Consider the following 889410-nt stretch of genomic DNA (forward strand, 5'->3'; position numbering starts at 1 on the left):
CGCGGCGGCCAGTGGCTCGCGGCGAGCCCGCACCGCTAGCCGCTCGTCTATCGGCTCGACGCGGGTCGCGAACCGACCGGCCGCGACGAGGAGCGCGGCCGAGTCGTCGAGATACGCCCGTTCCACGCCGTCGCTGGTCGTGACGACGGCGTCCACGTCAGCGTCGCCGAGCGCCGCGATTACTGTCTCTCGACAGGCCGGTGATTCGCCGAGATGCCCGCTCTCCGGGCAGTCGTCGGCCGAGACGACGAGTCGGTCCCCTTCGAAGGACGCCGAGCAGCGACAGTCGACCTCGTCGTCGCTACTGTCGGCCGTGAACCAGCTACGCATCGGCGCGCCCTCCCGCACTGCTCTCGGTGTCGCTCATCCGGCGGACTGTCACGACGGTCCGCCCGTCCTGTCGTTCCAGCGCGAACGAGAGTCGATGCGGCCCCGGTTCCCGAAGCGTGAGGCTGCCGCCGACCGGCCGAATCGGGACGCTGACGAGGCGTTTCGTATGCATCGCGTCGCGCACTCGCCAACTGGCGACGCCGACGCCCTGTCGAGTGTGAAAGCGAAGTTCGGTGACGCCGGCGCTCGTCAGACTCCGTTCGGGGAGGCGAACGGTTACGATGCGGCGCGCATCGGACTCCCGCGTCGGGGAGTCGGTGGCGACCATCGTTCGGAGCCGTTCTGCGAGTGCCGACAGTTGTCGCTCGGCGGTGGCGTCGGCTGCGTCGGCCTGTGCCGTCGAGAGAGCTGGTGCGCTGATCGACAGCAACGCCGCGGTGAGTGCGACGCCGACGAAGAGACGGACTATCACAGTACCGACCGAATCCGTTCGATGACGCCGGGGTCCTCCCGGGAGTCGGCGTGGTTGTCGTCGGCACGAGTCGAGTCGGCAAGGTCGGCAGCGTCGGTGCTGGGCGAGCGACGCCGCGTCGCGTCGGTCGCAGTTGCCGAAGCGTCACGCGTGTTGTGAGCGTCCCGTGTAGCTGTCTCGGCCGGCGCAGTCGCGTCAGTTGGTGCAGTCGTGTCGGCCAACCCCGCTGTCTCGGTGCGGGCGGGCGTCTCAGCAGACGCCGCGGCCGGGCTCCGGTCCGGGATTGCGGTCCCGCTGGCGGACGGCTGTCGGCCCTCGAACCGCTGTTCCAGCCCTTCGACCGCAGAGAGGGCGGCGTCGGCGCGTCGCTCGACGTCCTGATTGACAGAGCGGACGTTTCCGACGTATCCGCGTAGGGCCTGCGTCGCTGCTTCGAGTTCGCTCGTTCGGTCGTCCAGTTCCGTGAGCCGCTCTTCGACGCGTTCGATGCGTGCGTGTAGGTCGGCGAGATTGGTCGCTTCGGGGAACTCGTGGTCGCCGTCGGTGACGGCGCGTTCGACGGTTCGAACGCGCTCTTCGAGGGTCTCTACGTCGGTCATAGCCGTGCGTGGTCTCACTCTGGTATTTGAACCCTCGCCTCGGGCCGCGGTGTGAACCTTCTTACCTGATGGCGGACCCAGACGGCCCGTGACCGATGACGAACAGGTGAAGGCGGCGCTCTCTGCACTCGCCGACGGCGAGAGTGCGACGGCGCCCGAGTCGAGCGTCGGAGACCGGTGCTCGTTTGGTCGGGCGACCTCCGAGCGAGAGGCGAGTGCGGCTAGCGGGTCCGAAGATTATCACGCGGTCGTCGAGCGAGCGGCAACGGCGACGACGGACGTCGAGGCGGCGGCGCAGTTCGTCGAGGACGTCGGCCTCGACGCGCTCGAATCGGCCGTGGAACAGGCCGAACGCGAGGTGAGTGAACTGGCGACTGAGGGCCGCGCGGCGTTGACGGCGTTCGAGCGGTTCCAGTCGGTTGCCGACAGTGCCGCGGAGGGCTGAGAGACCGACGGAACCGACGTCTCGGCCTACGTTCGGATGGTATTGCTCTCGATGTCGCGGGGGAAGAACGTCAGCCACTCGACACCGTCCTCGGTGATAGCGATGGTATCCGAGTGGCGGTAGCCAGCGTCCTCGGTATAGACGCCCGGTTCGATGGTGTAGACCTGCCCCGGTTGCATCTCGGCGTCCTCGTCGGCGACGTGGTCGGCGTCGGTCCAGCCGCGGTCGATGTACGGCGGTTCGTGCGCGCCGAGTCCGATGTTGTGCCCGACGTGATGGCGCGCGAGGTCGGCGATTCCCTGTTCGCGGAAGAACTCTTGGACCTGTTCGTCCACGTAGGCGATCTCGACGCCGGGGCCGAGCGCGTCGATGGCGATGTCCTGAGCTTCCTTCATCAACTCGAAGTAGTGTCGCTGCTCGTCGCTGGGTTCGCCGACGAACATCGTCCGCTCCAGTTCGGAGTGATAGCCGTCGACGTTGGCCGACGCGCCGGTTACGAGTACGTCGCCCTCTGTGAGCCGTTCGTTAGGCGTATGGCCGTGTGGGAGCGCCGTCTCCTCGCCGGAGATGTAGCCCGCGTGGACCGGACCGTTCCCGCGAACCCGCTCGGCGTAGTTCTCGCCGAGCGTGTCTAGCATTGCTCGCGAGGCGTCCGTCGAGGCCCGCTGAGAGACCGTCGCCGGATGCGCGCCGACCTCGGTGTAGTCCGCGAGGTAGCGGTGGCCGAGGTTGGCCCAGCGAGCGGACTCGCGGATGCAGTCTATCTCCGCGTCGGTCTTCTCCCAGCGCATCCGGTCGACCCACGATTGGCTCTCGACGTCGACGAACGTCGAGAGCGCAGGGCCGTCGTAGCCCATCACGCCCGGCGCGCCGTCCGCATCGGCGACGACGCGTTCGACGCCGAGCGTATCGAGCATCTCGGCAGCCGTCTCGACGGGCCGACCCTGCGGGTAGTCGAAGTAGTGATGGACGGCGTCGATGCGCTCGTTGGGTTCGACGCGTTCGACCTCCAGTCGCGGCACCGTAATCTCGATGCGGTCCTGTGTGAGTGCGAGCACGACGGGCCGTTCGGTCTCGATGTGGGCGAACCCGGTGACGTACTCGATGGCCGTCGCGTCGAACCAGACGGCGGCGTCGGCGACCGTCTCGGCCAGATACTGGCGAAGAATCTCGATGCGGCCGCGATACTCGGACGCCGGGAGCTGTGTCGCCATGCCCTCGCTTTCGGTATAGGGCATTATAGGCGCGGTGGCGGCCTTGCCGCCGCGCAGTCGCCGAACTACTTTCACCGCGGTCACGACACCTCTTTAGGAGCCGCTGGCATACGACCTGACAGATGACACGGGTGATACACACCGGCGACACGCACATCGGGTACCAGCAGTACCACGTACCCGAGCGCCGGCAGGACTTCCTCGACGCCTTCCGTCGGGTCGTCCGTGACGCGATCGAGGACGATGTCGCCGCCGTCGTCCACGCGGGGGACCTCTTTCACGACCGACGACCGACGCTCTCCGATATCATGGGGACGCTCTCCGTGCTGGAGGAACTGGCCGACGCCGACGTTCCGTTTCTAGCTGTCGTGGGAAATCACGAGGCGAAGCGCGACGCGCAGTGGCTCGACCTCTACGAGTCGCTTGGGCTAGCGACGCGCCTCGACGCAGAACCGACCGTCGTAGGCGATACAGCATTCTACGGACTCGATTTCGTCCCGCGCTCCCAGCGAGAGGACTTAGCGTACGACTTCGCTGCCCACGACGCCGACCACGCCGCGCTGGTCACGCACGGCCTCTTTCAGCCGTTCGACTACGGCGACTGGGACGCCGAGGATATTCTCGACCAGTCGCCCGTCGCCTTCGACGCCATGCTGCTGGGCGACAACCACGACCCCGGAAAGCAACAACTCGACGAGACGTGGGTCACCTACTGCGGGTCGACCGAACGCGCGAGCGCCAGCGAACGCGAGGACCGCGGCTACAACATCGTCACGTTCGACGGCGAGACGCGCATCACCCGCCGCGGCATCGACACCCGCGAGTTCGTCTTCGTCGACGTGGAACTCGGTCCCGAGGAGGGAGTCGAGCGGGTCCGGCGTCGCGTCGGTGAGCACGACGTCGAAGACGCCGTCGTCATCGTCGGCATCGACGGCGACGGCGACCCGATTGCTCCCGCGAGCGTCGAGGAGTACGCGCTCGACGCCGGCGCACTCGTCGCCCGTGTCACCGACCACCGCAAACTCGCCACCGACGAGCGAGAGACGAGCGTCAGCTTCGCCGACCCGGACGACGCCGTCGCCGAACGCGTCCGCGAACTCGGTCTCAGTGGGGCCGCACAGGACATCGACGAGACGGTCCGGGCCTCGAAAGTCGCGGATGCCAACGTCGCGGATACGGTCCAAAATCGCGTGCAGGAACTCGTCGCCGAGGACCCCGACGCGCTGACCGCCGTCGGGCCAGTGGACGAATCGGCGGGAGACGAAGTGACGAACGACGAACCGACGAAGCCAGGAGGGACGACGGCGGAGGCCGACGGCGGACAGACGACGGCCGACGATGCGGCCGAGAGCGGGGAGACGATCGACGACGCCGAGGACCAATCCAGCATGGGGGAGTTCCTGTGAGGGGGGCGTACTGATGCGGTTCCAACGCGTCGCCCTGGAGAACTTCAAGTGCTACGACGACGCCGACCTCACGCTCTCGCCCGGCGTTACGGTCATCCACGGGCTGAACGGGAGCGGCAAATCCTCGCTGCTCGAAGCCTGTTTCTTCGCTCTCTACGGGTCGAAGGCCATCGACGAAAACTTAGACGAGGTTGTCACCATCGGGGCCGACGACTGCACCGTCGACCTGTGGTTCGCCCACGCCGGCGGCGACTACCACCTCACGCGCCGCGTCCGCAACACCGGCGAGCGAGCGACGACCGCCAAATGCGTCCTCGAAACGCCCGAGGAGACGTTCGAGGGCGCACGCGCTGTCCGTCGACGAGTCACCGAACTCCTGCGGATGGACAGCGAGGCGTTCGTCAACTGCGCGTACGTCCGGCAGGGCGAGGTCAACAAACTCATCAACGCCTCGCCGGGCGAGCGACAGGACATGCTCGACGACCTCCTGCAACTGGGAAAACTGGAGACCTACCGAGAGCGAGCGAGTGACGCCCGCGTCGGCGTCAAGCGCGTCCGCGAGGACAAACAGAGCCGTCTCTCGCAACTGGACGAGCAGATTCAGGCCAAAGAGGATCGCGATCTCCACGAGCGCCTGAACGGACTGGAAAGCGAACTGAACGACATGCAGGGGGAAATCGAACGCATCGAGGGGCAGCGAGAATCGGCGACAGAGACGCTGGAGCAAGCGAATGCCGTTCTAGAGGAGTACGAGGAGCGACGGACCGAACTGGACGAATTGAGCGAGGAGATAACGGAACTGGAGACCGAGATCACCGAGACGGAGAGCGAGCGGAACGACCTCGAAACCCGAATCTCGGAGTTGAAAGACCGCCGCGAATCGCTCTCGGACGAGCTGAGCGAGACGGTCGCAGATAGCGAACTGGACGAGGCCGACCCTGTGGCTGTCGATGCCCGTCTGGACGACTTACAGGACCGCGACGAGGCGATTCAAGCGCGCATCACCGAACAGAGCGTCGAGGCCAAGGAGCACAACAGCACCGCCGACTCGCTGGAAGAACAGGCCGAGGACCTCGAATCGCGTGCCGAGCAGAAGCGCGAGGAGGCCACAGAGGTCGCGTCGAGCCTCGAAGACGCCCGTGAGACCATCGCTGACCGCCGAGAGCGACTCGACGACATCGACGACGACATCGAGACACTCGAAGCCCGATTCGCGGACGCAGACGTGAGCCGCGAATCCGCCGAGGCTCACCACGACGAAGTATCTGCAGAACTCGACGAGGCTCGACAGCGAGTGACCGAGTTGGAGACGAAACTACAGAGCGAGCGCGAGTCGCTCCGCGAGGCCGAGGAGTTGCTCGACGCCGGGAAGTGCCCCGAGTGCGGACAGGACGTCGAGGAGTCGCCCCACGTCGAGTCCATCGAAGACGACAGAGCGCGAGTCGCTGACCTGGAATCGACCCTCGAAGATGCCCGCGAGAGAGTCGAGACGCTCGAAACGAGACTCGAACGCGCGGAGTCGCTCACCGACGCCGCCGACCAACTGGCGACGCTCGAAGACAACCGCTCGAACGTCGTGCAATTGGTCGAGGAGAAAGAATCCGGATTGGAAGCCGACGAGGAACGGGTCGAGCAACTGCGCGAGGACGCCGCCGATCTCGACTCGCAGGCCGAGGCGAAGCGCGAGAAGGCCGAGGCGAAGCGCGAGGAGGCCGACGACTGCCGGTCGGTCATCGCCGAGTGCAACCAAGAACGCCAACAGGTCAAGACGGCCATCCAGCGACTGGAGCGCGTCGAGACGCTGCTTTCCGACGTCGAGGAGTGCGAGCGTGAGATCGACCAGCGCCGCGAGACGCGCACGCGACTGGCCGAGACGAACGACCAGCGCCGGGAGCGCCTCGCCGAGAAGCGCGAGCGCAAGCAGGAACTGGACGAACAGGTCGACGAGTCTCGCATCGAGGAAGCACGCTCGGAGACACAACGCGCCGAAAACTACATCGAGAAGGCCGACGCGAAACTCGACGAGCTACGCGAGGAGCGCGACGATCTCCAGAGCGCCATCGGTGCCGTCGAGAACGAACTCGACGAACTCGAATCGCTCAGAGAACGGCGCGAGGAACTGGCAGACAAAGTCGAGAAACTCCAGTCGCTGTACGACGAAGCCGAACAGCTACAGGAGATGTACGGCACGCTCCGAGCGGAACTGCGCCAGCGAAACGTCGAGACGCTCGAACGAATGCTGAACGAGACATTCTCGCTGGTGTACCAGAACGATTCGTACGCCCGCATCGAACTCGACGGGGAGTATCAGTTGACGGTGTTCCAGAAGGACGGCGAACCGCTGGAACCCGAACAGTTGTCAGGTGGCGAGCGCGCACTGTTCAACCTCAGCCTGCGCTGTGCCATCTACCGACTGCTCGCGGAGGGTATCGAGGGGTCGGCCCCGATGCCGCCGCTCATCCTCGACGAACCGACGGTGTTCCTCGACTCGGGCCACGTCACGCAGCTACTCGATCTGGTCGAGTACATGCGTGACGAGGTCGGCGTCGAGCAGATTCTGGTCGTCAGCCACGACGAGGAACTCGTCGGCGCGGCCGACGACCTCGTCCGCGTCGAGAAGAACGCCACCTCGAACCGCTCGCGGGTCGACCGCGTCGAGCGTATCGAGGAGACGGTCGCGGAACTGGCCTGAGGCGGCCCGAATCGGCCTGATTCACTCGCGTCCCGTGAGAAACGCGACGGCCTCGCTCGCCGTTTCGGTCACGTCGTAGCCTCGTTGGCCGGCCGCGGTCGCTTCTTCCAGCAGTCCTGCCGCGCGGTACTCACCGAGTAATCCGTGCAAATCGCTCTCACAGAGGTCGTAGCTGTCCAGTAGTTGCTGGACGGAGAGTGGGCCGCGCGCGTCGAGTTCCACGAGGAGGCCGAGCGTCCGGTCGTCGTGGGCGGCGGTGACGACGGTTTGGACGGCGTCGGGAACCGCGCTCGCGGCCGTCGCGAGCGGCGATTCGCCTTCGACGGGTTCGAGGTCGTCGTTTGGGAGGTGGCGTTCCGCGCCGGTCTCGGGGTCGCGGACGAGACTTGCGTCGCTGGACTCCTTCAGCAGAAGATAGCGGGTGCCGGACTCGTCGCGGACGGTACGCATACCGGCGGTAGCCGACTCGCGCGGTTAGCCGTTGTGGTCGGTGGATGGGTCGTCAGTGGCGTCGGCGACGGTAGCGTCACCGTCTCCGTCGTCTTCGTCACTCCCCTCGCGGCTCCGACGAAACCTCACGTAGCGGAAGGTCCCGTAGGCGAAGGCGATGACGCCGACGAGGAAGATGCGGAGGCCGAGGTCGGTGTTCCCCTCGAAGTAGATGAACATCGGGCCCACCGAGAGCGCGAGCAACGCGACGTTGAACACGATGACGAGTTTCCAGAACAGCGCGGCCGTGTCGCTGGCGGCGCTGCCGTCCGGGGCACTGGGCGCTTCCGGAATCTCCGGCCCGAGGCTGTCCGGGTCGAACTCGTCGGGTTCGTGCGGACTCTTCTCGGAGAAGACGCTCTCCGGGGCATCCGGGTCATCCTCGTCGGGACCGTCTAACACGGTACTGAGTCGAACCGCGACCGATAAAAGGACTTCTAGGCAACCTCGCTCAGCGACACGGCGGTGTCCGTCTGGACCCACGCGAGCGGGTTCTGCGCGTCGTAGAATACTGTCCCCTCTTCGGTCTCGTAGGTTTCGGTGGTCTGGACTGCGTCCGGGAGCGCAGGCTCTGACCGCAGGTCGTCCGCCCGATCCGACTGGCCGTCGGGAGATGCGTGGTGCGACATAGGGGCGTCAGCAGGTCGTATGTCATTGTATGGCATATACTTTCTGCCTGCGTCAAACACGGCCGACCGCCGACGTTTTTATGGGGGGTCTCGAAAGGTGGGCAAGCATGAGTAACGAGGGTCAGCGAGCGCTGGGGGACTTCGCTCCGAGCGATGGCGACGGCGATGGGAAGCGGCCGGTCGCCGACGAAGCGGCGGCCGTTGCCGGCAACGGGGGGTCCGGGGCGAGCGTCGTCGACGTGGACGAACAGCAGTTCCCGCCGGTCGAGGAGACAGTGGCGTTCGTGGTGACGCAGGTCGACTACACAGTCGAGAGCAATGGCGACGGCGAGTTTCCCGTTGTCCACGTGTTCGGCCGAACCGACGACGACGAGGCGGTTCACGCACGCGTCTACGAGTTCAAGCCGTACTTCTACGCGCCGGTGGCGAGCGCGACCGAAGACCGGCTTCGGCAGTACGACAGCATCACTGGCTGGGAGGACGTCGACGAGAACGGCGACCCCTACGAGTCGATCCGCGGCGAGCGACTCCGCAAAATCTTCGGACAGACCCCCCGCGACGTGGGTCAGATGCGGGACGACTTCGACCACTACGAGGCGGACATCCTCTTTCCCAACCGCTTGCTCATCGACAAGGACATCACGAGTGGCGTTCAGGTTCCGGCCCGCGAACTCGACGACGGGAGCTATCAGGTCCACCACGAGGAAGTGACACCGGTCGAGGCCAGCGCCGAACCGCGGGTGAACACCTTCGACATCGAGGTCGACGACCGCCACGGGTTCCCCGAGGACGGCGAGGAGACCATCGTCTGTCTCACCTCTCACGATTCATACGACGACCAGTATATCGTCTGGCTGTACGAGTCCCCCGATGGCGTCGAGGGGCCGGCGGCGCTCACCGAGTACGACCCCATCCGCGAGGACGTCGACTTCGAGGCCGACGTGCGCGTCTTCGAGGAGGAGGAAGCGATGCTCGACGCGTTCATCGAGTACATCGAGACGACTGACCCTGACGTGCTGACGGGGTGGAACTTCGACGATTTCGACGCCCCCTATCTCTTAGACCGCATCGAGGAACTCCAGGGCTACGACCACGACTACGACCTCGACATCGACCGCCTCTCCCGAGTTGACGAGGTGTGGCGGAGCGACTGGAACGGCCCTGACATCAAGGGCCGGGTCGTCTTCGACCTCCTCTATGCCTACAAGCGCACGCAGTTCACCGAACTGGAGTCCTACCGCCTAGACGCCGTCGGCGAACAGGAACTCGGCGTCGGCAAGGAACGGTACACCGGCGACATCGGCGACCTCTGGGAGGACGACCCCGAGCGACTGCTGGAGTACAACCTTCGGGACGTGGAACTCTGTGTGGAGTTGGACCGCGAACAGGACATTATCGACTTCTGGGACGAGGTTCGCACGTTCGTCGGCTGTAAGCTCGAAGACGCGACGACGCCCGGCGACGCCGTCGACATGTACGTCCTCCACAAACTCTACGGCGAGTACGCCCTGCCCTCGAAGGGCCAGCAGGCGAGCGAGGACTACGAGGGCGGTGCCGTCTTCGACCCTATCACGGGCGTTCGCGAGAACGTTACGGTACTGGACCTGAAGTCACTCTATCCGATGTGCATGGTGACGACGAACGCGAGTCCGGAGACGAAAGTCGACCCCGAGACCTACGACGGTGACACCTACCGTGCGCCCAACGGCACCCACTTCCGGCAGGAACCGGACGGCGTCATCCGGGAGATGGTCGACGAACTCCTGACAGAACGCGAAGAGAAGAAAGAGCGACGGAACAGCCACAGCCCCGCAGACCCGGAGTACGAGCGCTACGACCGGCAGCAAGCAGCTGTCAAGGTAATTATGAATTCTTTATATGGGGTCCTGGGCTGGGACCGCTTCCGCCTCTACGACAAGGAGATGGGCGCGGCCGTCACCGCTACCGGTCGGGAGGTCATCGACTACACCGATGAAGTCGTCGAAAACGAAGGGTACGAGGTCGCATACGGGGACACTGACTCCGTTATGCTCCAACTCGGCGAGCTCGGTCCAGAGGACGTCGAGAGCGACGTGACCGTCTCTGACGAGATGCGCGAGAAGCATCCCGAGATGGCCGACGACGAACTGGAGACCATCGCGGCGACCATCCAGAAGGGGTTCGAAGTCGAGGAGACGATAAACGCCTCCTACGACGACTTCGCAAGCGACCGCCTCAACGCCGAGGACCACCGCTTCCAGATCGAGTTCGAGAAGCTCTACCGGCGGTTCTTCCAGGCGGGCAAGAAGAAGCGCTACGCTGGCCACATCGTCTGGAAGGAGGGCAAGCACGTCGACGACATCGACATCACGGGCTTCGAGTACCAGCGCTCCGACATCGCGCCCATCACCAAGCGCGTCCAGAAGGACGTCATCGACCGCATCGTCCACGGGGAGGACACAGAGAATCTCAAGACCTACGTCGGCGACGTCATCGAGGACTATCAGGCCGGCAACGTCGACTACGACGACGTGGGCATCCCCGGCGGCATCGGGAAGAAACTGGACAACTACGACACCGACACCGCACAAGTTCGGGGAGCGAAGTACGCGAACCTTCTGTTGGGGACGAACTTCCAGAGCGGGTCGAAACCGAAGCGACTCTATCTCGACCGAGTCCACGCCGACTTCTTCACGCGAATCGAGGACGAACTGGGTCTCGACCCGGCACAGGACCCGCTGTACGGCGAGTTCCGTCGGAATCCGGACGTCATCTGCTTCGAGTACGCGGACCAGATTCCCGAGGAGTTCGAGGTCGACTGGGACAAGATGCTCGATAAAACGCTGAAGGGGCCGATCGCCCGCATTCTGGAGGCGCTCGACATCTCGTGGGACGAGGTCAAATCCGGGCAAGAACAGACTGGACTTGGCCAGTACATGTAGCGTCGCAGCCGGACGGTTTTCTCGGCGGAGAAATATTGTTTCTATATACCGAACTCGATTTCGCCGCAATGCGAAAGCTTGATGGGTCAAACAGACCTTCTTTCGGTTGACCTAACAGACACTATGGCAGTACTCGAAATCAACAATCTCCACGCAGAAGTCGCAGAAGAGGACGGTGAGACCATCCTTCGCGGTGTCAATCTCGAAGTCGAGTCCGGCGAGATCCACGCGCTGATGGGACCGAACGGCTCCGGGAAATCGACGACAGCGAAGATCATCGCCGGCCACCCGGCCTACGAAGTCACCGACGGCGAGGTCCTCATCCACCTCGAAGCAGACGAGTTCGGTGCGGACTTCGAGATTCCCGACGATCTCCGGACGTGGGATCTCCTCGACCTCGAACCGAACGAGCGCGCGGCGCTCGGCATCTTCCTCGGCTTCCAGTATCCCGCCGAGATCGAGGGCGTCACGATGGTGAACTTCCTCCGCACGGCGCTCAACGCCAAACTCGAAGAGCGCGAGGAACTGTTCGAGGACGACGAGGCCGACGAGGAGGAAGAAGAGGAGGCCGGCTACGACACTTCCCCGATGGAGGGCAACGTCGAAGAGGGCGAAGTCGGCGTCGCCGAGTTCCAGGAGATCCTCCAGGAGAAGATGGAGCAACTCGACATGGACGAGAAGTTCGCCTCCCGCTATCTGAACGCCGGCTTCTCCGGCGGGGAGAAGAAGCAGAACGAAGTCCTTCAAGCGGCCATCCTCGAACCTTCGATCGCCGTCCTCGACGAGATCGACTCCGGGCTCGACATCGACCGCCTGCAGGACGTCTCCAACGGTATCAACGCGCTGCGCGACGAGCAGGGCACCGGCATCCTCCAGATTACCCACTACCAGCGCATCCTCGACTACGTCGAACCCGACCACGTTCACGTCATGCTCGACGGCGAGATCGCCAAGTCCGGCGGCGCTGAACTGGCCGAGCAACTCGAAGACGAAGGGTACGACTGGGTCCGCGAGGAAGTTTACGAGGCCGCGTAACACCCTTCCGTCCACGACACCAACACCAATACACCAATGAGTTCAGATCAAGACCATCTCAAAGAGACCGACACCGAGGCTCGTTTCGAGTTCAAGAAGGAGGAGAACGCCGCCTTCGAGACCGAGAAGGGCCTCACCGAGGAGACCGTCCGGGTCATCTCGGAAGACAAAGACGAACCCGAGTGGATGCTCCAGCGCCGCCTGCGCGCGCTAGAGCAGTTCCAGGAAATGCCCATGCCGGAAGGCTGGCCGGGCGCGCCCGACCTCTCGGAGGTAGACATCGAGGACATTGTCCCGTACATCCGCCCGGACATCGAGACACGCGGCGGGGCCGACTCCTGGGAGGACCTCCCGGAGGAGATTCAGGACACCTTCGACAAACTGGGCATCCCGGAAGCCGAGAAAAACGCCCTCTCGGGCGTCGGCGCGCAGTACGAGTCCGAAATCGTCTACCAGAACATGCAGGAGCGCTGGGAGGAGAAAGGCGTCATCTTCTGTGACATGGACAAGGCCGTCCAAGAGCACGAAGAAATCGTCAAAGACCACTTCATGACGAAGTGTGTCCCGCCGAGCGACAACAAGTTCGCCGCGCTCCACGGCGCGGTGTGGTCCGGCGGGTCGTTCGTCTACATCCCGGAGGACACCACCGTCGAGATGCCCGTGCAGGCGTACTTCCGGATGAACTCCGAGGGGATGGGGCAGTTCGAGCACACGCTCATCATCGCCGAGGAGAACTCCGAAGTCCACTACATCGAAGGCTGTTCCGCCCCGAAGTACTCCGCGTTCAACCTCCACTCCGGCGGCGTCGAAGTGTTCGTCGGCGAGAACGCCCACGTCCAGTACTCAACTGTGCAGAACTGGTCGAAGAACACGTACAACCTCAACACCAAGCGCGCCATCTGCGAGGCCGACGGCACGATGGAGTGGGTTTCGGGCAGCATGGGCTCGAAAGCCACGATGCTGTACCCCTCCACCGTTCTCAAGGGTCCCGGCGCGACGGACAACCACATCACCATCGCCATGGCTGGCGAGGGACAGGACATCGACACCGGCGCGAAGGTCTACCACAACGCGCCCGAGACGAAGTCCACCATCGAGTCCAAGTCCATCGCGAAGGACGGCGGCCGCACGAACTACCGCGGCCTCGTCCACATCGCCGACGGCGCGGAGGACTCCTCTACGTCCGTCGAGTGTGACGCGCTGATGTTCGACAACGACTCCACCTCCGACACGATGCCGTACATGGAGATTCAGGAGTCGAAAGTCGACGTCGCCCACGAGGCGACTGTCGGCAAGATCGGCGACGAGGACGTCTTCTACCTCCAGTCGCGTGGACTGGACGACGACGACGCAAAGCAGATGATCGTCGCCGGGTTCATCGAACCCATCACGGAGGAACTGCCTATCGAGTACGCGGTCGAACTCAACCGCCTCATCGAACTGGAGATGGAGGGCTCGCTCGGATAACCATGAGCACGCAGGTACACGCAGATCTCACAGAGAGCCAGGTCGAACAGATATCGTCGGACCTAGACGAGCCAGAGTGGCTCCTGGAGACGCGAAAAGCGGCGCTCGCGGCGCTCGACGACCTCGAGATGCCCGACGTCATCCAGACGCCCGGCCGCAAGTGGACGAACCTCGACGCGCTGGATTACGAGTCGCTCGTCGACCCGTTGGACTACGCACAGGACAAGGACCGCATCGACGCCGAGGGCGTCGACGTCCTCTCTTGGTCCGAAGCGCTCGACCAGCACGGCGACCTGATCGAGGATCACTTCGGCTCGGTCGTCGACCCCCAGCGAGACTACCTCACGGCGCTGTCGACGGCGCTGTTCTCGGCCGGGACCGTCGTCTACGTCCCCGAGGGCGTCGACGCCGAGGACGTGAAGATTCGGACGACGATGAACAGCCAGTCGCTGTTCAACTACACACTCGTCGTCGCCGAGGAGTCGGCCTCGGTCACGATTCTCGAACGACAGGAGAACGGCGATGCCGTCGAGGGCAATCAGTACTACTCCGGTGTCGTCGAGGCGTCGGTCGGCGAGAACGCCTACGTCCAGTACGGCACGCTCCAGAACCTCTCGGAGGAGACCTACAACTATCAGGTCAAGCGCGGCCACGCCGACACCTACGGCACGCTCGACTGGATCGACGGCAACATCGGTTCCCGACTGACGAAGAGCAACGTCGAGACGCGCCTGCTCGGTGACTCCTCGGAGTCCCAGATCGTCGGCGCGTTCTTCGGACACGACGACCAGCACTTCGACATTGCCAGCCGCGTCTGGCACGAGGCCGAGCACACGGTCGCGGACCTCGTCACGCGCGGTGTGCTGGACGACAAAGCGCGCTCGGTCTACGAGGGCGTCCAGGACGTCGGCCGCGAGGCGTGGGACACCTCCTCGTACCAGCGCGAGAACACGCTGATGCTCTCGGACGAATCGGAGGCCGACGCCTCGCCGAAGCTCATCATCAACAACCACGACACCGAGGCCTCTCACTCCGCAACGGTGGGACAGGTCGACGAAGAGGACATGTTCTACATGACCTCCCGCGGTGTCAACCCCGACGCGGCGAAGAACATGCTCGTCGAGGGCTTCTTCGTCCCCGTCCTCGATGAAGTCGAAGTCGACGAACTCCGCGAGGACTTAGACCAGCTCATTTACGAGCGTCTGCGGAATTGAAACGACCGCAGGCTCGAAAGAACTCGTTCTTTCGGCGTCTGCGGGAGTAAACCGACGGCTTACTTTCTGCGGTTCGTCGTCTTCTGCGCTTCTTTCGCTTTTGAACGCCGCCAGGCGTGACTACGCCGACCGTGTCCGGGGGCGGCCGAGGCGGAGCCAGCAGTACTCGTAGCTGTCGAGTTCGATGCTCACTGTATCGCTATCGAGGGAGTACTCCCCGGGTCCGAGCAGATGGGTCACCACGTCGTCGGGGGCGTCGAGGCTGACGGTCGTCGAGTCGGCGCTCACGTTGTGGGCGGTCAGCAGCGTCGTCTCGCCCCAATCGCTCCGGTGAAGGAAGACAGTCTGATCGCCCGTCTCGACGATGGACTGTTCACCTCGAGAAAGTTCCGGACAGGCCTTTCGAGTGGCGACAATCTCGCGAACGTGGGCCAACAGCGAGTCGGGCTCGCCGCTCTGGGCGGCGACGTTGATCGCGTCGGGGCCGTACTCCCCCTCGACGACCGGTCTGAGAAACGTCTCGGCGTCGCCCGTCGAGAACCCGCCCGTGGCGTCGTCGGTCCACTGGATGGGCGTCCGGACGGCATCACGACCCGGCAGGGACAGGTCGTCGCCCATCCCGATTTCGTCGCCGGCGACGATGATTGGCGTCCCTGGGAGCGCGAAACAGAGGCTGGTCGCACAGGCGATGCGGTCCGGGTCGCCGTCCAAGAGCGGGGCCAGTCGGCGACGGACGCCGCGACCGTAGATGCGCGTGTCGGGGTCGGCAGCGATACGCTCGAACGCCCGGTCGAACTCCTCACGGGGGAGCGGCCCGAGGTTCAACTCGTCGAAGTTCCGGAGGAAGTTCGCCCACTGGCCGTGTTCCACTATCTCCTCGTAGTCGGGCAGCCGGTCGAACGCTTCGGCGAGATGGTCGGCGTTCTCGTCGACGAGCGCCCAAACGAGGTGGGCGTTCGAGACGAAACTCAAGAGGAGGTCGAACTCGTTTCCGGTCCCGAAGTAGCGTTTCAGTTCGGCGGGTTCGTCGTCGGCTTCGGCCAGCAGAACCGTCTCTTCGTCGACGTTACTGACGGTCGTCTTCATCCGCCTGAACAGCGAGTGCGGGTCGTCGATGGAGACCGGCTCGGCTCCCTTCGGTCCGATCATCGGCGTCGCGGCGTCCACGCGGAACCCGTCGAGACCCTGTTCGGTCCAGAATTCGAGGACGCGCTCGATCTCGTCTTGCACCGCGGGGTTCGAGACGTTCAGGTCGGGCTGGAAGTGATAGAACTGGTGGTAGTAGTGTGCGTCGGCGGCCTCGTCGTAGGTCCAGACATCGTCTTCCTCGCCGGGGAAGATGTTCTGTACGTCAGGCGCGCTATCGGGGTCGTCCGTCCAGAGGTAGTAGTCCTGATACGCTTCGTCGCCGTTGCGAGCGCGCTGAAACCACGGATGTTCCGTCGAGGTGTGGTTGAACACCATGTCGGCGAGGACGCGCATCCCCCGGTCGTGGGCCTCATCGAGGAATCGCCGGAAGTCCCCCATCGTCCCGAGCCGCTCGTCGATGCCATAGTAGTCGGCAACGTCGTAGCCGTTGTCACGCCACGGACTTGGGTAAAAGGGTAACAACCACAGACAGGTCACGCCGAGGTCGTCGAGGTAGTCGAGTCGGTCACGGAGGCCGACGAAGTCGCCGATACCGTCCCCGTTCCCGTCGGCGAACGTCTTCACGTCGAGCGAGTAGATGACCGCGTCGCGGTACCACTGGGGATGGTCAGTCATTGCTGGTCACTTCCCACGTGTTCTCCCGTGCGGCTAAAAGTACCGGCGCGCCGAACCCGACAGGGAACGGCTTAAGTTTCACCCTCTCCGACGTGTCCACATGACTGCATCGCCACGTCCGGGGGTGACGCCGTGAGTCTGACCCAACCGGTCGCATCGGACCACCAACTCGCGCGGCTGCTCCAGATCGGCATCGTCCTCGAAGAGGTCGTCGAGGCCCGTGCCTCGAAACACGCCGAGGAGTCCGGCGAGACGCTCGACCCAGCGGTCGGCGAGCTACTCGACCACGCCGCCGCGGAGTCGGCTGACCACCGCCGCCGCCTCGAAGCGCTCGTCGACGACCTCGAAGCCGAGACCGTCGCCTTCGAAGAGATCCAGACGCTCGTCGAGGCCCAGTACGAGACCGACGAGGACTTCGACGGGATTCTCTACGATCAGCTCTGTAACGAGGAGACCGCCTACAAGTTCTACGACGACCTCATCGAGGCGATCGAGGTCTCGGAGGCGTCGTTTACCGTCGACCGCGACCGTCTGCTGGAGGTACTGCGAACCATCCGCGAGGAGGAGGCCGAGGGGGCCGAGGAAGTGACCAAACTCATGGAGGAACGACAATGAACACACAGGCGCAGTATCTGAAAGCTATCTACCTCACCCAACAGCAAGAGGACGGTCCTGCCTCCACCGGCGCGATCGCGGACCTACTAGACGTGAGCCCGGCAAGCGCCAACGAGATGATCGGCAAACTCGAAGAACGCGGCCTCTTAGAACACGAGAAGTACAAAGGGGTCGACCTGACCGACGAGGGGATCCAGCAAGCCCGCGATGCGCTCCAGAACTACTGTATTATCGAGCGGTTCCTCGTCGAAGTGCTGGAAGTCGAGGAGTTTCGAACCGAGGCCAAGCAGCTAGAGGGCGTCATCGACGAGACGGTTGCCGAACGCCTCGACACGATCATCGACCGGGAACCGCAGTGTCCTGACTGTTTCAACGCCGAAGACGACGTCTGCGAACTGCTCGAAACCGAGGTCGAAGCCGTCAGCGACTGAGTCTCGAAGCGTTCAAGTATCCTCCGTCGATTGGTCTATCTGAAGTCCCGTGGCGGTGAGCGGTCTCACAGAGATTGCGAGTCTCACGGGAGAACGAAGTGAGAAGTCCCGTGGTGTAGCGGCCAATCATAAGGGCCTTTGGAGCCCTTGACGGCGGTTCGAATCCGCCCGGGACTACTAACTCTGTGGCGAACCGAATGGTGAGCCACGAATTCGCGACTCGCGGGCAATTCGAACCCTGAAAGACGGGTGAATACGAGTCTTTCATCGGTTCGAATCCGTTTTGGGGACCCTTACCGTTCTCAAAGGTACGCAGCGTCCCAGCGGAGGGGTTTCCGGACGTTTCCGCAGTTGTCACACTCGATACGGCCCATAGAGTCCATAGCGTTGGCGAGGGTGTTGCAGTTACTACAGAAGTAGCCGTACTGGTCCTCGGCGTTCTCGTCGGTGTAGACGATGTGGAACGGTGCAATCGAGCCTCGCTCGTGGTTGTCGTGGTCGACGTAGACGGTTCGACCCTCGTCGGTTTCCGTGGGCTCACGGCCCCACTGTTCGCTCTCCGTATAGAGGTTCTCGACGTAGGTGTGGCCGGCGATGTTGAGTTCCTCCGAGCCGGCTCGTTCGAAGCCCTGCTCCTCGTAGAACGTGTTGCCGTCGACGTTGTCGTCTAGGACACGTCCCTGGAGATGCGTCGCACCGAGTTCGTGGAGCCGCTCGCGGGTCTGCTCGAACAGCGATGTCGCGTTCCCCACGCCACGATGGGCCGGGTCGACGTGCAGCCACAGGAGCGTCCCGGTGTTGTCGGCTGCGAGGACGCTCTCGGAGAAGCCCACGACTTGGCCGTCGTCGTCGGCGACGAGGAGGAGCCGGTCCTCGTCGGCGAGCGTCGCTTCGAGTTGGTTCTCGTCGTACCACTCTTCGATAGCGCCGGTGATCGCTTGCGGTCCCAGTGAGTACGACGCTTGCAGCGACCGTCGAGCGACGTCCCTGATTGCCGGTCCATCGGCTGGCGTAGCCGGTCGAACGTTCATACACCAACAATCATCGTGAATCGGTATAAACGTACAGTGCGTTGTGGGGCGCGTACCCTGGGAAAGGCGTCGGCCACAATGGCATTATGAATATAAGGTATCTTCACGAAGCGCCTAAGAAATATAGAGTATGAATCAGGAATGGCTATGGAAGTAACTGAATAAGACCATATTTTAGAGATAGTGTCCGAACACAGTAATCTTCGTCGGCCGGACGCCAGTACCGGCTGCCTGCCGAGACTGTCTGTAAGCGTAACCGCGGGTCGCTCGACCGCCGCCGGTCGGCATCTCCGCCCATCGCTCGCTCAACCATGGAGATCCGTCTCGGCAGTTTTCGACCTGTTCTCGGTGATTTCACGGCCGCCAGTCACGCGAACGTCGGTATTTGTCTTGTCGTAACGCTAAAGAGTCGAACGCACCTTCTTATCTGTAAGATGAATATCGGAACCTATCGCCGGAGGTGGTGGTGTGGGCGTCGAGATTAAGGAGTCACCTGTCTCAGATGCGGAATTCGACGCGATGCAAGCGTTCGTTCACGACTACCTTGCCGCCAGTGTCGAGAACGAAGAGGAAGGTGGCCGGATGCGCTGGTACCCGTGGCACTCCGCGGAGTACCGGTTCAACCACATCCTCAACGTGGTCGACATCTCGACCGACATCGCCCGGAAGGAAGGTGCGAACGTAGACGTAACCCGCGTCGCGGCTCTCTTTCACGACATCGCAAAGCTGGAGGTCGAACAGGACGTCCACGCTGAGGCCGGTGCCCGCATCGCACGAGAGTATCTCGCCACACACGGTGACTACCCCGAGTCGTTCGTCGATCAGGTCTGCCGCGCCATCGAAGACCACTCCTATCAGGGGGACCTCTCGAATCTCCCGCTGGAGACGCAGTGTCTCATCGAGGCGGACATTCTCGATAAAGTCGGTGCCAATGGCGCTGCGCTCATGCTCCTCCGGATGGGCTACGAGTCGAGAACACACATGGACGCCGCCGAGATGGTCGACCGCGTTATCGAACGTGGCGTAGACGCCGAAGAGCGCGTCCAGAGCGACACTGCCGAGTCCATCGTCCACCAGCGGCTCAAGCGCGCGCGCTGGTTCCAGGAGTGGCTCGAAGCCGAAGTCGCCGAGATGGACGCCGACGACAGTTTAGACGACGTGGCAACAGGTATGGGTGACTCCTGAACCAGGCGAGCAATCCCAGTCAGGGCAACAGTGTCGAGCCGGCCCACTCGACCGCCGGGCCGAGCGCCTGTGCGAGAAAGAGCACGCCGGAGACGGCGAGCACCGCCGCACTCGCCCACGCGATCACCGGCGCGAGCCGTTCGACTCGTTCGCGCGCGGCGACGATCGCCGCCGGAAACCCCGTAATCCAGAGGACGATTCCGCCGAACAGTCCCGCGAGCAACACGGGATGACCGGTTTGGACGACGAGTAGCCCGGATACCTCGCTGCCGACGACCGGGAGGGACGACAGCACGTCAAGCGTCCCGGGTCGTAAGAGTCCGACGCCGACAGTGAGCCAGAATACGACTTGGTACGGGTTCGTGAGCGCGAGCACCAGCGCCTTCCGGAACCCGCGACTCGCGTCGTCGTCGCTCTCCGCGTCGACCGACGAGAGGGCGTTCGCGTCCTGTATCGCGCCGTAGGCGAACCACAGCATCAGCATGCCGCCCGCGGCGACCATAACTTGTCGCAGACCGGGTGTCTCCGTGACGACGGTGGCGACGCCGACCAGCGAGAGGACGAAAAAGCACGCATCGGCGGTCATCGCCCCGAGACCGGCGAACAATCCCGCGCGCCATCCTCGCAAGGCGCTCTCTTCGGCGATGACGGCGTTCATCGGGCCGGGCGGGGCCGCGAGTGCGAGGCCGAAAATGACGCCGCCGAGAGCCGTCGAGAGCAACGTTCCGAGGGAGAGCGTCGGCTGTGTCGAGAGGAGCCAGTGATGCATCTATAGGACGTGAAAACAGAGAGAAAATTGCGTAGAGCTTACAGCTTGCCAGCCTTCTGCAGCTTCATCAGGTCCTCGGTGTCGAGCGTCTCGCCTTCCTTGAACTTCTGGTAGATCTCCTCGGCTTCCTCGCGCGCGGCTTCCTGCTTCTCCTCGCGCTGGGACCGCTCTTCCTGCTCTTCTTTCTTGTCGAGTTCGCGCAGGCGCTTCTGGACGCGGACGAAGTCCTCGTGGTGCTGGTCGGCCGCTTCCTGGGCCTCGACGAACTCCTCGTGTTTCTCGTCGGCCTCGTCACGGATTTCGTCGGCCTCGCGGTAGGCCTCGATCATCTTGTTGTGATGTTTCTGGGCCTCGTCTGCGAGTTCCGTGACCTTCTGGTGGTGTTTCGAGGCTTCCGAGCGGACCTCTTCGGCCTCTTCCTTGAGCCCTTCGAGGTCACCGCTCTCGTCGAGTTTCTCCTGCTTGGTCTGGAGTTTCTCGCGCTTGGTCTCGATCTTCTCGATGAGCTCTTTCTCGTCTTCCGAGGAGAGGACTTCCGTCTGCTGTTTGAACTCGAGGTCTTCGATTTCGTCCTTGAGTTCGTCGACGGACTTGCCCTCGTCGAGTTCGAGGTCGTTCTTGACGTTGTCGACCTTGTCGAACAGCTCGTTGGCCTCGGCGTTGAGCTCGTTGCGCTTGTCCTTGTGCTCTTGGACCTGCTCGTTGAGCTCGTCGCGCTTCTCGCGGTGTTCCTGGGCCTCGTCGACCTTCTCGCGCGTCTTCGCGTTCAGGTCGTCGCGGCTGGAGGCCCGCTCGGAGGCCATCTGGTTCAGCTCGTTGCGTCGGTCGCGGAGCTGGCCGGCGAGTTTGATGAGCTCGCCTTTGGATTTGTTTTCGAGATCCTCTTCGGTTACTGTGACGTTCTTTGATTCGTCTATCGAGTCTGCCATTGTTGAAACCTCTATGCCATCACCGCTCTCGCACAGACAGGCCCGTCGCTGTTGAGGGGCTGGCACCAATAACAAGGGTTCCCTCTCATGTTGGGCGCGACGCGATACTGCCTGAACGCGTGAGCGTTCTGGTACCCGCTAGTACCGGGGGATATTGTTTAAATATTCCGGTGCACCGAATACCGTGGCTACCCCTCACACGCTCGTCTGTGGGCGAGTGAAGGATTAACACGCTTTCGAGATAGGTTAAATATTGTGGCCGATGGCGTACTCGTTTTTCACCATGTCCTCACCGACGGCGACGGCCAGTGTGAGTTCGTCCCCCTCGGCGAGCGTCAGCGACCCGACAGTGACGCGGCCGAACGCTTCGATGTCCTGTTCTACCTGTGTCCGCTCGCCGTTGTGGTCCCACTCGACTGTCAGCGTCGCTTCCGTCGGTCGGTCGTGAACCACGCAAACGTCGCTCTTGCCCGGCGTCGGATCGGTGAGGACGGCCTGTGTCGGCTGGTAGCTGTCGGTCAGCGTCCCGTAGGCGGGCTTTTCGGTCCCGTTCGACCGGAGGATGCCAGTTCCGGCGCCGGTGACGTCTCTGAGACTATCCAGAATCGCCACGTCGCTCCCGCGTCGGCGGAACTGCTCGGCGACCGCCTGCACGACGCGGGCCTGTGTCGCCTGAGATGTCGCCACGTCGCCGCCGAGGTGGGCGTCGTCGTGGACGGTGTGGTCGAACGCCGCGGGGACGGCGTCTCTGTCCTCGGCGCTGGCGTCGCTTCCCAGCGAGCCCGCCCCAAATCCGGCGACGACGCTCCCGACGCCGTAGTGATCACAGAGCCACGCGCAGTCGGCGGCCGCGCCGTACTGCCAGCCGGGGTACAGCGTGACCGCGTCCGGGTCGATACCGGGCGGCCCCATCACGGGGAACGTCGGCACGCCATCGACGGCGTCGGCGACAGTCCGGGCGGCCGCGTCGTCGTAGCTCGCCCGCCACGCTCGAAAACGGAACCGCAGACGGTCCAGCAAACCCGAACCGAGACCGTTGGCGTACGGTTCGACCGGTTCGTCGTGGACGCCGACGGCGGCGAGACTCGGGTGATGGCCCGTGCTCCGGAGGAGGTGGTCCGCCAGTTCTCGCCCGCGGTCGGCGTCGAACTCGCCGGGACCGGAGAGTGGCAGGTCGGCCCAAAGGAGGACGCCGTGTTCGTCACAGGCGTCAGCGACCGCCGGGGGCACGCCCTGCGCGCGAACACGAACGAGATTCGCGTTGGCCGCTGCCGCCCGTCTGACGTCTTCGGGTGTCGGGTCTAGCAGCGTCACGCCTCTGGCCGGAAGGTACTCGCCGTTGACGCGGAGTTCGTCGTCGTACCTGACCGAACGGAGACCGGTCGTCACGCTCGCGGTCGCGCCGTCGAGTTTCGCCCGAACAGTGTACCGCGGCTGTGCGCCCCGGTCGTGGGGCCACCACAGGGCCGGGTCGCGCACGTCGATGGTGTACTGGACCGTCGCCTGTCCCGACCCGGTGGCGACGCGCGTCCGGTCCATCGCTCCACCGCCGCCGACGTTTCCCTCGGGGCGAAACGAGAACGTGAGCCGGTCGTCGATGGCCTCGCTCGTGACGACGTCGGCGGTGACGTCGACGGCGGCGCTGCCGACGCTGCCATCCTCGATGGTGACTCGCGGTCGCGCCCGCACCGCGCTCACGTATGGGTCGGGGTACGTATGGACATCGGCCGCCCACCAGATGCCCGGGACGCACCGCTCGTCAGGGAGCATCGCTGTCTCGTGGAGGCCGCCGAAGCGATCCTCGGGGGCACGACACTCGACGACGATTCGGTACTCCTCGGCGTCGGGCAACCGGACACGAAGCGGTGCGACGTAGGCGTCGTGGTCGGCCACTCGCTCGCCGTTACACCAGACGCGGGTGTGAGCGTACGCGCCGTGCAGACGCAAGACTGCGTGGGAGTCGTCGCCCTCGCGCGGGTCCGCGAAGGCGGTCTCGTAGGCCACGGCGTCGGCCCCAGCGAACTGTGACGGTCGGCCCGGGACCGTCACTGCTTCCCACTCGTCCGGTTCCGGCATCCCGTCGGTCGGCGCTACCGCCGCGCCGCGCCACTCCAGCGACATACCGAATCGCCCGTCCCCCGGAGGGATATCCTTTTCTCCGTCCGTCGGTCCTGACGGTAAAACGACAGCGTCCGAGGACACTGGTTCGAAATCGTCGATTCCTCGTACTCACCACGCTTCCGTCTATTACTTTCACTTTCACTCCGGGGACGGATCAGGTTAAGGTGGCTTCGGTTCCTTTTATCTATCATGTTCAGCGAACTGGACGAGGCGACCACGCCGACTTGTGACGCCACGGACTGTGATCGACTGCTCGGTGACCCAGCGCTCGTCTTCGAGACGCCCGCGGGCCGGCGCGAGGCCCACGAGTGCGCGTGCGGTGCGGTGACAGTCACCGTCGCCCGCCCCGAGTCGTCTCACTGAAGTACGGCGGCGGGCTACGGAGGCGCATGTCTCACGAAGTCGTCGTCCGCGCGCAGGGTCACGAACACGTCTCCGCCGAGCACGCGAGCACGCTCGAAGTGACCAGCGACGACTTCCTCACGCCCGCCGGCGACTGCATCCTCGGCATCGAGGCCGACACTGTCCCCGCCGAATTCGACGCGGCGTTCGTCACGGCCTGTCAGGACGAGGAAGCGACCGTCACGGCCACCCTCGAAGCGGACGGCCACGACGTCACCATTACCGGGTCGGGCCACCCCGAGATGACCTTCGAGAACGAGCGAAGCCACGTCTTGCGGACGAGCGACTACGTCGACGACCGGACGGTGATGGTCAACGCGGACGCGGCGGCCGGTGACGTGGACCGCAACCTCGTCGCGGCGCTGGCCGACGGCGCGAACTTAACGCTAACACTCGCCGTCGACCCCGCCTGAACTGCTCCCGACTCAGCGCATTTCTCCGCGAAACTCTGGTGCGTAGTCCTCGAAGAACGTCCGGACACTCCGCGGCTCTCGTCCGAGAACTCGCGCGACGTCGTCCGTCACTCGACCGGCGAGACCGAGGCGTGCCGTGGTATAGATTCCCGACATGACGAGCGCGAACGCGGGCGGTCGGTCGCGTCGCACCTGCCCGACGACGAATCTCGGCAGCGACGGACGCGTGTACTCGATAGAGCGACCCAGCACCTCGCTGGCGATCGCGGCGACCTCGTCGTAGGTGAGCGCTTCCGGCCCGGTTAGGTCGTAGGCGGTGTCTTCGTGACCCGGTTCGGTGAGTACGGTGGCGGCGACGGCTCCCACGTCGCGGGCGTCGACGAAACTCGTCTCGCCGTCGCCAGCCGGCACCGCGATTTCCCCGCGTGTGAGCGCGTCGCCGTGGACTTCCAGGAGGTTCTGCGTGAAGAACGAGGGTCGGAGATGCGTGTACGAGAGTCCCGACGACTCGATGTGCCGCTCGATACGCCGGTGTGGCAACAGCGGGTTCCGCTCGGCCCCGAGTACCGAGAGGACGGCGCAGTGTTCGACGCCAACGCGGGTCGCCGCGTCGACGAACTCGCGGACCTGACGGACTCGTGAGAGATCCGGCGGCCGAAGCAAAAACAACGCGTCGGCTCCCTCCAGCGCGGCTCCCCACGTCTCAGGTTTCGCGAAGTCGAAGGCGACCCACTCGTCGGCCGGGCCGTCACCGGGCGGCGTTCGCGTCGCTGCGCGGACGACAGCGTCTCGGTCAGCCAGTTCGTCGCGGAGCGCCGATCCGACGGTGCCGGTCGCCCCGGTCACGAGAACCGTTCGTGTCATACACCGTCGTTACGTGCCCCGAGTGAAGGGGTTTTGCCGCTTGCGCTCTTCATCACGGTCATGACCGACCCCGAACCGGAAGAGAACATCAGCGGGGGTGCGGCGGGCGGCGGCCGCGAAGCGGCGTTCGACCCGGAGACCGCTGGCACGCGGGCCGAAGCCGTCGTCGACCGCCTCGGCGAGCTGTACTGGCAGAAGACCTACGGCGGTCGCGACGCCTTCGAGTGTCTGGTCCGAACGATCCTCAGTCAGAACACCTCGGACGTGGCGAGCCAACCCGCTCACGATGCGCTGATGGAGCGATACGGAGAGAGCGAGGCGCGAAGCGCCTTGGGTAATTCGAGCGGGGAGGACGACGACCCGCGAGAGAGCGATGCAGAGAGCGCGAACGACCTCGCCGATTCGCTCGCCGAGGCCGACCAGCAGGAACTCGCCGAGACCATCTCCTCGGCCGGGCTCTACAACCAGAAATCCGAGCGCATGATCGCCCTGGCCGGCGAGATTCGAGGCGAGTTCGGCAGTGCGGCGGGGTTCGACGAGTTCGTCAGAGACAGCGACCCGAGCGAAGTCCGCGACCGACTGCTGGAGATGAACGGCGTCGGGCCGAAGACCGCCGACTGCGTCCTCCTCTTCGCTGGCGGGCGCGGCGGTGTCTTCCCGGTGGATACCCACGTCCACCGCATCGCCCGGCGGATGGGTCTCGCGCCCGCCGACGCGGACCACGAGGACGTTCGCGCGGCGCTCGAAGAAGCGGTACCGGCAGAGAAGTGCGGTTTCGGCCATACGGCGATGATACAGTTCGGTCGGGAGTACTGCACGGCGCGCAAGCCGGCGTGTTTAGACGACCCCGACGCCTGCCCGCTGGCGGACGTCTGCGATCAAGTCGGCGTCTATCCGGATACGGGCGAGGTCGTGGACCCGGCCGAGGCCGGGGAGTGAGTCCGCGAGCGGGAGCGTGGACGAGGCCCCGAACTTAGCGGCGGTGGCCCCAGCGTTCGCCGCCCTCGTCGTAGCGGGCCGAGACGATGCGGTTGAACTGGTCGTCCGACAGCGAGATATCCGTCGCGCCGACGTTCTCGTCTAACTGGTCGACGGTGCGCGCGCCGACGATGGGGACGCAGGTGAAGTCGGGTTGCTCGATGAGCCAGCGGAGCGCGACCTGTGCGGGCGTCGCGTCCAACTCGTCGGCGACGCCGCGAATCTCGTCTAAGACGTGCCAGCCTCGCTCTGAGAGGTAGTAGTCGTCGAAGCGGTCGTCCAGCGACCCGCGCGAGCCTTCCGGGCCCTCGAAGGCCGTCGGGTCGTCGTCGTCAGTTCGTTCGTACTTCCCGGTGAGGAAGCCGCCTGCGAGCGGCGAGTACGGACAGACGGCCATCTCCTGGTCGGCACAGACGTCGAGATAGTCTTTCACGTCGTCGCGGTAGCCTGCGTGGAACAGCGGTTGGGTCACCTCGAAACGTTCGAGGTCCTCCACGTCGGACTTCCAGAGTGCCTTCGTCAGCTGCCAGGCGGCCATCGTCGACGCGCCGAGGTAGTTGACCTTCCCCTCGTGAACGAGGTCGTCGAGCGTCGAGAGCGTCTCCTCGATGTCGCTCTCCTCGTCCCAGCGGTGGATGTAGTAGAGGTCGAGGTAATCCGTGCCGAGGCGATCCAGCGTCCCCTCGATCTGGCTGCGGATGTGCTTACGGCCGAGTCCCGAGTCGTTTGGGCCGGGTTCGCCCCACCCGTCGAAGGGAAAGTACACCTTCGAGGCGAGGACGAAGTCCGAGCGGTCGTGGTCTTCCAGCCACTCGCCGATGAACTTCTCGCTCGTCCCGTGGGGCGACCCGTAGACGTTCGCGGTATCGATGAAGTTGATGCCGCGTTCCCACGCCGCGTCGAGTAGTTCGTGGGCCTCCTCTCGCTCCGTCTCGACGACGCCGCCGGTCTCCCGACCGAAGCGCCACGTTCCGAAACATAGTTCTGAGACTTTCGTCCCGGTCGAGCCGAGTCGTGTGTACTCCATGCACGGGGCAACGTGGCGGACGGCTAAAACGCTAATGCGCCCGGCAAGCGACGGGGTTCAGGCTTGTCGCCACACGATGCCGACGATCACGATAACGAGCGCGAAAGCCATCAGCGCGAGGTTCGGTATCGAGAAGCCGACGACGCGGTACACCACTGCCGAACAACTCACTGCGCCCAGCCCGCAGGACGACTGGCTCACCTGCAACCACGAGTGATAGGCAGCGATGCTCCCCCCGAGGACCGCGAGCGGCAACACCGTCCGCGCGACGGCGGCCCGTCGCTCGATGGCGGCCACGCCCAGCACTACCACCAGCGGGTACATCAGGATTCGCTGATACCAACAGAGCCGACACGGCGTCAGCCCCACGCCCAGCGAGAAGTAGAGGCTCCCGGCAGTGGCGACGCCAGCGACGAGCGTCGCGAAGCCGAGTAACTGTCGCGTGCTGAGCGGGACCGCACTGGAGGACTGACTCACAGGCTCTCTACCGCACCGCTTTGGAAAAAGCGTTGCGAGCGATGTGTGTTCGCACACCTCATGGGGCGGTGCTGTCGGCCTCGCCAGCGGTTTCATCGCTGGCGAGAGGCGACCAGCGGGAGCGTCTCGGGAAAAGCGAACGGCAGCGCCGTGAGCATGGCGAAGGGGGAAGGGCAGACCTACCTGAGAGCATCCGGCGGCGAAGCCACCGGTTCACCGGAAGCGCGCCGCAGGCGCGACTTCCGGCCTTTTTAGCGTAGATTTTTGCACGGGGGTTGAGGGCGCGAAGCGCCCGAACCCCCCATGTAAAACGGTACTATTTGAACCGGAACGTCTCTAGGTTCTCCGGCGCGAACGTCCGCAGGTTGTAGTCGTGATACAGCGACGAGGAGAGGTCCTGTGTGGCGGACTCGTCGCCGTGGACACAGAGGACCTTCTCGGGACGGGGATGCATCGTCTTCACGAAGTTCTCCAGTCCCTGCCGGTCGGCGTGGCCGGAGAAGCCGTCGATGGTCTCGACGTTCATCTCCAGCGAGACAGTGTCGCCGCCGCCGACGGGGATCGTCCGCTGGCCGTTCTGGATGTGCTTGCCGAGCGTGTTCTTCGCCTGATAGTCGACGAGGGTGAGCGTCGAGTCGGCGTCGTCGGCGAGGTGTTCGAGCCACGACCGACTCGGGCCGGGCGTGAGCATCCCCGGCGCGACGAGGACGACGCTCGCTTCGTCGCGGTTGGCAATCTCCTCTCGGTCCTCGCCGTCGATGGGAGTGAACTGGTCGGCGAGGAACGGGTTCCGGTCGGCGTCGTGGATACGCTCCTGGATGTCGTCGCGGAGGTACTCGGGGTAGGTCGTGTGGACCGCCGTGGACTCCCAGATCATGCCATCGAGATACACCGGCATCTCTGGCACCTCGTCGCGGCGCATCGCCTCTTCGAGGACGACCATGAGTTCCTGTGCGCGGCCGACGGCGGGGGTCGGGACGAGGACGGTCCCCTCGCGGTCGGCGGCGTTCTGGACGACCTGCTTGAGCTTTCGCTCGGAGTCGTCCTGGTCGGTCTGGTAGTCGTTTCGGCCGCCGTAGGTCGATTCGAGGACGAGCGTCTCCACGCGGGGGAACTCGTTGACTGCGCCGTCGAACAGGCGGGTGCTGTCGTAGTGGATGTCGCCCGAAAAGGCGACGTTGTAGAGGCCGTCGCCGATGTGGAAGTGAACGACCGAAGAGCCGAGGACGTGACCGGCGCTGTGGAGCGTGAGTTTCACGTCCGGCGCGATGTCGGTCACGTCGCCGTATTCGAGCGTGATGCAGTGCTTGACCGCTTCGCGGACCATGTCCGTGCCGTACGGTCGCTTGCCGCCGTTCTCGTCGGCCCGACCAATGTAATCCAGCGTCAGCAGGCCGAGTAAGTCCCGCGTCGGTTCGGTGCAGTAGACCGGGCCGTCGTAGCCGTGATCGAACAGCAGCGGAACCAGCGCCGAGTGGTCAAGGTGGGCGTGCGTGAGGACGACGGCGTCGAGCGAGGAGGCCCCGGAGCCGATGGCCTCGGGCACGTCGAGATACGGTCGCTCGGTTCGCTCGCCGGGTTTGTCGCCGCAGTCGACGAGGATGCGCGTGTCGGCCGTCGAGATTATGTAGGCGGCGCGGCCGACCTCGCGGCAGCCGCCGAGCGTGGTGATGCGGACCCACTCGTCGCTGGACATCGGTTCGCGGTGAATCTGCCGGCCGACCCGTTCTAAGATATCTCGCCGGTCGTCCCGTTCCTGCGTGAGGAAGTTGCGGACGTTCGCCACCGTCGGTGACTCGATGGGCGGCGTGCGGACCACGTCGGGCGTCCAGCCGACGGCCTTGGTGATCTCTCGGAGCGTTTCGCCGCCGCGACCGATGACGCGCCCCGGCTTCTCGGCTTTGATGACGACCTCGCCGGTGTCGGCCAGAAACTGGATGTCGGTAACCCCGGCTTCGTCGGGGACGATGTCCCGAATCTTTCCCTCGGCGGTATCGGGTGCCGTGAGAACGTCCGGGTCGGGCCGGACGGTGATGCGCTTCCGGAGCTTCGACGCCAGTCGGCGGACGAGGTCGCCGTCCGAGGCGAACTCCTTGGGGTCGCGCGTGTAGATGACCAACTCCGGCCCCTCGTAGGTGACCTCGGAGATGGAGATGTAGTTCGGGACCTCTTCGTCGATCGTTGCTCGTACGTCTTCGAGTTGCTTGTCTACCGTGCTCATAGTGTAGAACGAGTGGGCGGCCTGCTAGCGGTGTCGTCACCGTCGGCAAATACGGACCGAGCGTGTGATACGGTCATACAGTTATCCCTGATTCGGCGAGTGACCTCCGGACGGAAACTGCCCGGAAAACCGATTGTACCCGACTGTAGCCCGCTCGAAATATTAAAGACTTCGCACTCCGCCCTACTGGTCGACGACGTTGCCGGTTCGTTCAGGCCGACGTGAGCGCGTCGGCGGCCCGCTCGCTGGCTTTCGGCGCGGCCCGTGCCAGTGCCGTTGCGACGACGTAGGACGAGACTGGGTCGGTCAGTCGCGCGGGGCTGACAGAACCACTGAGGCGGCTGAGTTCCCAGTCCGCACTCCAGAGCCGGTCGGCGGCGTCGGTGAGGATGGTTCGAGTCAGCCCCGGCTCGGAGCTATCGGCCAGCGCCGAAGTCATCGCGTCGACGGCCGTTTGCCGGTATTGGCGGACGGCGGCCCCGCTCTCGATGGCGAACTGCTCGCCCGACTCGATGCGCTCCAGTACGCTGTCCAGTGCGCGGAACGTGGCGAGTTGTCCCGTCGCGTCGAGAACGGCATCGGCCGGTCCAGCAGCGTCGGCGACGCGCTTCGCTCCGTAGTCGGCGTCGCTCCGGAGTTCGTGGACGGTTCGCTCTCGAACGCTCCAGTCGTCAGCGGTCGGTTCCGGCGGGAGATTCCCGTGGCGTGACCGGCCCTCGGCGAGCAGCGTCTCCGCTGCGCGGCGCAGTCGCCCCCCGACGGTCCCGGCGTCCGCCGAGATCGAGGCCTCGAACTGTGAATCGAGGTGGCGAGCGTCGGCGAGCAGCGCCTGTGTCGTCTCGACTTCCTCGGCCCACTCGGCGACAGTCAGGAGCCCGCCGCCGTCGGCTTCGGTGTGGGGCGGGTCGTCGTCGGCCGCCCGCCGCAGCAACTGCTCGATGCGAGCGTGCACCAGCGCCGCTCTGACGGGGTCGCTCCCCAAGTATTCCCGAGCCGACTCGAACGACCGCGCCTCGGCGATGGCGTCTTGCCGGGCCGTTTGGAGTTCGTCGAGCGATTGCGTTCCGGCTGCGAACCGCCAGCCGCCGGCGGCGTAGCGGGCGCGCTCTCGGGCCCGACGGAGTTCGGTCAGTGCCACGAGGTCGGTCTTCGCTCGCCGAGCCTCGTCGAGCGAGTCGGTCGCGTCGTCGGCTGCACCGAGTAACCGCCCGCGGACGTGCCCGTTCGGAATCTCATCCGGGCCGAGCGGCGTCGGCAGTTCCGCCAGCAGCGAGTTGGTGCGGTCGCGGGCGGCCGCGAGGTGGTCGCTGTCGATGGCGACGGGCACGGCGGGCGCTATCAGTTGCCGGTCGTCGTCTGGGTCGACCTCCGGTAGCTCGTGGCTCCGTATTTCGGTCTCATCGGTCCCGGTAAGGTCGCCGATACCGCTACAGCCGGCGATCGCGCTCGCGCCGACCGCAGCGAGCATTCCGCGACGGGTCAGTCGGTCTTCGGCGGGCATTACTGCGCACCTCCCGTCGGCGTCGCGGGCGGCTGGGCCGGTGTCTCACTGTCGCCGTCTGCCGTGGTCTTGCCGTCGCCGTCGTTCGCGGACGAGTCGAACTCGGCTCGCGCCCGTCGGTTCCCACAGCTCCCGGCTCCGACCGAAGACCCGTAGCCGGTCACCTCGTCCGCGTCGATAGCCGCCGGAATCCGGATGAGGCGCACTGCGAAGACTTTCTTGTTGTTCTCACAGCGCACGTCGTAGGGGCGGCTGACCCGCCCGTAGTCGGTCCGAACTTCGTCCGAACTCCACGAGACGCTACAGAGTTGGAGGCGGAAACACTCCTCGACCCGCTGGGTCTCGACGTAGACCGTCTCGCTGTCGAAGTCTGTCGCTTCGAAGAACGTCGAGATGCGGTCCGGATTCGGCACATCGGCGACCGAGACGCGGTCGGCGCGGGCGGCGGAGTCGACCAGTTCGTTCGTGCGGAGAGAGCCGAACTCGGACTGCGTCGGCCGTCCCCGGTCCTCTCGGTCGGGGTCCTCGAACCAGACCGGCGGTCGGTCGGTGTCGACCCGCAGCGCGAGGACCTCGGGGTTCGATTCGCTGCCAGCGAAGTTTCCGCGGCTCGATTCGCCGTTTTCGCCACCGGTCGGGGTCGGTTGCTGCCGCGTCGAGCTATCGCTACCACTGAGCAGTTCACCGCAGCCGGACAGCGCGGCAGCGATGCCCGCGGCTCCGTGGAGGACGCGTCGGCGTGTTGGAGGGACCATCGTCGCTGTAGCGTCGCTCGGCCAACGGAATAAGTCTCCTGTTCGCTAAGACCGCGGTCGACCTATCGAACTCCCAGTCGGAGCGCCGCGCCGAATCGCCGCCACATCGAAGGCCGCGGCGCGCGAGGATGGCCCATGCACGTTACACCTTCGGTCGTCGCTGAGGAGTACGAGTGGGTCCGCGAGCGGCATGACGTGGTGGTTCCGCTGGTCAACGAGACGCGCGACCATCTCGGGGAACTGTTCGGCGTCGACGTCGCAGCCATCGACGAGGAAGCGTACCTCGATACCGTCGATGTCGTGTTCGCAGACGGCGACGTGGCTGTCAACGTCGCGGCGCTGGTCCGCCTGCTCCGGACGCTCGACGTCGAGGGCGATTACCCTGGCTTCGTCGTCGACGAACTGCTCGGGCGCGAACTCGCGGGGATGGTAGCCGGGAACCAACCGCTTCGGCTGCTCGCGGAGGCGACCTTCCACGTCGCCGACGTACGGACCCACGGCGACGAGGAGGACGCCGCGGGCGCAGACGACCTCGACGCGGCACTGGCGGCGGGCGTCCAGACGCGCCTGCCGGGATGGCCGTGGCAGGACGGAGAGAACCCGTTCGAGTTCGACCTAGAAGGAGAGTGACGGCGTCGAGAGGAACGCCGTCTCGTAACCCTCGTGGCGCGACACCTGCGGCGGTGCAATGACGTCGACGGTGACCGAGGAGGCGTCGCCGGTCGTGGGGACGACCGCACCGTAGTGATAGCCGATGTCGGGGTGGACCGCCGCGGTCAGGGCGTCGTCGAATGCCGTCTCGTCGCCGGCCTGGACAGTCGCGTCCAGCGACATCATCGGGAGCGGCACTCGGTTGTACGGCGTGCGCGGCGAGACAGCGAGATACGACTCGCCGTCGTCGAGGAAGTCGGCCTCGGCGAGCCACGTCGCGGCGTACACGCCGTCGCTGCCCTTCTTCGTTCCCAGTACCGACCCGGGCGACTGCCCGGCGGGGGGAACCTGCGACGTCGGTATCATCTCCATCGCCATGAGGTCGACCGCGTTCCGTTCGCCCTGCTTGTCGGGGAACTCCTCGAACGAGAGTTCCTGCAGCGCCGACTGCGAGAAGTCGAACTCGACGGAGGCCTCGCCGGCCTCGCCGAACCGACCGGAGAACGCGCCGAGGCGGCGCTCGGTCATCCCGTTGACGCGGACCCGAACCGTGTAGAGTCCGTCGCCGGAGAGCGCGTAGTTGTCGCCGTAGTGAAATCCCATGTTCTGTGAGATCATCGGCCACGGCGATTTGTCGGCGACCGTCTCGCCGTCCTTCTCGATGGTGATAGAGACGCCGGCTTTCACCGGCAGGACCATCTCCGTTTCGGGGTCCCAGACGGTCGCCATCAGGTGGATGCTGTCGTCGCTTTGAATCTCGACTTTCTCTGCATCTGTCCCAGTCACTGTCCAGAACCGGTGGGGAAACGAGTATGACAGGCCGACCATGTAGTCGCCCGCCTGCGCCATCCCAGCCATCCCCATCCCCTCGGCGTGGGTGGGCCAGTAGGTCGCGTCGGGGCGGTTCTCCACGAGCGGGGGCGCACGCGTCGACTGACTCTGCAGTGACCCACACCCCGAAAGCAGCGAGGCTCCGGCGAGGCCGGTCCCGGCGAGGAAACGACGGCGGTTCATGCCGCTGACTATCGGGTTTCTCCCAAAGACGGTTCTGGTACGGGCGGCGAAATCAGGCGCTCGGATCGGCTGGCGGGAGCGCGCGCAGGGACCGCGGTGGCAGGAGGTAGTTCCCGCGACGCTCGACGGTCATGTACTGGAGGATGCCGTTGTTGACCCGCTGGCCGACCGCCGAGTTCTCGGCGACGTCGGTGCCGTTCATCGACTCTCGGGTGTTCACGAAGTCGGCGATAGACTGCTGGAGCGAGAGGAAGTGAAGCCCCGCCTCGCCGCCGTCCGTCGAGTCGAAGTCCCGGCGGAGTATCACGGGGCTATCGTCCTCGCGCACTCGGGTCATCTTCTGGGAGTGGCCCGCGACCCCTTCCCGGCGGCTACTCTCGACGACGTCCTCCGGGCACTCATCCATGCCGCTGTCGGTGCCGAGATTCTCGCCGACGCCCTCGACGCGACCCTCGTCGGCGTGGGCCGGGCAGAACATCTTCGAGACGCGCTGGTCTCGGGAGTCCTGTTCGTACCACTGCTGGAGGTGCAGGCGGATGAACGAGAGGTGCTGGGTCGCGCCGTCGGCGAACGGCCCCGACGCGACGCTCACCCGGTTCTCGCTGGCCTGGTTTTTCTTGAATCCGGACTTGAACCCCATGAACAGCGGTGACTCCTCGGGGACCGGTTCGGAGTCCGGAATCCCCTCGATGTCCTGGTTGTCCGCCGGCAGGCCGGAACCGACGAATCCGGTCCGGCGGTCGGACTCGGTGAAGACGCCCGAGAACGTCGCCGTCACCTCGCGGTCGTTGACCGTCTCTCGATTTCCTTTCAGCGCCTCTTCGGCGGCCAGAGCGACGCTCTCGTGGTCGCTGGCGAGGTGCAACAGCGCGTCGGGCGTGTCGAGTGCGGGGTCCTCGAAGGGGGCGAGCGTTTTCGGGGCCGGTAGGTCCACGCCCGCGGGGCCCGACTCGAACCGTTCGAAGTACGTCGGGCCGTAGCCGAGCGTGAACAGCAACCCGTCGTTGCTCCACTCGTAGGCGCGTTCGAGCGTCGTCAGCGCGTCCTCGACCTGCTGTCGGTCACCGTCGGTCGGCGCGCCGTCGCCCTCGTAGTCGAGCAAGAGAAGGACGTGGTGATACGGCATCCGTGGATTGCCGGCGTCGTCGGTGGCGAGCGCGGCGTTCCACGCGTGCTGACGGGCCGGTAACCCACCGGGGTGGTCGGTCCCCTCGGGCACGTCGGGTGCACCACGGTCGAGACAGGCGGCGAGCGCGGCCGTCCCACCGATGGCGACGGCGCTCTTGGCGAACTCGCGTCGGGAGATGCCGCGGTCAGTCATCGAGACTCGCTAGGGACTGCACCCCTTATTGGGTTCTGGTACGAGCGTCGAACGCGGGGAGAGCGGCGACGCCGCCTACGGCTCTTCCAGCAGTCCGTCCACCAACCGCTCGAAGCGGTCGGTCAGGCGTTCGGACAGCGTCGGCTCGGCGGTTCGGAGGAGTCGGGTGGTTTCCACTGGTCGACAGAGTGAGAGGGTCACCCGGCCGGCGTCGCGGCGCTTCTCGACGACACCACACTCAACGAGGCCGTCGAGGTGGTGTTCGAGCGTGCTCCGGGCGATTCCGAGGTGATCGGCGACGGTGCCGGGTCGAGCGGTCTCTCGTTCGAGTAGCGTCACGATCACGTCGCGGGCCGTCTCGCGCCGGAGGAGCGCCAGCGTGCGCCGTTCCCACGGGTCGTAGCCCGGTGGATAGTAGTGCTTTCGACCGCTGACCGACTCGGCGGTGAGGTCGTCGAGTCGCCGGAGGTGGTACTGCACCTGTCCCGTCCCGAGGTCCAGCGCCCGAGTCAACTCCCGGAAGTGGACGCCCGGGTCGCGCTCGATGTGGTCGCGGATGCGCTGTCTCGTCTCACTCATCCGCATTCGCCCCCTTCGGTCCCGTACTCGGCCGGTTCTGTCATGTGTCCTCCTCGCTGTCCAGTCGCTTCTCGATGCTACGGGCGTAGTAGACCGCGCCGAATACCAGCGCCACGACGACGGCGTCGGCTCCGTGTTCCAGCGTGTGGTGGGTCGCGGGACTGATGGTCCCCAGCATCGCCAGTCCGGCCGCGAGCGGCCGGGCAACAAGCGCGACGAGCGCCAGCGCGAGCAACAGATAGGCCCGCGACCCACGCCGCCGATATGCTGCGAGGCCGAGGACACAGAGTGCCACCGTCGCGACGGCCGACACCGCGAGCACGACGGCGAAGTCGGCGTGGAAGTCCCCCCAGTGGACACCGATGTGACCCGGCCGATTCATGATCGGGCTTGGGGTCGGAGCCACCTGAGTCGCTCGGTCTGCCGGAGTTTTTTACGCCCACCGTTCGACCCGCCGCTATGGACACCATCGGGCTCGTCTGCGAACCGGACCACGCGGTCTTCGGTCCGGTCGCGGAACGCCTGGCAGCGCGGGGATTCGCCGTCGAGTTCCTCCGGCCTGCCGACCCGATCTCTCCCGGGGAGATAGCGGGCCTCTCGGCGCTCGTCAACGGCGTGCTCCACCCCGAGGCGTTCGCGGCGCTTCGCTTCGCCGACCGGGTGGGCGTCCCGACGTGGAACGGGTTCGTAGCGACGACGGCGCTGTCCGCTCGGCTGATATCGCTCGACGCGCTGTCGGCGGTCGGCTGTCGCGTCCCCGAAGTGCGGTTCGATGGCCCGACCGAGGGCTACGTCGCCGGTCGCCGATACGCGTGGACCGGCCGCTCCTCGCTCGGCGAGGCCGACTTCTACGTCGAAGATGTCAGGGACGGCCCGGTTGACCACCGCTACTACGCCGTCGACGACGGCCGCGAGACGCACATGCGTGCCCTGAAGGTCCGAACGTCGCTCTCGGGGACGGACTCGCTGGTCACGTCGACGGAGGTCGACATCATGCTGGCCGCGCGCGTCCGAGAGCTACAGGAACGGTTCGGCGCGCGCGCGCTCGCCGTCGATTTCACCCGCGGCGAGGACGGCGAATTCTACGCGCTCGGGGCGACACCGGTGCCGAGTTTCGCCGGCGCGGAGATGGAACGGCGCATCGCCGACTCCGTGGCGTCGCTGACGACGCTCGGTGCGTAGTGACACACCGTCCCGACCCTTCGGGGAGTTTATTAGCCGCGTCGGTCACGATTTCGGTAATGAGCGGCGAGCAGGAACTCGGCATCACGGAGAGCAAGGAACATTCCCCCGGCGAGTGGTACGCCGAGGTCGTCCAGAAGGCCGGCCTCGCGGACTACGCCCCCATGGGCGGGTTCATCGTCACGCGACCGCGCGGCTACGCCGTCTGGGAGCGCATTCAGGACCACCTCGACGGCTGGTTCAAGGACACCGGCGTCACGAACGCCTACTTCCCGATGTTCATCCCCGAGTCGTACTTAGAACGGGAGAAAGACATTGTCGAAGGGTTCGACCCCGAGGTAGCGTGGGTCACCCACGGCGGCCACGAGGAACTCGAAGAGCGACTGGCGGTCCGACCCACCAGCGAGTCCATCATCGCGCCGTTCATGGCCGACTGGACCCGTTCGCACCGGGACCTCCCGATGCGACTGAACCAGTGGTGTTCGGTCGTCCGGTGGGAGGCTACCGAGACCAAACCATTCTTCCGCACCAAGGAGTTCCTCTGGCAGGAAGGTCACACCGCCCACACCGACGAGGAGGGCGCGTGGGACGAGACGATGACCCGACTGGAGCAGTACGCCCGTCTCTACGAGGACGTGATGGCACTGCCGCCGCTAAAGGGGCGCAAGCCCGAACACGACAAGTTCCCCGGCGCGCACACGACCACCTCCATCGAGGCGCTAATGCCCGACGGGAAGTCGGTGCAGGCCGCGACCTCCCACTATCTCGGGACTTCGTTCGCGGAGGCGTTCGACATCACCTACGCCGACGCCGACGAGGACGAGAAGACGGCTCACACGACCTCGTGGGGGCTCTCGTGGCGCGCGATGGGCGCGCTCATCATGACCCACTCCGACGACCAGGGTCTCGTCCTTCCGCCCGCGCTGGCTCCCGACCAGGTCGTCGTCGTCCCCATCTGGCAGGAAGAGAACAAGGACGACGTCATCGAGTACGCCGCCGACCTCGCCGCGGAACTGGAGGAGGCGGGCGTCCGCGTCGAACTCGACGACCGCGAACACCGCAATCCCGGCTTCAAGTTCAACGAGCACGAACTTAACGGCGTCCCGCTCCGGGTCGAAATCGGCCCGCACGAGGTCGAAGACGAAGAGGCGACGCTGGCCCACCGCCCCGACGGCGAACAGGAGACCGTCGACCGCGAGGGCATCGGCGAGACGGTCCAAGCGCACCTCGATACCGTTCACGGGAAACTGTACGCCAGCGCCGAGGAGACCCTAGAGGGAGAGATTCGAGAGGCAGACTCCCGCGAGGAGATTCTCGGCACCATCGGCCAGCACGGCGGCTACGTCAAATGTGGCTGGTGTGGCGACGAGGACTGCGAAGATCCGATCAAGGACGCCATTGCCGCCGAGATCGTGATGGTCCCCCTCGACCGTGACGAGGAGCCAATTCACGACGAGTGTGCTATCTGCGGCGAGGACGCAAAAGAGACGGCGTACTTCGCGAAGAGCTACTAGGCAATCTACTGGCCCGAGCGACCGAGGGCCAGCGTTTTCATCGACGGTATACGGCGAGTGGCCTGGTCAGTCGTCTGCCGACGCGCTCGGACGGGCGCTACATGCGGCGCGCATCGGCGGCGTCGGCGTTCCGTGGTCGGCGTTCTCGCTGCCGCTCAGAAGCGTTCTATACAGCTTCGCGTGATCGGCGGCGACGTTGTCGAAACTATTGCGCTGCTTGTAGCGACGGACGTTCCGGCGGAGGGTCGCCAATCGGTCCTCGTCGGACAGTAGTCGCTCGATGCGCTCGGCGACCGCTTCCGGGTCGTCGACGGCGACGGTTTCGAGCGCACCCCACTCGCATTCGATGTGCCGGAAGTACGGCACGTCGCTCGCCAGTACCGGCCGCTCTTGGGCCGCACACCAGTTGAACGTCCCGCTCTGGGTGACGACGCGGTAGGGGAGTACCATGAGGTCGGGCGCGGCCAGTGCGACGGGAAACTCTTCGTCGTCTAAGACGCCGGTGACGGTGACGTTCTCGGGCGCTCGCTCCGCGATTCGTTCGGCGAACTCGAAGTCCTCGCCCTTCGGTCGGGCACCGCCGGCGACGAGAAACTCGATGTCAGGTAACAGTTCGGCGACCTGAACGAAGACGTCGTGGCCCTTTGGCGGCCGAATGAATCCCGGGATCGCGACGACCGGGGTGTCCGGGTCGTAGCCGAACCGTCGCTTGGCCGCTGCCTGCGTCACGTCTGCGGTCTTAGCCGTGTTGACGCCGTGGGAGAAGACGCTGCCGTCGTCGGCGTCGAGTTTCACGTCGCGTTCGAAGCGCTCCGCGCACTCCTCGGAGAGGAAGACTAGGTGGTCGCTGACGGCCGCGAGAAGGTAGTGCATGCACTGTAGGTAGAGGCGGACGCCGAACCGAGCCTCCTCGGGGGTAGGCTTGAGCACAGAGTGGAAGGTAACGACGACGCGCTTTCGCCGAAGGAGGTTCAACACGCCCAGAATACCGAAGAAGACGAGGCCGAAGACGCCCGGATAGTCGCTACCGTCCCGGCGGAAGAGGCCGTACTCGTGTTGGACGTGGACGACGTCGGCACTGTCAGCCATTGCCCGGAGTGCGAGCGCCGCGAAGTGGGCGGCGGTTCGTTCCTCCTGGGCGATGGGGAGCGTCTCCGTCTCGACGCCATCGAAGGCGTCACAGACGTCTCGTGTGTACGTTCCGATGCCACAGGACCCGTCTCCCGGCGTCGAGACCATCAATACCCGTGTCGGACCGCCGCTCGGTAACATGCTGGTGGTTGTCGCTACATCGGTTCGGTCGTCGGAAGAAGACGATACGTCGTCGGTGTCGGTCGGTCGAGTCCTGTTCATAGTTGATTCGTCACGATAGCTGCGCGCCTTGCACGTCTCGTCAGCTACCGCGGACTGGGCGAGGCTATTTCTGCACGACGCGAATTGTAATAGCCAGCTTTCATTTCCGTCACCCGACCATACCGATAACGCCGCCGCGGTGACGAGCGGACGGTGAGCGCTGGTTTGGCTTACCCTGCCGCCGTCTACCAGTAAGCCAACGTTATCGACCTGTGACGACTGTTTCTGTCGATTGTGAAACAGTTGCTGCCGGAAATGATGTCTACGTTACTGGTTTCGGCTGACTGTCAAGTCGAACGTAATTGGCTGGTTCCTGTGTGCGACCGACTGTGTATTGGTACGAAACCTTATTTGTAAAATTCCGCTACCGTGGATATGGATGACCGGACCAGTAACACGGAGCGGAACAGTCAGTATCTGTCGGACGGTTTCGGCGGCCGAGGGGGCAGATGAGCGACGTTAGTGTCGCGTTCGTCGGCACCGGAGCGGACCCGGAGACTCCTTCCGTCGACGGGTTTGCCATGGCATACCAACACGCTGACGCGTACGAACGCCTCGACGACTGTCGGCTAACCGGCTGTGCCGATATCGTTCGGGAGAACGCGGAGGCGTTCGCAGAGACGTACGACATCCCCGATGGAGGGGTCTTCGAGGATTACGAGCAGATGCTGGCGGCCGTCGAACCGGATATCGTCAGCGTCTGTACGCCGCCGTCGACCCACGCCGAACTCGTCGTCGGCTGTGCGAAAAGCGGTGTGGTCGACGCTATCCACTGCGAGAAACCGATGGCGCTGACGTGGGGCGGTGCGCGCCGGATGGCACAGGAGTGTGAGCGCCGCGGCGTCCAGTTGACGTTCAATCACATGCGACGGTTCGGGCAGCCGTTCCGCGAGGCGAAGGAACTGCTGGATGACGGGGTCATCGGGACGCTTCAGCGCGTGGAATACAGCTGGGGGAACTTCTACGACAACGGGACCCACGCCGTGGACATGTGTAACTACTTCAACGACGAGCGCCCGGCCGCGTGGGTCATCGGCCAACTCGACTACCACGAGGAGGACGTCCGCTTCGGCACTCACAACGAGAATCAGGTGTTCGCCTGCTGGGAGTACGACAACGGCGTCCACGGCATCGCCGCGACGGGCCCGGCCGAGACGATGAACGAGAGCGACTGGCGGCTCGTCGGCTCCGAGGGGTTCATCGACGTCCACCTCACCGACGAACTTGCCGTCCGCGTTCGCAGCCTCGACCCCGACGCCTGCGAGGACCGGACCTACGAGTCGCTCACGACCGGCGGGTCTGCCATCGACCACGCCATCGCGGACGTGGTCGACGCGCTGAAGTCGGGCCGAACGTCCGAACTGTGCGCCGCGAACGCGCTCAACGCGACGGAGATAATCTTCGGCGGCTACGAGTCGGTCCGCCGTCGCGGCCGCGTCGACCTGCCGCTCACCATCGACGACAACCCGCTCGAAGCCATGGTCGACGACGGGACCCTCTCGCCCGCGCCGAGCGACGACTGAGAGTCCCCCTCGCGCTCGGTGGCGTCAGTCCGAGCGGTCCACCTCGGCTTGACGAATCTCCTCGACGGCCTCGACGACGGCCGGGGTCGGATTCTCCGGGTCTGCTTCGTACTCGACGACGAGCGGCTGGGCCAGTTCGGTGTGGTCGGTCAGTAACGTCAGGAGTTCCCCCACGTCGAGTTGGCCCTGTCCGGGTACCGCCTCGGTATCTTCGTCGAGAAAGTCCTTGAGGTGGAGCGCGCGCACCCGGTCGCCCAGCGCGGGAATCACCTCGTCGGGCGACTCTCCCAACCGGAGGTAGTGGCCTGTGTCGACGCAGGCTCCCAGCCGTTCATGTGAGTGGGCGTCGAGGACGGCCGTTACGTCCTCGACCGTCGCGTACGTCGCGTCGGGCCCGTGATTGTGTATTGCCAGGTCGAGGTCGTAGTCGTCCGCCGCCGCACAGAGCGTCTCTATCGTCTCGTCGTCGTCCGGCGAGAACTCGACCGAGAGATAGTTCGCCCCGAGTCTCGAGGCGAACGAGAGCAACTCGTCGACGCCATCGGGGCTGTCGACCGTCACGACGCCGTAGCCACAGACGTCGAGGTCGGTCTCGGCGAGTCGGTCCAGCGTCGCCTCGACGTCTCGTTCGTCGCTCTCGGGCGTGACGTGGACGTCACACAGTTCGACGGCGGTAATCGGCGTCTCCGAGAGTTGCTCGCAGAACCCGTCGACGTCGAACGCGCGGTAAGTGAAACTCTGGACGCCGACCTCGCGGGATGGCGACCCGTCCGGAGAAGGTGTGCTCATCGCCGGTCGCTTTGTCGACCGGTGGCTTTGTTACCGGGGGCTTGCCCGAGTAGTTCCACCGTACACGCCTGCTACGGCTGTGGATCGTGGACTTACTCCCCCGTGTCGTCGAAGGACTCGTTCGAGAGGCCGACGGTGTACTCGCCGTCGTCGTGGTCGGCGATTCGCTCGACGTTCTCGCCGACGAACGCCGCGTCGATGCGCGTCTGGACCGGCGCTTCGTGCCGCCAGAGGGTCCCGCCGACGTTCGCCCCGTACAGCATTCCGAAGCGGTTGATGTCGCAGTTCTCGCCGACGATTCGAATGCCGTCGTCGCAGGCTTCGACGTTCAGCCACTCCACGACGTTGGCGAACGTGTAGCCGCTCAGTTCCAGCGAGACGCCGTCTCGACTGCTGACCGACCCCGTGAGGCCACCGAACTGGAACTCTCGCAACTCCAGTGCCGTCCCGCCCTCGCAGTTGTGGACGCCGAAGTGGCGCGTGTTCAGCACGGCGTTCAGCCGACAGGCGGCGGTGGCGTCGGGGTGGCCGTTACAGGTGGCGAACTCGAAGGAGCAGCTGTTGTACGCGTCAGTTCGCTCGTCGCTGCCGATACGGACGAGGACGCCGTCGCGAGCTCCCTCGAATAGCATGCCGGTCAACTGGAGGTAGAAAACGTCTCCCTCGTCGCTGTGGACGAGCGAGAACCCGTCGCCGTTCCCTTCACCCAGGTCAACCGTACTCGTCCCGATGCCAGCACCCCGTATCGAGACGTTGTTCCGGAGGTTCGGATACTTCGCGAGGTCGATGGTCACGGGGTCGCTCTCGACGCGTCCCGCCGGGACAGTGACGACGCCGCCCCCGCGTTCGTCGAGTCGTTCGAAGGCCTCTCGCCAGTCGCCGTCGCGGAGTCGCACGCCGTCGCTCGCGTCGTCCATACCGGCTGGGGACCGGTCGCGCGCAAGAGTATAGGGGCGCTATCGGCGTTCTACCGGAGTAAGCCAGCCGTATCGGCCGATACCGCTCTCGTAACAAACTGTTGGCCCGCCGTCGCATCGACCCATGACCGTCGCGATTACCGGAGCGGCCGGGGCAGTCGGCAGCGTCGTCAGGGACGTCTTCGACGAGGGGGAGCAGGAACTGTTCACGCACAGAGTGCATCCGGACCTCGACAGCACTGTCCTCGATGTAACCGACGAGTCGGCGTTCGTGGCGGCGCTTTCGGGCGCGGACGCTCTCCTCCATCTGGCGTGGGAGCCGGCGAGCGAGGGCGGTTGGACGACGGGCCACGGGCGGAACGTTCGGGGGACGTACAACGCCTTCGAGGCGGCGCGGCGAAACGGACTCGACAGGCTCGTGTTCGCCAGCACGAGCCACGTCGTCGGGATGTACAACCGCGACGACCCCGAAGAGATGGAGTCGCTCAGCGAAGAACTCTCCGCGGTGGTCGGTCCCGATGACCGGCTCCGACCCGACTCGTACTACGGCGTCGCCAAGGTGACCTGCGAAGCGATGGGGTCGTTCTACGCCGACCGATACGGTATCGACGTCGTCTCGCTCCGTATCGGGTGGCTCATGACCGAGGCGGAACTCCGCGAGACGCGGTCCGGGCCCGAGGCTCGCCATCGGTTCGCCCGCGCCATGTGGTTGAGTCCGCGCGACTGCCGCGCCGTCGTCGAAGCGGCCGTCCGTCATCCGATTTCGACGTCGCCGCTCATCGTCAACGCTATCTCACGGAACGGCGACCGGTACCTGACGCTCGCGGATACCATCGTTTCGCTCGACTATCGACCGCGCGACGACGCGGTCGAGGTGCTCACCGAGATATGAACTGAGAATCACGAAAGGTGGGGCCGAGGGAGCGTGTGACTTTCTCCGTGCCCCCAGTGTCGAGTGACACACGGACCTATATAAATCACCGTCAGACTGGGGTCATACGAACGACAGACGGCGATGGCCTCTGACCCGAACGGACTCCCGAGACGAGCGTTCGAGCAGTACCATTCTAGGTGTACGGTTGACCTTATATTGTCCACCCTAGTTTTAACCATAATATGACATTTCTTGCCCGAACTTTCTGAGAGATGATGTTACTTCGAATTCTTTTTAAGAACCCCTGTGCGTTCGTTCATATATGGGAGATTCGGTCAACCCGTTCGAAAGCTTTCAGGAACAGGTAGACGAGGCTGCCGAGTACATCGATATCGACGAGGGAATGCTCGACAGGCTCAAGAACCCGGAGCGAATTCTCGAGACGAACCTCTCAGTCGAGATGGACGACGGGTCTATCGAGGTGTTCCGCGCGTACCGATCACAGTTCAACGGCGACCGCGGCCCCTACAAGGGTGGCATTCGCTACCACCCGAACGTTTCCCGAGACGAGGTCAAGGCGCTGTCCGGGTGGATGGCGTACAAGACCGCGACGGCCGGCATCCCTCTTGGCGGGGGGAAAGGCGGCATCGTCATCGACCCCTCGGAGTACTCGGAGTCCGAACTCGAGCGCATTACTCGCGCCTTCGCCACGGAACTGACGCCCCTCATCGGCGAGGATAGCGACATCCCCGCGCCGGACGTCAACACCGGCCAGCGCGAGATGAACTGGATCAAGGACACCTACGAGACCCTAGAGAACACGACCGAACCCGGCGTCATCACGGGGAAGGACATCTCCAGTGGCGGGAGCGAGGGTCGCGTCGAGGCGACCGGTCGTTCGACGGTCATCGCCGCGCGTGAAGCGTTCGACTATCTCGATAAAGATATCCACCGCGCGACCGTCGCCGTACAGGGCTACGGGAATGCCGGCTGGATATCCGCGAAACTCGTCGAAGAGATGGGTGCGACGGTCGTCGCCGTCTCCGACTCCAGCGGCGGCATCTACAACGAGGACGGCTTCGACGCCGTCGATGCGAAAATCCACAAACGCGAAACCGGAAGCGTCACCGGATTCGCCGGTGCAGACGAGGAGATAACCAACGAGGAACTCCTCCAACTCGACGTCGACCTCCTCATCCCGGCAGCCCTCGAAAACGCCATCACCGAGGAGGTCGCCCAGGGCGTGCAGGCAGACGTTATCTCCGAGGCGGCCAACGGCCCCATCACCCCCAAGGGCGACGACGTACTCGCCGAGAAAGACGTCCTCATCGTCCCCGACATCCTCGCCAACGCCGGCGGTGTCACCGTCTCGTACTTCGAGTGGGTCCAGAACCGCCAGCGCTTCTACTGGGACGAAGAGCGCGTCAACAACGAACTTGAAGATATCATCGTCAACCAGTTCGACACGCTCGTCGACGCCTACGAGGAACACGGCTTGCCGAGTATGCGTGTCGCCGCCTACGTCGTCGCAATCCAGCGCGTCGTCGACGCAGCCGAACAGGCCGACGTCTGGCCATAGCTCGCTCGAATAGGCGAAGACGCCCACCTCGCGACCCGTCTCTCGATTCTTTCGTCCGGTAGCTATAATCTGTACAGTTCTCGTCGCGAATCGCTGGATACGACAAACTTATCCCGAGAGAAATGATACCGACACCCATGGATGACATTTTTGTCGGTCGGTTGATGTCGTCGCCCGTACAGACGATATCGGCGGACGCGTCGGCAGAGTCTGTCGCCGAGAAGATGCTCGCGGAGAACATCAGTTCGGTCGTCGTCGTCGACGAAGCGGGCCAGCTCGAAGGGATCGTCACGTCGACCGATTTCGTCCGCATCGCCGCGCAGGGCGGACAGACGAGTTCGATACCCGTCGCCGAGTACATGAGCACCGATGTCGTGACGACGACGGCCAACGATTCGATCGAGTCCGTCGCCGACACCTTGATCAAGAACGGTATTCACCACGTCCCGGTCACCGACGAGACGGAGGGCGTCGTCGGGATGCTGACGACGACCGACCTCACCGCCTACATCTCCGGTATCGAAGAACCGTCGCCGGCACGCGCCCAGAACTAACGTAGACGCCGACGTTCGGCCCCGTTTTTTCACCTCTCGTCCGAGCGACGGCGCTGTCGTTACCGTGTCCGTCATGTCGAACTGAATAGACTGTTATCTATCGTTATGAATATATATGTCCTAATATGTGGTCTAACAACACTAATACCTTCAGGATTATCCTTTTATGGAGTGTTCAGCTAGTAGCGCGCATACATGGTTGAGCGACACGACAGCGATGAGTCTGTGAGCGAGGCCGGACTCGCAGACCCGACGGACGCCCGGTCGAACTGCGGCGTCGGGGTCGTGATGGACCTCGATGGCGGCAGCGACCACGAGACAGTACAGGACGGTCTGCAACTCCTCGAAAACCTCGAACACCGAGGGACCACGGGGGCCGAACAGAACACCGGCGACGGCGCGGGCATCATGCTGCAACTGCCCCACGAGTTTTTCGCGGACGAGATGGACGCCGACCTCCCGGACCCCGGCGAGTACGCCATCGGGACGCTCTTTCTGCCACAGGACGAGGACGACGCCGCCGACCTGAAAGATCTCGTTGAGACGGAACTCGCCGGTGAAGGACTTGCCGTCCTCGACTGGCGCGACGTTCCGACGAACAACGCAGACATCGGACAGACCGCACGCGATGCCGAGCCCGCCGTCGCCCAGTTCGCGGTCACATCTGAGGACGGGAAGACGGGCCAGGAACTCGATAACCAGCTCTACGTCGGCCGTCGAGTGGTCGAAAACACCGTCGGTGAGGAGCGACCGGCCGGACACGAGCGTTTCTACGTCGTCTCGCTGGCGACGGATGTCATCGTCTACAAGGGCCTGCTAAAGGCCGAGCAACTCCCCGAATACTACCCTGACCTCGCCGATGACCGTCTGACTTCTACCTTCGCGATGGTCCACGCCCGCTTCTCGACGAACACGCTGGGCGCGTGGCACCTCGCACACCCCTACCGCCGCATCATCCACAACGGCGAGTTCAACACCATTCAGGGCAACATCAACTGGATGCGGGCCCGCGAGACGGACATCGAGAGCGAGCGGTTCAGCGACGATAGCGAGGAGCGAAGCTCCTCGGACATCGAGAAGATAAAGCCCATCATCGACGACCCGGACCAGTCCGACACCGCCAGCGTCGACAACGCGCTCGAACTCTTACTGCAGGGTGGCCGTGACCTCCCGCACGCACTCCGGATGCTCATCCCCGAGGCGTGGCGCGGCGAGATGAACGACGTGGCCGGCGACCGACGCGATTTCTACGACTACCACGCCTCACTGGTCGAACCGTGGGACGGTCCCGCGCTGGTCGCGGCGACGGACGGCGAACGTATCGGTGCCGTCCTCGACCGGAACGGACTGCGCCCCTGTCGCTACGACATCTTAGAGAACAACACGCTCGTGATGTCCTCGGAGGCCGGCGCGCTCGACCACGACGCCAGCGAAATCGCGGAGCGGGGGCGTCTCCAACCCGGCCAGTGTTTCCTCGCCGACCCCGAGGAAGGACGGGTCATCCCCGACGCGGAAGTGTTCGAGGACATCGGCGACGAGAAGTACGGCGAGTGGGTCGCCGAAGAGCAGGTCGACATCGACGATGTCGCCGCCCGCGAAGACAACACACCCCAGACCGAGGCCACCGGCCTGCGGAGCCAGCAGGCGATGTACGGCTACACGTACGACGAGGTGGACCACCTCATCGAACCGATGGCCGAGAAGGGGAAGGACCCGGTCGGGTCGATGGGCGACGACACGCCGCTGTCGGTGCTCTCGCAGTTCAACCGTCCCCTGTTCACCTACTTCAAGCAACTGTTCGCGCAGGTCACTAACCCGCCGCTGGACTACATCCGCGAGGAACTGGTCACCTCGCTGGAATCCCGATTGGGCTACCAGCGCAACTTACTCGACGAATCACAGGCACACGCCCGCCAACTCGTCCTCGACTCGCCAATCCTCACCGACGAGGAGACGGCGGCCATCAAAGAGCTAGACGAGAACGGCATGTCGACGGCGGTCGTCGACATCACCTACGAGCGCGGCACCGACCTCCGCGAGGCCGTCGAAGACGTGCGGAGCGAGGCCGACGCCGCCGCCGAGGACCACGACATTATCGTCCTCTCGGACCGAGACGCCGGGCCGGACCGCGTCCCCATCCCGTCGCTGCTCGCCGTCGGTGGCGTCCACCACCACCTCGTCCGCAACGGCCTGCGCAACCACGTCGGTCTCGTCCTCGAATCCGGCGACCCGCGTGCTGTCCATCACTTCGCGACGCTCATCGGCTATGGCGCGGGCGCGGTCAACCCCTACCTCTCCTATCAGACCATCGACGACCTCGTTGCCGGTCCCGACGGCGCAGACCTCTCGGCGGCCATCGACGCCTACATCACCGCCGTCGAGGACGGCCTGCTGAAGACGATGGCGAAGATGGGCATCTCCACCGTCGAGAGCTATCAGGGAGCCCAGATCTTCGAGGCCGTCGGTCTCTCCTCGGATTTCATCGCCGAGTACTTCGAGGGAACGACCTGTCGCACCGAGGGAATCGACATCGACGACATCGAGGAGGACCTCCTCCAGCGACACGACGTCGCCTGGAGCGAGGAGGAGCCCGACATGCCCCGACAGGGCGAGTACGAGTTCCGCTCGAACGGCATCCACCACCAGTGGAACCCCAACACGGTCGGCAAGATTCAACAGGCCGTCCGGATGGGCGACTACGAACTCTATCAGGAGTTCGCCGAACTCATCAACGACCAGAACGAGCAACTCCAGACGCTCCGCGGGCTGCTCGAACTGGACTCGGACCGTGACTCCGTCCCTATCGAGGACGTCGAGCCGGTCGACGACATCGTGAAACGATTCGAGACGGCGGCGATGTCGCTGGGGTCGCTCTCGCCGGAGATGCACGAGAACAACGCCATCGCCATGAACCGGATGGGTGCCAACGCCAACACCGGCGAAGGCGGCGAACCACCCGAGCGGTTCGACACCGAGAAGGAGTGTACGACCAAGCAGGTCGCCTCGGGTCGCTTCGGCGTCACCGCTCACTACCTCGAATCGGCCGACGAGCTCCAGATCAAGATGGCTCAGGGGTCGAAACCCGGCGAAGGCGGCCACCTGCCCGGGAAGAAGGTCAACGAGATGATCGCCCACGTCCGCTACGCGACGCCGGGCGTCGGTCTCATCTCGCCGCCGCCGCTGCACGACATCTACTCCATCGAGGACCTCAAACAGCTCATCCACGACCTGAAGGCGTCGAACCCCGAGGCCGACATCAACGTCAAACTGGTCGCCGAGGACGGCATCGGCACCATCGCGGCCGGCGTCGCCAAGGCCAACGCCGACGTGGTCCATATCTCGGGCCACGACGGCGGGACCGGTGCGTCGCCGAAGACCTCCATCAAGAACGCCGGCCTCCCGTGGGAACTCGGCGTCGCGGAGGCCAACCAGATGCTCCGCGCGACGGGGCTCCGCTCGCGCATCAAGGTCACTGCCGACGGCGGGATGAAGACCGGCCGTGACGTGGCCGTCGCCGCGCTCCTGGGTGCCGAAGGGTACACGTTCGGGACCGCCTCGCTGGTCACGTCGGGCTGTGTGATGGCCCGGCAGTGCCACGAGAACACCTGCCCGGTCGGCATCGCCACGCAGAACGAGAACCTGCGGAGTCGGTTCCCCGGCGAACCGCAACACGTCATCAACTACATGACGTTCGTCGCACAGGAACTCCGCGAGATAATGGCCGAACTCGGCTTCGAATCGGTTGAGGAGATGATCGGGCGGGTCAACGTCCTCGAACAGCGAGACGACGTGACCCAGCCGAAGGCCAAGAAGATCGACCTCTCGTCGGTCATCGCGGAACCTGTCGACAACGACGGCCGCTACAAACAGCGCGAACAGAACCACGAGGTCGACGAACAGCTCGACTGGGAGATTCTCGACGCGGCCGAACCCGCTCTCGAAAGCGGCGAACCGGTCGCCGTCGATACTGATGTGAACAACGTCGACCGGGCCGTCGGTGCGACGCTGTCGAACCGCATCTGTCGGACGTACGGCGGCGACGGCTTGCCCGACGACACCGTCCGGGTCGACCTGAACGGCACGGCCGGGCAGTCCTTCGGCGCGTTCCTCGCACAGGGCGTGACGATGGACCTCACCGGGACGGCCAACGACTACGTCGGCAAGGGACTCTCCGGCGGCAAACTCGTCGTCAACACGCCCGCCGAAGCGTCCTACGAGGCCAGCGAGAACATCGTTATCGGCAACGTCGCGCTGTATGGCGCGACCCAGGGCGAGGCCTACATCAACGGGCAGGCCGGCGAGCGATTCGCGGTGCGCAACTCCGGCGTCAAGGGCGTCGTCGAGGGCGTCGGCGACCACGGCTGTGAGTACATGACCGGTGGCGCGATCGTCGTCCTCGGCGAGACCGGCAAGAACTTCGCGGCCGGGATGTCCGGCGGCGTCGCCTACGTCTACGACCCAGCGGACAACCTCGCCGAACAGGCCAACACCGGCATGGTCTCCATCGAGAACAGTTTGGAAGGCAAAGACCGCGGGATGATAACTCGCCTCGTGGAGAACCACGCGGCCTACACGGGCTCCGAGAAGGCGGCCGAACTGCTCGAAGACTGGGACGCCGAAGTCCAGAACTTCACGAAGGTGATGCCCGACGCCTACGCGGAGGTCATCTCCGACCGGGAACGCGACGACGTGCGCAACGAACCGCCGGCCGCGGCGTCAGCCCCGGCCGACGCGGCAGACGAGATGGACTTCGCGGCCTCCTCCGACGACTGACGGGAACGGATACGCTGCCCGTCGTTCGTTCGCTGGACGATTGCGTCGCGACGACCTCTCGACTATTGTAACATATCCACCAAAATACCTTTTCGCCGTCCGTGAGTGTGCCACGGTATGGCACCCGCCGAACCGGAGCGCGTCGCGTCGTACCTCGAGAGCGAGGTCGGTGACGAACTGCGTAGCGTCATCTACTACGCCGAGGACACCTTCGAAGTCGTCTACGCGAGAGAGGACGTTCGCTCGCAGTACACCGACCGAGACCTGGAGAAGGTTCGGCAGGAACTGGGCATCACATCCTTTGGAAAGCCGGCGATGGAGGACCTCTACGTCCACGGCGATCTGAAGTGTACCGTCCACTGCTTCGAGGAGGCCATCGAGCTGCAGTTCGTCGCCAGCGACACAGAGGGGGTCGCCGTCGCGCTCGACCCGGCGGCGTTCGTCGCCCAGCGCGCGTTCATCGTCCGATGCATGGAGGAGGCCGGCTTCGGGTACGACTGAGGCCGGCTTCGGGTACGACTGAGGCCGGTCGTCGCGCTCGATTGGCCGCCACCCCACTCGTTTTGACACCGCCGACCGTTACGGCAGATATGGACCAGGTTCTCATTATCGGTGGCACGCGGTTCATCGGCCGCTACACCGTCTCTGAATTCCTCGACGCCGACTACGACGTGACGATATTCAACCGAGGGAACCACGATAACCCGTTCGCAGACGACGAGGACGTGACCCACGTCCCGGGGAATCGCCGCGACCGCGAGGACCTCGTGGCCGCCCGCGACGAGTGTGACCCCGACGTGGTCGTCGATTGCGTGGCCTACTTCCCCGAGGACGTTCGGGTTGCCACCGACGTGTTCGCTGACGTCGACGCCTACGTCTACGTCTCCAGCGGCGCGGCCTACGGCGAAGAGCGGGTGCCGAAACGTGAAGACGACACGGCGCTCGCCTCGTGTAACGAGGACGAGGCGACGACCGACAGCAGCGCGACGTACGGTCCCCGCAAAGCCGAGGGTGACCGTGAGGTTTTCGCGGCCGCCGAGGGCGGCGTGCGAGCGATGAGCGTCCGGCCCACCGTCGTTTACGGCCCGCACGACTACACCGACCGCTTTGCCTACTGGGTCGACCGGGTGGCCGTCCAAGACCGCATTGTCGTCCCAAGCGACGGGATGAGCCTTTGGCAGATGGCATACGTCGAGGACGTGGCGAGTGCGCTTCGGATCGTCGCCGAGGAGGGCACAGCGGGTGAGGCCTACAACGTCGGCGACGAACACGCACCGATGCTGAGCCAGTGGATAGATCTGCTGGCTGAGACGCTGCAGACGGGCGTCGAGACGGTCGGCGCGACAGAGCGCGACCTTGCGCGACACGGCCTGACGCCGCAAGATTTCCCGATTCACCGGGCGTCACCCCATCTGCTGGAGACGGCGAAACTCCGATCCCTGGGGTGGTCCTCGACGCCGCACCGGGTGGCACTCCAGCGGACGGTCGAGGAACACCAGGAGAACGACCGGACCGGGCGGCAGTTCGGGCCGGACCGCGACGTCGAGGAGGAACTGCTCGACGACCTGACGGAGTGACGAACGAGAAGTGTGGGAAGTTAGAGGCCGAGTGCCGGCACCCATGCCGACCCGGGGAAGACACCGAGGATGTATAGTATCGCGATAGTGAACGTCGCCAGCGTGATGGCCGCTGCTGGCGGGTCCCAGTGGGTATCGGCGTGGGCGTAGAAGATCCGCTGCCACACCTCGCCGAGTAACGCGCCGTAGATACCGAAGATGGCTGCGACGATAACGACAAGCAGGGCGCTTCCACCGGGGTCACTGGCGACGACGGCAGCCCCGGCAGTCGAAGCGGGCAGCGTCATGTGGTGTGTCACCGGAATCTTCTCGACGCCGAGGTTGAGGAAGGTGAGCGACGCCGCCGAGATGCCGAAGCCGAGGAAGTAACTCCCCGTTTCGAGCCAGATGTACCCCCCGAGAACGCCGGTTACGAAGCCGATGAAGGCAACGCCCGGCCACTTGTACTGATGGGGAAGCCACGGTTCGACGGCGAAGCGTTCCTCGCCCGCCTTGTCGGCGTCACCCGACACTTCGTCCTCGGCTCGCTTCTCGCCGCGCGCGAACGGCGTCATGTCGAGGATGCCGTCACCGGCGACGACGCCGATGATGGAGTACCCGAAGACGAGTCGGTGGAGCAACGCGCTGAGCGTGACGCCCATCGCGATGGGGTCCCACGGGAGCATCAGTCCAGCGGACAGTTGTCTGATGAGCATTCCGACGATGCCGAACGCACCGCCGACGGCGAGGTGACTTGGTTTGGTGCCGAGCGCAAAGGTGATGGCCTTCGCGTTGTGGTAATCGAAGGCCGCACCCATCTCGTTCTGCCTGGCGGCGTAGGCGGCGGCGGCCGCGCCCCCGGCGAAGGAAACGTGGGGGCCGAACACCGGACCGAAGGCGACTGCGCCGGTGATACTACCCGCCAGTTCGGCTCCGGCGTAGGCCGCGGCCTCGCCGATGGCGACGAGGAAGCCGGTGAAACAGAACGCCGGGAGCGCGCCGAGCGCGGCTCCGAACGCGCCCCCTGCGAAGGCGGCGATGATGAGGACGACGAACGTCGAGAGTTCGAGGCCGATAATCGGCAACTGTAACGCTGTGATTACCATTTGTAACTCCGTCCGTATTCGACCGGGGACGGCCCCGCCGTCGCACGACTGACCGAGCCTCCTGTCCCCTGTTTCCGTGCCTGACCGCTCAATCCGGCGTGTGTCGCGTCCATATGATGAATCCTCCGTGTCGGCGGTGCTGGCTACCCAGCTTCCGCCTCGACACGAAAGATAACTCTATCTGACATATAGTTTCGACCCCATTACCGGCCGAACAGCGGCCGTCGTTCGTCTGACCGACGCGAACGGGACCGTTGCGGGGTTGTGGGGTAATCGGTGGCTACGCCGGCCGGACAGTCGCCTGTTTGCATTCGTAGTCTTCGAGGAACGCGCCGTAGCCGCCGACGCTGATACGTTCGGTCCCGGTATCGACTATTAGCGAGTTTTCGAAGCCGAAGTCGCTGTTCGCGGGTTCGACGAGGTTCTGTCGGGCGTCGACGACGGTCCCGGTGACGGTTTCGAAGGGGTCGTCGGTTCCGACCCGCCGGGCGTAGAGGTCGACGCTGACGTCGGTCCCGGTCCGCATCTGGAGTTCCGCCGCGAAGACAGTGTGGCGGAACATCTCGTAGGTCACCGGCAACGAGGACGGGCGGGTGACGAGCAGTTCCTCGCCTATAGGCCAGTAGTTTCCCAGATACGACCCGACCAGCACCGCGGCGACGGCGTCCTGTCTGAATGTGATGGCGCGGGTCTGGTCGTGGTCCCAACTCAGCATGGTCGCTGGCGAGACGAATCCTCGTTCTTGGTCGGTCGCCAACAGTGACGGTGCGCCGGCCAGTCCGGACCTGACGACGTTCGCGAGTCCGTCGAGACGGCCGCCCGTCTCCGAGATCGATTCGAGGTCCGATTTCGACTCGTCGCCCTCGTGGGCACCGAGCGTTAGCAATACGAGGACGCCACGTTCGCGGGCCCGCCTGAGCGCATCGGCGACGACGGGTAACCGACGGGCCGGCAGTTGCAGTATCACCTCGGATTCGGCGGCGTCGATGTGGCTCACCAACCGTTTGCCGATGGTCGCCCGGGATTTGACGACTTCGAACGTCTCGTCGTCGTCCGTCGGTCGCTCGTACCGAGCGGTGACGGCCGACTCCAATGTGTCGAGGTCGGTCCGGAGCGCCCCGAACGCTTCGGCGGGCGGCACCGCTCGAATCTCGGTGGGAGTTCGGTGATCGTCGACGGCGACGAAGCCGTCGGCCGCGAGGTCGTCACAGATGTCGTAGACGTAACTGGTCGAGACGCCGGCGGCCTCCGCGACGGTACTCGCTGTCGCCGACCCGCGCTCGACGACGGCGAGGTACGTCTCGGCCGCGGTCTCGGAGAAGCCGTACTGTTGGAGTTTCGCTCGTATCGTTTCCGTTTCTGATGGCGGTTGGTCCGACATGGTTTGAGAGGCCGCCGTGCGCTTCGGCGGCTGAGTCTGGTCGATGGACCCGTACTCGCTACGGTGGTATAGTCCTTCGTTAGAACAGGGTGCGGTGGTGTCACCGACTGCTGTGGGGAGACGACCCCGATGGTCACGCCGTCCCCATCGACGATGGCGGCTCGGTTCCACGCCAAGCCGATGACGCCGTTAGCGCCCCGATACGGCGGACGTACCGGCAACTCGCTACAACAACCGCTCTCAGTCGTCGTAGCTGCGGATGCCCTGCATCAGGGCTTTGACGTCGTCCATTCCTCGCTCGCCGTCGTTGTTGATGTCGTAGCGACCGGGGACGGGGTCGTCGTCGGTGATGCTTCGGGTGTTCTTGACCGTGAGCGTCGCCGTCGGGCCGTCCTGCCCGACCGTGAGCTCGTAGTCGCCGGCCTCGACGACTTTCGGTTGGACGCCGAGGATGTCGCCGGGGACGACTTCCAGCGCAGTGAGGTCCGCGGTCACCTCGACTGTCTTCGTCTCGCCGGCGGCGAGCGAAACCCGTTCGTAGCCGAGCAGTCGGCGGAGCGGCTGGAGGACCGACCCGTAGGACTGGGTGTTGAACACCTCGACGATGTGGTCGCCGGCCATTCCGCCGGTGTTGGTCACTTCGACGCTGACGGAGACCTCCGACTGGTTGGCCGGGTTGCCGACGGTACTGCGCGACAGCGAGACGTTGCCGTACTCGAAGGAACTGTAGCTCAGCCCGTGACCGAACTCGTACAGCGGGGTGTTGTCCGTCGCGCCGGTCGATGTCGGCGGGTAGCGGTTGTACTGCACCGGCGTCGTCCCGACGGGCGTTCCCTCGTTGGTGGGCCAACTAAAGGCGAGTTTGCCCGACGGATTGTAGTTGCCCACGAGGGTGTCGCTGATGGCCGCGCCGCCGTCGCTTCCGGGTTCGCCGGCGAACAGCAAGGCGTCGAGTTTCTCGAACGTCTCGGGCGACCCGCGCGGACTGCCGGCAAGCATGACGCCGACGACGGGCGTCGAGTCGCTCGTCTCGTCGTTGACCACGTCGATGAGTCGCTGCTGGGACTCGTCCAAGACGAGTTCGTCGCGGTCACCGAACCCTTCGTTGTGACAGCCCTCGCCGATGACGACGACGACGGCGTCGGCGTCCGGGGCGGCCGACCGGACCTGACTCTCCTGCTCGTCAGTGAAGTCGAACTCCCCGTTCTCGTCGCTTTGCTGGTTCTCTGCGTCGCCCTGCCCGGCCCACCACGTCGTGTTCTCGTAGGACGTGGGGACGTGGGTCAGGCTCCCGACGCAATCTTCGAGTTCGTCCACCAGCAGGCGCTGGCGCGGGAACGGACCGCTCCCGCTCGGCCCCTGCCAGCCGAGCGTCCAGCCACCGTGTTGCATCAGCGCGCGGGTGTTGTTGCCCTCGCTGTCGACGCCCGGCCCGGTCAGCAGGACGTTCTCGTCGCCCGAGAGCGGGAGGGTATCGTCGGCGTTCTTCAAGAGTACCATCGACTCTTTAGCCATCTGCTCGGAGGTTTCCTTCGCACCGCCGAGGACGCCGTCGATACGGGACTCGTCGACGGTCGGTTCCTCGAACAGGCCGAGGTCGGCCTTGAGTTCGAGGATGTTTCGCACCGCTTCGTCGATGCGGTCTGCGGTGATTTCGCCGTCCCTGACGAGGCTGACGACAGTGTCGATAAACTGGACCGGACCGGGGGCGCTCCCGCCGTTGCCGATCATGTACATGTCGATACCGGCGTTGATGGCTTCCTTCGTCGCCGTCCGGAAGTCCGGGGCGTAGTCGTGGTTCGTGATCATCCGGTTGAGGTCGTCCCAGTCGGAGACGATCATCCCCTCGAAGCCGTAGTTCTCTCGGAGCATCCGCGTCAGGAGCCAGTGAGAGGCGTGTGCGGGGACGCCGTTGACCGCGCCGCTGTTGACCATAACGGTACCGGGTTCCGCCTGCAGGGCCTCGCGGTACGGCGGGAAGATGTTCGTCCGGAGGTCACGCAGTGACGTCGAAGCCGGCGCGCGGTCGTTGCCGTTGTTCGGGATGGAGTACGCGCCGAAGTGCTTGACACAGGAGGTGAGGCGGTCGTCGTTCTCCAGCCCTCGCGCTCGTGCTCGCGAGACGTCGCCTTCCAGTTTCGGGTCCTCGCTGATACCCTCGAAGAAGCGACCCCAGCGGGGGTCACGCTGGAGGTCCGTCGTCGGCGCGAACGTCCAGTGTGCTCCCATCGAGACGGTCGAGTCACTGGTGTGTTCCTCGGCCTTCTCGACGAGGTCCGGGTTCCGCGTCGACCCCATGTTGAGTCGCTGCGGGAAGACGGTCGCGCCTTCGAGCAGGCCGTTCCCGTGAGTCGCGTCGACGCCGTAGAGGAACGGGATGTCGTGGTCGGCGTTCTGCAGGTTGTACTCCTGCAGGTCGTTGATGCCCGAGACCACTTCGTTGCCGTCAAAGCTCGGCGGTGCGGCCCCTCCTGAGAGAATCGACCCGACGCCGAGTTCGCTGAAGTACTCGCCGACGGTGTCGACGCCGAAACTGTCGGGGACGTTCGAGCCCTCGGGTTCGGGTTCGAACGAACTGATGGCGACCTGAGTCATCTGTGCCGCCTTCTGTTCGAGACTCAGGGTCGAGATGATGGTCTCGATGTCCTCGTCGGTCTGTGCCGCCGCCGCGCCGGTACCAGCCCCCACCGCAGCCGTCGCCGTTGCCGCGCCAGTAGCTTTCATGAACGTTCGCCGGGACGTCTCCGCTACGCCGTCGTCAGTCGTGTCGGGATTATCTGCCATCGCGTCTGTACCCAAACGATGATGTACATAATTGTTTCTGGTAAACAATGGTGAGACGACTGTCAAAGCTTTTCAATACATATATTTATGATAGAAAAGAACCACGCTCCCACCCGTCGAGAACAAACCATTTTCTCACCGCGGGGACGACAGGAGGTATGTTCGATAAATCGACGTGGATTCGCTTACCGCGAAACGTCGTGGTGGGTCACGGGGTACTCGACCAGACGCTCGACGCGGTGGACGAACTCCATCTGGCTGGGCGGCCGCTGGTCGTCTCCAGTCCGACACCGCACGCCGTCGCCGGCGAGCGCGTCGTCGACCAGTTCGAGGACGCGGGCTACGACCCGGCCGAAGTCGTCATCGACGAGGCCAGTTTCGACGCCGTCCAACAGGTCATCGCCCACGCCGAAGACGTGGACGCGGGGTTCATGCTCGGTGTCGGCGGCGGGAAGGCCATCGACATCACGAAGATGGCGGCCGACGACCTGGGACTCGGCTTCGTCTCCGTCCCGACGGCGGCCAGCCACGACGGCATCGTCTCGGGGCGGGGATCCGTGCCGGAGGGCGATACGCGCCACAGCGTCGCCGCCGAACCGCCGCTGGCCGTCGTCGCCGACACGGAAGTCTTAGCGGAAGCGCCGTGGCGATTGACGACGGCCGGGTGTGCCGACATCATCTCGAACTACACGGCGGTTCGGGACTGGGAACTCGCTCACCGCCTGAAGAACGTCCCCTACTCCGAGTACGCCGGCGCGCTCTCGCAGATGACCGCCGAGATGCTCGTCGACAGCGCGAGTTCTATCAAGAAGGGGTTAGAGGAGTCATCGTGGATCGTCGTGAAGGCGCTGGTCTCTTCTGGCGTCGCCATGTCCATCGCGGACTCCTCGCGGCCGGCCAGCGGTGCGGAACACCTCTTCTCTCACCAGCTGGACCGCATCGCGCCCGACCCGGCGCTACACGGCCATCAGGTCGGCGTCGGTGCCATCATGACGGAGTACCTCCACAGCGGACCGAAGGGGCGCTGGCGCGACGTTCGGGACGCGCTGGCGGCCATCGGCGCGCCGACGACGGCAGACGAGTTGGGTATCGACGACGAGACTATCGTCGAGGCGCTGACGACGGCTCACGAGATACGTGACCGCTATACAGTTCTGGGCGACGGAATGAGCGAGGAAGCGGCCATCGAAGCGGCGACGGTCACCGGCGTCGTCTAGACGAGCTCGGCGACCGGGTCCGGGTCGGTGTCCCACCGCACCGCCTCGTCGGTAGCCGCTTCGGCCTCGGCGAGTTCCGCGGTGAAGACGACGCCGAGCCGGTACACCGCCGGTGCCGTCTCGTCGTCGGCGTTGCGGATGCCCGAGATGGTCGCGCTCGTCGCGTCCGTCACCACGCAGTCGACGCCGGTAGCGTCACGGACGATTCGCTCTGTGGCCTCGGTCAGTTGCTCGTCGGCGTGTGGTTGCCCCCGCGGCACGCCCCAGCCGCTGTCCCCCTCGTTGAGCAACACCGCGCCAGAGCCGTCCCGAACCACCACCTGAACGTCGATATGCCCCTCCTCGGCCTGGTCGAGCGCACGTCGATAGCTGTCCTCGGCCACTTCGAACGTCGTCTGTGTGACCGTCGGCGACCCGACTTCGGACTCGATGCGCTCCAACCACTCCTTGATCCGCGTCCGCGAGCGGTCGGATACGTTCATATTCCGAGGGAGACGAGCCAATCGTATAAACCCGGCTAACTGTTCTCACCGGCTGAAACGACACGACAGCCGCCCGAATCCGAGCGTTCGACCGCCGCTCAGACGTGGTCGTCCAGAAAGTCCACGACGCGCGTGTACGCCTCGATGCGGTTCTCGCGCTTGCTGATGCCGTGGCCCTCGTCGTCGAATATCAGCTTCTCGACGGGGACGCCGTGGGCTGCGACCTCCTCAGCGATCTGCTCGGCCTCACCGACGGGGACCCGCGGGTCGTTCGCACCGTGGAGGACGAACAGCGGCGCGGCGATGCGGGAGACGTTGTTGATCGGGGAGACCGATTCGAGAAAGTCGCGGTCCTCGGCGAGCGACCCGTACTCCGCTTCGCGCAACTCGCGTCGCCATTCGCCCGTGTTTTCGAGGAAGGTGACGAAGTTGGCGATCCCGACGATATCGACGCCCGCCGCCCACAGGTCGGGGTACTCGGTGAGCGAGGAGAGTACCATGAACCCGCCGTAGGAACCGCCCATGGCGACGATTCGGTCGGGGTCGACCGCCGGCTGGCCGTGCAGCCACTCGACGCCCGCTCTGATGTCCTTCACCGAGTCCAGTCGCTTCTCCACGTCGTCGAGATGGGTGTAAGCCTTCCCGTAGCCGGTCGAGCCGCGGACGTTCGGTTCGAGGACGGCGTAACCCCGCGAGAGGAAATACTGCGTGAGACCGGCGAAGGAGGGACGGCGCTGGCTCTCGGGACCGCCGTGGATGTCCACGATGACGGGAGCCGTGCCGTCCTCGTCGGCTTCCGGCGGTAGGGAGAGCAGCGCCGGAATCTCGCGGCCGTCGAAGCTCTCGAAGCGGACGACCTCCGGTTCGACGAACGTCTCCTGCGGGATGCCGGCCGTCGAGGCGTGGGTCCAGCGCTCGCTCTCGCCGGTCGCCGTCTCGATGACGAAGACGTTCGTGTTGACGGTGCGTCCCGTGACGGAGACGGCGAAGCGCTCGGCGTCGGGACTCCACGCCACGCCGCCGGCCAACCCACCGGGGAGGTCCGGCGTCGAGAACTCCGCGATGGTCGTCGTGTCTTCGAACTCGCCGACGGTGAGTTCGTTGTACCCTTCGACGTTCTTCGAGTAGGCCACGCGACCGCTCGCCTGGTCGATGGCGACGCCGTCGATGTTCCACTGCTCGTCCGCTCGGACGATTTCGAGGTCGCCAGATAGCGAGAGACGGGCCAGCGAGAGCGTGTCGCTTCGCTCGTCGGTGACCAGATACAGCGCGTCGCCATCCGGACCCCACGAGACGCTGGTGTAGCGGACGCTGCCCTCGTGGGGCGTCAGATGCGTCAGGTCGCCCGAGTCGACGTTCAAGACGTAGACGTCCTGGTCGAAATTGGAGTGGGCCTCGCTCAAAATCAACTGCTCGCCGTCGGGCGACCACCCGCCGACAGTGAACCAGCCGTCGCCCTCGTAGACCAACTCGGCGTCCTCGCCCGCCTCCTCGCGGCCCTGCACGTACACGTCGAAGACCGATTCGTCGCGGCGGTTCGAGGCGAAGGCGAAGGCCTCGCCGTCGGGTCGCCACCCGCCCCAGCGGTGCTTGGCGTCTGGCATCCCCGTGAGGTTCGTGATTCGCCCCTTAGCGTCCAGCAGAAATAGCTGCGTGCGCTCGTTGCCGCCCTCGTCCATCCCGAAGACGAGTTCCGAGCGTTCGGGGGAGTACTCGACGAAGCTCACCGGTTCGTCGTAGAAGGTGCGCTGTTCGGGCCAGCGACCGGCGGCATCGAGCGTCCAGACCTGTGAGACGCCCGTCGCGTCGTGGAGGAACGAGAGCGTCCCGTCGGGCGCGAACGAAGCGCCGTAGGCGCTCCGGACGTTGAGATAGCGTTCGAGGTCGTAGTCGTACACGCCCGTTGGGAGGGACGAGCGGGCAAAATCAGTTGCGGCGAACGGGTGGATTTTTGACACCCCCCGTCGACGAATTCGGTATGCGTGTCGCGGTCGTCGCCATGGAGACGAGTCACTACCGGGACACCGACGGCCGACGGCGCATCGAACGGGTCGCACGCGAACTCGCCGACGCCGGGCACGAGGTGTCGGTGTTCTGCTCGCAGTGGTGGGACGGATTCGACAAGCGGTTCACTCCCGAGGAAGTCACCTATCGGGCAGTCACCGTCTCGCCGACCGAGCCCTCCTTCTGTACGCGACTGCCCGCGTTGCTGGCGAAGTTCCGCCCGGACGTCGTCCACGCGATTCCGTCCCCGCCGTCGGTCGTCCTCGCGGCCAACCTCGGTGCATCGCTCGCTCGCTCGCCGCTGGTCGTCGAGTGGTACGGCGACGATAGCCTGCCCGACGCTCACCGGACAGACTGGTCCGTCCGCGTGCCCGACCAGTTCGTCACGCCCTCCGAACTCGTCCAGACGCGTCTCTGGGAAGCCGGCGCGTCGGCCGACCAGACGACGGTCCTCCCCGAGAGCATCGACATGGACCTCGTCCGGGGAGCCGACCCCGCCGATGAGGTAGACGTCGTCTACGCCCACCCGTTAGACGAGAGCGCCAACGTCGAGTCGCTGTTTCTCGGACTGGCGGAACTCCGCCGGAAGGACTGGTCGGCCACGATTATCGGCGACGGCCCCGAACGCGCTTCCTACGAACGCGAGGCCGCCGACCTCCGCATCGACGACCGCGTGGCGTTCGTCGGGGCCTGTGACCGCGAACGACGCGTCTCCATCTACAAGGGCGCGCACGTCTTCGTCCAGACGGCCTTCCGGGAGTGTTTCGCTACGGACCTACTGTGGGCGCTCGCCTGTGGCTGTATCGGCATCGTCGAGTACCAGGCCGAATCCAGCGGCCACGAACTCGTCGAACATCGCGACCGGGCCTTCCGCGTCACCACGCCACAGGAGATCGCCGATAGGATCGTCGAATCGGCCGACATGGAACACCGAACCGTCGACGAGTCGCTGGCCGAGTTCGACCACGAGACCGTCCGAGGCGAGTACGAGACTCTCTACGAGCGACTGGTCGACGAACACGGACTGTTCTGAGTCGGGTGGCGCAACGTCACCCGGTGCGGTGAAATCGGTGACGAGGAAATCGACGGAGCCGAAACCGTAGACGAACGATCAGTACGGAATGAGGCGGAACCCCTCGGGGACGAGGAGTCCGAACACGAGGAACAGCGCGGCGGCGACGCCCGCCGCGATGAGGGCGTACGGGGCTTGACTCCTGACGTGGACCATGTGGTCACTCCCGCTCGTCGACGACGCCAGGACGGTCGTGTCGCTGATGGGCGAGGTGTGGTCGCCGAAGATGCCGCCGCTGAACACTGCGCCGAGAACGAGCGGGAGGTTCGCCCCGGTCGAGAACGCCAGCGGGATGGCGATGGGGAACATGATGCCGTAGGTCGACCACGAGGAGCCGTCGGAGAAGCTGACCGCCGACGTGACGAGGAAGACGCCGACCGGGACGACGAACGCGGGCACGCCGCCGAAGACGTTCGTCACGAACGAGGAGATGCCAAGAAGCGACACCGCGTTCTGGATGGAACTGGCGAACATGAGGATGACGGCAGCCAGCAGGATACCTTTGAAGCCGACCATCATCGCGTCGGTGGCGTCGTCGTTCGACGGGATATCGCCCTTCCAGCGGTACAGCAGGAAGGCGACGATCAGGGCAGCGAAGGACGCGATCCCGAGTTGGACGCCGCCGATGTTGAACGCCCACGGGCCGCTCGGCGGCGTGACGAGTTGCCAGCCACCGAGTTGGACCAGCGTCGTTCCCATCCCCTGCTTGCCCTCGACGTAGATGACCGGGCTGGCCCGCCAGAACATCGCGCTCAGCCCGACGACGACCATCGTCAGAATCGGCCAGGCGAAGTTCCGCCAGTCCGGGGTGGCGGTCTCGGCGACTTCGTACTCGTCCATCTCCTCGGATATCATCGGGTCGGCGTCGTCGCCGACGACTGCACCGGTTTCGCGTGCCCGCGACTCTTCGACACCCATCTCGTAGATGTTGGGGACGACCTGCCACGCGACGAGCGCCGCGAGCGCGAGCGCAATCCAGGAGTAAAAGCCCGTGAACAGCGTGTTGAAGAACAGCGGCCAGACGGCTCCCGTCGCCGCGGTCACCTGGTCGCCGCCGCTGTTGACGAAGTTGGACATGCTCGACGGGAGCGACCCCTGCTTCTGGGCCTCGACGAGGCCGCCGCCGATGAAGCCGACCATCGCCGCCCCCCACGTCGAGTAGAAAGCGAGGCGGGCCGCCGGTGACCCAGCCGAATCGACGTAGTAGGCGAGCTTGGCCCGCGAGACGTCGAATCGGTCGGTCAGCGGGCGCATCATCGAGCCGACCACGAGGCAGTTGAAGTAGTCGTCGATGTGGACGGCGATACCGGCTAAGAAGGCCGCCTTCTCGGCGTCGTCGGCCGAGTCGACACGCGCTGCGAGCGCTTCGAGGACGCCCTGTATGGCCCCCGCTCGAATCATCAGGCCGATCATGCCACCGATAGCAAAGATAGCGAGCAGGACGTTCTTGACGTACCACTCGCCGAACAGGGGTGCCGTGGCGATTATCTCGGGGACGAGCTTGAGTCCGAAGAGCGCGCCCAGTCCGATACCACCGACGCCGGTCGTCCACGAAGTCGCGTTCTCGGCCTGTGGCTGAACCGTCGCCACCTCGCCACCGGCGGTGATAAGGTCCGACGGAACCCCGACGGCCTGGGGATGCAACGCACCGATGAGGACGCTCGTGACGACGATTCCGACGAACAGCCCGATGAGGGCGTCTCGCGTGTACCAGGCGAGGCCGATGGCCACGAGCGCCGGGACGACCGACCAGGGGCCGGCCACGATTCCTTCGACCATATCTGGCCGTCCGGGTGACGACACATTAACGTACGTGTTCGCCCGCGTCGCCGCCCGACCCGCGCGAGTCACTGACTCGCGCCGACGGCCGACCGCGGCCGGCCAGACGAAACCCGTTTTGCCGTCGGTCACCTCCGGTCGGTAGTGACAGACGAGGAGCCAGCCGACTCGGAGCCTGACCGCGACGACGGCACCGACCCGGCCGTCGAACTCGACGCCGTCTACGACGCCATCGACGCCGTCGGCCGCCCACACCTGACGGCGACCGAGCTATCCAAAAAGACGGATCTGACGCCCGACGCGGCCCGCGAGGCGCTCGAAGCGCTCGCACGCGACGGTGAGATAGCGCGCCAGGACGTGAGCGAGGTCGAGTCGGTCTGGTATCCCGCCGATATCGCGGAACTGACTGACCGCGAGCGCGTCGTTCTCTTTCCGGACCGCCGGGAGGTGGTGGTCGAACACCCCGACCAGTTCACGCGGGCGCAGCTCTCGCAGTTCGCTCGCTTACAGGACTCCAATCGGTCGGGCGGCTACGTCTACGAGATGCGCGAGGCCGACATCTGGGCAGCCCCGCACGAGTCGTTAGACGACCTGCTTGCGACGATGCGCGACGTACTGGGCGAGCGCTCGCCGCACCTCGAAGAGTGGGTGACGAGCCAGTGGGAGCGCGCTCGGAAGTTCCGCCTCTACACCCACGAGGAGGGGTACGTCGTCCTCGAAGCCGAGAGCGACGACCTGATGGGCAACGTCGCCCGGCAGAAACTCGACGAGGAGTATCTTCGCGCGCCCATCTCGGACTCCGAAGCGTGGGTCAACCGGGACGCCACCGCCGAGATCAAGCGCACGTTGTACGAGGCGGGCTATCCGGTGCGGGACGACCGTGAACTGGACGAGGGCGACGCCCTGGAGATGGACCTACTGCTCCGCCTGCGGGACTACCAGGCCGACTGGGTCGAGCGATTCACCGAACAGGGTTCGGGCGTCTTCGTCGGGCCGCCGGGGTCGGGAAAGACCGTCGCGGCGATGGGGACGATGGCCGCCATCGGCGGCGAGACGCTAATTTTGGTCCCCTCGCGGGAACTGGCTACCCAGTGGCACGACGAACTGGTCCGACACACCTCGCTGACCGATGCCGATATCGGCGAGTACCACGGCGGCACCAAGGAGATTCGGCCGGTCACCATCGCCACCTACCGCACCGCCGGGATGGACCGCCACCGGAAGTTGTTCGACCAGCGTAAGTGGGGCCTCATCGTCTACGACGAAGTCCACCACGTTCCCAGCCCCATCCACCGCCGGAGCGCGGATTTACAGACCAAACACCGACTCGGCCTCACCGCGACGCCGACCCGCGAGAGCGACGACGAAGAGGAGATCTTCACGCTCGTCGGCCCGCCCATCGGCACGGACTGGGGGAAGCTGTTCGACGAGGGGTACGTCGCCGAACCCGAAGTCGAGATTCGCTTGGTGCCGTGGGGTGAGGACGACGAGCGGACGGAGTACGCCTCCACGTCGGGCCACGACCGGCGGCAGGCGGCGGCGAACAACACCGGCAAGATCGAGGAGATTCGTTACACGCTCGCCGAACACCCCGCGGCGAAGGCGCTCGTCTTCGTGGAGTATCTCGACCAGGGCGACGCCATCAGCGAAGCTATCGACGCGCCCTTCATCAGCGGCGAGACGCCTCACGCCCGCCGGGAGAAGCTGTTCGACGAGTTCCGCCGGAGCGAGCGAGACACGCTCGTCGTCTCCCGCGTCGGCGACGAGGGCATCGACTTACCCGACGCTGAACTCGCCGTCGTCGCCTCTGGTCTCGGTGGGTCGCGGCGGCAGGGCGCACAGCGCGCCGGACGGACGATGCGCCCCGCTGGCGACGCCCGCATGGTCATCCTCGCTACGCGGGGTACGACCGAGGAAGACTTCGTCCGCCGGCAGATGCGCCATCTCGCCTCGAAGGGGATTCGCGTCACCGAGACGGAAGCCGAGGCGATCGAAGCGCCCGCGACCGAGGACTGAGTTCGCGCTTCGACGATAATCGAATCGCTCGGCGAGTTTACCCGTCGCCGAATCGCTCGGGGTCGCGGGCGGCCTCGGCGACGTTCACCGCGGCGACGTTCTCGGCCACGTCGTGAACGCGGATTATATCCGCGCCGCGTTCCACCGCGAGCGTCGTCCCCGCGACGGTCGCCTCCAGACAGTCGCCCGGCTCTTCGCCGACGAGGCCGAACAGCGACTTGTGAGAGTGACCGAACAGAATCGGACAGCCCAGCGCCCGGAACTCCGAGAGACGATCAAGCAGTTCGAAGTCCTCGACTCGGGACTTCCCGAAGCCGATGCCGGGGTCGACCAGAATCTGCTCGCGGTCGAGTCCGGCCTTCTCCGCCAGTAGCACGCGCTCGGTCAACTGGTCGATGCAGTCCGTGACCACGTCGTCGTACTGGACATCACTGTCGGGGTCGACGGGCGTCTCGATGGAGTGCATCACCACCACCGGCACGTCGTACTCAGCGGCGACGAGTCGCATCTCGGGGTCCTCGAGCCCGGAGACATCGTTGAGGATGTCCGCACCGGCGTCGAGCGCGGCGCGTGCGACGCTCGCCTTCCGCGTGTCGATGGAGAGCAGCACGTCCCGGTCGGCCAGTTCCTCGACGACCGGAACGACTCGGGCGATTTCCTCGTCGGCGGGGACCGGGTCGGCACCCGGGCGAGTGGATTCGCCACCGACGTCGAGGATGTCCGCGCCGTCCGCTATCATCTGCTCGGCGCGGGCGATAGCGTCTTCCACGGCATTGTATTCGCCGCCGTCGTGGAACGAGTCGGGGGTGATGTTGAGGATACCCATGACCGAGGGACTGTCCTCCCACGGGTAGCCGTGACCGCGGTCGGGCTGTCGGATGTCGAGCGCTTCGCGGAGTTCGTCGGCGAACGGCGAGAGGCCGTAGGGCTGGCCGGCGAGTTTCTCCGTCAGGCGCTTGTATTGGGCCATCGTCGCCATCGTGACCACGTCGAGGCGCTCCTCGTCCTGGTCGTTCAGGCCGGAGATGGCACACTCCCCGCCGAGCGACAGCAGCTCCTCTTTCAAATACTGGGCCTGTCTCGGCTGGACCCGCGTGCGGAGGACGCGGTGGACGGCTTTCCCGCGCATCCGCCACGCGCCGGCCTCGGTGACGTGCGCGTCGTCGATGGTCTCGCGGGCCTCGTCGAGCGAGTCGACGCGCTTGGGAACGATGGCGCGCGACCACCGGTTTCGGGCCTCCCTGACGGCGTACAGCGACCCGGTCACTAACACGGCGTCGCCGTCGTCGGCCGCGTCGAGGGCCATATCCAGCGCACCGGCCACGTCGCTACGCGTCTCCACCGTCGCGGCTGTCGTCTCGCGCATCGCCTCAGCCACGACGGTCGGCGACTCCGCTCGATCGACGTTCGGCCGGCAGGCGATAGCGTGGTCGGCGTCCGAAAGCGCCGCCGCCATGCCGGTGTGGTCCTTGTCGACCATCGCGCCGACCACGAGGTGGAGGTCGTCGTAGTCGAACGAATCGAGCGTCTCCATCGTCCGGTTGAGGCCGCCGGGGTTGTGTGCCCCATCGAGGACCACGAGCGGGTCCTCGCCCATCACTTCGAAGCGACCCGGCCAGTGGGCGTTTCGCAACCCACGTTCCAACTCCTCCCGGGACACGTCGGCAACCTGCCGGACCAGCGCCGCCGCGATGCCGGCGTTCTGCGCTTGATGCTCACCCAGGAGCGGGAGGGATGTCTCGACGCTCCAGTCGGGGCCCTCGATAGTAACTGCACCCTCAAGGCCGTCGCGGCCGCGATAGCTGACCCGCACGTCCGCCGGACCGTCCGTCCCGTCGCCGACGGTCACCACGTCTCCGGCAACCTCCCGAACGGCGTCGAGGGCGTCGCCGGTCGTCCCGGTCACCAGCGGCGCGTCGTCGGACGCGACGTGGGCCTTGTCGTGGGCAATCTCCGCAACGGTGTCGCCGAGGATGTGGGTGTGTTCGAGCGTTACGGAGGTCACGGCGCTGGCCACCGGGTCGACGACGCTCGTGGCGTCGTACTTCCCGCCGATGCCGACTTCGAGGACGGCCACGTCTACGTCCTGCCGGTCGAACTCCCAGAAGGCCAGCGCGGTCAGCGTCTCGAAGAAGGTGGGCGACTCCCCCTCGGCTCCCGAGGTAGTGATGTACGGGTCCACCGTCTCGACGAATTCGACGAGGGCGGCCTCCGGAACTTTGCGACCGTTGACCCGGATGCGTTCGCGCACGTCGTCCAGGTGCGGCGAGGTGTAGAGGCCGACGTCGAGTCCTGCCTCTCGCAGGGTACGCTCGACCATCCGCGCGGTCGAGCCCTTCCCGTTAGAACCGGCAATCTGGATACAGCGGAGGCTCTCGTGTGGGTCGTCGAGCGTCGAGAGCAACTCCTGTGTGGCGTCGGTGCCGGCCCGCGACGCGAACCGGCGCAACTCGAAGAGGAAGTTCGCGGCCTCGTGGAACTCCATGTCCCGAGTATTCAGAGCCGCGCGCTTTAGCCTGTCGGACCTACCGCTCGTCGGCGTTCCCGCTTCGCATCCAGCGGACGACGGCCCCACTCACCGCGAGGAAGGCCACGCCGAGCAGCGGCGCGACGTTGATACTGCCGGGCGTCCGGACAGCCGTCTCCTCGTCGGGTATCTCGGATTTGCTCGTCGTCTCTGTATCGCCCGCGTCCTCGCCGAGACCCTTCGTCGGGCCGACGTAGGACTGGCTGTGGGCCTGTTCGCCGGTCTCGTCGGCCTCGTCGCCGAGGACGGTGGATGCGGAGGTCTCGTCGGTCGACGACGTATCCGTCCCCGCATCCGTCTTCGTGTCCGTGTCTGTGTCGCTCATACCGTCGTCGTCGGCACCGACGCTCTTGCCTTTGCTGGTCGCGTCACGACGACTGCCGGTCCGCTCGGTCGAAGCGACACTGGTGTCGGCCGCCGGCGGCGGCGTCTCGGCGATGGGCTCCCCGCCGCCACCGTCGTCGGATTTGCGTCGTTTCAGGAACCAGAGTCCGACAGTCCCCAACCCGACCACGACGAAAGTCACGCCCGCGCCAAGTAGCCCCCACTTCTTCACCGCAGACGTGGATTCCTCGTCGTCTTCGGCAGGCGCGACCGCTTCCTCCGACGCGAAGGATTCGCTCGTCGTCGTCTCGACTGACCGCGACGCCGCCGGCGTCTCCGAGACGGTCCCGGCGTCGGTTGCGTCCGCGCGGTTTTCGAGAGCCGCGTCGAGGTCGTCGACGACGCTGATGCCCGGAATCGCGCCGAGCACCCGCGCCGCGACGCCGGCACCGACCCGTATTCGAAGCACGGTGTATTCGCTCATGGCTGAACTGACGCGCGGAAGCGGTTTAAATCCGTGTGGCAGCAGTCACAGAAACGTGGGCGCTAGCCGTCAGGTCTCTCGCTCGACTTCGCGGGTCTCGTGGGCCTCGTGAGTTTCGTGGGCGTCGGCGGCTTCGACCGCGGTCTCGCGGCTCACGTCAGGGATGGTCTCGTCGTGCTCGGCGAGCAGCGACTGCACCTCGGCTTCGTACTCGGCTTCCGAGAGGTCGCCCTCGACGTAGCGCTCGTCGAGGTCCGACTTTCGCTCGTCGAGGGACGGTTCGAACCGGTCGCCCAACCCGAGCGAGCGAAGCGGCGGGACGTATCGCTCGGTGCGGTGGAAGGCGTCGGCGGCTCCCTGATTGGTCGGGAACGAGGCGCGACTGGCTAGCTCGGAAGCGAGGGCGGCGACGAAGACGATGTCGAGGCCGGCCAGCAGGAGCGTCCCGAGGACGGTGACGGCCACGACCCCGAGCAGCGGCCCACCGGCTACGAGCGTCGACACCGTGGCGACGAGTCCGACGATGGCGACGCCTGCCGCTCCGAGCGTCGTCAACACGACGCCGGCGAACAAGAGCCAGTGGCGGTTGTCGGAGACCCAACTCACACCTCTCCTAGTCGCAGGCGAGTGAAATGCGTTGTCGTCGTCGACGGACAGCCATTACCCCACCGCGGCCGCCGGCGGGGCATTAGTGGTCGTGGTTGGCCGGTACGTACGAGCGACCGGACTCGGAGAAGCGACCGAGCACCCACTCTCGGATGGTGAGCTGTCGCTTCTTGCCGCCCTCGCGCGCCGTCTCCAGTCGACGCTCGGTCGTCTGGAAGTAGTTGACGACGGTGACCAGGACGACGCCACCGATGGAGTTCCCGAGTAACACTGGGAGGACGAACTGCGTGGTTCCGACCATCAGGCCGAGTTCGCCATTGTAGACGAGAAAGAGCATCTCGGTCGCCGAGACGACGACGTGATAGAGGTTGCCGAACGGGATGGCGAGGAAGGAGAGGTAGACGAGCAGCAGCCGCGAGACGCTGTCCCGAAGCGAGAAGTCGACCCAGACGACGCCGGCGACGATGAGGCCAGCGAACACCGCCTTGGCGAACAACGTCCACCACGGCGTCTCGATGGCCTTCTCGGCGAAGCCCGCGGCCGCCGCCGCGGCGTCGGGTGAGAGCACACCGGTCGAGGCGAGCGCGAGCGCGCCGAGCGCGCCGCCGACGAGGTTCCCGAAGAGGACGAGCCCCCAGATTCGGAACAACACGGGGAGGGAGGATATCCGTTCGAGCGTGAGCGCGACCGGCGGGAGCGTGTTCTCGGTGTAGAGCTGGTAGTCCCCGAGGATGATGAAGACGAACCCCAGCGGGTACAACAGCGCGCTCAACACCGGGTCGCCGTCGGTCGAGGCGTACAGCGAGGCGTACAGCAGGAACGTGATGGTGATGGCGAACCCGGCCGCGAGGGCGCTCGCGAGCAGTTCGCGCTTGCTCGACGTTATCTCGTGGTCCGCGGCGACGATGATGCGCTGGAATATCTCGTCGGCGGAGAACCGGTCCCGGATTGTTCGGCCCCCAGCCGGCGCCCCGCTCTGCGCACGGTCGACCGCGTCGCGGACGGCGCGCTCTCGGTCGGTGTCCTTAGCCATGCCCGCCGGTTCGAAAGCCCGTTTGAAGCGTCTTTCGAGACGGGAAACGGATGCCGTGGAGCAATACAGAGTGCCGCGCTTCCGCTCAGTCGTGTCGGAAACTGCGCTGGCCGGTCATGACCATCGCCATGCCGTGCTCGTTCGCGGCCTCGACGACGCTCTCGTCGTTCTTCGACCCACCGGGCTGGATGACCGCTTCGATGCCGGCCTCGGCGGCGTGTTCGATGCCGTCGGGGAACGGGAAGAAGGCGTCAGAGGCCATCACCGCGCCGTCGGCGTCCTTGCCCTCGGCGTGTTCCTCGGCTTTCATCGCGGCCAGTCGGACGGCGTCGACACGAGAGACCTGTCCCATGCCGATGCCCACCGTCTCCGTCCCTTTGGCGAAGAGGATGCCGTTGGACTTGACGTGTTTGAGCGTGTGCCACGCGAACAGCATCGACTCGATCTGCTCGTCGGTGGGTTCGCGGTCGGTGACGACCTCCAAATCGTCGGCGGTGAGGTGCTGAGTGTCGCGTTCCTGGACGAGGCGGCCGCCGACGAGTGGCTTCTCGGTCAGGGTGTCCGTGACCTCGAAGTCCCCGTCGACGTCCAGCACGCGGAGGTTCTCCTTCTCGAAGAGGACGTCCAGCGCCGCGTCGGTGTAACCCGGCGCGACGACGACCTCCTTGAACGAGTCGATAATCTGCTCGGCGGTGGCAGCGTCACACTCCCGGTTGAGGGCGACGATGCCGCCGAACGCGCTCATCGGGTCCGTCGAGAGCGCGTCGGCATACGCGTCCGAGAGCGAGTCGGCAGTCGCACAGCCTGCGGGGTTCGTATGCTTGATGACTGCTGCGGCGGGTTCCTCGAACTCCTTGATGAGGTTCAACGCCCCGTCGGCGTCGTTGTAGTTGTTGTAACTGAGTGCTTTCGCGCCCTCGTTCAACTGGTCGGCGTGGACGACGCTGGCCTCCGAGACAGTGGTATCCGCGTACAGTGCAGCGTCCTGATGCGGGTTCTCCCCGTAGCGCAGGTCGGCCGCTCGGTCGTCGGAGACGAGGCGTCGGGCGGGGAAGTCGCCGCCCTCGTCGCCCTCGATATCGACGGTCCCATCGTCGGCGACGGTGACGCGGTCTTCGGCGAACCACTGGACGACGCGGGGATACGCCGTGAACTCGCCCTCGTAGAGGACGCGCTCTTTCAGGTCGTCTTCGTCGTCCCCCTCGAAGACGGGGATGGGTTCCTGCGTGACGATTGGGCCGCCGTCGACCGTCTCGTCGACGACGTGGACGGTACAGCCGGTGACCTTCACACCCGCGTCGAGAACTTGTTCGTGGGCGTCCATCCCGGCGAAGTTCGGCAGCAGCGACGGGTGGACGTTCAGCGTCGTCGGCGTCCCCTCGATGAACGTCTCGCTCAGGACACGCATGTAGCCGTCGAGCGTCACTAAGTCGAAGTCGTACTCCGAGAGGGCGTCTAGCACTCGCGCTTCGTGGTCTTCGCGGCCCTCGTCCTCGTCGCGTTCGACGACTTCCGTCGGGATGCCGCGCTCGGCCGCCGCCTCCAGCACGGGCGCGTCGGCGTCGTTGGTCAGCACGACCGCAAACTCCGCCCCACCTGGAGCGCGGTCGGCGATGTTCATCAGGTTTCGGCCGCGATTGCTGGCCATGCCGGCGAGTTTCATATCTGGGTGGGGGCGCGGGGCGCGCAAAGTAGTTGCGAAACGAACGTCGGGGCGTCTCGATACGCGCGACACAATCGCCCCGCTGGAGTGCCGTCGCGGGCATTCACGTGTCGGTGTTCCTTTGTAGTCCCCCCGTCCAGTCGTCATCATGTCGAAGCTACGGTGTCAGCGCGCCGGGGCCGTCGCCGCCGTCGGTGGAGTCGTCTGGGTCGGCTGGGCCGTGGCGCTCGGACTCGCCGGGAGCGAGAGCGACCCGATACTACTCGCTGTCGTTTGCTCGACGCTCGGCGTCGTCGGCGGCCACTACGCCGTCGAGAGCTTCTACGGCGAGCGACTGAAGCGGCCGGGGACCGGCGGCGCGTGGCTCGGTGTCCTCGGCGGCGTCGTCTTCGCCGTCGGCCAGTCGCTTCGGATTCTCACCGACGGCGACCCACAGTGGGTCGTCGGCCTCGGCGTCCTCGCGCTCGTCAGTGGCTCTATCCTCGTCAGCGTCGGCCTCGTTCGGACCCGTATCCAGCCGCCGTGGCTCGGCGTCCTGCTGGCCGCCGGAACCGTCGCTTTCCTCGGGTTCGACCTCTCGCCGTGGGCTGCCCTACCGTACGGACTGGCGTGGGTCGCGCTGGGACAGGACCTCTACCGCTACGATCCGCCGGACGGCCGATTCGGTGATCTGGAGGACGATTACGGGTGGATCTAGGGAGAGCTTGAGTCTCGCGAGGGCTCTCGGACAGCGAGCGGCGTAGCCGCGAGCAGTAGCGAGGACCGCGACTGGATGAGCACGGTCCTCGATAGCGAATGAGGGGACAAGCGACTCGTGAGCAGTAGCGAGGAACCGAACGACGTGAGCGCGGCCCTCGAAAGCAAGCGGCGGCTGAGTGTCGGAAAAGACGAGACTCGGGTGTCCACTAGCCGTGTAGCGTGGGAAATTCCAGCGAAACTATGAGGTACCTGCCGCGAGACGCTGCTGGCGTGTCAGACGACGAGACCGATCCAGTCGCTGCAGCACTGTCCGGTTCGACAGACCTCTACGACATCGCCGACTGGGAGCCGCGGTCGACACTCGATGGGGTGTCGGTAAGCCTCTACGGGCTGTTACACGCCTCGCGGCGGTGGCTCCTCGTCGCACTCGCTGTATTGTTGTTCGTCGCGCAACTGGCGGCGACGATTTTGCTGGCGATTCGTCAGCCGGAACTGGGGGTTCTGGCGGCGCTGTCGGCGGTGCCGGCGCTGGCTATCGTCGGCTACCTCTGGTACGGCGACCCGACGAACAGGGAACCGCTCGAACCGCTCGCCATCACGTTCGTCCTCTCGATTCTCTTTGCCAGCATCGCCGCGCTGGTGAACACGCTGCTCAACCCGCTATTTAGCTTCGTCCCTGTCGTCGGGATGGTGCTCTATTTCTTCCTCGTCGTCGGGCCCATCGAGGAGACGGTGAAGTGGCTCGCGGTGCGGGTCGGTGCGTTCGGTTCGATCAACGCTGTCGTCGACGGTGTCGTCTATGGGGCCGTCGCCGGGCTCGGGTTCGCCAGCATCGAGAACGCACTGTACATCTCGCAGGGGTACACGCAAGCGCTCTCCGCGGAGAGTGGAGAACCCATCGTCGCCGCGCTCCAGACGGCGACGAGTCGCGCGTTCGTCGGCCCCGGCCACGTGCTCTACTCCTCGTTCGCGGGCTACTACCTCGGACTGGCGAAGTTCAACAGCGATAACGCCGGTCCCATCGTCGTGAAGGGAATCCTCGTCGCCGCGCTCATCCACGCCACCTACAACACGGCAGTGACGTATCTGCCGGACCTGATTCCGGGCTGGAACCTCGTCGTCTTCGTCGGCTTCGTCATCACTTTCGACGCGGTCGTCGGCTACCTGCTGTATCGGAAACTCAAGCGCTATCAGTCTCACTACCACCGGGCGACGAACAGCTAACTCAGTTCACGCCGGTGAACTCGAATCGCGCGCCACCCGACTCGCTCTCCGTCACCGTGCAGTCCCAACCGTACACTCGGGTCAACTCTTGGACGAACGCCAGACCGAGACCGGTACCGCCCCGTCCCGCGGCTGTCGTGTATCCGGGTTCGAAGACGCTGCCGATTTCGTCGTCGGGAATCCCGCTGCCGTCGTCTTCGACGTAGAAGCCGGTCGGCAACTCGCCAACGGTCACCGTGACATCGTCGCCACCGTGTTCGACCGCGTTTTCGAAGAGATTTCGAAACAGGTGCTGGAGGTAACGGGGGTCGGCCTGCAGTCGTTTGTCTGTCGAGAGCCGTAACTCGGCGGCGGTGGCATCGACTTGCTCCCACGCCACTTCGACGGCGTCGTCGACGGCGACGGGTTCCGGTTTCCCGACCGCGGCGTTGCCGCGTGCGAGGACGAGCATCACGTCTATCATATCCTCGATGCGGTCGAGCGCTTCAGCCACGTAGGACGCCGCGTCCGACTCGTCATCCTCGGTGAGTTGCTTGCTGTATATCTGTCCGATGGTGACGGGGTTGCGAATCTCGTGAGCGAGCATGCTGGCGAAACTCTCCAGGCGCTCGTTGGACGCTTCGAGTTTCTCGACGGTCTCCTCTAAGCAGGCCTCGCGTTCGACCTGTTCGGTGATGTCCTGTGCGAAACTCAGGCCGGCGAAGATGTCACCGCTCGCGTCGCGTAGCGGGGCCGCCCACACGCGCCACGTCCGACCGCCGAACTCGGCCGTCGTACTGTCCGTCTCCCCCCGTTCGATGGCTCCCCTGAACAGGGGTTCGAGGTTCTCAGCCGAGTCCTCGGGGAACACGTCCGGCATCCGTCTCCCCTCGAGTTCGGCTCGACTGGGCAGTCGCTCCCCGATTGCGCTCCCCTGTGCCACCGTATACCGGAGGTCGCGGTCGAAGACGCCGACCGCGCCGTTCGGGAAGTGTTCGGCGAGGGTGCGGTAGCGGCGTTCGCTCTCTTCGAGTTGGCGCTGGTACTTTCGGCGTGCGGTGATGTCGGTCAGCGTGATGACGCCGTGTGTCACCTCGGCGTTCGCGCCGCGAATCGGCATCCCGTGGACCATCACGATTTTCTTCTCCCCCTCGGCCGGCTCTATTTCGTAGACGTCGGGTTGGGTCACTTTCTCGCCGCGGAGGACGCGGTTCAACGCCCACTCCTGTGGCGCGACTGGCGCGCCGGTGTCGGCCCAGCGGCCGCGGTACTGGCCGTAGTCCGAGATGGTCTCGACGGCCTGCGAGTCGATGCTGAGCAGTTCAGTCGCCGCGTCGTTGACTTCGGCGAAGTGGCCGTCGCCGTCGGTGACGACGACGCCGACTGGGAGCACGTCGAAGAGCGTCTGGAGTTTCTTGCGGTGCTCGTCCAATTTCTGTTCGGCGCGCTTTCGTTCGGTGATGTCGGTGAGCGCACCGGGGAACCGAACGGCGTTGCCGTCGGCGTCACATTCGACGTGCCCACGAGCCACGACCCAGCGCAGGTCACCGTCGGCGTCCCAGACGCGATACTCCGCCTCGTACTCGCCGCCGGACTCGACGGCGGCCGCAATTTCCGCTTCGACCCGTTCGCGGTCGGCTTCGTGGATGGACTCGATGAACCAGTCGAGTGGCACCCCCTCGCGGGCCGCGTCCGGTTCGAGGCCGAACTTCTCGGCGAACGTGGCGTCCGTGACAACCTCGTCGTCTTGGACGTACCACTCCCACGTTCCAACTGCTCCGGCCGCCGTCGCGGCCTCGAACTGGGACTTCGCGTCGCGCAAGTGGCGTTCCCGTTCTTTCTGTTCGGTGATGTCCTGGGACATCCCCAGGGCTGCGGAGACGTCGCCAGCTTCGTCTCTCACCGGGACCGTCCGAATTCGAAAGACGCTCTCGTCGAATTCGAACTCGAACGTGCTCGCGTCGCCGTCGAGCGCGGCCTCGTACCGGGGCGCGAGTTCGTCGGCGAGCGGTGCGGGGAGCGCGTCCCTGACGTGCTGGCTCTCTAACTCCGTCGCCGTCGCGTCGGCGATGTCGAGCGGCTTCCCGCCGATCGTCTGGTAGCGAAGGGAATCGTCGACGAGCGCGACGGCACCGTTCGGGAAGTGCTCGACGAGCGTCCGGTAACGACGCTCGCTCCGTTCGAGTCGGCGCTGGCGCTCCTTGCGGTCGGTGATGTCCTGAAAGTACACTGAGAGACCGCTCTCGGATGGGTACGCGTATACTCGATACCACGTCGAGAGCGGCTCTGGATAGTAGTGCTCGAAGGCGGTCGGTTCCTGTGTCTCCATCGCGGTTCGATACTCCTCGCCGAGTTTCGCGTCCGCTGCCCACTCGAAGACCTCCCAGATGTTTCGGCCGATCAACCCCTCGTCTCGATAGTCGATCAACTCGACGGCTCGCTCGTTGACGTGCGTGAACCGCCACTCGTCGTCGAGTGCGTAGAAGCCGTCGGAGATGCGTCTGAAAATCTCTTCCGGGTCCGCTTCGGGGCAGTTCGCTTCGTCGCTTTCCGAATGCGCCGTCTCCCGTCCTCCGTCTTCTCGGGGCGTCTCAGCCGGCACACTCGTCGCCTCGGACCCACCGGACAGCCACCAGACTCGCTGGTCGCCGATCACTTTACTCGCCACCCGTCCCTGCTCGACCAAGTCGGCGAGTTTGTCGGCGACTGCTCGACTCTCACACCCGAGTTCGTCTGCGACCTCGCTTGCCGTGACCGGTTCGTGGGCGCGTCCCACCCGGTCACAGGCAGCGAGTACGGCCTCGGATGCGACGCGGCCGGAACTCATTGGCACGTATTTCCGACAGGGAGGGTCAAAAGTATTTATACGCCCAGGCCGGCGTCCGGAAACTTGCGTCATCCCGGACTAGTGGTAGTGCCCTGGCGGCCGAGTCGTCACGCTTTTTCCGGCCTCCCGCGGAGAGTTTCATATGACCGAAAGAGGGGCGCTCGCCGCCGTCTCGCCGCTGGACGGCCGATACGCCCGCTACACCGAACCGCTCGTCCCGTACGCAAGCGAGCGGGCGCTCATGCGCGCCCGCGTCGAAGTCGAAGTCGAGTATCTGCTGGCACTCGCTGACCTGGCGGCGACGCCACTCTCCATCGACGCCGACCAGCGAGCCACGCTGCGGGCGCTCTACGAGGAGTTCGACGACGAAGATGCGAGCGTCGTCAAGCAGTTAGAGACGGAAGGGTACGGCGAGTATGCGGCGACCAACCACGACGTGAAGGCCATCGAGTACTTCGTCCGGCTGGGGATGCCCGACGGACTGGACGCCGACCACTGGATTCATTTCGGCCTGACCAGCGAGGACGTGAACAACCTCGCCCATCGTCTGTTGGTGAAACCCGCGACCGAAGACGTGCTCGTCCCGGAACTGCGCGAGATTCGGGACACGCTGGTCGGGATGGCTCACGAGTACGGCGACGTGCCGATGCTCGCCCGTACCCACGGCCAACCGGCGACGCCGACGACGTTCGGCAAGGAGATGGCCGTCTACGCCTCTCGACTCGGCCGGGCCGTCGCGCGAATTGACCGCGCCGCCGCGGCCCTCTCGGGGAAACTCGCGGGGGCGTCTGGCACCTACGCCGCCCACCACGCCGCTTACCCCGACGTGGACTGGCCGGCGTTCGCCCGTGAGTTCGTCGGGTCGCTGGGACTGGACCACGAACCGCTGACGACGCAGGTCAACCCCTGTGACGACCTCGAAGTCCTCTTCGACGCCCTGCGCGGCGCGAACAACGTCTTACTCGACATGGACCTGGACATGTGGTTGTACGTCTCGGACCGCTACCTCGGTCAGGAGACTGTCGAGGGTGAGACCGGGTCGTCGACGATGCCTCACAAGGTCAACCCCATCGACTTCGAGAACAGCGAGGGCAACCTCTCGAAGGCCAACTCCGATCTGGTCTTCCTCGGGGACTACATTACGACCTCCCGTCTCCAGCGCGATCTCTCGGACTCGACGGTCAAGCGCAACATCGGTGCGGCGTTCGCTCACTGTCTAGTCGGCTACGGCAAGTGCCAGAACGGACTGGCGAAGGTCGTCCCGAACGAGCAGGTGATGCGCGAGGAACTGGACTCGACGCCCGAGATCATCGGCGAGGCGGTCCAGACTATTCTCCGCCGCGAGGGGTACGAGGACGCCTACGAACAGGTCAAGAAGGCCACTCGCGGCCGCGAGGTCGCCATCGAGGACTTCCGCGAGATGTTCGCGGACCTCGACGTGAGCGAAGACGTGCGGGCCGAACTCGACGCACTCACCCCGGCGGGCTACACCGGAATCGCCGCGGAGCTGGCCGATAGCGTCGACGGCGAACGCGACTAGACCGTCAGCTGCCGTCGAGTGCGTCGACCGAGATGTCGCCGCTACTCTCGACGGTCACCTCGTAATCGAGATATTCGAACGCCACCCGTCCGGTTCCACGTCTGAACAGACTGTCGAGCGCGTCGGGGTCTATCAGCGGAAACATCGGTTCCGGCAGTTCGGTCGGGTCGATACCCTCCCGAGCGGCGACGGCTTCGAAGACAGCATCGCTCAGTCGTTCGTGTGCGGACACGTTTTGACGGGGCGACTACCGGTATGAATCTCTTGTGGCCCGCGGCCTCCGCGAGCGGAACTCTCAGGTGGCCAGCGACCGACCGTCTCCGTAGATGGTTCTCGGCACCGACAGTCGCGTCCTGACGCTGGCGTTCGCTCGGATGGCAGACGCGCTGGGCAACTCCTTTCTCATCATCGTCCTGCCGTTGTATATCGCCAGCGGGCAGGTGACGCTCACCGGTATCGCCGGGACCGAACTGTTCGGCTTCGTCCTCCGCGAAGAGACGCTCATCGGCCTCGTCCTCTCGTTGTTCGGTCTCTTGAACTCTTTCGGCCAACCGCTGACGGGCCGCCTCTCCGACCGAACGGGCCGTCGTCGGTCGTTCGTCCTCGTCGGTCTCCTCATCTTCGCCGTCGGGAGCGCTTCGTATCCGTTCCTCTCTTCGTACTGGGCGGTGCTCGTTGCGCGAGCCCTACAAGGGGTTGGCGCAGCCTTCACCATCCCCGCGACCATCGCGCTGGTCAACGACTACGCCGAGAGCGACAGCGAGCGGGGCGGGAACTTCGGCGTGTTCAACACCTTCAGACTCATCGGGTTCGGATTCGGCCCCATCATCGCAGGTGTGGTCGTCACCGGCGGGTTCGGTGCCGAGGGCGTCGTCTCCTACGCGCTCGGCGGCCGCTCCTTCTCGGGCTTCACCGCCGCCTTCGCCGTCGCCGTCCTCGGGGCAATCGTCAGTTTCGTGCTGGTCGCCATCCTCATCGAGGACCCACCCGTCGCCGCCGATGCCGCGAGTAAAAACCTCTCTATCGCCGTCTTCGATCCCGACGGGGACGGACTGGACTCGGTGTTCGTCCTCGGCATCGGCACGTTCATGATGGCGACGACCATCGCGCTGTTCGCCACGCTCGAAGGCCCGATTCGGATGCGGCTGAACGAGTCGACGTTCATGTTCAGCGTCCAGTTCGCCGCCGTCGTCATCGCCAACGTCCTCCTGCAGGTTCCCGTCGGTCGGGCTAGCGACCGCATCGGGCGACGGCCGTTCGTCGTCGCCGGGTTCGTCGTCCTCGTCCCGTCGGTGTACGCACAAGGCGTCTTCACGGACCCGTGGCTCATGCTCGCCGCGCGGTTCGTCCAGGGCATCGCCGTCGCCCTCGTGTTCGCGCCGTCGCTGGCGCTGGCTGGCGACCTCGCCGGAAAGCGCGGGTCCGGGACGACGCTGTCGGTGCTGACGATGGCGTTCGGTCTCGGCGTCGCCGCGGGACCGCTCGCGTCGGGCTTGCTCTACAACCTCGGCAGTTTCAGCACGCCGTTCACCGTCGGCGCGGTGCTGGCACTGATCGCGCTCGTCCTCACCTACTGGCAAGTAGAGGAGACGCTCTCGGTCGGAGACGACTCGGCGGCGGCCGCCCCGCAGGACTGACCGCGAGCGTTATCACGGCGTCGTTCGTAGTCAGTTACATGTTCGCAAACCGCACGGAAGCCGGGGAGCGACTCGCCGCCGCGATAGCGCAGGCGAACGTCGACGCGGACGTCGTGCTGGCGATCCCACGGGGCGGCCTGCCAGTCGGGCGGGCCGTCGCCGACGCACTCAGCGTGCCGCTTGACGTCGTCGTCGCTCGGAAAGTCGGCGCGCCGGGCAACCCCGAACTCGCTGTCGCCGCCGTCGCCGACGACGGGACGACGTGGCGCAACGAGTCTCTCATTGGTTCGTTCGACCTCTCGACGGAGTACATGGACGAGGAGACCGAACACGAACAGCGGGCGGCAAAGGAGAAGTTCGACCGTTACCGCGGCGACAGACCGCCGCTCGAACTCACGGGCAAACGCGTCCTCGTCGTCGACGACGGACTGGCGACGGGCGCGACGATGCAGGCGTGTGTCCAGCGCGTGTGGGACGCGGGCGCGGCAAGCGTCGTCGTCGCCGTCCCCGTGGCGTCGCCCGAGACCGCCACCGAACTCGAACGCGCTGCCGACCGAGTCGTCGCCGTCGAGACGCCCTCGAACTTCGCCGCCGTGGGGCAGTTCTACCGGGACTTCTCGCAGGTCAGCGACGACGAGGCGATGGCACTGCTCGACCGAGCGGAGCGTTCGAACTAGACGAGGCGTTCGAGCGTCTCACGGACTGCGCGCGCGGCCGTTCGCACCTCCGAGAGACGAACGTACTCGCGCTTGGAATGTGCGATAGGGCCTACGTCGTCGGCCAGTTCGCCCGGCCCGAACACCACCGTCGGCCCGCGCTCGGCGAAGTACGACGCCTCCGTCGCCGCGCCGAACGGCCGAACCGCGCCGCCGCTCGCGTCCTGTAGCGTCCGCACGAGTTCCGCGTCGGCGTCGGTGGCGAACGCCTCCGGGAACGGCGTGTCGGGGCGGATGAGCGCTACGTCGAGACCCATTCCTGTCGGGAGCCACTGCGAGAGGTGTTCTTCCAGTTCGGTACAGAACGTCGCACTGGTCTCCGGCGGGACGCTCCGCCGGTCGAAAGTGATGACACACTCGGCGGGAACCTGGTTGGTCGCCTCGCCGCCGTCGATCATCGACGCCGTCAGCAGCGGTCGGCCGAGCGAGTCGTGTTCTTCTGGTCCCCGGTCTCGCGGTTCCTCGTCGTCACCGCTCGACTGTTCCGAGGCGCGGTGCGCCTCACTCTCCTCGTCGTAGGTCTCCATCGCTTGTAGAATCGGTGCGGCCGCCCGAATCGCGTTCTGTCCGCTCCCCGGGTCAGCGGCGTGGGCGCTCTCACCGTGGATGGTCACCGTGCCCTCGAACTGCCCCTTCGCGGCGGTGCAGACGTCCAGTCCGGTCGGTTCGCCGACGACGTAGCCGTCGGCGGCGATGGTCTCCGCGAGGTGTGCGCCGCCGGTCTGTGTCGTCTCCTCGTCGATGGAGACTGCCAGCGTCACCGCACCGTCGTTGGGTTCGACAGTGAGAAAGGCGTCCAACAGCGCGGCCAGCGGTCCCTTCGCGTCGCAGGCACCGCGACCGCAGACGATATCGCCCTCACCTTCGGCGCCGCTCTGTGCCTCGCTTCCGTCGATTCGCTCGTCGCCCGGCGGGTCGGTCCGGCGCTCGTAGGGGAGATGGGGCGGGACGGTGTCGATGTGCGTGTTGAGGACAATGTGAGTGTCCGTGTCGGCTGCGTCGTCGGGGCTGGCCGTACCAACTGTTGCGAGGACGTTCCCCAACTCGTCAACCGTCGGGTCGGTGCCGGCGTCGTCGAGCGTCTCGACGAGCGACTCACGCATCGCCTCGACGGATTCGGTCGAGTCGATCTCGATGGCCTGTCGGTGGAACTCTGCGAGGTCGAACTCGCTCATCGTTCGAGGCGGGTGACGTCTTCGAGCGTCTCGCGTTCGCGGACGACGCGTGTCTCGCCGCCCTCGATAGCGACTTCAGCGGGGCGGGGTTGGGAGTGGAACTGGTTGGCGAGTTCGTAGCCGTACGCGCCGGCGTTGCCGATGGCGAGCAGGTCCTCTCGCTCCGGGCGAGCGATGGGGCGGTCGGTACAGAACACGTCGGCGCTCGTACAGCAGGGACCACCCACCGAGACCGGTTCGGCCTCGCGCTCCGGCGCGGTGAGGTTCCGAATGGGGTGATAGGAGTCGAACATCGCCGGGCGGATGAGCGTCGCCAGCGAGGCGTCCACGCCGACGACGGTGGCCGCTGGCGTCTCCTTGACGGTGTTGACCTCGGTGAGAATCAGTTCGGAATCGGCGACGACGTAGCGACCCGGTTCTAGCTTGATCTGGGCCTCCAACTCGCCGACCGCGTCGCGGACCTTCTCCCCCACTATCTGCATGTCGAGCGGGTCCTCGTCCTCGCGGTACGGGACGCCGAAGCCGCCGCCGAAGTCGACGAACTCCAGTCCCCCGACGCGGGCCTCGACAGTGCGGCCCATGTCTGCGACCTTGCCGATAGCGCGGCAGTGGTCGTCCAGGTCGTCGTGGAGGACGCCGCTGCCGGCGTGGGCGTGGATGCCGACGAGGTCGAATCGCTCGGCCAGTTCTTCGGCGAGTTCGGGAACCTCGTCGTAGGGGATGCCGAACTTCGCGTCTTTGCCCGTCGCCACCTTCTCGTGGTGGCCGGTGCCGATGCCGGGGTTGATGCGGATGGCGACGCGACCATCGTAGCCGCGCGCTTCGAGGCGGTCGAAGGTGTCCCGCGCGCCGCCAGTGACGGTCAGACCGGGGTGCTCAGCCGCGAGGTCGGCGGCGTAGTCGAGGTCCCGGTCCGGCGGGTTGACCGCGGTGTACTGGAGCGTGTTCGGGTCCGCGCCCGCGTCGATAGCGCGCTGGAGTTCGCCCCACGCGGCGCACTCGATATCTGCGCCCGTTTCGAGCAGTTTCGAGAGTACCGCGCGGCCGGTGTGGGCCTTCGCGGCGTACATCACGTGGGCGTCGGGAAAGGCCGACGCGAACCGCTCGTAGTTCGCGGCGACGCGGTCGAGGTCGACGACGTACAGCGGCGTGGCGTGTTCGGCCGCCAGCCGACCGAGTCGGTCGTGGTCCCAGTCCGCGAGGCGGCGGACCGGCGGCGAATCGTGACTCATTGCCCGAGTAAGGGCGACGGCGGCTAACAAGGGTTCCGTTTCGACGAACTCCCGACGACGAACGAGGCGCTATCGACGGACTCGAAACCTCGGGCAAGCCGGACTTCGCTCGCCTTACCGAGCCGCGTGCCGGCTCGTGTCAGTCTATACTTATTGCATTTCCGAGAGTATTCTCCGGTATGACCTTCGTTTCATCCGCGGTCGGCCGACGAGTCGTCGCACTCGCGCTCGCAGCGATGCTGTTCCTGTCGGTCGGAACCGGTGTCGCCGCCGCGCAGTCCTTCGAAGGGGCCGCAGGCTCGATTGTCGTCGGTCCCGACGAGACCTACGACAGTATTCAGGGATTCGCCGGGTCGGTCGTCGTTCGGGGGACCGTCACCGGGGACGTCTCGACCGTCTCCGGAAGCGTTCACGTCACCGAGTCCGGTGAGGTCGGCGGCGACGTCTCCGCGGCCGCCGGGACCGTCCGAATCGACGGCACCGTCGGGGGCGACATCAGTGCCGCCGCAGGCACCGTCGAGATCGGCGAGACGGCCCGGATCGGCGGGAACCTCGAATCCGGTGCCAGCTACATCTCGGTCGACGGCACCGTCGAAGGCGACGTGACCGCCGGGGCCGAGACCATCGTCCTCGGGCCGAACGCCGTCGTCGGCGGCGAGTTCCGCTACGACGCTGAGACGTTCACGCAGGACCCCGCGGCGAGCGTCGCCGGCGGCGTCGTCCGCGACGACGGCATCGGAAGCGACGCCGGCCCGGACTTCGCCGAGTTCACCGTTCCGGCGTGGCTCGGCGCTCTCTACGGCCTGTTCGTCAACCTCCTGCTCGGCGTCGTCCTGTTGGCCGTATTCCCGGCGTTCTCGACCCGCGTCGCCGACCGTGTCGCGGGGAGTCCCGTCAAATCCGGCGGCGTCGGACTGCTCACGCTGATAGCCGTTCCGTTAGTGCTCGCAATCCTCGTCGTCACCATCGTCGGCATCCCGCTCTCGCTCGTGGGCGCGTTCGTCTTCGGTGTCACGGCGTGGGTCGCGCTGGTCTACGGGCAGTACGCCATCGGCGCGTGGGCGCTCTCGCTCGCCAACGAGGACAACCGCTGGCTCGCGCTCGTCGTCGGTGTCGTCGGGTTCGCCGTCCTCGGTGCCATCCCCATCTTCGGCGGCCTGTTCCAACTCGCAGCCTTCCTGCTGGGCCTCGGTGCGCTCGCGCTCACCTTGCGAGAAACCTACGGAGGTCGCGGGGAGGAAGACACCTCTGGTGGCCGACAGACGACGCTCGACGAATCTTCGGGCGACGCTCGGGTGGCCTGACTCTCTTTATCGCTTATCTCGTCGATTCGGATTCGACGTTCGTCCACGGGTGCTCGTGGATCACTGCGTAGGTCGCCCCGAGCAGGACGCCGTAGACGACGTGAGCGACACCCACGGAGAGAATCACGAGGAAACTGCCGAGAAAGCCTGGGAGCGACACCAGCGGTTCCGGAAACGACGCGACGCCGAGCGCAGACATCGAGATGGGTAGGAGCAGGCCCGTGGAGACGAGACCGATGGCCGCCGCGTAGACGACCCCCGCTGCGACGCTCTCGGCCACCGTCGTCGCCTGCTGACGAAAGAGTGGTCGCGAGAGGACGAAGGTGAATACCATTCCCGCGAGGACGCTGTTGAACAGGTGGACCGCCCATCCGCCGAGGACCGTCGGCCACCCGTACAGTGCCCCGACGAACGGCATGAGGTTCGCCCCGAGGTGGAAGACGACTCCCATCCCGACGCCGCCGACCAGTCCGCCCGCGGCCCCCGCACCCCACGTGTACCTGAGCGAGTCCGCGAACCGTTGCGTGGCGAGTCGTTGGCTCATACCGTCCGCTATGTGTATTGGTGACAAATATACAACCGATTGTATCGCGTCAACGCTCGACGTAGCGCGTGCTTACGCCGAAACGAAGGCGCAGGCGGGTGCGAGTTGCGAACCGCGGCCGGAGTAAGGCGTCGTTGTTCGTGCCCTCGCTAGTCTCTCAGCGCGTCCTCTCGCTCTGTCGCCTCCAGCGTTTCCTCTTCGACGTCCGTGGCGACCACGGCGGGCTTGTACGCGCCGCCGGGGATGAGGTCGTGTTCGCCGACGGAGGAGTCCACGAACCGCTGGAAGGCGCGTCGTTCGGGTGGGAGTTCGCCGTAGAGGACTTCCTCGTCGACGAGGTCGTAGACGGGGATACGCGGCGTCAGGAGCGTATTCTCGCCGACGACACTGCCCTCGCCGACGATGAACCCACTGGTGACTCGACAGCCAGCGCCGAGCGACACGTCGTCCTCGACGATGACGGGGTTGCTCTCGACCGGTTCGAGGACGCCGCCGATGAGCGTGTTCGCGCCGAGTTTGACGTTCTCGCCGATTTGCGCACAGGAGCCGACGGTGTCACAGGAGTCGATGAGCGTCCCGTCGCCGACGTGGGCTCCGATGTTGACGAAGGACGGCGACATCATGATGCAGTCAGCGCCTAAGTACGCCCCGCGGCGGATGGCCGTGCCGTCGGGCGTGTTCCTGGTGCCGCGCTCGCCAAGGTCTTCGGTGTCGCGCAGAGGCAGTACGTCGTGATACTGTACGCCGCCGTACTCGCGGCTGTAGGTCTCTCGGAACGCGAAGTTCAGCAGGATGCCGCGCTTGACCCACTCGTTGACCTGCCACTCGCCGTCGACCTTCTCTGCGGCGCGGATTTCGCCGTCTTCGAGTGCGGTGAGGAAGCTATCGAGCGTGTCCAGTTGCGGCGGCTCGATATCTTCGACAGTCGCGCCCTGTTCGTACGCCGTCCAGAGGTCCCCGATATTCCGTTCGAGGTCTTGTCCGAGCATGCTTAGGCGTCGATAACTTCCCCGAACGTATAGCGACCGGGGGTTCGGTCCGAGAGCCACACTGCCGCGTCGAGCGCTCCGGCGGCGAAGACCGCGCGGTCCTCCGCGCGGTGGGACAACGACAGTACCTCGTCGTTGCCCGCGAGGATGAGTTCGTGTTCGCCGCGGATGTCGCCCGCCCGGCGTGCGAAGACGCCGATTTCGTCCTCATCGCGCGGCGCGTGGCCTTCGCGGCCGTAGACCGGCTCTACGTCGCGTTCCTCTCGAACGGTTTCGAGAATGCTGTTGGCGGTTCCCGAGGGCGCGTCGACCTTCCCGTTGTGGTGGCTCTCCATCAGTTCGAGGTCGTAGCTATCCAGTGCGCGGACGGCCTCTCGAACCGTGCGCTGGAGGACCTGGATTCCCCGCGAGAAGTTCGTCGCCTTCAACAGCGGCACCGCCTCGCTGACGGCGTCGAGTCGGGCCATCTCGTCCTCGTCGAAGCCGGTGCTACCGACGACGATGGGGACGCCCGCCTCGGCACAGGCTTCGGCGACGACGAGCGCTCCCTCGGGGACGGCGAAGTCCACGACGACGTCGACATCGTACTCGGTGAGTGCATCGGCTGCGTCTTCGGGGCGGACGACCGGAACGCCCTCGACCGACTCCACGTCGCTCGTCGCGAAGCCGACGACGACCTCTGTATCGCGGTCGGCGGCCGTTTCGAGAACTGTCTCACCCATCCGCCCGGTGATACCGACGAGGGCGACCCGCGTCATCGCTCTCGCTCCGCGTACTCGTCCTCTAAGTCCTCGGTTGCGAGGACGTCGAGGACGTTACGGAGGTGCTCGGTGTGCTCCTCCGAGAGGCGCGTCAGCGGCGAGCGGACGTAGCCGGAACTGTACCCGCGGATACGCATGGCCTCCTTGACTGGGATGGGGTTGGTCTCGACGAACAGCGCGCGGAACAGCGGCCCGAGTTCGTGATGCAAGGCGCGAGCGCGCTCGAAGTCCTCGGAGAGGGCTGCCCCGACCATCGCGCAGGTCCGCTCGGGTTCGACGTTCGCGGCCACGGAGATACAGCCGGTCGCCCCCATCGAGAGCATCGGCAGGGTCATCCCGTCGTCGCCCGAGAGCACGGCGAACTCCTCGTCGCGCGTGCGTTCAATGATCTCGGATATCTGACCCATATCGCCGCTGGCTGCCTTGTATGCCGCAATATTTTCGTGGCCGGCCAGTTCGACGGCGGTGTCGGGTTCGATGTTCCGTCCCGTCCGCGAGGGGACGTTGTAGACGATCTGCGGGCAGTCCACCTCGTCGGCGATGGCCGTGAAGTGATCCACGAGGCCCTGCTGTTCGGGCTTGTTGTAGTACGGCGAGATGAGCAAGAGTGCGTCCGCGCCGGCGTCTGCGGCCCGCTGGGAGAGCGAGAGCGCCTCGCGGGTGTTGTTCGACCCGGTCCCGGCGACGACCGGCACGTCGTCGACGGCGTCGATAACCGCCTCGACGGCCTCGATGTGTTCGTCGTGGGTGAGCGTCGCCGACTCGCCGGTCGAACCGACTGGCACGAGGCCATCGACGCCGGCCTCCTCCAGTCGCTGGGCGTCACGTCGGAGCGTTTCGAAGTCGATACTGCGTTCGTCGTCGTCCTCGAACGGCGTACACATCGCGGGGTAGACGCCGTGGAAATCGATTGCTGTCATTGCTGAGGTGTGTGGTGTCGCTGTGGGATAGGTGGTGCGGTTGGAGGCGATGCGAGAGAAAGCGACCCGGGACGGGGATGCCACGCCCGCCGCGAGCCATCGCTACCGCTTCCGTTTCGGTTTCGGGACGACGCAGACGCTACCGACCGGCGAGCGGCCCGGGGGGTCGTGGCGTCGTCGCATATTCGTGTGAAAATCCGTGAGGGACTTAGCTGTTGTGTTCGCTCGGCGTTCCTCTCGCTAGCACGCAGAGTTACACCGCATCGTTTCGAGGGCCGTGCTCCTTACGGTCGCGCGCCCCTCGCTACTCCACGGCTCACTCCGTTCGCCGTTCCGTCGAGACGCTTCGTTTCACTCAGCGTCTCGCTAACCCCGAAAGCCTATCCCGGAGGGAATTCGAAATCCGATATGACCGTTTCCCATCCGGGTCAGCGTGTGGCCGTCTTGGCCGACGCGCAGAACCTCTATCATACTGCCCGGAGCCTCTACTCGCGCAACATCGACTACTCCGCGCTGCTCGAAGACGCCGTCGACGGCCGTGAACTCTCTCGTGCGATCGCGTACGTTATCCGCGCGGACTCGCCCGAAGAAGAGACGTTCTTCGAGGCGCTGGTCGACATCGGCTTCGAGACGCGAATCAAGGACATCAAGACGTTCCAGGACGGGTCGAAGAAGGCCGACTGGGACGTCGGCATGAGCTTAGACGCCGTCACGCTGGCGAAGCACAACGACGCTGTCGTCCTCTGTACGGGCGACGGGGACTTCGCTCGGCTCTGTCACTACCTCCGTCACGAGGGCTGTCGCGTCGAGGCGATGGGCTTCGAGGAGTCCTCCTCAGAGGACCTCAAGGAGGCCGTCGACGGCTTCGTCGACATGAGTGCGGACCCCGACCGATTCCTGCTGTAGCCGTCGCTACTCGCTCGCTTCTCGAAAAACGGCGGAGCGTGTTCAGACCGGGCGACCGTCTTCGGAGGTACCGACCAGCAACGAACCAGCGGCCATTCCGAGCGCCGCGAGGCCGCCGGCTATCGACGGGATTCCGAGGTTTATCGGTCCTGCGGTGAGGATGAGCACCGTGCTGACGAACAGGAGGACGCCGCCCAGCAGCATCTTTCGCTTGTCTGTAGCCATCGTACCTGTCGGTAGTCGCTCATCCGGTATAAATTTCCCCAAAATCACCCGACGAAAGTACGGTATGTGGTCACAAAGACCGCCCTATTATTCCCGATTTATAATTTAGTTATCACGACGAGTCCAGCTCAGACGGGCAGCAGAGCCATCGTCGAACGAGCGGCGACCGAAAGCGAGTTGCCGACCGAACGACGAACACCGACAATGACCGACACCGACGTTCGGAGTCTCCGCCGGGCCGCCGACTACCAGTTCGGCGGCGGCGCAGGCGCGACGCTTTTTCCTGCCCTCGACGGAATCGAGATAACGCACACCAGTTCCGGCCGACCACGGCAGGTCCACGCCGACGACGGCCGCCTCGTCACCTACGGTACTGACGGGCGCTACCGACTCGGACTCGCGGGCGGCCGCCGTTTGCAGGAGTCCTTCGACGCGCCGCGACACCGCGTCGTCGTCGGTGACGAGAGCGAACCGTTCGTCCGCGAGGGCCGCAACGCCTTCGCTAAGTTCGTGAAACGAGCGGACCCCGGCCTTCGTCCCGGTGACGAGGCCCTCGTCGTTCACGAGGACGGCGACTTACTCGCTGTCGGTCGCGCCGAACTCCCCGGCGAAGGCATGGCCGACTTCGAGACGGGGATGGCCGTGAAGGTGCGCGACGGGGCCGAGGACTGACAGAAAACATTTACTACGCACTTTTGAACGGTCGTTATGCGCCGCCGACAGGTCCTCTCGGCCGTCGCGCTCTCCGCCGCATCGCTCGCCGGATGCAATAGTCTCGGGACGCCCGAACAGACGCCGGCAGACGTGACGCCCGCCGACGTGCCGAGCGCTACGGAATCGCCCACAGAGACGGCTACGCCACCGGTGACGCCGGACCCCGGCGATCCGATTCTGGTCGTCGTCCGCAACCGAAGTGACGAGTCCAGACGCGTCTCGCTCACGCTCTCCCATGGCGACGGGTCGACCCTACTGAATGAGGCCGTCACACTCGATGCGGGCGCGAGGACGGAGTTCGAGACGGGTATCGAAACGCAGGGACAGTACGACCTCGCCGTCACTATCGACGGAACAGAGCGGAAGTTCGATGTTCTCATCGAGACGTACGATGTCCGGATGGGATCGAATCAGGAGATCGAAATAACGACCGACGAGATTCGATTCTTTGTCGAAGAGTAACCTATCGATAGGCGTCCACGAACACCTGTTCGCGGCGCATCAGTTCCTCGACGCCGTGGTTGAGAATGCCATCGCCGAGTGCTGTCGCCTGCGGTGCGGTAATTCGTACTGTACCGAACTCGCGGCCTTGCCGCGAGTTCGGCCTTTTTGGTCCAGATTTTTGGCCCGGGGTTGAGCGCTCGCCAGCGGCGAGCGCGAACCCCCGGGTGAAAAAGGTGGGTCGCTAAATATTTCCGGCCGGAACGCAGACTCACGGGTATGTTCGGCGGAGGCGGCGGGGGCATGAACCCTCGCAAGATGCAGCAGATGATGGAACAGATGGGCATCAGCATGGACGACATCGATGCCGAAGAGGTAATCATCCGGACGGCCGACGAGGAACTCGTCTTCAGCGACGCCGAGGTCCAACTCATGGAGGCCCAGGGCCAGAAGACCTACCAGGTCGTCGGCGACCCGGAATCACGCGAACTCGGTTCGGGCGAGAGCGCTGAGAGCGCCGAACTCGAAAGTGGCGCGGCCGAGAGTGACGCGGCCGAGAGCGACGATAACGACGACGGGAACGTCGTCGACGCGGACGACGTCGAACTCGTCGCGATGCGGACCGGCGTCGACGAGGAGACGGCGCGAGAGGCGCTCGAAGACAACGACGGCGACCTCGCGGACGCCGTCGACCAACTCGAATAGCGTGTCCTATCTCTTCGTCCACGAGGACCGCGAGTACCTGCTGGACCCCGGTGAACGATTCGAGTCCGACCTCGGGATTTTAGAGGTTCCAACGGACGTCGAACCGGGCGATGTCGTCGAGACGCATCTCGGAACCGCGTTCACGACGCGGCGGCTCCGCGGGCCGGACCTGTTCAACCACCTCGAACGCACTGGCGCGCCGATGATGCCCCGCGACGTGGGTCTCGTCGTCGGCAAGACGGGCGTCGCCGCGGGCGACCGTGTCCTCGACGCCGGGACCGGAACCGGCATCCTCAGCGCCTATATGGGCCGACTCGGAGCTGACGTGGTGACCTACGAGGTCGACCCGGAGTTCGCCGACGTCGCCCGCGAGAACATGGCGCTCGCCGGTGTCGAGGAGAGTGTCGAGGTCCGAACCGGCGACGTGACCGACGACCTCGACACCCTCTCGGGGTTCGACGTGGTCACGCTCGACACCGAAGACGCCCCGACGGTCGTCGAACGAGCACCGACGTTGCTCCATCGTGGGGGGTCACTGGCCGTGTACTCGCCGTTCGTCGAGAACACGCGCGAGGCCGTCGCGGCGGCGAAAGAGGTCGGGTTAGCGAACGTCGAGACGCTCGACACCATCCAGCGCGAAATGGACTTCGACGACCGGGGGTCCCGGCCGTCTACGGGCGGCGTCGGCCACACCGGCTACCTCACGTTCGCGCGCCGGCCCTGAATTTTCAGGCCGCCTCCGTCGCGGTCGAGCGCGATAGGGAGTGGTTTCAAGCCCCAGTGACGTGTATCACCGCTCGCATGAGCGACGCAGAGGCTCCCGACGAGACGACGACCTGGCCCGAACTCGCCATTGGCCTGTACGACCGCCTCACTGGCCGGAACGCCGAAATCACGTACGAGTTCGAGGAGATGGAAGTCGACGTGCCGAGCAAGACGGGTGAGGACCCCGAGTACGCCCACTGGCGTATCGACGGCACGCTCACCGTCACGACACGCGAGAACGAGTGACCACCGACACCGAGCGAGCGCACCAAGAGCCGGTAGAAACGGTTGCGGAACTACTGGACGCGCTCGAAGATCGGCCGTCGCTGGCTGTCGAGGCGGACCTCGCCGTCGAGATAGACGGACACGGCGCGACCGTCGTCGGCTACGATGAGGTCGTCACAGTCGACGTTCCCTCGCTCCCGGCTGCGCTCTCGCTGTGGCGGGGGTTGCCAGTCGATTTGATGGACCTCGCGGCGGTGCTGGCGTCGGTCGGCCTGACCGCCGAGTTACAGGTCCGCGGCGTCCCCGTGGCGCGCGTCGGCGAGGACGCCACGCCGAGCACCGCGGCTCGGCGGCTCGGACTCGGGTCGGTCGAACTCGTCCCCGACGGTGTCCCGCTAGCCGCGGTCACTCGACGGCGCGGATGAGGTCGAGCAGTTCGTCCTGGTAGTCCTGTGGGGTGCGTTCGAGTTCTGTGGGCGCGTCCGCCAGCCCGAGAATCTCGGCGACCGGGCGGTCCGGGTACGCACCTGCAGCGATGCGGAAGCCGTCGCCGTGCCAGACGCCGACCCAGCCGGTTATCGACAGCGTCGCACTGATTTCGTCGAGCGACAGCGACGCGGTGTACGTCCGCAGTCGAACGCGGTCACCGCTGTCGGTGCGGACCCGCTCTCGTCGGCCGCGTTCGACATCCACGAATCCCCGGTTTCGCAGTTGATCAGCGAAGGAGGAGTTAGCCTCGGAGCGGACTGTCGGAAGTATCATCGCCGGGCCGATGCCGGGAGCCAGCGGCGGGCGAAAAGTCAGTGCGGTCGCGAAGAAGAAGCGCCACTGCTGGTCGACGCCCGCCGATTCTCGGGCGGCCTCGCGGGTTCGACTGTCCCCGTAGAGGCGGGTTGCACCGACAACCTTTGCTGTTGGCAGCTCGAACACCGTTTCCACGTTCTCGTCGGTCACCTCCCAGCCGCCATCTCGAAGGCGGGTTTCCGGAACGGCCGGAAACGAGGCGTCGTCGGACACGCTATCGGCTCAGTGGTCGTCCTCGCGCCACTTGTGTTCACACTCGGTACAGGTGAAGAACCGGGTCTCTGACTCGTCGGCGGCGCGGATCTGCTTCATCTCGTAGAAGGCGCGGTCGTTCCCACACTCGGGACAGCGCTCGCTGGTCGTCGGTCCCATGTCCGTGGCGTCGACCTCGGAGGTGTCGACGATCTCGGACTCCTCTTGGCCCTGCGTGGTGACGGCCATCTCCTGTTCGGCCTCGTCGTCGCGCAGCTCCTCGTAGCCACAGCTTCCACAGACCCAGCGGTTGCCCTCCGTCTTCATCATCGAGCCGCATTCGTCGCAAAATTGCATCGTTGCCCCCACTAGCCGGCCGTCCGTGTTAAACGTCCGGGTTCAGTCGTTGTTGAGCCACGACGAACACGCTTCCATGTCGTCTAACTGCTTGCCGTGATGAGTACAGTACGGTTCGACGTCGCCGTCGTCCATCACGTACTGGAAGTGCCGGCAGTTCCCGCAGTACTTGTCGGGTTCGCCGCGATGGACGGCCGTGTCGGTGATGGGATCGTGGCCCGTCGACGAAGACGTCCCACCGTCGGTCGACGGCGAGGCCTCCGGACCGGCGTTGGCGACGGTCGGATCGAGGTCCCGTTCGGAGAAGGTCGGTCGGTCGTCTGCTGTCGAACCGTTTTGAGTCGACTTCGAGGACTGGTCGGCGGCCGTCGTCTTCCGTCGGGGGGCGTCGGTGGACTGAGTTCGCTCACTGGGGGTCGTCGGTTGCTGACCGAGCACTTCGGTGTCACCGCCGTCGCTGACGGTGTTGCGGCCATCGTCGGGACGGTTCGTCTGCGTCTCGACGCTGCCGTCGGGGTCGTTACCGAAGAAGCCGATACCGCCCAACCCCGGAATCGCGCGGCCTTCTTCGACGAGTTTGATGGTTCCCTCTTCGGTGACTTCCATCCGCGCGGTGCCGCCGGGAGCCTTCCGGGTCTTGAACGTCGCTAGCGCGACGAAGAGACACCAGAACGTCGTCAGGATTCCGGCGAAGTAGACGACGCTGGTCCCCAACGCGAGCGTCGGCGCGCTCGTCATCCAGTTGTATGGGTAGATGTGCTGGAAGGCAACGACGCCGAGCAGCGAGACGCCGGTCCCGAGCACCGCGAGCGCACGGGTTCGGACGCTGGCTGGCAACACGGCGAAGATACCGAGGACGACGGTCGGCAGGCCGACTCCGGCGACGATGCCGCCGACTTCCCGGGCGGCGTAATCTCCCAGCCCGACCCGCGTCCCCACGTCCGTCGTCGCGAGGGCGATAGCGGCGACGAGTGCCGCGGTTCCGACGAGAAACAGCGCCGTCCCGACGACCTGCTGGCGGCGAGACGCGACGCGACCGACCTCCCCCTCGTACACGTCCGTCAAACTGGTCATAAACGTGTCTAGAACTCGGCTCCTCAAAACTCCACGTCAGACGCGCGTCTGACGCAATCGTGCAAACCAATCGCGCCGGTGAGTGGACGATAGCGAGGCTGAACCGGGAGATGTCGATTTATGCTGTCAGAAGCGCTGACTGCAGAGTGACGGAGTTTCTCTGCGGGGTACCGGTTCTCGACGCTACCAAAAAGAGGAAAGAGCGCGGGACGATACTACGAGAGGTCGCGCTCTCGCACACCGTCGCGGATGTTCGCCGCACGCTTTCGTACGCGGGAGACGTAGCGGTGCACTTTCTCGGGTTTCTCGCCGTAGAACGACGCGGCCCAGTGGACGTCGATGCCGGGCTGGGTGAGGAAGTACGCAACGAGGGTGTCACGCCCGGCCTGAATTATCGCCGGCGGGACGCCGCGGTCGCCGGTACCGGCCTCCTCGAAGCCATTGACGTCGAAGTAGACATCGGCGTACAACGTCGCGTCCTCGGTGTCGTCGAACTCGATACCGCAGTGGTCCGGTGCCTCGAATCGGTAGCGTGCGTCGCCGTCGACGCTACTGTCTTCGAGGATGCGGACGCCGAGGACGTACTCGCGGTACGTCGAGTCCGTCTCGGCCGTCGTCGGGTGGTCTGTTTGTGACATAGAGCGTGTGGGGGATAGGTCAGCGTGTCAGTGGGGACCGAACGCAGGGGGCGTTATTCGTCGCTGTCGTTGTCGTTCTCGTCGTCTTCCGTCTGGCACTGCGGTCCGCGGCCGGGGTTGTCGCCGGAGTTGCCGGGACTGTCGCCAGAGTTACCAGGATTGTCTCCGGAGTTGCCGGGACGCTCGTCGAGATAGTCCGGCTCGTAGACGTAGAGGCAGTCGTTAGGGTAGGATCGGGCGGGACCGCCGAAGCCGTCCTCACAGCAGAGGACGCGGCCGTCACGCATCGCGTAGACGTTGTCGATGTTCCGGAGCGCGTCGTTGGCGTCCTCGGGCGAATCCGTGAAGTCCGGGCCGGTGATGACGGGTTCGAGCGTCGAGACGTTGTAGTCCGGTTCGAGTTCGGCGCGGTAGACGACGCCGCCGTCGACGCGGTCCATCTGGATGTCGCCGGTCGCGTTCGCCAGGTCGTCGTTGAACTCCGAGATGCCGAAGTAGACGAAGTCGCCGGGGCCAGCGTCGTCGGCGCTGTCGACGCCCTCTGCCTTATTGAACTCGATGGACGCGCCGATTTCCTTCGCGGCCGCGCGGGTTTCGAGGAAGGGCACCTTTCGGAGGTCCTCGTCGACGCCGTCGGGACCGTTCTGTTCGTACTGCTCGGCCCAGTCGACGATTTCCTCGTTGCTGATGTAGTTCTGGTTGCCGTTTTCGATGACTTCGAGGTCCGCCTCCCGAACTGCGGCGTCTAAGTCCTCGCTCCAGTCGGTGTCGGCGTGCGTTTCGAGGTAGTCGGTCTGGGTCACGTCGTCGTACTCGGCGACCCACGACTCGACCTCGCCGTTGGTCGCGTGGCCGAGTTCGATCCACTCCACGTCGAGGGGTGTATCGGCCGGGGAGTTGCGCGTGCCAGCCTCTTCGGCGTTCGCGGCGTCGTTGGTGATCTTCGGCGCGTAGAGCGTGCCCGCGATGTCGTCGGTGTCGTCGTAGCTGGGAATCGCCCGGTCGGCGACGAACTTGTAGATGCCCTTGCTGTCGCCGTCCGAACAGCCGTAGACGGTCCGCTGGTCCTTCTGGATGTTGGGGGCTTCCCACGCCGCGCGGCCCATGACCCAGTATTTGATCGGCTCGGGCGTCTCCGCTGCGGGCTCTCGGACGTCCACGAAGTAGCCGTAGCGGTACGGATTCGGGTAGGTGTCACAGATTGGCTGTGTGACGTTCTCGGTGTTGTCCTCGTTCTGGTCTCGCGTCTCCGCGCCGAGGTGGTACGCGAGGAACTCGACGCCGGTAAGCGCCCAGAACCCCTGCGGGCTGAACGACGATTCGAGGTCGCCGTTCTCGGCGTACGTGCCGATAGCGTCCGCGATTTCCGACGGATTCGGCCGATTCCAAAACTGACAGCCGCCCACGAGTCCGGCACCCGAGTCCGCTTCCACGATGTCGCTGACGGTATTGGTCAGGTTGACGCGGGTGTGTGCGTAGTTCTCCTCGGCGGAGATCATCGTCTCCCACGGGCTGAGGTCGCCGTAGCAGTTGATCCGCGTCCCGCCGATGTCGCGGAACGCCTCCGTGTTGGTGACGTTCATCGCCTCGCTCAGGTCGGCGCTCCACTCGCCGTCGTCGTCCTGATTGAGCGGAACGCGCGAGATGCAGCCCGGGCTGTTCTCCCAGTTGGTGAACAGGTAACCCTCCGTCCCCTCGTCGTTTGTCGGGACGAACTGGTTGCAGTCGGGGTTGCTCCCGGAGAGGCCGTACTGCGAGCCCGCGAAGTACGGACGCTCTCCGCGTTCGGATTCGGGGAGACTTCCCTGCTGGACGATGTTGCGTCCGTCGGGCGTCTGCGTGACGCCGAGCAGAGAGGAGCCGTCGCCGATTGGCTCACGACCATAGAAGAGAATCTCGTAGTCGCCGGAATCGGAGCGGACGTCGCCCTGCTCCGCTCGCGTCTCGGGGAACGCGACCTCGTCGAAGTCATCGTTGCTTCCGTCGAACTCGAACTGGAACCCGCTGAAGTAGCCGACCGCCGCCCGGTTGAACGGTTCGCCGTTCTCTGCCGAGGGGTGCTGGAGGCTGTAGAGCAGGGACCCGTCCTCGAAGACGAACGGTCCCGTGACCTCCGCACCGAACGCCGTCGTCGAGAAGCGCTTGAGCGACCCCTTCACGCTCGGCGCGCCGGGCGTATCGGACTCCGGAACCTCTTCACCACTTGCTGTCCCCACGACACTCGCCCCCAGTGCAGCCGCGACTGAACTGGAAATCAGCTTCCGTCGAGTTAAATCGACCATGCGGGTGGAGGGTCGGAGGATGCGTAAAAACCGCTTTATATGAGGCCACTACACCCATATTTTTGATACATATCACTTGGTATCGTTACGGACGGTAGCGGAGCCGACAAACCATCTACGTCTACGGGTTCCGTACACTTTCGGAGAGGGGCCGCATCGACGCTACCGAAGAACTATCAGAATATGATAAATGTCTTTCCGATCTACAATGGACGGTCTATGAACACGTATCGACCGTCCTACATCCCCATGTCGGCGGCCGCCTCGGGTACCGGAAGCGCGCTCGGCGTCGTCCCAAGCAACTCGGCGGCGTGGTCCAGCGCCATGTCGAAGCCGTAGTACCGTTCCAGTTCGTCGCCGTCGGCGGTCGGTCGCACTTTCAGCATCGCGTAGCCCTCGATGTTCTGGGCGATTGCCGCCGTCCCCCCGGCGCTCTCGAACGTGAGCACTCGCTCTGATTCCGTCTCTCGGTAGTGTGCGGTGATGCCGTCGGCCGTCGACTCGGTCGCTCGCTCGGTGTCCGTCATTGGTGTTTCTAGACAGCAAGGGTATGCTAACCTGACGGTCCACTGCGCCGAACCGCAACCCCGAAGCGACTCGGCACGCACGCTCTGACATGGCGAAGTGGTTTCAGAGCGGGCGGCGGCGCGATATCTGCGTCTTGCTGGCCGGGGCAGACGAGGGCGAACTGACGGGACAGCGACTCAAGACCCGACTCGAACGGCGCTACGACACCCGCATCGACCCCAAGAGCTTCTACGGGGCGCTGTCGGCGATGGAAGATGCGGGCTTTCTCGAACACCGTACCGAGGGCATCGCGGATAAGTACTCCCTGACCGACGGCGGCGAGCGACGCCTGCGCGAGCAGTTCGAGTGGATGGCGGAAAACCTGGGAGAGTAGCGACCCGTCGGAGTCTGTCTCAGGCCCCCGGGACGCCGACGGCCTCGAAGGCACCGATCCCGACCAGCGCCAGCAGATAGAGGACGACGAGCGAGGCGATCCACGCTATCAAGGCGATGAGGATCGCGTTCCCCCACCCGCCGGGGTACCGGGCGTTGATGACCGCTACGTACGCGATGAGGACGAGCAGCGGCCCCAGAAGTGGTATCCAACCGAACAGGAATCCGACGACGCCCCAGATTATCGCCCCCAATAGCGCCGTCACGATGGCGTAGGTGTAATCGTCGTAACCCGCGACGACGCGTGCGCCGACGTAGATTCCCAGTGCGCCGACGAGTAGACTGACGACGAAGACGACGACGGAGTCGATGAGCGCCATACGGGGGGCTCCGAAGACGGAAACGTAGTTATTGCCCGCTTACGACGGGAACCCTGGACTACCGGTGATTCACCGAGCAGTCTCCACAGGCGTTCAGTCCAGCAGTTGGTCGGCGATGGTGTTGCGAAGCACCTCGCTGGTCCCCTCGTAAATCTCGTTGAGTTTGGCGTCGCGGTAGAACCGTTCGACGGGGAAGTCCTTGGTGTAGCCGTAGCCGCCGTGAATCTGGATCCCCTCGTTGGCCACCTCCCGTGAGACTTCGCTGGCGTAAAGCTTGGCCTGGGCGGCCTCCTTGATGAACGGTTCGCCGCGCTCTTTCAGGTCGGCGGCCTTGTGCATCAGCAGCCGAGCGGCCGACGTCTTGGTGTCCATGTCGGCGATTTTGTGCTGGATGGCCTGGAACTCACTGATAGGCTGGTCGAACTGCTCACGGTCCTGTGCGTACCGAAGTGATTCGTCGAGGGCGGCCTGTGCGATGCCGACGCCGCGGGCGGCGATGGTGATACGCCCGCCGTTGAGCGTCTTCAGCGCGTGGACGAACCCACGGCCCTCCTCACCGAGGCGGCGCTCTTCGGGGAGATACATGTCGTCGAATCGCAACTCGGCGGTCGGACACCCCTTGTCGCCGAGTTTGTGTTCGGTTCCCTCGACGACGAACCCGTCGTCTTCCTCCGGACGGACGATAAAGGAGGAGATGCCCTTGCTGTCCGCGTCGGGGTCCGTCTTGGCGAAGAGGACGACCGTATCGGCGACCGACCCGTTCGATATCCAGAGCTTGCCGCCGTTTACCACGTAGCCGTCGCCGTCTTTCTCCGCGGTGGTCTCCATCGCCGGCACGTCGCTTCCCGCCCCTGGTTCCGAGAGGGCGAACGCCCCGATGTCCTCGCCCGCCGCCATCGGCGCGAGATACGTCTCCTTCTGGGCGTCGTCGCCGAACTCGTAGACCATGTTGCAGGCGAGCGAGATGTGGGCGGCGACGATGGTGCCGAGGCCCCCGCTCCCCCGTGAAATCTCTTCGAGCGCCATTGCGTAACTGTGATAGTCCAGTCCTGCACCGTCGTACGCCTCGGGAATCGGCATCCCCATCAGCCCCAGGTCCGCCATCTGTTCGACGAGGCCCCACGGGAACTCGTCGTTCGCGTCGATGTCGGCCGCCCGCGGGACGACCTCCTCGTCGACGAATTCCGTGACCATCTCCTGTATCTGGCGCTGCTCTGCAGATGGACTGAAGTCCATGCCAGTAGGTATCGAGGCACAGTCCTTTACTGTTCGGCAACGGGCGACCCGTTGTCGGCAGTCGTATTCTCGCTTCCGCTCCGTGCCCGGTCAGTCGTACTTGTAGAAGCCAGCGCCGGTCTTCTTCCCGAGGTCGCCGGCGGCGACTTTACGTTTCAGGAGGTACGCCGGCTGATAGCGGTCGCCCAGCTCCTCGTGGAGCGTCTCGGAGGCGTCCAACACCACGTCCAGCCCGATGTGGTCGGCCAGCTCCAGCGGTCCCATCGGGACGTTCGTACCGAGCGTCATTCCGCGGTCGATATCCGCCTCCTCGGCGACGCCCTCGTCGTAGGCGCGGATTCCCTCGTTTATCCATGGCATCAGGATGCGGTTGACGACGAAGCCGGGTTTGTCGTCGGCCTCCCACGTCTCCTTGCCGAGGTCCTCGGCGAAGGCGTGGCCGAGCGCGAGCGTCTTCTCGTCCGTCTTCTCGCCGACGACGACTTCGACGCCTTTCATCACCGGCACAGGATTCATGAAATGCAGACCGAGGACGCGCTCCGGGCGGTCGACGACGCTGGCGATGGTGGTAATCGAGAGCGTGCTGGTGTTCGTGGCGAGAATCGTCTCCGGGCCGCACGTCTCCGCGAGGTCGGTGAAGACGGACTGTTTGACGCCCATCTCCTCGGTGACGGCTTCCACGACGAGGTCACAGTCCGCGAGGTCATCGAGGTCGGTGGTCCCGTCGATGCGGTCGCGCGCGCTGTCGGCCTCCCGGCGAGTGAGTTCGTCGCGGGCGACCAGTCGGTCGAGGCTGTCGTCGATGGAGTCGAACCCCGCCGAGACGAAGCGCTGTTCGACGTCGCGCATCACCACGTCGTACCCGGCGCTCGCGGCGACCTGTGCGATGCCGTTTCCCATCGTTCCCGCGCCGACGACGCCCACGGTGTCTATTTCGTCGAGTTCCATAGTCGGGGGTTCGACCCGATTTCGTGTAAGTCTGCCGACGGTAGTAGAACAGTAAATTTGCTTACCATCACCGAAAGGTGTTACTTACTACCACGCTAAAACCCACGGACGGCGGACAACTCCAATTATTCACTCGCTCCGTAGTAAATGTCAGGAACAAGATACTTATGGGGTGCGCTGGAATAAGGAAGTGACGTGACAGCGCTCACACCCGGACGGCCGGCCCAGCTATCGACTAATCAGTGTGACGTCCGGGAACCGACGCCCAGCATCTCCGAGAATGAGTAAATCATCCGACGCCTCGGCCGCGCAGGCCGACCAAACGGTCGCACAGGTCATCGACACCATCGCGGACACTGCAGCAGACGTACGGACGGCAATCGCCACAGAGCGCGAACATAGCGGGACGGTCAACCCCAGCGGCGACGAGCAACTGGCCGCCGACGTTCGCGCGGACGAACTGTTCGAACAGCGCATGCTCTCCATCGACGGCGTGGCCTCCTACGCCAGCGAGGAACGAGAAGACGTGACGACGACCGACGGGCACGTCCACATGGCAATGGACCCGCTCGACGGCTCCTCAAATCTCGAACCCAACAGCGGGATGGGGACCATCTTCGGCGTCTACAGCGAACAACCCCCCACCCACGGTCGCAACCTGCTAGCAGCCGGATTCGTCATCTACGGCCCCGTCACCTCGATGGTTGTCGCCCGTGACGGCACGGTCAAGGAGTACATCCTCGACAGCGAGGAGAAACGCCTCGTCGACGACGACGTGACCGTCCCCGAGGATCCGACCGTGTTCGGGTTCGGCGGCGGCGTCGACTCCTGGACCGACAACTTCGGCACCTTCGCCGAAGAGGTCCGCCACGAGCTCAAGCTGCGCTACGGCGGCGCGATGATAGCCGACATCAATCAGGTGCTCTCCTACGGCGGCGTCTTCGCCTACCCCGCCCTGGAGTCCAGTCCCGACGGGAAACTCCGGCTCCAGTTCGAGGGGCAACCGATGGCCTACATCGTCGAGACGGCTGGCGGACGCTCCTCCGACGGTTCTCGGTCTCTTCTCGATAGGAATCCGGACGAACTCCACGAGCGCACGCCGCTCCACCTGGGCAACGCCGACCTCATCGACCGTCTCGAATCATCGGTCGAGCAGTACCAGCGGTAGAGCACCGATTTCACAGCCGCAGACACCGCCCGGACCAGTTCTCCGTCTGCAGCGAGTCCGTTCCGACGAATTCCCGAGCGGCGCGACTCGTCGGGGTAACTACTGTGACCCCGGGGGCCGTGTGGGGTGGTATGAAGGTACGTATCGCGGCGGGCGCGAGCCGTGAGGAAGCGTCCGCTATCGCCGCCGCCGTCGCCGAACACGTCGGCGAGAGCGTCGAGGTGTTCGTCGGCGACAGCGACGAACCGACGCTCGTCCGGGAAGTCAGCGAAATGGACGACGACGGAACCGACAGCCCTCCCGAGACGGACGAGGACCTCGGCCCGACCGACCGCGAGAAGCGACTGCGCGAGGAGATCGCCGACATCGAACGCGGCGGGCCGGAGAAGTACCGCGAACGACTGGCCGAGCAGGGGAAACTGTTCGTCCGCGACCGCCTCGAACTCTGGTTCGGCGACGAGGGATTGGACTTCGAGGACGGCCGGTTCGCTAACTTCGACGGGTGGCGTAGCGAGGCGCGAAGCGCCTCGGACAGTCGAGCGAACGAAGGCCGCGAGACCGCGGACAGCCCGGACGGCGAGGCGAGCGACAACGACGACCGGCTCCCCGCCGACGGCCTCGTCACCGGCGCGGGGACCGTAGACGGCCGGAAGGCCCACGTCGCCGCGAACGACTTCACCGTCAAGGCCGGCTCTGTCGCCAAGCACGGCGTCGAGAAGTTCCTGCGCCTCCAGCAACGCGCGCTGAAGACTGGCCGACCGGCGCTGTACCTCGTCGACTCCTCGGGCGGCCGAATCGACCAGCAGCGGGGCTTCTTCGCCAACCGCGAGGGAATCGGGAAATTCTACTACAACCACTCGATTCTTTCCGGAGCCGTCCCGCAGATATGCGTCCTCTACGGCCCCTGCATCGCCGGCGCGGCCTACACGCCCGTCTTCTCGGATTTCACGGTGATGGTCCGCGGGATGAGCGCGCTGGCCATCGCCTCGCCGCGGATGGTCGAGATGGTCACCGGCGAAGATATCGACTTAGAGACGCTCGGCGGACCGGACGTCCACGCCCGCCACTCGGGGAGCGCCGACCTCGTGGCCGACGACGAGGAACACGCCCGCGACCTCGTCGCCGACCTGATCACGTATCTGCCGGACAACTGCGAAGAGAAGCCGCCCAGTCGGGACCCCGTCGCCCCGTCGAAGTCCCCCGAGGGGCTCGACAGCGTCGTCCCGCAGGAACCGAACAAGGGCTACGACATGCATCGGGTCATCGACCGCGTGGTGGACGGCGACTCCTTCTTCGAACTCCAACCGGAGTACGGCAAGGAGATTCTCACCGGGTTCGCGCGCATCGACGGCCGCACCGTCGGCGTAGTCGCCAACCAGCCGAGCCACCGCGCCGGCGCTATCTTCCCCGACTCGGCCCGCAAAGCGGCGGAGTTCGTCTGGAAGTGCGACGCGTTCAACGTCCCGCTGCTGTACCTCTGTGACACGCCGGGGTTCATGGCGGGGTCCGGCGTCGAGAAGGAGGGCATTCTGGAGGCGGGCAAGAAGATGATCTACGCCACCTCCTCGGCCACCGTCCCGAAGCAGTGCGTCGTCGTCCGGAAGGCCTACGGTGCGGGCATCTACGCGATGTCCGGCCCGGCCTACGACCCCGAGGCGACGCTCGCGCTCCCCAGCGGGGAAATCGCCATCATGGGACCAGAGGCCGCCATCAACGCCGTCTACGCCAACAAACTCGACGCCATCGACGACCCCGACGAGCGGGCCGAACGCGAGGCGGAACTGCGCGAGGAGTACCGCCGCGACATCGACGCCCACCGGATGGCCAGCGAGGTGGTCATCGACGAGATCGTCCCACCGAGCGACCTGCGTGCGGAACTGGCCGCCCGCTTCGAGATGTACGAGACCGTCGAGAAAGAGCGCCCCCAGAAGAAACACGGCGCGATTCTATAACGGCGGTCAGTCGGCCGTCGAGTCGGCGAGGGTTCCGCCGAGTCGCTGGCGGGTGAGTTTCGGCGTCTCGCGAGCCACCAATAGCGCCGTCACGATACCGAACGCCGCGACGCCCGCCAGACCTACTGGACTGGCGACCAGTTGCGCGAGCGCTTCGCTGTCGGCACGGGCGTACACGACGACGAACCCGGCAGAGCCGTTGAAGACGCCGTGTACCAGCGCCGCCGCGAAGACGGACTCGGCGCGCAGGACGAGATAGGTGTACAGCGGCGAGAACGCGACGCAGGCGAGCACCATCATCCCGACGCCGACCGCCGGGAACGACGGGAAGTTGTAGCCGTCGAAGATGACGGGCGCATGCCATATTCCCCACAGCGAGCCGATGGAAAGCGACGCCTTCCAGAACCCCAGCGGTGCAAGTTCCCACAGCAGATAGCCGCGCCAGCCGAACTCCTCGCCGAACGCGAAGACGGCGTTGATAGTGACACCGGCGACCAGGACGATGCCGAAGACGACGAGTAGCCCGACGACACCGCCGGGAAGCGGGACGCCCGGCAACGGATTCGCCGTCGGGTCGAAGGACACGCCGGGGACGAGCAGCGAGATGAGGAGCGTCAGACCGACGAGGGGGAGCGCGACCAGCGCTGCGGCGGCCAGCCATCGCGGTCGCCCGAGACGCAGTCCGACCGTCGAGAGCGAGACGTCACTGGTGAGCACAGCGACGAGACCCGCGACCATCGGCGTGAACATGTAGATAGGGGCCAGTGCGACCATGCGAATCCCTGTCGCCAGCGAGACAGCGACGAGGAGCGCCGCGAGGCCGACGAGCGTGACGCCGAAGCGGGCGAGGCGATTCGTATTCGGCCGAGTCACGTCCGGTTGAGTTCCACCTGCTCCCGCCACGGTCACTCCGGTTTCAGTTCGACCAGCGCAGTTCGCTCGAACGTACAGACGAGCGTGTCGTCCTGCTTGTAGACGTCTACCTGCATCGTGACGACGCCGCGGTCCCCGTCGCTCGTGAGGCGCTTTTCGGTCACCGTCGTCTCGGCGCGAATCGTATCGCCGTGGAACACCGGCGCGGGATGTTCTACGCCGTCGTAGGAGAGGTTGGCGACGATGGTGCCGTCAGTCGTGTCCGGAATCGTCAGGCCCACCGCAAGCGACATCGTGTAGAGTCCGTTGACCAGTCGCTCGCCGAACTGCGTCTCACTGGCGAACTCGGCGTCCAAGTGGAGCGGCTGCTGGTTCATCGTCAGGTCACAGAACCGCTGGTTGTCGCTCTCGCTCACTGTCCGCCGTTTCCCGTGACGAATCGTCTCGCCTTCCTCGAACTCCTCGTAGTACAGGCCGGTCATACCGACGGGAACACGCGCCGGGCCCTTAAGTGGCCCCGAGTGATGCCGTTCGGTATCCCCCCCTCAGCCTCGTCAGCGGTCTCTACGTCGTCGCCGCGAGCGCCGCCGGAACCGTCGCCAGTCCCAGCGAGACGCCGATAACGTGGGGTTGTCGGCTGGACTGGCCTGTAGCGTCTGGCTGGTCGGCGGCGTCAGCGCCCTCGTTACGACGGGATGAATGCAGCCCAGGATGTAGAAACATTCAATACGAATAAAATGTAAATTAGGGGATATGGGTATAGCCACGATGGTATCAGACTGGCTCCCCGACAGCCCGCCGACGTGGGACGACGTTATCGTGACTGTCCTCGCCGTGGTGTGGCTATCTCTCACGTTCTCCGGACTCGATACGATCTCGTGGACAGCACTCGCGGCCGGTATTGGAATCGTCGTGGTCGTAGCGGGACCTGTCGCTCATTCGACGCTCAGCGAGCGCATCAGTGCTCGGGTACCAGCACTCGGACCGGCCGGCCGTGCTGTCGGTATCGTCCTCTTCGCGGTCGCTGTCTGGTTCGTCGCACCGATGGTCGACGTCCCGGCCCACCTCGTCACGAGCTTTTGCGGCGGTGGGATGCTCGCCCTCGCGGTGCTGGTGGCGCTCCAAGCCGTCTACGCCGGTGAGGTATCTGGATGGCGAATCGGGCAGCGAGACGATTGAAGTGAGATTGCAAGCGCCGATACTTAGGGACCGGGACCGCCTACGAGAGACCATGCCCCGTCGAAGTATCCTCTTTTCGCCCGGCGACGACGCCGGGAAACTCCGAAAGGCCCCGGAGACGGACGCCGACGTAGTGGTTTTCGACCTCGAAGACGCCGTGGTCCCCGACCAGAAAGCTGCGGCCCGCGAAATCGTCCGCGACGCACTCTCGGACGTGTTCCCGGCCGACTGCGAGGTCTGCGTCCGCGTCAACCCGGTCGGTGCGGGCGCGGCCGAGGACCTCGCCGTCATCCTCGACGGCCCGACCCCGGACAGCGTGATGCTCCCGAAGACCCGAGACGCCGACGACGTGCGACAGCTCGCGGAGCTGTTAGCTGACGCGGGCGTCGCGTGTCCGATACTCGCCCTCGTCGAGTCGGCGGCGGGCATCCTCCACGCGGAGGGCATCGCCGCCGCCGAGGGCGTCGAAGCGCTGGTGTTCGGAGCCGAGGACCTCGCCGGCGACATCGGCGCGACGCGAACCGAAGCGAGCAGTGAAGTCGAACACGCGCGCCAGCACGTCGTCCTCGCAGCGCGGGCCGCGAACGTGACGCCCATCGACACACATTTTCCCTCCTACACCGACGACGAGGGACTCCAACGGGAAGCGAAACGCGCGCTTCAGTTGGGGTACGACGGGAAACTCGCCATCCATCCCGCGCAAGCGACCATCATCAACGAGGTGTTCACCCCGACGCCCGCGCGGGTGGAGTGGGCCGAACGCATCCTCTCGGCGCGCGACGAGTCGAGCGGTGGCGTCTTCGTCGTCGACGGCGAGATGATCGACGCCCCGCAGATTCGACAGGCTGAACGGGTCCTAGAGCGGGCGAACGCCGGCAGCGAGTGAGCGCCAGAGGAGCTAAACCCACGCGGGCCGACATATGTCGTGTGCCATCGATACCTGAGAAATATCACGACTTGTTCGAGAAGTCGACGTTCGCCCACGTCGTGACCATGCTGCCCGACGGTCGGCCGCACTCGATGCCGGTCTGGGTCGACTACGATGCCGAGGACGACCGACTGTTGGTGAACACTGAGCGCCACCGACGCAAGGCGAAGAACGTCGAGACGGACCCGACCGTCGCGGCGAGCATGACCGACCCCGAGAACCCGTATCGGTTCCTCTCGATAACGGGAGAAGTCGACGAAGTAACGACGGAAGGCGCACGCGAGCACATCGACGAACTGGCGAAGCGATACATGGGCGAAGACGAGTATCCCCAACCCATCGAGAGCGAGCGAATCATCCTTCGTATCCGCGCCGACGAGGTGTTTACCGGCGGGTAGACGCACCCTGCCTGCCACCGACGGCGGTATCCTTTTCCTGCCCGTCCGCCACTGCTAGACCATGTCGGACGAGGTAAATCCCTTCGAGAGTTTGCAGGAGCAAATCGACGACGCCGCCGCCTATCTCGAGTACTCGCCGGACGTGCTCGACCGATTGAAACACCCCGAGCGCGTCTTGGAGACGAACCTCTCTATCGAGATGGACGATGGCTCTATCGAGGTGGTCAAGGCGTTCCGGTCACAGTTCAACGGCGACCGCGGCCCCTACAAGGGCGGTGTTCGCTACCATCCGCAGGTCTCCCGCGACGAAGTGAAAGCCCTCTCCGGATGGATGGTCTACAAGTGCGCCGCCGTCGGCATCCCCTACGGCGGCGGTAAGGGCGGTATCAGGCTCGACCCAGGCGAGTACTCCGCCGACGAGATGGAGCGTATTACCCGGTCGTTTGCCAAGGAACTCCGCCCGCTTATCGGCGAAGACCGTGACATCCCCGCGCCGGATGTCAACACCGGCCAGCGCGAGATGAACTGGATCAAGGACACCTACGAGACCCTAGAGAACACGACCGAACCCGGCGTCGTCACGGGGAAGGCGAAAGATTCCGGCGGGAGCCTCGGTCGGGTGGAGGCCACCGGGCGCTCGGTGATGCTCACGACCCGCGAGGCGTTCGACTATCTCGGGAAGGACATCGAGGGCGCGACCGTCGCCGTACAGGGCTACGGGAATGCCGGCTCAGTCGCAGCGAAACTCGTCGAGGACCTCGGCGCGAACGTCGTCGCCGTCTCGGATTCCTCGGGCGCGGTGTACGACGCCGACGGCCTCGACACCAGCGCGGCGAAAGACCACAAGATAGAGACCGGCTCGCTCTCGGGGTACGAAGGCGCGAGCGAGGAACTCTCTAACGAGGAACTGCTGACGATGGACGTCGACCTGCTGATTCCGGCGGCGCTCGAAAACGCCATCGACGGTGACCTCGCGGAGGAAGTACAAGCGGACGTCGTCGTGGAGGCCGCCAACGGCCCGCTGACGCCGGAGGCCGACGACGTGATGACAGAGCGGGAGGTCTCCGTCTTCCCCGACATCCTCGCCAACGCCGGCGGCGTCACCGTCTCGTACTTCGAGTGGGTCCAGAATCGTCAGCGCTTCTACTGGAACGAACAGCGCGTCAACGACGAACTCGAACGGATAATCACGGACGCGTTCGATGAACTCGTCTCCACCTACGAGAACACCGACGCGCCGAGTTTCCGCACCGCGATGTACGTCGTCGCCATCGAGCGAGTCGCCACCGCCGCCGAACAAAGTGGCATCTGGCCCTGAAATCGGGCGCAATCGCCGCCTCGTCTCGAACGATGGCGGCCACGGGTATTTTGCCTTCGTCGTCCGAAAGGGTAGATATGGTCGTCTTCGAGCGAGAGGTCCGCGTGTCTGCGCCGCTCTCCGAGGTCTGGGCGTTTCATTCCACGAGCGACGGCCTCGTGGCTCTCACCCCCGATTGGATGCACCTCCGCGTCGAGGAGACGCGTGGGCCCGACGACGACCCGAACCCCGAAGTGCTCGAAACCGGGTCGATAATCATTTCCACGGCCCGCCCATTCGGTGTCGGTCCGCGCCAGCGGTGGGTCTCGGAGATCGTCGAGCGTCAGTTCGACGAAGACGAGGGCAACGCCGTGTTCCGCGACGTGATGCGAGACGGGCCGTTCCCGAAGTGGGAGCACACCCATCGGTTCCGGGCTGACGGCGACGACGCGACCATCGTTCACGACCGCGTCGAGTACGAGCTTCCGGGCGGTCCCTTCGGCCGCGCGGTGGGGCCGGTCGGTTTCCTCGGGATGGAGCCGGTGTTTCGGTACCGTCACCAGCGGACCAAAGCGCTACTGGAAGGCTGAGCGGCGGCGTTCGCACCGCCGAATCGGTCGTGTAAAAAGCCGACACAGCCGTGGCTTTATCCGACAGTGGGACCCAGTAGCGCCCATGACGGACGTACTCGTCGTCGGTGGTGGTCCCGCCGGTCTGAGCGCTGCACTGTTCACCGCAAAGAACGGGCTGGACACCGTCGTCTATGACACCGACGAGACGTGGATGCACAAGGCCCACCTGTTCAACTACCTCGGCATCGACTCGATGGACGGCTCCGAGTTCATGGAAGACGCCCGCGATCAGGTCGAGGAATTCGGCGTCGACCTCCGCGATGGTGAAGTGACTGGGGTCGAAGAAGACGGCGATAGCTTCGTCGCCACCGTCGACGGCGAGGACGTCGAAGCGCCGTATCTGGTGTTGGCGACCGGCGCGGACCGCGGACTCGCCGAGGAACTGGGTTGTGAGTTCGACGGTGACGTGGTCGACGTGAACGTCTCGATGGAGACTAGCGTCGAGGACGCCTACGCCACCGGCGCGATGTGCCGCGACCAGGAGTGGCAGGCCATCATCTCCGCCGGCGATGGCGGCGCGGCCGCCCTCGACATCCTCTCGAAGGAGGAGGGCGAGCACTTCCACGACTTCGACGTTCCGGACGACGCGTAGTGACCGACACCGGCTTCGCGGACTTCGACCCGTGGGTCGGCCTCGTCGTCGCGGTTCTCGCGGTCAGTACGAGCGCCATCCTCGTCCGGGCGAGCAACGCGCCGGCCAGCGTCGCGGCCTTCTACCGCGTGGCGATGACGACGCTCTTGGTAGTCCCGCTCGCTCTCTGGCGCGATCCCGACGCGTTTTCGAAACTCGCGCACCGGGACCTGCTGGCGGCCGCGGCGACCGGCGTTGCCCTCGCAGTCCACTTCGCCGCGTGGTTCGAGAGCCTCGCGTGGACCAGCGTCGCCGCCTCGGTGACGCTCGTGCAGTCCCAACCCCTATTCGTCGCCGTCGGCGCGTGGGCGTTGCTCGACGAGCGAATCACCCGCGGGACGACGGTCGGCATCCTACTGGCCGTTGGCGGCATCGTCGTGATGTCACTCAGCGAGCTGCTGGGCGGCGGCGTCGGCCCGCGACCGCTGTACGGCAACGCGCTGGCGCTCCTCGGGGGTGTGATGGCCGCCGCCTACGTGGTCGCCGGGCGGTCGCTCCGCCAGCGGTTCCCGCTGTTTCCGTACGTCACCGTCGTCTACGCTGTCGCCGCGGTCTGCCTGTTTGCGTTCGTCTTCGCCGGCGGCCACCCCCTCGTCGACTACCAGCCCCGCGAGTGGGTCCTGTTCTTCCTGATGGCCGTCGGCCCGGGCGTGTTCGGTCACACGGTCCTCAACTGGGCACTCGGCCACCTCGAATCCAGTCTCGTGAGCGTCTCGCTGCTCGGCGAACCCGTCGGGAGCGCGCTGCTGGCCTTTCTCTTGCTATCTGAAGTTCCGGGGACGTGGACGCTCGCCGGCGGCGTCGTGGTCCTCACGGGGATCGGCGTCACCGCGCGTTCCCGGGCCAGGGTCAGTAGCAGCACGTAGAAGGTGTCTACAACTTCTCAGATAGGGTGATATTTTCAGCCAAAAAGATGGAACCAGCTGTTCAGTAAATATGCTAACTTAATACCAAGCTACTACGCGATCGGGGCCCCGTGCTCGGCATGCCGGGAACTGAAATCTACGGTGTTCAGTTCATCCCATCCGGCGAGAGTGGCTTGTTCGTCCTCGTATACGTCAATGATATGTAGACCCGGATGGTCGAAAACAATTTCCGCGCGATCACCGAACTGCACACGGTTGAATTCCTCGCGTGTCGCCGTTGGATTGCGACACTCTCCATTCGCCCAGCAGAAACCGATGACGTATCGTACGTCGTCGAACGTCGATTCAAGACGGTCAATTAGTTCATCCGTGATTTGTACGTCAGCGACCGAAGCCGCGATGGTTTGGTACTCTTCAGCGACGCGACAATCTGGCTTGGTCTCGCCATCATATCCAGCGTAAAAGATGTTGTCACGGTAGCGCTCACCATCGTGACGCCACTCGACTTCGACGATTTTGAACTGCAAGTACCCAGTTTTCGCAATTTCTAGGTTCGTGAGGCAACCGCTAAGGGAGGAACAGAGTCCGACTCCGGAGGCCAGAACCGCTCGTCGGGAAATCATATTCTACGGTTACTATACCACTCAAATAAATGCTTCCACGCTTGTAGTTCTGGAAACCCAGATACTGGAGAATTCACTCGGGCTATGGTGAATACCAGACTATACTGAGCAAACAAGGTTTCGACAGGCTCATTTCGTTCATCTATCGGTGCCGTAACTGGCCGGGGCTTTCTGGCTGGTTGTGCCGTAGTCAAAACCGCTTGTCCGCTAACTCACTCAGCTAGCGTACTGTTCGATAGCGCCTCGGATGGCCCCCGCGTCGAAGTCATGGTCCGGGCGGATGTTGACGAAGTCTAAGAACTCGTCGGCGTCGAGCAGTTCCTCGGCGGTGTACTGCCGGGCCGCCGCGTCGACTGCCGTGTGCGCGCCGACGAGCGGTTCCAGCGCGCCCAGTGCACAAGCGATGTCGTAGGCCCGTGCGTCGGCGATGGCCTCCTCGCGGACGCTGGTCGCGTCGATGAAGTACAGTTCGTCGTCGGCGACGAGGACGTTCTCAGAGCGAAAGTCGCCGTGGGCGAGGCCGTCCTCGTGCATCCGGTGGAGGTAGTCGAACACCGTCGGCGCGTGGCGTTCGACGGCCTCGGGCGGCAGGTCGTCGAGCGTGGCGAAATCCTGCAGGTACTCGAAGACGAGCACGCCCATCCCGTTGTGCTCGAACGCTTCGATGGGTTCGGGCGCGTTCACGCCTAACTCCCGCATCCGCTCGGTCGCTTCGAGTTCGTGCTGGGCCATCTGGGCGGGGGTCCCGAAGTGCTCGAAAAAGCCCTCGGTGCCCGAAGAGAACGCGCCGATGTTCCGTCCGGTGGTCAACAGCGCGTGGACCAGCGAGTTCTGTTGGGTGATGAGTTTGACGAACCAGCGGTCCTCGACGACGAACGGCGTCGAGAGCCAGTTGTCCGCCTCCAGAAAGACGATGCGGCCAGACGACTCGCCGTAGCGGTTGAGCACCGCGCGAGCGACACCTTCCAGTTGCTCCCACGGGACTGTCCCGCGGAGGAACCGACGAAACGCCATTGGATAGGACGAGGGGAGGGCGGCGGATAGCGCTTGTGTCCGGTACCATCGTCTCCGAGACGCGGGATGGGGCCGCGACGGAGAAACTGCTACGTTCGTAGCCGTCCAAGTGAGAGCATGAGCGTCATCCTCGAGTTCTCGATTCCCGCCGCGGAATTCCAACTTGGCGAAGTTCTGTCGGGTTCGCCGGATATGCACCTCGAACTCGAACGAATCGTTCCGACCGGGGACATGGTCATGCCTTTCATCTGGGCGACCGGCGACGACCACGACACATTCGCGAAGATGGTGCGCTCTCACGTCAGAGTTCGCGAGTTCGTCGAACTAGATTCCCTCGACGAGAGCAAACTGTACCGAATCGTATGGACGGAATTTCCGACGGACCTGATCGAGGGAATCTCTAAGGCGGACGCAGTAATTCTCGAAGCCCACGGCGACGGAGAGTGGGTGTTCCGGTTACGATTTCCTGACCACGAGCGGCTCACGGTGTTTCACAACTACGTCATCAAGCACGACATTCCGATTACCGTCGAACGAACGTACACGCTGACCGAGACGACCGAGCGCGGCCATCGGTTCGACCTCTCGCAAGAACAGCGCGAGGCGCTCGTTCTCGCGCTTGACCGAGGCTACTTCGAGACACCCAGCGAAACGAGCCTCGGCGAGTTAGCCGAGGAACTGGGTATTAGTCGCCAAGCAGTTTCGACTCGAATCCGGCACGGCAACGAGAAGATACTTCGAGGAGTGCTGCTCTCGTCGGACGAGATGTACGAATGACAAAAAGGGGTTGATTGGTCAACGATAGCGCCCAACAATCGGTGACTGGTAGCCCCTACTATGGATAGTCGGCCACCCGATAGCCGTGTGTTCGAGGCCTTCGCAAACCGGTATCGCCGCCAGCTATTGCTCGCCTTGTTCACTGCCAACCCACAGAACGACGACGATATCGACCCACTCAACCTCCTGCGAGAGAGCGAGACGGAAGACGATCCCGAAGTTACGCGTGTCACTCTGCGCCATGTCCATCTCCCGAAGCTCGCCGACTCGGGATTTATCGAGTGGGACCGAGAGTCGGGCGAAATCTCGAAAGGCCCCGACTGGGAGCAAATCGCTCCGATTCTCCGATTGTTACACGAGCATCGGGACGAACTACCCGACGAGTGGCTGTTGAAGCCGCTTACGGACGAGTGAGTCCCACATGGTATTTGATGGCAGAGCGCGTAGACGACGCTATGGAGTTCGACCTCCCGGACGAGCACCGACTGATGCGCGACTCGGTGCGGGACTTCTGCGAGAACGAAATCGCCCCGATTGCACAGGACATCGAGGACGAACACCGGTTCCCCGCCGAGGTGTTCGACGAACTCGGGCAACTGGACGTGATGGGCGTCCCCATCGACGAAGAGTGGAGCGGACTGGGCGGCGACCAGTTGATGTATGCGCTGGTCTGTGAGGAACTGGGCCGCGTCTCGGGTTCGATTGGTCTCTCGTACGCGGCGCACGTCTCGCTCGGTTCGAAACCGATCGAGTCGTTCGGCACCGACGCCCAGCGAGAGCGATGGCTCGAACCGCTCGCGCGGGGCGACCATCTCGGGTCGTGGGCGCTGACCGAACCCGGGAGCGGCAGCGATGCCAGCGACATGGACACCACGGCAGTGCGAGACGGTGGTGAATACGTCTTGAACGGCACTAAGCAGTTCATCACGAACGCGAACGTCGCCGGTTCTATCCTCGTCAAGGCCGTCACGAACCCTGGCGCGGGCTATGACGGCATCTCTACCTTTATCGTCTCGCCCGAGGACGACGGCTGGGAGGTGACGACGGTGTGGGAGAAGATGGGGCTGAATGCCTCGCCGACCTGCGAACTCCAGTTCGACGACTGCCGGATTCCCGAAGACCGCTTGCTCGGCGAGGAGGGCGACGGCTGGGACCAGACCAAGCGGACGCTGAACGGCGGGCGCATCTCCATCGCCGCGCTCTCGGTCGGGTTGGCACAGGGCGCATACGAAGCCGCCAAATCCTACGCCACCGAACGCGAGCAGTTCGATCAACCCATCTCGAAGTTCGACGCGGTGCGGGACAAGATCGTCGAGATGGACCGCAAGATAGAGCGCGCTCGGCTGCTCACCCACAAGGCTGCGGCGGCCTACGACGCGGGTGACACCGACGACCTCACCCGCCTCGCCGCGCTGGCGAAACTCGACGCCAGCGAAATCTGCCGCGAGGTCGCCGAAGACGCCGTGCAGGTGCTGGGTGGCTACGGTTACACCACCGACTTCGCGCCCCAGCGGTTCTATCGCGACGCGAAACTGATGGAGATCGGCGAGGGGACCAGCGAGATTCAGCGGTTGGTCCTCGGCCGCGAACTCGGTCTCTGAGTACGGATAGTCACCGGATACGTCCCACGTTCGTCCGTTCACTACTCACCGAACGCTCCGACCAGAAAGCCTATGCGTCGAGGCACGGCCTGACAGCGCATGGGTCTGGACGTGCTGCCGCTACCGGACGAAGACACCCTCGACCAACTCGCCGGATTCACGGGCGTGGGCTGGACCACCTCTCTCTTCGGGTTTCTCACATCAGCTATCGGGTACGGCAACAGCGTCGTCACCCGGGTCGCGGCCGACCCGGTGTCGCTGCTGTACGTCGGCGTGGTGTTCTTCCTCGCGACGCTCGGGTTGGACCGCCTCGCCGGCGTCGTCGCCGAGGACTGACGCGGCGTCACGGCCGCTCACGCTCCACTCTGTCTCTCACTCCCCGTTGTTCGGAACGATAGTGACCGGCACGTTTGCCGCGTCCACGACGGCGAAGGCGGCGTTCCCCGATGCCAATCGGCCGGCGAGCCCCTTTGACTCGTGGCCCATGACGATGTGGGTGATATCGACGTCGGCGGCCACCTCCAGTAGCTCGTGGCCGACGCGGGTCCCCGGGCGCGGTCCCGACCGACCGACGTGTTCGAGCGAGACGGTCCCGACCACGGCCTCGTCGACGAGGCGCTCTCGGATCTCGTCTCGCACCTGTTTGGCGTCCGCGTCCGCGAACTCCTCGCTCACCAAGTGGACGATGTACAGTTCTTCGTCCAGTCCGCGACCGAGTCTGATGGCGGTGTCGAGAACCCCCTCGGACGTGTGGTCGTCGTCGATGGCCACGAGGATGGTCATACACGGTCCAACGGTTCCCGCCGATATAGCGATTTCCGCCCGAAGAATTTCGGCCTCGAACGGTTACGACGTGGCCTTCAGGTTGTGGACGGCGTCGAGCCAATCGACTATCTCGGCGGTGGGTTCCAGCGCCGCGACGATCTTCTCGGCGTCCTTGTACGCCATCGGCGCTTCGTCGCGGACGCTCTCGACGACGGACTCGGAGTAGACGTCGGCCATCGCGTCGGCGAACTCGTCCATGGCGACCACGTCGTGAGCCTTCCCGCGACTCATCACTCTCCCCGCGCCGTGCGGGGCGGTCCGGTGGAACTCCTCGTTGCCTTTCCCGCGGGCGAGAACCGACCCCTCGGCCATGTTGAACGGGACGACGAGCCGCTGGCCCTCGCGGGCGGGCGTCGCTCCCTTGCGGATGGTCAGGTCTCTGAAATCGATGTAGTTGTGGATCGACTGAAATCGCTCGACGGGGTCGATACCCAGCGCCGCACAGATAGCGTCGCTCATCAGCTCGCGGTTCCAGCGGGCGTACTGCTGGGCGAACAACATGTCGACGTAGTAGCCGTGGGCCTCTCGCCCTTCGAGCCAGTCGAGGTCGCTGTCTCGCTCGGTGTCGTCGCCGACGTGCGGGCCGAGCGACCCGAGCGCGTCGAAGGCGTCCTCGATGTCCTTTCCATCGAGTTCCCGGCGCAGACGGTCCTTCTCGACGTGCGACTCGCCCTTGCCGCCGGTGACCCACTCGTAGAGGTCGCTATCGCTGACCGTCTCGGGGTCGAACTTCAGGTAGTCGGCGTACTCCTCGGGAACCTCCTCGCGAATGGAGCCGATAGCCCGCCGGTCGGTGGCCTTCGACTGCCAGAACTCGGCGACGGATTTTCCTAAATACCGGGAGCCGCTGTGGATGACGAGCCAGTAGTCGCCGCTCTCGCGTGCGCAGGCGAACTCCACGAAGTGGTTGCCGCCGCCGAGCGTCCCGGCGCTCTGGATGACGTGGCCCATCCCCTGTCGCTGATCGGCCAGCACTCGCTCACACAGCGATTCGAAATACTCGCCGTCGTAGCCCCCGAAGTCGAACTCGATCGGGTCGACGCGCTCGCCGAACCGCGCTTCGAAGGCGTCGTCGAACCCCTCGAACACCTCGTTGGCTCGGTCGAACGGGAACTCGGAGACGAGGTGGGGGGCGTCGTCGTAGTCGTGGACCGACCGCCCCATCGGAACCGCCTCGCGGACGCGGCGCTCTCGCTCTCCGTCTTCGAGGGGCAGCGAGCCGCCGAGGTTCGTCGCCGCCATCCCGCAGCCGACGTCGACGCCGACGATGTTGGGGACGATCCGGTCGCCGAGCGGCATCGTGAAGCCGATTGGCGCGCCCGCACCCCAGTGCGTGTCGGGCATCACTCGGACGGGTTCGGTGAAGGCCGGGTGGTCGACGAGCGACTGTATCTGGTCGAGACAACCCGCCTCGACCAGTGATTCGTCTTCGACCATCACGCGCGCCGTCGTGTACTCGCCGGGCAGTTCCAGTGCCATTCTGTCGTGGGTACTCGGGAGCGAGGTTTGAAGCTCACGGTGGGGCGTCGCGCCGTCGCACACACCCCCACGGATATAAGTCCGGAGCCGAACACACCTATCCGAATAATTGCCTATAATTGCCCTCTCTCCCCTCGTAGGGCCATTTTCAGTTCGTGGGAACGCACTCCTGTTTATATGCACGTCTCGGTCGGAGATACACATGTGAGGTAACGATGTCCTATCAAGCAACCAACCCCCTGGCCGACGAGTTCGAACTCGGGCTGGACGGACCGCTGACGGCGTACTGGCTGGCGTTCCTGCGAGTGGTCACCGGATGGTGGTTCTTCCACGCCGGCGTGACCAAGCTCATCGAGGACGGGCTGGCCTTCACCTACGGACCGGCCTACATGCAGCAGATGACTGGCACCGCGCTGGGCCCCATCCCGGTCTGGATGGGGAACAACCTCGCGTGGCTCATCGCGCCGGGCGTCCCGCTGTTCGAGACGCTCATCGGACTGGCGCTCATGGTGGGCGCGTTCACCCGACTGGCAGCCTTCGGCGGGGTCATCTTCATGACCCTATTCTGGGTCGGCAACGCGGGGTTCGGGCACGGCCTGGTCAACAGCGACCTGATGGGCCTGCTCCTGTTCGTGACGGTGATGGTCGTCGGTGCCGGCCGGTACTACGGCCTCGACGCGATCATCGAGAAGCTGGCGTTGGTGGAGCGCCATCCCAAACTCCGCTACATACTCGGCTGACGAGGTGACAAAACATGACTACCATCATCGACAAGGCGGCCATGGCATTGAGCGGCGGACTGATGCTGCTGGGCATCGTTGGACTCGGAATCGTGGAGATGCTGGCCGGCGCGCCCTTCGGGGCAGCCCCGGTGACGAACGAGGCCGGCGAGATCGTGGCGACGCCGATGGTCGACCCGACCATCCGGACCGGTCTCGTCATCGCCGGGCTGGTCGTCCTGGGGCTGTACGCGGCCTACCGGATAGCGACCCCGGCAGACGAGACTGACGTGGCGAACCGCCACGAGACGATGGCCGACTGAGACGACGCCACGCCCCCGACACTTTTCTCGTCGCCGCGTCTCTCGTCGGATATGCTCGATGCAGGCGACCCGGCACCGGATTTCGACTTAAATGGCACCGCAGGCGAGGAGAGCGGCGCCTACCGCCTCTCCGCGGCAGCGGGTCGAGCACCCGTGCTGGTCGCGTTCTACACCGAGGATTTCTCGCCGGCCTGTACGGCCTACCTCGAAGCGCTGCGGGACACCGACTGGGGGACGCTGACCGACGCTATCGCCGTCTTCGGCGTCGCACCCGGTAATCTGGACGACCATCGGGCGTTCGCTACGGAACTCGGCCTTCCGTTTCCGCTGTTGGTCGACCACCACGGTATCGACGCGCAGTTCGGCGTCCAGCGCCCCGACGGAACCACCCGCCGGTCGGCGTTTCTCGTCGACGGGCGGTGCCGGGTGCGGTTCGCGTGGGCCGACGACCGAGACGCACCGGACGGCGACCCACCGGACCTCTCTCCGGTGCTGGACGCTGTCGAATCGCTCTAACCTCGCCACTCGTCGGCGAGCAGTCCGTAGACGTGGACGTCCTGGTAGTCCCCGTCGCGATACCAGTGCTCGCGCATGACGCCTTCACGTTCGAAGCCGACTTTCTCCAACACTCGCTTCGAGCCCTCGTTGTCGGTGACGGCCCGCGCATGGACCCTGTGGAGGCGGAGCTGCTCGAACGCGTGGTCGAGGAGCGCCTGCACCGCGTCGGTGGCGTGCCCCTTCCCCCACGCGTCGGGAGTGAGATAGCAGCCGATTTCGGCGTTGCCGGTACGCGTATCGAGGTTCCGCAAGCCGACCGTCCCAATCGAGTCGCCGTCGTCGCAGATCAAGAAGTGGACGTCGTCGGCGTCGGGGTCGGTGACCGACTCGACCCACTCGCGCTCCGCCCGCTCGGTCTTCGGGCGGGCGAACGAGAGTCCGGCGCGGACCTCGGGGTCGTTGATCGTCTCGTAGAGGAACGGCACGTCGTCGTCGCCGATGACGTTGAGCGTCACTCGCTCGCCGCGGAGGAAGATCGGACCGGGCATACGCCGATACATTCAACCGACTGACAATAGCGTTTCGACGGGGTGGTACACATTCTCATCCAGGTCGTCGGGAACGATAGGCCAAAGGCGGTCCCACTCCGCCGTCGTGGCATGGGAACGATGTTGGAGAGCCGCGAAGAACAGGCCGAGGAAGTCGTCGACCGACTCCACGAGGAGTACCCCGATTCGACCATATCCTTGAACTACTCGAACCGATTGGAGCTATTGGTCGCTGTCGTCCTCTCGGCACAGTGTACCGACGAGCGCGTCAACGAAGTGACCGCCGAGTTGTTCGAGAAGTACCAGACGCCCGAGGACTACGCTGAGGCTAGCGAAGAGCAACTGGCCGAGGACATCTACGGCATCACCTTCCACAATAACAAGGGCGGCTATCTCAAGGGTATCGGCGAGAAGATCGTCGGCGAACACGACGGCGAGGTCCCCGATACGATGGCGGAACTGACCGAGTGTCCCGGTGTCGGCCGCAAGACGGCCAACGTCGTCCTCCAGCACGGCCACGACGTCGTCGAGGGTATCGTCGTCGACACCCACGTCCAGCGCCTCTCGCGGCGTCTCGGGCTGACCGAGGAGGAGCGTCCCGAGGCCATCGAACAGGACCTCGTAGATGTCGTCCCCGAGACGGAGTGGCAGCAGTTCACGCACCTGCTCATCGACCACGGTCGCGCAGTGTGTGGCGCGCGCACGGCCGAGTGCGGCGAGTGCGTGCTGGCCGATATCTGTCCGTCCGAAAAGGGAGACAGCGAAATAGACCTCGCTAGCGGCGACCCGTGGTGATTAGCCCGGGAAGGTGACGAGACGGCCCGTGGCGTAGCCGAGGGACAGAACGAGCATGGTCCCGCCCTCGCGTCGGCCTATAGCGGCCGTAGCCGACGAACGACACATCCCTCAGGAAGACCGGTGGGCCGTCGATGCGCCCATATTCGAGCCGAGGACCGTTCCCGAGGCGACGGCGTACTCCAACCGCCGAGGACACCGAACGACGCAACGAGGTGCGTGCCGATTTCGGTGAGGTTCGTGCCGGCCGAGAGGACAAACATCTTGACGAGGTTCTCGGAGATGTCGAAATGTCGTGCCAACGCGAGAGAGGGGGTAACGGCCACGCCAGTCCCCTTCACGAGCGCGACTGTCCCGACACCGAGCGCCAACATCGTGGTCGTATCGCTACCATTCCCATGTACTCTCTCCTACTGCTCGGAACGCGACTCACCCCCCGAGATTTTGGTGAGGCCGTCACAGCACGTACCGAAGGACGAACCGAGCCACGCCGACGAGGTAGGCCAGTATCCAGAAGATGACGTAGCCGAAGACGCCGATACGCAGGCGCGAGCGCCAGTGGCTCATCCGCTCGCCGCCGATCTCGTCCATCAGCAGGTCCTCGTCGTAGTCGTTGTAGAGGTCGTGTTCGCGCTTCGCCCTGAAGATCCGGACGATGCCGGTGCCGCCGAAGAGAAGGAGTGCGTACGCCTGTAAGCCGAGGTAGGCGTGGACCGCCGAGAGGCCGCCCAGCTGGTCGACGAGGCGCGGAGCCATCCAGAACAGCATCGGGATCGTCGTCAGGACCAGTCCCGTGACGACGAACTTCAGGTGGTGCATCAGGACGCCCCAGGTGACCGGCTCGGTCTCGATTATGTAGTACGCGCCGTAGAGAAAGCAGGGCAGACTCAGCGTTACCGACACGAGCGCGACTGTGGCGACCAACCCATCCGACACCATAGCCGCTCGTTAGGACACGACGCGCTAAAACGTGCCGGATGCGGTCGGTCAGAAGGTGTAAGGCCGAGGAAATCCAAGTAGGCACGATGGCAGATACCGACTCGACGTCATCCGCGGCGGACGCCGACGAGGACCCCGGCCGAGAGTCGGCCGCCGCCTCGGCGACGGAGGACGGGCTCGGTGAGAGTCTCGACACCGAGGCACTCCGAAAGCAAGTCGAGGAGAAGTACGACTTCGACGACTTCGGCCCGGCCGATATGGCGGAGATGACCGCCGAGGAGTGGGACGTCGCCTTCGACGACGAGTCCTGGATCACCGGCGAGGAACTGCTCGACCGCGTCGCGCGCGACCTGCGCAACCGCGTGGCGAACCGGGACGTCTTCGCCCGCGTCGAGCGCCACCGCGAACCGCCGCGAGTGTTGGCGTACTCCGACGAGGGGTACGCCATCGTCTATCCCGACGGCAGCGTCGAGGGAGAAGGGACGGTGCTGCGAGACGTGAAACCGACCATCGCGCTCGCGTCGATGGACTCCTACGAGGTGCCCGAGGCGGTGCCCGACAACCCGCTTCCCGATCCCGAGGCAGTTGCGGAGGGCGGTGGCGAGCTGGGCAACTGGATGTTGCAGGTCATCGCCGGCGCGCAGTTGCTCGCTGGCATCGTCCTGCTGATCGGCGGGATGCTCGCCGTCGCAGGTGTCCTCGGCGGGCCAGGAACGAACATCGTCGCGCTGTTCGTCGCCGGTATCGCGTTCATCGGCATCGCGCTCATCCTCTTTTTCACCGTCGCCAACGCACGTCTCTCCGATAAGTTCCGCGCCGAGGAGTATCGCGACCGGCTCAGAGCGGTCGGTCTCGAAGACGGCGAGCGACCCGACTTCGTTCCCGAACTCGACACCCAGAACGGACGGGACCACACGGAGAGCGACGAGACCGACGAAGTCGGTGTATGACGGTGCCTGCAGGCGGTATCCGGTGGGTTTATACAAACACAGTTCTGAGTCTCGGACGTACATGAACAGGCGGGAGTTCGTCCGGACTGCAGGGGGTGCCGCAGGCGCTGCGGCGACCCTGGGGACCGCCGGCACGGCCGCTGCCCAAGAAGAGGGTGGCGGTGGCGGCGGCAACGGTTCGAGCGGTGGCGGCGGCAACACAGCTCCGGATTACGGCAACTGGTTCAGTAACGTCGGTAACTACTCCGGCCCCGGGAGTACGGTCGATCAGACCGGCAACAGCGAGGTCACCGTAGAGGTCGGGACCCAAGCCAACGGCGGTGCCTTCGGGTTCGGCCCGCCCGCAGTCCACGTCGACAACGGCGCGAAAGTTCTTTGGGAATGGACCGGGGAAGGCGGCGGCCACAACGTCGTCTCCCAGGGCGATGGCCCGCTGGATTCGGGGAGTGCAACGTCCAGTTCCGGGGTCAACTACGAGTACACCTTCGAGGAAGACGGTATCTACAAATACTACTGTAGCCCCCACCAGGGCAACGGGATGAAAGGTGCCATCGTCGTCGGGTCGGATTACCCCACGACGACCGTCGGCGGCGGAGTTCAGGAGGTTAACCCCCACGAGGCCGGTGTGCCGATCCAGCCCCACTTCGTCGGCTTCGGCGCGGGGCTAGCGGTCATCATCCCCCTCATCTTCACGTTCTTCCAGCTGAAATACGGTGAATCCCCGCACACCAGCGGAGGGAACAACTGATGGCCTCGGAAGGATCCACGTACGGTGATATCCACCGCTACGAACCGCCACGCGAGAGCACTGCCGCGGCAGTGGGAATCGTCCTGTTGACCCTCATCCAGATCGTCCTCGTCGGATTGTTCACCTACGGGATGCTCACCGGATGGGCGTCCGGAATCGGGACGACCCTGACGGTGCGTCTCATCGAGGCCAACATGTTCCTCGGCGGCGTCTTGACCGTCATCTTCCTCGACCTGGCGTTCGTCATGCTCCTGTATCGCAAGGAGTTCCTCCCCGACGTGATGATCGTCAAAAAGCGCCGCCGCAAGTGGGAGGACCTCTACGTCCGCCAGGACGAAGTCGACGGTACGACGATGGGCGGCGACAGCGGCGAACTCGTTGAGTCGATCAAACGCGCAGTCTACCCCTACTACTACAAAAAATAATGCCACTAGACGAAGACAAGTATCCAGCCGAAACCGGCCGCCGACGCTTCGTAAAGGGTGTCGTCGGAAGCGCCGCGCTCTCCAGCGTCGGCGTCGGTGGTGCCGCAGCCGTCAGCGCCACCACGGACGCCGCTGGGGAAGGTGGCGGGACGACCAACTTCGTTGCCGTCGAGAACGTCGATGGCCCCGCACCGCGCGGGATGCCCATCATCCCCATCACCATCGAAGGGGGCGAACTAACGGGTGTCTGGCCCGAATTCAGCGAAGAAGAGGGCGTCGCTATCGCGCAGGACTTTGGCGGGAGTGGCATCGACTACTCCTCGGCCTGGTTCCAGTACTGCGGCATCCAGAGTTCGCCGGGTATCTACCCGCAGGCAGAGCGAACCAACACCTTCCTCAACAGTCCGGGAAGTTTCGAGTGGCAGAGCGAGATCAGTGCAGGCGAACCCCTCACCGTCGATATGTTCGACGACTACAAAGAGTGGGGCAACGGCATCGGGAACGCCGGTGTCGGGAAGCCGGCTGGCGCGACGTGGCGTTCCGACGGCGGAGAGGAAGGCGTCCCAATTCAGATCATCCGCTCGGTCGAAGTCGAGAAAATGGCTAACGGTGAAGGGAAGTACAGCGAGCTTTCGGGCGACATTCAGAGCTTCATCTCTGAAGCCACCCAGAACGGGTTCATCGCCTGGCTGAACAAGTGTACGCACTTCTGTTGTGTCCCCGGGTTCAAGACGCAGGCCGGAAGCGCAAACTTCGGTGCCGCGAACATGATCTACTGTCAGTGCCACCAATCGGTGTACGACCCGTTCAGCCCGGTCAGAAAGCAGTTCGTCGCGCTCCCGCGACCCCCACAGGAAGAGTAGACAATGAGTCTCGAACGCAAAGACGAACACGACCACAACGGCTGGATGGAATCGCGCGAGCTGTCGCCGCTCGAATCCATCTACCTGACCACGCTCATCTGGCTCGACAAACGGCTCCGGGTCGTCGACTACCTGGAACTGCTAGAGGACCTCTATTACAAGGTCAACATGCAGATGCCGAAGAGCCACACCGAGCAGTACAACCTCGACAACAAGTTCTGGTACTGGTACCCGCTGTACGCGCTGGGGTCCTTTTCGACCATCGCGTACATCGTCGCCGCCATCTCCGGCGCGTTGCTCGGCTTTTACTACGCCCCAGCCGCCGCGGCCGCCGACGGGACGCCGACCATAGCGTACGACTCGGTGATGATAATCATGGGCCAGCTTAACCTCGGCTACTTCCTGCGTTCGGTCCACCGCTGGGCCGCGCAGGTGATGGTCGCCGCGGTGTTCCTGCACATGCTCCGTGTCTACTTCACAGGCGCGTACAAGGAACCCCGCGAACTCAACTGGCTCATCGGCATCATCCTCATCTCACTGACACTCGTGTTCGGGTACACGGGCTACCTGCTTCCGTGGAGTCAGCTGTCGTTCTGGGCCGGCCAGATCGGCGTCGAGATGTCGCTGTCCATCCCGCTCATCGGCGAGTGGGTCGCACAGCTACTGTTCGGCGGCTTCACCCTCTCACAGTCCACGCTACAACGGATGTACATCCTGCACGTGTTCTTCCTGCCGTTCATCACGACGGCACTCGTCGCCGTCCACATCGGCATCGTCTGGATGCAGGGCATCGCGGAACCACACTGATACCATGAGCGAAAACGACACCGACGACGACGTTCGCACAGACGGCTCGGGCGGCGGGATCGTCGCACCTGACGACGAGACGCCGACGTGGTCCGAGCGCAAGCAACGCAAACAGGGCCTCTCACGGCTCACCTACGAGTACTTCGAGCGAGCGCGACGCGAGGACCAAGACCTGCGCCAGCAATCCGATTACGTCGAACGCGACGTGCTCGGGTTCCCGGCTTGGCCCCACGAGATGATACGGAACCTCGCGCTGACGAGCTTCTTCGTCGGCATGATCCTGTTCCTCTCGGCGGCGCTCCCACCGGAGATGCCGAACCCGGCGAACTCGGGCGTGACGCCCGCCATTATCCTGCCGGACTGGTACCTCTACTGGTCGTTCGGCCTGCTAAAACTCGGCCCGCTCAATCCCGACTTGAGCATTCTGGGCGGGCAGAAGTTGATGGCCGACCGGACCTACGGTGTGTTGGCGAACGTGGTCGTCGTCGGCTTCGTCGCTATCGTTCCCTTCCTCAACAAGGGCTCTGCACGCCGTCCGGTCGAACAGCCGTTCTGGGCGGCCGTCGGGATGTCCGGCGTCATCTTCAGCTTCACTATCGCAGCGCTGTCCATCAAGAACCTCGTTCCGATGGACTCGAACCTGCTGTTCGATCTGACGTTCCTCGTCCCCATCGTCTCCGCGACCATCACCTACGCGGTGTTGAAGACGATGCGCGAGGGATACATGTTCGACCTTAATCGCCGATACTACCGGCTCAGGCCGCCGAAGTAACGGTATTCGATTTTTCGCCGCGATTCGTTGCGAGTCCGCAGGCCAACAGTATTGTAGCCTCAGCGTCACTTCTCTTATATGACTGATGTGGTCGTGGTAGACGGCGCTCGCACTGCACACGGTGCCCTGCTCGGGAAACTCTCGGAGCGTTCGACGACGGCGCTCGGGCGGGCCGCCGTCGAAGGGCTACTGGACCGTACCGGCGTCGACCACGCTGTCCCCGACTGGGTCTGTCTCGGCAACGCCGTCCAAGCGGGCGTCGGACAGGTGCCCGCGCGACAGGTCGTCGTCGACTCACCGTTGCCCGACGACTGCCCGGCGACGACGACCAACGAGGCGTCCGGGTCCGGCCTCCGGGCCATCGTGAACGCCGTCGACCGCATCGATGCGGGACGGGCCTCGGTGTGTCTCGCTGGCGGGATGGAGTCGATGTCGAACGCGCCGTACCTCGTCCGCGAGATGCGCGGCGGCCGCCGTCACGGGGACACGACGCTCGTGGACGCGATGATACACGACTCGCTGTGGGACAAGAACTACGACGCCCATATGGGAACGCTCACGGACCGTATCGCTGAGCGCTTCGACATCTCCAGAGAGGCGCAGGACGAGTACGCCCGGCGGAGCAACCACCGCGCCGCCGACGCCGTCGAGGAGGGCGTTTTCGAGCGGGAGATAGTGCCCGTCGACGTGGGCGATCATCTCGTCACCGAAGACGAGGGGCCACGCCCCGAGACGACCGTCGAGCAGTTGGCGAAACTCCCGCCGGCGTTCGGCGATGACGGGACGATAACGGCGGGCAACGCCTCGAAACTCGCCGACGGCGCGGGGGCGGTGTTGCTCGCCGACGCGGAGGCGGCCGACGCCGCGGGGATGGGACCGATGGCACACGTCGAGGACTACGCCGTCGCCTACCGCGACCCCGCGGAGTTCTCGCTGGCCGTCTGTGACGCCGTCTCGAAACTGCTCGACGAGAACGACCTTGCGGTCGCAGACGTGGATCACTTCGAACTCAACGAGGCCTTCGCCGCCCAGATGGTGTACGTCGCCGACGAACTCGACATCCCGCCGGAGAAACACAACCCGCTGGGCGGCGCGGTGGCGCTCGGCCACCCCATCGGCGCGAGCGGTGGCATCCTCGCGACGACGCTCGTCTACGCGATGGAGCGCGAGGATTTGGACAGGGGTGTAGTGGGGATGAGCGTCGGCGGCGGGGGCGCAATAGCGATGTCGTTGGTCCGGTAGTCTCGCCTGGCGGCGACGGGAGTGAGCGTCGGCGGTGGGGGCGCAATAGCGATGTCACTAATTCGGTAGTCTCGCCCGGCGGCGACTGCTCGCCGAACGCAGAAATCGGGAGCATTATCGGGACGGCACGCGCCTGCGAAGGTATGCCAGCATTCTCCACACGCGTCGAACAGGTGTCGATTTCGGGCATCCGCGAGGTGTTCGAGGCCGCCGGCGAGGACGCCATCAACCTCGGACTGGGCCAACCGGACTTTCCGACACCGGACCACGCCCGCGAGGCCGCCGTCACGGCCATCCGCGCCGGCGACGCCGACGCCTACACGTCGAATACGGGAACCGAGTCGCTGCGCGAGGCCATCGCCGAGAAGCACGCCCGAGACAACGACTTCGACGTCGACCCGAACGACGTCATCGCCACCTCCGGCGGAAGCGAGGCGCTGCACATCGCGCTAGAGGCCCACGTGAACGAAGGTGAGGAAGTACTCTTCCCAGACCCTGGCTTCGTCTCCTACGAGGCGCTGACCCACCTCGCCGGTGGGACGCCGAAACCGGTCGGGTTGCGAGATGACCTGACGATGGATCCGGGAGCCGTCGAGGACGCCATCACCGACGACACCGCAGCGTTCGTCGTCAACTCGCCGGCCAACCCTACCGGCGCGGTGCAGTCGCCCTCGGACATGCGTGAGTTCGCGCGCATCGCCGCTGAACACGACGTGCTCTGCATCTCTGACGAGGTGTACGAGAAGCAGGTGTTCGAGGGAGAGCACCGCTCGCCGGCGGCGTTCGACGAGACGGGCAGCGTCGTCGTCGTCAACGCCTGCTCGAAGGCCTATTCGATGACTGGGTGGCGACTCGGTTGGGTCACCGGGTCGAACGAGCGAATCGAGCGAATGTTGCGCGTCCACCAGTACGCACAGGCCTGTGCCTCCGCGCCCGCCCAGTACGCTGCCGAAGCCGCACTCACCGGGCCGCAGGAACAGGTCGCCGAGATGCGCGAGGCCTTCCAGCAGCGCCGCGACGTCCTCCTCGACGGCTTCGAGGAGATGGGACTGGCGTGTCCGACACCGAAGGGCGCGTTCTACGCGATGCCGAAGGTGCCCGATGGTTGGGTCGAGGAAGTCATCGACCGTGGCGTCATCGTCGTTCCAGGTGACGCCTTCGGCGAGAACGGCGACGGCTACGCCCGCATCTCCTACGCGACGGACATGGAGACGTTGAAAGAGGCCATCGACATCATGGCCGAAGCGACGGCCGCCGTGAAGTCGTAATCCGAACCGAGGCGCGGCGAAGCGTCATGTTCGTCGGGTCCGTAGTCGCACGTGATGAAACACCTCGCGCCGTCGAACGTCCCGGTCTACGAGACAGCCGACGAGCAACGGGCCATCTGGCACCGGTGTGCCGAACGCGGGCAACCCGTCATTGCCGTCCGGGACGCGACCCGCGGCCACATCGTCAAGTACGACCTCCAGCATCTCGACCGACAGCTCTCACCGTCAACCGTCCAGCAGTTACGCGACCGGGTTCGCTCGCGGCGGCCCTATCCGACCGGTACCGACCCGATCTCCGAGACCGAAGGCGTCGGCGGCGAGGCCGGTCCGGTGTCGGGGGAACTCCACGCGCCGACGGAAGCGGCCGCCCGCGAACTCGCCTCCCACATCTCGCAGTTCGTCTTAGACAGGGACAACTGGCAGTAGTTCGCTCCTAGCGAGGGGTATCCTGCGAGAGTTTTTCAGTCGTGCGACCCACGATACCGTATGGCAGTTGCCCGGCACGAATCGGGACCGCTCGCCGCGGGGCGGGCACTGGTCTCGCAGGTCCATCCGGTGTTCATGCTCCCACCGCTGGCCACGTCGCTATTCGGGGCGCTTCTCGCTGGCGAGGTCTCACTTTCCGTCGCGGCATTCCACGTCACCGCGATGTTTTTCGCCGTCTACACCGCTCACGTCAAGGACGGCTACGTAGACTTCCACGTCCGCGGCGAGGACGACGACCACCCGCTGACCGTCGGTGGCTGTCGGGCCGCCCTCGTCACCGCTGGTATCGGGTTCGCGTGCTGTACAGTGGGATTGTGGCTCCTCGCCGGACTCGGCGCGGCTCTGTTGACGCTACCGACGTGGGTCATCGGCTACGCGCACGCCCCCCAACTGGACCTCAACCCCGTCGGGGCGACGATGGGCTACCCCGCCGGTATCGCCCTCGCACTCCTCGGCGGCTACTACGCACAGGCGACAGCGCTCAGTCCCCGCGTCGTAGGGCTGGCCGTCGTCTTCCTCTGCCTGCTCACAGGTATCAAGGTAATCGACGACGAGAAGGACTACGACTACGACCGCTCCATCCAGAAACGCACCGTCGCCGTCGTACTGGGACCGGCGCGGGCCAGGCGATTCGCCCTCGCCCTATTGGTGGCGGCGATGGTCGGCGTCGTCGGCCTCGCGGTCGTACTTCCCGGAATCCCGCCGAGCGCCGCCGGTGCGGCCCTTGTCTTCGGCGTCGTCGCCGCCATCGCCCAACGCGCCGAGTCGGAACTGGCGACGATGCTGTTGATTCGAGGCTCGTACCTCTTTTTGGCCGTACTGGTCGCGGCGGTGTGGTTCCGACCGCTGGCGTGAACGGCGAGTGACCGCGACCCTGTCGCGCTCAGTTGTCGCTGACTATCTTGATAACTGACCCTTCTTCGAGTTCCTCCTCGTCACTGATTCGCATCCCCTTGCGGGCGTCGACGGCGTGGATGTAGCCGTCGCCGATGTCCGAGTGGACGGCGTAGGCGAGGTCTTTCGGCGTCGAGCTGCGCGGCAGGAGGAACGCGTCGGGGAGGACGTTCCCCTGGCCGTCAGTCCACTTTGTGTCGTTCTGGACCGGGTACGCCGTGATATGGTCCAGCAGATCGTAGACGGCGGTGTCCATCGACTGCTGGACGCCGGTGCCGCCGTACTCGGCCATCACCTCGCGGATGCGTTCTAGACCCTCGCGTTGCTGGTCGCTCAGGTCCCCGACGATTTCGAAATCCGGGTCACCGGGGTCGTAGCCGACCACGCCCGCCTCCGCGGCCTTCCGTAGCGCCAACTCGCCGTCGGCGGTGGCGGGGACTACTCTCTCGGCGGCCTCGCGGAGTCGTTCGACGTTGCCCTCGGGCGCGATATCGGCCTTGTTGGCGACGACGACGATGGGTTTCGTTCGGCGGCGAATCTCGCGGGCCAGCGCCTCGCGGTGGTCGTCGGTCCACGCGATGGGGTCATCGGGGTAGTCGAGGTCGCGCAGCGTGCGAGCAACGTCAAGTTCTGTCGCGCCGACGCCGGTCAGCATATCCACGAGCGCCTCGTCTAAGTCGAAATCGGGCGAGCGAGACTGTCGCTCGACGGACTCCCAGTTGCGGGAGACGATGCTCGCGAGCCAGAGGTCCATCTCCTCCTCGACGAAGTGCACGTCCTCGACCGGGTCGTGTTCGCCGACTTCGACCGGTTCGCCCTCCTCGTCGGTCCCGCCCGAGGCGTCGACGACGTTCAAGATGACGTCAGCGTTAGTGAGTTCGTCCAAGAACTGGTTGCCCAGCCCCCGCCCCTCGTGGGCACCCGGGACGAGACCAGCCACGTCGATGAGCTCGACGGGGACGTAGCGCTTGCCGTCGTGACAGTTGTCGTCGCCGCAGCGCTCCTCGCGGTCGAGACAGGGACAGTCAGTGCGGACGTGACTGACACCGCGGTTGGCGTCGATGGTCGTAAATGGGTAGTTGCCCACGTCCACGTCGGCCATCGTCGCCGCCTTGTAGAAGGTAGACTTCCCGGCGTTTGGCTTGCCGGCGAGTGCGATAGAGAGCATGCCACCGGCTACCGCACTCGTCGGGAAGGGGATTTCGGTCTACTCCGCTTGCGCGGTCTCTTCGGTGTCGTCCCCGTCCGAATCGTCATCGGCCGCAGTTCCCGCTGTTGCCTCCTCGTCGTTTGCCGTCTGTGTCTCCGTCGCGTCGGGCGTGTCGGTCGCGGTCGTCTCCTCGTCGGACGACTCCTCCGGCGCGGTCGAGGTGGTCTCCTCTGAGTCGTCTGTGGCCGAAGCGTCCGCGCTTTCTTCGTCGGTCACCGTCTCGCTTTCGTCCGTCGCGGCATCGTCGTCTCCCTCGCTGTCGTCTGCCGCCCCCTTGTCGGCCGCTTCGAGTTCCTCGGCCATCTCGGCCATCGCGGCGGCGGACTCGTCCGGCCGGGAGAGCACCTCGTTGGTGTGCATCCGCATCCCGTCGCGGGCGCGAATCTTCCCGTCGACGGTGGCGTTCTCGTGGAGCTCGACCGTCGACGCGGAGATGTCGCCCCAGATCTTCGCCCCGGGACCGACGCGGACGTCGCCGTTGCGGGTCGTCACGTCGCCTTTGATCTCGGTCCCCTTGCCGACGATTACGTCTTCGCGGCCGCGCAAACTGCCGAAGATCACGTTGTCACGGCCGACTTCCAGCGACTCGGCACGGATGTTGCCGTGGAGGCGGCAGTCGTCGCCGATGGTCGCGGGCGTCGAGACACGCCACGCGTCGTCGGAGACGCTGGCTCCCCGCGGGACGAGTATCGGCTTCTGGTCGTCGTCTTCGCCGAGCATCTCGTTTACGAGGTCCGCCGCCGCGTCGTCCTCGCCGATGCGGAGCAGCTGCGAGAGGTAGACGAACAGGAAGACGATGGTCGGCATCGGGTTGCGGATGACGATCCAGCCGTTGGCCTCGAAGCCGTTCTCGATGTCGACGTCGTCGCCGATATCGAGGTCGCCGGCGACGCGCAACTCCCCGCCGATGTGGACGCGTTCACCGATGTAGGCGTCCTCACCGACGAGGACGTTGTCCTCGACGTCACACCACATGTCGAGGCGGCAGTCGCCCTCGGCCTCGATATGACCGCCGAAGCGCACGCGTTCGTCGGCGATGACCGAGCGGCCGCGAACGCCGAATTCGATTGTGCTCTGCCCGCCGATGATGACGTCGCCGTCCGTGACGAGGTCGTGTTCCTCGACGGTGGTGCCGTCGGGGATGGCGAGTTCCGAGAGCGGGTCAGAGCCGAGTGGCACAGGCCATATAGTGGTACCGACGCTCTTAAACCCTGAGGCAGCGCACGACGTGCGTCTGCCGCACGTCTGACGCAGGATGCTGAGAGACTACACTTTTATTCGTCTCCCCCCTACGTCAGATATGACTGTTCTCTCGTTCGACGAGCAGGGTGTCGACGTCGTCTACGACGGAACCGAGTTCCGACTGGAGAAAGAACTCATCGAGGACGCGACACAGAAGTCCTACCCCGATGTGACCGACCACGAAGTCCTTCAGATTGTCGAACCCGACCCGGCGCTCTCCGGAGAGCCACAGCGCATCGCCGAGATCGTCGAGTGACTACCGCGTCCTCGGTCGGTTCTCACGAAGGAATAATATTCTCTCGAAGGAAAAGTAACGAAGATAGACAAAACCGCCGCCGTCTTGCGGTCCTCAGCCCGAAAAATCGTGGCAAAAACTCACACTGCCGGTAGGCATTTAAGTACCCAGAGCCTCACTGTGAGGTAATGTCAGACCCACGTGTCGCAGGGGCCGGTGTCACCTCCTTCGGGAAGCACCCCGAGCGGACCGGTCGTGATCTCTTCGCGGAGGCAGGGTTGGAGGCGCTGGACGCGTCGGGCGTCGATCCCGACGACGTCGATGCACTCTACTACGGGAACTTCATGGGCGAACTTGCCGAGCATCAGGGCCATCAGGGACCGCTGATGGCCGAGGCCATCGGACTGGACGTTCCGGCGACCCGTCTGGAGGCCGCCTGTGCTTCCGCTGGGGCCGCGATACGGGAGGCCGTCAAGAACCTCCGCAACGGTGAGCAAGACGTCGCCGTCGTCGGCGGGGCCGAACGGATGACCAACATCGGCACCGCCGCGGCGACGGACGCGCTGGCCATCGCCGCTGACGACCTCTACGAGATCCGCGCCGGGATGACGTTCCCCGGTGCGTACGCACTCATGGCGCGGTCGTACTTCGAACAGTACGGCGGCGAACACGAGGACCTCGCCCACATCGCGGTGAAGAACCACGAGCACGCGCTGGTCAACGAACACGCCCAGATTCAAAAGGAGATCACCGTCGAGGAGGCCGTCGACGCGCCGACGATCGCTAGCCCGCTCGGGCTGTACGACTCCTGTCCCATCACGGACGGCGCGGCCGCAGCAGTATTGACGACGGCCGAGTACGCCGAGGAGCACGGCCTGGACGCTCCGGTCGCGGTCACGGGGACCGGACAGGGCGGAGACAACCTTGCACTGCAGGACCGCCCGCATCTCGCACAGACCCCCGCCGCGGATAAGGCCGCAGACGAGGCTTACAGCGACGCGGGCATCGGTCCCGACGACGTGGACTTCGCGGAGGTCCACGATTGCTTCACCATCGCCGAGGTACTGGCTATCGAGTCGCTCGGCTTCTACGACCGCGGCGAAGGCATCCACGCCGCGACGAACGGGGAGACGGACCGCCACGGAGAGTTGCCAATCAACCTCTCGGGTGGCCTGAAGGCGAAGGGCCACCCCGTCGGCGCGACCGGTGTCGCGCAGCTGGCGACCATCGCGTGGGTCTTAGACGGCTCGCATCCCCGCGCCGACGCCGTCCCCGACGGCACCGTCGGCGTCGCCCACAACGCCGGCGGCACCGTCGCATCTACGACTGTTCACGTCTTGGAGGTGCGAGAATGACGGAAAAAGCTCCCGACGGCGCGTACGACGCATGGCTGAATGCCATCGAAAACGGCGAGGGTCATTACCTCGAATGCGAGAACGGTCACGGGTGGCTGCCGCCGAGGCGAGTCTGTCCCGTGTGTAGCTCCCGCGACTTGAGTGAGAAATCGCTCCCCGACAGCGGCGAGATTGCCTCGCATACGACTATTACCGTGCCAACGCCACAGTTCGAGGACGACGCGCCCTACGTGACCGCCATCGCGGACTTCGGGCCGGTCTCGGTGACGGGGCTCGTCCGTGGCGTGGACCCCGAGGAAGTGGCTATCGGCGACGTGGTCGGCGTCGAAGTCGGCGAGCGCGAGACAACCGGGGACCGGGCCGTCGTGTTCCGACCGCGATAATCGCGGTACCGGCGCTTTCGCTACTCCTCTATTTCGGCCGCTGCCGTCTCACCCCGGACGACGTCGACGAACTCGTCGGGGTGTTCGACGTGGGGCAGGAGTTGGGAATCGCTGAAGACGACGAGCGTCGCGTCCGCTCGGTCGGCGAGTTCCCGGCCCGCTGAGAGCGGCGAGATGTCGGCATCCTCGCCCCAGACCATCGTGATCGGTACGTCGAGGTCGGCGAGCACCTCGCCGAGGTCCTCCTGTGGATCGAGAAAGCCGGAGACGAAGGAGGCGGGCGCAAAGCGAGCGCCCTGCTGGTGGCCGGTCTGCCACTCGTAGTCGAGAATTTTGTCGGTGAGGTTGTCCATGTCGTAGTAGCCGTGGTCCGTGTGGAAGTGCCGCATGGACGGCTTCGAGACGATCAGGTTGAAGATGGTCTGTCCGACGAAGGGCGCGCGGAGCAGCGAGCGGAGCCAGACGTTCTGATCGCCCATCGAGGAGTCAGTCGGACAGACGAGAACGAGTTCGGCCACCTCGACTTCGCTGGCGGCGATCGCGGCGTACGAGGCGGTCAGCGACGAGGCGACAACCGTCGCGTCCTCGCTCTCGTCGGCGAGAAAATCGCGAACGAACGTGGTCAACAGCGACGCCGAGTACAGCAGCGGCGGCCGGTCGGAATGACCAAACCCGGGTAGATCCGGTGCGAGGACGTGGTAGTCCTCGGCCAACTGCTCGAAGATCTCGTCGAACTCGTGGCTGGAGGCAGCGGCGTTGATACCGTGGAGGAGGACGAGGTCCGGGTTCTCGGGGTCGCCCGCTTCCGTGTAGGCGATGTCGAACCCGCGCCAGCGGTACGTCCGCTGGTCACCAGACAGTAGCGGTTCGAACTCGTCGGCACGCGACTTGAGTACGCGATTGACGACTGCCGTCGTCCCGACCGCGCCGACGGCGACTCCGAGTGCCTTTCGAAGCTTCATGCATGGGTGTACGGGCCGACCCCTGTTTATACGTACGGGAGAGAACGTCCAGAAACGTTCGTCTCAAACGATGCGAAGCCCTTACAAGAACGAACAGTCGACTGTTGGGTGCCGCGCGTGGCGCTTCGCGTCATCTGCGTGGTTTCCCAAGCCCCTCACGGGGTTTTCTCAGTATCGTCCAGATACGCTCGAAGCGGTTCGAGTACCTCGTCGACGACCGTATAGGGGTCGGTTTCGCGGGCCACGACCGAATCGACGTACCCATCGATGCCCCCGTGGCGGTCGAGTTCGTCCGCTATCATCCCGTTGACATCCTCTCTGAGTAGTGTCTGAATCTCCGCAGCGACCCGCTGTCGGGTCTGCCGTTCGCGTTTACCCGTCCGGTCGAGGAAGTCGCCGTGGTCCGACAGCACTTCGATGAACGATTCGACGCCCTCGCCGCGGTTCGCTACCGTCTCTACGATGGGGGGCGACCACCTCTCGCGCTCGTCGCTCGCGTCGGCACCCAGGTCGTCGCTCTGCTGGCTATCCTGCGGCCCGTGGTGGCCTGCCCCTCTCCGTCTCCCGCTGTTCTGGAGCATCTCGCGCAACTGCTGGACGGTGCGGTCAGCCCCGTCTAAGTCGGCCTTGTTGACGACGAAGATATCGCCGATCTCCAAGATGCCTGCTTTCAGCATCTGCACGTCGTCGCCGCTGCCGGGCGGGACGAGGACGGCGACAGTATCGGCGGTGCGGACGATGTCCACTTCGTTCTGTCCCGCGCCGACGGTTTCGACGATTACCACGTCCTTGCCGAACGCGTCCAGTGCGGTGACGGCGTCCGTCGTCGCCGTCGAGAGGCCGCCCAGCGACCCGCGGGCGGACATCGATCGGAAGAAGACGTCCATGTCGCCGGCGTTCGATGCCATGCGGATGCGGTCGCCGAGCACCGCCCCGCCGGAGAAAGGCGAGGACGGATCGATGGCGATGACGCCGACGGTCAGCCCTCGGTCGCGGTACGCCGCGGCCACCTTGTCCACGAGCGTGGACTTCCCGGCCCCGGGACTACCAGTGACGCCGATTACGTCGGCGTGGCCGGTGTGTCGATAGAGGTCTGAGACGATTTCGCGGTAGCCCGGCGAGCGGTTCTCTATCTTCGTGATGACGCGGGCCAGCGCGCTGTGCTTGCCCGCGAGCAACGCCTCGACGAGGTCCGTCATCGTTCGGGAGCGTGTTCGCGGATGTACGCTATCATCTCGTCCATCGATGCACCGGGGCCGAAGATCTCGTCGACGCCCTGTTCGCGGAGCTCGTCTTTGTCATCGTCGGGGACGATGCCGCCGACGAGGACGAGTCGGTCGTCGAAGGCGTCGTACTCGCGCAGGCCGTCGAGAATTTTCGGGACCAGCGTGTTGTGCGCGCCCGAGAGGATGGAGATGCCGACGACGTCGACGTCCTCCTGGACGGCGGCCTGCACGACTTCTTCCGGGGCGCGGTGCAGGCCCGAGTAGATGACTTCGAATCCGGCGTCACGGAGCGCACGGGCGATGACGTGCGCTCCGCGGTCGTGGCCGTCGAGTCCGACCTTAGCGACCAGACATCTGATGGTCCGCTCGGCCTGCTCCTGCTCGACACTCATGCCAAGAGTTACCACCGCATGCGGTTTGACTCTTGCCCCGCCTCAGATTGTGAACAGCAGAAACGGGATGACGAACAACAAGAGGAACAGAAACCCGATGACGAGTCCGTACCCGGCGAGCGTTCCGGCGGCAGTCATCCATGCCGGATGGTCGAACCGGTCGAGCGTGCGCGGCATACGTGGTCCTCGTTCGCGTGGCCCATAGTGGTTCGGTATCGGGAGTGGATTCGGTGCGCTGGACAGCAAGTAGCGACCGCTCGCATTCCGAAAGCACTAATCGGGCAGGTGCGGACAGTTCCGATATGAGCGACGACGAGAGCGAAGAAGAGGATGCACCAGCCGTCGAACTCGGCGAGGGACCGGATGTCGAGGGAGCACCGCTGTCCCGCATCACGGCGCGACTCACCTGGGGCATCGAACACAGCACGATCGTCGAACGGGAGGGCGACTCCGTCGTCCGAACGCCCGACGGCCCGCAGCAACTCTCCGAAATCATGGTCGACATCAATGAGACGTACTTCTCGGACCGACACGAGTTCACCGAGGCAGTGCGGGGCGTCATCAGTGAGGGACCCGTTCCGACCGAAAGCTAAGGCGTCTCGTTCGCGGATTCCGGCTCTTCTACCGCCGTCTCTGTGTCGTCTCTTGACTCGTCGGTGTCGAACCCATCGAAATCCTTGCGGTCGCCCCACTCATCGCGGGTCAGCCACAGGGCGACACCGAGCGCGATGAGAACGGGAATCACCATCGCCACGAGGAGGAGGGCGACGACGACGAGTCCACCGGCACCGATGGACTGTAAGAGTGGATACATGGAACGGGATTAGACGGGAACGCTCAAACCGTTTTTGCGACTATCGCATCGCTTCCAGCGAACGGACAGTATCGGAGATGAGCCACGCCCCCTCTCGTTCGGCGGACTCGATGCTCAGTGCGTCGAAGGAATCGCGGCCCTCATCGACGGTGATGCGGTACGCGCGACTCGTCAACTCCTCTGCCCGGGCCGTATCTGCTGGCGTGGGGGACACACTAGACACACACGGACTCCGACGGTTAAACCAGTCGATTCGGACCCCACAGGGCGTGAGACACCGTTTCTCTGTCTCTTATTCGACACGCTTCGTCCCGTCGCCGTCCGTCGTCTCGGCCCGACCGCGTCGCTTTCCAAACAGGTACGCGGCGGTGATGAGTACGAGCGGAACCACTCCGAACATCGCCATCATGATGAGTATGACTAGCAGTTCCACGCCGCCCGGAATGCCGGGAAACAGGAGGAGGGGGACCATACGGCAGGGTAGCGGGGATGGCAGCTTAACAGTTTCCCGCCGAACAATTCAGAAATCGGAGAGCTGGGACTGGAGTCCCGCGACGAGTTCCGACTTGCGGCGGAGCGCGCCGACGCTCACCGGCAGCTGGTCGGAGACGGCCGAGAGCGTCTCGCGGAACGTCTGGCCGACGCCCGGTTCGCCGTCGAAGGCGTTTCGCACGCCCTCGCGGACCTGCCAGACGCCGACGGGGGCCCAGTACTCGTCGGTTATCTCCCGGAGGACCAGACACTTCGCCTGTCGGCCCCGTTCTGCGAGGTGTTCGAGGACGCCGAGTCGCGCAGCGTAGTATGCGCCCGCAGTCTCCTCGACGTACTGCGTGCGGCCCTCGTATCCCTCGTGGGCGCTGGCGAGATAGTAGCCCGTCTCGGGACGCGGGTTCCAGACGCTCTGAGGGGCTTTCATCTCGACGAGTTCGAACTCCCAGCGGCCGGGCGCGAGCAGGACCCAGTAGCGGTTGCCCATGTACTCGTTGTACCAGAGTTCAGGCTTGTCGATGGTGTCGCTGTTTCGTAGCGTCCCGCGAACGTACTGGCCGACGGTGTCGTCGACGGCGGTGATAGACCAGCGAGTCGGCACGAGCGACCGCTCGTTGGCCTGTCCGAGCGCGCCGGCCGAGAGGATTGTGTTGATGTCGTAGACGTCGAAGCCGCGGCGATAGAGGTACGTCATCGCGCCCTCGGCGCGCCAGTCGTCGTCCGAGAGCGTCTTCTCGACGGGCTTTGGAACGTGGGGGTTCTCCGCGAGATCGGCCCCGGTGGCGTGCGCTCTCGGCCCGGTGGGTGTTCCCACGTCGTCGAATTCGAGGTCGAGTTCCGGTTTGCCGTCCAGACCGACCTCGACGTCGACAGGGTGGTCGGCGATGGCGACCTCCCGCTGGACGCCGACGAACCCGTTCCAGACGTCGTACGCACCGCCGGTGTCGCTCCCTCGGGTTCGCCCGGTACTCACCGCGTCGACGGAGGTCGGGCGGGTGGAGTTGAGCATCCCTGTCCGTCGCTGAAGCACGTCTTCGATGCCGAGTCCAGCATCATACCAGTCGCTGCTCGTGGCGAACGTCTCGGCCGTCGCGTCCCGGTCCACCGGCGAGAGGAGTCCGGTCGAGACGTTCGGATACCCCGACCGGCCGACGAAGATCTCGGGCGACGTAGAGCCGAAGAGCGCGTCGCCCTGCATCGCCTGCTCGAACTGCCGCTCGACGTCCTCCAGATGGTCGGTGATGGCGTAGGACTTCTCCGCGGCGAGGCGGCGTTTCTCGGCGGCCTCGTCGCGTTCGAACCCCTCGATGAACTCGTCGAGGTGCATCTATCCGTCGTTGGGTCCTGCCGAGTATGAACCTGTCCCCGGCCGGTGCACATGAATAACTATTACGTACTTGGGCTGAGTAACAACAGGTGATATAAATCATGGTCGATACCACGAAGTGGACGGGACTCGGAGCCACCATCGCGGGAATCGTCATCATCTTCCTCCCAGCGGTGTTCTCGGTGCCGTACGTACAGTCGCTCACGAGCCTCATCTTGGGCCAGCTAGGTGCTATCGCTGCCGCACACACCGCCTATCGGTCGGCCTCGGGCAAGCAGGCGAGTCCGCTCGGGGCGGTCACGGTCCTCGTTTGCGGGCTCCTGCTAGCTGCCTCACCCCTACTGCTCGCTCCCTTCGACCCGTTCCTCACGATCATGCTTGTCCTCGGCGTGGTCATGGTCGTCGGCGGTGTAGCCGCTATCCTCGAACGAGTCATCGGCGGCGAGGAAGGACGGCAGACCGGCGCACAGCGGATCTCCAACCGCGCGAGCGAGAACTGAAGTCCCGTCGCTCGTCGTTTCTCGGGTGGACCACAACGGTTTTGCCGACAGGCATGGCTTCCTCGGATAATGCCGGTCATCGAGTGCGACGAGAGCGCCGCCCGCGACAGACTCAGCGACGCGGGTATCAGCGTCGAGGAGGGAAATACCGACCACGAGCGCTGGCGCGCGGAGTACGAGGGAGCGACCGCCGTCGCCTACGACGGGAAAGTCGTCGTACAGGGTGAGAACACTGCGCGACTGGAAGCCCTCTTGCGCGAGGAGAGCGGCGGGCGCGTCCACGCCTACTTCGATGGCGCATCTCGGGGCAATCCTGGCCCCGCGGCCGTCGGCTACGTTCTCGTCGACGACAGTGGAATCGTCGCCGAAGGCGGCGAGACCATCGGCCGGGCGACGAACAACCAAGCGGAGTACGCCGCCCTCGTCAAGGTGCTAGAAGTAGCCACCGACTACGACTTCGACGAGATTCACGTCCGCGGTGACTCGGAACTCATCGTCAAGCAGGTCCGCGGCGAGTGGAACACCAATGACCCCGACCTGCGTGAACAGCGGGTCCGGGTTCGGGAACTGCTCATGGGCTTCGACGACTGGCAGATAGAACACGTTCCGCGGGAGATAAACGGCCGCGCCGACGACCTGGCAAACGACGCACTCGATGACTGACCTGCCAGACGACACCACCGACGAGGTCGAACGACTGACGAAACTGGCCCGCGAGGCGGTCGACGAGAAGGCCGCCGCCGCGTACCGCGAGGACCGCGACGCACTGCTGGACGAACACGACTACACCGCTCGCATCCGCGAGGAAGACACCGGCGAGGTGCTGGTCTGTCACCCCGCTGAGTGGGTCGACGACGGCGTCATCCGCCCGGAACGAGTCGAGGACACCGACCGCGGCGTCGAGATTCGACTCTCCGGACCGGAAGACCCCGACGAGTGGGACGAGGTGGAGACGGCAAATCGAACAGTCGTCGAGGAAGTCCAGGACGAGCACGGCGACGTTCACGGCGCGACAGCCGATGCGCTCGCGGACTTCATGGGCAACCACTACAGCAAAGCCATCGCGGACGCGACGCCAGAAGAACTCGCGGAGTTCCGTGAGGAGTACTTCCCGCGGAACGCCTGGCCGACCGACGAACAGCAGTCGCTGCTCGACGAGTCGGTTCGGCTCACCGTCGAAAAAGCGGGTGGTCGGATTCCGGAGCGCTGACCCGTCGAACGCCGGGTCGTCTTACTCTTGGTCGTCGACGAGGTCGTGGAGTTCGTTGGCGCGGTCGCCGCCGGTGACGAACTTCGAGAACTCCCAGCCGAGTTGGTCGAGGACCGCCTCTTTGCCGCTGTCGGTCAGCGAATACTGGTTCGTTCGCTTGTCGAGTTCGCTCTTCTCGACCAGTCCCATCTCGACCAGATCGTCCAGGTTCGGGTAGAGTCGGCCGTGGTTGACCTCGTCACTGTAGTATGCTTCGAGTTCTCGCTTAATAGCGAGACCGTACCGCGGCTCCTCTGCGAGGATGACGAGGATGTTCTGTTGGAACGCCGTGAGATCCTTTGCGATACCTGGGCTGCCCGTAACGGATTGTGCCTCTGACATAGTGGAAGAAATGTCACCGAGCTATTTAATACTTGTTAACCACGACGCGGACAGTCGCTATCTCGGGAAACGCCAAGAATACATATGATACTAGACACTGTCTCTCCGTCGGCTACTTCTCGAAAGTACCAACGCATCGGGGACGCCGCATGATGCCTCGGTAGCGACCAACTACTGACAGCGGTTACCGTCGTCATTGCTCGGGTACCGTCGGACAAATACTTTTTGACCTATCCCGGCGCGAGACATTACGAAAACCATTTTTGATGCGGCGTCACAGTCGCTGACGATGACGAATCTCTGGGAAGACTTAGAGACCGGACCGAATCCGCCCGAAGAGATCTACGCCGTCGTCGAGTGTCTCAAAGGCGAGCGCAACAAGTACGAGTACGACAAGGACATCCCCGGCGTCATGCTGGACCGCGTGCTCCACTCGAACGTCCATTACCCCTCGGACTACGGGTTCATCCCCCAGTCGTACTACGACGACGGGGACCCCTTCGACGTCCTCGTTCTCCTCGAGGACCAGACGTTCCCCGGCTGTGTCATCGAGGCCCGTCCCGTCGCCATGATGAAGATGGACGACGACGGTGAACAGGACGATAAGGTCATCGCCGTCCCCATCGAGGACCCCCGCTACGACCACATCGAGGACCTGGCGGACATCCCGCAGCAGACGCTCGACGAGATAGACGAGTTCTTCACGTCGTATAAGAACCTGGAGGAAGGCAAGGAAGTCGAGACGCAGGGCTGGGAGGACAAACAGGCCGCGATGGACGCCATCGAACACGCACAGGAACTCTACGACGAGAACTTCTGAGCGATACGCCGTCTCGTTCGGTCGCCGACGAACGGAATGCCGTTTTCAGCGTTCGTCTCACCACCAGTGTCGTCCGTGGACACCGCTCGACGGGTGCGTATGTTCACAAATAATAACGGCAGTCGTTGCCGATTATGTATGAGCATGGGTAATCTTTTCCCCGTCGCGCCCCTTCTCTCCACACACGATGGCAACTGACCAATCCGACGGCGCGCTGGACGGACCGACGGCCGAACCGGAGCGAGAGGCACCGAGCCCGCCGGGAATCGCGCACTTGACTGTCATCCCCGAGAACGCCGACCGTTCCCCGTAGCGACGCCACAGTCGCATGCTTTGCCGCTTTCCCTGACGGTCCCACGAAAAGAAGCTTCTTGTTCCTGACCGGCCTACCGAACCCCATGGGATTATTCGACCGTCTGAAAGGCGACGACGCGCCGCGCGTCGCCTTCTTCGGCATCGACGGTGTGCCGTACAGCCTCATCGACGAGCATCCGGACGTCTTCCCGAACCTCACGGACCTCAAGAAGGAGGGGAGCGCCGGCCCCATCGACAGCATCGTCCCGCCGGAGTCGAGCGCGTGTTGGCCTTCCTTGACGACCGGCGTCAATCCCGGACAGACCGGCGTCTACGGCTTTCAGGACCGCGAGATCGGCTCCTACGACACGTACGTCCCGATGGGCCGGGACGTACAGGCCACCCGTCTCTGGGACCGAGTTACCGACGAGGGCCGCGACGCGACGGTGCTCAACGTCCCCGTCACGTTCCCGCCCCAGCGCAACGTCCAGCGGATGGTTTCGGGTTTTCTCTCGCCCGGCGTCGACAAGGCGGCCTACCCCGACGAACTGCGTGACCGCCTCGAAGAGAGCGACTACCGCATCGACGTCAACGCCAAGCTCGGCCACGACGAGGACAAGACCGAGTTCGTCGAGGACGCCCACGAGACGCTCGAACGCCGCTACGAGACGTTCTCCCACTACGTTCAGCAGGACGACTGGGACCTCTTTTTCGGCGTCTTCATGACCACCGATCGGGTCAACCACTTCCTGTTCAAACACTACGAACAGGACGGCGAGTACAAACAGGAGTTCTTCGACTTCTACAAGAAGGTCGACGAGTACCTCGGCAAGCTCCGCGATCAGCTCGGCGACGACGTGACGATGGTCGTCGCTTCGGACCACGGGTTCACCTCGCTGGAGCACGAGGTCCACTTCAACGAGTGGCTCGAACAGGAGGGCTGGCTCGAATACGAGGACGACGACCACTCCGAACTGGGCGACATCGGCGAGGACACGAAGGCGTACTCGCTCATCCCCGGCCGCTTCTACATCAACTTAGAGGGTCGCGAACCGAACGGCGGCGTCCCTGAAGACGAGTACGAGTCGGTGCGCGCCGACCTCAAGGAGAAACTCGAATCGTTGGAAGGCCCGAACGGCGGGAAAGTCGCCGACCGCGTCGTCACCCGCGAGGACGCATTCCGCGGCGACCACGACGACATTGCACCGGACCTCGTCGTCGTTCCGAACCACGGCTTCGACCTCAAGGCCGGCTTCAAGGGTAGTGACGACGTCTTCGGCATCGGCCCGCGCAACGGGATGCACTCCTTCGACAACGCGACCCTGCTCATCGACGACGCCGACGCCCGCATCGAGGACGCCGACCTCTACGACATCGCGCCGACCATCCTCGACCTGCTCGACCACGACTACGAGCGCACCGATTTCGACGGCGCGAGCTTACTCTGACCACGCCGTCACTGGCCGGGAGTGGCCGCCGTGCCACGACCCGGGGAAGGGCAGGCTGACGAGAGGAGCATACCGCGCCGGAGGCGCGGTTTCGCCGAACGCGAGTGCAACGAGCATTCGGAAGTTTTTCCCCAAGTTTTTGCAAACGGGGTTCCCACAGGTCGCCACAGGCGACCGAGGAAACCCCGTGCAGTAAAAAGTGGGATTACAGCAAGCTGTCCAGGTCGTCGTTGGCGAACTCGTCGGGGTCGACGGAGTTGCCCTGTGACTTCGCGGCCTCGTTGGCTCGTGCCATGAACTGGTCGACGCGCTCGGAGCGCTCGACGCCCGAGAGGACGACCAACGCGGCGAGTTTATCGGAGCCGAGCGGGAAGTCGCCGCCGCGGACCTCCATGCTGCCGGTCTGGTCTTCGACCCAGCGGCGGGCGCGCTCGACGCCTTTTCGGGAGATGCGTTCGGGGTCACCGGCGATAACGAGGAGCGCGGATTCGGCTTCGACGGCGTTGGGGAGGCTCATGCTGGTCAGGAGGGCCTTTCGTGTGACGCTCGTGATGGTGTTGACGTTCTCGCTGGCGTCCTCGCTGGCCTCGGCGCTGGCGTAGCCGATGGAGGAGATGCCGCCGCCGCGGAGGGTGTTGATGATCTCCGAGGAGTCGACGACGCTCTCGCCGACGCCCTCGACGGCTTCACCGGAGGCGAGCAGCAGGCCAACGCGTTGAGAGATGGCGTCGTTGACGCGCTTGTAGCCGTCGGCGACGCTATCGCCGGTGCCGCGCCACGCGTCGTTATCGACGAGGAGGAGTGAGTCGGCTTCGCGGGCGGCGGTCTTGAGCGAGCGGCCGGCGTTGGCCTGATAGAGACCGCCCTCGTCCTTGCCGGGGAGGATGCCGAGGACGTAGACGGGCATCTCGTAGATGCGGTTGAGTTCACGGGCGAGCATCGGCGCGCCGCCGGAGCCGGTGCCGCCGCCGAGACCCGCCACGACGACGACGGCCTCGGCCTCGGTAGTGATGCGGCCGTCGAGGCTGTCGAGAACCTCGACGGCGTTCTCCTGCATGATCTGTGCGCCGAGTTCGTTGTCACCACCGACGCCGTGGCCTTTCACCCGGTCTTGACCGATGAGCGTGGTGTCGATGCCGAGGTTCTGGAGGTCCGCTTCGGCGCTGTTGACTGCCAGCGCGCCGCGTACGGCATTGAACCCCATGTCGTAGTCGAATTCGGCGAGGGACTCTGTGACCTTTCCCCCGGCTTGGCCGACGCCAATCAGGACGACTTTCATATGCATCGAGTTTGTCGGGGAACTAATCAACGTTGCCCTGATACGCACGTACTGAGTACGTGGGATGTAGTATCGGACTTCAGCGACCGCTTACTCGATACGGAGCGTGTAGATGCGCTTGCGGGCGTCGGCAAACGAGAAGCGCGAGGCGACGACACCGGCTTCTTCGAGGCGATTCAGCGCGTACCGAACGGTGCGCGGCGGCAACAGCGTCTCCTCGGCGAGTTGGCTCTGGGTCAGCGTCTCGTTGTACTCTAAGACCTTCGCGACGAGTTTGGCGCTCGGTGGGAGATCGCGAACGGCTTCCCAGCCGGGCGCCTCCTCGTCCGCTTCGACCTGTTGAACGTCGGATGTACTCATCTACTCCTGCCTATCAGATACAGCGTAATAATATTTCCCGTTCTATTTCATGCGTAGCGAGAATCTTCCGGCAACCTTCGCAGTCGTGCGGCGAGTGCCGCCCGAAAGTTTACGTCGGAAACCCGCGGCCTAGGGGACGTGGACGAAGTGGAGGTCAGTACGATCGTCTACGCGCCCCCCGAGGAGATGTACGAGTTCCTCCTTGATTTCCCGGGATACGCGCGCTATTCGGAGTACATCGAACGGGTGACACAGGCCGGCGACGGCACATCCGGGACCAGATACGACCTCGTGTTCTCGTGGTGGAAGCTCACCTACACCGCGCGTTCGGAAGTGACCGATATCGAGCGACCCAGACGAATCGACTGGCGCATCGTCAAGGACATCGAGGCCGACGGCTACTGGCAGGTCGAATCGGTGCCCGAGAAAGCGCCCGACGGCGTCGAGTCGGCGTCGCGAGTCGTCCTCCGCATCGAGTTCGACCCTGATTCGGTCTCGGAGAGCGCCGTAGACCTGCCCAGATTCGTCTCTCTGAGCTGGGTCATCGAGAAGGTCAAACCGCTGGTTCGCAAGGAAGCGACTCGTATCGTCGAACGAGTCGTCGCCGATATCGAGGGACAGCGCCGCGACGTCGACTTGAACATCCGTACCGGCCCAGACTCCCTCTGAGTGGGCGTCTGCGGAGTCGCGCCGATTACTCGCCGTCCGGTGCTTCGTAGTCGCCGCCGTACCGGACGAAGAAGTACGCCAGTCCGAGCGTCGCGACCATCACGAACGAGGTAGCGACGCCGAGGGTCTTCGCGCTGCTCGGTACCTGCGGGGAGCTCTCGCTGCCGCCCTCGCCACCGGTGCTAGCGGTCGGATAGTCGGAACCGACGACGATAGCGCCCTTCATGCCCTGTCCCTGGTGGGGGCTACAATAGTACTTGTAGATGCCGTCTTCTTTGAAGGTGTACTCGTAGTTGACCCCGGCGCTGGACGTCGCGCTACCCGAGTCGAGTGGCCCCTCTCCTTGTGAGACAACGTTGTGGCCGCCGCCTTTCCCGGTCCATTCGAACTTCACGGTCGCGCCGTTGTCGACGTGTATGGCGGGCGGGCCGAAGGCGAGGTTCCCGCCATTGCCTTCAGCACCGACCGAGACCGTCGCCGAACTCTTGCCCGTCGCGTCGGTCGTGCTGTCGCTGAAGTTATCGACGTTGCTGAACCAGTTGCCGTAGTCCGGTGGTCCGCCGCCGCCACCGCCACCACCGCTGGTGCCGTTGCCGCTGCCACCGCTCGTCTCGTTACCACTGCCGCCGCTGGTACCGTTGCCGCCGCTCCCGGTACCGGTCTCGGTTCCAGAGGGGGTTCCGGTCCCGGTCGGCGTCCCCGTGCTGGTACCCGTTGCGGTTCCGGTCGCGGTCCCTGTGCTGGTGCCGTTCTCCTGTGCGGCCGCGGCCCCGGTCGCAGCCGAGACAGCAGTCGCTCCCGCGGCGGTGCGCAAGAAGGTCCGGCGAGACACGTCCGCACTACCGTCTGTCATACTCGGCCCTTGGTGACTCCCCGTCCTGAATATGTCGGTTTCGAGTCGGGGGTTCCCGCTTTCCTAACCCATATCCGAGTCAACCCCCTTCGCCCTATGTGACCCAACTGGACTCCACTCCCGATCGCGTCCCGCGCAGCAACGGGATGCCGATGCTCGGACTCGGAACGTGGCAAAACGACGACCACGACGAATGTGCCGAGAGCATCGAGACGGCCCTGGAGATGGGGTATCGCCACGTCGACACCGCACAGGCGTACGGCAACGAGGCCGCCGTCGGCGACGGACTCGCCGCGGCCGACGTGGACCGTGACGACCTCTTCGTCGCGACGAAGGTTCGGAACTCGAACCTCGCCCACGACGACGTCCTCGACAGCGCCGAGGAGAGCCTCGACGACCTCGGTCTCGACAGGGTCGACCTGTTGTACGTCCACTGGCCGGCTGGCGAATACGACGCCGAGGAGACGCTCTCGGCGTTCGACGAACTCCACGCCCGCGGGAAGATAGATCACGTCGGACTCTCTAACTTCCCGCCAGAACGAGTCGAGGAGGCCACGGATATCCTCGACGCGCCCGTGTACGCTAACCAAGTCGAGATGCATCCGTACCTCCAGCAGGAGGAACTGCGCGCACACGCAGACGAACACGACTACGAACTCGTCGCGTACTCGCCGCTCGCCCGCGGCGAGGTGTTCGAGAACGACGTACTCGCGGACATCGCCGACGACCACGACGCCAGCGCGGCACAGGTCAGTCTGGCCTGGCTCCGCGAGAAGGGCGTCACGGCCATCCCGAAGGCGACCGGCCGCGACCATATCGAGGACAACTTCGCGAGCGTCGAGTTCGACCTCTCCGAGGACGACGTCGCTCGCATCGACGACATCGAACAGACGACTCGCCTCGTCGACCCGGACTGGGCCCCTGACGCCTGGAACTAACGACGAGAATCGACTGACTCTCAGTCGGGACGACCGCCGATTCGAGCGACGGAACCGCCGAGCAGACTCACGGTAATATTTCTATCAGAAACGAGAACCGGGTCGAAGCTTTAACCCCCGGCAAGGGAAACTGCCGGGTATGTCTACCGGGACCAATGGGGTCGTCAGGGGTATCCAGATCGACCTCAGGCGGTTACACGAGACGTGGATGGAGATTGCCTACCCGCGCCAGCGGGACGCGAGCGACACTGTATTGGGAACCTGGCAACCAGATTCTCAGTCCGGTATGGCGCTGTACCGACTGTGGTCCGCGCTGGGAGTCCCGATAATCGCGTTCGTCTACCCGCTGGTGTTACTGGGCGCGTTCGTTCGCTTCCAGACGCGACGCATCAGCGGCACGGCCGCGCGGTTGGGCCTTCTCGGCGTCGTCGTCCTCTCTCTGATCGTCTGGGGCGGACTTGCCGCAGTAGCGCGGTTTCAACTCGACTTACTGGCTGGCGGCTTCCTCGCTATCGTCATCGCCGGCGGCGTCGCGACGGTGTCGGCCGCACTGGCGGTCGGTGCTCGTCGCGTCGGCGGCCGCGGGACGACGATCCTCTTTGCCTACCCGTTCGCGATGACCGCGCTCTTCTTGCCCCCGGTCGTCGCGGCGCTGTTCTCGAAGACGCTCGCGGCGATCGTCCTCCCCAACAGCACCGCCCTCGCGCAATGGCTCCTCGATAACGCGCTCGCCCCGCTCGGTCTCGCCGAACTGTTCTCCGAGACGTTCGATCTGGAGGGGGCTGCCTACGTCGTGATGTGGCTCGCCATCTCGGTCCCGCTTGGCTGGGTTCTCGGAACGCTGGTCACGCTCGCCGACCTCGTTCGCCCGACGGAGTGACCGCGAAGCGAACGTTTAGGCCCGTCGGCTCCTAACTCGAGGCTGTATGGAATTTGACGCGACAAAGACGGCCGCGGCGTTCGTCGTACTGTTCGGCGCGCTCGCCGTCGGGACGTTCATGAGTCCGATGACGACGAGTACGGTGATGATGGTACTCGGTGGACTGCTCGTGTTCGGCGTCGTGACGCTCTTACTCGGCGTCAAACACGGTGAGTACCGCGCTTCACACTGAGACGTCGCTCGCTCGAATCACGCGCTTTTCCGGAACCGCTCTCCCCTCGCCAGCGACCGCCACGTCGCCCGGCTCGTCGTCGTCACCGCCGAACAACACCGTCGCACCGACGCGCATCGGCGCGAGCAGACCCGCGACGAGCGCACCGGCCGTCGTGACTGGCGCACGCAACGCCACCGTCGTCGTCTCGTCGATGTCGTCGTCGGCGGCCACGCGCTCGCTCGCGGCCAGTAGCTCGCCGTGTGTGTACGTCCGTTCGGCGGCGAGTGCGTCGTCTTCGGGACCGACGTCAGCCGGCGGGGCGAGTGGATTCTCGCTCCACAGTTCGCGCTCGAACTGCGCGACGGTCGGGTCGTCTATCGGCCCGCCGTAGGACAGCGCCTTCGTCCCCGGCGCGAGTTCGTAGCACTCCAGCCACGTGGCCGGCGCGACCAGCGCCGTCGCGTCTACCGCATCCGGGGGGTCCATATCGACGACTGCGCCGTCGAGCGTGGCGGCGAGAAACGCGAGTAGGGCATCCGGCGCATCCCGAAGATACCCCGGTTCGTCCGCGTCCGTAGGGTTCTTCGGGCCGACGACGACGGCGACGCGGGTGCCCTCGCGGACACCGTAGTGGCGCATGAGGTTGCCGCCCTTCCAGACGTTCGTACAGAAGTCACCGTAGCTGTACGGTGCGGTGCGTTCGGGTGCGCTGAAGAGGACGCCGTCGCGACCGCGAGCGTCCGCGACGAGATCGGCGAGTGTCTGCATACGCGGCGGTTGGGAACGGCCCGATAAAAGCGAGACGGAAACGAGGGGACGGATTTACAGCGAGTTCTTCAGTTTCTTGAAGAAGCCCTCTTCGACATCGACTTCCTCGCCGCCGGCCTCGGCGAAGGCTTCGAGCGCCTCTCGCTGTTCGCTGTTGAGGCTGTCGGGCGTGACGACCTGCACTTGCACGTAGAGGTCGCCGTTGCCGCGGCGGCGCAGGCGAGGCATCCCCTTGTCCTCTAACCTGAACACTTCGCCGCTCTGGGTCCCCGAGTCGATGTCCATCTCCACCTCGCCGTCGAGCGTTGGGACGGTGATGGTGTCGCCGAAGACGGCCTGCGGGAACGAGATAGCGTGCTGGTGTGAGAGGTCGTCGCCGTCGCGTTCGAAGTCGGGGTGGCTTCGCACCGAGACCTGAATGAGTAAGTCGCCGTTGGGACCGCCGCGCTCGCCCGGCGCTCCCTCACGTTCCATCCGGAGGGTCTGTCCGTCGGCGATGCCGGCCGGGACGTCCACTTCTAGCGTCGCCTCGTTCTGGACGGTGCCGTTGCCGCCGCAGGTCGAACAGGTCTCGTCGTACAGCGTGCCGTCGCCCTCACAACGCCGACAGGTTGCGGTCTGCTGGACTCGACCCATCGGTGTCTGTTGGACACGGGTCGTCTGGCCCTGCCCGTTACACTCCGGACAGGTCTGGGAGTCGGCCTCCGGCGGGTGGCCTTTCCCGTCGCAGTCTTCACACGTCTCGGGCCGCGTGACGGTCAGCTGCTTCGTCGCGCCGTTGTACGCCTCTTCGAGGTCGATTTCCAGTCGCGTCTGGAGGTCCTGGCCCTGTCGCGGGCGGTTGCCGCCACCGCCGCGTCCGCCGCCGCCGAAGAACTGGTCGAAGATGTCCTGCATGTCGAAGCCGCCGCCTCCGCCGAAGGGGTCGCCGCCCATGCCGCCGCGACCGCCAGCGCCGCCGCCCGCTCCACCGCGCTTCTCGGCTTGCTCGAAGCGGTCGTGGCCCATCTGGTCGTACATCTGCCGTTTCTCGTCGTCGGTCAGGACTTCTTTGGCCTTCTTCGCCTTTTTGAACTTCTCCTCGGCGTTCGGGTCGTCGCTCACGTCGGGATGATACTCCCGGGCCTTCTCGCGGTACGCCTGCTGAATCTCGTCTTCGGAGGCGTCCCGCGAGACGCCCAGTACCTCGTAGAAATCCTGGCTCATTCGTTGTGCGTACGATACTCGATTGAGACACTTCAAAAGAACGGGTCTAGCACAAGGGGCGTCGAGTCGAGCGACAACTTCTGTTCGGTAGCTGAACAGACAGAACGTATCGCCTGCCAGGACAGATGGTGAGTGAGAATGAAAGGGGCCAACCGTTCGACGAGCGAGACCAACTAAGCACTGGACTAAGAGGGGGTATCAGAGCGACCCATAGTTTTTCGCGGATCATGTCTAGTAGTTGTTAGACCTGCGTGCTCTCGGAACCAAGTTTATTCAAGAGGCTTGCAGGCTCAGGCCGGAATAATATGGAGGACAACCGTGTTTCTCTTCGTGTGAGTAACGACAGTGAGAACCCTCGAATACAGGATATCAATCTGCGTCTCCAGAAGCTGGGACAGTTCTCTCGATTCTCCCAGGCTGGACTCGGCGTAATCGTTTTGGCCTTTCTCATCGCCGTAATTGGACGGTTGCCCCAGAATCTCGAATCGGTGGGCAGTGCAATCGATGCCATCCTTCTTCCCCTGATTTTTGTTGGGATGGGGCTGTTGCTGTACGCTATCGGAATGCATCTCCACCTGATGCATCTCAACCTCGTGAAGCAAATCCGCAAAAGCGAGGTCGAAGATGCGGACGTACCCAACGAGTGATACTCAAGCGAACCCCTGCCCTGCTGAATCTATCCTGTAAGTCAATCACGGCGATTTCAACTAGTGAGAAATCTGTAACGTTGGAACGTATGGAGACCTGTGCTACTCCTTATGAGTGACTGAAAGGAACGAAGGAAGCACGCAGCGAGTCACAGCTGTCGAACAGTCGGGGCTTTCTGGCCGTCGAATGCCGATTCTCTGTCGGTCCCGCGAGTGATCCCCACTGCTAGCGCGTGACCGGGGCGCTTATTTCCGTCCCGCTGGACGAACCAATCGATGAGTACCGACAGGCCATCGAGGGCCCGCGGTGTCGTGACCGTCGAGCGCATCGCAGTCTGGGGGCTAGCGCTGTTGGCCGTCGCTGGCATCGTCGCCGTCATCGCCGGTCCCGGTGCGGACCTGCGGACCGCGGCCCCGGACGTTACCGTCGACGGGAGCTACGACGCCGACGCGGGCGCGGTCACGGTCACGCTCGGGGGCGACGAGCAGTTAACCTCGACCAGCACGAACGAACTGGCCGTCGTCGTCACCGATGTGAGTCGAAACGAGACGACGAGACTCGTCTGGGCCGACGACGGGAACCTCCCGGTCGGCGCGGGCGACTCCTTCACCGTGGACGACCCCCGTGTCGACAGCGACGGGAACGGGAACTACCTCGACGGCGATGGCTCCGTCGGCTTCTACCTCGAACCGGGTGATACCGTCGATATCGTCTGGACCGGCCGTCTCATCGGCGCACCCGACGAGCGCACCGACACGCTTGGAACGGTGACTGTCAGCGACGGAACGGCCTGATTGTCGAACCGCCAACACGATTTTGTTTCAGCGAAGGTTTACCCCCTTCTGTGACGATTGTTCACGCATGGCTACAGAGGACGCGTACCAGGAGCTGTTTCCACTGGATCGGCTCGCATCGGACTCGCCGGAACTCGTACAGGTCGGCGGGCGTTCCATCGCGCTGTTTCATCACGAGGGAACCGTCTACGCCGTCGACAACCGGTGTCCGCACATGGGGTTCCCGCTTTCGAAGGGAACCGTCGACGATGGCCTGCTGACCTGTCACTGGCACCACGCGCGCTTCGAGCTGGCGTGTGGTGACACGCTCGATCCGTGGGCCGACGACGTACAGACGTTCCCCGTCGAGGTGCGAGACGGAACCATCTATCTCGATCCCGATCCGGAACCCGACGTGCCGCCGGTGACCCACTGGCGCAACCGCCTCGCAGACTCGATGCAGGAGAACATCGACCTCGTCGCGGCGAAGGCCGTCATCAACGTAGACGACCTCGGCGAGGGCTTCTCGACGCCGCTCGAAACCGCCGTCGATTTCGGCATCACCTATCGAGCGATGGGATGGGGCCGTGGCCTGACGACGCTGGGCGCGATGGCGAACCTCTATGACGACGTAGCGCACGCCGAGAAGTTGCGAGCGATGTACGTTGGCGTCACCGAGGTGGCGGACGACTCGGCCGGCGAGCCGCCGCGTTTCGACCAGTACGAACTCCGCAACGGCGACCTCTCGAAGGCCCGTCTGAAGTCGTGGTTCCGCGACACCTGCGAGGTCCGTGACAGTGACGGGGCCGAGCGGTGTCTGCGAACCGCCGCCGCCCACCTCCCGCCCGAGGACGTCGTCGAGATCCTGCTGGCCGCGGCGACAGACCACCTCTACATGAACGCCAGCCATACCCTCGACTTCGTCAACAAGGCCGTCGATACCCTCAACCACGTTGGCTGGGCGAAGGCCGAAGACGTCCTCGCTGCCACCGTCGAGCAGTTCACCGATGCCAGTCGAAGTGAGGAACGGTCCCAGTGGCGACAGCCCATCGACGTGGCGGAACTGTGTTTCGACGCGTACGAGGCGCTGCCGGACCTCGTCGCCGCTGGCGAGGATCGCGAGTGGGAACGCCCCGATGACTTCGTCGAGACGCTGCTTGCCGACGACCCGCACGTCGTGGTCGAGGCACTCGAAGACGCTATCCGGCAGGGCGCGACGGCCGAACAACTCGCGCGCGCCGTCGCGCTGGCTGCGACTCGCCGCGTCGCTCACTTCGCCACGAGCAACGAGTTCAGCGACTGGAATACGGTACATCACACGTTCAGCTACGCCAACGCCGCCCACGCACTCGCGGCCCGGACCGACGCCATCGAAGCCTACAAACCCTGCTTCGACGGCGCGATGTCGGTCTACCTCGACCGCTTCCTCAATACACCGGCCGCGCCGCTCCCCGAGCCCGGTGAGTCGGCACGCGACCCCGAGACCATCCGCGAGGACCTGCTGGCGACGTTCGACGAACAGGGTCGCGTGAACGAGGCCGGACAGTTGGTCAGCGAGCACTTCGACGCGGGTGGCGACGCATCCGTGCTAAAGCGCACACTCGCCGAGGGACTGCTCCGCGAAGACGCCGGCTTCCACGAACTCCAGAACGTCGAAGCGGCGTTCCGGCAGGCCGAGTTCGCCGAGGACGACGCCGGGCGGCGACTGCCGCTGGTCGCGACCGCTCGCTATCTCGGAGCGCACTTTCCCACCCGCCGCGAGCGCGAACAGACCTTCACTATCGCCCATCGCTTGTTTCGCGGCGAGGCGATTCACGGCGAGGACGTCTGACCTATTCGACTGTCGTTCCCCGAGTCTGGAGGGCGAGCAGCAACGACCCCGCTCGTCCGAACGAACGGTCGTCTTGCAGTTGCAAGTCTGACAGATAACTCCATCGGGCAAGACACGTCAGCCGTGGCACTCACCAGCTCTGTCCTCGGATTCGTGCTGAGCTTCGCTGTCGTCACTATCGCGACGTACATCAGCACGAGCGTGCTCACGAGTGACTCCAGTATCGGCTACTCAGCGTTCGCGGCGGGACTGACCTCCTTGGTCTGGTTCGGCGTGACCTACCTCGTCTCCGGTACTATCGGCGTCAACGGCTACTGGGTCGCGTTGGGGCCGCTCCTGGCTGTCATCGCGTACTTCCTCACCGTTGACCTCCTCTATGAGGGGTCTATCGTCCGCGCCGTCGGTATCTCCCTCGGTACGTGGAGCGTCACGTTCGCGATCCTCTTCGCCGCCGCCTCTCTTGGGTACAGCTCGTTCCAGGCACTGGGCGTTCCACCAGCTATTCTGGCCGGGTAAGGGGCCCGAACCACGCGCAGCGTTGAACTGAGGCGTTCGTCTCGCAGTCCGACGAACTGCGGTGGCGATTTCTCCTCGTCCACTCGAAAAATTGGCTTTATTGAAACTCTCAGTAGATAACATACTCTGACTCGGTTCGGTCAGTACAGGAGATAGACAGAACACTCGGTACAGCGGAATGATGTCCTCGTGGGTGACCGCTGTGGCGACGGCCTTCGGCCCAACAGCAATAGATTTAAGATCAAATGTATTTGTTTATTAACATATGGTGGATGAATCTACCACTCGGAGGGACTTTCTGAAATTTCTCGGCGGTGGTGGTACACTCGGAGTTGGATTTCTGTATTTCAGTACAAGGCCGAAAGTTGTTGAGCAAACAGCCGATGGCCGACTGTCCGGGGAAACAGAAATCCTCGTGAGAGTCGCTAATGAGGGGGCAAAAGGGGGTGTGCGTGTTTCAGTTAACATCGTAGATTCAAATTCCCAAGTCATCAAAAAGTCGAATAAAGAAGTAACCATGGACAGAAATCAAACGGTGCAAGTAGCCCTCTCCATAACAGTCCCGAACAACGCCGACGCGTTTAACGTCTCGGCGACAGCTACGAACTTCCCGGGGAACATCCTCTTTTAACACGTAGTCTGAACACCATATAATCTTCACAAGGAGTTATTTCTACATCAAGTTGGCATGAACTGAACGTTCAGCTCGCACACCTAACCAACAGTTTTCTCACGCTGGTGGTACGTGAATAATAATGTTTCAACAGAGCCAAAAAACCTCGCTCCGCTCGGTTTTTTAGACGCTGTCGGACCGCTTCGCGGCCGACGAGTCCAAGCGGAAGACGACGACTTATTCGTCGTCGTCTTGAACGTCTTCGAAGTCGGCGTCGACGTACTCCTCGCCCTGTCCGGACGCGCCGCCAGCGCCGCCGGGGCCGCCTGCGCCTGCCCCACCGGGACCGGCACCGCCCATGCCGCCAGCGCCGCCTGCGGCCTGCTGTTGGGCCTGTCCGTCGTACATCTGCTTGCCGATCTCCTGCAGTTCCTCGGAGAGTTCCTCGGTGACCTGCTCGTAGTCCTCGGTCGTGGCGTCCTCGTCTTCGAGGGTCTCTTCGACGTCCTCGATCTTCGCCTCGATATCGGACTTGATGTCGTCGTCTAGCTCCTCTTCGTTCTCCTCCATGAGCGTCTCGGCGCGGCGCACCGCGGCCTCGGCTTCGTTACGGGCCTCGATCTCCTTGCGCCGTTCCTCGTCCTCTTCTGCGTGCTGTTCGGCCTCGTTTTGCATCTCCTCGATCTGCTCGTCGGAGAGGCCGGCACCGCCCTCGATGGTGATGTCCTCCTTGTTACCCGAGCCCTTGTCCTCGGCTTCGACGTTGACGATGCCGTTCTCGTCGATGTTGAACGAGACTTCGATCTGAGGCGTGCCGGCGGGGGCCGGCGGGATGCCCGAGAGCGCGAACGCGCCCAGCAGTTCGTTCTCCTCGGCGATTTCACGCTCGCCCTGGAAGACGCGGATCTGGACTTGCGTCTGGCTGTCCTGGGCGGTCGTGAAGATCTTCGATTCCTCCGTGGGAATCGTCGTGTTCTTCTCGATGAGGCGCTCGAAGAGGCCACCCTTGACCTCGACACCCAGCGAGAGCGGCGTCACGTCGAGCAGAACGATGTCGTCGACGTCGCCCGAGAGGACGCCACCTTGGATGGCCGCGCCCAGCGCGACGGCCTCGTCGGGGTTGACGTTCTTTTTGGGTTCCTGTCCGGTCATCTCCTCGACCTGCGCTTGGACCTGCGGCATTCGGGTCGACCCGCCGACGAGGATGACCTCGTCGATGTCGCTCTGACTGTAGCCGGCGTCAGAAAGCGCCTGCTCCGTCGGCCCGACGGTGCGCTCGATGAGGTCCTCGGTCAGGGACTCGAACTTCGCGCGCGTGAGTTTCTGTTCGAGGTCGAGGGGGCCGTCGTCGGTCGTGGCGATGAACGGGAGATTGATGCGGGTCTCCTTGCGCGAGGAAAGTTCGACCTTGGCTTCCTCGGCGGCCTCTGTCAGCCGCTGGAGAGCTTGTCGGTCGTCGCGCAGGTCGATGCCGTGCTCGGACTCGAACTCGTCGGCCAGATAGTCGATGATGGCCTCGTCCCAGTCGTCGCCGCCGAGGTCGTTGTCCCCGTTCGTGGCGACGACTTCGTAGACGCCGCCGCCGAGATCGAGGATAGAGACGTCGAAGGTCCCCCCGCCGAGGTCGTAGACCAGTACCGTCTGGTCGGACTCGTCGTCGAGCCCGTAGGCCATCGCCGCGGCCGTCGGCTCGTTGACGATGCGTTCGACCTCGAAGCCAGCGATTTCGCCGGCGTCCTTGGTCGCCTGCCGCTGACGGTCGTTGAAGTATGCGGGGACCGTGATGACGGCCTTCTCGATCTCGTCGCCGAGGTACTCCTCGGCGTCGCGCTTGATCTTCTGGAGGATCATCGCCGAGACCTGCTCTGGCGTGTACTCCTCACCGTCCAGTTCCACGGAGTAGTTCTCCTCGCCCATGTGGCGTTTGATGGACTGGATAGTCTGTGCGGGGTTCTTTACGGCCTGATTCTTCGCTGGCTTGCCGACGAGGCGCTCCCCGTCGTCGAACGCGACGACGGAGGGTGTCGTCCGCTCGCCTTCCGCGTTGACGATGATTTCGGGGTCGCCACCTTCCATGACCGCGAACGCGCTGTTCGTGGTCCCGAGGTCGATACCCAGAATTTTGTTGCTCGCCATCTTACCCGGTTATACCTCTCTGCGCCGGTTAAAAGTTGCTAGATGTACCGACGACAGTTGCGTCCGAACCGCTCGCTGCCGGTGGTTTCGTCCATCTCGGCCCCCAGTGACCGAATATTATAAGTTGACCGCAAAGTCACCGCTCAGCGGTCGATAACTATCCGGACGCTCTCGCTCGGCAGTGATATCCTGTGAACCGCGCGTTTTCCGTACTCGTAGACATAACATATATTTAAATCGTAAAATATACTCATAATTTCTGAGGGGGACGTATACCTCTTCTAGGCTATTTTCGTGTGATTATATAGTTGGTAATAAGATGGGTCGTCTGTAAAAGCCAACGTGTTACCTTCCCCAGACCTGCGCCGTGCTGGACGTGATCCTCGTCTGAACCGATGGTCCCTGTTTGGTTGTGAAGGTAGCACTGACCCAAAAATGAGACAGACGAACACTGCACGTATCGGACTAGTCGCGCTCCTCGTCCTCTCCGCAGTCGTCATCGGCGGCATCTTTGCCCCGGGCGCACTCGCCCGAGACGCCGGCACTGACACGACGAGCGAGGGTGAGACGACCGCGACGCCGATACACGATGGCGAAACCGTTTCGATGACGACGACTACCGCACAGAACTTCACGTTCGACGTGACACGCGGCGAGGCGTTCACCCTGACTGCCACTCTCGACGCGAGCACGTCGTCGTTCGACGACATCACCATCAGCGTGTACGACGGGAATGGAACCGAAGTCGGTGCGCTCTCGGGTGGCGACAACCCCGCGAGTACCAACATCCTGATGGAGGACTTCGACGCGAAAGCGGGTGACGTTGCCGAAGCCAACCAGACGTATACGGTCCGCGTCACCGAGGAAGGCGAAAAAGAGAAACAGTACGACCTGACCCTCGAAACACACCGACTGGACCAGTACGATCCCGACGAGTCGCCCGAGTCGGCGACGGTAGTCGATAGCAACGCCACGATCGACGCCGCTGCCGCCAACTACGACGACGACCACTACGCGGTGAATCTCACCGCGGGCGACGAGCTGGAAATCGATGTCGTCTCAGATGTGCACGACCGCGAGTGGTACGAGCAGGTGTCCGTCACCGCTCCGAACGGCGAGGATGTCGCACTCGACGACTACAACGAGTCGTTCGTGGCCGAGCAAAACGGCACGTACATCGTCGAGGTCGGGTTCGAACCCGCCGCGACGATGGACCCATCGCTCGACTCGGCAGCGTACACGCTCGAACTCGACCACTCGCCCGTCAAAAAGAGTGAGGACCCCCCGGTAGCGGACCCAGAACCCCCGGAGGACGGAACCGAGAACGATAGCTGTCCGTAACCACGGGCTGACACTCCTCCGGTGAAGTACCCTCCTCATTTTTCGGTGAACGAGAGAAATATCGCTGATAGCGGGTTCGCTCGTCGTCCCCTGTGCTGTCCTACCCGCGACATTCTGTCAACTATATGCCTGGAACGTCCGGAACTGACGCTGGCCCGATAGGCGACCGCCTCGGCCGAACTTAGCGCGCCTCCAGATAGACGGAACAGCCGTCTCACGCCGTCAATGTGGCATTTAGCACACGAATAACGCTATCTGTGGGGGGTTGAATGTTTAGATAAACCGTTTACAACCGATTACCGCACCGGTAATAAGGTATCTACCGTGAGCACTTCTCTCTGTCGCCTTCCTGCCGGACGAAGCCACTCTCCGTGGTCCCCGATCGGTTTCGGAGGTGACACAGTGCAAGCTATGTCATACGGAAACCTGACACGTATCGGTCTGGTCGCACTGATGGTTCTGTCCGTCGTCGGCGGTGGCGTCTTCGCCACCGCGGCTGTCGCCCAAGACAGTCAACCGACGGCAGACGAGGACAGCGGCGCGACCCCGATCCACGACGGCGAAACGCTTTCGGTAACGACGAACAGCACGCAGACGTTCACGTTCAACGCGACGCGCGGCGAGGCGTTCGCGTTGACTGCAACTCTCGAAGATGACGCTCCCGCGTACAACGAAATCGCGATAAACGTCTACGACGAGAACGGCACTGAAGTCGGCAAGCTGGACCGTGACGAAATGCGGACGGGCGAAGACAGCACCGCCGAGGCTGCCGATGTCGCCTCGACCGACGGGACGTATACCGTCAAGGTCGTCAAGGGCGGTGACAAGACGGTCAACTACACGCTCGCACTGGAGCAGAAACGCTTCGACGAGTACGATCCGAACGAGTCACCCGAGACGGCCACCGAAGTGGACGCGAACGCGACCATCGAGGCCGCGTCCGCCGCGTACGACGAGGACAACTACGCCGTGAACCTCACGCGCGGCGACGAGATGGCTATCAACGTCACCTCCGACGGCTGGGAGCGGTTCTGGTACGACCAGGGCTACGTCATCACGCCCAGCGGCGAGAAGATCGGCATCACCCCGACTGACGCGGAGAGCCCGGACCACCACTCGACGCTCCGATTCGAGGCGAACGAAACTGGGACCTACGTCGTCCACTGGGAGTACAGCAACGAGAACGGCTCGGACAGATTCACGCCTGAACCATACTCGCTGGACCTCCAGCACACCCCTGACGACGAAGTCACCAACCCCTTCGAGGACCCAGAGGAGTCTCCCTCGAACCCTGACGATGGAGGAGACACCGGACCCGAGAAGAACCTGCCCGACGAGGAAGTCACGACGTACTCGGTAACGACCAACGCCACTGAGACGTTCACGTTCAACGCGACGAGCGGCGAGGCGTTCGCCGTCGTCGCCACGCTGGACGAGAACACCTCTGACTATCAGGACGTCGCTGTCACCGTCACGGACGAGAACGGCAACGAAACGGAGAACGTCCCCGGCGGACAGCCCAACGACGTGACGGAGACAGTCACCGCTGACTTCACGGCGAAGGCCGCAGACGTCGCCGAAGCTAACCACACCTACACCGTCGAAGTGCAGGCTATCGGCGACGAACAGCGTCAGTACAACCTGACCATCGCGAAAGAACAGCCCGACCAGGACGACCCCAACGAGAACGTGGCCGACGCGACCAGCGTCGATGCGAACGCGACCGTCGACGCCGTCGCTGCCAGCTACGACGACGACAACTACGCCGTGAACCTCACCGCGGGCGACGAGATGGAACTAGACGTCATCTCGAACGCCTCCGACCACGAGTGGTACGAGCGCGTGACTGTCACCGCGCCTGACGGCGAGAGCGTCTACGTGGACGACTACAAACCGTCCTTCGAGGCCAAGCAGAACGGTACCTACGTCGTCTCGGTGACGTTCGGTCCGCGCGCGGCCGAAGACGCAGACCTCTCTTTAGAGGCGTACACGCTCGAACTGGACCACATGCCGGACGATACTATCGACAACCCAGAAGACGATGGCCCCGACCCGGTCCCACCGGAGAACGGAACCGACGACGGCAGCGACGGTGACGGAGACGACAGCGACGACCCGACCTGTCCAGTGTAGAACTCTCGCACAGACACCGGTTCCATACCGGGACTGGCCTGTACGTTCCCTCCATTTTTGACGCGCCGAAAGAACTCACTCCGCCAGCCGCGCTACTCTTCGTCGCTGACGGTGACCTGCGCCTCGCGGAGCACCTTCTCGGCCATCTCGTAGCCGGGGCGATGCACGTCCGCGATTGCGCCGGAGTCCTCGTCACTCTCGACCCGCGCGAGGACCTGATGTTGGGTCGGGTCGACGTCCTCACCGGGTTGTGGGTCGATGACCTCGACGTTCTCGGCGGCCAGCACGTCGTCGAGTTGACGAAGCGTCGATTCGACGCCGGCGCGAATCTCGGCGTCCTCGTCCTGTTCGAGCGCCCGTTCGAGGTTGTCGCGCACGTCGAGGATGCGGGTCACGAGGTCCTCGGTGGCGCGCTGTTTCTCCTCCTCGCGGCGCTTTTTCATCCGCTTCTTGTAGTTCTGGAACTCCGCCTGTTTGCGCTTGAGCTTCTCTTCTAACTCCGCCGCCTCCTCGTCGAGGCTTTCGACCTGTGATTCCAGGCTGTCGGCACGGTTCCGTAGCGCAGTCAGTTCTTGTGCGATCGCTTCGGGGTCCGAGTCAGCGACCCGTTCGACGAGTTCCTGGTCGGCCGTCTCACCGTCGGTGACGTCGTCGAGATCGATGTCGGCCGCATCGACGTCGTCGGGCGCGCTCTCGACGTCCTCCGCATCGACCGCCGCGTCGGTCGATTGCTCCTCGGCCGCGTCCTGGTCAGTCATACTCGAAGCGTACCGTCACACGAATAAAAGGATTCAGAAACGTCGCTGCTCGCCTGGGTCTGTCGGCTGCCGATTCCCTACAACAGGAGGCTGACGACCATGAGTACGAGGAAGACGAGTACCAGTATCTTCGCGATTCTCATGCTGAGACCGGCGATTCCTCGGAACCCGGCCACGCCAGCGACGATGGCCAAGACCAGAAAGAGGAGTGCGAACTCGAGGAACCCGCCGGACTGCAGCGGTGTCATGATGCCGTTCTGTAGCATACGCTCGAAAGTCGTCCCCCGGATGCATTATTACGGACGACATAATATACGCATATCCGGACATTCAGCCGGTATATCGTCTGTCTTCTTCGATACAGGTTGCGGCGTCGCTCGACGGTCCGCACGGCAGTACTCGGGGAGAAGCGTCGGTCAGTCGCTGGCTCCGACCCGTGAGAACCGACACTGGGTCGGGCTGTCGACGGTGACGGCGTATCCGCAGTACTCGAACGTGAGCACGCAGGACGAACAGGTGTTCTCGTCTGCGAACAGGGTATCGAGCGCCGTCGGGTCGAGGATATTGCTCAGCGGCGGGAGTTCAGCACACGAAAAGCCGTGGAGATGGGCGACACAGAGCGTGACGACGTCGCTCATTGCCCCCGGGCGATCGACCGTCGCGTAGTGACAGTCGGCGGTCGGGACGTACATGAGCGAGATCGCCGCCGATTCGGACGCTCGGCCGGTCATCGTTCGATAGCCGATCGGCTCGGCGACGGCTGCTGTGGTTGCTCACGCCACCACGGCGAACCAACGGCAGTTCGGAACGGGATAGTCGGCAACTGTCTCGGCTGCTCCAACGAGGCGCTACTGCTCATCTGTGCCGACCGACGCAATACACAAAAAAATCCGTTCTGACGGACCGGTCGAACTATCAGTCATCGTCGGTGGTTGGGACGAACGCCCCGCTAATCCCGTCCGCGAGTGCGTTGATAGTCGAACGACCATCACGCTGCCGGTCGATCAGTCCGTCTTCCTGGAGTCGCTGCAGATGGTAAGAGACGGTACTCTTCGTGAGGCTCACCTGTTCGGCGAGTTCGCCTCCCGTCGCGGACCCGTGTCGGTCCAGCGCGCTGAGGAGGGCACGCCGCGTCCCATCCTCGACCGTCGCTGGCGAGACGCTGTTCTCGGCGTGTGCCGGGAACAGATAGCTCCGCCCGTTCTCGTTCGTCCGTTGTATCAGCCCCTCGTCGACGAGGACGCGGACGTGATAGCGGGTCGTCGAGACGTGGGTATCCGTCTCACGAGCGAGTTCGGTGACGTAGACGCCGGGGTCGGTACTGACGGCGTCGAAGAGTCGCTGGCGCGTCTCGTGTTCCAGCGGGTCGCTGTCACCGAATCTGGTGTAGCCAGCGACGGCCGGAACTACTGGAACGATGTCCGTGACGGGGAGACTCACGCTGAACAGCCCATCCTGGAGTTGTAGCAGAGTGGATGCCTCCAGGCGGTCGTCTCCCGTTCCGAGGCCGGGCATCCCGCCGGTACTGACTGCTTGATGCAACGCAGCATCGTCGGGTGACCTGACCGCCGGTCCTGCCGCTACCGCTGGCGACACCGTTGCCGCCAAGACGAGGATGGCGACGAGACCGACGGACGCTCGGAGTGTAAATGTCATGGATTTGTCATCCACGCGGGTTACGGGCGAGTCTGCAGGCCACTGCCCGAACCCATCGGGGGGTTACCCTCCATCCACTATAAGATGGGCGGATAAACCGACCGTCTTAGAACAGTTATCGACCGCTCAGTCGAAGCAACTCTGCTCCGGTATTCGACGGCGGGAAAGCGTTATCAGCGACTGCGGCCAACCGCAGAGCGTGCTGGAGTTGACGTTCGAAGACGGGACGATCCGCGTCGCGGGAGACCCGAAGGTGGACCTCCCCGGCGTCGATCGGGACGCTCGGTCGGAGAGCGGCCGAGCACCCGCCCACAGATACGCTGCGCTGCTCGATGCCCTCGACGGACGCGGAGTCGAGTACACGGACCGGGTTCTCGACGCCTCCTCGCTCGACCTCTCGACGACGTACGACCTTCGTGGGTACCAACAGACAGCGCTGGCGGCGTGGCGCGACGCCGGCGACCGCGGCTGTCTGGAACTGCCGACCGGGAGCGGCAAGACGGTCATCGGCATCGCCGCGATGGTCGCGCTTGGAACGCCCGCGCTCGTCGTCGTGCCGACCATCGACCTCGTAGAGCAGTGGCAGCGCGAACTCGAACGGGAGTTCGACCGCCCGATCGGCCGACTCGGCGGCGGCGAGCAGCGAGTCGAAGCCGTCACCGTTGCTACGTACGACTCGGCATATCTCCGGGCGGACGAACTGGGCGACCAGTTCGGACTGGTCGTCTTCGACGAGGTTCACCATCTCGGCGGAGAGGGCTACCGCGACATCGCTCGCTTGCTCGCCGCGCCCGCCCGTCTGGGCCTGACGGCGACCTTCGAGCGCCCCGACGGTGCTCACGAAGTCGTCGAAGAACTCGTCGGGCCGCTCGTCCACCGCGTGGAAATCGACGACCTCGCTGGTGACCACCTCGCCGACTACGACATCAAGCGCATCGAAGTCGCGCTGACGCCCGAGGAACGCGAGCGCTACGAGGACCAGCAAGGAACGTTCACCGACTATCTCGCCCGGTCGGGAATCGAACTGCGTTCCGGAAGCGACTATCAGGAACTCGTCAAGCGCTCGGGGACTGACCCCGCGGCCCGCGAGGCGTTGCTCGCAAAGCAACGCGCCCGAGAGGTGATGATGAACGCCCGGCGGAAGGTCGAGCGACTCGCGGAGCTCCTCGACCGCCACCGGGACGACCGCATCATCGTCTTCACCGCCTACACCGACCTCGTCTATCGCCTCTCCGAGCGGTTCCTGCTTCCGGCAATCACCCACGAGACGGGTGCTGGCGAGCGCCGGGAAATCTTGGAGCGGTTCCGCGATGGCACGTACTCCCGGGTCGTGACGGCGAACGTCTTAGACGAAGGTGTTGACGTGCCCGACGCCAACGTCGCCGTCGTCCTCTCTGGCAGCGGGTCCGAACGGGAGTTCACGCAGCGTCTCGGCCGGATACTCCGTCCGAAGGCGGACGACTCGCGTGCGTTGCTGTACGAACTCGTCACCGAGGAGACGGCCGAGGAGCGCGTGTCCCGTCGGCGGCGATAGGGGGTTTCGCGCTCTAGCCGGGACGTGTACTCGTCGTTCGGCCCGAATACATAACAGGCGCCGGGCAGTGAGTTCGTGTAGATGCAGTCGTTGTTCTCTCTCAACTCGATAGCGGCGCGGAGGCGCGAGCAGTGCGTCTGATACAGATACGAGTCGTCGACGACCATCTTGAGGCGGTTCAGACAGTCCTCGACGACCGTGAGATCGACTACGTGGAGACCGAGGAGAAGAGCAACGACGAGGAGGCGTCGCTCTTTCAGTTCCCGCTCCCGCCGGAGGCTGTCGACGAGGTGTTCGCGGAACTCGAAGCGGCGGGGATGGACCCCGACCGGTACGCCGTCATCGGGTCGGTGGAGACGTCCCGTTCGAACCAGACCGCCACTACGGAACGTCACGACGACCGGATCTCCCACGACGAACTCCGTGGGCGGGCTATCGGAATGAATCCCGGTTCCATCACGTACTACGGGATGACTATCCTGAGCGCGGTGGTGGCGACGGCGGGCCTCTTATTGGACTCGCCGGCCGTCGTCGTCGGGTCGATGGTCATCGCGCCGCAGGTCGGGTCGGCGCTGACGGCTTCCGTCGGGACCGCACTCGACGACCGTGCGCTGGTCAAGGAAGGGTTCCGCGACCAGATACTCGGGCTGTCACTCGCCGTCGTCAGTGCGGCAGCGTTCGGGATGGTCCTGCGCTACGGCGGATTCGTTCCCAGCCAGTTACGCGTGGGGACGGTCCAGCAGATATCCCAGCGCATCTCGCCGGGGTTCCTCTCGATGGCCGTCGGCATCTGCGCGGGGGCCGCCGGCGCGTTCGGCCTCGCGACGGCGCTGCCCGTCTCGCTCGTCGGCGTGATGATCGCGGCCGCGCTCATCCCGGCCGCCGCCGCCGTCGGAATCGGCCTCGCGTGGGGCCTTCCGCCTGTCGCACTCGGCGCGGGTATCCTCCTCGTGGTGAACGCGGCCTCCGTCAACCTGGCCGGCTTCTCGGTCCTCTGGGGCCTCGGGTTCCGGCCCTGGGACTGGCCCGACGGGGAGCCGACGCTCGGGACCGCTCGCAAGTACGTCCCGACTGTGCTGGCGCTCGCGGTGTTGCTGGCGACGTTCGCCGGTGCGAGCACGGTGACCGCCCGCCAGATGCAAGTCGAGACGTCGGTCAATGACGCCGTCGAGGAGGTACTGAACGAGGCGGCTTACGAACGACTCCGACTGCTGTCGGTGCGAACCCAGTTCGGGGGCGTCTCCATCTATCAGTTGGACCGAGAGGTCACCGTGGAGGTGAGCCGCCCCGACGGCGAGGTGTACCCGGCGTTGGCCGGGCGACTGGACGCCGCCATCACCCCGGCTATCGGGCAGGAGACGAGCGTCGAAGTGACCTTCGTGAACCGGCAGACGGAGGGTGCCTGAGACGAGCGACGACCGGTCGCCCCGCTGCTGGGCCGCTTTCTCGTGGCCCGACCCGTGTGACACGAGGCGTTTTTGCCAGTCGCCGTCGGAGAGACAGTCGTGCTGACGAAGGACTTGCTCCGCGTCTCCCGGGCCGGCGGCGGCTACCACCCGCAGTTCGCCGACGAGGGAGACGAGCGCCTCGCCGCCCGCGTCCTCGGCGTGTATCAGGGCCACGTCGGCGAGACACGTGCGGCACTGCAGGCCGCCCTGACCGACCTCGAAGGGGAGGCCGCCGACTTCAAACTCGTCCGCGGGTTCGCCAAGCTCGTCGAGCGCGAGGCGACCTTCGAGACGCGGGCCGACGTACCACCCGAACGCGCCCGAAAGCGGGTGTTCGAGGCGGCCGAAGCCGTCGGCGTCGTCACCGAGAGCGAGCGAGCGGCGGCCCTCGACCGGGCGGCCGACCGGCTCGGCGTGGACGCGGCGGCGGTCGAGTCGTCGCTGTACGCCGATTTAGACGATCGGCAGGTGCTCGCGGCCGTCGACTCGCGGTGGTCGCCTGCCGAACTCCGCATCCAGTACAACCTCTCGCTCGCGCAGACGGCGCTGTTCGACGCCATCGAGGTCAGGGTCCGCTCGTCGGACCCGACGACGCTCGTCTCAGCGGTCAAGCGCCTCCGGCTGATGTACGAGATTCGAACGACGCCGGCGGGCCGGGAGGTCGTCGTCACCGGCCCTGACGCGCTGTTCTCGAACACGCGGCGCTACGGGACGCGATTCGCTCGCCTGCTCCGAACGGTCGCCGGGGCGTCCGAGTGGGAGCTGACGGCGACAATCGACGACCGCGGGACCGAGCGCGAGCTTCGCCTCTCGCAGGACGACGTGTCGGTTCCCGGCGTCGAACCCGTGGCCGAGGTGACCTACGACAGCGGCGTCGAAGCCGACTTCGCCGCTCGCTTCTCCGCGCTGGACCTCGACTGGGGACTCGTCCGCGAGCCCGAGCCCCTCGCCGCCGGCGAACACGTCGTCGTCCCCGACTTTGCTTTCGAGTGGCGACCCGGCGGGACGAGCGAGGTCCGAGACACGGGCGACAGCGACGCACAATTTCGCGTCTTCTTCGAGGTGATGGGCTTCTGGACGCCGGAGTACGTCGAGAAGAAACTCGATAGGCTCGCCGACCTCGAAACCGTGGAGATGGTCGTCGCCGTCGACGAGTCGCTCGGCGTCGGTGAGACGCTGGAAGCACAGGACCACCGCGTCGTCCCGTACTCGGGGAGAGTCAGCGTCAAGGGCGTGCGCGACGCGCTCCGCCCCTACGAAACCGAACTGGTCGCCGAGAGCGCCGCCGACATCCCCGCGGAACTGCGACCCGACGCCGACGTAATCGCGCTCTCTGACCTCGCGGCCGACCACGGCGTCAGCGAGGACGCTCTCGCCGAGAAATCGTTTCCCGACCACGAACTCGTCGGTCGCACGCTCGTCCGTCCGTCAGTACTGGATGCCGTCGCCGCCGACATCGAGGCTGGCATCTCGCTGTCCGATGTCGAAGCCACGCTGGACGAGTACGGCATCGACGACGCTAGTGCGGTGCTTTCCCGACTGGGTTACCGAGTCGAGTGGGAGGGGCTGAGCGGCGGGACGGTGCGAGAGCACGAGTAAGGCGGCCGACCGATTTCTCGCGGGTGTCGTATTCGCGTCTTACTCTCAGACGCCGCCGATAGCCGACGCATAGTTATCGCCCCTCCCCGCGGTAGCCGAACCGCTATGACGGCAATCAAGATAGTCAAGGTACTGGGAACATCCGAGGAGTCGTGGGAAGACGCGGCTCACGAGGCGGTTTCACAGGCCAGCGAGACCATCGAGGACATTCACGGAATCGAGGTCGAAGACTGGACGGCCAACGTCGAAGACGGACAGATAACTGAGTACAAGACCACGGTCGAGGTGGCGTTCCCAGTCCACAAACAGCAATAGCGACGAAAACTCTCAGGTATCGAGATCGCGGCGACGCCCCTTCGGCACCTGCGAGCGCAACTCCCCGTAGACGAACAGGCCGACGCCGACTGGTTCCGGCTCCCCGGCGAGGTCGTGAGTGACGACCAGATACCCCCAGTCGCCCTCCCAGCCGAGTTCCTGGTCGTCACCGGCGACGAACCGTCTGGCTTGCTCGTCGGTGAGGTGGACGACGTTCTTCGTCGCGTGGTGGCCGAAGCGCTGGACCGCCTCCAGCGTCGGCTTCCAGTGTTCCTGTCGCGTCCGGAGGAACGTCATCCCCAGCCCCTCGATTTCCACCGGCGAAGGCGGGTCGCCGCGGTATATCCAAATCTTGCCAGCGCCCAGTTCCCAGAACGTGTGGTCGGCGAACGTCTCGGGGTCGACGCCGAACCGCTCGTCCCAGAAGTCGAGCACTTCTTCGCGTGTCGCGCGACCCTCGTCCTCTCGTTCGTCGGCGGTTTCAGGGAGGCGCGTGAACTGCGTGCTGTCGTTGCTCATCCCGTCACCGCCAGTTTCGCACAGAAGAAGCCGCCCGTGTCGTTGTGGTGTGGGTAGATGCGTTTCGCCTTCGTCACGCTCGGATCGAAGGAGTCGCCATCCCACTCGGTGACGCCCTCGCGGTGGGCGAGCGGCAGGTCGTACTCGACGAGTTCGCAGTCCTCCTCGCCCAGAACGTGGTCGAGGACGGCCTCGTTCTCCTCGGGAGCGAACGTACACGTCGAGTAGACGACCGTCCCGCCGGGGTCAGTCACCTGCACCGCGCGGGTAAGAATACCCTTCTGGACGCCCGCGATGCCCTCGACGTGCGAGAGCGACCAGTCGTCGAAGGCGTCGGGGTTCTTCCGGATGGTCCCCTCACAGGAACAGGGGACGTCCACCAGCGCGCGGTCGTAGCTCTCGCCGCCAAAGGGTTTCAGCGAGTGGTTGCGGCCGTCCTCGTGCGTAACCGCGACGCTGGTCGCGCCCAGTCGCTCGGCGTTGCTCCGCAGCGCCGAGATGCGCCCGAGGTTGTTGTCGGTCGCGATCACTTCTCCGTCGTCGTCCATCTGTGCGGCCAGTTGCGTCGTCTTCGTGCCCGGCGCGGCGCAGGCGTCCCACACTCGCTCGCCGGGCTCGGGGTCAAGGACGGTGGCTGGCACCGCCGACACTTCCTCCTGTCCGTGTGTCCACCCGTGGAAGTACGGCCAGTTGTTCCCCGGCGAGTCCTCGGGGAGGACGAACAGCAGGTCGTGCCAGCCGACGGGTTCGTAGGCGACCCCTGCCTCCTCCAGGGCCGCCCGAACCTGCTCGACGGTGGCCTTGACGGTGTTGACCCGAACCGCCGACGGGAGCGGCCGCTCGCAGGCCGCCCGGAACGCCTCGAAGTCGTCGACGATGGGCCGATACCGCTCGATTGGTTCCATTGGCCCCGGATTCGACGGGGGCGCGTTTGTGGGTTTCGAACGACCTTTTTCCCGCTCGGGTGGCCTGCGGCCACCACTCGCGGCAAAAACGTCGATGAAAAAGGCCGAACGCTCGTTGCACTCGCGTTCGGTGAAACCGCGCCTGCGGCGCGGTATGCTCAGCGCCTTCCGACCCACGTCGGGTCGCCGTAGGCGACCATTCTCTACTCACGGGCGCTGCGAGACGGTTCCACCGCCTCGATTGCGCGGCGCTACGCGCCGCGCAACGCTCGTTCACAGGTTAGCGAGGAAGCGAAGCTCTCTCGGCGATGAAAAAGGCCGACGACTCGGCGATGCCTCGCCGTCGGTGAACCAATTACTTCACTTCGTTGTGCATCTCGTCGATCATCTCGTCCAGGTCGGGTTTGCCGCCGCCGGGCTGGCGAGGCGTGTAGCTGAACTCGCCGTTCCCGTCGGGCGCTTCGCCCTGCGTCCACGGCTGTTGTGGGTCCTCGCGTTCCTCGCGAGCAGTCGACATGAACGTGTAGTTGTACTCCTGGTTCTCCTTCGACTGGTCGAAGCTGTTCGGGACCGGACGGTGCTCACCGAGCGCTTCGAGGGCGGCGTGCCACTGGTTCTGGTGCATCGTGTCCCGGGCGATGAGGTATTCGAGCATGTCCTTCATGCCGGGGTCGTCGGTGAACTCGTAGAGCCGAGTGGCGAGGAGTCGCCCCGTGGATTCGGCCATCACGTTGGCGTACAGGTCGGCGGCGAGGTTGCCAGAGGCGACCACGTAGTTGCCGGTGAACGGCGCGCCGTTGCTGTCGACGGGCATCGCGTGGAGTCCCGCCGAGAGGGCCTGTCGGGGCTGTCCCGAGCGCATCATCTCGTCGATGACGGCGTCCTCGCGGGCCGTCTCGCGGGCCTCGTCGGACGCCCCTTCGAGATTCTTCGAGACGGCGGTCGCCAGCATCTCGATGTGGCCAAGTTCCTCGGTGGCGGTCTCCATCAGGAACTGCCGGATCTCCTGTTTCTCGGCGGGAACCGCGAACGCCTGAAACATGTACTGGAGCGCGACGCGCATCTCGCCTTCGGCCCCGCCGATGGCCTGCTGGAGCATCTTCGCGAACTGGGGATTGGGCTCTTCGACTTCGACCTCGAACTGGAGTTCGTCGTCGTGGTAGAACACGGCATCGGCGGTAGGGCGAGAATGAGAAAGAACCGATTGCCTGCAAGTGCTTGATAAATTGTCGCACAGCCAAGGGCCGACTTACATATTCGGAACCGTCCCCCGTCGAAGGGGTACTCCGTGGCCCTGCCTTTCAAGCCGTCTGCGACCCTCTGTCGAGACATGGCACAGGTACAGGTCCACCGAGACGATATCGAATTCGAGGAACCCACGCTCGTCGAGGGGTTGCCCGGCGTCGGCCTCGTCGGGAAGATCGCCGCCGACCACCTCGTCGAAAGTTACGACATGGAGCACTACGCCAGCGTGCTCTGCAAGGGACTGCCGGAAATCGCAGTGTACACAGAGGGAGATCCGACGGTTCGAGCGCCGGTCCGGCTCTACGCCGACGCCGAGCGGGACTTGCTCGTCTTACAGAGTGACGCGCCAGTCTCGCCGGCGGCCGCCGACGAGTTCGCCAGTTGCCTCGTCGGGTGGTTCGAGAGCCACGACGTCGCACCGATATTCCTGAGCGGGATGCCCGCCGAGAAAGACGGTGTCCCGAAAGTGTACGGCATCGCAACCGGCGACGGGGCGTCGCTGCTCGACGAAGCCGACATCGGCACGCCCACCGAATCGGGCGCGGTGACCGGGCCGACGGGTGCGCTCGTCCACGAGGCCCAGCGAATCGGAATGACAGGCGTCGGCCTCGTCGTCGAGGCAGACCCGCAGTTCCCCGACCCCGAAGCCGCGAGAGCGCTCTTGAATACCGGTATCGGCCCGCTCGGTGAGTTCGAGGTCGACACCGATGCGCTGGTCGAACAGGCCGAGGAGATCGGCGAGGCCAAGGAGCGCCTGGCGAAGCAGATGCAAAACGCCGAAGAAGAGGAGAGCACCAGCGCTCGACCGCTGGGGATGTATCAGTAATGGTCGACGCAGAGTCAGTCGCGCGGTTGGCGATACTCCTCGTCGCCGCAGTGGTAGCCCTGCTGGTCGGCTGGTTCCTCTTCGTGACGGTTCCCGGCGACCTCGCCCAACTGCTTGGGGTCGTCCTGGTCCTCGTCACCGTCTTCTTCGCGGTGCGTATCGCAGGCAACCTCGCCGGGTCGCTGATTCCGTCCCACAACGTCGCCGAAGTCGCCGTCGAGGGGCCGATAACCCGCGACGGCGGCGGTGGGGCCATCAGTTCGCCGAGGGGGACTAGCGCCGACGACGTGGTCGAACAGATCGAGCAAGCCGACGACGACCGCGGCGCGGAGGCGCTCCTCGTGAAACTCAACACGCCCGGTGGCGAAATCGTCCCGAGCGAGGACATCCGACTGGCTGCTGAACGCTTCGACGGTCCGACGATAGCCTACGCCACGGACGTCTGTGCCAGCGGCGGCTACGACATCGCTGCCGGTTGCGACGAACTCTGGGCGCGTGAGGGTTCCATCGTCGGCTCCATTGGCGTCATCGGGTCGCGGGTCAACGCCAAGGACCTCGGTGACCGACTCGGCCTCGACTACGAGCAGTTCACCGCCGGGAAGTACAAGGACGCCGGAACACCGCTGAAAGAGCTGACCGAGGACGAACGGGCGTACTTGCAGGGGCTCATCGACGACTACTACGACCAGTTCGTCGAGACGGTCGCCGAGGGCCGGGATATCGACGACGACCTGATCAGGGAGACCGAGGCCCGAGTCTACCTCGGAACCGACGCCCACGAACTGGGACTCGTCGACGACATCGGGACCCGCAAAGCAGTCGAGGACCGCCTCGAACACCTCATCGGGGAGCCGGTCACGGTCGCCGAGTTCGAACCTGAACGCGGCGTCATGGCCAGGTTCCGCGGCGGTGCACAGCAGGTCGCCTTCGCGCTCGGTGCCGGCATCACCGACACGATCGAGGGCGATGTCGACGGCCTGTCCTTCCGGAAGTAGCCGACGCCGGCGCGAGGGTTTTTATCTCGGGGCGTACTCAGGCTCAGTGTGACCACGTTGGTGGTGTGTATCGACCGGAACAGCCCGGTCGCGGACGAGTACCCGGTCGTCGGGCGGCACGCCGTCGAGTCGATGATAACGGAGACGGGCGTCGAAGATCCCGAAGACAGCCGCGTCAACTGTCTGCTGGAGGGGATTCGTGTGGCAGCGGACCTCGAAGCGAGCGGTGACGACCCGGTCGTGGCCGTCGTCGGCGGCGGGAGCGACGCCGTCGGTTCCGACAGGAAGATAGCCACCCAGACGGAGTCGCTCGTCGCCGAGTACGACCCCGACTCCGCCGTCGTCGTCGTCGACAGCGCCGAGGACGAGCGGCTAGTCCCCATCATCGAGAGTCGGGTCCGCGTCGACGCCGTCGACCGTGTCGTCGTCCGGCAGGCCCGCGACATCGAGTCGACGTACTACCTGCTCAAGCAGTTTCTCGCCGACGAGGAACTGCGAAAGACGGTCCTCGTCCCCATCGGCCTCGCCATGCTCGCGTTCCCGCTGTTGCTCATCGTCTTAGACAGTACCATCGCCGTCGGGACCATCGCCGCCGCTTTCGGCGTCTTCCTTATCTACAAGGGGCTCGGAATCGACACCTATCTCTCGCGGCTGCCGTCCCAGACCCGCGAGGCGCTCTACTCCGGTCAGGTGTCGCTGGTGACCTACGTCGTCGCCGCCGGCCTCTCCGTCGTCGGCATGTTCGCCGGCGCACTGGAAATCTCGCCCATCGACTCGACCAGCCCGTTTCTCCTCGCCAACCGCTTCCTCTTCGAGAGCGTCCCGTGGCTCACCGCGGCGGCGCTCGCAGCCTCGCTTGGCCGGTTGCTCGACGAACTCCTCGAACGCGAAGGGGTACGGAGCGCTTACGTCAACCTCCCCTTTGGCGCGGTGGCGGTCGGGCTCGTCGTCCGCGGTTTCTCGGCGTACTTCCTCGAACGCGCGAGCGTGTTTGGCCCGTTCCGCGTCCCGCCGATGGACTTCGGCGTCGTCGAGATCAACGGCTTCGCCATGGAAGCAGGCACCCGCCTCGCGCTGTTCATCCTTGCGGGCATCCTCATCAGCCTCGTCGGCGTTCGGGTCGCCGCCTACGTCAGTAAGACCGACATCGAACAGGAATTGGCCGAATAGACAGCGATTTACGCCCGGCCGGGCAACCCCCGGACATGACAGACGGCGCGTGGGTGTCGCTGTTCTCCGGCGGCAAGGACTCTTCGTGGGCGCTCTACCGCGCGCTCGAACGCGGGTACGCCGTCGAGCGACTGGTGACGGTCCACCCGGAGGGCGATTCGTACATGTATCACGTCCCGGCCACCCGGCTGGCATCGCTGGCCGCCGAGAGCATCGGCATCCCGCTGCTCGAAGTCGAACCCGACGACTTCGAAGCGGCGGACGCCATCGACTCCGGACGGCAGGGCGACGAGGAACTCGAACCACTGGAGGCCGCCCTGCGCGAACTCGACGCGGAACTACCCGACGGCGTCGGCGGCGTCACCGCCGGAGCCGTCGAGAGCGAGTACCAGACTACGCGCATCGAGGCGATGGCCGAACGCCTCGAAGCGAACGTGTTCGCCCCGCTCTGGCAGGAGAACCCCCGTGACCTCGCCGACGCGATGCTCGACGCTGGCTTCGAGATTCGTATCATCCGCGTCGCCGCCTACGGGCTCGACGAGTCGTGGCTGGGCCGCCGCCTCGACGCCGACGCGCTCGACGAACTCGAAGCCCTCCACGAGGAGTACGGCGTCCACATCCTCGGCGAAGGCGGGGAGTTCGAGACGCTGGTGACCGACGGCCCGCACATGGACCAGCGAATCGAGCTGGAGTACGAGACGGAATGGGACGGCTCTCGCGGGACGCTTCAGGTTACGGACGCGTGGCTGGCTGAGTAACGAGTTACGTCGGCACTGTGTCGCGGTTCTGCGCCCACTCCAAGACGGGTTCCAGCCGTTCTGCCAGCTCTTCTCCGTCGTCGGTCAGTTCGTACTCGACGCGGGGTGGAATCTCGTCGTACTGCTCGCGCGTGAGAAGGCCGGCGGCTTCGAGGTCGTCGAGTCGCGTGGAGAGCGTAGACGTACTCGCGTCGGGGAGGTGGTCTTCCACCGTCCCGAAGCGGACCGTCCCGTGGACGGCCACGATACAGACGATGTCCATCACGTACTTGCGACCGAGCAGGTCCAGCACGTCCGAGAGCAGGCAGTAACACCGGGGGTCATCGGCCGAACAGTCGAATCCTTCCATAGCTTCGTCTCCGTGGACTTACTCCGATACTTCGGACTTGACAGTATAATAACTTCGGATAGCAAAGTACAGTCGGAATGGCAGACGATACCATCGATTGGAACGGACTCGGACCGGAGCTAGACCTCGAAACGTTCGACCTGCCGCCGGACGTCGCGGCGGGACTCGGACGGCTCTACGGGACGGACCCGCCGCGGACGGGCGAAGAATGGGTCAGACAGATGCGAGCCGCACGGCGAGAGACCGTGGGCCGCGAACCGACCGTCGAGGACCTCTGTACGACTGAGGACGGTCTGCACGCATTCGTCGGGCGGGAACACAGGCAAGAGTACGTCTGCGTACTGGACCCGCTGATGGTTCCGTTTCTCACTGGGGACGCAGGGACCGTTCGGTCGAGGACGCCAGAGCGGGACGCGATAGTCGAGATACGGATCGACGAGGCAGGAATCGACTGCTCGCATCCCGATGCCGTCGTCTCGCTCGGTGTCTCCGAACACCTCGACGGCGACGGCGACCCGACGCTCGAACGCATCTATCGGCAGGTGTGTGGCTACGTCCACGTCTTCGAAGACGAAGCCGAATACGAAACGTGGGCCACCGAAATCGACGCGGCGACGACGAGCGTCCCGGCCGCAACGGGCATCGCTATCGGGCGTGAACTCGCGGCGACGCTGTTCGAGTCAGCGGAGTGAGAAATCGTCGAGTCGGCGGTGCAGTCGCCGCTTTCAGTTACCGTTGGTCAACTGCGTGTGCGCACCGATGAGCGCGCCGGCGAGGTCCAGACTCTCGATATGGGTGTCCTTATCGATAATAGAGTTGCGGATGTCGGCGTCGATGATGGTCGCGTTGGGGAAGACGACGGTGTTGTCGAGGCTGGAGTTGACGACTTCTGCGCCCGAGAGGATGTGGACGTTCTCGCCGAGCGTCGTGTTCTCGACATCTGCGTCCTCGGCGACGAGGGTCTCGCCTTCGAGTTCCCAGGCGACGGCTTCGAGGTAGCTCTCGGGGGTGCCGATGTCGTACCACGCCTCGTCGAAGGTAAAGGAGCGGACCGGCCCGTTCTCGACCAGCCACTGGATGAACCAGCCCGGCTCGTCGGGGTTGTTGCCGCCCGAGAGGTACTCGTCGAACCGGATAGATTCGGCCGGGAACGCGTAGCAGGCGATGGAGACGAGCGTACTCTTGGGGTTGGCGGGTTTTTCCTGAAAGTCGACGACCTCGTCGCCGTCGGTCTCGATGAGGCCGTAGGACTTCGCCTTCTCCAGCGAGCCGACGTCGTAGGCCGCGAGCGTCGGGTCGTCGTGGGACTCGAACTGATCGAGGAAGTCGGCGATGTCGAAACTGATGAGGTTGTCACCGGCGACGACCAGCAGGTCCTCGTCGCCGAGTCCCTCGCGGTCGACCAGTTGGGCGAGCGCACCGACGACGCCGAACTTCTCGTCCTCTTCGGTCGTCTCCTCGATGGTCAGGTCGACCTTGTCGTAGGAACTCGCCGAGAGGTGGTCGCGGAAGTCCTCGGCGAACCGCTCGTTCGTACTGACGAAGATATCGGTGATGCGGTCGTCGGTCTCCAGATCTTGGAGGATACGGTCGATGACCGTCGAATCGCCGATGGGGAGGAGCATCTTGGGCCGCTGTTTCGTCACGGGCCAAAGTCGAGTTGCGTACCCGCCTGCGAGGACGATCGCTTTCATACCGGCACCGACTCCTCGGACAGTCAAGTTCCTTTTCATCTCTCGGCATCGCGTCATTTATCGGTGTCCGCGGGAACCACTCTCGTATGACTGGGGATGACAGTGCGAACGACGAGGGTGGCGACGAATCGGCAGACGCGACAGGGGACGAGCTTGAAGTAGACGCGGTCGACGAGGAGGAAATTGAAGCCCCCGACGCAGCCGACTCGACCGCGGAGGCCGAGGAGAACGTCCTCGATAAGATGAACGAGATCAACGTCGAGCGGAAGCTCGGCGACCTCCGCGCGATGTACGGCGAGTTGCCGGTGACCGAGGAGACGTTCGAACTGTCGCCGGCCGACTACACCGAGGTGTTCACCGCGACGAACAACACCGGCTACGACGGCAACAGTGTCGTTTTCATCGTCCGCGACGGCGAGGACCTGCCCGAGTTGAGCGAGAACATCCCGGCACACGCCGGCGGCGACACGCGAGACCGCGTGCTGATGGTCCTGGGTCGCGGGGCCGACGTGTGGGCGCTGCCCGGCGGCGGCGAGAAGGTGCAGTACGAGTCGATGCAGGGAACCACGCTCCGACGTGCGAACGAACAGACGAACATCCGCTGTACCATCGACAGCGTCGAAGAGGTGTTCCACCGCAAGTACTACCCCGAGACGGACGCACAGGGGTCGGTCCACACACTCGACGTCTACTTCCGAGCGACGTACGCGAGCGGCGCTATCGAGGTCGACGAGTCGGAGCTGATCGGCGCGGCGTGGTTCGCCGAACCGCCCGAGCGGATGACCGAGGGGGCGAGACAGCTCTGGGAACGCTTCTTGGACGAGCGCGACCGCTCCGAGGAGCTACCCGACGAGGCCGAACGGACCGACGAGGAAACAGCCTGACGTCGCTGGCTCGCAGATTCGTTTCTCTCGACTCATCCGAGCATCGCGAGAGGAGTCGCTAGCCGAATAATTATCTGCCGGCCATGCTAACTGATAGCTATGGCCACAGAGAACCCGCGAGCGAGTCGGCACGAGGAGATCACAGCGATTCTGGACGCGAAGGGCGACGGCGTGAGAGAGACGCGTGACGACGCCGATAAGTACACCGTCGTCGGTGCGGCCAGTCGGGAGACGTTCGCGAACTGGCTAACGCCGATCGAGGAACATTTCGTCTGCCACCGGAACGACATTCCCGGTGCCGACGAAGACACGTGGACCGTCTCGTTGGCTGGCGACGCCGAGGGAACGCTCTCGATAGGGACAATCAGAGACGAGTTCCCGACGGTAGCGGTCGCACACACGATGGAGTGTGCCGGCAACGGTCGGGGACAACATCGTCCCGAGACGGGGAGCGTCCAGTGGGGTTTCGAGGCCGCGGCTACCGCGTTCTGGACGGGGACGCCAGTCAGCTCGGTGCTCCGCGAACACGGAATCTCGTCGGCTGACGACAAATGGCTCACCGCCATCGGCGGCGACCCCTCCGACGACGAGGACGTCTTCGCGCGCTCGATTCCGCTCTCGAAGGCCCTCGACGACTGTATCCTCGCCTACCAGATGAACGGCCAGCCGCTCCCGCGAGAACACGGCTTCCCGGTGCGTCTCATCGTTCCCGGGTGGTACGGCGTCAACAACGTCAAATGGGTCGAGGAGTTGCGCGTCATGGACTCGATGGTGACCGAGGGGTCGCTCGACCGGCCGGGCGAGCACTCGTTCTGGCAACAGGGGGCGTACCGCATCCATCCAGAGGGCGTCGAACCCGACGTGAACGAGACGGTCGAGACAGTCGATACGTGGGCGCAACTCGAAGGCGACGTCAACCATCCCTACACGTTCGATACGACCGTGATGTCGGTCATCGGAACGCCCGACGGTGAGTCGACGGTCACGCCGCGGTCAGACGGAACCGTCGAAGTGCGCGGCGTCGCGTGGGCAGGCGACGATTCGGTCGAGGGCGTCGAGGTATCCACCGACGGCGGCGAAAGCTGGCACGACGCGGAACTGTTCGGGCCCGACTACGCCGGCGCGTGGCGACTGTTCCGCTACGAGTGGGCGGCCGAGCCGGGAACCCACGAACTGCTCTCGCGCGCGAGTGACGACCGGGGCCGCCGCCAGCCGGCCACCATCTCCGGTCCGGAATCGTGGCCCGACGCGCTCGACCACGACGAGTTCCCGTGGAACGAGGGCGGCTACGCCGCGAACGCCTACCGACCGAACGGCGTGGCGGTGACCGTCACCGACTCGGAGGAACCGGTAATCGAGTGAGCGCAGACGAGGCGCACGAAGCGATTCAGTGCTCGACGAACTCCAGTAACACGCCGCCAGTGGATTTGGGATGACAGAACGCGACCTCGTGGCCCCACGCGCCGGCGCGGGGCGTCTCGTCTATCAGTTCGACGCCCGCGTCTCGGGCGGCAGCGAGCGCCGCTTCGATGTCGTCGGTTTCGAGGGCGACGTGGTGGAGGCCCGCCCCCTCGTTTTCGAGATAGCGCGGAATCGCCCCCTCGGCGTCGGGGAGCGGTTCCAGCAACTCGAAGTAGCCGTTGCCGAGATCGAGAAACGTCACGCGGAGCCCGTCGAACGTCTCCTCGTGAGCGATCGGTGCGTCGAAGGCGGTTTCGTAGAGCGCCGCGAGCGCGTCGGCGTCGTCGGTGGCGACGCCGGCGTGGTCGAACTGCATGAGCGGCGGTTCGACGGCGACCTACTTAGCTTTCAGAGCAGGTGAGCTGCGAAGGCGACTCAGTCCGCGGGCTGTGGCGACTCCTGCTCGGTCCCGAACAGCTTCTCGTCCAGCAACTCGGCGATTCGCTCGTTCGTCTCGGGGCTGTAGTGGCCACCCTCGCCGCGCTGGACGTACAGCGACTCGGTGTCGTCCGTGCTGAGGTGTTGTGCCACGTCGATGGTCTGGAGCGCGTCGAACTCCTCGTCGAGTCGGTCAAGCAAGTCTCCGTAGACCGCGCCGTGTTCCTGTTCGTACTGCGTGTATCGGTGCTGCTGGACCATCGCGAACACGGGCGTGAACTCCTTCTCCTCGGCGAAGGAAACGAACTCGCCGACGAGCGCCCGGAAGAGTTCGTCGTGCTCGTCGAACAGGCGGTCGTGGTACGCCGCTCGCGGCTGTTCCATTCGGACCTCGGTATCTCGGAGCCGTTCCGCAGTATCGACGCCGGGAATCGACCGTTCGTACCGGCGTTCGAGTTGCTGCAGCGTCGCGTAGATGGCGTACCGCACGTTCTCCGGTTCGCCGAGGAAGTCCTCCGAGTAAGGGAACGACGGGGTGTGCGGCTTGAACCAGTGTTCGTAGTGGTAGTCGTGTTCGCGGAGGAACGACGCGTGAGACTCGATGTCGAGTAAGTCTTCTTTCTCGTCGATGGGGCTCTCGACGAGTTCGAGTTCGCCGTCGTCGTCGAGTTCGTAGCGCGGTTTCACCGCGAGGACGTTGCCGAACTCCTGATAGTGCTTCCAGACGCTCAGGATGCGCCCGATGGAGGAGGCCGTGACCGTCATCACCACATAGTCGGTCGGGTCCTCGTCGTACTGGCGCTTCAGACGGAGCAGCGCCTGGTCGAGGCCGTAGTTACCAGCCCCGTAGTTGGCGACGTGAGTATCGAGGCGGCGAGCGAGGTAGTTCTGGAACGTCTCGTCGTCGTCCACCTCCCGACAGAAGCAATAGGAGTCGCCGTACGTCGAGATGGTGGGGTCGTTGTCGGGGTCGCGGTCGTTGACACAGGTGCGACTGCCGTACTCGTCCATCGAGTACGTGACGACGTGTTCGACTTCCTCGCCAGGGAGGTGGTCGCCGGTGTCCTTCTGTTTCTGGACGCCGGCTTGTGGGCACCAGCCCAACTCGGAGTCGAAGCTACTGAACTTCCCGAGCAGTTCGCGGTCTATCTCCGGGAACTCCTCCCACGCGACCGTCGGCATCCCGTCGATCCCTTCGCCGTAGCGTTTCAGCGAGAGATATGAGACGACTTCGACGACGACCGCTATGAGAGCGAGCAGCGGAAGTAACAGTGCGAGCGCAGCGATTCGTGAACGCCGTGCCATCGTGATATACGTGCTAGCCGAGCGTGCGGAAAAGGGTTGTTCCCTTCAAATGCCACAGCCGGTTCGACTTGCAAGCTACAAAGTTACCCTGCTGTGCCATATCGTATCACATATGGCCGACCGTATCCTCGTTCCCTTCGACGGATCGACTTGCGCGAACCGGGGCGTCGAGCGTGCGCTAGAACTGTATCCCGAGGCGACGGTGACGCTACTCAGAGTGGTCGAACCGGTCTCTGCGGAGGGGATCGCTCGTTCGGACGCCCCGCTCGATACGGACGTCGGCAAGACGGACACTTCGTCAGCCAAACCGGATGCGAGCGTGACGTCAGAGCGTGTCGAGTCCGTCGTCGAACCCGGCGTTCCGGCCTCGCGAATCGTCGAGTACGCTGACGAGCACGATGTCGACGCAATCGTGGTCGGAACGGACGACCGCTCGACCTTCTCACGACTGCTGTTCGGCAGCGTCTCCGAGGCAGTGGCGGCGAACGCGGAAGTACCCGTTCGCGTCGTCTCGTAGCCTGCGTAGAGAGTCATACTGCTGACATCGCGTTCTTCGAGAGCGGATGCAACAGAGACTAGATTGACGCGCTCTCTGACAATGCAAGCAGACTCCCCTTCCGCATACATCACCAATAGTGAAGATAGCGTTAGATGATCCAGGAGACCCTACGCGAACGGAGGTTGAATAGATGAGTTCACAGTACGAAGTGAGTTCGTGGCTCCCGCTGGAGGGGCCACGAGAATTTATCCAGGCGTACGGGCTCGGACTACTGTTTTCAGCGAACGTCTTCGGTGCGGGGTCGGTGTACATCCTTTCGAACACGGGCGCGCAGTTCGGTTTCACGCTCCTGTGGACGATGCCGCTGGCGCTCTTGGTCGACCTCGGCATGCGAGAGATGTCGGGGCGACTTGCCACGATAGACGAACCCCTGATGGAGTATATCAGCGATACGATCGGGACGGCCGGCGGGAAGGTACTGTCGGTCGGTATCGCGTTCATAATGCACTTTTGGGCTATTTCGAACTTCGCCGTCGGTGGTGCAGCCCTCGCGTGGTTGACGCCGCTCGACAACGTCTATCTCGGCATCATCCTGACTGCGGGGGTCGGCATCACACTCGTGGAGATGCGTCTCTACGAACGCGTCGAAGCGGCTATCGCCGTCCTCATCCTGACGGTGTTCACCATCTATATTGTCCTGATGCTGGGACTCGACCTCCCTATCGGCGAGGTCACTTCCGGGTTCATTCCCATGCTCACGACCGACCTCGGCTATCTGGCGACGGTCGTGGGGCTGTTCGGGACGACGGTGTACTACCCGAACTTCTTCATCCAGTCTTCGATGGGGCCCGAGAAAGGCTGGACGGATATGTCCTACTACCGACGCGACAACTTCGTCGGCGTCGCGTTCGTCGTCCTGCTAAGCATGTCTGTTATTGCCGTCTCCGCGATGACGCTCGACCCTCACACGCCGACGCTCATCAGTCCCGCAAAGCCGCTAACCTCAGCCATCGGCTCGTGGACGCTACCGGTGTTCGTTACCGCAGTGTTCCTCGCGTCGTTCTCTTCGGCGACGGGAACGCTGTTCGGTTCCGGATTCATGGTTCCGCAGGCGTGGGGCGAAGACACTGAGTTCGGTGACAAGTGGTTCCGACGAACCGTCGAGGGGCTGGTCGTGATATCCGTCGCCTTCGCCATCCTCCTGCTCGAATACACCGCGATTACGCCGGTGGAGCTGGGGATTACGATGCCCGCGGTCAACGGACTCATCGGTCTCCCCATCACGGCGCTCGCGCTCTACATGGCCAACCGGAAGTTCTTCGACCATCCGCTGTGGATGCGCGTCGGGTTCGCTGTCATCGTCGGCCTGATGTTCATCCTCGCGGCGATGACGGCGGAGGGCCTCTACAACCAGATCGTCGGCTGGCTCTGAGGTCGAAGTCGCGGTTCGGCCGCTTTCGCTTCGTTTTCGGTGACGAGTTCCAGTTCACAGCGCTGATTTTTCGTCCCGTGGTTTTATGTAGAGAAGTGTCCGAATTCCGCCGTGCTTGATTTCGCCCTGCCCGTCGGGCCGGCGGTCGCCGTACTTCTAGTCGGTATTGCCTTCTTCGCCGGTGTCGGCATCACTACCATCGGTCCCGGCGGTATCTTTCTGACCATCGCGCTGTACGCGCTCACGCCGCTGTCGCCGGGTACCATCGCGGGCACCGCGCAGGCGACGTTCGTGGCGACGGGGCTGGTCGCCACCGCCGCGTACGTGCGCTCGGGCGAGCTCACGACCGGCGAGACGCGGACGTTGACCATCGTCTTAAGCGTCAGCAGCGTCGCTGGCGCGCTCGCGGGGGCCGGGCTGAACGCGTTCGTCTCCCGAGGGATGTTTGGACTGCTGCTGGGCGGGCTGGCGAGTAGCGTCGGCGGTATCATCCTCTACCGCGAGCGGCGCGGCTTCATGCCGCTGGCGACGTTCGACCAGACGACCACGTCGGGCAAACTCTCACTCGGCGCGCTGGGATTCGTCCTCGGCGGGTTCAGCGGCCTGCTCGGCGTCGGCGGCCCGGTTCTGGCCGTCCCCGCGCTCGTCCTCGTCGGCGTGCCGATGCTGTACGCCATCGCCGTCGCGCAGGTCCAGTCGATCTTCATCGCGGCGTTCGCCTCGCTGGGCTACCTCGCGCAGGGGACCGTCTCGCTCGCGCTGGCGGGCGTCGTCGGTCTCCCCCTGGTGGCCGGCGTCCTCGTCGGCTGGCGAGTCGCCCACCTCGTCGACCCGAACCGCCTGAAGGTCGCACTCGGTGGTGTGTTGTTGCTCGTCGGTCCGTATCTCGCGCTGTGACTACTCCTCCTCGCGCAACCGCTCACGTCGCCGCTCGTACTCCTCGTCGCTGAGGTCGCCGCGGGCGTACGCCTGCCGGAGTTCGGAGAGCGCCGGGTCGCGCTCTTCCCCGCCGACGAGCGCGCGGTAGAGGAGATAGCCAGCACCGACGATCGCCGCGAGAAACAGCAGTTGTGCGAGGAGGCCGACGAGCCATATCCAGCCGGGCGCGGTTCCGCTACCGCCCCACATTCCGCCGCCCCACATGCCGCTACCGCCGCCCATCCCGCTCCCCCACATCATGCCGCCGCCGAGCATTCCGAATCCCATCAAGAGCGCCGGGAGGACGACGAGCACGCCGAGGGCGAGGAGAACCAATGCGACGAGTCGGCTGTCGCGTTGCGTTGCGGTCACGGTCGGTCACCGCTGGTGTGGCAGTTCCGTGGCATACGTGAACGTACGCGCTCCTCGTTCAATGCCGTTCCTGTTGGAAAGCCGAAGACACTGGCCGAGTAAATTTCAGATTCGAAAGCCTAGAGCGACGACCCGGGCTGATACTCCCCGAACACGTCCCGGAGCACGTCACAGATTTCGCCGGTCGTCGCGTAGGTCTTCACCGCGTCGATGATGTAGGGCATCAGGTTCTCCTCGCTCTCGGCGGCCGTCCGAAGCGTGTCGAGTGCATCTTCGACGGCTTCCTCGTCCCGGTCGTCACGGACGGCGGCGACGTTGTCCTGTTGCGTCGCTTCGAGGGCCTCGTCCACCTCTTCGATGTCCTGTTCGCCCTCCTCCTCGACCTCGAACTCGTTGACGCCGACGATGATTCGCTCACCGGCTTCCTGTTCTTGCTGACGTTCGAAGGCCACGTCCTGAATCTGGCGTTGGACCCACTGGTTCTCGATGGCCTGTCGCATCCCGCCGCGCTCGTCCACCTCTTCAATGAGTTCGCGGGCGTCCGCTTCGAGTTCGTCTGTCAGCGACTCGACGTAGTAACTCCCGGCCAGCGGGTCGATGGTGTCGGCCGCGCCCGACTCGTGGGCCAGAATCTGCTGGGTCCGTAGCGCCGTCCGAACGGACTCCTCCGTCGGTAGGCCGATGGCCTCGTCTTTCCCGTTGGTGTGGAGACTCTGCGTGCCGCCCAGCACTGCCGCGAGCGCCTGATAGGCGACGCGGACGACGTTGTTCTCTATCTGCTGGGCGGTCAGCGTCGACCCGGCCGTCTGGGTGTGGAACTTCAGTTGCTTGGATTTGGGGTTCTCGGCGTCGAAGCGCTCCTCCATGATCTTCGCCCAGAGGCGGCGGGCGGCGCGGAACTTCGCCACCTCTTCTAGGATGTTGTTGTACGAGGCGAAGAAGAACGATAGCTGTGGGGCGAACTCGTCTACGTCCAGCCCCGCATCGATGGCCGCCTCGACGTACTCGATACCGTCGCCGAGCGTGAAGGCAATCTCCTGTGCGGCGGTCGAGCCGGCTTCCCGGATGTGATAGCCCGAGATGGAGATGGTGTTGAAGTTCGGCACCTCCGCCGCACAAAACTCGAAGATGTCGGTGATGAGCCGCATCGACGGCTCCGGTGGGTAGATGAACGTGTTGCGAGCGATGTACTCCTTGAGCACGTCGTTCTGGATGGTCCCGCGCAGTTCCTCGCGGTCGACGCCCTGCCGGTCGCCGACGGCGATGTACATCGCCAGCAGGACGCTCGCGGGCGCGTTGATGGTCATCGAGGTCGAGACTTCGTCCAGGGGAATCCCTTCGAAGACCGTCTCCATGTCGTCGAGCGAGTCGATGGCGACGCCGGTCTTGCCGACCTCGCCCGCGGCCATCGCCGCGTCGGAGTCGTAGCCCATCTGCGTCGGCAGGTCGAACGCCATCGAGAGCCCGGTCTGGCCCTGGTCCAGCAGGTAGTGATAGCGCTCGTTGGTCTCGGCGGCGGTGCCCATCCCGGCGTACTGACGCATCGTCCACAGGCGGCCCCGATACCCGGTCGGATAGACACCGCGGGTGTAGGGGTCCTCTCCCGGAAAGCCCAGGTCCGCCTCGTAGTCGAGATCGGCCACGTCGGCGGGCGTGTACAGCCGGTCTACCTCGTGCCCCGCTGTGTCCGTCGTGAACGTCTCTTTGCGTTCGCCGAATCGGTCGACGGTCGGCTGGACCGCTTCGTCTTCCCACTCGGCTTTCGCCTCGCGGATCTCGGCCAGCTCGTCGGGGTCGAACATGCACGAGACGTGGACCGGCGACGGCTTAAGCGTTCTCGAATCCTTCCTGATTGTTCATGGTTTGGTGGATTCGGCCGAGGGTTCATGCCGCCGCAATTCGTGTTACCAAACATCATGACAACCGACCCAGCGGATTCGGTGCCGATTACGGTCGTCAGCGGGCCGCTCGGAGCCGGTAAGACGACGCTCGTCAACCGACTCCTCTCGAACCCCGGTGACAGGCGCATCGCCGTCGTCGTCAATGACATGGGCGAGGTCAACGTGGACGCGGAACTGCTGGCCGAGGAGACCGAAGAGGGCATCGTCGACCTCTCGAACGGCTGTATCTGCTGTCGCTTACAGGACGACCTCGTGACCGAGGTCACGCGACTGGCCGAGGAACGCTCGTTCGACTACCTCGTCGTCGAAGCCTCCGGCATCAGCGAACCGCTCCCCATCGCGCGGACGTTGAGCGTCGGGACGGACGACGCGAGCCTCCCCGAGACGTTCCGCCTCGATACGACCGTCTCGGTTGTCGACGCCTACGGGTTCTGGAAGGCGTTCGACGCCGAGGAGTCGTTGCCCGACGCCGCGCCGGACCCCGAGCGACCCCTGACCGAGGTGCTGGTCGACCAGATCGAGTTCTGTGACGTTCTCCTGTTGAACAAGTGCGATATGGTGCCCGACGACGACCTCGACGCGGTCGAGGCGGCGATACGCGAACTCCAGCCGCGAGCGACGCTGTATCGGACGACCTACAGCGAGGTCGACCCGAGCGCGGTGCTGGGAACCGGCCTGTTCGACTTCGAGGCCGCGCGACGCGAACAGGGTTGGAAGCGGGCGCTCACCGAGGACGGACACGCGGCGGACCGCGACGGGCAGGGGGAGGAGAGCCACGGCCACGGTCACGACCACGGCGACCGGTCGGCCGCGGCGGCCCACGGCGTCGAGTCGTTCGTCTACCGCCGTGAGCGACCGTTTCACTCCGAGCGGTTCGACGCGTGGCTGGACGACTGGGACGGCTCCGTCGTCCGGGCGAAGGGGTTCGCGTGGGTGGCGAGCAGACCGGAGACGGTGCTGGGCGTGAGTCAGGCGGGGCCGTCAGTGCAGGCGGGCCCTATCGGCGAGTGGGGCGAGGACGACCCAGCGACTCGACTCGTCTTCATCGGCCGCGAGATGGACGAAGACGCGATCGTCTCGGGACTCGACGAGTGTCTGGCGAGTGATGCGGAGCGGGCGGCGGGGACGGAGGGAGGAGGGGCGGCAGCGGACGACCCGTTCCCACGCGAGGGTTGACTCAGACTCCGTAGCCGACGTCCTCGCGGAGTTCGTCCCACGACTCGTGAAAACCGTACGTCGAGTCGGACCCGTCGCCGCCGACGGCGGTCTGATAGACGTCGTCGTACGCCAGCAACTGGGTCCAGCCGTCGTGGAACTGGTAACTGCAGTACTGACACATACCGCTGCATTGTCGCTCGTCGGTCGTATAGCTACCGGCAAAAATGAGTTCGGTGGTCGATTAGGGCTCCAGCAGGACTTTCGTCACGCCCTCTTCGCGGTCGTCGAACGCCTCGTACATCTCCGGAGCCTCTTCGAGGCCGACGCGGTGCGAGACGACCCAACTGGGGTCCGCGCGGCCCTCGATGATGAGGTCCCGAAGTTCACGGTTGTAGGACTTGACGTTACACTGGCCGGTGCCGAGCTTCTGACCCTTCTCGAAGAGCAGGCCGAAGTCGATGCCGAGGCGGCCCTGCGCGGCCATCTCGTCGGGCGCACCGGGGTCTTCGGGGACGTACAGGCCGGGGATGCCTAGTTCGCCCGTCGGCTTCACCGTTCTGATGAGGTTATTGAGGACGACGGCCGGGTTCTCGCGGGCCGGGTCGTAGGCGTCGTCGGCCTCCTTCTCGGGGTCGATGGCCTGATAGCCGACGGCGTCGACGCCCTTGTCGACCTCGCCCCCGTGTTCGTCCATGATCTGCTCGACCGGGTCTCCCTCTTCGAAGTTGATGGTCGTCGCGTCGCAGTGTTCCTCCGCGAGTTCGAGACGACTGGGTACGCGGTCGACCGAGTAGATCTCGGCCGCGCCCTTTACCTTGGCGCTGTAGGCCGCCATCAGCCCGACCGGCCCGGCCCCGTAGATAGCGACCGAGTCGCCCGGTTCGAGGTTGGCGAGTTCGGTGCCGTGCCAGCCCGTCGGGAAGATGTCCGCGAGCAGGGCGAAGGAATCCTCGTGTTCGTCGCCCTCGGGCAGTTTCAGCGCGTTGAAGTCGGCGTAGGGAATGCGGAGTTGCTCCGCCTGTCCGCCTTTATAGGGCCCCATCGCGACGTAGCCGTACGCACCGCCGGCAAAGCCCGGATTGACGTTCGTACAGAACCCGGTGTAGCCGTCCTCGCAGTTCTCGCAGAACCCGCAGGCGACGTTGAACGGCGCGACGACGCGGTCGCCTTCCTCCAGGTCCGAGACGGCGTCCCCGACTTCCGTGACGATTCCCATGTTCTCGTGCCCGAAGACGATGCCCGGCTCCGCGGCCGTCCGTCCCTCGTACATGTGGAGGTCCGACCCACAGATACATGTCGTCGTAATGTCGATGATGACATCGTTCGGGTGCTCGATCTCTGGTTCGTCTACTTCTTCGACAGCCACTTCGTGTTCGCCTTTATACACTACTGCATCCATTGACATTTGTTAGCACTCCCGTCCTGTCAATTGGACGGACGGTATATATAATCATTGTAAGTTATAATATGGCACGTAGTTCGCAGGCGGTGCGGTCGAAGCGGCGAGGGTAGCACGTCCGACGGGAGACGGCCGACAGTATCGGCGCACTCGGAGGCTGAGGTTTATTCCCCTGCTGGCACCATCTTCCGCTATGGCAATCGAAACCGGTGATGGGGTTTCCATCGAGTACGTCGGTCGGTTCGAAGACGGGGCCGTCTTCGATACGTCACGTGCAGACGTGGCCCGCGACGAGGGACTGTTAGCGGCACAGGGAACCGACCCCGACGACTACGCGCCGCTCGCGTTCACCGTCGGTGCGGGCGACATCATCGAAGGGCTGGACGAGGCGCTCGTCGGGATGGAAGCAGGCGAGGAAGCGACCGTCACGGTCCCCCCGGAGAAGGCCTACGGCGAGACCAACGAGACGAAAGTTCGGGAGTACGATCCCGAGACGTTCGAGGCGATGGTCGGGAAATCTCCCGAGGTCGGCATCCACGTCGAGGCTGAAAACGGGCTTCACGGCGACGTGACCGCGGTACGAGACGACGCCGTGGAGGTGGACTTCAACCACGAACTCGCCGGTCGGACTCTGGTCTTCGACGTCGAGGTCCTCGAAGTCAGAGACGATTAGCTGCCGGTATCGTACTTGTAGGTCGCCTCGTCGGGGTCGATACCGAAGTCCTCCGGCGAGTCCTCGGGTTCGCTGGTGTCCGCTTCGTGGACCGAGGCGTTCTTGAATCGTTCGCGGAAGCGGTCGGGCATCCGGAACCGGTCGCGCTGGAGGCGAAGCGGCACGGCGTCAGGTTGGACGTTCTCCCGCTTCGTTTCGAGGCGCTCCTGTAAGCGCTCGGGCAACTGCTCGGATTCGATGCGCTCGAAACCGAACTGCGCGAGATAGTCGTCGGCACTAGTCAGGGAGTACACCACGTCGAAGCCTTCGTCGGCGGCGTACTCGACCAGCCGCTCGATGACGTGGGCACCGACGCCCTGGTCGCGCCACTCCGGGAGAACGCCGATACTCGTCAGCTCACAGATGGGGTCGGCGTCGTCGGGTTTGTGGATGCGGATGCGGCCGAACCCGGCCTTCTCGTGGGTGTGCTCGTCGATAGCGAGCACGTAATCACGGGAGCGGAAGGCTGTGTCGTCCAGCCCCATCTCTTCGATGTGGTCCAGTAGCCAGACCTCCTCGCGGTTTTTCGCGTCCCGCACGTACATACCTATCCGTTGGCCGTCCCCGGTCAAAAGGGTTTGCGCACTCGGAATCTACCCTCGAACGAACCCGGTTTCCCCGAGGTAACTGCGCGGCTTATCAGACTGGCAACCGAAGCGGCGAACGATTCATGCGCGACGGAGAAACCGGTCGGCGGGCGTTTCTGGGCGGGACAGTCGCGGTCCTCGGCGCTATCGGGCTCGCAGGGTGTCTGGGCGACGAAACGAGCGAGAGCGACGGGACGGCTATCGGAACCGAGACCGCGGCGGACACGTCGACAGCGGAGCCGACGCAAACTCCGGCGGAGACGGCCGAATCGACTCCGACGGAGCCACGAGACGTCTTGTTCGAGGCCCCGCACGGCGCGACAGTCGAGGCGACGGCCTACGGGAGCGGCGACTGCGGCGTCGCGTTGGTCCCGCAGATAAACTTGGACCGCGAGAGCTGGCGCCCCCTGGCGGAGCGCATCGCCGAGAGGGGACGGCTAGCGCTCGCCGTCGACGAGGACCCGGAGAACCGAGCGGCGTCGGTTCGCGGTGCGGTTCGCTACCTCCGCGAGCAGGCGGGCGTCTCGACGCTCGTCCTCGTCGGCGCGAGTTCCGGCGGCGAGGCCGTCCTCAGGGCGAACGCGACGACGGAGTTCGCCGTCGATGGCACGGTAACGCTCTCCGCGGCCGGCGGGACCGACCGCGCCGCGGACCTGCAGGGCCGGACGCTATTCGTCGTGAGCACGGGTGACGACGACCGGTTCGTTCGCACCGCGAGACGACTGCACGAGGAGGCCCCGGACCCCGCGGAACTGGTCGAGTACGACGGCTCCGCCCACGGGCAGGCAATCCTCGACTCGGCACACGGCGACGACCTCCGACGTCGGATGCGACGGTTCATCGCCGACGCCTGCGGGGAGTGAAGGGGTGCGAAACCGCGCAACTACTTAGTGGACTGTCATCGAACCACACGTCATGGCCCCGGAATCACTCGAAGAGTTGGATCAGGTCGTCCACGAACCGTCACGGGAGTTCGTGGAATCGACCAACGTCTGGCAGTTCATGCAGACCTACGACATCGACGACTACGAGGAACTCATCCAGCGAACGACGACCGAATTGCCAGACGAACCGGACTCCGGCGTCGACTGGTTCTGGGACGAACTCGTCGACTATCTCGGCATCGAGTTCTTCGAGGAGTACGACGACGTACGGGACAGCGAGACACGCAGCGTCTCGGTCGGGAACGGTGAAACCGAGACTTACGACGGACCACAGTTCACCGATTGGTATCCCGGCGGCGAACTCAACGCGGCGCACAACGCTGTCGACCGCCACGCCGCCCGCGACAACGGCGCTCGCAACCACCTCGCGCTCATCTGGGAGGGCGAACCCGGCGACGTGCGGCAACTCACCTTCTACGACCTCCACCAGCAGAGCAACCGGGTCGCCAACTATCTCGAATCGGTCGGCGTTGAGACGGGCGACACCGTCGGGCTCTACATGCCGATGGTCCCCGAGGTGGCGAGCATCCTCTATGGCTGCCTGAAGGTCGGTGCCGTCGCGGTGCCCATCTTCTCCGGGTTCGGCGTCGACGCGACGGCGACACGCCTCGCGGACGCCGAGTGCTCGGTGCTGTTCACCGCCGACGGCTTCTACCGACGCGGGTCGAAGGTCCACCTCAAGGATAGCGCCGACGACGCCATCGAGGCGGCGGAAGACCTGACCGAGAGCGGCGATTCCCCCGTCGAACACACCGTGGTCTACGACCGCATCGGCACCGCCGAGGACCCTATCGAGAAACTGACGTGGACGCGCCGCGACGACTGGTGGACTGAGGCCATCGAGGAGCAGTCCGACAGCTACGACACCAAATCGCTCCCCAGCGACCAAGAGTCGATGCTGCTGTACTCCTCGGGGACCACCGGCGAACCGAAGGGGATCGTCTCCACGCACGCCGGCGCGCTGATTCAGGCCGCCAAGGAAGTCTACTTCGGCTTCGACCACAAGCCCGGCGACCGATTCTTCTGGGTCAGCGACATCGGGTGGATGATGGGGCCGTGGACGCTGCTGGGCAACCACACCTTCGGCGGAACCGTCTTCATGTACGAGGGCGCGCCGGACCACCCCGAGCCCGACCGCTTCTGGGAGATGATAGACCGCCACGACCTGAGCGTCTTCGGCGTCTCACCGACGGCTATCCGCGCGCTCCGAAAGAAGGGCGAGCAGTGGCTGGAGGGACACGACCTCTCCTCGCTTCGCCTGCTCGGGTCGACGGGCGAACCGTGGGACCCCGAAAGCTGGCAGTGGTTCTACGAGAACGTGGGCAACGGTGAGTGCCCCATCATCAACATCTCCGGCGGCACCGAGATAATGGGCTGCTTTCTCATGCCGATGCCCATCCAGTCGCTGAAGCCCTGCACGCTCGGCGGACCGGGTTTAGGGATGGATATCGACATCGTGGACGAAAACGGCGAGTCCATCGTCGACACGCACGAACGCGGCTTCCTCGTCGCGCGGGACTCCTGTCCGTCGATGACGAAGTCGCTGTGGAGCGGCGACGAGCGCTACCTCGAAGAGTACTGGTCGACCTGGCCCGACCTCTGGGACCACGGCGATTGGGCACAGAAAGACGAGGACGGCCTCTGGTTCCTCCACGGCCGGGCCGACGACGCGCTCAACGTCGCGGGGCGAAAGGTCGGCCCGGCAGAAGTCGAGGGCGCGGCGATGGACCACCCCGCGGTCAATCAGGCCGCTGCCGTCGGCGTCCCCGACGAGACCACGGGAACAGCCGTCGTCCTGTACGCCGTCCTCGAACCCGGCCACGAACCGACCGACTCGCTCCGCGAGGCAATCGGAGCGACGGTCGGTGAGGAACTCGGCAAGCCGTTCCGCCCCCGCGAGGTGCTGTTCGTCGACGCCTTCCCGAAGACCCAGAGCGGGAAGATTCTCCGCAGAGCCATCGGCTCGGTCTACCGTGGCGAGGACCTGGGAGACATGTCCAGCATCGAGAACCCCGAGGCGCTCGACGCCATCGGCGACCCGAGGTAATCTGTCTCAGTCCGTCGGTTGCTCCTCTACGGGCAGGTCCAGTTCGAGCAGTCGCGGGAGCGTCACTAGGGCGAGCGCCAGTTCCGCGCCGCCGGCGACGACGAACGCCGCGAAGTAGCCGACTTCGCTGGCGACCGTTCCGCCGACGAGGATGCCCGCGAGAAAGCCCACGCTGCCGAAGGCGTTGAACCCGGCCATCGCCGTCCCGCGCCCGCTCTCGCCCGCGAGGTCGGTGACGAGCGCCATCGTCGCCGGCGACATCAGCGCACCGATGACGCCGACCAGCACCATGCCCAGCCCCGCGAGGACGACTGTCGGGGCGAGGCCGACGCCGATGACCGCAAGGCCGTACAGCAATGACCCGGCGACGATGGGGATGGTTCGACCGACGCTATCGGAGAGGACGCCGAAGGGGTACTGGAGCAGGGCGAACGGCGCGAAAAAAAGCGCGAGCATGATGCCCGTCTCGCCGGGGGTCAACTCGAACGCTTCAGGAAGTACAACGTGCCGACGAGCGCGAAGAAGCCGGCGGTCAGGCGGTCGATGAAGCCGAAGGCGTACGGAATCCCCAGCGCGGGCGTCTCGCGGAGTTTCGTTACCGCGGCGCTCAGTCGCCCCTCGTCGTCGGTCGGAGCGCGGTCGGTCACCAGCACGGCCAGCACCGCCACCGCGAGCAAGACGCCGCTGGCGAGATATAGCGGGAGCGTCGGCGAGACGCCGTACAGCTGTCCACCGAGCGGCGCGCCGGTCGCCGTCCCCAGCCCGATGGCGATGCCCGCCGCGCCCATGTTCTTCCCGTGGCCGCCCGCTAAGTCCATCAGCATCGTCATCGACAGCGAGAATGCTGCGATGGTCGCGCCGCCCTGCAACGCTCTGAGGACGAGGATTTCCTCGAAGGAAATTTTCGTGACCGTCGGGAGCCACGCCAACGCGGCGTAGAACACCGCGCCGACGACTGCCCCGCCGACGATGAACGGAACCCGGCGTCCGACCGCGTCGCTCACCGCGCCCCAGATGCCGGCGAAGACGACGAACGCAGCGAACTCCGCGGCGAGGAACCACATGCTCGCGTCGAGTTCGGTCTCTGCGCCCAGCGCCCGAACGAGCGTATCGACGCCCGGATAGAGGAGCACCTGTGCCAACAGCACGGCGAAGACGACGGCTGCGAGGATAGCTCGTTCTCTCCGGACACTCACGTTCGAACGTTCGGCCAGCGAGCGAAAATACGTGTCGGACTGTGGTTGTACTCACTTGCCGGTCGGGACTGACACTGACCGCAGCGTGGACTGGTGACTACTCCCGAGCGAGTGCGGCCCGAACACCACGAACCTCAGAGAGGACGGCCCGCCACTGCTCGATGGATCCCGGCACGTCCGCGGCGTCGGCGTCGTCGCCGCGGACCCGTTTCGCTCGCTCGGCGATACGTTGCTGGACCGTAGCCGGGTCGTCCATCGCCACCAATTTGAGCTCGGCCCCTTCGCTGCCGGCGGTATCGACGGTGACCGTGCCGTGACCGAATAGTTTCCCGAGGACGCCCTGTGCGTACGAGGTGTTCTGGACCTTCCGGAGCGATAGCTCTGTCACCGTTACCGACAGCACGCCGGTCCGGTGGTACAGCGCCGTCTCGGTGAGAACGTAGTGGGTCGTCCGTCGCCAGAGCCACATCGCCGCCGTCGGGACGGCGAACGCCACGAGCGCGATCGGGGTGACGACGGCGAGTGAGAACGCGGTCGACAGCGCCGCGGCCGCGACTACCAGCCAGCCCAGCGCACTGACGACGAGCGCCGCGATCAGCCCCAGCGCGACGCCCTGTAGGACGACTCGCTGGCGCGGTTGGCCCTGCCAGCGGATTTCCTCGTCGCTGTCCAGCGAGAGCCAGTCGGTTCTGCTCATCTGTCGCGGTCGGGGTGAGGGTTACTGTCTCTGGGCCGGTTCCCCGCGTCGAGCGACTGCCGTATCGCCTGTAGTTCGGTCAGGATCTCGTCGAGCACGTCGGCCTTCGACTCGTCGTCGGCGTCTTCCGCCGACTCGCTCTGTGCACGCTTGACACCGCGTGAAAGTTGCTTCTGAACGGTTTGTGGGTCTGCGACGCCACGAAGCGTCATCTCGACACCGGAGCCGCCGGCAGTGCTGATCATCACGTTCCCGTAGCCGAAGTACCGGCCGACCGCGCCGACCGAGAACGAGGTGTTCTGGACCTTGTCGAGGTCGATCTCCGTGACGGCGCGACTGAAGATTCCCGTCTTCTTGTAGACGCCCTTGTTCGTGATGACGTAGTCGGTGTTCTGCTGACGGAGATGTGCCGAGGCGATGACGACAAGGCCGAGTCCCAACAGGAGTATCATCGGGACGCCGACCAGATACGTTCCGTAGAGCGATTCGGTGGAGGGCTGGCCCTGCCAGACGATCTCCTCGTCGTCGTCCAGTGTGAGCCAATCGTGTTCGGAAGGCATGCTATCGGGAACTCACGGCGGAACAACAAAAGCGTGCTCGACAACGGACAAAGACATGCCCGCGGCTCGCGAGCGGTCGACCTCTCACTCCGCGCTGTGTGGCGGGACGAATCCGCAGTTGGTACAACCGGTGTGTTTCGTCGTGTGATAGCTCATCGTCTCGCTGCAGTTGGGGCACTTGTACTGGCTCTCGCTCATCGAGTAGACCAAGGGTTCGACAACATCTAAATCTTTATACGACAGATGTCGTATTGCTGCGGTGTGGAGACGGCCTCGTGATCCTTGTCACAGTGTCTCTCTCGCGGACAAGGAGACCGGCCGCTGGGCGACGTGGCGGGCAGCTATCACTATCGACGGAAGATCTGTTCTACGACGAACCGCATCGACGACAGTCGATAGGCGGTTTCCGTGCTTGGCCGTCGCGCGAACGCGGTCGCTAAGTGGAGAGACGTGTGACAGTGTCGCTCGCGCACGAAAAAATATAGAAACGACGACGAAGTGGCGCGTTCGTGCGGCCTGCTTACATGTAGCCGAGGTCGCGCAGACGCTCCATCAGGTCCTCTTTGTCCTGGGCGCGGCCGGCGCGCTCGGTCGTGTTCTCCATGTCCTGGAGCCACGCGGGTTCCTCGGCGGATTTGTCCGTACTGACCTCGCTACCGAGCGAGCGGAAGCCGGCGAAGTATTTCGGCGAGACGGGGACATCTTCCTTCTCGATGCCTTCCGGGAGGTCGTCCTGTCCCTGTGGGACGTAGCCCTCGTCGGGGTAGTCCTCGACCGTGTCCGGCACGACGAAGTTCCAGAAGGCCTCCCAAACGTCGGCCTCGGCGAACTGGAGAATCGTCTGAATGCGGTCGTGTGGCGGGTAGATGTCGGGGTCGTGACGCGGCGAGAAGAACGTCTCGTCCGCGCGGGACTCCTGTTCGTCCCACCGGATACCGGAGATGATACCGTCGACGTCGTGCTCCTCGATGGCGTCGTTGAGCGCCACCGTCTTCAGGAGGTGGTTGCCCACGTAGGTGTCGAGCAGGAACGGGAACGTGTCCTCCTCGTATTCGAGGATGTTGCGGACGTGGTGCTGGTTGTGTTCCGAGAGATCATCGATGGCGATGTCGTCGCCGGGTTCGAGATCCTGCTCCTCGACGACGTCGCCGACGTCCTCGTTGCGCGCCCAGATGACGTCTAAGTCCCACTCGTCGGCCCAGTGCTCGACGAAGTCGATGAGTTCGTCGAAATGCTGGTAGTGGTCGATGAAGACGACCGGCGGGACTTCGAGGTCGAATCGGTCGGCCACCTCCTTGACGAAGTACAGCGTCAGCGTCGAGTCTTTCCCGCCGGTCCACATCACGACGGGGTTCTCGTACTGTTCGAGGCCGGTCTTCGTGACCTCGATGGCTTTCTCTATCTTGTGGTTGACCGTCGGGTACTCCTCGGGTTCCTCGCCTTCGCCGTCGGAGTAGTCGACGTCGAGGTACTCGGGGAAGTCTTCATTGGACATCGTGTAATGAGATATAATTAGTGGCTGTAAGTATTTTTTGGCAAACCGACAGATATGCTACCGACTGCCACGGGACGTGTGCCGCAACCGGCTGCGTCGGCATCTTTTTTCACGCTTACGTGCGTGGACTCGGACGAGATGCCCTCCCGATTCGCCGCCGCTCGTACCGTCTGCCGCCGTTGGCTCGCCCTCTACGTCCCGGTCGCCGCGTTGCTCCTCGGCGTGAGCACGCTCGCCGGATACCTGCTGGGAAGCGCTGTACCTCTCGAATCACTGCCGACCGCTGAACAGGCGGGATCGAATCCGTTTATGCCGGCCGAACTGACCACCGTCACCATCGCCGTCAACAATCTCGTGGCCATGTTCGTGATGTTGCTCGGGGCCGTCTCGCTCGGCATCGTCACCGTCTTGTCCCTCGTTCTGAACGGCCTTCTCATCGGTGCCGTCGTCGGCCTCGCGGTCCAGCAAGTAGAGCCAATCGTCGTCGCCGCGCTCATCGTTCCACACGGCATCATCGAGATCCCGGCGCTGCTCATCGTCGCCGCCGTGGGGCTCCGGTTCGCTCGACTGACGGTGCGCTACCTCCGCGGACTCGAAGCCCAACTCGTCACCGAACGGGACTTCCGCGAGGCGGGCTGGCTGGTCGCTGTCGCCGCCGTGATGATTCTCGTCGCGGCCTACGTCGAAGCGACGATGACGCTGGAAATCGCCGAGCGAGTGGCTGGTCGGGAACTAGCGAACCTTTGAAACGCGGCCGCAGAATTAGCTGATGAACTCGTTGTCCCGCCAGTTGATGCCGTCGGCTTCCTCGTCCTCGGCGGGGTCTTCGACGACGTTGATGGAGGCCGGCCGCTCCTCACCGTCGACGATTCGGATGGCTTCGAGTTCCTCGTCGACGGAAGCGATGGCGGTTAAGGTCCCCTTCTCGGCGACCTTCGCGACCTCACAGAGGACCTCGAACATGGCGTACTGAAGCGCCGTGTTCTGGAGGACCGTCTCGCGGTCGCCCTTGAAGCAGGCGTACTCGACGAGCTCTGATTCGATCTCCTCTTCTTCCTCTTCGAGTGCACCCCACTGCGGGCCGCCGCCCGTCGAGCCCGTACTGGCGGCACCGGGCGGCCCCATCTCGTCGGGGTCCTCCTCGTACACCCGATTCTCGGTGACGCTGGCCTTGAGTTGGGCTGTCGGGGTGTACTTACTCATGCTCTCGTCGGTGGCGACGGCGCTGACGATGAGCGTGTTGTTTCGGCGGGTGATGTCGATACTCTCGATTTCTTCGGGTAGGTCGGGATCCTCGAAAAAGTCGTATGTGTCTTCCAGTGGCAGTTCTAGCGTCGAGTGGAGTCTGTATACGCGGCTGGTCATGGTTGGGAGCGTGTGTCAATCGTCGACGGCCGTCCGCTGACGCTGCTGTCATCCTACTATAGGAACCACGAGCATATATGGTCTGTCCTTCCTGTTAGCCATCTAAACTGAGGGCTAAGACGGGACAAAATCGTCTAAAGTCTTCTCTAACTGAAAATTACGCGGCTGATTACTCGTATGTGAGTTTCAGTCGTCGGCCGCGGCCGCATCGTCTCCGACCGCGGCGTCCGCCTCGATACTGGGTGGGTACTTCCCCCGGTCGAGTCGGAGGTCTGAAGCAGGCCGGGCCATACAGGTCAGTGCGAAGTTCTCCCGCTCTCGCTCGGTGAGACCACGCGCCGCCGGCTGGGTCACCTCGCCGTCGACGATCTCGGCCGAACAGGCGAGACACATCCCCACGCGACAGGAGTACTCCTGTGCGATACCCTCCTCGATACAACGCGAGAGGATGGTCTCCTTCTCGGAGACGGTGATCTCCTCGCCCGTCCCCACGAACTCGACGGTGTAGTCGGTCATACAGCGGCGTTCGGCACCCCCCGGCAAAACTCTTTATTCCCGCCATGACCCCTCGACTCCGACCGGTTCCGCCAGTCGGAACGATTTTCTCTCTCGGGTGAAGACGAGGGTACATGACCACACACCAGTACGACGTGACCGTCGTCGGGGCGGGAACGTCGGGGTGTTACGCGGCCGCGACGGTAGCCGAGGCCGGCTACGACGTCGTCGTCGTGGAACGCAAGGACGCCGAGGAAGCGGGCCACATCGCCTGTGGGGACGCGCTGAAGGGAGCCAGTGACTTTCCGGAGGCCATTCCGAAATCCCGACTCGAACCCGCCTTCACGAACACGGACGTAGACCACGGGCGCTTCGAGATTCCACAGGAAGACACCGTTCTGGAGATTCCGGTGCCCGGCGAACTCGCGGTCATCGACCGTTGGGAGTACGGTCGGTGTCTCATCGCGGGCGCGAAGGACGCCGGCGCGGAGTTTCACTACGACACCGTCGTTCAGGACGTAATCCAGTCGGACGACGGCGAAGTGACCGGCGTGAAAGCCGTCCGGAAAGGTGACCCTACCACCTACGAGGCCGACATCGTCGTCGACGCGGCCGGCGCGCTCTCGCTGTTGCAGGATAAGACGGAGCTAGAGGACGCCACGTTCGATACGAACGTCCGGTACTCGCAGTTCTGCTCGGCTTACCGGGAGATAATCGAAGTAGACGAGCCGGTCGAGTGGAACGACGCGCTGGTGTTCAAGCCCACTGACCGATCGGCTGGCTATCTCTGGTACTTCCCCCGCACCGAGACCGAAATCAACGCCGGGCTGGGCTTCCAGATGAACGAGGAGCCGATGGAACTGGTCGACGACCTGAAAGCGGACCTCCAGAACCGCTCGGAGTTCCAGGGTGCGGAAGTGCAGGACAAACTCGGCGCGGCGCTCCCGACCCGGCGGCCCTACGACTCGGCTGTCGCACCCGGCTTCATGGCCGTCGGTGACGCCGCGGGCCACGTCAACCCGACCACCGGCGGGGGTATCGCGGGCGCGGCCTACGCCGGGAAGTACGCCGCAGAACAAGCCATCGGAGCCATCGAGGACGGCCGCACCGGCGACGAAAGTGCGCTCTGGGAATACAACGTCAACGTGATGGACCACTTCGGCGCGCGCTACGCCGCGCTCGACGTCTACAACATCTTCACGACGGCCTACGACGTGGACGACTTGATGGGCCTACTGGCGGCGCTCCCGGGCGAGAAACTCGCCGAGGCGCTGTACGGTGGCTCGACGAGCGTCAGTTTCGGGCTGAAGGTCAAGATGGCGATGAAGAGCTTCGGCCACTGGGGGACTATCTACGACCTCTACCAGACGAAGACCCTCGCCGACCGACTGCTCGACCACTACGAGCGCTACCCGAGCGACCCCGGCGGCTTCGCGGCGTGGCAACGCGAACGCGACGACATTATGGACGACATCTACGAAGTGACCGGCGCAGAAGCGAAGTACTGAGTCGGCTGCCCCGTCGAAAAACGGCCGCCGATCGTGCCTACATGTTTATTTTGGCTCTGTTGAAACCCTCGGAAGTTGATGCAAACGGCTTGCTGAATATAGAGACTGAGGGCACCGTAAGAAGGGGATAATGTGGAAATTTACCCCCTAATATTCGGCGGTAGAGCGCTTGATTCTCATATTTCAAACCGAACGGAGATTTTTACTGCGCCCTCAGATGCTCTATCCAGCACGAATATCGTGTTCGTTTCAGAATATTTGCGCTGGGTCAGCTGCTCAGCAGGTCTTCACATCTGATAGCCGCCGGAAATGAATGAAGATCGGTTGTGGCTCCGTTAGTTCGATTCACGGACGAATGTGAGTACCTCGTCGACGAAGCGGTCCGGCGCGGTGTTCATCGGCTCGTGGGCGTGCCCGTCGAAGGTAACAAGTCGGCTGTTTGGAAGCGCGTCGGTGATCGCTTCCGTTGCATCTTTGTAGAATGGGGAGCTCTCACCGCCGGACAACACTAAGGTCGGTGTACTCATTTCTACAAACCGGGCAGCATCAAATTCGTACTCAGCGATCGCTTGCAACTCGCGGGGCAGTGTATTGGCAGCGTCCACCATATCCTTCCAGATCGGTGCCGAGCGAGCCGCATCGAGTTCCTCCGGCGTGAGCTGAGCGACTTTTTGCAGGAACAGAACGAGCGCCTGCTCGTGTTCACCGTCTTCCAGCAGTCCTATCATTTCAGTGATAGCCTCTTCAACGTCGAGTTCGTGGTCACTGACCGCAATGGGGGGTTCGTTCAGGATGAGTTTGCGCAGATTGTCGGTGCGCAGGGCCGCCTCCAGTGAGTAGAGAGCTCCACTGGAATGACCAAGTAGCGTTACTGGATCGTCAATCGCATTGACGACGGCTGCCACGTCCTCGGCCTCTCGTTCTAGTTTGTACTTGGCAACGTCGCCGCTCTCGCCACGTCCACGCCGGTCAATCGCAGAAACCGTGCAGTGTTCTGCGAAGGCAGAACGCGTCCCAGTCAAATCCCAGAACGTGTGGAGGTCGGCGCTCCCGTGCACAAGGACGAGCGGTGGCCCGCTCCCGGTTCGTTCGTATGCAATAGGCGTGCCATCTGCTGAAATGACGGTTTCCATGATACCTCAACTATACCTATACGCTGTCTGATGCCCTTACTCTTCCGCACAGTAGCCTTGGCGACGGGCTTTCCGCAACGAACGGCTGCGAGATATGACTGCGGGAGACGTTTCGCTCGTCGTCAGCGGCGCGTCGGCATCGAGCGACCCGAGTGGGGCGTATGGGTTCGCCACGTTCCCGGCATTCGGTTCCGGGTCGTCCGTCAGCGCCGGACAGCAGGTCACGCTCGACGGGACGACCGTCCTGAGCGTCTCGAATCTTGACCTCTCGGCAGCGACGATTACGGTCCGGTGGGCGTCGCCGACGAACGGACAGACCGTCCAGCTGGCCCGCTGGACCGGACCACAGGCCTGAAGCCCGCGCTCGGATGAGTCAGCCGAGGCGTGAAACTGCACCGACAAGCGTCTCGATACCGATGGCCAGCGAGCGCTCGTCCACGTCGAAGGTGGGCGTGTGGTGGCCGCCGGGGTGGTCGGTGCCGACGCCGACGAAGGTTGCGAGGCCGCCGTGGCGCTGGACGCGATCCATCAGGTAGGTTGCATCCTCGCTGCCGCCGAGTTCGGCACTGTGGAGGCGCGAATCGACGCCGGTGGTCTCGCCCGCGGCGGCGTAGACCACGTCGGCCAGTTCCGCGTCGCTCTCGGCGCTGGGTGCTTCGGCCGTCGTCTCGATACTCGATTCGCAGTCGTGCATCTTCGCGGCGTGTTCGACGACCGTGTCGGCGCGCTCGCTCATGTACTCCTTCAGGTGGGTGGTCTCGCCGCGCACCTCACCCTCGATGCGGGCCGACTCGGGGACGATGTTCGTCGCGGTGCCGCCCTCGACGACACCGGTGTTGATGCGAGTGTCGCCCTCGCCGTGCCGCCGGATGGCGTGGAGGTTCTGGACGGCCGTCGCCAACGCCTGTACCGCGTCTCGACCCTGTGCGGGATGCCCGCCGGCGTGGGCCGATTCCCCGGTAAAGGTCGCCTCGAACTGCCGTACCGCGAGGAATCCACCGACACCTGCGACGATCTCGCCGGTCGGGTGGTCCAGCCCGATGTGGACGGCGAAGAAGCGGTCAACATCGTCTAAGACGCCGCTCTCGGCGACGGCCTTCCCGCCGCCGATGACCTCCTCGGCCGGTTGGAAGAGGACGTGGAAGGTCCCCGAGAAGTCGCTCTCGGCAACCGCTTCGAGGACGCCGATGCCGATGGTCGCGTGGGCGTCGTGGCCGCAGGCGTGCATGTACCCCCCGTTGGCCGAGCGGAATCCGGCATCCGCGGGTGCGTGAGTAATCTCCTCGGATTCGGTGATGGGCAGTGCGTCGATATCGACCCGGAGCGCGACGGTCGGCCCGTCGCCGCGTTCCAGCGTCGCCAGCGCGCCCGTGTAGCCGCCGGCACAGGCGTCGAGAACGTCCTCCCGTGCCCCCGCCTCACGCGCTCGTTCGTGCCACTCAGTCAGCACTTCTTCGTCAGGAACAGCCATCCGGGCGTCCCCATCCAGTATCTCCGGGCCGACGCGTAACTCGTCGACGCCGATTCGCTCGACTTCCTCGACGATGCGACTCGTCGTGTAGAACTCACACCACGCGGGTTCGGGATATCGGTGGAGGTCCCGTCGAAAGCCGACGAGACGCTCGTGTCGGTCCTGATCCATACGGGCGAAAGGTCCCCCGAGAACTTATGACCCGCTACCGAGCTGCGTCCGCTGTTCGATACCGGCCTCGACGTGGACGCCCGGGGGGAACGCCTCCTCGGTCACGTCGCGGGCGAAGTCCTCGTACCCGATTATCTCCATGGTCCGCGTGTAGACGGTGTAGTTCCACGACTCGAAGCGGTCGCCGTCCGGACCGAGCGTCTTCGACTGTGGAACGCGCAGCTCCGTCGGCTGCTTCGGGTGCGGTCCCTTCAGTTCGACGCCTTTCCGCTCGGCGCGGTCTTTGATGTCCGCCACGACGTCGTCGAGGCGGTGGCGGTCCCCACTCGTGAGTGTCAGGGTCGTGACGAACGGCATCTCTGCAGTGTCTCACTGGCGAGTGCTAAAAGGCTCTCCGTTTCGCATTCGGCTCGATGGACAGTGTACTATCATGTACAACTATCGCTTCAGTGAAACGGTCCCCTACCGTGGTCTCCGGGTTCACAGCCTGACTTCGGCGACGAGAGCCGCCGTCGCGCAGTCTCCGATATTCTCTTAAGTACCCATGCAGTAACCTCTCGTAATGATAGAGGCCACGAGCGCGGGAGCCATCCTCTTTCGCGATACGCGTGGCCGGCGGGAGTACCTCCTGCTCAAGAGCCGACCCGGTGATTGGGAATTCCCCAAGGGCGGCGTCGAGGGCGACGAGGAACTCCAGCAGACCGCCATACGCGAAGTGAAAGAGGAGGCCGGAATCGGTGATTTCCGGCTCTTAGACGGTTTCCGCAAAGACTACGACTACGTGTTCGAAGCGAACGGCAACACCATCCATAAGACGGTCCACCTGTTCGTCGCCAAATCCTTCGAAGCGTCCGCAGAGCTATCGACGGAACACCGCGACCTGCAGTGGCGCGACTACGAGCAGGCAGTAAACACCGTCACACAGGACGGCCCCCGCGAAATACTGGAAGACGCTCACGAGTTCCTCGACGAGCGACAGGAGAACGAAGCGGAGTAGGCGAACGCCGAAACGACAGGCTGAGTGCCTGAGGGTGCTTTCACTCCCACCTGGCTCGCGTCGATTCGATAGCTTCGCTCTTCGCTATCCGGTCACTCGCTGGGCTGTCGGGACGGTCGTTCGATGGTAGGTTTCGAGGACCAGTCCTCCTCGCAGATATTTCTCTCCGATTTAACCGGAAGTTTAATAATAAAATGTGCCAGTGGTGTAGTAGTATGTCAGCAGAAGATGGCGAAAAGAGTCTCGCACTGGCGTTGATTCTGTCGTTTTTCATCGCGGGTGTTGGACAGATGTATCAGGGTCGGACCAAAGAAGGGGCGGTCATACTCGTCGGCGCACTCGTTTACGGCGGGGTCGCGTTTGCTATCACGCTGGTGACTGCCGGTATCGCTGGCCTGGTTCTTGGCCCGCTCGGTATCGTGTACTGGCTGTTCAACCTCTACGACGTGTACGCGCAGTTCCTCGACCTCTGAGCCGGGGCGGCCCGATTTTCGTATCGATTCTTCCGTCGTTGCTAGCGGGCTTACTCGAAGTGTCTCTGTACTCGAACATCCCATTGTCCAGCTATAAAAGTATAAATAGGAAAACAATAAGGATATACTTGAATGATAAGCGATGCGATAACCTATCCAATAGAAGGAGAACAAACCGCTGAGATACTCGTTATCGGGGGCGTTTTGAGCCTCGTTTCGGGGCTACTAGCCGCCGCCATCACGTTTATCGGGGCCCTCACACTCGGGCTCGGATTCATCTTGTTACCGCTCGCGTTCGTCCCTCTACTGGGTATTCTAGGGTACTACGTTCGAATCCTCGAATCGACTGTCAGTGGCCGGCCCGAACCGCCGGCGTTCGACGACATCGGCGGCGCGTTCAAAGACGGGTTGTTCGCCGCGGCTATCGGCGTCGTCTACTACCTGATTCCCGGGGTGCTATTCGTCGTCGTCGCGCTGTTCGGCGGCCTCCTCGGCGGCGCTCTCGGAAACGAGGGCGGTGCCATCGGCGGCGTCCTCGTCTTCCTCGGAGGGGGGATCGCGATACTGTTGACTATCGCATTGACGTACGTCTACCCCGCTGCACTCACCCGCTACGGCGTGACGGACAACGTCGGTGCGGCCTTCTCGTTCAGTGACCTAGCCGAGACGATTCTGAGCGTGGACTACCTCGTGGCGTGGCTGTTCGGGTTCGTAATTCTCGCCGTGGGTGGAGCTATCTCCGGTGCGATCAGTCTCATCCCGCTCCTCGGGTGGATCGTCGCCCCCGTCGTCCAGTTCCTCTTCGCCATGATGGCCTACCGTGCCTTCGGACTGGCGTACAATGCCGGGAACAGTGGCATATCGGCCGGCCCCGAGACCACTGCGGCCTGAGACGGATTTATTATCACGAGGTTCGATGCTGTCGTAGTGACCTCCGAGTTCGCCTTCGAACTGTGCGTCTGCCAGTGGGCCGAACGGGAGTGGTCGCCCGACCGAACCGACTCCGCGGTCCTCGTCGCCCGGCAACTCGGGACGAAGTACCGCCGCTGGGACACCGTCGTCCTCGAATGCGACCCCGATAGCCTGCGCCAGCGTGCGCAGTTCGGCGCGCAGGCGTTCGATTCGGACCTGTTACACGTCCTCAGAAACGCGCCCACGGATTGGGAGTTCTACCGCGATGCGCTCCCCGACCCCGGCTATCCGTGGCGGTACGTCCGCGAGTCGATTCACGAGGCCGCCGACCGGGACGCCCTAGAGACGCGCAAGCGGGGCAACCGCATCGAGATTCGCAGCCGTCGCGAGTATCCCAACTGGCTGCGGCGCGTGGTCGCTATCGAGAACAAGCCCGACCTCTCGGCGAGCGCCGCCCGCGACCTCGCGGACCAACTCGAACGCGACGTGGCGCTTGGTCTCGCAGACGAGGTGTGGGTGGCGACGGCGGCCACGGACGAACACGTCGAACCGATACTGCTCTCGGACTTTCCCGCTGCGGCTGGCGTCCTGACCGTCGACGCCGAGAGCGGCACCGCCGACCAGGTCTGGCAGCCGCGGACGCTCGTGGTTTCGGACCCGGGAACTCGCATCCTCGAACGGCCGACCGACGATGCCAGCGCCGCCCGTTTCGAGTACGCAGACCCCGACTGGAAGGCCGAGAAGCGACTTGCGATCGCCGAGCGGGCGTACGAGCGCGGGTGGCGCGCCTACGCAGAGACGATGCGTCCGGACTGCCGGCATTTCCAGCTACGGGCCGACGAGACGGGCGTCTATCCCCATTGCGCGGCCAAAGAGCAATTGCCCACACAGAAAGAGTGCCGCGGGTCCTGCCCCGAATACGAACCAGAACCGCCGGTGTGGCGCACGCGCGAGTGGCCCATCGAGGGCGGTCCCGGCGCGGCCATCAAGCGACTGCTCGACCGGCGTCGCCGTCGGTCACGGCCGGGCCTCGCGGAGAAGTGACTACGAGTCCAGCACGTCGACGTCGACGTCCTCACGTTCGACGGCCAGTCGGAACGTCGGCACCGTCTTCTGGACCGTCTCGACGATGCCCTTATCCGCGAGACTCCGCAGCGCCGAGCGGACCTCGTCGACATCCGACTCCTCGCCGGCGTCGCGCAGGGCGTGTAACACGGAGACGACGCTCTGACTCTCCTCGTCGGGACCGGCGATGACGTCGACGATAGCGGCCTGTAACGGCGTGACCGTGATGGTCTGGATGCGGTCGGAGTCTTCGCCGTCTATCAGCGCCGTCGCCTCGGGCGTCGCACAGATGAGGCTGTCCTCGTTTCGGTAGTAGTACTCCTTCAGTTCGGATTCGAGGTACTGGTGGACCTCGCTGCCGTTGTCCATGTCCCACAGTTCCTGCAACTCGCCGTTCTTCGTCGGCTGGCGCTCGACGATGTCTGCGAGTCGCTCGCGGGCCTCCTCCGAAAGGGTCATTATCCGCACATAGCGCCAGTGGTGTTACAAGCGTTCTGGAGTCGGCCGATTTCGGTCGGCGAACGATATTTGACCGCTCGAACCCGTAGCTCTACAGATAGTGATTTCGCGTTCTCGCCTCACGGCCGCAGTCGCCCTCTTCCTCGTCGGGGCGCTCGCCGTCGTCGCTGTCGGTCCGGCCGCTGCGGCCGACGCTCGCCTCACGCTGACTGACGCCACCGTCACGCCCGCGACGCCTGCCGCCGGCGCGCCGATAACTGCCGAGACGACGATTCGCCTCTCGGCAGGGAGCGACACCCCGCTGACCGTCGGGGAAGTGACCGTCCGTGACGAGGAGACGGACGAAGTCATCGGAACGGCGACCGACCTCGGTCGCCTCTCGCCCGGCGAGACGCTGACGGTTCCGGTCACGTTCACCGTCGCGGAGCCTCGGTCGTACGACCTCAGAATCGTCGCCGTCGGGACCGATAGCGACGGCGAACGAGCGCGAGCGACCCGACCGCTCTCGGTCGGAGTCGAGCGCGGCCAGCCACAGGTCGAACTCCAGACAATGGGTCTCGTTTCCGGCGCGGACACGCCGATTCAAGCCGTCGTCTCGAACCCGACGACAGCACCGCTCAGGGGTATCGAACTGCAGGTGACGAACCCCGAGACCGGTGAGCGCACGCGACGCACCGTCCCGACGCTGGCCGCCGGCGGGTCCGCGACGCGGAACTTCTCCGTTCGGGCTGATTCGCCCGGCGAGACGCCGCTCGAACTGTCGACGACGTACACGACGGCAGCGGGGGTCGAACGGACGGCGACGGCGACGCGGACGGTCCCGGTCGCGCCGCTCTCGACCGACGTGGGCGTCCGCGTCCAGCAAGCGCAGACCGACGACGCCGCGCAGGTGACGGGCGGACTGTCGGGGCTGTTAGGCGGCAGCAATGGCGGCGCGCTCCGACCCCAGTCGGGTGAGGGCGACGAGGAGAGCGAGTCGCTGGTCGACGTGACTGTGACGAACTTCGGCAACACGCCGGTCGAGCGGGTCGTTCTCGCCGGTGAGACGATAGCGGGAGAGACGCTGGAATCAGTCGGGCGAATCGCCGCCGCCGCCGAGCTCGCGCCGGGCGAATCGGCGACGGTTACCGTCGACCTCTCGTCAGTCCCCGCCGCAGACGGCGTTCGGTTCGTCGCCCGATACGATGCGCCAGATCAGCGAGGCGAGAGCCGGGCCGTCTACGGCTACAGCGTCGCCCGCGGCGACGCCACCGTCACCGGGCTCGACGTCTCGGTCTCTGAGGACGGGCAAGTGACCGTCGACGGCAACCTCGCCAACACCGGCGACGGCGAGGTGACGAGCGCCATCGTCGCCGTTTCGCCGACCGAGTACGTCCGGCCGGCGTACCCCCAGCGCGACTACTTCGTCGGGACCGTCGCCGGCAGCGAGTTCGCGCCGTTCGAACTGACAGCACAGGCCGATACGGCCAACGCGACGGCGGTCACTGTCCATCTAGACTACGCCGTCGGTGGGGAGCGCGTCACCGATACCGTACAGGTTCCGCTGCCGCCCGAAAACCAGAGTGGCAGCCGGGACTGGCGGGCGCTCGGCGTCGTCCTCGCAGTAGTTGTCGCGCTGGTGTTCACCGTCGCTCTCGCGCTGTTCATCCGCCGCTCGCGGGGCCAATGAGGCCCAAAAACGGGGCCGAGCCGGTTCCGCCGCTTCGCCTCGTCGACGTGAGCAAGCGATACGACAGCGGCGGCGGTGGCGTGGTGGTCGCGCTCTCGCACGTCGACTTCGCCGTCGCGCGCGGGGAAGTCGTCGCCGTCGTGGGGCCGAGCGGGAGCGGGAAGAGTACGATGCTCAACATCCTTGGCCTGCTAGACGAGCCCACGAGCGGGCGGGTCGAACTCAACGGGAAGCCGACAACGGGACTGACGGAGACTCAGCGTACCGACGCCCGCCGGGAGTCGCTGGGGTTCGTCTTCCAGGAGTTCCATCTCCTGCCGACACTAACCGCACTAGAGAACGTCAGGTTGCCGACCGCCTTTCTCCCCGGCGACGCCACCGACCGGGCGCGCGACCTCCTGGAGCGAATGGGCTTGGGCGACCGGTTGGACCACACGCCCGACGAGCTATCCGGCGGGCAGAAACAGCGCGTCGCCATCGCCCGCGCGCTGATAAACGAACCGTCGGTCCTGCTGGCCGACGAACCGACGGGCAACTTAGACCGCGAGACGGGCAAGAACATCCTCGAAGAGTTTCGGCGCATCACCGACGAGGACGACGTCGGTGTCGTCGCCGTCACGCACGACGACCTCGTCACGGAGTACGCCGACCGCACCGTCGAACTCGTCGACGGAGTGATTCGCCGTGGGTAGGAACGGCCGGCGGTTCCCGGCGCTGTCGCTGGCGACGCGGAACCTCTCGCGCCAGCGCCTGCGGGCGGCGCTTGCGGCGCTGGGTATCGTCATCGGCGTCTTCGCCGTCGTCACGCTCGGACTGCTCGGGAACGCACTGAGCGCCGCCGCGACGGAGGAACTCGGTGGCCTGGGCGACCAGGTCATCGTCAGTCCCTCCTCGGAGAGCGACCGGGAGTCGCTGGACGCCCGCGACCTCGCGGCGATTCGGCGGGCCGCTGACGGGCGCGGAACGGTCGTGCCGCTGAAGGCCACCGGCGGGTCGGTGCGCGCTAACGGCGCACAGACCGTCGCGCAGGTGTACGGTACCGATAGCCCGCGAGCGCTGTTCGGTAACGGGAACAGTGCCAACGAGAGTAGTGCCATCCCGGCGTCCCATCGGCAGGGAGCCATCGTCGGTGCTGACCTCGCCACCGACCTCTCGCTTCGGGTGGGCAGCACAATAACCGTCGAGGAAAACGAGTACCGCGTCATCAGTGTCCTCCCCGAAGTCCAGAGCATCTCACCGTTGCAGCCGGATTCGGCGGTGATTCTCCCACCCAGCGAGCTCGTCACGCCGGGTTTCTCGCAGGTGGTCGTCCGGGCGGACTCGGCTGTCGACGCGCGAGCGGTCGCCGACGGGGTCGAACGGCGGCTGAACGCCCGGCAGGAGCGGGTCAGCGTCTTCTCGCTGACGAGCGTCCTCGACCAGATTACGGAGTTCTTCGACCTGCTGAACGGTTTCCTGCTCGCCGTGGCTGGCGTCTCCCTCGTCGTCGCTGGTGTTAGCATCTTCAACGTGATGTTGATGTCCGTCTCCGAGCGGCGGGGCGAAATCGGCGTCCTCCGTGCGGTCGGCGTCCATCGACGACAGGTCCTCCGGACCCTACTCGTCGAGGCGACGCTGCTGGGCGTCGTCGGCGGCGCGATCGGGGCGGTTCTGGGCACCGCCGCCGTCGTCGTCACGGCCACGCAAACCGAACTGCCGCTGTGGGCGGTGTTGCTGCCCGAAAACGCCGTCGTCCCGCTCGGCGCGTTCGCCTTCGGCGTCTTCGTGGCGCTGGTCGGCGGGCTCTACCCCGCCTACCGGGCGGCGTGGGAACCGCCGGTCGAGGCGCTCCGGGGCTGACCGGCGCGCTTTTCTCGATTCGACGTGCAGTCTGAACCCGTGCAGCCGCCCGAGAGCAGTTATCGCACGACCTCCCACCGACTGGTGACGAATCGCGACGCCGCCCCGCCAGACGCGTGGGTCCGCGCCGAGAACGCCGTTCTCGGGGCCTGCCTCGACGCCGAAATGACAATCGAACTCGCGGTATATCCGCGCTTGCTGAAGCAGGGTGCGCCGTCCGTCGCGGCCGTCTTTGGTCAGTTAGACCGCGTCGAGGGGCGCGCGCTTCGAGGCGACCCGCCGGTCGTTCACGCGAGGCCGACCGACCGCAAACGGTTGCTTGGTGCGCTTTCGGTTTCTGCGACCGACGAGGTCCCACTCTGGCGCTCACAGGGCATCTACCGAATCGCGGTCGTCGACGGTGACGAGTGGCGCTACTACTCCGTTCCGCGGAAGGCGGCGATACGGGCCGTCGACGGTCCCGGCGACGACCTGAAGGCGGCGATTCGAGCGGTGATCGCCGAGATTCCCTGCACCGCGCTCTTTCCTCACGGCGCGCTCGCGTCGTGGACCGTCAACGACGTCGGCATCGAGATCACGACCGAGGGGCTGTGGCTCGGTCGCTCCGGTGGCGAGAGCCGCTGGTATCCCCACGAGAAGCTAGAGGGTGTCGTCGCCGACGAAGCCGCCTGCGAACTGCTGCTCTCGTGGCCGACCCGCCGTGACGACGCGGCGTCGTCGCTCGGCCGCCTCGTCTCGGGACTACTCGACCGGCGCAGAGAGTCGCCGCCGCGTCTTCTCCACCCGCCGGACGCTTCGACGCTGGAGACAGCGATAACCGCCTACGAGCTCGTCGCCGACCGCCTCTGCTACGACTTCGAGGCGCGCCGGCAGTCGAACGTGGCCAACGGACTTTCGGGACTGCGGCGGTGACGGCTGGCGACGTCGAGTGCCGCCGACTACAGCTCGGCGACGGTGTCGGCCACGTCGTCCCAGTGGCTGCCGCGCCAGAAGTGCTGGCCGCAGTTCCGACACCGCCAGACGGACTCCTCGGCGGGGTCGGGCGCGTAGTCGGGCGTCGGCTCCGTTCGGTCGACGCGTTCGACGGGTGCGTTGCAGGTGCCACAGCGAACCGGTTCGTCGGTCAGTTCGAGGTCGAATCCGGCCGCGACTAGTTCGCGGAGTTGCGCCTCGATGTCACGTTCGGTGAGCAAGACGGCGTCCGGAGCCTGCCTCGCCAGCCCCTCGTCGCGGGTCACGAGGCGGCGGCCCTCAGTGTGGGCGAGCGCGAGCATCGCGTCGTCGTCCTCCGCGTCGCGGTCCAGCGCGTAGGCCGCGTCGTAACCGCACATCCGAAGGTGCGTCGCCAGTTTCCCCAGCATCGCATCGAGCAAGAGCGGGTCCCGCTCGTACGTTTCACGCATCGAGGAACTCCCGGACGCCGTCGGCGTCCCGCGTGTTGAGCACGTCGGCGGCCTCGGCCCACCCGCGACGGGCCGTGTGGACGCCGTAGCGGACCTGCTCGAAGTTGCCGGGACTGTGGGCGTCCGTATCGATGACGATAGTCGCCCCGGCCTCGATGGCCTGCTTGACCGCCGCTCCGGAGAGGTCCAGGCGGGCGGGACTGGCGTTGACCTCCAGTGCAGTCCCGTTCTCGGCGGCTACCGTAGCGAGGCGCTCGACATCGAGGTCCAGCCCTGGGCGGCGATTCAGAAACCGCCCCGTCGGGTGGCCGATGACGTTCACATTCGGGTGCTCGGCGGCCGCGATAAGCCGGTCGGTCCCATCGCCGTCGAGGGCGGCGTGGGGCGAAGCAACCACGCAGTCGAGTTCGGCCAACAGGTCGTCGGCCACAGAGATGCTCCCGTCCTCGGCGATGTTGGCCTCGACGCCGCTGAACACGTCGATGTCGGCCTCGCTGGCGACGGCCTCGACTTCTTTCAGTTGCTCGCGCAACTCCTCGTCGGGGACGCCGACGCCGCCGACCATTCCCGGCCCCGTGGCGTGGTCCGAGATGGCGATATAGTCGTGACCGAACGCCGCGGCCCCCTCGACCATCTCCTCGACAGTGTAACCGCCGTCGGACCACTCCGTGTGGGTGTGTAAATCGCCGCGAACGTCGCCCTCTTCGAGGAGGTCCGGGAGGGCGTCGTTCGCCGCGGCCTCGACTTCGCCGCGGTTCTCCCGTAGGTCGGGAGCCATCCAGGACATACCTAACGCTTCGTAGACTCCTTCCTCGGTCTCGCCGGCGATTCGCTCGCCCGCTCGCTGATTGTCGTCCTCGACGCCTTCCACGTCAAAAACCCCGTACTCGTTGACCTTCAGGTTCCGTTCGATGGCGCGGTTGCGGACGGCGACGTTGTGGTCCTTGCTCCCGGTGAAGTACTGCAGGGCCGCGCCGAACTCTTCGGGGACGACCACGCGTAGGTCCACGCGGACATCGTCGCCCGCGTAGACGCTCGCTTTCGTCTCGCCCGACTCGATGACCCGGTCGACCTCCGGCCAATCGGTGAAGGCCTCGACGATCTCCGCGTCGTCGTGGCTGCCGACGAGGACGTCCACGTCGCCGATGGTCGGCTTCCAGCGGCGAATCGAGCCGCCGAGCGCGCACTTCTCGACGCCCTCGACGTCGCTCATGTAGGCCTCGACGCGCTCGCCGTAGGGCCGGGCCTCGCCGAGCAGCGCCCGTTCGTGGGCTTCGCGCGCGAAGTCGATGTTGTCGAGGATGTTCTGCTCGGTCTTCGCGCCGAACCCCTCGACCGCCTGTATCTCGCCCGCTTCGGCAGCGGCCTCCAGTTCGTCGAGCGTCGTGATGCCGAGCGCCTCGTACAGCGACCCCACTGTTTTCGGGCCGACACCCTCGACGGCGGTCAGGGCTGCCATCTCGACGGGGAGCTCCGCGCGGAGTTCGACCAGTTCCTCGATTTCGCCCGTCTCGAAGTACTCGACAACCTTCGCGGCGATGGCGTCACCGACGCCATCTATCTCGTCGAGAGCGTCTTCGCCTTCCGCCGCCAGTCCCTCGACTGCGGCGGGGTGGTCGCGGATATTCTCGGCCGCGCGACGATAGGCACGCGGTTTGTACTCGACCCCCTGTGCCTCTAGCAGGTCGGCGAACTCCTCCAGTCGGCTGGCGATTTCGTCGTTCCGGCTCATGTTATCTCCCTCGTCCGGCACGACCCGTGCCGGAATCGGCGTCCTCGTGGCCAAGCGCCTTCCGCAGGAACTTCATCCAACGCTTCTGGTCGGCGGTCTCCTGTGTCTTCGCTTCCTTTTCGAGGTTCGCGGGACCGAGCTGTTCGAGCGCGTTCAGCGCCCGGTCGATGCCGATGACGGCCTCGGCCAGGTCCTCGCCGCGCTCGTAGCTCACTTCGCCGTCCTCGATTCGCTCCTTGCGCTCGATGCGCTCGCGCCGCAGATTCCGCTTCGCCTGCTCGACGCGCTCTCGTTCGCCAGCCGGGACGGTGTCCCGGCGCTTTATCTCGAAGACGAACGACCGCAGGTCGATGTCCTCTCCCTGGACGGTAATCTCGTCGGGGATCTCGGCACCGACGGTCGCACCCTCCCGTTCGATGCGCTCTAGGAGCTGTTTGCGCTCGAACTCTTGCACTACGAGCGTCTTCGACCCACGGGGTCTTACCCGCTTCGCTCAACCGACATAACCGCCGGTATCTTTTTCGTCTTCTCGAATAGTAGTTTGGTACGTACCAACTACTGGAGTACAGTAGCCGAGATATCATGACGCTGACGTTCACGACGCTCGACGACAGGCCCGGGGTCGAGATTATCGACCAAATCGAGCGCCAGCGCTACCGGCTCTATACCGATTCTCCCATCTCGCCGACGCCGGTCGACGCCGACACTTTCCACTTCCCGGTCGGGTCGGCCATCGCTATTCGGACGAGCGAGATCGTCCTCCCGACTGTCGTCCCGGTCTACGTCCGCGACGCCGAAGGCGACATGATCGCGGAGGTCAAGCAGTTCGAATCCGAAGCGGTTCCCGAGGGCTCCTACAGCATCGACCTCTGTACCCGCATCAAGACGTACCTCCGCGCCGATGCCGGGTTCGAGGTCAGCGTCGACATGGAGCAGACTCGCATCGACTTCGACGCACCGACCGAGGTGCACGTCGGTGCGCGCTCGCGTCACGAACGCCCCGCCGCAACGGTAACGACCACCGAGGACCCGCTCGACATGATGGCCGCCGTCGAGACGTTCGGCTCCGCGTTGAAGACGACCGACCCCGAGCGCTCCTATCCGACGCTCCGCGGTCACCCACCGGCGCTGCAACTGGGCGACAGCCTCGACATCCCGTCGGGTGTCGAATGCCCAGACACCGGTGTTCACCTCGAACTTCCGCCGGACCTCCCCTCGATATTCGTCGCCGCGCCGCTGGCGTACTACCTCGGAGCCTCGGTTCGGCCCGGACCGTCCCCGCGGTTGACGACGGACGACGGCTTCGAGTACGCACTGACCGGACCCGAGGGCTACGAGCGCGAAGTCGAGCGAGTGCTCAAGCAACTGTTCTTCCTCGACTGTCTCACCCGGACGGAGGGCTACTACGAGATCGACCTCCACGAACGCCGCGCGGTCGAACCGTACGTCGACCTCGACTTCGAGACGCTGTATCACCGGCCGCTGGCCGAACAGGTCGCGGAATATCTGACCGTGCCCTACGACGTCGTCGAGGAACACATCCCGGAGTGGCGCTTGACCGCCCACGTCGACCCGGTGGCTCGCAACGCCGAGCAGCTGCCGTTCGTCGTCGACGACCTCGCTATCGTCCGCACACACCAGCCCCACCAGAAGACGCAGACGAGCGTGACCGCGAGCGTCGAACAGGAGTTTACTCGCTCGTCGGACTTCACGCGGGCCGCGAGCGCCGAACCAAGCACCGTCCAGACCGACTACGTCGAACCGCAGTCCGAGTCCACCCTCGAACAGGCGTGGATCGGCGACGGTGTCCCCATCGGCGCGAGCAAACTCACTCCCGAGGCGTTCCAGAACCGACTGGACCGGGAGGCTGCCGACGGCGACATCTCCATCACCGTCGTCCAGAACGACGCCAGGATGGCCGCGGAGCGCCAAATAGCCGACGAGGTGTACGGCAACCGCGATGACCTCCCCTTCGACATCACCGTCCGCGAGAACCTGACGACGGACGAACTGGCCGACACGCTCACCGAACAGAACGATTTCTTCCACTACATCGGTCACATCGACGCCGACGGCTTCACCTGCGAGGACGGCGCGCTCGACGTGCGAACCCTCGATAGCGTCGGCGTCGACACCTTCCTCCTGAACGCCTGTAACTCCTATCAGCAGGGACTGGGCCTCATCGAAGGCGGCGCTATCGGCGGGATCGTCACTCTCAACGAGGTGCTCAACGACGGCGCGGTCAAAATCGGCGAGACCGTCGCCCGCCTGCTCAACTGCGGGTTCCCGCTCCGCGCGGCGCTCACCATCGCTCGCGACGAGAGCATCCTCGGCGGGCAGTACATCGTCGTCGGTGACGGCGGGATTACGGTGACGCAACCCGGGAGTGGGACTCCTGACCTCTTAGAAATTGAGAAAATGAGTGACCATTTTGATGTCGAAATGACTGCTTACGCCACCGACGAAAGAGGGCTTGGAAGCATCTTGACTCCCTTCCTAAAAGAACACAATTCATATTATTTGAGCTCAGGACATATCGACACTTTCTCTCTTTCTAAAGAAGAACTCGGAAAGTTCCTGCAACTCGAAGAAGGACCTGTAAGAATCTCTGGAGATGTTTACTGGAGTAGCACATTAGATCTTGACAGCGTATTCTAGAAGGTATTGTCGATCTAATCGAACTCTCAATATGAAACCGTCGCTTCGACGACTCTACCGGTGATTATTCGGCAAACTACGGACCACTAATTACAGCATTTCTCCCTGCCGCATTCCCAGCCTGCGTGAGCAGGAGGAGGATCGTAAACAGTGCACCAGCCATGCGTGGGTGTTCCGAGAGGAACTCCCGCATCGAGGTATCCGTCATGATACACTTGTATTATCAGAGGATTGGATATTAAAGATATTTGAAGTGTTCTTACATATATGAAGATAGATTAACCAAAAATAATTACACGTTTTGCGGGTTGGTTCTGCATAACCGGCTCGGTAGGCAAGTCTGGTCGATGCGAACGATGCCGTTCCCTCACGATATCGTCCCCACCGCAGTCTCTGCTAGCGATATTCCGTTTGTCCCCCACCTTTGTATTCGTTAGTTGGTGACTACCGACACTATCAGTATCGTTTTGTGGCACGCCATCGTATAGACGTGCAGAGTTCAGTACAGATGGCCAGCTACGAACACACGAAGCGACCCTCCCTGCGGTCGGCGAGTTGGACCCCGCGAGGGAGCGGGTCAAATCGCCATCGTGAAATATTTCGGTCACGTTTGGACAGTAACGATGCCGCCCTGATTTCGGCAACAGGTGGGGAGAAATGACGACGGACGGTAGTGCTGCGTTTCCGACAGAAACCGTCGAACTGTCGCGGAGTTCGATTCGGGGAAGCCCGCGTGCGTCGAACCGGAACGTCCCACTTCTCCGCACGCAGTCGTCCGGGTCGACGGAGGATGCCTACACCGAGGTGCCGGTTCCGCTGGCGAAGATGCAGGACACGCAGGGGATTCGCGTCCTCCACGTCGACGACGACCCACAGATCGGCGAGTTGCTCCAGACGTTCCTCGAACGCATCAACGACGACTTCACCGTCGTCACCGAGACGAGCGCGGTCGCGGCGATGGACCACCTACGCGAGAGCCGCATCGACTGCATCGTCAGCGACTACCAGATGCCCAACATGGACGGGCTGGAGTTCCTCGAAATCGTCCGCGAGCAATACACCGACGTGCCGTTTATCCTCTTTACCGGGCAGGGTAGCGAGGAAATCGCCAGCGACGCCATCGCTGCCGGCGTCACCGACTACATGCAAAAGGAGACCGGCACCGACCAGTACGAGGTACTGGCGAACCGCGTCGAGAACGCCGTTTCCCAGTCCCGAACTGAAGAGCAGTTCTGGAATGCCCTGTCGTGGTACCAGCGCTTAGTCGAACAGGAGATCGCTGGCGTCTGTATCGTCCAGGACCGCGAGTTCGCCTACGTGAACCAGAAGCTCGCGGAGATGTTCGGCTACACGCAGTGCGAACTCATGGGTGAGTCCCCGGCACGTATCACCGCAACGGACGACCAGAACTGGTTCTTCGGACAGCTCGAATCCGGCGGCGAGGGCGACCTAGAGTCGTTCGATTCGACGTTCACCGGCGTCCGCGCCGACGGCGAGCGTCTCACCGTCGAAGTATCGGGCGGCGACATCGAGTACGACGGTGCGCCAGCGTGGATCGGCGTCCTCCGCGCGGTCGATGGCTGTCCTGCTGTCGACGAGTAGCCGTCGCGCGACGATCGTTTTTCCGCTCGCGGGGTCGCGTAAACACAATCCATTTGCACGACCCTCTCTAAGTGAAGGCAATGTCGGAGTGCGACGCCTGTGGCAAGGAAGAGAACATGCCCTACCAGTGTGGGCACTGCGGCGGTACCTACTGTGGCGAGCATCGCTTACCGGAGGCCCACGACTGTCCCGGGTTGAACAACTGGAACGACCCGAGCGGCGTGTTCGATAGCGGGTTCGACGACAGCGTGACGAGCAGTAGCGGGAACCAGAGCGGCGGGGTGGCCAGCCGCGTCGGCCTGAATACGGGTCCCGGCGGCGTGCTCGGCTATTTCCGCGGGAACGTCACCTATCTGTTCCTAGCTGTCATGGCCATCGTCTTCGCGCTCGAACACGTCGTCCTCCTCGGGACGGGAAGCCGGCAGCTGTTCCAGACGCTGTTCGTTCTCAGTCCCGACCACCCGGAGTACGTCTGGACGTGGGTGACCTCTGTCTTCTCTCACCAGCCCTTTTCGTTCTATCACATCCTCGGCAACGGCATCATCATCTACTTCTTCGGCCGCCTCGTCGAGCAACAGCTCGGCTCGAAGAAGTACGCGATCTTCTTCCTCGCCTCGGGGATGCTCGCCGGGCTCGGCCAGATCGGCCTCCAGATGGTCCAGAGTGGGGGCGGCTACGGCGTCCTCGGAGCCAGCGGAGCTGCACTCGCCATCCTCGGTTTCCTGACGGTGCTGAAGCCCGACCTGCGCGTGTACCTCTACTTCCTGATTCCGGTTCCCATCTGGGCGATCACCGGTTTCTACCTCCTGCTTAGCGTCCTCGGGACGCTCTCGCCCGGCGCGGCGGGGCTACTCGGCGGGAACATCGCCCACACCGCTCACCTCATCGGTCTCGGCATCGGCCTGTGGTACGGGAAGAAGGTCAAGGACCGCGCGCGGATACCCGGGCAACTCCAGTTCGGCCGTGGCGGTGGCGGCGGTCCGGGCGGACCAGGTGGCCCCGGCGGCCGCGGTCCCTTCTGACATGGAGGTGGTCAACCCGGCGTTCGTCCCGGACCCGTCGCTCTCGACCGCGGAGATGGAAGACCTCCAGCGCGAGATTGCGGCGACGGCGGTGTTCGAGGACGACCACGATTTCGACCCGGACGCCGTCGCCCTCGACGGCCCAGCAGAGCAGACGACGCTCGGCGAACTCGGTGCAGAGGGCGGCGGAGCAGCGGATTCAGCAGACCGACCGCTCGTCGCGGGCGTCGATCAGGCGTTCGTCGGCGACCGGGCCATCTCGGCTATCGTCGTCCTGCGGGGCCGCGAGGTGGTCGAACGGGTCTATGCCGTCGAACCCGCCGAGATTCCGTACGTGCCGGGGCTGCTCTCGTTCCGCGAAGGCGGAGCCATCCTCTCGGCATTCGGGAAACTGGACAGCGATCCGGACGTGGTCTTCGTCGACGGGAGCGGGCGCATCCACTATCGGGAGGCCGGACTGGCGACGCACATCGGCGTGACGTTGGACGTGCCCACCGTCGGCGTCGCCAAGAACTTGCTCTGTGGGTCCCCGAGAGAGTCCGTAGACCGCAAACTGCCGACCGGCACGCGCGTTCCTATCGAGGCCGACGAGGAGGTCGAAACCGCCGCGGCGGGTACCCTCATCGGTTACGCCGTCCAGACACGGCAGTACGAGTCCTCGAAGCAGCATATCAACCCCCTCATCGTCAGTCCCGGCCACCGCGTGAGCGCGGAGACGGCCGCGGACCTCGTGTTGGCGACCGCCGGCGGCTACAAACTCCCGGAACCGACGCGGCTGGCCGACAAATACGCCGACGACGTGAAAGCAGAGGTGTAGGTTCGCGGCGAGTCGCGACCGGGTGGGCTTAATTGTCCGGCGCGTGTCCGACCGTTCATGGGCAAGACGGTGCTGATCACTGGCGCGGCCTCGGGTATCGGTCGAGCGGCCGCCGAGGCCTTTCTGGACGACGACTGGACCGTGTGGGCCACCGCGCGCGAGGAAGCGGACGTGGCGGCCCTCGCAGACGACGGCTGTGAGACGGCCGAACTCGACGTGACGAACGCCCGTGAGTGTACACGGGTCGTCGAGGATGTAGTCGCCGATGCGGGGCGGATCGACTGTCTGGTCAACGCCGCGAGGTCGGCCCACTTCGGTGCCGTCGAGGACGTCTCGACGGCCGACTTCGAGAAAGGACTGGACGTGAACCTGTTAGGACCCCATCGAATGGTCCGCGCGGTCCTCCCACACATGCGCGCTCGGGAGAACGGGACCATCGTCAACGTCTCCAGCGTCGCCGGCCGACTCGCTATGCCGGGCCAGGGCGGATTCGCCGCCTCGAAGTTCGGACTCGAAGGGCTGAGCGACGCGCTCCGTGTCGAAGCGGCCGAGTTCGACGTGGACGTAGTGCTGGTCGAACCCGGTCCCGTTCGGCGAAGGACCAACTCGGCGGTTGGAGACAAGGAGACCGAGCGAGACGACGACCCGGAGCACACCGGCGCGTACGACTGGCTCTATCGAGCACAGGAGGACTCCCGACTGGCCGGCGTACAGGACGCTCTCTCTGTCACTCCGGGGGCCGTCGCGCTCACGATTCGGGACGCGGCAAACGCGAGCGACCCCGAGCCGCGCTATCCGGTCGGCGAGAGCGCGAAGTACCTCCTGCTGGCTCGCCACCTCCCGACTCGGCTTCGCGACGCGGGCCTCTCGTTGGTGCGGCGGCTGATCGAGTAACTCATACGGATTGCTGTAGTCCCTTACCGGTATCGTCGGCCCCGGTGTGACGATTACCGGTAAACAGCTACAACAATCCGTATCAGTCCAGACAGGCGGCGACGACGGCTAACAGTCGCTCACCGTGGACCTCCTCCGCGAACAGCGGGACGCGGCGAACCTCGTGCCCGCGGAACAGGTCCTGTGACCGGGCCAGCGCGTCCTGCTGGACCTGCCAGCGACGGGCGCAGAACTCGCAGTCGTCGTGGTTCGGCCCGGCGATCCCCACGTCGCGGCCGAGCACCTCGCTCGGGTCCTGCATCACGCGATTGACGACGACGGTGCCGACCGGGATTCCGAACTCGTTTAGCTGTCCGAGCAGGCGCTCGGACTCGACCACGGAGAGCTCCTCTGGGATCATCACGATTCGGAAGTCGGTCTTCGTCGGGTCGCGTAAGATGCCGCGCAGGTGCTCGATACGGTCGCTCAGTTCCCGCAGGTCCTCGATTCCCTCCTCCGGATCGACCTCGTCGTCGTTCCCGCCGAACATCCCGGTGAGGTTCCCCATCATCCCCGAGAAGCGCTCGCGGAGCTGGAGAATCTTCCCGACCATCGAGTCCATCGTCTCGGGGAGTTCCAGCAGGCGGAGCGTGTGGCCGGTCGGCGCGGTGTCGATGACGACGCGGTCGAATCGAGGGTCGTCGACGTAATCCAGGAGGAGCCGCATCGCCGCGGCCTCGTCTGCCCCGGGCATCGACCCGCCGAGTAACCCATCGTCGCCGCCGATAGGGTCGTCGCCCGCGCTGTTCGGGCCAGGGCCACCGCTGCCGCCGCCGAGTGGGCTGTTCTCACCACCGAGCATCCCACCGAGACCACCGAGTGCGTCTTCTTCCATCCCGAGGGGGCCCTCGCCCATCGCGGCTTCGGGGTCGATCTCGGCGGCGTACAGCGGGATATCGTCACGGATGCGCGTCGGTTCGGCCGGAATCTCCGTCTCCAGCGTGTCCGACAGCGAGTGGGCCGGGTCCGTCGAGACGACGAGCGTCGCCGTCCCGTCGCGCGCGGAGGCGAGCGCTGTCGCCGCGGCACACGTCGTCTTGCCGACGCCGCCTTTCCCGCCGTAGAGGACGTAGTCGGGCGCATCTACACCTGTCGGTGCGTCTATCTCCTCGACCGGCTCGACGTCGATGTCGTTCATATCCGAGGCTACGCCTCTGGCCTTGAGTACTTCCCGAAAACGGCGACGGGGACTGTCGGCTGAACCGCGTCAGCGACAGCGTTACTGCCGAGAGGAACGCGCTTCGCGCACGTCGGCTCCGTCACGTAACTTATCCTCGCAGTTCGGGCAAACCCGAGGCCCGGCTGCCTCGTAAGATTCCGGTGTAAAGACCCGCACGTACTGCTCAGTTACGAACTCACCGCAGTTCTGACACTCGGGCATCTCATGAATTTCTCTGACGATACTGTATAGGCTTTTTGTTACCGACTAAACCTTCCGGTTAATAACTCGTCTCAAGCGAACTATTTGCCGTCAGTCGCGTTTTCCCCAAAATGCGTCCAGTTGTCCGGCGAGGAAATCGGGGGTCATCCGGGTGAACTCTTCGCGTTCCCCAACCGGGAGGAACGGATAGACGGAGTGGCGCGCGTCGGGCGCGTACCGTCGGCCAACGAATGCGCGAACGCCAACTTCCTCGCTCCCGCGGATGACACGACCGATGGCCTGTCGGGCGCGCCGAACCGCGGGCACCGTCAGCGCGTACTCGAAGGCGTTCTCCTCGCCGAAGGCGTCGCCGTAAGCCCGCTGTACCGCGCGGATTCGCGGCGATCCGATGTTGACGAGCGGGACGCCGACGACGGCACAGGTCGAGAGTTTCTCGCCGTCGTAGTCGACGCCCTCGGTGAGCGTTCCTCGCGTCGAGGTGACGAGGACTTTGCCCCCGCCGCGGAAGAACGACTGCTTGCGTCGCTCGGTCGCCTCGTTGCTGGAGGCCTCGTCGACGACGACGGGTTTCTCGACGGCTTCTTCGAGGTAGGCCCCGGCCCAGCGCGCCTCCCGATAGTTCGGCATCGCTATCATGACGTTCCCTGGAGAGCGGGCGAGCGCCCGCAGCGCCTGCGCGTACTCGTCGCGCGTGGGGTTCCAGTTCTCGCCGAGGGGCTTCATGTCCTCGGGGTCGCCGCGGTTGCGAGCCGTGAAGGGGCGACAGTCCACGAGATACGACGCCCGGTTTGCCGGTGGGAACGGCAGGTCGTAGGTCGCGGAGCGAACCGAGCGAGTCAGGTCGTCTCCGTCGTCGCCGTCGTCGGTTTCGGCGAGCGCGTCGAGGCCCGAGACGCGCGTGAACACGTCGAGCGGTTCGAGCGTCGCGCTCATCAGCACGCCGCCGCCCAGCTCGTCGAAGACGTCCCGCAGTGCCGTCGCGGGCATACAGTTGTAACAGAGCAGTCCCGGCGTGTAGACGGACTCGTAGTCGGCGTCCGCACTCCGATTTTCGGCGGGCGAGTGTTCGAGTTCTATCTCACGTAGGAACGTCGAGTGGTCGCGCTCCCACCACTGGCCCGCGATGACGCCAACGGCGGCACAGACCGGTTGTCGGGTCAGGCCCAGCTGGTCGATGGCGTCCTCGACGGCCGCGCCGACCTTTGCCAGCGAGCGCCACAGTTGGCCGTCGTATCCCTTCTCTTCGGCCCACTTCGTCAGTTCGTCCTGTTCGACTGTGTCGGGGTCTCGAAGCGGAATCTCGCAGTCGCGTTCGGGGAGGATAGCGGGGTTCGCGCGCCAGCCTTCGTGTTCGGCGTCGAGATGGGTCTCCACGCAGTCGTCCAGCCAGCGCGTCAGATCGTCGTAGAACTTCCGCGCGTGGTCGACCGCTTCGAGTGGGACTTCGCGGGCCGACAGCACCTCACGGACCTGCTTCTTGTGGTCGACGCTCTGTTGTGCACGCTGGACCAGCAGGTTGCAGTCGTTGCGCGCCTGCACGATGGTCTGCTTACCGAGTCTGTCAGAGAGAAGGTCTCGGACGCGTTCTTCGAGGCGGTGGGCCTCGTCCACGACGACGAACGTCCCCTCGTCGAGAATCGAGGACAGCAGGGGTCGAGAGCCGGGATCGAACAGGTGGTTGTAGTTCCCGACGACTACGTCAGCACGCTCTAACATGACGCTCATCACCCGGTGCGGGCAAGTTCCCCGCTCGACGGCCGCCGGGAGGTAGTTCTCCAGCGTCACGACGTTGTTCGGTCCCGCCGAGAAATCCACCGGCGACCCCTTGTTCCGGGCGTACCAGTCGGCCTCGAACGGACAGTACAGCGGCGGGTCGTCGCTCTCGCTCATCGACTCCGGCGCGGTCGGTTGCTCGGGCCGGTACGGCGACGCCGCGCCCGCCGTGTGCAGCGTCTCTTCGCCGATGGTGGTCTGAGCCGTGGCGTCGGGACGCGCGGCGGCCGCGAGGTCCTGGCCTTTCCGCGGGTCCCACCACTGGTCCTCGTCGTCGACCTCGTTTTGGATGACGGTGTCGGCGACCGCACCGCCGCTCGACCGGCCGTCGTCCTCGACCAGCCGCGCCGTCGATTCCCGCAAGTCCTCACAGCGGTCGTGAGTGCCCACGTCGTTGGGGAACTTCCCTTCCCGACCGTACGGACAGAGGTCTCGCTTGCCGACGAGTGAGATGCCGTCGAGCGGGTCGTCCATCCCCGCGTTGAGCGTCCGCAGGTCGTCGACGAACTGCTGCAGTTGCTGTTTGACCGGCGTGACGACGACCATCCGCTCGTAGAGGTCGGTGTCCCGAACGAGGTGGGTCCCGGCGGTCAACGCCGCCATCGTCTTCCCGGTCCCGCAGGGCCCTTCCATCGCCAGAAAGCCGCGTGACTTCCCGGCCTCGACGGCGCGCTCGATGGCGTCGGCCTGGTTCGCGTACGGCTCGTCGAAGCCGAAGTACTCCCGCCAGACTTCCTCACGAGTCGAGGCCGTATCCCGCATCGAACCGAGGTTGGGCGTCCCCGTATTTGAACCGCCGGGTTCTAGCAACAGCATCGGGTGATAGTTTAGTGGTCAGTTCGAGCGTTCCGTGGAAAGTTCGCCCTGTGTAGCACAAGAAATCACCTTTCATTCCCGGAAGACGCGGCGCGTCTTCCGACCGTCGCGGAATCTCCGATTCCGCTCAGCTCTCCCCGGTCGGTCGTTTCACTCGCCGAAGCGGGTGGGTGGTTATAAAGCTCGACCCACGTCTGTCATCAGAAATAGCGTCCAGCCGTCTTTCGATTAGTCGTCGCTTTCGGCGGCTTGTCGGTCGCTCGCGGCCTCCGTCTCGTCAAGCAGTTCCTCGCGGTGTTCGTCCAACAGCGGCGCGCGGCCGCGGGGTCGCGGCATCGTCTCGGTCATCTTGATGGGGCTCCCGGCTACGGTCATCTCATCATCGGCACCGGGTTGGGAGACGTCGGCGAGCATCTCGCGGGCGTGGACGTGCGGGTCTTCGAACACCTCGCTGGCGTCCTGCACGGGCGCGGCCGGGACGCGGCCGTCGAGCAGTTCGAGAATAGCGTCAGTCTCCTGCGTTCGGGTCCAGTCGGCGATTTCCTCGCGCAGTCGCTCGCGGTCGGCCCGGCGCGCGTCGGCGTCGGCGTAGTCGGCCGCGAGGTCAGGGCGGTCCATCGCGTCACAGAGCGCGCGCCAGTGGCGGTCGTTGAACGCCGCGACGACGACGTGGCCGTCGGCGGCACGGAACGCGTCGTAGGGGAACAGCGTCGGGTGGGAGTTGCCCTGTCTGGTCGGCGGGTCGCCGTCGCAGGAGTGTTGATAGACTGTGCGCTCACACAGCGAGACCATCGCATCGTACATCGCGGTATCGACGTACTGGCCCTCGCCGGTGCGTTCGCGGTGGTGGACCGCGGCGAGGATACCGACGGCGTTGAGCGCGGCGGTGAAGATGTCGCCGACGCCGGGGCCGACCTTCGTCGGCGGGCCGTCTTCCTGTCCGGTTATCTCCATCACGCCGCCGAGCGCCTGCGCGATGAGGTCGAAAGAAGGCTGGCCCTGTCGGTGGGTCTCGCCCGTGCGCGGGTCGCCGAAGCCGCGGATAGAGGAGTAGATTAGCTGCGGGTTGCGCTCCCGAAGCGTCTCGTAGCCGCAGTCGAACTTCTCCATCGTCCCGGCTTTGAAGTTCTCGACGACCACGTCGGCCCGCTCCACCAGCGAGAGGAACGCCTCGCGGTCCTCGTCGGTCCGTAGGTCCAGTTCGAGGGAGCGCTTGCCGCGGTTGACGCTCTGGAAGTAGCCGCCGTAGGCTTCCTCGTCGGCGTCCGCCACGAACGGCGGGTTCGACCGGATCATGTCGCCGCCCGGCCGCTCGATCTTTACCACGTCCGCGCCCATGTCCGCGAGCAGCATCGTACAGTACGGTCCGGACAGGACCTGTGTGAGGTCTAACACTCGCAGGTCGGCAAGCGCACCCATGCGAGAAGGGATGTGAGGCGCAGTGATAAATCATGGTGATAAATCATTATAAATTGTATAAGGGCATATTATCATGAAAGACCATTAACTTTATACACATCCCACGAGTCGTCACTGGTACATGCCCCGGACCGTCATCCTCGGCGTGATTGGCTCCGACGCACACGTCGTCGGTATCACAATCCTCGAGCAGGCGCTCTCGGCCGCTGGCTTCGAGGTCGAAAACCTCGGCGTCCAGACCTCACAGGCCGAGTTCGTCGAAAGCGCGAAAGCTCACGACGCCGAGGCTGTACTTGTCTCGTCGCTGTACGGGCACGCCCGGCAGGACTGTGAGGGGTTCCACGAACGGCTCGAAGCGGCCGGTCTCGACGTGTGGACCTACGTCGGCGGGAACCTCGCCGTCGGACAGGACGACTTCGAGACCACGCGCGAGACCTTCCGCGAGATGGGTTTCGACCGGGTCTTCGACGCCGAAACGGACCCGGAGGAGGCCATCGCGGCGCTCCGACAGGACCTCCAGCTCACGACGACGGAGGCCGAACGGGTCAGAGTCGACGGGTAATCCATGCCGACAGACAGCAAGCTCTCCACCGACCAGCTACAGCGTATCGCAAACGACCTCCGCGACGAGTGGCCCACGGGCCGAGAAGTCGACTTCGAGGAAGCGGTCAGCTTCCACGAGTCCTTGCCGGCTACCAAGCAGTTCGCCCCGGTCCTCGAATCTGCCGACCGGCCGCTGCTCCAGCCACGTGCTGGCGTCCCCTGTCTGGAGGACCAGATTTCGCTCCTCCGCTACTTACAGGACGAAGGGGCCGCGGATCTCCTCCCGACGACCATCGACTCGTATACGCGGGACAACGAATACGAGAAAGCCGAGGAGGGACTGGCGGCCTCCCGGAACAGCGAGGCCGACGAACTCAACGGCTTTCCCGCGGTCAACCACGGCGTCGAGGACTGTCGCCGACTCGTTCGCGCACTCGACGCACCCATCGAAGTCCGCCACGGCACGCCCGACGCGCGCCTGCTGGCGATGGTCACCCTCGCCGGCGGCTTCCAGTCCTTCGAGGGCGGCCCCATCTCGTATAACATCCCCTACACGAAACGCCACGACCTCGCGACGACCATCGAACACTGGCAGTTCGTGGACCGGCTCTGTGGCGCGTACACGGAGCGTGGCGTCACGATAAATCGAGAACCGTTCGGTCCGCTGACCGGAACGCTCGTTCCGCCATGTATCGCCATCGCGGTGATGCTCGTCGAGGGGCAACTCGCCGCGACGCAGGGCGTGCGCTCGGTGACGCTCGGTTACGGACAGGTCGGCAATCTGGTGCAGGACGTGGCGGCCCTGCGCGCGCTGCGGAAACTCGGCGAGGAGTACCTCCCCGACGCCGTTACCGTCACCACCGTTTTCCACGAGTGGATGGGCGGGTTCCCACCCGACGAGGCTCGCGCCAACGGCGTCATCAGCCTCGGCGGCGCGACGGCGGCCGTCGCCAAGCCCGACAAGGTCATCACGAAGTCCCCACAGGAGTTCCAGGGAGTCCCGACGAAGGAGGCCAACGCCGCCGGCCTCCGCACGACGAGACAGCTCATCGATATGATGATAGAGCAAGACATCGACCTCGGTGGTATCGACGACGAACAGCGGCTCATCGAACGCGCCACTCGCGCGCTGATGGACGCCATCTTCGAGGCCGGCGACGGCGACGTGGCACAGGGCGTCATCGATGCCTTCGACACTGGCGCGCTGGACGTGCCGTTCGCACCGAGCGACGCCGCCGCCGGGGCGGTCCTGCCCGCCCGCGACGACGATGGCCGGGTCCGCATCTTCGAGTTCGCCGACCTCGCCCTGCCCGACGACATCAAGGAGATTCACGCCGCGCGACTGGGCGAACGCGCCCGTACGGAGGGCCGCGACCAGTCGTTCCGCATGGTCGCCGACGACGTGGACGCCATCAGCGACGGGAAACTCATCGGTCGGCCGACCGGGAAGCAAGGAGGTGCCAGCGATGCGGATTGACGCGATACGGGCTGTTCCGGGCGTCTCTGGCTTCTTCTTCGACGATCAGCGCGCCATCAAGGACGGCGCGACCCAGCGCGGGTTCGACTACGATGGCCCGCCGGTGACGGAGGGGTTCGACCGAGTCCGCGAGGCCGGCGAGTCGCTCATCGTCGAAATCGAACTCGCCGACGGCACCGTCGTCACCGGCGACTGCGCGGCGGTGCAGTACTCCGGCGCTGGCGGCCGAGACCCGCTGTTTCGAGCCGAGGCGTACCGTCCGGTCGTCGAAGGCGTCGTCGCCGACGCGCTTCGGGGCCGAGATGCCACGCTGTTCCGCGAGAACGCGGAGACGCTGGAAACCCTCGACCCCGAACGCTCCGGCGGTGACCGCCTCCACACGGCGGTTCGCTACGGCGTCTCCCAGGCCCTGCTGAACGCCGCCGCCCGCGACCGCGGACAGACGCCGACTGACGTTCTTTCGGCGGCCTACGACACAGACCCGGCGACCTCGCCTGTCCCGGTGTTCGGCCAGTCGGGCGACGAGCGCCGGACCAACGCCGAGAAGATGCTCATCAAGGGTGTCCCCGTCCTCCCCCACGGCCTGTTCAACAGTATCGAGAAAGTGGGCGAGGACGGCGAGGGACTGCGCGAGTACCTCGCGTGGCTCGCCGACCGCGCCGACGAACTCGGCCCCGAGAACTACTCCCCGCGTTTTCACGTCGACGTCTACGGCATCCTCGGCGAGGTGTTCGGCCCGCCGTACGACCGGCCGGAGGTCACGGACTACTTCGAGACGCTACGGGAGGCCGCCGCGCCGTACCCGCTCCAGGTCGAGGGGCCGATGGACGCCGGCGGTCGCGCGGCCCAAATCGAGCAGATGGCCGACCTGCGCGACGGCCTCCGAGACGCTGACGTCGCGGTCGACATCGTCGCCGACGAGTGGTGCAACACCTTCGAGGACGTGCGAGCGTTCGTGGACGCGGGCGCGGCCGACGTGGTGCAGGTGAAGACGCCGGACCTCGGCGGTATCCAGCGGTCGGCGGAGGCGGTGCTGTACTGCGACGGCACGGACACCCGCGCGTATCTCGGCGGCACCTGCAACGAGACGGTCACGTCGGCGCGGGCCTGCGCTCACGTCGCCCTCGCAACCGACGCCGCACAAGTCCTCGCAAAGCCCGGCATGGGCTTCGACGAGGGATTCATGGTCGTCACCAACGAGATGCGCCGCGCCCTCAGCCGTCAGCAAGGCGGCCGGCAGGAGGTGCGCGCCGATGACTGACTGGAACGACCCCGGAGCGCTCAACTGCTCGGACGAGGATACCTTCGACGCGCTCCTCGACCGCGCGACGACCCGCGAGAAGGGGAATTACTTCGAGTTCTTCGCGGAGGGCGACGAACTCAGCCACGACCCCGGCCTGCGCCTCTCACAGCACGGCAGCGAGCAGTGGATGGGTCAGACGCTGAACCACGACCCGGCGTACTGGCGGGCCGACACCGCCCGCGACCGGGACTTCGACGGCGTGCCGGTCCACCCTGATTACCTGCTCGCCTGCGTGATGGGGATCTCGGTCGAGGACCTCTCGGAGAAGGGTGGCTACTTCCTCGGGCGGACCGATGTCGAATTTCACCGCTCGGCGTATCCCGGTACCGAACTGGCTGTCACCTCTCGCGTGGTCGACACCCGTACCTCGTCGTCGCGGCCCGCCTACGGCATCGTGACCTGGGAGACGGAGGGTCGGGACCGCGAGACGGACGAGCGCCTCGTCTCCTACGAGCGGACGAACATGATCCCGCGGCGCGAACCCGCTGCGACGGACGGAAGCGGGTCGATGGCCGACGGCGACGGGGCCGACCCCGCGACGCCCGACCTCCCCGAGACGCTCCTCGCGCCAGACGGTATGCACTTCGAGGACTTCCGTGATGCACTCGAACAGGCCAGCGAGGCGGACGCGGCCGTCGCCTATCGCCACGAACGCGGGCGGACGATGGACGACCAACTCGTCGCAGGTTTGCCGCTCGCGACGCTCAACACCGCCCGCCAGCACCACAACCGCGACGAGATGGCCGACTCGCCGTCGGGCGACATCGTCGCCTACGGTGACGTGACACGCTCCATCGCGCTGGCACACGCCCGCTCGGACGAGGCAACCTACCGCGAGCGCCGCTTCGAAGACGAGCGGTTCCACACCTTCGTCACGATTGGCGACACCGTCTACGGGTTCACTCGCGTCCTCGACTGCGACTCGGACGCGGGTCCCGACCGCACGGGCGCGGTGACATTCGAGCACGTCGCGTTCAACCAGGACAGCACCCCGGTCTACTCGGGCCGGCGAACCGCCCTCATCCAGCGACAGCAATGACCGACACACGACTCTGCCGCACGTTCCAGACCGCACCGGCCGCCGTTCCGCGAGACAACAGCGCGAAGTTCCTCGACTCGGGCCTGACGAGCGAGGGGTTCCAGACCCCCGATTGGCTGGTGCCCGACATCGAGGACGGCACCGCGCCGTCGATGAAAGACGAGGCCGTCGAGAACATCGCCGACCGGCTGCCCGACCACGCGCCCGACTTCGCCGGGGAGATTCTCCCGCGCGTCGAGTGGGCATACGACGGCGAGCAGTTCCGCGAACGCGGGACTGAACAGGTCCGCCGCCTCGCCGACGACGTTGGCGAGCACCTCGACGGATTCGTCTTCCCGAAGGTCGGCCGCCTCGACGACGTGCGCGATGCCGCCGGCGTGCTGGCCGACGCCGAGCGCGAGGCGGGCCTCGCCGACGGGACGCTGGAGATGGCGATAATTCTGGAGACCGCTGCTGCTCGCTCGGACCTGCGCGAAATCTGCCAGTTCGCCGCCGACTCCCGGCTGTCTGGCATCGTCTTCGGCCCGGTCGACTATACGGCGGAACTGGGCGGTCGTGCGCTCCACGGCGAGCGCCCGCGCTGGGACAGCCTGCTCGAAGCGCTCTCGAACGAGACGAGCGCCGCCGACATCGTCGCCATCGGCGGCCCGTTCGACCAACTGTTCCACGAACGGGCCGGTGTCACCTACTACAACGCCGAGGGGTACGCCGACCAGGTCGAACACGAGGCGACCATCGGAATCGACGGCTCGTGGTCGCTCCACCCTAAACAGACCGCACAGGCCAATCGCGTCCACATGCCGAGCGGCGAGGAACTGGACCGCGACCTCACCAAAATCGAGGCGTTCAACGACGCCAAGCGCGAGGGCACGGGAGCCGTCGTCGTCGACGGCCAGATGGTCGACGAAGCGACCTACAAGAACTTCGCCAACACCGTCCAGAAAGTGCGCGCCATCGACGAGGCCCATCCCCAGCAGACCGGGAAGCACTACGACGACGCGCTGTTGTCGCGGGCGCTCGACGTGGACCTCATCTTCAACTGAGTTCGCGTCACCGCGCTCGTCGGGACTAACCTCAAGCCCGTCCGGTCCCTTCGTCCAGTGATGAACGCCATCGAGGTAGATGGACTGACGCGGCGGTACGGTGATCTCGTGGCCGTCGACGACGTGTCCTTCGCCGTCGCGGAGGGGGAGATTCTCGGCTTGTTGGGACCGAACGGCGCGGGCAAGTCCACGCTGGTCAACACGCTCTGTACGCTCTTACGTCCGAGCTCGGGAACGGCGCGGGTCGCCGGCCACGACGTTGCGGCCGACCCCGGCGGCGTCCGGGCGAGCATCGGTGTCGTCTTTCAGGAGCCGGCGCTGGACGAGGAACTGACCGGCGCTGAGAACCTGCGGTTTCACGCACGACTGTACGGCATCCGCAAAGCGCGTCAGCAGGAGCGGGCGAGAACTGTTCTCGAACTCGTGGACCTCGCCGACGACGCGGACAAACCAGTCGGCGAGTACTCCGGCGGGATGGCCCGACGGCTGGAACTCGCTCGCGGCCTGCTTCACGAACCCGACGTGCTCTTTCTCGACGAACCGACCGTCGGTCTCGACGCGGGGACGCGAAAGACCGTGCGGGAGTACATCGCCCGTCTCAACCGAGAGGCCGGCGTCACTGTGGTCCTGACGACCCACTACATGGAGGAGGCCGACGCGCTCTGTGACCGGGTCGCCATCGTCGACGACGGGAACGTGGTCGCCCTTGACGCGCCCGACGCGCTGAAAGACTCGCTCGGCGGCGACGTGGTTCGTATCGGCACCGACGACCCGGCGGCCGTCAAGCGGGCGGTCCCGAACGAACCGTGGGTCCGCTCGGTGACAGTGACCGATGGGAGCGTGGAGGTCGGCGTCGACGACGGCGAGCGCCGGGTCGCGACGCTCGTCACCGCCGCCAGCGACGCGGCCGGCGTCGAAACCGTCTCTGTAGACCGGCCGACCTTGGAACGGGTGTTCCTCTCGCTGACCGGCCGTACCGTCGCGGAGGCCGCCGAATCGACCGGGGAGCCGCCCGCGACCGCCGTGAGCGCTGAGACGGGCGGTGACGACGATGACTGAGGACGGTGGCCGACTCCGGCGGGACGCCGTCGCCGTCTACGGCCTCTGGAAGCGCGACATCGTGCGCTTCTGGCGGGCCAAGAGCCGCGTCGTCGGCCTCTTGCTTGGACCCTTCTTCATCCTCGTCTTCTTCGGCTTCGGGTTCAGCGACGCCCGGTTCGGGTCCGTCCCGTCGTCGCTCTCGTACCTCGAATATCTCGTGCCCGGCATCCTCGGCTTTACGATGCTGTTCTCCGCCTCCTTTACGGGATTGGCGGTGCTGTCGGACCGCGAGGTCGGCTTTCTGAAGGAGATTCTGGTCGCCCCGGTGAGCCGTACCGCCATCGTCGTCGGCCGCATCGCTGGCGGCGCGACGACGACGATGCTGCAGGCGTTGCTCATCCTCGTGCTGGCGATCCCGCTCGGTTTTCGTCCGGCGTCGCTCTCGGGGGTACTCGTCGCCGTCGTCTTCCTCGTCCTCGTCGCCGCGACGTTCATCGGCCTCGGCCTCGCCATCGCGTCGCAGTTCAAAGACACGCAGGGGTACAACCTCATCGTCAACTTCGCGCTCTTTCCGCTGGCGTTCCTCTCGGGCGCGTTCTACCCACTTTCGAACCTCCCGCTGCCGCTCAGACTCGTGGGCTATCTCAACCCCCTGACCTACGGCGTCGACGGGCTACGGGGTGCGCTCGTCGGCTACTCCGAGCGAGCGCTGGTCGTGGACTTCGCTGCGATGGTCGTCGCCGCCGCCGTCACCGTCGCCCTCGGCGCGGCGCTGTTCCGCCGCGTCGAGGCGGTGTAGTCACCCGAAGAACTCCGCCAGTCGCTCGGCCGCTTCGTCCACACGCGGAGTTACCAGCGCGAAGCGAATCCAGTCGGCCCGAGAGTCGCCGAACACCTCGCCGGGCATCCCGCCGACGCCCGCCTCGTCGATGAGTTCGTAGACGTTCTCGAAGCTCCCCGGAAAGTCGGGGAAGCGCGCCATCACGTAGAACCCGCCGTCGGGGCGGTTGAACTCCGCGCCCGCCTCGTCGAGGGCCTCACAGAAGCGGTCGATTCGCGCTTCGAGCCGACGGCGGCACTCCGCGTAGTAGTCAGGCGAAGTCGTCTTCAACGCCTGCAAAACGGCGTACTGGGCGGGCCGACTCCCGGCGACGTTCGTCAGCATGTGCCGGGTGCGAGCGCGTTCTACCAGGTCACCGTTCGGGCCGTCTTCCGGCGGGAAAATCGCGTAGCCGACGCGGAAGCCGGTGATGGCGAGCGATTTCGAAAAGGAGTTCGTGGCGACGACGTTCGGCGAGTCCGCGTCGATCGCGGACCCGAACCGCCCGGAGTAATCGAAGTGGTCGTACACTTCGTCGCTCACGAGCAGGGCGTCGTTCGCCTCGGCGACGGCAGCGAACTCGGCCATCGCGTCGGCGTCGTATACCGCGCCAGTCGGGTTGTTCGGCGAGTTGACGACGACGACGCTCGTCTCGTCGCTCGCGGCCGCCCGCACGTCCGCCGGGTCGAGACGGTTGTCGTCGTCGACGGAGACGAACCGCGTCTCCGCGCCGAGGAAGTTCGCTCGTCCGGCGTAGTAGGGGTAGACGGGGTCGGCCAGCAGGACCTCCTCGCCGTCGAAGTGGTCGAGGCCGCCGGTCATGGCGAGGTGGTTGGCCTCGCCCGCGCCGTTCGTGACGGTTACGCGCTCTACGGCCACGTCGCGGCGGGCCGCTATCTCCTCGCGGAGTTCCCGCAGGCCGACGCTAGGGGGGTACTGAAACTCGCTCGGGTCGGCCTCGGCGTAGTCCCGGAGACCGTCACGGAGCCCCTCTGGCGGGTCCCAGTCGGGATTGCCCGAGACCATGTCGACCACGTCCCGGTCGGCCCGGGCGGCGTACTGCATTACCCGAAAAAACTGCGGCGTCTCGTAGTCCATACCGACGTTAGGAACGCCGAGACCGTTTGTCTTTCCGTTAGCGGGCTGCTTCGGTCGCGGCTACCGGCCGGTCACTGCCGGATATAGAGCGTTATCGCGCCAATCACCAGGAGAGCGATTCCCCACGTGAGGTCCGACCCCGGCAAGTAGCCGAGAATGAGCGTGACGATACCTGAGGTGACGAGTGACCAGCCGATTGTCGTCTGGTAAGCCATACAATCGATTGGGCGGCCACACTGATACGTCCGGGGCCGGCAACTGAACCCTTATCCCGATTTATCGCCAACGCCGAGGTATGACCGACGACAGGGAGAGTCAGGTCGAGGCGCGCGTCGGCGAGGCGCTCCGCGAACGAGACGAGACTGTTGCCGTCGCCGAGTCCTGTACCGGCGGTCTCGTCGGGTCGCTGCTGACCGACGTGCCGGGGTCCAGCGACTACTTCGATCGCTCGATAGTGTCGTACTCCTACGACGCCAAGCAGGAACTGCTAGCGGTCTCCCGTGAAGCGCTGGACGCTCACGGAGCCGTCTCCGAACCGGTCGCCGACGAGATGGCCCGCGCAGTCAGGGATACCGCCGGGACCGACTGGGGCGTCGCCACGACGGGCGTCGCCGGGCCGACCGGCGGTTCGCCCGAGACGCCGGTCGGAACTGTGTACATCGCGGTCGCGCACGCGGCCCCGTGGGAATCCGGCGACTCCGACTGTGTGGTGTCTCACTACGTCTTCGATGGCGACCGGACCGAGGTGAAAGAGCGCATCGCCAGACAGGCGCTCACGGACCTGTTGTCGGCCGTACTGGAGAAGTAGCAAAGCCTTTCATAAGGGCTATTGTCGTTCATTTCCGTATCTTGTCGCCAGTAGATCGGCGAATACCGGCAAACAGCGACAACAGTCCTTATCAGGGGCCACAGCGTCCGCCCGTGTAGATGAACAAACGCGGTCACGTCCTGAACGCCATCCTCCTGAGCATCGGACTGGGGTACGTCCTCGACCCGTCCGGCGATGTCTCGACGTTTGCGACCATCGCCGAGGTATCTCTCCCGGTCGTGCTCGGCGCGCTGTTTCCCGACGTCGATACGGCCTTCGGCAAACACCGGAAGACGCTCCACAACCTCCCGGTCCTCCTCGTCTTTATCGCCCATCCGATCTATCACGGCGGCAACCTTCAGTGGGTGTGGCTCGGCGTGTTGACTCACTACGTCCTCGACGCCTTCGGCTCTCGGCGCGGTATCGCGCTGTTTTATCCGTTCTGGGACGAGGAGTTCGGCTTTCCGTCGGGAGTCACCACCTCCAGTACGTACGCCGAAGTCGTCACCGTCGTCATCACCGCTCTCGAACTCGCAGCCATCGCTGTTCTCGTCTACGTCCTCCCGCAGTATCTTCCGCCGGGGATCACGCAACTGCTCGCCGAGAACACGGCGCTAATCGCCTAATACACCTTCACGTCGTCGAACTGCCCGCCGTAGGCGACGTGGTCGGGGTGGGTTGGCGCGGTCCCCTGTAACATCACCCGGTCGAACTTCTCCCAACTGTTCTCGTACCCCAGATGCGCGAACTCCAGCATCCGACGGCCGGTGTGGACCACGCCGTCGCGGTGGACGATACGACGCGGTTCGTCGTCCCGAAGCGCCGCCGCGAACGCCTCGGCGTCATCGAACGACCGGTCGAACGACACGTGGACTTCGCCGATGCTGCCGGTGCGGTGCGCGTACGACGAGGCGAACGTCGGCAGGTCCGTCTCGCGGGCGAACCGCCGTGCCCGCCGTGTGTGATGAGGTAAGAACTTCGTGTTGTACGTCTCTACCGCGTCGATGGTGTTTCTGTAGGTCTCTAGCTCACTGAGACCGAGGCTCACGCTCAGAAATCCGGGGTGGGGGACCAGCACGGCGGCCTCTTGCCGTCGCAGTTCCGCCATCGTCCCGTCGAGGGTGAGAAAGTCCGGGACCTGTTCGTCGAGTCCCACCGCGAGAAGGTGACGGCGGCGCTGCCACGTCCCAGTAAACAGCTCTCGGGCCGGATAGACCTGCAGGTCTGCATCGGAGAATCGCTCGGCCCGGGCGCGGATGTCCGACAGTCGCGTGAAGTGGGGGGCATACACGAGGGCGTCGAGCCCCCGCTCTTTCGCCCGCTGGACGACCGACTCGTCCAGCACCTTGACGTGTAAATCGACGTGGAACCCCTCACTCGTCACGGCTTTCGTTATCCCGGTGGCACCATTAGAGGTTTCTATTCGGAATCCCCTCGCCAGTGGCGAACGCTTTTGTTCGAGGGCCGCCTGCCACTCTGCAATGTCACGCTGGGAGTGCGCTATCGCGGGCGACGACAGCCAGTTCGACCGCGTCGAAGACCTCATCGTCCACCAGTCGACCGACCACGACCGCATCTCCTGTAAGGTGTGTGGGACCGTCGTCCCTGACGGCTACTTCGCTATCAAACACGCGTTCGACGAACACTCGCGCGCCGAGTACGTCCGTGCCTACGACGCCTCCGCTGCCGAAGTCCGCCGCCGCGAGAACATCAAGGAGTCCGTCGAGTCGGCCGCGGACATGAACGAGGTCATCGAGCGACTGGAAAGTTAAGCCGAAATCCTGCGGTCTACCGCGCGCTGCTACTGGTGTCCGAACACCCGTCAGTGGCCGGTCAGGGCGACGACCGGAGGTATCCGCCCGTTCCGATAGCGAGGATACCGAGCAGCGCCGGCACTATTCGGAGGAGCTGTGGCGTCGCCGTCAGCGGCGGCTTGTCGGTCCGCGTCGTCACGAGGTCGTAGCGAGCGATGGCTCGTTGCCGTTCTTCGACGGCGGCCTCGCTGGGTGTCGCTACCGGCTGCCTCTCTTGGTTCTCCTCGTTTCGCTCCTGGCGAAGCGAGTGCTCCGCCGCGCGGAGCGGTTCGTCGGCCGGCGGGAGATCCGACTCCGGCGGCCGCTCTATCACGACCGTCGTCAGCCGACGGCGCTCGGTGTAGTCCTCCGTCTCGCCGAGCCGTTCCGAGTCGGGATAGGAGAACGCGGGCGCACCCTCGCCGACCGGGACCGTGTGTTCACCGCCAGCTCGTAGCGTCTCGACGTACAGCTGCTGTCCCCGCTCGGAAAGCTTCTCGTAGGCGACGATGCGATACCCCTGCTCGCGGAGCTGTGATTCGTTCTCCGGGCTGCCGTAGCCGGTATCGTGGTACAAGACGGGCTGGACGGGGAACAGCGCCGGGCCGATCAGGGCGACGACACCCAGTGCGAGGAGCGCGCTCCCGAGCGTATTGCGTCGGCTCATTCCAGATCAGCCCCCTCGAACCGCAGGTAGCCAATCGCCAGCGGAACGACGATCCAGACCGCAAACACCAGCAGCGACACCTCGTCGCCGAGGTACGCCGGCAGTTCGCTGTTCTCGCCGGTTCGCTGGAGGACTCGCTGTTCCATCCCCGCTGGCATCACGAGATTTATCGCCTTCCGGTAGGCGATAAAAGGGCTCGTGTACGTCACCGCGTTGTAGAGGTCGAGGTTCGGCTCGGCCCCGAATATCGTGGTGTGGACCCACTGTGCGACGGTCGAGACGCCAATGCCCGGGACCACGTAGAGGACGACTAGCAGGAAGTAGGACCCGACCGCGGCGGCGATGGCGCGGCTTCGCTCGGCGAGCGCCGAGGAGAGCGCGACGGCGATGGCGACGAACACGGCGGCGTAGACCAGCGAGATAGCGAGCATCCCGACGGCGACGCCGGCCGGGAGCACGCCGTGGCGGGCGACGGCGACTGCGGTGGCCGTCACGAACATGAACGTCACGCCCGCGGCGGCGACCGCGAGCCTGCTGAGGAGTTTCCCGAGAAACACGTCACGGCGCGTGTTCGGCAGGCCGAGCAGGAACTTCACGCCGCCGCTCTCTCGCTCGCCGGCGATCGCCATGTAACTGGCGACGAGCGCGACGATGGGAAGCAACATCGCGAGCAACAGCCCTATCGTCGAAAACAGCTGCACGACGGTCTCCGTCGGCGAGAGCTGATACCCCTGTGACCCGAAGGCTATCAGCGCCGTGAGCAACCCCAGCAGGGTTGCGACGGCCCACAGCGCCCGCGAGCGACGAGCCCCCTTGAAATCCTTTCGAGCGACATCGAAGGCGCTCACTGGAGCGCCTCCACCGGGTCGTCCGCCGTCGCCGCTTTGCCGCCGTCGCGGCCGCCGCCGGTCAGCTCGTTGAACAGCGTTTCGAGGGGGACGGTCTCGGAGAGGATGTCCTCGACGGTGGCGCGTTCGGCGACGTGCGTGACCACGTCCACCTTCGCGCTCGGGTCCGAACACTGGACGACGAGCGTCCGGTCCTCGACCGTCGCGCGTTCGACGCCGGAGAGCGACTCGACGCCGAGGCCCGCAGGCGGCGTCGCACATTCGAGTTCGACGGTCGCGTGACCGCCAGCGCTGTCGCGGAGGCCGTCGATGGTGTCGACGGCGACGAGTTCGCCCTGGTTCATCACGCCGACGCGGTCACAGACCGCCTCGACCTCCGAGAGGATGTGACTGGAGAAGAAGACGGTCGTCCCGTCGGCCGCCCGGTCGCGGACGACCTCGCGCATCTGCTGGATGCCGTTGGGGTCGAGGCCGGTCGACGGCTCGTCCAGAATCAGCAGGTCGGGGTCGTCGGCCAGCGCGATAGCGAAGGCCAGGCGCTGTTGCATCCCCTTCGAGTAGTCTCCCGCGAGCCGGTCAGCGTCGTCTTCGAGTCCCACGAGCGAGAGGAGTTCGTCGGGGTCGTCGTCGGCTCCCTTCGTCTCGATGGCCCATTCGAGGTACTCCCGACCCAGCAAGGGATCGTCGAAACCGTACCCTTCCGGGAGAACGCCGACCCGTCGCCGAATCGCTTCGGGATCGGCCTGTGCGTCGGTCCCGAGCACTTCGACGCTCCCCTCGGTGGGGCGGATGAAGTCCAGCAGGAGGTTGATCGTCGTCGACTTTCCGGCCCCGTTCGGGCCGAGAAAGCCGAACACCTCGCCCGACTCGACGGTGAGGTCGAGGTCGTCGACGGCGACGACGTCGCCGAATCGTTTCGTCAGTCCATTCGTCTGGAGGGCAGGCATCGTCTGGTCCCACCGTCGGACGGTTTCCGCTTAAATGCTCAGGACAGTTCGATTGCAGTTTGAGCCTTCCGCTGGCTGTGACCCTTCCGAGAACGGCGGTTCAACAATAACGAGAACGCGCTAGCGTTCTTCGGAGTCCATTCGCGGCTCCGCCGCTCATGGGTCCGAGGAGCGCTTTCAGCGCTCCTCGCTATCCAGCACCCGAATCTGGTCACCGCGCACGGTAACCGGAATTGGAACCGTCGCTTCGTACAGTTCGACGGTTACCTGGTCTTTGCCTTCGTCGATGCGCTGGACTTGCGCTTTCTCGCCTTTGAACGGGCCGGCGATGAGTTCGACGATGTCCCCTTCGGCGATTCCCTCGACGTCGGGTTTCGGCGAGAGGAAGTGCTCGACTTCCGCGATGGAGGACTCGCCTTGCACGATCCCGTTAGCGTGTGGAATCTCGTCGAGGATGCGGTCGAAGACGGCGGCATCGTCGGCCTCGACCATCACGTAACTGGTCAGCGAATCCGGGGCCAGCGCCGCGTGGATGTCCGGTTCTTCGCGGTTGATGATCATCTCCGCGACGGTGCGTTCCTGACTCGCCGTGGTTTTGACAGCGTAGATACCCATCTGTTTATACCGGCTTGCTTCCGGGGACGAACGTCATCACCGCGAAGATGATGAATCCGAGCAGTCCGACCAGCACGATACCGGCACCGGCGATCTTTGCGATTTGCGAGAATTCCTCCCAAGAGGGCGTACTCGCCAGTTTGAGTACGCGAACGTAGGAGGTGAGGTCGTACGGAACGTCCATAGCGGGTGGTATCCCCCGCTGGCTTTTCTATATTGTGGTCGCCGGTCGACGGAGAGCGGCCCGAGGATGGGTCTCTGGTGGGTGGCTACCGGAGAAAGACGAACGGGCCGGTTGCTTACTCGACGAAGTCGATATCTTCGCCCATCTGTTTTGCGGCTCGTTCCTGCTCGGCCTCGCTCTGGCCGTATATCTGGGGGCTTTCGACGCCGGTGACGACGATCATCGTCTCCATCTTCCCCTGGAAGTCGTTGTTGATGGAGGCCCCCCAGATGATGCGGGCGTCGGGATCGATGCGGTCGTAGATCTCTTCGACGACGCCCTCGGCTTCCTCGATGCTCATGTCGGGACCGCCAACGACGTTGACCAGTGCGGAGTTCGCGCCGTCGAACTCCACGTCCAACAGCGGCGAGCGAAGCGCCGAGCGGATGGAGTCCTGTGCCTTGTTCTCGCTGTCGGACTCGCCCAGCCCGATCATGGCGACGCCGCCGTTCTCCATGATGGTGCGAACGTCGGCGAAGTCCACGTTGACGAGGCCGGGTTTGGTGATGAGTTCGGTCATGCCCTTGACCGACCGCATCAACACGCGGTCGCAGATCTTGAACGCGTCCTGCAGCGGCATCGACGGCGCGTAGTCGAGCAGTCGGTCGTTCGGCACGACGATGACGGTGTCGGAGACGGCCCGTAGGCGTTCGAGGCCGGCGTCGGCGTTCGCGCGGCGGCGTTCGCCCTCCGCCGTAAACGGGATCGTGACGATAGAGATAGTGAGCGCGCCGGCGTCCTGTGCGGCCTGAGCGACGACAGGAGCAGACCCAGTACCGGTCCCGCCGCCGAGACCCGCAGTGACGAACACCATATCGGAGCCGTCGATAGACTGCTGGATGTCCTCGATGTCTTCCTGAGCGGCCTCTTCGCCGATCTTCGGGACCGAGCCCGCACCGCGGCCGCCAGTGCGCTTTCGGCCGATAAGAATCTTCGTGTCAGCTTGTACCTCGTCGGCTAAGTGCTGGGCGTCCGTGTTTGCGGCGACGAGCTTTGCGCCGTGGATGCCTTCTTCCATCATGCGGGTGACGGTGTTTCCACCGGCACCGCCACAGCCGACGACGGTAATCTTCGTCTCTAGGTCCTTGACGACGCTCGCTAGTTCGTCGTCGGTCATCGTCCCGGACGTCGACATGTCCTCTCGTCCGGGGGTCGTCTCCGTCTCGGCTGCTGGCTCCGAGGAGCCGTCCCGTTCGCCTTCGGCCTCCTCGATAGCGTCGTCGATAATCGAGTCCATATTTAAATCCCCGTTGCAGACGGACGTTCATTAGTTTTCCCCCTCCGTCTGACGCTTGTCTGACGATTTCCACCCCGATTTCGGGCCGGATTTTGGCCGCTTCCTACAACGTAAATCGACGTATACGTTCGCGCTGGACACGATCCGGCTCGATTTTGTCGCCATCGACCTCGACCGGGTGGCCCGCGGAGAGCTTCCCGAACTTCGGCCCTTCGGGAACGCCGGTGGTGCGCGCGAGGTCGGGGTCGAACGTCTCTTCGCGAGCGACGAGTTCGCCACCCTCCCGTTCGACGCTGTCGTAGCGGCGGCGGAGAATCTCGGCCAGCGCCGACACGAGCGAATCGAACGTCGCGTCGGCGGGCAACGCGAACGGCCCGGTGACGACGGTGCCGCTCTGTTCGGTCCCGAACGCGAGCGCGTTGGAGTCGACCCACTCTCGAAGCGCCTCGGCGTCGATGCCGGCAGCCTCGGAGAGGAGGTCAGCGGGCGGTTCGACGAGCGTCCAGTCGGTTCGGCGCTCGGCCGCTGTAGCTGGGTCACCGAATCGAAGACCGTCTCCGACCTGTGTGACCGCCGCCTCTAACGCTTCGACCAGTTCGAGAGGAACGCCCGTGGTCTCCCGGACGAACGTCTCCTCGACGACGCGGTAGCCGAGCCGCTCCAGCGTGGCCGCGAGGTCCGGCCGATCGTCTTCCAGCAGGGCGTAGTCGGCCGCGCTGGCGTCGAAGGCCCCGTCAAGGACCGCCTCGCGTTCGGCGTCGTCATCGGCCCATTCGTCGAGCGCGTCGAGCGACCAGTCGGCCCCGATATGGCCGACGGCCCAGTCGGTCTCTCGAATCACGCGCTCGAACCGCGGAGCGTAGTGGCCGCCGCCGAAGCCGACGAGATGGCGACGACTGCCGTTCTCACGGGGCGCATCCGCCGCGGCGGTACGGAGTGAGAGGATCGCACGAGCGACGGCGCGGGCCGCGTCAGGGTCGCGCCACTGTGCTTCGGCACTCCCGACCTCCACGAACATCGAAGGGACACCGACGCTCGTCGGTCCGTGGTGGGTACACTCGACGCCGACCTCGTAACCGTCAGGTGCGTACTCGGTGAGTGCGCTCACGACTTCGCGCTGGGCGTTCGGGCACGCACGGGCGAACTGTCCTGCGTCGCCGCCGAATTCTGCTTCGCCGAAGTTGCCGGTGTGGTGAGCGGTCAGGAGTTCGTCGGTCTCGCCGGCGTGCCGGGAGGCAAAGACGAGCAGGTCGGGGTCGTCGAACGCGCCAGCGACGCCGTCCAGTTCGAGGTGCCAGTCGTCGAACTCGCGCAGTTCCACCTCGTCGGTGCGATAGACGGTGCCGCCGCCGTCGGCGTCGGGGCGGCTGTCGTCGGTCGTCTCCGTCCAGTCGGCGAGTTCTCGGAGCTGTTCGCCGACGTGGACGGACGCTTCGTCGGCCCGGGAGACGACGACAGCGAGCATTAGTCCGCCTGGTCCATGTGGACCGGCTCTCGCCCCATCGCGGTCCGGAACGCGTCGGTCGCCAGCCCGAACAGCTCTTTCAGCGACTCGCGCCGGAGGAAGAATAGCCCCAAACCGGCGGCGACGTACAGTATCGTGTAGCCGATGAGCAGGTCGTGGCTCGTGATCGGAAGCACCAGCAGGTCCTGAATGAGCGCGAACTCTATCAGTACCTGCGTGATGAACAAGACGAACAGGACGACCGCCTCTCGAATTGATATCTCGAAGTTACAGAGGAGCGCGAGCGCGAAGAACGACTGGGCAGCCGTGATCCAAATCTCGGCGGACTGACGCGAATCGAACGGGAGGACGCCGTAGCCGCCGAACGCGATGGAGTAGACGACGGCGATGGTCCCGATGAGGAGCGTCCACTGGTTGAGCTTCGAGGAGATGAGCGCGTTGAACCCGGCGGTCGACCGGGCTTTGTTGACCAACACGGCGACGACGATGAGCTCCGGTGACTCGCTGGCCAGCGGCGCGACCCACTGAATCATGAAGAACGAGGGGATGCCGTTGGCCAACCCGATCTCCTCTAGTCCGTGGGCGAACGGTTCGACGGCGGTGAATATCATCAACCCGGAGTAGCCAAAGAGCACGAGAACCGACAGAGGCCGCCACGGAATCGACCACGATTGGAGGTACTCGGGGACGCCGACGGTGTGGTCGTGTGCTTCGATATCGGACTTGAGGACGAGACCGATGTACAGCACGTAGAGGCCGACCAGGAACAGCGTATCGAGTGCGCCGATGCCGCCGCCGAGGGGGACGAGAAAGGCCCACCCGGTCGCCACGAAGAGGAAGGCGATCTCCGTGGCGATGTCGCGGTCCAACTGGACGGCGCTTTTGAGGAATCCGTCTCGACTCACGACGGCGGGGTCCGCGGTCGAACTCGCCCGCATGATGGTGAAGACGGCGATACCGGCCCAGCCGAGGCCGATGAGGATGCGGTTCGCGCCGGTCATGTTCGCCACGGCGAGGTTGGCGTCGTGACAGGCCCGCGCGAGTTCGGTCTCGCCGGCGTCGATGGCGGCCGGTGAGAGCTGCGAACAGGCTTCGATGGTCGCACCGCCGGCCCCGGCGTTCCACGCGTAGAGCGCGTCGACGGCGTATTCTGGAGCGACGGCGAGCACCGCGAGCACGGCAATCGCGAACGCGCGCGGCACGTCTTTCTCGGCCGTCTCGGCTCCCCACGCGAGGAGGAACGACGCGCCGAGGACCGCCAATCCGCTCACCGCGACAGTCGTAACTCGGCCCATCCCGTAGCCGAGAAGGCTCGCACCGACCCAAGCGGCGGTCAACAGGACCGCGCCCGAGATTTGCACCAGCGGATGACGTAGACGACTCACTACCTGAGCACAGCACAGGTCGGCGTGAAAAACTTGCGAAAGCCGGCCCGGGGGTCTGGCAGAGGGCGGCCGTGACCCCCAGTGTTCGACGCTCGGCGGCCCAGAGCGTGGCGTTCATGTGTGCTGCGTGTGCTGGCAGGCGTATGGACGTCTACGGTCTCATCGGGAATCCGGTCGGGCACTCGCTGTCGCCGCCGATGCACGAGGCGGGCTACGAGGCACTCGGTATCGACGCGAAGTACGTCACGTTCGAACCCGCCGCCGACGAGGGAGCGGTGGCCGTCGAGGCGGCCGACCGGCTCGGCGTCGCGGGGCTAAATGTCACCATCCCGTTCAAACAGGACGTGCTCGATGCCGTCTCTCTGGATCCGCTCGCCGAACGTATCGGCGCGGTCAACACAATCGACTTCGACGGCGGGACGCCGACGGGGTACAATACGGACGCCGTCGGGGCCGTTCGCGCGCTCGAACATCACGGGATCGAACTCTCCGGAACGGCCGTCGTCGTCGGTGCCGGGGGCGCTGGGCGGGCCGTCGCGTTCGGTCTCGCCGACGAGGGCATGACGGTTCGTATCGCCAATCGAACAGAGTGGAAAGCCCGGGACCTCGCCGCGGAAGTGCCCGACGCCAGCGGGCACGGACTCGACGGACTGGACGAGTTGCTCGCCGACGCCGACGTCCTCGTCAACTGCACGAGCGTCGGGATGGACGAAGACGAGACGCCGGTGCCAGCCGGTGGACTGCACGGCGGGCTCGCGGTTCTGGACGCCGTGTATTCGCCGCTAGAGACGCGGTTGTTGCGGGACGCCGCTGCGGTCGGGGCGACGACTGTCGACGGCGCGTGGATGCTCCTGTATCAAGGTGTCGAGGCGTTCGAGCGGTGGACCGGCGAAAACGCGCCCATAGACCCGATGAACGATGCACTTCGAGCGGGTCTGTGACGGAAGCGTACCAGCAAGAGATTAGTGTCGGGGGAAAGAAGTCCCGTGTATGGGTCTGCTTCAGAAACTGAAATCTGCCCTCGGGCTCGACGGGGCGGAGTCCGCGTCTGGGGAGGGGTCCGGGTCACCCGGCGACGTGGACGTGACCGTCGAGCGCGAACCATCTACTGAGGACGAGGACGCGGTCAAAGGGACCGAGACCGCGGTGACGGACGGCAGCGAGACCGAGACCGCCAGCACCGGCGCAGGTGCCATAACGGACGAGGAGACGGCCGCTGCCGCCGATGCGACCGTGCCGGACGAGAGCGGGTCGATAGACGCCACGGTCCCCGAGGCTGAACCCGACATTGGGGAGGGGAGCGACGACCCGGTCACCGAGATAAAGGGTATCGGCCCGGCCTACGCGAAGCGGCTCTCCGGACTCGGCATCGAGACGGTCGGCGACCTCACTATGGCCGACGCCGCGGACATCGCAGCGGAAACAGACCTCTCCGAGAGCCGTGTCGCCGGGTGGATAGAGCGCGCCGAAGAGTACTAGCTCGCAGAACCGCAAACGAATTAGCCACCCGTCTGCTTCTCACCGGTAATGCCAACGGTCGAGACGGACCGCGACACCTTCGAGCGACTCGCGTCGAGTGCGCCAGCGGCGGCGCGAGTTCCCGTCGCGGTCCGCGTCACCGTCGAGGACCCGTTTATTGCCTACCGGCGGGCGCGCGACCCCGTCAGCGGCATCTATCTGGCGACGACGGGTGGCCAGTCGGGATGGGGGTACTTCGGGACGACGCCCGCGGACTTTCTGGAGGTGAACACCGACGACGGCGAGACGCTCGCGGCACTTGGCGACCTACTCGACGGCGAGACACTCGTCCGCGGCGAGTGTGCGGTCCCATACCCCTGCGGTGCCGTCGGCTGGCTCTCCTACGACGTGGCCCGTGAACTGGAGACGCTGCCCGAGAGCGCGGTCGCGGACCGGGCGCTACCGCAGCTGCAGGTCGCCACCTACGACCGCCTCGCGGCGTGGGAAGAACCACGCGGCGATGGCCCGGTGACGCTCACCGTGACTGCGTGCCCGCGGCTCGACGAGTACGACTCGGCAGAGCGGGCCTACGAGTTCGGCAAGCAACACGCGCTGGCACTCGCCCGCGAGGCCACCGAGGGCGACCCGAGCGTGGCGAACCCGCCGGTCGAGACGGACGCCGCCGAGTTCGAGAGCGATTGCACCCGGGAGTCGTTCGCGGAGCGCGTTCGCACAGTCAAGCAGTACATTCGCGACGGTGACACCTTCCAGGCGAACGTCTCCCAGCGACTCAGCGCGCCCGCGGCCGTCCATCCCGTCGAGGCGTTCGACGCGCTTCGGGCGGTGAATCCGGCCCCCTACTCGGCGCTCGTGGAGTTCCCCGGCGTCGACCTCGTCAGCGCGAGTCCGGAACTGCTGTTACAGCGCGACGGCGACCGACTGGTCACCGAACCCATCGCCGGGACTCGTCCCCGCGGGGAGACGCCCGAGGCCGACGACCGACTGGAGGCCGACCTGCTAGCCGACGAGAAAGAGCGGGCCGAACACGCGATGCTCGTGGACTTAGAGCGCAACGATCTCGGGAAGGTGAGTCGCTTCGGCAGCGTCGAAGTGACGGATTACCGCCGCGTCGACCGCTACTCCGAGGTGATGCACCTCGTCTCCGAAGTCGAGGGCAGACTGCGCGACCGAGCGACACTCGACGATGCCGTCGCGGCGGTGTTCCCCGGCGGCACCATCACTGGCGCACCGAAACCCCGGACGATGGAGATAATCGACGAGGTGGAGGAGACGCGTCGTGGCCCCTACACGGGCTCTATCGGTATCTTCGGCTTCGACGGACGGGCGACGCTGAACATCGTCATCCGCACGCTGGTCCGGTACGCCGAGGCGTACCACCTCCGGGTCGGCGCGGGTATCGTCCACGATTCGGACCCCGACAGCGAGTACGACGAGACGCTCGATAAGGGGCGGGCGCTGATCACCGCCGTCGACGAGGCGCTCGGCCGGCGAGCGGACCTCTCGGTGGAGGGAACGCAGTGAGCGACGCCCTCGCGCCGACCGTCCTCGTCGTCGACAACTACGATTCGTTCGCATACAACCTCGTCCAGTACGTCGGCGAGGTCGTCTGTCGACTCGGCGGCGACGAGGACGACGTGCTCGTCCGGCGCAACGACGCTATCACGGTCGAGGAGATACGTGACCTCGACCCCGACGGTATCGTCGTCTCGCCGGGACCGGGAACGCCCGAGGACGCGGGCATCTCGATGCCCATCTTCGCCGACCTGCGCTACCCGACGCTTGGTGTCTGTCTGGGCCATCAGGCGCTCTGTGCGGCCAACGGAGCTTCGGTCGGCCACGCCGAGGCCGTCGTCCACGGCAAAGCGTCGCAGGTGACCCACGACGGCACCGGCGTCTTCGCGGACGTTCCCGACCCGGTCGAGGTGGGCCGGTACCACTCGCTGGCCGTCGACCGCGACGGCCTGCCCAACGTCCTCGAAGAGACCGCTCACACCGCCGACGATGCGGAAGAAGACGTCGTGATGGCGGTCCGTCACCGCGACGCACCTCACGTCGGCGTCCAGTTCCACCCGGAAAGCATCCTGACCGACCACGGGAAGACAATGGTCGAGAACTTCTGTCTCTCATGCAATACCACGTAGACGGCGAACTCGTCCCCGACGACGAGGCGACGGTGTCGGTGCTGGACCGCGGATTCATGTACGGCGACGCGGGCTTCGAGACGCTCCGAGTCTACGGCGGCGACCCCTTCGAGTGGGAGGCCCACCGAAAACGCCTCCAGCACACCGCAGAGACGCTTGGCTTCGCCGACGCCGTCCCCGACGACCTGCGAGCGCGAGTCGACGAGACGCTCGCCGCCAACGACCTCTCGGAGGCGTACATCAAGGTCTCGGTTACGCGCGGCGTCCAGCCCGGGAAACTCACGCCCCACCCCGAGGTAGACCCGACGGTCGTAGTTATCTGCAAGGAACTGCCCCGCGGCGGGCGCGATGGCCAGCGAGTCTGGGGCGACCCGGCGGCCGTTCAGACGGTGCGGACCCGGCGGATTCCCGGCGAAGCGGTACCGGCCGACGTGAAGACGCACAACTATCTCAACGGCATCCTCGGAAAACTCGAACTCCGCCGGGCGGCCGCCGGCGGCGACCCCGCCGACGAGTGCCTAATGCGGGACGTGGACGGCAATATCGCCGAGGGCGCGACGAGCAACGTCTTCTTCGTCGCCGAAAACGCGCTGCGGACGCCGAGTGCGGACCTCGACCTCTTGCCGGGCGTGACCCGCGATGTAGTGCTGGAGTTGGCTCGCGAGGAGGAGTTCCCAGTCGAGACGGGCCGTTACTCGCTCGATGACCTGCGAAATGCGGACGAAGCGTTTCTCACTAACTCGACGTGGGAGATTCGACCGATGGCGACCGTCGACGGCATCGAGGTCGGTGCCGGGCCGATGACGAAACTACTCCAGCGGCTGTTCGACGAACGTATCGAGGCCGAGCACTACTAAAAACGGGGACCACGGGCGGCGGAACAGCGCCGCCAGCGAGAACGCGATGGCGAGGATCGAGTGAGCGGGTTGGCTACGGCGCGTAGCAGACCCACCCTTGTGGCGGAATCGAGATCTGGACCCAGCCGTCACTGTTGGTGGTGACGTCACCGGAGTTGCCGCTGTAGTCGTTCAGCGCCTGGTTCGTCCAGGTAGTGTAGACCCACTTGCTCTGCCACGATCCCGAGCGGTTGAGGCCGACGAGCAGGTTGTTCTGTCGCTCGAAGATGTAGAGGTTCTGGTCAGCGTGGCGCTGGTAGGCGGTGCCGCCAGCGAGATTGTTCTTGATCCACAGCAGGTTCTGGATGTCGCCATCGTCGACGGCGATGTGGTTGCTGTAGACGCGCGGGTACCCCTCGTAGGTGAGGATGTACGCGTAGGCGAGTTTCTCGTACTGGGGCGGCCCGCTGTCGTGATTGGAGACGAACGTAAGCGACTGGTATGGCGACTGGTTGACCAGTCCGGCCCCGTCGAGTGCGGTCATGTCCCCATCCTGATGGAACACGTCCTCTTTCATCGTGTAGTACAGCGGGTAGTCCGTGACCGACATCCCGGTGTCAGCGTAGCCTTGACAGTAGTCTACGCCGCCCTGCAAGACTTCCCCGACCGTGTAGAGGCCGAGATTGTCGGCCCACTGGTTGGCGTAGTCGCTGAAGAACCACTCGGGGACGTGTTTTGCAGCGTCCCATCGGATGCCGTCGACGCCGAGATTTGCGTACTTCTGGACGTAGTCCTGTATCTGCCCGCGGACGTACGACGATTCCTGCTTCAGGTCTTTCAGCCCGACGAGCCAGCCGTTCTCGACGGATTCGGGGTCGGAATAGTCGATCTCTGACTCGGGGTGGAAGTCCTGCTCGCTGAAGTATGGCAGGTCGTCGAACGTGATGCCGGGAGCGCCGCGGAAGTCGTCGTCTGCGGCCATGTGGTTGATGACCGCGTCGGCGATGACGTCCAGCCCCTGATTGTGGGCCTCGTCGACCATCGCTTGATACTCCGATTCGGTCCCGAACACGCTGTCGAAGTTCTTGAAGTCCACCGGTTGATAACCGAGCGGCGGGTCGGTGACTCCCTGCTGGTGGCTTCTGTCCAGTCGGCTGTACTGCGCCGGTGGTACCTGAATGGCGTCGTAGCCCTGTGCCGCGACGGTCGAGAGGTTGCTCCGGACCTGATTCCAGTCGGTGTGGTAGTACTGATAGACCGCGCTGGAACCGACCGCCTGCGCGCTGCCTGTTGTCAGTGAAGCACCCGTCGCCGCTGCGCCGAGTGCACCCATGCCTTTGAGTACGTCACGTCGGGAGAAGTCCTCGCTTCCCCCTGCGAAATGTCGTGTCATCTGCGTGGTTTCCCTTGGTCGTCAGCTGCGGTTCGTGTGGGTCCTACTGGCATCCCACAACGTATGATGAACTACTACATAACATTAAAGATAAGGATGTTACTGAGTATTAATATATACGACTACGAAGTTGTTCAAATACCGGAACGTATCTAGAAAATACCGAGTAGAACGACTGAGATGGGGTCGAAATATGATATTCTGATACCACGTCCGTCGATTGTTCCGTTGCCAATCAAAAAATCGGGCAGGTTAGCTCGACTTCGCGCTGCGACCGCGGTGCGTTCAGATGACGTCCTCACGTTCGACGCCGTCGACTTCCAGCACGAGGTCCGGACCGTACGCGCCCGCGGGCGTCTGGAAGCCAGTCGGTGCCTCCCCGTCGAGGACGTGACGGGCGACGGCGAGCGCCGTCTCGACGGTCAGCGAGTAGGTGTGCGGGCCGCGTAGCCGGCTGACGACGCGGTCACCGTCGGCAGCTCGGGCTTCTCCCCAGACGTAGCTCTGCTCGGTGGCGCGTTCCTCGGCGTCGGGGCCATCCGTCGTCTGCTCGATGACCCACTTCAGTCCGGCTTTCACCGGCGGGAGGCCGAGGACGGGTGAGAGCATCCCGGCGATGCGCTGCTGGCGAGCGGCACTCTCGGGCATCGACATGTAGACGGTGACGTTCGGGATGCCGGTCGTGTAGTAGGCCGTCGAGACGTCGCCCCACGGGATGGCGGCGGCGTGTCGCCCGTCGTGGCCCCAGCCGAAGTCGACGGTCCGGGACTCGTGGGCCTGTCCGACGCGTTCGATACGGCCGTTCCGACGGACCGCTCCGCCCTCGTCGATGTGTTCGACCATCGTCTTCGCCGTGCCCCGAGAGACGCCCATCTCGGCGTGGAAGGCGAGTTCGAGCGTGTCGGCGTCGGGCAGCCGCTCGGCGAGGTGGGCGGCCAGACAGTCCGTCGGCACCACGTCGAAGCCAACGCCCGGTAGGAGCATCACGTCGGCCGCCTCAGCTTCCTTGTCCCAGCCGTGGATTGCTTCGAACACGCCGAGTTCGCCGGTGATATCGAGATAGTGTGTTCCCGTTCGGACGCAGGCGTCGACCATGGGCTCCCACGTCTGCGAGAACGGGCCAGCGCAGTGGATGACGGCGGTGGCATCCGCTAACAGCAGTTCGAGCACTTTCGGTTCGTCCAGTCCGACGACTTCGAACTCACAGCCGAGTTCGGCCGCCTGCCGGTCCACCTTCTCTCGATTTCGCCCGGCCAACACCGGGTCGAACCCGCGTTCGACGGCGGCTTCCGCGATGAGTTTCCCGGTGTAGCCGTAAGAGCCGTAGATAACCAGATCGCTCATACACGCCGTTCTCCGGACGCGTGGAAAAGCGTTGGCCGCGCGGTCCCTGTCTCGACCGGGACGTTGAAACGGCCCGATCGCGTACATCGGGACGACATGGACGAGGAGAGCCGAATCGCCGCGGTCGGCGACGTGCCCGAGGACGGCAGTTTTCTCTTTACCGTCCGCGACGGGTTCGACACCGAGGAAGCCATCCTCGTGCGCCTGACCGACGGCGTCGTCGCCTTCGAGAACTACTGTCCTCACTGGCGGGACATCCGACTGGACAAGGGTAGCGGAGCGACGATGCGCGAAGACGAACTGGTCTGTGAGAAACACGGCGCGACGTTTGAGTCCGATTCGGGCACCTGTACCTTCGGCCCCTGTGAGGGCGCGGTGCTGGAGGAAGTCGAAGTCACCGTCGAAGATGGCGAGGTCTACCTGACCGACGACCGCTACGAGTTCGAGAATCAGGGACCGTCGGGCGACCACGACCTCTCCTCGGGCGGGCGCATCGGCTTCTCCGGTCAGTAGACCGGGCTTGCCGACGCGGTATTCCAGATGGCGCTCTCGACGGTTATCCTATCTGATAGGCGGGTTCGGAGACGCTCTCGGCTTTACACTCCGGACACCGGCTGGGCCGGTTCGTCAGGTCGTCGAAGTCCGTGAAGCCACATCGCTCGCATTCCGGCGGCGCGACGAGCAACTGCTCGTCCGTGGAATCGAGTGACTTCGCGATGTGTTCGACGTGTGTGAGAGCGGTGTTAGTTCGGATTTCGAACGTTCGAGCGATCGTCCCTGCGGCCATCGGCTCATCGCGCAATCGGTCGGCGATGCGCTGGCGCGTCGTTCGACTTGCCTCGCGCATGGTAATTCTTAGCAACCGAGCGTAATAGGTTTTATGTGACCTATTTCATCGTCGCCTTTCCTCGCTCACTGCGGGAAGCGCGTGGCGGCTTCGGTGAATCGTACTCACTCCGTTCACGGGAATGCTCAGTACAGCGGATAGACGTCTCAAAGGGACGTATGAGACCCTGAAAGGCACCCGCTCTTAGTCGTCGAGCATATCACAGTGTCTATTATGGGAACTCCTACAAGCCCCGGCAACAGAAGAAGTTCAAGCGCATGAGCGTCATTTTGGAGTTCACACTCGACGCTGACGAGTTCACTCTTGGACAGGCTCTGTCAGGGCCACCCACGATGGAGATAGAACTCGAACGCATCGTCCCCACTGGCAAAGCCGTACTGCCGTTAATCTGGGTGACCGGCCCCACCGAAGACCTCGACACGTTCGAGACGGCGGTACGCAACCATCCGAACGTTGAAGCGTTCCGCGAACTCGACACGGTTGGCGACAGTCGCCTGTACCGATTCCGGTGGATGAACGACCCCGAGAATCTCATCGAAGAACTCGCAGACCTCGATGCGACCATCCTTGAGGCAATCGGGGACGACCAGTGGACATTTCGGGTTCGCTTTGCCGACCACGAGAAACTCACCCGTTTCCACAACTTCTGTACCGACCGGGGCATCAGGATTCACATTGAGCGCACGTACACACTAACCGAGGACACCGAACGCGGGCATCGCTTCGACCTCTCGCCCGAGCAGCGCGAAGCCCTCGTGTTGGCCTTGCGCCGAGGATACTTCGCCACGCCGAGGGAGGTCGAACTCACTGCTCTCGCTGACGAGCTCGGTATCTCCCGGCAGGCGGTCTCTGACAGGATTCGTCCTGCCAACGAGAAAGTCCTCCAGAAGGCTTTGCTCTCCGCCGGGTCGCAATACGAGTAATCGCGGCCTCTCTACTTAATAAAACGGCTGACTGGTCAAGGGATACTGATTTGCGAACAGGCCTAGTCCAGGTAACCAACCGAGGCAGTCACTCATGTCCACAGAAGATTATCGAGAGAAGTCGCGTTCTCACCTCGAAGATGCGATACAGGCTGAGGACCTAGAAACAAAGAACCACCATATCCGTGAGGCACTGCAACTCCTCGCCATTAAGACCCAAATCGCGTCTGCAAATCAAGGGAGAGAGAGTGCATGACACAATCAGAAGATGCCGACAAGGCATTCGCGGAAAGCGAGCCAGTCATTATGGCTGACGGGGAAACACACGTTCCATGTACTGCCCCGTCGTGTGACGAAAATGCGATCAACTCGTGTTATGATTCAAATATCGAGCAATACGTCGCTTTTTGCGACGATTGCATCGAGGAGTGGGTAGGGAAAAGTCACATCGAACTTGTCGACGGGTAATCAACGAAAATCCCCAACTGAACGTTCGTCGCTGGTGCGATGATGGGGTTCCCAAGTAACAGTCCAGAGACAGCCTCCGCCCCGCCTCACGTGCTGACTGACCTGCGCTCTGTATTCACCCGCTGATTTCCCACACCGTTCAATTCTGCCAGCTGTTCATCACGAACAGCAGCTGAAAAATAGAATTTCGGCAAGCGATATCAGTCGTCGTCGGCCTGCGCTTCGAGGTGGTCAGCCATCTCGGCCACCTCGTCTTTGAACTCGTCCAGATCGTACTCCAGTGCGTGAATCATCGCGCTGTACCGCGAGGTAAGACTCGAAAGCGCTACGACCTCTTCGAGTTCCTCGTCGGTCGCGCCATGCATCGCTGCGGCCTTCCGGTGGAAATGGATGCAGTAGGGACACTTGATGTTCGCTGCGACGGCCAGTCCCATCAGTTCCCGATACTTCGGCGGGATCTCGCTCTCCCCGACGGTGTACTTCTGGAAGAAGTGCCACTCGCCAGCCATGTCGTCCTCGGGGATCGAATCCAACGGCGTCGGGACCATCCCGAATGTCTCGGTTATCTCTCGTTCGACGTCTGTCGGTGACTCTTGGGTCGCCATAGCATCTCCCGATTGCTCTCCCGAAAGTATAGTTATGTGCTAACACGCCACATGTAATCCCCGGGAACAGTTCGGCGACGGACCGACTGGCCGTGGCTACCTGACAGGACGACGGATGGTACAGACCACCAGCGGGGCAGGAGAAAGCTCGATAAAACCGGTCGGTACGGTCAGCGAAACGACTCAGAACGTCGAGACGTCGCCTTCGATAACTTTTCGGGTCACGCCGGTCACGTCAGCCAGTTCCGCGTCGACGGCCTCGCGGACCTCGTCTTCGATGTCCCCGACGGCGACGCCGTCCTCAGTGACGAGCATCGCGTCGGCGACGTGTGGCTCGTCGATGGGCGAGCCGATCTGTGAGAGCAATCGGAGTTGGAGTTGGCGGATACCGTCGACCTCGTCGACCACGGACTGGGCGATTTCGGTCGAGAGGAGGTTGTAGATCTTCCCGATATGGTTGACGGGGTTCTTCCCCGAGGTGGCCTCCATGCTCATCGGTCGGTTGGGCGTGATGAGTCCGTTAGCGCGGTTGCCGCGGCCGACGGAGCCGTCGTCGCCCTGTTCGGCGCTCGTCCCAGTCGTCGTGAGATAGATGGACTCCTCGTCGTAGTCGTCGGCGGTGTTGACGTGGACGGTCACGTCGCGGTCGGTGTACTCGGTGGCGAGGTCGCTGACGTACTCGCGGACGTCCTCGACGGCCTCCTTGTAGGCGAAGAGGTCGCTGACGTGTTCGTCGACCATCGCCACGGCGACGGTCACGTCGATGTGGTCGCCCTCGCGCTTGCCCATCACCTTCACGTCCTGCCCGACGACGGGGTTGTCGGCGGCGTACTCGCTGGTGAGTTTGTGCTCGGTGTTGTAGACGATTTGTTCGGTCTCAGAGAGCGGCGCGTGGCCGACGCCGTAACTGGTGTCGTTGGCCATCGGGACGGCTCCCTCCTCGCCGAAGACGCTCTGGAGGTCGCCCGACCCCTCGCCGAGCTCCACGTCGACGATGATGTCGCCGCCGACGTCGAGGAACGGGAAGTGTTCGTCGAGATACTTGCGGGCGGCCTTCAGCGCGATACTCTCGGCGGGGATGCGCTGGCCCTCGTACTCCTTGGTCGCGCGGCCGACGATGAGCAGGTAGATGGGTTCGAGCACCTCGCCGCCGTCGTAGGCTGGAGCCGCGGTGCCGGCGACGAGTTGCGTCTCGTCTGTGTTGTAGTGGAGGACTTTGCCCACGCGGTCGAGGTACGTCTGGGCAAGAGCGCGTGAAACGCTCTCGGCGACGCCATCACAGATGGAGTCCGGGTGGCCGATACCCTTTCGCTCGACGATTTCGACGTTCTGGTCCTCGACGGCCAACCCGCTCTCGGGTTGGACGTGGATATTTCGGTCAGTCATTGCCCGACGTTCGCCGCGGCGGGTTCTATAACTTACGGGAACCGATCGGCAGAGAAAGATTACTCGCTCGCATCATCGAGCAAGAGGCCGAGGTACGACGTCCGCGTCTGGTCTTCGGGGTCCAACCCGAGGGCACGGAGCACCTCGAAGGCGCCCTCTCGCGCCGCTTCGACGCCGCTCTCGTCGGTCTCGGTTTCGACCTCGACGAACTCGCCGACGTCCTCGACGGCGTCGAGCGTCACCGTGTAGCCGTCGTAGCGGTAGAACCGCCGGTCTTTCTCCACAGTGGCCGCTGGTTCGAACCCCAACTGCTCGAAGATGGTATCGGCCTTCTCGCCGTCCATGACGCCTGTCTCGACTTCCTCTCTGGTCTTGGACTCGCTCTCGACGAGCGGCCCCTTGTACGTGATTCGTGTCTCCGTCTCACCGTCGCGCATCTCCCGGCGGACTCGCAGCGCCTCGTCCGTCTCTGCGAAGTCCCGATGCGGTGCGTCGTAGTAGATATCGACCTGTCGGACGTCGCCGGTGTGTTCGGCCCCCAGTTCGTCCAGTCGTGACGCGACGGCCTCTAAATCCGCGGCCACCTTCACCTCGACCTCGTACATGCGCCAGCGTCGGTCGGGGCGGTCAATAGGAATTTCGTTGGTGGCGCGACACGCTCCGGGAAGACTTTACCGTCACAACGCACGGGTACAGTGTATGGACGGTCGCTACGACCCTGTCGAGTCCCCCGACGAAACGACCGTCTTCCCGTATCACGACCTGACGCCGCCGACGACGGCCGACGTCGTCCGGGCGCGGCGCGTCGTCCGACAGCACCTCCCGACGACGCCGCTGGTCCGCTGTGAGACGCTGTCGGCCGAACTCGACGCCGAGGTGTATCTGAAGCGGGAAGACACCCTCCCCACGGGCGCGTTCAAAGTTCGCGGCGGAGTGAACCTCGTCTCGTCGCTGGATTCGGAGTTCTGCGAGCGCGGCCTCATCACGGCGAGTTCCGGCAACCACGGGCAGTCTATCGCGTGGGCCGGTCGGGAGTTCGGCGTTCCCGTCACCATCGGCGTCCCCGCCGAAGCCAACTCGGGGAAGGTGGCGGCGATGGAGCGACTCGGCGCGGAGGTCATCCAGCACGGTCCCGACTACGACGCCGCCCGCGAACACATCGAGGAACTCGCTATCGAACGCGGCGCGCGCTACGTCCATTCGGGTAACGAACCGAAACTGCTCGCTGGCGTCGGCACCGCGGGACTGGAAATCGCCGACGAACTGCCGGACGTGGACCGGGTGTTCTGCCCTATCGGTGGCGGCACCGCCGCCGTCGGCTACGCGCTCACCGTCGGCGAACTGCTAGACGCCGACATCGTCGGCGTGCAATCCGAGGCCGCTCCGGCGATGCACCGCGCGTGGACTGAGGGCACCCTCAGCGCGCACGACCGGATGGAGACGACGGCCGAGGGCGTGGCGACACGCGTCCCGTTCGCGTTGACGATGGGCATCTTGCGCGACGGCCTCGCGGACTTCCGACTCGTCTCCGAGGGCGACATCCGCGACGGCGTCGTCCGGCTGTTCCGTGACGAGCGACTCGTCATCGAGGGGGCCTGTGCCACCGCCGTCGCCGCCGCGTTACAGGCTGGCGACGCCATCGCTGGCGAAACCGTCGTCATCCCGGTCTCGGGGCGCAATATCGACCGCGAGAAGTTAGCGCGGATGCTCGACGAGAGCGATTACCCCGCGTAGGCCCGACGAGAAACGTTGTTCTTAAGAGTGGCACGACTGACGAACAGGGTATGAGCAACGACTCCGAGGCCGACACAGAAGACGTAGAAGAAGAAGCCGAAGAAGCGACGGCCGACGAAGAGACCGAGAACGGCCTGCAGGAGGGCGACGTCGTCAAACTCGCCTACACCGCCCGCACCGTCGAGGACGGGCAACTCGTAGACACGACGGACGAAGAGGTCGCCGCGGACGACGGCATCGACACCGAAGAACAGGAGTTCGGTCCCCGAACCATCGTCCTCGGCGAGAACCACATCTTCCCGGACGTCGAGGAAGATATCTACGGCAAGGATGTCGGCGACGAGGGCAGCGTCACCATCGCCGCCGCCGACGCCTTCGGCGAGTACGACGAGGAAGAGGTCCGCACCATCTCGAAGGACAAGATTCCGGAAGACGACCGCTACCCCGGCGCACACGTCGACGTCGACGGCCAGCACGGCCACGTCGAGACCATCATCGGCGGCCGCGCCCGCGTGGACTTTAACCACCCGCTGGCCGGCGAGGACGTCGAGTACGACTACGAGGTCGTCGAGGAAGTCACCGACCGCGAGGAGAAGGCCCAGGGCATCATCCAGATGATGCTCGACATGGAGCTCGACCTCTGGTTCGAGACGGACACCGTCGAAGAGGAGCAGCCCGTCGAGTCCGACGACGAGGACGACGAGGGCGAACCCGAGTTCGAAACCGTCCAGGTCGAGAAGGACACACTCTACATCGAGGCGACGCCGCAGCTAACGATGAACCAGCAGTGGATGATGGGCAAACAGCAGATCGCCCAGCAGCTCACCCAACTGCTCGACGTCGACCGAATCATCGTTCAGGAAGAGCTCGGCGGCGGCATGGGCATGGGAATGGGCGGCATGATGGGCGGCATGGGCGGTGCCGGCGGCGCTGACATCGAGGAAGCCCTCGAAGACGCCGACGTCGACGCCGAGGAGATCGTCGACGAGATCGAAGGCGCTGAAGAGTAACGCGGCTCCCGATTCTCGATTTTTCGCTGGTCTGAGCGGTGCGACTGCGTAGCGGGGCGGAGTGATGGCCGGGAGCGCGCTCCGTCGCGCGACCCGGGGAAGGGCAGGCTGATGGGCGAAGCATACCGCGCCGGAGGCGCGGTTTCACTGGTCGTGAACGGAGTGAACGACCAGCCTTTTTCGCCCACGTTTTTCGAGGCGTGGTTCGCGCGGAGCGCGAACCCAACGAAGAAAAAGGCGGTTAGGCGATATCCCGACTCGTGTCGATGCTGACCTCTTCGACGAGGTCGAGTTTGATGATGTCGCTTGGGGCGCGCCCGGCGCGGAACTTCGGGATGGCGAGGCGATTCTCCACCTCGTCGCTAGTTGTCGTGGTCTTGAGCTGGAACACCACGTCGGCGAAGTGCTCGGTCGTATCCCGGAGCGGCGGGACGTCCCGGCCGTCCAGACAGTGGAGGATTCCGAGACTGCCGGTGTTGACGATGTGGTTCTGGAGGTCGTTCATGAACGCACGAAACCGCGAGGGTGGTTCCTGGGCCTCCAGTACGTCAAGCGGGTCCACGATGAGGTTCGACGTTTCGGGGAGCGCGGAGACGAGCTTCCCGGCGTTGTCGAGGGGGGCCTCGCCAGAGATGTGTCGCACCGTCGGGTCGCCGGTATTAGCCGGCGTGTGTTCGATGCTGGCGACGATAGATTCGGCGGTGCGGTCGAGCGAGAGCCACAGCGTGCCGCGAGTGGCGGTGAGTTCGTAGAGGAACAGCTCCGCCTGGCTGGCCGGCTGTGCGGTGAGGGCGACGATGCTCCCGGCGGGGATGCCGCCATCGAGCTTCCGATCGAGAACGTCGATGCCCGTCCGTAGCCGGTTCACCATGCCATCAGAATATAGCCACTTCCATCCGATTAAGTATTCCGCTTGTGCAATAATTTCGCGCCGCTTAGGTATCGTGCGGCCGATTCCTCGGTTTGGAGCGGCGGTGATGGCAGTTTCGGGACGTGGACGACTTGCCGACAGTCGAACAGCGTCGAGGGGTCGACGCGGCCGTCGCTACGGACGAGAACGAGAAGCGCGGGCGGCGCGTCTAGTTGGCGCGCCATCGCCGCCGTCTTCGCGGTGTCTTGCAGGCTCTGTTCGTCCGGCGTCGAGACGAGGACGGTCCGGTCGGCGGTGCGAAGCGGCGCTGCCGCGGCTGGGCTCGCCCCCGCCGGGCAGTCGAGGAGGACGGGTCGATGACACCGTCGGAGGCGCTCGAACGCCGACACGGCCGTCGCGGTGTCGCTCTCTCGGCACGACAGGACGTCGACATTCGGGAACCGCGGCGACGATGTGGCGACAGCGGTCGGCTGTTCGCCGGCGGCGATAGCGGTGACGGCGGCAGCGTGGGCGACGCCCGCTCGGTGGTGGAGGTCCGGCATGTCGAGATCGGCGTCGACGACGAGCGGATTCGCTCCGAGTGTCACTAGTCCGCGAGCCAGGCCTAGCGCCGTCGTGGTCTTCCCGCAGCCCCCTTTGCCGCCAGCGATTGCGAACATACCGACTCTGGTTTCGCCATCGCTCTTGAATTCTCGGCGGGCGACACGGATGCGTGCGAGCGAACCGACCGGTGGCAGTGGCCAATAATCGTGGCCGTTGGGGGCGTGTCGGGAGATTCAAGAGCGTCGGGGGCGCGGTTCCGAGTGAGATGCGGCACGACCACATCATCAGCGCGAAACAGTTGTCGCGGGCCGACATCGAGGAGGTGCTCGACCACGCGGCCGACATCGCCGAGGACCCGACGGCGTTCGCGGACCGGCACGCGAACACGCTGCTCGGGATGCTCTTCTTCGAGCCGAGTACGCGGACGAAGATGAGTTTCACGGCGGCGATGAAGCGCCTCGGGGGCGACATCGTCGACATGGGCTCGGTCGAATCGTCGAGCGTCAAGAAAGGAGAGTCGCTGGCCGACACAGTCCGCGTCGTCGAGGGGTACGCCGACGCGCTCGTGCTCCGCCATCCGATGGAGGGATCGGCGAAGATGGCCAGCGAATTCGTCGACGTGCCGCTCGTCAACGCCGGCGACGGGGCGGGCCAGCACCCGACCCAGACCTTACTCGACCTCTACACGATTCGGGAGAACGCGGGGTTCGACGACCTCACCATCGGCATCATGGGCGACCTGAAATACGGCCGGACGGTCCACTCGTTGGCCCACGCCCTAACTAACGTCGACGCTCGCCAGCACTTTATCAGCCCCGAGTCGCTGCAACTGCCCCGCTCGGTTCGCTACGATCTGCATCAAGAAGGGGCCGAGGTCCGCGAACACACCGGATTGGAGGAGGTGCTGCCTGAATTGGACGTGCTCTACGTCACTCGTATCCAGCGCGAGCGCTTCCCGGACGAGAGCGAGTACCGCGAAGTCGCCGGCCAGTATCAGATAGACAGCGAAACCCTGGAGGCGGCGAAAGACGACCTGACGGTGATGCACCCGCTGCCGCGGGTAGACGAGATTGCACACGACGTAGACGCCACCGACCACGCGAAGTACTTCCAGCAGGCCCACAACGGCGTCCCGGTACGGATGGCACTTCTCGACCTGATACTCGGAGGTGAAACATGAGCGACGACGACCAGGAACTTCGCGTTTCGAAGATTCGTAACGGTACCGTCATCGACCACATTACGGGCGGACAAGCACTGAACGTCCTCGCCATCCTCGGCATTGATGGCACCAGCGGCGAGTCCGTCTCCGTGGCGATGAACATGCCTTCTGACCGACTGGGGAAGAAAGACATCGTGAAAGTAGAGGGTCGGGAACTCTCTCAGAACGAGGTCGACGTCCTCTCGCTCATCGCTCCCGCAGCGTCTATCAACATCGTTCGGGACTACGATGTCGTCGAGAAGCACCGCGTCGAGCGCCCCTCCGTGGTCGTGGGCGTCCTCGAATGTCCGAACCACAACTGCATCACGACCGAGGACGAACCCGTCCAGTCTCGCTTTGCTGTCGTCGACGACGGCGTGCGCTGTGAGTACTGCGACACCATCATCCGCGACGAACTGCCCGCTCACATCCTCGCCGAGTGAGAGTCGCCGCGCGCTATCGGTGGTGTCGTGCCGCGACGCGCTCGCCGACAGTTTTTCACCCGGCGGCGACTGTCACCGCACATGAGTCACGACCACGACGAGCATGGAGACGGACACGACAGTCGTCCCGGCCCCGACGACCACCACGACGACGATGCCGACGCGGTGACGGTGGGGGTCCTCACCGTCTCCTCCTCACGGTCGCTGGAGTCTGACTCCGCTGGCGACGCTATCGAGACGGCTCTCGAAGACGCCGACCACGAGGTACTGGACCGCCAGCTCGTTACCGACGACGCTCCCGCGATCGCGGACGCTGTCGCCGCGGCGCTGGACAACGGTGCGGACGTCGTCGTGACGACGGGCGGGACTGGCCTGACCGAAGACGACGTGACCGTCGAGGCCGCCGGCGCGCTGTTCGACCGCGAGATTCCCGGCTTCGGCGAGCTGTTCCGCTGGCTCTCTTACGAGGAGGTGGGTCCGATGGCGATGGCCTCGCGCGCGACGGCGGGCGTCGTCGACGACCGGCTCGTCTTCTGTCTGCCCGGCAGTGAGAACGCCGCCCGACTCGGGAGCGAGGAACTGATAGCGCCCGCTGTCGGGCATTTACTCGGGCTCGTGAGGAGATAGCGAGGGTCTGACCGCAGGGAAGACCCTCGACGGAGCGGCGACCATAGCGAACCGCGGAGCAGTAGCGAGGGACTGACCCAGGGAAGAACCTCGATAAACCACAGCGGCGGAAACAAGGACCCATCACAGTTTTGCGGCGTGTCCCGCTACTCTTGCGCATGAGCGACGAGTTCACGCACGTCGACGACGACGGGGACGCACAAATGGTCGACGTCGGCGGGAAGGCCAACAGCGAGCGCCGGGCGGTCGCCCGCGGCGAAATCTCCCTCTCGGAGAGCACGATCGCGGCAATCGCCGCCGACGACGTGGCGAAAGGCGACGTACTGGCGACGGCGCGCATCGGCGCGATTCAGGCTGTCAAGCACACGTGGGAAACGATTCCGATGTGTCACCAGATTCCCATCACCAACGTCGATGTCGAGTTCGACGTGGGCGAGGAGGCGGTCACACTCACAGTCGCCGTCGAGACAGTCGGCAAGACGGGGTGTGAGATGGAAGCGCTAGAGGGCGTGACGACCGGCTTGAACGTCGTCTGGGATATGGTGAAAGCGAGCGAAAAGGACGCCGACGGCGAGTATCCAGTGGCAGCCATCGAGGACGTTCGCGTCGTGGAAAAATCGGTCGAGCGGGCGTGATAGAAGCAATTCGGATCTGATGAGACCTCACGGCGTCTATCGCAAGCCCACGCTATTTAGGCGTCTATACCGACTTTTTTATATGAGCAAGGTTCGAGACGAGACACGAGATATCGATGTCAATGGACTGACTGTTCGCTGTCACATCGACGGCCCCGAGGGCGCCACGCCAATCGTCCTCGTCCACGGCGCTGGACCGGATGCCGCGGGCGTATCCTGGAAGAAGACCGCCCCGTCGCTCGCAGAATCGTATCGCGTGTATGCACCGGATTTACCGGGATACGGGGAGAGTGACCGTCTCCCCCAGGACGTCGAACCGACGACTGACTTCTATATTGGTGTGCTAGATGTCCTTCTCAGAGAACTGGGTCTCGACGAGGCGACGCTCGTCGGCATTTCGAAAGGTGGCGGAATCGTCCTTGGCTATACGCTCAGCCACCCGGACAGCGTTGCCGGGCTCGTCCTCGTCGACAGCTACGGTCTCGGCAATCAGGTACCTGGCGGCCGGAAGACCGCCGTGACAGTAAAAATCCCGGAACTTCTAGAGACATCGTGGTGGACGATGAAGAAGAGCCGTAAGGTGACGAAGGCGTCTATGGGGAACGTGGCCCTCCCCGAGAACATCGACGAGGAGTTCGTTGACGACGTTCATCGGCAGCTCCAGCGCCCGAACTCGGGTGACGCCTTCGTCAGATGGGCTCGTTTGGAGATGCATCTCTCTGGCCCGCGGACGAATTACTTCGACCGAATCTCGGACCTTCCCGTGACAACCCTCTTCGTTCACGGGAAGGAAGACCGACTCGTCCCGCCGAGCCTCTCGAAGCGCGCGGCCAAGGTGGCGCCTGTTGCCGATCTGGTTACGGTCGAGCAGTGCGGGCACTGGGTGTCACGTGAACGTCCTGAAGCGTTCGTCTCCCAACTCGAAGCCTGGTTAGAGCAGAGCGTACTGGCGACGTGAAAGTGTAATACTCGCCACGTAGTACTGACTCTCTGCTGAACCCATCCTCTGTATGCAGCACACCATTCTTAACAGCAGTTGAAGAGACTGCATTCCACAGCGCTACATCGATTACTTGTACTGACCGAAGGAGAATCCGGGCCGATTAGTCATACCGGATTCAATAGAGCTAAAACTCCCTGGTTGGGGTTACCGCCACGGTGTCGCCCGAAGCGCGTGCACGACGAGTAACGTTCCGAGCGCGACGCTGAGCAGGATGACGGCGACGGGGAGGGCGGCGTCCAGGCCCGTCGAAATGAACGACGCCCAGATCTGGACTGGGAGGGTGCGCGGGTAGTACGCGAGCATCATCGTCGCGCCGAACTCGCCAAGTGCTCGGGCAAAGGTGAGAACGAGGCCCGCGAGGATTCCGGGTTTCGCTAAGGGGACCGTCACCGTCCGCATCGTCTCGCCCCAGCTCCGACCGAGCGAGCGGGCCGCTTCCTCGAAGTGGTCGTCGACGCCGTCGAAGGCGGCCTTCGCCGTCACGACGAAGAACGGGGCGGCGACGAACGTCTGTGCGGCGACGACGCCCAGCAACGAGCGGGTCAGTCGGAAGTCTGTGAGCCCGCCCAGTCCCGCCGGTCCGACGACGGTCAACAGGAGCATTCCGCTGACGATGGGCGGCAGTACCAGCGGGAGGACGACGACGCCGAGCGCCAGCGTCGCGAGGACGTGGTCGCTGCGCGAGAGCCAGTAGGCGAGCGGTAAGCCGAAGACGAGCGAGATGGTCGTACTGGTGAGTGCGGCCACCAGCGAGGTCGTCGCGGCGTCGACGACGTATCCGGCAGTCAATTGCGTCAGCGCCGTCGGCGAGTACGTCACGACGAGGACGGCGAGCGGGACGACAAAGTACAGCAACAGCACCGCTCCCAGCACCGGAACGAGGTGTCGGAGTTCGGGACCAGCGCCGCGGGTCGGCGTCTCAGCCCCGGAGACCGTTCGGGACATCGCCCTCCATACGTGGGTACTGATCACGGACGGTGAAACCGTGTTCGCTCAGCCACGAGCCCGAGAGCACCGACTCGAACGCCTCCATCGTCGCGTCGTCGTCGGTTCGGCGGGTCGAGGCGTACTCGATAGGTGACCCACGGGCGACGGTCCCGTCGGGGAGTTCGTACTGGACGGACGCGTACTCGTCTGCGAAAGCGGGGTCGCCGAGGTTGACGGCCGGTGGCAGTTCCCGGAACGGGTAGTCGCGCTCGACGGCCATGCTTCGGTAGACGACGGCGGCGTCGACGCTCCCCGTTTCGAACTGCGCCAGCAGTTGCGTCTCGGGGTAGCGCTGGTCTGGTTTCAGTACGTCGTCGGCGAGCGTCGGTTTGTCGCGGCGGCGAGCCGCGAGTTCGAGCGCGAAGACCGTCCGGTAGCCCAGCGGGTCGAGGTCGGGATCGGTGCGGCCGAAGGAGACATCGGCCTCGGTCAGCGGTGCGGTCCACGTCGGCGCGTCGGCGACCCGCTGGCCGCCGTCCGTCTTCGGGTTGTACGAAAGCACCAGCTCGTTGCTGGCGACGACGGCGTACCACGGGGTTGCGAGAAGTCGCTCGAACAGTGCTGGGTCAGCCAGTGCCAGTATCTCGGGGTCGCGTTTCCCGTCGGCGACGAGCCGCGCAGCGTGGACGGAGCCGTGTGATTCGACCGCCAACTCGGCAGTCGTCTCCTGCTGGAGGGTCCCGCTCGCGGCCGCCTGTAGGCTCCCGGCGACGAGGGTCCGTACCCGCGACTGTGCCAGCCCGGAGCACCCACCGATTCCGGCGGCGAGGCCGCTTCCGAGGGCGGCGAGGACGTTTCGCCGACGCCAGTTGCTCATCACGTAGCGATTGGTGAGTCGCCCACTTTGCTGTTCGGATGCGCGCGAAAACCGCCGACCCGCAGTTTTATAACTTAGTGATATAACTAGGTTATCCATGACGCAACTGGAGGCCGCACGGTGCGGGACCGTCACAGAAGCGATGGACCGGGTCGCCGAACGAGAGCACGTCTCAGCGGAGTTCGTCCGCCAGCAAGTCGCTGAGGGACAGGCCGTGATCCCGAACAACGTCGGGCACGACGCGCTGGACCCGATGGTCATCGGTCCGGAGTTCGGAACGAAGGTCAACGCCAATATCGGCAACAGCGAGGAGACCAGCGACATCGAGGGCGAACTCTCGAAACTGCACACCGCCGTCCACTACGGCGCCGACACCGTAATGGACCTCTCGACGGGGAGCGACCTGGACGCGATTCGGGAGACGAACGTCGAACACTCGCCGGTCCCCATCGGTACGGTGCCGATATACGAGGCTGTCAAGCGTGCCGGCGACGCGACGGAAATCACTCACGAGCTACTGCTCGACGTCATCGAGAAACAGGCCGAACAGGGTGTCGATTACATGACGATACACGCCGGCGTGCTGCTGGAACACCTCCCCCTGACCGACGGCCGCAAGACCGGCATCGTCTCCCGCGGTGGGTCCATCCTCGCACAGTGGATGGAAGAAAACGGGATGCAGAACCCGCTGTACGCAAAGTTCGAGGATATCTGCGAAATCTTCGCCGCGTACGACGTGACGGTCAGTCTCGGCGACGGCCTCCGACCTGGCTGTCTCGCCGATTCGGGCGACGACGCGCAGTTCGCCGAGTTGGACACGTTGGGCGAACTCACGCAGACGGCGTGGGATCACGGCGTGCAGGTGATGGTCGAGGGACCGGGCCACGTCCCGATGGACCAGATCGCCGGACAGGTCGAGCGCCAGCGGGAGATCTGCGACGGCGCACCGTTCTACGTCCTCGGGCCGCTGGTGACCGACGTCGCGCCGGGCTACGACCACATCACGAGTGCCATCGGTGCGACGGAGGCGGCCCGTGCCGGTGCCGCGATGCTGTGTTACGTCACGCCCAAGGAACATCTCGGCCTCCCCGAGGAGGAGGACGTTCGGGAGGGCTTAGCCGCCTACCGTATCGCCGCCCACGCTGCCGACGTGGCTGACGGACGAGAAGGTGCTCGCGCGTGGGACGACGCGCTCTCGGAGGCGCGCTATGCCTTCGACTGGCGCGAGCAGTTCGAGTTGGCGCTCGACCCCGACCGTGCCCGCGAGTACCACGACCAGACGCTCCCCGGCGACAACTACAAGGACGCCCGCTTTTGCTCGATGTGTGGCGTCGACTTCTGCTCGATGCGTATCGACCAAGACGCCCGCGAGAGCGGTGAAATGGCCGACATCGAGACCGGCAGTGCGGACCGAACTGACGTGTCGGCGACCGCGGCCGCCGAGGTCAACCGTCCGCCAGTCGGCACACACGACGCCGTCGCGGTGACGGACGACGGGACACCGGACGACGCGACGCAGGCTGACGACGACTGAGCGAGTGATCATCTGGGCGATAGTATTTTACGAGCGCCGTTCGCATCTCGAAACGATGTCGAAGAAGGTACTTGCCCTGGTCGCCGTCGTCGCCCTCGTGTTGGTGTACGCTACCAAGCGATAACGCGAGGAAGACGAAGTCGTATCGTTTCCGACTACCCTTTTCAGAACCCTTACCCGGCCTACCGCCCTACGGCCGCCCATGTACGGCGTCGTCACGCGCAACGAGGAGGAGACCCGGTGGTCCGAGTTCGACCGGGCGTTCTACGAAGTCAAGGATGTCACCGGCCGGGCCGTCGAACCCATCGAGGACGCGGTCAACATGGTGTCGTGTTTCGGGGACAACGCCGTCGAGGGCGAGGAGGAACTGCTGGCGTTCGACGACGAGGGCACCGCTGCGACGCGGAACGAACCGTACTTCGACTGGACGTACGTCTGCCCGACACACGACCGCTACCGTGAGGGACTACTCGACATCATCGAGGAGGCCGCCGACGTCAACGAGGACGTACGCTTAGACGACGTGGGGTTCCCCCGCGAGGAGTACTGTCACTGCGAGCGCTGTGAGCGGAAGTTCGCCGAGAGCGACTACGAAGACTGGTCGGCGTGGCGCACGAACGTCATCACGGAGTTCGTCGCCGACGCCCGAGAGCGCGTGCCCGGCGACCTCTACGTCACCGTCTATCCCGACCCGTATCCGGGTCACCTCGAAGCCCGAACCGGGGTCAGCGTCGACGACACCGCCGAGTACGTCGACGAGTTCGTCGTCCCCATCTACGACATGGCCTATTCGACGACGTACTGGCTAGAGATACTCGCTAAGGGGTTCGTCGACCGTCTCGACAGTCCGTTCAGTATCGAACTGTACGCCGTCGATGTCGATATCGACGACCTCGCCAAAGCGGTCGAGGTCGCGGCGGAGTACGGCCGTTCGGTGCTGTTCGGCTACGACGCCAGCAACGCCCGGGCGACGGTGCGACGGATGAACGCCGATGCCCGCGACGGAAAATCCTACGGGCCGGAGAGCTCGAAGTGACGGTACGCTTATAGCTCGATGCTCGGCGGCCCCACGTTTCGTGAAGCGAACGTGGGAACACGGGGCAAATGGAGAGTCCTCGGCGGTCACTTTTATACGTCTGACCCTCGACAGTACACGTATGAAAGAACGCGTCGGACGAGCGGTCAGTCGCGCAAAGTACGCAGCAATCGGCGGCGCAGTCGGTGGCGCTCTCGGTGGACTCGTCGGGCGGAGCGCCGCCAGCACCGGCGCTGGCTTCGGTGCCCTCGTGGGCGCGATTGTCGGCGAGAAGTGGGCTACCGCCGCGCCGTTCGTGGAGAAAGCGCGCTCGACGACATCCGACAACCTCGGCGTGGCCGCACCGTTCGTCGAGAAGGCCAAGTCGCGCCGGAACAAGCAGTCCGCGGAGTCCCAGACCGAAGAGCAAGCGTAAGCGCCGCCATCTCAATTTTCCGTCGTCTTCAGTATGTGGTAGCGCAAGCTACGCGAACCGCCGGTCGTGCCACTGGAGGATCTCCGCGCGGTCCCGGGTGTCTTCGGGTAACTCCGCGAACCAGCGCGCGTCACTTATCTCTTCGTCCGGGTCCGCGACGGCGATGTCGGTCGTCTCGGCGCGTGCCTCGAACACCGGCAGAACGCCCCAGGTGTTGTTGCCGTCACAGTGGAACTCGATGCGACCGACCATGCCCAATCCCTCGATCGTTGCCTCGACGCCGCCCTCCTCGGCGAGTTCGCGGAGAGCGGCTTCGCGAAAGGACTCGTCACCGTCGAGTTCGCCGCCCGGTAAGACCCACATGTCGACGCCCTCGTGGCGGACTAACAGCAACTCGCCGGACGGTCGGTACGTGAGCGTGTGCGCGCCGTAGGGCGCGCCGTGGTCTCTCGCGTCCTCGGCGACGCTCCGGAACCGCCGCCGCGGGACGCGACGGTGGCGCGTGAATTCCACGAAGGTATCGTGGCCGTCGGTCAGTTCGTGATACGTCTGTTCGGCCTGCTGGCTGGCGACATCGGCGAGATACCACAGGTCGTCGACGGTGGTCATCTGCCGTCGTCGAACGTGTCGCACCTACCGCACGGAGACGGGGGCCGGAGGGAGAGAGACGAACCAGTCATACCTCTCTGTACGGGTGAGAATCACTATAACTCTTCGACACTCGTTCGAGCGGGAAGAGCGAGGCCGACGAGCGGCCCGTCCGCGACGGGTCCGGGACGACGACGGTCCCCGCGGCGAATCAGTCCCTTTTTGACCGGCCATCGAGTACCGCGGGACATGGCATTCGAAGAAGACGACAGCGTCACGCTTCACGACGAGCACAGCGACTACGACGGGCAAACGGGGACGGTCACACAGGTCGTCGAGACGATGTTCGGCGACGCAAACTACACCGTCTCCTTCGAGGACGGCCAAGAGCAGGGCGTCCCGGAAGACAACCTCGAAGCGGCCGAGGACGAAGCGTAGGTTCCCATGTCGTCGGTTCCGTTCCACTACGTCGACCTCCGGACGTTCTGTTACGCCACGGAGGACGACAAACGCGTCGAGGACGCGCTCCGCACCTTTCTGCCGGCGGAGTACCCCATCGAACGGGCCGAGAGCGAAGGCCATCACGGCGACCGTATCGTCGTCCTCTCGGCACGCGTCGAGAACGCGGATGACGTGCGCCACGTCCTCTCGCAGGTGGCGACGGTAGACGATATCGACGCCGTCAAAGCGGAACTGGACGACAGAGTCGACGATAACTGTTCGTTCTTTCTCACCTTCGACAAACAGGCCGCCTTCGGCGGCGAGGTGCGCCGCGGTGACGGCATCACCCTGCGGGCGAAAGTCGAGGCATACCCCGCCAAGCGAGAGAAGGCGGTTGCGAACGCCCGCGAGGTCCTCGACGAGCTGTGATGTACGAGGCCGTCCACGCCCATCCGGACGGTGAGAGCACCGTCGCGCGGCACGCGTTGACCGCCGCCGAGTACGGTTTCGACGGCGTCGTCGTCCGGAACCACGGCGACGAACCGGCCGATTACGATCCCGAGACCGTCGCCGAGGAGTACGGCATCGATGTCGCTGTCGGCGTCGAAGTGCGTGCCGACGACCGCTCGCAGGCCAGCGGTCTCGTCGGAAACCACCGCTCGAAACAGACGGTCGTCGCCGTCCACGGCGGCACTCGGGACATCAACCGGTTCGCCGTCGAGCAACCGGCCGTCGACGTCCTCGCCCACCCGATGCGCGGCGACGGCGACTTCAACCACGTTCTGGCGAAAGCGGCCGCCGAAAACGGCGTGCGCGTGGAGTTCTCGCTCCGGTCGATACTGCGACAGAGCGGTGGTAGTCGCGTCCGGGCGCTACAGGACCTCAGAAAGCTTCGAGAACTCGTCGTCGACGCCGACGCGCCTTACGTCGTCAGCGCCGATCCCCACAGCCACCTCCAGTTTCGCGCCCCCCGAGAACTCGTCGCGCTCGGTGAGCGCATCGGATTCGACGCCGAGCAGATAACCGCGGGGCTGGAAGAGTGGGGAGCACTCGTCGAGCGGAACCGGCGGCTCGCCGACGACGCGTTCGTCGAACCGGGCGTCAGGATCGAGGATATAGACGACGCCTAACCTAATTTTGCGTCGCGAACAGTATGATACATTTATGTGTTTCACAGGCGTCACCTTTCGATATGACCGAGAGAACCCCGAGATTCGGTGCGCTCGTCGTCGCCTCGCTCGCGGCCGTCGTTGGGGCGAAGTACCTCATCGGCGGGGCATTGGCGATGGTGGAGACGGCGGTGAGCGACGCGATGCTGGTCTCCGGGTCGGTTCCGGCGACGTTCGCCGCCGGGCTTTTGCTGGCGGTGGTGGCGGGCGGAATCGTCGACGGAGCGGCCTGGGCGCGAGCGGCGACCGTCCTCATGTTCCTGCTCGTCGCGGCGCTCAGCGTTCCCGCCTTGCTCGCCGTCGATCCCATCATCGTCACTGAAACCGTGGGAATGGGGCTGGCATCGGCGTACTTACTGGTCCGGAATCCGATCGAGGACGAGTCGCCGCGGCGGGTCGACGAAGAGGACAGCGCCAGTCGAATCGGGTCGACGCTGCGATAGTCGAACGCGATACCGATAGCGGACCGTTTTCGACAATCGACCCGTATCGGACAGTTCTTCACTTGCGCGGGATACCGTCGAGTATGCGGAGTGCGACGACAGGACGATGAAACACCTTCCGAAACACCTCCGGCCGCGCTGGCGCTATCTCGCGGTCTGCGTCGAGACGTTGCCCGACGCCGACGTGGACCGGCGAGCGTTCCAGCGAGAAGTCTGGTACGCCGCACAGAACCTCCTCGGCGACCCGGGCAGCGCCGACGCCGACATGACCGTTATCCGCTTCGCTCACGACGATGGGACGGGCCACGCGATCGTCCGGGTTCGCCGTGGGCACACCGACGAGGCGCGGGCCGCGCTGGCCTGTATCGACGCTATCGACGGGCAACCCGTCGGCCTTCGAGTGACGGGAACGAGCGGCACCGTACGTGCGTGTGAAGAAAAGTATATAGGCGGGCCGGGGGAACCGTTCGAACAGAGACACGTCGTGTTCGAGAACGCAGAGAGGCACGCCGACGCCCGTGGAAAGCGAGTCGACGTGCGCACAGACGACGCGTTCGTGGGCGCGACAGACCTCGATTTCCGATAACTATGCAGGGACAAAATCAACAGCAGGCCTACGACCGGGGGATCACTATCTTCTCACCGGACGGACGCCTCTATCAGGTAGAGTACGCCCGCGAAGCGGTCAAGCGCGGCACAGCGAGCATCGGCATCCGAACCAAGGATGGCGTGGTACTGGCCGTTGACAAACGCATCCGCTCGCCGCTGATGGAGCGCTCCTCAGTCGAGAAGATTCACAAGGCCGACGACCACATCGGCATCGCCTCCGCCGGCCACGTCGCTGACGCCCGGCAGCTCATCGACTTCGCCCGTCGACAGGCACAGGTCAACCAGCTGCGCTACGGCGAACCCGTCGGCGTCGAGACGCTCACGAAAGAGATCACGGACTACATCCAGCAGTACACGCAGGTCGGCGGCGCGCGACCGTTCGGCGTTGCGCTCATCATCGCCGGCATCGCCAACGGCGAACCCCGCCTGTACGAGACCGATCCCTCGGGGACGCCCTACGAATGGAAGGCGCTCGCGGTCGGTGCCGACCGCAGCGACATTCGCGACTACCTCGAAGAGCACTACGACGAGGAGATGGACCTAGACGCGGGCGTCGACCTGGCGCTCGCGGCGCTGGCCTCGGCCAACGACGACGAACTCTCCCCAGAAGGAATCGGCGTCGCCGTCATCGACGTCGAGACCGAGCGGTTCCGCGAGCTGACGGACGAAGAGAAAGCGGACCACCTCGCCGACGCCGACCTGCTCCCGTCCGAGGGAGAGGGCGAGGGCGACGAGACCGACGAACCGGAAGACGAGGAGTAACCGCGGTCCCGCTGTTCCGTCTTTCTCTCTGATTTCACCGCGTCTGGGGGTGTTCGAATCGACCGACGCAGTAAGGACTTTAACCGCCCCCCCGCTACCGACGGGTATGATATCGCTTGACGAGGCTGTGACGGCGCGCCTCGAATCGCACGGACAGCGCTTCGAGGTACTGGTCGATCCCGACGCGGCACTGGCGATGAAACGCGGTGAGTTCGAGGGCGAGTTAGAGGACGTCATCGCGGCCGAGGACGTCTTCGAGGACGCCTCTCGGGGTGACCGGCCACCCGAGGAGAGCTTAAAAGAGGTGTTTGGAACCACCGACCCGATGGAGATAATCCCCGAAGTCGTCGACCGGGGGGAGATACAGATCACGGCCGACCAGCGCCGTGAGATGCAAGAACAGAAGCACAAACAACTCGTCCAACAGATAACCCGCAACGCCGTCAACCCGCAGATGGACGACGCACCCCATCCGCCAGAACGCATCGAGTCGGCGCTCGAAGAGACGGACTTCCGCGTCGACCCGATGGAACCCGTCGAGGCACAGGTCGACGAGGCGTTGGACGCCTTGCGGCCGGTCATCCCCATCCGCTTCGACGAGGTGACCGTCGCCGTGCAGGTGCCCGCCGACTACGCCGGCAGCGCGCAGGCCCAGATTCGACAGTTCGGCGACCTCGAACGCGAGGAGTGGCAGTCCGATGGGTCGTGGGTCGGCGTCCTCACGTTCCCAGCGGGGATGCAAAACGAGTTCTACGACCTCGTCAACGAACACACGAGCGGCGAAGCCGAGACGCAGATCATCAAGGACGAAGACGACATCAGCACGCGAGGGTGAGTCACGGCCGCGAAAAGACCCGTTCTCCGAGTTATCCCTGTTTGAAGCCGACGAGGAAACCGCCGGTGAAGCCCGCGCTGACCGGGAGCGCCGAGATAACCGACATCATCCACGACGGCGGTTGTCCTGCGGCAGTCTCGGTCGCGCCCTGCGTGGCGTTCTGAGCGGCCCCACCGATAGCCTGCCAGTTCACTTCGAGGATGCCGCGCGTCTCTAAGAATTTAAAGAGCGCCAGTTCGAGCCCGACGATGACGGCGATGATCTTGGCTATCTTTTTGGCAGCAAATCCGATAATACCGCCAATAAGACCACCCGTCCCCAGTTCGAGGCCCATTTGCGGGAGATTGAACCCGTCTAGTTGTAACACAAATTCGACCATACTGAGTACCAGAATATCATCTATTAAATCCTTTGTGCTCAGAGTATCACTGATGGAGCCACACGAGCCACCCCGCAGATTAAATAATCGGACGGCGTACTGTCGCGTAAGTGACGGCGACACACACCACCGAGCGTGCGGTTGTCGTAAAGCGGGTCGACAGCGGCACGGCAAACACCGAAGAGATTCGTGACCTCGCCCGGGCCGCCGGGTACAGAGTGGTCGGGGAAGTCACACAGACCAGAACCGAAGACCCGGCATATCACCTCGGGGAAGGGAAGGTGACGCGACTCGCCAACAAAGTGGCACTCGAAGACGCCACTACGGTCATCTTCGACAACCAGCTGGGCCCCTATCAGACGTACAACATCGGGAACGAGCTCCCGAAAGGCGTCCAGGCTGTCGACCGATTCCGCCTCATCCTCGAGATCTTCGGGCAGCGCGCCCAGACGCGGAAGGCACAGTTGCAGGTCGAACTGGCCGAACTGCGCTACGAACTGCCCAGAGCGGAAGCCAAGGCCAGCCTCGCCAAGCGCGACGAGCGCCCGGGGTTCATGGGCCTGGGCGAGTACGACGAGACCCGCGAAGAGGACATCAAAAAGCAGATATCGAACATCCGCGACGAGCTCGAATCCATCGAGGAGACCGAGCAACACCGCCGCGAACAGCGCCGGGAGTCCGGGTTCGATCTCGTGGCGCTCGCGGGCTACACCAACGCTGGGAAGTCGACGCTGCTCCGCCGCCTCGCCGACGACTTGGAGGTCGACGAGAACGAGGACCTCCATCCCGACCTCGATACGACCGCAGAGAGCGAGGACCGGCTGTTCACGACGCTCGGAACGACCACGCGCCGGGCGCAGGTGGGCAAACGCGACGTCCTCGTGACCGACACTGTCGGGTTCATCCAGGACCTCCCGCACTGGTTGGTCGAGTCCTTCAAGTCCACGCTGGATTCGGTCTACCGCGCCGACCTCGTCTTGCTGGTCGTCGACGTTTCCGAGTCGGTCGAGGAGATTCGCGAGAAACTGGTGACGAGCCACGACACGCTCTACGAGCGCAACCAGGCACCCATCGTGACGGTGCTGAACAAGACCGACGTCGTCGACGAAGAGGAGGTTCGCCGGAAGCGAGACGCCCTCTCGAAACTCGCTCCCAACCCCGTGGCCGTCAGCGGCAAAGAGGGGCTGAACATCGAGGAACTGGCCACTCGCATCGACGCGGAACTCCCCGACTACGAACGCGAGCGCCTCGTCTTACCGATGACCGACGAGACGATGAGCGTCGTGTCGTGGATTCACGACCACGCCCACGTCGAGACCGTCGACTACGGCGACCAGGTCGTCATCGAGTTCGAGGCCCGCCCCGACATCGTCGAGCAGTCCCGGGCGAAAGCGGGCGACCTCGTCGGGGCGTCCGCTTGAAACCTGGTCACTGACGGCGACCACCGTCGACCCCCGGTGCCGACCACAGGGTTATCCAATTGTAAATCCTACACGTAGTGATGGCAGACGACAAATCTGGACGAGATAAGCAAGCGCATGACGCAGAGCGACGCCAACGAGAGCGCGACATCGTCGCGGAACTCGAGCGCGAGGACGAGACGGAACCACCGGCCGACCCGGCCGAACTCGACGACTTCGAGGCGGCGCTCGACGTGGTGGAGTTCCCAGCGACGGGGAGCGACGTCGTCGCGGCGGTCGGCGACCAAACCGTGACCGACGGCGACGAGAGCTACGCCGTCGAGGAACTCGTCCCGGACACGGACGAGGAGCGGTTCAGCTCGACCGCCGCCGTCCGAATGCGGGTACAGCGGCCGAGAATCGCCGCGGCCATGAAGCGAATCGTGGAAGCGAGCGAGTCGCTCTCGAACGTGGAACTCGGCACCTCACAGCGGGAAGCCTACGAGAAGACGTTTCGGGAACTCAAGGCGATCGACGAGGACGACGAGGACGAGGGCATCCAGGTCATCAGCGACTGGATCGTCGAGCGAATCCACGGGAAGGAGAAGCTCCCCGGGTCCCGAGAGGTGCGCCGGGAGGCGGCGAAGTTCTGTCGGCGGAACGGCTATTCGGTCCGGAACGACGAGTGGCTCGGCGTCTAATGGTCATCTCCACAGCGCCGGCGGCACTTCTCCCAGTAAGTCAGTCGCGACCAGTCCGTAGCCGCGTTCGTCCACGACCGAATCACCCGCGTCGCCGACGGCGTAGGCGGCGATAGCGGCCGCGTGGCGCGGTTCCTGTACACAGGTCAGCGCGCCCGTGACACCAGCCAGCACGTCGCCGGTGCCGCCGACGGTCATTCCGGGGTTGCCGGTGCGGTTGATGCGCGTCTCCTCGCCGTCGGTGATCACATCGTACGCACCCTTCACGAGCAGCGTGTGGCCGATGTCGGCAGCGAAGGACTCGACGAGGTCCGCCCGCTCGCGCCAGTCGTCGCTGGTCTCTCCGCCCATCTTCTGGAGTTCGCCCTGATGGGGCGTACAGACGAGTTCGGCGTCGGTTTCTATATCGGGGACGACGGCGAGGGGGTCCGCGTCGACGACGGCGGTGCCCTCGTAGTCGCCGAGGAACTCTTCGACGGCCGATAGCGTCTCGTCGGCGTCGCCCATCCCGGGACCGAGGACGACTGTGTCGTGGCCGTCGGCGAGGTCCGAGAGCCAGTCGACCTGTTCGGGGCCGAGCACGTCGGCCTCGTACTCGCGGACGATGAGGTTCTCTGTGTAGCCCTGTATCTCGCGGGCGACCGATTCGGGGGCAGCGACGCGGACGAGGTCGGCACCGCCCCGGAGCGCCGCCTGTGCGGAGAGCGCTGGCGCGCCGGTGTAGGGACCGCCGCCGACGACGAGCACTTCGCCGCTGTCGCCCTTGTGCGCGTCGCTGGCCCGACTGAGGCGGGTGAGGTCCCCGCGCTCGACGAACAGTTCGGCGGCGTCGGGGATGCCGATGTCTGCGACGGTGACCTCGGCGTCCAGTTCGGGGAGCCCGGGTTTCGTGTCGTGGAACGTCACGACGTGGTCGGCGTGGACGGCGTTGTCCGCGAGCGTTCCGTCTTCAGCGTCCAGGCCCGACGGTACGTCCACCGAGAGGACCGGGGCGTCGCCGTCGTTCATCGCGCTCGCTGTCGTCGCTTCGGGTTCGCGCAACGCACCGCTGATGCCGGTTCCGAGCATCGCGTCAACGACGACGGCAGGGTCGGAGAGCGAGACGTCGCTCGCGTCGCGGACCTGTTCCGTGGCGTATTCTGCGGACTGGAGCGCGTCCCAGTTCTCGCGGGCGATGTCGGTCGTAATGGTCTCGGGGCGGCCAAGCAGCAAGATTCGGAGGTCGAACTCGTCGAGAAACCGTGCGGCGACGAGGGCGTCTCCGCCGTTGTTTCCGCGGCCAGCGACGATGGTCACGCCGTCGCCGGGATCGGCCTGGTCCCGCACCGCCTGCGCGACGGCGTTGCCGGAGGACTCCATCAGCTGTTTGCGTGGCACACCGAGTGCCGCGGCGTTCTCGTCGACGACGCCCATCTCTGTACCGGTGAGCATGAGCGGCGGTTCGCCCGCCAGCGTGGTAACGATGGCGGCGACAGCGGGGTGGCGGGCGGTGTGGCGCTACCAGCGGACTTCGAAACCGTCGATTCCTTCGGGGTCTTCTTCGGTCACGTCGACGTCGACGACGTCCGCTCGGGAGCTCCCCTCGTGGCAGAACTCGACCATCGACTCGACGGCGTCGGGGCCGCCTTCGAACACCGCTTCGACGCGGCCGTCGTCGAGGTTCGTCACCCAGCCGTCGACACCGTGGTCGCGGGCCGTGTCCCGCGTCGTGGCTCGATAGTAGACGCCCTGTACTCGGCCGGAGACGTAGACGTGAACTCGTCGGCGCGCCATGCTCGTGGTTACTCGCGGCGGGCAGTTAGGCCCGGCGGTCGGTGTTCACTTTTCGCTCGGCACCCTCAGCCCCAGCCTCTGTATCGACGAGACGACTCTCCGCTGACAGTGGCGTCGTCGGGCGCGATGACCCGATATCTCGTCCCTCTAGGACGGCGTTCAGCGTGTCGCGTACGAACGGCCGGATATCGTTACTGCTGAGGTAGTCGAAGTGCGGCTGCGTGACCATCGAGCCGACCATCTCCGCGGCCGTTCGCAGCAGCGACGGCTTCTCGACGAAGGGGTACTGCTCCGTCGCGACGCTGTGTAGGTGACTGATTTCGCCGCGGATGAAATGGGATGCCGTTCCGGGCCGGTAGTCGGGTGTAAACGGGCCGCTGTCCCCGTTGGCGAGTCGCCAGTAGTATAGCGGGTAGTCGACCCCCGCGTGGATGTCACAGGGGAGCGACGACCAGAACCGTGGATTGATCTCGAGAATCTCGAATTCGCCAGTCTCCTCGTCCCGGATGAACCCGACGGACGCCACGCCGTGCCACTCCAACTCGTCTAACACCGCGAGTCCCGCTTCTCGGAGTTCCGGAATGTTGACGGCCTCGTGGTAGACGCTGGGGCCGCGGGGGTACTTGAATCCTCGACGGAGGGCCTTCTGCGTGCTGAACAGCGCCTCTCCCTCGTCGTACAGCGCTCGGATGGTGTACTCGGTCCCGGGGACGTACTCTTGGACGATAGGGACGTGTCCCATGCGGTCGATTAGATTCTCGACGTCGGGGGGGTCGCCCGGCTCGAAGTACTGCGTGTTCGGCATCGACCACGACTCCGTCGGCGGAATCTCCTCGACGTAGTAGTTGGTGAGCGCGCCGTAGCGGCCCTTCGCGATGAGGCGGCGGTCCCATTCTTCCACGTCGGTAAGCAGTGCCGTCTCCGGCACGGTGACGCCGGCACGCTCGGCGGCCGAAAAGAGGTCGAGTCTGTCGTGGACCGTCGCTAGCGTCTCCATCGTCGGCCACACCGGTGTGAGGTGCTCCGCGAACGCCTCGCGGTATCTCGATAGGACGTAAACGTCTTCCTCTCGCACCGGAACGATAGTCTTCACCGACGGGCGCGCAGCGAGGTCGAGGAGCACGTCCCGATACGAGAGGAGGTCGTCGTACGGGCTGGGTAACCGCACCCGTTCGTCGCAGTATTTCGAGGTGAACGCCGGAGACCGGTCGCTGTCGGACGCGACGATGGTCCTGACGCCGCGCTGGCCCAGCGACCTGACCGCGGTCACTGAGCCGGGAGCGTCGTTCGAGATCACTACGGCCGACCCGTCTGGAGTCTCGGGGTTTCCCATGCGAGATAATAGCAAATAGGGCGGAGAAAGTAAGCCGTGAACTATCCCTCGGTGTTCGGACCTTACTCAAATACGGGATCTATAATCCGCTCTGACGACGCCGTCGACCGGTGGAGCGGGACCGCCGGTTTGTCCAACGCTCACTCGTCGCGGAAACGTCTGGGACCCACACTCTCCCGATTACTCGTCGCGTCGTTCGCCTCGGTAGAGCGCGTACCCCAGCGTCGAAAGAACCGGGACGGCGACCGTCGCCCAGCCGGGTAGTAGCGGCCCCGACCCACTGATTAGTCCAGCACTCTGTACGTCGACGGCGGACGTGTTCGTCCCCATCGCGCCGACGTCGTCGATGGCCCGAACCGTCACGTTCCGGGTACCTGATTCGTTGTAGGTCGCCGTGACAGTAGCCCCCTCCGTCTCGAACGACCCGTCACCATCAAGGTCCCACTCGTAGCGGGCGACCTCGCCGTCCGGGTCGGTGGTGACGTTGTCGGCGTAGAACGTGATGGGCGCGCCCGCGGTCGGGGACGAACTCGTCCCGAACGCCGGCGACGGGGGCTCGTTTTCGACCGGTATCATGACTTCTTTCGTCGCCGTCGTTCCTCGGTCGTCGGTCACTCTGAGTGAGACACGGTGTTCTCCCTCTTCGGTGAACTCGTAGGTCGTCGATTTGCCGCTCGACTCGAACGTGCCGTCGCCGTCGAAGTCCCACTCGTAGGTCGCTATTTCGCCGTCGCCGTCCGCGCTGGCAGCGGCGTCGAAGCTCACTTCTTGGAGCCCCGGGTTCTCGGGCGAGTGCGAGAAGTCGGGAACCGGGACCTCGTTGTCGACGACTTCGAGTCCCGAGACGTAGCCGGACGGCGTGTTCGTATATTGGCCGGCAAGCGTGTAGGCGTTCTCGCCGCGAGGGGTGACGCTCATCGGGCGGGACCCACGGTCCGCGTCGTGCCGTTGTGCCCACTGTAGTGTCCCCTCCGCCGAGAAACTTCTGACGACGCCGCCGTGGTACGTGTAGTCCGTCGAGAAGAAGGACTCTTCGATAGTCATCCGCTCGCCGACGGTGACGAAACCGCCGGACTGCGTCGTCGTCAGCGCGCGAACCGTCTCCCCGTTGCCGTCTCCGTCGGCGAGACCGAAGCTCTTGCTCGTTATCGGGTCGCCGTTCCGGTCGACTACCACGAGCCACCCCTTGTAGCCGCCGAAACTCTCCGTGTAGCCGCCGAGGCCGAGTACGCCGTCGCCCGTGATGGCGACGTCGTGGAGCTCGTCGTACTCGGACCCGCCGAAGGGCTTGACGAACTCCGTCACGCCGTCGGCCGTCATCTTCACGAGGAGTCCGTCGTCCTCGCTCAGGCCGACCCCGTAGATATCCCCGTCGGGACCGACGGCGACGCCTTCGAGCGACCGGTGGCCGTCCGCCGACAGCGTCTGTTCCCAGACGACGTCGCCGTCGCTCGTGACGCGTGCCATCCAGCCGTCGATGGCGTCGTAATCGACGTCGCCCCACGATTCGACGCCGACGTCACCGGCGATGACGTACTCACCGTCCCCGAGCGGCGCAATCGCGCGGGCGTTGGTCCGGTCCTTCGATTGGTAGACAGCACGCGCCTGTACGGTCCCCTCTCCGTCGAGACGAGCGAAGCAGGCGTTGCGGACGGCATCTTCGCTCCCGTCGCCGCCACCGTGCCCGCAGACGACAACGCCGCCATCGTCGGTCACCTGCGCGTCGTACAGTCCGTCGAACGTCGACTCGGCGAACGTCTCGCGCCACTGAACGTGGCCATCGGATCCGACCGCGACGACCCAGCCGTCCTCGCCGTCCGTCGAGAACGCGTCGAGTGCACCGACGGCGAAGACGGTTCCGTCGTCGCGACTCGCAGCGCCGTAGAAATCGGCGGCGGTCGTGTCCCCCGACGGCGCGACCGATTCGGTCCACCGCTTGAACGGAAGCGTGACGATATCTGGGCCGGTTTGTGCGTTCGCGGAAGCGGTCTTCCCGCCGAGAGCCGCTTTCGGTGTTCGGGTGGCAGTGGCAGTTCCCGTCGTCGCCATCGCCGCCCCACCCAGCGTCACGTGCTTCAGAAACGACCGTCGACCGCATGTCCCAGCATTCTCATCAGACATTGACTGATACTCTTCACTTTTAGATTTAAAAATTACCATACAGTATCGCATCTGATACCAGTGCGATACTCGCGGAAAGAGACAGCACACTGGCAGTGAATAGCGTCACGGCGGACGCCGCGACTACTGCTCTCGCCCGCCCGAGCGGAGATAGTGAAAGAGGTAGGTCTGTGTGTAGCCGGCGTATTCGCCGCCGAGGGTCTCCCGGATGGCTCTGGAGGTCTCCGCGTAGTTGCCGCGGTCACACTCGGGATAGTACTCCTCGATGGTGCCTCGAATCCAGGTATCCAGCGGCACAGCTTCGAGGTAGCCGAGCGAGAACAGGAGGATGCAGTCGGCCACTTTATCGCCGACGCCGACGAACGCCGTCAGCGCTTCGCGCGCGTCCTCGTAGTCTAAACCGATGGCGTCCTCGGGACGTGCCTCGCCGTCGGCGACCATCCCGGCGCTCCGCTTCACGTAGGGGGCGCGATACCCCAGATTCAGGTCTCGAAGTTCCGCCTCGCTCGCGGCCGCTAGCGCGACGGGAGTTGGGAAGGCGTCGTAGGTCCGACCGTCGAACGCGACGGTCTCGCCGAACTCCCGACGGAGCGCCTGCTGCATGCCGTGAATGCGGCCGACTCGCATCTGGGCCGAGCAGATGAACGAAATCAGCGTGGGAAACGCCGGGTCGCGGACGATACGCATCCCCCAGTAGGCGTCGAAGGCCTCGTCGACGACGGCGTCGGGTGGTGCCGTCTCGCGGATTGCCGGTAAGTTGTCGTCGAGGCCGAGCAGCATCTGGACGCGCGATTCGGCGTCGATAGACGATTCCCACATCAGTTCGCCGTCGGTCTGGCGGACGCGGACGACGACCGGTCCATCGTCGCTCCGGAGCGTGGTCCAGTACCACGCGTCGCCGCCGCTGGCCGCTTCCCGCTCGTACATCCGGCCGTCCTCGCGGTCCCAGAGGTACGACTGGCCGCTCTCGACGGTGGCTTGCAGGTCCAGTCCGCCCGGCAAAGAGGTGATATCGATAGTGCCCCGTTCCATTACCTCGCCGGAGGTAACGGAGCGGTTTCTGGGTTTCTATCTTCGACCCTCGGTCAGTTCGCGGGTCGGCCACGGAACCGCACGGCGGCGATGAAGGCGGCGACGCCGACCGCGGCGACGATAGCGGCCTGCGTCGCCGTGACCGCGACACCGAGGAGACCGCCCAGTCCGGAGACGAGCGTGAACGCGAGAAACAGCGGGAGGACCACGGCGACGGCGTAGTACCACGGGCGACCAGCCAGACGGGCCAGGCGGCCCGCGCCGCGCTCGTACTCGTCGAGTGCCGCCTTGCCGAGGACCCAGCCGTCGAACAGCAGGAAGCCGAGCAGCCCGGCGGTCAACACGAGGTTGGCGACGGTATCGGCCAACAGCGCGAACAGCGACGGCGATAGCGCGGCGGCGCTCCCGGTGAGGAAGAACAGGCCGCCGACGCCGACCGTGGCGCTCGACCGGCCGAGGCCGTGTTCGTCGACGAGGTAGGCGACGAGCACCTCGAAGATGCTGATGGCCGAGGAGAGCGCCGCCAGCAGGACGACGCCGAAGAAGACGACGCCGACGACGCGACTGTAGGGCAGGTCCGCGAAGGCTCCCGCGAGACTGACGAACAGCGCGCCCGGGCCGCCCTCGCCCGGCGAGACGCCCAGCGAGAACAGCAGCGGGAAGATAACCAGTCCGGCGAGGATGCCGATGCCGGTGTTCAGCCCGGCGATAAGGGTCCCGTCGGCGGCCAGCGAGCGGTCCTCGCCGATGTAGGAGGCGTAGGTGAGCATCGCCCCCGCACCGACTGAGAGCGTAAAGAGGGCCTGTCCTGCCGCGGCGACGAGGACGTCGAAGAAGTTCGCGCGGAGGTAGCCCACGTCGAGCGAGAGGAAGAATTCGTAGCCGCCGGCGCTTCCCGGGAGCGTCGCGGCCCACGCCGCGAGGCCGCCAAAGAGGAGGACGATACCGGGGACCATCACCTTCGTCGCCACCTCGATGCCCCTGTCGACGCCAGCGTAGACGACGGCCACCGTCGCGAGGAGGAACAGCGCGTGAAAGCCCGCCGCGCCGACGCCGTAGTCGATGGCCGCGAAGTACCCCTGTGGATTTCCGAAGTACGCCCCGGTGACGCTGGCGAGCGTGTAACGGAGAATCCACCCGCCGACGACCGAATAGAAGGAAAGGACGACGACGGAGGCGAGCAACGCGACGCCGCCGAGAACCCGCCAGCGACGACCGCCTAGTTCGCCGAACGCGCCGACCGGGTTGCGCCGGCTCCGTCGCCCGATGACCATCTCGCCCAGCAGTCCGGGGACGCCGACGAGGACGATTACGAGGACGTACAACAGGAGAAAGGCCGCGCCGCCGTTTTGGGCGGTCAGCCACGGGAACCGCCAGATGTTGCCAAGCCCGACCGCACTCCCGACGGCGGCGAGGACGAACCCGACTCGCGTGCGCCACGTAGCTCTCGTCATCGTCTCAGCGTCCGCGTCGACACCGAAAAGCGTGTCGAGAGCGGGTAGAACACGTCAGAACGGTGCGAAGAAGGCGGGGTCGGAACCCAGGAACATCGTCTGGATACCGAGGACGAGCGTCCCGAGGAGGGCGACGAGGACGACGAGCCGGAGCGTCCAGAGCCACACCTGGCTGAAGCCGCCGAGCCCGTCCGCCCCCTGCAAGAGTTCATCGACGGCGTCACGGCCGACGACCCAGCCGACAAACACGGTCAACAGCAGGCCCGAGAAGGGAAGGAACAGTTGGTAGGCGAAGTTGTCGAACCACGTCAACCACGCCGTATTCCACGCGGAGGGGAGACCAAGCACGAACAGACCGAGGCCGGCCGCCCCGGCGAGGTAGGGTCGCGGTATCCCGTAGTTGTCGTTGGCGTAGGCGACGGTCACTTCCAGCAGACTGATGGCCGAGGACAGCGCCGCGATGAGGACGACGCCGAAGAAGACGACGCCGAAGACGCGGCTGTACGGGAGCGTTCCGAACCCGGCGGCCGTCGCCACGAACAGCGCGCCCGCGCCGCCGGTCTGGGTGGTGATCTCTGCGCCGATAGTGAGCAGGATGGGGAAGACCACGATGCCGGCGAGGATACCGACCAGCGTGTTCGAGACGACGATAACGCCGCCGTCGAAGACGAGGTTGTCGTCCTCGCCGACGTACGAGGAGTACGTTATCATGATGGCCATCCCGAGCGAGAGCGTGAAGAAGGCCTGCCCGACGGCGAAGGGAATGATGCTCCCGGCGTTCGCTATCATCGTCCCGAGGTCCGGCGAGAGGAAGAAAGCGTAGCCCTCGCCGGCACCGGGCAGCGTCGCCACCCACGCCGCCAGCGCGACCATCAGGACGACGATGCTCGGCACCATCACCTTCGTCGCCTTCTCGATGCCGTCCTCGATGCCGAAGGCGACGATGCCGACGACGATGGCGAGGAAGATCGCCTGTGCCAGCACCGCCTCGGGGCCGGACGAAACGGCTCCGAAGTAGCCGGCGGGGTCGCCGAAGTACGCGCCGCGGACACTCCCGAGGATGTACCGGAGGACCCACCCGCCGACGACGTTGTAGTACGAGAGAATCCAGAACCCGGTGAAGACGGCGAACCCGCCGACGAGACGCCAGTTGCGATGGCCCATCTCCTCGAAGGCATCGACGGCGTTGACGTTCGTCCGCCGCCCGAGGACGAACTCCGCCAGCATCGCGGGGAACCCGACGACGAGGACGGCAACGAGGTAGAACGCGACGAACGCCGCGCCGCCGTTGGTCGCGGTCTTGAACGGGAACTGCCAGAGGTTCCCGAGACCGACTGCGCTCCCGATAGCCGCGAAGAGGAATCCGACCCGAGTCGTCCACGTCTCTCGTTCTGACATAGTCGAACGATTGTGCCGGTTTCCCCGTTAACGGCTGTGATTCCGGCGAGATATCATGGCGTGGTGGACGCCGGTCACGACATCAGCCGACGATGGAGCGCTATATAGCGATATTATCAACGTACTAGTGGGCCGGCCCCACAGATTCACTCGTCCACACTCCTGGCCGCCGACCACTGATACGGACTGCTGTAGCTATCTTCCGGGCCGACCGCACGATTTCGTGCGGTCGATCCGGTACCGAACTACAGCAGTCCGTATGAACCAGTCAGCGACCCATCGTCATCGTGTTCCACCTCGTCTATCCACAGTGTGGACAGTCAGTCATGCGCTCCCTTCTCCCGGGGGGTCTCCCCTCGGCCCCCATCTTCTCCGAGTATCAGGCCTCACCGTAGACCGGCACCGCCGCACCGCTCGTGACCGACGCGGCGTCCGAACAGAGAAACAGCATCACCGCGGCGATGTCTGCCGGGTCGACCCACTCCTCGAAGTCGGCGTCGGGCATCATCTCGCGGTTCATCGGCGTGTCGATGACGCTCGGCATGACGCTGTTGGCTCGGACGGTGCCCAGGTTTTCCTCGGCGATGGTCTCTGTCAGCAGTCGGACGCCGGCCTTCGTCGCGCGGTAGATGCCGTCGCCCGCACCGCCTTCGAGCGACGAGCGGGCGGAGACGGAGACGATTGCGCCCTCGTTATCTTGTAAGTGAGGCAGGGCGTGTTTCGAGGCGAGAAACATCGTCTTCAGGTTGACGTCGAAGAGAAAGTCGAACGTGTCGGCCTCGGTCTCCGCTATCGGGTCGCCACCACGCCACGTCCCCGCGATGTTGAGGAGGTAGTCCAGTCGGCCATGTTCGTCGACGACGGCCTCGACTACGTCTGCGACATCTTCCTCCTCGGTGAAGTCGCCGCCGTGGAAGTCGATGCGGTCGGGACTCGATAGCTGGAAGTCCTCGCTGTCGGGTTCGACCACGTCGGCCCCACAGACGGTCGCCCCCGCTTCGAGGAAGGCGTTCGCTACGGAACTCCCCAGTGCGCCGCCGACGCCGGTGACCAGTGCGACCTCGCCGTCCATATCGAAGGTGACGGACATGTCCGAAGAGACGGGCGACGGCCCGATAAAAGCTCAGTCCGTCACCGGTTCGGTCTCAAGGGGTGACGACGAGTTTCCCGAGGAAGCTCTCTTCGAGGACGTCCCGGTGTGCGTCGGCAACCTCGGCGAGGTTGTACGTCTGTGCGACCTCGGCGGTGAGGTCGCCGTCTTCGAGGAGCGTCGCCAGCGACGCGAGTACCCCGCCGAAGTCGGGCGCATTGAACATCAGGACGTGGTGGACCGACAGCGACTTCGACCGGCAGTTCGGGACGCTCTCGAACGTGGCCGCGGCGTCGCTGTTGCCGATAGCGGCGACCCGCCCGTCCTGTGCGGCTACCTCGGCGTCGAACGAGAGGTAGTCGTCGAGGCGGTGGTCCAGAATCACGTCCGGGCGACCGGCCGCGACGACGGCGTCCGCGAGGTCGTCCCGAGAGTAATCCAGCACGTCGTCGGCACCCAGTTCGCGTAGCCGGTCGTGATACGTCGGCGAGGCTGTCGTGGTGACCCGTGCGCCGTTCGCGGCGGCGAGCTGGACCGCGACGTGGCCGACGCCGCCGCTTCCCCCGTGAATCAGGGCGCGTTCGGCGGGGTTCAGCGAGCAGGTGGCAACCAGCGACTCCCACGCCGTGACGCCGACCAGGGCGATGGCCGCCCCGGTATCGAAGTCGACGCTCTCGGGCAGGCGTGCCAGATGAGACTCGGGAACGGCGACGTACTCCGCACAGGTCCCCTGGAGCCAGTTTCCGAGTCCGGTAGCGAAGACGCGGTCGCCTTCGGCGTAGTCCGAGACCGACTCGCCGACAGCGGCGACCGTGCCCGCGCAGTCCGAGCCCGGAATCCACGGGAGGTCACCCGGTTCGTACCCGCCTTCGCGGAAGTAGGTGTCGACGGGATTGACCGCCGCGGCTTCGACATCGAGTAGTACCTCGTCTGCGCCGACTTCCGGCCGCTGGATCTCGTCGACCGTGAGGACGTCCGGTCCACCATGTTCGTGGAATCTAACAGCACGCATATGTCTCCCGACGGCTGGATTCGACAAAAGGATATGGACGAGCGAACCCGTTCGACCGCTGAGTACTGTTTGTCAGCGGTCGATAGTCGACTATCCGTTCCGGAAATGTTACAGAAGCTTTAATTACTTTCTTCTCCACCTACAAGTACGGAACCGAGCATTCACGCTGTACGTTTCGACCCGCTCGTTCTCTCTATCTGAGGGTCGAACGGCCCGGCTATGGCCTGATTCCTGCCGCTCGCGCGACCGAAACGTGAGATGGGCAGCGAGTCCGACGTTCCGTCTCACCGTATCAAACTATGACACCGACGAAACCGCAAACGGAAACTGAAGAAATGAGTGTCGAGCAAGCGAAAGCGCTCGAACACCTCAGAGACGCGTTACGCGCCGACACCTCTGAGAAGAAGAACTACCACATCCGAACGGCGCTACAGTTGCTGACCGTCGCCGCCGACTGAGGGGTCACTCGACAGTTCGTCGTCGTCAGCCGAGTTCCCATCTACAGCGTCGCGAGATTCTGCCGGAGTTTGATGGTCGCCGTCATCAGCGCCGTGGCCGTCATGATGACGAAGACGACCTGGACGTGAAGCACGACGACGCGGTCTAATCCCGCCAGAACGGCCAGATCCACCGCGAGAATCAGCGCGGCGAAGAGGAGGACTGGTAGCAGGTGCCGAAGTAGCGTGTCGATGACGGTTCCCTGCACCCGCGTTTCGGTGGTTCCTCGCCGGCCGAAGGCGGCCCCGCCAACAGTGAAGGCTAGCGCACTGCTACCCGACAACGCCACCAATAGTGGATGGCGACCGACCAGTCCCATCCCGACGAAGACGACGACGATCGCGAGCACTGCGGCTCGCGTGGTCGTCCGTTCGTGACGGATCTCCCCGGTAGTGGCCACCGAGACGACGCGCCCGTAGAGGACGCGCATCGTGACCGCTAGCGAGAAGACATGTGCCAACAGCAGTGCGCTCTTTACCGGCAACGCGAACACTGTCAGCACCTCGACGAGACCGAAGACGGCGTAGGCAACGGCGAACAGTCCGGCGAGTGTCAGCGCGTTCCACAGCGGCCGTTCGGCGACGAGTTCGCTGGCCTGCCGGTTACAATACGCGTAGAAACTAAATCGCAGGCCAAGGGCTGCCAGCAGCGACAGGGCGATGAAGAAGATGAACGTCAGATTTGGGTTGTTCGGTGCGAACGGCAAGCCGACCGAGACGCTACCGGCCATCCGTCCCCCGCGGCTCTCGAAGCGCGCGTAACTCCTGTGTCAGATGTGCGGCCGTCTCGTAGCGAGCAAGTTTTCGGGTCGCCATCGCTTTGCCGACGACGTCGTCGACGGCGGCCGGCACGTCCGCAACGTCGCTCGGCGCGGGCGGTGAGGGGGCGAGCACTTGCTCTCGAACGTGGTCGAACGAACCGGTGTACGGCGGCCGGCCGGTGAATAGGCGATAGCAGACCGCTCCAAGCTGGTAGATATCCGTGGCGTGGTCGATGCGGCCGAACCGACGCTCGTAGTACTCCGGCGCAGCGTAGCGCGGGTCGAGGAACTGCGCCGGGTCGGTGTACTGTCGATAGACGTCGACGAGACCGACATCGTTCAGGAGCGGTGGCTGGCGGTCGCCATCGCGCAGGACGTTCCCGTAGTAGCTAATGCTCGTCGGGTCAATCCCGGTGTGGACGACACCGTGTTCGTGGAGAGCGGTGACGGCGTTGGCGAGCCGTTCGGCCTGCCAGGCGGCTTCCGTCGGCGTGAATCGTCCGCGTTCGGCGAGCGTGAGGTCGGTGTACTCGGTCGCCAGCCAGTGGCGTGGCTCCTCGTCCCAGTCGTACAGGGTGACGACGTTGTCCGTCTTCGAGACGGCGGCCCAGTCGTCTAACCGCGAGGCGAGCGCCGTTTCGAACGCCCGTTCTGTGTCGGCGGTGTGAAGCAGCCGTAGTGCAACGGCGTGTTCCTCGTCGTCCGCGACGCCCAGCGTGCGATAGGCCACGCCGTACCGACGATGTTCTCGCGGGGCCAGAATCGAGAGCGCGTCGAACCGGCTCTCGTACTCGACGAGCGAGAGCCACTCGGCGTCGGTGGCCGCGGGCCGTCGCCCGATCGTGCGGCCGCTGCGTGCCTCGTTGTCCGTGCCCCCCTCGTCTTCGTCAGCGTCGGCGACCGTCGATTCGCTTCCAGCCACTGACTGCTCGGGATTTGTCTCCTCGTCGCCGTCTGCCAGCTGGTTCCGTTCGCCCGTTTCTTCCACTGGATCGTCGGGGTACACCTGTCGCGGGTCGTCCCCGAACCTCGTTCCGGCGACCCGAATCCGACCGACGTTCCGTTTTTCGAGACGCCGCCCCGTTGGACGAGACTGCTCGGCGCGGTGTCGCGCGGTCCCCTCGCCAGTCAGCGCGTCGAGTTCCGTCTCGACGGTCTCGGGAAACCGGGCCGCCAGATAGTCGAGGGCGAGGTCGGCGGCCAGCCCGTCGTCGCCGTTCGTCCGGTCGAGGAGCCGGCCGACGAGGTACGCGACCGTGTCCGGGTGGGCGTCGGCGACGGCACACAGGGCCGTCGCCGCCCCGAGCCGGACCTGCCGGTCGCCCGTGTCGAGGAGCCCCAGCAGCGTCGGGAGGGCATCCCGAGGGACGTCGGTCGCGGTGAGCACCGCCGCGACGACGGCGTTGGGGTCGGCTGTCCCGTCAGAATCCGATGTCATCGACGTGATACGGCTATACTCGACCGTACGAACGTTTCACTTTTTTGGTGGGAAGCGGCCGACCGCACACTGGAGAGTACGAGTCGGCGAGAAAAATGGCCGATTCACTGAAGCGGGTGGCCGGTCAGTGGATGCCCATCGCTTCGATCTGCTCTTGATACCGGTTTCGGATGGTAACTTCCGTCACCTGCGCGACATCTGCGACTTCGCGCTGGGTCTTCTTCTCGTTGCAGAGCAGCGACGCGGCGTAGATGGCCGCGGCGGCGTAGCCCGTCGGGGACTTCCCCGAGAGCAGGCCCTGTTCGGCCGTCGTGTCGATGATCTCGTTGGCCTTCGATTGGACCTCCTCGGAGAGTTCGAGTTCCGAGGCGAACCGGGGGACGTACTGCTTGGGGTCTACCGGTTCCATCTTGAGTTCGAGTTCTTGGGCGACGTAGCGGTACGTTCGCCCGATCTCCTTCTGTTCGACGCGGGAGACGTCCGAGACTTCTTCGAGGCTTCGTGGGATGCCTTCCTGTCGGCAGGCGGCGTACAGGCAGGCCGTCGCCACGCCCTCGATAGAGCGGCCGCGGATGAGGTCCTCGTTGAGCGCGCGTCGGTAGATGACCGAGGCGACCTCTCGCACCGAGCGCGGGACACCCAGTGCCGAGGCCATGCGGTCGATCTCCGAGAGCGCGAACTGGAGGTTGCGCTCGCCGGCGTCTTTCGTCCGGATGCGCTCTTGCCACTTTCGCAGGCGATGCATCTGGGAGCGTTTCTCCGAGGAGAGTGACCGGCCGTAGGCGTCCTTGTCCTTCCAGTCGATCTGGGTGGTCAGCCCCTTGTCGTGCATCGTCTGGGTCGTCGGCGCGCCGACGCGTGACTTCGATTGGCGCTCGGAGTGATTGAACGCGCGCCACTCCGGCCCGCGATCGATGTTCTCGTCCTCGATGACGAGGCCACAGTCCTCACAGACGAGTTCACCACCGCCGTCGCTGGTGATGGATTCCGACTCACACTCCGGACAGGTCTGCTGACCTGTATCCTCGGACTCCTGCTCACGCTCCTGCTGGTCCGTTTCCCGCTGGCGCGTCGGCCTTTCCATGTGTTCTTTTACGGAGAACGGCCTATCACGTATAAATGTTTTGGCTAAGGCAGTGATTTACCCCGGGTAAGTGCCTGCTACTGGTGGTGAATCGGGGGAACATCGGGGAGTGCGTAAAGGCTTAACCCGGGGGCGGCCGGTGGTACTGGCATGAATGTGGCCGTACTGGGGGCTGGCCCGCGCGGGCGCGACGCCACCCGTGAGTGCCTGCGTGCAGGACACGACGTGCGCTTGTACGACTCGGACGCCCACGCTGTGATGGACAGCATCGACGCCGTCGGACAGCGACTTCCGGAACGCGATATCAGCGACCACGTCGACGGCACGACCGGGTTGCAGAGCGCCGTCTCCGGCACCGATGTCGTCCTCGATACGACGGACCGCAACGTCGAGGGCCGTCGAGAACTACTCGCAGAGGCCGAACAGTTCGTCGACGACGCAACAGTCTTCGTCAGCGAGACGGAGGAATCGATTACTGCCGTCGCCACCGGACTCAAGCGCCCTGGGCGCACCGCGGGCCTCCACTTCGTCGAACCGCTGGATTCCGGCCTCGTCGAGGTCGTGCTCGCCGACCAAACGACCGACGCGACGCGCGAACGCGTAAGCGAGTTCGTCGAGGAACTGGACGGTGTCCCGCTCACCGTGCGCGACACGCCGGGGTTCGCTGCGACGCGTCTCGAACTCGCCGAACTGATCGAGGCGATACGCATGGTCGAATCCGGCGTCGCCACCGTTTCCGACGTGGACCTCGCGGCGACGCGAACGGAAGATGAACGCGGCCCGCTCGCCCGGGCGGACGAACGTGGACTCGACGCCGCCCTCGATTCGCTCGACCACCTCGCGTCGGCCCTCGACGAGCGCTTCGAACCGCCGGCGCTCCTCCGCCAACGAGTCGCCGACGGTCAGCTCGGGGAATCGACCGGCGAGGGCTTCTACATCTGGAAGAACGGCGAGCCGTCCTCGCCCGCCGAACTGGGGGCCCAGGACGCCGTCGCCGGTGACGACTTCGACGAGGGATGACCGACGACCGGCCCGAAGCTGACGACGACGGCGACGGCCTCAACGAACTGTTCGACGAACTCGAAGAGCTAGAGGACATCGTCGACAGCGAGGCCGAACGCGAACAGGTCCGCGAGGCGATGCGAGCGGCGACGGCGGCACAGGATCACGACCCTGCCGTCTTCGGTCGGGTCATCTGGGGGTTCGACCGCGAGGACTTTGCCGAGGCCGTCCTCGGGTCGCTCCTCTTCGGCATCCCGATGGCCGTCGAAGGGGGCACGATAGACGCGGGCCAACACATCGCACAGCATCCACTATACTTCCTCGGAACGCTGGCGGCGGCGGTGGCGATGGTGTTCGGTATCCTCTACGTCGCAGACTTTCAGGACGTTCGGGTCGCCAATCGTATCTTGGGAATCGTCCCGCGCCGTCTCGCTGTCGTTACGGCTACCGCATTCGCGGTCTCTGTGGCACTTCTGACCGGGTGGGGACTGGTCGAGTGGTCGACGGACCCTGTCGTCGTCTGGCAGTCGCTCAGTACGTGTACCGTGGCCTTCGTTCCGATGGCTATCGGCGCGGCGCTGGGTGACATCCTCCCTGGTAGCTGATTCCGCGCGACCTGTCGAGAGTCCATGACATCTATTCCCGTTGGCGGCGACGTTTGGCAACCGTTAAAAGCCGCGGTCGGATACGGGGTGGTATGAGCGAGAGCCAGCAAAAGCGGACGCAGAAGTGCGTCTCGTGTGGCATCAACATCGCCGGCAATAACGCCGCGGCGTTCAAGTGCCCGGACTGCGGGCAGCAGATCTACCGCTGTTCGACCTGCCGGAAGCAGAGTAACCTCTACAAGTGTCCGGACTGCGGCTTCACGGGGCCATAACGATGGGGAAGGTAGCCGCCAAGATCAAGGTCATGCCGCAGAGCCCGGACGTCGACCTCGACGACCTCCAGGAGCGTCTCGAAGGGTCGCTTCCCGAAGGCGCGAAGATCAAGGGTTTCGAACGCGACGACGTCGCGTTCGGCCTCGTTGCCCTCTTCCCGACGGTCATCATCCCGGACGAGTCCGGTGGGACCGACGCTGTCGAGGAGGCCTTCGCGGATGTCGACGGCGTCGAATCAGTTGACGTCGACACCGTCGGCCGCCTGTAAGCGACTGGCTCCCGTTTTCGCGTTCATCGACCGACCAGTGGCGACTGTGTGTCGGCACGACACCGACCACGCCAGCCACGCGGTTCTCGGCGCAATTCTCGGCCCACCTCGCGGACGTGGAACGCACGTTTTATTACGGCGACCGAACAAGCGGTGAGCAAGAATGCCTAGTTCACACGGCCCCCTCGAAGGAACTCGTGACAAACTCAAGAACAGCCCCCGGGACCGCGGTACCTCCCCGCCCCAGCGCTCCGTCGAGCAGTTCGAAGAAGACGAGAAGGTCCACCTGAAGATCGACCCCTCGGTCCCCGACGGCCGCTTCCACCCGCGATTCAACGGCCTGACCGGCACCGTCCTCGGCGAGCAGGGCACGGCCTACAAGGTCGAAATCGTCGACGGCGGCAAGACGAAGACGGTCATCGTCAAGCCCGCACACCTGCGCCGACAAGAGAACTGAGATGACCATCTTCAAAGCGAAGGTCGACGAGGAGTACCTCACCCTCGCCGAGACCAAGGCGGTACTCGAAGACCTCGAAGTGGAGCGAGCGGCCGACGAGGAGCGCGAGATGCGCTACGAACTCAAGCGGGCCATCGAGCACGTCAACCGGTTTGCCCTGCTCGACCCCGAGGAGTCCCGCGAGTTCGTCTCGCAACTGCGGGAACTGGAGAAGGTGGACGAACCGACCGCCTACAAGATCGCGAACCTCCGACCGCTTGACCGGGACGAGCTTCGCGCAGTCTTCGCCCAGGAACGGTACACCCTCTCGGGTGACGAACTGGACGAGATTCTCGACGTCGTCAGGCAGTACGCCTGATAGAAACTGTTGTCGCTGTGTCTCGGTATTCGCCGTCTCGGCGAAATACCAGACTGCCCTACACCAGTCTCTCTGCTACCGGCGGTCGTACGGCAGTCTCCCGTTTCTGGCCGTTCATCCACGGCCATTAAGTGTACTCTCGTCGTATCGCAGTGCATGACCAACACGGAGAGCGGTGGTGACGAGATGGTTGCGGCGGTCCTCGATCTACTCCCGCGCGGACGGAGCGACGACGACCGGCCACAACACCAGAAAGAGCCGCTCGCGTTCGTTCTCGATATCGATGAGTTCTATCTCTACGAACTCGTTCTCGACGACGACCACGACGTCTCTATCGGCGACCGGATCGACCTCACGGCGTTCGGCCGGGTGAACGAAATCGAGTACGAGGACCTGCCGAGCAGCGCGCAGTCCGAGCTCGACTACGCCGTCGAGGAGATCGTCGAAGCCGACGAACAGCGGTTCGTCGATTTCTACAACGACGCCCAGCCGATCACACTGCGACTCCACCAGCTGAACCTCCTGCCCGGCATCGGGAAGAAACTCCGGAACACGATTCTCGACGAGCGAAAGCGCCAGCCGTTCGAGAGCTTCGAGGAACTCGAAGAGCGCGTCAGCGGCCTCCACAACCCGAAAGAAGTGCTCGTAGAGCGCATCCTCGAAGAGTTGCGCGAAGACGACCTGAAGTATCGGACGTTCGTCCGCCGGAGCGAGCAGGGCGAGACCGATAGCTGAGCGGAGCGAAGCTATCGGCCTCGAAGCGGAACGGGGAGGAACGACCCGCGGAACAAGGCGAGGCCGATGACTGAGTCCGGCCAGCGAGTGGGCGACCTTTTCAACCGCCGACCGTCTACAGATAGCCAATGACCGACACGCAGACTGGGAGTCGCAATCCCGACGCGCTCGTCCGCCGGGCGGGCAAACGGGCCGACACCCGCCAGGACCAGCACTTCCTCGTCGACGACCGAGTGCTCGACCGCATCCCCGAATACGCCGTAGAGGCGGAGATAGACCTCTCTCACGTCCTCGAAATAGGGGGCGGGCCCGGGGCGCTGACCGACCGACTGCTCGGCCACGCTGAGGAAGTGACCGTCGTCGAGCGCGACCCGGACTTTGCGGCACACCTCCGCGAGGAGTTCGCTGACGAGCGAATGGCGGACCGACTGACCGTCCTCGAAGGGGACGCACTCGACGTCTCGCTGCCGGAGTTTACGGCCAGCATCTCGAATCTCCCCTACGGCGCGTCCTCCGAGATCGCGTTTCGACTCCTCCCACGAGAGCGACCGCTCGTCTTGATGTTCCAGCAAGAGTTCGCCGAGCGGATGGCCGCCGACCCCGGAACCGACGATTATGGCCGCCTCTCCGTGACGGCAGGCCACTACGCCGACGTGGATATCGTCGAGACGGTTCCCAAGGAAGCGTTCGACCCGCAGCCGCGCGTGACGAGCGCGCTTGTACGGACGACACCCCGGAAACCGGACTACTCCGTTCCCAACGACGATTTCTTCATGGACTTCCTGAAAGGGGTGTTCACTCAGCGCCGGAAGACGATGCGCAACGCTGTCCGGAACACCGCCCACATCTCCGGGTTGGGCAACCCCGACGCCGTCGTTGAGGCGGCCGACGAGGAACTGATGAGCGCCCGCGCTGGGAATCTCGCGCCGGCGGACTTCGCCGACCTGGCGACGCTGGCGTACGATGTCGGCGACCCGGAGGCGTGAGGATGGCGGAGGACGAGCAAACCGGCGACGCAGACAACGCGGACGACCCGGCCGACACCGATGGGCGACCCGCACTGGCCGATCAGCGCGACGTCGAGTCGGTGTACCAACCGGCGGAGGATTCCGATTTGCTAGCCAGGGCGGCCTACGAACAGGTCGGTGAGGGCGACCGAGTGCTCGACGTGGGAACGGGGTCGGGCTACGTCGCGGCAACGATGGGCGAGGCAGGAGCCGACGCCGTCGGCGTGGACGTGAACCCACTTGCGTGTCGGCAAGCCCGCGAGAACAGCGTGTGGGTCGTCCGCGGCAACTTACTCGAACCGTTTCGAGATGGCATCTTCGACCTCGTGACGTTCAATCCGCCCTACCTTCCGACGCCGAAGGAGAAGGAGTGGGACGACTGGATGGAACACGCGCTTTCGGGCGGCGAGGATGGCCGTCGTCTCGTTGACCCGTTTCTGGCGTCCGTCGGTCGCGTTCTCGCACCCGACGGCGCGGCGCTCTTACTGGTCAGTAGTCTCACCGACCCTGACGCTGTCTGTGAGTACGGCCGCGAACACGGGCTGACGAGTGCCCGAGTCGCAAGCGAGAAACATCCGTACGAGGAGCTTTCCGTCCTGCGGTTTACGCAGGAATAATTACCAACAAGCATTTTCCCGAATAGGAAATATTAAAGCCCGTCATTTCGTAGGCGAGCGCAATGACACAGATAGTCGCCACGACCCCTGGCCTGTTCCCGTTGCCGGACTGGGCCAAGGACGAACTGTCCAATCTGAAGGGACACCAGAAGACCGACCTCATCAGCGGTGACGAGGGCGGAGAGATAACGCACGCCTACGACCGCGCCCGCGAGGAAGTCGTCTCGCTCCAGCAGGAAGCGGGACTCGACCGAGTCGTCGAGGGCCAACTCCGCTGGGACGACATGATCGCTCACCCGCTCGCGGTCCACGACAACGTCGAGACCCGCGGGATCGTCCGCTACTACGACAACAACAATTTCTACCGAGACCCCGTCGTGCAGGGCGACCTCACCGCCGATGGCGACGTTGCCGCCGACCTCGACGCGGCCGCCGAACTCGTCGACGGTGGGCTGCAGGCAGTTCTGCCCGGCCCGTACTCGCTCGCGGACCTCGCCACGGACGAACACTACGGTGACGACGCCGCTTTCCTCGACGCCATCGCCGACTTCCTCGCCGGTGAGGCCGAGCAGTTCCCCGACATCGAGACGCTGTTCCTGCTGGAACCGTCGCTGGTCGAGAACGCCCCCGAAGACGGCGAGGACGAACGAGCTAGCGAGGCCATCGACGCCGTCGCGAACGCCGTCGACGCCGACGTCGTCGCGCACACCTACTGGGGCGCAATCGAGGAGAAGGTGTACGCCCACCTGATGGACGCCGATGTGGACGCCATCGGCTTCGACCTGATCGCCGACCACGACCACAACGTCTACAACGTGCAGGAGTACGGCACGAAAGACGACGTCGCGCTCGGCGTCGTCGACGGGCAGAACACGCTCGTCGAAGCGCCCGAGACTATTCGCGACCGAATCGACTGGTTCGAACAGCAGACCAACACCGTCTACGACACCGTCTACGCCACCGCGAACACCGAGCTGTTCTATCTCCCCGTCAACAAGTTCGCGGACAAGCTACAGTCGCTTGCGAACGCGACGACGCTGGAGGTGGAAGCATGACCGGCCCACGAGAGCAGTTCCGACCCGAGAACCACCCGAACAACCACTTCCTGCTGACGACCGTCGTCGGCTCCTACCCCAAGCCGAAGTGGCACGACCGCGCCCGCGAGATGTTCGAAGACGAGGACGCCGACTTCGGTGAGGACGAGTGGGAGGAGTCGAAAGATGACGCGTCGCGGCTCATCACCCACGAACACGAACGCTGCGGCCTCGACGTCATCTGCGACGGCGAGATGCGTCGCAACGAGATGGTCGAGTACTTCGCCCACCGCATCGACGGCTACGAGTTCAACGGCCGCGTGAAGGTCTGGGGTCACAACTACTTCGACAAGCCGAGCGTCGCAGACGAAGTCGAGTATGGCGAACAGTGGCTCGTCGAGGAGTTCGAGTTCACCGACGAGGTGGCCGAGCGCCCGGTCAAAGTCCCTATCACCGGTCCCTACACGCTCGCTAACTGGTCGTTCAACGAAGTCTACGACAGTGAGGAGGAACTGGCCTACGAACTGGCCGACCTCGTCAACGAGGAGATTGAGGCGCTGGTCGATGCGGGCGCGCGCTACATCCAGATAGACGAACCGGCGCTGGCGACGACGCCGGACGACCACGCCATCGTCGGCGAGTGTCTCGAACGCATCGTCGACGACGTGCCCGAGGACGTACGGCTCGGCCTGCACGTCTGTTATGGCGACTACTCGCGCATCTACCCCGAGATTCTGGAGTACCCGGTCCACGAGTACGACCTCGAACTCGCCAACGGTGACTACGAGCAACTCGATGTCTTCAAAGACCACGAGTTCACGAAGGACTTCGCCATGGGCGTCCTCGACGCCCACACGGCCGAAGTCGAGTCCGTTGAGGAGATAAAGGAGAACATCAAGAAGGGGCTGGAGGTCGTTCCGCCGGAGCGACTCACCGTCTCGCCGGACTGCGGCGTGAAGCTCCTGCCCCGCGAAATCGCCTACGGGAAGATGGAGAACATGGTACAGGCCGCCCGCGAGATCGAAGAGGAACTCGACGCCGGCGAAATCGACGTGGTCGCGAGCGGTGCGGAAGCGAGCGCGGACGACTAGCGAGGTTCTGAGCGTAGCGAAGAACCTCGAACGTCGAACGGGGAACGAAGTGACCCGTGAGACGATTGAAGCGACGAGCAGGCTCGGCTACGAGTAGTCAATTATTCGCGCAGCGGACGACTAGCGGGATTTCTCCGAAATCCCGAAAACGAACGGGGAGGGACGACTCGAGAGTAGCGAGGGCCGCGCGCAGCGCAGAACCTCGGAAATGAGTGGGGAGGAAAAATCCGTGAACAGCGAGACGCCGAGCCTAGCGAGGGGGTCTCGAAAATGCGAGTGGAGAGGGATCGAAGGCCACTCAGGCAGTCGGACGGCGACGCCGCCCGACGGCACACTCGCGCCTAGCGTGGTTTGAGCGACCATCGAGAGCGAAAACTACGAAATAGCGAACGGCGACCGTAGGGTGCCGCGAGCAGTTTTCCATTGACGAACGTCGATCGCTCGCTACCGAGCCTCGTCTCTGTCGTTTGTTCCGAACAGACTTCGGTGGCCACTGAGTAGGCATGCTATACGAACGCATTGGACACGGCCAAAAGTTCGACGAAAGCCGAAATTACTATCGACCACCGCCAACAATTAATTCAGATAGGTTGTCATTTGCCGCCGAGGTTGCCCTCAGCTAGAATGGCTTTATCGGGGTCTTTAACAGCTACTGGGCCCGAATTTTCACGTAGGTATCAAAGAGTGGCAAACGGTGACACACTGGGAAAGAGTTTAGTCACTTTCGGGCGTTGACTCACAACGAGAGAACATGACTGATGACACACACCTCAGGGCGGAACTGTATCTTCGCGGAGACACGTACGGCACGTTCGACGCCCAGCAGCAGGTTCTGAACCGAGTCAAACGGTTGGAGGCTAACGGCGTGTTTACGGAGTCGATGGTCGCCGGCGAGTGGCAGCGTATCCGGACGATGGCCGAGGACAAGCGATCGGGTGCGCTGGCGACTTACGAGGAGTTCCGCGACTGGGCCGAGCGCAACGCCACGTCGCTAGAACCGGCCTTCGAGCGACGGACCCGAAGCTACGTCGGGATGGATCGCGTCGACGACGTCGTCGTCTTCCCAGTCGTCTCGCTGGCGATATACGACGATACGCAGCTAGAGGCCGTCTTCCCGTGCACCGACAGCGAGTACACCTACACGGTGGGTGACGCGCTGGATGCCTTCGAACGCGGCGACGAAGCGTGGCTCGCGCAGTTCGACACCGTCACCGTCGGCCGCACCGAACCGTGGCTCGAACCCGGCGTCGAGACGACGCCCTAGCCGCGTAGCGCTTCGACTGGTTCTTCGCTCGCGGCTTTCCACGCCGGATAGAGGCCGCTCAGGATGCTCGTCACGACGCCGAAACTGAACGCCGCGATGAGGTACCACGCGTTGGCCATCCGGAAGACGGCCATCGCGTCGCCGACGGTGTAGTGATTGATGGCCAATCCAGCGGCGATGCTGATGATGACGCCGACGAGTCCGCCGATGACGCCCAGTAGCGTCGCTTCGGTCAGCATCACTTTGAGCACGTCGCGTTTCTGATAGCCGACCGCGCGCAGAACACCGATCTCTTCTCGCCGCTCGACTGTCGACATCAACATCACGTTGAGGATGGAGATACCGGCCACGAACAGCGAGATAGAGGCGATGCCGACGAGGACGGTGTTGATTATCTGGAACTGCTGTTCGATGAGGTCAACGATGCTACCGAACTCCGTCACCGTGACGCGTTCCTGTCGGCCGTTGAGCGAGTCGCGAATCGCCATCGCCGTCTCGTTGGCCTGTGACCCAGATTCGGCGGTGATGTACACCTGTGAGTAGCCGCGCTGGTTGAAGCTACTGGCCGGGAGGACGAGCCTGTTCGCCGGGTTGAGCGGCGAGAATGCGTCTCCGGATTCGAGTACCGCTCGAACCCTGACGGTGCTCCCGTTGACGGCGATGGTACTCCCTGGATGCAGATCGTGTTCCTCGGCGAGGGAAGCCCCCACGAGTGCGCCAGAGCGGAACGGTTCTGGGATACGCCCCTCGGTGGCGTTGTACACCTCCGCTGGCTGTTCGAGGCCGTAGACTAATTGCGTCGTGTTCTGATTGCGGTCGAAAGCGACCGGTTGGACGCCTTGTTTGACCGGCGACACCGTCGCTCCCGGCCCTGCGGCGCGCCTGATATCTCTGATATCCCGTTCCGAGAGCGAATCGAAGCCGGCTTCCTGGTTCGGTGAGACAGTGAGTTGGTTGCCCACGCTCCCGAGGTTCTGGGTGAACGAGTACTGGAGCGCGACGCCGAACATCCCGAGTGACGCGATGGCGACGACGCCGATGACGATACCAAGCGACGCCAGCAGCGAGCGCATCTTCGTTCGCGTGAGGTTCCGACTGGCCATCAACGCCGCGGGAAAGCGGCGGTACAGCGGCTCAAGCATCTATCATCTCCTTCCCGATGGTGCCGTCGACGAGGTGGACCGTCCGGTCGACGTACTGGTTGACCAGTTCGTCGTGGGTCACCGCGACGATGGCAACGTCCTGTTCGTCGGCGATGCGGCGGAATTCGTCGAGAATCTGGCGACCGGTCTCCCGGTCGAGGCTCCCGGTCGGTTCGTCGGCGAGAACGATAGTCGGGTCGTTGATGAGCGAGCGAGCGATGGCAACGCGCTGTTTCTGTCCGCCCGACAGTTGGTCGGGTTTGTGGTCGAAGCGGTCGCCGAGGCCGACTCGCGTGAGCAAGTCGCGGGCGCGAGCCGCCCGGTTCGGGTCGCGGTCGAACAGGCGCGGGACCTCGACGTTCTCGACGGCGTCGAGCGTCGGGAGGAGGTAGAAGTTCTGGAAGACGAACCCGATGGTCCGCTTGCGGAGCGCGGTTCGCTTGCGGTCGCCGAGGTCCGTCACGTCTCGGCCGTTCAGGATGACCCGCCCTTCCGTCGGCGTCGCTAGCAGGCCGAGGATGTTCAACAGGGTGGATTTCCCGCTCCCGCTGGGGCCCATGATGGAGACGAACTCACCGGCTTCGAGCGTGAAGTCGATCCCGCCGAGGGCTTCCAGCGTCTCGCCGCCGGTTCGGTACCGCTTGACGATGTTCTGGGCGTCGATGACAGTCATATGTCGTCGGGTTCGTCGGAGCGACGGGACCAGCGGATGAGGATACCGGCGACGACGATGACCGCGACGGCCCCGATGGCGAGTATCGGGAGCAAGCCGCCGCCGCTGTCGTTCGATTGGGCCGGTGTCTGTACCGGACCGCTCGACGTCGTTCCGGTTTCGACGGCGAACGTCCGTTGCTTGCGGGTACCGTCTACGAGATACGACACCTGTACAGGGACCGAGGAGACGTTGCCGGTCGTGCGGGCGGTGACGTCGAAGGAGACGAAGTCCGACGAGGGGACGGTCCCCACGAAGTAGTCCTTGTTCGGTTCGACGGGTTCGACGTTCTCGGTGGGAACGACGCCGACGATGACACTGTTAGCGCTCGACATCCCGACGTTACTTGCGCTCCCGCTTATCTGGAGGTGGCCGCCCTCTCGGGTGACGGAGACGCCGGTCAGCTGAATCGCGCCCGGAACCGAGCGGAGTTGCGCGGTCGTGCTGGCACTCCGCTGTCGGGTTCCGATCTCGTAGTTCGCGTCGACCGAGACGTCCGCACTCCCCTCAGACATCGTGGCATTGAGCCGAACCCGTTTCGAGGAGCCGGCGGGTACCGACGAGACGATGGTTCGCTGGAATGTCGCGTTGGCCGCAGAAGCCGTGACGACCACGTCCTCTGCGGGCGCGTTCCCCTGATTGATCACGTCGACGGCGAGGGCGCGGTCGGTACCGGTACCGACGCCGGACGCGTCGAGGACGACGCCCTCACGGAGCTCCTCGGTTTGGATCGTCTTCGTTCGCGTCACAGTTCGGTCCGTGCCGCCGGGGACGGTATAGGAGAGCGTCGCTTCTAGTTCGTGTGTTCCGTCGCTCTCAGGACGAAACCGGAACGGGGCTGAGGCGGTGTTCCCGGCGGGGAGCGTCGCCAGCACGGTCCGGTCTTCGAGCATCGTCACGCCGTCGCCGGAGACGGTTATCTCGACGTTCGAGACCGGTGTGTCGAGTCCGTTCGCCACCGTGACGGTCCCAGAGGCGGGGACGCCGGCGACCGACTCGTTGGCTCGGATGTCGAGCTGCGGGTGGTTCTCTTCGACCGAGAGCGATATCGGATATCGCAGTTGAACGGACTCGTTCGTGTTCGTGTTCTCGCCGTAGACGATGAGCCGGAGGTTGCGGGTCCCGGCCTCTTCGAAGGTGTGCGTAAGCGGCACCTGGACGCTAGACCCCGGCGAGACGGTCCCGACGTCGGTGATACGCTCGTACTCGGTGACTCCCCGACCCGAGGCTTTTCGGAGCGCGATGGCGTTTATCTGTAGCGGCGCGCTGCTCGATTGGGCGTTCTGAATCGTCGGTGTGAACGTAATCGACTCACCGGGTGCCGGGGAGTCGGGCGAGATCTGGAAGTCCGAGATGGAGGCGTTGACGCCCGCACCGGCGACCGTCACCGGGACGGCGGCGACGCTCGCGATCAGTACGAGAACCGTCAGACGCCGCATCGTCCCTCCCTCGCCGTTCGAACGTTCGTTCGAGATTCAGGTGGGAGGACGACTTCACGACACATGGGGACCAGGTCCATGTGTCCTCGTCCACCCGACTACAATTTATAGCTGATGAAAGTATCGTGTCGACACCGTGGAATTTTCGACGAGCAAAGCGGCGACTGCTCCGCCCTTCATGGGATTGCCCACGTCGCGTGACGCCGCCGGTGCTGGTATCGACAGACGATCCGGTTCAGAGCGGGATACCGTCGAGCAACCGCTCGAACTGTTGGCGGTACTGGGCTTCGGCCCGAGCCTGTGCTAGGCCGGACTGCTCGGCGAAGGCGGCCTCGAACCCGGCCATCCGCCACAGCAGCGTCGAGAGCTGATAGAGCGATCGGCGCTCCTCGTACCCATCGCCGAACTCCATCGGCCGCTGTGCGAGGTAGCCGTCGTGAAACTCCCCGCGGAGCCGCTCTCGGATCTCGGGGTCCCGAAACGAGGAATCGATGAAGAGGAACTCCGTCTGTGCGAGGTTGTACTCGGGGAGGGCCGCCAACACGTCCTGCCAGTCGAGGACGGCCGTGATCGGCTCGTCGGCCTCGGGGTCGAACAGGAGGTTCGCCGGACGGAAATCGTCGTGGACGAGCCGCGGCACGCCGTCCTCCGGGACGAGATCAAGGGCTGGCTCGATTCGTTCTTCGGCCCGCTCGGCCACGTCCCCGAAAGGAGTGTCATCGAGCCGCGAGAGGTGCATTCTGGTCAACTTCTCGAAATACTCCCGCCAGCTCCCCATCCAGTCTCGGACGATGAGCCGGCCGTCGTGGAGGTCGAGGCGGCCGAACGCTTCGAAACCGATTTCGGAGTGCATGTCGCCGAGGATGGCCCCAGCCTGTCGCATGATGCGCTGGCGGTTCTCCGTCGAGAGACCCGCGAACTCCTCGGCTAGGTTCTCACCGTGGACACGCTCGGTGACGAAGTAGGGCCGGACATCCATCTCGGGGTCCTCTTTGAAGACGAGGATGCGCGGCACCGGCACGTCGGTTCGGTCGGCGACGTACTCGTGGAGCTTCGGTTCGACGGCGAAGGGCACGTCGTCCGTCGGTTTGAACTTCACCACGACCTCGTATGACTCACCGCCGTGCTGGAGCGTCACCATGTAGACGTCGCTCTGGTGGCCGCCCGTCGGCGTCTCGAACGAGAACCCCTCGTAGTCGGGGCCGGACTCGTCGAGCACCGCTTCGATGTCGCGTTCCGGTGTCGACACTGCAAGCGGGTAGGGGAGAGGGCTAAATAAAAGTGTCAGTCACCTCATCCCGCCGAATCACGGTCCGATAGCGCGGGCCGGTCCGTTCCGCGGACGACACTCGCTTATCAGTGCAGACGTAACCGCACGCATGCCCGAACTGACACTCGTCGCCGGTGTCGCCCGAACCGGCGTCATCGGCGACGAGGGAACGATTCCGTGGCACTACGCAGAAGACGAAACGCAGTACAAAGAGCGCGTCGCCGGCCATCCCGTCGTCGTCGGACGGCGAACCCACGAGGGGATGAGTCGGATTCGCGGCACCCACCCGATCGTCGTCACTCGAAACCCCGACGAGTACGAGGAGACGGGCGTGACATACGTCTCGACGGTCGCGGCCGCAATCGACGCCGTCGCGGCGCATGACGACCGGGGGTACGTCATCGGCGGACAGGCCATCTACTCGATGTTTCTGCCCTACGCCGACCGGGCGTTCGTCTCGGAACTGCCGGAGTACCGGGGCGGAAATCGCGTCTTTCCCTATCTCGGCACCGACTGGACTGTCACCGACCGGCACGCCTACGACGGGTTCGACGTTATCGAGTACGTCCACGACGACTCTCGCTCGCCGCCGAGCGGGGAGTGAGAGGGGCGCGTCCCCCTCGATATCATCAGCCCTTAGCTACTCCGGCCCATTCGGACGGACATGCAAACGGTCGAGGCGGCAGGGTTGGAAATCGGTGACGACCACCCGCCCCGCATCATGGGGGTACTGAACGTCAGCAAGGAGTCACCGTACGACCCGTCGGTCTACGACGACCCGGGGGAGGCCGCCGCGTACGTCGACGAGGAACTCGTCTCGGAGGGCGCCGACATCGTCGATATCGGCCTCGAATCGGCGAACAAGCGGTTAGACGTGCTCACGCCCGAGCAGGAACTGGCGCGACTCGACACCGCTATCGAGACTATCGAATCGGTGAGCGGTGACGCCGTCTTCTCAATCGAGACGCGCTACGCCGAGGTAGCCGACGAAGCGCTGAAGCGTGGGTTCGACATGGTCAACGACATCTGTGGCTTCGCGGACCCGGAGATGCCGGATATCTGCCGGGAGCACGACGTCGCCGTCGCCAAGATGGCGAGCCCGCCGGACCTCACTCGCCCCGGCGCGGTCGAGGAGACCGACTGGGCGGCGGTCCGCTCGCCGAAGTGGGCCGAGCAGGCCGACTACGTCGACGAGATATACGCGGCGTTAGAACAGAACGGCTTCACCGACAAGACCATCGTCGACCCGGCCTTCGGCGGGTGGAGCGAGGCGAAGACCCTCTCCGACGACCGCGAAACGTTCCGCCGCCTCCGGGAGTTCCGCGGCCACGGCTACCCGATTCTCGTCTCCATCAACCGCAAGAACTTCCTGAAGACCATCGCCGACCGCTCGACGGAGGACGCGTTGCCCGTCAGTCTCGCCGCCACGTCGATGGCGGTCGAGCGCGGCGCACACGTCGTCCGGACCCACGACGTCGCCGAGACGCGGGACGCCGCTCTCGTCGGCAAGGCGTTCACCGAACGCTCGCGTACCGTCCGGAACCACGTCACGGTGAGCGAGCTCGACGTTCACCGGCCGATGGAGGTCGCTCACCACTTGGAACGCATCGGGGCGGACGGAGACGCGAGCGAAGCGTACGTCGGTCGCGTCTTCGAGGTGAACGGACTCGACCCCGAGTCGGTGGACGAACTGCTGGCCGTCGCCGAGGAGACGAGCCTCGTCGTCCAGGTGGGAGACGGCGGTCTCCTCGTCGGCGGTCGCCTCGACGCACTCGGGGAGGCGGCGACGCGACTGCCGGAAACAGCGGCGCTCGAACCGCTCACCGAGGCGCTCGACCCATGACTGACCCGACACCGGAGGCGAGCTGATGGACTACGCACAGGAGCGAATCACGACGCTGCACGACCTGACCGACCCGACGCCGGACGCGCCGGTCGGCGAGAGCGCCGTCGTCGTCCCCATCGCTGGCGAGACAGAGGCGGCCGTAACGCCCGGCCACGTCTTCGAGACGCTAGCGGCAGTCGGACCAAGCGAAGTCGTCGTCCCGCTTCGCGCACCTCGGGAAACCGCCCTCGCATTCCGAGAGTGGGCGGCGGCGTTCGACGTGGCGGTGACGGTGCTGTGGTGTGGTTCCCCGCTGCTGTCGACGCTCCTCGACGAGCACGGACTGGACGGCGGAACGGGAAAGGGCCGGGACGTCTGGCTCGGTCTCGGCGTCGCCGCCGCTCGGGCCGAATACGTCGTGGTCCACGACGCCGACGCGACGACGTACGCCGAGAAGCACGTCCCGCGGCTCTTGGCCCCGCTGACGATGGACCACGAGTTCGTCAAGGGCTACTACGCGCGAGTCGAAGACGGCCAGTTGTACGGCCGCCTCGCGCGGCTGTTCGTCGCGCCGCTGTTGCGCGTGCTGGCGGATCGACACGCGGACCCGCTGCTCGGGTATCTTTCCGCGTTCCGGTATCCGCTGGCCGGCGAGTTCGCCGTCACCGCCGACGCCGCGAAGCAGGTTCGTGCCCAGCGAGCGTGGGGACTGGAACTGGGACTGCTCGGCGAGGCCTACGACGTGGCCGGAGAGACTGGCACCGCACAGGTCGACCTCGGTATCCACCGGCACGACCACCGGCCAGTTGGCGGCCGCGGCGGCCTCTCGACGATGGCGACCGAAGTCGGCGAGGCGCTGTTTCGCGCCCTCGAAGACGGCGGTGTCGCCCCGGACTACGAGACGCTGCCCGAGGCGTACCGAACGGCCGCGAACCGCTACGTCGAGCAGTACGCCGCGGACGCGGCGTTCAACGGACTCGATTACGACCCCGAGGGAGAGCGCGCTCAGATTGCGGAGTACGCGGAGAGCGTCCGGTCGCCGGGATCGGACGACCGGCTCCCGGCGTGGACCGACACCGGCCTCACACCGTCGGCGGTCGTCGAAGCCTCGAGGGACGCGCTCGAACGGCGCTGCGATCACTCACTCGACTGATGCGAGCGGTCAGTCTGCGCCGCTCGCTCAGACCAACTCGTCGGCGAGTGCGTGGAACGACTCGATAGTCAGGTCCGGTTCGCCGGCGAAGGCGTCCCACGGGCCATCGCGGTCGGCCCACACGCCTTGCATCCCGGCGTGCATCGCGCCGTAGACGTCGGAGTAGCCCGATGTGACGTGGGCAATCTCGTCGATAGGGGTCCCAGTTCGCGCGGCGGCGTGGCGGTACAGCTCGGCGTGGGGTTTGAACGTCTCTATCTCGTCGGCGCTGATGGTGTCCTCGACGATGCCGTCGATGTCGGCAGTCTCGACCAGTGACGAGAGCATTTCGGGGTTCCCGTTCGAAACGACGTAGCAGTCGTAGCCGGCGTCTTGGAGGCGGTTCATCCCGTCGCGCACGTCGTCGAAGACATCGAGTTCGTGGTACACCGAGAGAATTTCGTCGCGCTCGGCCTCCGAGAGCGAGACGCCGTGAGCGTCGAGCGCGTACTGGAGCGCGTCGCGGTTCATCTCGTAAAAGGGCTGGTACGCGTCGATGGCATCGGCGATGAACGTATATGCGAGCGAGCGGGAGCGCCAGAGCTTCGAGACGGGTTCGGGCTCCGGAACTCGGTCTGCCAAGGCCGCTTCGGCCGTATCGACGTCGACGAGGGTGCCATAGGAGTCGAACGTCACCGTCGTTACGGCATCGGGATCGAATGACATGCGCGCTCGTAGGTGAGCCAGTCGGATAAGGAACCGCCGGAGGATTGAAATCCGTTTCAACAGGCCAAGTCGGACGCGCCTGTAGGTTTATGCCACACGCGGCCCGACTGGAGCCCATGTCTGGCAGGTTCAGCGTCGACGGACCAGCGGTGGTCACGGGCGCGTCGCGGGGTATCGGACGAGCCGTCGCGGAGACGTTCGCCGCCGATGGGGCCGACGTCGCCATCTGTTCGCGCGACGAGAACGAGATTTCCGAGACGGCCGAAGCGATCAGCGACGAGTACCCGGGCGACGCGATCGGCGTCGAGTGCGACGTCCGCGAGCGGGAGAGCGTCGGCGCGTTCGTCGAGGCGGCCGTCGCGGAGTTCGGTGGACTCGGGGTGTTGGTGAACAACGCCGGTGCGTCGTTCATGGCGTCCTTCGACGACATCTCCGCAAACGGGTGGCAGTCCGTCGTCGACGTGAACCTCACCGGCACCGTCAACTGCTCGCAGGCGGCGAGCGACCACCTCGACGGCGGCAGCGTCGTCAACGTCGCCAGCGTGGCCGGGATGGACGGCGCGCCGTACATGAGCCACTACGCCGCCTCGAAGGCGGCCATCGTCAACCTCACGCGCACGCTGGCCTACGAGTGGGCCGGAAGAGATGTCCGGGTCAACTGCGTCGCACCGGGATACGTGGCGACGCCAGGCCTCGAATCCCAGATGGGGATCAGCGCCGAGGAAGTAGACCGGGAGTCCGTCGACCGCAACGTCGGCGTCAGCGAGGAGATCGCCGACGTCGTTCGGTTCCTCGCCAGCGACGCCGCTTCCTTCGTCACCGGCCAGACCCTCTCCCCGCGTGGCGTCCCGCCGATAGAGGAGACCCCAGAGCTATGACAGACCGAGATATCTACCTGCCCGTCGCCGCACAGCCTTCCGTCGAGACGCTCGTCGGTATGAGTCAACTCGCCGAGTCGAGCGGCTACGAACGGGTCTGGCTCCCGGAGACGTGGGGCCGGGACGCCGTCACGACGCTCTCGAACATCGCCGAGCACACCGACAAAATCGGCATCGGAACGTCGGTGATGAACGTCTACTCCCGGTCGCCCGCACTCATCGGGCAGACAGCGGCGACCTTACAGGAGGTGTCCGACGGCCGCCTGCGGATGGGCGTCGGTCCCTCTGGTCCCATCGTTATCGAGGGATGGCACGGCGTGGACTTCGAGCAACCGCTCCGGCGGACCCGCGAAACCATCGATATCGTCAAGCAAGTCCTCTCCGGCGAGACGGTGAACTACGACGGTGACATCTTCCAGCTGTCGGGCTTTCGACTGCGCTGTGACCCGCCGGACCCGATTCCGCCGGTCGACGCGGGTGGACTCGGCCCGAAGTCGGTCGAACTCGCTGGGCGCTTCGCCGACGGCTGGCACGCCCTGCTGTTGACCGCCGACGGTATCACCGAGCGACTCGACGACTTCGAACGCGGGACGGAATTGGGCGACCGAGACCGTGATGATCAGCGCGTGACCCTCTCGCTGCCCTGCTGTGCATTAGACGACCGCGAACGAGCCAGAGAGCTGACTCGCCAACATATCGCGTTCTACATCGGCGGCATGGGAACGTACTACCGAGACGCCCTCGCCAGGCAGGGCTACGAGGAGACGGCCGACGAAGTGGCCCAACAGTGGGCCTCCGGCGAACAGGAGGCCGCGACGGCGGCCGTCGGCGACGACTTACTGGACGAGATAGCCGTCGCGGGCACGCCCGAGGAGTGTCGGGAACAGATTGCCAGATTCGAAAGTATCGACGGCGTCGACGCCATCAACGTCTCGTTCCCGCGCGCGGCCGAGCGAGACGTGATCGATGCGACCATCGACGTGCTGGCTCCGTGAGCGGAATTTTTTGCCCCGCCGCTTCGAGAGCCACTCGCGGTGCTCGTGCCCCTCGCTACCGGGGACTGACGAGCGGGTCGATGTCGTCCCGTCGGCCATTGAGGACCGAGAAGTGTTCGTTCCGGCGGCGTTCGAGCCAGTACAGCAGTCGCTCGGCCCAGTCGAGTTTGCGGCGTTTCTCCGGGGAGATGTCCGGATCGTCGAAGTCCCACCCGACGAACGTCAGCCGCTCGGCCCCGAAGTGGTCGGCGACGAATGCGGCCCGGTCGCCGTCGGTGAACCCACCGAAGTTCTGGACGGTGTCGGTCGGCTCGGCCTGCGTCGTCGGGACGACGAAGGCGGCGTCGTAAGTCGGGACGTACTCTCTGACGGCGGGGACGTTGTCGCCGTGGGCGTGGACGAACACGGGCGTCCCCGCTCGCGTGAGGTTGCGGCCGGTCTCAGGGTTCTTATCGAGGTCGGTCACCATGCAGTCCACGGCGATGCCGGCGTCTCGGAGGCGGTCAGCGGCCACCGAGGCGGCGACGACGACATCGGCGTCTGCGGCCCGGTCGGTCTCGGCTTCGAGCGACGGGCCAGCACCGGCGATAGCTACCGTCTGTCCGTCGAATCCGACCCCTTCCGGTCGGTAGGTGTCGGTTTCTTGCAATAGCTCTCCGAGCGCGTCTCGGGCGGCTTCGTCGCCGTCGCGGGGATAGCCGAAATCTGCGAGAATCGCTTCGTACACTGGCTCCCACGTGTGAAATTGCATAGTTGGTACTGCGAGCGTAACACCCAGATAAACCGGATTGAGCCGAAATGGCACGTCCGTGTACCCCTACCCGGGTGCCCTTTCGGCTTTCACCCCCGTATTTCGACCCCTGCGGTATAAGCTTTCTCTTACTGCCACCTGCTTGACGCCAATTCGCCACGTCGTTATCACTCCACGATAGCCTCAAGGCGGGCACGAACGAACAGTACTGTGATGAGCCAGTCGAGTGTCGACGCGCTTCCTGAGTCACTGGTCGTGGTCTCGAACCGGCAGCCGTACAGCCACGAATGGACGGCGGACCCAGTCGAGGGCGCGATTACGACAGACGACGTTGCGGTCACGACGGCAACGGGCGGCGTGACGAGCGCGCTCGATCCGCTGATGCGCTCGCTCGGTGGAACGTGGGTCGCGTGGGCCAGCGGCGACGCCGACATGGCCGTCGCCGACGAGGGCATCGTGGCAGTTCCCCCCGGCGAGGAGTCCTACGACCTCAAGCGAGTCCCTCTCTCCGAAGAAGAAATCGAGGGCTACTACCACGGCTACGCCAATCAGGTCCTCTGGCCGCTGTGTCACGAAGAGTCAGGTCGTATCTGGGCGAAGCCGACGTACTGGGAGCAGTACCGGGCAGTCAACGAGCGCTTCGCCGGAGCCGTCCGAGAGGTCACCGACCCCGAAGACACCGTCTGGTTTCAGGACTACCACTTTGCACTGGCCCCTCGTCGAGTCCGGACGGCACGGCCCGACGCGACGCTCCACCACTTCTGGCATATCCCGTGGCCCGCCCCGACAGTGTTCGACCACTGCCCGCGCGGGGAGGCGGTCCTCGACGGCCTGCTGGCCTGTGATGTCGTCGGCTTCCACACGGAACCCGATGCCGACCACTTCTGCCGCTGTGTCGAGGCCATCGTCCCCGACGCGACGGTCGACCTCGACAACAGCGTCGTCCGCTACGAGGGGACGGAAACGCGGGCGGTCGCAAACCCACTCGGCATCGACGTGGATGGCGTCCGCCACCGCGCCGAGAACGCGGACACCGACGCCGTCCGTCGGCAGCTGCTTGGCGATACGGTGCCGGACCCGTCGATTCCCATTGTCCTGGGCGTCGAACGACTCGACTACTCGAAGGGGATTCCCGAACGCATCGCCGCACTCGACCACCTCTGGGAGCGCCGTCCGGACCTCCGTGGGGAGTTTACCTACGTCCAGAAGGCCAGTCGGACCCGCGAAGGGATCGCCGCCTACCGCCGGTACCGACAGGACGTGGTCGCCGAGATGCAACGCATCAACGAGCGGTACGGCACCGACGACTGGCATCCCGCCGTCTACACGGAGCGACGACTCTCCGCCGAGACGCTCGCGGGACTCTATCGAGTGGCCGACGCGGCGCTCGTGACGCCTCACCGGGACGGGATGAATCTCGTCGCTCACGAGTATCCGACGGCCTGCGTCGACGGCGACGGTGCCCTCGTCCTGAGCGAACTGGCCGGTGCGGCGACGCAACTCGACGGCGCACTCACCGTCAACCCACACGACATCGCCGAGATCGCCGACGCCATCGAACGGTCTCTCGAACTTGACGAGCGCGACCGTCGAGAGCGACTTGCCCGCCTGCAGGCGAGTATCGAAGTACTCGACAGCACGAACTGGGTCGAACGGCAGTTCAGGGCCGGTCCAGACTGAGCGCCCGCGGTACGCTTGCAGTCCGCTACCGCTCCACAAACACTATTCTGGCCGCCATCTTAAGTGTGTGTATGAGTACCAAACAGACGCTGCAATCGGAGGTCCTCGGACGGCCAGTGAGCTTCGACTACTCCGAGACGTGGGTCGGTTACTCGCTGTTCTTTCTCAGGATCGTGATGGGGTGGACGCTGTTTCAGGGTGGTATCACGAAACTCGTCACCTACGTCGACGGCGACCCGGCGAACAACTGGACCGCAGCGGGGTTCTTGACGAACGGGATTCCCGAGGGGAACCCACTGACCGGCATGTTCGCCGCGATGGCCGGCAACCCCGCCATCGACTGGCTGAACATGCTCGGACTGACGCTTGCCGGACTGGCGTTGCTCGTCGGTGTGTTCGTCCGTTTCGCCGCGTTCTGGGGCGCGGTGATGATGCTGTTCTACTGGCTCGCGGCGCTACAAGGCGGGCTGTTGGCCGGCCTGCCCATCGCTCACGGCTGGGTCGTCGACGACCACATGGTCTACGCTGTCCTGCTGTTCGGTCTGGGCGCGTTCGGGGCCGGGCGCATCCTCGGCCTCGACAGCTATCTCGAAGACACCGCTGTCGTCGAGAACAATCCCTGGTTGCGTATCCTGTTGGGCTGAGACGACCACATCGCGCTCTTTTAGTCTCGCTATCGACTACCGCCGCCCATGGCGAAGGTCAACATCGGGCTGCGGGGCTGGCGATTCGAGGAGGACGTACTGAACGAGGAGGGACGGATTCGGCCGCTAGCGACGTTGGAACCGGAGGTGCGCCAGCGCCTCCTCGTGCTGGCCGATCGAGTGGTCGACCCGTGTGACGCCTGCTGGCTCCAGTACGGCGACGGCCAGATAGCGGAGTGCAACGTCGCCGAAGTCATCTACGGCGAACCCGGCGGCGAGGTCATCCTCTGTTCGGTCCACGAACCGGACTTCCTCTACTGGTTCCGCGAAGCCGGCGGCGAGGAGTACGCGGGCGACCTCGAACTACAGGAGGTGTTCCACCAGTGGTTCCTCGACGGCAACCGCGCACCCGACGACTACGAGGGACTCGAACACGTCGACGAGAACCCGACCGCGCTGCCCGAGGCACCGACTCGCGCCGACGCCGTTCCGAGCCTCGAAGCGGAACTCCAGGAACTGGACGACGAGGAGAAGGCGGCGATGGACCTGGACTTTAGCGATCTCGACGTATGATCTCGGTCGCCGTCGTCGACGCCGAGACACCGGGCAACGTCGGCACCATCGCCCGGTCGATGAAGAACTTCGGGCTCTCCGAATTGCTGCTCGTGGACCCGCCGGAACTGGACCCCGACGGGGAGGCCTACGGGTTTGCTGGGCAGGCCCGCGAGGATATCTTGCCGAATGCCCGCGAGGTGACCTTCGATCACCTCGTCGAGAACTACCACACCGTCGCCTGCACCGCCACGACGAACGAGGACGCCTCGAACCACGTCCGTTACCCCGCGAAGACGCCGGCCGAACTCTCCGACTCGCTCGCTGGGGTCGAGAGCAACACCTGCGTCGTCTTCGGCCGCGAGCGCGTCGGCCTGACGAACGACGAACTCGCCCGGCTGGACGAACTCTGCTCGATACCCGCGAACGCCGACTATCCGGTGTTGAACCTCGGGCAGGCCGCGACGATCGTCCTCTACGAGTTGCGCGAGTTGACCGTCGAGCGCGATCAGCACCCCGAGGAACTCCACGCTCGCGCCGACGAGCGAGCCATCGAAGGCCTCCACGGAGAGTTCGAGCGGTTCCTCGCTGCCAGCGGTCATCCCGAAGAGAAACAGCCCAAGACTCGACGACTGTTCCGTCGGGTATTTGGCCGGGCACAGCCGACCGGCCGCGAGACCCGCACGCTCAGAGGCGTGTTCCGAAAAGCGCGACAACGCATCGAACGTGCAGAAAGTGAGTCGGCGGAACGCGGAGAGAAATAGCGGGAGAGCGTCTCAGGCTCGTTTCTGGATCTCTTCGCGTAGCACGCTGCTGACCGTGTCACCGTCGGCCTTCCCGCGAAGAGCGCCCATACACTCGCCCATGAGTCCGGAGAACGCGCCCATTCCCTCGGTTTCGACCTGTTCTGCGTTCCGTTCGACCACTTCTTCGACAGCCTCGCGCACCTCGCTCTCGTCCACGCCGCCGAGGTCCTCCTGTTCGACGGCTTCCTCCGCCGAGAGGTCGGGGTTCTCTGCGAGCGCCGAGAGCAGGTCCTCGATGCCTTCCTGTGGAACTTCGCCGCTATCGACGAGGAGAATCGTCTCTCGGAGGTGGCCGTCGGTCAACGCCTCGACGGGGATGCCGTCGCGGCGGAGTTCGGTCAGCGTGGATTCGAGCGTCCCCGCCGCCAGCGTCGCGTCGACGGCGTCCTGCCCGACGAGGGACTCAAACAGCGGCCACTGCTGCCCGTAGGCTACCTGCTCGGCCAGCCCGGAATCGAGGCCGAACTCCTCCTCGTAGCGCTCGACTTTCTCGGTCAGCAGTTCCGGCGTCTCCACGTCGGTCACGTCGGGTTCGACCGGCGGCACGTCCGTCTCGGGGTACATCCGCGCGGCACCGGGAAGCGGACGGAGATACCGCGAGGTGCCGTCCTCCAGCGCGTCGCGCGTCTCCTCCGGAACGCCTTCCAGTGCCGTCTCGGCGCGTTCGGCGACGGCGTCGATAGCGAGGTCCGCCGTCTCGGGGTCGTCGGCGACGATGGCGACGGCGTCGTCGGGACCCGCGCCGACGGCCGCTCGCAGCGCCTCGACTTCGGCCTCGGTCACGCCGTAGGCAGGTAACTCGTCCGTGTGGAAGATGCCGCCAGCGCCGTGGCGCTTGGCGTGGTCCGAGAACTCCGTCCCGAGACGGCGGTCAGGCTGGAGTTCCCGGCCGACGAGACCGTCGAAGCCGGAGAGGAGGACGGCTTGCACGTGACCGCCGCTGTCGAGCGCGCCGCGGATGACGCCGGAGTCGGTATCCTCGAAGGTGTCGGTCACGTCCTGCGGGTCGCCGACGCTCGCGTCGCGCTCGTCGAGTTCATCGACGATGTCCAGCAGTTCGACCTGGCGACGGACCTCGTTGCGTACCAGGTCGTCGATGTCGTCGAGGCTCTGGACACCCTTGAGTTCGATGCGCGCGCCCTCGGCGATGGAGACGTTCACGTCCTGCCGGATGGTCCCTAGTCCGCGCTTTACCTTCCCGGTCGAGCGCAGGAGCATCCCAATTCGCTCGGCGGCCTCGCGGGCCTGTTCGGGAGAACGGATGTCCGGCTTGGTACCGATTTCGACCAGCGGGATGCCGAGTCGGTCCAGCGAGAAGCGAACGCCGTCGTCGGTCTCCTCGACGCGCTGGCAGGACTCCTCCTCTAAGAGCATGTCCTCGATGCCGACCTGTCCGTCGCTGGTCTCGATAGCGCCGTCGTTGGCGACGAGCATCGACCGCTGGAACCCGGTCGTGTTCGACCCGTCGACGACGATCTTCCGCATGACGTTCACCTGGTCGACGACGCTCATGTCCATGAGCTGGCCGATCTCCATCGCCGTCTCCATGGCCTCCCGGTCGACGCGGTGGGGCGGTTCGTCGTCCTCCTCGACGAGACAGGTGGTGTCGTAGGCGAGATACTCGAACTCGCGGTCGACCATGCTCTCTTCGAGGGCGGCCTCGTCTATCTCGCCGAGTTCGCTCTTAGTCGGGTGGAGATAGCGGGTGAATCGTCGGTCCGATTCTTCCGGTTCGCGTAGTTTCGTCGGGCACTCACAGAACAACTTGGTCGCGGTGTCCAGTTGCTGGTGTATCTCCAGTCCGGCCACCAGTCCCAAATCCTCGTAGTCGAAGTCGGCGGCAGTCATTGTCGGATGGTCCGGGACCAGGGGGCAAAAAACGCTCCCTTCCGCCCCTCGCGCTTTTGCTCCTCGCGTCCCTGCATCGGGTGTGCGCTGGCAGTCCGCCCTCCTCGTCGGTCTGCTCGTGGTGACCGCCGGGTGTAGCAGCTTTTCGGGCTTCGGCGACGCTCCGCGCCCACAGACCGTCACGCCAGCGCCGGTCCCCGAACCGTCGATGGCGACTCAGGCGCAACTGGATTTCCCACCCGGCATCAACGGGGACGGACTACGGCGGGCGGACGTTCTGGCAACGACGCACCGACAAGCACTGCAAAACCGTTCGTACACCTTCTACGAGCAGTACAGACGGACGACCCAGACGCCAAACGGCACCGTCACCGTCGTCCGCGACGAGGCGACCCGAGTGGCCAGCGCGGAACGCTATCTCCACCGTCTGCACCGACAGCGATATCGAGGGAACGAGACAGTCGATGACTACCGACAGACCACGTTCGCCGACGGCCGGCGCTGGTACGAGCGCAGCGACGACGGCAATGTCACCGAGACCGGCGGCCGCATCCGGTTCACGCAGGATCAGTTCGCCTACGAAGCCGCATTCTACATCGAACAGTACGCGGCCGTCCCACAGAGTCAGACCCAGCGAACCCAACGGGACGGCGAGCCCTTCTTTCGAGTGACTGGGTCCAGTGGAACCCCACCGTCTCGGGAAACTGTACAGTCGTACGACATCAGCCTCCTCGTCGACGCCCACGGCGTCGTCCATCGACTCGAAGTCCAGTATCAGACAGAGGCGGAGCGAGTCAGCTACAGTTTCCGGTATCACGAGTTCGACAATACGAACGTCTCGACGCCGCGGTGGGTGCTCGACGATATCGACTGAGTGACGGAGACCGGGCCGACTCGACGGGCCAACTCAAAGTCACTCGGGGTCTAGTCGGACCAAGACGTTCCGGTCACCTTCGGCGGTCTCCTCGGTCGCGTGAGCGTACAGCGAGCCGTTCGCGGCGGATAGCTGGCCGACGTAGTGGCCAATATTCGCCGTGAACCGTGCGGCTTCGACACGGACGCTCCCGACGCCGATGCCACCGCCTGGCCTGAGCGCACGGAGACGATCACCGCCGACGTAGATAGTGTCGCCGACGATGACCGGAGCGTGGTCGCCTGTCGTCCCCAGACCGACCCGCCACCGATGCTCGCCGCCCTCGGCCCCGACGGCGTGAAGTTCGCGGCCGCCGTCGGCGTACACCGTGCCGTCCGCGACACCGATACCGCCCTTCGCGAACCCGCCGATTTCGGTCGACCACTTTCGCTGACCGCGGTGGCCCAGCGCGTACAGGTTGCCGTCGAAACAGCCGACGAAGATGCGTCGACCCGCCATCGTCGGCGTACACTGGACCGCGTCGGGTAACCCAGTCCGCCAGTATCCATCACCGTCGCTCGCGGCGAGTGCGTACACGTCGCCGCCTTCCGTTACGGCGACGACGAATGGCGGCCTCACCGCGACTGGCTGGCGAATCTGGCCGAAGAGGCGGCGCTGCCACGCTATCTCGCCGGTCTCGCGGTCGAGTCGGAAGACGGTCTCGCCGGCGGCGACGAATAGCCCGCTTCCCTCGTACCCGACCGTCGGTCCAGCGGTGGGAGAGCCGAACTCACGCGACCACTGCTGCTCGCCCGATTCGACGTCGAACGCCCGGGCTCGCTCGTTGCCGGTGACGTATGCGGTCCCGTCGTAGACCGCCGGCGCAGCCCAATAGCTCGCTCCCTGGTTTCCCGGGTCGACCGACCAGCGCTCCTCGCCGCTCTCCGCGTCGAGTGCCAACATATCGTTGCCGACTGTTGTGAGGACGGTGTCGCCGACGACGACCGGTTCGGCGGTGACCAGCCCCGACTCCACACGCCAGCGTTCGGTGACGCCGGATCGCGGTCCCGACCCCGCTGGAACGTATCGCGTGTGCTGGCGGTCGTGTCCGGTCGTCGGCCAGTTCGTGTCGTCGCCGGCGGCGTCCGCCGCGTCGTCGTATCCCGAATCGATTTGACAGCCTGCGACGCTGGCCGTGCCAGCGACTCCCGCTGATGCGAGGAAGCTACGTCTGGAGGGCATCGAATTTGCGTTTTATCTAGAAAAGCATTATGTTGTGGGGCAGCCGGCACCGCGTCACTTCGAATGTCGATCCGCTACTCGTCGCCTAGAATCCCTCTCTCCGTCATCTTCTTCGGGTCCAGTACCTCGTCGACCTCGTCTTCGTCGAGGTAGCCCTCTTCGAGGACGACTTCGCGGATGGTCTTGCCGTCGGCGAGCGCCTTCTTCGCGACCTTACTGGCCTTGTCGTAGCCGATTGCGGGGTTGAGCGCCGTTGCCAGCGCCATGCTCTGTTCGACGCGCTCGGCGCAGTGTTCCTCGTCGGCTTCGAGTTTAGCGACGAACTTTTCGGCGAACACCTCGCTCCCGTTGGCGATGAGCCGCGCGGACTGCAGGAAGTTCGAGGCCAGAACGGGCTTGTAGAGGTTGAGGTCGATCTGGCCCTCCGCAGCCCCGGCAGCGACGGCGGCGTCGTTGCCGACGACCTGCTTGTGGACCTGATTGACTGCCTCGGCGACCACGGGGTTGATCTTCCCGGGCATGATCGAGGAGCCGGGCTGATTCTCCGGTTGGTCGATTTCGCCGAGGCCGTTGCGCGGACCCGAGGCGAGCAGTCGGAGGTCGTTGGCAATCTTGTTCAGCGACCCGGCGACAGTCCGCAGTGCGCCGTGGGCCTCTGACATCGCGTCGTGGGCGGCCTGCGCCTCGAAGTGGTTGTCGGCTTCGCGGAACTCGACGCCGGTCTCCTCGCTGATGTACTCGGCGGCCTTCGAGGGAAACTCTGGATGCGTGTTGAGACCGGTCCCAACTGCGGTGCCGCCGAGGGCGAGTTCCGAGAGGCGACCCTCGACGTCCTGCGCGCGCGAGATTCCCTTCTCGACTTGGGTTCGGTAGCCCGAGAACTCCTGTCCCAGCGTGATGGGCGTGGCGTCCTGGAGGTGCGTTCGACCGGTCTTGACGACGTTCTCGAACTCGTCTTCTTTGGCTTTCAGCGCGTCGCGTAGTGACTTCAGCGCCGGGAGAACGTCCTTTTCGACCGCTTCGAGCGAGGCGACGTGCATCGCTGTCGGGATGACGTCGTTGGAGGACTGCCCGAAGTTGACGTGGTCGTTCGGGTGGATCTCGCGGGTGCCAACCTCCCCACCGTAGCGTTCAGTCGCCCGGTTCGAGATGACCTCGTTCGCGTTCATGTTTGAGGACGTTCCGGAGCCGGTCTGGAAGACGTCGACGGGGAACTGATCGTCGTGTTCACCTGCGATGACCTCGTCGGCCGCCTCGACGATGCAGTCGGCTTTCTCCTCGGGGATCATCTCCAAGTCGCGATTGGCCTGCGCAGCGGCCTTCTTGACGATCCCGAGCGCGCGGATGAATCGTCGGCCGAACGTGACCTCGCTGATGGGGAAGTTCTCTATCGCGCGCTGGGTCTGTGCGCCCCAGTACGCGTCGGCCGGAACCTCCATTTCACCGAGACTGTCCTGTTCGGTCCTGAACTCGTCACTCATACGTATGGACGGTCGAACGCCCCCGCGTAAAACCCACCGGTACGGCAGAAATTTCCCGCTGTGCCAACAGGGAAGCCGTCAACCGTTACGTACTTATTCAACACATATTATCAAACTCCACCCGAAACAGGGGTATTCTCAGTTCGTCGTCGACTGGTGAGCACGCCGTCCAGAGAACTGTGATAGAAGTGACCGGTGCCCACGTAGGATTTTCGCATATATTGGCGTCTTGGATGCTTTTATGGATGTATAGTGGACCATGCCACCCCAAACCAAGATGGAGTCGAATAAAATCACGAATTATCACCATAGAACGCCGAGAGCGCCGAATATCGGCGTCTCAGACATCATGAGATATGCATGAATATTCGGAAGCATTAAGTGTTGGGTCTCACCACTTAGGATGAGTTCGACTCCACGGTGACAACCATGACTGACGACCCCTATTCGCATCCAGTCCGCGATCGTGCCACCTGCACGCGAGCGGCGATAGATGCGGACGCCTCCGCCGACCGTGGTGGTCGATCCAGCGAGGAGCCACAGCGCGGCGAGGCGACGACGGGTGCTAGTGGTACACCAGCGGTGTCGACGGCACGACGACTCGCTCACTGGTGGGTGAGCGACGTAGTAGCTGTCCCCGCAACCGAGCGGGGACGGGCGGCGTCTACGGTACTACCACCGTGGGCGTCGGAATCCGTCGCAGACGACGACGCCGTCGGCGTGGTGTACGACGAACTCACGTCCGCGTAGACTGACACAACCATGCGCGAGATATTCAATAGACTCCGAAAAGCCGGGGATACCCTCCGGTCGGCGGCATCGCGGGAGGAATCGGACGACAGACAAATAGCGACGGACGGCGGAGCGGAGGCAGTCGTCGGCGATCGACGACGGGACACGCTCCGAGATTCGCTGCCCGTCCAGTGGGAACTCATCGAGTCAGCCCCGTTCTGGCTACCGCCGGTGTTGCTGGCGGGCTTTTTCGTCTACGGTGCGATCTTCTGGAACATCCTTCTCTCGATGACGGACTTCCAGGGCCTCGGCGAACCCAACTACGGCCAGCTCGATTTCAGCATGTACACGACGATGCTGAGCGACGGGGCGTTCTGGCAGGCGACACAGAACACCGTCGTCTTACTGGTGGTGTTCACGATCCTCTGTCTGGCCCTCGGAATGTTGGTCGCCATACTGATCGACCAGAACATTCGTTTCGAGAACACGTTCCGGACCATCTACCTGCTCCCGATGAGCCTCTCGTTCGTCGTGACGGCGACGATGTGGGCCTGGGTGTACAACGCCAAAAACGGCGTGTTCAACCAACTCCTTCGCCTGTTGAATCTCGAAGGGCTGGTCGTTTCGCTGTTGAAACCCGAGATGGTCAATGCCACTGTCGTTCAGTGGCTCTCTTGGAATACGACGGCGCTCGCGGCGGTCATCTTCGCGCTCATCTGGCAGTTCAGCGGCTACGCGATGGTCGTGTTCCTCGCCGGACTGCGCGCGATCCCCGACGAACACTACGAGGCCGCACGCGTAGACGGCGCGTCGACGGTGCGGATGTACCTTCGCGTCATCATCCCGCAACTGCGCGCCTCCGCCGTCTCAGCGTCCGTCGTGCTGATGGTGTTCGCACTGAAGGCGTTCGACTTCATCTACGCGCTCCGTGGCTCACAGCCGGGCGCGAACTTAGACATTCTGGCGACGATGATGTACCGCGTCGCTTTCAGCAGCCTCCGGTGGGCGTACGGCTCCGCGGTCGCCATCGTGCTGTTCGTTCTCGCGTTGCTCATCATCGGCCCGTATCTCTACAGTGAATACAAGCGAGGTCAACTATGAGTACGTCTAGTCGAAATCCCATTCAGCGGCTACAGAACATGGAGCGCAGCCGTATCGGCCTCTACATCGTCTTGCTGTTCGGGATCGTCTTCTATCTCTTCCCGATGGAGACGGCCGTGATGACGATGTTCAAGACACAGCAGGCGTTCGCTCAGACCGTCCCGTTCGCACCACCGACGGGCGATGGCTTCACGCTAGCCGCACTCCAGACGGCGTGGAACACGCTCCGTCCGGGCCTCGTCAACTCCATGCTGATGGCGATTCCGGCGACCATCCTTTCGGCTCTGCTCGGTAGCCTGACTGCCTATGGGCTCACGACGCTCGACTGGCGCGGCCAGGTCGGCGTCGTCGTGCTCATCATCGCGGGTATCTTCATTCCGTACCAGGCCGTGCTGGTGCCACTCTCGCAGTTCTGGTACCAGATCCTCCCGGACATTCTGAACGGCTTCGTCAACACCGTCTTTGGCTTCTACACCAACGGAAACTGGGTGTACCCGAGCCGAAACGGCAACGTCCAGCTCGTGCAGCTGTCGATTACACACGCTGCGTACGGACTCCCCATGTGTACGCTGCTGTTCCGGTCGTACTACAAGGGCATCTCTGACGAGATGATCGAGGCCGCTCGCCTCGACGGCGCGACGGCGTTCAGCATCTACAAGAACATCATCCTGCCGCTGTCGCTCCCGATGTTCGCAGTGACGCTCATCTACCAGTTCACGCAGGTGTACAACGACCTGCTGTTCGCACTCGTGTTGGTCAATGAACCCTCGGCACAAGTTGCGACCCAGCGACTCACCGCCCTGACAGGCGGTGTTGTCCAGTCGTTCAACACCACGATGGCCGGAGCGATCGTCGCTGCGCTGCCGACGTTGCTCGTGTACGTCTTCTTCGGTGAACAGTTCGCAAAGGGTGTCGCTGAATAGGAGGTTCACAGAATGGCAAATCTAACACTCGACGACGTAACGAAGATATTCCACGACGACGACGAGGGCGAAATCGTCGCCGTAGACAAAGTGTCGGTCGACATCCAGGACGGCGAGTTCCTCTGTGTCGTCGGTCCCTCCGGATGCGGGAAATCCACGACACTCCGGATGATCGCTGGTCTCGAAGAGATCACGTCCGGGGAGATTCGACTCGGCAACGAGATTATCAACGACCAGCCGCCCGCCCAGCGAAATGTGGCGATGGTGTTCCAGTCCTACGCGCTGTACCCCCACATGAGCGTTCGTGAGAACATGGCGTTCGGGCTGGAACAGTCGACGAAGCTCTCGGACGACGAAATCGGCGAACGCGTGAGCGACGCGACGCAACTGCTCGGTATCCACGACCTCATCGACCGGAAACCGGGCGAACTTTCCGGTGGGCAACAACAGCGCGTCGCGCTGGGTCGCGCCATCGTCCGGGACCCGGAAGTGTTCCTGATGGACGAGCCCCTCGCCAACTTAGACGCGAAGCTCCGCTCGGAGATGCGGACGGAACTCCAGCATCTGCAAGATGACTTAGACGTGACGACCGTCTACGTCACCCACGACCAGACGGAGGCGATGACGATGTCCGACCGCATCGCCATCCTCAACGATGGTCGACTCCAGCAGGCCGCGACGCCGCTCGAATGCTATCACGAACCTAACAACCTGTTCGTCGCGGGCTTCATCGGCGAGCCGTCGATGAACTTCTTCGAGGCCGATCGGCAGCGCTCGACGCTGGTCACCGACCACTTCGACTACGAACTCTCGGAGCGGGCCGCGGACGAATTGGGCGACCACACCGATGTCACGCTCGGGATCCGTCCGGAGGACATCGAAGTGATCGAGACGGCGTCTGGCCGTCACGAGTACGACGCGGTCGTCGACGTGGTCGAACCGCGCGGAAACGAGAACACGGTCCACCTCACGTTCGACGGGAACGAGGAGTCACACTTCATCGCGACCGTCGAGGGAATGCGCGAGATCGAGGGCGGCGACCACGTCACGGTTCGGTTCCCCGAGGAAGCCATTCACGTCTTCGATTCGCGTTCCGGTGAAGCGGTTCGGAACCGAAACCTCGACTCCGTCGAGAAAGTCGAATCGGTCGTCTAACGTCCAGGTCGCCGTTTCGCGATCACGTCCAGCGGTCTAACCCTGTCTGGACGACGGACTCTTCGATGCGCTCGAACCCGCGAGTGACTTCATCGGGGTCGACTTCCCACTCCGCGGTGACGAACTGACGCGCGGCCGCCACGTCCGGTTCGATGTCGGTCCTGACCACGTAGTCGTCGGTGACTGCGGGGTCGAGAAACAGGTTTCTGATGCGGTCGGCGTGGTCGATGTGTTCGCCGCGCGCCTCCAGAACGGCGTAGAGGTCGCCGTGTTCGTGTAGCTCTTTGACGGCAGTCTTGGGGCCGATACCGGCGATTCCCTCGTTGAAGTCGGTGCCCATGAGGATGGCAGCGTCGACGAGTTGCTCCCACGTGAGGTCGTGTTCGTCGAGCGTCGCCTCGAAGTCCATCAGTTCGGGGTCGCCACTGGAGGTGAGTTGCCGGAGCGTATAGGGCGCGCCGAACAGCAAGGCGTCGTAGTCTTCAGTGCCGACGTAATCTACGTCACCCTGTCGCGCCATGTACGAGGCCTGTCCCTCGCCCTCGGCCGGCGCGTCGACGATGGGGATGTCGAGCAATTCCAGGAGGTCTCGTGTCGTCTCGACGATGGTCTCGGTGAGTCGCTGAGTGCGCGAGTCGAGTTTGGAGACGCGGACGCTGTCGCCGCTCTCGCGGGCTTCTTCGAGTTCCGCCTCGTACCGTTCACGCTGCTGTCGGCGTTTCTCGACCTCGTCGTCTTTGAGGTCGGTGACTGCGCCGTCGAAGACGAACACCGGCGTTAGGCCGTGTTCGAAGAACTTCGGGAGCCCCTGGACGACGCCGATGAGGTTCGCTACCTCCGTCCCGTCGCTCGTCGTGTACTTCCCGTCGCTCGTGAACTTGACTGTCGTCGTCAGATAGCGATAGAGCCAGTTGTGCGCGTCCACGGCGACGATACTCCCGTCCAAATCGTCGAAAGAGATGTCTTCGATGGCCGCGAGCGAGCGGAGGTCTGCGTTTCCCATTGGCCCTCGTTGGAGGGACAGCGGTTTGAATCTCCCGGGACGGGGAAGATTCAACAGGACGCCGCTGAATTATCTGTCAATGAGCGAAGTCGACCGCCTCAAGCGACCGGAGTACACCGGCGAGAACCGGTGTCTCCCGTGTACGGTCGTCAACAGCGTCATCGCCGTCGGTCTCGCGCTATTCGCCGCCGTCCTCGGATTTCGTGGCGGCGATTCGACGGTCGCGGTCCTCGCCGCGGCCGCCGTCCTGTTGCCCGCCGCCGCTGCCATCTATCTCCGAGGATACCTGGTGCCGGGGACGCCGACGCTGACGAAGCGATACATGCCCGCGAGCGTGCTGGCGCTGTTCGGGAAGGGACCGTCAGCAGCGACGTCGGAAACCGCGACGCCGCCACCCGAGGAGAACGTCGACGTCGAACAGTTGTTGCTCGATATCGGCGCGCTCGAACCGTGTGGCGACGACCTCTGTCTGACCGAGTGGTACAGCGAGGCGTGGCGAGACGCCCTCGGCGAGGCCGACCCGGACCGGACGGCACTACTCGAGCAGTTGGATCTCGACGACACGGACGTCGAGTTCGAGGACCACGGTGAGGCGTTTCGGGCGCGAGTCGACGAGGGGTACGTCGGGACGTGGGAGTCGCGTGCGGCGTTCGAGGCCGACATCGCTGCCGCACGGGTGCTCGAAGACAGCTACGACGAGTGGGAGCGGCTGTCGGTTCGCCAGCGTGGGCAAGTGCTGAACGGCCTGCGGCTGTTCCTCGACACCTGTCCGACGTGTGGCGGCACCCCGACGTTCGGGACGGAGACGGTCCAGTCCTGTTGTAGCGAGTACGACGTGGCCGCGGTCGCCTGCGGGAACTGCGACGCGCGCCTCTTCGAGTCCGAACCGGTCTAAGCCGGGGAGGGGAGAACTGCCGGTGGTCCAGTCTCACGTTTGTCGTCCAGAAACGAGACCTCGTCCGGCGAGAGGTCGCGCTCACGGAACACGTCAAGGCCTGCTTGGTACCGGGACCGACTCCGATCACCGGGCCACGCGAGGGTGAGTTCCGCGAGGCCGCTCTCCTCGCCCGTGAAACACAGCCCCGCGCGGTAGGCCGCCTGATAGGAGAACGGATTGTTGACGCCGATGGTCACTCGTTCGTAGCCCCGTTCTCTCGCTCGCTCTCGGACGAAGCGCAGGAGCCGAGCGCCCAATCGCTGGCCCTGTCTGTCTTCGCGGACGGTGACGTAGCGGATGCACAGCGTCTCGGCGTCGGTTCGGTCGGCGTCGAACGCGGCAGCGGCGACCACGCCGTCGTCGCCGACGACGGCCTTGCCGGTCGAGGTCATGACGAACTTCCCTGCGTAGGCAAATTGTCTGTAGTCGAGGCGCAGGCGATGGCCATCCTCGGGCCACCCCAGTAGCGCGAACTCCATACGCGGGGTTCGGTGCCCGGAAAGTTGTACACTGTGACGGGCGAGGGATTTAGGGCTCGCCCGATAACCGACGAGTATGCACGGCGATGTCGGTCGGTTCGACCGCTTCGCGTGGGCCTACGACCGCGTGATGCCGCCAGCGCGAGCGAGCAAGTTGCGTCGAGGGCTCACGACGGCAGACCGCGACATCCACCGAGTACTCGATGTCGGTGGCGGTTCCGGACGGGCAGTCCGGGCACTCGACCTCCCACGACGAGTCGTCGTGGACGCCGCACCGGGCATGCTCCGGCAGGCGCGGCGACACGGACTCGATGCTGTTGTCGGCGATGCGGGCCGACTCCCCATCGCGACGGCGAGTGTGGACGCCGTGTTGATCGTCGACGCGTTGCATCATATGGGTGCAGTCGAAGACGTGCTGACCGAAGCCCGTCGCGTTCTGCGTCCGGGTGGCGTCCTCGTCGTCAGAGAGTTCGATCCGCGGACGCTCCGCGGACGAGCAGTGGTGGCCGCAGAACACCTCGTGGGCTTCGAGTCTACCTTCTTCCGGCCGGACGAACTGGCGACGCGAATGGCGACGGCGGAGTTCGCCCCACACGTGGTCGAACGGGGCTTTGGCTACACGGTAGCTGGCGTCGCGAACGGGACAGGGAAGTACGGGGAGTCCGAACGCGACGTATGAGCGTCTCGACGGTCGGATGGCGACGCATCGAACCGTCCGCGCGGACGGCGGTACTGGCGGCCGGTGACCTCGCGGCGATCCTCCTCTTCGTCGCGATCGGCGAGTACCAACACGGCTACAATCCACTCGTCGACGTGGGGCGTGTCGCCGGCACGTTCGCGCCGTTCCTCGTCGGGTGGGTGCTGATGGCCGGGGCGGCAGGACTCTACGCGACCGACGCGACGGCTGACCTTCGGCGAACGCTCGGCATCACCGTCGTCAGCTGGATACTGGCTGTCGTCGTCGCGATGGCGCTACGCGCGACTGCAGTGTTTCAGGGTGACGCGGCACTGACCTTCGCCTTCGTCTCGATACTATTCGGCGGGGCATTCCTCTGTCTCTGGCGAGCGATCGCGACGCTCGCGTTCTCTTGATTTCAAAAATGAAAATGGGTCTGAGAGATGTCGTGTCCGTCTGCCGTCGTCGTGTCCGTTACTGAAGCGAGTAACGTGCCACGGTCAGCGGAGTTCGTCTACGTGTAGCGACACTGTCGACTGGATCCACGCTTGGTGGTTCTCCCGATCGTAGATGACGAACTCTTCGTCACCGATGTTCAGCTCGGCGTAGCGTCGTGCCGATTCGTCCATCGCGGCGTCGTTCGTGTCGTCCGTGGCGTTCGTACTCATTGGTCTCGAGGGCAGTCAGCGGGTTCGCTTCTTTGTCCCTCTATCGAGGACTATCCTGGCGTATATAATAAGCGCTCGGACCCAATTATCACCCGAGAAAACAACCGAGGATCGAGCAGTAGTATCCGAATCTATGGTTCTCAGAAGTTGAAACAGACCTTTGGATCGCAGCTTCGTTCAGACGCCGATCGCGATGGATGGCCTACTCGCTATCGGGCCTGACGGAGTTGACAGAACTCGGTTACGTTTGCTCGGGGTCCGCAACGCTGCTGGATAGCCCCTACACGCCGCTCAGAGAATAACCGGTATCGGTCCGCTACTGCACGATTCTCGAACCATACCTTTCTATAAGTTATGGGGATTATCCACAACACCGTCGTATAGAATATCGAGTGCCTACATGAAATACTATCCAGTGTTTACGGGAAACACTTATGTACCCATGGGACAAAGTATAGTTTACACTTATGACGGGTTACTACGACATTGTCCTCGGTCTTATCCCGCTCGCAATGGCTGGAATCACCGGTGTTCTCTCGATTGCCGGGTTCGCGCTGACGACCGCCATTCCGATGGCCTCTGTCGTCGCGGTGGGTCTTATCGGCCACGCGATGTTCGTCCGCGCACCCGTGGACCCGGTCCCGGAGCCGGCCGCGCAGGCGGACGCGATGCAGTCCGACTCGCTCCAGAGCGCCGACTAACTGGGTCACGTCGTAGTCTCGACTGCTGCTGATTTTGCTGTCCCGTACGTTAACAAGCGGTCGCTCGAAACGGGGCGTATGCCCACCGACGCGACTGCGCTGTTCCTCACGAGCGACGAGATCGCCGAGATCGCCGACCCCGCCGACTACGTGGACCCCGTCCGCGAGGGGTACCGGGAGCGAGGCGAGGGTGCGCCGGCAGAACCTCGAACGACGCTGTTCAACGACGACCCCGCCGGGATGCTCACCGGGTACCTCGCCATCTTGCCCGAGACGGGTGCGATGGGCGGATACACCTACGCCGCGGGGTTCGGCGGCCACGACGCTCACTTCTCGTTGCCCATCTTCGATGTGGAGTCGGGCGACCCGCTGGCACTCTTAGACGGTGCGAGTATGAATCCGCTGAAGACCGGGGCTGCGGGTGCGGTCGGCGTCGACGCGCTCGCGCGACGGGACGCAACGGACCTCGCGGTCATCGGGAGTGGAACGCAGGCTCGCGGACAGGTGCGAGCGGCCGCGACGGTCAGAGACTTCGACCGTATCGAGGTGTACTCGCCGACACAGGATCATCGCCAGTCGTTCGCGGCAGAGATGAACGAGAACCTGGACGCGACCGTCGCCGCCGTCGCCTCGTCGGCGGCGGCCGTCGAGGGCGCGGACGTGGTCATCACGGCGACGAACGCTAGCGACCCGGTGTTCGACGGCGACGTGCTCGAACCGGGCGCACACGTCACGGCGATGGGGCAGTATCACCCGGAGAAACGCGAACTGGATACGACGACCATCGAACGAGCGACGTACGTGCCGGACCTGCGCGCTCGCGTCACGCAGGACGCCGGGTCGTTTATCCACGCGATGGAGGAGGGTGTCGTCGACGAAGACGACGTCCACGCCGAACTCGGCGAGGTCGTCGCCGGTGGGGAGTCGGGTCGAACCTCATCCGAAGAAATCACCGTCTTCGACTCGGGCGGAACGGCGATCGAGACCGTCGCGGCCGGGAAGCTGCTGTACGACCGCGCCCGCGAGGCGGGGGTCGGCGAGGAGATCGAATTCTCGCCCGCCAGCGGGGCGATGGACGGCCGTTAGACGTACGGACCGAGACCGAGCGCGTCGACGAGGGAGATCCCAGCCGCGAGCGCACCGAGGACGTAGCCGGCAATCGTCCCGCCGTTGAGGAGTGGCAGTCCGGCGTGTGCGCGGCCTTTGAGGACCATCCAGAGGAGGATCGCGAGGCCAACGAAGGTTCCGATCATCGCCGAAAGCGCCGGGAGCGACACCCCGAGGACGGTCGTGACGCCCTCGGGCGCGAAGAAGGCGGCGCTGGCGACCAGGACCGTCGGGATGACGGCGTCGCCGAGCCCGATGAACAACGCGTCCCGTTCGAGCGCACCGTCGTCAGACTCGTCGATTCTTTCGTCTCCGTCGGTCGCGCCAGTTGGATGTTCCGCGTCACCGCCGTCCGCTGCGGCGTCCGCATCACGTTCGCCGGTCGGATCCGGCGTTTCCGCATCGAGGAAGGAGTACGACGTCGAGAGCGGAATCACGAGGACGACGGGGACTTTCAGGTCCATCACGCCCGAGGCCAACGTCAACATGTGCTCGGTGCCGTAGACGCTGATGGCGTCGTAGACGGCCAACACCGTGAGCAAGACGAGCGACGGCAAGATGCCGAAACTGATGCCGAACAGCCCCGCGCCGGCCGCGCCCATCACCGCGCCGGCGGTGTCGATGACGTACCACTCGGGGTGGACCAGCAGGGCGATGCCGAGGACTGCCGCGAGACCGACCGCGAGGACGTTGATGCCCCCGTACGTGACGACCGGTGGAATGATGACACGGAACACGTACAGCGAGAGCCACGCGCCCGAGAAGACGACGAGGCCCCGTATCAGCTGGTCTGCGTCGTAGCGAAACGCCAGCAACATCACGCCCGTCGCGACGAGGATGCCCAATATGTAGAAGATGCTGTTGGCCGGATCCGACGGGTCCTCGACGGCCTGATACCCCGCGCTCTGGAACGGCTCGACCAGCGCGAGCGCGCCGAGTTGCACGAACAGGAAGATACCCGCGATGAGCCCACACCCCGCGACAGCACGCCAACGCCTATCCATGTCACAACGTGTGCGAGGCCGTGATTTGAGGGTTACGGACGCGCGGACGAATAGCCGTTACCGCGCGTACAGCGTGGTGCCCAGTAGTCCGGGGAGATGCACGTCGTCAGACGGCGAGACGGCCATATACGGTCGGTCGACTGGGCCGAAGACGTCGACGACCGATCCGACCGTCGTCAGTTCCTCGTCTACGGTCGCCGTTCCCACGTCCGCATACCCTTCGTCGGGCGAGCGGACCACCGCGAGACCTTGGGCGACTCTGACGACGGAGCCGACGCGCTTCATTCGCGCAGCGCCTGCAAGTAGGCGGCGACGGCACCGAGGAGGTCGGTCTTCGTGGCGTCGTCGGCGTTCTTCACCAGCACGCGCCCGCGGGCCTCGTACTCTCGCGGATACGTCTTGTCCCGCTCGATGACGGCGTCGTAGCCGATCTGCTGGACGGCCTTGGCGATCTCGTCCACAGTCGGGTCCGGGATAGCGATGTCGCGGGGGACCCGTCGGCCTTCGCTGCGCGAGCGCTCCGCGTCGAAGGCCGCCGGCCAGATTACGTTCTCGACCATACCGCTACTGCCCTCCCCGGGCTAAAGTGCCTTTCCGATGGCGTCCGGTGAGGGTACACTTACATATTAGAACAAGTAACCGAATAGCAGATGGTCAACAAGGTTCTCATCGGTTTAGCAGGGGTGGTCCTCCTCTCGGCCGTCAGCGTCGGTGTGATAATCGGGACGCAACTCGACGGCGGGTTGGCGAACACACCGACTGAGACGCCGACGGAATCACAGGAGAGTATCGAAACGGCGACAACGACACCTGCGCCAGCGACGGCGACGAAGACGGCGACGAAGACGGCGACGCCCGTTCGAACCGAGCGGCGAACGTCGATGCCGCCGTCGCGGTTCAACGAGACGGCCATCTCTCAGTACATCGCCACGTACGTCAGCGACGCACGGGCCGAGGAAGGAATCGACAGGTTCGAGACTAACGGGAGAACCGCAAAGCGCGTCGAGCAGATGGCACAGGGCCACAGTGAAGCGATGGCCGAGGCTCGAAACGCGGCCCACACCATCGATGGCGTCACCAGCGCCGAGCGATACGAGAACCACGACCTGACGCAGTACTGTGAGTTCAAGTCGGCCGAACACTCCTACATCGAAACCCCCAGACGGAATCGCTTCGAAGCGGTCGGCAAGACCGTCGCCGGACAGGCCTACGAAGCGAACGGCGAGACGCGGTTCAACGCGAACGACAGCGCCGTCGCACGGGCGATAGCCGATGCGTGGCTGGATTCCAGTACCTACCGAGAGCGACTGTTTCTCGCCAACGCGGAGCGACTCGGCGTCGGCGTGGTCGTGACCGAAAATGGTGACGTGTACGCGACGGCGAACATCTGCGGGTGACCAGTTAGCCATCCGGTTACCGGCCGATACGTTTAACATACATCCGCTCATCAATCATGACATACGGTATCATGACCCAACCACCTGCGCAGTCGTTGCCGTCGGCCGACTCGAAGCTCCTCGAAACGCTCGCTGAAACCGCGCCCGAGTACCCGACCGTCGCCGCTAGCCGCTGTCCCGTCCCGGTGGACGACGCGCGGGAACGGTGTGAGCAGCTCGCGGCGGCGGGGTTGGTAGAGCGGGTGTCAGAAGAGCCAGTGTACCGCGTCACCGACGACGGCCGTCACCTCGTAGCCACTACCGAGGAAACGGCGTACTCCGCGACCAGCGACTAGCGCCGTTGCCAGAGGACCTGTCCGACCATCGAGAGGACGGTCTCGTCGGCGTCGGTGGTCGTCGTTATCTCCGTGGCGACGCGACCGCGCGCGTCGTCCCACACTTCTTTCTCGACGATTTCGGTTCGCACTGAGAGTACGTCGCCTGGTCGAACCGGTGCCGGCCACCGAAGTGAATCGACGCCAAGCGCGCCCATTGCCCCGGTCCCCGAGAGCCGATGGTCGACGAGCAATCGCATCGTCATCGCCGCCGTGTGCCACCCGCTTGCGACCAGTCCGCCGAACATCGACTCCTCGGCGGCTTCCTCGTCCGTGTGAAACGGCTGTGGGTCGTACTGGCCTGCGAACGTCGTTATTTCCTCTCGGGTCACCTCGTACTCGCCGAACGTCTCCGCGTCGTCGACAGTGAGGTCTTCGAAGTACTCCATACCGACCGCTAGCGGGGTCGGATCCTAACAGTTGTGAGGGAAAAATCGAGTTGGTGTCAGTTTGCGGTCTGGGTCGCCTGTGCGGTCCCCGTGCTCTGGTTCGTCTGGGTCTGGGTGGCTGCACCGGACTGCGTCGGCTGTGCAGTTTGCGTGGCCTGTCCAGCCTGGGTTCCCTGCGGCGTTCCCGTGGTCTGGGTCCCCTGAGGCGTTTGCGTACCCTGCGGCGTCCCCGTCTCGGTGCCAGACTCACTGGTCTGGTTACCCGCCTGGCTCGTCTGGTTGCCGGATTGGCTACTCTGGTTGGCCTGTTGTTGGACCCACTGGTCGTACTCGTCCTGTGGCATCACGACGACTTCGCCGAGCATCTGGGAGTGGCCGGAGCCACAGTACTCCGCACAGTAGAGCTGATAGGTTCCGGTCTCCGTCGGCTTCGTCGTGAGGCGATTGTACTGTCCGGGGAAGGCGTCGGCTTTCAGCCCCAGACTCGGGACGTGGAACGCGTGGAGCCAGTCGCGTGACGTGATTCGTAACTTCACGGGTTTATCGACTGGGAGCCGAAGCGTCCCGGTCGAGGTTGCCTGTGCCTCGTTGCCGAAACTGGAACCGTTGTGGTAGAACGACCATCCGTATCGATACGCTTGCACCTCGATATGCTCGGGGTTCTCCTGCTGGATGTTCGCTCCTTGCGCTTCGGCCGTGACGTAGGGGTTAGCCAGCACCTGATAGGAAGCGACGCCGACGAACAGGAGGATGATCGCGGTTGCGACCGTCCACGTGATTTCGAGTCGGCGGTTCTCCATCGTTGGCAGTGGCTCCTCCTGTTTGCGGAAGCGCCAGACGGTGTAGATGAGGATCCCCTCGACGAGAACGGTGATCGGGATCGCGACGTAGAGCAGATTCATGTTCAGGTCCCAGATCTGCTCTACCGTCGTCGAGGCGGACGGCTGTGCGGCGACCGGTTCGACGGCGAGCGCGAGTAACGCCGCGCCGAACAGAGCGGCAAGACCGACACGTCTCCGGGTCATGCTCGCGGCTTAGGAAGTCACGAATAAATAACTGCTGTCTTCGGTTTCGCGGGGGCGGAATCCCCCCGTCGTCGCCGAGACACGATAGCGTCCCCTCCTCTCTGTTCTCGGCCGTTCTGCCTTCGTTCGTTCGGTCGGCGTCCAGCGCAGTCTCCACTCGGACTAGACGGTTCCGAACGGTGAGTAACCGGTTACTGATAGCTTTGTAAGGAAATTGAAGGCACGATAACTCGACCATTACCAAGCCACTTATCGCCGCTTTATCGCACGCATGTCGGACCAGCGCTGGCCCAGCAGACCGATCCCGCGTTCACTACCTCCCGACGAGCGGTCGGACAGCATCGAGAGTCTCGGTACAGTGAGGGGTGGGAAGCGCCCACAGAGGGGGACGGCCTGGTGACGGGGCCCGGCGATGTAGTCCGACTTCGACGGCAGCGCCGAGTACACAGTCGGCAGTACCCGCTGCCGTCCGACGAGAGAACCTCAATATGAAGATACGGAAACCACAGAACAGAGCGAGCGCGAGTAGTCTGCTAGTTATCGCATTGGCCGTCGCCGTCGCCTTCGCGGGTGCTGGCGCGGCCGCGACCGCTATCGGTCCAACAGACGGTGGTGACGGAGTCGCTCAGCAACAGGCACCCGGCGGCGTCACCGTAACGCTGCAGCCCGGCAGTTCGACGGTCGACGCCGGCGGAACGACGACCTACGACATCGTCGTCGAGGGCGCGAGCGACGGTGTCGGTGCGGCGACGTACACCGTCGGCGTCGGCGATACGAGCGTGGCGACCATCACAGACATCTCCACGGCCGGCGGCCCGTCGTTTGACGAGACCACCGTCGCGAGTGACGGCTCCGAAGCCACGGTCTCGATGGCTGGCATGAGTTCGTCACCGAGCGGGACCGTGACGATAGGAACAGTTACCGTCGAGGGGAGCGCGAGCGGCACGACGCCCGTCTCGCTGTCGGTCAGCGCCATCGGCACCATCGAGGGACAGGAATACAGCGTGTCCGGCACGCCGGACGCGTCGATTACTGTCGCCGACCAGCAGGACGGAGAAGATGGTCAGGACGGAGACGACGGCGATGACGGCCAAGACGGCGATGATGGAGACGACGGCGATGACGGACAAGACGGAGATGACGGTCAAGACGGAGATGACGGAGACGATGGAGATGACGGAGACGACGGACAAGACGGCGATGACGGTCAGGACGGAGACGACGGCGATGACGGCCAAGACGGAGATGACGGAGACGATGGCGATGATGGTGACGACGGTCAAGACGGAGACGACGGAGACGATGGCGATGATGGAGACAACGGCGATGACGGCCAAGACGGTGACGACGAAGATGAGCACGACCACGAAGAGGGAGACGGCAAAGACGGTGACGACGCCTACTACCAGATCGACCTCGTCAAAGGCGAGCCGATAGCGGAGTTCGGCGACGCCGACAGCGAGAAGTTCTACAGTGACCAGAAGCGCCTCATCAAGTACATCCACGGTAGTTCCGACGACGCGATCACGCGGCACGGGCAGCCCTCGACGCTGTGCGAGGAGACGAAAGACTGTGTCGAAGTCGAGGACTACGATGTGGAGGACGGCGAGGCGACGATGACGTTCGAAGTCAAGAAGGACTGCGAACTGAAACTCTCGCTGGTGAGCTACGAGAAGGAAGGCCCCGGCTGGAGCCGCGAGCGCGCGGACCAGCAGGAACTCGAAGACTCGGTGACCGACACGTACGACCACGGCACTTACACGGTGACAGTCGACGTGCCCGAGTAGCGCCGTAACCGCCACAATACACCGTTTTTTCGACGCTCATCTTTCGCGTCACCGCCCGTATAAATTGACTAACAAAGTGGTTCGTCCGCCGAGAGTCGGCTGATGGGTGCTGGTGACTCCCCGCTGGTTAGCGTCGTCGTGCCCACGTACGAGCGGCCGACGTTCCTCACAGACGCCGTCGAGAGCGTCCTCGATCAGCGGTACCGACCGATAGAACTGGTAGTCGTCGACGACGGGTCGACCGCGGATGTCGAAGCGGCGCTCGACGATGCGACGTTCGCCGACGCGTCGCTTTCGGACCTCACCCGGTTCACAGTCTGTCGCCACGACGAGAACCGGGGCGCGAACGCCGCCCGAAACACTGGCATCGAGGCTGCGACCGGCGAGTACGTGGCGTTTCTGGACGACGACGACCGTTGGGAGCCGACGAAGCTCACTCGGCAGGTGGCAGCGTTGCGGACGGCCGACGACGCGGCCGTCGCGTTCACCGGCCAGCGATGTGTCGACGCGTCGGGGACGACCACCGCCGTCACGCGCCCGGCGACGGACGGGGAGTTTCTGCGCAATCTGGTTTCGGGCGTCGAGTATGGTCCGTTCTCGACGGTCGTGGTCCGCACGTCTGTGTTCGACGAGGTCGGCGTCCTCGACGAGCGGTTTCCGTGTTGGCAGGATAAAGAGTGGTACCTCCGTCTCGCCACTGCAGTCGAGTGCGTCGCCGTCCCCGATCCGCTGACGATTCGACGGTTCACCGGCCACAGCCAGATATCGGACGACTACGCGCGAAAGCGCGATGTCGCGTTCCCGCTGTTGGTCGAGAAGCACCGTGAGACCGTCGCAATCCGTGGGGAAGCGTACGAGCGGGCGTTTCTCGCCTCACTACTGCGCGAACTCGCAGTCGCCGCCGCCCGGAACGAATGCCGCCGCGAGGCGGTCTCCTATCTGCGACGGTCACTCCGCCACCGACCGACGACGCTTCGCACCTACGCGTACCTCCTCGCGTCGCTCGGCGGCAAGTACACGTGGATTCCGGCCAGAGCGTGCCGACGCACGCTCGCGCGAGCGTTCGACAGTTGAGTCAGCCACCGCGAGTAGTCGGCTACCGAAAGTCAGGTGAGCGCGTCGCGGACGACGGCGATGTCGTCTTCGAGTTCCGTCTCGAACGCCCGCGTGCCCAGAACGAGGAAAACAGGATAGACGACGACACCCACCGCGACGAGACAGCACAGCGCCGCGAGTGCCGAAATCGGGGGGAGCGCCGCCGCCGTCGCGAGGACGACGACCCCCATCGAGAGCGACGCGCCCGCCGGGACGCCGACCGCACGGAGAAGTCGCAGCACGCGCCCGTCGACGACGCGAAGCGCGACGGCGAGCGCGACCGGGTTCTGGACGACGGCGCTCAAGACGAGGACGCCGGCGACGCCGCTGAAGCCCCATCGGAGGGCCGCCGGATAGACGAGGGCTGCGGCAATCGCGAGCCGCGACAGCTGAAGGACCGTGCTGTACTGGGGTCGCCCGGTCGCCTGAAAGAGCGGGCCGACGACGGCAACCAGCGCCCGGAGCGCTCCCCAGAAAGCGAGCAACCGCATCGCGCCGACCGCGGGAAGCCAATCGGGACCGAGGACGGCCCGAACGAAAACGGGTGCGACCACGGCGATGCCGACGGCCATCGGGAACGCGAGGCTGACGACGACCCGAACCGTCCTGAAAAACCCCTCACGGAGTCGCTCTATGTCGTCCTGAACTTTCGAGAACGCCGGGAACGTCGCCTTCGAGACGACGTGGCTCACCTCCGTCGCGGGCGCGTTCGAGAGCCGGAACGCCATCTGGTAGAACCCGAGCGCAGACGCTCCGAGCAACCAGCCGACGAGCGCGTCGTCGCCCTGATTGAGGGCCAGCAGCACCAGTCCAGAGCCGAAGATCCACTTCCCGAACCCGAGCAGTTCCCGCGCCGCCGCAGCGTCGAACGCGAAACCGGGCCGATAGCCGTGGATACCGTGTGAGACCGCGGTGCGGACAGCCGTGCCCGCGACCACTCCCACCACCAGCGCCCAGACGTTCTGATAGACGAGGGCGATTACGACGGCGACAGCCACCTGTGCGACAGTTCCCGAGAGCGTGTAGACGAACTGGCGGTGAAAGGCCAGCTCCTTCCGGAAGTAGACGACACCTGGATTGCGAAGGCCCGCGAGGAGCGGTGAGAGGGCGAGCACCGGGAGTATCGACCGCAACTGCGGTTCGGCGAACACCCCGGCGACGGCTGGCGCGGCGGCGACGGTGACAGCGGCGATGGCGACGCCGCGGGCGATCGTGAGGGCCCACGTCGTATCGAGGTAGGCGTCCACGTCGGCCTCCTCGCGCTGTATCAGCGCTTCGTCGAGACCGAGTCGAGAAATTCGTCGAAGCACGGCGAGGACGAGCAGTCCCAGACCCAGGAGACCGAAATCAGCGGGAGCGAGCACTCGCGCGAGGACGACGAACATCCCGAGGCGGAGGACCCGGTCGGTGACCGTCAGCAGCGACAGCCAGACACCGCCGGTCGCGGTTCGCTCCAGAACAGAATCGCCTGGCGTGAGGAGTCGCGGGACCAGTCGAACGAGTCGAACTGCGCCGACGAGTCGTGATACGAGTCCCACAGCGGCGCTGTGAGCGGGGTTTCGCAAAGTTATGTGACTCCTACGGCCAAAGCGGCGTGTCGCTATCGGAGCGGACCGAGTCGGAGCAGCGTGGAAGTCAGTACATAGTAATACTGGCATCGGCCGGTATCGCAGGCAGCAAGATGGTTCCCGACGGAGCCGCGCCGACCGTCTCGGTGATCGTCCCGGTGTACGACGATCCCGAGGGCGTCGACCGGACGTTGCAGGCACTTACTGAGCAAACGGCCTCGACGCCCTACGAGGTGCTGGCGGTCGACAACGGGTCGACCGACCGGACGCCGGCGGTCGTCGCGTCGTACTGTCGAGACCACCCGGACCTCGTCGAACTCCTCGTCGAGGACGAGATTCAGGGCTCCTATGCGGCCCGCAACACCGGTATCGAGCAAGCGAACGGCGAGATACTGGCGTTCATCGACGCCGACATGCGGGTCGAACCCACGTGGATCGACGCGGTGGCCGAAACCATGCAGACGGAGCGGTACGTCGGTTTCGACGTGCAGATCGAGGGACGGCCCGCAGACGGCCCAGTCGTCGCGTACAACCACGTTTCAGAGTTCCCGATCGAACGCTACGTCGAGGAGGAACAGTTCGCGCCGACCTGCTGTCTCGCAGTTCGACGCGAGGTCGTCGAAGCCGTCGGTCGGTTCGACGAGCGATTCCGTTCGTCCGGCGATCTGGAGTTCGGTCGTCGGGTCCACGACGCCGGGTTCGAGCAGGCATTCGACTCGTCAGTGACGATGTACCACCCGCCGCGGTCGGTGCCGGCACTCCTGAAGAAGTACGTCAGAGTCGGCCGCGGAATCGGCCAGCGTCGGCGGTACTACCCGGAGCGATTCGACAGACATCCGCTGTTTACGCCCGCCAACTACCTCCCGACGGTCTCGCCCCGAAAGCTCCGGGACTCCGCAACGGAAGTCCAGGGCCGGGCCGAGACGGCGTTGCCGCTCTATACCCTGTGTCTGTTCTACGTCTTAGAGCAACTCCAGAACGTGTGCATGGGGGTCGGCCGGCTGGCCGATAGCGTCGCGGCCAACGGCGACCGTTAGTCGTTCGCCCACGCCGCGGCCAGTTCGTTCATCGTCGCGTCGTCGATCTTCTTCCCGTTCGTGCGGGGGACGTACTCGTTCTCGCGGTACCAGTGGACCGCTCGTTGGGCCTCGCTGCCCTCGAAGCTCCCGTCGCCCGCCACCGCCTCGCGGATGGAGAGCGGGACGATCTCTTCGACCGGCGGCGACTGGAGCTCGGTCAGTTGTTTCGACGGTCGAATCGCTTCGATGCTGCCACTGGCGATTCGGTCCATCGTCGCCCGGAAGTCGGCCTCGGAAATCCAGCCGCTTGCGCCGACCTGATGGTAGGCTAACACCGCAGTCTGGTTGTACTTCTCGGCCAGGTCGAGCACGTCGTAGACGCGGTCCAGTTCCTCGCCGAACACACGACCGACGGTTAGCGGGCCAGTGAGTTGCCGCCCATGAGGCATGCTAGCGTCTGTGACTGCGAAGTAGTGATAATCGCTGACGATATCCCGTATTCGCGGAGAGTTGCCGCTCCAGGGGTAGGAGAACATGGACGCGCCGCGCTCGAACCCGCGTTCGAGGAGCCACCGCTTGTTCTCCTCGATTTGCGCGCGGGCATCCGCGTCGGGGAGGTCGGGGAGGTATCTGTGGTCGACCGTGTGACTGCCAATCTCCCAGCCGGCGTCACGCATCTCGCGCATCTCGTCTTCGCCGAGGTAGTCGCTGCTGCTGGCCCGCCCCGAGTTTATCATCGTGAGCCCGGGAATGCCGCGGTCTTCCATGATCGGCAGCGCGTTCGTGTACTGGGTGATGCCGCCGTCGTCGAACGTGACCATGACTCGCCCCGTATCAGCCCGTTCGGTCGTCCGCAGGTCGTCGACCCACACCCGGAGGTCGGTGTCGAAGTCGCGGTAGAAATCCAGAGAGATGGCGTCGACGCTGCTGAGGTCCGGATCACCGTACTCGCTGGTGACGCCGAGGTCGATGCGGAACCACCCGTACGATTTCGTGATCGTCCGGCGGCGCATCGTGACTGAGTCACTGCCGTTGTAGACGTTGACGTCGAGCTGTTCGGTCGATGGACTCTCCAGTCGGAGCGCGATGGAGAGGTCCTTGTTCGAGAGGTCGATCGGGTCGTCGAACTCCCGAACGATTTCGAGATCGGTTCCCTCGTCCGGGCCCAAGAGCAGTTCGGCGGACTGATCGCCGCGATAAGGCTGGTCAGTCATGGCGTTGAGGTGCCCCGACTGTGCCGTCCACAGACTCAGGTCCTCGAAGTCGTCTAACAGTTCACCGCTGTCGGCGTAGCGCTCCCTGCTGTCGAAGGCCGTCGTAAGCAGCGGATGTTCGGTCGCCGCTCGTGCCTGCCCGATACCGTAGGTCGTTCCCAGTGCGGTGAGCGCCGCGGCCCCCCGCTTGAGTAGCCCGTGACGTGAACCCGGTTCGTAACGCGTCATGTCAGAATAGCTGTCGATACTGCTACCCACCGCATTGTTATGCCGCCGCTTGCCATCTGGACGATAGTTTATAGAGCGCCTGACAGGCGCGATATCGAACGAAGGCGGCGTATTATTCGGGCAACACGCTCCATAACAATACTCGGAACTGCCGAAGCCAGCGTACTGATGCATCCAGCGTCTCGCGCGCCTGACCGCACCGCCTCACAGTCGCTTCGAGCGACTCGTCCCCAGTAACCATGCTTCGGCACTCTCGCGGCGTCGCCGCCGTCGTTTGCCTGCTCGTGCTCGCCGTCCTCGCACCGACGGCCGCCGTCGCCGCTCCCGCCGACGCCGTCGGCGTGACCACGACTGTCTCGGACACCACGGTCGAGCCCGGCGATACGATCATCGTCGAAGCGACTATCGACGGCGACGGCGTCCACGGACCACTTATCGACGCCACCACCCCTGACGGCTGGACGTTCGAGGCGACCGACAACGGCGGCGGCACGTACAAGTCCTCGACGAACGAGTGGCTGTGGCTCACCGCCGGGGACTACACCATCACGTACACGCTCACCGTTCCCTCGACGGCCTCGGCTGGCGAGTACACCGTCGAGAACGAGGGGTCCGGCATCTACCCCTCGACTTCAGAGTACGTCTCCGACACCGACGCCGTCACCGTTACCGTGGAGTCGACGCAGACGATGACGGTGCGCGAGGCCGTCGCGAGTTACGGTGACGGCGACGACTCTCAGGTCGAGGACGGCGAGATTCAGCAGGCCGTCAACTGGTGGCAGACCGATACCGAGGTGCCCGGGACCAACGGCGAGACCATTGACGACGCGACCATCCAACAGCTCGTCTCCGACTGGGTGACCGGGGCCGAAATCGGCGGTAACTGAGTCGTCGGGCCTACGGGACTTCGTTCTCTCTCACGCCCGTCGTCTGAACGTGGCTTCTCGACGGGAAAAGCGAGGAGTCTAAGTGTGCGCCGTCGAAGGATACAGTAATGGCAGAGAGCCGTACGTTCACCGGGTCGTTGGCCGCCACCGCCGTCGGCGTCTACCTCCTCGTCATCGCCGGCGCGACGGCCGCCATCACCGACGCGGTGACCGCCTGTACCTCGTGGCCGCTCTGTCAGGGACCGGTGACGCTCTCGAACCCGTCCCTGTTGATAGCCAGCGGCCACCGCCTGACCGCCGCGATCGTCGGCGTCCTCGCGCTCGTCACCGTCGTCCTCGGACTTCGCGCGGTAACGCGCCGTCGCGTCAGAGCCGCGCTGTTAGTCGGACTAACGCTGTACCCGATACAGGTGGCACTGGGCGCGTTCGTCGCCACCTCCGGCGCGGCCGGACAGCTCCCCGGAATGCACCTGGCCGTCGGCATGGCCATCTTCGGCGCGTTCGTCCTCGCGCTCGCGTGGCACCTCGAAGCCGAGACCGGCAGCGACGACGAGGAACCCGTCGACGACCTCTCACCGGCCCCGATGCCCGAGGAGAGCGAGGACGACTCGGTCCCGAGAGCCCCGCTCTCGACGCGAGAGCGGATTCTCGGCACCGCGTACGCCTATTTCCGACTGATGAAACCGCGGCTGATGTGGCTCTTGTGTCTGGTCGCCGCCGCGGGAATGGCGCTGAAGGCTGGCCAGTCGCTCACCGTTCGGACGGTGCTGCTGACCCTCGGCGGCGGCGTCCTCGCTATCGGTGCGTCGGGCACCTTCAACCACGTCCTCGAACGCGACATCGACAAACGGATGGACCGGACCTCCGACCGCCCCATCGCCACGCATCAAATTCCGGTGCGCAACGCGATGACCTTCGGCGTCGCGCTGGCAGCGGCCGCGATGGCGCTGTTCTGGCAGGTGAACGTCCTCGCGGCGGCGCTGGGGCTGACGGCCATCCTCTTTTACAGCGTCATCTATACGCTCGTTCTCAAACCAAACACCGTCCAGAACACCGTCATCGGCGGCGCGGCAGGGGCACTCCCGGCACTCATCGGGTGGGCGGCGATCGACGGGACCATCGGGTTGGCGGGGCTGGCGCTCGCCGGCGTCATCTTCCTCTGGACGCCCGCGCACTTCTACAACCTCGCGCTTGCGTACAAGGACGACTACGAGGCCGGCGGCTTCCCGATGATGCCCGTGGTCCGCGGCGAGACGGAGACGCGCAAGCACATCGTCTACTACCTCGGCGCGACGCTGGTCGCCTCGGGGATACTGGCGGCGCTCACGTCGCTCGGGTGGCTATACGCGCTCACGTCGGCGACGGTCGGCGGCGTGTTTCTCTGGGCCGTCGTCCGTCTCCACCGCGAGCAGACCGAGGAAGCCGCCTTCCGGGCATTCCACGCCTCGAACGCGTACCTCGGTCTCCTCCTGTTAGCCATCGTCGCCGACGCGCTCGTCCTATGAGTACCATCACTCGTCGCTTCGACCCGTCGTTCGACCACGAGACGCTGCTGTACGGTGCGTTGCTTCTCAACACTGAGCTACTGCTGGTGGCGATGCACGTCCTCTTTGGTGGGACAAGCGCCACCTCGTGGCGCGGGGTCGCCCAGTACGTCTACCCGCTGGTCTGGATCAACGCCGGCCTGCTAGTCGTATTGAAGACGACACCGCCACCCACGTCGACGAAACAGCGCCGCCGTGCGCTGGCCGTCGGCGTCGCCTACTTCCTCGTCTTGGCAGTCATCGGTGGGATCGTCCGGCCCGGGTCGCCCGATATCGTCTCGTACGTCCAGTTCAACCTCCTGAAGCTCCCGCCGGGGTGGAACCCGATGCTGGCGTACTTCGGGAACGTCGTGTCGGTGACGCTCATCCCGTACAAACTGGTGGGATACGGCGCATTATCGTATCTCGTCTACGTGATGGTGCTGGATACGTCGGGACTCTCACTCGGGAGTCTCACGGGCCTCTTCTCCTGTGTCTCCTGCGTACTGGGGATTCTGGTACCGACGATATCGAGCGTGCTGGGTGGGACCGCCGCCGCCGTCGGCCAGTTGGTCCCGCAATCGTATGGCGCGGCGACGGTCGTGTATCTGATCTCGCTCGCGTTGCTGTACTGGCGGCCGATCAGGCGATAGGCTTTGAAACGGACCGAGTCGACTCCGCTCGGCTTAGGTCAGGCGACACTTTCGCGGGTCGCCGGCCCGCCCGAGGAAGAACAACAAGAGCAGGAGACCACCGACCCGGAGGAGGTCGCCGTGAAATGGGAGCACCGCGAGCGCGCCCGTAAATCCGAGAAAGCCGAGGACGCCCGCCCCGCAACTCGCACAACCGGACGCGACGAGACCGGGGAGGACACCGGTCAGGTCCGAGAGGCTGGACAGGCCGGCCACGCGCAACTGTACGGCGACGTTGACGACGGCGACGCCGGTGAGGACGGCGTAACTGACGATGAGACTGACGCCGAAGACGCCGATGGACCGATACGTCGTATCCAGCAGGTCAACGAAGGCTCGGACCAGATACCGCTGAACGCCGGCCCCGAGCATCTGCATCGTGTACGTCGGGAACGTACTCAGGATGAGGAGGACGAAGGTGACGACGGCGAGGGCGGCGGCTGCGAGTACCCGAGTCCACGACGTGAGGGGATACGTCAGCGCCGCGCCCAGTCGTCTGCCGAATTGGTCGAGACGGTGTCGCCAGCCATCGGTAGCGCGCTCGGCCATCGTCACTCCGTCAGCGACCGGATCTTGCTGTCGAACCGCGAGTACGGCTGTGCGCCCTGCAAGTCGGCGGCGGTGTTGGAGTCGGGGTCGTAGAGGACGAACGAGGGGGTCCCGTCGAGTCCCGCCTGTTTTCCGCGCTGGCGTTCCGCCTCGATGTCCGAGACGAGCGTCTCGCGGTTCTCGGACAGACAGGAGTCGACCGCAGACGCGTCGACGCCCTCGACGGACTCCGTCAGGTCGAGCAAGTTCGACCGGTTCGACCAGTCGCCCTGCGTGAACCCCTGTTCCTCGAACACTGTCGAGTGCCAGTTCCAGAAGGCGTCCGGCGAGTCCTCGCGAACCTGTCGCCAGACGCATCGGCTCATGACCGACGCGGTCATGGAGTTCTCGCCGATGTTCGGGAACTGTAACAGCACGACGCGGACTCGCTCGTCGGCGACGTGGGTGCGAACGAGTTTCGGGAACGTCCGCTCCTCGAACTTCTTGCAGAACGGGCAGAGGTAGTCGCTCCAGTAGTAGAGGTCGAGGGCCGCGTCGGGCGACCCGACTATTGGGTTGCCGGCGAGGTCGACGTCGAAGCCGGTGGTCCCGGATGCCGTGTGCAGCGATGGCGAGACGGGGTCCGAGGAGATAGGCGTCGATTCTTGAGTCTGTGTCGGCTGGTCCGTCGCCTCCCCAGTCGGCGTCGACTGTCCCGCCGTTCCCGCGTCGGTCGACGCGGACGCGCCCGACTGCGGCGTCGCCGTCGATTGCGAGTCGCTGGTACTGCACCCGGCGAGGCCGGCGATAGTCGCGGCTACGCCGCCCTGTAACAGTGCCCGACGTGTCTTTCGAGTCATGTGGCGGCTTTCGCCCACCATCCGTATAGTGGGCGGTCGCCGTTTTCTGGCCCGGAAAAATCGTGCTATCCCGCCACACGACGGGGGCGGATATCCGCGAGATACTTCAATAACCCCGCCGATTGCCCGTCCGTGAGCGAGGACCCCGACGGCATCGCCGCGCTCGGGTTACTCCACGACGAGTACGCCCGTGAGATATTCGTGGCGGCGAGTCGGGAGGCGATGTCGGCGAAGGAACTGGCAGAAGCGTGCAGTTTCTCGCTCCCGACGGTGTACCGCCGCGTCGACGACCTCGTCGAGGCGGGACTCGTGGTCGAGAACAACGAACTCGACCCTTCGGGGAACCACTACACGTCCTACGAAGCGGCGGTCGAACACATCGACATCGACGTTCGAGACGGTGAGCTAGACGTGACAATAACTCAACAATCTGACGCGGTCGACCGGTTTACGCGCGCCTGGGAAGACATCCGGAGGGGAGACGAATGAGCACGTTGCTCGTCGCGGCCAACCTGCTCGTCATCGCGCTCGGCTTCCTCATCGCCGCCCAGTCCTTCCGGGGGTATCGCCGGCATCAGAACGTGACGATGCTGTACATCTCGGCCGGGTTCGTCTGTATCAGCCTCGGTGGCGTGATGGACTGCTCGCTGTTGAACACGTACCTGCCGAGCCTGCTCCACACCGGACTGTTCCGAACAGGGTTCGTCCTCGCCGGGATGGGATTGATATCCTTCTCGCTGTATCGATGACGGTCTGTCGAGGCGAGCCTTTGTGACGACCGAGCACCTACGTCCACGCATGGTCGAAGTCGAAATCGAATACTGCGTACCGTGTGGCTTCCGAGAGCGTGCCCTTGACGTGGAGCGGGCGATACTCAACGGCGTAGAGCAGAACCTCGACCGGATGAGTCTGGTGATGGGTGACCACGGTGTGTTCAACGTCCGCGTCGACGGCCGGACGGTGTACGACAAGGACGAAGACGAGTTCGACGTAGACGACATCGTCCGCGAGGTCAGGAGCCAGTTATAGCCATCGACAGAGCGGAACGGCTTTCGGCAGGGATGACCGACGGTGAAATATGGACGAGGTACTGGTCGCCAAGGACATCCGTCGGCGCTACGGCGACACTGTCGCACTCGACGGCGTGTCGCTCTCGGCGTCGGTGGGCGAGGTGTTGGCGCTGGTTGGGCCGAACGGGGCGGGGAAGACGACGCTGGTTCGGGCGCTGACCGGGACCACCGACGCCGAGGGCCACGTCGAACTGTTCGGCGGGCCGCCGAGGAACGTCGATCGGTCGCGTATCGGTCTCCTTCCGCAGTCGTTCGACCCGCACGAGCGCTTGAGTGCGCGCGAACTCGTCGCGTACTACGCCGGTCTCTACGACGAGACGCGGGACGTCGACGCCGTGTTGGACGACGTCGGACTGACCGACAGCGCCGAGACGTACTACGAGAACCTCTCCGGTGGACAGCAACGCCGAACCTGCGTGGCGACGGCGCTCATCAACGACCCGGACCTGCTTGTACTGGACGAACCGACGACGGGGATCGACCCGGCCGGTCGACAGGCACTCTGGAACCTGCTATCCGGACTTGCCGACCGCGGCGTCACCATCGTCGTCACGACACACTACATGGAAGAGGCCCAGCAACTCGCCGACCGCGTCGGGTTGCTCGCCGACGGACGACTGGCCGCGCTGGACAGTCCGGCACGGCTGGTGGCCGACCACGGCGGCGACAGCCAACTGCTCGTCGACGGAACGTTCGACGAGACGACCCTCGACCGTATCGACTACCCGGCTCGAACCGCTCTGCGGAACGGCCGACTCGTGGTGTATGGCGTCCGACCGGAATCCATCGGGCAGGTCGTCGCCGAACTCGACGCAGCCGGCGTCAGGTACGACAGTCTGACGTGGAAGGAACCGGACTTAGAAGATGTCTACCTCGAACTGACAGGGACCGGCGTGGGTCGCGGTGGCGACCCGCGACGAGAGGAGGCGACGGCGGGTGGTGTCCAGTGAGCCATCTCGGTCGACTTCGGTCGGAATCGCAGGCCGCAGCGCGGGCGTTCCTCCGCCGGCGGACGGCAGTGTTCTTCACCTTTTTCTTCCCGCTCATCATCGTCGTCATCTTCGGTGTCCTGGTTCAGACGCGGCCAGGCGGGGGCGGTCTCTTCACCGAGTCGCCGGCGTACTACGTGCCCGGCTACCTCGCCGTCGTCGTGTTGTTCACGCCGCTCTCTCGCGTCGGCAGCGAGGTGGCGCGCCACCGCGAGGGCAACCGCTTCGAGAAACTGGCGACGACGCCGCTGACCCGGCCGGAGTGGCTGCTCGCCCAGACACTCGTGAACGTCGCCATAATCGGTCTAGCAGGGATACTCCTGCTAGCGCTGATGGTCGTCCTCACCGGCGCACAGATTCGGCCGTCGCCACTGCTGATTCCGTTCGTCGTCCTCGGTGTCGGCCTGTTCTGCGGGGTCGGCGCGATGCTCGGGAGTCTGGCCGATTCACAGGACGGCGTCATCTCGGCGAGCAACGCCATCGCGCTCCCTTTGCTGTTCCTCTCAGAGACGTTTGTGCCGCCGGAACTCCTTCCAGGGTGGTTCCCGACGTGGCTCTCGCCGCTGACGTACTTCTCACGGGGCGTGCGTGCGGCGACGACGGGTGACGGGAGCGCGCTCGTGCCGCTTGCCGTTCTCGCGGTCTGTGCGGTCGTCGGCTTTCTCATCGGCGCGTGGCTCCTCCCACAGACCGACTGAGCGGTCCAGCAGCATGCGATGGACTGCGGAATCGGCGAGTATTTGAAAAATACGGGACGTATTTTTTGCCTTCGAGAATATCAATATTGAATATTCAGACGCCCCGTATGGCACTTTCAGAATATCTTCGTTGATACTATAGTATTTGCTCGCCAAACATATATCATAATCGTACATAATCGTTGGATTTATGTTGCACAACCGTTCTTACTGAGTTGGAAATGGTTAGTAGACAATCTCAACAAACTCCTAATGGGGTGGGCCGCCGGGAGTTCCTCGGCGGGGTGGCGTCGCTGCTGGCAGCGGCGGCGTACACACGGGACGTACCCGAGTCGGTCGCCGCACAGATCGACAGTGGCGATGACAGTGAGACACGGACCGTTACATCACCGAACGGAAACATCAGTGTGACCGTGGACGTGTCCGGGGGGACACCCACGTACAGCGTCGATTTCAACGGTACCACGTACATCCAGTCGTCTGCACTCGGCTTCGATTTCCAGAATCAGGCCACGTTCGGCGCTAGCACCGACGGCACGAGCGGGGCGACGATCTCGGTCACCGGGAGCGAGAGCAACACCGGACAGACCGAAAGCTGGACGCCCGAATGGGACCAGTACAACAGCGTTTCGGAAGCGTACAACGAGCTCCGTCTGGGTCTCGAAGAGACGGCCAGCCCGGGCCGCTCGGGGAACCTCGAGCTCCGCGTCTTCGACGACGGACTCGGATTCCGGTTCGCGTTCGACGACGATTTCGCCGCCAATAGCGGGAAGGCCGTCATCACGTCGGAGAACACGCAGGTGAATTTCGCCGGCGATTACACCTGCTGGTGGATAGAGAACGCCTTTACGAATCCGCGATTCGAGTCCGAGTACACGGAATCGAAACTCAGCGAAGTCCCCGCCGGGTCAGAGACGGTCCGGCCGAACGACGACCCGAGCCGAAGGGGCTCGCATATGCCGCTGACAGTCAAGGCGAGCGACAGCGCGTACCTGAGCGTCCATCAGGCGGACTTAGACGACTACTCACTGGCCTCACTCGCGCCGGTGTCTGACTCCGGCGGGACCGAGTTTGCGACACAACTCGCGCCGCTTTCGGGTAGCACGAAAGTCTCGTGGACGCTGCCAAACGCGACGCCGTGGCGGACGGTTCAACTCGGAACGACGCCCGGCGAACTCGTCGAGTCGTCGCTGATTCCGCTGTTGAACGAGGACCGTGACGACAGCGTTCTACCGAGTGACGGTAACGGCGGCGTCGACACGGACTGGTTGACTCCGCGGAAGTACATCGGCATCTGGTGGACGATGATCGCCGGGAACGCCAAGTGGGAGTACAAGAACGACGCCGACATCGAGGCCACCGGGAACAACCCGGCAGCGTACATCCACGGCGCGCGCACCGAGCGGATGAAACGCTACATGAACTTCGCCAGCCAGAACAGCATCGACAGCGTGCTGGCGGAGGGGTGGAACAAGGGGTGGAGTTCCTATGGCTCGGACGCCAGCGCGACCGGGTCCGCACTGGAGATGGGCGTCGGCGACTCCTACCCGGACTTCGACGTTACCGAGATAACGACCTACGGGTCGAGCCTCTCGAACCCCGTCGAGTTCACGATTCACAACGAGACCTCGGGGAACCTGCCGAACTACGAAGACGAGATTCTGAACAACAGCATCTTCAGCGAGTACGACGACGCCGGTATCCGCTCGATAAAGAACGGCTACGTCTCGAATCCCGGCCTGTTCGGCGACAACGAGAGTTCGCCGAGTCACAACCAGCACTGCCAGCTAGCGGTCAATCACCACCGAACCGTCATCAAAGAGGCCGCGAGTGAACGACAAACCCTCGAAATTCACGAAGGAATCGTCCCGACGGGCGAGCGCCGAACGTACCCAAATGTCGCCGCCCGCGAGGTCGTGAAGGCACAGGAGTACGACGGATTCGGCGCGCTCGGGTCGAACGTCGGCCGCGAGCACCACGTCACGCTCCCCTTCACGCGGATGCTGGCCGGCCCGACGAGCTATCAGCCCGGTATCTTCGACATCACGTTCAACGACAGCGAGGGCGATCAGATTCAGACGACGCGCGCGAAGCAACTCGCCATGTACCCCACGTACAACGCGGGGATACAGATGGCCGCCGACCGCGTCGAGGCCTACATCAACGAGGAGTTCGAGGTCGGCGAGTACGTCCAGGCTCCCTCCGGGATCATCGACGGGCTCACCACCAGTGACGACTGGCGCAACACGTTCGGGACGAACTACGTCGGGTTCGACCCCAACAAACACGACTCCGGGTCGAATGTCTCATTCACCGTCAAAAACGTCAGCTCGGCCGGGACCTACGATCTCCACATTCGCTACGCGAGCGACGACACGGAGAACGCCCAGCGAGTCATCGACGCCGGTGGCCCACAACTCACGCTGAACGTCAACGGGTCGACACAGAAGATCAACCCGACGTTTACGGAGTACTGGGACACCTACGGAATTCACACCGTCTCCGTCTCGCTCAATCAGGGCGACAACACCGTCGCGCTGGAGATGAACTATGACGACTCCGGTGAGACGTTCAAGGGCGATGTCGCGGGACTGACCGTCAACACCATCGGCGTGACGGCACAGGGTGCCAACGCGCCGTTCCCGGCGGCCTACACTGACCTGACCGACAGTCAGGTCGCTAACGAGAACGTCGAGTCGAAACCCGACTTCAAGTATATCGAAGACGTGCCCGCTGGCGGCTGGGATGACACGACGGTCGTCGACGCCGAGATCGGGAAGTACATCGTCACCGCACGAAAGAAAGACAACGAGTGGTACGTCGGTGCGATGACCGACGGCAACGGTCGCGCTATCGACGTGCCGCTCGATTTCCTCGACTCCCAGTCCAACGGCTGGAAGATGGAGATGTACACCGACGAGGCGGGAACCGACGTGGATACGGACCCGACGGAGATCGCGCGAACCACATCGCTCGTCAGTTCCGGTGACATTGTACTGGCGTCGATGGCCCGAAGCGGTGGGACAGCGCTTCGTCTCGTGCCAGCGTCGTCGGATGAGGCGTCGAACCTCGACGCGTATGTGAAACCGTCTCAGTCGCTTGACGTCACGATCGACGGGACGAGTGAGGTGTCCTCACCATTCATCACCGCGACAGGGAGCAACAGCAGCGACACGTACGTCGGCGGGACGAACCTCGAAGTTGTCATCGACGGCCAGACGGTTTCGAACCAGAACGTACGACTCGCGCCCGGTGCTACGGATGTCGCGCTCTCGGTCAACGAGACCATCGAGACGCCCGGTACCTACACGGTCACGCTGAAGGACGCTCGCACCGGAGCGACGTTCGCCAGCGAGACCGTCGTCGTCGAGGCACCGCGGGTCATCGCGAAGTTCTCCGACTCGACTGGCGACGACACCGGTGACGGGAGCTACTCGTATCCCGAGGCAGACGCGTTCTCTGACGGGTGTTTCGATATAGAGTCGTTCACCATCGAGAAGACATCGAGTCTCTATCGCTTCACGTGGGAGGTCGATACGCTGGAGAATCCGTTCGGCGGCACCGGATTCTCGCCGCAACTGTTCGCACTTTGGCTCCGTGATCCGTCGGCCTCCGACGGCGCGATGACTGAGAACGGCGACCTGATGGTGGACGTTGACTTCGCCGAACCGTGGCAGTACCGCCTCCGCGCCGACGGCTGGGCGAAAGACGCCATCGACCACACTGGCGCAGCACTCACCGACGGGAACGGTGACGCAGTTATCCCGAACGTCGACGTCGAGTCGGCTGCTGGGACAGTCACACTCTCTGTTCCGCGGAGTGCGTTCGGCAATGTGGATCCGTGGGACATGGAGATACTCCCCATCGTCGGCTCACAGGAGTCCGGAAGCATTCTCCGTGACGTCGTCACACAGGAGACTGCCACCGAGGCGAAGAACAACGACAACAGCGGGGACAACTACCTCTACAACTACCGGTTGATAACCTCGAACGACACTGCGACGAACGCGCCGCGTGTCGTCGATATGATCACGCCTGTTGGAACGACCCAGTCCGAGGCACTCGCGTACTCTGCGGAGGAGAAGGCGCAGTTGCCGTTCACGCCGGTCCATCAGCGGTACGACCTAGAGGCGCGCATCGCAGAGTGGACCGATCCAGAAGGTGACGACGACGGGCCGGGAGCGTACGTCTATCCGACAGACGACCAGTACGGTGATGCCGACTTCGACATTCGACGGTTCGGTCTCTACGAGACTGGGGATCGGTACAAACTGTTCTTCCGGATGGAGGGCGACATCACCAACCCGTTCGGCTACGATGCGAACTTTTCACACCAGTTCTTCCAGGTGTATATCCGTGACCCGAACGCGTCGGGTGGTTCGACGAAGAGTCGCCGCGGTGTCTCAGCGAGCGATAGCCCGGTCGATATCTTCGCCCAACCGCATCACTACCGCGTCGTCGCGTGCCCGAAAGGTGCACAGATCGAAAAGGCCGGTGCGAGTGTCGACGATACGGCAGGGTCGCTGGCAGATAGTACTACGACCGTCTCGACGGACGTCAGTATCACGCCGTACGTCGGCGAGAAGGCGTTCGTCATCGACATGCCCAAATCGGCGTTCAACAGCCCGGCCCGCGACCTCGAAGCGATTCCGTTCGTCCACGGCTTTGATGACGGGTACAGTAACGTGTTCGTCCGCTGGGTTCAGGAGAATGGTGGAACTCCGATGGACTGGAAGTTTACCGGTGGGACGGGGGACTACAGTCACCTAAACGTCATCGATACGGTCGTACCGGACGAGACGTCACAGTCGACGGTACTGGACTACAACAGCGCGTACTCCATCCCGTATCTCTCGCTGGGTTCGAAAGCGGCGAGCATCAAGAAGGCGCTGGCCGGCAACGGGCCGGTGACGAGCGCTCACTTCGACGTCGTGCGTGAGGCCTACGAGTCCAACAGCGCGGTTCCGGGGACGGGCGGACTGGTCCCGGATTACGCTGACCTCCGCGGCATTGCCTCCGAGGTGACGGAGCGATGAGTGATGCGTCACCACAGAAAGTGCTGGCGCTCTCGCTCGCGGTGCTCGCCGTGATGGCGATCCCCGCGGGCTTAGTCGCGCCCATCGGACTCGGCGCGGCCAACACTGGCGGCAACGCCGCCGGGAACGTCGGCGAGTGGCCGAGCTATCAGGCCGACGACCGCAACTCCGGTAATGCGACTGGTGCGCCCGACTACGGTGCGGTCGCAACCGGCTGGCGCGTCGTCGGCAACCAGGGGACGGACATCGCCTCCGGGCCGACCGTCGGTGACGACACCGTCTTCGTCGGAGATGGCAGTACGGTGAAAGCCTACGCCGAGGCAGACGGCACCCAGACGTGGACCCAGAGCGTCGACGGCTCGGTATTCGGCTCGCCGACCCACGACGACGGGAGCCTCTACGTCGCCACCGATGCCGGCAGCGTCTACGCACTCGACGCCAGTAGCGGCACTGTCGAGTGGCAGCGTAGCACCGACAGCACCGACGCCGACTTCGGCGCGTTCGCCGGCTCGGTCGCGACGGACGATGCTGGCACGCTCTACGCCGCCAGCGAGGACGGCCACGTCTACAAGCTGGCCGCCGACGGCTCGCAGGTGCTGGCCGCCTACGACATGGGTAGTCCCGCGGGCGCGATGACGCCCGCCGTCGCGGACGGCACGCTCTACGTCGGCGACCGTAGCGGGACGCTCCACGCGCTCTCGACGGCGGACCTCAGCGCCCAGTTCATGAAGGACGTTGCCAATGGCGCGCTCAACGCTCCGGCCGTGACCGCGGACGGCCAGACTGTGGTCGTCACGGCGACCGACGGCACGGTCGCCGCCTACGACGCGACCGGCACGCAACAGTGGGCCGAGACGAGCGCCTACGACAGTAGCTTCGCCAGTCCGGCCATCCACAAGGGATCGGCCGTCGTCGGTACGTCCGATGCTGTCGCCGCCCACGCGCTCGACGATGGGACTCAGCAGTGGAGTGCCTCGGTCGACACCAAGGACACCTTCGGCGCGTCGGTGACGACGGCCAACGGCACCGTCTTCGTTGGCACTGACACCGGCGACATCTACCTGCTCGATGCGGCCGACGGTAGCACGAAGTTCACCGTGCAAGCGAGTTCGTCGGTCATTACCACCGCACCGACGGTCGCCTACGACGCGCTGTACGTCGGCGCAGACACGGGCGCTGTCCAGCAGTTCGTCGACGCCAACCCGTCGATCTCAGTGACGAGCATCAGTGCGCCCGACTCCATCGAGAAGGGTGACACTGGAACAGTGACGGCTGACGTCTCGAACACCGGTCAGGCTGTCGGCAGCTATACCGCCGAACTGACTGTCGACGGAACGGTCGTCGACAGCAAGACCGTTACCGTGGCCGCTGGTGCCACCGAGACCGTGAGCTTCGAGTACACGTTCGATACCACCGGAGCGGTTCCGGTCAGTGTGGGTTCCCAGTCCACGACGGTCACCGTCAAAGCCGACTCCGGTGGCAACGGCGGCCCCATCCACGGCAACCCCGACGACGGGACCGAGACGACGACGTCGACTCCCGACGAGGGTGACGGCACGGCCACGCCGGCCGAGACCGACTGTGGCTGTGAACTCGACGACACGCCGACCGAGGCGACCGACGACCCGGTGACGACTGACGACACCGCGACGCCGGGCGACTCGGACAGTACCGAGACGGCCACTGATGACGACGCGACCGACGCGGACGACGGGTCCGACGGGAGCGGCACCGAAGAACCCACGTCCGGTGACGGTCCCGGCTTCACGGCCGTCGCTGCACTGCTCGCCGTCGTGGCAGCGGCACTGCTGGCTGTGCGACGCGAGAACTGACGGTCTCGACCGTCACTGACGTTCGATTTTTCTTTGGCTCCGTTTCGGGAGCGATAGCACCCCGACGCTACCGTCGGAGCGACGGCCCAACGACCGCGAGAAGCAACGCCGCCTCGCCGCGAGGCACCCAGCCGTAGACGTGGTTGAGCATCACGTACGTCACTAATCCGAGAAAGAGGCTCAGTCCCCACGCGGCAACAGCGATTCGTCCCACTCGTGCGTGGGCCGTCTCGCGGAGTTCGGCCGGGGTATGTGAGAGTCCGAGAACGACGGCATGGACGACTACCGGGACGGAGACGGCCGAGAGGAGGACGTGGACGGCGAGCATCAGGATGTACGCCCACCAGACGAACCCCTCGGCGAGAATCGCCTTCTCGAAGCCACCGCCGACCTTCAGAAGGTACAGCACGAGGAATGCCATGATGAGGGCGAACGCCGTTAGCATCGCTGCCCGGTGTTTGCGAACCTCGCCGTTCTTGATGAAGTAGACGCCGACGAGGATGGCGGTCAGCGCACAGGCGTTGACGACGGCGATCGCGTCAGAGAGCAGGATAACGGTCTCGTTGCTGATGGTCGGGAACGGCAACACGCCGCCGAACGTCCCGAAGACCAGCGCGTAACCGACCAGCGAGACGACGGCGGTGACGAGGCGCGGGCGAGCGCGAGCGCGCGACTGGAGTCTGTCTGCGACGGCCATACGAAAACTGAGAAAGCGAGGGCTTTCCGTGTTCTGGAAACGAGCGGCGGAGAGAGCGACAGAGAAATCGACGGAAAACGTAGCGGTGCCGAATCATACGGGCTGTTGTATCGAGGTGCCGATACGTGCCGACCCCGGGTCGGCGCTATCCGGACATACTCGACAACAGTTCGTATCAGGCGAAGGTGCGCGAGATGTCGTCGTCTTCTTCGTCTTCCTGCTGAATCTTCTCCCACGCGTTCTCGAAGTCCTCCATCTTGACCTCGGTGCGGTCGTCCCGAATGGCGAACATCCCGGCCTCGGTACAGACGGCCTTCACGTCTGCCCCGGAGGCGTCCTCGATGGCCTCTGCGAGACCCTCGAAGTCCACGTCGTCGGCGACGTTCATGCCGCGCGTGTGAATCTTGAAGATTTCCTTGCGGCCCTCGAAGTCCGGGTTGGGGACTTCGATGAGACGGTCGAAGCGACCGGGCCGAAGGATGGCGCGGTCGAGCATGTCGAAGCGGTTGGTGGCGGCGATGATGCGGATCTCGCCGCGGTCGTCGAAGCCGTCCATCTCCGAGAGCAGCTGCATCATCGTCCGCTGGACCTCGGCGTCGCCGCTGGTCTTCGACTCCGTTCGCTTCGCGGCGATGGCGTCGATCTCGTCGATGAAGACCACGGCGGGTTCCTCCTGCCGGGCGAGTTCGAAGAGGTCACGGACGAGTTTCGCGCCCTCGCCGATGAACTTGTGGACGAGCTCGGAGCCGGCCATCTTGATGAAGGTGGCGTCGGTCTCGTTGGCGACGGCTTTCGCCAGCATCGTCTTGCCCGTCCCGGGTGGGCCGTGAAGCAAGACGCCGCTCGGGGGGTCGATGCCCACGTCTTCGAACATCTCGGGGCTGATGAGTGGCATCTCGACCGTTTCGCGGACCTCTTCCATCTGCTCTTGGATACCGCCGATGTCGGCGAAGGTGACGTCGGGCGACTGATCGACCTGCATCACGCGGGCGCGGACGTCCGTCTCGTCGTCGAGTTGCTTGACGATAGAGAGGGAGTTGTTGACGGCGACCCGGTCGTCCGGTTCGAGGCCGTCACGCATCTCGTCAGTGACCTCGGTAAGCGCCTCCTGATTGTTGCCGTGCTGTTTGATGATAACGCCGTCTTCGCCCACCTCTTGGACAGTGGCGACGAACAGCGGCGACTGCTTGAGTTTCTTGTTCTCGTGGGTCAGCCGCTCTAATTTCTGCTGGTACTTGTTGTTCTCGGCGTTGGCATCGAGCAGCTTGTCCCGCATCTCCTCGTTCTGTGCTTCGAGCACCTCGAGTCGCTCCTGCAACGCCTCGATTTTCTTCTGCTTCGAGGCGTCCTCGTCGTAGGGCAGGTCCACCTCGTCGACGGTGTCGGTCATTACGCCCCTTCTAGTAGGTGAATCATTATGAGGCTTCGGGTAGCGCCAGCATTCGATACCGCGGGCAGCGGGACCCTACCGCCCCAAGACGGCGGTCAAGCGTTCTGGCGTCGAACCGGCAGGTTTCTGTCCCGGGGGGCGCAACCGGCGCGCATGTCTACAGAACCGGAGTCCGTCGTCGTGGTCGGTGGCGGCGTCGCGGGCCTCTCGGCGGCCATCTACACCGCACGGGCCGGCGTCTCGACGCGGATCGTCTCGACCGACGAGTCCATCCTGAATCGCAACGCCCACCTCGAAAACTACCCGGGCTTTCCCGCCGGTGTCAATCCGCGACTCCTTCTGGAATTGATTCGCGCACAGGCCCGTCGTGCGGGCGCGTGGTTCACGGACGGCCGCGTCCAGCGAGTCGAGGAGACCGACGACGGCTTCGAGACCACCGTCGCCGACGGCGAGGTGTTCGAGTCGGACTACGTTATCGCGGCGTCGTGGGCCGACGCGTCGTATCTCGCCGGTCTCGACGTGGACCTCCTCGACAGGGGGAGCAAGGAGTTCGTCGGCGTCGATGACCTCGGAAGAACCGCTGTCAACGGCCTCTATGCGGCTGGCCGACTGGCCGAGCAATACCACCAGACCATCGTCGCCGCCGGCCACGGTGCACAGGTCGGGCTAACGCTCATCGAGGACAGCGACGTGGACTTCTATCACGACTGGACGGCCCCGGAGGGCTACTTCACCGACCGCGACCGCGAGGTGCCACCGGGCTGTGAGGAGATAAGCGAAGACGAGCGAAAACGACGCGAGGAGGAGTCGTTAGAGATTATGCAGCGGTACTTCGAGCAGCCGATGCCCGGCGAACCGACGATGCACCCGAGCATCGCCGAGGACGAAGACTGAGCGCCGAGTCGAAACGAGTTACAGTTCTCGGAAGACGTTCCCGAGTCGCTCGATGCGCTCTTGGGTCGGCGGGTGCGAACGAGTCTCGACGTGGAACTCGTCGGTCGCCGGGTCCTCCTCGAACCCGTGGGGGAGAAAACAGAGCCCGCGGACACCGTCGTAGGCCCGGCGTTTATCGGTTTCGGGGGTCGGCGTCGCGTCGCCGTCGAGGTTCTCTAGCGCACCGACGAGCGCCGACGGGTCGCCCGTGAGCTTCGCGGCGCTCCGGTCGGCGGCGAACTCCCGTTCACGGGAGAGCGACCGGCCCAGCACCACGACCGGTGCGGTGAACACGCCCAGCAGGACGCCCCCGAGGACGACCGTCAGGCCGAACAGGAAGGCGACGCTCAGCGTGAAGGCGAGCGACCCGAACGGAGCCTCGATGAAGCGGACACTGAGGAAATACACCCCGGTGAACGCCAGTGCCCCGAAGACGAATCGACTCCCGCGAGAACCCGGAAGGGCGTCGTCGATGGGACCGTACTCGCCGTTGGTCAGTGCTGGGAGGAAGCTAGCGAGCGTCATCACGGTCGCGTCGCGGTTCTTGACGTGCATCAGTTCGTGGGCCAACACGGCGTCGAGTTCGTCGCCCGAGAGCGCGGCGAGCAACCCCTCGCTGACGACGACGGTGGCGCTTCTGAAGGTTCCGACGGCGAAACTGTTCGGGACGTCGCTGTCGGCGACGGCGATGGTCGGGACCACCATATCGGCTTGGTGACAGAGTCGCTGGACCCGGTCGTAGAGGTCCGGATACTCGGTCCGGTCTACCTCGCGGGCGTCGGCCTCCGCGAGCGTCTGTGCGCGTGTGTACCGTAACTGCGCCCAGACGAAGGCAACGAGCGCCGGACTCACGACGGCGAGCCACCACGCGAGACCGGAGCCGCCGGGAAGTACCGCGTCCACGGCGTCTCGAAGCGGCGTGAGCCACGGTGTCAGGAGGGACGCGACGGTGGCGACGACGGCGACGTCGATCGCGAGGAGGAGGAGGAGGGTCGTCAGGATGCGGCGATTGAGAGTCCCCATACGCGTGTCTGGAGATTGCTGTCAACGCGTCAAAATACTTCTGGTCGCTCAAAAACGCCTTCGAACAAGGACAATACTTTAGACTGGTTGGAAAGAAGTCACGAATAGTGCCTTCCAGTCTCATGCGTGCCGCGCTGGCCCTCCTCTGCGCCGGTGCCGTCGTCTACGCGACGGCGTTGTTCCCCGCCGCGCTGGACGTGGGACTCCAGCAGAGCGGCCCCGTCGCCGACGGGCCATCGGCCCCCGCCCCCTCGACCCCGGCTCCCGAACCGACGGCAACGCCGGCCCCAACCGCCGAACCGACAGCCACCCCAGCGGCCGACACCGGCGGCAGTGGTAGTAGTGGTTTCCCCGCCCTCTCGTTCCTCCCACAGCTGCTGGGCTTGCTCACGGTCATGGCGCTCGGCTACGTCGGCTTCCTCGTCGTCCGCGGCAGCGAGGGCTTTGACGGTAGCGGAGTCAGTCTCCCCGGACTCGGATGGCTCTCGATTCCGCGGTGGTTCCCCTTCACGGGGACGCTCCAGCGGATTCCACAACTGACGACGACGGTGTTGCTCGGCGGGGCGGCGGCGCTTTCGAGCGTCGCCGCGGGCGTCGGTAGCGTCGTTCGCGGCGTCGGTGTCGGGCTCGCCGCGGGACTGGGCCCGCTGAGTCGGATGACCGGCCGCTCCCTGGTCGCGCTCCCGAGCGTGCTCGGGACGCTGGCGCTCTCGCCGGGACGTGCGCTCTCGGGGCTGACCGGCAGCGGGCTGCTGACCTCGCTTCGCGGCGGTATCGACCGCCCGGCGTTCCTCGACCGCGACGACCCTACCAACGAGGACCTTCGGTCGACGACCGACACGAGTGCCGACGCTGAGACGCCGGACGAACCCAGCCCGCCGACGATACAGGAGGCGTGGCAGCGACTGACCGCGGCGATTCCGGTAGCGAACCCCGCGGCGACGACGCCCGGCGAGTACGCCCGGAAAGCCGTCGATATCGGGCTTCCGGAAGCCCCAGTGCGGCGGTTGACCGACCTGTTCCGGGCGGTCCAGTATGGCGGCCAGTCGGCTTCGACCACCAGAACGGAGGCGGCCCGAGATGCGCTTTCGAGCATCTTCGACGGCGGTGATGAGCGATGAGCCGAACGGAGACGGTAAGCGAAGAGCCAAGCGCCGACGAGTTCGGGTCGGCCGAGTCTCCCACCGACGGGAAGACGACGGCCGAGCGGGCGATTCGCGGGACGCTCACCGACCGAGCGACCGTCGACGCGACGGTCGAACGCGCGGACGCGGGGCCGCTCTGGCGGGTGCTCACACTCGCTGGCCTCGCGGCCCTCGCGGCGGCTGTCGTCGTCGCCACGGTTCCCGGTCTGCTCCCCACACCGACAGATTCGACCGCTACGGCCACGCTTCGGGCCGCCGCCCCATACGCCGGGGCCGCAGTCGCACTCGTCGGTCTCTACGGTGTCATCAGCCGCGAGAAAACCGGCGAACCAACGCCCGAGACGCCGGTCGAACTCCCGAGTGCGAATCCCGAGACGATGCGCGGTGAGTCTCACTCCGTGGTTGGCGACGACATCGACGACCTCCTCCGGCGCATCGACGGCCGCGTCGACCCGTACAACGGTATCGAGGCGAGCTACGCCGTCGAAGTCCAGCATCGGCTTCGGGAGGCAGTCCTTCGGGCGCTCGTCCGGTACACCGACCGCGACCCCGAGACAGCGGAGGCGGCGGTAGCGAACGGGACGTGGACCGACGACGTGCGCGCGGCGTCTTTCCTCGGTGACCGGGTCGGCGACCCGCCGCTCGCCGTCCAGTTGCGCGACTGGGCCAGCGGCGAGGGGTTTGACCGCAAGGTAGCTGCGACGCTGTCGGAGATTCGCCGACTCCGCGGCGGTGATGCCCGATGACTGATCGACAGCGCGCTCGCCGTGCAGTCGGGCTCTCGGTGGCACTCGTCGCGGGCGCGGCGGGCGTCGCCACCGGCAACGCCGCCATCTTCGTCGCCTCGACGGTCGGACTCGTCTACGCGGCCTACGAGGCGGCGACGCAGGACCCCGAACCGGTCCTGACCGTCGAACGCTCGCTCGAACCGGCCGCGCCGCTTCCCGGCGAGGAAGTCGAAGTGACGGTGACCGTCAGCAACGACGGGCTCGACTATCTCCCGGACGTTCGCGTCGTCGACGGCGTCCCCGAGCGTCTCCGCGTCGTCTCCGGGTCGCCCCGGTTCGGAACGGCCCTCGACGCCGACGACAGTGCGTCCTTTGGGTATACCGTCGAGGCGCGCCGCGGCGACCACCCGTTCGGTGAGACGACGGTGGTCTGTCGCGACCTCACCGGCACCGGCGAGTGCCGCGAGCGAGTGCGCGTCGAGACGACCGTCGAATGTAGCGCCGACATCGAGTCGCTCCCCCTGTCGGCACAGACGCTCCCGCGGGCGGGGCGCGTCCGGACACGGGCGGGCGGCGAAGGCGTCTCGTTCTACGCCATCCGGGAGTACCAGTCGGCCGACCCGATGGCGCGCATCGACTGGAATCGGTTCGCCCGGACGAACGAACTGGCGACAGTCGAGTTCCAGGAGACGGCGGCCGCGAGCGTCGTCCTCCTCGTCGATACGCGAAACCCGGTTTCGCCGCGACCACGCGCGCCCAACGCCGTCCAGTTCGCCGTCTACGCCGCCGAACTGCTCGGGGGGACGCTACTGGCCGAGGACAACCGCGTGGGCGCGGCCACGTTCGACGAGTGTGCGTACCTCCGTCCGGCCACCGACCGCGCACAGCGACGCCGTCTCCGCGAGTTCTTCGGCGACGGCAACGACGAGGGGCCGAGCGACGAGGAGGCCGACAGATTCCTGGCGGGCGTCGAAGACGGCCAGCTGTTCCAGCCTGTCTCTCACCTCGAACAGTACGCAAGCGAGCGCCACGAACCCGGTCACGAGGGCAGTGGGACCGCGACCGACGGTGGCGGTGTCGTCGGGACGCTCGACCGAACGCTTCCCGACGGAGCACAGGTCGTCTTCTGTACGCCGCTGCTCGATGACCGGGCGGCCGACGCCGCGAAGCGACTCGCCGCGTACGGTCACTCGGTGACGGTACTCAGTCCGGACGTGACCACGGACGAGACGCCCGGCGGGGCCCTCGCCGAGTTCGACAGGGCCGAGCGACTTGACGGGCTGCGCGCGAGCGTGCGCGTCGTGGACTGGACGCCGACGGAGCCGCTCGCAAAAGCGCTCTTGCGGGCCGAGTCGGGGTGGTCGGCGTGAGCGGACTCGACAGGCGGCCCGTCCGCTCGACGGCGGCGCTCTCGGGCACGCTGGCCGTCGCGGTGGCGTTGCTGGTCGGTCTCGGCGTCGGCGACCCGCTCACGGTTCTGGTGAGCGTCGGCGGCGCGCTCTCGCTCGCCGGCGGCGTCTGGGCGCTCGACGGCGGATCGAACGCGCGCGTCGCCGGCGGGAGCGTCGCGCTCCTCGTCGGGACGCTGTGTTTCGGTGCAACGCTGTTCCTCGGTGCGGGCACACCCGCGCTGTTCGTCTCCCTCGGTCTCGGATTCGCCGTCACGCTCGTCGTCACCGACGCGACGACCGGGCTGGTCCGAAGCGACTCGTTGGGGACGGCGCTGCGCGAGAGCGGCAACGCACTCCTCGTGGGCATCGTCCTTGCAGTCCTCCTGAACCTCGTGGTCGAGCTCGACCTGCTGACGACGGTCGGTGTCGCCGTACTCGCACTCTCCGTCTCGTCGTCGCTCGTCGCCTTCGTCACGCTGCAGCTCGCGGTACTTGGCGTCCTCGCATTGCTCGACCGAACGGTGCCGATTGTGGACGGCTGGCTTCCCGACCGACCCGACAGCGAGGGACCGCTCGATACGCTAGCCGACGTTGGGACCGCGGCGACCGACGTGCCGAAGTCTCTCTGGGCCGTCCTCGGCCTCGAACTGTTCGTCGCACTGACACCCTTCGGACAGACGCTGTTCGCGCTGTTCCTCGACAGTATTCCCGTCGTCGGACCGGTACTGGAGTTCGCACTCTCGGGTGTCCTCCACGCGTTCGTCGGCCTGGTCGCTGTCGCGCTGGTTGGCATCGTCGCCGCTGACGGTCTCCGCCACTGGGTCGCCGACTGGCTGGGCGACGACCCGGCACGGACGCTGTCGTTGCAGGCTGGCGGGCTGCTGACCGTCGCGCTGGCGCTCGTCGGGACGGCCGTGCTATCGGCGCTCGGCGGCCCGCTTATCGCCGGACCGGACGGCGGCGTGACGGCCGTCGTCGGCCCGGCCGCGGTCATCCTCGGTGCGGTCGTCTCGCTCTTGCTCGTGGCCGGTATCGCGCTGCAGGCCGTCTCGTTGCTCCCCGACACCGGGTTCGTCGCGCCGACGAGCGTCGGGTTCACCGTCGGGAGCGCGCTCCTGTTTCTGTCGACGCTCGGTGCGGCGGAACGTGGCCTGTGGACGCCGCTGGTCGTCGTCGGCGTCGCCGGGGCGTTACTGGTCTGGGACACCGGCGTCCACGCGAGCGGGATCGGCACGCAGCTGGGTCGAGCCGCCGAGTCGACCGACAGCCAGTACGTCCACGTCACCGGGAGCGCCGTCGTCCTCGGCGCTGCCGTCGTCGTCGCGCTCGCTGCGCGGTACCTCCTCGTTCCCGTGCTCGCACCGCCGGTCTCGGCCGAGGCCGCCTGGCGCTCCGTGGTCGCACTCGGTCTCGTCCTCGTGGCGCTGTTGGCGTTCGGTCTCGCACTGACCGTGCGCGAGAAGCGCTCGATTGCCGAGTGAGTCGGGGTTCGTCGGCGCTGTCGAGTGTCGACTATTCCCAGCCGCTGGGACCGACGCCGAGTCGCGTCACGATGGGGCGATACGCGAGGGCGACGACGACGACGATCGCCAACTCGATCCAGAAGCCGACGTCACCGACAGCCGTGCGGACGACTGCGAGGACCAGGAATATCAGGATGAACAGTACGAGGTAGTTGAGCGCGAGTTTCGTCAGTCGATCCGTCTCCATATGCTGCTCTACGAGGTGGGTTCACTCAAACTCTCCCCAACCCTCTTCGGAGCGGCGCTGGTCCGAGACGGTGCTGTCGGCGGCCGGGAACCGAGCGAGGAGAGACTTTTAGGCGGCGACGATGAAGTGAGAGCCATGTTGCAGGGAGTCAACGTCGTGTTGGGGGTCTCGGGCTCCATCGCCGCGGTCAAGACGGTGGAACTGGCCCACGAGTTGCGCCGAGAGGGGGCGAACGTCAGGGCCGTCATGACCGACAGCGCGAGAGGGATCGTCCACCCGTGGGCCGTCGAGTTCGCCACGGAGAACGACGTCGTGACCGAGCTGACCGGGGCCGTCGAACACGTCGACCTCTGTGGCGTCGAGGGCTGGGGTGACGTGCTCTTGCTCGCGCCCGCGACGGCCAACACCGTCGGGAAGGTCGCAGCGGCCATCGACGACACGCCGGTGACGACCTGTGCGACGACGGCACTCGGGGCGGGCGTTCCCGTCGTCGTCGCTCCGGCGATGCACGAACCGATGTACGACCACCCGGGCGTCGCAGACGCCATCGACCGTGTCGCGTCCTGGGGCGTCGCGTTCGTGGACCCGCGAATCGAGGAGGGAAAGGCAAAGATAGCGACCGAGGAGGCCATCGTCACCGCCGTCGGGCGCGCCGCGGGAGACCGGCCGCTCTCCGGAGAGCACGTAGTCGTCACCGCCGGCGCGACCACGGAGTCTGTCGATCCAGTGCGAACGCTCTCGAACCGCGCGTCGGGCCGGACCGGCCGCGCCGTTGCTCGGGCGTGTTACGTCCACGGTGCGGACGTGACGCTGGTCCACGACGGCCCGGATGTCCCCTACGCCGCCGTCGAAGCGGTCGAGTCCGGTGCCGAGATGACCGCCGCCGTCACCGACATCGCGTCCGACGCCGACGCGCTGATCTCGGCGGCCGCCATCTCCGATTACACTGTCTCTGGAGCCGACGAGAAAATAAAGAGCGGCCAGGAGAACCTGACGCTCGAACTCGAACCGACGCCGAAGCTCATCGACACGGTCCGAGAGTCCCACCCCGACCTCCCCATCGTCGGGTTCAAAGTCGAGTCCGCGGGCGACGACGAGACGCTCACCGCCCGCGCCCGCGAACTCCGCAACCGGGTCGGACTCGCGTTCGTCGTCGCCAACGACGCGAGCGTGATGGGCAACGACGAGACGCGTGCGCTGTTCGTCCGCGACGACGCAAGCGAGTACGTCGGCGACAAGCAGGGACTCGGTCTGCGCGTCGCCGAGGAACTGCGAACGACGTTGGACGGGTGAGAAACCGGCGATATGGGCCGCTCATCGCGGTCAGAGCAGCAGCGGCGCTCGTCGATATGCCGATCCGCTGGAGGCGTCGACTCGATACCGAAAGCCATAGTCCGATTAGTGAAGAAGAAGCGACGAGATGTCCTGGCCCCTACTCTTCGTCGCCGGGCTGTTCGAAGTCGGCTGGGCGATCGGTCTCGAGTACTCCGACGGTCTCTCGAAACCGATACCGACCGCGGGAACAGTCCTCTCACTCGTCGTCAGTATGTTGTTACTGGCGAAAGCGGTCCAAGACCTACCAATCGGGACGGCGTATGCCGTGTGGACCGGGATCGGAGCCGTCGGAACCGCGGCGCTCGGTATCGTCCTATTCGACGAGCCGGCGACGAGTGCCCGCCTCCTCTTCATCTCCGTGATCATCTTCGGAATCGTCGGGCTTCACTTCGTCTCTGGAGGGTACTGACGACCGCCGGTAGGCGGCGGTCTCACCAGTCGAACTCCCGGTGAATCCGTCGACCATCTTCGTTCAGAACCGGCCCGACGATATCTGTGATTCCGTCCAGAATCTCCGCGGAGCTAGTCGTCGGCTTGCTGCCGGTGAACTCCGCGATCTCCTCGTGTCCGACGCTGTAGACGACACGACCGAACCCCGCCGTCGCCATCCCGCCGGCGCACATTGGACACGGCTTGGTGCTCGTATACATGACTATCTCCGCGCGCTCGTCGGCGTCGTACTCTCGACACGCGCGATAGGCGAGGTGGAGTTCCGGGTGGCGTCGAATGTCAGCGTCCGTCACCACCCGATTCGAATCGGTCATGACGACGGTATCGTCGCGGACGAGCACCGAGCCGAACGGCTCGTCGCCGCGGGCTGCGGCCTCGCGTGCCAGCTCGAAGGCCTCGCGCATGTGTGTTTCGTGGTCGAAATCGTCGAACTGAGGGAGAGTCATCGCCGTATCGTGGACGGTAAGAGCGCACGATTAATCGAGGTGTCGACTGGGTGGATCATCGTCGCGCGACGACAACCGACGCTGTCCCGGGCAGACCATCCACTGCCGTAATGCGAAATAGTTTTCTCCGTCCCCCGGTTCGTCCCCAACAACGACTGTACCGCCTGCGAAACACACAGACAGGATTCTCACCAAACCACCGTGACTGCATCCGACGCCCGCCGTCTGCTGGTCCCGGTCGACGACTCCGTGACGATGCGAAACACCGTCGCGTACGTCGTCGACGAGGCCCAGTCGGCGGTCACCGACGGCCCGGTCGAACTTCACTTCGTCGCCATCGCCAGTACCCGGTCGGTCGACCCGGACGCCCCAGAAGAACTCGGCGAGGCCGCGGAACTGCTCGAACGCGTCGAAGTGTGGGTCGAAGAGGACTTCGGCGACGGGATTCCGGCAGCCGTTACCGTCGAGACGGCCGTCCTCGGTGCCGACCGCTACCTGTTCAGCCCCGGCGACTACGCGGACGCGATACTCGCGTACGCCGAGGAACACGGTATCGGTCGCATCGTCCTCGACCCCGAGTACAGCCCCGGCGGCGCGACGCCGATGCTGCGCCCCCTGGAGATGGAACTCACACGCGGCAACGTGGACGTGGAGGAAGCGCCCGTCGAACGCCGAGCGCAACCGACCGTCCTCGCTCGGGCGGCGACGCTCTCGAAGTATCTGGCCGTCTTCGGCGCGTCGTATCTCTTCTACATGCTGCTTTCCTCGTGGAAGCCACTGGACTTCGCGACAGGAGCCGTCACCGCGACGCTGGTCGCGGTGTTGCTCGCGCCGGTCGCGTTCAGCCAACAACCTTCCGTTCGTCGGGTCGGTCGACAGCTGGTTCGGATGGTCATCTACGCCCCATATCTGCTGAAGGAGATTGCGGTCGCCAACCTCGAGATCGCGTACGTCGTGCTTCACCCGAGCCTACCCATCGACCCGAAGATCGTCCAACTGCAGGCAGCGGTGTGGGGCGACGCGCCGGTGACGACGCTCGCGAACAGCATCACGCTCACGCCCGGCACGCTGACGGTCAGCGTCACCGACCGGGCGTTCGACATCCACTCGCTGACCGACGGGTCCCGCGAGGACCTCTTCGACGGCGGTCTCGAACGCGCGGTCAGATTCGTCTTCTACGGCCGTGAGGCGGCCGCCATCGCGTCGCCCCGCGAACGTGGTGACGACGGGGAGGGACAGGATGGTTGAGTTCGAACAGGCGCTGCTCGCTGTCGCCGCGGCGTTCGTCATCTTCGCCGTCGTGGCGCTGTACCGCGTCTACGTCGGCCCGACCATCCACGACCGGGTCATCGCGGTCAACGTCATGGGGACCAACACCGTCATCGCTATCGCGCTGGTCTCCGCGGCGTTCGACCAACCCGTCTTCCTGGACGTGGCGTTAGTCTACGCCCTGCTCAACTTCCTGCTCTCGATCGCGTTCTCGAAGTTCAACGTCGAACACGGGGGCGTGCTATGACGCCGGTCGAGTGGGGTATTGTCGGTCTCGCCCTCGTTGGCGCGTTCTTCGGCGGCGTCGCCTCACTTGGCATCCTGCGGCTTCCGGATATCTACACGCGCGCCCACGCGGCCTCGAAGAGCGACACGCTGGGCGCGGTTCTCACCATCGCCGCGGCCGCGCTCGCCCTACAGACGGACCTCTCGACGATCAAGGCCGTCTTCCTCCTCACGTTCATGTTCATCACGAACCCGACGGCGGCCCACGCCATCGCACGAGCGGCACAGGACCAGGGTATCGAACCGTGGACGGTCGAAGACAGGGAGGATGAACGATGACGCTGACACTACTGGAGGGCGCGCTGCTGGTGTTCGTCATCGGCTGTGCCGTCGGTGCGGCCCTGCTGCGGGATACGCTCGCGTCGGTGATGTCCTTCGCTGCCTACAGCCTCGGCGTCTCCATCCTCTGGCTCATCTTACAGGCCCCCGACGTGGGGCTAACGGAGGCCGCGGTGGGCGCGGGCATCATGACCATCCTGTTCCTCTTGGCGCTCGCAAACACCGTCACGCCTGACGCCGACGAACTGTTCGAGTCGCTCAACCTGCGGGCGATGCTGTTCGTCGGCGTCTTCGTCCTCGTGATGGGGGCGACGGTGCCCGCGCTGCCGGCCATCGGCGACCCAACTGCACCGGTCGTCAGTGGCGAGGTCTCCCAGTACTACATCGAGAACGCCTACGAGGAGACACACGTCAAGAACGCCGTGACCGCAGTGCTCGCCGCGTACCGTGGGTTCGACACGCTCGGGGAGGCCGTCGTGGTCTTCGCTGCGGGCGTCGTCGGCCTGTCGGTCCTGCGTCGGGAGGTGTTCGCATGAGCGCCGACGAACAACCCGGTCTCTACGTCGAGAGCACCATCATCATGACGACGGTGCGCGTCGTCGCGCCATTCGTCCTCACCTTCGCCCTGTTCATCATGTTCCACGGCGCGGACACGCCCGGCGGCGGGTTCCAGGGCGGCGTCATCGCCGGGTCGGTCGTGATGATGATCGCCTTCGCCTACGGCATCGAATCGACGCGGCAGTGGGTGGACGCACGAGTGCTGGCGGCGTTGGCCGCCGGCGGCGTCCTCACGTTCGCTGCCATCGGTCTCGGTGCGCTCGCGCTGGGCGGACAGTTCCTCCAGTACGACGAGTATCATTTCCTGTATAAGTACGCGACTAAGTACGGTATCGAACTGGTCGAACTTGGCATCGGTGGCATCGTCGCCAGCGTCGCCATCGGTCTGTTCTTCCTGCTGGCCGCCGGGTTCGCCCAAGCTAATGCCGACCAATCGGAGGAGACAGCATGACGCTCCCGCTCCAACTCGACCTGTTGACGACACACTACAACTACTACGCCGTCGTCGTCTTGCTTGGCATCGGCCTGTACATGCTCGTGGACTCGCCGAACCTCGTGAAGAAGGTCATCGGGATGAACGTCTTCCAGACGGGCATCTTCCTGTTTTTCATCACGTTGGCCTATCGGTCGGGCGGGAACCCGCCGGTCATCACGGAGGGGGGCGGCCCGTACGTCAGCCCGCTCCCGCACGTCCTCATCCTGACGGCTATCGTCGTCGGGGTGAGCCTCACGGCGGTGGCACTCGCGCTCATCGTCCGTATCTACTCGGAGTACGGCACACTCGACGAAGAGACACTGGAGCAACTCTACTATGATTGAGCACCTCCCCGTTCTGTTGGTCGTCTTGCCCATCGTCGGTGGCTCGGTGCCGCTGGTGGCGGGGCTGTTCACCGATCGCGCCGGCTGGCCGTTAGCGACCGTGACGATGCTGGTCCACGCGCCCCTCGCGGGGCTGCTGTGGTGGGCCGTCTGGGATTCCGGCACCATCGAGTACGCCGTCGGCGGCTACGCCGCCCCTTACGGTATCGAACTCGTCGTCGACGGTCTCTCGGCGACGGTCGCCCTGCTCGTGAGCGTCGTCGCCCTCGGCCTGCTGGCGTACGCGCGTCACGCGGGACCGCGCTCGAACACGTTCTTCAGCATGTACCTCCTGCTCGTCACCGGGCTCACGGGGATGACCGTCACCGGCGACGTGTTCAACCTCTACGTCTTCCTCGAAATCACCGGACTGGCCGCCTACGGCCTCGTCGCCAGCGGCCGCGAGGCGAGTTCGGCCGTCGCGGCGCTGAAGTACCTCATCATCGGGACGGTCGGCGCGTCGCTGTACCTGCTTGGCGTCGGCTATCTGCTCGCGGGGACGGGGACGCTGAACATGGCCGACCTCGCCGGCAAACTCGGGTCGACGCTCGACTACGACTCGACGCTCGTGTTGACGGCCTTCGGTCTGATGGTCGGCGGCCTGACGGTGAAGGTGGCGCTGTTTCCGCTTCACACGTGGCAACCCGACGCCTACGCGAACGCGCCCGACACGGTGAGCGCGTTCATCTCGGCGCTCGTCTCGACGGTGTCGGCGTACGCGCTTGCCCGCCTGCTGTTCTCGGTGTTCACGGTCGACTTTCTTACCGAGGTCCCGGCCGCTCGCTGGGCGCTCGTCGGACTGGCGAGCGTGAGTATCGTCGCCGGGAGCGCGCTGGCCGTCTCCCAGAGTAATGTCCAGCGGATGCTCGCGTACTCGTCGGTGTCCCAGTTCGGTCTCGTCGTCGCCGGGTTCACCATCGCTACGCCCGTCGCCGTCGTCGGCGCGACGATTCACCTCGTCGGCCACGCCATCATGAAGGGCGGTCTCTTCGCCGCCACCGGCATCATCGAACGCGACACGGGCGCGACGACGGTCGGCGGCTACGCCGGGATGGGCGCTCGGACGCCGCTGGCCGCCGGCTCCTTCGCCGTGCTGGCGCTGGCGATGGTCGGCGTCCCGCCCGCCATCGGCTTCTTCGGCAAGTGGTACATCGTCGTCGGAGCCGTCGAGTCGGGCCTCTGGCCCGTCGTCGTCGTTCTGCTCGCGAGTACGCTCCTTACCTTGGCGTACTTCGCGCGACTCGTCGAGCGGCTCTACTTCGCCGAACCGACCATCCGCGAGGGCGAGGAGCCTGCCGTCGCCGACGGCGGTGAGGGGACCGGGGGCTCTCGATCCTCGTCTGGCTACCGGACAGACGGCGGCGAGAGCGTCTCGACGGGGATGGTGGCTGTCGTCGTCGTCGCCGCCGCCCTCTCGATCGCGCTCATCGCGGGCGTGCCAGTACTGGATAGCCTCCTGAACGAGACGCTCCCCCCACTACTCTAACGATGACCGAAGTCGCCTCACTCCGACCGCTGCTCGCCGTGCTCGTCTCGGCCGTCGCTATCCCCGTCATCCTCGGCCTGAAATCGCGTCCCAACGTCCGTGAGGGCGTGACGCTCACCGTCGCCCTGGCGAAGTTCGCCATCGTCGCCAGCATGGTCCCCGCCGTCCTCGGTGGCGACCAGTTCCGCGTCGCGCTGGGCGAGTTCGGCAACGGCCTCACCTTTGCCCTCGAAGCGGACGCGCTGGGCATCCTCTTCGCCCTGCTCGCCAGTTTGCTGTGGATCGTGACGAGTTTCTACAGCATCGGCTACATGCGCGGACTGGACGAACACGCACAGACGCGCTACTTCGCCTCCTTCGCGGCAAGTCTCGCCTCCGCCATCGGCGTCGCCTTCGCCGCCAACCTGCTCACGCTCTTTCTCTTCTACGAGCTACTGACGGTCTCGACGTACCCGCTGGTGACTCACGACGAGACCGAGGAGGCCCGCGCCGCCGGTCGGAAGTACCTCGCGTACACCTTCGGCGGCGGCGTCGCGGTGCTGGGCGGGAGCGCTATCGTCTTCTTCCTGACGGGGACGACGGCGTTCGCGCCCGGTGGGATCGCGGACTTGGCGACTGCGGACCCGGTGCTCGCTCGCGCCGCGTTCGCGCTCCTGGCCGCCGGGTTCGGCGTGAAGGCGGCGCTGATGCCGGTCCACTCGTGGCTGCCCGACGCGATGGTCGCGCCGACGCCCGTCTCGGGCCTGCTTCACGCCGTCGCCGTCGTCAAGAGCGGAATCTTCGGTCTCGCTCGCGTCGTCCTGGACGTCTATGGAACCGACCTCATGCGAGACCTCGGCGTCAACCTCCCGCTTGCGGCCGTCGCTGCCTTCACGCTCCTGACCGCGAGCGTCATCGCGCTCAGACAGGACAACCTGAAGCGTCGGCTGGCGTACTCGACGATCAGCCAGCTCTCCTACATCGTCCTCGGGTTGGCGCTCTTAGAGGGCGACGCACTCGTCGGCGGGTTGCTCCACATCCCCGCTCACGCGTTCATGAAGCTCACGCTGTTCTTCTGTGCTGGCGCGATTCACGTCGAGACACACACCGACGACATCAGCGACATGGCCGGTATCGGCAGGCGGATGCCGCTGACGATGACCGCTTTCGGCGTCGCGGCCGCCGGGATGGCCGGCATTCCACTCGTGGCGGGGTTCGTCAGCAAGTGGTACCTCGTCATCGGGGCGCTGAACATGGAGAGCGGCGGGCTGATCTTCGCCGGCGCACTGCTGGTCTCGGGCGTACTCAACATCGCGTACTTCTGGCCCATCGTCTATCAGGCGTTCTTCGAGACGCCCGAAGGACACGACGAGAAGCCGCTCGTCGAGGAACCAATCGGCGGCCGATACGCGCTCCAACCGGACGGCGGCGACGCCGAGACGGTCGATTCACTCCGAGCGCAGGGTGACGAGGAAGACGAGGAAGACGAGGAAGTTCCGAAACCGGAACACGTCGACCACCTCGGGAAGCGCCACGAGGGCGAAGACAACCACGGTGGTCCGCCAGCGACCGGGTGGGACCAGCGTAACTGGGTGGGCAGCGAGAGCACGTGGTTCATGCTCGGGCCGATTCTGACGGCGGCGACGCTGTCGCTGCTGTTGGGAATCGTCCCGAACGCTGTCGTCTTCCTCCAAATCGTGACCGAAGTCGTCGGGAACCTCCCGGGGGTGACGCTCTGATGGCGGCCCTTCTGACGACGATCCCGCCGGTGGCGCTCTTACTGCCGGTGGCGATACTCGTTGCCATGTTGCCACGCCGGAGCGGGCACGCCCTCGGCGTCCTCGCGGCCGCGCTGGCGACGGCGTGGGTGTGGTTCGTCCCAGAGGGTGCACACCTCCAGACGACGTTCCTCGGGTTCGAGGCCGTCCTGTTCAACGTCGACGACTTCTCGCGGCTGATGGGGCTCATCTTCGGTCTCATCGCCGCCGTCGCGGTGTTGTACTCCTACGCCAGTGACGCCGACAGCGTCCAGACCGGCTTCGCGCTCTCGTACGTGGCGACGAGCTTCGGGGCCGTCTTTGCCGGCGACTGGCTCACGTTGCTGTTCTTCTGGGAGCTGATGGCCGTCACCAGCACGCTGTTGGTGTGGTACTACGGCGGTAAGGCGGTTCGGGCGGGGTTCCGCTACGCGCTCTTTCACGGCATCGGCGGGACACTTCTGATGGCCGCGATTCTCCAGACGTACGTGGTGAAGGGAACGTTCCTGTTCCACTCGGTGCCCGGCGGTCCCGAGACGGCGGGCATCGCTGCGGGCCTGCCCGCGGCGCTGGCCGCAATCGGCATCGGCGTCAACGTCGGCTTCATCGGCCTGCACGCGTGGCTGCCCGACACGTACCCGCGTCCGCACGTCGCCGCCAGCGTCTTCCTCTGCGTGTTCACCACGAAGACCGGCGTCTACGGCATGTACCGGGCGTTCCCCGAGGGCCACGTCGCCATCGCGTACATGGGTGGCGGGATGGCCGTCTTCGGCGCGACGTTCGCGCTGTTCCAGAACGACATGCGCCGCCTGCTCTCCTATCACATCCAGTCGCAGGTCGGCTACATGATCGCCGGCGTCGGCATCGGCGGTGCCCTCGGACAGGCCGGCGCGTTCGCCCACGTGTTCAACCACATCCTGTATAAGGGCCTGCTGTTCATGACCGCGGGCGTCGTCATCTACCGAACCGGTCAGGAGAGCCTGAAGAAACTCGGCGGCCTCTGGCGGGAGATGCCCCTCACCGCGGGTGCGTTCTCCGTCGCGGCGCTCTCCATCGCTGGCTTCCCGGGCTTCAACGGCTTCGTCAGCAAGGGCATCGTCATCTCGGCGAGCCACTATCACTTCTCGAAGGGACCGCTACCCATCGGCGAGTTCTACACGCTCGAATGGCTGCTCCTACTCGGTGGCGTCGGCACGTTCATGTCGTTCATCAAGTTCGGCTACTACGCCTTCTTCCACGGCGAGTACGAGGGAAGCGTCCCCGACGCCAACCGCTTACAGAGCGTCGCCATGCTCTCCGTTGCGGCGCTGTGTATCGCCTACGGCGTCTTCGACGGCGCGCTGTTCAGTCTCCTGCCCTTCGACGTGACCGACGGCGACGTGGTCTCGCACGTCTATCACACCTACACCGTCGCCCACATCGTCGAAGGGGTCGCGCTCGCCGTCCTTGGACTGATCGGCTTCGCGGTGACGAAGAAACCCCTCTCGAAGCTCGGCCGTGTCCCCGACATCGACTCGCTGTACAACCCGGGAGTGTTCTACGGGATGCGGGCGCTGGTCGTCGGCGTCACCGAACTGTACGCCGCGGTCGACCGGCTCGCGGTGACCGCCGCGGGCGCGTTCACCGGCGCGGTCGCCAACCCCGACGCCCTCTACGAGCGCATCGTCACGAACGATAGCGAGGAACGCAACCATCCACTCCGAGCGGGGATCGGCCTCAGCATCCTCGTCCTCGCCGTGTTCGTTACGCTGGCCCTACTGCTGTTGCCGTAGTCTCCACCTCGTTCGTGGGGGTATTTTCACAGCAGATAATTGGTGCTGTAGGTTTATGTACTGGCGCAGGTTTTGCTTCGCTAAGGACACTGCCGGGCTCCCCGGCACGTTCCGGAGACAAACGATGGATATCAAACGACTCATCAACGACGACGACGCGGTGTCGCCGGTCATCGGCGTCATCCTGATGGTGGCCATTACGGTCATCCTCGCAGCAGTCATCGCAACGTTCGTTCTCGGCCTCGGCGAGAACCTCAGCAACACCGCCCCGCAAGCGAGCTTTGGCTTCGATTACGAGAAGCAGCCCGGCCCAAAAGGATGGAACGATTCGCAGGATGGAGACGGAACGCTAACTGTCACCCATGACGGTGGAGACAGCATCAACGCCGAAAACTTGCACATTAAAGGGTCTCAGGACGATGGAGCTTGGGACGTGATAACGGGTGAGAACGTTACGACCGCACAGCACAGCACTGGTGCGAGTATTAGTGCAGGGACTAGTATAAAAGTCAACGTTGCCAACTCGGATACTGTTCGCGTGGTCTTCGAATCAAGCGAGGGCGGTAGTTCCGCCACCCTCTCGAAGTGGTCCGGTCCGAGCGCCTAAACCAATCTTCGCATTTCTTTTCGCCCGCGAATGACCCACAGCTACGCGACCCTACCGATTAATAAGGTCGGCTTATATCTGTGAGACACATGGCACGGCCGGCTCTGGCGGGGCGGGGGAGGACACACCGATGAGCCAGCAGACGAGGTCTCCAATCGCGACGGAAACCGACCCGCTCTCAAAGGGCGAGATTTTCGACGTGCTCCAGAACGAGCGTCGGCGCTACGTCCTCCAGTATCTCAGAGAGCACGGCGGGCCGATCGAACTCGGTGACCTCACTTCGGAGGTAGCGTCGATGGAGTACGACTGCGACTGTGCGGACGTTTCCAGCGCGCAGCGCAAGCGCGTCTACACCACGCTCCAGCAGACGCACCTGCCGCGGATGGCCGAGGCGGGCATCGTCGAGTACGACCCCGACGACGGCGTGGTCACGACGACGGCTCAGACGGAGGAGTTGACCGTCTATCTGGAGGTCGTCCCCAGCGGCGAGTTCCCGTGGCGGGAGTACTATCTCTCGCTGGGGGCTGTCAGTCTCGCCGTCGTAGTGGTGCTGTGGGCCGGCGTCTATCCGTTCACCCTCATCCCGCCGCTCGTCTGGGCGACGGTGATGGCCGTCCTTCTCACAGTCTCTGCGCTGTATCACACCTTCCTCGGCCGCGAGATGACCCTCACCGAGTTCGCCAACTCCCGCAACGAGAGCGAGGCAGCCGACGAGGACGAGGACTGAGCGATGATCCGCCGCCGAAATCAACGCTGAGAATACTATATAGCGTACAGTTTTCTCCCTATGGAGATACCGCTCGTCGCGCGCCCGGATGAGAGATGTCAGCGGGTCGCCGCTACATCGTCCGCTCTAAACCGCCGATCTTGTCAATCTAGAGCTAGATTCGCTCGCAGACCGGTTTTCGGCAATACAGCCCGGTCTTGAAGGGTTTCAAGCCGGTCTTGAGGACGTGAAACGTAGTGTGGGTATAAGTGTACCAGCAACATGAAGATGAGACAGCACACCTCCGCGAGCGCGGGTCCACTCCATAAGGTGGGGTTAACCGGAACCTACCGCTCGTACACACACGGTGTGTGGGAAACCAACGATGGATATCAAGCAACTCATCAACGACGACGACGCTGTCTCGCCGGTTATCGGGGTTATCCTGATGGTAGCGATTACCGTCATCCTCGCAGCCGTCATCGCGTCGTTCGTCCTCGGACTCGGCGACCAGGCACAGCAAACGACACCGCAAGCCAGCTTCTCGTGGGATTATGACTCATCTTCGAGTGACGTAACAATTACACACGATGGTGGGGACTCAATTGAGGTTCAAGAGATCTATATCCGTGGCGAGTTCGGTAGCACGGGTGATAGCGCAGCTACGTGGGGGAATTGGAGCACCCTCGGAGCAACCGATGATGTAAGTGCTGGTAACAGTATTGACGTTGGTGCTGAGTCAAGTTACGATCTCCGTGTAGTCTATGAAACTACCGAAGGAGATAGCTCTGCAACGCTCTCACAAGACTCCGGGCCTGACGCCTGAAGAACAATGGATATCAAGCAACTCATCAACGACGACGACGCTGTCTCGCCGGTTATCGGGGTCATCCTGATGGTCGCGATTACCGTCATCCTCGCAGCCGTCATCGCGTCGTTCGTCCTCGGACTCGGCGACCAAGCACAGCAAACGACACCGCAAGCCAGCTTCTCATTCGACTACGAGAAAGATAGTGGAGCAAGTAATGATGGATATCTCGATATTACTCACGATGGTGGAGATTCTATCTCAACTGAAGAAGTATATATCCGGGGTAGTGGTGTGAATACCACTGACAAATGGTCGAATATCGGAAGTTCCACAGCTACTAGTGGCGAAGTTAAAGCTGGGAATTCCTTAACTTTGGACGCAAGCAATGACTACGATATCAGAGTCGTCTACGAATCGCAGGAAGGCGACAATTCTGCAACCCTCAGCAAGGACTCCGGCCCTCAAGCCTAATCGACTAATCCCTTTCTACATTTTTCCCGCCGAACAGCGGTAGCACTAACCCGAGAAACGCATCTCGAACAGTTCACTAACAGCCAAAAAGCCCCGGACCAGTTTCACTCCCGCGACTCGCTGTGCGCTTCCCTCGCTCACTACGCTCGCTCGGTGCAGTGCTTACGTTGTCGGGGTTCGTGCAACTGGTCGCCCCTTTCAGTCCCGCCCGGTGACTTACCTTCGGGGTGGGACTGAAAGGGGCTGGACGCTCGCTTCGCTCGGTGCTTTCTTCGTCTCACTCGGCGAGCGTCCGGGGGCTTTCTGGCTGTTCTCGGTGTTGCCAGTCGCTTCGTCACTTTCTGAACCAGATTCTGCTAACGAAACCCGCCAACCAACAGACCCACCCATTGCTAGTCGCTGACGACGATTTTTTGTAGGCCCTCGCAGTACCGACAGCATGGACCTGCTCAAGGAGTCCTTGCTCGATGCGCCGATCATCGAAAAGGACGGCTATCACTACTTCGTCCATCCGATCAGCGACGGCGTGCCGATGTTGCGCCCCGAACTGCTTCGGGAGATCGTCATCAAGATCATCCGCAAGGCAGAGCTCGAAGACGTCGACAAGATCGTCACCCCGGCGGCGATGGGCATCCACCTCTCGACGGCCGTCTCGCTGATGACCGACATCCCGCTGGTCGTCGTCCGCAAGCGCCAGTACGGCTTAGAGGGCGAGGTGGCGCTCTCGCAGGTCACCGGCTACTCCGAGAACGAGATGTACGTCAACGACGTCTACGAGGGCGACCGCGTGCTCGTCCTCGACGACGTGCTCTCGACGGGCGGGACGCTCGCGGCGCTGACCGGCGCGCTCGAAGACATCGGCGCGGACATCCGCGATATCGTCTGTGTCATCAAGAAGGCCGACGGCGAGAACAAACTCGACGAGGCCGGTTATCACGCCAAGACGCTCATCAACGTCCGCGTCGAGGATGGCGAAGTCGTCATCGTCGACGAACACGGCGACGACTGAGGGTGGGCGGTCCCATCGGCGGCCTCACTACTCATCAACACCCGTACCACGGATCTATGCTCGTCTCACGGACCCAAAGGCCGACATCTTTTCCCTCACACTGCAAGTCCGTATCGGGGTCGTATTCCCAGATATTGCTGCGCCCGTCGGGCGTGAAGGCGCGGATAGTCGCCGGTCGTGTATCGATACCCGCCGACTCGTCGGCGTGGCCTGCGTCGAGTTCGTAGACTCGACTGAACAAGATTGCACCGTCCGTATCTTCGATTCTGATGGCGACGGTCACGGGCCGGTCGGTCTCGTTAACGGGGATGATCTCGATGGTGTCACCTTCGCCACCCGAGTCCGTCTCGGAAACGAACCCACAGCCGGCGGTCACGTTTGTGGAACCGACACCGAGGGCAGCGAGAAATCTCCGTCGCGTCGTTGTCGCTGAGTTGGGGAGGGCGGCAGCATTTGCGGAGGACATCGGTCTATCGATGTGTCGAAGGAGTGGTACGTGAATCTTCGTACTGATATGATGGATAGCACTTGGCGTTGAGAGGTAGAGTTGAACCCCGGGAACGGCCTACCGCTCGGTGTTATTCAATCGAACTCTTCCAGATGAATCCGTCGCTCGCCGTTCATTCGCTCTCACTTCGGTAACCGCGATTCATACGACGGTCATCGGAGTCCGAGTTCGGCTGCTCTGCGCACGCAGGTTTCTATACCGAGCGATCTTAGTCGCTATTGGCTACGATCTGCTGATACGCTCCATCGTGACCGCTCGTTCGTCCCAACCTTGGAAATTCGCCCCGCCAAAGAGCATTGCAGGAGCAAATCTGCGACTAGGTGAGGTGACTTCAGCGAAACGAGACTCGTCACAACAGTTGGCGAAACCTCGGCTGACTGGGCTACAGTGCGTTCTAAGTGCAGTTCTCGCTCGTAGTTAAGAACGTCACACCGAGTAGAACGAGACCGATCTCAGAGATGTTGGTTCAAAACTGTCTCCAACCTTGGCACAGTGTGGCGGTTTGCCTAACCTTGGAACGTATCCAGTATTTGGGAGGTAGCTATCCCCGAGGGACTCGATGCCGCGTTCCGCTCTCGAGACATCCATTTACTGCCGGCGATAGTATCACCTACCAGTCCTTGCATAGACATCGAGAGTCTACCTTCGATACTCTATTTTCATCTCTCTAATAGCGGGGAATCTCGGAATGTTGGACGGTGAGATTCAGTTATTAGCGATTATATGGCATCAGGAGGTGATAGTTCACAATCAGCCGACGCACAGAAGTAGCGGGAGGTGAACTGCCCCGAATTATAGCCCGGGACTTCCCGTGGATTACTTTGACACACCCACGCTGCCATCGGTATGGTGGCCTCGAACGGCATCGTGGGTCACGGCCGGGGCGTTCACGGCCCCCGATGCCTGCCGTCGCATCTTCCTCACTGTGGGAAGGCTATTGAGAGCAGGCACATTCCAATTTTGATGCTTCTCGATTCCTTTCACGGCGATATTGACGCTTGCACTACGGTCACTGTGATCTTGGTGTTTGCACGACCGGCATTTGAACCGCTTCTTGTTGCGATTCGCTCGTTCGGTATGCTCGCACATCGGACATCGTTGACTTGTGTACTCGGGATTAATCCACGCAGTCGGAATTCCCGCAAACGATGCCTTGTACGTGGTATAGAACTGGAGTGCACGGAACGGAAGGTGGTGCAAGCGTCGGTTCATTCGAGTGCCGTAGTCGATCGATTCACGCATCTCTTTGAGGTCTTCAAAGACGATGCACGGTTTCTCGAATTGGTGGCTCCACTCCACGATATGTCGAGAGATCTTGTGGAGTCGGTCACGGACGAACCGTCTCTCGCGGCCTTCCAGAACCGTGTGGATGCTGTCTTTCCTCGCCTTCTGGATACGTTTTCGTATCGTGAAGTATCGATGGCGTTCAAACTTGATTTCGGGGAAGTCGATAACTAGCGTGTCTTCGACGCCATCCGCAGAGAGTGCGGTGAGTGCGACGTTGTCTTCATTGACATCTACGCCGACGATCGTCTGTGAGTTCTGCTTATCGCGAACGCGCTTCTCGGTGTTTGTGACGTTGACGTGTAACTCGGGGTTGCCGTCGCACCAGAGAGTTTCAGCGGTGGTTAGCTTCCACTCGTCACTCGTGAGCGCGGTCTTGAGGATATCAAGCTGAGCATCGTTGCCTTTCAGGATGCCTTCGATATGCTTGTAGGGTTTCGCGCTGATTCGGAATGCCACCTCACCAGCACTAGTGAGCGACAGGTCGTACCCCTCTTCGTAGTTTGCCCGAAGCGGGTACGCGCCGTCTTTGGTATGACTCGGCTGGCCGAAGTCGTCGTGCTCGTAGTAGTTCTTCATCGCCGCAAGCGCTTTGGCGACGATACGCTGCGTCGTATTTTTCACAAGATCGGCGTCGTCTGCTACACGGTCTGGAATCGCTTGCCATTCTACGCCCTGTTTAGCGAGCCGAATCGTCTCGTTGTAGACCGCTCTGGCTTCAAGCACAGCATCGTATATCAGATCCTCATTGCCGCTTTCGACGTCGAGCTGGAATACCAACGTCTTCGTTAGTCTATTTGAGCCGAGCATCGGTCCTCACCCAAGTCACAGAGTTCGCTGCCGTGGTAACTCGCCGCTAGCTGAGTGATCTGATACTTCCTCGTTACCGGCAGTTCTCCCACAAGGAAGCATCTGCTCGTTATCGTACTTAAACGCAAGCGTGCTGTTTCGTGTCTGGTTTCAAACCCCGAATTCACCGAACATATAGTTTAGAACGCGTGAAACGGCAAAATTTCAATAGCGGGAGGTAGATTTGAACTACCGATCTGCGGGTTATGAGCCCGCCGGAATCTCCTGGCTATCCCATCCCGCTACCTCTTCATATCGGTGTCCCCTCATTAAGGGTTGTGATTCGCTCGCCGTCCGTGAATTAGTGACGCGCTAGGTGGCACCGTCCTGGTGGACCTGCCAGGTGAAGAGGCTCTCGAAGACGTAGTTGACGAACATAGCGACGCCGATGGCGATGGGACTGGCCGCCAGGAACCAGAGGTCGGTCCCGTAGACGACGAGTTGGACAGTCAGCCACTGCGTGAGGAACCAGTAGATGACCAGTTGCACGGACGACCCGCCCGCGCGGACGAGGTGGGATTTCCCCAGTCGCTTCAGGAACGGGATGCGCCCGGCGGCACCGACCGAGGAGAACGTCCAGTGTTCGTTGACGAGGAACATCACGAGGATAGCCGTCTCGATGCCGGCGGCCTTCGCCCAGAGTTCGGGAACGCCGAAGCCAAGTCTGAGCGTCGCCAGCACGGTGTTGTCGCTGATCGCGCCGATGACGCCGACGGAGGCGAACTGACCGAAGCGCACGCCCGAGAGAAGCGACTGGAATCGGTCGGGGACGGCACCGTGGAGTCGATCTCGAAGGCTCATCATCGATCTCGTTCGACGAGTGCGGTCGGGTCGTCCCGACGGGCGGCGATGGCGGTGTGGAGGCGGTCGTCGCTGAGTTGTTTCGCGCGGTGACGTGCCGCCAGCAGCGCTCTGAGGAGCGCGAAGGAGTCCCGAACCGGCGAGACGGTCGACCCGGGGCGGTCCTCCCACTCGATGGGGATCTCGGCGACGCGAAGATCGAGCGCGCCGGCCATGGCGATCAGCTCGACGTCCCATGCGAAGCCGGGCTCGTAGAGGTGCGCGCGGACCTGCTTCCAGGCGGCGGCGTCGATGGCTTTCGCCCCGCACTGGTAGTCGTACAGCGAGACGTCGAGCAGTCGGCCCGCAAGCCACGCGAACCCGTCGCCGAGGAAGCGCCGGGCGAACGTCTGGTGGCTGGCCACGTCGGCGGCGGGGTGGCGGCGTGACCCGACGGCGAGGTCCGTCTGGCCCGAGCGGACGGGGTCGATGACTTCGACGAGCGAGTCGACTGGCGTCGAGCCGTCGGCGTCGGCGAAGACGAGCACGTCCGTCGAGAGTCGCTCGAACCCGGCGGTGATGGCAGCGCCTTTCCCGCGGCGGTACGGCACCGTCTCGACGGTAACGGGGAGGTCGGCCAGCTTCTCGGGGACGCCGCGTTTTGGCGCGTCGAGTTCGACGACGATCGTCTGGGGGGCGAGCGCTTCGTCGATGGCCGTGAGGTACGTCCGCAGTTGGGCGACGTCGGGACGGTAAGCGGGGACGACGACGCCGACGGAACGCGACATTGTGTCACCTTCGACCGGCGGTGAGTAAAAACAGTTCGAAGACGCCCGCTCGGGTACGTCGGTTTCCAAGGCCGCAGTGCAAAAGACGTATGCCCGAGCGACGCGCTCTCTCGACTGATGGAGTACGGTCTCGTCGTCCTCTGGCTCGCCCTTTATCTCCTGTTGACCTACGTGGGAGCGACCGTCGCCGCTGCCCTGTTCCCCCGATTCGCCGACCGCGGCGTCGCCTTCGGTCTCCCAGTCGCGTTCACCATACTCTGGCTCGTCGCCTATTTCGTCGGTCGCGTCTCGCTGACCGCCGGCGTCTGGCTCGGACTCCTCGCACTGGTCGCGGGGGCGACCATCGTCGGCAGTCGCGGAACCACCGTGGACGGCCGCGCGTACGCGGAGGTCGCTAGCGTGTTCACGCTCGCGTTTTGCTTTCTGGTCGCCGTTCGGGCGCTGGACCCGGTCATCGTCCCCCTCGGCGGCGAGAAGTTCCTCGACTTCGGCCTGTTGAACTCACTGGTTCGCGGCGAGACGCTCCCGCCCGAGGACATGTGGTTCGCCGGAGAGCCGGTCGCGTACTACTACGGCGGCCACCTGCTCGCCGCTGTCCTCACTCGCATCACCGGGACGGCGAGCCAGTACGCCTACAACCTTGCCCTCGCGGGCTTCTATGCGACACTGGTGACAGCCGCCTACGGACTGGCCGGTGCCGTCGCTGCCGACCGGGGCGTCTCTCGGCGACTCGCAGGCGCTCTCTCGGCGTTCTGTGTCGGCCTCGCCAGCAACCTCTCGACGCCCGTTCGGCTGCTCATCTGGCTCCTTCCTGATAACCTCGCCACCTCGCTCGCCGAGAGCGCGGGCTACGAAATCTCGGGGCTTGCGGCGGGTCCCGACTCCTTTAGCTACTGGGACGCCAGCCGCGTCATCGCCGACGAGGCGGGCGACTTCGCGAGCTACGAGCCCGGTGCGGCGCTCGTCATCGACGAGTTCCCGCTGTTCGCGTGGCTCAACGGCGACTTACACGCCCACATGATGAGCACGGGCTTTCTCCTGCTCGCGGCCGCGCTGTGTTTCAGCTACTACCAGACGCCGGCCGTCGAGCGGCGGCGGCGAATCGTACTGCTGTTCGGCGCACTGCCCGCACTTGCTGGCTTGATGGCGGTGACGAACACGTGGTCGTTCCCCTCGATCGCTGGCCTGACGATGCTGACCGTCGCCGTCGCCCCTGCGGACCCCGGTACCCTCTTTCCCGACGGCGTTCGAGATCACTTGCCGACCGCCGGGCCGACCCACGAAGTCGCCCGCATCGGTCTCGCCGTCGGCGTCGCCGTCGCCGTCGTCGCACTGGGGCTGCTGTGGTCACTCCCGTTCTGGTTGGGCGCGGCGAGCGGCCGGGAAGTGGCGTTCCTGCCGGACCGCTCGGGCATGCTGGAACTGCTCGCCGTCCACGGCCTGTTCGTCCTCCCGTTCGGGCTGTACCTCTACGCACAGGCCGGCCGGACGCTCGGGACCGAGCGCGCGCGGATAGTCGGACTCGCGATGATCGGCGTGATCTTCCTCGGCGCGACGGTGGATCTTGCGGCAGTCGGCCTGCTTGCCCCCCTGCTCGTCGGAGCGTGGCTGCTCGCTCGCTCGCCGTCGCTCGGGCAGTCCGTCCGGTCGATCCCGACGCTCGCCGACGGCGGCGACCGGCCCGTCGGTTTCGAGGCCGTCCTCGTGCTGGCCGGGACCGGACTCGTCCTCCTCGTCGAGTTCGTCTTCGTCAAGGAGAACGTCGGTCGGATGAACACGGTGTTCAAGACCTACATGCAGGTGTGGGTGCTGTGGGCCGCCGCCGCCGGACCGGTGCTCGCGTGGTTGCTGACCCGGTGGCGGCCCGGCTCCGAGACGCGCCGGCTAGTGACGCGGACCGGGACGACGGCGTTCGTCGTCCTCTTGGTACTCTCGACGTCGGTGTACGGCGCGCTCGCGCTCACGAACCACGTCGAGGCGGCCGGCGAACCCACGCTGAACGGCACCGACCACCTCGACCGGACCCACCCCGAGGAGGCCGAGGCGATCCGGTGGCTCGACCGGACCGCCGAGGGCCAACCGACGATTGTCACGGCCGCCCCCGCGGGCTACCGATGGAATCCCGAGGACGGCGACGGGGCCAGCGCCCCAGCGAGTCTCACGGGGCTCCCGACCGTCGCCGGGTGGTACCACGAGGCCCAGTACCGCAACGATACGGTGTACGATCGACGCGTGAGCGACGTAGAAACCATCTACACCGGAAGTGCGGACGAACAACGGGCGCTACTCCAGGAGTACGACGTGCGCTACGTCTACGTCGGTCCCGCCGAACAGGCACGCTACGGCGAGATAACGATCGGGCAGGTCTCCGGCGTGACGGAAGTCAAGCGAGCCGGCGACGTGGTGATCTATCGGGTTCACCTGGAACAGCTCTGAAACGGCGGCAAGCAAACGAGACGTAACGAGGGGCAGCGAAAAGCGACAACGCGAGCAGCGACGAAACGATCCGAGGCGGTGCTACGCTTCGGTGTTCGGCGGCGCGCGCTCGCGGAGGACGGTGACCCCCTCGGCGTCGATGTTCTCCGTCTCGAGGTGGATGGGGATGTACTCCTGAGTCATGAACGTCTCCTCTTCGTCTGCTTTCCCGATAGTACACCACAGTTGCGGGCGGTCCGGACCGTGCCAGTCACCCTGTCGGGCGACCGAGAACACCTCGTACTCCTCGTCGTCGTACTCGATGCGGCCGCCCTTTCGGAGACCGGGGTCCCCGTGGATGATGAGCTTCTTCATACGCGCACCTTGGCAAACGGCGTACTTAGTGACTTCGAAGGAAGCGCGGCAAGGCCCCACACAGGGAGAGGGCGGGCCGACTCGGAACCAAACGGGTTTTAAGCGGCCACTTCCAATCGCCCCGTAAGGTCGATATCTATGGAGATGCCACGACGGTTCAATACGTACTGTCCGCACTGTAACGAACACAACGAACACGAAGTCGAGAAGGTCCGCTCCGGGCGCGAAACCGGAATGAAGTGGATCGACCGCCAGCGCAAGCGCAACTCCGGTATCGGGAACGACGGGAAGTTCTCGAAGGTCCCCGGTGGGGACAAGCCCACGAAGAAGACGGACCTGAAGTACCGCTGTGGCGACTGTGGCAAGGCCCACCTTCGCGAAGGATGGCGCGCCGGCCGACTGGTGTTCCAGGAGTAATCATGGCCGGAGCATTCCTCACCGTCACCTGTCCGGACTGCGAGAACGAACAGAGTCTCTTCGAGAAGGCCTCGACCGAAGTGTCGTGTGCCGTCTGCGGCCACACGCTCGCCCGTCCGACGGGTGGGAAGGCCGACATCGAAGGCGAAGTGACCGACGTCGTCGAGGCCCGATAGGATGAAATACAGCGGCTGGCCAGAACCGAGCGAACTCGTCGTCGGCAAGGTCGACGAAATCGAGGACTTCGGCGTCTTCGTCGACCTCGAAGAGTACGAGGGCAAGCGTGGCCTCTGTCACATCTCCGAGGTCGCAAGCGGGTGGATAAAGAACGTCCGCGATCACGTCAACGAGGGCCAGACGGTCGTCGCGAAGGTCCTCGACGTCGACGAGAGCTCACAGCAGATCGACCTCTCGATCAAAGACGTCAACGACCACCAGCGAAAGGAGAAGATCCAGGAGTGGAAAAACGAGCAGAAGGCCGACAACTGGATGGAACTGGCCTTCGGCGAGAACATCGACGACGAGGTTTATGGCGCTATCGCCAACGAACTCTTAGCCGAGTTCGGGTCGCTGTACGACGGTTTCGAAGAAGCGGCCATCCACGGCGAGGAGGCCCTAGCGGAGACCGATCTCGACGACGACGAGATCGAGGCCATCGTCGAGACCGCCCGCAACAACGTCTCAGTGCCCTACGTCAACGTCACTGGCTACGTCGATCTGACGTGTCCGAGCGAGAACGGCGTCGACACCATCAAGGAGGCGCTGAAAGCCGCTGAAGGGAACGGCGAAGTTCCCGAGGAGATCCAACTGGAAGTCACCTACGTCGGGTCGCCAGAGTACCGCATTCAGGTACAGGCTCCCAACTACAAGACCGCGGAGGGCGCACTCGAAGAGAGCGCCGCTCGCGCCCGAAAAGTCGTCGAAGAGCACGGTGGGTCCGGCCAGTACCACCGCGAGCGAACCGAAGACGACGAGTAACTCGATGCGGTCGGACATCCGGGTGTGTTCGGCGTGGCAATCCGAACACGACCGCCCGGTGTACACCCTTTCTACGACGTGTCCCGACTGCGGGGCCGAGGCTGTCAACAGCGCTCCCGCGCCGTTCGACCCGACGGACCCACACGGCGAGTATCGACGTTCACTTAAGCGCCGACGCCGGCAGTAGGGCGTATGGACGAATTCGACATCGAAGTACTCGCCGACCCGGAACTCGACGAGCCGGTCCTCGTCGAGGGGCTCCCGGGCGTCGGCCACGTGGGGAAACTCGCCGCAGAACACCTCCTGGAGGAACTCGAAAGTGAACTCGTCCGCCGAGTGTACTCCACGCACTTCCCGCCGCAGGTCAGCATCGACGAGGGGCGCACGCAACTCGCCTGCGCGGAGTTCCACGCCGTCACGCCCGAGGATGGACAGGACATGCTCGTCCTTTCGGGTAACCATCAGGCACAGGACAGCGAGGGCCACTACGGGCTCACCGATACGTTCCTCGACGTCGCCGAGGACTTCGGCGTCGAACGCATCTTCGCCCTCGGCGGCGTCCCGACCGGCGAGCTCATCGAGGAGTACGACGTTCTCGGAGCGACGACCACCGACGAACTGGCCGAGACGCTCGAAGACGCGGGCGTCGCCTTCCGCGAAGACGAACCCGCGGGCGGCATCGTCGGCGTCTCCGGCCTGTTGCTCGGGCTGGGCGAGCGACGGGACGTCCCCGCAGCCTGTCTGATGGGCGAGACGTCGGGTTATCTGGTCGACCCCAAGAGCGCACAGGCCGTCCTCGAAATCCTCCAGTCGGTTGTCGACTTCGATGTCGACTACGAATCACTCGAAGAGCGCGCCGACGAGATGGAAGAAGTCGTCCGGAAAATCCAGGAGATGGAACAGCAAAACGCCCCGTCACCGGCCGACGAGGACCTGCGCTACATCGGATAGAGCGAGAATTTCTTTACCGCGCACGCCTAACCCCTGTCCGTGCAGATAGACCCGGGTATGGTACCGGCGTGGCTGGCGCTCGGCGTCGTCCTTGGCGTCGGCGGGAGCCTCGTCGTCGCCGCGGTCTTCGTCGTCGCAGATAGACTGTTCCCCGCACGGCAACAGCACCGCAAACTGGGCGACGGCGGCGAGGAGCGCCGCCGCGTCGAACTCCGGGAGTATCTCCAGGCAATCGGCGAGCAGTACGCCGAGAACCACTTCGTCGAGGGCCAGCACGTCGCCTTCTATCTCCCGAAGCGGGATGTCGCTATCACCTTCGACGCCCGGGCGTACTACCGAATCGAACGCTCGCGGACGAAACCGGTGTTGGTCGAACACGAGATGCCGGGCATCCATTTGGGCGCTCGGCTCCCCTTCGAGACACCGGAGGTGTCACTCGGTCCGGATCCACAGCGGTCGCCTGACCCCACGGTACAAGCGTATGCGGAACTGGGCCTTCGACAGGGGGCGACGGTCGACGAGGTGAAATCGGCCTACCGCAACCGAGTCAAGGAGGTCCACCCCGACCACGGCGGCGACGAAGACGAGTTCAAGCGAGTGCGAGAGGCGTACACGATGGCGAAACAACACGCCTCGTAATCAGCGCTCGGGCGATGGGTAGTTCCCCCGACCGGTCTCGGTCTCGCCCGTGGTGGTTATCCAGTCGTCCTGCGGCCCCGTCGCGTTCGCGTGGACCCGGTCGACGTAGTCGTTCCCAGTCCACCCCGCGGTAAACCACTCGTTCGACCCGATGAACATGACGCTGGCGTCGACGCGAGCGTCCGCGGGGGCGTCGTACGAGAGGTACACGGGCGCGTCGTAGGCGAAGCAGGCGGTCTCGTCGGTATACGGGAATGAACACGTAGCCAGCGAGCGAGTCACCGCGTCGCCGTAGAACGTCGGCGACGAACCGACCGGGGCCCGCGTTTCGATCGGATACGGCGCATCCCTGACGGCGACGGTGCCTGCAGAGCGGCGCGTCACCTTCTGGTGGTCGGGATTCGACGGATCGTACTCCGACTCGGAGATTTGTTCGCGCTGGCCCACGCCGTCCTCCTCGACGAAGCGGTAGTAGCGCGTCTCGACGGGGAACTCGTCGGCCGTGAGTTCCACCATGGGGCCGTGCTCCGTCTCGATGAGGGTCACGTCGAACGCGCCGTCGAGCGTGCCGTTTGGCGCGATCTCGCTGGCGTTGTACGTTGCAGACCCGTTCGTCTGTGGCACCGGCAGTCGAACCGTGACGTTCCGAAGCGTCGTGTCGGCGTCGATGCCGACGCTGTAGTCGTACGTGCTGGTGTAACTGTCCGGATTCGGCGCGAAAAAGGAACAGCCGGCGGTGAGGACGAGAACGACGACCACGACGAGTCGGAGTGAGCGTCGTGACACGGTGGGAATCACTACCTCGACAGTTGCCGACCACGTTGCAAAACCCTTTGTGCGAATTCCAATTGGTTCACCGCTGATGGTGGCCCTCGTAGCGGTGGACCATCTCCGCGACGAACCAGAACTTCAGCGCCATCGAGAGGGCCGTCGCCAGCGCCGTCTCGGCCGGGCGGCGACGAAGCGCGGCGTAGAGGAGGTACAACGACGCCGCGCCGTTGGCGTAGTTCAGCACCCCCGGATAGTCGAATCGGTCGTGGTCGGCTGTCATCCAGAGTCGTTCGCCGTAGACGCCCCGCGTCATCCACGCGCTGTCGTCGGCCGGCGGCGAAAACAGGAACGGGTTGAGTGCGACGAACGCGAGCGTCAGCGCGACGCCGCGCCAGTCCCGACGATAGAGACAGGCCACCAACAGGGGATAGGCGGCCACGCGCGTCCACCCGCTCTTCGGGTTGGCGTGGCGCGCCCAGAAGTAGCGGTCGAGCGCTGTCTCTTCCAGCTGCGGTCGTTCGTTCGTCGTCATAGCCGAGAGACGCGCGCTCGCGACAAATTCCTACTGGCGGCTCACAGCCCCTGACTCATGAGGTGCGAACGAAGCAGGTCGGCCTCCTTGCTGCCGGCGACGGGGTTGACGAGGACGACATCGGCGTCGGCGTCGAATGCGTCCCGGTCGGCCAGTGCTCGGACGCCAGCGACGGCGGTGCCCCCGGTCGCGCCGACTTCCGGTCCCATCTCACAGCCGTCGACCGCACCGCCCAGGACCGCCTCGTCGGAGACGGCGACGGCCTCACCGTCGGTCGCGTCGAGAGCCGCGATAGCGGCGGTGCCGGCGGCGGGATCGGGGACTTCCAGCGGGCCGACGATGGTGTCCGGATGTTCGACCGGAATTGGATCGCTCGCCCCGTCGGCGACGGCGTCCGCGATGGGCGAACAGTCGGTCGGTTGGACGGCGTAGAGTCGCGGGACCGTCTCGGCCAGCCCCGTCTCGACGGCGAGCGAGAAGCCCCGTTCCAGTCCGACTATCGTCTCGCCGTGACCGGTCGGGTGGACGACGGCGTCGGGGGCTGTGTCCCGATCGTCGAGTATCTCAAATGCGAGGGCAGTCCCGCCGGCGATGCGGAAGGGTTGGCCGGGCGCGAGAGACACGAACTCGTCGTCGCTGTCCTCGAAGACCGCAACGGCGTCGCTGTAACGACCTTCGACGACGCGCATGTCGCCGCCGTGGACGTTCACCATCGCTTTGTTGAGAAACGGACACCGCGAGGGGACGAACCCCTTCGAGTCGATCCCGGCCCGAGCGGCGTGGGCCGCCGCCGACTGCGCGCCGTTGCCGGTCGAGGGAGTGGCGACGCGGTCTGCACCTCGCTGGACCGCCGCAGTGACGGCCGGAGCGAGCTTTCGGTCGGCCAGCGATCCGGTCGGGTTCCTCCCTTCGTCCTTGAGGGCGACGCTCGCCACGCCGAGTTCGTCAGCGAGGTCGGACATCGATACTGATGGCGTTTCGCCCTCGTCGATGCTGGTTCGTTCTTCGGCGGAGAACGGACGGAGGTCGGCGGTCGAATCGACCGCGTCGGTGTCGTACTCCGCGACGAGGACGCCGCCGCAGTCGGGACAGCGTTCCGTTCCAGGGTCGGCCGCTTCCTCACACGCCGTACACACGAGGCCGCGAAACGCCGATTGCGTCTGCATATCAACCACTCTCGACGGCATCGACAAGTGTCACTCGGTCGCGGTCCAGCACCCTCTTTGCGGACGCGCCCGAAGCCACGCGCATGACAGACGTCGTCGTCGCGGGCGCCGGACTCGCCGGACTTGTCGCGGCCCGCCACCTCGCCGAATCGGGACAGGACGTGACGGTCTTCGAAACGCGAACCGAGGTCGGCGGCCGGGTTCGCACCGCTCACGAGGACGGCTACACGTTCGACCGGGGGTTTCAGGTCATCTTTTCGGCGTATCCCGCGGTGCAGCGCGAACTCGACGTGGAGGCGCTCTCGCCGCGTCCGTTCACGCCCGGCGCGACCATCGCCCGCCCGCACCACCGGTCGGTGCTGTCGGACCCGCTTCGGAATCCGACGGCGGCCCCGCAGACGCTGTTCAATCGGGACGTGCGGACGAGCGACAAACTGCGGCTGTTCACGCTCCAGCGGGAACTCGCCGGGAGAGACCACGAGTCGATTCTCGACGGCGGCGGGTCGACCATCGCCGAGTACCTCGATGCGAAGGGGTTCTCACAGCGGTTCATCAAGCGCTTCGCCGCGCCGTTCTACGGCGGTATCACGCTCGACCGCTCGCTCGGCACCGACAGTGCCGTCTTCGAGTACACATACAAGATGCTGAGCGAGGGCGAGATATTCGTCCCCGCCGACGGGATGCAGGCGATGCCCGAGCAGTTAGCTGACGCGGCCATCGCGGCGGGCGCGACCATCGAGACGGGCCGAGCGGTCACTGGTGTTCAGAGCGATGCGGGCAGCGACGAGGTGCGCGTCACGGTCGGTTCAGAGACGGTGACGGCAGACGGCGCGGTCGTGGCGACCGACCCGAAGACCGCCGCCGAACTGACCAATGTCGACACGATTCCAACCGACGCGCTCGGCTGTGTCACCCAGTATTTCTCGCTGCCGACCAGCAAGGCCCCGAGCATGGGCAAGCGAATCGTCCTCAACGCCGCGAGCGAGCGGCCCAACACCATCGCGCCGATGTCGACCGTCGCACCGGAGTACGCCCCCGAGGGGATGGAACTGTACAGCGCGACCGTTCTGGGGACGCCCGATGACGACGACGAGACGCTGGCGGCCGCCGTCCGCGAGGCGCTGGGGTCGTGGTATCCGGCGGCGGGGTTCGACGACCTCCGCCTCCTACGAACCGACCGCGTACCGTTCTCACAGTTCGCCCAACCGCCGGGGTTCCGACGGCAGCTTCCCGACCCGGACGCGCCGACGGGACCGGTGGCACTCGCCGGCGATTACACCCGCTGGTCCTCGATACAGGGCGCGTTGGAGAGCGGGAAAATCGCCGCCGAGTTACTCGGATAGAAGGAGAGCGACGGCCTACGCGGTCCGGCCGCCGCTACTCGCGTTTCCCTCGTCGTCGTGGTCTACGTCCTCGTAGAGGACTTCGGAGACGTACTTGATCGTCGCGAAGTACAACGCGGTTCCCACCAGTAGCGTAATCGCGATAAGCGCGAGTGCGGCACCTGTCTGAACCATATCGGCGTTTCCACTGCGATAGGCCAAATACCTACCGCTCTTCTTCGCGGTTCAGCCTGTCACCACCCCGATTCGAGGGCCGCCCGGCTGTCGATACCCACACTTACAGCATCCGCCGAAACTCTCCGAGCGACGGGAACGACAGCGTCTCACGCTGGCTCTCGTCCCAGACGACGGGTTCGAGTGTGTCGGCGTCGGTGAGACACGGGGACTGGAAGTCCGCCGCCGACATCCGGTTGACGACGACGCCCGCGTTGAGTTTGTTGAACGAGGGGAGCATCACCACGTCGCTGTCACGGTACTGTTCGGGACCGACGAGATAGCAGGGGCGGCGCTGACCCTCTATCTCGATGGTCGGATGGTCGTGACCGACGACGTACCGCTCGGCCTCGCTCTCGGGCGTCTCGTGGCCGTGACAGACGACGGTGTCGCCGAGACGGTACTCCCGCTCGGTCGGGCCGTCCCAGACCGAATCGAGCATCGTGTCGTGGTTGCCCGGCGTAACGACGAGACGAGCCCCTGCCTCTCGGCAGGCGGCTCTCAGCCCCGCGACGGTGTCCTCGACGGTTCGCGGAACGGTCTGAAAGGAGTGGAGCAGGTCTCCGGCGACGACGACTTCGCGCGGGTCGTGACGTTCGGTCAGCGCTCGGAACCGCTCGACTAAGTCGGCGTTCGACCCGACCGGAAACGCGAGGTTCCCGCCGGTGCCGCGGCCGACGTGGAGGTCCGCGGCTACGAGGACGTCGTCGAGTACCAGCGCCCGGTCGTCGTAGGTCAGGCCCATCGCCTTCTCGTCGGCGCTACGGGCACAAAGCCGTGACGCACCCGGGACGGTGGTATTTTTACCGGGGGACTCCCGAGGGGCCTGTATGGTCGACGTCCTCGAGAACAAGCGTGCTGCGACGCGGTTTCGCATCCTCGTCGAGATCGCGGAGCGCCAACCGGCGGTCAGTCAGGGTGAAATCGCCGAGGCCGTCGGCGTGACGAGTCAGGCCGTCAGCGAGTATATCCGTGAGTTGGTGGACGAAGACCTCGTCGAGAAGGAGGGGCGCTCGCGCTACCGCGTCACCAAAGAGGGCGTCGACTGGGTGTTCCAGTCCGCCTCTGACGTGCGCCGGTTTGTCGACCACGTCACCGACGACGTACTGGGAAACGTTCAGGAGGACGCCGCCATCGCCGAGGCCGATGTCGAGGAGGGCGAGACGGTGTCGCTGTCGGTTTCCGAAGGACTCCTCCACGCGACGCCCGGCGACAGCGGCGGTGCGACGGGCGTGACGACGACCAGCGCCGAGGCGGGGTCGGTCGTCGGCGTCACTGGGTTCGAGGGCGTCATCGCACTCGACCCCGGCCACGTCAGCGTCGTCCAGGTCCCGCCGGTTCGTTCGGGGTCCGTCGAGGAGCCGGCGGACATCGCGGCGGCCTGTGAGGGGGCGTCTATCGTCACCGCCGCTGGCGTCGAGGCGGTCGTCGCGCTCCGAGACGCCGGCATCGAACCGACGACGTACTTCGCGGCGGGCGAGGTGGCGGCCGACGCCGCCGCGCGAGGACTCGACGCCGTCGTCGTCGCCACGCAGGATACCGCCGGTCGCGTCACCGACGCGCTTCGGGACGCCAGCGTGGACTACGACGTGACCCAGTGATGGCCGACCGGCCGTATGAGGAAGCTTTTCCACGCCGACGACCGAGTATCGACGTATGGCTGATACCGACGACGCCGACTCGCTGACGGACGCAGTGGAGACGTTTCTCTCGGAAGCCGATACGGCCTACGAGGAGTACGAACGAGGCTATACGGACGCCGATGCGGTGGTGCGCCGGTTAGAGCCCGCGATCGAGCAGTTGCGGAACGCGGCCGACGAGGAGTAGGGTATCGAGACTCGTTTTGGCGGAGACCCGTTTTCTTCCTGGGAGAGACGGGTTTCGTCGCGACGCTGTCCGCGTCTCTCGCCGCAGTAAAGTAGCTCGCGCCCGTACGACCGACGATGACCGAAGACCAGTCGGGCGCGACCACCGACGGCGGCAACGACCGTCGCGACGTGGTCGTCCCGCTGCGCGTCTACAAGACCGTGACGGTGTTCTCGACGCTCATCGCCGTCGGCTGTGTCGTCGGCGGGTTCATCCTCGTCGACGTGGCGACCGACCGGGCCTCGGCACCTGCCTCGGAGATAGACGTGCCGATAGCCATCGGCGGTATCGGGCTCATCCTGGCGGGCACCGTGGTGTACGCGTTTTCGACTCGCTTTCGCACCGCGGAGATGGGAAAGTCTAAAGACGACGCTGACGAACCTTCCGATAATGGCTGATGAGTTCATCAAGGGGTTCGGTTGCCTCATGGTCGGCGGCCTCGGCTGGATGACTATCGCTGGCTGGTATCGAACGCCGAGCTTCGAAGGGGCACAGCTCACCGGCGAAGTGACCATCGAAGAGCCGACGGTGTTCGACACCATGGCGCTGGGGCTGATGGAGGTCTTCTTCTGGTTCGCCGTCATCGGCGCGCTGACCTTCTGGGTCATTCTGCCGTTGATCAGTAACGCCCGTGCGTACATGCACGAACGGTCGGCCTGAGCGGTCCTTCTCCCTTCTGCGTTCGTGACTGCGAGCGGTAGCTATCGACTGCCTGTGCTATTCCCGAGAGTACGCTATCGACCGAGAGTGACAGTCATCAGCGACAGCAGGACGGCAGCAGCGACGCTTCGGACGAACGGCGGCGGCGGAAATGCGAGTGAGGTGTTCAGATAATTGCCGACCAGGGGCCTTTGATGATCCAGAACACGCTCTGGTAGGCGGCGTACATGAAGAGGACGAGCGCGGCGACTATTGCGCCCTTCGGTCGTTCGAGGCGGATGTCCCTGCGCGCTTCGACGAGGCGGGACTCGAACTCGAAGAAGTCGGTGATGACCAGTCCGAGGACGAGCACCGACATGACGATACCTCCGTGCTGGGCGATCGTCGTGTAGTAAAACGACGTCAGGACCAATAGAACATTACTGGCTTCGTGTATCGGGTAGCGTCCGATGCCTTCGGCGCCCTCGTCGTCGTACTCCGAGGTGTATTGCCGGTGAGCCAACAAGCGCGTTCCGAAGTTGGCCACCACCAGCACGAGCAGGACGTACTCGATGACGAGCGCCCCGCCGGGACCGGTACTCCCCATGATGGCGTCCAGTGGCCCGAAGAGGGGTGCGGATGGCTGCATACGCGGAACTGTGTCCGACGCCCATTAGTGTCTTTCCAATCTTCGCGGCCCCAGAGAGGGGTCGATCCCCGTCAGCCGAACCGTGACCGACTCTCTGGGACGACGGCGACCCGAAGTGTGCCGGTCTGGGAGAGCGTTACCGACTCCTCGCAAGCGACAGTCCCCTCGGGGTCACCGTCGACGAACAGCGCGACGGTCGCCTCGTCACGTTCGACTGAAAGCGAGAGACCGGAGAGCGGGAGCACCCAGTGGTCGGGGTTCGTCGCGAACGGTGCGATGGGTGCCGCGACGCCGACTGTGTCTGTCGGGGCGAGAATCGGGCCGCCGATCCGGCGGGCGTATCCCGGCGACCCGGCCGCCGTCGCCACCGTGATACCGTCGGCGCGGAACTGCCCGACGGCGTCGGTCGGCGTCGTGACCGTGTACTCAGAGATGCGGGCGGCCTCAGCGGCGACGAGTGTTACGTCGAAGAGAGCCGTTCCCACCGGCGACCCCGCGGCGGAGACCGACAACACGGGGTGGCGTTCGACGGCGGCGTCTGTTAGAGCGGCGACGGCCGCTGTGACCTCGTTGCGGGCGACCGAGCGAACACCCCGGCCGGCCTCAACCGGGAGAACGAGCGGGTCGGTGTCAGCGGCGGCGACGGCGCTCACCGCCGCCTGCCCGACGGCGACGAGCCGGTCGGTCGGTGGCACGTCGCCGACCCGGCCCGTCACGACGGAGACGCCGTGCTCTCGCAGCCGCTCGGCGACCGCCTCGTCACCGAGGACGCCCACGCTGTCGCTCATTGTCGGAGAATCCGGCCGGCCGGAGAAAAACTTGCCGCACCGCCGTCGTCGCTTTCGGGCAGACGCGCTACTCGAGGAGACGGCGACGGGCGTACTTCGCCAGCATCGGGATGTCCGAGAGGTGAGCGAGTTTGGCGATGGCGCGCCGGTCGCCGCTGTTTATCTGCGTGAGCGTGTCCTCTGTCGTGCCCTGTAAGTCGGCCATCAACTGGTCGTAGCGCTCGTTCGGGGCGAGATACAGTATCTCGGTCATCATCAGGCGGGCGCTCTGCTTGGGCGCGACGTCGCTGTGCCACAGGCGGTCGTACACCGCAAGCGACTTCGCGTCCGTCTGTGGCTCTTCGGGGGTGAGCGCCGCGTCCACCGTCGCGGCGGCGGCGCGGGCAGATTTCATGCCCTTGTGGATGCCCTCGCCCCACAGCGGGTCGATAGAGGGGACAGTGTCGCCGATGGCCATGAAGTTGTCCGTGCTCATCGACTTGGGCGGCTGGATGTGTGCCGATCCGCGGTGAGCCTGCGTGCCTTCGATTCGCTCGGCGTTCTTGAAACGCGGGTCCGACTCCAGCCAGTAGTCCAGATAGCCGTCGATGCCCATCCCCTCCTTGGCGTACTCGTTGTGCGATTCGTTCTGGATGTAACAGAGACCGACCTTCGCCGTGTCCCCGCCGGTATGGAAGATCCACGAGTAGCCGCCGGGCGCGAGGTCGTGGTCGAGTCGGAGCATCATCGAGTCCCGCAGGTCGGCGTACTCGGGGTGGTTCACGTCGACGTTCTCGAACTCGTACTCGATCCCGATGGCCTGACGTTCCCGTTTGAGGCCGGTCACGCCGAGTTCCTTCGCCAGCGGCGCAGCGGGGCCGGTCGCGTCGATGACGATGTCTGCGTACACCTCCTCGTCGCCGTCGTAGCGAACCCCGACGATCTCGCCGTCTTCCATGATCGGCCCGGAGACGCGGGCGTCGAAGCGGTAGGTCGCGCCCTTCTCTCGGCTGTCACGGACGAGGAACCGCTTGAACTCAGCGAACTCCAGTACCGCCCCGGTCTGTTCTCGGACGTAGTGGTTGTTCGGCGATTCGAGAACGACGTCGTCCGTGTAGTTCATCACGACGTCGTCCGGGATCGCGAATGCGGTCATCGCAGAGGGGAAGGTCCCGGCGGTGGACTTGTTGCTCTGACGCGGGAACTCCGCTTCCGACTCCGTCTCCAGTACCAGCACGTCGTAGTTCCGCTCGGCCAGGTCGCGGGCACACTGTCCCCCCGCTGGACCGGCCCCGGCTATCACCACGTCAAAGCGGTCGCGCATGGTTGTGGATTTCCCGTCTCGGTTATCAGTCTTGCTTTCTCAGCCCCGGGCTCGGAACTGCCTCTCGAAAGGGTAAAGAAGCCGCCAGTCACAGCAGTTGCCACGCGGGGAGACACAGATGGTTCTCAAGACAGGCGCTGGCGCACTCGCAGATAGCCACAGACTCCCGACGGCGCTCCGGTCGGTGCTCGGGTACTACGCCGACACCGGCGTCTTCGACTACAGTAGCCTCTCGCTCAAATCCACGATCGACGACCGGACCGACCGGATGGTCGCGGACGTCTACGAGCGCGTCGAGGCGGCACTCCAAGCCGAGTTCGGCCGCCCGGTGTCCTTTAGCTACGATACGAAGCTCATCCTGCCGGCGACGCTGACGCTCGGGTACGTCTACCGGGACGCCCGCAAGGACGCTGCCGAGGACCCCGTGACAGACGACATCGCCACGGGCGTCCCGCCGGTCGAAACCGGAGCGCTCGGCGGCGACGTACCGGACCTCTCCCCCCGAGAGCGGGTCGTCCGCGCCGAGCAGATGACTCGCCTCTCCATCGAAGCGCTTATCGACGGCGATATGCGCGACGCCATCAACGACGACGAGTTCGAGGACTTCGAGACGGATATCGACGCCGACCCCCGGCGCGTCGCCGAGACGGCACAGGCCGCACTCCAGTCTCACCTCGATGGCTTGTTAGACGAGATGCCGTCGGTCGTCGCCGACGCCTACCAGTGGGCGGTCGATTACTCCGAAGCCCATCAAGAGCGCGACGACCACTTCCGCGAGCTGATGTCGCGAGCCGAAGACGGCGACGAAGACGCCGTAGACGCCATCCGCGGGGAGTACAAGTTTGCCGACTACGAGGAGGAACCGGCAACCTTCACTGCCTCCGAGAAGGAGCTCCCCTACAGTAAGACCCAGTACGCCCGTGTCGGCGTCCTCTACGACGGTATGCTCGACCTCTATCGGCTCGCGGGACTGGCCATCGACGACGAGTTCGCTAAGTCCATCGTGCTGGCCATCATCGGCGCACAGGTGTGGCTTGACGACGTAGACGACTACGCCGCCGACCGCACCGAGGGACAGTTGACGCCGGTCACCGCGGAGTACCTCCTCGCGCCCGACGACCGGGCGGCGTACAACCGCGTCGTCGATGTCACCGAACAGTATCTCGACCTCGCAAAGGAGTCCGCCACGGCCGCCGACTCGCCACTGACCGGCATCGCCGTCGAGTACATCTATCGCTCTGGCGACCCGAGTGTGTTGCCCGGTCACCACTGAGACGGATTGGGCGAGACCCGGCAAAGTCGCGGAGGACGCGCAGGTCCCGGGCTTGCGAGCCCACTAACGAGGACCCGTCACCGCTCCTCCGTGGATGGATCGTTGGCACGGAAGAAGACCCGACTTCCCACGGCGACCACCAGAAGCAACAGGACGACGGCGAACACCGTCAGGAACCGCTCCCAGAACACGAGCCAGTGGCTCCACTCCCACGAAACCAGCGGCGAGAGCAGCACTACGACCCCGACGATGATACACAGCGGAATGAGATTCACCGCGAAGTCGAGCCACGTACTGCCCGAGAGGTCGAGTAGCGCCACCCTCGTCACCCAGTCCGGGCCGAGACGACGGGATCGGTAGCTGTCCACGACGCCCCTGGGTGGTGCAAATTGGCAAGTCGCATACCTCGAACTTTCTTCGCTACTTGTCTAAGCAACAGGCTTGCAGGTGCCAGGGTACCACCCGTCGCAGTCCGAAAATCGCGCGTCGAACCGGGTTTGGTCGATGCCGCGTCGCAGCCTCAGTAGAACTCGCGGACGAGGTCCATCGCGCCCTCGGGTGCGCCGTCGGGGATCTCGGCCATCGACCCCTCGACACCCTCGCGCTCCTCGAAGCCGACGGACTCTTCGTCCTGATAGAGAACGCCCATGTACTCCTTGTCGCTCTCGAGAATCTTGTCCTTAGCCTGATCACGGTCCGTCGAGTCGTGGTCCGTCTCGTCTAAGTCCACGATGGAGTCCCGGAAGTAGTCGTAGGTGTCCACGTCGTTGAACGTCACACAGGGCGAGTAGACGTTGACGAAGCCGAAGCCGTCGTGCTCGATGGCTTTCTGGACGATTTCGGCGTGGCGCTGGGAGTTCGAGGAGAACGACTGTGCGATGAACGTCGCACCGGCAGAGAGCGCCAGCGCCTTCGGGTTCACCGGGGGCTGGTTCGGGCCGTCGGGCGAAGTCGATGTCTCGAAGTCCTCGCGCGAGGTCGGCGAGGCCTGCCCCTTCGTCAGGCCGTAGATGCGGTTGTCCATGACGACGTAGGTCATGTCCACGTTCCGGCGCACGGCGTGGATGAAGTGGCCGGCACCGATGGAGTAGCCGTCGCCGTCCCCACCTGCGACCATCACTTCGAGGTCCGGGTTCGCCATCTTCACGCCGATGCCGACCGGCAGGGCGCGGCCGTGGACGCCGTGCAGCGCGTAGCTGTGCATGTACGTCCCGATCTTCCCGGAACAGCCGATGCCCGCGACGACGAACGTGTCGTCGGGGGAGTTGCCCGTCTCGGCCAGCGCTTTCATCATGCCGTTCATCGTCCCGAAGTCACCGCAGCCGGGACACCACGTCGGTTGCTTGTCGGATTTGAAATCCGTGAATCGAATGTCTGAACTCATTCTGCTTCGACCTCCTGTGTGCTCTCGTCGTCGCCAAGCGTTTCCTTGATCTCCGTTGCCAGTTCGTCGGCCTTGAAGCGGACGCCGTTGTACTTGTTGACCCGCTGGACGCGTTCGAGGACATCGTGTTCGATGACGTCGGCGAGTTGCCCCGTCGCGTTACATTCGACGACGATGACGTCCTCGGCCGCCTCGACTTCCTCGGTCAGGTCCGGACGCGGGAAGATGTACGGCACCGAGATGAAGCGGATGTCGTAGCCCTCCTCTTCGAGGAAGGAGAGTCCCTCGCGCATCGCGCCCTCGTTCGACCCCCACGAGATGACTAGCGTGTCGGCGTCGGCGTTGCCGTACTCGCGGTAGTCGAAGTTCTCTTGCTCGCGGGCGGTTTCGACTTTCCGCTGGCGCTTGTCGACCTGCTCGATACGGACGTCGGTGTCTTCGGTCCGGCGGCCGAGTTCGTCGTGTTCCAGCCCGGTCGTCATGTGCGCGCCGTCGGCGGTGCCGGGGAACGCTCGCGGCGAGATACCGTCGGCGGCCGCGAAGTGCGCTTGGAACCGGCCCTGCTCGTCTAGGTACGCGTCGATGTCCTCCTCGTCGACGACGTTGCCGCGGTCGACCTCTACTTCGTCCATGTCGAACGTCTCCGGAGAGAACGTCTGTTCGGTGACCGCGAGCGCGAGGTCCGAGACCAGGAACACCGGTGTCTGGTACTTCTCGGCTAAGTTGAACGCCTCGACGGTCTTCCAGAAGCACTCCGAAATCGTGGTCGGCGCGACGACGAAGCGCGGAATCTCGCCGTGGCCGCCGTACAGCGTCATGTTGAGGTCGCCCTGTTCCTGTTTGGTCGGCATCCCCGTCGAGGGACCCGAACGCATCACGTCACAGATGACCAGCGGCGTCTCGCTGGTCGCCACCAGCCCGAACGTCTCGGTCATCAGGTCGATACCCGGACCCGACGTGGCGGTCATCGACCGAGCGCCCGCGCGGGCCGCGCCCAGCGCCATGTTGATCGCCGAGAGTTCGTCCTCCGCTTGGACGACTTTCCCGCCGAACTGGTCGATGCGGCCGGTCAAGTACTCCATCACGTCTGTGGCGGGTGTGATGGGGTAGCCGGCGTAGAACCGACAGCCGGCGGCGATCGCGCCCATGCCGATGGCCTCGTCGCCGTTGAGGAGGACGTAGTCCTCGTCGGTCGTCTCGACGTCGTAGCCGAAGTCGTGGTCGTACTCCTCTTGGACGTACTCCTGGCCCATCCGGGCGGCTTCCTTGTTGTTCTCGACGATGGCCTCGCCCTTGTCGCCGAAGCGCTTCTGGAGGCTCTCGTCTAAGTTCTCGATGGGGAAGTTGGTCACTTCACACGCCGCGCCGAGCGCGACGACGTTGAGCATGATGGCTCCCCCGGCGTCCTCGGCGAGTCGTTTCAGGGGGACTTCCAGGGCGATGGCGTCGCCGGGCACCTCGACGTCCTGCATCGTCGAGCGCTCGCCGTCGTAGATGACGACCGAGTCGTCGTGGAGTTCGTCCTCGTTCTCGTGGATGGTGCGCTCGGTCAGCGCGATGAGGATGTCCAGCCGGTCGACGACGCTCTCGACGCGGTCGACCGACGTTCGAACTTTGTAGGCGGTGTAACCGCCACGGATTCTGGAGGCAAAGTCTTTGGAGGTGAAAACGTGCCGACCCGCCCGGGAGAGCGCCTGCGCGAAGATCTTCCCGGTAGAGTCGATGCCATCGCCGGCTTCCCCACCGATGGCCCAATTGAGGTCCTCTGGCATACTATCGCAGAGGTAGCAAGTGGGGGAAGAAAAGGCTTCTGTGTGCGCCCGCGCGCGGGATACTCGGAATTGAATAAATATGTCCACCAGGCGGGAGAATCAATCGAAATTCCCTTGGCGGCGCCAGCCGACGTGGTCAATATGGACGAACGTTCACTTTCTGTCGTCGCCGTCCGGTCGGTGGGTCCAGACTCCGTCGCCATCGACATCGAGACGCCCGCCGAGTTCGACGCCCAACCGGGTCAGTTCGTCAAGCTCACGCTCTCAGTCGACGGCGAGGACGAGTCGCGCTTCTACACGATCTCCTCGCCCGACGTGGCCGACGAGTTCGAGATCACCATTGGTATCGACCCCGACGGCGACGTCGCGCCCCACCTCGCCGACCTCGAAGCCGGAGACGAAGTCCGCGTCTCCGGCCCCTTTGGATCGGACTACTACGAGGGCGAATCGCGCGCGGTCCTCCTGGCCGGCGGCCCGGGCATCGGTCCCGCCATCGGCATCGCCGAGCGCGCGCTTCAGGACGGAAACGATGCCGCCCTCGTCTATCAGGACGACGACCCCATCCACGAGGAGCGACTGGACGCCCTCGAAGCGGACGGTGTGTCCGTCACTGTACTCTCCGACGAGGCCGACCTGGCCGACGCCGTCGCCGAGGCCACCGACGACGGCGGTCAGGTGTTCGTCTACGGCTTCGCGGACTTCTTAGACGAGGCGATGGCCGCACTGGAAGCTGCCGGTGTCGACAGCGACGAGGCGAAAGTCGAGAACTTCGGCTGACCACCTTTTTCCCGGTCGGGTTTCCTCGCGCCTTCGGCGCTGCGGGAACCCTCCTGGCAAAAACGTGGGCGAAAAAGGCCGAACTCGCGGCGACGCCGCGAGTTCGGTGCAGTATCAGTTTCCGCGACCGCACCACAGACCTCCGCGGCAGCGCCAAGTGGATGCACTCGGCTATTCGGCGACGCACTGCGCTTCGGTCACGTTCTCGAACTCGAAGCGAGCACCGCCGTCTCGCTTTCGAAGGCGGTTCCAGTTCTCTGTACCTCGCTCAGACGGGACACCGCTTCGCCGGCGACTCTTGCAGGCAGGCCGCTTTTTCGGTCCCGTATCGAAGCTCCGGTCATGACCACACACGTTACCACGGATCAGGTTCGGTGGTGGCTCGACGATACTGCCATCCAGAGCGTGACGGCCGAGGACGAGGAGGAGACGGAGTTCAACCTCCAAGTGACGCTCTCCCGGCTCCCCATCCATCTGATAAAAGAACACGAACAGGGGCCGATCAGAGTGGTCGGGCGCAGTGCGTTCGACACCGAACGGTCCAGAGGGCTCTTAGCGGACGACGAGGCTCGGGGACAACTGCTCGACCGAATCGGCCCGATACTCGCGACGACACCGGGATTTTACACGTTCCTCGACGAGAACGACGATGCCTGTGAGTTCCGAGACGCCGATAGGATACAGATGGAGCATCGACTCTACCCCGAAGAGACGACACAGCAGGCGCTGATGGACAGCGTGATGGCGATCGCCTCGGGGATGCGGTACATCCAGAACGTCGTCTCCGCCACGCGGCCGGACCCGCCGGACGAGGAGCGAGGTAGCGATGGGACGGCGGAGTAGCCATCGTACGGCCAGAGGCGGTGTCGCCTGTTCCTCGTGAAAATTCTCAGAGAGAGGCACGCTCCCACAAAGACGTGTGCTGAGAGAGGAGGTCAGGTACGGCAATGGAGAATCCGCGGCTCCTCACTCGACCGCTAGTCCCAGCCGGTCACACACGTCTGTAAGGACGGAGATGACTGCTTCAGTCTCGGTCGATTCCGAACCCAAATCCCAGCTCAGCGGACCCAGTCCAGTTGCGCCACCGCCGGCGATGATAGTCACAGACGCCCGCTCCGCGGCTTCTCGCTCGATAATAATCGTCGTCTGTAGGTCCGAGTTCGTCCGGAGATAGTACCGCTCGGCCACGATAACTTCGAATCCATCGCCCTCGTACCTCTGTATAGCTGTGTCGTCGTCCTGACTCGAACCGCCGTACAGCGATCCTCCCAGCTGCATCGTTTCCCCGTTCTGTCCCTCGTCGGTTCGGCGCAGTTCGTCGTACAGCGACGCCGATAGCTGCTCCACCGACTCCCCCCGTACTGTGACTGTCTGTTGGTTCACTTCTAGCATTGTCCTATTCGTGATGTGTGTAAAGTGTGGCTCTCACTCTCCTGTGGTTACTTCGGACGGCCGATTTGTGAAAACGCTCTGCTGACCGACCGTGGATGAATGTCTACGGGACAGTGAGCTGCAACGGAGCGATCGGTCTCATCCAATAGACCAGCGTCGAGACGCCCCGAACGACACCCATTTATCCGCCATTCGGCAAGGAGCGGTATGCACCCGCCCGACGCCGACGTCGTCCTCGTTCGCCACGGCGAGGTGGGCGTCAAGAGCGAGCAGGTCCGCCGGAAGATGGAGACCAGACTGGCGGAGAACTTGGGGGCGATGCTCGACGCTCGCGGCCTCGACGGGACCGTCGAACAACGGCGAAATCGACTGTTTGTCCACACCGACGATCCTGAGCGTGTCACCAGCGCGGCAACGGACACCTTTGGCGTCGTCTCGGCGTCGCCAGCCGTGGTCGTGGATCCGACGCTCGATGCCATCGAAGACGCGCTGTCGGCGGCCACCGAAGCCCACTACGACGGCGGTTCCTTCGCTGTCGACGCACGGCGGGCCGGTCCAGCGGACGCCCACCCCTTCGCCAGTACGGACATCGAATCGGACGGCGGCGCGGCGGTGTGGGCGGCCATCGAATCGCTGGGTCACGAGCCGACGGTAGACTTAGAGGACCCGGAGTTTCGCCTGTTCGTCGAGTGTCGCGCCGAGGAAGCGTACGTCTTCGGAGAGAAGCGGGTAGGGCCCGGTGGGATGCCACTCGGCACCCAACGGCCCGTCGTCGCGCTGATAAGTGGCGGCATCGACTCACCAGTCGCCGCGTGGAAACTGATGCGACGGGGTTGTCCGGTGGTTCCGGTGTACGTGGCTTTAGGCGACTACGGCGGTCCGGACCACCGAGCGCGGGCGATGGCGACTATCGAGACGCTCGCCACGTACGCCCCCACGGAGCCGATGGACGCCCACGTCGTCGACGCCGGGTCGGTAATCGCAGCGCTGGCTGCGGAGATGGGCGACCGTCGGATGCTCTCGCTGCGGCGGTTCATGCTCGCCGTCGCCGAAGCGGTCGCCGAGGACGAGGGGTGCGTCGGTGTCGTTACGGGTGAGGCCATCGGCCAGAAATCGAGCCAGACCGCAGCGAACCTTGCAGTCACGGACGCCGTCGCGACGCTGCCGGTCCACCGGCCGAACCTCACGCTCGACAAGACGGAGATAACGGACCTCGCGCGGGATATCGGCACGTTCGAGGACTCGACCATCGACGCCGGGTGTAACCGCGTCGCGCCCGAACTTCCGGAGACCAACGCGTCGCTGTCGGCGCTCCGGGCGGCCGAACCCGACGATCTGTTCGACCGTGCTCGCGACTGTGCCAGCGAGCGTGAAGTCGTCGTTATCGAAAGCTAAATCTCCGGGGCGGGCCACCGACGACCCATGACGCAGGTTTGTCTCGTCGGGAGCGAGGACGTGAACCTCCAGTACGAACTGCTCTCACGCGAGACCGCGCGGAACGCGCTGGCGACGTACGACCTGCGGGAACCATTCGAGAACGCGCTGCGACTGGAGACGGTGAGTCTCGGAGCGGCCGTCGCCCTGCTCAACGACCTGAACTGGTATCTCGTCCGTTTCGTCGACGCCGCGTTCGTCCGCGAGCCCTCCATCAGCGAGACCGAGTGGCTCTCGCGGGAGCTGGCGGCAGCGGTCCGAGACGACGAGATTGCCCCCAGCGAGACGGGTCGGTTCCTCAAGGTGTACGGCGTCGTCGAAGCGGAGACAGACGAAGACGCCACCGAGAGTGCGGCTGGTGGGGACGACGAGGAGGCGACACCGCCAGCACAGGAACGGCCGCCGCGGCTGGTTGAGCCGATGTTGCTCACCCGCACTGGCGACGTGATTCCGGAGTACGACCTGCAAGAAGTCGACGAGACGCTGGTCGTCCGTGTTACAGAGACCGAGTTCGGCGCGTAGAATCCGCGAAAGGCATGGGGAGTGCCCCCATTGTCAGAGGCACGGTCTTGCGACCAAGTGGACACTCCAGTGGACACTCACCACCGGGCAGTGGTAAGCCCACAGCTACACTGAGTGTTCTAATTCAATATATACCAACCTTCCGTGAAAATTCCCGGAGCGTGAACGTCCGGCTCCAGTGTGCCGATTCTAGAATGAACCCTTTTCAATGTTCAGACATATCATCTGCTATGGTCTCAGTTCCGGACACTGCCGACGTGGTTGCGAAGCGACGTGACGTTCTCGCTGCACTCTCGACGCCGCTTTCGAAACCGGAACTCGTCGAGGAACTCGACACTTCGCGCTCGACGGTGGACCGTGCAATCGACTCGCTTATCGAGCATTCGTTCGTCGAACGCACGGGTAGCCGATACGTGGCGACGTTCGCGGGCAGCGAGGCGCTGGCCGCCTACGAACAGTTCCTCTCTCGTCTCGATGCGCTCTCCCGCGCACAGCCGGTGCTCGCGGAGCTGCCGGCAGATGTCGAGGTGGACCCCGAGATACTCGACGACGCGGAAGTCGTCGAGTCGTCGATGGCGGCACCGCAAGCGCCCCTCCGAGCGGCGACCGAGCTCGGTGACGGGGCGACGACGCTCTACGGGACCGGTCCGGCGGTCCTCCCGCACTACATCGAGGAGATCGGCGAACTCGTCGAAGACGGTGACGAGACGGAGCTAGTGTTGACCGAGGAGGCGGTAGCTGCTTTCTCCGCCGAGTACTCCGACGCCTTCGAGCAGTTCGCTGGTGCCGACAACCTCGACATTCACGTCACAGACCGAGAGATTCCCTACATCGTCTGGATCGCAGAGAAGCCCGACGAGACCGTGAGCGGCCTCATCGTCCACACCGACGACGGCGTCCGCGGCGTCGTCAACAACGACACTGCCGCCATGAACGAGTGGGCGAAGGCCCGCTACGAGGCATTCAAGGACGACGCGCGACCGCTTGAGTAACTGGATCGGCCGTCAGTCGAAGATGCCGGTGGACATGTAGCGCTCGCCGCTGTCCCAGTAGACGGTGACGACCAGCGGATTCTCGACATCGGCGTCCAACAGTTCCTCGGCTTTCTCACGCGCGGCGAGGTTCGACGCGCCAGAGGACTGCCCGACGAGGATGCCTTCCTCGCGGGCGAGACGTCGGCATTCGTCTTCGGCGTCGTCGAGCGTGACCGTCGTCACGTCGTCCAGTAGGTCCACGTCGAGGTTGTCGCTGACGAATCCCGGTCCCATCCCTTGGAAGCTATCCTCGCCGGTCCCGGGCTCCATCCCGGAGAGGACGGCGTTGTTCGCGGGTTCGACCGCGACGATGTCGACATCGGGAAACTCCTCTCGGAGACGACGGCCGGTGCCCGTAATCGTTCCGCCGGTGCCGACGCCGGCGACGAGGGCGTCGACGGTGCGGTCGCCGACCTGTTCGAGAATTTCAGGACCGGTCGTCTCGTAGTGGGCTTGCGGGTTCGCCGAGTTTTCGAACTGCCGCAACTGGACGTAGCCGCTCTCGTCGGTGAGTTCGTCGGCTCGCTCCTTCGCGGCGGAGATGTCGCCGTCGACCAGCTCGATGTCGGCTCCGTAGGCCCGCATTATCTCGCGGCGCTCCGGGGACTTCGAGGAGGGCATCACGAGGACGACGTCGTATCCCTTCGCCGCGCCGACCATCGCCATCCCGATACCGGTGTTCCCACTGGTCGGTTCGACCAGTGTGTCGCCGGATTCGAGGTCGCCGTCTCGCTCGGCGCGCTCTATCATGAACGTCGCCGGGCGGTCCTTCGCGGACCCGCCTGGATTGAACGACTCGACTTTCGCCGCGACCGTCGCGCCCTCGGGCGCGGTGACCGACACCAGCGGCGACCCGATCGCGCCGAGAATGGAGTCGTGCAGAGATTCGTGCATTGACGCGGGCTACGCCGTCCCCGGTTAAACCCCTAGTGGAGCCACGAATCCTCGCTGGGAGTTGGGGGTCCCGGCAGGCTTTTCCGCTGGCTGTGCCACCACACGGATATGAGCGCGAGCGTCAGCGAGACCTACGTCGCGGCCGTGCAGCACGGTCTGGCCGACCTCTCGGGCGACGAGACGCTGGTCGGCGTCGTCCGCGAGCCCACGGGCTGGTTCCACGCGGCGGTCGACGAGAACGTCCCCGAACTCGGCCCGCCGAGCGACCTCCTCACCGAGACGAAACAGCGAACTGAGGACTTGAAGATGCAAGGCCTCTGCGAGGAAGGCGCGCACAACGCGGCGTGGGACGAGACGGATTTCGCCGACCGATATCGGCGGCATCTCGACGAGAGCGAGAGTGCACAACGAGCGCTCGATTCCCTCACTGAGCGGGTCCTTGATGACGAATCTATCGTTCTCGTGTGCTTCGAAGGAAACGACAAACGCTGTCATCGCACCATCCTCCGCGACCGACTACGTTCTCGTCTCGGCGAAGTTCGGAAGTCGGGAGATTCAAGCCACTCGCCGCCGTAATTCTGTGACATGAGCGAGAGCGGGACACTCGAAACCCTCGAACCGAACCCGGTGTGGGTCGAAGACGCCTACGACGACACCGTAGACGCCCTTCGAAAGCAGAAGGACGAACTGGAGTACCACGTTTGGGGGGGCGACTGGTGTAAGGACTGTCGAGCACAGCTCCCGGACTTCGGCGCGGCGCTAAAGGCCGCCGACGTGCCCGAGGACCGAATTCATCACTACCCCGTCGAGAAGCGCGACGACGGGTCGAAGACCGGGCCGAAAGTCGAGGAGTACGGCATCGAGTTGATACCGACCGTCATCGTCGAACGCGACGGCGGGGAGGTTGCCCGCTTCGTCGAGGAGGAACCGGTCCCCATCGCGGTCTACCTCGCGGACCAACTCGAAGAGACCGAAGAGATAGAAGAGTAGTTCTACTCCCGTCCCCACCGGAGCGCCGCGTCGAAGTCGTGTTTCGGGGGCGAACACGCGAAATTTCGGCACGCATACACCGTCGGGTCGCTCTCGGCGGCGTTGCGGCCAGCCCAGATAGGCGGTTCGTCGTCCAGTTCGATCGTCGCCAACCACGTGTCCAGAGACTCGGCGTCGGCGGGTCGCCACGCGAGGAGGCGACGCGGTACGTACGTCGATGCGAGCGTCTCAGTCCACTCGGCAGGCGGGTCGCTCGGGTCACAGACCAGCGTGAGTTCGAGCGACCCCTGTTCGTACTCGTCGGTCGCGAGCGTCAGTGACGCGTGTTCGAGCGGGTTCGAGGAGATGCGGTCGGCGTGCGTGCGGACGACCTTCTCCGCGACATCGCCGAAGCGGTCGTCGTCTCGAAAGTGCGAGAGCGAGAGCAGCAGCGAGACGGCGACGCCGGTGCTCGACGGCGTCGACTGGTCGGTGAGTTCCTGCGGGCGGGCGACGAGCGACTCGCCGCCGGTCGGCGTGAAGTAGAGCGTCTCGGCCTCGTCGTCCCAGAATGCCTCGATGACCGCGTCGGCGAGGTCCATCGCGAAGTCGAGGTGGGTCACGTCGCCCGTCGCCTCGAAGAGGTTCAGCGCGCCGCGGCCGAGGAACGCGTAGTCTTCGAGGTAGCCGTCGATGGCCACGTCGCCGTCCTTGTACCGCCGCGAGAGTCGGCCCGCGTCGGCGTCCCAGAGGTGCTCTTGGACGAAGTCGAGCGCGTCGGCCGCCACGTCGGCGTACTCCTCGTCCAAGACGATAGCACCCTCGGCCAGCGTCGAAATCATGAGGCCGTTCCACCCCGCGAGAATCTTCTCGTCGCGGGCCGGTCGCGGCCGTTCCTCGCGGGCAGCGAACGCTTCGTCGAGCGCCTGCTGGAGTTTCTCGGTCGCTTCGTCCTCGGTTAGGTCGCGCTCCTCTGCGATGACGTGGAGCGGTTTCCGTACGCCGAGCACCGTCTGTCCCTCGAAGTTGCCGCGGTCGGTGACGCCGTAGTACTCACAGAAGATCTCGGCGGCCGCCTCGTCGTCCACGGCGTCGTGAACCTGCTCAGGCGTCCAGACGTAGAACGCGCCCTCTTCGGTCTCGCCGTCGGGGTCGCTGGGAGGGCGACTCACCGCATCGAGCGTGCTGAAGAACCCACCGTCCTCGTGTTGGAGTTCGCGCTGGACGAACTCGAACGTCTCTCGGACGACGGCGGCGTACCGCTCGTTGCCGATGGCCTGATAGCCCGCGAGGAAGGCTCGCGGAATTTCGGCGTTGTCGTACAGCATCTTCTCGAAGTGGGGTACCCCCCACTGGGAGTCCGTCGAGTAGCGGTGGAAGCCGCCGCCGACGTGGTCGTACAGTCCCCGGTCGGCCATCGCGTTCAGCGTCTCCTCGACGACGGCGAGGTAGTCGTCACCGTCGTCGTCCGGACTGCGCTGTTCGCCACCCGATAGTCCCGAGCTGGACGGCGATTCACCGTCTGCGGAAGCCCGAAGCAACGCGTGGATTCGCCCGGTTTGGGGGAACTTCGGCCCGCCCGAGCCCCACCCGCCGTTATCCCGGTCCGCGCCGCGATGGGCGACGGTGGCCGCTGTTCCGATGATGTTCTCTTCCGGGTCGCCGGGTTGACCCGTCGTCGCCTCTAAGTCACTCTCGATGGCGTCAGTCCACTGATCCGCGCGATTCTCCATCTCGTCGCGCTGTTCGGGGTCGGCCCACGAGGTCGAGAGATCTTCCAACAGGTCGCGAAAACCGGGCATCCCGCGCTTCTCCTCGGGCGGGAAGTACGTCCCCACGTAGAACGGCTTGCCCTCGGGCGTGAGCCACGCCGACAGCGGCCACCCGCCGCGACCCGTCACCTGCTGGCAGATGCTCATATACACCGAATCGACGTCGGGTCGCTCCTCCCGGTCCACCTTCACGGGGACGAAGTGCTCGTTCAGCGTCTCCGCGACGGCCTCGTCCTGAAAGCTCTCCTCCTCCATGACGTGACACCAGTGACAGGCCGCGTAGCCGATGGAGAGGAAGATAGGTACGTCGCGCTCTTTGGCGGCTTCGAGCGCCTGTTCGTCCCACGGCTGCCAGTTCACCGGATTGTCGGCGTGCTGTCGAAGATACGGGCTCTCCTCCTCGTCGAGACGGTTTCGGGTCGTCGGGTCCGCGTTGTCGCTCATACTCGCCACTCGGTCGGCCGCGGGGAAAAGGAGTGTGTCCGGCATCAGCACGAGAGAGCAATACTTACGGTGCCGCCCATCCGGCGTTCGGGTATGACCGAGACTGTGCTGCTGGTGGGCGGTGGCGGCCGCGAACACGCCGTCGCTCGCGCGCTTGCCGACTCCGACGCGGACCTGTACGCCTGTGCCGGGAACAAGAACCCCGGCATCGTCGCCCTGGCCGAGGGCTTCGAGACGCTCGATACGACCAACCCCAAGGCCGTCACGACCTACGCCCGCGAGGTGGACGCGACGCTGGCCGTCGTCGGTCCCGAGGCACCGCTTGCGGCGGGCGTCGCCGACGCGCTGGACGACGAGGACATCTACGCCTTCGGCCCACAGGAGCAGGAAGCCCGCATCGAGACGGACAAGGCGTTCCAGCGCCGCTTCATGCGCGAACACGACATCCCCGGCTGTCCGGACTTCGAGACGTTCGAGGACATGGAGGCCGCCTGCGACTACATCGACGAGTACGACGGCGACCTCGCGGTCAAGCCCGCCGGGCTGACCGGTGGGAAGGGCGTCCGCGTTATCGGCGACCAGTGTACCGCCGAGGGAGCGAAGGAGTACCTCCGGGATTCGGACTACGACCGGGTCGTTCTCGAAGAGCGCCTCGTCGGCGAAGAGTTCACGGTGCAGGCGTTCGTCGCCAACGGCGACCTCCGCGTGACGCCGGCGGTGCAGGACCACAAGCGCGCCTACGAGGGCGACGAGGGGCCGAACACCGGCGGGATGGGGAGTTACTCCGATTCCACCCTCGAACTGCCGTTCATGACCGAGGACGACTACGGCGACGCCGTCGACGTGCTCAAAGCGACCGTCGAGGCACTTTCCGGCTACAAGGGCGTTCTCTACGGTCAGTTCATGCTGACCGAGACCGGCCCGCGCGTTGTGGAGTTCAACGCACGTTTCGGCGACCCCGAGGCGATGAACACGCTCCCGGTGTTGAACACGGACTTCCTCGACGTGCTGACGGCCGCCCGCGACGACGTGTCGCTCCCGCAACTGTCCTTCCGTCCGAAGGCCACCGTCTGTAAGTACGCCGTCCCCGACGGCTACCCGACTGACCCCGAAGCCGGTGCGAAGGTGACCATCGACGAGGACAACGCCGGCGAGGCAATCCTGTACTACGCCAGCGTCGACCAGCGCGACGACGGTATCTACACGACGACGTCTCGCTCCTATGCCGTCGTCGGCGTCGCTGATTCCATCACGGACGCCGAAGAAATCGCCGAAGGTGCCCTCGAACGGGCGGGCACCGAGGGGCTACGGGTGCGCCACGACATCGGTAAACCCGACCTCGTCCAGCAGCGAATCGATCACATGGCCGAGATTCGCGGCGACTGACGACACCGGCTCAGGTTCTATCGCCGCTCGAAATATAAGATAGATAACCTCTTTCCCCCTCATTTTTGAGCTATACGGCCCAATGTAGTGGTAGCTAATGACACGATAGTCGAGATACTATGTCTTCATCTCCAATCCACATCTTGCTTGTCGATCAGGACCCGACGGAATCGTCGGTCCACGTCGAGACGTTGCGAGAAGTGCTGTCCGCGGCAGACGTCGACGTGGCAGAGACTGCTGATGACGCCACCAAACTGCTCGAAGCAACCGAATACGAGGTTCTCCTCGCCCGCGAAGACCTCCAGACGACGGACGGTCTCTCGTTTCTCGCCGCTGCTGCCGAGACGGCTTTCGACCTGCAGACGATACTACTCGCAGACGATGTCACGACCGACTTGCTTCGAGAGGCCTCGGCAGTCGGAATCGACGAAGTCGTCCCGCTCTCCGTGGATCCGACCGACGACTCGACGCTGGCCCACCGACTCCGCGCCCGTCTCGACACGGTTCGGTCCTCGGCACGGGAGACCAGACTCGACTCGGCGACCGACAAAGAGCCCTCGCCCGAATCGGACTTACAGAACCCGGCACAGCTGCTCGAAGCGGTCGCTCGAATCGCCAACGACGGCATCATCACCATCGATACCGACAGCAAGATTCGCTTCGTGAATCCCGCGATGGAGGAGATTTTGGGATACACGCCGTCGGAACTGATCGGCGAACCGTTGACCGGCTTGATGAGCGACCGACTCGCTTCGCGTCACGAAGCGGGCTTCCAGCGGTATCTCGATACCGGCGAACGCCAGCTCGACTGGGACAACGTCGAACTCTCGGGCCAGCACAGTGACGGCACCGAGGTGCCACTCAGTATCTCGTTCAGTGAGATTACCTACGAAGGCGAGCGGTTCTTCACCGGTATCGTTCGGGATGTCAGCGAACAGAAACGACGGGAGCAGCGACTGCGGCAGTTGAACGAGGGGGCACAGGCCCTCTCGACGGCCGAGACGGTCGAAGAAGCCTGTAACATCGCGGTTCGAACTGCACAGGACACGCTCGACCTACCGATCTCCATGATCGCGTACTACGACGAACAGACCGGGACGCTCCAGCCGATGGCCCGAACGATCGCCGCCGACACGCTCACCGACGAAACGGAACTGTTCGCCCCAGAGCGTGACCTCCCGTGGGAGGTCTACCTCGAACAGGAGCGGCGGGTGATCCCGGACGTCTCGGCGGCGTCGAACCTCTCCGCGTCGGAGACGCCGCTACAGAGCGTCGTTCTCTTTCCCATCGGGAGTTACGGCGTGTTCGTAAGCGGTGCGACGGAACCGAAGACGTTCTCGCAGCACGATCTCACGCTCGTGACGCTGTTCGTAGCGAACATCCAGGCGGCTCTCGACCGGGTCGAACGCGAAGAGCAACTGCGAGAGCGAACCGCGGAACTCGAAGCGCGCACGGAGACGTTAGCTCGGGTCAACCGTCTCAACTCGGTCATCCGTGAGATTACGCAGGTGTTGACCGAGGCGACCACTCGGGAAGAAATCGAACAGACGGTGTGTACGAAGTTGGCGAACGCCGAGTCCTATCGCTTCGCGTGGGTCGGCGAACAGGAGACGGTCGGCGGACGAGTCGTGCCGCGAACGTCTGCGGGCGTCGAGAAGGGGTATCTGGACGATATCGAGATCACGGCCGACGAGGCGTCGGCGGCGAACGGACCGACGGGTCGAGCGGTCAAGACACACGAACCACAGGTCGAGAACAACCTCCACAGTGACCCGCCCTTCGAGCCGTGGCGACAAGCCGCCCTCCAGCGCGGCTACCGCGCGAGTATCTCGGTGCCATTCGTTCACGAAGACATCCTCTACGGCGTGTTGAACCTGTACGCGGGGACCCCGAACATCTTCGACGAGTTAGAGGAAACCGTGCTGGCGGAGTTGGGGCGGATGATCGGGTACGCGATCAACGCCCTCGAACGGAAGAAGATGCTCGTGAGCGAGACGGCCGTCGAACTGGAGTTTCGGGTGACCGATCCCGACATCGCGGCGATCAAGTTCACACAGGAAACCGGCAGTCGGTTCGAGTTCGAGGCGCTGGTCGATCAGGCTGATGGAACGTTGCGGGCGTTCTTCACTATCGACGGAAGCAGTCCCGATACCATCAGAACGTTTGCCGACCGCTCGACGGCGATCAAAGACATCCGACTGATCGCACAGCGAGAGAGCGGCTACTTCTACGAGGCGACGCTCAACGAGACGAGTTTCTTCGCGTCGCTACTCAGCGCCGGGGCGCACCCGACCACGCTCACCTCGACGCCGGAGGGCGCGGAGTTGCTGGTCGAACTCCCCAGTTCGGGCGACATCAAGGCGTTCTTAGAGATGTTCCTGAGTCAGTACGACGCGGAACTGACCGCCAGACGCGAACTCGACCGGCCGGTCCTCACCGAAGAGGAGTTCGAAGCCATCTACTTAGAGCAGTTGACTGACCGCGAAGAGGAGGTGTTGCGAACGGCATACCACGCCGGGTTCTTCAACTTCCCACGGGATAGCTCCGGCAGCGATATCGCGGAAATCCTCGGCATCTCCCAACCGACGGTGAGCCGACACATCCGGAAGGGGGAGCGAAAGCTCTTCGACATCGTCTTCGGCGAGCAGTCGGCGACCGGGCCGGAACAGTAACTCGGCGGTATAGCGCTCCTCTCGGCGAACCGACGGCCCGTGCATCCATATTCGCCGAACCTCTCCGTCGAGCGTACGAGTATACGGGCCAGTGATATGTGGCCGGTAGACGAACCCGTAGGTGGCAGGACCAGTGTATGAGCGAACGGACGCAGACCCTGATAGGGAGGGTGGGATCACGCCCCGCCAGTCGCACTCGTGATCAGAGGGTGGGGGCCCTCGTGGCGGCATCCACAGCGAACGGACCGCGGCGGTCGGAGCAGAGTAACTGCCACTTCGACCGAACTGCGGGCACAGCGCGAAGGTTGGCCGAGACAGACACAACGGGTCCCGAACGGCGAGACATTCTCGCTCGGGAGCCGGGTATCGTCGGCGACGATGTCGACAGCACGCTCGGGGGAACGTAATGTCGCCACACGTAGACGAAACGATCGCCGAGACCTCGCTCAGCGAGACGGCGGACGGCGATATCGTGACGATCTGTACGAAGTGCGATGGAGAACTCGACCCCGGAGAGCGAACGCCGACGGTGGCGACGATGGAGGACGGCGTCACCGTCTACCTCTTCTGTGACGAGGACTGCAAAGCGACGTTCCAGAGCGACTGAGCCGCCTACCGACGACTGCGGTCGTACTGCCTTCGAGACACGGACGACGGCACCGACTGACACAGCAGGTCCGAGTGGTTTGATTATCTCCGGGTCGCTATCGGTTCCTGTGAGCGGCCAACGACACGACGACCTCGACCGCCATCCGACCCCCGGCCCGCGCAACTCCCTGTTCTCGTGGCCCGACGCGAAACACCCGCTGCGCGTGATGGTCAACTACGCCGTCATCCTCATCTGTCGCGTCTCGCCGAGTCTGCAGCTCAAAAACTGGCTGTTGCGCCGTCTCGGCGTCACCGTCGGGACCGGCGTCGCGTGGGGCCTCGAATCGACACCGGACGTGTTCTGGCCGGAACTCATCACCGTCAGAGACGACGCCATCGTCGGCTACGACGCGACGCTGCTCTGTCACGAGTTCCTCCAGACCGAGTATCGCACCGGCGAAGTCGTCGTCGGCGAACGAGCGATGATCGGCGCGGGCGCGATCGTCCTCCCGGGCGTGACGATTGGAGCCGACGCGCAGGTGGCTGCGAACTCCCTCGTCACGGACGACGTCCCGCCGGAGACGACCGTCGCTGGCGTCCCGGCGGAGCCGATAGAACGGGGCAATGACGCCAACAATTAGCGTCGACAGCTAGTTCCGGACGCGGACGATACCCGACCGGATGACCAACTGGTTCGGGATGATGTGTTCTTTCCCCTCGCTCTCGACGTGCGTGACGAACATATCGACCTCTTGAACGATACCCTGGCGGTCGCCGATAACAACCTCGTCACCGATGCTGTACGGCTCCGACAGCAAGAGGTAGAGTCCGGCGGCGCTCGCAGCTAACAGGTCTTTCAGCGCCAGACCGATGATGAAGACGAGACCGAAGGAGTACGCCGCAAGCAGGATGAGCAGCGCCATCGTATCGACGCCTAGCTGACCGAGTGCGATGAGGACGGCCAGATAGAAGATGCTGTACTTGACGAGTTCCGGCACCAGCGTCGCCTCCGGGAGTTTCACGCTCCGGAGGCGCTCCGACACGACGAGCCGTGCCTTATCACCAGCGATGAGACCGATGATGAGCGCGAAGGCGGCGATAAAGAGGTCCGGGAGGAAGCCGGTGAAACGAGTCCAGTACGCCTCCGGATTGCCCAGTTGGGCGATGTTCAGCGCTACCGTGACGGTGACGATGTAGACGAACAGCGCCGCGAGGTTCGAGACGATTCCGACCGTGGACGTGCCCAGACTCCGAGCGGTCCGCTCGAACGGCGTCCCTTCGACGGCCTCGGGGACGCCAAGTTCACGCATGAACTGCCGTGAGGCCCGCCAGACGAGTACGCCGAGTATCAGGCCGACGAAGAGGACGATAATCGAGAGCAACACGGCGTTCTCCGGCGAGAACAGCGTTCGAATGACGTCCGGCCAGTCGAATCCCAGTTGCATCGTCAGTATTCCTCAGGGTCGATTTCGAGGACGATTTCCCCGCCTTTGAACGCCCGCACGAGGCCGTCGCTCTCGGAGAGGACGATCGCAGTCGCGTTCGTATCGCGAGAGATTGCCCCACCAGCCATGTGTCGCGCACCCAGCCCCTTCGGGATGTCCACCCCTTCGGCAGAGGGTTCGAGGTAGCGGTACGCGGAGACGATCTTTCCGGCGTCGGAGATGACGAACGCACCGTCGAGCCGCGAGAACTCCTTCAACATCACGTTGACGATGGGGTCGCCGACGTGGACGTGGGACTTCTCGAAGGGGTTGTACGAGAGCGGCCGGGACTTATTCATCACCTTGCCGGCGTCGCCGACGACGAACAGCGCGCCGACGGGTTTGCCCTTCTGGCCTTTCTTCCCGAGTTCGATGGCCACCTCGAAGACGTCACGAACGACGCCGGGTTCGGCCCGGGAGTTGACGAACAGGTCGTAGACGCCCGACGGCGAGAACTCGTTGGTCTCGATACGGGCGACGGTGTTTCCGACCCCACCTAAGAAGTCAGTCACGCAGACGACTTCGTCTCCCTCCTCGAAGAACTCTTTTTCCAGTGCGCCCTCGATACCGAAGCGTATCCGATCTTCGAGATCGGTGAAGTCGATCGGCAGTTCGACGAAATTATCCGCGCCAACGGTGTTCTCCGGGCCAACGACGACGACGGGGAGATCCGCGTCCTCGAACTGCTCGAAGGCAGCGGCGTTCGGAGAGAACAGCGAGACGGCATCGGCGTCTGCGACCACGTCGGCGAGCAGGTCGCGCAACTCGTTCATTGTACGTATCACGATGGCAGACAGGAAAAAAGTTTATGGGCAGTCAGCCGACCGTCGGCCCTCTGTCAGACAGCCCGCGTTGCCGAACGGCCAGCCGTCACCGATTCGTCAGCAGCCGGTCGAAGGCACCGCTCGCCGCGTGGGTGTGACAGTACGTCCCAACGGTAGCGTACTCGGTGAGACCGTCGTGGTCGCCGTCGATGCCGGTCCCGCGCTCGACGTCGAAGGCGAACCTCGCATCCGACTCCACGGTGGCCGCGGAGTAGTGAAACTCGTGGCCGCGGCGAGTCGTCCCCTCGACGGCGAGCGGCGTCGCCCGCGCCGCAGTCAGCTCGACGTGGTCGAGCGCCTGATAGCGCTCGCGCATCTCGACGGCCGCTGGCAACACGCCTGCCATCTCGTAGGTGTCGCCCTCGGTCGTCGAGAGCGACTCTGAGAGCGCCATCAACCCGCCACACTCGCCGTAGATGGGCACTCCATCGGCCGCTCGTTCCCCGATCTCGTCGATCGTGGGCGACTCGGCCAGTTCCGGGGCATGCAGTTCCGGATATCCGCCGGGCAGGTAGACGGCGTCCGCGTCGGGAACCGGGTCACCGGCGAGCGGCGAGAACGGCGTCACCTCGCCCAGTTCACGGAGACGTTCGACGGTGCTCGGATAGACGAAACAAAAGGCGGCGTCGCGCGCGATCACGATTTGCTTCCCGGTCGGTTCCGGCGGTGACGGCGACTCTGTCGGCGGTTCGCGGGCCGCGTCTACGAGTCCCTCGGTGTCGATGTGTGCTGCCGCTTCTGCGAGCGCGTCCCCGTCGATGGGCGCTTCCTCGCCCATGTGGAGGCCGAGATGTCGCTCCGGGATTTCGAGGGCCGTCGTCGGCGGAATCCGGCCTAGATACGCCAGTTCGTCGGGAAGCGCCCCGCGGATGCCCTCGGCGTGTCGCCCGCCGTGGGCCCGCTGTGCGAGGACGCCGACCACGTCCACGTCTCGGCCGATGCGGTCCGCGTAGGTGCGAAACCCGAGCGCCGTCGCGCCGACGCTCTCCATCCCGGCGCTCGCATCGACGACCAGCACCACCGGTAGGTCGAGCGCTTCGGCGACACTGGCTGTCGAGGCCGCCGACCCGTCGTATAACCCCATCATTCCCTCGACGACGCAGATATCGCCCTCGCCGCGCCAGTATGTTCGGCGCAGTCCGCTCTCACCGGCCAGCCACGGATCCAGCGAGCGCGACGATTTTTCGGTGACGGCCTCGTGGTGGCTCGGGTCGATGAAGTCCGGGCCGGCCTTCGCCGGTTGCGGGTCGTAGCCCGCCGCGTCGAGGGCGGTCAGCGTAGCCAACGTCGCCACGGTCTTGCCGACGCCGGAAGCCGTGCCCGCGAGGACGACGCCCTTCACGGCGACGCACCGACCGCACTGTCGAGCAGGTCGTCGTACACCGCGGCGAACCGTTCGCGAACGTCGGTCATCGGGATGCCCGCTCGGTCGGCCAGCGCCAGCGCCCCACCCATACCGACGCCCTCCTTCGCTTCGCCAGCGACGAAGCGCTCCATCGCCACGTGATCGCTCTCGGCGAACCCGGGGTCAGTCACGGTCACGTCGAGCGAGAGCGACGCCGCGCTCGCTCGGAGGTCCGCCGTCTCGTCGTCGGCGACGAATTGCGTCGTCGCCAGCCCCAGTCGTCCCTCGTAGCCGCCGTGGCGCACCAGCGCCGCGACGGCCAGTTGCTGTGTCCCGCCCGCGAGCGTCACGGGCGTATCCGTCTCGACGGCCCCGGCGGTCAGTCCCGCGAGCGTCGCTAAGACCGGGTCACCCATCCGCCGGACGGCCCGTTTAGGGTCGCCGCTAGCGTCGCCTGGCGCGAGCGAACTCGCTTCGAGCGCTGTTTCGACAGCTGCCTGTTTCTGTTCGGTCGGGTTGGCCGGTAGCGACGAGGAGACCATCGCCTCCTCGCCCAACGCGCGCAAGACGCCCAGTGCTGTCGTCGTCCCGCCGGGAATCGTCTCCGCCAGCCACAGCTCGTCGGCCGGAAGTCGCCGACCGAACTGCCGTGCGGCCTCGAACGCGCCGTACGCGGTCGGCACCGGGTCCTGCTCCGCGATATCGCGCCCGACACCAGCGCCGACCGTCACCGTCGGCGCGGCGGTCGGGTTCGCCAGCCCGCCGTCGACGACGGTCACCTCGAATCCCAGTAGCTCCCGCACCGCTCGCGTGACCAGTGCGGGCGTCGGACAGCCGCTGGGGCTAACCGGGACGTGCTCCGTCCGGACCGGCCGCCCGTACGTGAGCAGTTCGGCGTCTGCCGCGGGCGTCTCGACCATCAGTTCGGAATCGGCTCCGGCGGCGCTGATACCGTCCCGCTGTGCCGTCTCCGTCGTCCCCGCGACGAGGACGAATCGGCTTCCATCACCCGAGTGTTCCATACTGGTTTGGAGTACTGCAACCGCACTTTAACGCACCGGTGTACCCGGTCGGCCGCTTCGCTCGCTGTCGCTGGCTTCGAGCCCTGCCGCTTCTCGTCTGAACGCCGCAGTTGGGCGTATGATTTAAGCGACCCGGCCCGCCACTCCCGGTATGGAAGATTTCGATGACCTCGTCTCGTCGCTGACGCCGCGCGAGGACAACGACGCCATCAAATCGTACCAGAACACGACTGCCGTCGCCTGTCCGGCCTGCGAGAAACCGTTCGACGATATGGTCGTCTGTAAGCAGGAATTCACCTCGCTGAATCTCGACTTCGAAATGGACCTGTGTACAGCCATCCACGACGGCAACGTCGTGTTGTTCACACACAAATAACTCCGTCACGTTCTCCAGCGGTAGCGCACGCCGAGCGACCGGTCCTGCCCCCGAGTTACGCCCCTTTGCACGCCCTGTTCGAACCACTCCGTTCGAACTGTCCGTCACAATCGTCTCCGGTAGCTGCTGTCAACTGGTGCCATAGAGCCGCAGTACTGTGTCCGCCCCGACGACACGAAGCCGAGACGCTGGAATATACAGGCCGAGCGGTGAAGCCAGTCCCGTTCGCCTAGTCCATATACGAGCGTATCACAGGGGCAGTCCACCGCTGCCCATCCGAGGTATCTCGACATGACATCGACAAAACCACCCACCGGCGACGTTGGCACAAAGAGTATCGCACACCAGAAAGCCCGCAAGCGACTGACGGAGGCGCTCGAAGCCGAAGAGTCCGTCAAGAAAGAGTATCTTATCCGCGAAACGCTCCAGCTGCTCCACATGGCCGACCGCTGAGCCACCAGAAAAGAGCCGCTTCTCCTCCTTCAGCCACGGCGGCGGTCGACAGCTCGGCAGCAAACGGCCGTTCCCGATTCGACTGCCGTCACCTCAGACGGATTGTTGTAGCTGTTGCCCGGCAATCGTCACACCGGGCCCGAGGATACCGGTACGAGACTACAACAATCCGTATCAGACGTTCCCGAGAATCGCGTTCGAAACACGCTGACGGTCGAATAGCTGCTCCTCGGCTGGAATCTCCGGATATGGTCCCTTCTCGTAGGTCGGCCACTCACCGAAGACGTCGGGGTACAGCTGCTTGGCGGTCATTTCCAGCTGGAAGAGGCTGAGGATCGGGCCCTGGTACCGGGCACCTTGTGCGTAGACGCGGTCGTTTTTCACGGCCGCGATCTCCGACGTGACTGGATCCTCCTCGAATGCCGCTCGGCGTTCGACCATGTCCGTCTTCGGTTCCATCCCGCCGAGGTGAAGTATGACATCAGGGTCGGCCTCTAGGAGCGTCTCGAAGTCGATAACGGAGTTGCTCTCGACGCTTCCTTCGAAGGCGTCACGAGGGCCGAGCGGGCGGGTGTGTGCCGTCAGGAACCCCGGCGTGTTCATGGTATATGTGTAGATCTCCTCGATATCGGCGGCGGCGATCATGACTGCGGTCGGTCGCTCGGATTTGGGTGGGAGGTTCGTCTCGATCGTCGAACGCAACTGTTCGTTTACCGCGGCGAGTTCCTCGTAGCGTGTCCGCTCGCGGAACACCTCGGCGACGAGTTCGAACTGCTCCCAGAGCCCGTAGTACTCGTAATTGTTAGCCCACTCGCCGGTCGGCTCCCGGTGGATGTCGCTGAGCGAGTTTCCGAACCACGGCGAGATGTTTTCGGCGATCTCTTGAATATCCGACTGGCTCCACTTGTCGAGTTGGGTGATCCACGCGGGATCGGCGAGGTGAATGTCGCTGTCGAGTTCGTACAGCTTCTCCTTCGAGGGCTTCCACGATGAGTACAGGCTCGTCCAATCGAGGGAGACGTCGGGGAGTCGTTCGACGTACTGGTTCCACAGGCCGTCGTAGTAATCCGGCGCGTGCATCGCGGTGATGCCGTCGCCGCGACCGAGTGCGAACGCCATGTCAGCGTGGTGAGTGAGCCGCGTGAACACCGTCTCCGGCGGTGACTCGAACGTGACCGTCCCGACCGGCGACATCGTCACAGAGTACGAACCGCCTTCGGCCACCGTGTCCGCGTTCGAGGCCGCTTCGGTCGACGTAGCGTTCTCGTCTGAACTCGTCTCACCCGTGGTCGCCCCGGTGTCCGCGTTGCTCGAACAGCCGGCGAGCAGGCTCCCAGCGACGACTGCCCCGCCGTATCTCAGGTACTCCCGCCGAGTCTGTTCGCTCGGTGTCTCGGAATCGCGTTCCATGTTTTTAGGCTTGCCTAAACAACTTATATAGCTTTCGTGCTTTAGGCCGGCCAAATCTGCTGGTGAGAGCCACCACATCGTAGGCACATCGAGAGAGACTTGTGGCTCACGAGTTGTTCGCGGAGAAGTGCGCGGGACCGGATTTGAACCGGAGCAAGAAATGCTCGCTCACGTCGTTCGCTGCGCGTTCCTTGCAGGGTTCAGAATCCGCTCCATCCGCTATTCGTCCTCACTGTCGTTCGGACAGAATATGCGCGGGACCGGATTTGAACCGGCGGACCCCTACGGGATAGCGTCCTAAGCGCTACGCCTTTTCCTGGCTCGGCAACCCGCGCGCAGTCCATCGTTTCCGCGAGGTCATCAAGAAGCCTTCGTTCCGCGGCGAGAGCTTTAGGTGGGTCGGCCGCCAACAGGCGTGCATGTATCGCGCAAGCGACCGGGTCGAACAAGACGAGTGGCTCTCGGAGATCGAAGCGGCCGCCGAGACGCTTGACCTCGGGACGCAGGCGCGTTCGCACGCGGTTGATCTGTTTCTCTCGACGCTGCCCGACGAGGAGCGTTCGAAACGAGCGTCTCTGGCGGCGAGTCTCTACGTCGGGGCGCTGGTCGCGGGCGAAGAACGCTCACAGACCGCCGTCGCCGACGCGACAGGTGTCTCTCGGTTGTCAATCCAGAAACGGTGGAAAGCACTCATCGAGCGCGTCGGGCTGGAAGCGCCGGACTGGTAATTACGACGGCTGACCGCGGCCCTCGCGCTCGGGCGTGAGGTTGCCGTGTTCGTCGATCTCGCCGTTGACGATGCGGGTCGAAGAGATGATGTCGCCGTCGTCGGCGTAGACGTGGGGGACGACCGCAATCTCGAGCGGGTCGTGACCGCGTTCGCGGCGGATCTCGTTGATTCGCTTGCCGCCGGTCTCGGTTTCGGGCGAGACGACGAGCACGTCGAACTGGGCCTCGGTGGCGATACCGGTCGGTTCCGTGAGCTTTCGAATCTGCCAGTCCCGGTCGTTTCCATCGGCGAACGACGAAAGTTCGACCGCGAGGTTGTCCCGCCGGTCCTCGAACGAGCGGACGTGTCGCTCGTCGTGGCGCGTCTTCGGCGCGAGGTCGTCGCTTGTGAGTCCGACAGTTACATCACCGAGTTCGAACGCGCGCTCGAACAGCGCGCGGTGCCCGTCGTGAATAGGGTCGAACGTTCCACCAAGCGCGACCTTCATGCTCCGGGAAACGGCGGGGTTTGATTTAGTGGTGTCGTCTTCGTCAATCCCCGATAGAGCGTCACACGGGAGTGTGTCCCGGTCTCAGAGATCTTCCTCTCTCGGCTTCCTAACGGGCTACTCGTCGTCCTCGTCGTCTGCGTCCTCGACGGAGATGGTGACCGGTTCGCTGTCCGATACCGAGTCGTTGCTCTCGTCCAGATGGTCGTCGAGGTTGAACACCGTGTTCAGTTCGGATTGGACGTCCCCAACGATGTTGTTGACGAGTTCGCTCGGCGGAATCGCGCTGTACTCGTACGGGTTGTTGCCCGCACCGTCGCTCTTGCGTTTCTTCCGGGTCACTTTCCCCTCGTCGTGGAGCTCGGCCAGCGCCTCGCGGACGGTGCTCGGATAGAGTCCGGTGGCTGCCGAGATCTCGTCGCTCGTACTTTCGGGGTTCTGTCGGAGGCTGACGTAGATGCGCGCGCGGGTATCGGTGTCGAGTATCCACGCCAGCAAGTCCACGATGCCCTCGTCGAACTGTTCGACGGCGCGGTCGGCCTCCTGCTCGATACGCTCGCGCACGTCTCCACTCTCCTCTCTGTCGTCGGGTGTGTCGTCACTAGACATGCGTCGTCTCTGTGGGGACGAAAGCGATTGCCGGATAAAAACCTTGGCTCCAGCCTCAACTGTGCTATCAAGCCGAGTGTCGACTGCAGAGATATGAACGTTTCAACCTTTTCGAGCAGAAACGATTTTCGGAAATGCGGACCTGTACGATTAAGACTTAAAAGATACCTGAAATGAGCTCTGACTATCGTGCATGAGAGTGACCCTATGGTATTTTACTACTGTCCTCAATAGTATTGATCGTCCACGGCACGCCGACGCCATCGAAGACGGCGCGGCGAACGCGATGCCAGTGGTGGGGCCACGGAGCATCGTGCCATGGTGGACCAAGAGCCTAGCGGGGGTACGAACAGGTGTGGGGACACCAGTGGTGGCAGCCAGAGTCTTTCATCCCGATACCGCTTCGGTATCGGTCACTCGTCCGTCTCGAGACAGTGTTCTCGACAGTCAGTACTCGAGCAAGAGCGACTCACATAGCGACTGGACGCCCTCTTCTCGTCGGATTCGACGCTGGCGCGCTGCACCACTCTCACTGTCGAACAACGTCTGAAGGCCGTCGATGTCGAGTCGTTCGCACTCGTGTTCGACGATGTCGGCGAGTGAGCGTGTCTCCGCGGACTCTTTGGCGAGCAGTTCCGTCGACTGTCCGTGACGAATCGCGCGCCACTTGTTCTCGTCGAGGAGTTCGCGGCGGACGTCGGTCCCCGACTCGCCGTCTTCGTAGCGCGCGGCGTAGTCCTCGACGAGCGCGTGGACGTACTCCACGAAGGCGAGTACTCGGTCGGGGTCGGCCTGCCCGTCGGGGGCGCGCACCTCAACGGTACCGTGCCCGGAGTGGGGTCGCACGTCGAACCAGAGTTCGCCGCGGTCGTCGATGCTCCCGCTCTCGACCATCCGACGTTCGTAGCGCTGGAACGCCTCGTAATCCGCGAAGGCCGTTGGCATCCCGGTGTTCGGGAGCGCCTCGAAAATCTTCGCTCGGGCCGACTGGAGACCAGTATCGAAGCCGTTCCAGTACGGCGAATTCGCCGACAGCGCCAACATTACGGGGACGTGCCACCGGAGTTCGTTGGCGACCCAGACGGCCTTGTCCGGGTCGTCGACGCCGACGTGGACGTGCAGACCCGCGGTCGTGTTCCGGTGCTGCGGATACTGGATGCGGTCCAGCTGCGCGCGGTAGCGCGGCTTCTCGGCGTGTTCGAGTTCGCGCCACTTCGCCAGCGGGTGGAGTCCGGCTGCGGCGATTTGAAAGCCATTGTGTTCGGCGTGGTCGGCGAGCGCCTCACGCACGGCGAGCAACTGCTCGCGCGCCTCGCCCGGCGTCTCGATGAGCGGCGTCTGTGTCTCGATGACGCACTTGAACAGTTCGTGGTCGAGTCGCTCTTCCAGAATCGCCGGTGGGTCGGTTTCGTAGACGAGTTCGTCCGTTCCGGACGTGGGGCGACCGAACTCGTCGACGACGTAGAACTCCTCCTCGATACCGAGCGTACCCATCCGGGTGAAGTTCTCGGGAGACCCCGTCTTGTCCATCGACTTGGGAATCGGAAGCGACCCGTTAAAGCCTTCCGTCCGCCTCCGATGGCCGTCTGCTCGGGAAACTCATTCCGGTCGCGGGCGGGCGACGACGCCGAGGTGATCCTCGTGATAGGGCGACAGCCGTTCGGTTTCGAGCACCTCGTATTTCGATTCGAGGTCGGCAAGCACGTCGGCGAAGACGTCTTCGGGGTCGGCGGTCACGTCCTCACTTCGGGCCTTGATGGCTGCCAATAGGCAGCCGTCGTTACCGAGGAACTGCCGGTTCAGCGCGGCGACGCGCCCCTGCCCGCGCGTCGCCACGTCCTGAATCAGCACGTCCACCGGCTCGACGACGTGGGCGTACGTCTCGGGCTTGCGGGCGTCCTTCAACAGCGGGAAGAGGTTTGGACGGCGCTCGGCGACGCCGATCAGGTCCCGCGCCGGCCGCGGCGCGAACTCGACGGCGTAGGTCGGCCCGCCGAAGTCGGCAACGTGACTCACCGTCGTCCCGGCCGCCGCGCCGAGGTACAGCGTCGTCTCGCCGCCGGAGAGCCCGGTGTCCATCCCGAGTTCGAGCATCGCGCCGAGCTTCGAGCGGTGGGGGTCCCAGCGCCGCCACTCGCCGTCGGTTCGCTCGCCGTATTCGGGATGGCCCCGTGTGGCGATGCTCGTCGTCCCGTCGAACTCGTGGCGCTCGACATCGTCGGGGAGACTCATTCCTCGTCACCCCCGCGCGAGCGGATACGCTCGATGCGCTCGTCCAGTTCCGCGTCGAGGTCGGGTTTTCGCTCGCCGCTGTAGTGGTCGACCCGCGCGGCGATGCTCAACTTCCCCGCCAGCGCCCGGGCGGCGGACCCGCGTTCCTCGCGGCGGGTCCCGCTGACGTACTCGTGGGTGAAGATGATGCCGTGCTTCGGCGAGGGGGCGTTCCCCTTGAGGTGGGCGAACAGCGCGTCCTCCGCACCGAGGACCTGGACGGTGCCGCTAGGCTGTTTCGCGAGCGATTCGAGACCACCGGCGAGGGAGATGAGTCGGGCGGCCAGCACTGGCCCGGCCAGCGCCGAGAGGTTCGGCGCGACCGCGGGGGCGGTCTGTTCGATGAACGACCGCAGTTCGTCGGCTTCCTCTGCGAGGGAGACGGTTCGCTCGGCCAGCGACTGAATCGCCTCGTCGCCGCGGTTCGCCGGCTCTCTTTCGGCTATCTCGCGGGCGTACGCGACGCCGCTCTCGCTCTCGCCGTAGCGACTGCCACCCCACTCGGCGACTCGCTCGGCCAGTTCGTTGGCCGTGCGCTCGCAGTCGGCCATCGCCCGCACCGCATGGACGAGTTGCTGGTCGCCGGCCGTCTCGCGTTCGTGGACGGCGGCCTCCGTCGCCGTGATCGTCGCCGTATGCAATCGCTCGTAGTACGCCGCTTCGTCGGCGGCGAACCCGCTCTCGACGGCCTCTCGGGGCCAGTCGGACGGTTCCTCGGCGCGGCCGCTCTCGATGCGGTCGGCCGCACCCGCCGCGTCGTCGGGGTCGAGACCAGCGAACCAGGCCCCTGTGTCTCCGGTCATACGTGGGATGAGTGGGCAGACGGGTATAGGTGTCATCCTTCGCCGCTCGGCACAGAATTCACGTCGTAGCATATCGATTGCTATCACGTATCCATACGTGTTTATTTCCTCTCAATGCTTATATGTGATTGTTATGAGAGGACAACGATACCCCTTCGACAGCATGGACCGACTGTTCGACCAGATGCGACGCGAGATGTTCGGCGGCATGAGCGACCCTGCTCTTGAAGACTCCAGTGGCTGGGACGCCGGGGTTTCCATCGAGGAGACAGACGACGGTTTCGTGGTGCTTGCGGACCTTCCGGGGTTCGAACGCGACGAGCTATCGCTGAAGATCCACGATGATCGCCTCCACCTCAGTGGCGAGCACGAAGTCGGCGAGGGCTCCACCTACCGCCGACGGACCGTCTCCGAGACGATCGACCTCCCGGCCCACGTCGACGCCGAGGACGCGAGCGCCACCTACCGCAACGGCGTGCTCGAAGTCCGGTTCACCATCGAAGACGAGTCCGACGAGGGCAAGAACATCGACATCGAGTGAGCGAAGCGCCGCCGACGCGGCCACAGTCGCTGAGAAAACTTTTCCAAACGGGCCGAGCATGAACTTCCCTTATATATTTGCCTTCGCCGGCGATAGCGAGTGCTATGGCAGGGACACCGAGCTGGCGCGAGGCGGAGGCGGCCTACACCGACGAGGTAATCGGTGACGACACGCTTGGGGAGTTGTTCGCGGCGAGCGCCGAACGGAACGCCGAGAGCGACGCTCAGATGTACAAGGGTGGCGTCTACGACCGGACGCTGACCGACGGGATTCTGCCCGCTGCACCGACAGGTGAGTACGCGAGCATCACCTACGGGCGGATGCACGAACTCGTCAAGCATCTCGCCGCGGGATTCCGCGAACTCGGCGTCGAACCCGATATGCGCGTCGGCCTGTTCTCGAATACGCGCATGGAGTGGGCGCTGTCGGACTTCGCCTTGCTGGCGGCCGGTGGCGTCGTGACGACGGTGTACACCGAATCCTCGCCGAGGCAGGTCCAGTATCTCCTTTCTGACCCCGGTGCCGAGGCAGTCGTCGTCGAGAACGAGGAGTTGCTGCGGCGAGTCCTCGACGTAGAAGACGAGCTGTCGCTGTCCGTTATCGTCGTGATGGATGAGTGCGACGTGGACCGTGAGAACGTCTACTCGCTCGCCGACGTGCACGAACGCGGCGAGGCGGCCTTCGAGGAGGACGCCTACCGCTCGTGGCTCGACGAGCGCGACCCGGACGACCTCGCCAGCCTCATCTACACATCGGGGACGACCGGCCAACCCAAGGGCGTCCAGTTGACTCATCGCAACTTCCGGGCGAACGTCAACCAGACGAGAAAGCGGCTCGCACCGCGAGCGGACAAACACCCGGATCTGCCGACGGTCACGCCCGAAACGACCTCGATCGCATTTCTCCCGCTCGCACACGTCTTCGAGCGACTGGCCGGACACTTCTTCATGTACGGCTCCGGCGCGACGGTCGGCTACGTCGAGAACCCGGATACGCTCGCCGACGACATCCAGAAGATTCGGCCCAACACCGGTGCGAGCGTCCCGCGGGTGTACGAGCGCATCTTCGGTAACATGCGCGAGCAGGCCAGCGAGTCGCCAGTCAAACAGCGCATCTTCGAGTGGGCGATGGATGTCGCTCGCGAGTACGCCCGCGCCGAGGATCCCGGCCCCGTGTTGAATGCCAAGCGCGGGCTGGCCGACCGACTCGTCTACAGCACCGTCGACGAGAAACTCGGCGGCGAGATCGAGTTCATGGTCAGTGGCGGGGGCAGCCTCTCGAAATCGCTCTGTGAGACGTTCCTCGGGATGGGGCTAACCATCGTCGAGGGGTACGGACTGACTGAGACGGCCCCCGTCATCTCGGTCAACCCGCCCGAGGACATCCGTCCGGGGACGCTCGGGGTGCCCGTCGATGACGTCGACGTCCGCATCGACGAGAGCGTGGTCGACCCGTCGGAGTTCGAGGACGTGACTGGGCCGCTCGGCGAACTGCTCGTGGACGGGCCGAATGTGACCACCGGCTACTGGGACGAACCCGGTGCGACCCAGCGGGCGTTCACCGAGATCGGCGGCACACGCTGGTTCAGAACCGGGGACATCGTCGAGCGGACGCCCGACGACTTTCTGGTCTATCACGACCGCCTGAAGGAACTGCTCGTCCTCTCGACCGGGAAGAACGTCGCGCCACAGCCCATCGAGGACATGTTCTCGACGAACGACCGCGTCGAACAGATAATGGTCGTCGGGGACGACCAGAAGTTCGTCGCCGCGCTGGTGGTTCCGAACTTCGAGGAACTCGAACGGTGGGCCGACGCGGAGGGAATCGACCTCCCCGAAGACGACTACGCCAAGTGCGAGGACGACCGCGTGCGGGCGTGGATGGAGGCGGCCATCGAGGAGACGAACGAGGAACTGGAGAAAGTCGAGCGAATCAAGCAGTTCGAACTGGTGCCCGCCGAGTGGACGGCGGAGAACGACCTGTTGACCCCGTCGATGAAGAAGAAGCGGCGCAACATCAGAGGCGAGTTCGAGGCGAAGCTGCGGTCGATCTACGGCGACGAATACAACGCCGGGAACTGAGCGCTCGGGTACTGGCCCGTGGACCCTCGCGGTTACGTATGAATTATGATAACTGGCCCATCGCGTTCAAGTGCTTGGTTGGAGTAGCCTGACCAATGGCTGCCGGTGATATTCACGTCCTCCACGTCGACGACGACGAAGCCATCACCGACAGAGCGGCGAGGGAACTCGAACGGGACAGCGAGTTCCACGTCACCAGCAGTAACTCGCCGACCGACACGCTCGCTCGGTTCGACCCGGCGGCGTACGACTGCGTCGTGAGCGACTACGAGATGCCCCGAATCGACGGGCTGGAACTGTACGACCGACTCTCCTTGCAGTTCGACCGCCCGGATTTCCCGTTCATCCTTTTCGTCGACCTCGGTAGCGAACGCATCGCGGCGGACGCGCTGAACGCGGGCGTCACTGGCTATCTTCGGAAGGGGGGCCAGGACCAGTACGACGCGCTGGCAGCGCGTATCCGGAGCGTGACCAGTAACCGCCCGCAGCGCTCCGATGCCGCCGACGAGTGCGCCCGAGAGCTGTTCGACAATCTCCCGGACCCGACCGTCGTTCTCGACGTCGAGAACGGTGACTCGCGTATTCGTCGGGTCAACGACGCCTTCGAGCGCGTCTTCGGATACGACAGCGAGACCGCCGTCGGGGCGTCAGTCACCGAGTTGCTCGTGTCACCGAAGCGGGACACAGCGGCGACTTCGCTCAGCACCACCCTCACGAACGGTGCTGACGTCTGTCACGAGGTACGCCGACAGACCGCCGACGGCGAGTGGCGCGACTTCCTGTTCCGAAACGTCCACGTCGAACGACCTGACGGCGGCTCGCTCACGTACGGCGTCTATACCGACATCACCAAGCGGATGGACTACGACCGCTGCCTGACGGAACTGCACGAGACCGCCCGTCGGCTGATGGCCGCCGAGTCCAGCGACGCGGTGCTCGACACCGGGCTCGCGGCGGCCCGCGATATTCTCGGTCACGACATCAACGCGATACACCTCTACGACGAGACCGCGGGGGGGCTGGTTCCGACGGCGACGACGGCGGCCACCGAGGCCCTCCTCGACGACATCCCGACGTTCACCGAAGACGGTGAGAGTATCGCGTGGAACGCCTACGAGCGCGGCGAGGTGAGCGTTTGTCCCGACGTTCGGGACGACCCCGACGTTCTCAACCCGGAGACGCCCCTCCGCTCCGAGATGGTCCTGCCGCTGGGCGAGCGCGGCGTCTTGCTCCTCTCCTCGACGGACGTAGACGCCTTCGACGACGCCGACGTCTCGCTTGGTAGTGTCCTCGCCGCGACAATCCAGTCGGCGCTCCAGCAGGTCGAACGCGAACAGGCGCTGGCCCGACAGAACGAGCGGTTGGACGAGTTCGCATCTATCGTCAGCCACGACCTGCGGACGCCGCTGGATCTGGCGTCCGTCCATCTCGAACTCGCCGTCGAGGGCCACGACGAGGAGGCGCACCTCGAACGCGTCGAGGCGGCCCACGACCGGATGTCCCGGCTCATCGACGACGTGTTGACGTGGGCCCGCGACGGGGAGGCAGTCGATGCGACGGAGACGGTGTCGCTTCGCTCGCTCGTCTCGGGGTGTTGGGAGGCGCTGCAGACCGGCGACGCCGACCTCACGGTGACGACCGAATACACGGTCGAGGCCGACAAGGAGCGCCTCCGTCGGGTGGTCGAGAACCTTTTGGACGACGCCCTCACTCACGCCGGTGATTCCCCCAGCGTCCGCGTCGGTGACTTAGACGACGGCTCGGGCGTGTTCGTCGAGGACGACGGCCCCGGCATTCCCGAGGACGAACGGGAGAACGTCTTCGACTTCGGCTACACTCTCTCGACGAGCGGCACCGGGTTCGGCCTCGCGATCGTCCATCAGATAATCGAGGCCCACGGCTGGGAGATTCAGGTCGCCGAGAGCGAGGCGGGTGGCGCGCGATTCGAGATACGCTGTTAGCCGCGGTCGAGTCGCCGGACTCAAACGCGATGGCCCGCTATCGGACGTATGACCGACGACTGGGCCGAGCAGCTTCGACAGAAGCGGGCCGAGAAGGACGACTTCTTCGCCGAGCATCCGCAGTCACCCATTCCGCCCGAGGAACGCGACGCCTTCGACGGGCTGGACTACTTCGCCCCCGACGAGACGTATCGCGTCGAGGCGACCGTTTCGCGACACGAGGAACCGAACCCGGTCGAGATGGAGACGACCGAGGGCCGCACCGTCCGGTACCTCCACCTCGCTACGCTCTCGTTCGAACTCGACGGCGAAGGGTACGAACTGGCCGGCTACCGACAGGCGGGCGACGAGTCGGGGACACTGTTCGTCCCGTTCCGGGATAAGACGACCGGCCAGCAGAGCTACGACGGCGGCCGCTACATGGAACTGGAAGTAACCGGCGACCTCGAAGACGGCGACGCCGTCACGCTGGACTTCAACCTCGCGTACTCGCCGTTTTGCGCCTACAGCGAGACGTTCGACTGTCCGCTCCCGCCCGAGACCAACTGGCTGGACGTTGCGATCGAAGCCGGCGAGCGGACGCCCTGACCGACGAGCGAACTGTTTTCACCGTGACGCCGTTAGAGTGGTGTATGTCCACTGCGTCTAGTAACCGCCCGCTCCTCCAATCGGCCATCGCGCTGGTGTCTGCTCTCTTTCTCGGGGCCGGCGGCCTGCTGTTGGGTTTCGGCCTGATGATTCCCGCCGTCATCGCGCTTACGCTCGTCGGTCTCGAACTCACACCGTCTCTGAACATCGTCCTCAGCCTGCTGTTCATCCAGGGGGTCGGCTGTGCGGGCGTCGCGTTCAGTTACGTGAAGGCTCGCCCGGCCATCGCCCCGTGGATTCGGTCGAAACTGGGAATCGTCGCGGAGTCCTCGGTGTTCGACATCCCCGCCGAGATTCCCGACCTGCGTGACGCCATCACCGTCGGCGTGGGATACTGCGTCGCGCTCGGCGGTGCCATCTTGGGCTCGATTCTCATCACGGTCGCACAGCAACTCACCGGGACCGAACTGGAGACGGGGACGAATCAAGCCGCCCAGATAGGCATGGAGAACCCCGAGTTGCTCCTGTTGCTGATACCGGCGTCGGTGCTCGTTATCGGCCCCAGCGAGGAGTTACTGTTCCGCGGCGTCGTGCAGGGACGCATCCGCGAGGTGTTCAGTCCCGTTCCGGGCATCCTCATCCCGAGCGCTATCTTCGCCGGTCTCCACTGGTTCGCACTCACCGGCGGGTCGGCGAGTGGGAACTTCGTAGCGCTCGGTATCCTCCTCATCCCGGCGCTCGTCTTCGGAATCAGCTACGAGTACACCGACAACATCGTCGTCCCGTCGCTGATTCACGGCATCTACAACGCGACGCTGTTCACGATGCTGTACGTCGTCGTGGCGTACGGCGACCAGTTGCCACAGCAAGCGCTGCTGACCGTCCTGTTCTGAAACAGTGATAGAGCACGCGAACGCCGGCTACGAGCGCCTGTTCGGGACCGACGACCTCACCGTCGGCGTCGGCTTTCCGTTGACCGACGCGAGCGAATCCCGCCCCGACCACGATATGGAGATGCGTCTCGCTGGCCGCGCCGAGGAACTCGGCTTCGACGCGCTCTGGGCGCGAGACGTACCGCTGTACTGGCCTCGGTTCGGCGACGCGGGCCAGACCTTCGACCCGTGGACGTGGCTCACGGCCGCCGCCGCCCACACCGACGAAATCGCACTGGGGACCGCGAGCGTCGTCCTGCCGCTCAGACATCCGCTCCACGTCGCTAAATCGGCCGCGTCCGTAGACCGCCTTTCCGACGGTCGCCTCGTGCTGGGCGTCGCCACCGGCGACCGAGACCCCGAATATCCAGCCTTCGACGTGGACGCCGACGACCGCGGCGCGCTGTTCCGCGAGTCGGTCTCCCTCCTCAGAACTGTGTGGCACGAGGAATTTCCCGAGGCCGAGGGTCGGTGGGGCCGTCTCGACGGCGAACTCGACCTCGTGCCCAAGCCGACCGCTGGGACGATACCGCTCCTGCCAACCGGGAACGCCCGACAGTCCGTCGAGTGGATCGCCGACAACGGCGACGGCTGGCTGTTCTATCACCTTCCCGAGGAGACGCTCGAGTCCTATCTCGACGAGTGGCGCGCGGCCGCCGGCGAGAAACCCTACGCGATGGTCGCTCGGACGGTTCTCGCCGACGACCCGACTGCCACTCCGGAACCAGTCCATCAGGGGTACCAGGCTGGTAGCGAGTGGTTCGTCGAGTACTTCCGGACGCTCGCGTCGATGGGCGTCGACCACGTCGTGGTCTCGACGCCGGGCGAGGAGCCGGAGCGCGAACTCACAGAACTGGCCGAAGACGTGTTCGACCGGCTCTGAGACGACGCCGCTACTCCGCGTCGCGGGCGTTGCGGGCCGCGCGGACGTGGCGTCTAGCCTCCTCGGGCGTCATCCCGCGGACGCCGCACGCACAGGAGAGCAGTTCGGGGTCCGAGAGGTCCTCGACTTGCTCGCGGCGGGTGCGGGAGAGCGCGTCGCGCTCTTCGTCGTACTCGAAGTAGACGCGGTAGCTGACCTGTGCCACGCCCTCGATGCGATGTCGCTCGTCGGGCACGGGGTTCTCGATGGCGTCGTCGTGTTCGGCCTGCATCGCCTCCTTCCACTCCCGGAGGTTCGCTTCGGGGTCGGCGTCCTCTGTCATACGACGGGGGAGACGCCACGTCGGCAAAAAGTGGGGTGACTGACGGGTGAGCGACTGGGGTTCGACGTCGCGGCGTGCCGAGAGCGTTCAGGCCATGTTCCGGCAGCTCTCGGCGCACTCCGGCAGAATCTCCGCGCAGGCCTGGCAGTGGTCGGCGTCGTGTTGCTCGCACTCGTCGGCGCAGGCCTCGCAGGCGTCCGCACACGCTTCGGCGAGTTGCGAACTGAACTGCGAGTCACGGGCCATGAATCGGGCGTGTAGCGACGCGATGTCGGCGACGTCTCGGCAGAGCCGCGCGCACTCCTCCATGTCCTCGCTCCCGAGACACTCGTCGGCACACCACTCACAGACCTCGGCGGCCTGCGTACAGAGTTCGATGCACTCGCGCTGTTCCTCGCTCAGCCGGTCGATCTCGGAGACCGTCTCTGACAGAGACATACACACAGTAGTTCGACCGGGGGGTTTTCATGTTTTTCCGCTAATATTCCGAACCCGCTTCTCGACAGTGGTTACCCAAAACGTGTGGTCCGTGATACCGTTCGAACCATCTCGCTTTCGAGTGCCTCCCGAACCCTGAGCAGGTGGTCGTGACCGTCGGAGCGGAACGTCGCTCTCGGGGCCTCGACCGCGACCTCGCCGGCCGGCTTTCGAAGCCAAGGTTTCGGCTCCCTATGAATAGTCACACCAAACCGGTCAGCAGACGCTCTGGGCTCCGAAGTCTATCGGGCGTTTCGTCCCGTGGCGTTCAAGTTGACGAATGGCTGAGCGGTACTTTGGTTCTCTAGGCACAACCGCGTTAAAACTGGGAGCCATATGCCTGCCTATGGAGAAGAAGGAATACGCAGTGCTAGCGGTCATCGCGTTGGCGACGGTCGCGGTCGGCGTATTCACTACTTCGAAACCACTGGCGACGTTCTTCGTCGAGAGTACGCGCCAGTTCTTGACGACGACTGCCGCGATGGCGTGGATAACGTGGTGGGCGCTGGTCGTCGGGTTCGCCATCGCCGGCGGCGTCGAGGCGTGGACCTCCGACGAGGAAGTCGCCGACTTACTCGACGGCCACGGCCTGCGCGAAATCGGCTACGGGTCGCTGTTCGGGTTCGTCTCTTCGTCGTGTTCCTATAGCGCCATCGCCACCGCGAAGAACCTCTTCAAGAAAGGCGGGTCCGCGGCGGCCACCATCGGCGCGTTCATGTTCGCTTCGACGAACCTCGTCATCGAGATCGGGGCGGTCATCTGGATTCTGCTCGGGTGGCAGTTCCTGCTGGCCGACATCGTCGGCGGGTTCATCCTTATCGGGATGATGGCGTTCGCATTCACCTATCTCGTCCCCGACGACGTCGTCGAACAGGCTCGGGAGAACGTCCGTGACGACGGCGAGCGAAAAGTCAGAGACCCAGTCTGCGGGATGGAAGTGAATCCCGACGACACGGACTACTCGGTCGAACACGACGGCGAGACCTACTACTTCTGTTCGGAGTCGTGTCAGGAGAGCTTCGACCCCGAGGAGGCCAACACGACCATCCGCGAACAGGCCACGTCGATGTCGGGATGGAAAGCACTCGCGGACAAGCAGTGGAAAGAGTGGGGGATGCTCTGGGACGAGATCGCCATCGGGTTCATCTTCGCGGGTCTCATCGCCGGATTCATCCCCGAACAGGTGTGGACGACAGTGTTCTCGGGAGCGACGTTCGGCCTGCCGGTGTACATCTTCTGGACCGCCGTCGTCGGCGCGCTCATCGGAATCGCCACGTTCGTCTGCTCGGTCGGGAACGTCCCGTTCGCGGCCGTCCTCTTCTCGAACGGCCTTCCCTTCGGGAGTGTTCTGAGTTACATCTACGCGGACCTCATCGTCCCGCCCATCATGGACGCCTACCGGGACTACTACGGGACGACGTTCGCGGCATTGCTCTCGGGGATGATATTCGTCGCCGCCGTTCTGACGGGGATCATCATCCACTTCCTGTTCCTCGGAATGGGACTCATCCCCGACCCATCTTCGGTCCAGATCGCCGAAATCAAGATCGAGATGAACTACAAGATGGTGTTGAACGTCCTCGCTACCGGGCTGTTCCTGTTCCTCTACTGGCTCCACCGCTCAGAGTCGGCGGGTAGCGGACAGGGCGAACACGCGCATATGGCGGACTGATGGCGGCGTATCGGGCCAGCGAACGGACGTCGGTTCGGCATCGCTCGTATCCAGTTGCCACGCGGAGGATATTTATTCGTCCAGTGCTGGGATTGCAATAACCGACCCGTCGGCCAGTGCGCGTTCGCCGCGGTCTCATCGGCGGTCCGACGCGACGCCGAAGGAGACGAGTAGTAGACGAGGGACACGATGGTCATGTCATCCACTGACGACGCGGATTCCGGGCTGAACAGCGACGGCAAACGAGGCCGACACACAGCCCAGCTCCTATGACGTTGTCGAGCGTTTCACGATACGAGCGCGAGCAGGTCACCACCGTCGGCGACCACGCCGTCGTCATCGGTGCGAGCGTGGCCGGCCTCCTCGCCGCTCGCGTGCTCTCGGACGGGTTCGAGCGAGTCACCGTCGTCGAGCGCGATTCGCTCTCCGACGACTCGACCCCGCGGAAGGGGGTCCCACAGTCGAAACATCCCCACGCACTGTTGGAGGCCGGCCGCGCGACGATCGAAGACCTCTTTCCTGGCTACTGCGAGGAGTTGCTCTCGGAAGGTGGCGTGCTGATAGACGGTGCCAGCGACGTGGAGTTCTACGACGAGGGCGGCTTCCTCGCGGACGGTCCCGAACGAGTTCCCCAGTACATCGCGACGCGGCCGCTCATCGAGTACGTCGCCCGACGGCGTCTCACCGAGTTCGACGGCGTGACCCTGCGGCCCGAATGTCAGTGCGTCGAGTACCGCACAGACGGCGACGCGACCGCCGTGACCGGAATACGGGTTCGGGACTCGAAAGACGAGGCGACGACGATTCCCGCCGACCTGGTGGTCGACGCCACGGGCCGAACGAGTCGAACGCCGACGTGGTTGGACGAACACGGCTACGGGAAGCCGCCGGTCGAGGAAGTCCAGGTAGACGTCCGCTACAGCACCGTCGCCCTTCGACGGCCGCCCGACGAGCGCCGAGCCGTCTTCGCTCCGGCATCGCCGCCCCAAACTCGCGGCGGCGTCGCGTTGCCGGTCGAGGGAGATCGCTGGCTGGTGACTCTCCACGGGATACACGGCGACAACCCGCCAACAGACATGAGTGGCGTCCGGGACTTCGCCGCTGGCTTGCCGACAGCCGAATTTCGGGATCTCCTCGAAACGCACCCGACGGCCGCTGACGAGGTGGCGCAGTACCCGTTCCCGTCGAGCCGCCGCCACCACTACGAGGAACTCGACCGGTTTCCGGACGGGTTTCTCGTGCTTGGCGACGCGATCGCGAGTTTCAACCCCATCTACGGTCAGGGGATGTCCGTGGCGGCGCTCGAAGCGCTCGTTCTTCACCACGCGCTCGCGGCAGACGGCCAAACCGGCCTCGCGACCCGATTTTTCGAACGGGCCGAGAGCGTGATCGACGACGCGTGGCTGCTGGCGGTCGGTGCCGACTTCCAGTTCTCAGCGACCGACGGACAGAAACCGCGGGGCTCCGGCCTCTTCAACCGATATCTATCCCGACTCACCCGGAAGGCCCACACCGATGGCGTGCTTCGGGACGCGCTCTATCGCGTCATCATGATGGAGGTGCCGCCGACGTCGCTCCTGCGGCCCGAAATCGCGTGGCGGGTACTGAAACCGACGTAGCCGTGGCGACGATACCGACCGGTAGCACCTCACCCGAGTACGTCTCGATAGGTCGCCTCCGGGTCACCGCTGCCCGGCACCCGCGGGCGGCGATGTCTCGAACGGATCGAAGTGGACGTTCGAAATCCCGTCGTCGAGGGACTCGCTGACGCCGTCGCCGCTGCCGTCGGCGAGGGCACCAGTCACCGGGTCCTCGTACGGCGTCGCCGGGTCACCGATGCTCGATGGACCGTCCGGCGCGCCCCAGTAGTTGTTCGTCGCCTCGACCACGTCCTCGAAGGCCGGAATGCCGTCTTCTTGGGCAGGGTTGTCCACGTTCAGTAGCCCGTAGTCGCGGTTACTGCAGATGACGTTCCCATCGTACGTGTGGCCCTGCGTATCGTACCCGCTGTGTCTGGCACCGCCGCTGTTGCCGACGATGCGGTTACAGACGAACTCGTGATCACTCGTCCCGTGTCCCAGCGAGATTCCACGGTCGTTGGACTCGACGTCGTTGTATTCGAACAGGACGTTCCCTGGGCCACCGTAGACATCGGGGTCCCCTACCGTCCCGAAGCCGACGCCCGAGTCGGCGAGCGTCGAGTCTCGGACTGTCAGGCCGAAGACGCCGTATCGGAGCGCGATGCCGGTCCCGTTCTCGCGGGCGGTAACGCCTTCCACTCGGCCGCCGCTGATCTCCTCGTACCCGATCGCTGTATCGAATCCCGTCACGGAGAGGTCCTCCACGACGACGTTCTCGCGAAACGTGATGGGACCGCTGCTCGTCGCGCCGAGGTTCGCGCCGACGCCGGTCCCGTTCCCGTCGCCGCTGAGCGTGTAGCCGTTGCCCTGGATCGTCACATCGTTGGCCTTCACGTCGATGCAGACGCCACTCCCCGTCGAGGAGATGTCGTCGACGACTTCGTACGTACCGGGCGACGTGATGGTCGTACAGGACGATATCTCGTGGCTGGTGAGCGACCCGACGGCGTTTTTCCGATTCGATTGGCCGACGTTTCTTGGGGTCGCACTCCCTCTAGACCCGCCCTCCCCAGACGGTACAGTGCGTGCAACACCTTGTCCGCTGCCGACGCCGACGAGCGCGGTCGCCGCCCCAATCGTCTTCAGGAATCGCCGTCGTGTACTGGCCGTGCCCGCCGAAGAACTTCGGTCCGCTCTCTTTCCCATGCCTGCTACATCACCACGCCGGATGAAATAAGATATTCGCGAATCTACATAATATGAAACCGACACGAGTTGGACTGATACATTCGAGCGGGAGATTACGACCGCCAGATGGCAGGGTGATGCGAGCGTTTCGGGCGTCTCCAGAGAGCGTTGAAACGAGAGCGTTCGTTCGAGAGAGTGGCACCGAGGCGACCGCAGTTCGAGTGACGACATAGCCGGCAGTGGAGGTTTGTGCGTTGCGACCGAACGGCCCGACGTGAATCAGACCGATACCAACGCACAATCGGAGCCGAAGTCAGGCATCGACTCCGCGCGGACCGCGGCGAAAAGCGGTCGAGAGTACGTCTCGAAGGCTGCTCCGTATCTCCGACGCGGCGTCGAATCGGGTGCAGTGACGGCGACCATCGGCGGGACCAGTCTACTCGGCGGCCTCCGAGCGCTCCTCGACGGCGAGCGCAACCGCGGGCTCGTCAGGCTCGTCGTCGGTGCCGGATTCGTCGCGCTCACGCTCGCTCAGCGGCGGTTCCGCGACCAGGGGGAGGACCCATCCATCGAGGAAACCGACGTGGTCGATACGGGTTCTGACGTCGGGGCAGTCGCCGACGAGGCCGGCGATGTCGACGAGAGAGAAGGTGCTACCGACGAGGCGGCCGCGAACGCCGTCGATACGTCTCCGGACGTCGAGGGCGTGGAATCGGACTCTGCGTCTGCATCCGAATCTGAGAGCGACATCGAGTCAGCGACAGTCGGCCAGCGCGAGGTCGTCGACACCGGCGTCGATAGCGAGGCTCTACGGGAGGCGACCGAGTCCGAGTCGGAAGACGCCGGAGACGGGAGCGGGACGAGCGACGAGACGCCGACGGCCGAGGAGAGTACTGCCATCGACGACGACAACGAGACTGAGGAAATCGACCATTTGGGCGAGGCGGCCTTCGACGGACAGAGCCGGGAGGTTCCAGTGCCACAGCGGGCATTCGACCGGCGTTTTCTGGCGCACTCGGCGGAGGCATTTTGGGGAATTCGGACGGGTGACGACGCGGTGTTGGTCTCGCAAGATTACGACGCCATCGAGGAGCAGGACGGCATGCATTACGTCGCCAGTACCGAGATCGGGGCAGACGTCCGTGAGCTCCCGATCCCCGAGGCCATCCTCAACCACTGGAACGATGTGCTCAGCGACGAGGCCTCCGTCACCGGCGGTGACGACGTTCTGTTCGTTACTACCGACAGTCTCGCGGCCGGTGGCCTACTGCGCGTTCTCCCTTCGAGACGGGCAGACGACCGCTTCGAGTGAGACAGGTGCCACTTTGAAATCTCTCTCTACGAACTGGAGACGAGTGACAGCGCGCTTCACCGTCGAAAATGTGCGCCCGGAACACTAACGACCGGCGTCATCCTCGGCCGTGTGCCACGTCAGCCGGCAAACCCTCGTGCCGGGCGGTCGTCCGTTAGGACGACAATTGCCGAGGCGGTGTGAACCGCCGAGGCGGGCGGCGACGCAGTCGTCGCCGACTGTCGAGACGGCAGCGGCCGTCTCAGCGGGCGGGGTACGACCGCCAGTCGGGCGGCGTGAGCCGCCGAATGTCGCGCGCCCGGGTTCTCCGGACTGTCATCGTCCCGGTGACGGGCCTCGGCCGGGGATTAAAGGCACGCAGTGGCGCTAGTCGACGCTCGTATCTAAGGGTGGCGTTCAGACGGCGTAGTCGTCCTCGTGCAACTGGACGTAACGGCCGCCGCGGTTCTTGAACTTCCCCCACTTGTAGCGAGCGACCAGTTCGAGGCCGTGACGGCCGCCTTCGAGTGCGGCGTCGGCCTTGATGCCGCGGGCGTCCATCAGGTCCTTCGCGGTGGTGAACGCCCGGTCCCAGTCGGTCGGGCCCCACTCTCGAACTAGGTCAGCGAAGGTGACGTTCCGCAGGACTTCGTCGCCGATGGCAGTCTGCCACTCGTCGTTGTAGCGTTCGAGACGGTCCTCTGCTGCGAGGCGGCCAGCAATCCGCCCAGTCCGGACGGCGACGTGATCGCCACCCTCGTGGAACGCGGAGGTCGCACCCATCGCACCGCCGGTGACGGTGATACCGGCGCGAACCGGCGAGTCGATGGGGCGCGTCGAGGAGATGGGATATGTCTCCGTCCCACCGGATTTCCCTCGGTCCTCGACGAGCGGGAAGTCGTCCAGTTCGTAGTCCGGGAACTGTCGGTCGAGCAGTCGCTCGATGTACTCGCGGCCGCGCGGTATCCCCGCGTCGTCGTCGCGCAGCAGCGCCCACTCGCGTTTGTCGTAGTCGGCAATGTCCAGGCCGATGGGCATCGTCAGGCCGATACGGGCGACCGGCGGGTCGTTTGGGAAGATCCACGGATAGGCCGTGTGACCGGGCATGATACCCCACCAGAACTCGATGAAGTCGGGGTCGAATAGCTCCTCGGGCATCCGGCGGTGTTCCTGATAGGCGATGTGATTCACCTTCGTCGAGGGCATCCTGTCGCTCAGCTTCCGCCCGGCGGGAAGAAACTGGTCGAGCGCGCCGCCGGTGACGGTTCGTTGCGGCCCGTCGGCCAGAATCAGGTGGTCGGTCCCGACGTTCTCCCCGTTGGCCAACTGAACGGTGTGTCGCGGGTTACCGGTGAGGGCTGTCTCGACGCCGGTGACGCTGACGCCCACCCGATAGTCAGCGCCGGCATCTTCGGCCCGCTCTCGGAGCCAGTCGTCGAACTTCGCGCGGTGCATCGTGAAGCCGAAGCCGTCGTAACTCGCGTCGATACCCGTCTCCGTCAGCGCAAGTTCGCTGTCGGGACCGTAGAACTTCGCGCCGTCGAGTTCGCTGAGGACCACGTCGTCGGGGAACTCCTCGAAGTCGAACTCCATGATGTCGAGCCAGTAGTCGAGAATACCGGCGGCGTCCGTCGAATCCGGGCCGGTGCCCGCACGGTCGGCCCGAGGAACCCCCTTTTCCAGGACGACCGCGTCGGCACCACGGGAGGCAGCAGCCTCGGCGGCCGACGACCCCGCGGGGCCGCCGCCGACGATTGCCACGTCTACGTATTCCATACGCGCTACGGTGCCACCCCGACGGCTAAAACCTGTTTGTCTCGTCCCGTCGCGTTAGAACGATTCCTGAGCGGTCGGGGCGTCTCTGGGGACCGACGGCAGTTCGTCGACCACGTCGCCTGGAAGCGAGGCAGTTTCGACCCTCCGCCGTTCCCGTTCGAGCCGGGCGACCGCGTCGCGGTACGTCGCATCCCCGTCGAGTTCGGTCTGGTGTACGTGTTGCTCGACGGTCGCGATCCGGGTGGCGAGCGAGCAGAACTGGCGGAAGCGTCTCCGATACTGACTGAGGGCCATCGCCCGGTCGACGAGGCCGAGCACGTCCTCCCTCCCGACCGGTTTCTGTAGATACTCGTCTACCGGTATCTCTAGGAGGTCCGTTCCCGGCTCGACGCCGCTGATCATGGCGACGAAGGCGTCGGCGTCGCGAGCGGCGAGTTCGGTCGCCACTTCGATTCCGTCCTTCCGAGACATCTCTCGGTCTAGAAGTACGATGTCTATGGTTTCGTCGAACTGATCGAGCGCCTCGATGCCGTCCTTCGCTGTCACCACGTCGAACGACTTCTGTAACCAGATGCGATAGAGCGTCCGACAGTCCGCTTCGTCGTCGACCACCAGCACCGTTCCAACTGTCTCGACCATCACTGCTAGAACGTGACGGGAACTTTGAGCATATAATACACTCATCTTCCGAACCGTTCAGGACCGTTTATACTGCCCGTTTTCGACACATTAGCGTAGTTTACCGAGACGCTTCGGCGGCGTCGCCGCTACCGTTTTGCCCCTTCCGTGAACAGCAGTGATATGGTAAAAATCCTCGTCCGAAACTACAGCGTTCACGGGATGCCCACCGACCAGTACGCGACCGCGCTCCGCGAGCGGCTTCCCGACCACGAGGTGCTCGTCGCGCAGACCCCCGCACAAGAGCGGGAACTCGTCACCGACGCGACGGTGGTCGCGGGCGGTTCTATCTCGACCGAGCTCTTAGACAGCGCCGACTCCCTCCGGCTGTTCGCTGCCAGCAGTGCCGGGTACGACCACCTCCCGCTCTCCGAGCTAGCTGACCGCGGCGTCGCGGTGACGACGGCGTCGGGCGTCCACGGCCCGAACATCGCGGAGTACGTCCTCGGCGCGTGGCTCTCGTTCACCCGGGAGTTCTTCACGGCCAGACGGCGACAAGACGAGCACGTCTGGCACTCCTTTCAGGCCTCGGAGTTCGCGGGCAGTCGCGTCTGCGTCGTCGGCATGGGCGCGATTGGCGAGGCGATACTCGACAGACTCGCGGGCTTCGAGGTTGAGACAGTCGGCGTCCGCCACTCCCCGGAGAAGGGCGGGCCGACCGACGAAGTGTACGGCTACGACGAGATTCACGAGGCCGTCGCCGACGCGCGATACGTTGCGATTGCGTGTCCGCTCACGGACGTGACCCGTGGGCTATTCGACGCCGATGTCTTCGAGACGGTGCATCCCGAGACCGTCCTCGTCAACGTCGCTCGCGGTCCCGTCGTCGAGACGGACGCTTTGGTCAATGCCCTCCAACGCAACCGCCTCGGCGCGGCCGCACTCGACGTGACCGACCCCGAACCGCTGCCGAACGACCACCCGCTCTGGGACTTCGAGAACGTCCTCGTGACGCCGCACAACGCCGGGCACACGCCGAAGTACTACGAGCGACTGGCCGACATCGTCGCCGAGAACGTCCGCCGCGGCGCTGAGAGCGGCGAGTGGGATGACCTGAAAAATCAGATAGAGCCGTAATCAGGGGCGTGTCGCCTTGTAGCCATCTCGAATCTCGTAGCTCACGTAGCCGAGCCCGGCGACGCCGACGGTCGCTGCGAGGAGCGTTCCGATGGTGGTGCCGGCCACCTCAACGCCGCCGTACCGGACGGCGACGACGAACGCCACGACGGCACCGAGGACGAGACCGACGAACCGCCATCGGGCCGACACCGGGACGCTCTCGCCGTCGCCCCGGAGCGCGAGGTAGACGTGTGATCCAGCGAAGATGACGAGATACGCGAGGGCCGCCAGTAAGAGGGCGGGAGTGGCGTCCAAGTCGCCGAACTGTGCGGAGAGGGCAGCCAACGCCATCGCTACGAGGACAGCACCGACCTGGACCACCGTATCGCGGGAGACCATGCGCTAGGTGTCGTATGAGTGAAATAAAAGCTTCGTGGTCGTCAGTGGCGAGCGACGCCGCGAAGCGGGATTGCGGCGTTAGAGGTAGCCGCGCTGGTTCAGCAGCTCGCCGTTGAGGATGCTCGCGCCGGCCGCGCCGCGCATCGTATTGTGCGCGAGGCAGTTGAACTGGACGCCGTCGGTCGTCTCGCGGAACCCGCCGACGCCGACGCTCATGCCGTCCTCGACATTCCGGTCGAGTCGCGGCTGCGGGCGGTCGGGCTCCTCGAACACTTTGATGAGTTGTTCGGGCGAGGACGGCAGGTCGATGCCGGTGACCTCGGCCATCGCGTCTTCGGCCGCTTCGACGGTCACGTCGTCTTCCGCGTCGGCCCAGACGTTTTCGAGGTGGCCGTCGAGCGTGGCGATGCGGTTACAGGAGGCGGCGACGTCCATTCCGTGGAGTTCGACCTCTGCGCCGTCGAAGGTGCCGAGCAGTTTCCGCGACTCGGTCTCCATCTTCTGTTCCTCGCCGCCGATGTGCGGGATGGCGTTGTCGATAATCTCCATCGACGTGACGCCGTCGTAGCCCGCGCCGGAGACGGCCTGCAGCGTCGAGACGCGCACGTCCGTCAGGTCGAACGCCTGGTCGAGTGCGGCAAGCGGTGGGACCATCGTGATGGTCGAGCAGTTGGGGTTCTTCAGCAGTGCGCCGTCCCAGCCGCGTCCGTCTCGCTGGACCTCGATGAGGTCGACGTGGTCCGCGTTGACCTCCGGGATGACCAGCGGCACGTCCTCGTCCATCCGACCGTTCGAGGAGTTCGAGGAGACGACGTAGCCAGCTCGGCAGAAGTCGGGTTCGACCTCCGCGCCGACGCTCGACGGGAGCGAGGAGAAGATGAGGTCCACGTCGTCGGGGACGGCGTCGGGCGTCGTCGCGCCGACTTCCATCTCCGCGACGTTCTCCGGAATCGGCGCGTCGACGCGCCATTTGGCGGCTTCTCTGTAGGTCTTTCCGGCGCTCGACTCGCTCGCGGTCATCGCGGCGAGTTCGAACTCCGGGTGCGGGTCGATGAGTTGGATGAGTCGCTGTCCGACAGCCCCGGTGGCTCCGAGGACGCCAACGCGTACAGACATTATGGTGCTCCGTCTGCTTCGGTGACGCAAAACAGTTTGGGTCTCGGTGCTGTATGGCAGACCGGCGACAGTACCGGACCGTCGAAGTATAAGTACCCTGCCGGGACAGTTCGGAGCAATGCTGCGTGATGCGCTCTTCTATCCACAGCGGGGGCCGGGGTGGCTCTGGGCGGTGATTACCGGGAGCCTGCTGACGCTGGTCGGCGTCGTGCTGTTCGTCCCGCTCATCCCGGTTCAGGGGTATCTGCTCCGGGTCATCCGTTCGACGGCCGAGGGGCGACCGTATCCGCCGAAGTTCACGGATTGGGGCGACCTCTTCGTCGACGGCGCACGCTCTATGACAGTACAAGTCGCCTACACGCTCGTTCCGGTGTTGCTGGTGCTCGTGGCCGTCCTCGCACCGACGGTGGGGTACCCCCAGCTGGAGACGCCCCTGCTGGCGATTGCCGGCTTCGTCGGTGCCGTCGTCGCCGTGGTACTCCCTGCAGCGCTCGCGCGACTGGCGACGAGCGACCGCCTCGCCGCGGCGTTCGACGTTCGTGCTATCGCCGAGGCCGCCCGCCAGCCCATCTACGTCGTCGCCATCGTCGAGGCGTACGTCGCGCTGTTCGTCATCTCTGGTCTCGGCGGCGTCTTCGTCCTCATCCTCATCGGTGCGGCGTTCGTCTTCTACGGACAGGTCGTCGGCTATCACCTGTTCGCGCGGGGCTACGCGGGGGCAATCGGCGACGGACGGGATCCGATGGAGCGCCCGAAGGCCAGCGACGAATAGGACGGGTCGACCGCGGGCCGACACAGGAACGTTTTACTCGCCGGAGCGGGGAGCCGAGGTATGGATACGGCCGAGCGAATCGACCTCGTAAGCAGACACACACAGGAGGTCGTCACGGAAGAAGAGTTAGCGGAGTTGTTCGAGGCAGGCGACCCGACGGCGTACATCGGCTACGCGCCCACCGGCGAGATGCACATCGGCCACTTCACGACGATGCGAAAGCTCGCAGACTTCCTGCGAGCCGGTGTCGAGGTGACGGTGCTCATCGCCGACCTTCACGCCCACCTAGACGACAACAAGAGTCCGTTCGACCTGCTTGACGCCCGATCCGCGTACTACGAGGCGGCCATCGAAGGGATGATCGACGCCGCCGGCGCGGATCCCGACGACGTAGCGTTCGTCCGCGGTACGGACTTCCAACTCGACGAGGAGTACACCTTAGAGATGTACCGCATGGCCGCGGAGACGACCATCGCGCGCTCACAGCGCGCGGCCAGCGAAGTCGTCCGCGAATCGGAGAGCCCCAACCTCGGCGGGCTCATCTACCCGCTGATGCAGACGCTGGACGTGAAGGCGCTCGACGCCGACATCGCCTACGGCGGGGTCGACCAGCGCGGCATCTACATGCTCTCCCGCGAGGTTCTCCCCGACCACGGCGGCGAGTCCCCGGTCTGTGTCTTCGCGCCGCTTCTCTCGGGTCTCTCGGGCGGGAAGATGAGCGCCTCCGACGCCGCCTCGAAGGTAAACCTCACCGACAGCGACGAGGCGGTCGAGGAGAAGATCGGACAGGCGTACTGTCCGGCGGGGGAACTCGAAGACAACGGCGTGCTGGAGTACCTGAACCACCTCGTCTTCCCGGTTCTGGAAGCCGATGGAAAGTCGTTCGTCGTTTCCCGACCCGAGGAGTACGGCGGCGACCTCGTCTACGAGAGCTACGACGCCGTCGAGGAGGACTTCCTCAGCGGCGAACTCCACCCCGCCGACCTGAAACCCGCCGTGGCGAGCGCCGTCTCCGAAGTCATCGACCCGGTGCGGACGCGCCTGAACGAGCGACCCGAACTGTTGGCCGAGGCCTACCCCGAGACGTACGGCGACGGCGAGGCGTAACGACTCGCTCGCTCTTTTCCGAGTGCGCTACCGCCCGCCGAAACAGGACTGCGCGCCGTTGCCGGTCTGGATCGACTGGACGAGCCACGGCTGAAACTCGACGGAGCCGATGGCCGCGCTTCGCTCGTCGGCCATCGGTCCCTTGTCGGCGGCGCGGTTCGTCCCGACCTGTCGCGGTCCGTCGCGCATCCCCCAGTAGTTACAGGACGCCGCGACCGTCGCGTCGTCCGCGTTCTCGATCCCGATTACAGTCAGAAGGTCGTTCGTCTCGACGGTGAGACCGCCTGCTCCTCGGTCAACCGCAATCGCCGCGCCGACGAGCTCGGTCGCTGTAATCCCCTCGAAGACGTTGCGCCGGACGACGACATCGCTCGTCTCGCCGCGGACGGCGATTCCCTGTGCGGCCGCGTTCGGGCCGTCCGCGGCGAGGTCGGTTATCTCGTTGCCGGCTATCGTGACCGAGCCAACGTTGCCGTCGAGGAGGACGCCGATCGTCTCGACGCCGGAGACCGGGCCGATAGCCGTCACGCGGTTGTTGCGAAGCGTGACGTCTACGAGTCCGCCGGCCACGTCGATTCCGCGCGCGCCGTTCGGGTTCGTGATTTCGAAGCCGTCCACCGTGACGCCGTCGGCGGTCACGTCGAGCACCGGGTCGGTCGCCGCGTCACCGCCGCTGAGGGTCACGGTGCTCTGTTCGGTCGGGGCGAGTGTCACACCGTCGACCGAGAGGGTGACTGTCCCCCTGTAGGTGCCCGGTGCGACACAGAGCGTATCACCGGTCTCGGCGGCGTCGACAGCGGCCTGAATCGTCCCGTAGTCACCGCCGCCGCTCGCGTCGATCACCGCGTCACAACCTGACTGCGTTTCGCTGGTCGCTTCCGCCGTCTGTGCGCTGATCGGTTCCTCCGCCGGCCGGTCGAGCGCTGTCTCGTCGTCGGAAATCGCTGCCTCGCCCAGTGCACCGCCAACCGCTGTCAGTCCCCCCGCGGCAGCTCCGTACTTGAGGACGGACCGCCGTGAGAGTTCTCTCTCGCCCATAGTCGTCCGGAACGTCGAGCCAAGCGTGGATTAGTATGGACCGGTTTCTCCGTATCGACCATCGAAGACGGCGCATACCGTTCGTATCAGGCACTCTCTGAATCTACCTCGGCGGCTGGCTATCCGAAACCCGACCGCGGAAGGGAGTCTCTACGCCGGTTTTCTCGACCTGGCGGGTCCGTGCCGCCTCATCACATCGGTCCGCGACGACCGTTCTGGTTCCGTCTCGCAGTCACAACCGGTAAGCCGTCGTTCGTCGTGTCTGTTCGTATGGAAGACCGCTCCCGGGCTGGCGTCCGCCAGACCTACGAGCGCATCGGCGATCACTTCTCGAAGACGCGGGAGTACGCCTGGCCCGAGGTCGAGTCGTTCGTCGCCGACGCCGCAGCCGTCGACACTGCGCTCGATATCGGCTGTGGCAACGGCCGCCACGCCGAACTGCTAGCCAGTGTCGCCGACCGCGTGGTCGCTCTCGACGCGAGTCGCGCGCTACTGACCGAAGCCCGCGCCCGCGTCGGCCCCCGCGTCTCGCTCGTGCAGGGCGACGCGACGACCCTTCCGCTTCGGGACGAGGCCGTCGACCTCGCCGTCTACGTCGCGACGCTGCATCACCTCCCGACGGCCGCCGACCGCCGGGCGAGCCTCGACGAACTCGCTCGCGTCCTCGCGCCCGACGGCCGCGCACTCGTCAGCGCGTGGAGCACCGCTCACGACCGCTTCGACGCCAGCGCGGACGCCGAGGAAGGGTTCGATACCACCGTCGATTGGACGCTCCCCGGCGGCGAAACCGTCCCGAGATTTTACCACATCTACGCTCCAGCGGAGTTCGAACGCGATGTCGAAGCCAGCGATCTCGAACTGCACTCGCTGGAACTCTCCAGTGGCAACTGCTACGCGGTTGTCGGTCCCGAAGGGAAAGTGCCTTAATCACCTTCCGTCTATGACCGAGTACGTTCGCTCGGTGTCTTCCGACACCCAAACCGAAAGGAGCGGCGGTGGTGAGCAAATCCGCAGGATTTGCGAACCTCGTCGCGTGCGAACAACGTGAGCATGCGGCGGTGATGAGCAGTTCCGTCGGAACTGCGAGTGACGCCGCGATTGACAAGAGCGGCGGTGGTCTAGTGGTAGGACCTGAGCCTTCCAAGCTCATGGCCCGGGTTCAAATCCCGGTCGCCGCATTTTGCTGCGAGCAATTCGCGAGCAGTAAATACTGTACAGAGGGATATGAAGCCTATCAGTCGCGCGCAGCGAAGCGAGCATGTCTGATTTCGGTTCAAATCCCGGTCGCCGCATTCTGCGAGGAACAGACGTGACGAGCGAATGCGCAACCCGGCGGTTTGAATCACATGAGACGAACGAAGTGAGTCTCACCATCGGGTTCAAATCTCGGCTGCTGCAGTCTGTCGTAACGACTCGTGAGCAGCGCCTCCAATCGAGATACTGTCAGATGTGTAGCTGGGAAATCTTTATTACCCTCGCCCGGGAATATTTACGTAAAGATAGAATGCGGAATTAAATCGTTAGTTTCTTCTATCACTTTCACGTTCCGTCAGTAGCGGCGAGTACACGTCCGAGAGTCGAGACGTGATGCTTCGTTCGCACACGAGAAACGGAGAATGGTTCGCCAACCAGTCACTGCACTGCCGTGATAGCGATACTACCTGCCCAATGACAGCATCCCCCACTGACGAACGGTCCGTACCTGATCATATCACCGACCCCGAATCGCTGCGCAACGACGTGCCATTTCACGAAGAGAGCGACGTCGTCGACGAGGAGGTCATCGACCAACTCGACGATCTAGACGACATGGCACCCGTTGGCGTGACGAACGACGACGGCGAGGCGCTCGTGATGCGAGTGACCGACGACTGCCGTTGGAAGATTCCCAGTAGCGCCGTCGCGCCCGGCGAGGACTACGCCGAGGCCGCACGGCAATGGGTCGAGACGAACACCGGTCTCGACGTGGAACTCGACGGTGTGGCGGGCGTCTGGCGCTACGAAGTACAGAGCGCGGGCGGCGACCGGACAGCGACCCGAACGTTCGTCGTTTTCGGTGCGTCGCCCGCGAGCGGAGACGGCGGCGGCGAGCTGCCGACCGACGACGTTGACCCGGCGGCTGCGGCGGCGGAAGCCGGGTGGTTCAGGGAACTACCGGAGGGTGCCGAAGCGGTGCCGGGCACCGATTTGTTCTTCGAGTGAAAGAGAGGGGAGAACGGAGCCGATCTAGGGTTCGACGGATTCCCAGACGTCCGAGGTTATCGTCGCATCCGGATTGTCCGGGAGCGAGATCGTCAACGCTTCGCCGCTCTCGACGCTGACGAGATCGGCTTGGTTGGCGTCCGCGTGGTCCCGTGCGGGGTACGTGAACGGGCGGTCCCGTTCCGGGAGGTCGGCGATGCGGGGACACTCTGCCGGGGTGGGCGCGTCGTCAGAGCGTGCAGTCGTCTGTGAGCGTCCTCGACGGCGACGGTCGAACCACCTACGAACTCGACCGGAGAGGTGATCGACAACCGTCCGCGTCCGCGCCCATGCCCGGCCGACGAGCGAGGAGTCGTCACCCTCCTCGCTGGTGGTGCTGGGCGGGCCACCCCGCTGCTTGTCTATGGGTGTGAGACTCATACGCAGGGGTAAGTTTCGGGGCTACAAAACGGTTGTGTCGCTCACAGGTCTCACCGACTAGAGTTCGATACGTTCGACGATCTGGTTGCCGTCCTCGCGGGTGTTGAGCGCGATGATGCGAACGTGGCTTTCGAGCCCGGAGTCGGTCAGTTTCGCCTTCAGAAGGTTGTCCACCTGATAGACGCCGGCGGCGTTGTTCATCTCGATCTCGACGAGAACCGGATAGTCGTCACCGGAGCTGAGCGTCACCGTCTCGATGGCTTGACTGGAGACGGTGTTGATGCCGCGTCCGCCGCGTTCGTAGGGGATGCGCGAGCGCCCGCGTTCCATATCCAGTGCGTCAGCGACCCTGACGACACCGGCTTCGAGCGTCAGCGGTTGCTCCTCCGTATGGTGACAGAGAATCGCGTGGAGGACTTCGCCTTTCACCCGAACCTGGTCGCCCACGTCGTAGAACTCGGGGAGGATTTTATCGAGGAGGTCCGCGGCGAGCGGAATCGAGTAGTAGGGGTGGTCGTCGCGGTGAACGACGTGACCGATGTCGTGCAGCGTCGAGGCGAGTGCGACGATGACTGCTTCGTCAGCCTCATCGAGTCCCTGGTCGCTAGCTCCGTTGAACTCGACGCCGCCCGCTTTCAAGAGGTCGTACAGACACAGCGCCCGGTTGCGGACGATGCTGATGTGTTTCGCCCCGTGGTCGTTGTAGCGCTTGCGCTTGACGGGGTTGACGTTCTGGGCTTCGAGATACACTTGAACCTCCTCGTTGGCCGCGAGTGCGTCGAGGATGTCGTTAACTCGCTCGTCGGGGAAAGCGTGTTCGGCGTTGGGCTCGTAGATGCGGCCGCGGGTGTCTGCGTCTCGCTCGCTCATAGCTATTGTACGTGGTGCCAGTGAGAAAAACCCACGCCTGGATTCGTCAGGCCTCTCGGACGGCTTCGAGCACCTCGTCGTAGTTGGGTTCGACACCGGGATCGTCGCTGACCCACTCGTAGGTGAGGACGCCATCCTCGTCGACGACGAACACCGACCGCTTGGCGAGGTTGTGGACGCCCAACCCCGCGAAGTCCATCGAGATCTCGTACGCGTCGATAATCTCCCGGTCGTTGTCGCTTATCAGGTTGAAAGTGAGTCCGGCATCGTCGCGGAAGGCGTTCTGGGCGAACGGCGTGTCGATGCTGACGCCGTAGAGCGTCGCGCCGGCGTCGGCCAGTTCGTCCAGTTTGTCGTCGAAGGTCTCCATCTCGTCGCTGCAGACGCTGGTGAATGCGCCCGGGAAGAAAGCTAGAACGACCGGACCGTCGTCGACGGCCTCGGACAGCGAGATGTCGTCTACGTCGCCGTTTGCGAGCGGTGCGGTAAAGTCCGGAGCTTCGTCGCCGACAGAAACCATACCCGGCCTACCGGGCGACGATTCAAATCCCTTGTGTCCGACGGGATCTGGTCGTGCTAGAGACTCTATACCGCGATATATGCGGACGATGATAATTATCGCGGGAGCGTCTCTTTTGTCGTCCGCGAATCATGGTGGCGCGGTGGTCAAGTGGCCCGCGTCACAATCGGGAAGCCCGTTTAAGTGATCCGCGTCCGTTCGAGTGAGTATGCCCGACACGATGGAAGTCCACGACGGGACCGAGGTGACCGTCGCCCACGTTGACTCGCTGGCCAACGGCGGCGCGCGCTTCGACATCACCGCCGACGACGGCCGGAAGTGGCGCATCGACCTGACGCGCGACGGCGAGACGGAAGTCGTGACGACTTGGCGCGACGGAACGCTCGCCGACCTCGACATCCCCCCGTGGCTCGACGACGTGGCCGCCCGACTGAGACAGCAGTAAGTTCTCTCGTTACGAGGTGCGACAGTACGTGACACACCAGATTCGAACCAGCTCGTTTCTCAAACGGTGGAAAAAGCCTATAAGGCGGCTCGACGGAACGCTGTTGAGCAAAAAGGTTATTTTTCCCAACCCGGGTTTGATTATACCCCACAGTGTTCGAACGTTCACGATGGGAGACCTCTCCGATTTCCAGGGGTACGAGGACGATCTCCGGCAGGAACTCGATAAGCTCGACGTCCACTGTGAGACCGATTACCCCCACATTCGACGCCTCATCAAGCGCCTCGACGGTACTGTCACTGACAGCACGCTCCAGCTCTATCTGAAGAACCTCCGGAAGACTGCCGAGCGCTGCGACGTCCCCTTGGTTGAGATGACCGAGTGGGACCTCGAAGACCACGCCTACGAACTCCGGCACGACTACGAGTTCTCCGACGGGACGATCCGCAACGTCGAGTTCATCGTCCGGAAGCTGCATCGCGAGCTCGACCTCGGCACCGACTGGGCCGACGACTACGCGCTCACGTCGATGCCCGACACCAAGGTCAAGCCCGAGGATATGCTGCGCGGCGAGGACATCAACGCTCTCACCGACGCCGCGAACAACCTCCGGGACATCGCCCTCATCGAGTTCTTCGCGGACTCTGGCGCTCGCCTCTCGCTGGCCGGGTCGCTCCGGGTCCGTGACGTCAACCTCGAGGACGACGCACCGACCTATCGACCTAACAGCAACGCACGCGCGTTGAAGGGCGCGGACATCACCGACTATCCCATCATCGACAGCAAGTCCGTTCTCCGGACCTATCTCCATCAGGTCCATCCCCGTCCGGACGATCCCGACGTCGCCTTCTTTCACAAGATCCCCGGCGGGGGCTACGAGCCTAGTGACGACGACGGCGCACTGACGCCCAACGCGATCCGAACGCAGTTGCAGCGTGCGGCCGACGCGGCTGGCGTCGAGCGGCCGGTCAACCCCCACAACTTCCGACACTCCGCGGTGACGCGGATGGTCCGCGAGGGCTACACCCGCTCGCAAATCGAGCATCGCGTCCACTGGACCGTCGACACCGACATGTGGGAGACCTACCAGCATATCGCCGCCGACGAGCACAACGAGGACATCTTCCGCGTCGCCGGTGTCGTTGAGGACGACGGTGACGGGCCCAGCCGAGAGCGCCGGCCGTGCGGGAACTGTCAGGAACCGCTCGCTCCCCATCACGAATACTGCCCGCGCTGCGGGGAAGCGGCCAGCGGGGCCACTCGGGAACGGAAGACGAAGGCCGTTGGGTCGCTCGCCAACGCGCTCGCCGAGCTGGATGACGCCGGCCGACGAGAGTTCGTCGCGGATCTGCTCCAGGAGGTCGACGCTGACCCGAGCGTGCTGGGTACTCATGAGTCACCCTCCAAGGACTGAAGGATAGCCTCGCAGACCCAGGCGTGTGACCCGTCGCTGTTGGCCTCGCGTTCGAGTTCCTCGCGGTGGGCTTCGGCCCACGACTGGTCGGTTTCGTCGGTGCTGTTCTCGGGTGGTTTGGTTTCGGCGCTCATGAATCGTACCTCGCTATATCGAAGGGTAGGGCGTGTTTGACGGCGTGATACTGTTTCGGCGTCAACCGGTTGAGTTGGTAGACGCTGGTGATGGCACCGTGCTCTCGAAGGAGGAGTGTCTCACTTCCGTGGTGGAGTCGGACGTCGACGCTGCGGAACGGTCCGCCAGCGTCGATGCGCTGGGCGTGAGCCCAGGCGGTTTCCGGCGCCACCGAGTCCGGTGCGGTGCGCTCATCCCATCGGTCAGCCGCGTGGGCGGTGACGAACGGGGTGTCGGGAGTGAAGGCCGTCGCCATCAGGCATCGCCTCCCGGCGTCATGAGATGTTGCTCGGTTTCGACGGTGTCGAGCACCTCGAACGCCTCCATGACGGTCACGGCGTAGCTCCCCTTGTCACGGTGGTCGTAGGCGTGCCAGTAGGCACCGCCCTCGGAGGTCACAACCTCGCCATCGAGGGTGATGACGGCTTCACACCATGGGCAGTACCACGGCGGGTCCGTCAGTTGTTCCCCGGCCTCGAAGACGACCACGTCCAGCACTGTCCCTGGGAGGATGTCGGCGTCGGGGTAGTACTCGGAGAGTTTGTCGAGCAGTTCACCGGTCGTCTTGTACGTTTGGTGGCCGGCAAAGTCGGCGAAGGATATCCAGTCGGCGCGAAGTTCGAACTGGCTCTGTATGGTAGACCTCGTGAATGGTTCGCCATCTTCGGTGGTCAGTTCGGCAATGTCGCCCGCGTCGAACTCGTGGTCGAAGTCGTAGCGGACGGTGACGGTCTTCTCGCCGTCCATGATGGCGTCGACGTGCTCGTCGGCGAACGCTATCTGCGGGCGGCCGCCGTCGGATTCGACCAGACGCGGTTTCCGACCACTCCCGTGGCACTCGGGACAGGCGTCGTTTCCGTCGTGGATGCACCGACCCTTACCATGGCAGATGTCGTCGATACAGCCGACGACCTCGCCCGAGCCGTGGCAGTTGAAACAGTCGATCCACTGAACGGCGGCCATCTCGGGGTTCGCAAGCCCGGAGTAGCTAGCGTTGGCAAGTGAGCCGTCCCCGAGATCGGTCCGCAGCTCGCCGGTCGCGTCGCAGTCCTGGCAGCGGAGGGTGACGCTGCGACCATCGTCAGTCTTGACTGCCGTCGTCTCGACCATCTGTCCGTCGCAGGCGGCACAGTCGCCGACCACGGCGAAGTGGTCCCTCATGGCCGTAGCGCCCCGTCGCAGCTAGGACAGCGAAGGACGTCGCCGGTCCGGTACAGAGACTCGGGGTCCCACGACTGACGGCACAGACGACACTCCAGGTCACCGGGTCGCGGTGACGCGCCGTCGCCCTCGACGCCGAGTGCGTTGGCCAGCGCATCGAACAGTGCGACCGCGCCGTCGCGGTCGAGGCAGACGTGCTGATTGACGTCGTAGCCAGCATGGTTGTACGACGCTGCGAGCTCGAACCCGAACTTCCCACCGGGCACGTTCTGGCCCGTGAACCGGATGTCCTCTTTCTCGTGGTCCATCGGGCGATGGTTGATGTCGAGCTTCGGCCCGACCGAGACGAAGAACCGGTCCGGCGTCGGGATGTTGGTGAAGCGCTCCGACTCAGACATCACTCTCACCTCCGTCGGTCGCGGCCTCCTCTTCGCGCTTGTCTCGACAGACGATGCAGTAACCAGCGTCGTTGATGGTGTCGGATTCTCGCCCGCACCGCTGGCAGGAGTCGGGTTCGTCGCCTTCGAACTCGTCGAGGCCGGGCTGGTCGGGGTCGGCTTCGGCCTGCTCGGAGGCGTCGTTGCGCCCCTCGTCGGCCCCGCGGACGTACGGCAGGATATCTGCCCGGACCCATTCGAGGAACTCGTAGGTCGAAAGCTCGGGTTCCCACACTTCGACGTAGCCGCTGGCGGCGAGGTTCACGCGCATGATGCCGTCGACGGCGGGGCTGGCGTACTGGCCGGCCAGCTGCGGGATGGTGTTCGACCGCAACGCGCCGTCGAGCGGGCGGCCGACGTTGTCGTCGTCCTCGATGCTACTGCCCCACGCCATCAGCGTGTCAGCCTTGTCCAGCGCGCCGGAACAGCCACCGGTCCGGATGCTGAAGTCGTCCTCGCGGTCGAAGTAGAAGTCCCCGAGGTCGATTTCCGCGCGGTCCATGAGCGTGTGGTCGGCCCGCCCGAGGACACTGAAGGCGAATGTCCCGTCACTTGAATCCACCATAGCGAAGCCCTGCCGTCCGCTGTCGCCGGGGACGGCGACGAACTTCGAAGCGTGTTGGACCTTCGAGTGGACAGTCCGGCGCTGAATGCCGTCGTCGGCGTCGTAGTACCACTTCGACTCGTCGTCGGTCGACTCTTTGAGTGCGCGCCCTTCGACGAACTCCGTGTCGCCGCTCAGGTCGCGCTGCTCGGTCGGTTCGATGGCGGCGTGGAGCGTGTGGCCGTACTCCTGGGTCGTCGAGTGGTACGGCTCGACGGTCGTGAAGCGACTGTGGCTCTGGACCGGGACGCCAATGATGCCGCGCTGCATCACTGCGCCTCCCGGTGGATGCAGAACCACTCGACAGCACCCACGAGGACGGCCGTGAACAGGACCGTGCCGATGAAGGCCACGAGCAGGTTCATGCCGATCCACCGAAGACGACGCGGGTCTCTGCACTCTGCATGTCCGTGATGACGTTCGTCGGCGAGAGGCCGTGCTCGTCGGCGAGGTCGAGGATGTCGTCAAGCTCGACGCGATCGTTGGTAAGGTCCCGCGCCGCGGTCAGGTTGCCGTCGTCATCGCGACCGACGTCGACGCCGTCGCAGTCGATGGCTTCGAGCGCGAACGATTTCTGGGCGCTGGTGGCCATCACGTCTCACCCCCGTTCGGGCCCCCGAGTGCCATCACGAGCGTCGCCAGCTGCTCTTTCGTGAACTGGCCGGCCTTGTCGTGCGTAACGTCGTCGCTGGAGAGGCCAGCAAGGCTGTTGATCTCCCGGCGGAGGTCCTTCGCGGTGTTGGCCTCGGCGAGGGTAAACGACCGGGCGCCGTGGGGCCACTCCTCGAACTCGTTGGGAATCTCGAGGTTCGTGGCCGCCATCACAGCTCACCTCCGAGGTTCGAGGCGATGGTCTGCCGGCGCTTAGCGTCCTCGCGGATGAGTTCCGCGCCCTTCTCGGTCAGCGTGTACTCGTTGGTACGGTCGTCGAGCTTGCTTTTCTCGACGCAGCCCTGCTTGACGAGTTCGTCCAGATTTGGATAGAGGCGGCCGTGGTTGACCTCTTCGTCGTAGTAGGCCTCGAGCGAGGCTTTGAGACCGAGTCCGTAGTCGGCCTCATCGTGCTCGGCGGCGAGCATGTAGAGGATGTCCCACTTGAAGCGAGTGAACTCGCCGTCGTCGGCGGCGCCGGCAGTCCGTTCCTGAACGCCGCCGCCGTCGGTCATCACTTCGGGTTCGGTGTAGCCCTCTGGATCTTCGCCGATATCGTAGCGCTCGCGAAGGTCGTACGTCGTGACGATCGTCGCGATGCCGTCGGTGATGTCGACGTCCAGGTTGTTGTGGCCCAGCTGCCGATCGGCCCGCTCGACTTCGTCAGCGAGGGCCCGCAGTCCGCTGGCCAATCGCGTGCGGGCGTCGTGGTTCTGTTCGTCTTCGATGCCAGAATCGTTATCAGTGTTGTCTGCGTCTTTCGTCATGGTTCGAATCTATCGGGCAGAGAGCGTCACGCTCCGCGCCCGCTGTCGGTTGAGCAATCGATACTGATTCGAGCCCGCCACGTGCGCCCGGTCTCGATTGTGTGAAGGTGGAGGCCGGGTGCGCGGACAGGCGATTGCGAACCGAGTTGACCACAAAATAGACCCATTTACTTACCAGTAGGGCGGGATTTCCGCGGTTAGGACGTTCATAGTAACGTCCTGGCGTTCGTTGGGTCATGTGTAGTCAGTTGCTTTTCTCGGCCTGTTGGGGCAGGCCGGGTTCTCAGTTCGTGAGCGGTGCGGCTACGAGTTTTCAGCGGCTTTCTCGTCAGGTTCCGTGTCGTCGGCCGCCTCCCTGGCGAGTTTTTCCTCCGCGGCTTCGCGGTAGAACTCGCTCTTGTGACCGTACCCGATGTACTCCTCGACAGCTTTATCGAGGTCGTCGGGGAGACGGAGCGTCACTCGTGCCATGCGTACTAATGTCCTAACGGATGACTATTAAACCTTGTCTTGCCGTATGACACGCATACCATAGGACATACCCAATGGGTAAACGATTTTCACCCATTGGGTCATACCGTGTGACATGGCCGAGGGTGATGATGAATCCAGAGTTACATTTAGGATAGATACTGAGAAAAAAGAGCGATTGGAAGATCTGATTAACTTCCACAACGCTCTGGCGGATGACGACGAACGGTTGACTAAATCTGATCTGCTGAGAGGCTGCGTCGACGACTTGATTGCCGACCTCGAAAGCGACCTGCAGGAAGAGGTAGATGCCCTTGAGGAGTTCCTCGAGGGAAATCCCAACCCGGCGACGGCGACAGCTGACTGACCTCACGCCCCCTCCCCCCACGGAAGTTCGCTGTACGTGATTGTTTCTCCGGTCTGTTTGTCGAGCAATTCCTCATAGCGTGGGTTGATGTCCGCACCATCGGCCCGCCGCCGCTGACACCCACAGCAGTAGGCGTGGCTCTGGAGTGCTTGCCAACTCGCGTGCCCCTCCGGGCAGGCATACCGCCACCGTTCGGCCGTCCCGCGCTGGAGGACGTGATCCATCGTATCCGGCATACACGCCGAGGGACACACTATACTCAAATAGGCAAAGGGGCGAGGTTTCCGATGCTTCCGATGGCTTCCATCGGGCCACCGTCTGGCGGTTTCTCAGTTTCCGATGGACTTTCCGACGAACTTCGGGCAGTTGCCGGGACCCTCAGATTCGATGAGGTTGTACTGCTCCAGCTTCGTCAGATAGGTCCGGACAGTGCGCTGAGTGCGAGGGTCCTCGACACGATCGCCGTAGCAGACGTGGCAGTTATTCGTCGTGATTGGACCGTGCTCGACGACGACGTCGTAGACCGCGCGCTGGTGGTCGTTCAGTTGGTCGATGCTCTTCTGACGCAACTCTTCGCGGGCAGCCGGTAGCGCTGTCTCGATATGGCTTCGGGTGATAGCACTGGCGTCGGAGCTGCGCCACTCGTCGATCGCCGTTGCCAGCGTCCGAATGGCTACCCGGGCATCGCCGTCGGCGTTCGTCCCGATGAACTCCAGATGCTGTGTCTCGTAGTTGCGTCCCGGCGACCCCAGCACCCACTCAGCCCGCTTCTCGAGGATGCCGGTCAGCTGCTGGGCGGTGTAGGCTAGACACTCGATCCGGGGGCCGACCGACAACCGACTCTGGAGCCGCTCGTCGATGTTGCGAAAGAGATCCTCCTCGTTGTTGGCGACCAAGACGACGTTGACCGAAGACTCCCGCAGGTCGTACAGCACTCGCTTGTCGTCGAGCTGATCGGCTTCGTCGAGGACGACGAACTGCGGACGGTCGACGGGCTCGCCGAGATGCGCGATGAGCTGGGACCGTCCCGTCGCGTTGTGATGGATCGGGACGTCTCGGAGTTGCTCGACGGCCTGGTAGAGAATGTCCTTGCGCTCGTAGTGATGCCAGCAGTTGATATGGGCGAAATCGGCAGCAGGCATCCCCTCGGCGTTCGCAAAAAGGTCGGCCGCGAGCTTCGCCACCATCGTCTTGCCGGTTCCCGTCGGGCCGAGTAGATAGCAGAGGTCGGCCGGTCCGGTGCCGGTGGGGCGGAGAGCTTCGAGAAGCCTGTCAAGTTCGTCGCGCCGGTGGACGACGAGGTCGCGGGTAGGGACGGCTTCTTCGTCCAGTACCTGTTCCTCGGAAATCATACGTAGCTGGTAACGTCTCAGGATGGATATATAAGAAAACGGGTGTCGTTTCCGATGCTTCCGATGGCAGACGGCGGCGGGTTTCAGTGCGTCTCGTCGTAGTAGTTGCTGGTGACATCCCGCTGCGGACAGTCTGGGAGGTGCGGGATATAGGCCGGCGCCGCAGCGGACCGTCCACACTCGTTACAGCGAATCTGGCCCGTCGGCTCGCCAATTTTGAAGCCGTCGACATCGACTGGGGTCTGCGAGCGCACGAGCTCGAAGAGCGTCTCGGGGTCAGCAAAACTCCGCGTCATCGGATGTCCACTCCCATACCCGACGAGCGACTGTAGGACAGCACGATCTCCTTTGACGTGCGTGGGAGTGGGATGCCGACGTCGAGCGTCATTGGGCACCCCCCTCGATCGAGACCGACTCAACTGGTTCCGAGCCGATGGTACGCCAGCGGCAGCCACTCCACTCCTCGTCGTAGCGCGTCCAGCCCCCACCGTCGCGGGGCTCGAAGCGGTCGCGACGTGGCGGACGATCGGCCGGGTAGCGCGTCACGACGACGGCGTCCGCCCGGTCGCGCGGTATCCTGTCGGGCGTCTCCTGGGCGCGCATCTTGATGCCGGTCAGCTGCCGACGGTGCTCGGCGGCCGACGGCGCGTTCATGCGGACCCCCCGTCATCGATGTGTTCCCGGAGGTCTCGGTCGACGGCCTCGAGGTCTGCCCACTCGGGCAACTGGCGCTCGCCCGTTCGGAACCACCAGCGGCGAAGGTGCTTGCATCCGTCGTCTGGCCGGCGGTGGAGCATGTCGGGACAGTCACAGACGCCGACCGACGGGTCGATGACGTACCGGTCGCCACGGTGGTAGACCGCGACCTGGTCCTCGGTCGTCGCGGGGTCGTCCTGATAACAGTCCATCGGCTCAGTCAGCGCCTTCGTGTCGCGACCGTCGAGGGTCGGCAGCTCCCCGCCAGTGGCTGTCGCGGCCATCAGGCGTCACCTTCGGCGGTCGCCTCCACGTCGGCTAGCCCACGCGCCTCGTCGACGACTGCGCTCGGCAGACAGCGCTCGGCGATCGTCGTCACTTCTTCCCAGGCGTGGTCCTCCCGGGCCTGGTTGAACATGGCTTCGAGCATCGAGACGGCCTGTAGCTCCTGCGGCCGTCGGAACTCCTCGCGGGCCTCCTCAACCGGGATGCGAGCGAGACGGCTCTCGGGGAAGTCGTAGCCGCCAGAGAACTCTGTCGTCGGCTTGTCCGGGAGGTAGACGCAGGTCCAGACGGCCTCGTCGTCGCTGACGTCCAGCAACGGATGGGCCTTGTAGTCGGCTATGTCGTAGTTCTCGCTCTCGCGGTGTTCCTCGACGCTCGTGGCGGCGCGCTCGACGACGAGCATCTTCCCGCGCTCGACGAGGTCGATGACGACATCGCCGGTGCGGATGCCGCTATTCATCGGCAGCCTCCTCGATCTCTTCGACCTCTTCAGGATCGACGCGGAACGTGTATCCGTAGCGGTCCTGGACCGTGACACGACCGGTGTGCGTGACGTGCAGCTGCGTACAGGGGTTGCGACGGTCGCGGAGGTTCTGGACGCGGACGTTCTTCATGCGCTGTCCTCCGACATGGCGGGGGTTTCGATCTCCCCGTACAGGTCTCGAATGAGCGAGCGGTAGGCGTCTCGGCGCTCCGGCTCGACCTCGTCGCCGTGACCGGCGGGTCGGGCCACGACGCTGGCGTAGTTGTCGGTCGGCTTGATGCCGTCGTCTTTGATTCCCTCGGTTTCGAGGACGATTGCCCGGCCGCCGTCGGCGGTGACGTACAGCGTCTGGATGCCGGGGCGCTCGCGGTGGGGTCCGGCGACGTTGCTGCCGGTGTGGTCGACGTCGTACTCCAGGAGGAGGCCTGTGCGGACCTCGACGGCGTAGTACAGTTCCTCGCCGTCTTCGCGGTCACCCTTGGCGGCCCACGATTCGGGGATGATGCTCGATTGTTCGGACTGGTCGGTCCAGCGCCACTTGCGTTCCGTGCCGGACGATTTTTGTCCGGTGCGTGCGTTGATTGACATTGCTTCCTTCCAGGAAGCGGTCGGACGCGTTGGCGCGCGTCCCGGCCATGCGTTCTGCGTCGCATCACCGGTGTCCCGCTTCACAATCATGTCTACAACGGGGTGCTACTTAATACTTACCCTATAGAGTATACACCGATGATAGTGTATACGTGATGGCGTAATCTACTTACGCTAAGGCGTATACTTACTATATGAGGTAATATATGGCTGCTCCTGAAACAGAAGAGGTAATGACCGAAGAGGGTCGCGCGCTGCTGACCGACCGTGAAAAAGAGATAATCAGCGGCGAAGCAGACGTGTCCGACAACTACCGGTACAAGGTCGAGAGCACCGTTCGAAACCGCGTTCGGAAGCACCTCGGTGAGGATGTCGAGTTCCTACGCGAGCATTTCCCCGAGGTATACGAGATGGCTGTCGGGGAGGTCTGTGACGATGCCGAGTAAGGTCGACCGCACGGGCGGCGAGATAGACTGGCCGCACTGGGCCTCGCGAACGACGCGACGCGAGAGTACGCACAAGTATTCGACGACGCTGGCCAAATCCATCAGCCACATCGAGACCGAGCTGGAAGACCGCCTCGGCGTCGACGACTGGCGGCTCTCGACGGCTGCCCCCCATCGTAAGAAGGACGGTCGCCCGTACGCGAACGCCAGTCCCAACGATCCCGGCGCGGTCGTCCGCTGGAGCATGGACGGCGAGCAGTATTGCGTCGCGGCCGACCAGTACGACGATCTCCGGGACAACGTGCGCACGATCGGGCTCTACATCAAGGAAAAGCGTAAGATGTCGAACCGACCAGTCCACACCGGGCAAGACGAGTTCGCCACGGCACAGCTGCCCTCGGGAGACGAGGACGTCATCGTCGCCGGCGACGGTGGCGCGACCGCGTCGACGCAAGCGCCACACGAGGTATTGGGCGTGGCCGAAGACGCGCCCGACGACGTCGTCGAGGCCGTGGCCCGGCGACTGTCGGCGAACAATCACCCGGACAATGATGGCGATGACGCCGAGTTCAAGCGGATCCAGCAAGCGAAAGAGGCACTATTAGACGATTAATAGAACCGTAGCTCCCTCTATCGGTTTCACTTTCACCTGGGTGGCAGAAAGTATATATCTCGAACAGACAATCGGACTGTCATGTCCAAAGATGGCAACCAAGCGAAAGTACGACGACGGCGATTTATAGCAGCTTTAGGGACCGCTGGTGTTTCAGCAATGGCTGGCTGCAGTAGTACATCCGATGCAGATGTCGGAGCCCCATCGGAGAAAGAGGTCTCAGCTCCCTCGGTTGATTCTGGGGAACGGTGGAAACTGACTACACCAGAATCCGAAACGCGGCTTCTACAGAAAGGGGGCTGGGGACCAATCAAGTATACCGCGCATGGTCATGTGACTCAATACGAAGACTCGACACTTCGAAAGCGGATAAGAGAAGACACATTCGGCGAAATCGACCGTCCGTTCGCTGTTGCATTCGCAGCCCGCGTAGACATCTTCCCATCGTCCTACTCGAGGGCAACAGTTTTGCAGAGCGGTGAGATTGATAAGTCCATCCTCAATAACCTGAAATCCGCGATGAGCAACTTTGGAGTGCAGAATATCCGAGATGACGGGACAATGTTGGCTACGAATTCTTCAGCTGGTGAGTTCCAGGTCGTCCGAGGCGAGTATCCAATCCAGAAGGTCACTATTGATGGCGTGAACATCCCTCATAGCGACCGTGAGAAGCTCAGCTTCGGCGGCGGAACGCTCCCGATCAAGGGAATTGCAGGTCGGTGGAAATCAGAGGGATCGATACTCGCGGGGGGTGGCGTCTATCCAGCTGAGAACTTTGCTGATGAAGAAGCGGTTGAGATGTCCGACGCGATCTCGATGAGTGTAGACATTAATCTGAATCTGCAGCCGCGAAAGCGTGAAGCACAGGTGCTCGACTTCGTTCGCAGCATCTCTCTGTAAGGGCCACACCTAAACCGGACTCGGAGATTAGTGATCTTTAATTAGACGAAGTGAATTTCGTCAGCAGGTCGTACGATGCCCACCCTGCGGCGAGGGCTGCTGCAAGGACGAGCAAGATACCACCATATTCTCGAATAGGCTGAAAGGTAAGAATTAGCAGCAGCGCCAATAGGCTGATGGGGATGAGTTTGATTAGCGTCAGGTTGAACCCCTGTGCGAGAAGCTCAGTCTTCGTGGCCGATGCACGACGCTGAGGTTCGGTTGACATGGGTTCTTATCCTGTAATTGTTAGTGGCGCGTGTTAATCAATTCGTTGTTCACCCAGATGTGTAATCGGGATGTAAATATAACTACCGGCGGTTTTTTCAATACCGATAACATTTCATTACCCGGATGATAGGTGAGGGGACTCGACAGCTGGACCTATACGATTTCTTCAGCATCTTCATTCCTGGCGCAAGTCTATTATTAGGCGTCGTACCTCTTATTCCTCAATCTGTGCATATGCCACCTGCTGCGATAATTGCGGTCCTCATCGTTGGTGGCGTAGTCGTGGGCCGAGGGATCCATGCAGCTCGGCTATGGATTGAGGAAAATGCTGGAGCACCTAGTCACCGGGACGAGTTCATTGATGAGATACTAAATCCCTGTGTGTTGACCGATGATTTGATTAACCAATTCTATCTTGCCTGTCAGGATAATTTCGACAACCTCGCCCTCCCTAACGACCGATCAGACTTGAATCGGCAGTCACACGCTGACGATCTCGATATGCTGTACTCGCTTGTCCGATCGAAAATTCATATGGATGCGCGTGGCCGATCTCGGACCTTCCAAGCCGTTCTGGACTTCTATGGTAGCATTTGGATTGCATCGTCTCTATTATTCTCATTGTATTACTCATACGCGACGATTGATGGGCTGACCAATGGTTGGAGTACAGGATTCGGTGACGTAATCGGTTATCAATCATACCTCAGCACATATGATATTCATTACGCTGTTATCGCGGTATTTGCTGTTGGAGTTTGGGGAGGTGCCTACTATACATTCTATCGGGTTCGAAGTGATTATCGCGAAATCTACATTCAATACTTTATGTCAGACTTTGTAATCCTGCAAAATGAATCAGGCAACTGAATGCGACTGCTGTAATGAGCTGTATCAGCAGCCCGGAATAACGGTTTCTAAGTAGGTTGGTCCTGTCGATAGATTTACAGTGGTGACGGGAGTTGACGGTTTTGTTATGAAACGAGGACGGCGCAGTGTGACACGAGGCGAGGCAACTGGGGCGATTGACTACCTGATTTCGTGGCCACTGTCACAACCGATTAACGCATGGCGAGCCGGTGAGGACTACCACCCTATCGCACAGGTACTGGCGGCGGCCATCGGAGTCCCGTTTATTCTCGTGGCCTTTGTACTCGGACCGTTCGTAGCGACTGTCCACTGGCTTCTCTCGGACTGACGACCTATTCCTGACGCTCGTCGATGACGTCCTGTGGGATATCCTCGATATAAAGCGTCACCCACTGGTAATCGACTTTATCGAACCGGCTGACGGTCTCTTCTTCTTTGTCTTCGTCCCACCCCTCGTACTGACTCTCGTGGTTCATGTTGAGAGACATGAGTGTTCACGACCGTATCAGTTTCGGCGCTTCAATTGAGTGCCTCGACGGAAGAGTGCACGCTATCTTCGGACGGGACCGCTCATCGACCCGCGAGGACACAATGACAGGGCGGTACGACGCTACTCGTCGATTAACGTCTCGCCGCATGCAGGACAGGCGGCGCCGTCGCTTGTACTATTGAGATCGGGCTGCTCTCCGGTCCAACCACACATCGCACACTGTAGGAGATTGGGTCCAGACACTGGGACTGGGAACGTCCTACGCTGGGTTCAAAAAGTGTGGTGCTGGGTTAGGCGATCGCCCCGACTACACTGCTGTTAAATTGACACCAGTTGTCCTCGTACCACGGACAGAATACAGTACCATAATCGCCGGGGAGTGGCTCTGCGAGCGCTGTCAGGACTGTCGATAGAACTAACAAGAGATTCGTGAGCTTGACCAGCACGATCTCGGGGAGTTGCATGGGGCTGACAACTGATTCAGTGGGATTCTCAATCAGACGATTCTAACAACTTCTGTATCTACAAGGGATTTCCGAGGAACGATGAGAATCATCTTCGGAGAAAGGGATAGATGTTGATCACTTGCTGCATTTGAGTTCTTGAGGCCTTCGAATATTACCGAGCCGACAGTGGTTTGTGCTTTACCAATTGAGTCCGCGAGGAATTGTGATTCATGAATTGCTTCCAGTATGGGTCTTTCCCAACTTGGCTCAGACGATTCTGGGAGTACTTCTTTCAAGTAGGATTGAGGCACATTAACAGAAAAGTCTTCGAGCAGTGGAATCTCATCCCATGCGGATCGGTTGAGTAACAGATACGAGTAGCCATCCTTATGACCTAATATTTCAAAGTCACCGGATAGTTTCTCTTCGAACTGGCTGAGATACTCGTTGAATGCGCTGCAGACGAGTGCTCCAGATACAGACGAGGTGTAACCAGAGCCGACAAGACCATCAACAGGGCCTGGCGATACGGGGATATCCTCTGTAAGGTATTCGAGGAGCTGGAACCGATTTTCTCTTGAACCTTGTTCAACCGATTGGAGGAGACGATAGAACCTGGGTGCCTCAATCTCGTTGAGACTGTGTTCGTCCAGTATAGCCTTAATGAATAGTACTCGATTCCCTGTCGATAGCTGTTGTACATCAGATTCTTCGACATCGTCGGAAAGAAGTGAATTAATGTCTTTTTCGTCAGGGTCGCCAAGCGTGTAGGTATACCCGAAATCGCGAAGTGTCCAAAATTCTTCGGCCGGGAAAGAGTCTCCCGATTCTAATCCCATCTCTTTGAGGACGCGTATTCCAGCCGATTCAAGTTGAAATGTATAGGCTGGCGGTGGAGAAGACCTATTTTTCACCTTCACAAACCAAGAAGACTGCAAACCATCATTGCTTGATTTCCGTTTCCAAAATCGCGGCATCACTAGATACATACCAGATAGTCATTTCAATATTTCGATGTGACGTATAGTCGTACAGAAATGAGGGGTTGTCATGAGCCGTACCCTCCCCAGCAGGTGAGAAAGACTCCTGTGGAAACACCCCCATCCAACTTTTAGACTGCTGTTCCGTCGGGCTGATACCAGCTACCCTCGTGCCAGAGACAGAACACGGGCCCGTCCTCGTCGACGTGGACGCCCCGATCGCCCTCGAACTGCCCGGGCACCGTCGAGAGGTCCTGCGGGATGATGACGCCGTTGTCCCTGGTCCGTTGACCCTGCCCGCCGCCGAAGTGCTCGCCCTGCCCGAGTGTATGGGACTGCCGAGCCCACTCGGTATCCACGGCGCTCTCGCTGTTGTAGACGAAGCCCTTGATGTGAGAGCGCGAGTAGCAGTCTCTCAACGTCGTTTGGCTCCCCTGGTTGTACAGCGCCCACGCCTCGACGCCGCCGCCCTGGAAGTAACAGTCCGAGAACGTCAGTCCAGGACTGTGCTCCTGGACGAGGACGCCGATCGTCATCTCTCCCTCGCCGGCGGCCCGCCCGTTCTTCTCGACGTAGGCGTTCTCAGCCTCGAAGGCGCGGGCCTTCTCGAAGCGCAGCCCGTTCCGGCCGTTCTGCTCGAAGCTGCCGCCCTGGATGTGGCCGGCGTAGTTCTTGCGCCAGTTGACGCCGTCGCGACCGTTGAAGTACGCGTTCGACGACGCGAGGGTCACACCATGAATCCCCTGCCCGACGTACCAGCCGTCGCGGCCGTTCCCCTCCGCGACACAGCCGTAGAAACGGTGGGTGTTTGGCGCGAACTCCTCCATGCCGTCCGACGTCTCGTACTCCTGGGCATCTGCTACGTGGAAGCCGTCCTCGGCTGCATGCTTGACGGTGACGTCGCGGAACATCGCGTAGCGACCGCCGCGTTTCTCGATGCCGTGCTTGCCCCCGCGGATCGTCAGGTCGTAGAAGTGCGGCCCCGGCGGCCGGTTGACTGGCGCGTCGATGTCGACGACGATCGTCGGCTCGCTGGCGGTCGGGTTCTCGATAACGGTGTGATTGCCCCCGCGCAGCGTGGCGGTCTTCCGCCACATGAGGGGGAACTCCTCCTCGACGGGGTCGTAGGACGGGAGGATCTGGACCACACCGCCGCTGCGCCAGTGGTCGCCTAGCGCGTCGTGGGCGGCCTGGATGGTTTGGTCGGTCCCAGCTGCGCCGACGGTCCGGACGCTTTCGGGGACGAACTGTTCGACGACGCGCTGCATCGCTCGTGAAATGTCTGTGTCTGGCATGGGTCTGGAGACGGTTGCTGCAAAAACTGCCCGGTGGAAAGCGCCGGGGTGAAAACGCCCGGCGCAGGGGAGAGACGGGGTTGCGGGCATGCCGGAAGTGATGGCTTCAGCGGTGCCCGCATATCGGAATTTCCGTTGTGGGGATAAGAACGTTCTGGCGTCATCGGACGACGCGGACGCCGAGGCCGAACAGGCCGCCGATCACGAGGCCTGCACCGAAATAATGTGGTTCCCTACGGACATCGTTCGCGATGTCTTGGCCTTTCGCTGGCTTGGGTCGAGGCCGACCACGCTCGAGGGCCTCGCTGATGATGGCCAGTCCCATCCCGAGCGCTGCGAGCTCGCCGCTCGCGACCGCGGCGAAGCCGAGTGCTGCGCCGGTCGGGACGGCGTGCTGTTCTTCGTGGTCGTCCAGTAGCTCTCCGAGGTTCGGTATCGATGGCATGAGTAACAGTGGGCTCGGGCGCTGCTGGCCGTCATCGCCGACTAACCAACGGTTGAGAGAAAAGGAAGCAGAGCGTTGGTTAGGACCGCTGAGCCAGCGCACTCACACGGTCGCGTATCTCGCCGATGATATCCTCGACTGGCTGTCTGGATCCAAAGCGGATGTCCGTCCCCTCGGCGGCCGGTTGAGCGTCCCGAATGTCGACGACGTCCTCGGTCGGCAGCGCTTCGAACACCCGAGACTCGACGAGCGACCAGTCCGTGCGGTCGGTCTCCACCGTCACTGTCCCCTCTTTGAGCGGCTCATCGAGCTTCGCGGCAATCTGCTCGGCAACAAGTTGGCACTCGATATCTGTCGTCAGGCCAGGGATGGACCGCACGATCTCGTTCGGGTCGCTGACGCTAGTACTAGACTCGCCGACCGGGCGGAACCCGTAATCGACGGCGAGCTCCTGGCCATCGCTGATGGCACCGTTCGACAGTGCCACCACCTCTCCAGCCTGGGCGTTGAGCGAGTAGTCGGTCCCCTCGAGGTACTCCGTATCCGTCGCTGGGTCGTACACTGTCTCCCGGCCGTGGACGAGCTCGTCCTCGCTCACCGGGACGGCCGTCCCGATGCCAGCCGTGATTCGTTCGTCGCGACGCCGCAGCACCGATCCCTTGATGATGACCTTATCCACGGCGCGCTCGACGCGGCGGATATACTCGAAGCCGGTCGTCCCGCCTTGCTCGTCGGCCGTTCGCTGTCCTGCCTCGCAGTATTCGACCGTATAGTTGTCGCCGTCGCGCTGTAGCTGGAAGACACTGTCCGGCGGCGTGACCTGCTTGAGGACGTCCATCGCGTCGCCGTCGTAGCTCTGGTTGATGAGCCGCGGCGTGTTGTCGAGGTCGGCGAGCAGCCGGATGACGTCCACCGACTGGCTATTGTAGCCTGTCGTGGGCGTCGTGGATCTCCCTGAGCCGTACCGAGAGAGTCCGAGCTTTGCGCGGAGCTGTGAGGACGCACTCCCGAAGTCCGTCTCGACAGTCTCGCTGTTGTTGGCCGTCGTGTAGGTCGCGCCGCCATCGTTGCTGACGGCGACGTACTGGCTGCCCGACGTGTCGTTCCACGTCGATTCGACCCGTCCGCCGGAGATCTGCCGGGACGACGTCTCGTTAATCGTCTCGATTTCGACGAGGTCAGGCTTTGTCTGTGGCCCCGAGAGGGCGTTATCGCTGTCGACACTGTTGTCGAAGGTATACGAAAAGCGGTTGTCGTAGACCGCGACGACGTCGATATATAGCGCGTCGCTGTTACTGTCCTCACTGGCGACCGTGATGGTGATGTCGTGACTCCCTGCGGATAGCGAGCCCAGGCCTGCGGAGAACGTGTACCACTGATAACTACTGCTCCATGAGGAGTTGCCCAGTGACGCGACCAACGAACCGTCGACGGAAATATCGAAGAACATATCCGCATCGTTTGGTGACCGCCATCGGATACCGATCGAGAGGTCATTGGCTGGAACGTCGTACCCGAGCGAAAAGGACGCCGTCGCCTCGTCCGACGTCTGGATGTACTGCTCGGCGAACTCGCCCGACGCCGCGCTGTCGAAAATGGCGTCGCCGACTGCGAACTCGTCCTCGCCCTCGTAGACGAAACACGTCTGCAGCGTTGACGCTTGCCCGCCCGAGATGCCAACCGGCGCGGTGTCCGGTATCTGCAGGAGGTTCGATAGTTCCGAGTCGGTATCGGCCTCGCGGAGGAGGGTGTTCTCATCGATGACCGGCGGCGGTGTATCGACGTTCGGCGTATACGCCGTCTCTTGGTTGATAATCTCCTCGAACACTTCGTGGTTGGGACGATCGTCGACCTCCTTGCGGACACGAGTGTCGAGTTCGGTGCCGCCGCGACCCTCCAGGACCCAGCCCGACTCCGTCGCGGTCGGCGTCTCGACCCTATCGACAGGCTGGCGCACGCCATCGTACCAGGCTCGCAGCGGCTGGTCTTCGAAGTCGCTCTTGGCCCAGCGGTCGGAGGCCCGCACTGGGATGGTCAGCTTGGGATAGCCGTTGATCGTTGGCTTAGGCGTTGGCTCGCCGACGACGTCGGGCCGCCAGACAAAGCCGCTGGGATGGTCAACCTCGATGTACCAGCCGCGGGCGGGGACCGTCCCGACGGCCGGCATCAGCGTTGCACCTCCGAGTTGGCCACGATATCCACGACCTCCGCCGCAGTCTGGTCACTGTCGGCGGCGATGGGGTCGAGGCGAGTCACCAGCCCCGACGGCGGCGACGTCTCGTTGGGCGGCGTCGTGAACAGCGCATCGTCCCAGCCACGCTTGACAGTGCAGTCGAGCGTGTGCGTCGCGCTGCCGCTGGTGTCGACCCATCGGGTTTGGGCAGTAACGCGCTCGACGCCGACGCGAGAGAGGGAGATGCCGTCGAGTTGCCATGAACTGCTCCCCAGCGAGACAGACTCGTACTGGCTGTTCGAGCTGGACCATCGCGAGGCCTGGAGTTGCTGGCTGGCGACGTCGAACACGAGCCGTAGTCGCTGGGACTCTAGTACTGGCTTGCCAGCAAACGAGTGACTGGTGACGAACACTCGCTGCCAGACGCTGTCGATAGTCGCCCCGTCGGCCGCCGTCGCCGTCTTCGACCGGTCGTAGTCATCCCAGCAGCGGGCGTCGGCCTGCCACTCTTGGTCGTAGGCGATATCGTGCAACAGCACCGGACTATCGAAGGACGGCTCGGTCGCGTCGTAGATGTCGATATCGCCGTGCTCGCCCGTGACCGTCCGCTGGACCGTTGCAGCCTCGCGAGTGCCGGCGGTCTTATCCCACCACTCGACGCCCGTGGCCGTCGCCGAGAGCCCGATCTCCGCGGTCGAGGTCGACCCGAACGCGTTGTCGACTGGCTGTGGGTTGGTGTATACCGCGCGACGATGGGAATCCGCGGTCCCGGCCTGAGAGAGCGAGCCATCGAAGCGCTGGATCCGGGACTCGTTTGGCGCGGCCCGCGTGACGTCGATGTCCTCGAGGGCGTAGTAGCCGTCGCGCTGGTCTTGCGTGTTGCCAAAGTAGGGCACGACCTCGATGGCGGTGGCGCTGAATAGTTCCTCGAACTCGCTGGCGGTGAGGTCGGCGTACTTGCCGATCGCGACGCCCGCCAGCGACCGACTCCCCGGCGAGGCCGAGAGCGAGTCGACCTCGGGGACGTCGCTGTTGAGCGCCGCGTTGGTCGCCAGCTGCAGTGCGCGGGACGTCGTCGGTTCGGAGCTGGCGTCTGCCGGAACGCGGAGTGCATACAGTGTGCGCATTAGTCTGTGGTCTCCCGTCTGGTTGCGGCCTCAGAGACGTCGAGTGTCTCGATAGCGGTCAGCGACCCCTCGAAGACGGAACTCTGGTCGCGCGAGACGTTCATCTCTGGATCCTCGAAGTAGACCGGCAGCGAGTCCTCGGACATGATGCCGCTGGGCGAGTACTCGCCGTAAATCAGCGTTGCGGGGTGGAGGCTATCCGGCGATCCCTTTCGGAGGTAGTTCAGAAAGACCTGGGCCTTTTGCTCTCGATTCCCGCCCGTCGCGGTTGCCTCGTTGAGCGTGCCAGTGTCGTCTGTGTAGCCCCACTGGCCATCGTCAGCCCCGAGCGACTCGAGGTTGATTTCGAAGAGGTGTTGCCCGCCGCCGACGTCGGCCGAAATGCCGATTCGGTTCGCGGTTCCGTCAGTGAAGAACTCGTTCAGTGCGCCGAGCGCTTGGGAAAAGGAGTTCTCTGCCAGCAGGCCGGTCCTGATTTGCTCGTTTACCGATGCCTTCCGGAACTCGAAGCGTCCGGTCTTCTCGCCGAGTGAGCCACCGAAATGGGTGGTTATCTCGATGATAGGATACGATTGGGTCATGGATGAAAACTTTTCATGCTGGTGTCAGTAGAGAAATGGTATGGACCTGAGCGAGGACTGGGGGGCGGGTTTAGGAGTGGTCTTTGGGTGCCTTGGAATAGTATACGGAGTGATGATCTCAGACTGGGTCACGTCAGCCATTGCTCTGGGGGCTGTTTTCTATGCAGCGGCGACGATTCGCCTACAAGAACAAATCCGAGCGTTGGAGCAGTCATAGCGACCGCTCAAGGTCTCGCTTGACCTGCTGCACGGCCTCGTCGATGATGCCCTGCTTGTCCTGCCGACTGGACGTGCTGTTCCCCGACTGCTGAACGTTTACCGTGCTTTTGACGTTTACATTTCGAGGCGTGCTGCTGGACCGTCCTCGTGGGCGTGGAATGAGCCCGCCGCCCGAAAGGTTGTCCGCCGTTTGCAGCAGTTGGGGGAGAATGTTCACCGGAGTCCCGATGCCGCCGGTCATGCTTGATGCTCCACCGGTTGCACGGGCTAATTCCCGTCCGCCGGCGGCAACAAGGCCACCTCCAGCAATCCCTCCGATTATATCCTTCGCGGAGATGTCCGCCACACTCCCGATGACATCCCCGACATCCAGCGAGACGGGACTGTCGATGAGCGCCTTCGCCCCGACCACGGCGGGCTTCCCGATCACTGCCTCCGCGGAGAGCGTCGCCGCCTGGGCCACGACGTCGGCCGCCGCCACGACAGCGGGGTCGGACACGACGTCATGGACTGCCATCTGTAGGGGCTGTTGGACGACGTCCGAGGCAGCCACTGTCGCACCGCTCGACACGAGTGCGCTGACTGGAACGCTCGCCGCTTGTGACACCACGTCGGCCGCGGTCAGAGCGACCGGACTGACGACGTCCTCCTCGGTCGTCTGTCCGGGAGACTCTGGCTCTGGCTGCGGCTGAGGCTGTGGGCCGGAGTTCGGCGACTCCGAGATGGCGAGCGTCGAGAGCGCTCCACCCAGCCCGATCGCGCCGACGGCACTCACCTTACCGACGCGACGGAGGCCGCGGAGGATGCTTACGTCACCGGATTCGTTGGTGTCGATGAGCTCCCGGAGCAGGTCGTTGCGCTCTCGGTTCAGTTCGACGTTGTCGTCGAGGTGGTCGACCGCTGTCGAGAGTTGCCTGCGCCCGCGCCGGCCCCGGCCCCTGCTCGAGGAGACCGCACTGCTGGCGCTGACGGAGAACTCGTCCTCCAGGTGCGTCCGTGCGCCCTCGATGCTCTCGATGACGAGGGTCCCGGTCGCTTCGAACTCGCTCATGTCTCAGTCCCCCAGCATCCCGCCGAGTGACCCGCGGACCTCGAGAATGTCATGGACCGAAAGCCAGTCGAGGACGGCCGGCCACGGCATGGCGTTGAAGTCCTCGATCGACCCGCCGCGGTCGATATAGACGGAGCGCGCGTAGCGGTAGACCGTCTCGTGGTCCAGTTCATCTTTGGTCAGCTCTCCTTTGGCGAGTCGCTGGAGCCGATCGCGTTTCCCTCCGGATCGAGGAGTTCATCGATGCGCGCCGATGCCCATCGCTGGAAGTACGGATGCAACTGGCCGACGGCCGCCGCTCGCTGTTCGTCCGACATGTCCTCATCGACGTACGGCGCCTCGACGGTGCCGTCGGCGATGAGCAGCAGGTCCGTCCCTTCACCGCCGCGCTCGGCGACCTCGGCCTCGATGCCGTTGAGAGCGCCTGCCCGGACAGCGCCGAGGGTGATGCCCGAGACCTGTTCATCCCACTGCGGGAAGTCGTCGGACTCGTGGGCCTGGTCGCGGGCCCAGATGGCACCCTTGCGCTGGGTGGCCAGTTGCGAGCGCTTGGACTGCAGCTGTGGGAGCAACGGATTCCCCTCGTCGAGATCGGTGATCTTGTCGGCCGCCTCCTCGATGCGCTCTTCGAGGGCATCGATAGACTCGTCGAACTCGAAGCGTGTCTCGTTGAACGTCGTCACGAGACGGTCACCCCGCCGTCGGAGTTGAAGGTGTTCGTCTCGGTCGTGTCATCGCTGCTGATGACGTTGTTCCAGGACTCCGTCGCCGGCGTGATGTCGGCGAGGTCGTACGTCGAAAGGCTCGTGCCGTCGATAGTGACGTCAACCTGCCCAGCGACGCTGCCGACGCTGTCCTGTGGCGACGTCGCTCCAGTCCCGCCGAGTGCGAGCTCAAGTCGGGATGGTCCGGAGTAGATGGCCTCGGCTGTGAGCTCCGTCGTCGGGTCGGCGATGACGGCGTCGACCGGCGTCGGCCCCGCCGCCCCGTACTGGAACCGCGATATCGACGAGATAGTGATCTCGGCCGACTGGAGTTTGGTGACCGTCGTCCCGTCGATGTCCAACGAGACCGCGTGGAAGGGGGCCGACGTCCCGTTCGAGACCGAGGTTACTCCCGAGGGCGTGATGCTGGTCCCCAGGTTCTCGTCGGCGTACAAGAACGAGACGGAAAACGTCGCCATCCCGCCCTGTTCGTAGCTGACGGGGGTGAAATCCACCGGAATGCACCCCACCAGTTCTCGCTCGCTCGTACCGTCCAGGTAGTCGACGCCGGCGTAGATCTTCGCCGACTGCGGCCGACCGTTGGTAAAGGCCGTCCCGCCGTCGTTGAAGACGAGATCTTCGACGTCGTTGAACGTATCCGAGGAGATAGTCGCGTCGACCGAGACTGCCCCCTCGAAGTTCTGTTTGACGCTCTCGACGGATTCGACAGCGCCGGCCTCATCGAGGCGCTGCAATTGGTTGTCCAACGAGAGGTCGGTCAGCGATTCGCTGCGTCCGAACTCCCAGTACTCGTCGTTGCTGGAGCCGTCCTGGGTCAGATCTCCCATGAACGACTGCTCCTTGCCGAACGCGAGCGTCGCCGAGCCCGCGCCGGTCATGCTGTACCTCCGCTATACGCGTGTCTCATGATCATGAGTATCATCGAAAACCTGCCGCGTGGTATCCTCGACTCGCCCCGCGGCCAGGCGAGCGTCATCAGTTATTTTCGCTACGACATCGGAGAATCAGCCGTTATTGAGGTGTCATTACACGCCGACCGACGATATCTATAGATATCCGAGGTCCTTGAGTTGTTCTTCATTGACCTCAGACTTATCAGCCCCATTGTCGTTATGCCCAATATCACCAAGCTCGTCACGCAGTTCATCAACTTTCGCTGGCAACTCTCCGTAAACATTCTGACTCTGAATAAAGGTTCGGAAAAGTTGAATCTGCTTCCCAGAATGCCGAATAGCGGTTCGTTTTGGACTTTTCAGCAATAGACCGGCCGCCATCTTCAAACCATCTAAGCGGGAGTGAAGTGACTCCACATATCCGCCTTTGTGTCCATAAATGGCCTGAACTCCAAAATTGGCGTTAATAGTGCCTGTGTCTGAGTAAAACTCCTTTTTGAAGTATACATGTGCCATTTCTCGCGGGTTCCCGGATTGCAGCGCTCGACCATCTGGGACGCGTAGATCCTCGCCGAGCGCGTAGGCTATCGTCGGCAAGATGTCTGTGTGGGATATCAGTCGTTCATCGTGCCCCGCAGGCACATCTGGGTGGATGAACGCCGTTGGCGTATAGACGAGTTCGGGAACAGTCAGGTAATTGTGGCCAACAAACCCGTACTCGCCAAAGAGTTCGCCGTGGTCGCTTACGTGGACAATCAGCGTCTCATCTTCAATGCCACGGGACTGGAGCACGGACTGGATGCGCACTAACTCCGCAATCGAGTCGTCGACGCCGCGTTGGTAGTCCGTTCGCATCTTCTCAAAGTCCGCTCCGACCTCCGCGAAATACTCTGGAGCCGTCGTCTCGGACCAATATTTGTCGTAGTTGTGCTGCCCATATGGAGCGTGGCCTCCAGGAGAGTGGCCAATCCAGATGAATGGCTCTTCGGCGTCTTCTATTGCCCGACGGGAGATATCAGGAACAGCACACTGTGTGGCCGCCCGACCATGATCGTGGTCTGCAATCCGTAAGCGTGGTTGAAGATCACCAATCGTGGTCTGGTAATCTTGCACCTCTCGTTTAAAACTCGTTACACCGTGGTTTGGGACGTAAGCGCCGGTTAGAATGCTCGTTATTGATGGTGCCGTGTGGACTGAGGCGGACACCGTTTTATGCGTTCTCCCCATCTCTGCGAGTCTATCGCAAGCGGCATCATACCGTATAGCATCATTGATATAGAGAACTACGTTAGATACACGTGGCAGATCATCCATATGCGACTTTGAGGCACATTTATTAATAAAACTTCACATATTTGATTATTCTATACCGGATTACTTAGCGGACCCACTTATCTGAAACCAGTCGTTCGTCGCCGTTGGGGCCAGTGGGAGATACCAGCTATCGTTCGCCTCATCGTAAACCAGGCACCCGAGCTGATAGACAAGATCAGACATCCCGTTCCATCCGCCAGTACTGCTGGGGTCTCCACTGTTTATTGAGACGCCATTGATTATATTTCGATAGCCTGCTCTGTCCAACAGGCCAGAACCGTTATTTCTCCCAATCACGCGGATTTCGTTCTCGTTTGAGGGACCAATTACGGATAACCCGTATCCGCCAGCATTGCTTGTCGTTATATCAATCACATTCGCACTACTGACAGTAAACCCGCCGAGTTCGAAGTTATTACCGCTTGAGCCGCCATTTTTATCGAGAGAGCCGGAAAGGTGGTTCCGATACCAATCAGCAGTCCCCATGTGGATCCCTCCTGCATCGTTCCGTCTGACAACGAAGTCCCAGACCATATCAACAATATTTGAGGAGTCGACGGCGTTGACGACGTTCACACCCCAACCGCCGTTTACGGCGAGATAGACGTTCTTGAGGTGCATCTGGTTGAGAGCAGATCCACTCGCTGCGTCAAGACGGATAGCGTCGCCATCGCAGTATTCGATCAATGACGAGATGAACCGATAACCATGAGTTTGGTCAAGGACCATTCCATGTTCAGGATAGTATTTGATGAACACATGGTCCGCGTGGAGGTCCTTCGGTTTTGCCGACCCCGAATTATCAGTGACAAGCCACGAACCGCTCGAATTAGATGATTTGTTGCCGTAGTAAGTGAGGTGCTTAAACGTTATAAAAAATGTATCTGACTCGACAGGACCATACTGGACGGCATCGATATTTGCCGATGGTGCCTGTTGTAACACAGTATTATCCATGCCTGCTCCCGTTAAGGTGAGTCCTGTCCCCGTTATATTGAGTGTGGTTGAGTAGACGTATTCTTGGTCGCTCGGGGTGATATGGATGTGGCGACGATGACCGTGGTTGGACGTGATCGTGTTAATGAGCGCGTGTATATCAGTGTCTTCGTAGTAGGAGAGGCCCGTGTTGCTGTAGGCTTTGTAATTGCCACCGTCGTCCTCGATGATGTAGTCAGGTACGATACTTGCTTGCTCTGTAGTGACCGAATCGTGGGTCGTGTCGCCGAAGGTGGTCAGCTCGTCAGACCCACCCTTTTCGTGGGTGCTGGCGTGGGCCGCCAGCGCGATCGTGACACTGTCGCCAGCGTCGTCGACGGTCGCCGTGATGCCGTCGCCGCCGACCAGCAACGATCCGACTTCGTCGCGGACTTCCTCGGCATCGAGGGCCGACGTGTCGATGGTCAGCGCGTCGTTCGCATCGTCGTAGCTGACGCTGACCTTGTCTCCGCCCGCCAGGAGCGCGTCGACGACGTCCTCGACCTCCTCTTCGATGAGGCGGTCGGCGAGCGCGCTGTCGACGTCCTCGAACGCGCTGCCGTACAGGTCGGCCCACGTTGGGGTGCCGTTGTAGCCGGTGGTCGGATACTCGATACCGAAGTTGCTGGTCGTGTTGGTGTTGTCGTTTGCCATGATAGTAGCACTAAAAATGGTCAGGGGACCGGTAACCGCTCGAAGCCGTCGAACTGGACGTCTTCGTCCCGGCGGAAATAGTCGCCGTAGTTGTGGGACTGGGGCGCGGCGTTGGCCAGCTGCAGATGCGTGTACCTGATGTCGGGCGTCTGCGTGTCGGGGAACGTCCGAACGCGCATGATCGCCCGCCGGACCGTCCGGACAAGGGCCGGCCACGGGATGCCCTGTTCGCCGTTCGAGTCGATGTGACCCCACTCGCCGTGATGCAGTCCCTCGATGCGAACGCCAGCCGAGCGCTCTATCGAGTGGTCGTACTCGGTCCCGATCGGCGTCGACGACTCGTCGACCGGGGCAATCGAGACGACGTTCGTCTTCGTGAGGTCGAGCGTGTGGCCGCGGTCGGAGCTCCCGGCAGATCCGCCGCCGGCCAGACCTTCGCCAGCGTCGTACTCGTCACTCACGCGATCGACAACCTCGAGCGGCGGCGGATCCTCGCCAGCCTCGCCGTAGCCCGCGGGCATGGCCCCGGCGCCGTACTCCTTGTCGATGCGCTCGATCAAAAACTCAACCTCAGCGGTCACTGTCCAACCCTCCGGCGCAACCAGTTGAGACTATCCCGAACAGCTCGGCTCTCTGGTAGGCCCGAGACGTCGGTAGCGGGCAGGAACGCTGTCCCGTCGGGGAACATCTCGTCCAGATACGGGTACTTCTGTGCGTCGAACTCGAAGACAAGGATGGGGTCGCCGTCGACGGTGTGGTCGCTGGTTCCGAACTCCCAGAACTGCAGCGCCTCGTGGGACCACGACCACTCGGCGTGGATGGACGTCCGGTCGCGCTCGGCCTCGACGCCGGCGAAGCTCTCGATGAGTGGGCCGACGTCGTAGTCCTCGCCGCTGGCGTAGGCCCGCAGTTGCTCGTGTGCCTGCTGGACGCTCTGGTAGACGAGGTTGTTCCGTGAGTTGACCATCGTTTTCTCGACGTTGTCCAAGAGCGCCTGCCGAGAGTCGTCGCTCGGGGCGCGCGGGACCGTGATGTCGAGCGTCGCGCCGACGGGGTCGGTAGTGAGCTCGAGCGAGAACTCGATGGTGACCGATAGCTGAGCAGTGGCCACGTCACCGGTACACCTCCAGCAGTTCGTCGGCCTTGCGCTCCATCTGGTCGGCCAACGACTCGATGCTTCGGACCCGCGCGTTCTCGGGGATCTGCACAGCAGCCTCGTCGACGAAGTCCGACCCAGCGCGGAACGCCACCGCCCGGCGGACGTTGCGCGGGATGCCCTCGTGGCCGTGGCTCCATTCGAGGTAGACCGCGTTGGCCCACGAGTCGAGGACGTACTCGTCGTCCTCGCCTTCCTTGAGGAAGTTCGTGGTGTCGAGGTAGAGCCGCGACCAACCGCCGTTGTTGACGCGGGGATAGTAGTCTTCGCCCGATGGCGGCCACGAACCTTCGGTGTAGTCGTCGCTCGCAGCCCAGTCCTCGTAGGAACCGTCCGCCGTCCGAACGTGGAGCGCCTCGATAGACTTGGCATCCCGCCGGTCGAGTTCTATCTTGGCGTAGTCGCCCTGGGACGTCTTCGGCGCCGGCCCGTCCTCGTCGACCACGAACGCCGACGCGGTCGGGATATCGTGCTCGTCGTCGCGAGACTTCGGGCCGGTCGGGATGCCGATCGTCGACGCTTCGTCGAGGATTGACGCGCCAGTGGGTGCGCACCAGTGGCGCTTGAGCGACTTCTCCAGCCACTCGGTCTGGGCCGTGATCGCGTCGACGGCAATCTGCTGGTCCTGGGAGATGTCGCCGGGCAGCTCCGCTTCGCGCAGTGCTCGGCGGAGGTCCTCAAGCGTGCAGTACCCTGTGTCGGTCATGTGTTACCTCGGGTTGTTCCGCGCTTCGGCGCTGATGGTCGTTCCGTTCGCGCTGGTCAGCTGGACAGTGGCGGCCTGCGGGACGTCGACGACGTAGCTGCCGGTCGCCGACAGCGTCCGGTTGTCGACCTCGTAGGTGCCGGCCTCGCCGACGATCTCGATGGTGAGCGTGTCGTCGGCGTTGCCGCCGAGTCCCTCCAGTGCCACACAGACTGCCGGGGTGTGGAACTGCGAGACGTCGACCGTCTTCGTTTCGCCGGCGTTGAACGTCGCCGAGTCGGCGAGGACGGCGCTAGCGTACCACGCTGGCATCGGTTAGTCCTCCTGGACGGCGTTGATGCGGCCCTGTATCGCTTCGAGAGCGGTCTCCCGGTTCTTGCCGGCCTCTTCGGCGTCGTAGACCGCGGCCAGCACGTCGATGTCGCCGATGTCGGCGAGTTCGTCGCGGAGATCTGCGACCGAGTGGTCGCTCGGGTCGGGCGCGAGCGAGTCGTCGGGCGGCTCGTCCTCCTGGCCGACTGAGTCATCGCGGCTGTCGACCACCTCGAAGTCCTCGTGGTCCGCGAGGTAGTCGGCGAGGTCGCCCTCGACGTCGTGTTCGTCGCCGGGATCGAAGCCGTAGCCGCCAACGCGATACGTCCCGCCATCAGCGGTGTACTGTACCCGCGGCATGGTCAGGCACTCCCGGTCGCGACGACGACCCAACCCGACGTCGTGCCGTCGACGTTCCGGACGGTGGCTGTGGCTCCGGCGCTGGTCATGTTCGCCGGGCCCGTCCCGACGAAGTCGGCGTCAGTGAACGACAGCGTCGGCGTGTTCGCACCGCCGTTGTGGACGACCGTGACTGTCTGTCCCTCCTGGGCGGCCGCGTCGAGGTCGACGGCGTTGGTTCCGTCGGGGTTGACGACATGCGTCTGGGTGTCCTCGCCGACGGCCGTCGCGGCCCCGTTTCCAGGGCTGTCGGTCTCCGTGTACGGCGAGGCGCTACCCTCAAAGTGCTCTCGGATGCGGTTGTTGGTAGTCGTCATGGTCTACCTCAGGCAGTTGGCAGGTTGTTCATGAGCACTGCGCCGTTCTCGTCCTCGACGGAGAAGTCGTCACGCGTCCGCATGAAGTAGCGGGCGAAGAGGTCGTTCTCGGCGGTCTTGTCCGTCGCGTCGAGGACCTCGATCTCGGTCTCTCGCCAGACTCCGTAGATGAGGTTCTCGGGGTAGGTGAACAGCGCCGTGTCCTCCGGCCACGCAGCGAAGCCGTAGACGTCGTAGTTGAACGGCGTGATGTCGTCGTCGCTGAAGAGGACTGCAGCGCCGAGCGGATCCTCTCGCTGGGTGAGGTCGTACTCGTAGTCCTCGATGTGCGAGAGGTTCATCATGTAGACCGGGTCGTTGACGTTCTGGTTGCGCTTGAACTTGTTCGGCAGCGCAGACCGGGCCTCGTGCCAGAGGCTCGTGTCGATGGCCCCGCCCTGATGGTCGTAGGTGTTGGTGTCCGTGCGGTCGTTGAGGATCTTCAGCCAGCCGTCGTTCTGCCTGAGGAAGGCCTGCGAATCACCGCCGGAGGTGTCTGTGGTGTCGCCGTTGATGCCGAGGTCCTGCGTGTCGGTGGCCCACTGTGAGGCCATCTTGTCGAGCACGATCTCGTCGACCTGGCCGATGGTGTCCTCGACAGATTCGCGCTGGAGGTCCCACGAGAGCAGGCCCTTTTCCGCGTCCATCTGGATGCCGTCGGTGTTGACCGTCGCCGACCCGCTGCTGGTCCCCTCGGTCTCGCTGCCGCCGCGGCGCATCCGTTCGCCGACGCCGATGCGAGCGAGCTCCATCTTCGGCCGCGGGAGAACCTCCGTGCGGACCATGTTCATCAGCATGGCCGTGTCCTGCACGCGACGGAACCAGTCCTCGAAGAGGTCCCGCGGCATCACACCGCCGGAGAGGTCGGCACTGTCGAACTTCTCGACAGCCTTCTCGTTGGCCTGCCGGACGCCACTCATGCCACCGCGAGTCTGGCTCATCGGCCACCCCCGGTCCCGGCCGCACGACGCTTGCTCTCAGGGATGAAGAACTTCTGCCGGTCGCCGAGTTCGCCATCCTCACCGCCGTCGCCACCCTTCTCAGTACCGCCCAGCTGCTGGGACTCCGTCGCGCCGGTCTGCTTGGAGATGGCGTCGATGCGCTCGGCGTTCTTCTCGGTCTGCTCGACGACTTCCTGCGCCCACTCGGGGGCGTCGTCCATCGGGTTGCCGCCGTCGCCGGCGTTCTGGATCTCGTCCAGCCGCTCGGCGTTCTTGTTGGTCTGTTCGATCAGGTCTTCGGCCCACTCAGGGGGCTCGTTGTCTCCGTTGCTCATGGAATCGCCGGCGGCTACGGTGCCGCCGTCTGTGTCCGACGTCTCGCCGTCGGGGGCGTAGTTGTCAGTCTCCTCGACAGCCTTCCGGCGAATCCGCTGCGCCTCAGCTGCGAACCCGTCCGTCGGGCTTTCGACCGAGTCGAGTGACTCGATCTCATTCCCGGTGGCCTGCTGGAGGTCCTCCACACTCCCGTAGATAGAGACGTGTGGGTCGTCGAGTGCGTCCGGGAATGCGTCCCGACGCCAGTCGACGTAGACGTCATGTTCGGGGAAGTCGACGCCCATGCCCAGCAGGTCGCCGTCGTAGTTTGTGTCGTCGTCCTCGGCAGCGGTGATACGGAAGACGTCGACGCCGACTGTGTCCTCCTTGGACACCGTAGCCGCCGTCTTGTCGCCGCTTTTCGAAGCCGACGCCGCGCCATCCAGGGCCTCGGACCGGCTGTCGTCATCGGACCTGGTGAGCGTGTTGAGGAACGCCGATGCCGCACTGGTCAGCTTACTCTTCGTGCCGGGCTCGCCGGCGCCGTCGACGCTGACCGCGCGGTCGAGGACGTCCCACATCCGCTGGGCGTCCTCCTCGCTGTGACCGCGCTCCTGTGCCTCCTCGAGGAACCCGCTACGGTTGCCGAGGTGGTCGGCGAGGCGCTTCTCCGCGGTCGCTGCCCGGGCCTTCGACGTCGAGAGGATCTGGGCGTCAGGCACCGCGGGAAAGTCGACCGCGCTGACCTCCTGAACGATGCCATCGGTCAGTTCCCAGTACTCGTTGACGTCGACCTCGTCGGGGACGGTGACGTCGTCGGGGAGGTCCTCGGGCTCCTCGCCGTTGAACTCCCAGTCGACGTTCACGGCGCCGATAGAGTGCCCGCCAAGGACGTCATCCTCGACGAGGGCCCACAGTTCGTCGTCGTTGTAGGCCCATGTCTGGACCCACGCACCCTCGGGGACGGTCGTCTCGCCGATCTCCTCGGCTTCGGAGAGTACCTCGTTGCGTTCGAGGGCCATCCACTCCGAGGGCCAGACGGCATGCATGACGCCGCCGTCGGCCTCCTCGACGTCGATGAACGCGCCGAACTGCGTGGCGAACGTCTCGATCGTCTCGGGGCGCGCCCAGTCGCCGTGGTGGTCGACCGTCTTCGGGACCATGACGACGCCCGTCGCTGTCTGGGCGTCGTCGTCCTTGGCGATGTAGTCGACGCGCTTCTCGTAGTGCTGTTCGTCTCTCTGCTTCACGGACTACACCTCGCCGTTGGCGTCTTCGTACTGTTCGACGATGCGCTTCAGCGAACGAACGTTCTCGTCGTTGATGTTGACGCGAACGTTGGTGTGCGACTCCGTGAGGCAGAGGAAGCCGTTCCCATGTTCGTCATCTTCGTAGTGGAATGTCATCTGTCAGTCTTCGTCCTCGTCATCGTCGGCGTCGTCGGCGTCCTCGTCGTCGTTGGCACGACCGGTTTCGAGGACGCCGCGCTTCTCGCCGCGCTCCTTGTCACTGTTCTTACTCATGGTAGAATCGTGCGCCCGGTCGTGCCTCGCACGGGGAGCCGGGACTCCCGTGGTCATCAGCGAGTGGCCGTCAGTCGTCGTCGGCCGTCGGGGCCGCCGCGCCAATCTGTGGCCAGCCAGTCGTGGCAGTCAGCTCCTCGTAGACGAAGTCCCACTTGATATGTTCTGCATGGTAGGAGCCGTGCGAACTGGCCTGTTTCAGCTCCGACCACGTCTCCTCGGGTACGTTGAGGTAGACATAGATCCGGTCGGTCGGGTCGCCGAGGAACCGAATGTAGAGGTCCTTTGTCTGTCGGTCGTACAGCCCCGCTTTGAGGTTGCTGCTCTCGAAGGGCATCATATCGACTCGCGTCTCGTCGGGCGACAGCGGGTCGTCCAACTCGACGGTGACGCCGGGGCGCTCGCCGATCTTGTTGGCCTTCGGCGGCGCGTCGTCTGGCCGGCTGGACTGTGTGCCCGGCGCGTTGGGGTCGACCTCGTTGCCGACGTTGGCGAGGAGCGTCTCGCCGTCGACGGGATGGTCCTCGGGCAGCGGATCTTCGCCGATCATCTCCAGGGCGCGGTTGACCGGGAGCGCCCCACGCACTGCCTGGATCTTCGTCCGTGCGACGCGAGCGTCTTCGCTGGGCTGGTCGGCCCCACGGAGCTCGAAGTTAATCGTCCAGTCGTCGACGTCAAGCGCGGTCTGGTGGAGGATATGGTACAACCGCGCCTCGAACTTCGCCTGCTCGGGCTCGATGACTCCCTTCGCGAACTCCCGGACCTGCTCCTTCGAGTTGGCTCGATTCGACGTCGACGTGACGTTGATGAGGATTGGCGGCACCGAGTGCGCCTTGGCGATCTCGTGCTCGTTGCGCTCACGGAACGCCTGGAACTCCATGTCGTTGGAGTCGGTCGCCCCCAGCGGCTCGAACTCGATGTCGACGTTACTGCCGTCTTCGGTCTCCAGTGGGTTCTGGGCCTCGAACTCGTCGACCTCGAGGATGGCCGTCCGGTAGGGCTCGCCCTTGAGGTTCTCCTGCAGTTCCCGGAGGTCCTCCTTCGAGGACTCGGTGAGCTTCCCCCCAGTGACCTTGATGGCGTAGTGCGGGATGCCCAGGTTGTCGAATATGTCGTGGTTCCATTCTTGGGCGGCCTCGTCGGCGGCCATCGTTCGCATCGCTGCGATCCAGTCGGGAATGCCGTAGTACAGCGAGAGTGATGACGGGTTGGGAACGAAAATGAGCTCGTTGGCTGGGCTGTTCGGGAGGGCCGCAGCGCTATCGGCGACGTCGCCGGTCTCCTTATCGACGAAGGTCTTGTCCCCGCCGTAGCGGTCGCCCGCCTCGCCGAAGTACCGACGTCGCCCCTGTCGGATTTGGACGTAGCCGTGGCCGCTCTGAATCTCTTCCTCACCGTCCTCGGTTTCGGTCGTCGTCTTCCGGACACGCACCGTCGTCGCTGGGATGTGCGCCAGCCCGACCGGCGTGCCGTCGCCCTCGACGAGGATCTCCAGGGCGGCCCAGCCGATGCCGTGGTAGTCCCGGCGAGCAAGTTCTAGTACTTCCTCCGGCGTTGAGGCGGCCGTGCCCTCGGGGCCCAGTTGCCACCGCGACTCGCTACCGCGCCAGAACGATTCGATAGTGTCGTAGTCGGCGCCGTCCGGATCGGGGTCGTCGGCCTGCGGGTGCGGGACGATGTCGAAGCCGTAGCCCACCTCGTAGCGGGCCTTCATCCGGACGCAGGCAACGTGGGTCTCGTTTAGCTCTTGGAAGGCACCCAGCGTCTCCGGATTGTACGGCGGGACGATGCCCCGACCGACGTCCGTCGCGATGCGTCGTTCGTCTAGCTGTGTGGTCTCCTCAGCCTTTTCGAGCGCACCGCTGTTACCGGGTGTCGATACGGACAGGGAGACACTCGCGTCGTCATCGTTGTCAGTCATGTTTAGAGGTAGCTCACTCCGTTGGAGTCGTCATCCTGGTCGCCGGCGTCCTCATCGAGCGCGCCGATGTCCTCCAGGTGCCGAATGCCTTGCTCGGCCATGTACCACGCCGCGATGAGGTCGGGGGTGTGACCCTGCAGCTTCCCGTCGGAGAGAGTGAGCGACATCGCAGCCTGGATGAAGTCCTCCGTCCCCGAGTGACCACGATAGAACTGGATGCCGCCGTTCTCGACAAGTCGACGGAGCCGCGGGATACCGTTCTCCCAGCTGTGTTTCTTGCCCGTCGTCGGGATGCCCGTCACCTTCGCTCGCAGCGCCGCCGAGAACTCGACGGCGTCGTTCTTGACGTACTGCTGCATCCCATTGGACTCGATGACGATGACCGCTGGGTCGTAGCGGTCGTCCAGGTCAGCGAGCGTCGCCTTGATAGCCGATGGCTGCATCCCCGTCTCCGCCTTCGCATCAAGGAGCTGTCGACGGCCATCGCGACCGACGCGGAACGCGACGAAGGCCGCGTTGTCACCGGTGTCGGACTGGGCTGGGTCGTGGGCGACGATCGTGGCCTCGCCAGCGCCGGGCGTGAGCTGGCGGGGCGGCTCCTGGCCTCGAATCGAACACCCGCCATCGTCGACGAGGCGATTGACGTCGGCCTCCTCTATGAGGTTGCCGCTGGCACCCCTGATTGTGAGTGTATACTCCCGCCAGAAGAGGTAGTCCGCCATCTTCGAACGCTTGTTCGCCAGCCAGTCGGGCCCTCGAGCGTCAGGCCAGAGCAACTGCAGTGTGCCGCTGCCCCACGGGTTCTCGACCTGAGTGTAGAGGTCCTCGTCGGGCCGGCGATCGGCCCAGTCGTCGTCCTCGCGATACTCCTGGTCCCACGTATCGAGGATGGCGGGGAACTCCCGCAGCGCGTACCCCTCGTAGTCTCGATAGTGGCTGTAGATGTCGTCCGGGCGCTTCCGGGTCCCGACGATCACCGTACGACCGTCGTCCTTGACCATCGGCTGGGCGACACCGTCGACCCAGTTGAGGACGTCCTCGGTCTTGCCGTCACCCTGCTCGCTGATGATGTCGTCGAGGATGAGCAGGTGAGCCCGTGCACCCTCGATGGAGCCTTTGAGCCAGCCCGTCGTCAGACTGGAGCCGTTCGCGAACTCCTTCGTCTTCTTCGAGTCCGTATCCCGGGGCTTGTTGAGGTTGATGAGCCACGGGTTGCGCTCGATGAACTTGTTGAGCTCGCGGTCGGCCTTCTCGTAGGCCTGCTCCATCGTGTTCATCGCCCAGATGACGCGGTAGCCGTCGAGGTACTCCAGGCAGGCCACGGCGTACGTCGTGATGATGGTCGTCTTCAGTCCGTCCCGGTGACACAGCAACGCGAGGTCACCGTCGACGTCGGCCTCGCCGGCGAGGTGTTGAAGCCACTGGTCATGGTGGCCGCCCAAGGGCGCCCAGTCGTCGTACTCATCACCCATGTAGCCCTGCGAGAGCTTGTTGGCGAAGTCCAGCCAGCAGCCGTGCTCGAAGGGGTTGTACGCTGCGCGGATCTCCGCCCGGGAGAGGTCGACCTCGGTCGTGCCGCCGGCAGTAGTACTACTCATCGTCGAGCGTCGCCTCCCGGACGGCCGCCGCGGCCTCTTCGTTGAGCGAGACAGTCGTCTCCATCTCGCCGTCGACGTTCATGTTGATGTCCGTCGAGTAGACGCCAAGCGCGTCGCCCTTCGCCTCGAGATGTGACGACTGTTCTTGACGGGCCATCGCCTGCCCCTTGAGGTCGTCCTGGTCGCGCTCGAGGCCGTCGAACTCCTTGGTGTACTTCGGCGAGCCGTCGACGGCCCGCAGCGGGTACTCCTCGCCGGGGCGGACGGACGTCGTCCGATCGGTAAAGCGGATAATGACGTCGCGCTCGGTTGCCCATTCGGGCCAGTCCTCGTCGCCGGGCTCGACGAGCTCCCACTCGGGCCACTGCATCGACGTCTCCCGATCGTCGGAAACGCGGTCAGTCTTCGGGACAACCCGGATGATGGGCTCGTCCTTGGTAGTGTCACGTTCAGCCTGCCGGGCCCGCTGGTAGAGTTGTTCCTCGCGCTCGGCGATCTGCAGGCGGACGTCAGCGTGACGCTGCTCGATCGCCTCAATGACCTCTTGCTTTGGCTGCTCGTTTAGGTAGTCCCGGACTGTCGACCGAGCGTATGAACCGATGCCCTCAGCCTCGAAGCGTTTCCGGATTTCCCCGACGTCGAGATTGTCGAGGTAGTGCCACTTCAGGGCGAGGTGGACGCGGCGGTCTCGTGTGCTCATAGGTAGGTAGCTGTCGCGCGGTGTCGTGAGGTGATATATACTTTAAGTAGGCTGGCCGGAACGGGGAGGCCGGCCAGCAAATCGGCTGTGTAGTATGTCGAAACTGTGATTATTTCTCATCGGGATGGGTCTCATCTCGCAGCGCCTCGATGTCTTCACGCTGGAGGTCGGACAGCACGGCCACGACCTCGACGGCCTCCCACCCGACGACGATAACGGCAGCGAAGCCAGCGGAGAGTGTCGGGTCAGCACCCTCGCCGATAGCGTACACGCACGCCAGAACGGCGACGAGATCGGCCATTGCCTTGATGATTTTGTACAGTCGAAAGCTCATGTTCAGATGGCAGCTAATAAGCCAGCCAAGGCGATGTTGAAATTCGGCGACCTCTGGGCCTCTCCAGAGGTCTCGTGAGTTGTTCGTGGCCATGGTGTCATGCATTAGGTGTTGGAGTGTCCGGGTGGGGAGTCGAACCCCGCGCTCGAAGAGCGTACCACAGCCGGACGGAGCGGCCACGAGATAGTGGCCACGCTGGGGGTGACTGTTGGGTTGGATCTGCCGGTTGAGCAATCGATCGGATGGAACTGTACGCACGATGCAGACCCTCGCCGTAACACGGGTCATCGGGGGTGTAATCAGCGAACCGGCGGCGTCGCTTCGTCCTCGTCGACGCGAAGAACTGTCCCGCCGATGTCGACGCGGTAGAACCGATGGATGCCGTCGGCATCAGCCTCTACAATCGTGTCGACGACCGGACCGGCTCGGATATCGCCCCGAAGGGTCTCGACGGCGACGCGCTCCGGCGCCGACGGCTGGATGCTCATCTGTGCTGAACTCCTTTCGCGGCTGCGACGGCGAAGATGCGCTTATCGTCAGCCTCGTGGTCCGGGTGGGACTTGAGGTGAGCGACGACGTCGTAGACGCGCTGGACGTCGACGAAGTAACCGGCCTCCTGGAGGCGCTCGACCAGCGCCGGGACGCGGTCCAGCGCATCGCGTTTGCTCAGCGTATCGGACTGGGAGAGGCCTCGGACCGACCCGCACTCGCCGCAAGTGGTGCGGGGGACGGCCTTGGGAGCGGCGTTCGCGATGGTCGCCGGCGAGTCGATGAGTTCCTCGCCCTGGACGGCCGACGGTGTTCGCCAGCTGGCGGTATCTTCGCGGCCCCAGTCGTCTCGCTCGACAGTATCCGACCGGCGGAGCCGGGAAAAGCACTCTGAACAGACTTCGTGGTCGTGCCAGACGAGTGTCTCAAACCACTCCAACGCGACCTCGCCCGACCGGGCAGGGTTGCGCGGTAGTGGCGACGCTCGCGGTGTGTCAGTTGCTTGTGACATTTGGAAAAGAAGTCAAACAGCTATCGGCTCGACAGCGGGATTCATCGGGTGTCTCGGCCCGCTACCGTGATTCGTGTACGCTAACCTTTCATTATCGGCATTCTGACTTAAACGCTTGGATAGTGGGGTGAAAGCCCCAGTCGACCATGTCCTCCCCCGGAGCGTGTACGCGACCGGCGAGTCATCCCGCCTGGTCATGTGAACGATTGTCGACTCCGGGGTGTGAGGTGGCCGCTGGTCACACGTCGGGGTGGCCGGTGGGAAGGTAGGACTCTCTCGGTCGGCCAGTGCCCGGCGACGCACCCCACACTGTCACGAGTTCTCCCTCGTCGCGCAGCTCTCGAAACCGGTCCTGGAGTCGTTCTGGACTCAGGTCACAGTGGTCGGCGGCCTGCTCGGGAGTGACGCCACCACGGAGACAGTCCCGGTCGCCGGCATCGAGCGCCGCATGGACAGCGTCGAGGACGGCGAGGTCGGACTGACGCGGCCGGCCATCACGAGTCATCGAGAACCTCCGCAATACGTGGCCGGTCGGCGACCTCGGGGTAGTGCTCGACGAGCCGGCGGAGTTTGGACTCGGTCAGCAGTACTAGCCGGAGGTTGCCGTCGGGGTCGCGGAAGGCCAGCAGGTCGCCGTTGTCGAGTGCGGCCTGGATGGATGCCTTCAGTCCCGACCGAGTGTAGACAGCGTAGCAGGCGAGCGTCTGGTAGACAACGCGTGGCCGAACGCCCGGCCGTTGCTTGGGACTTGACTGGTGATCGACCACGGAGAGGACGCGGTCGTAACGATGCTTCGTGTCGACGTCCTCGTTTTCGTCGGGAGCGTCGTAATCCGAGACTGCTGTGAACTTGTTCACCATAGGGATTTGCTGTGTGTGAGCCGCCGAGCGCCGGATTTTCGATGTCGCAATCCGGCGCAAGTGAGATTTACCCACCGCTACCGCAGTATTACTTACACAACTGCACTTGCAGTACTCTACAGCAACAACAACGGAGGTGGAATCCAGTTGGACGGGGAAGTCATGGAATCACCGTCCTCCTGTGGTGAACTTGTTCACAGGACACTTCGGGCCCTGAGCGCCAGCAAAGTCGATGACGAGTGCCTTGTTCTGGGCGTTCTTGTCCAGCTCCAGTTCGCCGTACTGCGTGAGGTCCGCTCGTTCGTGCATCCAGGCGTACTCCGAGGGGAGCGAGTTCGACCCATCGATGAGGTCGTTCGCGTAGCGTCGTGAGACGCCGGTCGCATCGACGATGTCGGAGACCTCCATCGCGATGACCGCCTCGTCTGTCCGGCGGTTGCTCGCCATCTGGACGATGTCACGAACCTTCGAGGCTTTCCCACCGCCACCGTCGGCGATGACGCCGTCGAGTGAGGCGACCTCGTCCTCGACGTCCCCGAGGCGGTCGCCAAACTCTTTCCCCGCTGCGGGAAGGTCGTCGAACTCGTCGACGTCGAGCAGGTTCGTCAGGGCGCCCTTCAACACCGCGACGTCGCGGTTGGCAACCTGCTGGAGTTTGTCTACCTCCGACCGGAGACTCTGCACTTCGGACTCCAGTTCCGCACGAGACATCTCCGTCGGCGACTCTGGGCCGTTCTTGTCGGCGTCCGAACCGCTACGGCCCTCTGTCCCATCGCCCTCGTCGTCGGGTGCATCGTCATCCACCTCGGCGGTTTCCTCCCGGACATCGACGTCGGAGCCGGCGTCCGCCGAGGGGCTCTCGCCCCGCCCGGCAGCCTCCTCGATGGCCCCACCGTCTGGCTTGGGATGGGGCTCGTCGTGGGTCTCCGTGGCGGCCTCTTTGTCACCCCTTTCGTCGGCCTCGTCGGTGGTTCCGAGGCCCAGCTCGGCGTGGGCATCGCGGAAGTGCTCCATGTCGATGAGCGTGTCACCGGCGCCGATGGCTTGCATCGCGGCCTCGCTACACAGGTCGTCGATCTGGTCAGGTTCGAGGTCGGGATAGCTGTCGGCGAGCTCCGACGGCGAGACACCATCGGCCAACATCACGTTGGACTTCGTGACGCGCATGTCCCACTGCTCGACGTAGTCAGTCATCGCCGACCACCTCCCAGGCCGGCGTGTGGCCGTCGCGCTCGATCTTTTCGACGGCCTCGGTGAGCGTCTCCTCGTCGAGGGGGATGTGTGGGTTGCTTAACTCCCGTCCCTCGGCGACCATCTCCGCTTCGAGGCGGAGCATATCGACGTCGCCAGTCGTCGACGGACCGGAGCGATACATCTTGCTGACGTTGCTCTCGATAGTCCGCGAGTCACCACCGCGACCGGCGCTGGTGAGTTCGCGGATCTTGTCGCCGTCGACGATCTTGTCGTAGTTCGTGACGAACGCGTCACTGAGGCACTTCCGCCGTTCGGCGGCGAGCCGTCGAATCTCCGGCGGCTTCCGGAGCGCATCACTCGACATCGGCCACCTCCAGCTTCCGGCCGATGATGTCTGTGACCAGTTGTGGCTGGGCGGCCTCGCCGACGCGGTCCTGGGCGGTGTCGACCTCGATGACGCCGTCGCCATCGCTGTCGTTGACCACGACGACGGTGCGGGGTTGCTGGGGACCGTCTTCGGGGCCGTCGGTGCGGCGCTCGCCGACCAGTTCGAGGCCCGGCGTCGGCGTCCCATCGCCGCGCTGAATCTCGACGGGGCGCGTGTCACTCATGCACAAACACCCCGAGTCTGGACGCTGTCTGCGGGATTTGGGGGCAACGAAAGGTTGATAGTGGCTCTCAACGACCAAGTTCCCAAGTTCGGTTTTTTCAGTTCTTGGAGTCTCTCAACCGCTTTTAGGGCGAAGCTGTGAGAGGCAAAAAGGTTATAATAGCAACCACGTAAAATTTGGACACAATGTCAGGGACATTCGTACCGCTATTCCCGGGGTTCCCGGGCGGGATGGAGATGATGGTCATCCTCCTCATCGCCGTCCTGCTGTTCGGCGCAAACAAGATTCCGAAACTCGCTCGTTCGACGGGCGAAGCGATGGGTGAGTTCCAGAAAGGCCGCGAAGAAGTCGAGCAAGAGCTCGAAGAGATGCGCGACGGCGTCGCGCCCGAATCGCAAGACGCCGATGCCAACACGGAGACGACGGCCGCCGAGACGAGTACCGACACGAGCACCGACACCGCCGCTTCGACGACTGAAGAGACGGCGACCGAATCGAACAACTAACTCTCGCTTCTTCCGCTTTCCGCGCGAACGAAAGCGTTTTTCAGTAGTCCTGTGACCCTCCGGCAGGGCGTGTGGCCTAGTGGACGAGGGCGAGGGGTTCCTAACCCCTAGAGCGCGGGTTCGAATCCCGCCACGCCCGTTCTGCTCCGAACGAACCTGAGGAGCGAACGGGCCCGGGATTCTAATCAGGGAACGAGAGGTGAGCGAACAGGAGTGACCGTGGTTCGAATCCCGCCACGCCCGCTCACTCGCTTCGTTCGTTCGCGGCCGTGGCGACCTTCGCAGAATCTCCGATTCTGCTCAGTCCCGCCACGCCCGCTTGGTCTTGAAAGACGGCAAGTGGCGTCTTTCAACCGTCGCAGAATCACAGATGCCGCTCAGCTCTGGCACAGTGGTGCAGCGACGAGTGAGCGGCAGTGACCGTGAGACGAGCGAGCGCTTTATCGGCCGTTCAGAAGGCTCAGTTCTCTGCAGTGGCCGTCGTCTGGGGACCGCCGACAACGACGACGCCGTATGCGCCGACCGACGCGTGGTTCGTACATTTGTACATGTAGACACCGCGTTCGTCGAACGTATGAGAGATGCTACCACCAGGCGTCGCGGTGGCCGTCCCGGTGAGCGTCTGTGTTGGGGTAGGGGTCTTCTCGGTGAACGCATCCCCGTTCGTGTGTGTGATCTCGTGTTCGCCGTCGCGCCACTCCCAGTGAACGGTTTGACCCGGATTTATCCAGATAGCGGGAGGTTCGAAGAGGGCGTTCGAGGGGGTCTGACCCACGGCGACGGCGACAGTACCGCTGCCCCGTCTGTCGGCGAAGGACCCGTCGTACGTCTGGCCGGAGTCGAGTTTCCGCTTTTGCTCCTCGGTCAGTTGTCGAAGGGGATAGGACGGTCTCTCAGTGCCGGCCTCGGTTTGTGTCTCAGTCGGCGTCTCAGTCGACGACGCGGTGGGGGTCTCGGTGTGCGTCTCGGTCTGGAGATCCGTCGTCACGGAAGCTGTGGTCGCCACTTCGGTTGGGGTCTCTGTGCCATCCGTTGGCGTAGACTCTGTATCCGGTCCGTTACAGCCAGCGATCGCCCCAACGAGACCGATACATGTAGTGCGAACAAAGTTACGCCGTTTCACATCCGTAATCTCTGTTCCCTCTAGTTAAATCTTGATGGTGGCTGTATGACAATTCAAGGGGCATGCCACCTACGTGTCTGCCGATCTCTGCGTGGTTGTGATGGGAAATGAGACACACCAGTCGCCTGCCGCGATCGCTCACAATTCCGTCTGCATACCGCGGTCTCACCGTATCGAGTTCCAGAGTAAAACGGCCCCAACCCCACTTGTATCGACGGATTCGTCTCCGACTCCGTCGGCGGTGCTCGTGTTTGGAGTAGTGGATTAGACGCTGTCGGTTTCCGTGGACGTCTCGTTACCCGCCAGACCGTCTTCCGTAGACGTCTCGTTGCCCATCAGACCGTCTTCCGTGGACGTTTCGTTGCCCGCCAGACCGTCTTCCGTGGACGTCTCGTTGCCCATCATACCATCTTCGGTTTCGGTACCCATTCCGGATTCGGTTTCGGTACCCATTCCGGATTCGGTTTCGGTACCCATACCGCCACTTTCGCCGCCTTCGTCGTCAGCGTCCGTTCCTTCAGACTCGCCGCTTCCGCCGTCGCCGCCACAGCCAGCCAGCAGACCGACAGTTGAGACAGCAGCTGTACGACGAATGAAGGACCGTCTATCCAGGTTGTCCGACATGCAAGCCGAACTGGGGGACAAAGAGACTAAAATCCATTGGCCGTTTCTATACATTATTAAAGAATATGCGTGTTTAACTATCTATATATCCAATTATGCTGTTTTGGCGCGTGAGACGGTATAGAGCGATATGGACTGGTAAATACACCTGTGAATAAATACACGTCTCATCAACAAGTTTGGAATACCGATACGACTCGGACGAGCGTTCATGAGTCCGCCCGCGGCCGGCTGGATATGCGAGGTGCCAATCGTGTCGGTCTGGATATGTGGTGACCAGTTGGTCCGTGACCGGAGCCAGCTTGCCCGTCGGTCGAACGGACCAGTTCTCCTGATCGAAGCGCGATCGTTCGCGTAAAAACTACTCTCCCATCCCCGCAAACTGACGCTGCTGTTCGGCGCGATGTGGCAGTTCTAGGACGCATTTCGCAGCCCGCTTTCGTCGGTCGCACCCATGATACTGCTCTGCGGTTCCACCGGTCACCACGTCGTTTCGAGGCGCTTCGCTTAGTTGGCGTGCGACGCTGTCGCTCGCCTGCCGATCGATGTCTCTCTTCGCAGTATCTTGCTACTCGCGGGTTACTCCGTTCCCCGCTCGCTGTTTGAGCGCTGCGCGACTGAAAAGAGCGCGGCCCTCGCTATTCCCGCCAATCGTCCACCTGACACTCCCGAAGTTCCGACCGCGAATGCCACGTCCGCGGACGGAACGCAACGACGATGCTGGCGAGATACGCGGCGACGACGACGGCTGTGACGACGACGCCCGGGACGATTCCGATGCGGGCGCTCTCGGGCCACGGCCCCGACTGGGCGAACGACGTGACGCGGATGAACCACGCGGCCGTCACGATGCTGAACAGCGCGAGGTACACACGACGCAGTCGGTGGGCAACGGCCTCCTCGAAGGGGACCTTCAGCGTCGGCCGGTAATAGTCGGCGCTCAGCTTCCGCCGCCACGCGCCGTCGTCGACGTCCTCTCGCGGGTCGAGGCCGTGCGCCCAGACGTTCTGCTGGATGAGGCGGACCCGCGAGCGCCACACGTCGAATCCTCGGTAGCGATGGGCCTCGATGCCGAGGAAGGCCCCAAGCGTGACGAGACCCACTAGCACGAGGTAATGGGGATTACTGGGATCAGAGAACGACCACGTGAGGATGGCCGCCATGACCGTGACCGCCCAGTTCGTGGTGCGGTCGAGTCGCTCGCGCCACCGGGTCATTCGGTGGACCTCGCCACGATAGAGGTGGGCCATCGACGAACTCGGCCCCATCTCCTGCTCGAAGAGGCCCGCGCCGAGACTCCGTTCACGTTCGCCGCTCGGGTCGAATTCGTCCCTGTTCATGCGATTTGCTCACTGAACGTCTTTCGGAACTCCTGTGTCAGCTGTCCCATCTTCGTGTCGTAGTCGTCGAGTGATCGCTGCATCTGGTTCACTCTCTCACTCATGCCGGTTCCTCCGTCGTCTGCTCCGCTGTGCTGCGCTCGGAGCGGACGTACCCCTGCAGGTACGCGCCGGCAAACATCCCGGCGATTGCATAGAGGATGGTGACGTTGCCGACGCCGAGACTGGCGTAGGCTGCCCCGGGACAGATTCCCGAGAGACCCCATCCGACACCGAAGATCCCGCCGCCGAGGACGACGTTCTTGTCCATCGATTTCACGCGAGTGCCGAACTCGCGGCCGGTCAGCGGTGCGGTTCGACCCGACCGAGAGCCGACCGCGAAGACGATACCGGCGACGATGCTCGCCCCGCCCATCACCAGCAGGAGACCGAAGTCCGACAACTGGAGGAATCGCAGGACGACCTCCGGACGGTACATCTGGCTCAGACCGAGGCCGAAGCCGAAGACCACGCCACCTAGCAGGATGGCCGGCAGGAACAACGGGTGGCGGCCGGCGTCGTTCGCGTCGCTCACGGCGTCACCCCCAGGGCCTGCACTATCTGGGCGGTGCCGATGGCGATGCCGACGAACGTCGCCACGTTCAGCAGCGACGTCTCCGAAAGCGACCCGACGCCACAGACGCCGTGACCGGAGGTACAGCCCTTTCCGAGGCGCGTCCCTACGCCAACGAGGATGCCGCCGCCGAGCAGTCGCCACCACTGTACCTCGGTGGTCCAGCCGAACTCGCCGAATGTCAGGCCGTAGATGGCGCCGCCGAGTACGATGCCGAGCGTGAAGACGACGCGCCAGTCGCGGGACGACCGGAAGCGGAACTGCTGGAACCGGGACTTCGAGGAGACGTACGAGAGCGTCGATTCGAGGAACGTGCTCGCCCCAGCGATGATTCCCGTCGAGAGGTAGATAATCGCGGTGCCCACACCGATGAGCAAACCGCCGAGGAGGTAGTGAACCCACCCGTAGGGAAACAGCGTCTCGGCGAGCATCCTACCTCCTCACCGTTGTATCCGAGGACAGACGCATCTCGACGATGTCCAGCGACTCATCGGAGCCGATAGCCGCAGCGTCGTCGGGGAAACGGAACGGTTTGTCGCTCATTCTATACCCAACGTAGCCGCCGACAGCACAAAAGTGTTGCGAGAATAATGCAATACTGTACGCTGGACACGCTCTCAGAATCCCGTTTCGTCGGACAATGTGCCCCCATAACAACCGAAGCGCAGCTCATTCTCGGGGATCGACAACCTCCCCTGTTTGCGACCGGGGGTAGCGTTGCGGAATGCGGGCAAGACAATGTGCCAGTCACAGACGACGCGCGTAGACGAGAGCGGTGGCACAGACGTGAAGCTGCGCGCTGTGCGGTCTACCGCTCGTCTTCGTGTCGCCGTCGCATCTCGTGGCGCGTGAACTGCGGCGTCGACAGCCCCGCCCGTCGCTGCCGGCGGAACGACCACCCGATGACGCCAAGGGTGATGACCGTCCCCGCAACCGCGAAGGCAGTCGCTTCGACAGTCGTCGTCACGAAGAGGAACGCCGCGACCGGAATCCCCGCGGCAGCGACGATGCCGAGCAGGAGTCGTATCGCCATCTGCCGGGCGAGCCCGTCGCTGTCTTCGAGTATCGCCTCTAGAACCAGTTCGTCTCGCGCGACGGTGTCGAGGGCGGCCTCGGCTCGCGGGAGTGCGGTCACGGTCGACCGCGCCGACTGGGTCACCGTCTCCTGAATCTCCTCGCGGAGCGCGCCGCTCATATCGGTGGCCCCCTGCTCCATCACGTAGTCGGTGATGACCTCGATGAAATCGAATTCGGGATCGAGCGTGCGACAGACCCCCTCTAAGACGGTGGTCACGCGGACGACCAGCGCGAGGTCCTGCGGGAGGCGCATCGGGAACTCGTACAGTTGACTCTCGAACTCCCCGACGAGTTGTTCGATGCGGTACTCGCTGATGTCCTCGCCGCGGAACTGCTTGATGACGATTTCGAACGCCTCGCGCATCACCTCGCGGTCGGCCATCGGGTCCAGTGCGCCCATCGCGACGAAGGCGTCCATCACCCGTTCTACGTCGTCTGTCGCCAGTCCGACGTAGAACTCCATCAGTTGCTCGCGGGTCCGCGCGCCGAGGCGGCCGGTCATCCCGAAGTCGTAGAAGACGAGCGTCCCGTCGGGCTGGACCGCCAGATTCCCCGGGTGTGGGTCGGCGTGAAAGCGCCCGTCCTCGACGATCATCTGGATGTACACCTCTTCGAGGCGCTGGACGAGGCGCTCGCGGTCGACGCCGAGTTCCTCCAGTCTCGCCACGTCGTCTATCTTCACGCCGTCGACGTAGCTCATCGTCACCACGCGGTCGGTCGTGTGGCTCTCGATAACGTCGGGAATCGCCACGTCGTCGGTGTCCGCGAAGCTCTCGCCGATCTCGTGCAGCATTCTCGCTTCGTGGGCGTAGTCCATCTCCCGCCGGATGGTCGCCGCGAACTCTTCGGTGAGGTTCTCGAGCGTGAACGCCTGTGCGGGGTCAGCGCCGTAGGTCAGAATCGGCGTCAGCGTCGACAGAACGCGCAGGTCAGACTCGACGCGTTCGCGAATATCCGGCCGCAGTACCTTCACGGCGACTCGCTGGCCGTCGAGTTCGGCCTCGTACACCTGTCCGAGCGACGCGCCGCTGATGGGCGAGGTATCGAACTCGTCGAAGCGTTCGGAGAGCGGACCACCTAGTTCGCGTTCGAGCAGCGGTTCGATGTCGTCCCACGGGTCCGGCGGTACCTTGTCCTGTAGCTCCGCGAGCACATCGATGTACTCGCGGGGAAGCGCGTCGGGCCGCGTCGAGAGCATCTGGCCGAGTTTGATGAACGCCGGACCGAGGTCGAGAAACGTCGCTTTCAGCCGGCGGGCACGTCGGGTCCGGTCCTCGCTCGAAACCGACCGGGAGCGGCCGACGACGACGAACCGTTTGCGGTCGCGCGCCCACGCGACCACGAACGGGACGAACTGCCAGCCGACGACGAGGACGCGCCACAACGCGCGAAGGGTGACGCGGAGGCCTGTCGGATGACGGGTGTCGGAGGACGGGCCGCCGCCGGTCGGACGCTGCGAGTCGCTCACTACCCTACTGTCGGGGTCCGCGCCAAATGAGTGTACTGGAACGCCGAGCCGGCACGGCGGCCTCTCAGGGGTCTAGTCCGGCCACTCCTGCCCGGATGAACACGAGCACAGGGATGATTTCCAGCCGACCGACCCACATGTTGAGGAGGAACATCGCCTCCGCGAGCGGGTGCATCGTTGGGCCAGTGATGCCGGACGACAGACCGACGTTGCCCTGCGCGCTGGCGACTTCGAACAGCGCGTCGGCGTAGGTAAACTCGGGTCCGGCCACGTTGACGAGGACGAGACTACTGGTGACGAGGATGATGAGCCACAGGAGCGTGACTATCGCGGCCTCCGCGAACTCCCGTTCCATCGCCGTCCGGTCGAGCGTTCGATCACCGATTCTGGCCATAATAACCGCGTTCTTCGGGAGGAAAACTCGCGAGAACTGCCAGATGATTCCGCGAACGATTGTGTACCCGCGGATTATTTTGATGCCGCCGACGGTGGACCCGGCGGCACCGCCCAACACCATCGCTCCGACGACCATCACCTTGGCACCGGCGACCCAGCGACCGATGGGGGCTGACTGGAACCCCGTACAACTCAGTGCGCTTATCCACTGGAACGTCGAATCGCGGATCGCATCGAGTTGTGCGCCGTCGAGCCACGGGATGGTAACCGGGAGGAACGACTGGGCTGCGAACGCGTCGGCTGCGGCCGGAACCGACAACACGTTCTGGAGGGAGAGTGTGAGGACGCCAAGCGCCAACAGAATCAATAGCCAGCGTGTCTGGAGGTCCGAAACCAGCTCGCCGAGATCTCTGTCCCGGAGGATTACGTAGTGGACCGGGAAGGCGATGGCCCCCAGGACCATAATCGGGAGGAGGACCGTCTCCACGAGCGGGGAGTTGTACGTCGCGATGGAGTTGTCCGTAACGGAGAACCCGCCAGTCGTAAGGCCGGTCATGGCGTGGTTGAGCGCTTGCCACGCGACCTCTCCGAGTCCGAGCGATTCGGCGTACTCGCTATCACTGGCAAGTATAGCGCCGAACAACAGGACGAACGACAGGCCCGTGTACCCGACCACGAGTTTCCAGACCGTTCGAACGGTGGAGACGACGCTGGGGTGAATCTTCTCTTCGCGCGCCTCGCTCTGGTAGAGGGCGTAGCTCCCGCTGCCGGGTCGGGAGAGAATCGAGACGGTCAGGACGATGACGCCGACGCCGCCGACCCACTGGATGAACGACCGCCACCACTGTATCGTTCGAGGCAGTGACGGCTCGTGGACGGCCATCGTCAGTCCGCTCCCGGTCCAGCCGCTCATGCTCTCGAAGAGGGCGTGAAGCGGGTGCCGGAAGTACGCGAGACTGGAGAGTGTCGTCGTCCCGCCGACGCGTATCGGCGTCCATGCGCTCGTGTCCGCGCCCACCGGGACGAACGTATCCATGACCGCTGGCGGCGTCAGCCACGCGGTCAACAGAAACGGGAGTGAACTGAACATCGCCACCATCAACCAACCGGCGGCGGCGATAATCATACCGTGTTTCATCTGCGGGTTCGGCGCGTCCGCGAACCCTCGATTGGCCAGTCCGCCGACGGCGGCGGTCACTCCACCTGCGATGAGAAAGCCGAGTGCGGCGTAGTACTCCCGGAATCCGAGCGCGAGGACGACCGTGAGGGCCATCAGCCCGGCGTCCATCAGCAGCAGCGAACCGACGTCCCGGCCGATGATTCGCAGGTCTGCCGGGAACAGTTCGGCGTCCCGTCGAGACATGCTAGCTCCGGTCCTCGGTGTGACCGAAGATGTCGGTCAGGTCCGGTGTCGCCCCTTCTGCGGAGTACACCGTGAGCAGGTCACCACTCTCGATTCGGGTGTTCCCGCGCGGGGTTATGGGATTGCCCTCGCCGTTGCGCTCAATGGCGACGACCAGCGTATCGTCGCCGAGGAGTCCGGCCTCCATGGCCCCCTGTAGCGTCCGTCCCGTTATCGGAGCGTCCGGTTCGACGGATATCTCGAAGACCTCGGCTTGGTCGCCCACCCGCATGAAGTCGACGATGGAGGGGCGCTTGACCGCCCGGTAGAGGTAGTCAGCGATGAGGCGCTGCGGGTTCTCTATCGTGTTGACGCCGATTTGCCGGAACAGACCCATGTGTTCGGGGTTGTGGACCACCGAGACGATGTCGGGGACCTCCAACTCCTGTGCCAGCAGACAGACCATGATGTTCGTCGCGTCTTGGTCTGTCGTCGAGATAAGCGCGTCCGCGCGGTCGGCACCCGCGTCCCGCAGCGTCTCCTTCGACGTCGCGTCGTCGTGGATGACGAGACAGTCGAATTCCCTCGACGCCTGCTCCGCTCGGGCCGCATCGCGCTCGATGACGACGACTTCGTTGCCGCCGGCCGTCGCGATCTGGATGAGCGGCGTCCCGATGTCGCCGGCCCCGACGATGACGATGTACATTCGAAGCGGTGTTCAAAATCGACTGAGGAAAGTATACCGATTCACAGATCACCGCCGGACGGCGGGGCTTGCTGGGACGGAGGCGGTTATCGGAACAGCCCCAGAATTCGGTACTCCTCGTCCGCCTCGTAGCGTCGGAACGCGAGGCTGTTGGCGAGCACCGATACCGAGGAGGCCGCCATCGCCGCCGCGGCCAGCGCCGGTTGGAGCAGGCCCAGCGAGGCCAGCGGTATCATGACCGTGTTGTACCCGAGCGCCCAGAAGAGGTTCTGCTTTATCTTCTGGAGCGTCGCTGCGGAGATGCGGATGGCTTTCAGTACGTCTGCCGGGTCGTCCCGGAGCAGCGTCACGTCGGCGGCCTCGATCGCCACGTCGGTCCCGGAGCCGATGGCACAGCCGACAGCGGCCGTCGCCAGCGCCGGGGCGTCGTTGACGCCGTCGCCGACCATCATCGCTCGGCGACCGTCCGACTGGATATCTTCGAGGGCTTCGGCCTTGTCCTCGGGCAGGACACTGGCCATCACGTTCTCCGGGTCGATGCCCACCTCTTCGGCGACGGCGCGGGCGGTCCGCTCGTTGTCGCCGGTTATCATCCACACGTCCAGTCCGCGCTCGCGGAGGCCGCTGACGGCATCGACGGCGCTCTCCTTGACCGTGTCCGCGTCGGCGACGACGCCGGCGAGTCGGAACTCGCCTCCAGTGTCTTTGACCCCAACCAGCATGGCCGTCTTCCCCTCGCGTTCGAGGCGGTCCATCTGCTCCTCGGCGGGGGCCGTGTCGACTCCGTTGTCTTCGAGCAGTTTGCGGTTGCCGACGAGTACCTCGCCGTGGGGCGTCGTCGCGCGGACGCCGTGGCCGGGGACGTTCTCGAACGCCTCGGCGTCGGCCACGTCGATGCCGCGTTCGCGCGCCCCTTCGACGATGGCTTGGGCAAGCGGGTGTTCGCTGCCGCTCTCGGCGCTGGCGGCGAGTTCGAGGACGTACTCCTCGGTGAGTTCGGGGGCCTCACGGAGGGTCCCGCCGTCAGACCGATGGTTCGACGAGGCTCGCCGTCCGCTGGACGGCTCACCGCCGTCGGCGGCCGCACCGACGACTTCCACGTTGGTCAGTTCCATCTCGCCTTCGGTCAGAGTTCCCGTCTTGTCGAAGACGACGGTGTCCACGTCACGGACGGTTTCGAGCACGTCGCCGCCCTTGAACAGGACGCCGTTGCGAGCGCCAATGGTGGTCCCGACCATCGTCGCAGCGGGCGTCGCCAGCCCTAGCGCGCAGGGACAGGCGATGAGCACCGACGAGGCGAAGACGACGACGGCGAACTCGGCGACGCCGACCGTCGCGGGACCGCCGGCCGCCAGCCCCCATATCGGGAGTGAGCCGACGAACCCGGTCAGCGCTTCGGGGAACAGTGCCCAGACGGCGGCCCACAGCAGGGCGTTGGCGATGACCGCCGGGACGAAGTACGCGGAAATCCGGTCGGCCAGATTCTGAATCTCGGGCTGGCGGGACTGGGCCTGCTTGACGCGCTCGACGATTTGCTGGAGCGCGGTCTCCGACCCGACCTTCGTCGCCTCGACTTCGAGGACGCCGTTCTGGTTCACCGTCGCGCCGATGACCTCGTCTCCCTCGCCCTTCTCGACGGGGACGGATTCCCCAGTGACCATCGACTCGTCGACGGCCGAATCCCCGTCCACGACGACGCCGTCGGTCGGCACCTTCTCGCCGGGGCGAACCTTCAACCGGTCGCCGACCTCGACTTCCGAGAGCGGAATCTCCGCCTCGGTGCCGTCCTCGCGGACGACCGTGGCGGTGTCGGCCTCCATCTCCAGCAGCTGGCGGATTGCCGCACCGGCCTGACTCTTCGAGCGGGCTTCGAGGTAGTTCCCAAGCGTGATGAACACGAGGATGAACGCCGCCGTGTCGAAGTACAGCCCCGTGCTGGCGATGAGGTCCAGTAGCGCGATGACAGAGTAGCCGTACGCCGTCGACGAGCCCAGCGCGATGAGCACGTCCATGTTGGCCCGCTTGTTCTTCACGAGCGCCTTGTACGCGTTCTCGTAGAACGGTTTACCCAGTGCAATCTGGACTGGCGTGGCGAGCGCGAACTGCACCCAGCCTAGTGGCACGCCGAACAGCGTCTCCTCGAGCAGTCCCAACGAGAGCAGGTGGTCCGTCATGAAGATCAGCAGGGGGAGCGACAGCGCCGCGCCGAACAGCGTCAGTCGGCGCTGTTTCCTGACTTCGGCGTTGCGGGCAGCGTCACGCCGGTCGGACGCGGACTGCTCGCCGTCACTATCCTCTCCGTCGCCGCTCTCGTCTTCCCGAACTGGCGTGTAGCCGGCCGACTCGATGGCGTCGTAGAGCTCCGAGAGGGAGACCGCGGACGGGAGATAGGTCACTTGCCCCTCGTCGGTGGCGTAGTTCACGTCCGCCGAGACGACGCCGGGCATCCGTTCGAGAGCGTCCTCGTTGGTCTCCGCGCAGTTCGCACACGACATGTCGGTGATACCGATGCTTACCGTCTCGGTGGCGACGCCGTAGCCAGCATCCTCCACGGCGGCAACGACATCGCCGAGCGACACCGCGTCGGGGTCGTACGTGACGCTCCCCTCGTCGGTGGCGTAGTTGGCGTCGACGCTCTCGACGCCGTCTAACTCGCCGACGGCCTCCTCGATCGTGGCCGAACAGTTGGCACAGCTCATGCCGGTCAGTTCGAGCCGAACGGTTCGCTCACTCATGATGGTATCTAGTACGGGCTACTCTTTGATGCGGCTTTTCCCTTGGAATTCGAAGTTGAAACACAACCAAATTTGACTATCACTGCCAAAGATGGCCAAAGATTTCGATTCAAATCTGCTGGCGTACTCGACCGCTACGCCTCTTCCTTGAGCGTCTCGTACTGTTCCACGAAGCGGGCCTCACAGGAACCACAGCAGAAGTAGTAGCGGTCGTCGTCGAGCGTCGTGCGGACGCCCTCCTCGTCGACGGTGTTACCGCACTCGGCGCAGTCTGGCGCGAAGTCGGCGGTACCGAGGCCGGGCGTCCACTCGGTGTCGGCGACGAGTCGCACGTCGTACTGCTGAACGTCCTCGAAGTCGAGATGCGAATCGAGGAAGCTCGACACCGCCGACTGGGGCACCGTTGCCGTCAGCGTCACGCGACTGTCGGCAGTTCGAAAGACGTGTTCGACCGCCTCGGCGTCGGCGAGCGCGTCGCGTATCGCGGCCGCACGGCCGGGCTTGGCGTCGATTTCGACCAGCACCGGGACGCCGGAGCGAAGGAGCGATCGGTCGACATCGACGGTGAACCCACGAATCACGCCCATCTCCATCAGGCGGTCGACGCGATCGGAGACGGCGGGTGCCGATAGATTGACTTGTTCGGCGATGTCACTGAACGGGCGGCGCGCGTCCGCGAGCAAGAGTCTGAGTATCTCGCGGTCGGTATCGTCGAGTCCTCGCATGTTCGGGAATCCTCACCGGAGGGTAATGAGTGTCCCCGTCGGTCAGAACGGGAGGCCAGCGGCGACGGCCCCCACGACCGTCTCCCAGACCGAGAAGCCGAACAGCACGCTCATCGCAAAGTCGGCGGCGAAAAAGAGGAACAGTGCCGCCCCCGCGAAGTGGGCCTTCCGGAGGTCGAACGCGTGCGAGAAGCGATAGAAGAACAGCGCGTTCGCCATGCTCACGGGGATGATGGCGAGCATCTCCCCGGTCCAGATGGCCGTCGGGAACGCGGTGTACTGTGCGGCCAGCGTGATGGTGATGAGTTGGGTTTTATCGCCGAACTCGCCGAAGGCCATCATGGCGAAGATCGGGAGGAAGCCGCCCATCTTGTTGGGGACCTGCCAGTCGAGAATTGGTACGCGAACGTCCAGTTCGCCGCCGTCGGTCAGAACGCCGCTCGCGGGCTCGGTCTCGGTATCGTCCGCCGTTGGTGCCGTCTGGACCAGCAAGTACGCGAAGACGACGAACAGCGCCGCGGTCATGGCGTCTAAGTAGCTGCCAGGGAGCAGGCCGGTCACCGTCTGGCCGAGCCAGACTTCCAGCGCCGTCCAGCCGGCGAATGCAGCGCCCGCTGCGGCGACGACTGTGTACGGATTGAATCGAGTCGAGAGGCCCGCGATGATGAACTGGACCTTCTCACCCGGCAGGACCGCCAGTTGCGCGCCCGCGGCGACGAACACGACCGTCAGCCACGTCGCCTCGCTCACGTACCGCTCACCTCGGCGACTGCCTCGTCGTGGGCCCGGACCTGAATCGCGTCCGCGATGTGGTCCGGCAACGAAACCGTCTCGTCGCCCGCTAAGCTCACCGTCACCATGCCGATGGGTGCGACTTCCTCGACGACGAGTTCGGTACCGGGCGTGATACCGACTTCGTCGAGGTAGGTCAGTTCCTCCGCGTCGCGGTCACGGACGCGGGCAACTTCGAGGCGCGCGCCCTCGCCGTGGTCGGCTAACACGGCGGCCGGAACGTCGTCGATGGGTTCGAGTTGGTCGTTGGGAATCGGGTCACCGTGGGGGTCTACGTCGGGTTCGTCCAGTGCGGCGGCGACGCGTCGCTCGAACTCCTCGCTGATGTGGTGTTCGAGAATCTCGGCCTCCTCGTGGACCTCGGACCAGTCGTAGCCCAGTTTCTCGGTGAGGAACGTCTCCAGCAGGCGGTGATGGCGGACGACCTCCAGCGCGACTGTCTCGCCCTCCGGCGTGAGGGTGACGCCCTTGTACTTCTCGCGTTCGAGCAGGTCGCGCTCTTCGAGCTTCTCGACCATACTCGTTGCCGTCGGCGGCGTCACGCCGACCGTCTCCGCGATGGTCGAGGTGGCCACCGGCGGGTCCCCTTCCCGTTCGAGGCGGTAGATTGCCTTCAGATAGTCCTCCATCTTCGCGCTCAACATACGCAGTTTTAGACGAGTCTAACACAAAAGGTTGCTGCCAGCTAACCACAAGTTTTGCGGAGAGCTACCACCGTTTCTCGTCCTCGGCGCGGTACGTCTGGCGGCGGGTCCGGGTCAGCAGCCAGAGTAACAGGTAGCCGATCGCGCCGAGGGCGAACACCGTCGCCGGGATGAGAAATGGGCCGAACGTCCGCACCAGTAAGTCGAGTCCCGACGTAACGGCCATGCGCTGGCTTGGGACGCCCGACGGATAAACGACGAGGATACCGATCACTCGGCAGGTACAAGCCATCGGCGGCCGAACGCCGCGCCATGTACCGACCGGGTCACTACGGCGCGGCGCTCCTCGTCTATGCGCCGCTGGGATTCGCGCTCCTGTCGTTCGACTTCCCCGGTCTCGCGGTGCTCGGCGGGGCGCTCTCGCTCGCTCTCGCACCGATACCGGACTTCGACCAGCGAATTCCGCTAATCAGGCACCGCGGCGTGACCCACACAGTCCTCTTCGCTCTCGTCGTCGGCGGCGTTCTCGGTGCCGTCGGGTGGGCCGCGGGCACCGCGACCGACGCCGAGATGGCGACGCGACTCGCGGCGTTCGGCGTCGTCGTCGGCACCACGACCATCCTCTCGCATCTGCTCGCCGACGTCATCACACCGATGGGAATAACTCCGTTCTGGCCGCTGTCGCGGACGAATTACACACTTCGTCTCGCTCGTGCGGACAACGTGATAGCGAACTACCTGTTGCTCGCACTCGGCGTGTTCGCAGTGGCAGTCGTCGTCTCCGTCTCGCACCCGTCGCTGTTGCCCGCTTAGATGAGGTCGCGGCTCTCCAGGGACTCCATCACGTCGTCGACGAGCGAATCGACGTTCTCGTAGGGGAAGTCGCCGTCGAGTTTCGTGTTGAGTTCCATCGCCGTCATCGAGAAGTCGTCCGACTCGAACTTCGTCGAGGGGCCGTTCGGCAACGCCGGAATCAGCCCCATGGGGCTGGAAATCGGGTAATCTGCGTCTTCGAACGCCTCGGTGAACTGCTCGCGGAGTTCGTCTCTGTCGACCATAATCGTTTGACCCATTGTACAAGCCGTTTCATAAAGGGTTCGACATCGGTACACTTTCCCGTTGTTCTGAGTTTATTCGAAGGCGGCGAACCTTCTTGCTCGTCGATATCCTCCCTCGCGTATGGACGGCCCTACTCGTCGTCGGTTCCTCGCCGGTAGCGGTCTCGCTCTCAGTGGACTCGCCGGGTGTACTGGTCCCAGGACCGATACTGGCGACTCGACGACGCCGACACAGACGCCGGACGCCTCGCTGTCGGCCCTCGAACTCGGTGTCGACTCCGTGGCCTCGGGATTCACTGCGCCGGTAGATGTCGTCGCGCCGCGCACCGACGAGTACTTCGTCGTGGACCAGGCGGGACAGGTAGCCTATCTCGGCCCGGACGCCGACGAACCGACTATGGCGCTCGACATCACCGACCGAATGGTCGACGTGAGCGGCTACGACGAACGGGGACTCCTCGGGCTGGCCCTCCATCCCTCCTACGACGGGTCGGGACGCGCGTTCGTCCGGTACAGCGCACCCCGGCGGGATGGGACGCCGGAGAACTACTCGCACACGTTCGTCCTCTCGGAGTTCGCCGTCGCTGACGGGACGCTCAACCCCGAGAGTGAGCGGCCGATTCTGGAGATTCCGGAGCCCCAGTCCAACCACAACGCCGGGTCGGTCGCGTTCGGGCCAGACGGCTTCCTCTACGTGGGCGTCGGCGACGGCGGCGGAGGCGGTGACGTCGGGACCGGTCACGTTACGGACTGGTACGACGCCGTCGACGGCGGCAACGGGCAGGATATCACCGAGAACCTGCTGGGGAGCATCCTCCGAATCGACGTGGACAGCGAGGGCGAGGACGGCCAGCCCTACGCCATCCCGGACGACAACCCGCTGGTCGGCCAGTCGGGACTCGACGAGCAGTTCGCGTGGGGCTTTCGGAACCCGTGGCGCTTTTCCTTTAGCCCGGATGGAACGTTCTTCGTCGCCGACGTGGGCCAGTCGCGCTACGAGGAAGTCGACATCGTCGAAGCCGGCGGCAACTACGGCTGGAACGTCCGCGAGGGCCGGAGCTGTTATCAGGCCGAGGAGTGCCCGTCAGAGACGCCCGACGGGACGCCCTTACAGGACCCGATCATCCAGTACCCACACGACGGTGGTGCGGTGTCGGGCATCTCCGTCATCGGCGGCTATCTGTACGACGGCGAAGCTATCCCGGCGCTCACTGGACGCTACGTCTTCGCCGACTGGCGAGCGAACGGCGACCTGTTCGTCGGTACTGACACCGACGAGTCGCGGTGGTCGGTGACGGCGGTGCCGGTCACAGACGGCGGGATGGGCTCGAATGTCCTCTCCTTTGGCCGGACACAGAGCGGTGAAATCCTCGTCTGTTCGACGGACGAGGGCGGTCTCTCGGGGTCCACCGGCGCGGTCCATCGGCTACGGGAAGCCTGAGAACGGGAGAACCGCGGGAGGGTGACGGCGACCGGGTCAGCGCGACCGCTGATCGTCGTCGGTGTCGCGCCGCGCCAGCCGCTCGGCCGACTCGCGGTCGGTCTCAACCCGTTGCTCGCCCTCGCTACGCACCAGCAAGAACAGCGCGAGCGGTGCGGCGAGCGCGAGAGCCAGGAAGACGAGCACGACCAGTCCGGTCACCATCCTAGCCGAGGAAGATGTCGGCGAGGTCGCTCGCCGCCGACCCAGTGTCTCGGTACAGTTCCGAGTAGCCGCAGTTCGTACACGAGACGACGCGGAACTCGTTGGTCTGGACGTCGAACATCTTCGAGATGCCGCCGCCGGTCGTGGATATTCGGCCGACGTCGGTGCCGGTGTGACCGCACTTCGGGCAACCACTGTCGCTATCGCTGTCGTCGGAGGGTGTGTTGGGGACCATGCACCTCCGAATTCGCGTGGCCCCCTTACAAATCTATTCCCGCCGTGAGGCCCGCTCTCAGTCGGTGGACATCAGTCGTCGGCGGCGACCGGTTTGCCGTGGCTCACCTCGTCGCCGAGTACGTCCATGAACTGGGCGACCCATTCGGGGTGGTCGGGCCAAGCCTGACCGGTGACGAGGTTCCGGTCGGTGACGACGCCGTCGACCCACGAACAGCCCGCGGCCTCGCACTCGGCGCGACAGGCCGGGTACGATGTCATCTCGTAACCGTCTAGCACGTCGGCGGCGGCGAGAATCTGCGGGCCGTGACAGAGCGCCGCGACGGGCTTGTCTGCCTCGAAGAAGTGCTGGACCGCCTCGATGACTTCGTCGTGGGTCCGCAGGTACTCCGGGGCGCGGCCACCGGGGACGACGAGGGCGTCGTAGTCACTCGGCGTCACGTCGGCCATCGTCGCGTTCAGTTCGAAGTTGTGGCCGCGGCTCTCCATGTACGTCTGGTCGCCGCGGAAGTCGTGGATCGCTGTCTTGATCGTATCGCCGGCTTCCTTCTGCGGACAGACGGCGTCTACCTCGTGGCCCACTGTCTGCAGCGTCTGGTACGGGACCATTATCTCGTAGTCTTCGCCGAAGTCGCCGACGATCATGAGGATGTCTTTGCCCATAGGTATCACCACACGGAGCTACGACCGGCGGCGGCATAAAGGCGTAGGCCAGCCAACAGGAACGCTGTAAGGGACGACGCTCGTCTGTGTCAGCAGACAGCGTCGAGGACCCTATCCACGTCGGCCAGCGAATCGAGAACGTAGTCGGGGATCACGTCGCTCTGTTCGAGGGTCGCGTCGTCGGTGACGCCCGAGCGAACCAGCGCTGTCGTCATCCCCGCGCGCTCGCCCATCTGGATGTCCGTGTCCAGTCGGTCGCCGACGACCAGACAGTCCGCGGGGGCGCAACCGACCCGGTCCAGCGCCGCGTCGACGGCCACCGACGAGGGCTTGCCGAGGATACGGTCGGGGTCGCGTTCGACGACGCCTGCGATGGCCCGAAGTATCGCACCGGACCCCGGTATCGGGTTCCCGTCAGCGTCGGGAAACGTCCGGTCGGGGTCAGTTCCGAGGAACGTGGTGTCGTCGCTGAGGACCCGCAGTGCGTCGTGCATGTCCCGATAGTGAAACTCGTCGGTCCACGAGCCGAGCAACACGTCCACCGCGCCGGAGTCGGGTTCGGTCACCAGTTCAGCACGGGTGGCCCGAACGCGCTCGCGGAGCGACGGCGACCCGACGACGAAGACGCCGTCTCCGCCGTGGTACTCGTCCAGGTACTCCCGCGTGACGGACGCCGACGAACAGGCCTCCCCCTCGTGGGCATCGACGCCGAGCGACTGGAGGCGTTCGACGTACTCTGCGCCGTCGTGGAGCGGGTTGTTCGAGAAGAAGCAGACCGAGAGGTCACGGTCGCGGATGCGGGAGACGGCGTCGGCCGCCCCGGGCAGCAGGTTGTCGTCGTGGTATATCGTCCCGTCGAGGTCCAGAATCACGCCCCGGAGTGTCATCGGTCGGTGTAGGGAGTCGAGACGCAAAAACCCCGTCTCATACGGACTGCTGTCGCTATTTCCCAGACCGACCGCACGACATCGCGCGGTCGATCCGGTACCGAACTGCAGCAGTCCGTCTCAGTCGGCCAACTCGACGCCGGTGAACTCGAAGCGCGCGCCGCCGCTCTCGCTCTCGGTTAAACCGACAGACCACCCATGGGCCTGTGCGACCTGCCAGACAATAGCGAGACCGATGCCGGTGCCGTCGCCGGAGGATTCCCCCATCTCGAAGACGTTCTCCGACGTGCTGATGCCGACGCCGTCGTCTTCGACGTAGAAGCCACACGGGAGCGAACCGACTTCGATGGCGACCGATTCGTCGTTGTGCTCGACGCCGTCGTCTGACCCCGCCCGACTGCTCGTCGAACCGTGTTCCACACTGTTCCGGAACAGGTTGGTAAAAAGGTCGTGGACGCGAGTCGCGTCGGCAAGGATGGTCGCGTCAGCCGTCACCGAGAGCGTCGCGTCGCCGGTCTCGACCCACGCCCACGCCTCCGTGGCCAGCGCTTCGACGGTCACGCGTTCCGGGTCGTCGACGGTGCGCCCCTCACGGGCCAGCGTCAGCACGTCCTCGATTATCTCGCTCATCCGAGTGAGCGACCGATCCACTTTCGCCAGTAAGTCCGTTTCCGTCTCGTCGCGCGGTTCCAGCAGCTCCACCGCGCTCTGGGCGACGTTAAGCGGGTTCCGGAGGTCGTGGCTAACGACGCTCGCGAACTCCTCCAGTCGCTCGTTCTGTCGCTCCAGTTCCCGTTCGCGGGCGACGCGTTCGGTCACGTCGCGCTCGACGAGTTGGACGGTGTCTCGCTGGCGGTGGCTCTCGACGGGGACGAACTGGGTCTGGTAGTGTCGACCACTCACCGAGTCCTCCAACTCTTGCGTCTCGCCGGTTTCGACCGCCTGTCTGACCGCGGCGACTCTGCGCCGGGCCGCCGTCGGGTCCATCACGTCGGTCAGGTGCTCGCCGACCAGCGAGTCGGTGTCCCGGTCCAGACGGGCAGCCATCGCTCGGTTCGAAGAGAGAATCGTCCCGTCGGTCGCCACCTGCACGATGCCGTCGGGGGAGTTCTCGACCAGCGACTCGAACTTCCGACGGGTTCGGTCCTGTCCGACGACGCTCTCGATGCGGTTGGCCAGTCGGCCGTACTGCTTGTCCTCGACGACTTCGAGTTTGAGGAGGTAATCGGCCACCCCGGCGGCGATGGCGGCGCTGGCCGTCTCCTCGTCGCCTCGGCCGGTCAGAAGGATGAAGGGTAACGTGGGATCGTCCTCCCGGATTGCTCGTAGCAACGTCAGCCCGTCCATCTCGGGCATTTCGTAGTCACTGACGACGCAGTCGAACTCCTCGTCGGCCAGTCGAGAGAGTGCGTCCGTCCCGCTGTGCTCGGCGACGGCCTCCATGTCGTGCTCCTCGGTTAGCGTCTCAGCTGTCATCTGTGCGAAGAACTCGCTGTCGTCGACGACCAGTGTCCTGATTGTATCCGCTGCCATCGTGGCTCGTACTTTCGCCTAGAGAACGCTTCGTTACTTATAGTTAGAGGTCGGAAATATGTGAGAAAATTAAACGGTTCGGAACCGGCGTTCCCACCGCGGCCCGGCCCGCCCGGTAAGCCACCATCCGATGACGCCAGCGATCGCCGAGAGCGCGACTGCGACGACGACAGCGAACGACGGCGCGATAGAGACGACCAGCGCCGCAACCAGCAGCGGGACCGCGAGCACTGCGAGCGCTGCCCCGAAGCAGGCGAACAGCGCCGTATCGAAGAGGAGTTCGTTGGGAGCTAGTCCCGTGAGGTACGCCGAGACGCCGAAGACGTAGACGGCGACGCCGGGCACCACGAACAGACCGACGGCCAACTGAGCGACCGGATACCACAGCGACGCGACGGCCAGGTACGCCGCCGCCGTCGAGAGCGAGAGAACGAGATACGCCCGGAGCGTCCCCGCGAACACGCTCTCGTAGTCCACCGGAAACCGGAGGTACTCCCGCGGCGCGTCAAACTGCGTCACCCAACTGTAGGTCGTGAACGCGCCCAGTCCCAGCAACGTCCCGAAGGCAATGCCCGGCTGCGGTTCGATTCCCGTCGCCGCCGTTATCCGGTCGAGCAACAGCGCCGTCACCGCGAAGAGGACGCCCATCGAGAAGACGACCTTCCCGACCGAACCCGAGGAGCGGGCGACCGACAGGAGCGGCCGTCGCGTCAGCGGGTCCGAGACGCCCGTGAACAGACCATCAGCGCGACGGTGACGACCCGACGAGCCGTTCTCGACCGGTTCGAACAGTGTAACGCCGAGCACGGCCAACAGCGCCGTCGGAAGCAGGCTCCGAACGACCGATTCGAGCGTTCCGCCGACGTACAGCGCGTAGGGCGTGTACGCGACGATGTCCACGAACCCGCCGCTGACGGCCGCCGCTCCGACCGCGAGGACGCCAAGCAACGCTACCCGACTCCGACCCGCGAGCGCGACCAGCGCGAGACTTAGCGATGCGCCGAAGGCGAACGCGGCGACGACGGCGACCCAGAGCCGGACGAGTGGGAGAAGCGCGGTCCCCTCCGCGACGGCGACGACGCCGTAGCCGACGACGGCCGGCGTGAGGACGAACCCGGCGTAGTAACAGACGTCCTTCAGGAGGAAGGTCGCGAGCAGGCGACGCCAGGAGATGGGGAGCGTCCGTGCGGAGAACACCAGCAGCGTCGTATCGCCCAACACGTCCCGGAGCGCGTCGCGGCCGACGAGACCAATCGTGCCGACCTGCAGGCCAACGAAGCCGACGAGCGCGACGAGGCCGCTGGCAACTGCTTCGGGGGCCGTTCCGGTCAGACCGAGCAGCCACGTCCCCGCGCCGGTCAGGACGGTAATAGCTATCGGGAACGCGGCGAAGCGGCCGCCGCCGAAGAGGTGGCTGTGCAGTCGCCACTCCTCGCGGAGCATCCAGCGGAACAGTGTGCCGGTCACGCCCGCGCCTCCACAGTATTGGGGTCGCCGCCGACCTCCTCGATGAAGTACGCGAGCAGTTCCTCCTCGGTCATCCCGCGCGGGTCACACTCGGCGACGAGTTCGCCGTCGTCGACGATGCCGACGTGCGTACACAGTTCCGCCGCGACGTCGACGTAGTGCGTCGAGAGAAAGAGCGTGTTCCCCCGCGAACAGTACGCCGCCAACTGCTCTTTGACCCGTTCTTGCATGATGGGGTCTAAGTTGACCAGCGGTTCGTCGATGAACACCAGATCCGGGTCGTGGAGGAACGCGGCCGCGAGCATCACGCGCTGGCGTTCGCCCTCTGAGAGACCCGTCGAGAGGGCGTCGAGTACGCCCGCGAATTCGAGTCGGTCGGCCCACTCGTCGATTCGCTCCTCGATTCCCGCTATTTCTCGCACCTCGCCGACGAACGTCAGGTACTCCCGCGGCGTGAGGAAACTCGGCGGATCCTCGCGCTCGGGGAGGATACCGATGGCCTCCCGGACGGCCATCGGCTCCGTGACTGGGTCGTGGCCGACGACGCGAGCGGTCCCGCTCGTCGGTTCGAGTTGCCCGGTCAGCAGTTCGATAGTGGTCGTCTTCCCGGAGCCGTTGGGGCCGAGCAACCCGAACAGTGCGCCCGCCTCGACTGATAGGGAGAGCCCGGAGAGCGCAGTGACGTCCCCGAACCGGCGCGTCAGGTCGCTCGTCTCGATGGCAGTCATATCGAACTGGAACAGACGAGGTGCTCTCTTAGCTGTTTGGTCCCCGAAATCATCGCTGAAACTGAGCGTCGGTATCGGCTGCCCGTGGGCCGCGGAGATGCCAGTGAGCGGTCCAGAGCACCCACGCGCTGAACAGCAGCGAGCCGAGCAGCTCGGGGATAGCGAGGCCGCCACGCGACAGTCCGCCGCCCGAGAGCCACCACCACCAGATGCCGACGTGGAGAGCTACCAGCCCGACGGTCCCCGCGGCCCGCCGGACAGCACCGGTGAGGGCGTTACCGACGGCGTACACCGCCATGGCGACCATCGACGCGAGGTAGAGCGTGACGGCCGCCGGGCCGTGAAGCGGTTGCGTGTACGGGAAGATACCGGCGCCGACCATCCCCAGCAGAGCGACACAGAGCGGGAGGACCGCGATTCGTTCCACGAGATTCGCGCTTCCCGTCCAGAGCGTGTACGAAAACAGTAGGCCGACGAGTCCCCCGACGACGAGGCCGCCGTCGAACAGCAGCGTCGTCACCGGCGTCGCCACGGGGTCGCCGGGCTGCCCGAGATTCGACAGCGCGTGGTCGCCCCACGCGAACGACGACGAGGCGAGCGTCGCCCCGGCTATCGCGGCGTTGGTCGATAGCACCGACACGACGCCGGCCCACCCGCCGAGTCGATTCACGTTCCCGTCCCGTTCGCTCACTGTATCAACTATCCACACTCGGTCAGTTGTAAACGTTCTGGAAGGAACTAATCGAGCCACAACGGTCGCGGCGGCGCGAGGGCGAACTCGGTGCCGGGGCTGTAGTGAAAGAGCGGCTTGCCCGTCGGGTCGGGCAAGCCGAGCGTCCGCAGAAGCGACCCCTGTACGTCGGCGTCGACAGTCCGAAGCGGCCACGGATCGTGGCCCACGCTTCCGACGAGACGAGTGCCGAACGGGTCCGTCGTGAAGTACCGCTGGCGCTCGACGAGAAACGAGGCGAGCGAGTCTGGCGGGGCCGTCGTCGCCTCGCCGTTGTCGGGGGTGTAACGGAGGTCGAGCGCCCGCTGACCGTCCACGTCGAGGGTCCGCCGCGAACGGAACCCACCGCCGTCCGTCTCGTGAGTGAGCACGCCATCGCGGTACGGAAGGCGGAGCGGCGGGGCGGCCGTCGCGGTCGTGAGTGCGTCGTCGGTAAACAGCGCGAGAAAGCGGACGCCGCGCTGGTCGTTCGGGCCGCGGACGTACGTTCTGACGTTCACTGCGCGGGCTGGCTTCGTCACCTCGACGCCAAACGAGGCGACGCTGCTGACGGTGTGCGCGAGCGCCGTCACCCACGCGTCGCCGTCGGCCGTTTCGATGGTGAGCCAGTCCGGTATCGACCGGGTGAGGGCGTCGGTCTCGACCGGCCAGTGACAGAAGCAGGCGTCAGTCACGGTCGCGGAGAGCGGCGTCACCGAAAGCACGTGCCGAACTCGGAGCGGTAAGGCAATCAGTCTGCCGGGCCTCGCTGTGGCCCGTAATTCTATGGGGGAGTCGGTCACACACCCGAACATGGAGTTCGAGGTGATTCAGGGCGACATCGCCGCACAGTCGGCGGACGCACTCGTCAACGCCGCGAACACGAGCTTCCGGATGGGTTCGGGCGTCGCGGGAGCGCTCAAGCGCGCGGCGGGGTCCGGCCTCGAAAAGGAAGCCGTTAGCAAGGGTCCAGTCGACCTCGGTGGCGTCGCCACGACGGACGCGTACGAACTGGACGCGGAGTACGTCGTCCACGCCGCGGCGATGCCACCCGGCGGCCAGTCGACGGACGAGAGCATCCGCGACGCCACCCGAAACGCCCTCGCGGAGGCCGACGCGCTGGGCTGTGAGTCGGTCGTCCTCCCCGCCATCGGCTGTGGCATCGCCGGCTTCGACTTCGAGTCCGGCGTCCGCATCATCTGCGAGGAAATCGCCGCGTTCGAACCCGAATCGCTCTCGGACGTGCGGCTCATCGCCTACGACGACACCGACTACGAGACGATACGCCGAATCGCCGACGAGGTGCGCGCGTGAGCGACGGCGGACGGACGAACGACGACCAAGAGTGCGAGAGCGAGACCAGTGACACCGCCGGAGAGACAAGCGAGCCGGTCATCTGTCCCGTCTGCGGTGCCGACTTCGAGTCGGTCTCAGTTCACGACGAGGGCGTGATGGTGAACTTGCTGGACAACGACCGATTCCAGCGGGTCTGCTTTCAACCGGTCAGCGACGACGACCGGACGCCGTTGGTCCGCTTTTTTCACCACACGCACGAACAGGCCGGCACGGACCAACCCGGAACGCCGGGCGGACGGGTTCCCTGAACTCTCTCCGAGAACGTGCCTGCTCACGAGTCGCTTCGCTCCTCGTTCGCTTTCGAGGGCCGTTCGCTCCGCTCACGCCCCTCGCTCCGCTCGGAGTCTCCCTACTCGTGTCCCGACACTCTCACAGGCTCGTACGGCTCTTCCAGCCACGCCACGTCGCTCGAGTCGAGGTCGATGTCCAGCGCTTCGACGGCCTGCTCTAAGTGTTCGACACTCGTCGTTCCGATGATGGGCGTATCGACCCATTCCTTCTCGAGGAGCCACGCCAGTGCGACCTGTGCCATCGTGACGTCGAGTTCGTCGGCGAGTTCCTGCACGCGCTCGTTCACCTCGCGGCCGCCGCCCTCGAAATAGGGGTGCTCGCGGGCGTGGTCGTCAGACTGGCCGCGCGTAGTCGCCTCGAACTCCCCGTGGGGCCGAGTGAGGTAGCCTCGGGCCAGCGGACTCCACGGCATCACGCCGACGCCCTCGCTGTCACACAGCGGGAGCATCTCCCGCTCTTCCTCCCGATACAGGAGGTTGTAGTGGTTCTGCATCGTCTCGAACCGTTCGAGTCCCTGCTGCTCGCTCACCCGTAGCGAGTCGGCGAACTGGTGTGCCCACATCGAGGATGCGCCGGGGTATCGGATATCGCCGCGCCGCACCGCGTCGTCGAGCGCGCGAAGCGTCTCTTCGATTGGCGTGTCGTAGTCCCAGCGGTGAATCTGGTAGAGGTCGACGGTGTCCATATCGAGCCTGTCCAGCGAGTTCGAGAGCTCCTGTTCGAGGGCCTTCCGCGAGAGCCCGCCGGAGTTGGGGTTGCTGTCGTCCATCTGGAAGAACCCCTTCGTGGCAACGACGGCCGAGTCACGGTCGTAGTCGGCGAGGACGTTGCCGAGGACGCGTTCGGACTCGCCCCGCGAGTACATGTTCGCGGTGTCGAAGAAGTTGATGCCGAGGTCGATGGCCCGCTCGATGATGTCGCGGCTCTCGGGTTCGTCCAGGACCCAGTCGCGCCAGTCCGAAGTGCCGAAGCTCATACAGCCCAGACAGAGGCGACTGACCTCCGTGCCGGTGGATCCGAGGGTAGTGTACTCCATACGCAAAGGCGGACCGCTTCGGACAAAAGTGGCGCGGCGGTCGGGACGTGTCGTTCGCAGCACAGGGCTCAGAGTGCGTCGGCGTTCACACCCGCGACGTAGCGTCGGGCCACCGCGTAGGCCGCGACAGCCAGCGCGACGCTCCCGAAGACGTGGCCGTAGGTCAGCAGCGTCGGACTGTCGACGGCCAGTTTCGCCACCGTCGTCGTTGGGTGCTCGGGGAGGACCACTGCTGCACCGAACACGACGAGGGTAAGCACGGAGTACAGCAGTTGCGCCGGGCGGCGGCGTTGCATCGACACGCCCAGCGTGACACCGAGCGTGACGACCACCACTGCGATGGCGGTGACGAACAGGAGCAGCAGCGAGACGTTCGACACCGGGATGCCATTCGCCGTGAGCAGTGCTACCCACAGCAGCGCCTGCAACGGGGCGATGAGAACCATGCCGAGCGCCTTTCCGTCGACGATGTCGACGAGCGAAACCGGCGCGACGCGCAGCAGTTCGAGCGTTCCTCGCTCCATCTCCTCGGTGACGGTATCGACGGCCACCGACCCGCTGATGAAGGGCGGGAGGAAGAGGAGCAGCGGAATCAACACGGTGTAGGTGAAGCCGAAGTACGGGCTGGCGGCGACCTCGGACGGGAGCGGGACCGGCGGCGCGTCGAGCGAGTCGGCTCGCTCGGTCCGTACCTGCCGTTCGAGCGTATTCAGGACGCGGCGCACCTCGACGACGATGAGCGTCGAGCGAATCGACCCCTCGGGGACGCGCGCGGTGACGGCGACGCGCCGCCCGTCGCTCGCGGCGCTATCGACGTATTCGGCCTGCAACAGCGCATCTACGCGACCCTCCTGAAACGCCAGTTTGGCCTCGTTCGGATTCTCGTAATGGACGACGTTCGACCCCTCCTGTTCGCGCGCCGCGTCGAGTAGCGCGTCGTGGGCCTCGCCAGTGACGGCCATCTCCACCTCACCCGTCGAGACGGAGCCCGGGTCGTACAGCGACGTGAGGCCGACGACGAGGAACGAGGAAAAGGCCGCGACGAACAGTTGGATGAGCAGGGCCAGCACGATGGTCTTCTCGCGCGAGAGCGAGGCCACGTCCCGGCGAGCGACGACGAGTCGCGGGTCGCGGTACCACGGGCGGTCCTCAGACAAGGGTGGTCACCACCGTGAGGTTGTAGGCGAAGTGAACGAGGACGGCGACACCGATTCCGGCGGCGTAGGCTATCCGGCCTCGCTGGGCACCGATCGAGGAGATTGCCGCCGTCACCGCGTGCAGAGCCAGCGGCGCGAACAGGAAGAGGAGCGCGACCAGCCAAAGCGGGACGCCCGACGGCAGCGTCGCGCCCTGCAGAGCGGCGTTACCGATCTGCAGTTCGTCGAGATTCGAGAGGCGGGTAATGAGCAGCCCCTTCTCCGCGATGAAGAAGCCCAGTCCCGAGAGCGCGCCGAGGCCGATCGCCGACCGGAGCGTTCGCTCGTACCGGGCGTTGACGTAGCCCGCGTAGATGTGGAGGCTCTTTGCCACCTCCTCGATGAGCGCGACGACGAGGAGGACGAGGACGACGCCGAGCGTCTGGTTCGTCCCGAAGAGGTTCAGCGAGACCGAATCGAGGACGAACAGGAACGCGATTGCGGTCAACTCGGCGACGACGACGAACGGGAGCAGGATGGCGCTCATTTTCACCGCACTCTTGCGCGAGGAGATGCGCCCCGACAGGGAGTCGAGGACCTTCAGCGGGATCGGGCGCTGGGTGAACATGTCCTCCTCCCGGTAGAGGCCAGCACCGAGGCCGAAGAGGACGAGCGCCGTCAACAGCGGCGGCACCGTCGAGAACGCGAACGACGCGAGGTCGACCGACTGCCCGGTGAGGTCCATCACGACGAGCGTCAGTGGCGAGATGAGCGCGATGGGCGTCACGTCGGTGAAGATGGCCGGCACGAACGCGTAGGAGGTCAGCGAGACGGTTATCGTGACCGTGACGAACGTGAGCTCCTTGAACGACCGGGCGAACATCGCGCCGCAGAACGTCGCCGCGAGGAAGAGCAAGGCGATGGGCAACACCGCGAGCACGGCGATCGGACTCGCGCTCGGCGCGATTCCCGTTACGAAGAGCGTCGCTGTGATGGCCGTCGCCACGGCCATCGCGCCCAGGAAGTACGGCAGCGTCTTGCCAGTGATGATGTCACCGCGAGAGGCCGGCGTCACCAACAGGAGTTCGCCTCGCCGGTTCAACCGCTCGGAGAGCATCGACGAGCCGTACGCCTGGATGACGAAGTTCATGGGGACGATGTAGAGAAAGGCGAGCACCAGCGACTCGAAGGGGAACGGCGGCGAGATATCGGAGGGCGTCCCGCCCTGTACGTCGCCAGTCAGCCGCGCGCCAAGTCCGCCGAGGTTCGCACCGCCACCACCGGCCGCGCCGCCACCGTCGCCGTCGCCAGTTCCGGCATCGCCGCTGGTCCCCGCACCACCACCCGCATCGCTAGTGGCATCGTCACCGCCATTGGTGCCGCCGTCACCAGTCGCGCCACCGCCGTCGCTACCGAACGACTCAACGCCGTCTTGCTCCGCGTAGACGAGCGTCACGGCCACCGGGAACGCCGCCGTCTGGTTGTCGTCGCGGGCGAGTCGCCGGTCGTTGTACCGCTCGGTGCTGTCGCGGAGCGCGGTCAAGGCGGCCGCTTGTTTCGCTGACCGTATCTCGGTTACGCGCTGTGTTCCGACGAAGGTCAGTTCCTGCTCGCCTCGGCGGACGGCCTGGGGGTCAGGGTCCTGTACGCGGAAGCTCCCGTCATCGGCCGCAACGCCGTAGTACGGGCTCGACTCCTCGACGCCGACGCGGTAGATGCCGGCGTCCAGTCCCGTCGTGCCGCCGGCGACGGCGAGACCGGCGACCGCGCCCATCGAGACGATGGCGAGCGCCATGATGGCGACGGTCCGTTTATCCACGCCGCCCGCATTCTTCGTGACTTCCCAGCGCGCGACGCGCAGGACCTTGTCCCGTCGCATCTACGCCGCGTCCTCCCCGACGTAGCGGCTCCCCGTCGTCCCCGACTCCGCGACGTTGAGGAACACATCCTCCAGACTGGACTCTTCCGTTCGGATATCGACGACCGTTCCGCCCGCGGACTCGGCCGTGCCACGGGTCTCCTCGACGGCGTCCATGCTCTCGACGACGCGGTGGTAGTGACCGTTCTCCCTCGCGGCGTCGGGCACTTCGACGGTGGTGTAGACGTGATAGCGCGTCTCGCCATACTCGGCCTGTAGCGTATCGAGATCGCCGCGGGCGACGATCTCCCCCTCGTTCATGATGGCGACGCGGTCACAGATCGATTCGACGTGATAGAGATTGTGTGCAGAGAAGACGATGGTCTTCCCTTCTTTCGCTAACTGTTCGGTGAACTCGATGACGTAGTTTGTCGTCAGCGGGTCCAGCCCGGAGGCCGGTTCATCATAGACGAGCACGTCTGGGTCGTTGATGAGCGACCGGGCGATGGCTACCTTCCGTTTCATCCCCTTGGACATGTCGCCGAGTTTCCGCTCGCGGTGCTCTAAGTCCAGTTCATCAAGCGTCTCGTGCATCCGTCTCTCGGCGATATCGCCGGGAACGTCGTAGAGGTCTGCGAAGAAGGAGAGATAAGAGATGGGTGTCATCTCCTCGTACAGCGGGGACTCTTCGGGGAGAAAGCCCAGTCGCTCGCGCATCTCCGTCGTTTCGGTATCCAGTCCGGCTATTTCAGCGTCGCCGGCGGTCGGTTCCAGCAGACCGGCGAGCATCTTCAGCGTGGTCGTCTTCCCAGCCCCGTTCGGTCCGATAACGCCGAATACCTCGCCCTTTCCCACCGAAAACGTACTCCCTTTCACGGCGACGAAGTCGCCGTACTCCTTCCGTAGATCGCGGGCCTCTATCATCGTGCCGGCGGTTGTGACCGGACCAACCTATACCTTGGTCCCGTCCTATCTCGTCTGATAATGGCGTGCACACTGGGAGACACCGCGGTCGAACTGACGGCAACCCCGGACGGACGCCGCGTTGTCGTCCGACGGGTCGTCGATGCGCCGGTCGAAGCGGTCTGGCAGGTGCTAACAGACACCGAACGGTGGTCCGAGTGGGGACCCTCGATAACCGCCGTCGACTGCGCTGAGCGACACATCCGAACCGGAACTATCGGGCGTGTCAGAGTCGTCGGCGGTCTCTGGCTTCGCTTCGATATCGAGACCTGTGAGAACTATCGGTGGACGTGGACCGTCGCGCGCGTCCCCGCGACCGGTCACTTCGTCGACCCACACCCCGACGGTTCCGTCGTCGGGTTCGAGATACCACCGCTCGCGGCCGGCTACGCACCGGTCTGTGGCAGAGCGTGCGCTCGAATCGCGGCGGTCACAGAGACCACTCGCGATAGAGAATGAGTACCGTTACTGCCGTTCAGCTACTTACTGCTTGACGATGCGTGCGTCCGATACGCGGTGAATGTCGTCGTCGATGCCGCTCCCGTCGCAGTCATCGTTCGGGCAGCGATAGTGCCAGCCGTCCTCTGTGGCCGCTCGCTCGGCGAACCGGTCGCCACAGTCGTCACAGTACAGTTGCCCGTCCGAGCAGGTGTCGATGTGGAGTTCGAGTTCGAGTTCCGTGCTGAACGTCTGCTTGCAGTTCCGGCAGGTGTGGGGCATATCCGAACGTTCATATTCTGGCCTTATAGCTACACCGGAACGTTCACGTCTCCCGGTTCGTTCCGCCGGAAAACCGTTACGTCGGGCGGTTTTCCGGTCAACTGTCCATTCTCAGTTCTCGATTTGACCGGTCGATGGGCGAGCAGCGACCCGATTCAGACGCACCTACCCCAGTAGATATCATCGAAACAGCACCTCGGCACGTACCCCGCCCGCCTCGCTCTCGGCGAGGTCGAGCGTCCACCCGTGTTCGGCCGCCACCCGAGCGGCGACGAACAGACCGTAGCCTTCGTTCCCCGGGACCATGCTGTAGCCCTGTTCGAGCACTTCGTCCCGGTCCTCTACGGGGATGCCGGGCCCGTCGTCGGCGACGAAGAAGCCGCCGTCGGCGTCGCCGACCGTGACGGTCACGTCGGGACCGCAGTGGACGAGGGCGTTCTCGAAGAGGCGTTCGAGGACGAGACGGAGCGAGTCCGCGTCGGCCTCGACGCTCGTCGTCGTCTCGACGTTCAGCGTCGCCTCGTTCGCGTCCATCCCGGCCCACACCTGTTTGGCCGCACCGGCGAGGGCGATAGATTCGGTCTCGGCGACCGGTCCGGAGGCAATCGCGACCGCCCGAAGTTCGTCAAGCAGCGTCTCGACGCGGCCGACCGACCGCGTCATCGCGTCTCGATGCGTCTCCTCGACGTCGAGCAGTTCGAGTCGGCCGGAGACGACGTTCAGTGGGTTCTTCGCGTCGTGAGCGACACCCCTGACGATGCGCTCCCAGCGGTCGGCCGCCGCCACGCCATCGCACGAGGGCGTCGTGCGAAGCGCGCGCAGTCGAGCGGCCAGTTCCCCTGCGCTGTCCTCGTCCCGCCAGCGGACGTAGTCGCTGAGCCCGGCCGACAGCGCGGTCTCGATTCGCTCTCCGGTGGCGTCCGCGCCGACCGCCACTACTGGTAGCGACGCGCCGTGTTCGCGGACGCGTTCGAACGTCTCGACGGCGTCCTGTGCCGGTAGCGCATCGCCGATGACGACCGCGCCGACGCCGCCCGCGTCGAGTCGACCGAGCAGGCCCCCCTCTTCGATGGGGTCCGCGCGCAGGTCGTCGAACGCTCCCAGCATCGTCGGTAGTTCGGCGATACCTCCCGATTCGTGCCCGGTCAGTACGACGGTCCACGGAGTCCCCTGCTCGGTCATTCAGCGCACGTACGAAAAGCGAGGATAAGAAAGGGCGGGTTACAGCAGGTCCTCGACGTGGTCGGCGACTTCCTCCGGCGTGTCGCCGACCGGGATGCCGATAGACTCACTTCGTTCGTCTATCGAACCCGCGCTCGACTCCACTACTCGCTTGGTTCAAAGAAAGAAGAGAAGTCTCGGGAACGTCGCCGTTACAGCAGGTCCTCGACGTGGTCGGCGACTTCCTCCGGCGTGTCGCCGACCGGGACGCCGTTGTCTTCCAGCGCGTTGATCTTCGACTCGGCGGTACCGGTGCCGCTCCCGGAGACGATTGCGCCGGCGTGACCCATGCGCTTGCCCGGCGGGGCCGTGCGGCCCGCGATGAAGCCGACGACCGGCGTATCCATGTGCTCGCCGATGTAGCGGGCGGCCTCCTCCTCGTCCTCCCCGCCGATTTCGCCACACATGGCGACGGCGTGGGTGTCGGGGTCGTTCTCGAACAGTTCCAGCGCGTCGATGAAGTCCGTCCCGATAATGGGGTCGCCACCGATACCGACGGCCGTCGACTGGCCCAGACCGCGCTCGGTGAGGTTGTCGACGACTTGGTAGGTCAGCGTCCCCGACCGGGAGACCAGTCCGACGTTACCCGAAGAGAAGATGTTCCCCGGCAGGATGCCGAGTTTGGCGACGCCGGGCGTGATGAGACCGGGGCAGTTCGGCCCGATGAGGTGCGTGTCGGTCTCCTGCAGTTTGCGGTAGACGCGGGACATGTCCTGGGTCGGGACGCCTTCCGTGATGGCGACGACGAGGTCCAGTCCCTTCGCGTCGAGCGCTTCGAAGCAGGCGTCGGCCGCGAACGCGGGCGGCACGAACACGACGGAGGCGTTGGCGTCCTCCTCGCGGGCGGCCTGCTGGACCGTGTCGTAGACCGGCACGCCGGCGACTTCCTGTCCGCCTCGGCCGGGAACGGCACCGGCGACCACGTTGGTCCCGTACTCCATCATCTGTTCGGTGTGGAACTTCCCTTCCCCACCGGTGATACCCTGCACCACGACGCGCGTGTTTTCGTCGACTAGAACGCTCATTGTTCGACCTCCTCCGCGTAGTTGACCGCACGCTGGACGGCGTCCTCCAGCGTGTGCTCGACCGTCACGAGGTCCTCGTTCAGAATCTCCATCCCCTCCTCGGCGTTCGTCCCCGCGAGGCGGACGACGACGGGCTTGGGAATTTCGTCGAACTGTTCGAGAGCCTGGTTGATGCCCTGTGCCACCTCGTCACCGCGGGTGATGCCGCCGAAGATGTTGAAGACGACAGAATCGACGTTCTCGTCAGAGAACACCATGTCGAGCGCGTTGGCGATGCGGTCGGCCTTCGCGCCGCCACCGACGTCGAGGAAGTTGGCGGGCGAGCCGCCGTAGTGGTCCACGAGGTCGAGCGTCGTCATCACGAGGCCCGCGCCGTTGCCGATGATGCCGACGTTGCCCGAGAGACGGACGTAGTCGAAGTCGTACTCGTCTGCCTTCTGTTCGAGTTCGTCGCCCTCGGCGGCCTCCTCGCTCATCTCGGCGAGTTCGGGCTGCCGGAACAGGGCGTCGTCGTCGACGTTCATCACCGCGTCGGCGGCGATGACCTCGTCGTCGCTCGTAATCATCAGCGGGTTGACCTCGACGTCGCTGCCGTCGCGGTCGTCCCACAACTGATACAGCGTCGTCAGCACCGAGGCCACGTCGTTGGCCACGTCACGGTCGACGCCGGCCTCGTAGACGACTTTCCGGGCCTGGAACGGGTGCATCCCGAAGGCAGGGTCGATGTGCTCGCGCGCGATGGCGTCGGGGTCCTCTTCTGCGACCTCCTCGATGTTGACACCGCCTTTCGTCGAGACCATGGCGACCGGCTTGCCCTCGCCGCGGTCCATCGTTACGCCGACGTACAGCTCGTTGACGAAGTCGACGGCCTCCTCGACGAGCACCGTCGAGACGTGATAGCCCTTGAGGTCCATCCCGATGATGTCCTCGGCGGCCTCGCGGGCCTCCTCTTTGTCCTCGACCAGTTTGATGCCGCCGGCCTTCCCGCGGCCGCCGACGTGAACCTGTGCCTTGATGGCGACCGGATAGCCGATCTCCTCGGCCGCTTCGACGGCCTCGTCGACTGTCTCGGCCAGTTTCGCTGCGGGCGTGGGGACTCCCGCGTCGGCGAAGACCTGCTTCGCCTGATACTCATGTAATCGCATGTCATGCGGAGTGCGGTGCGGTGGCGGTTTAAATCCGTCTGTATCGGTCTGCCCCGCCGCGACTTCGACCGGCGAGCCGTTGGTGAACGTCGATAATCCGGCCGAGATGTGGACGGTTCGATAGCCAGTCTCGACGCCTCGTCAGCCACAGGGGGCCATCGTCCGACCGCGCGAATTTTACTGCATCGGTCCGAGGCCTCACGTATGGACGAACACGTCGACGGAGTCGGTCTCTCGGAACAGACCCTCGACGCCGTCGCCGACGCGGTCGAGAACGCTGACAGTGTGGTCGCGTTGACCGGCGCGGGCGTCTCGACGGCCTCGGGCATCCCGTCGTTTCGCGGCGAGGACGGCGTCTGGGACCGCTTCGATCCGATGACCTTCCACCGGCGACGACTCGACGCCGACCCCGATGGGTTCTGGCGCGACCGACTCGACCTCCGCGAGGAACTCTACGGCGGCCTCGACCCGGAGCCGAACGCGGCCCACGTCGCCCTCGCCGAGATGGAGTCGACGGGCCACCTCAACGCCGTCCTCACGCAGAACATCGACGGCCTCCACGACGACGCGGGGACCGACCGTGTGGTCGAACTCCACGGGACCCACCGCCGAGTCCGCTGTGACGACTGCGGCGACCGACTACCCGCCGTGGACGCGTTCGAGCGCGCCGCCGACGGCGAGGTACCGCCCCGCTGTGACTGCGGCGGCGTCTACCGCCCCGACGTGGTGCTGTTCGGGGAAGCTCTGCCGGACGTGGCGATGGACGAGGCACAGCGACTGGCCCGCGAGAGCGACGTGTTCCTCGCCGTCGGGTCGTCACTGTCGGTCAATCCGGCGGCGATGCTACCCGACATCGCCACCCAGTCAAACGCGACGCTGGTCGTCGTGAACTTCGAGGAGACGCCGAAAGACGACGCGGCCGACTGGGTTCTCCGTGCGGACGTGACGGACGTTTTGCCAGCGGTCGAGAGGCGGCTCTCGCCTTAGAGTTCGACGCCGCCGGGGATGAGACTCCGCTGGCGGAGCAGACTGCCGTCGTGGTCGTAGACGAGCAGCGTCCGTTTCTCGTAGACCAGCGACTTGCCGTCGCTGTCGGTGAGTCTGACTTCGTACTGGCCGTCGTCCTCGCGGCCTTCTGCTGTGGTCACGAGCGCCGTCATGTCGTCTGTGTCCGCGGACACTTCGAGGACGAACTCGCCTGTCAGGCGGTTCGTCAGCGAGAGGACGCCGCTGTCGCTGTCGGCTTGTCTGCGGAAGACGACGTCGATCTCGCCGGCGTCGAGCGTCCCCTCTGTTCCTGTCGTGAGGCGCTCGCGAAGGACCCCCGCCGGGCCGTCGTAGTCGATGCTGATGGTCGGGGTGCCGTCGTCGGGGTCGCTCTGTACGTCGACGGTGAAGTAGTCGCGCCTCATTCGGATACGTGACGGTTGGTAGTCCGTCGCAATGAACGTAACGGCGACGGCAGCACCGCAACGCTCATGTCACCGTCTTTCCGGTAGCTTTTACCCGGTGCCTGTCGGTACTGGTGAAAAGGATGGCGTGGGTCAAATCTGAGTACGCTGGCGAACTGGCGGTGCTCTCGACGTGGCTGGTCGCGCTCGCGCCGTGGTCGGCTTCGGTCTTCGAGGTGTCGGGGCTGACCGTCGTGGCGCTTCGCTTTCTCCCCTTCCGGTTTCAGTTCATCTTCGGCGCGACGCTCCCGAACGAACGCCCGTTCCTCTGGGCGTGGCAGGTCGCGGACTTCCAGTCGGCCGCCGAACTCTCGCTGGCCGGCGACCTCGGCTTCGCCGCCCTCGTCGCGTTCGCGTTTCCGTTCGCGCTCAGCCTCTACTACTACTTCGAGGAAGACCGGGTGGCGGCGGCGCTGCCGGCCGATCCGGTTCGGCTGTTCGGCGGGTTGCTTGGCCTCGTCGCCCTCCTCACGCTCGCGGCGACGGCGCTGTTCTTCCGCTACTTCCCCGGCACGACGATCCCTCTCGGTGCGGCCGTCGCCGCCATATTCGCCTATCTCTTGCTCACGACCGACCGAACATGAGTGACGGAGTCTCACGGCGTGAGTACGAAGACTGAGAACTGGCGAGCGAATTTTAAGTAGGTGGCTGCGAAATCGCAGGTAACCTGGGGGTATCGACGCCTCCGCCTCTCGCCACTGATGTCTAATTCCGACTCCCCTGACGCCGATGACGCGCTGACCGAGCCGCTTGACGCGATACAGGGGTGGCTCTCCCGGACGGCGACGCTGCTGTCCGGGTCGGCGGTACCCGAATCGAACTACGACCCGGCCCGCCACGACAGTCTGGTGGCGTTCGACGGCCTTGCGGGCTACGAGGAAGTCGAGCGCTACTGGCTCAACGCGCCCTTCGCGTTCGTCTCCATCAACCGCGACCCCGAGAGTAACGAGCACCGCTACCACGTCGTCGAGCCTTCGCTGACCGATGTCGAAGCCGAACTGCTGGACCGCCTCTTCGAGGACGTTCGCGGGCCGCTCATCTACCGCGAGGACGTCGAGGACGACCCCGAGGGCGCGCTCGCGGCGGAGGTGCGCCACCGACTGGAGGAGTACGGGGTCGTCGTGGAGACCGAGACGTTCTACCGCCTCTTTTACTACCTCTATCGCTCGTTTCTGGGCTACGGCCACATCGATCCGTTGCTTCACGACCCCGCTATCGAGGACATCTCGTGTGACGGTCCGAACCTCCCGGTGTTCGTCTATCACGACGAATACACCGACATCGCGTCCAGCGTCGTCTTCGACGAGACGGAACTGGACAACTTCGTCGTCCAACTCGCCCAGCGGTCGGGGCGACACGTCTCCGTCTCGGACCCGGTCGTCTCGACGACGCTGCCGGATGGATCGCGTATCGAACTCGCCCTGGGTGAGGAAGTCACCCCTCGTGGGTCTGCCTTTACCATCCGGCAGTACGCCGACGAGCCGTTCACCCCCATCGACCTGCTGAACTACGGCACGTTCTCGCTGGAGATGCTCGCGTACCTCTGGCTCGCCATCGAGTCCAACAAGTCACTCGTCTTCGCCGGCGGGACGGCCGCGGGCAAGACGACTTCGATGAACGCGCTGGCGATGTTCATCCCGCCGCGCTCGAAAGTCCTCACTATCGAGGACACCCGCGAGCTGTCACTGTATCACGACAACTGGCTCTCGTCGGTGACGCGGGAGCGACTGGACGACTCGGACATCACGATGTACGACCTCCTGCGGTCGGCGCTTCGCCACCGCCCGGAGTACATCATCGTCGGCGAGGTCCGCGGCGAGGAAGCTATCACGCTATTTCAGGCGATGAACACCGGCCATACGACGTTCTCGACGATGCACGCCGACTCGGTGCAGACGGTCATCAACCGACTGGAGAACGAACCCATCAACGTCCCGCGTCCGATGGTCCAGAGTCTGGACATCCTCTGCGTGCAGGTACTCGGTCGCTCGGGCGACGAGCGGGTTCGCCGGGCGAAGACGCTGGCCGAGATCGAGGGCATCGACCAGCGGACCGGCGAACTCGACTACTCGAATACGTACTCCTGGCAGGCGACCGAAGACCGCTTCGAGGAGCGCAACAGCGACCTCTTAGACGAGATACGAGAAGAGCGTGGCTGGAAGCGTTCAGAGCTTCTCCGCGAGATGAACGATCGACAGCGCTTTCTGCGGTATCTCCAGCGGGAGGGCGTCGACGACTTCCGCCAGTTCACGGCGATGGTCAACAAGTACTACGCGGACAGAGACGAAGTCATGGCCCGAATCGGGGACGACGTGACGGTCTGACATGGCGTTGAATCCGCTCGGACTGGCACCGCTTACCGTCGTCGTCGCTATCCTCGCACTCGTCGGTCTCGGGACGGTCCACGAGGGGGTCGACGACCGGCTGACGCGCCTCGCACGCCGGCTGTTCGGCCGGTACGTCCGGTCGTCACCGGAACGCGAACGCCAACTGGAGGCCGCCTACATCGGCCGTACCTATCGCGGTTACGCTGCGCGGACACTCCTGTTTACGGGCCTCGCCGCCGTCGGCGGCGCGATTGCGGGGGCCTACACGGTCGGCGGGTTCCTCTTACTGGTCCCGACGCTGGTCGAACTGTCGATGGGCCTGCCGCGGACGATAACCGGCGCGGTCGGGCTCGTCGGGTTCGAGTTGATCCTGAGTCCGACGCAGACGCTCGCCATTCTCGTCGCCGGCGGCGTGTTCTTCGGCGTCCTCATCGCCGCACTGACCTACACGATGCGCTGGGAGATGCCGAAAAGTACCGCCGAGGTGCGCCAGCGCAACATCGACGAGGGGATGGCTCGCACCATCGCGTTCATGTACGCGCTTTCCCGGGGCGGGATGTCGTTCCCGGTCGTGATGGGAATCCTCGCTCGGAACGATGAAATTTACGGCGACACCGCCCGCGAGATAAGCGTCGCGGTCCGCGAGATGGACCTGTTCGGCCGGGACGTGATCACGGCGCTCGAACGCGTCTCCCGGCGGACGCCCAGCGAGCAGTTCAAGACGTTTTCGGATAACCTCGGGAGCGTCCTCCAGAGCGGGCAGTCGCTCTCGACGTTCCTCCGCGACCAGTACGAGCGCCACCACGAGGAGGCAGAACAGCGACAGGCCGACCTGCTGGAGTCGCTGGCCACCATCGCCGAGGGGTACGTCACTATCTTCGTCGCCGGGGTCCTGTTCCTCATCACGATACTGCTCGTGTTCGGCCTGACGACGGCCGATACGCTCGCGCTCCTCCAGTTGCTCGCCTATCTCGCTATTCCGCTGGGGAACCTGGGGTTCATGGTGTTCCTGAGCCAGAAACTTGACGCGCTCGGCATCGGCGACTCCGGGACGAGCGACAGTTTCGACGACCACGAGACGGCGACGTTCGGCCGACCGACCGCGGCGCAGTCTCACTCCGGGCGCACCGACGGCGGGGTCGTCCCGGGCGAGCGCGCTAACGTGGCTCGTCTCCAGTTATACGACCGACTGAAGTGGCTGAAACGGGGGTTCCGGTCGCCGGTGCGGTCAGTGGTCTGGCACCCCACGCGGGTCCTCTACGTGGCTGTTCCGGTCGCTATCGTGCTCTTTGCGGTCCGTGTGCCGGTCGCCTTCCAGACCGAGACAGTAAATATCAGGCTGCTAGATGACCTCGTCGTGCAGTCGGTCCTCCTCGTCTTGGGTTCGTTCGCGGTCGTCCGTACCGTCTACACCCGCCGCATCAGGCGGATCGAAACGGCGACGCCCGAACTGCTCGAACGGTTGGCGAGTCTCAACGAGGCGGGAATGACCTTCGTCGAGAGCCTCCGGCGGGTTCGCGGGAGCGACGTCGGCGTCCTCTCGACGGAACTCGACCGAATCTGGGCCGATATCAGCATGGGGGCCAACGCCGACGATGCCCTCGTCCGCTTCGGCCAACGCGTTCGGACGACCTCTATCTCGCGGGTCGTGGCGTTGCTGACCAACTCAATCCGGGCATCTAGCGAACTCGGCCCAGTGTTACGCATCGCCGCCTCGCAGTCCCGCGCGGACCGCCGGCTCCGGCGTCGCCGCCGACAGGAGATGCTTACCTACCTCGTCGTTATCTACGTCTCCTTTCTGGTGTTTCTGGTCATCATCGTCGCGGTACAGGAGGTGCTCGTGCCGAGTCTCCCCTCCTCCGTGCCGGTACCAGAATCCTCGAACCGACTCGGCGTTGGCGTCGACCAGTTCGCGCGGCTCGGACAAGTCGACAAGGCGGCATACACGCTGGTCTTTTTCCACACTGCGCTCGTCCAGGCGGTGCTGACCGGATTTATCGGCGGGCAGTTGGGCGAAGGGACGCTGAAAGACGGCGCGAAACACGCGGCGATACTGCTCGGGGTCGCCTACGTCGCGTTCGTCCTGCTCTCCTCGCCCGTGGCGTCGATGACGGTGACGGAGCCGACCGTCGAGGGCGGCCAGTTGACTGTCGATCAGGCGTCGCTCTCATCGGGTGGATTCGTCGTCGTCCGCGCTGACGACACCGATGGTGAGGTGCTCGGCGTCTCGGGTTACCTCGAACCCGGGTCGCACGATAGCGTGACCATCCAGCTGGACGAGGTGCCGGCGGAGGGCCGGTCGGTCGTCCTCGTCGCGCATCAGGACACGAACGGCGATCAGCGACTCGGCTATGACTTCCAGTCACCGGGCGAACTCGATACGCCGTACGCGGCGTCGGGTCGACGCGACGTGGTGGCGGTCGAGGTCGAACTCGACTGAGATCGTCCGTCGAAAAACAGCTACAGCCAACCGTGTGACGCTGGGTTTACGGTCGCCTGTCCGGTAGGGGTGACCGATGGAGTTCGCCGCCTTCGCCGACCGCGCCGCCACCATCGAGGCCGAGAGCGCCGATACGGCCATCACCGAGTCCGTCACGGCGCTACTGGCCGATGCGGACGACGACCTCGAAACGCTGGCTCGCTTCGTGCAGGGGCGAGTGTTTCCCGCCCACGCCTCGACCACGCTCGACATTGGCCCGCGCCTCTGCTACGAGGCAATCGCTCGGGCCGCCGGGCAGAACGTGAGCAGCGACGACGTCGAGCAACGGTTGGCTGAGCGGGGCGAAATCGGCGACGTGGCGGCGAGCTACGACTTCGGCGGCCAGCAGGGGTTGGCCGCCTTCGGCGGGGGCGAGAACGGGCGCGACGCCCTCACCGTCGACGAAGTGGCCCGCGAGCTATCGGCCCTCGCGGCGGTCGCGGGTGACGGCAGTCAGGAGACGAAAGTCGACATGCTCTTTGGCCTGTTCAATCGCTGTGACGCCGACGAAGCCAGATATCTCGCCCGCCTCGTCCTCTCGGAGATGCGCATCGGCGTCGGCGACGGCACCGTTCGGGACGCTATCGCGGCGGCTTTCGACGTGCCGGTCGAAGCCGTCGAGCGCGCCCTGCAGGTCTCGAACGATTACGGCTACGTCGCCGAGGTGGCCCGCGACGAGGGCGAATCCGGACTCGCCACCATCGACCTCGAAGTCGGCCGCCCCGTCCAAGCGATGCTCGCACAGGCCGGTACTGTCACAGACGCACTGGAAGACTGGGACGAAGCGGCCGTCGAGTGGAAGTACGACGGCGCTCGCGTGCAGATCCACTTCGACGGCGAGGTGGCGACCCTCTTCTCGCGGAACATGGAAGACGTGACCGACCCGCTCCCCGAAATCGTCGCCACCGTGGCGGAATCGCTCGACGCGCCGGCCATCCTCGACGGCGAGGTGGTCGCGGTAGACGACGCGGGCAACCCGCTCCCGTTTCAAGAGGTGCTACGGCGCTTCCGCCGGAAACACGACGTGGCGGCGGCCCGCGAGGACGTGACGGTTCGCCTTCACCTCTTTGACTGTCTGCACGCCGATGGTGAAGACTTACTCGACGCGCCGCTCCGAGAGCGCCACGCGACCCTCGACTCGCTCGTTTCCGAGGAGACCGTCTCGGACCTGTGGCTCACCGACGACGCCGACGAAATCGCCGATATCGAGACCGCCGCTCTCGACGCGGGCCACGAGGGTATCATGCTGAAAGACCCCGAGGCAGCCTACACGCCGGGCAAGCGCGGGAAGAACTGGCGAAAACGAAAGCCCGACGTGGAGACGCTCGACTGCGTGGTGACGGGTGGTGAGTGGGGCGAGGGTCGACGGGCCAACGTCTTTGGGACGTTCGAACTCTCCGTGCGAACCGAGGACGGCTACGCGACGGTCGGTAACGTCGCCACCGGTCTCACCGACGAGGAACTCAACGAGCTGACCGAGCGACTCGAACCCCACGTCACCGCGAGCGAGGGCCGCGACGTGACCTTCTCCCCCGAACTCGTCTTCGAGGTGGGTTACGAGGAGATTCAGTCCTCGACGAACTACGAGTCGGGCTACGCGCTCCGGTTCCCGCGTTTTCTCGCTGTTCGGGAGGACAAGACCGCCGAGACTGCCGACTCACTCGACCGCGTAACGCGGCTAGCTGAGAGCGAGTGACCTGCTCGCCTTCTCGACTGATTCCGCGACCAGTACGCGTATACCGTCGCCGTCTGTACCACGGATATGACTATCAGACACGACGGCATCACGGCCGAGTGGCTCGGCTACGCGACGCTCCGACTGGAGGGCGAAGACACGGTCGTCTATCTCGACCCCGGTCGGTACGGCGTTCTCACCGGCGAGTGGGAACCGGATACGCCCGGGGTCGGCCACCCCGAGACGCGCGACTACGCCCCGAAAGACGGCGACGTGGTCTGTGTCACACACGTTCACCACTACGACCCCGACGGCATCCGCCGTGTCGCCAGTGACGACGCGACAATTGTAGCCTTCGAGGGAATTAACGTCCACGGGACGAGCCGCGATTTAGAGCGCCTCTCGGACCTCGACTACGACGTTCGAGAAGTCTCGATGGAGGACGAACTCGTCGCCGACGATGTCCCCATCTGGACTGTCCCCGCGTACAACGAACCCGACGGGCCGAACGTGGACGAGAATGGCGAGCCAACTCATCCGAAGGGAATCGGCTGTGGCTATCTCGTCTCGATCGACGGCGTCCGGGTGTTCTGGCCCGGGGACTCGGACGTCCTCCCGGGCCACTCCGAACTCGACGTCTCGCTGTTCGTCCCCTCTATCTCACAGAGTTACACGATGGACCGCTACGACGCGGCTGAGCTGGCCGAAGCGATGGATCCCGACCTCGTCCTCCCGATACACTACAACACGTTCGACTCGCTGGAGGCCGACGACGAGGCGTTCGCCGCTGACGTCGCTAGCCGCCGCGTTCCGGTCGTCTTGGACCGCGACTGACCGCTTCTCGCCGCCCGAGAACCGTTCTGGCGGCAGACAAACCCGTTCTCAGATAACGTCCATCTCGGTCAGTCGCTCGGGGAGGTACGTCTCCGTGACGAAGTCCAACCCGCGGGAGGCCAGCGCCTGCTGTTCGGCCTTCTTCCCGATGTCGAGTTGCAGCTCGATCTGCTCGCGCCAGAACTCCGTCTGGAAGCGCGGGTCCTCCAGTTCTGATTCGAGCGCGTTGATGTCTGAGTCGCTGAGCGGGTCGGTCGGCAGGTCGTACTCCACGATGTCGGCCGGGCGGATGCCGACGAACTGCGCTTCCGGCGTCGCCAGATATTCGGAGAGATGCGCGGACTTGATGGACCCGTATGCCACCGACCCGTAGATGCGGTACGACCACGGGTCACCGTCAGTGAATACCACGACGGGCAGTTCGAGTTCGTCGTGGAGGCGCTTGGTGAGGCGGCGGGTCGCCCGCGCGGGTTGGCCGCCGAGGTGGACGATAATGGTGTTGTACTCCTCGTCGAAGCCGTTCTCGACGAGTCTGTCCCGCATCCCACCGGTCTCCACGCAGAGGATGAAATCTGCGTCGTGCTCTAGGAACTCGATGGTATCGACGTTGTTCGGGATCTGGTAGCCACCCTGTCCTACGTCCTCCTGACAGTGAATCTCTCTGTCGCCCCGATTGGTCTGCTCCCGAAGGAGTAGTGGTCCCATCACCTTCGCACCAGACTCCTCCGGTCGCATGTGGAAGTCCTCACGGGTGACTTCTGAGACGATTTCCAAGTCCTCGATGAGGTCGTTGGACTCGTCTTGGCTGTTGAACTGTGCCTCTTCCAAGTCCCAGGACTCGGAGAGGTAGTACAGTTCACGCAGGGTAGAGGAGCGGTCTTCTTCTAACTGCTGGGCGAGGAAGTCGATGGTGTAGGTCGCCTTCAGTAGCTTCTCCGCGCCCGAGACCGACTTCGCCGATCGGGTGGAGGTGCGGTCGCCGTACACCCAGACATCCTTGTCCTCGTCGTACTCGATGTTGGACTTCGTCCGCGTCGGGAGGGTCATCTGCGGCACGTCGCCGTCTGCGAACTGGTCGTAGAACTCCGCCGCGAGGTCGATGAGTTGCTCGCGGGCCTCTTCCTCTTTCTGTGGGGTGTCTGTCTCTGTGCTCATATCAGGCGTCCACCGTCAGTTTCTCGTCTTCGACGCCGTCGACCGAGACGGTGAACTCGGCGTCGTCTGCTACGCTGTACTCCAAGACTGCCGTCTCGCCCGGTTCGACCGTGGCGGACCACTTCACGAACCACTCGCCGTCCATCTCGACGACGTTCGCGCCGTTCTTGACCTCGGGACGGGCCGTGACGATGTCGGTCAGGTCCACGTCCGCGTTCACGTCGTCGTTGTTCTCGACGACGAGGCGAACCGTCCCGTCCTCGACCTCCCGTTCGACGAGGACGTTGTTCATGATGCGGGCCAGCGAGTCGTCGATGTTCAGCTCCTCGTTGGCCGTGACCTGCGTGAGTTTCTCGGCCATCTCCGGGAGGATGGTCGCCAGTTTGTCCTGCTTCTCGCGGCGCTGGCGCATCGAGCGGCGCTTGTTGAGGTAGCTCTTGAGTTCGCGGGCGGCCTCCCGGATAGCGAGTTCGATCTCGTCTTCCATCTCGGGGACGTTGGCGATGGCGTCCTTCGATTCGCTGGTGAAGGGGACGTTCGTCGAGGCGACGTGGACCATGATGACCGCCGGGCCGTTCGGGATGCCCGACCCACCGGGTTGGTCCAGGTTGTAGTTGCGCCAGTTGATGGTCTTGATAACGTCCGTCGTTGCACACGCGCCGCGCTGATAGACGAGCGGGACGCGGTTGGCGAAGCGCATCACTTCGACGCCGCCCTCCGCTTTGAGTTCGCCGCCGTAGGCGATACCGGCCTCGACGATGAACGGGTCGCCGCCGTGGACCGCTGCGTCGCGCGTCGAGGCGGCGTAGAAGTCCGCGTCGAACTCCTTTCGCAGCCCGGACTCGACCAGTTCGGCGGTGATCGGGGCCAGACAGTCCGTCGGCGGCGACATGATGTCCGTCTTCCGCATCGCGGTCAGGAGTTCGCTCGCTGTGTCGCGGTCGTCGGCCACTTCGGCGACGTTCGGCGGGTCGTCAGGGACCCGAACGGCCGCGTCCCACAGCTGGCCGACGACGTTCTCGCGGGCCGTCTCGCCGAAGGTGGCGTCGTCCTGCTCTTCGGTCATGTCGGCCGCGCGGTCGACGTACTCGCGGAACTCGTCACGGGTGAGGCGATGGCGGCTCTCTGGGTCGAATTTATCAGCTAATCGGCTGGCCAGTCCCTCGACGACGGCGTCGTCCTTTCGGGTGGTCGTCGCGGCGTCGACCAGCCCGTAGAGGTCGCTCGCTCGCTCGTCGGTGACGACCGACCATGCCGCGGCGACGGCGTTCTCCCGCACCGTCTCACCAAACGTGGTGCCGTGGTCGGCCTCGACCGCTTCGGCGGCCTCGGCGACGATGGCTTCGATTTCGTGGTGGGCCACCCGGTCGCGGTCGTGGATAGCCGCCGAGATCGCGTCAGCGAACTCGCTGGTAGCCGTCGCGCCCTTGTTGGCGACGGCATCCTCGACGGCCGAGGCGATGTCGACGTCCTCCTGTGTCTTCGGGGGTTGCCACGCCATCCCGCGACCGTAGTGACGGTCGTTGAAGTTCTCGACGACGCTGGTCGCCGTCTTCCCGCCGACGCGCGTGAACTCCTCCTGTAAAAATCCGGAGACCGAATAGGAGTCCGTCGCCTCCAGCATCTTCAGCAGTGTGCCGAGTTCGACGCCGTGAGGATGGGGGCGAATCTCCTCGGTTTCGTCGGGGAGCCCCGCGCCCTCGACGCGTTCGAACTTCAGCGGTTCGTCTAGCCCGGGTTCGTCGAACTCGATGCGGGCGTGGGGGTTGACGACGGCCGTGTCCTGGATGTAGTCGTGGAGGCTGCCGCGAGCGCGCATGTTGGCCTCCATCTCCAGTTCGATGCGTGTCCCGTGTGGGCGTTCCCACGAGGTGGTCTCGTCGACGCTGATCTCGGGTTCGTTCGAGTCCGTGTCGACGATGAGTTCGAAGTACTGCGCGTCGGCTTGGCCCTTCGGTCGGGAGGTGATCTTCGCGGGTTTGCCGGAGGTGAGTTGCGAGTAGAGGACGGCGGCGGAGATGCCGATTCCCTGTTGGCCGCGGTTCTGCTCGCGGGCGTGGAACCGAGAGCCGTAGAGGAGCTTCCCGAAGATCTTCGGGAGCTGTTCTTTCGTGATGCCGGGGCCGTTATCCTCGACGATGAGGCGGTAGTAGTCGCCAGCCTCCTGAATTTCGACGTAGATATCCGGTTTGATACCGGCTTCCTCGCAGGCGTCGAGCGCGTTGTCCACCGCCTCCTTGACGGCGGTGACGAGCGCCCGGGCCCCCGAGTCGAAGCCGAGCATGTGCTTGTTCTTCTCGAAGAACTCGGCGATGGAGATGGCGCGCTGAGATTCGGCCAGCTCCTCGGCGATACCCTCCCCCTCGCCGAGTTGAGACTGATACGAGGTCATGTCGTGCCATAGGTACCGCCGTCGAGGTTAAAAGGTAATCGCCACCAGGGTGAAAGTGAAACGCGCGGCGGCGGGGATCGGGCCATCGGTAGTATCCGCTTACCGGTGCGACCGTTTGCCGCGCACACGCGCGTGCGGGAACTTTATAATCCCGCATCGACTAAAGGAAATCAGTTCCTATGTCAGGAGAGTCTGATGAGTACGGCGCAAAGTCGATCCAGACCCTCGAAGGGTTAGAGGCCGTCCGCAAGCGGCCAGCGATGTATGTCGGGTCGACCGATGCCCGCGGTCTCCACCATCTCGTCTACGAGGTCGTCGATAACGCTATCGACGAGGCCCTCGCGGGCTACTGTGACACTATCGACGTAACGATCCACGAGGACGGCTCCGTCTCCGTCACCGACGACGGCCGGGGCATCCCTGTGGACGAACACGAAGAGCACGGCCGCCCGGCCGTCGAAGTCGTGATGACCATCCTCCACGCCGGGGGGAAATTCGACAACAAGTCCTACCAGGTTTCCGGCGGCCTCCACGGCGTCGGCGTGAGCGTCGTCAACGCCCTCTCGAAACAGCTCGAAGTTGAAGTCAAACGGGACGGCGCGCTATGGAAACAGCGCTTCGACCACGGCGAACCCGAGTCGGGACTGGCGCGGGTCCGCGACCTCGAACCCGGCGAAGAGACGGGCACGACGGTCCGGTTCTGGCCCGACGACGACATCTTCGAAACCGGCGAGTTCACGTTCTCGACGCTCGAATCCCGCCTGCGCGAACTCGCCTTCCTGAACTCCGGCGTCGCCATCACGATCAATGACGAACGAGACGGCACCGAGGAGCACTTCGAGTACGGCGGCGGCATCCGCGAGTTCGTCGAGTATCTGAACGAGACCAAAGAGCCGCTCCATCCCGATGTCGTCTACTTCGAGGCCGAGGAGGAGATCGCCGACGGGCCGGTCAAAGTCGAGATCGCCCTGCAGGGGACCGACGACCTGCAAGGCTCTATCCACGCCTTCGCCAACAACATCAACACGCGCGAGGGCGGGACACACCTCACCGGGTTCAAGACGTCGCTGACACGGGTCATCAACGACTACGCGACTGACAACGACCTGTTGAACGACTTGGACGATACGCTAAAGGGCGACGACATCCGTGAGGGTCTGACCGCGGTCATCTCGGTCAAACACCCCGATCCGCAGTTCGAGGGCCAGACGAAGACCAAACTCGGCAACAGCGAGGTCCGTGGCATCGTCGAGTCGACGATGCACGACGGCCTCTCGACGTACTTCGAAGAGAATCCCGACACCGCAGAGGTCATCGTCGGGAAAGCAGTCGAGGCCGCGAAGGCCCGCAAAGCCGCCCAGAAGGCCGAAGAACTCACCCGCCGGAAGTCCGCACTCGACTCGACGGCGCTGCCCGGGAAACTGGCTGACTGTCAGACCCGAGACCCCGAAGAGGCCGAACTGTTCGTCGTGGAGGGCGACTCCGCGGGCGGGAGCGCGAAACAGGGGCGTAACCCCGAGTTCCAGGCCATCCTCCCCATCAAGGGGAAGATTCTGAACGTCGAGAAACACCGCCTCGACCGCATCTTAGAGAACAACGAGATTCGGAACCTCATCACCGCACTCGGCACCGGCATCGGCGACGAGTTCGACATCGAAGACATCCGCTACGAGAAGATCATCATGATGACCGACGCCGACGTCGACGGTGCGCACATCCGAACGCTGCTGTTGACGCTGCTGTATCGGCACATGAAGCCGCTCATCGAGGCCGGCTACGTCTACGCCTCGCAACCGCCGCTGTACCGCGTCCGCTATCGCGGCAACACCTACGACGCCATGACCGAGGAGGAACGCGACCGTATCGTCGAGGAGCAGTGCAACGGCAACCCGACCCAGGTCCAGCGCTTCAAGGGACTGGGCGAGATGAACCCCGAACAACTCTGGGAGACGACGATGGACCCCGACAACCGCATCCTCAAGCAGATCACCATCGAGGACGCGGCGGCCGCCGATAAGATGTTCAACATACTGATGGGCGACGCCGTCGAGCCGCGCAAAGAGTTCATCAAGGAACACTCGCCTGAGGCGGAGTGGGTGGACATATGAGCTCCGACGTGCCCGACCCGGACGCGCCGGCGGACCGCATCAAGCACGTCCGCATCGAGGATGAGATGGAGCAGTCCTACATCGACTACGCGATGTCGGTCATCGCGGGACGCGCACTGCCGGACGTGCGCGACGGGCTGAAACCGGTCCACCGCCGCATCCTCTACGCGATGCACGAGATGGGCGTCTCCTCGAACACCGCCCATCGGAAGTCCTCGTCCATCGTCGGCGAGACGATGGGTGATTACCACCCACATGGCGACTCGGCAATCTACGACACGCTTGTTCGGATGGCACAGGACTTCTCGATGCGCTATCCGCTCGTCGATGGCCAGGGCAACTTCGGGTCGATGGACGGCGATCCAGCCGCCGCGATGCGATACACTGAGGCGCGGATGGCTCCCCTCTCTGAGGAACTGCTCGAAGATATCGAGAAAGACACCGTCGATTTCTCCAGTAACTACGACGACCGCCTGCAGGAACCGGACGTACTGCCGGCGAAAGTCCCGAACCTCCTGCTCAACGGGTCGTCGGGCATCGCCGTCGGGATGTCGACGAACATCCCGCCGCACAACCTCGGCGAACTCGTCGACGCGACGGTCCACCTCATCGAGAACCCGGACGCGACGGTCGAGGACCTGATGGAACACGTCAAGGCACCGGACTTCCCGACCGGCGGCAACATCGTCGGCCGCGACGCCATCTACTCGGCGTACGCGACCGGCCGCGGCCGCTTGCGAGTGCGCGCCGAGTACGAGGTCGACCGCGAGGCCGGGCAGATCGTCATCAGCGAACTCCCCTATCAGGAGAACAAGGCCCGCCTCGTCGAGCGTATCGCCGACGACGTGAACGAGGGGAAGATCGAGGGCATCTCCGATCTGCGCGACGAGTCCGACCGTAACGGCGTCCGCGTCGTGGTCGAACTCAAGCGCGGGGCGAACGTCGACGTGGTCGAGAACCGACTGCTCGACCATCACCTCGAATCCACCTTCGGCGTCATCAACCTCGCGCTGGTGGACGGCCAACCGCGGGTCCTCTCGCTGAAAGAGAGTCTCCAGCATTACGTCGAGCACCGCCGCGAGGTCGTTCGCCGGCGCTCCGAACACGACTTAGCGGAGGCCGAAGAGCGCGCCCACATCCTCGAAGGGCGACTGAAGGCCCTGGAGAACGTCGAGGACGTGGTCGAGCTCATTCGCAACAGCGAGGACCGCGACGCCGCCAGAAGCGGGCTACAGGAGTCCTTCGACTTCTCAGAAGAACAGGCGGCACACATCGTTCGGATGCAACTCGGCTCGCTGACCTCGATGGAGTCCGCGGAGATCGAAGCTGAGTACGAGGACGTCCAAGACACCATCGACTACCTCGAAGCCGTCCTTGCCAGCCGCGAGAAACTCGACGGCGTCATCACGGACGAACTCTGTGAGATCAAAGACGAGTACGACGACGAACGCCGGACCAACGTCATCGAAGACGCTGGGCAGGTCACCCACGAGGACCTCATCCCCGAGGAGGACTGCGTCGTCGTCATCACCGAGGACGACTACATCAAGCGGATGCCCATCGAGCAGTTCGACCCCCAGAACCGCGGCGGAAAGGGCATCATCGGGGCCGACCCCAAGGAAGGTGACCGCGTCTCGAAGGTGTTCAGGGCCAACAGCCACGACTACCTGCTCTGTTTCACCAATCAGGGGCAGGTCTATCGGCTGAAGACCTACGAGGTGCCCGAGATGTCCCGCACCGCACGCGGGAAGTCCGCCATCAACCTCATCGACTTAGACGACGGCGAGGAACTCACCGCCGTCGTCTCCACCGACGACTTCGAGGAAGACGAGTGCATCACGATGGTCACCCGCGACGGCTACGTCAAGCGGACGTGTGCGACGGACTTCGAGAACATTCTCTCGACCGGGATTCGCGCCGCGAAACTCGAAGCGGGTGACGAGCTGATCGACGTGGAAGTGACCGACGGCACGATGGACCTCGTCATCGCCTCTGAAGAGGGGATGACCATCCGGTTCGACGAGGAGGAGGTCAGCCAGATGGGGCGGTCGGCCCGCGGTGTCAACGGGATCAAACTGACTGGCGACGACAAGGTGGCAGCGATGGTCGCCACGGACGACGACGACGACCGGGCGCTGCTGACGGTCACCGAAAACGGCTACGGGAAACGGACCCTCCTCGCGGAGTATCGCGCGCAGTCCCGATACGGAAAGGGGCTCATCGACATCAAGACCGACGAGCGCAATGGGCGCGTCTCGACGGCCAAGGCCGTCACGGACGACGACCACCTCATCATCATCTCCGAAGACGGACAGATTATGCGCATCCGGGCCGGCGACATCTCGCAGGTCGGCCGCAACACGAAGGGCGTCACCATCATGGAACTGGATGCGGGCGACAAGGTCGCGAGCGTGACGGTCGTACCGGCGGAAGTCGCTGCCGACGAGTAGCGGACTCGAATCGCTCTGCGATTCGAGCTTTTTGGTGCAGGTTTTTCGAGTTGCGCGACGCGTCGCTGTCAATGAAAGGTGAGAGACGAACAGGGCGGAGGCGCTACAGCCGGTATGGAAGTTCGGGAGCATCTGTCTCAACACGAGCGGGCTGAACAGCTCCCCCTCGTGACAGAGTCCGCGACGGTGACGCTCGCGGAGGCGATGGACCGTAACCGCACCGAGGAGGTAGAGGACGCCATTCGCGAGCAACTCGAAGCGGTCGACGGGGCGAACTGGCTCTCAGAGATTCACGACGGAGCAGAGTACCAGTGGGAGGAGTTGGCAGACCGGTTGGACACAGTTGACATCTCGGATTATCGCCGCGACGACATCTCGACGCTCGTCGACCGGTTCGAGCGGGCGTACCCGTCGCTCTTGCGAGTGCGAGTGCGAGTCGATGAGAAACTCAATTTCGCGCCGGGGCAGTACGTAACGCTTCAGTTTCACGACACACCGCGGGCGTACTCCCTGTCGGATTCGCCCAACGAGGACGAACTGGGCTTTGGCATCCGGCGGGTGCCCGGCGGCCGGTTGACGAGCGACTTGTTCCAGGAACTCGAGGTCGACGACCAGGTGGTCGTCCGCGGTCCGAACGGGGAGATGACGTTAGACGACCCCTCGAATCGGGATATGGTGTTTCTCGCCACAGGGACCGGTGCCGCCCCGTTCAAGAGCATGATAGACTACACGTTCGAGGAAGACAGAGACACCGTCGACGGGGAACAGCGAGACGTCTGGCTGTTCCTTGGCTGTGGCTGGGAAGACGACATCCCACACCGAGAGCACTTCGAGGACCTCGCGGCCGAACGGGAAAACTTCCACTTCGTTCCGACGCTGACCCGCGAGCCGTTGCTGACCGACTGGGACGGCGAGACCGACTACGTTCAGCAGGTGTTCATCAAGCACTTGGGGGACGAACTCGACGAAACAGAACTGCCAAACGGGTTCGCGGACATGGCAACCGAACAGCCGAAGACGGATATCGACGAGCGAATTCACCCTGAGAACACCGAACTGTACGCCTGTGGCGTCACGGCCATGGTGACGACGCTCGTCCGTGCGGCGAAAGCGGTCGGCGTCCCCGAGGACTCGATGCAGTACGAAGGGTTCGGGTAATTCCTAGAGAATTCGCTTGCCGAACGCGCTCGCGGCCAGTTCGCAGGCGAGTTCCGCGGTCTGATTGTGGTCGTCGAGGATGGGATTGACTTCGACCAGTTCCATCGAGCGGAGTTTGTCGTGCCGCTCTGCGACGTACTCCATGGCGATGTGGGCTTCGCGGTAGGAGACGCCGCCGCGGACCGGCGTCCCGACGCCGGGGGCCTCAGTCGGGTCGAGCCAGTCCAGATCCAGCGAGGCGTGGATGGCGTCGGTGCCGTCCGCCGCGATATCGAGGGCTTCTTCGACGACCTCCGGGACGCTTCGAGCGTCGACATCGGACATGGAGTAGGCGGTCACGTCGCTCTCTCGGATGAGCCGTCGCTCGCCCTCGTCCAGGTTACGGAGACCGACCAGCGCGACGTTCTCCTCGCTGACCGCGGGTGTATGGGCCCAGGACTTGTCGGCGAACGACCCCTTGCCGAGGATTGCCGCAAGCGACATCCCGTGGATGTTACCGCTCGGGGTCGTTTGAGGGGTGTTGAAATCGCCGTGGGCGTCGAACCAGACGACGCCGAGCGACTCGTCGGGTTCGGCCGCCCCAGCGACGGTCCCGATAGCGATGGAGTGGTCGCCGCCCAGTACCAGCGGGAACTCGCCGTCGTCGATGGTCCCGCTCACGGCCGTTCGCACGTCTTCGCAAACTTCTCTCGTCTCTCGGCGGAACTTCGCCCGCCCGCCGCGGGGTTGGTCCGCGTCCGGGTCGCTGGCTTCCGGTCTCGGCACTGCGAGGTCGCCGCCGTCCGTACAGTCGATACCGAGTCGGTCTAGCTGTTCGGCCAGCCCGCCGTAGCGAATTGCCGAGGGCCCCATATCGACACCGCGCCGGTCGGCCCCGAGGTCCATGGGAACGCCGAGGACGCGGACGGTTCTGTCCATACACCGTGCTACGTCAGCGACCGAATAAAAGTAGGGACATTAGTTAAGTCAATATCGCTCATATTATCACTCATCAATGGGGTCAGACGACGATGTCGCCTCGCATCTCCTCTATCTCGATGCTAACACGGTTCGCACCGAACAGGGGGCGCGTGAGCTAGAGCGACGATCCGACGCGACTGTGTACACTGCCAACTCCGCCGAGGACGCACTCGAACGTCTCGCTTGGCCCGACATCGACTGCCTGGTGATCGGTCACGATCCCGACCGATTTGACGGAATCGATGCCGCCGAACGAATCGGTGCCGCCCACCCCTGTCTCCCGGTCGTTCTCTTCTCTCGCGCTGGCGACGGGTCCGCTGCCCGAGCGGTCGGGACCGGAATCGACGAGTTTGTCGGCCACGACGGGCCGGACGCCTTCGAGACGCTCGCAGCGACAGCGGTCGAGGTAGCCATGGAGTCTCGCATCGACAGCGACCACGAGACCGACGACATCGACCCGGCGGCCGCGCCCAACGTCGACGAAAAGACCGTCGATCGAATGCTCGAACGGGACCTCGACAGAGCGGAACTCATCGAGTTGCTCCACAAGAGTCGCCTCTTCGACTCCATCTTTGGGTCGATCCCGGTCCATCTCTACGTCAAAGACGACCAGGCCCGCCACCAGTACGTGAGTTCGGGCTACTTCGAGGAGTCGGTCGACGATTTCCTCGGCAACACCGACCCCGAGATCGGCATCGTCGCCAACCGGCACGCCCGGCGGGCCTACGTCGAAGACAAGTACGTCATCGAGGAGGGAGAACCGGTCCTCGATAAGGTCGAGTACCTACCGATGCTCGATCAATGGAACCTCACGTCGAAAGTCCCGTGGCACGGTTCCGACGGCGAAGTGGTCGGCCTCATCGGCGTCACCCGTGACATCTCCGAGCGGAAAGAGCGACAGGAGCAGGTGAGACGCCAAAACGAGCGGCTCAACCGCTTTGCCGACATGCTGAGCCACGATATTCGGAACCCGCTACAGATTGCACAGTCACGCCTCGAACTCGCCCGCGATACCGGGGAGGACACCCACCTCGACGCCGCCGAATCTGCACTCGAACGGATAGACGAACTCATCGAGGACGTCCTTTCGCTCGCGCGTCAGGGGCAGGAGGTCGTCGCCCCCTCACCGGTCGACGGCGACGACGTGGTGGACGTGACGTGGGCGGCAGTAGACGCCCCGGACGCGACTGTCGAACGCGTCACACCGCTCGGGACGATCATGGGTGACGAGAGCCGGCTCCGCCAGCTGATGGCGAACCTCTTTCGGAACGCGATCGAACACGGCGGCCCGGCGGTCACGGTCCGAATCGGTCGCCTCGACCAGCACGAGGGCTTTTTCGTCGAAGACGACGGCCCGGGGTTCCCCGACATCGATGACGAAGAACTGTTCGAGGCTGGCTACACGACGGCTCATCACGGAACCGGCTTCGGGCTCTCTATCGTCAAGGAGATCGCGGAGGCACACGACTGGACCGTCGCGGCGACGACCGGAAGCGACGGCGGTGCGAGAGTGGAGTTCCGCGGCGTCGAGCGACCGACCGAGGACCAGTAGCTGCTCGTTCTCACGCCCCCGCGTTCCGTCTCAGTCGTACTGTTCACAGACGCGTTCGACGCCCGCTTCGAAGGAGATCGTCGGCTCCCAGCCCGTTGCCTCGTGTATCTTCGAGTAATCCGCACAGGTATCGTGGACGTACACGTTCTCCGGAATGGGATTGTCTTCGTACACTGGTTCTACGTCCGTTCCGAGTGTCTCGTTGAGCACGTCGACGAGATAGTTGAAACTGTACTGCTCGCCGGTTCCGAGGTTGTAGATCCCAGTGAGTTCGTGGTCGGCCGCGAGTTCGAGACCACGAACGATGTCGTCGACGTGCGTGAAGTCGCGGGTCTGCGTGCCATCGCCCCAGATCACGGGGTTCTCGCCGTTGGCGATGTCGTCGGCGAACTGTGCGATGAGATTGGCGTATTCGCCCTTGTGCTCTTCGGCCCCGTCTTCCATCCCCTGATACACCGAGAAAAAGCGCATTCCGGCCAGCGACATATCGTAGTGGTTGTGGAAGTACTCGGCGTAGTTCTCCCGCGCGAGCTTCGACGCCTCGTAGCCGGTGTTCACGTGGACTTCCATATCCTCCGGCGAGGGGTCGGTACGGTCGCCGTAGATCGACGACGTCGATGCGTAAACGACCGTGTCACAGCCGTCGTCGCGGGCCTGCTCGACGACGTTGACGAACCCCTCGACGTTGACGCGAGCGCCGGTCGTCGGGTCGTCTTCGTGCATCGCATACGAAGAGAGCGCAGCGAGATGAAACACGACGTCGACGTCCGTCGGGAGGTCGTCGTCGAGGACGGTCCGCTCGACGTATTCGACGCGCTCGTCTACGTTGTCAACTGTCCCGAGATAGCCATCGTCCAGCGCGATGACATCGTTTTCGGCCGCAAGCGAGTTCGCCAGATTCGAACCGATAAAACCGCCGCCGCCGGTCACTAAAATCCGCTTATCCTGCATATTTGTAGGTGGTCTGTCGATTCGTAAATCCGTATCGCTTTCCGCTCTCGTGGTTATCCGGCAAAATCCGGGGAGGACGCCCACCACCGTCGCCTTTAAGGACGGCTATACCGAACCATCGACTATGTCATCAATCGAACTGACGCCCAGTCAGAAAAATATTCTGCAGGAGCTCGTAAATCTATACCGCGAGAGCGAGACAGCAGTAAAGGGCGAGGACATCGCAGAGAAGGTTGACAGAAACCCAGGCACGATCCGAAACCAGATGCAGAGTCTGAAAGCGCTCCAACTGGTCGAGGGCGTCCCCGGCCCGAAAGGCGGGTACAAGCCGACCGCGACGGCCTACGACGCCCTCCAGATTCAGGACATGGACCAGGCCGCCGAGGTCCCACTGCGCCACAACGGTGACCTCGTCGAACACGCGAACGTCGAAGAGATCGACCTGACGAGCGTTCACCATCCCGAGGAGTGCCGTGCCGAGATTCAGCTGCAAGGCTCCATCTCCGCGTTCCACGAGGGAGACTCCGTCACCGTCGGCCCGACGCCTCTCTCGAAACTCCAGATCATCGGAACCCTGGAGGGCAAAGACGACACCAACAACAAACTCATCCTCACCATCGACGACATGCGGGCCCCTGCCGGCGAACCCGAGCACTAGTCGGTCTCTTTTTTCTCCGCTCGGTATGCGTGCGTCTCTCATCCCTGTCCCACGTTATCACGGTTTAGTCGGTCTCTGATGGCGATTCCGTAGCCTTTGTATCACCCCACCACCGAGACGGGAGTATGACTGACAAGGTCGTCGTGCTCGGTGCTGGCTACGCCGGTGCAGGCGCTGTCAAGAGCCTCGAAGACGAACTGAACGGCGAAGCCGACGTGACGTGGATCTCCGATACCGACTACCACCTCGTCCTCCACGAGTCCCACCGCTGCATCCGGGACCCGACCATTCAGGACAAGATCGCTATCCCCGTTCACGAGATCAAAGAGCCGACGACCAAGTTCGTCCAGGCCACCGTCGCCGACATCGACACCGACGACCGCGAAGTCGTCTTAGACGACGATTCGACGGTCGATTACGACTACCTGCTGGTCGGTCTCGGCTCCCAGACCGCCTTCTTCGGCATCGACGGGCTCAAAGAGTACGCCCACACGCTCAAGAGTCTCGACGACGCGCTGGGCATCCACGACGCCATCCAACAGGCCGCCCGCGAGGCTTCCCAGAGCGACCCCGCGCAAGTCGTCGTCGGCGGTGCCGGTCTCTCCGGCATCCAGACCTCCGGCGAAATCGCCAAGTTCCGCGACGAACACCGCGCACCCATCGACATCCACCTCGTCGAGGGACTGGACGACGTCTTCCCCGGCAACGACCCCGAACTCCAGGGCGCGCTCCGCAAGCGACTGGAGGCCCGCGATATCAACATCATGTGCGGCGACTTCATCGGCGAAGTCGACGAGGAGACCGTCTACATCGGCGACGAGGAGGAACTCGACTACGACGTCCTCATCTGGACCGGCGGGATCACCGGCCGCGACTGCGTCCGCGACGTAGACATAGAGAAGGACGAGCGCAACCACCGCATCCACTCCGAGGGCGACTTCCAGACCGAGGACGAGCGCGTCTTCGCCATCGGCGACTGCGCCCTCATCGAGCAGCCCGGCGAACAGCCCGCGCCGCCGACGGCACAGGCCGCCTGGCAGGCCGCCGAAGTCGCCGGTGAGAACCTCGCTCGCGCCGTCCGTAGCCAGCCCCTGAAGACCTGGACCCACAAGGACAAGGGAACCGTCATCTCTGTCGGCGACGAGGCCGTCGCCCACGACGTGATGGGCGTCCCCATCGACACGTTCGGCGGCCTCCCGGCCGAGTTACTCAAAAAGGGCATCGCCACCAACTGGATCAACGACGTTGCTGGCCTCGGCCGCGCCGTGAAGGCGTGGCCGGACATGTAGTACCTTTTTGTGACTCGGGTTTCCTCGCGCCCTTCGGGCGCTGCGGGAACCGCGTGGCAGCAAAGCCGTCACGTCATGCGATCGCGGCCGCAGGAGCGCAGCGACAGCAGGCTCGTCAGAGCGGAGCTCTGACGGCGAAACCGCGCCTCAGTTCTTCGGCGCGTATGCTTCTCAGGCAGCCCTGCCCTTCCCCGTTTTCGCTCGGACGCGACTGTCGCCGCGTCACTCGCTCTCGGCCCACAGCCATCGCTCCGCTACCGCTCGATGGATAGCCCAGCGTGCCAGCCGTCGGCGTCCGCTGCTTCGACCGCGTCGTCCATTCGTTCCAGATACGTAACTGCGAGGGTGGCACACTTCGCGGCTTTGCGCTCACCTTCCGTACGGAACTCGCCGGTCTCACGGTTAGCGTAGACCGTACAGACCGCGCCTGCTCGCAGGCCGTAGATGCTGGCGAGCGTGAGGATGCTCGCGGCCTCCATCTCGAAGTTGAGGACGCCAGCCTCGCGGAGTTCTGCTATTTTCTCGTCGCTGTCGCGGGCCTCGAAACCCTCGAAACCGGGTCGCGACTGGCCAGGGTAGAAACTGTCCGTCGAGCAGGTCACGCCGAGGTGGTAGTCGTAGTCCAGTTCCTCGGCAGCGGCGACGAGCGCCGAGACGACGCGGTGGTCCGCGCTCGCGGGGTAGTCCTCGCGGACGTACTCCTTGCTCGTGCCCTCTTGTCTGACCGCGCCGGTCGTTATGATCAGGTCGCCGACGCTAGCCTCGGGTTGGATGGCCCCGCAGGACCCGACGCGGAGGAAGGTGTCCGCGCCGACGCGGGCCAGTTCCTCGACGGCGATGGCGGCGGACGGCGAGCCGATTCCCGTCGACGTGACCGAGACGGGAGTTCCCTCGTGAGTGCCCGTGGCGGTGCGGTACTCCCGATGTTCGCCGACGATTTCGTGGTCGTCCCAGCCCTCGACGACTTTCTCGACGCGTTCGGGGTTGCCCGGGAGGAGGACGCTGTCGGCCACGTCTTCGGGACCGACTTCGAGGTGGTACTGCTCGTCGTCATTCGGGTCCTCGCTGTCGCCGGTCATCTATCTAGATGCGACCGCGAGATGGTCGTCGGGAGCAGCTCGCCGAGCGTGTACTCTTTGGCGTCATCGCCGTCGGTGTAGATGCGAAAGGACGCGTCACAGAACTCCGAAAGGGTCTGTCGGCACATCCCGCAGGGCGTGACGCCGTCGCGCTCGGCCGACGTGACGGCGAGGCGCTCGAACTCGCGGTGGCCGTCTCTGACCGCGCTGCCGATGGCCACCTCCTCGGCGTGGAGGCTGTTACTATAATTGGCGTTCTCGATGTTACAGCCCGTGTACACCGAGCCGTCGGCGGTTTCGATGGCTGCGCCGACGCGATACTCCGAGTAGGGGGCGTAGGAGGACTCCATCGCCTCGCGGGCGGCTTCCAGCAGGTCGTCCATACCGGCGGGTCGGCCGGCCGGGGCAAATAGTCACCGGCGGTTTTACTGTCGCTATTCGGCGAACTCGATGGCCGCCTCGACGACGGTCCGAACCTCGGCGACGAGTTCGTCCACGTCGTCGCTCTCGGCGTAGATTCGCACGTACGGCTCGGTGCCGCTCGGTCGGACGAGCGTCCACGAGTCGTCTGGAAAGGAGAGTCGGACGCCGTAGGTCGTCGAGACGCTCGCCTCGGGGAACGCGTCCGGGAGCGTCTCCCCGATGCGGACCATCGCTTCGGCTTTCCGTTCGTCGGGACAGTCGACGCTGATCTTTCGGTAGGGGCGCTCCGTGACTGTTTTCCGTCGGTCCTCCAGCGACTCTGCGGCGAACAGTCGCGTGAGGACCGCGGCGCTGACGACGCCGTCGATCCAGCCGCCGAAAGCCGTGTGGAGGTGTTTCCACGGTTCGGCGGCGAAGACGACTACCGTATCCGCGTCGCCGGCCGCTCGTTCGCGGGCGACGCCCTCGTGGAGCGCGCCCAGATGGACGCGCTCGACGCGCCCGCCCGCCGCCGCGACTCGCTCGTCGATGCGTCCCGACGCGTTGGGCGTCGTGACGACTACTGGGTCGGCGGCGGCCGACGCTCGGACGTAGTGTTCGGCGAGCATCGCCAGAATCGTGTCCTCGTGGACCACGTCGCCGTCGCCGTTCACGACGACGAGCCTGTCGGCGTCGCCGTCCTGTCCGATGCCGAAGTCGACATCCGTCGCGGCGACGAACGACCGGAACTTCGAGAGGGTCTCGGCCGTCGGCTTGCTCCCTCTGGCCGGGAAGTAGCCGTCGACGTTGGCTTCGGTCGCGCGGACGTCGGCACCCAGCGCGCTGAGGACCTGCGGCGTGGCGACGCCGGCCATCCCGTTGCCGCAGTCGACGGCCACCGTCAGGCCCTCGGGGTCAGCGCCGTGCCCTCGCGCGTACTCGGCGACCGCCTCGCGGTACGCCGGGAGCACGTCGGTTCGTCTCGGCTGACCCCACTCGCCCCACGCCGTTGGGTCGTCGCCGTCGGTCATCCGGTCCTCGATTCGGCCCTCCGCGTCGCCGTCGTACTCCTGCCCGTCCTCGAACAGCTTGATGCCGTTATCCGTCGGCGGGTTGTGACTCGCCGTCACCATCACGCCTCGGCGACCCCGAGAGGCGTAGGCCAGCGCGGGCGTCGGGACCTGTCCGACCGACACGACATCGGCTCCGGCGCTCTCCAACCCGGCGGTCAGCGCCGCGGCCAGCGCCGGCGAACTCACCCGCCCGTCGTGACCGAGCACGAACTCCCCGGCGTCACGGCCTGCCGCCCGCCCCACTCGAAGCGCGAGTTCGGGGGTCACTCGCTCGACGACGTCCCCACGGATTCCGGCAGTCCCGAACAGGTTCATATCCGTCACTCGGGCCGGTTCCTGTATAGTTCTCCCGCTCTCTGGACGAATAGAGCAGTGGCGCGCACCCACGGGGACGCGAGCGAAGCGACCCCGCGAGCGTCCCCTTGGTACGTGCGAGGGACGAGTAGCGCAGCGACGCGAGCAACGCAGTCGGTTGGGGAGGCGTGTGGCTGTCGAGCGTTGATATGCGGGAGAGCATCCGAGCGAACGGAGTGAGCGAGGGTCACCGGAATCGCCGGCGGCGATTCCGGCCTTTTTCACCCGCGTTTTTCGAGGAGGGTTCCCACAGGCCGCCGAAGGCGGCCGAGGAAACCCGACGAAGAAAAAGGTGGTCTAGAGTAGTTCGTCGAAGTCGTACCCCTGAATGTCGACGCCGTCGCTCGTGATATCGGCGAGGAAGATGCCGTTCCCGGAGCCGGTGTCGCGCTCGGCGGCGGCCTTGATCGAGGCGGCGGCGACTTCGCGGGCCTCCTCGTTGCTCATGTCGTCCTCGTAGCGGTCTTCGAGCGTCCCGTAGGCGACGGTGAGCCCCGAGCCGGTGACGGTGTAGTCGTCTTTCATGACGCCGCCAGCGGGGTCGATCGAGTAGACGTGGTGGCCCTCGCTGTCGACGCCGCCGAGAATCGGGTTGATGGCGAAGAAGGGACCGCCGCGGGCGAAGTTGCCCGCGAGCGTCGAGAGCGCCTGCATGCTCATCTCCTCGCCGCGGCGGGCCTCGTAGAGGTTGACCTCGGCGCGCAGCGAGCGGATAAAGGACTGGGCACCGCCGACGCTACCGACTAAGGTCAGCGCCGCTGTCGGGTGAATCTGCTCGACCTTCTGGACGTTCTTATTCGAGACGAAGCGGCCGCCCAGCGACGCTCGCATGTCCGTGGCGATGACGACGCCCTCGCTGGTCGTGATACCGATGGTCGTCGTCCCGGTCTTGTTGACCTTCTCGTCGTCACGGCTGCTCTGTTCGGGCAGCGACCCCACTTCCGGCTCGTAAGGGTCAGTCTGGAACTCGTCGGCCGTCTGGGGGCGTGAGAAGTCGGGAGTCGTGTCTCTCATTACCGTTCCGTATCACTCCGGCGCTGATAAAACCTCTTTTTGTGGTGAGGCTGACCGCCTCCGGCCACTTTCGTCTACGCTCGTGCCTCTTCGTAGGCGTCGCTGAGCCCCGTTACCGCCCGGTCGATCGGGAGGCGCAGACCGAAGCGTTCGGTGACCATCGCTAGGGGTAGTAGCACGATGCCGGCGAGCAGCGTGAGTTGATACAGCACGAGCAGCGTTGCGGAGTACAGTCGGGATTCCATCGTCCCTCGATAGCTGGCAGGGAGACACCCGTATAAATACTTTCTGCACAACTCACAAACATGCAACGACGTTCGTGATAGATAACCACGCCGCAGTCTGGCGATTAAACCAAAGTTGAAGAAAAGACAACTCAATGAGAGTAGCCCGGCCGAACGGGCGTAACTGGAGCATTGGAATGGCTCGGCGTTCTCGTAACTTATGACGATAGTAACGGTGACGTGCGCAGCGGACGCGAATCAAAACAAACGAGTAGCCAGGCCGTGAGGCTCTTCGTATGAACTACCTGGTGGCGATGGAAGCAGCCTGGTTGGTCCGTGACGTAGACGACATCGACGACGCCATCGGCGTCGCGGTGAGCGAAGCCGGCAAGCGCCTCAACGAAGCCGAGATGGACTACGTCGAGGTGGAAGTCGGCGCGACCGGTTGCCCCGCCTGCGGCGAACCGTTCGACTCAGCGTTCATCGCGGCCGATACCGCCCTCGTCGGATTGGTACTGGAGATGGACGTGTTCAACGCCGAATCGACCGAACACGCTCAGCGCATCGCCAAGAGCGAGATCGGCGGTGCCCTCCGTGACGTTCCGCTGAAGGTCATCGAGGTCTTCGAAACCGAGGAGGACGACGAGAGCGAAGCCCAAGCCTGAACGAGGCAAACGGCCGCCGTATCGAGCCGGTGGCTTTTTGTATTACCTATAGTTATCGTGGGTCATGGACTTACCCACGCCCGACGACTTGCGGGAGCGGCGAAACGAACTCGACCTGACCCAGAGCGAACTGGCCGAGCGTGCCGACGTCTCCCAACCGCTCATCGCTCGTATCGAGGGTGGCGACGTGGACCCGCGGCTCTCGACGCTGCGACGCATCGTCAACGCGCTCGACGAGGCCGAAGGCGGGATCGTCCGAGCACGCGATGTCATGAACTCGCCGGTCATCGGCGTCGCGCCCGACGACTCCGTCCACGAGAGCAAGCAACTGATGGACGAGAAGGGGTACTCGCAGGTTCCGGTCATCCGCGACGGCGCGCCGCAGGGACTCATCGGCAACTCCGACATCCGCCAGCGGCCGGAGGAGAATGTCGGCGAACTCCCCGTCGCCGAGGTGATGCACGAGTCAATCGCCACTGTCGAACCCGACGCGACCATCGACGAGGTGGATGCGTATCTCAACCACAACGCCGCTGTGATGGTCGTCGAGGACGGCGAGACGGTCGGCGTTATCACGGAGGCCGACATCGCCCGGACCGTGAGCTAACTGGTGGTACGCGCTCCCATCCCTCATACTCTCCTTTGAAGATGGGTGAAAACGGCCTTTTCTCCGCCGTAAACGCGCCCTAATCGTGAGAACGGTCCCAGTATTATATACCGGTCGTCGCTGGAGTAGCAGTCGAGACATGCCACCGACGGACACTTCGTTAGACTTTCATCTCGAAGCGGCACTCGCCACGGCCGAGGACGAGACGACATTGTATCACCTGCGCCAAGCGATGCAGTTGCGCATCGCAGAAAACGAGAACGCCGCCAACGAACAGGCCGACGACCCACTTTCTGCCTGAGTTAGCTATCGAGTTCGAGGCCGCGAACCGCGACCGCCCCGTCGCCTTCTTCGACGTGCCCGATAACTCGTGCATCAGCGGATGCTTCCACGACAGTCTCGGCGCCGTCTTCCGGAAGTGCTGCGACGAACCCAGTACCCATGTTGAACGTCCGATGCATCTCCTCGTCGTCCACGTCGCCCTCCTCCTGAACGAACTCGAAGATGGGTTGGGGGTCGAAGGCGTCGGTAATCTCGTAGCGGAACTCGCCCATCCGCGCGAGGTTCGTCCAGCCGCCGCCGGTGACGTGGGCCGCGGCATGAGTCTCGGCATCCCGTAGCGGGGTCAGGACTTCGCTGTAGATGCGGGTGGGCGTCAGCAGTTCCTCGGCGATAGTCACGTCAGGATTGTGCGGGAATGGGTCGCTGTAGTCGTGGTTTCGGGTGACTGCTTCACGGGCCAGTGTCAGACCGTTCGAGTGGACGCCCGAGGAGGGCCACCCGACGATTACGTCGCCGGCCTCGGCTTCCCCGGGGAAGACAGCGTCTTTCGGCGCGAGACCGGCGCAGGTCCCGGCGATGTCCAGTCCCTTGATGACGTCGGGCATCACCGCCGTCTCGCCGCCGACGAGGGCGACGCCGGCCTGTTCGGCCCCGGTCTTCAGGCCCGCTCCGATCTCCTCGCTGGTCTCCTCGTCGGGATTCTCGACGGCGAGATAGTCCACGAATGCGACGGGTTCGACGCCCGCGGCCAGCAGGTCGTTAGCGTTCATCGCCATGCAGTCGATGCCGATAGTCGAGTAGTCGTCGATGGCCTCGGCGACGAGCAACTTCGTCCCGACACCGTCGGTTGCCAGCGCGAGATACTGGTCGCCGATGTCGACGAGACCGGCGTAGTCGCCCTCGAACTCGCCGGCCGCACCGATGAGCGCCTTCGTCGCCGCCTCGCTTGCGTCGATGTCGACGCCGGTTTCGGCGTAGGTCAGTCCCTCCGTCTCCTCGGCGTCCTCGGCCGAGGCGTCGTCGTCAGTCATACCAGAGGAGGCACGCGGCGCGGGCAAAAGCGCATCGTTCGCCCGCGTTCAGAAGGGGAGGACGAACAGCGCGCCGAACGCGAGCAGAATCGACGGGACGGCGACGACGAAGAAGACGAGATTACTCCACGCTCGTACCTTTCGGCCGTCCAGCGGGCCGAAGGGGAGCATGTTGAACCCGGCGAGCAGGAGGTTGATCTGGAGACCGCGGTAGGCGACTTCCCAGAGGAAGCCGCTATCACTGCCCGAGAGCAGGATGGCGACGAACGGGACGAGGAAGACGACGGCTAACAGGAGATTCGTTACCGGCCCGGCGAGCGCGATGAGGCCGTTCTCCTTCGCGCTGATGCGGCCCCGGTGGACGACGGCCCCGGGTGCGGCAAAGAGGAAGCCGACCAGCGCGCCGACGATGGCGAACCCGAGCATGCGGTAGTCCGCGCGAAACGCCGCGACCTGTCCGAAGCGCACCGCGACAACCTTGTGGGCCAGCTCGTGGAGCAGGAAGCCGACGCCGACGGTCAGCAGGCTAACGACGAGTGTCGAGGCGACGGCGGCGAGCGTGAGGTCGCCGACCTGCCCGAGCAGTGCCGACCGGAACTGCGGTTGTAAGAGCAGGGTGAACGCCAGCCCGAGCGCCAGCCACGCGATGAGCAGGTCACGAAGCTCCTGCCGACTGAAGCTGAGTCCCATTACACCGCCCCCACGAGTATCTGCGTGCCGCGGTTGATCCCCTCCCAGAGGAGGGCAGTCACGCCCTGCATTCCGCCGATGTCTGCGGCGAGGTAGGGCAATAACGCCGGGAAGACGACGTAGGAGGCAACGGCGCTACCGATGTTGGTCAGCGCGACGATGAGGATGAGACGGAACAGCGGAACGGTGCGCATCCGCGCGAGGAGGTCCATAATCGGCGCTTGCTCGTCGCCGAGAATCTCGTTGAGTCGGGCGATGTCGCCGACGTTGACCGAGATGTAGCGCAGTTCGACGTAGCCGGCGAACCAACCGGCCGCGAGCAGCGGAAACAGGCTCGTCAGCCAGCCGAATGCCCCCGCGACGATGGCGCTGGACCAGTGTGACCCGGCGACTTTCGCCAGGCCGCCGGCGAAGACGGCGTTGACGACGACCAGCGCGACGAACAGTTCGAGGAGGACCGCCTGACTCGCACCGCCGAGTATCAGCAGGCCGAAGAAGACCAGAAAGACGAGGCCGATGCCGTAACCGACGACCTGATACAGCGAGATTCGTCGGCCGCCATCGGTGCCGGTGAGCGACTCCAGTGGCGGCAGTTCCTCGGGATGTTCGAGGTAGTGTTCGATGCCCGCTCGGTGGCCAGCACCGACGACGGCGAGGACATCGTAGCCCGCCTCACGGAGACCGACCAAGCGATGCGCGATGAAGGCGTCGCGTTCGTCGATGAGCGCCTCGGCACCGCCTGGGGAGAACTGCCGGAACTCCTCCATCATCGCGCTGACGACGTCCGTCTCGGTCAGTTGCTCGATGTCGAACTCCTCTACGTCGTCGGTCCCGCTGTGGAACCGCGTGAGTAGCGCCGCGATGGGCAGGCCGACGAGGAGGCTCGCGCCGACGACGAGGAGGAGCGTATCGAGCAGGCCGGTGACGGTGCTGGCGATGCCAGCGGGTAGGACGCCACCGAGGAGTCCCGACGGGACGATGAAAGGCCCGCCGAAGGCACCAGCGACGATGGCGATTCCCGCACCGACCGTCGCGCCGATGGTGAGGCCGACGGTCAACGGTGGGCCCATCTCGGCTGCGAGGCTGCCGACGAGTGTAATCTTCTCCGTGAAAGACAGGCGCGCCCAGAACCGTTGGACGGTCGTCTGGATGTCGCGGTCGACGAGGGCGACCCCCAGCCCGAGTTCCTCAGCCTTGTCGATAGCGGCTTTCATGTCCGCGCCCGGCTCGATATCGAATCGATCGCCGAGTCGTGTCTGGATGTACGACAGCATCCAGTACGCGAGGAACTGAAAGACAGTGTTGCCACGCAGCAGGTCGCCGGCGTCGAGGTCGTCAGGAGCCTCGCCCTGCATCTGCTTGTACCGGCCCTCGTCGAGTTCGACCGCGACGATGTCGGGCCGAGTCTCTTCGATGCTCGTCTCGACTTCTTCGACGCTGTGTTCTGAAACGTGGGCGGTCCCGACGACGGTGACGGACCCCTCGCCCGAGGGTCGCGGAGGATCGTCGCCCGCCGACGCCGCGTGTTCAGTCATCAATCCGGGGTACACGGGCGTTTCCTTTACCGTTGTCGGGTCGGCGACACGCTCGCTCTGTTGGCTGGCTATCGAGTGGTAGAATATTCAATAGAGCTACACGTTCTTCTGACAGACGGTCGTTTTCACTGTTATTTTGCAGGTTCGAAGGGTGGTAACTACACGACAACGGAAGATTACCTGTAGGTTATCTACTCACCTCCTGTTTAGCAATAGTGATATGTGCGGAGTCCGACGAGACGAGCGGGAACCATGCACGATCTGACTGGCTTTCAACGCGACCTGCTGTACGTCATCGCGGGGCTGGACGAACCGCACGGCCTCGCCATCAAGGACGAACTCGAAGACTACTACGAGAGCGAGGTCAACCACGGGCGACTGTACCCGAACCTCGATACGCTCGTCGAGAAGGGACTCATCGAGAAGGGTGAACTCGACCGACGGACCAACTTCTATACACTGACACGCCGGGGCGAGCGCGAACTCGACGCCCGACAGGACTGGGAAGCACAGTACATCACGGCCTGATACGGATTGGTGTAGCGATTTATCGGTACGCGCCGACCCGGATCGGCGCTATCCGGAAATAATCTACAACATTCCGTATGAACGACGGACTGCTCCCCGATACACTCAATTAGCTGGGCCGGACAGAAATCGGTATGCCGGAACTGCTGGAGACGTATCTTGAGAACCGCTGGATGGTCCAGCCGAACCACGCCAACCACCTCGGGACGACCCACGGCGGGAACGTCCTGAAGTGGATGGACGAACTCGGCGGGATGGCCGCGATGCGCTTTGCCAGCGAGAGCTGTGTCACCGCCCGCATGGATCAGGTGAATTTCAAACGTCCGATCCAAATCGGTGAGACGGCGCTCGTCGAGGCGTACGTCTACGACGCCGGGGCGACCAGCGTCAAAGTCCGATTGAAGGCGGCCCGGGAGGATCCCCGGACCGGTGAGCGCGAGCCGACCACAGAGTCCTATTCTGTCTACGTCGCCGTCGACGAAGCAGGCGACCCGATGGAAGTGCCGGCGCTCACCGTCAATTCCGAACGAGGAGAGGCACTGCAGGAGGCGGCCCTCGACGGCGAGCGCTGAGGTTTTTCACGGTCGGCGGCGAAGACGGCCCATGACACTCGATGTGGCGACGCCCGACCGGCCCAAACTCGAAAGCGCGATAGACGCCGAGGAGTACGACGACGTGACCGTCGAAGGCGACGAGTACCGTCGCGACGAACTCGCCGAGGCCCTGGACGACGGCGCATGGGCTGACGCCTTCGAGTCGTGGGCGGCCGAGACGAGTCTGGACGAGGCGGACTGGGATGTCGTCACCGATCTCGACCTCATCGAGGAGTTCGACTTCTTCTGGGACTCCTTCGCCGGCCGTGTCGGCTACCACGCGCCGGGCCTGCCGGAGAACTGGCGCGAACGGGACATCCACCCGGACATCCAGTCCTGGGAGACGGTCTCGTCGATCAACGCCTCGCTCACCGAACTCGGACAGGTCGTCTGTGACGTCCTGGCTGACGACTACCTCGACTGGGAAGCCGACGAGGTAGACGCGGGCGACCTGCCGGACTTCTAGAGCGATCCTTCGAGAACGAACGTCTCGCGACGGTCTTCGGCCCGGTGGACCTCGATCCCGACCGCCTCGCACAGCTCGACGGCGTCAGCCGCGGCGTAGCGCTCCTCGACCGGCGGGCCGTCGGTTCCCTTGCCGTTCCGCGTCCAGTCGGCGAACCCGACTCGTCCGCCCGGCTTGAGGGCGTCGGCGACGGCTTCCATCGCCTCGGGCGTGGCGAACTCGTGGAACGTCATCGTCGAGAACACCGCGTCCAGCGGCTCGTCGATGGGCATCGCGTCCACCGTCGCCGTCACCGGCACGACGTTCTCGGGCAGCCCCTTCTCGCGGTAAATGTCGTGCATCTCCGACTGGACGTCGAGAGCGTAGACGGTCCCCGCTGCGGCCGCCACGTCGTCAGTGTAGAAGCCGGTCCCACTTCCGAGGTCCGCGACCACGTCCTCGGGGCCGGGGTCGAACAGCGCCAGCAACTCGTCGACAGAGACGTACTCGTAGCGGCTCGGGTCCTCCAGTTGGTCGGCGCGATCGGGGTCGAACGTGTGAAATCCCATCCCGTCGAGGTAGCGGGCCGACGGATAAAACGCTCACCCTGGAGACCGGCACGCTGATAACCGCTCACGCGTTTGGGTCAATCATGGCAAGGATTGTATCGCCCACGGAACGGGAGTGTGAGTGCTGTGGTCGGCGGGACGTGTGGGACGCGACGGAGACGACGTGGCGCATCGCCGTCGAAGACGGAGAGAAACTGGCCGGAAACCCGCACTGCCTCCACGAGTGGGACATCAACGGCGCGTTCAACCCCCTCCCCAGATAGTCGACCGAGAGCCGCCCGAACGTTCTTTTCACGTCCGCGTATCGAGTCGGCTATGCCGACCGCCTACATCACCGCACCGCCGGACGCCGCGAGTGACATCGCACGCACCCTGGTTGACGAGCGCCTCGCGGCCTGCGTCAACCGCTTCGACTGTGACTCCGTCTACCGCTGGGAGGGCGCGGTCCACGAGGAGAGTGAAGTGATTCTGCTGGCGAAGACGACCGACGACCGGTATCCCGAACTCGCCGACAGAATAGAATCACTGCACCCCTACGACGTGCCGTGTATCGAACGCTTCGAGGAGGCCGACCTCCTCGACCGATTCGGCGACTGGCGAGCGAGCGCGGTCGAACCGGACGAATCGGGCTGAGGGAGCCAGACCCCTTCGGAAAAAGAAAGCGCTATGTTGCAGTGTGACAGCGGGGAGTTACGCCGTTTCGGTCCCGGTCGCCGCTTCGGTCGCGGGTTCGGCCGTCGCCGTACCGGTTCCGGGTGCCGGCGTCGCGGTTCCCGACGAGCCGCTACCGGACGTGGTGTTCGTCGACCCGCCGTCGGAGCCATTCGCCGTCTGATTCAGCGAGTCGCCGGACGTTCCGTTACTCGATGACCCGTTGTCGACGTTGATGTCCTGACTGGTCTCTTCCAGTTCGACCGTCACTGGCGATTGGTTCTCGCCGACGACCTGTCCCTCGTTCACGTCGGCCGTCGCCGTCCACCGGGAGATGGTGTTGTTCTGGAAGGTTCCCGGCGTGCTGAACTGATACGGTCCCTCGGCGCGGACGCTGACGTTCGTGTAGCCTTCCTCGGTGCCCCACTGGTCGTAGCCGGTCGTCGAGTAGGGTAGCGTCATCTCGAAGTTCCCGTTCGAATCCGTCCGGGCCTGCTGGCGGTAGACGAACGTCTCGTTGGTCTCGTGGTTACGCATCTGGACCGACGCTGTGACCGTCGTGTTCGCAGGACCGGTCCCCTCGACCGTCGCGCCGGGGACCCGCTCGAATATTTTGGTCCACGCGGGGTTGTTCTTGTTCATGGCGTCGGCGATGCCGTCGGCCATGCAGTACTCCTGCTCGCCGACCGGCATCGAGGTCTCGTTGGCGAAACAGCTCTGATTACCGGCGGGTCGCGGTGCGAACCCGACGCTCTGTGCCTCGATGAGGGTGGCGTAGTTGAAGCTATCGGACGAGTAGGCGCTGCGCTCGCTGGACCCGACGTAGCGGTAGTTTTCCATCGCCGGGACGCGCTCGCTGGGGAGACTCCCGAAGCCACCGACCTGTGACGTCGAGTCGTTCTGCACGTACGTCCGCGCCTGTTCCATCGATCTGAAGGTCTTGATGGGCTGCCCGTCGGACGGCGTCGCTGCGACGCTGCGGCCGTTCTGCGTCGCGATTTCCCAGTCGAGGACGACCGGTTGCGGTTCGACGGCGCTGCCGTGATACCGGTAGAGCCGGACGACGGTGGTGTTGTAGTACGCCTGCGTGCGGTAGTTGAACTGCTGGCCGGTCTGCCTGCTCGTGATCGGCTGGTAGTAGTCGCGCGCGGAGACGTTCGAGACATCGTAGAAGCGAGGCGGCGCGAAGAACTTCCCGCCGTACTGGCTGTTGACGCTGGCCATCTTCCAGTCGGCCGCGACGTAGCGCGTCTTCGCGTCGTCCTCGTCCGTATTTTCGAGGACGTCGTTCGCCTGTGACTCGTTGGGCGCGAGAAGGAAGTTCGCGGCGGTGGTCGACCCCTGTTGGAAGGGGTTGGCGTTCGGGATGCGTTCGCCCTCAACGGTTATCATGTGGCCATAGTCCCACCACGACATCACGCCGTACTCGCCTTCCTGATAGTCGTAGTCCTCTCGGATCTGGTAGGTGCCGTATTGCTCTAGAGATTGTTCACCGCCGGTTCCGTAGGTCCCCTCTTCCGGCGTGTGTTCTGCCATCCAGTCGAGCCCGTCGTTCCAGCCCTGTGCCTCCTGTCCCGGGGCGGCCGACCCGCCGACTCCGGTGGCCGTCGGGGCAACGAACAGCAGCGGTCCGATGACGGTGAACACGAGGACGATGACGGTCAACACCTCGTACACCTCGACGCCGTCGTCGGCCGAGAGGTCGACCCAGCTGACGATGCGGGCGATAGCGAATCCAGTCAGGGCGGCGACGGGGAAGACCAGGTAAACGCCGAAGCGAATCTGCGTGAAGGAGGCCGCGAGGATGAACGCGCCCCAGACGACCATCAGGAACTGCTCTGCCGGGGGGTCGCGGTCGAAGAACTGCTTCGCGGCGATGTAGATTGCCCCGGCAATCGCGACGAACAGCGCGAGCCCATGGTACTGATAGAGGCGAAGGGGATTTCGAAGCGGCGTCGCCTCGCCGACGGAGGTCTGGGTCGCTGACGGACTCGACGTGAAGCCGACGACGCGAAGGATCTGATCGACGATGTAGCTCAGGAGGTTCGGCGTCAGCACCGCCATCGCGACCGTGATGACGAGGAGGATGCCACCGACCGTCACCGGATAGAGGTTGCGGTCGTAATCTTCTGCCTCCATGTAACGGGCCAGCCACGCCATGAACAGGCAGCCAGTGCCGATCGCGACGGCCATCAGCGGCTGCAACAGTGAGTGATCCGTCGCGGTGATCGAGAGCGTCTTGATGACGGCCAGTTCGAACACCGTCACCGCTCCCATCATTATCGCGCCAGCAATTGCGACGTGTTCCGGACTCTTTCCGCGGACGAACTCCATCGTGAGCCACAGGAGGAAAAAGGCACCGAGGATACCGAGGAGGAGGACGCCCGGGGGCCACGTCCAGAGGTACAGCGTAATGCCGAACCCGGCCAGTAGCGAGTAGCCGACGGTGTCTCGGAGAGCTGCGACGTCGCGTTCGAGGAACTGCTCGTAGATGGGTTTCTCACGCTCCGCGACGCTGAGTGCGACCATCACGCCCAGCACCGCGAGCGTCTGGAGGAACCCTTCTGCGACCTGGTGGTCGTACGTCCCGACGAGGCTTCGCTGGAGGAACACGCCCGCGGAGAGCGCGAGGACGACGACGGCGGTGACGCCGCCGAGGCGACCGCCGAGGCGGCGGCCGATGAAGTACACTGGGATGGCCGCGAGCGTGCCGATGACCGCCGGAGCGAGGATGGCGACGAGGCCAACGGTCTGCTCACTCGGCGATCCGAGTCCGACGACGAGCGCGATTGTCGCGACAACCTGGTCCAGCAGCGTCCCGAACTGGCCTGAACGGGTGCCGTGGGGGAAGTAGGTCCACGGATCGAACGGCATCGTCGCCGGCCAGTTTTCGACGACGAACATCGTCGAGCGGTAGTGATACCAGGGGTCCTGTGCGCTGAACAGTACCTCGCCGTCGACGATGAACTGCGAGTAGTTGCGAACCCGATTCCACAGCATGAACCCGATCAGCACCACGAGGGCTGGGATATGGTACCACTCCTGTACCCAGTCCAGGGCGGACTCGAGTTCGGGGTTATCGTCGAGATAGCCCCGCGATTGACTCATTGCCGGAAACACTTCCAACGCGCGCATAAGCCTTTTGACCTCAGACCGGACGCAGGATGGAAACGCCTAACAGCGGCCGTCGTGGACCTGCGTGCATGCGTGTCTCGGTCGTCCTGTGTACGCATACGATGGACCGGTACGACGACTGCCGGGTGGCGGCCGAGAGTGTCCTCTCACAGACGTATGAGGACGTCGAACTCGTCCTCGTTTCGGACGGGAGCGAAGCCGTCGCCGAGCGGTTCGAAACCGACTTCGGCAACCGAGAGAGCGTTCTCGTCCACTGCAACGACGAGAACGTCGGCTTACTGGAGAGCCGGAATAACGGGGCCGAGCTGGCGACGGGGGACGTAGTGGCGTTCCTCGACGACGATGCCGTCGCCGCCGAAGACTGGATCGAGAAACTCGTCGACGGATACCACCGTGACGGCGCGGACGGGAACGCTCTGGCAGTCGGCGGGCGGATGGTCCCGGCGTGGGTCGCCGGCAAGCCTGCGTTCCTCCCCGACGAGTTCTACTGGCTCGTCGGCGTCACACACCGTGGGTTCGGCCCGGATGGCGACCCCGAAGAAGCAGGCGAGGTCCGCAACACCTTCGGGTCGAACATCTCCTTTCGGCGCGACGTATTTCTGGAACTGGGTGGGTTCGAGGACGACATCGGCGGGCGAAAGGGCGAGAAGAACCTCCAGGGCGGCGAGACGGAACTGTGTGCGCGGCTCCAAGGCCAGTACGGGAGCGGCGTCTACTACGTCCCCGACGCACTCGTGGCACACAAGGTGTTCGACTATCGCACCGACCCCGGCTGGCTCGTCGACCGGGCTTTTTGGCAGGGGTACTCGAAGCGTGGCATGGAAGTGTTCGTTCCCGAATCGACGGGCGACGAGTCGGCGTTTCTCGGCGACCTGCTGTTTACGTTCGTACCGGAGCGTCTCCGTGACCTCGTTCGCTCGCCGTCGGTGGCCGCCCTCTCACAACTCGTCTTTCTCTTCGTCTTGACCGGAGCGGTCGGAACCGGCTACCTCTACGGAGCGTATGTGTGGGGGTAATTCGATGACGGAACCCGACCTCCCCGATGTCTGTGTCGTCACGCATCCCCTCGCCGCCGCGGGCGAGAACGCGACCCGAAGCCTCCTCGACGTGCTCTCGGCCGTGACCGGCGTCGCCCTCGTGACCGCGGACCTCCCCGCGGACTCGGAGATACGCGAGACCCGCGAACTGGTCGAACTCACTCGAAAGGGAGCCGGCGATTCTGTCCCCGTCGCTGCGGCCCGCTTCCTCCTGAACCAGTTGCGGATGTGTCGCGTGCTGGCCGACCGTGACGAGGAGGTGGTGCTGTTCTACGGCGCGACGTCGTATCTCCTACCCATCCTCGCTGCTCGCGCGCTCGGCAAGACGGTCCTCGTCGAACCGCGCGGGGACGTCCCGCTCACGTTACGACTTAACTGGGAGCAACGGATGCCCGCGCCCCTCGCTCGGGGACTCGCTGGCGCGGTGCGCACCCTCGAACGGGCAGGGTTTGCCGTGGCCGACGGTGTCGTCACGTACACGCCCTCGATGGCGAGACAGCTCGCGCTCCACCCCGAAGCGCCGGACGTCCACCCGACCGGCGCGCGGTACGTCCGGACCGACGAGTTCGCCGTCAAGAAGCCCTACGCAGAGCGGGAGCGAGTCGTCGGCTTTCTGGGCCGTCTCGACGAGGAGAAAGGTATCCGCGAACTGGCGACGGTCGCCCGGACGCTCCCCGATAACGTGACCTTCCGCTTCATCGGCGACGGCGACTTACGCGGGTGGCTGGAGTCCGAACTCGCCGCCGAGATGGACACCGGGCGCGTCGAACTCACGGGCTGGGTCGCTCACGACGACGTGCCCGCCCAGTTGAACGACCTCTCCTTGCTCGTGCTTCCGTCTCAACCGACGGAGGGGCTGCCGACGACGATTCTGGAGGCGTTGGCGTGTGGTACGCCGGTGTACGCCTCACCCGTCTCCGGCGTCCCGGACGTGGTGCGAGACGGCGAGACTGGCTTTCTCATCGACTCCAGAGAGCCGTCGGCGCTTCGGGACGGCATCGAGTCGATTCTCAACCGCGACGACCGCGAGCGGATAAGTCAGAACGGGCGTGCCCTGATAGAGCGCGAGTACAGCTTCGAGGCGGCCGTCGAGCGATACCGCGAGATTCTCTCTCGGTACTGAGCCGTTTGTGAGTGCGGAGTCGTTAGCGCTGCCCGTCCGCCGCGGTCTCGTTCTCCCGAGCGAGGATGACGACGTACGGCTCTTGTATCTCGGGCGTCGGTTCGACGCCTGCTTGAAAGAGTTGCTGACCGAGCGACTGGCTGGTCGGCCGCTCTCCGTACGTTTCGACGACGGTGTAGTTGTACTCCCCGCTCAGTAGCCCCTCGACGTAGGCTCGTCGTCGGGGGTACTGCTCTGCGTCCGGGTAACCGTCGGTGATGTAGTGCAGTTCCTCGGCTGTCAGCTGAATGTATGCCGGACGCCGTTCCGGCATGCTCACCATCCACTCCGTGTAGGCCCACTCGTTCAACACGAGCGAACTGTTGTACGTGGCGTTCTCCTCGGGGTAGTCGTAGTGGGCGACCGGTCTCCCGTGGACTGCTGCCACGTCGGCGATAGAGTTCTCGTATACTTCGACGGTGTCCTCGGCGTCGGCGTTCGTCTGGATCCAGTCGGTCGCCTCGTCGCGCGGGTCGGTGGCCAACCGCAGGTCGCCGACACCGGTGTACACCGCGCTCGTGACGAACAGCAGCGCCAGCCCGACCCGGACACCGCGCTCCCAGTCGTCCCAGAGACGCCGCATTCCGAGCGCGCCGAGCACTAACAAAAGCGGCAGCGTCGGCAGCAGGTGGTGGACGCGGACGTACCGCCACGCCGAGAAGACGGCGAGCGTCACGACGATCGGCGTCGCCACCAACAGCACTCGCTCGTCGAATCCGTCCGTCCGTCGGAGGAGATTGCGACCCGTCTCGGCGACGCCGACGAGGACACCGAGGAAGAGTGCCAGCCCGAACGACGAGAGGTAGCCACGGAGCAGCCAGAACTCGATACCGGCGACGATCCCGCCCGGTAGCGTCGTCTTCTGTCCAGTCGTGTGCGTGACCCGCGTCAGGAGTTCCCCCGGCCCGCCGACCAATACGCTCGGAAAGCCGAGCAGTATCGTCACGAGACCGACGACGAGACCCGCCGTCAGCATCTTCGGGCGGATGAGCGCCGCCCGACGGTCCTCGGCGCGGAACGCTCGCAACAGATAGCTCGCGCCGACGGCAACGACCGCCGACCCGCCGGTCAGTTTGAACGCGACCGCCGTGCCGGCCGTGAAGCAGGCCAGCAGGAACGTCCGCCGTCGTCCGGACTCGATATATCTCACACAGAGCAGCACCGTCGAGAGCAGGAAGAACACCATCGGGATATCTTCGTTTATCGTATGCGCCGACTCGACGAATCCGAACGAAAGCGCCAGTCCGACTGCCGCGACCTGCCCCGTCCACCGGTCATGGATCCGAACTCCGAGTCGATACACCAGATAGATGCAGGCGAGGCCGAGAAGCAAGGAGACGACTCTCCCGAGCAACACCGCGCTCGTCCAGAACCAGGCAGGCGCTTCGTGCCAGAGCGTCCAGCGAGAGGCGATGCCGCCGAGACTCACGAACTGGCCGAGCTGCCCGGTGAGCAAGATTGCCACGAATATCGGGGCGAGGACGAACGCGTACAGGTAAAACGTCGCTCCCAGCGTCCGACCGTCGGTGACGGCCCCCTGGAGCGACCCGAAGCTCGGGTCGGCGACGACCCGTCCGGCGACCTTCATCGGCTGAATCAGCCGCGAGTACTCGTCGGGGCCGGCGAAGTTCGGCACGCGAAACCAGATGCCGAAACCGAAGGAGACAACCGCTAACAGGAGGACGTACCGCAGGAGCGGGTCGGCATGGATGTCCCGTCGAAGCGGGCGCACCAGTGGACTATCGCGTAGGGGGGGACGAGACACGGTTGATGATTGTTCGCGCACGGTGGAAGTTATTGTTGTTTTTCACGTATCGATGCCCGCCCGCGGTTAACACTATCTTTCGGTCCGGGTCAGCCACGCTGGCATGACAGTCACCCCTTTCTCTCTCACTCGCCGTGACAGCACGAGGAGGGCGACGAAGTAGATCGCCGCGCCGAACACGACGAGTACGAGCGTGCCCGCCCGACCGGCGGGTATCAGCGGAGCGACGGGGAGGAGTAGGCTCGCCATCACTGCTGCGGCGAGTAGTTCTCGGCCGATTTCGCCGATCGGCAGCGGTACTGACTTGATAGTCGATTCCAAGGCGAGATATCCCATCACTGTCCGGACGGCGGACGAACACGCGGTGGCAACTGCGGCCCCGTACCACCCGAACCGCCAGACCAGCGCGACGTTCAGCACGATACTCACGGCGATGAACACGCCGTTAATTCTGTAGGCGAGGTCCGGTCGATCGACACCGTTGAGGACGTTGAGGAACTGGGAACCGTACACGTCGGCCACGTACGCGCAGATGAGGACGAGGAGGATACCGGCACCTTGGCCGAACTCCGGACTGTAGAATCTGAGAACCCGTTGTCCGATGACTGCACCCCCGAACAGGCCAGGGATGACGAAAACGCCACTGAAGACGAGTCCGTCTTCGAGTATGCGATGGATTCGCTCGAAATCATCGCTCTGAGACAGTTCGCTGACTTCGGGGAACAGCGTTCGCCGAATCGCCGTACTGATGATGCCGAGCAGCGTGGCGATTCCCCATGCCGCTTCGTAGATGCCGACGAGTGACGCGGTGACGAAAAACGACAGTACAAACGTGTCTAGCCAGCCGTACACTCGCGTTCGGAGCGTCCCGAGCCACGCGTATCGCGCGTAGTCGAGGACGCTGCGTACCTCTGCGCGTGTCGGGAACTCAATACTCGAACTGATGAGCGCCACTCCAGCGATCGACCCAACGAGCACCGAGAGGCTGTGACCCACCACGAGCGCACTCACGCTATAGCCGACGAGCAGGACGCCGATCTGAAGCAGCGACCGGAGGACGCGCTCACCACCTTGTAACAGACCGCTCTCCCCGACTTGCTTATCGCCCTCGATAGCCGAGCGGACCGTTCTGTAAGCCGACGTCACGACGACTAGCGCCGCGATTTCGACGTTGTATCTGGCGAGTATCTGGATGATCTCCGCGTCGATGGGGTCGAACATTCGCAACAGGTGGCCGACGAGCAGGACGCCGATACCCAGCGCGAGCGCTACTGCCCCGTTTACAACCGCCCCGACGCCTAGATAGGCCGCGGGGTCGTGGCCTTCGCTCATCCGTTTTCGAACGCCGCTCCCAATAGCCTGAGCCGGGACTATGAGGAGGAACGACCCGAGCGAGACGGCGATAGCGTACCGACCGAGCGTCGAACTCCCGCCGAGTACAGCGATGGCGAACGTCGCGGCAAATCCGGCTACCGAGACGACGACTTGCCCGAAGAAGTGGACGAGTGTCGTCTTTCCCAGTCGCATGCTACATCCTCCACAGCTGTGACGGAAGCGGATTCGGGGACATCCCGATACGCCGGAGCGTCCTCAACTCGTCGGCACGACAGACGTGTTGCTCCACGTTGTGTCGAGTGACCGCAAGTGACGGTGAAAACTTTTCGTTCGAGAGAATAGCGCTCCCGACCCGAATTGGTTCGTTCGCTCCGAAAGAGATTAACTGATCCGAAAACTCCATCCCTGTACGAATGGTTCTCGTCGTTCTCGGAATCGACGCGCTCGACCCGGAACTGGTCGAGCCGGCGAGACATCCGAACCTAGCCCTCGATACCCATCACGCGATCGCGACGATAAACAGCGTCGAAGGCGAACCCAGCACCCACGAACTCTGGCCGACTATCATCACTGGATTGGAACCTGCCGAACACGGGCTGACACTTGACGACGACGGCGTCGCGTGGGAGAACCCGCTACTGAACGTCGGGAGCCGCCTCGCTGATTACGTTCTCCCCGATAGCGTCCAGAGCCGTCTCGGTGCGTGGATTCTCACGAACACGACCGCCGACGCGTTTCGGACTCCGGCGTCGTACTACGCCGAGCGCGGAATTGAGACGGTCTTCGACGCGTTCGACGCGACCACGATAGGGATTCCGAACTACGTCGTCGACCCCGACGAAACCGACCGCGAGCACCAACTCAGACAGAACATGGGTGACCTATTTGAGCGGGACCCGGACGCGAAGGGGGGCCACACGTCCGCGGACCCCGTCGAGTTCTACGAGCAATGTTTGGAGATGGTGATGATTCGTCTCGCGCGCGCTCGGCGGCACCTCCGCGGCGGCGACTCGGAACTCGTCTTCGCGTACACGAGCGGACTGGACCTCGTTGGACACATCGCCTACGACAATTTGGGCCTCCAGCGGGAGGCCTACGACGAGCTAGACGACTTCGTTGGTGAAGTCCGAGCAGACCTCGACGACACCGACGAGTTGTTGCTGGTGAGCGATCACGGGTTACAGGACGGCGTCCATACGCACGAAGCGATGGTCGCCGCGACGGACGAGGATATCATCGAGCGAATAGAGAGTGTGCTTGACGTTCGGGCTGCCATCGAGGGCGAACTGACTGGCGTAGACCACCGCCCCGACGATCGGGCGGTCGAACGGACGGGGTCTGACCAGGGAGACGCTGTCAGAGAGCAACTGGAAGATTTGGGGTACATGTGACGATGGCAAACGAACCAAATATCCTGCTCGTCGTCCTCGACAGCGTTCGAGCGAGCAACCTCAGTCTGTACGGCCACGCGAACGAGACGACGCCGTTCCTCGACTCGTTCGCCGCCGAGCGAGCAACAGTCTACGAGCAGGCCCGCGCCCCAGGCGCACGGAGCGTGACGAGCCACGCGAGCATCTTTTCGGGTCTCCACGTGGACGAACACGGCGTCATCTCGGCAGCCCATCGCCTCGAACCATCTGTGTCGGTGTTTGACAGCCTCCGCACCGACGGGTACGCGACAGGCGTGTTCACCGAGAACGACTGGCTGACGGCTGTCGACGTCGGCCTGAAGGACGGGTTCGATACGGTCGTCGGCGCGCGGAACGTTCCGTTCCCCGGTGGTCTAAATCCACACGAGTTCGTCTCGAATGAGGGGCAAGGCGAGTACGGCGCGTTCCTCCGAGCGGCTCTGTCTAGCGACCAGCCGGGACGCTCGCTCGCTAACGGCGTCGCAACGAAAGTGCAGTCCGACTACAAGCGATTCCTCCCCCGAAGCGTTCGCGCGTCGACTCCCGCAGATGTCTACGTCGACGCGCTGCTGGAGTGGAGCGGCCGGCAGGACGGGCCGTGGGCGGCCTGCCTGAACCTGATGGACGCACACATTCCCTACGAACCCGACGAGGAGTACGACCGGTGGGGCGGCGCGAAGGCTCGCTCGCTCCAGTCGTCGTTTGAGGACCAGAAGTGGGAATTCAACGGCGGCCAGCGTCCGTGGTGGCAGAAGAAAGCGGTCGAGTCACTGTACGACGGTGCGATTCGACAGCTGGACGCCGAGTTGAAACGACTGGTCGCGGCGCTCGAAGATCGGGGAGAACTCGATAAGACGCTACTCGTCGTCACTGCCGACCACGGGGAGGGGTTCGGCGAACCGAGTCGACTTCGGGAGGGAGTTCGAGTGGCAGAACACGGCGTAGCAATCCACGATGCGCTTCTCCACGTCCCGCTGGTAGTTCGCTATCCCGAGCAGACGGAGTCGCGACGAGTCGAGAAACCGGCGACGCTGACGGCGTTCCCGGACGTAGTGAATCGAGTTCGGGACGGCAAGCGACCGAGAGACAGATTCTGTCCGGACGGCCCGGTCGTCACCACTGCGGTCGGGCTGGACGACCCCCTCCAGGAGCGGGCCGGGAAATACGCAACCGACCTGTCGCCGTGGATACCGACCTCACGCGCCGTGTTCGAAGCCGACGACACCGATGGAACGGTGCGGAAATACTGCAAAAACCCTGATGCCGCGGCGACAGTCATCAGTCGAGATGCACAGACTGCCTACCGCGTCTCGTGCGACGACGACGGCCGTGTAGACGAGGTCTTCGATTCGATCGAACAATTGGATGTCCGAACCGACGGCGAAACTCTCGATGACCTCGACGATGCTACCATCGGCCGACTCGAAGACCTCGGTTACGTCTGAGTCGACGGCTGGCTCTCGTACTCCCACACCAGATCGAAGTACCGTTTCATCCCTGCGACGAACGAGCCATTGTCGGTCAGGGCGGCCTGTCGCATGTGGTTCGGCACGTCGGGTTCCTCGACGAGCAGTATCGCTTCGCCACGGTCGTAGTCCATGCTCGGGTCTACTAGGGTTCCGCGCCACGGCAGCTTCTTCGTGCTGAATCGGACCGCTATCTCGGGGAACTCCGCGTCGAGTCGCTCAACGACTTCGGCCTGGATGGCGGCTTTCTCCGGCGGGAGTCGGTCGGGATGGAGAAAGAGGATAGAGATGTCGATGCCCCGCTCGACGGCGTCGTCGAGCGCTCGGTCCACGCTGTCGAGGTAGGCGAAACTGTTGGTGATGACCCGTAGCGTCTCGTCGGCGTGGTCGTAGAGGCGGCGTGTCTCCCGCTCGCTCGGGTCGCCGACGTCGACGACGTGGAACAGTTCGGCTGTCGGCGAGATGTCTTCGCTCGCTCGCTCGTAGCGGGGGCGGTACTCCGAGAGAAAGACGTCCCGGTACTCCTCGACGTCGCTGGCAAAGCCCTCGAAAGACTGCCGCCTGTTCTCGACGGCGCGGTCGAGAATCTCGGCCGGCGATTTGGGTTGGTACTCCTTGGGCCGGCCCGGGACCACCTTGATGAATCCGCGGTCGGCGAGCGAATCGAGGACGCCGTAGACGCGGGCCTTCGGGATGCCGCTGGCCTCGGCGAGGTTCGGCGCGGTCGTCCGGCCCAGCGAGAGGAGTTCCTCTAACGCCATCGTCTCGTACTCGGTTAGCCCAACGCGGTTGAACACGTCGGACGCATCGGCCATACGGAGTGGTTCACCTCCCAGTATGTAAAACGCGCGGGGACCGTCGGAACGGCACTATCTAGTTGAGCGAGTTTGCGAAGCGAGGAGGTCATAGCGAGAAGTGTCCATGCAACTCGCAGACTTCTCAGCGAAATGTTGAACGAGGACAATAAAGACGTTTGGGAGAACGAGCGCACCCCGACACCCGTCTGGCGATTTGGGGTTCGTCCCATACGTCGGGGCTGTCGATCAGGGAGACGGTCGCGATCTGAGATTTGCTGGGTGTCGATGCTCTCACGGTGTGGTCTGGAACTGGGTTCATACACTGTCTGAAGCCCAGAGCGACTCACCGACGGCGGAGCCGTCGCAGGTCGCGGTCGACGAGAAACAGAGCACGATTGATGGCGAGAAAAAGTGGCTCTACGCCGCTATCGACACCGATTCAAAGTTGCTGCTCGAAGTTGATGTGTTCAGCTGCCGCGGAACTGACCCAGCGGCGACGTTTCTGCATTGGCTCACCCAGAAACACGATGTCGCCGATACAGCGTTTCTCGTCGATTCTGGTGGCTAGCTGACTGCCCTCGCTCGTCAGAAATTGAGCGGTCGGCTTGACAACCATATCCGGAACCACATCGAAAAATGGTTCTAGACTGTGACCATGCGAACCGACCGCTTTCACTCCTTCTAGAGGGAAGTCAATCCAGCGCGAAATAGTGGTTACGACGCTTCAGACACCACTATAACCGCGAGCGACCCAATCAAGCGCTCGACAGATGAACGCCAGCTGAGGAGGTCCAGAGCTAGATAGTGCCATCGAAAGCGATCTAACTGTAGGTTACTTCATATCCAGGAGTAGCCAATTGGAATATGAATCAGAAATTACTGTTTATACACGGATTACGGTTTTTCCATCTGGTTTTCGTTGTTCCAGCGAATACATAGTTAGTCAGACACCAAATGAGAGCACCCGTACCCTGGGTGGGCGCTCAATGAGATCACCGTCACAGACGAGAGAAGACAGAGATTTTCGTGGAGAACGACTCTGTGAGGTTTTTGAGACATCTACGCGAATCTGTATTCACCCAACCTTGGATATTCTCCCGCTAATACCGAGAGAGAAAGAGCAAAACAGTGTTCAAAATGAGTTGGTTCTGTAGAAGACGTTGGTCTAAAGACCAGATTCGAGAACTCTCAATCACAGAATATAGGCGTCTGAGACGTGCTTTCCCACAAATACGGAAACGCACAAATGGACTCACAGCGAGAGGATAATGACAGCTTTCGTAGCTTTCGGTTAGAGACACCGTCCAAGTATGTCGCAGTCTATCGATTCTTCTAACCTTGGAAGCTAAATTCAATCTGTTAAATTGTCGTCTGAGAGTTGACAAACACGCCTGATTGCCTCATATCACCCTGTTTTCCCATGCATCTCTGGCTTAGCCAACACTCGCATAGAGGTATTTTCCTAGGGAGAATCGATTCAGGTATCAACGCCACTAGCGGGGTTTCTGACCAAGGTTGGAGTTAGCGTTTCAGTCCTGTCGAGCACCGTTGCCCTCACCCCGCATCGCGTTCTTTATCGAGCCACAGGCCTGTGCGGCCGTGTGGTACTGGCTGTCGTAGTCGGGGTCGTTTACCTGTTTGTCCCCGTCGCCGGAACGTATTTGTCATTCGACGCAGATAGTTACTCGCAACGTGAGTAACCAGAGACAGTCCGCGCGCGGTCAGCAGGACGGCATCAATAGCGTCGACGACGACCCCGAGGATCACCTTGACGGCGTGGAAGACGGCTGTGGCTGTACGGAAATCTGGGAGCACTTGAGCGAACAGCGAGAGAACAACGCGGACTGAGGATTCAATCTCGCGTAACCGACTGAACATCCGGCACAGAGGGAATGAAAGAGGCCGGTCGCTCGGTTAGCCCGGGCGAAGTAAGGACTGCAGCCACCGGGCAAGGACCACAGCGAGCCCCGGCAATCGAGCGACCGGGGGCCTTCTAGCTGTCTGTACTGTTCGTGTTCCCGATTCCAGTGGGGTCGAACACGGCCAGGTGCGGACCCGCATTTATTTGGGTGAGCGTGGCCGACGTTGGGTCAATGGCCGACCGCGACGACGTCTGCGTCCTCCTGCCCGCCTACAACGAATCGGAGACCATCGAGTCAGTCGTCTCCGGGTTCCGCGAGGCGGGGTTCGAGAACGTCCTCGTCATCGACGGCGGGTCGAGCGACGACACGCGCGAACTCGCCTCGACGGCGGGTGCTCGCGTCGTCGAACAGACCGTCGGCGGCGAGGGCTCTGGGAAAGGACAGGCCGTCCGCGAGGCCGTCGAGCGTCACATCGACCAGCCGTACGTGTTACTCGCCGACGCCGACATGACTTATCGACCCGAGGACGCCGACCGGATGTTGGAACCGCTCTTCGAAGGGCGAGCCGACCACGTCATCGGCAACCGCTTTGCTGATATGCAGTCCGGCGCGATGACTCGCCTCAATCAGACGGGCAACACCGTCATCAACTGGGCGTTCTCGGTCATCCACGGCCGCTACCTCACCGATATCCTTTCGGGCTACCGGGCATTCACCGCCGAGTCGTTCCGTCGCCTCTCGCTCAACTCAGAGGGTTTTGGCATCGAGACGGAGATGGCCGTCGAGTGTGTGAAACACGGCATCCCGACGGCGGTGGTCCCGATCACCTACCGGCCGCGGCCCGACGAGTCCGAGACGAACCTCCGGCCGTTCCGCGACGGCGCGACCATCATCGTCACGCTCTATCGGATGGCCAAGACGAACAACCCGCTGTTTTACTTCGGAAGCGTCGGGTTCAGCTCTATCGGCCTCGGCGTCCTGCTGGGAGCGTTCGTCGCCTACGACTACGTCGTCAACAGCATCTCACACGAGGTCATCGCGATGGTCGGCGGCGTCGCCATCCTGCTCGGGCTTCAGCTGCTGATGTTCGGTGTCCTCTCCGATATGATCGTGACCGTCAACAGAGAGCAGACACGACGGCTCGAAGATATCGCGAACCGCGTCGGCACGGACCGCCCCGGGCCGCCGGCGGAGACCGTGGGGAGCGCCGAGGTGGACGCCGATACCGGAGAGGCGGACGCCGAGGGACATGGCGAAAGTGAACGCCCCGAGACGGAAACCGCCGTGACGACGAACGACCGACAGAACTAGAACGGTACCAGCGAGCGCAGTTGCGAGAGGATGCTGTTGCCGGTCGCTTCGCGCTTGCGCTCGAACACCGGGTGGAGCGCGTTCAACAGCGCCTGCTCGTTCTCGAATCGCCCGAGGTCCGTCTCGTCGAGGGCCTCGCCGACTGTCGTCGTGTGTCCGGCGGCGTCGTACGGCACCTCGACGTGGCCGACCTGATCGCGTACCTCGCGCTCGTCAGCGGGATACTCGATATCGGCGTCCGACAGGGCCGCGTCTAGCGCCGCGATACCGAACTCGATGACGTTCGGGTCGTCGTTGTCGTCTGCGGGTGGCCGTACTCCCATCAGTACCTCTATCGACCTACCGGATGGAAAAGGCTGTGTTCTCGGTTACTCGTGTGGACGACGCTTCTCACTCGTTGCACGCTGCCAACCACTCGCCAGCCCAACACTCGATCTCGTCGAAGACGGGACAGAGCGACTCACCCTTCGGCGTCAGCCGGTAGTACGTGGCGACCGGGGCGTCCTCTTCCAGTCGGCGGTCGACGAACTCCATCTCCTGTAAGTCGTCGAGGACGCGAGAGAGCGTCCGCGAACTGGCGTCCGTCGCGCGCTTGAGTTCGTTGAACCGTCGCTCGCCGCTCTGGAGTTCGTGGAGGACGACCAGTCGCCACTTCGAGCCGATCTGTTCGAGCGATTCGACCAGCGCGCAGGGGCCGTCTTCGGCGTCGGTTGCGTCCTCGGAGATGATTTCTGATGACATCGACGTTACCTGGTATAGGCAATGTCCGGGAAGCGATATATAGGTTCGCATCCGAACCAAGTAACGTAATGAAACCACAACTTGGTGCACGGTCGAATCGGACGCAGATAGCCGGTATTGCCATCGAGGTTCGGTACTGATGGTATTCGAGACCACGGGGTCGGCTGAACTGTTCCTGCTCGGTCGGCTCCTCTTCGGCGGCGTTCTCGCGTTCACCGGACTGAACCACTTCCTGAACGCCGATGGGATGATCCCCTACGCCGAGGCGAAGGGGCTGCCAGCGCCCGCGGCAGCGGTGTACGGGAGCGGAGGGCTGTTGCTGTTCAGCGGCCTGCTCGTCATCGTGGGCGCGTACCCCGTCGTCGCGGCGGGCGCACTCGCCGTCTTCCTCGTCGCCTCAGCGGTGGCGATGCACGACTTCTGGGCCGTCCCGGAAGACCAGCAACAGGACGAGATGACGCAGTTCCTGAAGAACGTCGCGCTCGCGGGCGGCGCGCTGGTGGTCCTGACGCTCGCGGGCACGTCGTGGCCCTACAGCGTCGGTGTCGGTCTGTTCTGAGCCAGACCATCGTTCACGCTCCGACCGCTCGCCACCGCCGAGATCGCCGCCACATCTAAGCCATCGCCGTCCCGAGAGTGGGTGAATGATGCAGTCGTCGCTGTGGGGGGCGGTGGCCGCGGTGCCGTTCCGACCGCTGGCCGTCGTCGTCGCCGTCGCCGTCGTGCTGGTCGCGTTGCGCCGTCTCGCCGGTGGGCGACTGCTGGACCCGCTCCGCCGTCGCCTCCTGTTCGGGGTGCCGTGGGGAACGCTGCTGACGATGGCGGGCGTCCTCGCCGTCTACTGGTTCGTACAGGGGGTCTGGTGGCACGCACGACCGCTGGTGACGCCCTTCCGGACGTGGTCGTACTTCTACCCGCTGGGCATCCTGACCGGGCCCTTTACCCACGCTGGGCAGGGCCACATCACGGGGAACCTCATGGCGACGCTCGTCTACGGCACCGTCGTCGAGTACGTGTGGGGCCACTATCCGCGAGCGCGGGGCACACAGACGTTTTCCTCACTCGCGACGAACCCGTTCGCGCGGATTCTCGCGATCCCGGCGGCGATGGCCGTCGTCGGCGTGTTCACCGGCGTCTTCGCCGTCGGCCCCGTCGTCGGCTTCTCCGGTGTGGTATTCGCACTCGCCGGGTTCGCCCTCGTCACACGGCCATTCCTCTTCCTCGGAGCGTTCCTCGCTAACCGCATCGTCGATCTCGTCTACACGGCGCTTCGCTACCCCGAGCCGACCGTCGGCGGCGCGACCCGCTACATCACGCCGTGGTGGGCCGACATCGCCATTCAGGGCCACGCCATCGGACTGCTTGCCGGTGTCGTGGTCGCAGGGATGCTCCTCTGGACCCGCGAGGAGCGGCCGCGGCCGACGGGCGTCTTCTTCGCCACGCTCGTCTTCGCTATCTCGAACGGCCTCTGGGCGGTGTACCTCCCCGTCGGCGGCGGGCGGTTCACACTGTATCGATGGCTCGGGACGGGACTCGTCTTCCTCCTTGCCCTCTTGCTGGCGGCCGGGACGAGGCCGTTCGACCGCCGAGTCACTCGCTTCGAGTGGCACGGCCCCTCGATTGCGACCATCGTGATAGTGGTCGCCCTCGGCGCGCTCTGTCTGGCGTCAGTGCCGACGAACCTAGTCAAAATCGGCCCCGGTGACGTACCGGAGAATGGGGTCGAAGTCAGGGACTACGTCGTCACCTACGACGAGAACGTCCGCGACGCCTACGTTGGCGGTATCCCGACGCCGTTCGGCATCGGCGAGACCCAGACCAACGTCTCCCAGAGCGGCGTCGTCGTCGTCAACGACGACCGGGAAGTGTGGATAGCGGCGGTGCCGAAGGGGAGACTCACCCTGAACAAGCGTGTCCCTGTTATCGTCGGCGGCGTGGGCTGGCGCGAGACGGTGTACGCCAACCGTACGGGGTGGTCGGTGCTGGGCAACGACACCGTCTACCGGGTCCAACTCCGCCGCGGGGGCGGCGAGCGTCGTACGGTGTTCACGTCACCCCCGTCGACGGCCGACGCCACAATCGCCAACAGAAACGTCACACTTCGCCCGACCGAAGGCGGGTTCCAGATAGCGGTCACCCGCGGGAACCAGACCATCGGTCGGGGGCCTATCCCGGCGAATATGACCGCCAGCACCGTCGGCGGCCTCACGTTCGACCGCAACCGGACGCGACTGTACGCCGGCGAGAACGGGACGCGCGTAGTCGTCGCGGAGAAACGGAAACCGCGGAACTGACGGGGCCGCTGCGGTCGTTCGGAACTACTCCCAGACGATACGGTACACTTCGGTGGTGATTTCCTGTGAGTCTTGATCGTGGAAATCGAACTGACGGGGGAGGTCAAACTCGGCTTCGAAGGCGTGGGTCACCTCGCCGCCGTTGTCGGAAGCGAAGGACTCGACGAACTCGCGGCTCCCCTCGTTGTGAATGGAGTAAGAGACTTCGGACACCTCGGCGGCAGTTTCGAGAAAGCCGCGGTCTGCGTGTTCGTTGCCCGACTGCGCGCCGAAGGGCGGGTTCATCACGACGGTGGTCTCCTCGGGGGGACAGAGCGGGGCCTGCGTCGCGTCTGCTCGCACCCACGAGACGGAGGTGGTCGACCCGACCTTCCGTTCGTTCTTCCGGGCCGTCGAGAGCGGCGCGGGGTCGATATCGAGACCGACGACGGTGTCGGGTCCCCTGAGCGCTGCACCGAGCGCCAGCATGCCAGTCCCGCAGCCTAAGTCGACGACGGTGCGGTCCTGCACGTCGCCCTGTAAGTCCGCCGTGTGGACGAGGTGTGCCGCCAGTTCCGGGGGCGTCCGGTACTGTTCGAGGTCGGCCCGTGGGTCGTCGAACCCCGCGACGACGGCGAGTTGCTGGGCGAGGGCGCTCTTTGTCGGCATCAGCGGGGATACGCCAGATTCATGCAAAAATCTTTGGGAATGTTTGACAGTTATTCAGCGAGGCGTCGGCTCCTCACCACGTTCCGTGGAACGTGTCGAACTCCAGGGAGTCGAGCGGTTTCTCGCCGATGGCGATTTCGTACTCGCCGGGGGTGAGCATCGGCTTCTTGAACTGCGGACCGTCGTCGGTGGTGATGCGCGGACAGCCGGTGTTGACGTAGGCGTCCATCCCGAAGTTAGTGAGGCGGTCCGGTGTCACCTCGTCCATCGTGATGAGGTAGGCGTCGTCGTTGTTCTCGACGATTTCCTGGGCCTTCTCCCAGCGACCCTGCCCGATTTTCGTACAGAAGATGACGCCCCACTTTTCGGCGTCCATCGCTTTGTGGACCGAGGCGTAGCGCTGTTTCATGAACTGCTCCGTGTCGGCGATGGTTAGAGCGTTGTTGACCGGGTCCGCGATGACGACCTTCTTCTCGGGGTGTTCCATCGCCAGTCCGAGCGGGTGGAACTTCCCGCCGCCGACGTAGAGAATCTGGTCGGCGTCGACGTCGGCGCTGGCGTAGTTACAGCCAAGCACCTGTCCCTCGTGGGTCAAGCGGTCGTCGCCCTTGCGAACGTGGACCTCGTAGCCCCGTTCTTCGAGCCACGAGCGCATCTCGTCGAACTTGTTCATGTGCTGGGCGGTCGTCACGAGACCCACGTCGGGGTCCTCGTCGGGACTCGCCAGTTCCTCCTCTGTGGCACGCTCCATCATCGGGAAGACGTCGACGTTCGAGAACAGCGGGACGTAGATAATCTTGTCAGATTCCTTCATCGGCGAGTGGCCGAAGTGGACGAACACGTCCGTCCGGCGCATCATGTAAGTGTCGAGGTCACAGGCTCCGTAACAGGGCTGGCCCGACATCATCACCTGCACGTCGTCGGGAAGCGTCTCCCGTAAATCGTCGGTGACGGCGGGGCCGCGCCGCTTGAGTCCCTCTGGGAACTGTAGCCCGACCGTCTCGGCGTCGCGTTCCTCGACCGCCTCGACGATGCGGTCGAGTTCGTAGTCCCACTCCCGGTCGTGCTTCAGCGAAAGGCCCGTGTTTCGGAGGTCTCCCTCGGTACGCTCTTGGCTCATTGAAACGGCTTACTGCCTCGCGGTGTAAAACCTCCGCGCTTCCGGGCTACGGACTATTGTAGTCTCTTACCGGTATCGCCGTTACGGTACGTCGGTTACCGGTAAACAGCTACAATAATCCGTAGGTGGGGTTTCGGCAAGCCTATACATCGCCAGTCCCAACCCCGCGATATGAGCATCGAGAGCGACACCGCCGCCGACCCCACCGACGACGACGTCGAGGAACTCGCCACGGAGTTCGGCGAGGCCATCACCGAACTGCCGGTGTACCAGCGCTACCTCGAAGCCAAAGCGGCCGTCGAGGACCACGAGGAAGCACAGGAGGCCATCCAGGAGTTCGAGCAACTGCGCGAGGAGTTCCAGCTCGCCCGCCAGACCGGTCGCGCCTCTCAGGAAGACCTTCGGAAACTGCAGGACGCCCAAGAGGACCTCCACGACATCCCCGTGATGAGCGAGTACCTGCAGGTCCAGAACGACCTCGAACTCCGCTTGCAGGAACTCAACGAACTCGTCTCCGAACAGTTGACTGTCGACTTCGGCCAGAAGGCCGGCGGTTGCTGCGAGGACTGAGACGAAGCCCGACAGACGGCTTCTCGTTTTCCGGGGTACGTCGTTCCCCTTCACGCACATCGAAGAGACGGCGTGAATCTCTGACGAACCACCACAACACATATTTAAATCGTCGTCGGAGAGACGTGTCGTGCGCGAACTGCTCTCCAACCGAACGTTTCTCCGCTTGCTCGTCGGTCGGCTAGTGACCAACGCCGGCGACAGCATCTACTACGTCGCGGCGCTGTGGCTGGTCCACGACCTCACCCAATCGACGTTCTACACCGGCGTCGCCTCCTTTCTGGTGATGGTCCCTGGCCTGCTCTCCTTCGCGGTCGGTCCCCTCGTCGACGACGTGGAAGTCCGGTGGGCGCTCGTCGTGACACAGGCCGTTCAGGGCTTGCTCGTACTGACGATTCCGGTCGCGGCGTGGTTCGACGCCCTGACGGTCGAGTTGGTCCTCGTCGTCATCCCGCTGGCGTCGCTCGTGAACCTCGTAACCTACCCGGCGCAGTCCGCCGCGCTCCCCCGCGCCGTCGGCCGGGAGAACCTCTCGTCGGCGAACGCGGTGTTCAACACCGCCCACGAGGGCGTCAACATGGCGTTCAACGCGGTGGGTGGTATCCTCGTCGGACTGGCGGCCGTCGGTGCCGTCGGCGCGTTCCTCGTCGACGCGGCGACCTTCGGCGTCGCAATCCTGCTGTTCGCCGGCCTTACGCTGCCAGAGCGCAGGGGCGACCCCAACGCGGAAACCGACGACGTGAACCCCGGCGACGACGTGACGGCCGCTCCCGATGGCGGGAACACCGAGCGAAGGGATTCCGAGTCCGAGTCCGAATCCCTCCGCGAGCGGACGCGGCGGTACGTCGGCGACTTCCGGGACGGTATCGACTACCTCCACGGGACGGCGTTCGTTCCCGTGTTGGTCCCGCAGATCTTCATCAGCTTCGCCACGGGGATGATGCTCGCTATCCTCCCGGCTTTCGCCGAACTTCGCGGGAGCGCCGGCCTGTACGGCGTCCTGCTCTCGGCGCTGGCCGCGGGCGCACTCGTCGGTTCGGTACTCTCGGCACGACTCGACCGAGTGCCCTACGGCTACTTCATGCTCGGCGGAACGGCCCTGACCGGTCTCGCGTGGGTCGGGGCGGCACTCTCGACGTGGACGCCGGCCATCGTCGCGTTCTTCGCGCTGGCAATCGTCTATTCGGGCGGCAACAGCGTCCTCTTCGATACGCTCGTCCAGACGGTCGTTCCAGAACACAAGCTGGGACGGGTGACGAGTTCGATGGCCACGCTCGGACAGATCGCGACGCCGTTCGGGTCGCTCCTCGGTGGCGCGGCGGCGGCCGTCGTCGGTCCGGTCCCCATCGTCCTGTTCGTCGGGGGCGCGAACTTCGTCGGGACGCTGTACTTCGCGCTGTCGGGGTCGCTTCGCTCGCTGCCGTCGGTCGCGAGCGTGGAGTACGGCGACGACCGCATCGAGAAGTTCCGAAGTCCGTAACGACTTAGCCTGCTCCCGTCGCAGGCAGGAACATGACGGTTGATTCTGACTGGGACGACTGGCTCTTGCGCGCCGTCGAAGACGCCGACCCCGACGGACTGGCGATCTGGTATCTGGGCTGTAACGGCTTCATCGTCAAGTCCAGCGGGGACACGACGGTGTATATCGACCCGTATCTCGGCATCGGCGACCCGCCGCGCACCGTCCGCATGGTGCCGGTGCCGTTCGATCCGACAGAGGTACAGGAGGCCGACGCAGTGCTGGGAACGCACGAGCACACCGATCACGTCCACGGTCCCTCGCAGGCCCCGATCCTCGCGGGCACGAACGCCGACTACTACACCACTGACAGCGGCCACGACGTCATCCGTGAAGAGGCGTGGATGGACAACTGGTCCGTGACCGACGATCAGCTCCACGAGGTCGAGGAGGGCGACACACTCGAAATCGGGGACCTGACGATACACGTCGAACCGGCCAACGACCCCGACGCCGAACACCCCGTCTCCTACGTCTTCGAACACGAGTCGGGCACGTTCTTCCACGGCGGCGACGCCCGCCCCGGCGACTTCGAGACGGTCGGCGAGGAATACGACATCGACCTCGGCGTCCTCGCGTTCGGGACCATCGGCATGATCGACGACAGCGACACCGGCGAACCGAAGCGAACGCAGTGGTACAACGACGAAAACATGATCATCGAGGCGGCGAACGACCTCCAGCTCGACCGGTTGTTGCCGAGCCACTGGGACATGTGGAAGGGCATGACGACCGAACCGACGGTCTTGCACAACCACGCCAACAGCTTCGAGTACCCCCGGTCGCTGGAAATCGCGAAGATCGGCGACCGCGTGGACCTCTGACCACAGCGGTCGAAATCAGTAACTGCGAGAGGCGAAGTAGCTTTAATACTGCGGGGTATGGACTAACAAACATGAGTGATTCGCAAACATATGAAGAGGTTACCGTCGCCTCGGATGGGGTGACCGTCACCAAACGGTTCGAGGCCGACGAGTTCCCCGTGCCCGCAATCGCATTCAACGTACAGTCCCGTCGAACGGAACCAGTAACGCTCCGTCTCGTCGACGAAGTGCCGGAGGACGTGGCCGTCGAGGACCTCGGATTCCACCCGGAGTACGGGTCCGAGTACTGGGACATCAACGAGGACCGCATCGCCTTCGAGAAGGAAGTCGAACCCGACGCGGACTACACGACAGTCTATGGCATCCGCGCGACCGGCACCGACGACGTCGAAAAGTTCCTCACCGAACCGGAGATCGCGTCCGTCGACCCGCCGATGGACGAGGACGACGCTGATCTGGTGGGCAGCGGCGATGACGCGGTCAAGGACGTCATCGCGGGCGATGCCGACAGCGTCCCCGGACTGGAAGACGAAGACGACGAGGACATCGAGACGCTCGACCTCAAGGACCCGAACAGCCCCGGTGGCAGCGACGAGGCGGCGAACGGCGACGGAGCGGAGGGTCCTACACCCGACGTAGAGAACGGCGTCGTCGCGGCGATGGCAGACGAAATCAGACAACAGAACGTCTCGCCGGACGACATAAAACTCCTCCAGCGAGCGCTCGATGCCGTCTCTGAGGACGACGGCTCTACAGATGGCGTCAACGAGGCGCGTATCGAGCGGATACAGGGAGATATCTCCGACCTTCGCGCATATACCGACGCGCTTGAAGAATTCCTCGCCGAAAACGGGACCGGCGACCAGATGATCTCCGACTTTAGCGATCGACTGTCCGAATTCGAGTCGGAACTCGCCAACTTCGAATCCGATATTCAGAGCGCAAAGTCGACCGCACAGTCGGCGAGCGAGGATGTCTCCCGACTCGACGACGAGGTCGAGACTGTCGAATCTGACGTGAACGACGTGGAGGGGACCGTCGACGAGTTGGACGACCAGCTCGACGACCTCGAATCGGAACTGGCGTCGCTGCGCGAGGAGATCGGCGACGGCGAAGTGGACGAGCGCCTCACGAACCTCGAAGACGAGATCGAGGAGCTCAAAGCGTGGCGCGAACAGCTCTCATCGGTCATCGGCGGCGGCAACTGACCGAGCCGGGGACGACGCCCCGGCTGATACGGATTGTTGTAGTCTCGTACCGGTATCCTCGGGCCCGGTGCGACGAGTACCGGGAAACAGCTACAACAATCCGTATGAATCGAACTGGTTTTACCGCTCGCTCCTGTGGATTGCCGTAATGACGACGACCAGGGTGGCCGTGCCACGAAAAGGCAGGCCCCTCGAAGCCGTCCTGGAACGGCTCGCGTCTCGGACCGGGACCGCCGAGTTGGCCGACGATATCATCTCGACGCTTCGCTACGAGAAGGCCATCACCAAAGGCAATCAGCACGCCAACGACGATGTCTACCATCGCCTCGCCGAATACTCGACGCTTTCGGACCCGCGCCGACCGGAGTATACGCTGCTCCGGGACGACCGCGACGGGATGCCGCGCCGCCTCGTCTTCGACAGCGTCACCATCCCAACCGACCACGGCGACGTGCAGCTAATCGGCCGTGAGGAGCCGTTTCGAGCTCTTCGGACTCACGAGTTCGCACTCGGCTTCGATAGCGCCGACCTCGTCTTGGAGGAGGTCGTCCAGTTGCGCGACGACCCGCTTACGAGTATCGGCGAGATAAACGACCGCATCGATCCGCTCGATACGGACGTCCGGGTGGTCACTGGTCTCGGCGATACGGTCTATCACACGCTGTTGGCGATGCCCAGCGTGATCGACGCCCAGGACCGGCCGCTGAACCGGGAGTTCGTCGCCGAATACCAGGGCGAGTTCTGTATCTCGCCGCGCTACGAGCGCCTCGTCGAGGCAGTGCTGGGAACAGCGGCGTTAGACGGTATCACGTTTACGTACCCAGACAACGGCAACGAGGAGGAGGCCGACATCGCTGAGACGGGCATCGGCGTCTATCTCACGGTGACGGGTTCGACCGCGCGTGACCACGACCTTGAACTCGGCGAGCGTCTCTTCCCGAGCGAGACCGTCCTTCTGGAAAACGCTAGTGAGGGCGACGACACCACCCGGCGAGTCGCAGATCTCTTTACCGCCCCCGAGGAGACGGCGCTGCAGTCGGTCTGAGCGCCGTTTACTGGTCGGTACGAACGGGTTACTGGCGTATTAACGGTCTCGATACCAGTGAGCGGTCGCACAGACGGCGACGGCGAGGAGGATGCCACCGGTGACGAGTTCGGCCGCGAGAACCGTCCCAGCCGCCCGATTGACGAGAACGCCGACCGTCCCCGCGACCGTCACCGCGGCGTAGTAGCGATACCACGCTCGCCCGGTGTTCGCTTCGCTGTCGATGTAACCCCTGAGTACCGTCGCGTTGGGGCCCAGCGAGATAGTTCCCGTCTCGCGGTCGAACTCGACGATTCCTAGCTCGTCCATCTTCGGGAAGTGACACTGATATAAGGAGACGTAGACGCGCTTTCGCTGTTGTTCTTCGAGTGAATCGACCGTCGTGTCGTTCTCCTGGGCCGCGACGTGTTCGGAAACGGAACTGACTGAGACCGAGGCGTCGTCCGAGGCAAAGAGCAAAGAGAGGGTCGCGCGTCTGCGCTCGTTCTTCAAGATGTCGAACAGCTCACTGTCGGAGAGAGACGCGGCAATCGAATTCGCCTGCTCCACACCGTTGTCGCCGCTACTGTCGGCTGATTCGGTCGGTCCGTCGGCTTCGTCCGGCGCGTTCAGCTTCGATTCTGTCTGCGGATCTACGTTATCTGTCACGGTTGATTGCGTTTCGTCGGGGTGAGGGGTCGGTGACGGTACGATAGCGACGGTTCCACTTCTTACCTGACAATCAAGGTATATAGTTCTTTACGGTTTTCTAACTAATCCGGTCGCGAAGCAAACGGCCGTCGAGGCTGGCGCGACGCGTTACGAACGGCGGTATTTGGGTTCGGAGCTAGCTGCCGCCGAAGGCAGTAATCCGGCCTATCACGGGAGTAACGACGCTGTAACAAATTGGTGTCCGATTATCGGTACGTTCGTGTCGTCTCAAACGACAGCCAGATGAACAGCCTCCTCACCAACCGCAGTGACGGATGCGATGGAACAAAATAATACAGAACTCTCACGCGACCGTGTCTTCGACATCCTCAGTAGCCCGCGCCGTCGGTACGTCCTGTACTTCCTACGGACCAAGCCGAACCCAATCCAGCTGACCGACCTCGCGGAACACGTCGCTGCTTGGGAGAACGACACGACGGTCGAGGAACTCTCGACACAGCAGCGCAAGCGCGTCTACGTGTCGCTGTATCAGACACATCTCCCCAAACTCGCAGACTCCGGCCTCGTCGAGTACGACGAGGACTCGGGAGACGTGTCGATAGCGCGGAAAGCATCCGAGATAGATCCCTATCTCGGCGAGCAGTCCGAGGAACCGCGCTGGTACCTATACTATCTCGGGTTAGCCATCTTGAGTACGCTTCTCATTGCCGCGTCCGTCGTCGGACTCGGCATCGCGGAAGGGACGGTCGCGATGATCGTGGTCGGTGCGTTCGTAATTTTGACCGCAGTCCATGTTGTCTACCGCTGGCGAGAACGCCCGCCACCGGTCGAGTTCACCGAGTGACCCCGCCCGGCGGGATTACTCCTCGCTTTCGGGGAGTAACTGTTCGGGCTTCCGCAGGTACACCGGGGTGTTCGCGAACTCGGCCATCCGTTCCAACTCCTGGTCCGTGATGTGCTCAGGCATCATCGGCCACAACCCCTCCTTCAGGGTTAGTAATTAAGCTCATAGCGCGAATAATGCAGTCTATACCTCACGAGTCGAGCGACGACGTTCGTCGTTCCGGCGCGGGCGAATATTCGACGGACGGAAGCGGTATCGCTCCCGAGTACAGTCAGTATAACAATACGCGAACGCTCCTCAGCGGCTGGCGTGAGACAGTCAACTGCAGTCGCTTCGAGGAGCGGATAGCCGATGTGGCCGTGGGAACACCTCGCTGTCGGGTATCTCATCTACTCGCTGTACGTTCGCGTCCGCGGGCGGGAGCGTCCACGCGGCATCGATGTCGTCGCCGTCGCGCTCGGTTCGCAGTTTCCCGACCTCGTCGACAAACCACTCGGCTGGGGGACGACGCTGTTGCCCTCGGGAACGTCGCTCGCACACTCGCTCCTGTTCGCCGTCCCGATATCGCTCCTGGTCGTCGCGATCGCACGCTGGTACGGCCGCTCCTCGGTGGGCGTCGGGTTCGCACTCGCGTATCTCGCACACCCCCCAGCCGACGCAGTCTACTCGTTCGTTCTTGGGGGCCACCTCAGGCTCGGCTTCCTGTTCTGGCCGGTGATCCCGGCTCAGCCCATGGAACCGACGGCGATTTTTGCCCGCGCCGGCGAGCTGTTCGTCGAGTTCGTCGGCATACTGGGCACGCCCGCTGGGCATCGATTTCTCGCGCTGGAAGCGCTGTTGCTCGGGGCGACGTTCTTCCTGTGGCGGGCCGACGGATGGCCTGGCCTTGACCTCCTTCGACCGCGCGCGAACAGTCGGTAGGGGCGCGTTAGTTGCCCTCGTCGGCCACGTCTGACGGAGCTTTTATTACGTTGTGCATCCACCACCTGTTAGCTCGATGAACGGCAACGACTCCGGCCATCGTGAACAAGCACAGGCATGGGAACTAACTGGTGGTGAGTTGGCTGACGCGGACGCACCCGAACCGACATACGACCCGATGACCGACTCGTATACGACGACCGTCTCGTTTGCGGACGTGTCACCGAGTATCGCAGTCGCCGAGGCGCTGGCGTCCGTCCGTCACTGTGAGACGACGGCGCTCAGTCCGCTGTACGACGAGATAGACACGGACGCGCTCGACGCGATCATCATGGGCAGCGGTGATTCAGTGACCGTGACGGCAACTATCGATGGGTTCGAAGTCGTCGTCACCAGCGGTGGGAAAATAGAGATTTCGCCGCCGGAATAACGATAGCCGCCGTCTCGAACGGCTTGGTGGGCCGTTCGGGAGCCAGCTTACGCTTCTTTGCGCCCGTATCCCAACAGCAGCGACGCCACGACCGAGAGCAGCGCAACCACGGCAGTGAATCCGGGACCGTCGCCGCCGGTGGTCGAAGTGGGATCCTCGTCGGTCGTCATCGAGTTCTCGCCGTCGGCCGTCCCGGACGCCGCGACGTCGAGCGTGCCAATCTGCGTGTCACCGACGCCGATGGCGTGCGTCCCGGCGGCCGGTGAGAGCGTCGCGGTGAACGTCTGCTCGCCGCCCGGCTGGACGGTCAGCGTTCGCTCGGTGACGGTATCACCGTCGACGGTGACAGGGACAGTCGTCTCGACGGGGGCAGACCCGTTGTTGCGAACGGTCGCGGTCACGGTGACGGTGTCACCGGCCGAGACGGCGTTCGTCGAGAGCGACCCACCGGTCTGGGCGGCCGTGACGGTTCCGAGCGCGAGCGTGGAGAACTGGTCGGTCTCCGCCCGGTAGGTCACGTTCTCCGCGGTGGACGCGACACGGGTCGTCGGCAGCGCGTTCCACGTCTCCGCGTCTTCGTCGTATCGGTAGAGGACGACGTTGGCCTCGGCAGTCTCACCGAGCGTGGCTCGAGACACGTCGACGGTGACCGTCCCTTGCTGGATCGACTGATCGACCGTGGTTCCGTTAGTCTGCAGCGACGGACGGAGCGTGAACCCGTGCTGGACCGCGAGGCCGTCGGCGGCCGGACCACCGCCCGAGAGGTTCGTCGTTCGCTTGGCTTCGAGCCACAGCGTTCCCGACCCGCCGGCGTCGACCGACACCGTCTGAAGGGTCGCGTCTGCCGTCCCCATCTCGAACTCGAAGGGGACCGTCTGACCGGCCGTCGCGTTCTGCGCGACGCCGACGTACGTGTCGTTGCCGATTTTCACCGTGTTGCCGTCGGCGTTCGCCGGCGGCACGACGGTCAGCGACTGTCCACTTCTGTCACCGAGGGCAACGTTGTACTGGCCGGTTCGGTTCGGCGTCATGGTGACACTGAGCGTCCGCATCTCGTAGGGCGCGAGCGTCGCGTTGTACCGAGCAGTCTCGGTGCCGTCGACGATCACCGGTTCGTCGAACGTCCCGGTGGCGTCGCCAAGGTTGGCGACGGTCACCGTCTGCGTCACGGACGTTCCGAGCGTCGTCGCGGACTGATCGAGCCCGCTGTCGAGCACGCGGAGCGACGGCGAGGCCGGACTATCTGGAGCGTGGCCGCCCCCCTCACTGTGGCCGCTGGTCTCGCTTTCGGTGGTGTCGTTCGTCTCGTTCGCAGCGGTGTCGTTCCCCGTCGCGCTGTCGTTACTCGTCTCCGCCTCGGTGACCGCGTTCGCGCTCACCTGGTAGGAGAACTCGCCCTCGTAGTCGTCGCTCGCGACGATGACCGTGTAAGGCTGTTCCTGTTCGATGACGTGCCGGAGCGTGACGTCCTGTCCGGCGTACGGAGCGACCTTCTGGGCCACGACTCGGTTGTTGGGGCCGACGAGGTACAACGCGGAGTCGGCCGCCGAGGAGTGGGTCAGCTCGATCTCCTGTCCGGCGGGTGCCGAAAGCGAGAGCTCCGCGTATCGGCCGTGGAACTGCTCGCTCTCCTTGTTTGTCTCGTCGACGGTGCCGACGACCGTCTCACCCAGTTCGATGGACGTCCGCTCCTCGGCGTCCAGTCGGTGCAGCGAGAGCAGGTATTCGTAGCTGTCTTCCGGGAAGTGACTCGTCACCTGGATGGTGTAGGTCCCGTCCGCGGGCAGCCGCGTCACAATCTCAGAGTTATTGCCCGGCCCGCCGTCCTCGTTGTGCGAGAGGCGCTGGCCGTCAGGACCGACGAGCACCATCGAGGTGTCGGTCGGACCGTAGAGGCTGACGTTGACCACGTCACCGGCGTTCCCTTCGAACGAGACCGGCTCGTAGTACCAGTCCCCTTTGTGGCCGTTATCCGTCGGATTGTCTCGTATCGCATCGACACTATCGACCGCGCCCCTCACCGTCTCGCCGTAGACGATCTCGCGCGTATCGTCCCCCGGTGCGGCGGCGACGGCACCCACACCGGCGATCGGTGCGGTGAGCGCCACCAAGAGGACGACGCCAACGGTCGCGAGGCGTGCGGTCATCGGTCACCCCCATCTCGGAATTCCGAACTACTGTCTGTCTGATCGGACATCACGGCGAGAGAACAAGAGACTATGGTATAGTTACCCGCTCTGTACGGCGTCTCACTGGGACCTACAACCCCGAATAGCGGGTTCCGCGCCGGTCGGGCCACCTAGGTCAGGATTTCTTGCGGTAACGCCTTCCTTCGACTGTTGTAGCGGCCAGTTATACGGTCTGTTACCATTGCACGTCCCGGCCATCACTCACTGGTGACCTCCGATCTCGCTGCGAACGTCGGATTCGTCGGGGATACCCGGCTGCGATACGACCACGTTCTCTGGGGTGTCGTGTTGGGTGCATCGAGCGCCGATGTCGTCTTGACGCTAGTCGGGCTCTCGCTGTGTTTCAGTGAAGCGAACCCGGTCGCCAGAGCGATACTCGATATCGGGGGCGGTGTCGGTTTACTGGCCCTGAAAATCGCTGCACTGGGCGTCTTGTTCGCGGTCTGTCGCCGCCTCGGGACGACCTATCGGCGCGCGGCGTTACTCGCGTTCTCGCTGCCGCAACTGTACGCCGTGGGCCACAACGGGTTGTTGCTGGCCCGCTACGCCCATCTCTGCGGTTAGGAGCGGTCGTCAGCGAGTATCTGCGAGGGCAGCTCGCTGCTCGTGCGCGCTTCGAGATACGTGATCGCGTCGTCCGGCGTGTAAGCGACACCGTCTATCAGACTGGGAAAGACACCGACCAGTCCGTCTTCGGTGTACAGTGCGATACAGCAGCACGGCGGGACGATGCGCCGAAACGACTCATCAGTGACGCTGGAAGTCACCTTCGAGATACGGAAGAACGGCGAGATAGAGATGTTCTTTTTCGCGGCCAGTTCGTAGAACTCGCTGATCGCGGCGGCGATTCGCTCACCGGCCCCGACCTCCGCGAGCGGGCCGCCGGTCGCGACGCTGTCGCCCCAGACCTGCAGATCGATGTCCGCAAGCGCACCGTCCGCGACAAGTGCCCTGAGCCGTTCGACCAGGGTATCTTGGTTCTCTTTGCACCCCACGGGCGCGAGAGAGTGGACGAACACCTCGACTCGGAGATCTGTCTCGCTGGAAGGCAAGAGTTCGTCGAGGTGGTCGTGGGTCTCATCTGAGCTCATTTGTCTCGGATGGCGATGCCCCGAGCACGGTATTAAATACACACAGCCTTTTCGGGACTAAGAAACTCTTACGAACGTTCTCCCCTGAAACTCCCGGACGAGTCGCGTTGGGGGAGAGCGGACAGCGCAGTTCGGACGACGACGGCCGCCGTCGCGTGGCCTGAGTGGGGGGTGGGGTGGGTGAGTTGGCAAGGGATGGACCGGTTGGCCAGTACGTGCAGTGTCGCTCTCCCCGCGCTTTGACTGCACGGGCTACTTGTATTGTTATTCCGTGGTTAGCGGCGGTAGGCAGTCGTTCGTTCGCCACGCGAGGCGAACTGTTTCGGTCGATTATCGAATGTTGAAACGGAAGAAAACGACGTATAACTACTGTACGGTGGCGTGAGTCTCCGGTATGATGTTCGCATCGAAACGAATCCTGCTGGTCAGCATCGCAGCGCTCGCCCTCGGCGTCTGGTACCGAACCCGCCGTTCACCGTCCAACGATGAGTAAGGGACTCGTCGTGAGCGCGCCGATCGCCTCGCGAGCTCGGACTACTCATGTCGCCTGACGACGAATCGCCGCTGTGTGACGAAGACAGCGAGACGGGGGTGCTTCCCGACGCCGACTCGGTCGAACTGCTCGCCTCCAGACGACGGCGGACTCTGTTGGGGTTGCTGATCGACGCCGAGCGGACCGACCACTCGCTCGAATCGCTCGCGACGGCCATCGCACAGACCGAGCGAGAGTCCGGTCTCGGTGCGATTCCGAGCCACCGAGTCGCCGTCTCGCTTTACCACGTGCACCTCCCGAAACTCGACGCTGCAGGCGTTCTCGATTACGACCGCGAGACGAACAGGGTTCGGTACTGCGGTGACGAGCGAATCGAGGCGTGGCTCGCCGCCATCGACGAGTCCTGAACCGGCGCTCACTGGAGTCGCCGGTATAGCTGCGCCATCATCCCGAACCCGGTGGAACTCCGTTCCAGGGAGTGATAGCGAGTCAGCGTCGGGGCGAACTTCGACTTATAGCGCGAGAGTCGTGGGTTGTTCGCACCGACGAGATCGTAGCTTCGGACGCCGCGGTCGGCGGCGTCTCGAATGATTTCCCAGTGTAGTAGATCGTTGATATCGTATTCGATGTCTTGTTTGACGGTCCCCTGCCAGCCGTACGCGCGTTCACCGTCGTCGAGAACGAGACTCCCGCCCGCGAACTTGCCGTCGATGGTGCAGACGTACGGTCTGAGAACGCCATCCGGGAGCGCCTCGTAGAGGTCGTCGACCAGCTCGGGGGTTACCGGAAAGCCGATGTTCTGCTCGTCGTGGCGCTGTTTGACCTGCGTGATGATCCGCCGAGCGGCCTCTCGGCCGGACATCGAGACGGAGCAGGCCTCCTCGGCTTCACGCACGTTCGAGCGTGCGTCGCGGCTGAACCGGTCGAACAGTGTCTCCGGTCCGGTGTCGAGGTCGACGACGTACGTAAAACGGGGCGTCTCCTCGAACAGTTCCCAGTCGAACGGGCGGGTATCCGGCGTCGTGATGGCCGTCCGAACGTGGACGTACCGGGGCGCGTGTGTCTCGTCGAGCCAGTCGATACAGGCGGAGACGAATCGCTGTCGTCTGCGCTCGACCGTGTTGGCTTTCATCCCCTGCTGTGTCAGCAAGACCGGCCCCAGATAGCTAATCTTCAGGTTCGGTGGCGGGGAAAACGCCGTCGTTATCGGCCCCTTCTCCAGGGTGAACAGTGGAAACAGGCCGATCTCCTCCTCTCCTTTGTAGCCGACCAGCGGGTGAAACTCCGCACCCGAGTGGGCGGCGAACACTTCGAGCGCCTCGAACCGGTGAAACGGCGTCCGCTCGTCGGTCCGATCGAGCGCGTCGTTCCATACCGCGCCATCGTTCGTCGATAGTTTCGAAATCTCCAGACTCATCGGTCCCTCCCGCGGTGTGTCGGCCCTTGCCATCGGCAGTTACACGCCCACATTTCTCGGCCAGAAAGTGGCGGCCCCGGGGGGTAAGTTATACCCAGCCTACGGAACGGCCTCCATCGGTAGCCTGCCGTCCCTGAACCGACGGGCTGCGGTGGTATGCGCGGTATAACAAAGCGACGTTCGGGGAAAGCCCGTAATCGAACAATGTCTGTGGTCAGCGTCCCGGTCGACGCCTCGCGCTCGGCCGGCCAGTGGGGGACCGACGTGTGAGTGTCACTGAAACCGCCCGTCGTCTCGTGGAATCGACTCTCGATGTCGTCCCGGTAGACCTCGTTGCGCTCGTCGCGTACGTCGCGTTCGCGACGGCGGCAGTCGCCGGCGACGTCGGCGGCGAAGTCGGCCTGTTCGTCGTCGGGTCGATACTCGTCTTCTTCGCCCCCGGATACGCCATCGTCGCAGCGCTCTTTCCAGACCGACCGCGAAACAGAGACGAAGGCGAGAAGTCGCGGGCGCTCTCGCTGTCCTCGGCACACGACGGACTGCTCCCCCAGGAGCGACTGGCGCTCGCGTTCGGCGTCAGCGTCACGCTGATTCCGCTCTTTGCAGTCGCCCTCGGCGCTGCGGGCGTCCAGCTGACGACCGAGTCTGTCCTCGCGGCGGTGTGGGCCATCGTCGGGTTCGGCGTCGTCGTCGGGGGTGTGCGGCGACTCCTCTTGCCGTCCCGGGAGCGATTCGACCCACTGACCGTCGCACGACAGCCCCGAAACGAGGGCGTCTTCGCCGGAGACGCGGTGACGAACGTGTTGACGGTCTGTCTGTGTCTCGCGGTCGTGGCCGCCCTCGGGTCAGCCACCGTCGCCCTCGCTGGGCCACAGCAGTCGATGTCCTACACCAGCGCCTCGCTGTTGACGAAATCCGGCGACGGCGGACTGGGCGGCTACCCCACCAACGTCACGCAGGGTCAACCACAACAACTCGTCGTGGAGGTCACGAACCATCACGAAGAAGCGGCGAACTACACCGTCGTGACGAAGATTCAGCGCGTGGACGGCGGGACGGTGCTGGCGAGCAACGACCTGCTGACCCAGAGCCAGCGCGTGGGCGTCAACGAGACGTGGACCTACGACCACACCGTCAGACCGTCGATGGCCGGACAGGACCTCCGACTGGTCTACTACGTCGTTCGCGGGCCGGTGCCCGACAGCGTGAACGAGAACACGGCCGAACGGGTTCTCTACCTACGACTCGACGTGACGCCAGCTGACTCGTCGCAGACGGCGCAGTCGACGAACGCGACGCAGACGCCGACGGCGACACCGACCCCGTCGCAGTAATGTCGCGGTTCAGTCGGTGGTCAGACTCCTTTTCGCGATAGTACGCAGAGTCGACGACACGCTCTCTCGTCCAGTAGTCGGGCCAGCGTGCCACAGGTCGTGACAGCACAGCGACGCCGTCACCGTCGTCGCCTCTCCGTGAGTGTGGCGTGTCGCTCTATGTCGACTGTCGGCCATACGCGACGGTGAAGCCGCCGTATGGGTAGCGCCGGTTCGCCGTACAGTCGGAGCTGATTCGTCGTTCAGTCCGCTTGCTTCCGTCGTCCCGTTAGCGCCAGCTCGTCGCCCGGCCACAACGTAGGCTGCCGTACGACGAGGAGCGTCCATCAACCAGAGTCGGTGCCCGCCAGTCCTCGCGCCACTGTAGGCGTCGTGGGACGATCCCGAGACGGGTCGGCGTATCGATGTACGCACCTCGCCGACGGCGTCGAGTGAGGAGTTCCTGCCCGTCGTGTCAGAATCGTCCATTCGGCAATTTCGCTTCGGCTGTACGCCGTCTGCGTGTACCCCGAGGAGTCTGCGTAGCAGAAGAAAAGACCGTCCCCGTCGCGACTCAGAGCTGTCGGCTGAGAACCACGATCCCGCCGGCCAGCAAGCCGACGCTCCCAACGGCGACGAGACCGAGAAGCAGCGGGGACATCCCGCCGTTGGACTCGCCGTTACCGCCCGCTGGCGTCTCGCTCTGGCTCTGCGCCGCGTCGCCGTCGACAGTGACGCTAGCGTTCTGGCCGTTCACGCCGACCGTGTACTGCCCGGGCTGTTCGATGCGCTGTTCGAAGGTGACCGTCTCTGCGGCTCCTGCGGCGACGGTGAGGCGCTTCGTCCCGACGACGTCGCCGAAGGCGACGAACGACGCGGTGACGGTGCCCGACTCGGTCCCTTCGTTGGTGAACGTCGCGGTCACGCGCACGGGTTCTCCGGGGCTCACGGCGTCGCGTTCGACGGTGACAGTCGGCTGACTGATGTTCGCCTCGGAGGGGGCGACGTCGACCATCCGGCTCTGGCCGGCGATGGTGAGTCGCTGGCGGCCCGACGCGGCGGGCACTACCGACATCGTGACCCGTCTCGTCTCGCCCGCGCCGAGGGTCACTCGCTCGGAACCGACGACCCGTCCGCCGAGTACGGCGGTTATCGTCTTCGCTCCATCGCGTTGGCCCGTGTTCGAAAGCGTTGCCGTGACGTTCACCGGCCGGTCGGCGACGAGGTCAGATTCCACAGTCAAATTGCTGCCGACCACGTCGGGTCGCGCGAGGCCGACCGCGAGCGGTGTCTCCGGGCCGGCGGTGGCGTTCACCACGACCGTCGAACCGTTGCTGACGACGGTCGTCTCGGCAGCCTGCCAGTCGGACCCGGTCCACGTCGCCACCGTGAGCGACTCGACGGAGCCGCCGCGGTTGCGAATCGCCTCCCGGTCGAGCGCTATCTGGTACGTGACCGACGAGGGTGCCGATCCGCCATCGACCGTCGGGTCGAGCGCCAACAGGGTCTCGTCGCTGCCGGTCGGCGGCCCGTCGCTCCCGTTCCACGCGTCGGTCACGGTGAGGGTCGTCCCCGCTCTGGCATCGGCAAGCGCGAGCCGCTGGACGTCCGCTGGACCGGACCCTAGCATCCCCTCGTCCAGCGCCACGCCGACGGCACCAGTTCCGGGGTCGTTGACCTCGACGCGGACGCCGCCGTCGATTTGTGTCGCGGTCGCGGGGGGTCCGTCGTTGGATGGCGGCGGGGCAGCGCCGCCACCGCCCGTACTGCCACTGCTACTGTCGTCGTCACCGCCATCATCACCGCCGCCACCACTGCCGCCCTGTGACTCACGTTCGACGGTTACTGTCGCACTCGCCGTCGCCGTCTGGTTCGTCCCGTCGACCACAGTGATGCTGACGGTCCGGTCGCCGGGCGCGTCGAACGCCGTCGTCAGCGTCGGCTGGATCGTCTCCGTCTCGACGGTGCCGTCGCCGTTGACGTCCCAGCGGTAGGTCGCGTCGCCGCGCGGTGCCGTCGAGTTCGAGGCGTCGAAGGTGACGGACTGACCGACCGTCGCCGTCGACGGCCCGGAGAGCGCCGCCGTCGGGTCGTTGCTCTCGTTCGCCTCGACAGCGAGCGTCGCGTTGGCCGTGTCGCTCTGAGTCCCGTCGGTCACGGTGAGCGTGACGTCATACGTGCCGGCGCTCCCGTATGCGTGGGTGGGAGCGGGTCCTGTGGCCGTCGCCCCGTCGCCGAACGCCCACTGGTAGGTGGCCGACTGGCTGGCCGTCGAGTTACGGCCGTCGAACTGCACCGCATCGCCGACACGAGCGGACGCCGGCGACTCGACGACGGCCTCGACTTCCTGGGCCGACCCGACCGTCACCGTCGCGTTGGCTTCGCTCTGTCTACCGTTCGCGTCTTCGACTACGACGGCGACCGTTTTCTCGCCCGCCGTGTCGAACGTCCGCTCGAACGTCGGCTGGGTCGTCTGCGCCTCGAAGCTTCCGTCGTCGCCGACGTCCCAGCGGTAGTTGACGATGCCGTCCGCCGGCGTCGAGCCGCTCGCGTCGAACGTCACGTTCGCGCCGACGGTGGGGTCGGCGGGCGTCGCGGTCAGGTCCGCGCTCGGACACGTCCCCGCGACCACGGAGACCGATTGGGACGTATCGAGTTCGACGAGACCGCTCGGACTTCGCGCTCGCCACGCGATCGGGTCATCGGCCCAATCGGAGTCCGGAGAGTCGCTGTTCGTGCCGAAGCGGGCCGAGATTTCGATGCCGTCGGTCGGGGTGACGTGGGCGAGACCGCGAAGCGCCGCGCCGTCGTTGCGACTCGGCTGCCACTGCCAGTCGATATCGCTGGTCGTCCCGGTGTGCTCGAAGCTGTCGTCCATCCCCTCGTAGTTGTCGTCTTCGACGGCCCAGCTCGCCTGTGAGGGAATACCGGTGATATCCATCGAGATTGCTCCGCCGCCGGTGTCGTCGTTCCGGCTGTCGTGGAGGAAGACGAGGCTGTCGCCGCTTTCGCCGCGGTAGACGTAGAACTGACTCACCCCCGAAACCTGCAGGTCGTCGGTCCCGTGGGAACTGTAATCCGACTGGTTCCCGCCGCGGTAGTCGTAGTACGTCGAGACGTTCTGCGAGGCGTCGCCGACCGTCGCCAGCGGGATGCATTGGCTCCCCTGGACGACGGCGTACGCGTCGGGCCGCTCTTCGACGTTCTCGACGTTCCCGGCGGCCGTCCCGACCGGCGTAAACGGCGCGAAACTGGCCACGACGACCAGCAGTATCCACGCGATGCTCGTGATGGCTAGTGTATCCCGTTCCATTGTGGTCCCACGGGCTGGTGCCCGCCTGAGTATGCTCGGGTTTCAGAAGATTCCCGCTTTGTTATGGAGCGCCGTCGCCTCGACGGACGCCAGTAGCGACTGCTTACGCCGAATCCGTGTTGACTCGAAGCTGCCCGTCGTCTATCGGTTCAAGCGCCGCCGCCCGGATCGACTCCATGATGCGCATCGTCCAAGTCCCTTCCTCGACGGGGACCGGCATCGGGTCGCCGCGAATGATGGCCCGCGCGTCGGCATCGAACTGGTAGTAGTGCGAATCGAGGTCGCGCTCTGCCGTCCAGTCGTCGTCGAGGACTCGCCGCGCGACGGCGACCACGTTCTCGACGGTTCCTTGCACGCGCCCGAGGACGTGGTCGATGTTCGCCTGCGCCCGAGCCTTCGGTGATGCCTCGTAGTCCTTATCGAGGACAGTGACGGACTGAGAGACGATGTCGATGTCCAGACTCCCGCGCTCGCCGTGGACTCGTATCGCTTTGTGGGGAACGTCACTCGCCAGCACCGTCCCGCTACAGAGGACGCCCGAATCGCTCGTGTACTGGAAGGTGACGCTGTCGTAGTCGAACCCCTGCTCGTACTCGCGGGTCCGCTCCGTCTGTGACTGAATCGAGCCCGCCTCGACCGGGTACCCGCCGAGTTTCAACACCAGATAGATCGGATGCGGGAGGCCCTCCTCGAACTCACCGCCGGGGAGGTCGAACGCCCACGCGCCCCGGCGAACGTCGTCGGGGTAGGTCTCGCCACTGTAGAGTAAGTCGACCGAGCGCACCTCGCCGATTGCCCCCGCGTCGATGAGCTTCGAGGCTTTGCGGATCGCCGGATCGAAATTGTGGTTGTGGACGACAGATACCGGCACGTCGTGTTCTCGGGCCAACTTCTCCAGCTCCTCGGCCTCGGCGACGGAGGTCGTCACGGGTTTCTCGATCTGGACCGCGATACCGTCCTCGATAGCCATCCGGGCCAGTTCGAGGTGGGTCTGGACAGGCGTACAGAGGTGGATCCAATCGAGGTCCTCTCGGGCCAACATCGCTTCGAAGTCGGCGTAGGCGCTGATGTCGTACTCCGTGGCTTTCTTGCGTGCTCTGGACTCGTCTACGTCGCAGATGGCGACGAGGTTCGTCGCTGGGCACTTCTCTAAGCCTGACAGATGGAAGTCCGAGACAGTTCCACCACCGACGACCGCGCTTTCGAGCGTCATCGTCACAGTACCTCGGTCCTGCGGGTATTGTTATAGGTTCTGTGTGGGCGGGTAGGGTTCAGTTATCACGCCGCCATGCGGGCGTAAGGACGTCGTATGGCGGCGAAAGCCGTCGAAGCGGTCGCCGTCTGCCCGCCGCTGCCCGCAAGCCGACCATAACAATGCGGGTCTCACCGGCAGTACTGATGAGAATGGGCTTCGAACATCCACGACGTTTGGGGGGCTGGTGAGATGTACCGGGAGACAACTGTTGCGGTCGTCGTTCCGGCGTACAACGAAGAGGGGTTGGTCGGGACGGTCATCGAGACGATCCCCGACTACGTCGATCGCGTCTACGTCGTCGAGGACGGGTCGACCGACAGGACGTGGCAAGAGATACAGGAGACTGCCAAGCGAGTCAACGAGCGCGATCGCCGGACGAACGGGTTTCAGCGCCGTGTTGTCCCTATTCGTCATGACGAGAACCGCGGCGTCGGCGGCGCGATCAAGACAGGGTATCTCGCCGCCCGCGAGGACGAAATCGGCGTCACGGCAGTGATGGGCGGCGACGCCCAGATGCAACCCGAACTGCTCGAAGGCGTCATCCGTCCCATCGTCGAGGGCAAGGCCGACTACGTGAAAGGGAACCGTCTCCTCGACGGGCACTACGGGACGATGCCACGCTTTCGGTACGTCGGCAACCGCATCCTGACGTGGCTCACCCGCATCGCCAGCGGCTACTGGTCCATCGGCGACCCGCAGAACGGCTACACCGCGATCTCGCTACACGCGCTGGAGACAGCGGGTATCGAGGAGATGTACGAGTTCTACGGCTACTGCAACGACCTGCTCGTCCGGCTGAACGTCGCGGGGCTGCGCGTCCTCGACGTGCCCCGACCGGCGAACTACGGCGAGGAGGAGAGTCACATCAGCTATCGCTCGTACATCCCGCGGGTATCGGGGATGCTGTTCCGGAACTTCCTGTGGCGGCTCCGGGCGAAACACCTCTCCGACGGCGTCCACCCAGTCGCGGTGCTGTACGGGACCGCGGGCGCGACGGGGGCGGCCGGCCTCGTCCGTGCGGTCCGTAGCGACGAGGGGCTGCTTTCGACCATCTCCCAGCTGGTCGCGGTGCTGGCCCTCTCGACCGTGTTCCTCCTCGGCGCGATGCTGCTCGATTACTCACACGAGAGCTATCTCGACGACCGGGCGACCGCCGAGGCGGAAGCGAGTGGTTACGACGGCGATGACGATGACGACGACACGGCGGCCGTCTCCGCCCCGGTCGGACAGGACTGAGACGAGTACGGTAGGTGGACGAGCAGAACAGCCTTACTCCCTGTACGGCCACTATAACAAATCTTCGACCACCGTCAGCGTGCCTATGGGAAGGGACTGGACCCGTCGAGAGCTAATCGAGCGGCTGGGAGCGGCGGGGCTGCTCGGCGCGCTCGCCGGGTGTCCAAGTGACGACCCGGGGCCAGGACCCGACAGGCAGACGCCGACGCCCAGGACGCCGGGTCCGACACCGGAGAGCGAGACGCCGCTCGACATCGAGCGACGGACAGGGGAGCGACCCCCCGACGCCGAACGGTACGAAACTGTCGTCGACATCGCCGAGGCAGGTGGTGACACCAGCGGCTCCGAATCCGTACTCCCGATTCTCGAATCACTCGACCCCGACGACACGCTCGTCAGGTTTCCGCCCGGCGAGTACCGCCTCGACGGTAGCTGGCGCGTCGAGGAGTTCGAACACCTCGCCGTCGTCGGTCCGGAAGCGACCATCACGACCGAGCCCGGACTCACCGGCCCGTTGTTCGGGCTGGGCGGCGACGGCGACGCTCGCGACCTTGCGATCGCCGGACTGACGTTCGATTTCCGGCAGGCGAACACCGGGCCGCGACCGATACACGCCGCTGTCGAGGACGGATTGGCGGTCAGCGATGTGACCGTCCGCGGCGAGATGGACATCGACCAGGACGGGATGCGCTTCGACGTGACCCGCGACGAGGGGACGGGCGTCGTCCGCCGCCTCCGGATGCCGGACGGCGGCGACCCCCGCTTTACGAACACTGGGTGCTACGTCGGTGAGGCCCACCGCGGCCACATCGCGTTCACGGACTGCCACGTCGACGGCTTCCCCGACAACGGCCTGTACGCCTCGCCTGCCGTCGGCCGCGTCGACGTCGTCGGCGGCGTCTACCGGAACAGCGGCGTCTCGAACGTCCGCGTCAGCGGCCCGGCGACGGTGCGTGGCGTCACGGTCCGCTGTAACGAGGCCAGAGCGGGCGTTCCGAACATGCGCGGTATCCGCCTCCGCGAGGGGTCGGACGTCCTCGTCGAGAACTGTCGGGTTATCATGGAGAACGTGACGTCGAGCGACGGCGGTATCACCTGTGCAAAGTGGCTCAACGAGGCGACGATTCGGAACACGCACGTCACCGTCGCGGCCGACGATGTCCCGGCTGTCTGGGCGAAATCGCCGGATGCAGTCGGGTCGGACGCTCGTCGCCATCCGATTCAGCTACGCCGACTCACTGTCGACGGACCGGCGGCCCGCGGCGCAGCGGTCGTGATATCGGAACGCAATGGGACGCTCATCGAGGACCTCTGTCTCTGTCAGTCCGGTCTCGATCGCGACGGCGTCCACGTTCTCACCTCCACCGGGTCGGTGCTCAGAGGGGCGAACATCACGGTCACGGGCCGACCGCTGGTGACGCGACGGTCTTCCCTCGAACGGGGGAACGTCCACCTTCACTCGCTCGGGCGAATCGGCGTACTCGGTGGTCCGTCGTGTGGCTGCCGCTGAAAATTCACCGAATCGACGCTACTGGTCCTCGGAGAGATAGCCGAGGTGCGCGAGCCGGTCGGCAACGTCGTGATCGTCCCGCGTACTCGCGTCGCGGTCCTCGTACTCTGGGTACGTCTCGACCGGCGGTGACTCGACGATCGGCAGCGCCGTCCCGTCCATCAGGGTCGACTGTGGAACTCCGAACGTCCCCAGGACGGTCGGCGCGATGTCGAAAAGGTGCGCGTCGGCGAGCGACGCCGTCTCGTCTACGTCCGCGCCCGTCGCGGCGACGATGCCGTCGCGCTTGTGGTTCCACGACTCCCGCGGCGTGCCAAATCTGTCGCCGAGCAACGATCCGTTGAGGAAGTTCTCGAACTGCCGAGGGACGACCATCACGTCGGGCGCGTCGTCAAGATACGGACCCTCGAAGATATCCTCTCGCGGTCGGACCGCTTCGAAAACCGGCTCGCCGTCGGGATCTTCGAGGTCGCGCAACCGGTCGAGCAACTCGGCCCGCGTCGCCTCGTATTCGTCCGGTTCGACGACTCCCTCGGGTTCGCGGCCCGCGAGGTTGATTCGGACCCCGAGTTCGATTCGGTCCCGCATGTACGCTCGGGAGGTCCGGAAGTCGACCTGCTCGGTCCCCGCGCGGACGGCGTCGGTTGGTGCGATTCGAGCGACGACCTCGGCCAGTCCGAGCGGTTCGAGAACCGCCTCGATTCGCTGACTGGTCACGCCGAGCCGGGCGAGCGACGAGACACCGCGCTCCAGCAGCCCGGGGTCGGGCGTCCCACCGCTCTCACCCCGCTGGAGGCGGCGGCGAGCGATGGCGTCCCACGATGGCATCCCCTCCCCGCCGGCCGTCACTGTGGCCAGGTTCCAGTCGCGTAAGCACTCGTTAACGCGGATTTCGAACCCCCTATACTCGCCGATGCCGTGGTCGCTGACGACCACGACGTTGTCCGGATCGGCGGCGTTGAGGGCCGTCGCCACGGCGTCGTCGACGGCCCCGAAGACACATTCGATAGCCTCGGTGTCCGTCGGTCGGCGATGGAAGACGGTGTCGGTCTGCTGAAACTCCAGAAAGCCGAAGTCGGGATCGAACCGCTCGACGAGATAAGCGAAGGCGTCGCCGCGGGTCTTCGAGTGAGCCGCCACGTCGTCGAGGGCGGCCTCGCCGGGCGTATCCATCGGCCCGTAGACCGAGTAAGGTCCGATTTCGTCGCGTACGTCGCCGAAAATCCCCTCGGGATGGCCCGGCGGGTCCTCCGGGGAGACGTACCCCGGGAGTATCGCGCCGTCGATCGGGCTGGCTGGCGCGGTCACGGGAACGTTGACGACGACGCTCGAACGGCCTCGCTGGTCGAGTAACTCCCACAGCGCGTGAGCGCGTACGTCCGTCGCGTCCACTACGTCGTAGTCGTATCCGTCGAACGTCAGGAACCCGTAGACCCCGTGTTTCCCGGGGTTGACGCCGGTGTATAGCGACGGCCACGCGCTCGGCGTCCACGGCGGCAGCTGCGAGGTGAGCGGTCCCGTCGCGCTCTCCTCGAACAGCGATTCGAGGGTGGGCGCGACGCCGGCCTCGAACACCGAATCCAGAACCGGCCGACAGGTGCCGTCCAGTCCGAGTAAGAGCGTCCGCATCGTGGGCGTCTCTCTCGTCGTTTGGCTTTGTTATCGAAGCCTTACCGACAGTTCACTTGGAATACCTGATTCTTACTCTATCAGAACAGACAGAATATAATTCCTTCATGGGAGATAATCCGTGTGTGGCGGTGTTCGCTGAATTAAGCGCCTCTTTCGGGGAACCAAGAGCGGGTGGTATGCAGGGTGTACTCTTCCGGTGACTATCCGCCGGTAAGTAGGTGACCCTTACGCGGTAGCTGGCCAGAACGCCTTTTCCCGTAAGTCAAGCCTGCCCGACCATGGCAGAACGCCACGACGACGCGCAAGCGGAGAAAGGTCAGCATACTACCCGACGAACGTTCGTGAAGACGGTCGGCGTCGCCGCGACGGCGGCGCTCGGTAGTTCGACATTCGGCGGAGCTACCGCAGCGGAGACGACCGTCGACCTCGGTGAACAGGGGCTTTCGAACGGCGACAACATCGACTCGTACCTCGAGGAGCACTTCACAGACGGGAACGAGGTACTGATACCGGCCGGCGAGTACGAGTACACGGGAGCCGGGCTCGGCGGCGATAAGGGGAACTGCGCGCTCGTCGGGTCGGCCGACGGTGTCACGTTCAATCGACCCGACGACCCGGAGACGACGGTCCGACCGGGCATCCGCGCGACGAGCGGGACTGTCCGCGTCGAGAATATCACGGTCAAGGGCAAGCGCGGGCAGGAACAGTCCCGCTGGCGCGTCGGCGCCGCCGAGGGAGCGACGATGGAAGTCGTCAACGTCAACATGCCCGACGGGACCGTCGACGGCTCCGACTCGACTGGGATCTACGCCGGAACGGACCACGCGGGCACGCTCCGGGTGAAGTCCTGTTACTTCGAGGGATTCGGCAACGTCGCGCTGTACGTCTCGGACCCCTATACGGGTGGGAACGGGAAAGTCGTCGTCGAGGACTGCGTGTTCCGCAACACGAATGCGGCGGGCGTCCGCTTCGCACCCGGCGACAGCGTCATCCGCGGCTGTTACTTCGAGGCGACCGAGACCGCACCGGCAGAGGAGGGCGGCGGCGTCGCTCAGCGCGGTATCAAGTTCGACGACGCTGGGCAGAACGTTGTCATAGAGGACTGTGACTTCGTCTGGGGCGACCCAGGCGGCCCTTGTTTCGACTTCCACGAACGCGGCCAAGGCGGTGCCGGCGTCGTCCGGAACTGCCGCATCCAGAACAACTCCGACAACGCGCCCGTCGACACCGAGTGGGACATCCAGGGCAACTGGTCCGGCGAGAACATCAACCTGACTGGTAGCGGTAATACGGAGTTACCGTCCGGGTTCGAGGCCGTCACCGGCAGCGAGGCGACCGCACCGAACACCGACTACGCGATCTGGACGCCCATCGGTGACGGTGCGGACGCGAGTGGGAGTGGATCGTCTAACGAAACGAGTGCGGACACCTCCGACGCATCGATCGGAACGAACACGACCGAGAAACCGACCGAGCGTACGGAGACTGAAACCGAGAGCACGGAGACAGCCACCGATAACGCGTCGAACGAGACGAGTACGGAGACGGGCGAATCGGAAACTGACGGCGGTTCGTCGGACGATAGCTCCACGACCGAACCATCGACCTCGACACCGGAGTCCTCGAACGCTTCGGCTCTGTCCACATCCGACAGTTCCGCGAACGAGTCGGCGGTCGAATCGGCGGCCAACGAAGCCAGCACCGACAACGACACTTCGTCGGGCGACTCCGAGGAGAACTCGACGACGATTACGGGGCAGTTAGCCGGCTCGTCGGCAGACGAGGAGTCGTCTGACAATGCGGCGTCCGAAGGCGACTCGGACGAGACGTCCGAGCGTTCGTCTGACGACGCTGAAAGCGAGTCCGAAGCGAGTCAGCCACTCCCAAAGCGCATCGAGATCGACGGGACCGGCGACGCCGAGGAGGGCGCGATGTATGGCTTCGCCGTCTCCGGTGATCTCGTCGTCGACGAGGAACGAACCGTCGTCAAGGGCGGGACGACGCTGGCGGCGAAAAAGCGCGCGGCGAACGGTAGCTCCGCGTCCGGGCGAGTCTGTAACGGCGTCGCCGCCTACTACTACAGCGGCCAGGTTCGCTCCATCGACGTCCACGGGAAAGCCGACGTCAACCGCTTCCAGGACTAAGTATGTTCTCGGACGGCAACTGGGACGAGGTCCCCGACGACCCGGACCCGCACGAGAACCTCGGCTACGAACTGGCGGAACTGACGGTCATCCAGTCCGAGACGGACGACCGGTACGTCTTCCTCCCCGCGGAGGAAGACCAACTGCTGGAGGAGGCGTTCATCGTCGCCGACGAGGACGCCCTCGTCGAACTGGAGGAGTGACGAAAGACCTCCATAACTAACGGTCGGTCTCTGGTGTGACCACGTACCCGATTTCGGGGGAGACCGACGATGACGTACGACGATTACATCCGCGGTGACGAGGTCACACTCGGTGTCGCGCCGACAGGATATCGCTACTCGACCGACGCGAACGATTCGCTACCCGTGACCGTCGAGGACGTGGCCGAACAGGTCTACGAGGCCGTCACCCTTGGCGCGTCTATCGCCCATCTCCACGGGCGTGACAGCGACGGCAATCCCGCGCCGACTCGGTTGCCGGCGTTCGGCAGCGCCGTCCGCGACCGCTGTACGGACGACGTGTTGGTAGAGTACGCCGTCGGGCCGGACTGTCCACCCGGCGATTTCCTCGCCACTATCGACGAAGGACCGGTGCCCGATCTCGCGTCGGTCCGCGTCGGCCCGGCACAACACGGCTATCGCGGAACGTCGGCAACGAGTCGCCGTGACGTCGACCAGTTCGTCGGCGAACTGCAAGAGCGTGGAGTCGTCCCGAACCTGCTGGTCACCAGCGGTCGAGACCTCCACGAAGTCGACCGCCTGCGCGAACGAGAGGTGTTCGACGGGCCGCCGGTCGTGACGCTGCTGCTCGGTGCCCCCGGCGGAACGGTCGGAACGCCGCAGAACCTGTTGGCCGTGCTCGACGCCGTGCCGGAGCAGGCTCACTGTCTGGTGCGGGCGACCGGCCCCAACCAGTACCCGCTGACGACGATGGCCTTCTTCCTCGGTGCCCACCCGATGGTCGGGATGGAGGACAACCTCTTTTTCGACCCCGAGACACCGGTGGCGCGCAACGCCCAACTCGTCCGACAGGTCGCCGAGCTCGCGCGCAACTCTCTCCGTAACCTCACCGACGCCGACGGCGCGCGTCGACACGTCGGCCTCTCGGAGAGAGTGGCTGAAAACGACGATATCGAGGCCTGAGGCGTCTTTTATACACGTCTTCGCTCACGATATCGCGAGCAGGAGCAGTGCCACGCCGCCGATACCAGCGGCGACGCCGATCCCGCTCGCCAGTCGCTCCCCCCACCCGACGAGGCGTTCGAGTGAGAGCACGACCGTGAGCGCGGCCATCCAGAGAACGTTCATCGACCCGACGACGACCATGACGGCGAACAGCGCCCAACAACAGCCCACGCAGAAGACGCTGAATCGGGCGCTCATCGAGGCCGCGCCGCGAACCCCCGGTCGGTGGTACTCCATGAGGAACCCGAGCGGGGTCCGACAGTGCGTCAGACACCGATACTTGTACGGCGACAGCTGATACGCCGCGAGCAAGACCAGCGTCCCGCCGAACAGGAGCGCCGTGTGCTCGTCGGCGACGGTCGCGATGGGCACGACGGCGTTCACCGCGAGCGGAACGACGCCGGTCAGCGTCCAGACGAACGCGTACGTTCCCATGAACGCCGCCACGCGAGCCGCCCTCCCCGCGCGCGTGGCCCCCGAAATCGTCCGGTGATACATGCTGAACAGCGGGACCGACGACGGATACATCATGGCGACCATCATCACGCCCCACATTACGAGGTACAGGACCACGCCCCGAAGGCCGTTCGAGAGCGCCATCGCCTCGGGAACGCCGGGCGCAGACATCTGCATGCCACCGCCCGACCCTGCCATCGGGAGCCAGCGCTCGACGACGGCTATCCACGCGAGCAGGGCGACGACGTAGGTACCGAGCGCGACGGTCGGGATGCGCTGTACCCCGAACTGCCGTCTAACCGCGTCTCGCATCGTCTCCCTCGTAGTCGGGGGCGTCGCCGGGACGGTCGTCGGTCATGTGCTTTACGAGTTCGCCAGTTCGAAGTCCCCGAGGTAGGCGTTGTTCTCGGCGACATCCCAGTCGAACTCGTCGCCGTAGGAGACGGTAGCCGTCGTCGACTTACCGGTCTGTACCTCGAGGCTCTTGGTGAGCGGGTGCGGGGTGATCGTCCCGACCTCCTCGTTGAAGCCGACGGCTCCGTGGGCCTCCATCGAGACGGCATCGCCGATTTCGACGGCGAACTCGTCACCGTCGCGGGAGAACTCGATAGGGACGGACGCGACCTCGGCCGATTCGACGTGCGTGTCAGCGACCGGTTCCCAGATACCGCCGGCGCGACCGAAGTAGATGTCTTCGATGGCCTCGCGCTGGTCGTCGTCGGCCGTCTCGTCGACCAGTAACACGACGTCCCACCCGGTCTCGGGGTCGAACATGACTCCTTCCTGGGTGGAGATGAGCATCCCAACCGAGAGGTTGCTCAGGTCCACGTCCCCGTAGTTCCCGTCGCGGATGTGCCACGCGAGCGAGACGGTACAGACGTCGTCGTCCGGCGGTTCCAGCCAGACGCACTGACAGGCGACATCGCAGTTACACGCTTCGACGTAATCGCCGCTGAGAGTCCACTGCTGTGGCATAGTTACGCACATGCTTCGGGCGTACTTTGTTATGGAGAGCGAGTCACCCTTGGGCGGAAAATAACGGCGTATTAGCATCTGGCGGCGACGATTTCCGCCCGTCGAACCGTAGCGGTTCGAATCCCGACTCGCCGGGGTCAGACCCGTCTTCGGGCAGACGGTTCCCGGTCGAGAAAACCGACGAAACCACTCGCTACTCCGCGAAGGCGGGCTATACCTTTCCCCGGTGACGCCCCGTACTCTGGGTACGATGGACGCTGTGATACTCGCGGCCGGTAAGGGGAGCCGCCTCCGCCCGCTCACCGAAGACAAGCCCAAGGGCATGGTCGAAGTCGACGGCAAGCCCATCCTGACCCACTGTTTCGAGCAGTTGATCGAACTCGGAGCCGACGAGCTGCTGGTCGTCGTCGGCTACAAGAAGCAGGCGATAATCAACCACTACGAAGACGCCTTCGACGGCGTCCCCATCACGTACACACACCAGCGCGAGCAGAAGGGGCTGGCCCACGCCATGTTGACCGTCGAGGAGCACATCGACGACGACTTCATGTTGATGCTCGGGGACAACATCTTCGAGGCCAACCTTCGCGACGTGGTCAACCGCCAGCAAGAGGAGCGAGCCGACGCCGCCTTCCTCGTCGAGGAAGTGCCCTGGGACGAGGCGAGTCGCTACGGTGTCTGTGACACGAACAAGTACGGCGAGATCACGGAGGTCGTGGAGAAGCCCGACGACCCGCCCTCCAATCTCGTGATGACCGGCTTTTACACGTTCACGCCCGCCATCTTCCATGCATGTCATCTCGTCCAGCCCTCCGACCGCGGCGAGTACGAGATCAGCGACGCCGTCGACCTCCTGTTGGACTCGGGCCGGACCATCGACGCCATCCGGATGGACGGCTGGCGCAACGACATCGGCTACCCCGAAGACCGCGACGAAGCCGAGCGCCGTCTCCGCGACGAACCCATCGCCGCTGACGCCGATTCCGAAAGCGGAGAGGGAGAGAACGCCTCGACCGCGCAGTCCGGCGAGTGAACGCGACGCTGCCTCGGTGCGTTCGGGCATAAAGCTACGACTTTCTCAGACCTGCTTCGCCGTCTGCCGCTCGCCTCGCAGCGTCGTCTCCGCGACATCGGCCATCGTCTCGACGGTCAGGTTCGTGCGCTCGCGCGTGCGGTCGAGGTAGCGGAGTATCTCTCGAAGCGGCTCGACATCGTACTCCTGCCTGACGTTGTTCGGGTGCAGCCAGAGGTGACAGATGCCGTCGCCGGCCGCTGCCGCGTCGATGCCGAGGCGGGCCTGTTTCAGAACCGGGTCGCCGACGGCCGACGCAATGGCCCGGCGTGCGGGGCCTTCGAGTTCGTAGAGGAACAGCGACGCGGGAACGTTCACCAGTCCGTACTCGTCGATTGTCGGTTCGACCAGCGGCGGCGCAACGTCGATGACCGTCGCGCGCGCGATCTTTCGTGCCGGGGCGAGTAGCGGCCCGTCGATAGCCGGTTCCGGTGCCGGACCTCGGTAGCAGGTGAACCCGGCCTCCGCGAGTGCCGCTCGATGGCCGAGTTTGTTTCTGGGAAAGATGAACGACGACAGCGAAATTCCGGCCGCCTCCGCGACTTCGACCGAGCGCTCGCACTCGGCGCGCGCGAGTTCTGGCGTCGCGTACGCCTCACCGAACTCAACGTGGGAGTAGGTGTGCGATCCGATGTCGTGGGCCACCGGCCCGTCGATAAGGTCGCGAACGAGGTCCGGCGCGAAGCGGAACTCGTCGGGCATTGGATCGGGGTCGCGCTCGTGGGCGAACCACCCCGGCGGCGACGGGTGGCCGACGTGCGCCCCGTTGCACTCCGCCTCGAAGAGGTGGCCGACGACGGCCCACGTCGCCGGAATCCGAAACTCCTCGAAGAGGCCGGCGAGTCGCTTCCACCCCCAGCGCGACCGCTCGATGCGTTCTGTCGGACGGTTCTCGGGCGCGTAGTCGTGAAACCCCCAGCCCAGTTCGGCGTCGACGGAGATGACGACGGTACCCATTTGTCTTCGAGTAGCCAGCAGCCACCTTGGTTATGTGACGACGATACGGTGGTAAGCGAGCCGTAGCGTTCGTTTACCGAGGACAGAAACTGTGCTGATGATTCCGGTGAGCACACAGGCTCTCCATAACAAAGCCTCGAACTGGCCGAAATCTCGGCCGAACGCAAGATGACCGGGCCCGACAGCCGCGACCAGGCAGTGACGTACCGACAACCCGAACGGAGGTTCTCTCGATGAGTAAGAGCCGAATAGGCAGCAATTGTCGCATCGCGGAGTCGGCACAGCTCCTCCCGCCCGACGGCGAGCAGTCGCCCGCCACCATCGGCGACAACTCCGTGATACGCGGCGGGACGATACTCTACCCGGACGTTGTCGTCGGCGACCGATTGCAGACGGGCCACGACGCGCTGATCCGCGAGGAGACGACCATCGGCCACGACGCCGTCGTCGGCACGCAGACCGTCATCGACGGGCAGTGTGATATCGGCGACGAGGTGAGCATGCAGACGGGCGTCTACGTCCCGCCGGAGACGACCATCGGCAACCGGGTATTCCTCGGGCCGCGGGCCGTGCTGACGAACGACCCCTATCCGCTGCGCCGTGGCGGTGATCTCCGCGGCCCGACGCTCGAAGACGACGTCTCTATCGGCGCGAACGCGACGCTGTTGCCGGGTATCTCCGTCGGCGAGCGCTCGTTCGTCGCGGCCGGGGCCGTCGTCACCGACGACGTGCCGCCGCGGACGCTGGCCGTCGGCACGCCCGCGAAACACCGCCCGCTTCCAGAGCACCTAGACGCGGTGAACGCCTACCGATGACACGCGATTTCACCGATGCGGCGTACGCGAGTCTGCTCGACACCGGGCTGGACGCGGGCTACGACTTCCTCACCGTTCGGGAGTACGTCCAGCGCGAGACCCTCCCGGAGCGGTTCCTCGTCCTCCGGCACGACGTGGACCGGAAACCCGAGAACTCGACTCGGTTCGCTCAGATCGAAGCAGAACGGGAGATAGCGAGTACGTACTACGTCCGCACCATCGACAAGGTGTTCGATCCGCAGTTCGTCCGCGACCTCGCCGCGCTGGGCCACGAAGTCGGCTACCATTATGAGGACTTAGACCGGGCGGACGGCGACATTCAGGAGGCACGGCAGTCGTTCGGCAGCCAGCTCGCGCTGCTCCGCGACCACGTGACCGTCGACACCGTCTGCATGCACGGCAACCCGCTGACGCCCCACGACAACCGCGACATGTGGGACGACCCCACCGACCTCGAACCGTTCGATATCATCGGCGAGGCCTACCTGTCGATGGACTTCACCGACGTGACGTACTTCTCGGACACTGGTCGGACGTGGGAAGACGGCGCGCTCAAGATAAAGGACCACACGATGGGCGAGGGCGACAAGCGGGTCAGCGCGGACTCGACGGCCGACCTCGAAGCCCTCCTTCGGGAGGGCCGAGTCTCCCGGGCGTGTCTCCTGACCCATCCCAACCGTTGGGCGGACTCGACGACGGAGTACGTCGCCGAGACGGCCAAGGACGCGATAACGAACGTCGGCAAGCGGGGGTTGACGCTGCTCCGATGAACGTCCACTTCGAGGTGGGACACCCCGCTCACGTCCACCTGTTCAAACACGCCATCTGGGACCTGGAGGCGGCGGGTCATCAGACGCTGGTGACGGCCCGCGAGAAGGAGGTGACGACGGACTTACTCGACGCCTACGACATCGACTACCGGGTACTGTCCCGGCAGGCCGACTCGACGCCGGGACTCATCCTGGAGTGGGCGCTCCGCGAACTCAAACTGGTACGTGCCATCCGCGAGTTCGACTCGGACGTGGTGGTCAGCCACCTCAGCCCCGTCGCGGCACAGGCCGCGCGCCTGACCGGGACGCCGAGTGTCACCTTCACCGACGACGAGGTGGAGACGCAGACGCTCGAACGCCTGACCGTGCCGTTCACCTCCCGCATCTGTACGCCCGCTAACTTCGAGATGGACTTCGGCCGGAAACACCGCCGCTACGACGGGTATCACGAACTGGCGTACCTCCATCCCGACCGGTTCGATCCCGACCCTGAACCGTTGAGCGAGCACGGCATCGCCGTGGACGAACCCTACTACGTCCTGCGGTTCGTTTCGTGGGAGGCACACCACGACGTTGGCAACTCCGGGTTCAGCCGCGAGGCCAAGCGCGAGCTCGTCGAGTATCTCTCCGGTCACGGCGAGGTGTACATCACCAGCGAGTCCGAACTCCCCGAGGCCTTCGAGGCGTACCGACTCCCGGTCCCGCCCGAGACGATCCACGACCTGCTGTACTACGCCGACGGCTACGTCGGCGACTCACAGACGATGGCGATGGAGGCCGGACTGCTCGGGACGCCGTCGATTCGCTCGAACTCCTTCGTCGGTGACGACGACGTCTCGATGTTCGGCGAACTCGAAGAGCACGGCCTCGTCTTCAACTTCCGTGAGGAAGGTGACGCGATAGCGAAACTGAAGGAACTGGTCGAGGACCCCGAGACGGCGGCTCGATGGGAGGGCCGCCGCGAGCGACTGCTAGAGGCGCGAGTGGACGTGACCGATATCGTCCTCGAAGAGGCGCTCGGTGCCGCAGCATGACGACGAGAGACCACAATGCGACGGCGAGCGGTCGTACCGAGACGACGAGCGGCCGTGACGTGTCCGAAAGCGAGGACGCCGCCGTCGACTGGATTCCCGACGACCACGAGTTCGCGCTCTGTCTCACGCACGACGTGGACCGACCGTACAAGACCTACCAATCTGTCTTCTACGCGCTCACTCGGCAGGACCCGAGTCACTTACTCGACCTCGCGCCGTGGCGGACGCCCTACTGGACGTTCGACGAACTGCTCGACTTCGAGCGCGGCGAGGGCGTCCGCTCGGCCTTTTACATCTTGGACGAGCAGTCGCTGTTCACCGATCGCTCGCCGACGGAGTGGCTGACGATGGAGGGGTGGCAACTGTACGCCGGCCGGTACGACATCGAGGACGACCGCATCCGCGACCTGCTCTCGACGTTGCTGGACGGCGGCTGGGAGGTCGGTCTCCACGGCTCCTACGAGTCAGTCGACGACCGGGAGCGATTGGCAGCAGAGAAGGACCACCTCGAAACCGTCCTCGGCGAGTCCGTACTGGGCGGTCGGCAACACTATCTCCGTCTCGAAGAACCCGAGACGTGGGAGCACTATCGGGACCTCGGTCTCCAGTACGACACGACGTTGGGGAGCCCCACCGAGTACGGGTTCACCGACGGCTACGAACCGTTCAGACCGTTCGACGACGAGTTCGTCGTCTTCCCCCTGACGGTGATGGAGGCCGCGCTACCGGACCCGAGCGACTCCTTCGAGGCGGCGTGGGCCGCCTGCGAGTCGTTGCTCACGGAAGCCGAGGAGAACGACGCGGTGATGACGGTGCTGTGGCACCCGCGTCACTTCAGTTCCGACCATCCCGGGTTTGACCGTCTCTACCGTCGCCTCGTACGGACTGCACTGGGCCGCGGCGCGTGGGTGGGGCCGCCCGGAGACCTGTACAATGACCGCGTAGGAACCCGATAACCAATACCCTTCCATAGCGACTCGGAAGCGAGCAATATGCGAGTCGAACGACTGACGCTCTCCGAGTGGGGGGACGCGCTACCGAACACTGGCTACGAGGTGTTTCACAGGCCGGCGGCGCTCTCCGTCATCGAGCGCTACGCCGACGGCGAACTCATCCTGTTCGGCGGGTTCAAGGGCGACCAACCGGTCGGCCTGCTTCCCGTCGTCGAGACGACCAGAACCGTCGGCCGGACGCTCATGTCCCCGCCGCCGGGGATGAACATCCCGCGCCTCGGCCCGATCGTGATGCCGACCAGCCCGAAACAGCGCAAGCGAGAGCGCGTGAACAAGAAATTCGTCGAGGCGGTGCTAGAGGAGATCGACGCGATGGGACCGCTGTCGCTGGTCCGACTCCTGACGCCGCGACAGTACGGCGACCCGCGCCCGTTCCAGTGGGCGGACTTCGACCTCACGACACAGTTCACGTACGTGGTCGACCTCGCCGAGACGGACGCGGACGCGGTCCTCGGTTCCTTCTCGAAGAGCCTCCGACGCGACATCCGCCGAGGCCGAGAGAGCGACGTCACCGTCTCCGTCGAGGGACTGGACGCCGCCGAGGCCATCTACCGGACGACGCGGGACCGCTACGCCGACCAGAACCGCGGCTTCTCGCTGTCGTGGCCTTACGTCCGCGACCTCGTCACCGAACTCGGCGACGACGCGCGCACCTACGTCGCGCGGTCGGCCGACGGCGAGTTCCTCTCGGGCGTGACCGTCCTCTACGGCCCGGACACGGCGTACTTCTGGCAGGGCGGCGCGAAGACTGACCACGACGGAATCGTCGTCAACAGCCTCATCCACTGGCGCGTCATCGAAGACATTCTGGCCGATCCGACTTTCGAGGGCGTCACCGAGTACGACCTGATGGGCGCGAACACCCGACGCCTCTGTGATTACAAGGGCAAGTTCGCCGGCGAGTTGGTCCCGTACTACACGATCGAGACGGACAGTGCGGCGATGAACATCGCGAAGTCCGCGTTCATGGCGGTGACCCGGTGATGTCGTTGCGCGTCCTCAACCTCGTGACCAACGAGGAAGCGCAGTTCTTCCGCGCCCAGGTCGAAGAACTCGAACGCCGCGGCGTCGAGTTGACGACGCTGTCGGTCCCCGGCCGGAACCGCTCTGAGTCCATCGACGCCAAGGAAGACGGCGAGCGGTCGGTACTCGAATACGCGCGCTTCTATCCGTCGGTGCTGGCGAACTCGCTGGACAGCTACGACCTCATCCACGCCAACTACGGCCTGACTGCGCCGATGGCCGTCGCCCAGCCGCGATTGCCCGTCGTGCTGTCGCTATGGGGAACAGACCTCATGGGCAAGTACGGGCCTGTCACTAAGCGGTTCGCACACTTCTGTGACGAGGTCATCGTCATGTCCGAAGGGATGGCCGAAGAGTACGACGGCGACTGTCTCGTCATCCCGCACGGCGTCGACCTCTCGGTGTTCCGCCCCATCGAGCAATCCGAGGCGCGCGAGAAACTCGGCTGGCCGCAGGACGAGCGCATCGTCCTGTTCCCCTACCCGCCAAAACGGGACGTGAAGAACCACCCGCGAGCGAAACGTATCGTCGAACGCGCGAGCGACCGCGTGGGGGAACCAGTCACGCTCGAAACGGCGACCGGCGTCCCGCACGACCGGATGCCGTACTACCTCAACGCCGCCGACGCGATGATCATGACCTCCCGCCGAGAGGGGTCACCCAACACGGTCAAGGAGGCGATGGCCTGTAACCTCCCTGTCGTCTCCACCGACGTCGGCGACGTCAGGACGCGGCTCGACCCGGTCGATCCCTCGACGGTCAGCGACGACGACCACGACCTCGTCGCCGGCCTCACAGAGATACTCGAACGCGGCGAACGCTCGACCGGTCGCGAGTATGCCGCCGATATCGCCCTCGAACGGATGGGTGAACGGATCGTCGCGGTCTACGAAAAAGTGATAGAGGACTGAACGGAAAATCGACCCATACTACGCACAATCAGACCATAACAATGCCTGAACACTTCACAGCAGGGGCCAGATAGCCGAAATGTCACTGAATAGACGCCGTCACGTCGCCGTCCTCCTCGTCGGCTTCCTCGCATACACGATCGGCGTGTGGTTCGCCGCACAGAAACAGCCGACCGGCTACGAAATATCTATCTACACCGCGACGCCGATCGCGTTCTGGGCGGGCGTCGCCGTCGCCTTCGTCTCCGCCGTCCTCGTCGGCCTGAACGCGCCGACGGGCACGCTCCGCAACCGCCTCGCGCTCTTACTCGGGACGCTCGTCGGCATCTCGATGGCCGCGCTCCCGACGATACGGGACTACTACTACTACGGCCTCGGCGATGCCCTCTCCTATCTCGGCTGGACGCGGATGATAGCCGAGGGGACGCTGAACCCCGTGAACTTCCTCTATCCGGGTATCCACAGCACCGCCGTCGTGTTGACGTCGGTGACCGGCCTCGCACCGCGCCGGACGCTCCAGCTCGTGATGGTCGCCTTCATCGCGCTGTATATCCTGTTTACGGGCCTGTGCGTGGCGCGACTTGCCGCCCGGTCGAACGCGATCGCCGTGGGTGTCTTCTTCGCGCTCTTGTTCTTGCCCATCAACAACATCCACACGTACATCTTCCCGTACCCGACGAGTGCCGCCATCTTCTTCACCCCGTTCGCGCTGTACCTCGTCCTCCGATACCTCGGTGACGGCAGCTCGCTGCTCTCGGTCAGAGGTCTGCCCCTCCTGACACCGCTCGGTCTCTTGCTGATGCTGGCCGGCATCAGTGCCATCCTCATTCACCCGCAGTCCGGGTCGAACGTCCTGTTCATCATCGCCGCTGGGTTCGGATTGCAGGTGCTCGCCGCCATCTACGAGATCTGGACAGAGCGCCGGAATCGAGCGTCGCTCTCCACTACGTACGGTCAATCGGGGACGCGATACACGGCACATCGCTCGCTTGCGCCACAGGCCGTCGTCGTCGGGCTATTCTTCGCGCTGTGGACGCCTCGGTTCGACCGGGCGACGGGAACGATGGGGACCGTCATCAGCGGCCTGCTGTACGGAGCGAACCCGGCCGACGAGATATCCACCTCGGCGAGCTCGCTCACCGCCATTGGCAGCGGTATCGGTGTCCTCTTCGCCAAGATATTCCTCGTTAGTGCCGTCCTCTCAGTCGTCGCTGGGCTGGTGATGCTCGCAGCCCTCTCCGGTCGCCTCGACGAGCGCTACCCCGACCGCAACGCGCTGTTGCGGTACGTCACCTTCGGGTTCGTCCCTGTCTTCATGCTGTTCGGTATCTTCTTCATCACGAGCGTCACTCGCCAGCCGTTCCGCTATCTCGGATTCATGATGGTGTTCGTGACTATTCTCGTGGCCGTGGCCGTCTCCGACGGCATTCCGTTCGGACTCTCCTTCTCCTCGGACAACTGGCGGGCTGCCGTCGCAGTGGTGCTGGTCCTGCTGTTGATTCCGCAGGCGCTGATAATCCATCAGTCGCCACACATGTACAAGACCTCCGACCACGTCCCCGAGACGTACATGGAGGGCCACGTCACCACCTTCGAGAACCGCGACCCGTCGGTGTGGTTCGCCGGCCCGCGCGGGGGACCGCGCCGCTACGTCGACGCCTACTACGGGACGACCTACTCCGACTACACGCCGAGCGGCGAGCACTTCCCGGGCAAAGAGGATAAGATACCCTTCGCCGTCTTCGGGACGAACACCACGACACACTACTCACACTGTCGATACGTCCCGCTGACGTCACGCGATTACGAGAAGGAGATCGGGCTGTACGACGGGTTCCGCTACTCCGCGGAGGACTTCGAGAACTTCCGGCAGAACCCCGACGTCTACCGCGTCCAGTCGAACGGTGACTACCGCCTCTACTTCGTCAGAGGTGAGGACTGCTTGCGATGAGCATCCAAGAGCGCATCGCCACCGGCTTCAAGGCGTCGCTCGCCGCTCGCGTCGTCCACGCGCTGGCAAACGGTGCACTCTTGCTCGTTCTGACGCGGTACCTCCTCGACCCGGACCAGTACGGTCTGCTGTACTTCGCCATCTCCGTCGTCGGCGTTGCGGAACTGTTCGGGACGCTCGGCGTCCCGAAGGCGACGGCCCGCTACGTCAACGAATACGTAGAGAGAGACGCGACGCAGGTCCGCTACATCCTCCGATGGTCACTCGCCGTTATCGTCGGCATCGCCGTCGCTGTCGCGTTAGTCTTTGCTGTGGCCAGTGACCCCCTCGCGACGCTGCTCGGTCGACCGGAGGCCGCGCCGCTGTTGGCCATCGGTGGCTTCTACGTCGTCGGCCGCTCGCTCTTTGGTTACCTGAAGTCGGTCTTTCAGGCGTTCAACCGCGTCACCTACAGCGCCGTACTGACCAGTATCAACAGCGTCGTGCGGCTGATAACCGCCGCCGGGCTAGTTGCGACCGGGTACGGCATCGCTGGGGCGATGACGGGCTACGTCGTCGGTTTCTTCGTCACTGCCGCCGTCGGAATCGTGCTGCTATACGTCCGATTCTACCGGACGCTCCCGCCCGACGGGTCGATAGACCCCGACCTCCGAACCCGGCTGCTCCGGTACAGCGTTCCGACGGCGGCGACGAGAGCGAGCGTCGTCGTCGACAGCAAGATGGACACCGTTCTCGTCGGCATCCTCGCGACACCGGCCGCCGTCGGATTCTACACGCTCGCCAGACAGATAGCCGACCTCTGTATCGCACCCGCGCAGTCGCTCGGATTCACCATCACGCCGACGCTCGGCGAGCAGTCCGCCGCGGAGAACCGCGAGCGAGCGGGCAACATCTACGCCGCGTCGCTGCGGAACGTCCTCTTGCTGTACGTCCCTGCCGCGTTCGGGCTCGCCGTCGTCGCCGAACCGACCGTTCGATACGTCGTCGGTCCCGACTACCTCGGCGCAGTGCGGCTGATTCAACTCTACGGCCTCTTCGTGGTCGTTCGGGCGGTTCACAAGATTACCGGCTCGGCCCTCGACTATCTCGGACTGGCCCGCGTTCGAGCGGTCGCTAGAGGCGTCAGCGCCGTCTGCAACGTCGGATTGAACGTCCTCCTCATCCCCCCGCTTGGCGCGCTCGGGGCTGGCATCGCGACGGTGATAACGTACACCGCCTACACGCTGGTCAACGTCTACTACATCCACCGCGAACTCCCCTTCGACGCAACGGCCATCGGGAGTCACCTCGCGCGTGTCCTCGCTATCGCCGCCGTCATGGCCGGGGCCGTGATGACGGTGATGCCCCACGTCACGGGCCTTCTCACACTCGCCGGGGCGATCGTCGTCGGTGGCGGCGTCTGGGCCGGTCTCGCCGTCGTCAGCGGGCTGCTCAAGCCCCGCGCCGTCCTCGCGTTCATGAGCTGAGAGCGTTATCTTCGACGACTAGCCGCACAGGGACTCCATAACTACACCGCCGTTCTGACTAGAACCGGCCATGCCATCAGTCGCGTTCATGGGGAGCCATCCCCTCGGCGAACGATGCCTCGAACTGCTCACCGACGACGACGCCTTCGACGTGAAACTGGTCGTCACGTACGGCCCCGACGAAGACACCTGGTGGGACGGCTGTCTGTACGACACCGCCGAAGAACTCGGTCACACTGCCGTCACGCGCGAGGACGAACGGGACGTGCTGGACCTCGACATCGACTACTTGCTCTCGGTGTACTACCCGAACATCCTCGGCGAGGAGCTGCTCGACCATCCGAACGTCGCGCCGCTGAACCTCCACCAGGCGGAACTGCCGCGCTACCGCGGGAGCAACGTCTTCAGTCACGCTATCCTGAACGCCCGCGAGGACGACCACTGGAAGTACGGCACCACGTTTCACGTCATGGCCCCGGAGGTCGACGCCGGCGACATCGTCGCCCGCGCGTTCGTCCCTATCCGTGAGACGGACACCGCCCGAACGCTGTACGACCGCGTCACCGAGAAGTCCGTCGAGATGTTCCGCGAACAGCTCCCGACGATGCGAGAGCAACGCGCCCACGAACTGGCGACCCCGCAGTCGGCCTTCGACGGCGAGCGCTACTTCTACACCAAGCAGAGCCTCGACGGCGAGAAGGAAATCTCACCCGAACGACTGGCGGCGACCGACGAGGTCACCCAACTGGAAGTGTACGACAAGATCCGCGCGCTCGACTTTCCGCCGTTCCAGCCGGCCTACACGAAACTCGGCGGCCACCGCGTCCAGTTGACCGCCACGTCGTACGAAGACCTCTTCGACGACGCGCCGGTCCCAGACTTCGAGGTCGACGCTCCCGAGGAGTCGACGCCGCTGGCGCAGGACTAACGACGCGGGAGCGTTCCGGGAACCGAGTGGCACAGCAGAATCAGCTTCTTTCGGACGATTAGGACAAAAGCGCCGCGCTCAGGGCTGTTGGACCATCGGCGGCTGCTCGACGTCCACGACAATGTTCTCCGCGGCGGAGCGTTCGACGTGTTCGAGCGTCTCGACGGCACGGGCTCCGACCTCGCCGCTCGCGGGCGGCTGGGTCCCGTTCTCGCTGGCCTCGATGAAGGACTCGACCTCGAACTTCAGCGGTTCGCGTTCCTCGGCCGTATGGGTGATGGAACCGTCGCTGCGCGATTTCAGCCCGTCGGTCGGGTCCGAGAACACCTCGGCGTCGAACAGTTCGAGTTTCGTGTTCTCTAAGTAGTCGATATACGCGGAGCGATTCGACCCGACAACGACGAGGTCGCGGGTCTTATCGAACACCGGGATCTGCCACGAGGAGTTGATGACGCCTGTGGTGTCGCCGTAGCCGAGCGTTATCGTCGCCGTCTCGGTGATGCCCTCACGGACGAACGAGTCGAGTTGCCCGTGGACGGTGTCGGGCCTGCTGTCGAGTAGGTAGTCGTAGATGTCCACGTCGTGGACCGCAAGCGAGTAGACCACGCCGGTCGTCGTCCGCGGGACACGGAAGGAGAAGCGACGGGTCTGGAGGTACTTGATGCGCCCGAGCTCGCCGCGGTCGATGCGGCGTTTCAGCGCCCGCAGCGCCGGGTGGTAGCGGAAGATGTGGCCCACCCCGAGCGTGCAGTCGTTGTCCTCGGCCGTTGTGACGAGGTCCCACGCCTCCTCGCTGGTCAGCGCCAGCGGTTTCTCGACCAGGAGGTCGATGCCGTTGTTCAGCATCGCGTCGCCGATGGCCGGGTGGGTCGTCGAGGGCGTCGCCACCGTTGCGGCGTCGACGTCCAGGTCGTCGACGTCGGTGACGTACGGCAGGTCGTAGGTGTCTGCCAGCGATTCGACGCGGCTCTCGTCCACGTCACAGATGACTACCTCGTCTAGCTGGCCGTCGTCCAACAGCTCCTTGGCGACTCTGACGTGGTTCTTCCCCCAGTAGCCCGTGCCGACGACGCCGTATCTCATTCGTAGTACCCCCGTATTTCGGCGGCAACTCGGTCGATCTCCTCGTCGGTGATGCGCGGATGCATCGGGAGCGAGACGATGCGTTTGCTGAGTTCCTCGGTCACGGGCAGCGAGGGGATTTCGTCGAGAGCATCCCGCATCGCCGGGGTCCGGTGGACCGGCGGGTCGTAGTGGACGCCAGTCTGGATCCCCTGCTCGTCGAGGTGAGCGCGGAGGCCGTCCCGGTCGGGGACCTGCACGACGAACAGATGATAGACGTGCGTCGCGTCGTCCATCTGCATCGGTAGTTCCACGGCCGCTACGTCGTCCAGACGCTCGTAGTAGCGCTCCGCGGCGGCCGCCCGGTCGGCGTTCCAGTCGGCCAGATGCGACAGCTGTTCGATACCGGCGGCGGCGCTCGTCTCGTTCATGCGGTGGTTCAGGCCGACGCGGACGTGGTTCCCCTCGTCGTCGCGGCCGTGATTGCGTAGCTCGCGGGCCGTGCGTGCGAGGTCGGCATCGTCCGTGACCAGGATCCCGCCGTCCCCGGCGACGGTCATGTTCTTCGAGGGGTAGAAGCTGAAACACCCCGCGTCGCCGAGACTGCCGGTGGGGTCGCCGCGATAGGTCGCGCCGTGGGCCTGACAGGAGTCTTCGATTACGGCCAGGTCGTGCGCGTTGGCGACACTGTGAATCGCGTCCATCGCCGCTGGCTGTCCGTAGAGATGGACTGGGACCACGGCTTTGGGGTCGTCGGCGTCCTCGGCTTTGTCCGCGAGGTCGGTCCCGCTCATGGTGTACGTCTGCGGGTCGACGTCGACGAACACTGGGTTTGCGTCCAACTCGACGACGGGACTGACCGTCGCGAAGAACGTGTGGGCGGGCACCAGCACGTCGTCGCCGGGGCCGATGCCGGCGGCTTTCATGGTCAGATACAGCGCGGCGGTACCACTGCTGACGCCGACCGCGTGGTCAGTGTCGCAGGTGTCTGCGAACCGCGCTTCGAGTTTCTCGACGCGCGGCCCTTTGACGTACCGCCGCGATTCGACCGTCTCCACCACCCTCTCGACGATGGTATCGTCGACGTAGACATCTGTGAACGGGACTTGCTCCGTCATCGAACTCGGGTTGTGGAGAGATACCCATTGTTATACTCCGCGTTCGCGCGCACGTCCGGTGCTCGACTTGTCGGCTGGCGGCAGCGAGAGCACCTCTCGAACCGTAGGCGGTCCCAACGGGGTGTTCGCCACCGCATAACTTACCGCCGAACGAGAGTGGGACCCGAAAAGATGGCACTGGAGTCAGTCAGCGACCGGCGAGTGCTCGTGACGGGTGGTGCTGGGTTCGTCGGGAGCCACCTCGTCGCCGCGCTCGCACCGACGAACGACGTGACCGTACTGGACGACTTCTCGACGGGCGCGCGGAGACACCTCCCCGAGGACGTCTCGGTCGTCGAGGGTGACGTTCGGGACGAGGCCGTCGTCGACGAGGCGATGGCGGGCGTCGACCTCGTCTTCCACGAGGCGGCGATGGTCAGCGTCCCCGAGTCCGTCGAGCGGCCGGTGGACTGTCACCGGCTGAACGGCGCGGCGACCGTCGGCGTTCTCGATTGCGCGCGTCGTCACGACGCCCGGGTCGTCCTCGCGTCCAGCGCGGCCGTCTACGGAACGCCCGAGAAGGTCCCCGTCGAGGAGAGCGATTCGCTGTCGCCCGCCTCGCCGTACGGGTTCGAGAAACGCTCGAACGAACAGTACGCGCGGTTCTACGCGGAGACGTACGGGCTGCCGACCGTGCCGCTACGCTACTTCAACATCTACGGGCCGCGCGGTCTCGACGGTGAGTACGCAGGCGTCATCGGCACGTTCGTCCGACAGGCACAGGCAGGTGACCCGCTGACCGTCGAGGGCGACGGCGAGCAGACCCGGGATTTCGTCTACGTCGGCGACGTGGTCCGGGCGAACCTACAGGCGGCGACCACCGACGCCATCGGCCGTCCGTTCAACGTCGGTACAGGCGAGAGCGTCACCATCAACCAGCTCGCCGAGATCGTTCGGGACGTTATCGGTGCCGACGTTCCCATCGAACACGTCCCACCCCGCGAGGACGATATCGAGCGAAGTGAGGCCGACGTGACCGTCGCCAGCGACCGGCTCGGTTTCGAGGCCAGCGTGGACCTCCGAGAGGGACTCACGCTGACGCTCGCCGAGGACTGAGCCATCGACGTGCTAGCTCGCCGCTAGTTATCGCTTCCATCATTCGGCCCGCAGTCATCCAGTTGCACCATTGATGCGAAAATCAATGATTGAGTTTACTACGGTATCGAAAAATATATACCCTAGCTCTGGCAGACGTTTCGTATGGAGATTTGCATGGGAGAGGGGACCACAAGCAGTCGGTCTATTGGGCCGGAACGGTCAGTAGCGACGGCCATCGCGCTCGAACTCGCGGCGTTTCGGGACGAGAATCCGATGGATATCGCGCCGCTGTCCGAATCGATAAACACCGATGCACTGAACGCGTTCTTCTGGGGGAGCGACGCGGATTTCGAACTCAACTTCACACACGAAGGCTGTGCGGTCACCGTCTCGTCGACGGAAGTCAGCGTCGCTCGCGAGTAGCCACGTGTCCGCTAGGCGGACATTTCTCACCGTAACCCCCAAATTACGAAGGGTTCCGAGCCCTGACTGCAGGGTTGTATGAGTGGTCACCTTACGTCGGACGAGTGGCGACGCATCACGGAGTTCGCACAGACTCCGAAACACCGCAGACGACCGGAACAACTCCTCCCGGAGGGAGCGCTCGACGAACACGAGCCGGACGACGCGGCGACGGCCGAATAGCGACTTATACGGACTGTTGTAGCTGTTTTCTGCTATTCGATGACCAGTGACAGCCGACTACCGAAATGAACAACGACATCCGTATCAGAGCATATTCTCCGCTTCGATGGTGTTCCAGACTTCCTGTCCCGGATCAGTGATTCCGTAGACACGACCTTTCCGCCGGTCCTCCGAGACCAGTAACGTGACGAGATCTCCCTCTTTTAGCTCCTGTAAGGCGCGAGAGACGTGTGCGATGCTCAACCCGGTCTCGTCGGCGATGAGTGAGGGAGTGGCCGGTCCCTCAGCGAGTCGTTTGAGCGTCTCGACGCGATAGCGCGAGCTGATGACGTAACTGACGTCGTCCCACGGATCTGAATTACTCATCTGTCCACCTTCTGCGGGCCCCCACCGTGTGGCGAGGGAACATCTGTCGCTTGCCGAGGATTATCGATAACCATTTCGGTCGTTGATCGATACGCCGTCTTGAGGTTTTAGTATGGAACATCGTTGCAGTATCACGAATCCCTGAGTTCGAGCGGGCGGGCGCGCTGACACCGCCGGTAATCGACGAGCTGTGCCACAGCAACGACGAGCAATACGACGACGATCGCGCTCGCCAGCAACAGCGGAGACACGCCGGTCAATACCGAGATTTCGAACAGCGTACCCAGAAACAGGCCGCCGACGACCAGCGAGAGCGCGCCGTTGAGTCGTGACCACGGGAGCGCCGACTGTACCGGGCCGAGATACCGGTCTACTTCGGTCACAGTCGGCGTCGCGGCGACGGTGCGCGTCTCCTCGTCGTACCGGACGAATCCGGCGCTCTCCAGTTTCGGAATGTGCGTCTGGTACAGCGAGACGTAGACCCGCTTTTGCTCGGTCGAATCGACCGCCGACGGGTCGATATTCGCCTCGTGTGCACCGATCTCTCTGGCGAGCGTGGTCAGTTCCACGGGCGCGTCGCGCTGCCGGAGCGTCGAGATGATAAACCGCCGTCGGTTGTTACTCAACACCTCGAACACCGTATCGCGGGCGACCGGCGCTGTCATCGTTCCCTCCGGACGCGACGGCGTCGTGCGCGGAGGTGTCCGTGTCCTGAAGCCACTGTTGAGTGACAATCACATGGGCCACCCTTTGTTACGTATTACATATCCGTCGGGCACGAGACAGTATCCCGAGAGAAACGACACAATACCAACGTCGTTCCGGGAACGGTCGGATACCATCGTGAGTACCCCCGGGGAGGGCGAAATCTATACCTTCGAGACACAGGACGCCCATAACAATGGCTATACTTTGCTTGCTCCAAACCGTGATAGTTGCACAACTGAAGCCGACAGGACAGCGTCGGCCCGATTCCCCGCACGGTGGTGAGATGGGATGAGCGATACCCAACCGCTCGAACCCGACATCGCCATCGCATCGCCGGACATCGGCGAGACGGAGCTACATCGCATCCACGATGTACTGCGCTCCGGGCACCTCAGCGGCGGTGACGAAGTGACAGCGTTCGGTGCGGAATTTGCGGATTACTGTACTGTTGCACACGGCGTTCCGACCAGCAACGGTACGACCGCTCTCCACGCCGCCCTCGAAGCACTGGATATCGGCGCGGGCGACACCGTCCTCACGACCCCGTTCTCGTTCGTCGCCACGGCCAACGCTGTGCGCCACGTCGGCGCGACGCCAGTGTTCGCCGATATCGACCCGCAGACGTACAACGTCGACCCCGAGGCGGCCGAAGCGGCCGCCGAGGCCAACGGCGGCGTCGACGCCATCCTCGCCGTCCACCTCTACGGCTGTCCCGCCCCGATGGCAGAGTTACGCGAGCTCGCCGACCGATACGACGCCGCCCTCGTCGAGGACGCCGCACAGGCCCACGGCGCGACGTATCGAGGTCACCCAGTCGGCAGTCTCGGTGATGCAGCCTGTTTCAGTTTTTACCCGACGAAGAACATGACGACGGGCGAAGGCGGGATGGTCGTCACCGACGACGACGCTCTCGCCGACCGACTGCGGAGCTACATCGACCACGGGCGGGACGGCGAGGGGAACCACGCCATCGTCGGCCACAACTTCCGGATGACGGACATCTGCGCCGCCGTCGGGCGCGTACAGTTGGGGAAACTCGACGACTACGTCGCTGCCCGGCGAGAGCACGCCGCGGCGTACGACGACGCGCTTGCAGACACCGACGTCGTCGGGCCGGTCGAACCCGACGGCTGTCGACACGCCTACCACCAATACACCGTCCGCTGTTCCGACCGGGAGGCGCTGCAGTCCCACCTCGAAGACTACGGCATCAGCGCTGCGGTGTACTACCCGACCCCGATACACGAGGAACCGGCTTACGACGATGTCGACGGGTCGTTCCCAGAGGCAGAACGCGCGGCGACGGAAGTCCTCTCGCTGCCGGTCCACCCGTCGCTCTCGACAGACGACGTTCGACGGATCACAGTCGCACTCACGGAGTACAAAGCATGAACACGAGAAATCCACTCGTCGCCGGCGTCGTCGGCGTCGGAAGCATGGGAAAGCATCACGCGCGCGTGTACAACGAACTCCCCGGCGTCGAACTCGCCGGCGTCGCGGACGCGAACGACGCGGCGGCCGCCGAGGTCGCCGCCGAGTACGGGACCGGCGTCGCGGACGCGGACGACCTCTTGGACGTGGTCGACCTCGTCTCCATCGCCGTCCCGACGCGGTTCCACTACCACGTCGCCTCGAAGGCTATCGAGGCGGGAACCGCCGTCCTCATCGAGAAGCCCTTCGTCAGCAACCCACAGCACGGCCGCGAACTCATCCGCCAGGCCGAAGATGTCGGCGTCCAGTTACAGGTCGGCCACGTCGAGCGGTTCAATCCGGTCGTGGACGTCCTCAAAGATGTTCTCGCCGACGTCGAACCGATCGCCGCCTCGGCCCGCCGACTCGGTCCGCCGGTCTCGCGGGACGTAGAGGACGACGTGGTCATCGATCTGATGATACACGACATCGACGTCATCTGCTCGCTGTTCGACGACGAGGTGGCGGGCGTCAGCGCCATCGGCGCGTGCAACGGCGACTACGCCGACGCGCAGCTCGAGTTCGCGGGTGGCACCGTCTGCTCGCTGACCGCCAGTCGTATCACACAGGAACGGATACGCGACCTCTCGGTAACCGCCCGAGAGTGTCACGTCGACGTCGACTTCATGGACCAATCCATGCGCATCTACCGACATTCAGACCCCTCCTACCATACCAAGGACGGTGACGTCAGGTACAGTCAAGAGAGCATCATCGAGCGCCCGGCCGTCGAGAGTGACGAACCGCTCAAGCGGGAACTGCGCTCGTTCGTCGACTGTGTGCGCAACGGGACGACCCCGCGCATCACCGGCGAGGACGGCCTCCGTGCGCTCTCGATAGCCAACGAGATAAGCGACCTCGCGGCCGCTCACAGCCTCGAACACAGGGAGGTGAGCGTCAGTGACGGCAGCACGACCTGAGGGGGCGCTCTACGCCGCCGAGACCGGCGGATGGGCCCTACAGGAAGCGTTCGTCGACGGCGAGATTCCGGTCGCCGTCTACGGGCTCGGGAAGATGGGCCTGCCGCTTGCGGCCGTCCTCGCCGACGTGACGGGGAACGTCACCGGCGTCGACATCGATCCCGAGGTGGTAGACGCCATCGAAGCGGGCGAGTCCCCCGTCGGTGGCGAACCCGGGCTGGACGAACTCGTCGCAGAGACGGCGGCCAACGGGTCGCTGACCGCAAGTGCCGACCCCGTCGAGACGGCCGAGGCGGCGCGGATGCATGTCATCATCGTCCCGACACTGCTGGACGAGACGAACGAACCGGACCTCTCGGCGCTGCTTGCGGCCGTCGACGCCGTCGGCGAGGGGCTCGACTCGGGCGACCTCGTCGTCGTCGAGTCGACGGTGCCGCCGGGAACGACGCGCGACGTGGTCACGCCGCGTCTCGCGGAGCGAAGTGGCTTGGACCCGTCGTCGTTCGGCGTCGCGTTCTGCCCGGAGCGGACCGCGAGCGGCCGCGCGCTACAGGACATTCGCGGTTCCTACCCGAAGGTCGTCGGCGGCGTCGACGGCGAGAGCGAGCGTGTCGCCGGCTTACTCTACGAGGAGGTGACGAGCAACGAGGTCATCCGCGTCGGCGACGCGACCACCGCCGAGTGTGTGAAGGTGTTCGAGGGGATCTACCGCGACGTAAACATCGCGCTCGCCAACGAACTCGCGCGCGTGACCGACCCGCTCGACGTGGACGTCAACCGGGCTATCGAGGTAGCCAACACGCAGCCATTCTGTAACATCCACGACCCCGGCCCGGGCGTCGGCGGCCACTGCATCCCGCTGTATCCGCACTTCCTCACCTCACAGGTGGACATCCAGTTGCCGCTCGTCGAGACCAGCAGGTCGGTCAACGACGCCATGTCGACGTTCGTCGCCAACGCCGTCGTCAGGTGCCTCGATGAGCGGGCCGTCGACGTCGCGGACGCGAACGTGTTGGTGCTTGGCGTCGCCTACCGCGCTGGAGTCGACGAGACGCGCAAGACGCCAGCCCGCCCGATCGCGGATAGGCTCTCGAAACTCGGCGTGTCGGTCTGGGCTACCGACCCCGTTGTGGACGTACCCAGTGTTCCGGATCTCGACGCGACGCCGCTCGACCACGACGACATCGAGGACGCCGCCGCGCGCTTCGACGCCGTCGTCCTCGTGACGGCCCACGAGGAGTACGAACGTATCGACTACGGCGCGTTCGAGGACGCCGTCGCGGTCGATACACGAGCGGTGCTCGACGGGGAATCGCTGCCGGTATACACGGTCGGTAGCGGTACTCGATGAGCGCACACTCGAATTTGACCTGTTGACACACCTCTCGGTGACGAACACGGCGGGCGAGGTCGTAGTTCCCGCCTTATATGTAAGAAGATTTTCATAACAAAGTATTAAGTGCTAATCGCGTGACTGATTTGACACGCGCTTGGGTTCGGACGGACCCACTGGTCGAGACCACACGGGGGTGCGGTCGAGACTCTCCCGACGCAGTTCCGATTCGCCGTCCGAAGCCACGCCGTCGAGGGCTATCCATGAGCACACAGGACCAATCCACCACCGGAACGAGCATCGAGGAACCAGGACGCGAACGCAGTCAGTCGATGGGGGCCGAAGAGGAAGTGCCGGCCGATGTCGAAGCGGAGGAAGCCGAGCAGAGTTCGCTCTCGCTCGACCTGATATTCGAGATCCTGAAGAACAGCCGCCGCCGCGAGGTGCTGCACTATCTCCGCGAAGCGGACCCGGACGACCGGGTCTCGCTGGGAGAGCTGGCCGAACACGTCGCCGCAATCGAGAACGACACCACGACGGACGCGCTGACATCCAGTCAGCGAAAGCGCGTCTACGTCGGGCTGTATCAGTGTCACCTGCCGAAGATGGACGACATGGGTGTCGTCGACTTCAACCAGGACAGGGGTCACGTCGCGCTCGCGCCCGCGGCCGACTACCTGACGGAGTACCTCGACACGCCGAACGATGCGACCGCCGTCCGCTGGCACCGCTACTACGCCGCCATCTCGGGAATCGGTCTCGCCGTACTGACCCTCTCGGCGGCGGTCGGACTCACAGGTGGCGTGTTGATGGCACTCGTCGGTCTCGTCGTCGGGACGTTCACTTTCTGTTCGGCCTGCCACTGGCTGGCCGAATCCCGCATCGACAACTGACTACGGCACGACTGGCGCTGTCCCGATCATCTCCACATTTCTTCGCTTTTCGCCGGCGACCACAGACGAGCGGTCGCTGTAGCGACCATCACCGACTGCAAGAGCGGTGACGATCGACCAGTTCCGACGCAGATTCGAGAGCCAAACGTCGTGTCAAAATGAAACTCTCACTCGCTGCGGTAGTCGGTGTATCTGTTCTGCATCTTTTCGTCATAGTTCGAACACGTTCGTCATCGTCGGCAGTCCGAGAATGGTACCGCTATCTGTCGGTAGGCTTCGCTTACACCAGGCTAAAATCCCTATCGAAGTCATCATCTAGCGCGCGAAAAGAGTGTTTACCTCGCAGTACAACCCCGTTACTGATCACTATCCTCCCGGACGAACCCCTCTCTACGTCTGAGGTTCGATGTTCTGGTTCAGATGGAAGACGTTCTCCGGGTCGTACTTCGTCTTGACCTCGACCAGACGGTCGTAGTTGTCGCCGTACAGCATCGTGGTCGGGTCCTCCGCGAACCCGGGGAAGTTCCCGTATCGACCGGACGCGACGTCGAGCGACGCGACCTCGTCGAAGACGCCACGCGCCCACTCGACGTTCGCGTCGTCCTCGCTCGGGTCTTCCCAGTTGGCTTCGACGGTGAGCATGAACGGCTTATCGCGGTGCCAGAACGCCGTCGCGTCCTGTGGGACGTCGGCGACGGCACCGCCGAGGTGCCAGACGTCGACGGTCGAGAGACGCGAGGGAGCCGACTCGTTGTATCGGATGGCGATATCTATCACCTCGTCGGTGAGTTCGGTGAGGAAGACGGATTTCCAGTAGTAACGCAGCCCGTCGGGGTAGTCCTCGTCGAGCATCGACTGGAGCGTCTCGTAGGGTATCGGGCCGCTGAGGTCGGCGATAGGCGTTGCGCTCTCGCGCAGCGGCGTGTAGACCTCCTCGGCGTCGCCGATCTCGCCTCGGAACGAGCCGAGCAGGGCGACCGTCGGCTCGCCCCACGAGGGTTCGGGGAACTCGTCGAGTTCGGGGACGTGTGCGAGGAACGGCAACGCGCCGGCGTTCCGCGGTGCGGTGTCGGCCCATTCGCGGAACCCGTCGAAGACGGCCTCGGCGTCGTCGCCGTGGAACCAGACGAAGAAGGCGTACACTTCCGGGCCGACCTCGTGGAGTTCGTACTCGAAGGACGTGACGACGCCGAAGTTGCCCCCGCCACCGCGGATGGCCCAGAACAGGTCCTCGTGGCTGTCCTCGCTGACGGTGAGCACCTCGCCGTCCGCGGTCACGACATCTGCCGACACCAGATTGTCCGCCGCGAGGCCGTACTCTCGGGAGAGGTGGCCGTAGCCGCCGTTGAGCGTCAGCCCCGCGATACCGGTCTGCGAGACGGCACCGAGCGCCGTCGCGAGACCGAACACCTGCGTCTCGTGGTCTACGTCACCAAGTTCCGCGCCGCCGCCCGCCCGCACGGTTCGTGCGTCCCGGTCGACGCGGACGCCGTTCATCCGAGAGAGGTCTATCAGCAACCCACCCTCGGTGACCGCTTTCCCCGCGACGTTGTGGCCGCCGCCGCGGATGGCGATCTCGAGGTCGTTCTCCCCTGCAAAATCGACGCAGGCGACGACGTCGGCCGTTCCGGTACACTGGGCGATGAGCGCCGGTCGCCGATCTATCATTGCGTTCCAGATGGCTCTGGTCTCGTCGTACGCGGGATGGCTCGGTGTGACGATTTCGCCCCGAACGCGCTCTCGAAGGGGCGCGACCTGAACGTCTGGCAGCTCCACCGGGCTATCTGATGGTTCCTGAGACATGCGAACAGAGACGCTGTCAGACGGCGTAGTTATGTGCGAAGAATCGCCGACGATACTCGGGTAAGCCGACCTTCGGTCGGTCGTCCCGGGCGATCGGAATCGTGTCCGAAACGACGGCGTTCGCGCGCCTAGGGCAGTCATACTCTTTGAGCGGCCCGCTCTCAGTCGCTATGCATCAGTATCTATGACCGACTCCGCGTCGTCGTCGACGGGCGTCCCGTGGCGCTCGCCCACCGTGCAGGTCGTCCTCGCCAGCACCGCGCTCGCGCCGCTGGGTGTTCCGCTCGTCAGCCCCGGACTGTCCGTGTTGCGCGACGTGTTCGGATTGACGGACGCGGCGACCAGTCTGTTGATCAGCAGCTACTTTCTGGTCGGAATCGTCCTCTCGCCGTTCATCGGCCTGCTGTCGGACCGAATCGGCCGCAAGCGGACGCTGGTCGCCGGCCTATTGACCTTCGGCGTCCTCGGCGGCGCGATGGCGTTCGCCCCGTCGTTCGAGATCGTCCTCGCGCTTCGCATCGGGCAAGGGACCGGAGCCGCGGCCATCTTCATCACCACCGTAACCATCATCAGCGAGACGTTCGAGGGAACGCAACGAAATACGGTGCTGGGAGTCAACGTGGCCGTCCTCTCGGCTGCCGCGGCGGTGTTCCCGGTACTTGGTGGCATCCTCGTCACCGCGGCGTGGAACGCCCCGTTTCTCACCTACTTCGCCGCCGTGCCCGTGGCGCTATTTGCCGCCGTCGCCCTCGACGAGCCGACCCGGACGCCCGCCGACCGGGGCGTCGCCTATCTCCGGGCGGCGCTCGATGCGGTTGCTACGCCCGCGACGCTTTCGCTGTTCGGCGTCACCTTCCTGACCGAGTTCCTGGCGTTCGGCGTTGTCTTCACTGCCATCCCGTTCTTGCTGGCTCGAATCGTCTCGCCGGTTCTCGTCGGCCTTGCACTATTCGCCGCCGAAGGCGTCTCGATGGTAGTCGCTGCGTCGAGCGGCCGCCTCGTCGAACGGTTCGCGAACGAGCGACTCGTCGGCGTCGGCTTCGCGTGCTACGGCGTCGGCTTTCTCACAGTGTGGATCGCCCCGTCGTTTCTCGTCATTACCGCCGGACTGGTCGTCGTCGGCGCAGGCATCGGTATTCTGTTGCCGGCGATCGACGCCGCGCTGAGCGGCCGCGTCCCCCCCGAGTATCGCGCCGGCGCGTTCAGCCTTCGGAATAGCACGACCTTCCTCGGCCGGTCGAGCGGCCCGATCGTGTTCGTCGGCCTCGCAATCACCGTCGGCTTGGGTTACGAGCGGCTGCTGCTCGCGGCGGGCGTCGTCGCCGTCGGCGTCGCGGCCCTAGCGCTTTCTACTGCTGAGTGATAGTCCGAACTCGCGGGACGGAGATTCATTACGCGAGCGACACAACAGTTCGATATGGAGTCGTACGATTTCGTGGTCATCGGGTCCGGATCTGGCCTCAGCGTGGCGAGCGTCGCGGCGAACCGGGACCAGTCCGTCGCCGTCGTCGAGAAGGGGCCGCTCGGCGGGACGTGTCTCAACCGGGGTTGTATCCCTTCGAAGCTGCTGCTGTATCACGCGGATGTCTTGGAGACGGTCCGACGCGCCGAGGAGTTCCACCTCGACGTCGAGGTGCGGGACGTGGACTTCGGGACTATCGTTCGCGAGGTGACCGAGGAGGTGGCCAGAGAAGCCGAGGCGATTCGCCACGGACTGCGCGAGTCACCGAGTCACACGCTGTTTGAGGGCGAGGGGCACTTCGTCGGCGAGCGGACCGTCGAGATTACCAGCGGAAACGACGCCGGCACCCGAATCAAGGGGGAAAACGTGCTGATAGCCGCCGGGACGCGCCCGGCGATTCCGGACATCGACGGTATCGACGATGTGGCGTTCCTGACGAGTACGGAGGCGCTCCGACTGGAGACGCCGCCCGAACACCTACTTATCGTCGGCGGCGGTTACATCGCTGCTGAGTTAGCGCACTTCTTCGGGACGTTCGGTAGCGACGTGACCGTCGTCGGCCGCCGGCCGCACCTGCTCCCCGAGGCGGACGCGGCGGTCGCCGAACTGTTCACCGACCGGTACGCCGACCGCTTCACCGTCCACACCGGCCACGCGGTCACGGCCGTCGTCGAAGACGGCGAGGGAGCGGTGACGCTGACCGCGCGCCCGTACGCGTACAGTGAGGACGGCGTGCCGGGCGGTATCGACGACGACGCGGACCCGGTCACGGCGACGGGCGACGCCCTGTTGATCGCCGCCGGACGGCGACCGAACACGGACACGCTGACCCTCGACGCGGCGGGCGTCGCCGTCGACGACGCGGGGTTCGTCGAGACCGACGACTACCTGCGGACGACCGCCGACGGCGTCTGGGCGCTCGGCGACATCGTCGGCGAGTACCTGCTGAAACACAGTGCCAACCACGAGGCCCGCGCCGTGATCCGCAATCTGTTCGGCTCGGAACGCCGTCCCGTAGACTACACTGCGATGCCCTTCGCCGTGTTTGCGTCGCCGGAAGTCGCCGGCGTCGGGGCGCGCGAGTCGGACCTCGCCGCGGCCGACCGGGAGTACGCGACTTCGACCTACCGCTACGAGGACACCGCTCGCGGGAACGCGATGCACGCCGAAGGACTTGTAAAGGTGCTCGTCGCGCCCGATGGCGAGATTCTCGGGACGCATATCGTCGGCCCGGACGCCGCCGCGCTGATTCAAGAGGTCGTCGTGGCGATGAAGGCTGGAACGGGGACTGTCACTGACATCCGCGAGTCCGTCCACGTCCACCCGGCGCTGCCGGAAGTGGTCCAGCGCGCCTTCGCCGGGCGGTTCACACACGCGGGTCACGACCATCACGACTGAGCGCTGCGGTCACCACGCCGGGCATTCGCAATTCTGTCGTCCTGTGGGTGTCAATTGGACAATATTATGTCGCTCTGCGTCGATTTATCTCCTGTATGGGCGACACCAAAGCGGGCCGCGACGAGAAGGGATTGCGCGAGGACGAACGACAACGCGAGGAGGAACTGGAAGCGGAACTCGAAGAACGCGAGGAAGCCGAAGAGCGACGCGAAGAGCGCGAGGAGCAGGACGCCGAGGCGGAACTGGCCGACGACGAGTGAGATGTGGCCGCCGCTCGGCGAGAGAAACGAGCATCGGTTACAGAAGCGACGCTGCGATCCAGTTCAGCGACCTGAACTGGATGCGGGTGATGTCCGGTTGACGCTCGCCCCGCCGCCCCCGCCTGAGTCGAGGTTGGCACGTGTATCCGTGTGGGGCGTCACGCTGGGGGTGGTCCGGATGCGTCGCTCCGTCCCAACGCGTTCCGTGCCGCGACGCAGTCCGAGGACAGGACCAGTGAGGGCCTCGACACTGGACGCGACAGCCACACATTGTGAATGGTCCATTATGAGCATACACGGGTTACTGCCCTCTACGGCGTAGTAAGGTGACGAATCACACGATGAGTCGCTACTTTCAGTGAGTAAACGAGTAACTTCTAGTATAAACGTGAACGCTAATCGAACCAATCGTCGTGGCTGTTCGCCCGTAGGGACCTCGTTCGCCGCGTTCGATGTCGAATCGGACTTCTGCTTCGTCAGACAGATCTGGGTCGGTGGCAGACTGGTGGACAGTCCCGTCATACCACCCCGACGCGGGCTGTAAGTCCGGCTACGGGGCGGGAGTCGTCGTCACATCGAGCGTGCGAGTCCGCGGACCGTCACACTCCACGAAGAGGATGGACTGCCACGTCCCGAGGTTGGGGTCGCCGTCCGCGACGGGAATCGAGACGCTCGATCCCAGTAGCATCGCTCGGAGGTGAGCATCAGCGTTGTCGTCGATTTCGTCGTGAGCGTATTCCTCTCCGCTGGGGGCGAGTCGGTCCAGCGCTCGCTCGATGTCACCAAGCAGTCGTCGCTCGTGTTCGTTGACGCAGACGCCGGCGGTCGTATGCCGAACGAACACCGTACAGACGCCCCGTTCCACGCCATCGGGGACGGCCTCGGCAACCGTTGACGTGACATCTTCGACGGTGACTCGCTCGTCCGTCTCGATTTCCAGTTCCATGTGCGCGGGGACGCTGGCCGGTGTCATGAAAGTGCGCCACTCAGCGCTCGATGGAGTGGACGAGATGGTCGCCGTCGCGTTCGAACGTCGTTCCGAACGGCTCCGAGCGGTCGCGCATTCGGTCGCGGCTCCAGGCGGCGGCCGTCTCGCTCGCCTCGTGGACCGCGAAGTCGGCAATCTCCGTCGGCACCAGTCGGAGTTCCCTGACGCTCCCGGTGGGCGTCACCGACAGCTCGAAGAGGAAACTCCGGTCGTTCCGAAGCGACTCGTCGACCGCGTAGTCGTCGACGAAGTCGCCTGTATCGTAGCAGATCGGCGACCCGCCGTACACCTCGATACCCTGGAAGACGTGGGCGCTGTGGCCGTGAACGACGTCGACACCCGATTCGACCAACCAATGCGCGAACTCGCGGAACGGGTCGGTCGGCTCCGTCCGCATGTTCGGTCCCCAGTGCAACGAGGCGACGAGGAGGTCCGGGTTGCGTTCGCGCGCCCGAGCGAGCGTCTCACTGACCGCCCGCCGTGTCGCTCCGTCGTTCGAATCGATCTCGACGTGGGCGGTTCCGGGCGCGGAGTCCGTCGCTGCGTACTCGGGAGTGTTGTCGGTCAGGGAGACGACGGCCACGTCGAGGTCAGCGACGGTCACCAGTGCCGGCCGAAACGCTTCTGAGAGCGTCCGTCCGGCTCCGGCGTGAGCGATACTCGCCCCGTCCAGCGCGTCGAGCGTGTCCAGTAGCGCCGGCTCTTCGAAGTCGAGGACGTGGTTGTTCGCGAGGGCGCAGCAGTCGACGCCGGCGGCTTCGAGCGCGGGAATGGCCCATCCGGGATCCGCTCGGAAGTGAAAGGCGCGGTCGGTCCGCCGCCACGGTCGGCCCCGCGTCGAGAGACAACATTCGAGGTTGACGAACAGGCCGTCGAGTTCAGCGAGGTGCTCTCGCAGGTCGCCCCAGACCGCCGTTACCGGTCGGGATTGCTGTTGTTCGTCCACGAGCCGACCCAACATCACGTCGCCAGTCAATCCGAGTCTGAACGTCGTCGTCGATGAGCTCATGGATTCACCACCGTCTCGGCGTCGCTCAAGCTTGGGCCGGTGTGCCGACTACGACTACTTTGCAGTCGGCCAGTTCCCGGACCTTCCGACCGACGCCGGAGAAGTGCGTGTCGTGGCTCCCGTGTTCGCCGACGACGATGGTCTCGGCCCCGATGTCTGTCGCGTACTCGACGATGACCTCGTGGGGGAGGCCGTGTCGGGAGTCGCCTTCGACGCGGACGCCGCTGCCTTCCGCCATCTCTGAGACTTCGGCGACACACATGTTCGCGTGGTCCTCGGCGTATATCGTCGCCAGCTCCGAAGCGCTCAGCGCCGGTTCGTTGAACCGCCGCTCGTCCACGACACAGAGGACGTGTAGCGTCGCTTCAGTTTCTGCGGCGAGGTTGATCGCGTGTTTCGCGGCCGCGCGTGCGTACTCGCTCCCGTCCGTCGCTAACAGGATGTGCTCCATACCCGGAGTACCACGCATCAGTAGTTAAGTTTTTGTCAGTATCCTGCACTTGCGGAGTCCCACAACTATAGGAGCGCCCCACGCGACGAACCTGCATGAACGACCGCATGGCCATCCTCGGGGGAACGTTCACGCCCCTCCACGACGGGCACCGCGCCCTCCTGCACAGCGCGTTCCAGACAGCCTCACACGACGGTGACGGCGACGGCCACGTCGTCGTCGGTCTGACCTCGACCGACCTCGCGACGGAGACCCGAAGCGACCCTTCGCACGCGGAACTGCTCGGCCCGTTCGACGCCCGCCGGGGCGCACTGGAAGAGACGCTCGAACGCGTCAGCGGGGCCTACACGGCGACTTACGAGATATCGAAAATCACCGACGCGTACGGACCCGCGGTGAGCCGTGAGGACGCCGACGCCCTCGTCGTCGCACCGGAAGGCAAAGCCCACCGACGCGCCCACGCCCTCAACGACGAGCGAATCGACCGGGGGTTTCGCCCCCTCGAAATTCACACCTCCCCGTTCGTCGTCGCCGAGGATGGTCACCGCATCAGTAGCACGCGTATCCGCGACGGCGAAATCGACCGCCACGGCCACCTGCTGTCGGCAGAGCCTACCGTCGATTCCGACCGTTCGGAGTAACAAAGGTATGCCTGTTATCGAGCGGCGACGGCGGTAATGACTGGTTACCACCGGGCCGCCCACGTTCGAAGTCAGCCCCCTGACTCGCTTTCGGGGTCGTCGTACGTCTCGGCGAGCCCGTCCGCCCGTACCATCGCCGAGACGTACTCCGAGAGCGTCTCGGCCGACGCCGCGCCGCCCGCCGTGACGTCGCGCGTCCCGCTCGTCTCCTGTTCTTGCTCGGTCACGAACTCCTCGGTTCCGGTCACCTCGACGAAGACGCTCCGTAACTCCTGTTGGCGCGACTCTCTGGCGCTCCCCGATGCGGGCTGGTCGGTACTCACAGGCCTGCCCTCTGGGGCGTGTGACTGTCTCGCTTTACCGAGGTCGGCTTCGTGTCATGGTATATCATGATACCACTGCACACTGCGGAGACAGTATTTAGTATTTGCTGCCCACGTTCCCGTAGCGAGGTCCTAGCCCGTTGCCTGCTCTCGGCCCCACCGAGGGGCGTTCGACGAATCGATTCCGCCGCCGAACCGGTCGCTCGAACGGAATATCGTCCGCGAATCACGCCATTCGATCCGAGTAGGAGCGTCCTACGGGGTGACGCTGCTCACTCGGCGTCGTCGAGCAGGCAGTCACAGCCACCGTTGTCGATGAACTCCGTCACTGGATACTGGGTCCCACAGCGCTGACAGAGCACCTGTGCCTCGACGAACACCTCGAACTCTTCGACGGCGATCCGCTCCGTGTCACGCAGCTTCTCGATGCGATCCTCGGTCACCGAAAGCGTCCGAGTAAGCAGTCGCTGGATGCTCTCGCGGTCGTTCGCTCGCTTCTCCTCGTCGGAGGGGTGATCGTACTCCGCGCCGCGCCACTCCTTGAGATACGAGCGGATGGCCTGATAGGTGACGAAGTCCGTCTCAACCGCGTCTACGTCCACGCCGTTCTGTTCGAGGCGGTTCCGCGTGTCGGTCCGGACACCGGTACTCACCTCGTCGTCCGTGAGGTTGACGTAGGTGCTGTCGACATCGGTATCGAGCGTGCTCATCCCCGCGTTGCGAAGCGCCTGTTCGAGGAGTTGCTTGTTGAAGTAGTCCGCGAGGTCGCGGAGGCTCATCCGTTCGACTCCCTCACCCGTCCATCGTGTTTCCAGTTCCGCCCCGAGTCCATCGAGTTCGTACTCGTCGATGAGTCGCGCGACTTTGCTCGGCGGCCGGTCGTCGGTCGTCTCTGACATCTCTTATCTCCCTTTCGCAACTGGTACTTAAAAAGGCTGCTGTGCTCAGATGGCGGTGACGCGCTCGTAATCGTTGTCGAGTGCCTGTGCGTCCTCTTCGAGGAGCGCGATGACGAGGAAGTCGGCGTAGTCGGCGAAGTAATCGACCAGCGCGGCGATACGGTCCGAATCGATCGCTTCGAGCGAGTCGAGCAACATGAACGGCACCGTCTCGTGGAGGTCGTGGACGAGGTAGCCCGCCAGCGCGAAGATGAGACCGACGACTTCGCGTTCGCTCTCGCTGAGGTGGTCGACCGTGTCCTCGTAAGCCGCGCCGTTCTCGGTGCTTCGGATGATGTGGAGTTCGAAGGCGCTCTTCTCGACCTTCCGGCGACCCTCCCGGACCGTCCGTTCGATCCGTTCGATCCAGACGCGTTCGAGGTTCTCGTAGCCGAGGATGTCCAGGACGGCCTCCATGTGCTCGTTGAACGCCTCGACAGCGTCTTCCTCTATCTGTCCGACCTTCGTCCGCTTGTCGGTGAGTTCGTCCATGAGGGCGTCGCGCTCCTCGCGCAGGTCGTCGGCGTCCGCAACGCGACCCTCGATCTCTTCGATCTCCTCGCTGACGTCGTCCAGATCGGATTCGAGACTATCGATCTCGAACTCGAGCTGGTTGGCTTCCTTGTGGAGCGTGAGGATGTCCTCGAAATCCTCGGACTCGAGGTCCTCGACGGCCGTCTCCAGGTCTTCGACCTCGGCCTTCAACTCGTTTCGCTGCTCTTTCAGCGAATCGATCTGCTCGGTACGCTGATCGAGTTCGTCCTCGATGTCGTCGATCTTCCGCTGGAGTTGTTCGCGTCGCTGCTGTTTCTGCTCGGCCTCACGCTGGTCGCTCTTTAACTCCTCGAGGTCGTCTTTCACGGACGAAAGCTCCGAAAGCTTCTCTTCTCTGAGGTCCTGCAGACGGTCGATGGTGCCCTCTATCTGTTCCTGTTCGACGGTGGAGCCACACGTCCAGCAGACGACTTGATCCCCGTCACCGTCGTCGAGCAACTGCTCGGTCAGGGCACCGCCATCCGCGGTTTCGCCGCCGTCACCTTCGAGGGTATCGAGGACGTCGTAGTCGCCCGACTCGATTCGCTCCTCGTTGTACTGGATGAGGCTCTGTAGATCGGAGATGTCGCTGTTGAGCTCCTGTCGTCGCTCCCGAAGTCGGTCGATTTCGCTTTCGAGGTGGTCCTTATCGCCCATCGGCGCGTCCGGTAGCTCCTCGAACTCGTCTTCGAGGTCGCTCTGTTCCTGGTTGAGCGAGGTGACGCTCGCTTCCTGGGACTCTATCTGCTGACGCAGCGATTCGAGGTCAGACCGGGTCGAACGGAGTTCGTCGAGTTTCTCTTCGAGTTTCTCCTGTTCCCGTCGACTCTCTTGGACGTCCCGACTGCTCTCGTCGATCTCCTCCTCTTTGTCCGCCAGCTCTTCTCGCTTTTCCTCGATCTGTTCGCGCAGGGAGTTCCGGCGCTGTTCGAGGTCCGGGAGGTCGCGCTGGCGGGACTCGATGGTGGCGAGTTCCTCGTTTATCTCGCCTTTCTCTTCCTCTAGCGCCTCGATCTCGCGCTTGATTGCATCGGTATCGACCGGGCGCATGATCAGGTCTCGAAGGTCGTCGCCACGGGCGACCGACTGTCGCGCTTCGTTGGTCTCTAAGAGGAACGCAAAGAGGTCCGCGACATCGGAGTCGTCGAGGTAGCCCTCGCCCGAGAACTGGAGGCTGTCACCGGCCCGCGTGAGCGTTCGCTTGTACGTCTCGCCGCGGAACTCCATCTCGACTGCCCCCTCGTCTGCGTCGCCCTTGAGCGTCGCCTGTCGGCTCCCCATCGCGGCCATTATCGACTGCAGGAACGACGTTCTGTTGGTGGCGTTCTTCCCCGAGAGGACGGTCACACCGCTTGAGACGGAGAGTTCGGCTTCGTCGATACCCCCGATGTTCTCGACGGCAAATCTGGCTTTTTCTGCGAGTTCCTCTGATGCGGACATATCGATAGCAACAGCCTGTAATGTAATAAATCTTCTTACTTCCCACGTGTCCTCGGCTATCTCAACGGAATTCTCTACTGAGAGCAACTGCAGCGGACACAACGTCGTTCTTGGGCACACCTGTATAACAAAAGTACGTATGTCATCTAGGTGTCGCTCGGACGAGGACGCTGTCGATCCGGTGGTCATAGATGCTAACAGTCCACGTACCCGTCGAAAGCGGCAACGTTCGACTACCACTAGTCAAGCGCGTTCATTCGCGTCGGGGCCCGGGATGATGCGACCCGAAACCGCGCCCCGCACGTCGCAGCGGCCGTTCGGCAGACTCGAACCCCCGTAACTGCCGTCTCAGCGGTGTAACGGGAGCGTACAATTCCCGGAAATTCGCCGGACGGCCTGGTCTCTCAGCGACAGCGATCAACACGAACGACGCAACATCTGTGCTCATTGGTACCAATAGGCGTTCGTAGGAGCCGAACCACTCTCGATAAATCCCCTCGTGAGAATCACTCTTAGACATCGGTCAAAACGGAGTCTGTGGCCGAGCGACCGCAGAGTTCGTTTGGCGGTCCTCCGGCGAAAGCGATCACTCCCGCAACGAGAGTCCCGCCCGGACGGCCTCGTCCGGGTCGTCCTTCGCTCGGAACTCGAAGCCAAAGTAGTCGCTGTACCCGGCGTCCTCGATGGCTTCGACGACGTTCGGATAGTTGAGTTCGCCGGTCCCCGGCTCGTACCGACCGGGAACGTCGGCGACGTGGATGTGGCCAATCTCCTCGACGTTGGCCGTCACTGTCTCGATGATGTTGCCCTCGGACACCTGCTGATGGTAGATGTCGTAGAGGAGTTCGACCGCCGGGCTATCGACGGCCCGAACGATGTCGAACCCCTCTTCCGCCGATTCGAGGAAGTATCCCGGGTGGTCGACGGCAGTGTTCAGCGGTTCGAGAACCAATGTGACGCCGGCCGACTCCGCCGTGGGTGCGGCGGCCGCCAACCCCTCGGTGATGAGTTCGCGCTGTCGTTCTCTAGAGATATCGTCCCGTTCGTCGCCCGTGAGGACGAACAGCGTCGGGCAGTCGAGACGCGTTGCGACCTCGACCGAACGCTCTATCTCGGCCACCGTCTCGTCGATGCGTTCAGGGTCGGTCAGCGGTCCCTCCGTGCCGACCATCCCGACGAGGTCGAGGTCGTGTGCGTCCAACTTCCGTTCGACGGCATCGAGGTCTTTGTCCTGCCACGTCCAGAACTCGACGGCGTCGGCGCCGAGGTCGGCGACGGGTTCGAAGCGATCGATAAAGTCCCGATCGGTGTACAGCATCTCCAGGCAGACGGACAGCGCTGGCATCAGTCGCACCTCCCGTTCGGTTTGCGGACTCTCCTCGGTAGTTGTCGGTCGCTACGTGTGCCGTTTCGCTCGCTACGATGTGCCATCACAGTACGACGATTGACGGCCTCGGTCAATAGCGTTTGCCTCCGTTCACGAACTCGGTTTCGCAGGCGGCCGAAACCTTATGCTGAGGGGCGATGAACACGTCGACACGTTCGGTCAGAGACTGAACGCCGCAGGTTTAACCATGAAAGCAGCAGTGTACTACGGACCCGAAGACGTTCGCGTCGAAGACGTATCGGCAGACGAGGTCGGCCCCGCTGACGTGCGCATCGATGTCGCGTGGTGTGGCATCTGTGGGACGGACCTCCACGAGTACCTCGGCGGCCCCATCTTCGTCCCCGACGAGCCACATCCGCGAACCGGAAAGACACTCCCGCTGACGCTCGGCCACGAGTTCACTGGGACTATTGCGGAAGTGGGGACAGACGTAGAGCGCCTCTCGGTCGGCGACCGCGTCGTCGTCGAACCGAACATCCCCTGTGGCGAGTGTTACTACTGCGAGGAAGGGCGCTACAACCTCTGTGAGAACGCCGCGGCCATCGGCCTCCAGACAGACACTGGGGGCTTTGCCGAGAACGCCGTCGTCCCGGAGCAACAGGTCCACGAACTGCCCGACGAGGTGTCGCTGAAAGACGGGGCGCTGGTCGAACCGCTCGCCGTGGGACTCCACGCCGTCCGCCGGGCGGACATCAGCCCTGGCGACACCGCGGCCGTGTTCGGAGCCGGGCCGATCGGCCTCACAGTCGTCCACGCGGCGCAGTCGGCCGGCGTCAAGCGGCTGTTCGTCTCCGAACCACAGACTGTCCGCCGGGAGAAGGCAGCCCAGCTGGGCGCGGACGTGACGATAGACCCGCTCTCGACCGACCCCGTCGAGCGCATCAAATCGGAGACGCCGGGCGGCGTCGACGCCGCCTTCGAATATGCTGGCGTCGATCCCTCGTTCAACGCGGCGGTAAAGAGCACGCGACGGGGCGGCACCGTCACCGTGGGGGCAGTCTTCGAAGAGGAGACCTCGACGGACCTCAAGGAAATCGTTACCACCGAACGGACGGTACTCGGGAGTCAGACCTACGCCTATCCGCCGCTGTCGTTCCGCTCGGAGTTCGACGCGGTCATCCAGTCGCTCGCGGCCGACGAGGTCGATACCGACGCGTTCGTCTCGGCGACCATCGACCTCGACGACATCGTCGCGGAGGGGTTCGAGGCCATCGACGACCCGGAGAACGGCCACGTCAAAGTGCTCGTCTCGCCCTGACGGACCTATCGTTTTTTGTCCCGCTGTGCCGTCAGTCACCGTATGCCACGTGCACTCGTCGTCGTCGATCCGGAACCGCGCGTCAAAGAGTTGCTGGACGTCGCCAGCGACTTCGCCCGCGGGTCAGGCGCGCAGTTACTCCTGTTTCACGTCACCGATACGTTCGACAGCAGCGCCGTCCGCGAGCAGATGCGCGACCTCACCGGAGTCGACCACAACTATCGGTCCGGTATCGAGGGCGCTGAGGAGTTCGCCAGCGACCTCGGCGAGGAACTGCTCGCGGACGACGTGGACTTCGCCGTCGAAGGCGCGTTCGGCGAGACGGCCCAGCGAATCGTCGCCGCCGTCGAGGAGTTCGACTGCACCCACGTCTTCCTGACCGGACGGCGGCGGTCGCCGACGGGCAAGGCCGTCTTCGGCGATACGGCACAGGAGGTCCTCCTGAACGTCGACGTGCCGGTGACGCTCGTGATGGAGTGAGAGTCGCAGAACCGCACGAGGCCGAGTTACGCCTGCGCCTCGGTGTCCGACGCCGTCTGCACGTCGGACGGCATCTCTCCGGAGACCATCATCTGGACGATGTCCTCTTTGGTCACCGCGTCGGTGTCGACCGTGCCGACGAGGTCGCCGCTGTCGAGGATGGTGACCCGGTCGGTGAGTCCGAACACCTCGTCCATATTGTGCGTAATGAGGAGGACGGTGATGCCCTCGTCGTTGAGCGTCTTGACGAGTTCGCGCACCCGCCGCGCTGAGTCCGCCGACAGCGCCGAGGTGGGTTCGTCCATGATGACGAGGTCCGGGTCGGTGACCAGCGACCGAGCGATGGCAATGGCCTGTCGCTCACCGCCCGAGAGGAACTCGACGCGGGCCGTCGGGTCGATTTCGAGGTTCAGCCGACTCCGGATGATCTCCTCGGCTTGTTCGTTCATCGTCTCCCAGTCGACGACGGAGATGCCGGCGTACTTCTTCATCGGATTGCGGGCGAGGAACATGTTCGCGGAGACCGAGAGCGTGTCCACGAGCGCGAGGTCCTGATACACCGTCGAGATGCCGTACTTGCGGGCCTCCTTCGGGTTCGAGATATGGACCCGTTCGCCGCGGATGTACACCTCGCCGGCGTCCGGCTGGTGAACGCCCACGAGCGTCTTGATGAGCGTGGACTTTCCCGACCCGTTGTCGCCGAGCAGCCCCATTATCTCGCCGTCCCTCACTTCGAGGTCGACGCCGTTCAGCGCGACGACGCGGCCGAAGTGCTTCTCGATGCCGCGCATCTCTACGAGGTTCTCCGTGCTACCGTCTGCCATGCAAATCGTTACACCACTCGGTCACATAAGCGTTTCCCGCAGCATGGCCGTGGTCGTCATATGAGGGCCGCTTCGGAGTGGCAAGTCAGTCGTCGCCTGCGGCCTCCTCTTCGGCCTCCGCGCTCTCTTCACCGGGGCGCTCTCCGGCCTCGTAGCCCTCGCCAAGCCCCGGGAGGTGCCACGCGCCGGTCATGATGCCGCCCGTCTCCGTCGAGTCGCGCTCGACGACGGCCTCGACGAGCGCCGGCCCGTCGTGTTCGACCATCTTTTCGAGCGCCGAATCGAGGTCGTCGGCCTCGAAGACGCGCTCGGCGAACTCGACGCCCATCGACTCGGCCATGCCGACGGCGTCGTAGTCGTGTTCCTCGTCGAACTCCGTCGCGATGACGCGGTCCCATCCGGACTGGGTGACCTGCAGGTTCCGAATCGAGAGCCACGCGTGGTTGTTGAGGACGAGGACGTTCACGTCGATGTCCTCTTGCACTGCGGCGATGAGTTCCTGATTGCAGTGCAGGAAACTGCCATCGCCCTGAATCGAGACGACCTGTCTGTCGGGGGCGGCGAGTTTCGCGCCCATCGATGCGGGGAGGGCGAAGCCCATCGTGGAGAACCCGCCAGCGGAGATGTTCGACCGCGGTTCGTACACCGGGAACTCGGGGTTCGTGATGTCCTGTGAGTGGCCCGCACCGGTCGTGACGATGGCGTCGCGGTCGAGGACGTCACGCAATCCACCTAGCACTCGCGCCATGTTCAGCGGGACCGTGTCGTCGGTGTGGCGCTCCTCGATGCGCTGTTCCCACTCGTTCCAGCGTCGCTGGACCTCGTCGTAGTACTCGTTGTCCTCGCTGCTAACGGGGTCGGTCCGCTCTTCGAGCTCGTCCCGTATCTGCTGGGCGACCACCTTCGCGTCACCCTGCACGCCGACCTCGACGGGGTAGTTCTTCCCGATTTCGTGGCTGTCGATGTCAACGTGGACGAGTTTCGTCGGCGGAATCTCGAAGCTCACGCCGGGGTCGAACGACGACGTGTGGAGGTCGGAGAACCGACAGCCGAGCGCGAGGATCACGTCGGCGCTGCTACAGAGTTCGTTGCCAGCGGTGGTCCCCCACGCGCCCGCGTAGCCGACGAACAGGTCGTGGTCTTCGGGAACGATGCCTTTCCCCTGAAACGTCGGACTGACCGGCGCTTGCAGGAACTCTGCGAGTTCGAGGACTTCGTCCCACGCCTCGGCTAGCATTGCGCCGCCCCCGGGAAGGATGACCGGCCGGTCGGCGTCCTGTAGCAACTCGACGGCCTCCGAGACCGCACGCGGGTCACCGGCCGGCCGGTACTGCGCCCGCGAGTGGGCCGGGTCGGGGATGTCCACGTCGCCGACGGCCGACTGGACGTCCATCGGAATCTCGACGTGGACCGGTGCTGGTCGGCCCGTTACGGCCTCTTGGAACGCCCGGCGGAGGGTACGGGGCAACTGCTCGACGTCGTGGACCTGGAACGTCTGTTTCGTGATGGGTTCCATCACGTTCGGGAAGTCGCCGGGGCGCTTGCGCTCTATCTCCTGTAAGATGCCCTGTCCGTACTCGTGTGTCTGCGGGCCGCCGGTGAGGACGACCATCGGCACTGAATCGACGAATGCTGTCGCGACGCCCGTTACCGTGTTCGTCGCGCCCGGTCCGATAGAGGTGTAGACGACCAACGGATCGCCGCTCGCGCGGGCGTAGCCGTCCGCGAGGTGTGCCGCTCCTTGTTCGTGTCGCGGCTGGACGACGTCGACCGACGAGTCGTTGAACGCGTCTATCATTAGCGTGCTCCCGTGGCCCGGGATGCCGACGATGTGGTCGACGCCTTCGCGTTCCAGATACTCTGCGATGATTTCACTGCCGTTCAGGCGAACCATAGCGTGTGATTCGGCAACTGCTCTCTTATATCTAGGGGGATGTCGACAGCCGAAAGAGAGGTGGTCGAATGCGCGCCGCTCAGGTAGAGAGGAGGCGGCGGCGAATCTTCGACTCAGTCGTGTAGAGGTAGATGGCGACCAGCAAGACGAGTCCGTTGATGAACTGAATAGCGTCGCCGCCGACGCCGACCTGCACCAGCCCGACCTGAATCATCGTCAAGAGGAACATCCCGCCGAAGGCGTTCTTGATGTCACCGCGACCTCCATCGAGACTGATACCGCCGATGACCGCGCCCGCGAACGCCGGGAACAGGTCGCCCTCGGCAAGTCCAGGCGGTGCCGCACTCAGGTAACCCGTATACAGCAGGCCCGCGAGCCCGCTCAGGAGGCCCGACGCGGTGAAGACGATGAGCAGGACGCGTTCACGGGGGATACCGGCCTCTTCTGCCGCGTTCTCGTCCCCGCCGACCGCCATGATAGCGAGGCCGATGCGCCGATAATTCATCATGAACCACGCGCCGGCGTAGAGCACGATTATCAGCGGCACCGCTATCGGTATTCCGCCGAACACCCACAGCGAGTCCGCACCAGCGAGGCCCGGTAAATCGCCGATCAGCGCGCCGCCGACGAACAGATAGGACTCCGGAAGAGGCGCGATGGTAATCGTCGACAAGAGGAAGACGGCTCCGCGGAAGATGATGAAGAAGGCGAGCGTCTGCAAGAACGGGTTGATGCCGAAGTAGCCGATAGAGACACCGTTGACGAAGCCGATGGCGCCGCCGACGAACAGAACGAGGACGACGCCGACGAGTCCGGGCGTCCCCGGGAACCAGGTGTTCAAGAACAGCGCGGTCACCATCGCAGAAAAGCCCGCGATAGAGCCGATAGAGAGGTCGAAGTTCCCGCTGAGCAGACACAGTGACTCCGCGAGGACGAGTGCTCCGAGGCCCGCGCTCGAATACAACATGAACTGGATGTTGCTCGCCGAGGTGAACACCTGCGGCATCAGGATGGCGAAGATGGTGAACGTGACGACCACGATGGGCCAAATCATGTTGTCGAGGCCCCAGAGGAGCCACTTCGTTCCCTCGCCGCTCGTCCGGTCCAACCAACTGCTCCAGTCGAGGTCTCGAATGCTCATGTGAATGCTGATTTGATAGGTTCGTCAGTCGAGGAGGTCGCTCGCGTAGTTGCCCCAGAGATACTCCGCGTCGACGTTCTCCTGCGTGATGGCGACGGTCTTCGGTTGGAGCCACGGGTAGTAGTCGGTGTCGCCCGAGGACCACTGTGTGACCGTCCCCGGCGACCAGTAGCTGTTCGACAGCGGCTGGACGCCGTTGTACTCGATGTTCTGAACGGCCACCTCGTTGGGGAGGTTCGCGGAGTCCGCGGCCGTCACCTCGCTGTCGGGTTGCGGGATCGCGGCCTCGCCCGAGTTCAGTTGGTGAATCATGTACTCCATCGAAATCGGCGCGTAGAACGGCATCGGTTGCTGGAGCGTCGTGTGGATGTACCCCTCCCTGATGTTGTCGAGGACGCCCGGGAACCCGTCGATGTTCATGATGGGGATGTAATTTTCCGTGTCGTCCATCGTCGCGAGCATCCCCATCTGGTCTAAGACGTTGACCGCCGCGAGCGCGCCGCCGCCCCAGACGGAGTAGATGCCGTCGATGTCGCTATCGCTTTCGAGGAACGCGCTTAGGTTCTGGGTCGCGCGCTGTTGGCTCCAGCCCTTGTTGTAGATGACCTGGACGATTTCGATGCCGTCAGCCTCACTGATGGCCTGCCGGAACCCTTCGCTCCGACGGACGGCCGACTGGTCGGATTGGTCACCGACGAGGTCGACGACACGACTCCCGCTGTAGGTGTCGTTGAGCGCCTCGATCATCAGTTCGCCGGCCCGATAGCCAGCGTTGAAACTTCCGAATCCGGTGAACAGTTCGATGGCGTCGGTTGGGGCTGAGGAGTTGGCCGTGTAGACCGGAATGTCCTGTTCGGCGGCGCGTTCGATGACGCCGACCGCCGCGTCCGAGGAGTACGGACTGATGAGGAGGCCGTCGATACCGCTGTTCAGCATACTCCTGACGTTCTGAATCTGTCGTTGCGCCTGCCCACCGGCTTGCGTGACCTGGATCTCGTGGCCCAATTCCTGTGCGTACACCTCCCCGATCTTACGGAACACCTGGAGCCACGGGTTGTTCATGTTCTTGATGGAGAACCCGAACTTGTAAGACTGCCCGCTGCCGCCATCGCTGCCCGTGGTCGCCGTCTCTCCGCCGGTGGTAGCGCCGCCACCGTCGCCGGTCGCGGTGCCGCCACCGCCGTCACCACCACCGTCGCCGCCGTCGCCACCACACCCGGCGAGCCCGACTGTGGCCCCGACGCCGACTGCGGTGATATACTTGCGTCGCGAGATACGACCGTCAGAATGGCTATCGCTTACCATGGGTCTAACACACATAGATTGTTTGCTCACGCCATATAAATATCTTTCTCAAAAATTCGTTGTATATACACGACGCGTCCATCGGCTGTCGCGTAAGTGGTTCAGATCGTTATCCAGGAACCGCTCTCGTCGCTCTTGACGACGGCATCTACGACGGACTGGACGGCGTAGGCGTCGGCGAAGTCCGGTTCGTACCTCTCGCCAGTCTCGATGGCGGTGAGGAACTCGTAGTTCTCGTGGACGAACGAGTGTTCCCAGCCGATGCCGTGGCCCGCTGGCCACCACGCGTCCATGTAGGGATCTGACGGCTCCGTGACGCTGATTCGCTGAAACCCCCGGTCGTCCGCACCGCGGAGTTCGAGTTCGTTGAATCGCTCGACGTCGTATCTGACCGCCCCCTCGGTACCGACGAGTTCTATCGCGTTGGTGTTCTTGTGTGCGGTCGCTACGCGCGACCCCTCGATGACGCCCTGCGCACCGGACTCGAACCGGAGGAGCGCGCCGTAGGCGTCGTCCGTCGTTACCGGCGTCGGCGTTGCATCGTCGGGATGGGGCCGCTCCTCGACGAATCGAGAGAGTGTCCCAGCCACTCGTTCGATGTCGCCGACGAGCCATCGAGCGAGGTCGATTGTGTGTGCGCCCACATCACCGACGCGGCCGTAGCCCGCCACGTCGGCGTCGTTGCGCCAGATCCACGGATCCTCGGGGTCGGCCTGAAAGTCCTGTAGATACGTCCCCCGAAAGTGCCGAATCTCTCCGAGCGCCCCGTCCTCGACCAGTCGCTTCATCAATGCCACTGCGGGCACGTACCGATAGTTGAAGGCACAGGCGGCCTGCGCGTCGGCGTCCGCCGCCGCCTCGACCATCCCCTCGGCCGCATCGAGCGTCGACGCTAGCGGTTTCTCACAGAGGACGTGGACGCCCGCTTCGAGCGCCGCGATCGACGGTTCGGGATGGAGATTGTTCGGCGTGAGATTGTAGAGGATGTCCACCTCGTCGATCACGTCCCGCCACGCCGTCGTCGTCCGGTCGAATCCGTACCGGTCTGCTGCCTGGGCCAGCGCGTCTTCGTTCCGGCCGGCGATAATCCGCCGATTCGTCGCCGGTGCGTCCGGGAAGAACATCGGCAGGCGAGCGAGCGCGTTCGCGTGGGCTTTCCCCATCAGCCCGTACCCGACGAAGCCGACGTCGTACGTCATCGGTACCGCCTCCCGTCCACTCTCGGCGTAGTCGTTTTCGGTTCGCTCGCCCGTCGAAACCCGGCGCTCCCGCCGGAGATCTGTCTGGTCATACGAACCGTACTGCGACGCCCGACGGCAAAAATCTATTCCGTGCGACGACGCTCTCGCGTCTTGGTCTCTGTGACGGTGCGCGGCCGCGGTGGTAGTCTCTACGTATCGGATTGACTGCCGGCGTTCAGAGGAACTTCCGGCACAGCACTGTTGGCCGATGTGAAATCGCCCCGTTCACGATCGACCCTCAACGCTTTTATATCCCCGTCTGAAATTGCAATGATAGATAATACCATGCACTGCACAGGCTCGCCGGTAGCACTAGGTCCAGTCGCACCGATCGCCCTGAGGGCATGATATGACCGGGATCAAGCGTGCCATAGAAGAGTTCGATCAGCCGCTCGGAACGTGGCTCTCTATCGGGCATCCCACCGTGGCGGAGGCGGCCGCCGGTCTCGACGTGGACTTCGTCCTCGTCGATATGGAGCATACGACGATGTGTTTAGAGACCGTCGAAGGGATGGCCCGCGGTGTGGACGCCGCTGAGGGTGACACCGATACGGTGGTTCGCGTCCCGTGGAACGATCCGGTTCAGCTGAAACGCATCGTCGATATCGGCATCGCTGGGGTCATGGCCCCCATGATTGGGACAGCCGAGGAAGCCCGGACACTCGTCCGCGCACTCCGATACCCCCCTGACGGGATTCGCGGTATCGCTGGAAGTCGTGCGACCGGCTACGGCCGCAACTTCGAAGAGTACGTCGAGACGGCCAACGGCTCTATTCTGACCGTCGCCCAGATAGAGACACAGCAAGGCCTCGACAACGTCGCGGAGATCGCTCGCGTGGACGGCATCGACGCGCTGTTCGTCGGTCCCGCGGACCTCTCGGCGGCTCTCGACCTCTTCGCGGAGTGGCACTCCGAAGAGTTCGACCACGCCCTCGAAGCCGTCGTCCGCGCGGGCAACGCCGCCGACGTCCCCGTCGGCACGCTCACCGTCGACGTCCAGGACATCCCCAAACGGGTCTCGCAGGGATTCGACTTCCTCATCGCCGGAAAGGACGTTTCGTTACTGATGGACGGGATCGAGACGGCGATCGACGAGTACGACGAGGCCGCTGCCTCGAAGTGACGAGCCTCGAACGTCTTTCCACCGTATCGTCCTATACCCTAGTCGTCCGATCTCTGTACATCCGTAACCCGCTGTAGAGCATTCACGTCGCCAGAGGACATCTTCTGAATGGTGGTCTCTCTCTCCGGATGATCAGTCACAGTGGCGTCTTCGGTAACCGACGATGGCTGGCCGTTCGGACGAGCCGAACGGGAGATCCGATCTTGGGACAACCACACCGACGTGCCAGCCCGTTTTTCTAGAGTGACAGGACTCAGACCGCTCGTTTCGCTGCGATTTCGCGAAACGACGTTTCAGCCGAGACGATAGAACTGTTCGCCACCGACGAACGTCCTCGGTCCTACTCGCAGGCTGCGACCTCGCCGTGATTGCTCGTCGTATTTAGTGAGACACACCTCGAATAACGAGCGTACTATTGATAGTTTTCACCTCTCCCGAAAGCGCGTTCAGCACGACCCGCCAGAGGTCACCGCCCATATTCTGTATAGCGCCATATGATTTATCAGTCTCGTACCGGCCAAATATCCGTCGGAATGAAAACAATGGAATTCAGCGTTAGACCTGCAACGAGTAGATATTCGCCTCGTAAACGTCCCGAACCCGGTCACCCCAATCGTGTGTGTACGTATCGATGACATCCTGTGCGACGTCGCCACGGAGGTACTTGACGACCCCGCGCTCACCGGTGCGATCGCGAAGGTGGGTGGTGAAGAAGTGCCGGAAGTAGTGCGGCGTAACGTTCTCTTCGGCACCACCGCCGTCTCGATACCAGCCTCGGTCCCGGGCGTGTGTCTCGACGAGGTGATGCACCATATTCGGCGTGAGGCGTGCGCCCCACTCGCCGCTCGTCGAGACGAACAGCGGCGTCGCCGCAGAACGCGTATCCGGCCGAATCGCCAACCAGTGCCGCAGAACGCGGGCGAGTTCTCCGTCGATCGGTATCGTCGTATCCCGTTTGCGCTTGTTCGAGGCGGTCCGTTCCTCGCCGTTAGCGGTCTGCCCGCGAGACGGCGACGCCGAGACGTACAACGAGTCAGGACGGCCGTCTAGTCCGGCACGAACGGGCACATCGGGTCGCGGTCCCGGAGTTTCGAGGTGAACGTCCCGAACGTCTAAGTTACACAGCTCACCGACACGCATTCCCGTCTTGAGCAGCGTGACGACGACAGCGCGTTCGAGCGGATGGCGGACGGCCGCGACGAACGTCCGCATCGGCGCAACGCCGATCTCCCGGCGTGTCGGGTCCGTATTGATCGACTCGTCCATCTCCTCGACGACCAGTGCCATCGGGTTCGATTCGAACGTCCCGACCTGAATCATGTAGGCGAAAAAGCGGTGGAGATACGAGGCGTACGTCGCGATGGTGCTCTCGCTCTTCTCACCACGAAGCCCGTGAACGTACGCCATACAGTCCCGATGTGACGCCTCTGCGACCGGAACCGGTCGGCTCCCTTCGGAGAGAAACGCCTCGAAGTCCCGTAGCACTCGCTCGTAGAATGCCCGAGTCCGATCGCTCTTTCCGTGGTAGGTAATATCGTCGAGGAAGTACGCGATTGGGTCCTCCTCGTCCGTAGCGCCGGCGGTATCAGAACTCATTCGTCGAGTACGTACCCCCCGTGGCGGCCACTGTATCGAACTCGACCGGACGACTGGAGCTCCTGTAGCGTCTGGTCGAGGCGCTCTTCGATGTCGTCGGTGAGCTCCGCGAGCAGTTCGTCCCAGTCGTGTGGGTCGCCGTCAGCGAGAACGGTCTGGACCCGGTCTTTCAACCCATCAACCCCAGGGGTTGCGTCCGGAGAAGTGGGTTCCTCGGGCACGGGTCGTTCGCTAGTCCCGCCCGTGGATTCCGATTCGGCGGGCTCGAAGCCGCTACGGCCCGCCTGTACCATCGTCCGGACGAACTCACTTTGACTCATGTCGAGTTCGTTGGCGTGTTCGCGCCACAGTTCTTTCTGGTAAGCCGGCACGTACGTCCGAACGGAGGTCCGCTCGTCGCCTTCGCCGTCTACTGCCATATCGTATCCTCTCTACGGGCCCACTTCAATCTAATCCCACATATACGGATAAACACACTTATTTGGGTAGGTGATACTGGAAAGCGCCACCATCTGGGCATGCACACACAGATAAAAATGCAATCGAGGAGGTGGCGCGGATTTTGATAGTGTTAGACTTACGCATCTAAATCTCGGTGACTCAGTTCGAAGTCGAGTAGAGTTGTCTCGGCCCGTCGCACTTTAGTCGCAGTTCGAGTTCCGTGCCTCCCAGAACAGGGTGGGTCGTGTTCCGTACCGAACGAGTGACGAGGGATTCGATCGATCGTTTAGCGGGTCACTTCACGGAGGGCTGCAGAAGATACTCCGTAGGCGGTCGGCTTTTCGGACGAGAATCGTCTTGTCTCTCTCAACGGCGGGATACCACTCTGAACGAGCCGCATTCGATATTCACGTAGATTGTTCTGGTGAAGAGCTCTCACCGCCGCCAGATGGTTCGGCGGTCCGCTCGGTACCCGTCACCAGAAGTGGGGCGTCCCTATCTACTCCGTCGGATATTCGGGTATCTTATTCCTCGGCAGCTGTAGAGAAGAGCGGAGTTCTGATGGCTCCATTCGGTGGGTTTACCGCCGATGCTGTCGGGAGCGATTCGTAAGCTAATGGCGGTAGCTGAGGGACTGATGACTGGTGAATGCCAGCCCTGCGCCAGACGTAGACGGAACACGGGGCTGTGTCACCAAGATGACGTCGAATCCAAGAGACGACCGCATCACTGCTGACAGAGCGGACGTCTGTAACGGGCCCAGCGAGACAGTTCACTGTCGCCTTGGAGTTACTTCTTGTCCCTGGTCACCCCTCGGCTCTCGTTGTTGGAGGCGACGTTGCGGGACGCTGTGGCGCTCTCATACGCTCGCTCGTGCCGTCGTTCTCTCTGCGTTCGTTACTGTGTACTGGAGTCGGACGCCAGTGCCCAGTCTCGATATACCGCCGTCCGCGATACTGTCGGATGCCCCTACGTTCGTAGCCAAACCCTGGAACGCGCGGGGAGCGGAAACGTCATCTGTAAAAGTAATTTCTCACAAAGGAAAATATCCCGATACTGCTTAGCTACCCTCGTGAACCGCAGCCGAGGCGAAAGATTGGACTCCCGATAGGGTATTGGCGTATCTAAGAGTCGAACGCTTACTCGATTGCCGAAATAGTGACTCCGAGTCGGTTGCGAGAGTGCAGTTCTGACCGTGGATCTCAAGTTGATTGCAAGAGAGGGCTCGTCTCGCTCACGCGAGCGTATGGTTTCAAAACGCCACTGGAGTGCGCAATCCGAAATTGCTTCCCGTATTCGAGTGGTAGCGCGACGTATGCACTCGGCAGGTCTGGCAACGGCCGCGGCGACGAGGGAACGTGATATCGATGGCTGACCCCGCTCTCGTCCGCCTCTACATGATCGCAATCGTTCTCGTCGTGATGCTGGTCGGACTCGTCGGCTCTTTTTACCTCGTCAAGTACCTGATCGGCTATACCTTCGAATCGTAGGTAGCGGCCGTTCTCCTCGGTCGAGACGGAAATAGTGTCATATGTTTAATTAATAGGTTCGGATCCGAGCTTGTCGTGCGCCGGACTCGTAAACTACATGTCGCTATACTAAATGTCTGGCAAAACTTGGAAAGTCGAAGCGGTGAAACAGCTATCACAGACGGAGATTTCGCTCACTTGCCTTGCTCGTCTTCGGCGGCGTCGGCGACTGTCTCGGCGAGCGTCGTCCGGTCGAAGCACGCGGCGGCGTCGTGGGCCGTCTCGAAACGGACGACGTCGGTGAGCGCCTCGCTCGCGTCGCATTCGTCGTCTAACAACCGCTCGGCGAGGTCGGCGTAGCCGTCGGCGAGGTCGCGGTACGCCTCCATCGTGGCCTGTTTCTTCCGGATGGTCTCCTGTTTCGCCTCGATGGCCTCGACATCCGCTTCGGGGTTACGGCCGGCGTCGGGCGAGGTTGGGCCGGTCGGCGATTCAGTCTGCGCTCGGTCCAGTTCTTCACGAACCGCTGCGGTCTCCGCCTCGACGTCCGCCAGCAGTTCGTCGACATCCTCGCGCATCGTCTCGATCTGACCGGCGAGAAGACCGGCCTGTGTCCGACAGTAGTCGGCGTAGTCTTCGGTACTTGGGGCACCCGCAGCGTCGGTCATCGGCGGCGCTACTCACGGCTGTGGGAAAGCGGTTCCGGAGCGAGGAAAATTCGATCGCGTGGCGAATGCGGGTTACTGGTCGTCGTTCTCGGCCAGTCCCTGCGAGGGACCACCGGAGAAGACGAATTCGTGTTCGGCCTCGGTCTCGAATCGGTTCAAGATGTCACCCAGCGGCTGGGCGTAGCGCTTGAGCTGTTCGGCGCGAGAGGAGACCTCGTTGAGTTCTGCGGCTTGCTCCTCTGCGGCACCGGCGACGGTTTCGGATTCGGCCATCATGTCTTCGCTGGTGTCTGCGGCCTCCTGTAGCGAGGTGGCCGTCGTCTGGAACTGCTCGACGGAACGCCCCAGGTCGACATCGGGGTTCTCGGCTTCCACCTGCTCTAGGGTCTCGACGAGGTAATCGAGGTCCTCGGAGATATCCTGGAGGCGCTCTTTCTGGTCGTAGGCGTCGTCGGAAATCTTCTGGATGGATTCCGCGACCTGTTCGGAGGCGTCCCGAACAGACTCGGCACTCGTGAGCACCACGTCACCGGACTCCGCGACTTCGTCGGCGAAGCTCTTGAGTTGGCCGAGCGTCTTCTCCAGTTCGGCGATCATCCCGTTGAACTCGCTCGCGATGCGATCCATCGACTCGTTCTCGCCGTCGGTGTCCATGCGCTCGGTGAGGGTACCGGCGGCGGCGGCCTCCATCACGTCGGAGAACTCCTCGGCTTTCTCCTGGAGGTAGTTGTTCATCTCCATCGCCTCGGCGCGGGACACCTCCGCCTCCTTGCGGGCGCGTTCAGCGTCGTCGATCTGCTGTTTGAGCGCGTTGCGCATGTCACCGAACCCGGCGTAGAGCCGACCGATATTGTCGATGCGACTGGTGGAGATGTCTACGTCTAAGTTCCCCTGTCGCATCTGCTCGGTCTTGCGCGTGAGACGGTCGATCGACGTCGCCGTGTTGTATCCCAGTGCGGCCCCGACGCCGCCGATGAGCAGTACCATCAGCGCCGTGCCGACGAGCCCGTACAGCTGAACGTTCTCTACGAACCCGAAGACGGCCGAGTACGGCGCGTGGACGAGAACGACCCAGTCGGTCTCCGCTATCGGCGAGTAGCCGACAGTGTACTTCTCATCGAGAACGTCACTGGCAGCCATCGTGGCGACGACACCGGCTTCTTGCTCGCCGCCGCGCAGGTCGTTGGCCGCGCTGATCGGCTGGAGCGCACGGTCGTTTTCGGCATACGGCTGCAGCGTCTCCTCGCCGATGCCGCTGCTCTCGTCCGTGGGCTCGTCGAACATCACGACGTTAGACGCGTTGACGACCTGCGTGAACCCGCCCGCCGCCCGTTCGGATCCCTGGAGGGACTCGGTGATCCCCGAAAGCGAGTACTCGATGACGATGTAGCGGTTCTGCGTCGCGTCGACGGGACTCATGAATCCGACGACCGGCCCGGTCTGAGTCCGGTAGACGTCGGAGTTGACGACTTCGCCCGCACGGTCGAACTCCGGTCCGTTCGTCCAGCCTCGGCTCACGTCCGAGACGTTCGTTCCGGCGCTCAGCGACGTACTAGCGACGATGGATGTCCCGGTGATCCGGCGTTCCACGAGGTGGACGTCAGCCACGTCGGCGGACAGCCCCGCCTCCCGGTTCCGGAGTTCCGCCCGGAGATCCTCGGAGTCATCGGAGGCCCAGACGCCGCTAGAGGAGATGAACTGCGCGGACAGACGGTTGCGTTCGAACCACTGCTCGATAATGTCACCCTCCTGTTGGGCGAGGCCCTGATACTCGTCGGTCACCTGCGTCTCGGTGTAGGTCTGAATCTGTCCCGTAGCGAACAGCCCGATCGCGCCCACCGACAGCGCCATAACAATCAGTACAATAGCGAACTTCAGTGCGAAGTTCCGGCGAATCACGTTCGGGACGATCGTCGCTACGAGGCCGCCGTTGGTGTCGTCGATTCCCGATTCCCCTGTCGAAGTCGTATCCTGTGAACTCATAATCAGTTACCGCCCAGCGAACATTCTACCGCCGGGCCTTCGCTACACGAGTACATCGCGTCCCGTGTCGTGTTTATCAGATTGTAGTACCGTCCGAACGCCTGCTGGTCGCCCGGTCGCCCCCGGACGACCGGCACCGGCCGCATGGACTGGTGGTCACACGCGCGTAGCGTCTCTGACCCGATACCGGTCCCGTACTCCAGTCCCTCCAGCACGGAGATGACTTCGTTCGGGTCGAACGTCCCCGCTTTCTGGGCCGCGTAGGCGTACTGTAGCGTCTGTGTGTACGCGACGTGAGCCGGTCCCGACGGAATCGACGACGAGGCCGATCCCGTCCCGCCACTGTACTCGCTGCTGAACGCCGACTGGAACTCCTTCGAGAGCGGCGTCTCAATCGAGGGATCCCACTCGATGGTCCCGATGACATCCTCGATTGCCCCGCCCGCGGTCTGTGCGACGGCCCGCGTGTACAGCGGAATGACGACGTTCTCCTCGGGGAACGCCTTGCGAACCGCACGAACGGCGTTCGCGGCGTCGAGACCGCGGAGATTGAGGATCAACACGTCCTCGCTGGCGTTCTCGATGTCGGAGACGTACTGGCTGAAGTCCCGCGTTCCGAGCTGGGCACTCAGCGTCCCGACGGGTTGCCACCCGGCCTCGGTCAGCGACTGCTTCATCAGGTCCTTCTGGGCGTTCCCCCAGTCGTCCTGTGAGTATATCTGAAAGAAATCGACATCTTCGCCGTATTCGTCGACGAGAACGGGTTTCAGCGCCTTCGCCGTCATGTAGCCGTTGAACAGTTCGCGGAACGTGAACCGATTACAGGAGGCCCCGGTCAGCGTATCGATATGCGTCATCGTCGCCATGAAGATGACCTCCTTCTCGGCGGCCAGTTGCTGGTGAGCGAGTCCGGTGTCGCTGGTGGACCCGCCCGAGAGCATGATGATCTCGTCGTTCTCGATCATCGACGCCGCCGAGGCGCGGGCAGCGTCAGGATCGCTCTCGGTATCACCGACCACTGATTCGACGGTCTTGCCGAGCAACCCGTCGCCGTTCAGTTGGCCAGAGTACTGCGTATCGACCCAGCCGCCGCCTTCATTGATATGTTTCACCGCGAGACGATGCCCGCGAAGTTCCTCTTCGCCGGTCGTCGAGAACGGTCCCGACTGAGCGACGTTGAAGCCGAACGTGACGGTCTCCCCCGTCACAGGGTAGTTACCGATGCGCTCTGCGGTTGGTGTACCGCCACCGCTACCGCTGTCTCCGCCACAGCCGGCCAGCCCGGCAACGCCGGACACCCCTGCCGCCTGAATAAATCGTCTTCGAGAAAGGGGTTTCCCGCCACTTGCTTGCCTACGACCCATAGACACTTGTGTAAAATAGTGGTACAAAAGCCTTTGGAGAATATCAATAGTTAGAGACCAAGATAGAGCAGATTGGTATTAAAATTACAGCACGATTACACCGTGAGCGACTGGACAGTCAACTCTCGTGGATTTATACCGGGCGGACTACGAGAGAGGCACATGACAGACCTCGTGGCGTTCGGTGAAACGATGCTCCGGCTCTCTCCGCCGGACGAGGAACGGCTAGAGACCGCAGACCAGTACAACGTCCGTGCCGCCGGGGCCGAGTCGAACGTCGCCGTCGCCGCACAGCGACTGGGCCTCGATGCCGTCTGGACCTCGAAGCTTCCGGACTCGCCGGTCGGTCGACGCGTCGTCGGGGAACTCCGCAATCACGGCGTCACGACCGACATCGCGTGGGACGACTCCGAGAAAGGCCGACAGGGAACCTACTACCTCGAACAGGGCCAGCCGCCGCGGGGTAACGAGGTAATTTACGACCGCGCAGACGCGAGCGTGACAACCGCTCGAACAGCCGAGCTGCCGACCGAGAGGATAGCGGCAGCCACCGGCTTCCACACCACTGGCATCACGCCCGCACTCTCGGAGACGCTCGAAGGGACGACCACCGACCTCCTCTCACTCGCACAGGACGCAGACACCGTGACGAGTTTCGACCTGAACTACCGGTCGAAACTCTGGGAGCCTGCCGAGGCGAAGGCCATCCTCACGGACCTATTCCCCGACGTCGACGTCCTCGTCGTCGCCCAGCGAGACGCCGAAGTCGTCTTGGACCGTCACGGCGACGCCGAAGCGGTCGCTCGCGGGCTGGCCGAGGACTACGGCTTCGACGTGACGCTCGTCACGCGCGGGGCGGAAGGGGCGCTCGCCCTCACCGACGGAACCATCTACGAGCAGCCGACCTACGAGGCGTCGAACGCCTACCCGGTCGGGACGGGCGATTCCTTCGTCGGCGGGTTCCTCTCGCAGTACCTCGCGGGCGAGGCCGTCCCCGACGCGCTCGAATGGGGCGCGGCGACGGCGGCGCTCAAGCGGTCCGTGCCCGGCGACATCGCCGTCGTCTCGCCGGACGAGGTCCGAGAAGTCATCGCGGGCGATACGAGAGCGATCTCGCGCTGACTCGCAGCCGAGAAATCCTGCGCTATCCGACAACCTTCTTATCCCCTCGCTCGGTAGCCACCGATATGAATCACCGAAACGCACGTTCACTGCCGTTTTTCTCGAGTGACTGGGACAATGCGTAGTGCGAAAATCGTCTGTACGTTGGGTCCCGCGAGCGAGTCCGTCGACAAAATCGCGTCGCTCGCCGAGGCCGGGATGTCCGTCGCACGCCTGAACGCGAGCCACGGGTCTCCCGAACACCGCCGAGAGATGATCGACCGCATCCGCGAAGTCGACGCCGCTGTCGAGTCGCCCGTCGCGTCGATGCTTGACATGCCCGGGCCAGAGGTCCGAACCGCGCCGGTCCGAGAACCCATCGAACTCGTCGAGGGGACGACCGTCCGCTTCGTCGTCGACGACGAGGCGACCCCCGAGGAAATCGGTCTCTCGCAGTCGATCACTAACGTCGAACCCGGCGACCGCGTCCTCTTAGACGACGGCCGTATCGAGACCACCGTCGAACGAGTCGAGGGCGACGTGGTCTTCGCACGCGTCGAGAACGGCGGCGAACTCGGCGCGCGAAAGGGCGTCAACGTTCCCGGCGTCGAACTGAATCTGCCGACCATCACCGAGAACGACGAGCAGGAACTCGACGTGGCCGCCGAGAAGGAACCGGACTTCGTCGCCGCCTCCTTCGTCCGCGACGGCGAGGACATCTACGAGATAAGCCAGGCGATGGAGGAGCGCGGCATCGACATCCCCATCATCGCCAAGATAGAGCGGGCCGGAGCCGTCGAGAACCTCGATTCCATCATCGAGGCCGCCTACGGCATTATGGTCGCTCGTGGCGACCTCGGCGTCGAGTGCCCCCTCGAAGACGTGCCCATCATCCAGAAGCGCATCATCCGCAAGTGCCATCAAGCGGGCGTCCCGGTCATTACTGCCACGGAGATGCTGGACTCGATGGTCCACTCCCGGCGGCCGACCCGCGCGGAGGCCTCCGACGTGGCCAACGCCGTCCTCGACGGCACGGACGCCGTGATGCTCTCGGGCGAGACGGCCATCGGCGACCACCCTACACGCGTGGTCGAGACGATGGACCGCATCGTCCGCGATGTCGAGGGGAGCGACGAGTACGCCGAGTCGCGCGAACAGCGAGTCCCGACCGCCGGCGAGACGCGGACTGACGCGCTGGCCCGTTCGGCCCGCTTTCTCGCGCGGGACATCGGCGCATCCGCGGTCGTCGCCGCATCCGAGTCCGGATACACCGCGCTCAAAGCTGCAAAGTACCGCCCGTCCATTCCTATCGTCGCCTCGACGCCCAACGAGCGGGTACGGCGCAAACTCGCTCTCTCGTGGGGCATCACGCCCGTGACGACGGAGTACACCAACGAGGGGGCCGACGCGATCATCCAGACCTCCGTGCAGGCGGCCCTCGACACCGAGGCCGCCGAGGGCGGCGATACGGTCGTCGTCCTCTCCGGGATGATGACGGAGCTGGACGGGATGAACACGGCGAACATGCTGAAGGTCCACGTCGCCGCCGAGACGCTGGTCAGCGGACGGTCGGTCGTGTCCGGACTGGTGACCGGCCCGGTCTATCACGTCGAGGACGGCAACCTCACGGACGCCCCAGACGGCGCGATTCTCTCGATCCCCGAGGGGTTCGACGGGGAGTTCACCGGCGACACGAGTCGCCTCGGTGGTATCGTCGACGCCCACGAGGGGATAACGAGTTACGCCGCCATCGTCGCTCGGGAACTCTCCATCCCGATGGTGTCCGACGCCCGGCTCCCCGACGACGTAGAGGACGGCGCTGTCATCACGCTCGACGCCGAACGCGGCGTCGTCTACGAGGAAGCCGTCGGCAGAGAGCGCCTCGACGACGCACGATAGCACGGGCGGGACGAATATGTGCAATTAAGTAGCGCAAGAGCGACTTCCCCATCAACATGGGCACATACGCTGGGGTCGATCTCGGTGCGACACACATCCGGGCCATCATCGGCGACGAGTCCGGAACGCCGATATCGTCGTACAAGACGGAAACGCCGCGCGGACCGAACGGAATCGCCGTCACCGAGGCGGTCCTCGATGCGCTGCGCGAGGCCTGTGCGGCGGCCGACATCGAACCCACCGATGTCGTCGCGGCCGGAATCGGCTCGTTCGGCCCGCTCGACCTCGCGGAAGGCATCGTCGAGAACCCGGCGAACCTCCCCGACACCATCGACCGCATCCCGCTTACGGGCCCGGTCGAGAACTTGCTCGGCACCTCGCGAGTGTACCTTCACAACGACGCCAACGCGGGCGCTATCGGCGAGCGCTTCTATGCCGACCGCAACCCCGACGACATGATCTACCTGACTATCTCCTCCGGCGTCGGCGCGGGCGTCGTCGTCGACGGCAACGTCCTCAGCGGGTGGGACGGGAACGCCGGCGAGGTCGGCCACCTCACCATCGACCCACACGGATTCATGACCTGTGGCTGTGGGCACGACGGGCACTGGGAGGCGTACTGCTCGGGCGAGAACATCCCCAGATACGCCACGCAGCTCCACCGTGAGGACCCCGTCGAGACGGCGCTCCCCCTCGACACTGAGGGGTTCAGCGCGGCAGACGTCTTCGAGTACGCCGGCGAGGACGACTTCGCCTCGCACGTCTTAGACCAGGTTTGTCACTGGAACGCGATCGGCGTCGCCAACATGGTCCACTCCTATGCGCCGCTGGTCATCTACGTCGGCGGTGCCGTCGCGATGAACAACCCCGAACAGGTCTTAGACCCCATCCGCAACCGCCTCGACGATATGGTGATGTCGAACATCCCCGACATTCAACTGACCAATCTCGGCGACGACGTGGGCGTCCGAGGCGCGCTCGCGTCGGCGCTGACAGAGGGGACCGGCGACCCGTCGAAAGGCGTCTAGCTCACTGTCGGAGGTCGTACAATCGGCGAAACGCTGTCGGCGGAAACCGGGGAACGACCCGACTGGGCGGTCGGCCCTGCTCGTGTCGCTCCTCGGATTGGACGCGGTCGACGATGCCCGCCTCGGCCATCTCGTAGAGGAAGCGCTTGACGGTGCCTTCCGAGAGGTCCACCGCCGATGACTCGCTGATGGCGGCAGTGGTCGCCGTCACCGAGGACCGGTCTTCCGGACTGATGTCGACGAGCGCCCGCAGTACCGCCTGTCTGTTTGCCGGGAGCGCGAGGACGACGCCCAGTGAGATACAGGGCCGTGGCATCTCGTCGATGGCCCGCTCGACATCTTCTTCGGAGAGTCGCGCGCGTCCGGCCGCGCTCGCGTGGTCGGTCGCGACGAACAACACCGTGAGGGCGTCGTGCGCGTTGCCCTCGGCCCATTCAGCGATCGACCGGGCGAGGCTGTGGTCAAGGGCCTGCTGTGAGAGACCGAGCGACGCCCGCGTCATCAGGACGTCGACCAGCATCTGTCGCTGGTAGCGGTCGACGTGTATCGACGCCGCCGTGTAGCCGGTGAGGTCGGTCTCGTCGGGGTCGTCCCGGCCGATAGCCAGCCAGCTGACGTTACTCGGGAGGCCAGCGAAGCGGTCGACGAGATCCCCGTCGCCGATGCTTCGCGGTTCGCCGACGTGGTCCACCGCGATGACGACCCCGGCCTGTGACCCGGTCAGCCGGTCGTCGAGACGAGTTCGGAGTCTGTCGGTCCCGATGCCGTGTTCGGGCACCGATTCGTCGATGAGGGCGTCTAGTATCGCGTGGTAGAATGCGAATTCACTGGCTGTCTGTCGGGCGTCGACGTAGACGAACGCCGGCGACGTTGGCGTCTGTGCGCGCGTGCTGGTCTGGATGACCGCGCGCGCTTCCGACGGCAGGCGGTCGAGGTGAGTGAACAGCGCCGTGACGACGGCGGACTTGCCCGAGCCACGTGGACCGTACACGTACGCGTTCGGCGGGAGGTTCCCGTCGAAGATGGGGTCGAAGTGATCGAGCAACCGTTCGAGGAATGGGCCGCGGTCGGCCGGTTCGTCGATGTGCGCGACGGGCGAGAGAGACTCGTAGTCCTGTATCAGATGCGGGTGCCCGTCTCGGCGCTGTCGTCGTTTGATTCTCGCTTCGATATCCATGCTTTGGGTCGAATCTCGATGTGTATTGAACGCACTGACAAACAAAAAGCGTGTGACTCAGGGAAGCGGCACCGCTGCGGCCGTGGTGAAGACGCCGGCGATGGCGAGGAGCCCCAAGATGAGCGTCGTCGTGATGATCGAGGCCGCAGGCGGGTCGAAGTGCGTGTCCGAGTGCGCGTAGAAGATACGCTGCCAGATCTCACCGAAGAGCGCACCGAGGACGCCGAAGAGCGCGCCGAGGACGAGTGCGACGACGACGGGGGACCCGTCGGTCATCGCCATGCTCGCGATGAACGTCGCGGGCAAGGTCATGTGGTGGGTGACGGGGAACTTCTCGACGCCGAGGTTCAAGAACAGCAGGCTGGCCGCGGAGATGCCGAAGGGGATGAAGAGACTCCCGGTCTTGGCGAAGATGTATGCTCCGAGGATACCGGTGACCAGACCGAGCATCACGACGTGGCTCCATCGGTATTGGTGGGGGAGCCACGGTTCGACTGCGGGTCGCTGCGCGCTGTACCCACCGTCGGCCGCGACTTCTTCGCCGTCGACCTGGTCCATCCGCATCTTCCCGCCCTCGAAAGGCGTCATGTCGAAGAGGCTGCTGCCGCGCACTTTCCCGATGACGGGGTAACCAAAAACGAGTCGGGCGACGATAGCGGAGAGGATGACCCCCATTGCTGGCGGGTCAATTGGGATTCCGAGGCCGCCGGACGTCTGGCGGATCGCCATCCCGAGGATCCCGAAGACGCCGCCGACGGCGAGAATGTCGGGTCGGGTGCCGAGCGCGTAGGCGATGTCCTTCGCGGGGTGGTAGTCACCGTCGCCCGGTGCCGGCATACCGTCGTTCTTCGCGGCGTAGGCCGCGGCGGCGACGCCGCCGGCGAAGGCGACGTGTGGGCCGAACACGGGGCCGAAGGCGAGCGGGCCGACGATACCGGCACCGTAGCCACCAGCCGCGTCGGCGATGACGTCGGGCGAACCGCCGACGAACCCCTCCGAGACGACGTTGCCTGCCTCGCCGATGAGGACCATGAAGCCGGTGAAGATGAACGCGGGCAGCGCACCGATGGACGCGCCGAATGCGCCACCAGCGAAGGAGGCGATGACGAGGACCAGGATGTCCATGGCCGTGAGGCCGAAGACGATAGCCATCCGTTATTCCTCCTGTGCCCAGTCGAGCGAGCGCTCGATGGCGTCGTCCCAGCGCCCGTACATCCTGTCGGCCTCGTCGGCATCCATCTCCGGGCTGAACTCGCGGTCGACCTGCCAGTTGTCGCGGAGTTCGTCCACGGTATCCCAGTAGCCGACAGCTAATCCGGCGGCGTAGGCCGACCCGAGCGCGGTCGTCTCGTCGACTTCGGGTCGGGCAATGTCCGTCTGGATGATGTCGGACTGGAGCTGACAGAGGAAGTTGTTCTTGACCGCCCCGCCGTCGACGCGCAGCGCCGTCATCTCGACACCGGAGTCGGCCTCCATGGCTTCGGCGACGTCGCGGGTCTGGTAGGCGATGGACTCCAGCGTCGCGCGAACGATGTGTTCCTTGCGGGTACCCCGAGTCATCCCGACAATCGTCCCGCGCGCACGGCCGTCCCAGTGTGGTGCACCGAGTCCGGTGAACGCCGGGACCATGTAGACCCCGTCCGTCGAATCGACCGAACGAGCGAGTTCGGCCGTCTGTGCGGCGTTGTTGATGAGGTCGACGTCTTCGAGCCATTCGATTGCTGCACCCGTGATGAAGATGGAACCTTCGAGGGCATATTGGACCGGCTCGCCGGACATCTGGAACCCGATGGTCGTCAACAGGCCGTGTTCGGACTCGACGGCCTCGTTTCCGGTGTTCATCAGGTAGAACGACCCTGTGCCGTAGGTGTTCTTGGCGTCACCCTCGTCGAAACAGGTTTGGCCGAACATCGCGGCCTGCTGGTCGCCCAGTGCGCCCGCGACGGGTATCTCCTCGCCGAGGAAGCCGTCGGGATCGGTGTGGCCGTAGTACTCCTCGTCCGAGGACGGCCGAACTTCCGGGAGCATGGACTCGTCGACGCCGAACTCCTCTAAGAGTTCCTCGTCCCACTCCAGATCCCGAATGTTGTAGAGCATCGTCCGGGAAGCGTTGGTGACGTCGGTGATGTGGTTCCCGGTGAGGTTGTAGATGAGCCAGGCGTCGATCGTTCCCATCAGTAGTTCGCCAGCTTGGGCGCGGTCACGGAGGCTCTCGCCGCGGGAACTCTGCATCTTCAGGGGTTCGGCGTTGTCGAGAATCCACTCGGTCTTGGTCGCCGAGAAGTATGCATCCGCCTCCAGCCCCGTCTTCTCGCGAATTTCCTCTACTTTCCCTGCGTCCTGTAGTTCCTCGACGCGGTCGGTGGTCCGACGGTCCTGCCAGACTAAGGCGTTGTGGACGGGTTTTCCGGTCTCCTTGTCCCAGACGACGGTCGTCTCGCGCTGGTTCGTGATGCCCAGTGCTTCGAGTTGGCTCGCGTCGATACCGCCGTCTTCGAGCCCCTGTTCGACGACGTCCTGTGTGTTCTCCCAGATTTCGAGGGGGTCGTGTTCGACCCAGCCGGGTTCCGGATAGATTTGCTCGTGTTTCTCGTAGGCGTTGGCGACGACCTGTCCGCTGTGGTCGAACACCATAAACCGCGTGCCTGTCGTGCCCTGGTCGATCGAAGCGACGTACGTGTCTGTCATTCGTGTGTACTCCATCGGGCAGGCCTTGTTTACTGAAGGCCTCGCCTTGTTGGTAAACAATATAGTGAATCATTATAAAGATTACTGCCGAGTGTCGACCGCGCATAAAAAATTCGCGACGAAGAGTCGGTTCCCACGTTTCGAACGAAGGTAGTAGCCTACGAAGGTGATATAGACAACGATGCAGGCTTCAGAAGCGAATTACAGGCGCGGGGCTGAATCGTCTCGGACGTTCGAATTGGTAGTCTGAACGTCGGTTGGGTCTCGAATGTCTGAGAACGTGGCTCAGTATTTCCCCGGGAGTCGATAACCGACCCTCTCTTTCGAGCTGAAAAACGGGATTCGCCGTTGTGATTTCCGGAACGACGCGTTCGGAGGCAACAATCGGCGTCTGTGGCGGATCGCAGTACCGATGAAGATCGTCGTCGGTTATCCGCGATAGGAGATCGACAGTAACGAACTGATCTCCGTATCGACGATTGGCTTCGAACAGCTCTCATTTCGAACCGTACTGTTCTGTGGGTTCTACCGCCGATTCTTTCCACCTCCGTCGAGTTCATGTGACCTGTGAACGCCCCTCTCTATCACGACTGTCGGCGACGAAATAGTCACGATTACTGATGAAATTTACTGTAGGGAGGGGGTTCAACGGTAAAATAAAGTGCGTGCACATCGAAGACCGATTATAACAGATGGGACCGACACCACACATCGCCGTTATCGGCGGCGGTTCGACCGGCGTGGGCATCGCCCGGGACCTCGCCATGCGCGGCCTCGACGTGACGCTCGTCGAGCAGGGCAACCTCACGCACGGGACGACCGGGCGGATGCACGGCCTCCTCCACAGCGGCGGTCGCTACGCCGTCTCGGACCAGGCCAGCGCGACCGAATGCATCGAAGAGAACCGCGTCCTCCGGGATATCGCCAGTCACTGCGTGGAGATGACCGGCGGGATGTTCGTCAAGCGACCAGAGGACAGCGAGGAGTACTTCCAGGAGAAGCTCTCCGGCTGTGAGGAGTGCGGCATCCCCGCGAAAGTCGTCTCCTGCGACGAGGCCCGGGCGATGGAGCCCCATCTAGCGAAAGACATCGAGAAAGCCATCGTGGTCCCCGACGGGGCCATCGATCCGTTCCGCCTCGTCGTCGCCAACGCCGGCAGCGCACAGGAACACGGCGCACGTATCGAGACCCACTCGAAAGTGACGGACCTCCTCGTCGAGGATGGCGAGGTCGTCGGTCTCGAAGTCGAACACACCTCCGGACCGGGGACGCGCGTTCACGGCGAGAAGGGCGGGACCGAGGAGATTCGCGCCGACTACGTCGTCAACGCGACCGGCGCGTGGGCCGGCCGAATCGGCGACATGGCCGGCCTCGACATCGCGGTTCGCCCCTCGAAGGGCGTCATGACCATCATGAACGTCCGGCAGGTCGATACCGTCATCAACCGCTGTCGGCCCAAGGGCGACGCCGACATCGTCGTCCCCCACGAGACGACGGCCATCCTCGGCACCACTGACGAGGAGGTCGAGGACCCCGAGGACTACCCCGAAGAGCAGTGGGAGGTGGACCTGATGATCGAGACACTCTCGGAACTCATCCCGATGCTCGAAGAAGCCCGCACCATCCGCTCCTTTTGGGGCGTCCGGCCGCTGTACGAACCGCCGGACGTGGGCAGTACGGACCCGACCGACATCACGCGCGATTTCTTCCTCCTGGACCACGAGGAACGCGACGACCTGCCGGGCATGACCAGCATCGTCGGCGGGAAGTTCACCACCTATCGGATGATGGGCGAGCAGATTTCCGACCACGTCTGCGGGAAGTTCGGCATCGACGCCGACTGTCGCACCGCCGAGGAACCACTCCCCGGCAGCGAAGATTTCTCGGTCCTGCGCGACTACATGGACGAGTTCGGTCTCCGGTCGCCCATCGGCCGCCGCAGCGTCGAGCGCCTCGGTTCCCGCGCCGACGAGGTACTCAAGACCGACAGCCCGAATCCGACGGTCTGCGAATGTGAGGGCGTCACTCGCGCAGAGATTCAGGACGCCATCAGCCAGTCGGGGTCGGACTTAAACGCCGTCCGCATCCGCACCCGCGCGTCGATGGGCAACTGTCAGGGCGGCATCTGCTGTCACCGGCTGGCCAGCGAACTCCACCCGGAGTACGGGGAAGGCGTCGTCCGGCGGGCGTGGGATGAACTGCTACAGGAGCGCTGGAAGGGCCAGCGACACGCCCTGTGGGGCCAGCAGCTCTCGCAGGCCATGCTGAACTACGCGCTGCACGCGACGACGCAGAACCGCGACCACGATCCGGCCGGAGGCGATCCCGTGGACTTCGCCGCCTTCGATACGGGCGTCGGCCACGGCGATACCCCGAGCACGGCCGACGTCGCCGCCGACGGAGGGCGAAATGGCGATTGAGTCGGAGGTGCTGGTCGTCGGCGGCGGGCTGGCCGGACTGACGAGCGCGCTCACCGCCGCCCGCGAGGGTGCGGACGTGCGACTGCTCTCCTACAAACAGAGCACGCTCCGGCAGGCCTCCGGGCTGGTCGATCTGCTCGGCTACACGCCCGACGGCGACGGACCGCTGACTGACCCGTATTCGGCAATAGCGGACCTCCCGGAGTCACACCCCTACAGCACCGTCGGCGTCGAGACGGTTCGCGAGGCGATGGCGCTGTTCGACGACGTAACCGACTACGAAGGGGGCCACACCGATACGAACGCGCTCCTGCCGACCCACGGCGGGACGGTCAAACCGACCGCTCGGTACCCACAGAGTGCGGCAGCGGGCCTGGCGAGTGACGACCGGGACGTGCTGCTGGTCGGCATCGAGTCGATGACCGACTTCGACGCGCCCCACGTCGCCGCCCACCTCGAAGCCGCCGGGGTTCCCTTCGACGTACGTGGGGAGACGATTCAGTTCCCAGGCGACCTGCGCGCGGACGCGAAGGTGACGCGCTATGCGAAGCTGCTCGATACCGACAGCGAGGTAGCGGTTCGCGGCCGGAAACGACCGGCACGCGAAGCGCTCGCCCAGCGCGTGAACCCCCTCATCGAGGACGAGGAACGCGTCGGTTTCCCGGCGATTCTCGGCGACGACCACCCCGGGGCGATCCGGCAAGCCCTGAGCGAGCAAATGGGCGTCGACGTCTTCGAAGTCCCGATGGGGCCGCCGTCGCTACCCGGTCTCCGCCTCGAAGACCGACTGTTCGCGGCACTCGACGCGGCTGGCGCGAACATCGAGACTGGGAATCCGGTCGTCGCCTACGAGGGAGACAGGCACGTAGAGCGCGTGTTCGTGGAAAAGAACGGCGCGAAGATACCCTACTCTGCCGAGCAGTTCGTCCTCGCTACGGGCGGCCTCGTCGGGAAGGGCATCGAGTCCGACCGCGAGGGCGTCTCCGAACCCGTTTTCGACTGTCACGTCCCGCACCCCGAGAACCGCTACGACTGGTTCGACACCGAAGTGTTCGGCGACCACCGGTTCGCCGGGTTCGGCGTCGAGACCGACGGGCGGATGCGGCCGCTCGCGGCCGACGGTGACGCGGAGTTCGAGAACGTGCGAGCCGCTGGGAGCGTACTGGGCGGCTACGACTTTGCGGCTGAGAAATCCGGCGGCGGCGTCTCGATTGCGACTGGCTACGCGGCGGGCACGAACGCCGCGGAGGAACTACGATGAGCGACGCAGAATCTCCAGACTTCGACCCTGTTGCACCGAATACGGGCGAGGACTTCGAACCGACCGAAGTGTTCCCCGAGAGCGACGATTTCGACCTCCGACCGGGCGCTGACGCCTGTTACAAGTGCTCGATCTGCGACACGAACTGCCCGGTCGCGGAGGTGGACGACGACTTCCCCGGGCCGAAGTTCCAAGGTCCCGAGCAGTGGCGACTCAAACAGACCGACGACGGCTACGAGATAGACGACTCGGTGATGGACTGCTCGAACTGCATGCGCTGTGACAACGCCTGTCCGTCGGGCGTCCCCCTCTCGCAGATGCACAACACCGCCCGCGGGGAGTACGTCAGCGAGCAGATGGACAAGTTCTCCGTGGAGTACGTCCGCAACCGCATCCTCGCCAACTACCGGACCTCGGCGTGGTTCGCCAGCAAGGTGCCGAAAGTGGCGAACTTCGCCATGAACTTCGGGCCCGCCCGCTGGGTCATGGAGAAGACGATGGGCATCACCAGCGAGCGCGACTTCCCGGAGTTTGCCCAGCAGACGTTCCGCGAGTGGTGGGCCGACCGCGGCGGCGCGAACGCCTCGCGGCGGAACGCTCGACGCGCACGCGAGCGGATGGGCGACCCCGCGGACGCCGAGAAGAAGGTGGCGTACTTCCACGGCTGTTACTCGAATTACAACACGCCCGAGGTCGGCAAGGCGATGGTCCGTGTCTACGAGCGCTTCGGCTACGAGGTGGTCGCCCCCGAACAGAAGTGTTCGGGGACGCCGATGTTCGCAAACGGGATGTTAGACGACGCCCGCCGCCACGCCGAGGTCAACGTCTCCTCGATGTCGGACCTCGTCGAGAAAGGGTACGACGCCATCGCCTCGTGCACCTCCTGTTCGATGGCGCTCCGACAGGAGTACCCCGAACTGTTCGACATCGACGGCATCGAGAAGGTGGCCGCGAACACCTTCGAGGCCGTCGAGTACCTCCGCATCCACGAGGACTTACGTGACGAGATTCGGGAAGCGGACGTCTCGGGCAACCTCGCCCGCGAGTTCGCCTACCACGCGCCGTGTCACGCCCGCAATCAGGGGCTGGACCGGCAGGCCGTCGAACTGTTCCGCGACTTAGAGGGCGTCGGCGTCGAGGACGTCGGCGAGTCCTGTTCGGGCATCTCCGGTACCTACGGCTGGAAAGAGGAGAAGTACGAGAAGTCGATGGCGATCGGCGACGAGATGTTCGACCACATGGAAGACGCCGAAGGGACGACCGGCATGACCGAGTGCCCGACGTGTGCGATGCAGATGGAACACGGCAGCGGCTACGAGATTCGCCACCCGCTGGAGTTGCTAGAGTCGGCACTGGTGACGTAGCGCGAAAGCAGAAAGACGAGTTTTCGGGCGTTACTCGCCGCGGACGAACGTGACCGGGCACGGCGCGTTCAGCATAACTTCCTGTGCCGTAGAGCCGAAGACGGCCTTGCCGGTCGGCGAGCGTTTGCGGCCGCCGACGACGACGAGGTCGGCGCTCTCATCTTCTGCGAGGTCGACGATCTGCTGGCCGTGGTTGCCGACGGCACCGCGGACGCTGTAATCGATGCCGGCGTCGTTGAACCGGTCTTCAAGCTCGCGGACGGTCGTGTGCCGGTCGGCGACTTCGTTCGGGTCGGCCTCGCTGACGGAGGCGAACTCCAGTCGGTCGACGACGTTCTCGTACTCGTCGTCGGTGAAGACGTGAGCGATGACGACGCTGGCCCCCGTAGGACCGGCGATGTCCGTGACGGTCGCGGCGAGTTCGTCGATGCGGTCTTTGTCGTTCGGTCCGACTGCGAGGAGAATTCTCTCTAGTGCCATAGCGGCCCTGCACGGGGCTCGAAAGTAAAGGCTTCGGTGACTACTACGCCTGTTGTAACGGGACGCCGTACCAAACGAGCGCCAGAGCCGGCGTTATCCCGTGTTCTTCATGCCAGCCGCGACCCCTTGCACCGTCAGGCGGAGTGTCCGCTTTTCGGTCTCGGTGAGGTGTGACTGTGCCAGCAGGCGGACCTGCAGAAGGTTCAGTGGGTCCACGTACGGGTTCCGTCGTTCGAGGTTCTCTTCGAGCCAGTCGCGCGATAGCAGGCCGTCCCGGCCGCCGATTTCGAGGACGAGGTCGACCGTCTCGCGGTACTCTTCCTCGATACGCGGGAAGATGCGCTCGCGCAGGTCGTCGTCTGCGAGGTCGGCATATTCTTTCGCGATGTCCATGTCCGTGCGGGCGAGCGCCAGTGACGCGTTGTCGAGCTTCGTCTGGAAGAACGGCCACTCCTCGTACATCTGCTTCAGCGTCTCGATGTCGCCACCGTCGTCTAAGTAGGCGTTCAGCCCGGTAGCGATGGAGTACCAGCCCGGGATGATACAGCGGGCCTGCGTCCACGAGAACACCCATGGGATCGCGCGCAGGTCGTCGACGCTGCGGTCCTCACTACGGGAGGCCGGTCGCGACCCCATGTTGAGGTTCTCGATGACGGTGATGGGCGTCGCCTGCTCGAAGTACTCGACGAAGCCGTCCGTCTCCAGCAGGTCTTGATACTCTTTACGAGCGGCGTCGGCGGCCGTCTCCATCGCCTCGGACCACTCGTCGGGAATCTCCTCGACGGGTTCGTGCATCGAGTTGTGACGGGCACGGACCTGCGCGTTGAGCATCTGTTCGAGGTTGCGCTCTGCGATGTCGTGGTTGGCGTACTTCTCGGCGATGGCCTCGCCCTGCTCGGTGAACTTGATCTGACCGGTCACCGTCTCGTTGGGCAGGGCCAGCATCGCATCGTTCATCGGGCCGCCGCCGCGGGAGATCGAGCCGCCGCGGCCGTGGAACAGACGCATCTCCACGTCGTAGTCGTCGGTGATGTTCGCCAGTCGCTTCTGATTGTTGTATAGCGACCAGTTGGCGGCCAAAAAGCCGTTCTCCTTGTTGGAGTCGGAGTACCCGAGCATTATCTCCTGAATGCCCTCGCGGGCGTCCAGCGCCTTCGAGTAGGCGTCGTTGTCGAACAGCGTCCCCATGATACGCCGGGCACCGGAGAGAGCGTACTCCGATTCCAGCAGCGGGACGATGTCCAGGCCGCAGTAGCCCGGCAGGTCCACGATGCCGACCTGATCGGCCAAGAAGAGGACTTCCAGCACGTGACTGGACTCCTCACACCAGCTGATCGCGTAGGTGTCGATGGCGTCGATGCCGAACTCGTTCTGCCAGTCGGCGGTCTTGCGGAAGCGGCGGAAGACGCGAGTCGAGTCGTCCGAGAGTCCCTCGGTGTCCTCCATGTCGACGATGGGTTCGTCCTGCAGGATAGCCTCGGTGAGGAATTCGACGCGTTCGTCCTCGTCCATCTCGGCGTAGTCGATGCCCTGTCGGTCGACGGCCTCGGCGATGGCGTCGGTGTGCATCTTCCGGTGGTCACGGAGGTCGAGGCTGGCGAGCGCGAAGCCGAACGTGTCGACCTTCCGAATCAGCGGGTCGACGTGCGCTTCAGCGACGACTTCCGCCTCGTTCTCGCGGAGGCTCTCGGCGATGGTCCGGAGGTCCTTGAGTAGCTCTCCCGACCCGTCGTAGCCGCCCTGCCGGACGTCGCTGACCCGGAGGACAGACTCGCGCATCAGCTTGAGCTTCTGGCGGTACGGTTCGTCGGGGTAGCGCTCCTCGGCCTCGCTCGCGACGCCGGGGAGTCGGGTCTTGTGCTCGCTCAGGCGTTCGTCGAAGGCGGCGTCGGTCGTGATGTTCGAAGCGTCCTGGCTGAGCACGCCGGAGAGCTCCTTGAGCTTGTCGCGGTACAGCGGCAGGATGGTGTCACGCTGGCGTTCGAGCGTCTCCTCGGTGACCTCCGGCGTGACGAAGGGATTGCCGTCGCGGTCGGAGCCGGCCCACGAGCGGAACTCGTACAGTTTGGGGACGTCGATATCCTCGGCGTACTCCTCGTCCAGCGCGTGTTCGAGTTCGTCGTACACCTCGTCGATGACCTCGAAGAGGACGTTCTCTAGGTACCACTGGACGTTGAGCGCCTCGTCGGTGACCTCGGGGCGGCGGTCACGAACCTGTGGCGTCTGCCAGAGGCTCGTGACTTCGGCCGCGAGGTCGCGTTCGACGGTGTCCTCCTCGCGGTCGGTGAGTCGGACCTCGTCGAGCGTTTCGAGGTCGTTCGCGACCGCACGGAGCTTCGCCTTCACCGTCTTTCGTCGGGCTTCGGTCGGGTGAGCAGTGAACGTCGGCTGGATGAGCACGTCGTTGAGGACCTGCTCGACCTCCTCCGCGTCGGCGTCGCGGTCCGAGAGCCGCTTGACGGCGTCGAGGACGCTGTCCTCTAAGACCCCTTCCTGACTGCCCTCGCGGATCTCGCGGACGCGTTCGCGCTCCTCTGCGAGGTTGATGAGTTCGAAGTACGTCGTGAACGCTCGCGCGACGATGTCCTCCATCTCGGGATTCAAGCGGTCGAGCGTCTGCCCCACACCGTCCCGGGTGTCTGCGTCGCCACGCCGATACTCGATGGAGGACGTCCGAATGTCTTCGACAATTTCGAACGCTTCCGTCGACGATTGCGTCTCCACGATCTCGCCGAGGAGCTCGCCTAACTCCCGCACGTCCTGACTTATCTCTCTGGCGTGCAAAGTCATACCAGTCTCTCCCAAGGGGAAGCCTAAAACACTATTGAAACGGCGTAGCACGGCGGCGGCAACGTCTGTGGTAATTCGTGATAGAATGCGGTGCGAGGGCGGTAAGCACGTCGAGATCGACGACGGTTCGTGACACCATACCGAACTGTTTCCGGCGGGTAGTTCGGGACGATATTATGCCTTCGTGGGAAGAATAATTTATCATTATGGAGATATCATCTTCGGTAGCGTGGACAGCCCATGATAGACATCGCCATGGACATGGAGCAGTACGACTGTCCGTTCATCGATACGACGGCAGACCATGGTGTCGCGTTCGCGGCGGTCCACTGGGACTTCGACACCGCCAAGCGGGAGCTAGAGACGCGGATGGTCGTCGAAGCCGACGACCGGGAAGTACTCGACCACGGGCTCTCGACGTTGCAGGACCACCCGAACATGAACGACGTCTCGCTATTGCGCCGGCAGGACGACGCCGCCCACATCCGGACGGTCATGGTCGAGACGACGGCCATGGAGACGATCCGGGACAACGGCGGGTACATCACCGGCCCGTTCCATATCGAGGCGGGTAGCGAAGTGTGGCACGTCGGGTTCGACCGGGGCCGAGACGCCGACGATACGCTCTCGGAACTCGATCGGGACAACGAGTTCGACGTCATCGAACGCTCGCCGGCCAGTCTGCCGGAGCTACAGGACGTGGCGCACAATGCAGGTGCAGCGATGACGCTCATCGAGGGCTGTCGCGACCTCTCGGAGACGGAACGTGAGACGCTCGAAGAGGCCGTCTCCTCTGGGTACTTCCAGAGCCCGCGCGACGCGACGCTCGGGACGCTGGCGGAGGAGTTCGGCGTCTCGAAACCCGCCGTCTCGAAGAACCTCCGTCGAGGCGAGCGCAAGATGATCGAGCGCGTCGTCGACGCGCTCGACGACATAGATTCCTGACCCGCTTCTCGGCGTTAACATGTGAACGCGACACACTATGGTAATCGTTCGTGTACTTACATCTGTATGCGAGACCACATCACACGACGGCGCGTACTCGGTGCGCTCGGTGTCGGCATCTCCGGCCTCAGCGGTTGCGTAAACGAGGACGGAAGCAGCGACGGCGGCGATGGCGGCAACGGCGGTGACGGGGGCGGCGGAACTTCCAACATGACAAGCGACGGCACCTCGACGGGCGGGTCGGACAGCGCACAATCGATCAGTATCGGCGTGCTCCAGCCACTCTCAGGGGACCTCTCGTACTACGGAAAGCAGTCGCTGTGGGGGTTCCTCTCGGGGCTCTCGTACAAGGCAGATCAGGCCCCGCCGAAGCAATCAAGCACGGGTGAACTGTCGATGACCGTTGGTGACGTAGAATACACCCTCTACGTCCGCGATACCGAGTTCTCGGCGGACACTGCACAGACGGCCGCGACGAACCTCGTCAGCAATCAGGACGTAGATATGCTCTTTGGCTGTTCCTCCTCCGGGGCGGCCGGACGGGTCATCGGCAACGTCGTCAGTCAGGCAAGCGTCCCGATGATGGTCGGGCCGGCGGCGTCGGCGGGCATCACGTCCAACAGCGAGACGTGTTCGGACCTCGTCTATCGCGCCAGCGAGACCACCGCGATGGACGCCCGTTCCGGCGGGAAGTACGTCGCCAACGAGACGGACGTCTCGAAGGTGTACCTCTTCGGTGCGGACTACTCCTTCGGGCGCGCGGTGGTGAACAACTACAAGGCTGTCCTCCAGCAGGAGGGCGTCGAAATCCTCGACACCCGCTTCGTCGAACGGGGATACGAGGAGTGGGAGGGCCTGCTCGACAACGCCGAAGAGGCCGGGGCGGAGGGCGTCGTCGGCGGCTTTACCGTTGCGACGCTCCCGCTGATGTTCAACGCCTTCCTCTCGGGAGACTACTCGTTCCGCGTCTTCGGCGGGTTCGCCACGCGAATCACCAACAGCGTCGTCGGCGGAACGCTCCAGAACGTCCTCGGCGAACCGCTGACCAAGGAGAAAATTCGGAACGCGCGGCTCGGGCCGTTCACCACTCGATACCACTGGAACCAGTACGACAACGAGATTAACTCTACCTTCGTGGATAGGTACACCGAGACCTACGGTGTCGTCCCGGACCTCTTCACCTCGGGGACGTTCACGGGTGCGTCGGCTATCCATCAGGCCATCACCGAGGGCGGTTCGGCGGCGGGTACGGACATCGCCGACGCCCTCAAAGGGATGACCGTCACGGATACGCCGAAAGGCGAGGGCGGGTACACCTTCCAGGAGTACAACAATCAGGCCCGCTCTGCGATGACCGTCGCCGACCCGATCCCGACCACCGACGAGTGGGCGGACAACTGGGGCGCGGCCATCATGCCGAGCGAACCGCTCGCCCGTATCGAGGGGAGCGAGGCCACGATTCCGAAAGACAGCGACCAGATGGGTTGCTCGCTGTAACATGCTCAGAACGCGGGGACTGACCAAGGATTTCGGCGGACTGACGGCCGTCGACAGCGTCGACTTCGAATTGGGCACCGAGCTTTGCTCGCTCATCGGTCCCAACGGAGCCGGGAAGACGACGTTCTTCAACCTCCTGACCGGCGTGTTGGAACCGACCGCGGGCAGCGTCTCGCTCCGCCGCGGCGAGTCGTGGGCGGACATCACCGACGCCTCGCCTCACGAGACGGCCCAGCAGGGCATCCACCGGTCGTATCAGGTGACGAATGTCTTCCCCGAGCGCACGGTCTTAGAGAACGTCCGCGTGGCCGAACAGGCCGCGGGCGACGATTCGATGACGGTCTGGCGCAACGTCGACCACTTCGGGGGCTACACCGAGCGCGCGTACGCACGACTCGACCGGGTCGGACTGGCAGATCGGGCCGAGGACCCGGCGAGCACGCTTAGCCACGGAGCCAAGCGGAAGCTCGAAGTGGCCATCGCGCTGGCCGGCGACCCGTCGGTACTCCTTTTGGACGAACCGAACGCGGGCGTCTCCTCCGAGAGCGTCGACGAAGTGCGCGAACTCATCCAGGACGTGGCCGACGACCACGCCGTCCTGCTGGTCGAACACAACATGGACATCGTGATGGACGTCTCCGACCGCGTCGTCGTCCTGCATCAGGGCGCGGTCATCGCCGACGGGCCACCCGAGGACGTGCGGGCGAACCCGGACGTGCAGTCGGCGTATCTCGGCGGCTACGAGCCCGGGACGCTCGACGAGACGAACGGCGACACGACGAACGGCGAATCGACTGACTCGGGAGGTGTCGCGTGACGCTTCTCGAACTCGACGGCGTCCACGCCTACTACGGCGACAGCCACATCCTCGAGGGCGTGGACCTCTCCGTCTCGTCGGGAGAAGTCGTCGCGCTCGTGGGACGCAACGGCGTCGGCAAGACGACGACGCTCCGTTCTATCCTCCAGTTGACGCCGCCGCGCGAGGGCGAGATTCGGTTCCGCGGCGATTCACTCGTGGGTCTCGAAACGCACGAAGTCGCCCGCCGCGGCCTCGGCTGGATTCCCGAGGACCGGCGCATCTTCTCGCAGTTGACCGTCGAGGAGAACCTGCGGGCGGCCATCCCTGACGCCGACAGCGTTCAGGAGGGGCTGGGACTTGCCTTCGAGTCGTTCCCCATCCTCGAAGAGCGGCGCGGGCAGGACGCGGGCACCCTCTCTGGCGGCCAACAGCAGATGCTCGCCATCGCCCGCGGCCTCGTCGGCGAAAACGAACTACTGCTCGTAGACGAACCGAGCGAGGGCCTCGCACCGCAGATTGTCGCCGACGTGGGCGAGGCGCTAGCCCGTGCCGCCGAGGACACGACTGTCCTGCTAGTCGAACAGAACCTCCCGCTGGCGTTAGACCTCGCCGATCGGTTCTACATCGTGGACAACGGCCGGGTCGTCGACGACGGCGACACCGACGCGGTGTCGGCGGACGACGAGCGCTTCAGGAGGTATCTCTCGGCATGATACTCGAAGCGCTCGCGGACTTCCTGACGCTCTCGGAATTCGGGAGCGTCCTCGTCGAGGGACTGGCGAAGGCGTCGCTGTACGTCATGATCGCCAGCGGACTGACGCTCATCTTCGGCCTGATGGGCGTGTTGAACTTCGCGCACGGGTCGCTGACGATGGTCGGCGCGTATCTGGGCGGGTTGATCATGGTCGTCACCGTCACGCAGACGACCGGAACGGTCGGCCGTCTCGCGCTGTTCTTCGTCGCCATCGTCGCCGTCTTCGGCGCGCTCTCCCTGCTGGGCGGGGCCATCGAGACGCAGGTGATTCGACCGCTGTACGACAGACCACCGATATACCAGATACTGCTGACGTTCGGACTGACGCTGGTCATCGACGAACTCGTCCGCATCGTGCTGGGAATCTACGGGATGCAACCGCTGTCGAAGTGGAACGCGGCGCTGGCGACGAAGCCACAGCTCCTGCGCGAACCGGCGACGCTTGGCCCCATCGAGGTTCGGTGGCTGGCCGTCTTCGAGATACTGCTGGGCGTGCTCGCAGTCGCGCTCATCTGGGGCTTCCTCACACGGACGCGCTACGGGCTCTACATCCGGGCCGGGAGCGAGGACGCCGAGATGGCCTCGGCACTCGGCATCGACGTGCGGCGCGTGTTCACCGTCGTCTTCGCGCTCGGCGTCGGCCTCGCGGGTGCGGCCGGCACGCTCCTGATGTGGGACGTCTCCTGGGGTGCGAGCGTCCCGCTGGCGGCCCAGACGCTGCTGCCGGCGTTCATCGTCGTCATCGTCGGCGGACTGGGGACGTTCCGGGGTACTGTCGCCGCCTCACTGGTCGTCGGGATGACCGACTCGGTGATGACGTGGTGGTTCCAGAACTACATCCGCTTCACCGGCCTCCCCGAGCTAGTGCTGTTCCTCGTGCTGGTCGTGACGCTCATCGTCCGGCCCCAGGGCCTCTTCGGCGTCGAGGAGGTGGGCGGCCATTAGCACCGACACCGAGACCCAGTCCGCCGCCGCGACTGGGACCGACTGGCCGGTAGACTATCTCCGGGCGCACGTCCCCCACCTCGCGGTCGTCCTCGCGCTGCTGGTCTACCCGTCAATCTATCACTTCCTCGTCAACTCCGCGGTGAGCTACGAGGCGACGATGCTGTTGCCCACCGTCGAGACGATGACCTCGGTGCTGTACTTCGGCCTGTTCGCCATGTCGTTCGACTTTATCAGCGGCTATACCGGCTACCTCTCGTTCGGTCACGCCGCGTTCTACGGCACCGGCGCGTACACGGTCATCCTCATCGCCAACGACGCAGTCCCCTTGCTCGGCTCGGGGACACCGTTCATGGTGTCCCTGCTCGTGGCGGGGCTGCTCGCGGTAGTTCTCGCCATCCTCGTCGGACTCGTCTCCTTCCGCCTCTCGGGCGTCTACTTCGCGATGATTACCCTCGGATTCGCACAGGTGCTGTACGTCTTCGTCCGCGGGTGGGACTACGTGGCGACGAACCCGCGGGACGGCCCCTCCGTCGGGTCGACCCACTCCGCCGGGTTCGAGATCGGTATCCCTGGCATCGACCAGTTGAACCTCGCTATCGGCATCCTCACCGGCGACGAGGTGTCGCTGCTGGGCCAGACGCTCGGCAGCACCGCCGTCTCCTACTACATGGTCGGCCTCGTGGTGCTGGTCTGTTACTTCGCCATGCAACGCATCGTCCACTCCCCGTTCGGACAGGTGATGCTCGCCATCCGCGAGAACGAGGAACGGGCCGTCGCCATCGGCTACAACACCTACCTGTACAAACTGGCGGCGTTCGCCATCAGCGGCTTCTTCGCTGGCGTCGCCGGCGGCCTGTTCGCGGGGTTCCGCCGCTCCGCGAGCCCGGAGAACGCCTTCTACTTCCTGACGACGGGCGACGCCCTGTTAGCGAGTATCATCGGCGGCTTCGGCACGCTCGCCGGGCCACTGTTCGGCCGCCTGTTCGACGAGACGATTCGGGAGTTCCTCTCGACGTCCGGACAGGGCGGCGGACTCCTCCCGTACCTCCGCGCGCTCCTGGGCGAGGAGACGCTCGGGACCCCCGTCGTGGGAGACATGACCTTCGGCGGCCTCATCGACACGCTGCTGAACGGTCACGCCGCCCTCTACGTCGGCCTCGTGTTCGTCCTGTTCGTCCTCTACGTGCCCGACGGTCTGCTGGGGACGATTCGCCAGCGGGCCGGCGGGAAGCTCGCGGTGGTTTCGGCCAACACCCTCGGTTCGGACCCGAGTCCCGACCCCCCGGCCGACGACGCCGGAGGTGACGAGCAGTGACCGTTCACATCACCGGCCTCGGCACCTACCTTCCCGACGTGGTGCTCACCGGTGCGGACATCGCGGAACGAACCGACATCCCCGAGGAGGTAGTCGTCGAGAAGATGGGCGTCGAGCGGAAACACGTCTGTCCGCCCGACGAGGACCACCCCGCGGAGATGTGCGTCGCCGCCGCCGAGGACGCCCTCGCTGACGCGGCCCTCCGTCCCGACGAACTCGACAGCGTGCGCTACCACGGCAGCGAGTTCAAGGACTACGTCGTCTGGAACGCCGCCGCCGCCGTCGCCGACACTCTCGGCGCGGACAGCGCGTCGGCCACCGAGAGCTACGCGCTCTGTGCCGGCCTCCCCGTCGCGGTGCGGGAGGCGAAGGCCCTCGTCGAGAGCGACGCGGGCCTCGACAAGATTCTCCTCGTCGCCGCCAGCCGCGAGGAGGACCTCGTGGACTACGACGACCCCGACACCTCCTTCATGTTCAACTTCGGGAGCGGCGCGACGGCGCTGGTCTTGGAAGCCGACGCGCCCGACCGCGCCCTCGCTCGCGTCCGCGCGAGCGCCTCGCTGACCGACGGCAGTTTCAGCGAGGACGTGATCATGCCCGCGGGCGGCACTCGTCGGCCGCCGTCCCACGACACGGTGGCGAACGACGAACACACCCTCCGCGTCCCCGACCACAAGCGGATGAAGCGCCGACTCGGTGAGGTCAGCCTGCCGAACTTCAGGGAGGTGGCCGACGACGCGCTCTCCCGCTCCGGCTACGGCCGCGCCGACGTGGACTTCGCCGCCATCACCCACATGAAGCGGTCGTTCCACGAGGTACTTTGCGACGACTTCGACCTCGGCCCGGACGACCACCTGTATCTCGACGAGTACGGCCACGTCCAGAGCTGTGACCAGGGGCTGGCCCTCGACGCCGTCAGGGAGGACTTATCGCCAGACGACGTGGTCCTCTGTCTCGCAGCCGGAACCGGCTACACCTGGGCGGCGTCGGTGCTGGAGTGGGGCACGGCGTAGCCCGTACTGTCGGTTCATCAGGACGTTCACATGGTAACGTCCCCCTTGAAGGGCGTTCCGAGAGTACGATAGTTCATGCCAGATGCACACAACGACGGTGTCCGTCTCGCCTACGAACGCGAGGGACCGGACGACGCCGAGACAGTGGTGTTCGTCGAGGGGTTGGGCTACGGCCGCTGGATGTGGCGGTGGCAGCGCCGCGCCGTCGCCGACGACTACGACACGATTCTGTGGGACAATCGCGGAACCGGCGAGTCGAGCGAGCCCGAGGGGCCGTACACCGTCGAACAGATGGCCAGCGACCTCGCAGAGGTCTTAGACGACGCGGGCGTGGATTCGGCCCACGTCGTCGGCGCGAGCATGGGTGGGATGATCGCCCAGCAGTTCGCCCTCGACGACGACCGCGTGGCGTCGCTGACGCTCATGTGTACCTCACCCGGCGGTCCCGAGGAGGTGCCGACCCCGGAGACGACGGTCCAGCGGATGTACGGCGAACCGGGGGACATGGACGAACGGGAGGCGATACGCTACAAGATGGCCCCCGCGTTAACCGACGAGTTCGCCGAGGAGAACGAGGACCTCCTCTCCCGCATCGTCGACTGGCGACTCGACAGCGACGCCAGCGACCGGGCTCGACAGTGGCAGGGGGCCGCCGTCGAGGACTTCGACGTCCACGACCGCCTCGGCGAGATTCAGATCCCCGCCCTCGTCCTCCACGGCACCGCCGACCGTGTCGTCCCCATCCAGAACGGTGAACTGCTCGCCGAGGGCCTGCCCGACGCCGAGTTCGTCTCCCTCGAAGGTGGTCCGCACCTCATCTTCGTCGAGCGCCGCGACGAGGTGAACCGTCTGCTCACGGAGTTCTTAGAGGATGTCTGAGTTTGCCGCGGGACCGCAAGCGTGGGTCGGCGCGTGGAGCGAGAAGCGTGCGTCGCTGACGCCCGACCGGGAGGGCCTCGTGGACGCGACGACTGGCGAGCGATTTACCTACGCCGAACTCGACCGTCGAGCGAACCGGACGGCGCGACTGCTGCGCGAGTACGGCGTCGCCGACGGCGGTCGGGTCGCCGTCGTCTCGCGCAACCGCCCGGCCGTCGTGGACTGCTTTTTCGCCACGGGGAAGACCGGTGGCGTCCTCGCGCCGCTCTCCCATCGCCTCGCGCCGCCGGAACTGGGCGAACTGCTCGAACGCGTCGACCCCGGACTGCTCGTCGTCGAAACGCCGTTCCTCGCGGACGTGCGCGAGGCGCTCGACGAGACGGACGACCTCGAGACGACGCTGCTGGTCGTCGAAGCGACCGACTCAGACGACGATAGAACGGACGATATTTCGACCTACGCCGACGCGCTCCCCGAGGACGACTCGCCGGTCGAGACGGCGACGCTCTCACCCGAAGACCCGCACCTCTTGCTCCACACCGGCGGGTCGACGGGGACGCCGAAGGAGACGGTCATCACCCATCGCGGCGTCGTCTGGAACTCCGTGAACACGATTACGGCGTGGGGCCTGCGCGACGACGACGTGACGCCGATGGTGTTCCCGATGTTTCACACCGGCGGCTGGAACGTCATCACGGTCCCACTCTGGCACATGGGCGGCACCGTCGTCGTCGCCCGTGAGTTCGACCCCAGCGACCTCCTGTGGGTCATCGAGGAGGAGGGCGGGTCGGTCCTCGTCGCGGTCCCCGCCGTGTTGCGGATGATGACCGACCACGAGGCGTGGGAGTCGACGGACCTCTCGACGCTTCGCTTCGCCAAGTCCGGCGGCGGCCCCTGCCGACAGTCGGTGATGGAGGCGTGGTGGGACCGCGACGTGGAACTCTCACAGGGCTACGGCCTCACCGAGTGCGGCCCGAACAACTTCGCCATGCCGGAGGGGTGGCCCCGCGAGCGCGCCGACGCCGTCGGCGTCCCGGCGATGCACGTCGACGCACGAGTCGTAGATGGGGGAGACAAAGTCCAACAGGGCGCGGTCGGCGAGCTCGAACTCCGCTCGCCACACGCCGCCGCCGGCTACCTCGACAACCCCGAGGAGACCGAAGCCACCTTCGGCGGCGGGTGGGTGGCCACCGGCGACCTCGCGCGTGTGGACGAGGACGGCTACTTCCACATCGAGGGGCGCAAGAAGCACATGTTCGTCAGCGGCGGCGAGAACGTCTATCCCGCGGAAGTCGAGGACGCTATCGCCGGCCACGATGCCGTCTCTGAGGTCGTGGTCGTTCCGGTTCCCGACGAGCAGTGGGGACAGGTCGGCAAAGCCGTCGTCGAACTCGCGCCTGGCGCGGCGTCGCTGTCGCTCGACGACCTTCGGGCGTACCTTGACGACCGACTCGCCCGGTTCAAACACCCGCAGCACCTCGCGTTCGTCGAGGCATTGCCGACCAGCGGCCCGGACAAGATCGACCGACAGGCCGTCACCGAGCGGTTCGGGGAGTAGCGCGGCGGGCGGTTGGAGTGGGTCGTCAAGCGACGCCGCTTCCAGCCGCGAATAGCACGCTCGTCCAGCCGAAGGTCAACATGCCAGCTAGCAGTATAGACCACGACGCCGCTCTAACCGGCGCGGCGAGTATGTAGCCAACCGGTCGGGTAGTTCGCGGCAGTTCGGCGGCGGTCGCAAAGAGCGTCTGCGTGTCGGTATCGCTCGGAAACGACGTGAACCCGAAGGCGACACCCAGCCATAGAAAGGGCCAACCGAGCGGTCCGGTGACAGCGTTCGCCACGGCGAAACAGGCGAGCGCGAACAGGGAGTTCACGACGAACGGGGCGACGGCGATGGCGAAGTCAGGACCGAACGCCGACACCGGCTCGTGTTCCAACACGGCGTCGTCGGCCATCGGTCGCATCGCCGGTGGCCCGAGCACCCTGACGCCGGTCAGTTTGCAGGCGGCGTAGTGAGCGTACTCGTGGGTGACGATGCCCGGCCCGACTGCAATCGTGACCAACAGGTTGGAGAGCGAGTTCAGGGCGGCAGTCGACACGTGCCGACGTTGAGAGGGCGGAAATATGTGGCTATCGGAGCGCTCCGCGAGCGTCGGTACTAGTCGGCCGGTTCGACGTCGGTTATCTCGAAGCGCGCGCCGCCCGCGTCGCTCTCGTCGATGGCGATCACCCACCCGTGGGCCGCGACGATGCGCTGGACGATTGCGAGACCGAATCCGGTTCCATCCGACGCGTTCGAGTAACCGCTCTCGAAGACCCGTTCGCGTTCTACCGGAGGGATGCCGTCGCCGTCGTCCTCGACGTAGAACCCCCGTCCGTTGTCGAGGACGCCGACGGTCACGGAGACGGCGCGGTCGTTGTGTTCCACGCTATTTCTGAACAGGTTCTCGACCAGTTGCTTGAACTGGCTCTCGTTTGCACGGATACTGCCCCCGCGTCCGACGTGGAGCGACGCCTCGCCGGTGGCTACGTTTCGCCAGCACGCCTCGGCTATGGTCTCGACTTCGACCACGTCGACTTCGTCGACGCGCTCGCTCAGTCGGGCGAGCGAGAGCACGTCTTCGACGAGTTGCTCCATGCGCGAGAGGGCCTGCTGGCTCCGCTCGAAATGTTCGGCGTCGCCTGTCTCCTCGGCCAGTTCTAGCGACCCTTCGAGGACGCTGAGCGGGTTCCGCAGGTCGTGGCTCACGACGTTCGCGAACTCCGCCAACCGTTCGTTCTGTCTCGTCAGTTCGCGTTCCCGTTCGCGCAGGAGCGATTCGCGGTCCACTCGCTGGAGCGCCGCCGTGACCGTCGAGGCCAGGATGTCGACGAGCGCGTGGTCAGTCTCGTCGAACGCGTTCGGGTCCCTCGACGAGACAATGAACACGCCGTGGTCCGAAATCGGATAGACGATCGCGCTGCCGGCCGGCGTGTTCCCGGCTAACCGCTCGTGTTCGGTGCAGTCGTCCACGTAGCGCGGTGTCTGCTGGTCGAAGGCCTCCCAGACGACCGAGTCGACCGGGTCGCCGCTGTCGCGTTCGTACCCCGGAAGCGTCTCGAACGTCGATTCGAGACTGTTGGTCTGCGTGAGCAACGTCAGCCGTCGCCCGTCATCGCTCAGCTCGTGAAATCCGCTGAGTTCCGCGCCGAGTACGTCGTCCGCGATATCGACGGCGACCGCCGCCGTCTCCTCGACGGACTGGGTCGTCATCAGCGCCTGGGTGCGGCGCTGTAGCTGTTCGAGACGCTTTCGGTGGGATTTCCGTTCGGTGATGTCCCGAACGACACAGATGATCGACCCGTCGTCGAGTTGGGTCAGCGACACCTCCTGTGTGAACGACTCGCCGTTGCGCCGCTGGCCCGTCGCTTCCCCGAGCCACTCGCCGTCGGCGGCCAGTTTCGGCATGACGTCGCGCTCGAACCGCGTTATCTCCGACTGACCGTAGCACATCCGCCAACTCTCGCCGAGGAGCGCTTCGGGCGAATCGTAGCCGTACACGTCGGCGTGGGCCTGATTGACGAAGGCGTACTCGCTGTTCTCGTCTAAGATGGCCATCCCGTCTGTCGCCGATTCGATGGCGGCCGATCGCGCCTCTAACTGTCGTTGGCGCTCTTGCTGGTCGGTGATGTCGTGGCTGGTGACGAGAAATCGGTCCTCGCCCTCGTCGCGGAGGCGACGCAGGTGTACCTCGACGGGGAACGTAGAGCCGTCACGCCGTCGGAGCTCGCTCTGTAGTTCGTGGCGCTCCCCGGGTTCCAGCGTCGACCAGATTTCCCGGGCTCTCTCGGCTGGAATCTGGTCGTCGATCTCCCAGACCTTCTTACTGACTAACTCCTCGACCGAGTACCCCAACTTCTCACAGAGCATCGGGTTGGCGTCGACGATGGTCCCCGTCTCGTCGTGGATACCTATCATGTCCGGCGAGTTCTCGAAAAGTCCTTCGAGGCGCACCGTCGTCCGTTCGAGGTCGGTTCGCGCCTGCTGTGCGTATAGCGCATGGGCGACGTCGTCACCGAGTTCCGCGAGCAGGTCTGTCTCGACCTCGTCGAAGGCCCGCGGTCGGTCGGCGTAGACGACGAGGACGCCGTGACGCTCCGAGTCGTAGGTCAGCGGAATTCCAGCGACCGACCGGAAGCCGTACTCCAGGGCGGCCTCGCGCCACGGCGTGAAATCCGGGTCCGCACTGATGTCTTGCGTGACGGCGAATCGCTGTTCGCGGAGCGCGGTCCCGGCCGGTCCCACTCCGGTATCGGTCTCGTCGGCTGTGACCCGGATATCGTCGAGATACGCGCCGTCGCCGGCCCAACCACTGGGCTCGATAAGTTCCGTTTCGGCGTCTCGATGGCCAATCCACGCGAACTGGTACGGGTCGGCGTCACTGATGAGTTCACAGACCTGCGTCTCGATGTCCGCACAGGACCCGGACCGAACTAGTGCCCTGTTGACCTCCCGAACGACGGTACTGATGCGCTCTTGTTCGGCGGCGCGACGGGTCGAGCGGTACGTCTCGACGGCGTTTCGGATTCGATTCGAGAGCAACGCGTACTGTTCGGTGCTGCTCTGTTTCTGCAAGTAGTCGGTCGCTCCCCGAATAATCGCCTCGCTCGCCACCTCCTCTGAACCCTTCCCCGTGAACAGAATAAACGGCAAATCAGGCTGCTCTTCGCGGACGGCGTCGAGCAGTTCCAGCCCGTCCATTTCGGGCATCTCGAAGTCCGAGACGACGCAGTCTACCGGTTCCGTGTCCAGTGTCGCCAACCCGTCACTTGCGGATGTCGCGGTTCGGACGCGGAGACGGTCGTCCTCCTGTTCGAGGAACTCGGCCGCTAACTCCACGAACGTCGGGTCGTCGTCGACCTGGAGGACGCTGATCGTCTCACCCATGCACGCTCATTCTCTGGAACCAACAAGAATCTGCCGTCGCGTTACAACACGTGATAATCACAACCCGCCATCCTCCCGAGCGAGGCCTGAACGGTGCTGTATTCGATTGCTCGGCGTGAAAAAACGGCGCGAATTCCGTCGGTCGGTTACGCTTCGTCAAACGCCGCCGGACAAACCGCGTCCGGCGAGCACGACGAAGCTCCGTTTCACTACGCTTCGTCGAACGATGCCGAGCAAAGCCCGGCAGGTTCGACGCATCGTTTTACTCCTCGTCGAAGAGGGTATCGCCGTCGACCATGTGCTCTTCGACGGCGTCCATGTCGAGCGTGATGCCGAGACCCGGTTCTTCCGGAATTTCGATGTAGCCGTCCTCGATGACGGTCTCCTCGACGAGGTCGTCCCACCAGCCGAGTTCGTAGGAATGGTACTCGACGGCCAGCGAGTTGGGGATGGCTGCGCCGACGTGGGCACTCGCCATCGTGGCGACCGGCGAGGAGACGTTGTGCATCGCTACCGGGATGTAGTACTGGTTGGCCACGTCAGCGACCTTCCGCGTCTCGCGCATGCCGCCGACCTTCGGCATGTCGGGCGCGATGATGTCGACCGCCTGGTTCTCGATGAGGCGGCGCTCTTCGGTTACGCGGTAGCGGTTCTCACCGACCGTGATTGGCGTGTTTGTGGACTTCGTGACCTCTTCCTGCACTTCGAGGTTCTCCGGGGGAACAGGGTCTTCGAGCCACCAGACGTCGTACTCCTCGATAGCGTCGGCCAGTCGCTTGCCCGAGCCACCGGAGAACGTCCAGTGACAGTCGAAGGCGACGTCGGCCTCGTCTTTGACTTCCTCGGTGACCTTCTCGACGATCTCGGCTTTGTGGCGGATCTCGCCCGGACGGAGGTGACGGTTCGCGCGGTCCTTCTCCAGCCCCGAGGGGACGTCGAGGTCGAACTTCAGGGCGTCGTAGCCCAGTTCGTCGACGACGCGGCGGGCCTCCTCGGCGCAGGCATCGGCGTCGGCCTCCTCCTCGGTGTGACAGTCACAGTAGACGCGCATCTCGTCGCGGTACTTCCCACCAAGCAACTGGTAGGCCGGTACTTCGAGAATCTTTCCGGCTAGGTCGTGCAGCGCGACTTCGATGCCCGCAATCGCGGTGACGGTGACGCCTTCGACGCTCCCCTCGCCGGACATCTTCTGGACGAGGTGTTCGTAGAGGCGGTCGATGTCGAGCGGGTTCTCGCCCACCACGAACGGCTTCATGCGCTCGATGAGTTCCGGGACGCCAGCGCCCCAGTAGGCCTCACCAGTGCCGACGATACCGGCATCGGTGTAGATGCGGACGAGCGTCCACGGGAAGTTCCCGTCGACCATCGTCGTCTGAACGTCGGTGATTTCGACGTCGCGGCCGCCACCGCGCTTTGCGGTGACGCCCATCGTCTCCGAGGAGAGTTCTCGCATCGTGTACTCGGCGTTGGGGTCGTGCAAGTCAGCGTAGTCTACGTCGTTCGCCAGTCCCATGAGGGGGGCTTCCTCCGCCCGTTACAAAAGTGTAGAGGAAATCGTCTCATGCGGGCTGTCGTAGATTATTTTCGGATACCGCCGACCCCGGGTCGGCACGTACCGATAAATCACTACAACAATCCGTCTCAGTCAGGCTCGCGTGTCGAACGCCGCCACGACGTCGTCCGCGACGGCCTCGACGTCCCACGTCGAGACGAACGTCGACATCGCCGTCTTTAGTTCGATGAGCTGTGCGGGACGGACGCCCAGCCCGTGCGTGATCGAGAGCGGTTGGTCCCGTGAGCGCTGGAACGCCGTCTGCTGGTCCTGTAAGAACGGCGTGAACGCGTCCGTATCGACGTCCGTGCGGGGCGGTATCGACCCCTTCTTCTGGTTGAACCGCTTCTGCCCGTCGGCGGAGCCGACGTAGCCGAGGAACGTCGAGACGGCTTCGGGATTCTCCGTCTCCGCGGCGGAGACGACGGAGTCCATGTTCATCGCGTACAGGCCGTCGGTCCCGGGGAACGGGACGTGGTCCCAGTCGTCTCGATAGCCGAACCCGTCGGCCTCGGCGTACTCACCGGCCGCCCAGTCGCCCTGATGGAAGAACACCGATTCGCCCCGTGTGAATCGCGCGTTCGCGTCGGTTAGTGACGTGTACAGTTTGTCCTCGGGGGCTGCCTCGCCGTACTGCTTGACGATGTCCAACGCGTCGGCGATCGCTCGACGGTGTGCGGATGCGGACTCGTCAGTGATGCCGACGTACGTATCGAGACCGTGCTCACCGAGCAACACTGTCTCCCACATCTGGAGGACCGTCCACGGGTTCTTCATCGGGAACAACATCCCGAGGCGTCCCGTCTCTTCGCCGATGCGATTGAGTTCCTCCGCGAGCGCGCGTGGACTGCCGATCTCAGCGGGGTCGATACCGACACTCTCCGCCTCCGAGACGTTGTAAAAGAGGTTGTTGATGCGGTGGATGTTGATCGGAACGGCGCGATAGGTCCCCTCGAAGCGTGCGGCCTCCTTCGGGCCGTCGAGGTAGTGCCGCTCCATCGTACCCGCTTCCCAGACCGCCGAGACGTCACCGAGGACGCTAGCGTCGTCGTAGGGTTTGAGGTTCTTGCCGGGCCACTCGATCCACACGTCCGGCGGCTTCTCCTTGAGGATGCGACTCTTGACTTCCAGACTGAGGTTCTCGTCGGTGACATCGCCGAGAGACACGTCAGGATGCCGCTGTTCGAACCCGTCGAGGAGCGCTTCGAGTGCCGCACCGCCGTCGCCACCGACCAGCCGATGAAGCAACTCGACACCGCTTCCCGCCCCACCACGGGCCGACGAAGAGCGTGACATACCGACACTCTCTCCACTGTGCCGTTAAGAAACTATCCCGCCCGTTCTCAGACATGATTATCTGGGCATGGTGATTTATATAACCCATCTCGAAATGGAATCGTATGAACGAGGCAGTGAGTAAACGGATATCAGGGGCGATACTGGGGCAGTTCCTCCATGCTCTGTATCAGGTGGGCGTCGTGGGCTTCGCTCCGTCGGGATTGGTACCGATTCTCTCGGGGGCGGGGTTCGTCGTCGCGGTGGCAGGTGCCCTCTACTCCGTCCGTCATCTCCGACAGACAGTGACGGAAGGGGAGACCAAACGAGCGGCGCTCGAAGCGGAAACTGACCGACTGACCGACGAGCTCGAATCGGTCCGAGCGACGCGAGACGCACTCGTCGCAGATGTCGCGATAGCGCGAACCGAACTTGCCGAGCTGTCTGGGGCCACTCCGTCGTGGCCGGAGCAACCGACTGCGACGACGGACGGCGGCGTCGTGACGGCGGATGACCTCTCGGCGGAGCAGTTCTCGGAGTACCTTACCGACTGCTGTACGACGCTTGACGCAGCAGGGGAGGGTGACCTCGGACGGCGGATGAGCGAGGAGACGCCATCGGCCTCGATCAACGAACTCGCCGCGGAGTTCAACGAGATGGCGACTGCGTTCGAACAGACCATCGAAACCGCCAGCGAGTTCTCCGACGACGTTGCTGGGTCCTCCGAACAGGTGACTGCAGCAACTCAAGCTGTCAAGGAGGCCTCGGAGAGCGTCGCCGGGACCGTCCAGGGAATCGCCGACGTCTTCCACGAACAGCACCAGCAGATTTCGACCATCAGCAGCGAGATGTCCGAGATGTCAGCGACCATCGAGGAGATTGCGGCCTCCTCGAACGAGGTCACGGATATGGCCGACAAGACCGAGCGCCGGACGGTCGAGGGTATCGAGGCCGGACAGGAGGCACACGAGACGATGGCGACGACGGTCGACCGGACCGACGACGTGGTCGAGACGGTCCAGACGCTGAACGACCAGATGGCGGAAGTCGGGCAGATCGTCGACCTCATCGACAACATCGCCGAACAGACCAACATCCTCGCGCTCAACGCCTCCATCGAGGCGGCACACGCCTCTTCGGGTGCGGAGAACAACGGCTTCGGCGTCGTCGCCGACGAGGTAAAGACCCTCGCCGAGGAGACCAAGGGCGCGACCAACCAGATCGAGGACCTCATCGAGGACATCCAGGACCAGACCGACGACGCCGTCGAGGAGATAACGGAGATGCAAGACTCCGTCGAGGACGGGCAGGAAGCGGTCGACGAGGGACTCGAAGCGCTGGAATCCATCATGGAACACGTCCAGCGGACCAGTTCCGGCGTCAGAGAGATTAGCAACGCCACCGACGACCAAGCGGCCAGTAGCGAGGAAGTCGCTTCCATCGCCGACGACGTGGCTGAGACCTCCCGCAAGAACGTCGAGGAAGCCGAACACGTCGCCGCCATCGCCGAAGAGCAGAACCTCGCGCTGGGCGAGATGTACGTCAACGTGCGGATGCTGACCATGCGCGCGAAGCAACTCACGACGCTGTTCGAGCGATACGAGACCGACGACTGAGAGCGTCTTCCGCCGCCTGAAGCACTTTGCTGCCGCGTCATCTCCTAATTAGCATCATAGGAATGCTTAATTATGTCCGAGTGGTATCGGGTATTTGAGGTAGCGGGGTACACACATGGATTTCGAATTCAGACAGCAACCAGCGTACACGCTCGTGAAGGTAACACTCGAAAGCGGGGACTCGATACAGGCCGAACCGGGAGCGATGGTCTCGATGTCGGACAACGTCGCCATCGCCACGTCGAAGAGCAACGACGGCATTCTCAGTTCGGCGAAGTCGATACTCGGCGGCGAGTCGCTCGTCGCGAACACGTTCACCGCAGAAGATGGACAGGGCGAAGTGACGCTCGCACCGCCGACGCCCGGTGATGTCCATCACCACGAAATCGACGGCGATACGCTATACGCCGTCGACGGGTCCTATCTGGCGTCCTCACCAGAAGTGCAGATAGAGGCCGAATTCGGCGGCCTGAAGTCGATGCTCTCGGGTGTCGGCGTCACGCCGCTAGCGCTGAAAGGGAGCGGCCACGTTTTCGTCGAGGCATTCGGCGGACTGGAGACCATCGAATTAGCCGAGGGGGAACACTACACCATCGACAACGACCACGTCGTCGCGTGGGAGGGAACCACCGACTTCGACGCCCGTCGTATCGGCGGCCTGAAGTCGACGCTTCTGAGCGGCGAAGGCATCGTCATGGACTTCACCGGGCCGGGGACGGTCTGGTATCAGACTCGCGGGATGGACGCCTTCACCTCGGCTATCGCCGCCGACATCGCCTCCGGCGGCCGGGACGACAACGACGACGGCATCGGCGTCGAAGACCTCTTCTGAACGGCGAAGGCCGGGCGATTCCGGCCGACGACACACCGACCGAGTTCTCGATCACGTCTTCGCTGGCCGAGGCGGCAAGGATTTATTACCCTCATTTTCGCAGTGTCTTCCATGCAAGTCGGTGTCCTGACTGTGCCACTCGGCGACCAGTCACTCGAAGACGCGCTCTCGTATCTGGACGGTATCGGCGTCGATGCGGTTGAACTCGGCTGTGGCGGGTTCACTGGCGACGACCACCTCCCCCGCGAGGAGTATCTAGACGACGTGGACGCGCAAGCGGACCTCCGGGAATCGCTAGACGAACACGAGATAGAGGTGAGCGCGCTGGCGACGCACAACAATCCGCTCCACCCCGACGACGATCGGGCGAGCGAGGCCGACACAGAATTGCGGGAGGCTATCGAACTGGCCGACCAACTCGACGTCGACGCGGTCACGACTTTCTCGGGACTGCCTGCCGGTGGCCCGAACGACGAGGTCCCCAACTGGATCACCGCGCCGTGGCCGACCGAACACGCCGACGCCCACGACTACCAGTGGGAGGTGGCCACGGAGTACTGGTCAGACGTCGCCGACCACGCCGCCGACCACGATGTCGATGTTGCCATCGAGATGCACCCTAACATGCTCGTCTACGAGCCACACGGCATGCTGAAACTCCGCGAGGCCACCAACGAGTACATCGGCGCAAACTTCGATCCCTCGCATCTGTACTGGCAGGGCATCGACGTGACCGCCGCGATCCGACTGCTCGGCGAAGAAGACGCCATCCACCACTTCCACGCCAAAGATACCAAAGTCTACGAGGAGAACGCCCGCGAGAAAGGGGTATTGGACACGACCGGATATACGGAGGAGGCCGACCGCTCGTGGCTGTTCCGCTCCATCGGCTACGGTCACGGCGAGGCCCACTGGAAGGACGTCGTCTCGACTCTGCGGATGGTCGGCTACGACGGCACCCTCTCTATCGAACACGAGGACTCGCTGACCAGCGGCCGCGAGGGACTGGAGAAGGCCGTCGACGTCCTCTCGCGGGCCGTCTTCGAAACCACGCCCGGTGACGCCTACTGGGCCGAATAGCGCTCCGACGAAACTATCTACACATCAATGACGACAGAACCACTCGACATCGGCGTACTGGGGTATCGCTTCATGGGTAAGGCCCACGCGAACGCGTTCGCGCGCCTACCCATGTTCTTCGAGGACGCGCCCGAACTCAACCGCGAAGTCATCGTCGGCCGCGACGAGGAAGCGCTCGCCGAGGCGGCCGACAGTCTCGGCTTCGCACGGACGGCGACCGACTGGCGCGACGTGGTCGGCGAGGTGGACGTCTTCTATAACCTCGGGCCGAACCACGTCCACGCCGAGCCCTCCATCGCAGCGCTGGAAGCCGGGACACCCGTCTTCTGTGAGAAGCCGCTAGCGCCGACGCTCGACGAGGCCGAGGCGATGACCGACGCCGCGGACAGCGCGGGCGTACCAGCGGGCATCGCCTTCAACTACCGATTCATCCCGGCCATTCAGTACGCGAAGCGGCTCATCGAGAACGGCGAACTCGGCGAGATTCGACACTTCCGCGGGCGGTATCTGCAGGACTGGCTGACCGACCCCCAGGCCCCGTGGTCGTGGCGCAACGACGAGGAGCTGGCCGGCAGTGGCGCGCTCGGCGACCTGGGTGCGCACACCATCGACCTCGCGCGGTTCCTCATCGGCGACATCGCGGAGTTGAGCGGGCAGTTGCGGACGTTCGTGGACGAACGGCCCGTCGAGGGCGAAGACGAGACGCGGCCGGTCACGGTGGACGACGCCTACTCGGCGCAGGTGGCCTTCGAGAACGGCGTGATGGGTACCCTGGAAGCCACCCGGATGGCCAACGGGAACAAGAACAACCACACCATCGAGATCGAGGGGACGAGAGGAAGCCTGCGATTCTCGCTCGAACGGTTGAACGAACTCGAACTGCTTCGGGAGAGCGGGCGGGGCTATGAGACGATTCTGATGACCGACCCCGACGACCCGTATCTCGACCACTGGTGGCCGCCGGGCCACATCATCGGGTGGGAACACACGTTCGTCCACGAGAACTACGAGTTCCTCTCGGCGGTGGCCGACGGCGGTGCGTACGAACCGAGTTTTGCCGACGGGCTGGCCGTCCAGCGAGTGCTCGACGCCGTCGAACGCAGCGACGACGGCCGCGAGTGGGTAGGCGTCGAGTAACGGGCCACCGACGAGCGGCGACGCCAGCCGATTGGCTTTTCACCCGGCTCCCCGGTTGAGACGGTATGTCACTGTTCAACCGTCTCGATACGCATCTGGCCGAGAACGACCTGCAGGCGGTGTGGTTCGCGGAGCCGAACGGGTTCGCGTGGCTGACCGGCGGCGGCGACAGCGTCGTCGACCGAGAAGGCGATGTCGGCGTCGCGGCGGCGGGCTACGACGGCGACGGCGTGACCGTCGTGACGAACAACATCGAGGCGCGTCGGCTCCGGGATGAGGAGCTCGACGAAGAAGTCACGGTCGAGACATTCGAGTGGTACGAGACGTCGTTGGCCGAGGCGGTGGTTTCTGTGAGCCCGACGCCAGCCGCTGCCGACTTCGATGTCGCAGGGTTTTCGTCCGTCGATGCGAGCGAACTCCGCCAACCGCTGACTGACCGGCAAATCGAGCAGTACCGCGACCTGAGCGCCGACGCAGCTGCAGCCATCGAGTCCGTGGCACGGGGAGCGAGCGCGGACGACACCGAACGCGCCGTCGCCGCCGAGTTGCGTCACGAACTATCGGCCCGCGGCGTCGAGTCACCGGTGGCGTTAGTCGGGAGCGCCGCGCGCGCTCAGCAATATAGGCACTACACGCCGAAAGACGAACGGCTCGGCGAGTACGCGCTGCTGTCGGTGACCGCTCAGCGCGACGGCTTACACACTAGTTGTACGCGGACGGTGGCGTTCGACCCGCCCGAGTGGCTCGAAGAGCGGACGCGGAAGGCGATTCGCGTGGAGACGACGGCGCTCGCGGCGACCCAAGCTGTCGCCGAGGAAGGCGGAACGGCCGCCGACGTGTTCGCAGCGATTCAGGACGCGTACGACAGCGTCGGGTGGGACGGCGAGTGGCGCAACCACCATCAGGGCGGCGCGGCCGGGTTCGCTGGCCGCGAGTGGATTGCGACGCCGGACAACGATGCGCCCGTGGTGGCGCCACAGGGGTACGCCTATAATCCGACGATACAGGGGGCGAAGAGCGAAGATACTCACCTTGTCACGGCAGACGGCGTCGAGACGCTGTCAGAGACGGGTCACTGGCCGACTGTCGACGTGTCGGCCGTCGGCTACGACGTAGAATTCGCTCGCCACGACGTGCTCCAGCGATAAGTCACTCGCTCGTCTCACTATATCGTTTACAACACCCGTTGTTAGGGAAGCCATAGATTTAAGTAAGGGATTAAACTAGCCACAGTGTATGGACCAAGAGCGCACCTGGTGGAAGGAGGCGGTGGTCTACCAGATCTATCCCCGGAGCTTCGACGACAGCGACGGCGACGGCGTTGGTGACCTACAGGGTGTCATCGACAGACTCGACCACGTCGAGTCGTTGGGCGCGGACGTCATTTGGCTCAATCCTGTCTACGAGTCGCCGCAGGCAGACAACGGCTACGACATCAGCGACTACCGGGCCATCCACGAGGAGTACGGGACCATGGACGACTGGGAGGAACTCCTCGCGGAAGTCCACGACCGCGATATGCGCCTCATCATGGACCTCGTCGTCAACCACACCTCGACCGACCACGAGTGGTTCCGGAAGTCCCGACGGGACGAGGACGGCTACCGCGAGTACTACTACTGGCACGAGGGCGAGGAGGCGCTGAACAACTGGAAGAGCGGGTTCGGCGGTTCGGCGTGGGAGCACGACGAGGAGGCCGGGATGCAGTATCTACATCTCTTCGATAAGACGCAGGCCGACCTCGACTGGGACAACACCGACGTGCGCGAAGACGTCTACGACATGATGAACTGGTGGCTGGAGAAGGGGATCGACGGCTTCCGGATGGACGTCATCAACCTCGTCTCCAAGCCCGAGGGCCTGCCGGACGGCGACCCCGCACAGGACTGGACCGGTATCGAACACTTCGCCAACGGGCCAAACGCGCAGGCGTACTTAGAGGAGATGGCCGAGCGGACCTACGACGAGTACGATACGATGACCGTCGGCGAGTGCGTCGATGTCGACGTGGAGACGGCGAGCGACTACGTCTCCGAAGAGGGACCGATGGACATGCTGTTTCACTTCGAGCACATGTTCGTCGATATGGGCGACCGCTGGCTCTCGCCCGCCGAGTGGGACCTGCCCGATCTGAAAGCGATCATGTCCCACTGGCAGACCGAACTTGACGGCTGGAACTCGCTGTATCTCACGAATCACGACCAGCCGCGCATCGTCTCCCGGTTCGCCGACGACGGCGAGTACCGACGGAAGTCGGGCAAACTGCTGGCGACGCTCCTCTTTACGCTCTCCGGGACCCCCTACGTCTATCAGGGCCAGGAAATCGGCATGACCAACTACCCGTGGTCGAGCCTCGACGAGCTCGACGACCTCCAGTCCATCGGCAAGGTCGAAGAAGCCATGGAAGCCGGCGAAATCGACGCGTTCGAGGAGGTTCAGGAGATCGTCCGCGCTCGGTCCCGCGACAACGCCCGCACGCCGATGCAGTGGGATGATTCGGAGCACGCCGGCTTCACCGAGGGCGACCCGTGGCTGGCGGTCAATCCCGACTACGAGGAGGTAAACGTCGCCGCGGCAGAGCGCGACGAGGACTCTATCCTGCAGTACTACCGAACCCTCGTCGATGTCCGAGACGAAAACGACGTGCTCGTCTACGGCGATTATCAGCTTCTGATACCGGACCACGAAGAACTATGGGCCTACCGTCGAACACTCACGACGGACGACGGCACCGACGAGGTGCTCGTCGTCTTGAACTTCGACGACACCGAGACGGTGGCGACGCTCGACGACGCGGAGCGAGCGGGCGATATCGTCATCACTAACTACGACGAGGCTCCGATAACCGACGGCGTTCTGACGCTCCGACCGTACGAGGCGCGCGTCTACGAACTGGAGTGAGACAGATGACAATGGAGGGAGACAGATGACAACGTACGAACCACGAATCGACGGGGGAGTATCAGACGACGAGCGAGCGTGGTGGAAAGAGGCGGTCGTCTATCAGATCTACCCGCGGAGCTTCGCAGACAGCAACGGCGACGGTTTCGGCGATTTACCGGGGCTTATCAACCGCCTCGACTACGTGTCGTCGCTGGGCGCGGACGTCATCTGGCTCAACCCCGTCTACGACTCGCCACAACGGGACAACGGCTACGACATCAGCGACTACCAGGCCATCCACGACGAGTACGGCACGATGGCCGACTGGGAGGATCTGCTCTCGGAGATTCACGCCCACGACATGAAACTCGTCATGGACCTCGTGGTCAATCACACGTCGATCGACCACGAGTGGTTCCAGAAGTCCCGGCAGGGCGATCCCGAATACGAGGACTACTACATCTGGCGTGAAGGCGACGGCGACGGCCCGCCGAACAACTGGCAGTCTTTCTTCGGCGGCTCGGCGTGGACCTACGACGAGGAGCGGGAGGCGTACTACCTTCACCTCTACGACACCTCCCAACCCGATCTCAACTGGGAGAACGAGGCCGTTCGACAGGACGTCTTCGACACCATCGAGTGGTGGCTGGAGAAGGGGATCGACGGTTTCCGGATGGACGTCATCAACCTGCTCTCGAAGGCCGACGGGTTGCCAGACGGCGACCCGGACAGCGAGTGGGTCGGCTCCGAGCATTTCATCGACGGCCCGCGGATGGAGGAGTACCTCGAAGCGATGGACGAACAGGTTCTCTCGAACTACGACGTGATGACCGTCGGGGAGATGCCGCAGTTGGGCGTCGATGAAGCGAAGTCGTACACGGGCACCGACGGACCGCTGGACATGGCGTTTCACTTCCAGCACACCAAACTCGACTACGCGGAGAACCAGCGCTGGGCGATCGGAGAGTGGGATCTGCAGGAGTTGAAAGAGATTACTGATCGCTGGCAAAACGGCCTCGCGGAGGAGGGATGGAACGCCATCTACTGGGAGAACCACGACCAACCACGCGTCGTCTCCCGGTACGGCGACCCGGTCAACTACCGCCGGGAATCCGCGAAACTGCTCGGGACGTTTTCCTTGACGCTCTCCGGGACACCCTACATCTATCAGGGGCAGGAACTCGGGATGACGAACTCCCCGTGGACGTCGATCGCCGACATGCGGGACATCGACGCCATCAACCACGCGAAGGCGCTCCTCGAGACCGATGACTACGACGAGTACACCGACATCCAAGACACCATCTCCTATCGGTCACGCGACAACGCCCGAACGCCGATGCAGTGGAGCCCCTCCGAGAACGCCGGGTTCACCGAGGGCGAGCCGTGGATTCAGCTCAACCCGAACTACGACACGGTCAACGTCGGCGATGCCGAGGACGACCCCGACTCCGTCCTCAACTACTATCGGCGCCTCCTCGACTTGCGGGACAGCCACGACGTGTTGGTCTACGGGGATTACTGTGACCTCTTGCCGAACCACGAGTCAGTCTACACCTATACGCGAACGCTCGACACGAACGAGGGGACCGAACGCCTGCTCGTCGTCCTCAACTTCTTCGGGGACGAGACGACCGTCGAGGTTCCCGTCGAATTCGAGACGGCGACGCTTCTGCTGTCGAACTACGACCGGGACGACGACGACCCGACGACGGTCACGCTCGCGCCATACGAGGCCCGCGTCTACGACCTCGGTTGAGAAACGGAGTCGCGGCTGTCTCTTTCTGGTATTTCGCTGCGAAAAGTTGTCGATGCGGCCTGTTCGGCCCGACGTTACTCGTCGTCGTCGCTGCCGACGCGGATGACCTGCAAGAGCGAGTACACCGGGACGCCCTGTACGTCCTCGATGCCGCGTTTGTCGGCCAGCACGACGCAGGCGACGGGGTTGCCGCCCTGATCACGGATGGCCTCGACAGTCTCGGTCATCGTGTTTCCGCTAGTGATGGTGTCGTCGACGACGTAGCAGTCGCGGTTTCGGATCTGCGCGAAGTTCCGGGAGAACGTCCCGTCGTTCGTGGCGCTGTCGTCGTCGTCCCACTGGTGTTTCGTCGGCGCGTACGTCCCGAGGTCCGTATCGAGCTCACGGGCCACGGTCGTCGCGATCGGTGCGCCGGCCTTCTCGATGCCGATGGTCAGGTCGACGTCTTCGCCCTGCTTCGAAAGGAGGTCGGCCATGGCACTGCCGACGTGGTGGAGGCGGCTGCTGTCGCGGCCGATGGCGGACCAGTCGACGTGGATGTCGTGGGGTCCGCCGGTCGGCGCGGCCTTCGGTTCGGCACCGGTTCCGCTTCGCTCTACGAGCCAACTCGCCGTCTCGCGGGAGACGTTCAGTTCGTCCGCGATCTCCCCCTTGGAGAGGCCCCGCTCCGCGAGGTCCGCGGCGCTTTCGACGAGGTCGTCGATGTTCTTCATATCTCCATCTCCGAGTGGTAGGGCTTAATAGCCCATGCTCTGGGTCGGAGACGTGCCGGAAACTTTTTACAACAGTCGTTGTTACTTATCTTCGGCTGGGTCGTGTTACACGGACTGTCGTCGTTCAGTTCGGCATTTCGCCGACCCCGTGACAGCGACAGTCCGTCTCAGTCGTTCACGACCGAACGGCGTCGACGGCTCGACGGAGGGTCATCCGCCATCGCACCGACCCTTCTCTCCCCCATATCCGTCGCACCACCCGGCCCACTCTCCCCACCGACTGCCGGTTCGTCAGGCCGGTACGCATGGTTGCCACCGACCTGCGTTTCGGACGGGATTACCCTCCCGTTCGACGCATATCTCTTGGCCGCGTTCTCATCTCACCAGCAGCGTGGCCGCTATAGTACCAATTGAAACGATTCACACACCGACCGCACCGACGCCGTGCGGTCGGGTGTGCAGTGATTTTCAATGGCTACTATAGTCCCCGCTCGGGAAGGTATAGAGTCGCTGGTCGCAGCTCGGACAGGCGAGTACCTCGTCGGGTGTCTGCCGCGGTTTCGTATATCCGCCACAGCAAGAGACTTCCGACGTCTCGACGAGCCCCGTCCCACACACCGGACACTCTTCGAGGAACATCCGCAGTGCGCGTGCTGCGGCCAGTCGGGTCGACTCGTCGTCGAGGTAGTCCGCCAGAGCGCGGTAGGCGGCCAGTTCCGCGACGGCGACGGGCCGGGCGACCAGTTCGCCCTCGCCGGGTCCGACGACGACCCACGACCGACCCTCGGCGACGAGTGAATCGGTTTCGTCGACGTGGGGGAGCGAGCGAGTGACCTCGCGAGCCAACTCGTCGATGGAACGTCCGGCGAGCGACCGCATCTCCTCGTGCCACGGACCGTCCAGATCCTCGGCGACCAGCAGTCGGTCACCGGCAGCTTCGACGACGCCAGCCGTCACGAGTTCCTGCAGGACCGTCTCGCCATCGAGGTCCGTGGTGGCGAGCGACGCCTTCCCGTCGGCCGGCTCCGGGGGCTGCTCGTCGTGGAACCACTCGTTCGGAAGCGGCGAAGCGGCCACTACCTTCGGCGCGAACGCAGGTGTGTACGGGACGACGTACCCACGGAGGTAGATGATCGCGACGCCGCTCGCGGCGATTAGTGTCCCCAGTACCCGCCGGTCTCGGAACCGTAGCCAGAGGGCGAACGCGCCGGCGAGAAGTAGATTCAGGACGGTACACGGCCAACATCTGTTCGAACCGGTGTGCTCTGGGCTCCGAAGAGCGTCTAACGCCGACATCACGAATAGCTCTATGACGACGGGCCATTAGCGTTCCCCCGCGGCGGGTCGTGTGGGCCGCCACCAAGATATTTAACAACAGGTGTTGTTAGATAGTGGCATGGCAGACGCGGAGTCGGCGCGTCCGGGAGACCAGTCGGCGCGGACAGCGACGACAGCACGACATTTCGCTCGGTCCGTAACCGGACCCACCCAGCCGCTGGTGACGAATCGGTCGATTCGACGGTTACGACTGCGGCACCGACGGCGTCCTGTCGTATCGAAGCGTCGAAGTATCTACGGTAATCTGCAACAGACAGGACGAGTCGGAGACGGCGCGGCGACCAACCAGCAGATACGCACTTGACACACCCGAACAATGGACGACGACGAACTAACGACGGTACTGGAAGACGCCGGCCTCTCGCCGTATCAAGCGGAGGCCTACGTGACGTTACTCGGGTTGGGAACGGCCTCGGCGACGGATATCGCCGAATCGTGTGACGTTCCCGATCCGCGAATTTACGACGTGCTTCGGGACCTCGAATCGAAAGGGTACATCGAGACGTTCCAGCAAGACAGTCTCACTGCGAGAGCGCGCAACCCGGACGGGGTGCTCGAAGACCTCCGCTCTCGGTCGGATAAGTACTTAAACGCCGCAGAGAGCATCGAAGATCGCTGGAATCAGCCGGAAATCTCCGACCACGAGGTCAGCATCGTCAAGCGATTCGACACTGTTCTCAACCGAGCCCGAGAACTCATCGAAACCGCGGAGCACCAGATTCAGCTCGGGGTGAACGCCGACCAGTTCTACGAACTGGCTCCGGCGCTACACGACGCCCTCGAACGCGGCGTCAATATCAAACTATGCATCTGCACGGGTCCTGACGAGGAGATACCCGACGTGGCCGACATCGAGCGAGCGTGTACGGAGGCGCGCCACCGGAAGATCCCGTCCCCGTTTCTCGTGTTGATCGACCGAACCTGGACCTGTTTCGCGCCGCATCGCCATTCCGTCAGCGAGTACGGCGTTCTCGTCAACGACCGCACGCACACCTACGTCTTCCACTGGTTTTTCATCACCTGCCTGTGGGAGATTTGGGAGACCGTCTACACTGAGCGGACGCCAGAGACGCCCACGTCGTACGTCGATCTCCGTCACGCTATTCGCGACATCGAACCGTTGTTGGACGAGGGGGCGACGATCTCAGCGACCGTCCGTGGCTACGATACGGACACTAACGAGCGGGTGACCCTCACTGGAACTATCGTCGAGGTGAACTACACCGGCAGTACGATGGGGCGAAAGGATCCGGTTCCGCTGGCGCAACTCGCCGGGCGAATCAGCGCGACGCTCGATGTCGACGGCGAACGATACGAGGTCGGCGGCTGGGGAGCGGTTATCGAGGAGATCGAGGCGACCCAGATAGTCGTCACCGACGTCCAACACCAGTGAGCAGGGTGTTCACGAGACGCATGGAGAAAACTATACGATAGTTTCCGCGTTTGAGCGCCCCAGAGCCGCAAACCGGTCTTTGTCATTACCGAAATATTATATAATGATTGTTCGATTCGGGGTGTATGTGTCAGCAATAAGTATGATTGGTAGTAGTCTCACAGGCCATTAACAACACCTGTGGTTAATTATGGATAACATTTAAGTACGGTGCCGGTAATCACTGAATAGATATGCCGGAAAATGGCACGCACGACAGTGACCGATCGTCAGGCGTCTCCCGGCGTCGCTTCGTTCAAGCGGCGGGTTCGACGGGTGTCGTCGCGGGACTAGCAGGGTGTGCGGACTTCGTCGGCGGGGGCGACGGTGGCGGCGGTGGGACCGGCAACGGTTCGACCGGCGACGGAAGTTCCGGACAGGCGACGACGGTGCAGTGGGGCTTCGACCCAGTTGCTGTCCAGAACAACGGCGACGCTATCAAGCAGGCGCTTCGCGACAACGGACTCTCACAGGACGTCGAAATTCAGTTCGTTCCGCGGGACCAAGACACGGGGAAGGCCCGGTCGAACTACAATCGGCTGTTGAGCGCCGGCGAGACGGACCCGGACATGTTCCTGATGGACAACGGGTGGACGAACATCTTCATCCAGCGGGGACAGATTCAGAACCTCACCGAGATGCTTCCCGAGGAGATGCTCTCGACGGTCGACAACGAGTACTTCCCCGCGTTCACCGACACGGCGCGTAACCCGCAGAACGGCAACCTGTACGGCGTTCCGGTGTTCCCGGACTTCCCGACGATGCAGTACCGGAAGGACCTCGCGGAGGAGGCCGGCTACAACCCGGACTCGGAGAACTGGGCGACAGAGCCGATAACGTGGCAGAAGTGGTCGAATATCGCGGCTGACATCTACGACAACTCCGACGTCGACTTCGGATTCACGACACAGTGGGACATCTACGAGGGGACTGCCTGCTGTACGTTCAACGAGGTCATGTCCTCGTGGGGCGGCGCGTACTTCGGCGGCCGCGAGAACCTCTTCGGCCCGGTCGGCGACCGGCCGATCACCGTAAACCAGCCCGAGGTCATCAACTCGCTGAACATGATGCGGAAGTTCGTCCACGACGAGGACTTCGGCGGCCAGTTCAGCGACTACTCCGGCGGCTTCACGCCGACCAACATCCTTGGATGGACCGAAGAATCCTCGCGTGCACCGTTCGCAGAGGGCAACGCCGCCTTCCACCGCAACTGGCCCTACTCACTCGCACTCTGTGGCCGGAACCCGGAAGAGACCGAAGACCCAGCCCTCGGCGAGGACCTCGGTGCGATGCCGATTCCGTACTCCGTCCCCGAGAGCGAGGCGGCACAACCCGGAACCGGTGGGTCGACCGCCGCCCTCGGCGGCTGGCACATGACCGTCAACCCTAACAGCGACCAAAAGGAGGCCGTCCAGCAGGTTATTCGCGCCGCGATGCAGTCGGACTTCCAGCTCAAGCTGCTCGAGATTCAGGGATGGCTGCCGCCGCGGCCGGAGCTGTTCAACTCCGACCGGGCGCAGAACGTGCCCGTCGTCGGCCGATACATGGACACGCTCAAAGTCGCCGGCGAAAATACGATGGCGCGTCCGGTGACGGCCGTCTGGAGCAATCAGTCCAGCAAAATCGCCCAGCAGGCCAACCGCGCCGTCGGGCAGGAGGTCGCCTCAGAGCAGGCGATGCAGGCCTTACAACAGAGCCTCAAAGAGACCGAATCGTCGTAAGAACCGCGGGCTAGCTTTACAATAAACCTATTCGAGTATTCATTATGGAGCGTGACCCACGAGGAGGCGGGAACGGATGAGCACCGAGACTGGCCGAGAGTCACAGCGCTCGGGTGCGCTGGTCGACTTGATGCGGTGGATGGAGAACCTGAGTGACACGCAGTACGCGTACCTGCTACTGTTACCCGTGTTTCTCCTGTTGGGCATCATCGCCCTCTATCCGCTGTTGCGCACGTTCGAACTGTCGTTGTACGCTGTTTCGACCGACCTCTCCAGTACGAGTTTCGTCGGGATCGACAACTACATTCAGTTGTTTGCCGGGGAGAAGAACCGCTTCCTACCCGGCGGCACCACGTTCCTCCCGGCGAATCTCGAGTTCACCAGCCTGTTGAACAGCGCGCTGGTCATCACGATCCTCTTCGCCGTGGTGAGCGTCGCCTTCGAGACCATCATCGGGCTCGGGCAGGCGCTCATCCTCGACCAGGATTTCTACGGCCGGCGGTGGGTTCGCGCCGCGATCATCATCCCGTGGGCCGTGCCCATCGTCATTCAGGGGATGATCTTCTTCCTGATGTTCAACAACAACGTCGGTTTTGCCACCCCGCCGCTGGCGGACCTAGGTCTACTCGCCCCGACCAACACCCTGAACGACACCGCAAGTGCGGCGTTCATCATCATCGTCGCCGACATCTGGAAGACATCGGCGTTCATGGCCCTGCTTATCCTCGCCGGGTTGCAGAGCATCGACCGCGGTCTCTACGACGTGGCGAAGGTGTCGGGTGCGACCAAGTGGCAGCAGTTCAAGCTCATCACGTTCCCGTTGATCCTGCCCACCATCGGCGTCGCGGTGCTGTTCCGCTCCGTGCAGGCGATGCGCATCTACGGTATCATTCCGACGGTGTCGAGCTGTGCGGTGGTACCATCACTTTCGTGCATGGTCGTCGCGACGTTCAACACGCGTGAGGGGACCTCAGCGGCCATCGCCTTCGTCACCGCCGCCATCATCGGGGCCGTCGTAATGGGACTCATCCTGTGGCAGGGGGAGGACGCGATCTGACATGGCTACGAAAACCGAAGACTCAGACGGCGGACCACTGGAACGCTGGACGCAAAGCGCCATCCAGAACCCACAGCGAGTGTACAGAGCGCTGTTTTACGCAGCGATGCTATTCTTCCTCGTCACCACGATGTTCCCGTTCTACTGGTTGCTCGTGCTGGCGATTACGCCCGAGGGGAACCTACTGGCCGGGAGTTTCCTCCCGACCATCGACCTCTTCGGCGTCAGTGGGACGTTCCCACTGCCAGTGCCAAAGGGGTTCAATCCGGCGGCGTTCATCACCGTCTTCGAGCAGGTGCCGTTCCACCTCTACATGCTCAACAGCTTCGCACTGGCGATCACCACCACGATCATCGTGCTGTTCGTCGCCAGTCTGGCCGGCTACGTGTTCGGCCGCCTGCGCTTCCCCGGCCGAGCGTTCCTCATGCTGGGGATTCTGGCAATTAGCTACTTCCCGCCAGCGGCGTTCGTCATCCCGCTGTTTCAGGCCTTCGCGGGGAACGCACCGATCACGATTCCGTTTACCGACATCGGGCTGTTCACGCCGCCGCGGCTGTTGAACACGCCGGGATCGATGGTGTTGCCCTTCAGCGCGCTGTTCATGCCGCTGTCCATCTTCATCCTCACCACGTTCTACGGCCAGATCCCGGACGGGCTGGAAGACGCTGCACGTGTCGAGGGGACGACCCGCCTCGGCGCGCTGTTCCGGGTCATCATGCCCCTCTCGGCACCGGGCGTGGCGACGGCGTCGGTGCTCACCTTCATCGCGGTGTACAACGAGTACTTCTTCAGTTCCATCATGGCCACGTCGCCCGAAGCGACGAAGTGGTCGCCGATTCTGGGCGGGATCCTCAGCTATCAGACCCAGTACACCACGCAGTACAACCTCATGGCGGCTGCGAGTATCGTCGGGGTGTTGCCCGTCGTGATTCTCGTCATCGTCGCACAGGAACGCATCGTCAGCGGACTGACCTCAGGCGCGCTCAAGGAGTAATACAATGGCACGAGTCAGACTCGAACACGTCACGAAACGCTACGACGACCAGGGTGAGACGGTCACCGCGGTCGACGACATGAACCTAGACGTCGAACACGGGGAGTTTATCTGCTTCGTCGGCCCCTCCGGGTGTGGGAAATCGACGACGATGGAGACCATCGCGGGTCTCACCATCCCCACGGAAGGCGAGGTGTACATCGGCGACCGCGAGGTGACGAATCTTCCCCCGAAGGACCGCGGGATCGCGATGGTGTTCCAGAACATCGCGCTGTTCCCGCACATGGACGTCTACGACAACATCAGCTTCGGCCTGCGCCTGCGAGACTACCCCCAAGAAGAGATCGACCGCCGGGTCGAACGGGCGGCAGATATCGTCCAGTTAGAAGGGATGCTCGACCGGATGCCCGACGAGATGTCCGGCGGCCAGCGCCAGCGCGTCGCTATCGCTCGTGCCATCGTCCGAGAACCGGACGTGTTCCTGATGGACGAGCCGCTCGCCAATCTGGACGCGAAGTTGAAGGTCCACATGCGGACGGAGCTCCAGCGCCTGCACAAAGAACTGGACACGACGATTATCTACGTCACCCACGACCAGGAAGAGGCGATGACGCTCTCGGACCGCATCGCCGTCCTCAACAGCGGGGCGCTCCAGCAGATCGACCCGCCACTGACCTGTTACAACGAACCGGCGAACCTCTTCGTCGCGGGGTTCATCGGGTCGCCATCGATGAACTTCGTCTCGGGGACAGTAACGGAGAACTCGATAGAGACGCCGAACTTCACGCTCGCGTTCGACCCGGCCAGCGTCGAGGGCGTCGGCGTCGGCGACGAGCTGACGGTGGGTATCCGCCCGGAGGACATCTACCCGAGCGCGAAACGGAGCGAAGTCACGGACCCGTCCTCGTCCATCTCGGCGACGGTCGATATCTTAGAGCCAATGGGCGACGAGATATTCACCTACATGCTACTGGGCGAAGGCGAGACGTCGATGACCCAGGAGCAGACAACGAACGACCAGTTGTTGATGAGCATCGAACCGGACGCAGAGATCGTCGAAGACGACGACATCGAGGTGGTCATCGACCGGCGGAACGTCCACCTCTTCGACACTGCATCGGGTAAAGCGCTGGTTCACAAACTCGAACCGGCCGGGAGCGGTGGCGATGTCGCTGGAAGCGAAGTTGAATCCGACGACTAATCTAACCCACCGATGAGCACGCATCTGGCGGCAACGGTTTACTGGAGCGGGATGGTAGTCCTGTTCTTCTTCTGGGCGTACGGCATCGCGTCGTTCGTCTTCGACATGAAGAACAAGATCATCCCGGGACTCGTCAAGTACCGCCGCGGGAAACGCGCTGAGAAGGCAGAACAGCAACGAGAAGACGAACGCGAAGAGCGCGAGCAGCAACTGTACTGAGTCGAGAGAGCTTTCGTCTCGTTCGTCTCTTTTCAACCACTATGAGTGACTTATCATCCATTCGTCTGGGATTCGTCGGCCTCGGCAACATCGCCCACCTCCACTGTGACCGGCTGCAGAACGCCGGCCTGGGCGCCCTCGTTGCCGCTGGCATGGACGTCGACCCGGACGCACGACGCATATTCGCCGAGGAGTACGGTGCGGAAGTGTACGAGGACCCCGACGAGTTCTACGCCGACGTGGACGCTGTCCTCGTGACGACGCCGAACAAGTTTCACGAACAGTACGTCGTCGACGCCCTCGATGCGGGCCGGGACGTGTTCGTCGAGAAACCGCTAGCACACACGCTCGAAAGCGCAGAACGCATCGCCGATGCGGCGGCTGACGCCGAGGGATTTTGCATGGTCGGCTTTCACAACCGCTTTGCAAACCCAGTACAGGCGCTCGTCGAGTACGAACGGAACGGGACGCTCGGCGAGATCTCGCACGTCGAGGCCGACTACATCCGGCGACGCGGCGTCCCCGGACGCGGGTCGTGGTTCACGCGGAAACCCATCGCAGGCGGTGGGTCGCTCATCGACATCGGAGCACACGCGATCGACCTCTCGCTGTATTTGCTCGGCTATCCCGACGTAATAGAGGTGAGCGGCGAGACCCGTGCGCAGTTCGGCACGAGGGAGGACTACTCATATCTCCACATGTGGGGCGAAGACCGGGGTGCGAGCGAGTTCAGCGTCGACGACTCCGCGAGTGCGTTTATCCGCTGTGCCGACGGAACGACTATCACGCTCGAAGTCGCGTGGGCGAGCAACCGACCCGGGAGCCAGCAGTACTACGTCCGCGGCTCGGAGGCCGGAGCCGGGCTCGACCTGAAAGACCACTCGCTGGAACTGTACGAGACGGCGACGACCGGAGCGATGCATCACCGAACGACGGAGATCGAGACCGGAGAGGACGAGCCGCACGCGCTCGAACAGGAGCGCTTCTTAGCGGCCGTCGCGGCCGATGAACCCCCGGGAACCAACACGGTCGAACAGGCGCTGGCTGTCCAGCGCGTGATGGACGCCATCTACCGTTCCAGCGAACAAGGTTGTGCCGTTTCCATCGAATAGCTCCGCCTCACTATCTTTACTCCTCATATCCAGCAGCGATAATGGTGAAGAAAGACTTAATCATCAGTGCTCTCACTGTCCGGTAGATTATGAAAGCGATTGGTGTCACCCGCGATGGCGACGAACCGCAGTTGCTGGACGTGCCGCGGCCGGAACCCGGCGAGGGCGAGGCACTCGTTCGGACGCTTCGGGTGGGCGTGGACGGGACAGATCACGAAGTCATCGCCGGGTCACACGGTGGGTTCCCCGAGGGCGAGGACTACATGGTTCTGGGCCACGAGGCCGTCGGCGTCGTCGAAGAACCGAACGGAACCGGCCTGGAGAAAGGACAGGTCGTCGTCCCGACGGTCCGGCGCAAGCCCGACGGCGAGACGAACGAGTACTTCCGGCGTGGGGAACCGGATATGGCACCGGCCGGCGAGTACGTCGAACGCGGGATCGTAGGTGGGCACGGCTACATGGCAGAATACTTCACATCGCCCGCGGACTATCTCGTCCCAGTCTCCGAAGAACTCGCCGAGTACGGCTTCTTCGTCGAGCCAATCTCCATCACGGAGAAGGCGAACGAACACGCGTACGCGACGCGAGAACCGTTCGAATGGCGGCCCGAGGCAGCCTGTGTACTCGGGAACGGCTCGCTCGGCCTGTTGACCCTCTGGATGTTCGGGCAGGAGTACGACCGCACCTACTGCGTTGGCCGCCGTGACCGACCGGATTCCACCATCGACATCATCGAGGAACTCGGTGCAACCTACGTCGACTCGCGCGAGACGTCCGTCGACGAGATTCCCGACGAGTACGAACCTATTGACTACATCTACGAGGCCACTGGGTTCGCACCCCACGTCATCGAGACGGTCCACGCGCTCGCACCGAACGGTGTGGGGGCGCTCTTGGGCATCCCTGAACCCTGGGACTTCGAGATCGACGGCGGATCGCTGCACAACGAACTGGTGTTGCACAACAAGTGTCTCGTCGGCACCGTCAACTCCCATATCAAGCACTTCGAGTACGCCGTCGAAACGCTCGAATCGATGCCGGAGTGGCTGCTCGAAGAACTCGTCACGACGGTCGCAACGCCCGAGGAAGTCGATCCGGCCTTCGTCGACGACGACGAACAGATCAAAGCGGTCGTCGAGTTCGACACGCTGTAACGATTTACTCGCTTTCTGATACTGTCTTTCGTATCGGAATAATTATACAGCGATTGTCGGTGTTAGCCACCACCAAATACAGCATCGTCACTGCGCAATAAATCGCACGTCTGCTGATATATAATTTTGTGTGAAATAATTCCTCTATCGTTAATATATGGAAAATCGCCATACTGCGGTCGAATTTGTCCCGATATCGAGAAGGTAAAACAACGACTGTTGTCATACAGAAGTATTAAGTGTGAATCCTCAATACGAAATAGTGAGGTATTGGTGCAACCATGACTGACGACAACTCTGACAAACGGCTCACACGACGGAACGCGCTTCGAATCGCTGGTGCGGCAGGTGCTGCATCGCTCGCTGGCTGTGGTGGCGACGGCGGCGACGGCGGCGATGGCGGTAGTACCAGTGGCGACGGTGACGACGGTGGCGACGGCGGTAGCACGAGCGGCGACGGGGGCGACGGGGGCGCGACGCAGACCCAGGCGCTCGAAGTCGCTCACTGGTGGGGCGAGGGCGACGGACTGGAAGCGATTCAGTCCATGATGGACGCATTCACCGAGAAATACCCCAACGTCCAGTTCGACGAGAACCTCATCGCCGGTGGCGCTGGTTCGAACCTCCAGTCCAATATCCGGACCCGTATCCAGAACGGCAACCACCCCAGTACCTGGCAGCAGTGGCCCGGTGCGGCGCTGAAGCCGTACACGGACGCGAACCTTCTCGAGGACATCGGCGACTCCGTCTGGAGCGAGAACGGGATGAAGGAGAACTACCTCGCCGGCCCGAAGGCCGCGGCGCAGCCAGCTGGGAACTTCGTAACGGTTCCGCTCAACATCCACCGTATCAACAACCTGTTCTACAACGTCAGCGTCATCGAGGACGCCGGTGTGGACCCGTCGAGTCTCGAAACGCCGTCGGACCTCACTGATGCGTTAAAGGCCGTCAGCGATGCGGGGTACACGGGCATGGCACACCAGACCAACTCCCCGTGGTCGACCGTCCAACTCTTCGCCACCGTGTATCTGGGCGTTACGGACGCGGAGACGTACGCCGCAACGTTCGAGGAGGGCAAGATCAACGCTAACTCCGATTCCCTCGGTCAGGCGCTCGACATCGTCCGCGAGTACAGCGAGTACTACCCGAGCGACGCCGGTTCCATCTCGTGGACCGAGGCCAACAACGGCGTCATCAACGGCGAGGCCGGCTTCATCCACCAGGGTGACTGGGCGGCCGGGACCTACATCACGAACGACCTCACGTACGGCGAGGAGTGGGACTACACCGTCTTCCCGGGCACCTCCGGATCGTACTCCCTGAACATGGACTCGTTCCCGTACCCGGTCAACAACCCGTCGCCGGACGCGACCACGAAGTGGTGCCAGTTCGCCGGCACGACCGAGGCACAGGAGATCTTCTGTCCCGGCAAGGGCGCGATTCCGCCCCGGAAGGACGCCTCGACCGAGCCGTTCAACGAGTTCTCCTCCGACCAGATCAAGGACTTCCAGAACAGCGACGCCCAGCCGCGGTCGCTGGCTCACGGGCTCGCAGCACCGCCCGCCGTCGCGTCTGGTGTCAGCTCTGCCATCTCTTCGTTCATCTCCGGCGGTTCGAACGACGAGGTCGTCAGTCAGCTGGCCAACGCGTACAGCCAGTAACACCCGCCGACCGGCCTTCGTTTATTTATCGCTATCGGGCAAGCGGTAGCTATATACGTTGGCCAACGGGCGTTTCAGACGTTACAGACCCGAGCAATCGGGTGGCAGCGAGCGGTAAAATACAGTCCCTTAATGGGGGAACTAAGCGATGGCAAGTCTTACACTCGACAACGTAACGAAAGTATTCGACGACGACGGCGAGCAGATCATCGCTGTCGATGATGTCTCTATTGACATTGCCGACGGCGAGTTTCTCGTACTGGTCGGCCCGTCCGGCTGTGGGAAGTCCACGACGCTCCGGATGATCGCGGGCCTCGAACAGGTTACCGAAGGGGAGATTCGGCTCGGTGACCGGGTAGTCAACGACATTCCAGCGAAAGAACGGAACGCGGCGATGGTGTTTCAGTCGTACGCGCTCTATCCCCACATGTCCGTCCGAGAGAACATGGCGTTCGGACTGGAGGAGTCCACCGACCTTTCGGACGAGGAGATAAACGGGCGCGTCGAAGAGGCCGCTGAGATGCTCGGTATCCCAGAACTCATCGACCGCCGTCCAGACGAGTTGTCTGGTGGGCAACAACAGCGCGTCGCACTGGGTCGTGCGATCGTCCGGGATCCCGACGTCTTTCTCATGGACGAACCGCTGGCCAACTTAGACGCGAAGCTCCGCGCAGAGATGCGGACCGAACTCCAGCGGCTGCAAGAGGACATCGGCGTCGCCACTGTGTACGTCACGCACAATCAGGTGGAGGCGATGACGATGTCCGACCGCGTCGCGATCCTCAACGACGGCATCCTCCAGCAGTGCGCGACACCCCTGGAGTGTTACCACCAACCGAACAACCTCTTCGTCGCGGGATTCATCGGTGAGCCGTCGATGAACTTCTTCGACGCCGAGCTACAGGGATCGACGCTCGTCACTGACGAGTTCGACTACGATCTCTCCGAGGAGACGATCTCCTCGCTGGGAGAGGCGACGGACCTCGTGTTGGGCGTTCGGCCGGAAGACGTCGAACTCCGCTCTAGCGTCGACTCCGAACACGACTACAGAGCGACCGTCGACGTCGTCGAGCCGATGGGCGACGAAAACGTCATCCACCTCGTCTTCGAGGGGAACGAGCGGGCAGAGGAGAACCTCTTCACCGCCGTCCTCGACGGGATGAAAAGCGTCGACGCGGGACAGCAACTCGTCGCACGATTCCCGGAGTCCGCAATCCATCTCTTCGACCGAGAGACGGGCAAGGCGTTACACAACCGAAAACTCGAAGCCGCCGGGTCGCCCCGCGTGCAATAGTCACGCAGGGCCGAACTTCTTTGTAGCCGTCCGATAAACCCCCGGGTATGTCAGGCGACGACCTGGAAGCTTCACTCGAGCAAGTAATCACACGATTCGACCTCGGTGAATACGAGATTGCCGCGTACCTCGCCGTGCTTCAACACGGCGAACTGACGGCGTCGGAAATCGCAGAGAACACCGATATCCCACAGCCACGAGTGTACGATACGGTTCGAAGCCTCAGCGACGTTGGGCTCGTCGAACTCAAGGAGTCGCGGCCGATGAAGGTGCTCGCTATCGACCCGAGAGACGCGTTCGGCGATATCCAGCAGTCGCTCGACGATCTCGTCGAGGACCTCTCCTCACGGTACACCGCGCCGGCTCGCGAACCGGAGGCCGTCTCGCTGGTGAAATCCCGACCGACGATCCTGCGCTACCTCGAAGACATCATCGACGCCGCCGAGTACGAACTGACGCTGTCGCTGACGCCCTCGCTGTTGAATCGACTGGAGTCTCAACTTGCCACACGACGGGAGGAGGGAATCGCCACGGAGATACTCCTCTCGCCCGCGAAGGAAGCGCCCGACCCCGACGACTTCGACTACCTCTCGGTGGCGACGACGGTGAAGGGGCGTCGAGGAATCACGACCCCCGTCGTGGCGGTCGCCGACGGCAACTACTCGATGTACGCCACACGCGAGTCCATCCGGGGCGACGCCGACCGGTACGGCGTCATCTTCAATCGCTCCGAGCTGGGTTTTCTGGTCTCCGGGTTTCTCAACACCGTCCTCTGGACGACGGCGGACGTCATCGCCTCCAACGGGATGGGAATCCCCTTCCCGCGCCGCTACGGCACCATCAGACGATGTATCTCCGATCTGGCGTCGCTCGACGAGGAGTTCTACGCGACCATCGAGGGACGCGACGTCGAGACGGGCGACCACTGGGTCGTCCAAGGGAAAGTCGACGAAGTGTCGTTCGGACCCAACCGCGAGGTGGCGACGCTCGTCGTCGAGACGGCCGACGGACCGGTCGACGTCGGCGGGCAGCTGGCGGCTTACGAGGACATCGAAGCCTACGAGATACAGGTCGCTCGGGACGAGCCGCCGTCTGTCTAATCGGTTTGAAAGGACAATGAGACTCGTGGCCTGTCGGACACATCAGCGGGGAGTTCGGTCCGAGTGCCCACGAGTACGTAACCCTATCAGCGGGGCCGTTGAATCGGACAGCAACAGCGTATAGTTGGTAGTGCGTGTAAAATATTACGCTATCTAGGCGCGGAATTTTATCTGGTGCGTGGACTGACTCACGCCCAGTGGAACAGTCCAACGCCAGTGGAAACAGATATATCAATCGTTGCCGACAGCTAGGCGTAGAGATGACAGATGGCTCACTCGTCGAGTACGTTGGGGCGTCGGCGGTTCGGTCCGCGGTCGTCGGGTCGCTGTGTGAGCATCCACAACCGACAGAGACGCTCTTGTCAGGACTCGATGCCAGCGATTCGGCCGTCTACGAGGCGCTCTCCAGTCTCGAAACGCGGGGCGTCGTCGAAGAGACAGTGGACGGGTGGCGTCTCACTGGGACCGGACGACTCGTCGGTGATGTGCTCGAACGACGACAAGCGACGGACGAGCTCCTCGCGGTCGACCCGGAGTACTGGGCGAACCACGACGCCAGCGTCGTCCCACAGCGGTTTCGCTGTCGACTCCCCGAACTGGGTGCCTACGAGGTGCTCCGGGCCGCAGAACACGACCGTCACCGGATCGTCCGAGAGATCGTCTCCCGTATCGACGGCGTCGACCGCTGTGATGTCGTCTCGCCGATATACCATGCAGACTACAAGGCGGCGATGCCGGACACCGACGACTCCCGTCTCGTCGTAGGAGAGCAGGTCGTAGACGACGTGCTGACCGACGAGAGTGGCGCGTCGTTTACGGCGACGTTCGAGCGGACGCCCGTACGGGTCTCGTCTGTGCCGTACGCGCTCGCCGTCTCGGCGGAGTGGGTGATTCTGACACTTCCAGAACCCGACGGGCGATGGTCGGATACGACGATACTTTCCGAGTCCGATTCCGCCGTCCAGTGGGGATCGGAGTTGTTCGAGTACGTTTGGACTGCGGCAACGCCGGTTGATACGTATCTGTCCGCATGATTTTGGCGAACCTAAAAACTCAAGAGGGCCGAGCAGAGAGTTCCTCCAATGAGTACGCAGCGACTCGAACGAGGGGCGGACGACGAGTTCACGTTCGACGATCTCGCGGTCGTAATGGGGACGTACAACGAAGCGGACGCTATCGGGACGGTCCTCTCCGATATCGCCGACGTGACCGACGGCCGGGCCGAAGTCGTCTGTGTCGATGGGTCCAGCGATCGGACGCCCGATATCGCCCGGGAGCACGGTGCGACCGTCGTCGAACAGGAGCCACAGGGGTACGGCGTCGCGGTCCGCGAGGCCGTACTGACGCCCGATCGCCCGATCGTCGTCACGACGGACTGTGATGACACCTACCCGATGGAACGGCTGCCGGACTTCCTCGCGGAGATAAACGACGGCGCGGACGTGGTCAGCGGCGACCGGCTCTACTACGGGGCCGACGAGATGCCGGGAATGAACAAACTTGGCAACGAACTGTTCGCGCTCTTAGCGAGCGTCCTGATGGGGCGACGCGTCCACGACACGACGACGGGGATGCGTGCCTACCGCCGCGAGGTCGTCCAGAAGATTGAGTGGACCGAGAACACCGGCCTCTCCGCGGAACTGCTCATGCGTCCGCTGATGCGCGAGTACGACGTGCGCGAACGGCCCATCGAGTACGACGAGCGCAAGGGCGAGACGAAGCTCGACCCCTTCTCCGGCGGCGCGGCTATCGCCAAATCTATCGTCTGCGTGGCGCTCCAAGAGCGGTTCCGCTAACTATCGGGTGGCCGGCGATAGCTCTCCGTTCCGCCGGGATGGCCCTGCGGGTTCTCGATGCCGACTAACCTCCCGCCAGTCGGCGAACTGTACAGCGCGAACAGAAGCTCGTTGACGAGGTAGTAGCGAACCCGCTGGCGCGGGTCGCCGTTCGGGTCGGGGTCGGCCTGTCGGATGCCCATCGCACTGAGCGTCTCGGTTCGAAGCGTCGAGTCGAGTGCGACGAACTCGCCGTCTTCCCACTCGCGGGCGTAGGCGTCAAGCGCTTCGATCGCGTCGGCGATGCCCGCGGCGCGGTCGGGATCTGACCCCACCCGTCCGCTCACGTAGCTATCGACGAACTCCTCGACCCCGTTCACCTCGCTCGGATAGACGACCCTCGCGACGGCGTGGAGCGTCTCGCGCTCGTGGTCGCCGAGCGTTTGGCCGTCACGCTTCGTCTCGCCGTCGTCCGGCCACGAGAGGGCGGCTGCGCCGCCGGCGACGGTGACGCCTGCCGCGCCCAGCGCTTTCAGCGCGTCGCGTCTGGTGAGTTCGTAGTCGGTCACGCCTGCCCCGCAACCGTCGCGTTCATCTCGATGCCGTAGCGGTGCGTCCCGGGGATGTAGGCGGCCTGGCCGCCGCAACGTCGCTCGGACCAGCACACTTCCAGTCGCGGCGTGAGCGCGCGGACGCCGCTTGGCGTGCTATCGACCGGAAGTTCGACGCGGTACTTAACTCCTGACCCGTGACCGAAGTCGACGAACGCGACGAGGGTCACGGTGCCGTTCGCTGGCGTCGAGACGGTCACCGGGTCGGTGATACTGTCGCCGGTCAGTCGCGTCCGGTTGCCGTTCGTGATCAACTGGAGGTCGAGCGGTTCGGTGCCATCGGTGGTGGCGTAGGCGTTCGACTCGCCGTTCGTGAGACGGAGCGTGACCCCGGTGGCCGATTCGGGCACTGTCGCCGAGACATCGGTTCGAACCGACTCGCCCGAGGCCAGACGGACACGCTGGAGCGTCGGTTCGACCGGTTGACCGAGATACGGAATCCACTCACCGCGGTACGCGTAGCGGTAGTACCGCCTGTCGGGGTAGCTCTCGACGACCGCGAACTGTCGGTCTCCCATCGCATAGACGGTGTCGCCGTCGAACCCGGGATCGTTGCGTAACGGCTGGAACGGGTGGTTGAGCCAGTCGCCGTACGGTGTTGGCAGGAAGACGGCGCTGTTTCCGAGGTCGCGGTCCTCGAACGGTTCGTAGGCCAACTCGTACTGCTGAGTGACCTCGTAGTTGTCCTGTAGCGGCTCCGCGGCCGCCGCGACGGTCGCGGAACCGAACGCGGCCGCACAGAGCAGCGTCACCGCCACTATCGCGGGCCGGGCGTTGGCCGTCGAGACGCGCGTCTCGACAGCGGTTCGAATCCCGCTCGCGGCCGACAGGAGGCCGACCGCGCCGAACGCCACTGTCGGAACCAGGAGGTCAACGTGGTAGTAGGGGCCGAGGAACGCCACGAGACCGTCCGTCGGATCCGCAAGCGACCCGAGCATGTTGAGCGTCCCCCAGAAGTAGAGGTTGCCGAGCGAGACGGAGAGGAACACGCCCGCAAGCGCGAGTTGGCGCGAATCGTACCCCGACGCGCGTCTGGCGACTGTTGCCACCCCGAGAAGGGCCGCGAGCGTTCCGAGCGGCCCGGCGACGACCCACTGGGTGGCGAGTTTCCAGAGGAGTTCGCCGTTGGCCGCCACGGAAAGTGCGGGCGTGAAGTTCTGCTCGTATCCAAGAATCGCTCGGTGGCCGAAGCCGAGGCCGTCCTCGGGCGCGAATGCCTGATATGGGAAGACCAGTGGGTCGCCGGTCACGAGTGCGTTGTACCCGAGCGTGGTGGCGACGCCGAGCAGGCCGAACAGCGCCGTCAGACCGATTCGTCCGACGACGGGGCGTCGGACCGTGCGGAGCGACCAGAGGGCATGACAGACGAACGGCGCGGCGAACAGGACGGCTGTGTACGGCCGCGTGAAGAAGGCGACACCGACGCAGACACCCGAAAGCGTCGCCGTTCGATAGCTACCAGTGCGGTCGCTGTGGAGGTAGCTCGCGGCGAACGCGAGGTTCCAAAACGTCGTCGGGACGTACGAGAGAAACACCGATGCGTCCACGAGGAAGAGTGGCGAGACCAGCAGCAGGCAACTCGCCACGACGCCGGTTCGGGCGTCGAACGCCTCTCGGACGGTGTGATACGTCCCGGCGAGGACACCGGTCGCGGTGAGCGCAAGGGCGACGCGGTAGCCGCCCAGCAGCTTCCCAACGGCGAACATCGCCGCAGTGATGGGCGTGTACTTCGAGTAGAGGCCCCGCTCGCTCTCGACGAAGAACCACGGCCGGAACACGCCCTCGACTGGCGGGTTGAGAAACAACTGCCCGTCGAGCAACATCGCGGCCTGCTGGAGGTAGACGGCCTCGTCGTGGTTGCTCGTGTAATACGGGAAGACGAGGTGGGAGATAGAGAAAACGGCCAGTCCTCCAAGAATTGCGACGACGGCGGCTTGGACCGGTGGCCGTCGCAAGCGGTTCATTCCGCGGGATACCAGGCCAGTTCGTGGTCGGCGGCGAGGTCGACTTCGACCGGCTGGCCGGCCTCGAACGTCTCGACGTGGTTGTGCATGCAGTGGACGATGTCGCCGCTGTGGAGTTCGACCCGGTAGACGAACGAGGGGCCGTTGTACTGACGGTGGACGACGTAGCCGTCGGCTTTCGGTTCGCTGGTCGGCACGGCCTTGAGGTCGTCGGGGCGGACGAGCACGTCCACCATCGCACCGTCGTAGGCCTCGACCGGGCCGTTCAACAGTTCGAGGTCGAACGATCCCAGTCCCGTCTCGATTTGCTCGTCGGTCACGCGCGCCGAGAGGAAACTCGCTTGCCCGAGGAAACTGGCGACGAAGCGGCTCTCGGGGTTCTCGAACACCTCGGCTGGGTCACCGACCTGCGCGACCGTCCCGTCGTTCATGATAGCGACGCGGTCGCTGATGGACAGCGCCTCCTCCTGGTCGTGGGTCACGGAAATCGCGGTAACGCCGGCGCGCTTCAGAATCTTGCGGACCTCCTCTCGCATCTCGACGCGGAGGCGAACGTCGAGGTTCGAGAAGGGCTCGTCCAGCAGGAGTACGTCCGGTTCGGGCGCGAGTGACCGAGCGAGGGCGACGCGCTGTTGCTGGCCGCCCGAGAGCTGTTTGGGCATCTTGTCGTGGTGATCGGTGAGGTCAACCAGCTCCAGTAGGTCGTCCACACGCCGTTCGGTATCGGTCTCGTCCATCTCGGTCAGACCGAAGGCGATATTCTCGGCGACCGAGAGGTGCGGGAACAGCGCGTAATCCTGAAAGACGATGCCCACGTCGCGCTCCTCGGGCTTGCGGAACCCCCCGTCCTCGCCGCCGGTCACCGTCTCGTCGGCGATGGAAATTCGACCCTCCGACGGTCGCTCCAGCCCGGCGATCATTCGGAGCGTGGTCGTCTTCCCACAGCCGGACGGCCCGAGCAAGGTGAGCAGTTCGCCGTCTTTCACGTCGAGCGAAAGGTCGTCTACAGCGACCTCTTTTGCATACTCCTTCGAGACGCTCTCGACGCTCAGTACCGTCCGTTCAGGGTCCGATACCGCTGTCTCGACCGTGTCAAACTCCGACAATTGCTCTGTGGTCTGTCGTTCTGCCATGTTAGCGTCCCTCCTGTCTAAGGATGATAAGCATCGAGAGCCCCGAGACGCCGACCAGAATCAGCGCCGGGACCGCCGCCTGCCCCTGATAGGCCGCGCCTCGCACCAGCCAGATGTACGTGACGATAGTCTCGAAGCCAGTCGGGCGTAACATCAGCGTTGCCGGCAATTCCTTCATGGTCGTGAGAAAGACCAGCGCCGCACCGGCGGCGATCCCCGGTGCGACGAGCGGTAACACCACTCCGCGGAACGCGCTGAGCGGTGCGTAGCCGAGCGACCGTGCGGCCTCGACGTAGCTGGGGTCCACCTGTAGAAGCGAGGACTCCGTCGTCCCGACGGCCTGCGGGAGGAAGCGAACAACGTAGGCGAACACCAACACGAGAACGCTCTGGTAGAGAAAGGGGACGAACCGGAGCGCCAGATAGATGAGCGAGAGACCGATGACGACGCCGGGGACGGCGTAGCCGACGTAGGAAATCCGTTCGGGGAGCGCGGAGAGCGTCCCGTCGCCTCGGGCCGCCAGATACGCGATTGGGAGGGCGACGACGACGCAGATACCCGCGGCGGCGGCGGCCAGTCCCACTGAGTTGAGGACAGGGACCAGTCCGAACGTGAACTGACTCGGGGCGGCGGACTCCGAACGGAAGAGCCACTGGGCGAGGATGCCGATTGGGAGGGCCAGACAGAGCGTGGCGATGCTCGCACAGAACAGCGTCGCCGGGAGCTTCCAGTAGCCGAGCCGAATGGTGCCGGGCCGACGGTCGCCGCTGCTGACGTACGCTCCCTCGCGGCCGGCGCTGATACGGGACTCGACGGCGAGGATGGCCATCGCCATCACGAGAAGCAGTATCGAGAGGACGGCGGCGGAGTCGAGATTGCGAGCCTGCTGTTCAGTGAATATCATCCGCGTGAACACGTCGTACTGCATGATAGCGGGCGTCCCGAAATCGGAGAGCGTGTACAGCGCCACCAGCAGTCCTCCCGCCGCGATACCCGGTGCAATCTGGGGGAACGTGACGCGCTTGAACGCCTCCCAGCGGGTGTGGTTCAGGGTACGTGCCGCCTCGACGACGGTCCCGTCGAAGGAGAGCAGCGACGCGCGCGTCGTGAGGAAGACGTACGGATAGGTGAACAGCGTCAGGACGAGAACGGTACCGTGAAGCCCGTGGATCGGTGGAATCTGCTCGATACCGAGCGGCGTGAGCAGGTCCGCGAGTTCGCCGCGCGGCCCGAATGCCGAGACGAACGCGAACGCGCCGATGTAACTTGGGACGACCAGCGGAAGCGCCGACGTGACCGTCCAGAACCGCCGGAACGGGAGGTCAGTCTGGACGGTGAGAATCGCCAACGGGACGCCGACGAGAACCGAGACAGCGGTGACTGCCGTCACCAGCACCAGCGAGTTCAGCGTGACGTCGATTGCCGTCTCGCCGGTGACGAGGGCGACAATGCGGGCCGTCTCCATCTCGACGGCGTGAATCGCCAGCCAGACCAGCGGCGAGATCAAGAGCAACGAGAGGGCGACCGTGACCACTGTGAGCAGCGGGGGCGTCGAGGACGACGCGTCGCTCGCGGACGCGTTCGCCTGCTCCCGAAGCCGCTCGAAGCGGTCACTCGCCCCCATGTTAGAGGACGCCGGCCTCGCGCATCAGGTCGACCGTCCCCGAGACGTCTGCGAGTTCGGTCAGGTCAATGTCCGGTGGTTGCAAGTCGTCGATACGCGGGAGGTCGCCGACCGGAGCGACGCCGGGAATCATCGGATACGCGAAGGTCCTGGTAGCGAAAAACTCCTGTGCTTCCGCCGAGAGGACGTGCCGGACGAAGTTCGACGCCAGTTCGCTGTTGTCCGTCCCTTTGAGTATCTCTACGCCGGAGACGTTGACGAGTGCGCCCGCATCGCCCTCGGTGAACGCCAGTGCGATGGGTGCGTCGGGTCGGCCTGACTGGACCCGCAGCGCGTAGTAGTGGTTGGCGAAGCCAGCGCCGATGGTGCCGTCGGCGACGGTGTTCGAGACGACGAACTCGTTGTTGTACTCCGAGATGCCGTGGTCGAGCATCGACTGCAGCCACGCTTTCGTCTCGTCGTCACCGCGCTGGAGTCGCATCGCGGTAACGAACGACTGGAACGCGCTGTAGGTCGGTGCCCAGCCCATCGTCCCCTGTAGCGCCGCGGTCTCGGGGAATTGCTGGACGTTCGTCGGAATCTCCGAGGCCGAGAACTGGTTCGTGTTGTACGGCACTGCGCGGGCGCGGCCAGCGATACCGACCCATCGCCCCTGCTCGTCCTGAAAGTCGGCCGGGACTGCGGAGAGCGCCTCCTCCGGAAGCGAGGCCGTCGCACCGGCGTTGGCCACCGCACCCAGCGAGCCGGCGTCAACTGCCATGAACACGTCCGCTTGGGTTGCACCGGCCTCTGACTCCTCGATGATGGTGTTGGCGAGGTCGCTAGAGGGTTCGAGGCGATGGTTCGCGGTGAAGTTCTCGTATTTCTGTTCCAGCAGTTCGATGAGGTCGAGATAGAGCCCGCCCTCGCCGCCGCCGAGGTACAGCGTCAGTTCCCCGTCTAGGTCCGGGAGGTCCTCGATAGAGGTCCCACTGGGTGCCTCACGCTGTTGGACCAGCGGGCCGGACCCGCGGAAGTCGGCCAGCGAGACGCTCCCCTCGGAGTCACCCGAACCCCCGTCTCCATTGCCGAGGATGTTAGAACAGCCCGCGAGCGCCGTCGCGGCCGCTGTGCCGCCGAGTGCGAGGAATCGTCGCCGAGACCGGCCGTCACCGGTCCGACGTGGTTCGTCGGTAGCGTCAGTCATCGTTGCGTGTTAGTCATTTTAGGTTTGCCTAAATAGTTGCGTTTTCAGTCGTCGGCCGCGGCCGGGACCGGTTCGGACTCGGTCGCTGCGATCGCGTCGAGACAGTCCAGCCAATCGAGCATGTACTCCCCGCAGTGGTTGAGGAACGCGCCATTCTCCCAGTCGGCGAAGTCGCCCTCGGCGAGCGCTCGGCCCATCGCCTCGAACACCTCGGCGTAGGAGTCGGCGTCCCCGCCGACCGAGTCGACGATCTCCCAGACGTGTTCGTTGAGTTCGAGACCGTGAACCTCGTTAGTCAGATCCGAGAACGTCGAGCGCGGGGCCTTGTTGTGTTCACAGAGCGGGTTGCCGTTGTAGATGTGTTTGTCGAGAACGTCACAGGCTCGTTTGAGGAATATCCCGGACCAGATGTCGTCGAACCGGCCCACGTCCCACTCGTTGTCGTCCATCGGCAGCTGGTAGAACGCTGGGACGACCTCCCGACGGAAGGCGAGATTCATCGAGCAGACGGTGAGATAGTTCCCCTCGGCGGCGACGAAGTCCTCGCCGAAGTCCTCAGCGCTGGTTCGGGTCTGAGCCTGCCCCTGCAGGTCGCCGTCCATCAGGATGCGAACCGCGTCTAAGTCCGGTACGTTCGTCCAGAGTCCCTGCGACGCGACGACATCGTCGACGTGTGTGTCCGCCGTTTTCACCGTCTCGTCCATCGCGGCGTAGGGGTATCCGCGGGGATAGAGACCGTGGTCGTCCTCGTTCTGGTAGAGGACGTTCACCCAGTCCTCGTCGGACGCGACCGTCTCGATAGTTCCTTCGAAGGCGAGGTTTTCCAAATGCGTGCCGAAGAAGTCCACCTCCTCGTGGGGGAGCGTGTCGTCGTCGATGAACACTCCGTAGTCGAGCCGTTCCTCGGCCCAGAGATAGAGCAGACCGAAGGAAGTCTGCGCGTGACTGGCCGCTGGAATCAAGTGCGAGTACTCGTCGAGACCACGTTCCGCAAACCACGCTTCGCGGGCTTCGCCGTCGAAGACGCTCCCCGCGACGCCTTCCTCGGCCAGCATCTCCCGCATCGCATCGGTATCACAGAAGTCCTCTGTCACCAGGACGAGGAACAAGCGGTCGAGGTCGAAGCCGTGACGGCGAGCGTTATCGAAGTACTCGCGCAGACACTCGTGGTTCCGAATCGTCGGAACCATGACGCAGATATCTTCCGTCATTCTGTCCGGAACTGTTTAGGCAGCCCTAAAGAGGGTGTCGTTTTAGGCCTGCCAAACAAATATCGCCAGGCCGCCCAACATCTTGCCCAGGTGGATGTGTCTCTGCGTCGCCATATTGTGAACGGTACCCAAGGCCATAATATTCACGCGACCGCGATTAACGTTGTATAAGGCGAACTATTATCTGGCTGTGCTTTGCCTCCCTAGTCGAGAGATGAGTGTACGAAACAAGCGAGGTCGTGCCACGGAACTATGAACCTCGATAACCAGACGTGTGTGATTACAGGGTCGTCACGGGGTATCGGGCGCGGCATCGCGAAAGACCTCGGAGAACACGGCGCGAACGTCGTCGTCAACTATCGCTCCTCGGAGGCCGAAGCGCGGGCAGTCGTCGAATCCATCCGCGAGGACGGCGGGGACGCTATCGCCGCACAGGCCGACGTTGCCAAGGCCGCAGAAGTACAGGCCATGCGCGAGCGAGTGGCCGACGAGTTTGGTTCGGCAGACGTTCTCGTCAACAATGCCGGCATCACGATCGACAAGAAGTTCGAGAACATGACCCGCGAGGACTGGGATACAGTCGTCAACGTCAACCTCGGGGGCGTGTTCAACTGCACCAATGCCTTCTACGACGACATCAAGGGAGCCGAACACGGCCGCCTCATCAATATCTCCAGCGTCGTCGGCCAGCAGGGCAACATCGGACAGGCCAACTACGCCACGACGAAGTCCGGCCTGTTCGGTTTCACGCGCACGCTCGCGTTAGAACTCGCCCACACCGGATCGACGGCGAACTGCGTCGCGCCGGGATTCGTCAAGACCGACATGCTAGAGGAGGTACCCGAACGCGTCCAGGAGAAGATTCTACGCGAGATTCCGCTGGACCGATTCGCCACCGTCGCAGACATCGCCGGAATCGTCCGGTTCGTCGCGAGCGAGGAGTCCAGTTACATGACCGGTCAGGTACTCGGCGTCAACGGCGGCATGGAGTGGTAACATGAGTCAACAGGAAGAACCCGACGACGAAACCGAACCGACAGACCCCGTCGAGGAACTCCGGGAGAAGCGTCGAGAGGCGGAACTCGGCGGCGGCGAAGCACGCATCGAAGCCCAACACGAGAAGGGGAAGATGACCGCGCGCGAGCGCATCGACTTCCTCGTCGACGAGGGCACCTTCTACGAGGTCGACCCCTTCGTCGAACACCGCTCGACGAACTTCGGGATGGAGGAGAAGCGCTACGCCGGCGACGCCGTGGTCACGGGCTACGGCGAAGTCGACGGCCGGAAGGTGTTCCTCTTCGCACACGACTTCACCGTGCTGGGTGGCTCCGTCGGCGAAGTCGTCGCCGACAAGATCTGTAAGGTGATGGACAAGGCCATCGAGAACGGCGTCCCCGTCATCGGGCTGAACGACTCCGGCGGTGCGCGGATTCAGGAGGGCGTCGATTCGCTGGTCGGCTTCGCCAAGATTTTCGAGCGCAACACGAAGGCCAGCGGACTCATTCCGCAGATTTCGGCCATCATGGGCCCGTGTGCCGGCGGTGCTACGTACTCCCCGGCGCTGACGGACTTCACGTTCATGGTGCAAGACACCAGCCACATGTTCATCACGGGGCCGAACGTCATCGAGACCGTCACCGGCGAACAGGTCTCGAAGGAGGAACTTGGCGGGGCCAGTTCACACTCGACGAAGTCCGGCGTCGCGCACTTCTCGTATCCCTCCGAGGAGGAGGTCTTAGAGAACATCCGCCGCCTGCTCTCGTATCTCCCGCAGAACAACATGGAGGACCCCCCGCGGGTCTCACCGTGGGACGAACCCGACCGCGAGGTACCGGAACTCACGGACATCGTCCCCTCCGCACCGCGCAAACCCTACGATATGGAGCAGGTCGTCGGGAGTATCGTCGACGAGGAGTCGTTCTTCGAGGTGTACGGCAACTGGGCGCGCAACGTCATCACCGGCTTCGGCCGGATGGACGGCCAGTCGGTGGGCGTCGTCGCCAACCAGCCGCGAGTCAGCGCCGGGACGCTGGACATCGACGCCGCCGAGAAGGCCGCGCGGTTCGTCCGCTTCTGTGATTCGTTCAACATCCCCATCCTCACGTTCGTCGACGTGCCCGGCTTCATGCCCGGCACCGAACAGGAGCACAACGGCATCATCCGCCGCGGCGCGAAACTCATCTACGCCTACGCCGAGGCGACGGTGCCCCTGCTCTCGGTGGTCGTCCGGAAAGCCTACGGCGGCGCGTACATCGTCATGTCCTCGAAGTTCCTCGGCAGCGACGTGAACTACGCGTGGCCGGGGTCGGAGATGGCAGTGCTGGGACCGCGCGGCGCGGTCAACATCCTCTATCGGAAGGAGATCGCCCAGGCGGACGACCCCGACGCCAGGCGACAGGAGCTGATGGACGACTTCCGCGAGGAGTTCGCCAATCCCTACGGTCCCGCGAAACGGGGCTACCTCGACGACGTCATCGAACCGAAGGACACGCGCAAGCGTCTCATCGACGACTTAGACCTGCTCCAGCGCAAGCGCGAAGACACTCCCCCAAAGGACCACGGCAACATCCCGTTGTGATGTCTTCCCTCGAATCTTCCACCGAGGACGGTGACGAGGCGACCGAAGACGGCGAGGAAGCGAGCGAGCGCCGGGCCGAGCAGACGGGAGCGGAGTCCGAGCCGATCCCGACCGTTACGATACCGGCGGGCGAGGAACTCGATGTCTCGCTCCCCGACGACGCGACGGCCGCCGAAGCCGCGGCCATCAGCGCCGCTATCGGCGCGCACCTCTCGGACCGTCAGCGGGCCGCTGCCGCGGCCGCTACCCGAGAGAGCACCGACTACGTGGACGAGTGGAAACTGGCCAGCCGGCTAGAGCGGTTCGGAAAACATCGCCGCCCCGACAGCGTCGAACGAGGCGACGAGTGGAAAGCCGCGGCGCGAGCGCGGTATTGATTCAGGCCTTGAACTGCCGCAGCACTTCGAGGTCGCGGGTGGTCTGCATGAACTCTGAGAGGGAGCGCGTCTCCCCGCAGGAGTCACAGTCGAACGACGCTTCCGGACCCGAGAGGTCCGCGACGTTCTCTTCCCAGTTCTCCTCGCAGGCGGGGCACTGTAGCTGAAGCCACGCTTCCTGCATGGACGTGTGTGGACAGCAGCCACAGATATACTTTGTGTGGATTCCCATCGAGTAACGACAACAAATCGACACGGTGAGGATTTCTCACGAGGGCTGTTCCGACCGTAACGAATACACGATACCCCTGAGTGGGCCTACGTATGGGAGTCGCAGTAATCGGCGCGTCGATGACGAAGTTCGGGCAGCGTGACGCCTGGATTCAGGGGCTACTCTCGCAGGCTGGCGAGGAGTGTCTCGACGACGCTGACGTGACACCGAAGGAGGTAGAGCACCTGTACGTCTCGAACATGGCGAGCGGCGAGTTCGAGGGGCAGACGGGCGTGATGAACATGCTGGCTCACGACCTCGGGGTCTTGCCGGCGTACGCAGAACGGGTCGACCAGACCTCATCGTCCGGCGGCGCGGGCATCTACGAGGCGTGGCAGTCGGTCGCCTCCGGGGCCAGCGAGATGACGCTGCTGGTCGGCGGCGAGAAGATGACGCACAAGACCACCGGCGAGGCGACGGACATCATCGCCTCGATTACCCACCCCGAGGAGTACAAACACGGCGTGACGCTGCCCTCCTTCGCCGGGATGACCGCGCGACACTACCTCGAACGGTTCGACGCGCCGCGGGAGTCGCTGGCCCGCGTCGCCGTCAAGAACCACAAGAACGGCGTGGACAACCCGAAGGCGCAGTTCCAAAAGGAGATAACGATGGAGAAGGCGCTCGACTCACCTATCATCGCCGACCCGCTTCGGCTGTACGACTTCTGTCCCATCACGGACGGGAGCGCGGCGATGATGTTCACGACGGAGGAGCGAGCGAAGGAGATTACCGACGAGTACGCCGTCGTCTCGGGCGTCGGCGGCGCGACGGACACGCAAGTCGTCCACGAACGCGACGACCCGACGGTCATGGGTGGTGTCGTCGAATCGAGCAAGCAGGCCTACGAGATGTCCGGTCTCGGTCCCGACGATTTGGATGTGGCCGAACTCCACGACATGTTCACCATCCTCGAATTCCTCCAGCTGGAGGGCATCGGCGTCGCAGAACAGGGGACTGCGTGGGAGATGGCGATGGACGGCGAGACCGAGAAAGACGGCGAGTTGCCCATCAACACCTCGGGCGGCCTGAAGTCCAAGGGCCACCCGCTGGGTGCCAGCGGCGTTGCACAGGGCGTCGAGATATACGAACAGCTGGTCGGCGAGGCCGGTCCGCGACAGGTCGAGGCCGACACCGCGCTGGCGTGTAACGTCGGCGGCTTCGGCAACTGTGTCATCACCACCATCATGGAGGCCGCAGAATGACCTTGAGTGCAGGCGAATGTCCGAACGGTCACGTCTCGTATCCTCCTCACCCGCGCTGTCCTGAGTGTGGCGAACCACAGGAGTCGACCCACGACCTCTCCGAACAGACCGCGGAGGTCGTCACGTGGACGAAGTCGACCGCGACGCCGCCGGGCGTTCGGCAACCGAACACACTCGCTATCGTCGAGTTCGACGTAGACGGAGAGGCGGTTCGAGCACTCGGCCAGGTGACCACCGAAGACGTCGAGACGGGCGACGAGGTCGAACCAGTCTACGTCGAGGAGTTGCGCGACCCCGAGGTCGGCCTCAAGAGCGAGAACCCCGAGAGCCAGGAGTGGGGCGGCTACCGCTGGGACCCGGTGTAAGCGAGTTCCTCGCCACACTGTAGCGCGCTTTCGATTCTGTCGAGTCCGTCCGCGACGGTGCAGTGCCCCTCGGGACCGGCGTGGGGATAGACACCAGCGATTTCGTCGTCTTCGTAGACGACGAGACAGATCACCGGCAGCGTCACGACGGAGTCGCGGCCGGTGAACGCGCTGGAGCGGTCGTGGCGGTCGAAGGCCGGTGCGAGCGAACAGTCGTGTTCTGCAGCCCACGCTTCCATCGCGGTGATGTCGTCCGCTTCGGTCGCGTTCGAGGCCGTCGCGAGGCGGTTCCAGTAGGTGACGCGCACGTCGTCGACGAGGCCCTGCTGGCGGAGTGAGTCGGCGCGCGCTAACGTGGCCGTCTGGCGTTGCTCCGTCGCATCAGAGACGGGTGAGCGCACGTACACAGCTAACCGACGAGTGTGAGTCATGGTATCGTACACCGAATGAGTGTCCTACGCTGACGACGGAGATAGCCGTATCGGTGAACGGTCCAGTCATCGTCAGTTTGCGGTCGTGACCGTCGCGGTGTCGGCCGCCGTTCGCGTCCCACTATCGGCGAGGTCGGTTAGGAACGCGTCGATCGAGCGCGTCTGACCGTCCCTGCCGAGGGGTGCGACCTGTGCCAGTTCCCCGTCCTCGTAGATGGCGAGACAGAGGACCGGCATGACGAGTTCCGTTCGCTTCTCGCCCGTCTCCATGCTGTAACACAGTCGGGTATCGAAGAACGGGGCGAGACACGCGCCCGCCTCCCGGGCCCACTCGGCGAACTCGTTGTATCGGTCGCGCTCCGGTCGCGGTTCGTCGCCTTCGACGGGAATGCGCTTTCGCCAGCTCGTCGTCTCGAACCCGTCGAGGACGCCTCGGCGCTGTAGCTGGCTGAGTCGCTCCTCGATGGACACTCGGCGCTTCCGAGAGGGCCGTGGAAGGTCGCTCCTGACGAACAGTTCCGCCCGACGCGTCGTTGGACACTCTGTTTTCGGCATCGGTATCGGGAGGTGTACCTATGGCATAATAAAACATTATGTTTAATGTCTAACTTCTTTGAGTACGCCTACTCGGACCGCGGGTCGGCATCATCGCTGTCATCCGTGTCGTCGCCATCGGCCGCATCGGGGTCGTCGTTCGCGTCTACGCCTCGGTCGGCACCGTCGATGTCGTCTTTGATGGACTTCAGCTCGGCGTCGACGTCGACGGGCACGTCCACCTCATCGGCCGCGTCGTCGGGCGCGGCACCGTTCTCGTTGGGCCGTTCGGCCAGTCGGTCGTCGAGGTCAGAGCGGAGTTGCCGGGCCTCGTCGAGGAGTTCTCGCGCCTCCTCGTCCTGCGGGCGGCCCTCCATCGCGTCCTGCAGGTCTGTGAGAGCGTCGTCGAGTCGCGAGAGCGTCACCTTGCTCAACTGGGTCGCGCGTTGGCGGACCTCTCTCGTCGCCGACTCGCTCGTGGCCGGCCGCCCGTCTGCCATCCGAAGTGCCCGGCGGAGGAGCTTCAGCGCCTCGATGTTGGTCTGCAAGACGAGGATCGCGGCCGGGATGGTCACGTCGCTCGTAAACCGGCGCAACTCCGAGGGCGTCGGCGGCCGCGGCAGACCGCTCTCGGTGGTCGGTTCGACCTCCGTCTCTAACTCCCGGAGGGTCCTGACGAGGTCCGCCAACAGGGTGGTGACATCGTCACCGGAACTGGCGCTCATGTCCCCACGTTGTGGCGAGACGTACAAAAGTCCGCCGTGGCGACTAGGCCAACCAAAACCCTTTTTGCTTTAGGGTAGCCTAATCGCTAGCAATGCCAACGCAAACGGACGATGTCTCGGTCTCCACGGACGAAGACGACCAGCGGCCGACCGTTACCGCACACGGGAGCGGCCCGGAGAAGACGGTGTTCACCGAAAACGGGAACCGAGAGGGCTGGATCGCGACCGACCTCACGGTCGATTGCTGGCGATAACTCACTCACGCAACCCAAATCAGCGAAGCGGCGGGAGGTTCCGAAGGGCGAGCGTTTCTATTCGTTCATCGCTTCCGGGAAGACGAGCGTATCGTCTTCGAGGTAGTGTTCGATGTGGTGGGCGTCTTCTTCGACGTCGACGAGTATCTCACGCAGCATCTGTGCCGACGCGTGGTCGCCGAGGTTCGCCGCCAGTTCGATGTGGTCGCGCAGCGACTCGATGATGTCACCGTACATTCTGAGGTCGTGTCGCAGCGAGGTGCGGATGTCGTAGACGTCCTGTCCCTCGTACTCGACTTTCGCGTGTTCTTCCTGTGCGGCGGGACCGGAGATGGGCGTCCCACCGAGCGCCTGCGCTCGCTCTGCGATCAGGTCGGCCGCCTCCTCGGCGTTCATCGCGGCGTCGCCGAGGAACAGGTGCAGGTCACGGAACTCTGCACCCTCGACGTTCCAGTGGTGCTTCTTGAGCTGGTGGTACAGGACGTAGGTGTCCGCCAAGTCCTGGTTCAGCGCGTCGATAACCTGTTCCGCCTTGTCCTTCTCGAGCCGAAGTTCGTTGTCCTCGACTTCACCGAACTGCTTTCGGACGTGTTCCTGGGTTGCCATAGGCATCCGATTATACTCGCGGGCCGCACTTAAAACCTCCTGTCGAGGGAAGATATTTTAGGAAACCCAAAAGAATCATTCACTGTCTCGACATTGGATTTCCGGCGGCGGCGAGATGGTTCGTAGACGGATTAGTGCCCTTTCCGTCAGGAGGGAAGTATCTCCGACCCTGACGACCAGATACGCGAGCACGGCGCTCAGATGAGAGAATAACCGGTCGGTAGTGCGTGTCTCGGCCGTTCAGCCGCCCGATAACACGGCCTTAGCGCTACTCTCTGTCGGCCCGGGAGACGACTATCGTGGCATGGCCCTCGGGCATCCCCGAGAGGTCGACGGCGTCGGACCGTAGTGTCTGTTCCTGGTGGACGGCGCTGAGCGCGCGCAGCACGTAGTCGTCGAGACCCAAGAAGTCGCCATACTCTTCCCAAACCGTCGGTGGGACCGCGACGAAGAACGTCTCCGGGGTCCGTGCGAGCACCGGGTCGTCGTACTGTCGTCGCCACTCGTAGACGAGGTCCTCGACACCCGGATTATCGTGCATCACCCGCTGGTGTGCTTCGAGTGCGTCGCGGAGCTGGCCCTCTTCGACGTCGTTCTCCGACGCCACGGCCCGTATCACGTCGCCTTCGAACGGCGAGTTCGACTTGTTCGCTGTCATTACCGGCCGTAGAATGCTATGGCGCAAAAACGACTCGCTCGCGGACCGCTCATCGCTCGCTACTCGACGCTCACCACCTGACCGTTCGACCGTCGATAGCTCAAACCCCGAAACTGCCCGATTAACTACCTATATTCCCGATATACGGGAATAGCCCGGCAGATATTTCCAGTCGGCCCCACAACTCGCGAATAGAGGAATGGGACGACTCTCGACGCTGTTCGCGCCGGAACGGGTCGCCGTGATCGGGGCGACCGACTCGGAGGGGTCGGTCGGCCGCGCTATCACGTCGAACCTGCTGGAATCGTTCGATGGCGATGTCGTGGCGGTCAACCCCTACAAGGACGACGTGTTGGGGCTTCGGTGCTACGACAACGTCGGCGACGTCGAAACATCCGACGGTATCGACGTCGCCGTGGTCGTGGTCCCGCCCGACGCCGCCGTCGAGGCCATCCGCGACGCCGGTGCCGCCGGCATCGAAAACGTCGTCGTCATCACCGCCGGGTTCGGGGAGACCGGCAGCGAGGGGGCCGCCCGCGAACGCGACCTGCGGGAGGCCGCCGAGGCGTACGACCTCAACCTCGTGGGGCCGAACAGCCTCGGCGTCATGTCGACGCCGCGGGGCCTCAACGCCACGTTTGGCAACGAGATGGCGACCGAGGGAGACATCTCCTTCATGAGCCAGTCCGGGGCGTTCGTGACCGCCGTCCTCGACTGGGCCGCGGAACGCGATGTCGGCTTCAAGGACATCGTCTCGCTCGGCAACAAGGCCATCTTAGACGAGGGCGACTTCATCGCCGAGTGGGGCGACGACCCCGAGACCGAGGTCATCCTCGGCTATCTGGAGGATATCGCCGACGGTGAGACGTTCGTCCAGACTGCCCGCGAGGTAACGCAGGACACACCCATCGTCCTCGTCAAGTCCGGTCGCACAGATGCGGGGGCCAACGCCGCCGCCTCCCACACCGGCGCGATGGCCGGCTCTGAACGAGCCTACGAGGCGGGTCTCGAACAGGCCGGGACGCTCCGCGTGGAGTCCGTCCAAGAGCTGTTCGACTTTGCGCAGATTCTCTCGGGGCAACCGCTGCCCGATGGCGAGGAGATCGCTATCGTCACGAACGCCGGTGGTCCCGGCGTGATGACGACGGACGCCGTCGGCGACTCGGACCTCTCGCTGTCGTCGTTCGAGGACGAGACGCTCGACGCGCTCCGCGAGACGATGCCCGAGGAGGCCAACATCTACAATCCCGTGGACATCATCGGCGACGCTCCCGCCGAACGCTTCGAGACGGCGCTTGAGACGGTCCTGGAAGACGACAACGTCGCGATGGCCGTCGTCGTCGCCTGCCCGACCGCGGTGCTCTCCTTCGAGGAACTCGCCGAGGTCGTCGTCTCTCAACAGCAGGCCCACGAGATGCCCATCGCCACGACGCTGATGGGCGGGAAGTCGGTCGGGGCCGGCAGAGAGATTCTGAGCGAGGCCGGTATTCCCAACTACTTCGACCCGGCCCGCGCCATCGAGAGCCTCGACGCGCTCCGGGAGTACGACGAGATACAGTCCCGGGAGTACGAGGAGCCGGCGACGTTCGACGTAGACCGAGAGCGCGCCCGCGAGATATTGGAGTCCGCGACCCGCCGGGACACCAACCGCCTCGGCGTCGAGGCGATGGAACTGCTCGACGCCTACGGCATCCCGACGCCCGCGGGCGGCGTCGTCTCCTCGCCCACGGAGGCCCAGGAACTGGCAGAAGACATTGGCGACGACGTGGTGATGAAGATCGTCAGCCCGGACATCCTCCACAAGTCAGACATCGGCGGCGTCGAAGTCGGCGTCCCGCCCGAGGAGGTCCGAGACACCTACGAAGACTTAGTGGTTCGCGCCCGGAACTACCAGCAGGACGCCACGATACTGGGCGTACAAGTGCAGGAGATGGTCGACCTCGATTCGGGGACCGAGACCATTCTCGGCATGAACCGCGATCCGCAGTTCGGGCCGTTGCTGCTCTTTGGCCTCGGTGGAATCTTTGTGGAGGTCCTCGAAGACAACACCGTCAGAGTCGCGCCCGTGAGCGAGCCCGAGGCCCGAGGCATGCTGGACGACATCGAGTCCGCGCCGCTGCTCCGGGGCGCACGCGGCCGCGACCCCGTCGACGAGGACGCCCTCGTCGAGGCGGTCCAGCGACTCTCACAACTCGTCACGGACTTCCCGGCCATCGTCGAACTGGACATCAATCCGCTCGTTGCGACCCCCGGCGGGGTGCAGGCCGTCGACCTGCGACTCACCATCGACCAGGAGGAACTATGACCGACTCGAACACGCTACTCGTCACGTCGACTGAGGAAGGTATCGGCAAGACCGCAATCACCCTCGCGCTCGCGAAATCGGCCAAAGCGGAAGGCCACGAGGTCGGCTACATGAAGCCAAAGGGGACCCGCCTCCAAAGCGCCGTGGGCAAGACCCGCGACGAGGACCCGATGCTCGCCCGGGAACTCCTCGGACTAGACGCCGAGGTCCACGAGATGGAACCCATCGTCTACTCGCCGACGTTCATTCAGGAGGCCATCCGCGGCCGCGAGGACCCCGAGGAACTCCGCGAGCGAGTCGTCGAGAACTTCGAGATGCTCGCCGAGGGGACCGATCTGATGGTCGTCGAGGGGAGCGACCGGCTCGATACGGGCGGCATCGTCGATCTGACGGACGCCGACATCGCCGAGGCGCTCGACGCGCGCGTCCTCCTCGTCTGCGGGTACACCAACGCGGGCGATACCGACGAAGTGTTGGCGGCCGCCCGAGCGCTCGGCGACCGACTGGCTGGCGTGCTGTTCAACGGTGTCGCCGACGCGGCGATGGACGACCTCTCCGACGACGTTCTCCCCTTCCTCGAAGGCCGCGGCGTGCCGGTGTTCGGGTCGCTCCCGCGCGTGCAGGAACTCGCGGGTATCACGGTCGACGACCTCTCGCGGAGCCTCGGCGCGGACGTTCTCACCAACGAGGCGTCGACGGACGCCCACGTAGAGCGCTTCACCGTCGGTGCGATGGGCGGCAACAGCGCATTAGACCAGTTCCGGCGGACCCGCGACGCCGTGATGGTCACCGGCGGCGACCGCTCTGAGGTTCAGACTGCCGCGCTCGAAGCCTCGGGCATCAAGGCGCTCTTGCTGACCGGCGGGTTCCGCCCGGCGAGTGCCGTCCTTGGTCGCGCCGAGGAGGAGAACGTCCCCATTCTGTTGGTGCAGTCCGACACCCGCACCACTATCGACCGGATGGAGGACGTTCTCCGCTCGGGGCGGACGCGAAACGAGCAGACCGTCGAGCGGATGCAAGGATTGCTGGACGACGGCGTGGACGTTCACGCCCTGCTCGGCTTCGACGAGTAGCCCGATTTCGGCTGCGGTTCCGAACGGCTAGAATCAGCGGTTCGTCGCGTTACTGTCGCTATCTCCAGACGAAACCCACCTCTGAGATTTAAGTTGTCTGACGCACTATTACTGTGTGGAGCCGAGAGGCTCCGTAGTGTCACACGCTCGGGGAGACTCACTCCCCGTTCTACCCTTTGGTCGGAGAATACCGTGAGCCGCGGCTATAGAGCGTCGAAAACGGTCGCCGGCACGTGCTCTCGAACGCCTGAGACAGCGACGGACGGGTCGGAAAGGGAGAGCGGCGGGAGCGGCCACACCGGACAGTCGGTCATGCCTTCCAGCACCTCGGGGTTCGTCCGTTCGGCCGTCGTCGCCCCCTCGTACTCGTTGAACACGATGCCGCGAACCGACACCCCGCGGTCGCGGAGCGCGTCGACTGTCAGTCCCGTGTGGTTGAGCGTCCCCAGTCCCGACCGGGCGACGACGACCGCTGGCAGGCCGATATCTGCCACGAGGTCCAGTACCTCTCGGTCGTCGGCGAGCGGCACTCGCAGGCCGCCGATTCCCTCCACGACCGCGGTCTCGTGGGCGTCGACGGCGGCTTCGACGCCGTCCCGAATTTCGTCGTAGGAGAGGTCAGTATCGGTCCGATCGGCGGCGACGGCGGGCGCGAGCGGCGGTTCCAGCCGTCTGAGACAGGTCGCTGCCTCCTCGGACCCGCAGGCCTCGGCGACGAACCCGGCGTCGTCGTCCGGCGGATAGCCGGTCTGACAGGGTTTGATCGCGATAGCGTCCCGTCCCCGCTCGCGGAGCCACCCGGTCAGCCCGGCGGTGACGACCGTCTTGCCGACGCCGGTGTCCGTCCCGACGACGAACAGACCGCCTGCGCCGCCAGTCGACCCGTCGCTCACAGCAGACCGACCTCCTCGCCAGCCGTCTCGAAGGCGTCGAGACACCGTTGAAGATCTTCGTCGGTGTGTGTAGCCGTTGGTGCGACGCGGATGCGCGAGGTCCCCTCGGGCACTGTCGGCGGCCGAATAGCCGGTGCGACGATAGCGTGGTCGCGCAGGCGCTCGTCGAGTTCGAGGGCGTCCACGCGGTCACCGACCAGCACGGGAAGGATATGTGTCTCGCCCAGTACCTCGTAGCCCCGCGCTTCGAGTCCCTCCCGGAGCGTCTCGACGTTCGCCCACAGTCGGTCGGACTGGTCCGTCTCGCGGGCGACACGCAGCGCTTCGCGAGCCGACGCCGCTGCGGGCGGGGCCAGTCCCGTCGAGAAGACGAACGAGCGCGCGGCGTTGAGGAGATATTCGATGAGCGGCTCGTCTCCCGCGACGTAGCCGCCCTGACTGGCGAGTGCCTTCGAGAGCGTTCCCATCTGTATCTCGACGCGGTCGCTCAGGCCCTCGCGCTGGACGATGCCGCCGCCGCGCTCGCCGAACAGTCCCGTGGCATGGGCCTCGTCCACCATGAGCCACGCGCCGTACTCCTCGGCGGCGTCACAGAGCGCCGAGAGCGGGGCCACGTCGCCGTCCATCGAGAACACGGAGTCGGTGACGACCAGCCACCGTTCGTCGGCTGTCGCCCCGTCCTCGGCCCGTCTCTCCATCTTCGCCCGAAGGTCGGCGGCGTCGCAGTGGTCGTACACCACCGTCTCGTCCGCGCCGAGGCGACAGCCGTCGATGATGGAGGCGTGGTTGAGTTCGTCCGAGAAGACCACGTCCGGTGAGAGCGCGTCGATGGTGCCGACGTTCGCGGCGTAGCCAGCCGAGAAGACCAGTGCGCGTTGCGTTCCCTTACAGTCGGCGAGGTCCCGTTCGAGCGCCCGATGGACGGCCGTATCGCCGGTGACGAGCCGGGAGGCTCCCGCGCCCGTACCGACCGTTCGAGCGCCGAGTTCGGCCGCCCGTTGGAGACGGCCGTCGTCGGCCAGTCCGAGGTAGTCGTTCGCGGCGAAGACGACCGACTCGTCCCCGAACTCGGGTGCGTCGCCCTTCGGGTCGTCGGCCAGTCGCGTCCGGTCGCCGGCAGTCTCGGTGACTTCCAGATGCCGGCGGAGATCGTCGTCTGCCCGCGCGTCTAGACGGGCGTCCAAGTCGAACCCGTGAGTCATCGTCAGCACTGTCGTAGCGGACCCCTTTAGGACTGTAGCTTTCCGCAGGTACGGTTTTACGTCCGCGGCGTGACACTAGTGGGCATGGACCGTGATACAGCCGAACCGACCGTCGATTCGTTCCCGGGACCGCGCGCTCGGGACCGGGCCAGCCGTCACGCGGCCGTCGCCGCCCCCAGCACGCACGTCTACGAGTTCGTCTGGGACCCGACGGCCGACGCCATCGGTCCCTACTGTACGGACGTGGACGGGAACGTTCTCCTCGATTTCACGTCCCACGTCGCCGCCGCTCCCCTCGGCTACAACAACCCGCACCTGCTCGCCCGCCTCGACGAGTTCGACCTCGTCGACCCGCTGAAGTTCGCGGGGCAGGACTTCTACGCCGACCTCGGTGACCTCCCCGGGCCGACCGAACTGATGGAACGTCTCACCGATATCGCTCCCGACGGCCACGACACGGTGTTCCTCTCGAACACCGGCGCAGAGGCCGTCGAGAACGCGATCAAAATCTGCTACGACGCTCGTCCGGGCGCGGAGTACGGAATCACCTTCGAGGGTAGCTTCCACGGACGAACGCTCGGCGCGCTCTCGCTCAACCGCTCGAAGGCCGTCCACCGTCGCGGGTTCCCCGAAATAGCCGGCGTCTCGTCGGTACCGTTCTGTGAGGACCAAACCTGTGACCCCAGTACCTGTTCCTGCGGGTTCTTCCCCGACGAATCCGGCACCTCGTGGCTCCGACGTCGACTCGGACCGGACGGCAGTATCGACCCCGAGTCGGTAGCGTACGTCATCCTCGAACCGGTACAGGGAGAGGGAGGCTATCGCATCCCGAGCGAGGCGTTCATGGCGGAAGTGGCGGCTGTCTGTGGCGAGTACGGGATCCCACTTATCGCCGACGAGATACAGACCGGGATGGGGCGAACGGGCGAGTGGTGGGGCGCGGACAACTACGCCATCGAACCGGACGTCCTCGCGGTGGCGAAGGGCCTCCGCGTCGGCGCGACCGTCGGTCGCGAGGAACTGTTCCCCGACCAGACCGGTCGCCTCTCTTCGACGTGGGGCGGCGGTGACCTGCTCTCCTCGATGGTCGGCGCGCTCACCATCGACGCCATCCAAGCAGAGAACCTCCGACAGAACGCGAGAAAACGGGGCGACGAACTGGCGGAGCTGCTCGACACCAGCCCTATCGTGGACGCTATCGACGTTCGTAACCTCGGGTCACTGGTTGCCGTCGAGTTCGAGACGAAGGCCCGCCGCGACGAGATGGTCACGGCCTGTGCGAAGGCGGGACTGCTCACGCTCCCCTGCGGGCTGAAGACGATCAGACTGCTCCCGCCGCTTGACGTTCGAGAGCGAGAGATAGCGCAGGCCGTCGCCCGCTTCGAGGACGCGGCTGAGGTCTAACAGGAGTGCGAACAGACCGCTCAGAAGCCGGGCATCAGGTCGGCCGGGCCGAAGACGCCGTAGTGGCCCGCGCGGTTGTTGCGGACCCCCGCGGCGAGGTAGCCGAGCGCCGGGCCGTTGACGTTTGCTTCCATGCTGGTCGCGTCGTCCAATTCGAAGGTGTTGGTCCCCGTCTCGCCGTCGAAGGTCGTCCCGGTGACCGAGACGGTGGTCGTCGTCGGTTTCTCGTCGGAGCGCACGTCTAAGATGCCGCCGACGTGGACGTCGTCCGCGTCACAGATGCCCGCTCGTTCCAAGAGAACGTCGTCTGCGTGTTCCATGTCGTGGAACTCCAGGACGCCGTCGTGCTCGTCGATGAGCGCCTCGATTTCGGCCTCGCTCATCTCGCGGGCCGTCTCGATGTCGTAGCCGTCGAGGTGGGCAATGTCTTCCCGGACGGTGCCGCGGTTGTCCTCGTAGCCGCTCTTGAGGCCGACGCCCCACCAGATCTCGACTTCCTCGACCTCGACGAACGACTGGGCTGCGAGCGCCGCCGCGCCGGTCAGAAATCCCGGCGTCGCGCCCGCGCCACAGACGAACGTGATACCCGACTCTTTCAGGAGCGCTTCGCGGTCGTCGAGCATCCCGATGACGCGCGACCGCTTGAGCACGTCCACGAGGACGCCCTCGTACTCCGCTTCGGCGAAGCGCTTGGCGACGCGGGGGATGAAGTCGTGTTCGAGGTTCGGCAGCGCGACGAGGACGGCGTCGATGTCGTCGCTCTCGGCGATGATGTCGTCGATGGGCGTCTCCGTCGGACGGCCCTGTTCGCTGGCGACGATGCCCGCCTCCTCGCCGTGCTGTTTGACGCCCTCGGTAGCTGTGCCGGCGTCGGCTTTCGCCCCGCCGTCAGTGGCGACATCTCCTTCGGGGCCGCTGTCTCGCGGCTCATCGCCGCTCGACTCTTTCGAGCCACTCCGTGGCCCGCTCGCGATGTTCCCCTCCGTCGCCTCCAGCAGTTCGGGCACGTCGAGGCCCTCGTGGTCGACGGCGACGCCGTTGCGGTCACAGGCCGCGACCGGCGTGAGTCCGTCCTTGTACTGGGAAACGTCGAGTGTTCGTCGGCCGATACCACCCGTTCCGAGTACCGCGAATCGTACGTCGTCCATGCTTAGTCGTCTGATTGAAGTTCGGATTTGCTCTGTGCGGTGCCTGCCGCCGTCTCCGTATCGGTTCCGTCGTCGGCGCGTTCCGCCACTGCTTCGGGATCGAAGTCGTTGGCCTCGGTGTTCGGTTCGAGCCCCGCTTCCTCGATAATTTCGAGGTCGTCAGCAGCCGACTGGCCCTCTGTCGTGAGGTAGTCGCCGGTGAGGATGCCGTCCGCGCCCGCCTCCAGTGCGGCCACCTGCCCGTCCGTATCGAGATTGACCTCGCGCCCGCCCGTGAGGCGCACGCGGGCCTCGGGGTGGAGCAGGCGGTACACCGCGATGGTCTCGATGACCTCCTCGGTCGTGATGTCGGGGAGTCCCCGCTCGGCCATCGGCGTCCCTTCGACCGGATTGAGGATGTTGACCGGGAGCGAGGAGACGCCGATCTCCTGCAACGCGATAGCCGCCTCGACCCGGTCGGTCGGCGTCTCGCCCATGCCGAGGATGACACCGGCACAGAGGTCCATGCCGGCGTCCTTGGCGACTTCGAGCGTCTCGACGCGGTCTTCGAAGGAGTGGGTCTGGACGATTTCGGGGAAGTAACGAGGCGAAGTCTCGATGTTGTGATTGTAGTGGTTCAGCCCCTCCTCGGCGAGAATCGCGGCTTCCTCCTCCGTGAGGATGCCGAGGCTGGCGTCCACCTCCACGTCCGTCTCGTCGCGTACGAGTCGGATTGCCTCCAGTACCTCTTCCCACTCGTCGGGACGCTGTTCCTTCGAGACGCCCTTCTCCGCGACGACGATTCCGAACCGCTGTGAGCCGTCGCGTTCCGCTCGCTTTGCGGCTTCCAGAATTTTCTCCGGACCCAGAAAGCCGTAGTTGTCGATACCGGTGTCGAAGTGGACGGACTGCGCACAGAACCCACAGTCCTCCGCGCAGTTTCCGGCCTTGGCGTTCACGATCGAGCACGCGTCGACGGTGTCGTCGCCCAGTTGCGTGCGGACGTAGTCCGCGCCCGCCGCGAGGGCGTCGACCGGTTGGGCGACGAGAGCCAACCCATCACGCCGGTCGAGTCGCTCACCGTCCAACACGCGTGTGACTGCGTCGTCTACCGTTCGGTTGCCCGTCTCGTAAACCACGATTTCAGCATCGGTTGACGGTCGAATAAAGGTTCGGGTGAGAGGGGTGGCGAGCGAAAGGTGACCCTATTGGCTCACAGCAGGAGCGAGATTACTGCGAGGACGAGGAAAATGAGAATCAGCCATTTGGCGATCTCCATGCTGAGACCGGCGATGCCGCGTGCCCCGACCAACGCCGCGACGAGAGCGAGGACGAAAAACAGGATGGCAAGCGAGAGAAATCCGCCACCACCCTGAAGCGGACTGAGCGCGGGCGCTACGGTTGCGATTGCGACGCCGGGCAGTTGAGGGAACATACCTGTCGCATCGACACCCTGTCGTATCGTAATAGTGTCATTATCGTCGCTAGTCCGAGGTTATCGCCCGAGCGGGACCGGTTAGTCTAACCGGAAGTCTCGGGCTGACGGGCCGCTACGGGCAACATGGCCGAATTTCAGGAGCGCGACGAAAACCGTTCCGCCGAGGATGTTGCCGACGGTCGAGAACAAGAGGAATCGAAGGAAATCGACGTAGCCGACCTCGGGCGAGACGAGGACGCCGCCGAACACCTCGACTGTGCCAGCGATACAGTGCGGGAGGTGGGCGAAACCAATCGCCGCGGTGATGAGCCAGACGACCGCCAGCCGAGCGATGGTGCTATCGGCCGCCGCGACCAGCCACGACAGTAGCCCCATCAGCCACCCAGCGAGCACGCCAGCACCGACGAGTACCATCGGTGAGAGTTCCGTGTAGGCCGTCGCTAGTTCGGTGAACGCCGACGCTTCGACGACACCGATGGCCGGACCGATCGCCACGGCGAACGCGGCGAAGACGAGCGCACCCGCGATGTTGCTGACGTAGACGAGCCCCCAGAGTCGCCCCAGTTTGCCGACGCTCGCATCCCTGTTCAGGACCGGCAAGACGGCGAGCGTCGTGTGTTCGGTGAACAGCTCCGACCGTCCGAGAACGACCAGTATGAACCCGACGCCGTAGACGACGCCGAGAAGGAGTTGCTTCGGGAGTTCCCCGAACGTGGGGTCGGCCGCCGTGAGGATGACTCCCATCAACAACGGGCCGAAGCCGATGTCGAGTCCGGCCGAGAGCGCAGAGAGTGACAGCCCACTCGTCGGCCGGTTTAGCTCACTCAGCCCGCGCCGTATCTGAAGTTCGAGGATGTCCTCGCCCTCTGCCTGTTCGTCATCAGCCGAATCGTTGCTACTCATTGCCGACATCGAGTGTCGTCTGCGCTACGACGGCCGCACGTTTGAAAGTTCTCGCCGACTCGGAACGAGTCAGTAGAGGTCGTCCAGTTCCGACTCAGTGTTCGCGTGTTCCTCGGCTGGGAACTCGCCTGCTCGCACTGCGTCGGCGTAGTCGCTCACCGCGTCGTGAATCTCCGTGCGCGCATCGCCGAACTGCGCGGCGAAGGGCGGACTTGACTTGGCGAGTCCGACAACATCGGTGAAGACCAACACCTGTCCGTCGCACTCGCTGCCGGCCCCGATGCCAATGGTCGGGATGTCGATGGCCTCGGTGACCTGTGCGGCGAGGTTCGCCGGGACGTGTTCTAAGACGAGGGCGAACGCACCCGCCTCCTCGTGTGCCTGTGCGAGTTCCAGAATTTCCGTCGCTTCCTCGCGGTCCGTCGCCTGCTGCGTGTAGCCGGTCTGGTTGACGCTCTGGGGGGTCAACCCGAGGTGAGCCATCGTGGGGATGCCGAGGTCCGACAACCGTTCGGTCAACTCCACGGTGTGTGGTCCCGACTCCAGTTTCACGGCGTTGGCTCCCTCTTCTTTGAGCATCCGGCCGCAGTTCTCGACGCTCTCGGCCAGATCCGCGCCAAAGGAGAGAAACGGCATATCCGCGACGACCAGCGCCTCGTCGGTGCCGCGGGCCACCGCACCGACACGTGAGGCCACCTCGTCGACGGTGACCGGTAGCGTGTCGTCGTATCCGAGCACGGCGTTACCCATGCTGTCGCCGACGAGGACCACGTCGATTCCCGCCTCGTCGACGATGTTCGCCGTCGCCGCGTCGTACGCGGTCAGCATCGTTATCTGCTCGTCACCTGCCATCGCCTGTACGTCCCGGACAGTGGTCATGTGCATGGCCGGGCGCGGCGCGCTATTACGTGTTCGGGTCCCACGACGGGAGCTACCGCGTCACAACTCGACGGCGACCATCTCGCCCCACGGCTCGAACCCCCAGCGGTCGTAGAACGCCGCCGCGCGTCCGTTGTCGGGGTCCACGTCGAGCACCAGTCGGTCGAGCGGCAGCGACTGCGAGCGAGCGAGCGACAACGCCGCTTCGAGCAGTTCGTCGGCGACACCGGTTCCCCGGTACGCCTCGGCGACGAACAGTTCGTTCAGCACCGCGGCGTCCCAGACGTGGGCCAGCGACTCGGGCAGGACGAAGACGTAGCCGACGACCTCGCCGTCGTGCTCGGCCAATCGGACGGTGCGCCCGTCCTCCTCGACACAGCGGTCGACCCACGCGAGATACGACTGTCGGTAGCTGGCATCGAGTTTCTCGCGGTACGTCGCTTCTTTCTCGCCGTCACCGGTCCCTGACCCCAGCGTGAGTTCGAACGCGCGCTTCAAATTCCAAAGAGCGTCCGCATCGTCGGTATCACCAGCGGCGTACGGGCGGATCATCGCCAGTCGCTTGGGCAGAGCGACCCAAGTACCGTCCGATCGGCCGCCGAACCGGAAGTTGCTTGAGACTGCCACGGAAACGCTCGTTCGTGCCAGCAGTCGAGAAGACGAACCCCGACGGCGTGGATTTCGGCTGGGTAATGCAGGTCACCTTCGTCACGACCATCCTCGTCGGGTCGCCGATCGTCGTGCTCGCCTCGATCGGGACCGCACTCCCGACGTGGACGAGCCGGGCGATGTTCGCGATCCGAGTCGGCGCTGTCATCTGGTTTCTGACGGCCGTCTCGGCGTACGTCTACGCTCGGTATCGCCGCTGATCGAACTCGCTCGCCCACGCGAAGGCCGTGCCTGCCCGGCGAGCGGTCTCGGCGTCCCGTTCGGAGTCCCCGACGAACACCGTCTCCCCGGGATCGGCGTCCAGCGTCTCGACGACTGATAGGAGCCCTTCGGGGTTCGGTTTCGACGACCCGACGGAGTCGCGGCCGACGACGGGCCCGACCGACGACGTGAGGTCGTGGGTGTCCAAGGCGAGTCGACACGCCTCCTCCGCGTTCAGCGAACAGATGCCGACCGGTACCGCGTGAGGCAAGCCGTTGGCCAGCGCGAGTCGGTCTGACATCCGTGCGCCGGTGCGCTCGTGATCGGTGATGGTCGCTTCGACGGCCGCCCGGTGGCCAGTCTCGTCGGACAGTTCCAGTAGCTCCCAAAGGTCGCTCGCGTCGGGGTCTACGCCGCGCTCTCGGAGGAGCGTCGCGACGTCTTCCGCCACCGCGTCCCAATCCACCGCTAACTGCACCAGCGTCCCGTCGAGGTCGTACACTACGGCGTCGTAACTCACGGTCGGAGGTAGGGAAGCACCCCGCAAATGTGCTTCGCCAGTCAGCGCCCGTCCAACAGGGCACGAGCGACGATATTCTTCTGAATCTCGCTGGTCCCCTCGTAGATCGTCGTCACCTTCGCGTCCCGGTAGAGTCGTTCGACCGGGTAGTCGGTGGTGTACCCGTAGCCGCCGTGGATCTGGACGGCCTCGTTCGCCACCTCGACGGCCCCTTCGCTGGCGAAGTACTTCGCCATGCTCGCGGCTTGTCGGGCGTCCTCGCCGCGGTCCATCCGACCGGCGGCCTCCCACGTCAGCAGTCGTCCGGCCTGTACTGTCGTCGCCATCTCCGCCAGTTTGTGCTGGATAGTCTGGAACTCGGCGATTCGCTGGTCGAACTGCTCGCGTTCCGTCGCGTAGTCGAGCGCCTCGTCCAGCGCCGACTGGGCGAGACCGACGGCCTGTGCGGCGATGGCGACCCGTCCGCCGTTTAGAATCGATAGCGCGGCGGCCAAACCCTCCCCGACCTCGGTGAGTCGGTAGCGTTCGGGAATCCGAACGCCGTCAAACGTGAGCCCTGTCGTGTCGCTGGCTCGCAGACCAAGTTTGTCCTCCTTCTCGCCGACGGAGAGTCCGTCGCTGTCTTTCGGGACCAGAAACTGTGTGATGGAATCGGGGTCGTCCCGGTCAGTCTTGGCGAAGACGACGACCACGCCCGAACGCTCGCCGTTGGTAATCCACTGTTTCTCGCCCTCTAAGACGTACTCGTCGCCGTCGGACCGCGCGACAGTCGTCATCCCTCGGGGGTTCGACCCAGCCTGTGGTTCCGACAGCGCGAACGCGCCGACGGGTCGCCCGTCGACCATGTCGGGAAGCCACTCCTCGCGCACCGATTCGTCGCCGAAGCGAGCGATACAGGACGTGGCCAGACAGTGGACCGAGAGCGCGGTTGCGACGGCGAGCGATCCGTGGGCCAGTTCCTCGTTGACGATGGCGTAGGTCTGCTTGTCGGCGTCGAAACCGCCGTACTCCGCTGGCGTGGTCAGTCCGGTCAGATCGATGTCGGCGAGGCTGTCCCAGACGTCCTCGGGAAACTCCTCGGTCCGGTCTGCCTCGCGTGCCGTCGGCCGTACCTCCTCGGCGGCGACGGATCGAACGGTCTCACGAACGGCCCGCTGTTCGGGCGAGAGGTCCATACCGACGGTATGCGTGGGACTCTCAAAGGTCTACTGTCGGGAGAAGACGAGAGACAGTTACCGGGAGTCCGTGAGTTCGACATCGAGGAACGATTCGAGGGCGGCGATGGTCGATCCACCGACGTTGGCCTGCGTGGCCCGGCCCTGTTCGACCGCGAGCACGTCGTTCTCGTCGAGTCCGAGTTCCTCGGCGAGTTCCGCCGTCTGCAGCCCCGCGTCCTGTCGCGCCTCGGTGACGCGCGTCCCGTAGTCGCTAACGAGGTAGGGCAACTGGTCGCCGTCGTAATCTGCCCCCTCTTCCCAGTGGGAGGCATCGGCTTTCTGTGAGTCCTGTATCTTCGCGGCGTTTTGGGCGGCGCGGCGACGGCGATTCTGGTCGTCGTTCGAGTCGCCGCCGCTCGATTGCGAGCGGTCGTTCTCGCCGTGGTTCTGTGCACAGTCCGAACAGACCTGGAGGGTCGCGCCCGCGACGTTCGCGGTCTGCAGGTCGCCGCCGTCGGCACCGCAGAGTTCGCAGCTCCCACCGGCGCTGTCGCCTCCGCTGCCGGTCGAGTATTTGGCCATGCCCCCGGTAGCGGTTTCGTCGTATTTGAAATGTCCGGTTCGGTGGAATGACACACCCTCTCGGGGCGCGCCGCAAACGAAAGCCCTTTTATTGGCCCACGGGGAACGATTGAGTGCAGTAAGACAGAGCGAGCGTGGGTAGCCAAGCCAGGCCAACGGCGCAGCGTTGAGGGCGCTGTCCCGTAGGGGTCCGCCGGTTCAAATCCGGTCCCACGCATCGCACGTGAGGGCGACGCCCTCGACACCGTGGCGGCGATGCCGCCACACGATGCAGGTGCTCTCCCTACCAGGGATCAGCACCCACGCACAATCCTTTCGAAGTAACCTTTCTGAGCCGAGCGTCCGGCGGCTGAAAATACCCCACTCGGCCACCGCGGTCTCGGATTCGAAAACGAGTGGTACCGGCTGTGGTCGCTGTTTCTCCCCGTCGAATATCACTGTTGATAATCTGGCCGAAAGTATTTTTATACACCCTGCCCACAATTCAGATACGGCACCGTTCCGGTGCCCTGCACCCCCACCCCCTACTTTCCGTACCGTTCACAGACGAGCAGCCGTCGCTGGTGGTGTATTCTGCGTTATCAGAACGTCACGAGATTGACTCGGTGGGTTTCGAATCGATGCCAGACGTGCTCGCTTCGCTCACGAGAACGTCGCAAAATGGAATGGGCGGGATTCGAACTCGAACGTCGAGAGACGGTCACTCACTTCGTTCGTGCTGCGACTCTCGGGCGCGAATCCCGGCGTACTCCACTCTGTCGGTGCTGGCCGTTCGGTGACGGAGCACCTCACAGAATACCGACAGAGTGGAAGGGGCGGGATTCGAACCACGCGGAGCCCTGCGAGGGAAACTGCCGCCAATTTCTGGCATGTTGGCGGGCAGCGCTCTACCACTGAGCCACCCTTCCAGACAGCAAAACCTTGGGTCGTAGCGACTAAATAGGTGACGGGGCCGGCGAAAGGACCGGACTCACGACTGCCGAGATCCGTGTTGGTGGCCACGCGATATTTATTCGATCCGTCCCAACGCTCGCTGTGAGCTACATCAAACAGCACTACACGGATACCGAAGCGGTCGGCGGCGGATTACACTTCCTCCGAGACGAACTGAACTGCGAGAACGTCGGCGTCAGCGTCCTCGACTGCGAGCCCGGTTGGAGCGGGAAGCCACACGACCACAGCGACGACGGACAAGAGGAAGTGTACGTTCTCGTCGACGGAGAAGCCACAGTGACGGTCGACGGCGACGACGTGGCGATGTCGGCCGGTGACGCGCTTCGAATCGGCCCAGACGCGAAACGAGAGATTCAGAACGGCGAGACGGAGAGTCAGTTCGTCCTCGTCGGCGCGCCCTAGTAGCTGCGCTCTTTCGGCTCGTAGGTCTCTTCGTCGCCTTCGAGGATGACCGGTTTGTAGTACAGGCGCGGCGTGCCGTCCTCCCACGCCAGCATAGTGTGTTTGATCCACTCTTCGTCCCGGCGTTCCTGGAACTCCGCGCGCCAGTGAGCGCCGCGGAACTCCTCGCGAGCGAGTGCACCGAGCGTGATGGCCTCGGCCACGTCGAGGAGGTTCCGTGTCTCGATGGTATGGATGAGATCGGTGTTGTAGGTGCGCGAGGGGTCGGAGACGGCGACGTTCTCGTACTCCTTGCGTGCCTCTCTGATGTCGCGCAGCGCTGTCTTCAGACCCTCTTCTTCGCGGAAGACGTTCACGTTGTCCGTCATCGTCTCCTGGACGTCGGCCCGGACTTCGGCGTGGTTGATGCCGTCCGCTTCCAGCAGCGTCTCGATACGCGCACGCTCGCGCTCCACAGTGTTCTCGATGACGCTCGTCGGTTCGACGGCCGCGCCGTCGGCGGCGACATCTTCGCTACCCCTGTCGATGGCACCCGGTTCGACCGGCGGTTCGACGTTGCCCGCCTCGCTCTCGGCGGACGGGCCGGTCTGGATCTCCGCAGTCTTCATGTCCTTGCCGGCGGCGTGGTAGCCGGCACGAGCGCCGAAGACGAGCAGTTCCGGCAGCGCGTTGCCGCCGAGGCGGTTCGCACCGTGCAGCGAGACGCAAGCGGCCTCGCCGGCTGCGTAGAGGCCCTCGATGCAGGTCTCGCCGTTCTCGTCGCACTCGACGCCGCCCATGGCGTAGTGCTGGCCGGGCTTGACGGGCATCGGTTCGTCGAGGCCGTCGACGCCCTCGAAGTCCTCCGCGAGGTGGAGGATGTTCTCCAGTCGGTCGATGATGCGCTCCTCGCCGAGATGACGCATATCGAGGTGGACGTACTCGTCTTCGATACCACGGCCCGCGTTGACTTCCGTGAGCTCGGCGCGGGCGACCACGTCCCGCGAGGCGAGTTCGCCGTCGTTGTTCGCGTAGCCGTACTCGTACATCAACCGCTCCTCGTTGTCGTTGTAGAGGATCCCGCCTTCGCCGCGGACGCCTTCGGAGATGAGGACACCTGTCGAAGGGAGCGTCGTCGGGTGGAACTGGATCATCTCCATGTCCTCCATCGGCGCACCGGCGCGGTAGGCGATGGCGCACCCGTCGCCGGTGTTGGCAACGGCGTTGGTCGTGTGGTCGAACGCCTGTCCGAGGCCACCGGTGGCGAGGATGACGCCGCCGTTCGCGCGGAATCCCTCTATCTTGCCGGACTTGATGTCGTAGGCGACACAGCCGTGGCACTCCCGTTTCTCGGGGTCGTCGTGGTCTGTCACCGCGACGTTGGTGACGTACCACTCGTCGTACACCTCGATGCCGCGCTTGACCACCTGCTCGTACATCGTGTGCAGGAGGTGATGGCCCGTCTCGGCCCCGGCGTAGGTCGTCCGCGGGTACGAGAGGCCGCCGAACGGTCGCTGTGAGACGCGCCCGTCCTCCTCGCGGGAGAAGGGCATTCCCCAGTGTTCGAGCTGGATGACCTCTTCGGGGGCGTCCTTAGCGAAGGTGTCGATGGCCGGTGCGTCCCCGAGGTAGTCAGACCCCTTCATCGTGTCGTAGGCGTGCAGATCCCAGGAGTCGCCCTCCTGAAGCGCGGCGTTGATGCCACCCTCTGCCGCGCCCGTGTGACTACGGACCGGGTGGAGTTTCGTCACGAGGGCGACGTCTGCGCCCTCCTCGTGTGCTGCGATTGCCGCTCTGAGGCCAGCGCCACCCGCGCCGACCACGATAACGTCGTGTTCGTACATTATGTGATATGGTTACGTGTGGTTCAGTACTACCAGAACTTGAGGTTGTTCTTCACCGATTCGCGTTTCAGTTCCTGGATGTGCTCGGTCAGCGGGATGTCCTTCGGACACACCTCGGTACAGGAGAACTGCGTCTGACAGCGCCAGACGCCGTGTTCCTGTTCGATGATGCGAAGCCGTTCCTGCTTGCGGTTCTCGCCTTCGCGTTCGTCCATCGCGAACCGATACGCTTTGTTGATGGCCGCAGGGCCGAGATACTCGTTGTCGCCGGCCGCGATGTTACACGAGGACATACAGGCCCCACACCAGATACACCGGGTTGACATCTTCACCTTCTCGCGGTTCTCCCGGGTCTGACGCTGTTCTTCTAAGTCGTCGTCTGGAACCTCGTCGGGGTCGAAGTACGGTTCGACCGCGTGCATCTGGTCGTAGAAGTGCTCCATGTCCACGACGAGATCCTTGACGACCTCCTGGTGGGGAAGCGGTTCGATACGGACCGGCCCGTCTAACTCCGACAGCTGGGTCTTACAGCCGAGGCGCTGCCGTCCGTTGACGAACAGCGCGTCCGACCCACAGACCGCCTGTCGACACGAGTGCCGAAAGGTCAGCGAGGAGTCGTAGCGGTCCCGCGCGTAGATGAGCGCGTCCAGTACCGTCATCCCCTTGTGGAACGGGACCCGGAAGTCGTCGAACCGGGGTTCCTGTTTGCCTTCGACCTCGGGGTCGTAGCGGAAGACCTTCAGCATGACTGTCTCCTCGTCGTCGAGGGTCGCCTCTTCGGTCTCTCGCTGAGCTTCTCGTTCGGCCTGGCGTTGTCGTTTCTGTTCCCGGCGCTTCTCGCCCGGTGACTCGACGGCCGGTTCGCTCTCCTGTTCTTCGGTCTCCGTCTCCTGTTTCTCTATCTGTGTGCTCATGAGTTAGAGGAATCCGTTCATCGCTAGGGCAACTCGGGTTCCCTGCGCGATAAGCAGCAGGCCTGCGACGATGAGGACCCACTTGACAGCGTTCTTCTGCGTTCCCTCGATGCCCTGATTGACCAGCGCGTTGTAGACGCCGTTGACGCCGTGGAACGTCGCCGTCACGAGGAAGAGCCACATCGTCGCGAAGTAGCTCACCTGACTCATTCGTGCCTGTGTGCCGGCGAAGGTAATATTGGCGGCGTGGTTAGCAAAGTGTAGTAGCAGGAAGTGGAAGGCGAGGACGCCGATGAGGAACACCGCCGTGAGTCGCTGCCAGAGCCACCGACGGCCGCCCCGCTCGAAGGAGGAGTAGTGTTCTGCCATTAGGCTAGTGGCCCCCCGAGGAACGTCGGAATGCTGGCGACGACGATCGCGCCGGTCAGCACGAGCGACGCGTAGAAGCTCACGTCCTGTGATTCGAGGCCGACACCTAAGTCCACCATCAGCAGTCGAATCCCGTTGAGGATGTGGAAGACGGCGACGGCGAGCAGTCCGACTTCGAGGAAGCGAACGACGAGCAGGGCCTCTAACCCCTGCAACGTACCGGTATAGAGGTCATCACCACCGAGGGACGTACTGAGAACGGCGATGTGGGTAAACAGATACCCCACGAGCACCCAGCCGGTGAACTTGTGGAAAATCCAGGCCCACATTCCGGCCGAGAACTCCCGCCACCGTCCGAAATCCTCGACGGTGCCGCGATTGTAAGACTGACTCATACACTCGGGGGTTAGTCCGGGGACAAATAGTAGTTACTACCGCGTGCGTGTCTCGCCGGAATCCGGCCCGAGTGAATTTCTCTACCGGTAAATCCTGTCAGCTATCAGTACTCTTCGCCGCCGAATTCCTGGCCGTCGATACGAACTGTCTCGTGGGTGACGGCGACGCGATGACCGTCGATGGTGAACGTCACCGACACGACTCGCTGCTTGCAGGCGAAAAGCGCGTCGAGCGCGTCGGTATCGATTTTCTTCTCCAGTGCGAACGGGAGGGCAAGCGGGTCGGTATCGTAGTATCGAGCGAGTGTTTCGACGGTGCGAACGGACGGTGGAAGGGCGTCGTCGGTCATGAGTATCTCATTCCACGTTCACCGGCGCGGGCCGAACGTAGATCGCTCGGGCGGTATGATAGATTGATCGGAATCACCTCTGTGGGTGTGTTCTGTGGCTGCTGAACGCCGTCACTTCGTCGGTGCTGCCCGAGCGATACTCAGTTTCCGGCACCGGTGGGAATCGGTTAATACGGCGTTTCGTTGTCGTCTATAAAATATTACCGAAAAATTCGGCACAGTCGCTGACGACGGCGGATCAAGGGCCGAGCGAACCGCCGGACTTGAGCGGTTCGGCTGACTACGACAGCCCCAACTGTTGGGCGTCGGCGGTCTGATTCTGCTCGGCAGCACGACGGGTCCGGTCGTCGAGACGGACGAGATGACAGAGGGGGTTCCCGGGATAGACGAGTGGGTTTTCGAGGACGCCGACTAGCAGGCCGGTAAACGGCGCACGAACTGTCGTATCTTCCGTCTTGAACGGGTTGCCAATGGTGCAGATGACGTCGTCTTCGTGGACGAGTTCGCCTCGGTCGTGGTGCATGTCGACGAGGCCGCCGGCGTCGGCGCGTATCCACGTCTTCTCGTCGCTGTTCTCGATGACGGTCCGCCAGCCGGGCCAGCGCACGACTTCGGTATCGAGGAGACCGAACTCGGCCAGCACCGACCGAACGCTGTCGAGGGCCTTGTCGATGAGCGGCCGCTGAAAGCGATGCGCTTCGCCCATCTCGATGGTGATAGTCGGGACGCCGGCCTCGCTCGTCTCGCGGCGCAACGACCCCGACGGCCCGTTCGAGGAGATGATGACGTTCGAGGCGAAGGCGTTAGCCACTCGCGCGACAGCGTCGTCTTCCATGTCCGCTCGGACGTGAAGCATGTTGGTCCGTCCACGCGTCGAAGTGTGGAAATCCAGCCCAAAGTCACACGGCGAGAGGAAGTTCCGGAAGATGCGGTCGGCCATCCGCTTCGCGCTCGTCGAGTCGGGGTTGCCGGGAAACGAGCGATTCAGGTCCCGGTCGTAAATCGGGAGGTAGCGTTCCTGTGCGAGGAATGCCGGGACGTTTAACACCGGAAGGCAGATCAGCGTGCCGGCGAGGTTCGAGTGGTCCCACTCGTGGGCGACCTCACGGACGACTTCGATCCCGTTCAGTTCGTCGCCATGGGCGGCCGCCGAGAGGAAGCCGGTCGGTCCCGGGCGCTCGCCGTTGATGATGGTGACCGGCATCCGGACCGGGTCGCCCATGTACGTCTCACTGACCGTGTACCGCACGTTCTGCGTCTCCCCCGGGTCAACCCGCCCACCGTCGTAGGTGAACGGTTCGGCCTCGTCCATGCGGGTACAAGGGAGACCCCGTGGTAAAACCCCCCCGACCGCCGCTCGGAGGTGAAGCGAGCGAGGCGGCGCTGTCGAACCCGACCTCGGAGGCTCTGTGCACAGAGACGGTCGACAGATAAAACACACATACCAAGCGGCGTTCCTCTCGTCGACGACAGACGGGATGATTTGGAACTATGGAGGGGTAGCGTGTACGTCGACGCATGACACAACCACTCTACGTTATCGGCCATCAACAGCCCGATACGGACACGGTCTGCGCTGCGATCGCATATGCACGATTGAAACAGAAGCAGGGGACAGACGCGGTTCCAGCACGGGCCGGTGAGGTGAATCCCGAGACCCAGTTCGTTCTGGATCGGGCGGGCGTCGAAACGCCGTCCCGTTTAGACGATGCCACGGGTGAACGGCTCGTACTCGTCGACCACAACGAGTACAGCCAAGCGGTGTCCGGCGCGCAGGACGCAGAGATCGTCGAAGTCGTAGATCACCACCGGATCGGCGACGTGACGACCAGCGACCCGATCTTCTTCCGGAACGAGCCGGTCGGCTCTACCGCGACGATCCTCACGCAGTTGTACGACGCGGCGGACGAATCGATCGACGAGGAGACCGCGCAACTGCTCCTGAGTGGTCTCCTGAGCGACACTGTCGTCCTCCGCTCGCCGACGACCACCGACACGGACCGGACGGTAGCTGAACGGCTGGCCGAACTGGCTGGCGTGGATGTCGAGGAGTACGGCAAAGAGCTCCTTCGACGGAAGAGCAAGCTCGGAGAGAAGCGCCCCCGGGAGATGGTTCTCGGTGATTTCAAGGAGTTCGAATTCGGCGCGCACCAGGTCGGAATCGGCCAGGTAGAGACGGTCGAACCGACGACGGTACTGGACCAACGCGACGCCGTCCTCGCTGCGATGGACGATATCGTCGGCGACCGGGAGTACACGGCGCTCCTGTTGCTCGTTACCGACCTCCTCGAAGAGGAATCGACCGTCCTCGTCGCCGGCGACCACGAGGACACCGTCGCGGAAGCCTTGGATACGACATTCACGGACCGGGAAGCGTCCCTGCCGGGGGTTATGTCTCGGAAGAAGCAGGTCGTGCCCCCGCTCGAAGCTGCCTTCAGTTAATCACCGTCTCCGAAGTCAGCCTTCGGTCGGCTGACCGAGTCGCGAAAGACGCCGGGTGCTGGTCGACCCGGCCGGCAGAACCCATCAGGGTTTTCCTGCCGCCACTTGAACAACCGCATCATGAGTGACGAAGATATCACGGTCGGCGTTCTGAGCCTCCATTCCAGCAAGGAAACGAAAGCTATCTTGAACGCGGCTGACAGTCTCGGATACGACACCGAGTGGCTCCGCGAGGAGAACACGACTGTCTCCGTGACCGACGGCAAGATGACGCTCGACCCGGACGTCGACGTCGTCGCCAACCGCCTCCTTCTCTCCAGCGACGAGTATCCGGTCGAGGGAATCGGGTTGGCGTTGACGCTCAACTACCTCATGCCGATGCTGAACGAACCGACCGCGGCGACGACGGCACTACACAAGTTCGCCAGCGCCGCGGCGCTGGCCGACGCCGACATTCCGATTCCCGACGCGCTTCTCTCCCTGTCGAACAAGCGACTGAACGAAGAACGCGACCGATTCGGCGAGCGAGCGGTTTACAAGACGGCTATCGGCACCCACGGCGGCGGGACGTGGATGGTCGAACTCGACGACCCGGTCAACGCACAGGTCGGCGAGCGCCACGCCTTCCTCCAGGAGTTCCTCGACCACGACGAGAGTCGCCATCACGACCTGCGCGTGTACGTCGTCGGCGACCGAATCGTCGGTGCCATGAACCGCTACGCACCCGACGGTGAGTGGCGAACCAACGTCGCACTCGGCGGCGAAGTCGAGGACATGACTGACAAGCTCCCCGAGCGCGTTCGGGAAATCGCGCTGAACGCCACGGCGGCCATCGGACTCGACTACGCCGGCGTCGACATCGTTCAGGGCAACGACGGCTACTACGTCCTCGAAGTCAACCCGACCGCCGGTTTCCGCGGCCTGTTCAAAGCGAGCGGCGTCAGCCCGGCCCCCTACATCGCGCAGTTGGCAATCGAGCGAGCGGGCGGGAGCGTTCCCGACGAGGACGTCGAGCAGCTCACCGGCACGCTCGACGACTCTCGACCGGCGGCGACGCCGCGGACACCGACCACCCAGACCCCGGAGAACGTCACCATCGGCTACATCGAGGAGGTCGTCGTCTCGGGGACGCGGGGGAACAAGACCGTCCTCGCCAAGTCAGACACCGGCGCGACCCGAACCAGCATCGACGCCGAACTCGCCGCAGACATCGGCACCGGCCCGATTCTCGATATCGTGAAGGTGAAGTCCGGAAGCGTCAAGTCCGGCCGCTCGCGGCCAGTCGTGGACCTCGTCGTCGGGATCGGCGGGACTCAACACACCGTCACGGCCAGCGTCGAGGACCGCTCGCACATGGAGTATCCCCTCTTGCTGGGCCGGGACATCCTCAAGCACTATCAGGTGAACGTCAACCGCCGCGCGGACGACGAGTACGATGACCTGGACGCCGAAGAAGAAGAGGTCAGCCCCGAGTAACGACCGGGCGTAGACCCGGTCGCTCGACGCACCGCTATCCCGACGAGAGAGTCCCCCGCTAGTCGGTCACTTCCGCGACACTCTCGGCGATGTCCTCCTCTGCTCACCAGAGATACGTAGGCCGCAGGACCCTCTACAACAGCGTAAGCCACTGTATGTTACCTCGTGGCCTCCGAAAGCAATCAACTTATTAGATGTATTGCATAGATTTATTTGCAATCATATCATCACATATGTGTATGTTCGGTGGGAACAACAGCGACACGACAAAACTCCAAGACCAGATTCTCCAACAGTGGGACATGGGAGTGTCCAATCCAAAGCAAATCGCTGCCAACTGCGACTGCTCGGAGAGTTATACGAAAGAAACCCTCAACGAGCACCGTCCAAACTGGAACGACGATAATGGCTTCAGTCTCTTCTGACCCGCTGACGACACTCCGAAGCCTACCGCCCCGTCACTTCGAGCAGTTCGTAGCTGATGTGTGGTCGGAGTGCCAAGGCTGGACAACAGAAGTGATGGACGCTGGTCCAGACAAAGGCCTCGATGTAATTGGCCAGCCATCGACAGGCGGAGCGAAAACTGCTGTTCAGTGTAAGCGATACGCCGAGGGCAACAAGATCACGAGCGAGCAGATACAGCAGTACGCGGCACTACGTCAGCAGTGGCAAGATGTCAAGGGCGTCACGGTAGTCACGACCAGTTCGTTCACTCGGAACGCGCTGGAACTGGCCGACCGTCTCAACGTCAAGTGCATTGACGGAGACGACCTCGTTCGCTTAGTTCACCGCTACAATGCTTGTGAAATACTGGACTGGTACGGCCAGGGCAAACCGGCCGGTTGGTAACAATGACAAACGATGATGATTTACGATTCGGCGATGTGAATGGAAGTGAAACTAATATGAGTAGTGATGGAATCGTGGGGCTGATGATACGAGGTATTCAAGGACTGGTGGTATTTTACGCCCTCCTGAAAGTGGTAGAAATACTGTTCAACGTCCCGATTCCCTTTATCTGACGTAGGCCGCCAAGACTCTATCATGGCGAAAGCCACTATATGTTACCTCGCAGCCCTATCTTAGCCTGACATTTCTGGTGCCATTTTCGACGGATGGAGAACCTCCACCCCGTGTTACTAATTTCAATATGCTCTCGTATCGTGACGGTGGGAGGTTGTGGGGCCTCTACTTACCGATGGCGACTGCCTGTATTGATTGACTGAAGCCTTGGCCTTTTGCCGTCTGACGACAAATAGAGTTGCATCTAAGAATGGTTGATGAGGCTAAATCGATACTAAAAAAGGATCCTGTAATGGCAGAGTTGTTAGATGAACACAATCCATACTCTGAACCCGATTGGACTGAATTTGAGCGACTGTGTATTTCGATAATCAACCAACAACTCTCGACTGCAAGTGCGGCAGCGGTGAAAGAACGGGTATTCGAATTGCTTGACGAGGAAGTAACACCCGAGAGTGTCTTGGATGCCGATGAGGACAAACTCCGAGACGCTGGACTGTCGAGGATGAAGGTCGAGTATATGCGGAACGCGGCGGAGGCTTTTCAGGAACGAGACTATTCCCGTGAAGAGCTGTCAGAACACTCAAACGAGGAGATCGTCGAACGTCTCACGGAAATCAAGGGCATCGGTGATTGGACTGCTCGAATGTACCTGCTATTCGTAATGGAGCGACCCGACATCCTCCCGTTGGGCGACCTTGCAGTACGGAACGGGATTCAGGAATTGTACGGCGACGGAGAAGATATGACCCGTGAAGAGATGCGTGAGATAGCAGAGGATTGGCGTCCTCACCGTTCAACGGCTACGAAATACATCTGGGCCGATTACGAATCTGACTCGTAGGACCTCTGCTGTCTATCGGTACCTGAACGTCGATACCTCTTATGTTTTTCAGGCTCTGTTGAAATCCTATACTTCAGATGGCTTCTTGCGTGAAACAGCCGGTAAGTATGTGTGCGAATGTAATAGTGTACGAAGCTGTCAATAGGCGCAGAAAACGATATATTATGTCACTCAAGCGCCAATGGTCACAAAACCTATTACCAACTAATGATTAGGTCAGAGTAACTGAAATGAACGTAGTTATTCAGTATTCGTTAGAGGGGACAGGAACCATCGGGGATTTGCTCCTTGCTATCGCGCTCTTAGTTGGTATCCTTCTTTCTATATTCGTCATAGGTTCCATCTTTGACCGTGTGTTTTAAGCTGATAAGGATGAACCTTGATTCGATAGATAGTTCGTCTGTACTGCCCACATTAGGTCAGAATATATCATCTGCTTAGGATCTCAACAAAGCTGATTTTTCAATAGTTTGCAACCAGTTAATTACATCAGTTGCATGTTCGCCGTCCACGCGCCGACGCCGGTGATGGCCGTCAGTTCTGCGTGAACCTCCTCGTCGGAGAGGTCTTCGAAGTACGCGATACTGTAGCCGTGTTACTCGAACACCTCGACCACCTCGTTGACGTAGCGGGTCTTCTGTCGGGAGAGCCCCGCGTCCCGCAACACGTCGTCGTCGGCCGGAGAAAGCGTGAGCGTACCGTGCGCCTCGACGAGCGGCCCGATGTTCGGATCGTCGCGGAGCACGTCGTGTGGCGGGTCGGTCATCACGTCCGCGTAGTGGCCGGTGAGAGAAGAACCCCGCGGTCAGCCGTCGACGATGGCAGGGTCGGGCGTTCCGTCCCGCTCGTGTTCGGCCTCGTCGACGGGTTTCGCCGGGTTCCCGGTGACTGTCGTTTCGGGTGGGACGTCTTCGACGACGACGGCTCCCGCGCCGACCGTCGCGTTCTCGCCGACGGTAATCGGTCCGACGAGGGTCGCGGCCGCGCCGACGGTGACGCCGTCTTCGAGCGTCGGGTGACGTTTCTCGCGGCGCATCGACGCGCCGCCGAGCGTGACGCCGTGATACAGCAGTACGTCGTCGCCGATGTCGGCCGTCTCGCCGACGACCGTTCCCATGCCGTGGTCGATGAATAGTCGGTCGCCGACGGTCGCACCGGGGTGAATTTCGACGCCGGTGAGAAACCGCGTCAGGTGCGAGAGCAGCCGTGCGCTGAAGCGATAGTCTGCGGCCCAAAGCGCGTGGGCGAGGCGGTACAACCAGACGGCGTGGAGGCCGGGATACGTGAGGACGACTTCCATAGCGCTGGTCGCGGCAGGGTCTTTGGCCTGTGCCGTCCGGACGTCGTCGCGGAGGGTGTCGAGTATCGTGGGTATGTCGAGCATCGTGGATACAGTGTCGGGTGGTCGAAGGCAGGTACGACGTGAAGAACAGAACTCAACAGCGACAGCGACAGACGACCGTGAGAGTACGCTGTGCGGTCGCACGAACGGTTCGGTCGCGGGACGAACACCCGGCGAACATACACGCTACTCGTGGCCGGAGCGGTATAAAACAGCAGGAATCTCCCGCTGGGCCGCTGTGGGCAGTATCGGCGGCAGCCGATGTCGAGTCAGTCGATGTCGATGCGCTGTCCTTCGGAGACGGTCGACGATTTCCCGACGTGGACCGTCAGGACGCCATTGGCCATCGACGCGGAGACGTCCCCGTCGTCTACCTCGCCCGGGAGGTGGAGACGGCGGGAGACCGACCTGTGCGACCGTTCTCGTCTGATATAGTTCTCCGCCGTTTCGTCGCGTTCCGTGCTTCGCTCGGCCTCGATCGTGAGCGTCTGGTCCGTGATGTACACCTCGACGTCGTCTTTCTCGAAGCCGGGGAGGTCAGCGGTGACGACGAATTCATCGTCCGCGTCGACGAGGTCTATCTGGGGGAGTGCCATCTCGGTCGACCACGTCTCGAACCCGCTTCCCCACCGCTGGGCGGCCTCTTCGAACTGTCTGCTCATCTGTTCGAGCCAGGACTCCATATTGTCGAGTGGTGACTGTCGAGCCATCGGCCGCTAACACATCTGAGCAGCGCTTAGTTACCCAGTGGATACACGAAGAAGGCTCGTCGTGACGGCGTTGTAGCCGTGCTACCGCGACTGTAAGCCGGCCTTTGCGGGCCCGCGTCGGTCGCGCTACACCATTCCCTTCCCGAGTAGCTCCCGGGCGATGATGTTCTTCTGAATCTCGGTCGTCCCCTCGTAAATCTGGGTTATCTTGGCGTCGCGGTAGAACCGTTCGATGTCGAAATCGTCGACGTAGCCAGCGCCGCCGTGAATCTGGACCGCCTCGTCGGCCGTCTCGACGGCGACGCGGGAGGCCTTCTCCTTGGCCATCGACGCGAGCTGGGTGAGCTGATCGTCGGCGTTGTCGACGCTCCACGCCGATTTGTAGGTCAGTTGTCGAGCGGCTTCGATGTCGGTGAACATCTCGGCGAGTTTGTGCTGAATGGCCTGGAACTCGGAGATGGACCGACCGAACTGTTCGCGGTCTTTGGCGTATTCGAGTGCGCGTTCGGCCGCGCCCCGAGCGATGCCGACTCCCTGCGCGGCGACGCCGGTTCGCGTCTCGTCGAAGAACTGCATTATCTGGAGGAAGCCGGCCCCGCGGGTGCCGACGAGGTTCTCCTCGGGAACGCGCACGTCGTTTAACAGCAACTCGGCCGTGTCAGACGCGCGGATGCCGAGTTTCCCCGTTATCTTTTCAGCCTCGAACCCGTCCCGGTCTGCCTCAACGAGGATCTGTGAGAAGCCGTTGTACCGACCTTCGGCATCGGGGTCCGTCTGGCAGAGGACGACGAAGTAGTCGCCGACGGTCCCGTTGGTGATCCACATCTTGTTGCCGTCGACGACCCACTCGTCGCCGTCCTTGCGGGCTTCCGTGGAGACTGACGAGACGTCCGACCCGGTGTCGGGTTCGGAGATGGCCGTCCCCATGATAGCGTCGCCCGTCGCTACCGGTTCGAGGTACTCCTCCTTCTGGGCTTCTGTCCCGAACCCCACGAGCGCGTCCGCGCCGAACGCCGCGGACTGGATACACAGGCCGATACCGGGGTCGGCGGCAAACAGTTCCTCGGCGATGATGGCGTTTGTCAGTGTATCGTAGCCGACACCACCGTGTTCCAGCGGGATATTCGCGCCGGTCAACCCCATCTCGGCGGCCTCCTCGACTATCTCGCGGGGGAACTTCTCTTCGCGGTCGTACTCCGTCGCGACGGGGACGATCTCGTTTTCGGCGAACCGCTGTACCTCATCACGAATCTGGCGCTGCTCGTCGGACAAGTCGAAGTCCATGTGTCGTATGTTCACTCGGCACCCAATTAATGGTTCGTGACCTGAAATAAACTCGATAGAGGTTTGTCACCGAGAGAAACGTTGAAACGTGGTCCGGCAGTGGGGACATACGTCATGGACTTCGAGGACATCGGTACGGTCGCGGTGCTCGGTGCAGGTAACATGGGTCACGGAATCGCCGAGGTCGCCGCGCTCGCCGGCTATCAGGTGCAGATGCGCGACATCAAAGAGGAGTTCGTTCAGGACGGCTACGACAACATCGAGTGGTCGCTGAACAAACTCGCGGAGAAGGACCAGCTCACCCAGGAAGAAGCCAACGAGGCCCTCGACCGCGTCACCGCGCTCGTCGACGTTGAGGACGCCGTCAGCGACGCCGACGTCGTCATCGAGGCCGTCCCCGAGAAGATGGAGATAAAGAAAGACGTCTACACCGACGTCGAGAAGTACGCCAAAGACGACGCCATCTTCGCGACGAACACATCCAGTCTCTCTATCACCGAACTCTCGGAGGTCACCGAACGCCCGGAGCAGTTCTGCGGGATGCACTTTTTCAACCCCCCGGTCCGGATGCAACTCGTCGAGGTCATCTCCGGGGAGTACACCGCCGACGAGACGCTCGACACCATCGAAGAACTCGCCGAGGCGTTCGATAAGACGCCCGTCCGCGTCCGTAAGGACTCGCCCGGCTTCATCGTCAACCGCATCCTCGTCCCGCTGATGAACGAGGCCTGCTGGCTCGTCCACGACGACGTCGCCACCATCGAGGAGGTCGACTCGACCACGAAGTTCGACATCGGCCTCCCGATGGGGTCGTTCGAACTCTCGGACCAGGTCGGTAACGACGTCGGCCTGCACGTCCTCGAATACATGCACGAGATGCTCGGCGACGCCTACGAGCCGTGCCCGCTCCTCGAACGCAAAGTCGACAGCGAGGAACTCGGGAAGAAGACCGGCAAGGGCTTCTACGACTACGACGACGGCGGCGCGGACATCCCGACCGACGCCGGCCGCGACGACGTCGAGAACCGCCTGCTAGCCGTGATGGCCAACGAGGTCGGCAAGCTCGTTGAGAACGACGTGGCCCCTGTCGCGGACATCGACGAGGCAGTCATGCTCGGCGGCGGCTTCCCCGAAGGCCCCGCGAAACTCGCCGACAAGGCTGGCCTGGACTCTCTCGTCGAGACGCTCGAAGTCGTCCACGAAGAAACCGGCCAAGAGCGCTACGAAGTCTCCGACGGCCTGCGGTCGGCCGCCGAAGCGGGCGGCTTCTACGGGGCAGACGACGACACGGCAGCCGAGTTCGAGAACATCAACGTCGCCGCCGTCGGCGAGATGGTTGGTCACATCGAACTCGACCGCCCCCACCGGATGAACACCGTCAGCCCGGAGCTGATGGACGAACTCGCAGACGCCGTCGATATCCTCAGCGACGACGACGAGATCCGCGCAATACTGCTGACCGGGGCCGGTGACAAGGCGTTCTCCGCCGGGGCCGACGTCCAGTCGATGGCCTCCAACGCGACGCCGCTCGAAGCCGTCGAGCTTTCCAAGAAGGGCCAGGAGACCTTCGGCAAACTGGAGAAGTGTCCGATGCCGGTCGTCGCCGGTATCGACGGGTACGCGCTGGGCGGCGGGATGGAACTGGCCACCTGTGCGGACCTCCGCGTCGCCTCGAAACGCTCGGAGCTCGGCCAACCCGAACACGACCTCGGCCTCCTGCCGGGATGGGGCGGCACCCAGCGGCTGGCAAACATCGTCGGCGAGGGTCGCGCCAAGGAGATTATCTTCACCGCTGAGCGCTACGACGCCGAGGAGATGGCCGACTACGGCTTCATCAACGAAGTCGTCGGCAACAGCGAACTCGAAGACCGCGCGTTCGAACTGGCCGCCGACCTCGCCGCCGGCCCACCGGTCGCCCAGAAGTTCACCAAGCGGGCGATGCTCGCCGGCCGCGACGACACCGAGGCCGGCCTTGAAGTCGAGTCACAGGCCTTCGGCCACCTCATCGGTACGGAGGACGTGATGGAGGGCATCACGGCGTTCATGGGCGACGGGGAGCCGAACTTCCAGGGGAAGTAAGGGGACCATCGTCAGAGCTCTGCTCTGGCGGAAGTGAGCCCGATTTCCAAGGGAAGTAACGTCATCGAGTCTAAGTAGCTCCGTTTCACCCAGTGCGTCGGTTTTTTGCGACCGAACTTTGTCAGTCGTCGAACAGCCTCGCAGACGGGTCGAGCGGCCCGTGTGACCGCGCCCCAGAGAGCCGGGATTTCGATGGGGTTAAATTGGAGCACCCGAAACGCCAGAATGCGCTCGGTTGGTGTAGTCCGGCCAATCATCTTGGCCTTTCGAGCCGAGGACATGGGTTCAAATCCCATACCGAGCACATTTCTATCGAAGCAACGGAACGATAGAGCGTCCGCGATGTTCTCAGATTACCGTGAAGTCTAAGTGGAGATTGTCAACTCGCCGACAGGTTCGAACATCGACGGCGGCCATCCGTCGAGGCTCGCACTCACTTCGCGATTGCGCTCCTATATCGAGGGCGAATGTCGCCGAAGCGAACAGTAAGAGAGTGAAGGCAGTAGCTATTTCCCCAATCCACGAGACAGACAGACCACATGCAAGCAGTCGTTCTCGCGGCTGGGGAAGGCACACGGATGCGGCCGCTGACCGCGAACACACCGAAACCCATGCTGCCCGTCGCCGACCGACCGCTCGTCGCCCACACCGCCGACATGGCCATCGAAGCCGGGGCCGACGAACTGATCTTCGTGGTGGGCTACGAAGCAGACGCCGTCCGGTCGTACTTCGGTGAGACGTACCGCGGTGCGCCGGTTTCCTTCGCCGTCCAAGAAGAACAGCAGGGGACAGCTGATGCCGTCAACGCCGCGTACGAACACCTAGACGGCCCGTTCGCCGTTCTCAACGGCGACAACCTCTACGACGAGGAGAGTATCTCGACGCTGTTCGACGCAGCGCCGTCTATCGCGGCGTTTCGCGTCGGCGACCCCTCGAACTACGGCGTCCTCTCGACGGACGGCGACAACGTCACGGACATCGTCGAGAAACCGGAAGACCCGCCAACGGAACTCGCAAATGCCGGGGCGTACGTCTTCCCCGCCGAAGCCCGCGAGTGGCTGGACGTTCCCCTCAGCGACCGCGGGGAGCGCGAGATCACGGACGTGGTCGCCCGCGTCATCGAAGAGCGCTCGGTTACGGCCGTCGAAGTCGACCGCTGGCTGGACGTGGGCCGGCCGTGGGAACTACTCGAAGCCAACGAGTGGAAACTCGACGAACAGACCCGTCGTATCGACGGCGACGTTCGCGGCGACGCGGAGCTACGCGGCAACGTCGTCGTCGAGGAGGGCGCAGTCATCGAGCCCGGCGTTACCATCGAAGGACCGGCGCTCGTCCGGTCGGGCGCGCATCTCGGGCCGAACGCGTATGTCCGCGGCGCGACGATGCTCGGCGAGAACACGCACATCGGTCACGGTGTCGAAATCAAGAACACCGTCGTCATGGCTGACTCGAACGTCCCACACGTCACCTACGTTGGCGACAGCGTGCTGGGCCACGACGTGAACTTCGGCGCGGGGACGCAGGTGGCGAACCTGCGTCACGACGGCACCGAAGTCGAGATGACGGTGAAAGGCGACCGAGTCTCGACGGGTCGCCGGAAGTTCGGCGTCGTCGCGGGCGACGGCGCTCGAACCGCTATCAACACCAGTCTCAACCCCGGCGTCGTCCTCTCGCCCGGTGCGACGACGACGCCCGGCGAGAGCGTCACTCGGGACCGGTAGATCGGCCTCGTCCTCGCGGCGATTCTATGGGATTAAGTAGGGTGAAACCGACGCACAGGTAAGATGGTCGACCCAACTTCGGACCACCACGAGGATATCGACGAGGAGGAGGCGCCGAATTGCGAGGTCTGTGGCGACGCGATAGTCAACGAGGTCACACACCGAGTGACGACGTGGATCGCCGACGACAGCGTCCAGACCGTCCACTTCTGTGACGAGGACTGCAAGGCCGAGTGGGACGAGTCCTGAAATAGCCCATTTCTGCGGACCCTCCGTCTCGTCACGGCCCGTTACTATCGTTTTGCGTCGGTCGTGTCCACCGGGCCATCTACTTCGTCGTACGTCTTCTCGATGGTCTGTTGCCCGCCGATTCGCGTCGTTATCGTCCGAGTGAACGCGTCGAAGATGGTGACGACGGGGTACAACAACAGTTCGACGTATCGCAGCGGCGTCACGACTCGGAGCGCGAACGTCTGTGCGTGACCGAGTCCGTAGGACTTCGGGACGATCTCGCCAGCGACGAGGACAACGCTAGTGGCCAGTAGCGTCGTCAGAACCACCGCGATGCTCGACTGGAACCGCTCGACGAACAGCGCCGTCAGCAGACTCGAAAGTGCGATGTTGACGACGTTGTTCCCGACGAGAATCGTCACGAGGAGACGATGCGGGTCCGCTAATACGTCCTCGGCGGCGGCCGCTCGCGGGTCCGTCGTCGCGGCCGTCGCCAGCCACTCTCGCGAGAGGGAGAACAGCGCCGTCTCGCTACTGGAGAAGAAGGCGCTACAGCAAAGCAGTACGACGACGATGGCGAGCGTCGGCAAGACGGGTGTCGACATACACGTTGGACACCGCGTCGTGTGAAAGAACCGACGAACCGCTCACGGCCCCGACGTTCGATATTTGACGGCCCCGCTATCGCTCGACACGTCAGAATGAAGGAATGCTCCGTCAGGGATTCGAACCCTGGTCATCACCGTGAGAGGGTGATATGATTGGCCGGACTACACCAACGGAGCGTACATTGAATCGGAGGATGGAGATACGTATAATGATTGTGTTTCGGAACCGCTCTGTGTGGGTTTCTCACTCCTCTTCGAAGGGAGAACCGGCGGCGTCCGGTTCCTCGCCGGCGAGACTGATGATGTTCTCGCGACCGACTCGGAGTTTGCTGATCTCGCCGTCCGATTCCATCTCCGAGAGGAGCATGCTGACCTTCGACTTCGACCAGTCGGTGGCGTCGACGATATCGACCTGTTTCATCCGGCCGCCGTTGGCTTCGAGCAACTTCAGAACGCGGTCATCGTCGGTGAGTAACTCGTCGTCGGCGACCGACGGTTCGGGCTCCGGTTGGGACGGTGCTCTGGACTGGCCACTAGGTGTCGTCTCGGTCGGCGTTCCCCCGGTATCCGCGCCTCCCAAGGCCGCTTCAGCGACGCCGGAACGCCACGCCGCGACGGCGACGGCACCGAGCGCGAGGACGACAACGCCGACGACGAAGGGCAACATATCGCCCGCCAGCAGCGAGCCACCGCCGGATCCGGGCTCGTTCGCCAGTACTACCTCGCGCGGCCCGAGTTCGATGTAGGGTCGTTGGTCGGTAAAGGACTGCTCGCCGACCCAAGTGGCGGTTTCACTGCGAGCGAGGGAGTCGGGTTGGCTCCGCGAATCCGGAGACGGCTGGGCCTCCGCGAACCCCAGGCCCGGTCCCCGTTCGACGACCAGCGACTGGTTCTGTCCGATGTAGAATCCGCCCTGGAAGACGTCGCTGACGACGACTCGTTCGCCGGTCGCGTTGGCGAAGTTCGTCCAGAGGAACGACATGCGGACCGTCCCCGTGCTCTGGACCGGGTTGACCGAGGCGGAGCGGTCGAACGTGCGCGCACCCATCGCTCGCCCCGTCTGATTGGTTCCGTACTGCGTGAGCAACCCGGCCTGCTCGACGAAATCGACGTACAGTTCCGTCTCGTTGCTCTCGAACTCTTCGGCGAAGGCCTCGAACTGCTCCTGTTCGGATTCGTTAGTCAGCGGCGTCTGGTGTTCGATCGCCCACGTCGCGGAGCCGTTCTCGTACACCGTCACGTGGAAGGTCGTCTCCGTGAAGCCGTCGGGGGTCTGTACGCTCGCCGGTTCGGGTGCACTGAGCGCGGGCCCGGCGGCGAGGCTGGGTATCAGCAAGAGAGCGACGACGACGGCGGCGACCGCGCGAGACATCTACGTCGTATGACCCAATGACGGCATAAAAGCGCTGTGAATGGTCCCCCTACCGTCTGACGCCACCGACGGCGGCGGCCAGTTTCTCGACGGGATGGACGGGCTTACTCCCGCGTGAACGGTCGCTTAACTGCGTCCGGCAGGACGCACCGGGCGCGACGACCGCCTCGCCGCTGCTCCGGTCGACTTGCTCGTAGAGGATGCGAGCGATGGCCTTGCTCATCGAGTAGTGCTCGGCCTCGTAGCCGAAACTGCCGGCCATGCCACAGCAGCCAGAATCCAGCGGGTCCACCTCGTAGCCAGCCCGTCGGAGAACACCGACGGCGTGGTGGTCTTTGCCGACGGCCTTCTGGTGGCAGTGGCCGTGGTAGGTGAGCGCCGTCTCGCTGGGGTTCCAGTCGACGCCCGCGTCCAGCGCGAATCGGTCGAGATACTCACAGAGACCGAAGGCGTTCGCCGCGACGGTCGTCGCCGCGTCGTGGTCGTGGCCGAGGAGGTCCAGGTAGTCGGACTGGACCATCACCGCGTCGGAGGGTTCGACGACCACTACGTCCCATCCGTCTCGCACCTCGGGAGCGACGGCCGCAACGTTCGTCGCCGCTCGGTCGCGGGCCACGTCGACGAACCCCTTTGAATGGGCCGCTCGGCCCGAGGCAGTCACGTCGTCGGGAACCCGTACGTGGACGTCAGCCGCTTCGAGCACCGCGACGGCCGCGCGGAGGACCGCCGGGTTACTGTAGTTGTTGTAGGTGTCGGGGAACAACAGCGCCCGCCGCTCGGCGTCGGTTTCCGCCACCTGCGGCCCTCTGTCGGCCCACCAGTCGGTGAAGGACTCGCGTTCGAACGTCGGCAGGTCACGCTCGCGGGCGATGCCGAGCAGCTTCTCGCTCACCAGGCCGCTACCGGGGAGTCGCTGTGCCCAGTTCGAGAGCGGCGCGAGCGCGCTCCCCGCTTTGCTGACCGTCTCGACGTTGGCGAACAGTTTCTCGCGGAGGCTCGCGCCTTCTCGTTCGTGCCGGGCATGTTCGACCTCGACTTTCAGTTTCGCCATGTCGACCTCGCTCGGACAGTCCTTCGCACAGCCCTTACAGCCGATACAGAGGTCCATCACCTCCGAGGCGAACTCGCCGTCGGTGGGGTCGTCCGGTAAGTCGCCGCTCATCGCCTGCCGGAGCATGTTCGCCCGGCCGCGGGTGGCAGTCACCTCCTCGTCGGCCGCGCGGTAGGTCGGGCACATCACGCCGCCGGTCGTCTCCTGCGGGCCGCGACAGCCGCCACAGCCGTGACACAGTTCGACCATCCCCTGCATCCCGTTCTCGTTGGGCCAGTCGAGTGCGGGGTCGAACTCGTACTCGAAGTCGTACTCCGGCGAGAAGCGAAGATTCTCCGTCATGTCGACGGTCCGGGCGCGCCGCGGGGCCTCGCCTGCATCGACGACCGACTCGGAGACGCCGACAACCTGGCCGGGGTTCAGCAGCCAGTCGGGGTCGAACGTTCGCTTGAGGTCCTGAAACACGTCCCACACCTCGTCGCCGTACAGTTTGTGGTTCCACTGCGTGCGTGCGCGGCCGTCGCCGTGTTCACCAGAGACGCTGCCGCCGTATTCTTTGACGAGGTCTGTCGCGCCGTCGGCGATGGCCTCCATGCGCTCGACGCCTTCGACCGATTTCGTGTTGACGAGCGGGCGGATGTGGAGACACCCCGGTCCGGCGTGGGCGTAGAACGAGGCGAAGGTGCCCTCCTCCTCTAAGAGGTCCTGAAAGTCCGCGACGTACTCCGGGAGGTTCTCCGGCGGGACCGCAGCGTCCTCGATGAAACTGATGTGTTTTGCGTCGCTGGTCCGAGAGAGCAAAATCGGCAGGCCGGACTTCCGGAGTTTCCAAAAGCGCGCTCGCTCGTCGTCGTCGTGAGCCTCGCGGGCGTGGAACGCCCGAACCTCGGCAGCGGTGACGTCCGCTGCGCCGTCGCTCGGGTCGCGTTCGGTGGATACGTCACCGACGCGGTCGGCCAGTAGGTCCGCCACTTTCTGTTTGCCCTCGGCGTCGTCTTCGGCGTAGAATTCCACGAGCAACACTGCGCCGGTCTCCGCCGGGAGCATCTCGGCGACGAGGTCACCGAACTCCTCCGTGTCGGCCGCCAAGTCGAGCAGCACGTCGTCCAGCACTTCGACGGCCGCCGGGTCGTGGTCGAGAATCGGGGCCACGTCCTCCATCGCCGCGACGAGGTCGTCGTAGGTCAACAGCGCCATCGCCTTCGTCTCCGGAATCGGTTCGAGCGAGACGGTCGCCTCAGTGATGACCGCGAGCGTCCCCTCGCTTCCGGCCAGCAGTCGCGCGAGATTGACCGTTCCCTCGGCACCGTATTCGCCGCGGGCCTCGCTGACGAGTCGGTCGAGATTGTAGCCCGAGACGTTGCGCTTCAGTTGCGGGAACGCCGTCTCGACGGCGTCGGTCTCCTCGTCGACGATTCGCGCGACTTCGGCGTAGATTCGCGCTTCGAGGTCCCCCTCGGGGTCGCCGTCCGCGCGGAGCGTCTCGACGGCTACCTCGCCGAAAGTCGTGACGGTGCCGTCCGCGAGGACGACCTCACAGGACTCGACGTAGTGGTCGGTCTTGCCGTACTGTAGGGAGTGTGCGCCGGTGGAGTTGTTGCCAATCGCGCCGCCCAGTGCGGACTTATCCCCCCACGCGGGGTCCGGCGCGAACTTCAGGTCGTGTGGGACGAGTTCCTCGTTCAGGTCGCCGAGTCGGACTCCCACGTCGGCTGTCACAGTTCGGCCCTGGGGGTCGATATCGCTCACGCCGTCCATGTGTCGCGTGAAGTCGAGGACGACGGCCTCGTTGACCGCCTGCCCGGCGAGGCTCGTCCCGCCGCCGCGAGGCAGTACGGGAATCTCCCGTTGTGCGCAGTAGCCGACGATAGTAGCCACGTCCTCGGTCGATTCGGGGTAGACGACGCCGACCGGCGTCACCTCGTACGCGCTGGCGTCGGTGGCGTACAGTTGCCGGGAGTACTCGTCGAACCGGATGTCGCCCGCGATTCGCTCAGCGAGGTCCGAGACCATGCCCGGCCGCATGACGGCGTCGGCCTGATAGTCGTAGTCCGCTCGCCCGTCGCTCGCCGGGTCGTCGCTCGGTCCCTGCTCGGTAGCGCCCATGTCCGGTGGTTCGGCCGGGCCACCGTTATACTGTCGACTGTCGATAACCGTCAACGTCCCGCACGGTTCAGCCCAGTCAACTGACTAACGGCGACAATCGACAGTACGATGACAAACGCCACCGCTCGATTACCGATTCCGGCCGCGTAGCGACCCGAAATCACCGGTGCGTTATTTACGTTCGAGTGCAGAACCACAGCTATCAATGGGAATTGCTGACACAGTTGCGGATGGGCGACGGGTCGCCATCGAGCGACCGGGGGCCGGCGTGGTCGCCGTGGTCGTCGCATATCTACTGGCCGATCTCGTGACGAAACTCGCCGGGACGACGGTGTACGCGCTTGGGTTCCGCGTCATGGGCGGGTCGCTGACCGTGGGGTCGCTGGCCTCGATGGTACTCGACGGCTTGCTCGTCGGACTGGCCGTCGGGCTGGCCGGCATCGGCCTCTCGATGACCTACAGCATTCTCGACTTCGCCAACTTCGCCCACGGCGATACGGTGACGGTCGGCGCGTTCGTCGGGTGGGTCACTGCCTACGTCCTCGCCAACCTCGCGACGAGCGCGCCAATTGCCGACCTGTTTCTGTTCGACGGCGGGCAACAGCTGAGCACCGCCTCGACGTACGCCTTCGTCCTCCTCGGACTGGTCGCCGCCGCCGTCGGAACCGTCGGCGTCGTGTTGGCTGTCGATCGCCTCGTCTATCGGCCGATGCGCGGTTCGGACAACATCTCGTTGCTTATCGCCTCCATCGGCGTCGCGCTCGCGCTTCGCTACCTCATCGCGTTCGTTTTCAGCACGCAGACCAGCGGCGTCGCCACGGTCGGCGCACAGATTCAGTTGGGCGCTGGCGTCACCATCACGGACAACGAGATCGCTCTCCTCGTCGTCTCGGTAGTGTTGATGCTCGGGGTCCACCTCCTGCTTCAGCGAACGAAACTCGGCAAGGCGATGCGCGCGATGGCCGACAACGAGGACTTGGCGCGCGTCACCGGCATTCCGACCGAACGAGTCGTGCGCGTGACGTGGATCCTCGGCGGCGCGCTCGCCGGCGTCAGCGGCTACCTCCTCGTCTTGGAGCGGGGCACCATCGCCTTCAACTTCGGCTGGATTCTCCTGTTGCTCATCTTCGCGGCGGTCATCGTCGGCGGCATCGGTTCAATCTACGGCGCGATGGCCGGCGGCGTCCTCATCGGCCTCGTGGACAGTCTCGCGCTCATCTGGCTCCCATCGGGGCTGACCCGCGCGGCCGCCTTCGCCGTCCTCATCGTCGTGTTGCTCCTTCGACCGTCTGGCATCTTCGGCGGGGTGAGTACGGCATGAGCGCCGTCGACGATGTTCGGTCGAGACTGCTCTCCCTCCCTGACGCCGCGCTCGTCGCCCTGTTCGTCCTCGCTATCTGGCTGGTACTCTCGATACTGGCCTTCGCTGTCGGCGCGGCCCAGTCGGCGAACCTCGCGGCCGGGTTCGTCGGGAGCGTCACCGTCCTCATCGGGGCCTACGCACTGCTCACGTTGGCGCTGAACCTCCAGTGGGGTTACACTGGTCTGTTCAACATCGGCGTCGCCGGCTTCATGGCCGCCGGCGCGTACACGACGGCCATCCTGACCGCGCCTGTCAACCCCGGCGCGGGCGGCGTCCCCGGGTTCGGCCTCCCACTGTGGCTCGGCCTGCTCGGCGGGATGGTGATGGCGGCGCTAGTCGGTGCGCTCGCAGCCCTCCCCGCGCTCCGTCTGCGGGCAGACTACCTCGCCATCGTCACCGTCGCGCTCTCGGAGATAATTCGACTGTTCGTCAACTGGCAAGGCGTCTCGGAGGTTCAGGTGTTCGGCAAGCGATTCGGCACCGGCGGCGCGACGGGCATCTCCTTTCCTGCCCCCGACGACGTGGTCGCCGACGTTGTCTACGGTCTCGGAGGGCCGCTCGTCACCGCTGCCGAGAGCCTCGGCGTCTCCGGGCCGAACGTGGTCAATATCACCTACGGACTCACGCTCCTCGCGCTGGTCGTCGGCGCGTACTGGGTCCTGAACCGCCTCGCCAGATCACCCTTCGGCCGCGTCCTGAAGGCCATCCGCGAGGACGAGACGGTGACCCAATCGCTCGGAAAGGACACCCGCCTGTTCAAAATAAAGGCGTTCATGATCGGCTGTGCGCTGATGGGGCTGGCCGGCGCGCTGTTCCGGGGCGGGGCTGGGTACATCAGCCCCGCGCAGTTCCGCCCGGCTATCACGTTCTACGTCTTCGCCGCGCTCATCATCGGCGGATCCGGTTCGAATACCGGCAGCGTCCTCGGCGCGGCGACGTTCTCCGCATTGCTCTTCTATCTGCCCGCTCGCCTCGGCGAGTACTTCCCGACGTTCGGGACGAGTGCACCGGGAAACATCATCGAGGCTATTGCCGCGCTCGGGTCGCTCGACCCGACGCCGCTGCTGGCCTACACGGTCAGCAACGTCAGCACGCTTCGGTTCGTCCTCATCGGCGTCGTCCTCGTATACATCATCCAAAACTACCCGCAGGGGATACTGGGTAACCGGAACGAACCGGCGACTAGCGTCGACCTGACGCGACACCGACCCACCGATGGCGGGGGTGACACCGATGAGTGACGCCGAGGCGGTCGGGACGGAACGGCGTTCGAGAGAAGACGTGCCGACGACCAGCGAGGCTATCGACTCGCCGCTGCTGGAAGTCAAGCGCCTTCGCAAGGAGTTCGGCGGCGTCACTGCTGTCGACGGCGCGTCCTTCCGCGTCGCTTCCGGCTCGTTGACCGGACTCATCGGCCCGAACGGGGCTGGCAAGTCCACGACGTTCAACTGCATCACGGGAATTCACGAACCGACCGCCGGCACCGTCCGATTCGACGGTCAAGATGTCACCGGGCTCCCGCCCTATACGCTGGCCGAGCGCGGCCTCGTCCGCACCTTCCAGATCGCCCGAGAGCTCTCCGAGATGACGGTCCTCGAAAACGTCATGCTCGCGCCGCCGGGACAGGTCGGCGAGTCGGCCATTCGGGCGGTACTCCCAGGACTCCGCGAGGCGGTCGAACGCGACGAAGCCGAGCTGGTCGAGGACGCGTGGGAGACGCTCTCCTTCTTCGAGATCGACCACCTCGCTCACGAGAACGCTGGCAACCTCTCGGGCGGCCAGCGCAAGCTGCTGGAGATGGCCCGCGTCCTGATGACCGACCCCGAGATGGTCTTACTGGACGAACCGCTGGCCGGCGTCAATCCGACGCTCGAAGAGAAGCTGTTGGACCGCATCGACGAACTCCGGCGAGAGGGCCTGACGTTCCTCCTCGTCGAACACGATATGGATGTCATCATGGAACACTGCGAACACATCATCGTCATGCACCAGGGACAGGTCCTCGCGGAGGGCGACGCCGAGACCATCCAGCGCGACGAACGCGTGCTGGAGGCGTATCTGGGAGGTGACGTATGAGCCAGCGAGCGACGCGCGCCGAGGACGTGACGCTGCCCGATACCACCGAGAGCCTGCTCTCGGTTCGCGACCTGGACGCCGGCTACGGCGACTTACAGGTGTTACAGGGCGTCGACATGGACGTGGGCGACGGGGAGTACGTCGTCGTCGTCGGCCCCAACGGCGCGGGCAAGTCCACGGTGATGAAGTCCGTCTTCGGCCTGACGACGTACATGGGCGGCGAAATCCTGTTCGACGGCACCGACATCAGCACGCGCCGTCCGGACCAGATCATCCACGAGGGCATCGGCTACGTCCCACAATCTGACAACGTCTTCGCCTCACTGAGCGTCCGCGAGAACTTAGAGATGGGTGCGTACATCTTAGACGAAGTGCCCGAAGACCGGATTCAGTCGGTGTACGACCGGTTCCCGATCCTCGGCGAGCGCGCGGCCCAGAAGGCCGGGACGCTCTCGGGTGGCCAGCGGCAGATGCTGGCGATGGGCCGTGCGCTGATGCTCGACCCCGACTTGCTCCTGTTAGACGAGCCATCTGCGGGGCTCGCACCGGACCTCGTCGCCGAGATGTTCGACCGCATCGACGGCATCAACGACGACGGCACCGCCGTTCTGATGGTCGAGCAGAACGCGAAGGAGGCGCTTCGTCGCTGCGACCACGGCTACGTCCTCGTCCAGGGGCAGAACCGCTATCAGGACACGGGCGAGACGCTGCTCGCCGACCAGAAGGTCAGGCAGGAGTTCCTCGGCGGCTGAGCGGTGAAAGATAGGGATTCTGGATCGGATCGAGTCTACTGATTCAGCGCGCTGTTCAACTGCGAGGTGTAGGAGGACTGCTGGGACTCGAAGCCGACCTGCTGGACGACGGAGCCGCCCTGCTCTTCGAACGCGCTGACGAAGCTCTCTTGCAGCGCCTGCCCATAGCTGTTGTTGAGATACAGCGTCGAGGCCGACGACGCGCCCAGTTCTTCGGTGGCGACCTGTGCGAGCACCTGTCCCTGCAGGGCGTCACTCGGCGGCGTCCGGAAGACGAAATCGTTGTCCTCGAGACTCGTGATGGCGGGCGACGTCGAAGCGGGCGAACAGCCGACGACCTGATTGTCGACGAGGACGTTCCGGGCGACCTGAATCGTCGCCTCGGAGCCCGCGGCCCCGGTAATCATGGGATACCCGGCGCTGACCAGCGAGTTCGCGGCGTTGACGGCTGCCTGCGCCTGCGACTGGGTGTCACCGACCTGCGTCTCGATGGACTGGTCGATGGCGTCCCGGAGCTGGATGGCCGGGAGCAAGGCGGCGTCCCGAATCGGTTGGCCGAGCGGCCCGAGGTCACCTGTTTCCGGTTGCAGGACCCCCAGTCTGACAGTTCGGTCGCTCCCGCTCCCGCTGCCGGACGGTTCCGGCTGCGGGAGGTCACCCGACCCGCCGAAGTCGATCGTGTCCCGTGTCTCGACGCCCGATTGCGTGAAGCCGAACACCTGATACTGCGCGGAGGTGATGTCACCCGCCTCGTCGAAGTTGACGTTGCTTGACGCCCCCGCGTACTCGATATTCTCGCCGGCGGCCGCCGCTGCCGCCGCGTCGGGTAGTTCCGACGGTGTGTACGTCGTCCCGCCGGGGTTGGCGACGACGCGCATGTGGTCGCGGATGGCCGCCCCATCGTTCTCGCCGGCCAGCAAGTTCGCCAGAATCTGGACCGCGCTGGCGTCGTACGCCTGCGAGGTGAACACCCCCGCCTGCTCGTAGTCGAACTCATCTAAGAACAGGTTGGTGAACGTATCGACGCCCGGACCCGACGCCGACGGCGCAGTTCCCTGGACGTTCGACATGTCGTTGCCGACGTCGCCCGGGAGACTGCCGTCCTGTAACCCGTCGGTCACGAGGATATCGACGGTGTCGTCGCCGTAGTCGGAGTAGTAGTCCTTGAACAGCTGGACGCCGCTCTGTGGGTAGCCGACAATCATCAACACGTCGGGCGAGTTACTAGCGCCGCCGTCACCGCCCTCGGTGCCGGTTCCAGTGCTACCGCCGTCGCCGCCGTCACCGGTTCCGCCGCCGTCGCCACCATCGCCGCCGTCTCCGCTGTCGCTCGGTTCGGTCGAACAGCCAGCGAGTCCGACCAGACTCAGTGTGCCGAGCGCGCCGGTGCGCTTGAGGAACGTTCGTCTACTGTTATCACGACTCATATCTATCCGAATTTGTACCCACTAGTAGAAATAGGTTGCCCGTCTCAGGACGCCGTACGGCACCGGAATAGTCGTCTGTACGGAGAACGGTTCGTCAGTCGACCGACCTGTCAGGGGGCGAGTCGGTTCTTTCGATTCTTCATCTCGCGCTCGTAATGGTCGAACGTGATGGGACACCAGTCGGCGGCGATGTCCAAGAGGTCTTCAGTCATGTTCCGAATCTCCCACTGGGCGTCGGCGGCCGCTCGCATGTCCGCGACGTGCATCAACATGCGGACGTTCATCGACATCACCATGTTGACTTTCGTCCCGATCGGGAGGACGAACCGGGCGTCCTCGGGTGGCATTCCCAGGTCCAGCAGTTCCTGATAGGACTCGACGGCGTCAGCGACGGTGTTGCGGAAGATTTCCTCGCGCTTCTCGATGTCCGCCTCGTCGGCGTCGGCCTGCTGGTTGCGACCGACCCAGTCGGGGTCCGTCGCTGACGGCGGGACGACGACCATTTCGCCCGCTCTCACGTCGTCGGGGTCCACCTCGTCGAAGGAGACGTATCGCATCGACTGCACGTCGAAAGAGACGTGTCGATGGCGAGTGATCTGTGCCATACACGACCGTGAGATGCCCTCGACGGCGAACGTAATCTGTGGATGTTCGAACGGGCCGAAGTGACCGTGCTCCAGCAGGTGGCCGATGAGCGTCTCCTTTTTCGCTTCGAGCGAGTCGCCGTCGACCGTCTCCATCGTCGCGGAGAGCGACTGGCCGCCGACGAACTCGTCGCTGTAGTCGTTACGGGCCGCCTTACAGACGAGGTCCTCCGGGTCGTCGGTGGCCTCTAGCAGCGTGACTTCCATACGGGGTGGGAACGCCCGAGGGTCAAAATTCTTCCTCCCCGCGGCCGACAGCCTAGAGTCGCTTCCAGTCGGTCGGTTCGCCCGAGAGTCCGAGGACGCGCGATTCGCGGCCCCCGCCATCCGCGTCGCGGACCTCGATGAGACCGTCGAACGCCTGCTTGATGACCTGAATCGTCTGCTCGTCGTGCGCCCCCGAGTCGATGGTGAAGACGCCGATGTAGTCCGCCGCGTCTAGTCGCGAGGAGAGGACGTGACAGAACTTGAACACCGTCTTCTTGTCCGTGTAGGTGAGCATCGTCGATAGCGAGACGAGCGCCAGCCGGCCCCGTTCTCGGCCGGAGTTGTGCAGGCCTTCGAGCGCCTTCGTGATGCCGATCCCGATGCCCGTGAGATCGCTTGGTGAGGACACCTGGTGGACGTATGCGCCCTCGAAGGAGCCGCTGGAACTCCCCTCGCCACGGCAGTCGATGACACCGAGTTGTGAGTCGGTCAGTTCCGGAACGAGGTCGCGGAAATCGGTGACGACATCCGCTGCCTTGTCGCTCGTCGTCACGACGACGGCACCGTCCCCGTTGCGTGCGCCGTCGGCTAAGATATCGTACGCGAGACGCTCTTTCCCGGTCATCGCGGGACCGGAGATGAGGATACTCGACCCGGGCCGTACCTCCCGAAGCGCGTCGAATTCGACAACCGATGAGAGATCGTACATATCATTCACCCCCTCAGTTTTCTTCGCCATTGCTCAGTCCACGTAACGTCGCGATGAAGTCGTCGTCGTCTTCGATACCACCAAGCGTATCGGAAAGGCCGTCCTGCATCTCTTCGATTTCGTCGTCTAGGTCCGCGTACTGGTCGTTCTCGGCGAGCTCGGCTCCCGACTTAGTCGCCTCCAGCGTCGCTCGCTTCTCGACGAGCGCGTAGTACTCTTGGAGCATCGAATCGTACTCCGACCGGTCTAAGAGGTTCGTCACCGTCTCGTGGAGCTGCTCGCTCCGAATCGGCTTCGAGAGGTACGCGTCGAATCCCATCTCCAAGATGTCGAAGTCCGGTTCGACGGCAGTTACCATCGCCACGCGGCAGTCGAGATCCCGTTCGCGGATACGGCTCAGGACTTCGTCACCCGAGAGACCGGGCATCATCCGGTCTAAGAGGACGACATCGACAGACTCGTCGAGCAGTTCGAGTCCTTCGTCGCCGTTCTGGGCCATACGGACCTCGTATTCGCCCTCTAGCCAGAGCTTGTACGTCTCGGCAACATCCGGTTCGTCTTCGACGATCAACACGACGGGCGGGTCCGATTCAGACATGCTGTTCTTACTGTCCTCGTTTCTATATCCACCTACATAGCCCTGTGGGTGTCGGCGGTAGCGGGTACGAAAGGTGTGGTTACCGGCCCAGAGCGACAGCCACATTGGACTCCCCGGCGAACTGGGGAACATGATACGAAACCTCGCTCGGGGCGTCCAGTCGTTTACGAGCAACGCGTTCCTCGTCACGGGCGACCAGACGGTACTCGTAGATGTCGGCAACGAGTTCGACGTCGTCTCGGCCGTCGAAGAGCACGCCGACGGCCTCGACGCGGTCATCCTGACGCACACCCACTACGACCACGTCGGCAACCTCGGGGATGTCGTCGAGGCGTTCGACGTCGACATCTGGGGGTACGACACCGAACAAGACGGGGTCACACACGCCATCGGCGACGGGGAGATGGTCCAGTTGGGCGACCACGAGTACGAAGCGTTGCACACGCCCGGTCACAAAAACGACCACCTCTGTTTTCACTCACGAGCCGCGAGCGTGCTGTTCGCGGGCGACCTCGTCTTCGCCAACGGGAGTTTCGGCCGCACCGATCTCGAAGAAGGCGACCGCGACCGCCTCGTCGAGAGTATCGACCGCGTTCTCGATACCGTCGGCGAGGAGTTAGGCGAACTGCACACCGGCCACGGCCCGAGCGTCACCGACAACGCATACCACGACATCGAACTGGCGTGGCAGGCCGCTCGGTTCTAAATCTCGTCTCGGCCCCGCTTACTCGAACGCCGTCGCCAGGAGCGCGTCGTAGGCGTGGTCATAGGCGTCCGCGACGGCCTCGGGGTCCGCCCGCGTCTCGCCGTCGAGCGCCGGCAGTCTGACCGCGCCCTTCCGGTCGATGAGGTCGACGACCTTCTCGACACGTTCCTCTAACTGGCCGTCGCCGGGACCCCCGGTGGCGATTTCACAGGCCTTCGCGTAACGGTCGCCGTCGTAGAATCGCGCTCGGCCGGGTTCGACGACGGCGACGGCGTCCGGGACGAACCCGTCGAGCGGTCGAGCTACGTCGCCGTAGGACTCGACGACGCTCCGCTCGGCAGCGGCGATATCCTCGGCGAGCGATGCCAGCGCCTCGGCGTGCATCACGCCCATGAGGTCGTTGAAGTCCGGCACCGACGTGACCCGCGGAGCGGCGTCGAGCGGGAGGCGTTCAGAGACGGAGTCGGGCACGTCGACGGTGCCGTTGACGACGAACTCGCCAACGCCGTCGGTTCCGACTCGGTCGACGACGAACTGCTGGTCGTCCTTCCCGAGCAGTCCGGTACTGGGTCCCGGCGACGGGTGCCAGAGGCGGTGGATGGGGTTGATAGTTTCCGGTCGGACCTCGCCCGGCGAGGCGGCCGCCAGTCGCTTGGCGTCTTTCCCGAACAGACGGCCCTGCTCAGTGGCGTACAGGAAGTCGTCGTGGTCGAACCAGTAGTTGTTGCCAGCGCGGGGCTTGAACCCGCGCGCGCCGGTGTGAGCCAGCAAGCCGACAGAGAACGTCGTCTTGCCGGCGTCGACCCGGTCGCCCCCTGCGACGAGCAGTTTCATTTATCGTCGAGTCCGTACAGGCCAACCACGTCCTCGGCGTCCGGTTCGGCGAAGACCAGCGAGTCCTGGTTGAATATCATCCACGGAATCGCCCAGTCGACGAAGACGGACTCGTTGAACTCGCTCAACTCGGCGTCGACGGGGAGCCCCTGTAGGAGCCGAGCGATCTCGGGGATAGTGTACAGTTTTTCCGGGTCGAGGATGTCGACCGGTTCGTGCAACTCGAAGGAGAGGATGTCGTCGAATTCGCGCTTCTCGACTGGCATTACCCCGAATACGTCGAGGTGTTGGGTAAATCCCTCGAAGCCGCCGCAACACCTTTATTCCTCTACGCTAGGTGATAGATGGATGGTCTCGGTCTTCGTCGGCTACGGATTCGTGCTGGTGGCCTCCGGCGTGTTCGTCGCTGCGCTCGCAATGTACGCGTGGGAGCGGCGGGACCGAGTCGGCGCGAAACCGTTAGCGGTGCTGTTGACCGGGCAGGCGATCTGGTGTGGCTGTGCCGCCGCCGCGGTGCTGTCCCGCGGGACGTGGTGGGCGCTGTTCTGGTCGCGTGCGTGGTACGTTGGTGTCGCCCTCAGCGTCGCTGGTCTCTTCGTCTTCGCACTCGAATACACGGGCCACGAGAAGTGGCTTGGGCGACGGACCTACGTGGTGCTCGCCATCGAACCCGCGCTATTGCTCGTCGCCGCGGCGGTTACCCCGTCGCTGCTTTACACAACTGCGGGACAGTCTCCCGCCCGGATGCTCGGGTGGACCATCGTCTCGGGCGACCTGTTCTGGGCACACGTCGTGTACTCGTACCTGCTTATCGCCGTCTCGTCGGTCCTCATCATCAGATTCGCGCTGTCGTCGGGAGAACTGTATCGAAAGCAGGTGTATGGCTTTCTCATCGCCATCTTCCTCCCGTGGGCCGGCAACATAGCATACCTCTTCACTGACTTCGGGATCGACACGACGCCGATGACGTTCGCCGCGACTGGCGTTGTGCTCTCGTGGACTGTTCTACGGGCCGGCTTCCTCGACATCTCGCCGGTCGCCCACCGGGAAGTCGTCGAGTCGCTCAACAGCGCCGTCTTCGTCGTCGATGGCGAGGATCGACTTACAGAAATCAACGACGCGGGACGGGAATTAATTGGCTGTGACGACGCCGTGAACGAACCCGTCGCGGACGTATTCGCCGAGTGGCCGGCACTGCGCGATACCGCCGTTCTCGGGGTGGCTTCGGAGACTCGAACGGAGATTGCCCGTGAGGACCGCTATTTCGACGTCCACGTGACGCCCCTCTATGACGACCGGAACCACTGTGTCGGCCGCCTCATCCTCGTCCACGAGATGACCGAACAGAAGACGCGCGAACGCCAACTCGAACACCGGAACCAGCAGCTAGACCGGTTCGCGTCGGTCGTCTCCCATGATCTCCGGAACCCCCTGAACGTCGCGGACGGCAGTCTCGAACTCGCACGCGAAACCGGCGACCCGAAGCACTTCGACCGACTCGAACGGGCGCTCGACCGGATGACCCAACTCATCGACGAGATGCTCACGCTCGCCCGCGGCGGATCGACGACCGAGGCGATGACGCTGCCGTTGCCGGCGCTGGCGCGGGCCGCGTGGGAACACGTCGAGACGGGCGACGCGACGCTGCGAGTCGATACTGACCGCGCCGTCGTTGGCAACGAAGAACAGCTGTTGCAGGTGTTCGAGAACGCGTTCCGCAACAGTGTGGAGCACGGCGGTGACGGCGTGACGATAACCGTCACAGCCGACGACGACGGGTTCTACGTCGTCGACGACGGACAGGGAATCCCCGAAGCGAAGCGCGAGAGCGTCTTCGAACACGGGTTTACGACGAGCGACGAAGGGACGGGACTCGGACTCGCGATTATCGAACACGTCGCCGAATCCCACGGCTGGGACGCCGCGATAACCGAAAGTGACGCCGGCGGGGTGAAACTGCTGATTACGGGCGTCGAGACGACGACAACGCCAGCAGAGAACGCAGCTATCGGCGAATACACATACAACTGATACGGATTGTTGTAGTCTCGTACCGGTATCCTCGGGCCCGGTGCGACGAGTACCGGGAAACAGCGACAACAATCCGTATGAGCGACTTCTATCGGACGGGTCACTGCTGGCGCTCGACGAGTGACTCGAAAAAATATCGCGGTGAGGAGCCGTTACTCGAAGTGACCGACCGCGGTCTGGTACTCGTCTGCGACCTCGCTCCAGTCGACGACCTCGAAGAAGGCGTCGATGAACGAGCCGCGGTCCGGACCGTAGTCGTAGTAGTACGAGTGCTCCCAGACGTCGAGGGCCAGAACGGGATGTGCGCCCCAGAGTGCGCCCTGGTCGTGCTTGTCGACCTTGACGTTGCGAAGTTGCTTCGCGACGGGGTCGTAGACCAAGAGCGCCCAGCCGCCCGCGGCGGACGCGGCGGCCTCGAATTCGCCCTTCCAGCCTTCGTAGGAACCGAAGTCCTCCTCGATGCGGTCACGGAGGTCGCCTTCGGGTTCGCCGCCGCCGTTGGGGGCCATGTTGTTCCAGAACAGCGTGTGGAGATAGTGACCACAGCCGTTGTGGGTCACGTTCGCCAGCGCACCGCCCGTCGAGGAGTGGTCGCCCGACTCGCGGTTGTCGGCCAGCGTCTCCTCGGCCGATTCCAGCCCGTTTACGTAGCCCTGATGGTGGGTGTCGTGGTGCCACGTGAGCACCTGCTCGGAGATGTGAGGCTCCAGCGCGTCGTAGTCGTACGGGAGCGGTGGCAGCTCCGGTTCGGAGTGTTCTGACATATGAAATCTCCTCCACAAGAAACGTCGCGCGGCCCACTGTTAAACGTTTAGGAACCGTATGGTACACCCCCGCAAGGACGGCCCGAGGGAGCACCGGTTTGCGCGCTCGAACCCATCGCGGCCGGCGCTCGCGACTTCTGCTCGCTCGTTCCGAGAGTCTTCGCTTGGTCCACGGCTCGCGCTGCTCGCCGTTTCGCCGAGGGCCGACTCCTTCACTCCGTTCAGCCGTCGCCCCTCGCTCGCTCGAACATCTCGATAGCCGCCTCACGACGCTGGCTGTGGTCCACGATCGGATCGGGATAATCGGGGGCCGCGTTCTCCCGCTGGGCCGGCGATGCCTCGTGCCAGTTGTGGATAATCTCCGCGCCGGCGTCTGCCAGTTCCGGGACGTAGCGCGTGATGTACTCGGCGTCGGGGTCGTAGCGTTCGCCCTGTGTCATCGGGTTGAACACCCGGAAATACGGTTGGGCGTCGGTCCCCGTCGAAGCCGCCCACTGCCAGCCGCCGTTGTCGTTGCCCGTGTCGTGGTCGACCAGTTTCTCCCGGAACCAGTCGTAGCCGTGCCGCCAGTCGAGCAGCAGGTCCTTCGTGAGGAATGAAGCGACGATCATCCGAAGGCGATTGTGCATGAACGCCTCCTCGCGGAGCTGTCGCATCCCGGCGTCGACGATGGGATAGCCGGTTTCGCCGTCCTTCCACGCCTGCAAGCTCTCCTCATCCTCGTTCCACCGAATCTCCGTCTCGTACGCCTTGTAGTTCGCCGTGACGACGTTCGGATTGGCGAAGAGGACCTGCGTGTAGAACTCGCGCCACGCCAGTTGGGACTGGAACTCCTCGACAGACGAATCGCGGTCGCTACCCGGCTCCGTCGCGCTCCGGGCCTCGGTGGTGCCCTCGTACACCTCGCGGATACCGATCGTGCCGAACTTGAGATGGGCCGACAGACGCGACGTACAGTCGTCGGCGGGGTAGTCTCGACGCTCCTCGTACCGATAGATATCGTCTTCGAGGAAGGAGTCGAGCCGCTCGCGGGCGTGGTCGGTGCCAGCGGGTGGAACGTCCGCTTCAGGGCCCTCGAATCCCAGGTCACCGAGCGTCGGCAGATCGTCGCCCTCTACATCGGCCAGCGCGTCGCTCTGGGGCGTCTCGTAGGGAGCATCTTTCGCTCGGTCGTGCCACTTCCGGCCGAAGTAGGTGAAGACGCTGTAAGGGTCGCCGTCGTTGGTGGTTATCTCGCCGGGTTCGTGGAGGACGGCGTTCTGTACCGCCTCGCTGGCCACATCGGCGGCATTGAGGGCCTGCCGAACGTCGGCGTCGCGTTCGCGCGCGAGGCCGGAGTAATCCTTGCCCCATGTCACGACGTCCGCGCCGTACTCGTCGGCAAGATCGGGCAGCACCTCACGGGGGTCGCCGCGGACGACAACGAGGTCGCTGCCGCGGTCGCGGTACCACGAGCGGAGGCTGTCGAGCGCGTCGAGCAGGAACGCGACGCGCGGCGGGGCGGCGTGAGCGAGGACCTCGGTGTCGAAGACGAACGCCGGAACGATGGGGTCGTTCGCGCTGGCGTGCGCGAGGCCGGCGTTGTCCGCCGCTCTGAGATCCCGCCGATGCCAGTGAAGACGCATACGAACGGATGGGTCGTGGCACGCAAAAAGGCGAACCCAACACGGTTGGGTCCGGCGGCAGAGTTATTCCGGTGGCCCCGGTGGTCCGCGGTATGTCTGCCGACGACGTGTTACTCGACCTCACAGGAACCGTTGCTACCGTGACACTCAACCGACCGGACGTGCGGAACGCGCTGGCGGTGGATACCGCCCGCGAACTCACCGACCGCTTCGAAACCATCGCCGACAGCGACGCCCGCTGTGTCGTCGTCGAAGGGGCCGGTCCCGCCTTCTGCGCTGGCGGCGACGTCGGCGCGATGATAGAGGGGGTCGCCAACGACCAGCCGCCGGCCGACCGCGCCGAACTCGTCGTCTCTGCCATCAACGCCGCGGTAGAGTCCGTCTACGACTGTCGCCTCCCCGTCGTAGCGAAGATCGATGGCCCGACGTTCGGGGCCGGCGCGGGGCTCGCACTGGCCTGCGATATCCAACTGGCGAGTCCGGAAGCGAAGATCGGCTTCGGCTTCCGCCAGGTGGGGCTGGCCATCGACTCCGGCGTCTCTTACTCTCTGCCGCGTATCGTCGGGCCGAACAAGGCCAAGGAACTCGTCTTCACCGGCGAACTGCTGGACGCCAACGCCGCCCGCGAACTCGGCATCTTCACGCGTCTGTTCGAGACCGACTCCTTCGAGGACGGTGTCGAGAACCTCGTGACGACCATCGCCGAGGGACCCACCGTCGCGCTCACACAAGCGAAACGGCTGCTGGATAGAGGGTCCGAGGGCACCTTCGAACAGGCGCTGGACCGCGAAGCCACTGCGCAGGGCCTCGCCTTCACGACCGACGACCACGAGGAGGGGGCGACCGCGTTCATGGAACAGCGCGACCCCGAGTTCGAGGGGCGGTAAGCGCGAAGGGGCCGATCGACATCAGTCGCCTTCGTCAACCCTTTTCTATACCCGGGTTGACGATGCTCGCATGTCCGACGACACGTTCCGGTTGGCGGTGGACCGCAACGCCCGGCCGTTTCGGTACTACCGCAACGCCGTCGAGCGCCATTGGGACCCCGCCGACATCGATATCGCGCGGGACCGCAACCCACTCATCGACGCTCACCCCAAGACCTTCGAGAACTTTCGGGCGACGGTAGCGAAGTTCGGGGCGGGCGAGCGAGCGGTGACCGAGGACCTCGCGCCGCTGGCCGTCGTGCTCTCCGACGCCGAATCGCAGGCGTACCTCTCGACGCAACTGTACGAGGAGGCACGCCACCTCGACTTCTTCGAGCGCTACTGGCGCGAGGTCGTCAATCCCGTCGAGGAGTCGAGGGGGCTCGACCCGACCTCGCCGACCGAAGACCGCTGGATAAACGCGGCCTACGACGAACTGCTCGCCCGAACAGACGAGGTGATGCATCGGCTACTGGAGGCGGATACGCCCGAGAATCGGGCTATCGCCTACTGTCACTACCATCTGACCATCGAGGGAATCCTCGCACAGACGGCCTACTGGGGACTCCAGCGGAGTTTCGGCCCTAACGAGTCCGACCTCCCGACGCTTCTGGGGTTCACCGAGGGGATTCAGGCCATCCGAAGCGACGAGGGTCGCCACGTCGGGTTCGGAATGGCGCAGTTGAAGCGGTTAGTCGCCGACGGTGTCGACCCGCAACTGCTCCACGACACGGTCAACGAACTCCTGCCGCTCGTCCAGCGGACGACCACCGACGGCATCAGCGCGGATTCGAGTCGTAAGACGCCGGGACCGTCGGCCGCCGATTTGCAGACCTACGCCGCCGAGAAACACACCGAGCGGATGGCCCAGATAACCGACGAATCCGTCTCGCTTCCGGACGTGGAGACGCTGGTTGCACTGGAGCGGTAACTATGAGAGCCGCAATTGTCAAATCTCGTGATAGAGGAATGTCTATATGGTAGCCGAAACTCCGAATTGGGAGTTCAAGCAGCGGGACGTCCACATCTTACGGGAACTCGCCGCCGAACCCCAGCGCTCCTCGCGCGAACTCGCGAGCATCCTCGAGGAGAAGTACGACATCGATGTCTCACACGTCACCGTCAGCGAGTCGATCCGGAAGATGCGCGAGGAGGAGGTCTTTCGGGAAGCCATCGTCCCGAACGAATCGCTGTTCAACTTCGCCCTCTTCGAGTTCAAGTTCAACCCCGAACACTTCGCCGACGCCTGGCACGACGCGATGGTCGCCATCCGCGACGACGAGCACACGCTCTTTTACTTCCTCTCCGACGGCGAGTACCAGTGGAAGTCGGTGATGATGTTCCCCACCCGTACCGCCGAATCACGGTGGATTCACGAGTTCTACAAGAACCACGGCCACGTCGTCCAAAACGTCCGCAACTCCGTCGTCCACAACGTCCTGAAGTTCCAGACCGACCCGGAGATATTCACCGAGTTACACGAAGAGTAGAGAGAGAGAAAGACCGCTTCAGAGCTTCCGCTCGGCGTCTTCGGCCAGTTCCTTCATCCGCTTGCCGACACGTCCCGCATCGGAAAACTCGTCTTCGCTCATCGCCGTCGCCAGCGCGTTCCCGAGGACGAAGACGGCGTGTTTGTGTTCGCTCTTGGACTTGTGAACGTCGGACGGGCGAACGTCGAGTTCGTCGTACGGGTCGAACAGCGCCGGGTCGACGCTGTCCATCTCGTCGCGGAAGAACTCCATAATCGTCACCATCTGTTCGTGAAGCTCCAGCAGTTCGTCTTTGTGCATATTGTGTGGTGTATTCGAGGGGACCCGTATAAGAATTGCTTGGGAGAGGGTACCAGACTGCCACGGTCCGCCGGTTAAAAGACGTACTCGTCGTCGTGACCCATCATACCGTCTTCCTCGAATCCGGGCTCCTCGTCTTCGTCCTGAGGGCCGGATGTTTTGTACGCTTTGAGCCCGGTGGAGAGGAGGTCTTCGATGGCTTCCTCGCGGTTGAGGAATTCGCCTCGCTCGACCAGCTGAGCGACCTGCATCTCTAGATGTTCCGGGACGTTGATCTCTACCTTTGGCATCGCAACGTTGCCACCTTTGAGGAAGGCATATTTAAACCTGACGGGGGTCGTTACGGTATTGAACAACTATTAATCTGATTCAGCCCTACGTGATTTTCGAAAATCTATATTCAATTACTTTATCGCGAACCAGCGGCGGGTGACAGACGGTGGGGGTGCCGCCAGTTTCGGGTATAGTCAGGCTCAAAGGGGCGGCATCCTAAGACCGACGTGATGGAACCACTGCGTGGTGACGAGTGGACGGTGGGCGAGACGGCAGTCGTCACGCGCGGTCGTCGAGTCGAGTGCGGGACGACCCGACCTGTTCTCGACGCCGGCGTGCGTCCGACGTTCGCGTGGGCCACCGATTCGGAGGCGATTGCCGCGAGCGGAGCCGTCGCCCTCGTGACCGCCGACGGCTCCTCGCGCTTCGCCGACGTGCAGACGGCCGCCGAGCGGCTCTTTGACCGCTGTGAGGTCCCAACGGGCCTGCCGAGCACCGCACGCCCCCGTCTGTTCGGTGGCTTCGCCTTCCACGAAGGAGACCGAGACGGCGACGACTCCCCGTGGAACGAATTTCCCGGGGCCGCCTTCTTCCTCCCTGAAGTGCAGGTGACCGAGAGCGACGGACAGACGTGGCTCACGACGACGGGCACCGGCTCGTCGGCCGCCGCCGAGGCCGACCAACGTCTCGAAACGTGGCGGGACCGACTGACCGATGCCGAAAGCCCCACACACACCACCCCGCCGGGCGTGGCCGACCGGGAGCGGACCCCCTCGCAGGCCGTTTGGCGTGATCAGGTGGGCAACGCGCTGGAGCGAGTCGAGCGCGGCCGCCTCCAGAAAGTCGTCCTCGCACAGGCGCTACGCGTGAGCCTCCGCGAGGAACTCTCGATACCCGCCGTGCTCGACCGACTGACCGAGACGTACCCCGACTGCTATCGCTTCATGTTCGCGCCGCCCGGCGACGGGACGTTCTTCGGCGCGACGCCGGAGCGACTGGTATCGCTTCGTGGCCGAACCGTCAGGACCGAGGCGTTGGCCGGGTCGACCGGCCGCGGCGACACCCCGGCCGAAGACGAGTGGCTGGCCGCGGAGCTGCTTGATAGCGAGAAGGACGTCCACGAACACCAGCTCGTCGCCGACGCTATCCGCGACCAGTTGGAGCCGTTCGCTTCCTCGGTACGCATCGGCGAGCGGACCGTCCGCCGACTGGCGACGGTCCAGCACCTCAGAACGTCTATCACGGCCGAACTCGAACGGGACGAACACGTCCTCTCACTGGTCGAGGCGCTCCACCCGACGCCCGCCGTCGGCGGCTTGCCGCCGGACGAGGCCCTGCGGACCATCCGCGAGACGGAAGCGTTCGACCGCGGCTGGTACGCCGCGCCCATCGGTTGGGTCGACGCCGCGGGCAATGGGACGTTCGCCGTCGGCATCCGCTCGGCGGTCGCCCGCGACCGGACGGCCACGCTGTTCGCTGGGGCCGGCATCGTCGCCGACAGCGACCCCGACAGGGAGTGGGACGAAGTGCAACTCAAGTATCGCCCGATACTGGACGAACTGGAGTGACTCGCGTGGGCTATCCGAACGTCAACACGCTGTGGGCCGAGACGCTGGTCGAGGAACTCGTTGCCGGCGGCGTCGACGCGGTCTGTCTCTCGCCGGGCAGTCGCTCGACGCCGTTGACAGTCGCCTTCGCCGAGCATCCCGAGGTTCGTACGTTCTCGCACCTCGACGAGCGCTCCTCGGCGTTCTTCGCGCTCGGCCGCGCGCGCCGGACGGGAAAACCGACTCCACTCGTCTGCACGTCGGGGACAGCCGCGGCGAACTTCCACCCGGCGGTCATCGAGGCCACTCAGTCGGGTGTCCCGATGCTCTTGCTCACGGCCGACCGGCCGCCGGAACTCACCGACAGCGGCGCGAACCAGACCGTCGACCAGGAGAAACTGTACGGCGACGCGGTCCGCTGGTACCGTGACATGCCCGAACCCGAGGCCGAACCGCGGACGGTCAGAATGTTGCGGACCACCGCCGCTCGGTCGCTCGCCGCGGCGACCGGCAGCGACCCCGGCCCGGTCCATCTCAACTGCCGCTTTCGCAAGCCGCTCGAACCGACGCCGGTCCCCGACGAGGCTCCGGGCGGCGTGCCCGACGGCTGGGCCGATGGCGACCGACTGGCCGCCGAGGGTCGAGACGGCCCGTTCGTCCGGACCGGGCAAGGGACCCCCGAACTCCCGTCCGACGAAGTCGCACGTGTCGCCCGCGCCGTCGAGTCGGCTGACCGGGGGCTCCTCGTCGCCGGGCCCGACGACGACGGCCTCGCTCCTGACGAACTCGAAGCGCTCGCGAGCGCCACCGGCTTCCCGGTCCTAGCGGACCCGCTGTCGGACCTCCGATTCGGCCCGCACGTCGACCGCCTCGACGCACTGGTCTGTGGCGGCTACGACGCCTACCTCGGCGCTGATGCCGTCGCGTCGTGGGCCGACCCCGACGTGGTGTTGCGCTTCGGCGCGTCACCCACGTCCAAACCGCTCCGACAGTACCTCCGGGACGCGGACTGTCGCCAGTTCGTCGTCGACCCGGCGGGCGGATGGACCGAAGCCGAGTTCACCGCCTCGGACCTGTTGGTCGCTAACCCGAACGTCACCGCGAGCGCCCTCGCAGAGCGGGTCACGGAGCGGGGCGACGAGGCGTGGCGAGAACGGTTCGCGGCCGCGGAGCGCGCTCACTGGACCGCCATCGAAGACGCGCTCGCTTCCGACGACCGCTACTGGGAGGGCGGCGTGCTAGCTGACGTGACCCGGTTCGCGCCCGACCCGACGACGCTGTTCGTCTCCAACAGCATGCCGGTCCGCGACCTGGACCGCTTCGGCCGTCCCCGAACCGCGAACCTCACCGTCCTCGGCAACCGCGGTGCCAGCGGTATCGACGGTATCACCTCGACGGCGCTCGGCGCGGGCAGCGCGACCGGCGACCCGCTGGTGCTGGTGACCGGCGACCTCGCGTACTACCACGACATGAACGGTCTGCTCGCGCTGGGCCGCTGCGACGTCGACGCGACCATCGTCCTCGTGAACAACGACGGCGGCGGCATCTTCGGGATTCTCCCCATCGCGGAGCACGACACCTTCGAGTCGCAGTTCCGGACGCCACACGGGCTGGACTTCGGCCCGACGGGCGACCTCTACGGACTGGAGTTCTGCCGCGTCGAGAATCGCGCGGCGTTCGGAGACGCCTTCGAGAAGTCGGTCGACAGTGAGGGCACGCAAGTTATCGAGATTCAGTTCGACGCCAGAGCGAGCCACGACCGGCGCGAGGAGTTGACTGAGCGCAGTCGTCGGGCTATCGCCACTCGCTGAGAGACTCTTCGAGCGTCCCCTCTGGAACCGCCGTCGTCTGTCCCTCCGTTTCCGGGAGTTCGGTGAAGGCCGTCTCGTTCTTGCTGAAGTCGGGTTGGTCGCCGCCAGTCGTGCTCCCCGAGACGACGCCGACGACATCCCCGTCCAGCGTCAGCAGCGGGCCGCCGCTGTTACCCTGCTGGACCGGCACCGTCGAGAGCAACCAGTCGATGCCGCGGGGTCGCTGATAGAAGCGTCCGAGCGTGATGAGCCACTTCCCGAGTCGGCCCGGGTGACCCACCGTAATCAGCGGGTCGCCGTATTCGAGGTCGGACGAGTCGCCGAGCGAGAGCGTCGGGACCGACACGTCAGTTTCGAGGAGTGCGAGATCGGGTCGCATGTCGTCGTAGTAACCGATTCGCTCAGCCGTGCCGGTCGTCTCGTCGAACGTCTCGACGGACATCGACGGCGCACCCATCACGACGTGAGCGTTCGTAACTATCTGTCCGTCGCCGACCGCCCACCCGGTCCCGCGTCGGCGGTCGGTCTCCAAGACGACGACCGAATCGCGGACCGTCTGTCCGGTCTCGGACGCTCGTTCCCTCGTCGCGTCGTCGAACGGTTCGGTCGGCGGTTCTTTCCCATCGACTTGGTTGCTAGCCGCTTCCGCCGCTGTTCGAACCTGTTCTTCGAGTGCGGAGCCGTCGTCCGGCAGTCGTTCGACGACGCCGGAACAACCGGAGAGTCCGGCCGCGGCAGCGAGCGACGCGAGCACCGAGCGGCGTGACCGGGCCATACCGCATCGAAGGGGGCCGAACGTATAGGGGTTATCACAATCGCAGGACGGAGAACGTCAACACGGAGAATCCGAAAGGGAGCCACGTCCCACACAGCGCGATGATCCCGACGATAGAGAGAAAGCCGATGTCGAACGCGAGTAACGCCACCGGTGTGACGAGGCTCCAGCCACCGAAGACGAGCAACGCGACGCGGGGCATCGACTGGAGGTAGCCGACGACCAGCAGTCCGCACGCGCCGACGATAGCGTTGACGTAGAGTGGAAAGCCCGGCATCACTGTGGTGAATAGTAGCGTGGGGTAGAGAACGACCATGAACCCGAGTATCGTCAGTTCGTTGCCGGTCGGAAAGAGACGGAGACGGCGCTGGCCCGCTTCGACGCTCTCTCTGACGGAGTATCCCGAAGACGTGTTCCATACGCCGCTATCGCTGTTCCCGGCGGCTCCCGCGGCCGTGGCGCCTGTAGCGGCTCCGCCCGTTGCCGTCGCAGTGGTGGTCGTTTCGGTCGCACCCGTCTCCGCTGCGTTTTCAGTCCGGCTCGCGGTCCCCGTAGCCGCCTCCCGCTCGGTCCTCTCCTCGCGGACGCGTTCGCTCGCTCGCCGTTCGCGTCGCGTTCGATCTCCGCTCCGCCGTCGAGCGTGCCCGTCAGTCCCGCCGACCGAACCGTCCGCGTCGCCAGTATTCGAAGTTTCCCGGTTCGACTGCTCGCTCCCCGCTCCGTAGCCGGCGTTCCGCGCCGCTCTGGCAATATCGCTACCGCCCGGTTCGGGCTCGTTGTCGACGTAGGCGGCGTGGCCGACCCTGTCGTACCGCGCCCGCTCCGCTTCGTCGACGAGGACGTCGCGGGCTTCGACGAGTTTGCGGGTCGCTACGCGAGCGTCGTCGTCGTCGCTCACATCGGGATGCGTCTCTTTCAGGCGCTCCCGATAGGCCGCTTCGATTTCGTCGGTCGTCGCGTCCTCGGCGACGCCGAGTAGCTCGTAGAACGTCTCGCTCATGGAGGGCTGGTATACCGTCTACTCTGAAACAGTCGCGTAAAAATCCACCTCCCCGATTATCAGAACTCTCGGTCCGGCTCCCGCCGGGCGTCCGTCGACTGTTCGCGTGCGCTCGTCTCTGCCGTTTCAGTGATTCGAGTGCCCGAGACGCCCTCGGTCTGTTGCCGTGCTAACTGCTCCAACGCGCTCGCGATACGCGCGAGGACGAGGATCAGTCGATAGAACAGGTAAACACACCACATCGCGACGATAGCGAGCAGGCCAAAGAGAACGGACCCCTGAATTACGAGGCTGTACGCGAGGACGAGGACCGAGAGTGCCGCGAGCCCGGTTTTGAGCGTCCGGTCGTTCGTTTCGGAGGACATACGTTCCCGATGCGCTCCGACCACGCTTAAAAGCGTTCGCCTTACAGCGAATCTTTTTGCGGGGGGCGCTGTCATGCCCGGTATGGTCTCAGAGCTATTCGATTCTGCCCGCTGGGAACCCGTCGAGCGGTTCGACTTCACCGACATCACCTATCACCGTTCGACGGAGACGGGCGCGGTCCGCATCGGCTTCGACCGTCCCGAAAAACGCAACGCCTTCCGCCCGGAGACGGTGGACGAACTCTCCAAGGCGCTGGACCACGCGAAACGGCTCACTGACGTCGGCTGTGTCCTCATCACGGGGAACGGCCCCTCACCAAAGGACGGCGGGTGGGCGTTCTGTTCCGGCGGCGACCAAAGCATCCGCGGCGAGAGCGGATACGAGTACGAAGCAGACGAAGACAGCGAGTCGGCACGCGACTCGGAACGGGCGAGCGGGGAGCAACGCGACCCGCGAGACATCGGGGACCCTGACGCCCCCGAGAACGTTGGTCGCCTCCACATTCTGGAGGTCCAGCGCCAGATTCGTCACATCCCCAAACCTGTCGTCGCCGTCGTTCCCGGCTGGGCCGTCGGCGGCGGCCACTCCCTGCACGTCGTCTGTGACCTCACCATCGCCAGCGAGGAGCACGCGAAGTTCCTCCAGACCGACCCCGACGTGGGCTCTTTCGACGGCGGCTTCGGCTCCGCCTATCTCGCCCGACAGGTCGGACAGAAGAAAGCCCGCGAGGTGTTCTTCCTCGGAAAGACCTACGACGCCGACGAGGCCGCCGAGATGGGCATGGTCAACGAGGCCGTCCCACACGACGAGTTAGAGGACACCGCTATCGAGTGGGCCGAGCGCATGAACGAGAAGTCCCCCACGGCGATGCGGATGCTCAAATACGCGTTCAACCTCGACTCGGACGGCATGGTCGGCCAGCAGGTCTTCGCCGGCGAAGCGACCCGACTGGCCTACATGACCGACGAAGCCCAGGAAGGCCGCGACGCCTTCAACGAGGGACGAGAACCGGACTTCGACGACGTTCCCTGGCACTACTAGACCACGTTTTTCACCGGGAGGTTCGCGCTCGCTGCTGGCGATCGCTCAACCCCCGGCGAAAAACGGGGCGAAAAGGCCGGAATCGCCGCGCCGCGGCGATTCCGGTACAACGCGGTCTCGACTACCGCGACCGCCAACCGCCAAACGCCTGCCGTACCGCTACCGCGACATCAACGCTCCTGTGTCTTGTTTCACGAGCGCGATAGTCTCGTACTTCTCCGTGTCGACTTCGAGCGTGACGATGCTGGACCAGTCGCCGATTCCGGTCGCCGAACCACAGTCGCTTTGGGGGTTCCGTCCCGAGTTCCGGCAATGAGTGCAGCGACGGCAGACATCTCGAAGCGGAAGGCGTGGCTCATGGCGGCCCGGCCACAGACGCTCCCCGCGGGGGCCGCGCCGGTCGTCGTCGGTATGGGACTGGCCGTCCATGCGGACGTGTTCGCCCCGCTTCCGGCGCTCGCGGCACTGGTCGGGGCGTTGCTCATCCAAGTGGGCACGAACTTCGCCAACGACTACTACGACGCGGTGAAGGGCGCAGACACGGACGAGCGACAGGGCTTTACGCGAGTGACCGCCGGCGGGCTCATCGAACCCGACGCAGTCAAGCGAGCGATGATTCTCACCTACGCGCTGGCCGTCGTCGTCGGCGTCTATCTCGTCGCCATCGGCGGCCTCCCCATCGTCGTCGTCGGTCTCTCAGGCATCGCCGCCGGCGTCCTCTACACCGGCGGTCCCTTCCCCTACGGCTACCGCGGGCTGGGCGACCTGTTCGTCTTTGTCTACTTCGGACTGGTCGCCGTGACAGGGACCTACTACGTGCAGGCCGTGGCGAGCATGCCCGCCGTCGGCACGTTCCCGATGGGGCTCCCCGAGGGCAGCGTCACCGCTGCGGCGATAACCGCCAGTCTCCCCGCCGCCGGCCTCTCGACGGCCATCCTCGTCGTCAACAACGTTCGGGACCGAGAGACGGACATGGCCGCCGGAAAGAAGACGCTGGCCGTCTACCTGGGTTACGGCTGGAGCCGCGTGGAGTTTCTCGCCGTCGTCGGCATGGCCTACGTCGTTCCGATACTGTTCGCGCTCGACACCGAATACGGCCTCTGGGCGCTCGCGCCGCTTCTCTCCCTCCCGCTGGCTGCATCGGTGGCGAAGACGGTGCTGACCCGAACTGACGGCGAGGCGCTGAATCCGGCGCTGGAACGCGTCGGACAGACGCTGTTCGTCCACTCGCTGCTGTTCGCCGCCGGACTCGCGTTCCCTCAACTCCTATGAAGGTATCTTCGTTCTCGCTTCCGCTGGATTCGCCGCTCGAAACCGCCAGCGGGACCATCGACGAGCGCAGGGGATTCGTCGTTCGCAGCGACCACCGCGGCGAGACGGGCGTCGGCGAGGCGACGCCGCTGCCCGGCTGGACGGAATCGCTGGACGACTGCCGTGTGGCGCTCGACGGTGCGACCGCACTCCGCGAACTCGACTCCGCCGAGGTGCCCGCGGCCCGTCACGGGGTCGCCACCGCGCTATCGGACGCCGATGCGCGAGCCGACGAAATCCCCCTCTATCGGTGGCTCGACGCCGACAGCGCCGACCGCCGCTGTCGGTCGGTCCCAGTCAACGCCACCGTCGACGACGGGACGCCAGCGGAGACTGCCGACGCTATCGCCGAGGCCACCGAATCGGGCTTCGACTGCTGTAAACTGAAAGTCGGCGCACGTTCGGTCGAGGAAGACGTAGAGCGCGTTCGGCGGGTCAGAGAACGAGTCGGCGACGACGTGACGCTCAGAGCGGACGCCAACGGCGCGTGGACCCGCGCGGAAGCCGACTCTGCGTTCGAGGCGTTCGAGTCGCTGGCCGTCGAGTACGTCGAGCAGCCGCTCGCGGCCGACGACCTCGCTGGCCACGCGGACCTTCGTGGAGGAAGCGTCGGCGTCGCCCTCGACGAGTCGCTGGCCCAGAAACGGGTTGGCACCGTCTTCGACGCCGACGCCGCTGACGTGCTGATTCTAAAGCCGATGGTACTGGGCGGTCCCGGTGACGCCTACACGCTGGCGATGCAGGCCCGTGAGCGCGGTATCGAGCCAATCGTGACGACGACCATCGACGCCGTCGTCGCCCGCCTCGCCGCGGTCCACGTCGCCGCGGCGATTCCGAACGTGGCGGCGTGCGGACTGGCGACCGGCGACCGGCTCGCTCGTGACCTCGCGCCGGACCCGACGACCATCTCGGAGGGCCGGATCTCCGTGCCGCAGTCGGCCGGCCTCGGCGTCGACCCCTCGGAGGTGCGAACCGATGCGTGAACCGATGGAGTGGCCGACACGGGACCTGCTGACTCACCGAGCCGAGACGACGCCCGAGCGAACGGCCGTCGTGGACGCTGACGAGAATCGGACAACGACCTACCGCGAACTGGACGCCGCCGTCGACGAGGTCGCGGCCGCGTTGAAAGGGTTGGACACCCCGAACGGCCGTGTCGCGACGCTGATAGACACCCGGCCGGCGGTCGGTCGCCTCCTGTTCGGGGCGATGCGCCGCGGGCTGACACTGGCTCCGCTGAACGTCGAACTCGACGCCGAGACGCTCGAAGCACAGCTATCGTCGCTCGACGCCGACGCCCTCGTCTGCGAGCGAGCGACGGAGCAGTTGGCGACGGAGATAACGGACACTCCGGTCGTGTCGGTCGATTCGCCAGCCAGTGGCGGCGTCGAACGTCTGCCCTCGAACGAAGCTGCAGAGAACGGTAGGACCATCGAACCGGTCGAACTCGACCGCGATGCGACGCAACTCGTGCTGTTCACCTCGGGAACGACGAGCGACCCGAAGGGAGTGCGCCTGACCGTCAGCAACCTCGTCGCCAGCGCGACGGCCTCGGCGTTCCGACTGGGCGTCTCGCCGGGCGACCGCTGGCTGGTCTGTCTCCCGACGTACCACATGGGCGGACTCGCCCCGTTCGTCCGCTGTGCCCTCTACGGGGCGGCCGTCGTCGTCCAGCGGGAGTTTGTCCCCGCGGCGACCGCTCGCGTTCTCGCCGAAGCGGACGTGACCGGCGTCTCGCTCGTCCCGACGATGCTCACGCGACTCGTAGAGTCTGGCTGGACCCCCGACCCGTCGCTCCGGTTCGTCCTGCTCGGCGGCGGGCCGACACCGCCCGCTCTCGTCGAGCGCTGCCGGAAGCGCGAGATTCCGATCTGTCCGACCTACGGAATGACCGAGACGGCCTCGCAGATTTCGACCGCGCGGCCGGAGACGGCCTTCGAGTCTCCGGGGACGGTCGGCCAGCCGCTCGTCTGTACCGATGTGACGGTTCTCGGCGACGACGGGCCAGCCAGCCCCGGCGAGCGCGGCGAACTTGTGGTCTCCGGCCCCACGGTGACGCCGGGCTACTTAGACGACGACGCGACTGCGGCAGCGTTCGGCCCGCACGGCTTTCACACCGGTGATCTCGGCTACCGCGACGCGGACGGCCGCCTCTGGGTCGTCGGCCGCGCGGACGACCGCATCGTCACCGGCGGCGAGAACGTCGACGTGGGCGCGGTGGCAGCGGCGATTCGTGACTGTCCGGGCGTCGCCGACGCCGCCGTCGTCGGCCTGCCAGACGAGGAGTGGGGCCAGCGAGTCGCAGCCCTCGTCGTCGGCGACGTTGAGGTGGACACGGTTCGGGACTATTGCCGGACCGAACTCGCCTCGTACGAAGTCCCGAAGACGATTCGCCGTGCCGAGACGCTCCCGCGGACGCCGTCGGGAACGGTCGACAGAGACGCCGTCGCCGCGAAGTTGCAGGAGTGACGACCGGACCCCGCGGCCAAGCGGTTTTCTACCCGTAGCGCCTATCTTCCCCCGTGTGTACCATCGTCTTCGCGTGGCAGGTGTTCGACGGCGCGCCGGTCGCGTTCGCCGCCAACCGCGACGAGCGCGTCGACCGACCGTCGGAACCGCCCGCGCCGCGTCACTGGGGGTCCCGCGTGGTCGCGCCAGCCGACGAAGAAGCGAGCGGCACGTGGGAGGGCTACAACGAACACGGCCTCCTCGTGGCGCTCACCAACCGCTGGGTGGACGCCGACCTCGCCGGCGAGCGCTCACGCGGCCTCCTCGTCCGCGATTGTCTGGGCCACGAGACTGCCGAGGACGCCGCCCGCGCCGTCGAAGGAGCGCTCCGCGAGGCCGAGTACGAGGGATTCAACCTCCTGTTAGCCGACGAAAACGCGGCGCTACTCTTCGAGTGGGACGGCCAACTCGCGGTCCGGAATCTGAATCCCAGCGTCCACATCGTCGTCAACGTCGGCGCTGACGGCGACTATCGGATTCCGAGTTTCCGGGCCGACGCCGGAGAGGAGCAGGCCGTCAACGCCGACCGACTCCGCGAGGCGATGCAGGTCGAACCCGGCGAGACGGTCGACGCGTGGCTGGACCGCGCGGGCGAGACCATCAGCGACCACGAGTACGGCGTCTGCGTCCACGGCGACGGGTTCGGGACGCAATCGTCGTCGCTCATCTCGATAGGTGAGCGCCAGCGATACGACTTCGCCGACGGGCCGCCCTGCCAGACCGACTACCGCCCGGTCGAAGGTCAGATTTAAGCGGCCGACCGTTAGTATACACTACATATGAGTTCTGCAGCGTCGGAGGCGGACCTCTCCGAGGACGAACTGGCCGGGCTGGAACTTATCCGCGAGTCCGGCGGCGTCCACCAGAGTGACTTCTGGAAGGATCTGGACGTCTCCTCCCGGAAGGGCAGTCGCATCGTCGAGTCCCTCTTCGAGAAGGGTCTCATCCAGCGCGAGGAAACCATCTACGAGGGCCACAACACGTACTACCTCACGCCCGCCGCCCGCGACCTCGACTTCTCGCTACTGATGGCCGGCGACATGCTCTCGCCGTTCATCGGCGACGAGGAGGTCGACCCACACGACGATACGTTCTCGCAGTGGGTCATGAACCTCGCGTACCAGAGCTGACGCGGCAAAGAGCCACTCGTTTCTTCGTCCCATTCACGCGACCGCCAGCCGCCGCTGTGGCGTCGGCCGAAACGGAAAACGAGACGCACCGCGGAACGGCGTTACTCTTCGAGCGCGTCGGCGATGCGGTCCAGCGAGCGTCGCATGTCGTGGACCTCGTCGCGGAGCTTTCGCATCTCGCGGGTGAGTTCCTCGTTGTCGCTGCCGCCTTCGGCCTCGGGGCCGCGTCCGCCTGGCCCGCCGGGTCCGCCGGGTCCGCCGCCCATGCCGCCAGGACCCGCGCCGCCGGGACCGCCGCCGCCCATCATGCCGCCCATCATCTGTGCGAACGGGTTGCCGCCACCGCCACCCATCCCGCCGGGGCCGCCACCGCCGCCCATCATCTCTTCCATGCGCTCCTCGCGGCTCATCTCGCCTTCTTCGCCCTCTTCGCGCTCCTCGGCGCGCTGCTGGCGAATTTCTTCAACTCGCTCTCGGAAGGATTTCTCCTCACCGTCGTCGCTCGATTCGGGCGCGTCGTCGGCGTTCTCTGGTTCGTCTGCCATACCTCCGGGTTCGGTTGGGCCGCTGAAAAGGATTGTCGTGTCAGGCGAGACGGCGCACGATGGTCGAGAGGCCGAGCCCACACGCCAGCAAGACGACGAGGTTGAACCCCGCCATGAACAGCGGCCGATATCGGCGGGTGACGAACGTGTCGACGGCCGCCGACACGGAGAAGTACAGTTGGAACGTGGCCATCAGCGCGACGAGGGCGAGGACGGTCAGCGCCCCCCATTCGAGGTACTCGACGGCGGAGCGGCCGGCGTCGGTGTCGTCCACGCCGTTAGCGTCGTCCGACGGCTGGTCGCCCTCGGGCGGGCGACGGGTGTCGTCGGCGTCGGCCTGTCTCTGGTCGGTCGATACGGTCGGGTCAGTGGTTGGTTCCTCGGTCATGTGTGCCTCCGTGCGAGTCCGAGCGTCGCGGCGACAAGTGCGACGAGCGCGGCGAGAGCGGTGAAGCCGGGACCGCTCCCACCGGCGGTCGTCGCCTCCGCTCGTTCGCCCATTCCTCCGTCCTCGACTGTCTCCTCCTCGAAGTCACCGGAGTCGAACCCGACGTCGCGTCGCGTCTCGTTCGCCGTCAGCGTCTCCTGTGGGTCGAGGTTCGCGGGCGCGCTCTCCGTAGCGACGACGACGCCGTCGGACTGGAGGATGCCGTCCAGCCAGTAGTTGTAGCCGTCGGGGACGGTCAACGTGGTGCTGACCGTCTGTGTCCGACCAGGACGTATCTGACCCACCTGGAGTGCCGACTCGTCGGCGACGACGTTCGAGTCGGCCTGCCGCGCGCGCACCCGGAGCGAGAGGCCGCCAGCCGGGTCGTCGCCGCTGTTGGTGAGATAAGCCGTCACGTTCAGCGTCGTCTCGTTGTCCGCCACGTCGACGATGCGGTAGGAGATTGCGCGGAGCGGCGTGTTCGTGTTCTCGAACTGGTGAAACGCCACCGTCGAGCGGGCGTACGCCGGAGTCAGCGCGTCCACGTTGCGGACCATCCGTCGCTGGACGGAGACGCGCCGGCCGTCTTTGGACACCGCCGTCTCGATGCGGTAGTCGCCATCGCGCTCGACGGTGAGGTTCCGAGTGAACGAGACGTCCCGTTCGCCGGTCACGTTGCCGAGCGTCTGTCGTTCGGTCGTCGCCACCAGCCCGGTGTCGGCGTCGATCACTCGCGTCACGACGGTGACGTTCTCCGCCGCCCCGCCCCGGTGTTCGAGGGTGGAGGTGAGCGAGAGCGTCACTGTCTCGCCCGTGACGTCCTGGGCGTCGACGTACGACTCGCGGAGATCCAGGTGGCTCGGACGGACGTCCTCGGTCGGTTCCGAGAGGACGCCGGGGACCGCTGTCGCACTGGCGACCATCGTCAGCGTGAGGAGGGCGATGGCACCAGCGAGTAGTACATCACGTCGCACGGGTGTGAGCGCGACACCCTCCGGTAAATGTTTTGTGTACGATGTAACTGGCGTTAATTGAAATTACTCGAATACGCCGAGACTCGACTGGAGGTCTCGGTCGGTACCGCCGCCGGTGAGTTCGTAGCCGACGAGCTGTCGTAAATCGACGGCGTACGTGCTGCCGTTGTTGTCGAGGACGGCGACCCGGCCCTTGGTACCGCGGACGGTACCGGTGGCGAGCGTCTCGGCCATCGGTCGCTTCTCCAGCGAGAGCCCGTAATCGAACTCGTATGTCGAGATCGGGTCGTACTCCGCCAGCAGTCCCTCCCAGAACGCGTCGTCGACGGACTCGTCGAACCCGGCAATCTTCGTCGGGACGCGGACTCGGTCGCCGAGCGAACTGGCGATGTCGGCCTCGATCTGGCGAGCGATGCGGCCGTCCGCGACGGTTCGGAGGTGGGCCGCCCGGTCCGCGCCCTGTTCTCGGAGGCGGGTCTCTAGTCGCCACGAGCGGGTGACGCCAACCTTGACCGTGTCGGGGGCGAAGACCGCCAAATAGACGGCGTGTTCCTCGTCGCAGGCATCGATGGGTTTGTGACACTCGCCGGTACAGCGCGCGCAGGGCCACCTGCTCGTGTGCTCGGGACAGTAGGGAGCGTCCGGGTTCTGGCAATCGTGGTGGACCTCGCCGTCAGTCGCGCCGGCGCAGTGGCGTTCGCCGAGCGAGTACGAAAGTTCGGTCCCCGGGTTCAGTCGCTCGACGCTAACGCTCCCAGCCTCGGCCAGCAGGAGGCCAGCGTGGTCTTCGACGCGCGAACGATACCCGACGACCTGCACGCCTACGGATTGGTGGTCGACGGGCAAATGGCTACCGGGACGACGCTTTTGCCCCTTGAGAGAGAGTGCCTAGGTATGGCGGACCTCGAACTCACCAGTCCGGCGTTCGACGACGGGGAGCGTATCCCCGAGGAACACGGCTACGCGGCGGGAAACGTCAGTCCCCCACTGCGGATACAGAACGTCCCGAAGATGGCCGAGTCGCTCGTCTTGATCGTGGACGATCCCGACGCGAAGCAGCCCGCGGGGAAGGTCTGGGATCACTGGCTCGTCTGGAACATTCCCGCAGGCACGCAGAAGATAGCGGCGGGCAGGACGCCCGACGGAGCGAGCGAGGGACAGAACGACTTCGGCGAGGTCGGGTGGGGCGGCCCAAACCCGCCCGACCGGGAACACACCTACCGGTTCTTGCTGTACGCGCTCGATACTACGTTGGCGCTCCCGCGGGGAGCGAGTAAGGAGCAGCTGTACGACGCCGCCGAAGGGCACGTCGTCGGCAAGGCGGAGTTGACCGGGACGTTCTCGCCGTAGCACGAGCGTCGGTCGAACGAGCCGACGTTTTCGCCCTTACTTACCGAAGAGAACGGTGCCACGCCGTTCCAGATAGCGGTCGACGGCCGCACAGAGACCGAGACAGACGTACAGAATCGGGAGATCCGACGAAGAGCCGACGAGGAGCGCGATGCCCCCGAGCACACCGAGCAGTATCGCACCGACACGCCTGTAGAGGGGCACACGCTCGCGAATTCGAGGAGCGGCCGCGCCAAACAGATACAGCGTCTGTACGCCCAAGAGGAAGACCACGACCGGGTCGCTTCCCTCGCGGATGGCTCGTCCGACGAGTGCTGCGCTGAGGAGGGTGAGGAGGGCACAAACGGCCGACGAACTATCGAGAGTCGACGGCCACGAAGTGGGCATACGCAGTTTCCTACGAAGCGAGATAGAAAAATGCCGCCCTTGCGAGGGCTGACTCCCTCGCTCAGAGTTCTGCGAGCAGTTCCTGCACAGACTGGCGAACCGCGTCGTCGCTCGACTGGTCGGGTTCCCAGCCCAGCGCCGCGAGTTTGTCCACGGAGAGTCGCATCCGCGGTACGTCGCCGGTCCAGCCGCGGTCGCCGCCGGTGTACTCGTACTCGGGGTCTAACGCCATCTCGTCGGCGACGATGTCGGCGATGCGGTCGACGGAGGTGGTCGTTCGGGTGCCGAGGTTGAACACGTTGTGGTCGGCGTCGGCGTGGGTGACGGCGTACTCCATCGCTTCGATGCACTCCGTGACGTGCATGTAGGACTTCTGCTGGCGGCCGTCGCCGAGAATCGTGAGCGATTCTGGGTTCTCGCGCAGCTTCTCGACGAAATCGGGAATCACCGCCCCGCGCAGTCGCGGCCCGACGATGTTGGCGAAGCGGAACACCCACGACTGGAGGTCGTGGCTGTGGGCGTACGTCGAAATCAGGGATTCCTCGGCGAGTTTCGTCGCGCCGTAGACGCTGATGGGTTCGAGCGGGGCGTAATCCTCGGGCGTCGGCCGCGGGGCTTCGCCGTACACGGTCGAAGACGACGTAAACACGACGTTCTCGACGCCCGCCTCGTCCATCCGGTCGAGGAGGTTGAACGTTATCGTGCTGTTGTCCTCGAACTGCCGCCGCGGCGCGTCGGTGTCGACGAGTTTCGAAGCGGCGAGGTGGACGACGAGGTCCGTCTCAGGAGTGACTGCGTCCTCGACCACGGCGGGGTCGGTCAGGTCGCCCTCGACGACGGACGCCTCGTCGTGAACCCACTCGCGGTTCCCGCCCGAACAGTCGTCGGCGACGACGACGTCGTTGTCGGCGACGAGCCGCTCCACGAGGTGGCTGCCGATGAAGCCAGCGCCGCCCGTGACGACGATTCGCTTCCCTTCGAGTTCCATACGCGCACTGCCACGGGACCGCCAAATAGCGTTCCGGTACGGAATCCCAACGCCGTTTTATAGCTCGCGTCGTGAAAGGAGGGTATGACGCGTCTCAGTCGCCGCGCATTCCTCGCAAGCAGCGTCGCCCTCGCAGGAGGCCTCACAGGCTGCTCCGGGCTCGGTTCGACCGGTCCGACCGGTGAAGGGAGTACCGGAAGCAGTGACGGGAGCGCCGGCGGAACGAACTCGACCGGCGGGACGGGAACGGCCGCCAACGGCGACCTCCTTCCCGCACCAGTCGCCGGCGACCCGGACGCCGACGTGACTGTCACGGCCTGGGAGGACTACGCCTGTCCGCACTGCCAGACCTACTCGACGACCGTGTATCCGAAGGTGAAGTCGGACTACCTCGACAGCGGGTCGATCCGGTACGAGTTCCACGACTTCCCCGTGATGGACAGTCAGGTGACGTGGCAAGCCGCCAACGCCGCCCGCGCGGTGCAGGCCGAAGTCGGCGACGAGGCGTACTTCACGTACTCGAAGCGCCTCTACGAGAACCAGCGTCGCCTCGGTCCGGACGTGTACGCCGAACTCACCGACGGCATCGACGTGAGCGGCGACGTCGTCAAGGAGGCCGCCACGAATCGGACGTACGATCCCACGATCAAGGCCAGCAAGCAAGCGGCCCTCGACAAGGGACTCCGAGGGACGCCGGCAGTCATCGTCGACGGCAACAACGTGAGCTGGGAGAACGAAATCGCCTACGCGCCGGTCCGTGACGCCATCGAGAGCGCGCTGAACGGATGAAGGACGACCACGACGTGACGGTTCTCCGTCTCGGCCATCGGCCGGGGCGGGACGAGCGAATGACCACCCACGTCGGTCTCACCGCGAGAGCTCTCGGTGCCGACCGGGTCGTGATGGCCGGGTCCGCCCGAGACCGAACGGACACCATCGTCGACATCACCGAGCGCTTCGGCGGCCCGATGGCAGTCGAGACGACCGAGGAACCGAAGGGATTCATCCGCAACTTCGAGGGGACGGTCGTTCACTTGACGATGTACGGCGAGCCGATTCAGGACGTGGAGACCGACATCCGCGACGCCCACGCCGACGGGCCCCTCTTGCTCGTCGTGGGCGCGGAGAAAGTCCCCTTCGAGGTGTACGAGCGAGCCGACTACAACGTCGGCGTGACGAACCAGCCACACTCCGAGGTGGCGTCGCTGGCCGTCTTCCTCGACCGACTGTTCGAGGGCCGGGAACTCGACCGCGAGTGGGAGGACCCGGACCGCGTCGTCGTGCCGATGGAGACGGGCAAGCGAGTCGTCGACCCCGACGAGCGAGCGGAGTAAACTGTCGGTCTGGCACGCCACTGCCTGTTTCCCGAGCATCGGCCGGGTCCGGTGGGTTTAAACGCTTCACGGCCCGAACCTCAGCCAATGGCTTTTGAGGAACTCCTGGAGGACCCGGTTATACAGAAATACCTCCACGAGCTAGTCGGACCGAAAGGGATGCCGGTCGCCGCCGCGCCGCCGGACGGCGAAGTGACCGACGAGGAACTGGCCGAGGAGCTCGGACTCGAACTAAACGACGTGCGCCGCGCACTCTTTATCCTCTACGAGAACGATTTGGCGTCGTATCGCCGACTCCGAGACGAGGATTCTGGGTGGCTCACCTACCTCTGGACGTTCGAGTACGAGAAGATCCCCGAGCAACTCGAAGAGGAACTGTACCGCTTGCTCGACGGGCTCGAAGAGCGCCGCGAGTACGAGCGCAACAACGAGTTCTACCTCTGTGAGAACTGCGGCATCCGCTTCGAGTTCGGCGAAGCGATGGAGTTCGGCTTCGAGTGCCCCCAGTGTGGCAATCAGGTCGAGACCATGGAGAACACCCGTCTCGTCACCGCCATGGAAGATCGTATCGAGGAGCTACGCGACGAACTGAACGCAGACATGGACGCACAGGCCTAATGGTCGTCCTCGGAACCAAAGTGTACGTCACGGGCGACGCCCGTGATCGTTCGCTGGACGGACTGCGGTCGCTGGTCGCGAACGAACTCGGCGAACTCGACGTGGAGTTCGACGTCGGCCACCGGAAGGACGACTTCCCGACGGTCACTGTCGACGGCCCCGACGCCACCGTTGCCCGGAACCTGCTCCGCGAGGAGTTCGGCGAGGTCGTCACTACCCACGAGGACGGCGAGACGTACGTCGGCACGCTCGACTCGTGGGACGACGACGGGTTCGTCCTCGACGTTGGGTTCGGCCAGACAGTCCGGGTTTCCGCCGAAAACCTGGACCTCGGACAGGGCTCACCGAGTCAGATCCGCAAACGCTTCGGGCTGGTCCAGCACATGCCCCTCCGGTTCGTCGCCGGCGACGACCCGCGGCTCGCCGACGAGGAGGTCGACCGTCTCTACGAGTGGACGCGGGGTAACGCTCGGGTCAACGCCAACAGCGTCACCCGCTCGGAGGCCCGCGCGACGGTCAACCGGGCCGGGCACGCACAGGACATCGTCACCGTCGAGCGCATCGGCCTTCTCGAACAGAGTATCATCTGCAACCCCGATACCGACGCACCAGGTCTCCTGTCGGACATCGGCCGCTTCATGCCCTCGGAACTGCTCGCCGTCGTTCCCTGATACATGCATCGTCGCTACCTCGCTCTCGTCGCCGTCCTCGCGCTCGTCGGACTCTCCGGCTGTGCCGGGCTGTTCGGCTCGAATCAGGTCTCGTCGGACCAGTTGAACCAGAACGCCAGCTACGACTGGGACGCGCAGTCTGACGTGAGCGTCACCCTCAATAAGTCGTCGTACGAGGCGGTCTACGCCGTCCAAAACAACGAGAGCCTCACGGTGTACGACCGCGACGGCCTCGGCCGGGAACAGAGCGTCCCCATCAGCGCACTCAAGTTCCGTTACGAGAACGGGACGGTCGTCACGTCGGCGAACTCCTCGATGAACGCCACGCAGAGCCGGAGTCAGACGACCATCAACTTCCCGGGCAGCGGCAACGTCACCGGACAGGTCGCCTACACCGCCGCCCGTAGCGGCAAAGCCTACGCGACGCCGACTCACCTCCAGGGAGCCACCTATGCGGTGACGCTTCCGCCGGGCGGTCGCGTCGGCGTTCCGCTGCTCTCGCAGGTGAACCCCGGCGGCTACGAGACGAGCGTCGACGAGGAGACCGACCGCATGACGGTCCGCTGGCCCGACGGCGTCTCGGCCCAGCAGCTACGGGTCCGCTACTACCTCCAGCGCGACCTCTACATCTTCGGCGGCCTGTTCGTCGTCGCCATCGTCCTCGGGAGCATCGGCACGCTGTACTACTACCGACAGGTACAGTCGGCGAGACGCCGCCGGAAGGAGGCCGGTATCGACTTAGAGGACGAGGAGACCGACGACGACTTCGGCGACGACGGGCCACCGCCGGGCATGCGCTAGCCGTCGTCGCTGTGTTTAGTAGCGCACTCCGCCGCAGTCTTGAACAACCAGAACCCTCACTCGACAGCCAATTGAACAGCCGACTCGGGCGGGACCGAAAGGGGCGGCACGCTCGACGCTGGCGCGGACCGACACGCACCGAGTCGAGCGCGTCGGGGCTTTCTGGCTGTTCGAGATGCGCTCGTTTCGCTCCCAGTTACTCGAACAACCCGTGGACGCTGACCGACAGTATTTGTGTCGGCACGTCCTACCCGGGTGTATGCGCGTCGCGGTGGTCACGGTCGGAGACGAACTGCTCGCCGGGGAGACGGTCAACACGAACGCCGCGTGGCTGGGCCGACAGTTAGCCGAGCGAGGCGCCACCGTCGAACGAACGACCGTCGTCCCCGACCGGACCGCCGACATCGCCCGGGTCGTCAACGAGTACCACGCCGACTACGATGCCGTCGTCGTCACCGGCGGTCTCGGCCCGACCCACGACGACGTGACCATCGAGGGCGTCGCGGCTGCGTTCGGCCGGGACGTCGTCGAGAGCGAGGAGGCACTGGCGTGGCTGGCCGAAAACGGCGGCTACACGCGCGAAGACTTGGCTACTGGGACCGGCGAGGTCCCCGAAGGCAGTCGCGTCCTTCCGAATCACGAGGGGGTCGCCCCGGGCTGTGTCGTCGAGAACTGCTACGTCTTACCGGGCGTTCCGGGAGAGATGAAGCGGATGTTCGAGGAGATCGCCGACGAGTTCAGCGGCCAGCAGCGGTACGTCCGCACCGTCGACGCCGCCGAACCCGAGAGCGCACTGCTCTCCCGAATCGACGAAGTGCGGGGAAAATTCGCCGTCAAAGTTGGGAGCTACCCCGGGGAGTACGTGACGGTGCGCTTCGAGTCGACTGACGAGTCGGCCGTCGAGGACGCGGCCGCGTGGCTCAGAGAGCGCGTCGAACAGCCCGAAAGCGAGTGACGTTTTAGCGGACGAGGTAGCGGTACCAGGCAGCGGTGAGGAGGAGTCCGCCGATGGTCAACACTGCACCGGCGGCACTGATGACGCCGGTCTGGACGCCCGCTTGCAGGAGTGATATCATATCGATGCCTTCTGTGGGCGGTGGCTTGAAAGGCACGTTCCCGGGCGTCTTTTGCCGCCGGGTGTCGTAGGCCCGCTATGCGACGAATCGGTGTCGTGGTCAACCCCATCGCCGGTATGGGCGGCCGCGTAGGGCTGAAGGGAACCGACGGGAAAGTCGCCGAGGCGCGCGAGCGCGGCGCTGAGCAGCGCGCTCCGGAGCGGGCACGCGAAGCGCTCGCGTCGCTGGCAGCGGCGGGGACCGACGTGGAGTTGCTGACCTACGGCGACCCGATGGGTGCTACGGAGGCCCGCGACGCCGGATTCGACCCGACAGTGGTCGGCCACCCCGCAGACCCCGGCACGACGACGACGGCGGACACGCGAGCGGCGGTACGGGCGTTCGCCGACCGCAGTGTCGACGCGATTCTCTTCGTCGGCGGCGACGGGACGGCCGTCGACGTAGCCGAGACGCTCGACGAACTGGACGACGAGACGCCGATTCTGGGCGTCCCGGCGGGCGTGAAAGTCTACTCCTCGGTGTTCGGCGTCTCGCCGCGCGCGGCGGGTCGCATCGCCGCCACGTTCACCGAGACGGAGCCCGCTGAGGTCAACGACATCGACGAGGACGCCTTCAGAGGCGGCGAGGTCGTGACCGAACTCCGCGCTGTGGCGACCGTGCCGGTGGCCGATCAGCGCCAGTCGGCGAAGCAACTCGGCGGCGGCACCGTCGAGACGCTGGCGGAGGGCGTCGCGGAGAGCGTCCGCCCCGGCGTCACCTACGTGCTCGGGCCGGGGAGTACGGTCGGTGCGATAAAGGAGCGACTGGGATTTCAGGGAACGACGCTCGGCGTGGATGTCTGGCGGGACGGCGACCTCCTCGTCAGGGACGCCGCCGAATCGGACATCCTCGACGCGCTCGGCAAGGAGAACGTCATCGTCGTCTCACCCATCGGCGGACAGGGGTTCGTCTTCGGGCGCGGGAACCAACAGCTCTCTCCCGAGGTCATTCGACGATGTGAAATCGAGGTCGTCGCCTCCCGTCGGAAACTCGACGAGATCGGATCGTTGCGGGTCGATACCGGCGATGCGTCCCTCGACGCCGATCTCGCTGGCTGGCGCAAGGTCCGCGTTGGCCGGTTCGAACAGCGTCTCGTCGAGGTGCTGGCCTGACGAGCGTGGAGAAATCGACTCGCACGACTATTGATTGTATTTGTTCGAGCATATTAATTGGCGTATAGTGAAGATTAAGGTCTACCGCGAATAACAAAGGGCATATGGAAACGCGGAAAGTCCAGCGGCTGGGTCCGTCGACGCTCGCCATGACGTTACCGTCGGAGTGGGCCAGCGAGCACAACGTCGAAAAAGGAGACGAAGTGTCGCTTCGGATGGGTGGGAAAGGGACGCTGACCGTCCTCCCCGAGTCCGTCCAGACGGAGGAGTCAGAGGCGATAATTCACGCCGAGAACCTCTCTGCCGACGCCGTCGAGCGGGCCATCGTCGCCCAGTACGTCCTCGGCCGGCGCATCATCCACGTCGAGGCACCAGAAGGAGAGACGCTCGAATCCGCTCACATCAACGCCGTCTACAACGCCGAGACCCAACTCATGGGACTGGGCGTCATTGAGGAGACGCCAAACCGCATCACCATCCGCTGTTCGGTCGACCCCGAGGACTTCACGCTCGACAACCTTCTCGAACGACTGGAGTCGACCGGCTCGACGATGCGAAACGAGGCTGTCAAGGCGCTGGCCCACGGTAACCCCGACCTCGCACAGCGAGCGCTGAACCGGGAGCGACAGGCGAACAAGATTTTCGTCCTCCTGTTGCGCCTCATCTTCACCGCCTACCAGAACCCCAACCTGGCGCGAGCGGTGGGGCTGGAGGACGGCTTCCCGCTCATCGGCTATCGCTCTATCGCGAAGAACCTCGAACTCACCGCGGACAACGCCGAGGACATCGCCGAGATTGCCTTAGAGACGACCGACCACTCGCTGGACGTCGAGAGTTCGACGATGCGTCGCATCCGCGATTTCACCGACGAGGTCAACGAGATAACCGGGCTCGCGGTGCAGGCCGCCGTCGAACGCGATTACGACACTGCGATTCAGGTGCGGGAGACCTACTCGAAAATCGGCGATAAGGAACACGACATCCTCGGTGACCTCCCGGAGATGGACAACGAGAGTTTACTGCAGGTCCGTGAGGTTCTCGTCAGCCTCCAGCAGACCGCCGAGTATGCGGTCAGGAACGCCGAAATCGCCACGAACCTCGCGCTCGACGAGGAATCCGAACACACGACCATCCGGTAAGCTATCGACAGCTATTCGACTCGCGTTCTCGCGGCAACGCTCCAATCTTCTCGCACACTTAACCGTCTGGACGGCGAATTCGGCGTGTCATGGAGGTCACTAATCCGGCGACCGGCGAGCAGGTCGACTCGTACGAGGCGGACGACGAGGACGACGTGGAAGCCGCTCTGGACCGCGCGACGGAGACGTTCGACTCGTGGCGGGACCGCCCGCTCCAAGAGCGAACGAATCTGCTTTCGAGCGCGGGCGAAGTCCTCCGCGAGAACAAGCAGCGCTACGCCGAGACGATGACCGAGGAGATGGGGAAACCCATCACCCAGGCGAAATCCGAAGTCGAGAAGTGTGCGTGGGTCTGTGACCACTACGCCGAACACGCCAGCGAGTACCTGGACGAGAAGGGGCACCCGAGTCCAGCGGGGTCGACGGTCAAGACGGTGTACGAACCGCTGGGGCCGGTGCTGGCGGTCATGCCGTGGAACTTCCCCTTCTGGCAGGTGTTTCGCTTTGCCGCGCCCTACGTCACCGCCGGCAACGTCGGCCTGCTGAAACACGCTTCGAACGTTCCCGGGTGCTCCGAAGCCATCGAAGAGGTGTTCCGCGAGGCCGGCTATCCCGAGGGCGCGTTCCAGTCGCTGCTGGTCTCCTCGGACCAGGTCGAGGGCGTCCTCGAAGACGACCGCGTGAAGGCGGCAACCCTGACCGGGAGCGGTCCCGCCGGGCGGTCCGTCGCCGCGACGGCCGGCGAGAACCTCAAGAAGACGGTGCTGGAACTGGGCGGGAGCGACCCGTACGTCGTCCTCGACGACGCCGACGTGGAAGCGGCCGCCGAGACGGGGGCGTGGGCGCGCGTCCAGAACGGCGGCCAGTCCTGTATCGCGGCGAAGCGGTTCATCGTCCACACGGACGTCTACGACGAGTTCCTCGACCGGTTCGTCGAACAGATGAAATCGTACACGATCGGCGACCCGACCAACGAGGACACCGAAATCGGCCCGCAGGCCCGCGAGAGCCTGCTCGAAGACCTCCACGAACAGGTCGAAGACAGCGTCGACGCCGGCGCGGAGCTGCTGACCGGCGGCGAACCGCTGGACAGAGAGGGTGCGTACTACCCCCCGACCGTGCTGTCCGACGTTCCCGAGGGCTGTCCCGTCGACAGCGAAGAGGTGTTCGGCCCGGCCGCGCCAGTGTACGAAGTCGAAGACGAGGAAGCGGCCATACAGAAGGCCAACGACACGGAGTTCGGACTGGGTTCGAGCATTTGGACCGAGGACAGAGACCGCGGTGAACGCCTCGCCGGGCGAATCGACGCCGGCTGCGTCTACGTCAACCAACTCGTGAAATCGGACCCCCGCGTCCCCTTCGGCGGCATCAAGGAGTCCGGCTACGGCCGGGAACTTTCGGGTGCCGGAATGCGCGAGTTCGTCAACCGCAAGACCGTGTGGGTGGAGTGATGCAGGCCTCTGACCTGCTGGTCGCGTGTCTCGAAAGCGAGGGCGTCGAGCACGTCTTCGGCCTGCCGGGTGAGGAGATGGAGGAACTCCTGTTCTCGATTCGGGACTCCGAGGTGACGTTCGTCCCGGTGCGCCACGAACAGGGCGCGGCGTTCATGGCTGACGTCCACGGTCGACTGACCGGCGACGCCGGGGTCTGCCTCTCGACGCTCGGCCCCGGCGCGACGAACCTCCTCACGGGCGTCGCCGACGCACATCTCGATAAGAGCCCCCTCGTCGCAATCACCGCACAGGGGAGTCTCGAACGCCTCCACAAGGAGAGCCACCAGGCCCTCGACGTCATCGACTTGTTCGCCCCCATCACGAAGTGGAACGCCCAACTCAACGACCCCGACATCATCCACGAGTCGGTCCGCAAGGCGTTCAAGATGGCCGAACACGAGAAACCCGGCGCGACACACCTCGAACTCCCCGAGGACGTAGCCGCCGAGGACGCCGAGGTCGAGCCGATGCCGACCCGCGACCGGGTCCGGGTCGGCGCGCCGGACAGGGAGACGCTCGACCGGGTGAAGTCACTCCTCGAGGAGGCTGACCGGCCGCTGATTATCGCCGGCAACGGCGCGGTACGTACGCGGGCCGCCTCGCAGTTGCGCGCCCTCGTCGACGCGACGGACGTACCGACCGTCTCGACGTACATGGGGAAGGGCGCAGTCTCGGACGAAGACGAACACTCGCTGATGACGCTGGACTCGGGGGCACACGGCGAGGCCGCGGGCGCTATCGCGGAGGCGGACCTCGTCCTCACTGTCGGCTACGACATCGCCGAGCACGACCCGGCGAACTGGGACCACGGCAACCCCATCGTCCACATCGATAGCCAACCGGCCGAGGTGTACGAAGCCTACAACCCGACGGTAGAGGTGGTCGCGGACATCGGCGAGACGCTCCGGGAACTCACCGAGTGGTGCGAGGCGAACGCTCCGGTGTTCGACACGCAGTGGTATACGGAGCTCCGCGACCACATCGTCGATGACATCGACCGCGAACCGGACGCAGACGCGCCGTTTACCGTCGAAAGCGTCGTCCCGGTGTTGCGCGATGCGATGGCCGACGACGACGTGCTCATCTCCGACGTCGGGAACCACAAGATGGCCATCGCCCAGAACTTCCCGACCTACGAGCCGAACACATGCATCATCTCGAACGGGCTGGCGTCGATGGGAATCGGCGTCCCTGGGGGACTGGCCGCAGACCTCGCGGTCGATTCGAACGTCGTCGTCGGGACGGGCGACGGCGGCTTCCTGATGAACGCCGCCGAAATCGAGACCGCGACCAGACTTGGCTGTTCGTACACCATCGTCGTCTTCTGCGACGACGACTACGGGCTCATCTCCCGAAAACAGTCGTCTCACACCGGCGAGTCATTCGGAACGAAGCTCACCACGCCCGACCTCGTCACGTTCGCCGAGAGCTTCGGCATCGACGGGTACCGGGCCGATTCGGCAGAGGAACTCGAAACCGCACTCGACGAGGCCGTCGACGGCGATATGGCGCTCATCGAAGTGCCGGTCGAAGGAACAGACTGAGCGAAAGCGCGGAGCGTCGGCGACTCGGCGCGGGGGCCGTCAGCCAGCGAGACCGAGCAAGCCGCCGTCGTCCGTCTCGGTCGTCACGCCGGTCGAGGGCGGTATCGGCGTCTTCGACGGGTTAGCTGGTGACGCTGACTCCGTCGGCGTCTCAGCGGCTGTTTGCGTCTCCCCACTAGGTGTTTGTGTCGCCGTTTCGCCGTCATCGCCGAACAGACCGCCGTCGGAGTCCGTCGCCGTCTCCGTCGCGGTCGGCGTTCCGTCTCCGGTGCCATCGTCAGTACCGCCGTCAGCGTCCCCACCGGCTTCTGCGCTCGCGTTCGCACCCGTCGGATACTGTCCTTTGTTTCCGAAGATGTCCGTCTCGATGGTCTTCGAGTAGTCGATAGAGCGCAGGTCGATGCGGAACTGCTCGCCGCTGGCCTCGACGACGAGATAGAAGTCGATATAGAGGTCCGTCACCTGATTGCGTTCGAGGTGGGTGACCCACCACTCGTCTAAGTTCTCGTTCTGGATGGCGGTGGTCGTCCCGAGCGTCTTCGTCTGGCCCGGCCCGATAGTGTAGCCACGGTCAGTCTCACCCTCGCCGACGGTGACGTCGTTCATCGTGATTTCGTAGCCGATTTTCGTGACAGTGTACGGGTAGGGCTTGGGATTGAACACCGTGAAGTCGAGTTTCATCGGCGTCTCTTCCTCGGTGAGGTTCCCCTGGTCCCACTGCCCTCGCGTCTCGTTGACGTAGAGGAGCGGATTCGAGAGCAGCGCCTGCTCGGACTCTATCGGGCGCGTCTCCGTCGAGTTGAACTGCCCGATGATGTCGGTCTCTATCGCTTGTCCCTGCTGGACCGAGATCGAGCGGCCGCCGATCAGCGAGGAGGTGACGTCGGCGTCGATGGTCACCTGCGTCCGCTCGCCGTTCTCGATGTGGGTGTGCCACCACGGCGGAATCTGTCCATTTTGCATCCGCGTCGAGAAGTCGAGACTCGTATTCCCCTGTTCCAGTGCGAGGCCGCTCTTGTTACCCGAGGCCATCCGCACGTCGTTCATGGCCACGGTGTAGTCGACAGCCGTGCTCCCGAGCAGACTCCCGATGAAGTCCGGGTTCGGGTTGTGCAACAGTAACGTCGTCTGTACCCCCGTTGTCTCGTTCGAGACGCCGCCGAAGTGGTTGTCGACGGATTCGACCGTCGGCGTCCCGACGACGCCGAGTGCGAACGCGCCCCCCACGCTCAGGCCGAGCACCACGGCAACCGCGGCGACAATCTTCAGTAGTCCGAATCCTGCCATCACACAGGTCTCTCTCGTCGGTCATTATATGTGCTATGTCTGACTCACCCCGAATGAACTAAGTGTGCTACAGCGATACGCTCTGGCATGGCTACGCAGACGAAGTCGGACATGGGCGTCGGTCTCGGACTAGTGCTCGGACTCGTCGCCGTCGGCGCGGCGGTGATGACGGCGCTCTACAGCTACAACTACGCGATTGCCCACGCACAGGGCGGAGAGACGGCGGGACTGCTCGCAAACAGCGGCGTCGCCTTCGGCGTCGCCATGCTCGCGGCGGGGCTGGCACTGGTCGCTATCCACGCCTACGACGGCTGATACGGATTGTTGTAGCTGTTTGCCGGTGATCGTCTATCGGAGCCGGCGATACCGGTAAGAGACTACAACAATCCGATGAGTCCTGTATCCGAAAGGAACGATTAAGAACGCTCGGCCCGTAACGCGGGTATGGCCGATTTCAGCGAGGAAGACCGACGCATTCTGGACTACCTCCGGGACAGCGTCTCGCGTGGAGACAGCTACTTCCGCGCGAAGAATATCGCCTCACAACTCGGTCTCTCGGCCAAACAAGTGGGCGCTCGCTTGCCCCGGCTGGCCGAGGAGGCTGACGAGGTCGACATCGAGAAGTGGGGGCGGTCGAAGTCGACGACGTGGCGCGTCACGCCGAGTTAAAGACGCCACTGTAAACCTACGCTCACCCGACTGCACTGCCGTCGTTCGGTCGGTATGAAAACCGTTTCAATTGGTACTACAGTCGGTGGATTCATTCGTCCGGACCCCCTGAGAGTCTTCTATGACTGTCCGGGTAGAGCGGTCGATGACAGTGTCGGCATCGCCCGAACGCGTCTGGGACTTTATCGCTGACCCGGAGCAGCGAGCGCGTCCGATCAGTGTCGTCGAGGATTGGGAAGTGGTCAGCGAGACGGAATCGACGTGGTTTCTCTCGCTCCCGATTCCGTTCGTCGACCGGACCATCCGGGTCGAGACAGAAGACGTCGAGCGGCGCGAACCGGAGTTCGTCCGGTTCGTCGGCCGGTCGAAGGTGATGACGGTGCAGGGCGAACACGAACTCGAACCAACTGACGACGGCGGTACTCGCCTGACCAACCGGTTCATCGTCGACGGGAAGCTCCCCGGTGTCGAACGGTTCTTCAAGCGCAACCTAGACGGGGAGATGCAGAACCTCGAACAAGCACTGCGGGACGAACTGGAAGTCGAGGCATGAAGCTCGCGCTCGCCCAACTCGAAATTGAACCGGCGAACGTATCCGAGAACGTCGAGCGCGCCGTCGAAGCCATCGAACGCGCCGGACAGCAAGACGCCGACCTCGTCGTCCTGCCCGAATTGTTCAACGTCGGCTACTTCGCGTTCGATAGCTACGCCCGGAACGCCGAAGCGCTCGACGGCGAGACGCTTTCGGTAGTTCGGGAGGCCGCCGTCGAACACGGCATCGCCGTCCTCGCTGGGAGTATCGTCGAAGACTTAGAGACTAGCGCGGCCGACGGCCTCGCCGTCCCGGCCGAGGAGGGCTTGTCGAATACCGCCGTCTTCTTCGACCGTGGCGGGGAGCGACGGGCGGTGTATCGGAAACACCACCTCTTTGGCTACGGGTCGGCCGAACAGGACCTGCTGGAACCGGGCGAGCACCTGCCGACCGTCGAGTTCGAAGGGTTTACCGTCGGCGTGACGACCTGCTACGACCTGCGGTTCCCGGAGCTGTATCGGCGTCTGGTCGACGACGGCGTGACGCTGGCGCTGGTCCCGAGCGCGTGGCCCTATCCCCGCGTCGAGCACTGGGAGCTATTCCCCCGGACTCGCGCCGTCGAGAACCTGTTGTACGTCGCGGCGGCCAACGGCGTCGGTACGTTCGACGAGGACGAACTGCTCGGACGCTCGACGGTGTATGACCCGTGGGGGACGGCGCTCGCCAGTTCGGGCGACGACGCGGCACTCGTGACCGCCGAAGTGGACCCCGGCCGCGTCGAGCGGGTTCGCGAGGAGTTCCCGGCGCTCGCCGACCGCCGGACAGCGTTGCGATAGGTCCAGCCGCTCTTTCACAAAAAACGCGTTTTGAGCCACCGGCGACACTATAATCGACGGACGAGCACTGTTAGCCGTCATGTCGAGAAAGATAGTGGTCCTCGCGGTCGCGGCGACGCTCTTACTCGCCGGATGTGCCGGGCTGGGTGGCAATTCGGCAGGTGGTGGCGGTGCCCAGATGGCTGGCGACGGCGGTGGTGACGGGAGTAGTGCCGGTGGTGACGGTGGGTCGGGCGGCGGGCAGGAAAACGCCGACGCCAGCACGAACGGAAACGTTCAGGCGAACGCCGCTGTCCAACAGCGAGCGATAATCAGAACCGGGCGGATGGTCGTCGAGGTGGACAACTTCTCGCAGCGGCGCGAAACTATCGCGTCGCAGGCCCGCGAGTATGGCGGCTACGTCAGCGATTCGAACCAGCGCCTCCACCGTAACGGGGACGCGAAATGGGTCTCCGGCTACGTCGTCCTCAGGGTGCCGAGCGAACGCTACCAGGCGATGCAGGAGGCCGTCGGCTCCGAGGGCACCGTCGTGACCGAAGAGACGACGACGAAGGACGTAACCGACCAACTGGTCGACCTCGAAGCGCGGCTGGAGAACTTAAAACAGCGCCGAGCACGCCTCCGGACGTTCTACGAGCAGGCCAACGACACGGAGGAACTACTCCGTATCGAGGAGGAACTCTCCAATGTGCAGGGCGAGATAGAGCGACTGGAAGCGCAGAAACGCTCGCTCGAACAGCGAGTGGCGTACTCGACGCTTCGAGTCGAACTCAACGAACCGGAGCCGGGCGTTACGCAGATACGGACCCAGTACCACGAGCAGTCGCTCGTGGCCGTGTTCCTGGGCTCGGTACAGGATGTCTACGTCTTCGGCCGAGCGACGCTGGTGACGCTCGCGGCGGTCGCGCCGTGGCTCGGAGTCCTGGTGGTGCCGGCGCTCGGACTTCGCCGTCTGCTCCGTAGTCGGGGCGTTCCGCTGGTCGGCAGACTCCGTGGCAGTGATGCGTCACAGTCGGACGCAGCCATCGAGGACGAAACCGAGAGTGAGATGCCAGTCGAGACGGGAGAAGCGACCAGTGACGAAACAGACGTGACAGACGAGAACGAGGACCACTAGTCGACCGACACCGGGTGTTTTTTACCGTTGGGTCCGTTACGATATCTCGCTGGCAAGGCGCTTTTCACGTCGATGCCAGCGCTACAGCCCGTCTCGCTGCTCGGCCACACGGCGTCGCTCGTCCGCCAAAGGCTGTCCGGACAGCCTTTCTGGTCACACCGACGACGGCACATCCGCCAACCTCTCTCGTCACCTTTCGTCCGTCTTTATCTCCGCCGAGAGCCCCTGTGCCATCTCTATTTCCTTCGAGTTGTTGAGCGTCCACGCCGTCCGTTCAGTGACGGCCTCGACGACCTCGCGGGCGTGGGGTGGGCCGCTCCCCGATTTCTTGACGCCGCCGAACGGTAACTGGACCTCCGCGCCGATACACGGGAGGTTGCCGTAGGCGAGGCCGATTTCGGCGTGGTCGCGGTAGTAGTTTATCTGGCGGTAGTCCTCGGAGATGACCGCGCCGGCCAGTCCGTACGCCGTGTCGTTTTGAATCTCGACACCGCGCTCGATGCTGCCGTCGTACTCCACGAGGGCGACGTGCGGCCCGAACACCTCCTCGTGGAAGGGGTCGAGGTCGGTGTCGGCGTCCACTTCGTAGACGAACGGGCCGACCCAGAATCCATCCTCGTGGCCGTCCGGAATCTCGTCGGCGGCGAGTTCCGCCCGGTCGACGAGCACCGTCGCGTCGTCGGCATCCCGAACCATGTCGTTGTACTGCTGGAACTTCGCGATCTGGTCCTCGTCGGCCAGCGGTCCCATGAAGGTGTCTTCCGAAAGCGGGTCGTCGACGGTTACGTCCTCGGCGAGGTCCACGAACTGTGACTTGAACTCGTCGTAGACGTCGTTGTGGACGACGAGACGCTCCGAAGAGACACAGCGCTGGCCCGTCGTCTTGAACGAGGACATGATAGTCGAGTGGAGCGCGATGTCCATGTCCGCGGCGTCGGTGACGACGATGCTGTTCTTCCCGCCCATCTCACAGCAGGCGTTGCGCCCTGCGCGACCGCCGATTTTCTCGTCGACCGTGTGGCCGACCTCGGCGCTGCCGGTAAAGAGAACTGTATCGACCCGGTCGTCCTCGACGATGGCGTTGCCGGCCTCGCCGTAACCCTGCACGAGGTTGAACACGCCGTCGGGAATCCCCGCGTCCTCGAATATCTCGGCGACGATCTGGCCGCACCACGGCGTTTGTTCGGCGGGCTTCCAAACCACGGTGTTGCCCTCGACTAGCGTGACAGCCATGTGCCAGTAGGGGATGGCCACCGGGAAGTTCCACGGCGTGATACAGCCGACGACACCCTTCGGACTGCGGCGCATGTAGGCGTCCTTGCTCGGAATCTCCGAGGGGACCACATCCCCGTGGGGGTGGCGGGCGTTGCCGGCGGCGAGTTCCACCATGTGGGCCGCCTCCACCACGTCGGCGCGGCCCTCCGAAATCTCCTTGCCGCACTCCTTCGTGACTACTTCGCCGAGTTCGTCTGTTCGCTCCCGGAGTTCGTGGTAGACGTCCCAGAGGTACTCCGCCCGATCGATGTACGAGAGGGCTTGCCACTCTTCAGCGGCGGACTCGGCCGCCGAGACGGCGTCGCTGACGTCTGCTTCCGTCCCGCGGTGGACCGTCCGCAACGTCTCCCGTGTCGCAGGGTTCACCGTCTCGAACGTCTCCGTGCCGTGTCCGCTTCGCCACTCGCCGTCGACGTAGTGTCGAAGCGGTTCGGTCTGGTCGTCGCGCATACCCGTCGGTACGCCGGCGACTGTGAAAAGTGGTGCGTCAACACACCGCGAACTGGCCGACTGCGCGGGCGTGGCAGTCACCGGGGTGTCGGTCGTACCCGCCGGTCAGCGCTCGCGCTCCCGCTCCAGCGCGCGTTCGAAGTGCTCGGTTCCGATGGTCACCTCGTCGGCACGTTCGCTGGCCTCGGCCGGTCCCATCTCGTCGGCAGCCTCGCGGATGGCCAGCATCGACGCCTCGCGGACGACGGCTTCGAGTTCCGCGCCGGAGAACCCCTCTGTCTCGGCGGCGAGGTCGGAGAGCGAGACGTCCTCGGCGATGGGTTTGCCCTCCGTGTGAACGGCGAGAATCGCTTCGCGGGCGTCGTGGTCCGGGTTCGGCACCTCGACGTGCTGTTCGAGCCGCCCCGGCCGGAGGAGCGCGTCGTCTATCATGTCCCGCCGGTTCGTCGCCGCGAGCACCACGAGGTTCGGGTTCTCGGTGATGCCGTCCAGTTCCGCGAGGAGTTGCGAGACAACGCGCTCGGTCACTTCGTTGCCCTGTCCGCGGTGGCTGGCGATCGCGTCGATCTCGTCTAAGAAGATGATGCTCGGGGCGGTCTGTCGGGCGCGTTCGAACAGTTCCCGTACTGCTTCCTCGCTCTCGCCGACGTAGCGGTCCATTATCTCCGGCCCAGCGACGTGGATGAAGTTCACGTCGCTTTCCCCGGCGACGGCGCGGGCGAGCAGCGTCTTCCCGGTCCCTGGCGGCCCGTACATGAGGATGCCGCTGGGCGGGTCCGTCTTCGTCGCCGAGAAGAGGCCGCCGTACTCCAGGGGCCACTCGATGGCTTCGGTGAGCGTCTGCTTCACTTCGGGGAGGCCACCCACGTCGTCGAAAGACACTGCCGGCGACTCGGCGACGTACTCTCGCATCGCGCTGGGTTCGACGGTGGCCAGCGCCTCGTCGAAGTCGTCTCCCGTGACCTCGCTATCCTCCCGATCCGCTCGAAGTGCCGCCATCGCCGCCTCGGTGGTCAGCGACGCGAGGTCGGCCCCGACGAAGCCGTGGGTCTGGGCGGCGATGCGGTCTAAGTCCACGTCCTCGTGAATCGGCATGTCCCGCGTGTGGACGTCCAGAATCTCGCGGCGACCGCCCTCGTCGGGGACGCCGATTTCGATTTCGCGATCGAAGCGCCCGCCCCGTCGGAGCGCCGGGTCGACGGCATCCACGCGGTTGGTCGCACCGATAACGACGACGCGACCCCGGTCTTCGAGACCGTCCATCAGCGTCAACAACTGCGCGACCACGCGGTTCTCCATGTCGGCGTCCTCGTCCCGAGAGCCCGCGATGGAGTCGATTTCGTCGACGAAGAGGATGGACGGGGAGTTCTCCGCGGCCTTCTCGAAGGCTTCCCGTAGTCGCTCCTCGCTCTCGCCCTTGTACTTCGAGACGATTTCGGGACCGGAGATGGTGTCGAAGTAGGCGTCAACCTCGTTGGCGACGGCGGCGGCGATGAGCGTCTTCCCGGTCCCCGGCGGCCCGTGCATGAGGACGCCGCTGGGCGGGTCAATGCCCAGTTTCCGGAACTCCTCCGGTTCGGAGAGTGGCATCTCTATCATCTCGCGGATGCGGTCGAGTTCCTCGTCCAGTCCGCCGATGTCCTCGTAGCTGACGCCAGTATTGGTGTCAGATCCCTGGGCGTTCGTTTGCTCGTTCGGTCCTGCCGCTCCGGGTCTCGACTCTCCGCTCCCGCCCTCATCTATCGGCGGCAAGAGCGTCACGTTCGTCCCGTCGGTGACCCTGACCGGGCCGTCCGGGTCAGTCGTCCGCACGAGGAACGTGCCGAGGCCGTCGATGTGGGTCCGCTCGTCGGCCTGCACCATCTGGTCGACGAGCCGCGTCCGGACCATGTGCTCGTACTCTTCGGCGCCCGGCAACGGAGCCATCGGCTGGATGGTGATCGCCGTCGCCTCCGTGACCGACCCTGCTCTAACGACCACCGTATCGCCGATGTTGACGCCGGCGTTGGCCCGCGTATCGGAGTCGATGCGGACCGTTGCGCCCTCCTCGTCGCCGGGCCAGACCTTCACGACGGTCATCCGGTCACCCTCGACGATGACCGGCGACCCGCTCAGGACGCCGAGTTCGCTCCGCACGGATTCGGGGAGGCGTGCGATGCCGCGCCCGGCGTCGCGCTTGTGCGCCCCCTCGACCGTGAGCTCGACGCCGTTCTCGCTAGACCCGCTCATGCTATCAGCTAGCCATCCGGTCCTCTTGAGGGTTCCCGTGTCGTCTCGCGGGAAAACAATTTACGCGCGGCCGCCGGAGAGGCTCACATGGTGGTCTCTACCGAACGCGACGAGATGACCTGGTACAAGTGCGAGACGTGCGGGTTGATGTTCGACGACAAGGACGACGCACGCCAGCACGAATCGAACTGCGACGACGAGGACCCCTCGTACATCCAGTAGCTCTCGCGCGTTCTGTGGCCGCCCTGTGGAAGCCCAGCGAGAGCCATCTCCCGGCCAGCGCTACTCCTCGGCGGCGACGATCTCGTAACTGCGCTCGCCCATGTCGTCTTCCTCGAAGACGAACACGCGACCGTCGGCCACGTCGAAATCCACGTCCACTTCGACGCGCATCTGTCTGTCACGAACCGTCACCCCGGGGAACAGCTCGTCTTCGGTCCCGTCGTCGAGGAGGACGCGGCCGACGCCGCTGGACTCGATGATGTCGTCGTGGGTCCGCAGGTCGTTGACGTAGACGAGGATTCCGGAGGTTTCCGTCTCGTCGGTAATGAGGACGTGCGTGTCCTTTCCCGGCGCGGTCTGTACGCTCTCCTCGGCTTTCGCGGGGACGCCGCGATAGAAGGCCGTCCGGCCGTCGAGATACTCGACGGCGATGCCGTCCTCGGTGAGTTCGACGGAGAGGGTGTCGGGGGCGATGTCGGACCGGTTGCTCATAGCCGGATTTCCAGCCGCTCGGGGAAAAACGACGCGTTGTACGACCGCTTCCGCAGATGGTAAATAGTCCGCGCCGGGAGAGACGAGCGATGGAAGGCACGGCAGCAGCACCGGCCGCTGGAACGGTCCTGAACGCGCTCGCCACCGGCCGCGGGTCGGCGTTCGCAATCGACGAGTACACGACGGCGACGGTGTCGCTCTCGACAGCCGACGAGGGGTTCACCGGTGAGATAGCTGGCGCGCCGGACGGCGACACCCGCCTCGTCGAGCGGTGTGTCGAGTACGTTGTCGACGCCCACGGCGGCGCGGTCGGCACGCCCCCCGTCGTCGGCGGTCACGTCCGCACCGAGAGCGACGTGCCGATGGCCGCCGGACTGAAGAGTTCCAGCGCGGCGGCTAACGCCACCGTGATGGGGACACTCGATGCCCTCGACGCCACCGACCGAATGACCCGAGAGGACATGGCACGCCTCGGCGTGATGGCGGCCCGCGATGTCGGTGTCACCGCTACCGGGGCGTTCGACGACGCCTCAGCGTCCATGCTCGGCGGCGTTACCGTCACCGACAACGACAGCGACGAGGTGCTGTCCCGCGAGGAAGTCGACTGGGACGTGCTGGTCTGGTCGCCGCCCGAACAGGCGTTCTCGGCCGACGCCGACGTAGAGCGCTGTCAGAAAGTCGCGCCGATGGCCCGCCTCGTCGAGGACCTCGCGCTCGATAGCGACTATCAGCGCGCGATGACGGTCAACGGACTGGCGTTCTGTGCGGCGCTTGGCTTCGACGCCGAACCCATCGTCGAGTCGATGACCGACGCTGGCGGCGTCTCGCTGTCCGGGACCGGCCCGTCCTTTACCGCCGTCGGCGAACGCACGGCACTCGAAGCTGTCAAGGAACGCTGGGACGAGCGTCCCGGTACGACGCTGCTGACTACCACGCAGACGGAGGGAACACAGACAGTATGAGCGAAAACGAGCCACCCAACCCCGAGGAGATGTCCTTAGATGAACTGCGCGATGAGATTCGAACTATCGACCGCGAAATCGTCGAGAAAATCGCCCAGCGGACCTACGTTGCCGATACCATCGCACAGGTCAAAGCCGAGAAGGACCTGCCGACGACCGACGAGGAACAGGAACAGGCCGTGATGGACCGCGCCGGCGAGAACGCCCAACGGTTCGACGTCGACGCCAACCTCGTGAAGGCGATGTTCCGCCTGCTCATCGAGTTGAACAAAGTGGAACAGCGCGAGAGCCGCTAGCGACCGCTCTTCTCACGCGACACCGCCCAGCAGACTCCCGACGGTGTAGGCGACGATCGCTGCGAGCATCCCGACGAGGAACATCTCGACGCCGTTGTAATACCAGCGACGCGAAGTGACGAGACTCCGACTCGCGCCAACGGCGAAGAACGCGAAGCCGGTAAACGCGATAGAAATCGGGAAGGACGGTGTGAGTTCGAAGATGTACGGAGTCAGCGGAGCCCAGCCGGCGACGACGAACGCTATGAACGTGACGAAAGCCGTTCTTCCGGGCGATTTTCCGTCGTCCAACTCGTCCGGCCGCCGAGAGGGGCCGTCGTGGACGGAGCGCTGGTAGTCGAGTTCCGACCGGCGGCTGAGGTAGTTGCTCATCCCCATCGAGAAGCCGTCCGCGAACAGGTTCGCCGCGCCCAAGACGAGAACGATAGACGGATTCAGGGCGGCTCCGGCGACGCCCGAGACGACGGCGAACGTGGTGACGATCCCGTCGTTCGCGCCGTAGATGACTTCGGCGAGGTACCGCCCAGAGGATTCGACATCGTCGCCGAGCAGACGTTCTATCATCTCGGTGGGCAATTCGAATACTGACGGCAAAATGTCGTCGGTATGGCGGGTGTCCAGCTATTGGGGAAGTCGCAGGAGAACGGTGTCAGCGACTGCTATTAGTCCTGTCCGGTCTCGATGTCGATCTCTTCGAAGGTGACTTCCGCTGTCTCGCCGTAGCGGTCGCCGTTCTGTTCGTCGTGACGGTGGAACTCGGGCGGTTCGATGGTGACGTGAAGGTCGTAGGTTCCGCCCTCGGGTACTTCGACGTTCGCGCCGTAGTGGTAGACACCGGGGTGCCAGAGAAACGACAGTTCGAAGGGACCGTACGCTTCGCCGTCGCGTTCGAGCGTCGCGCTCACGTCGCAATACGGGACGAACCGCTTGTCACCGGCGTCGGCGACGACGACTTCGAGGTGGCAGTTCTCGTCATCGGGTTCGACGAACTCGAACTCTCCCTCCTCGACCAGCTCGTACATCCCTTCGGCTTCCTCCTGTGCGTACCCGACGACGTACTCTCCGACTTCCGTCTTGTCGCCGTCGTTGGCGATGGTGTTGGCCATGTACGCCACCGAGGTCTGGTAGGCCGCGCCCTCGGTCTTTGATTGCTGAATCTGGTTGCGGTCCACCTCGTCGCTCGGCTGTTTCTGCGGGTTGTCAGGCATCGCCCCGACGGTACGGGTCTGAAACCCCTAACGAGCGGACTTGCAAGTGCACTTTACCCATAATCGAGTGCAGAGCCGCTGCGCTTTCGTCCGACGTGAGCCGAGCCGTCAGTACTCCCAGAGTCGGTCGATACGCTCTGCGATCTCGTCGTTGTCCTCCCGGAGCGTCTCGACGTCCGTCTCGCCCGCGATATTGACGACGTGGACTTCCCCGCGGCGGCCGCCGTAGACGTCCTGGAAGTCGTAGACGACGCCGACGACGTCCACCGCATCGGGCACGTCGTCGCTCTCGCGGAGGAGTTCGACCTGGCGGTCGACGTTGTACTCGACGAGGTGGTTTATCGCGTCCGTGCGGTCGAGGTCGTCGGGGAGCGCCTCGACGCCGGGTTCGAGGTGGGGTTTCAGCAGGCCGAGACAGTGTTCGATGCCCGCCGGCTCGTCCACGCCGTCGGTCAGAGCGTCGTAGGTGGCCGTCACCGCGCCACAGCCGGTGTGACCGACGACGATCGCCGTCTCGGTGCCCGTATGCGCGAGCGGATAGAGTACGTCACCCGAGACCACTTCCCCCGCCTCGGTCTGCTGGACGACGCGGTTGCCGATGTTGCCGCAGGTGAAGAGGTGCCCGGGTTCCTCGTTGCCCCAGATGTGGTCCTGCAGGACGCGGGAGTCCGAACAGCAGACCGTGACGGCGTCGGGGGCCTGTCCGTCCTGTACGTCGTCGAAGCGAGTGTCGAACTCCTCGGCGTGGCTCTCGTTCTGTGCGAGCAGGTCGACGACTGTCTCGTGCATACCGGGGAGTGGATACCCCAGCAAGAAATTTCTTACCGAATTGGACGGGGCCAGCCTGTACGAGTATGAGGGAATCCCCCGTCGAGTATTAACAATCACTAAGAATGCGCCCGGAGATACAGAGATATCGATGTTACACGGCGACGCCTTCGGGTTGCTCCTCGGCGCGGTCGCACTGGGTGCAGTCCACGGCATCGAACCGGGTCACGGCTGGCCCGTCGCGGCCTCCTACGCCCTCGATCAGTCGAACAAGTGGCTATACGGGTTCGCCGCGAGCCTCCTCATCGGAATCGGCCACCTCGTCAGCAGCATCGCCATGGTCGCCGTGTTCTTCTACGCCAAGTCCTACTTCGAGTTGACGCAGGTCAACGAACCGCTGACGCTGGCCCCCGGTGTAGAGATTGGCGGCCCGGTGAGCATCGTGGCGGGCATCTTGTTGATCGCGCTCGGCGTCCGCGAGTACACCCACGGCCACTCACACGGGCACGTGTCGGACGACGACGGTCAGCACGACCACACTCACGATGGCGGCGGCCACCACGGCCATCACGACCACCGGGGTCACAGCGACGGGCACGACCACCACGCCGACCACACCCGCGACCACGACCACCCCGCTGCCCACTCCCCGGATGGCTTCCTTGCTCGACTGAAGGGCGCTCTCCCGTTCGCGGGCGGCCACTCCCACGACCACGGCGAGCGTGACGACGCCACCGACCGCGGGATGCTCGGCATCGCGTGGTTCGCCTTCCTCCTGGGATTCGCCCACGAGGAGGAGTTCGAGATTATCGCGCTGTGTGCCGGGTCGACTCACTGTCTGGAACTGATGAGCGCGTACGCGTTCACGGTTATCGTCGGCATCGTCGGCCTGACGCTGCTGTTGCTCGCGGGCTACGAGCACTTCGAGGAGACCGTCGAGTCCTACACGGGCTATCTGCCCGTCTTCTCGGCCGTCGTCCTCGTCAGCATGGGGGTCGGGTTCGTCGTCGGCCTATTTTGACTACGCCGCCGATGCGAGTCGATAGGTGTCGTAGCCGGCGTAGGAAACCAGCGCGACGCTCACCGCGATGGCCGCGAGGCCGACGACCAGTCCGAGCCCCCAGTACGCCCAGATACCGGCCCCGAGCAACGCGCCGGCGAGGAGAAAGAGGACGACGAGACGAACCAAGTAGCGAAGGTCCGGTTCCATGCGGGACGCTTCGAGGTGAACCGGCAAATACGTTCGCCGACGTGGACGACAGGAGGAACTTCCGACGTGCCATCAGCGGCCGGAGAACAAGCCGCCGAGGCGGGCGAACACCGGCGAGAGTTCCGCCGCGAGCGCCTGCCGTTTGAGGAGGACGAATCCGAGGAAGATGACGAGGAAGCCGGCGATATCGAGTGCCGCGAGCGTCTCCTCCAGTGCCAGCCAGCCAGCGACGGCGGCGAAGATAGGCGCGGCGTAAGAGACGAGATTTATCTCGATAGCCCCGAGGCTGGCCAGTAAGTCGAAATAGATGACGTAGCCGACGGCGCTCGCGAACACCGCCAGATACAGCAGGGCGGCGACGCCGACGGCGGAGAACTCGGCCTGCGCGAGCGACTCGCCGGGGAGTGAGAAACTGATGGCGTGGAGCAAGACCGCGCCGAAGGCGTTCGACCACGCGACCATCCCCTCCGAGGAGATGCCGCCGTCGAGGCGCTGGACGAAGACGCTTCCCAGCGCAACGGAGGCGGCCGCGAGCAGGACGAACGCCGGCGCGATAGCTTCGGCACCGAGCAAGTCCGAGGGGTCCGGGCGGGCGACGAGCACCACACCGACGAAGCCGAGCGTGAGACCGAGCGTCCCGAGCAGCGACAGTCGCTCCTCGGGGAGGAACAGCCGGGAGAACACCGTGGAGAGGATGGGACTCATTCCGACGAGGATGGCCGCAACGCCACTCGTGACGCCCGTCTCGCCGACGAAAAGAAAGGCGTTGTACAGCGCGATGATGAGCGTCCCTTCGACGAGGAGCGTGAGCCAGTCCGCGCGGGTGCGAGGAAGCCAGTAGTCGCTCGTCGCCGCGGCGTAGACGAGCATCAACGCGCCGGCGACGTCGTACCGAATCGCCGCGAAGAGGACCGGCGGGAACGCGTCGAGACCCGCTTTGATAGCCATAAACGACGTCCCCCAGAGTGCTGCCAACAGGACGAACAGCGTGGCCGACCGACGGTCGCTCATATCCGACGATGCCGCGGCAGGTGGATAACGGTGGCCATCGGCGAGCGTCCGCGACGAGTAGCGGTCACTCCAGTGCTCGCCAGACGGTGACCGAGAGGTACAGCGAAGCCGTCCCGCCGACGGCGACGACGAGCCAGTAGGTCGCGAGTCGGAAGACGACGACACCGGCCGCGGCCAGTTCCGGCGGGATGCCGACGACGACCAGCGCACCGGTGAGCCCGACTTCCGTAGTCCCCAAGCCGCCCGGCGTCGGCAGGAACGCGAGGACGCCGGCCGCCGGGACGAGAAACAGTGCGAGACCGAGGGAAACGGAGACATCCACGGCCGCGAGGCCAAGCAGGAGCGCCGACGAGAAAGAGAGCCAGCCCAGCAGCGCGAACGCACTCGCCACGGCGAGGCGACGGGAGTCGTTTGTCGCGGTGCCGAACCGATCGAGAAACGTAGCGACACCGTCGGTGACTCTGTCGGGTTCGAGCGCTGCGGCAATGCGCGTCGAGACGCGGCCGGCCGTCCCTCTGACGAAGGCGGCGACGCGTTCGACGAGTCCAGCGACTCGGTGCCGGTGGTAGACGACGGCTCCGCCGACCAGTAGCGCGAGGACGACGACTGTCAGCAGGCCGAGGACGAACGGACCACCGAACGCTACCGGCGGGTCCAAAAGCAGCACCGTCAGTCCGAGGGCCGTCCCGCCAAGCGAACCGGCGAAGATGAGGAGTTCACTGGCCGCGACAGCCCCGAACAGGTCACGAAAATGCCCGTCACTGTTCTCCGAGAGGACGTACGCGATGATGGCCGACCCGCCAGCGTTCCCCAATGGAAGCACCAGTTTGCCGAACGTCCCCGACAGGTAACAGAGCTGAACGAGGCGTCTGGAGAGCGACTCGTCGGTACCGCGCAGAATCGTCGCCGTCGCCATTCCCCAGCACAGTTGCGCGCCGACCGCCGTGACGGCCGCGAGGCCGACAAAAGTGAGGTCGGCCGCGGCGAGCGCCGACAGCATTCTGTCGGTATCGACGGAGAGGAACAGCAACGAAAGCAGGAGAACGGCGGCGAGCCCCCCAACGAGCAGGCGGTAGGAACTCTCCCGTGCCGTCGCCGTCGTTGCCATTTAGTCGTGTTCGGCCGTCGGCGGGTATCAATCTACGGGCTAGCAGCGGGGTCGTACGTCTCGGCGAGGGCGTCGAGGGACTCGTGGTGTTCGGTCGTGTGCGGGGCGGTGAGCGGTGAGACGCTGACCTTCCCGTCGACGACGGCCCGGCGGTCGCTTCCCTCCGGGTCGGGGATGTCGCCCTCGGCCATGCGCTCCCAGATGCGGTCGTGGAGCGTCACGGCGTCGCCGTCGCGGACGGCCCCCATCTCGTACACCCGCGAGGGCTGGGTCACCTCGATATCGGCCGGTCCCCACTCGGCGACGGGCGCGTTGACGTTGAGGTAGTCACACTGCTCGAAGACGCCCGCTTCGAAGGCGTGGTCGGCGAGATACGCCGTCGCGCGGACGGCCTCGGCGTAGCTGTCGCCGTCGGCTTCGATGTCGGCGAAGGCGGTGTCGTCGCGCACCGGGATGTACATCGAGACAGCTATTGCCGGCACCTCGAAGAACGTCGACTCGACGGCGGCGCTGACGGTCCCCGAGCGCCCAAGGACGTACGCGCCGAGGTTCGCACCGCGATTACAGCCGGCAACCACGAGGTCCGTCTCGGGCACCAGCGCCTCCAGCCCGGCGACGACGCAGTCCGTCGGCGTCCCCTCGACGACGTAGCCGAGTTCGTGCTCTCGAACGGTGACTTCGTGGGAGATTGCGCGACCGACGGCGCTCTGGTCGTCCGCCGGCGCGACCACCGTCACGTCACCGACCGCGTCGAGTCCGTCGTAGACGGCCCGCAACCCGGCGCTCTCGATGCCGTCGTCGTTCGTCAGCAGGATGGTCGGCTCGTCCATACGGCGTCTGGGGCTGTCTGCGAGAAAAACCCCTTGCCTATCGCGCTCGTGGTTCTCACTCGCTTCGCCCTTTGAACTGCGCGACTGCTCGCGGCTCCCTACGGTCACCGCTCGCTTTCCGAGGGGCGCGAGCGGAGTGAGCGGCCCTCGCTACTGCTCACGGGTCGTTTCTCCCCGTTCGCTGTCCGCGGTTCTCACTCGCTTCGCTCGCTCCGAACCGCGCTATCTCGCTCTATCCACCGTCGTCTCACCGTCGACGACGACGTTGTACGCTTCCTCGTCGTCGTTCCAGAGGACGAGTGCGTTCTGCAGCGAGAGGAGGTCCCCGTAGTCAGCTTCTCGAAGGTCGTCGTTCAGCAACGTCGACTCGGTGACGACGGCGAAGTGGTCGACTTGCTGGCTCCCGTCGCCCAGCAGGTACAGCGGGTTCGAGTCGCCCTCCGAGAGGTCGCGGCTGAGTTTGATTCCCAGTAGGTTCACCCGGCCGGTGACGTAGTTCTCGGCGTCGGCCATCGGCGCGTGCGTCCCACGGTCGGGCGTCAGTTCGATGGCCCGCTGGTCGTCTTTTCGGAGGACGCTGTAGGCGTACTGCACGTCGACGTTGACGAACTCGCCGGTGCCGCCAGCGGCGTCGTCGAGGCGTTTCTGCATCGACGGCACCTCGATGTCTGGTTTGCGGTCGAACGACCACGATTCGCCCTCGGGGGACTGGTGGGGCCAGAGGCGAACCGTCGGTGCGTACACCGTCGCCGGGCCGTCGTCGGCGACAGCGCGCTCGATCTCGCGCAGTTCCGTCGCGGTGTTCCGGTCGGCCGGTTCCAGCGCCACCACCGTCCCGTCCTCGGCGAGCGCGTCGAAGTACCGCTCGACGACGGCGACTGGGTCGGCCAGTTCGTTGAGGACGTTGCCGAACAGCACGAGATCGAACGGCTCGTCGCCCGTCTCGGCTTCGATATCGACTTCCTCCGCCGTCTCCCGGTGGACGGTGACACTGACGTTCGACCCGGTATCGGAGAGCAGCGTGTCGAGCACGTCGGCCGCGGCGCTGGGTTCGACGGCGTGGTACTCCACGAGGGCCTCGTCGGGCAGCAAATCGAGGAGTCCCAGTGCCGGGCCGCCGACGCCCGCCCCCACGTCGAGCACGCGGAGTTGCGACGGGAGCAGGCCATCCGCCAGCAGGTCTGCGAGGACGTACTGCGCGACTGCGTAGTAATCGGGCAGGTGGTAGATTGCGTAGCCGTGAGCCGTCAGGTCGTCGTACTCGACGGACGCCCGGTCGAGGTAGCGCTCTTTCACCTCGCGGATGCGCTCGCGGAGTCGGTCGCCGCTCTCGCCGCGCGCCCAGTCGTCGCCGTAGGCATCCGCGAGCATCGACTCGACGCGCTGTTCGTACTCGTCAGGGAACCGCTCGACGCCGTGGAACGGCCCCGCCGGTGAGAGCGGTCCCTCCGGGGCGGGGACAAAGGTGCCGTCGTCTTCTTCGACGATGGCGAGGTCGACCGCCTCCTCGCGGAGCACCTGCTTGACGACCGCCGGGTGGGGCTGGCCTTCGACGTACTCGTACAGTTCCTCGGGGTCTAGCGGCCGGACGTTTCGGAGGTACTTGGCGTTCTCGCGTATCTGTCGGCGCGTCTCGGGGTTCATGATAAGGTCTCGTAGAGTTCGGCGAAATCGTCGCGGTCGGCGTCGGCGACGCGGCGGGCCGCCTCGGCGACGCGGTCGGCCCCCTCGAAGGTCTCCTGGATGTCGGCGTAGACGTGGGCGTCGCCGCCAGTGACCTGTTCGACGAGGTCTGCCATACCCGCCGAGATAGGCGTGTGGAACCGGTCTGGAACGTCGGCGGCGGCGAGTGCATAGGCGAGGACGGCGGCGTGTGCACCCGCCTGTACTGTCTCCATCGCCTCGTCGTGTTCCTCGGGGGTCGTTTCGAACGTGTCATTGCCGGCCGCGGCGAGCGCGCCAACTACGACATCCACGGCGTCGCCGCCGGCGTCCGTGACGACGGCGACGTTGCCCGGCGCGTTCTCCGGAGCGAACAGCGGGTGGAGGCTCGCTCGCTGCGTCTTCGGGGCGGCGGCCGCCATCGCCGAGAGCGGGGCGGCCATATTGCCGGTCACGTCGACCATGGCGTCGGTCGCACGCGGGGCGTACTCCTCGATGGCAACCCCGGCGACCGGCATCGGCACGGCGATACAGACCACGTCGAAGAAGTCGTCGGTGTCGGGCGGGACCGCACTCCCACCGACCGCCTCGGCTGCCCGTCGAGCGGCGTCGCTGTCGGTATCGGTGAAGGCAATCGTCGCGTCGGTGTGGTCCCGCAGCGTCCGGGCGAACCACTCCCCCATCGACCCGGCACCGACGACGAGGACGTTCATGCGACGAGCGTAGCCCGTCCCGTCTCAAAAGGCGTTCGGTCACCCGTCGCGGCCCGGTTTTGAACGACTGCCGATGGAGAGCTAGACGGTAGTCGTAACCGGCGACGGCAACGGGACCGCGGCCCCCTAAACGCTTATCCGTCGGCCCCGAGTCGTCGTTTTCATGAAGCGCGTTCGATTCCGCGACTCCGCGGGGAACGTCCGGGGCGGTCGCTGGACCGTCGAGGACGGGGAACCCAAGGTCACCGCGGCCGCCGGGCCGTACGGCCGTATCGCCTTCGGCGACGAGAGCTACTCGCCCGAGGAGGTGGACATCCTCCCGCCGTGTGAACCGACCAAAATCGTCTGCGTCGGTCGCAACTACGCCGACCATGCCGACGAGATGGGCAACGACCTGCCTGACCGACCGTTGCTGTTCTTGAAAGGTCCCAACGCCGTCGCCTCTCACGGGAAGAACCTCACGCTCCCGTCGGGCAAGGAACGCATCGACCACGAGGCGGAACTCGCCGTCGTCATCGGCGAACAGTGCAAGAACGTCAGCGAGGCCGGCGCGATGGACGTCGTCGCGGGCTACACCTGCCTCAACGACATCTCGAACCGCGACGACCAGGAGAAAGAGCAAAACTGGGTCCGCGGGAAGGCCTTCGACAACGCCTGTCCCATCGGGCCGCTCGTCGCCACGCCGGAACACGTCCCCGAGGACGCCAGCATCGAGTGCCGCGTCAACGGCGAGACCCGGCAGTCCTCCACCCGGGACCACCTCATCTTCTCCGTCGAGGAACTCATTGCCGAGATTACCGAGTATATGACGCTCGAACCCGGCGACGTCATCGCCACCGGGACGCCGGAGGGCGTCGGTCCGCTCGAAGACGGCGACGAAGTGGAGATCGAAGTCGAGGGAATCGGTACGCTGAAACACTCCGTGAAGATCCCATAACGGCGGCGAGAAGCACGTTCTCTAGCGGCCGGTGTTCGAACGAGCCGGCATGACAACGCCTAAGTTTAGGCTCGCCTAATCGCCGTCGAGATGGACAGAGAGCCGGCTCCCCGGGCCGACGTCTGCGTCGTCGGTGCCGGGCCGGCGGGTGCGCTCGTTGCCAGTCGTCTCGCCAGCGACGGCTACGACGTGGTCGTCTTAGAGGCCGGCCCGCGGTTCGATTTCGCTGACCGGCAGGAGCGCATGGAGGAGGCGATCCGCCCCGCTCACCGCGGGTCGGTGTGGGAGATGGGCGGCCAGCGGGACGCCTTCTCGGCCAGCGGCGAGCGGTACTACCCGCTGAACACCGCCCGCGTGAAAGGCGTCGGCGGGTCGACGCTGCACTGGCAGGGGATGGTGATGCGGCTGCACCCGTCAGACTTCGAGGGGAGCCACGACAACGACGACCCGGCGTGGCCCATCGGCTACGAGGATTTACGGCCGTACTACGCCGACGCGGAGCGAGCGATGGGCGTCGCGGGCGACTCGGACAACCCGTTCGCACCGCCGAGAGAGGAGCCGTATCCGCTCCCCGGGTTCCCGCCCTCCTACAGCGACTCGCTGTTCGCCGAGGCCTGCGAGTCGCTTGGCATCTCGATGCACGCGGTGCCCAACGCTCGCAACTCGGAATCCTACGATGGCCGCGGCCCCTGTGTCGGCTACGGCACCTGCCAGCCGGTGTGCCCCTCCGGCGCGAAATACGACGCGAGCGTCCACGTCGAGGACGCGGAGGAAACGGGTGCGACAATACTGGACCGGGTGCCAGTCCAGCGCCTCGAAACGGACGGTGAGGGTCGAGTCACGGCGGCCGTCTACGCGACCCCCGATGGTAGCGAACACCGACAGGAAGCGCGGGAGTTCGTTCTCGCTGCCGGCGGCGTCGAAATCCCGCGTCTGTTGCTCCTCTCGAAGTCCAAGTCGCATCCGGACGGCCTCGCCAACTCCTCGGGAGCCGTCGGCCGGTACTTCATGGACCACCTCTTCGTCGGCGCGGGGGGCACCGTAGCGGAGCGGACCCGACAGAACCACGTCGGCTTCATCACCAGCGAATGTCACCAGTTCTACGACGACCCGGGACAGGCCGTCGAACGAGTGGCCGACGGCGAGACGGTCGTCCCAGCCAGCGACGAGACGCTCTCCCCCATCAAACTGGAGTTCCTGAACTACGCCGGTCCCTCGCCCGTCGAACTGGCGCTGTCGGCCGACGACTGGGGCGACGAACTGCTGGACGACCTGCGCGAATCGTACGGCAACAGCATCGCGATGGGCGGCCTCGTCGGCCAGCCGCCGCGGAGGGAGAACCGGGTGACCCTCGACACCTCGACCACCGACGACCACGGCAACCCCGTCCCGGACGTACAGTGGTCGTGGGGACCGCGCGTGAAGCGGTCGATGGCCCGAACCAACGACATCCAGCACGCCGTTCTCTCGGAGTTGGGCGTCGATATCTCCTGGACCGCCGGCCCGGAGAGCGGCGGGTCCGGCCCGGCCTATCACCATATGGGGACGACGCGGATGGGGACCGATCCCGAGAAAAGCGTCGTGAATCCGCAGTTGCGGACTCACGACGTGGGAAACCTCTCGATCGCGTCGTCGTCGGTGTTCGTCACCGCGGGGTCACTGAACCCGACGCTGACGATCGCCGCACTAGCGCTGAAGTGCGCCGACCACGTCAAAGAGCGGCTCTGAGCGGCCGTTTACTCTGGCTTCCCGCCGTCTTCCAGGGCCGTCGCCCGGTCTCCGCCCGTCGACCGAGCCTGTGACCCGGTTCCCACCTCGAACGTCGCCAGCAGCGATCGGAGCCGGTCCGCTTGTTCGCTGAGCGACTCGACGTTCGCGCTGACCTGCGACATAGAGGCCGCCTGTTCCTCTGCGGCCGCGGAGGCGGTCTCCGCCTCCGTCGCCGTCGACCGACTGCTGTCGGTGACTTCCTCGACCATCGACGCCGCCTCCTCGGTGCTCGCGGCCTGCTCCTCCGTCGTGTCGCGTATCTCCTGGATACCGCCGTCGGTCTCGTCAGCGTTCTCCGCGACCAGTTCGAACGCGCCGACGACCTCTTCGACCGCCTCGACGCTCTCGGCCATGTCGCGGTCGGCTTCCCGCGCCCGCTCGACGGTCGCGGTCGTCTGGGCCTGGGTCTGCTCGATGAGTTGCTCGATCTCGGTCGCCGAGTCCTGCGTCTCCTCGGCCAACTGCTTCACCTCGTTGGCGACGACAGCGAATCCGTCACCGCCGCCACCGTCGCCGGCGCGAGCGGCCTCGATATTCGCGTTGAGCGCGAGCATATTCGTCTGCTCGGCGATGTCGCTGATGAGTTCGATAATCTCGCCGATTTCGGCCATCTGCTCGTCGAGCGTCTCGACGTTATCCACGGTGGCGTCGATAGCCGCCTGCACGTCTCTCGCGTCGTCTATCGCGTCAGTCGCCGTCTGCTCGCCGTCCTCGGCGATCTCGGTCGTCTCCCGGGACCGCTGGGCGACCGTCTCGGCGGAGGCGGCGACTTCCTCGACCGTCGCCGACAGTTCGGTCATCTCGCCGGAGACCTGTTCGAGCCGCTCACGCTGGTCGGCCGTCCCGTCGGAAATCTCCTGGATGGAGCGGCCGACTTCCTCGCTGGCCGTTCTGGCTTCGGCCGTCCCGGCGTCGGCCTCCTCGCTCGCTGCCTTCACCGTCTCCGCGAACGACTGAATCTCCCGCATCGCCGAGGCCGTCTCGTCTAACATCTCGTTGAACGAGGTCCCGATCTGGGTCATCGCTTCGCTCTCGCTCTCGGGGTCCAATCGAACGGTCAGGTCCCCGTCGGCGGCCGCAGCCATCGCATCGCTGTAGGCGTCGGCCTTCGCTTCGAGGTGCGTGACGAGTTCTTCGACATCGGCCTGTCGAGACTCGGCTTCGGCTTTCAGCTCCTCGGCTTCAGCCTTCTCGGCCGCGATCTCCTCTCGCTTGGCTTCGAGGTTCTCAACCTCTTCGGTCTTTGCTCTTACCTCCCGCAGCTTCTGTTCGGTCTCCTCACGGGACCGCTCGGTCGAGTACCAATGTGTCATGAGCGCTGCGGCCAACCCGAGGACGAATACGCCGTGGACGAGTCCCCACACCCACGGGTGTTCGATGGCCGCCGGGTGGTTGTAGACACGTTCGGGATTCATCATCCCGAAGACGCCGTGGCCGAGAACGACGTAGCCGATGCCAAGCGCGAACGGTACCCAGTCCTCGTAGACGGCGATGACCGCCATCCCGACGAAGAAGTGAAAGTGCGCCTCGATGAATCCGCCCGATAAGTGGACGAGGACGATGGAACAGGACAGGAGCGCCGTGGAGGCCAACGCGGTGCGCACGCGTCGGCCGAACCGGGGGAGCGCCGCCAGACCGACGAGGGTGACGACGATCCCGAGTTCAAACGCCAGAGCCGTCAGCGGCACCTCGGGAATCGTCGCGCCGGTCACCAACGACTCGGTGCCGTCGTACAGACCGAGCAAGAGAAGAAACGGGACGTGTGCAAGGACAACGAGGAGGATATTTCGGTGTCGCCCCCGCCACGTCTCGTCAGGGATCGTATCACCCGCCGGGATGTATCGCACGAACTCCCGAATCTTCTGCTCTATATTTTTCGCTCCGAGCCTGTCTGACCCAGAACTCGCTATTTCGCTCATACATTGTCAGAGGACATGTTCGGGAAAACTGTTACTCTCCCAATATCACGGTTAGTAACGCCACTGTCGTTCATGAGACTGGTCTGTAGAGTCGAAAGCGGTTCGACGGGCCGCTCCCGCCGGAAATTCGGTCAGTAATAGAGACCGAGAATCGCGCCGGCGTCGACGAGAAGCAACACCGCGACCAGCGACGCGCCCAGCAGGAAGGGGCGGGCCTCACGGGCCGGTTGGCGGACCTTCTGTTGACCGAACCCGTCCGAGAGTTTCGCCGTCCCGACTTCCACGAGGGCTGCGAGCGTAAACCAGAGGACGACCATCGTGATGACCAGATGGCCCCGACCCGACCCGGTCAGCGACCCAATGGTGTAATTGGTCGCGGCGAGGTGGCCCCCGGTTAGCAACAGCAGGAGGGCGCTCGCCCTTGAGATAGTCTGCAGTTTTTCGGTGAGCGTCGAGAGCGGTCCCGGACGGGCGTCTCCGTTCATCGCCGTCGGGAGGACGGCGTAGGTGGTGAACAGAACGCTTCCTGCCCACAGCCCGGCGAACACGAGGTGCGTCGCGTACATCGCAGCATCGACGGCGGTCATACTCGGCGGTTGGACGGCACTCCCTTGAACGTCCGGAAATCGGCAGCCCGCGACCCGCTCACGCGCCGTCGAAGGCGTCCTCGAAGGCCTGCACGTCGTCAGCCCCTCCCACGTCGCTCACGCTGTCGTCGGCCCGTCCGGGCTTCCCGCTCTCGACGTCCCGGTCCAACTGGTCGATGAGATGGACGAACGATCCCGGGTCGGGGACGAGGAAGATGCGGAGCGAGAACGCCACGTCCGTCTCCTCGATATCGACCAGCGAGTCCAGTACGATAGTCAGCGAGTCCCGTCGGACGTGTGAGAGCGCCGCGTCGGCGACGGCAGACGCCTGTGCCTGTTCGACCGTCGGCGTCCCCATGTCGATGGTCGTCTGGAGCGTGTTGGCGATACCGTCGATGAAGCCCGAGGTGAGGATATTACACATCTCCTGCAGTGCCGACTCCTGCAGTTGCGTGAACTCCCCGTCGACGTCCGTCCCGGTCATCAACCGCGCGATCTCGGCGGCCGTCTCAGTCGAGAACGTCATCAGGAAGACGCCGTACGGCGGCTCTGTGAGTCGGATGCGAGCGTTGTAGATTTCACCGGCACCCATCTCGGTGACGATGTCATCGGGTTGGACGAACGAGATGCTCTTGATCTCGACTGCGGCGTCGACGCCCGCAAGCGTCCCCAGCGATCCTGCGACCTCCTCGGCTCCGTCCTGAATGAGCTCAGTGATAAGTGTCAGTTTCCGCACGTCGATGAGGAGCGGCATACCTCCGACCCACAACCCGTCGGATGTTACCGTTTTCGGTCGGTTCGATAGTGAACAGAACCCCACGAAGCGAGCGCAGATGTGAGCACGCTTAAGCCGCCCCACCCGCTTGACACATCCATGGAACCACGGGACCTCTCCGCTCACACCGTCTACCGGGCGGGCCGCGGTATCGAGGAAGTCGCTCGGGAACTCGGTCTCGACCCCGAGGAGATGGTGAAACTCGCGTCGAACGAGAACATGTTCGGCCCCAGCCCGCGGGCAGTCGAGGCGATTCAACACTCGGCCGAGCGGATGCACTCCTACCCCAAATCGTCGCACGCCGACCTCGTCAAAGCGCTCGCCGAGAAGTGGGACGCCACTCCGGAACAGGTGTGGCTGAGCAACGGCGGCGACGGCGCGCTCGACTGTCTCGCTCGCGCGATGCTCGAACCCGGCGACGAGGTGCTCGTGCCGAAACCCGGCTTCGCCTACTACGCGATGAGCGCCCGCTACCACCACGGCGAGGTCAGCGAGTACGAACTCTCGAAGGCCGACGACTTCGCGCAGACCGCCGACGTCGTTCTCTCCGCCTACGATGGCGAGCGTATCGTCTACCTCACCAGCCCGCACAACCCGACCGGCGCGGAGTTCACCACCGACGCTGTTCGAACAATCGCCGAGGAGACCGACGAACAGACGCTCGTCCTCGTCGACGAAGCCTACGGCGAGTTCAGCGACTCACCGAGTAAGCGCTCGCTGCTGGCCGACCGCGACGACGTGGCGCTCTTGCGGACCTTCTCGAAGGCGTACGGACTGGCCGGCGTTCGACTCGGCTATGCCCTCGTCCCCGAGGCGTGGGCCGACGCTTACGCCCGCATCAACACGCCCTTTTCCGCGAGCGAACTGGCCTGCCGGGCAGGGCTTGCAGCGCTCGAAGACGACGACCACGTCGAGCGCTCCGTCGAGACGGCGGCGTGGGCCCGAGAGTTCATCAGTGACAACTTGGCCGCCGACACGTGGGAGAGCGCGGGCAACTTCGTCCTCGCGGCGGTCGAGGATGCGTCCGCCGTCGCCGAGGCCGCCCAGGAAGAGGGCGTCATCGTCCGGGACTGCTCCTCGTTCGGCCTCCCCGAGTGCATCCGCATCACGTGTGGCACCGAGGAGGACACCGAACACGCCGTCTCGGTGCTGAACGAGGTCATCGAGGTGGTCGAGGCGTGAGAATCGCGGTGACCGGGACGCCCGGAACGGGCAAGACCACGGCGACCGAGCGGCTGGAGACGGACCTCGACGTTGTCCACCTCAACGACGTCATCAAGTCCGAGAAGTTCTCGACTGAGATGGACGAGGAACGCGGCAGTCTCGTCGCCGACATGGACGCCGTGAGCGAGTGGCTGGACGGCCGTGAGGAGGTTCTCTTCGAGTCGCATCTCGCACACAACTTCGAAGCCGACCGCGTAGTCGTGTTGCGCGCTCACCCCGACACCATCGTCGAGCGGTTGCGCGAGCGCGGTGACTCGGATTCGGAAGCATCCGAGAACACCGGGTCGACGGAGGCGCCCCCAGCTCTCACTCGCAAAGCTCGTGAGAATGCGGAGTCCGAGGCCCTCGACGTGATTCTATCGGAAGCCGTGAACCGCCACGGGGCCGAGAATGTTTACGAGATCGACACGACCGACCGCGACCCCGACGAGGTTGCAGCGGAGATTGAATCCATCCTCGTCGACGAGCGCGAGCCGAGCGCCGGAACCGTCTCCTACGTCGACTGGCTATGACACTCGACAGATTCCGCTCGGTCGCCGACCGCGCGCTCGGCCCGTTCGTCGGGGCCGCACAGACCGCTGGTCTCTCTCCGAACGGCGTCAGCGTCATCGCGTTCTTGCTGGCCGTGGCCGCCGGCGTGGTCTACGGCGTCGCCGCGACCGACCCGTTCCTCTACTTCGTGGGTGCCGTTCTCGTCTTTCTGAACGGCTGGCTGGACCTCGTCGACGGTGCGCTCGCCCGTGAGCTGAACGTCGCGTCGTCGGGCGGCGACCTCTTGGACCACGTCCTGGACCGCTATGCCGACATCGTCATCATCGTCGGCCTCGCGGCGGGCATCGGCCGCTGGGCGCTCGGCATCGCCGCGGTGACCGGTGTCCTCATGACCTCCTATCTCGGGACGCAGGCCCAAGCCGTCGGGCTAGACCGTGTCTACGGCGGCTTACTCGGCCGAGCCGACAGGCTTGCCCTCGTGGGCATCACGACGGGAGTGGCCGCGTTCGTCACGCTCCCGCTCGGCCCGCTCTCGCTGGTCGGGTGGCTACTCGTCGTCTTCGCCGTCGTCGGTCACCTCACCGCCGTCCAGCGCTTCTACTACTCGATGCAGGCGTTGGAGTAGGGCCAGCGCACCATTTATACCGCGGCCCCTCCAACCCCGGCGTATGGTTCAGTGCGAGATGTGCGGAAAGGAGGTTTCGTCTCCTAACCGCGTCAAAATCGAGGGGGCCGAACTCGACGTCTGCGACGAGTGCACCGACTTCGGGACCGAGGTGAAGACCCAAGAGTCGTCGTCCGCGTCGACGAAGTACTCGACGTCGTCGAGCGGGTCCAGCGGGTCGTCTTCTTCCTCTTCGTCGTCCAGTTCGTCGTCAGGCGGGTCCTCGCGCCGCCGGGACATGTTCGACGAGATGGACGAGATCGCCCAAGACTTCGACGACCAGATTCGGTCCGCCCGCGAGTCGGAGGGCCTCAGCCAGCAGGAGCTGGCACAGCAACTCAACGAGAAGGCGAGTCTCATCCGGAAACTCGAACAGGGCAACTCTCTGCCCAGCGACGACGTGCGCAAGAAGCTCGAACGTTCGCTCGGCATCGACCTGAGCGCCGGCGGCAGCAGCGAGGAGACGGAGTGGTCGGGCGGCAACAGCGAGGGCAGTTACACGCTCGGCGACGTTGTCGAACGGAAAGATTAGAGGCGCAGGTCCCGCTCTTCGACATCTAGTTCCGCCGAGAGTTCGTCTACACGTTCTTCGATCTCCGCGATTTCGGCCTGTAGCCGCTGATACCGCTCGCTCTCGTCGAGTTCTGCCTGCGGTTTCTCGACTTGTAAGACGTTGCGCTTCAGTTTCCGCGTCGTGAGGTCCTGCAGGTTATCGCTGTAGGACGCGACCTTGCGGAGCCGCTCGACGACCGAGACGAGGTCGTCGCGGGTCACGGGTTTCACGAGATAGTCGTCGACACGCATCTCCAGGATGTCGAAGTCGGGATCGACCGCAGTCACCATCGCCACCCGACACGGGAGTCCCCGCTCTTCGATTTCGGCGAGGACTTCATTACCGGAGATGACCGGCATCCGCCGGTCTAAGAGGACGATGTCGATATCATCCGAGAGCATCGCTAGTCCCTCCTCGCCACTGTAGGCCGTCTTCACGTCGTAACTGCCGTCCAGATAGTCCGTGTAGAGATCTGCGAGGTGTTGTTCGTCTTCGACGACGAGTACCGTCGTTGGGTCGTCCGCGGAGGTCACGGGTTATCTCTGAAGGTATATCTCGTCCAGTGTCTTAATTGTCACCGTCGGTCGGCACTAGCGTGCCAACTGCTCGCTCGCAACCTATTTCCCGGCGGCCTTCGGTTGGTGGGACATGTTCGTACTCGTCAATCTGAAGGCGTATCCGTGCGATCCGATCGAGGTAGCGACCGCCGCGGCGGACGTGAGCGACGACTCCGACGTCCGCATCGCCGTCGCGCCGCAGGCGGCCCACATCGGCGCCGTCGCCGACACCGGCGTCGAGACGTGGGCACAGCACGTCAGCCCGAACGAACACGGCAGTCACACCGGGAGCACGCTCGCCGAGGCCGTCGCCGACGCCGGCGCGGTCGGCACGCTCCTGAACCACTCGGAGAACCGACTGAAACTCGCCGACATCGACGCCTCGCTGGACGCCGCTGACCGGGCCGACTTAGAGACCATCGTCTGTGCGAACAACCCTGACCAGATCGGTGCGTCCGCGGCGCTGGGCCCGGACGCCGTCGCCGTCGAACCGCCGGAACTCATCGGTACCGGCACGCCGGTCAGTCAGGCCGACCCCGACATCGTCACGGGCGCTGTCGACGCCGCCGCTCGCGTGGACGGGGACGTGGACGTGCTCTGTGGTGCGGGCATCTCGACCGGCGAGGACCTCGTCTCCGCCAGCGATCTCGGCGCGACGGGCGTCTTGCTCGCGAGCGGCGTGGCGAAGGCCGACGACCCGCGGGCGGCCCTCGAAGACCTCGTCGAGCCGCTGAACTGAGTAGAGAAGGGAGTCTCCGCTATTCTTCGGTGTGCGTCTCGATAGCCGCGCGCTCGATGCGCGAGGCGTACTCCTCGACGGTCGCCTCGTCCAGCGACGCGTCGCTCTCCTCGCGGACGAGGTCGCGGAGCCGGTAGCCGTACTTCCCGCGGCCGACGTGTTCGACGAGGCCCCGGAGTCTGAGGACGCGGTTTCGCGCGTACGCCGACGTGCGGTCGCCCGACCCGCCCGCCGAGAAGTGGGCGTTGAGCGGCGTCCCCGGCCCCTGCTCCATGTAGTACGCGAGCATCCGCCGGGTCTTGTCTTCCAGTTCCTCGATGTCGGCGAGTATCTCCCCGACGACCGCGTCGTCGGCCTCGGTCCCCGCTGCCGCGTCTGCGTCGGCATCGTCCTCCACCGCGGCGATGGCCGCCGCGAGCGCCGCGTCGTCGGCAGTCTCCGCATCGTCGGCAGTCTCCGCGTCGTCAGTGACCTCGCCGTTCTCGCTCGCTTGCGCCCCGTTGCTGGATGCGCCGTTCGCCGACGCGCCGTTCGCGTCGACAGCCGTCTCGCTGTCGCTCCCACCATTCATCGCTATTCCGTCGGCTGCGAACGCACTGAAGGCGTCGCCGAACCCGCCACCGGAGGTGGTGTCAGCTACCGAGTCCGGGTCCGCAGTCTCGTCGTCTGCCTCCGCTCCGGCTCCCGTTGCATCCGCGTCGGCCCGTTCGCTTTCGTCGCCGTTCTCGGCGAAGGCGTTTAGACTGACGTGTTGCTGGCGCATCTCCTCCTGTGCGGTGCGACCGGGATTCACCCCTTCGACGTGGCCAACCAGCGCATTCGTGAACTGCTTGGCCATCCGCTGGAGGTCGCGGGCGTCCTGCAGTTCCGTCTCCAATTCGGCGATGCGGGAGTTCTTCTTATCGAGTTCCTCGCGGAGTTCGTTGATTCGGCTCTCCGTGGCCTGTTTCTCCTCGCTTATCGTCTCTAACTCCGAGACCAAGTCGTCGCTGACCGACTTGAGCTCGGGTCGCTCGAAGTCGTCCAGCCCCGGCGTCGCGCCGGCGTCGAAGGTCTTCTTGCGGTGGAACTGCACCCGGCGGACGGACTCTGCCCAGTCGGTCATCATGAACGCCTCCCCGTCGTTCAAGTCCTCGACGGCATCCGCGTAGTTGTTGTCGAGGATGCGCCCGACGACCTTCGTGTCGTTGTTCCACGTCAGTCGGTGCCACACCAGCCAGTCGCACTGGGTGATGTAGTCCTTCTTCACGTCGGCGGGTCGCTGACTGATGCCGACGATGCCCAGGCCATGTTTTCGTCCGCGCTTCCCGATTTTGATGAGCATCCGTCCGACTTCGCCCATGCCGCCCTTCTCGGGAATCCACTCGTGGCACTCCTCGACGAGCATCAGGAACGGCTGTTTTTGCTTTTTCGCCTTGGCGAACAATTGCTTCGAGACCTGCGTCAGCAGTTCCTCGGCCTCCTGTTCGTCTAAAAAGGAAGAGACATCGAGAATAATCGGGACGTTCTGTTCCAGCGCGAGCGAGGCGATCTTGCCCGCGTGTTCCTCCGTCACTTGGATATCACACTCCTCGTCGCCGCCGACGTGGAGAATCTCGTACTCCTCTTTCAGTCCGTAGTACTCGCCGTCGATGTCGACGATGAGCAGGCCGAAGCCGTTGTCGAGCAACTTCTCGGCGACGACGCTCGCGGTGTTTGACTTCCCCGACCCCGATTTGCCGGTGATGAACCCCCGACCAGTCAGCAGTTCGACGACTGGGATATCGACGGACTGTCCCGGTTCCTCGGCCCCACCCGGCCCGGAACTCGTATCCGCAACTGTGATTTGTTCAGTCTCTGCCATGCGTTCGTGTCCGGACTCACCACGCCGCGTCCCATAACTCTCCGTCAGACGAGTGTCATATAACCAATCAGTTGTCCGGCTGATACGTGAGCAAGGGCTATTGCGCTGGCTCGCCTCGTACTACTCGAATCGGCTCGGTATCACATGACCCGCTACGACACCTTCGTCGAGGACGGGACGGTCTTCGTCGGGAGCGACGACGGCCCGATCGAGGTCGCACCGCTGTCGGCCGTCGTCGACGCCGTCGGTGGTCCGGCGTGGACGATCTCCTACTCCGACGCCGAGAAGGCGCGCCACCCGGAGATGAACGTCGACGACGAGGGGTTGGTCGTCGACGTCGTCGACATGCTCAACGCGATGACCCACGGCGAGCGGTTCGTGGCGACGCTCGCGGCCCACCCGACGACGGTTCCCGAGGAAGACACCATCTCGCCGCGAGCGGGGCTGTTCGTCGGCAAGTTGCTGGAGAATCTGGAGAACGGCGTCTCCTGAGACGGGTTACGTGAACTCGCCCAACGACGCCTGTCCCTCGGAAGTGGTCGCGTTGGCGTCACCTTCGGCTGTCTCGCCGTGTGATTCACCGTTCGCGCCTTCCGCCCCCTCCTCGTCGTTTTCGAAATCGGTCAGCGATATCTGACCGTCCGGCGTCTCGGGCGAGGACGCGGCGGACGGAGGAGTGGCGGGGGCATCGCTCCGTGTCTGTCCGTTCTGTGTCTGACCGCTCCCTGTCCGGTGTTCTGTGTCCGAATCGCGTCCCTCGAACCCGGTGAGACTGGCCTGTTCACCGGCCGAGAAGTCCAGGTTGGAGACGCGCACGCCGACCTTCCGGACGGCGGCGTCCTCAAACTCCGAGAGCAGGTCCAGCGCCACCGACTCGACGAGGTCGGCGTCCGCGACGGGACCGGGAAGCGACCGAGCGCGCGTATGTATCTCGTAGGGCGGTTCGACGACCTTGATGCCAATCGTCTGATACCGAGCCTCCTTACGGTGGGCGCGGTCGGCGACCGCCGCCGCGAGCGTCCCGATCTTCTGCCGTTTCTCCGCCGTGTCGTTGACAGCCTCGGTGAACGCCGACTCTCGCGAGAGGCTCTTGGGGTCGCCTTTGGGCGTGACGGCACGGGTGTCCTCGCCGCGAGCGTAGCGGCGGATCTCTCGGCCGCGCTCGCCGAAGTGGTCGTTGAGTGGTCCCGGGTCCGCGTCGGCGAGGTCCCCCGCCGTCTCGATGTCCAACTCGGCGAGTTTGCGGGCGGTCACCGGCCCGACGCCGTGGACCTCCTCGACGGGGAGGTCGGCGAAGAACTCGCGCACCTCGCCGGGACGGACGACGACCAGCCCGTCGGGTTTCTCGCGGTCGCTCGCCACTTTCGCGGCGCTGAGTGTGGGTGCGAGACCGACGCTCGCCACGACGCCGACCTGGGACTCGATGGTCGCCTTCAGATCGGCGGCCCACGCCTCGGCGTCGTCCCACGCCACCGTCTCGGTGACATCGAGGTAGGCCTCGTCGATGCTCACCTCGCGGACCACGTCGGCCGCGTCGTGAATAATCTCCTTGACCTCACCGGCGACGGCCTCGTAGTGGTCCATATCGACCGGCCGGTAGTGGCCCGCCTCGTCGAGAGAGAGAACAGGGTCGTCGGCCGCTTCGACTTTCCGCGGGAGGCGCTCCAACGCCTCGGAGATGGCCATCGCCGATTCGACGCCGAACTCGCGGGCCTCGTAACTTGCCGTGGCGACGGCCCCGTGGGTCTCGTCGCTCTCGTAGCCCATGCCGACGACGAGCGGTTCGCCTTCGAGTGCTGGTTCGCGCTGTCGTTCACACGCCGCGTAGAAGCAGTCCATATCGACGTGGGCGACCACCTGCGCCGGCTGACTGGTCCCGGGAAGCCGCGCGGCGTCCATACCGGTGGCTACACGTCCGTAGTAAAAACCCCTCCGGCGAGACCGGCGTGCTATCGCTGCTCGTCCGTCCCGGTCGCGGCTTCGTACACCCGCGTCGGACCGTCGATGCGAGACAGATTCGCTCGGAGCGCGTGGGCCTGTTCGTCCGACGCCGCCGGCGTCAGCGTCACGGTAATCTCGCCGTCGAACGAGTGGGCCTCCAGTTGGCTCCGGGCCTCGAACAGGCGACCGTAGCCGTCGCTGCCCCACTCGACGGCCGTCGTGAACACCATCGCGGTGAAATCGCGGCCGTAGTTCGCCTCGGCCTTCGTCGAGAGCGCATTGAGTCGCTGGCCGACCGACGAGAGCGAGCGCAGCGTCGGGATAGCGAGCACCACATCAGTGACCGGGTAGGACGGCCTGTCGGCGAGATCGGGCGCGTACGCGCCGTCGATCCGTTCGAACGCCGGCCCGTCGGTCACGCGGAACGCCACCAGACGCGAGAGGCCGTCGGCGAAGAGGTGCGCCTCGGCCCGCGGGACCATCCCCGCACCGATGGGCGGCGTCTCGCCCGCCCTGATGACTGCGGCCAGCACGCTCATACACAGAGAGTCGACGCCTCGCTCACTGAAACGACTGTCGCAGAACCGAAACGGATACGTCGGCGAGTTGCCCGCTCCGCCGACGTACACTCGGCCACCGATACCAATCCTGTAGCGACGGCGGTCGTTCCCGCCGGGAGCGTCGGTGGCTCCATGCTAACGTACATCACAGAGGTACTTCAATCTTGTTCCTACTGAGAGACAGGTTCTCAGCAGGGTACGTTCGGAGGGGTATGTGACGAGATGGTGGGTAAATACGACGTATATCACTAGAGTTAACTACTGATGACCCCTGGTAACGCCAAGTCATAGATGGACAGTGTAGAGCCCGTTTCTCCTGATCGGACGCTCTCCTCCGATATCACTGTCCTTCACGTCGACGACGACGAGCAGTTTCGGCGAGCTACGGAGTTAAAGCTGGGACGAGAGCCGAACATCACCGAGATACACTCCGCCGATTCGGTCGATGCCGCGCTCGACCGCTACGCCGACGAGGAGCTGGACATCGACTGTATCGTCAGCGACTACGAACTTCGGGAACGAACCGGCATCGACCTCTTGCGGATCGTCCGCGACGCCGACCCGAACCTCCCCTTTATCATCTTCACGGGGGCCGGGAGCGAGGATGCAGCGTCCGACGCGCTCTCCGCCGGCGCGACGAACTACCTCCAGAAGGGCAGCGACGACATCCGGTTTACCGTGCTGGCGAAACACATCAGACAGGCCGTCGAGAACCGTCGCGCCGAAAAGGAGATCCACCGCGGGTTCAAGGCGATCGAGATCACGAACGAAGGCATCGCGCTCGTGACCCCCGACTTCGAGTTCAACTACGTCAACGAGGCGTTCGCACACCTGTTCGGGTACGACCAGAACGAGCTACGGGGCAAGGGGTGGGACTGTGTCATCCCCGAAGAAGTGACCGCGTACGTCGAACCGAAGTTCAAGCCCGCGATGGACCAGTGGGAGACGGAGACGACGGTCACCGAATCGGACGGCACCGAGATTTCACTTCACATCACTATCTCGCCGATCACGAACGATGGGTTCGTCTGCGCCGTCGAGGACGTCACCAAGCGAAAGGAGCGCGAAGCGGCCCTCGAACGCGAGAACGAGCGTCTCGACCAGTTCGCGAGCATGGTGTCACACGACCTTCGAAACCCCATCAACATCGTCGAACTCTACACGAAAGAGGCGCGCAAGACCGGCGACGAGGAGTACTTCGACGAGATCGAGGCGGCCACCGACCGGATGAAAGACATCGTCTCCGACCTCCTCACGCTGGCTCGCATGGAGGAGATCGAGACGGACGACTCCGTCTCGCTCTCGACGCTCGCCAGCGAGACGTGGGCGAACACGGAAACCGAGAACGCCTCGCTCGAAAACGAGTTCGGCGACGGGCGTGTCGTCGCGAGCGAGCCGCGACTAAAGGAACTGTTCGCCAACCTGTATCGGAACGTGGCGGCACACGCCGGAGCGGACGTGACCGTTCGAACGGGGCGGACGGCCGACGGGTTCTTCGTCGAGGACGACGGCACCGGTATCCCCGAAGCGGACCGGGAGCAGGTCCTCGAAGCCGGCTACTCGACCGGCGGGACGACCGGGTTCGGGCTGACCATCGTCGCACAGGTGGCGAACACTCACGGGTGGACGCTCGATATCGACGAGAGCGAGAGCGGCGGGGCCCGCTTCGAGTTCGGTGACGTAGAGTTCGCCTCTCGATAGCATTTCTTAGCCGACGTACTGCGCCCAGAGCACGATAACGCTCGGCGTAACCACCATCGCCGTGAGATACGAGTAGAGGATGGAGAGCGCCGTGAGCACGCCGAACTGTCCCAGAACCGGCGTGATAGCGAGCACGAGGACGCCGGTTCCGCTGACCGTAGTCAGCATGCTGCCGGTGAGCGCGCCGCCGGTCCCAGTGACAGTGGCCCGAAGCGCCGAGACGACTGCGTCGGGCCGTGCATCGGTCCCCCGTTCTCCAGAACCGGGGTTGGCCTTGTCGTCCACGCGCGCGTCGTATTCGTCGACGAACCGGTGGACGAAGTGCGCCGAGTAATCGATACCGAGGCCGAGCGAGATTGAGAGGATGGTCGCGGTGAGCGCGTTGAACGGCAGGCCGAAGTATCGCATCGTCCCCGCGAGCGACGCGACCGTGACGAGAATCGGGACGAGATTGACGACGCCGAGCGACGGCCGGCCCACGAGCGCGTAGTAGACGACGACGAGGAAGAGTGCCGTCGCGGCGAGGGCAACGAGGAGGCTCCGGACCGACGACAGGAGGATCGAATCGGCGACGTCCTGAAAGACGACGAGGGCCCCAGTCGCGGTGGCGTCGTACCGATAGCGGTCGGCGACGACCCGCGCGTCGCGCGTGACGGTCGACTGCTCGGCGTCGCTCTCGGTGGTGTAGACGACGCGCGTGCTCCGGAGGTCCTCGGTGACGTAGCGAAGCGTCTGCTCCCGGGCCGGCGAGGACAAAAGCGCGTCGAGGATTGCTTCGAGGTTGTCGTCGGGGACGCCGTCGTTGTCCACGTCACTCCGGCGGAGCAGGCGAGCGAACGACGCGGACTGATTCGCGCGCGACCGGATCACATCGAGGATACTCTCGGCCTCGGCCCGCCGGTTCTCCACGACGAACGACTCCGGCGGGTCCAATCCCGCCCGCTGGATAGACTCTAGGGCATCGTCCTGCCGCAACGGTCGTCTAAGGTAGACGACGACGGTGTCGTCCTGTGCCGAGGCGAAGTTCTCTTCGAGGAAGTTCGTCCGCTCGGTGACGGTGTACTCGCCCGGTCGAAACGGCTCGGGCAGTTCTTCGAGGTAGTCGGGGTTGTCCTCCGGCGGGAGGAAGTCGTCCTGTGAGAACGCCGTATCGACGCCCGTTCCGTAGTAGCCCGCCCACGCGGACCCAAGCAACACGACGACGAGAAACGCGGCCGGTGCCCGGCGCGCGATGGCTACCCCGACCGGGAGGACGCGCCCGAGCAGCGTCTCCTCGCGGCCGAGCGGTCGCTGGAACGGCATCGGGATACCCAGCGAGTCGAACAGTTCGTCGACGGCAACCTTCGCCGCCGGGAGGAAGACGCCGAAGATGAGGAACGTGAAGACGATACCGACGGCCGCGATGATACCGAAGTCCCGTATCGGCCCGAGGTCGCTGACCGTATTCGCGCTGAACCCGATGACCGTCGTCCCGGTGACGATGAAGAACGCGACCAGCAACTGTCGGTTCGCCACGGCCATCGACTGGCGAATGTCGAACCCCTCGGCGCGCTCCTCCCGGTAGCGGTTGATGGCGTGTAAGCCGAAGTCGATGCCGACCGCGAGCAACAGCGGCGGGATCGCGATGAGCAGTTGCGTGAAAGGGATGCCCGTAAGCCCCAGAAAGCCGAGCGTCCAGACGATGGTCATGACCAGCGAGAGAACGCCGAGAACAAGGTCCACGGGGTTGCGGTAGGCGTAGACGAGGAAGACGAAGATGAGCGCGACGGCGGCGGGGACCACGATGAACAGCGAGTCGAAGATGATGGTCGAGAATTCCGCCGCGACGAGTCCCGACCCGAAGACGACGAGGTTCCCTCCCGACGGCTGGACCATTCGCTGGATTCGCTGTTGAATCGGGGTGAGCGGGCTGTCTCCACCCATTCCTGCGGCTTCGTCGACGCCGCCAGGGATGCGGTGCTGGACGACAGTTATCGTCGCCGATGCGCGGGCCGATTCGGCGTTGAAGTCCTCGCTCAGGAGGCTTCGAAATCCGGGCCCTTCGGCGGCCTCGCTCACCGCGCGGTCGATCTCCGCCGGAGCGGCGTCCTCGACGGCCCGAATCTGTTCGTCGGGCGTCGTCGCCGATGGGTCGAGCGTCCGCGCGACGGTCCCGGCCGCGCTATTCGTCGAGGCGACCCGGAGGTCCTCCCGGGATTCGAGGCGCTCCAGAATGTTCAACATTCGCAGGAGTTCGGGTTTCGAGAGGACGTTCCGTCCCCGGTGGATCAACTGTGTATTGCCGCCACCGGTCTCGAACGTCGGGCCGAAGTCCTCGTTTACCCGGTCGAACGCCGTCTGGGCGGGGCTGTCCTGCGTGAACTGCTCGGTCCCGGCTTCGGTCGAGATGCTCGTCAGTCCGGGGGCGAACAGCGCCGTCACGAGGACGAAAGCGACGACGACGGTGGTCGGTCGTCCGACGACCACGTCGTTGATGCGACCCAGAATACTGTCCAGTGACGCCACGGGTCAGCCTCCGGCCGTCTCGGGTTCGTCGTCGGTCGCCGGTTCGTCGTCCCTTTCGGCCGTCTCGTCGTCCACGTCCGTGCCAGCAGTCTCTTCGTCAGCAGAGCGTCGGCGGCGGTAGAGCACCGCAGCGACGACGAGGAGCACCAAGAGGACGACCAAGAGGAGGAGGAGCCACGGAATGCCGTCGCCGACGGGTTCGACGATTCCGACGGCGACCCGATAGGTGTCGGAGAGTTTCGTCTCCTCGTCGGGTTCGTCGTATTGGAAGTCTACGAGCAGCGGGTAGTCTTTCAGGGTCGCGCCCTCGGTCGCGCTGATGGCGAACGTCAACTGGACGGTCTCGTTCGGTTCGAGGCGGTCGACGAACGCCTGTTCGTCGTCAGTACTCAACGGATCGTCGACGAACACGCGGGCGTCGACGTTGCTGACCGTGACGTCGGCGTTGTTGGTGACGGTGAGAGTCACCAACGCTGTGTCCCCGGCCTCGATAGTGGCGTTCTCGGTTGTGACGCCGAACACCGGTCGTCTGTCAGCGACGCCGACGACGCCGGGCAGCGAGTCGCTCTCGCGGTTCTCGCGGTCTCGGTTCCGGTACTCGACGACGAACGAGACTCGGCGGTCACCGGGTTCGGTCTCGTCTAGCACCTCGACGGGGAACGAGACGGTGGCTGTCTCAGCGGGCGCGAGGCGACCCACGGGCGACTCGTTCTCCCGAATCACGACGTTCTCGCTCCCTGCCGAAAGGCGAACGACGGCATCGGTGACCGTCGTCGGGCCACGGTTGGTGACTGTCGCCAGAAGCGTCCCCTCCGACCCGACCCGCAGCGTCCCCGTGACGTTGCCGACGGCGAAGGCCTGCTCCGGCGCGGCCGTCACACCGAGGAGGGTACTCTCGGCCGGTTGGCTGTCGCCCGTCTCGTCTTCGTAGGTGGCTCGGAGTCGAAGAGGATAGCGCTGGCCGCCCCCGTCTTCGGGGGCTGTCACCTGATACGAGACCGTCCGGCGCTCGTCGGGCGCTAACTCGTCGATGAACCGCGACGCGTTCGCCGACTCCTGAATCTGTAGCTCGCCGCTCTGTGAGCGCAGTGAGACGCGAACCTGCTGTATGGCTTCCTCGCCGGCGTTTTCGAGCGTCACCGTGACGTTGCCGTCGTCGCCCGCCCGAACCGTCTCGTTCAAATCGACGACACGGACCGTGTCGGTCTCGCCCGCGACCGACAGCGTCGAAGAGAGGGGGTCGGTCGCGCGCCGGTCGCCGTCGGCGGTCGTGTAGCGCACGACGAACTGGGCCTGCTTCGGGACGGTCGCGGCGTCTTCCGAGACGACGACGGGCAACCGGAACTGCGCGGCCTCGCCCTCTGAGAGATTTCCGACGGCGTACTCCGTCTCCTGTGGGACGAGCGACTCGCTCGTCGAGCGAATCTCGACGACGACGTTCTCGACATCGCGCGGCCCGTCGTTTACCACCCGGCCGGTGAGGTCGCTCTTCGCCCCGACTTCGAGCGCACCGCTGACGCCGCTGACGGAGAACCCCTGTTCCGGGGCGGGTCTGATGGCGAGGGAGATTGCCTCCGAGCGTTGCCGGTCGCCATCTTCGTCCTCGTAGTTGACCCGCACGTCGAACGGGTACTCCTGCGGAGCCGTGTCGTTCGGTGCGGCCACCTGGAACCGGACGGTCCGGCGCTCGCCGGGGTCCCACTGCCCGACCGCGCGACTTCCGTTCACCCCGCCAGACGCCCCGACTGTCAGGTCACCGCTCACCGACTGTAACTGGACTACCGAGTCGGTGAGTTCCTCCTCGCCCGTGTAGCGAAGGGTGAGCGCGACGGTGCCGTCCTCGCCGACCTGCACGTCGTTCTCGACGTTAGTCACTCGGAACTGGTCGGCCGCGCCCTCGACGCGATAACGCGCCGCCAGCCGTTGACTCTCCAAGACATCGCCCTCCGCGTTTCGATACTCGACGACGAATTCGAACTGCTTTCGGCCCGGTCGCGCCCCGTCGCGGACGCGAATCGGGAACTCGAAGGTCTCGTTCTCGCCGCTGTCGAAGCTTCCGAGGACGTACTCCGATTCGAGCGCTACGAAGTCGTCGCTGGGCGGGATCACTCGGAGAACTGCCGACTCGGCGTCCTGTGGACCGTCGTTCTCGATGACACCTGAGATGGTGCCGTCGCGCCCGACCCGTAACTGGCTCTCGGGGTCGTCCACGTCGAACCCCTGTTCGGCGTCGGGCGTGACGCCGAACTGCACGTCGTCTGCGACCTGCTCGTCACCATCCTCGTCGGTGTAGCGGGTTGTCACCGAGACGGGGTACTCGCCGGTCGCGGCTGCCGCCGGGAGCCGCGTCGCGAGCTCGAAGGTCCGCTCTTCGCCCGCCTCCCACTGGGCGACGAACCGCGACGTGTTTGACGCGTTGCCGAAGCGGAGCGCACGGTCGAGCGAGGAGAACGTCACCCGAGCGTCCCGGAGCGTCTCCTCGCCGTCGTTGACGAGCGTTACGCTCGCCGTCCCGCGGTCGCCGACCTGCGAGGCCGACTCGACTTCGACTACCTCGATTACGTCGACTTCCTCTCGAATCCGCACTGTCTCGAACAGCGGGTCGCTCGTCCGCCGCTCCCCCTCGTCGTTCGTGTAGCGGACGGCGAACTCGAACTGCCGGTCGGTCGGTTCGACGGTATCGTCGATCCGGAGCGGCAGTTCGAAGTCGACCTCTTCGCCCTCGTCGAGGTCGCGGAGCGGGACCTCGCGCTGGCGCGGCGTCACGCCCTCGATGTCGGATCGGTACACCAACACCGCGTCGGAGACGTCGCGCGGCCCGTCGTTCGTCACCGTCCCGTCGATAGTCCCGTCGTCACTCACCCGGAGGTCCCCCGAGACGTCCTCCAAGTCGAACGACTGCTCGTCGTCGGGTTCGACGCCGAACTGCACGTCGTCTGCGACCTGCTCGTCACCGTCCTCGTCGGTGTAGCGGGTCGTCACCGAGACGGGATACTCGTCGGTCGCCGAGTCGTTCGAGAACTGCGTCGGGAGGTCGAACGTCCGTTCCTCGCCGGCCTCCCAGTCGCCGACGAACCGCGTCGTGTTCCGCGCCTCGCCGAATCGGAACCCCGCGTCGAGTGAGGAGAACGTCACTCGGGCGTCCTCCACGTCCTCGTCGCCCTCGTTTTCGAGCGTCACGGTCACGGTCCCGCGCGCGCCGACCTGCGCGTCGGAATCCACGTCCACAACGTCGATTACGTCCTCCTGTTCCCGTATCTTGACGTCGGCGAACAGCGGCCCGCTCGTGCGTCGCTCGCCGTCTTTGGTCGTATACCGGAGGGCGAACTCGAACTGCCGCGTCGTCGGCTTCGCCGACCCGTCGACCCGGAACGGGAGCGTGACGGTCCGCGAGTCGTCCTTCTCGAACTCGCTGAGGGCGACTTCGGACTTCAGCGGCGTGACTCCTTCGGCCGTCTCGCGGACGACTAACACCGCTTGCTCGACGTCGCGTGGGCCGTCGTTCTCGACGGTCACGTCGATCTCGCCGTCGTCGCCCGCCCGGAGCGACCCGTCGATGTCGTCGACGTGGAACCCTTGTTCCCGCTCGGGCTTCACGCCAAACGAAAGGGGTGCCGACTGGACTGTGGTCCCCTCGGAGCCCGGATAGCGGACGACGACCGTGAGGGGGTACCGCTGTCGGCTGGCGTCCGCAGTCGGCGTGACGGCGAACTTCACACGCTTCTTCTCGCCCTCCTCCCAGTCGCCGACGAACCGGCTCCCGTTGAGCCCGCTCCCGATGCGGATTTCGGGGTTCTCAGAGCGCAGTACGACCGTCGCGTCCGAGAGGTCTCCCAGATCCTCGTTCTCTAGCTTGACCGAGACCGTCCCCGACTCGTTGATTCGGAGGTCCGAGTCGACGTCCACGAGTCGAACTCTCTGACTCCCCGACGAACTGGTTTCGGTCACCTCGTCCCCACTCCCGTCGCCCGTTCCATCGTCCGTACCGCCGTCCGTAGCGCCCGTATCCGTCGTCTCCGCGAGCGAGACACCAGCGGCTGTCGCGATCGGTGCGGTGACCACCAGCACGAGTACCACGACGAGAGCGCGACTCATCGTCCGCCAGCGACCCTACTGAACGCGCTCTGTGGGAGCGTCGGTCGCTCTCGGCGTCCGCTGCGGTGTGCCATCTACGCGACACCCTCCCACGAGAGCCACTTTGTATGGCATACTCTATCGCGATAGCGTCGTTCTAACCCCCTCCCGCTCGTTGTTCGGTCACTTGCATAATCCCGGATTACCGAGCGACGATTCGGCGGTCACGAGCGCCCGTTCGCTTCGGAGGAGTCGCTGATCCCTCGGCATCTCGGGGACGCTCCGTCGAACAGGTCTTCTCACGACGACACGACCGTTCTCACAGCGTGCGAGCGCCATCCATCTCAAGGAGTTCCTCCAGCGGGAGTTCGGATTCAATGTGTAGCGTTAACTGTTAACACGACCGCGGCCGAAGTTACGGACGAACGTTCTGACGCGCCGAGTGACGGGAGACTATCGGGACGAACGTTCGCCACGGAGGACACCATGGCAACAGCCACACCAGACGTCGAACAGCTCATGCGGAACTATCAGGAGCTCTGGAACGAGGAGCGGTACGCGAAGATTCCCGAGTTGGTCTCCGAATCTATCACCGTCCACGATCCCGGCCACCCTGAAGTCATAGAGGGTCGCGACGGGTTAGAAGCGTATCTCAGAGAGCTTCACGAGGGGTTCCCGGACTTCCACGTGACAATCGAAGAGATGCTCACGAGCGGCGACACCGTCATGGCGAAGTGGACAGTCACGGGAACGCACGAGGGACAGTTCGGCGAGTTCCCCCCGACCGGTAACGCGATGGAGCTCGAAGGTATGGACAAAGTCCTGCTCAACGACGGGAAGATTCTGGAACATCGAGCGCACTACGACACGCGAGAGATGTTCGAACAGCTCGGCCTCACGGACGGATAACGACGCCGTCTGTGAATCCCATTTTATGTGCGACTTCTGACGCCATTCGCACAAGACCAACTCTGCTGAAGCAGAGTAATCATCGCTTCGGGGATGGAATCAACTAGAGAAATCCGGTATTTGGAAGCATGGACGCCCCGCACTGCTGCTGGCTGGGACTGGAATCGCCACGCCTTCTGACGATTATGTAGAGTTCAGATAAGGGGATGGGGTCGGAGGGATTGTGAACCAGCGGCAGACGGTCGCTCACTACGTTCGCGCTGCGACTGCCACGGTTCAAATCCGCCTCAGTTACGAACACACGCGGCGCTCGAATTCGAGCGCCGCGAGAAGTTAGTGGGGTCGGAGGGATTTGAACCCCCGATCGGCTGATATCTCCGTCCTGTGCCTCGGAACTCCAGAGGGTCATCGTCGCGAACCGGTGATCAGCCGGCCGCTCAGTATATCAGCCCTTGGAGTTTCGTCCCAGGCACGTGGCCTCTGGAGTCAGCCGCCTTCCCGGACTAGGCCACGACCCCGCACTCCGTCGTTTGAGCAGTTGCACTAAAGGGATTTCGATTGGCAGACGGCGGTCAGTCGCGGTCGACCTCGGACCAGTCACAGTCCTGGCACTTGTAGCCCGTGACGAACTCCAGCGCAGAGGGCATGTACCCCACTTCGAGGACGTTGCCGCCGCACTCCGGGCAGTCGCGGTCAGCGTCCGCGATCGGTTCGGCGTCCATGACACTCTCTCCCTCGATGAGTTCGGCGAGGCTCTCGGGAGTCTGCATTCGCCCCTGCACGACGCGGTTGTCGGCCATATCGAAGCGCCGGGCGTGAGACGCCTAAACCTTCCCGTTCACAGCCACGGGGCGCGTTCCTGGTTGGCGTCGTACTCGACGGTTTCGCCCTCGTCGGTCTGCTCGTCGGCGGCGACGCCCTGGGAGGCACCGCCGTCGGCGAAGGCGGCCGTCAGGTCCACCGCATCGGGGTGGTACTCGCTGTGGCGCTCACGGGCGTTGTCCGGGTCGAACGAGAGGAGACCGGTGACGGCCAGCGCGGCGAGTGCGACCGGGGCCTCCGTGGGGACCAGGCCGAGCACGGAGAGCGCGAGGATACCCAGCGCGACGGCGCTCCCGAAGCGGAAGCGGTCGATGTCGACGGCGTTGCGGAGCCACGGACTGGCCAGCGCGACGAGGAGGGCGAACCCGACGCCGATACCGGCGGTAGCCGCGGCGCGGGCGAGCATCTCGGGGTTGGCCTCGACGACCAGCGTCGCGCCGGACGGGTCGACGCTGGCGAGCAGACCGAGGCCGACGATAACCGCCGGTCGCGGCAGTATCTCGCCAATTCGAGCGCTTGCGGTCTGGGCAGCGATGGCGAGGATGACGATGCCCGCGAACCGTTCGAAGACCGAGAGGGTGACAACTCCCTTGATCGTCGGCGCGATCGCCGCCTCGACGACCGCAAGCGGCACGAGGACGGCCCCAATGAGGAGCACCGCTCGGGCCTGTTCGCGGGGACCGCCTTCCATCTCGGCCAGCACGACGGCGACCATCGCGGACCCGCCGAAGACCAGCAGGCCGACTTCGAGCATTCCAGTCCACGTCGAGAGCGCGCCGGCGAGGACGAGCACCGGGAAGATACCGTCGACTAACGGGAGACCCATGACAGTCGCCAGCAGTCGGCCGCCGCGACCGACCCGCCGCTCGATGTTGAGGGCGACCGGGTGTCTGGAGCTACTCATCTAGTGAGCGAGTCGGGGATACCCCTGTACCCGGTGGGAGTCTCCTGCGCCGTCCCGAGAGCCGCGGACACACCGTTTCTGTGTATCGAACCCACCCCAAAATGTATTGTCAGCCGCCGTCGAGCACAACGCTTGCCGGTCGGTGGCCACAAAGGTGGATTCGAAGGGACGCATATCTATAACTATCTTTCAGTAGAGTATTAAACGTTGTGTGAGAAACGGCCCCACACCCCGTGAAACGTGCGAAACAGGCACATCGAACTGGACAACTGTGTCGATGTCGGGCCGTTTGCCGGACAGCCTCGTATGTCAGTATACCGCACTCCTACCGAGTCTCGCAACGTTTTTCCCCGGCCGTACTGGACGATTTACATGGCGAACGATTCCGAGCCTTTCTCCGAGAAACTCCGCGTTCCGGAGGCGTTGACCTTCGACGACGTACTGCTCCGACCGAAAGAGTCCCGCGTCGAACCCGACGAGGCCGATACCGCGACACGGGTCTCGAAGAGCGTGAAACTCAACGTTCCCGTGCTGACAGCGGCGATGGACACCGTCACCGAGAGCGACATGGCCATCGCGATGGCTCGGCAGGGCGGCCTGGGCGTCCTCCACCGTAACATGGACGCAGACGAGATGGCCGCCGAGATCGAACGCGTCAAGCGCGCCGACGAACTCATCATCCGCGATGTCGTCACCGCCGACCCCGAACAGACCGTCAAAGAAGTCGACGAGATGATGGAGCGAGCGGGCGTCTCCGGCGCGCCCGTCGTCGACGAAGCGAGTAACGAAGTGCTCGGCATCATCTCCGGGACCGACATCCGCCCGTACCTCGAAGTCGGCGAGTCCGACGCCGTCACCGAGGCCATGACCGACGAAGTCGTCACGGCCCCCGAAGACGTCTCGCCGCGGGAGGCGCTCGAACTGATGTACGACCACAAAATCGAGCGCGTCCCCATCGTCGACGGCGACAACCGACTCGTCGGTCTCGTGACGATGAAAGGCGTCCTCCAGCGCCGCGAGTACGACGAGGCTGCCCGCGACGACGACGGCAAACTCCGTGCCGGGGCCGCTGTCGGACCATTCGAGGTCGACCGCGCCCAGACCGCGGACGAGGCCGGCGCGGACATCCTCTTCATCGACTGCGCTCACGCGCACAACGCCAACGTCATCGACAGCGCCCGCGAGATAAAGGCCGAAGTCGACGCCGACGTCGTCGTCGGCAACATCGGTACCCGCGAGGCCGCGGAGGCAGTCGTCGACTTCGCCGACGGCGTGAAGGTCGGCATCGGTCCCGGTTCCATCTGTACGACCCGCGTCGTCACTGGCTCCGGGATGCCTCAGATTTCTGCGGTTGCACAGGTCGCCGACGTGGCGAGCCGACAGAACGTGCCCGTCATCGCCGACGGCGGCATCCGCTACTCCGGCGACGCCATCAAGGCCATCGCCGCCGGTGCCGACGCGGTGATGCTCGGGTCGTACTTCGCCGGCACGGACGAGGCACCGGGTCGCGTCATCACGATGAACGGCAAGAAGTACAAGCAGTACCGTGGGATGGGCAGCGTCGGCGCGATGAACGAGGGCGGCGGCGAACGCTACCTGAAGGAAGACGACGAGAACGAGGAGTACGTCCCCGAGGGTGTCGAGGCCGCGACGCCGTACAAGGGGTCGCTCGAATCCGAACTCCACCAGCTCGTCGGCGGGATGCAGTCCGGAATGGGCTACGTCGGTGCCGAGACGATTCCGGAGTTCAAGGAACGCTCCGAATTCGTACGAGTCTCCGCGGCCGGCCAACAGGAGAGCCACCCCCACGACGTGATGATTACCGACGAAGCGCCCAACTACAGCCCCGAGAGCTAACCGCTCTCGCCTTCTGGCGGTTCATCCGCCGCTCGAATCGTTCAGTCGTAGTATTCTTCGTCCAGCGGGAGGTCCACGTCAACTTCCGTGACTGATTCGACGGGCGCGGTCAGCGCCAGCGTCGCACTACACTCCGGACAGACCGTCGCCACCTCGACGTAGAGACGGTCGTCACGCTCGTAGATGTCCAGTACGTCCGAATCCGCGGGATAGAGGTACTCGACCGACACGTCGTGTTCGTGATCGCTGGCGTGCTCGTAGGACATGCAACTACACGTTGTCTCGATAACAGATAGGTGTTTCCGGCGAGTGCGGTTCGCCGAGCGCAAGATACTCCCTGAACGGCGGGATACAGTGGTCCATGACCACCTACGACTGTTACGTCGGCTCCGAGGCGGCGCTCGGCGACCGAGCGCGGTCGGTTCGACGGACCGTCTTCATCGAGGAACAGGGCGTCTCCGAGGCCGAGGAGATGGACGACAAGGACGGCGTCGCCACGCACGTTCTCGTGATAGACGACAGCAAGCCGGTGGCAACCGCCCGCCTCCGACTCGTCGAGGAGACGACGGCCAAGGTCGAACGGGTCGCCGTCCTCGCCGACTACCGTGGGGAGGGACTGGGCGTTCGCGTGATGGACGCCGTCGAGACGGTGGCTGACGACCGCGGTGCGACCGAAGCGAAACTACACGGGCAGACACGCGTACGAGGATTTTACGAGCGTCTCGGCTATGAAGCCGTCGGCGAAGAGTTCGAAGAAGCGGGGATTCCACACGTCGAGATGGTGAAACCCCTCGACTGAGCGGAGCTATTCGCGACCGACGACGAGGTAGGCGATGGCGACGATCGGCCCCATGAAATACCCCACGAAGAAGCCCAGTGCGGTCAGGACGGTCCAGAGCGTCGTGTCTTCGTTCCCGCGGCCTTTCGCGTCCTGATACACCCAGTACGTCACGCCGATGGGGACGATCAGACCGAAAACTGCGCCTAAGAGCAGTATCAGCAGGATGATTATCAGTTCCGGCGCTCCCGGCAGCTGGAGGAGGGGCAACGTCATACGTCGGCCCACTCGGGAGAGGGGTAAATCTTTTCGGGTGGCGGAACCATCGTATCCGGTCTAGAGCGTCCCGCTAGCGAGCGAAAACGCCGATGGTCGGTTCGTAAAAATCGACCCTGTTTGCGTTCGCTTCCGTCTCGCTGTAGCGGCGTTTACACGACTTCGTGTGTCGATATCGGCGACTCGCCACAGTCTACGCAGACGTATCGGTCGTCGACTCTTCGAACTACTGGCGCGTTGCAGGATATGCACTTCATCTGGGCACTTCGCGCGGGTCGTGGATAGCGTCCCATACCCGGATTTCCGCCCGAGTTCGCATGAGTTCCCTGCTTGCGCTTGCTGTCACTGGAGAAACAGACCAGCCACGGTAAACGACGTAGGGAAGCGGGCCGGAAGGGACTGAGCAAACACGTAGTGTCTGCGAAGGTCGAAATGTCACGGGTGTCTTTCGAGAGTTGAACCACTGCCAGACGTGCTCGCTTTGCTGTGCACGACTGGCTTATTTCGACTCCCTCTATAGCCGCTTCGCTCCTCACGAATTGTTCGGAGCAGGAGCGGGCCGGAAGGGATTTGAACCCTCGACCGACGGCTTAAGAGGCCGTCGCTCTGCCAGACTGAGCTACCGGCCCTGCACACACAGGTTGCCGGGGGCTTTGTAAATACGTTTCCTTTCGAATCGGGAGACGCCGCGGCCTCGGCCTGCGACGCTCTGTTTCCGGGGCCACTGGCACCGGTGGTAGAGACGGTGTGATATAAGTGTGTCCCGGCCACATCAAGAGCTAATGAGTGCAGCCAGCGGCATTACGATGGCTTCGATGTCTACGTACGCCATCTTGGGGTGTGGGAGCGTCGGCCACGCCGTGGCGGAGGAACTCGTCGACGAGGGCAAAGACGTTCTCATCCTCGATGCCGACGACGGCCGGGTAGAGGCACTGCGCGACCAGGACCTCAATGCACAGCAAGCTGACATCCGCGAGGCAGACGTCGTCGAGACGCTCCGCGACCGCGACGTCGTCCTCATCATGTCCTCGGACGTCGACGCTAACGCCGAGGCCGTCGAGAACATCCGGAACGCCGACGGCGAGCAGTTCATCGTCGCCCGCGCAGACGACCCGGTCTCGGGCGACGAACTCACCACGTTAGGCGCTGACGTGGTCATCAACCCCTCGACGGTCATCGCCGACTCGGCGCTCCGAGCGCTCGAAACCGGCGAGTTGGAGTTCAAGGCGTCGCAATTGAGCGACGTCATCGACGCCACCGATGACCGGATGGCGATTCTCATCCATCGCTCGCCCGACCCGGACTCCATCGCGTCGGCCGCGGCGCTTCGCGCTATCGCGGAGAGTCGTGATGTCGAGGCGGACATAATCTACGAGGGTGAGATCGGCCATCAGGAGAACCGGGCGTTCGTCAACTTACTCGGCATCGAACTCGCCTCGCGGCAGTCGGTCGACTTAGCCGACTACGATACGTTCGCGCTGGTCGACGTGGCGAAGGGCGGCGAGCCGGACGTCGATAACGTCGACGTCATCATCGACCACTACGAGCACGAAGACGAACACGACGCCACGTTCTCGGACATCCGGCCGAACGTCTCGGCCACCTCGACCATCCTGACGAAGTACATTCAGGAACTCGATCTCACGCTTGACCAGACCGTCGCCACCGCCCTGTTGTACGGCATTCGCGCCGAGACGCTGGATTTCAAGCGCGACACGACGCCCGCGGACCTGACCGCCGCGGCGTACCTCTATCCGTTCGCGGATCACGACACGCTCGAACAGGTCGAGTCGCCATCGATGAGTCCCGAGACGCTCGACGTCCTCGCCGAGGCCATCCGGAACCGGGAGGTGCAGGGGAGTCATCTCGTCTCGAACGCCGGGTTCATCCGAGACCGCGACGCGCTCTCACAGGCCGCACAGCACCTCCTCAATCTCGAAGGCATCACGACGACGGCCGTCTTCGCCATCGCCGACGACACGATCTATCTGGCGGCCCGGTCGAAGGACATCCGCATGAATATCGGGAAAGTCCTCGCCGACGCCTTCGGCGAGATGGGCGAGACGGCGGGTCACTCGACGGACGCCAGCGTGGAGATCCCACTCGGTATCTTCACCGGGCTGGAGACGAACGACGACAACCGCGATACGTTACTCGACCTCACAGAAGAGGCGGTCAAGCGAAAACTGTTCGAGGCGATGGGCGTCGATAGTTCGGGCGGCGAGGGAACGAACGGGAGTTAGGCCGCGACCTCTTCTTCGTCTTCCTCGGCGTCGGGCTGGTGAAGGCGTTCGACGACATCGTTGATGATGATGACGTCGCCGACAGCCTGCACCCAGCGGTAGGGGACGATGACGCCGCGGGCGGACTGGGTCTCGGCGTCGAACAGCTCGGTGTTCAGCTGGTACAGCGCCAGCCCCGTGATTTCGTGCCGGTCGAGGTCCAGACGGAGGTCCTCGACTTCGCCGACGAAGACCCCGTTGTTCGAGTAGACCTCACGCCCGACGAGCGTGGTTATCTCCTGTGGAATGCTCTCCTTATCCATACGCCTGTGCTGGAGCGGGCGGGTCTTAAAGCTTCATTGCGCCGTGTGACTACCGCCACGGCTCAGGGACAGAGCGTCGCTGTTCGGTCGCGTTAGCGCTCACTGCCCGAAAGACGCGAGAGGCTTTTCACCGGACCGCCGCTATATGGACGTGATGACAGAGGTCGCCGCCGGTATCGACGTTCCCGCGACGCCGGCTACAGTCTGGGAGGTACTGACCGACGTCTCCGCGTATCCCCGCTGGAACACGCTGCTCTCGGTACGCGGCGAGCTCGCCGTCGGCGAGACCGTCGACGCGAGGCTCTCGGTCCCCGGACTACCGACGGTGTCGTTCGCTCCGGAAATCACGGTCTTCGACCCGCAGCGAGAACTCAGATGGCAGTCGAGTCTGTTCAGCGTCGATGCCGAACACCGGTTCCTGCTCGAACCGACGACCGGCGGCGGCTGTCGGTTCGTCCAGCGAGAGACCATCGACGGCCCGCTCGCGGCCCGTCTCGTGGACCGATTCGACCGACGACTGGTTCGCGGGTTCGAGCAGATGAATGTCGGCCTCCGTCGGCGCGCGACCGAACTGCAGTAGCCGAGCGCGGACAATCGTAACGACTCGCGACGACCGCGAGACGACCGGAGAGTTTTTGTCGTCAGCGGTCAGCGACAGTCTCGCTCGACGTCGACTGCCCGCCTGAGTCGGGCGTACGTCTCGTCGTCGACAGCGTCCCTGACGAGCGCGTACACACCGCAGATATCGCGTTCGCGGGCCAGCGTCGTGGCGTGGTCGAGGAACCGAACGACGCGGTCCTCGCTCGCGTACAACAAGAAGACGTTGAGATTCTCGAACAGGACCCAGCCACGTCCGGCTCCCAGCGCGTCAAGGCCGCGAGAGAGACGCATACTCAGCCCGGTCAGGTCGTCAGGGACGAGCGGGTCACAGGTCCACATCGGCCCGTCGTAGTCCGACTCCGACCCTGAAATCGGAATCTGGCCGACGGTGTGTACGTCGGCTCCCGCCGCCGACAGTTCGCTGGCGACGGTCGCTGGTGCCGTTGATGCGACGACCAACAGGTTGGCGTAGGCACTCGGAGGCAACTCCCTGAGCGGCGACTGCATCGAGTCGACCGACAACAGCGCTTGCTGGCCCGTCTCCAACGAAATCCCATCGGTGACATCGACAGCGTCCTCGTTGCTACTCACGGCGATCCCACCCGCTCCGGCCGGGAGACTGACGAGTCCCCGGAATGTCCCCTCCACCCATACGTGCGTACCCGTTTGAATGAGCTCCCAGAACCGTTATAAATCTATTCTGTCCGGACTGCCGCAACGCTCATCACGGTAGTGACAACAGTGAACGTATGCCATCGCTGGTCGTCCACTACGCGTTCGTCGGTCTGCTGGCGGCGACGCTGCTCGGTGCGGCATTCGACCGACGGTCGCTCCTCCTCTCGCTCGTCGTCGTGACGATTCCCGACATCGACGCCTTCATCGCACTGTTCTCGCGGGCTGGCCATCGAACCGCGACGACGAATCTCGTCATCCCAGCGATACTCGCGCTCGTCCTCGCGATCGACCTCTACTGGCGAGATGAATCGTTCGTCCGCGCTCGTTGGGGAGCCTACGGCGTCCGTGTCGCGTGGTTCTGCATCGTCGTCTACGCTGTCGGTCACGTCCTCTTCGATACCGTCACCGGCGGTGCGAACCTCCTCTGGCCGATTCACGACGAATTCTACGTCTTCAGGGGGCGGCTCGAACTCTCCACCAAGCGCGGCATCGTCCAGACGTTCGTAGAGTGGGAGACGGATTCGGGTGGGTCGAGCAGGCCCGCCTTGAAATCGATCGGCAACACCAGCACGGTCCAGATGGATACCGGCGTCGACCCCACTCCCGGACAGGCAGAGCCGGAGAACATGGACCGCATCTTCCCTGTCGTGCGCGGCGGCTGGCAGCTGTACGTCCTCGTCACCGGAACGCTGGCGACGGCCGCCCGCTTCGTCGTCGGCTACGACCTCCCCGAGGAGTAAACTCCGTTTCGACTCTTTCATGTAGGCGGTGTCCGACCGGGCAGGCATGGGATTCGAGGTGCATCGCCGACTCAGTGTCGCCGACGGCGTGACGCTGGTCAACGCCGTCGTCGGATTCGTCGCCGGGGCCGTCGCCTTCACCGACCTCCATCTCGCTGCTCGCCTCCTTCTCCTCTCGGTCATCGTCGACGCACTGGACGGTATCGTCGCTCGGAGCGGCGATAGCTCCGAGGTCGGGCCATTGCTCGACTCCATCACGGACGTCATCTCCTTCGGCGTCACACCGAGCCTGTTCGTCTACGTTCTGCTGACTGGCCAGTTCGGGGATATTACGGGCGGAAACCCGCTGGTATTCGTCGTCGTCTCGGTAGTCGCATCGCTCTACGCCCTCCTCTCTATCGTTCGCACGGCGTTTTACTCGACGTACTTCGACGGCCCCGACGAGCGGCCGGGGATGCCGAACTCGCTGGGGGCAATCGTTCTGGCCACCGCCTATCTCGCCGGTATTACCGACCCCGTGGTACTCGCCGCGGCAATCACCGTTCTGGCGGTCGCGCAGGTCGCGCCGTTCGACTACCCCAAACCCGGGGTGAAAACAGTCGTTCCGATGGGTGTGGTTCTGTTCCTCTCCGTCGTCGCGCCGACGGCGTTCGGGCGGGCCGGCCCGCGCATCATGCTCGGCATCGCCGTGCTCTTCTTCGCGTTCTCACCGCGGTACTACTGACGGCTTTGGAGCCGCTGGGACCGGTCAGTCCTCACTCACGCCGAGACGGGACCGCAGGAAGCCAGCGACGACATCGTTGAAGACCGCTGGTTGTTCGAGCATAGCGAGGTGGGCGGCATCGGGGACGACCGCGAACTCGCCGCCCGGAATCTCGGCGGCCAACCGTTCGTGATAGTCCCGCGGTGTGAGCTTGTCGTGTTCGCCACATACCGCCAGCGTCGGCGCGTCGATGGCGTCGAGGCGGTCGGTGACATCGAACTCGTTACAGGTCAGGAAGTCCCGGCGCGTGACGGCCTGACCGACCGCTCGCATTTGTTCTCGCGACCGGGAGAGAAGCGTTTCGTCGGTCGAGTGAAAGAGTCGGTCCCGGCCGTGGAGGAACTCGACGGCCCGGTCGAAGTCGTCGTCAAGCCACTCCCTGAGCGCGTCGTAGACCGGGAGAGACGGTCCCGAACCCGCCAACACGAGCGCGTCCGGTCGCCAGTCAGACTCCAGCGCCACCCACTGGGCGACGGCCCCGCCCAGGGAGTTCCCGACGAGCACGTTCGCACCGACCTCGCGAGCGACGGCAACGACATCGCTCGCGTACGCGATCAAGGTGTTTTTTCCCGGTGTCGTATCGACATCCTCGGACTTCCCGTGCCCGCTCAGATCAACCGCGGCGGCCGGACGAATGAGGCCGTTAGGCGCGTACTGATTGGCCCACACTCGGTGTGTACCGCCGCTGCCGTGGACGTAGAGGGCAGAATGTCCCGATCCCTCTCCCTCGACTACTTGATACGCCGTTGTCCGCCCATCGTGGACGACCGTTTGCATACGCCGTGCGAACGCACCCGACAGATAAAAGAACGCAGGACGCGAATTTGGTGTGAACCGCATTCAAGCAACAATACTAGATATCACTCACGTATGGCGAATTTTGGCGATAGATTTATATAGTTGTCTCACTTACTCAGAGTTAGGATGAATTCAGAACAGCAGTTGTTCGACGAGACGCCCCTCCGCCGGTTCGAGTACGACGACAGCCTCGTGCTCGCGGCGGACGTGGGAGTCGCCGACGACGCCAGTGTGGACGTCGTCGACGGCACGGTCATCGTCGTCCGCGACGGCGAGCAGTACGAGCAGGAACTCCCCAACACTACCGACGCACGAGCGTTTATCAACAACGGCGTCCTCACTATCGAAGTGTCGGACGAGGAGAGTGATATCTGATGAAACTCACTGTCAAACCACTCAAACAGAAGGACGCAGGGCGCGGACTCGCGGCTATCGACCGGGCCGCGATGAGCGAGATGGACCTCGAAAACGGCGATTACATCGTCCTCGATGGTAAGCAGGGACAGCGAGCCGTCGCGCGCGTCTGGCCCGGCTACCCCGAAGACGAGGCGAAGGGCATCGTCCGCATCGACGGGCAACTCCGGCAGGAGGCTGGCGTCGGGATCGACGACAGCGTCACCGTCGAGAAAGCCGACGTGAAGCCAGCGACGGCCATCACCGTCGCGCTCCCGCAGAACCTCCGGGTCCGCGGGAACGTCGGCCCCATGATTCGAAACAACCTCAGCGGGCAGGCTGTCACGCAGGGCCAGACCGTCCCCGTGAGCTTCGGTCTCGGCCCGCTCTCGTCGATGTCCGGGCAGAAGATCCCGCTCAAGATCGCCGAAACCGACCCCGCCGGGACGGTCGTCGTCACGGACTCGACTGACATCCAGGTCAGTGAGAAGCCCGCCGAACAGATTCGCGACGGCGAGGAAGGTGCGGCCGACCGCGAGTCGCCTGATGTGGCCTACGAGGACATCGGCGGACTCGACAACGAACTCGAACAGGTCCGCGAGATGATCGAGTTGCCGATGCGTCACCCCGAGCTGTTCCAGCAACTCGGCATCGAACCGCCGAAGGGCGTCCTGCTCCACGGTCCGCCCGGTACGGGGAAGACCCTCATGGCGAAGGCTGTCGCCAACGAGATAGACGCCTACTTCACGACTATCTCCGGGCCGGAGATCATGTCGAAGTACTACGGCGAGAGCGAGGAGCAACTCCGCGAAATCTTCGAGGAGGCCGAGGAGGAGGCTCCGGCTATCGTCTTCATCGACGAGATTGACTCCATCGCACCCAAGCGCGGCGAGACCCAGGGCGACGTGGAACGCCGCGTCGTCGCCCAACTGCTCTCGCTGATGGACGGCCTCGAAGAGCGCGGCCAGGTCATCGTCATCGGCGCGACCAACCGCGTCGACGCCATCGACCCCGCGCTCCGCCGTGGCGGACGTTTCGACCGCGAGATCGAGATCGGCGTCCCGGACAAAGAAGGCCGCAAGGAAATCCTGCAGGTCCACACCCGCGGGATGCCCGTCGCCGACGACATCGACATCGACGGCTACGCCGAGAGCACCCACGGTTTCGTCGGTGCCGACCTTGAACAGCTGACCAAGGAGGGCGCGATGAACGCCCTCCGGCGCATCCGACCGGAACTCGACCTCGAGTCCGACGAGATAGACGCAGAGGTGCTCGAAAAGCTGGAAGTCACCGAGCGGGACTTCAAGGACGCGATGAAGGGAATCGAACCCTCCGCGCTCCGCGAGGTGTTCGTCGAAGTCCCCGATGTCACGTGGGACTCCGTCGGTGGCTTAGAGGGCACCAAAGAACGGCTCCGTGAGACCATCCAGTGGCCGCTCGAATATACCGAGGTGTTCGAGTCGATGGACTTAGACGCTGCGAAGGGCGTCCTGCTGTACGGCCCGCCGGGCACGGGGAAGACCCTGCTGGCGAAAGCCGTCGCCAACGAGGCCCAGTCGAACTTCATCTCCGTGAAGGGGCCGGAGCTACTGAACAAGTTCGTGGGCGAGTCCGAGAAGGGCGTCCGCGAAGTGTTCAGCAAGGCCCGCGAGAACGCCCCGACGGTGGTGTTCTTCGACGAGATCGACTCCATCGCCGGTGAACGAGGCGGCGGACAGTTCGACTCCGGTGTCGGCGAACGCGTCGTCTCACAACTGCTGACCGAACTCGACGGCATCGAGGAGATGGAGGACGTCGTCGTGGTCGCCACGACCAACCGACCCGACCTCATCGACGACGCGCTCCTGCGCCCGGGCCGACTGGACCGTCACGTCCACGTCCCGGTTCCCGACGAAGGGGCGCGGCGCGCCATCTTCAACGTGCACACCCGACAGAAGCCGCTGGCGGAGGGCGTGGACTTAGACAGCCTCGCCCGTCGGACCGAGGGCTACGTCGGGGCCGACATCGAGGCGGTCTGCCGCGAAGCATCGATGGCCGCGACCCGCGAGTTCATCAACAACGTCGACCCCGAGGACATCGGTGACTCGGTCTCGAACGTCCGCGTGACGATGGACCACTTCGAGCACGCGCTCGACGAAGTCGGGCCCAGCGTCACCGAGGAGACCCGCGAGCGCTACGACGAGATCGAAAAGCGCTTCGACACCGCGGAACCCTCGCTGGGCGACGAGGACGACAAGGTCAGCCGAACGTTCCAGTAGTACGACCTTTTTCGTCGTTGGGTCGCCTACGGCGACCACGCCTCGAAAAACGTCCTCAGAAGTCGAAGACTTCTGATGGGTTGCGTTAGAGCTTCGCTCTAACGAACGTCGATGAAAAAGCCGGAATCGCCGCCGGCGATTCCGGAGAAACCGCGCCTCGCTTCGCTCGGCGCGGTATGCTTCTCGGATACGCCTGCCCTTCCCCGGGTCGCGGCACGGAGGCCGCTCCCGGCCACTGCGGAGTTCTTCGTATTATCGACCTTCAGCAGCGACCGGCTATTTCATTCGACACGCAAAACCCCACGACCCGACCAGCCCGTGGTCGTTCCGACCAGTTATTTAACGACAGCACCCCCACCCTGTGAACATGGCCGAGGCCACAGAAGTGGCGAGCGAACACGCAGGCGACGAGGAGGAGGAACACGCCCACGAGAGTCGCTGGCCGCTGCCGGCGGCGATCGGGGCCGGCGCGCTGTATCTCGGCGCGGGTCTCTACTTCGTCGGCCAGAATCTGGTTCCGTCCGTCATCCCGATAGTCCTCGTCGCCGTCGGCGCACTCGGTCTCCTCGGCGGGCTCGCCGGGTGGGCCAACGAGGCGTTTATCGCGGACTACCGACGTTCGGGCGGCGGCGAGTCGGACGTCCTCAGAATGGGCATGATACTGTTTCTGGCCTCCGACGTAGCGACGTTCTCAGCGGGATTCGTCTACTACGCGTTCATCCGCGTCGGCGCGTGGCCACCCGAACACCTCCCGTCGCTGCTCGGATCGCTCGTCATCGTCAACACCGCGTTGCTGGTAGCAAGCAGCTTCACGCTCCACTACGGCCACGAAGCGCTTGAATCGGGGAACCGCCGCCGGTTCCTCGGTCTCATGGGTGCGACGCTACTGCTCGGTGTCGTCTTTCTCGGCGGGCAGGTCTACGAGTACTACGAACTGCTCGTCGCGGAGGGCTTTTCCCTCTCGACAGGCATCCTCGGCAGCGCCTTCTTCGGCCTGACGGGATTGCACGGCCTCCACGTCGCACTCGGCGTACTCCTCCTCGCTATCGCCTTTGGCCGGGCGCTCAGGGGACACTACTCGCCGGAAAGAGATACCGCCATCGAGACGACATCGCTGTACTGGCACTTCGTCGACGTCGTTTGGCTCTTCCTCGTCCTCGTGTTGTACGTCGGCGCGTCGATATAGCACCCGTTCAGCCGGCCTGTTCTTCCAGCGCGACCATTTTCCGGTATATCGGCGGCGAGAGGATGGCAAGCGTCCCGAACGCGATGGCGAACACGCCGAGCGGGAACTGAAGCGGCGCGGCGGCGTAGCACGGGTGCTCGGCGACGATAGTCACGTAGTGTTGTTCACCTTCGTAGGTGACTATCGACCCATTGCGGAACTCGGCCGCGTGGGGGAACTCGCCCTCGACTTTTGCCTCACCGACGGGGTCGTCAACCGCCTCGGTGAACGCCGTCTGTTCGGCCGACGACAGCTCCTCGTATTGGAAGCGAGCCAGGTTCGGGGCCGAGGTGTTACCGAACTGTCCGGCGGTCTCCTCGGGGCTCTCGACAGCGATGCTCGGATTGCCACAGCCAGCGAGATCTCCCTGGATGAGCGCGTAGCCGCCCGGCACCGCTGCACCGATGCCGACGGCGACCAGCAAGACGCCGACGAACGGCGCGAGATAGGTGAACAGGACCGACTCCGGTTGTTCATCCGCCATTTTATGCCTCCATCTCGTGTGCGTTCCGACGACGTGACCGGAGGTACTGGAAGGTGACCGTCAATCCCAGTCCGTACGCCCAGTGGGCGACGAGGACGAAGCCGAGATAGCCGACGAACGCCAATCCCTGCTGGCCGGTGTAGAACGCGATGACGAACCCGGTCGAGATGAGCGTCGCGAAGACCAGTCCCGTCTCGAACATCAGACGGCCGGGGAGGTACTCCGAGAACGCGAGGAAGAGCAGCGGCCACGTGACGGCACCGCCGACGAGGAACAACAGCGCACCGACGAGCGGTGTCGCCGGGAGACCGACGAGTTCGGCAATCTCACTGAAGGAGGCCGGGTCGAGCACGCCGACGTACGCGGCCGTCCCGAGACCCCCGGTCATCAGGAGCGTGCCGACGATGCCGCCGGCGGCCGCCATCCACGCATTCCGGTAGACGTTCTCCGCGACGGTGCCGACACCGCCGAGGAGGCCGATGGGTTGCAGATCCGGTGCGTACGAGCGCCGAGTGCTCTCGGGTTCGGATGGTTCGAGGTCGTACTTCTCGACCATCCGCTCTTCGAACCACTGCCACTCCCGGGTGAACTGGTTGGTCGCTTTCAGGTCCCACGGATCCGTCGTCTGGACGACATCGCCCTTCCAGTAGGACACCAGCATGTTGTAGAGCCACAGCAGCGCACTCAGCCCGATGACGTACGCGCCGACGGTCGCAATCTGCTGGGCGAACTGATACTCGACGGGGTAGATAGCCTGCCGCCGCGGCAGTCCCAGCCCGCCGATGACCAGCAGCGTCATGAACGTCACGAACGACCCGAAGATGAGCAACGCCGCCTGGAACTTCGCCATCCGCGTATCGTACCATCGGCCAGTGATGAGCGGATACCAGTAGTAACTCGCGGCGATCATCATGAAGGGGATGATGCCGACGACGATGAGGTGGAAGTGTCCGACGACGTAGTAGGTGCCGTGATAGAGGACGTCGATGGGGATGACCGCGAGGAAGACGCCCGTGACCCCTCCGATAATGAACGTCCCGATGCTACCGGCACAGAGTATGAAGGGTGCCGAGAGGCGGATGTCGCCGTCCCACATCGTCGTTATCCAGTTGAACGTCTTGATGGCGCTGGGGACGGCGATGGCGATAGAGATCGCCATGAACGAGGCTTTGAGTCGCGGGTCGACGCCCGAGACGAACATGTGGTGGGCCCAGACGCCGAAAGAGAGCACGCCCATCCCCATGGTCGAGTAGACGATGAACTGGTAGCCGAACAGTTTTCGGCCGACGAACTTTGGAAGTAACGTGCTCATCAGCCCCGCCGCCGGCAAGAAGAGGATGTACACTTCGGGGTGGCCCCAGAACCAGAAGAGGTGTTGCCAGAGGATGGGACCGCCGCCTTCCGTGGCGAAGAACGTCGTGCCGAGGTTCCGGTCCAAGAGGAGCATCACGAGTGCGCTTCCGAGCAGCGGGAACGCGAACAGCGCGAGCCCGCTCGTAACGAGCATGTTCCACGAGAAGATGTCTAGGTTCGCCCACGTCACGCTCTCCGTTCGCTCGTAGACGATGGTCACGATGAAGTTTATCGCCCCGACGGTCGTGGCGATGCCGGAGAGGTGCAGGCCGAGTATCAGCAGGTCGATCTGCGGATTCGGTTGCTGGACTGACAGCGGGGCGTAGAGCGTCCAGCCGACGCTGACCTCGCGGACGGTGAGGAAGAACTGGATGGCGTCCTGCGGGAGAAACAGACTGAGAATCTGCCCGCCGACCTGCACCAGCAGGCCCATCCGCACCATCAGGAGTGCGGGAGGCAACAACCAGAAGCCGATGGCGTTCACGCGCGGGAACGCCATGTCGTCGGCCCCGATGAGCAGCGGGAGCATGTAGTTCCCGATGCCGAAGAAGACTGGCAGGACGAAGAATATCAGCATCGTCAGCCCGTGAGTCGTAAACAGCGCGTTGTACGTCTCTGGCGTCCAGATGTCCGCCTGTGCGGTGACGAGCTCCGTCCGGAGCATCATCGCGTCCATCCCGCCCCAGAGGCCGGCGACGGTGCCGAAGACAATGTAGAGCATCCCGATGTCGCGGTGATTCGTCGTCGTCAGCCAGCGATAGACCTCCGACTGAAGGCGGTCGATTTCGAATCGAATCTCCTCTCTGGTAGTGTACCCACCGTCGCTCTCGGGACGAACGCTATGGCGAGCGTGAAACCAGAGTGCGAGTATCCCGATGGCGAGGAGCGCCAGCGCGGACCCCTCGATGACTGCTCTGTTCAGCATCGTCCGGCGGGCACCCACAGGACGGTCGGCGGCGACGCGGTCGGAGAACTCATTAGTTCACCCTGACGGTGCCACGCTCATAAAACCACGCGACGACGCGGGAACCTATCGATTTTCGATAGAGAACTCCCGCGCCGTCCCGGAGTCGCCAAGCTATTTGAGGCGCGCGGAGCAAGGGATTCGTAATGCGTCTCAGTCGCAGTTTGGCGTGGCTGTGTGTCCTCGCTTTCGGAGCCGTGGTCTTCTCCTCGCCCGCGGCCGCTCAGTCGGTCAACCGGGCGGCCATCGACGACCTGAACGAGCAGTTGCTGTACGTCGCGCTTCCGCTGACGCTATTCGTCGAGTTGACGCTCGTCTACGCCATCTATCGGTTCCGGAACAACGACCGCCCGAAACCGACCGTCGACGACCCCGCACTGGAGATTACGTGGACCGCCGCGACCGGCGCGATCTTGATTTTCGTCGGCGTCTCCGCCTTCTTCGTCCTATTGAACCCCTACATCAGCCCCGCGGCCGCCGGGCCGACCGACACCGGCGGACAAGTGGCCGACGACATGGAAGTCGAAGTGCTGGCCTACCAGTGGGGCTGGGAGTTCCACTATCCCGAGGCGAACGTCACGACCCAGTCTCGCCTCGTCCTCCCGAAAAACGAGAGCGTGACGTTCACGCTCAAGTCATCGCGGGTCATCCACTCGCTGTACATCCCGCAACTCGGCGTCAAGCAAGACATCTTCCCCGGACAGACGACGATTGCCCGGACCAAGCCCACGCAGACCGGATCCTATCGACTCTACTGTGCCGAACTCTGCGGGTCGGGCCACAGTCGGATGGACGCCACCGTCGTCGTCCTCAATCAGTCCGACTACGACGACTGGGTCGAACAACAGCAGCGTGCGTCCTCGACGAACGGCACCACGAGTAGCGGCACCGCAACGTCATCGGCGAACGGCACCACGACGCCCGCGAACGGGACCGAGGCGGCACGCATCTCCGCTCCCGCCGCGCGCGCTCACGCCAGATAACCCAGTTGACGGAGGTGGTCCGTCGTCTCGGAGTCCTGTTCTCGCTCCGGCGGCGAAAGCGTCGGTTCGAAGGTCCGCTCGTCGGTTGCCGTCGTCTCCGCCCACGGCACCTGCCTCACTTCGGGAATGGGGACAGCGTATCGGTGCATGTACATCCCCCACTCGCCGTAGGCGTTCCCGTGATCCGCGCTCAGGACAACCCTCTCGGCGTCTAGGTTCTCAAGCAGCAACGCCACCTCGTCTAGGACCCAGCGGAGGTTGTCCAGATACGCGTCCCACACCTTCTGGAAGTCCCCGCCGTTCTTGAGATAGTCGAACGGCTCGCCCTCCCACGGTTCGAGCGTCTCGCGACCCTCGGCTATCGCCCGCGCAGTAAAGGGGTGATGTGGCTGTTCGTAGTGGACGACGAGTCGCTCGGGGTTTATTTCGCGCCCGACCGAAATCGCTCGCTCGGTGACCGGTCGCGGAAGTGTCAGGCCGACCGGCGGTGGGTCGGCGTACATCCACGGCTGATCGACGTAGCGGAAATCCTCGGGGCGGAGCGTCTTCCAGTCGGTGTTCGAGACGCCCCGGCCGTCCTCCGGGAACTCCCGTTCGGCGAGGACCCGCTGTGTGAACGCGTTCGCCGAGACTAGCGCTGTATCCGCAATCTCCGAGCGGTACTCCTCTGTGAACGTTTGGGCCATCCACTCGGCGGACGCGGAGCCGACCGACCAGATGGAGTCTACATCGTCGATAAAGTCGTACTCCCACGCGACCTCCCGCAACGCGTCCACCCGACAGGTATCGAGGATTACCAGCGCATCCCACTCTCGCTCGAAGACGTTCGTCCCCAACGGGTACCGTGAGAGGACGGACATCGCGAGACCCACGTACCCATAGTAGCCGCGTTTGAGTAGTGATTGCACAGACCACTGTCGGTGTTCACAAAGTATTGTAAATGAGCCCACAAAGCTATAATTACGGATTACCGTCTGTTGTGAACGATCCTGTAATATTGTTGCACCGAGCGAACAGCGGTAAGCTCACTAATAAAACGTTGTCCAGGTACCGCTCCGACCCGTGTCACAACCCACATTATCGGCCGCGTCCGACTATAGCGTATGAACCAGACTCGGGGCCACGTCCCGGCACTGACGGGCCTGCTAACCGTTCTCTCGCTAGCGCTCGTCTTCGGGGCCGTCCTCGGCGCGATTCCGCCTCGCGTCCTGCCGCGCGCTCCCGACTCCATCCTCGCGGCGATTCCTCACCTCAACGCCGCCATTAGCGCCACTGCCATCGCGACCATCGTCGCCGGCGTTCGCGCGGTACGGAACGGTCAGATTCAGCGCCACCGCCGTCTGATGCTGACGGCCTTCGGCCTGTTCGGCGCGTTTCTCGTCCTGTATCTCTACCGCATCACGCTGGAGGGGCCGACTGACTTCGCCGGTCCCGCCGCCGTCGAATCCTTCATCTACCTGCCGCTGCTCGCTATCCACATCCTGCTGGCGATTATCGCCATCCCGCTGGTGTACTACACGCTGTTGCTGGCCGCGAGCCATCCGGTCGCGGAACTCTCACAGACGAACCACCCGCGGGCAGGGAAAGCGGCAGCCGGACTCTGGCTGGTCTCCTTCTCGCTCGGCATCGTCGTCTACGCGATGTTGTATCTGTTCTGGTGACTCATCGGATTGTTGTAGTCTCGTACCGGTATCCTCGGGCCCGGTGCGACGAGTACAGGGAAACAGCTACAACAATCCGTATCACTGCTCGCCCCACTCCTCACAGAGCAGTCCGTACCACAGCATGTCGTGCCACACGCCGTCAAGACGCCACTCCGCGCGGTGTGCCCCTTCCCGAACGAAACCGAGGCGCTCTAAGACGGCGATAGATCGGTCGTTCGAACCGACAACGCGGGCGTTCCACTTTCGTACGGCCCGCTGGTCGAACCCGTAGCCGACCAGCCGCTCGGCCGCTTCCGTGGCGTATCCCTCACCCCACGCATCGGGATCGAGCCAGTAGCTAAGTTCGGCGATGCCTCGTTCCGGGTCGTGTTCGGTCATCGCGACGAGACCGACGGGCTCAGTTCGGTCGGCGACCGTCCCCTCGTCCTCGGTGTCGTGGTCGAGACAGATCACCAGATGAACTGAGTCATCGTCGGCGAGCGTCTCCTCGTAGTACGTCTCCATCTGGTCCGCTGTGGACGGTTGCGGGTAGGTGCCCCAACCCCACACACGGTCGTCGTGGAACAAGCGACGAATCCAGTCAGTATCGTCTTTGTCCGGCGAGCAGAGGGCAGTTCTGTCGGTGTGAAGGAATGCAGGCCCGGGCATAGCGGTTCGCTCCCACGGACCGGATAAAAGTGTGCCGGGGGTGTGTCCGACGTTCTCAGGGAGTAGCTGGTTTTTCACTCGAACGACGGGAAAACCGGAGCCGTTCACGGGTCGTTCTGCCCCGCTCGCATTTTCGAGGGTCCTCCAGGCTCGGACCCTCGCTAGTCGTCGGCCGGCGTCGGTTCCCCACCGATATCGGGGCGGACGACGTCGCGGTCGGTCTCCTCGCCCTCGATGTCGTAGGGGTATTCGCCGGTGACACAGCCCAGACAGAGGTCGGCACGGCTGGTTTCGAGCGTCTCGGCGATGGCGTCGATAGAGAGATACGATAGCGAGTCGGCCTCGATTTCCTCGCGAATCTCCTCGACGGACTGGTTGCCGGCGATGAGTTCGTCACGGGAGGCCATGTCGATGCCCATGTAACAGGGTGCGACGATGGGCGGTGCGCCGATGCGGACGTTGACCTCCTCCGCGCCGGCGTCTTTCAGCAGCTGGATGAGCTGCGTCGAGGTGGTCCCGCGGACGATGGAGTCGTCGATGATGGTGACCGTCTTCCCCTCGATGGTCGATTTGATCGGGTTGAGCTTCAGGCGGACAGCGCGTTCGCGTTCGTCCTGTGTCGGCATGATGAACGTCCGGCCAACGTAGCGGTTCTTCATCAGGCCCTCCGCGAACTCGATATCCGAGCCGTCGTCCTGTGCAGCCTCGGCGTATCCGGAGGCGAACGCGCGCCCGGAGTCGGGCACCGGGAGGACGACATCCGATTCGACGCCCGATTCCTCCCAGAGCTTGCGGCCCAGTTCACGGCGGACTTCGTAGACCAGACTGTCGTCGATCGTCGAGTCCGGTCGGGCGAAGTAGACGTGTTCGAAGAAGCAGTGAGCCGTGTTCTCCTGCTCGATGAGTTGGTAGGTGTCGTAGCCGGTGCCGTCAGGGTGGAGGACGACGAGTTCGCCCGGTTTCACGTCGCGGATGAGTTCACCGTCGAGGGTGTCGATGGCGGCCGATTCGGAGGCGAGGACGTAGCCGTCTTCGAGTTCGCCGATACACAGCGGGCGGTTGCCCTGCGGGTCTCGCACGCCGAGCACCGTTTCGTCGTGCATGATGGTCAGCGAGTACGACCCGTGGATGCGCTCCATCGTTCGCTTGACGGCGCGAACGAGGTCCTCCTCTAAGAGGTTGCGCGCGAGGTCGTGAGCGATGACTTCGGTATCGCCGTCAGAGGTGAACGCGTGACCGAGGTCGGCCAGTTCGTCGCCGATCTCGTCGGCGTTGACGAGGTTCCCGTTGTGCGAGAGTCCCAGTGAGCCGGACTTAAACGAGACGGAGAAGGGTTGGGCACAGCAGGCGTTGACGCTGCCTGCGGTAGGGTAGCGGACGTGGCCGATGCCGTTCGACCCGTTCAGCGGCTGGAGGTCCTCGGGACCGAAGGCGTCACCGACGAGGCCCATCTCGACGTGGCTGTGCTGCTGGAAGCCGTCGTGGGTGACGATGCCGGCAGACTCCTGCCCGCGGTGCTGGAGCGCGTACAGAGAATAGTAGAGGGGGCGGGCGGCGTTACGGTCTTCGAGAGAGATGCCAACAACGCCGCACTTCTCGTGCATGATGGTGAGTTATTCGCCGGCTTTCGACTGCCACTCGTAGTCACGTCGTTTCGCCGACTTGCCGAAGCCGCACGACGAGCAGACCTTCTTTTTCGTGTGATACGATTTTTCGCCACACCGGCGACACTTCGTATGTGTCGTGGTGTTTTTCTTCCCTTGGCTCGGTGTTCCTGCGCCAGTCATGGGTTAATCGAGACGACGTTATCCCCGCGTATAATCGTTGTGTCTTCGTCTTCGATGACGAGATTCATGTGCTGGTCGTACCCAGTGAGTTCGCCCTCGAATATCTCGCCGCCCTTCAGTTGAACAGTGACGTCCTCGCCGAGCGACGCTTCGAGTACGTCCAGCGGTCGTCCACTCATGTACGGTTGAGATAGTGTCTGGCGCTTAAACGTACCGCTTGCTCGGCACGACTGCCGGAAAGATATCGAATCGGCCGCGCTGTCTACGGAGCGTCGCCCTCGGTGGGCCCGTCGTCTTGCGTCGACGGCTCGGCAGCGTGAATACCCACTGCGCCCGCGGGTGGCGCTGGTGGTATCTGCTCGGACTCCTCGCTCCCGGTCAGCGTCGGCACGACCAGTCGTGCGAAGTGAAAGACCACGACGAGTAAGAGCGGGCCGAGGAAGAGCCCGTACCATCCGAACAGCATCGGCCCGAGGATGTACGCGATCATCACGAGGCCGACGTGGAGGTTCCGCCCGGAGACGTACGGTCGAAGCAGGAGGTCGGGAATGAAGTCGACGATGACGACGGTGGCGACGACGAACACCGTGGGGAACCACAGTGGCTCACCGTTGAGGACCGCTCGTCCAAAGAGGCCGAGCGCCACCGGAATGTACACCAGTTTCATGCCGACGACCGGTATCAGACTCGCCGCGCCCGCGAGGACGCCGACGAGCGCCGGGTACGGGATACCGCTGGCGGGCGCGAAGACGTTCAACACGGTGTAGAGAACCACCCCGACGATGGCGACGACGAACGCGTTGAGGATGTTCCCGAAGAAGACGCTCCCGAGGTCCTCGTCGACCTTCTCCACGTACTCGTCGAAGACGCCGGACTCGCTGCCGAACATGTTTCGGAACCAGCGGCTGAGGCGCGGGCCATCCCGGAGGAGGTAGTAGGCGACGGTCAGCGCCAGGAACAGGTCGATGAGCGCTGCCCCTATCAGCGGGAGGTAATCGAGGGCACCCGTCGCGAACAGCTGTCCGGCGCTGATGACGTCAGGATTCTGCAGTAACACCTCGGGGTCCTGAACGATGGCGGAGACGTCGAGATAGGGTTCGATGAGCCCAGCTAACGGACCGAGGTCAACGGTCTGTGCCAGATTGCCCAGTTCCTGTGCCGCGACGGCCATCGTGTAGCCGACGAGGAGGACCACCGGGACGGCGAGGACGAGCAGCGACGTCGCAGCGGCGATCGTTGGTCGAAACCGACTTCGCAGTCGGCGGTGGGCCGGACGGGTTACGTAGTAGAGAAACAGGCCGAGGACGAACGCGCCGGCGTAGTTGGTGAGTACCCACGCTAACAGGACGGCGATGAACAGGCCGAGGACCCACCAGGCCGCGCGACCCTTCGAGGGCGGCCACTCCATGCTATCGGTCCCGCCTCCGTGTCTGACAGCGCCACTCTGTCGATGGGACACGCTGGCGCGTCCCGAAACCCATCACGCCACGTGTGTCGCCGACGGCACGGTTCGTTACGAGCGTGATACCGCGCCGAGCCGAGGGTAATCTGCGTCTACACATCGACGGAGAAGGGGGCGGTGTCGGTCGCACGGACGGCGAACCCGGCGAGCAGATCCGCGAGCGCGTCGAGGTCCGCTGGGTCGATGACTTCGACCGGCGTATGCATGTACCGGTTCGGGAGACCGACGTTGACCGCCGGGATGCCGCCACGTGCGGTGTAGAAGGCGTCGGCGTCGGTGCCCGTTCGGATGCCCGTCGCCTGCAACTGGACATCAATCTCCTCGTCTGTGCCCGTCTCGCGGAGCGAATCGACTACGACAGGGTGGTTAGCGCTGCCCCGGGAGACGACCGGGCCACCGCCGAGTTCGATGCCGTTCGAGCGCTCGCCCGGCGAGTCCGGCGAGTCGGGCGCGTGAGTGACATCCACCGCGACGACGGCGTCCGGGTCGAGGTCGAAGCCGACCATCTTCGCGCCCTGCAGGCCGACTTCCTCCTGGACCGTCGAGACGGCGTGGACGGTAGCCTCGACGCCCCGTTCGGCCGCGCGGCGCAGTCCCTCGGCGGCCGCCCAGATGCCGACTCGGTTGTCCATCCCGCGGGCGGCGAGGCGGCCATTTTCGAGTTCCGAGACGGTCTGTGTGAACGTGATCGGGTCGCCGCGGTCGACCAGCGATTCGAGTTCCTCGCCGTCGTCGGCACCCACGTCGACGTGCTGTTCGGTCACCTCGGGAACGCTCTCCTCCTCACCGTCCCGGAGGTGGATCGCGGTCTGGCCGACGACACCTGACACCGGGCCGTCGGCGGTGTGGATGGTGACGTGTTGGCCGCGGGAGACGGTCTTATCGGATCCGCCGATGCGTCCGAGACGGATGAACCCGTCGTCGGTCAAATCACGGACGATAAAGCCGATCTCGTCGCCGTGGCCCGCTAGCGCGACCGACGTGTCGTCGCCGTGCAGCGTGGCGACGGCGTTGCCGTAGTCGTCAGTCCTGACCTCGTCTGCAAACTCGCTGACGTAGTCCACCCACACGCGCTGGCTGTCGGCCTCGTAGCCGGAGGGGCCCGGCGTGGTCAACAGCGACTCCAAGAACTCGCGTCGTCGTTCCTCCATACCCGTGTTATGGTGTCGGCGACTATGAATTACGGGGCTGCCGAAGCGATTGAAAGTCACGATAGCGACGACACGCGAGCGAAGTCAGCGGCATGGAGAAACGGGCCGATCGCTCCGACAGCACAACGGATAAGAGTCGTCGGGCCGACGTATCAGTATGGCGAAATTCACTCTCCTGGAACTGAACCTGGACGGTTCGGAGTTCACCGCCGGCACGCCTAGCTTTGGAACCGACGAGAGCGACGAGGAGGAACTGATGGAGGAGGAACCCGCCGAGGAAGAAGGCGGGCGCTCCGGCCTGCTCGCGGTCTTCGTCCTCGTCGCGTTGCTCGTCGTCGCAGTCGTGGCGAAGAAGAAACTGCTCGGCGGTGGCGACGAACTCGACGACGAGTTCGACGACGGACTCGACGACGATTTCGGCGACGTCTGAGGCTGCCCGACGCGAGCTCTGAGACAGCACGGGGAGAAGGCCTATGCCTCGCCGCCCCGTTTCCTGGATATGGGATTGTATCACAGCGTCCGCGCCGTCGCAGGCGCGTCCGGTGACGGGCCGCTGGACTGGAACGCCGTCACGTCCGCCGCCAAGGAGGCGACGGACCCGGGCGATCTCGACGTCTCCGCCGACGAGCGAAAGGGATACGCGGCCGACGTCCGTGACGCCCGTGACCGCGTCCGCGAGGTCGGCGGGCTCGACTTCGACCTCCCGGAGACGGTCGAGATTCAACACCGTCACCACTGGATAGACGCGAACGTGGCGACCTTCGAGCGGGTGATGGCTCCGATAGAACAGCAGGCGAAGTTCATCCCCGGGATCGCCCGCGTCGTCAACACGGGGTCGATGGCGTTCGCCCTCTCCTTTCTCGCTAACAACGTCCTCGGCCAGTACGACCCGCTCCTGCTGGCCGACGGTGACGACCACGCGCTGTACTTCGTACGGCCGAACATTCGGAAGGTCGCCGGCCAACTCGACGTGGACCAAGACCGCTTCCGCCGCTGGATCGCCTTTCACGAGGTGACTCACGCCGCGGAGTTCGGAGCCGCGCCGTGGCTCTCCGAGCACATGGAGGAGAAGATGGAGGAGGCCATCGACCGCCTCAGCGACGGCAACTTAGACCGCACCTCGCTCGGTGAACTGGACACGACGATGACCGCCGTCGAGGGGTACGCAGAGCTGCTGATGGACCGTGCCTTCGACGACGAGTACGACGACCTGCGGCGGAAGGTCGACGAGCGCCGACAGGGGCGCGGCCCCATCGCGGAACTCGTCCGCCGGATGCTCGGTCTCGGGATGAAACGCCAGCAGTACGAGCGCGGAAAGGCGTTCTTCGAAACCGTCGCCGACGCTCGCGGCGTCGCGGCTGCCGGACGGGTCTGGGACTCGCCCGAGACGCTGCCGACCGACGACGAAATCGAGAATCCGTCGCTCTGGATCCGGCGTATCGACCCGTAAGCCGATGCTTCTGTCCGCCGGTGGCCGTCTCGCTGCTGTAACAGTACAGGGGTGGTCCGGAGGGCTTACCCGCTGAAAGCTCACCATAACATTACTGAGCGGTCGTGTGGACGCTACGTAGATGCCACTCTCTAGTCGCATCGCATCTGGGCTACGTTTAGGGACGGGGACGGGGACAAGCGAACAGTCCAGTTATGATTTGCGTGTGCTCAGGTCGATTAGCGAGGTGTCTCCCGACCGTTGGAACGCTGTCGTCGAACAGTCGTCGCGGGGCAGCGTCTTTCATCGCTACGAGTGGCTTGACGCCGTCGAGAACGGCCTCGGCTACACGCCGAGACACGTCTTCGTCGAGAAAGATGGGAATCCTATCGGTCTCTTTCCGAACTTCCTGGAACCTCTAGAGGGCGTCGACCGCTCGCCGCTCCGACGACTGGTCTCGGTCGAACCCGGTTTCGGTGGCCCGCTGACGACGACAGACACAGACACGGTCCTCCCGTCGATGCTCGATACCATCGCTGACTACTGCACCAGACGGACCGTCGTCCACGAGATACGCGCACTCGATACCAGCTACCTCCGCTACAACACGCTCTTGCAGTGTCAGGGCTACGAGCCGAACCGGCGACGCTGTCGCTTTCTGTTGCACCTCTCGCGCCCGTACGAGGACATTCTATCGGGGATGAGTCGGTCGCGGCGGAAAGGGATCGAACACGGGCGGGAGGGCGACGCCGAGATAATCGAGGAGGAAGTCACCCGAGACACCCTCAGACAGTTCTACCGGACGTACGTACAGGTTATGGACGATCTCGGAGTCTCCGCGTTCTCGCGCTCGTTCTTCGAGTCGTTGCTCGGGATGGCGGACCGACTGCTGTTGGTCACCGCGCGCGTCGACGGCGAGTACGCCGGCGGATTGCTGGAGATACTCGACGACGAGCAGTCCTCCGTCCACGGGTATATTTCCGCGATTCCGCGTGAGTTCTTCGATCACCACGTCTCGGAACTGCTCTACGACTACGTCGTTCGCTGGGGGATCGACAACGGCTACGAGACCTACGACCTCGGGACGACGAAACCGGACTACGAGAACGGCCTGTTCCGGTACAAAGAGGGGTTTGGCGGGCAGCCCGTGCCGACGCTCGTCTGGGAACGCGGCGGCAACTCGCTCTGGGACGTTTTCCACAGGGGGCGAGCGATGTACCTGAAACACTTCAGCGCCGAGTCGTAACCGCGGCGAGAAAGACAGCGGGGGCTGCGGTCGGGAACCCGCAAGCTAGAAGACCGCCCGTTCGAGGAGCCGGCGCACGAGGCGTGGCCGGCGGGAGTCGTGCGGATAGACGGTGACGGTCGTACACCCCGGACTCGGCGAGGGCGGTCCGTCGTCGAACAGCGCCGCTCTGAGTCGGTGATCGGCCCCCCGATACACGAGGAGATCCGGCCGCGGCAATCGCCCCCCGTCGCTCCGGAGCGACTCAGTCTGAACGGGGACCGAGAGCATCTCGGAGAGTGACGACTGGTAGTCGTCGATCGTCTCCTTTCGTTCCTCGGAGCCGTCAGCGGGGTACCACAGCGAGACGGTCCCCTCGTTCGACGCAGCGATGGCCTCAGAGACGGTCACCGCGAGGGGCGGGTGTGGTCCGCCCTCACCCGCCACCAGAACCTGTTCCGGTCGGTCGTAGCCGAGGTTGTCCACGAGGAGGACATCACAGGGAGCGTGCCGAACGACCCAGTCGATGGGGTCGGCAAACAGCCGCGATCGAAGCCGGAGCGGTTCGTGTTCAGCCAGTATCGTGTCTACGTCCCGGTTGCCCGCGAAGTTGACGATGGCGTGTTTCGTGTCGTGGCTGACTATCTCATCGGCCTCTATCTCGACGGGTAGCTCCTCTCCGAGTGTCTCCATCCGCGTTTCGAACGCGAGGTCGGCCGACGACTGGTCGGCCACGTCCTCGATGAGGGGTGCCTGGTCAGGAATTTCCTCGAAGCGGACAGCGACCACGCGACCGTCGTCCGGTCGGACGACGTCGGCGGCCAGTCTGATCAGCGCTCGCTCCCTGTCTTCGGTGATCTCTTTCGTGAACGCGACGAGAACTTCGCGGGTGGTGTCCGACGTGGCGGACTCGACGTCAGTGAGCGCGTTCTGACCAACCTGTCGTCGGATGGCGTCCGTCGCTGCGCCCTCTCGACGAACTCGCGGACGGACGTAAACGAGGTACCAGACGACGCTCCCGAGCGTGATGGCGAGCGCACCGACGAGCGCGACGATCCCCATCTGCGTGAGGAGGAGGCCGCCGGTGACGGCCCCAGCTATCTGTACCCACGGGTACAGCGGCGACGTGAACTCGGGTTCGTAGTCGGCGTTCCCTTCACGGAACGCAATGAGAGCCACGTTAATGAGCGCGAACACCAGTATCTGAAAGGCGCTGGCCAGTTTCGCAATGTCGAGGATCGGGACGAACGCGATGAGCAACAGCAGGACGATGCCCGTGAGCGTGATGGAGGCGACCGGCGTGCCGAACCGGTCGCTGACGGTAGCCAGCGACGGCGGTGCGAGTTTGTCCCGGCTCATCGCGAAGGGATAGCGCGACGAGGAGAGGATGCCGGCGTTGGCCGTCGAGACGAGGGCGAGGATGGCCGCGGCGATGACGGCGACGACGCCCGCCGACCCGAGCGTCACCTCGGCGGCGACGGCGACCGGCGTCAGCGACCCCGCGACGCTTCCCGGGTCCGTGATCCCGACCAGCACCGTGACGATCGCCACGTACAGGACGGTGGTGAACGCGAGCGACCCGAGGATCCCGAGCGGGATATTCCGCCCCGGATCCTCGACTTCCTCCGCGACGCTCGCCACCTTGGTGACGCCAGCGTAGGAGACGAACACCAGTCCGGTCGCGGCTAACACACCGCCCAGACCGGCGTCGAAGAAACCGACGTAGTTCGCCGATTGGACGCTCGGGGCGCTTCCGGCAGTGAACCAGCCGAGTGCCGCCAGCATGACGACGACGATTGCGACCTGGAGCCGACCCGTCTGCTTGGCTCCGAAGACGTTTATCAGAATCAGCACCGCCGCCAGTCCCAGCGCGACCGGTTTCAGCGGGAGGTCGAAGAGCAACAGGAGGTAGGGGACGCCGCCGACGAGCGCGAGCGCGCCCTTGAACGAGAGAGAGAACCACGTCCCCAGTCCGGCTATCGTTCCGAGCAGCGGTCCCATGCCGCGCTCGATGTAGATGTAGCTCCCACCGGCCTCCGGCATGGCGGTGGCCATCTCGGACTTCGAGAGGGCCGCGGGCACGACGAGAATCCCGGCGAGGGCGTACGCGAGGATTACGGCCGGACCGGCGATTTCGAGCGCCAGCGCTGGCAAGATGAAGATGCCGCTGCCGATCATCGCGCCGATACTGATGGCGAGGACGGCCGGGAGACCGAGGTCTCGTTCGAGGTCTTTCACCATGTTAGGCGGGTTCGAACGCGGGGAGTGCTGTCTCGATTTCCCGTCGCAGTTCCGTCGCGAGGAGGGTCGACCCGCAAACGAGGGTCGTGGCGATGTCCTCGACCGCCTCCCGTCGCTGTGGGTCGTTGAGTACCACGATAACCGTCTCGAGGTCGAAGCGCGTGCGAAGCAGCTGGGTGATCAAAACCGCTTGCCGATCCCATCGCAGCGCGACGACCGCGGCGTCGGCATCTGCGGCGTCCGCGAGCGCCTCCAGTGACGTCACGTCACCGACTGTCACCTGGACGCCGTCGGGCGACTGCCCGGCAGCACTCCGGTGGTCGGTGACGAGACGGACGTCGGCGGTCGGTTCGAACGCCGACGCGAGCATCGACCCGGCGTGCAAGTCGCTGACGACGAGGAGGGTCGGCGGTCCGGCGGTACGAGCGAGCGTGTCTCGTAGAGTCGTTCTGGATATCATGGGTGGGTCCGACGATCGCGATAGCCGCCATCGTCGATACCCGGGATCAGTTCCGCAACGGCATAAACACCTAGCAATCAATTCCGAATCGGAAAATAGGGACGTTCGATATCGTATTTCTGGAAGTGCTACTCTTGGCCATCGCCGACCATACCAGCGTCGAACAGGTGGAACGGGCGAGTGTACTCGTTGCGGATGAGGTCCTCGTCGACCACTTCGAGGCCGATGTCGTTGAGGTCGCGGCCGATGCGGCTGAGGTCGTTCCCGTCGGTACCGACTACTTCAACGTGAACGTTGTCCGCACCGGTCATGACTTCCCGAATCGCGACGACGCCCTCTACGTCGAGAGCGCGCTTCGCTATCTCCTCCCGTTCGTGAATCGGCGCGGTACAGACGATGAGCGTGTGTAGCTGATACCCCGCGGCCTCGTAGTCCACGTCGACGTTGTATCCGCGAACGACGCCGCTCTCTTCGAGTTTGGAGATGCGATTACGGACAGTACGGGCCGAGACGTCTAGCGTCTCCGCGATTTCGCTGGCGGACGTGTGTCGAGCGTCCCCCTGGAGCGCGTGGATGATACGCCGGTCTAAGTCGTCGAGCGGGTACTCCGGGTCGGCCATACGGTGCGCTTACGGAGGAAGCGGTACAAAACTTCGTGGTCGACGCGCCGTCCCGGCGTCTTCGGTCGCGATTCGAATCTCACCGTCCATCGCCATCGGTTCGGGCAGGTTGTTCCTCGCTGTCGTCGTCCTCGCGAGCGCGTCGCCGCTTGGTTCGCGTCCCGGGTTTCGGTCCCCGTTCCCGATTGTCGTCGAACGGCGTCTCGGCGATGCTGTCGGGGACGGTGAAC

General features: G+C 64.4%; 921 protein-coding genes, 11 tRNA genes and 3 pseudogenes (2 of these 935 running past the window's edge). 471 read left to right on the plus strand and 464 right to left on the minus strand.

Going from position 1 to position 889410, the window contains the following annotated elements; genetic code table 11:
* The 3 genes in view from E4S61_RS01670 to E4S61_RS01680 are tightly spaced (each overlapping or abutting the next) and all read right to left on the minus strand, a layout consistent with a single transcriptional unit that may run on beyond the window.
* A protein-coding gene (locus tag E4S61_RS01670; RefSeq protein WP_135302166.1) for an ATPase, T2SS/T4P/T4SS family crosses the window boundary here: on the minus strand, positions 1 to 330 show its beginning. The gene continues 1554 nt to the left of window position 1, outside the view; the window shows 330 of its 1884 coding nt (coding positions 1–330); it begins with the start codon at positions 328 to 330; the stop codon falls past the left edge of the window.
* Positions 323 to 802, minus strand: coding sequence for a DUF7311 family protein (locus tag E4S61_RS01675; protein ID WP_135302167.1), 480 nt, complete (start codon positions 800 to 802; stop codon positions 323 to 325). The genes E4S61_RS01670 and E4S61_RS01675 overlap by 8 nt, the downstream gene beginning before the upstream one ends.
* The gene (locus E4S61_RS01680) at positions 799 to 1401 is read right to left on the minus strand and encodes a DUF7310 family coiled-coil domain-containing protein (protein WP_135302168.1); all 603 of its coding nucleotides are present in this window, start codon (positions 1399 to 1401) and stop codon (positions 799 to 801) included. Before E4S61_RS01680 ends, E4S61_RS01675 begins: the two co-directional genes overlap by 4 nt.
* 88 nt (positions 1402 to 1489) lie before the next feature.
* On the opposite strand from E4S61_RS01680, the gene E4S61_RS01685 reads away from it, so the two are divergent.
* On the plus strand, positions 1490 to 1846 hold the full coding sequence (locus tag E4S61_RS01685) for a hypothetical protein (protein WP_135302169.1): 357 nt from the start codon (positions 1490 to 1492) through the stop codon (positions 1844 to 1846).
* Positions 1847 to 1872: 26 nt separating this feature from the next.
* Here the strand turns inward: E4S61_RS01685 and E4S61_RS01690 are convergent, their stop codons facing one another.
* Complete coding sequence (locus tag E4S61_RS01690; RefSeq protein WP_135302170.1) at positions 1873 to 3060, minus strand: M24 family metallopeptidase; 1188 nt, start codon at positions 3058 to 3060, stop codon at positions 1873 to 1875.
* A gap of 122 nt (positions 3061 to 3182) precedes the next feature.
* On the opposite strand from E4S61_RS01690, the gene mre11 reads away from it, so the two are divergent.
* Positions 3183 to 4466 (plus strand): DNA double-strand break repair protein Mre11, encoded by a 1284-nt coding sequence (gene mre11 / locus E4S61_RS01695; RefSeq protein ID WP_135302171.1) that lies wholly within the window; start codon positions 3183 to 3185, stop codon positions 4464 to 4466.
* 13 nt (positions 4467 to 4479) lie between these two features.
* On the plus strand, positions 4480 to 7158 hold the full coding sequence (gene rad50, locus E4S61_RS01700) for a DNA double-strand break repair ATPase Rad50 (RefSeq protein ID WP_135302172.1): 2679 nt from the start codon (positions 4480 to 4482) through the stop codon (positions 7156 to 7158).
* A gap of 21 nt (positions 7159 to 7179) precedes the next feature.
* Here rad50 and E4S61_RS01705 read toward each other — a convergent pair whose 3' ends face one another.
* From E4S61_RS01705 to E4S61_RS01715, 3 genes are read right to left on the minus strand one after another with little or no spacing between them, the layout of a single operon-like run.
* Positions 7180 to 7608 carry a DUF7346 family protein gene (locus E4S61_RS01705; RefSeq protein WP_135302173.1) on the minus strand — a complete coding sequence of 143 codons (429 nt, stop codon included), beginning with the start codon at positions 7606 to 7608 and terminating at the stop codon, positions 7180 to 7182.
* 24 nt (positions 7609 to 7632) lie between these two features.
* The gene (locus tag E4S61_RS01710) at positions 7633 to 8049 is read right to left on the minus strand and encodes a DUF7322 domain-containing protein (RefSeq protein ID WP_135302174.1); all 417 of its coding nucleotides are present in this window, start codon (positions 8047 to 8049) and stop codon (positions 7633 to 7635) included.
* Positions 8050 to 8084: 35 nt separating this feature from the next.
* Positions 8085 to 8276 (minus strand): DUF7331 family protein, encoded by a 192-nt coding sequence (locus E4S61_RS01715; protein WP_135302175.1) that lies wholly within the window; start codon positions 8274 to 8276, stop codon positions 8085 to 8087.
* Between the two features lie 107 nt (positions 8277 to 8383).
* Here E4S61_RS01715 and E4S61_RS01720 point away from each other — a divergent pair, with 107 nt between their 5' ends.
* The 4 genes from E4S61_RS01720 to sufD all read left to right on the plus strand — a co-directional run bounded on the left by E4S61_RS01720 (position 8384) and on the right by sufD (position 14913).
* The gene (locus E4S61_RS01720; protein ID WP_135302176.1) at positions 8384 to 11197 is read left to right on the plus strand and encodes a DNA-directed DNA polymerase; all 2814 of its coding nucleotides are present in this window, start codon (positions 8384 to 8386) and stop codon (positions 11195 to 11197) included.
* Between the two features lie 123 nt (positions 11198 to 11320).
* Positions 11321 to 12232 (plus strand): ABC transporter ATP-binding protein, encoded by a 912-nt coding sequence (locus E4S61_RS01725; protein ID WP_135302177.1) that lies wholly within the window; start codon positions 11321 to 11323, stop codon positions 12230 to 12232.
* 36 nt (positions 12233 to 12268) lie between these two features.
* The gene (gene sufB / locus E4S61_RS01730) at positions 12269 to 13699 is read left to right on the plus strand and encodes a Fe-S cluster assembly protein SufB (protein ID WP_135302178.1); all 1431 of its coding nucleotides are present in this window, start codon (positions 12269 to 12271) and stop codon (positions 13697 to 13699) included.
* 2 nt (positions 13700 to 13701) lie between these two features.
* Positions 13702 to 14913, plus strand: coding sequence for a Fe-S cluster assembly protein SufD (sufD, locus tag E4S61_RS01735; RefSeq protein WP_135302179.1), 1212 nt, complete (start codon positions 13702 to 13704; stop codon positions 14911 to 14913).
* A 120-nt stretch (positions 14914 to 15033) separates the two neighbouring features.
* Here the strand turns inward: sufD and E4S61_RS01740 are convergent, their stop codons facing one another.
* Positions 15034 to 16677 carry an alpha-amylase family protein gene (locus tag E4S61_RS01740; protein ID WP_135302180.1) on the minus strand — a complete coding sequence of 548 codons (1644 nt, stop codon included), beginning with the start codon at positions 16675 to 16677 and terminating at the stop codon, positions 15034 to 15036.
* A 132-nt stretch (positions 16678 to 16809) separates the two neighbouring features.
* Here E4S61_RS01740 and E4S61_RS01745 point away from each other — a divergent pair, with 132 nt between their 5' ends.
* The 3 genes from E4S61_RS01745 to E4S61_RS01755 all read left to right on the plus strand — a co-directional run bounded on the left by E4S61_RS01745 (position 16810) and on the right by E4S61_RS01755 (position 17900).
* Positions 16810 to 17292 (plus strand): ferritin-like domain-containing protein, encoded by a 483-nt coding sequence (locus E4S61_RS01745; RefSeq protein ID WP_135302181.1) that lies wholly within the window; start codon positions 16810 to 16812, stop codon positions 17290 to 17292.
* Entirely contained in the window at positions 17289 to 17723 is a 435-nt protein-coding gene (locus tag E4S61_RS01750; protein WP_135302182.1) for a metal-dependent transcriptional regulator, read from the plus strand. The genes E4S61_RS01745 and E4S61_RS01750 overlap by 4 nt, the downstream gene beginning before the upstream one ends.
* Before the next feature lie 104 nt (positions 17724 to 17827).
* Positions 17828 to 17900, plus strand: a tRNA-Gln gene (locus tag E4S61_RS01755).
* A 125-nt stretch (positions 17901 to 18025) separates the two neighbouring features.
* Here E4S61_RS01755 and E4S61_RS01760 read toward each other — a convergent pair.
* Entirely contained in the window at positions 18026 to 18754 is a 729-nt protein-coding gene (locus E4S61_RS01760) for a GNAT family N-acetyltransferase (RefSeq protein ID WP_135302183.1), read from the minus strand.
* A gap of 468 nt (positions 18755 to 19222) precedes the next feature.
* Between E4S61_RS01760 and E4S61_RS01765 the strand changes: the two genes are divergently transcribed.
* Positions 19223 to 19939: an HD domain-containing protein gene (locus tag E4S61_RS01765; protein WP_135302184.1), complete on the plus strand. Its 717-nt coding sequence runs from the start codon at positions 19223 to 19225 to the stop codon at positions 19937 to 19939.
* 19 nt (positions 19940 to 19958) lie between these two features.
* On the opposite strand, the gene E4S61_RS01770 is transcribed toward E4S61_RS01765, so the two are convergent.
* The 3 genes from E4S61_RS01770 to E4S61_RS01780 all read right to left on the minus strand — a co-directional run bounded on the left by E4S61_RS01770 (position 19959) and on the right by E4S61_RS01780 (position 23758).
* On the minus strand, positions 19959 to 20708 hold the full coding sequence (locus E4S61_RS01770) for a LysE family translocator (protein WP_135302185.1): 750 nt from the start codon (positions 20706 to 20708) through the stop codon (positions 19959 to 19961).
* Positions 20709 to 20746: 38 nt separating this feature from the next.
* Positions 20747 to 21637, minus strand: coding sequence for a coiled-coil protein (locus E4S61_RS01775; RefSeq protein WP_135302186.1), 891 nt, complete (start codon positions 21635 to 21637; stop codon positions 20747 to 20749).
* 246 nt (positions 21638 to 21883) lie between these two features.
* Positions 21884 to 23758, minus strand: coding sequence for a glycoside hydrolase family 2 protein (locus tag E4S61_RS01780; protein ID WP_135302187.1), 1875 nt, complete (start codon positions 23756 to 23758; stop codon positions 21884 to 21886).
* Between the two features lie 189 nt (positions 23759 to 23947).
* On the opposite strand from E4S61_RS01780, the gene E4S61_RS25160 reads away from it, so the two are divergent.
* Positions 23948 to 24121 (plus strand): hypothetical protein, encoded by a 174-nt coding sequence (locus tag E4S61_RS25160; protein WP_167768385.1) that lies wholly within the window; start codon positions 23948 to 23950, stop codon positions 24119 to 24121.
* Positions 24122 to 24147: 26 nt separating this feature from the next.
* Positions 24148 to 24573: a DUF371 domain-containing protein gene (locus E4S61_RS01785; RefSeq protein ID WP_135302188.1), complete on the plus strand. Its 426-nt coding sequence runs from the start codon at positions 24148 to 24150 to the stop codon at positions 24571 to 24573.
* Between the two features lie 12 nt (positions 24574 to 24585).
* On the opposite strand, the gene E4S61_RS01790 is transcribed toward E4S61_RS01785, so the two are convergent.
* A complete protein-coding gene (locus E4S61_RS01790) occupies positions 24586 to 25437 on the minus strand; it encodes an SDR family oxidoreductase (protein ID WP_135302189.1) in 852 nt (283 codons plus the stop codon).
* A gap of 60 nt (positions 25438 to 25497) precedes the next feature.
* On the opposite strand from E4S61_RS01790, the gene E4S61_RS01795 reads away from it, so the two are divergent.
* Positions 25498 to 26376 (plus strand): endonuclease III domain-containing protein, encoded by an 879-nt coding sequence (locus E4S61_RS01795; protein WP_135302190.1) that lies wholly within the window; start codon positions 25498 to 25500, stop codon positions 26374 to 26376.
* 34 nt (positions 26377 to 26410) lie between these two features.
* Here E4S61_RS01795 and E4S61_RS01800 read toward each other — a convergent pair whose 3' ends face one another.
* The 5 genes from E4S61_RS01800 to E4S61_RS01820 all read right to left on the minus strand — a co-directional run bounded on the left by E4S61_RS01800 (position 26411) and on the right by E4S61_RS01820 (position 32396).
* Positions 26411 to 27442, minus strand: coding sequence for an aldo/keto reductase (locus tag E4S61_RS01800; RefSeq protein WP_135302191.1), 1032 nt, complete (start codon positions 27440 to 27442; stop codon positions 26411 to 26413).
* A gap of 57 nt (positions 27443 to 27499) precedes the next feature.
* Positions 27500 to 27919, minus strand: a complete 420-nt coding sequence (locus tag E4S61_RS01805) for a disulfide bond formation protein B (RefSeq protein WP_245180542.1) — start codon at positions 27917 to 27919, stop codon at positions 27500 to 27502.
* 316 nt (positions 27920 to 28235) lie between these two features.
* A complete protein-coding gene (locus E4S61_RS01810) occupies positions 28236 to 30140 on the minus strand; it encodes a beta-CASP ribonuclease aCPSF1 (RefSeq protein ID WP_135302193.1) in 1905 nt (634 codons plus the stop codon).
* 211 nt (positions 30141 to 30351) lie between these two features.
* Positions 30352 to 31641, minus strand: coding sequence for a hypothetical protein (locus tag E4S61_RS01815; RefSeq protein WP_135302194.1), 1290 nt, complete (start codon positions 31639 to 31641; stop codon positions 30352 to 30354).
* Positions 31641 to 32396, minus strand: a complete 756-nt coding sequence (locus tag E4S61_RS01820) for a hypothetical protein (protein WP_135302195.1) — start codon at positions 32394 to 32396, stop codon at positions 31641 to 31643. The genes E4S61_RS01815 and E4S61_RS01820 overlap by 1 nt, the downstream gene beginning before the upstream one ends.
* Positions 32397 to 32531: 135 nt before the next feature.
* On the opposite strand from E4S61_RS01820, the gene E4S61_RS01825 reads away from it, so the two are divergent.
* Positions 32532 to 33026, plus strand: coding sequence for a hypothetical protein (locus E4S61_RS01825; RefSeq protein ID WP_135302196.1), 495 nt, complete (start codon positions 32532 to 32534; stop codon positions 33024 to 33026).
* Here the strand turns inward: E4S61_RS01825 and E4S61_RS01830 are convergent.
* The 4 genes from E4S61_RS01830 to E4S61_RS01845 form a co-directional block, all read right to left on the minus strand.
* Positions 33012 to 34061, minus strand: coding sequence for a DUF7350 domain-containing protein (locus E4S61_RS01830; RefSeq protein WP_135302197.1), 1050 nt, complete (start codon positions 34059 to 34061; stop codon positions 33012 to 33014). The genes E4S61_RS01825 and E4S61_RS01830 overlap by 15 nt on opposite strands.
* Before the next feature lie 52 nt (positions 34062 to 34113).
* Entirely contained in the window at positions 34114 to 35382 is a 1269-nt protein-coding gene (locus tag E4S61_RS01835; RefSeq protein WP_135302198.1) for a DUF7405 family protein, read from the minus strand.
* A 75-nt stretch (positions 35383 to 35457) separates the two neighbouring features.
* Positions 35458 to 35961, minus strand: coding sequence for a winged helix-turn-helix transcriptional regulator (locus tag E4S61_RS01840; RefSeq protein WP_135302199.1), 504 nt, complete (start codon positions 35959 to 35961; stop codon positions 35458 to 35460).
* Between the two features lie 40 nt (positions 35962 to 36001).
* Complete coding sequence (locus E4S61_RS01845) at positions 36002 to 36343, minus strand: DUF7471 family protein (protein WP_135302200.1); 342 nt, start codon at positions 36341 to 36343, stop codon at positions 36002 to 36004.
* 77 nt (positions 36344 to 36420) lie between these two features.
* Here E4S61_RS01845 and E4S61_RS01850 point away from each other — a divergent pair, with 77 nt between their 5' ends.
* A complete protein-coding gene (locus tag E4S61_RS01850) occupies positions 36421 to 37143 on the plus strand; it encodes a hypothetical protein (protein ID WP_135302201.1) in 723 nt (240 codons plus the stop codon).
* Between the two features lie 59 nt (positions 37144 to 37202).
* On the plus strand, positions 37203 to 38657 hold the full coding sequence (gene proS, locus E4S61_RS01855; RefSeq protein WP_135302202.1) for a proline--tRNA ligase: 1455 nt from the start codon (positions 37203 to 37205) through the stop codon (positions 38655 to 38657).
* 66 nt (positions 38658 to 38723) lie between these two features.
* Here the strand turns inward: proS and E4S61_RS01860 are convergent, their stop codons facing one another.
* Positions 38724 to 39896, minus strand: coding sequence for a glycosyltransferase (locus tag E4S61_RS01860; protein ID WP_167768386.1), 1173 nt, complete (start codon positions 39894 to 39896; stop codon positions 38724 to 38726).
* A 563-nt stretch (positions 39897 to 40459) separates the two neighbouring features.
* On the opposite strand from E4S61_RS01860, the gene E4S61_RS01865 reads away from it, so the two are divergent.
* Positions 40460 to 41533, plus strand: a complete 1074-nt coding sequence (locus E4S61_RS01865; protein ID WP_209309431.1) for a Gfo/Idh/MocA family protein — start codon at positions 40460 to 40462, stop codon at positions 41531 to 41533.
* Positions 41534 to 41557: 24 nt separating this feature from the next.
* Here the strand turns inward: E4S61_RS01865 and E4S61_RS01870 are convergent, their stop codons facing one another.
* Together E4S61_RS01870 and E4S61_RS01875 are read right to left on the minus strand one after the other, a co-directional pair.
* Positions 41558 to 42322, minus strand: a complete 765-nt coding sequence (locus tag E4S61_RS01870) for a sugar phosphate isomerase/epimerase family protein (RefSeq protein WP_135302204.1) — start codon at positions 42320 to 42322, stop codon at positions 41558 to 41560.
* A gap of 92 nt (positions 42323 to 42414) precedes the next feature.
* Positions 42415 to 43239 (minus strand): hypothetical protein, encoded by an 825-nt coding sequence (locus E4S61_RS01875; RefSeq protein ID WP_135302205.1) that lies wholly within the window; start codon positions 43237 to 43239, stop codon positions 42415 to 42417.
* A 124-nt stretch (positions 43240 to 43363) separates the two neighbouring features.
* On the opposite strand from E4S61_RS01875, the gene E4S61_RS01880 reads away from it, so the two are divergent.
* The 6 genes from E4S61_RS01880 (at position 43364) to E4S61_RS01905 (ending at position 52596) form a co-directional block, all read left to right on the plus strand.
* Positions 43364 to 44131, plus strand: a complete 768-nt coding sequence (locus E4S61_RS01880; protein ID WP_135302206.1) for an NAD-dependent epimerase/dehydratase family protein — start codon at positions 43364 to 43366, stop codon at positions 44129 to 44131.
* Positions 44132 to 44435: 304 nt separating this feature from the next.
* Positions 44436 to 45692, plus strand: coding sequence for a Glu/Leu/Phe/Val family dehydrogenase (locus E4S61_RS01885; RefSeq protein WP_135302207.1), 1257 nt, complete (start codon positions 44436 to 44438; stop codon positions 45690 to 45692).
* Positions 45693 to 45829: 137 nt separating this feature from the next.
* Positions 45830 to 46246: a CBS domain-containing protein gene (locus E4S61_RS01890; protein ID WP_135302208.1), complete on the plus strand. Its 417-nt coding sequence runs from the start codon at positions 45830 to 45832 to the stop codon at positions 46244 to 46246.
* A 195-nt stretch (positions 46247 to 46441) separates the two neighbouring features.
* On the plus strand, positions 46442 to 51019 hold the full coding sequence (gene gltB / locus E4S61_RS01895; RefSeq protein WP_135302209.1) for a glutamate synthase large subunit: 4578 nt from the start codon (positions 46442 to 46444) through the stop codon (positions 51017 to 51019).
* A gap of 117 nt (positions 51020 to 51136) precedes the next feature.
* Entirely contained in the window at positions 51137 to 51520 is a 384-nt protein-coding gene (locus E4S61_RS01900; RefSeq protein ID WP_135302210.1) for a DUF7522 family protein, read from the plus strand.
* A gap of 89 nt (positions 51521 to 51609) precedes the next feature.
* Positions 51610 to 52596, plus strand: coding sequence for an NAD-dependent epimerase/dehydratase family protein (locus tag E4S61_RS01905; RefSeq protein ID WP_135302211.1), 987 nt, complete (start codon positions 51610 to 51612; stop codon positions 52594 to 52596).
* Between the two features lie 20 nt (positions 52597 to 52616).
* Here E4S61_RS01905 and E4S61_RS01910 read toward each other — a convergent pair whose 3' ends face one another.
* The 3 genes from E4S61_RS01910 to E4S61_RS01920 all read right to left on the minus strand — a co-directional run bounded on the left by E4S61_RS01910 (position 52617) and on the right by E4S61_RS01920 (position 57846).
* A complete protein-coding gene (locus E4S61_RS01910) occupies positions 52617 to 53681 on the minus strand; it encodes a hypothetical protein (RefSeq protein ID WP_135302212.1) in 1065 nt (354 codons plus the stop codon).
* Positions 53682 to 53961: 280 nt separating this feature from the next.
* On the minus strand, positions 53962 to 55062 hold the full coding sequence (locus tag E4S61_RS01915) for a TrmB family transcriptional regulator (RefSeq protein WP_135302213.1): 1101 nt from the start codon (positions 55060 to 55062) through the stop codon (positions 53962 to 53964).
* Positions 55063 to 55302: 240 nt separating this feature from the next.
* A complete protein-coding gene (locus E4S61_RS01920) occupies positions 55303 to 57846 on the minus strand; it encodes a glycoside hydrolase family 3 protein (RefSeq protein ID WP_135302214.1) in 2544 nt (847 codons plus the stop codon).
* A gap of 158 nt (positions 57847 to 58004) precedes the next feature.
* On the opposite strand from E4S61_RS01920, the gene E4S61_RS01925 reads away from it, so the two are divergent.
* Positions 58005 to 59063, plus strand: coding sequence for an NAD(P)-dependent glycerol-1-phosphate dehydrogenase (locus E4S61_RS01925; protein WP_135302215.1), 1059 nt, complete (start codon positions 58005 to 58007; stop codon positions 59061 to 59063).
* Here the strand turns inward: E4S61_RS01925 and E4S61_RS01930 are convergent.
* Together E4S61_RS01930 and E4S61_RS01935 are read right to left on the minus strand one after the other, a co-directional pair.
* The gene (locus E4S61_RS01930) at positions 59060 to 59545 is read right to left on the minus strand and encodes an NUDIX hydrolase (protein ID WP_135302216.1); all 486 of its coding nucleotides are present in this window, start codon (positions 59543 to 59545) and stop codon (positions 59060 to 59062) included. The two genes, E4S61_RS01925 and E4S61_RS01930, sit on opposite strands and share 4 nt — an antisense overlap.
* 98 nt (positions 59546 to 59643) lie before the next feature.
* Entirely contained in the window at positions 59644 to 61443 is a 1800-nt protein-coding gene (locus E4S61_RS01935; protein ID WP_135302217.1) for a S9 family peptidase, read from the minus strand.
* Positions 61444 to 61523: 80 nt separating this feature from the next.
* Between E4S61_RS01935 and E4S61_RS01940 the strand changes: the two genes are divergently transcribed.
* Complete coding sequence (locus E4S61_RS01940) at positions 61524 to 62582, plus strand: glycosyltransferase family 4 protein (RefSeq protein ID WP_135302218.1); 1059 nt, start codon at positions 61524 to 61526, stop codon at positions 62580 to 62582.
* Between the two features lie 78 nt (positions 62583 to 62660).
* Here the strand turns inward: E4S61_RS01940 and E4S61_RS01945 are convergent, their stop codons facing one another.
* A complete protein-coding gene (locus E4S61_RS01945) occupies positions 62661 to 64400 on the minus strand; it encodes a Na+/H+ antiporter NhaC family protein (protein ID WP_135303258.1) in 1740 nt (579 codons plus the stop codon).
* A 144-nt stretch (positions 64401 to 64544) separates the two neighbouring features.
* On the opposite strand from E4S61_RS01945, the gene E4S61_RS01950 reads away from it, so the two are divergent.
* Positions 64545 to 66416 carry a DEAD/DEAH box helicase gene (locus E4S61_RS01950; protein WP_135302219.1) on the plus strand — a complete coding sequence of 624 codons (1872 nt, stop codon included), beginning with the start codon at positions 64545 to 64547 and terminating at the stop codon, positions 66414 to 66416.
* A gap of 37 nt (positions 66417 to 66453) precedes the next feature.
* Here E4S61_RS01950 and folP (E4S61_RS01955) read toward each other — a convergent pair whose 3' ends face one another.
* From folP (E4S61_RS01955) to purH, 5 genes are all read right to left on the minus strand, one after another.
* Entirely contained in the window at positions 66454 to 68901 is a 2448-nt protein-coding gene (folP, locus tag E4S61_RS01955; protein ID WP_135302220.1) for a dihydropteroate synthase, read from the minus strand.
* 40 nt (positions 68902 to 68941) lie between these two features.
* Positions 68942 to 69751: a hypothetical protein gene (locus tag E4S61_RS01960; protein ID WP_135302221.1), complete on the minus strand. Its 810-nt coding sequence runs from the start codon at positions 69749 to 69751 to the stop codon at positions 68942 to 68944.
* Between the two features lie 69 nt (positions 69752 to 69820).
* Complete coding sequence (locus E4S61_RS01965) at positions 69821 to 70357, minus strand: hypothetical protein (RefSeq protein ID WP_135302222.1); 537 nt, start codon at positions 70355 to 70357, stop codon at positions 69821 to 69823.
* 82 nt (positions 70358 to 70439) lie between these two features.
* Complete coding sequence (locus tag E4S61_RS01970; RefSeq protein ID WP_135302223.1) at positions 70440 to 71390, minus strand: formate/nitrite transporter family protein; 951 nt, start codon at positions 71388 to 71390, stop codon at positions 70440 to 70442.
* Between the two features lie 85 nt (positions 71391 to 71475).
* A complete protein-coding gene (purH, locus tag E4S61_RS01975) occupies positions 71476 to 73053 on the minus strand; it encodes a bifunctional phosphoribosylaminoimidazolecarboxamide formyltransferase/IMP cyclohydrolase (protein ID WP_135302224.1) in 1578 nt (525 codons plus the stop codon).
* Positions 73054 to 73201: 148 nt separating this feature from the next.
* On the opposite strand from purH, the gene E4S61_RS01980 reads away from it, so the two are divergent.
* Both E4S61_RS01980 and E4S61_RS01985 read left to right on the plus strand, forming a co-directional pair.
* Positions 73202 to 73750: a hypothetical protein gene (locus E4S61_RS01980; RefSeq protein ID WP_135302225.1), complete on the plus strand. Its 549-nt coding sequence runs from the start codon at positions 73202 to 73204 to the stop codon at positions 73748 to 73750.
* Positions 73751 to 74022: 272 nt separating this feature from the next.
* Positions 74023 to 74976 (plus strand): PrsW family intramembrane metalloprotease, encoded by a 954-nt coding sequence (locus E4S61_RS01985; RefSeq protein ID WP_245180544.1) that lies wholly within the window; start codon positions 74023 to 74025, stop codon positions 74974 to 74976.
* A 1-nt stretch (position 74977) separates the two neighbouring features.
* On the opposite strand, the gene E4S61_RS01990 is transcribed toward E4S61_RS01985, so the two are convergent.
* Positions 74978 to 77782, minus strand: coding sequence for a PAS domain-containing sensor histidine kinase (locus E4S61_RS01990; RefSeq protein ID WP_167768387.1), 2805 nt, complete (start codon positions 77780 to 77782; stop codon positions 74978 to 74980).
* A 142-nt stretch (positions 77783 to 77924) separates the two neighbouring features.
* Here E4S61_RS01990 and purB point away from each other — a divergent pair, with 142 nt between their 5' ends.
* A complete protein-coding gene (gene purB / locus E4S61_RS01995) occupies positions 77925 to 79322 on the plus strand; it encodes an adenylosuccinate lyase (protein WP_135302228.1) in 1398 nt (465 codons plus the stop codon).
* A gap of 4 nt (positions 79323 to 79326) precedes the next feature.
* Here the strand turns inward: purB and E4S61_RS02000 are convergent, their stop codons facing one another.
* Positions 79327 to 79554 carry a HalOD1 output domain-containing protein gene (locus E4S61_RS02000; RefSeq protein WP_135302229.1) on the minus strand — a complete coding sequence of 76 codons (228 nt, stop codon included), beginning with the start codon at positions 79552 to 79554 and terminating at the stop codon, positions 79327 to 79329.
* 94 nt (positions 79555 to 79648) lie between these two features.
* Here E4S61_RS02000 and E4S61_RS02005 point away from each other — a divergent pair, with 94 nt between their 5' ends.
* Entirely contained in the window at positions 79649 to 80959 is a 1311-nt protein-coding gene (locus tag E4S61_RS02005) for an MFS transporter (RefSeq protein WP_135302230.1), read from the plus strand.
* Between the two features lie 38 nt (positions 80960 to 80997).
* Positions 80998 to 81636 (plus strand): phosphoribosyltransferase, encoded by a 639-nt coding sequence (locus tag E4S61_RS02010; protein WP_135302231.1) that lies wholly within the window; start codon positions 80998 to 81000, stop codon positions 81634 to 81636.
* Here the strand turns inward: E4S61_RS02010 and E4S61_RS02015 are convergent.
* Together E4S61_RS02015 and lysA are read right to left on the minus strand one after the other, a co-directional pair.
* Complete coding sequence (locus E4S61_RS02015; protein WP_135302232.1) at positions 81633 to 82850, minus strand: M20 family metallopeptidase; 1218 nt, start codon at positions 82848 to 82850, stop codon at positions 81633 to 81635. The two genes, E4S61_RS02010 and E4S61_RS02015, sit on opposite strands and share 4 nt — an antisense overlap.
* Complete coding sequence (lysA, locus tag E4S61_RS02020) at positions 82847 to 84082, minus strand: diaminopimelate decarboxylase (RefSeq protein WP_135302233.1); 1236 nt, start codon at positions 84080 to 84082, stop codon at positions 82847 to 82849. Before lysA ends, E4S61_RS02015 begins: the two co-directional genes overlap by 4 nt.
* A 179-nt stretch (positions 84083 to 84261) precedes the next feature.
* Between lysA and E4S61_RS02025 the strand changes: the two genes are divergently transcribed.
* Positions 84262 to 85386 carry a bactofilin family protein gene (locus tag E4S61_RS02025; protein ID WP_135302234.1) on the plus strand — a complete coding sequence of 375 codons (1125 nt, stop codon included), beginning with the start codon at positions 84262 to 84264 and terminating at the stop codon, positions 85384 to 85386.
* Positions 85387 to 85399: 13 nt separating this feature from the next.
* Here E4S61_RS02025 and E4S61_RS02030 read toward each other — a convergent pair whose 3' ends face one another.
* From E4S61_RS02030 to dapA, 4 genes are all read right to left on the minus strand, one after another.
* A complete protein-coding gene (locus tag E4S61_RS02030; RefSeq protein ID WP_245180545.1) occupies positions 85400 to 85930 on the minus strand; it encodes a hypothetical protein in 531 nt (176 codons plus the stop codon).
* A gap of 149 nt (positions 85931 to 86079) precedes the next feature.
* Entirely contained in the window at positions 86080 to 86919 is an 840-nt protein-coding gene (locus E4S61_RS02035; protein ID WP_135302235.1) for a 2,3,4,5-tetrahydropyridine-2,6-dicarboxylate N-succinyltransferase, read from the minus strand.
* A 2-nt stretch (positions 86920 to 86921) separates the two neighbouring features.
* Positions 86922 to 87677, minus strand: a complete 756-nt coding sequence (gene dapB / locus E4S61_RS02040; RefSeq protein WP_135302236.1) for a 4-hydroxy-tetrahydrodipicolinate reductase — start codon at positions 87675 to 87677, stop codon at positions 86922 to 86924.
* Complete coding sequence (gene dapA / locus E4S61_RS02045) at positions 87674 to 88600, minus strand: 4-hydroxy-tetrahydrodipicolinate synthase (protein WP_135302237.1); 927 nt, start codon at positions 88598 to 88600, stop codon at positions 87674 to 87676. Before dapA ends, dapB begins: the two co-directional genes overlap by 4 nt.
* Before the next feature lie 408 nt (positions 88601 to 89008).
* On the opposite strand from dapA, the gene E4S61_RS02050 reads away from it, so the two are divergent.
* Entirely contained in the window at positions 89009 to 89506 is a 498-nt protein-coding gene (locus E4S61_RS02050) for a LabA-like NYN domain-containing protein (protein WP_135302238.1), read from the plus strand.
* A gap of 42 nt (positions 89507 to 89548) precedes the next feature.
* Here the strand turns inward: E4S61_RS02050 and E4S61_RS02055 are convergent, their stop codons facing one another.
* Complete coding sequence (locus tag E4S61_RS02055) at positions 89549 to 89731, minus strand: hypothetical protein (RefSeq protein WP_135302239.1); 183 nt, start codon at positions 89729 to 89731, stop codon at positions 89549 to 89551.
* 204 nt (positions 89732 to 89935) lie between these two features.
* On the opposite strand from E4S61_RS02055, the gene E4S61_RS02060 reads away from it, so the two are divergent.
* The 6 genes from E4S61_RS02060 (at position 89936) to E4S61_RS02090 (ending at position 93006) form a co-directional block, all read left to right on the plus strand.
* A complete protein-coding gene (locus E4S61_RS02060) occupies positions 89936 to 90403 on the plus strand; it encodes a PUA domain-containing protein (RefSeq protein WP_135302240.1) in 468 nt (155 codons plus the stop codon).
* 36 nt (positions 90404 to 90439) lie between these two features.
* Complete coding sequence (locus E4S61_RS02065; protein WP_135302241.1) at positions 90440 to 90907, plus strand: hypothetical protein; 468 nt, start codon at positions 90440 to 90442, stop codon at positions 90905 to 90907.
* Positions 90908 to 91165: 258 nt separating this feature from the next.
* Positions 91166 to 91591, plus strand: a complete 426-nt coding sequence (locus E4S61_RS02075) for a nascent polypeptide-associated complex protein (protein ID WP_135302242.1) — start codon at positions 91166 to 91168, stop codon at positions 91589 to 91591.
* A gap of 1 nt (position 91592) precedes the next feature.
* The gene (locus tag E4S61_RS02080) at positions 91593 to 92315 is read left to right on the plus strand and encodes a methyltransferase domain-containing protein (RefSeq protein ID WP_135302243.1); all 723 of its coding nucleotides are present in this window, start codon (positions 91593 to 91595) and stop codon (positions 92313 to 92315) included.
* Positions 92316 to 92392: 77 nt separating this feature from the next.
* Positions 92393 to 92602, plus strand: a complete 210-nt coding sequence (locus E4S61_RS02085) for a hypothetical protein (protein ID WP_135302244.1) — start codon at positions 92393 to 92395, stop codon at positions 92600 to 92602.
* Positions 92599 to 93006, plus strand: coding sequence for a hypothetical protein (locus E4S61_RS02090; RefSeq protein WP_135302245.1), 408 nt, complete (start codon positions 92599 to 92601; stop codon positions 93004 to 93006). The genes E4S61_RS02085 and E4S61_RS02090 overlap by 4 nt, the downstream gene beginning before the upstream one ends.
* Here the strand turns inward: E4S61_RS02090 and E4S61_RS02095 are convergent.
* The 6 genes from E4S61_RS02095 to E4S61_RS02120 form a co-directional block, all read right to left on the minus strand.
* Positions 92987 to 93598, minus strand: coding sequence for a hypothetical protein (locus tag E4S61_RS02095; protein WP_135302246.1), 612 nt, complete (start codon positions 93596 to 93598; stop codon positions 92987 to 92989). The genes E4S61_RS02090 and E4S61_RS02095 overlap by 20 nt on opposite strands.
* A 9-nt stretch (positions 93599 to 93607) precedes the next feature.
* Entirely contained in the window at positions 93608 to 93934 is a 327-nt protein-coding gene (locus E4S61_RS02100; protein ID WP_135302247.1) for a transcription factor S, read from the minus strand.
* Between the two features lie 42 nt (positions 93935 to 93976).
* A complete protein-coding gene (locus E4S61_RS02105) occupies positions 93977 to 95008 on the minus strand; it encodes a DUF7139 domain-containing protein (protein ID WP_135302248.1) in 1032 nt (343 codons plus the stop codon).
* 215 nt (positions 95009 to 95223) lie between these two features.
* Positions 95224 to 95646, minus strand: coding sequence for a hypothetical protein (locus E4S61_RS02110; RefSeq protein WP_135302249.1), 423 nt, complete (start codon positions 95644 to 95646; stop codon positions 95224 to 95226).
* Between the two features lie 53 nt (positions 95647 to 95699).
* Entirely contained in the window at positions 95700 to 97928 is a 2229-nt protein-coding gene (locus E4S61_RS02115; protein ID WP_135302250.1) for an alkaline phosphatase PhoX, read from the minus strand.
* A gap of 239 nt (positions 97929 to 98167) precedes the next feature.
* Entirely contained in the window at positions 98168 to 98455 is a 288-nt protein-coding gene (locus E4S61_RS02120; RefSeq protein ID WP_135302251.1) for a DUF7111 family protein, read from the minus strand.
* A gap of 89 nt (positions 98456 to 98544) precedes the next feature.
* On the opposite strand from E4S61_RS02120, the gene E4S61_RS02125 reads away from it, so the two are divergent.
* On the plus strand, positions 98545 to 98829 hold the full coding sequence (locus E4S61_RS02125) for a helix-turn-helix transcriptional regulator (RefSeq protein WP_135302252.1): 285 nt from the start codon (positions 98545 to 98547) through the stop codon (positions 98827 to 98829).
* A gap of 19 nt (positions 98830 to 98848) precedes the next feature.
* On the opposite strand, the gene E4S61_RS02130 is transcribed toward E4S61_RS02125, so the two are convergent.
* From E4S61_RS02130 to E4S61_RS02140, 3 genes are all read right to left on the minus strand, one after another.
* Positions 98849 to 99208: a hypothetical protein gene (locus E4S61_RS02130; protein ID WP_135302253.1), complete on the minus strand. Its 360-nt coding sequence runs from the start codon at positions 99206 to 99208 to the stop codon at positions 98849 to 98851.
* A gap of 93 nt (positions 99209 to 99301) precedes the next feature.
* On the minus strand, positions 99302 to 100444 hold the full coding sequence (locus tag E4S61_RS02135; RefSeq protein WP_135302254.1) for an acyl-CoA dehydrogenase: 1143 nt from the start codon (positions 100442 to 100444) through the stop codon (positions 99302 to 99304).
* Positions 100445 to 100534: 90 nt separating this feature from the next.
* On the minus strand, positions 100535 to 101392 hold the full coding sequence (locus E4S61_RS02140; RefSeq protein ID WP_135302255.1) for a 3-hydroxyacyl-CoA dehydrogenase family protein: 858 nt from the start codon (positions 101390 to 101392) through the stop codon (positions 100535 to 100537).
* 280 nt (positions 101393 to 101672) lie between these two features.
* Between E4S61_RS02140 and E4S61_RS02145 the strand changes: the two genes are divergently transcribed.
* Positions 101673 to 102560, plus strand: a complete 888-nt coding sequence (locus E4S61_RS02145) for a class 1 fructose-bisphosphatase (RefSeq protein WP_135302256.1) — start codon at positions 101673 to 101675, stop codon at positions 102558 to 102560.
* A 131-nt stretch (positions 102561 to 102691) separates the two neighbouring features.
* On the plus strand, positions 102692 to 104512 hold the full coding sequence (locus tag E4S61_RS02150; protein ID WP_135302257.1) for an acyl-CoA carboxylase subunit beta: 1821 nt from the start codon (positions 102692 to 102694) through the stop codon (positions 104510 to 104512).
* Positions 104513 to 104518: 6 nt separating this feature from the next.
* On the opposite strand, the gene E4S61_RS02155 is transcribed toward E4S61_RS02150, so the two are convergent.
* From E4S61_RS02155 to E4S61_RS25165, 3 genes are all read right to left on the minus strand, one after another.
* Positions 104519 to 105385: a CPBP family intramembrane glutamic endopeptidase gene (locus E4S61_RS02155; RefSeq protein WP_135302258.1), complete on the minus strand. Its 867-nt coding sequence runs from the start codon at positions 105383 to 105385 to the stop codon at positions 104519 to 104521.
* A gap of 32 nt (positions 105386 to 105417) precedes the next feature.
* The gene (locus E4S61_RS02160) at positions 105418 to 105867 is read right to left on the minus strand and encodes a MaoC family dehydratase (protein WP_135302259.1); all 450 of its coding nucleotides are present in this window, start codon (positions 105865 to 105867) and stop codon (positions 105418 to 105420) included.
* Positions 105868 to 105949: 82 nt separating this feature from the next.
* Entirely contained in the window at positions 105950 to 106108 is a 159-nt protein-coding gene (locus tag E4S61_RS25165; protein ID WP_167768388.1) for a hypothetical protein, read from the minus strand.
* Positions 106109 to 106153: 45 nt separating this feature from the next.
* On the opposite strand from E4S61_RS25165, the gene E4S61_RS02165 reads away from it, so the two are divergent.
* The 7 genes from E4S61_RS02165 to E4S61_RS02195 all read left to right on the plus strand — a co-directional run bounded on the left by E4S61_RS02165 (position 106154) and on the right by E4S61_RS02195 (position 111316).
* Complete coding sequence (locus E4S61_RS02165) at positions 106154 to 106564, plus strand: hypothetical protein (protein ID WP_135302260.1); 411 nt, start codon at positions 106154 to 106156, stop codon at positions 106562 to 106564.
* 52 nt (positions 106565 to 106616) lie between these two features.
* Positions 106617 to 107450, plus strand: a complete 834-nt coding sequence (locus E4S61_RS02170) for an HpcH/HpaI aldolase/citrate lyase family protein (protein ID WP_135302261.1) — start codon at positions 106617 to 106619, stop codon at positions 107448 to 107450.
* Positions 107451 to 107491: 41 nt separating this feature from the next.
* Positions 107492 to 107890, plus strand: a complete 399-nt coding sequence (locus tag E4S61_RS02175) for a PPOX class F420-dependent oxidoreductase (RefSeq protein ID WP_135302262.1) — start codon at positions 107492 to 107494, stop codon at positions 107888 to 107890.
* Between the two features lie 61 nt (positions 107891 to 107951).
* Complete coding sequence (locus tag E4S61_RS02180; RefSeq protein ID WP_135302263.1) at positions 107952 to 109208, plus strand: Glu/Leu/Phe/Val family dehydrogenase; 1257 nt, start codon at positions 107952 to 107954, stop codon at positions 109206 to 109208.
* Positions 109209 to 109285: 77 nt separating this feature from the next.
* Positions 109286 to 109777 (plus strand): SRPBCC family protein, encoded by a 492-nt coding sequence (locus tag E4S61_RS02185; RefSeq protein WP_135302264.1) that lies wholly within the window; start codon positions 109286 to 109288, stop codon positions 109775 to 109777.
* 85 nt (positions 109778 to 109862) lie between these two features.
* On the plus strand, positions 109863 to 110411 hold the full coding sequence (locus E4S61_RS02190) for an NAD(P)/FAD-dependent oxidoreductase (protein WP_135302265.1): 549 nt from the start codon (positions 109863 to 109865) through the stop codon (positions 110409 to 110411).
* Positions 110411 to 111316, plus strand: a complete 906-nt coding sequence (locus tag E4S61_RS02195; RefSeq protein ID WP_135302266.1) for a DMT family transporter — start codon at positions 110411 to 110413, stop codon at positions 111314 to 111316. Before E4S61_RS02190 ends, E4S61_RS02195 begins: the two co-directional genes overlap by 1 nt.
* 92 nt (positions 111317 to 111408) lie before the next feature.
* Here E4S61_RS02195 and E4S61_RS02200 read toward each other — a convergent pair whose 3' ends face one another.
* Both E4S61_RS02200 and E4S61_RS02205 read right to left on the minus strand, forming a co-directional pair.
* On the minus strand, positions 111409 to 111939 hold the full coding sequence (locus E4S61_RS02200; protein WP_135302267.1) for a hypothetical protein: 531 nt from the start codon (positions 111937 to 111939) through the stop codon (positions 111409 to 111411).
* Between the two features lie 216 nt (positions 111940 to 112155).
* Positions 112156 to 112953 carry an RIO1 family regulatory kinase/ATPase domain-containing protein gene (locus E4S61_RS02205; protein ID WP_135302268.1) on the minus strand — a complete coding sequence of 266 codons (798 nt, stop codon included), beginning with the start codon at positions 112951 to 112953 and terminating at the stop codon, positions 112156 to 112158.
* 117 nt (positions 112954 to 113070) lie between these two features.
* On the opposite strand from E4S61_RS02205, the gene E4S61_RS02210 reads away from it, so the two are divergent.
* The 4 genes from E4S61_RS02210 (at position 113071) to E4S61_RS02225 (ending at position 115667) form a co-directional block, all read left to right on the plus strand.
* Complete coding sequence (locus tag E4S61_RS02210) at positions 113071 to 113730, plus strand: helix-turn-helix domain-containing protein (RefSeq protein WP_135302269.1); 660 nt, start codon at positions 113071 to 113073, stop codon at positions 113728 to 113730.
* Positions 113731 to 113790: 60 nt separating this feature from the next.
* Complete coding sequence (locus tag E4S61_RS02215; RefSeq protein ID WP_135302270.1) at positions 113791 to 114144, plus strand: DUF7344 domain-containing protein; 354 nt, start codon at positions 113791 to 113793, stop codon at positions 114142 to 114144.
* A 41-nt stretch (positions 114145 to 114185) separates the two neighbouring features.
* The gene (locus E4S61_RS02220) at positions 114186 to 115331 is read left to right on the plus strand and encodes an acyl-CoA dehydrogenase family protein (protein ID WP_135303260.1); all 1146 of its coding nucleotides are present in this window, start codon (positions 114186 to 114188) and stop codon (positions 115329 to 115331) included.
* Positions 115332 to 115430: 99 nt separating this feature from the next.
* The gene (locus tag E4S61_RS02225; RefSeq protein WP_135302271.1) at positions 115431 to 115667 is read left to right on the plus strand and encodes a hypothetical protein; all 237 of its coding nucleotides are present in this window, start codon (positions 115431 to 115433) and stop codon (positions 115665 to 115667) included.
* Positions 115668 to 115703: 36 nt separating this feature from the next.
* On the opposite strand, the gene E4S61_RS02230 is transcribed toward E4S61_RS02225, so the two are convergent.
* Positions 115704 to 116114: a universal stress protein gene (locus E4S61_RS02230; protein ID WP_135302272.1), complete on the minus strand. Its 411-nt coding sequence runs from the start codon at positions 116112 to 116114 to the stop codon at positions 115704 to 115706.
* A gap of 63 nt (positions 116115 to 116177) precedes the next feature.
* On the minus strand, positions 116178 to 117635 hold the full coding sequence (locus E4S61_RS02235; protein ID WP_135302273.1) for an RtcB family protein: 1458 nt from the start codon (positions 117633 to 117635) through the stop codon (positions 116178 to 116180).
* A 215-nt stretch (positions 117636 to 117850) separates the two neighbouring features.
* Here E4S61_RS02235 and E4S61_RS02240 point away from each other — a divergent pair, with 215 nt between their 5' ends.
* The 3 genes from E4S61_RS02240 to E4S61_RS02250 are packed head-to-tail and all read left to right on the plus strand — an operon-like array spanning position 117851 to position 119193.
* Positions 117851 to 118375 (plus strand): DoxX family protein, encoded by a 525-nt coding sequence (locus tag E4S61_RS02240; protein WP_135302274.1) that lies wholly within the window; start codon positions 117851 to 117853, stop codon positions 118373 to 118375.
* Between the two features lie 14 nt (positions 118376 to 118389).
* Positions 118390 to 118677: a hypothetical protein gene (locus E4S61_RS02245; RefSeq protein WP_135302275.1), complete on the plus strand. Its 288-nt coding sequence runs from the start codon at positions 118390 to 118392 to the stop codon at positions 118675 to 118677.
* 51 nt (positions 118678 to 118728) lie between these two features.
* A complete protein-coding gene (locus tag E4S61_RS02250; RefSeq protein WP_135302276.1) occupies positions 118729 to 119193 on the plus strand; it encodes a redoxin domain-containing protein in 465 nt (154 codons plus the stop codon).
* On the opposite strand, the gene E4S61_RS02255 is transcribed toward E4S61_RS02250, so the two are convergent.
* Positions 119190 to 119723 (minus strand): GNAT family N-acetyltransferase, encoded by a 534-nt coding sequence (locus E4S61_RS02255; protein ID WP_135302277.1) that lies wholly within the window; start codon positions 119721 to 119723, stop codon positions 119190 to 119192. The two genes, E4S61_RS02250 and E4S61_RS02255, sit on opposite strands and share 4 nt — an antisense overlap.
* Before the next feature lie 111 nt (positions 119724 to 119834).
* Here E4S61_RS02255 and nth point away from each other — a divergent pair, with 111 nt between their 5' ends.
* Positions 119835 to 120518, plus strand: coding sequence for an endonuclease III (nth, locus tag E4S61_RS02260; RefSeq protein ID WP_135302278.1), 684 nt, complete (start codon positions 119835 to 119837; stop codon positions 120516 to 120518).
* A gap of 456 nt (positions 120519 to 120974) precedes the next feature.
* Here nth and E4S61_RS02265 read toward each other — a convergent pair whose 3' ends face one another.
* A complete protein-coding gene (locus E4S61_RS02265) occupies positions 120975 to 121457 on the minus strand; it encodes a DUF7321 family protein (RefSeq protein ID WP_135302279.1) in 483 nt (160 codons plus the stop codon).
* An 86-nt stretch (positions 121458 to 121543) separates the two neighbouring features.
* Here E4S61_RS02265 and E4S61_RS02270 point away from each other — a divergent pair, with 86 nt between their 5' ends.
* The 10 genes from E4S61_RS02270 (at position 121544) to E4S61_RS02315 (ending at position 129873) form a co-directional block, all read left to right on the plus strand.
* Positions 121544 to 122407 carry a DUF7319 domain-containing protein gene (locus E4S61_RS02270; protein ID WP_135302280.1) on the plus strand — a complete coding sequence of 288 codons (864 nt, stop codon included), beginning with the start codon at positions 121544 to 121546 and terminating at the stop codon, positions 122405 to 122407.
* Between the two features lie 61 nt (positions 122408 to 122468).
* Positions 122469 to 123155, plus strand: coding sequence for a halocyanin domain-containing protein (locus tag E4S61_RS02275; RefSeq protein ID WP_135302281.1), 687 nt, complete (start codon positions 122469 to 122471; stop codon positions 123153 to 123155).
* Entirely contained in the window at positions 123155 to 123580 is a 426-nt protein-coding gene (locus E4S61_RS02280; protein WP_135302282.1) for a DUF7318 family protein, read from the plus strand. Before E4S61_RS02275 ends, E4S61_RS02280 begins: the two co-directional genes overlap by 1 nt.
* Positions 123580 to 124443, plus strand: coding sequence for a ubiquinol-cytochrome c reductase iron-sulfur subunit (locus E4S61_RS02285; RefSeq protein ID WP_135302283.1), 864 nt, complete (start codon positions 123580 to 123582; stop codon positions 124441 to 124443). Before E4S61_RS02280 ends, E4S61_RS02285 begins: the two co-directional genes overlap by 1 nt.
* 3 nt (positions 124444 to 124446) lie before the next feature.
* Positions 124447 to 125250, plus strand: a complete 804-nt coding sequence (locus E4S61_RS02290) for a cytochrome b (protein WP_135302284.1) — start codon at positions 124447 to 124449, stop codon at positions 125248 to 125250.
* Positions 125251 to 125254: 4 nt separating this feature from the next.
* Positions 125255 to 126022: a cytochrome b family protein gene (locus E4S61_RS02295; RefSeq protein WP_135302285.1), complete on the plus strand. Its 768-nt coding sequence runs from the start codon at positions 125255 to 125257 to the stop codon at positions 126020 to 126022.
* A 78-nt stretch (positions 126023 to 126100) separates the two neighbouring features.
* The gene (locus E4S61_RS02300; protein WP_135302286.1) at positions 126101 to 127264 is read left to right on the plus strand and encodes a thiolase family protein; all 1164 of its coding nucleotides are present in this window, start codon (positions 126101 to 126103) and stop codon (positions 127262 to 127264) included.
* A gap of 143 nt (positions 127265 to 127407) precedes the next feature.
* A complete protein-coding gene (locus E4S61_RS02305) occupies positions 127408 to 128532 on the plus strand; it encodes a pyridoxal phosphate-dependent aminotransferase (RefSeq protein ID WP_135302287.1) in 1125 nt (374 codons plus the stop codon).
* Positions 128533 to 128586: 54 nt separating this feature from the next.
* Positions 128587 to 128958, plus strand: a complete 372-nt coding sequence (locus E4S61_RS02310) for a hypothetical protein (RefSeq protein WP_135302288.1) — start codon at positions 128587 to 128589, stop codon at positions 128956 to 128958.
* 60 nt (positions 128959 to 129018) lie between these two features.
* Positions 129019 to 129873 (plus strand): UbiA family prenyltransferase, encoded by an 855-nt coding sequence (locus tag E4S61_RS02315; protein WP_135302289.1) that lies wholly within the window; start codon positions 129019 to 129021, stop codon positions 129871 to 129873.
* Positions 129874 to 129901: 28 nt separating this feature from the next.
* Here E4S61_RS02315 and E4S61_RS02320 read toward each other — a convergent pair whose 3' ends face one another.
* Complete coding sequence (locus tag E4S61_RS02320) at positions 129902 to 131080, minus strand: redox-regulated ATPase YchF (protein WP_135302290.1); 1179 nt, start codon at positions 131078 to 131080, stop codon at positions 129902 to 129904.
* Positions 131081 to 131119: 39 nt separating this feature from the next.
* Positions 131120 to 132301 (minus strand): polymer-forming cytoskeletal protein, encoded by a 1182-nt coding sequence (locus E4S61_RS02325; protein WP_135302291.1) that lies wholly within the window; start codon positions 132299 to 132301, stop codon positions 131120 to 131122.
* A 121-nt stretch (positions 132302 to 132422) separates the two neighbouring features.
* Between E4S61_RS02325 and E4S61_RS02330 the strand changes: the two genes are divergently transcribed.
* The 3 genes from E4S61_RS02330 to E4S61_RS02340 all read left to right on the plus strand — a co-directional run bounded on the left by E4S61_RS02330 (position 132423) and on the right by E4S61_RS02340 (position 134337).
* Positions 132423 to 132620, plus strand: a complete 198-nt coding sequence (locus tag E4S61_RS02330) for a DUF5800 family protein (protein ID WP_135302292.1) — start codon at positions 132423 to 132425, stop codon at positions 132618 to 132620.
* Positions 132621 to 132787: 167 nt separating this feature from the next.
* Positions 132788 to 133954: a thiolase domain-containing protein gene (locus E4S61_RS02335; protein WP_135302293.1), complete on the plus strand. Its 1167-nt coding sequence runs from the start codon at positions 132788 to 132790 to the stop codon at positions 133952 to 133954.
* A complete protein-coding gene (locus tag E4S61_RS02340) occupies positions 133951 to 134337 on the plus strand; it encodes a Zn-ribbon domain-containing OB-fold protein (protein WP_135302294.1) in 387 nt (128 codons plus the stop codon). Before E4S61_RS02335 ends, E4S61_RS02340 begins: the two co-directional genes overlap by 4 nt.
* 20 nt (positions 134338 to 134357) lie before the next feature.
* On the opposite strand, the gene E4S61_RS02345 is transcribed toward E4S61_RS02340, so the two are convergent.
* The 4 genes from E4S61_RS02345 to E4S61_RS26460 form a co-directional block, all read right to left on the minus strand.
* Entirely contained in the window at positions 134358 to 135299 is a 942-nt protein-coding gene (locus E4S61_RS02345) for an alpha/beta fold hydrolase (protein WP_135302295.1), read from the minus strand.
* Between the two features lie 155 nt (positions 135300 to 135454).
* Positions 135455 to 136498 carry a methylmalonyl Co-A mutase-associated GTPase MeaB gene (meaB, locus tag E4S61_RS02350; RefSeq protein ID WP_135302296.1) on the minus strand — a complete coding sequence of 348 codons (1044 nt, stop codon included), beginning with the start codon at positions 136496 to 136498 and terminating at the stop codon, positions 135455 to 135457.
* Positions 136495 to 136917 (minus strand): cobalamin B12-binding domain-containing protein, encoded by a 423-nt coding sequence (locus tag E4S61_RS02355; protein ID WP_135302297.1) that lies wholly within the window; start codon positions 136915 to 136917, stop codon positions 136495 to 136497. The genes meaB and E4S61_RS02355 overlap by 4 nt, the downstream gene beginning before the upstream one ends.
* Before the next feature lie 42 nt (positions 136918 to 136959).
* Positions 136960 to 137094: a hypothetical protein gene (locus tag E4S61_RS26460; RefSeq protein WP_280663200.1), complete on the minus strand. Its 135-nt coding sequence runs from the start codon at positions 137092 to 137094 to the stop codon at positions 136960 to 136962.
* A gap of 125 nt (positions 137095 to 137219) precedes the next feature.
* On the opposite strand from E4S61_RS26460, the gene E4S61_RS02360 reads away from it, so the two are divergent.
* Positions 137220 to 137510: a DUF5789 family protein gene (locus E4S61_RS02360; protein WP_135302298.1), complete on the plus strand. Its 291-nt coding sequence runs from the start codon at positions 137220 to 137222 to the stop codon at positions 137508 to 137510.
* On the opposite strand, the gene E4S61_RS02365 is transcribed toward E4S61_RS02360, so the two are convergent.
* From E4S61_RS02365 to nreA, 4 genes are all read right to left on the minus strand, one after another.
* Positions 137507 to 137731, minus strand: coding sequence for a hypothetical protein (locus tag E4S61_RS02365; RefSeq protein WP_135302299.1), 225 nt, complete (start codon positions 137729 to 137731; stop codon positions 137507 to 137509). The genes E4S61_RS02360 and E4S61_RS02365 overlap by 4 nt on opposite strands.
* 40 nt (positions 137732 to 137771) lie before the next feature.
* On the minus strand, positions 137772 to 137954 hold the full coding sequence (locus E4S61_RS25170) for a hypothetical protein (RefSeq protein WP_167768366.1): 183 nt from the start codon (positions 137952 to 137954) through the stop codon (positions 137772 to 137774).
* A 69-nt stretch (positions 137955 to 138023) separates the two neighbouring features.
* Entirely contained in the window at positions 138024 to 138203 is a 180-nt protein-coding gene (locus E4S61_RS02370; RefSeq protein WP_135302300.1) for a hypothetical protein, read from the minus strand.
* A gap of 48 nt (positions 138204 to 138251) precedes the next feature.
* Positions 138252 to 139547, minus strand: coding sequence for a DNA repair protein NreA (gene nreA, locus E4S61_RS02375; RefSeq protein WP_135302301.1), 1296 nt, complete (start codon positions 139545 to 139547; stop codon positions 138252 to 138254).
* A gap of 101 nt (positions 139548 to 139648) precedes the next feature.
* Here nreA and E4S61_RS02380 point away from each other — a divergent pair, with 101 nt between their 5' ends.
* The 3 genes from E4S61_RS02380 (at position 139649) to E4S61_RS02390 (ending at position 141257) form a co-directional block, all read left to right on the plus strand.
* Complete coding sequence (locus E4S61_RS02380; RefSeq protein ID WP_135302302.1) at positions 139649 to 140047, plus strand: hypothetical protein; 399 nt, start codon at positions 139649 to 139651, stop codon at positions 140045 to 140047.
* 69 nt (positions 140048 to 140116) lie between these two features.
* A complete protein-coding gene (gene rnhA, locus E4S61_RS02385; RefSeq protein ID WP_135302303.1) occupies positions 140117 to 140710 on the plus strand; it encodes a ribonuclease HI in 594 nt (197 codons plus the stop codon).
* Positions 140703 to 141257 carry a DUF7108 family protein gene (locus E4S61_RS02390; protein ID WP_135302304.1) on the plus strand — a complete coding sequence of 185 codons (555 nt, stop codon included), beginning with the start codon at positions 140703 to 140705 and terminating at the stop codon, positions 141255 to 141257. Before rnhA ends, E4S61_RS02390 begins: the two co-directional genes overlap by 8 nt.
* Positions 141258 to 141278: 21 nt before the next feature.
* On the opposite strand, the gene E4S61_RS02395 is transcribed toward E4S61_RS02390, so the two are convergent.
* The gene (locus E4S61_RS02395) at positions 141279 to 141638 is read right to left on the minus strand and encodes a PadR family transcriptional regulator (protein ID WP_135302305.1); all 360 of its coding nucleotides are present in this window, start codon (positions 141636 to 141638) and stop codon (positions 141279 to 141281) included.
* 289 nt (positions 141639 to 141927) lie between these two features.
* Here E4S61_RS02395 and E4S61_RS02400 point away from each other — a divergent pair, with 289 nt between their 5' ends.
* The 3 genes from E4S61_RS02400 (at position 141928) to E4S61_RS02405 (ending at position 144200) form a co-directional block, all read left to right on the plus strand.
* A complete protein-coding gene (locus tag E4S61_RS02400) occupies positions 141928 to 142458 on the plus strand; it encodes an inorganic diphosphatase (protein WP_135302306.1) in 531 nt (176 codons plus the stop codon).
* A gap of 187 nt (positions 142459 to 142645) precedes the next feature.
* Positions 142646 to 142771: a hypothetical protein gene (locus tag E4S61_RS26465; protein WP_280663207.1), complete on the plus strand. Its 126-nt coding sequence runs from the start codon at positions 142646 to 142648 to the stop codon at positions 142769 to 142771.
* Between the two features lie 85 nt (positions 142772 to 142856).
* Entirely contained in the window at positions 142857 to 144200 is a 1344-nt protein-coding gene (locus tag E4S61_RS02405; RefSeq protein ID WP_135302307.1) for an alkaline phosphatase family protein, read from the plus strand.
* A gap of 205 nt (positions 144201 to 144405) precedes the next feature.
* On the opposite strand, the gene E4S61_RS02410 is transcribed toward E4S61_RS02405, so the two are convergent.
* On the minus strand, positions 144406 to 145479 hold the full coding sequence (locus tag E4S61_RS02410; RefSeq protein ID WP_135302308.1) for a tubulin/FtsZ family protein: 1074 nt from the start codon (positions 145477 to 145479) through the stop codon (positions 144406 to 144408).
* 90 nt (positions 145480 to 145569) lie between these two features.
* Positions 145570 to 145839: a MarR family transcriptional regulator gene (locus E4S61_RS02415; protein ID WP_135302309.1), complete on the minus strand. Its 270-nt coding sequence runs from the start codon at positions 145837 to 145839 to the stop codon at positions 145570 to 145572.
* Positions 145840 to 145977: 138 nt separating this feature from the next.
* Between E4S61_RS02415 and E4S61_RS02420 the strand changes: the two genes are divergently transcribed.
* Complete coding sequence (locus E4S61_RS02420) at positions 145978 to 146508, plus strand: type II toxin-antitoxin system RatA family toxin (protein ID WP_135302310.1); 531 nt, start codon at positions 145978 to 145980, stop codon at positions 146506 to 146508.
* A 25-nt stretch (positions 146509 to 146533) separates the two neighbouring features.
* Here E4S61_RS02420 and E4S61_RS02425 read toward each other — a convergent pair whose 3' ends face one another.
* The gene (locus E4S61_RS02425; protein WP_135302311.1) at positions 146534 to 147361 is read right to left on the minus strand and encodes a halocyanin domain-containing protein; all 828 of its coding nucleotides are present in this window, start codon (positions 147359 to 147361) and stop codon (positions 146534 to 146536) included.
* Between the two features lie 146 nt (positions 147362 to 147507).
* On the opposite strand from E4S61_RS02425, the gene E4S61_RS02430 reads away from it, so the two are divergent.
* From E4S61_RS02430 to E4S61_RS02440, 3 genes are all read left to right on the plus strand, one after another.
* Positions 147508 to 148299 (plus strand): aldo/keto reductase, encoded by a 792-nt coding sequence (locus E4S61_RS02430; protein ID WP_135303261.1) that lies wholly within the window; start codon positions 147508 to 147510, stop codon positions 148297 to 148299.
* Positions 148300 to 148438: 139 nt separating this feature from the next.
* Positions 148439 to 149179: a hypothetical protein gene (locus E4S61_RS02435; RefSeq protein WP_135302312.1), complete on the plus strand. Its 741-nt coding sequence runs from the start codon at positions 148439 to 148441 to the stop codon at positions 149177 to 149179.
* A 46-nt stretch (positions 149180 to 149225) separates the two neighbouring features.
* Positions 149226 to 149411, plus strand: a complete 186-nt coding sequence (locus tag E4S61_RS02440) for a DUF7333 family protein (RefSeq protein WP_135302313.1) — start codon at positions 149226 to 149228, stop codon at positions 149409 to 149411.
* On the opposite strand, the gene E4S61_RS02445 is transcribed toward E4S61_RS02440, so the two are convergent.
* Positions 149403 to 150161: a hypothetical protein gene (locus tag E4S61_RS02445; RefSeq protein ID WP_135302314.1), complete on the minus strand. Its 759-nt coding sequence runs from the start codon at positions 150159 to 150161 to the stop codon at positions 149403 to 149405. The genes E4S61_RS02440 and E4S61_RS02445 overlap by 9 nt on opposite strands.
* 54 nt (positions 150162 to 150215) lie before the next feature.
* Complete coding sequence (dnaJ, locus tag E4S61_RS02450; protein WP_135302315.1) at positions 150216 to 151367, minus strand: molecular chaperone DnaJ; 1152 nt, start codon at positions 151365 to 151367, stop codon at positions 150216 to 150218.
* 305 nt (positions 151368 to 151672) lie between these two features.
* On the opposite strand from dnaJ, the gene E4S61_RS02455 reads away from it, so the two are divergent.
* The 5 genes from E4S61_RS02455 (at position 151673) to E4S61_RS02475 (ending at position 155766) form a co-directional block, all read left to right on the plus strand.
* On the plus strand, positions 151673 to 152014 hold the full coding sequence (locus E4S61_RS02455; protein WP_245180547.1) for a hypothetical protein: 342 nt from the start codon (positions 151673 to 151675) through the stop codon (positions 152012 to 152014).
* 276 nt (positions 152015 to 152290) lie between these two features.
* Positions 152291 to 152809, plus strand: coding sequence for a hypothetical protein (locus E4S61_RS02460; RefSeq protein WP_135302317.1), 519 nt, complete (start codon positions 152291 to 152293; stop codon positions 152807 to 152809).
* A gap of 67 nt (positions 152810 to 152876) precedes the next feature.
* On the plus strand, positions 152877 to 154619 hold the full coding sequence (locus E4S61_RS02465; RefSeq protein ID WP_135302318.1) for a Rieske (2Fe-2S) protein: 1743 nt from the start codon (positions 152877 to 152879) through the stop codon (positions 154617 to 154619).
* Positions 154620 to 154742: 123 nt separating this feature from the next.
* Entirely contained in the window at positions 154743 to 155135 is a 393-nt protein-coding gene (locus E4S61_RS02470; protein ID WP_135302319.1) for a hypothetical protein, read from the plus strand.
* Positions 155136 to 155400: 265 nt separating this feature from the next.
* A complete protein-coding gene (locus E4S61_RS02475; protein WP_135302320.1) occupies positions 155401 to 155766 on the plus strand; it encodes a twin-arginine translocation signal domain-containing protein in 366 nt (121 codons plus the stop codon).
* 219 nt (positions 155767 to 155985) lie between these two features.
* Here E4S61_RS02475 and dnaK read toward each other — a convergent pair whose 3' ends face one another.
* Entirely contained in the window at positions 155986 to 157884 is a 1899-nt protein-coding gene (gene dnaK, locus E4S61_RS02480) for a molecular chaperone DnaK (RefSeq protein WP_135302321.1), read from the minus strand.
* Between the two features lie 435 nt (positions 157885 to 158319).
* Between dnaK and E4S61_RS02485 the strand changes: the two genes are divergently transcribed.
* Both E4S61_RS02485 and E4S61_RS02490 read left to right on the plus strand, forming a co-directional pair.
* The gene (locus E4S61_RS02485; RefSeq protein ID WP_135302322.1) at positions 158320 to 159225 is read left to right on the plus strand and encodes a hypothetical protein; all 906 of its coding nucleotides are present in this window, start codon (positions 158320 to 158322) and stop codon (positions 159223 to 159225) included.
* A gap of 402 nt (positions 159226 to 159627) precedes the next feature.
* Complete coding sequence (locus tag E4S61_RS02490) at positions 159628 to 161358, plus strand: hypothetical protein (protein ID WP_209309432.1); 1731 nt, start codon at positions 159628 to 159630, stop codon at positions 161356 to 161358.
* Positions 161359 to 161450: 92 nt separating this feature from the next.
* Here E4S61_RS02490 and grpE read toward each other — a convergent pair whose 3' ends face one another.
* The 4 genes from grpE to E4S61_RS02510 form a co-directional block, all read right to left on the minus strand.
* Positions 161451 to 162116, minus strand: a complete 666-nt coding sequence (gene grpE / locus E4S61_RS02495; protein ID WP_135302324.1) for a nucleotide exchange factor GrpE — start codon at positions 162114 to 162116, stop codon at positions 161451 to 161453.
* Between the two features lie 77 nt (positions 162117 to 162193).
* Positions 162194 to 162364 carry a DUF1328 family protein gene (locus E4S61_RS02500; protein WP_342447920.1) on the minus strand — a complete coding sequence of 57 codons (171 nt, stop codon included), beginning with the start codon at positions 162362 to 162364 and terminating at the stop codon, positions 162194 to 162196.
* 168 nt (positions 162365 to 162532) lie between these two features.
* Positions 162533 to 162847: a HalOD1 output domain-containing protein gene (locus E4S61_RS02505; protein WP_135302326.1), complete on the minus strand. Its 315-nt coding sequence runs from the start codon at positions 162845 to 162847 to the stop codon at positions 162533 to 162535.
* Between the two features lie 184 nt (positions 162848 to 163031).
* Positions 163032 to 163772: a winged helix-turn-helix transcriptional regulator gene (locus tag E4S61_RS02510; protein ID WP_135302327.1), complete on the minus strand. Its 741-nt coding sequence runs from the start codon at positions 163770 to 163772 to the stop codon at positions 163032 to 163034.
* 199 nt (positions 163773 to 163971) lie between these two features.
* Here E4S61_RS02510 and E4S61_RS02515 point away from each other — a divergent pair, with 199 nt between their 5' ends.
* From E4S61_RS02515 to E4S61_RS02530, 4 genes are all read left to right on the plus strand, one after another.
* A complete protein-coding gene (locus E4S61_RS02515) occupies positions 163972 to 165306 on the plus strand; it encodes a DEAD/DEAH box helicase (RefSeq protein ID WP_135302328.1) in 1335 nt (444 codons plus the stop codon).
* Positions 165307 to 165437: 131 nt separating this feature from the next.
* Positions 165438 to 166712 (plus strand): TIGR00341 family protein, encoded by a 1275-nt coding sequence (locus E4S61_RS02520; RefSeq protein WP_135302329.1) that lies wholly within the window; start codon positions 165438 to 165440, stop codon positions 166710 to 166712.
* A 99-nt stretch (positions 166713 to 166811) separates the two neighbouring features.
* Complete coding sequence (locus E4S61_RS02525; RefSeq protein ID WP_135302330.1) at positions 166812 to 168353, plus strand: DUF790 family protein; 1542 nt, start codon at positions 166812 to 166814, stop codon at positions 168351 to 168353.
* Between the two features lie 105 nt (positions 168354 to 168458).
* On the plus strand, positions 168459 to 168668 hold the full coding sequence (locus E4S61_RS02530) for a dodecin family protein (protein WP_135302331.1): 210 nt from the start codon (positions 168459 to 168461) through the stop codon (positions 168666 to 168668).
* Positions 168669 to 168680: 12 nt separating this feature from the next.
* Here the strand turns inward: E4S61_RS02530 and E4S61_RS02535 are convergent, their stop codons facing one another.
* From E4S61_RS02535 to E4S61_RS02545, 3 genes are all read right to left on the minus strand, one after another.
* Positions 168681 to 169187, minus strand: a complete 507-nt coding sequence (locus E4S61_RS02535) for a DUF7122 family protein (protein ID WP_135302332.1) — start codon at positions 169185 to 169187, stop codon at positions 168681 to 168683.
* Positions 169184 to 170092, minus strand: coding sequence for an RsmB/NOP family class I SAM-dependent RNA methyltransferase (locus tag E4S61_RS02540; protein WP_135302333.1), 909 nt, complete (start codon positions 170090 to 170092; stop codon positions 169184 to 169186). Before E4S61_RS02540 ends, E4S61_RS02535 begins: the two co-directional genes overlap by 4 nt.
* A 355-nt stretch (positions 170093 to 170447) precedes the next feature.
* Positions 170448 to 171260 carry a manganese catalase family protein gene (locus tag E4S61_RS02545; RefSeq protein ID WP_135302334.1) on the minus strand — a complete coding sequence of 271 codons (813 nt, stop codon included), beginning with the start codon at positions 171258 to 171260 and terminating at the stop codon, positions 170448 to 170450.
* 162 nt (positions 171261 to 171422) lie between these two features.
* Here E4S61_RS02545 and E4S61_RS02550 point away from each other — a divergent pair, with 162 nt between their 5' ends.
* Genes E4S61_RS02550 through E4S61_RS02565 form a run of 4 tightly spaced genes read left to right on the plus strand, consistent with a single transcriptional unit; the run spans position 171423 to position 175086 of the window.
* Entirely contained in the window at positions 171423 to 172163 is a 741-nt protein-coding gene (locus E4S61_RS02550; protein WP_135302335.1) for a proteasome assembly chaperone family protein, read from the plus strand.
* Positions 172163 to 173158: a signal peptide peptidase SppA gene (gene sppA / locus E4S61_RS02555; RefSeq protein WP_135302336.1), complete on the plus strand. Its 996-nt coding sequence runs from the start codon at positions 172163 to 172165 to the stop codon at positions 173156 to 173158. The genes E4S61_RS02550 and sppA overlap by 1 nt, the downstream gene beginning before the upstream one ends.
* Positions 173159 to 173206: 48 nt before the next feature.
* Positions 173207 to 174328, plus strand: coding sequence for a DUF373 family protein (locus tag E4S61_RS02560; protein WP_135302337.1), 1122 nt, complete (start codon positions 173207 to 173209; stop codon positions 174326 to 174328).
* A 35-nt stretch (positions 174329 to 174363) separates the two neighbouring features.
* On the plus strand, positions 174364 to 175086 hold the full coding sequence (locus E4S61_RS02565) for a diphthine--ammonia ligase (RefSeq protein WP_135302338.1): 723 nt from the start codon (positions 174364 to 174366) through the stop codon (positions 175084 to 175086).
* 4 nt (positions 175087 to 175090) lie between these two features.
* Here the strand turns inward: E4S61_RS02565 and E4S61_RS02570 are convergent, their stop codons facing one another.
* Positions 175091 to 175435: a winged helix-turn-helix transcriptional regulator gene (locus tag E4S61_RS02570; RefSeq protein WP_135302339.1), complete on the minus strand. Its 345-nt coding sequence runs from the start codon at positions 175433 to 175435 to the stop codon at positions 175091 to 175093.
* Between the two features lie 77 nt (positions 175436 to 175512).
* Here E4S61_RS02570 and merB point away from each other — a divergent pair, with 77 nt between their 5' ends.
* Positions 175513 to 176127, plus strand: coding sequence for an organomercurial lyase (gene merB, locus E4S61_RS02575; RefSeq protein WP_135302340.1), 615 nt, complete (start codon positions 175513 to 175515; stop codon positions 176125 to 176127).
* A gap of 33 nt (positions 176128 to 176160) precedes the next feature.
* Here the strand turns inward: merB and E4S61_RS02580 are convergent, their stop codons facing one another.
* Positions 176161 to 177129: a sugar phosphate nucleotidyltransferase gene (locus tag E4S61_RS02580; RefSeq protein WP_135302341.1), complete on the minus strand. Its 969-nt coding sequence runs from the start codon at positions 177127 to 177129 to the stop codon at positions 176161 to 176163.
* An 86-nt stretch (positions 177130 to 177215) separates the two neighbouring features.
* Between E4S61_RS02580 and E4S61_RS02585 the strand changes: the two genes are divergently transcribed.
* Positions 177216 to 178013, plus strand: coding sequence for an NUDIX domain-containing protein (locus E4S61_RS02585; RefSeq protein ID WP_167768389.1), 798 nt, complete (start codon positions 177216 to 177218; stop codon positions 178011 to 178013).
* Positions 178014 to 178112: 99 nt separating this feature from the next.
* Positions 178113 to 179375, plus strand: coding sequence for a sulfite oxidase (locus E4S61_RS02590; protein ID WP_135302342.1), 1263 nt, complete (start codon positions 178113 to 178115; stop codon positions 179373 to 179375).
* Positions 179376 to 179400: 25 nt separating this feature from the next.
* Here E4S61_RS02590 and mce read toward each other — a convergent pair whose 3' ends face one another.
* Positions 179401 to 179790 carry a methylmalonyl-CoA epimerase gene (gene mce / locus E4S61_RS02595; RefSeq protein WP_135302343.1) on the minus strand — a complete coding sequence of 130 codons (390 nt, stop codon included), beginning with the start codon at positions 179788 to 179790 and terminating at the stop codon, positions 179401 to 179403.
* A gap of 59 nt (positions 179791 to 179849) precedes the next feature.
* Positions 179850 to 181157, minus strand: a complete 1308-nt coding sequence (locus E4S61_RS02600; protein WP_135302344.1) for a hypothetical protein — start codon at positions 181155 to 181157, stop codon at positions 179850 to 179852.
* Positions 181158 to 181269: 112 nt separating this feature from the next.
* Here E4S61_RS02600 and E4S61_RS02605 point away from each other — a divergent pair, with 112 nt between their 5' ends.
* The 3 genes from E4S61_RS02605 to E4S61_RS02615 all read left to right on the plus strand — a co-directional run bounded on the left by E4S61_RS02605 (position 181270) and on the right by E4S61_RS02615 (position 183985).
* Positions 181270 to 181674, plus strand: a complete 405-nt coding sequence (locus tag E4S61_RS02605; RefSeq protein ID WP_167768390.1) for a universal stress protein — start codon at positions 181270 to 181272, stop codon at positions 181672 to 181674.
* A 172-nt stretch (positions 181675 to 181846) separates the two neighbouring features.
* Complete coding sequence (locus tag E4S61_RS02610; RefSeq protein WP_135302346.1) at positions 181847 to 183088, plus strand: NRAMP family divalent metal transporter; 1242 nt, start codon at positions 181847 to 181849, stop codon at positions 183086 to 183088.
* A 111-nt stretch (positions 183089 to 183199) separates the two neighbouring features.
* Positions 183200 to 183985 (plus strand): sulfite exporter TauE/SafE family protein, encoded by a 786-nt coding sequence (locus E4S61_RS02615; RefSeq protein ID WP_135302347.1) that lies wholly within the window; start codon positions 183200 to 183202, stop codon positions 183983 to 183985.
* Here E4S61_RS02615 and E4S61_RS02620 read toward each other — a convergent pair whose 3' ends face one another.
* The gene (locus E4S61_RS02620) at positions 183986 to 184378 is read right to left on the minus strand and encodes an SHOCT domain-containing protein (protein ID WP_245180549.1); all 393 of its coding nucleotides are present in this window, start codon (positions 184376 to 184378) and stop codon (positions 183986 to 183988) included.
* A 119-nt stretch (positions 184379 to 184497) separates the two neighbouring features.
* Entirely contained in the window at positions 184498 to 186180 is a 1683-nt protein-coding gene (locus tag E4S61_RS02625) for an acyl-CoA mutase large subunit family protein (protein ID WP_135302348.1), read from the minus strand.
* A 114-nt stretch (positions 186181 to 186294) separates the two neighbouring features.
* Here E4S61_RS02625 and E4S61_RS02630 point away from each other — a divergent pair, with 114 nt between their 5' ends.
* On the plus strand, positions 186295 to 187455 hold the full coding sequence (locus E4S61_RS02630) for a CobW family GTP-binding protein (protein WP_135302349.1): 1161 nt from the start codon (positions 186295 to 186297) through the stop codon (positions 187453 to 187455).
* Position 187456: 1 nt separating this feature from the next.
* On the opposite strand, the gene E4S61_RS25175 is transcribed toward E4S61_RS02630, so the two are convergent.
* Both E4S61_RS25175 and E4S61_RS02635 read right to left on the minus strand, forming a co-directional pair.
* A complete protein-coding gene (locus E4S61_RS25175; RefSeq protein WP_167768391.1) occupies positions 187457 to 187618 on the minus strand; it encodes a hypothetical protein in 162 nt (53 codons plus the stop codon).
* A gap of 60 nt (positions 187619 to 187678) precedes the next feature.
* On the minus strand, positions 187679 to 188836 hold the full coding sequence (locus E4S61_RS02635; RefSeq protein WP_135303264.1) for a glutathione-independent formaldehyde dehydrogenase: 1158 nt from the start codon (positions 188834 to 188836) through the stop codon (positions 187679 to 187681).
* Positions 188837 to 189029: 193 nt separating this feature from the next.
* On the opposite strand from E4S61_RS02635, the gene E4S61_RS02640 reads away from it, so the two are divergent.
* On the plus strand, positions 189030 to 189509 hold the full coding sequence (locus E4S61_RS02640) for an FKBP-type peptidyl-prolyl cis-trans isomerase (protein ID WP_135302350.1): 480 nt from the start codon (positions 189030 to 189032) through the stop codon (positions 189507 to 189509).
* Here E4S61_RS02640 and E4S61_RS02645 read toward each other — a convergent pair.
* Entirely contained in the window at positions 189506 to 190093 is a 588-nt protein-coding gene (locus E4S61_RS02645; protein WP_135302351.1) for a GNAT family N-acetyltransferase, read from the minus strand. The two genes, E4S61_RS02640 and E4S61_RS02645, sit on opposite strands and share 4 nt — an antisense overlap.
* A gap of 125 nt (positions 190094 to 190218) precedes the next feature.
* Here E4S61_RS02645 and E4S61_RS02650 point away from each other — a divergent pair, with 125 nt between their 5' ends.
* Together E4S61_RS02650 and E4S61_RS02655 are read left to right on the plus strand one after the other, a co-directional pair.
* Positions 190219 to 190998, plus strand: a complete 780-nt coding sequence (locus E4S61_RS02650) for a dienelactone hydrolase family protein (protein WP_135302352.1) — start codon at positions 190219 to 190221, stop codon at positions 190996 to 190998.
* Positions 190999 to 191050: 52 nt separating this feature from the next.
* Positions 191051 to 193126: an AMP-binding protein gene (locus E4S61_RS02655; RefSeq protein WP_135302353.1), complete on the plus strand. Its 2076-nt coding sequence runs from the start codon at positions 191051 to 191053 to the stop codon at positions 193124 to 193126.
* 6 nt (positions 193127 to 193132) lie between these two features.
* Here the strand turns inward: E4S61_RS02655 and E4S61_RS02660 are convergent.
* The 4 genes and pseudogenes from E4S61_RS02660 to E4S61_RS02675 form a co-directional block, all read right to left on the minus strand.
* A pseudogene (locus tag E4S61_RS02660) lies at positions 193133 to 194322 on the minus strand (MFS transporter).
* Between the two features lie 97 nt (positions 194323 to 194419).
* Positions 194420 to 195019, minus strand: a complete 600-nt coding sequence (locus E4S61_RS02665; protein ID WP_135302354.1) for a PH domain-containing protein — start codon at positions 195017 to 195019, stop codon at positions 194420 to 194422.
* The gene (locus E4S61_RS02670; RefSeq protein ID WP_135302355.1) at positions 195016 to 195579 is read right to left on the minus strand and encodes a PH domain-containing protein; all 564 of its coding nucleotides are present in this window, start codon (positions 195577 to 195579) and stop codon (positions 195016 to 195018) included. The genes E4S61_RS02665 and E4S61_RS02670 overlap by 4 nt, the downstream gene beginning before the upstream one ends.
* Positions 195580 to 196099: 520 nt before the next feature.
* Entirely contained in the window at positions 196100 to 197074 is a 975-nt protein-coding gene (locus tag E4S61_RS02675) for a phosphoadenosine phosphosulfate reductase family protein (protein ID WP_135302356.1), read from the minus strand.
* Between the two features lie 138 nt (positions 197075 to 197212).
* Here E4S61_RS02675 and E4S61_RS02680 point away from each other — a divergent pair, with 138 nt between their 5' ends.
* Positions 197213 to 197821, plus strand: a complete 609-nt coding sequence (locus E4S61_RS02680) for a stage II sporulation protein M (RefSeq protein WP_135302357.1) — start codon at positions 197213 to 197215, stop codon at positions 197819 to 197821.
* A gap of 15 nt (positions 197822 to 197836) precedes the next feature.
* Here the strand turns inward: E4S61_RS02680 and E4S61_RS02685 are convergent, their stop codons facing one another.
* Complete coding sequence (locus tag E4S61_RS02685) at positions 197837 to 198439, minus strand: DUF7110 family protein (RefSeq protein WP_135302358.1); 603 nt, start codon at positions 198437 to 198439, stop codon at positions 197837 to 197839.
* A gap of 186 nt (positions 198440 to 198625) precedes the next feature.
* Positions 198626 to 198955, minus strand: a complete 330-nt coding sequence (locus E4S61_RS02690; protein ID WP_135302359.1) for a 2Fe-2S iron-sulfur cluster-binding protein — start codon at positions 198953 to 198955, stop codon at positions 198626 to 198628.
* Positions 198956 to 199068: 113 nt separating this feature from the next.
* Here E4S61_RS02690 and E4S61_RS02695 point away from each other — a divergent pair, with 113 nt between their 5' ends.
* Positions 199069 to 200442 carry a geranylgeranyl reductase family protein gene (locus E4S61_RS02695; protein ID WP_135302360.1) on the plus strand — a complete coding sequence of 458 codons (1374 nt, stop codon included), beginning with the start codon at positions 199069 to 199071 and terminating at the stop codon, positions 200440 to 200442.
* 335 nt (positions 200443 to 200777) lie between these two features.
* Here the strand turns inward: E4S61_RS02695 and E4S61_RS02700 are convergent, their stop codons facing one another.
* The gene (locus E4S61_RS02700) at positions 200778 to 201575 is read right to left on the minus strand and encodes an alpha/beta fold hydrolase (RefSeq protein WP_135302361.1); all 798 of its coding nucleotides are present in this window, start codon (positions 201573 to 201575) and stop codon (positions 200778 to 200780) included.
* A gap of 94 nt (positions 201576 to 201669) precedes the next feature.
* Between E4S61_RS02700 and E4S61_RS02705 the strand changes: the two genes are divergently transcribed.
* Positions 201670 to 201930, plus strand: coding sequence for a hypothetical protein (locus E4S61_RS02705; protein WP_135302362.1), 261 nt, complete (start codon positions 201670 to 201672; stop codon positions 201928 to 201930).
* Between the two features lie 18 nt (positions 201931 to 201948).
* On the opposite strand, the gene E4S61_RS02710 is transcribed toward E4S61_RS02705, so the two are convergent.
* Both E4S61_RS02710 and E4S61_RS02715 read right to left on the minus strand, forming a co-directional pair.
* Positions 201949 to 203217, minus strand: a complete 1269-nt coding sequence (locus tag E4S61_RS02710) for an amidohydrolase (protein WP_135302363.1) — start codon at positions 203215 to 203217, stop codon at positions 201949 to 201951.
* Between the two features lie 24 nt (positions 203218 to 203241).
* Complete coding sequence (locus tag E4S61_RS02715) at positions 203242 to 203574, minus strand: uS10/mL48 family ribosomal protein (protein WP_135302364.1); 333 nt, start codon at positions 203572 to 203574, stop codon at positions 203242 to 203244.
* Positions 203575 to 203779: 205 nt separating this feature from the next.
* On the opposite strand from E4S61_RS02715, the gene E4S61_RS02720 reads away from it, so the two are divergent.
* From E4S61_RS02720 to E4S61_RS02735, 4 genes are all read left to right on the plus strand, one after another.
* Positions 203780 to 204214, plus strand: coding sequence for a bis(5'-nucleosyl)-tetraphosphatase (locus E4S61_RS02720; protein WP_135302365.1), 435 nt, complete (start codon positions 203780 to 203782; stop codon positions 204212 to 204214).
* A 215-nt stretch (positions 204215 to 204429) separates the two neighbouring features.
* Entirely contained in the window at positions 204430 to 204687 is a 258-nt protein-coding gene (locus E4S61_RS02725; protein ID WP_135302366.1) for a hypothetical protein, read from the plus strand.
* A gap of 132 nt (positions 204688 to 204819) precedes the next feature.
* Complete coding sequence (locus tag E4S61_RS02730; protein WP_135302367.1) at positions 204820 to 205578, plus strand: DUF4013 domain-containing protein; 759 nt, start codon at positions 204820 to 204822, stop codon at positions 205576 to 205578.
* 36 nt (positions 205579 to 205614) lie between these two features.
* Entirely contained in the window at positions 205615 to 206643 is a 1029-nt protein-coding gene (locus E4S61_RS02735; protein WP_394346434.1) for a DUF5787 family protein, read from the plus strand.
* Here E4S61_RS02735 and E4S61_RS02740 read toward each other — a convergent pair whose 3' ends face one another.
* On the minus strand, positions 206644 to 207123 hold the full coding sequence (locus E4S61_RS02740) for a DUF5797 family protein (protein WP_135302369.1): 480 nt from the start codon (positions 207121 to 207123) through the stop codon (positions 206644 to 206646).
* Positions 207124 to 207223: 100 nt separating this feature from the next.
* On the opposite strand from E4S61_RS02740, the gene E4S61_RS02745 reads away from it, so the two are divergent.
* The 4 genes from E4S61_RS02745 to E4S61_RS02760 are packed head-to-tail and all read left to right on the plus strand — an operon-like array spanning position 207224 to position 211543.
* A complete protein-coding gene (locus tag E4S61_RS02745) occupies positions 207224 to 208792 on the plus strand; it encodes a COG1361 family protein (RefSeq protein ID WP_135302370.1) in 1569 nt (522 codons plus the stop codon).
* A complete protein-coding gene (locus E4S61_RS02750) occupies positions 208789 to 209484 on the plus strand; it encodes an ABC transporter ATP-binding protein (RefSeq protein ID WP_135302371.1) in 696 nt (231 codons plus the stop codon). The genes E4S61_RS02745 and E4S61_RS02750 overlap by 4 nt, the downstream gene beginning before the upstream one ends.
* Entirely contained in the window at positions 209477 to 210631 is a 1155-nt protein-coding gene (locus E4S61_RS02755) for an ABC transporter permease (protein ID WP_135302372.1), read from the plus strand. The genes E4S61_RS02750 and E4S61_RS02755 overlap by 8 nt, the downstream gene beginning before the upstream one ends.
* A 39-nt stretch (positions 210632 to 210670) precedes the next feature.
* Entirely contained in the window at positions 210671 to 211543 is an 873-nt protein-coding gene (locus E4S61_RS02760) for a hypothetical protein (protein WP_135302373.1), read from the plus strand.
* A 26-nt stretch (positions 211544 to 211569) separates the two neighbouring features.
* Here the strand turns inward: E4S61_RS02760 and E4S61_RS02765 are convergent, their stop codons facing one another.
* The 3 genes from E4S61_RS02765 to E4S61_RS02775 are packed head-to-tail and all read right to left on the minus strand — an operon-like array spanning position 211570 to position 214220.
* Entirely contained in the window at positions 211570 to 212034 is a 465-nt protein-coding gene (locus E4S61_RS02765; RefSeq protein ID WP_135302374.1) for a Mut7-C RNAse domain-containing protein, read from the minus strand.
* Positions 212027 to 213766: a DNA polymerase/3'-5' exonuclease PolX gene (polX, locus tag E4S61_RS02770; protein ID WP_135302375.1), complete on the minus strand. Its 1740-nt coding sequence runs from the start codon at positions 213764 to 213766 to the stop codon at positions 212027 to 212029. Before polX ends, E4S61_RS02765 begins: the two co-directional genes overlap by 8 nt.
* Before the next feature lies 1 nt (position 213767).
* A complete protein-coding gene (locus tag E4S61_RS02775) occupies positions 213768 to 214220 on the minus strand; it encodes a DUF5788 family protein (RefSeq protein ID WP_135302376.1) in 453 nt (150 codons plus the stop codon).
* A 128-nt stretch (positions 214221 to 214348) separates the two neighbouring features.
* On the opposite strand from E4S61_RS02775, the gene E4S61_RS02780 reads away from it, so the two are divergent.
* Positions 214349 to 216424, plus strand: a complete 2076-nt coding sequence (locus tag E4S61_RS02780) for a hypothetical protein (protein WP_135302377.1) — start codon at positions 214349 to 214351, stop codon at positions 216422 to 216424.
* Between the two features lie 76 nt (positions 216425 to 216500).
* Here the strand turns inward: E4S61_RS02780 and E4S61_RS26960 are convergent, their stop codons facing one another.
* Positions 216501 to 216632 (minus strand): DUF7503 family protein, encoded by a 132-nt coding sequence (locus E4S61_RS26960; protein WP_449405158.1) that lies wholly within the window; start codon positions 216630 to 216632, stop codon positions 216501 to 216503.
* 449 nt (positions 216633 to 217081) lie between these two features.
* Between E4S61_RS26960 and E4S61_RS02785 the strand changes: the two genes are divergently transcribed.
* The 4 genes from E4S61_RS02785 (at position 217082) to E4S61_RS02800 (ending at position 220759) form a co-directional block, all read left to right on the plus strand.
* Complete coding sequence (locus E4S61_RS02785; RefSeq protein ID WP_135302378.1) at positions 217082 to 218026, plus strand: response regulator; 945 nt, start codon at positions 217082 to 217084, stop codon at positions 218024 to 218026.
* A gap of 80 nt (positions 218027 to 218106) precedes the next feature.
* Positions 218107 to 219048, plus strand: a complete 942-nt coding sequence (locus E4S61_RS02790; RefSeq protein ID WP_135302379.1) for a rhomboid family intramembrane serine protease — start codon at positions 218107 to 218109, stop codon at positions 219046 to 219048.
* 1 nt (position 219049) lies between these two features.
* Positions 219050 to 219865, plus strand: coding sequence for an endonuclease V (locus E4S61_RS02795; RefSeq protein ID WP_135303265.1), 816 nt, complete (start codon positions 219050 to 219052; stop codon positions 219863 to 219865).
* A 57-nt stretch (positions 219866 to 219922) separates the two neighbouring features.
* The gene (locus E4S61_RS02800; RefSeq protein WP_135302380.1) at positions 219923 to 220759 is read left to right on the plus strand and encodes an SDR family oxidoreductase; all 837 of its coding nucleotides are present in this window, start codon (positions 219923 to 219925) and stop codon (positions 220757 to 220759) included.
* Positions 220760 to 220841: 82 nt separating this feature from the next.
* Here the strand turns inward: E4S61_RS02800 and E4S61_RS02805 are convergent, their stop codons facing one another.
* From E4S61_RS02805 to mct, 4 genes are all read right to left on the minus strand, one after another.
* A complete protein-coding gene (locus tag E4S61_RS02805; RefSeq protein WP_135302381.1) occupies positions 220842 to 221936 on the minus strand; it encodes an ArsA family ATPase in 1095 nt (364 codons plus the stop codon).
* An 81-nt stretch (positions 221937 to 222017) separates the two neighbouring features.
* Positions 222018 to 222179 (minus strand): DUF7563 family protein, encoded by a 162-nt coding sequence (locus tag E4S61_RS26965; protein ID WP_422111213.1) that lies wholly within the window; start codon positions 222177 to 222179, stop codon positions 222018 to 222020.
* A gap of 90 nt (positions 222180 to 222269) precedes the next feature.
* Positions 222270 to 224714, minus strand: coding sequence for an ATP-dependent DNA helicase (locus E4S61_RS02810; RefSeq protein ID WP_135303266.1), 2445 nt, complete (start codon positions 224712 to 224714; stop codon positions 222270 to 222272).
* A gap of 282 nt (positions 224715 to 224996) precedes the next feature.
* Positions 224997 to 226187: a succinyl-CoA:mesaconate CoA-transferase gene (mct, locus tag E4S61_RS02815; RefSeq protein WP_135302382.1), complete on the minus strand. Its 1191-nt coding sequence runs from the start codon at positions 226185 to 226187 to the stop codon at positions 224997 to 224999.
* Between the two features lie 121 nt (positions 226188 to 226308).
* Between mct and glmS the strand changes: the two genes are divergently transcribed.
* From glmS to E4S61_RS02850, 7 genes are read left to right on the plus strand one after another with little or no spacing between them, the layout of a single operon-like run.
* The gene (gene glmS / locus E4S61_RS02820; protein WP_135302383.1) at positions 226309 to 226749 is read left to right on the plus strand and encodes a methylaspartate mutase subunit S; all 441 of its coding nucleotides are present in this window, start codon (positions 226309 to 226311) and stop codon (positions 226747 to 226749) included.
* Positions 226750 to 226752: 3 nt separating this feature from the next.
* A complete protein-coding gene (locus E4S61_RS02825) occupies positions 226753 to 228207 on the plus strand; it encodes a methylaspartate mutase subunit E (RefSeq protein ID WP_135302384.1) in 1455 nt (484 codons plus the stop codon).
* The gene (locus tag E4S61_RS02830) at positions 228197 to 229468 is read left to right on the plus strand and encodes a methylaspartate ammonia-lyase (protein WP_135302385.1); all 1272 of its coding nucleotides are present in this window, start codon (positions 228197 to 228199) and stop codon (positions 229466 to 229468) included. Before E4S61_RS02825 ends, E4S61_RS02830 begins: the two co-directional genes overlap by 11 nt.
* Positions 229461 to 230549 (plus strand): 2-methylfumaryl-CoA hydratase, encoded by a 1089-nt coding sequence (gene mch, locus E4S61_RS02835; protein WP_135302386.1) that lies wholly within the window; start codon positions 229461 to 229463, stop codon positions 230547 to 230549. The genes E4S61_RS02830 and mch overlap by 8 nt, the downstream gene beginning before the upstream one ends.
* Entirely contained in the window at positions 230546 to 231592 is a 1047-nt protein-coding gene (gene citE, locus E4S61_RS02840) for an L-malyl-CoA/beta-methylmalyl-CoA lyase (protein WP_135302387.1), read from the plus strand. Before mch ends, citE begins: the two co-directional genes overlap by 4 nt.
* Positions 231593 to 231652: 60 nt before the next feature.
* Positions 231653 to 232651, plus strand: coding sequence for an ABC transporter ATP-binding protein (locus E4S61_RS02845; protein ID WP_135302388.1), 999 nt, complete (start codon positions 231653 to 231655; stop codon positions 232649 to 232651).
* A complete protein-coding gene (locus tag E4S61_RS02850) occupies positions 232644 to 233432 on the plus strand; it encodes an ABC transporter permease (protein WP_135302389.1) in 789 nt (262 codons plus the stop codon). Before E4S61_RS02845 ends, E4S61_RS02850 begins: the two co-directional genes overlap by 8 nt.
* On the opposite strand, the gene E4S61_RS02855 is transcribed toward E4S61_RS02850, so the two are convergent.
* Together E4S61_RS02855 and E4S61_RS25180 are read right to left on the minus strand one after the other, a co-directional pair.
* The gene (locus E4S61_RS02855; RefSeq protein WP_135302390.1) at positions 233433 to 234551 is read right to left on the minus strand and encodes a pyridoxal phosphate-dependent aminotransferase; all 1119 of its coding nucleotides are present in this window, start codon (positions 234549 to 234551) and stop codon (positions 233433 to 233435) included.
* A gap of 71 nt (positions 234552 to 234622) precedes the next feature.
* Positions 234623 to 234766 (minus strand): hypothetical protein, encoded by a 144-nt coding sequence (locus tag E4S61_RS25180; RefSeq protein WP_167768392.1) that lies wholly within the window; start codon positions 234764 to 234766, stop codon positions 234623 to 234625.
* Between the two features lie 80 nt (positions 234767 to 234846).
* Between E4S61_RS25180 and E4S61_RS02860 the strand changes: the two genes are divergently transcribed.
* Positions 234847 to 235359, plus strand: a complete 513-nt coding sequence (locus tag E4S61_RS02860; protein WP_135302391.1) for a CinA family protein — start codon at positions 234847 to 234849, stop codon at positions 235357 to 235359.
* Between the two features lie 119 nt (positions 235360 to 235478).
* Positions 235479 to 235985 (plus strand): metal-dependent hydrolase, encoded by a 507-nt coding sequence (locus E4S61_RS02865; protein ID WP_135302392.1) that lies wholly within the window; start codon positions 235479 to 235481, stop codon positions 235983 to 235985.
* On the opposite strand, the gene E4S61_RS02870 is transcribed toward E4S61_RS02865, so the two are convergent.
* Complete coding sequence (locus E4S61_RS02870; RefSeq protein WP_245180551.1) at positions 235982 to 236743, minus strand: PHP domain-containing protein; 762 nt, start codon at positions 236741 to 236743, stop codon at positions 235982 to 235984. The two genes, E4S61_RS02865 and E4S61_RS02870, sit on opposite strands and share 4 nt — an antisense overlap.
* Positions 236744 to 236840: 97 nt before the next feature.
* Between E4S61_RS02870 and E4S61_RS02875 the strand changes: the two genes are divergently transcribed.
* Positions 236841 to 237131, plus strand: coding sequence for a DUF7565 family protein (locus tag E4S61_RS02875; protein ID WP_135302394.1), 291 nt, complete (start codon positions 236841 to 236843; stop codon positions 237129 to 237131).
* Positions 237132 to 237192: 61 nt separating this feature from the next.
* Here the strand turns inward: E4S61_RS02875 and E4S61_RS02880 are convergent, their stop codons facing one another.
* The 8 genes from E4S61_RS02880 to E4S61_RS02915 all read right to left on the minus strand — a co-directional run bounded on the left by E4S61_RS02880 (position 237193) and on the right by E4S61_RS02915 (position 244449).
* Entirely contained in the window at positions 237193 to 237819 is a 627-nt protein-coding gene (locus E4S61_RS02880) for a hypothetical protein (protein ID WP_135302395.1), read from the minus strand.
* Positions 237816 to 238667 carry an ABC transporter permease subunit gene (locus tag E4S61_RS02885; RefSeq protein ID WP_135302396.1) on the minus strand — a complete coding sequence of 284 codons (852 nt, stop codon included), beginning with the start codon at positions 238665 to 238667 and terminating at the stop codon, positions 237816 to 237818. Before E4S61_RS02885 ends, E4S61_RS02880 begins: the two co-directional genes overlap by 4 nt.
* Positions 238664 to 239614, minus strand: a complete 951-nt coding sequence (locus tag E4S61_RS02890) for an ABC transporter ATP-binding protein (protein ID WP_135302397.1) — start codon at positions 239612 to 239614, stop codon at positions 238664 to 238666. Before E4S61_RS02890 ends, E4S61_RS02885 begins: the two co-directional genes overlap by 4 nt.
* 177 nt (positions 239615 to 239791) lie before the next feature.
* The gene (locus E4S61_RS02895) at positions 239792 to 240229 is read right to left on the minus strand and encodes a transcription elongation factor Spt5 (protein ID WP_135302398.1); all 438 of its coding nucleotides are present in this window, start codon (positions 240227 to 240229) and stop codon (positions 239792 to 239794) included.
* 4 nt (positions 240230 to 240233) lie between these two features.
* Complete coding sequence (locus E4S61_RS02900; protein WP_135302399.1) at positions 240234 to 240413, minus strand: protein translocase SEC61 complex subunit gamma; 180 nt, start codon at positions 240411 to 240413, stop codon at positions 240234 to 240236.
* Between the two features lie 115 nt (positions 240414 to 240528).
* Positions 240529 to 241689, minus strand: coding sequence for a cell division protein FtsZ (ftsZ, locus tag E4S61_RS02905; protein ID WP_135302400.1), 1161 nt, complete (start codon positions 241687 to 241689; stop codon positions 240529 to 240531).
* 103 nt (positions 241690 to 241792) lie between these two features.
* Positions 241793 to 243154, minus strand: a complete 1362-nt coding sequence (locus E4S61_RS02910; protein ID WP_135302401.1) for a D-aminoacyl-tRNA deacylase — start codon at positions 243152 to 243154, stop codon at positions 241793 to 241795.
* Complete coding sequence (locus E4S61_RS02915; protein WP_394346439.1) at positions 243154 to 244449, minus strand: sodium:calcium antiporter; 1296 nt, start codon at positions 244447 to 244449, stop codon at positions 243154 to 243156. Before E4S61_RS02915 ends, E4S61_RS02910 begins: the two co-directional genes overlap by 1 nt.
* A gap of 233 nt (positions 244450 to 244682) precedes the next feature.
* Here E4S61_RS02915 and E4S61_RS02920 point away from each other — a divergent pair, with 233 nt between their 5' ends.
* Genes E4S61_RS02920 through E4S61_RS02940 form a run of 5 tightly spaced genes read left to right on the plus strand, consistent with a single transcriptional unit; the run spans position 244683 to position 249016 of the window.
* Positions 244683 to 245480, plus strand: a complete 798-nt coding sequence (locus E4S61_RS02920) for a shikimate dehydrogenase (protein WP_135302402.1) — start codon at positions 244683 to 244685, stop codon at positions 245478 to 245480.
* Positions 245481 to 245529: 49 nt separating this feature from the next.
* Positions 245530 to 246018 (plus strand): helix-hairpin-helix domain-containing protein, encoded by a 489-nt coding sequence (locus tag E4S61_RS02925; protein ID WP_135302403.1) that lies wholly within the window; start codon positions 245530 to 245532, stop codon positions 246016 to 246018.
* Between the two features lie 48 nt (positions 246019 to 246066).
* A complete protein-coding gene (pabB, locus tag E4S61_RS02930; protein WP_135302404.1) occupies positions 246067 to 247539 on the plus strand; it encodes an aminodeoxychorismate synthase, component I in 1473 nt (490 codons plus the stop codon).
* Positions 247536 to 248159: an anthranilate synthase component II gene (locus E4S61_RS02935; protein WP_135302405.1), complete on the plus strand. Its 624-nt coding sequence runs from the start codon at positions 247536 to 247538 to the stop codon at positions 248157 to 248159. The genes pabB and E4S61_RS02935 overlap by 4 nt, the downstream gene beginning before the upstream one ends.
* On the plus strand, positions 248144 to 249016 hold the full coding sequence (locus tag E4S61_RS02940) for an aminotransferase class IV (protein WP_135302406.1): 873 nt from the start codon (positions 248144 to 248146) through the stop codon (positions 249014 to 249016). Before E4S61_RS02935 ends, E4S61_RS02940 begins: the two co-directional genes overlap by 16 nt.
* Before the next feature lie 73 nt (positions 249017 to 249089).
* Here the strand turns inward: E4S61_RS02940 and E4S61_RS02945 are convergent, their stop codons facing one another.
* Together E4S61_RS02945 and E4S61_RS02950 are read right to left on the minus strand one after the other, a co-directional pair.
* Positions 249090 to 250388: an alpha-amylase domain-containing protein gene (locus tag E4S61_RS02945; RefSeq protein ID WP_135302407.1), complete on the minus strand. Its 1299-nt coding sequence runs from the start codon at positions 250386 to 250388 to the stop codon at positions 249090 to 249092.
* A gap of 285 nt (positions 250389 to 250673) precedes the next feature.
* On the minus strand, positions 250674 to 251732 hold the full coding sequence (locus E4S61_RS02950) for a saccharopine dehydrogenase family protein (protein ID WP_135302408.1): 1059 nt from the start codon (positions 251730 to 251732) through the stop codon (positions 250674 to 250676).
* A 96-nt stretch (positions 251733 to 251828) separates the two neighbouring features.
* On the opposite strand from E4S61_RS02950, the gene E4S61_RS02955 reads away from it, so the two are divergent.
* A complete protein-coding gene (locus E4S61_RS02955) occupies positions 251829 to 252245 on the plus strand; it encodes a Rieske (2Fe-2S) protein (protein ID WP_135302409.1) in 417 nt (138 codons plus the stop codon).
* 43 nt (positions 252246 to 252288) lie between these two features.
* Here the strand turns inward: E4S61_RS02955 and E4S61_RS02960 are convergent, their stop codons facing one another.
* A complete protein-coding gene (locus E4S61_RS02960) occupies positions 252289 to 252579 on the minus strand; it encodes a transcriptional regulator (protein WP_135302410.1) in 291 nt (96 codons plus the stop codon).
* 257 nt (positions 252580 to 252836) lie between these two features.
* Here E4S61_RS02960 and E4S61_RS02965 point away from each other — a divergent pair, with 257 nt between their 5' ends.
* The gene (locus tag E4S61_RS02965) at positions 252837 to 253502 is read left to right on the plus strand and encodes a helix-turn-helix domain-containing protein (RefSeq protein WP_135302411.1); all 666 of its coding nucleotides are present in this window, start codon (positions 252837 to 252839) and stop codon (positions 253500 to 253502) included.
* A 668-nt stretch (positions 253503 to 254170) separates the two neighbouring features.
* Here the strand turns inward: E4S61_RS02965 and E4S61_RS02970 are convergent.
* The 3 genes from E4S61_RS02970 to cyaB form a co-directional block, all read right to left on the minus strand.
* The gene (locus E4S61_RS02970; protein ID WP_135302412.1) at positions 254171 to 254575 is read right to left on the minus strand and encodes a carboxymuconolactone decarboxylase family protein; all 405 of its coding nucleotides are present in this window, start codon (positions 254573 to 254575) and stop codon (positions 254171 to 254173) included.
* Positions 254576 to 254758: 183 nt separating this feature from the next.
* Positions 254759 to 255961 (minus strand): methionine adenosyltransferase, encoded by a 1203-nt coding sequence (locus E4S61_RS02975; protein ID WP_135302413.1) that lies wholly within the window; start codon positions 255959 to 255961, stop codon positions 254759 to 254761.
* Between the two features lie 59 nt (positions 255962 to 256020).
* The gene (cyaB, locus tag E4S61_RS02980) at positions 256021 to 256566 is read right to left on the minus strand and encodes a class IV adenylate cyclase (protein WP_135302414.1); all 546 of its coding nucleotides are present in this window, start codon (positions 256564 to 256566) and stop codon (positions 256021 to 256023) included.
* Positions 256567 to 256660: 94 nt separating this feature from the next.
* Between cyaB and E4S61_RS02985 the strand changes: the two genes are divergently transcribed.
* Both E4S61_RS02985 and E4S61_RS02990 read left to right on the plus strand, forming a co-directional pair.
* A complete protein-coding gene (locus tag E4S61_RS02985) occupies positions 256661 to 257695 on the plus strand; it encodes a threonine ammonia-lyase (protein WP_135302415.1) in 1035 nt (344 codons plus the stop codon).
* A 50-nt stretch (positions 257696 to 257745) separates the two neighbouring features.
* On the plus strand, positions 257746 to 258705 hold the full coding sequence (locus E4S61_RS02990; protein WP_135302416.1) for an FKBP-type peptidyl-prolyl cis-trans isomerase: 960 nt from the start codon (positions 257746 to 257748) through the stop codon (positions 258703 to 258705).
* Between the two features lie 241 nt (positions 258706 to 258946).
* Here E4S61_RS02990 and E4S61_RS02995 read toward each other — a convergent pair whose 3' ends face one another.
* Both E4S61_RS02995 and E4S61_RS03000 read right to left on the minus strand, forming a co-directional pair.
* The gene (locus E4S61_RS02995) at positions 258947 to 259576 is read right to left on the minus strand and encodes an RAD55 family ATPase (protein ID WP_135302417.1); all 630 of its coding nucleotides are present in this window, start codon (positions 259574 to 259576) and stop codon (positions 258947 to 258949) included.
* Between the two features lie 29 nt (positions 259577 to 259605).
* The gene (locus E4S61_RS03000; protein WP_135302418.1) at positions 259606 to 260235 is read right to left on the minus strand and encodes a MinD/ParA family ATP-binding protein; all 630 of its coding nucleotides are present in this window, start codon (positions 260233 to 260235) and stop codon (positions 259606 to 259608) included.
* A gap of 149 nt (positions 260236 to 260384) precedes the next feature.
* On the opposite strand from E4S61_RS03000, the gene pyrB reads away from it, so the two are divergent.
* From pyrB to E4S61_RS03025, 5 genes are all read left to right on the plus strand, one after another.
* A complete protein-coding gene (gene pyrB, locus E4S61_RS03005) occupies positions 260385 to 261299 on the plus strand; it encodes an aspartate carbamoyltransferase (RefSeq protein ID WP_135302419.1) in 915 nt (304 codons plus the stop codon).
* Complete coding sequence (gene pyrI / locus E4S61_RS03010) at positions 261296 to 261763, plus strand: aspartate carbamoyltransferase regulatory subunit (protein ID WP_135302420.1); 468 nt, start codon at positions 261296 to 261298, stop codon at positions 261761 to 261763. The genes pyrB and pyrI overlap by 4 nt, the downstream gene beginning before the upstream one ends.
* 81 nt (positions 261764 to 261844) lie before the next feature.
* Entirely contained in the window at positions 261845 to 262390 is a 546-nt protein-coding gene (locus tag E4S61_RS03015; RefSeq protein WP_135302421.1) for a MogA/MoaB family molybdenum cofactor biosynthesis protein, read from the plus strand.
* Positions 262391 to 262548: 158 nt separating this feature from the next.
* Positions 262549 to 263025, plus strand: coding sequence for a cyclic pyranopterin monophosphate synthase MoaC (gene moaC / locus E4S61_RS03020; protein ID WP_135302422.1), 477 nt, complete (start codon positions 262549 to 262551; stop codon positions 263023 to 263025).
* A gap of 82 nt (positions 263026 to 263107) precedes the next feature.
* Positions 263108 to 263983, plus strand: coding sequence for an alpha/beta fold hydrolase (locus E4S61_RS03025; RefSeq protein WP_167768393.1), 876 nt, complete (start codon positions 263108 to 263110; stop codon positions 263981 to 263983).
* Between the two features lie 189 nt (positions 263984 to 264172).
* On the opposite strand, the gene E4S61_RS03030 is transcribed toward E4S61_RS03025, so the two are convergent.
* A complete protein-coding gene (locus E4S61_RS03030; RefSeq protein ID WP_135302424.1) occupies positions 264173 to 264973 on the minus strand; it encodes an ABC transporter permease in 801 nt (266 codons plus the stop codon).
* Entirely contained in the window at positions 264948 to 265832 is an 885-nt protein-coding gene (locus tag E4S61_RS03035; protein ID WP_135302425.1) for an extracellular solute-binding protein, read from the minus strand. Before E4S61_RS03035 ends, E4S61_RS03030 begins: the two co-directional genes overlap by 26 nt.
* Positions 265833 to 265929: 97 nt before the next feature.
* Between E4S61_RS03035 and thiC the strand changes: the two genes are divergently transcribed.
* The 3 genes from thiC (at position 265930) to E4S61_RS25185 (ending at position 268817) form a co-directional block, all read left to right on the plus strand.
* Positions 265930 to 267366 (plus strand): phosphomethylpyrimidine synthase ThiC, encoded by a 1437-nt coding sequence (thiC, locus tag E4S61_RS03040; protein ID WP_135302426.1) that lies wholly within the window; start codon positions 265930 to 265932, stop codon positions 267364 to 267366.
* A gap of 202 nt (positions 267367 to 267568) precedes the next feature.
* Positions 267569 to 268402, plus strand: a complete 834-nt coding sequence (locus E4S61_RS03045; protein WP_135302427.1) for a hypothetical protein — start codon at positions 267569 to 267571, stop codon at positions 268400 to 268402.
* Positions 268403 to 268523: 121 nt separating this feature from the next.
* On the plus strand, positions 268524 to 268817 hold the full coding sequence (locus tag E4S61_RS25185; protein ID WP_167768367.1) for a glycine zipper 2TM domain-containing protein: 294 nt from the start codon (positions 268524 to 268526) through the stop codon (positions 268815 to 268817).
* A gap of 48 nt (positions 268818 to 268865) precedes the next feature.
* On the opposite strand, the gene E4S61_RS03055 is transcribed toward E4S61_RS25185, so the two are convergent.
* Positions 268866 to 269426 carry an NUDIX hydrolase gene (locus E4S61_RS03055; protein ID WP_135302428.1) on the minus strand — a complete coding sequence of 187 codons (561 nt, stop codon included), beginning with the start codon at positions 269424 to 269426 and terminating at the stop codon, positions 268866 to 268868.
* A 228-nt stretch (positions 269427 to 269654) separates the two neighbouring features.
* Here E4S61_RS03055 and E4S61_RS03060 point away from each other — a divergent pair, with 228 nt between their 5' ends.
* The 7 genes from E4S61_RS03060 to E4S61_RS03090 all read left to right on the plus strand — a co-directional run bounded on the left by E4S61_RS03060 (position 269655) and on the right by E4S61_RS03090 (position 273664).
* Positions 269655 to 269843, plus strand: coding sequence for a DUF1918 domain-containing protein (locus E4S61_RS03060; protein WP_135302429.1), 189 nt, complete (start codon positions 269655 to 269657; stop codon positions 269841 to 269843).
* 6 nt (positions 269844 to 269849) lie between these two features.
* Positions 269850 to 270275, plus strand: a complete 426-nt coding sequence (locus E4S61_RS03065) for an RNA-binding protein (RefSeq protein ID WP_135302430.1) — start codon at positions 269850 to 269852, stop codon at positions 270273 to 270275.
* Entirely contained in the window at positions 270275 to 270976 is a 702-nt protein-coding gene (locus tag E4S61_RS03070; protein ID WP_135302431.1) for an RNase P subunit p30 family protein, read from the plus strand. Before E4S61_RS03065 ends, E4S61_RS03070 begins: the two co-directional genes overlap by 1 nt.
* 62 nt (positions 270977 to 271038) lie before the next feature.
* On the plus strand, positions 271039 to 271458 hold the full coding sequence (locus E4S61_RS03075; protein WP_135302432.1) for a hypothetical protein: 420 nt from the start codon (positions 271039 to 271041) through the stop codon (positions 271456 to 271458).
* A gap of 106 nt (positions 271459 to 271564) precedes the next feature.
* Complete coding sequence (locus E4S61_RS03080) at positions 271565 to 272044, plus strand: Rpp14/Pop5 family protein (protein WP_135302433.1); 480 nt, start codon at positions 271565 to 271567, stop codon at positions 272042 to 272044.
* 2 nt (positions 272045 to 272046) lie between these two features.
* Positions 272047 to 272829, plus strand: a complete 783-nt coding sequence (gene psmA, locus E4S61_RS03085) for an archaeal proteasome endopeptidase complex subunit alpha (RefSeq protein WP_135302434.1) — start codon at positions 272047 to 272049, stop codon at positions 272827 to 272829.
* Between the two features lie 106 nt (positions 272830 to 272935).
* Complete coding sequence (locus tag E4S61_RS03090; RefSeq protein ID WP_135302435.1) at positions 272936 to 273664, plus strand: ribosome assembly factor SBDS; 729 nt, start codon at positions 272936 to 272938, stop codon at positions 273662 to 273664.
* A 31-nt stretch (positions 273665 to 273695) separates the two neighbouring features.
* Here E4S61_RS03090 and E4S61_RS03095 read toward each other — a convergent pair whose 3' ends face one another.
* On the minus strand, positions 273696 to 274043 hold the full coding sequence (locus E4S61_RS03095) for an FUN14 domain-containing protein (RefSeq protein ID WP_135302436.1): 348 nt from the start codon (positions 274041 to 274043) through the stop codon (positions 273696 to 273698).
* Positions 274044 to 274153: 110 nt separating this feature from the next.
* On the opposite strand from E4S61_RS03095, the gene hflX reads away from it, so the two are divergent.
* The gene (gene hflX, locus E4S61_RS03100) at positions 274154 to 275464 is read left to right on the plus strand and encodes a GTPase HflX (protein ID WP_135302437.1); all 1311 of its coding nucleotides are present in this window, start codon (positions 274154 to 274156) and stop codon (positions 275462 to 275464) included.
* A gap of 80 nt (positions 275465 to 275544) precedes the next feature.
* Positions 275545 to 276144 carry a DUF5789 family protein gene (locus tag E4S61_RS03105; protein ID WP_135302438.1) on the plus strand — a complete coding sequence of 200 codons (600 nt, stop codon included), beginning with the start codon at positions 275545 to 275547 and terminating at the stop codon, positions 276142 to 276144.
* A 3-nt stretch (positions 276145 to 276147) separates the two neighbouring features.
* Here E4S61_RS03105 and E4S61_RS03110 read toward each other — a convergent pair whose 3' ends face one another.
* From E4S61_RS03110 to E4S61_RS03150, 9 genes are all read right to left on the minus strand, one after another.
* On the minus strand, positions 276148 to 277575 hold the full coding sequence (locus tag E4S61_RS03110; protein WP_135302439.1) for an NAD(P)H-hydrate dehydratase: 1428 nt from the start codon (positions 277573 to 277575) through the stop codon (positions 276148 to 276150).
* Positions 277576 to 277641: 66 nt separating this feature from the next.
* Positions 277642 to 277917 (minus strand): acylphosphatase, encoded by a 276-nt coding sequence (locus E4S61_RS03115; RefSeq protein WP_135302440.1) that lies wholly within the window; start codon positions 277915 to 277917, stop codon positions 277642 to 277644.
* Between the two features lie 25 nt (positions 277918 to 277942).
* On the minus strand, positions 277943 to 279250 hold the full coding sequence (locus tag E4S61_RS03120) for a carboxylate--amine ligase (RefSeq protein ID WP_135302441.1): 1308 nt from the start codon (positions 279248 to 279250) through the stop codon (positions 277943 to 277945).
* Between the two features lie 180 nt (positions 279251 to 279430).
* Positions 279431 to 281371 carry a PKD domain-containing protein gene (locus E4S61_RS03125; protein WP_167768394.1) on the minus strand — a complete coding sequence of 647 codons (1941 nt, stop codon included), beginning with the start codon at positions 281369 to 281371 and terminating at the stop codon, positions 279431 to 279433.
* A 123-nt stretch (positions 281372 to 281494) separates the two neighbouring features.
* Positions 281495 to 282403: a DNA-3-methyladenine glycosylase family protein gene (locus tag E4S61_RS03130; protein WP_135302443.1), complete on the minus strand. Its 909-nt coding sequence runs from the start codon at positions 282401 to 282403 to the stop codon at positions 281495 to 281497.
* Between the two features lie 53 nt (positions 282404 to 282456).
* A complete protein-coding gene (locus E4S61_RS03135) occupies positions 282457 to 283857 on the minus strand; it encodes a sodium-dependent transporter (protein ID WP_135302444.1) in 1401 nt (466 codons plus the stop codon).
* Between the two features lie 54 nt (positions 283858 to 283911).
* On the minus strand, positions 283912 to 285255 hold the full coding sequence (locus tag E4S61_RS03140; protein ID WP_135302445.1) for a sodium-dependent transporter: 1344 nt from the start codon (positions 285253 to 285255) through the stop codon (positions 283912 to 283914).
* A 379-nt stretch (positions 285256 to 285634) separates the two neighbouring features.
* On the minus strand, positions 285635 to 286345 hold the full coding sequence (locus E4S61_RS03145; protein WP_135302446.1) for an SDR family oxidoreductase: 711 nt from the start codon (positions 286343 to 286345) through the stop codon (positions 285635 to 285637).
* A 55-nt stretch (positions 286346 to 286400) separates the two neighbouring features.
* A complete protein-coding gene (locus E4S61_RS03150; protein WP_135302447.1) occupies positions 286401 to 287357 on the minus strand; it encodes an NADPH:quinone reductase in 957 nt (318 codons plus the stop codon).
* Between the two features lie 335 nt (positions 287358 to 287692).
* Between E4S61_RS03150 and E4S61_RS26470 the strand changes: the two genes are divergently transcribed.
* A complete protein-coding gene (locus E4S61_RS26470) occupies positions 287693 to 287815 on the plus strand; it encodes a hypothetical protein (RefSeq protein ID WP_280663320.1) in 123 nt (40 codons plus the stop codon).
* Positions 287816 to 287856: 41 nt separating this feature from the next.
* Here E4S61_RS26470 and E4S61_RS03155 read toward each other — a convergent pair whose 3' ends face one another.
* From E4S61_RS03155 to E4S61_RS03165, 3 genes are all read right to left on the minus strand, one after another.
* The gene (locus tag E4S61_RS03155; protein WP_135302448.1) at positions 287857 to 288585 is read right to left on the minus strand and encodes a hypothetical protein; all 729 of its coding nucleotides are present in this window, start codon (positions 288583 to 288585) and stop codon (positions 287857 to 287859) included.
* Positions 288575 to 290053 carry a protein kinase domain-containing protein gene (locus E4S61_RS03160; RefSeq protein ID WP_135302449.1) on the minus strand — a complete coding sequence of 493 codons (1479 nt, stop codon included), beginning with the start codon at positions 290051 to 290053 and terminating at the stop codon, positions 288575 to 288577. Before E4S61_RS03160 ends, E4S61_RS03155 begins: the two co-directional genes overlap by 11 nt.
* Positions 290054 to 290177: 124 nt before the next feature.
* Positions 290178 to 291137, minus strand: coding sequence for a transcription initiation factor IIB (locus E4S61_RS03165; RefSeq protein ID WP_135302450.1), 960 nt, complete (start codon positions 291135 to 291137; stop codon positions 290178 to 290180).
* A 150-nt stretch (positions 291138 to 291287) separates the two neighbouring features.
* Here E4S61_RS03165 and E4S61_RS03170 point away from each other — a divergent pair, with 150 nt between their 5' ends.
* The 12 genes from E4S61_RS03170 (at position 291288) to E4S61_RS03225 (ending at position 299848) form a co-directional block, all read left to right on the plus strand.
* Positions 291288 to 292157 (plus strand): 3-hydroxyacyl-CoA dehydrogenase family protein, encoded by an 870-nt coding sequence (locus E4S61_RS03170; RefSeq protein ID WP_135302451.1) that lies wholly within the window; start codon positions 291288 to 291290, stop codon positions 292155 to 292157.
* On the plus strand, positions 292154 to 292744 hold the full coding sequence (locus E4S61_RS03175; RefSeq protein ID WP_135302452.1) for a DUF2391 family protein: 591 nt from the start codon (positions 292154 to 292156) through the stop codon (positions 292742 to 292744). Before E4S61_RS03170 ends, E4S61_RS03175 begins: the two co-directional genes overlap by 4 nt.
* Positions 292745 to 292836: 92 nt before the next feature.
* On the plus strand, positions 292837 to 293016 hold the full coding sequence (locus tag E4S61_RS03180; RefSeq protein WP_135302453.1) for an HVO_2753 family zinc finger protein: 180 nt from the start codon (positions 292837 to 292839) through the stop codon (positions 293014 to 293016).
* A gap of 2 nt (positions 293017 to 293018) precedes the next feature.
* Positions 293019 to 293285, plus strand: a complete 267-nt coding sequence (locus E4S61_RS03185) for an elongation factor 1-beta (protein WP_135302454.1) — start codon at positions 293019 to 293021, stop codon at positions 293283 to 293285.
* Between the two features lie 163 nt (positions 293286 to 293448).
* Entirely contained in the window at positions 293449 to 293742 is a 294-nt protein-coding gene (locus E4S61_RS03190; protein ID WP_135302455.1) for a 50S ribosomal protein L21e, read from the plus strand.
* A 1-nt stretch (position 293743) separates the two neighbouring features.
* Complete coding sequence (locus E4S61_RS03195; RefSeq protein WP_135302456.1) at positions 293744 to 294100, plus strand: RNA polymerase Rpb4 family protein; 357 nt, start codon at positions 293744 to 293746, stop codon at positions 294098 to 294100.
* Positions 294101 to 294256: 156 nt separating this feature from the next.
* Positions 294257 to 294835 carry a DUF655 domain-containing protein gene (locus E4S61_RS03200; RefSeq protein ID WP_135302457.1) on the plus strand — a complete coding sequence of 193 codons (579 nt, stop codon included), beginning with the start codon at positions 294257 to 294259 and terminating at the stop codon, positions 294833 to 294835.
* A gap of 128 nt (positions 294836 to 294963) precedes the next feature.
* On the plus strand, positions 294964 to 295821 hold the full coding sequence (locus E4S61_RS03205; RefSeq protein ID WP_135302458.1) for a 16S ribosomal RNA methyltransferase A: 858 nt from the start codon (positions 294964 to 294966) through the stop codon (positions 295819 to 295821).
* Between the two features lie 2 nt (positions 295822 to 295823).
* Positions 295824 to 296459 (plus strand): HemK2/MTQ2 family protein methyltransferase, encoded by a 636-nt coding sequence (locus E4S61_RS03210; RefSeq protein ID WP_135302459.1) that lies wholly within the window; start codon positions 295824 to 295826, stop codon positions 296457 to 296459.
* 62 nt (positions 296460 to 296521) lie between these two features.
* Positions 296522 to 297514 (plus strand): 5-methyltetrahydropteroyltriglutamate--homocysteine methyltransferase, encoded by a 993-nt coding sequence (locus E4S61_RS03215; RefSeq protein WP_135302460.1) that lies wholly within the window; start codon positions 296522 to 296524, stop codon positions 297512 to 297514.
* Positions 297511 to 298584: a methionine synthase gene (locus tag E4S61_RS03220; RefSeq protein ID WP_135302461.1), complete on the plus strand. Its 1074-nt coding sequence runs from the start codon at positions 297511 to 297513 to the stop codon at positions 298582 to 298584. The genes E4S61_RS03215 and E4S61_RS03220 overlap by 4 nt, the downstream gene beginning before the upstream one ends.
* A gap of 751 nt (positions 298585 to 299335) precedes the next feature.
* Positions 299336 to 299848 carry an HTH domain-containing protein gene (locus tag E4S61_RS03225; protein ID WP_135302462.1) on the plus strand — a complete coding sequence of 171 codons (513 nt, stop codon included), beginning with the start codon at positions 299336 to 299338 and terminating at the stop codon, positions 299846 to 299848.
* Here the strand turns inward: E4S61_RS03225 and E4S61_RS03230 are convergent.
* The 4 genes from E4S61_RS03230 to E4S61_RS03245 all read right to left on the minus strand — a co-directional run bounded on the left by E4S61_RS03230 (position 299845) and on the right by E4S61_RS03245 (position 304390).
* A complete protein-coding gene (locus E4S61_RS03230) occupies positions 299845 to 300990 on the minus strand; it encodes an ABC transporter permease (RefSeq protein ID WP_245180553.1) in 1146 nt (381 codons plus the stop codon). The genes E4S61_RS03225 and E4S61_RS03230 overlap by 4 nt on opposite strands.
* Entirely contained in the window at positions 300983 to 301663 is a 681-nt protein-coding gene (locus E4S61_RS03235) for an ABC transporter ATP-binding protein (protein WP_135302463.1), read from the minus strand. Before E4S61_RS03235 ends, E4S61_RS03230 begins: the two co-directional genes overlap by 8 nt.
* Positions 301660 to 303141: a COG1361 family protein gene (locus tag E4S61_RS03240; RefSeq protein ID WP_135302464.1), complete on the minus strand. Its 1482-nt coding sequence runs from the start codon at positions 303139 to 303141 to the stop codon at positions 301660 to 301662. Before E4S61_RS03240 ends, E4S61_RS03235 begins: the two co-directional genes overlap by 4 nt.
* Positions 303142 to 303376: 235 nt before the next feature.
* Positions 303377 to 304390, minus strand: coding sequence for a phosphotransferase family protein (locus E4S61_RS03245; protein WP_135302465.1), 1014 nt, complete (start codon positions 304388 to 304390; stop codon positions 303377 to 303379).
* Positions 304391 to 304520: 130 nt separating this feature from the next.
* Between E4S61_RS03245 and E4S61_RS03250 the strand changes: the two genes are divergently transcribed.
* The 3 genes from E4S61_RS03250 to E4S61_RS03260 are packed head-to-tail and all read left to right on the plus strand — an operon-like array spanning position 304521 to position 307389.
* On the plus strand, positions 304521 to 305015 hold the full coding sequence (locus tag E4S61_RS03250) for a dihydrofolate reductase (RefSeq protein ID WP_135302466.1): 495 nt from the start codon (positions 304521 to 304523) through the stop codon (positions 305013 to 305015).
* A 60-nt stretch (positions 305016 to 305075) separates the two neighbouring features.
* Positions 305076 to 306254: a dihydropteroate synthase gene (gene folP / locus E4S61_RS03255; protein ID WP_135302467.1), complete on the plus strand. Its 1179-nt coding sequence runs from the start codon at positions 305076 to 305078 to the stop codon at positions 306252 to 306254.
* A gap of 25 nt (positions 306255 to 306279) precedes the next feature.
* Positions 306280 to 307389, plus strand: coding sequence for a glycosyltransferase family protein (locus E4S61_RS03260; RefSeq protein ID WP_135302468.1), 1110 nt, complete (start codon positions 306280 to 306282; stop codon positions 307387 to 307389).
* Positions 307390 to 307416: 27 nt separating this feature from the next.
* Here the strand turns inward: E4S61_RS03260 and E4S61_RS03265 are convergent, their stop codons facing one another.
* Positions 307417 to 308094 (minus strand): haloacid dehalogenase type II, encoded by a 678-nt coding sequence (locus E4S61_RS03265; RefSeq protein WP_135302469.1) that lies wholly within the window; start codon positions 308092 to 308094, stop codon positions 307417 to 307419.
* 116 nt (positions 308095 to 308210) lie between these two features.
* Between E4S61_RS03265 and E4S61_RS03270 the strand changes: the two genes are divergently transcribed.
* Together E4S61_RS03270 and E4S61_RS03275 are read left to right on the plus strand one after the other, a co-directional pair.
* Positions 308211 to 308972, plus strand: a complete 762-nt coding sequence (locus E4S61_RS03270; RefSeq protein WP_135302470.1) for an SDR family NAD(P)-dependent oxidoreductase — start codon at positions 308211 to 308213, stop codon at positions 308970 to 308972.
* Positions 308969 to 309967, plus strand: a complete 999-nt coding sequence (locus tag E4S61_RS03275; protein WP_135302471.1) for a TIGR04024 family LLM class F420-dependent oxidoreductase — start codon at positions 308969 to 308971, stop codon at positions 309965 to 309967. Before E4S61_RS03270 ends, E4S61_RS03275 begins: the two co-directional genes overlap by 4 nt.
* A gap of 55 nt (positions 309968 to 310022) precedes the next feature.
* Here E4S61_RS03275 and E4S61_RS03280 read toward each other — a convergent pair whose 3' ends face one another.
* Entirely contained in the window at positions 310023 to 310718 is a 696-nt protein-coding gene (locus tag E4S61_RS03280) for a 6-hydroxymethylpterin diphosphokinase MptE-like protein (protein ID WP_135302472.1), read from the minus strand.
* A gap of 213 nt (positions 310719 to 310931) precedes the next feature.
* On the opposite strand from E4S61_RS03280, the gene E4S61_RS03285 reads away from it, so the two are divergent.
* From E4S61_RS03285 to E4S61_RS03300, 4 genes are all read left to right on the plus strand, one after another.
* A complete protein-coding gene (locus E4S61_RS03285; protein WP_135302473.1) occupies positions 310932 to 312398 on the plus strand; it encodes an alpha,alpha-trehalose-phosphate synthase (UDP-forming) in 1467 nt (488 codons plus the stop codon).
* 71 nt (positions 312399 to 312469) lie between these two features.
* Positions 312470 to 313042, plus strand: coding sequence for a DoxX family membrane protein (locus E4S61_RS03290; RefSeq protein ID WP_135302474.1), 573 nt, complete (start codon positions 312470 to 312472; stop codon positions 313040 to 313042).
* Positions 313043 to 313090: 48 nt separating this feature from the next.
* Positions 313091 to 313615: a hypothetical protein gene (locus E4S61_RS03295; RefSeq protein ID WP_135302475.1), complete on the plus strand. Its 525-nt coding sequence runs from the start codon at positions 313091 to 313093 to the stop codon at positions 313613 to 313615.
* Positions 313612 to 314358, plus strand: a complete 747-nt coding sequence (locus E4S61_RS03300; protein ID WP_135302476.1) for an RNA methyltransferase — start codon at positions 313612 to 313614, stop codon at positions 314356 to 314358. Before E4S61_RS03295 ends, E4S61_RS03300 begins: the two co-directional genes overlap by 4 nt.
* Before the next feature lie 12 nt (positions 314359 to 314370).
* Here the strand turns inward: E4S61_RS03300 and gatE are convergent, their stop codons facing one another.
* Positions 314371 to 316248 (minus strand): Glu-tRNA(Gln) amidotransferase subunit GatE, encoded by a 1878-nt coding sequence (gene gatE, locus E4S61_RS03305; protein WP_135302477.1) that lies wholly within the window; start codon positions 316246 to 316248, stop codon positions 314371 to 314373.
* 82 nt (positions 316249 to 316330) lie between these two features.
* Here gatE and E4S61_RS03310 point away from each other — a divergent pair, with 82 nt between their 5' ends.
* Positions 316331 to 317122, plus strand: a complete 792-nt coding sequence (locus tag E4S61_RS03310) for a hypothetical protein (protein WP_135302478.1) — start codon at positions 316331 to 316333, stop codon at positions 317120 to 317122.
* A gap of 39 nt (positions 317123 to 317161) precedes the next feature.
* Here the strand turns inward: E4S61_RS03310 and E4S61_RS03315 are convergent, their stop codons facing one another.
* Together E4S61_RS03315 and E4S61_RS03320 are read right to left on the minus strand one after the other, a co-directional pair.
* Positions 317162 to 318343, minus strand: coding sequence for a PQQ-binding-like beta-propeller repeat protein (locus E4S61_RS03315; RefSeq protein ID WP_135302479.1), 1182 nt, complete (start codon positions 318341 to 318343; stop codon positions 317162 to 317164).
* 74 nt (positions 318344 to 318417) lie between these two features.
* Entirely contained in the window at positions 318418 to 319824 is a 1407-nt protein-coding gene (locus E4S61_RS03320; RefSeq protein ID WP_135302480.1) for a class II fumarate hydratase, read from the minus strand.
* 429 nt (positions 319825 to 320253) lie between these two features.
* Here E4S61_RS03320 and E4S61_RS03325 point away from each other — a divergent pair, with 429 nt between their 5' ends.
* The 4 genes from E4S61_RS03325 to E4S61_RS03340 are packed head-to-tail and all read left to right on the plus strand — an operon-like array spanning position 320254 to position 323735.
* The gene (locus E4S61_RS03325) at positions 320254 to 320574 is read left to right on the plus strand and encodes a hypothetical protein (RefSeq protein WP_135302481.1); all 321 of its coding nucleotides are present in this window, start codon (positions 320254 to 320256) and stop codon (positions 320572 to 320574) included.
* A 12-nt stretch (positions 320575 to 320586) separates the two neighbouring features.
* Entirely contained in the window at positions 320587 to 321657 is a 1071-nt protein-coding gene (locus E4S61_RS03330; RefSeq protein ID WP_135302482.1) for a carbohydrate ABC transporter permease, read from the plus strand.
* On the plus strand, positions 321654 to 322580 hold the full coding sequence (locus tag E4S61_RS03335) for a carbohydrate ABC transporter permease (RefSeq protein WP_135302483.1): 927 nt from the start codon (positions 321654 to 321656) through the stop codon (positions 322578 to 322580). Before E4S61_RS03330 ends, E4S61_RS03335 begins: the two co-directional genes overlap by 4 nt.
* A gap of 12 nt (positions 322581 to 322592) precedes the next feature.
* Positions 322593 to 323735: an ABC transporter ATP-binding protein gene (locus E4S61_RS03340; protein WP_135302484.1), complete on the plus strand. Its 1143-nt coding sequence runs from the start codon at positions 322593 to 322595 to the stop codon at positions 323733 to 323735.
* Between the two features lie 22 nt (positions 323736 to 323757).
* Here the strand turns inward: E4S61_RS03340 and fen are convergent, their stop codons facing one another.
* Positions 323758 to 324738 (minus strand): flap endonuclease-1, encoded by a 981-nt coding sequence (gene fen, locus E4S61_RS03345; RefSeq protein WP_135302485.1) that lies wholly within the window; start codon positions 324736 to 324738, stop codon positions 323758 to 323760.
* Positions 324739 to 324817: 79 nt separating this feature from the next.
* Here fen and E4S61_RS03350 point away from each other — a divergent pair, with 79 nt between their 5' ends.
* Positions 324818 to 325633 carry a hypothetical protein gene (locus tag E4S61_RS03350; RefSeq protein ID WP_135302486.1) on the plus strand — a complete coding sequence of 272 codons (816 nt, stop codon included), beginning with the start codon at positions 324818 to 324820 and terminating at the stop codon, positions 325631 to 325633.
* Here E4S61_RS03350 and E4S61_RS03355 read toward each other — a convergent pair.
* The gene (locus E4S61_RS03355) at positions 325630 to 326154 is read right to left on the minus strand and encodes a GNAT family N-acetyltransferase (protein ID WP_135302487.1); all 525 of its coding nucleotides are present in this window, start codon (positions 326152 to 326154) and stop codon (positions 325630 to 325632) included. The two genes, E4S61_RS03350 and E4S61_RS03355, sit on opposite strands and share 4 nt — an antisense overlap.
* 76 nt (positions 326155 to 326230) lie before the next feature.
* Between E4S61_RS03355 and E4S61_RS03360 the strand changes: the two genes are divergently transcribed.
* Both E4S61_RS03360 and E4S61_RS03365 read left to right on the plus strand, forming a co-directional pair.
* Positions 326231 to 326833, plus strand: coding sequence for a class I SAM-dependent methyltransferase (locus E4S61_RS03360; RefSeq protein ID WP_135302488.1), 603 nt, complete (start codon positions 326231 to 326233; stop codon positions 326831 to 326833).
* Positions 326830 to 327246, plus strand: a complete 417-nt coding sequence (locus E4S61_RS03365) for a DUF3054 domain-containing protein (RefSeq protein WP_135302489.1) — start codon at positions 326830 to 326832, stop codon at positions 327244 to 327246. The genes E4S61_RS03360 and E4S61_RS03365 overlap by 4 nt, the downstream gene beginning before the upstream one ends.
* 84 nt (positions 327247 to 327330) lie before the next feature.
* On the opposite strand, the gene E4S61_RS25190 is transcribed toward E4S61_RS03365, so the two are convergent.
* A complete protein-coding gene (locus E4S61_RS25190) occupies positions 327331 to 327498 on the minus strand; it encodes a DUF7331 family protein (RefSeq protein ID WP_164509614.1) in 168 nt (55 codons plus the stop codon).
* A 467-nt stretch (positions 327499 to 327965) separates the two neighbouring features.
* On the opposite strand from E4S61_RS25190, the gene E4S61_RS03370 reads away from it, so the two are divergent.
* Entirely contained in the window at positions 327966 to 328199 is a 234-nt protein-coding gene (locus tag E4S61_RS03370) for a hypothetical protein (protein ID WP_135302490.1), read from the plus strand.
* A 78-nt stretch (positions 328200 to 328277) separates the two neighbouring features.
* Positions 328278 to 329285, plus strand: coding sequence for an ornithine cyclodeaminase family protein (locus E4S61_RS03375; RefSeq protein WP_135302491.1), 1008 nt, complete (start codon positions 328278 to 328280; stop codon positions 329283 to 329285).
* Here the strand turns inward: E4S61_RS03375 and E4S61_RS03380 are convergent.
* The 3 genes from E4S61_RS03380 to srp19 are packed head-to-tail and all read right to left on the minus strand — an operon-like array spanning position 329282 to position 330870.
* Positions 329282 to 330310, minus strand: coding sequence for a presenilin family intramembrane aspartyl protease PSH (locus E4S61_RS03380; RefSeq protein ID WP_135302492.1), 1029 nt, complete (start codon positions 330308 to 330310; stop codon positions 329282 to 329284). The two genes, E4S61_RS03375 and E4S61_RS03380, sit on opposite strands and share 4 nt — an antisense overlap.
* A gap of 57 nt (positions 330311 to 330367) precedes the next feature.
* Entirely contained in the window at positions 330368 to 330595 is a 228-nt protein-coding gene (locus E4S61_RS03385; RefSeq protein ID WP_135302493.1) for an H/ACA ribonucleoprotein complex subunit GAR1, read from the minus strand.
* Positions 330592 to 330870, minus strand: coding sequence for a signal recognition particle subunit SRP19 (gene srp19 / locus E4S61_RS03390; RefSeq protein ID WP_135302494.1), 279 nt, complete (start codon positions 330868 to 330870; stop codon positions 330592 to 330594). The genes E4S61_RS03385 and srp19 overlap by 4 nt, the downstream gene beginning before the upstream one ends.
* Before the next feature lie 90 nt (positions 330871 to 330960).
* On the opposite strand from srp19, the gene E4S61_RS03395 reads away from it, so the two are divergent.
* Together E4S61_RS03395 and E4S61_RS03400 are read left to right on the plus strand one after the other, a co-directional pair.
* Positions 330961 to 331707 (plus strand): CAP domain-containing protein, encoded by a 747-nt coding sequence (locus E4S61_RS03395; RefSeq protein ID WP_135302495.1) that lies wholly within the window; start codon positions 330961 to 330963, stop codon positions 331705 to 331707.
* Between the two features lie 71 nt (positions 331708 to 331778).
* Complete coding sequence (locus tag E4S61_RS03400; protein WP_167768395.1) at positions 331779 to 332042, plus strand: DUF2250 domain-containing protein; 264 nt, start codon at positions 331779 to 331781, stop codon at positions 332040 to 332042.
* Here the strand turns inward: E4S61_RS03400 and E4S61_RS03405 are convergent.
* Together E4S61_RS03405 and coxB (E4S61_RS03410) are read right to left on the minus strand one after the other, a co-directional pair.
* Complete coding sequence (locus E4S61_RS03405; RefSeq protein WP_135302497.1) at positions 332039 to 332470, minus strand: MaoC family dehydratase; 432 nt, start codon at positions 332468 to 332470, stop codon at positions 332039 to 332041. The genes E4S61_RS03400 and E4S61_RS03405 overlap by 4 nt on opposite strands.
* Positions 332471 to 332745: 275 nt before the next feature.
* Positions 332746 to 333495, minus strand: a pseudogene (coxB, locus tag E4S61_RS03410) (cytochrome c oxidase subunit II); the annotation flags it as partial.
* Positions 333496 to 333983: 488 nt separating this feature from the next.
* On the opposite strand from coxB (E4S61_RS03410), the gene E4S61_RS03415 reads away from it, so the two are divergent.
* Entirely contained in the window at positions 333984 to 335282 is a 1299-nt protein-coding gene (locus tag E4S61_RS03415; RefSeq protein WP_209309433.1) for a cohesin domain-containing protein, read from the plus strand.
* A gap of 102 nt (positions 335283 to 335384) precedes the next feature.
* Positions 335385 to 336356: a glycosyltransferase family 2 protein gene (locus E4S61_RS03420; protein ID WP_135302499.1), complete on the plus strand. Its 972-nt coding sequence runs from the start codon at positions 335385 to 335387 to the stop codon at positions 336354 to 336356.
* 32 nt (positions 336357 to 336388) lie between these two features.
* Here E4S61_RS03420 and E4S61_RS03425 read toward each other — a convergent pair whose 3' ends face one another.
* Complete coding sequence (locus E4S61_RS03425; protein ID WP_167768396.1) at positions 336389 to 337915, minus strand: lipopolysaccharide biosynthesis protein; 1527 nt, start codon at positions 337913 to 337915, stop codon at positions 336389 to 336391.
* A 143-nt stretch (positions 337916 to 338058) separates the two neighbouring features.
* On the opposite strand from E4S61_RS03425, the gene E4S61_RS03430 reads away from it, so the two are divergent.
* On the plus strand, positions 338059 to 338982 hold the full coding sequence (locus E4S61_RS03430; RefSeq protein ID WP_135302501.1) for a glycosyltransferase: 924 nt from the start codon (positions 338059 to 338061) through the stop codon (positions 338980 to 338982).
* On the opposite strand, the gene E4S61_RS03435 is transcribed toward E4S61_RS03430, so the two are convergent.
* Positions 338979 to 340406: a polysaccharide deacetylase family protein gene (locus tag E4S61_RS03435; protein ID WP_167768397.1), complete on the minus strand. Its 1428-nt coding sequence runs from the start codon at positions 340404 to 340406 to the stop codon at positions 338979 to 338981. The two genes, E4S61_RS03430 and E4S61_RS03435, sit on opposite strands and share 4 nt — an antisense overlap.
* Positions 340407 to 340645: 239 nt before the next feature.
* On the opposite strand from E4S61_RS03435, the gene E4S61_RS03440 reads away from it, so the two are divergent.
* The 3 genes from E4S61_RS03440 (at position 340646) to E4S61_RS03450 (ending at position 343469) form a co-directional block, all read left to right on the plus strand.
* Entirely contained in the window at positions 340646 to 341293 is a 648-nt protein-coding gene (locus E4S61_RS03440) for a hypothetical protein (protein ID WP_135302503.1), read from the plus strand.
* A 107-nt stretch (positions 341294 to 341400) separates the two neighbouring features.
* A complete protein-coding gene (locus E4S61_RS03445) occupies positions 341401 to 342798 on the plus strand; it encodes a heme o synthase (RefSeq protein WP_135302504.1) in 1398 nt (465 codons plus the stop codon).
* Entirely contained in the window at positions 342795 to 343469 is a 675-nt protein-coding gene (locus tag E4S61_RS03450; RefSeq protein WP_135302505.1) for a DUF7546 family protein, read from the plus strand. The genes E4S61_RS03445 and E4S61_RS03450 overlap by 4 nt, the downstream gene beginning before the upstream one ends.
* 33 nt (positions 343470 to 343502) lie before the next feature.
* Here E4S61_RS03450 and E4S61_RS03455 read toward each other — a convergent pair whose 3' ends face one another.
* On the minus strand, positions 343503 to 344057 hold the full coding sequence (locus tag E4S61_RS03455) for a hypothetical protein (RefSeq protein ID WP_135302506.1): 555 nt from the start codon (positions 344055 to 344057) through the stop codon (positions 343503 to 343505).
* 2 nt (positions 344058 to 344059) lie between these two features.
* Positions 344060 to 344896 carry a DsbA family protein gene (locus E4S61_RS03460; RefSeq protein ID WP_135302507.1) on the minus strand — a complete coding sequence of 279 codons (837 nt, stop codon included), beginning with the start codon at positions 344894 to 344896 and terminating at the stop codon, positions 344060 to 344062.
* Positions 344897 to 345028: 132 nt separating this feature from the next.
* On the opposite strand from E4S61_RS03460, the gene E4S61_RS03465 reads away from it, so the two are divergent.
* The 7 genes from E4S61_RS03465 to E4S61_RS03495 all read left to right on the plus strand — a co-directional run bounded on the left by E4S61_RS03465 (position 345029) and on the right by E4S61_RS03495 (position 354521).
* Positions 345029 to 345385, plus strand: coding sequence for an ArsR/SmtB family transcription factor (locus E4S61_RS03465; RefSeq protein WP_135302508.1), 357 nt, complete (start codon positions 345029 to 345031; stop codon positions 345383 to 345385).
* Complete coding sequence (locus tag E4S61_RS03470) at positions 345382 to 345645, plus strand: DUF7521 family protein (protein WP_135302509.1); 264 nt, start codon at positions 345382 to 345384, stop codon at positions 345643 to 345645. Before E4S61_RS03465 ends, E4S61_RS03470 begins: the two co-directional genes overlap by 4 nt.
* 49 nt (positions 345646 to 345694) lie before the next feature.
* On the plus strand, positions 345695 to 345925 hold the full coding sequence (locus E4S61_RS03475) for an Rdx family protein (protein ID WP_135302510.1): 231 nt from the start codon (positions 345695 to 345697) through the stop codon (positions 345923 to 345925).
* 49 nt (positions 345926 to 345974) lie between these two features.
* A complete protein-coding gene (locus E4S61_RS03480; RefSeq protein ID WP_135302511.1) occupies positions 345975 to 346916 on the plus strand; it encodes an ABC transporter ATP-binding protein in 942 nt (313 codons plus the stop codon).
* Complete coding sequence (locus E4S61_RS03485) at positions 346913 to 347653, plus strand: ABC transporter permease (protein ID WP_135302512.1); 741 nt, start codon at positions 346913 to 346915, stop codon at positions 347651 to 347653. Before E4S61_RS03480 ends, E4S61_RS03485 begins: the two co-directional genes overlap by 4 nt.
* A 221-nt stretch (positions 347654 to 347874) precedes the next feature.
* A complete protein-coding gene (locus E4S61_RS03490; RefSeq protein ID WP_167768398.1) occupies positions 347875 to 352689 on the plus strand; it encodes a glycoside hydrolase family 97 catalytic domain-containing protein in 4815 nt (1604 codons plus the stop codon).
* Positions 352686 to 354521, plus strand: coding sequence for an outer membrane protein assembly factor BamB family protein (locus tag E4S61_RS03495; protein ID WP_135302513.1), 1836 nt, complete (start codon positions 352686 to 352688; stop codon positions 354519 to 354521). The genes E4S61_RS03490 and E4S61_RS03495 overlap by 4 nt, the downstream gene beginning before the upstream one ends.
* A 67-nt stretch (positions 354522 to 354588) precedes the next feature.
* Here the strand turns inward: E4S61_RS03495 and E4S61_RS03500 are convergent, their stop codons facing one another.
* Together E4S61_RS03500 and pan1 are read right to left on the minus strand one after the other, a co-directional pair.
* A complete protein-coding gene (locus E4S61_RS03500) occupies positions 354589 to 355218 on the minus strand; it encodes a DUF420 domain-containing protein (protein ID WP_135302514.1) in 630 nt (209 codons plus the stop codon).
* Positions 355219 to 355393: 175 nt separating this feature from the next.
* Positions 355394 to 356608: a proteasome-activating nucleotidase Pan1 gene (gene pan1, locus E4S61_RS03505; RefSeq protein WP_135302515.1), complete on the minus strand. Its 1215-nt coding sequence runs from the start codon at positions 356606 to 356608 to the stop codon at positions 355394 to 355396.
* A 153-nt stretch (positions 356609 to 356761) separates the two neighbouring features.
* On the opposite strand from pan1, the gene E4S61_RS03510 reads away from it, so the two are divergent.
* Positions 356762 to 357502, plus strand: coding sequence for an NAD(P)/FAD-dependent oxidoreductase (locus tag E4S61_RS03510; protein ID WP_135302516.1), 741 nt, complete (start codon positions 356762 to 356764; stop codon positions 357500 to 357502).
* An 18-nt stretch (positions 357503 to 357520) separates the two neighbouring features.
* Here E4S61_RS03510 and E4S61_RS03515 read toward each other — a convergent pair whose 3' ends face one another.
* Positions 357521 to 358564 carry a M48 family metalloprotease gene (locus E4S61_RS03515; RefSeq protein ID WP_135302517.1) on the minus strand — a complete coding sequence of 348 codons (1044 nt, stop codon included), beginning with the start codon at positions 358562 to 358564 and terminating at the stop codon, positions 357521 to 357523.
* Positions 358565 to 358671: 107 nt separating this feature from the next.
* Between E4S61_RS03515 and E4S61_RS03520 the strand changes: the two genes are divergently transcribed.
* Genes E4S61_RS03520 through E4S61_RS03535 form a run of 4 tightly spaced genes read left to right on the plus strand, consistent with a single transcriptional unit; the run spans position 358672 to position 363309 of the window.
* On the plus strand, positions 358672 to 359685 hold the full coding sequence (locus tag E4S61_RS03520; RefSeq protein ID WP_135302518.1) for a DUF4129 domain-containing protein: 1014 nt from the start codon (positions 358672 to 358674) through the stop codon (positions 359683 to 359685).
* Complete coding sequence (locus E4S61_RS03525) at positions 359682 to 360455, plus strand: DUF7269 family protein (RefSeq protein WP_245180556.1); 774 nt, start codon at positions 359682 to 359684, stop codon at positions 360453 to 360455. Before E4S61_RS03520 ends, E4S61_RS03525 begins: the two co-directional genes overlap by 4 nt.
* Positions 360452 to 361807, plus strand: coding sequence for a DUF58 domain-containing protein (locus E4S61_RS03530; protein WP_135302519.1), 1356 nt, complete (start codon positions 360452 to 360454; stop codon positions 361805 to 361807). The genes E4S61_RS03525 and E4S61_RS03530 overlap by 4 nt, the downstream gene beginning before the upstream one ends.
* On the plus strand, positions 361804 to 363309 hold the full coding sequence (locus E4S61_RS03535) for a DUF7519 family protein (RefSeq protein WP_135302520.1): 1506 nt from the start codon (positions 361804 to 361806) through the stop codon (positions 363307 to 363309). The genes E4S61_RS03530 and E4S61_RS03535 overlap by 4 nt, the downstream gene beginning before the upstream one ends.
* Positions 363310 to 363340: 31 nt before the next feature.
* Here E4S61_RS03535 and E4S61_RS03540 read toward each other — a convergent pair whose 3' ends face one another.
* Positions 363341 to 363538, minus strand: coding sequence for a hypothetical protein (locus E4S61_RS03540; RefSeq protein WP_135302521.1), 198 nt, complete (start codon positions 363536 to 363538; stop codon positions 363341 to 363343).
* A 135-nt stretch (positions 363539 to 363673) separates the two neighbouring features.
* On the opposite strand from E4S61_RS03540, the gene coaBC reads away from it, so the two are divergent.
* Both coaBC and E4S61_RS03550 read left to right on the plus strand, forming a co-directional pair.
* Positions 363674 to 364831 carry a bifunctional phosphopantothenoylcysteine decarboxylase/phosphopantothenate--cysteine ligase CoaBC gene (gene coaBC, locus E4S61_RS03545; protein ID WP_135303271.1) on the plus strand — a complete coding sequence of 386 codons (1158 nt, stop codon included), beginning with the start codon at positions 363674 to 363676 and terminating at the stop codon, positions 364829 to 364831.
* 127 nt (positions 364832 to 364958) lie between these two features.
* A complete protein-coding gene (locus E4S61_RS03550; protein WP_135302522.1) occupies positions 364959 to 365282 on the plus strand; it encodes a DMT family transporter in 324 nt (107 codons plus the stop codon).
* Positions 365283 to 365304: 22 nt separating this feature from the next.
* Here the strand turns inward: E4S61_RS03550 and E4S61_RS03555 are convergent, their stop codons facing one another.
* Positions 365305 to 365769, minus strand: coding sequence for a nucleoside deaminase (locus E4S61_RS03555; protein ID WP_135302523.1), 465 nt, complete (start codon positions 365767 to 365769; stop codon positions 365305 to 365307).
* A 249-nt stretch (positions 365770 to 366018) separates the two neighbouring features.
* On the opposite strand from E4S61_RS03555, the gene E4S61_RS03560 reads away from it, so the two are divergent.
* From E4S61_RS03560 to hpt, 14 genes are all read left to right on the plus strand, one after another.
* Positions 366019 to 367017 carry a monovalent cation/H+ antiporter subunit E gene (locus E4S61_RS03560; RefSeq protein WP_135303272.1) on the plus strand — a complete coding sequence of 333 codons (999 nt, stop codon included), beginning with the start codon at positions 366019 to 366021 and terminating at the stop codon, positions 367015 to 367017.
* Positions 367010 to 367285, plus strand: coding sequence for a cation:proton antiporter (locus tag E4S61_RS03565; protein ID WP_135302524.1), 276 nt, complete (start codon positions 367010 to 367012; stop codon positions 367283 to 367285). The genes E4S61_RS03560 and E4S61_RS03565 overlap by 8 nt, the downstream gene beginning before the upstream one ends.
* A complete protein-coding gene (gene mnhG, locus E4S61_RS03570) occupies positions 367282 to 367602 on the plus strand; it encodes a monovalent cation/H(+) antiporter subunit G (RefSeq protein ID WP_135302525.1) in 321 nt (106 codons plus the stop codon). The genes E4S61_RS03565 and mnhG overlap by 4 nt, the downstream gene beginning before the upstream one ends.
* Positions 367599 to 368138: a DUF4040 domain-containing protein gene (locus E4S61_RS03575; protein WP_135302526.1), complete on the plus strand. Its 540-nt coding sequence runs from the start codon at positions 367599 to 367601 to the stop codon at positions 368136 to 368138. Before mnhG ends, E4S61_RS03575 begins: the two co-directional genes overlap by 4 nt.
* Positions 368135 to 368611: a Na(+)/H(+) antiporter subunit B gene (locus tag E4S61_RS03580; protein WP_135302527.1), complete on the plus strand. Its 477-nt coding sequence runs from the start codon at positions 368135 to 368137 to the stop codon at positions 368609 to 368611. Before E4S61_RS03575 ends, E4S61_RS03580 begins: the two co-directional genes overlap by 4 nt.
* Positions 368608 to 368979, plus strand: a complete 372-nt coding sequence (locus E4S61_RS03585) for a cation:proton antiporter subunit C (protein WP_135302528.1) — start codon at positions 368608 to 368610, stop codon at positions 368977 to 368979. The genes E4S61_RS03580 and E4S61_RS03585 overlap by 4 nt, the downstream gene beginning before the upstream one ends.
* Positions 368972 to 370504: a monovalent cation/H+ antiporter subunit D family protein gene (locus tag E4S61_RS03590; RefSeq protein ID WP_135302529.1), complete on the plus strand. Its 1533-nt coding sequence runs from the start codon at positions 368972 to 368974 to the stop codon at positions 370502 to 370504. The genes E4S61_RS03585 and E4S61_RS03590 overlap by 8 nt, the downstream gene beginning before the upstream one ends.
* Before the next feature lie 2 nt (positions 370505 to 370506).
* The gene (locus E4S61_RS03595; protein WP_135302530.1) at positions 370507 to 372222 is read left to right on the plus strand and encodes a cation:proton antiporter; all 1716 of its coding nucleotides are present in this window, start codon (positions 370507 to 370509) and stop codon (positions 372220 to 372222) included.
* Positions 372222 to 374012, plus strand: coding sequence for a Na(+)/H(+) antiporter subunit D (locus E4S61_RS03600; protein WP_135302531.1), 1791 nt, complete (start codon positions 372222 to 372224; stop codon positions 374010 to 374012). The genes E4S61_RS03595 and E4S61_RS03600 overlap by 1 nt, the downstream gene beginning before the upstream one ends.
* A gap of 124 nt (positions 374013 to 374136) precedes the next feature.
* Entirely contained in the window at positions 374137 to 374619 is a 483-nt protein-coding gene (locus tag E4S61_RS03605; protein WP_135302532.1) for a type IV pilin, read from the plus strand.
* 130 nt (positions 374620 to 374749) lie between these two features.
* Positions 374750 to 375346: a DUF7344 domain-containing protein gene (locus E4S61_RS03610; protein ID WP_135302533.1), complete on the plus strand. Its 597-nt coding sequence runs from the start codon at positions 374750 to 374752 to the stop codon at positions 375344 to 375346.
* A gap of 364 nt (positions 375347 to 375710) precedes the next feature.
* On the plus strand, positions 375711 to 376151 hold the full coding sequence (locus E4S61_RS03615) for a type IV pilin (RefSeq protein WP_135302534.1): 441 nt from the start codon (positions 375711 to 375713) through the stop codon (positions 376149 to 376151).
* Positions 376152 to 376157: 6 nt separating this feature from the next.
* Positions 376158 to 376607, plus strand: a complete 450-nt coding sequence (locus E4S61_RS03620) for a type IV pilin (protein ID WP_135302535.1) — start codon at positions 376158 to 376160, stop codon at positions 376605 to 376607.
* A 439-nt stretch (positions 376608 to 377046) separates the two neighbouring features.
* Positions 377047 to 377616, plus strand: a complete 570-nt coding sequence (hpt, locus tag E4S61_RS03625; protein WP_135302536.1) for a hypoxanthine/guanine phosphoribosyltransferase — start codon at positions 377047 to 377049, stop codon at positions 377614 to 377616.
* A gap of 34 nt (positions 377617 to 377650) precedes the next feature.
* Here hpt and E4S61_RS03630 read toward each other — a convergent pair whose 3' ends face one another.
* The 5 genes from E4S61_RS03630 to E4S61_RS03650 form a co-directional block, all read right to left on the minus strand.
* On the minus strand, positions 377651 to 378082 hold the full coding sequence (locus E4S61_RS03630; protein ID WP_135302537.1) for a hypothetical protein: 432 nt from the start codon (positions 378080 to 378082) through the stop codon (positions 377651 to 377653).
* Positions 378083 to 378940: 858 nt separating this feature from the next.
* Complete coding sequence (locus tag E4S61_RS03635) at positions 378941 to 380218, minus strand: RNA-guided endonuclease InsQ/TnpB family protein (RefSeq protein ID WP_135302538.1); 1278 nt, start codon at positions 380216 to 380218, stop codon at positions 378941 to 378943.
* Between the two features lie 208 nt (positions 380219 to 380426).
* Positions 380427 to 380501: transfer RNA gene (locus E4S61_RS03640), tRNA-Met, on the minus strand.
* A 68-nt stretch (positions 380502 to 380569) separates the two neighbouring features.
* The gene (locus E4S61_RS03645; RefSeq protein WP_135302539.1) at positions 380570 to 381058 is read right to left on the minus strand and encodes a GtrA family protein; all 489 of its coding nucleotides are present in this window, start codon (positions 381056 to 381058) and stop codon (positions 380570 to 380572) included.
* Positions 381058 to 381825, minus strand: coding sequence for a glycosyltransferase (locus tag E4S61_RS03650; protein WP_135302540.1), 768 nt, complete (start codon positions 381823 to 381825; stop codon positions 381058 to 381060). Before E4S61_RS03650 ends, E4S61_RS03645 begins: the two co-directional genes overlap by 1 nt.
* 117 nt (positions 381826 to 381942) lie before the next feature.
* On the opposite strand from E4S61_RS03650, the gene E4S61_RS03655 reads away from it, so the two are divergent.
* Positions 381943 to 384261: a DUF2298 domain-containing protein gene (locus E4S61_RS03655; RefSeq protein WP_135302541.1), complete on the plus strand. Its 2319-nt coding sequence runs from the start codon at positions 381943 to 381945 to the stop codon at positions 384259 to 384261.
* Positions 384262 to 384342: 81 nt separating this feature from the next.
* Here E4S61_RS03655 and E4S61_RS03660 read toward each other — a convergent pair whose 3' ends face one another.
* Positions 384343 to 384615, minus strand: a complete 273-nt coding sequence (locus tag E4S61_RS03660; RefSeq protein WP_135302542.1) for an HAH_0734 family protein — start codon at positions 384613 to 384615, stop codon at positions 384343 to 384345.
* 138 nt (positions 384616 to 384753) lie between these two features.
* Here E4S61_RS03660 and E4S61_RS03665 point away from each other — a divergent pair, with 138 nt between their 5' ends.
* Genes E4S61_RS03665 through E4S61_RS03690 form a run of 6 tightly spaced genes read left to right on the plus strand, consistent with a single transcriptional unit; the run spans position 384754 to position 387600 of the window.
* A complete protein-coding gene (locus E4S61_RS03665; RefSeq protein ID WP_135302543.1) occupies positions 384754 to 385032 on the plus strand; it encodes a 50S ribosomal protein L44e in 279 nt (92 codons plus the stop codon).
* 2 nt (positions 385033 to 385034) lie between these two features.
* The gene (locus tag E4S61_RS03670) at positions 385035 to 385208 is read left to right on the plus strand and encodes a 30S ribosomal protein S27e (protein WP_135302544.1); all 174 of its coding nucleotides are present in this window, start codon (positions 385035 to 385037) and stop codon (positions 385206 to 385208) included.
* A gap of 1 nt (position 385209) precedes the next feature.
* The gene (locus E4S61_RS03675; RefSeq protein ID WP_135302545.1) at positions 385210 to 386010 is read left to right on the plus strand and encodes a translation initiation factor IF-2 subunit alpha; all 801 of its coding nucleotides are present in this window, start codon (positions 385210 to 385212) and stop codon (positions 386008 to 386010) included.
* A gap of 4 nt (positions 386011 to 386014) precedes the next feature.
* The gene (locus E4S61_RS03680; protein ID WP_135302546.1) at positions 386015 to 386197 is read left to right on the plus strand and encodes an RNA-protein complex protein Nop10; all 183 of its coding nucleotides are present in this window, start codon (positions 386015 to 386017) and stop codon (positions 386195 to 386197) included.
* A 5-nt stretch (positions 386198 to 386202) separates the two neighbouring features.
* Positions 386203 to 386961: a proteasome assembly chaperone family protein gene (locus E4S61_RS03685; RefSeq protein WP_135302547.1), complete on the plus strand. Its 759-nt coding sequence runs from the start codon at positions 386203 to 386205 to the stop codon at positions 386959 to 386961.
* A 39-nt stretch (positions 386962 to 387000) separates the two neighbouring features.
* Positions 387001 to 387600: a J domain-containing protein gene (locus tag E4S61_RS03690; RefSeq protein ID WP_135302548.1), complete on the plus strand. Its 600-nt coding sequence runs from the start codon at positions 387001 to 387003 to the stop codon at positions 387598 to 387600.
* Here the strand turns inward: E4S61_RS03690 and E4S61_RS03695 are convergent, their stop codons facing one another.
* The 3 genes from E4S61_RS03695 to E4S61_RS03705 all read right to left on the minus strand — a co-directional run bounded on the left by E4S61_RS03695 (position 387601) and on the right by E4S61_RS03705 (position 390069).
* Positions 387601 to 388386, minus strand: a complete 786-nt coding sequence (locus E4S61_RS03695) for a hypothetical protein (protein WP_135302549.1) — start codon at positions 388384 to 388386, stop codon at positions 387601 to 387603.
* 67 nt (positions 388387 to 388453) lie between these two features.
* Positions 388454 to 388903 carry a DUF6653 family protein gene (locus tag E4S61_RS03700; RefSeq protein ID WP_135302550.1) on the minus strand — a complete coding sequence of 150 codons (450 nt, stop codon included), beginning with the start codon at positions 388901 to 388903 and terminating at the stop codon, positions 388454 to 388456.
* Between the two features lie 41 nt (positions 388904 to 388944).
* Entirely contained in the window at positions 388945 to 390069 is a 1125-nt protein-coding gene (locus E4S61_RS03705; protein WP_135302551.1) for a threonine synthase, read from the minus strand.
* An 83-nt stretch (positions 390070 to 390152) separates the two neighbouring features.
* Here E4S61_RS03705 and E4S61_RS03710 point away from each other — a divergent pair, with 83 nt between their 5' ends.
* Positions 390153 to 391412 (plus strand): NAD(P)/FAD-dependent oxidoreductase, encoded by a 1260-nt coding sequence (locus E4S61_RS03710; RefSeq protein WP_135302552.1) that lies wholly within the window; start codon positions 390153 to 390155, stop codon positions 391410 to 391412.
* 15 nt (positions 391413 to 391427) lie between these two features.
* Here the strand turns inward: E4S61_RS03710 and E4S61_RS25195 are convergent, their stop codons facing one another.
* Both E4S61_RS25195 and E4S61_RS03715 read right to left on the minus strand, forming a co-directional pair.
* A complete protein-coding gene (locus tag E4S61_RS25195; protein ID WP_167768399.1) occupies positions 391428 to 391586 on the minus strand; it encodes a hypothetical protein in 159 nt (52 codons plus the stop codon).
* 103 nt (positions 391587 to 391689) lie between these two features.
* Complete coding sequence (locus E4S61_RS03715) at positions 391690 to 392370, minus strand: metallophosphoesterase (protein ID WP_135302553.1); 681 nt, start codon at positions 392368 to 392370, stop codon at positions 391690 to 391692.
* A gap of 85 nt (positions 392371 to 392455) precedes the next feature.
* On the opposite strand from E4S61_RS03715, the gene E4S61_RS03720 reads away from it, so the two are divergent.
* The 4 genes from E4S61_RS03720 to E4S61_RS03730 all read left to right on the plus strand — a co-directional run bounded on the left by E4S61_RS03720 (position 392456) and on the right by E4S61_RS03730 (position 394151).
* A complete protein-coding gene (locus E4S61_RS03720) occupies positions 392456 to 393226 on the plus strand; it encodes a DUF7839 domain-containing protein (protein WP_135302554.1) in 771 nt (256 codons plus the stop codon).
* A gap of 55 nt (positions 393227 to 393281) precedes the next feature.
* A complete protein-coding gene (locus E4S61_RS25200; RefSeq protein WP_167768400.1) occupies positions 393282 to 393452 on the plus strand; it encodes a hypothetical protein in 171 nt (56 codons plus the stop codon).
* 116 nt (positions 393453 to 393568) lie between these two features.
* Entirely contained in the window at positions 393569 to 393889 is a 321-nt protein-coding gene (locus E4S61_RS03725; protein WP_135302555.1) for a DUF7315 family membrane protein, read from the plus strand.
* Complete coding sequence (locus E4S61_RS03730; protein ID WP_135302556.1) at positions 393882 to 394151, plus strand: DUF7314 family protein; 270 nt, start codon at positions 393882 to 393884, stop codon at positions 394149 to 394151. The genes E4S61_RS03725 and E4S61_RS03730 overlap by 8 nt, the downstream gene beginning before the upstream one ends.
* Before the next feature lie 166 nt (positions 394152 to 394317).
* Here the strand turns inward: E4S61_RS03730 and E4S61_RS03735 are convergent, their stop codons facing one another.
* The 3 genes from E4S61_RS03735 to E4S61_RS03745 all read right to left on the minus strand — a co-directional run bounded on the left by E4S61_RS03735 (position 394318) and on the right by E4S61_RS03745 (position 396870).
* Complete coding sequence (locus E4S61_RS03735) at positions 394318 to 394779, minus strand: DUF7313 family protein (protein ID WP_135302557.1); 462 nt, start codon at positions 394777 to 394779, stop codon at positions 394318 to 394320.
* A gap of 71 nt (positions 394780 to 394850) precedes the next feature.
* Complete coding sequence (locus tag E4S61_RS03740; RefSeq protein ID WP_135302558.1) at positions 394851 to 395567, minus strand: diacylglycerol kinase catalytic domain-containing protein; 717 nt, start codon at positions 395565 to 395567, stop codon at positions 394851 to 394853.
* Between the two features lie 67 nt (positions 395568 to 395634).
* Complete coding sequence (locus tag E4S61_RS03745) at positions 395635 to 396870, minus strand: digeranylgeranylglycerophospholipid reductase (RefSeq protein WP_135302559.1); 1236 nt, start codon at positions 396868 to 396870, stop codon at positions 395635 to 395637.
* Between the two features lie 118 nt (positions 396871 to 396988).
* Here E4S61_RS03745 and E4S61_RS03750 point away from each other — a divergent pair, with 118 nt between their 5' ends.
* Positions 396989 to 398143 carry a hypothetical protein gene (locus E4S61_RS03750; protein WP_135302560.1) on the plus strand — a complete coding sequence of 385 codons (1155 nt, stop codon included), beginning with the start codon at positions 396989 to 396991 and terminating at the stop codon, positions 398141 to 398143.
* 77 nt (positions 398144 to 398220) lie between these two features.
* Here E4S61_RS03750 and E4S61_RS03755 read toward each other — a convergent pair whose 3' ends face one another.
* From E4S61_RS03755 to E4S61_RS03765, 3 genes are all read right to left on the minus strand, one after another.
* Complete coding sequence (locus tag E4S61_RS03755) at positions 398221 to 398511, minus strand: DUF6684 family protein (RefSeq protein ID WP_135302561.1); 291 nt, start codon at positions 398509 to 398511, stop codon at positions 398221 to 398223.
* A 152-nt stretch (positions 398512 to 398663) separates the two neighbouring features.
* Positions 398664 to 399527 carry a 2-oxoacid:ferredoxin oxidoreductase subunit beta gene (locus tag E4S61_RS03760; RefSeq protein ID WP_135302562.1) on the minus strand — a complete coding sequence of 288 codons (864 nt, stop codon included), beginning with the start codon at positions 399525 to 399527 and terminating at the stop codon, positions 398664 to 398666.
* Positions 399524 to 401299, minus strand: coding sequence for a 2-oxoacid:acceptor oxidoreductase subunit alpha (locus tag E4S61_RS03765; RefSeq protein ID WP_135302563.1), 1776 nt, complete (start codon positions 401297 to 401299; stop codon positions 399524 to 399526). Before E4S61_RS03765 ends, E4S61_RS03760 begins: the two co-directional genes overlap by 4 nt.
* A 141-nt stretch (positions 401300 to 401440) precedes the next feature.
* On the opposite strand from E4S61_RS03765, the gene E4S61_RS03770 reads away from it, so the two are divergent.
* Positions 401441 to 402076 (plus strand): FAD-dependent oxidoreductase, encoded by a 636-nt coding sequence (locus tag E4S61_RS03770; protein WP_135302564.1) that lies wholly within the window; start codon positions 401441 to 401443, stop codon positions 402074 to 402076.
* A 342-nt stretch (positions 402077 to 402418) separates the two neighbouring features.
* Positions 402419 to 402919, plus strand: coding sequence for a hypothetical protein (locus E4S61_RS03775; RefSeq protein WP_135302565.1), 501 nt, complete (start codon positions 402419 to 402421; stop codon positions 402917 to 402919).
* 123 nt (positions 402920 to 403042) lie between these two features.
* On the opposite strand, the gene E4S61_RS03780 is transcribed toward E4S61_RS03775, so the two are convergent.
* Positions 403043 to 403459 carry a hypothetical protein gene (locus E4S61_RS03780; protein WP_135302566.1) on the minus strand — a complete coding sequence of 139 codons (417 nt, stop codon included), beginning with the start codon at positions 403457 to 403459 and terminating at the stop codon, positions 403043 to 403045.
* 216 nt (positions 403460 to 403675) lie between these two features.
* On the opposite strand from E4S61_RS03780, the gene E4S61_RS03785 reads away from it, so the two are divergent.
* The 3 genes from E4S61_RS03785 (at position 403676) to E4S61_RS03795 (ending at position 406416) form a co-directional block, all read left to right on the plus strand.
* Positions 403676 to 404863 carry a tRNA sulfurtransferase gene (locus E4S61_RS03785; protein ID WP_135302567.1) on the plus strand — a complete coding sequence of 396 codons (1188 nt, stop codon included), beginning with the start codon at positions 403676 to 403678 and terminating at the stop codon, positions 404861 to 404863.
* A gap of 27 nt (positions 404864 to 404890) precedes the next feature.
* Positions 404891 to 405424, plus strand: a complete 534-nt coding sequence (locus E4S61_RS03790; RefSeq protein WP_135302568.1) for a DUF5804 family protein — start codon at positions 404891 to 404893, stop codon at positions 405422 to 405424.
* Between the two features lie 230 nt (positions 405425 to 405654).
* Complete coding sequence (locus E4S61_RS03795) at positions 405655 to 406416, plus strand: helix-turn-helix transcriptional regulator (RefSeq protein ID WP_135302569.1); 762 nt, start codon at positions 405655 to 405657, stop codon at positions 406414 to 406416.
* 12 nt (positions 406417 to 406428) lie between these two features.
* Here the strand turns inward: E4S61_RS03795 and E4S61_RS03800 are convergent, their stop codons facing one another.
* Entirely contained in the window at positions 406429 to 407340 is a 912-nt protein-coding gene (locus tag E4S61_RS03800) for a PLP-dependent cysteine synthase family protein (protein ID WP_135303273.1), read from the minus strand.
* Positions 407341 to 407460: 120 nt separating this feature from the next.
* Here E4S61_RS03800 and E4S61_RS03805 point away from each other — a divergent pair, with 120 nt between their 5' ends.
* Both E4S61_RS03805 and E4S61_RS03810 read left to right on the plus strand, forming a co-directional pair.
* The gene (locus E4S61_RS03805) at positions 407461 to 407928 is read left to right on the plus strand and encodes a DUF488 domain-containing protein (protein ID WP_135302570.1); all 468 of its coding nucleotides are present in this window, start codon (positions 407461 to 407463) and stop codon (positions 407926 to 407928) included.
* Positions 407929 to 407937: 9 nt separating this feature from the next.
* Positions 407938 to 408342 carry a thioredoxin family protein gene (locus E4S61_RS03810; RefSeq protein WP_135302571.1) on the plus strand — a complete coding sequence of 135 codons (405 nt, stop codon included), beginning with the start codon at positions 407938 to 407940 and terminating at the stop codon, positions 408340 to 408342.
* A gap of 2 nt (positions 408343 to 408344) precedes the next feature.
* On the opposite strand, the gene E4S61_RS03815 is transcribed toward E4S61_RS03810, so the two are convergent.
* Positions 408345 to 410537, minus strand: a complete 2193-nt coding sequence (locus tag E4S61_RS03815; protein ID WP_135302572.1) for a thioredoxin domain-containing protein — start codon at positions 410535 to 410537, stop codon at positions 408345 to 408347.
* A 93-nt stretch (positions 410538 to 410630) separates the two neighbouring features.
* Here E4S61_RS03815 and purD point away from each other — a divergent pair, with 93 nt between their 5' ends.
* The 4 genes from purD (at position 410631) to E4S61_RS03835 (ending at position 415824) form a co-directional block, all read left to right on the plus strand.
* Positions 410631 to 411923, plus strand: coding sequence for a phosphoribosylamine--glycine ligase (purD, locus tag E4S61_RS03820; RefSeq protein WP_135302573.1), 1293 nt, complete (start codon positions 410631 to 410633; stop codon positions 411921 to 411923).
* 119 nt (positions 411924 to 412042) lie between these two features.
* The gene (locus tag E4S61_RS03825; RefSeq protein WP_135302574.1) at positions 412043 to 414595 is read left to right on the plus strand and encodes a bacterio-opsin activator domain-containing protein; all 2553 of its coding nucleotides are present in this window, start codon (positions 412043 to 412045) and stop codon (positions 414593 to 414595) included.
* Between the two features lie 406 nt (positions 414596 to 415001).
* The gene (locus tag E4S61_RS03830) at positions 415002 to 415202 is read left to right on the plus strand and encodes a DUF7576 family protein (RefSeq protein ID WP_135302575.1); all 201 of its coding nucleotides are present in this window, start codon (positions 415002 to 415004) and stop codon (positions 415200 to 415202) included.
* A 109-nt stretch (positions 415203 to 415311) separates the two neighbouring features.
* Positions 415312 to 415824, plus strand: coding sequence for an acyltransferase (locus tag E4S61_RS03835; RefSeq protein ID WP_245180561.1), 513 nt, complete (start codon positions 415312 to 415314; stop codon positions 415822 to 415824).
* Between the two features lie 9 nt (positions 415825 to 415833).
* Here E4S61_RS03835 and E4S61_RS03840 read toward each other — a convergent pair whose 3' ends face one another.
* From E4S61_RS03840 to cobT, 4 genes are all read right to left on the minus strand, one after another.
* Positions 415834 to 416628, minus strand: a complete 795-nt coding sequence (locus E4S61_RS03840; RefSeq protein WP_135302576.1) for a mechanosensitive ion channel domain-containing protein — start codon at positions 416626 to 416628, stop codon at positions 415834 to 415836.
* Between the two features lie 2 nt (positions 416629 to 416630).
* Positions 416631 to 417440, minus strand: coding sequence for a diadenylate cyclase DacZ (gene dacZ, locus E4S61_RS03845; RefSeq protein ID WP_135302577.1), 810 nt, complete (start codon positions 417438 to 417440; stop codon positions 416631 to 416633).
* A gap of 97 nt (positions 417441 to 417537) precedes the next feature.
* Entirely contained in the window at positions 417538 to 418833 is a 1296-nt protein-coding gene (locus E4S61_RS03850) for a cobyrinic acid a,c-diamide synthase (protein ID WP_135302578.1), read from the minus strand.
* Positions 418830 to 419858: a nicotinate mononucleotide-dependent phosphoribosyltransferase CobT gene (cobT, locus tag E4S61_RS03855; RefSeq protein WP_135302579.1), complete on the minus strand. Its 1029-nt coding sequence runs from the start codon at positions 419856 to 419858 to the stop codon at positions 418830 to 418832. Before cobT ends, E4S61_RS03850 begins: the two co-directional genes overlap by 4 nt.
* 151 nt (positions 419859 to 420009) lie before the next feature.
* Between cobT and E4S61_RS03860 the strand changes: the two genes are divergently transcribed.
* Positions 420010 to 420234 carry a DUF7385 family protein gene (locus tag E4S61_RS03860; protein ID WP_135302580.1) on the plus strand — a complete coding sequence of 75 codons (225 nt, stop codon included), beginning with the start codon at positions 420010 to 420012 and terminating at the stop codon, positions 420232 to 420234.
* 291 nt (positions 420235 to 420525) lie between these two features.
* Complete coding sequence (locus tag E4S61_RS25205) at positions 420526 to 420687, plus strand: hypothetical protein (RefSeq protein WP_167768401.1); 162 nt, start codon at positions 420526 to 420528, stop codon at positions 420685 to 420687.
* A 174-nt stretch (positions 420688 to 420861) separates the two neighbouring features.
* Here E4S61_RS25205 and E4S61_RS03865 read toward each other — a convergent pair whose 3' ends face one another.
* Positions 420862 to 422097, minus strand: coding sequence for an ABC transporter substrate-binding protein (locus tag E4S61_RS03865; protein ID WP_135302581.1), 1236 nt, complete (start codon positions 422095 to 422097; stop codon positions 420862 to 420864).
* A 251-nt stretch (positions 422098 to 422348) separates the two neighbouring features.
* Positions 422349 to 422432, minus strand: a tRNA-Leu gene (locus E4S61_RS03870).
* 84 nt (positions 422433 to 422516) lie between these two features.
* On the opposite strand from E4S61_RS03870, the gene E4S61_RS03875 reads away from it, so the two are divergent.
* The gene (locus E4S61_RS03875; protein WP_135302582.1) at positions 422517 to 422825 is read left to right on the plus strand and encodes a transcription initiation factor IIB family protein; all 309 of its coding nucleotides are present in this window, start codon (positions 422517 to 422519) and stop codon (positions 422823 to 422825) included.
* Here the strand turns inward: E4S61_RS03875 and E4S61_RS03880 are convergent, their stop codons facing one another.
* The 5 genes from E4S61_RS03880 to E4S61_RS03900 all read right to left on the minus strand — a co-directional run bounded on the left by E4S61_RS03880 (position 422826) and on the right by E4S61_RS03900 (position 426997).
* Positions 422826 to 423314: a phosphopantetheine adenylyltransferase gene (locus E4S61_RS03880; RefSeq protein ID WP_135302583.1), complete on the minus strand. Its 489-nt coding sequence runs from the start codon at positions 423312 to 423314 to the stop codon at positions 422826 to 422828.
* A gap of 117 nt (positions 423315 to 423431) precedes the next feature.
* Complete coding sequence (locus tag E4S61_RS03885) at positions 423432 to 423923, minus strand: helix-turn-helix domain-containing protein (protein WP_135302584.1); 492 nt, start codon at positions 423921 to 423923, stop codon at positions 423432 to 423434.
* Between the two features lie 447 nt (positions 423924 to 424370).
* The gene (locus tag E4S61_RS03890; RefSeq protein WP_135302585.1) at positions 424371 to 425453 is read right to left on the minus strand and encodes a glutamate--cysteine ligase; all 1083 of its coding nucleotides are present in this window, start codon (positions 425451 to 425453) and stop codon (positions 424371 to 424373) included.
* Positions 425454 to 425522: 69 nt separating this feature from the next.
* Complete coding sequence (locus tag E4S61_RS03895; RefSeq protein ID WP_135302586.1) at positions 425523 to 426155, minus strand: fibrillarin-like rRNA/tRNA 2'-O-methyltransferase; 633 nt, start codon at positions 426153 to 426155, stop codon at positions 425523 to 425525.
* Positions 426152 to 426997: an NOP5/NOP56 family protein gene (locus E4S61_RS03900; RefSeq protein WP_135302587.1), complete on the minus strand. Its 846-nt coding sequence runs from the start codon at positions 426995 to 426997 to the stop codon at positions 426152 to 426154. The genes E4S61_RS03895 and E4S61_RS03900 overlap by 4 nt, the downstream gene beginning before the upstream one ends.
* 133 nt (positions 426998 to 427130) lie before the next feature.
* Between E4S61_RS03900 and E4S61_RS03905 the strand changes: the two genes are divergently transcribed.
* The 6 genes from E4S61_RS03905 (at position 427131) to E4S61_RS03930 (ending at position 433983) form a co-directional block, all read left to right on the plus strand.
* Complete coding sequence (locus E4S61_RS03905; RefSeq protein ID WP_167768402.1) at positions 427131 to 427538, plus strand: Hsp20/alpha crystallin family protein; 408 nt, start codon at positions 427131 to 427133, stop codon at positions 427536 to 427538.
* 104 nt (positions 427539 to 427642) lie between these two features.
* Positions 427643 to 429619: an AMP-dependent synthetase/ligase gene (locus E4S61_RS03910; RefSeq protein ID WP_135302589.1), complete on the plus strand. Its 1977-nt coding sequence runs from the start codon at positions 427643 to 427645 to the stop codon at positions 429617 to 429619.
* A 95-nt stretch (positions 429620 to 429714) separates the two neighbouring features.
* A complete protein-coding gene (locus tag E4S61_RS03915; protein ID WP_135302590.1) occupies positions 429715 to 431580 on the plus strand; it encodes an ATP-binding protein in 1866 nt (621 codons plus the stop codon).
* A 48-nt stretch (positions 431581 to 431628) separates the two neighbouring features.
* Complete coding sequence (locus tag E4S61_RS03920) at positions 431629 to 432168, plus strand: DUF1684 domain-containing protein (RefSeq protein ID WP_135302591.1); 540 nt, start codon at positions 431629 to 431631, stop codon at positions 432166 to 432168.
* A gap of 44 nt (positions 432169 to 432212) precedes the next feature.
* Positions 432213 to 433061, plus strand: coding sequence for a CPBP family intramembrane glutamic endopeptidase (locus tag E4S61_RS03925; RefSeq protein WP_135302592.1), 849 nt, complete (start codon positions 432213 to 432215; stop codon positions 433059 to 433061).
* Positions 433062 to 433065: 4 nt separating this feature from the next.
* Positions 433066 to 433983, plus strand: a complete 918-nt coding sequence (locus E4S61_RS03930; RefSeq protein ID WP_135302593.1) for an LLM class oxidoreductase — start codon at positions 433066 to 433068, stop codon at positions 433981 to 433983.
* A gap of 10 nt (positions 433984 to 433993) precedes the next feature.
* On the opposite strand, the gene E4S61_RS03935 is transcribed toward E4S61_RS03930, so the two are convergent.
* Positions 433994 to 434305, minus strand: coding sequence for a hypothetical protein (locus E4S61_RS03935; protein ID WP_135302594.1), 312 nt, complete (start codon positions 434303 to 434305; stop codon positions 433994 to 433996).
* 87 nt (positions 434306 to 434392) lie between these two features.
* Positions 434393 to 434743: a four-helix bundle copper-binding protein gene (locus E4S61_RS03940; protein WP_135302595.1), complete on the minus strand. Its 351-nt coding sequence runs from the start codon at positions 434741 to 434743 to the stop codon at positions 434393 to 434395.
* A gap of 385 nt (positions 434744 to 435128) precedes the next feature.
* Here E4S61_RS03940 and E4S61_RS03945 point away from each other — a divergent pair, with 385 nt between their 5' ends.
* Positions 435129 to 436454 carry a permease gene (locus tag E4S61_RS03945; protein ID WP_135302596.1) on the plus strand — a complete coding sequence of 442 codons (1326 nt, stop codon included), beginning with the start codon at positions 435129 to 435131 and terminating at the stop codon, positions 436452 to 436454.
* Positions 436455 to 436723: 269 nt separating this feature from the next.
* Positions 436724 to 438073, plus strand: coding sequence for an FAD-dependent oxidoreductase (locus tag E4S61_RS03950; RefSeq protein ID WP_135302597.1), 1350 nt, complete (start codon positions 436724 to 436726; stop codon positions 438071 to 438073).
* Positions 438074 to 438136: 63 nt separating this feature from the next.
* On the opposite strand, the gene E4S61_RS03955 is transcribed toward E4S61_RS03950, so the two are convergent.
* Positions 438137 to 439240: a twin-arginine translocation signal domain-containing protein gene (locus E4S61_RS03955; protein ID WP_167768442.1), complete on the minus strand. Its 1104-nt coding sequence runs from the start codon at positions 439238 to 439240 to the stop codon at positions 438137 to 438139.
* A gap of 256 nt (positions 439241 to 439496) precedes the next feature.
* Between E4S61_RS03955 and E4S61_RS03960 the strand changes: the two genes are divergently transcribed.
* Positions 439497 to 440534 carry a hypothetical protein gene (locus E4S61_RS03960; protein ID WP_135302599.1) on the plus strand — a complete coding sequence of 346 codons (1038 nt, stop codon included), beginning with the start codon at positions 439497 to 439499 and terminating at the stop codon, positions 440532 to 440534.
* A 396-nt stretch (positions 440535 to 440930) separates the two neighbouring features.
* Here the strand turns inward: E4S61_RS03960 and E4S61_RS03965 are convergent, their stop codons facing one another.
* Both E4S61_RS03965 and E4S61_RS03970 read right to left on the minus strand, forming a co-directional pair.
* Positions 440931 to 442289 (minus strand): NAD(P)/FAD-dependent oxidoreductase, encoded by a 1359-nt coding sequence (locus E4S61_RS03965; RefSeq protein WP_135302600.1) that lies wholly within the window; start codon positions 442287 to 442289, stop codon positions 440931 to 440933.
* Positions 442290 to 442343: 54 nt separating this feature from the next.
* Positions 442344 to 442928, minus strand: a complete 585-nt coding sequence (locus tag E4S61_RS03970) for a response regulator (protein WP_209309434.1) — start codon at positions 442926 to 442928, stop codon at positions 442344 to 442346.
* A 162-nt stretch (positions 442929 to 443090) separates the two neighbouring features.
* Between E4S61_RS03970 and E4S61_RS03975 the strand changes: the two genes are divergently transcribed.
* Entirely contained in the window at positions 443091 to 444044 is a 954-nt protein-coding gene (locus tag E4S61_RS03975; protein ID WP_135302602.1) for a D-2-hydroxyacid dehydrogenase, read from the plus strand.
* On the opposite strand, the gene E4S61_RS03980 is transcribed toward E4S61_RS03975, so the two are convergent.
* Together E4S61_RS03980 and asd are read right to left on the minus strand one after the other, a co-directional pair.
* Entirely contained in the window at positions 444045 to 444425 is a 381-nt protein-coding gene (locus E4S61_RS03980; protein ID WP_135302603.1) for a hypothetical protein, read from the minus strand. It lies immediately after the preceding gene.
* A gap of 78 nt (positions 444426 to 444503) precedes the next feature.
* Complete coding sequence (gene asd, locus E4S61_RS03985) at positions 444504 to 445541, minus strand: aspartate-semialdehyde dehydrogenase (RefSeq protein WP_135302604.1); 1038 nt, start codon at positions 445539 to 445541, stop codon at positions 444504 to 444506.
* A gap of 118 nt (positions 445542 to 445659) precedes the next feature.
* On the opposite strand from asd, the gene E4S61_RS03990 reads away from it, so the two are divergent.
* Positions 445660 to 446313 carry a DUF4013 domain-containing protein gene (locus tag E4S61_RS03990; protein WP_135302605.1) on the plus strand — a complete coding sequence of 218 codons (654 nt, stop codon included), beginning with the start codon at positions 445660 to 445662 and terminating at the stop codon, positions 446311 to 446313.
* 60 nt (positions 446314 to 446373) lie between these two features.
* Positions 446374 to 447420 carry a tyrosine--tRNA ligase gene (locus E4S61_RS03995; RefSeq protein ID WP_135302606.1) on the plus strand — a complete coding sequence of 349 codons (1047 nt, stop codon included), beginning with the start codon at positions 446374 to 446376 and terminating at the stop codon, positions 447418 to 447420.
* A gap of 27 nt (positions 447421 to 447447) precedes the next feature.
* Here the strand turns inward: E4S61_RS03995 and E4S61_RS04000 are convergent, their stop codons facing one another.
* On the minus strand, positions 447448 to 448458 hold the full coding sequence (locus E4S61_RS04000; RefSeq protein ID WP_135302607.1) for a right-handed parallel beta-helix repeat-containing protein: 1011 nt from the start codon (positions 448456 to 448458) through the stop codon (positions 447448 to 447450).
* A gap of 270 nt (positions 448459 to 448728) precedes the next feature.
* Between E4S61_RS04000 and E4S61_RS04005 the strand changes: the two genes are divergently transcribed.
* The 3 genes from E4S61_RS04005 (at position 448729) to E4S61_RS04015 (ending at position 450660) form a co-directional block, all read left to right on the plus strand.
* Complete coding sequence (locus E4S61_RS04005; RefSeq protein WP_135302608.1) at positions 448729 to 449385, plus strand: class I SAM-dependent methyltransferase; 657 nt, start codon at positions 448729 to 448731, stop codon at positions 449383 to 449385.
* 180 nt (positions 449386 to 449565) lie between these two features.
* Positions 449566 to 449636 (plus strand) — tRNA-Gly (locus tag E4S61_RS04010).
* Positions 449637 to 450126: 490 nt separating this feature from the next.
* Positions 450127 to 450660, plus strand: coding sequence for an NUDIX domain-containing protein (locus E4S61_RS04015; RefSeq protein ID WP_135302609.1), 534 nt, complete (start codon positions 450127 to 450129; stop codon positions 450658 to 450660).
* 24 nt (positions 450661 to 450684) lie between these two features.
* Here the strand turns inward: E4S61_RS04015 and E4S61_RS04020 are convergent, their stop codons facing one another.
* Genes E4S61_RS04020 through E4S61_RS04030 form a run of 3 tightly spaced genes read right to left on the minus strand, consistent with a single transcriptional unit; the run spans position 450685 to position 452470 of the window.
* Positions 450685 to 451080 carry a hypothetical protein gene (locus tag E4S61_RS04020; RefSeq protein ID WP_245180564.1) on the minus strand — a complete coding sequence of 132 codons (396 nt, stop codon included), beginning with the start codon at positions 451078 to 451080 and terminating at the stop codon, positions 450685 to 450687.
* A 57-nt stretch (positions 451081 to 451137) separates the two neighbouring features.
* A complete protein-coding gene (locus E4S61_RS04025; RefSeq protein ID WP_135302610.1) occupies positions 451138 to 451950 on the minus strand; it encodes an HD domain-containing protein in 813 nt (270 codons plus the stop codon).
* A 46-nt stretch (positions 451951 to 451996) separates the two neighbouring features.
* Positions 451997 to 452470, minus strand: a complete 474-nt coding sequence (locus E4S61_RS04030; protein ID WP_135302611.1) for a redoxin domain-containing protein — start codon at positions 452468 to 452470, stop codon at positions 451997 to 451999.
* A 208-nt stretch (positions 452471 to 452678) separates the two neighbouring features.
* Between E4S61_RS04030 and E4S61_RS04035 the strand changes: the two genes are divergently transcribed.
* Both E4S61_RS04035 and E4S61_RS04040 read left to right on the plus strand, forming a co-directional pair.
* Positions 452679 to 452915, plus strand: coding sequence for a hypothetical protein (locus E4S61_RS04035; protein WP_135302612.1), 237 nt, complete (start codon positions 452679 to 452681; stop codon positions 452913 to 452915).
* A 169-nt stretch (positions 452916 to 453084) separates the two neighbouring features.
* Positions 453085 to 454329 (plus strand): tyrosine-type recombinase/integrase, encoded by a 1245-nt coding sequence (locus E4S61_RS04040; protein ID WP_135302613.1) that lies wholly within the window; start codon positions 453085 to 453087, stop codon positions 454327 to 454329.
* Here E4S61_RS04040 and E4S61_RS25210 read toward each other — a convergent pair.
* The 9 genes from E4S61_RS25210 to E4S61_RS25215 all read right to left on the minus strand — a co-directional run bounded on the left by E4S61_RS25210 (position 454305) and on the right by E4S61_RS25215 (position 458594).
* Entirely contained in the window at positions 454305 to 454463 is a 159-nt protein-coding gene (locus E4S61_RS25210; protein WP_167768403.1) for a hypothetical protein, read from the minus strand. The two genes, E4S61_RS04040 and E4S61_RS25210, sit on opposite strands and share 25 nt — an antisense overlap.
* On the minus strand, positions 454460 to 454759 hold the full coding sequence (locus E4S61_RS04045; protein ID WP_135302614.1) for a hypothetical protein: 300 nt from the start codon (positions 454757 to 454759) through the stop codon (positions 454460 to 454462). The genes E4S61_RS25210 and E4S61_RS04045 overlap by 4 nt, the downstream gene beginning before the upstream one ends.
* A complete protein-coding gene (locus tag E4S61_RS04050) occupies positions 454759 to 455664 on the minus strand; it encodes an ASCH domain-containing protein (RefSeq protein ID WP_135302615.1) in 906 nt (301 codons plus the stop codon). Before E4S61_RS04050 ends, E4S61_RS04045 begins: the two co-directional genes overlap by 1 nt.
* A complete protein-coding gene (locus tag E4S61_RS04055) occupies positions 455661 to 456062 on the minus strand; it encodes a hypothetical protein (RefSeq protein ID WP_135302616.1) in 402 nt (133 codons plus the stop codon). The genes E4S61_RS04050 and E4S61_RS04055 overlap by 4 nt, the downstream gene beginning before the upstream one ends.
* Positions 456055 to 456975 (minus strand): hypothetical protein, encoded by a 921-nt coding sequence (locus E4S61_RS04060; RefSeq protein ID WP_135302617.1) that lies wholly within the window; start codon positions 456973 to 456975, stop codon positions 456055 to 456057. Before E4S61_RS04060 ends, E4S61_RS04055 begins: the two co-directional genes overlap by 8 nt.
* Before the next feature lie 91 nt (positions 456976 to 457066).
* Positions 457067 to 457297 (minus strand): hypothetical protein, encoded by a 231-nt coding sequence (locus tag E4S61_RS04065; protein ID WP_135302618.1) that lies wholly within the window; start codon positions 457295 to 457297, stop codon positions 457067 to 457069.
* Positions 457297 to 457527, minus strand: coding sequence for a hypothetical protein (locus tag E4S61_RS04070; RefSeq protein ID WP_135302619.1), 231 nt, complete (start codon positions 457525 to 457527; stop codon positions 457297 to 457299). Before E4S61_RS04070 ends, E4S61_RS04065 begins: the two co-directional genes overlap by 1 nt.
* On the minus strand, positions 457527 to 458123 hold the full coding sequence (locus E4S61_RS26080) for a helix-turn-helix transcriptional regulator (RefSeq protein WP_245180566.1): 597 nt from the start codon (positions 458121 to 458123) through the stop codon (positions 457527 to 457529). Before E4S61_RS26080 ends, E4S61_RS04070 begins: the two co-directional genes overlap by 1 nt.
* Positions 458124 to 458426: 303 nt before the next feature.
* A complete protein-coding gene (locus E4S61_RS25215) occupies positions 458427 to 458594 on the minus strand; it encodes a ribbon-helix-helix domain-containing protein (RefSeq protein ID WP_167768404.1) in 168 nt (55 codons plus the stop codon).
* A gap of 115 nt (positions 458595 to 458709) precedes the next feature.
* Here E4S61_RS25215 and E4S61_RS04080 point away from each other — a divergent pair, with 115 nt between their 5' ends.
* On the plus strand, positions 458710 to 458961 hold the full coding sequence (locus E4S61_RS04080; RefSeq protein WP_135302620.1) for a hypothetical protein: 252 nt from the start codon (positions 458710 to 458712) through the stop codon (positions 458959 to 458961).
* A gap of 2 nt (positions 458962 to 458963) precedes the next feature.
* Here E4S61_RS04080 and E4S61_RS04085 read toward each other — a convergent pair whose 3' ends face one another.
* From E4S61_RS04085 to E4S61_RS04115, 8 genes are all read right to left on the minus strand, one after another.
* Positions 458964 to 459197 (minus strand): hypothetical protein, encoded by a 234-nt coding sequence (locus E4S61_RS04085; protein ID WP_135302621.1) that lies wholly within the window; start codon positions 459195 to 459197, stop codon positions 458964 to 458966.
* A gap of 93 nt (positions 459198 to 459290) precedes the next feature.
* A complete protein-coding gene (locus E4S61_RS04090; RefSeq protein WP_135302622.1) occupies positions 459291 to 460313 on the minus strand; it encodes a Cdc6/Cdc18 family protein in 1023 nt (340 codons plus the stop codon).
* 83 nt (positions 460314 to 460396) lie between these two features.
* Positions 460397 to 460609 (minus strand): hypothetical protein, encoded by a 213-nt coding sequence (locus E4S61_RS04095; protein ID WP_135302623.1) that lies wholly within the window; start codon positions 460607 to 460609, stop codon positions 460397 to 460399.
* Between the two features lie 88 nt (positions 460610 to 460697).
* Positions 460698 to 460967 (minus strand): hypothetical protein, encoded by a 270-nt coding sequence (locus E4S61_RS04100; RefSeq protein ID WP_245180570.1) that lies wholly within the window; start codon positions 460965 to 460967, stop codon positions 460698 to 460700.
* Positions 460964 to 461293 carry a hypothetical protein gene (locus E4S61_RS04105; RefSeq protein WP_135302624.1) on the minus strand — a complete coding sequence of 110 codons (330 nt, stop codon included), beginning with the start codon at positions 461291 to 461293 and terminating at the stop codon, positions 460964 to 460966. The genes E4S61_RS04100 and E4S61_RS04105 overlap by 4 nt, the downstream gene beginning before the upstream one ends.
* Positions 461293 to 461754: a hypothetical protein gene (locus E4S61_RS04110; RefSeq protein ID WP_135302625.1), complete on the minus strand. Its 462-nt coding sequence runs from the start codon at positions 461752 to 461754 to the stop codon at positions 461293 to 461295. The genes E4S61_RS04105 and E4S61_RS04110 overlap by 1 nt, the downstream gene beginning before the upstream one ends.
* Positions 461747 to 461908, minus strand: a complete 162-nt coding sequence (locus E4S61_RS25220; protein ID WP_167768405.1) for a hypothetical protein — start codon at positions 461906 to 461908, stop codon at positions 461747 to 461749. Before E4S61_RS25220 ends, E4S61_RS04110 begins: the two co-directional genes overlap by 8 nt.
* Positions 461905 to 462366 (minus strand): hypothetical protein, encoded by a 462-nt coding sequence (locus E4S61_RS04115; RefSeq protein WP_135302626.1) that lies wholly within the window; start codon positions 462364 to 462366, stop codon positions 461905 to 461907. The genes E4S61_RS25220 and E4S61_RS04115 overlap by 4 nt, the downstream gene beginning before the upstream one ends.
* Before the next feature lie 206 nt (positions 462367 to 462572).
* Here E4S61_RS04115 and E4S61_RS04120 point away from each other — a divergent pair, with 206 nt between their 5' ends.
* From E4S61_RS04120 to E4S61_RS04130, 3 genes are all read left to right on the plus strand, one after another.
* Complete coding sequence (locus tag E4S61_RS04120) at positions 462573 to 462812, plus strand: hypothetical protein (protein WP_245180572.1); 240 nt, start codon at positions 462573 to 462575, stop codon at positions 462810 to 462812.
* Positions 462802 to 463425 carry a J domain-containing protein gene (locus tag E4S61_RS04125; RefSeq protein WP_135302627.1) on the plus strand — a complete coding sequence of 208 codons (624 nt, stop codon included), beginning with the start codon at positions 462802 to 462804 and terminating at the stop codon, positions 463423 to 463425. The genes E4S61_RS04120 and E4S61_RS04125 overlap by 11 nt, the downstream gene beginning before the upstream one ends.
* An 81-nt stretch (positions 463426 to 463506) precedes the next feature.
* Complete coding sequence (locus E4S61_RS04130) at positions 463507 to 464325, plus strand: hypothetical protein (protein ID WP_167768406.1); 819 nt, start codon at positions 463507 to 463509, stop codon at positions 464323 to 464325.
* 37 nt (positions 464326 to 464362) lie between these two features.
* Here the strand turns inward: E4S61_RS04130 and E4S61_RS04135 are convergent, their stop codons facing one another.
* Positions 464363 to 464593, minus strand: a complete 231-nt coding sequence (locus E4S61_RS04135) for a hypothetical protein (RefSeq protein WP_135302629.1) — start codon at positions 464591 to 464593, stop codon at positions 464363 to 464365.
* Between the two features lie 125 nt (positions 464594 to 464718).
* On the opposite strand from E4S61_RS04135, the gene E4S61_RS04140 reads away from it, so the two are divergent.
* Both E4S61_RS04140 and E4S61_RS04145 read left to right on the plus strand, forming a co-directional pair.
* On the plus strand, positions 464719 to 465465 hold the full coding sequence (locus tag E4S61_RS04140) for a hypothetical protein (protein ID WP_135302630.1): 747 nt from the start codon (positions 464719 to 464721) through the stop codon (positions 465463 to 465465).
* 127 nt (positions 465466 to 465592) lie between these two features.
* Positions 465593 to 465793 carry a hypothetical protein gene (locus E4S61_RS04145; protein ID WP_135302631.1) on the plus strand — a complete coding sequence of 67 codons (201 nt, stop codon included), beginning with the start codon at positions 465593 to 465595 and terminating at the stop codon, positions 465791 to 465793.
* Between the two features lie 4 nt (positions 465794 to 465797).
* Here E4S61_RS04145 and E4S61_RS25225 read toward each other — a convergent pair whose 3' ends face one another.
* From E4S61_RS25225 to E4S61_RS04295, 32 genes are all read right to left on the minus strand, one after another.
* Positions 465798 to 465953 (minus strand): hypothetical protein, encoded by a 156-nt coding sequence (locus E4S61_RS25225; RefSeq protein WP_167768407.1) that lies wholly within the window; start codon positions 465951 to 465953, stop codon positions 465798 to 465800.
* Between the two features lie 498 nt (positions 465954 to 466451).
* Positions 466452 to 467240 (minus strand): hypothetical protein, encoded by a 789-nt coding sequence (locus tag E4S61_RS04150; RefSeq protein WP_135302632.1) that lies wholly within the window; start codon positions 467238 to 467240, stop codon positions 466452 to 466454.
* 272 nt (positions 467241 to 467512) lie between these two features.
* Positions 467513 to 468676 (minus strand): right-handed parallel beta-helix repeat-containing protein, encoded by a 1164-nt coding sequence (locus E4S61_RS04155; RefSeq protein WP_167768408.1) that lies wholly within the window; start codon positions 468674 to 468676, stop codon positions 467513 to 467515.
* 160 nt (positions 468677 to 468836) lie between these two features.
* Positions 468837 to 469121 (minus strand): hypothetical protein, encoded by a 285-nt coding sequence (locus E4S61_RS04160; protein ID WP_135302634.1) that lies wholly within the window; start codon positions 469119 to 469121, stop codon positions 468837 to 468839.
* A 79-nt stretch (positions 469122 to 469200) separates the two neighbouring features.
* Positions 469201 to 471288, minus strand: coding sequence for a hypothetical protein (locus E4S61_RS04165; protein WP_135302635.1), 2088 nt, complete (start codon positions 471286 to 471288; stop codon positions 469201 to 469203).
* Positions 471288 to 472421 (minus strand): hypothetical protein, encoded by a 1134-nt coding sequence (locus tag E4S61_RS04170; protein WP_135302636.1) that lies wholly within the window; start codon positions 472419 to 472421, stop codon positions 471288 to 471290. The genes E4S61_RS04165 and E4S61_RS04170 overlap by 1 nt, the downstream gene beginning before the upstream one ends.
* Complete coding sequence (locus E4S61_RS04175) at positions 472421 to 473002, minus strand: hypothetical protein (protein ID WP_135302637.1); 582 nt, start codon at positions 473000 to 473002, stop codon at positions 472421 to 472423. Before E4S61_RS04175 ends, E4S61_RS04170 begins: the two co-directional genes overlap by 1 nt.
* Positions 473003 to 473213: 211 nt before the next feature.
* Positions 473214 to 474272 (minus strand): hypothetical protein, encoded by a 1059-nt coding sequence (locus E4S61_RS04180; RefSeq protein ID WP_135302638.1) that lies wholly within the window; start codon positions 474270 to 474272, stop codon positions 473214 to 473216.
* A 179-nt stretch (positions 474273 to 474451) separates the two neighbouring features.
* Entirely contained in the window at positions 474452 to 474955 is a 504-nt protein-coding gene (locus E4S61_RS04185) for a hypothetical protein (protein WP_135302639.1), read from the minus strand.
* Positions 474952 to 475875: a phage tail tube protein gene (locus E4S61_RS04190; protein ID WP_135302640.1), complete on the minus strand. Its 924-nt coding sequence runs from the start codon at positions 475873 to 475875 to the stop codon at positions 474952 to 474954. Before E4S61_RS04190 ends, E4S61_RS04185 begins: the two co-directional genes overlap by 4 nt.
* A gap of 168 nt (positions 475876 to 476043) precedes the next feature.
* Positions 476044 to 477204, minus strand: a complete 1161-nt coding sequence (locus E4S61_RS04195; protein WP_135302641.1) for a sulfatase-like hydrolase/transferase — start codon at positions 477202 to 477204, stop codon at positions 476044 to 476046.
* 60 nt (positions 477205 to 477264) lie between these two features.
* Positions 477265 to 478833 (minus strand): hypothetical protein, encoded by a 1569-nt coding sequence (locus E4S61_RS04200; RefSeq protein ID WP_135302642.1) that lies wholly within the window; start codon positions 478831 to 478833, stop codon positions 477265 to 477267.
* A gap of 20 nt (positions 478834 to 478853) precedes the next feature.
* Entirely contained in the window at positions 478854 to 479414 is a 561-nt protein-coding gene (locus tag E4S61_RS04205) for a hypothetical protein (RefSeq protein WP_135302643.1), read from the minus strand.
* Positions 479411 to 479944 carry a hypothetical protein gene (locus E4S61_RS04210; protein WP_135302644.1) on the minus strand — a complete coding sequence of 178 codons (534 nt, stop codon included), beginning with the start codon at positions 479942 to 479944 and terminating at the stop codon, positions 479411 to 479413. Before E4S61_RS04210 ends, E4S61_RS04205 begins: the two co-directional genes overlap by 4 nt.
* A 1-nt stretch (position 479945) precedes the next feature.
* Entirely contained in the window at positions 479946 to 480695 is a 750-nt protein-coding gene (locus tag E4S61_RS04215; RefSeq protein ID WP_135302645.1) for a hypothetical protein, read from the minus strand.
* Between the two features lie 3 nt (positions 480696 to 480698).
* Positions 480699 to 481007 (minus strand): hypothetical protein, encoded by a 309-nt coding sequence (locus E4S61_RS04220; protein WP_135302646.1) that lies wholly within the window; start codon positions 481005 to 481007, stop codon positions 480699 to 480701.
* A 3-nt stretch (positions 481008 to 481010) separates the two neighbouring features.
* The gene (locus tag E4S61_RS04225) at positions 481011 to 481367 is read right to left on the minus strand and encodes a hypothetical protein (protein ID WP_135302647.1); all 357 of its coding nucleotides are present in this window, start codon (positions 481365 to 481367) and stop codon (positions 481011 to 481013) included.
* Between the two features lie 2 nt (positions 481368 to 481369).
* Positions 481370 to 481723 carry a hypothetical protein gene (locus E4S61_RS04230; protein ID WP_135302648.1) on the minus strand — a complete coding sequence of 118 codons (354 nt, stop codon included), beginning with the start codon at positions 481721 to 481723 and terminating at the stop codon, positions 481370 to 481372.
* 8 nt (positions 481724 to 481731) lie between these two features.
* A complete protein-coding gene (locus tag E4S61_RS04235; RefSeq protein ID WP_135302649.1) occupies positions 481732 to 482703 on the minus strand; it encodes a hypothetical protein in 972 nt (323 codons plus the stop codon).
* On the minus strand, positions 482700 to 484268 hold the full coding sequence (locus E4S61_RS25820) for an XkdF-like putative serine protease domain-containing protein (RefSeq protein ID WP_245180575.1): 1569 nt from the start codon (positions 484266 to 484268) through the stop codon (positions 482700 to 482702). The genes E4S61_RS04235 and E4S61_RS25820 overlap by 4 nt, the downstream gene beginning before the upstream one ends.
* 3 nt (positions 484269 to 484271) lie before the next feature.
* Complete coding sequence (locus tag E4S61_RS25230) at positions 484272 to 484424, minus strand: hypothetical protein (protein WP_167768409.1); 153 nt, start codon at positions 484422 to 484424, stop codon at positions 484272 to 484274.
* A 187-nt stretch (positions 484425 to 484611) separates the two neighbouring features.
* On the minus strand, positions 484612 to 486462 hold the full coding sequence (locus E4S61_RS04245) for a phage portal protein (RefSeq protein WP_135302650.1): 1851 nt from the start codon (positions 486460 to 486462) through the stop codon (positions 484612 to 484614).
* Between the two features lie 2 nt (positions 486463 to 486464).
* The gene (locus E4S61_RS04250) at positions 486465 to 488060 is read right to left on the minus strand and encodes a phage terminase large subunit family protein (protein ID WP_135302651.1); all 1596 of its coding nucleotides are present in this window, start codon (positions 488058 to 488060) and stop codon (positions 486465 to 486467) included.
* Positions 488053 to 488760, minus strand: coding sequence for a hypothetical protein (locus tag E4S61_RS04255; protein WP_209309435.1), 708 nt, complete (start codon positions 488758 to 488760; stop codon positions 488053 to 488055). The genes E4S61_RS04250 and E4S61_RS04255 overlap by 8 nt, the downstream gene beginning before the upstream one ends.
* A 109-nt stretch (positions 488761 to 488869) precedes the next feature.
* Positions 488870 to 489094, minus strand: a complete 225-nt coding sequence (locus E4S61_RS04260) for a hypothetical protein (protein WP_135302652.1) — start codon at positions 489092 to 489094, stop codon at positions 488870 to 488872.
* 299 nt (positions 489095 to 489393) lie between these two features.
* The gene (locus E4S61_RS04265; RefSeq protein WP_135302653.1) at positions 489394 to 489582 is read right to left on the minus strand and encodes a hypothetical protein; all 189 of its coding nucleotides are present in this window, start codon (positions 489580 to 489582) and stop codon (positions 489394 to 489396) included.
* Positions 489579 to 490094, minus strand: a complete 516-nt coding sequence (locus E4S61_RS04270) for a hypothetical protein (protein ID WP_135302654.1) — start codon at positions 490092 to 490094, stop codon at positions 489579 to 489581. The genes E4S61_RS04265 and E4S61_RS04270 overlap by 4 nt, the downstream gene beginning before the upstream one ends.
* Before the next feature lie 238 nt (positions 490095 to 490332).
* The gene (locus E4S61_RS04275; RefSeq protein WP_135302655.1) at positions 490333 to 490599 is read right to left on the minus strand and encodes a hypothetical protein; all 267 of its coding nucleotides are present in this window, start codon (positions 490597 to 490599) and stop codon (positions 490333 to 490335) included.
* On the minus strand, positions 490589 to 490954 hold the full coding sequence (locus E4S61_RS04280) for a hypothetical protein (RefSeq protein ID WP_135302656.1): 366 nt from the start codon (positions 490952 to 490954) through the stop codon (positions 490589 to 490591). Before E4S61_RS04280 ends, E4S61_RS04275 begins: the two co-directional genes overlap by 11 nt.
* Before the next feature lie 168 nt (positions 490955 to 491122).
* A complete protein-coding gene (locus E4S61_RS04285; protein WP_135302657.1) occupies positions 491123 to 492148 on the minus strand; it encodes a DUF433 domain-containing protein in 1026 nt (341 codons plus the stop codon).
* Complete coding sequence (locus tag E4S61_RS04290) at positions 492141 to 492512, minus strand: hypothetical protein (RefSeq protein ID WP_135302658.1); 372 nt, start codon at positions 492510 to 492512, stop codon at positions 492141 to 492143. Before E4S61_RS04290 ends, E4S61_RS04285 begins: the two co-directional genes overlap by 8 nt.
* Positions 492502 to 492759 (minus strand): hypothetical protein, encoded by a 258-nt coding sequence (locus tag E4S61_RS04295; protein ID WP_135302659.1) that lies wholly within the window; start codon positions 492757 to 492759, stop codon positions 492502 to 492504. The genes E4S61_RS04290 and E4S61_RS04295 overlap by 11 nt, the downstream gene beginning before the upstream one ends.
* A gap of 185 nt (positions 492760 to 492944) precedes the next feature.
* Between E4S61_RS04295 and E4S61_RS04300 the strand changes: the two genes are divergently transcribed.
* Entirely contained in the window at positions 492945 to 493265 is a 321-nt protein-coding gene (locus tag E4S61_RS04300) for a twin-arginine translocase TatA/TatE family subunit (RefSeq protein WP_135302660.1), read from the plus strand.
* A gap of 65 nt (positions 493266 to 493330) precedes the next feature.
* Positions 493331 to 493404 (plus strand) — tRNA-Arg (locus E4S61_RS04305).
* A 321-nt stretch (positions 493405 to 493725) separates the two neighbouring features.
* Here E4S61_RS04305 and E4S61_RS04310 read toward each other — a convergent pair.
* From E4S61_RS04310 to E4S61_RS25235, 13 genes are all read right to left on the minus strand, one after another.
* On the minus strand, positions 493726 to 494253 hold the full coding sequence (locus E4S61_RS04310; protein ID WP_167768410.1) for a plastocyanin/azurin family copper-binding protein: 528 nt from the start codon (positions 494251 to 494253) through the stop codon (positions 493726 to 493728).
* Between the two features lie 399 nt (positions 494254 to 494652).
* Positions 494653 to 495012 carry a hypothetical protein gene (locus E4S61_RS25825; RefSeq protein ID WP_209309436.1) on the minus strand — a complete coding sequence of 120 codons (360 nt, stop codon included), beginning with the start codon at positions 495010 to 495012 and terminating at the stop codon, positions 494653 to 494655.
* 638 nt (positions 495013 to 495650) lie between these two features.
* Positions 495651 to 496352 (minus strand): DUF2270 domain-containing protein, encoded by a 702-nt coding sequence (locus E4S61_RS04320; protein ID WP_135302662.1) that lies wholly within the window; start codon positions 496350 to 496352, stop codon positions 495651 to 495653.
* 100 nt (positions 496353 to 496452) lie between these two features.
* Positions 496453 to 496926, minus strand: a complete 474-nt coding sequence (locus E4S61_RS04325) for a DUF6691 family protein (protein ID WP_245180578.1) — start codon at positions 496924 to 496926, stop codon at positions 496453 to 496455.
* Positions 496923 to 497396 (minus strand): YeeE/YedE family protein, encoded by a 474-nt coding sequence (locus tag E4S61_RS04330; RefSeq protein ID WP_135302663.1) that lies wholly within the window; start codon positions 497394 to 497396, stop codon positions 496923 to 496925. Before E4S61_RS04330 ends, E4S61_RS04325 begins: the two co-directional genes overlap by 4 nt.
* Positions 497397 to 497773: 377 nt before the next feature.
* The gene (locus tag E4S61_RS04335) at positions 497774 to 499510 is read right to left on the minus strand and encodes an ABC1 kinase family protein (RefSeq protein WP_135302664.1); all 1737 of its coding nucleotides are present in this window, start codon (positions 499508 to 499510) and stop codon (positions 497774 to 497776) included.
* A 64-nt stretch (positions 499511 to 499574) separates the two neighbouring features.
* Positions 499575 to 501269, minus strand: a complete 1695-nt coding sequence (locus E4S61_RS04340; protein WP_135302665.1) for a potassium transporter TrkG — start codon at positions 501267 to 501269, stop codon at positions 499575 to 499577.
* Between the two features lies 1 nt (position 501270).
* Positions 501271 to 501954: a potassium channel family protein gene (locus E4S61_RS04345; RefSeq protein WP_135302666.1), complete on the minus strand. Its 684-nt coding sequence runs from the start codon at positions 501952 to 501954 to the stop codon at positions 501271 to 501273.
* An 86-nt stretch (positions 501955 to 502040) separates the two neighbouring features.
* On the minus strand, positions 502041 to 504689 hold the full coding sequence (locus E4S61_RS04350; RefSeq protein ID WP_135302667.1) for a heavy metal translocating P-type ATPase: 2649 nt from the start codon (positions 504687 to 504689) through the stop codon (positions 502041 to 502043).
* Positions 504690 to 504823: 134 nt separating this feature from the next.
* Positions 504824 to 505414 (minus strand): winged helix-turn-helix transcriptional regulator, encoded by a 591-nt coding sequence (locus tag E4S61_RS04355; RefSeq protein WP_135302668.1) that lies wholly within the window; start codon positions 505412 to 505414, stop codon positions 504824 to 504826.
* Positions 505415 to 505456: 42 nt separating this feature from the next.
* Positions 505457 to 506164 (minus strand): TMEM165/GDT1 family protein, encoded by a 708-nt coding sequence (locus E4S61_RS04360; RefSeq protein ID WP_135302669.1) that lies wholly within the window; start codon positions 506162 to 506164, stop codon positions 505457 to 505459.
* Complete coding sequence (locus E4S61_RS04365; RefSeq protein WP_167768411.1) at positions 506161 to 506850, minus strand: metal-dependent transcriptional regulator; 690 nt, start codon at positions 506848 to 506850, stop codon at positions 506161 to 506163. The genes E4S61_RS04360 and E4S61_RS04365 overlap by 4 nt, the downstream gene beginning before the upstream one ends.
* A 64-nt stretch (positions 506851 to 506914) precedes the next feature.
* Positions 506915 to 507076 (minus strand): hypothetical protein, encoded by a 162-nt coding sequence (locus E4S61_RS25235; RefSeq protein ID WP_167768412.1) that lies wholly within the window; start codon positions 507074 to 507076, stop codon positions 506915 to 506917.
* Positions 507077 to 507162: 86 nt separating this feature from the next.
* On the opposite strand from E4S61_RS25235, the gene E4S61_RS04370 reads away from it, so the two are divergent.
* Positions 507163 to 507663 carry a metal-dependent hydrolase gene (locus E4S61_RS04370; RefSeq protein ID WP_135302670.1) on the plus strand — a complete coding sequence of 167 codons (501 nt, stop codon included), beginning with the start codon at positions 507163 to 507165 and terminating at the stop codon, positions 507661 to 507663.
* Here the strand turns inward: E4S61_RS04370 and E4S61_RS04375 are convergent.
* Positions 507660 to 507908 carry an MTH865 family protein gene (locus tag E4S61_RS04375; protein WP_135302671.1) on the minus strand — a complete coding sequence of 83 codons (249 nt, stop codon included), beginning with the start codon at positions 507906 to 507908 and terminating at the stop codon, positions 507660 to 507662. The genes E4S61_RS04370 and E4S61_RS04375 overlap by 4 nt on opposite strands.
* A 121-nt stretch (positions 507909 to 508029) precedes the next feature.
* Between E4S61_RS04375 and E4S61_RS04380 the strand changes: the two genes are divergently transcribed.
* On the plus strand, positions 508030 to 509349 hold the full coding sequence (locus tag E4S61_RS04380; RefSeq protein ID WP_135302672.1) for a PQQ-dependent sugar dehydrogenase: 1320 nt from the start codon (positions 508030 to 508032) through the stop codon (positions 509347 to 509349).
* A 36-nt stretch (positions 509350 to 509385) separates the two neighbouring features.
* Here the strand turns inward: E4S61_RS04380 and E4S61_RS25240 are convergent, their stop codons facing one another.
* The 9 genes from E4S61_RS25240 to E4S61_RS04420 form a co-directional block, all read right to left on the minus strand.
* Positions 509386 to 509553 (minus strand): hypothetical protein, encoded by a 168-nt coding sequence (locus tag E4S61_RS25240; protein WP_209309461.1) that lies wholly within the window; start codon positions 509551 to 509553, stop codon positions 509386 to 509388.
* A gap of 1 nt (position 509554) precedes the next feature.
* Complete coding sequence (locus tag E4S61_RS04385) at positions 509555 to 509788, minus strand: zinc ribbon domain-containing protein (protein WP_135302673.1); 234 nt, start codon at positions 509786 to 509788, stop codon at positions 509555 to 509557.
* Between the two features lie 71 nt (positions 509789 to 509859).
* Positions 509860 to 510450: a DJ-1/PfpI family protein gene (locus tag E4S61_RS04390; protein WP_135302674.1), complete on the minus strand. Its 591-nt coding sequence runs from the start codon at positions 510448 to 510450 to the stop codon at positions 509860 to 509862.
* Between the two features lie 89 nt (positions 510451 to 510539).
* Positions 510540 to 511337, minus strand: coding sequence for an HAD-IIA family hydrolase (locus tag E4S61_RS04395; RefSeq protein WP_135302675.1), 798 nt, complete (start codon positions 511335 to 511337; stop codon positions 510540 to 510542).
* Positions 511338 to 511457: 120 nt separating this feature from the next.
* On the minus strand, positions 511458 to 512870 hold the full coding sequence (locus tag E4S61_RS04400) for a sensor histidine kinase (protein WP_135302676.1): 1413 nt from the start codon (positions 512868 to 512870) through the stop codon (positions 511458 to 511460).
* Between the two features lie 69 nt (positions 512871 to 512939).
* Entirely contained in the window at positions 512940 to 514337 is a 1398-nt protein-coding gene (locus E4S61_RS04405) for a hypothetical protein (protein WP_245180579.1), read from the minus strand.
* The gene (locus E4S61_RS04410; RefSeq protein ID WP_135302677.1) at positions 514334 to 515065 is read right to left on the minus strand and encodes an ABC transporter ATP-binding protein; all 732 of its coding nucleotides are present in this window, start codon (positions 515063 to 515065) and stop codon (positions 514334 to 514336) included. Before E4S61_RS04410 ends, E4S61_RS04405 begins: the two co-directional genes overlap by 4 nt.
* 49 nt (positions 515066 to 515114) lie before the next feature.
* Complete coding sequence (locus E4S61_RS04415) at positions 515115 to 515756, minus strand: DUF998 domain-containing protein (protein ID WP_167768414.1); 642 nt, start codon at positions 515754 to 515756, stop codon at positions 515115 to 515117.
* Positions 515757 to 515803: 47 nt separating this feature from the next.
* Positions 515804 to 516499 carry a DUF2071 domain-containing protein gene (locus tag E4S61_RS04420; protein ID WP_135302679.1) on the minus strand — a complete coding sequence of 232 codons (696 nt, stop codon included), beginning with the start codon at positions 516497 to 516499 and terminating at the stop codon, positions 515804 to 515806.
* Between the two features lie 88 nt (positions 516500 to 516587).
* Here E4S61_RS04420 and E4S61_RS04425 point away from each other — a divergent pair, with 88 nt between their 5' ends.
* The gene (locus E4S61_RS04425) at positions 516588 to 517088 is read left to right on the plus strand and encodes a macro domain-containing protein (RefSeq protein WP_135302680.1); all 501 of its coding nucleotides are present in this window, start codon (positions 516588 to 516590) and stop codon (positions 517086 to 517088) included.
* Positions 517085 to 517378 carry a hypothetical protein gene (locus E4S61_RS04430; RefSeq protein ID WP_245180583.1) on the plus strand — a complete coding sequence of 98 codons (294 nt, stop codon included), beginning with the start codon at positions 517085 to 517087 and terminating at the stop codon, positions 517376 to 517378. The genes E4S61_RS04425 and E4S61_RS04430 overlap by 4 nt, the downstream gene beginning before the upstream one ends.
* Positions 517379 to 517479: 101 nt before the next feature.
* Here E4S61_RS04430 and E4S61_RS04435 read toward each other — a convergent pair whose 3' ends face one another.
* The 4 genes from E4S61_RS04435 to E4S61_RS04450 all read right to left on the minus strand — a co-directional run bounded on the left by E4S61_RS04435 (position 517480) and on the right by E4S61_RS04450 (position 522375).
* A complete protein-coding gene (locus tag E4S61_RS04435; protein WP_135302681.1) occupies positions 517480 to 518457 on the minus strand; it encodes an aldo/keto reductase in 978 nt (325 codons plus the stop codon).
* Between the two features lie 68 nt (positions 518458 to 518525).
* Positions 518526 to 519614, minus strand: coding sequence for an ABC transporter permease (locus E4S61_RS04440; protein WP_135302682.1), 1089 nt, complete (start codon positions 519612 to 519614; stop codon positions 518526 to 518528).
* On the minus strand, positions 519607 to 521472 hold the full coding sequence (locus E4S61_RS04445) for an ABC transporter permease (protein ID WP_135302683.1): 1866 nt from the start codon (positions 521470 to 521472) through the stop codon (positions 519607 to 519609). The genes E4S61_RS04440 and E4S61_RS04445 overlap by 8 nt, the downstream gene beginning before the upstream one ends.
* The gene (locus E4S61_RS04450) at positions 521473 to 522375 is read right to left on the minus strand and encodes an ABC transporter ATP-binding protein (RefSeq protein WP_135302684.1); all 903 of its coding nucleotides are present in this window, start codon (positions 522373 to 522375) and stop codon (positions 521473 to 521475) included.
* Positions 522376 to 522435: 60 nt separating this feature from the next.
* Between E4S61_RS04450 and E4S61_RS04455 the strand changes: the two genes are divergently transcribed.
* Positions 522436 to 522873, plus strand: a complete 438-nt coding sequence (locus E4S61_RS04455) for an SRPBCC family protein (protein ID WP_135302685.1) — start codon at positions 522436 to 522438, stop codon at positions 522871 to 522873.
* A 24-nt stretch (positions 522874 to 522897) separates the two neighbouring features.
* Here the strand turns inward: E4S61_RS04455 and E4S61_RS04460 are convergent, their stop codons facing one another.
* The 4 genes from E4S61_RS04460 to sucC all read right to left on the minus strand — a co-directional run bounded on the left by E4S61_RS04460 (position 522898) and on the right by sucC (position 526525).
* Complete coding sequence (locus E4S61_RS04460; RefSeq protein ID WP_135302686.1) at positions 522898 to 523134, minus strand: HVO_2901 family zinc finger protein; 237 nt, start codon at positions 523132 to 523134, stop codon at positions 522898 to 522900.
* Between the two features lie 180 nt (positions 523135 to 523314).
* The gene (locus tag E4S61_RS04465) at positions 523315 to 524316 is read right to left on the minus strand and encodes a sensor histidine kinase (RefSeq protein WP_135302687.1); all 1002 of its coding nucleotides are present in this window, start codon (positions 524314 to 524316) and stop codon (positions 523315 to 523317) included.
* A gap of 191 nt (positions 524317 to 524507) precedes the next feature.
* Positions 524508 to 525380 carry a succinate--CoA ligase subunit alpha gene (gene sucD, locus E4S61_RS04470; RefSeq protein WP_135302688.1) on the minus strand — a complete coding sequence of 291 codons (873 nt, stop codon included), beginning with the start codon at positions 525378 to 525380 and terminating at the stop codon, positions 524508 to 524510.
* Positions 525377 to 526525 carry an ADP-forming succinate--CoA ligase subunit beta gene (sucC, locus tag E4S61_RS04475; protein WP_135302689.1) on the minus strand — a complete coding sequence of 383 codons (1149 nt, stop codon included), beginning with the start codon at positions 526523 to 526525 and terminating at the stop codon, positions 525377 to 525379. The genes sucD and sucC overlap by 4 nt, the downstream gene beginning before the upstream one ends.
* Before the next feature lie 204 nt (positions 526526 to 526729).
* Here sucC and E4S61_RS04480 point away from each other — a divergent pair, with 204 nt between their 5' ends.
* Positions 526730 to 527512 carry an NAD-dependent deacylase gene (locus tag E4S61_RS04480; protein WP_135302690.1) on the plus strand — a complete coding sequence of 261 codons (783 nt, stop codon included), beginning with the start codon at positions 526730 to 526732 and terminating at the stop codon, positions 527510 to 527512.
* Here the strand turns inward: E4S61_RS04480 and E4S61_RS04485 are convergent.
* Positions 527509 to 527937, minus strand: a complete 429-nt coding sequence (locus tag E4S61_RS04485) for a DUF5793 family protein (protein ID WP_135302691.1) — start codon at positions 527935 to 527937, stop codon at positions 527509 to 527511. The genes E4S61_RS04480 and E4S61_RS04485 overlap by 4 nt on opposite strands.
* A gap of 122 nt (positions 527938 to 528059) precedes the next feature.
* Between E4S61_RS04485 and E4S61_RS04490 the strand changes: the two genes are divergently transcribed.
* The 5 genes from E4S61_RS04490 to E4S61_RS04510 all read left to right on the plus strand — a co-directional run bounded on the left by E4S61_RS04490 (position 528060) and on the right by E4S61_RS04510 (position 535291).
* On the plus strand, positions 528060 to 528560 hold the full coding sequence (locus E4S61_RS04490; RefSeq protein ID WP_135302692.1) for a TIGR04206 family protein: 501 nt from the start codon (positions 528060 to 528062) through the stop codon (positions 528558 to 528560).
* A gap of 117 nt (positions 528561 to 528677) precedes the next feature.
* A complete protein-coding gene (locus tag E4S61_RS04495; RefSeq protein WP_135302693.1) occupies positions 528678 to 530300 on the plus strand; it encodes a type II/IV secretion system ATPase subunit in 1623 nt (540 codons plus the stop codon).
* Between the two features lies 1 nt (position 530301).
* Positions 530302 to 532743: a type II secretion system F family protein gene (locus E4S61_RS04500; protein ID WP_135302694.1), complete on the plus strand. Its 2442-nt coding sequence runs from the start codon at positions 530302 to 530304 to the stop codon at positions 532741 to 532743.
* Positions 532744 to 532819: 76 nt separating this feature from the next.
* Entirely contained in the window at positions 532820 to 534478 is a 1659-nt protein-coding gene (gene ligA, locus E4S61_RS04505; RefSeq protein WP_135302695.1) for an ATP-dependent DNA ligase LigA, read from the plus strand.
* A gap of 66 nt (positions 534479 to 534544) precedes the next feature.
* The gene (locus tag E4S61_RS04510) at positions 534545 to 535291 is read left to right on the plus strand and encodes an MBL fold metallo-hydrolase (RefSeq protein ID WP_135302696.1); all 747 of its coding nucleotides are present in this window, start codon (positions 534545 to 534547) and stop codon (positions 535289 to 535291) included.
* Positions 535292 to 535339: 48 nt separating this feature from the next.
* On the opposite strand, the gene E4S61_RS04515 is transcribed toward E4S61_RS04510, so the two are convergent.
* Both E4S61_RS04515 and E4S61_RS04520 read right to left on the minus strand, forming a co-directional pair.
* Complete coding sequence (locus tag E4S61_RS04515; RefSeq protein ID WP_135302697.1) at positions 535340 to 536446, minus strand: DNA topoisomerase IV subunit A; 1107 nt, start codon at positions 536444 to 536446, stop codon at positions 535340 to 535342.
* A gap of 1 nt (position 536447) precedes the next feature.
* Entirely contained in the window at positions 536448 to 538838 is a 2391-nt protein-coding gene (locus E4S61_RS04520; RefSeq protein WP_135302698.1) for a DNA topoisomerase VI subunit B, read from the minus strand.
* Between the two features lie 179 nt (positions 538839 to 539017).
* Here E4S61_RS04520 and gyrB point away from each other — a divergent pair, with 179 nt between their 5' ends.
* The 3 genes from gyrB to E4S61_RS04535 all read left to right on the plus strand — a co-directional run bounded on the left by gyrB (position 539018) and on the right by E4S61_RS04535 (position 544554).
* Entirely contained in the window at positions 539018 to 540946 is a 1929-nt protein-coding gene (gene gyrB, locus E4S61_RS04525) for a DNA topoisomerase (ATP-hydrolyzing) subunit B (RefSeq protein ID WP_135302699.1), read from the plus strand.
* Positions 540943 to 543396 carry a DNA gyrase subunit A gene (gyrA, locus tag E4S61_RS04530; RefSeq protein WP_135302700.1) on the plus strand — a complete coding sequence of 818 codons (2454 nt, stop codon included), beginning with the start codon at positions 540943 to 540945 and terminating at the stop codon, positions 543394 to 543396. The genes gyrB and gyrA overlap by 4 nt, the downstream gene beginning before the upstream one ends.
* A 114-nt stretch (positions 543397 to 543510) precedes the next feature.
* Positions 543511 to 544554 (plus strand): FAD-binding oxidoreductase, encoded by a 1044-nt coding sequence (locus E4S61_RS04535; protein ID WP_135302701.1) that lies wholly within the window; start codon positions 543511 to 543513, stop codon positions 544552 to 544554.
* A gap of 3 nt (positions 544555 to 544557) precedes the next feature.
* On the opposite strand, the gene rocF is transcribed toward E4S61_RS04535, so the two are convergent.
* The gene (gene rocF, locus E4S61_RS04540) at positions 544558 to 545472 is read right to left on the minus strand and encodes an arginase (RefSeq protein ID WP_135302702.1); all 915 of its coding nucleotides are present in this window, start codon (positions 545470 to 545472) and stop codon (positions 544558 to 544560) included.
* 76 nt (positions 545473 to 545548) lie between these two features.
* Between rocF and E4S61_RS04545 the strand changes: the two genes are divergently transcribed.
* Complete coding sequence (locus E4S61_RS04545) at positions 545549 to 547066, plus strand: sensor histidine kinase (protein WP_135302703.1); 1518 nt, start codon at positions 545549 to 545551, stop codon at positions 547064 to 547066.
* A 30-nt stretch (positions 547067 to 547096) separates the two neighbouring features.
* On the opposite strand, the gene E4S61_RS04550 is transcribed toward E4S61_RS04545, so the two are convergent.
* Positions 547097 to 548017, minus strand: coding sequence for an NAD-dependent epimerase/dehydratase family protein (locus E4S61_RS04550; RefSeq protein WP_135302704.1), 921 nt, complete (start codon positions 548015 to 548017; stop codon positions 547097 to 547099).
* A 124-nt stretch (positions 548018 to 548141) separates the two neighbouring features.
* On the opposite strand from E4S61_RS04550, the gene E4S61_RS04555 reads away from it, so the two are divergent.
* Positions 548142 to 548675 (plus strand): Rrf2 family transcriptional regulator, encoded by a 534-nt coding sequence (locus E4S61_RS04555; RefSeq protein ID WP_135302705.1) that lies wholly within the window; start codon positions 548142 to 548144, stop codon positions 548673 to 548675.
* Between the two features lie 125 nt (positions 548676 to 548800).
* On the plus strand, positions 548801 to 549964 hold the full coding sequence (locus E4S61_RS04560) for an NAD(P)/FAD-dependent oxidoreductase (protein WP_135302706.1): 1164 nt from the start codon (positions 548801 to 548803) through the stop codon (positions 549962 to 549964).
* Between the two features lie 254 nt (positions 549965 to 550218).
* On the opposite strand, the gene E4S61_RS04565 is transcribed toward E4S61_RS04560, so the two are convergent.
* The 5 genes from E4S61_RS04565 to E4S61_RS25245 all read right to left on the minus strand — a co-directional run bounded on the left by E4S61_RS04565 (position 550219) and on the right by E4S61_RS25245 (position 554131).
* Positions 550219 to 551043: a nucleoside phosphorylase gene (locus tag E4S61_RS04565; RefSeq protein WP_135302707.1), complete on the minus strand. Its 825-nt coding sequence runs from the start codon at positions 551041 to 551043 to the stop codon at positions 550219 to 550221.
* Positions 551040 to 551426, minus strand: coding sequence for a cytidine deaminase (gene cdd / locus E4S61_RS04570; RefSeq protein ID WP_135302708.1), 387 nt, complete (start codon positions 551424 to 551426; stop codon positions 551040 to 551042). The genes E4S61_RS04565 and cdd overlap by 4 nt, the downstream gene beginning before the upstream one ends.
* A 51-nt stretch (positions 551427 to 551477) precedes the next feature.
* Positions 551478 to 552833: a phosphohexomutase domain-containing protein gene (locus E4S61_RS04575; protein ID WP_135302709.1), complete on the minus strand. Its 1356-nt coding sequence runs from the start codon at positions 552831 to 552833 to the stop codon at positions 551478 to 551480.
* 336 nt (positions 552834 to 553169) lie between these two features.
* Positions 553170 to 553886 carry an archaeal proteasome endopeptidase complex subunit beta gene (gene psmB / locus E4S61_RS04580; protein WP_135302710.1) on the minus strand — a complete coding sequence of 239 codons (717 nt, stop codon included), beginning with the start codon at positions 553884 to 553886 and terminating at the stop codon, positions 553170 to 553172.
* Between the two features lie 74 nt (positions 553887 to 553960).
* Complete coding sequence (locus E4S61_RS25245; protein ID WP_167768415.1) at positions 553961 to 554131, minus strand: hypothetical protein; 171 nt, start codon at positions 554129 to 554131, stop codon at positions 553961 to 553963.
* Positions 554132 to 554406: 275 nt separating this feature from the next.
* On the opposite strand from E4S61_RS25245, the gene E4S61_RS04585 reads away from it, so the two are divergent.
* The 3 genes from E4S61_RS04585 (at position 554407) to E4S61_RS25250 (ending at position 555683) form a co-directional block, all read left to right on the plus strand.
* Positions 554407 to 554775 carry a DUF555 domain-containing protein gene (locus E4S61_RS04585; RefSeq protein ID WP_135302711.1) on the plus strand — a complete coding sequence of 123 codons (369 nt, stop codon included), beginning with the start codon at positions 554407 to 554409 and terminating at the stop codon, positions 554773 to 554775.
* A gap of 64 nt (positions 554776 to 554839) precedes the next feature.
* On the plus strand, positions 554840 to 555382 hold the full coding sequence (locus E4S61_RS04590; protein ID WP_135302712.1) for a CBS domain-containing protein: 543 nt from the start codon (positions 554840 to 554842) through the stop codon (positions 555380 to 555382).
* A 139-nt stretch (positions 555383 to 555521) separates the two neighbouring features.
* Positions 555522 to 555683: a hypothetical protein gene (locus E4S61_RS25250; RefSeq protein WP_167768416.1), complete on the plus strand. Its 162-nt coding sequence runs from the start codon at positions 555522 to 555524 to the stop codon at positions 555681 to 555683.
* A gap of 1 nt (position 555684) precedes the next feature.
* Here E4S61_RS25250 and purM read toward each other — a convergent pair whose 3' ends face one another.
* Genes purM through E4S61_RS04605 form a run of 3 tightly spaced genes read right to left on the minus strand, consistent with a single transcriptional unit; the run spans position 555685 to position 558920 of the window.
* On the minus strand, positions 555685 to 556695 hold the full coding sequence (purM, locus tag E4S61_RS04595) for a phosphoribosylformylglycinamidine cyclo-ligase (protein ID WP_135302713.1): 1011 nt from the start codon (positions 556693 to 556695) through the stop codon (positions 555685 to 555687).
* 48 nt (positions 556696 to 556743) lie between these two features.
* Positions 556744 to 557385 (minus strand): zinc metalloprotease, encoded by a 642-nt coding sequence (locus E4S61_RS04600; protein ID WP_135302714.1) that lies wholly within the window; start codon positions 557383 to 557385, stop codon positions 556744 to 556746.
* Entirely contained in the window at positions 557385 to 558920 is a 1536-nt protein-coding gene (locus E4S61_RS04605; RefSeq protein ID WP_135302715.1) for a TraB/GumN family protein, read from the minus strand. The genes E4S61_RS04600 and E4S61_RS04605 overlap by 1 nt, the downstream gene beginning before the upstream one ends.
* Before the next feature lie 252 nt (positions 558921 to 559172).
* Here E4S61_RS04605 and E4S61_RS04610 point away from each other — a divergent pair, with 252 nt between their 5' ends.
* From E4S61_RS04610 to E4S61_RS04620, 3 genes are all read left to right on the plus strand, one after another.
* Entirely contained in the window at positions 559173 to 559448 is a 276-nt protein-coding gene (locus E4S61_RS04610) for a PadR family transcriptional regulator (protein ID WP_135302716.1), read from the plus strand.
* A 134-nt stretch (positions 559449 to 559582) separates the two neighbouring features.
* Complete coding sequence (locus tag E4S61_RS04615; RefSeq protein WP_135302717.1) at positions 559583 to 560020, plus strand: acyl-CoA thioesterase; 438 nt, start codon at positions 559583 to 559585, stop codon at positions 560018 to 560020.
* A 31-nt stretch (positions 560021 to 560051) separates the two neighbouring features.
* Positions 560052 to 560507, plus strand: a complete 456-nt coding sequence (locus E4S61_RS04620) for a hypothetical protein (protein ID WP_135302718.1) — start codon at positions 560052 to 560054, stop codon at positions 560505 to 560507.
* On the opposite strand, the gene E4S61_RS04625 is transcribed toward E4S61_RS04620, so the two are convergent.
* A complete protein-coding gene (locus E4S61_RS04625; RefSeq protein ID WP_135302719.1) occupies positions 560504 to 561055 on the minus strand; it encodes a class I SAM-dependent methyltransferase in 552 nt (183 codons plus the stop codon). The two genes, E4S61_RS04620 and E4S61_RS04625, sit on opposite strands and share 4 nt — an antisense overlap.
* A gap of 83 nt (positions 561056 to 561138) precedes the next feature.
* Here E4S61_RS04625 and E4S61_RS04630 point away from each other — a divergent pair, with 83 nt between their 5' ends.
* Both E4S61_RS04630 and cutA read left to right on the plus strand, forming a co-directional pair.
* Positions 561139 to 561318: an HEWD family protein gene (locus E4S61_RS04630; protein WP_135302720.1), complete on the plus strand. Its 180-nt coding sequence runs from the start codon at positions 561139 to 561141 to the stop codon at positions 561316 to 561318.
* Between the two features lie 52 nt (positions 561319 to 561370).
* Positions 561371 to 561688, plus strand: a complete 318-nt coding sequence (gene cutA, locus E4S61_RS04635; protein WP_135302721.1) for a divalent-cation tolerance protein CutA — start codon at positions 561371 to 561373, stop codon at positions 561686 to 561688.
* 57 nt (positions 561689 to 561745) lie between these two features.
* Here the strand turns inward: cutA and E4S61_RS04640 are convergent, their stop codons facing one another.
* Positions 561746 to 564814, minus strand: coding sequence for an oligosaccharyl transferase, archaeosortase A system-associated (locus E4S61_RS04640; protein WP_135302722.1), 3069 nt, complete (start codon positions 564812 to 564814; stop codon positions 561746 to 561748).
* A gap of 95 nt (positions 564815 to 564909) precedes the next feature.
* Here E4S61_RS04640 and aglG point away from each other — a divergent pair, with 95 nt between their 5' ends.
* Both aglG and E4S61_RS04650 read left to right on the plus strand, forming a co-directional pair.
* The gene (gene aglG, locus E4S61_RS04645; protein ID WP_135302723.1) at positions 564910 to 565857 is read left to right on the plus strand and encodes a glucosyl-dolichyl phosphate glucuronosyltransferase; all 948 of its coding nucleotides are present in this window, start codon (positions 564910 to 564912) and stop codon (positions 565855 to 565857) included.
* A gap of 4 nt (positions 565858 to 565861) precedes the next feature.
* Positions 565862 to 567001, plus strand: a complete 1140-nt coding sequence (locus tag E4S61_RS04650; protein ID WP_135302724.1) for a glycosyltransferase — start codon at positions 565862 to 565864, stop codon at positions 566999 to 567001.
* Between the two features lie 22 nt (positions 567002 to 567023).
* On the opposite strand, the gene E4S61_RS04655 is transcribed toward E4S61_RS04650, so the two are convergent.
* Together E4S61_RS04655 and E4S61_RS04660 are read right to left on the minus strand one after the other, a co-directional pair.
* Positions 567024 to 568772 (minus strand): ArnT family glycosyltransferase, encoded by a 1749-nt coding sequence (locus E4S61_RS04655; protein ID WP_135302725.1) that lies wholly within the window; start codon positions 568770 to 568772, stop codon positions 567024 to 567026.
* Positions 568773 to 568877: 105 nt separating this feature from the next.
* Positions 568878 to 570332 carry a lipid II flippase MurJ gene (locus E4S61_RS04660; protein WP_135302726.1) on the minus strand — a complete coding sequence of 485 codons (1455 nt, stop codon included), beginning with the start codon at positions 570330 to 570332 and terminating at the stop codon, positions 568878 to 568880.
* A 221-nt stretch (positions 570333 to 570553) separates the two neighbouring features.
* Between E4S61_RS04660 and E4S61_RS04665 the strand changes: the two genes are divergently transcribed.
* Positions 570554 to 571531: an alkaline phosphatase family protein gene (locus tag E4S61_RS04665; protein WP_135302727.1), complete on the plus strand. Its 978-nt coding sequence runs from the start codon at positions 570554 to 570556 to the stop codon at positions 571529 to 571531.
* A gap of 2 nt (positions 571532 to 571533) precedes the next feature.
* Positions 571534 to 572994, plus strand: coding sequence for a sulfatase-like hydrolase/transferase (locus tag E4S61_RS04670; RefSeq protein ID WP_135302728.1), 1461 nt, complete (start codon positions 571534 to 571536; stop codon positions 572992 to 572994).
* Here the strand turns inward: E4S61_RS04670 and E4S61_RS04675 are convergent.
* A complete protein-coding gene (locus E4S61_RS04675; RefSeq protein WP_135302729.1) occupies positions 572985 to 573830 on the minus strand; it encodes a TrmB family transcriptional regulator in 846 nt (281 codons plus the stop codon). The genes E4S61_RS04670 and E4S61_RS04675 overlap by 10 nt on opposite strands.
* A 132-nt stretch (positions 573831 to 573962) precedes the next feature.
* Between E4S61_RS04675 and E4S61_RS04680 the strand changes: the two are divergent.
* The 3 genes and pseudogenes from E4S61_RS04680 (at position 573963) to aglJ (ending at position 576985) form a co-directional block, all read left to right on the plus strand.
* Positions 573963 to 574586 (plus strand): annotated as a pseudogene (locus tag E4S61_RS04680) (IS6 family transposase).
* Positions 574587 to 575504: 918 nt separating this feature from the next.
* Positions 575505 to 575660, plus strand: a complete 156-nt coding sequence (locus E4S61_RS25255; RefSeq protein ID WP_167768368.1) for a hypothetical protein — start codon at positions 575505 to 575507, stop codon at positions 575658 to 575660.
* A 245-nt stretch (positions 575661 to 575905) separates the two neighbouring features.
* The gene (aglJ, locus tag E4S61_RS04685; protein ID WP_135302730.1) at positions 575906 to 576985 is read left to right on the plus strand and encodes an S-layer glycoprotein N-glycosyltransferase AglJ; all 1080 of its coding nucleotides are present in this window, start codon (positions 575906 to 575908) and stop codon (positions 576983 to 576985) included.
* On the opposite strand, the gene E4S61_RS04690 is transcribed toward aglJ, so the two are convergent.
* Together E4S61_RS04690 and E4S61_RS04695 are read right to left on the minus strand one after the other, a co-directional pair.
* Positions 576982 to 577308, minus strand: a complete 327-nt coding sequence (locus E4S61_RS04690; protein ID WP_135302731.1) for a DUF5789 family protein — start codon at positions 577306 to 577308, stop codon at positions 576982 to 576984. The genes aglJ and E4S61_RS04690 overlap by 4 nt on opposite strands.
* Before the next feature lie 67 nt (positions 577309 to 577375).
* Positions 577376 to 577726 (minus strand): winged helix-turn-helix transcriptional regulator, encoded by a 351-nt coding sequence (locus E4S61_RS04695; protein WP_135302732.1) that lies wholly within the window; start codon positions 577724 to 577726, stop codon positions 577376 to 577378.
* A gap of 139 nt (positions 577727 to 577865) precedes the next feature.
* Between E4S61_RS04695 and E4S61_RS04700 the strand changes: the two genes are divergently transcribed.
* Positions 577866 to 578285, plus strand: coding sequence for a DoxX family protein (locus E4S61_RS04700; protein WP_135302733.1), 420 nt, complete (start codon positions 577866 to 577868; stop codon positions 578283 to 578285).
* 88 nt (positions 578286 to 578373) lie between these two features.
* Positions 578374 to 580020: a rhomboid family intramembrane serine protease gene (locus E4S61_RS04705; protein WP_449405159.1), complete on the plus strand. Its 1647-nt coding sequence runs from the start codon at positions 578374 to 578376 to the stop codon at positions 580018 to 580020.
* A gap of 24 nt (positions 580021 to 580044) precedes the next feature.
* Here E4S61_RS04705 and E4S61_RS04710 read toward each other — a convergent pair whose 3' ends face one another.
* Both E4S61_RS04710 and dph2 read right to left on the minus strand, forming a co-directional pair.
* Positions 580045 to 580668 carry an METTL5 family protein gene (locus E4S61_RS04710; protein WP_135302735.1) on the minus strand — a complete coding sequence of 208 codons (624 nt, stop codon included), beginning with the start codon at positions 580666 to 580668 and terminating at the stop codon, positions 580045 to 580047.
* A 73-nt stretch (positions 580669 to 580741) separates the two neighbouring features.
* Complete coding sequence (dph2, locus tag E4S61_RS04715) at positions 580742 to 581788, minus strand: diphthamide biosynthesis enzyme Dph2 (protein WP_135302736.1); 1047 nt, start codon at positions 581786 to 581788, stop codon at positions 580742 to 580744.
* Positions 581789 to 581959: 171 nt separating this feature from the next.
* Between dph2 and E4S61_RS04720 the strand changes: the two genes are divergently transcribed.
* From E4S61_RS04720 to E4S61_RS04740, 5 genes are all read left to right on the plus strand, one after another.
* The gene (locus E4S61_RS04720; RefSeq protein WP_135302737.1) at positions 581960 to 582358 is read left to right on the plus strand and encodes a YlbF family regulator; all 399 of its coding nucleotides are present in this window, start codon (positions 581960 to 581962) and stop codon (positions 582356 to 582358) included.
* Between the two features lie 130 nt (positions 582359 to 582488).
* Positions 582489 to 583838: an MFS transporter gene (locus tag E4S61_RS04725; protein ID WP_167768417.1), complete on the plus strand. Its 1350-nt coding sequence runs from the start codon at positions 582489 to 582491 to the stop codon at positions 583836 to 583838.
* Between the two features lie 32 nt (positions 583839 to 583870).
* Positions 583871 to 584701 (plus strand): MBL fold metallo-hydrolase, encoded by an 831-nt coding sequence (locus E4S61_RS04730; protein WP_135302739.1) that lies wholly within the window; start codon positions 583871 to 583873, stop codon positions 584699 to 584701.
* A gap of 71 nt (positions 584702 to 584772) precedes the next feature.
* On the plus strand, positions 584773 to 585909 hold the full coding sequence (locus tag E4S61_RS04735) for a coiled-coil domain-containing protein (protein WP_135302740.1): 1137 nt from the start codon (positions 584773 to 584775) through the stop codon (positions 585907 to 585909).
* Between the two features lie 148 nt (positions 585910 to 586057).
* Complete coding sequence (locus E4S61_RS04740) at positions 586058 to 586954, plus strand: hypothetical protein (protein WP_135302741.1); 897 nt, start codon at positions 586058 to 586060, stop codon at positions 586952 to 586954.
* A 39-nt stretch (positions 586955 to 586993) separates the two neighbouring features.
* On the opposite strand, the gene E4S61_RS04745 is transcribed toward E4S61_RS04740, so the two are convergent.
* Positions 586994 to 587602, minus strand: a complete 609-nt coding sequence (locus tag E4S61_RS04745) for a DUF7344 domain-containing protein (RefSeq protein WP_135302742.1) — start codon at positions 587600 to 587602, stop codon at positions 586994 to 586996.
* A 322-nt stretch (positions 587603 to 587924) separates the two neighbouring features.
* Between E4S61_RS04745 and E4S61_RS04750 the strand changes: the two genes are divergently transcribed.
* From E4S61_RS04750 to E4S61_RS04760, 3 genes are all read left to right on the plus strand, one after another.
* On the plus strand, positions 587925 to 588449 hold the full coding sequence (locus tag E4S61_RS04750; RefSeq protein ID WP_135302743.1) for a DUF7344 domain-containing protein: 525 nt from the start codon (positions 587925 to 587927) through the stop codon (positions 588447 to 588449).
* Between the two features lie 351 nt (positions 588450 to 588800).
* Positions 588801 to 589370 carry a metal-dependent hydrolase gene (locus E4S61_RS04755; protein ID WP_135302744.1) on the plus strand — a complete coding sequence of 190 codons (570 nt, stop codon included), beginning with the start codon at positions 588801 to 588803 and terminating at the stop codon, positions 589368 to 589370.
* 76 nt (positions 589371 to 589446) lie between these two features.
* Positions 589447 to 589800, plus strand: coding sequence for a HalOD1 output domain-containing protein (locus E4S61_RS04760; protein WP_135302745.1), 354 nt, complete (start codon positions 589447 to 589449; stop codon positions 589798 to 589800).
* Positions 589801 to 589847: 47 nt separating this feature from the next.
* On the opposite strand, the gene E4S61_RS04765 is transcribed toward E4S61_RS04760, so the two are convergent.
* A complete protein-coding gene (locus E4S61_RS04765) occupies positions 589848 to 591947 on the minus strand; it encodes a pre-peptidase C-terminal domain-containing protein (RefSeq protein WP_135302746.1) in 2100 nt (699 codons plus the stop codon).
* A gap of 249 nt (positions 591948 to 592196) precedes the next feature.
* On the opposite strand from E4S61_RS04765, the gene E4S61_RS04770 reads away from it, so the two are divergent.
* Positions 592197 to 592553 (plus strand): DUF5658 family protein, encoded by a 357-nt coding sequence (locus E4S61_RS04770; protein WP_135302747.1) that lies wholly within the window; start codon positions 592197 to 592199, stop codon positions 592551 to 592553.
* Here the strand turns inward: E4S61_RS04770 and E4S61_RS04775 are convergent.
* A complete protein-coding gene (locus E4S61_RS04775; RefSeq protein ID WP_135302748.1) occupies positions 592550 to 593080 on the minus strand; it encodes an HTH domain-containing protein in 531 nt (176 codons plus the stop codon). The two genes, E4S61_RS04770 and E4S61_RS04775, sit on opposite strands and share 4 nt — an antisense overlap.
* Positions 593081 to 593620: 540 nt before the next feature.
* Here E4S61_RS04775 and E4S61_RS04780 point away from each other — a divergent pair.
* Positions 593621 to 593980, plus strand: a complete 360-nt coding sequence (locus tag E4S61_RS04780; RefSeq protein WP_135302749.1) for a DUF7344 domain-containing protein — start codon at positions 593621 to 593623, stop codon at positions 593978 to 593980.
* A gap of 8 nt (positions 593981 to 593988) precedes the next feature.
* On the opposite strand, the gene E4S61_RS04785 is transcribed toward E4S61_RS04780, so the two are convergent.
* Positions 593989 to 594990 carry a GNAT family N-acetyltransferase gene (locus E4S61_RS04785; protein ID WP_135302750.1) on the minus strand — a complete coding sequence of 334 codons (1002 nt, stop codon included), beginning with the start codon at positions 594988 to 594990 and terminating at the stop codon, positions 593989 to 593991.
* Between the two features lie 266 nt (positions 594991 to 595256).
* Between E4S61_RS04785 and E4S61_RS04790 the strand changes: the two genes are divergently transcribed.
* Positions 595257 to 596324 (plus strand): DUF1616 domain-containing protein, encoded by a 1068-nt coding sequence (locus E4S61_RS04790; RefSeq protein ID WP_167768418.1) that lies wholly within the window; start codon positions 595257 to 595259, stop codon positions 596322 to 596324.
* 553 nt (positions 596325 to 596877) lie between these two features.
* Here the strand turns inward: E4S61_RS04790 and E4S61_RS26475 are convergent.
* Together E4S61_RS26475 and E4S61_RS04800 are read right to left on the minus strand one after the other, a co-directional pair.
* The gene (locus E4S61_RS26475) at positions 596878 to 599616 is read right to left on the minus strand and encodes a PKD domain-containing protein (protein ID WP_135302752.1); all 2739 of its coding nucleotides are present in this window, start codon (positions 599614 to 599616) and stop codon (positions 596878 to 596880) included.
* A gap of 103 nt (positions 599617 to 599719) precedes the next feature.
* Entirely contained in the window at positions 599720 to 600829 is a 1110-nt protein-coding gene (locus E4S61_RS04800) for a Gfo/Idh/MocA family protein (RefSeq protein ID WP_135302753.1), read from the minus strand.
* A gap of 231 nt (positions 600830 to 601060) precedes the next feature.
* On the opposite strand from E4S61_RS04800, the gene E4S61_RS04805 reads away from it, so the two are divergent.
* Both E4S61_RS04805 and E4S61_RS04810 read left to right on the plus strand, forming a co-directional pair.
* The gene (locus E4S61_RS04805; RefSeq protein ID WP_135302754.1) at positions 601061 to 602107 is read left to right on the plus strand and encodes a glycosyltransferase family 2 protein; all 1047 of its coding nucleotides are present in this window, start codon (positions 601061 to 601063) and stop codon (positions 602105 to 602107) included.
* 85 nt (positions 602108 to 602192) lie between these two features.
* On the plus strand, positions 602193 to 603617 hold the full coding sequence (locus E4S61_RS04810) for a hypothetical protein (RefSeq protein ID WP_135302755.1): 1425 nt from the start codon (positions 602193 to 602195) through the stop codon (positions 603615 to 603617).
* Between the two features lie 18 nt (positions 603618 to 603635).
* Here the strand turns inward: E4S61_RS04810 and E4S61_RS04815 are convergent, their stop codons facing one another.
* Positions 603636 to 605246 carry an alkaline phosphatase family protein gene (locus E4S61_RS04815; RefSeq protein ID WP_135302756.1) on the minus strand — a complete coding sequence of 537 codons (1611 nt, stop codon included), beginning with the start codon at positions 605244 to 605246 and terminating at the stop codon, positions 603636 to 603638.
* A gap of 281 nt (positions 605247 to 605527) precedes the next feature.
* Here E4S61_RS04815 and E4S61_RS04820 point away from each other — a divergent pair, with 281 nt between their 5' ends.
* From E4S61_RS04820 to E4S61_RS04830, 3 genes are all read left to right on the plus strand, one after another.
* Complete coding sequence (locus tag E4S61_RS04820; RefSeq protein WP_135302757.1) at positions 605528 to 607393, plus strand: hypothetical protein; 1866 nt, start codon at positions 605528 to 605530, stop codon at positions 607391 to 607393.
* Between the two features lie 2 nt (positions 607394 to 607395).
* Positions 607396 to 607596 carry a hypothetical protein gene (locus E4S61_RS04825; protein WP_135302758.1) on the plus strand — a complete coding sequence of 67 codons (201 nt, stop codon included), beginning with the start codon at positions 607396 to 607398 and terminating at the stop codon, positions 607594 to 607596.
* 69 nt (positions 607597 to 607665) lie between these two features.
* Positions 607666 to 608538, plus strand: a complete 873-nt coding sequence (locus E4S61_RS04830) for a BKACE family enzyme (protein ID WP_135302759.1) — start codon at positions 607666 to 607668, stop codon at positions 608536 to 608538.
* 24 nt (positions 608539 to 608562) lie between these two features.
* On the opposite strand, the gene E4S61_RS04835 is transcribed toward E4S61_RS04830, so the two are convergent.
* Together E4S61_RS04835 and E4S61_RS04840 are read right to left on the minus strand one after the other, a co-directional pair.
* Positions 608563 to 609348: a DUF2182 domain-containing protein gene (locus tag E4S61_RS04835; RefSeq protein WP_135302760.1), complete on the minus strand. Its 786-nt coding sequence runs from the start codon at positions 609346 to 609348 to the stop codon at positions 608563 to 608565.
* Between the two features lie 51 nt (positions 609349 to 609399).
* Complete coding sequence (locus E4S61_RS04840; protein WP_135302761.1) at positions 609400 to 610011, minus strand: DUF1326 domain-containing protein; 612 nt, start codon at positions 610009 to 610011, stop codon at positions 609400 to 609402.
* A gap of 250 nt (positions 610012 to 610261) precedes the next feature.
* Here E4S61_RS04840 and aglF point away from each other — a divergent pair, with 250 nt between their 5' ends.
* Positions 610262 to 611044, plus strand: a complete 783-nt coding sequence (gene aglF / locus E4S61_RS04845) for a UTP--glucose-1-phosphate uridylyltransferase AglF (protein ID WP_135302762.1) — start codon at positions 610262 to 610264, stop codon at positions 611042 to 611044.
* Between the two features lie 45 nt (positions 611045 to 611089).
* On the opposite strand, the gene E4S61_RS04850 is transcribed toward aglF, so the two are convergent.
* Entirely contained in the window at positions 611090 to 612040 is a 951-nt protein-coding gene (locus E4S61_RS04850) for a polysaccharide deacetylase family protein (RefSeq protein ID WP_135302763.1), read from the minus strand.
* A gap of 233 nt (positions 612041 to 612273) precedes the next feature.
* Between E4S61_RS04850 and E4S61_RS04855 the strand changes: the two genes are divergently transcribed.
* The 9 genes from E4S61_RS04855 (at position 612274) to E4S61_RS04895 (ending at position 621951) form a co-directional block, all read left to right on the plus strand.
* Entirely contained in the window at positions 612274 to 612855 is a 582-nt protein-coding gene (locus E4S61_RS04855; protein WP_135302764.1) for an acyltransferase, read from the plus strand.
* Entirely contained in the window at positions 612852 to 613625 is a 774-nt protein-coding gene (locus tag E4S61_RS04860; protein WP_135302765.1) for a polysaccharide deacetylase family protein, read from the plus strand. Before E4S61_RS04855 ends, E4S61_RS04860 begins: the two co-directional genes overlap by 4 nt.
* The gene (locus E4S61_RS04865) at positions 613622 to 614659 is read left to right on the plus strand and encodes a DUF354 domain-containing protein (protein ID WP_135302766.1); all 1038 of its coding nucleotides are present in this window, start codon (positions 613622 to 613624) and stop codon (positions 614657 to 614659) included. The genes E4S61_RS04860 and E4S61_RS04865 overlap by 4 nt, the downstream gene beginning before the upstream one ends.
* Positions 614656 to 615615 (plus strand): polysaccharide deacetylase family protein, encoded by a 960-nt coding sequence (locus E4S61_RS04870; protein ID WP_245180587.1) that lies wholly within the window; start codon positions 614656 to 614658, stop codon positions 615613 to 615615. The genes E4S61_RS04865 and E4S61_RS04870 overlap by 4 nt, the downstream gene beginning before the upstream one ends.
* 36 nt (positions 615616 to 615651) lie before the next feature.
* A complete protein-coding gene (locus E4S61_RS04875) occupies positions 615652 to 616656 on the plus strand; it encodes a lipid II:glycine glycyltransferase FemX (protein ID WP_135302767.1) in 1005 nt (334 codons plus the stop codon).
* A 5-nt stretch (positions 616657 to 616661) separates the two neighbouring features.
* Positions 616662 to 617606 (plus strand): glycosyltransferase family 4 protein, encoded by a 945-nt coding sequence (locus E4S61_RS04880; RefSeq protein ID WP_135303284.1) that lies wholly within the window; start codon positions 616662 to 616664, stop codon positions 617604 to 617606.
* A 79-nt stretch (positions 617607 to 617685) separates the two neighbouring features.
* Positions 617686 to 619557 carry a hypothetical protein gene (locus E4S61_RS04885; protein WP_135302768.1) on the plus strand — a complete coding sequence of 624 codons (1872 nt, stop codon included), beginning with the start codon at positions 617686 to 617688 and terminating at the stop codon, positions 619555 to 619557.
* Positions 619554 to 621023 (plus strand): flippase, encoded by a 1470-nt coding sequence (locus E4S61_RS04890; protein WP_135302769.1) that lies wholly within the window; start codon positions 619554 to 619556, stop codon positions 621021 to 621023. Before E4S61_RS04885 ends, E4S61_RS04890 begins: the two co-directional genes overlap by 4 nt.
* A 70-nt stretch (positions 621024 to 621093) precedes the next feature.
* Positions 621094 to 621951: a formyltransferase family protein gene (locus E4S61_RS04895; protein WP_135302770.1), complete on the plus strand. Its 858-nt coding sequence runs from the start codon at positions 621094 to 621096 to the stop codon at positions 621949 to 621951.
* A gap of 78 nt (positions 621952 to 622029) precedes the next feature.
* Here the strand turns inward: E4S61_RS04895 and E4S61_RS04900 are convergent, their stop codons facing one another.
* Both E4S61_RS04900 and E4S61_RS04905 read right to left on the minus strand, forming a co-directional pair.
* The gene (locus E4S61_RS04900; RefSeq protein ID WP_135302771.1) at positions 622030 to 623034 is read right to left on the minus strand and encodes a Gfo/Idh/MocA family protein; all 1005 of its coding nucleotides are present in this window, start codon (positions 623032 to 623034) and stop codon (positions 622030 to 622032) included.
* Complete coding sequence (locus E4S61_RS04905) at positions 623031 to 624131, minus strand: DegT/DnrJ/EryC1/StrS family aminotransferase (RefSeq protein ID WP_135302772.1); 1101 nt, start codon at positions 624129 to 624131, stop codon at positions 623031 to 623033. Before E4S61_RS04905 ends, E4S61_RS04900 begins: the two co-directional genes overlap by 4 nt.
* Before the next feature lie 171 nt (positions 624132 to 624302).
* On the opposite strand from E4S61_RS04905, the gene E4S61_RS04910 reads away from it, so the two are divergent.
* The 3 genes from E4S61_RS04910 (at position 624303) to E4S61_RS25260 (ending at position 625853) form a co-directional block, all read left to right on the plus strand.
* Positions 624303 to 625226 carry an NAD-dependent epimerase/dehydratase family protein gene (locus E4S61_RS04910; protein WP_135302773.1) on the plus strand — a complete coding sequence of 308 codons (924 nt, stop codon included), beginning with the start codon at positions 624303 to 624305 and terminating at the stop codon, positions 625224 to 625226.
* Between the two features lie 144 nt (positions 625227 to 625370).
* Positions 625371 to 625631, plus strand: coding sequence for a HalOD1 output domain-containing protein (locus E4S61_RS04915; RefSeq protein ID WP_135302774.1), 261 nt, complete (start codon positions 625371 to 625373; stop codon positions 625629 to 625631).
* Between the two features lie 78 nt (positions 625632 to 625709).
* Entirely contained in the window at positions 625710 to 625853 is a 144-nt protein-coding gene (locus E4S61_RS25260) for a hypothetical protein (protein WP_167768419.1), read from the plus strand.
* Positions 625854 to 625937: 84 nt separating this feature from the next.
* Here the strand turns inward: E4S61_RS25260 and E4S61_RS04920 are convergent, their stop codons facing one another.
* Together E4S61_RS04920 and E4S61_RS04925 are read right to left on the minus strand one after the other, a co-directional pair.
* Positions 625938 to 626219, minus strand: coding sequence for a winged helix-turn-helix domain-containing protein (locus tag E4S61_RS04920; RefSeq protein ID WP_135302775.1), 282 nt, complete (start codon positions 626217 to 626219; stop codon positions 625938 to 625940).
* A gap of 131 nt (positions 626220 to 626350) precedes the next feature.
* The gene (locus E4S61_RS04925; RefSeq protein WP_135302776.1) at positions 626351 to 626884 is read right to left on the minus strand and encodes a DUF7344 domain-containing protein; all 534 of its coding nucleotides are present in this window, start codon (positions 626882 to 626884) and stop codon (positions 626351 to 626353) included.
* Positions 626885 to 627215: 331 nt separating this feature from the next.
* Here E4S61_RS04925 and E4S61_RS04930 point away from each other — a divergent pair, with 331 nt between their 5' ends.
* The 4 genes from E4S61_RS04930 to E4S61_RS04945 all read left to right on the plus strand — a co-directional run bounded on the left by E4S61_RS04930 (position 627216) and on the right by E4S61_RS04945 (position 631543).
* Positions 627216 to 628319 carry a DegT/DnrJ/EryC1/StrS family aminotransferase gene (locus tag E4S61_RS04930; protein WP_135302777.1) on the plus strand — a complete coding sequence of 368 codons (1104 nt, stop codon included), beginning with the start codon at positions 627216 to 627218 and terminating at the stop codon, positions 628317 to 628319.
* Positions 628316 to 629317 carry a Gfo/Idh/MocA family protein gene (locus E4S61_RS04935; RefSeq protein ID WP_135302778.1) on the plus strand — a complete coding sequence of 334 codons (1002 nt, stop codon included), beginning with the start codon at positions 628316 to 628318 and terminating at the stop codon, positions 629315 to 629317. The genes E4S61_RS04930 and E4S61_RS04935 overlap by 4 nt, the downstream gene beginning before the upstream one ends.
* Positions 629298 to 630668 carry a nucleotide sugar dehydrogenase gene (locus E4S61_RS04940; RefSeq protein ID WP_245180590.1) on the plus strand — a complete coding sequence of 457 codons (1371 nt, stop codon included), beginning with the start codon at positions 629298 to 629300 and terminating at the stop codon, positions 630666 to 630668. The genes E4S61_RS04935 and E4S61_RS04940 overlap by 20 nt, the downstream gene beginning before the upstream one ends.
* Positions 630669 to 630913: 245 nt before the next feature.
* On the plus strand, positions 630914 to 631543 hold the full coding sequence (locus E4S61_RS04945) for a DUF7344 domain-containing protein (RefSeq protein ID WP_135302779.1): 630 nt from the start codon (positions 630914 to 630916) through the stop codon (positions 631541 to 631543).
* 390 nt (positions 631544 to 631933) lie between these two features.
* On the opposite strand, the gene E4S61_RS04950 is transcribed toward E4S61_RS04945, so the two are convergent.
* Positions 631934 to 633346 (minus strand): FAD-binding oxidoreductase, encoded by a 1413-nt coding sequence (locus E4S61_RS04950; RefSeq protein WP_135302780.1) that lies wholly within the window; start codon positions 633344 to 633346, stop codon positions 631934 to 631936.
* A 184-nt stretch (positions 633347 to 633530) separates the two neighbouring features.
* On the opposite strand from E4S61_RS04950, the gene E4S61_RS04955 reads away from it, so the two are divergent.
* The 3 genes from E4S61_RS04955 (at position 633531) to E4S61_RS25265 (ending at position 636466) form a co-directional block, all read left to right on the plus strand.
* The gene (locus E4S61_RS04955; RefSeq protein WP_245180593.1) at positions 633531 to 634709 is read left to right on the plus strand and encodes an MFS transporter; all 1179 of its coding nucleotides are present in this window, start codon (positions 633531 to 633533) and stop codon (positions 634707 to 634709) included.
* A gap of 54 nt (positions 634710 to 634763) precedes the next feature.
* Complete coding sequence (locus tag E4S61_RS04960) at positions 634764 to 636206, plus strand: dihydrolipoyl dehydrogenase (RefSeq protein ID WP_135302781.1); 1443 nt, start codon at positions 634764 to 634766, stop codon at positions 636204 to 636206.
* Between the two features lie 95 nt (positions 636207 to 636301).
* Positions 636302 to 636466, plus strand: a complete 165-nt coding sequence (locus tag E4S61_RS25265; protein WP_167768420.1) for a hypothetical protein — start codon at positions 636302 to 636304, stop codon at positions 636464 to 636466.
* A 550-nt stretch (positions 636467 to 637016) separates the two neighbouring features.
* On the opposite strand, the gene E4S61_RS04970 is transcribed toward E4S61_RS25265, so the two are convergent.
* The 3 genes from E4S61_RS04970 to E4S61_RS04980 are packed head-to-tail and all read right to left on the minus strand — an operon-like array spanning position 637017 to position 638914.
* On the minus strand, positions 637017 to 637412 hold the full coding sequence (locus E4S61_RS04970; protein WP_135302783.1) for a secondary thiamine-phosphate synthase enzyme YjbQ: 396 nt from the start codon (positions 637410 to 637412) through the stop codon (positions 637017 to 637019).
* Between the two features lie 40 nt (positions 637413 to 637452).
* Entirely contained in the window at positions 637453 to 638463 is a 1011-nt protein-coding gene (locus E4S61_RS04975; RefSeq protein WP_135302784.1) for a CapA family protein, read from the minus strand.
* A gap of 25 nt (positions 638464 to 638488) precedes the next feature.
* Positions 638489 to 638914, minus strand: a complete 426-nt coding sequence (locus E4S61_RS04980; protein ID WP_135302785.1) for a universal stress protein — start codon at positions 638912 to 638914, stop codon at positions 638489 to 638491.
* Positions 638915 to 639009: 95 nt separating this feature from the next.
* On the opposite strand from E4S61_RS04980, the gene E4S61_RS04985 reads away from it, so the two are divergent.
* Positions 639010 to 639555, plus strand: a complete 546-nt coding sequence (locus tag E4S61_RS04985) for a phosphopantetheine adenylyltransferase (RefSeq protein ID WP_135302786.1) — start codon at positions 639010 to 639012, stop codon at positions 639553 to 639555.
* Between the two features lie 71 nt (positions 639556 to 639626).
* Here E4S61_RS04985 and E4S61_RS04990 read toward each other — a convergent pair whose 3' ends face one another.
* The 4 genes from E4S61_RS04990 to E4S61_RS05005 form a co-directional block, all read right to left on the minus strand.
* Positions 639627 to 639878, minus strand: a complete 252-nt coding sequence (locus E4S61_RS04990; protein WP_135302787.1) for a hypothetical protein — start codon at positions 639876 to 639878, stop codon at positions 639627 to 639629.
* 272 nt (positions 639879 to 640150) lie between these two features.
* Complete coding sequence (gene rdfA / locus E4S61_RS04995; protein WP_135302788.1) at positions 640151 to 640777, minus strand: rod-determining factor RdfA; 627 nt, start codon at positions 640775 to 640777, stop codon at positions 640151 to 640153.
* Between the two features lie 45 nt (positions 640778 to 640822).
* Positions 640823 to 642790 carry an archaea-specific SMC-related protein gene (locus tag E4S61_RS05000; RefSeq protein ID WP_135302789.1) on the minus strand — a complete coding sequence of 656 codons (1968 nt, stop codon included), beginning with the start codon at positions 642788 to 642790 and terminating at the stop codon, positions 640823 to 640825.
* A gap of 586 nt (positions 642791 to 643376) precedes the next feature.
* Positions 643377 to 644135 (minus strand): hydroxypyruvate isomerase family protein, encoded by a 759-nt coding sequence (locus E4S61_RS05005; protein ID WP_135302790.1) that lies wholly within the window; start codon positions 644133 to 644135, stop codon positions 643377 to 643379.
* A 229-nt stretch (positions 644136 to 644364) separates the two neighbouring features.
* Here E4S61_RS05005 and E4S61_RS05010 point away from each other — a divergent pair, with 229 nt between their 5' ends.
* Both E4S61_RS05010 and E4S61_RS05015 read left to right on the plus strand, forming a co-directional pair.
* A complete protein-coding gene (locus E4S61_RS05010) occupies positions 644365 to 645435 on the plus strand; it encodes a 2,3-butanediol dehydrogenase (RefSeq protein WP_135302791.1) in 1071 nt (356 codons plus the stop codon).
* Between the two features lie 42 nt (positions 645436 to 645477).
* Positions 645478 to 645915, plus strand: a complete 438-nt coding sequence (locus E4S61_RS05015) for a universal stress protein (RefSeq protein WP_135302792.1) — start codon at positions 645478 to 645480, stop codon at positions 645913 to 645915.
* 26 nt (positions 645916 to 645941) lie between these two features.
* On the opposite strand, the gene E4S61_RS05020 is transcribed toward E4S61_RS05015, so the two are convergent.
* The 5 genes from E4S61_RS05020 to E4S61_RS05040 all read right to left on the minus strand — a co-directional run bounded on the left by E4S61_RS05020 (position 645942) and on the right by E4S61_RS05040 (position 652278).
* On the minus strand, positions 645942 to 646739 hold the full coding sequence (locus tag E4S61_RS05020; RefSeq protein ID WP_135302793.1) for an ATP-binding cassette domain-containing protein: 798 nt from the start codon (positions 646737 to 646739) through the stop codon (positions 645942 to 645944).
* Positions 646740 to 646824: 85 nt separating this feature from the next.
* Positions 646825 to 648633 (minus strand): thiamine pyrophosphate-binding protein, encoded by a 1809-nt coding sequence (locus E4S61_RS05025; RefSeq protein WP_135302794.1) that lies wholly within the window; start codon positions 648631 to 648633, stop codon positions 646825 to 646827.
* A gap of 79 nt (positions 648634 to 648712) precedes the next feature.
* Positions 648713 to 649774 (minus strand): ABC transporter permease, encoded by a 1062-nt coding sequence (locus E4S61_RS05030; protein WP_135302795.1) that lies wholly within the window; start codon positions 649772 to 649774, stop codon positions 648713 to 648715.
* A gap of 24 nt (positions 649775 to 649798) precedes the next feature.
* The gene (locus E4S61_RS05035; RefSeq protein WP_167768421.1) at positions 649799 to 651079 is read right to left on the minus strand and encodes a sugar ABC transporter substrate-binding protein; all 1281 of its coding nucleotides are present in this window, start codon (positions 651077 to 651079) and stop codon (positions 649799 to 649801) included.
* Between the two features lie 101 nt (positions 651080 to 651180).
* The gene (locus tag E4S61_RS05040) at positions 651181 to 652278 is read right to left on the minus strand and encodes a Gfo/Idh/MocA family protein (RefSeq protein WP_135302797.1); all 1098 of its coding nucleotides are present in this window, start codon (positions 652276 to 652278) and stop codon (positions 651181 to 651183) included.
* A 391-nt stretch (positions 652279 to 652669) separates the two neighbouring features.
* Here E4S61_RS05040 and E4S61_RS05045 point away from each other — a divergent pair, with 391 nt between their 5' ends.
* Positions 652670 to 653443: an HpcH/HpaI aldolase family protein gene (locus E4S61_RS05045; RefSeq protein ID WP_135302798.1), complete on the plus strand. Its 774-nt coding sequence runs from the start codon at positions 652670 to 652672 to the stop codon at positions 653441 to 653443.
* Between the two features lie 555 nt (positions 653444 to 653998).
* Here the strand turns inward: E4S61_RS05045 and E4S61_RS05050 are convergent.
* Positions 653999 to 655039, minus strand: coding sequence for a tyrosine-type recombinase/integrase (locus tag E4S61_RS05050; protein WP_135302799.1), 1041 nt, complete (start codon positions 655037 to 655039; stop codon positions 653999 to 654001).
* Positions 655036 to 655458: a DUF5805 domain-containing protein gene (locus E4S61_RS05055; RefSeq protein ID WP_135302800.1), complete on the minus strand. Its 423-nt coding sequence runs from the start codon at positions 655456 to 655458 to the stop codon at positions 655036 to 655038. Before E4S61_RS05055 ends, E4S61_RS05050 begins: the two co-directional genes overlap by 4 nt.
* 1389 nt (positions 655459 to 656847) lie before the next feature.
* Here E4S61_RS05055 and E4S61_RS26480 point away from each other — a divergent pair.
* Positions 656848 to 656970, plus strand: coding sequence for a hypothetical protein (locus E4S61_RS26480; protein ID WP_280663602.1), 123 nt, complete (start codon positions 656848 to 656850; stop codon positions 656968 to 656970).
* Positions 656971 to 657143: 173 nt separating this feature from the next.
* Here E4S61_RS26480 and E4S61_RS05060 read toward each other — a convergent pair whose 3' ends face one another.
* The 3 genes from E4S61_RS05060 to E4S61_RS05070 all read right to left on the minus strand — a co-directional run bounded on the left by E4S61_RS05060 (position 657144) and on the right by E4S61_RS05070 (position 660808).
* Positions 657144 to 657617 (minus strand): hypothetical protein, encoded by a 474-nt coding sequence (locus E4S61_RS05060; protein ID WP_135302801.1) that lies wholly within the window; start codon positions 657615 to 657617, stop codon positions 657144 to 657146.
* Between the two features lie 72 nt (positions 657618 to 657689).
* The gene (locus E4S61_RS05065; RefSeq protein ID WP_135302802.1) at positions 657690 to 659600 is read right to left on the minus strand and encodes a PDC sensor domain-containing protein; all 1911 of its coding nucleotides are present in this window, start codon (positions 659598 to 659600) and stop codon (positions 657690 to 657692) included.
* A 2-nt stretch (positions 659601 to 659602) separates the two neighbouring features.
* On the minus strand, positions 659603 to 660808 hold the full coding sequence (locus E4S61_RS05070; RefSeq protein WP_135303287.1) for an ABC transporter substrate-binding protein: 1206 nt from the start codon (positions 660806 to 660808) through the stop codon (positions 659603 to 659605).
* Positions 660809 to 661126: 318 nt separating this feature from the next.
* Here E4S61_RS05070 and kdgK1 point away from each other — a divergent pair, with 318 nt between their 5' ends.
* From kdgK1 to E4S61_RS05085, 3 genes are all read left to right on the plus strand, one after another.
* The gene (gene kdgK1 / locus E4S61_RS05075; protein WP_135302803.1) at positions 661127 to 662086 is read left to right on the plus strand and encodes a bifunctional 2-dehydro-3-deoxygluconokinase/2-dehydro-3-deoxygalactonokinase; all 960 of its coding nucleotides are present in this window, start codon (positions 661127 to 661129) and stop codon (positions 662084 to 662086) included.
* Between the two features lie 117 nt (positions 662087 to 662203).
* On the plus strand, positions 662204 to 663964 hold the full coding sequence (gene pyk / locus E4S61_RS05080) for a pyruvate kinase (RefSeq protein ID WP_135302804.1): 1761 nt from the start codon (positions 662204 to 662206) through the stop codon (positions 663962 to 663964).
* Positions 663965 to 664020: 56 nt separating this feature from the next.
* Complete coding sequence (locus E4S61_RS05085) at positions 664021 to 664992, plus strand: ROK family protein (RefSeq protein ID WP_135302805.1); 972 nt, start codon at positions 664021 to 664023, stop codon at positions 664990 to 664992.
* Between the two features lies 1 nt (position 664993).
* Here E4S61_RS05085 and E4S61_RS05090 read toward each other — a convergent pair whose 3' ends face one another.
* Genes E4S61_RS05090 through glpK form a run of 3 tightly spaced genes read right to left on the minus strand, consistent with a single transcriptional unit; the run spans position 664994 to position 668857 of the window.
* Complete coding sequence (locus E4S61_RS05090) at positions 664994 to 666169, minus strand: Cdc6/Cdc18 family protein (RefSeq protein ID WP_135302806.1); 1176 nt, start codon at positions 666167 to 666169, stop codon at positions 664994 to 664996.
* 57 nt (positions 666170 to 666226) lie between these two features.
* Positions 666227 to 667321: a hypothetical protein gene (locus tag E4S61_RS05095; protein WP_135302807.1), complete on the minus strand. Its 1095-nt coding sequence runs from the start codon at positions 667319 to 667321 to the stop codon at positions 666227 to 666229.
* 3 nt (positions 667322 to 667324) lie between these two features.
* A complete protein-coding gene (glpK, locus tag E4S61_RS05100) occupies positions 667325 to 668857 on the minus strand; it encodes a glycerol kinase GlpK (RefSeq protein WP_135302808.1) in 1533 nt (510 codons plus the stop codon).
* Positions 668858 to 669549: 692 nt separating this feature from the next.
* On the opposite strand from glpK, the gene glpA reads away from it, so the two are divergent.
* The 3 genes from glpA to E4S61_RS05115 are packed head-to-tail and all read left to right on the plus strand — an operon-like array spanning position 669550 to position 673902.
* Complete coding sequence (gene glpA / locus E4S61_RS05105) at positions 669550 to 671277, plus strand: anaerobic glycerol-3-phosphate dehydrogenase subunit GlpA (RefSeq protein ID WP_135302809.1); 1728 nt, start codon at positions 669550 to 669552, stop codon at positions 671275 to 671277.
* A complete protein-coding gene (gene glpB, locus E4S61_RS05110) occupies positions 671267 to 672538 on the plus strand; it encodes a glycerol-3-phosphate dehydrogenase subunit GlpB (RefSeq protein WP_135302810.1) in 1272 nt (423 codons plus the stop codon). Before glpA ends, glpB begins: the two co-directional genes overlap by 11 nt.
* Positions 672535 to 673902, plus strand: coding sequence for an anaerobic glycerol-3-phosphate dehydrogenase subunit C (locus E4S61_RS05115; protein WP_135302811.1), 1368 nt, complete (start codon positions 672535 to 672537; stop codon positions 673900 to 673902). Before glpB ends, E4S61_RS05115 begins: the two co-directional genes overlap by 4 nt.
* A 30-nt stretch (positions 673903 to 673932) precedes the next feature.
* Here E4S61_RS05115 and E4S61_RS05120 read toward each other — a convergent pair whose 3' ends face one another.
* Positions 673933 to 674382 carry a universal stress protein gene (locus tag E4S61_RS05120; protein WP_135302812.1) on the minus strand — a complete coding sequence of 150 codons (450 nt, stop codon included), beginning with the start codon at positions 674380 to 674382 and terminating at the stop codon, positions 673933 to 673935.
* A gap of 93 nt (positions 674383 to 674475) precedes the next feature.
* Positions 674476 to 677172, minus strand: coding sequence for a phosphoenolpyruvate carboxylase (gene ppc, locus E4S61_RS05125; RefSeq protein WP_135302813.1), 2697 nt, complete (start codon positions 677170 to 677172; stop codon positions 674476 to 674478).
* A 240-nt stretch (positions 677173 to 677412) separates the two neighbouring features.
* On the opposite strand from ppc, the gene E4S61_RS05130 reads away from it, so the two are divergent.
* From E4S61_RS05130 to E4S61_RS05170, 9 genes are all read left to right on the plus strand, one after another.
* Positions 677413 to 678117: a helix-turn-helix domain-containing protein gene (locus E4S61_RS05130; protein WP_135302814.1), complete on the plus strand. Its 705-nt coding sequence runs from the start codon at positions 677413 to 677415 to the stop codon at positions 678115 to 678117.
* A 66-nt stretch (positions 678118 to 678183) separates the two neighbouring features.
* Positions 678184 to 679614, plus strand: a complete 1431-nt coding sequence (locus tag E4S61_RS05135; RefSeq protein ID WP_135302815.1) for an ABC transporter substrate-binding protein — start codon at positions 678184 to 678186, stop codon at positions 679612 to 679614.
* Position 679615: 1 nt separating this feature from the next.
* Positions 679616 to 680431, plus strand: coding sequence for an ABC transporter ATP-binding protein (locus tag E4S61_RS05140; RefSeq protein WP_135302816.1), 816 nt, complete (start codon positions 679616 to 679618; stop codon positions 680429 to 680431).
* Positions 680428 to 681126: an ABC transporter ATP-binding protein gene (locus E4S61_RS05145; RefSeq protein ID WP_135302817.1), complete on the plus strand. Its 699-nt coding sequence runs from the start codon at positions 680428 to 680430 to the stop codon at positions 681124 to 681126. The genes E4S61_RS05140 and E4S61_RS05145 overlap by 4 nt, the downstream gene beginning before the upstream one ends.
* Positions 681123 to 682112, plus strand: coding sequence for a branched-chain amino acid ABC transporter permease (locus E4S61_RS05150; protein WP_135302818.1), 990 nt, complete (start codon positions 681123 to 681125; stop codon positions 682110 to 682112). The genes E4S61_RS05145 and E4S61_RS05150 overlap by 4 nt, the downstream gene beginning before the upstream one ends.
* A gap of 115 nt (positions 682113 to 682227) precedes the next feature.
* The gene (locus E4S61_RS05155) at positions 682228 to 683430 is read left to right on the plus strand and encodes a branched-chain amino acid ABC transporter permease (RefSeq protein WP_135302819.1); all 1203 of its coding nucleotides are present in this window, start codon (positions 682228 to 682230) and stop codon (positions 683428 to 683430) included.
* Complete coding sequence (locus tag E4S61_RS05160) at positions 683427 to 684443, plus strand: 3-oxoacyl-ACP synthase (protein WP_135302820.1); 1017 nt, start codon at positions 683427 to 683429, stop codon at positions 684441 to 684443. Before E4S61_RS05155 ends, E4S61_RS05160 begins: the two co-directional genes overlap by 4 nt.
* 75 nt (positions 684444 to 684518) lie before the next feature.
* Positions 684519 to 685322: an alpha/beta fold hydrolase gene (locus E4S61_RS05165; protein ID WP_135302821.1), complete on the plus strand. Its 804-nt coding sequence runs from the start codon at positions 684519 to 684521 to the stop codon at positions 685320 to 685322.
* Entirely contained in the window at positions 685315 to 686880 is a 1566-nt protein-coding gene (locus E4S61_RS05170; protein ID WP_135302822.1) for an AMP-binding protein, read from the plus strand. Before E4S61_RS05165 ends, E4S61_RS05170 begins: the two co-directional genes overlap by 8 nt.
* Positions 686881 to 686905: 25 nt before the next feature.
* Here the strand turns inward: E4S61_RS05170 and E4S61_RS05175 are convergent, their stop codons facing one another.
* From E4S61_RS05175 to E4S61_RS05190, 4 genes are all read right to left on the minus strand, one after another.
* Positions 686906 to 687421, minus strand: coding sequence for a hypothetical protein (locus tag E4S61_RS05175; protein WP_135302823.1), 516 nt, complete (start codon positions 687419 to 687421; stop codon positions 686906 to 686908).
* A 59-nt stretch (positions 687422 to 687480) separates the two neighbouring features.
* The gene (locus tag E4S61_RS05180; protein WP_135302824.1) at positions 687481 to 690249 is read right to left on the minus strand and encodes a PAS domain S-box protein; all 2769 of its coding nucleotides are present in this window, start codon (positions 690247 to 690249) and stop codon (positions 687481 to 687483) included.
* A 262-nt stretch (positions 690250 to 690511) separates the two neighbouring features.
* Positions 690512 to 691762 (minus strand): mandelate racemase/muconate lactonizing enzyme family protein, encoded by a 1251-nt coding sequence (locus E4S61_RS05185; protein ID WP_135302825.1) that lies wholly within the window; start codon positions 691760 to 691762, stop codon positions 690512 to 690514.
* 132 nt (positions 691763 to 691894) lie between these two features.
* On the minus strand, positions 691895 to 693097 hold the full coding sequence (locus E4S61_RS05190; RefSeq protein WP_135302826.1) for an ABC transporter substrate-binding protein: 1203 nt from the start codon (positions 693095 to 693097) through the stop codon (positions 691895 to 691897).
* Between the two features lie 104 nt (positions 693098 to 693201).
* Here E4S61_RS05190 and E4S61_RS05195 point away from each other — a divergent pair, with 104 nt between their 5' ends.
* The 7 genes from E4S61_RS05195 to E4S61_RS05225 all read left to right on the plus strand — a co-directional run bounded on the left by E4S61_RS05195 (position 693202) and on the right by E4S61_RS05225 (position 702383).
* A complete protein-coding gene (locus tag E4S61_RS05195) occupies positions 693202 to 694692 on the plus strand; it encodes a methyl-accepting chemotaxis protein (RefSeq protein ID WP_135302827.1) in 1491 nt (496 codons plus the stop codon).
* Positions 694693 to 694807: 115 nt separating this feature from the next.
* A complete protein-coding gene (locus E4S61_RS05200; RefSeq protein ID WP_135302828.1) occupies positions 694808 to 695524 on the plus strand; it encodes a TIGR00266 family protein in 717 nt (238 codons plus the stop codon).
* 111 nt (positions 695525 to 695635) lie between these two features.
* Positions 695636 to 696604 carry a sugar phosphate isomerase/epimerase family protein gene (locus tag E4S61_RS05205; protein ID WP_135302829.1) on the plus strand — a complete coding sequence of 323 codons (969 nt, stop codon included), beginning with the start codon at positions 695636 to 695638 and terminating at the stop codon, positions 696602 to 696604.
* A 27-nt stretch (positions 696605 to 696631) separates the two neighbouring features.
* Entirely contained in the window at positions 696632 to 697741 is a 1110-nt protein-coding gene (locus E4S61_RS05210; RefSeq protein ID WP_135302830.1) for a Gfo/Idh/MocA family protein, read from the plus strand.
* A gap of 65 nt (positions 697742 to 697806) precedes the next feature.
* On the plus strand, positions 697807 to 698889 hold the full coding sequence (locus E4S61_RS05215) for a M24 family metallopeptidase (protein ID WP_135302831.1): 1083 nt from the start codon (positions 697807 to 697809) through the stop codon (positions 698887 to 698889).
* Positions 698890 to 698977: 88 nt separating this feature from the next.
* Complete coding sequence (locus tag E4S61_RS05220; RefSeq protein WP_135302832.1) at positions 698978 to 700642, plus strand: glycoside hydrolase family 13 protein; 1665 nt, start codon at positions 698978 to 698980, stop codon at positions 700640 to 700642.
* Between the two features lie 25 nt (positions 700643 to 700667).
* Positions 700668 to 702383 carry a glycoside hydrolase family 13 protein gene (locus E4S61_RS05225; RefSeq protein ID WP_135302833.1) on the plus strand — a complete coding sequence of 572 codons (1716 nt, stop codon included), beginning with the start codon at positions 700668 to 700670 and terminating at the stop codon, positions 702381 to 702383.
* A 74-nt stretch (positions 702384 to 702457) separates the two neighbouring features.
* On the opposite strand, the gene gfcR is transcribed toward E4S61_RS05225, so the two are convergent.
* Together gfcR and E4S61_RS05235 are read right to left on the minus strand one after the other, a co-directional pair.
* Entirely contained in the window at positions 702458 to 703096 is a 639-nt protein-coding gene (gfcR, locus tag E4S61_RS05230; protein WP_135302834.1) for a transcriptional regulator GfcR, read from the minus strand.
* A gap of 468 nt (positions 703097 to 703564) precedes the next feature.
* Positions 703565 to 704392, minus strand: coding sequence for a hypothetical protein (locus tag E4S61_RS05235; RefSeq protein ID WP_135302835.1), 828 nt, complete (start codon positions 704390 to 704392; stop codon positions 703565 to 703567).
* Positions 704393 to 704750: 358 nt separating this feature from the next.
* Here E4S61_RS05235 and E4S61_RS05240 point away from each other — a divergent pair, with 358 nt between their 5' ends.
* The 13 genes from E4S61_RS05240 to E4S61_RS05300 all read left to right on the plus strand — a co-directional run bounded on the left by E4S61_RS05240 (position 704751) and on the right by E4S61_RS05300 (position 719175).
* Entirely contained in the window at positions 704751 to 705827 is a 1077-nt protein-coding gene (locus E4S61_RS05240) for a TrmB family transcriptional regulator (RefSeq protein ID WP_135302836.1), read from the plus strand.
* Between the two features lie 233 nt (positions 705828 to 706060).
* Positions 706061 to 707587 (plus strand): substrate-binding domain-containing protein, encoded by a 1527-nt coding sequence (locus E4S61_RS05245; protein WP_135302837.1) that lies wholly within the window; start codon positions 706061 to 706063, stop codon positions 707585 to 707587.
* A gap of 76 nt (positions 707588 to 707663) precedes the next feature.
* A complete protein-coding gene (locus tag E4S61_RS05250) occupies positions 707664 to 708644 on the plus strand; it encodes a carbohydrate ABC transporter permease (RefSeq protein WP_135302838.1) in 981 nt (326 codons plus the stop codon).
* A 1-nt stretch (position 708645) separates the two neighbouring features.
* On the plus strand, positions 708646 to 709638 hold the full coding sequence (locus tag E4S61_RS05255; RefSeq protein ID WP_135302839.1) for a carbohydrate ABC transporter permease: 993 nt from the start codon (positions 708646 to 708648) through the stop codon (positions 709636 to 709638).
* Positions 709639 to 709642: 4 nt separating this feature from the next.
* Positions 709643 to 710839, plus strand: a complete 1197-nt coding sequence (locus E4S61_RS05260; protein WP_135302840.1) for an ABC transporter ATP-binding protein — start codon at positions 709643 to 709645, stop codon at positions 710837 to 710839.
* 12 nt (positions 710840 to 710851) lie between these two features.
* Positions 710852 to 711058, plus strand: coding sequence for a hypothetical protein (locus E4S61_RS05265; protein ID WP_135302841.1), 207 nt, complete (start codon positions 710852 to 710854; stop codon positions 711056 to 711058).
* A gap of 41 nt (positions 711059 to 711099) precedes the next feature.
* Entirely contained in the window at positions 711100 to 712170 is a 1071-nt protein-coding gene (locus tag E4S61_RS05270) for a Gfo/Idh/MocA family protein (protein ID WP_135302842.1), read from the plus strand.
* Between the two features lie 89 nt (positions 712171 to 712259).
* A complete protein-coding gene (locus tag E4S61_RS05275) occupies positions 712260 to 713324 on the plus strand; it encodes a glucose 1-dehydrogenase (RefSeq protein ID WP_135302843.1) in 1065 nt (354 codons plus the stop codon).
* Between the two features lie 281 nt (positions 713325 to 713605).
* Complete coding sequence (locus E4S61_RS05280) at positions 713606 to 714985, plus strand: ABC transporter substrate-binding protein (protein ID WP_135302844.1); 1380 nt, start codon at positions 713606 to 713608, stop codon at positions 714983 to 714985.
* Positions 714986 to 715133: 148 nt separating this feature from the next.
* Positions 715134 to 716279 (plus strand): ABC transporter ATP-binding protein, encoded by a 1146-nt coding sequence (locus tag E4S61_RS05285; RefSeq protein WP_135302845.1) that lies wholly within the window; start codon positions 715134 to 715136, stop codon positions 716277 to 716279.
* A 47-nt stretch (positions 716280 to 716326) separates the two neighbouring features.
* The gene (gene trmB / locus E4S61_RS05290; protein WP_135302846.1) at positions 716327 to 717379 is read left to right on the plus strand and encodes an HTH-type sugar sensing transcriptional regulator TrmB; all 1053 of its coding nucleotides are present in this window, start codon (positions 716327 to 716329) and stop codon (positions 717377 to 717379) included.
* A gap of 260 nt (positions 717380 to 717639) precedes the next feature.
* Positions 717640 to 718413 (plus strand): helix-turn-helix transcriptional regulator, encoded by a 774-nt coding sequence (locus tag E4S61_RS05295; RefSeq protein ID WP_135302847.1) that lies wholly within the window; start codon positions 717640 to 717642, stop codon positions 718411 to 718413.
* Between the two features lie 48 nt (positions 718414 to 718461).
* Positions 718462 to 719175, plus strand: coding sequence for a dolichyl-phosphate hexose transferase (locus E4S61_RS05300; protein ID WP_135302848.1), 714 nt, complete (start codon positions 718462 to 718464; stop codon positions 719173 to 719175).
* Here E4S61_RS05300 and E4S61_RS05305 read toward each other — a convergent pair.
* The 6 genes from E4S61_RS05305 to E4S61_RS05330 are packed head-to-tail and all read right to left on the minus strand — an operon-like array spanning position 719172 to position 726883.
* Entirely contained in the window at positions 719172 to 719723 is a 552-nt protein-coding gene (locus E4S61_RS05305) for a gluconate 2-dehydrogenase subunit 3 family protein (RefSeq protein ID WP_135302849.1), read from the minus strand. The two genes, E4S61_RS05300 and E4S61_RS05305, sit on opposite strands and share 4 nt — an antisense overlap.
* Entirely contained in the window at positions 719720 to 721729 is a 2010-nt protein-coding gene (locus E4S61_RS05310) for an ArnT family glycosyltransferase (protein ID WP_135302850.1), read from the minus strand. Before E4S61_RS05310 ends, E4S61_RS05305 begins: the two co-directional genes overlap by 4 nt.
* Entirely contained in the window at positions 721726 to 722862 is a 1137-nt protein-coding gene (locus E4S61_RS05315; RefSeq protein WP_135302851.1) for an ABC transporter ATP-binding protein, read from the minus strand. Before E4S61_RS05315 ends, E4S61_RS05310 begins: the two co-directional genes overlap by 4 nt.
* Before the next feature lies 1 nt (position 722863).
* The gene (locus tag E4S61_RS05320; RefSeq protein ID WP_135302852.1) at positions 722864 to 724486 is read right to left on the minus strand and encodes an ABC transporter permease; all 1623 of its coding nucleotides are present in this window, start codon (positions 724484 to 724486) and stop codon (positions 722864 to 722866) included.
* A 1-nt stretch (position 724487) separates the two neighbouring features.
* Entirely contained in the window at positions 724488 to 725672 is a 1185-nt protein-coding gene (locus E4S61_RS05325; protein ID WP_135302853.1) for an extracellular solute-binding protein, read from the minus strand.
* A gap of 44 nt (positions 725673 to 725716) precedes the next feature.
* On the minus strand, positions 725717 to 726883 hold the full coding sequence (locus tag E4S61_RS05330; protein ID WP_135302854.1) for an alpha-1 4-glucan-protein synthase: 1167 nt from the start codon (positions 726881 to 726883) through the stop codon (positions 725717 to 725719).
* 252 nt (positions 726884 to 727135) lie between these two features.
* Between E4S61_RS05330 and E4S61_RS05335 the strand changes: the two genes are divergently transcribed.
* Genes E4S61_RS05335 through E4S61_RS05345 form a run of 3 tightly spaced genes read left to right on the plus strand, consistent with a single transcriptional unit; the run spans position 727136 to position 729838 of the window.
* Positions 727136 to 727879 carry a beta-ketoacyl-ACP reductase gene (locus tag E4S61_RS05335; RefSeq protein ID WP_135302855.1) on the plus strand — a complete coding sequence of 248 codons (744 nt, stop codon included), beginning with the start codon at positions 727136 to 727138 and terminating at the stop codon, positions 727877 to 727879.
* 1 nt (position 727880) lies between these two features.
* Positions 727881 to 729461 carry an acyl-CoA carboxylase subunit beta gene (locus tag E4S61_RS05340; RefSeq protein WP_135302856.1) on the plus strand — a complete coding sequence of 527 codons (1581 nt, stop codon included), beginning with the start codon at positions 727881 to 727883 and terminating at the stop codon, positions 729459 to 729461.
* On the plus strand, positions 729461 to 729838 hold the full coding sequence (locus tag E4S61_RS05345) for a hypothetical protein (protein ID WP_135302857.1): 378 nt from the start codon (positions 729461 to 729463) through the stop codon (positions 729836 to 729838). Before E4S61_RS05340 ends, E4S61_RS05345 begins: the two co-directional genes overlap by 1 nt.
* A gap of 1 nt (position 729839) precedes the next feature.
* On the opposite strand, the gene E4S61_RS05350 is transcribed toward E4S61_RS05345, so the two are convergent.
* The gene (locus tag E4S61_RS05350; protein WP_135302858.1) at positions 729840 to 730022 is read right to left on the minus strand and encodes a DUF7836 family putative zinc-binding protein; all 183 of its coding nucleotides are present in this window, start codon (positions 730020 to 730022) and stop codon (positions 729840 to 729842) included.
* Positions 730023 to 730162: 140 nt separating this feature from the next.
* Here E4S61_RS05350 and E4S61_RS05355 point away from each other — a divergent pair, with 140 nt between their 5' ends.
* Both E4S61_RS05355 and E4S61_RS05360 read left to right on the plus strand, forming a co-directional pair.
* Positions 730163 to 731314, plus strand: coding sequence for a thiolase family protein (locus E4S61_RS05355; protein WP_135302859.1), 1152 nt, complete (start codon positions 730163 to 730165; stop codon positions 731312 to 731314).
* Positions 731311 to 731679: a Zn-ribbon domain-containing OB-fold protein gene (locus E4S61_RS05360; protein WP_135302860.1), complete on the plus strand. Its 369-nt coding sequence runs from the start codon at positions 731311 to 731313 to the stop codon at positions 731677 to 731679. Before E4S61_RS05355 ends, E4S61_RS05360 begins: the two co-directional genes overlap by 4 nt.
* On the opposite strand, the gene E4S61_RS05365 is transcribed toward E4S61_RS05360, so the two are convergent.
* The 3 genes from E4S61_RS05365 to E4S61_RS05375 form a co-directional block, all read right to left on the minus strand.
* A complete protein-coding gene (locus E4S61_RS05365) occupies positions 731658 to 732110 on the minus strand; it encodes an HTH domain-containing protein (RefSeq protein WP_135302861.1) in 453 nt (150 codons plus the stop codon). The two genes, E4S61_RS05360 and E4S61_RS05365, sit on opposite strands and share 22 nt — an antisense overlap.
* A gap of 72 nt (positions 732111 to 732182) precedes the next feature.
* Complete coding sequence (locus E4S61_RS05370) at positions 732183 to 732665, minus strand: HTH domain-containing protein (RefSeq protein WP_135302862.1); 483 nt, start codon at positions 732663 to 732665, stop codon at positions 732183 to 732185.
* Positions 732666 to 732733: 68 nt separating this feature from the next.
* The gene (locus E4S61_RS05375) at positions 732734 to 733369 is read right to left on the minus strand and encodes a DUF7547 family protein (protein ID WP_135302863.1); all 636 of its coding nucleotides are present in this window, start codon (positions 733367 to 733369) and stop codon (positions 732734 to 732736) included.
* A gap of 92 nt (positions 733370 to 733461) precedes the next feature.
* Here E4S61_RS05375 and E4S61_RS25270 point away from each other — a divergent pair, with 92 nt between their 5' ends.
* Positions 733462 to 733623: a hypothetical protein gene (locus E4S61_RS25270; protein ID WP_167768422.1), complete on the plus strand. Its 162-nt coding sequence runs from the start codon at positions 733462 to 733464 to the stop codon at positions 733621 to 733623.
* 57 nt (positions 733624 to 733680) lie between these two features.
* Here E4S61_RS25270 and dpsA read toward each other — a convergent pair whose 3' ends face one another.
* Together dpsA and E4S61_RS05385 are read right to left on the minus strand one after the other, a co-directional pair.
* Positions 733681 to 734229 (minus strand): DNA starvation/stationary phase protection protein DpsA, encoded by a 549-nt coding sequence (gene dpsA / locus E4S61_RS05380; RefSeq protein ID WP_135302864.1) that lies wholly within the window; start codon positions 734227 to 734229, stop codon positions 733681 to 733683.
* Between the two features lie 268 nt (positions 734230 to 734497).
* Positions 734498 to 734887, minus strand: coding sequence for a hypothetical protein (locus E4S61_RS05385; RefSeq protein WP_135302865.1), 390 nt, complete (start codon positions 734885 to 734887; stop codon positions 734498 to 734500).
* A 199-nt stretch (positions 734888 to 735086) separates the two neighbouring features.
* Between E4S61_RS05385 and acs the strand changes: the two genes are divergently transcribed.
* Both acs and E4S61_RS05395 read left to right on the plus strand, forming a co-directional pair.
* Positions 735087 to 737192, plus strand: coding sequence for an acetate--CoA ligase alpha subunit (gene acs / locus E4S61_RS05390; RefSeq protein ID WP_135302866.1), 2106 nt, complete (start codon positions 735087 to 735089; stop codon positions 737190 to 737192).
* On the plus strand, positions 737189 to 738265 hold the full coding sequence (locus E4S61_RS05395) for a phosphotransacetylase family protein (protein WP_135302867.1): 1077 nt from the start codon (positions 737189 to 737191) through the stop codon (positions 738263 to 738265). The genes acs and E4S61_RS05395 overlap by 4 nt, the downstream gene beginning before the upstream one ends.
* Before the next feature lie 203 nt (positions 738266 to 738468).
* Here the strand turns inward: E4S61_RS05395 and bioD are convergent, their stop codons facing one another.
* Together bioD and E4S61_RS05405 are read right to left on the minus strand one after the other, a co-directional pair.
* Positions 738469 to 739158, minus strand: a complete 690-nt coding sequence (gene bioD, locus E4S61_RS05400; RefSeq protein ID WP_245180600.1) for a dethiobiotin synthase — start codon at positions 739156 to 739158, stop codon at positions 738469 to 738471.
* Complete coding sequence (locus E4S61_RS05405; RefSeq protein WP_135302868.1) at positions 739155 to 740360, minus strand: aminotransferase class I/II-fold pyridoxal phosphate-dependent enzyme; 1206 nt, start codon at positions 740358 to 740360, stop codon at positions 739155 to 739157. The genes bioD and E4S61_RS05405 overlap by 4 nt, the downstream gene beginning before the upstream one ends.
* 84 nt (positions 740361 to 740444) lie before the next feature.
* Between E4S61_RS05405 and E4S61_RS05410 the strand changes: the two genes are divergently transcribed.
* Positions 740445 to 741764 carry a class-III pyridoxal-phosphate-dependent aminotransferase gene (locus E4S61_RS05410; RefSeq protein WP_135302869.1) on the plus strand — a complete coding sequence of 440 codons (1320 nt, stop codon included), beginning with the start codon at positions 740445 to 740447 and terminating at the stop codon, positions 741762 to 741764.
* A gap of 20 nt (positions 741765 to 741784) precedes the next feature.
* Here E4S61_RS05410 and E4S61_RS05415 read toward each other — a convergent pair whose 3' ends face one another.
* From E4S61_RS05415 to E4S61_RS05440, 6 genes are all read right to left on the minus strand, one after another.
* Positions 741785 to 742939 (minus strand): transcriptional regulator, encoded by a 1155-nt coding sequence (locus E4S61_RS05415; RefSeq protein ID WP_245180617.1) that lies wholly within the window; start codon positions 742937 to 742939, stop codon positions 741785 to 741787.
* Positions 742915 to 744030, minus strand: a complete 1116-nt coding sequence (gene bioB, locus E4S61_RS05420; RefSeq protein WP_135302871.1) for a biotin synthase BioB — start codon at positions 744028 to 744030, stop codon at positions 742915 to 742917. Before bioB ends, E4S61_RS05415 begins: the two co-directional genes overlap by 25 nt.
* 74 nt (positions 744031 to 744104) lie before the next feature.
* A complete protein-coding gene (locus E4S61_RS05425) occupies positions 744105 to 744326 on the minus strand; it encodes a DUF1328 domain-containing protein (protein WP_135302872.1) in 222 nt (73 codons plus the stop codon).
* Between the two features lie 81 nt (positions 744327 to 744407).
* Complete coding sequence (locus E4S61_RS05430; protein ID WP_135302873.1) at positions 744408 to 745232, minus strand: formate/nitrite transporter family protein; 825 nt, start codon at positions 745230 to 745232, stop codon at positions 744408 to 744410.
* A 69-nt stretch (positions 745233 to 745301) separates the two neighbouring features.
* Positions 745302 to 746111, minus strand: coding sequence for a 3-methyl-2-oxobutanoate hydroxymethyltransferase (gene panB, locus E4S61_RS05435; protein WP_135302874.1), 810 nt, complete (start codon positions 746109 to 746111; stop codon positions 745302 to 745304).
* A gap of 60 nt (positions 746112 to 746171) precedes the next feature.
* Positions 746172 to 746663 carry a GNAT family N-acetyltransferase gene (locus E4S61_RS05440; protein ID WP_135303289.1) on the minus strand — a complete coding sequence of 164 codons (492 nt, stop codon included), beginning with the start codon at positions 746661 to 746663 and terminating at the stop codon, positions 746172 to 746174.
* A gap of 140 nt (positions 746664 to 746803) precedes the next feature.
* Here E4S61_RS05440 and E4S61_RS05445 point away from each other — a divergent pair, with 140 nt between their 5' ends.
* A complete protein-coding gene (locus E4S61_RS05445) occupies positions 746804 to 746980 on the plus strand; it encodes a DUF5822 domain-containing protein (RefSeq protein ID WP_394346440.1) in 177 nt (58 codons plus the stop codon).
* Here the strand turns inward: E4S61_RS05445 and E4S61_RS05450 are convergent.
* Genes E4S61_RS05450 through E4S61_RS05460 form a run of 3 tightly spaced genes read right to left on the minus strand, consistent with a single transcriptional unit; the run spans position 746959 to position 749240 of the window.
* On the minus strand, positions 746959 to 747501 hold the full coding sequence (locus E4S61_RS05450; RefSeq protein ID WP_135302876.1) for an HAD family hydrolase: 543 nt from the start codon (positions 747499 to 747501) through the stop codon (positions 746959 to 746961). The genes E4S61_RS05445 and E4S61_RS05450 overlap by 22 nt on opposite strands.
* Positions 747502 to 747542: 41 nt before the next feature.
* Positions 747543 to 748676: an acyl-CoA dehydrogenase family protein gene (locus E4S61_RS05455; RefSeq protein WP_135302877.1), complete on the minus strand. Its 1134-nt coding sequence runs from the start codon at positions 748674 to 748676 to the stop codon at positions 747543 to 747545.
* 57 nt (positions 748677 to 748733) lie between these two features.
* Positions 748734 to 749240, minus strand: coding sequence for a helix-turn-helix domain-containing protein (locus E4S61_RS05460; protein ID WP_135302878.1), 507 nt, complete (start codon positions 749238 to 749240; stop codon positions 748734 to 748736).
* 132 nt (positions 749241 to 749372) lie between these two features.
* On the opposite strand from E4S61_RS05460, the gene E4S61_RS05465 reads away from it, so the two are divergent.
* Positions 749373 to 749457, plus strand: a tRNA-Leu gene (locus tag E4S61_RS05465).
* A 590-nt stretch (positions 749458 to 750047) separates the two neighbouring features.
* Here E4S61_RS05465 and E4S61_RS05470 read toward each other — a convergent pair.
* Positions 750048 to 750148: transfer RNA gene (locus tag E4S61_RS05470), tRNA-Trp, on the minus strand.
* A 127-nt stretch (positions 750149 to 750275) separates the two neighbouring features.
* Between E4S61_RS05470 and E4S61_RS05475 the strand changes: the two genes are divergently transcribed.
* On the plus strand, positions 750276 to 750596 hold the full coding sequence (locus E4S61_RS05475) for a cupin domain-containing protein (RefSeq protein ID WP_135302879.1): 321 nt from the start codon (positions 750276 to 750278) through the stop codon (positions 750594 to 750596).
* On the opposite strand, the gene E4S61_RS05480 is transcribed toward E4S61_RS05475, so the two are convergent.
* The 6 genes from E4S61_RS05480 to E4S61_RS05505 form a co-directional block, all read right to left on the minus strand.
* Positions 750593 to 752419, minus strand: coding sequence for an FAD-binding protein (locus tag E4S61_RS05480; RefSeq protein ID WP_135302880.1), 1827 nt, complete (start codon positions 752417 to 752419; stop codon positions 750593 to 750595). The two genes, E4S61_RS05475 and E4S61_RS05480, sit on opposite strands and share 4 nt — an antisense overlap.
* Positions 752420 to 752448: 29 nt before the next feature.
* Positions 752449 to 753333 carry a succinate dehydrogenase/fumarate reductase iron-sulfur subunit gene (locus E4S61_RS05485; protein WP_135302881.1) on the minus strand — a complete coding sequence of 295 codons (885 nt, stop codon included), beginning with the start codon at positions 753331 to 753333 and terminating at the stop codon, positions 752449 to 752451.
* A 3-nt stretch (positions 753334 to 753336) separates the two neighbouring features.
* Positions 753337 to 753702 carry a succinate dehydrogenase hydrophobic membrane anchor subunit gene (locus tag E4S61_RS05490; RefSeq protein WP_135302882.1) on the minus strand — a complete coding sequence of 122 codons (366 nt, stop codon included), beginning with the start codon at positions 753700 to 753702 and terminating at the stop codon, positions 753337 to 753339.
* Positions 753702 to 754097: a succinate dehydrogenase, cytochrome b556 subunit gene (gene sdhC / locus E4S61_RS05495; RefSeq protein WP_135302883.1), complete on the minus strand. Its 396-nt coding sequence runs from the start codon at positions 754095 to 754097 to the stop codon at positions 753702 to 753704. The genes E4S61_RS05490 and sdhC overlap by 1 nt, the downstream gene beginning before the upstream one ends.
* Before the next feature lie 104 nt (positions 754098 to 754201).
* Positions 754202 to 754447 (minus strand): HalOD1 output domain-containing protein, encoded by a 246-nt coding sequence (locus E4S61_RS05500; protein WP_135302884.1) that lies wholly within the window; start codon positions 754445 to 754447, stop codon positions 754202 to 754204.
* Positions 754448 to 754727: 280 nt separating this feature from the next.
* Positions 754728 to 755759 (minus strand): succinylglutamate desuccinylase/aspartoacylase family protein, encoded by a 1032-nt coding sequence (locus E4S61_RS05505; RefSeq protein ID WP_135302885.1) that lies wholly within the window; start codon positions 755757 to 755759, stop codon positions 754728 to 754730.
* A gap of 206 nt (positions 755760 to 755965) precedes the next feature.
* On the opposite strand from E4S61_RS05505, the gene E4S61_RS05510 reads away from it, so the two are divergent.
* From E4S61_RS05510 to E4S61_RS05530, 5 genes are all read left to right on the plus strand, one after another.
* On the plus strand, positions 755966 to 756889 hold the full coding sequence (locus E4S61_RS05510; RefSeq protein WP_135302886.1) for a manganese-dependent inorganic pyrophosphatase: 924 nt from the start codon (positions 755966 to 755968) through the stop codon (positions 756887 to 756889).
* Positions 756890 to 757009: 120 nt separating this feature from the next.
* A complete protein-coding gene (locus E4S61_RS05515; RefSeq protein WP_135302887.1) occupies positions 757010 to 758365 on the plus strand; it encodes a RimK family alpha-L-glutamate ligase in 1356 nt (451 codons plus the stop codon).
* A 405-nt stretch (positions 758366 to 758770) separates the two neighbouring features.
* The gene (locus E4S61_RS05525) at positions 758771 to 759214 is read left to right on the plus strand and encodes a restriction endonuclease (RefSeq protein ID WP_135302889.1); all 444 of its coding nucleotides are present in this window, start codon (positions 758771 to 758773) and stop codon (positions 759212 to 759214) included.
* A gap of 2 nt (positions 759215 to 759216) precedes the next feature.
* Positions 759217 to 759387, plus strand: coding sequence for a hypothetical protein (locus tag E4S61_RS25275; RefSeq protein WP_167768423.1), 171 nt, complete (start codon positions 759217 to 759219; stop codon positions 759385 to 759387).
* A gap of 251 nt (positions 759388 to 759638) precedes the next feature.
* On the plus strand, positions 759639 to 760232 hold the full coding sequence (locus E4S61_RS05530) for a DNA-3-methyladenine glycosylase family protein (protein ID WP_135302890.1): 594 nt from the start codon (positions 759639 to 759641) through the stop codon (positions 760230 to 760232).
* 595 nt (positions 760233 to 760827) lie between these two features.
* Here the strand turns inward: E4S61_RS05530 and E4S61_RS26105 are convergent.
* The 4 genes from E4S61_RS26105 to E4S61_RS05550 form a co-directional block, all read right to left on the minus strand.
* A complete protein-coding gene (locus tag E4S61_RS26105; protein WP_245180602.1) occupies positions 760828 to 760998 on the minus strand; it encodes a hypothetical protein in 171 nt (56 codons plus the stop codon).
* A gap of 39 nt (positions 760999 to 761037) precedes the next feature.
* Positions 761038 to 761616, minus strand: a complete 579-nt coding sequence (epsC, locus tag E4S61_RS05540) for a serine O-acetyltransferase EpsC (RefSeq protein ID WP_394346435.1) — start codon at positions 761614 to 761616, stop codon at positions 761038 to 761040.
* A 227-nt stretch (positions 761617 to 761843) separates the two neighbouring features.
* Positions 761844 to 762236 carry an Hsp20/alpha crystallin family protein gene (locus E4S61_RS05545; RefSeq protein ID WP_209309438.1) on the minus strand — a complete coding sequence of 131 codons (393 nt, stop codon included), beginning with the start codon at positions 762234 to 762236 and terminating at the stop codon, positions 761844 to 761846.
* A gap of 174 nt (positions 762237 to 762410) precedes the next feature.
* Positions 762411 to 763568, minus strand: coding sequence for an acyl-CoA dehydrogenase family protein (locus E4S61_RS05550; protein WP_135302892.1), 1158 nt, complete (start codon positions 763566 to 763568; stop codon positions 762411 to 762413).
* Positions 763569 to 763682: 114 nt separating this feature from the next.
* On the opposite strand from E4S61_RS05550, the gene E4S61_RS05555 reads away from it, so the two are divergent.
* The 4 genes from E4S61_RS05555 to E4S61_RS05570 all read left to right on the plus strand — a co-directional run bounded on the left by E4S61_RS05555 (position 763683) and on the right by E4S61_RS05570 (position 767617).
* A complete protein-coding gene (locus E4S61_RS05555) occupies positions 763683 to 765647 on the plus strand; it encodes a 3-hydroxyacyl-CoA dehydrogenase/enoyl-CoA hydratase family protein (RefSeq protein WP_135303291.1) in 1965 nt (654 codons plus the stop codon).
* Between the two features lie 229 nt (positions 765648 to 765876).
* Positions 765877 to 765951 (plus strand) — tRNA-Glu (locus tag E4S61_RS05560).
* Between the two features lie 235 nt (positions 765952 to 766186).
* Positions 766187 to 767368 carry a bifunctional sugar-1-phosphate nucleotidylyltransferase/acetyltransferase gene (gene glmU, locus E4S61_RS05565; RefSeq protein WP_135302893.1) on the plus strand — a complete coding sequence of 394 codons (1182 nt, stop codon included), beginning with the start codon at positions 766187 to 766189 and terminating at the stop codon, positions 767366 to 767368.
* Between the two features lie 63 nt (positions 767369 to 767431).
* Positions 767432 to 767617 carry a DUF7576 family protein gene (locus E4S61_RS05570; protein ID WP_135302894.1) on the plus strand — a complete coding sequence of 62 codons (186 nt, stop codon included), beginning with the start codon at positions 767432 to 767434 and terminating at the stop codon, positions 767615 to 767617.
* Positions 767618 to 767661: 44 nt separating this feature from the next.
* On the opposite strand, the gene E4S61_RS05575 is transcribed toward E4S61_RS05570, so the two are convergent.
* From E4S61_RS05575 to E4S61_RS05590, 4 genes are all read right to left on the minus strand, one after another.
* Positions 767662 to 768204 (minus strand): DUF21 domain-containing protein, encoded by a 543-nt coding sequence (locus E4S61_RS05575; RefSeq protein WP_135302895.1) that lies wholly within the window; start codon positions 768202 to 768204, stop codon positions 767662 to 767664.
* A gap of 105 nt (positions 768205 to 768309) precedes the next feature.
* Positions 768310 to 768384: transfer RNA gene (locus E4S61_RS05580), tRNA-Glu, on the minus strand.
* Positions 768385 to 768451: 67 nt separating this feature from the next.
* Entirely contained in the window at positions 768452 to 769579 is a 1128-nt protein-coding gene (locus E4S61_RS05585; RefSeq protein WP_135302896.1) for a helix-turn-helix transcriptional regulator, read from the minus strand.
* A 49-nt stretch (positions 769580 to 769628) separates the two neighbouring features.
* Positions 769629 to 772736: an FAD-binding and (Fe-S)-binding domain-containing protein gene (locus E4S61_RS05590; RefSeq protein ID WP_135302897.1), complete on the minus strand. Its 3108-nt coding sequence runs from the start codon at positions 772734 to 772736 to the stop codon at positions 769629 to 769631.
* A gap of 205 nt (positions 772737 to 772941) precedes the next feature.
* Here E4S61_RS05590 and E4S61_RS05595 point away from each other — a divergent pair, with 205 nt between their 5' ends.
* The 4 genes from E4S61_RS05595 to E4S61_RS05610 are packed head-to-tail and all read left to right on the plus strand — an operon-like array spanning position 772942 to position 776927.
* Entirely contained in the window at positions 772942 to 774057 is a 1116-nt protein-coding gene (locus E4S61_RS05595) for a branched-chain amino acid ABC transporter permease (RefSeq protein WP_135302898.1), read from the plus strand.
* Entirely contained in the window at positions 774054 to 775340 is a 1287-nt protein-coding gene (locus tag E4S61_RS05600; protein ID WP_135302899.1) for a branched-chain amino acid ABC transporter permease, read from the plus strand. The genes E4S61_RS05595 and E4S61_RS05600 overlap by 4 nt, the downstream gene beginning before the upstream one ends.
* A complete protein-coding gene (locus tag E4S61_RS05605; protein ID WP_209309439.1) occupies positions 775333 to 776175 on the plus strand; it encodes an ABC transporter ATP-binding protein in 843 nt (280 codons plus the stop codon). The genes E4S61_RS05600 and E4S61_RS05605 overlap by 8 nt, the downstream gene beginning before the upstream one ends.
* Positions 776172 to 776927, plus strand: a complete 756-nt coding sequence (locus E4S61_RS05610; protein WP_135302901.1) for an ABC transporter ATP-binding protein — start codon at positions 776172 to 776174, stop codon at positions 776925 to 776927. The genes E4S61_RS05605 and E4S61_RS05610 overlap by 4 nt, the downstream gene beginning before the upstream one ends.
* A 35-nt stretch (positions 776928 to 776962) precedes the next feature.
* Here the strand turns inward: E4S61_RS05610 and E4S61_RS05615 are convergent, their stop codons facing one another.
* The 4 genes from E4S61_RS05615 to E4S61_RS05630 all read right to left on the minus strand — a co-directional run bounded on the left by E4S61_RS05615 (position 776963) and on the right by E4S61_RS05630 (position 780512).
* Entirely contained in the window at positions 776963 to 778354 is a 1392-nt protein-coding gene (locus E4S61_RS05615; protein WP_135302902.1) for an ABC transporter substrate-binding protein, read from the minus strand.
* Between the two features lie 110 nt (positions 778355 to 778464).
* Entirely contained in the window at positions 778465 to 779205 is a 741-nt protein-coding gene (gene thyX / locus E4S61_RS05620) for an FAD-dependent thymidylate synthase (protein WP_135302903.1), read from the minus strand.
* A gap of 52 nt (positions 779206 to 779257) precedes the next feature.
* The gene (locus tag E4S61_RS05625) at positions 779258 to 779914 is read right to left on the minus strand and encodes an RAD55 family ATPase (protein ID WP_135302904.1); all 657 of its coding nucleotides are present in this window, start codon (positions 779912 to 779914) and stop codon (positions 779258 to 779260) included.
* Positions 779915 to 779927: 13 nt separating this feature from the next.
* Entirely contained in the window at positions 779928 to 780512 is a 585-nt protein-coding gene (locus E4S61_RS05630) for a HalX domain-containing protein (protein ID WP_135302905.1), read from the minus strand.
* Between the two features lie 130 nt (positions 780513 to 780642).
* On the opposite strand from E4S61_RS05630, the gene E4S61_RS05635 reads away from it, so the two are divergent.
* Positions 780643 to 781218 carry an MBL fold metallo-hydrolase gene (locus E4S61_RS05635; protein ID WP_135302906.1) on the plus strand — a complete coding sequence of 192 codons (576 nt, stop codon included), beginning with the start codon at positions 780643 to 780645 and terminating at the stop codon, positions 781216 to 781218.
* Between the two features lie 18 nt (positions 781219 to 781236).
* Here the strand turns inward: E4S61_RS05635 and E4S61_RS05640 are convergent, their stop codons facing one another.
* Both E4S61_RS05640 and E4S61_RS05645 read right to left on the minus strand, forming a co-directional pair.
* Positions 781237 to 782052, minus strand: a complete 816-nt coding sequence (locus E4S61_RS05640; protein WP_135302907.1) for an ATPase — start codon at positions 782050 to 782052, stop codon at positions 781237 to 781239.
* Positions 782049 to 782318: a DUF5827 family protein gene (locus E4S61_RS05645; protein ID WP_135302908.1), complete on the minus strand. Its 270-nt coding sequence runs from the start codon at positions 782316 to 782318 to the stop codon at positions 782049 to 782051. The genes E4S61_RS05640 and E4S61_RS05645 overlap by 4 nt, the downstream gene beginning before the upstream one ends.
* A gap of 82 nt (positions 782319 to 782400) precedes the next feature.
* Between E4S61_RS05645 and E4S61_RS05650 the strand changes: the two genes are divergently transcribed.
* Positions 782401 to 784083 (plus strand): histidine kinase N-terminal 7TM domain-containing protein, encoded by a 1683-nt coding sequence (locus E4S61_RS05650; RefSeq protein ID WP_135302909.1) that lies wholly within the window; start codon positions 782401 to 782403, stop codon positions 784081 to 784083.
* Between the two features lie 152 nt (positions 784084 to 784235).
* Here E4S61_RS05650 and sod read toward each other — a convergent pair whose 3' ends face one another.
* Together sod and E4S61_RS05660 are read right to left on the minus strand one after the other, a co-directional pair.
* A complete protein-coding gene (gene sod, locus E4S61_RS05655; RefSeq protein ID WP_135302910.1) occupies positions 784236 to 784847 on the minus strand; it encodes a superoxide dismutase in 612 nt (203 codons plus the stop codon).
* Between the two features lie 221 nt (positions 784848 to 785068).
* Entirely contained in the window at positions 785069 to 786472 is a 1404-nt protein-coding gene (locus E4S61_RS05660) for a cryptochrome/photolyase family protein (RefSeq protein ID WP_135302911.1), read from the minus strand.
* A gap of 92 nt (positions 786473 to 786564) precedes the next feature.
* Between E4S61_RS05660 and E4S61_RS05665 the strand changes: the two genes are divergently transcribed.
* The 3 genes from E4S61_RS05665 to E4S61_RS05675 all read left to right on the plus strand — a co-directional run bounded on the left by E4S61_RS05665 (position 786565) and on the right by E4S61_RS05675 (position 788888).
* Positions 786565 to 787359: an enoyl-CoA hydratase/isomerase family protein gene (locus E4S61_RS05665; protein WP_135302912.1), complete on the plus strand. Its 795-nt coding sequence runs from the start codon at positions 786565 to 786567 to the stop codon at positions 787357 to 787359.
* A gap of 70 nt (positions 787360 to 787429) precedes the next feature.
* Positions 787430 to 788329 carry a ferritin family protein gene (locus E4S61_RS05670; protein ID WP_135302913.1) on the plus strand — a complete coding sequence of 300 codons (900 nt, stop codon included), beginning with the start codon at positions 787430 to 787432 and terminating at the stop codon, positions 788327 to 788329.
* A gap of 46 nt (positions 788330 to 788375) precedes the next feature.
* Positions 788376 to 788888, plus strand: coding sequence for an Lrp/AsnC family transcriptional regulator (locus E4S61_RS05675; protein WP_135302914.1), 513 nt, complete (start codon positions 788376 to 788378; stop codon positions 788886 to 788888).
* Between the two features lie 18 nt (positions 788889 to 788906).
* Here the strand turns inward: E4S61_RS05675 and E4S61_RS05680 are convergent, their stop codons facing one another.
* Both E4S61_RS05680 and E4S61_RS05685 read right to left on the minus strand, forming a co-directional pair.
* A complete protein-coding gene (locus E4S61_RS05680; protein ID WP_135302915.1) occupies positions 788907 to 789188 on the minus strand; it encodes a UPF0058 family protein in 282 nt (93 codons plus the stop codon).
* Between the two features lie 74 nt (positions 789189 to 789262).
* A complete protein-coding gene (locus E4S61_RS05685) occupies positions 789263 to 789478 on the minus strand; it encodes a DUF7120 family protein (protein WP_135302916.1) in 216 nt (71 codons plus the stop codon).
* Positions 789479 to 789691: 213 nt separating this feature from the next.
* Here E4S61_RS05685 and E4S61_RS05690 point away from each other — a divergent pair, with 213 nt between their 5' ends.
* Both E4S61_RS05690 and menD read left to right on the plus strand, forming a co-directional pair.
* The gene (locus E4S61_RS05690; protein WP_135302917.1) at positions 789692 to 791029 is read left to right on the plus strand and encodes an isochorismate synthase; all 1338 of its coding nucleotides are present in this window, start codon (positions 789692 to 789694) and stop codon (positions 791027 to 791029) included.
* A gap of 5 nt (positions 791030 to 791034) precedes the next feature.
* Entirely contained in the window at positions 791035 to 792819 is a 1785-nt protein-coding gene (menD, locus tag E4S61_RS05695) for a 2-succinyl-5-enolpyruvyl-6-hydroxy-3-cyclohexene-1-carboxylic-acid synthase (RefSeq protein WP_135303292.1), read from the plus strand.
* Here the strand turns inward: menD and E4S61_RS05700 are convergent.
* From E4S61_RS05700 to E4S61_RS05710, 3 genes are read right to left on the minus strand one after another with little or no spacing between them, the layout of a single operon-like run.
* Positions 792803 to 793594, minus strand: a complete 792-nt coding sequence (locus E4S61_RS05700) for a S1C family serine protease (RefSeq protein ID WP_135302918.1) — start codon at positions 793592 to 793594, stop codon at positions 792803 to 792805. The genes menD and E4S61_RS05700 overlap by 17 nt on opposite strands.
* A gap of 34 nt (positions 793595 to 793628) precedes the next feature.
* Complete coding sequence (locus E4S61_RS05705; RefSeq protein ID WP_135302919.1) at positions 793629 to 794594, minus strand: J domain-containing protein; 966 nt, start codon at positions 794592 to 794594, stop codon at positions 793629 to 793631.
* A 59-nt stretch (positions 794595 to 794653) separates the two neighbouring features.
* Positions 794654 to 794959 (minus strand): hypothetical protein, encoded by a 306-nt coding sequence (locus E4S61_RS05710; RefSeq protein ID WP_135302920.1) that lies wholly within the window; start codon positions 794957 to 794959, stop codon positions 794654 to 794656.
* An 82-nt stretch (positions 794960 to 795041) separates the two neighbouring features.
* Between E4S61_RS05710 and E4S61_RS05715 the strand changes: the two genes are divergently transcribed.
* From E4S61_RS05715 to E4S61_RS05740, 6 genes are all read left to right on the plus strand, one after another.
* Positions 795042 to 796001, plus strand: a complete 960-nt coding sequence (locus E4S61_RS05715) for a 1,4-dihydroxy-2-naphthoyl-CoA synthase (protein WP_135302921.1) — start codon at positions 795042 to 795044, stop codon at positions 795999 to 796001.
* A gap of 312 nt (positions 796002 to 796313) precedes the next feature.
* Complete coding sequence (locus tag E4S61_RS05720) at positions 796314 to 797273, plus strand: 1,4-dihydroxy-2-naphthoate polyprenyltransferase (RefSeq protein WP_135302922.1); 960 nt, start codon at positions 796314 to 796316, stop codon at positions 797271 to 797273.
* Positions 797270 to 798295 (plus strand): mandelate racemase/muconate lactonizing enzyme family protein, encoded by a 1026-nt coding sequence (locus E4S61_RS05725; RefSeq protein ID WP_135302923.1) that lies wholly within the window; start codon positions 797270 to 797272, stop codon positions 798293 to 798295. Before E4S61_RS05720 ends, E4S61_RS05725 begins: the two co-directional genes overlap by 4 nt.
* Positions 798288 to 799781: a class I adenylate-forming enzyme family protein gene (locus E4S61_RS05730; RefSeq protein WP_135302924.1), complete on the plus strand. Its 1494-nt coding sequence runs from the start codon at positions 798288 to 798290 to the stop codon at positions 799779 to 799781. Before E4S61_RS05725 ends, E4S61_RS05730 begins: the two co-directional genes overlap by 8 nt.
* 53 nt (positions 799782 to 799834) lie before the next feature.
* Complete coding sequence (locus E4S61_RS05735) at positions 799835 to 800572, plus strand: NRDE family protein (protein ID WP_135302925.1); 738 nt, start codon at positions 799835 to 799837, stop codon at positions 800570 to 800572.
* 27 nt (positions 800573 to 800599) lie between these two features.
* Positions 800600 to 800950: a helix-turn-helix transcriptional regulator gene (locus E4S61_RS05740; protein ID WP_135302926.1), complete on the plus strand. Its 351-nt coding sequence runs from the start codon at positions 800600 to 800602 to the stop codon at positions 800948 to 800950.
* Between the two features lie 101 nt (positions 800951 to 801051).
* Here the strand turns inward: E4S61_RS05740 and E4S61_RS05745 are convergent, their stop codons facing one another.
* The 4 genes from E4S61_RS05745 to E4S61_RS05760 form a co-directional block, all read right to left on the minus strand.
* Entirely contained in the window at positions 801052 to 801495 is a 444-nt protein-coding gene (locus E4S61_RS05745; protein WP_135302927.1) for a hypothetical protein, read from the minus strand.
* A gap of 40 nt (positions 801496 to 801535) precedes the next feature.
* Positions 801536 to 801883 carry a hypothetical protein gene (locus tag E4S61_RS05750; protein ID WP_135302928.1) on the minus strand — a complete coding sequence of 116 codons (348 nt, stop codon included), beginning with the start codon at positions 801881 to 801883 and terminating at the stop codon, positions 801536 to 801538.
* Positions 801880 to 802896: a DUF7490 domain-containing protein gene (locus E4S61_RS05755; RefSeq protein ID WP_135302929.1), complete on the minus strand. Its 1017-nt coding sequence runs from the start codon at positions 802894 to 802896 to the stop codon at positions 801880 to 801882. Before E4S61_RS05755 ends, E4S61_RS05750 begins: the two co-directional genes overlap by 4 nt.
* Positions 802897 to 802959: 63 nt before the next feature.
* Positions 802960 to 803715, minus strand: a complete 756-nt coding sequence (locus E4S61_RS05760) for a DUF2797 domain-containing protein (protein WP_135302930.1) — start codon at positions 803713 to 803715, stop codon at positions 802960 to 802962.
* 75 nt (positions 803716 to 803790) lie between these two features.
* Here E4S61_RS05760 and E4S61_RS05765 point away from each other — a divergent pair, with 75 nt between their 5' ends.
* Positions 803791 to 804246: a YbhB/YbcL family Raf kinase inhibitor-like protein gene (locus E4S61_RS05765; RefSeq protein ID WP_135302931.1), complete on the plus strand. Its 456-nt coding sequence runs from the start codon at positions 803791 to 803793 to the stop codon at positions 804244 to 804246.
* A 36-nt stretch (positions 804247 to 804282) separates the two neighbouring features.
* On the opposite strand, the gene E4S61_RS05770 is transcribed toward E4S61_RS05765, so the two are convergent.
* Positions 804283 to 804633 carry a hypothetical protein gene (locus E4S61_RS05770; protein ID WP_135302932.1) on the minus strand — a complete coding sequence of 117 codons (351 nt, stop codon included), beginning with the start codon at positions 804631 to 804633 and terminating at the stop codon, positions 804283 to 804285.
* 61 nt (positions 804634 to 804694) lie between these two features.
* On the minus strand, positions 804695 to 805621 hold the full coding sequence (locus tag E4S61_RS05775) for an NAD-dependent epimerase/dehydratase family protein (RefSeq protein ID WP_135302933.1): 927 nt from the start codon (positions 805619 to 805621) through the stop codon (positions 804695 to 804697).
* Positions 805622 to 805705: 84 nt separating this feature from the next.
* On the opposite strand from E4S61_RS05775, the gene E4S61_RS05780 reads away from it, so the two are divergent.
* From E4S61_RS05780 to E4S61_RS05825, 10 genes are all read left to right on the plus strand, one after another.
* Entirely contained in the window at positions 805706 to 806410 is a 705-nt protein-coding gene (locus E4S61_RS05780) for a DsbA family protein (protein WP_135302934.1), read from the plus strand.
* On the plus strand, positions 806407 to 806955 hold the full coding sequence (locus E4S61_RS05785; protein ID WP_135302935.1) for a tRNA (cytidine(56)-2'-O)-methyltransferase: 549 nt from the start codon (positions 806407 to 806409) through the stop codon (positions 806953 to 806955). The genes E4S61_RS05780 and E4S61_RS05785 overlap by 4 nt, the downstream gene beginning before the upstream one ends.
* 87 nt (positions 806956 to 807042) lie before the next feature.
* Complete coding sequence (tfe, locus tag E4S61_RS05790; protein ID WP_135302936.1) at positions 807043 to 807573, plus strand: transcription factor E; 531 nt, start codon at positions 807043 to 807045, stop codon at positions 807571 to 807573.
* Entirely contained in the window at positions 807573 to 808244 is a 672-nt protein-coding gene (locus tag E4S61_RS05795) for a DUF2110 family protein (protein WP_135302937.1), read from the plus strand. The genes tfe and E4S61_RS05795 overlap by 1 nt, the downstream gene beginning before the upstream one ends.
* Positions 808245 to 808247: 3 nt before the next feature.
* Positions 808248 to 809045: a DUF5803 family protein gene (locus E4S61_RS05800; protein ID WP_135302938.1), complete on the plus strand. Its 798-nt coding sequence runs from the start codon at positions 808248 to 808250 to the stop codon at positions 809043 to 809045.
* A gap of 259 nt (positions 809046 to 809304) precedes the next feature.
* Positions 809305 to 810000, plus strand: coding sequence for a competence/damage-inducible protein A (locus E4S61_RS05805; RefSeq protein ID WP_135302939.1), 696 nt, complete (start codon positions 809305 to 809307; stop codon positions 809998 to 810000).
* A 198-nt stretch (positions 810001 to 810198) separates the two neighbouring features.
* Complete coding sequence (locus E4S61_RS05810) at positions 810199 to 811272, plus strand: ATP-NAD kinase family protein (RefSeq protein ID WP_135302940.1); 1074 nt, start codon at positions 810199 to 810201, stop codon at positions 811270 to 811272.
* 104 nt (positions 811273 to 811376) lie between these two features.
* Positions 811377 to 812411: a phosphate signaling complex PhoU family protein gene (locus E4S61_RS05815; RefSeq protein WP_135302941.1), complete on the plus strand. Its 1035-nt coding sequence runs from the start codon at positions 811377 to 811379 to the stop codon at positions 812409 to 812411.
* 89 nt (positions 812412 to 812500) lie between these two features.
* Positions 812501 to 813862: an NAD-dependent succinate-semialdehyde dehydrogenase gene (locus tag E4S61_RS05820; protein WP_135302942.1), complete on the plus strand. Its 1362-nt coding sequence runs from the start codon at positions 812501 to 812503 to the stop codon at positions 813860 to 813862.
* Positions 813862 to 815448, plus strand: a complete 1587-nt coding sequence (locus tag E4S61_RS05825) for an acetolactate synthase large subunit (protein WP_135302943.1) — start codon at positions 813862 to 813864, stop codon at positions 815446 to 815448. Before E4S61_RS05820 ends, E4S61_RS05825 begins: the two co-directional genes overlap by 1 nt.
* 39 nt (positions 815449 to 815487) lie before the next feature.
* Here the strand turns inward: E4S61_RS05825 and E4S61_RS05830 are convergent, their stop codons facing one another.
* Positions 815488 to 816735 carry an LEA type 2 family protein gene (locus E4S61_RS05830; RefSeq protein WP_135302944.1) on the minus strand — a complete coding sequence of 416 codons (1248 nt, stop codon included), beginning with the start codon at positions 816733 to 816735 and terminating at the stop codon, positions 815488 to 815490.
* Between the two features lie 87 nt (positions 816736 to 816822).
* On the opposite strand from E4S61_RS05830, the gene E4S61_RS05835 reads away from it, so the two are divergent.
* From E4S61_RS05835 to E4S61_RS05855, 5 genes are all read left to right on the plus strand, one after another.
* A complete protein-coding gene (locus E4S61_RS05835; RefSeq protein WP_245180604.1) occupies positions 816823 to 817050 on the plus strand; it encodes a hypothetical protein in 228 nt (75 codons plus the stop codon).
* A 129-nt stretch (positions 817051 to 817179) separates the two neighbouring features.
* Positions 817180 to 817404, plus strand: coding sequence for a DUF7123 family protein (locus E4S61_RS05840; RefSeq protein ID WP_135302945.1), 225 nt, complete (start codon positions 817180 to 817182; stop codon positions 817402 to 817404).
* A gap of 121 nt (positions 817405 to 817525) precedes the next feature.
* Positions 817526 to 817957 carry an SRPBCC family protein gene (locus E4S61_RS05845; RefSeq protein WP_135302946.1) on the plus strand — a complete coding sequence of 144 codons (432 nt, stop codon included), beginning with the start codon at positions 817526 to 817528 and terminating at the stop codon, positions 817955 to 817957.
* Positions 817954 to 818772: a carbon-nitrogen family hydrolase gene (locus E4S61_RS05850; protein WP_135302947.1), complete on the plus strand. Its 819-nt coding sequence runs from the start codon at positions 817954 to 817956 to the stop codon at positions 818770 to 818772. Before E4S61_RS05845 ends, E4S61_RS05850 begins: the two co-directional genes overlap by 4 nt.
* Positions 818773 to 818851: 79 nt before the next feature.
* Positions 818852 to 819889 (plus strand): DUF4349 domain-containing protein, encoded by a 1038-nt coding sequence (locus tag E4S61_RS05855; RefSeq protein WP_135302948.1) that lies wholly within the window; start codon positions 818852 to 818854, stop codon positions 819887 to 819889.
* Positions 819890 to 820078: 189 nt separating this feature from the next.
* Here E4S61_RS05855 and E4S61_RS05860 read toward each other — a convergent pair whose 3' ends face one another.
* Both E4S61_RS05860 and E4S61_RS05865 read right to left on the minus strand, forming a co-directional pair.
* Positions 820079 to 821614 (minus strand): aldehyde dehydrogenase family protein, encoded by a 1536-nt coding sequence (locus tag E4S61_RS05860; protein ID WP_135302949.1) that lies wholly within the window; start codon positions 821612 to 821614, stop codon positions 820079 to 820081.
* A gap of 105 nt (positions 821615 to 821719) precedes the next feature.
* Positions 821720 to 823843, minus strand: a complete 2124-nt coding sequence (locus E4S61_RS05865) for an AAA family ATPase (RefSeq protein WP_135302950.1) — start codon at positions 823841 to 823843, stop codon at positions 821720 to 821722.
* Positions 823844 to 823930: 87 nt separating this feature from the next.
* Between E4S61_RS05865 and E4S61_RS26485 the strand changes: the two genes are divergently transcribed.
* Positions 823931 to 824065: a DUF7128 family protein gene (locus E4S61_RS26485; protein ID WP_280663725.1), complete on the plus strand. Its 135-nt coding sequence runs from the start codon at positions 823931 to 823933 to the stop codon at positions 824063 to 824065.
* 60 nt (positions 824066 to 824125) lie between these two features.
* On the opposite strand, the gene E4S61_RS05870 is transcribed toward E4S61_RS26485, so the two are convergent.
* Complete coding sequence (locus E4S61_RS05870) at positions 824126 to 824557, minus strand: DUF5796 family protein (protein WP_135302951.1); 432 nt, start codon at positions 824555 to 824557, stop codon at positions 824126 to 824128.
* A gap of 89 nt (positions 824558 to 824646) precedes the next feature.
* Here E4S61_RS05870 and E4S61_RS05875 point away from each other — a divergent pair, with 89 nt between their 5' ends.
* Positions 824647 to 825519 carry a shikimate kinase gene (locus E4S61_RS05875; protein WP_135302952.1) on the plus strand — a complete coding sequence of 291 codons (873 nt, stop codon included), beginning with the start codon at positions 824647 to 824649 and terminating at the stop codon, positions 825517 to 825519.
* Complete coding sequence (locus tag E4S61_RS05880) at positions 825516 to 825815, plus strand: chorismate mutase (RefSeq protein WP_135302953.1); 300 nt, start codon at positions 825516 to 825518, stop codon at positions 825813 to 825815. The genes E4S61_RS05875 and E4S61_RS05880 overlap by 4 nt, the downstream gene beginning before the upstream one ends.
* A gap of 12 nt (positions 825816 to 825827) precedes the next feature.
* Here the strand turns inward: E4S61_RS05880 and E4S61_RS05885 are convergent, their stop codons facing one another.
* The 3 genes from E4S61_RS05885 to E4S61_RS05895 form a co-directional block, all read right to left on the minus strand.
* Positions 825828 to 826379, minus strand: coding sequence for a VIT1/CCC1 transporter family protein (locus E4S61_RS05885; protein WP_135302954.1), 552 nt, complete (start codon positions 826377 to 826379; stop codon positions 825828 to 825830).
* Between the two features lie 98 nt (positions 826380 to 826477).
* Entirely contained in the window at positions 826478 to 827023 is a 546-nt protein-coding gene (locus E4S61_RS05890; RefSeq protein WP_135302955.1) for an iron transporter, read from the minus strand.
* Positions 827024 to 827131: 108 nt separating this feature from the next.
* The gene (locus E4S61_RS05895) at positions 827132 to 827812 is read right to left on the minus strand and encodes a carbonic anhydrase (protein WP_135302956.1); all 681 of its coding nucleotides are present in this window, start codon (positions 827810 to 827812) and stop codon (positions 827132 to 827134) included.
* A 130-nt stretch (positions 827813 to 827942) separates the two neighbouring features.
* Here E4S61_RS05895 and E4S61_RS05900 point away from each other — a divergent pair, with 130 nt between their 5' ends.
* Positions 827943 to 828812 carry a hypothetical protein gene (locus tag E4S61_RS05900; RefSeq protein ID WP_135302957.1) on the plus strand — a complete coding sequence of 290 codons (870 nt, stop codon included), beginning with the start codon at positions 827943 to 827945 and terminating at the stop codon, positions 828810 to 828812.
* On the opposite strand, the gene E4S61_RS05905 is transcribed toward E4S61_RS05900, so the two are convergent.
* From E4S61_RS05905 to E4S61_RS05930, 6 genes are all read right to left on the minus strand, one after another.
* Positions 828813 to 829001 (minus strand): hypothetical protein, encoded by a 189-nt coding sequence (locus E4S61_RS05905; protein WP_135302958.1) that lies wholly within the window; start codon positions 828999 to 829001, stop codon positions 828813 to 828815.
* Positions 829002 to 829073: 72 nt separating this feature from the next.
* Positions 829074 to 830012 (minus strand): DMT family transporter, encoded by a 939-nt coding sequence (locus E4S61_RS05910; RefSeq protein WP_135302959.1) that lies wholly within the window; start codon positions 830010 to 830012, stop codon positions 829074 to 829076.
* A 64-nt stretch (positions 830013 to 830076) separates the two neighbouring features.
* Positions 830077 to 831120 (minus strand): lysylphosphatidylglycerol synthase transmembrane domain-containing protein, encoded by a 1044-nt coding sequence (locus tag E4S61_RS05915; RefSeq protein ID WP_135302960.1) that lies wholly within the window; start codon positions 831118 to 831120, stop codon positions 830077 to 830079.
* Between the two features lie 32 nt (positions 831121 to 831152).
* Positions 831153 to 831950 carry a 5'/3'-nucleotidase SurE gene (gene surE, locus E4S61_RS05920; protein WP_135302961.1) on the minus strand — a complete coding sequence of 266 codons (798 nt, stop codon included), beginning with the start codon at positions 831948 to 831950 and terminating at the stop codon, positions 831153 to 831155.
* A 222-nt stretch (positions 831951 to 832172) separates the two neighbouring features.
* Positions 832173 to 833594, minus strand: a complete 1422-nt coding sequence (locus tag E4S61_RS05925; RefSeq protein ID WP_135302962.1) for a small ribosomal subunit Rsm22 family protein — start codon at positions 833592 to 833594, stop codon at positions 832173 to 832175.
* Entirely contained in the window at positions 833591 to 834325 is a 735-nt protein-coding gene (locus tag E4S61_RS05930; protein WP_135302963.1) for a prephenate dehydrogenase/arogenate dehydrogenase family protein, read from the minus strand. The genes E4S61_RS05925 and E4S61_RS05930 overlap by 4 nt, the downstream gene beginning before the upstream one ends.
* Positions 834326 to 834488: 163 nt before the next feature.
* Here E4S61_RS05930 and E4S61_RS05935 point away from each other — a divergent pair, with 163 nt between their 5' ends.
* Together E4S61_RS05935 and E4S61_RS05940 are read left to right on the plus strand one after the other, a co-directional pair.
* Positions 834489 to 835262 carry a fumarylacetoacetate hydrolase family protein gene (locus E4S61_RS05935; protein WP_135302964.1) on the plus strand — a complete coding sequence of 258 codons (774 nt, stop codon included), beginning with the start codon at positions 834489 to 834491 and terminating at the stop codon, positions 835260 to 835262.
* A 90-nt stretch (positions 835263 to 835352) separates the two neighbouring features.
* Positions 835353 to 836990, plus strand: coding sequence for a GMC family oxidoreductase (locus E4S61_RS05940; RefSeq protein WP_135302965.1), 1638 nt, complete (start codon positions 835353 to 835355; stop codon positions 836988 to 836990).
* An 8-nt stretch (positions 836991 to 836998) separates the two neighbouring features.
* On the opposite strand, the gene E4S61_RS05945 is transcribed toward E4S61_RS05940, so the two are convergent.
* From E4S61_RS05945 to E4S61_RS05955, 3 genes are all read right to left on the minus strand, one after another.
* Entirely contained in the window at positions 836999 to 838951 is a 1953-nt protein-coding gene (locus E4S61_RS05945) for a methyl-accepting chemotaxis protein (RefSeq protein WP_135302966.1), read from the minus strand.
* 131 nt (positions 838952 to 839082) lie between these two features.
* Positions 839083 to 839538, minus strand: coding sequence for a transporter (locus tag E4S61_RS05950; protein ID WP_135302967.1), 456 nt, complete (start codon positions 839536 to 839538; stop codon positions 839083 to 839085).
* A gap of 58 nt (positions 839539 to 839596) precedes the next feature.
* Positions 839597 to 840292 (minus strand): chemotaxis protein CheC, encoded by a 696-nt coding sequence (locus E4S61_RS05955; RefSeq protein WP_135302968.1) that lies wholly within the window; start codon positions 840290 to 840292, stop codon positions 839597 to 839599.
* 120 nt (positions 840293 to 840412) lie between these two features.
* Between E4S61_RS05955 and hisC the strand changes: the two genes are divergently transcribed.
* The 4 genes from hisC to E4S61_RS05975 are packed head-to-tail and all read left to right on the plus strand — an operon-like array spanning position 840413 to position 843225.
* On the plus strand, positions 840413 to 841495 hold the full coding sequence (gene hisC / locus E4S61_RS05960; protein WP_135302969.1) for a histidinol-phosphate transaminase: 1083 nt from the start codon (positions 840413 to 840415) through the stop codon (positions 841493 to 841495).
* Positions 841492 to 842049: an adenylate kinase family protein gene (locus E4S61_RS05965; protein ID WP_135302970.1), complete on the plus strand. Its 558-nt coding sequence runs from the start codon at positions 841492 to 841494 to the stop codon at positions 842047 to 842049. The genes hisC and E4S61_RS05965 overlap by 4 nt, the downstream gene beginning before the upstream one ends.
* A complete protein-coding gene (locus E4S61_RS05970) occupies positions 842046 to 842654 on the plus strand; it encodes a CDP-alcohol phosphatidyltransferase family protein (RefSeq protein ID WP_135302971.1) in 609 nt (202 codons plus the stop codon). The genes E4S61_RS05965 and E4S61_RS05970 overlap by 4 nt, the downstream gene beginning before the upstream one ends.
* Before the next feature lie 43 nt (positions 842655 to 842697).
* Positions 842698 to 843225, plus strand: coding sequence for a multiprotein bridging factor aMBF1 (locus tag E4S61_RS05975; RefSeq protein ID WP_135302972.1), 528 nt, complete (start codon positions 842698 to 842700; stop codon positions 843223 to 843225).
* Here the strand turns inward: E4S61_RS05975 and E4S61_RS05980 are convergent.
* Complete coding sequence (locus tag E4S61_RS05980) at positions 843222 to 843779, minus strand: response regulator transcription factor (RefSeq protein ID WP_135302973.1); 558 nt, start codon at positions 843777 to 843779, stop codon at positions 843222 to 843224. The two genes, E4S61_RS05975 and E4S61_RS05980, sit on opposite strands and share 4 nt — an antisense overlap.
* 115 nt (positions 843780 to 843894) lie before the next feature.
* Here E4S61_RS05980 and tpiA point away from each other — a divergent pair, with 115 nt between their 5' ends.
* On the plus strand, positions 843895 to 844542 hold the full coding sequence (gene tpiA, locus E4S61_RS05985; RefSeq protein WP_135302974.1) for a triose-phosphate isomerase: 648 nt from the start codon (positions 843895 to 843897) through the stop codon (positions 844540 to 844542).
* Between the two features lie 19 nt (positions 844543 to 844561).
* On the opposite strand, the gene E4S61_RS05990 is transcribed toward tpiA, so the two are convergent.
* A complete protein-coding gene (locus E4S61_RS05990; protein WP_135302975.1) occupies positions 844562 to 846385 on the minus strand; it encodes an ATP-binding protein in 1824 nt (607 codons plus the stop codon).
* Between the two features lie 144 nt (positions 846386 to 846529).
* Here E4S61_RS05990 and E4S61_RS05995 point away from each other — a divergent pair, with 144 nt between their 5' ends.
* Entirely contained in the window at positions 846530 to 846877 is a 348-nt protein-coding gene (locus tag E4S61_RS05995) for a hypothetical protein (protein ID WP_135302976.1), read from the plus strand.
* A gap of 6 nt (positions 846878 to 846883) precedes the next feature.
* On the opposite strand, the gene dinB is transcribed toward E4S61_RS05995, so the two are convergent.
* Complete coding sequence (dinB, locus tag E4S61_RS06000) at positions 846884 to 848284, minus strand: DNA polymerase IV (RefSeq protein ID WP_135302977.1); 1401 nt, start codon at positions 848282 to 848284, stop codon at positions 846884 to 846886.
* Between the two features lie 50 nt (positions 848285 to 848334).
* Complete coding sequence (locus tag E4S61_RS06005) at positions 848335 to 848865, minus strand: hypothetical protein (protein WP_135302978.1); 531 nt, start codon at positions 848863 to 848865, stop codon at positions 848335 to 848337.
* Between the two features lie 312 nt (positions 848866 to 849177).
* Here E4S61_RS06005 and E4S61_RS06010 point away from each other — a divergent pair, with 312 nt between their 5' ends.
* On the plus strand, positions 849178 to 850587 hold the full coding sequence (locus E4S61_RS06010; protein ID WP_135302979.1) for a hybrid sensor histidine kinase/response regulator: 1410 nt from the start codon (positions 849178 to 849180) through the stop codon (positions 850585 to 850587).
* 6 nt (positions 850588 to 850593) lie between these two features.
* Here the strand turns inward: E4S61_RS06010 and E4S61_RS06015 are convergent, their stop codons facing one another.
* Together E4S61_RS06015 and E4S61_RS06020 are read right to left on the minus strand one after the other, a co-directional pair.
* Positions 850594 to 853092: an efflux RND transporter permease subunit gene (locus E4S61_RS06015; protein WP_135302980.1), complete on the minus strand. Its 2499-nt coding sequence runs from the start codon at positions 853090 to 853092 to the stop codon at positions 850594 to 850596.
* 3 nt (positions 853093 to 853095) lie between these two features.
* Positions 853096 to 857187, minus strand: coding sequence for a COG1361 S-layer family protein (locus tag E4S61_RS06020; RefSeq protein WP_135302981.1), 4092 nt, complete (start codon positions 857185 to 857187; stop codon positions 853096 to 853098).
* 465 nt (positions 857188 to 857652) lie between these two features.
* Here E4S61_RS06020 and E4S61_RS06025 point away from each other — a divergent pair, with 465 nt between their 5' ends.
* Complete coding sequence (locus E4S61_RS06025) at positions 857653 to 858075, plus strand: ester cyclase (protein ID WP_135302982.1); 423 nt, start codon at positions 857653 to 857655, stop codon at positions 858073 to 858075.
* A gap of 337 nt (positions 858076 to 858412) precedes the next feature.
* Here the strand turns inward: E4S61_RS06025 and E4S61_RS25280 are convergent.
* The 3 genes from E4S61_RS25280 to E4S61_RS06035 form a co-directional block, all read right to left on the minus strand.
* Positions 858413 to 858593 (minus strand) — tRNA-Trp (locus E4S61_RS25280).
* 54 nt (positions 858594 to 858647) lie between these two features.
* Positions 858648 to 858875 (minus strand): DUF5795 family protein, encoded by a 228-nt coding sequence (locus E4S61_RS06030; protein ID WP_135302983.1) that lies wholly within the window; start codon positions 858873 to 858875, stop codon positions 858648 to 858650.
* 38 nt (positions 858876 to 858913) lie between these two features.
* A complete protein-coding gene (locus E4S61_RS06035) occupies positions 858914 to 859801 on the minus strand; it encodes a DUF5794 domain-containing protein (RefSeq protein ID WP_135302984.1) in 888 nt (295 codons plus the stop codon).
* A gap of 372 nt (positions 859802 to 860173) precedes the next feature.
* Here E4S61_RS06035 and guaB point away from each other — a divergent pair, with 372 nt between their 5' ends.
* The gene (gene guaB, locus E4S61_RS06040) at positions 860174 to 861658 is read left to right on the plus strand and encodes an IMP dehydrogenase (protein WP_135302985.1); all 1485 of its coding nucleotides are present in this window, start codon (positions 860174 to 860176) and stop codon (positions 861656 to 861658) included.
* 41 nt (positions 861659 to 861699) lie between these two features.
* Here the strand turns inward: guaB and E4S61_RS06045 are convergent, their stop codons facing one another.
* On the minus strand, positions 861700 to 861924 hold the full coding sequence (locus tag E4S61_RS06045) for a hypothetical protein (protein ID WP_135302986.1): 225 nt from the start codon (positions 861922 to 861924) through the stop codon (positions 861700 to 861702).
* Positions 861925 to 862019: 95 nt separating this feature from the next.
* Here E4S61_RS06045 and E4S61_RS06050 point away from each other — a divergent pair, with 95 nt between their 5' ends.
* Positions 862020 to 862457, plus strand: a complete 438-nt coding sequence (locus E4S61_RS06050) for a GNAT family N-acetyltransferase (RefSeq protein ID WP_135302987.1) — start codon at positions 862020 to 862022, stop codon at positions 862455 to 862457.
* Between the two features lie 6 nt (positions 862458 to 862463).
* On the opposite strand, the gene E4S61_RS06055 is transcribed toward E4S61_RS06050, so the two are convergent.
* The gene (locus E4S61_RS06055; protein ID WP_135302988.1) at positions 862464 to 862712 is read right to left on the minus strand and encodes a hypothetical protein; all 249 of its coding nucleotides are present in this window, start codon (positions 862710 to 862712) and stop codon (positions 862464 to 862466) included.
* A 555-nt stretch (positions 862713 to 863267) separates the two neighbouring features.
* Positions 863268 to 863341: transfer RNA gene (locus tag E4S61_RS06060), tRNA-Lys, on the minus strand.
* Positions 863342 to 863494: 153 nt separating this feature from the next.
* Between E4S61_RS06060 and E4S61_RS06065 the strand changes: the two genes are divergently transcribed.
* The gene (locus tag E4S61_RS06065) at positions 863495 to 864955 is read left to right on the plus strand and encodes a DHH family phosphoesterase (RefSeq protein ID WP_135302989.1); all 1461 of its coding nucleotides are present in this window, start codon (positions 863495 to 863497) and stop codon (positions 864953 to 864955) included.
* On the opposite strand, the gene E4S61_RS06070 is transcribed toward E4S61_RS06065, so the two are convergent.
* Entirely contained in the window at positions 864952 to 865257 is a 306-nt protein-coding gene (locus E4S61_RS06070; protein ID WP_135302990.1) for a PRC-barrel domain-containing protein, read from the minus strand. The two genes, E4S61_RS06065 and E4S61_RS06070, sit on opposite strands and share 4 nt — an antisense overlap.
* Positions 865258 to 865411: 154 nt before the next feature.
* Here E4S61_RS06070 and E4S61_RS06075 point away from each other — a divergent pair, with 154 nt between their 5' ends.
* On the plus strand, positions 865412 to 865837 hold the full coding sequence (locus tag E4S61_RS06075; RefSeq protein ID WP_167768424.1) for an SRPBCC domain-containing protein: 426 nt from the start codon (positions 865412 to 865414) through the stop codon (positions 865835 to 865837).
* A 68-nt stretch (positions 865838 to 865905) separates the two neighbouring features.
* Here the strand turns inward: E4S61_RS06075 and E4S61_RS06080 are convergent, their stop codons facing one another.
* Positions 865906 to 866448: a DUF7504 family protein gene (locus E4S61_RS06080; RefSeq protein ID WP_245180606.1), complete on the minus strand. Its 543-nt coding sequence runs from the start codon at positions 866446 to 866448 to the stop codon at positions 865906 to 865908.
* Positions 866449 to 866606: 158 nt separating this feature from the next.
* On the opposite strand from E4S61_RS06080, the gene E4S61_RS06085 reads away from it, so the two are divergent.
* Positions 866607 to 867272 carry a metal-dependent hydrolase gene (locus E4S61_RS06085; protein ID WP_135302992.1) on the plus strand — a complete coding sequence of 222 codons (666 nt, stop codon included), beginning with the start codon at positions 866607 to 866609 and terminating at the stop codon, positions 867270 to 867272.
* Positions 867273 to 867318: 46 nt separating this feature from the next.
* Positions 867319 to 867996 (plus strand): protein sorting system archaetidylserine synthase, encoded by a 678-nt coding sequence (locus E4S61_RS06090; RefSeq protein ID WP_135302993.1) that lies wholly within the window; start codon positions 867319 to 867321, stop codon positions 867994 to 867996.
* Positions 867997 to 868020: 24 nt separating this feature from the next.
* On the opposite strand, the gene E4S61_RS06095 is transcribed toward E4S61_RS06090, so the two are convergent.
* Entirely contained in the window at positions 868021 to 868812 is a 792-nt protein-coding gene (locus tag E4S61_RS06095) for an alpha/beta fold hydrolase (protein WP_135302994.1), read from the minus strand.
* Between the two features lie 147 nt (positions 868813 to 868959).
* Here E4S61_RS06095 and E4S61_RS06100 point away from each other — a divergent pair, with 147 nt between their 5' ends.
* The 3 genes from E4S61_RS06100 to E4S61_RS06110 all read left to right on the plus strand — a co-directional run bounded on the left by E4S61_RS06100 (position 868960) and on the right by E4S61_RS06110 (position 872670).
* Positions 868960 to 869208 (plus strand): DUF7127 family protein, encoded by a 249-nt coding sequence (locus E4S61_RS06100; protein ID WP_135302995.1) that lies wholly within the window; start codon positions 868960 to 868962, stop codon positions 869206 to 869208.
* Positions 869208 to 871484, plus strand: a complete 2277-nt coding sequence (locus tag E4S61_RS06105; protein ID WP_135302996.1) for a CDC48 family AAA ATPase — start codon at positions 869208 to 869210, stop codon at positions 871482 to 871484. Before E4S61_RS06100 ends, E4S61_RS06105 begins: the two co-directional genes overlap by 1 nt.
* Before the next feature lie 367 nt (positions 871485 to 871851).
* Positions 871852 to 872670, plus strand: coding sequence for a cytochrome c oxidase subunit 3 (locus E4S61_RS06110; protein ID WP_135302997.1), 819 nt, complete (start codon positions 871852 to 871854; stop codon positions 872668 to 872670).
* Positions 872671 to 872677: 7 nt separating this feature from the next.
* Here the strand turns inward: E4S61_RS06110 and E4S61_RS06115 are convergent, their stop codons facing one another.
* Both E4S61_RS06115 and E4S61_RS06120 read right to left on the minus strand, forming a co-directional pair.
* Positions 872678 to 873193, minus strand: a complete 516-nt coding sequence (locus E4S61_RS06115; protein WP_135302998.1) for a hypothetical protein — start codon at positions 873191 to 873193, stop codon at positions 872678 to 872680.
* A gap of 1 nt (position 873194) precedes the next feature.
* On the minus strand, positions 873195 to 875471 hold the full coding sequence (locus tag E4S61_RS06120; RefSeq protein WP_135302999.1) for a DUF6789 family protein: 2277 nt from the start codon (positions 875469 to 875471) through the stop codon (positions 873195 to 873197).
* A gap of 185 nt (positions 875472 to 875656) precedes the next feature.
* Between E4S61_RS06120 and coxB (E4S61_RS06125) the strand changes: the two genes are divergently transcribed.
* Positions 875657 to 876493 (plus strand): cytochrome c oxidase subunit II, encoded by an 837-nt coding sequence (gene coxB / locus E4S61_RS06125; RefSeq protein ID WP_135303000.1) that lies wholly within the window; start codon positions 875657 to 875659, stop codon positions 876491 to 876493.
* On the opposite strand, the gene E4S61_RS06130 is transcribed toward coxB (E4S61_RS06125), so the two are convergent.
* Positions 876481 to 877401 carry an alkaline phosphatase family protein gene (locus E4S61_RS06130; protein ID WP_135303001.1) on the minus strand — a complete coding sequence of 307 codons (921 nt, stop codon included), beginning with the start codon at positions 877399 to 877401 and terminating at the stop codon, positions 876481 to 876483. The genes coxB (E4S61_RS06125) and E4S61_RS06130 overlap by 13 nt on opposite strands.
* Before the next feature lie 195 nt (positions 877402 to 877596).
* On the opposite strand from E4S61_RS06130, the gene E4S61_RS06135 reads away from it, so the two are divergent.
* Positions 877597 to 878154: a DUF420 domain-containing protein gene (locus E4S61_RS06135; protein ID WP_135303002.1), complete on the plus strand. Its 558-nt coding sequence runs from the start codon at positions 877597 to 877599 to the stop codon at positions 878152 to 878154.
* 81 nt (positions 878155 to 878235) lie between these two features.
* Here the strand turns inward: E4S61_RS06135 and E4S61_RS06140 are convergent, their stop codons facing one another.
* The 6 genes from E4S61_RS06140 to E4S61_RS06165 form a co-directional block, all read right to left on the minus strand.
* Complete coding sequence (locus E4S61_RS06140; RefSeq protein ID WP_135303003.1) at positions 878236 to 878805, minus strand: GNAT family N-acetyltransferase; 570 nt, start codon at positions 878803 to 878805, stop codon at positions 878236 to 878238.
* Positions 878806 to 878966: 161 nt separating this feature from the next.
* On the minus strand, positions 878967 to 880409 hold the full coding sequence (gene purF, locus E4S61_RS06145) for an amidophosphoribosyltransferase (protein WP_135303004.1): 1443 nt from the start codon (positions 880407 to 880409) through the stop codon (positions 878967 to 878969).
* A 9-nt stretch (positions 880410 to 880418) separates the two neighbouring features.
* On the minus strand, positions 880419 to 880592 hold the full coding sequence (locus tag E4S61_RS06150; RefSeq protein WP_004517916.1) for a 50S ribosomal protein L37e: 174 nt from the start codon (positions 880590 to 880592) through the stop codon (positions 880419 to 880421).
* Positions 880589 to 880771 carry an LSM domain-containing protein gene (locus tag E4S61_RS06155; RefSeq protein ID WP_135303005.1) on the minus strand — a complete coding sequence of 61 codons (183 nt, stop codon included), beginning with the start codon at positions 880769 to 880771 and terminating at the stop codon, positions 880589 to 880591. The genes E4S61_RS06150 and E4S61_RS06155 overlap by 4 nt, the downstream gene beginning before the upstream one ends.
* 83 nt (positions 880772 to 880854) lie before the next feature.
* On the minus strand, positions 880855 to 882000 hold the full coding sequence (locus tag E4S61_RS06160; RefSeq protein ID WP_135303006.1) for an AI-2E family transporter: 1146 nt from the start codon (positions 881998 to 882000) through the stop codon (positions 880855 to 880857).
* Positions 882001 to 882146: 146 nt separating this feature from the next.
* The gene (locus E4S61_RS06165; protein WP_135303007.1) at positions 882147 to 883205 is read right to left on the minus strand and encodes a M20/M25/M40 family metallo-hydrolase; all 1059 of its coding nucleotides are present in this window, start codon (positions 883203 to 883205) and stop codon (positions 882147 to 882149) included.
* 157 nt (positions 883206 to 883362) lie between these two features.
* On the opposite strand from E4S61_RS06165, the gene E4S61_RS06170 reads away from it, so the two are divergent.
* The 3 genes from E4S61_RS06170 (at position 883363) to E4S61_RS06180 (ending at position 885880) form a co-directional block, all read left to right on the plus strand.
* Positions 883363 to 883635: a hypothetical protein gene (locus E4S61_RS06170; protein WP_135303008.1), complete on the plus strand. Its 273-nt coding sequence runs from the start codon at positions 883363 to 883365 to the stop codon at positions 883633 to 883635.
* Positions 883636 to 883704: 69 nt separating this feature from the next.
* On the plus strand, positions 883705 to 884655 hold the full coding sequence (locus tag E4S61_RS06175; protein ID WP_135303009.1) for a zinc-dependent metalloprotease: 951 nt from the start codon (positions 883705 to 883707) through the stop codon (positions 884653 to 884655).
* A gap of 226 nt (positions 884656 to 884881) precedes the next feature.
* Positions 884882 to 885880, plus strand: coding sequence for a GNAT family N-acetyltransferase (locus tag E4S61_RS06180; protein ID WP_167768425.1), 999 nt, complete (start codon positions 884882 to 884884; stop codon positions 885878 to 885880).
* 45 nt (positions 885881 to 885925) lie between these two features.
* Here E4S61_RS06180 and E4S61_RS06185 read toward each other — a convergent pair whose 3' ends face one another.
* From E4S61_RS06185 to E4S61_RS06200, 4 genes are all read right to left on the minus strand, one after another.
* The gene (locus E4S61_RS06185; RefSeq protein ID WP_135303295.1) at positions 885926 to 888097 is read right to left on the minus strand and encodes an amino acid permease; all 2172 of its coding nucleotides are present in this window, start codon (positions 888095 to 888097) and stop codon (positions 885926 to 885928) included.
* A gap of 4 nt (positions 888098 to 888101) precedes the next feature.
* Complete coding sequence (locus tag E4S61_RS06190; protein ID WP_135303011.1) at positions 888102 to 888560, minus strand: NAD-binding protein; 459 nt, start codon at positions 888558 to 888560, stop codon at positions 888102 to 888104.
* Between the two features lie 128 nt (positions 888561 to 888688).
* Complete coding sequence (locus tag E4S61_RS06195) at positions 888689 to 889180, minus strand: Lrp/AsnC family transcriptional regulator (RefSeq protein ID WP_135303012.1); 492 nt, start codon at positions 889178 to 889180, stop codon at positions 888689 to 888691.
* Positions 889181 to 889259: 79 nt separating this feature from the next.
* Positions 889260 to 889410 carry the 3' portion of a hypothetical protein gene (locus tag E4S61_RS06200; protein WP_135303013.1) on the minus strand. It continues 179 nt past the right edge of the window, so only the last 151 of its 330 coding nucleotides appear in the window; its start codon lies off the right edge, out of view — the gene reads right to left on this strand; the stop codon is at positions 889260 to 889262.

Source organism: Haloarcula amylovorans, from assembly GCF_004681185.1.
In the GTDB taxonomy this organism is placed as follows: domain Archaea; phylum Halobacteriota; class Halobacteria; order Halobacteriales; family Haloarculaceae; genus Haloarcula; species Haloarcula amylovorans.

Bases quoted from the DNA above. Each gene is read 5' to 3' on its own strand.
- E4S61_RS01680 (WP_135302168.1), bottom strand. From the start codon at position 1,401: ATGACCGACGTAGAGACCCTCGAAGAGCGCGTTCGAACCGTCGAACGC.
- E4S61_RS01690 (WP_135302170.1), bottom strand. From the start codon at position 3,060: ATGGCGACACAGCTCCCGGCGTCCGAGTATCGCGGCCGCATCGAGATT.
- mre11 (WP_135302171.1), top strand. From the start codon at position 3,183: ATGACACGGGTGATACACACCGGCGACACGCACATCGGGTACCAGCAG.
- rad50 (WP_135302172.1), top strand. From the start codon at position 4,480: ATGCGGTTCCAACGCGTCGCCCTGGAGAACTTCAAGTGCTACGACGAC.
- E4S61_RS01705 (WP_135302173.1), bottom strand. From the start codon at position 7,608: ATGCGTACCGTCCGCGACGAGTCCGGCACCCGCTATCTTCTGCTGAAG.
- E4S61_RS01715 (WP_135302175.1), bottom strand. From the start codon at position 8,276: ATGTCGCACCACGCATCTCCCGACGGCCAGTCGGATCGGGCGGACGAC.
- E4S61_RS01720 (WP_135302176.1), top strand. From the start codon at position 8,384: ATGAGTAACGAGGGTCAGCGAGCGCTGGGGGACTTCGCTCCGAGCGAT.
- E4S61_RS01725 (WP_135302177.1), top strand. From the start codon at position 11,321: ATGGCAGTACTCGAAATCAACAATCTCCACGCAGAAGTCGCAGAAGAG.
- sufB (WP_135302178.1), top strand. From the start codon at position 12,269: ATGAGTTCAGATCAAGACCATCTCAAAGAGACCGACACCGAGGCTCGT.
- sufD (WP_135302179.1), top strand. From the start codon at position 13,702: ATGAGCACGCAGGTACACGCAGATCTCACAGAGAGCCAGGTCGAACAG.
- E4S61_RS01740 (WP_135302180.1), bottom strand. From the start codon at position 16,677: ATGACTGACCATCCCCAGTGGTACCGCGACGCGGTCATCTACTCGCTC.
- E4S61_RS01750 (WP_135302182.1), top strand. From the start codon at position 17,289: ATGAACACACAGGCGCAGTATCTGAAAGCTATCTACCTCACCCAACAG.
- E4S61_RS01760 (WP_135302183.1), bottom strand. From the start codon at position 18,754: ATGAACGTTCGACCGGCTACGCCAGCCGATGGACCGGCAATCAGGGAC.
- E4S61_RS01770 (WP_135302185.1), bottom strand. From the start codon at position 20,708: ATGCATCACTGGCTCCTCTCGACACAGCCGACGCTCTCCCTCGGAACG.
- E4S61_RS01775 (WP_135302186.1), bottom strand. From the start codon at position 21,637: ATGGCAGACTCGATAGACGAATCAAAGAACGTCACAGTAACCGAAGAG.
- E4S61_RS01780 (WP_135302187.1), bottom strand. From the start codon at position 23,758: ATGTCGCTGGAGTGGCGCGGCGCGGCGGTAGCGCCGACCGACGGGATG.
- E4S61_RS25160 (WP_167768385.1), top strand. From the start codon at position 23,948: ATGTTCAGCGAACTGGACGAGGCGACCACGCCGACTTGTGACGCCACG.
- E4S61_RS01785 (WP_135302188.1), top strand. From the start codon at position 24,148: ATGTCTCACGAAGTCGTCGTCCGCGCGCAGGGTCACGAACACGTCTCC.
- E4S61_RS01790 (WP_135302189.1), bottom strand. From the start codon at position 25,437: ATGACACGAACGGTTCTCGTGACCGGGGCGACCGGCACCGTCGGATCG.
- E4S61_RS01795 (WP_135302190.1), top strand. From the start codon at position 25,498: ATGACCGACCCCGAACCGGAAGAGAACATCAGCGGGGGTGCGGCGGGC.
- E4S61_RS01800 (WP_135302191.1), bottom strand. From the start codon at position 27,442: ATGGAGTACACACGACTCGGCTCGACCGGGACGAAAGTCTCAGAACTA.
- E4S61_RS01810 (WP_135302193.1), bottom strand. From the start codon at position 30,140: ATGAGCACGGTAGACAAGCAACTCGAAGACGTACGAGCAACGATCGAC.
- E4S61_RS01815 (WP_135302194.1), bottom strand. From the start codon at position 31,641: ATGCCCGCCGAAGACCGACTGACCCGTCGCGGAATGCTCGCTGCGGTC.
- E4S61_RS01820 (WP_135302195.1), bottom strand. From the start codon at position 32,396: ATGGTCCCTCCAACACGCCGACGCGTCCTCCACGGAGCCGCGGGCATC.
- E4S61_RS01825 (WP_135302196.1), top strand. From the start codon at position 32,532: ATGCACGTTACACCTTCGGTCGTCGCTGAGGAGTACGAGTGGGTCCGC.
- E4S61_RS01830 (WP_135302197.1), bottom strand. From the start codon at position 34,061: ATGAACCGCCGTCGTTTCCTCGCCGGGACCGGCCTCGCCGGAGCCTCG.
- E4S61_RS01835 (WP_135302198.1), bottom strand. From the start codon at position 35,382: ATGACTGACCGCGGCATCTCCCGACGCGAGTTCGCCAAGAGCGCCGTC.
- E4S61_RS01840 (WP_135302199.1), bottom strand. From the start codon at position 35,961: ATGAGTGAGACGAGACAGCGCATCCGCGACCACATCGAGCGCGACCCG.
- E4S61_RS01845 (WP_135302200.1), bottom strand. From the start codon at position 36,343: ATGAATCGGCCGGGTCACATCGGTGTCCACTGGGGGGACTTCCACGCC.
- E4S61_RS01850 (WP_135302201.1), top strand. From the start codon at position 36,421: ATGGACACCATCGGGCTCGTCTGCGAACCGGACCACGCGGTCTTCGGT.
- proS (WP_135302202.1), top strand. From the start codon at position 37,203: ATGAGCGGCGAGCAGGAACTCGGCATCACGGAGAGCAAGGAACATTCC.
- E4S61_RS01860 (WP_167768386.1), bottom strand. From the start codon at position 39,896: ATGGTCTCGACGCCGGGAGACGGGTCCTGTGGCATCGGAACGTACACA.
- E4S61_RS01865 (WP_209309431.1), top strand. From the start codon at position 40,460: ATGAGCGACGTTAGTGTCGCGTTCGTCGGCACCGGAGCGGACCCGGAG.
- E4S61_RS01870 (WP_135302204.1), bottom strand. From the start codon at position 42,322: ATGAGCACACCTTCTCCGGACGGGTCGCCATCCCGCGAGGTCGGCGTC.
- E4S61_RS01875 (WP_135302205.1), bottom strand. From the start codon at position 43,239: ATGGACGACGCGAGCGACGGCGTGCGACTCCGCGACGGCGACTGGCGA.
- E4S61_RS01880 (WP_135302206.1), top strand. From the start codon at position 43,364: ATGACCGTCGCGATTACCGGAGCGGCCGGGGCAGTCGGCAGCGTCGTC.
- E4S61_RS01885 (WP_135302207.1), top strand. From the start codon at position 44,436: ATGGGAGATTCGGTCAACCCGTTCGAAAGCTTTCAGGAACAGGTAGAC.
- E4S61_RS01890 (WP_135302208.1), top strand. From the start codon at position 45,830: ATGGATGACATTTTTGTCGGTCGGTTGATGTCGTCGCCCGTACAGACG.
- gltB (WP_135302209.1), top strand. From the start codon at position 46,442: ATGGTTGAGCGACACGACAGCGATGAGTCTGTGAGCGAGGCCGGACTC.
- E4S61_RS01900 (WP_135302210.1), top strand. From the start codon at position 51,137: ATGGCACCCGCCGAACCGGAGCGCGTCGCGTCGTACCTCGAGAGCGAG.
- E4S61_RS01905 (WP_135302211.1), top strand. From the start codon at position 51,610: ATGGACCAGGTTCTCATTATCGGTGGCACGCGGTTCATCGGCCGCTAC.
- E4S61_RS01910 (WP_135302212.1), bottom strand. From the start codon at position 53,681: ATGGTAATCACAGCGTTACAGTTGCCGATTATCGGCCTCGAACTCTCG.
- E4S61_RS01915 (WP_135302213.1), bottom strand. From the start codon at position 55,062: ATGTCGGACCAACCGCCATCAGAAACGGAAACGATACGAGCGAAACTC.
- E4S61_RS01920 (WP_135302214.1), bottom strand. From the start codon at position 57,846: ATGGCAGATAATCCCGACACGACTGACGACGGCGTAGCGGAGACGTCC.
- E4S61_RS01925 (WP_135302215.1), top strand. From the start codon at position 58,005: ATGTTCGATAAATCGACGTGGATTCGCTTACCGCGAAACGTCGTGGTG.
- E4S61_RS01930 (WP_135302216.1), bottom strand. From the start codon at position 59,545: ATGAACGTATCCGACCGCTCGCGGACGCGGATCAAGGAGTGGTTGGAG.
- E4S61_RS01940 (WP_135302218.1), top strand. From the start codon at position 61,524: ATGCGTGTCGCGGTCGTCGCCATGGAGACGAGTCACTACCGGGACACC.
- E4S61_RS01945 (WP_135303258.1), bottom strand. From the start codon at position 64,400: ATGGTCGAAGGAATCGTGGCCGGCCCCTGGTCGGTCGTCCCGGCGCTC.
- folP (WP_135302220.1), bottom strand. From the start codon at position 68,901: ATGGAGTTCCACGAGGCCGCGAACTTCCTCTTCGAGTTGCGCCGGTTC.
- E4S61_RS01960 (WP_135302221.1), bottom strand. From the start codon at position 69,751: ATGAGCGAATACACCGTGCTTCGAATACGGGTCGGTGCCGGCGTCGCG.
- E4S61_RS01970 (WP_135302223.1), bottom strand. From the start codon at position 71,390: ATGGCTAAGGACACCGACCGAGAGCGCGCCGTCCGCGACGCGGTCGAC.
- purH (WP_135302224.1), bottom strand. From the start codon at position 73,053: ATGAAACTCGCCGGCATGGCCAGCAATCGCGGCCGAAACCTGATGAAC.
- E4S61_RS01980 (WP_135302225.1), top strand. From the start codon at position 73,202: ATGTCGAAGCTACGGTGTCAGCGCGCCGGGGCCGTCGCCGCCGTCGGT.
- E4S61_RS01990 (WP_167768387.1), bottom strand. From the start codon at position 77,782: ATGAGTTCCGGCCGCGTCGCATCCGAGGCCGTACTCGCTGCCTGTGAC.
- purB (WP_135302228.1), top strand. From the start codon at position 77,925: ATGACCGAAAGAGGGGCGCTCGCCGCCGTCTCGCCGCTGGACGGCCGA.
- E4S61_RS02005 (WP_135302230.1), top strand. From the start codon at position 79,649: ATGGTTCTCGGCACCGACAGTCGCGTCCTGACGCTGGCGTTCGCTCGG.
- E4S61_RS02010 (WP_135302231.1), top strand. From the start codon at position 80,998: ATGTTCGCAAACCGCACGGAAGCCGGGGAGCGACTCGCCGCCGCGATA.
- E4S61_RS02015 (WP_135302232.1), bottom strand. From the start codon at position 82,850: ATGAGCGAGTTCGACCTCGCAGAGTTCCACCGACAGGCCATCGAGATC.
- lysA (WP_135302233.1), bottom strand. From the start codon at position 84,082: ATGAGTCACGATTCGCCGCCGGTCCGCCGCCTCGCGGACTGGGACCAC.
- E4S61_RS02025 (WP_135302234.1), top strand. From the start codon at position 84,262: ATGACCTTCGTTTCATCCGCGGTCGGCCGACGAGTCGTCGCACTCGCG.
- E4S61_RS02030 (WP_245180545.1), bottom strand. From the start codon at position 85,930: ATGAGCCAACGACTCGCCACGCAACGGTTCGCGGACTCGCTCAGGTAC.
- E4S61_RS02035 (WP_135302235.1), bottom strand. From the start codon at position 86,919: ATGCTCGGACAAGACCTCGAACGGAATATCGGGGACCTCTGGACGGCG.
- dapB (WP_135302236.1), bottom strand. From the start codon at position 87,677: ATGACGCGGGTCGCCCTCGTCGGTATCACCGGGCGGATGGGTGAGACA.
- dapA (WP_135302237.1), bottom strand. From the start codon at position 88,600: ATGACAGCAATCGATTTCCACGGCGTCTACCCCGCGATGTGTACGCCG.
- E4S61_RS02050 (WP_135302238.1), top strand. From the start codon at position 89,009: ATGACCGTTTCCCATCCGGGTCAGCGTGTGGCCGTCTTGGCCGACGCG.
- E4S61_RS02055 (WP_135302239.1), bottom strand. From the start codon at position 89,731: ATGGCTACAGACAAGCGAAAGATGCTGCTGGGCGGCGTCCTCCTGTTC.
- E4S61_RS02060 (WP_135302240.1), top strand. From the start codon at position 89,936: ATGACCGACACCGACGTTCGGAGTCTCCGCCGGGCCGCCGACTACCAG.
- E4S61_RS02065 (WP_135302241.1), top strand. From the start codon at position 90,440: ATGCGCCGCCGACAGGTCCTCTCGGCCGTCGCGCTCTCCGCCGCATCG.
- E4S61_RS02075 (WP_135302242.1), top strand. From the start codon at position 91,166: ATGTTCGGCGGAGGCGGCGGGGGCATGAACCCTCGCAAGATGCAGCAG.
- E4S61_RS02085 (WP_135302244.1), top strand. From the start codon at position 92,393: ATGAGCGACGCAGAGGCTCCCGACGAGACGACGACCTGGCCCGAACTC.
- E4S61_RS02100 (WP_135302247.1), bottom strand. From the start codon at position 93,934: ATGCAATTTTGCGACGAATGCGGCTCGATGATGAAGACGGAGGGCAAC.
- E4S61_RS02105 (WP_135302248.1), bottom strand. From the start codon at position 95,008: ATGACCAGTTTGACGGACGTGTACGAGGGGGAGGTCGGTCGCGTCGCG.
- E4S61_RS02110 (WP_135302249.1), bottom strand. From the start codon at position 95,646: ATGTCACAAACAGACCACCCGACGACGGCCGAGACGGACTCGACGTAC.
- E4S61_RS02115 (WP_135302250.1), bottom strand. From the start codon at position 97,928: ATGGTCGATTTAACTCGACGGAAGCTGATTTCCAGTTCAGTCGCGGCT.
- E4S61_RS02120 (WP_135302251.1), bottom strand. From the start codon at position 98,455: ATGACGGACACCGAGCGAGCGACCGAGTCGACGGCCGACGGCATCACC.
- E4S61_RS02125 (WP_135302252.1), top strand. From the start codon at position 98,545: ATGGCGAAGTGGTTTCAGAGCGGGCGGCGGCGCGATATCTGCGTCTTG.
- E4S61_RS02130 (WP_135302253.1), bottom strand. From the start codon at position 99,208: ATGGCGCTCATCGACTCCGTCGTCGTCTTCGTCGTCAGTCTACTCGTC.
- E4S61_RS02135 (WP_135302254.1), bottom strand. From the start codon at position 100,444: ATGGACTTCAGTCCATCTGCAGAGCAGCGCCAGATACAGGAGATGGTC.
- E4S61_RS02140 (WP_135302255.1), bottom strand. From the start codon at position 101,392: ATGGAACTCGACGAAATAGACACCGTGGGCGTCGTCGGCGCGGGAACG.
- E4S61_RS02145 (WP_135302256.1), top strand. From the start codon at position 101,673: ATGAGTAAATCATCCGACGCCTCGGCCGCGCAGGCCGACCAAACGGTC.
- E4S61_RS02150 (WP_135302257.1), top strand. From the start codon at position 102,692: ATGAAGGTACGTATCGCGGCGGGCGCGAGCCGTGAGGAAGCGTCCGCT.
- E4S61_RS02160 (WP_135302259.1), bottom strand. From the start codon at position 105,867: ATGACCGGCCTGTACTACGAGGAGTTCGAGGAAGGCGAGACGATTCGT.
- E4S61_RS25165 (WP_167768388.1), bottom strand. From the start codon at position 106,108: ATGTTTCTACATCCTGGGCTGCATTCATCCCGTCGTAACGAGGGCGCT.
- E4S61_RS02165 (WP_135302260.1), top strand. From the start codon at position 106,154: ATGGTATCAGACTGGCTCCCCGACAGCCCGCCGACGTGGGACGACGTT.
- E4S61_RS02170 (WP_135302261.1), top strand. From the start codon at position 106,617: ATGCCCCGTCGAAGTATCCTCTTTTCGCCCGGCGACGACGCCGGGAAA.
- E4S61_RS02180 (WP_135302263.1), top strand. From the start codon at position 107,952: ATGTCGGACGAGGTAAATCCCTTCGAGAGTTTGCAGGAGCAAATCGAC.
- E4S61_RS02185 (WP_135302264.1), top strand. From the start codon at position 109,286: ATGGTCGTCTTCGAGCGAGAGGTCCGCGTGTCTGCGCCGCTCTCCGAG.
- E4S61_RS02190 (WP_135302265.1), top strand. From the start codon at position 109,863: ATGACGGACGTACTCGTCGTCGGTGGTGGTCCCGCCGGTCTGAGCGCT.
- E4S61_RS02200 (WP_135302267.1), bottom strand. From the start codon at position 111,939: ATGATTTCCCGACGAGCGGTTCTGGCCTCCGGAGTCGGACTCTGTTCC.
- E4S61_RS02205 (WP_135302268.1), bottom strand. From the start codon at position 112,953: ATGGCGTTTCGTCGGTTCCTCCGCGGGACAGTCCCGTGGGAGCAACTG.
- E4S61_RS02210 (WP_135302269.1), top strand. From the start codon at position 113,071: ATGAGCGTCATCCTCGAGTTCTCGATTCCCGCCGCGGAATTCCAACTT.
- E4S61_RS02215 (WP_135302270.1), top strand. From the start codon at position 113,791: ATGGATAGTCGGCCACCCGATAGCCGTGTGTTCGAGGCCTTCGCAAAC.
- E4S61_RS02220 (WP_135303260.1), top strand. From the start codon at position 114,186: ATGGAGTTCGACCTCCCGGACGAGCACCGACTGATGCGCGACTCGGTG.
- E4S61_RS02225 (WP_135302271.1), top strand. From the start codon at position 115,431: ATGGGTCTGGACGTGCTGCCGCTACCGGACGAAGACACCCTCGACCAA.
- E4S61_RS02230 (WP_135302272.1), bottom strand. From the start codon at position 116,114: ATGACCATCCTCGTGGCCATCGACGACGACCACACGTCCGAGGGGGTT.
- E4S61_RS02235 (WP_135302273.1), bottom strand. From the start codon at position 117,635: ATGGCACTGGAACTGCCCGGCGAGTACACGACGGCGCGCGTGATGGTC.
- E4S61_RS02240 (WP_135302274.1), top strand. From the start codon at position 117,851: ATGTCCTATCAAGCAACCAACCCCCTGGCCGACGAGTTCGAACTCGGG.
- E4S61_RS02245 (WP_135302275.1), top strand. From the start codon at position 118,390: ATGACTACCATCATCGACAAGGCGGCCATGGCATTGAGCGGCGGACTG.
- E4S61_RS02250 (WP_135302276.1), top strand. From the start codon at position 118,729: ATGCTCGATGCAGGCGACCCGGCACCGGATTTCGACTTAAATGGCACC.
- E4S61_RS02255 (WP_135302277.1), bottom strand. From the start codon at position 119,723: ATGCCCGGTCCGATCTTCCTCCGCGGCGAGCGAGTGACGCTCAACGTC.
- nth (WP_135302278.1), top strand. From the start codon at position 119,835: ATGGGAACGATGTTGGAGAGCCGCGAAGAACAGGCCGAGGAAGTCGTC.
- E4S61_RS02265 (WP_135302279.1), bottom strand. From the start codon at position 121,457: ATGGTGTCGGATGGGTTGGTCGCCACAGTCGCGCTCGTGTCGGTAACG.
- E4S61_RS02270 (WP_135302280.1), top strand. From the start codon at position 121,544: ATGGCAGATACCGACTCGACGTCATCCGCGGCGGACGCCGACGAGGAC.
- E4S61_RS02275 (WP_135302281.1), top strand. From the start codon at position 122,469: ATGAACAGGCGGGAGTTCGTCCGGACTGCAGGGGGTGCCGCAGGCGCT.
- E4S61_RS02280 (WP_135302282.1), top strand. From the start codon at position 123,155: ATGGCCTCGGAAGGATCCACGTACGGTGATATCCACCGCTACGAACCG.
- E4S61_RS02285 (WP_135302283.1), top strand. From the start codon at position 123,580: ATGCCACTAGACGAAGACAAGTATCCAGCCGAAACCGGCCGCCGACGC.
- E4S61_RS02290 (WP_135302284.1), top strand. From the start codon at position 124,447: ATGAGTCTCGAACGCAAAGACGAACACGACCACAACGGCTGGATGGAA.
- E4S61_RS02295 (WP_135302285.1), top strand. From the start codon at position 125,255: ATGAGCGAAAACGACACCGACGACGACGTTCGCACAGACGGCTCGGGC.
- E4S61_RS02300 (WP_135302286.1), top strand. From the start codon at position 126,101: ATGACTGATGTGGTCGTGGTAGACGGCGCTCGCACTGCACACGGTGCC.
- E4S61_RS02305 (WP_135302287.1), top strand. From the start codon at position 127,408: ATGCCAGCATTCTCCACACGCGTCGAACAGGTGTCGATTTCGGGCATC.
- E4S61_RS02310 (WP_135302288.1), top strand. From the start codon at position 128,587: ATGAAACACCTCGCGCCGTCGAACGTCCCGGTCTACGAGACAGCCGAC.
- E4S61_RS02315 (WP_135302289.1), top strand. From the start codon at position 129,019: ATGGCAGTTGCCCGGCACGAATCGGGACCGCTCGCCGCGGGGCGGGCA.
- E4S61_RS02320 (WP_135302290.1), bottom strand. From the start codon at position 131,080: ATGCTCTCTATCGCACTCGCCGGCAAGCCAAACGCCGGGAAGTCTACC.
- E4S61_RS02330 (WP_135302292.1), top strand. From the start codon at position 132,423: ATGACTGTTCTCTCGTTCGACGAGCAGGGTGTCGACGTCGTCTACGAC.
- E4S61_RS02335 (WP_135302293.1), top strand. From the start codon at position 132,788: ATGTCAGACCCACGTGTCGCAGGGGCCGGTGTCACCTCCTTCGGGAAG.
- E4S61_RS02340 (WP_135302294.1), top strand. From the start codon at position 133,951: ATGACGGAAAAAGCTCCCGACGGCGCGTACGACGCATGGCTGAATGCC.
- E4S61_RS02345 (WP_135302295.1), bottom strand. From the start codon at position 135,299: ATGAAGCTTCGAAAGGCACTCGGAGTCGCCGTCGGCGCGGTCGGGACG.
- meaB (WP_135302296.1), bottom strand. From the start codon at position 136,498: ATGACGGACCTCGTCGAGGCGTTGCTCGCGGGCAAGCACAGCGCGCTG.
- E4S61_RS02355 (WP_135302297.1), bottom strand. From the start codon at position 136,917: ATGAGTGTCGAGCAGGAGCAGGCCGAGCGGACCATCAGATGTCTGGTC.
- E4S61_RS26460 (WP_280663200.1), bottom strand. From the start codon at position 137,094: ATGCCGCGCACGCTCGACCGGTTCGACCATCCGGCATGGATGACTGCC.
- E4S61_RS02360 (WP_135302298.1), top strand. From the start codon at position 137,220: ATGAGCGACGACGAGAGCGAAGAAGAGGATGCACCAGCCGTCGAACTC.
- E4S61_RS02365 (WP_135302299.1), bottom strand. From the start codon at position 137,731: ATGTATCCACTCTTACAGTCCATCGGTGCCGGTGGACTCGTCGTCGTC.
- E4S61_RS02370 (WP_135302300.1), bottom strand. From the start codon at position 138,203: ATGGTCCCCCTCCTCCTGTTTCCCGGCATTCCGGGCGGCGTGGAACTG.
- nreA (WP_135302301.1), bottom strand. From the start codon at position 139,547: ATGCACCTCGACGAGTTCATCGAGGGGTTCGAACGCGACGAGGCCGCC.
- E4S61_RS02380 (WP_135302302.1), top strand. From the start codon at position 139,649: ATGGTCGATACCACGAAGTGGACGGGACTCGGAGCCACCATCGCGGGA.
- rnhA (WP_135302303.1), top strand. From the start codon at position 140,117: ATGCCGGTCATCGAGTGCGACGAGAGCGCCGCCCGCGACAGACTCAGC.
- E4S61_RS02390 (WP_135302304.1), top strand. From the start codon at position 140,703: ATGACTGACCTGCCAGACGACACCACCGACGAGGTCGAACGACTGACG.
- E4S61_RS02395 (WP_135302305.1), bottom strand. From the start codon at position 141,638: ATGTCAGAGGCACAATCCGTTACGGGCAGCCCAGGTATCGCAAAGGAT.
- E4S61_RS02400 (WP_135302306.1), top strand. From the start codon at position 141,928: ATGACGAATCTCTGGGAAGACTTAGAGACCGGACCGAATCCGCCCGAA.
- E4S61_RS26465 (WP_280663207.1), top strand. From the start codon at position 142,646: ATGGCAACTGACCAATCCGACGGCGCGCTGGACGGACCGACGGCCGAA.
- E4S61_RS02405 (WP_135302307.1), top strand. From the start codon at position 142,857: ATGGGATTATTCGACCGTCTGAAAGGCGACGACGCGCCGCGCGTCGCC.
- E4S61_RS02410 (WP_135302308.1), bottom strand. From the start codon at position 145,479: ATGAAAGTCGTCCTGATTGGCGTCGGCCAAGCCGGGGGAAAGGTCACA.
- E4S61_RS02415 (WP_135302309.1), bottom strand. From the start codon at position 145,839: ATGAGTACATCCGACGTTCAACAGGTCGAAGCGGACGAGGAGGCGCCC.
- E4S61_RS02425 (WP_135302311.1), bottom strand. From the start codon at position 147,361: ATGACAGACGGTAGTGCGGACGTGTCTCGCCGGACCTTCTTGCGCACC.
- E4S61_RS02430 (WP_135303261.1), top strand. From the start codon at position 147,508: ATGCCGATGCTCGGACTCGGAACGTGGCAAAACGACGACCACGACGAA.
- E4S61_RS02435 (WP_135302312.1), top strand. From the start codon at position 148,439: ATGTCTACCGGGACCAATGGGGTCGTCAGGGGTATCCAGATCGACCTC.
- E4S61_RS02440 (WP_135302313.1), top strand. From the start codon at position 149,226: ATGGAATTTGACGCGACAAAGACGGCCGCGGCGTTCGTCGTACTGTTC.
- E4S61_RS02445 (WP_135302314.1), bottom strand. From the start codon at position 150,161: ATGCAGACACTCGCCGATCTCGTCGCGGACGCTCGCGGTCGCGACGGC.
- dnaJ (WP_135302315.1), bottom strand. From the start codon at position 151,367: ATGAGCCAGGATTTCTACGAGGTACTGGGCGTCTCGCGGGACGCCTCC.
- E4S61_RS02455 (WP_245180547.1), top strand. From the start codon at position 151,673: ATGGAGGACAACCGTGTTTCTCTTCGTGTGAGTAACGACAGTGAGAAC.
- E4S61_RS02460 (WP_135302317.1), top strand. From the start codon at position 152,291: ATGAGTACCGACAGGCCATCGAGGGCCCGCGGTGTCGTGACCGTCGAG.
- E4S61_RS02465 (WP_135302318.1), top strand. From the start codon at position 152,877: ATGGCTACAGAGGACGCGTACCAGGAGCTGTTTCCACTGGATCGGCTC.
- E4S61_RS02475 (WP_135302320.1), top strand. From the start codon at position 155,401: ATGGTGGATGAATCTACCACTCGGAGGGACTTTCTGAAATTTCTCGGC.
- dnaK (WP_135302321.1), bottom strand. From the start codon at position 157,884: ATGGCGAGCAACAAAATTCTGGGTATCGACCTCGGGACCACGAACAGC.
- E4S61_RS02485 (WP_135302322.1), top strand. From the start codon at position 158,320: ATGAGACAGACGAACACTGCACGTATCGGACTAGTCGCGCTCCTCGTC.
- grpE (WP_135302324.1), bottom strand. From the start codon at position 162,116: ATGACTGACCAGGACGCGGCCGAGGAGCAATCGACCGACGCGGCGGTC.
- E4S61_RS02500 (WP_342447920.1), bottom strand. From the start codon at position 162,364: ATGACACCGCTGCAGTCCGGCGGGTTCCTCGAGTTCGCACTCCTCTTT.
- E4S61_RS02505 (WP_135302326.1), bottom strand. From the start codon at position 162,847: ATGACCGGCCGAGCGTCCGAATCGGCGGCGATCTCGCTCATGTACGTC.
- E4S61_RS02510 (WP_135302327.1), bottom strand. From the start codon at position 163,772: ATGACATTTACACTCCGAGCGTCCGTCGGTCTCGTCGCCATCCTCGTC.
- E4S61_RS02530 (WP_135302331.1), top strand. From the start codon at position 168,459: ATGACGGCAATCAAGATAGTCAAGGTACTGGGAACATCCGAGGAGTCG.
- E4S61_RS02535 (WP_135302332.1), bottom strand. From the start codon at position 169,187: ATGAGCAACGACAGCACGCAGTTCACGCGCCTCCCTGAAACCGCCGAC.
- E4S61_RS02540 (WP_135302333.1), bottom strand. From the start codon at position 170,092: ATGGAACCAATCGAGCGGTATCGGCCCATCGTCGACGACTTCGAGGCG.
- E4S61_RS02550 (WP_135302335.1), top strand. From the start codon at position 171,423: ATGGCACAGGTACAGGTCCACCGAGACGATATCGAATTCGAGGAACCC.
- sppA (WP_135302336.1), top strand. From the start codon at position 172,163: ATGGTCGACGCAGAGTCAGTCGCGCGGTTGGCGATACTCCTCGTCGCC.
- E4S61_RS02565 (WP_135302338.1), top strand. From the start codon at position 174,364: ATGACAGACGGCGCGTGGGTGTCGCTGTTCTCCGGCGGCAAGGACTCT.
- E4S61_RS02570 (WP_135302339.1), bottom strand. From the start codon at position 175,435: ATGGAAGGATTCGACTGTTCGGCCGATGACCCCCGGTGTTACTGCCTG.
- merB (WP_135302340.1), top strand. From the start codon at position 175,513: ATGGCAGACGATACCATCGATTGGAACGGACTCGGACCGGAGCTAGAC.
- E4S61_RS02580 (WP_135302341.1), bottom strand. From the start codon at position 177,129: ATGAAAGCGATCGTCCTCGCAGGCGGGTACGCAACTCGACTTTGGCCC.
- E4S61_RS02585 (WP_167768389.1), top strand. From the start codon at position 177,216: ATGACTGGGGATGACAGTGCGAACGACGAGGGTGGCGACGAATCGGCA.
- E4S61_RS02590 (WP_135302342.1), top strand. From the start codon at position 178,113: ATGGCCACAGAGAACCCGCGAGCGAGTCGGCACGAGGAGATCACAGCG.
- mce (WP_135302343.1), bottom strand. From the start codon at position 179,790: ATGCAGTTCGACCACGCCGGCGTCGCCACCGACGACGCCGACGCGCTC.
- E4S61_RS02600 (WP_135302344.1), bottom strand. From the start codon at position 181,157: ATGGCACGGCGTTCACGAATCGCTGCGCTCGCACTGTTACTTCCGCTG.
- E4S61_RS02605 (WP_167768390.1), top strand. From the start codon at position 181,270: ATGGCCGACCGTATCCTCGTTCCCTTCGACGGATCGACTTGCGCGAAC.
- E4S61_RS02610 (WP_135302346.1), top strand. From the start codon at position 181,847: ATGAGTTCACAGTACGAAGTGAGTTCGTGGCTCCCGCTGGAGGGGCCA.
- E4S61_RS02625 (WP_135302348.1), bottom strand. From the start codon at position 186,180: ATGTTCGACCCCGACGAGCTGGCCGAGATCCGCGAGGCGAAAGCCGAG.
- E4S61_RS02630 (WP_135302349.1), top strand. From the start codon at position 186,295: ATGACAACCGACCCAGCGGATTCGGTGCCGATTACGGTCGTCAGCGGG.
- E4S61_RS25175 (WP_167768391.1), bottom strand. From the start codon at position 187,618: ATGTGTCAGTACTGCAGTTACCAGTTCCACGACGGCTGGACCCAGTTG.
- E4S61_RS02635 (WP_135303264.1), bottom strand. From the start codon at position 188,836: ATGGATGCAGTAGTGTATAAAGGCGAACACGAAGTGGCTGTCGAAGAA.
- E4S61_RS02640 (WP_135302350.1), top strand. From the start codon at position 189,030: ATGGCAATCGAAACCGGTGATGGGGTTTCCATCGAGTACGTCGGTCGG.
- E4S61_RS02645 (WP_135302351.1), bottom strand. From the start codon at position 190,093: ATGTACGTGCGGGACGCGAAAAACCGCGAGGAGGTCTGGCTACTGGAC.
- E4S61_RS02650 (WP_135302352.1), top strand. From the start codon at position 190,219: ATGCGCGACGGAGAAACCGGTCGGCGGGCGTTTCTGGGCGGGACAGTC.
- E4S61_RS02655 (WP_135302353.1), top strand. From the start codon at position 191,051: ATGGCCCCGGAATCACTCGAAGAGTTGGATCAGGTCGTCCACGAACCG.
- E4S61_RS02665 (WP_135302354.1), bottom strand. From the start codon at position 195,019: ATGAGCAGAACCGACTGGCTCTCGCTGGACAGCGACGAGGAAATCCGC.
- E4S61_RS02670 (WP_135302355.1), bottom strand. From the start codon at position 195,579: ATGCCTTCCGAACACGATTGGCTCACACTGGACGACGACGAGGAGATC.
- E4S61_RS02675 (WP_135302356.1), bottom strand. From the start codon at position 197,074: ATGTCCAATGAAGACTTCCCCGAGTACCTCGACGTCGACTACTCCGAC.
- E4S61_RS02680 (WP_135302357.1), top strand. From the start codon at position 197,213: ATGCCCTCCCGATTCGCCGCCGCTCGTACCGTCTGCCGCCGTTGGCTC.
- E4S61_RS02685 (WP_135302358.1), bottom strand. From the start codon at position 198,439: ATGACCAGCCGCGTATACAGACTCCACTCGACGCTAGAACTGCCACTG.
- E4S61_RS02690 (WP_135302359.1), bottom strand. From the start codon at position 198,955: ATGACCGACTACACCGTCGAGTTCGTGGGGACGGGCGAGGAGATCACC.
- E4S61_RS02695 (WP_135302360.1), top strand. From the start codon at position 199,069: ATGACCACACACCAGTACGACGTGACCGTCGTCGGGGCGGGAACGTCG.
- E4S61_RS02700 (WP_135302361.1), bottom strand. From the start codon at position 201,575: ATGGAAACCGTCATTTCAGCAGATGGCACGCCTATTGCATACGAACGA.
- E4S61_RS02705 (WP_135302362.1), top strand. From the start codon at position 201,670: ATGACTGCGGGAGACGTTTCGCTCGTCGTCAGCGGCGCGTCGGCATCG.
- E4S61_RS02710 (WP_135302363.1), bottom strand. From the start codon at position 203,217: ATGGATCAGGACCGACACGAGCGTCTCGTCGGCTTTCGACGGGACCTC.
- E4S61_RS02715 (WP_135302364.1), bottom strand. From the start codon at position 203,574: ATGCCGTTCGTCACGACCCTGACACTCACGAGTGGGGACCGCCACCGC.
- E4S61_RS02720 (WP_135302365.1), top strand. From the start codon at position 203,780: ATGATAGAGGCCACGAGCGCGGGAGCCATCCTCTTTCGCGATACGCGT.
- E4S61_RS02725 (WP_135302366.1), top strand. From the start codon at position 204,430: ATGTCAGCAGAAGATGGCGAAAAGAGTCTCGCACTGGCGTTGATTCTG.
- E4S61_RS02730 (WP_135302367.1), top strand. From the start codon at position 204,820: ATGATAAGCGATGCGATAACCTATCCAATAGAAGGAGAACAAACCGCT.
- E4S61_RS02740 (WP_135302369.1), bottom strand. From the start codon at position 207,123: ATGACCCTTTCGGAGGAGGCCCGCGAGCGACTCGCAGACATCGTCGAG.
- E4S61_RS02750 (WP_135302371.1), top strand. From the start codon at position 208,789: ATGAGGCCCAAAAACGGGGCCGAGCCGGTTCCGCCGCTTCGCCTCGTC.
- E4S61_RS02765 (WP_135302374.1), bottom strand. From the start codon at position 212,034: ATGCGTGAAACGTACGAGCGGGACCCGCTCTTGCTCGATGCGATGCTG.
- polX (WP_135302375.1), bottom strand. From the start codon at position 213,766: ATGAGCCGGAACGACGAAATCGCCAGCCGACTGGAGGAGTTCGCCGAC.
- E4S61_RS02780 (WP_135302377.1), top strand. From the start codon at position 214,349: ATGACGCTGACGTTCACGACGCTCGACGACAGGCCCGGGGTCGAGATT.
- E4S61_RS26960 (WP_449405158.1), bottom strand. From the start codon at position 216,632: ATGACGGATACCTCGATGCGGGAGTTCCTCTCGGAACACCCACGCATG.
- E4S61_RS02785 (WP_135302378.1), top strand. From the start codon at position 217,082: ATGACGACGGACGGTAGTGCTGCGTTTCCGACAGAAACCGTCGAACTG.
- E4S61_RS02790 (WP_135302379.1), top strand. From the start codon at position 218,107: ATGTCGGAGTGCGACGCCTGTGGCAAGGAAGAGAACATGCCCTACCAG.
- E4S61_RS02795 (WP_135303265.1), top strand. From the start codon at position 219,050: ATGGAGGTGGTCAACCCGGCGTTCGTCCCGGACCCGTCGCTCTCGACC.
- E4S61_RS02800 (WP_135302380.1), top strand. From the start codon at position 219,923: ATGGGCAAGACGGTGCTGATCACTGGCGCGGCCTCGGGTATCGGTCGA.
- E4S61_RS02805 (WP_135302381.1), bottom strand. From the start codon at position 221,936: ATGAACGACATCGACGTCGAGCCGGTCGAGGAGATAGACGCACCGACA.
- E4S61_RS26965 (WP_422111213.1), bottom strand. From the start codon at position 222,179: ATGCCCGAGTGTCAGAACTGCGGTGAGTTCGTAACTGAGCAGTACGTG.
- E4S61_RS02810 (WP_135303266.1), bottom strand. From the start codon at position 224,714: ATGCGGGATACGGCCTCGACTCGTGAGGAAGTCTGGCGGGAGTACTTC.
- mct (WP_135302382.1), bottom strand. From the start codon at position 226,187: ATGGGTGCGCTTGCCGACCTGCGAGTGTTAGACCTCACACAGGTCCTG.
- glmS (WP_135302383.1), top strand. From the start codon at position 226,309: ATGCCCCGGACCGTCATCCTCGGCGTGATTGGCTCCGACGCACACGTC.
- E4S61_RS02825 (WP_135302384.1), top strand. From the start codon at position 226,753: ATGCCGACAGACAGCAAGCTCTCCACCGACCAGCTACAGCGTATCGCA.
- E4S61_RS02830 (WP_135302385.1), top strand. From the start codon at position 228,197: ATGCGGATTGACGCGATACGGGCTGTTCCGGGCGTCTCTGGCTTCTTC.
- mch (WP_135302386.1), top strand. From the start codon at position 229,461: ATGACTGACTGGAACGACCCCGGAGCGCTCAACTGCTCGGACGAGGAT.
- citE (WP_135302387.1), top strand. From the start codon at position 230,546: ATGACCGACACACGACTCTGCCGCACGTTCCAGACCGCACCGGCCGCC.
- E4S61_RS02845 (WP_135302388.1), top strand. From the start codon at position 231,653: ATGAACGCCATCGAGGTAGATGGACTGACGCGGCGGTACGGTGATCTC.
- E4S61_RS02850 (WP_135302389.1), top strand. From the start codon at position 232,644: ATGACTGAGGACGGTGGCCGACTCCGGCGGGACGCCGTCGCCGTCTAC.
- E4S61_RS02855 (WP_135302390.1), bottom strand. From the start codon at position 234,551: ATGGACTACGAGACGCCGCAGTTTTTTCGGGTAATGCAGTACGCCGCC.
- E4S61_RS25180 (WP_167768392.1), bottom strand. From the start codon at position 234,766: ATGGCTTACCAGACGACAATCGGCTGGTCACTCGTCACCTCAGGTATC.
- E4S61_RS02860 (WP_135302391.1), top strand. From the start codon at position 234,847: ATGACCGACGACAGGGAGAGTCAGGTCGAGGCGCGCGTCGGCGAGGCG.
- E4S61_RS02865 (WP_135302392.1), top strand. From the start codon at position 235,479: ATGAACAAACGCGGTCACGTCCTGAACGCCATCCTCCTGAGCATCGGA.
- E4S61_RS02875 (WP_135302394.1), top strand. From the start codon at position 236,841: ATGTCACGCTGGGAGTGCGCTATCGCGGGCGACGACAGCCAGTTCGAC.
- E4S61_RS02880 (WP_135302395.1), bottom strand. From the start codon at position 237,819: ATGAGCCGACGCAATACGCTCGGGAGCGCGCTCCTCGCACTGGGTGTC.
- E4S61_RS02890 (WP_135302397.1), bottom strand. From the start codon at position 239,614: ATGCCTGCCCTCCAGACGAATGGACTGACGAAACGATTCGGCGACGTC.
- E4S61_RS02895 (WP_135302398.1), bottom strand. From the start codon at position 240,229: ATGGGTATCTACGCTGTCAAAACCACGGCGAGTCAGGAACGCACCGTC.
- E4S61_RS02900 (WP_135302399.1), bottom strand. From the start codon at position 240,413: ATGGACGTTCCGTACGACCTCACCTCCTACGTTCGCGTACTCAAACTG.
- ftsZ (WP_135302400.1), bottom strand. From the start codon at position 241,689: ATGGACTCGATTATCGACGACGCTATCGAGGAGGCCGAAGGCGAACGG.
- E4S61_RS02910 (WP_135302401.1), bottom strand. From the start codon at position 243,154: ATGCTCGCTGTCGTCGTCTCCCGGGCCGACGAAGCGTCCGTCCACGTC.
- E4S61_RS02915 (WP_394346439.1), bottom strand. From the start codon at position 244,449: ATGGGCCGAGTTACGACTGTCGCGGTGAGCGGATTGGCGGTCCTCGGC.
- E4S61_RS02920 (WP_135302402.1), top strand. From the start codon at position 244,683: ATGGACGTCTACGGTCTCATCGGGAATCCGGTCGGGCACTCGCTGTCG.
- E4S61_RS02925 (WP_135302403.1), top strand. From the start codon at position 245,530: ATGGGTCTGCTTCAGAAACTGAAATCTGCCCTCGGGCTCGACGGGGCG.
- pabB (WP_135302404.1), top strand. From the start codon at position 246,067: ATGCCAACGGTCGAGACGGACCGCGACACCTTCGAGCGACTCGCGTCG.
- E4S61_RS02940 (WP_135302406.1), top strand. From the start codon at position 248,144: ATGCAATACCACGTAGACGGCGAACTCGTCCCCGACGACGAGGCGACG.
- E4S61_RS02945 (WP_135302407.1), bottom strand. From the start codon at position 250,388: ATGACACGACATTTCGCAGGGGGAAGCGAGGACTTCTCCCGACGTGAC.
- E4S61_RS02950 (WP_135302408.1), bottom strand. From the start codon at position 251,732: ATGAGCGATCTGGTTATCTACGGCTCTTACGGCTACACCGGGAAACTC.
- E4S61_RS02955 (WP_135302409.1), top strand. From the start codon at position 251,829: ATGGACGAGGAGAGCCGAATCGCCGCGGTCGGCGACGTGCCCGAGGAC.
- E4S61_RS02960 (WP_135302410.1), bottom strand. From the start codon at position 252,579: ATGCGCGAGGCAAGTCGAACGACGCGCCAGCGCATCGCCGACCGATTG.
- E4S61_RS02965 (WP_135302411.1), top strand. From the start codon at position 252,837: ATGAGCGTCATTTTGGAGTTCACACTCGACGCTGACGAGTTCACTCTT.
- E4S61_RS02970 (WP_135302412.1), bottom strand. From the start codon at position 254,575: ATGGCGACCCAAGAGTCACCGACAGACGTCGAACGAGAGATAACCGAG.
- E4S61_RS02975 (WP_135302413.1), bottom strand. From the start codon at position 255,961: ATGACTGACCGAAATATCCACGTCCAACCCGAGAGCGGGTTGGCCGTC.
- cyaB (WP_135302414.1), bottom strand. From the start codon at position 256,566: ATGTACGAGGTCGAGGTGAAGGTGGCCGCGGATTTAGAGGCCGTCGCG.
- E4S61_RS02985 (WP_135302415.1), top strand. From the start codon at position 256,661: ATGGACGGTCGCTACGACCCTGTCGAGTCCCCCGACGAAACGACCGTC.
- E4S61_RS02990 (WP_135302416.1), top strand. From the start codon at position 257,746: ATGAGCAACGACTCCGAGGCCGACACAGAAGACGTAGAAGAAGAAGCC.
- E4S61_RS02995 (WP_135302417.1), bottom strand. From the start codon at position 259,576: ATGGTGAACCGGCTACGGACGGGCATCGACGTTCTCGATCGGAAGCTC.
- E4S61_RS03000 (WP_135302418.1), bottom strand. From the start codon at position 260,235: ATGTTCGCAATCGCTGGCGGCAAAGGGGGCTGCGGGAAGACCACGACG.
- pyrB (WP_135302419.1), top strand. From the start codon at position 260,385: ATGCGGCACGACCACATCATCAGCGCGAAACAGTTGTCGCGGGCCGAC.
- pyrI (WP_135302420.1), top strand. From the start codon at position 261,296: ATGAGCGACGACGACCAGGAACTTCGCGTTTCGAAGATTCGTAACGGT.
- E4S61_RS03015 (WP_135302421.1), top strand. From the start codon at position 261,845: ATGAGTCACGACCACGACGAGCATGGAGACGGACACGACAGTCGTCCC.
- moaC (WP_135302422.1), top strand. From the start codon at position 262,549: ATGAGCGACGAGTTCACGCACGTCGACGACGACGGGGACGCACAAATG.
- E4S61_RS03025 (WP_167768393.1), top strand. From the start codon at position 263,108: ATGAGCAAGGTTCGAGACGAGACACGAGATATCGATGTCAATGGACTG.
- E4S61_RS03030 (WP_135302424.1), bottom strand. From the start codon at position 264,973: ATGTCCCGAACGGTCTCCGGGGCTGAGACGCCGACCCGCGGCGCTGGT.
- E4S61_RS03035 (WP_135302425.1), bottom strand. From the start codon at position 265,832: ATGAGCAACTGGCGTCGGCGAAACGTCCTCGCCGCCCTCGGAAGCGGC.
- thiC (WP_135302426.1), top strand. From the start codon at position 265,930: ATGACGCAACTGGAGGCCGCACGGTGCGGGACCGTCACAGAAGCGATG.
- E4S61_RS03045 (WP_135302427.1), top strand. From the start codon at position 267,569: ATGTACGGCGTCGTCACGCGCAACGAGGAGGAGACCCGGTGGTCCGAG.
- E4S61_RS25185 (WP_167768367.1), top strand. From the start codon at position 268,524: ATGAAAGAACGCGTCGGACGAGCGGTCAGTCGCGCAAAGTACGCAGCA.
- E4S61_RS03055 (WP_135302428.1), bottom strand. From the start codon at position 269,426: ATGACCACCGTCGACGACCTGTGGTATCTCGCCGATGTCGCCAGCCAG.
- E4S61_RS03060 (WP_135302429.1), top strand. From the start codon at position 269,655: ATGGCATTCGAAGAAGACGACAGCGTCACGCTTCACGACGAGCACAGC.
- E4S61_RS03065 (WP_135302430.1), top strand. From the start codon at position 269,850: ATGTCGTCGGTTCCGTTCCACTACGTCGACCTCCGGACGTTCTGTTAC.
- E4S61_RS03070 (WP_135302431.1), top strand. From the start codon at position 270,275: ATGTACGAGGCCGTCCACGCCCATCCGGACGGTGAGAGCACCGTCGCG.
- E4S61_RS03075 (WP_135302432.1), top strand. From the start codon at position 271,039: ATGACCGAGAGAACCCCGAGATTCGGTGCGCTCGTCGTCGCCTCGCTC.
- E4S61_RS03080 (WP_135302433.1), top strand. From the start codon at position 271,565: ATGAAACACCTTCCGAAACACCTCCGGCCGCGCTGGCGCTATCTCGCG.
- psmA (WP_135302434.1), top strand. From the start codon at position 272,047: ATGCAGGGACAAAATCAACAGCAGGCCTACGACCGGGGGATCACTATC.
- E4S61_RS03090 (WP_135302435.1), top strand. From the start codon at position 272,936: ATGATATCGCTTGACGAGGCTGTGACGGCGCGCCTCGAATCGCACGGA.
- E4S61_RS03095 (WP_135302436.1), bottom strand. From the start codon at position 274,043: ATGGTCGAATTTGTGTTACAACTAGACGGGTTCAATCTCCCGCAAATG.
- E4S61_RS03105 (WP_135302438.1), top strand. From the start codon at position 275,545: ATGGCAGACGACAAATCTGGACGAGATAAGCAAGCGCATGACGCAGAG.
- E4S61_RS03110 (WP_135302439.1), bottom strand. From the start codon at position 277,575: ATGCTCACCGGTACAGAGATGGGCGTCGTCGACGAGAACGCCGCGGCA.
- E4S61_RS03115 (WP_135302440.1), bottom strand. From the start codon at position 277,917: ATGGCGCGCCGACGAGTTCACGTCTACGTCTCCGGCCGAGTACAGGGC.
- E4S61_RS03120 (WP_135302441.1), bottom strand. From the start codon at position 279,250: ATGGGAAACCCCGAGACTCCAGACGGGTCGGCCGTAGTGATCTCGAAC.
- E4S61_RS03125 (WP_167768394.1), bottom strand. From the start codon at position 281,371: ATGTCTGATGAGAATGCTGGGACATGCGGTCGACGGTCGTTTCTGAAG.
- E4S61_RS03130 (WP_135302443.1), bottom strand. From the start codon at position 282,403: ATGGAACGGGGCACTATCGATATCACCTCTTTGCCGGGCGGACTGGAC.
- E4S61_RS03135 (WP_135302444.1), bottom strand. From the start codon at position 283,857: ATGACGAGAGCTACGTGGCGCACGCGAGTCGGGTTCGTCCTCGCCGCC.
- E4S61_RS03140 (WP_135302445.1), bottom strand. From the start codon at position 285,255: ATGTCAGAACGAGAGACGTGGACGACTCGGGTCGGATTCCTCTTCGCG.
- E4S61_RS03145 (WP_135302446.1), bottom strand. From the start codon at position 286,345: ATGTCCGTCACCTTCGATATGGACGGCGAGGTCGCACTGGTCACCGGC.
- E4S61_RS03150 (WP_135302447.1), bottom strand. From the start codon at position 287,357: ATGCGTGCTGTTAGATTCCACGAACATGGTGGACCGGACGTCCTCACG.
- E4S61_RS26470 (WP_280663320.1), top strand. From the start codon at position 287,693: ATGAGTGTCGAGCAAGCGAAAGCGCTCGAACACCTCAGAGACGCGTTA.
- E4S61_RS03155 (WP_135302448.1), bottom strand. From the start codon at position 288,585: ATGGCCGGTAGCGTCTCGGTCGGCTTGCCGTTCGCACCGAACAACCCA.
- E4S61_RS03160 (WP_135302449.1), bottom strand. From the start codon at position 290,053: ATGACATCGGATTCTGACGGGACAGCCGACCCCAACGCCGTCGTCGCG.
- E4S61_RS03165 (WP_135302450.1), bottom strand. From the start codon at position 291,137: ATGGAAAGGCCGACGCGCCAGCGGGAAACGGACCAGCAGGAGCGTGAG.
- E4S61_RS03170 (WP_135302451.1), top strand. From the start codon at position 291,288: ATGAATGTGGCCGTACTGGGGGCTGGCCCGCGCGGGCGCGACGCCACC.
- E4S61_RS03175 (WP_135302452.1), top strand. From the start codon at position 292,154: ATGACCGACGACCGGCCCGAAGCTGACGACGACGGCGACGGCCTCAAC.
- E4S61_RS03180 (WP_135302453.1), top strand. From the start codon at position 292,837: ATGAGCGAGAGCCAGCAAAAGCGGACGCAGAAGTGCGTCTCGTGTGGC.
- E4S61_RS03185 (WP_135302454.1), top strand. From the start codon at position 293,019: ATGGGGAAGGTAGCCGCCAAGATCAAGGTCATGCCGCAGAGCCCGGAC.
- E4S61_RS03190 (WP_135302455.1), top strand. From the start codon at position 293,449: ATGCCTAGTTCACACGGCCCCCTCGAAGGAACTCGTGACAAACTCAAG.
- E4S61_RS03195 (WP_135302456.1), top strand. From the start codon at position 293,744: ATGACCATCTTCAAAGCGAAGGTCGACGAGGAGTACCTCACCCTCGCC.
- E4S61_RS03200 (WP_135302457.1), top strand. From the start codon at position 294,257: ATGACCAACACGGAGAGCGGTGGTGACGAGATGGTTGCGGCGGTCCTC.
- E4S61_RS03205 (WP_135302458.1), top strand. From the start codon at position 294,964: ATGACCGACACGCAGACTGGGAGTCGCAATCCCGACGCGCTCGTCCGC.
- E4S61_RS03210 (WP_135302459.1), top strand. From the start codon at position 295,824: ATGGCGGAGGACGAGCAAACCGGCGACGCAGACAACGCGGACGACCCG.
- E4S61_RS03215 (WP_135302460.1), top strand. From the start codon at position 296,522: ATGACACAGATAGTCGCCACGACCCCTGGCCTGTTCCCGTTGCCGGAC.
- E4S61_RS03220 (WP_135302461.1), top strand. From the start codon at position 297,511: ATGACCGGCCCACGAGAGCAGTTCCGACCCGAGAACCACCCGAACAAC.
- E4S61_RS03225 (WP_135302462.1), top strand. From the start codon at position 299,336: ATGACTGATGACACACACCTCAGGGCGGAACTGTATCTTCGCGGAGAC.
- E4S61_RS03230 (WP_245180553.1), bottom strand. From the start codon at position 300,990: ATGCTTGAGCCGCTGTACCGCCGCTTTCCCGCGGCGTTGATGGCCAGT.
- E4S61_RS03235 (WP_135302463.1), bottom strand. From the start codon at position 301,663: ATGACTGTCATCGACGCCCAGAACATCGTCAAGCGGTACCGAACCGGC.
- E4S61_RS03240 (WP_135302464.1), bottom strand. From the start codon at position 303,141: ATGCGGCGTCTGACGGTTCTCGTACTGATCGCGAGCGTCGCCGCCGTC.
- E4S61_RS03250 (WP_135302466.1), top strand. From the start codon at position 304,521: ATGCCCGAACTGACACTCGTCGCCGGTGTCGCCCGAACCGGCGTCATC.
- folP (WP_135302467.1), top strand. From the start codon at position 305,076: ATGCAAACGGTCGAGGCGGCAGGGTTGGAAATCGGTGACGACCACCCG.
- E4S61_RS03260 (WP_135302468.1), top strand. From the start codon at position 306,280: ATGGACTACGCACAGGAGCGAATCACGACGCTGCACGACCTGACCGAC.
- E4S61_RS03265 (WP_135302469.1), bottom strand. From the start codon at position 308,094: ATGTCATTCGATCCCGATGCCGTAACGACGGTGACGTTCGACTCCTAT.
- E4S61_RS03270 (WP_135302470.1), top strand. From the start codon at position 308,211: ATGTCTGGCAGGTTCAGCGTCGACGGACCAGCGGTGGTCACGGGCGCG.
- E4S61_RS03275 (WP_135302471.1), top strand. From the start codon at position 308,969: ATGACAGACCGAGATATCTACCTGCCCGTCGCCGCACAGCCTTCCGTC.
- E4S61_RS03280 (WP_135302472.1), bottom strand. From the start codon at position 310,718: ATGCAATTTCACACGTGGGAGCCAGTGTACGAAGCGATTCTCGCAGAT.
- E4S61_RS03285 (WP_135302473.1), top strand. From the start codon at position 310,932: ATGAGCCAGTCGAGTGTCGACGCGCTTCCTGAGTCACTGGTCGTGGTC.
- E4S61_RS03290 (WP_135302474.1), top strand. From the start codon at position 312,470: ATGAGTACCAAACAGACGCTGCAATCGGAGGTCCTCGGACGGCCAGTG.
- E4S61_RS03295 (WP_135302475.1), top strand. From the start codon at position 313,091: ATGGCGAAGGTCAACATCGGGCTGCGGGGCTGGCGATTCGAGGAGGAC.
- E4S61_RS03300 (WP_135302476.1), top strand. From the start codon at position 313,612: ATGATCTCGGTCGCCGTCGTCGACGCCGAGACACCGGGCAACGTCGGC.
- gatE (WP_135302477.1), bottom strand. From the start codon at position 316,248: ATGACTGCCGCCGACTTCGACTACGAGGATTTGGGACTGGTGGCCGGA.
- E4S61_RS03315 (WP_135302479.1), bottom strand. From the start codon at position 318,343: ATGCCCTCCAGACGTAGCTTCCTCGCATCAGCGGGAGTCGCTGGCACG.
- E4S61_RS03320 (WP_135302480.1), bottom strand. From the start codon at position 319,824: ATGAGTGACGAGTTCAGGACCGAACAGGACAGTCTCGGTGAAATGGAG.
- E4S61_RS03325 (WP_135302481.1), top strand. From the start codon at position 320,254: ATGACTGACGACCCCTATTCGCATCCAGTCCGCGATCGTGCCACCTGC.
- E4S61_RS03330 (WP_135302482.1), top strand. From the start codon at position 320,587: ATGCGCGAGATATTCAATAGACTCCGAAAAGCCGGGGATACCCTCCGG.
- E4S61_RS03335 (WP_135302483.1), top strand. From the start codon at position 321,654: ATGAGTACGTCTAGTCGAAATCCCATTCAGCGGCTACAGAACATGGAG.
- E4S61_RS03340 (WP_135302484.1), top strand. From the start codon at position 322,593: ATGGCAAATCTAACACTCGACGACGTAACGAAGATATTCCACGACGAC.
- fen (WP_135302485.1), bottom strand. From the start codon at position 324,738: ATGGGAAACGCAGACCTCCGCTCGCTCGCGGCCATCGAAGACATCTCT.
- E4S61_RS03350 (WP_135302486.1), top strand. From the start codon at position 324,818: ATGAGCGAAGTCGACCGCCTCAAGCGACCGGAGTACACCGGCGAGAAC.
- E4S61_RS03355 (WP_135302487.1), bottom strand. From the start codon at position 326,154: ATGGAGTTCGCGCTACTGGGGTGGCCCGAGGATGGCCATCGCCTGCGC.
- E4S61_RS03360 (WP_135302488.1), top strand. From the start codon at position 326,231: ATGCACGGCGATGTCGGTCGGTTCGACCGCTTCGCGTGGGCCTACGAC.
- E4S61_RS03365 (WP_135302489.1), top strand. From the start codon at position 326,830: ATGAGCGTCTCGACGGTCGGATGGCGACGCATCGAACCGTCCGCGCGG.
- E4S61_RS25190 (WP_164509614.1), bottom strand. From the start codon at position 327,498: ATGAGTACGAACGCCACGGACGACACGAACGACGCCGCGATGGACGAA.
- E4S61_RS03370 (WP_135302490.1), top strand. From the start codon at position 327,966: ATGACGGGTTACTACGACATTGTCCTCGGTCTTATCCCGCTCGCAATG.
- E4S61_RS03375 (WP_135302491.1), top strand. From the start codon at position 328,278: ATGCCCACCGACGCGACTGCGCTGTTCCTCACGAGCGACGAGATCGCC.
- E4S61_RS03380 (WP_135302492.1), bottom strand. From the start codon at position 330,310: ATGGATAGGCGTTGGCGTGCTGTCGCGGGGTGTGGGCTCATCGCGGGT.
- E4S61_RS03385 (WP_135302493.1), bottom strand. From the start codon at position 330,595: ATGAAGCGCGTCGGCTCCGTCGTCAGAGTCGCCCAAGGTCTCGCGGTG.
- srp19 (WP_135302494.1), bottom strand. From the start codon at position 330,870: ATGGTCGAGAACGTAATCTGGCCGGCGGCCTTCGACGCGGAGCGCTCG.
- E4S61_RS03395 (WP_135302495.1), top strand. From the start codon at position 330,961: ATGGTCAACAAGGTTCTCATCGGTTTAGCAGGGGTGGTCCTCCTCTCG.
- E4S61_RS03400 (WP_167768395.1), top strand. From the start codon at position 331,779: ATGACCCAACCACCTGCGCAGTCGTTGCCGTCGGCCGACTCGAAGCTC.
- E4S61_RS03405 (WP_135302497.1), bottom strand. From the start codon at position 332,470: ATGGAGTACTTCGAAGACCTCACTGTCGACGACGCGGAGACGTTCGGC.
- E4S61_RS03415 (WP_209309433.1), top strand. From the start codon at position 333,984: ATGAAGATACGGAAACCACAGAACAGAGCGAGCGCGAGTAGTCTGCTA.
- E4S61_RS03420 (WP_135302499.1), top strand. From the start codon at position 335,385: ATGGGTGCTGGTGACTCCCCGCTGGTTAGCGTCGTCGTGCCCACGTAC.
- E4S61_RS03430 (WP_135302501.1), top strand. From the start codon at position 338,059: ATGGTTCCCGACGGAGCCGCGCCGACCGTCTCGGTGATCGTCCCGGTG.
- E4S61_RS03435 (WP_167768397.1), bottom strand. From the start codon at position 340,406: ATGACGCGTTACGAACCGGGTTCACGTCACGGGCTACTCAAGCGGGGG.
- E4S61_RS03440 (WP_135302503.1), top strand. From the start codon at position 340,646: ATGCTTCGGCACTCTCGCGGCGTCGCCGCCGTCGTTTGCCTGCTCGTG.
- E4S61_RS03445 (WP_135302504.1), top strand. From the start codon at position 341,401: ATGGCAGAGAGCCGTACGTTCACCGGGTCGTTGGCCGCCACCGCCGTC.
- E4S61_RS03450 (WP_135302505.1), top strand. From the start codon at position 342,795: ATGAGTACCATCACTCGTCGCTTCGACCCGTCGTTCGACCACGAGACG.
- E4S61_RS03455 (WP_135302506.1), bottom strand. From the start codon at position 344,057: ATGGCCGAGCGCGCTACCGATGGCTGGCGACACCGTCTCGACCAATTC.
- E4S61_RS03460 (WP_135302507.1), bottom strand. From the start codon at position 344,896: ATGACTCGAAAGACACGTCGGGCACTGTTACAGGGCGGCGTAGCCGCG.
- E4S61_RS03470 (WP_135302509.1), top strand. From the start codon at position 345,382: ATGAGCACGTTGCTCGTCGCGGCCAACCTGCTCGTCATCGCGCTCGGC.
- E4S61_RS03475 (WP_135302510.1), top strand. From the start codon at position 345,695: ATGGTCGAAGTCGAAATCGAATACTGCGTACCGTGTGGCTTCCGAGAG.
- E4S61_RS03480 (WP_135302511.1), top strand. From the start codon at position 345,975: ATGGACGAGGTACTGGTCGCCAAGGACATCCGTCGGCGCTACGGCGAC.
- E4S61_RS03490 (WP_167768398.1), top strand. From the start codon at position 347,875: ATGGTTAGTAGACAATCTCAACAAACTCCTAATGGGGTGGGCCGCCGG.
- E4S61_RS03495 (WP_135302513.1), top strand. From the start codon at position 352,686: ATGAGTGATGCGTCACCACAGAAAGTGCTGGCGCTCTCGCTCGCGGTG.
- E4S61_RS03500 (WP_135302514.1), bottom strand. From the start codon at position 355,218: ATGGCCGTCGCAGACAGACTCCAGTCGCGCGCTCGCGCTCGCCCGCGC.
- pan1 (WP_135302515.1), bottom strand. From the start codon at position 356,608: ATGACCGACACCGTCGACGAGGTGGACCTGCCCTACGACGAGGACGCC.
- E4S61_RS03510 (WP_135302516.1), top strand. From the start codon at position 356,762: ATGTCTACAGAACCGGAGTCCGTCGTCGTGGTCGGTGGCGGCGTCGCG.
- E4S61_RS03515 (WP_135302517.1), bottom strand. From the start codon at position 358,564: ATGGGGACTCTCAATCGCCGCATCCTGACGACCCTCCTCCTCCTCCTC.
- E4S61_RS03525 (WP_245180556.1), top strand. From the start codon at position 359,682: ATGAGCCGAACGGAGACGGTAAGCGAAGAGCCAAGCGCCGACGAGTTC.
- E4S61_RS03530 (WP_135302519.1), top strand. From the start codon at position 360,452: ATGACTGATCGACAGCGCGCTCGCCGTGCAGTCGGGCTCTCGGTGGCA.
- E4S61_RS03540 (WP_135302521.1), bottom strand. From the start codon at position 363,538: ATGGAGACGGATCGACTGACGAAACTCGCGCTCAACTACCTCGTACTG.
- coaBC (WP_135303271.1), top strand. From the start codon at position 363,674: ATGTTGCAGGGAGTCAACGTCGTGTTGGGGGTCTCGGGCTCCATCGCC.
- E4S61_RS03550 (WP_135302522.1), top strand. From the start codon at position 364,959: ATGTCCTGGCCCCTACTCTTCGTCGCCGGGCTGTTCGAAGTCGGCTGG.
- E4S61_RS03555 (WP_135302523.1), bottom strand. From the start codon at position 365,769: ATGACTCTCCCTCAGTTCGACGATTTCGACCACGAAACACACATGCGC.
- E4S61_RS03565 (WP_135302524.1), top strand. From the start codon at position 367,010: ATGGTTGAGTTCGAACAGGCGCTGCTCGCTGTCGCCGCGGCGTTCGTC.
- mnhG (WP_135302525.1), top strand. From the start codon at position 367,282: ATGACGCCGGTCGAGTGGGGTATTGTCGGTCTCGCCCTCGTTGGCGCG.
- E4S61_RS03575 (WP_135302526.1), top strand. From the start codon at position 367,599: ATGACGCTGACACTACTGGAGGGCGCGCTGCTGGTGTTCGTCATCGGC.
- E4S61_RS03580 (WP_135302527.1), top strand. From the start codon at position 368,135: ATGAGCGCCGACGAACAACCCGGTCTCTACGTCGAGAGCACCATCATC.
- E4S61_RS03585 (WP_135302528.1), top strand. From the start codon at position 368,608: ATGACGCTCCCGCTCCAACTCGACCTGTTGACGACACACTACAACTAC.
- E4S61_RS03590 (WP_135302529.1), top strand. From the start codon at position 368,972: ATGATTGAGCACCTCCCCGTTCTGTTGGTCGTCTTGCCCATCGTCGGT.
- E4S61_RS03595 (WP_135302530.1), top strand. From the start codon at position 370,507: ATGACCGAAGTCGCCTCACTCCGACCGCTGCTCGCCGTGCTCGTCTCG.
- E4S61_RS03600 (WP_135302531.1), top strand. From the start codon at position 372,222: ATGGCGGCCCTTCTGACGACGATCCCGCCGGTGGCGCTCTTACTGCCG.
- E4S61_RS03605 (WP_135302532.1), top strand. From the start codon at position 374,137: ATGGATATCAAACGACTCATCAACGACGACGACGCGGTGTCGCCGGTC.
- E4S61_RS03610 (WP_135302533.1), top strand. From the start codon at position 374,750: ATGAGCCAGCAGACGAGGTCTCCAATCGCGACGGAAACCGACCCGCTC.
- E4S61_RS03615 (WP_135302534.1), top strand. From the start codon at position 375,711: ATGGATATCAAGCAACTCATCAACGACGACGACGCTGTCTCGCCGGTT.
- E4S61_RS03620 (WP_135302535.1), top strand. From the start codon at position 376,158: ATGGATATCAAGCAACTCATCAACGACGACGACGCTGTCTCGCCGGTT.
- hpt (WP_135302536.1), top strand. From the start codon at position 377,047: ATGGACCTGCTCAAGGAGTCCTTGCTCGATGCGCCGATCATCGAAAAG.
- E4S61_RS03630 (WP_135302537.1), bottom strand. From the start codon at position 378,082: ATGTCCTCCGCAAATGCTGCCGCCCTCCCCAACTCAGCGACAACGACG.
- E4S61_RS03635 (WP_135302538.1), bottom strand. From the start codon at position 380,218: ATGCTCGGCTCAAATAGACTAACGAAGACGTTGGTATTCCAGCTCGAC.
- E4S61_RS03645 (WP_135302539.1), bottom strand. From the start codon at position 381,058: ATGAGCCTTCGAGATCGACTCCACGGTGCCGTCCCCGACCGATTCCAG.
- E4S61_RS03650 (WP_135302540.1), bottom strand. From the start codon at position 381,825: ATGTCGCGTTCCGTCGGCGTCGTCGTCCCCGCTTACCGTCCCGACGTC.
- E4S61_RS03655 (WP_135302541.1), top strand. From the start codon at position 381,943: ATGGAGTACGGTCTCGTCGTCCTCTGGCTCGCCCTTTATCTCCTGTTG.
- E4S61_RS03660 (WP_135302542.1), bottom strand. From the start codon at position 384,615: ATGAAGAAGCTCATCATCCACGGGGACCCCGGTCTCCGAAAGGGCGGC.
- E4S61_RS03665 (WP_135302543.1), top strand. From the start codon at position 384,754: ATGGAGATGCCACGACGGTTCAATACGTACTGTCCGCACTGTAACGAA.
- E4S61_RS03670 (WP_135302544.1), top strand. From the start codon at position 385,035: ATGGCCGGAGCATTCCTCACCGTCACCTGTCCGGACTGCGAGAACGAA.
- E4S61_RS03675 (WP_135302545.1), top strand. From the start codon at position 385,210: ATGAAATACAGCGGCTGGCCAGAACCGAGCGAACTCGTCGTCGGCAAG.
- E4S61_RS03680 (WP_135302546.1), top strand. From the start codon at position 386,015: ATGCGGTCGGACATCCGGGTGTGTTCGGCGTGGCAATCCGAACACGAC.
- E4S61_RS03685 (WP_135302547.1), top strand. From the start codon at position 386,203: ATGGACGAATTCGACATCGAAGTACTCGCCGACCCGGAACTCGACGAG.
- E4S61_RS03700 (WP_135302550.1), bottom strand. From the start codon at position 388,903: ATGACGACGAACGAACGACCGCAGCTGGAAGAGACAGCGCTCGACCGC.
- E4S61_RS03705 (WP_135302551.1), bottom strand. From the start codon at position 390,069: ATGCAGACGCAATCGGCGTTTCGCGGCCTCGTGTGTACGGCGTGTGAG.
- E4S61_RS03710 (WP_135302552.1), top strand. From the start codon at position 390,153: ATGACAGACGTCGTCGTCGCGGGCGCCGGACTCGCCGGACTTGTCGCG.
- E4S61_RS25195 (WP_167768399.1), bottom strand. From the start codon at position 391,586: ATGGTTCAGACAGGTGCCGCACTCGCGCTTATCGCGATTACGCTACTG.
- E4S61_RS03715 (WP_135302553.1), bottom strand. From the start codon at position 392,370: ATGGGCCTGACCTACGACGACCGGGCGCTGGTACTCGACGACGTCCTC.
- E4S61_RS03720 (WP_135302554.1), top strand. From the start codon at position 392,456: ATGGTCGACGTCCTCGAGAACAAGCGTGCTGCGACGCGGTTTCGCATC.
- E4S61_RS25200 (WP_167768400.1), top strand. From the start codon at position 393,282: ATGGCTGATACCGACGACGCCGACTCGCTGACGGACGCAGTGGAGACG.
- E4S61_RS03725 (WP_135302555.1), top strand. From the start codon at position 393,569: ATGACCGAAGACCAGTCGGGCGCGACCACCGACGGCGGCAACGACCGT.
- E4S61_RS03730 (WP_135302556.1), top strand. From the start codon at position 393,882: ATGGCTGATGAGTTCATCAAGGGGTTCGGTTGCCTCATGGTCGGCGGC.
- E4S61_RS03735 (WP_135302557.1), bottom strand. From the start codon at position 394,779: ATGCAGCCATCCGCACCCCTCTTCGGGCCACTGGACGCCATCATGGGG.
- E4S61_RS03740 (WP_135302558.1), bottom strand. From the start codon at position 395,567: ATGAGCGACAGCGTGGGCGTCCTCGGTGACGAGGCGGTCGCCGAGCGG.
- E4S61_RS03745 (WP_135302559.1), bottom strand. From the start codon at position 396,870: ATGCGCGACCGCTTTGACGTGGTGATAGCCGGGGCCGGTCCAGCGGGG.
- E4S61_RS03750 (WP_135302560.1), top strand. From the start codon at position 396,989: ATGGTTCTCAAGACAGGCGCTGGCGCACTCGCAGATAGCCACAGACTC.
- E4S61_RS03760 (WP_135302562.1), bottom strand. From the start codon at position 399,527: ATGAGTTCAGACATTCGATTCACGGATTTCAAATCCGACAAGCAACCG.
- E4S61_RS03765 (WP_135302563.1), bottom strand. From the start codon at position 401,299: ATGCCAGAGGACCTCAATTGGGCCATCGGTGGGGAAGCCGGCGATGGC.
- E4S61_RS03770 (WP_135302564.1), top strand. From the start codon at position 401,441: ATGGACGAACGTTCACTTTCTGTCGTCGCCGTCCGGTCGGTGGGTCCA.
- E4S61_RS03775 (WP_135302565.1), top strand. From the start codon at position 402,419: ATGACCACACACGTTACCACGGATCAGGTTCGGTGGTGGCTCGACGAT.
- E4S61_RS03785 (WP_135302567.1), top strand. From the start codon at position 403,676: ATGCACCCGCCCGACGCCGACGTCGTCCTCGTTCGCCACGGCGAGGTG.
- E4S61_RS03790 (WP_135302568.1), top strand. From the start codon at position 404,891: ATGACGCAGGTTTGTCTCGTCGGGAGCGAGGACGTGAACCTCCAGTAC.
- E4S61_RS03795 (WP_135302569.1), top strand. From the start codon at position 405,655: ATGGTCTCAGTTCCGGACACTGCCGACGTGGTTGCGAAGCGACGTGAC.
- E4S61_RS03805 (WP_135302570.1), top strand. From the start codon at position 407,461: ATGAGCGCGAGCGTCAGCGAGACCTACGTCGCGGCCGTGCAGCACGGT.
- E4S61_RS03810 (WP_135302571.1), top strand. From the start codon at position 407,938: ATGAGCGAGAGCGGGACACTCGAAACCCTCGAACCGAACCCGGTGTGG.
- E4S61_RS03815 (WP_135302572.1), bottom strand. From the start codon at position 410,537: ATGAGCGACAACGCGGACCCGACGACCCGAAACCGTCTCGACGAGGAG.
- purD (WP_135302573.1), top strand. From the start codon at position 410,631: ATGACCGAGACTGTGCTGCTGGTGGGCGGTGGCGGCCGCGAACACGCC.
- E4S61_RS03825 (WP_135302574.1), top strand. From the start codon at position 412,043: ATGTCTTCATCTCCAATCCACATCTTGCTTGTCGATCAGGACCCGACG.
- E4S61_RS03830 (WP_135302575.1), top strand. From the start codon at position 415,002: ATGTCGCCACACGTAGACGAAACGATCGCCGAGACCTCGCTCAGCGAG.
- E4S61_RS03840 (WP_135302576.1), bottom strand. From the start codon at position 416,628: ATGCAACTGGGATTCGACTGGCCGGACGTCATTCGAACGCTGTTCTCG.
- dacZ (WP_135302577.1), bottom strand. From the start codon at position 417,440: ATGAACGAGTTGCGCGACCTGCTCGCCGACGTGGTCGCAGACGCCGAT.
- cobT (WP_135302579.1), bottom strand. From the start codon at position 419,858: ATGGAACACTCGGGTGATGGAAGCCGATTCGTCCTCGTCGCGGGGACG.
- E4S61_RS03860 (WP_135302580.1), top strand. From the start codon at position 420,010: ATGGAAGATTTCGATGACCTCGTCTCGTCGCTGACGCCGCGCGAGGAC.
- E4S61_RS25205 (WP_167768401.1), top strand. From the start codon at position 420,526: ATGACATCGACAAAACCACCCACCGGCGACGTTGGCACAAAGAGTATC.
- E4S61_RS03865 (WP_135302581.1), bottom strand. From the start codon at position 422,097: ATGGAACGCGATTCCGAGACACCGAGCGAACAGACTCGGCGGGAGTAC.
- E4S61_RS03875 (WP_135302582.1), top strand. From the start codon at position 422,517: ATGTATCGCGCAAGCGACCGGGTCGAACAAGACGAGTGGCTCTCGGAG.
- E4S61_RS03880 (WP_135302583.1), bottom strand. From the start codon at position 423,314: ATGAAGGTCGCGCTTGGTGGAACGTTCGACCCTATTCACGACGGGCAC.
- E4S61_RS03885 (WP_135302584.1), bottom strand. From the start codon at position 423,923: ATGTCTAGTGACGACACACCCGACGACAGAGAGGAGAGTGGAGACGTG.
- E4S61_RS03890 (WP_135302585.1), bottom strand. From the start codon at position 425,453: ATGGACAAGACGGGGTCTCCCGAGAACTTCACCCGGATGGGTACGCTC.
- E4S61_RS03895 (WP_135302586.1), bottom strand. From the start codon at position 426,155: ATGAGTCTCCCCGACGATGTCGAGCGCCACGAGTTCGACGGGACGACG.
- E4S61_RS03900 (WP_135302587.1), bottom strand. From the start codon at position 426,997: ATGACCGGAGACACAGGGGCCTGGTTCGCTGGTCTCGACCCCGACGAC.
- E4S61_RS03905 (WP_167768402.1), top strand. From the start codon at position 427,131: ATGAGAGGACAACGATACCCCTTCGACAGCATGGACCGACTGTTCGAC.
- E4S61_RS03910 (WP_135302589.1), top strand. From the start codon at position 427,643: ATGGCAGGGACACCGAGCTGGCGCGAGGCGGAGGCGGCCTACACCGAC.
- E4S61_RS03915 (WP_135302590.1), top strand. From the start codon at position 429,715: ATGGCTGCCGGTGATATTCACGTCCTCCACGTCGACGACGACGAAGCC.
- E4S61_RS03920 (WP_135302591.1), top strand. From the start codon at position 431,629: ATGACCGACGACTGGGCCGAGCAGCTTCGACAGAAGCGGGCCGAGAAG.
- E4S61_RS03925 (WP_135302592.1), top strand. From the start codon at position 432,213: ATGTCCACTGCGTCTAGTAACCGCCCGCTCCTCCAATCGGCCATCGCG.
- E4S61_RS03935 (WP_135302594.1), bottom strand. From the start codon at position 434,305: ATGACAGAGGACGCCGACCCCGAAGCGAACCTCCGGGAGTGGAAGGAG.
- E4S61_RS03940 (WP_135302595.1), bottom strand. From the start codon at position 434,743: ATGTCTCTGTCAGAGACGGTCTCCGAGATCGACCGGCTGAGCGAGGAA.
- E4S61_RS03945 (WP_135302596.1), top strand. From the start codon at position 435,129: ATGGAGAAGAAGGAATACGCAGTGCTAGCGGTCATCGCGTTGGCGACG.
- E4S61_RS03950 (WP_135302597.1), top strand. From the start codon at position 436,724: ATGACGTTGTCGAGCGTTTCACGATACGAGCGCGAGCAGGTCACCACC.
- E4S61_RS03955 (WP_167768442.1), bottom strand. From the start codon at position 439,240: ATGGGAAAGAGAGCGGACCGAAGTTCTTCGGCGGGCACGGCCAGTACA.
- E4S61_RS03965 (WP_135302600.1), bottom strand. From the start codon at position 442,289: ATGGAATACGTAGACGTGGCAATCGTCGGCGGCGGCCCCGCGGGGTCG.
- E4S61_RS03970 (WP_209309434.1), bottom strand. From the start codon at position 442,928: ATGGTCGAGACAGTTGGAACGGTGCTGGTGGTCGACGACGAAGCGGAC.
- E4S61_RS03975 (WP_135302602.1), top strand. From the start codon at position 443,091: ATGGTAAAAATCCTCGTCCGAAACTACAGCGTTCACGGGATGCCCACC.
- E4S61_RS03980 (WP_135302603.1), bottom strand. From the start codon at position 444,425: ATGGTCTCCCGCGATACGGTGGTCCAGGTCGGTGCTGTCCTCGTAGCG.
- asd (WP_135302604.1), bottom strand. From the start codon at position 445,541: ATGTCTGTACGCGTTGGCGTCCTCGGAGCCACCGGGGCTGTCGGACAG.
- E4S61_RS03990 (WP_135302605.1), top strand. From the start codon at position 445,660: ATGCTGCGTGATGCGCTCTTCTATCCACAGCGGGGGCCGGGGTGGCTC.
- E4S61_RS03995 (WP_135302606.1), top strand. From the start codon at position 446,374: ATGGATACGGCCGAGCGAATCGACCTCGTAAGCAGACACACACAGGAG.
- E4S61_RS04000 (WP_135302607.1), bottom strand. From the start codon at position 448,458: ATGGGCGAGAGAGAACTCTCACGGCGGTCCGTCCTCAAGTACGGAGCT.
- E4S61_RS04005 (WP_135302608.1), top strand. From the start codon at position 448,729: ATGGAAGACCGCTCCCGGGCTGGCGTCCGCCAGACCTACGAGCGCATC.
- E4S61_RS04015 (WP_135302609.1), top strand. From the start codon at position 450,127: ATGACAGCATCCCCCACTGACGAACGGTCCGTACCTGATCATATCACC.
- E4S61_RS04020 (WP_245180564.1), bottom strand. From the start codon at position 451,080: ATGAGTCTCACACCCATAGACAAGCAGCGGGGTGGCCCGCCCAGCACC.
- E4S61_RS04025 (WP_135302610.1), bottom strand. From the start codon at position 451,950: ATGAGCGAGCGAGACGCAGACACCCGCGGCCGCATCTACGAGCCCAAC.
- E4S61_RS04030 (WP_135302611.1), bottom strand. From the start codon at position 452,470: ATGGTTTCTGTCGGCGACGAAGCTCCGGACTTTACCGCACCGCTCGCA.
- E4S61_RS04035 (WP_135302612.1), top strand. From the start codon at position 452,679: ATGCCCGACACGATGGAAGTCCACGACGGGACCGAGGTGACCGTCGCC.
- E4S61_RS04040 (WP_135302613.1), top strand. From the start codon at position 453,085: ATGGGAGACCTCTCCGATTTCCAGGGGTACGAGGACGATCTCCGGCAG.
- E4S61_RS25210 (WP_167768403.1), bottom strand. From the start codon at position 454,463: ATGAGCGCCGAAACCAAACCACCCGAGAACAGCACCGACGAAACCGAC.
- E4S61_RS04045 (WP_135302614.1), bottom strand. From the start codon at position 454,759: ATGGCGACGGCCTTCACTCCCGACACCCCGTTCGTCACCGCCCACGCG.
- E4S61_RS04050 (WP_135302615.1), bottom strand. From the start codon at position 455,664: ATGAGGGACCACTTCGCCGTGGTCGGCGACTGTGCCGCCTGCGACGGA.
- E4S61_RS04055 (WP_135302616.1), bottom strand. From the start codon at position 456,062: ATGTCTGAGTCGGAGCGCTTCACCAACATCCCGACGCCGGACCGGTTC.
- E4S61_RS04060 (WP_135302617.1), bottom strand. From the start codon at position 456,975: ATGCAGCGCGGCATCATTGGCGTCCCGGTCCAGAGCCACAGTCGCTTC.
- E4S61_RS04065 (WP_135302618.1), bottom strand. From the start codon at position 457,297: ATGGCCACCAGCGCCCAGAAATCGTTCGCGCTCGAAGCCATCGACTGC.
- E4S61_RS04070 (WP_135302619.1), bottom strand. From the start codon at position 457,527: ATGGCGGCCACGAACCTCGAGATTCCCAACGAGTTCGAGGAGTGGCCC.
- E4S61_RS26080 (WP_245180566.1), bottom strand. From the start codon at position 458,123: ATGACGAAAGACGCAGACAACACTGATAACGATTCTGGCATCGAAGAC.
- E4S61_RS25215 (WP_167768404.1), bottom strand. From the start codon at position 458,594: ATGGCACGAGTGACGCTCCGTCTCCCCGACGACCTCGATAAAGCTGTC.
- E4S61_RS04080 (WP_135302620.1), top strand. From the start codon at position 458,710: ATGGCCGAGGGTGATGATGAATCCAGAGTTACATTTAGGATAGATACT.
- E4S61_RS04085 (WP_135302621.1), bottom strand. From the start codon at position 459,197: ATGCCGGATACGATGGATCACGTCCTCCAGCGCGGGACGGCCGAACGG.
- E4S61_RS04090 (WP_135302622.1), bottom strand. From the start codon at position 460,313: ATGATTTCCGAGGAACAGGTACTGGACGAAGAAGCCGTCCCTACCCGC.
- E4S61_RS04095 (WP_135302623.1), bottom strand. From the start codon at position 460,609: ATGACGCGGAGTTTTGCTGACCCCGAGACGCTCTTCGAGCTCGTGCGC.
- E4S61_RS04100 (WP_245180570.1), bottom strand. From the start codon at position 460,967: ATGAACGCGCCGTCGGCCGCCGAGCACCGTCGGCAGCTGACCGGCATC.
- E4S61_RS04105 (WP_135302624.1), bottom strand. From the start codon at position 461,293: ATGGCCGCGACAGCCACTGGCGGGGAGCTGCCGACCCTCGACGGTCGC.
- E4S61_RS04110 (WP_135302625.1), bottom strand. From the start codon at position 461,754: ATGAATAGCGGCATCCGCACCGGCGATGTCGTCATCGACCTCGTCGAG.
- E4S61_RS25220 (WP_167768405.1), bottom strand. From the start codon at position 461,908: ATGAAGAACGTCCGCGTCCAGAACCTCCGCGACCGTCGCAACCCCTGT.
- E4S61_RS04115 (WP_135302626.1), bottom strand. From the start codon at position 462,366: ATGTCAATCAACGCACGCACCGGACAAAAATCGTCCGGCACGGAACGC.
- E4S61_RS04120 (WP_245180572.1), top strand. From the start codon at position 462,573: ATGGCTGCTCCTGAAACAGAAGAGGTAATGACCGAAGAGGGTCGCGCG.
- E4S61_RS04125 (WP_135302627.1), top strand. From the start codon at position 462,802: ATGCCGAGTAAGGTCGACCGCACGGGCGGCGAGATAGACTGGCCGCAC.
- E4S61_RS04130 (WP_167768406.1), top strand. From the start codon at position 463,507: ATGTCCAAAGATGGCAACCAAGCGAAAGTACGACGACGGCGATTTATA.
- E4S61_RS04135 (WP_135302629.1), bottom strand. From the start codon at position 464,593: ATGTCAACCGAACCTCAGCGTCGTGCATCGGCCACGAAGACTGAGCTT.
- E4S61_RS04140 (WP_135302630.1), top strand. From the start codon at position 464,719: ATGATAGGTGAGGGGACTCGACAGCTGGACCTATACGATTTCTTCAGC.
- E4S61_RS25225 (WP_167768407.1), bottom strand. From the start codon at position 465,953: ATGTCTCTCAACATGAACCACGAGAGTCAGTACGAGGGGTGGGACGAA.
- E4S61_RS04150 (WP_135302632.1), bottom strand. From the start codon at position 467,240: ATGGGATTAGAATCGGGAGACTCTTTCCCGGCCGAAGAATTTTGGACA.
- E4S61_RS04155 (WP_167768408.1), bottom strand. From the start codon at position 468,676: ATGCCAGACACAGACATTTCACGAGCGATGCAGCGCGTCGTCGAACAG.
- E4S61_RS04160 (WP_135302634.1), bottom strand. From the start codon at position 469,121: ATGCCATCGATACCGAACCTCGGAGAGCTACTGGACGACCACGAAGAA.
- E4S61_RS04165 (WP_135302635.1), bottom strand. From the start codon at position 471,288: ATGCCGGCCGTCGGGACGGTCCCCGCCCGCGGCTGGTACATCGAGGTT.
- E4S61_RS04170 (WP_135302636.1), bottom strand. From the start codon at position 472,421: ATGCGCACACTGTATGCACTCCGCGTTCCGGCAGACGCCAGCTCCGAA.
- E4S61_RS04175 (WP_135302637.1), bottom strand. From the start codon at position 473,002: ATGACCCAATCGTATCCTATCATCGAGATAACCACCCATTTCGGTGGC.
- E4S61_RS04180 (WP_135302638.1), bottom strand. From the start codon at position 474,272: ATGAGCGAGTTCGAAGCGACCGGGACCCTCGTCATCGAGAGCATCGAG.
- E4S61_RS04190 (WP_135302640.1), bottom strand. From the start codon at position 475,875: ATGACCGGCGCGGGCTCGGCGACGCTCGCGTTCGGCAAGGAGCAGTCG.
- E4S61_RS04195 (WP_135302641.1), bottom strand. From the start codon at position 477,204: ATGGATGATCTGCCACGTGTATCTAACGTAGTTCTCTATATCAATGAT.
- E4S61_RS04200 (WP_135302642.1), bottom strand. From the start codon at position 478,833: ATGGCAAACGACAACACCAACACGACCAGCAACTTCGGTATCGAGTAT.
- E4S61_RS04215 (WP_135302645.1), bottom strand. From the start codon at position 480,695: ATGACCGACACAGGGTACTGCACGCTTGAGGACCTCCGCCGAGCACTG.
- E4S61_RS04220 (WP_135302646.1), bottom strand. From the start codon at position 481,007: ATGCCAGCGTGGTACGCTAGCGCCGTCCTCGCCGACTCGGCGACGTTC.
- E4S61_RS04225 (WP_135302647.1), bottom strand. From the start codon at position 481,367: ATGCCGCGGGTACAGTACACCGCTGATGGCGGGACGTATCGCGTTGGC.
- E4S61_RS04230 (WP_135302648.1), bottom strand. From the start codon at position 481,723: ATGACGACTACCAACAACCGCATCCGAGAGCACTTTGAGGGTAGCGCC.
- E4S61_RS04235 (WP_135302649.1), bottom strand. From the start codon at position 482,703: ATGAGCCAGACTCGCGGTGGCATGAGTGGCGTCCGGCAGGCCAACGAG.
- E4S61_RS25230 (WP_167768409.1), bottom strand. From the start codon at position 484,424: ATGACATTCCACTACGAAGATGACGAACATGGGAACGGCTTCCTCTGC.
- E4S61_RS04245 (WP_135302650.1), bottom strand. From the start codon at position 486,462: ATGACTGACAACGATGACGACGCGAGTGTCTCCCTGTCCGTATCGACA.
- E4S61_RS04250 (WP_135302651.1), bottom strand. From the start codon at position 488,060: ATGAGTAGTACTACTGCCGGCGGCACGACCGAGGTCGACCTCTCCCGG.
- E4S61_RS04255 (WP_209309435.1), bottom strand. From the start codon at position 488,760: ATGAGCACACGAGACCGCCGCGTCCACCTCGCCCTGAAGTGGCACTAC.
- E4S61_RS04260 (WP_135302652.1), bottom strand. From the start codon at position 489,094: ATGAGCTTTCGACTGTACAAAATCATCAAGGCAATGGCCGATCTCGTC.
- E4S61_RS04265 (WP_135302653.1), bottom strand. From the start codon at position 489,582: ATGAGCATCCAGCCGTCGGCGCCGGAGCGCGTCGCCGTCGAGACCCTT.
- E4S61_RS04270 (WP_135302654.1), bottom strand. From the start codon at position 490,094: ATGTCACAAGCAACTGACACACCGCGAGCGTCGCCACTACCGCGCAAC.
- E4S61_RS04275 (WP_135302655.1), bottom strand. From the start codon at position 490,599: ATGACTCGTGATGGCCGGCCGCGTCAGTCCGACCTCGCCGTCCTCGAC.
- E4S61_RS04280 (WP_135302656.1), bottom strand. From the start codon at position 490,954: ATGGTGAACAAGTTCACAGCAGTCTCGGATTACGACGCTCCCGACGAA.
- E4S61_RS04285 (WP_135302657.1), bottom strand. From the start codon at position 492,148: ATGACTGACTACGTCGAGCAGTGGGACATGCGCGTCACGAAGTCCAAC.
- E4S61_RS04290 (WP_135302658.1), bottom strand. From the start codon at position 492,512: ATGTCGAGTGATGCGCTCCGGAAGCCGCCGGAGATTCGACGGCTCGCC.
- E4S61_RS04295 (WP_135302659.1), bottom strand. From the start codon at position 492,759: ATGAGTGACACGCGCCCCGTCGAGATTCAGCGCGGCGATGGGACGCCG.
- E4S61_RS04300 (WP_135302660.1), top strand. From the start codon at position 492,945: ATGTCAGGGACATTCGTACCGCTATTCCCGGGGTTCCCGGGCGGGATG.
- E4S61_RS25825 (WP_209309436.1), bottom strand. From the start codon at position 495,012: ATGTCGGACAACCTGGATAGACGGTCCTTCATTCGTCGTACAGCTGCT.
- E4S61_RS04320 (WP_135302662.1), bottom strand. From the start codon at position 496,352: ATGAACAGGGACGAATTCGACCCGAGCGGCGAACGTGAACGGAGTCTC.
- E4S61_RS04330 (WP_135302663.1), bottom strand. From the start codon at position 497,396: ATGCTCGCCGAGACGCTGTTTCCCTACGGGTGGGTTCACTACCTCCTC.
- E4S61_RS04340 (WP_135302665.1), bottom strand. From the start codon at position 501,269: ATGTCTCGACGGGACGCCGAACTGTTCCCGGCAGACCTGCGAATCATC.
- E4S61_RS04345 (WP_135302666.1), bottom strand. From the start codon at position 501,954: ATGTACATCGTCATCGTCGGGGCCGGCGACATCGGGACGCCGCTCATC.
- E4S61_RS04350 (WP_135302667.1), bottom strand. From the start codon at position 504,689: ATGAGTGAGCGAACCGTTCGGCTCGAACTGACCGGCATGAGCTGTGCC.
- E4S61_RS04355 (WP_135302668.1), bottom strand. From the start codon at position 505,414: ATGCGAGGACTCGACGATACCGACCGCGAGATACTCAGACTCTTGCTC.
- E4S61_RS04365 (WP_167768411.1), bottom strand. From the start codon at position 506,850: ATGTTGAGCGCGAAGATGGAGGACTATCTGAAGGCAATCTACCGCCTC.
- E4S61_RS25235 (WP_167768412.1), bottom strand. From the start codon at position 507,076: ATGGCCGTTACGTCGGGACTCGACTTACTGGTGCGGACGTTCGGCCCA.
- E4S61_RS04370 (WP_135302670.1), top strand. From the start codon at position 507,163: ATGTACCGACCGGGTCACTACGGCGCGGCGCTCCTCGTCTATGCGCCG.
- E4S61_RS04375 (WP_135302671.1), bottom strand. From the start codon at position 507,908: ATGGTCGACAGAGACGAACTCCGCGAGCAGTTCACCGAGGCGTTCGAA.
- E4S61_RS04380 (WP_135302672.1), top strand. From the start codon at position 508,030: ATGGACGGCCCTACTCGTCGTCGGTTCCTCGCCGGTAGCGGTCTCGCT.
- E4S61_RS25240 (WP_209309461.1), bottom strand. From the start codon at position 509,553: ATGGTGACCGGACTGGTCGTGCTCGTCTTCCTGGCTCTCGCGCTCGCC.
- E4S61_RS04385 (WP_135302673.1), bottom strand. From the start codon at position 509,788: ATGGTCCCCAACACACCCTCCGACGACAGCGATAGCGACAGTGGTTGC.
- E4S61_RS04390 (WP_135302674.1), bottom strand. From the start codon at position 510,450: ATGGGCAAAGACATCCTCATGATCGTCGGCGACTTCGGCGAAGACTAC.
- E4S61_RS04395 (WP_135302675.1), bottom strand. From the start codon at position 511,337: ATGACACTCCGGGGCGTGATTCTGGACCTCGACGGGACGATATACCAC.
- E4S61_RS04400 (WP_135302676.1), bottom strand. From the start codon at position 512,870: ATGGCAGCGGATACAATCAGGACACTGGTCGTCGACGACAGCGAGTTC.
- E4S61_RS04410 (WP_135302677.1), bottom strand. From the start codon at position 515,065: ATGACTGCCATCGAGACGAGCGACCTGACGCGCCGGTTCGGGGACGTC.
- E4S61_RS04425 (WP_135302680.1), top strand. From the start codon at position 516,588: ATGGAGTTCGAGGTGATTCAGGGCGACATCGCCGCACAGTCGGCGGAC.
- E4S61_RS04435 (WP_135302681.1), bottom strand. From the start codon at position 518,457: ATGGAGTACACTACCCTCGGATCCACCGGCACGGAGGTCAGTCGCCTC.
- E4S61_RS04445 (WP_135302683.1), bottom strand. From the start codon at position 521,472: ATGCGACGGGACAAGGTCCTGCGCGTCGCGCGCTGGGAAGTCACGAAG.
- E4S61_RS04450 (WP_135302684.1), bottom strand. From the start codon at position 522,375: ATGATAGAGGCCCGCGATCTACGGAAGGAGTACGGCGACTTCGTCGCC.
- E4S61_RS04455 (WP_135302685.1), top strand. From the start codon at position 522,436: ATGGCGTGCACACTGGGAGACACCGCGGTCGAACTGACGGCAACCCCG.
- E4S61_RS04460 (WP_135302686.1), bottom strand. From the start codon at position 523,134: ATGCCCCACACCTGCCGGAACTGCAAGCAGACGTTCAGCACGGAACTC.
- E4S61_RS04465 (WP_135302687.1), bottom strand. From the start codon at position 524,316: ATGACCGAGCAGGGGACTCCGTGGACCGTCGTACTGACCGGGCACGAA.
- sucD (WP_135302688.1), bottom strand. From the start codon at position 525,380: ATGAGCGTTCTAGTCGACGAAAACACGCGCGTCGTGGTGCAGGGTATC.
- sucC (WP_135302689.1), bottom strand. From the start codon at position 526,525: ATGCGATTACATGAGTATCAGGCGAAGCAGGTCTTCGCCGACGCGGGA.
- E4S61_RS04480 (WP_135302690.1), top strand. From the start codon at position 526,730: ATGGACGAACACGTCGACGGAGTCGGTCTCTCGGAACAGACCCTCGAC.
- E4S61_RS04485 (WP_135302691.1), bottom strand. From the start codon at position 527,937: ATGAGGCGCGACTACTTCACCGTCGACGTACAGAGCGACCCCGACGAC.
- E4S61_RS04490 (WP_135302692.1), top strand. From the start codon at position 528,060: ATGGCGTGGGTCAAATCTGAGTACGCTGGCGAACTGGCGGTGCTCTCG.
- E4S61_RS04495 (WP_135302693.1), top strand. From the start codon at position 528,678: ATGTCTAATTCCGACTCCCCTGACGCCGATGACGCGCTGACCGAGCCG.
- E4S61_RS04500 (WP_135302694.1), top strand. From the start codon at position 530,302: ATGGCGTTGAATCCGCTCGGACTGGCACCGCTTACCGTCGTCGTCGCT.
- ligA (WP_135302695.1), top strand. From the start codon at position 532,820: ATGGAGTTCGCCGCCTTCGCCGACCGCGCCGCCACCATCGAGGCCGAG.
- E4S61_RS04510 (WP_135302696.1), top strand. From the start codon at position 534,545: ATGACTATCAGACACGACGGCATCACGGCCGAGTGGCTCGGCTACGCG.
- E4S61_RS04515 (WP_135302697.1), bottom strand. From the start codon at position 536,446: ATGAGCACAGAGACAGACACCCCACAGAAAGAGGAAGAGGCCCGCGAG.
- E4S61_RS04520 (WP_135302698.1), bottom strand. From the start codon at position 538,838: ATGACCTCGTATCAGTCTCAACTCGGCGAGGGGGAGGGTATCGCCGAG.
- gyrB (WP_135302699.1), top strand. From the start codon at position 539,018: ATGTCAGGAGAGTCTGATGAGTACGGCGCAAAGTCGATCCAGACCCTC.
- gyrA (WP_135302700.1), top strand. From the start codon at position 540,943: ATGAGCTCCGACGTGCCCGACCCGGACGCGCCGGCGGACCGCATCAAG.
- E4S61_RS04535 (WP_135302701.1), top strand. From the start codon at position 543,511: ATGGAAGTTCGGGAGCATCTGTCTCAACACGAGCGGGCTGAACAGCTC.
- rocF (WP_135302702.1), bottom strand. From the start codon at position 545,472: ATGGACAGAACCGTCCGCGTCCTCGGCGTTCCCATGGACCTCGGGGCC.
- E4S61_RS04545 (WP_135302703.1), top strand. From the start codon at position 545,549: ATGGGGTCAGACGACGATGTCGCCTCGCATCTCCTCTATCTCGATGCT.
- E4S61_RS04550 (WP_135302704.1), bottom strand. From the start codon at position 548,017: ATGCAGGATAAGCGGATTTTAGTGACCGGCGGCGGCGGTTTTATCGGT.
- E4S61_RS04555 (WP_135302705.1), top strand. From the start codon at position 548,142: ATGTCATCAATCGAACTGACGCCCAGTCAGAAAAATATTCTGCAGGAG.
- E4S61_RS04560 (WP_135302706.1), top strand. From the start codon at position 548,801: ATGACTGACAAGGTCGTCGTGCTCGGTGCTGGCTACGCCGGTGCAGGC.
- E4S61_RS04565 (WP_135302707.1), bottom strand. From the start codon at position 551,043: ATGACCGGCGACAGCGAGGACCCGAATGACGACGAGCAGTACCACCTC.
- cdd (WP_135302708.1), bottom strand. From the start codon at position 551,426: ATGGACGACCTGCTGGAAGCCGCCCGCGAGGCGATGGAGTCCTCCTAC.
- E4S61_RS04575 (WP_135302709.1), bottom strand. From the start codon at position 552,833: ATGAACCTGTTCGGGACTGCCGGAATCCGTGGGGACGTCGTCGAGCGA.
- psmB (WP_135302710.1), bottom strand. From the start codon at position 553,886: ATGAGAGACACGACTCCCGACTTCTCACGCCCCCAGACGGCCGACGAG.
- E4S61_RS25245 (WP_167768415.1), bottom strand. From the start codon at position 554,131: ATGGAATCCCGACTGTACTCCGCAACGCTGCTCGTGCTGTATCAACTC.
- E4S61_RS04585 (WP_135302711.1), top strand. From the start codon at position 554,407: ATGAACTACCTGGTGGCGATGGAAGCAGCCTGGTTGGTCCGTGACGTA.
- E4S61_RS04590 (WP_135302712.1), top strand. From the start codon at position 554,840: ATGGACTTACCCACGCCCGACGACTTGCGGGAGCGGCGAAACGAACTC.
- E4S61_RS25250 (WP_167768416.1), top strand. From the start codon at position 555,522: ATGCCACCGACGGACACTTCGTTAGACTTTCATCTCGAAGCGGCACTC.
- purM (WP_135302713.1), bottom strand. From the start codon at position 556,695: ATGACTGACGACGACGCCTCGGCCGAGGACGCCGAGGAGACGGAGGGA.
- E4S61_RS04600 (WP_135302714.1), bottom strand. From the start codon at position 557,385: ATGGGACTCAGCTTCAGTCGGCAGGAGCTTCGTGACCTGCTCATCGCG.
- E4S61_RS04605 (WP_135302715.1), bottom strand. From the start codon at position 558,920: ATGACTGAACACGCGGCGTCGGCGGGCGACGATCCTCCGCGACCCTCG.
- E4S61_RS04610 (WP_135302716.1), top strand. From the start codon at position 559,173: ATGCACGATCTGACTGGCTTTCAACGCGACCTGCTGTACGTCATCGCG.
- E4S61_RS04615 (WP_135302717.1), top strand. From the start codon at position 559,583: ATGCCGGAACTGCTGGAGACGTATCTTGAGAACCGCTGGATGGTCCAG.
- E4S61_RS04620 (WP_135302718.1), top strand. From the start codon at position 560,052: ATGACACTCGATGTGGCGACGCCCGACCGGCCCAAACTCGAAAGCGCG.
- E4S61_RS04625 (WP_135302719.1), bottom strand. From the start codon at position 561,055: ATGGGATTTCACACGTTCGACCCCGATCGCGCCGACCAACTGGAGGAC.
- E4S61_RS04630 (WP_135302720.1), top strand. From the start codon at position 561,139: ATGGCAAGGATTGTATCGCCCACGGAACGGGAGTGTGAGTGCTGTGGT.
- cutA (WP_135302721.1), top strand. From the start codon at position 561,371: ATGCCGACCGCCTACATCACCGCACCGCCGGACGCCGCGAGTGACATC.
- E4S61_RS04640 (WP_135302722.1), bottom strand. From the start codon at position 564,814: ATGAGTCAATCGCGGGGCTATCTCGACGATAACCCCGAACTCGAGTCC.
- aglG (WP_135302723.1), top strand. From the start codon at position 564,910: ATGCGTGTCTCGGTCGTCCTGTGTACGCATACGATGGACCGGTACGAC.
- E4S61_RS04650 (WP_135302724.1), top strand. From the start codon at position 565,862: ATGACGGAACCCGACCTCCCCGATGTCTGTGTCGTCACGCATCCCCTC.
- E4S61_RS04660 (WP_135302726.1), bottom strand. From the start codon at position 570,332: ATGCGACTGGGAAAGACGACACTCGTCCACTTCTTCGGGCAAGTCGTC.
- E4S61_RS04665 (WP_135302727.1), top strand. From the start codon at position 570,554: ATGGTTCTCGTCGTTCTCGGAATCGACGCGCTCGACCCGGAACTGGTC.
- E4S61_RS04670 (WP_135302728.1), top strand. From the start codon at position 571,534: ATGGCAAACGAACCAAATATCCTGCTCGTCGTCCTCGACAGCGTTCGA.
- E4S61_RS04675 (WP_135302729.1), bottom strand. From the start codon at position 573,830: ATGGCCGATGCGTCCGACGTGTTCAACCGCGTTGGGCTAACCGAGTAC.
- aglJ (WP_135302730.1), top strand. From the start codon at position 575,906: ATGGCCGACCGCGACGACGTCTGCGTCCTCCTGCCCGCCTACAACGAA.
- E4S61_RS04690 (WP_135302731.1), bottom strand. From the start codon at position 577,308: ATGGGAGTACGGCCACCCGCAGACGACAACGACGACCCGAACGTCATC.
- E4S61_RS04695 (WP_135302732.1), bottom strand. From the start codon at position 577,726: ATGTCATCAGAAATCATCTCCGAGGACGCAACCGACGCCGAAGACGGC.
- E4S61_RS04700 (WP_135302733.1), top strand. From the start codon at position 577,866: ATGGTATTCGAGACCACGGGGTCGGCTGAACTGTTCCTGCTCGGTCGG.
- E4S61_RS04705 (WP_449405159.1), top strand. From the start codon at position 578,374: ATGCAGTCGTCGCTGTGGGGGGCGGTGGCCGCGGTGCCGTTCCGACCG.
- E4S61_RS04710 (WP_135302735.1), bottom strand. From the start codon at position 580,668: ATGCCGACAAAGAGCGCCCTCGCCCAGCAACTCGCCGTCGTCGCGGGG.
- dph2 (WP_135302736.1), bottom strand. From the start codon at position 581,788: ATGAGCCAAGAGCGTACCGAGGGAGACCTCCGAAACACGGGCCTTTCG.
- E4S61_RS04720 (WP_135302737.1), top strand. From the start codon at position 581,960: ATGAGCATCGAGAGCGACACCGCCGCCGACCCCACCGACGACGACGTC.
- E4S61_RS04730 (WP_135302739.1), top strand. From the start codon at position 583,871: ATGACGGTTGATTCTGACTGGGACGACTGGCTCTTGCGCGCCGTCGAA.
- E4S61_RS04735 (WP_135302740.1), top strand. From the start codon at position 584,773: ATGAGTGATTCGCAAACATATGAAGAGGTTACCGTCGCCTCGGATGGG.
- E4S61_RS04740 (WP_135302741.1), top strand. From the start codon at position 586,058: ATGACGACGACCAGGGTGGCCGTGCCACGAAAAGGCAGGCCCCTCGAA.
- E4S61_RS04750 (WP_135302743.1), top strand. From the start codon at position 587,925: ATGGAACAAAATAATACAGAACTCTCACGCGACCGTGTCTTCGACATC.
- E4S61_RS04755 (WP_135302744.1), top strand. From the start codon at position 588,801: ATGTGGCCGTGGGAACACCTCGCTGTCGGGTATCTCATCTACTCGCTG.
- E4S61_RS04760 (WP_135302745.1), top strand. From the start codon at position 589,447: ATGAACGGCAACGACTCCGGCCATCGTGAACAAGCACAGGCATGGGAA.
- E4S61_RS04765 (WP_135302746.1), bottom strand. From the start codon at position 591,947: ATGACCGCACGCCTCGCGACCGTTGGCGTCGTCCTCTTGGTGGCGCTC.
- E4S61_RS04775 (WP_135302748.1), bottom strand. From the start codon at position 593,080: ATGAGCTCAGATGAGACCCACGACCACCTCGACGAACTCTTGCCTTCC.
- E4S61_RS04780 (WP_135302749.1), top strand. From the start codon at position 593,621: ATGTCGCCTGACGACGAATCGCCGCTGTGTGACGAAGACAGCGAGACG.
- E4S61_RS04785 (WP_135302750.1), bottom strand. From the start codon at position 594,990: ATGAGTCTGGAGATTTCGAAACTATCGACGAACGATGGCGCGGTATGG.
- E4S61_RS26475 (WP_135302752.1), bottom strand. From the start codon at position 599,616: ATGGAACGGGATACACTAGCCATCACGAGCATCGCGTGGATACTGCTG.
- E4S61_RS04800 (WP_135302753.1), bottom strand. From the start codon at position 600,829: ATGACGCTCGAAAGCGCGGTCGTCGGTGGTGGAACTGTCTCGGACTTC.
- E4S61_RS04805 (WP_135302754.1), top strand. From the start codon at position 601,061: ATGTACCGGGAGACAACTGTTGCGGTCGTCGTTCCGGCGTACAACGAA.
- E4S61_RS04810 (WP_135302755.1), top strand. From the start codon at position 602,193: ATGGGAAGGGACTGGACCCGTCGAGAGCTAATCGAGCGGCTGGGAGCG.
- E4S61_RS04815 (WP_135302756.1), bottom strand. From the start codon at position 605,246: ATGCGGACGCTCTTACTCGGACTGGACGGCACCTGTCGGCCGGTTCTG.
- E4S61_RS04820 (WP_135302757.1), top strand. From the start codon at position 605,528: ATGGCAGAACGCCACGACGACGCGCAAGCGGAGAAAGGTCAGCATACT.
- E4S61_RS04825 (WP_135302758.1), top strand. From the start codon at position 607,396: ATGTTCTCGGACGGCAACTGGGACGAGGTCCCCGACGACCCGGACCCG.
- E4S61_RS04830 (WP_135302759.1), top strand. From the start codon at position 607,666: ATGACGTACGACGATTACATCCGCGGTGACGAGGTCACACTCGGTGTC.
- E4S61_RS04835 (WP_135302760.1), bottom strand. From the start codon at position 609,348: ATGCGAGACGCGGTTAGACGGCAGTTCGGGGTACAGCGCATCCCGACC.
- E4S61_RS04840 (WP_135302761.1), bottom strand. From the start codon at position 610,011: ATGCCACAGCAGTGGACTCTCAGCGGCGATTACGTCGAAGCGTGTAAC.
- aglF (WP_135302762.1), top strand. From the start codon at position 610,262: ATGGACGCTGTGATACTCGCGGCCGGTAAGGGGAGCCGCCTCCGCCCG.
- E4S61_RS04850 (WP_135302763.1), bottom strand. From the start codon at position 612,040: ATGGGTACCGTCGTCATCTCCGTCGACGCCGAACTGGGCTGGGGGTTT.
- E4S61_RS04855 (WP_135302764.1), top strand. From the start codon at position 612,274: ATGAGTAAGAGCCGAATAGGCAGCAATTGTCGCATCGCGGAGTCGGCA.
- E4S61_RS04860 (WP_135302765.1), top strand. From the start codon at position 612,852: ATGACACGCGATTTCACCGATGCGGCGTACGCGAGTCTGCTCGACACC.
- E4S61_RS04865 (WP_135302766.1), top strand. From the start codon at position 613,622: ATGAACGTCCACTTCGAGGTGGGACACCCCGCTCACGTCCACCTGTTC.
- E4S61_RS04870 (WP_245180587.1), top strand. From the start codon at position 614,656: ATGACGACGAGAGACCACAATGCGACGGCGAGCGGTCGTACCGAGACG.
- E4S61_RS04875 (WP_135302767.1), top strand. From the start codon at position 615,652: ATGCGAGTCGAACGACTGACGCTCTCCGAGTGGGGGGACGCGCTACCG.
- E4S61_RS04885 (WP_135302768.1), top strand. From the start codon at position 617,686: ATGTCACTGAATAGACGCCGTCACGTCGCCGTCCTCCTCGTCGGCTTC.
- E4S61_RS04890 (WP_135302769.1), top strand. From the start codon at position 619,554: ATGAGCATCCAAGAGCGCATCGCCACCGGCTTCAAGGCGTCGCTCGCC.
- E4S61_RS04895 (WP_135302770.1), top strand. From the start codon at position 621,094: ATGCCATCAGTCGCGTTCATGGGGAGCCATCCCCTCGGCGAACGATGC.
- E4S61_RS04900 (WP_135302771.1), bottom strand. From the start codon at position 623,034: ATGAGATACGGCGTCGTCGGCACGGGCTACTGGGGGAAGAACCACGTC.
- E4S61_RS04905 (WP_135302772.1), bottom strand. From the start codon at position 624,131: ATGACGGAGCAAGTCCCGTTCACAGATGTCTACGTCGACGATACCATC.
- E4S61_RS04910 (WP_135302773.1), top strand. From the start codon at position 624,303: ATGGCACTGGAGTCAGTCAGCGACCGGCGAGTGCTCGTGACGGGTGGT.
- E4S61_RS04915 (WP_135302774.1), top strand. From the start codon at position 625,371: ATGGAGATTTGCATGGGAGAGGGGACCACAAGCAGTCGGTCTATTGGG.
- E4S61_RS25260 (WP_167768419.1), top strand. From the start codon at position 625,710: ATGAGTGGTCACCTTACGTCGGACGAGTGGCGACGCATCACGGAGTTC.
- E4S61_RS04920 (WP_135302775.1), bottom strand. From the start codon at position 626,219: ATGAGTAATTCAGATCCGTGGGACGACGTCAGTTACGTCATCAGCTCG.
- E4S61_RS04925 (WP_135302776.1), bottom strand. From the start codon at position 626,884: ATGACAGCGCCGGTCGCCCGCGATACGGTGTTCGAGGTGTTGAGTAAC.
- E4S61_RS04930 (WP_135302777.1), top strand. From the start codon at position 627,216: ATGAGCGATACCCAACCGCTCGAACCCGACATCGCCATCGCATCGCCG.
- E4S61_RS04935 (WP_135302778.1), top strand. From the start codon at position 628,316: ATGAACACGAGAAATCCACTCGTCGCCGGCGTCGTCGGCGTCGGAAGC.
- E4S61_RS04945 (WP_135302779.1), top strand. From the start codon at position 630,914: ATGAGCACACAGGACCAATCCACCACCGGAACGAGCATCGAGGAACCA.
- E4S61_RS04950 (WP_135302780.1), bottom strand. From the start codon at position 633,346: ATGTCTCAGGAACCATCAGATAGCCCGGTGGAGCTGCCAGACGTTCAG.
- E4S61_RS04955 (WP_245180593.1), top strand. From the start codon at position 633,531: ATGACCGACTCCGCGTCGTCGTCGACGGGCGTCCCGTGGCGCTCGCCC.
- E4S61_RS04960 (WP_135302781.1), top strand. From the start codon at position 634,764: ATGGAGTCGTACGATTTCGTGGTCATCGGGTCCGGATCTGGCCTCAGC.
- E4S61_RS25265 (WP_167768420.1), top strand. From the start codon at position 636,302: ATGGGCGACACCAAAGCGGGCCGCGACGAGAAGGGATTGCGCGAGGAC.
- E4S61_RS04970 (WP_135302783.1), bottom strand. From the start codon at position 637,412: ATGGAACTGGAAATCGAGACGGACGAGCGAGTCACCGTCGAAGATGTC.
- E4S61_RS04975 (WP_135302784.1), bottom strand. From the start codon at position 638,463: ATGAGCTCATCGACGACGACGTTCAGACTCGGATTGACTGGCGACGTG.
- E4S61_RS04980 (WP_135302785.1), bottom strand. From the start codon at position 638,914: ATGGAGCACATCCTGTTAGCGACGGACGGGAGCGAGTACGCACGCGCG.
- E4S61_RS04985 (WP_135302786.1), top strand. From the start codon at position 639,010: ATGAACGACCGCATGGCCATCCTCGGGGGAACGTTCACGCCCCTCCAC.
- rdfA (WP_135302788.1), bottom strand. From the start codon at position 640,777: ATGTCAGAGACGACCGACGACCGGCCGCCGAGCAAAGTCGCGCGACTC.
- E4S61_RS05000 (WP_135302789.1), bottom strand. From the start codon at position 642,790: ATGTCCGCATCAGAGGAACTCGCAGAAAAAGCCAGATTTGCCGTCGAG.
- E4S61_RS05005 (WP_135302790.1), bottom strand. From the start codon at position 644,135: ATGCCAGCGCTGTCCGTCTGCCTGGAGATGCTGTACACCGATCGGGAC.
- E4S61_RS05010 (WP_135302791.1), top strand. From the start codon at position 644,365: ATGAAAGCAGCAGTGTACTACGGACCCGAAGACGTTCGCGTCGAAGAC.
- E4S61_RS05015 (WP_135302792.1), top strand. From the start codon at position 645,478: ATGCCACGTGCACTCGTCGTCGTCGATCCGGAACCGCGCGTCAAAGAG.
- E4S61_RS05020 (WP_135302793.1), bottom strand. From the start codon at position 646,739: ATGGCAGACGGTAGCACGGAGAACCTCGTAGAGATGCGCGGCATCGAG.
- E4S61_RS05025 (WP_135302794.1), bottom strand. From the start codon at position 648,633: ATGGTTCGCCTGAACGGCAGTGAAATCATCGCAGAGTATCTGGAACGC.
- E4S61_RS05030 (WP_135302795.1), bottom strand. From the start codon at position 649,774: ATGAGCATTCGAGACCTCGACTGGAGCAGTTGGTTGGACCGGACGAGC.
- E4S61_RS05035 (WP_167768421.1), bottom strand. From the start codon at position 651,079: ATGGTAAGCGATAGCCATTCTGACGGTCGTATCTCGCGACGCAAGTAT.
- E4S61_RS05040 (WP_135302797.1), bottom strand. From the start codon at position 652,278: ATGACGTACGACGTCGGCTTCGTCGGGTACGGGCTGATGGGGAAAGCC.
- E4S61_RS05045 (WP_135302798.1), top strand. From the start codon at position 652,670: ATGACCGGGATCAAGCGTGCCATAGAAGAGTTCGATCAGCCGCTCGGA.
- E4S61_RS05050 (WP_135302799.1), bottom strand. From the start codon at position 655,039: ATGAGTTCTGATACCGCCGGCGCTACGGACGAGGAGGACCCAATCGCG.
- E4S61_RS05055 (WP_135302800.1), bottom strand. From the start codon at position 655,458: ATGGCAGTAGACGGCGAAGGCGACGAGCGGACCTCCGTTCGGACGTAC.
- E4S61_RS26480 (WP_280663602.1), top strand. From the start codon at position 656,848: ATGGCTGACCCCGCTCTCGTCCGCCTCTACATGATCGCAATCGTTCTC.
- E4S61_RS05060 (WP_135302801.1), bottom strand. From the start codon at position 657,617: ATGACCGACGCTGCGGGTGCCCCAAGTACCGAAGACTACGCCGACTAC.
- E4S61_RS05065 (WP_135302802.1), bottom strand. From the start codon at position 659,600: ATGAGTTCACAGGATACGACTTCGACAGGGGAATCGGGAATCGACGAC.
- kdgK1 (WP_135302803.1), top strand. From the start codon at position 661,127: ATGACAGACCTCGTGGCGTTCGGTGAAACGATGCTCCGGCTCTCTCCG.
- pyk (WP_135302804.1), top strand. From the start codon at position 662,204: ATGCGTAGTGCGAAAATCGTCTGTACGTTGGGTCCCGCGAGCGAGTCC.
- E4S61_RS05085 (WP_135302805.1), top strand. From the start codon at position 664,021: ATGGGCACATACGCTGGGGTCGATCTCGGTGCGACACACATCCGGGCC.
- E4S61_RS05090 (WP_135302806.1), bottom strand. From the start codon at position 666,169: ATGGATATCGAAGCGAGAATCAAACGACGACAGCGCCGAGACGGGCAC.
- E4S61_RS05095 (WP_135302807.1), bottom strand. From the start codon at position 667,321: ATGGCTATCGTCTTCGGCCTCACGGCCATGGACATCCTGGTCCTCGTC.
- glpK (WP_135302808.1), bottom strand. From the start codon at position 668,857: ATGACAGACACGTACGTCGCTTCGATCGACCAGGGCACGACAGGCACG.
- glpA (WP_135302809.1), top strand. From the start codon at position 669,550: ATGGGACCGACACCACACATCGCCGTTATCGGCGGCGGTTCGACCGGC.
- glpB (WP_135302810.1), top strand. From the start codon at position 671,267: ATGGCGATTGAGTCGGAGGTGCTGGTCGTCGGCGGCGGGCTGGCCGGA.
- E4S61_RS05115 (WP_135302811.1), top strand. From the start codon at position 672,535: ATGAGCGACGCAGAATCTCCAGACTTCGACCCTGTTGCACCGAATACG.
- E4S61_RS05120 (WP_135302812.1), bottom strand. From the start codon at position 674,382: ATGGCACTAGAGAGAATTCTCCTCGCAGTCGGACCGAACGACAAAGAC.
- ppc (WP_135302813.1), bottom strand. From the start codon at position 677,172: ATGACTTTGCACGCCAGAGAGATAAGTCAGGACGTGCGGGAGTTAGGC.
- E4S61_RS05130 (WP_135302814.1), top strand. From the start codon at position 677,413: ATGATAGACATCGCCATGGACATGGAGCAGTACGACTGTCCGTTCATC.
- E4S61_RS05135 (WP_135302815.1), top strand. From the start codon at position 678,184: ATGCGAGACCACATCACACGACGGCGCGTACTCGGTGCGCTCGGTGTC.
- E4S61_RS05140 (WP_135302816.1), top strand. From the start codon at position 679,616: ATGCTCAGAACGCGGGGACTGACCAAGGATTTCGGCGGACTGACGGCC.
- E4S61_RS05150 (WP_135302818.1), top strand. From the start codon at position 681,123: ATGATACTCGAAGCGCTCGCGGACTTCCTGACGCTCTCGGAATTCGGG.
- E4S61_RS05165 (WP_135302821.1), top strand. From the start codon at position 684,519: ATGCCAGATGCACACAACGACGGTGTCCGTCTCGCCTACGAACGCGAG.
- E4S61_RS05170 (WP_135302822.1), top strand. From the start codon at position 685,315: ATGTCTGAGTTTGCCGCGGGACCGCAAGCGTGGGTCGGCGCGTGGAGC.
- E4S61_RS05180 (WP_135302824.1), bottom strand. From the start codon at position 690,249: ATGGGTGAGACGATCAGCGTCCTCCAGGTCGACGACGACCCGACGTTC.
- E4S61_RS05185 (WP_135302825.1), bottom strand. From the start codon at position 691,762: ATGGGACTGGCGAACGACGTAGACTACGCTGACTTGCACGACCCCAAC.
- E4S61_RS05190 (WP_135302826.1), bottom strand. From the start codon at position 693,097: ATGTCACGCTCTTCGTCGGCCCGTGGTGGGGCGGGAAGCGGTGTCGAG.
- E4S61_RS05195 (WP_135302827.1), top strand. From the start codon at position 693,202: ATGAACGAGGCAGTGAGTAAACGGATATCAGGGGCGATACTGGGGCAG.
- E4S61_RS05200 (WP_135302828.1), top strand. From the start codon at position 694,808: ATGGATTTCGAATTCAGACAGCAACCAGCGTACACGCTCGTGAAGGTA.
- E4S61_RS05205 (WP_135302829.1), top strand. From the start codon at position 695,636: ATGCAAGTCGGTGTCCTGACTGTGCCACTCGGCGACCAGTCACTCGAA.
- E4S61_RS05210 (WP_135302830.1), top strand. From the start codon at position 696,632: ATGACGACAGAACCACTCGACATCGGCGTACTGGGGTATCGCTTCATG.
- E4S61_RS05215 (WP_135302831.1), top strand. From the start codon at position 697,807: ATGTCACTGTTCAACCGTCTCGATACGCATCTGGCCGAGAACGACCTG.
- E4S61_RS05220 (WP_135302832.1), top strand. From the start codon at position 698,978: ATGGACCAAGAGCGCACCTGGTGGAAGGAGGCGGTGGTCTACCAGATC.
- E4S61_RS05225 (WP_135302833.1), top strand. From the start codon at position 700,668: ATGACAACGTACGAACCACGAATCGACGGGGGAGTATCAGACGACGAG.
- gfcR (WP_135302834.1), bottom strand. From the start codon at position 703,096: ATGAAGAACATCGACGACCTCGTCGAAAGCGCCGCGGACCTCGCGGAG.
- E4S61_RS05235 (WP_135302835.1), bottom strand. From the start codon at position 704,392: ATGTCGGCGTTAGACGCTCTTCGGAGCCCAGAGCACACCGGTTCGAAC.
- E4S61_RS05240 (WP_135302836.1), top strand. From the start codon at position 704,751: ATGGACGACGACGAACTAACGACGGTACTGGAAGACGCCGGCCTCTCG.
- E4S61_RS05245 (WP_135302837.1), top strand. From the start codon at position 706,061: ATGCCGGAAAATGGCACGCACGACAGTGACCGATCGTCAGGCGTCTCC.
- E4S61_RS05250 (WP_135302838.1), top strand. From the start codon at position 707,664: ATGAGCACCGAGACTGGCCGAGAGTCACAGCGCTCGGGTGCGCTGGTC.
- E4S61_RS05255 (WP_135302839.1), top strand. From the start codon at position 708,646: ATGGCTACGAAAACCGAAGACTCAGACGGCGGACCACTGGAACGCTGG.
- E4S61_RS05260 (WP_135302840.1), top strand. From the start codon at position 709,643: ATGGCACGAGTCAGACTCGAACACGTCACGAAACGCTACGACGACCAG.
- E4S61_RS05265 (WP_135302841.1), top strand. From the start codon at position 710,852: ATGAGCACGCATCTGGCGGCAACGGTTTACTGGAGCGGGATGGTAGTC.
- E4S61_RS05270 (WP_135302842.1), top strand. From the start codon at position 711,100: ATGAGTGACTTATCATCCATTCGTCTGGGATTCGTCGGCCTCGGCAAC.
- E4S61_RS05275 (WP_135302843.1), top strand. From the start codon at position 712,260: ATGAAAGCGATTGGTGTCACCCGCGATGGCGACGAACCGCAGTTGCTG.
- E4S61_RS05280 (WP_135302844.1), top strand. From the start codon at position 713,606: ATGACTGACGACAACTCTGACAAACGGCTCACACGACGGAACGCGCTT.
- E4S61_RS05285 (WP_135302845.1), top strand. From the start codon at position 715,134: ATGGCAAGTCTTACACTCGACAACGTAACGAAAGTATTCGACGACGAC.
- trmB (WP_135302846.1), top strand. From the start codon at position 716,327: ATGTCAGGCGACGACCTGGAAGCTTCACTCGAGCAAGTAATCACACGA.
- E4S61_RS05295 (WP_135302847.1), top strand. From the start codon at position 717,640: ATGACAGATGGCTCACTCGTCGAGTACGTTGGGGCGTCGGCGGTTCGG.
- E4S61_RS05300 (WP_135302848.1), top strand. From the start codon at position 718,462: ATGAGTACGCAGCGACTCGAACGAGGGGCGGACGACGAGTTCACGTTC.
- E4S61_RS05310 (WP_135302850.1), bottom strand. From the start codon at position 721,729: ATGAACCGCTTGCGACGGCCACCGGTCCAAGCCGCCGTCGTCGCAATT.
- E4S61_RS05315 (WP_135302851.1), bottom strand. From the start codon at position 722,862: ATGGCAGAACGACAGACCACAGAGCAATTGTCGGAGTTTGACACGGTC.
- E4S61_RS05320 (WP_135302852.1), bottom strand. From the start codon at position 724,486: ATGGGGGCGAGTGACCGCTTCGAGCGGCTTCGGGAGCAGGCGAACGCG.
- E4S61_RS05325 (WP_135302853.1), bottom strand. From the start codon at position 725,672: ATGACTGACGCTACCGACGAACCACGTCGGACCGGTGACGGCCGGTCT.
- E4S61_RS05330 (WP_135302854.1), bottom strand. From the start codon at position 726,883: ATGACGGAAGATATCTGCGTCATGGTTCCGACGATTCGGAACCACGAG.
- E4S61_RS05335 (WP_135302855.1), top strand. From the start codon at position 727,136: ATGAACCTCGATAACCAGACGTGTGTGATTACAGGGTCGTCACGGGGT.
- E4S61_RS05340 (WP_135302856.1), top strand. From the start codon at position 727,881: ATGAGTCAACAGGAAGAACCCGACGACGAAACCGAACCGACAGACCCC.
- E4S61_RS05345 (WP_135302857.1), top strand. From the start codon at position 729,461: ATGTCTTCCCTCGAATCTTCCACCGAGGACGGTGACGAGGCGACCGAA.
- E4S61_RS05350 (WP_135302858.1), bottom strand. From the start codon at position 730,022: ATGCAGGAAGCGTGGCTTCAGCTACAGTGCCCCGCCTGCGAGGAGAAC.
- E4S61_RS05355 (WP_135302859.1), top strand. From the start codon at position 730,163: ATGGGAGTCGCAGTAATCGGCGCGTCGATGACGAAGTTCGGGCAGCGT.
- E4S61_RS05360 (WP_135302860.1), top strand. From the start codon at position 731,311: ATGACCTTGAGTGCAGGCGAATGTCCGAACGGTCACGTCTCGTATCCT.
- E4S61_RS05365 (WP_135302861.1), bottom strand. From the start codon at position 732,110: ATGACTCACACTCGTCGGTTAGCTGTGTACGTGCGCTCACCCGTCTCT.
- E4S61_RS05370 (WP_135302862.1), bottom strand. From the start codon at position 732,665: ATGCCGAAAACAGAGTGTCCAACGACGCGTCGGGCGGAACTGTTCGTC.
- E4S61_RS05375 (WP_135302863.1), bottom strand. From the start codon at position 733,369: ATGAGCGCCAGTTCCGGTGACGATGTCACCACCCTGTTGGCGGACCTC.
- E4S61_RS25270 (WP_167768422.1), top strand. From the start codon at position 733,462: ATGCCAACGCAAACGGACGATGTCTCGGTCTCCACGGACGAAGACGAC.
- dpsA (WP_135302864.1), bottom strand. From the start codon at position 734,229: ATGGCAACCCAGGAACACGTCCGAAAGCAGTTCGGTGAAGTCGAGGAC.
- E4S61_RS05385 (WP_135302865.1), bottom strand. From the start codon at position 734,887: ATGACAGCGAACAAGTCGAACTCGCCGTTCGAAGGCGACGTGATACGG.
- acs (WP_135302866.1), top strand. From the start codon at position 735,087: ATGGGACGACTCTCGACGCTGTTCGCGCCGGAACGGGTCGCCGTGATC.
- E4S61_RS05395 (WP_135302867.1), top strand. From the start codon at position 737,189: ATGACCGACTCGAACACGCTACTCGTCACGTCGACTGAGGAAGGTATC.
- E4S61_RS05405 (WP_135302868.1), bottom strand. From the start codon at position 740,360: ATGACTCACGGGTTCGACTTGGACGCCCGTCTAGACGCGCGGGCAGAC.
- E4S61_RS05410 (WP_135302869.1), top strand. From the start codon at position 740,445: ATGGACCGTGATACAGCCGAACCGACCGTCGATTCGTTCCCGGGACCG.
- E4S61_RS05425 (WP_135302872.1), bottom strand. From the start codon at position 744,326: ATGTTCCCTCAACTGCCCGGCGTCGCAATCGCAACCGTAGCGCCCGCG.
- E4S61_RS05430 (WP_135302873.1), bottom strand. From the start codon at position 745,232: ATGAGTAGCAACGATTCGGCTGATGACGAACAGGCAGAGGGCGAGGAC.
- panB (WP_135302874.1), bottom strand. From the start codon at position 746,111: ATGACCACTGTCCGGGACGTACAGGCGATGGCAGGTGACGAGCAGATA.
- E4S61_RS05440 (WP_135303289.1), bottom strand. From the start codon at position 746,663: ATGATCCGCCCGTACGCCGCTGGTGATACCGACGATGCGGACGCTCTT.
- E4S61_RS05445 (WP_394346440.1), top strand. From the start codon at position 746,804: ATGCAGGTCACCTTCGTCACGACCATCCTCGTCGGGTCGCCGATCGTC.
- E4S61_RS05455 (WP_135302877.1), bottom strand. From the start codon at position 748,676: ATGGACCTCTCGCCCGAACAGCGGGCCGTTCGTGAGACCGTTCGATCC.
- E4S61_RS05460 (WP_135302878.1), bottom strand. From the start codon at position 749,240: ATGGCCAAATACTCGACCGGCAGCGGAGGCGACAGCGCCGGTGGGAGC.
- E4S61_RS05480 (WP_135302880.1), bottom strand. From the start codon at position 752,419: ATGTACGAACACGACGTTATCGTGGTCGGCGCGGGTGGCGCTGGCCTC.
- E4S61_RS05485 (WP_135302881.1), bottom strand. From the start codon at position 753,333: ATGAGCACACAGATAGAGAAACAGGAGACGGAGACCGAAGAACAGGAG.
- E4S61_RS05490 (WP_135302882.1), bottom strand. From the start codon at position 753,702: ATGGCAGAACACTACTCCTCCTTCGAGCGGGGCGGCCGTCGGTGGCTC.
- sdhC (WP_135302883.1), bottom strand. From the start codon at position 754,097: ATGAGTCAGTCTTACAATCGCGGCACCGTCGAGGATTTCGGACGGTGG.
- E4S61_RS05500 (WP_135302884.1), bottom strand. From the start codon at position 754,447: ATGACCGACGACGCCCTTCCACCGTCCGTTCGCACCGTCGAAACACTC.
- E4S61_RS05505 (WP_135302885.1), bottom strand. From the start codon at position 755,759: ATGGACGAGGCCGAACCGTTCACCTACGACGGTGGGCGGGTTGACCCG.
- E4S61_RS05510 (WP_135302886.1), top strand. From the start codon at position 755,966: ATGACACAACCACTCTACGTTATCGGCCATCAACAGCCCGATACGGAC.
- E4S61_RS05515 (WP_135302887.1), top strand. From the start codon at position 757,010: ATGAGTGACGAAGATATCACGGTCGGCGTTCTGAGCCTCCATTCCAGC.
- E4S61_RS05525 (WP_135302889.1), top strand. From the start codon at position 758,771: ATGGCTTCAGTCTCTTCTGACCCGCTGACGACACTCCGAAGCCTACCG.
- E4S61_RS25275 (WP_167768423.1), top strand. From the start codon at position 759,217: ATGACAAACGATGATGATTTACGATTCGGCGATGTGAATGGAAGTGAA.
- E4S61_RS05530 (WP_135302890.1), top strand. From the start codon at position 759,639: ATGGTTGATGAGGCTAAATCGATACTAAAAAAGGATCCTGTAATGGCA.
- E4S61_RS26105 (WP_245180602.1), bottom strand. From the start codon at position 760,998: ATGACCGACCCGCCACACGACGTGCTCCGCGACGATCCGAACATCGGG.
- epsC (WP_394346435.1), bottom strand. From the start codon at position 761,616: ATGCTCGACATACCCACGATACTCGACACCCTCCGCGACGACGTCCGG.
- E4S61_RS05545 (WP_209309438.1), bottom strand. From the start codon at position 762,236: ATGAGCAGACAGTTCGAAGAGGCCGCCCAGCGGTGGGGAAGCGGGTTC.
- E4S61_RS05550 (WP_135302892.1), bottom strand. From the start codon at position 763,568: ATGGACTTCGACTTGTCCGACGAGCAGCGCCAGATTCGTGATGAGGTA.
- E4S61_RS05555 (WP_135303291.1), top strand. From the start codon at position 763,683: ATGGACTTCGAGGACATCGGTACGGTCGCGGTGCTCGGTGCAGGTAAC.
- glmU (WP_135302893.1), top strand. From the start codon at position 766,187: ATGCAAGCAGTCGTTCTCGCGGCTGGGGAAGGCACACGGATGCGGCCG.
- E4S61_RS05570 (WP_135302894.1), top strand. From the start codon at position 767,432: ATGGTCGACCCAACTTCGGACCACCACGAGGATATCGACGAGGAGGAG.
- E4S61_RS05575 (WP_135302895.1), bottom strand. From the start codon at position 768,204: ATGTCGACACCCGTCTTGCCGACGCTCGCCATCGTCGTCGTACTGCTT.
- E4S61_RS05585 (WP_135302896.1), bottom strand. From the start codon at position 769,579: ATGTCTCGCGCGGTCGCCGCCGTCGTCGTCGCTCTCTTGCTGATACCC.
- E4S61_RS05590 (WP_135302897.1), bottom strand. From the start codon at position 772,736: ATGGGCGCTACCGAGCAGGGACCGAGCGACGACCCGGCGAGCGACGGG.
- E4S61_RS05595 (WP_135302898.1), top strand. From the start codon at position 772,942: ATGGGAATTGCTGACACAGTTGCGGATGGGCGACGGGTCGCCATCGAG.
- E4S61_RS05600 (WP_135302899.1), top strand. From the start codon at position 774,054: ATGAGCGCCGTCGACGATGTTCGGTCGAGACTGCTCTCCCTCCCTGAC.
- E4S61_RS05605 (WP_209309439.1), top strand. From the start codon at position 775,333: ATGAGTGACGCCGAGGCGGTCGGGACGGAACGGCGTTCGAGAGAAGAC.
- E4S61_RS05610 (WP_135302901.1), top strand. From the start codon at position 776,172: ATGAGCCAGCGAGCGACGCGCGCCGAGGACGTGACGCTGCCCGATACC.
- E4S61_RS05615 (WP_135302902.1), bottom strand. From the start codon at position 778,354: ATGAGTCGTGATAACAGTAGACGAACGTTCCTCAAGCGCACCGGCGCG.
- thyX (WP_135302903.1), bottom strand. From the start codon at position 779,205: ATGGAAGTCACGCTGCTAGAGGCCACCGACGACCCGGAGGACCTCGTC.
- E4S61_RS05625 (WP_135302904.1), bottom strand. From the start codon at position 779,914: ATGTACGATCTCTCATCGGTTGTCGAATTCGACGCGCTTCGGGAGGTA.
- E4S61_RS05630 (WP_135302905.1), bottom strand. From the start codon at position 780,512: ATGTCTGAATCGGACCCGCCCGTCGTGTTGATCGTCGAAGACGAACCG.
- E4S61_RS05635 (WP_135302906.1), top strand. From the start codon at position 780,643: ATGATACGAAACCTCGCTCGGGGCGTCCAGTCGTTTACGAGCAACGCG.
- E4S61_RS05640 (WP_135302907.1), bottom strand. From the start codon at position 782,052: ATGAAACTGCTCGTCGCAGGGGGCGACCGGGTCGACGCCGGCAAGACG.
- E4S61_RS05645 (WP_135302908.1), bottom strand. From the start codon at position 782,318: ATGCCAGTCGAGAAGCGCGAATTCGACGACATCCTCTCCTTCGAGTTG.
- E4S61_RS05650 (WP_135302909.1), top strand. From the start codon at position 782,401: ATGGTCTCGGTCTTCGTCGGCTACGGATTCGTGCTGGTGGCCTCCGGC.
- sod (WP_135302910.1), bottom strand. From the start codon at position 784,847: ATGTCAGAACACTCCGAACCGGAGCTGCCACCGCTCCCGTACGACTAC.
- E4S61_RS05660 (WP_135302911.1), bottom strand. From the start codon at position 786,472: ATGCGTCTTCACTGGCATCGGCGGGATCTCAGAGCGGCGGACAACGCC.
- E4S61_RS05665 (WP_135302912.1), top strand. From the start codon at position 786,565: ATGTCTGCCGACGACGTGTTACTCGACCTCACAGGAACCGTTGCTACC.
- E4S61_RS05670 (WP_135302913.1), top strand. From the start codon at position 787,430: ATGTCCGACGACACGTTCCGGTTGGCGGTGGACCGCAACGCCCGGCCG.
- E4S61_RS05675 (WP_135302914.1), top strand. From the start codon at position 788,376: ATGGTAGCCGAAACTCCGAATTGGGAGTTCAAGCAGCGGGACGTCCAC.
- E4S61_RS05680 (WP_135302915.1), bottom strand. From the start codon at position 789,188: ATGCACAAAGACGAACTGCTGGAGCTTCACGAACAGATGGTGACGATT.
- E4S61_RS05685 (WP_135302916.1), bottom strand. From the start codon at position 789,478: ATGCCAAAGGTAGAGATCAACGTCCCGGAACATCTAGAGATGCAGGTC.
- E4S61_RS05690 (WP_135302917.1), top strand. From the start codon at position 789,692: ATGGAACCACTGCGTGGTGACGAGTGGACGGTGGGCGAGACGGCAGTC.
- E4S61_RS05700 (WP_135302918.1), bottom strand. From the start codon at position 793,594: ATGGCCCGGTCACGCCGCTCGGTGCTCGCGTCGCTCGCTGCCGCGGCC.
- E4S61_RS05705 (WP_135302919.1), bottom strand. From the start codon at position 794,594: ATGAGCGAGACGTTCTACGAGCTACTCGGCGTCGCCGAGGACGCGACG.
- E4S61_RS05710 (WP_135302920.1), bottom strand. From the start codon at position 794,959: ATGTCCTCCGAAACGAACGACCGGACGCTCAAAACCGGGCTCGCGGCA.
- E4S61_RS05715 (WP_135302921.1), top strand. From the start codon at position 795,042: ATGGTCTCAGAGCTATTCGATTCTGCCCGCTGGGAACCCGTCGAGCGG.
- E4S61_RS05720 (WP_135302922.1), top strand. From the start codon at position 796,314: ATGAGTGCAGCGACGGCAGACATCTCGAAGCGGAAGGCGTGGCTCATG.
- E4S61_RS05725 (WP_135302923.1), top strand. From the start codon at position 797,270: ATGAAGGTATCTTCGTTCTCGCTTCCGCTGGATTCGCCGCTCGAAACC.
- E4S61_RS05730 (WP_135302924.1), top strand. From the start codon at position 798,288: ATGCGTGAACCGATGGAGTGGCCGACACGGGACCTGCTGACTCACCGA.
- E4S61_RS05740 (WP_135302926.1), top strand. From the start codon at position 800,600: ATGAGTTCTGCAGCGTCGGAGGCGGACCTCTCCGAGGACGAACTGGCC.
- E4S61_RS05745 (WP_135302927.1), bottom strand. From the start codon at position 801,495: ATGGCAGACGAACCAGAGAACGCCGACGACGCGCCCGAATCGAGCGAC.
- E4S61_RS05750 (WP_135302928.1), bottom strand. From the start codon at position 801,883: ATGACCGAGGAACCAACCACTGACCCGACCGTATCGACCGACCAGAGA.
- E4S61_RS05765 (WP_135302931.1), top strand. From the start codon at position 803,791: ATGGCGGACCTCGAACTCACCAGTCCGGCGTTCGACGACGGGGAGCGT.
- E4S61_RS05770 (WP_135302932.1), bottom strand. From the start codon at position 804,633: ATGCCCACTTCGTGGCCGTCGACTCTCGATAGTTCGTCGGCCGTTTGT.
- E4S61_RS05775 (WP_135302933.1), bottom strand. From the start codon at position 805,621: ATGGAACTCGAAGGGAAGCGAATCGTCGTCACGGGCGGCGCTGGCTTC.
- E4S61_RS05780 (WP_135302934.1), top strand. From the start codon at position 805,706: ATGACGCGTCTCAGTCGCCGCGCATTCCTCGCAAGCAGCGTCGCCCTC.
- E4S61_RS05785 (WP_135302935.1), top strand. From the start codon at position 806,407: ATGAAGGACGACCACGACGTGACGGTTCTCCGTCTCGGCCATCGGCCG.
- tfe (WP_135302936.1), top strand. From the start codon at position 807,043: ATGGCTTTTGAGGAACTCCTGGAGGACCCGGTTATACAGAAATACCTC.
- E4S61_RS05795 (WP_135302937.1), top strand. From the start codon at position 807,573: ATGGTCGTCCTCGGAACCAAAGTGTACGTCACGGGCGACGCCCGTGAT.
- E4S61_RS05800 (WP_135302938.1), top strand. From the start codon at position 808,248: ATGCATCGTCGCTACCTCGCTCTCGTCGCCGTCCTCGCGCTCGTCGGA.
- E4S61_RS05805 (WP_135302939.1), top strand. From the start codon at position 809,305: ATGCGCGTCGCGGTGGTCACGGTCGGAGACGAACTGCTCGCCGGGGAG.
- E4S61_RS05810 (WP_135302940.1), top strand. From the start codon at position 810,199: ATGCGACGAATCGGTGTCGTGGTCAACCCCATCGCCGGTATGGGCGGC.
- E4S61_RS05815 (WP_135302941.1), top strand. From the start codon at position 811,377: ATGGAAACGCGGAAAGTCCAGCGGCTGGGTCCGTCGACGCTCGCCATG.
- E4S61_RS05820 (WP_135302942.1), top strand. From the start codon at position 812,501: ATGGAGGTCACTAATCCGGCGACCGGCGAGCAGGTCGACTCGTACGAG.
- E4S61_RS05825 (WP_135302943.1), top strand. From the start codon at position 813,862: ATGCAGGCCTCTGACCTGCTGGTCGCGTGTCTCGAAAGCGAGGGCGTC.
- E4S61_RS05830 (WP_135302944.1), bottom strand. From the start codon at position 816,735: ATGGCAGGATTCGGACTACTGAAGATTGTCGCCGCGGTTGCCGTGGTG.
- E4S61_RS05835 (WP_245180604.1), top strand. From the start codon at position 816,823: ATGGCTACGCAGACGAAGTCGGACATGGGCGTCGGTCTCGGACTAGTG.
- E4S61_RS05840 (WP_135302945.1), top strand. From the start codon at position 817,180: ATGGCCGATTTCAGCGAGGAAGACCGACGCATTCTGGACTACCTCCGG.
- E4S61_RS05845 (WP_135302946.1), top strand. From the start codon at position 817,526: ATGACTGTCCGGGTAGAGCGGTCGATGACAGTGTCGGCATCGCCCGAA.
- E4S61_RS05850 (WP_135302947.1), top strand. From the start codon at position 817,954: ATGAAGCTCGCGCTCGCCCAACTCGAAATTGAACCGGCGAACGTATCC.
- E4S61_RS05855 (WP_135302948.1), top strand. From the start codon at position 818,852: ATGTCGAGAAAGATAGTGGTCCTCGCGGTCGCGGCGACGCTCTTACTC.
- E4S61_RS05860 (WP_135302949.1), bottom strand. From the start codon at position 821,614: ATGCGCGACGACCAGACCGAACCGCTTCGACACTACGTCGACGGCGAG.
- E4S61_RS05865 (WP_135302950.1), bottom strand. From the start codon at position 823,843: ATGAGCGGGTCTAGCGAGAACGGCGTCGAGCTCACGGTCGAGGGGGCG.
- E4S61_RS26485 (WP_280663725.1), top strand. From the start codon at position 823,931: ATGGTGGTCTCTACCGAACGCGACGAGATGACCTGGTACAAGTGCGAG.
- E4S61_RS05870 (WP_135302951.1), bottom strand. From the start codon at position 824,557: ATGAGCAACCGGTCCGACATCGCCCCCGACACCCTCTCCGTCGAACTC.
- E4S61_RS05875 (WP_135302952.1), top strand. From the start codon at position 824,647: ATGGAAGGCACGGCAGCAGCACCGGCCGCTGGAACGGTCCTGAACGCG.
- E4S61_RS05880 (WP_135302953.1), top strand. From the start codon at position 825,516: ATGAGCGAAAACGAGCCACCCAACCCCGAGGAGATGTCCTTAGATGAA.
- E4S61_RS05885 (WP_135302954.1), bottom strand. From the start codon at position 826,379: ATGATAGAACGTCTGCTCGGCGACGATGTCGAATCCTCTGGGCGGTAC.
- E4S61_RS05890 (WP_135302955.1), bottom strand. From the start codon at position 827,023: ATGCCTGACAACCCGCAGAAACAGCCGAGCGACGAGGTGGACCGCAAC.
- E4S61_RS05895 (WP_135302956.1), bottom strand. From the start codon at position 827,812: ATGCACGAGACAGTCGTCGACCTGCTCGCACAGAACGAGAGCCACGCC.
- E4S61_RS05900 (WP_135302957.1), top strand. From the start codon at position 827,943: ATGTTACACGGCGACGCCTTCGGGTTGCTCCTCGGCGCGGTCGCACTG.
- E4S61_RS05905 (WP_135302958.1), bottom strand. From the start codon at position 829,001: ATGGAACCGGACCTTCGCTACTTGGTTCGTCTCGTCGTCCTCTTTCTC.
- E4S61_RS05910 (WP_135302959.1), bottom strand. From the start codon at position 830,012: ATGAGCGACCGTCGGTCGGCCACGCTGTTCGTCCTGTTGGCAGCACTC.
- E4S61_RS05915 (WP_135302960.1), bottom strand. From the start codon at position 831,120: ATGGCAACGACGGCGACGGCACGGGAGAGTTCCTACCGCCTGCTCGTT.
- surE (WP_135302961.1), bottom strand. From the start codon at position 831,950: ATGGACGAGCCGACCATCCTGCTGACGAACGACGACGGCATCGAGAGC.
- E4S61_RS05925 (WP_135302962.1), bottom strand. From the start codon at position 833,594: ATGAACCCCGAGACGCGCCGACAGATACGCGAGAACGCCAAGTACCTC.
- E4S61_RS05930 (WP_135302963.1), bottom strand. From the start codon at position 834,325: ATGAACGTCCTCGTCGTCGGTGCCGGGTCGATGGGGGAGTGGTTCGCC.
- E4S61_RS05935 (WP_135302964.1), top strand. From the start codon at position 834,489: ATGAAGCGCGTTCGATTCCGCGACTCCGCGGGGAACGTCCGGGGCGGT.
- E4S61_RS05940 (WP_135302965.1), top strand. From the start codon at position 835,353: ATGGACAGAGAGCCGGCTCCCCGGGCCGACGTCTGCGTCGTCGGTGCC.
- E4S61_RS05945 (WP_135302966.1), bottom strand. From the start codon at position 838,951: ATGAGCGAAATAGCGAGTTCTGGGTCAGACAGGCTCGGAGCGAAAAAT.
- E4S61_RS05950 (WP_135302967.1), bottom strand. From the start codon at position 839,538: ATGACCGCCGTCGATGCTGCGATGTACGCGACGCACCTCGTGTTCGCC.
- E4S61_RS05955 (WP_135302968.1), bottom strand. From the start codon at position 840,292: ATGCCGCTCCTCATCGACGTGCGGAAACTGACACTTATCACTGAGCTC.
- hisC (WP_135302969.1), top strand. From the start codon at position 840,413: ATGGAACCACGGGACCTCTCCGCTCACACCGTCTACCGGGCGGGCCGC.
- E4S61_RS05970 (WP_135302971.1), top strand. From the start codon at position 842,046: ATGACACTCGACAGATTCCGCTCGGTCGCCGACCGCGCGCTCGGCCCG.
- E4S61_RS05975 (WP_135302972.1), top strand. From the start codon at position 842,698: ATGGTTCAGTGCGAGATGTGCGGAAAGGAGGTTTCGTCTCCTAACCGC.
- tpiA (WP_135302974.1), top strand. From the start codon at position 843,895: ATGTTCGTACTCGTCAATCTGAAGGCGTATCCGTGCGATCCGATCGAG.
- E4S61_RS05990 (WP_135302975.1), bottom strand. From the start codon at position 846,385: ATGGCAGAGACTGAACAAATCACAGTTGCGGATACGAGTTCCGGGCCG.
- E4S61_RS05995 (WP_135302976.1), top strand. From the start codon at position 846,530: ATGACCCGCTACGACACCTTCGTCGAGGACGGGACGGTCTTCGTCGGG.
- dinB (WP_135302977.1), bottom strand. From the start codon at position 848,284: ATGGACGCCGCGCGGCTTCCCGGGACCAGTCAGCCGGCGCAGGTGGTC.
- E4S61_RS06005 (WP_135302978.1), bottom strand. From the start codon at position 848,865: ATGAGCGTGCTGGCCGCAGTCATCAGGGCGGGCGAGACGCCGCCCATC.
- E4S61_RS06010 (WP_135302979.1), top strand. From the start codon at position 849,178: ATGGACAGTGTAGAGCCCGTTTCTCCTGATCGGACGCTCTCCTCCGAT.
- E4S61_RS06020 (WP_135302981.1), bottom strand. From the start codon at position 857,187: ATGAGTCGCGCTCTCGTCGTGGTACTCGTGCTGGTGGTCACCGCACCG.
- E4S61_RS06025 (WP_135302982.1), top strand. From the start codon at position 857,653: ATGGCAACAGCCACACCAGACGTCGAACAGCTCATGCGGAACTATCAG.
- E4S61_RS06030 (WP_135302983.1), bottom strand. From the start codon at position 858,875: ATGGCCGACAACCGCGTCGTGCAGGGGCGAATGCAGACTCCCGAGAGC.
- E4S61_RS06035 (WP_135302984.1), bottom strand. From the start codon at position 859,801: ATGAGTAGCTCCAGACACCCGGTCGCCCTCAACATCGAGCGGCGGGTC.
- guaB (WP_135302985.1), top strand. From the start codon at position 860,174: ATGGCGAACGATTCCGAGCCTTTCTCCGAGAAACTCCGCGTTCCGGAG.
- E4S61_RS06045 (WP_135302986.1), bottom strand. From the start codon at position 861,924: ATGTCCTACGAGCACGCCAGCGATCACGAACACGACGTGTCGGTCGAG.
- E4S61_RS06050 (WP_135302987.1), top strand. From the start codon at position 862,020: ATGACCACCTACGACTGTTACGTCGGCTCCGAGGCGGCGCTCGGCGAC.
- E4S61_RS06055 (WP_135302988.1), bottom strand. From the start codon at position 862,712: ATGACGTTGCCCCTCCTCCAGCTGCCGGGAGCGCCGGAACTGATAATC.
- E4S61_RS06065 (WP_135302989.1), top strand. From the start codon at position 863,495: ATGAGTGCAGCCAGCGGCATTACGATGGCTTCGATGTCTACGTACGCC.
- E4S61_RS06070 (WP_135302990.1), bottom strand. From the start codon at position 865,257: ATGGATAAGGAGAGCATTCCACAGGAGATAACCACGCTCGTCGGGCGT.
- E4S61_RS06075 (WP_167768424.1), top strand. From the start codon at position 865,412: ATGACAGAGGTCGCCGCCGGTATCGACGTTCCCGCGACGCCGGCTACA.
- E4S61_RS06085 (WP_135302992.1), top strand. From the start codon at position 866,607: ATGCCATCGCTGGTCGTCCACTACGCGTTCGTCGGTCTGCTGGCGGCG.
- E4S61_RS06090 (WP_135302993.1), top strand. From the start codon at position 867,319: ATGGGATTCGAGGTGCATCGCCGACTCAGTGTCGCCGACGGCGTGACG.
- E4S61_RS06095 (WP_135302994.1), bottom strand. From the start codon at position 868,812: ATGCAAACGGTCGTCCACGATGGGCGGACAACGGCGTATCAAGTAGTC.
- E4S61_RS06100 (WP_135302995.1), top strand. From the start codon at position 868,960: ATGAATTCAGAACAGCAGTTGTTCGACGAGACGCCCCTCCGCCGGTTC.
- E4S61_RS06105 (WP_135302996.1), top strand. From the start codon at position 869,208: ATGAAACTCACTGTCAAACCACTCAAACAGAAGGACGCAGGGCGCGGA.
- E4S61_RS06110 (WP_135302997.1), top strand. From the start codon at position 871,852: ATGGCCGAGGCCACAGAAGTGGCGAGCGAACACGCAGGCGACGAGGAG.
- E4S61_RS06115 (WP_135302998.1), bottom strand. From the start codon at position 873,193: ATGGCGGATGAACAACCGGAGTCGGTCCTGTTCACCTATCTCGCGCCG.
- E4S61_RS06120 (WP_135302999.1), bottom strand. From the start codon at position 875,471: ATGCTGAACAGAGCAGTCATCGAGGGGTCCGCGCTGGCGCTCCTCGCC.
- coxB (WP_135303000.1), top strand. From the start codon at position 875,657: ATGCGTCTCAGTCGCAGTTTGGCGTGGCTGTGTGTCCTCGCTTTCGGA.
- E4S61_RS06135 (WP_135303002.1), top strand. From the start codon at position 877,597: ATGAACCAGACTCGGGGCCACGTCCCGGCACTGACGGGCCTGCTAACC.
- E4S61_RS06140 (WP_135303003.1), bottom strand. From the start codon at position 878,805: ATGCCCGGGCCTGCATTCCTTCACACCGACAGAACTGCCCTCTGCTCG.
- purF (WP_135303004.1), bottom strand. From the start codon at position 880,409: ATGCACGAGAAGTGCGGCGTTGTTGGCATCTCTCTCGAAGACCGTAAC.
- E4S61_RS06150 (WP_004517916.1), bottom strand. From the start codon at position 880,592: ATGACTGGCGCAGGAACACCGAGCCAAGGGAAGAAAAACACCACGACA.
- E4S61_RS06155 (WP_135303005.1), bottom strand. From the start codon at position 880,771: ATGAGTGGACGACCGCTGGACGTACTCGAAGCGTCGCTCGGCGAGGAC.
- E4S61_RS06160 (WP_135303006.1), bottom strand. From the start codon at position 882,000: ATGGAGTGGCCGCCCTCGAAGGGTCGCGCGGCCTGGTGGGTCCTCGGC.
- E4S61_RS06165 (WP_135303007.1), bottom strand. From the start codon at position 883,205: ATGGAGGAACGACGACGCGAGTTCTTGGAGTCGCTGTTGACCACGCCG.
- E4S61_RS06170 (WP_135303008.1), top strand. From the start codon at position 883,363: ATGGCGAAATTCACTCTCCTGGAACTGAACCTGGACGGTTCGGAGTTC.
- E4S61_RS06175 (WP_135303009.1), top strand. From the start codon at position 883,705: ATGGGATTGTATCACAGCGTCCGCGCCGTCGCAGGCGCGTCCGGTGAC.
- E4S61_RS06190 (WP_135303011.1), bottom strand. From the start codon at position 888,560: ATGATATCCAGAACGACTCTACGAGACACGCTCGCTCGTACCGCCGGA.
- E4S61_RS06195 (WP_135303012.1), bottom strand. From the start codon at position 889,180: ATGGCCGACCCGGAGTACCCGCTCGACGACTTAGACCGGCGTATCATC.